Origin of the sequence: Duganella zoogloeoides, assembly GCF_034479515.1 — a bacterium.
Classification (GTDB): Bacteria; Pseudomonadota; Gammaproteobacteria; order Burkholderiales; family Burkholderiaceae_D; genus Rugamonas; species Rugamonas zoogloeoides.
In genome coordinates, this window is the sequence record NZ_CP140152.1 from 1,083,754 (window position 1) to 2,006,499 (window position 922,746).

Here is a 922,746-nt window from a genome sequence, read left to right on the forward strand (position 1 = left end):
CGGCGGCTGGTGCTGGTGCTGCTGCATCCGCTGCTGGTGCTGCTGCCGCATCCGCTGCTGGTGCCGAGGCTGCAGGGGCAGTCTCTTGTGCGTAAGCTGGAGCGCTGACCAGGGCGGCAGTTGCCGTCATGGAGAACATTACAGCGGCCAGTACAGCGGACAAACGGGTATTCTTAAACATGCTTCCTCCAAATTGATAAATAATCAGATCGCTGAACGTAATTGACAACGAAACTTACTTAAGTTGAGACGGTGTTGCTGCCTCGCTTTTACTCCAGCTTCCAGACATATTGCATCTGCATCCACGCTTCCGTCGGCTTGCCGTCCGTCAGACCCGGTTTGAATTTGCACTTGCTGATGCCTACAACCGCTGCTTTGTCCAGATCGCGGAAACCCGAGGTTTTCACGATTTTGGAGTCGGCGACGCGACCATCGGCAGCGATCAGGAACGACAACGTCACCGTACCCGTTTCTTCGTTACGCAGCGACGATTTCGGCCACTCTGGCAATGCGCAGGTGGAGAAGTCGGCTACTGCTGCCACGTTGGGGGGACCCGTACGTGCAGGTGGGGCTGGCGGCGCCGGTTGTGCTGGCGGCGCTTTCTGGATCTCCGTCGTCGCAGGCTTGACGTTGGTCGCGTTGGCGATCGTGTTCTGCGGCGGCGGCGGTTGCTGCACGTTCACCTCGACTGGCGGGATGAATGGTGGCGGTGGAGCCTTCATCTCTGGCGGCGGTGGTGGTGGTGGGAGTTCCTTCGGAGGAGGAGGTGCTACTTCCTCGATGATCTTGGTCTCCACCGGAGCAACAAGCTTGGCGACCAAGCGCGTGCCCAAGCCCGAAATGATCCCCCAAGCAACCAGGGCGTGCAACAAAACGACAATGGTAATGCCTGTAAAGTTCTTCCCGGTACTTTTTTCGTTGTGCGTGAAATTCATGCCTGCTTTCTCCAATACCAACTCTTTTTGTTGCTACTAAACCCCAAAATGGCGACATAAAACAACAGCCGCATCCGGGACGTCGGCGAATTATACATACGAATTCTTGATTTTACATAGAATTTTCATCCCTAAAACCGGTTAAATTTCGTCGGCTTTTCCTGTGTGTTAGCGCTCCCTTTGCACCAATATGGTACACGCGAGCGCCTCTTGCAGTGCACAATTGGGGCAAGTCCCTCAGTGACATTACTTAGTTCTCCCTTAAGGACATTTGCGGAATTTTATGCGTGTAACTTTACTACGCGCAGTTGATAATTCGGTCGCAGGTGTTTCTCAAGTGAAACTGCAAGTTACCAGGTACTACAAAATGGTGCAGAAAGATATTGACTTCTTTCTGCGGCCATGCATTCCCTAAAAAAGAAACCGGGCATCGAAGCTTTCGCTTCTGAACCCGGTCTTGTTCCATGCAAGAGCCGTGCCTGTTTTAGGGGCCCGTTCATGCCTAGCATAACAAGCACACTACAGGGATGTCCTGCAGTTGTCAGTCAAAAGCGTGAGCGTTTCTCGCGTTTAACTTCCATCGCGCTGATTACTTCGCCGTTGGGCCCCGTTGTCTCGAGGTGGACATCGAAGCCCCACAGCCGCGCTACGTGCTTGAGTACCTCGCCGGCCTGCTGGTTGAGCGGCCGGCGCTGGAATTGCGTATGGCGTAACGTCAATGCCCGGTCGTCCCGGGTGTTGACCGACCATACCTGGATATTCGGTTCTCTATTGCCGAGATTATATTGTTCTGCCAGCTGCTGGCGCACGTAACGATAGCCGAGGTCGTCGTGGATGGCGGAGATGGCCAGTTTCTCGTTGTGATCGTCATCGAGCACGGCAAAAAAGTGGAATTCCCGTATCAGCTTGGGCGACAGGTACTGGGCAATGAAGCTCTCGTCCTTGAAATTGCGCATGGCAAAGTCCAGCGTCTTGCGCCAGTCGCTGCCCGCTATGTCGGGGAACCAGGCGCGGTCCTCGGCAGTGGGGTGCTCGCAGATGCGGCGGATGTCGGTCATCATGGCAAAGCCCAGCGCGTACGGGTTGATGCCGTTGTAATAGGGGCTGTGCACCGGCGGCTGGTACACCACGTTGGTATGGCTCTTGAGAAATTCCATCATGAAGCCGTCGCCGATCACGCCCTCGTCGTACAACTGGTTGAGGATGGTGTAGTGCCAGAAGGTGGCCCAGCCCTCGTTCATCACCTGGGTTTGCCGCTGCGGATAGAAATACTGACTGATCTTGCGCACGATACGCACCATTTCGCGCTGCCAGGGTTCCAATAATGGTGCATATTTTTCGATAAAGTAGAGCAGGTTCTCTTCCGGCTCGGGCGGAAAGCGCTTGGCCGACTTGTTGACTTCCTCTTCCTCGCGCCGTGGCAGGGTACGCCATAGCTCGTTGATCTGCGACTGCACGTAGGCTTCGCGCTCTTTCTGGCGCGCCCGCTCCTGTGCCAGCGACAGCTTGGCCGGCCGCTTGTAGCGATCGACGCCGTAGTTCTGGATCGCGTGGCACGAATCGAGCAGCAGCTCGACCTCGTCGATGCCATAGCGCTGCTCGCACTCGGCGATGTAATTCTTGGCGAACACCATGTAATCGACGATGGCCTCGGCGTCGGTCCAGGTGCGGAACAGGTAGTTGCCTTTAAAGAAAGAGTTGTGGCCGTACGCCGCGTGGGCGATTACCAGCGCCTGCATGGTCAGGCTGTTTTCCTCCATTAAATAGGCAATGCAGGGATCGGAGTTGATGACGATCTCGTATGCCAGGCCCATCTGTCCGCGCTTGTAACCTTTCTCGGTGCTCAGGAAATGCTTGCCGAACGACCAGTGGTTGTACGAGACCGGCATGCCCACCGAGGTGTAGGCGTCCATCATCTGCTCGGCGGTGATGATCTCGAGCTGGTTGGGGTAAGTGTCGAGGCCGAAGTTTTCCGCCACCCGGCGGATTTCGGCGTGGATTTGTTCGATCAGCTCGAACGTCCATTCCGATTGCTCGGGCAGGGCGTTCGGATGGCGCGACGCTGGTTCGCGGTCGCGCGGGCCCGGCGTGGGCGTGGCGGGGTGCGTCATATCGTTCATGATTTTGCCTGCTTTTTAAACAGTTCGCGAAATACCGGGTAAATATCGGCCGGCGTGACGATTTTTTGCATGGCAAAGTGGGGATGGTGATCGGGTACCTGCGAATACTGTTCCCACAGGTTCTGTGGCGGCCCGTCGGTGATCTCCACGTAGGTGTAATACTGTACCTTGGGCATGATGGTGTTGGTGAGCAACTGCCGGCACAACACCGAGTCGTTGTCCCAGTTGTCGCCGTCCGATGCCTGCGCCACGTAGCTGTTCCAGCTGCCGGCGGCGTAGCGCTCGTCGATGACCTTGTCGAGCAGGTGCAGCGCCGACGACACCACCGTGCCGCCCGACTCGCGCGAATGGAAAAATTCTTCCTCGTCCACCTCGGACGCGGCCGTATGGTGGCGGATGAATACCACCTCGATCTTGTCGTACACGCGCTTCAAGAACAGGTACAGCAGGATGAAGAAGCGCTTGGCCGTGTCCTTGCGGGTTTCGTCCATCGAACCGGAAACGTCCATGATGCAGAACATCACCGCCTGCGTCATCGGCTTGGGGACCTTGATGCGGTTGCTGTAGCGCAGGTCGAACGGGTCGATGTACGGAATCGCCGCCAGCCGCGTGTGCAGATGGTGGATCAGCTTGCGCAGCTCGGCCACCAGGATCGAATCCTCCAGGTCGGGCACCGGCTTGTCGAGCAGCGCCTGCAGTTCCTCCTGCGCTTCGGCCAGGCGCTTGCGCGAGCTGCCGCCGACGGCAATGCGCCGGCCCAGTGCACCGCGCAACGAGCGCAGCACGTGGATATTGGAGGGCGTGCCGGAAATGTTGTAGCCGGCGCGCTGGTTCTTGAACTCGGTGGTGGCGGTCAGCTGGGTCTTGACCAGGTTCGGCAGTTCAAGATCCTCGAAGAAATAATTCATGAATTCTTCGCGCGACAGCTCGAAGATGAAATCGTCTTCGGTCATCTGGTCGCTATTGCCGGCCTTGCCACGGCCGGCGCCCCCGCCGCCCTTGGGCCGGGTAATCTGGTCGCCCTTCTGATATTCCTGGTTGCCGGGGCTGATGGTTTCCCACACCCCGCCATGGGCGTGGCCGAACGAGGGTTCGCCCACATCCTTGACGGGAATGGAAACTTTCTCGCCGCTTTCGATGTCGGTGATGGAGCGCCCCTTGATGGCGCGCCCCACCGCATCCTTGATCTGCGATTTGTAACGGCGCAGGAAACGCTCGCGGTTGACTGCGGATTTGTTTTTGCCCTGCAAACGTCGGTCGATGAGGTGACTCAAAAGATACCCCCTTGTGTGTGTGGGCTCCGCCGTGTTACGACGACTTACGTACCCGCAAGTACCATTCGCACAGCAGGCGAACCTGCTTGGCCGTATACCCTTTTTCCACCATGCGCGCGACGAAGTCCGCGTGCTTGTTGGCGTCCTCGGCGCTGGCCTTGGCATTGAACGAGATCACCGGCAGCAGTTCCTCCGTGTTCGAGAACATTTTCTTCTCGATCACGGTACGGAATTTCTCGTAGCTGGTCCATGCCGGGTTCTTGCCTCCATTATTAGCGCGCGCACGCAGCCCGAAGTTGACAATCTCGTTGCGGAAGTCTTTCGGGTTCGAGATGCCGGCCGGCTTTTCGATCTTTTCCAGCTCATTGTTCAGCGCTTCGCGGTCGAAACTCTCACCGGTATCGGGATCGCGGAATTCCTGGTCCTGGATCCAGAAGTCGGCAAACGTCACGTAGCGGTCGAAAATGTTCTGGCCGTACTCGGAATAGCTCTCCAGGTACGCAGTCTGTATCTCTTTGCCGATAAATTCGACATAGCGCTGCGCCAGGTGTTCCTTGATATATGACAGATATTTTTGCTCGGTCTCCGGCGGGAACTGCTCGCGTTCCACCTGTTGCTCCAGCACATACAGCAGGTGGACCGGGTTGGCCGCCACTTCGGTGTTGTCAAAGTTAAAGACCTTGGACAGGATCTTGAAGGCAAACCGCGTGGACAGCCCGTTCATGCCTTCGTCCACGCCTGCGTAATCGACGTACTCGTGCATGGACTTGGCCTTGGGATCGGTGTCCTTGAGGTTTTCGCCGTCGTACACCAGCATCTTGCTGTAGATACTGGAGTTTTCCGGGTCTTTCAGGCGTGACAGGATGGCGAACTGCGACATCATGCGCAAGGTGCCGGGCGCGCATGGCGCGGCAGCCAGCGACGAGTTGGCCAGCAGCTTGTCATAAATCTTGATTTCGTCGGTAATGCGCAGGCAGTACGGCACCTTGACGATGTAAATCCGGTCGAGGAAGGCCTCGTTGTTGCGGTTGTTGCGGAAGGTTTTCCATTCCGACTCGTTCGAGTGGGCCAGGATAATGCCGTCGAACGGAATCGCGCCAAAGCCCTCGGTACCCTTGTAGTTGCCTTCCTGCGTGGCCGTCAACAACGGGTGGAGCACCTTGATCGGCGCCTTGAACATCTCGACGAATTCCATCAAGCCCTGGTTGGCCAGGCACAGGCCGCCCGAGTAGCTGTAGGCATCGGGATCGTCCTGCGAGTAATCCTCGAGCTTGCGGATATCGACCTTGCCGACCAGCGACGAAATATCCTGGTTGTTTTCATCGCCCGGCTCGGTCTTGGAGATGGCGATCTGTTTCAGTACGGACGGGTAGCGCTTGACCACGCGGAACTGGTTGATGTCACCGTTGAACTCGTGCAGGCGCTTGACCGCCCACGGGCTCGGGATGTTGCGCAGGTAGCGGCGCGGAATGCCGTAGTCTTCTTCGAGCAGGGTGCCGTCTTCGTCCTCGTTGAACAGGCCCAGCGGCGATTCGTTGACCGGCGAACCTTTCAGGCAATAGAACGGCACGTGCTCCATCAGCGACTTGAGCTTTTCCGCGATCGACGATTTACCGCCGCCAACCGGACCCAGCAGATACAGGATCTGCTTGCGCTCCTCGAGGCCCTGGGCCGCGTGGCGGAAGTAGGAGACCACTTGTTCGATCACTTCCTCGGTGCCATAGAATTCACGGAAGGCCGGGTAAATCTTGATGACCTTGTTGGCGAAGATGCGCGAGAGCCGGGTGTCGTTGCGGGTATCGACCAGGGTCGGTTCACCGATGGCAGCGAGCATGCGTTCGGGCGCGCTGGCGTAGGTGAGTCGATCTTTCTTGCACAGGTCGAGATATTCCTTCATGGACATCTCTTCCTCTTTGGTCCGTTCATACCGTGCAGCGTAGTTGTCAAAAATGGTCATTTGAATGTCCTTTGATGATGTAAACCTACTAGTCACGGGTCAGACAGCAAGGCTGCCGTGGCCCTGGATCGGTGCGTACTTGCTGAGTATTTTTCTTGTTGATCAGCTTCTGTGAGCGTCCTCGGAGTAGCACGGATTGCCCGTGGCTCTGAGCTGACTTTATCGCCGGTGGACGGCTTTTATGTGTTGGCCGTAAGGCTTCTTACGTCTATGAAATTTATTATTGCTCTATTGGTGCAGGAAGTCAAAAGATATGTCGTAATATCGTTAATACTCTTTCGTAAAGCTTTGATTTAAAAGAATAAAATTCGATATAACTACACGTTTCGCATGGACTTTTCCGCAATTTTTACCGCCATTTATGCCACAGTATCACGCTTGCGCGCAGCGTGCGCTAAGATGCCCAGTCATACGCATCAATCTCGTCATCTGTAACAGGAACTCATCATGTTGAATACCCAATTGCGCGGCGTGCTCGAAGGCATGCCCAAGGCCGAACTGCACATCCATATCGAAGGCTCGCTCGAGCCCGAACTGATCTTCGCGCTGGCCGCGCGCAACAACGTCGCGCTGCCATACGCCTCGGTCGAAGACCTGCGCGCCGCGTACGCGTTTACCGACCTGCAATCGTTCCTCGACATCTATTACGCCGGCGCCAGCGTGCTGCTGCACGAGCAAGATTTTTACGACATGACCGCCGCCTACCTCCAGCGCGCCGAGGCGGACAATGTACGCCATACCGAAATCTTTTTCGATCCGCAAACCCACACCGCGCGCGGCGTGCCGGTCAAGGACGTCATCGACGGCATTCACCGCGCCTGCCAGGACAGCCCGGTCAGCGCCACGCTGATCTTGAGCTTCCTGCGCCACCTGTCGGAAGAAGAGGCGTTCGCCACGCTGGAAGAAGCGCTGCCGTACCGCGACAAGTACATCGGCATCGGGCTCGACTCGTCCGAGCGCGGCAATCCGCCGGAAAAATTCGCCCGCGTGTTTGCGCGCTGCAAGGAACTCGGTTTCCACCTGGTGGCCCATGCCGGCGAAGAAGGTCCGCCGACCTATATCGAAACCGCGCTCGACGTGCTCCAGGTCGAGCGCATCGACCATGGCGTGCGCTGCCTGGAAGACCCGGCGCTGGTCGCGCGCCTGGCGCGCGAGCAGATGGCGCTGACCGTGTGCCCGCTGTCGAACGTCAAGCTGTGCGTATTCCCGGCCATGGCCCAGCACAACCTGCTCGAACTGCTCGACGCTGGCGTCAAGGTCACCATCAACTCGGACGACCCGGCCTATTTCGGCGGCTACATGAACGACAATTTCATTGCCACCTTCGAAGCGTTGCCGCTGGGCCTGTCGCACGCGCAGCGCCTGGCGCGCAACGGCTTTGAAGCGGCGTTCCTGCCCGACGCGCAAAAACAGCAGTTGCTGGCCGAAGTCGACGCCTATTTCGCCTCTCTCCCTTTTTAAAACAACATGATCAAACTCGCCCTGAGCATGACCGCGCGCGACTGGCGCGCCGGCCAATTGCGCTTCCTGCTGATCGCCCTGACGGTGGCCGTCGCGGCCCTGTCCGCTACCGGCTTCTTTATCGATCGCCTGCGTAGCGGCCTGGACCGTGATGCCCACCAGTTGCTGGGCGCCGACGTGGTGGTCAGCACCGACTTGCCGGTACGCCCCGAGTGGCGGGCCGAAGCGCTCCGGCGCGGGCTGGTGGTGACCGACACCGTGGTTTTCCCCAGCATGGCCACGGCAGGCGAGGGCGAGCAGTCGCAATCGATGCTGGCCTCGCTCAAGGCGGTCGGCCCCGGCTACCCGCTGCGCGGCCGGCTCAAGCTCACCACCGATGCCGCCCAGGCCGAGCAAAGCGAAGGCGCGGGCGCCGACGGCATCCCCGCGCCGGGCACGGTCTGGCTCGATGCCGGCCTCCTGGGCAGCCTGGGCACCAGCGTGGGCGGCCAGGTCAAGCTCGGCGACAAGACATTCACGGTCGCGCAACTGATCGCGTCCGAACCCGATCGCGGCGCCAACTTCCTGGCGTTCGCGCCGCGCGTGATGCTGGCGCTGGCCGACCTCGAAGCGACCAACCTGATCCAGCCCGGCTCGCGCGTGACGTACCGCCTGCTGGTAGCGGCGCCGCCATCGTCGAAAAATACCGCAGCCGAAGCGGCTGCGTTCCAGCAATGGATGCAGGACACCATCAAACAGGCCAATCTCAAGGGCGTGCGGGTCGAGTCGCTGGAAAATGGCCGCCCCGAAATGCGCAACACGCTTGACCGCGCGGACCGTTTCCTGTCGCTGGTCGGCTTGCTGTCGGCCATGCTGGCGGCGGTGGCCGTGGCCATGGCCGCGCGCCGCTTCATGCAGCGCCACCTCGATGCCTGCGCCATGCTGCGCTGCCTGGGCCTGACGCAAAACCAGGTCACCGCGATGTATCTGTACGAATTCCTGCTGGTCGGCCTGGCCGGTAGCGCCATGGGTGTGGCGGTCGGCTTCGGCGCCCACTACGTGCTGCTGGAAGTGCTGGGCAAGCTGGTGGCCGCCAACTTGCCTGGTCCCACCATCTGGCCGGCTCTGCAAGGCCTGGCCACCGGCATCCTGCTGCTGGCCGCGTTTGCGCTGCCGCCGATTTTGCAACTGCGCAAGGTGCCGCACAACCGCGTGATCCGCCGCGAGCAGGACGCACCGCAGGTGGCGGCGTTGGCCACCTACGGCCTCGGTTTCGCCGGGTTTGCATCGCTGCTGTTGTGGCAGGCGGGCGACGCCATGCTGGCGCTGTACACGGCGCTCGGTTTTGTGGCCGCCTTCGGCGTGTTCGCGCTGGTGGCGTGGCTGGGCCTGAAAGCGCTCAAGCCGCTGCGCGGCGCCATCGACCATCAAAGCTGGCGCTTCGCCATCACCTCGCTGCAACGCCGCCCGGGCGCGACCATCGTGCAGGTGGTGTCGCTGGCGCTGGGCATGATGGCGCTGCTGGTGCTCACCGTGGTGCGCGAAGACCTGATGACGGCCTGGCGCAATGCTACGCCGCCCGATGCGCCCAACCGCTTCATCATCAACATCCAGCCCGAGCAAAAAGACCAGATCGCCGCGCGCCTGAAGTCTGCTGGCGTGGCCTATGCGCCGCAGTATCCGATGATCCGTGGCCGGCTGGCCGCCGTCAACGGCCAGCCGGTCACGGCCGAGACGTACACCGAGGACCGCGCGCGCGGCCTGGCCGACCGCGAATTCAACCTCTCCACCATGGCCACCATGCAGGCCGAGAACGAGATCGTGGCCGGCAAGTGGTTTACCGACGCTCCCGGCGTCGCCGAAGCGTCGGTGGAGGAGGGCATTGCCAAGACCCTGCGCTGGAAGGTGGGCGACAAGCTCAACTTCAATATCGCCGGTTCGCCGGTCGAGGTGACGATTACCAGCTTGCGCAAGCTCGAATGGGGCTCGATGCGGGTCAATTTCTTCGTCATCATCAACCCGGCGGCGCTCACCGAAGTGTCGCAAAGCTGGATCACGGCGTTCCACCTGCCGGGCCAGCAGGGACCGGTGATGAACGCCCTCACGCGCGACTTCCCGAACCTGACGATCGTCGATGTCGGCGGCTTGCTGCGCCAGGTGCAGGCCGTGCTCGACCAGGTGGTCACCGCGATCGAATTCCTGTTCATCTTCACGCTGGCCTCCGGCTTGCTGGTGCTGTACGCCGCGCTGATGGGTTCGCAGGACGAGCGTACCCGCGAATCGGGCCTGCTGCGCGCGCTGGGCGCCACCCGGCGCCAGTTGTCGCAGGCGCAACTGATCGAATTCACGCTGGTGGGGGCGCTGGCCGGGGTGCTGGCCGCCACCGGCGCCGCCGTGATGGGCTGGGCGCTGGCCACGTACCAGTTCAAGTTTGCCTGGGCCTTCTCGCCGTCGGTGTGGATGGTGGGCTTGCTCGCTGGCGCCGTGTGCGCGATTGCCGGCGGCTGGCTCGGTTTGCGCAGCGTGCTGCGCCAGCCGCCGCTGCAAACCTTGCGCGAAGGCTGACGCAGGCGCATTGACTGGGCAGGGGGCAGGCGCCTCCTGCCTTGCGCGCCGGCGCTGGGAAGTATTGTAGAATCGGCCCACCAACAGGATGCCCCGCCCCCGCTTCCTTTCTTTAGCCCTGAGAAGCGACTGTCCACCCCATGTTTGATTCCATCTGCGCGACCTACACCGGATCTGACGGCGAGCTCAATCGTGACCTGTTCAGCAGTTCTGTCGATTGCATTAAAATTCTCGACCTGCAAGGAAGATTGGGTCAGCTTAATCCGGGCGGCGTGGTGGCGCTTGAGTTGAGTGCACCGGAACAGATACTTGGCAAGACCTGGTGGGAATTCTGGCCAGAAGACGGCCGCATGCTGGCACAAAACGCTTTCGAAAGCGCCAAAAACGGCAAGGTCAGCAAGTTCAACGCCTTCTGTCCCACCGCCCAGGGTACGCCGCGCTGGTGGGACGTGGTGGCCAACCCGGTGTTCGGCGCCGACGGCCAGGTGCGCGAAGTGATGGTGGTGTCGCGCGACATGACCGAGCTGTTCATGGCGCGCCAGGCGCTGCACGACGCTGACCTGCGCAAGGACGCCTTCCTGGCCACCGTGGCGCACGAGTTGCGCAACCCCATCTCGGCTGCGCACAACGCCACCGAATTGCTGAAACTCAAGGCCTTCGACCACGTCCGCACCGCCGAACTGGCGCAAATGGTGCAGCGCCAACTGGGCCACATGAGCCGGGTGGCCGAGGACTTGCTCGATACGACGCGCATCCGCCGTGGCGAAATCCGCCTGAGCCTGGTCCGGCTCGACATGCGCGCCGTGGTGTACGACACCGTGGAGCAGTTGCAGTCGGCGGTGCAGGCCAAGCAGCATCGCCTGACGGTCGATATCGATGCCGCTGCTTGCCTGGTAATGGGCGACCACACGCGGCTGGTACAGGCGGTGGGCAATGTACTGGGCAACGCGGTGCGCTACACGCCCGAGGGTGGCGTCATCACGCTGGCGCTGCGCCGCGCCGGCGACATCATCACCGTGCGCATCACCGACAATGGCATGGGCATCCCGGCCGAGCGCCTGGCGACCATCTTCGACATCTACAGCCAGGTCCACAAGTCCACCGAGCGCAAGAGCGACGGCCTGGGACTGGGCCTGTCGCTGGTACGGGCGCTGGTGGAACTGCATGGCGGTACCGTGGCTGCCGCCAGCGCTGGCGTGGCGTCAGGGAGTTGTTTCACGATCACGCTGCCGGCCGCGCCGCGTTGATGTGACGCTGGCCGCCGCGTTGGCCAGTTCGCGCTCCTGGCGCAGGAACTCGGTATAGGCCAGCGGCGGCTGCGCGTAATAATGCGGCGGCAGGTCGAACAGCGCCCAGTAATAGGTTTCGCGGCCCCGGCATACTTGGGGCGTGGCGCAATAGCGGTGCCAGTTGTCGCCCATGTGGCGCGCATACATGCCGTCGCCATCCACATCCGAAAAGAACGGCAGCACGCGCCGCGCACCCAGGGCGTCGAGCAGCGATTGCGGCGCGTCGCTGTCGCACGCCATCTCGTATTGCGCCGCCATGCCTTGCTCGGTTTCGATCATCATCAGCCGGGTGCGGCCAAATTTATCCAGGAACACGATGCCGGTGGGATTGGCGAACAGGTAGTGCTCGATGAAGCCCAGGTCCTGCTTGAGCCGCTGCACCTGCAAGGCCAGCACCGGGTCGTCGAGGAAGTGGTAATTGTGCAGCAGCACCAGCTCGCGCAAGGTTTCCGACTGGTCGGCGAAATAGCGCCGTTGCAGCGTGGTGATTTCCAGTTCCAGGATGTCGAGCGCATGGTCGTCGCTTTTCTGGATGTAGCGGTCGATCAGGCCGCGGTTGAAGGCGCTCACCGCGATTTTCTCGTCGGCGGCACCGGTAAATAAAATCTTCTTGCACGGCAGGTCGCTCACCAGCTCGCAAAATTCCAGCCCATTCATTTGCGGCATCGAGTAATCGACCACCAGCACCGACGGCGTGGCAAAGCGCTGCGGCTGGCCGGCGATGCGGTAAATTGCATCGACGTCGAGCGCCACGTTGAACTGGTCGCCCGGCTGGTTCTGGGTATCGAAATTCATGTGCAGCGGCGTGAGCGGCGGCGTGCCGCGCCGGCCTTGCTCGCCGTGGCGCAACCAGTGCAGCGCCGTGGTGGTGTCGTGAAAAGTCTTGCTGGCGTGGATGGGGTCGAGCTGGAACGACAGGCTGCGCAGGAAGGAGTCGCTGTCATCGACCAGCACGGTCAGGGTGGGGTGGGTGTAGAGAGGGAGTGACATGATTATTTTGCCAGTGAGGCCTGCTGGGGGAATTCGAGGATGAAAATGGCGTAGGCGCTTTCGCGCGACACGCATTCGATGGTGGCGCTCCAGGCATCCATGATTTCCTGGCACAGCGCCAGGCCGATGCCGGCGCCGTTGTGCGGCGGGAATGAATAAAAGCGGTGGAAGATCAGCGGCATCTGCTGCGCCGGAATGCCGCAGCCGGTGTCGATGAACAGCAGGCGCGGCGGCGCATGGCCGCCATCGACCACGATCCGCACCCGGCCCTTGCCGGCGCGCTGGATGGCTTTCAGCGCATTCCTCAGCAGGTTCAGCAGGATCACCACCGACAGCTCGGACTGGCCGGCGAAACTGAAATTGCGGCGCACCTCCAGCGCCACCAGCTTTTGCTGGCCGGCGTTGACGAACGGGTAGCGCTTGAGCACCGCCGCCACCACTGCTTCCATCGATACCGTCTCGATCGGCCGCAGGCTGCGCCGTACCGCCGTGGCGCTGAGCAGGAACAGGTCGATCATGTGGTTCATATGGCGCACCTCGAACTGGATCCGCGCCAGCGCGTCGACGGTGCCCACGCGGTCGGCCGGCAGCGGCCCCGCACCTTCCGAGCACATGCGCAGCAGGCCGCGCACATTGGCGTCCACGCTGGTGAGCGGCGTGCGCAGTTCGTGCGCCACGGTGGCCAGTCCGGCGCCCAGTCCGGCCAGTTTTTCCTGCGCCAGTACCTCGCGGCTGATCTTGGCAGCAGCGAGCACGGCAATCGTGAACCAGTGGATCGGCAATTGCTGCAATACCAACCGGCTGCCGAGGACGTCGGTGTCTCCCACCATGGCCACCGCTGTCACCGCCACCGCCGTGCCGATCAGGTAAGCCTTGACGGCCACGCTGGTGTCGAAATGGAACAGCACGATCAGGCCGATCAGCAGCGACTCGCTCCACACGCCGGACGCATGATTCATCAGGAACATAAAGGTGAAGAAGAACGGAAAGATGTAGCTGAGCGTGACCAGCAGGTACAGGTCCATCATGCGGCGGCTGAACTGGCGCGCAAACAGGCCGATCGCGCACAGCACGATGCCAACCAGCCGCAGCGGCAGGCTCTCGTATTCCTGCGGGAAAAAATGCTGCCAGATCACGTAGTACAGCGGCATGGCGACCGTGCCGATGCAGGCCAGCAGCAATATGCGCACGGTGGCATGGTCTTCGCGGCCATGGTATTGGAGCAGCGACTGCAGCACGCTCGTCTTCCAACGCTTGAAGGATTCTTGCAGTGGTTGCTTCATGGCAAGGATTTACTTGTCTGTGAGACTTATCATCGCCCGGATTTGCAACGCACTCTGGCATATCAAATAGGTCGTTGATTTTGATCAACTGGTTTGGGATTTTTATGCATCAAGGTGCGAAATAGTTTCATAAAAAAACACAACCATTTCAAAATAGGAAAATATCATGACCAACGTTAATATTTGCCAAAATACCTTGTTTCACACTTCGCTGCTTGCTGCCGAACACCTGATGCCGGATTACGTGCGCCGGCGCATGGATGCGCACCACGTGACGCGGATTGAACAGTTGCTCGGCGGCGAGCACCCGCATGCCTGGCAACCGCTTCAGGCGGGCTCGGTATTTTTGGCCGGTAACGATTACCTGTGCCTGGCCGGCGAGCCGGCGCTGGTGCGGGCCCAGGTCAACGCCTTGCAAGGTAGTGAAGGCGAGCAGCTGATGTCGGCGGTGTACCTGCAAGAGGGCAGTGAGCAGCACCGGCTCGAACAGAAGTTCGCGCGCTTCATGGGCGCCGAGGATGCCATCCTGGCGCAGTCGGGCTGGGCTGCCAACGTCGGGCTAGTACAAACGCTGGCTGAGCCCGGCCTGCCGGTGTACCTCGACATGCAGGCCCACGCCTCGCTGTGGGAGGGCGTGCAGTCGGCGGGCGCCGTGCCGATCTCGTTCCGCCACAACGACCTCGAGCATTTGCAGCGGCAGGTGGCGCGCCACGGACACGGTGTGATCGCGGTCGATGCGCTCTACAGCACCAACGGCAGCGTGGCGCCGTTGCCGGCACTGGTCGATCTGGCCTGGGCGACCGGCTGCGTGCTGATCGTCGATGAGTCGCATTCGCTGGGCACCCACGGCCCGCGCGGCGCCGGGCTGGTGGCCGCGCTGGGCTTGCAGGACCGCGTGCATTTCCGCACGGCGTCGCTGGCCAAGGCGTTTGCCGGACGCGCCGGCGTTATCACGTGCTCCAGCAAATTCAAGGGCTACTTCCTGTCCGAGTCGCGACCGGCCATCTTCAGTTCCTGCCTGCTGCGGCACGAGCTGGCGTGGTTCGATGCCGCCATCGACTTTGTCGCGGCAGCCGACGAGCGGCGCGTGGCCTTGCACATCAAGGCCTGCGCGCTGCGCGAGGAACTCGGTGCGCTCGGCTACAACGTCAGCGACGGCACCGAGCAGATCATCGCCCTGGAAGCGGGTCCGGAGCCGAAAACGCTGGCGCTGCGCAAGCTGCTCGAGGCGCGCGGCGTGGTGGGCGCCATGTTCTGTGCACCGGCCACGCCGAAGAACCGCTCGCTGGTGCGCCTGACCCTTAACAGCGGCCTTGATCGCAGCCAGCTGCGGCGCATCGTCGAAGCCTGCGACGATATCCGCAGCCTGGCCGATGTCGAGGGCTGGACGTCCACGCGGCGCCTGCACAAGCTGGCGCTGGTGTGAAGGCGCACGAGGGGAAGCGCGGTACGCTATCATGGCGGCTATGACCGAAGAATCGAAAACCCTCTATGAAGTGATCGGCGGCGAGGCGCGCGTGCGCGCGATGGTTGACCGTTTTTATGACCTGATGGAACTCGAGCCCGAGTTCCAGCTGCTGCGCTCCGTGCACGGTCCGTCGCTTGAAAACGCCAACGCCCGCCTGTTCATGTTCCTGAGCGGCTGGATGGGCGGCCCCGACCTGTACCAGCAAGCGCATGGCCATCCGCGCCTGCGCATGCGCCACATGCCGTTCGCCATCGGCACCCAGGAGCGCGACCAGTGGCTGCGCTGCATGGCGTGGGCGATGGAAGACGTGGGCATCGATACCGAACTGCGCGTGCGGCTGATGAACTCCTTCTTCCAGACCGCCGACTGGATGCGCAACAAGCCCGATTAAGATTCCATGACCGATACCCACTTCTATGTGTTGCTGGCGCTGGTGCTCGCAGCGATCGTGCTGCTGGTCCTCGTGCTCTTGCGCCCGCGCGGCAGTGCCGGTCTCGATGGCGCAACGCTGGCATCCCTGTCCAACCTGGCCGAACGTATCGAACGCGTGGAGCGCGAGGTGCGGGTGCAACTGCAAACCACGGCGCAGTCGAGTCACGCGGCCACGGTGCAGCAGTTCGACGGCATGCGGCGCCAGCTCGAAACGCAAGGACTGGTCGCGCGCGACGAGCAGACCCGCAACCTCAAGCTGTTCGCCGACAGCATGAACCAGACCCTCGCCCGCCTGACCGAATCGAACGCCGCCCGCATGGGCGAGGTGCGCGCCACGCTGGAAGCGAAGATCAAGGACCTGCAAGCCGATAATGGCGCGCGCCTGGAAGAGATGCGCAAGACCGTGGACGAGAAGCTGCACGCCACGCTCGAATCGCGCCTGTCGGCGTCGTTCCAGCAGGTGTCCGAACGCCTCGAGCGCGTGCACCAGGGCCTGGGCGAAATGCAGCAGCTGGCGCTGGGCGTGGGCGACCTCAAACGCGTGCTCACCAACGTCAAGACGCGCGGCACCTGGGGCGAGGTGCAGCTGGAAATGCTGCTCGAACAGGTGCTCACCCCGGAGCAGTACGCCAAGAACGTCGAGACCATTGCCGGCAGCGGCGCGCGGGTGGAGTTTGCGCTCAAGCTGCCGGGCCAGGTGGAGGGCGGATCTCCGGTGTGGATGCCGATCGACGCCAAGTTCCCCAAGGAGCAGTACGAGCGCCTGCTGGAAGCGGCCGACCGCGCCGACGCCGATGGCGTGGCGCAGGCCGGGCGCGAACTGGAACGGGCGGTGCGCGGCGAGGCCAGGACCATTTCTGAAAAATACGTGTCGCCGCCGCACACGACCGACTTTGCGATCCTGTTCCTGCCCACCGAAGGGCTGTACGCGGAAGTGATGCGGCGCCCGGGCCTGGCTGACGAGCTGCAGCGGCTGCACCGCATCAGCATTGCCGGGCCATCGACCTTGAGTGCGCTGCTCAACAGCCTGCAAATGGGCTTCCGCACGCTGGCGCTGGAAAAGCGCTCGTCGGAAGTGTGGCAGGTGCTGGGCGCGGTGAAGACGGAATTCGCCAAGTTCGGCGACGTGCTGGCCGCCACCAAGCTGACGCTGGAGCGCGCCGCCAAGAATATCGAATCGGCCGAAACCCGCAGCCGCCAGATGGCGCGCAAGCTCAAGTCGGTGGAGGCGCTGCCGAGCGAGGCGGCGCAGCTGTTACTGGGGCCGGAGATCGACCAGGCCGACGGCGACAGTTGAAAGCCGGCTTTGCGCCCGGTGCGACAGTGCGCCGGTACGGCGGTTCACTGCGGCGACGGCCTGCCGATGCGGCATGACGCCATGCCGGCGAACGATCAGATCAGATCAGGCCATCGAACGGCAAAATATCGACCATATCGCCAGCAGCGACATTGCCCTGGCCGTGTGCCAGCACCACGATGCAGTTGGCGGCCGTCATCGAGCTGAGGATGCCCGAACCCTGGGCGCCGGTGAGCCGCACTTGCGGTGCACCGTCCGGTCCGGGGGCGACGATGCCGCGCTGGTACTCGGTGCGGCCCGGGCGCTTGCGCATTGCCGTTGCGGCCCGCGCGCGCAGCAGCAGCGGGCGCGCCGCCACTGCCGTGGCGCCCATCATGCGCAGCAATGCCGGCCGCGCGAACAGATAAAACGACACCATCACCGCCACCGGGTTGCCGGGCAGGCCGAACAGCCACGCGCTGGCGTCGCCATCGCTGACCTTGCCGAAGGCAAGCGGGCGGCCGGGGCGCATGGCCAGCTTCCAGAACGCCACGTCGCCCAGCAGCGCCATGATGTCGCGCGTGTAGTCGGCCGCGCCCTCGGAGACGCCGCCCGAGGTGATGATGGCGTCGGCATCGCGGCAGGCCGTGCGCAGCGCGGCCTCCAGCGCCACCGGGTCGTCGCGCACGATACCCAGATCGATCACCTCGCACCCGAGCCGCGCCAGCATGCCGAACAGCGTGTAGCGGTTGCTGTCATAGACGCAGCCGTCGTCGAGCGGCTGGCCCAGCGCGCGCAGTTCGTCGCCGGTGGAGAAGAACGCCACCCGCAGGCGGCGCCGCACCGTCACCTCGGCGATGCCGAGCGAGGCCACCAGCCCCAGGTCGGCAGGACGCAGCACTTTGCCGGCGGCCAGCGCCACGCCGCCCAGCGCCAGGTCTTCGCCGGCAAAGCGGCGGTTGGCGCCAGGCGCGATCACGCCGGCGGCGATGGTGACGCTGTCGCTGTCGCTGCCGATGGCGGCGGCAAGCTCCTGCGGCAGCACGCTGTCGCAGCCGGCCGGCATCGCCGCTCCGGTCATGATGCGCACGCACTGGCCTTGTTCAACCTTGCCGGCGAAGGCGCGGCCGGCGTAGGCGATGCCGGCAACCGTCAGCGTTACCGCGCCGGCATCCGGATGTGCCCCCGACTCCACATTCGGCAAATCGGCGCCGCGCAGCGCGTAGCCGTCCATGGCCGAGTTGTCGTAGGCGGGCACGTTGATCGGCGAGATGATGTCGGTTGCCAGCACGCGGTCGAGCGCGGCGCACAGCCCCACGGTTTCGGTCTCCGCCACCGGCGCCACGCGGGCGGCGATCAGGCGCAGCGCCTGGTCCACCGGCAGTGGATTGTTGTCGTCACCATTCCCGGCCGCAGCCCCGGCCCCAGTCCCGGCACCAGCCCCAGTCGCAGTCACAGCGCCTACCCCGGCTCCAGCTTCGGCTTCGGATCCGCTCCCGGCTCCGGTCCCGGTTCCAGTCGCGGACTTGGGCCCGGTTGCCATCGGTGCGGAGGTAGCCGCAGTGGCCTCGGGCGCATGGCGTTGCAGTTCTTCGAGCGTGTTGATATTGCGGAAGGCGGCGGCATCGTCGAACAGCACTTCGGCCACGCTCAGGGTGTGATACCAGCCTTCCATGCGCCGCGCGCCGGTGGCCAGCCAGGCTTCCAGTTGCGGCAGCAGGTTGGCCCTGATCAGGCTGAACACGGGATGGCGCTGGCGGTAGGGGGCTGCGTTGGCATTTTCCGGATCGGTTTCCATGGTCACTGCCAGCGCCACGTCGGCGTCGTTCGCCACGAGCGCGGCATGCAGGCGTGCGGCCAGGTCCGGCGGCAGGAAAGGCGAGTCGCATGGCGCGGTGAGCACGAGCGCGGTGTCGCCTTGCGCGGTGCAGTGGGCCGAACAATACAGCAGGGCGGTTTGCAGACCGGCCAGCGGGCCTTCGAAGCCGCCGATGTGATCGGCGACAACGGCGACATCGGGGCCGGCAAGCGCCTGGTACTGCGTCAGGTTGCGGTTGGCGTTGATGGCGATGGCGCCCACCTGTGGCCGGAGGCGCGCCAGCACGTGGCCGGCCATGGTGGTGTCGCCCAGCGGTTGCAGTCCCTTGTCCACGCGGCCCATGCGCGTGCCGCGGCCGCCGGCCAGTATCCATCCGGTGATGGCGTTCGCAGGTGCCATGTCAGCCTCCGATATAGGACATCTCGACCCTGGCGCCGCGCGCCAGGCCGTCGGTATCATTGGTGCGCAGCTCGGAATAGCGGTCGCCACGGGCGCGCCACAGGTGCGCGAGCGCGGTGCTGATCTCGGCGTCGTTGCGGCCCGCGCGCAACAGCGCGCGCAGGTCGTAGCCGCCGCTGGCGAACAGGCACGTATATACCTTGCCCTCGGTGGACAGGCGCGCGCGCGAGCAGTCGCTGCAAAACGCCTGGGTGACGCTGGAAATGAGGCCGATCTCGCCGCTGCCGTCCGCATACCGCCAGCGCGCGGCGGTCTCGCCGCTGTAGTTGGCGGCCACCGGCGCCAGGGGCAGTTCGGCGCCGATGCGGCGTACCACCTCCGACGATGGAATCACTTCATCCATTTTCCAGCCGTTGGAGGCGCCCACGTCCATGTATTCGATAAAGCGCAGGATGTACGGTGTGTCCTTGAAGTAGCGCGCCATCGGCAGGATTTCCTGGTCGTTCATGCCACCCTTGACCACCATATTGATCTTGATCGGCCCCAGGCCCACCTGGTGCGCCACGTCGATCCCTTTCAAGACGTCGTCCACCGTGAAATCGACATCGTTCATGCGTTGGAAGGTGGCGTTGTCGAGCGCATCGAGCGAGACGGTGACCCGTTGCAGCCCGGCGTCCCTGAGCGACTGCGCCTTGCGCGCCAGCAGAGAGGCATTGGTGGTGAGCGTGAGGTCGAGCGGCTTGCCGCTGACGGTTTTCAGTTCGGCCAGCATGCCAATCAGGCGTTCGAGATTCTTGCGCAGCAGCGGTTCGCCGCCGGTCAGGCGGATTTTTTCGACGCCGTGGGCAATGAAGATGCGGGCGATACGGGTAATTTCCTCGAACGACAGCAGCGCGGTATGCGGCAGGTACTGGTAATCGTTGTTGAACACCGCCTTGGGCATGCAGTACACGCAGCGGAAATTGCAGCGGTCGGTGACCGAGATGCGCAGGTCGTGCAGCGGCCGCGCCAGGCGGTCGGCAAGCAATCCGGTGGGCGCTTCGAGCGGGAAGGGGATGGCCGGCGCGCTGGCGCGCTGCGCGGTCATCATGATGACTTTCTCTGACATGACTCGTGGTCTGAACTCTAAACTTGCTGGGATTGAAAGGTAGTTCCGCGCTGTACTGACTGCGCCATGTGCTTACGATACCACGAGCGGGCGTTGCTCGTAGCCATACACCCGGCCAGGGCAACCGTGCCCGATGAGCTTTTGCCGGCTGCGACAGTGCATAAAAAAAGGGAAGCGCGAGGCTTCCCTTTGATCAGCTCACCGCAACGATCAGCGGCGCGTGTCGATCTGCACCATCGGCTCGTCGTTCTGCGGCGGCAGCGGCTTGCGCTCGCGTGGCACGCGGACCGGCGCTACCACCTTGGCGGCAGCTTCCTGCGCGGCGCGCAGTTTTTCCGGATCGGTGGCCGCCAGGGTCAGGCCGGCGGAGCCGAGCACGGCTTGCAGGTCGGCCGGGGTCGCTGCTGCCACAGGTGCAGGCGCTGCGGTTGGGGCAGGTGCTGCGACTGGTGCTGGTGCCGGAGTTGCCACTGGAGCAGGGGCCGGAGCCTCCACCGCAGCAGGAGCAGCAGTCGCTACTGGAGCAGAAGCCGCCACTGGTGCAGGGACTGGCGCCTCTGCAACTGGTGCTGGCGCTGCTTCGGCAACCGCCGGTGCTGCTACAGGGGCTGCTACCACAGCGGCTTCGGCTACAGGCGCTGCGGCCACCGCTGCTGGCGCAACGGGCGCAACTGGCGCTTCCACCTCGGCTGCTGCCACCGGCGCTGGCGCGGCTTCTGCCACGGCCGGCGCTGCTGGTGCAACCTGCTCAGCAGGCGCAGCAGGTGCCAGTGGTGCTTCAGTGGCAGTTGCCACCGGTGCTGCTGGCGCTTGCGCTGCGGTCGGTGCTGCTACCGATACCACTGGCGCTGCTGCGGCCACCGGAGCGGCCGGCTCTGCTACTGCTGGTGCTGTTTCACTGGCGACTTCCACTGTTGCCGGGGCTGGCGCCTTGGCAACAACTGGCGCGGCCGGGGCGACGTCCGCTGCCGGCGTGGCTGCTGCCACGACAGGCTCGGCAACTGGTGCCGGCGCTTGTTCGGCGGCAGGAGCAGCCTCAACTGCGGCGGCTGCGGCTGCTGCCGGTGCTGCAACGGCTGCGACTTGCGCACCATCGTGCTCGGCGTAGCCTTGCTCGCCATCGGCGCCCTCACTGCCTTCGCCTGCCTCGTTGTCCTGGCCTTCGCCATCACGATCACGGCGGTTACGGTTGCGGCCGCCACGACGACGGCGACGACGCGGCTCATCGCCTTCGCCTGCCAGGTCTTGCGCTTCGCCTTCCGGACCGGCATTCGGTGCGGTTTTCAGGATGCTGGTGGCTTCGGCTTCAGGACCCGTCGCAGGGGCCAACACGCCTGCTGCGAAGGTGCCCGAGGCGGCAACCGACGCTGCGGCAACCGGTGCTCCTGCGCCCAGTGCCAGCTCATCAACCTTGGCTTCCACCGGCGCCTTGTCGGCACGTGGTTCACGTGGTGGACGCGGTTCGCGTGGCGGACGCTCACCACGTTCCGGACGCTCGCCGCGCTCGGGACGTTCCGCGCGTTCAGGACGCTCGGCGCGTTCAGTGCGTTCGCGTGGCGGCTGGCCGTCTGCTGGTGCATTGTCGCGGCCTTCGCGTGGCTCACGGCCTTCACGCGGTTCGCGTGGTGGACGCGGTGGACGGGCCGGGCGGCCGGCGTCGGCGGCCTTGGTCTCGTCCGATACCGGACGGGCGGCGCCTGGTTCGCGCTCTTCGCGTTCCGGACGGCCATTCTTGCCGGTGCGGGTACGGCCGCGGGGGCCACGGGTGGCGTTGCGGTCGGCATTACGGTCCGGCGACGGCGCCTTGACCACGATGGTCGGCTGCTGCGGCAGGACCGGTTTCGCCGGTTCCGGGCTCAGGAAGCTGAACAGCTTGGCAAAGAAACCTTTCGGCGCTGGCGCCGGCACCGGGGCCGGGGCTGGCGTGATGACGGTTTCGGCCGGCTTGCGCTCGACCAGCGGTGCTGGCTGGTCAGGGGTGATGGTCTTGACCATGGCTTCCTGGCGTGGCTTGGCTTCTTCCTTCTGGCGCTTGCTGTAGGCCATGTCGGTTTCCGCTTGCTCGGCCAGGTTGTAGCTGGCCTGGCTGTCCTCCAGGCGCGGATCGTCATGCTTGATGCGCTCAAGCTTGTAGTGCGGCGTGTCGAGGTGCTTGTTCGGGATCAGAATCACGGAAATGCGGTGACGGTTCTCGATTTTCAGCACTTCGCCGCGTTTTTCGTTGAGCAGGAACGCTGCCACATCGACGGGCACTTGCACGTGGATGGTGGCCGAGTTTTCCTTCATCGCCTCTTCCTGGATGATGCGCAGGACTTGCAGGGCCGACGATTCGGTATCACGGATGTGGCCGGTGCCGGAGCAGCGCGGGCAGGTCACGTGCGAACCTTCCGACAGCGACGGACGCAGGCGCTGGCGCGACAGTTCCATCAGGCCGAAGCGCGAAATCTTGCCCATCTGGACACGGGCACGGTCGTGGTGCAGCGCATCCTTGAGGCGTTGTTCGACCTCGCGCTGGTTCTTGGCCACTTCCATGTCGATGAAGTCGATCACGATCAGGCCGCCCAGGTCGCGCAGGCGCAGCTGGCGGGCCACTTCTTCGGCCGCTTCGCAGTTGGTGTTGAAGGCGGTGGTTTCGATGTCGGAACCGCGGGTGGCGCGGGCCGAGTTGACGTCAACGGACACCAGGGCTTCGGTGTGGTCGATGACGATGGCGCCGCCCGATGGCAGCGGCACGGTGCGGCTGTAGGCGGTTTCGATCTGGTGTTCGATCTGGAAGCGCGAGAACAGCGGCACGTCGTCGCTGTAACGCTTTACACGGTGCACCATGTCGGGCATCACGTGGCTCATGAACTGGTGTGCCTGCTCGTAAATCTCGTCGGTATCGATCAGGATCTCGCCGATATCGGGCTGGAAGTAATCGCGGATGGCACGGATCACCAGCGACGACTCCTGGTAGATCAGGAAGGCGCCGGAAGCCGACTTGCCAGCGCCTTCGATCGCGCGCCACAGTTGCATCAGGTAGTTCAAGTCCCATTGCAGTTCATCGACGTTGCGGCCGATGCCGGCGGTGCGGGCGATGACCGACATGCCTGCTGGCAGGTCGAGCTTGTCCATGGTCTCGCGCAGTTCCTGGCGCTCTTCACCTTCGACGCGACGCGAAACACCACCACCGCGCGGGTTGTTCGGCATCAGGACCAGGTAGCGACCGGCCAGCGACACGAAAGAGGTCAGGGCGGCGCCTTTATTGCCGCGCTCTTCCTTTTCGACCTGGACCATGATTTCCTGGCCTTCGCGCAATGCTTCCTTGACGGACGCGTTGCGAACATCGACGCCTTCCTTGAAATAAGTTCGCGCTACTTCTTTGAATGGGAGGAAACCGTGGCGATCTTCGCCGTAGCTGACGAAGCAAGCTTCGAGCGATGGTTCGATGCGGGTGATCACGCCTTTGTAGATGTTGGACTTGCGCTGTTCGCGTCCGGCGGTTTCGATATCGATATCGATCAGTTTCTGACCATCGACAATCGCTACGCGCAGCTCTTCTTGCTGCGTAGCATTAAACAACATGCGTTTCATTTTTTTAACTCCGCGACCCGTAGGCCAGCTCTATGCCGTCGGCTCGTGGAAGCCGGCGACGAAGGTTTTGGGGTATACGCGAAGAGTCAGAACGATTGCGGGGGGTATTGCCCATTCTGTGCGGAGCAGCAGCGCGGGAGGTAACCGGCGCTGCGGACGCAACTGGGCGCTGAGAGGCTGAACGTCAGGCCGCGGGCTCGCATCACCTGTACACCTCCATGCGGCCCATAAGGACGGCAGAGAAATACAGGCGGTGAGCAGCAACGTTGAGAGCCAAATCCTCAAGCTTACATACTACAAGTAATCAATATCGCAGCGACGACAGTGTGCCGGGCTGAAATGTTACAGGGCTGGTGACAGCCATCCGTTGAGCTTGCAGCAAAGCATGGGGTCCGGCGGAAACGGCAAGCGTTATCAACTTCATCAATCGGCCAGCCGACTCTTGACCGGCTGGCCGCACTTTATCCTTACAATACTATCATTCTGATCCTGCCTCCCTGCCACTAACCGATTACAACAACGGTGCAACCTTGATATCGGCAAGGGTGGTGCGTATACGTATTTCCCCCTGAATTTGCAATTAGGCGAGGCCAGGTAGGACGCCCCTGTGTAAAATATGCTTTTCTTCTTACACCAGCCGCAGTGTATGCCGCAGCGAAATGATTATATATTCAAAATGAAGGACTTAGAGAGATTTCTGGGAAGACAGCTTAAATGAAGATGCAAAATGATGTTGTCCCCCCGTCACATTCCGCGACCACCGGCGCAGTACCCTCGTCGCAAGTCCCGCTGCAGGCGCAGTTCGTCACTATTTCCGAAGAAGACGCTGGACAAAGGATCGATAATTACCTGTTGCGAATTTGCAAAGGTGTACCGAAGAGTCACGTCTATCGCATCCTGCGTTCGGGCGAGGTGCGCGTCAACAAGGGGCGTATCGACCAGTTGTATCGCCTGGTCGAAGGCGATATGGTCCGCATTCCGCCAATCCGCATCGCGGAAAAAGCCGACGCCACCCACGTACCAGCCGCCGAATTCAAGGTGATTTTCGAAGACAGCCACCTCCTGGTGATCGACAAGCCGGCCGGCGTGGCCGTGCATGGCGGCTCCGGCGTGTCGTTCGGCGTGATCGAACAATTGCGCGCCTCGCGCCCCGACGCCAAGTTCCTGGAACTGGTACACCGGCTCGACCGCGACACCTCGGGTTTGCTGTTGCTGGCCAAAAAGCGGTCGGCACTGACCAATCTGCACGAGCAGATGCGCGATGGCGACACCGACAAGCGTTATCTCACCATGGTGGCGGGCGACTGGAAAAATGCGCGGCAGCACGTCAAACTGGCGCTGCACAAGTATTCCACCGCCGAGGGCGAGCGCCGCGTAGCGGTCAATCCAGACGGGATGCCGTCGCATACCGTGTTTTCGCTGCTGAAAAAGTTCGCAGGCTTCGCCTTGTTGGAGGCGGAACTGAAAACCGGCCGCACGCACCAGATCCGCGTGCACCTGTCGGCGTCCGGTTTCCCGATCCTCGGCGACGACAAGTACGGCGATTTCGCCCTCAACCGCGCGCTATTGAAAGCCGATGCGCAGCGCGGCGCGCTCAAGCGAATGTTCCTGCATGCGCATCAAATTACGTTCACCCATCCGGACTCCGGAAAAATCATGACGCTGAACGCACCTTTAGCCGCCGAATGTGAGCGATTCTTGGTAAGCTTGGGCAAACCAATTAACTAATCGCAAATATTTAGGGGCGCGCTGCGTGCAGCGGCTGAATTCATGGCAAGAAAGCAATTTGATTTGATCGTGTTCGATTGGGACGGCACGTTGATGGACTCGACGGCCACCATTGTCCGTTGCATCCAGGCAGCGGCGCGCGACCTCGGCCTGCCGGTGCCGCGCGACGACAAGGCTGCCCACGTGATCGGCCTCGGCCTGCACGAGGCGATGCAGGCCGTGTTGCCCGATATCGACCCCACCTGGTACCCGCGCATGGTGGAGCGCTACCGCTATCACTTCCTCTCGCGCGACCACGAACTGGTGCTGTTCCCCGGCGTACGCGACATGTTGCAGGAACTTTCGCAGGAAGGTTACTTTCTGGCAGTAGCCACCGGCAAAAGCCGGGTAGGTCTGAACCGCGCCATGAACGACGTCAAGGTGCTGTCGCTGTTCGACGCCACCCGGTGCGCCGACGAAACGTTTTCCAAGCCGCATCCGGCCATGTTGCAGGAACTGACCAGGGAGTTGGGCCAGGATATGCGGCGTACGGTGATGATCGGCGATACGTCGCACGATTTGCTCATGGCGAACAATGCTGGTGCGGCCGGGGTGGCAGTGCAATATGGCGCCCACCCGGTCGAACAGCTGACCGCCTGCAATCCGGTGTATTCGGCTGCGACGGTGGCCGAATTGCACCAATGGCTGAGCGAGAACGCGTGATGGACGAGATCCTGGTCTGCGCCACCGCTGACGTGGAAGATGGCGGCAAGGGCGTACGTTTCGCCGTGAACGCCGACGGCACGGCCGGCACCGGCTTCGTCGTGCGCTACGATGGCGCGCCATATGCCTACCTGAACCGCTGCGCCCATATGCCGATCGAACTCGATTGGGCGGAAGGCGAATTCTTCGAGTCCGGCGGCGCGTACCTGATGTGCGCCACGCACGGCGCCATCTATGCCCCCGACACCGGCGTATGCGCGGGCGGGCCCTGCCGGGGCGGCCGCCTGCGGCCGATCGCCGTCGTCGAGCGCGACCAGCAGATTTTCTGGCAACCGGACGACTACGTGCGGCCGCCAGCGGCCTGACTATCCAACTTAAGTAATCCATGAGCGACCACCACATTCCCAAGTCCGGCGACAGCGACGCCGGCGGCGTCAATCCGCCACCTGCCACCCCTGTGCCGCCCGCAGCGTCGGCTGCTGCCGGCAACTGGGAGCGCGCCGTGCTGGAAAAGCTGGTGTTTGCCACGCTCAAGGAGCAAAAATCGGCGCGCCGCTGGGGCATCTTCTTCAAATCCGTCACCTTGCTGGTGATCGTGGTGGCGCTGGCCACCTACATGGACGTCAACTGGACCGGCTCCGAGGAAACCCTGGGCCGCCATACCGCGCTGATCGAGATCGAGGGCGCCATCGAATCCGAGGGCAGCGGGGCTGCAGCTATCGTGATCCCGGCGCTGAACAAGGCGTTTTCCGACAGCGGCTCGGTGGCCGTGGTGTTGCACATCAATAGCCCGGGCGGCAGCCCGGTCCAGGCCGGCATGATCGTGGACGAGATGCGGCGCCTGCGCACCGGCTATCCGTCGAAGCCGCTGTACGTGGTGGTGGACGAGATTTGCGCCTCGGGCTGCTATTACATCGCCGCCGGCGCCGACCGCATATATGTCAACAAGGCCAGCATCGTCGGTTCGATCGGGGTGCTGATGGACGGTTTCGGCTTTTCTGGCGCCATGGAAAAAGTGGGCGTCGAACGGCGACTGCTGACGGCCGGTGAAAACAAGGGATTCATGGACCCGTTCAGCCCGCTGACCGACAAGCACCGCCAGTATGCCCAGGCCATGCTCGATGAAATCCACCAGCAATTCATCGACGTCGTGCGTGCCGGTCGTGGCAAACGTCTCAAGGAAACCCCTGAGATGTTCTCGGGATTATTCTGGACCGGCGCCCGCTCGATCGACTTGGGCCTGGCAGACGCCTACGGCACCGTGGACAGCGTGGCGCGCGACGTGGTGCGGGCCGAGGACATCATCGACTACACCACCCACGAGGGACTGCCGGAGCGGGTGCTGAAGAAATTCGGCGCTGCCATGGGCGCGGGCGCCATCAAATCGGCGGTGGAGAGTGTCAAACCGACCTTGCGTTGAGCGGCGAGATACCGGGTTTGCTGTCGCTCAAGGCAAACCGATTAACATTATCAATACCGACTTGCTTGCATCTGCTACCAGTTCGGCTATAGTGGTGGTGTAGTTCTTTCCAAGGGAGGTCGATATAAACTGTTTATCTCGTTGTCAGCAGAAAGTGAAGCAGAAGTTGAAGCTTAGCTTGATCCACCAAGAATGAACTACCTTACCGCATCTCGCATGCGGACTTGAGAGAATTGTGATTCCTCGTCAGCACCCGTACAGGGTGCTGGAAACAGCGGCGCAATGCCGCTGTTTCCTATTGTGCTCGCAGATTCCTGCGTCATGCCACCGCCGTCCAGCCAGTCCAGAAACAGTTGCTGCTGCCGCGCATACCACGCGGCTTGCGCGCTGCTGGTCAGCGCGCCGGTGGCTGGCGCCTGGCTTTCCGGCGCAGGCAGGCAACCGTAGCGGCAACGGCTGATCAGGAGCTGGGTGCGGTGGGTGGCGGCGTGGGAGCGGGCCAGCAAGGTGCGGATATAGGTGGTGGACATGGCGACTTCCTGCTGAGTATTTCCTAATGCGTTAGGCGAATTCCTAATGCGGTTTGAAGTCTAACCCCGCAAACATTGGTGAACTTGATGTATATCAATAATGCGCGCCCCCCTCACAAGCGTACAGCCATCCTGTAAAATTCGTGCCATGAGCAAATTATCCCTGGACCGCATCCTGCAATCGCAGGGTTTCGGCACCCGCAAGTACTGCCGCGCCCTCATCGAAGATGGCGAAGTAAGCATCGCCGGTGTCGTACACGACAAATACAAAGAAACGCTTGAAACCGACGGCCTGGTGCTGACCGTGTTCGAGGAAGAATGGGTCGTGCGCGAACACGTGTACATCGCCCTGTATAAGCCCGCCAACTTCGAGTGTTCGCGCAAGCCCAGCCACCATCCCGGCGTGCTGACCTTGTTGCCCGAGCAATTCACGTGGCGCGAAGTACAGCCGGTCGGACGGCTCGATCACGACACCACCGGCATGCTGCTGATGTCGGACGATGGGCCGTTTATCCATGCCCAATCGTCGCCGAAGCGCCATGTTCCAAAAATTTACCAGGCCACCACGCAAGACCCGGTCACCGATGATCTGGTGGCGCAATTGCTGGGCGGCGTGCAACTGCACGACGAGCCGGCGCCGCTGGCAGCGCAAACCTGCGTCAAGCGCGGCGAGCACCAGCTCGAAATCGTGCTCGAGCAGGGCAAATACCACCAGGTCAAACGCATGCTGGCCGCCGCCGGCAACCATTGCAGCGCCTTGCACCGTTCCGCCATTGGGACCCTGACCCTCGAAGAGCTGGGCCTCGAAGAGGGCGAATGGTGCTTCCTGACCCCCGAACACATGGCCAAGCTCGCACCCGCCAGCGCCTGACAAAACCTCCAGAGCGGTGTTGCAGCTCCTCGCCGTACGTTCGTACTGTCTTCGTCGCTGCGCCTTGCTCTGAAGGCTATGTCAGGCGCTCTTAATTTCCGCACGGAATCACTGATCTGGCACGGAAAACCTGCCGTATTCCACCGATGGTCCGATGTTGCCGCACTCGATAATGGCAACATCGAAATAAACCATGCGGCAGACACACCATGTCAGACAGCAGCGACGCAGAAAAGACCGAAGCAGCGTCACCGAAGCGCCTCGAGCAGGCGCGTGAGGAAGGCGACATTCCGCGTTCGCGCGAAGTGGCCACGTTTACCGTGTTGATGGCGGCCGGCGTCGGCCTGTGGACCTTTGGCGACAGCCTGATCCGCCAACTCAATTCCGCGCTGGTCTCTGGCCTGACCCTGGACCAGGAGCAAATCTTCAATTCCAACGTCCTGCTGCACCGCGTGGCGCTCGACGTCAGCCGCGTGCTGATCGCCTGCCTGCCGCTAGGCCTGGCGCTGATGTTCGTGGCGGTGATCTCGCCGATCCTGATCGGCGGCTGGCTGTTCAGCGCCAAGGCCTTCGTGCCCAAGTTCAGCAAGCTCAACCCCGTCAACGGCATCAGCAATATGTTCTCCAAGAACGCGCTGGTGGAACTGTTCAAGGCCATCGCCAAGGCGACCGTGGTGGGCGTGGTGGCGTGGATGGTAATGATGAAGCAGCAGGACGCCGTCATCGGCCTGGCAGTGGAGCCGCTGCGCCTGGGCACCACCCACATGCTCAATATGCTGGGCAGCAGCTTTTTGTACATCGTCGGCGCGCTGGGCCTGATCGCAGCCATCGACGCGCCGTACCAGCTGTGGCACTACGCCGACAAGCTCAAGATGACGCGCCAGGAAGTGATCCAGGAGTCGAAAGAATCGGATGGTAATCCGCAAATCAAGGGCAAGATCCGCCAGTTGCAGCGCGAGATGGCCAAGCGCCGCATGATGGCCGATGTGCCGACCGCCGACGTGGTGGTCACCAATCCTACCCACTACGCGGTGGCGCTGAAATACAACGATGGCATGCGCGGCGCACCGAAAGTGATCGCCAAGGGCACCGACGAAACCGCCGCCAAGATCCGCGAAATCGCCCGCGAAAACAAGGTCATCATGCTCGAAGCGCCGGCCCTGGCGCGGGCGCTGTACAAGCATGCCGAGATTGGCGACGAGATTCCTGCCACGCTGTACGCAGCGGTGGCCGAAGTGCTGGCCTACGTATTCCAGCTGCGCATGTACAGCAAGGGCGGCGCGCCACGGCCGACCGAACCGAAGGTACTCGACGTGCCGCCGGAACTCGATCCGCACAACCCGGCTTACGTGGACAAATTCGGCAACAAACCAAACATGAATAACGGAGCACCCGCATGAGCGCAATGAGCAACGTCAAAATGCCGCCATGGCTGCAAGGCCTGGCGACCAGCCAGAACAAGTCTTCGCTGGCGGCGCCGATCTTCCTGATCATGATGCTGTCGATGATGATCCTGCCGTTGCCGGCGTTCGTGCTCGACATCTTCTTCACTTTCAATATCGCGCTGGCGATCGTGGTGCTGCTGACCAGCCTGTACACGGTGAAGCCGCTCGACTTCATGGCGTTCCCGACCGTGCTGCTGGTCTCGACCATGCTGCGCCTGTCGCTGAACGTCGCGTCCACCCGCGTGGTGCTGACCGAAGGCCACACTGGCGCGGATGCTGCCGGTAAAGTGGTGGAAGCATTCGGCCATTTCCTGATTGGCGGTAATTACACGGTCGGTATCGTGGTGTTCATCATCCTGACCATTATCAACTTTATCGTGGTAACCAAGGGCGCAGGCCGTATCGCCGAGGTGGGCGCGCGTTTCGCGCTGGACGCCATGCCAGGTAAGCAGATGGCGATTGACGCCGACCTGAATGCCGGCCTGATCGGTGAGGCGGACGCCCGCAAGCGCCGCAACGAAGTCTCGCAGGAAGCGGAGTTCTATGGCGCGATGGACGGCGCCAGCAAATACGTACGCGGCGATGCCGTGGCCGGCATCCTGGTCACCGTGATCAACGTCATCGGCGGCTTGCTGGTCGGCGTGATCCAGCACGGCCTGCCGTTCGGCGAAGCGGCGCAGATCTACACGCTGTTGGCCATCGGTGACGGCCTGGTGGCGCAGATTCCATCGCTGATCATCTCGATCGCGGCCGGTATCGTGGTGTCGCGCGTGGCCAGTGAGCAGGACATCGGTACCCAGATGGTGTCGCAACTGTTTGCACGCGTGGAAGTGCTGTACGTCACCGGCGGCATCATCTTCGGCCTGGGCCTGATTCCCGGCATGCCGAACGTCATGTTCCTGACCATCGGCGGCGCCATCCTCGGCGCCGGCTACATGATGGCCCGCAAGGAAAAAGTCACCGGTGGCCCGGTGGGCAAGGCCAAGGCCGAGGCGGAAGCAGCGGCGGCTGCCGCCGCTGCCGCGCCGCCGGCGCCGGAGCAGGAAGAAGCGAGCTGGCAGGACGTGATGCCGGTCGATACCCTGGGCCTGGAAGTGGGCTACCGCCTGATTCCGCTGGTCGATAAAACCCAGGGCGGCGAACTGCTCAAGCGCATCAAGGGCATCCGCAAGAAGTTCGCGCAAGAGGTCGGCTTCCTGGCGCCGCCGGTGCACATCCGGGACAACCTGGAACTGAAACCGTCGGCCTACCGCATCACCCTCAAAGGCGTGGAAGTGGGCATGGGCGAAGCGTTCAACGGCCAGTTCCTGGCGATCAATCCCGGCATGGCCAGCGGCACGCTGCAGGGCCTGGTGACCACCGATCCGGCCTTTGGCCTCCCCGCCACCTGGATCGACGCCAGTTTGCGCGACCAGGCGCAGGGCATGGGTTACACGGTAGTCGATGCCGGCACCGTGGTGGCCACGCATTTGAACCACCTGATTTCCACCCATGCATCGGAACTGCTGGGCCGGGCCGAAGTGCAGGCGCTGCTCGACCACCTGGCCAAGGAAGCGCCGCGCCTGGTGGAAGACCTGGTGCCGAAAATGGTGTCGCTGTCCACGCTGCAAAAAGTGCTGCAAAACCTGCTGGTCGAAGGCGTGCACATCCGCGATATGCGCACCATTATCGAGACCCTGGCCGAGCACACCGTGCACACGCAAGACCCAAGCGACCTGACCGCGCTGGTGCGCATGGCGCTGGGCCGCGCCATCGTCCAGCAACTGTTCCCTGGCACCAACGAGTTGTCGGTGATGACCCTGGATAATCGCCTGGAACGCCTGTTGATGCAGGCGCTGGCCGCCAGCGGTCCGGACGGCGCCGGCATCGAACCCGGCTTGGCCGATACCATCGCCCAGCAGGCGGCGAATGCGGCGCAGCAGCAGGAGGCGATGGGACTGACGCCGGTATTGCTGGTGCCGGGCCCGCTGCGCGCCTTGCTGTCGCGCTTCCTGCGGCGCGCGCTGCCGCAGCTGAAAGTGCTGTCGCATGCCGAGATCCCGGAAAGCAAGACCATTCGCGTGACCGCGCTGGTGGGCCAGACGTAATCTCGCACCGTCCGGCGCGCGTTTGATCTGTATCAAACCGCGCCCTGTGCCAAGTCTAAAACTTGGCATATGAGCGACGACTATGATTCGCCATGGAAGGAAGTGGTCATGCACCACTTTCCGGAATTCATGGCTTTCTACTTTCCCCAGGCGCATGCGCAAATCGACTGGTCGCTGCCGCACGTATTTCTCGACCAGGAGCTGGCCGCATTGTCGGCTGATGCCGAGCTCGGCAAACGCTTGTTGGACAAGCTGGTCAGTGTGCGCAAGCTCGATGGCGACGAGCAGTGGGTACTGGTGCATCTGGAAGTGCAGGGTTGGCGCGATGCCGATTTTGCCGAGCGCATGTTCATTTATAACTACCGCGTGTATGACCGCTACCGCCGTCCGGTGGCCAGCATGGCGTTGCTGACCGACGAGAACCGCCACTGGCGTCCGACCGGCTTCGGCTGGCAGCAGCTTGGCTGCACGATGCAGCTTGATTTCCCGATCGCAAAAATGCAGGATTACGGATACGTGATCCCGGACCTGGCGAGCCAGGAAAACGCGTTCGCGCTGGTCAGCGCAGCGCATTTGCTGGCTCAGAGTACCCGTAACGATGCGCATCGACGCCGCATCGCAAAGTGGAAGCTCACCAAGATGTTGTATGAGCGTGACTGGGACCGGCAGCGTATCATCGATCTCTATCGGGTGATGGACTGGATCATGTACTTGCCGCCAGCGCTGGAGCAGCGCCTGCGATCAGGGATTGTTCAACTGGAAAGGAGGAGTGACATGACATACTTGTCTTCTATCGAACGTATAGGTATGGAAAACGGGATCAAGAAAGGCATGGAGCAAGGCCTGCAACAAGGTCTGGAACAAGGTCTGGAACAAGGTCTGGAGCAAGGGCAGCGGCGCGGTTCTGCTGACTTGCTGTCCCTGATGCTTAGAGCCCGGTTCGGCCCGTTAAGTTTGCCGGTGCAAATCATGCTGGAAGATGCACCTGCCGACCTGCTCAATCAGTGGGCAAAAAACTTTGTCCACGCCGATTCGCTCGACGCCGTTTTTCGTACCGAATGACCAAGCCTGACCACTCCACGCGGCCGCATTGAAATGCGGCCCATTTCCCCGCCTGTTCATCAGATCGTTTCCTGAGTGCATCGTCAATAATGGCACTGTCCGAGTGATAGAAGCGTCGCAGCCGCGCGATGCATCGCTCAAGCTACAGGAGTCATCGATGGCCTACATTACCTTGCAACCCCGCATCAGCCAGTTCCTGGGGAGCCGGCCATGAACGTGAAAAAATTCACCGCGCCCACGTCGCGCGAGGCATTGCGCAAGGTTCGCGAAGCGCTGGGGCCTGACGCCGTGATCCTGTCCAACCGCCAGGCAGACGGCATGGTGGAAATCCTGGCCCTGGCCAACGACGACGCCGCTTCGCTGGCGATGCCGGCGCCGCACTCGCCGATGGCCGAGCCGGCCCCGTCGCTCGACTTCGACGCCGCCATCGCGCAACGTAGCCAGCGCCTCGATGCGCGCCTCGAGCCCCATTTCGACGAAGCGCCTTACATGCCACCACGCCAGTCGCAGCCGCCTCAGCAGACCATGCAGCCGACGGCACGCCAGGCGCAGCCGCCTCAGCAGGCCATGCAACCGCTGCACCACCACGCCGCCCAACAGGCACAACAGGCCCAGCAACCGCCACGCCGCGTGGTCGCCTCGCCATCGTCGTACGCCACCAAGACCGCTGCTGCAGCAGCGCCGGCCAGCATGCCAGCCCAGCCGCGCGCACCGCAACTCGATGCCGACCAGGTCAGCGCCATGGTCGCCTCGGCCGTCGCCAGCGCCAAGCAGAGCGCCGCCGCTGAAATGCAAGACATGATGAGCGAAATCCGCGCCATGCGCGGCATGATGCAAACCCAGCTGGCGGAAATCGCCTGGGGCAGCACCCAGGCCCGCGAGCCGCAAAAAGCCGCCGTGCTGCGCGAGATGCTGGCCGCCGGTTTTTCGGCCAGCCTGGCGCGCTACCTGATCGACAAGCTGCCAGCCAACCGCGATGTCGCCGACAGCATGCGCTGGATTAAGACCGTGTTGACACGCAACCTGTCGGCCATGGCCAACGAAGATGCGCTGATCGACCAGGGTGGCGTGTTCGCACTGGTGGGGCCAACCGGTGTTGGCAAAACCACCAGCACCGCCAAGCTGGCCGCGCGCTGCGTGATGCGCCACGGCCCGGACAAGCTGGCCCTCATCACCACCGACGCCTACCGCATCGGCGCCCACGAGCAACTGCGTATCTACGGCAAGATCCTCGGCGTGATGGTGCACTCGGTCAAGGACGAAGCGGACCTGCGCATCGCCCTCAAGGAATTGCGCAACAAGCACACGGTGCTGATCGATACCGTGGGCGTGAGCCAGCGCGACCAGATGGTCACCGAGCAGGTCTCGATGCTGCAAGGCGCCGGCTCCGACGTCAAGCGCCTGTTGTGCCTGAATGCCACGGCTACCCAGGAAACCCTGTCGGAAGTGGTGCGCGCCTACCAGGGCAGCGGCCTGGCCGGCTGCATCATGACCAAGCTCGACGAAGCGGCAGCGATCGGCAACGTGCTCGACGTGGTGATCCGCCAAAAGCTCAACCTGTTCTACGTCTCGAACGGCCAGCGGGTGCCGGAAGACCTGCACCTGGCCGATCCGGCCTACCTGATCGATCGCGCGTTCAAATTGAAACGCGACGTCGTCAATACCCAATACCTGGACAATGAACTGCCGCTGTTGATGTCGGGCAGCCAGCACAACGCGCAGCGCGAGGTACACCTTGGCTAATTTCGATTTCGACCAGGCCGAAGGCCTGCGCCGCATGCTGGCGGGCCCCAAGCCCCGCATCGTCACCTTTTTGTCCGCCACCGCGCAGGACGACAAGGGCGCCATGCTGGTCAACCTGGGCGCTTCGCTGGCCCGGGCCGGCAACGACGTGCTGTTGATGGACGCGTGCGCCAGCGCCCGCGGCGTGGCCAGCCGGCTCGGCCTCGACGGCGGCGCCAGCCTGCTCAACGTGGCGCGCCAGGAATGCGCATTGAACCAGGTGCTGCACCAGGCGCCGCAGGGCTTTGCCGTGGCGTCGATGACGCGCGGCATGCCGCGCAGCGGCCCCGACGAAACCCGCCGCCTGGCCAAGGCTTTCGACGTGCTGGTCAAGCAGACCGGCATGGTAATTGTCGATGGCGAGTTCGACGGCGAGTCGTTCCCGGTGCCGGTCATGGCCAGTTCCGAGATCGTGGTGCAAGTGTCGGCCAGCGCTGCTTCGATCAAGGCTGCCTACAGTTTAATCAAGCAATTGAACCAGGAATTGGGCCGCCGGCCGTTCGGAATTCTTGTCACCGGTGCATCGGAAGCCGAAGCTAAGTTGGTTTACGATAATATGGCACAAGCTGCCAGCCGCTACCTGGCCGTCAACCTGGTCTCGATGGGCTCGGTGCCGGCCGATGAATACCTGCAGCGCGCCGCGCGTTTGGGTCGCGCGGTGGTGGATGCGTTTCCGCTGGCCGGTGCATCGGTGGCGTTTCGTCAACTGGCGGGGCGCTTTGCGCTGGCTGGCTCGCCTTCTTTCCAGATGGGGAGCGGCAATCATTTTAGCGCTTGAAAGTAAAACAATAGGCTATGTACACGGTCAAAGGGAAAGCGGACAAGAACACCTTGCTGACGGAGCACATGCCGTTGGTCAAGCGTCTTGCCCATCACATGAAGGCAAAGTTGCCGCCCAGCGTAGAGGTCGATGATCTGGTGCAAGCCGGCATGATCGGGCTGCTCGACGCCATCAACCGTTACGAAGAAACCCATGGTGCGCAGTTCGAAACCTATGCCGTGCTGCGTATCCGTGGCGCCATGCTCGACGAGCTGCGCACCAGCGACTGGCTGCCGCGCTCGATGCGCCAGAACATGCGCAAGATCGAAGCGGCCATGAGCACGCTGCAACAAAAGCTAGGCCATCCACCGACCGAGTCGGAGGTGGCCAAGTCGCTCAAGCTGTCGTTGTCCGATTACCAGGACATGCTGTCCGACGGCGGCGGCCACCAGCTGGTGTACTACGAGGACTTCCATGACGACGACGGCAACGACAGTTTCCTCGACCGTTACTGTTCCGATGAAGAGTCCGATCCGCTGCGCGCATTGCTCGACACCGACTTCCGCCAGGCCGTGATCAACGCCATCGATGCCTTGCCCGAGCGCGAGAAGATCCTGATGGGGCTGTACTACGAAGAGGAGCTCAACTTGAAGGAAATCGGCGCCGTGATGGGTGTGTCGGAATCGCGCGTATCGCAGCTGCATACGCAAGCCGTGGCGCGCCTGCGGGCCAATCTCAGGGAGAAGGCATGGACTGGGCCAGCATAGCCGGTGTCGTCATTGCGCTGATCGGCATCGCCATCGGCCAGACCATGGAGGGCGGCAAGCTGTCCTCGCTGGTGCAGCCGGCCGCGTTTGCCATCGTGGTGATCGGTACCTTCGGCGCCGTGCTGCTGCAATCGAAGCTGCGCACCTTCGTGCGCGGCATGAAGATGTTGCGCATGGTGTTCGCGCCGCCGCCGGACACGCGGGCCGCACTGGCGCGCGACATCAGCGCCTGGAACCTGGCCGCGCGCCGCGACGGCCTGCTGTCGCTCGAGCGCCACATGCTGGCCTCCAAGGATAAATTCAATACCAAGGGCCTGCGCCTGATTGTCGATGGCATCAACCCCGACAAGCTGCGCCAGTTGCTCGACACCGAAATCACCGCGTACGAGACCGAGGAACGGCTGGCCGTGCGGGTATGGGAATCGGCCGCCGGCTACGCGCCCACCATCGGCATCCTCGGCGCCGTGCTGGGCCTGATCCACGTGATGGAAAACCTCACCGACCCCACCAAGCTGGGCGCCGGCATCGCGGTGGCGTTCGTCTCCACGATTTATGGCGTGGGCCTGGCCAACCTGTTCTTCTATCCGATTGCCAACAAGCTCAAGGCCATCGTCAACCAGCATGTGCACCAGCAGGAAATCGCCGCCGCCGTGTTTTACGATATTGCCACCGGCGACCACTCGCGCGTGATCGAAGAGCGCATCGCCACCTTGATGCGCGAGCACTGAGATGTACCATCGGCGCGCCCGCAAAAAGTTCGACGACGAGGTGGAAAACCACGAGCGCTGGCTGATCTCGTACGCCGATTTCATTACCCTGCTGTTCGCGTTCTTCGTCGTGATGTACGCGATCTCGTCGGTCAATATCGGCAAGTACAAGGTGTTTTCCGATGCCCTGGGTGACGCCTTTGGCGGCGCCGGATCGTCGCCGCCGGTCAACACGCAAGTGCCCAACCTGCCGATCCCCAATCCCGCCCTGAAACGCCGCGCCGAAATGCTGAAACAGGAGCGCCAGGAAATGACCCGGCTGGCGCAGGACTTGCTGTCCACGCTGGCGCCGCTGGTCAAGGAGGGGAAAGTACGCGTGACGCAGAACAGCCGGGGCGTGAGCGTGGAAATCAATGCCAGCGTGTTGTTCGACCCGGCCGATGCGCGCCTGACGCCGGAATCGGTGGAAGCGTTGAGCGCGGTAGGCGTGCTGCTCAAGAACGATACCCATAACGTGCAGGTCGAGGGTCACACCGACGATCTGCCGATCAGTAATGCGCAATTCCCGTCGAACTGGGAACTGTCGTCGGTGCGCGCCAGCAGCGTGGTGCGTTTATTCGTGGAAAATGGCGTGGCGCCCACGCGGTTGACGGCAGTGGGCTTCGGCTCGAACGTGCCGGTCGCCTCGAACGACGACCCCATCGGCCGCGCCCGCAACCGCCGGGTGGCGGTAACGATTCTATCGGGCTTGCCTGATCCGGTGACGGAGTTGCCGACCAATGTCGCACCGGCGGCTGCGCCGACTGTAACCCCAGCCGCGACGCCAACTCCGCAATAAGCAAACACAAACGTCACCGAGAGATGGCCTGAACCGCCCGGAGTCCTGGGCGGCTTCAGGCCATCATTCAGCCTGCTAAAAAGCCTCTGCTGCGTGGTATTGGATTCGACATGCCGGTTGCGCTATACGTCTGGCCACCGGTCGAAGGCCGCAGGGCCGCCAGTGCGCCCTGGGTATTATTGATTTGCTTGTTGATCAGCATGCCGTTAACGCGATTGCATTCCTTGGCTTCGCGCGTGGTGTCGAGCAGCGCAGTCCAGGCTTGGGCAATGTCGCCGTTGCCGCTGGCGGCGATCCAGGCTTCCATGCCAGCCTCTTCGGCCGGGAAGCCGGCCTTGCCCAGGGCGCGGTGGCGTTGGGCCGACAGCAGGGTCATCTGCGCGATCAGCACGGTTTTCTTGTTGGTGACCACATCCAGGCCTTCGATCTCCGCCGAGACCAGCATCTGCTGTTCTTGCTTGAGCAAGTCCAGCAAGGTGGTCATGATGTGCGCTTCTTCGCGCAGATTGTCGAGCGGGGTGACCGTGGTCATGATCTATCCTAACGTTGTCTTGAGTGCAGCAGATCCTTGACCGTATCGAGCAAGCCATCCGCCACTTTTTCCGAGTTGACCTGGAACTGCCCATCGGCAATTGCCAGCTTGATGCGTTCGACTTTTTTGCTGTCGAACACGGCGCCGGCGCCATTGGTGGCGCTCGCTGCCATGGCCTGGCCCTGCGGCGACAACCGTACGCTGTCGGTCGCAGCCGGGGTGGACGACTGCACCGCCGTCTCTGCGCTGCGGGTGGTCGTGGCGGGCGGGCTGTTCGTTGCAGGCAAGCCTGGCGTGTTCTTTAATGTTGTATCGTTGATTTTCACAGCACTTCCTTCACTGGGTGGAGTGTGATACTCCGGGATCTGAGTCTATAACGGCGCGCGTTTGAGAAACTTTAGCGCCGTCGTGACCAAGACCCCCAGCTTTTGCCATCCTTTAAAACGCCACCTCCACCAGTCCGCCGGTTTTGGCGATACCGCTGATCTGTTGTCCCGAGGCGGTTTTGACCCGCACCACCTGGCCATCGGTCGCCGTGCTCATTGCGCGGGCTTCGGCCGACACGCTGAAACCGCTGCCGGAGGACACCAGCCGCACCAGCTGGCCCGGCTGCACCACCGGCTTGCTGCGCAAGGTATCAAGACGCAAGGGAGTGCCTGGCGGCAATGATGCATTGGTGCTGCGGCCGATCACCTGGCTGACATCGGTGGCCACGCCCGCCGGCAGGCTGGTCAGGTCGCCCTGCAGCACGACCAACTGGCGTTCCTCGATCTCCTGGCCCTGCACCAAGGGCGCGGCGCTGGCGACATAGTCGCCCATCACGGTCACGCTCGCTTGCACATACAGGGTCCAGGCGGCCGGCGCCGTGCAGCGCACGCCCACGGTGGTCTTGCCCCAGGCGCGTGCGCCCGGCGAGAAGAATGCCTGCGGGGCCGGGCAGGCGGCCAGGTTCAGGCGCGGGTCGATGGCGCCCACGGCCACCGTGACCTGGCCCGGCAGGCCGCCGCTTTGTATCTTGAGAAACTCTTCAACGGTGCGCTTGGTGCCGGCCGCATCTTGCCGGCCCTGGGCGTGGGCCTGGGGCAGCACCGGCAGCAGCAGCGCGGCGGAAATTAACAGTGTAACGAGACGTGGGGTCATGGCGCAGGCCTTCCATTCAATGCTGCCATGATAGAGAACCGCACCGTGCTTGAAGCGTGGAATAAGGTGGAAAAGCCGCTGCTGCTCGGTTGATGGTTCGCGGAAGCAACTCCGTATCATCGATCCTGTTAATACACCCGGAGGCCACCATGCTTTCCAAGCTCGACGACTACATGCGCTTTAACGAATCGGCCCTGAACTTGCGCGAAAAGCGCCAGACCGTGCTCGCTTCGAATATTGCCAATGCCGACACGCCCAATTACAAGGCGCGTGACATCGATTTTTCCAGCGCCATGAAGGCAGCCGTGGAAAAGGCCAGCCCGACCGCCGCCGCCAGCATGAAGACGACCGCCGCGCGCCACTTCCCGAACCCGCCGTCCGATGGCGGCCTGCTGGCCGACGGCACGCCGCTGCTGTACCGGGGCGTGGTCCAGGGCGCGGTCGATGGCAACACGGTCGACATGGACGTCGAGCGCAACCAGTTTGCCGACAACGCGGTGCGCTACGAGGCCAGCCTGACCATGATCAACGCGCAGATCAAGGGCATGATGAACGCCCTGCAGTCCGGTAACTGAGGAGCCTGATCATGTCCCTCTTCAGCATCTTTAATGTTTCCGGTTCGGCCATGAGCGCGCAAGCCCAGCGCCTCAACGTCACCGCATCCAACCTGGCCAATGCCGACAGCGGCACCAGTTCCACGGGCGAAGCCTACCGTGCGCGCCAGGTCGTGTTCGAAGCGACGCCGCCCACCAATGGCGGCGCCTCGACCGGCGTGCGCGTCAAGCAGGTGGTGGAAGACCAGTCGCCGATGAAAATGAAATACGACCCGCAAAATCCGCTGGCCGACGACAAGGGCTACGTCACCATGCCCAACGTCAATCCGGTTGACGAGATGGTCAACATGCTGTCGGCGTCGCGTTCCTACCAGAACAACGTGGAAGTGATGAACGCCGCCAAGTCGATGTTGAACAAAACCCTGACCATCGGTCAGAACTGATAGAAAGAATCATCATGGCAGTCAGCGGCATTATCGATACCCCCAAGACCGTGACCACCAACTCGGTGGCCACCAGCTCGAGCACCAGTACCACCTCCACCGACAGCGTGCAGGCCGACCAGGACAAGTTCATGCTGCTGCTGGTGACCCAGCTGAAGAACCAGGACCCGCTCAACCCGATGGACAACGCCGCCATGACCAGCCAGCTGGCGCAGCTGTCCACCGTCACCGGCATCAACAAGGTCAACGCCACGCTGGAGTCCTTGCGGGCCGACCAGGCCAGCGCCCAGTCGATGACAGCGACCAACCTGATCGGCAAAGGCGTGCTGGTGGCAGGCAAGGGCATCGAACTGAGCACCGCCACCGCCGCCGACGGCACCAAGTCCAGCAGCAGCGTGTTCGGCGTGGAGCTGGGCACGGCGGCCGACGTGGTCGATATCAACATCGTCGACAAGACCGGCAAGACGGTGCGCACGATGAGCATGAAAAGCGCGGATGCCGGCACCTATCCGATCACCTGGGACGGCACCAAGGACGACAAGACGGTGGCTGAAGCGGGCAGCTACACGTTCACGGTCAAGGCCACCACCGGCGGCAAGGCGCTCGACAACGCGACTCCGCTGCAACTGGCGGCCGTGGCCAGCGTGTCCACCGGCAGCGCCGGCGTCAAACTCAATACATCGCTCGGCCACTTCACCTTGGCTGAAATTAAAGAAGTACTTTAACTAGGGGAATACCATGTTCCAACAAGGACTGAGCGGCCTGAACGCTGCATCGAAATCGCTGTCGGTGATCGGTAACAACATCGCCAATGCCAGCACCGTCGGCTTCAAGAGTTCGGAAGCGCAGTTTGCCGACCTGTATGCCAATTCGCTCAACGGCGTGGCCGGTCAAAATCCGGGCATCGGCGTGATGACCTCCAAGATCGCCCAGCAGTTCACGCAGGGTAATATCGAAACCACCAACAACCCGCTCGATGTCTCGATCAACGGCGGTGGCTTCTTCCGCATGACCGTCAACGGCGCGGTGCAGTATTCGCGCAATGGCCAGTTCCACGAAGATAACCAGCACACGCTGGTCAACGCGCAGGGCGCGGTGCTGACCGGCTACCTGGCCAACACCGCCGGCGTGATCCAGCTCGGTGCGCCGGTGCCGCTGGTGCTCGATAAATCCGACCTGAAACCGGTGCAAACCACCGAGGCCAACTATCACCTGAACCTGAGCTCGGCCGAGAAAGTGCCTGCCAAGAACCCGTTCAATGCCAACGACCCGGAAACCTATAACAAGCAGACCGTGCTCGACGTGTACGACAGCCTCGGTACCCAGCACATCATGACCACGTACTACGTCAAGACCGATGCCAATGTCTGGGACGTGTACGCCGCTGCCGACAACAAGGAAGTCATTTCCGCCGGCGTGGCCGCCGCCATCAATTCCGATGCCGGCGTGGCTACCGCGCGCACCGCCTACAACGACGCCATCCGCGCCACGCCGCCCGATGCCGACACCATTGCTCAGGCCGCTGCCGCGTACGCCACCGTCGCTTATAACGTGATGCGCACCGCCGCTTCCACCGCACCGGCCCAGGCCAGTGCCGCACAACTGGCCGCGCTCGATACCGCCTATACCGCGCTCGATCCGACCTCGTCGGGCCGCATCACCGACCTGTCGCCGGACGAAATCAGCGCCAAGCTGGCCGACGCCATCACGGTGCCGGCAATCAAGGTCGGCACCTTGCAATTCGACCGCAGCGGCAACCTCGACCCGGGCGCCATGGCGCTGCGCACGCCGCCGCAAACGCTGCCGTTCCAGATCCAGTTGCCGATCTTCCCGGACACCGGTTCGCTGCAGCCGCTGACGGTCGCCACCACGTTCGAGAACACCACGCAGTACGGCAGCGCCACCAACGACCTGGGTTCGGTCCAGAACGGCTACTCGGCCGGCTCGTGGCAGCGTTTGTCGATCGACGAGAACGGCATCATCCTGGGCCAGTACAGCAACGGCAAGTCGCGCGCCATGGGCCAGATCGCCATGGCCAACTTCGCCAGCGTCGATGGCCTGACTCCGCTCGGTAACAATGCGTGGTCCGAAAGCGCCGCGTCCGGCCAGCCGATGATCGGCGTGCCAAATGCCGGTTCGATGGGGCAATTGCGTTCGAGTTCGGTGGAAACCTCGAACGTCGATCTGACCGAGGAGCTGGTCAACATGATCACCGCGCAGCGCGTCTATCAGGCCAATGCGCAGACCATCAAGACCGAAGACTCGCTGCTGCAAACGCTGGTCAACCTGCGTTGATGAGGTAAACCATGGACCGTCTGATCTATACCGCGATGACCGGTGCGCGGCACGTGATGGAGCAGCAAGCCACCGTGTCGAACAACCTGGCCAACGCCACCACCAACGGTTTTCGCGCCCAGCTCGATTCCTTCCGGGCGGTGCCGGTCATGTCGGACGGTCTGCCCACGCGCGCCTTCGTGGTCGATTCCACGGTGGGCTCCAACTTCACGGCCGGGCCGATGCAAACCACCGGCCGCGCGCTCGATATCGCCATCCGCGAGCAGGGCTGGCTGGCGGTGCAGTCGGCCGACGGTTCGGAAGCATACACCCGCAACGGCAGCCTGCGCGTGAACGAAAACGGCTTGCTGCAAACCACCAGCGGCCAGACCCTGATCGGCGACGGCGGCCCCATCGCGGTGCCGCCCGACACCACCATCACGATCGCCAGCGACGGCACGGTGAGCACGGTGTCCAACGAGTTCCAGCCGGGCCCGTCGAACGTGCTGGGCCGTTTAAAGCTGGTCAATCCACCGACCGCCGGCCTGCTGCGTGGCGACGACGGCCTGTTCCGCCAGGCCGACGGCACGCCCGCGCAGAACGACCCGGCTGTGCGCATTGTCGATGGCGTCATCGAGGGCAGCAACGTCAACCCGGTCGATTCCATGGTCAACATGATCAGCCTGGCAAGGCAGTTCGACATGCAAATGAGCTTGTTGAAGAACGCCGAGAATAACGCCGCAAAAGCCACCCAGATCCTCGCTTTGGGTTGACCCCGGCTCCCGCATAATGCTGTTGTGGGATGAGCGTTTGCCGCCGTGGCAAAGCGCCCATCCAAGCTACGGGAGAAGGATCATGATACGTTCACTTTGGATCGCCAAGACCGGCATGGAGGCGCAGCAGACGCAGCTCGACGTCACCTCGCACAATCTGGCCAACGTCAGCACCACCGGCTTCAAGAAATCGCGTGCGGTCTTCGAGGACCTGCTGTACCAGAACATCCGCCAGCCCGGCGGCCAGTCCTCGCAACAGACCAACCTGCCATCGGGCATGCAGCAAGGTACCGGTGTACGTCCCGTCGCGATCGAACGCATCCATACCCAGGGCAATCCGCAGGCGACCGGCAACGACAAGGACATCATGGTCAACGGCGCCGGCTTCTTCAACGTGCTGCTGCCAGACGGTACAACCGCCTACACCCGCGACGGCTCGTTCCAGCGCGACAACAACGGCCAGATGGTCACCTCCAGCGGCTTCGTGCTGCAACCGCCGATCACCATCCCGATCGAAGCACAAAACATCACCGTCGGCCGCGACGGCACGGTCTCGGCCCTGGTACCGGGCACGGTGGCGCCGCAGCAGCTGGGCGCGCTGCAACTGTCCACCTTCATCAACCCGACCGGGCTCGAATCGAAGGGGGAAAACCTGTACGTGGAAACCGGCGCCTCGGGCGCACCGCAAACCAATACGCCCGGCACCAACGGCCTCGGCGCCATCCTGCAAGGCTACGTGGAATCGTCGAACGTCAACGTGGTCGAGGAAATGGTCAACATGATCCAGAGCCAGCGCGCCTACGAGATCAATTCCAAGGCCATCACCACGTCGGACCAGATGCTGGCCCGCCTGTCGCAGCTGTAAGGAACATGCCATGAAACTCGCCTCCCTCGTCCTTGCTGTCGCCGCCATGTCGGTCGGCTGCGCCAACGTCACGCCCACGTCGATCGTCGATTCGCCACGCACCGCGCGCCCGCTGACGACCGAGCAAATGCAGGTCAAGCCGACCAGCGGCGCCATCTACCAGGGCGGCAATTTCCGGCCGATCTTCGAGGACCGCCGTGCGCGCCAGGTGGGCGACGTGCTGACCCTGGTCATCACCGAACGCACCACCGCCAACAAGGCCGGTACCAATTCCGCCAACAAGACCAGCGCGGTCAGCATCGGCTTGCCCAAGCCCCTGCAAGGCACGTTCGGCAACCCGCTGGCGATCAACAACGAAAACAGCTTTTCCGGCGCCGACAACCAGACCGCCAGCAACGCCTTCACCGGCACCATGGGCATCACCGTGGTGGAAGTTCTGCCGAATGGCAACCTGATCGTGGCCGGCGAAAAGCAGGTGGCGATGAACAAGGGCGTGGAATTCATCCGCTTCTCCGGCATGGTCAATCCCGACAATATTGTCACCGGCAATACCGTGTCGTCCACCGCCGTGGCCGATGCCCGCGTCGAGTACCGCACCAGCAGCCAGGTGGACAAGGCGGAAGTGGCATCGATGGTGTCGCGCTTCTTCCAGAGCATCTTGCCGTTCTGAGGCCGATATGAAACACACTCCAGCCTTTTCCAAAGCCTACAGCGCCGAGCGCGCTGTCGCCGCCTGCAAGCGCGCAGCGGTGGTGGTGGGCATCATCGCCGGCACCGTGGTGCTGTCGCTGCTGATGGCGCCACCGGCCCAGGCCGAGCGCCTGCGCGACCTGGCCAGCATCGCTGGCGTGCGCCACAACCAGCTGATCGGTTACGGCATCGTGGTGGGGCTCGACGGCAGCGGCGACCAGACCACGCAAACCCCGTTTACCGTGCAAAGCGTGGTGTCGATGCTGCAGCAACTGGGCGTGAACCTGCCGCAGGGCACCCAGCTGCAACTGAAAAACGTCGCTGCCGTGATGGTGACGTCGTCGCTGCCGCCGTTCTCGCAGCCGGGCCAGACGCTCGACATCACCGTCTCGTCGATGGGTAACGCCAAGAGCTTGCGCGGTGGCACCTTGTTGATGACGCCGTTGAAGGGCGCCGATGGCCAGGTCTATGCCATGGCGCAAGGCAACGTGCTGGTCGGCGGGGTCGGGGTGCAGGCCGGTGGTGGCGGTGGCGGCAATTCGCTGGTCATCAATCACCTGAGCGTGGGCAAGATTTCCGCCGGCGCCACGGTGGAACGCGCCGTCGCTTCGAGCCTGGGCGAAGGCAATATGATCCGCCTGGAATTGAACACCGCCGACTTCGCGACTGCAAGCCGCGTGGTCGATGCCATCAACGACAAATACGGCGCCGGCATAGCTTACGCGCTCGACGGCCGCGTGATTCGCGTGCAGGCGCCCAGCAGCAGCGACCAGCGCGTGACCTTCATCGGCACCTTGCAGGACATGAATGTCAATCCGGCCGAACAGCCGGCCAAGGTGATCATGAATGCGCGTACCGGCTCGGTGGTGATGAACCGCGCGGTGACCTTGGAGACGTGCGCCATTTCGCACGGCAATATGTCAGTATCGGTCTCGTCCGACCCGCAGGTAAGCCAGCCCAATCCGCTCTCGGGCGGCTCCACCGTGGTCACCCAGAATCAAAACGTGGCCATCAAAAAAGACGGTGGCAAGGTCATGATGGTCAAGGGCGGCGCTTCGCTGGCCGAGGTCGTCAAGGCCCTCAACGCCATCGGCGCCACACCGCAGGATTTGCTGTCGATCCTGCAAGCCATGAAGGCCGCAGGTTCGCTGCGCGCCGAACTGGAAATCATTTAAGCAGATTGCGGGACTATCGCCATGGCCAGCCAAAACACCTCCAACGTCGGCAACGACCTCTCCCGAAAATTCGCGCTCGATGTCAAGGACATGGGCAGCTTGCGCCAGGGTGCGCGGGCTGGCACGCCCGAAGCGCTCAAGGGCGCCGCCACCCAATTCGAAGCGATGTTCGTCAACATGATGTTGAAGACCATGCGCGAAGCGTCGCCGCAGGACAGTCTCACCAATAGCGACCAGACCAAGATGTTTACCGGCATGCAGGACCAGCAAACCGCCCAGAGCATCGCCAAGAAGGGCATCGGCCTGGCCGACATGTTGGTGCGCCAGCTGGGCCAGAACGACAAGCAGGCGCTGGCCGTGGGTGGCGCCGGCGACCCCACCGACGGCGCCAATGCCGGCAGCTTTGCCGGCATGGCCAGCCTGATGGACGCCAAGCTGCAAAAAGCCATCGCCGCTGCCGGTGGCAATGCCGCCGCCAAGGCCGAGGCCACTGCCGAGGCCAAGACTGCCGCCCCGGCGCGGCGCGGCTCGCAGGCGCCGCACGTGGTGAGCTTCCAGGAAAAACTGTCGTCGCACGCGGACGAGGCCAGCGCCGCCACCGGCATCCCGGCCAAGTTCATGCTGGGCCAGGCTGCGCTCGAGAGCGGCTGGGGCAAACGCGAAATCAAGGGCCGCGATGGCACCAACAGCAACAACCTGTTCGGCATCAAGGCCACGGCTGACTGGAAAGGCAAGGTGGTCGAAGCGACCACGACCGAATACGTCAACGGCAAGGCCCAGACCAAGGTCGAACGCTTCCGCGCCTACGACAGCTACGCGGACAGCTTCAAGGATTATGCGCGCCTGATCACCAGCAACCCGCGCTACGAAAAAGTACTGGCCAGCGCCGGCGACGCCAGCGCGTTTGCCCAGGGGCTGCAGAAGGCCGGTTACGCCACCGACCCCCAATATGCCAACAAACTCACTAGCATCATTAAACGCTCGCTGGCCGGTTAAATCGACCCATGGCGTCGTTGCAGCGCCTAGCCGTGCTTTACGCACTGTCTTCGGCGCTGCGCCTAGCCCTGGGCCGATTTAAGCCGGCCAGCTTGAGGCTGTCAAATCCGGGTCATTCAAGTTTTGGGCTGGGCTGCCGTAAACATTAGCAATATAAAGTGAAACCATCATGAGTCTACTGAGCATCGGCAGAAGTGGTTTGTTGGCGGCCCAGGTCGGATTGTCCACGACCGGCAACAACATTACCAACGCGAACGTTCCTGGCTATACGCGCCAGGGCGTGGTGCAGACCGACACGCCGTCGCAAAACACTGGCGCCGGCTTTGTCGGTACCGGCACCGAAGTGTCGACCGTGCGCCGTTACTACGACAATTTCCTGGCCAACCAGTTGCGCGGCGCCGAAACCAACCAGGCCTCGCTGGAAGGCTTTTACAAGCAGATTTCGCAGATCGACAACCTGTTGGCCGACCCTACCGCCGGCCTGTCGCCGGTGATGCAGGATTTCTTCAATGGCGTGCAGAACGCTACCGCCAGCCCGGCCTCGGCAGCGGCGCGGCAGTCGATGCTGTCGACGTCCGAGTCGCTGGCCGCCCGCTTCCAGGGCATGAGCGCGCGCCTCAACGAAATTTCCGAAGGCGTCAACAGCCAGATCGTCTCCAGCGTGGGCGAGATCAACTCGTTCGCGCGCCAGATTGCCGAACTCAACAACACCATCGCCGGGCTCAGTTCGGGCGGCGACCTGCCCAACGACCTGCTCGACCACCGCGACCAGCTGATCACCGATTTAAACAAGCTGGTCAAGACCAATGTGGTGCAGGGCGACAACAATATGCTGACGGTGCAAATGGGCACCGGCCAGCCGCTGGTGGTCGGCAATACCGCGTTCACCCTGGGCACAGCGCAGGCCGCCAACGATCCGTCCAAGATGTCGGTCGGCTACGTGGCCCCCAACGGCAAGTTCACGCCGCTGCCCGACAAGGTGGTCACCGGTGGCCAGCTGGGCGGCCTGATCGAGTTTCGCAATACTGCGCTTGACGGCGCCCAGAACCAGCTGGGCCAGGTGGCGGCGTCGCTGGCCACCAGTTTCAACGCCCAGCACCAGCTGGGGCAGGACCAGAACGGCGCCCTGGGCGGCACCTTTTTCAATCCGATCCAGGCTTACGTCAACCCCAACACCAACAACGCGCCGCAAAGCACGGCCGAAGTCAAGGGCACGGTGGTCGATGCCGGCAAGCTCACGGCCAGCGATTACAGCGTCGATTTCGACGGCACCAATTTCAACGTCAAGCGCCTGAGCGATGGCCAGGTCACGCAAATTAACCCGTTCCCGCAGACCGAACCGCAGGTGATCGACGGCGTGGCTTACAGCATCACCGGTTCGCCCGCGCAAAACGACAACTTCCTGGTGCGCCCGACCTACGCCGCCGCCAAGGACTTGACGGTGGCGGTCAACGATCCGACCAAGATCGCGCTGGCCGCGCCGGTCACCACCGGCGCGCCGATTGCCAACACCGGCACCGCCAAGATTTCGGCCGGCACCGTGGACCAGAATTACTTGGCGCCGGGCAATGCCCTGGCGGCGCCGGTCACGCTGACCTTCGACAAGACGGCCGGCACCCTGACCGGCTTCCCGGCCGGCCAGGATGTGACAGTCACCGCCAACGGCAACACCACCACGTATCCGGCCGGCACCGCGGTGCCGTTTACCGATGGTGCGGCCATCGGTTTCGGCGGCGTCAGCTTCAACATTACGGGCGCGCCGGGCAATGGCGACACCTTTACCGTCGGCCCCAATACCAGCGGCGTGGGCGACAGTCGCAACGGCGCCTTGCTGGCCGGCCTGCAATCGAAGAACGTGATGAACAACGGCACCGCCACGTTCCAGGGCGCGTACGCCCAGGTGGTCAACGTGGTGGGCAACAAGGCGCGCGAAGCGCAGATCGGCATGAACGCGGCCGACGCCGCCGTGGTGCAGGCGACCAAGGCGCACCAGAGCGTGTCGGGTGTAAACCTCGACGAAGAGGCGGCCAACCTGCTGCGTTACCAGCAGGCCTACCAGGCGGCAGGCAAGGTCATGCAGATCGCCAGCACCTTGTTCGATACCTTGCTCAGCCTCGGCCGATGAGTAACCACAGCAGATTTTTGACGAGGTAGTCCCATGGTCATGCGCATCAGTACCAAAACCATTTACGACGTCGGCGTCAACCAGATCGGCACGCTGCAGTCGTCGCTAGCCCGTACCCAGCAACAGCTCTCCACCGGCCGCAAGAACCTCACCGCTGCCGACGATCCGATCGCCAGCGCCCGCGCGCTCGAGGTCACGCAGTCGGCCGGCATCAACGAGCAGATGGTGACCAACCGCAGTAACGCCAAGGGCTTGCTGTCGCTGGAAACCGTGGCCCTGCAAAGCTCCACCAACCTGATGACGGAAATTAAAACGCTGGCAGTAAAAGCCGGCGCCGGCAGCCTGTCGCAAGCCGACCGCGAATCGATCGCGGTGGAACTGGAAGGCCGCCTGGCCGACCTGCTGGGCCAGGCCAACACGTCCGACGGTGTAGGCGGCTACGTGTTTTCCGGCTATAAATCGACAACACAACCGTTCACGCCCACCGCCAACGGCGTGGTCTACAACGGCGACCAGGGCCAGCGCGAGTTGCAGGTGGCATCCACCCGCAAGGTGGCGATCAGCGATTCCGGTTCCTCGGTGTTTGAGAACAATATGACCGGCAACGGCCGTTTCGCCACCGGCGCGTCGGCGGACAATTACGGTCGCGGCGGCACCGGCATCATCGGCCCCGGTTCGGTGGCCGATGCCACCAAGCTCACCGGCAACAAGTACCAGATCGATTTCCAGGTCACGCCTGCCGTGCCCGGTACGCCGGCGTCCACCACCTATACCATCACCGACCTGACCCTGAACCAGCCGGTGCCAGCAACGCCGGTGCCGGCGGTGCCGGTGCCGTACGTGAGCGGCCAGGCGATTGCGTTCGACGGCATGACCTTCGACATCAAGGGCGCACCGGCCGACGGCGACCAGTTCTCGGTGGAGCCTTCGACCAAGAAATCGGTGTTCAGCGCCATCGACGACATGATCAAGGCCTTGCGCGCGCCCGGTTCGGGCGCTGCCGGCCAGGCTAGCCTCAGCAATGCGCTGAACCAGGCGCAGAACAGCATCGACAACACTGCCGACAACATCCTGTCGGTGCAGGCGGCGGTCGGCTCGCGGTTGAAAGAGCTCGATTCGCTCGATAGCGCCGGCGACGACCTCAAGCTGCAATACGCGACCGTGCTATCGGAGTTGCAGGATGTCGATTACGTGGCGGCGATCTCGATGTTCACCCAGCAATCGACCAATCTCGACGCGGCGCAGAAATCGTTCAAATCCTTGTCGGGATTGTCGCTGTTCAATTACATCTAATAATCCAGATCGGTTACGGGCGCATCAAGTGCTGCGCCCGGCGAACGTCCCAGCACACGGTTGATGGTGCGGGTCAGGATCACGATATCGTTATCGAAAGCGTTGTGGCTCGGTTTGACCGCGCGCTGCAACGATACCGGCATGCGCATGCCGGTGACCTCGCAGGCCGGCACGCCATCGGCTTGCGCTGGCAGCGCTGCCACCCAGGCACGCCAGGCACGCACTTGCGGCCAGTCGGCGGCGCGCCACAGGTCGTCGTCCGGTTGCAGCGCGGCCGCATCGACCGTCCGTTGCAAGCCCGCCAGCGGCGTCTTGCGCACCTCTTCGAAACCACGCGCCACCAGGTATAACAAGGACTTGCCGTAAGGTCCCACGGTATCGTCGCGCTCGGCCGCATCGGACAGCAGGTGCAGCCAGAAGCGGTCGCGGGGCACCACGCCGGCCGTCACCGCCGCCACAAAACAGCGCCGGGCGAACGCCAGCGAACAGGCCGGCGCGTACAGCGTAACCGACGCCACCGGCAGCCTGGCCCGCCGGCACAGTTCGAGCAGGTGGCCATGCACGAAGGCGCCTGCAGAATGACCGGCCAGGTGGATTTCCAGTGCCGGGTGCTCTTGCCGCAACCGCACCAGTGCAGCAGCGAGCAAGGCCAGCGCGCCGCCGTCCTGCGCGGCCAGCGCGGCGTTGTCCTGCATTTCACGCCACGCCCACCGGACCTGGTGGGCCACGGTTTCCAGCAGGCCATCCTTGGCATCGCTGAAGGTGCGGCCGGCCTGGGCTGGCGCCGCCACGTCGCCGACGGCGTCGTACAGCAGGCCGCCCAGGGTTTCCAGCACGCCCGTGCGCCAGGTGTAAAACAGCGGGTAAATGCCGTTGGCGGCAAAGTACGGTCCCATGACACGGATGCGGCGCAGCGAAGCCGACTCCGGGTTGAGGCCGCCATGGGCGTAGATCACCACCTTCTTGCTGCTGCCACTGCCGTTGGCTCCGTTGCCACTGCGCAGCCAGGCCCCCAGGCGCTCGCCAACCGCCACCGCCACCAGGTCGGCCGCGCGGCCGATGTCGGGCCGGCTGCTGCGCAGCACGCCGTTATTGCCGCTCACCAGCGTGTGGGCATAGGCGGTATCGGTGGACCACGGCAGTGCGCCAGCGAGCGCCGGATTGGCCAGCACCGGCGGATCGGCAGCAGCGAGCGACACGCCGATCCGGCGCGACTTGGCGGCGGCCGTGGCGACGTTAGCGAGCGCCGCGCCGGGCAGGGCGCCGGGAGCGGAGACGGCCCGGGTAACGGATGAGGCCGCTACCTGCGGCACCCCCAGCGCCGCCACCCAGCAGTCGAGGCCGTTGTTGCGCCAGTCGTCGTAGGGCAATATTGCAAAGCCGCACGCGCCCCAGTCCTGGCCCCAGGAATTTTGCACCACGAAGCCGTGCTCGTTGTAGCCGACAATCGCGAACGCGTGGATGCCGGTGTCGGCCGCCATGCCGTCATAGCCGATCACCGGCAGATCCTCGTGGCCTTGCGCCAGCCCGCTGCCGGCCGCAACCGCGAGCCATCCCGCGTGCACGCTGGCCGACGCGTACAGCGCGCCGATCGCGTGCAAGGCGGCCTGCATGTCGGTGATGGCGTCGCGGTCCACCCGGTAGTACACACCGAGCGGGCGGGTGGCGGCGTCGGTGGCCCAGCGCGGGTCGGGGCGGTAGCCGACAGCGGCGCGCGGATCGGCGTGGACGCTGGCTTGCCACAGCGGCGCCAGGCAGCTGCCATGCTTGCTCCAGCCCTTGATGGCGCCCCGGCAGCTTGATCCCTCGTATTGCTCGCCCGGCCATTCGTCGTAGAAGCGCGCCAGGTCGTACAGCATGTGCGGGCTGACCGGGGCAGGGGGCGCACCGTCGCGCTGCCACAGCAGGAAGTTGACCACGGCGGCCAGGCCGTAGCCGGTACATGCGCCATGTTCTCCGTGCGCGCTTTGATCGAGCACCAGCCCCTGCCTGGCGTAGGCGGGCAGCAGGCGGCGCAGGCGCGCGTCTTCGGGCCAGCGCGGTGGTAGCGCGGCCAGCGGCGGCGCATAGGGGCGGTCGCGCGGGTCGAGGCGGTCGGCGCGGGCGTCGAGGCGCACGGTCTGGCCGTCGAACTGGAGATGGCGGGTGGGCATGCTCGTGGCTGCTAGTGGACGTGCAGCCAGTCTACGAAAGAAGCGGGCCCGGGACAACCGGGCTAGGCCTATCGAAGCGCAGGTGCGGGCGCGGTGGGCGGCGCCGGGTTGGCGGGGGCCGGTATTTGCGGCCCTGGCAGTACCGGCGCAGGCGGCACCGGCACCACCGGCGGCACCCGTTCGTGCCAGGTGCGCGGCATCAGGCGGGCATGTTCGATGCCGTTCAAGAACAAGTTTTGCATCGGCATCACCAGGTAGGGCAGGGTCATCGCCACCACCAGCAGGCCGACACCGAGCGTGATCGGGAAGCCGATGCCGAACAGGTTCAGGGCGGGCGCGGCGCGCGTCAGGATGCCCAGCGCAACGTTGGTGAGCAGCAGCGCCGTCACGATCGGCATCGACAATTGCACGCCGGTACTGAACACGGTGCCGCCCCAGTCGGCCATCTGTTTAAAACCGCCGCTATAGATCGGCGTGGCCGAGATCGGCAAGCTGGAAAAACTTTCCACCAGCACCGACAACAGCACCAGGTGGGCGTTCACCGACAGGAAGGCCAGGGTGGCCACCAGCGACAGGAACTGGCTGATCGCCGACGAGCGCCCGCGCGTGTTGGGATCGAAAAACGTGGCAAAGCCCAGGCCCATGGTCAGGCTGGAAATCTCGCCGGCCATCTCCACCGCCGCGAAGATCACGCGGATGGTAAAACCGATCGCCACGCCCACCAGCATTTCCTGCACCAGGATCAACAGGCCGGCCCACGACAGCGGTTCCACGGCCGGGGCAGCTGGCACGGTGGGAGCGATGATCATCGCCAGCAGCACGCCCAGCATGACCTTGACGCGTGCCGGTACTGCGCTATTGCCGAAGATGGGGGCGGCCGCGATCATGCCGAGGATGCGCGTGAGCGGCCACAGCAGCCCGGCGATCCACATATTGAGGTCGGTGCTGGAGAGGGTGATCATCGGTACTGCGCGAACTAGCCAACCAGGTTGGGAATGCCGCCGAACACTTCGCGCATGTAGTCGAGCATGATCGACAACATCCACGGCCCGGCCACCACCAGCGCCACGAACACGCCGACCAGCTTCGGAATGAAGGAGAGGGTCGATTCATTGATCTGGGTGGCGGCCTGAAAAATACTGACGATCAGGCCGATCACCAGCGCGACCAGCAGCATCGGCGCGGCAATCATCAGGGTCACTTCCATCGCATGGCGGCCCAGGGTCATCACGCTTTCCGGTGTCATCGCGTTCCCCTAGTAAAAGCTCTGGGCCAGCGAGCCGAGCAGCAGTTGCCAGCCATCGACCAGCACGAACAGCATCAGCTTGAACGGCAGCGAAATCACGGCCGGCGACATCATCATCATCCCCATCGCCATCAGCACCGACGCCACCACCATGTCGATGATCAGGAACGGGATGAAGATGGCAAAGCCGATCTGGAACGCGGTCTTCAGTTCGCTGGTCACAAACGCCGGCACCAGGATGCGCAGCGGCACGTCTTCCGGTCCCTGCATGGCCGGCGTGCGCGACAGCTTGGCGAACAGCGCCAGGTCGGCCTGACGGGTCTGCTTGAGCATGAAGGCTTTCAAGGGCGCGGCGCCCTTGTCGAGCGCCTCGCTCATGTTGATCTTGCTTTCCTGCAGCGGCAGGTAGGCTTCGTTGTAGATCTTGTCGAACGTCGGCCCCATGACGAACAGGGTCAGGAACAGCGCCAGCCCCACCATTACCTGGTTCGGCGGCGCCGATTGCGTGCCCAGTGCCTGGCGCAGCAGCGACAGCACGATGATGATGCGGGTAAAGCAGGTCATGAGCAGCAGCGCGGCCGGGATGAAGCTCAGCGCCGTCATCAACAGCATGGTCTGCAGCGGCAGCGTGTAGTTGGTGCCGCCGCCCGGCGCCGGGGTGGCGTTCAGGGCGGGAATGCCCACGCTCGATTGCGCGGCGGCCAGCAGCGGCAGCGCCAGCGCGCCGCCCACGAGCAGCCCGGTGATGATGTTGCGATTACGGCTGTGCTTTGAATACATCATTGCTTGCTGTTGTTGCGTTTATCGATGGTGTGCTTGATCCAGTCAGCGAAATTGGCTGGCGCCGCCATCGGCTGGCTGCCGGGGACGACTTCCGGCGCTTCCTGGCGCGCCATCGTGGCCAGCGCGTTCATGCGGCCGGGCGAGGCGCCCACCACGATCCATTGTTCACCCACTTCCACCACGATGATGCGTTCGCGCGCGCCCACGCTGAGCGCGCCCACCAGCTTGACCGTGTTGTTGCCGCCGCCAAAGCTGCGCGGACCGAAGCGCTTGAGCACCCAGGCGCCGCCCAGCAGCAGGGCGATGACAAAGGCCAGTGCAAAGGTGGTCTGCATCAGGCCGCCGCCGGTAGCGGCGTTGGAGTACGGCGCGGCTGGCACGCCCAGCGGCGCGCGGGCCGGATTGGGGGCGGTGGTGGTGTCGTTGGCGGTGGCTGTAGTGGCGGGCACGGTCGCCGCATCGGCAGCGGGATCGTTGCCCGGGGAGGTAGCAGTTGAGCTGGCCGGTGCTGCCGGGATAGCGGCTGGGGCCGTTGCGGGTGCATAGTCCGGCGCTGCTGTTGTAGCGGCCGGAGCCGCTGCTGGTGCAATGGCCGGTGCGGCGGATGCCGCCGCCGGTGCCGGTTTGGCCGCGGCGGGCGCCGCTTGCTGGGCCAGCGCCGGTGCGCCGGCCAGGGTGGCCATGGCGGCCAGTGCCGCCAGCGCGGCTGTCGAGATGAGGGATGCCAGTGGCGAGACGGAGGTCTGCTTCATTTATTGAGTTTTCGGATACGTTCGGAAGGCGTGATGATGTCGGTCAGGCGGATACCGAACTTGTCGTTCACCACCACCACCTCGCCCTGGGCGATCAGGCAGCCGTTGACCAGCACGTCCATCGGCTCACCGGCCATGCCGTCGAGTTCCACCACCGAACCCTGCGCCAGTTGCAGCAGGTTCTTGATGGCGATCTTGGTGCGGCCCAGTTCGACCGTCAGCTGGACCGGGATGTCGAGGATGAAGTCGATATCGTTATGGGTTTCGGTCTTGCTGGGCGTGCCAGAAAAATCCTTGAAGACGGCCGCGCTGGCTGCCTGTTGCGCCTGCTGTGCCGCCAGTGCCGCGGCTTCCGCCTCGGCCTGCTCGGCGATGGCCGCGCCCCATGGGTCATCCATTTGGTCGTCTTGATTGTCCGACATGTTGCTCTCCTGTGTAGCGGTTACCGGCGCGGCCAGGGGCCAGGGCGCCGGCATGGTGTGTTATTTGAAGTGATCGGTATTGGCCAGCAGTTTTTCCACCTTGAGCGCGTACTGGCCGTTCATCACGCCATAGCTGCAATCCATGACCGGCACGCCGTCCACGGTAGCGGAAATAAACTCCGGTATTTGCAGCGGGATGATGTCGCCCACGCGCATGTTCAGGATTTCGTCGAAGTTGACCTTGGCCGTGCCCAGCGAGGCCACCAGTTCCACTTCGGCGATCTGGATTTGCTGCGTCATCAGGCGGATCCAGCGCTTATCGACTTCCAGCGCCTCGCCCTGCAGGCTCGAGGTCAGCGAATCGCGGATCGGCTCGATCATCGAGTACGGCATGCAGAAGTGGATCTGGCCCGACACGGAACCGAGCTCCACCGTGAAGGTCGATGCCACCACCACCTCGTTCGGGGTGGCGATGTTGGCGAACTGGGTGTTCATCTCGGACCGGATGTATTCGAACTCGACCGGGTACACCGGTTCCCATGACTTGGTGTAAGCCTCGAACACGATGTCGAGGATGCGCAGGATGATGCGCTGCTCGGTCTGGGTAAAGTCGCGGCCTTCCACGCGCGTGTGGAAGCGGCCGTCGCCGCCGAACAGGTTGTCCACCAGCAGGAACACCAGGCCCGGATCGAACACCATCAGGGCCGTGCCGCGTAGCGGCTTGATATGTATCAGGTTGAGGTTGGTGGGGACCACCAGGTTGCGGATGAATTCGCTGTACTTGGACACCCGCACCGAGCCCACCGACACTTCGGCGCTGCGGCGCAGGAAGTTGAACAGGCCCACGCGCAACAGGCGCGCGAAGCGCTCGTTGATAATTTCCAGGGTCGGCATGCGGCCCCGGACGATGCGTTCCTGGGTGGCCAGGTTATACGTGCGGACGCCCGCGACATCTTCCTGCGCCTGGGCATCGTCCTGGTCGCCGTTGACGCCCTTCAGAAGGGCATCGACTTCTTCCTGGGAGAGAAAATTATCGGCCATGGTGTGACTGCCTGCTTCGCTGTGGTGACACTACTTACTGAATGATGAACGCGGTAAACAACACATCGACAACGTCCTGCTTGTCGCCGCGCTGCTCCAGCGGCTCGCTGGTTTGCTCGACGATTTCCTTGGCCAGCTGCATCTTGCCTTCGGGCGTGTTGATGTCGGCCGCGCGCTTGCTCGACAACAGCAAGAGCACCCGGCTGCGCACCTTGGCCATATTGACCTTGAGGTTTTCCTTTTCTTCGGCGCTGCCCACTTCCAGCGTGAACGCCAGTTGCAGGTATTGCTCGGCGCCGTCTTCACCCGGCTGCAGGTTGACCGTGAACGGATCGACCGGCAAATATTCCGGTGGACCGGCTTTCTTTTCCTTCTTCTTTTTCTTGGCCGGCGCTTCTTCCTCGTGCGCATCGCCACTGTTGTGCATGAAATACCACGCTGCGCCACCGCCGCCGGCGCCCAGCACCAGCAACACCGCCACGATGATGATGATCAGCTTCTTGCTGCCGCCGCCTGCCGGCGCATCCACTTTCTGATCAGCCTTCATTTTTGGGTTCGCTTTCAAAAAATTGCCCCTGGGTGTTAAATCGGTTCCGCCATTATGTCATTATCGGTTGTGCCTGCGCAGCAAGATCGAGCGAAAAGAGGGGCGAACGCCCACCTGCTCGGTGTTTCCATGGCGGAACATGCAACAAAACCTGTGATGACGGCCCGCTCGCCCCCCGGATCGCCGGATCGCTGGACCCGGGGTCAGGCGAAGGTATCGACCGCACCGCTCGGCAAGCGCCGGGTGGTGACGGTGCGCGCCACCTCGGCGCCATCGTCGCCGGCCGCGCCGCCCCGGCCACTGCCACCGCGATTGCCATCGCTGCTGCCGGCGCGCTGGCCGGCAGCCTGCTGCCCGGCGCCTGACGAGACGGTGGCATTGCCCAGTGTGATACCGGCTTCGCCCATCATCTCGCGCAGCCTGGGCAGGGCCGCTTCCAGCGCCTGGCGTACTTCCGGCGCGGCCGAGGTGAAGGCAGCGGTGGCTTGATCCTTGTTCACGCTCAGGACCACCTGCAACGGCCCCAGGTCGGGCGGATTGAGCTCCATGGTGGCGCTCTGTTCGCCGCCGGCGGCCATGAAGATCACTTTCTGGCCCAGTTGCTGGTCCCATGCGGGCGTGCCCACGCGGCTGTACAGCGTGGTGGCCGGCGTGGCCACCTTGGCCAGCTCCAGTGCATTGGCGCCAGGGGCCGCGCCGGCCGCTGCCAGCGTGGCCGGCGTGGCGGATGCGGCTTCCTTGGCGGCCAGTGCTGCGTCCGCTTCGGCATGGGCATCGACACGTGCGCCGACGGTGGCCAATTGCTGGCCGAAGCTGCCGGCCTCGACTTTTGGTGGGAGTTCGGTGCCTGGCGCGTGCTGGGTGGCGCTGGTGGCACTGATGGCGGACGTGTCGGCGGACGCATCGGTCTTCGCTTCGACTGCTGGCCTAAAGGTGCCTTGGGCGTGCTTGGCCGGCGCGGCGTCGCCGGCCAGTTCCGCGCGCGGCGGGATCGGGGTACTGGCGGCATCGGCGCTGCCGGCAGCGGGCGGGGTGTCGGTGTCGGCGCCGCCAGCGGTGAGCAGGGCTTCGGCGTCGGCGCTGCTGGCAGCGGGCAAGGTATCGGCGGCGCTGCCCAGTGCAGCCTGGAATTCGGTGTCGGGCAACTGTTCGGCGGTGTCGGTGCCGGCTTCGGCGGCGGTCAATACGGCCAGGGTGGCGGCATCGACGGCGCTTGCCGCCGCGCCACCAGCACCCGCCAGGGCAGCGTCGGCGTCGGCACTGGCCGCACTGGCATCGGTGCGCTGGTTGAAGGCTGCCACCAGGGTCAGCATGTCGGCCACCGGATCGGCCGCGTGCGCGGCCTCGGCATCGCTGGCGGCGCGCTCATTGACGTCATTCTTGGCGTCATTGTTGGCGGATTTCGGGGCCTCTTTCTGGCCGGCGCCGGCGGCCCGGCGGGCATGCTCGGCCGGCTTGGGCGGGGCGCTGTGGTCGATCGGCTGCTCTTGCCGGGCCGTCTTGGTGGTCGCCTGGCGCTCGGCAGCCCGAGTCTCGGCATTTTTCATGGTCTGGCGCTGCTCGAGCTGTTGCGACAAGGCTTGCTTGAAAGCATCGTTGCTGCTGCCAGCGCCCGGGTTGGTGTTGACCTTGGGCAGGTTGGCTGCCTTGCTGGCATTGACCGATGGAAGTGGGGCGTTTTGCATGGTGGACCGGGTGGTGTCGTGAGAAATCAGCGCTTGTAGAACGCCTGGCGTGCTGCATGTTCATCCATCTGCTTCTGGTCGCGCTTGTTTTCCAGCTTGAGCGCGGCAGCATCGGCGCGCTCGTTCAGGGTCGAGTACGAGACGCGCTTACGCTCGGCCGTCTGCCAGGCCAGCTTTTCCTGGTTGCTGCGCTGTTCGGCGCGCGTGATCGCGTCATGCTGACCCTTGACGGCCACGTCCAGCTTGTCCATGAAGGCCTGGAAGTTGCGGTAAGCCATGGGCGTGATGCCGGCCGCTTGCGCTTCCTGAAAACGGTTGACGTATTCTTCGCGGTAGCCGACCAGCATCTCGTGCTTTTGCCGCGCCTCGTCCACCGCTTTGAGCGAGGCGCCCAGGCGCTTGGCGGCATCGTCGGTTTCGCGGCGGGCCAGGTCGATCAGGGTTTCGAGTTGTGCTTTGGAAGCCATAATGACTCCGATTATAGGTCTCGGCCGGAGCCGTCAATCAGTTGAACAGCGTGGTAAGTTGCCCCAAGCTCTCGTCCATAGTCACCCTTTCGGTGATCTGCTGTTGCAGGAATTGCTCGATCTTGTCGTGCAGCACGATGGCCTGGTCCAGCACCGGGTCGGTACCCGAAGCATACGCCCCCACGCTGATCAGGTCACGGCTGCGTTCGTATCGTGAAAACAACTGTTTCAGCCGGCGCGCGCGCTGCTGGTGCTCGTGCGGCGTGATCGAATGCATGGCGCGGCTGATCGATTGCTCGATGTCGATGGCCGGGTAATGGCCAGCCTCGGCCAGGCGGCGGTTGAGCACGATGTGGCCGTCCAGGATGGCCCGGGCCGAGTCGGCGATCGGATCCTGCTGGTCGTCGCCCTCGGTCAGCACGGTGTAGAACGCCGTGATCGAGCCGCCGCCCAGTTCGCCGTTGCCGGCCCGTTCCACCAACACTGGCAGCTTGGCAAACACCGACGGCGGATAGCCCTTGGTCGCTGGCGGCTCGCCGATGGCCAGCGCGATTTCGCGCTGCGCCATGGCATAGCGGGTCAGTGAGTCCATGATCAACAGCACGTTCATGCCCTTGTCGCGGAAGTGCTCGGCAATCGCGGTGGAATACGCCGCACCCTGCAGGCGCATCAGCGGTGGCGTGTCGGCCGGGGCCGCCACCACGACCGAGCGGGCCAGGCCTTCCGCACCGAGGATCTGCTCGATGAACTCCTTGACTTCACGACCGCGTTCGCCGATCAGCCCGACGACGATGATGTCGGCCTCGGTGTAGCGCGCCATCATGCCCAGCAACACGGATTTACCGACGCCGGATCCCGCAAACAGGCCCATGCGCTGGCCGCGGCCGACGGTCAGCATGGCGTTGATCGAGCGCACGCCCACGTCGAGCGTATCGACAATCGGCGCGCGGCCCAGCGGGTTGGCGGGGCGGGTATTGATCGGTGCACTGTCGGACGCGTTGAGCGGGCCCAGGCCGTCGAGCGGGCGGCCGGCCGCATCCAGTACCCGGCCCAGCAGTTCGGGCCCGACCGGTAAATGACGGGCGCGGTCGCTGGGGCGGCGGCGCGGGTGGTTGACGGTGCCGGGGCGCGGAATCGCCGGCTCCACCGGGAATACCCGGGTGCCGGGCACCACGCCCTCGACATCGCTTTGCGGCATCAGGAATAATTTGTCGCCTTCGAAGCCGACCACTTCCGCCTCGATCTTGCCGCCCGACGGCAACGGCACGGTGCAGGCGGCGCCCACGGCCAGGCGCAGGCCCACCGCTTCCATCACCAGCCCGGCCACGCGGGTCACGCGGCCCGATACCTGCATCGGTTCCACGAAACCGACCAGCGCGTTGCAGTCGCCGAGATAGGCTTGCCAGCGGCTGGCGTGGGGATTTTTTGCCGGCGGCGCTGCCGGCGGGGCGGTCGGGGCAATGTCATCTTCCTGGTCGCCATCGAGCAATTGCTCAAGCCCCGGCTGCAGATGGGTTTGCAAGTCGGCCGGCAATTCGTCGGGAGGCAGGATCAGGCCTTCGGCCGGATGTTGCGCAGCGTCGGTGGTATCGGGCGTGGGAATGTCGGCGCTCATGTCAGTCCAGCCAGCCGATGTCCTTGCCCAGCGCGTGGGTCAGGCGTTCCCAGCGGGCGGCGGCGGTGGCGTCGATCTGGTTGCTGGCGGTATCGACCTTGCAGCCGCCACGGCCGATGCTGGCGTCGATCACCACGCGCCAGCCGCCCTTGGTCAGCTCCTCGCCGATGCCGGCCTTGACGACCTCGGCATCGTCCGGGTGCAGCACCAGCAGCGCAGGCTGTTGCAACACGGGCAGGTATTCAATGGCTTCGCGCACGATGGGGATGATCAGTTCGGGCTTGGCGGGCAGGGCGCTTTTGAGCATGCCCTTGGCCAGTTGCAGCGCCAGTTCCAGCACGTCGTTGGCGATCAATTGATCGGCCTCGCGCAGCGCAGTGGAAAAGCTGTCGGCCAGTGCGCGCACGTGTTCGAGCGCTTCGTCGGTGACTTTTTTGCCGGCGTCCAGCGCTTTCTTGTGGCCGTCGGCGTGGCCGGCTTCGTGGCCTTCCTCGTAGCCGGACGTGCGTGCTTCCTCGCGGATCGCCTCGAGTTCCTCGACGGTGGGATAGACGATCGGTGGCGGCACAGGCGGGCCGATGTCGGCCAGTTCCTGTTGCGCTTCGATTTGTTCGTACACGCGCTGTTCGGCGTCGTGGCGGGCTTGCTCGGCGGCGTGCGCACGCTGTTCGGCCTCGCGCTCGGCGACCACGCTCGGGCGTTCGTCGCCAAACGAGGTCATTTCCCAGCGCTGGAATGCAGTCTGCTTTTCTCTTGGTATGGTGGACATGAATTAATTATACGAATGAATCTTCGCCCTTGCCGCCGAGGACGATCTGTCCTTCGTCGGCCAGGCGGCGCACGATCTGCAGTATCTGCTTTTGCTGGCTTTCCACTTCCGACAGCCGGACCGGGCCTTTGGATTCGAGGTCTTCGCGCATCATTTCGCTGGCGCGCGCCGACATGTTCTTGAATATCTTCTCGCGCAATTCCTGCGAGGCGCCTTTCAGGGCGATGATCAGCATTTCCGACTGCACCTCGCGCAGCAGCAGCTGGATACCGCGGTCGTCGATATCGATCACGTTGTCGAACACGAACATCTCGTCCATGATTTTCTGCGCCATGTCGTTGTCGTAGTTCTTGATGTTGTCCATCACCGAACTTTCCTGCTCGCCGCTCATGAAGTTGAGGATCTCGGCCGCCGTGCGCACGCCGCCCAGCGACGATTTCTTGATGTTCTCGTTACCGGACAGCAGCTTGGTCAGCACGTCGTTCAGTTCGCGCAGCGCGGCCGGCTGCACGCCGTCCAGGGTGGCGATGCGCAGCACCGCGTCGTTGCGCAGGCGGTCGGTGAAGTGGCTGAGGATTTCGCAGGCCTGGTCGCGCTCTAGGTGGACCAGGATGGTGGCAATGATCTGCGGGTGTTCGTTGCGGATCAGCTCGGCTACCGATTGCGAATCCATCCATTTCAGCGATTCGATGCCGGACGCATCCTTGCCGCCCAAGATGCGCGACAGCAGCACCGATGCCTTGTCGTCGCCCAGCGCCTTGGTCAGCACCTGGCGGATGTACTCGTCGGAATCGAGACCCACGGTGGACGCAGCCGCCACCATGTCGCGGAAGTTTTCCAGCGTGCCCACCACTTCTTCGTGCGGCACGTTTTTCATGGTGGCCATGGCGGCGCCGAGTTTCAGCACTTCGCGCGGTCCGAGGAATTTCATCACTTCGGCCGCTTCGCTCTCGCCCATGGCCAGCATCAGGATGGCCGCTTTTTGCAGTCCGGTATTCTCAGTCATTTGCGCCTATCCATTCCTTGATGATGTTGGCAACGATACGGGGGTCTTCGACCGCCAGTTTTTTCGCCATGGCGAGGTTTTCGCGGTACGAGCGCACGGTGGTCTCTTCCATCTTGCGCAATTCTTCTTCGGCAATGAGCGCCTCGTCCGGGCCTTCCTCGATGACTTCCTCCGGCACTTCCGGCTCCGGCTCCGGCGTATTGATCTCGTCGATTTTCTTGAACACGGGCCGCATCATCGGGCGCACGATGCGCAGCACGATATACAGCAAGATCAGGGCCGTGATCAGGAACTTGGCCAGGTCCTTGGCCATCGGCAAATTGGCCGGATCGCGCCACCAGTCGAGCGGCGCCTCGAACGGCCGGTCAACGCCGTCGAACGGCGAGTTGGCCACGCTCACGGCATCGCCGCGCTCCTGGTTGTAACCCATCGCCTGCTTCACCAGGTCATTGATCTTGGCCATCTCTTCAGGAGTATAGGCCTTGATCGTGACTTTGCCGTCCTTATCGACCATGCGCTTGTAGTTCACCGCCACCGCCACCGTCAGGCGGCGCAGGCCGCCCATGCCGCGCGACTCGTAGCGCACAGTCTTGTCCACTTCGTAATTGGTGGTCGATTCCTTGTGGGTGGGCGAGGCGGCCGTGTTGGCGTTGGTGCCGGGCGGCGTGCCGGGGGCGGGCGGCACGGCGCCGGCGCCACCGGCGATCTGGTCGAGCGGCGCGGTAGCCGTGCCCGGCGGCTGGTTCGACAGCGCGCCGGGAATGCCGCCCGGGTTGGCAGGGGCGCCGCCGTTGGTTTCCGTGCTTTGCTGGCTGCGGATGGCCGAGGCGGCCGGCGGCGAGTTCGGCTTGTAGGTTTCGGCGGCCTGTTCGATCTGCGAGAAATCGACGTCGGCGGTCGCTTCGGCGCGCACATTGTTTTCGCCGACGATCGGGATGATGATCGATTCGACCTGCTTGATGATCTGCGTCTGCATGTCCTTGACATACTTGAGCTGCGTTTCATCCATGTTCTTGGCGTTCAGACCCGATTTCTTGTTCTGGTCCGAAATCAGGTTGCCGGCCTGGTCCACCACGGTAACGTTGGCCGGCATCAGTTCCGGCACGCTCGACGCCACCAGGTGGACGATGGCGGCCGTTTGCAGCGGGTCGAGCATGCGGTTCGGGTGCAAGGTCAGCAGCACCGAGGCAGTCGGCTTTTGCTGGTCGCGCACGAATACGGACGGTTTCGGCAGCGCCAGGTGGACGCGCGCGTTTTCCACGGCGGCCAGCGACTGGATCGAGCGCGCCAGCTCCCCTTCGAGCGCGCGCTGGTAGTTGACCTGTTCGAGGAATTGCGATACGCCCAGTTTTTGATTTTCCATCAGCTCGAAGCCGACGTTGCCGCCTTTCGGCAATCCCAGTGCGGCCAGTTTCAGCCGCGCATCATGGACTTGTTCGGTCGGTACCAGGATGGCCGTGCCGTTCTCGGAAAACTTGTGCTTGATGTTGAGTTTGTCGAGCTCGGCCGTGATGGCGCCGCCGTCGCGGTCGGTGTAGTTGGAAAACAGCACGCCGTAGTCGGGCGCCTTGTTCCACAGGTACAGGCCGATCAGCACCGCCACGATCGCGGCCGCCGCTGCGCCGCGCAGCACGTTGCGGCCCATCGGCGTTTGCAGGAACGGCAGGCGTTCGGCGCCGTCGTCGGCTGCGGGCGGCGCATTGGTAGGGTCGAGTGGTTCGGCTACGGCCATGATGGTTAAATTCCGGGTACGTGGGAGTGATGCCTATTATTGCTTGACCCTGGGCAATTCAATCGCGTGAACAGAGCGCTCTTTCCGGTCTTGCTCGGACGAGAGTGCTTGCCAGGCTCTTGGTAATCTGTCAGCTCTGAATAAAGGCGAACCTCTGCCACAGCGGCATGCCTATTGTAACGCCGCACCGGGACAAAACGTGAAATTTGTTTCGTGAAAGCAACACCGAGATAAACAGGAGTGGAAATGAGAACAGGTGGAATCGATAGCAGCCAGATCCAGTCGATGATCGCGCAGTTGAAGGCGCACGCCACGCGCCCGCAACTGACGCCGCCCGTGGTGCAGACCGAAACGGTGGCCGCACCGAAGGCCGAGTTTTCGGACGCGCTGAAAACCGCGCTCGACTCGGTCAACGCGGCCCAGGTCAAGTCGAGCGAGATGGGCAAGCGCTTCGCCATGGGCGACGACAGCGTGAGCCTGTCGGATTTGATGATCACGATGCAAAAGTCGAGCATCAACTTCCAGGCCGCAATCCAGGTGCGTAACAAGTTGGTGACCGCCTATCACGACATCATGAACATGCAGGTATAGCGGCTGTTTGAAAGCGCGCACGACGTCGTTGCAGCGTCTTGCAGTACCCATGCACTGTCTGCGCCGGGAGATTTACTTCCTTGTGCGCTGGTTGGACATGACGATATTGTCCATCTCCAGCCCCACGCCGTGGTTGACGGCAGCCACCCACGCAGCGGTGGTTGCCACCGCCGCAAAGCTCGAGTGGAACACCACGCTGAACACGCGGTGGATTTCTTCCGCGCTGGCCTTGCCGGCCGCGTTCTCATAGGGCAGCGATCCGCTCGCATCCGCCAGAAACTCAACCTTCAAGCCCACATGCGCCGCGTGGTAGATCGAGGCTGCATCGCAGTTGTGGGTCATGTAGCCGACGATGGTCAAGGTGTCGATCTGGTGCGCCCGCAGCCATTCGGCCAGGTCGGTGCCGGCAAATACGCTGGCCTGGGCTTTTTGCAGGTAGTGGTCTACCTTGCGCGCGGCCACATCCGGGTGCAGTTCCCAGCCCGGCGAACCGGTGGCAAATACCGGCGCGCCAGCCGGGGTGGCGTGTTGCACCACGATCACCGGCACGCCGTTGGCGCTGGCCGTGTCCATCGCCAGCATGATATTGGGCAGCGAAGTAGTCACTGGCGGGTATTCGATCGGTAGCGTGCCGGTAAAGTATTCGTTCTGAGCGTCAATGACGAGCAGGGCGCGGCGGGGAGTGGCAGTCATGGCGATTTCCTTGAAAGTGGGGGAGGAGCCATTGTCGGCGGAGCGGGCTACGCGGGCTAGTGGCCCGAAGGCATGTCTGCGATACAATCGGGCCATGACGACTGCCCCCACAAAAGTTGCCGTGATTGCCTTCAATGGCATCACCCCGTTTCACCTGTCGGTGCCATGCCTGGTGTTCGACGCGGCGCCTGCCGGGCGCTTCGACGTGTGCGTGTGCGCGGCCGACGGCACGCCGCTGGCCACCTCGGCCGGTTTTGCGATTGCGACCGCACACGGCCTGGAAGCGCTGGCGGATGCCGACCTGGTGATCATGCCCTCGTGGCACGACGACTGCCGCCCGGCGCCGCCCCGGCTGCTCGATGCCCTGCGCGGCGCCCATGCCCGTGGCGCCCGGGTGGTGGGGCTGTGCCTGGGTGCCTATCCGCTGGCCGAAGCGGGGCTGTTGAACGGCAAAACCGCCACCACACATTGGGCCTACGCCGATCAGCTGGCGCTGCGGTTTTCCAAGATAACAGTCGACAGTGACGTTTTGTACGTGGACCAGGGAACGGTGCTGACGTCGGCCGGCGTGGCGGCCGGGCTCGATTGCTGCCTGCACCTGCTGCGCCAGCAGTGCGGGGCCGAGCTGGCCAACGTGGTGGCGCGCCAGTTGGTCGTCGCGCCGCACCGCCAGGGCGGCCAGGCGCAGTTCATCGAGCGGCCGCTGCCGGTCTCGCGTAGCGACGGCCGCTTTGCCGACGTGCTGGCGTGGGTGGGGGAGCGGCTCGAACAGGCCCACAGCATCGATGCGCTGGCCGCACGCGCGGCCATGAGCCGGCGCCACTTTACGCGCCACTTCCGCCAGGCGACCGGCAGTTCCTTCAAGCAGTGGCTACTGGCGCAGCGGCTGGCACAGGCGCGCCGCCTGCTGGAAGGCAGCGACGCTGCCATCGAGGTGGTAGCGCAGCAGTCAGGGTTCGGCTCGGCGCTGTCGCTGCGCCAGCATTTCAAGGCGGCGTTGCAGTTGTCGCCGTCCGCTTACCGCAAGGGCTACAGAATTTAACTGGCGTTTGCGTTACGACATGCCAGCAATGCGGGCGTTACGCTCGCGTTCGAGCTTGGTGATATAGCGCTGCACGTAAGCAAGCATGCTGCGCTGGATGTCGGTGAATTCGCAGCCCAGGCGGCGGTTGGTCTTGTTGTTGAGCAGGGTCATGTCCAGCGAGTTGCGCACCTGCAGCGAGGTGGTGACCGCGCCGATCTCGGGCAGGTCGATGCGGCAACCGGGGAATACCTTGCCGATGGCGTCGCCCAGCAACATCTTGTTGTCGAGGATGGCGATGCCGCCGCAACTGATGTCGGCCAGCGGGAAGCTGGTGTTGCCGCCAAGTTCTTCCGGCAACGGAATCACCACCCGCACCGGGTTGGTCACCGGCGTGCTCATGCGGTAAAACTCGCGCCGTTGCAGGCGGATCAGGGTGAGCGGCACGCTGATGCGGAAGGCCGGTTCGCCTTCGTGGGTGATCGCTTCGATGCGCTCGGCGGCAAACATGATGCGCACCTTGTCGAGCGTAGTTTCAAACGACAGCCGCTCGGCGTTGGCGATGCGCTGGTTTTGCTCGGCGTCGATCGACGTGTCGAGCACCACGGTATCGCGCACGTCGTCCACGGCCAGGATCGAGGTCACGCACACGTCGGACTCGCCCTGGATCAACATGCGGATCAACTGGTTTTTCTGGCCGATGTTGCGCAGCAGGGACACGATCTCCTTGCGCGATTCGATCTCGAAATCGTGCCAGTTTTCCAACGCCGCGTCCTGAAATTGAGGGTACATCGAAGCCAGTCGGGTCAAGTGTCGCTGATGGGAGCGCTGGTGTCGGGAGCCGCCGGCAGCGGCTGGCCGGACTTTTGCGCAGATTCAATATAATAAAGCCACGCCAACAGTTCCGCAATCGTGCGGTAGAGCATGGGCGGAATTTGTTGATCAAGATCCACGTCCATGAGCAAAGAGACAAGTTCCTTCGACTCGTGGATGTGCACGCCGGCTTCCAGCGCCACGCCGATGATCTGCTCGGCCACCAGGCCACGGCCCTTGGCCACCACCTTGGGCGCGGGTGTGCCGTCCTGGTAGGCCAGGGCCACCGCCTGTTGCAGCGGCTTGCGCGCTTCAGTGGCCATCGGCGGCTCCCGGGGTATCCTGCTGGGCGATCGCCAGCGACGACAGCAGGCCCCCGGCCGCCGCCATCGCCGCTTCGAACTGGCCGGCGTAGGCGCGCAGGGTGGCGGCCGCATCATCGGTGTCGGTGTGCAGCTGCACGTGGACCTGGTCGCCGACCATGGTCACGGTGGCGGCCACTTTGCCCAGCATCGGCAGCCGGAAGCGCACGCCGCTGCGCCATACCTGCTCCTGGCCGTCGTCCGCCTGCTGCTGGCGGCTGCCGTCGCGCTGCTCGCGCTTGACCTCCCATTGCATCTGCTGGCCGGGCCACGCTTCGCCGTTCCACTGCACCCGGCCCTGTTCCTGGGTGTGCAACTGCTGGTTGACCATTTGCGCCGGGGTCAGGTCGGGGCCGCCCGGCCCCAGGCGTGCCAGCGATTCGCCCGATTGCTGCGCCAGTCGTTGCAATTGCTGCATGTGCTGCATTTGCGGCTCGCGCATCAGGTCCGCCAGCGGTCGTTCACCTTTGACCCACTCGGTCACGTGCGATTCGTAGAACAAGCCGCTCTTCGAGATGGTGTCGTTGAGCTTTTGGGCCAGCTTGTCGGTGTCGGGCGCGGCATTGCCGAACAGCGCAGACTTGCCGATCAGCGCCAGTTGCGCCATCTGGCCGCCGGCCGGCAAGATCGTCGCCAGCGCCCGCGCGGTGGGGCTCAGGGTCGATTGCGGCGTGGTGTGGTCGAGGCCCGGCAAGTCGGCGCTGGCGGTGAGGGGCGCCTTGCCCAGCAAGGCGGCGGCCAGGCTTTGCGGCCGTGCCGCTTCGGCACCGCGGCCGCCCTGGGCAGCAGCGGTGCCAGCGGTGGTAGCTGGCCCGGCGTCCGTGTCGGCGGGCGGGGTGGCGGCGGCATTGCCGGCAACGCCGGGCGGCACATTACCCGACAAACCCGCGCCGCGCCCCAGGCCCGCCTGCGGGGCGGCCTGGGAGGGCAAGTTGGCCGGCTGGGCGTCGCCGCCATCGGGATAGACCACGGTGGCGCCGGCAGTGCCGGTGCCGAACTGGAAAGTGGGACGGGGAGAGGCGCTGAGCACGGTCAGCGAAACTTCGGCGCCGACCTTGACGTCGGTCGGCAACATCATGCGGACGTTCTGCTCGGCGACCTTGACCAGCGCACTGCCGTCGCTGAACTTCGATTGCACGACCGCCGGCACGTTCTGGCCGACCAGGCCCTGCAGCGCCTTTTGCAGCGCCAGCTGGCCTTGGCGAGCGTCGCCGACGGCGGCGCCAGTGCCGGCGCCGTCGGAAGGCCCGACCGGCCGGATGCTGGCGTCAATGCGCGGCAACATGGCGCGCCCCGGCTTTAGACGTTGCCGTAGGCGTTAACCACGCGCCGCTCGGTACCGGTAGAGCTGATCAGCTTGGACAATTGCGCCATCCACGGCATGGTGAGGTCGCGGATCTGGCGGTCGGCATTGAGCATCTGGCGGATCAGCTCGATCTTGCGTTCACGGTCGGCGCCCGTCATCGACTGGCTCGGTTCGGCCCGCAGCGCCTGCACGTGCGCAGCCACGCGCTGTTCCAGCGCGACCAGCGTATCCCAATCGCTGGCGCTGGCGGCCTGTACCATTTGTTCGGTGAGGGCAGCCATGGCGGCGTAGGCGGATAAAGCTTCTTGATTCGTCATCATGGGTCAAACGCTCGCAAAGTTGGCAGGTTGGGGACGGCCGGTGACGGCAGGATTGTCGGCGATCGCGTTCCAGGCGTCGCGCAATTCGATCAGCAGGCGCTGGACTTCCTCGACGATGCCGGCATCGCTCTGGATGTTGGCGGTGAGCAGGCGCCCGCTCATGTATTCGTACAGGGAATCGAGACCCTCGGCGATCTCGCCGCCCGCCTTTTTGTCGAGCGCGGAACGCAGTCCGCTGTCGATGATCAGGATGGCCTTGGACAGCGACTTGCCTTTCTCGGCAATATTGCCACTGCGGATGGCGCCCAATGCGCTGTTGAGCGCGACCAGCGCGCCGTCGAACAGCATGACGATCAGCTTGTGGGGGCTGGCGGCGACGACGCCGGTTTCCATGCCAACCTTGGCATAGGCATGCACGCCAGTTTGTCGAGATCCAAACATACTCTGTCTCCTGTGAGTGGGACGTTACTTTACTGAAGCCAGTGAGGCCAACTGCTGCGTCAGAAACGATTGGGTGCTGTTCAAGTTCGCGATCATGGTGTCGAGCGCCGAATACTGCTTGCGGTAGCGCGCCTCCACCTCCACCAGCCGGGCAGCGAATTTATCGCGCTGCGTAGTGATGCCCTTGACCGCGTCGTTGAGCCCCTTGGTGCGGCTGGTGATGGCCCCGCCGGCACCGAGATAACCGGACGCCAATGTATTGAGTTGGTACGCGTAGCCCTGGGAAAACCCGAAGGTGCCGCGCGCACCGGTGGTATCGCCCTCCACGGTGAGCTTGAGGCCTTCGACCGGACCACCGGGCATGCCGGTGAGCGTCTGACCGTCGCCGCTGGCTGCGTACTCGCCGATGGTGCCCGCCACATCCTTGCCCTTGACTGACGTACCGGTGCCAAAGACCGCCGAGGTGTCGGTGCCGGTGGTCATGGTGATGCTGATGTTGGACTTCGAGCCGTAATTGGTCGATTCCAGTTTAAGTTTGCCATCGGTGCCCACGGTGGCTGCCACGGTCGAGCCTTTCGACGAGAAGGCAGATACGCCATTGATCGACGACTGCAGTGCGGCCGCCAGTTGCGATGGATTGTAACGACCTTCCGGGATAGTAATGGTAGCCGTGTTGGATGCCAAGGTCGGATCGGTGTCATTGAGAGTGACACTCCAGGTCGTATTCGCACCGATGACTGTCTCTTCCGGCAATACATTGGTACCCTGCAAAGTCCCCTTGGTGGCCAGTTGCGTGATATTGATCGCGTAGTCGCCAGCGCCGGTTTTGGCGGTGGAGCTGACAAACTTGATATCGGGGTCGGTACTGCGGCCCACGGCCGCAAACAGGCCGGCGATATCGTTGTAGTTGTTGTCGATGGCTTTTTGCAGCTTGCTGTTGTCGAGCACCAGGCTGCCGTCCTTCTGGAACGCAATGCCGATTTGCGACAGGCTGGTCAGGCTGGTGCCTTGCAGCCCCGTCAGGCTGGCCGTCATCTGGCGGCGGATAGTCGCTTGCAGGTTGCGCAAGGTCGAATCGCCGAGCAACGGACCGCCAGTCTTGGTTTCTTCGTTGTACCCGCCCAGCGACGTGAATTGATTGTTGAGATCGTTGTACGCCTTGACGAAGCCATTGACCGAGGTGGTCAGTGCCGCCGTGTCCTTGTTGACCGCCAGCGTGGAACTGCCGGTCTTGATCGCATTGATGGTCACCCCGGTGATCGCGCCCGAAATGGTGTTGGTCGAACTGGTCACGTCGATCCCGTTGACTGTGGCCTTGGTATCGGATGCGGCCATTTTCTGGTTCATGTTCTGCACGCCGCCCGGATCGTAGCTGAGCAAGTCGACCAGGGCCGGGTCGGGCGGTTCGCCGCCGGTGCCGGCCAGCGTGATCTTCATGGTGGAGCTTTGGCCGGTGCTGGTCGACGTGAGGATCAGGCGGTTGGGCTTGGCATCGGTGCCGCTGGAACCATCCGAGACGATGCTGGCGGTCACGCCGAAGCCGCCCTTGTTGATCGCATTGACGATCTCTTGCAGCGAATTGTTGGTGCTGTCGATGACGACGTTGCCGCTGGTGCGGTCGCTGTCGGCCGTAAAAATGGCATCCTGGTAAGCGCCACCCACGCCGGGCGTGAGGCCAGCGCCGGCCGGATTGCTGCCCGCCACGCTGATCGGACTGCCGTCGTTGGAAATGAGCGAAATCGACCCCACCACCGTGGTGCTCGAACCGATGTTGGCCTGGCCGCCGCTATTGCCGATTCCGCCCGTGACAGTGCCCGAGACCGCTTCGGCGATGGCCACGTTGCTGCCGTCGGCGTTGGTAAAGCGCAAGGTGCCATCGGCTGCCGTGCCGCTCACCGTAATGTTGGCGTCGGCCAACGCGCGCACCACCGAGGTGTTGCCGCTCAGTGCGGTGTCGATCGAGGCTGCCGTCACTGCGCCGGCTGCCCCTCCGGCCACGTTTTCGCCCTGGACCGCGATTTCCACGCCACCGACCGACAGCGAATAGGTGCCGCCACCGCTGGTGTCGACATTGCCGAAGGTAGACGCGCCGCCGGTGCCGAACAGGGTGGCGCTGGTGATGGTGGGCGCCGCCTTGGCCGAAACGCCAGTGGTGGAACTCTTGGCATTGATGGCGTCGGCCAGCAGGCGGGCGCTGCGCGTGGTGCCGTCAGTGGCGATCGCGGTGCCGTTGATCGATAGTGCACCCGGCGTCAGGCCGCCCGTGCTCAGGCTGGCGCCCAGCGCCGTGCCGTTGATGCCGAACGTGCCCTTGCTGACCGTGCCCAGCGAGAAGCTGATGGTGGTCTTGGCGCCGACACCGATCGCGGCCGTGGTGGACTTGAAACCGTTGGACGCCAGCGTTTGCGGCTGCGCCACCTGGGTCACATTGATCTTGTAGGAGCCGGCTTTGGCCGTGCCATTGGCGGTGGCATTGAAGATCGACGCGTCGCCGGGCAACGCGGACATGGTCTGGAAGCTGCCGAGCGACGTCAGGCCCGACAGCGCCGACTGGAACGTGCCCAGCGCGCCTGACAGGTTGCCGAACGCCGATACCTGGCCCAGGGCGCTGGCCGACTTTTTGTCGTACTGCGCCAGCGGCGCCGACTCGACCGTCATCAGCTTGCTGATGATGTCGTTGATCGGAAGCCCGGATCCAATGTTGGGGGTCGAGATAGCCACGTTGCACTCCTGTGTAAACCAATAATATAAGGCAATAACGGCAGAATCAAACCGGACTTGAGAGGGAAGAATACCAGTCAGTTCCCACTTAGCGGAAGAAAGTCGGGGTTGACGATGATGCCGTTGCGGCGCGGGGCGGGCGGCATGCGTGTAACAGCTTGCCATGCGGAGGAGAAAAACGGCGCGCGCAATGCGCGCCGTGGTGCTGCGGGTTCAGGCGGTTTGCTGGATCAGCACGCCCTTGGTGGACTTCGCTTCCATCGCCTTGGCGATTTCCAGCGCCTCGGGCGTGGGAATCTGGCGCAGTACTTCCTTGGTGCTCTGGTCGATAACCTTGACCACGGTGCGCTTGCTGTCGGTATCGATGGAAAACTCGAGCCCCTGGGATTTTGCCTGCGGCGATTTGTTCAACTCGGACACTGCCCGGTTGACCTGTTCGAGCGAAGGCGCGCCCTTGACGGCGTTGGCGGTGTCGACGGTGGTGGCCGGCGAGCGCGTGGCTCCCGGTGCGGGAGCGGCGTCGGCGCCCGCAATCTGGCGTTCCGCCGGGCGACCGGTGGCGACAGAACCTATTGAGTCGATAGTCATGATGCGTCCTTTACGAAAAATCCCCGACTGATGAAATCAGCCGGGGAGCGTGGTTAGCGCAAGTTTTTTCTGAGCTAACTCATCCCGGGGGATTAGCCACGCAGCAGCGACAGCACGCCGTTCGGCAGCGAGTTGGCCTGGGCCAGCATCGCGGTACCTGCCTGTTGCAGGATCTGGCCGCGCGTCAGGTTGGCCGTTTCTTGCGCAAAGTCGGTATCCTGGATACGGCTACGCGAAGCTGACAGGTTCTCGGTCGTCGTGTTCAGGTTGGCGATCGTCGAAGCGAAGCGGTTCTGGATCGCCCCGAGGTCGGCGCGGTTCTTGTTGATCTGGTTCAGCGCCGAGTCGATGGTTTTCAGTGCTGCATTCGAACCTTCCACGGTGCTGACGTCGATCTTGTCCACCGACGCCAGTTCGCTGCCGATATCGGCTGCACCCAGGCTCACAGCGCCGCCGTTGATAGAGAAGCCGCTGTCGGACGACAGCTCGATCGAACCACCGACCGTCACGGTAGCGGTCGCCGGCTGACCGGCACCTGCCGTGGTGGTCGGCGGGGTGGTGGTGGTGTCGATGATATCCGCGCCGCGCATCTCGGCATTGGCCATGGCCACATTGGTGGTACCGGTGCCGCTAACCATGGTGATATCGTCGCCGGCGATGTTATCGAGTTGCAGCTCTTTCTGGTTGGTGGTCTGGTTGACCTTGATGCTGGCGGTAACATTGGTCGTACCGCTCTGGGCATTGATTGCCTGCGCCAGCGACGCCAGGTCGCCGTTCTTGACCGACGACGAAATCGTCACAGGGTCCGCATTGGCGCTTTTCAGCGTAAAGCTGACCGCCTGCGACGTTGCGCTAGGCAGGCCGCCAGTATCGAGGCCGATGCCTTTGATGGTCGCCGTGGTTTTGGCCTGTGCCGACACACCACTGCTATTGCTCAGGGCATTGATCTTGGCGGCAATGGCCTTGGCGCTGTCGCCGGCGGCCGCTTCCACCTTGGTAGTGATGCCTGCGCCGGAGCTGATGGTCAGCGGTTCGGCGGTAGTCAGGCCGTTCGCTGCCGTGGCGACGGCGGCGTTCATGGTGGCGCCGCCGGCGGTGGTTTTGATGGTGTTGTTGCCCAGGTCGGCTGCCTTGGCGCTGGCCACACCGATGTTGATGGTCTGGTTCGAGTTCGCGCCAACCTGGAACTGGGTATTGGTCAGCGAGCCGTCGAGCACGTTCTGGCCGTTGAACTGGGTGGTATTGGCCACGCGGTCCAGTTCTTTCGACAGGGAAGCGACCTCGTTCTGGATCGATTTACGATCCGATTCCGAGTTGGTGCCGTTGGCGGACTGCACTGCCAGTTCGCGCACACGTTGCAGCAGATCGCCAGCGGTGCTCAAGCCACCCTCAGCAGTCTGAGCCAGCGAGATGCCGTCGTTGGCGTTACGGGCTGCCTGTTGGTTACCGCGAATTTGCGACGTGAAGCGCTCGGAAATTGCCAGGCCGGCGGCGTCGTCCTTGGCGCTGTTGATGCGCAGGCCGGAAGACAGACGTTGCAACGAGGTCGACAGATTAGCTTGCGAGCTGCTCAGGTTACGTTGCGAATTGAGCGATTGGATATTACTGTTGATGACTTGTGCCATGATGATTCTCCAGATTACTACGGTGTGGGCTAGCTGCTCATTTCACTTTGGTCTGTCTCCGCGTTCCGAGACAATCAAACCGCTGTTGTAATGATTTTCGGTTGCCCAGCGGGAAAATTTAGGCCTGGAAACGAACTTTAAATTTTATTGATGGCCTAAAGTTCAGGTTTCGCACCCGCTTAATCGACCGTTGAAAACGAATCTTTAGGGCAAAAAATAATTTATTTCTCTGCGATTTAAACAAAAAAAAGCCCGGCAGGCGCCGGGCTGGACAGGTTTTGTGGCAACCGCGCCAAGTTTTTGGCCTAGTCGGCCATCACCACCCGGTTCTTGCCGGTCTGCTTGGCGGTGTACATGGCCTTGTCGGCCCGTTTGACCAGCTCGGTTTGATCTTCGTTGGGACGGCGCAGCGCCACGCCGGCCGAGAACGTGATCAGGACTTTCTCGTTATCGTGCAGGAAGAAGTGCTTGGTCAGTTCGCGTTGCAAACGGGTCATGGTCGATGCGGCCGCCTCGATGGTGGTCTCGGGCATCAGGATCAGGAATTCCTCGCCGCCGAAGCGGGCGATCACGTCCATCGACCGCAGGGTTTCCTTGACGATTTTCACCAGGTGCTTCAAGGCGGCGTCGCCGGCAATGTGGCCGTAGGTGTCGTTGAGCTTTTTAAAATCGTCGAGGTCGAGCACGGATACGCACAGCGGCGTGCCACGGCGGTCGGCGCGCGCGGTCTCGCGCTCGAACACGTCGTCCAGGCCGCGCCGGTTGAGCGAGCCGGTCAGTTGATCTTCGCGTACCAGCTCGCTCAGGTGCTGGAGCTTGGCTTCGAGCGCGTGGATGCGGGTTTCTGCGTCCTGCACTTCCTGGCGCGCCAGCACCATCTTGTCGCGCGCCTTGAGGGCCTCGGCCTGCACCAGCCGGGTTTCCTTGAGCACCTCGTCGAGAATGCTGTTGAGCTCGGCAATATTGTCGGCCTTGCTGATCTTGTCGGAATACCCGCCGATCTTTTCGTGGAAGTCGCCGGTGGAGGCAGCCACCGCGCCCAGGCGGTCGATAAACGTCATCATCATGTTCTTGACGGTGAGCTTGACGTCCGACAGGCTGTGCTTGAGCTGGCCCTGCTTGTAGATCACTTCCTTCAGGCTGCGCGTGGCGTCCTCGAGGGCACGGACGTCGAGCGGGCCCGAGATCAGGTGCTGCACCGACTCGATCTGGCCTTGCAGCCAGCTGTCGTCGTCCAGCAGTTCGCTGACGTTTTCGAGCAGCAGCTTGAACAGGCGCAGCAGCAATTCCTGCTGCTCGCCGCTGTCGGCGCCGCGCACCTCGATCTGGAAGCACAGCTGTTTCAGGCGCAGGCCGATCTCGGTCAGCGCTTCCTCGCTGTGGGCGTCGCGTGCGGCCGCGCCCAGCGATTCGGCCTCGGTCGCCAGCGCGGGCGCGCCGGCCAGCAGCGAGGCGACCGCAAAGGTGAGGGTGCGGCTGAGCAGTTCGCGCAGGGCGCGGCTTTGCTCGTCCTCGGCGCCTGGCGCACCGGCGCCACCGAGGCCGGCCACTTCGATGCCTGGCTTCTTGCTGATAAAGTGTTTTTCCACCAGCTGCGACAACATGCGCGCATAGCCGTCCCAGTCGCGCGACTTGACCGCGCGGTTGAAGCGGCGGCCGAACTCGGCCAGGTCGCCGGTGCCGTCGGTGAGGCGGGTGGCAAACTGGTTCAGTACCGCTTCCGGGCCCGGATCGATGGCAACCACCGGCGCAGCGACAGGTTCGCTGATGCCGGCGATTTCGTTGTAAATTTCGCGGTAGGCCTCGGGCGTGGGAGAAATCCGGCGCAACGCCAGGCGCTTGAACGCCTCGCGTGCGATCTCGGCCGGATTTTGCTCGGTGGGTTTGCTGGACATGGAACCTCTATGGGTTTACTTGGTTGTAGCATGATAGGCCCATGCCGGACACACCATTGCGCGGAGCAGGCGCGGAAAAACGTCTTTCATTTCTGCATCAAGAATGTTCTATCCGACAACCATAATGGGACTAATCGTTGTCATTTTACCCCTGTCGGGCCCGTTCGTCGTCCTCCCTTAGTCGATCAGCTGGTTTTTGATCGCATAGTGTGTCAATTCGGCGCTGTTCTTGAGCTTCATTTTGACCAGCAGGCGGGCCCGGTATTCGCTGACGGTCTTGACCGACAACGACAATTCCTTGGCGATTACGCCCACCGTCTTGCCGGAGGCGATCATGGTCAGGGTCTGGTATTCGCGGTCGGACAGGGCGTCGTGCGGCGGCGCCTCGTGGTCTTCGCCCACGTGGTTGGCCAGTTCCTGCGCCAGCGCCGGGCTGATGTACTTCTGGCCGCCAGCCACCTGGCGGATCGCGTTGACCAGCTCGCGCGGCGCGCTCTGCTTGGTCAGATAACCGGATGCGCCCGCCTTGAGCGAGCGGATCGCATATTGATCTTCGCGGTGCATCGACAACATCAGCACGGCCAGGTCCGGTTTTTCCTTCTTGATCTGCTTGAGCACGTCGATACCGCTGCGGTCGGGCATGGAAATGTCGAGCAGCATGACCTGGCATTCTGACTTGCGGAACAGCTTGACGGCTTCCAGGCCGTTCTCGGCCTCGCCGGCCACGATGATGTCGCGCGTCTCGGCCAGGATTTGTTTCAAGCCTTCGCGCACGATGGCATGGTCGTCGGCAATGAAGACCTTGATGATGGCTTTTTCGCTCATGGTGGTTTTCTCTACTTTTCTGCAAGCGCTCTGTGGCGCATTAGGTTGCTTAGCCAGCCGGCTATCCGCCTATTGTAGCCCCCGGGGCCGGTTCCGGTCCCGGTTCCGGCCCCGTGCTTTCGTGGCGAATCTTGATTGCCACGACCGTGCCGCCCCCCGGCGCGTGGCTCAGCGTCAGGGTGCCGCCCAGCGCGCGGGTGCGCTCCACCATGCCGCGCAGGCCGAACGACGCCGGCTTGGCGCGGTCGGCCTGGCGGATGCCGCGGCCGTCGTCGGTGATCTTCAGGCTGACGTAATGGCGCAACCGCGCCAGCTTCACGCTCACCCGGCTCGCTTCGGCGTGTTTGGCGATATTGGTCAGCGCTTCCTGGGCGATGCGGAACAGCGCCGTGGACTGGTCTTCGTCGAGGCCCATGTCGCGCTGGTTGTAGCTGAACGTAGTGTCGATGCCAGCCTGCTTGTCGAACTCGCGCACCTGCCACTCGAGCGCGGCCACCAGGCCCAGGTCGAGCAGGGCGGGGCGCAGGTCGAGCGAAATGCGGTGTACGGCGTCGATGGTGCGGTCCACCAGCGAGTCGAGGTAGTCGGTGCGCTCGCGCAGCGCCGGGTCGATGCCGTCCAGGCGCGTTGCCAGCATGGCCAGCGCCATCTTGATGGCGGTCAGGTTGCCGCCCAGCTCGTCGTGGATTTCACGGGCGATGCGGGTGCGTTCCTGTTCCTTGACGCGGTCGGTGTGCGCGCTCAGCTCGGCCAGCCGCGCGCGCGACCGCCGCACTTCCTGCTGTTCCTGCTTGCTCTCGGTGATGTTGGTCATCATGCCGTCCCAGCGCACAGCGCCGCCGGGCAGCGCGTGCGGCGTGGCGCGCAGGTTGATCCATTTGACGTCCTTCCAGGCATCGACCCAGATCCGGCCTTCCCAGTTCCAGCTCCACAGCGCACTGGCCGAAGCCTGCATGGCATCCTGGTACGAGTCGCGGTCCTCGGGCAGGATCAGTTCGAGGAAGCGGCCGGGCGCGGCGTGCAGCGCGGCAGGCGTGAGGCCCAGCAGCGCCTGGCAGCCGTCGCTCAGGTACGGGAACGACACCGCGCCGTCGGCCTGGCGCTCGAACTGGTACACCAGGCCGGGCGTGTTGGAGACGATGGCGTCGAAACGTGCACGCACCTGCGCCAGTTCGGTGGCAAGGTCGGGCGGGGCAGGGAGGCTACTCATGGCGGTGGTCGGCGGACTCGGTGATCTGGTTGGTATGGCACGGTGGTTGGCATGGCAGTCAGGTGCGCCAGCGAGCCCGAAAGCGCTTGAGCAGGCGGCGAAAGCGTCCGGTCCAGCTGCGCGGGCCGCTGCTGGCGCGCTGGCGCCAGCGCCGCACACGGCCGGCCAGCGCCTGCACCTGACGCCAGGCGGCGGTGGCGCGCAGGCGCGCGATCCAGCGCTGCTTGAGGTCGAGGAACCAGCCCAGCAGGCGGGCAAACCAGACAATGGTGAGCAATACCGGCCGGGTGAGCAGGTACAGCCGCGCCACGGCCGCCGCCCCCACCACCTTGGCCAGCACGATCACTGTCAGGCCCAGCAGCGCATGGCCGTTGGCCAGCGCCCACAGGGCCAGCAGCTTGACCGGAAACAGCAGCGCGGCCGGCAATACCATCAGCACCAGCGCGGCGTACGGTCCCAGCCGGCAAATCCACTGTTCCAGGCGGGCGAGCGGCGGCCAGGCCGTGAGCCGGCGCATCAGCGCCGCGCCCAGGTCCCACAGCCAGTCTTCCAGCAGCAACAACAGCGCCGCCAGGTAGACCAGCGGCGCAAACAGCCAGCGGTGCAAGCGTCGGAAATGTTTCATCGGGCCTCGTGTGGTTCTTCTCGCAGCATGATACGTGAAACAAAACGTTTGCGGAAAAGCAGCGCTGTACAATAGGCGTCATGAACAAAGCCTTTGTAAAAGAATCCGACGGGGACGACGACGAGGAAGCCGCCGCGCTGGCGCTGGCCATCCCGGCCGGCTCCAAGAACTACATCCGCCCCGAGGGCTACCAGCGCATCAAGGACGAATTGCTGCAGCTGATCGACGTTGACCGGCCGGAAGTGGTGCGCATTGTCCACTGGGCCGCGTCCAACGGCGACCGTTCCGAGAACGGCGATTACATCTACGGGAAAAAACGCCTGCGCGAAATCGACCGCCGCATCCGTTTCCTCACCAAGCGCATGGACTCGGCGGCCATCGTCGATCCCAGCGTGCACCACGGCAGCGACCAGATCTTTTTTGGCGCCACTGTCACCTATTGCGACCAGCATGGGACCGAGCGCACCATCACCATCGTCGGCATCGACGAACTCGATCCTTTGAATGGCAAGATCAGCTGGGTGGCGCCGGTAGCACGGGCATTGACCAAGGCGCGCGAAGGCGACCTGGTCACCTTCCAGGCGCCGCACGGCGTCGATGAGCTGGAAATCCTGGCAGTCAGTTACCCGGCGCCGGCGCCGCAGTAGGCGCCGGGGCGGTTCAGCTGCGCTCGCGCAGGATGCGGTTGACGCCGGTCACGCGACGCACATTGCGCAGCAGGCCGGCCAGGTGCACGCGGTCCTTGACCTGGATGGTAAAGCGCAGCTGGTGCAGCACGTTGTCCTTGTCCTCGTCCATGCCGACATAGGTGATGTTGGCGTCGGATTCGCCGATCTCGGCCGCCACGCGCGCCAGGATGCCTTTTTCGTTGTTGATCAACAGCTTGATGCGGCAGTCGAAACGGCGGTTCATCTCGGTGCCCCACTTGACGGCGATCCAGCGGTCCGGCTCCTTGGCCTTCTGGCGCTTGGCGATGGTGCAGTCGGTGGTGTGCACCAGCAAGCCCTGGTCGCGGCGCAGCTGGCCGATGATGGCGTCGCCCGGAATCGGCAGGCAGCACGGCGCCAGTTGCACCGACACGCCTTCGCTGCCGCAAATCGTCACCGGGTCGAGTTCGGTTGCGCTGTTGTGGTCGATCGGCGCGCTGGCCGACTCGCCGCCGCGCAAACCGAAGATATGGCGCGCCACCAGCGCCGCCATGCGCTTGCCGATGCCGATGTCGGCATACAGTTCGTCGAGCGACTTGGCGCTCGATTCGTTGAGCAGGCGCTCGGTCAGGTGTTCTTCGAGCAGCGCCGACATGCCCAGGGACGTGAGCGCCTGCGCCAGCAATTGCTCGCCCAAGGTGATCGATTCGGGCAGGTTGATGGTGCGCAGGTGATGGCGGATCGCCGAACGGGCCTTGCCGGTACGGACGAACGACAGCCAGCTCGGGCTCGGACGTGAATTGCTGTCAGTGACGATCTCGACGATGTCGCCGTTGCGCAGCTCGGTGCGCAGCGAGACCGGTTCGTGGTTGATCATCGCCGACACCGTGTGGTCGCCGATGCCGGTGTGGATCGAGTAAGCAAAATCGATCGGCGTGGCGCCGCGCGGCAGCGCGATGATCTTCGACTTGGGCGTAAACACGTACACCGAATCGGGGAACAGGTCGACCTTGACGTGCTCGAGGAACTCGGCCGAGTCGCCGGTCTGCTGCTGGATGTCGAGCAGCGACTGCAGCCACGCATGGGTGCGCTGCTGCATGTCCGACAGGTTGGAATCGGCATTCTTGTACAACCAGTGCGCAGCCACGCCGGACTCGGCGGTGCGATGCATTTCCTGGGTGCGGATCTGGAACTCGACCGGCGTGCCGTACGGGCCGATCAGCGTGGTGTGCAGCGACTGGTAGCCGTTGAGCTTGCGGATCGCAATATAGTCCTTGAACTTGCCCGGCATCGGCTTGTACAGCGAGTGCAGGGTGCCCAGCGCGACGTAGCAGTTGGGGAAGGTATCGACCACCACGCGGAAACCGTACACGTCGAGCACCTGCGAGAACGACAGGTGCTTGTTGCGCATTTTTTTGTAGATGCCGAACAGGGTTTTTTCGCGGCCATACACTTCCGCCTCGATGCCAGCCATGCCCAAGGTGTTCTTCACCGATTCGAGGATCTTGGTGACCACCTCGCGGCGGTTGCCGCGCGCCGCCTTGACGGCCTTGGCCAGCGTGCGGTAGCGCAGCGGGTACAGGTGCGAGAACGACAGGTCCTGCAGTTCGCGGTAGATATTGTTCAGGCCCAGGCGGTGCGCGATGGGCACATACACTTCCATCGTTTCGCGCGAGATGCGGGCCTTCTTGTTGGGCGCCATGACTTCCATGGTGCGCATATTGTGCAGGCGGTCGGCCAGCTTGATCAGGATGACGCGCACATCGGACGCCATCGCCAGCAGCATCTTGCGGAAGTTTTCCGCCTGCGCTTCGATCTGGCTCTGGAATTCGATTTTATCGAGCTTGGACAAGCCATCGACCAGGTTGGCGACCGGCGCGCCGAAGCGTTCGATCAGCTCGTCCTTCTTGACGTCCTGGTCTTCCATCACATCGTGCAGCAGCGCGGCCATGATGGCCTGCGCGTCGAGCTTCCAGTCGGCGCAAATCTCGGCCACCGCGATCGGATGCGAGATGTACGGTTCGCCCGATTTCCGGACCTGGCCCAGGTGCATTTCGTCCGAGAAGCGATAGGCTTCCTTGACCTTTTTCAGGTCGGCGGCCGTCATGTAGTCGGACAGTTTTTCGGTCAGGTGCGTGACCGAGGCAACGCCGGCGGTCAGGGTAGGCGTGGCCAGGGGCGACGAGGAAATCACGGGGGGAGCTGGTGGTGGCAAGGATGCTGCGATGGTGGAGGCGGTGCTATCGCCTGCATGTGCACCCGAAAGGGTGCCCGACGTGGCACCAGCCGGCGTGGCAGCCGGCTGCTTGGCCCGGGAGGGCGTGGCGTTCAGTGTCGGGTCGGCAGGGATCAGGTTCATACGTGTGCGTTCCGTCGTGTTGAGGTTGCATTCTCCACCTTCGGGAACGCGGGTCCACCTTACATGGGGACCTTTTTCAACATTTCGATACCGACTTTGCCGGCGGCGATTTCACGCAGGGCGACAACGGTAGGCTTGTCCTTGGCTTCCACTTTCGGGGTGTGGCCTTGCAGCAGTTGGCGCGCGCGGTAGGTGGCGGCCAGGGTCAGCTGGAAACGGTTAGGGATGTTCTTGAGACAATCTTCAATAGTAATGCGTGCCATGATATAGCTCCTAAAATCTTTTATTCAGCGTGGATACCCAATTGGGCAAATAGCGAGGCGTTGCGTGCCGCTTGTTGCGCAAACCGGCAACGGGCCGCTCTGACAATCGCGGTAAGCTCGGACAACGCGATTGCGAATTCTTCGTTGATGATAGCATACTCGAACTCGGGAGCGTGGGCGATTTCACCCCCTGCGGCAAGCAGCCGGCGGGTGATCACATGCGGCTCGTCGGTGGCGCGTTTTTTCAGTCTGTCTTCGAGCGCGGCGATCGATGGCGGCAGGATGAAAATGCCGGTCGCCTGCGGGAATTGCTTGCGCACCTGGCGCGCACCTTGCCAGTCGATTTCCAGCAAAATATCGGTGCCTTTTTTCATCTCCTGCTCGACCATGATGCGCGACGTGCCGTAGTAATTGCCGTGCACTTCGGCCCATTCCAGGAACTCGCCGGCCTCGGCGCGCGCGACGAAATCTTCGGCGGTGGTGAAATAGTACTGCTCGCCGTGGGTTTCACCGGGACGCGGCTGGCGCGTGGTGGTGGAAATCGACAGCTTGATCGCCGGCTCCTGCGCCAGCAGGGCATTGACCAGCGTGGACTTGCCGGCGCCGGACGGCGCGGCCACCACAAATAAACTGCCGGCGAAAGCGTGGGTTAAGCTCATGTTTATCTCTCAAACGTAAAAGGCGCCGAAGAGGACGCCCAAAGGCGTATTTTACCAAGAGCCATGAGCGCGCTCCAATTTACAAAAGGCCGATCAGGTATTGGGCCGCTGCCGGCGCCCGTTCCTTGGCGCCGTTGATGAAATAGATGAACACGTCGCGCGTCTTTTTGCTGTCTTTCGCCGCCCCCACGTGCGGTAGCGTGACGGGAACGGCGCCTTGCTGCCATTGGCTTGCCACGTCGGCCCATTTTTTTAATGCAGGCTTGGTGTAGCCCGTGATGCGTGCGCTTTGGGCGTTGAGCAGCCGTGCGTAAACAAAGTCGCCGGTGAGGTCGGCGTACGATGGAAAATCGGGTGCATCGGCAAACACGGTGGCGACCTTGTACTTGCGCGCCAGCTTCAGGTAGTCGTCGCACATGAAACTGTCGTGGCGCGTGTCGAGCACATGGCGCAGCTTGCGCGTGCCGAGTTTTGCCGGCAGCAATTTGAAAAACGCTTCGAGGTCGTCGGGATCGAACTGCTTGGTGGGGGCGAGCTGCCACAGCAGCGGGCCGAGCTTGTCGCCCAGTTCGGCCAGGCCGCTGTGGACGAAGCGCTCGACCGATTCGCCGGCCTCGGCCAGCACACGGCGGTTGCTGGCATAGCGGCTGGCCTTGACGGAGAAGACGAAGTCGTCCGGCGTTTGCGCGTGCCACGACGCAAAATGTTCGGGCTTGGCGGTGCGGTAATAAGTGCCGTTGATTTCGATGGTGGTGACCCGGCGGCTCGCATATGCAAGCGCCTTTTTTTGCGGCACGTCCGGCGGATAAAACGTCTCGCGCCATGGCGCGTAATCCCATCCACCGATGCCCACCCGAATTGACGTCGCCATGCTCCGCTCCCGATTTGAGCTGCCGTAGTTGAGTTCAAATGATAGCGGGATTTTTAAAGCCGGGCTCTTTTCCTTTTGCAAACGAACCCAATATTAACGGGAAATTTTACTTACCGGGAAAATTATGAAAGACCTCATCGTCGTCGCCACCCTGACCGCCAGGCCGGGCCACGAAGCCACCCTCAAAGCGGCGCTGGAAAAAATCGTCCCGCCCAGCCGCGCCGAAGCCGGCTGCTCGCGCTACGAGCTGCACGCAGATATCGAGCACGCGGGACGGTTTGTGATGATCGAGACGTGGCGCGATCAGCAGGCCCTGACCGAGCATGAAGCGACGCCGCACTTCCAGGCGCTGTTGCAGGAAGTGGGCGGCAAGGTGGACGTGCAGGTATTGAAACTGGACAAGCTGCTGTAAGGCGTCTTACTCGAGGTTTTGCACCTGCTCGCGCATCTGCTCGATCAGCAGCTTCAATTCCATCGACGCGTCGGCCAGTTCCTTGACCGATGCCTTGGCGCCCAGGGTGTTGGCTTCGCGGTTCAGCTCCTGCATCATGAAGTCCAGGCGCTTGCCGACCTGGCCGCCTTTTTTCAGGATGTGGCGGGTTTCGCCCAGGTGCGCCGACAGCCGGCCCAGTTCTTCGGCGACGTCGATGCGGATGCCGTACAAGATCACTTCCTGGCGGATGCGCTCCAATGCATCCTGGCGCGACAGCGACGAATTCGAGCCCTGGCAGGCCAGCCCCAGCGCGTCCTGCATGCGCTCGACCGCTTTTTGCTGGAATGCCGCCACCACTTGCGGAATCAACGGGGTGATGCGCTTGACGATCGCTTCCATCGCCTCGATGCGCGAAATCAGCATCGCTTCGAGCGCCGCGCCTTCGCGCTGGCGGCTCAGCACGAACGCCTGCACGGTGCGCACGGTCAGCGCGGCGACGTCCGCCTGCAGCGACTCCTGGCCGATTTGCGCTTCTTCGATCACGCCGGGCCAGCGAAGCAGCTCGGCCACCGACATCGCCTGGGCGCCGGGGAAATGCGCGCCCACTTCGGCCTGCAAGCGTTGCAGCTCGGTGAGCAGGGGCATGTTCAGCGCCTGGGCGCCGGTGGTGGCGGCCTTGCGGCCAAAGCTCAGGCGCAGCTCCACCTTGCCACGTGTGATGGCAGCCATGATTGCCGAGCGCAGATCGGGTTCAAGCGCGCGTAAATCGTCATTAATTCGAAACTGAAGGTCGAGAAACCGGGAGTTAACACTCTTGATCTCGATGGTCAGTGTTCCTGCCGCACTCTCACTGGTGGCGACCGCGTAGCCCGTCATGCTGGAAATGCTCAATGGATATCCCCGATTAATCTTTTACAAAACAGTGATTTATCCACACATCCGGTTGTCAGGGTAATAAGTCTGGTGGCTGCGCTCCACACTGCCATTGCCGGATGGTCTGGAAATTGCTGGATATTGCATTGTAAAGAAAATTGCGGCTGGTGGGTTCAGTATTGTTTACCTGAAGTACGAGGCCCTGGCGCGGTTGTGCAAGTGCAGCTTGTGGTCTATGCTGCCGGACCATCAAACTGCCAGGATTACACCATGACTTCAGACTTTCGCCCGAGCGGCCGCGCCGTCGATGCACTGCGCACCCTGCGCCTGACCCGCGATTACACCAAGCACGCCGAAGGTTCGGTGCTGATCGAATGCGGCGACACCAAGGTCATCTGTACCGCAAGTATCGAAGACAAGGTGCCGGGTTTCCTGAAAGGCAAGGGCCAAGGCTGGATGACGGCCGAATACGGCATGCTGCCGCGTTCCACCCACACCCGCATGGACCGCGAAGCGGCGCGCGGCAAGCAGTCGGGCCGCACCCAGGAAATCCAGCGCCTGATCGGCCGTTCGCTGCGCGCCGCGTTCGACCTCAACGCCTTCGGCGAACGCACGCTGCACCTCGATTGCGACGTGATCCAGGCCGACGGCGGTACCCGCACCGCGTCGATCACCGGCGCCATGGTGGCGGCGTACGACGCGTTTTCCAAGCTGGTTGCGCGCGGCGCGGTGCCGGCCATCCCGCTGAAAAACTTTGTTGCCGCCATTTCGGTGGGCGTGTACCAGGGCACGCCGGTGCTGGACCTCGACTATATCGAGGATTCCAACTGCGACACCGACATGAACGTGGTCATGAACGACGCCGGCCATTTCATCGAAGTGCAGGGCACGGCCGAAGGCGCGGCGTTCGACCGCGCCGGCATGAACCGCCTGCTGGACCTGGCCCAGGGCGGCATCGCCGACCTGATCGTTCTGCAAAAGCAGGCGCTCGGCCTGGCCTGAGGTTCCAACCCGGCAAACGGTTTACAATGGCGGCTTCCCAGATTTTGAAGCCGCCATCGCCATGACCCAACGCCTGATCCTCGCCTCCAACAACGCCGGCAAACTCAAGGAATTCAACCAGTTGCTCGCCACCGTGGGGTACTCGGTCCACGCCCAGGGCGAGTACGACGTGCCGGAAGCGGACGAGCCGTTCCACACCTTCGTGGAAAACGCCCTGCAAAAAGCCCGCCACGCCGCCCGCATCACGGGCCTGCCGGCGCTGGCCGACGACTCGGGCGTGTGCATCAACGCCTTTGGCGGCGCACCCGGCGTGTATTCGGCGCGCTTTGCCGGCGAACCGAAGTCCGACGCCCGCAACAACGAAAAAATGGTGGCCGACCTGGCCCAGCACACCGACCGCTCGGCCTATTACTATTGCGTGCTGGTGTTCGTGCGCCATGCCGACGACCCGCAGCCGATCATTGCCGACGGCCGCTGGAATGGTGAAATGCTCGACGCCCCGCGCGGCAGCGGCGGATTCGGCTACGACCCGTATTTCTACATCCCGTCACTGGGCAAATGCGCCGCCGAGCTGACGTCCGACGAAAAGAACGCCCTGTCGCACCGCGGCCAGGCCCTGCGCGCGCTGGTTGAGAAGCTGAAATGATACCGATCAAGATCGTCGGCGCTACCAGTAAGGTCACCAGTACACCCAGTACAGCTACCGGTACAGTTGCCGGGGGCGCCGACCTCGGTGACGCTGCCGGCGTCGCCCTCAAGTACCTGAAAAGCGGTGCGCTCAACCTGACCGCGTTGCCGCCGCTGTCGCTGTACATCCACTTCCCGTGGTGCGTGCGCAAGTGCCCGTATTGCGATTTCAACTCGCACGAAGCAAAGGAGGGCGGCGCCTTCCCCGAGCAGGAATACCTGGACGCGCTGCGCCTGGACCTGGAAATGGCGCTGCCGCTGATCTGGGGCAGGAAGATCTATACCATCTTTATTGGCGGTGGCACACCGAGCCTGATGTCGGCCGCTGGTCTCGACCGGCTGCTGTCGGACGTGCGCACCCTGCTGCCGTTCGATGCCGATACCGAGATCACCATGGAAGCCAACCCGGGCACGTTCGAGGCGGAGAAATTCCGTTCGTACCGCGCCAGCGGCGTCAACCGCCTGTCGATCGGCATCCAGAGTTTCAATGACCGCCACCTGAAGGCGCTAGGCCGTATCCACGACGACGGCGAAGCCAGGCGCGCGGTGGAAATCGCGCTCGATAACTTCGACAACTTCAACCTCGACCTGATGTACGCGCTGCCGTCGCAGACGCTGGCCGAGGCGCGCCACGATATCGAGACCGCGCTGGCGTTCAAGCCGCCGCACCTGTCGCTCTACCATTTGACGATGGAGCCGAACACGCTGTTCGCCAAGTACCCGCCTGCGCTGCCCGACGACGACGCCAGCGCCGACATGCAGGACATGATCGCCGAACTGACGGCCGCCAACGGCTACCAGCACTACGAAGTGTCGGCATACGCGAAAGAGGGCAAGCGCGCGCGCCACAACCTCAATTACTGGGAGTTCGGCGACTACCTCGGTATCGGCGCCGGCGCGCACTCCAAGCTGTCGTTCCCACACCGGGTGCTGCGCCAGGCCAGGTACAAGCAGCCGCGCGCGTACATGGACCAGGCAAAACTCGGTGCGCCCGTACAGGAAGAGCACGAGATCGCGCGCGAGGACATGGGCTTCGAGTTCATGCTCAACACCCTGCGCCTGCGCGGCGGCTTCGACCCCAACCTGTTTGCCGAGCGCACCGGCATGAGCATGAATGCGATTGAGAAGACGCTGAACGCAGCCGAAGCCAAGGGCCTGATCTACCGCGACTACAAGGTGATACGGCCTACCGAGCTGGGGCAGCGGTTCCTCAATGATTTGCAGGAGATGTTTTTAGGGGCGTGAGCACGCGGGAGCGTTCTAGAATTCTTCCCAGTCCTTGTCGCCACCGACTGTCGCCGGCTTGCGCGGCACCGAGGTCAGCGCCGGTTTGGCGGCCAGCCGCGATGCCGGCTTCAGTGCTGGCGCTGGACGGCGCGCCGCCACCGGTTTCACCGCCGCCAGCTTGCGCGCAGCAGAAGCAGCCGACACCGGCGCTGCCACAGGCAAAGCCACAGCGCCCGCCTCCAGCCGGAACGACGACGCCACTTCCGCCAGCCGCTCGGCCTGCTCCTGCATGCTGGCCGCCGCTGCCGCCGCTTCTTCCACCAGCGCCGCGTTCTGCTGCGTCACCTGGTCCATCTGCGTGATCGCTGTATTGACCTGGTCGATGCCGATGCTTTGCTCGCTGCTGGCCGAGGTGATTTCACCCATGATGTCGGTCACGCGGCGCACGCTGGCCACCACGTCGTCCATGGTGGCACCGGCTTCTTTTACCAGCTTCGAGCCGATATCGACCTGGTCCACCGAATTGCCAATCAGCTCCTTGATCTCCTTGGCCGCACCGGCCGAGCGCTGCGCCAGGTTGCGCACTTCGGACGCCACGACCGCAAAACCACGTCCCTGTTCGCCGGCGCGCGCCGCTTCCACTGCGGCGTTCAGCGCCAGGATGTTGGTCTGGAAGGCGATGCCGTCGATGACGGAAATGATGTCGTAGATCTTGCGCGACGAATCGTTGATGGTGCCCATGGTGTCGACCACCTGGCCGACGATGGCGCCGCCTTTTTCCGCCACCTCCGACGCGGTCTTGGCCAGCTGGTTGGCCTGGCGCGCGTTGTCGGCATTCTGGCGCACGGTGGAGGTCAGTTCTTCCATCGACGACGCGGTTTCTTCGAGCGAGCTGGCTTGCTCCTCGGTGCGTTGCGACAGGTCCATATTGCCGGCGGCGATTTCATGCGAGGCGCTGGCGATCGTCCGGGTGCCGGTCTGCACTTGGCTGACCACGTTGACCAGCGAATCGTTCATGCCCTTCAGCGCCGTCATCAGCGCGCCGATTTCGGAGCGCTGGACGTGGGTGTCGAAGCGGGTGGTGAGGTCGCCGTCGGCCACCTTGGCGGCAATGTCGACGGCCGACTTCAAAGGCGCCGTGATCGAGCGTGAAATGATCCAGGCCGCCAGCGAGCCGATGGTCACCATCAGCACCGTGAGTACGAGCAGCAACTGGTTGGCGCGGTCGTTGGCGGCATCGATGGCGTGGGCGGTATCGTCGATGGCCTTGCGCTGGTGCGCCAGCAAGCCTTCGACTGCCACCGAGTAGGCCTTGGCCGCCGGCGTGAATTCGCCGTTGAAGATTTTTTCGGCGGCGGCGTCGTCACCGGCCTTGCGGGCATTGCCCACGGCGGTTTTCAGGTTCTGGTAATTGGTGCGCAGGGCCACGATCTTGTCGAACATGACGCGCTCCTCGTCGCTGGCGACCAGTTCCTTGACCTTGCCCATCAACTCGGCGCCGCGCTTGCTGCTGGCGGCAATCACGTCGGCAAAGACCGTAGGCAGTGAGGCATCTTTGCTGCGCGCAATCAGCTCGGTACGGGCGATGGCCGAGTACATCAGCACATACCAGTCGGACACCAGGCGCTCCTTGGCCAGCGGTTTTTCCATCATCTCGCGGGTGGCGGTGGCCTGGCTGCGGGCATTCATCAGCCCCACCGTGGTGGCGACCAGGGCCAGGAGTAACACGATGCCGAAGGCAGCGGCCAGGCGGGTGCCGATGCGCGTGTGCGAAAGAAAATTCATGGTGGGGTCTCCGTTTTTATGATGCCGGCTAGCACGCTTCAAGTATGCGCCCGGGACCGCAAGAGGTCATCAGAATCGACGGAGTTGTTGCTTTTTGGCATCAATATGAATGATCTAAAAAGACAACGTTGCTTTCAGGTCTGGCTTGTCGCACCAGTGTGCGAACGCTTCGGCCATCCGCTCGCTCTCGCCGATGGCGTGCAGCCAGTGGCGGCTGCGGGTGTCGTGGTGCTGGCCGTAGGCGGTGAAATCCTTGCGGTCGGGCAGTTTGCCGTTGGGCAGGCTGGCAACGAATGCGGCCGAAGGCGACACCAGGATCATATTGTCCATGGCGGCGTCGTTGGCGCGCCGCCACGGCATGGACTTGTCGAGCCAGCCCGGCACGATGTGGTCGCTGAAATGCGGGTACAGCACCAGGTCAGGGTCGCGCTGGTAGGGCAGGTGCAGGTGGTAGTCGATCAGGCCGCCGTCCCAGTGCGGGCCCGGTGGCGCACCGGCGATGTCGGTCACCGCCTCGAGCACCAGCGGGATCGAGCCCGACGCCTGCATGGCGTCGCGCAGGTTGTCGGTGCACAGGTCCACGAAATGGGCGGCAAAGGCGTCGAACGGCTGGCGCAGCCATTGGGCATCGTCTTGCGCGGGGTGAAATACCACGCGTTCCATCGACGCCGCCAGCCGGCTGCGGGCGACCGCGTTGCCAGCGGCCGCCAGCAGAAAACCGGCCATCTCGCGCCAGCGCACGCCATTGCTGCGCCCGAGCGCACCGGTGCCGCGCACGGTGAGAATGTTGACGTGGTGATGCGGGTGAGCGATCACTTCGGCGCCGCGCCCGTCGAGCAATTCGTCGAGCAGGTTGCGAATGTTCTCGCTGATATACGCAGCCGTCACCTTGGCCGGATAGCGCTGGTGCGCATACAGGTGCGCCAGGCGCCGGTGCGCGGCCACCGGATCGGCAAACGCCGAAGCGGCCATGCGCCAGGCCCCGATCGAGGCCCCGACCAGCGTGCGCGGCCGTGGCGCATCCTTGAGAAAACTGCCGAACAGCCACAGGTCGAGGCCATTGAGGATCAGCCCCTTGGGCCCGCCGGCGGCCGCCGGCACGATCGCCACATCACCGGCCCGTAAGCCGTCAGCAGCAATCCGCGCCCGCGCCCGCCGCCCCAACCGTATCGTTATTGCAGACATAAATACCCACCGCCAACTTCGGGGTCAGTGCCGACATTTGGACACGAACTGATCACTAGGTGGACCATCGCCAGACGAAAAAGTTCAAAAATGTCCGAATGTCGGCACTGACCCCGAAGTGTTGACCCCAAAGTGTTAGCGCATGCCGGAGATGATTTGCTTGAGCTTGCCGGTATCGGCGCAGAAGGCGCGGATGCCTTCGGACAGCTTTTCAGTGGCCATCTGGTCTTCGTTGAGCTGGAAGCGGAATTTCTTTTCATCCAGGCTGATCTTGACGACGCCGGCCGACGGCGCGTTTTCCGGGCTCAGTTTGCGCTCGATCTTGCCGTCGGTGTCGGCCAGCTTTTGCAGCAGGTCGGGGCTGATGGTGAGCAGATCGCAGCCGGCCAGTTCCAGGATCTGGCCGGTGTTGCGGAAGCTCGCGCCCATCACTTCGGTGCGGTAACCAAACTTGCGATAGTAGTTGTAGATGCGCTTGACCGATTGCACGCCCGGGTCTTCGGACGGGGTGTACTCGATGCCGGTCGATTTCTTGTACCAGTCGTAGATGCGGCCTACGAACGGCGAAATCAGTTGCGCACCCGCTTCGGCGCAGGCAATCGCCTGGCCCAGCGAGAACAACAAGGTCATATTGCAGTGGATGCCTTCTTTTTCCAGCACCTGGGCGGCGCGGATGCCTTCCCAGGTCGCGGCCATCTTGATCAGCACGCGCTCGCGTTCGATGCCGGCCGCTTCGTACAGCTTGATCAGTTCGCGGCCCTTGGCAATCGAACCTTCAGAGTCGAACGACAGGCCGGCGTCGATCTCGGTGGAAACGCGGCCCGGGATCACGCGCAGGATCTGCTTGCCGAACGCCACCAGCAGGTGGTCGATCGTGTCCGACGTCGAGCGGTCGAGGTTGTCGCGCACGGCTTTTTCCAGCAGCGGCTTGTACTCGTCCTTTTGCACGGCCTTCAGGATCAGCGAGGGATTGGTGGTAGCGTCGCGCGGCGTGTAGGCCTGGATCGACTGGAAATCACCGGTGTCGGCGACCACGGTGGTGAATTGCTTGAGTTGTTCGAGTTGGTTCATGGCGCTGCCCGAGTGAGTGATTGCCTTATTGTACTCAAGCGTGGCCTAAGCGGAAAGATAACACCGTACAACAGCCTGTTATTTGTGAACTAGCTCCGGATGGGGGCGGCGATCAATCGAGCGATCTCGGCCACCAGCGCCTCAAACGGCACCGGCTTGCGGAAGAAGGTGTCGTACGGCAGCACTTCGTCGCGCCGCAGCAGGCCGGCGCTGCACAGGATGAAAGGTACTTGGCGCAGGTCGGGATCGCTGCGCCACAGCAGGCACAGCTGGGCGCCATCCATCACCGGCATCATGTAGTCGGAAATGACGATATCGGGCCGCTCCAGCGCGGCCATCGCCAGCGCCTCCTCGCCATTGCCGGCCGTGCGCACGCGGTAGCCGCGGTACTCGAACAGCATGGCATAGGCCGACAGGACGTCGAATTCGTCGTCCACTACCAGGATCAGCTTGCCGTCCGGGTGTGCGTCGGGATGTGCGGGGAAGTCGCTCATGTCATCTCTTCATAGCGTCGGCGTGAGGTGGACCGGGCCAGAGACAGCTTCTTCGATGCTCATGCCCTGGTCGGAAATGAGCAGGATGTGGTTGGCAGCGTCGTAACCGTTTTCGCGCAGCTTGAGTACGCCGATCTGGCGGCGGTTGATGCCGTTCACATCCACGTAGCGCATCAGGATGATGTTCTCGAACAGCATCGACGCAGCAATTTCGCCATCGCCCGGGGCCTGGCCGAAATACGCCAGTTCCTGGGTAAAGAACGTGGTGACGTTGCGGCAGCGCAGCTCGTTGACCAGCGCCGCCAGGAACGAGCGCGAGCGCCCGGGGTGCATGACGATTTCGCGCAGGCCGTCGATGCCATCGACCAGCAGGCGCGATACCTGGCGCGCTTCCACGTTGCGCAGCACGCTGTGGGCCAGGCTGTCGACCAGGATTTCCAGCGGCGGATTCCAGATGACCTGCAGGGCGCCGCTGTCGTAATAGGTGCGGAAGTCGAGGCCCACGCTGCTCGCCTTTTCCAGCAGTGCCTCGGGCGACTCGTAAAAGCCGACGACCAGGCACGGCTCGCCGCGCTTGAGTCCATCGTAAATGAAATGCATGCCCATCAGGGTCTTGCCCACACCCGGGTTGCCCAGCAGCGCGGTGGTCGAACCCTTGGCGACGCCCCCGTGGGTGAGGCGGTCCCAGCCTTCGATGCCAAAGCCGAGCCGCTGGCGCGACACCACCGGGGTGGAGCCGGTCACCGTGCTCACCGCTTCGAGGCGCGGATAGATGGCAATGCCATCGGTGCCCACCTCGAACACGTGACGCCCCAGCAGGTGCTTGCTGCCGCGCAGCTTGAACACCTTGATTTCGCGGATCAGGTTGAGGCCATGCTCGAACTGGCTCAGTTCGATCAAGCCATCGACCAGGGTGTTTTCCGAGTCGGCCACATTGCCTTCGGTGGGCGAGAGCAAAAAGGTGGTGCAGCGCATGGTGGACACCAGCGAGTTCAGCGACAGCATGAATTCGGACAGCGCCACGTCGGACGGCTTGGCGTCGCGCACGGTGCGAAAGCCGTCGATGATCATGATGTCCGGTTGCTGCTCGGCTAGCGTGGTGGCGATCGACTTGAGCAACTGGCGCAAGCCGCCCTTGAGCAGGTCGGGGTAGGCGCCGATGAAGACGATGCGGTCGCCCACCAGTTGCTCGTCGAAGAACGAAAAGCTGCTCAGGTGATTGAGCATCTTGCCGTGGGTTTCGGCAATCAGCGTGAGGATCAGGACTTTCTTGCCCTGGTGCGCGTGGTGGTAGCCGATCTGGCACGCCAGCGTGGTCTTGCCGCTGCCAGCCAGTCCCTGCAGCAGGTACAGGCTGTGCGAGGGAAAGCCGCCACCCAAAATCTGGTCGAGCCCCGGCACGCCGGTTTGCAATAGCGGAATGCGGGCCGATAAGGCGTTATCGGAGGAAGAATTGGCGGCAGAAAAGGTAGTCATGTCCACTCTCACGGGCACTACATGCCACAGGTGAAATTCACCAAGTGCAATATTGCACTTGGAAAATTATTCACACTGTAGCATAAGGGAAGTATAGGAGTACTGTGGCGGCAGCCATGTGCGACAACACACCGACGCACAGGACCGGTGCAAATTTGTCAAATTATGACATCAACCGATGAAGGAGTCGAATTGCAAGTCGAACTCTTGCAAGGCTTTCTGGGCATTTTGCATTTTTTTGCGGAAATCGGGACCCCGTTGCAAGGCCAGTCCGACAGCGAGCACATCGATCACCACCAGGTAGGCCAGCCGGGCCGAGATGGGCGTATAGGGATCGATGTTGAAGATCAGGTCGATGGGAATCAGCACCGTGGCCAGGTCGGCCAGCGGCGTGCCCGATGGCGCCAGCGCGATGACGTCGGCGCCGCCGCGGCGCGCCAGCTTGACCGAGCGCACCAGCGACGGGCTGTTGCCGCGCTGCGAAATGGCCACCACGGCGTCGCCGGTGCGCAGCAGGGCAGCGGCAATGCTGTGGATATGCGGGTCGGCGTAGGCCACCGTGGGCACGCCCGAGCGGAAGAACTTGTGCTGGGCGTCGGCGGCAACGATGCCGGACGTGCCCTGGCCGTAGAACTCGATCTTGTTGGCTTTCGACAAGATGTCGAGCGCCTTCTGGATGGCGTCGGGGTCGAGATTGTTGCGCAGGTCGAGCAGGGTGTTGATCGAGCGGCTGCAAATCTTGTTGACCAGGTCGGCCGCCAGGTCGTCCTGGGTGGGCTGTTCGTTCAGGCCGGGCAGGGCCAGCGCCAGGCCCTGCGCCAGTTTCAGCTTGAACTCGTGCCAGCCGTCGTAACCGAGCGTGCGGCAAAACCGCACCACGGTCGGTTCCGACACTTGCGCGCTCTTGGCCAGCGCCGTGATGTTCTGGCTGACGGTCTGGCCGGGATGGTCGAGCACGGCCAGCGCGACTTTGCGCTCCGACTTGGAGAGCGAGTCGAGCTGGGTGCGGATCGAGTCGAGCAGCATGGCGTTATGGGTCCTAGTCTTCCGGCAGCGCTTCTTCGCGCCACTGCAAGCCTTCGCGGCTGATCAGGGCCGACGAGGCGGCCGGGCCCCAGGTACCGGCCGAGTACGGCACCGGATAGCTGTCGTCCGATTCCCAGTGGTCGAGGATCGGCTCGACCCATTCCCACGCCGCTTCCAGCTCGTCACCGCGCATGAACAGGGTCAACTGGCCGCGCAGCACGTCGAGCAGCAGGCGCTCGTACGCTTCCATGCGTGGCGACTTGAACTGTTCGCGGAAGTCCAATTCCAGCTCGGCCTGCTTCAAGCGCATGCCGTCGCCTGGGGTCTTGGCCATCAGGTTCATGCGCAGGCCTTCGTCCGGTTGCAGACGGATCACCAGCGAGTTGGGCTGGAAGCTGTTGGTGGGCTGGGCGAAGATCGAGTGCGGAATCTGCTTGAAGCGCACGACGATCTCGGCCAGGCTGTCGGCCATGCGCTTGCCGGTCCGCAGGTAGAACGGCACGCCGGCCCAGCGCCAGGTGTCGATCTCGGCCTTCATGGCCACGAAGGTTTCGGTGCGCGAGTGTTCCGGCGCGTCCGGTTCGTCGCGGTAGCTGGGCACGGCCTTGCCATCGACGTGACCGGCGCGGTACTGGCCGCGCACGATGTTTTGCGCCAGCGTGCTCGGGGTGAATTTTTTAAGCGAGCGCAGCACTTGCAACTTGGCGTCGCGCACGGCGTCCGGTGCGATCGAGGTGGGCGGTTCCATGGCCACGATGCACAGCAGTTGCAGCAAATGGTTTTGCAGCATGTCGCGCAGCGCGCCCGACGTGTCGTAGTAGCCCATGCGGTTGCCCACGCCCAGTTTCTCGGCGATGGTGATCTGGACGTCGGAAATCCACTCGCGGCGCCACAGCGGCTCGAACAGGATGTTGCCAAAGCGCAGGGCCAGCAGATTCTGTACCGTCTCCTTGCCCAGGTAGTGGTCGATCCGGTAAATCTGCGATTCCTCGAAGACCTTGCCCACTTCGGCATTGATCTGCTTGGCCGAGGCCAGGTCGCGGCCCAGCGGTTTTTCCAGCACCACGCGCGAATTGGCGGTGACCAGGCCGTTTTCCTTGAGGCTCTCGCAAATGCGGGCGAAGATGGCTGGCGGCGTGGCCAGGTAGTACACGCGGGTAATCGCGCTATCCTGGCGCAGCGCTTCGACCAGCGGCGCATAGGTGGTGGCGTCGGTGGCGTTGAGCGACACGTACACGATGCGGGCCGTGAAGCGCGCCCACGCGGCCGGCGCCACGGCCGGCGACTTGATCAGCGGCTTCGAGGTGGTTTCGACCGTGTGCAGGAACTCTTCCTGGCTGGCGTCCGCGCGGCCTACGCAAATGATGCGGGCAGTAGGAGGCAGGTCGTTGGCCACGTCGCGCGCGTACATCGCGGGCAGCAATTTGCGCATCGACAGGTCGCCGCTGCCGCCGAACAGAACCAGGTCAAAATCGGTAAGTGCCATAGTGAGATCTGAGGTAAAAGAGCTTGATGGTGGATGTGTAAATTTACTACGTCGAAATGCGAAAAGCAAGAAACTTTACTACATTACTGCCGGTATGCCGGTTCTGCCCGGCCGGCTACATCCACTTGCAGGGCCAGCAGTTTGCCACTGAACGGGTATTGTGCCAGTTCTTCGGCCGGTCGTGCGCCGGCGCTGGTGACATACAGCGTGCGCAGGTTCGGGCCGCCGAAGGCCACCATGGTCGGGCAGCGCACCGGCAAGGCGATTTCAGCCAACACCTCGCCTTGTGGTGAGAGCTTGACGATGCGCGCACCTTCGAACAGCGCGCTCCAGTAATTGCCTTCGCTATCGACCGCGCCGCCATCGGGCCGGCCACCGTAGTTGTTGGTCTTGTCGGCTGAGAACTGCCGGAATACCTGCTCGTTGCCGGCCGCACCGGTCGCCACGTCGTAGTCGAAACGGCGCAGCAGGTGGGCACTGGTGTCGGCGTGGTACATGGTTTTCTGGTCGGGGCTGAAGGCCAGGCCGTTGGAATTGGTCATGCCGCCGGCCCAGGCGCGGCGCAGTTGTCCATGCTCCAGCACGTACATCTCGGCAGCGGGTTTGTCGCGCGGCTCGTAGATGGTGCCGATCCAGTAGCGGCCGGCGCCATCGACCTTGCCGTCGTTGAAGCGGGTGATTGCCGTGTCGTACGGCGCGGGGGCAATCAGCGTGGTGCGTACAGCGTCGCTGGCGGTATCGAGGTGCAGCACGCCGTTGCGGGTGGCAACGATCAGGCCGCCCTGTTCGGCAATCGCCAGGCTGGCCGGTTCGCTCTCGAGCAGCCATGCGTGGTGGGCGCCGCTGGCAGGATCGAGCCGGTGCACGGTGCGCGCCGGGATATCGACCCAGTACAGCACCTGCTCGTCGGCGTGCCACAGCGGCGACTCGCCGGTTTGCATGACGGCGTCGCAGGCGACCTGGATGATCGGGGTGGTTTCCATGTGTGTATCCTTGCTTACAGGTGCTGTGCCGCCTTGGCCATGATGATCAGGCCATTGGTCGAGCTGTCGTGGCGTTCCGGCTTGATCTCGCCTTGCAGCTCGGCCTGGATATTCTTGGCCAGGACCTTGCCCAGCTCCACGCCCCACTGGTCGAAACTGTTGACATCCCAGATCACGCCCTGCACGAAGGTTTTATGTTCGTACAGCGCAATCAGCGCACCCAGGGTGAGCGGCGTGAGCTGATCCATCAGGATGGTGTTCGACGGCCGGTTGCCGGGGAAGGTTTTATGCGGCACCAGTTCTTCGATTGCGGTCGCGGAGAGGTTCTGCGCGGTCAGGTCGGCGCGCACTTCGTCGCCGGTCTTGCCGGTCATGAAGGCTTCGGACTGGGCGAAGCAGTTGGCCAGCAGGGCGTCGTGGTGGCCCGGCAGGTCGTGCGTGGCGCGCAGCGCGGCGATGAAGTCGATCGGCGTGATGTCGGTACCCTGGTGCAGCAACTGGAAGTAGGCGTGCTGGGCGTTGGTGCCGCATTCGCCCCATACGACCGGGCAGGTGGCGGTATCGACCGCCGCGCCGCCACGGGTGACGCGCTTGCCGTTGCTTTCCATGTCCAGCTGCTGCAGGTAGGCGGGGAAGCGGTTCAGGTCCTGGTGGTACGGCGCGATCGACAGCGAGCCGGCGTCGAGGAACTCGCGGTTCCAGAAACCGACCAGGGCCAGCAGCACCGGCATATTCTGTTCCAGCGGCGCTTCGCGGAAATGCTCGTCGATGGCGTGCGCGCCGGCGAGGAAGTCGCTGAAATAGCCGAAGCCGACGGCCAGCGCCACCGACAGGCCGATCGCCGACCACACGGAGTAGCGGCCGCCCACCCAGTCCCAGAACGGGAACATATTGGCCGGGTCGATGCCGAACGCCTGCACCGACTCGAGGTTGGTGGAGACGGCCACGAAGTGGCGCGCCAGGTCGGCCTCGGTGGCGCTTTGCAGGAACCAGGTGCGCGCGGTGTTCGCGTTGAGCATGGTTTCAGCAGTGGTGAAGGTTTTCGACGCAACGATGAACAGCGTGGTTTCCGGGTTGACCAGGGCCAGCGCGGCGTCCATGTCATGGCCATCGACGTTGGAGACGAAATGCATCTTCAGGCGTGGATGAGCGAACGAGCGCAGCGCCAGCACGGCCATTTTAGGACCCAGGTCGGAGCCGCCGATACCGATGTTGACGATGTCGGTGATCGGCTTGCCGCTGTAGCCGAGCCAGGCGCCGCTGCGCACCTTGTCGGTGAAGTCGCGCACCTGGTCCAGTACGGCGTGCACATCGGGCACCACGTCGCGGCCATCGACCACCAGGCTTTTGCCGCGCGGCAAACGCAGGGCCGTATGCAGTACGGCACGATGTTCGGTAAGATTGATCTTGTCACCACGCAGCATGGCATCGCGCTGCGTCTCCACGCCGCGTTCACGCGCCAGGTCCACCAGCAGGGCGATGGTGTCGGCGTCCAGGCGGTTCTTCGAGTAGTCGAGGAACAGGCCGGCGGCATCGACCGTCAACTGCGGGAAGCGCTGGTCATTGTCGGCAAACAGCTGGCGCATCTGCCACTGGCGGGCGTCAACGGCGTGGGCTGCGAGGGCTTGGTAGCTGGCGGTCGAGGTAAGGGCAGGTTGGCGCATAGTGTTGGGCGTCGGATGGAAGTAAGAATAAGATGGTTGAATAATACAGGAAAAAGCGGTAAATTCACTACGGTTCTGTTGAAATTATGGAATTTTATCGGGTGTGAAGGTCGGTTTTTCTGCGCAATAATCAGCTAGCCAAGTAAGACAATACAGCTCGCCACGCTAGACGGGATCACGGATTCCTCACGAAAAATCGCTGGCTGCGCCATTTTGTAGTAAAATTTCATAAGTTAATCGATAAGGAATCAACATGGCCTTGCATCCCGTACTGGAATCCGTCACCGCGCGCATCATCTCGCGTAGCAAACCTTCGCGTGGCGCTTATCTTGAGCATCTCGAAGCGGCGCGCGTGAAGGGCGTGCAGCGCGGCACCCTGGCATGTACCAACCTGGCGCACGGCTTTGCGGCGTTTCCCGCCAACGACAAGCTCTCGCTCAAGGAACTGAAAAAGCCGTCGGTGGCGATCGTTTCCGCCTATAACGACATGCTGTCCGCGCACCAGCCGTTCGAAGGCTTCCCGGCGCTGATCAAGGACGCCGTGCGCGAAGTGGGCGCGGTGGCGCAATTTGCCGGCGGCACGCCCGCCATGTGTGATGGCGTCACGCAAGGACAGCCCGGCATGGAATTGTCGCTGTTCTCGCGTGACGCGATCGCCATGTCCACCGCTATCGCGCTGTCGCACAATATGTTCGACGCGGCCGTGTATCTGGGCGTGTGCGACAAGATCGTGCCGGGCCTGTTGATCGGCGCGCTGCACTTCGGTCACCTGCCGGCCGTGTTCGTTCCGGCCGGCCCGATGACCACCGGCCTGTCCAATTCCGAGAAAGCCAAGATCCGCCAGCTGTATGCCCAGGGCAAGGTCGGCCGCGCCGAACTGCTCGAAGGCGAGTCGCAGTCGTACCACGGCGCCGGCACTTGCACCTTCTACGGCACCGCCAACAGCAACCAGATGCTGATGGAAGTGATGGGCCTGCACCTGCCGGGCGCCGCCTTCATTACCCCCAATACCCCGCTGCGCGCCGAGCTGACCAAGGCCGCCGCCCGCCGCGTCGCCGTGATCAGTGCGCAATCGGACGAATACCTGCCGGTCGGCCACGTGGTCGATGAAAAATCGATCGTCAACGCGATTGTCGCGCTGCTCACCACCGGTGGATCCACCAACCACACGCTGCACCTGGTGGCCATTGCCAAAGCGGCCGGCATCGTGATCGACTGGGACGATTTCGACGAGCTGTCGAAAGTGGTGCCGCTGCTCACCCGCATTTACCCGAACGGCAATGCCGACGTCAATCACTTCCACGCCGCTGGCGGCACCGGTTTCGTGATCCGTGAATTGCTCGACGGCGGCCTGCTGCACGACGATGTCACCACGATTTTGGGCAAAGGCTTGCGCGCCCACACCACCGAACCATTCCTCGGCGAAGGTGAGGTTGGACGCGAAGGCGTGGTGTGGAAAGCGGCGCCGGAACAATCGGGCGACGAAGCGGTGCTGCGCAAGATCACCGCGCCGTTCTCGCCGGATGGCGGCACCGTGCTGGTCAAGGGCAACCTGGGCCGCGCGGTGATGAAAGTGTCGGCTGTGAAGCCCGAGCACCAGACCGTGGAAGCGCCTGCATTGGTATTCAACTCGCAGGAAGATTTCATGGATGCCTACAAGGCCGGCCAGCTCGACCGCGATTTTGTCGCCGTGCTGCGCTTCCAGGGGCCGCGCGCCAACGGCATGCCGGAACTGCACGCGTTGACGCCGGCGCTGGCCAACCTGCAGGATGCCGGCCGCCACGTCGCGCTGGTGACCGACGGCCGCATGTCGGGTGCGTCGGGCAAGGTGCCGGCGGCAATCCACGTGTCGCCGGAAATCCTGGCCGGCGGACCGCTGGGCCGCGTGCGCGATGGCGACATCATCCGCGTGTGCGCCCGCACCGGCACGCTCGAAGCGAAAGTGGAAGCGAGCGTCTGGAATGCGCGTGAACAAGCCACGGCCGACCTGACCCCGAACGGCGTGGGCATGGGCCGCGAGCTGTTTGCCATGTTCCGCCACAGCGTTTCCGAGGCGGAAAAAGGCGCCACCACCTTCCCGCTGCCGTCGCCGATCCCGACCGTCGTCGGCCTGCATGACAAAGATCCGGTCGGTAACACCGTGCCGGGTTCCGATGAAGATTTCTCGATGAAGAAAGAAGCGTAAATCATGACCATGACTCTGCTCGACATTATGCGTACTTCCGCCGTAATCCCCGTGATCGCGATCGACGAACCCGAACACGCGGTACCGCTGGCCAAGGCGCTGGTCGCCGGCGGCATCCGGGTGCTGGAAGTGACCCTGCGTACCAAGCACGGCCTGGGCGCCATCCGCGCCATGTCCGAGGTGGAAGGCGCCATCGTTGGCGTGGGTACCCTGACCGCGCCGGAAGAATTCGCTGCTGCGCGCGATGCCGGCGCCGTCTTTGGCGTGTCGCCGGGCCTGACCGCCGCCCTGATCCAGGCAGCAAAATCGAGCGGCCTGCCGCTGCTGCCGGGCGTGATGACGCCGTCCGAAGTGATGGCTGCGCGCGAACACGGCTTCAAGCAACTGAAACTGTTCCCGGCCGTGCCGGCCGGTGGCGTGGGCATGCTGAACGCCATTTACGGCCCGCTGTCGGACGTGACGTTCTGCCCGACCGGCGGCATCTCGCAAGAGACGGCCGGCCAGTTCCTCAAGCTGAAAAACGTCGCCTGCGTGGGCGGCTCGTGGCTGACGCCGAAAGACGCGATTGCCGCCGGCGACTGGGAACGCATCACCGACCTGGCCAAGGCGGCCAGCGGCTTGCGCATCTAGGCTGGTTCGACTTGCTGACGAAAACGACGCTGCGGCGTCGTTTTTTTATTTTCAGGCGGTAATGGTTCTGAGCGCCGCCAGTTCTTCCTTCAGTACCTTGCGCAAGCTGGCCACGGTGAGTGGGGAGCTTTTTGGCGGCTGCATCGCCTTGCGCAACTCGGCATTGATCAGGGTTTGATAGCCGATGCCCTGCGCCTCGGCCTGCTCGCGGAAAAACGCCAGGACGTCGTCGTCGAGCATGATGGTGATGCGGCTTTTGCCACTGGCTGGCACCACTGCACCGCGTTTTCCTTCCGTAAAATCGTAATCATTGCGCATGATATGTCCTCGTCTCGCCTTTGCTGGCCTTGCGCGCGGAAATCAGCCGGATGTGCTCGCCGCGCATGGTATACACCACGATCAATAATCGCCCGTTGGCATCGGCCCCCAGCGTGACGAAGCGTTGCTCGCCAAACGCGTCGGGATCCTCGATCGTGACCGCCATGAAGTCGTGCAACGCTTCCTCCGACTGGGCAAAACTGACGCCATGCTTGGCGCGGTTGAGCTTGGCCTTGAACGGATCGAATTCGATGTCTGTAGTAGGATTATGCATATCCTATACATATACTGCAAGCGCGGCCGAAGTTTTCGATACGCCGCAAGCGCGGCGCATCGAATGTGCTAGACGGCAACAACCTGTTGCGCGGTGGCCTTGGCGGGGGCGCGGCTGGCGCTACGGTGCGGATACATGATCATCATGGCTGCCAGGCAGGGCAGGCCGAACACCAGGCAGGCCGGCAGCCAGCCCGCGCCGATCGCGTGGCCCGGTTGGCGCAGTGCGCGGCGGCGCCACAGCCAGGCGCCGGTCGCTGCCAGCAGGTTCGACAGCACTGCCGCGGTCCAGATCTGGCCCGAACGTTGCGGCATGAGCGGCGCGGCCAGGTGATCGGCGGACGCAGTGCCCGGTAAAATCCGCGCGGGCAAGGCGGTGACGGCCTCGAGCACCGGCGACATCCACCAGTCGATCTGGTCCAGCAAAGGCGGATAGTCGGGCTTGATCTCCCGGGTGGCGATGGTGTGCCGCTTGCCGTCGGCCGCGACAAACACCAGCGTCTGCCGGCCGGCGTTGGCAGCACCATGCGACCGGTCACGACCACCGGTAAACGACGCCAGTACGCCGTCGGACAAACGCGCTACATCGATCCTGGCCATGTCGCTGAGCGGACCGTCCAGCGGAACACTGTACAGCTCCTGGTACGGCGCTTGCGAACCTGCGGTGCGGTAGGCGATCAGCCGCTGGTTGCTCACAGCATAGGCCGTATCAACGGCTACCACCGGGCGCACCATAAAAATTTCGTTGGCGGGCAGCGTGGCCAGTGTCGCGAAGGTGAGCGTGCGGGTGTCGATATCGAGCATGGCGTGCGGCAGCATCATTTTTCCCGTCAACGCCGGTACGGCCGGGAAACCGGTGGTATCGCGGGGGCCGCCAGGGCCCACCGAAGCGGTGGCAACTCCAGTGCGAAGGTCGGTCAGGTCGAAGCGCATGGTGTCGTGATTGAAGCTGAACAGCTGGTTATCGTTGATCTTTCCGCGTGGCATATTTTTGTTGGACAGCTGTTGTGGCAAGGCGTAGCCTATCCAGCCCGGCATGATTTTTTGCGGTGTCACCCGCGCCAGTTCGCTGCGCCAGCGGTCGGCGCGCGCTTCGCCGCTGGCCGCACTCTGGAGGCCCCGGCGCAGCACGTCGCGGCTGTCCAGGAGGCGCAGGTCCGAGTCGCTGTCCGCTGGTGGCTGCAGCATCTGTTGCGGATGCATGCCGGCCGTCATGGCGCCCAGTTGCACGGCAAATTGCACGCCGCCCGGCGCCAGCAGATACAGGCCCAGCACCAGCGGCAGCGCGGCCAGCATGGTAGCGATGCCGGTTGCCGGCGCCTTGGCGCGGTTAGGCTGGAAGCTGGTGTAGACCACGGCCGCCATCAGCACCAGGCACGGCACGCACATGGCCAGCAGGGCAATGGCAGTCGATTCGTGCATCAGCATCACCCACGGCAGCGCCACGACCAGCACCGCGCAGCGGCTGGCGCCAAGCATGATGGCGGCGCCGGTCAGCCAGGCCATGATCACGATCATCACGACGTACGCCACCATCACGTAATGGCGCAGGTCCACGGTACGTTCGCTGAACCACTCGGTGCCCAGCACGGCCAGCAGCAGCGGCACGCCGACCGCCAGGGCTATCATGGTGGCCGAGGCCACGGTGATGGCGCCGAAGATGGCGCTGCGCGGCAGCGGCCGGTGCATCAGCCACAGCCAGCGGCCCGGTTGCCGGTAGCTGCCGATCTGGTGCAGCGCGAAGCCGAGGCCGCCCAGCGCATAGGCGCCCAGTATCACGGCCTGCACCAGCCACGCTTGCGCCAGCGGGTCGTTGACCCTGCCGAACAACACCAGCAGCATCAGGTGGGCCACGAAAAATATCAGGGCGGGGCGCCGGTAACGGCGGCATTCGCTGAAAAACAGGTCGCGCATTTGGATTTCCTCAGGCTGCTTGGATAATGGGGGTGGAGCAATCACTGCCGATATGGCCGCGCGCCAGCATGCCGTTTACCGCCCGGTCAAGGCCGATTGGCATGTGGTGTACGCTGCGCGCGCCCAGCAGCCGCAGCTGCGCTTCGAACTGGTCGCCCTGGTCGAAGACGATCAGGTGCGTGAGTCCGTCGATATGCTCGGTTTGCAGCACGCCGGCAGTGGCGCCGAGTTCGGGCGCGCGGAACGGAAATTCGGCCACCCACAGGCGCATGCGCTCGCAAAACTCGTCGGGCGCCGACGCGTGCAGCAAGCGGCCGCGTTCGAGGATGATCAACTGGTCGGCCACGCGCTCGATCTCGTCCATCTGGTGCGAGCAATAGACGACGGTGGTGCCGCCCGTGTAGCTGCTGTCCATCAGCGCGGTCAGGAACACCCGCCGCGCTACCACGTCCAGTCCCAGCGTGGGTTCGTCGAGAATCAGCAGTTCGGGCGCCTGGCCCAGCGCTAGCGCCAGGTTGACGCCGGCGCGTTCGCCGCGCGAGAGTTCGGCGATGCGCTGGTCGGGCAAGACATTGAAGTTGCGCAGCACCGCGTGATAGCGCTGCTCGTCCCACGCGCGGTACTGGCGGCGCTGCATGGCGGTCACCTCGTCCACCCGCATCCACGGCGGCAGGGTGTGCTCTTCGTTGACAAAACCGATGCGCGCGCGCAGGTCCGGCGTCAGCTGGGCGCTGTCGCAGCCAAGGATGCGGGCGCTGCCGCTGGTTGCCGCTTCAAAGCCGAGCAGCACGCGAAACAGCGACGATTTGCCGGCACCGTTGGCGCCCACCACCGCGTGAATGCCGCCGCGCGCCACTTTCAGGTCGAGGCCATCGAGTGCCCGCTTGCCCTTGAATTGCAGGGTCAAGGCTTCTGTTTCGATCAGATAGTCGCCGCTGGCGACGGGAGGGGGCAGGTTCATTCAGGTTCCTGGTTGGTGATGGTATGGTTCAGGCGGTTTTTTTTGGCGCGACCAGGGCCAGTTCGGCGGCCACGCGGTCGAGCAGCGCATCGGCCGGATAGTCGAGCGCGATCACGTCGCCGACAAAACGGACCACGGCGTCGTTCAGGCGGCGCTCGCGCTCGGGATCGGACAGGCGCTGGCGCGGCGTGGCCACGAACAGGCCCAGCCCGGCGCGGGCGTCGAGCCAGCCTTCGGTGGTCAGTTCGGTGTAGGCCTTGGCGACCGTGTTGGGGTTGATCGCCAGTTGGGTAGCCAGTCCGCGCACGCTGGGCAGCGCGGCGCCCACGGCCAGCTCACCGCTGGCGACCAGGCGCTTGACGCCATCGACAATCTGGCGGTTGATCGGACGCGGATCGCCGGTGGCGATTTGTAACATCAGGGGACTGCGGCGCGGCTGGTTCATCATGTTTTTCCACTGTACTAGTACAAGTAGTACAGTAACACCGTGTATGTGCCGGCGTCAACCACCATGACGTCAGCGAACCGGCGCCACCGCGTTCTGAATGTGCGCCCGCAGCCACTGGTGCGCAGGATCGCGGTGCGCGCGTTCGTGCCACAGCATCGCCATCTCGTAGCCAGGTACCTCGATCGGCGGGGCGACGGTTTTCAAGGCGCGGTTGCCGCATACCAGCCGCTCCGGCACCATCGCCACCAGGTCGGTGGCAGCCAGTGCCGCGATCATGAACAGGAAGTGCGGTACCGACAGCGCCACCCGGCGGGTCAGGCCCGCTTGCGCCAGCGCTTCGTCGGTGACGCCGTAGAAGCCGCCGCCGTTGTTCGAGACCAGCACATGTTCGAGCGTGCAGAATTGCCTGAGCGTGGGTTTGCGCTGCAGGCGCGGGTGGTCCACCCGGCCCGCCAGTACATAGCGCTCGGCAAACAGCGTGCGGCGGCGCAGGCCCGGCGGCGCACCGGCGCTGGTGTGGAAGGCCAGGTCGATCTCGCCCTGTTCGGCCTGGCGGGTGATCCGGTCAGGCGCCAGTTCCAGCACCGCCAGCCGGGTGCCAGGCGCCTGCTGGCGCAGGCTTGCCAGTGCGGGCAGCACGATGGTCGATTCGCCGTAGTCGGTGGCGGCCACGCGCCAGGTATTGGTGGCGCTGGCGGGATCGAAGGCGCTGGCCGGCGCCACCGCCTGTCCCAGCGCGTCGAGGGCGAGACGCAGCGGCTCGCGCAACTGCTCGCCGCGCGCAGTGGGCTTCATGCCGCGCGGGCCGGGCAGCAGCAGCGGATCGCCGAAGATGTCGCGCAGCCTGGCCAGGTGTACGCTCACCGACGGCTGCGACAGGTTCAGCCGCTGCGCCGCGCGCGTGACATTATGCTCGGCCAGCAGCACGTCCAGCGTAACGAGCAGGTTCAGGTCCAGCCGTCGAAGATTAAGCATTCTAATACCTGCTATGTTGGGAATTCATTTCCAATATACCTGAGCAAACTTTACGCTGTGTGCTTCTTATTCAAAGGAGTACCAGCATGAACATCCTGATCGTCCACGCCCACCCCGAACCGCAGTCGCTCAACGGCGCGCTCAAGGATTTTGCCGTGCGCCACCTGGAGGCGGCGGGCCACGCGGTGCAGGTGTCCGACCTGTACGCAATGCAGTGGAAGCCGTCGCTCGATGCGCACGACAGCCTCGATGGCGCAGCGGGCGAACGTTTCGACGCGTCTGTCGATTCGCGCCTGGCCTACGACAGTGGCCGGCAGAGCGCAGACATCGCGCTCGAGCAGGAAAAGCTGCGCTGGGCCGATACCGTGATCCTGCAATTTCCGCTGTGGTGGTTTTCGATGCCGGCCATTTTGAAAGGCTGGGTGGACCGCGTGTACGCCAACGGCTTTGCCTATGGCGTGGGCGAACACTCGGACCAGCGCTGGGGCAACCGCTATGGCGAGGGCAACCTGGCCGGCAAGCGCGCCATGCTGATGGTGACCACGGGCGGCTGGGAATCGCACTACAGCGCGCGCGGGATCAACGGGCCGATCGACGACCTGCTGTTCCCGATCCAGCACGGCATCCTGTTCTATCCGGGCTTCGAGGTACTGCCGCCGTTCGTGGTGTACCGCACCGGCAAGGTCGATGAGATCAAATTCGCGGAACTGTGCGCGCAACTGGCACAGCGCCTCGACACGCTGGCCAGCACTGCGCCGATTGCATTCCGGGCGCAGAACGCGGGCGACTACGCGATTCCGGCGCTGACCTTGCGCGACGAGCTGGCGCCGGGTTTGACGGGATTCGCGGCCCACCGCGCCACGTGATCAGCCGCCCGTCTTGCCGAGCGCTAGCCGCCCAACTTGCTAAGGCGCTAGCCGCCCATCTTGCTAAGGCGCTAGCCGCCCATCTTGTTATACAGTTTTCCGTCCCAACGCATGGTAATGCGGCTGCAATGGAATTCGAAGTCGTCGCCGTCCTTGACCTTGAAGGTTTCGAAATGGTTGACGGCGATGCGCACGGCGTCCTGCAAGGCGCCGCCTTCGGGGATCTGCTTGGGCAGCGGCAGGTCCTTGATGTGCAGCAGGTATTCCACGCGCTTGGGGTCGGTGTTCTGGTCCCACCAGATATCGATGGCGACCTGGTCGCCACGATGTTCGGCTTCCGCCAGGCAGCGGCCGTGTCGTCTGGTTTCGAACTTGAAGCGCATTGATTACCCTCCCGATGGCGGCGAGAGCTTGCGCAACTGCATGCGCAAGCCGACTGGTGACATGGTAAAGCCTGACAGCTCCTCCGGCTCGGCACCGTCCGCGGTCGCCACGGACGCGATATCGAAACTGCCCAGCAGCATGGCGGTGGCGATCTTGATCTCCAGCAGCGCCAGGTAGCGCCCGGGGCAGGTGCGCACGCCGGCGCCGAACGGCATCGACACCTGCTTGTTCATGGCGCCGCCGTCGAGCCAGCGGCCTGGGTCGAACTGCGCGGCGCGCGCCACGTGGTCGTCGCTCACGCTGTCGTGGCGCATCACCAGCCACACCAGGCTGCCCGCCGGCACCGCGACATCGCCCACCACGCTGTCGCGCAGCGCCTCGAGCGGAATGTACGGCGCCACCGGTTTGAGGCGCATGGCTTCCTGGGCGCAGGCGTCGATGTAGTCGAGCGCGTCCATCTGCTCGATGGTGAACGCTGCGGCAGCAGGCGCCACGCGTTGTACTTCGGCGCGGGCGGCTTCCAGCGCTGCCGGATTTTGCTGAAGCAGGTACAACATCCAGGCCAGCGTATGGCTGGTGGTGTCTTCGCCGGCCAGCAGCATGGTCGTGACGTTGCCGGCCACGGCGTCTTCGGCCAGGCCGGTGCCATCGTCTTCGGCCGCGCAGATCATCGCTTCGAGCAGGTTGGCGGGACGTGCGCGCCGGGCCGGATCGGCAGCCAGGCGGGCGCGGGCTTCGGCCACCAGGGCGTCGATGGCGGTGTTCAGGGCGGCGATGCTGGTGTCGAGTTCGCGGTCGGCCGCCAGCTTGACGTAGCGCCAGTAGGGGAACAGCGACAGCGACCGTCTCGACACGGCAGGCAGGATGCGGTCCATGTGGCGCTGTAACACATCCTCGCCGCCGTCGATGGTGTTGACCTCGGTGCCGAAGGCCAGCCCGGCGACGATATCGACGCTGTAGCGCTTGAGGTCGTCCGCCAGGTCGATGGTGGCGCCGCTGTCGGCAGCGCTGGCCCAGCGCCGTTGCAGCCGCAGCGCCACGGCCACCAGCGATGGGAAATAGGCCTTGACCGCGTGCGGCGCCAGCGCTGCCATCACCATGCGCCGCTGCTCGCGCCACGCCGCGCCTTCTTCGAGGAACACGCCGGGGCGGCCCTTCATTTCCTTGGCGATGTGCTCCGTGACGGCGGGGCGGCGGTAGCCGTCGGGGCGGTCGCGCAGCGCGGCCGACACCAGTTTATGATCGGACACCACCAGCGCCTCGGTAGGACCGAGCGACATGCGAAACAGCGGCCCGAATTCGCGGCACCAGGCTTCGACATCCTGGTGGAAGCGCAGCGGCCGCATTTGCAGCAGGTTGCCCACCAGCGGCCACGGGCGCGGACCGGGCAGGTCGGCAATGCGCCGTAGCGGCGTAGCAAGCGTGGCGGTGTCGGGCAAGTGATGTCTCCTGGTTGTGGGGGGGCTAGCCGGGCGTTTGTGCTTCCACCCGGTTGCGGCCGTTCTTCTTGGCGCGGTACAGCGCGCGGTCGGCGGCGCCGATCAGGGTGTCGATGTTGACTGCCGATGCCACGCTGCGGGTGGCCACGCCGATGCTGACCGTCACCACGCCACTGTTGCCGCCATGCGCATGGACAATCGCCAGCGCTTCGGCGCGGGCGCGGATCGTCTCGGCCATCTGCGTGGCCTGGGCGGTGTCGGTGTCGGGCAGGATCATGGCGAATTCCTCGCCGCCGTAGCGCGCCATCAGGTCGGCAGAGCGCTTGAGCATGCCGGACAGCGCGGCCGCCACCTGGATCAGGCACTGGTCGCCTTTCTGGTGGCCGTAGTGGTCGTTATAGGCCTTGAAGTGGTCGATGTCGATCATCAAGAGCGACAGCGGCGTGCCGTGGCGGCGGGCGCGCCGGTGTTCGCGTTCGATCGCCACGTCGAAGTGGCGGCGGTTGGCGATGCCGGTCAGGCCGTCGGCAAAGGTTTGCGAACGCAGCACCAGGGTTTGTTCGCGCAGCAGCTTTTCGCGGCCCACGGCGATGCTGACATCGGTGATCTGGATCAGGCAGTGGCGCCCGCCGTCGGCCACATCGACCGCCGTCACCGCCACCGCCTGTTGCAGGCGCTCGTCCAGGCGGGCCGCTGCGGCATTGGCGTACAACGGGAACGGCGCCTTGTTGAGCGACTGCGACAGCAGCGACGGAAAATGGTGGCGCAGTGCCTGGTCGATGGCCGCGTCCACCCGGCTGCCGCGCAGGGCCGGGAACAGCGCCAGGAAATCGGCGCCCAGCGCCTGCTGCTGCGGGATTTGCGCGTGGTCGCTCATCCAGTCGTTCCACAGCACCACGCGGCGGTCGTGATCGAGCACCACCGCGCCCAGGGTCACCGCGTTGAGCACGCTGTGCAGCAAATCGAGCGAGGGGTCCCGTACCGTTGTCAAGCCAGCCACCTCAGGCTTGCCCCATCGCGCGGGCGATGTAGCGGTTGATTTGTTCTTTGAGGTCGTGCAGCGCCGAGATGTCGAGCACGAAGGCGACATAGCCGAGGATCTGGTGCTTGTCGAGCGCGAAGTCGATGTGCAGCATCAGCACCACGCTGTCGGGTTCGCTGCCGGACACGCCGAGAATCTCGTCGCTGGTGCCAACGTGGTATTCCGGCAACGATCCGCGCAGTTCCTGTTCAAAGACATTGGCCAGGGTGCCGATGCAGGCATTGAGGATGATGTTGCCGATTTCGCACATGGCTTCCTGCTCCATGTCGGTCAGCTCCTGCAGGGGCACGGTTTCGCCGACCATCAGGCGCACCAGTTCCAGGCTTTTGTCTTCGGGGAACATGAGGATGGCATCGGTATCGAACGCGCCCTCGTAGTGCTGGCTGACGCCGCAAATGCGGTCCGGCGCCTCGGCCTCGGCCGCCAGCCGGCTGCCCAGCAGCCGCGCCGCGTCGGTACGGCTGATGAAGCTGATCGACGGCACGGACATACGCACCTCTTCGCTGACCAGTGCGCTCATCGACGCGGCAGCCTGGCCCACGCCGATATTGAAAATCTCGATCAGGGCGTCGTTTTCCAGCTCGGACAATTCCACCATGTCAGCCTCCCGCCAGCGCCAGTAACTGGGCGATGCGCGCCTCGGTGATCGGCTTTTCCATGAACCCCAGCCCCAGCGCCTCGGCCCGCTCGCGCGTGGCGGACTGCACGTTGGCGGTCAGCAGGGAGATTGGCAGGGCAGGCGCCAGCCGCCGCAATTGCTCGGCGGCGGCGATGCCGCCCATGCCGGGCATATTGACATCCATCAGCACCAGGTCGGGCAGGGCGGCGCGCGCCTTGTCCAGCGACTCTTCGCCGGTACCGGCTTCCACCACGTTCCAGCCGGGTTGCAGATGCAAAATATATTGGCGCGCCATCATCCGTGAGACGCGGCTGTCATCGACAATCAACACGGTTTTTGTTCGCTCGGGTGTAACGTCAGTCATGTCACCTCCTGGCTGTATGTATGGGGCATTCTCGCATAATAGGGTTTTGCTTGGCAGCTATCCGTTAAAATAGCGCCACTGATTCCTCCCGCTTTCCTTTAATTGCTAAAAATCAATTGTTAAAAATCATGACCCAAGACGAACTGAAACAAGCCGTAGCGCGCGCCGCCATCGAATACGTGGTGGACAACGAAATCATCGGCGTCGGCACCGGTTCCACCGCCAATTTCTTCATCGACGAACTGGCCAAGATCAAGGACCGCATCAAGGGCACCGTGGCGTCGTCCGAAGCGACTGCCGCCCGCCTGCGCGGCCACGGCATCGCCGTCTACGACCTCAACGACGTGCCGGCGATTGCCGTGTACATCGACGGCGCCGACGAGATCGACGCTTCGGGCGCCATGATCAAGGGCGGCGGCGCGGCGCTGACGCGTGAAAAGATCGTCGCATCGGTATCGAAGCAGTTCGTCTGCATCGCCGACGGCTCCAAGCTGGTGGACGTGATGGGCAAGTTCCCGCTGCCGGTGGAAGTGGTGCCGATGGCGCGCGAAGCAGTGGCGCGCGCCTTGAGCGCGCTGGGCGGCGTGCCGAAGCTGCGGTTGAAACCGGGCACGGATGAAGCGTTCGTGACCGACAATGGCGGCCAGTTGCTCGATGTATCGGGATTGTCGATTACGGATCCGGTGGCGCTGGAAGCGCAGATCAACCAGATCGTGGGCGTGATCGCGGTGGGGCTGTTTGCCGCACGCGGCGCCAATGTGTGCCTGCTGGGGATGGCCGAGGGCGTGAAAACCCTGAAGTTCTAAATACTACTACCGGTGCATCTGTCATCCCCGCGCAGGCGGGGATCCATAGAACGTGTGCTTCGTTGAAACGCAAAATGTTCTACGAATCTTCGGTTCCATGGATCCCCGCGTACGCGAGGATGACGAATCAGAACTAACGATTTACTCGGTCGGTGGCACGTAGCCCATCGCCGCATCGGCGCCGTCGCCGAAGAAATGCTTTTCCATCTGCTGCGCCAGGTATTTACGGGCGCGCAGGTCGGCCAGGTTCAGGCGGTTTTCGTTGACCAGCATGGTCTGGTGCTTCATCCACGCGGCCCACGCTTCTTTCGAAACCGACTCGTAGATCTTCTTGCCCATTTCGCCAGGAACTGGTGGGAAATCCATGCCCTCGGCTTCTTTGTTGAGTTTAATGCAATGTACGGTGCGGGCCATCTGTCTTGCTCCTAAAGCTGTAACGTAAAGACGTCATTATAAAGATTTAATCAATACCTGGGATTTGCGCTGCCAGTTATACATATGCTGGCGATCCTTCGGTAGCGCATCGACCGTGGCCGGCACGAAGCCGCGCTTCTGGAACCAGTGCGAGGTGCGGGTGGTGAGCACGAACAGCTTGGTCACGCCCAGCGCCCGTGCGCGGTTTTCCATGTGTTTCAAAATGCGTTCGCCGTCGCCCTGGGCCTGCACTTCCGGGTTCACCGTCAAACATGCCATTTCGGCCATCTTGTGTTCGGGGAACGGGTACAGCGCCGCGCAGCCGAAGATCACGCCATCGTGCTCGATCACCGAGAAATAATCGATTTCGCGCTCGATCAGCTCGCGGCCGCGCTTGACCAGGGTGCCGTCCGCTTCCAGCGGTTCGATCAGCTTGATGATGCCGCCCACGTCTTCGATCGTCGCCTTGCGCAGCGATTCGAGGTTTTCGTGCGAGATCATGGTGCCCACGCCATCGTGGGTAAACAGTTCGAGCAGGGCCGAGCCGTCCATGGCGAACGGCACGATGTGCGAGCGTTCCACGCCGTTGTCGCACGCCTTGATGCAGTGGCGCAGGTAGAACGCGGTGGCGTCGTCGAGGAAGCCGGCGCCCAGCACCGCTTCGGCCATGTGCGACGACAGTTCGCGGATTTCGGTGCCGCCGGCGTCGGTCATCATCGGCGTCTCGGTGATGAACACCAGTTTGTCGGCATGCAGGGCAATCGCCGCGCTGCACGCCACGTCTTCCATGGTCAGGTTGAACGCCTCGCCGGTGGGCGAGAAGCCCAGCGGCGAGAGCAGCACCAGGCCGTCGGACCCGAGAATCGAGTGGATGGTTTCGGCATCGACCTTGCGCGTGACGCCCGTCAGTTCCAGGTCCACGCCGTCGATCACGCCCAGCGGGCGGGCCGTGATGAAGTTGCCGGAAATGATACGGATGGCCGCATTCGACATCGGCGTATTGGGCAAACCCTGGCTGAACGCGGCCTCGATATCGAGGCGCAGCTCGCCGGCGGCTTCCTTGGCGCACTCCATGGCGGCCGTGTCGGTGATGCGCACGCCGTTGTGGAAGCGCCCTTCGACGTTGCGCAGCGCCAACTGCTCGGCCACCTGCGGGCGCGAGCCGTAGACCACGGTCACATTGATGTCGAGCGCGTGCAGCAGCGACAGATCGTGGGCCAGCACCTGCAAGGCGCCGGCGGAAACGAGTTCACCGGGAAAGGCCACCACGAAGGTCTTGCCGCGGAAGGCGTGGATGTAGGGCGCGACTGAACGCAGCCATTGGACGAATTGGGTAGGGTTTTCCATTACCGGCATTATAATTCGGTGCGCGAATTCCGCACCCTATACTTGTAAAAAACAATGTCAGAAGCCAGCAACAAGCCTAAAAGCCCCCCCAACACACTCCGTGGCCCGCAAGACCGCCGCCCGCAAGCCCCTGCCAGCCCGTTTGCCGAGGCGTTAAAAGGCGTGGTCACTGTCAGGACGGAGCCGGTGCCGGGCAAGGTCCCGAACCCGGGTGGGGCGCCGCGCGGCAAGGGCGCGCCGCAACAGCGCCCGGCTGCTGGCATCGAAAGTCCGGGTGCCCGCACGTCCCAGCGGCGTCCCGCGGCTGGCAATGACGGTCGTGGCCGCGGTGCGCCTGGCGGTAGTCCGTCCGCCAGGGCGGAGGGCGACGGCAAGAATGCGTCGCGCGCGCGCCTGACGCCGGAAGAGCAGGCGGCGCGCGAAGCCGCACGCGAGGCGCGTGAGGCCGAGCGCAATTTCCGTACGCCGCTGCCGCCGATCACCTTCCCCGAAGATTTGCCCGTCTCGGGCCGCCGCCACGAGATCGCCGCCGCCTTGCAGGCGAACCAGGTGATTATCGTTTCCGGCGAGACCGGTTCCGGCAAAACCACCCAGCTGCCGAAAATCTGCCTGGAACTGGGTCGTGGCCAAAAGGGGCTGATCGGCCATACCCAGCCGCGCCGGATCGCCGCGTCGTCCACCGCCAAGCGCATTGCCGCCGAACTCAATTCGCCGCTGGGCCAGCACGTGGGTTTCAAGGTGCGTTTTGCCGACACCCTGCAAAAGGGCGCGTCGGTCAAGCTGATGACCGACGGTATCCTGCTGGCCGAGACCCAGACCGATCCGTTATTAAAAGCCTACGACACCATCATCATCGACGAGGCGCACGAACGCAGCCTCAATATCGACTTCCTGCTCGGCTACCTCAAGCAGCTGCTGCCGCGCCGCCCCGATTTGAAGATCATCATCACGTCGGCCACCATCGACGCCGACCGCTTTTCGCGCCACTTCGGCACGCCGGAAAAACCGGCGCCGGTGATCGAGGTATCGGGCCGCCTGTACGCGGTGGAAGTGCGCTACCGGCCGATCGACAGCGATGTGCCGAATAAAGCTAACCCCGGCGGCAATGCCGCAGCGATCGCCAATGCCGAAGGCAAAGGACACCGCACGGCCGCCGCGCGCGAGAAGCGCGACCTGATGGATGCGGTGGTCGATGCAGTCGATGAACTGGCGCGCCTCGGTTCCGGCGACGTCCTGGTCTTTTTGCCCGGCGAACGCGAAATCCGCGACACCGCCGAAGCACTGCGCAAACATCATCCGCCGCACGTGGAAATCCTGCCGCTGTTCGCGCGCCTGTCGGCCGAGGAGCAGGAGCGCGTGTTCAAGGTGAGTAATGCCCGCCGCATCGTGCTGGCCACCAACGTGGCCGAGACGTCGCTGACCGTGCCCGGCATCCGCTACGTGGTCGATGCCGGCCTGGCCCGCGTCAAACGCTATAGCTACCGCAACAAGGTCGAGCAGTTGCAGATCGAACCGATCGCGCAGTCGGCCGCCAACCAGCGCGCCGGCCGTTGCGGCCGCGTGGCCGATGGCGTGTGTATCCGCCTGTACGACGAGCAGGATTATCTGTTGCGGCCCAAGTTCACCGAGCCGGAAATCCTGCGCTCGTCGCTGGCGTCCGTCATCCTGCGCATGAAGTCGCTGCACCTGACCGACGTGGAAAGCTTCCCGTTCATCGAGCCACCGCTGGCGCGCGCGATTGCCGACGGCTACCAGCTACTGCAAGAGCTGGGCGCCGTCGACGAATACAACCAGCTCACGGCGCTCGGCCAGAAGCTGGCCAAGCTGCCGCTCGACCCGCGCGTGGGCCGCATGATCCTGGCCGCCCTCGACAACGTGTGCCTGAGCGAAGTGCTGATCATTGCCTCAGCCCTGTCGGTGCAAGATCCGCGCGACCGCCCGATGGAACACCAGCAGGCGGCCGACGAGGCCCATAAAAAGTTCGCCGATGAAAAATCTGAGTTCCTCAGCTACCTGAAAATCTGGCGCTGGTTCGAAAACGCCATCGAGCACAAGAAAACCAACCGCCAGTTGATGGACAACTGCCGCACCAATTTTCTCTCGCAGCTGCGCCTGCGCGAGTGGCGCGACGTCCATTCGCAACTGGTCACGCTGGTCAAGGAGCAGGGCTGGCGCGTCAACGAGTTGCCAGCCACCTACGAGAACCTGCACCTGGCCCTGCTGACCGGTTTGCTCGGCAATATCGGCTTCAAGAGCGAAGACGAGCCGGGCGCCGGGTATCTCGGTGCGCGCGGCATCAAGTTCCACATCTGGCCGGGGTCGTCGCTGCTGAAAAAACCGGGCAAGTGGATCATGGCGGCCGAACTGGTCGATACCACGCGCCTGTATGCGCGCTGCGTGGCCCGCATCGAGCCGGAGTGGCTGGAAAAAGTGGGCGGCCACCTGTTGAAAAAATCGTGGGGCGAGCCGCGCTGGGAAAAACGCTCGGCGCAGGTCACCGCGTCTGAACGCGCCACGCTGTACGGGCTGGTTGTGTACAGCCAGCGCCGCATCAACTACGGCGCCTTCAACCCGGCCGAGGCGCGCGAAATCTTCATCCGCGACGCGCTGGTCGGTGGCGATTACGACACGCGTGCGCCGTTCTTCGCCCACAACCACAAGCTCATCAAGGACATCGAAAACCTCGAACACAAGTCGCGCCGCCTGGACGTGCTGGTCGACGATGAACTGATCGCGGCGTTCTACGACAAGCTCATTCCCGCCGACGTGGTCAACGGCGCCGGTTTTGAGAAGTGGCACAAGGACGCCACCGCCGCCGAGCCACGGCTGCTGTACCTCAATCGCGACGAACTGATGCGCCACGAAGCGGCCGGCGTCACCACCGAGCTGTTCCCGAAGATCATGTCGGTCACTGGCCTCGAACTGGGCCTGACGTACCACTTCGAACCGGGCAGCGTGCGTGACGGCGTGACCCTGGCCGTGCCGCTGTATGCACTGAACCAGTTGCCGCGCGAGCGCTGCGAGTGGCTGGTGCCGGGCATGCTCAAGGAAAAAGTGCACCTGCTGTTGAAATCCTTGCCGCAAAAGCTGCGCCGCCACTGCGTGCCGCTGCCCGACTACGCCGCCAAGTTCTGCGAGCGCGTCAACGAAGCGGGCGTGTTCGGCCGCGGCGACCTGGTGGACGCCATCATTGCCGACATCCGCAAGCAATTGACGATTGCCGTGCTGACCACCGACTTCAAGCCGGAGACCTTGCCCGCCCACCACTTCATGAACTTCAAGGTGATCGACGAGCATGGCCGCCAACTGGACATGGGCCGCAACCTGGCCACCTTGCAAGCCGAGTTCGGCATGCAGGCGCGCGAGAGTTTCCAGAAGATGGCGGAAACGTCGGGCACCACGGTAACATCCGCCGCCCTGTCGGCTGCCCAGCCGGGTGGCGGCGCCAAGCCAGCCGCCGGCGGCAAGGCAGGTGCTGCGGCGCCCGTCACTGCGACGGGCGGCAAGGGGGGCAGCGGTGCGGCGCCACACGGTGGCGTGGACGCCGCCGAGCCGTCCAACCTGACCAACCTCAGCAACTGGACCTTCGGCGAACTGCCCGAGCTGCTCGAAATCCCGCAAGGCAAACTGACGCTGATCGGCTTCCCCGCGCTGGTGGACAAGCGCACCCACTGCGACCTCGAAGTCTTCGACGACCCGACCGTGGCAGCGCGCACCCACCGCCAGGGCCTGCGCCGCCTGTTCGCGCTGCAGATGAAAGATCAAATCAAGTTCATCGAGAAAAGCATCCCGAACCTGCAGCAAATGGGCATGCAATACATGGCGATGGGCACGCAGGAAGAACTGCGCGACGAGATCATCAACAAGGCGCTCGACATCGCCTGCCTGCAAGACCCGTTGCCGACCGACGCTGCCAGTTTCACCAAACGCAAGGACGAGGGCAAGTCGCGCCTGGTGCTCTTGGTCAACGAAGTGGCGCGCCTGCTGTCGCAAGTGCTGACCGAGTTCCACGGCCTGCCCAAGCGCCTGCAAGGCTTGCCGCAGGCAGCGGCCACCGATATGCAGGGCCAGTTGCAGGGCCTGGTGCACAAGCGCTTCCTGTCCGACAACGACTACAGCCAGCTGTCACACTTCCCGCGCTACCTGAAGGCGATGAACGTGCGCATCGAAAAGCTGCGCGCCGACCCCGCCCGCGACGCCAAGCTGATGGCCGACTGGCAACTGGCCGCCACGCCATACCAGCGTCTGCACCGCGACAAGAGCGCCGGCAAGAACACCGACCCGAAACTGGTCGAGTTCCGCTGGATGCTGGAAGAACTGCGCGTCTCGCTATTCGCCCAGGAACTGCGCACCCCGATGCCGGTGTCGGTGAAGCGCCTGCAAAAAGTGTGGGAATCGATGCTACGCTAACCAAACCAAGTTCGGGGTCAGAACCAAACCAAGTTCGGGGTCAGTGCCGACATTCGGACATTTTTGAACTTATTTATTGAAGTAGACTTCAACTAAAAGGTTCCTGGATGTCCGAATGTCGGCACTGACCCCGAAGTAGGTGCCACGAAGAGGCTCCTAAGTATCGTGCGCTGGTGGTTTCCGCTTAGACTGGGGTATTGGGAGGTCCGATGAAGAAAGCCGCTGGGTTGTTCCGCAGTCTGATGCGCACGTCGATCAAGTCTGCGCGCCAGGGCGTTGCCGTCAACAAGTTGATGACGGCAATGCTGACGCCGACAGTAAAGCCTGCGCCACCCAGGCGCAAGGTCCGCGCCAAGCCGGCGGCCTCCTTGGCCAAGCCCGTGCGTTCAACGGCCAGGCCGGCGCCGGCGCCCTCCAGCATTACTACCGCGCCCGGTAAGTGGCTGACCTCCCATGTCGAGGGCGCCAACGGCCATCGCATGAGCTTCTGGCTCTACCTGCCGCACAACATTCCCGATGAGGCCTCTACCCCGGGCCTGCCGCTGATTGTGATGCTGCACGGCTGCCAGCAGACCGCGACCCAGTTCGCCCAGGGCACCCGGATGAACCAGTGGGCCGAGCGCAAGGGCTACGCCGTGCTTTACCCGCAACAGCTGGTCAGTAACCAGGCCCAGCGCTGCTGGAAATGGTACGACCGCGCCACGCAGGAAGGCGGTGGCGACGTGCCCACCATCGTGGCCATGATCGACAAGGTGGCGGGCGCTTACGCGATCGACCGCGCGCGCGTGTACGTGGCCGGCATTTCAGCCGGCGCCGGCATGGCCAATATCGTGGCCCTCAATCATCCGCACCTGTTTGCTGCCGTGGGCCTGCATTCGGGCCCCGCATTCGGCGCCGGCCACAGCACGATGGGCGCACTGGGGGTAATGCAGCATGGCGCCGGCCTGCGCGCTGACCTCGCGGTGCAGGAAGTGCTGGCCCGCCACGGCCGCTTCCCCGGCATGCCGACGATCCTGATCGCGGGCGAGGGCGACAGCGTGGTGCGGCCTATCAACCTGGCCCAGCTGGCGCGCCAGGGCTTGGTCCTCAACGGCCTGGCGCCCGACGCCCCGGCCAAAATCACCCACAAGGCGCAAGGCAGCAACGCCCGCCACAACGCCCACCGCATCGACGATTTTTATGACGGCCGCAAACTGCTGCTGCGGGTGGCCCGCATCGACGCACTCGACCACGCCTGGAGCGGCGGCGACCCGGCCCTGAAATTCAACGCCAAGTCCGGCCCGGACGCCACCCGCATGATGCTGGAGTTTTTCGCGCGGCACCGGCGCGTTTGAAATTTACTGTCCGGCCGGCGGCTGCCACAATTCGACCTTGTTGCCCTCGGGGTCGATCACCCAGCCGAACTTGCCGTAGTCGGAATCGTCGGCCTTGTCGAGCACCTGGCAGCCTTCGTCGCGCAGCACGGCAAGCAGCGCATCGAGATCGTCCACCCGGTAGTTGACCATGAACGACGCCTTGCCCGGCGCAAACGGCGCGCCGTCCGCCGCATTGATCGACCAGATGGTGCTGCCGCCGGTCGGTTGTCCCGCGTCGTCGGTCCAGGTGAAGGCAGCGCCGCCCCAGGTCTGGACGTCGATGCCGAGGTGGCGCTGGTACCAGGCGCGCAAGGCGACCGGGTCTTTTGCGTGGAAGAAGATACCGCCGATGCCAGTAACGCGTTTCATGCCATCCTCCTGTGTCGTGATTACCTGGTCCAGCCGCCGTTGGCGGGCGGGCATTTGGTCGGCGTCCATGTTTTGCTGGTGCCGAATACCGCGTTAAAGTCGGCGGTGCGGCTCCGGTAGCACGTTGTATGCGGACCTTTTGTGATTCTAGTGTAGCCCACGCCGTCCGGCGCGGTGTAGCGGTGTATGGTTTCCGCGGTGTCCTTGCCCACGTACGCGCTGGCAATGCCGCGCGCCAGGCGCTCTTCCAGCGTCTCGGGCCGGTCGTCCGGTACACCCTTGGCCTTGCCGAGGATTTCCTTGTCGATGTGGGGCAAGTCGCGCCTGGCCTGGATGATGATGGTGTGCGCGCTGCGCTCGGTGGGCGCCTGGCTGATGGCAAACGGGTCCGGTACGCTGTTCACCGGCAGCGCCGAGGTTGTCGCGTTGGTGGGGACTGCTGGCGCTGGCTCCGGTGCGTTGTCTGCTGGCGCGATGCTGGCGGGCGCAGCCGAGGTGCGCCGCTGCGGCGCGGCGGCCACCGTCGGATTGCGAGACGGTGCGGTGGCCGCAGTGGGGGCGGGACGCGGCGCGGCTTTCGGCGGCGCCCCATGGGGGAGCAGCATCAGGATCGCGGAGCGCACGCCAACTGGCGCATGCGTCACCTCGCGCCCCGGCGCCAGGAACAGCCACAACGTCAGGCACTGGATCAGGATTGCCGCGCTGGCGCCCCAGGCCCGGCTGGACATTGCCTAGAGGAGCAGGAACGCGGCAGCAGCTACTGCGGTCGGCGCCAGCGCGCCCAGCAGCAGCCCCGCCATGCCGATCGACTCGTCGTTGAAGCCGCGCCGCAGCAGCGCCACGCCGGCCGGGTTGGGCGCGTTGGCGATCACGGTCAGGCCGCCGCCGGTCACGGCCCCGGCCATCAACATGTATTGCGCCTGCGGCGAGATGCCGTCGATCAGCGAGCCGAGGTAGGTGAGGGCGGCGTTGTCGGTAATTGCCGTCAAGGCCGTGGCGCCGAAGAACAGGGCCAGCGGCGACAGGCTCTCGACGATCGGTTGCAACCACCATTGCTGCATGCCGCCCAGCACCACCAGCCCGGCCAGGAAAAAGCCGACCAGCAGCGCTTCCTTGATGATCAGCGGCGACTGGTAGCGCTGGTACGCGGACGTAAAACCGAGAAACAGCATGAACAGGCCCAGGAACAGCACCGGGTGGTGGCCGAACACGACCACGCCGGCCAGGAAAGCCAGGTGGATCAGCGTGACTGCCAGCGGCACCGGCGGCGCTTTGTCGATAGTGGCGGTGGCCGTGATGCTGTCGTCATTGGCCGCCTTGCCGCGCAGGTGCGGGCGCAGCAGCATGCTCACCACGGTGGCGTTGATGACCACCGCGAGCGCGGCCTTCCAGCCGAAGGTGCTGGCCATGAAGGCGCTGTCCCACTGCCAGGTCGCAGCCACCATCAGTACCGGCGGCGCCGCGTACGACGTCAGGGTGCCGCCGATGGACACGTTGACGAACAACACGCCCAGCGCGGCGTACTTGAGCGGCTCTGGCATGCCACGGCGGAACACCAGCGGTGCGAGCATCAGCGCAGCCAGCGTCATCGCGGCCGGTTCCGTGATCAGCGAGCCGGTCAGCGGTACCAGCGCCAGGCCGAACCACGCCAGCGCCACTTCGGTGCGCACCGGCAGCTTGTGCGAGAGTGCCAGCAACAGCTGCTGGACGGCCTCGAGCACCGGGCGCGAGGCCGCCACCACCATCACCGTGAACACGAACAGCGGCTCGGTGTAGTGGCGCGATTCGGCATACGCGATGGCGGTCTGGCCGCCGTTGGTCAGCGCCATGAACACGATCAATATAAAGGCCCAGAAGCCGAACACGACTTCCACTTCGCCCAGCAAGTGGAACAGGCCGGCGTGGCGCGGATGGCGGTGCGCCAGCACCTCGAATGATTTGGCGGCAAAGGTGTGGAGCAGGGCCAGCGCGAACAGGATCGCGCCGATGAGTTCGATATTTTGCAAAAGAGAACCTTAGTTGTTGGTGATTAGTGGCGCCAGCGCTTGCCGCGCGGCGGCGGGACTCAGTGCGGTGGCGTCGAGCGTGCGCAGCGCTTGCGCGACCTGGTCGTGGCGCGTGGCGTCTGCAAGTGTGGCCTGGTTGGCGGCCAGCGCAGCCAGCAGTTGGGTAGTGATCAGGTCGAGTCTGGGACGGATCTCGGCGGCCAGGTCGGGGGCGTCGGCGAAGCGGCCGGCGTGCTGGGCGCTCCAGCGTGCATACAGCTCGCGCTGCACGGTTTTGGAGGCTTCGATCTGGGCGTGAAACACCGCTTCCACCCGGTCCGCCGGCAAACCGAGCGCGCGGCCTTGTTCGACGGCGGCGGCAATCACCATTGCCTCGCGCGGCAGGTCTTCGATCGGCGCCTGCTTGTTCCACTTGGCGCGCGCGACCGGTTCAGCCAGCAGCAGGCGCTGGTCGATGGCCTGGCGCAACGGCTCCAGCGTCCACGGGAACGCCAGCCAGTGTTCGACATCCCGTTGCAGCGCGCCGCTGGCGAGACGTTCCTGCAACCACTGGTCCACCAGCGTTTTGAAAGCCGGGTCGCGCGGCAGCAGCATGGCCTTGTCGGCGCTGTCGAACGGCGCCTCCGGGTGCACTGCACACAGTTCACGGTGCAGGCGTTGTTGCAGCCGGGTTTCCATGGCGTCGGTCATCATCAGGTCGGCCTTGCCGGCGACGATCTGACCGAAGATGGTCACATTGTCCGGGTAGACCGTCAGTTGTGCACGCGGCGCGTGGCTGCGGGCAAAGCGTTCATTGGTGCCGCCCGGGTTGACGATCAGGCGCACGTCCGGCTGGTTGATCTGCGCCAGCGTCTGGAAGCGTTGCTGATTTTCGCAGCGCGTGATCGGGGTTTTGCCGTCGCGCTGGTACGGGATCGAAAACAGGCCATGCTGCTGGCGCTCCGGCGTGATAGAAATGCCGCCCACGGCGATGTCGAACTTGTCGGCATTCCAGTCGGCCAGCAAAGCAGGCCAGCTGGTAGGGACGATGGTGAGCTTGACACCAAGACGCCTGGCCAGGCCGGCCGCCAGGTCGATATCGAGCCCGAGGTATGCACTGCTCTGGCCCAGTCGATACGTGTAGGGCTTGTAGTCGGAAGGCGTGCCCACGCGCAGTTCGCCGCTGGCGGTGATGCCGGCCAGCTGCTGCGCAGGTCCTGCCGATACAGCGCCGGTCGTGGCAGCCAGGAACAGGCAGAGCAGGAATTTTGGGGCGTGCTTCAAGGCGTGTCCGGAGGTTGGTATTTGGTTCAATTTTCCAACCGGTATGGTACCGCACTCGGTGCGCTGCGGGTGCGTCGCCCTCAATGAAAATCGCGCGACCGCGTGTCGAGCGCGCCCAGCAGGTGGGACAGATCCACCAGGCGCTTGGCGACCAGGTGGCGCACATTGTTTTCCGTCTGCCACACGCCATACACGCCCAGCAGTTGCGCGCCCATCACTTCGCGGCGCTGCTGTTCCACCAGGCTTTTCCAGCAGATCACGTTGACCGTGCCGGCCTCGTCTTCCAGTGTGATGAACACCACGCCCTTGGCCGTGCCGGGACGCTGGCGCACGGTGACGATGCCGCAACCGCGCGCCAGCTGACCGTTGGTAAAACCCATCAATACGTCCGACGGCGTAAAACGCATCTTGTACAGCCGTTCGCGCAGGAAAGAGACCGGGTGCCGGCCCAAGGTCAGGCCCAAATGGCGGTAGTCGGCCACCACGCTTTCGGCAGCCGAGGGTGCCTCGAGTTCGATGGCATCTTCGGTCACGGTGGCCGGGCGCAGCAGGCCCTTGTCCGGTACGCTGGAGGCGGCTTGCCACATGGCCTGGCGGCGGTGGCCGGCCAGCGAGGCGAGGGCGTTGGCGCTGGCCAAATGGGTCATCTGGCGCGCATCAAGGCCGGCGCGTGCGGCCAGGTCGGACGTGTCGGCAAACGGCGCCACCGCGCGCGCTTCCTCGATGCGCCAAGCCGCCTCCTTTTCCATGCCATCGACGTTGTTGAGGCCCAGGCGCACGGCCGGCATGCCGTTGGCGGCCGGTTCCAGCGCCGCTTCCCAGGTGCTGACCACCACATCGACCGCGTACACTTCGACGCCATGGCGGCGCGCATCCTGCACCAGCGCCGAGCGCGAGTAAAAACCCATCGGCTGCGAGTTGAGCAGGGCGGCCAGGAAGGCTGCCGGTTCGTGGCACTTGAGCCAGCTCGAGACGTAGGCCAGCAGCGCAAAGGACGATGCGTGCGATTCGGGAAAACCGTACTCGGCAAAACCCTTGATCTGGTTAAAGATGGTTTCGGCAAACTCGGGCGGGTAACCACGCGCGTCCATCCCAGCCTTGAGCTTGTCCTTGAATGGTTGCAAGCCACCCTTGCGTTTCCACGCTGCCATGGCCCGCCGCAACTGGTCCGCTTCGCCAGCCGTAAAACCGCCAGCGACGATGGCGATCTGCATCACCTGTTCCTGAAAAATCGGAATGCCGAGGGTTCTCTCTAGCACGCCCTTGATTTCGTCGTTATGGTACGACACCGGCTCGATACCTTGGCGGCGCCGCAGATACGGGTGGATCATCTCGCCCTGGATCGGCCCCGGCCGCACGATCGCCACTTCGATCACCAGGTCGTAAAAAGTTTGCGGCCGCAGGCGCGGCAGCATCGACATCTGCGCGCGCGATTCGATCTGGAATACGCCGATGGTATCGGCCTGGCAGATCATCTCGTAGGTGGCCGGGTCTTCGGCCGGGATGTCGCCCATCTCGAAACGCTGGCCGCGTCGCTCGGACACGAGATCGAGCGTGCGGCGGATGCAGCTGAGCATGCCCAGCGCCAGCAAGTCCACTTTCATCAGGCCGACCGCATCGAGATCGTCCTTGTCCCATTGCACGATGCTGCGGTCTGCCATGGCGGCGTTTTCGATCGGCACCAGCCGGCACAGCTTGGTGTGCGAGATGACGAAGCCGCCCGGGTGCTGGCTCAGGTGGCGCGGGAAGTGCATCAGCAGGTCGGCCAGGTAGTTCCATTTTTCCACGACCGGCGAGCTGGTATCGAAGCCGCAGTCGAGCAGGCGCTGTTCGAGGTCGGCACGGCCGCCCCAGCTGTGCGAGGCCTTGGCTACCTTGTCCACCACCGTCAGATCGACGCCAAGCGCCTTGCCCACGTCGCGCAGCACGCTTTTCGGCCGGTAGGAAATGACCACGGCGGTGAGCGCGGCGCGCATGCGGCCGTACTTGTTGTACACGTATTGCAGCACTTCTTCGCGGCGCTGGTGTTCGAAGTCGATATCGATGTCGGGCGGCTCGTTGCGCTCTTTCGACAAAAAGCGTTCGAACAGCAGCGTGTTGCGCGACGGATCGACCTCGGTCACGCCAAGGCAATAACACACGGCCGAGTTGGCGGCCGAGCCGCGCCCCTGGCACAGGATCTGCTGCCCACGGGCAAAGCGCACGATGTCGTACACGGTCAAAAAATAGGCTTCGTATTGCAGGTCGGCGATGATGTCGAGCTCGCGCTCTAACGATGCCTGCACATTGGCGGGGATGCCGTGCGGGTAGCGCCAATGGGCGCCGATATAAGTCTCCTTGCGCAGGTAGCTGGTGGGCGTTTCGCCGTCGGGCACCAGCTCGTGCGGGTATTCGTAGCGCAGCTCGTCGAGCGAGAATGCGCACAGCCGCGCCAGCCGCACGGTTTCGTCGAGCGCCGCGCGCGGATACAGGTTGCCGAGGCGCACGCGCGAGCGCAGGTGTTGCTCGGCATTGGGTGCGAGTTTGTAGCCGCACTGCGCCACCGGGATGCCGTGGCGGATCGCGGTCATGGTGTCCTGCAAGGGCTTGTACGAGCGCAGGTGCATGCAGACGTCGCCGGTGGCCACTACCGGAATGGCGAATTCTTCGGAAATGCCCTCGATCATGCGCCGGTGCAGCGCGTCGCGCGCGCGGTGGTGCAAGGTGAGCGCGATGCGCACCCGACCCGGGGCGTTGTGCAGCAGCCATTGGGCGTGCCGCTCCACCTCCTCGTATGGAGCGCAGTAGCGCGGCGCCAGGATGAACTGGCAGTCGGGCAAGCCGCGCAAATGCACGAGGTCGCCAACGGGCTGGGCGATGTCGCGCGGGCGCACCAGGTACGTGCCCTTGTCGGCGCGCATGCGGCCCACGGTGATCAGCTCGCTCAGGTTGCCGTAGCCGTTCTTGTTGGTGGCGATGATGATCAGGTTGAACGGCGGGCTGCCGTCTTCGGGCGTGATCGCCATCTGGCTGCCGATCAGCAGGTGCAGGCCGCATTCCTTGGCCGCCACGTGGGCACGCACCACGCCGGCCAGGCTGCATTCGTCGGTGATGGCGATCGCGCTGTAGCCAAGCTGGTGGGCGCGCTGCACCAGCTGCTCGGGCGGCGAGGCGCCGCGCAGGAAACTGAAATTGCTGAACACTTGCAGCTCCGCGTAATCGGGCAAGCCGATCGCGGGAACGCCGCCGGCGGGCAACCCAGCAGGCAAACCAGCAGGCCAACCAGCAGGCGAACCAGCAGGCGAACGGCCGGGCAGGCCACCGGGAAAATCACCGGGTAGACCGCCAGCAGGCGGGCCATTGCCTGGTGCTGGCGGCTCAGGTGGCTCAGGCGGCACCGGTGGCACGGGAGGAGTGGGTGGCGTGCTCATGCTCAGGCGTACAGTCCATGCAAAAACCAGCGCGCATCGGTGGTGCGTTCGAGGTAGATCCAGTAGCAGCTGGCGTCGCTGCCCTGGGCCACGAAGTAGTCGCGGGCGGCGGTTTGATCGTTCCACCAGCCCGCTTCCAGCCGCTCGGGGCCGGAAAGGATTTTGAGGGCGCTGCCGTAAAACGGCCGGTTGTCGCGCATCAGCAGCGCAATCGGCTTGGGCAGCAGCCAGAAGGGCCGGCCGTCGAATACTTCGTCAAGCTGCGCCTTGGGTCGCCTGGTCGCCGCCGGCAGCCAGGTGTTGCAGATTTCGGGGCGGTAGTCGTCCACGCTGGCGGGGGTGAGCACGTTGTCGGCGCCCAGGCGCGCGGTCAGCAGTTCCAATAGCCGGTGGTAGTCCTGTGGCGTGCCGCCCGGCTCGGGAAACAGCGAGGCGTTCGGTGGCAGCATGGCTTCGATCTTGACGGCTTCGAGCCGCAGCGCGATCACCGGCGCATGCAGTTCCAGCTTGCCCAGGCGCTCCTTGAGCAGGCGGACCAGGTGCGACTCGTGCCATGCCGGTTCGGCCAGCATGATCTCGAGCGTGGTGGGCGCCACCGCCGAGCGCCCCCGTTCATGTTCGAGGTAGAGCGTGAACGCGCGCACGGCCTGCTGCATGGCGGTGAGCCAGCCCACCAGTTGCAGGATCAGGCTCGAGGCGCCGTGCAGCAAGGCGTCTGCATGTTCCACCCGTTCGAAGGTTTCGATGCGGGCGGAAAATTGCAACGGTGGCTTGATCCATTCGAACATTTCCGGCGCCTCGCCGTAAGCGCGGTCGAGCGTGGCCAACAAATGCTTGTCGGTGCGCCGCAGCAGCCCGGCGCGCGGCAACCGGCGCAGGGCGCCGAGGTCGCGCGCACCGATGTCGGTAAGCCAGCCGTGGAACGGTACGGCGGCCGGGATCAGCTCGCACGGCAGCTGGTTGAGCCGCTGTTGCAGGCGTTCCATCGACGCCACCCGGCGGCCCTTCGGCTGGTCCTTGCGCGGTGCGTTGCGCGCCAGCAGCCATGCGCCCTCGGCCGTGGGGGCGGCGCCCAGCTGCAGGGTAAAGCCGAGCGCGGCCACGCTACGCAGCACGCGCAGGCACAGCGCGTGCGGTCCCTTGAACAGGGTGAGGCTGGCGCTCACGTCCAGCAGCAGCGACCAGTCGGGTTGATACGTGATGTCGGGCGTGTATTGCATCAGCGCGGTGGCAATCGCTTCGAGCGCCTGGTCTTCCTTGTCGGCCGCGCGTTCGAGCACGGTGGTATCGGGCGCAATGGCTGCCACGCCGCCGCCGCGCATCCCCAGGCGCACGCCGGCCTGCGCGGCCTGGCGCGACATGGCCAGCACCAGCCCGTGCTCGACGACGACCATGGGCGCCGGCTCAGACCAGCACGGTCGTTGCGCTTCGAGCGGCAACAACGGCAGGTGGACGCTTAACATCAGTTTCATGATCGTGGGGGGCAGGTTGCAGGGGGATATGCAGCGGTACCGGCATATCACCGAGGGGAATGAAAAAAGGTTGCTCGCAATGGGGCCCCTTGCGCTTGATGATGTCCACCGAGACACCGCCAGCGGCCGGGCGCAAGGTCATGCGCAGCGGCGACGGCGAAGCGTCGGCTGCCGCCGCGATGGGCCGTAGCAGCCACAGCCAGGTATCGGTGCTTTGCGCGGCCAGGTTGAGCCGGCGCAGCGCTTCGGGCCGCACATTGGCCTGCCAGAGCAGCACCGCACCGCACGAGCCGTTCTTGAGGATTTGCTCGGCCGCCCACAGCGCATCGGCACTGCTGGCAGGTTTAAGCCACAGCAGGTTGCGGTCATTGACTTGCCAGGCCCGGCATGCCATGGCGTGCGGCAAATAAGGCGGCTGCACCAGCGCCACGCGCTGGCGCGCGGCCAGGCTGGCCAGCACGGGTTTTAATAATTGCATTTCGCCGATGCCGTGTTGCTGCACCAGCAGCTCGATCAGCGCCGAGCGTGGCCAGCCCTGATTGGGCAGTTCGCTATCGAGCCGGTCGTGCCCGGTGCTGCAGGTGGTGGAGCGCGAAATGGCCAACTCGCTGGCCCGCCACACATCGCGCATGGCCAGGCGGCCAGCCTGCGCGGCTGCGGTGGTGATGGGGAGTGGTGGCGTAAGCATGGTTGTTATTAGATTGATACTGTATGTATGTACAGTATAATCCCCGCTGCCGCTCAGATGCAAGATTGATTTATTTGTCGTGCGGATATACTTGATGTTGAACGATTAGCGCTTGAAAAAGCGCGGATCGTAGATCCAGCGCTTGATGGTTGTTGCTGTTATCGCGGCGGTGTCGGGATGTTGCGGATTGATCAGCACATTGTCTTCATCCGGCACGATGACCGATGGCACACGTAGCAGTGCACTGGCACCGGAGGCGATCCAGGCATCGCCTGCTGCGATGGAACTCAGGCCGGCGGGGACGGCGTCCCAGCCACCGGGCAATGGTGCGAGTACTTGGCAGGTGGCCCATACCTTATCGGGAATTTCGATGCGCACCAGGTAGCGGTTGAATGGCCCACGACCCTTAAGGTAATGCAACGTCTCCAGCGCTGCCAGCGCGATATTGACGGCGCAGTACACAACGGGTGTGCCCCCACTGTTCCAGCGCCCACCGGTCAGCCTGGCCCCCATGCCACTTAAATCGTTGGCGGCATAGGCGGGTGCTTCCATCGCAATACGCCACACCACTGCAGTCATGCGTAAGCTCCGCTTTGTATCATGGCCAACAAATTTGCCACCAGCTTTTGGCCCTCGAAGGTATCCAGATAACTGGCCGGGGTTTCCCCGCCAAGCGCTGGCAACGGTTCGGTAAGCCATTCGGAAACCCAGCGCGCCGCATCAAAACCGGTGGGGTCGCCCGACTCTTCGACCATGGTTTGCACCATGGCGATCAGATTTTCCACGCCCAGCACCCGTTCCGATTCGTCACTGGACAGCACGATGGCATCTTTTTCCTTGCGGCTGATGGTGGCACGCGACAGGCCCAGGCTGTTGAGCAAAATTTCCTTGCTCATCCCCATGCGCGCAGACAGGCTGGTAATCGTCGATGCCGGTATGCCTTGCCGTATCAAGGCAATCCGGCCTTGCGGACTAAGATTGAAAAGTGGGATGCCATCAACCGGAGCCGACTTGGCTGGACTGCGGCCAGCCTTGCGAATCTTGATGGCGGCGGGGCCGGAAATCGTGCCCGACTTTTTCACGAGATTGGACATGGTTGCCTCCTTTGAGTCGGCAGGTTAGCTCAAAGAAGACATTTTGCAAGTCATTTGTGCTGGCAGCTTGCACGCGCTTGACTTGTCCCGCCGCCACTTATGCGTCAGAGTACGCTTCATCGAAATTGCAGGAGTTTGCATGCGTTCTCAACGACAAGAATTTATCTCCAACGGCCACAAGTTGGCTGCCAAGCTCGACGCCCCCGACGCCGAGATCCGCGCCTACGCGCTGTTTGCCCATTGCTTTACGTGTGGCAAGGATGCGATCGGCGCGCACCGGATGGCGCACGCGCTCGCTGCGCATGGCATCGCCGTGCTGCGGTTCGATTTCACCGGCCTCGGTGGCAGCGAGGGCGATTTTGCCGACACCAATTTTTCCTCGAACGTGGCCGACCTGGTGGCTGCTGCCGATTTTTTGCGCACGCACCATGCGGCGCCGCAGTTGTTGATCGGCCATAGCCTGGGCGGCACGGCCATGCTGGCGGCGGCCGAGCAGATTGCTGAAGCGACGGCGGTGGTGACGATCGGTTCGCCCAGCGATCCGACCCATATGCCCAGCCTGTTCGGCAGCAAGTACCTGGAACTGATACGGCAGGAGGGGGAGGCCATGGTGCCGCTGGCCGGACGGCCGTTCCGCATCAAGCGCCAGTTTTTCGACGATGCCGAAGGGTATGTGTTGAAACCGAAGATTGCGGGCTTGAAGCGCGCTTTGCTGGTGATGCATGCCCCCGGCGACGATACCGTGCCGGTGGCCAATGCGATGGAAATCGTCACCGCCGCCAGGCACCCGAAAAGTTTCGTCTCACTCGATACCGCCGACCATTTGCTGACCCGGCGCGAGGATGCGGTGTACGTGGCGGACTTGATCGCGGCGTGGAGCCGCCGCTACCTGGCATAAGCTGAAAGCCGTCATTGCGGCCTGCGCCGCAATGACGGCTTTCAGCCAGCCATTGAGAACTACTCGTCGCCAAATTCCTCGGCCAAATCCTTCCAGCCCTTGCCAGCGGCAAAGGTGTTGAACTCGTCCGGGGCTTCCAGCACCAGCAGTTTGCCTTCCTGCAGCACCGGGTCGCCGGCGGTGAGGGCCGGGCCCTTGTAGCCCACCGTGCGCAGTTGCGCCACCACGGCGTCGATCAGGGACTTGTCCTTGTGCAGGCCGCTGACCGAACCGGCAAAGTCCACGTACACGTCGATCGCGCCATAACCTTCATCGAAGATACGGATCGCCTTGGCGTCGTGGGCACGGCCGGCGCCGTCGGTGGCCTTGAAGGGGCCGCTCAATTGGATATCAGTGTTATTGCTCATGGTGTCCTCAGGTTTGGGCGTTGAGCCATCTTACTTCAACGGCTGCAGAATTGCTTCCAGGCGGTCAGGCGTACCCTTGATCCGTTCCAGGCGCGGGTACTTCAAACCGTCGTGGTAATCGATCGCATAGGTGGTGTACAGGTTGCCCTTTTTCACCAGCAGCTGGATCGGCTCCTTGCTGTCCTTGGCGGCCGTGATCGCCGCGCGCAGCACCTCGGGCTTGTACGCGCGGCCATTGACCGCCAGCAAGGTCGAGTTGCCCGACAGGCCGGCCTTGAAGGCTATGCCTTCCCAGATGAACGATTCGAGCTTGCCTTCGGCGCCCACCGAGAAGCCGAGCGAGTACTGGAAGTTGGCCGACTTGCTCAGGTCTTCCTGGGCTTTCAGGAATGGCGTCTGCTTGTCGGTATAGACCAGTTTCCAGCCGGCGCGCGTGAGGCCGTCGAGCGGCGCGCCCGGACCGTGGCTTTCCACGCGGCTGCGCAGGAAGGTGGCCCAGTCGTGCGGTTGCACGGCGTTCAGGGCGGCCACCACGTCGTCGAACGTGTAGTGCTTGGCGACGTTGACACCGTCATCGACGCCGAAGAAGCCGCGCGCGAAATCGTTGAGCGAGCGCTTGCCGCCCGACAGTTCGCGGATCAGGGTGTCGGCGTCCAGCCAGATCAGCTGGCCTTCCTGGTAGTAGTCTTCGCCGCGCTGCCAGTTGTTCCACACTTGCGGACGGCGGGCATTGATGATCGGATCGTACGTGGTGTCCTGCACCGCGCGCCAGGTGCGGCCACGCACGTTGTCGAGGCGGGCGGCCGATGCGGCCAGCAGGTCGCGCGTGTTTTCCGGCTTGATCAGGCCCGAGCGGGCCGCAAGGACGGCGCCCCAGTACTGGGTTTGCCCCTCGTATACCCACAGCAGCGAGTTGTCGAGCGGGGTGTTGAAGTTGGGCACATCCTGGCCGGCCGGGCGGCGGAATTTACCGTTCCACGAGTGGGCAAATTCATGCGGCAGCAGTTCCCGGCGCGCTTCCCACTTGTTCCAGTCGGTGAAGTAGCCGGCCTTGACGCCGTTCTCGCTCGACTGGTGGTGCTCGCGGCCGATGCCGCCGAATTCGTCGCTGATGGCAAACAGGAAATCGTAGTGCTTGTAGTGTTTCGAGTTAAACAGTTTATACGATTGCTGGATCAGTGCGCGGTGCGGGGCGATCTGTTCCGGCGTTGCTTCGAGCTGTTCCGGGCTGTCGGCCACCACGTTCAAATGTACCGGGATTTTCGCGCCCGGGTCGAGGTCGATGCGGCGGAAATAGCGGCCCGCGAACAGCGGCGAATCGAGGAAGGTTTCGAAGTCGAGCGGCTTGAAGGCGATCTCGTCGCCGTTGCGCGCGGCCGTTTCCAGCGCGGTGCCGAACTGCCAGCCCGGTGGCACGGTCAGGTTGGGCTGGATCGTGATATTGCGGCTGCGGTAGCCGGCCGGGTAGATTGCCAGCGACTGCCACTGCACGCCGAGGATGTCGTTGGTAAACGTGGTGCGGCCCTGGCTCGCTTCCACCGGCGACAGGTACTGGAATTCGATGTCGATGGCATTGGCGTCGGCCGGCACGTCAACCGTGAAGGCCCAGACGTTGAGCGGGTCGCGGCGCCAGTCGAGCGGCTTGCCGTTCGCGCTCGCTTTGAGACCGGCAAACTGGTTCAGGGCGCCGCTGGGGCCGTGGTTGGCCACCACCCATTGCGGGTACAGCAAGGTCAGCTTGCCGGGCTTGGCCGGAATGGTCTGGCGCACGCGGAAGATCTGTTGTGCCGTATTGGAGGCGTCCACTTTGAGGACGATGGTGCCCGGGTAAGGCTGTTCGGAAATCGTCTCTGCCTGGGCGCCGGTGGTAACGGCTGTAGTGGCGAGCAGGACGGCAAATGCGGCACGGGTGAAAGGCATGAAGGACTCGGATCGTGATTGAACAAGAGAAAGAGTTTAGCACGCAGGGGCAGTCGGAAAAAACCGCAAAAAAAATCGCAAAAAAACCCCTTGAAAGGCTCGGACCACCACCCTATATCGGACTCAGTGGTTGCCCAGCAGGGGACCACCGGCCCCGAGGAACGCTTCCGAAGGGGATTACATTTATCGCTTAACTTGAAAAGGATATCTATCATGCGTACTTTTGACCTGACTCCACTGTACCGTTCCGCCATCGGCTTCGACCGCCTGGCCCAGATGCTCAACGATGCCCAGCGCGCCGATTCGTCGCCCAGCTATCCTCCTTACAATATCGAACTCGTGTCCGATGACCAGTACCGCATCGTGATGGCGCTGGCCGGCTTCAGCCGCGACGAGATCGACATCACCTTCGAGCGCGATTCGCTGCACGTCGTCGGCCGCAAGCAGAAGGACGCCACCGAGCGCACCTACCTGCACCGTGGCATCGCTGCGCGTGACTTCGAACAGCGCTTCCAGCTGGCCACCCACGTCAAGGTGACCGGCGCCAGCTTCGACAACGGCATGCTCACCATCGAACTGGTGCGCGAGGTGCCCGAAGCGCTCAAGCCACGCAAGATCGTCATTGACGGTCAAGGCGGCAGCGAGAACGTGACCGCCCTGGAGCAGCGCCAGGCCGCGTAATCGCCCTCTAGCGGTATGACCCTCACAACTGGCCGGACTTTCCGGCCAGTTGTTCGTCCATCGTCTGCTTTGACCAACACCATTGTAAGCATATGTTTCCGTGGAAATTTCATTAAGTAGGGTCTAAGTTTTTTGCCTCATATTGAATACATCTAAAATCCTAGTTCAATTCAGGAGTGCAACATGTCCCAGACTACCCCAACCGGATCGAAAACCTTCAAACGCACTGTTGCCGCGCTGGCCATCGTGGCGGCCATTGGCGCCGGCGGTGCGGTCGCGGTCAAGCAGAGCAACGCGGTGGCGGCCGGTACGCCGGTAGCCACGGTCACCGCGCCTCCCTCGGCCAACGCCGGCGCCCCGGCTGCCGTTGCGGCCCCGTCCATTTCGCTGCCTGACTTTTCCGTCGTGGCTGCCCAAAACGGCCCGGCCGTGGTCAATATCGACGTGCGCGGCACCACCAAGGCCTCCTATGACGGCCAGGGGCAGGGCCGCGCCGAAGCGTTCGGCGACGATCCATTCATGGAATTCTTCCGCCGCTTCCAGGGCCAGAACCCGCGCGGCGGTCAGCGCGATGTGCCCACCCACGGCATGGGCTCGGGCTTCATCATCAGCGCCGACGGCATCATCCTGACCAATGCTCACGTGGTGCGCGATGCGCGCGAAGTGACGGTCAAGCTGACCGACCGCCGCGAATTCCGCGCCAAGGTGCTCGGCTCCGATCCGAAAACCGATGTGGCCGTGCTGAAAATCGACGCCAAGAACCTGCCGGTGGTGCCACTGGCCAAGACCGACAACCTCAAAGTGGGCGAGTGGGTACTGGCGATCGGCTCGCCTTACGGTCTCGATAACACGGTCACGGCCGGCGTGGTCAGTGCCAAGGGCCGCTCACTGCCCGACGACGCCTACGTGCCGTTCATCCAGACGGACGTGGCCGTCAATCCCGGCAACTCGGGCGGTCCGCTGTTCAACACCCGGGGCGAAGTGGTGGGCATCAACTCGCAGATCTACAGCCAGACCGGCGGCTACCAGGGCCTGTCGTTTGCCATTCCAATCGAAGTGGCTACCACGATTGCCAACCAGATCGTTTCCACCGGCAAGGTCGAACATGCCAAGCTCGGCGTGACAGTGCAGGAAGTGGGCCAGGACATCGCCGATTCGTTCAAGCTGGCCACGCCCGAAGGCGCGCTGATCGCCAACGTCGAGCGTGGCGGTCCCGCCGACAAGGCCGGTCTCAAAGCTGGCGACGTGGTGCGCAGCATGAATGGCAAGAAAGTCGTCAGCTCGATCGACCTGCCGGCCATGGTCGGCCTGATCAAGCCGGGCAGCACGGTCAAGCTGGAAGTGTGGCGCCAAGGTAAGCTGATCGCGCTCGACGCCAAGCTCGGCAACCTGAGCGACAAGGTCGCTGCCGTCGCGGCCACCAGCGACCGCGCCGAGCAGGCCAGCTCGAAGCTGGGGTTGTCGCTGCGTCCGCTCGATCCGAACGAGCGCCGCGAGAGCGGCATCGCCAATGGCCTGTTGATCGAAGACGCCGGCGGCGCCGCGCAAAGCGCCGGTGTGCAACCGGGCGACGTGCTGCTGTCGGTCAACGGCTACGCGGTCAGCAATATCGACCAGGTGCGCCAGGTGGTGGGCCAGTCCGGCAAATCTGTGGCGTTGCTGATCCAGCGCGGCGGCGATACAATCTTCATTCCCGTCCGTCTCGGTTAATCGTTACGGCAGAACGCACCAACAACAAGAAAAGGAATACACCATGCGACTTCTGCTGGTAGAAGACGACACCATGATCGGCGAAGTCGTGCTCGACCTCCTGCGGGCCGAGCACTACGCGGTGGACTGGGTCAAGGACGGCGACATGGCCGACACCGCGCTGCAAACCCAGACCTACGACCTGGTGCTGCTCGACCTCGGCCTGCCGCGCAAGGATGGCCTTGAAGTGCTGCGCTCGATGCGCGCGCGCAAGGAACTCACGCCGGTCCTGGTCGCCACCGCGCGCGACGCCAAGGAGCAGCGCATCGCCGGTCTCGACGCCGGCGCCGACGACTACGTGCTCAAGCCTTACGACCTCGACGAACTGCTGGCGCGCATCCGCGCCTTGCTGCGCCGGTCGGCCGGGCGCGCCGAGCCGGTGTTCGAACACGGCGGTGTCAGCGTCAACCCGCAAACCCGCGAAGTGCTGGCCGATGGCAAACAGGTGAGCTTGTCGGCGCGCGAATGGGCCGTGCTCGAGGCCTTGATCGCCCGGCCCGGCATCGTGCTGTCGCGCCACCAGCTCGAAGAAAAACTGTACAGCTGGAAGGATGAAGTCAACAGCAACGCGGTGGAAGTGTATATCCACGGCCTGCGCAAGAAGCTTGGCGCCGAACTGATCCAGAACGTGCGCGGCCTCGGCTACATGGTGCCCAAGCTATGAGAATGAAGGTGAAGCTGCCGCCGATGCCACGGGTGCCGGTGGTCACGCACTCGCTGCGCGGCCGCCTGCTATGGTTCCTGCTGGCAGCGATCACCATGGCGGCGATTGCCCAGGCGGCGATTGCCTATCGCAGCGCGCTCAGCGACGCCGACCAGATTTTCGATTACCACATGCAGCAGATGGCGATGTCGCTGCGTTCGAGCGCCACGCTCACCAACAAGGCTGCCGACGCCTCGCCCGATCCCGGCAACGACGACCTCGTGGTGCAGGTGTGGACGCCGGACGGCGCGCAAGTGTTCCGCTCGCTCTCACGGGCGGCGCTGCCGCAGCGCGCCGTGCTCGGTTTTTCCAACGTCAAGGCCAACAACACCACGTACCGGATTTTCTCGGTGCAAACCAGTAACCAGACCGTGCAGGTCGCCATGGACATGGCGGTGCGCCAGCGCATGGCCGGCACCCTGGCCCTGCGCACGGTGGGGCCGATTGCCGTGATGGCGCCGATCCTGATGCTGGTGGTCTGGTGGGTGGTCAGCGGCTCGCTCGCCCCGGTGTCGCGCGTCAAACGCCAGGTGGCGGCGCGCCAGGCCGACGATTTGTCGCCGGTGTCAGAAAACGATTTGCCCGACGAAGTGCTGCCGCTGGTGCACGAACTGAACTTGCTGTTCGGCCGGGTGCGCACCGCGTTCGAGGCGCAGCAGCATTTTGTCGCCGATGCCGCGCACGAGCTGCGCTCACCACTGGCTGCACTCAAGTTGCAGGTGCTGAGCCTGGAGCGGGCGCAGGACGATGCGGCGCGCAGCGTAGCGATCGGCCGCGTCACGGCCGGCATCGAGCGCGCCACGCGGCTGGTCGAGCAGTTGCTGGTGCTGGCGCGCCAGGAAGGCTCGGTCGATGATGTGCGGCTCGATCGCGTCAACCTGTCCGACCTGGTCAAGCGCACCCTGGGCGACATGGCGGGCCTGGCGCAGGCGCGCCAGATCGACCTGGGCCTCGAGCACGCCGACGATGTAGCCGTCGATGGCCAGCCCGATGCGCTGATCATCCTGATGCGCAACCTGGTCGACAACGCCATCAAGTACACGCCGGCCGGCGGCACCGTCGATATCGAGCTGCGCCGCATTCCGGCGGACGCCAGGGTCAAGGGCGTGGCCGGGCCGGGCAGGGTGCTGCTCAGCGTGGAGGATTCCGGGCCAGGCATTCCGCCGGACGAGCGCGAGCGCGTGTTCAGCCGCTTCTACCGGGTGCCCGGCAGCCAGGCTGGCGGCAGCGGCCTGGGACTGGCGATCATCAAGTCGATTGCCGAGCGCCATGGCGCCGTGCTGACGCTCGACAGCTCCGAGCGGCTGGGCGGGCTCAAGATCAAAATCGATTTTCCCGAGACGGCGAGGCCCACGCCGGTCTAAAATGCCGTTTTGATATGCGGACGGCACCATGAAAAAAATCGGATTCTCGGGAACGCTGGACCCGATCACCAACGGCCACATGTGGGTGATCAACGAAGCCCGGTCGATGGCGGACGAGGTGGTGGTGTTCCTGTCCGAGAACACCGCCAAGAAACCCAAGTTCACGGCCGAGGAACGCAAGAGCATCATCGCGCTCAGCTGCGCCGAGCAGGGCTGGCACAATGTGCAGGTCGTGATCGTGCGCGGCGACTACACGGCCCGCGCGGCCCGCAAGCACGGCGCCGAATACCTGATCCGCGGCATCCGCACCACCGCCGATTTCGACTACGAAAACCTGATCCAGCAAACCAATGTCGACGTGCTGCAAGGCGCCAAGACGATTTTCGTGATGCCGCCGCGCGATTTGGGTTCGGTCAGCTCGAGTTTCGTCAAGGCGCTGGAAGGGCCGATCGGCTGGAACTGGATCATGAAAAAATTCGTGCCGGGACCGGCGTACCACGCCTGGGTGCTGGGCTGGCTGCGCAACGAGTGGGAACTGCTGTGGGACTACGCCCAGGCCGATGAATCTGCCATCAACCACGCCGACGCCTGGTTCGCGCGCCTGACCGGCCCCACCGCGTATGGCGGCACTGCGCGCCATTATCACAACCTTGACCACCTGGTGCACGGCCTGTCCGAAATCCGCGCCTGGGCTGCCAACACCAAGCCGTCCGCGCTCGATATCGAGATCGTCAAGCAGGCGTTCTGGTTCCACGACGCCGAGTACGAACACGGCCGCCAAGCCGGCGCCCCCAGCAACGAGGAGGCCAGCGCCCAGCTCTGGCTGGGCAGCCACCTGGGCCAGGAAATGGACCCGGCCGCCGCGCTGATCCGCGCCACCGACCACTTCCAGGAAGCGTCGATCGAGCATCCGCTCAAGGCGGTGCTGCTGAGCGTGGACCTGGCCATCCTGGGCCAGGACGACGAGGTCTACCAGAACTACGCGCGCGCCATCCGCCAGGAATATGCGCACCTGCCCGACGACGAATATCGCCGCCAGCGCGCCGGCGCGCTGGCGCACCTGTGCCGCAAGGCCGAAGCGAACAAGCTGTTCTGCGACCCGTATTTCGCCGACCAGTACAACGACCGCGCCATCGACAACATGGAACGCGAAATGGCGCGCCTGGCCGGCGAGTAAGCGGTCAGTCGCCGAAGTCGATGACGGCGCTGCCGAGCGGCAGTTGTTTCGCGCGCGGTTCCCAGCTGCCGTTCGGATTCTGGCGGCGGAAGCTATCCTGCACGAACGGCATGCCTTCGCCATCCAGGAAATCGGGATTGTCCGACACCTGGAAATGCAGGTGCGGCACGCGGGCGTCGCCGGAAATGCCGACCTGGCCGATCAATTGGCCGCGCCGCACCGTCTCGCCGGTCCTGACCTTGACGCTGCCGGGACGCATGTGGGCGTACTGCGCGTACTGGCCGTCGGGGAGCGCCAGCACGACGAAATTGCCGGCCAGGTTAGCCATCGTCATCGAGATGGCGGGTGTAAAACCGTCCCTGGTGCGCGGGATGTTGTCGGGCATGGCGTCGCTGGCGGCCACCACCCTGGCGTCGGCCACCGCCAGCACGTCCGCGCCGTAGGCGTAGTGGTTGCTTGCCTGGCGCGGGTCGCCACTGTACGACTCGCCCTTGCGGTAGCGCTTCCAGTCGATTGCGTAGCGGCGGGCATTTTGCATCTGGCCGCCGACCACCATCACGCCCTTGCGGTGGTGCGAATCAATGCTGGGACCATTGTCCGGCACCCAGTCGCTGCCCTTGAGCGGGCGGCCCAGCACGATCGCAGGTGTGGTATCGATGACCACCGCCGGGCCTTCGACCACCACCTGGCCCTGGCGGATGCGATGGTGGAGGGCGCGCGGTACCGCCGCCGGCGTGTCGAAGGCCAGGCACAGCATGGCCACCGCGCTGCGGCCTGGCCCCAGGCGCAAGGACTCGTCGCCATCGTCAATGCCATAGAAGCGCACGCGCTCCCTGAGTTGCGGCGCATCGAGGGTGGCCAGCACCGCCGATCGGTCATCAAGCACGTCGATGCCGCGCAGCGGCAGCACGTCGTCGGAAAAATTATGCAGGTGCAGCTCATAAAACAGGAACTGCCTGCCGCCACTGGCAAACACACGCGGCGCCACTGGCGTGCGGAGCTCAAGCTGCGGCGGCGGAAACACGGCCACGACCGCAGCAGCAGTCGCCTTCACCACACCAGCAGCCGCATCACAGCCGGCCGGCAGCGGATCAGCCGCCTGCGCCAAGGTACAACAGCCCATCAACGTTACAAAGCAAAAACGCGCGCCCGCCATACTCAGCCCCCAAGTAAAAAGCCAAGTTTACCTGCAGATTCGGGGTCGATTCGCGATTCGCGATTCGGGGTCAGTGCCGACATTCGGACATTACGGAACTTTTTCGTTGAAGCGTACTTCAACAAATAAGTTCAAAAATGTCCGAATGTCGGCACTGACCCCGAAGCGCGAAGCGAGAAATTAGAAGCGGTTCCAGTTGTTGTGGCGGTGTTCGGTGGCTTCTTTGAGCAGGTGGCTGGCGCGGTGCAGGTCTTTGGGGCTGTGCTCGTCGCCGACTTCGACCGTCATCGCCAGTTCCTGGAGCGCCGGCGGGTATTCGTGTTCGGCCGCTTCTTCGAGCAACGCGCGCGCTCTGGCGGCGTCTTGCGGCACGCCCTGGCCGTCGCGGTAAAAGTACGACAGCAGGAACATCGCGTGGGGGTTGCCGCCGGCGCTGGCCGTTTGCAGCCAGTGCGCCGCTTGCAGATCGTTGCGGGCGACGCCGTCGCCGTTCTTGTACAGCAGCGCCAGGGCCAGGGCCGCGCGCGCGTGGCCCTGTTGCGCCGCTTGCGTGTACCAGGTCGAGGCGGCCAGCGGTTGCGGCGGCACGTTGACCACGCCGGTGCGCAGCATCTCGCCCAGTTCGTATGCCGCTGCGATGTCGCCGCCGCGCGCGGCCTGTTCGAACAGGCGCAGCGCGTCCTTGCGCTGCTGGGGCCGTTGCTGGTACACCAGCGCCAGTTCGCGCTGCGCCACCGGCAGGTTTTGCTGCGACCACGACATCAGCTTGCGCTCGGCGCTGGCGTCCGCTTCCTGAATGGCCTTCATGCCCACCACCTCGATCTGGGCATCGGTGGGCTTGTCGCGCTGCATCTGGCAGCCCGACAGCCATACCGAACCCACGATCGCCAGCAGCATCGCACCCGGATAAGTTTTCATCGTTGCACCTCGCATGGTTAGCACGGTTGACGGGCCGGCACCGGCCGGCCCGGGACAACATCACTTGCTCAGATCGATCGCATACTTGGCAAATCCGCTGGCGTCGAGAGCGCCTTCAGCCGTGACCGCCGTGATGCCGGCGCTTTTCGCCAGGCCCAGGTGACCCGGCGCCGAGCGCAGGATGACCGGGCCGGCGGTGGCCACCTTGACGAAGCTCCAGCTGCGCGCGCTGCCGTTATCGACCAGGCTGACCTTGCCGGTAGCCTTGCCACGCGCCGCCAGGTAGTTGCTGACCACGGTCTGGTTGGCATCGGGCGACTTGATAATGGTCTTGCTGCCGTCGATGCCGGGCACGGCGCCGCCGCCACCGGCGCGGTAGTCGTTGGTGGCGACGATGAAGTCGTCGGTGTCGGCGACCGGCTTGCCCAGGTACACCAGGTTGACGATGCGGCTGCCCGCCGGCCTGGTGACGTCGATCTGGTACGTCAGCGCATTGTTCTCGGCGTAGAACACGTCGTAGTTGTAGATGGTGGCGTAGCTCGGCACCAGGTCCTGCTCGGTGGTCAGGGCAGGATTGATGGAGCCGAATTGCTTGGCCGAGGTTTCCAGCCACGCCTTCAGGTCCGCGCCCTTGATCTTGACCGCCTGCAGGTTGTTATTGCTGTACAGGTAAAGGTCACCGGGGTTGCGCACTTGCAGGCCTACCGGCGCGGCCGGCGTGGCGCCTGGCGCCACATCGGTGAAGTCCGACGGCCCGTTGCGGCCCGCCTTGAACGGCGCGCTGCACGAGAGCACCGGGATGTTCTTGTAGCTGGCGATGGTGGCGTCGGTGCTGGTGGCGATGAAGTTCTTCACGTAGTCTAGCTGCGCCTGGTTGACGAGCTGGATCGCCGTGACGTCGCCGGCCAGCGAGAAGTACGACGACATTTCGAAGTCGGTGGCCACGCCCAGCGGCTGCCGGGCGTAGGCGATGGTGGCGGCGTGCTCGGTGGCCACCAGCGGTGAGATAGCCGGATCGGCAGCCACGTTGGTCGTGCCATCAAGGTACTTGAAACCACGCGATTCCACGCTGGTTTTGGCCGGTTGCACCACCCACTTGCCACCCTGGTACACGAGGGTCAGCTTGATGATGCCGAGTCGGCGGCCCCAGCTTTGCGCCATCACGGTCGGCACGCCATTGACAAAGCCGTTGACGGCGTCGATCTTGGCGCTGGCCGGGAAGGCGGCAAACGAGGCATCCAGCGCAGCGGCGCCGGTCTCTTTACCCTTGGGGAAAATCAGGTGCGAGTGGCCGATCAAGAGGGCATCGATGCCGGTACCGGCCAGGTGGTAGCTGGGGTTTTCCATCTTCGGGCTGTACGCGCTCGGATCGAGGCCGCCGTGCGACAGCGCCACCACCAGGTCGGCGCCCTTGCTGCGCAGTTCCGGAATGTATTGTTTTGCCGCTTCCACGGCGCCGGTGACCGCCACCTTGCCGGCCAGGTTTTTCTGGTCCCATTCGAGGATTTGCGGCGGCACGAAACTCATGATGCCGATATTGATCTTGACATCGAGTTGGCTGCCATCGGGCGCCGTGGCGCGGAAGGTGCGCGGCAACAGGGCGGTCGGTTGCACGATCGGCTTGCCGCTGGCCACGCCGGTAACGTTGGTCAGCGCCAGCGCGAACGTCGGTGCGCCGCAGTTGCCGGCCGGCTTGGTCACGCCAGGAATGCCGAAGTCGGTATTGGTGATCTGGCTCAGCAGCGGCAGGCCATAGTTGAACTCGTGGTTGCCGAAGCCGCCGCCGTCAAACTTCATGGCGTTCATCGCCTTGTGGATGGCCATGGTCTCGGTGCAGGCGACCGGCTTGGTCACGGCCTGCAGGTCACCCAGCAGCGTGCCCTGGATGGTGTCGCCGTTGTCGAGCAGGATGTTGTTGGGGTTTTCGGCGCGGGCGGCAGCCACCAGGGTGGCGGTGCGCTCCAAGCCGAGGCTGGTGTCCTCGGACAGCGAGTAGTAGTTGTAGCTCATCACGTTGGCGTGGAGATCGGTAGTCTCCATCAACGCCAGCGCAACGGTCGTGCCTTCCTGCACGGGCGGTACCAGGTTTGCTTCGCCGCCACAACCGGCCAGACCGGCTGCCATCATTGCCGAAAGCAGCACCAGATTCGTTTTCATCGCATACCTCGAAGTAATTAAATTTCAAGGTAGCGAGTTTAACCAGATTACATGACGGCCCCGTGACAGTTGATCAATACGCCCACAGCGGCCCGGCGCGACCGCCCACCGACGCGCCCTCTATCACCACGAATACCCGCCGTCCGTAAAAGAACGGCAAGCCCCAGTCGAAATACGTGCTCGACGACGCCGAACTGCTCAGCGTGCCGCCCACTTGCGCCGCGCGCACGCTCGATGACAGTTGCACCAGGTTGACGATGTTGAAGTTGACCACGCCGGTGGCGCTGCCGTCCGACGCCGTATTGGTGGCCGACAGCGCCAGCGTGGCGGCAGGGCAGAAGAAGTCGCCGCCCGAGCAGGTGCGGATATCGGGATCGGTGAAGAAATAGCCGTTCGAGCCGCTGTCGATAAAACTGGCGTTGTAGGTCTTGCCGTTGTAGGTGGTGCTGAAGTTGCCGCTGCTGTTGGCCTTGTAAATCGTCTCGCTGGCAATCGTGTTATTGCTTTGCGTATTGACGCCAAACACCAGCGTGCCGCTGACCGATGTCAGTCCGTTCGGTCCCACCGCCGGCAAGCTCACCAGTACGCCATTGTTGTTGACGGCAAACGACGACACCGGGTTGGTGATCTGCGACGCCAGCGGCATGGCGCTGGACGTGCAGGTGCCGGCCGTGCAGGCGTAGTACACGCCGCTGATGGCCGACTGGGCGCAGGCATTGCCGCAGTCGTGCTTGAACAGCCCCACGCCAAGGATGCCCTTGGCGCCGATGGCGCTCATCGAGCCCAGGTTGTTGCCGGCGCTGCTGCAACTGGAAGGCGTGGCGGCGAAGTTGGCATTGGTATCGCCGATCACCTGTACCGAGATGCCGGCCGCCGTTTCGTCGGCCATCTTGACGTCGGCCTGGCGCACCGAACCCCAGGTGTAGCCACTGATGAACTTGCCGCATTCTCCGGCATCGGCTCCGCTGGCGGTCTGCACCGACGGCAGGGCGAGGCTGCTGTCGAGCGCGGAAGCGAGCACGCGCAGGCCGTAGGAGCCGGTGTCGAGCAGCACGTGGTCGATGGTCTGGCAGGTGGTGGTGCCGGGGCGGCAGATGGTCACGTTGACGTAAGGCACGTTGATCACGCCGCTGGCGCCGGCCGGGCCGTTGTCCACCGTGATCGGCACGCTGTTGCTAAGGACGGCGGTCACGCCCAGTTGCGCGCTGGCACTGGCCTCGCCGCCGCTGCCAGTGCAGGTGAGGCTGTAGGTGATGTTGCCGGCAGTTGCCGACGACACGGTGACCGAGCCGGACGTGGCGCGGTTGCCGATCCAGGCGCCAGTGGCGGTGCAACTGCTGGCATTGGCCGACGACCAGCTCAGCACCGACGTCTGGGCGGTGGTGATGGCGGCTGGCGCCAATGTCAGGCTGACCGTGGGCGCCGGTGGCGGCGAGCTGATGGTCACAGAGGTGCTGTTGGTGACACCGCTGCACGTGAGTGCATAACGCGCGGTGCCGGCCGCGCCGGCCGTGACGGTCTGCGAACCGCTGGTGGCCACGGTGCCGCTCCAGGCGTCGGACGCGGTGCAATTGGCGGCAGTGGCATTGCTCACGCTCCAGGTCAGCGTGACCACCTGGCCCACCGTGGTGGCCGTGGGCGTGGCGCTGATGCTGACAACCGGTGCAGCGGCCGTGACAGTCGGCGTGGTCGTGGTCGTGGTCGGCGTCGGCGTAGTGGTGGTGGCACTGCTATCGCCACCACCACCGCCACCGCAGGCGGTCAGCGCGGCGCATAGCAGGGCGCCAGCAGCAATCAGGGCTGGGCGGGCAGGCGTCAGTACCGCGCAAGCGCGTTGCAACAGGCTGGTCATGCGGAACTTCCTTACTCTATCGTGGTGGTGTCGAAGCCGGCCGGCACTGCCGACGGGATGAAGGCATGGCCAGCAAACGAGCGCATGTGGCCGTTTGAGACGATCACCACGTCGGACTGGTTGAGCGCCAGCTGCGAGTGGCCGGCCTGGGTGCGCCTGCCGGTGGCGTCGGTCAGCGCAGTGAACTTGCTGCCGAGCAGGGTACGCAGGTCGGGCAGGGTGGGGCCGGTCCAGCTGACGGCAAACACCCTGCCGGCCGCGTCCGTGTATTCACGCACGATGGTGCCGCTGTCGAGCGTGCTCTGGCTGACGGTATAAACCGCGTTGGCGGTATTGTTGCCGGCCGCAGCGAGGCTGCGCGCGGCGCGTACCGGCGTGCCGCCGAAATCGGACGGCGCACTACCGAGCGCCGCGTAGGCGAGCGCGCCTTGCAGCACGGTGACGAAAAACATGAGGACGATGGCGGGACGCATGGGATGTTCCGTTGCTTGGAGTAAATATGAGTATAGTGTATTGCGGCAGGAAGTTGGATGGCGTTAACGCCATGTAAGCAAACGTTACCTTGGCCGAGAAACTGAAAAGCCGCCATCCTTTGCAGGAATGGCGGCTTTCGGATGCACTACAACGCGTTTAGAACTTGCCCCTTGGAACTTGCCCCTTAGAACTTGACCCAGAGGCGGCTGAAGTACGACGTGCCGTTCAAACCGAACTGCACACTCTCATACTTGAAGCCATTGTCGGTCTGGTCCGCGTCCTGCGCGGTAGGGCGCGCGCCGAACAGGTTGTTGCCGCCGAACGTCAACTTCATGTTCTTGTTGATGTTGTAGGTAAACGCCAGGTCGGCCGAGGTTTTCGACTTGTAGCGCTGGTTCGGAACGCCCTCGGCGGTGCCGCTGAAGGTGCCCAGCGTTTGCGGGCCGAAGTGGATGATCTTCAGGTCCGTGTCCCAGGCACCGAGGCCATAGTTGAAGCCCAGCGTGAATTTCGAACGCGGCGCGCCCTGCTCGATGTACAGGCGCTCTTTTTCCGACAGCAGCACGTCCTCGAAGCCGCGCAGCGAAGCCGGGGCGTGGACGTCGGTCACTTCGGTCTTGCTGACGTTCATCGCCAGGAAGGTGTTCAGGCGGCCGCCCAGCACGGTGGCCTTGTGCGAGGCGGTCAGGTCGATCCCCTGGGTCTTGGTATCGGCCGAATTGACGAAGAACTGCGCCTCGCCCACGCCCAGCGCGGCCAGGCGCGCGGACAGGTCGGGGTAGTTGTCGGCGGTAAAGCGGCCCGACAGCACGATGCGGTCCTTGATCTTGATGTGGTACAGGTCGGCCGTGAGCGAGATCGCCTGGGTCGGGGTCCAGGTGGTGCCCAGCGTGAAGCTGGTCGACTTTTCTTCCTTCAATTTCGGAATGCCGGCCGCGTTGGCCACCACGCCGCCATTGGGCGCCAGCACCACTTCTTTCGGCACGCCGCCGATGAAGTCGGTGAAGGTGGTGGACAAATGGCTTTGCTGCAGCGACGGCGCGCGGAAACCGGTGCTGGCCGAGCCGCGCAGCAGCACGCTATCGGCAACACGGATGCTGCCGGCCAGCTTGCCGGTCACGGTGGAGCCGAAGTCGCTGAATTTCTCGTAACGCACGGCGGCCTGACCTTTGACGCGGTCGGTGAAGTCCGCTTCCAGGTCGAGGTAGGCGGCGTTGCTGTGGCGCTTGGCATTGGTGATATCGCCGGGCTGGAAGCCGGGGAAGCCCTGGCTGCCGGCGTTGCCGCCGTTGCCCACGCCGTCGGCATCGATGTACGAACCGGCTTCGCCAGCGAAGATCTTGAATTCCTCGCGGCGATACTCGGCGCCGAACGCCACGTTCATGCCCTTGCCCATGATGCCGTCGTAGTAGCGGCTCAGGTCGAGGTTGGTGGTCAGTTGCTGGAACGAGAAGCCGCCGGCGTTGAACTGGCTGGCGCTGACGCCACGGCCGCCGTTCTGCAGGTCGAGGTTGGCGATCGAGGCGTTGATCGTGTTGCTGATGTCGTACTTCATCTTGTTGTAGCCGTACGTCTGCGAGATGTCGGTATTCCATTCGCCCAGCTGGATGCGGTGGCCGAGGATGGCGGTACGGTCCTCGATCCTGGCATTGATGAACGGCACGAAGCCGTTCGGATACATGGCCGCCGAGTTGCGGCTTGGAATATCGTCCGAGCCGACGCCGCCGCGCGCGAATGCCGCACTCGAGCCGTCGCGTTTTTGCGCGCCGGCCGTGAAGTACAGGCGGCCGTTGCCGGTGGTAGGCAGTTCGCCGTTGGCGTAAATGGTCTGGCTCTCGGTCTTGGTGTCGCCGATGATGCGCGGATTGTCCGGTTCGGCGCGGTTGGAGCGGCCACGGTCGAGGTATTCGCCGGTCAGGGCCAGCACGCCGCCGTTGCCGATATCGAAACCGCAGTAGGCCGAGCCCATCCAGTTCTCGCCGTCGCCGGCCGAGTACTGGCTGTAGCCGGCAATTGCTTCGCACCCCTTGCTTTTCTTGAGGCTGATGTCCATCACGCCGGCGATCGCGTCCGAGCCGTACTGGGCGGCGGCGCCGTCACGCAGGATTTGCACGTCCTTGATGGCCAGCATCGGGATCGCATTGAGGTCGGTACCGGTGTTGCCGCGGTTGCGCGCACCGAACAGGTTGACCAGCGCGGTGGTGTGGCGGCGCTTGCCGTTGACCAGTACCAGGGTCTGGTCCGAACCGAGGCCGCGCAGGGCGGCGGAATCGACCAAGTCGGCGCCATCGGCGCCGCTCTGGCGCGTGGAGTTGAACGATGGCGAAATGTAGGTCAGGGTCTGGGCCAGGTCGAACTGGCCGCCTTGTTCCGCCAGCTTGTTCATCGGGATCAGATCGACCGGTACCACGGTGTCTGTGGACGACGACGTGGCGCGGCGCGAGCCGACCACGGTCACCGATTGCAGCGGCGTCGGAGCAACGTCGGCTTCGGCTGTGGCGAGGGTCTGGGCGTGCGCTGCAGGGGCCAAGGCGAGGGCGGTGATGGCCGAGGCGCCGTACAGGCTGAGCAGGACGGCTTGACGCAAATGGGTAACTGCAAACACGTGGCATCTCCGATGAGCAAAATTTGATTCTAGTCAAATTACTCATAACAACATGCGGATTTCTCACGGTTTGGCGGACCAAACATTATTAGTGTTGTTTTAAGGTTTCACCACTACGTAGTCATACGTATCGCCATGCTGGAAGTCTAAAATAAAGTGTTTTCAGCGCGCCCCGTACAACGGGCGCGCTGGTGATGCCAGTGGATTTAAAGTGCAATCGGGATCAGTCGATCGGCGAATTCAGGCTGCTGCGGCGGGTGGTGCCGTAGTAGCTGTCGATTTGCGACGCCCAGGTCTGGTTGGCCATATTGGGCCAGTTGTCCTTGTCGAAGCCGGGGGCGTTTTCGATGCGTTCCTTCTCGAGGTTGAGCGTGAAGCGCTTGTTGACGGTGTCGAGAGTCAGTGCTTCCCAGGGCACGGCAAACAGTTTTTCGCCGATGGTCAGCACGCCGCCGTGGGCCATGACCGCGTAGGCGATTTTGCCGGTGCGCATGTCGAGCATGATTTCCTTGATCTCGCCCAGGTGTTCGTTTTGCAGGTTGTGCACGTGGTCGCCGATCAGGGTGTCGGCACCCATCAATTCAGGACCCGGGCCTTTGCGGCCGTTGTCCACGTACATGCCGTATGGATCGCGTTCGGTATAGCTCATGGTTATCTCCTGTGCATTTGTGAGTTGTCATTCTGATCTTGTTTATGCAACCTGTCTGTACGGTTTGCCACAGTCGCGCAGCATGGCCAAAGCCGAATTTTCAGGGGGTAATGCTGCTGATTTGGCGGTTTTAGGATATAATTTCAATTTCCCGCACGTGCCGTTCGGCACCATCTGCAATGACCAAATTTGTCTTCGTCACCGGTGGCGTTGTGTCTTCCCTTGGTAAAGGGATTGCCGCCGCCTCCCTCGCCGCGATCCTCGAATCGCGCGGCCTCAAAGTCACCATGCTCAAGCTCGACCCGTACATCAACGTCGATCCTGGCACCATGAGCCCCATGCAACACGGTGAAGTGTTCGTCACCGACGACGGCGCTGAAACCGACCTCGATCTCGGCCACTACGAGCGCTTCATTTCCACCCGCATGCGCAAGGTGAACAACTTCACCACCGGCCAGATCTACGAATCGGTGATCCGCAAGGAACGCCGCGGCGAGTACCTCGGTAAAACCGTGCAGGTGATCCCGCACATCACCAACGAAATCCAGGACTACATCCGTCGCGGCGCCGAAGGCTACGACGTGGCCCTGTGCGAAATCGGCGGTACCGTGGGCGATATCGAATCGCTGCCGTTCCTCGAAGCCGCCCGCCAGCTGAGCCTGCGCGCCGGCCGCAAGAACACCGCCTTCGTGCACCTCACGCTGGTGCCGTACATTGCGTCGGCTGGCGAACTGAAAACCAAGCCTACCCAGCACTCGGTGCAAAAGCTGCGCGAGATCGGCATTTCGCCCAACGCGCTGCTGTGCCGCGCCGACCGGCCGATTCCGGACGACGAGCGCGCCAAGATTTCGCTGTTTTCCAACATCGAAGAGCAGGCCGTGATTTCCGTGTGGGACGTCGACACCATCTACAAGGTGCCGCAAATGCTGCACGACCAGGGCCTGGACGCGATCATCTGCGAAGCGCTCGACATCAACCCGGCGCCGGCCGACCTGTCGGTCTGGAGCAAACTGATCTACACGCTCGAGCATCCGAAGTCGGAAGTGTCGATCGGCATGGTCGGCAAGTACGTGGAACTGACCGAGTCGTACAAGTCGCTGACCGAAGCGCTGCGCCACGCCGGCATCCACAACGAGTCGAAGGTCAACATCGAGTACATCGACTCGGAAGAGATCGAAACCACCGGCTGCGCCGAGCTGGCCAAGTACGACGCCATCCTGGTGCCGGGCGGCTTCGGCAAGCGCGGCGTGGAAGGCAAGATCATGGCCGCCCAGTTCGCCCGTGAAAACAAGATCCCTTACCTGGGCATCTGCCTGGGCATGCAGGTGGCGCTGATCGAATATGCGCGCCACAAGGCAGGTTTGACCACCGCCAACTCCACCGAGTTCGACCTCGATACCGCGCAACCCGTGGTGGCCCTGATCGACGAGTGGCAAGGCCAGGACGGCAAGGTTGAAAAACGCGACGAGAATTCCGACCTGGGCGGCACCATGCGCCTGGGCGCGCAAACCTGCGAGATCAAGCCGGGTACGCTGGCTGCCGAGATCTACGGCGCGGTCGTGACCGAGCGTCACCGTCACCGCTACGAAGCCAACAACCATTACCTGCCGCGCGTGGAAGCTGCCGGCCTGGTGGTGGCGGCCCGTACGCCGACCGAGGACCTGTGCGAAATCATGGAACTGCCACGCACCGGCGACAACGCCCACCCGTGGTACATGGGCGTGCAGTACCACCCTGAATTCAAATCGACGCCACGTGACGGCCATCCGCTGTTTACTTCGTACATCAAGGCGGCACTGGCCCACAAGGCTGCTGGCGGCAATCGCTCCACTGATGGTCAACTGCAAGGAGAGGCGGCGTAACTGCGCTGTCAGCTTCAACCAAGGCAGTCTGCCCGGTGCGTGCGTGTAGCCATAAGCGCCCGCACTGGGTTATATTCCCGTTATTATTTCACTCGCACATGCGCGCAAGATGCAGCGAGCGGACTCTGTTTCGTCTAACTTTGGAGAATTAAATGAGTGCTATTGTTGATATTATCGGCCGTGAAATCATCGACTCGCGCGGCAATCCAACCGTCGAATGCGACGTGTTGCTGGAATCGGGCGTGATGGGCCGCGCGGCTGTGCCGTCGGGCGCATCGACCGGTTCGCGCGAAGCGATCGAGCTGCGCGACGGCGATCCGAAGCGTTACTTCGGCAAGGGCGTGCTGCAAGCCTGCGAAAACATCAACACCGAAATCTCGGAAGCGATCATGGGCCTCGACGCCAATGAGCAAGCGTTCCTGGACCGCACTCTGATCGACCTCGACGGTACCGAAAACAAGAGCCGCCTGGGCGCCAACGCCATGCTGGCCGTGTCGATGGCCGTGGCCAAGGCCGCTGCCGAAGAAGCGGGCCTGCCGCTGTACCGCTACTTCGGCGGTTCGGGCGCGATGCAGCTGCCCGTGCCGATGATGAACGTGATCAACGGCGGCGCGCACGCCGACAACAACCTGGACATCCAGGAATTCATGATCATTCCAGTGGGCGCACCATCGTTCAAGGAAGCCGTGCGTTACGGCGCGGAAGTGTTCCACACCCTGAAAAAGATCCTGCACAAGAAGGGTCTGAGCACCGCCGTGGGCGACGAAGGCGGTTTCGCGCCATCGCTGGCCAACCATGAGGAAGCCATCAAGCTGATCATCCAGGCCATCGAAGAAGCCGGCTACGAGCCAGGCACCCAGATCGCACTGGGCCTGGACTGCGCCGCGTCGGAATTCTACAAGAACGGCAAGTACGAACTGGAAGGCGAGGGCCTGTCGCTCACCGCCACCGAGTTCACCAACCTGCTGGCCACCTGGTGCGACAAGTACCCGATCATCTCGATCGAAGACGCGATGCACGAAGGCGACTGGGACGGCTGGGCGATTCTGACCAAGGAACTGGGCCAGAAGGTGCAACTGGTGGGCGACGACCTGTACGTCACCAACACCAAGATCCTGAAAGAAGGCATCCAGAAAGGCATCGCCAACTCGATCCTGATCAAGATCAACCAGATCGGCACCCTGACCGAAACTTTTGCTGCCATCGAAATGGCCAAGCGCGCCGGCTACACCGCCGTGATCTCGCACCGTTCGGGCGAGACCGAAGATTCGACCATTGCCGATATCGCTGTTGGCCTGAACGCCCTGCAGATCAAGACCGGCTCGATGTCGCGTTCGGACCGCATGGCCAAGTACAACCAGCTGTTGCGCATTGAAGAAGATCTGGGCGACATCGCTTCCTACCCAGGCCGCGACGCCTTCTACAACCTGAAGTAATTCTGTACCGAGCGGCCGGAACTTCCCGGCCGCTTTTTTATACTCCCTATTCCATGCGTCTGATTACACTAGGCCTGGCAGTCCTGCTGCTGTTGATACAGTACCCGCTCTGGCTGGGCAAGGGCGGCTGGCTGCGCGTGGCCGATTTCGAGGCCCAGGTCGATGCGGCCCACAAGAAAAATGCGGAGCTGCTGGCCCGCAATGCCAAGCTCGATTCCGAAGTGCGCGACCTCAAGGACGGCACCGGCGCCGTCGAAGAACGCGCCCGTTACGAGCTCAGCATGATCAAGGAAAACGAGATTTTCGTGCAAATCGTCGGCAAGGGCCATTCCGTGCCGAACGTGCCGCTGGCAGCGCCGCCGTCGGCCGATGCTCCTGCCCGCCCGACGTCCACTTCCGCCCATTGAACATGGTCTGGCGCGCCATCATGCTGTGGACGATGCTCGCACTGGGCGCGATGTCCGGCCCGGTGCTTGCCGCTGCTGTCCCACCTGGCGTTGCTACCGCTGCCGCAATTGCCGCTGCGGCCGTTACCTCCGCTGGCGCTGTTGACGCCTGCATTCCCCTGCGCATCGGCTACATCGACCAGCACCGCCCGCCGTACTGGATGGGCGAGGGCGAGCAGGTGCCTGAACCGCCCGGCGCTGCCGTGGATTTGATGCGCGACGCTGCCCAGGCCGCCGGCTTCGGCTGTGCGCCCACGCTGGTACGGTTGCCGCCGGCGCGCCTGCGCGTGGCGCTGGCCAATGGCGACATCGACATGTCGCCGCTCGGTGAAATGCCCACTTATCCGGCGGGCATCGCGCTGCCGCGCGACAAGAAGGGCAACATCGACCTCGAGCGTGCCATGCACAACACCCTGGTGGTGCTGGTACGCGCCAGGGACAAGCTGCCCGCGACCACCGATCCAATGCAGTACTTCAAAGGCAAGGTGCTGGGCGTGGCGCTCGGGCAAAGCTATACTGCACGTCTGCGCGAGGCCGGCCTGAGCATCGATGACGGCGGCCGCGATCTCGAGCGCAATATCGAAAAACTGCGGCTTGGCCGCGTCGATGGCGTGGTGGCGGCGGCCGTGGTGCCCAAGCACCTCAAGCTCATGCTGGACCGCTACAAGGGCGCCATCGTGCAACTGCCACAGCCGCTGATCAGCACGCGCGTATGGCTGGCGTTCAACGAGTCCTACTACCGCGCGCACCGCCCGCAGGTCGAAGCGCTGTGGACCTGGCTCGACGTCAATCGCAGCCGGCTTGGCTATACCCTGGAAAAATACCGCAAGCAGGATTAGAACGCCTGACCAGCCTCCATAACGGCATTACAGCTGCTCGCCGGACTGGCGTACTGTCTGCGTCGCTGCACCTTGCTCTGGAGGCTGTCTCGGCGCTTTGCAGGTGTAACGTACCTGCCCGCATAGCGACCAGCGGCTACAATACGGGTCCGCTTCAAGCACCGAGTTCGATTTGAAATCCCTGATTCCTGCACTGCTCCTGTCGGTTGCCGTCCATGCCGGTGCTGCCACCGCTGTCTCTGCCAACGCTGCTGCGAGTTCCACCATCGCGCCACCTGTCGTCAACAATATTTTGCGCGCCCAGGTGCTGCTCGACCGCGCCCATTTTTCGTCCGGCGAAATCGATGGCACGGTGGGCAGCAACTTGCGCCGCGCTGTCACCGGTTTCCAGAAACTGCGCCAGTTGCCGGTGACCGGCAAGCTCGATGACGCCACCTGGGCCGCGCTCAAGGCAGACCCGGCGCCCACGCTCGACGTGTACACGCTCACCGCCGAAGACATCGCCGGACCGTATGCGCCAGTGCCGGCCGCCATGGGCGACAAGGCCAAGCTGGCCCGGCTCGGCTACGCCAGCCTGCTCGAAGCGCTCGGCGAAAAATTCCACAGCAGTCCTGCGCTGCTACGCAAGCTCAATCCCGGCAAGACGTTCAAGCGCGCCGGCGAGCAACTGCTGGTGCCCAATGTCGTCAACGCACCACCGTTGCCCAAGGCTGCCACCGTCCTGGTCGATGCCACCGAGGGCACCTTGACCTTGCTGGACGCTGGCGGCATGCCGATCGCCCAGTTCCCGGCCAGTACCGGCAGCAAGCACGACCCGTTGCCGGAGGGACGCTGGACCGTGCTGGGCGTGGCCGTCAATCCCGACTACCGCTACAACCCCAAGCTGTTCTGGGACGCCAAGCCGGGCGACGTCAAGGCGCGCATCGCCCCCGGCCCGAACAACCCGGTGGGCGTGGCCTGGATCGACCTGAGCAAGGACCACTATGGCATCCACGGCACGCCCGAGCCGGCCAATATCGGCAAGACCCAGTCGCACGGATGCATCCGCCTGACCAACTGGGACGTGATGAAAGTGGTGAAGGCGATCACGCGCGGCGCGACGGTGTTGTTGCAGGCTTGACCGGGTTACACTGGCGTTTTCCATGACGAGGATGCCGTATGACCGATACCGCGCTGGACCTGATTTTTGATGACGCCGCGCTCGACAGCCGCCTGCAATGGCACTGCGAACCGGCCAACTGGCGCATTGACCCCGCCGCCCGCTGCCTGCGCATCGCGCCCGATGCCAATACCGACTTCTGGCAGCGTACGCACTACGGTTTCCAGGTCGATAACGGCCACTTCCTCCATCTGCCAGCGTACGGCGATTTCGTGCTCACCACCCGGGTCACGTCGAAGCCCGTGCATCAGTACGACCAGGCCGGCCTGATGGTGCGGTTGTCCGATGGCTGCTGGCTCAAGACGTCGGTGGAGTTCGAGCCGGACGGCGATAACCGTTTGGGCGCCGTGGTCACCAACGGCCATTACTCGGACTGGTCCACCCAGCCGCTGCCCCGGCACATCGACACCGTGTGGTTCCGCATCCGCGCCGAGGCCGAGGACTGCATCGTCGAGTCGTCGTTCGATGGCGAAACCTGGACCCAGATCCGCATCGCCCACCTGGCCGAACGCGGCGCTGCCGCCAGCGTGGCCTGCGGCCTGTACGCGTGCAGCCCGAAGGCGGCCGGCTACCAGGCCGAATTCGCGTTCCTGTCGTTTGTTCCCGGCCGTCTTCAACTTTACTGAAAGCCCTTATGCCATTTACTTCCTACCTCGGTACCAGCCCCGTGCTCGGTGAAGACATCTACGTCCACGAATCGGCACAGGTGATCGGCGACGTGCAGATCGGCCGCGACAGCTCGGTATGGTGCAACACCGTGCTGCGCGGCGACGTCAACCGCATCGTCATCGGCGAGTGCAGCAATGTGCAGGATTTTGCCATGGGCCATGTCTCGCACAAGAGCGCATCGAAACCCGATGGCTCGCCGCTGACCATCGGTAACTACGTCACCATCGGCCATTCGGTGATCCTGCACGGCTGCACCATCGGTAACGAATGCCTGATCGGCATGGGCTCGATCATCATGGACGACGTGGTGGTGCAAGACCAGGTGATGGTCGGCGCCGGCAGCCTGGTCTCGCCCGGCAAGGTGCTGGAAAGCGGCCACCTGTACATCGGCCGCCCGGCCGTAAAGGCGCGGGCGCTGAGCGCGGAGGAGATCGCCTACCTCAAGTATTCGGCCGAGCATTATGTGCGGGTGAAGAACAACTATCTGGCCGGATAGCAGACCGCGCCACACCACGCTGCAGGAGAGTTGTAGAAAAACAATAGTGATCAACAGGCACCAACTATTGCTTGTAAATGAGAATCATTATTGTTAGTATGACTTTTTGCCAGCAATCGTAAGCGTCCGAGAGCCAGCCGTTCACATACTCTCTCTGGATACTTTATGGCTGCTACTCCTGCCCGGCACTGCGCCGCTGCTGTTCAATTCCCGCGTCCGCGCCTGATGCGCGTGGCTGTGCAATCTGCTTTGTTGACCTTGCTGGGCGCGGCGCTGCTGCCGGCGCACGCGCAGGAGGCGCAAGTCGCTGCTGCGGCCGCTGCGGCAGGCGCACCGGCGCTGGGCGAAATCGTGGTCCAGGCCAAGCGCGACGATCCGGCCTCCACCCGCAAGGGCACCACCACCGTGATCGGCGCCGAGCAGATCGAGCGCAACAACGCGGTGGACATGGCCAATATCGCCCGCTATTCGCCACTGATCAGCGTGCCTGGCGCGGCCAGCGGCAGCGGCAACGTGTGGGACGGCGCCGGCAATACCGGCTTCAATATTCGTGGCGTGGAGGGCAACCGCGTGAGCATGGAGCTCGACGGCATCTCCTTGCCTGACGCCGCGCCCAAGCCGGACGGCAACACCATGAATGCCTTCGGCATCGGCCGCGACTACTTCGATCCCGAGACGTTTCACTACGTGAGCATCGGTTCGGGCGCCAGCCCGGCCGGCAGCGGCACGCCGGGCCTGGGCGGCTCGGTGTCGTTCGTGACCAAGTCGCCGGAGCAGTATCTTGATGGCACGCGCAAGGTGTACGGCGAATACAAGTTCGGCTACTCGGGTGAGCAGAACGCGCGCATGCATGCATTCACGGCCGCTACCGAGATCAGCCCCAGCCTCAAGGCGCTGGTCGTGGGCGTGCACCGCCAGGGCGATGAACTCGATAGCAAGAGCAGCGTGCCGGTCAATCCCGATGACTGGGAAAGCAATGCCATCCTTGCCAAGCTGAACTGGCAAGTGGCGCCTGGCCACAAGCTCGGCTTTACCATCGACAGCTACAAGGCCGACCATCACCGCGTCTACAACAACAAGACGGGCGCCCTGTATCCGCAAGGCGCGATCCAGGATTCGACCACCAAGCGCAACCGCTACAGTATCGAGCACAACTGGACCGACGCCGGCCTGGCGCTGTTCGACAGCCTGAAAACCCACGTGTACAAGCAGGATGCGTCGGTGGTGGACCAGACCAACGCCGCCTACGTGAGCGGCGGCCAGCCGTACCTGCGCTTTATCGAGACCGGCTACTACAACGACAGCCGTGGACTGGTAATCGAGGCCAGCAAGAAACTGGGCACGGCAGCGTCGCTGTTCTATGGCGCCAACTATGAAACCCAGGAGTCGCGCCGCCCATGGTATGAAGACCGCACCGTGGTGCGCACCGGTGCGCACCAGATCACCCGCAAGAACCGCATGGCCGACATGGATACCGACAAGGTCGCCGCTTATGTGCGTGGCGAGTTCGGCTTCCCGCTGGCCGGCCACCAGGCCACCTTGACGCCGGGCCTGCGCGGCGAGCATCGCAAGCTGACGCCGAAGAATTTGCAGAACTACGCGATCGCCATTCCCAATGCCGCCAGCGAAGTCAAGGAGGAAAGCGACTCGTACTTCACGCCGAGCCTGAACCTGTCGGTGGAACTGACGCCTACCCTGACCACCTACGCCCAGTATTCGCGCGGCACCCGCTTGCCCAATTCGGCCGAGCGCACCGGTACCTACGATTCGTTCAGTTACACCGGCGCTGGTGTCGGTTACGCAGTGCTGGGCAACGCCAACCTGCAAAAGGAAACCAGCAACGCCTTCGAGCTGGGCCTGAAAGGCACGGCCACGCCGGGCGTGGAGTTCAGCGCGTCGATGTTTTACACCCGTTATAACAACTTCATCGAGTACGCCACGCAGCCGGCCGATCCGGTCAATTTCCCGACCATCACCTTCGGATTGTTCCGTCCCGAGAACATCGGCAAGGCGCGCATCTGGGGCGGCGAATTCTCCAGCAACTTCCAGTTGGGCCAATGGCTGCAAGGCATGCAGGGCTATAGCGTCAACCTGGCTGCCGGCCTGTCGCGTGGCAATGCGGAGAACCAGTTGACGGGACAGAAGGGCGGCCTGGTATCGGTGCAGCCGTACAAGGCCAACGCGACCTTTGCCTGGGACGACCCGACCAAGCGCGGCGGCGCGGCGTTCACCATCAGTGGCGTGCGCAGCCAGCGCGCCGGCAACGACGTGATCGGTGGCGTGACTGCCGAACGGTTCCTGACGCCCGGCTACGGCGTGATGGACCTCACTGCTTACTGGAACATCAGCAAGCACGTCGAACTGAGCGCCGGCGCCTACAACCTCGGCGACAAGAAGTACTGGGACTTCGCCTCCTCGCGCGGCATGCCCACCGGCACCACGGTGGCCACGCGCGACGATATCGAACGCATGGCGCGTCCCGGACGCAATTACGCATTCACCCTGAAGGTCATCTACTAATCTTTTTAACGGAGCCACCCATGAAACACCATCATCGATATGCACTGGCGCTGGCCAGCGCCTTGCTGCTGACCTCGGTAACCGGCAGCGCCGCCAACCTCGTCGAACAGTGGGACAAGCTGCGCGCCGAACAGCCGCGCCTGCCCGCGCGCGACGCCGCCAGGCAGCTCGGCGTGTCAGAAGCGGACTTGCTCGCCACCGGCCTGGGCAAGACCGTCACCCGCTTGCAGGACGACGGCACGGCGCCGCGCGAAATCATGCGCCGCGCGCTCGACCTGGGCAAGGTCATGGCACTGACGCGCAATGAAAACGGCGTGATCGAACGCACCGGCGTTGCCACCCGCCTGAAACCGGACGAGGACGTGCAGACCCTGGACGAAGACAAGGAAAAAGAGCGCGAAGTACGCATGCGGAATATCGCCGGCGGCTACCTGGGCGGCGAGATCGACCTGCGCTTCTGGTTCGACAAATGGAAGTACGCGTTTGCCGTCGCCCAGCCGGGCAAGGATGGCGTGGTGGCGCGCAGCCTGCAGTTTTTTGACGCCAGCGGCAATGCCGTGCACAAGCTCTACGTGCGCAGCGACGCCGGCGCACCGGTGTTCGATAAACTGGTGGCCGACTTCCGCAACGCCAACCAGGGCCCGGACCTGAAAGTGGCAGCCGCACCGGTCAAGGCCAAGGAGAAGCCGGACAGCGAGATCGACGTCAAGGAATTCCAGCTGGCGTGGAACGAGATCAACGACGTCCACCAGTTCAACCGTTTGCTGACCGAATTTGGCGTTTCGCGCGAACAGGCGATGCGCCTGGCGCCACCGGGCGCGGCCGAGCGCATCACGCCGCAAGCGGTGCGCACGCTGCTCGAAGGCGTGGCCAGGAACCAGATCAAGTTCATGACCTTCCTCGGTAACGGCGCCACCATCCAGATCTACAGCGGCACCGTGAACAAGGTGGCGGAAGCGGGCGGTTACTTCAACGTGCTCGATCCCGAATTCAACCTGCACCTGCGCGACAGCGCGTTTGCCAGCGGCTGGGTGGTCAAGCGGGCAGGGGTGACGTCGGTGGAATTCTTCGATCAAAACAGCGAGCAGGTGGTGAGCTTCTTTGCCGTGCGCGAGCGCAACAAGCCAGCGCCGCAGCCATGGATCGACCTGGCCGCAGCACTGCCACGCGCCGACACCGCGCGCCAGGCCAGCCGTTAAGAGTTCAGCGCAGGCAGCAGAGCACCAGCAGCACGGCGCGGATGAATTGGGTGAGACTTTGACATCCGCGCCACCAGTGCTATTATTTTTGACATGAAGTTCATTACCGGAAAAATCGTGGCTGGCCAGGTAATCGTCGACGGTGCGCCGTTCGACGAAGGGACCGTCGTGTCGGTATTCACGCATGAAGCCGATGAACCGTTCGAGCTGAGCGACGGAGAAGAAGCTGCCTTGATGCTTTCGATCCAGGAAGCCGAGCGCGGTGAAGTGATTTCTGGCGCTGAACTGATTGCCAGTTTGCGTGGACCTTGATTGCCCTATACGCCATCAGCGTCACCCATCGTGCGGCTGCCGAGATACGGCAGCTAGCCGCTTGGTGGCAGCAGCACCGCCTTGCCCGCACCGGATGCCGTTCAGCTCGAACTGGAACGCGCATTCACACTCCTGTCCATGCTGCCAAAGGTTGGCGCTATCGCGAAGAACGCCAGACTGGCAAATGTCCGGCGCGTCCATCTTGCTAAAATCCACCATCATCTGTACTACCGAATCACAGGTAATCGCGTCGAGATCCTGGCGCGGTGGCACACCAGTCGCCACAGCAAACCAGGCTTCTGAAACAACGGTCAGCCCGCCAGCGCAGCGCGGCCGAGGGCGGGGTCGTCGGTGAAGAAGCCGTCGATGCCGGTGGCGATGTAGCGTTTCATTTCGGCGATCGAGCCGGCTTCGTTGCGGGCGGTGTCGGCGCCCTTGCGGAAGTCGGCGGCCAGGAAGCGGTTTTCCGGGCGGAAGGTCCACGGCTCGATACGCAGGCCGGCCTGGTGGGCGTCTTCCACCAGCGACGACGGTGCCGCCAAGCTGCCGTCTTGTTTCAACGGGATGATCGCGCGGGTCGGGGGCGCTACCACGTCGGCGTACCGGGCGATGTCGCGCAGGCCGGCCGGGGTGCACATCTGCTTGAAGGTCAGCTTGCCGCCGGCCGCTGCCACGTCCATCGGCCGCACATCCTCGCCGATCACCAGCTGCATCAGGCGCAGGTTGGCGCGCGTGGCCAGTTTGCTGCGCAGGTATTTCAGGTTGGCTACTTCGAACGACTGGATTTGCACCGGGTTGCGCCGCGTGTAATCGTGCGCGGCGATAATGGACAGGAAGCGGTCTTCCAGCGGCAAGCCGACGCTGGCGAAATAGGTCGAGTGCTTGAGTTCTGGCACGATGCCGATGATGCGCCCGTGCGCGGCTGCTTCGGCCGCGACGAAGTCGATGATTTCCTCGAACGTCACCACCTGGAACATGCCGTTGTACTCGGCGCTGCCGGGACGGAACTGCGGAATGCGCTCGACCGCGCGCAGGGTTTTGAGTTCCGCCAGCGTGAAGTCGTCAACGAACCAGCCGTCGTGCGCTTCGCCGTCGATGGTCTTGCGCGTCTTGCGGCTGGCGAATTGCTTGTGGCTGGCCACATCGGTGGTCTCGCTCAGGTAGGCTTCGTGGCGCGCGACCAGCACGCCATCCTTGGTGCTGCACAGGTCCGGCTCCACGTAATCGGCGCCATCGACGATGGCCCTGGCGTACGCGGCCAGCGTGTGTTCGGGACGCAGCGCGCTGGCGCCGCGATGGCCGAATACCAGTGGACGTTTGCCACCGGCGACGCCGCCAGCGCCCAGCGGCGCAATCCCCGGCATGCCGGACTGGTCAATACCAGCAGCCGGCGTTGCTGCCAGCACCGAAGCTGGCAGCAATAGCGAAGCGCCAGTGACCGTAGCAACTGCGGCGGCTGTCTGAATAAAACCGCGCCGTGACAAGCTGCCCGGCAACGGCGATGCAAAAGTTGATTGGGTCATCGGAGTCTGTCTCGATAAACCGCGCCGGGTCTAGCCTCCCGGCAGCGGCATGGTAAAAAATCAGAAGTCTGCCATCAACGTCAGGAAGCCCTGGCGTGGTGCGATCGGAAAGGTATTGTACGTGCCGCTGGCCGCACCCACTACAACGTTGAGGTCGCCCTTTTTGTCGGCCAGGTTGCTGATGTTGACACGGTAGCGCGCGTTCTTGATCCAGTTGCTGTTCAGGAAGGGCAGCTTGCCCGACACGCCCAGGCTCATCAGGAAATAGCTCTTCACCGCCAGGTCGTTGGTGTAGGTGGCGTAGCGCTTGCCCACGTAGTCGCCGATCAGCTGGAACTCGGCGTCGGCCACGTTGGCGGTGGCAACGAACTTGTTCATCCACTCCGGGCTGCCGGGAATGGTCTTGCCGGCGGTTGGCACGATGGCGCTGCCGTTGCTGTAGTTGTCCTGGTACTCGGCGCGGTTGTATGACAGCGCGTTGTAGAACGAGAAGCCACGGCCGAAGTGCAGCGTGCCCGACAGGTCGATGCCATCGGTCTTGACGCTGCCGACGTTGGCCAGCACCGGGTTGCCGCCGATGATGGACGAGATCACCGGCGTCGGGCTGATGGTCAGCAGGCGGTCCTTGAAGTTGACGTGGTAGAGGTTGACCTGGCCGTCGAAGGCCGAGATTGTGCCCCAGTTCAACTGGCGGCTGGTACGCAGGCCCGCTTCATACGTGACCGAGGTTTCCGGCTTGGCCGTGTCGCGGAACAGGTCGAACGCGGACTGGCTGGCCAAACTCCACGGCGATGCACCGCCGCCGCCGTAGGTGACGAACTGGCGCATGTTTTTCTGCACGTTGAAGAACGCCTGGTCGTGCGGCGTGATGTCCCAGCGCGCGCCCAGTTGCGGCAAGAACCATTTCTTGGTGTCGATCTTGCCGACCGGCAGGGCGGTGGAACCGTTGGCAATCGCGCCCACTTTGGGCTGTACCGGGAACTGGCCATCGGCAAACTGCAAGCTCGATTTGAAGCCGGCCTGCAGCGCGATATCGTCGCGCACTCGCCATTCGTCCTGCAGGTGCAACTGCACAACCTTGTTGTCGATCTCGCTGCCGTACTGGGTGATCAAGGGATTGCTCGGGCGGTCATATGGCGAGCTCGGGTTGTTGATGTCGAGTGCATACCAGCGGCGGTACGCTTCCGAGCGGTTGCGCTCGAACCAGATGCCCGCTTGCAGCTTGTGGTTGCCGATCTCGCTGCGCACGGTGGACAGCCAGCCGGCGCGGTTGATTTTATATTCGGTGGTACGGGTGGCGTAACCGGAGTTGCCGAACACCTGTTTCAGATTCTGGCCCGGGAAATACACCGAGAACAGGCCCGGCAAACCGGCCACGCCGATCGGACCGGCCACCACGCCCACGCCGTCGTCGTTGTGGTAGTACACCTGGTTCGACCAGGTGGTGTTGTCGCTGACGTTCATGTCGAACTTGGCGTAAGTCAGGTAGTCGGTGCGCTGCGCATCACTGTAGTAGTTGCGATAGTTGTTGCCTTCGGCCGTCGGCGTGGCGCCGGTGGGGGAAAGGTAATTGACCGCTTCCTGGAAATTCGGGTAGATGAACGGGCGCGTGTACGGTTGGTATTTCTCGGTTGCCGAGCGCACGGTGCTGTCTTCGTTCGGTTCGATCTTGTCCGAGTAGTTGAGGAACAGGGTCAGCTTGCCCAGGCCGCTCTGGTTCACGTACTTGGCATTGAACTGGTCGCCGCCCTGGCGCGCATCGAAGTCCCACGCCTTCTGTTCGTGGTGCAGGGCCGAGATGTAGGCGCTGCTGCCGTCGCCAAACGCGCCGGTATCGTAACGGACGAACGTGCGCGAGGTGGTGTGGCTGCCCACGGTTTGCTGCACGGCCAGGTTGCGGGTTTGCGTGGGATCGCTCGAGAAGGTCTCGATGGTGCCGCCGAGGTTGCTGGTGGACGCGGTGGCCAGGTCGCCGGCGCCCGACGACAGGATCACGCTGCCGACATTTTCGCTGATCACGGCGCGCTGTGGCGACAGGCCGTTGTAGTTGCCGTATTGCTGGTCACCGAGCGGCACGCCGTCCATGGTGTAGCCGAGTTGCTGGCCGGAGAAGCCGTGGATGAACAGCGACAGGTTTTGTTCGTTGTTGCCCCACGGGTCGGCGGTCTGGAAGCTCACGCCGGGCAGGGTCTGCAGGGCTTTCAGCGGGTTGATGCCTGGCAGGATTTTCTGCATGTCGCTCTTGCTCATCTCGACCGAGGAGCGGGTCTTGCGGGTGGAGATCTCCACGGTGGCGATCGGCGCGCCAGCGGCGCCGACGGTTGCTGCGTCAGCCGCTGCGGCAGCTTCCACTGCGGCAGGGGCCTCGGCCATCTCGGCAACGGCGGCGGCAACATTGGCAGCCATGGCCAGCATCGGGAGACTCAAAGCGATCAAGCATGCCGAGCGCATTACGGATAATTTCTTGTTCATGTTTACCTTGTAGCCAGATTAAGTGAATCGCAACGTGGCGCATGATAGGTTTCGCATGTGACCGCGTGATGACCGCTCAGTGACCGCTCAGTGACCGCTCAGTGACCGCCCAGTGACTGCTCAATGATGGCGGCATGACCGCAAAAATCCCGGGGCTGGTACACTGTGCCCGATGGAAATAACCAGGAATCACATCATGCGCATCCCTGTCATCCTTGTTTCTCTGGCGCTGTCGCTTGCCTTGGGTGGCTGCTACACCGTCAACCAGGGCAAGCTCGGCAACTTCGTTACGTCCACGATCCAGCCGGGCATGACGCTGGACGAAGCGCTGGTGCGCATGCGTGCCGAACAGTTCGACTGCCAGAGCAGCAGCGCCGGCACCTTGACGGTGTGCACCCGCACCCAGCACAGCCTCGTGCGCGGCGAGTGCCAGGAGCGGGTGGACCTGGTGCGCAGCGCCGCGTCGGTCCGCATGCTGGGCGGCATCGATATCCTTGCAATCAAATGTTCTAGATAGTTCACTCAATGGCACGACCGAAATACCTCCCCGATAACTTCACGCTGGCCATGATCGTCACGGTCGCCGCCGCCAGCCTCTTTCCCTGCACCGGCCAGGCCGCCGTGGTCTTTGACAATGTCACCCACGCCGCCGTGTGCCTGCTGTTCTTCCTGCACGGCGCCAAGCTCTCGCGCGAGGCGGTGATCGCCGGCATCACGCACTGGCGCCTGCACCTGCTGGTGCTGCTGTGCACGTTTGCCTTGTTCCCGCTGCTGGGCCTTGGTTTGCGCCCGCTGCTCGAACCGCTGGTCACACCCGACCTCTACCTGGGGATCTTGTTCCTGTGCATGTTGCCGTCCACCGTGCAATCGTCGATCGCGTTCACGGCGGCTGCGCGCGGCAATGTGCCCGCCGCCATTTGCAGCGCGTCGGCCTCGAATCTGTTGGGGATTTTCATTACGCCGCTGCTGGTCGGCCTGTTGACCAGTGCGCAAATGCAGGGCGGTTCGTCGCTCGAATCATTCGTCCAGATCGCCACCCAGCTGCTGCTGCCGTTCATTGCCGGCCAGGTGGCGCGGCGCTGGATCGGCGCCTGGGTCGAGCGCAACAAGGCGATGACCCGGCTGGTGGACCAGGGTTCGATCCTGCTGGTGGTGTACACGGCATTCAGCGAGGCGGTGGGGCAGGGCTTGTGGCACCAGGTGTCGGGCCGTTCGCTGGCCGGGTTGCTGCTGATCGACGTGATATTGCTGGCGCTGGTGATGTTCACCGCGGCCAGGGTGAGCCGCAAGCTCGGCTTCAGCCGCGAAGACCGGATCGCCATCGTGTTCTGTGGTTCGAAGAAGAGTCTGGCCAGCGGCGTGCCGATGGCCAAGGTGCTGTTCGCCGGGGGCACGCTGGGGGCGGTGGTGCTGCCCTTGATGCTGTTCCACCAGTTGCAGTTGATGGTGTGCGCGGTGCTGGCGCAACGTTATGCCAGCTCGGCCGAGAAAGAAAGGCAGGCCGAGCTGACTTGATGCTGAGTGCTAGTGCTGAGTACTTCGGCTTAGTGCTTGGCTTGGCCCGGTGGCAGCAGCGCTTCCACCGGCGCATCGGTGGCAAACAGCTGGGCCACGTCCACCTTGTCGTAGTCGTAGTGCTGGCCGCAGAAGTCGCAGTTGACGCCCACGTGGCCTTGCTCGGCCACCACGCTGTCGATTTCCTCCTGGCCCAGCATCTTGAGCATATTGCCCACTTTTTCACGGGTGCAATTGCAGTGGAATGATGGCGTGAGTGGCTCGAACACGCGGATCGTCTCTTCCCAGAACAGGCGCTGCATCAGCACGTCCACCGTGGTTTCCAGCATTTCCTGTTCCTTCAGCGTGCCGCCGAGCATCACCGCGCGGTTCCAGGTTTCCAGCGCTTCGTCGGCCGACAGCGGCGCGACGCCAGTCTTGCCGCCGTGGTCCGGCAGCTTTTGCAGCAGCAGGCCGCGCGAGGTGGTGTCATCGGTGGCCAGCCACAGCCTGGTGTCGAGCTGTTCCGAGCGCAACATGTAGTTTTCGATGATGGTCGCCACGTCTTCGCCGTCGAGCGGCACGATGCCCTGGTACGGCTGCTGGCCCGGCACCTTGTCGGCCGGATCGAGCGTGATGATGAAGCGGCCGTTGCCGGTGGCATTGAGCAGCGACGCCAGCGACGCGTCGTCGGCGATCACCGCGTCGGGCGCCAGCTTGGCGGTGGCGCGCAGGCGCAGGTCGGAGTCGCACTCGACCACCAACAGGCGCACCGGACCGTCACCGTGGATTTGCATGATGATCGAACCGTTGAATTTGAGGTTGGCGGACAGCAGCGCCGCCGCGCTCACCATCTGGCCCAGCAGCTTTTTGACCGGCGTCGGGTAGGCGTGGCGCGCCAGTACCTCGCGCCACGTGGCCGAGATGTCGATGAACTGGCCGCGCACGGCGGCGTTGTCGAAAATGAATTTCTGCAGGGTGTCCTGGGACAGGGTAGTGCTCATATTAGTATCCAATCTGTTTTGGCGGCGTGAAAGCGTGGCCACGATAACCCGCTATTTTACGCGTACACGGGGCAACGAACGGTCGTGCTATTATTTTGGTTCAAACAATGTCTGCGGCCAGCAATCATCCGATATTGCGCCGGGGCCGCTAATTTCAAGGCACACATCATGACCCTCACGCCATCGCGCGCCGAATTTCTGACCATACGCGGCCTGCGCTGCCACGTGCGCCACTGGGGCAACGAGGGCGCGCCAAAAATCTTCATGATGCATGGCTGGATGGACGTGGGCGCTTCGTTCCAGTTTGTCGTGGACGCGCTCAAGGGCGACTGGCACGTGATCGCTCCGGACTGGCGCGGCTTCGGCTTGTCCGAGCGCAGCGGCGCCGACACCTACTGGTTCCCCGACTACCTGGCCGACCTCGACGCCATCCTGCGCCATTATGCGCCCGGCCAGGCGGTCAACCTGCTCGGTCACAGCATGGGCGGCAACGTGGTGGGCCTGTACGCGGGCGCCCGTCCCGAGCGCATCCGCAAGCTGATCAACCTGGAAGGGGCGGGCTTGCGCGCGCCGCGCCCCGAGCAAACCCCGGGCCGCTACGCCCAATGGCTCGACGGTTTGCTGGAAAAACCGGCGCTGCGCAGCTATCCCACCCAGTCTGCCGTGGCAGCACGCCTGCAAAAGACCAATCCGCGCCTGTCGGACGAGCGCGCCGCCTTCCTGGCGCAGCACTGGTCGGCGCAAAACGACGTGGGCCAGTGGGAAATCCTCGGCGACCCGGTCCACAAGCAGGCTGGTCCCTTGCCTTACCACGTGGAAGACATCCTGGCGTGCTGGGACGCGATTACCGCGCCGGTGCTGTGGGTGGAGGCCGACCAGACCAATATGTGGGACTGGCTCGGCTCGCAGCCGAAAGGACGCGTGGAGCTCGACCGCCGCTTAAGTCATTTGCGCAAGCTGCGCCGCGAAACCATCGTCGGCGCCGGCCACATGTTGCACCATGACCAGCCGGTGGCGCTGGCGCGCCTGATCGAGGATTTCCTCAAGGATTGACCAGCACGCCAGCTTGCGTGGAAAAGCCGCAGGCAGCGTACAATGAAGGCTTCTCCGCCGCCCAAAACATCATGCTCAAAGTCGATCTGCACTGCCACTCCAACGTTTCCGACGGCGTCATGACGCCGCAGGCCGTGGCTGCGTACGCGCGCCAGGCCGGCGTGGACGTTTGGGCGCTGACCGACCACGACGAAGTGGGCGGCATTGCCGCCGCGCGCGTGGCGGCAGAAGAGCAGGGCATGCGGTTCATCACCGGCGTGGAAATCTCGATCACCTGGGCCAAGGAAACCGTGCACATCGTCGGCCTGAACATCGACGAGCACCATCCGGAACTCACCGCCGGCCTGGCGCGCACCCGCGCCGGACGCGACAACCGGGCCCGCGAAATCTCGCGCCAGCTCGAACTGGCCGGCATCGACGGCGCCTACGAAGGCGCCTTGAAATTCGTCGGCAACCCGGACCTGATGTCGCGCACCCATTTCGCCCGCTACCTGGTCGAGATTGGCGCCTGCGCCAACATTCCCGAAGTATTCCGCAAGTATTTGTCGGAAGGCCGGCCCGGCTATGTGCCGCATTCTTGGGGCACACTGGCCGACACCGTCGGCTGGATCCGCGCTGCCGGTGGCGTGGCCGTGATCGCCCACCCGGGCCGCTACCGCTTCAGCCAGCTGGCCCAGGGCCAGTTGTTCGACGAGTTCAAGCAGCTCGGTGGCGCCGCCATCGAGGTGGTGACGGGCAGCCATACGCCGGACCAGTATCCCGAGTATGCGCAGCTTGCCAATTATTATGGCTTCCTGGCCTCGCGCGGGTCGGATTTTCATGCGCCGGGCGAGTCGCGCGTCGATTTCGCCGCGCTGCCGCCGTTGCCGGGCAATGTCACCCCCGTCTGGCACGACTGGTTCTGACAGGGCGGCTTCGGCCGCGATTCAGCTCGCCTCTTGATTTTGCGATACCCCGGTCATACCTTATGATCTGGGCAATCTTGTCCGCACGGAGAAATACCTTATGAAACGCATCGTCCTCTTTATCGCCACCAACCTCGCCGTGATGCTGGTGCTGTCCATCGTCCTGTCGCTGCTGGGCATCGGCCGTCCCGGCGCCGGCAATACGCTGGAACTGGGCAGCCTGCTGGCGTTTTCGCTGGTGGTGGGCTTTACCGGCGCGATCTTTTCGCTGTTGATCAGCAAACCGATGGCCAAGTGGTCCACCGGCGCGCGCGTGATCGACAATCCGTCCAACTCCACCGAGCTGTGGCTGGTCAACACCGTGCGCCAGCTGTCCGAGCGCGCCGGCATCGGCATGCCGGAAGTGGCCGTGTACCAGGGCGAACCGAACGCATTTGCCACCGGCGCGTTTAAAAATTCGGCGCTCGTTGCCGTCTCCACCGGCCTGCTCGAGAGCATGAACCAGCAGGAAGTGGAAGCCGTGCTCGGTCACGAAGTAGCCCACATCGCCAATGGCGACATGGTCACCATGACCCTGATCCAGGGCGTGGTCAACACCTTCGTGGTGTTTCTGGCGCGCATCGTCGGCTTCTTTGTCGATAAGGTGCTGCTGAAAAACACCGACCGCCAGGGGGTGGGCATCGGCTACATGGCCACCGTGTTCGTCTGCGAACTGATTTTTGGCCTGGCCGCTTCGCTGATCGTGGCGTGGTTCTCGCGCCAGCGCGAGTTCCGCGCCGACGCCGGCTCGGCCAAGCTGCTGGGCAGCACCATGCCGATGCAGCACGCACTGGCGCGCCTGAACGGCGTGCCGCCCGGCGCGCTGCCGCAATCGATCGCAGCGGCCGGCATTACCAGTGGCCGTGGCTGGAGCGCGCTGTTCTCCACCCATCCGCCCTTCGAACAACGCATTGCCGCGCTGCAAAACCTGCGCGCCTGAGCAAGAAGGAATAAGCCGACGTCATGAGCCAATTTTTCCAGATTCATCCCGACAATCCGCAGATCCGCCTGATCAAGCAGGCCGCGCAAATCATCCACGGCGGCGGCATCGTTGCCGTGCCGACCGATTCCTGCTATGCGCTGGTATGCCACCTGGACGACAAGGGCGCGGTCGAGCGGCTGCGCCGCCTGCGCGGCATCGACGAGAAGCATCACCTGACCCTGCTGTGCCGCGATTTGAGCGAGCTGGGCGTGTACGCCCGCGTCGATAATCGCCAGTTTCGCCTGCTCAAGGCGGCAACGCCGGGACCATTCACTTTTATTCTTGAAGCGACAAAAGTGGTGCCGCGCCGCTTGAGCCATCCGTCGCGCAAGACCATCGGCCTGCGCGTGCCGGAGGACGCCATCATCAACGCCTTGCTGGCCGAGCTGGGCCAGCCGCTGTTGGGCACCACCCTGATCATGCCGGGCGAAACCGAGGCGCTCAATGATGCCGACGCCATTTGCGAACGCCTTGGCAAGCAACTGGAACTGGTGATCGATGGCGGCGCCTGCAGCATGGAGCCGACCACGGTGATCGATCTGACCGGCGCCGAAGCCGAGCTGGTGCGCCAGGGCCGGGGCGATGCTTCCGTGTTCGGCATCTGAACCCGCCGCCGAATGGCGCAGTCCGCCGCTCTGGTAGAATTGTGTCCATATGGACATAAATAGCTTCATGCAGACGGCGTCGGCGTACGCGCTGCCCGTCTTGTTTGCCATAACGCTGCACGAGGCGGCCCACGCCTATTCCGCCAACCACTTTGGCGATCCCACGGCTGCGGACGAGGGGCACCTGAGCCTTAATCCGCTCAATCACATCTCGTTGTTTGGCACCATCTTGCTGCCGCTGATCATGGTCATGATGTCGCTGCCGCCGCTCGGTTACGCCAAGCCGGTCCCGGTCGAGATCGACAAGCTGCGCGATCCCAAATTGCATTCGGCCTGTGTCGCCGCCGCCGGTCCTGCCGCCAACCTGCTCATGGGCGTGGGGTGGATGGTGGTGTGGGTGGTCTTGAGGCATGCGCTGGGCATGGATGGCCACGATTTCTTCGTGAAGATGGCGGAAGCGGGTGTGGCCATCAATTCCGTTATGATAGTGGTGAACCTGATTCCGATCCCGCCGCTCGACGGCGGTGGTATCTTGATGGGGATATTGCCGGACATCATATCCCGCAAGCTCGAGTGGTTCGACCGGCACCCGTTGGTGATCATCATTCCTCTGCTGGCGCTGGTGAACTACCCGCCGGTATTGCAGTTCCTGATCGAGTGCACGTACGCGGTGCAGCGGGTGTTTCACATGGCAGTGCAGCCGCTGCTGGCGCTATTGCTCCCATGAGCAATTGATTTGAAGTAACTACCTTAAACCACCATGACCGATACCATCTCTTCCTGGGTACAACGTTACGCACCGCTGGTTCCCGGCGGCGAAGTGCTGGACCTCGCTTGCGGCAAGGGCCGCCATTCGCGCCACATGGTCAGCCTGGGCCATGCCGTGCTGGCGCTGGACGGCAATCCCGAGGCGCTGGTCGAGGCCGCCGGTCCCGGCATCACCACCACGCCGATCGACCTGGAAGAAGCTGGCGCGGTCTGGCCGTTCGGCCCGGACCGATTTGCCGGCATCGTGGTCACCAACTACCTGCACCGTCCGCTGCTGGCGGACATGCTGGGCAGCCTGGCGCCGAACGGCGTGCTGATCTACGAAACCTTTGCCGACGGCAATGCCCAGTTCGGCAAGCCGTCGAATCCCGATTTCCTGCTGCAAGCGGGCGAATTGCTGGCGCTGGCAGCCGAACACGGCCTGCGCGTGGTCGCTTTCGAGGATGGCGTCACGCAGTTGCCCAAGCAGGCCATGGTGCAGCGCATCTGCGCCGTCAAGCCCGAGTTTCCGCGGTCTGCGGCGCTATTGCCGCCGCTCTGAGCGTCAAAACCACCCTGAAGATTGACTCGAATTTATGTTTGTAATCGCCGTGAAAAGCACCATAGTTCCGAGTCATCGTCTACAATCGTTGTTTTAATACTTTATGCAGTTATTTCCTATGATCAAGGGCAGCATAGTAGCAATCGTCACCCCGATGCACGCAGACGGTAGTCTGGACTTCGAGGGTTTGAACAAGCTGATCGACTGGCACATTGCCGAAGGTACGAACAGCATCGTCATCGCCGGCACCACCGGCGAATCGGCCACCGTCAGCGTGGAAGAACACTGCGCGCTGATCAAGGCGACGGTTGCGCATGCCAAGGGCCGCATCCCGATCATCGCCGGCGCGGGTGGCAACTCCACCGCCGAAGCGATCAAGCTCTCGCGCTTTGCCAAGGAAGCCGGCGCCGACGCCACCCTGCAAGTGGTCCCTTACTACAACCGTCCTACGCAAGAGGGTATGTACCAGCACTTCAAGGCGATTGCCGAAGCGGTGGACTTGCCGGTGATTCTGTACAACGTGCCGGGCCGTACCGTGGCCGACATGAGCAACGACACCATCCTGCGCCTGGCCAAGATCCCCAACATCGTGGGCGTCAAGGATGCCACCGGCAATATCGCGCGCGGTTTCGACCTGCTGCGCCTGGCGCCAGGCGACTTCGCGGTCTATTCCGGTGACGACCCCACCGCCATGGCGCTGATGCTTGCCGGCGGCGCCGGCAATATCTCGGTTACCGCCAACGTCATGCCAAAAGCCATGGCCGAAATGTGCGCCGCCGCCATTGCCGGCGACGTTGCCAAGGCCGTGCCACTGAACAACCTGATGTTCCCGCTGCACCAGAAGCTGTTCATCGAACCGAATCCGGTGCCGGTCAAGTGGGCCCTGGCCGAGATGGGCAAGATGCCAGCCGGTATCCGCCTGCCGCTGGTGCCGCTGGCCGACGATTGCCACGCCGCTGTCCGCGCGGCCCTGGTTGAGGCCGGCGTCCTGTAATTACCCTGGTTCAAAAAAAGCATCCCGTCCCGAATCGCTGGGATTAACTTTTGCTGCATATAAATACATGACTATTCGCAAGACAGCTTTTATTACTTCGCAGCGTGCCCTGGTGACGGGTGCCTTGATGGCCAGCCTCACCGGTTGCGGCATGATCAATTCGGTCATCGGCAACGACAAGGTCGATTACAAGGGCGCCAAGAAGGCCGTACCGCTCGACGTGCCGCCGGATCTGACGCAACTGCAAAAAGACAGCCGCTACGCCCAGCCCGATTCCACCAACGGCGTGGCCACCGCTTCTGGCTACAACGCCGCGCGCTCGGCCGCTGCGGTGGCCGATGGCACTGCCGTGGTGCCTGGTCAGCCGGCGGTTGGCACCGTGGTGCCCACCTCGATCAACGATATCAAGGTCGAACGCGATGGTAATCAGCGCTGGCTGGTGATCAAGCAGACGCCCGAGCAACTGTGGCCGCAACTGACCCAGTTCTGGGAAGATGCAGGCTTCAAGCTGTCGCAGGAAGTTCCGGCGGCCGGCATCATGGAAACCGACTGGACCGAAAACCGCGCCAAGATTCCGCAAGATTTTATTCGTAACACCATCGGCAAGGTCTTCGATTCGGTCTATTCGACCGGCGAGCGCGACAAATTCCGTACCCGCATCGAACGCCGCGCCGACGGCGCCAGCGAAATCTACATCAGCCACCGTGGCGTGCAGGAAGTGCTGCAAGGCGCGCAAAAGGAAACCGCGATCTGGACCTCACGTCCGAACGATCCGGGCCTGGAAGCGGAATTCCTGGCCAAGCTGATGACCCGCCTGGGCAATGCCGACGAGAAGAAGGATGCGCCTGGCGTCAAGAACGCCGTCGATTCGGCCGTGGTACAGCCACAGCACGCATCGCTGGTCGGCACCGGCGCCGACCGCTACGTGCAGGTTGATGAAGGCTTCGACCGTGCCTGGCGCCGCGTGGGCCTGGCGCTGGACCGTGCCGGCTTCACCGTGGAAGACCGCGACCGCACCACCGGCACCTATTTCGTGCGCTATATCGACGATACGGTCGAGAGCAAGGGTTTCTTCAGCAAGCTGTTCAGCTGGGGCTCGTCGTCGGAAGCGGACAAGGAAGCCCAGCGCTACCGCATCCAGGTCAAGGCCGGCGAAGCCAATACCAGCGCCGTTACCGTGCTCACCAATGCCGGCGCGCCGGTGGCGACCCCGGTCGGCGACAAGATCATGGGCGTGCTGTACGACCAGCTCAAATAATCGTTATCAAGCATGCAGCGCGATGTTGCGCTGCAAAAAGAAACCGGCCTGGCGCCGGTTTTTTTACGTCTTATATAATCGCGCCGCTATTAAAATGCAGGCGAAAAAAAACCGGCCCGCAGGCCGGTTTTTAGAATGCTGTCGAATTACTTCGAAGCAGCAGCCGAAGCGGCGGTCGAAGCAGCAGCAGCTGCGTCAGCAGCGGCCGAAGCAGCTTGCGAAGCGGCAGCAGCAGCGTCAGCAGCAGCTGGAGCGGCAGCAGCGTCAGCTGGAGCTGGGGTCACAACTGGAGCGGCTTCTGGAGCAGCTACTGGAGCTGGAGCAACAGGAGCTTCTTCTTTTTTCGAGCAAGCGGTCAGAGCAGCTACGGCCAGCAGGGAAGCGATCAGCAGGGATTTTTTCATTTGTTTTCCTTAGTTAATTCAAATTTAAACACAGTGTTGCGATGAATAATTACCGGTAATTATCGCTCATTAGGTCGTCTTCGAAGGCTTTTCGTACCTGAAATGGTGCCTGCCAGACAACGGAAACTTCCTAACCGAATATTATAGCGATTTTTAGTGCGTCGCAATAGGACAACATCCCTATCAGGGAACTATTTTGCGATATCGCAACATTTCGTTTTCGATCCACAAAACGCCCGGATCGTGACGTTACCAGCTTTCGCTCGAACATGCGCATTTTACCCGGAACCGGACCAAAATCGGGCCCGGTTCCTTATCAATTTGCTCGTTATACCAGGACAAATTGTAATAATTCGTAGCCAACACACATAGGCAGGTCTTGTTAGCCAGGTTGCATCACATCGACGACCGCCTGGTACACCCAGATCGGCTCTTCGGCAATGCGGTTGAGCACATATAAAAAGTGCTCGGCGCCGAATACCGCGTATTCGCGGGTGGGGTAGCCGCGTGCGTTCAAACCGTCGATTTGCTCGGTGCCGAGGCCGATCAGCGATTCGAATTCGTACCAGCGCGGATCGATGCGTTCCTGCTGGATCAGCGCCACCAGTTCGGCTTGAATGGTGCGGTCATGGGTGGCGATAGAGCACTTGTGGCCGCTAGCCAGCAACTCGCGCGCAAAGCCCCGGTACACGGCTGCCAGCTCCGCGCTGTTACGCTGCCAGGACTGCTCGTCGGGGTCCAGGTAGGCGCCCTTGACCAGCCGGATGCGGCCCGGCAGCTTCATCATCGCGGGCAGGTCGGCAGCCGTGCGGTGGCGCCGTGCCGGCACCGTGATGCCGACGTTGTGCAAGCCGTCTTGCTGGTGCAGGCGCGTGTACACGGCATAGATGTCGTCGGCGCGGTCCACGCCTTCCATCGAGATCATCACCTCGCGGTTGATCTCGGCGGCGGCCAGCGCAATGCGGCGCAGGTTGCGGTAGCCGAGTTCCACGTCCACCAGCGAGCCCACGTGCGAGAGGTCGAGCGAGATCGAGCAGTTGAGGTTGTTCTGGCCGATGCCGGCAACCAGGTCCATGAAGACCTCGGTTTCGGCCATGGCGAACGCCTCGTCGCGCACGCTCTCGCCCATGTACTCGGCCGAGGCCGCATGGCCGCGGGCGATGATGGACTCCACCCGCGCCAGCGCCTGGGCCACGGTCTGGCCCGCCACGTAGCGCTGCGACACCTTGTGCATCAATGGCTGCAACAGCGGGTCATTGCAGAATTTTTCCTTGGCGTGCTCGTCGAGGGCCAGCGCCCGCAGCGCGCTGGCGGCCTGGTCCACCAACGGCTGCCATTGGGCGGGGAACGCTGGTGGCGCCGACATCAACCGAGCTCCACCCAGCCGTCCTGGTACCACGTGTACAGCGCTTCGAGCACGTCGTCGGACGCGCCGGCGAACTGTTCACCGGTCAGGGCGCGCTGGTTGGCCAGCAGCTCCAGGGTGGTTTTGTCGGCGCGGCCCACGCCAAACGATTCGCCGTTGATGAAGACGTTTTTGCCGCGATACAGCATCTGCGTCTTGCGCGACAGGACCAGGCCTTTTTTCGCCACCGCGTCGCCGAACTTGCCGAACGTGAGCGGTTTCGCCGGACCGGTGAAGAACACATTGTGCTTCGGCTCCGACATGTACTCGCCGAGGAAAATGGTGATGTCGTCCTCGGTGAAGCGCACCTTGTTCATCTCTTCGATGATGGTCTCCAACATATCGCGTGGAATCTCGGCCGGCTTGTTGGTCGCTTGCAGTTCCGGATCGCCGTAGCGGCCCGGCAGGTCGATCGAGTCGGCCATGAATTGCAGGAAGCCTTCGCCCAGCTCCTGGTACGACGGCGAACGGAAGCCGATGGAATAGGTCTGGCAGTCGCCGATGGCCACGCCGTCATGGGCGTAGTGGGGCGGCAGGTACAGCATGTCGCCCGGTTCAAGCACGAATTCTTCGTCGGGCGTGAAATTCGCCAGTATCTTCAAAGGCAGGCCCTCGATCAGGCTCAGGTCTTTTTGCGGGCCGATGCGCCAGCGGCGCTGGCCTTGCGCCTGCAGCAGGAACACGTCGTACGAATCGAAGTGAGGACCGACGCCGCCGCCATCGGTGGCAAAGCTGACCATCAGGTCGTCCAGGCGTGCGTCGGGCAGGAAGCGGAACTGGCGCAGCAGGGCGTCGGCCTTGGCGTCGAACAGGTTCACGCCCTGGACCAGCATGGTCCATTCGCGCTCGGTGCGGGCGGGCAGGGTTTCGATCGGACCGTGCTGCATGTCCCACTGGCCGTCGACGGCCGTGATCAGGCGCGATTCGGCATGGTTGGTGGAGGCAAGCTTGGCCAGTGCGTCCAGCGTCAGCAGCGGCTTGAAGCCGGGGATGGCGTCACGGATCAGCAGGGGCTTTTTATGCCAGTAGTCGCGCAGGAACTGCGCCGGCGTGATATCGCCGAGGAGAGGTAATTTTTGCATACGCCATTATAACCAGCCCGGGGCCTGAACTTCACCCCGGGCCGGCCGATGGCTTACCTGGTATGCAGCCAGCGCGCGTGCGCCCAGCGCGCCAGCCAGTCCAGCGCAAAGCCCAGCAGGCCGATCAGCACGATCGCCGCCATCAGCTCGTTGTACGCGAGGCGGTCGCGCGCATCGAGGATGAAGTAGCCGAGGCCCGCCGACACGCCCAGCATTTCGGCCGGCACCAGCACGATCCAGATGATGCCGATCGCCAGCCGCACGCCGGTCAGGATGTCGGCCGTGATGCCCGGCAGGACCACGCGCAGCACGGTTTCCGTCGGCGTGGCCGACAGGCTGCGCGCCAGCAGCAGCCAGTTGGGATCGAGCCGCGCCACGCCGGTGGCAGTGTTGAGCAGGATCGGCCACACGGCCGCAAACGCCAGCAGGAAGTACACGGGCGCATCACCCACGCCCAGCGTCATCACCGCCAGCGGCATCCACGACAGCGGCGACACCATGCGCAGCAGCTGGAACAGTGGCATCAGCGCGGCCGCCACCCGGCGCGAACTGCCCACCAGCACGCCCAGCGGCACGCCGATGGCCACCGCTGCCGCCAGTCCGTAGGCGACGCGCCGCAAACTGAGGCCGATGTCGCGCCAGATGTAGTCGCCCTGCAGCAGCTGGAATAATGCGCGGAACGCTTCGAGCGGCGCGAACGACGCCGCGATTGGCGTCTCCTGTTCCAGCGACGTCACGCCCAGCTGCCACAGCGCCAGCGCCGCGCCGAAACCGGCCAGCGCCAGGGCCGCGCGCGCGGGACGGTTCAACGGTTTTGCCATCCTCAGACCGCCAGCGTTTCGGTGCGCAGCAGGTTGGCCGGCAGGCCGAACGCGCCCGGGCCGCCGACGGCGGTAATAGCCTTGCGCACGAAGCGGTCATCCACCAGGTCGCGCGCGACAAAGGCGGGATCGAGCTTGTCGAGGAAGCCGGTGTCGCCTTCGAGGCGCGTGGTTTTCAATGCGCGCACCATCTGCTCGGTGTACGACGCGAACGGGTACGGCTGGAAGTCGATGCGGCGCTGGTTCCAGTTCTTGTGGACGATGATGCCGCGTTTTTCGTAGTCGGCGTAATCGGTCACGGTGAGCACCTTGGACAGCACTTGCAGCGCGTGCGGCGTGTAGCGGTGCGAGTCGGTGTTCGACAGCAGGCGCGCGGTATCGAGCTGGTTGGTGCGGGTCCACAGCTGGGCCTTGACGATGGCATTGGTCACGCGCTGCGCCCACTCCGGACGGGTGTTGATGTCGCGCTCGGACAGGAACGTCACGCAGCACGCATGGTTCTTCCAGACGTCGCCCGAGAAACGCAGGATCTTGCCCACGCCGTTGGTCTCGGCCAGCGCGTTGAACGGCTCGGCCACGATGAAGCCGGCGATCGATTTGCTGGCCAGCGCGGACACCATCTCTGCCGGCGGCAACACCACCAAATTGACTTCTCGCGCGCCAATGGTGCCTTCACGGCCCTTGGTCACCACCGACAGCCCGGACTTGGCGAGGATTTGCTGCAGCAGGATGTTGTGGATCGAGTACCAGAACGGAATCGCCACCGTTTTGCCACCGAGATCAGTGACCTGGTTGATCTCCTTGGCCACCGTGAGGGCGGAGCCGTTCACGTGGTTCCACGCCACCACCTTGGCCGGGAACCTGGCGCCGTAGCGCACCGACATGGTGGCCGGCGACAGCAGGTGGATCACGTTGACCTGGCCCGACACGAACGCTTCGACGATCTGTGCCCAACTGCGGAACAGGCGCGGCGCCTCGGCCTGCAAGCCTTCCGCCTCGAACAGCTTGCGGCCATGGGCGACCAGCAGCGGCGTGGCGTCGGTAATCGGCAGGTAGCCGATCTTGACCGGCTGGTCGTCGCCCTTGGGCGCCTGGCGGGCCATGGCGTCGCCGGCAAACAGCAGCGGCGCGGCGCCGGCGGCGGTACTGAGCGCCGACATGCGCAGGAAGTCGCGGCGGGTCATGCCGCAGTCGCAATCGGACGAAGCGCAGAGGTGGAGCGGGTTGCTGGTATCGGTCATGGAAGACTTTCGAAAAGGGTTGAATGTATTATGCGGCGGCGCGCACGCCGTGCAGCGCCGCCAGGATCTCGAGCCGCAGCGCGCTGATCGCCTGCGTATCGGCCAGCCGCGGACGCGGCAGATCGACCTGCCATTCGTGCATGATGCGCCCCGGCTGGCCGCCCATCAGGACGATGCGGTCGGCCACCAGGATCGCTTCGTCGATATCGTGCGTGACCAGCAGCACGGCGCTGTGCCAGCGGTGCACCACGTCGACCAGCAGCGTCTGCATCTCGGCGCGGGTAATCGCGTCGAGCGCGGAAAACGGTTCGTCGGCAAACAGCAGCGCCGGCTGGCGCGCCAGTGCGCGGGCCAGCGCCACGCGCTGCGCCATGCCGCCCGACAGCGCGGCGGGATACCGGCGCTCGCTGCCGGCCAGGCCCACGGCTTCGATGGCGGCCTGCACGCGCTGGTCATGTTCGGCGCGCGCGATCTTTGGCTGTCGCGAAAAATCGAGGCCGAAGCCCACGTTGGCGGTGACGTTCAGCCACGGCAGCAGGCTCGCTTGCTGGAACACCAGCGCACTGCGCGGGCTCGGTGCGGTCAATGGTGCATCGAGGAAGGTCAGGGTGCCGCTGGACGGCGCCTGCAAGCCGGCCAGCACCCGCAGCAGCGTCGATTTGCCGCAGCCGCTGCCGCCCAGCAGGGCGACGATTTCGCGCGTGCGCACGCCAATGTCGATGTGCTCGAACGTGGGCGCGGCGCCGGCATAGGCAAAGCCCAGGCCCTGACCTTGCAAGGCCCAGCCATCGGCCACGTCCACCCTGGCGTTGAGGATGCTCATCGATTGCCGCCCGCGTGCTTGGCCAGCGCCGCCTGCAACTGCGTAATGCTCGGCGTGATCACGGGGATAAAGGCCGATTCGCGCAGGCGCCGGGCAAAGCCGTCCTGCTGCGCTTCCAGGTAGGCATGGCCGCCCTTGGCGTGCAGCTCCAGCGTGACGGCGTCGCGCACGATGCCGGCGATGCCGATGCGCAGCTTGAACATGGCTGGCGCCTCGGCCACGAAGCGGCCGCTGGCCACGCCGTCAAGCAGTTGCGCCGTGTGCTGCGCCAGCGCCTCGCGCGCGGCGCCGATGTCGTCGGCCAGCTGGCCGCGCCCGGTGGCGGCGCCTGCAGCCTTGGCTGCTGCGTCCAGGCTGGCCTGCGCCAGCCCGATCGACATCCCGCACTGCATGCCCAGAAAAGCAGGCCGCACGCGTGGCAGCCAGCTGGGTGCGTCGGCGCTGATGATGTTCGCAGGCGGCACCGCCACCTGTTCGATGCGCACGGCGGCAGTGTGGCTGCCGCGCAGGGCGATCAGTTGCAGGTTGTCGCTGCGGTGCACGCCGGCCGCGCTGCTCTCGAACATGACGATTGCCGGCGGCGCAGCGGTGACCGGGGCGACGGCCGCCGCGGCGACGAAGCGCTGCGGGCGCAGGTTGGTGATCCAGGCCAGCTTGCCGTCGAGGTTCCAGCCGTCGCCGTCGGGCACGGCGTTGATTTGCAGCGGCTCCATCCCGGACAGGAATTTCATCGCGTTCGACAGGCCGGTGGCGCCGGCCAGCGTGCCATCGAGCAGGTCGGGCAGCAGCCGCTCGCGCAGCGCCGCATTGGGGCTTTGCAGCAGGTATTCGATGAAGCTGCGCTGGCCCCAATATACAAAGGCCGCCGTCAGCGAATGGCGGGCGATGTCGGCGATGCCGAGGATGGCGTCGCGCACGTCGCCGCCGGCGCCGTTCATTGCCACCGGCACGCCGGCCCTGAAGCAGCCATGCGCGGCCAGCGCCGGCATCACTTCATCGGCCAGCGATTCGGATTGGTCGAGCGTGTCCGCGTAACGCGCCAGCCAGTCGTGGAGCGCTGCCATGCTTAAACCGCGCCGGGCAGATAGGGTTGCAGCTGCGGATTGACCGGCGTGCCGGCCAGGCTGTTGGCGAAGTTGCACAGCGTGGCCAGGCTCACGCCCAGCACCACTTCCAGCGCCTGCTGCTGGTTGTAGCCGGCGTCGATGAAGGCTTGCAGATCGGCGTCGTCCACGGCGCCACGGCGGGCGATGACTGCGGTGGCGAAGCGCTGCACGGCGTCGAGTTTGGCCACGCCGGTCGGGACATTGGTTTGCAGGGCGCGCACCACTTCCGGCGCCAGGTTGGCTTTCTTGAGGGCGATGGCCGAGTGGCCGGCGGTGCAGAAGTCGCAGCCGTGGATGTTGGCGGCCGTCAGTTGCACGACTTCGCGCTCGTCGAGCGTGAGGCTGGTGCGGGCGTTGATGCCCGAAACAGTCAGGTAGGTTTCCAGCGCCTGCGGCGCATTGGCCAGAACGCCGATCAGGTTGGGCAGGTAGCCATTGTTGGCGATGGCTTTTTCAACGAAGGGGCGGCTGTCGGCTGGCGCGCTGTCGAGGGTGTGCAGGATAAGACGGGACATGATGACCTTTCCGTGAGGATGAAGCCATATTATCAGCCGGTACGCGCGCGCGCACCATATCCAAACGGCTGGTTTTTATGCTCGAACGTCTCGACCGTGCCGGCGGTAAGCGCCCGGCTGCTCGCCCACCACGCGCTTGAAGGCGCGCGTGAACGCCGCATACGACTGGTAGCCCACGTGGCCGGCCGCCTGCTCGACCGAGTCGCCGGCGCCGAGGCGCTGGCTGGCCAGCCGCATGCGCAGGCGCAGCAGGAATTGCGCTGGCGGGATGCCGCCAGCCTCGGTGAAGTGCTTGCAAAAAGCCGCGCGCGACATGTTTGCTGCCTGCGCCATGCGCGCGATGCTCCAGTCGTCGCCGGGGCTGGCCAGCATGCGGTCGAGCAGGGCCATGAATTCGCCACGCTGGGCCAGGGCCAGGATGCCGGCCCCCAGCGTTTCCTGGCGTGCGGCGTGGCGGATCAGGTAAAAGAACAGCAGTTCCACCAGGCGCGCGATCAGCGGGGAAGGGCGTTCCGGATCGCCCGCTTCGGCCAGGATCAGGTCGAACAGCGCAGCCGTATGCGCCAGCGACGGCTCGTCGCTGCGGCACACCAGGACATCGGGGAACGAACCGATCACCAGCGGTCCGAGCGCGCCGCTGAAACTGAAAAAGCCGCACGCGAGGCCGGCATTGGCGGTGTCTGTCGGTGCGGCCGGCACCGACAGCGTTTGCATCGGCTGGCGCGCGAGCGGGGCGGCAGGATCTGGCGATGGACTGAGGAAGTGCGATACATCGCGCGTGAGAAACACGCCGTCGCGCGCGCGCAGGTGGATGGGCGCCTCGCCGGCAATGTGCAGGTAGCAGTCGCCCGCCAGCACCAGGTGGAAGCTGGCCAGTGCACGGCCGGCAGTGGACGCGCGCCACGGACCGCAATACCGGCCCACGTGCAGGGCGGCGGCATCGAGTTCGATGCTGTTCAACAGCCACTGGGCCAGCTTATCGGAGAAGGCAACGGAGGAGGCGGGGGTCATGCCCGCCATTGTAGGGCGTGCGGCGCGCCGGGGTTGGAATGATTCGTTATATGGTTATGCGGCGCGCGCATTGTCCACGTCCAACGGTTGTCGCCTCCCGATGGCGTAGCCCGGGCGGCTGGCGAGACAGGGTATAATTTGGGGGCTAATAACTGAAAGGAATTCCAAATGAAGATTGCCAAGAACACGGTCGTGACTGTGAATTACAAACTGTCCGATGCCCAGGACAATCTGATCGAAGACGGCCGCCAGCCGATGGTTTACCTGCACGGCGGTTACGAGAACACGCTGCCTAAAATCGAGGAAGAACTCGACGGCAAGGAAGTCGGCTACTCCTCCATCATCCAGATCGAACCGGAAGACGCGTTCGGCGAGTACGACGCCGCCCTGGTCAAGGTCGAGCCACGCAATCGCCTGCCGGAGCCACTGGAAGTCGGCATGCAATTCGAAGGCACGCCCGATAGCGACAGCGACGACGAAGCACTGATCTTCACCGTCACCGACATCGCCGACGACAAGGTCGTCCTGGACGGCAACCACCCGCTGGCCGGCATGGCCCTGCGCTTCTCGCTGGAAGTGGCGGAAGTGCGCGAAGCGACCGAAGAAGAAATCGCCCACGGCCACGTGCACGGCGCCCATGGCCATCACCACGGTCATGACGATGATGAAGGCGAAGAAGGCGATCACGTTGCGATCCACCCGATTCACTAACGGGCACTGGTTAAACCTACTGCGCGTCCCGCTATCGCCTCTGCGTTGCTCAGCGTACCTCGGTACGCTTGCGCTACTCGAGACGATATCGGGCCGCTCGCTACGGTTTTCCGAGCACCCGAATGATTAGGGTGTCGCTTCTGCGGCGCCCTTGATCATGAACAGCGTGGCGCTTGCGGGCGCCACGCGTACCTCGGTCCAGTCGGCGGCCAGGTTCAGATGTCCCACGTTGTCCTGCCAGTGGATCGACGGCTCCTTCTCTGCCGCCTGCACCACCTGGGTATCGACCAGCAGCACCTTCCCCTTGAACTTTGAAGCCAGCGTCTTGATCTGCTTGCGCGGCTCGGCAAAGCCATCGCGTTTCGACTCGAAGCGTGCCAGCAGCGAAAAGCCCGGTTCTGCTTCCAGTCCCACGTCGCCATCCGAAAACAGCACCAATCCTTCCATTTGCTGCCGCACGGCCAGGTTGAACAGCCGGTGCAGCCAGGCGCGGTTGGCTACCAGCCGGTCTTCGTATTCGCTGTTGCGTCCCGCTTCGGCGCGGTAGTGGTTGTTATTGGCGGGGAGGTTGATGGTGGCGAACAGCACCTTGCCCACCTGCCAGTGGGCGTTTTCCGCGTAGCTGCGGAACTTGGCGCTGCTCGACAGCCGCGTGACGGGCAGCCGCTTGGCGCCCAGCGTTTCGCTGTCGCGGTAGAACAGTTCGCGCAGGCGGTTGAGGCGGTCGATGGCGTTCGAGCGGCCGGCGGAATTGAGGCACCCGCTCCAGTCGCTGCCGGCCAGCGACACCACCATCGGCACGCTCGAGGCATTTAGCAGGGCGTGGCGCCCGGCATACAGCTTGTCGCTGCAAGGCTCTGAACCAGCTTTGACACCGGTGGCCACCACGAACGCCGGATTGCCTTGCGTGGCGCCGGCAATCGCCCGCTTGAGCACCGTTTCGTCGGCGCCGGTCTTGAACGAGTGGCCGATCACGCCGAACTGGAAGCCGCCTGCCCTGGATCCGGCCTTTGATTCGATCTTCGACTCGGCCTTGCTTTCGGCATGGACGGGCGCCAGCCACAAGGCGCAGGCAGCGAACGACAGCGCCAGTCCGGTGCGCGCAAGACGGACCCGGGCCACCATTCGCACCGCTGCGCGCGCGGCGTGCGTCATGCCTGCGCCGTCTCCGTCAGGCGCTTGAGCTGGTACAACTGATCGAGCGCTTCGCGCGGGGTCAGCGCATCGGGATCGAGATCGTCGAGCGCATCGAGCAGCTCGCGCAGCGCCGGCGATTCCGCACCAGCGGCAGGCGCTTCCACCGCATCGTCGTTGGCGTCGATGGTGGGGGCGGCAAACAGGTCCAGTTGCGGCGTGGCGTCGAGCGCCTGGGCTTCCAGGCGCGCCAGGTGCTTGCGCGCGGCCTTGATCACGGGCTGTGGCACGCCGGCCAGCTGCGCGACCTGCAAGCCATAGCTTTGCGAGGCCGGGCCGTCCTGCACCGCGTGCAGGAACACGATGCTGTCCTTGTGCTCCACGGCCGACAGGTGGACGTTGGCGGCGGTAGGGTGGTTGTCGGGCAGCTGCGTCAGCTCGAAATAGTGGGTGGCGAACAGCGTGAAGCTGCGGCTGGTGTCGATCAGGTGGCGGGCGATGGCCCACGCCAGCGCCAGGCCGTCGAAGGTGGACGTACCACGGCCGATTTCATCCATCAGCACCAGCGAATTGGCGGTGGCGCCGTTGAGGATCGCCGCCGCTTCGGTCATCTCGACCATGAAGGTGGACCGGCCGCCGGCCAGGTCGTCGGTGGCGCCGATGCGGGTGAAGATGCGGTCGATCGGGCCGATGGCCGCGCTGGCTGCCGGTACATAGCTGCCCACGTAGGCCAGCAGCACGATCAGCGCCACCTGGCGCATGAAGGTCGATTTACCACCCATGTTCGGACCCGTGATCAACAGCAGGCGGCGCTCATCCACGAAGCGGCAATCGTTGGCGATGAAGCGTTCGATCTGGTTTTCCACCACCGGGTGGCGGCCTTCGACGATGTTCACGCAGCTGGTGTCCACCAGCTGCGGCGCGCACCAGTTATGGCGCAAGGCGTGATCGGTGAGCGACACCAGTACGTCCAGCTGCGCCAGCGCCCTGGCAATTGTTTGCAGCTCGCCGATGAAAGGCGCCAGGTCGCCCAGCAGCACGTCGTACAGCATCTTCTCGCGCGCCAGCGCGCGGTCTTGCGCGGACAGCGCCTTGTCTTCGAAGGCCTTGAGTTCCGGCGTGATGTAGCGTTCGCAGTTTTTCAGGGTCTGGCGGCGGCGGTAATCGTCGGGCACCTTGGTGGCCTGGCCGTTGGTCACTTCGATATAGAAGCCGTGGACCTTGTTGTACTCCACGCGCAGGTTGGCGATGCCGGTGCGGGCGCGCTCGCGCGTCTCCAGGTCCACCAGGAACTGGCCGGCGTTTTCCGACAGCGCGCGCAGTTCATCGAGTTCGGCGTCGAAGCCGCGCGCGAATACGCCGCCGTCGCGCACCATGGCCGCCGGTTCCAGCGCCACGGCGCGGTGCAGCAGGTCGAGGCAGGCTTCGGGCGTGGCGGTGTCGCGGTGGATCGCGGCCAGCAGGCCGCCGTCGGTCAAGGCGCGCTGCATCGCATGGCGCAGCGCAGGTAATTGTTTGAGGCCGTCGCGCAGGCTGGCCAGGTCGCGCGGACGCGCGGACAGCAGCGCGATGCGCGTGGTGATGCGTTCGATGTCGGGCACCTGCGCCAGCGTGTGCGACAGCGCACCCGTCACATCGGACTGGCCCAGCGCGGCGATTGCGGCATGGCGCGAACGGGCGATGCCCTGGTCGCGGCGCGCGTGGTGCAGCCAGTGGCGCAGCAGGCGCGAGCCCATCGACGTGCGGCAGTGATCGAGCAGCGAGAACAGGGTAGGGGATTCCTGGCCGCGGATGGTCTCGGTCAGCTCCAGGTTGCGGCGAGTGGCGGCGTCCAGCCCGATGAATTCATTTTCGGTCTCGGTAGTGAGCGTGCGCACGTGCTGCAGACCGCGGCCTTGCGTCGATTGCGCGTAGCGCAACAGCGCGCCGGCGGCGCCGAAGGCCGCGCCAAGATTGTCGGCGCCGAAACCGGTGAGGGTGGCTACGCTCAATTGGTCGAGCAGCGACTTGTGGCCGCTCACCACGTCGAAATGCCAGTCCGGCACGCGATTGACGTGACACGTCAGCGCCTCCTCGAACAGGTCGGCGTTATCGCCGCGCAGCACCTCGGCCGGCGCGATGCGCTCGAGCTCTTGCAGCATGCGCGTGTTGACGGTAGCGACATCGCCCGAGAACTCCATCAGCCGCAGTGCGCCGCTGGCCAGCGACAGCCACGCCAGGCCGGCCGTGGCTACCTTGCGCTGGGTGATGATGCACATCGCCAGCAACGGCCGCTCGGCCTTTTCCGGCAGCAGGTCGGCGTCGGTCAAGGTGCCCGGCGTGACCACGCGCATCACCTTGCGCTCGACCGGTCCCTTGCTGGTGGCCGGATCGCCGATCTGCTCGCAGATCGCGCACGACTCGCCTATCTTGACCAGCTTGGCCAGGTAGCCTTCGAGCGAATGGAACGGCACGCCGCACATCTTGATCGGTTGTCCACCCGACGAGCCGCGCGCCGTCAGCGTAATGCCCAAGATGCGCGCCGCCTTTTCCGCATCCTCGTGGAACAGCTCGTAGAAATCGCCCATGCGATAGAACACCAGCATGTCGGGATGCTGTTCCTTGATGCCCATGTATTGGGCCATCATCGGCGTGATTTTCTCGGCAGGACTTTTCTTGGCGGCGGCAGCGTTGATTTCGGTGGGGACGGTGGTCATTGTTTCGTTTTCGGTGGTACGGTGGGGCGGATGTGCTGGTTTTGCGAAGGGGAGTGTCTCTCGCGTATGACTTGGCATTCTACCGCGTTCTGCGGGTGCTCCCAAGTTGCCGCACTTAAACGATGAGCGTCTGGCCGGATACCTCCCAAATGGCGGTTCCCGGCTGGCGCGTGCGGTACATCGTTTAAAAAGAAAAAGCCCGCAGCTATGCGGGCTTTTGGTTAGCGGTACTGGCGTGTTACTTCGCCAACTTATAGCGCTGCTCCCGATACAAGATCGACGGCAAAATCACGTGCGACATGGCCTGGTCCACCTTGGCCGGGTCCGGCGCCTTGGTTTGCGGCGTCATCACGCCGGTGCCGAAGTCGTAGGCGCCCAGCAAGGGTTCCTGGCCCGGGCGCAGGATGGTGGCGGAGGTGTCGTCGAGCCAGGCGAAGTAATTGTCGAACTGGATCAGGGCGCGGCCCGGGGTGTCGCTGTCGCGGGCCAGGTCGCGGCCGATCATCGGGTGTTCGCTCGAGACGCCGATCAGCGACAACAGCGTGGGCGCCAGGTCCACCTGGCTGGCGATGGTCTTGATGCGCTTCGGTTGCACATCGGCGCCCAGGATCAGGCCGGGGATGTGGAACTTCTTGATCGGCACCAGGCTGTCGCCGTACACGCGGTTGTCGTGGTCGGCCACGATCAGGAACACGGTGTCCTTCCAGTACGCCTCTTTTTTCGCCTGCGCGATGAAGCGGCCCAGCGCGTAGTCGGCGTACATCACCGCGTTGTTGACGGTCTGCTTTTCCGGATCATGCAGCTTGATACGGCCGTCGGGGAACTCGAAGGGCTCATGGTTCGACGAGGTAAAGATCAGGCTGAAGAACGGCTTGCCGTCGGCGTGCAGGGTCTTCAGGCGTTCGAGCGACTTGTCGAACAGGTCTTCGTCGGACGCACCCCAGCTGCCTTCGAACACCGGTTTCATTGACTTGCGATCGACCACGCTCTGGAAACCGTTACCGGTGAAGAAGCCGCGCATATTGTCGAAGTGCGCCTCGCCGCCGTAAACGAATTCGGTGTGGTAGCCCTGCTGACCCAGGCCCAGCGCCAGGGTGTAGAAGTTTTGCTGCGCCAGCGACAGCTTGACCACGCTGCGCGCCGGCGTTGGCGCATAACCGGCCACCACGGCCTCGATGCCGCGCACCGAGCGGGTGCCGGTGGCGTACAGCTGCTCGAACCACCAGCCCTCAGTCTTGAGCTTTTCCAGCTCCGGGGTCACCGGCAGGCCGCCCAGCGATTGCACGAACGTCGCGCCCAGGCTTTCCTCGAGCACGATCACCAGGTTCAGCGGGCGCTCGCGCTGGACAAACGCGGTCTGCTGGTGCAGCGTGGGCAGCTCGGGATTGGTGAACTGCAGGTCGCGCAGCCACGGCGCGCTTTTCACGGTGGTGAAGACTTTTTCACGCGGATACTCGCCGTAGATCTCCGACGAATTGGCTTCCTTGCTCATCGAATAGATGGCGTCGAGCACCGACCACGGCGAATTGATGATGATGGAATTGACCATCGAGTCGCCGGTCAGCGCAAACAGCGCCGGGTTGGCGGGGCGGTGGGCAGTGGTCGAGCGGATCTGCACGAACACCAGCACGACCAGCACCGGCCACACGGCCAGCATCTTCCAGGCGCGCCAGGTGGTGACGTTGATCGAGGCCGCCTGGAGCAGCTTGTAGATGCCGATGGTGAAAGCGATGGTGGCCAGTACGCCCAGCACCAGCGCGATGCGGAAGCCGTTCCACAGCGTGGCGATGACTTCGCTCGGGTACGACAGGTATTCGACGAAGAGCCGGTTCGGGCGCACATCGAACTGCATGATGAACTGCGGCGTGGACACTTCCATGAAGACGATGAAGATCAGGGCGAAGGTCACCCAGGTCACCGAGACCGCTTTCCAGATGCGCAGCGTTTTTTGATAGGCCAGCAACGGCGCCAGCAACAGCGGCAGCGCGATGAAATAACCGAGCAAAATCAGGTCGGCGCGCACGCCCTGCACCAGGATGCGGCCGACGATGCCGGTGGCCGCCACGCGGTCCCACTGCCAGGCGATCAGGCCAAGGCGCGAGAGCGTGAGCAGCGCGGCGCCGAGCAGCAGCAACTGCACCAGTGCGGCGTAGGGGCCGGCCCAGCGGGTCAGGCGCTCGAGCCGGGCGCCGCTGCGCTGCAGGAAAGTGTCTTCATGCCTTGGCATCATTCGGCTCCGAAGCCGGGGTGGGTGGCGATGTAGCTGCCGGCGCCGGCGCCAGCCGACAGCATCCAGCCGGTCATGAGCAGGAACACTAGCAGCATGCAGAACAGGGTGGAGACGCGGCGCGCATCGGGCGCATCCTGGAACACCGCCGGACGGCCGTAGTTGGCGCCCAGGTAGTAGGCGGCAAACACCGTCACCAGGTAGTGCACGGCGCCGAACATCTCACCCAGCTCACCCTTGCGCGGATGGTCGATCACCAGGTGCGAAATCGCCACCAGGACGATGTAGATCACCGATGGCCACAGCGGCGGCAGGTACAGGCCCAGACTCTCCACCCAGCGCTGCACGCCGGGACGCTTGAGCGCCACGATCGGCAGGATGATGTTGTGGGTCAGGCCGACGATGGCGATGATTTTCAGGAGCAGCACCTTGTGCAGGCTGCCGCTGCCCATGGCCAGGTTGTGGATGTTGGTCTCGGCCTGCTTGTTATTTTCCAGGAAGAACTCGGGCGAGGCGATGTTGAGGATGCGCTGGAACCAGCTGATTTCCTCCAGCGCAGCCAGTCCCACCAGCGCGCACAGGAAGACGGATGCCAGCAGTGGCAGGCTGATTTTCGGGTTGCGCTGCCATTGTTCCACCGCCAGGAAGCCCAGCAGGCCGGAGAGCAGCGCGAAGCACAGGAACTGCATCCACTCGACGATGCCGTCTTCCACCACCAGGCGCCACAGCGCCGGCGGGTCGTTGCGCCAGACGATCGCCAGGATCATCACGAACACGTTGATCAGGATGCCCACCGCGATCACCGGGTGACCGTACCACTTGTTATTTGCCATACCCACTCCTTGATTCAGTTATTTACTCAGTTATTTATTCAGTAATTTATATTGTTTATACCGTATTGCTTGAAGCGCCGCGTCATTCTGCCCTGACAGCCCGCGCTGCCACCAGGTCCGGGCCGGCCTGCGCCGGTTGCCGGTGCAAGGCGCGGCGCCCTGCCAGACGGCGGCGGGCGGCCACGATGGTCGAGCCCAGCGCCCAGGACCACAGCAGCGGATCGAGCAGCGCATCCCACAGGTTGCCGGTCGGCAGACGCAGCACCGAGAACAGCAGCAGTGCCATCAGCATCGCGGCCGACGGCGCGGCAGCGTGGCCGCGCCATGCATTGACCGCGAAGCCGACGGCGGCCGCGCAGGCCAGCAGCGGCGCGGCTACCGGGCTGAACCCGCCATAGTACAGTCCCAGCGCCAGGACGCCGAAGGTATCGAGGTACAGCAGCAGGCCGATCGCCGCCAGGCCCAGCGCCAGGCCGGGACGCATGGCGAAACGGGGCTGCCTGCCATGCCAGCGCGCGCGCAGCGCCATCACGGCAAAGCCGAGCAGCAGGCCGCTCGGGTACTGTAATGCCAGCGTGAGCCAGTAGGCAGGCGAGGCCGGGCCGGGCAGGGCCATCAGCGCCACGGTGGCGGCCACGATCAGCACCTTGGTGCGGCGGGCGGTGACAGGCAGCAGCGCCAGCAGTAGGGCGGCGGCGACCAGCGCCCAGGCCAGGCGACCATAGACGATCTGCAGCATGAGATCGGGCAGGTTCACTTGGTCTCCTCCTGCAGGTTGATTTTGAATTGATGGTGGGCGATGGCGCGCCGCTGGTAGGTGTAGCTGATGTGCAGTTCGTCGCCGACCTGGCTCATGGCGGGGTACGAGAATTCGTCGCCGGCGCCGCCGTCGACGATGTCGAGCAGCGGGCGCCAGGTGCGCGCATCGGTGGACAGCGACAGCGTCAGTGCGCTGCGGGCGCTGCCGTCGATGTCTTCGCGGTTGTGCAGCATCAGGAGGCTGCCATTGGACAGGCGCAGCACCGCCAGGGCCGTGCTGTCGTTGAACAGGGCGGTCGCTTCGACGTCGTTCCAGGTCTGGCCGCCATCGCGGCTCACGGCCTGCTGCACGCGGCGCGATTTGCCGTCGTCGCGCATCCAGGCCCGCACCTCGGTGGGCGACATCGATACCAGGCTCGGTTGCAGCGACTGGGTACGGGTGCCGATGCGGGTAACCCGCTGTGGTTCGCCCTGGGAGTTGAACGAGATCAGCATCGGATACTTGTAGCCGATCTCGAAATACGCCGGCAGCCACCAGCTGCCGTCGGCCAGTGCCAGCGGCGCCGAGCGCACCAGCGTGCTGGTGTTGAACAGCGGCGACATCGGCAGCACGCGCTTGACGGTAAACGTGGCGCCCTGGTCGTGCGACTGCATTTGCACCAGGCGCGCGGCGGCCCAGCCTCCGAGGCCGGTGGCCACCACGTACAAGTGCAGCGAACCATCGAGTGCGGTCCACGCCACCGGGTTGCCGATGCGGCGCACGCCGTAGCCGAGCGCCTTGCCCAGCGAGTCGCGGCTGGCCACTTCCCAGTAGCGGCTCCACTTGCCATCGGCCCAGCGCGAGGCATAGACCTTGACGTCGGGACCGCTCTCGCGGCTGCCGGCCCACCAGAACGCGACCAGGCCGCCTCCGGGCAGGGTGGCGAGCGAACTGGCGTGCGCGGACGGCACGCCTGCGGGCATCGGAAGAATACTGTGCGACAGCTCGGTGACGCCGGTGATCGGCGCCCCGGTGTGGACTGGCAAGGTGGGACGTTCGCGGTGCAACGCGCTGCGCGACCAGCGCCAGGTTTCAGCGCCCGTGGCCACCAGGGCGGCAGCGATGCACAACAATGCCAGCAGGCGGGTGTGGCGCGGCTGGCGCACCGGAAGTTCCTGCTGGGCAGCACTGTTCAATGGTAGGGGCAAAGCTCCCATTCCGTCTCCAAGAGAGCGGGACACGAAGGAAGCAGATGCCTTGATCCTCTTGCCCTAAATATACGATTTCCGCAGCACCTCGTGGATGGCGAAAACAACCATGCATCCGACCTTAATTGACGGATGAGTCAGGTATCGTACAGCAAAAGTTAGAGAAAATGTTAGGTGGGAGAATTTAAAATTGCAGCCGCAGGGGAGGGGGCGGTGGATGCGAACCCGCCGGGCGACGGGCTCGTGTAACTCTCAGGTAACTTTTACTCTTCCAGCAGGCTGCGCAGCATCCACGCGGTTTTTTCGTGCACATCGAGGCGCTGGGTGAGCAGGTCGGCAGTCGGCTGGTCGTCGGCCTCTCCCACCAGTGGCAGCAGCTTGCGCGCGGTACGGGCGGTGGCTTCCTGGGCATTTACCAGGTGACGCACCATGTCCATGGCTTTCGGCACGCCTTCCACTTCCTTGATGGTGGCCAGTTGCACGAACTGGGCGTAGGTGCCCGGCGCCGGGTAGCCCAGCGCGCGGATCCGTTCGGCGATCAGGTCGAGCGCGCCCCACTGCTCGGTGTACTGGGTCATGAACATCTGGTGCAGCGAGTTGAACATGGGACCCTTGACGTTCCAGTGGAAGTTATGGGTCATCAGGTACAGGGTGTAGCTGTCGGCCAGCAGGCCGGACAGGCCAGCGGCGATCTCGGAACGGCTTTTCTCGGACAGGCCGATATCGATCTTGACGGTGTTATCGCTCATGGGTAAATCTCCTTATCGGTTGGCGGACTAGTGACGACTATTGTAGCCGCCCGGCGCAAAACGTGTCGTCTGGGCGAATCACTGCGTGATGACGGCAACCGCGCCGCCCGACGGCGCCAATTTCAAGGTCAGGCTCTGGCCCGCAGTCACCTGGCGCGTGCTGCTGCGCAGGTGGCTGGCGTCCTTGCCGTCTTCGAGCACCTGCGCGGTGAAGCTTCCCCTGCCGAGGAACGCCAGCGGCACCTTGACGGTGCGCGCAGCTTCGTTGGTCATCGCGCCCAGGTACCAGGTGTTGCCCTTGCGCCGGGCCGAGACGATGTACTGGCCGATGTCGCCAGCCAGGATGCGGGTTTCGTCCCAGGTCGTCGGTACCTGCTGGATGAATTGCGCGCCATCGGCCCAGGTGCCGTCGGCGTTCTTGTATGCAGCCGGGGCGTCGGACACCATTTGCAGCGGGCTGTCATAGACCACGTACATGGCCACGGCCTGGCCGCGCGTGGTCAGCACCATCGGTTCGTGGTTGCGGGCGACAAAGCTGGCCGGCGCGGCGTTGCGGAAGCCGCCGGGCGTGTAGTCCATCGGCCCCAGGATCATGCGCGTAAACGGTAATGTGACGTTGTGGGTGGCAGTGATGCGGGCGCTCCACTTGTTGTTCTCCGCGCCCAGCACGCCCTCCTGGGTGATGTAGTTGGGCCAGGTGCGGTTGAGGCCATCGGGCGGGTAGGCGCCGTGCAGGTTGACCATCAGCTTGTACTCGGCGGCCTTGGCCAGCACCTTGTGGTACCAGTCCACCATTTCCTGGTCGTTGCGGTTCATGAAGTCCACCTTGACGCCCTTGACGCCCCAGGCGGCGTACTGTTTGAAGGCGGCATCCATCTGGCGGTCGAGCTGGTGCCACTGCACCCACAGCCACACGCCCACGTTGCGCGCGCGCGCATATTGCATCAGCGCCGGCATGTCCATTTCCGGCCTGGCGCGGGTGACGTCGGCCTGCGGATTGGGTTCGATGTCGCTGCCCACCGACCAGCCTTCGTCGATCAGGATATCGTCGAGTTTCATCTCCTTCGAAAAATCGACAAAGGCGCGGTAGGTCGCGGTATTGACGCCGGCATTGGGAATGTTGACGGCCCAGTCGTTCCACCAGTCCCACGAGGTCTTGCCCGGCCTGATCCAGCTGGTGTCGGCAATGCGCGATGGCGCCGCCAGCGAGGGGATCAGCGCGGAAGCGGCGAGGTCGCCGGGCGCGTCGCCCAGCATTACCACGCGCCACGGCGTTCTAAAACCGTCGCCCTTGAACTGCACGCTGGCCGACACCGACTTGCGCGAGCGGAAGTCGCGGTCGTTGTCGAAGCGCGGCGGCAGCGTCACGCCCACGCCCAGGCCGGCGTCGCCTCGGCCGGACAGGAAGAAGCCCGGGTAATCCTTGACGTCCGATTCGGCAATCGCAAACGTGGTGTTGCCAGCGCCGGTCTTGCACACCAGCGGCGCGATGACGTTGTGGAAGTTGCGGATTTTCGACGCCTTCACCTGGTCGTACTCGGCTTCGAAGCTGGTGTCGAAGCGGCCCATGTTGGCGCCCCAGCAATCGTAGTCGCGCGCGAAGTTGAACTGGGTGTCTTCCGCCTTGACGTTCAGCGCCTTTACGCCCGGCTGTTCCGGCACCACGTAGCGCAGCGCCACGCCGTTGTCGTAGGCGCGCACCAGTAACTGGAACTTTAATGCGGCGCTGGCGTCAAACGTCAGTGCCAGCTGGCGGTAGTGGTCGGGCGCGCTGCGCGCCTTGCCCAGCACGATTTCATAAGTGTCGTTCACCGTGGTTTGCTGCTGCCCGACCAGGCGCGCGCCGCGGCCGATGGTGCCGATATCGAGTTTCAGGCCTAATGGCGACGGTTCGATGATGCGCTTGCCGTCGCGCGCGAGCGACCAGGTCAGCTGGGCACTGTCGATGGTGACGGCATTGCGGCCGTCGGGCGAGGTGACGGTGACGGTTTCTGCTGCGGCGGAGACCGCCAACAGCGAGAAAAACATGAAACCGACGGGCGTGAGGGGGCGGACAGGGGCTGGCATGAAGTCTCCGGTGGATGCGCGCCTGCTTGGTCGGCGCGCTTGATGGGGAGTTTGGCATTCTGCATTGCCTGATGCGCAGTGATCAATTGCGAAATTGACCAAGCCGGCGCATGTTTTTTGGCGGGGTTGCCTCTGCGATATAGCCCGATCCTGCCGTCATTTTGCGTCGGAGTGCTCCTACTTACTCCCAAGCCGGCAGCCGATATTCGACCCGGCAGCGGCTGCGCATCATGGTAACCCGCTCGCGGCCGATAGGCGGACGCGACGAATCTCAGGAGACTTATCATGGCAAACTCGAATCAAGGAAACAAGGGTAGTCAGCAGTCGGGCAACCAGGGTGGTAGTCAAGGCGGCGGCCGCGGCTTCGCCTCGATGGATCCCGAACGTCAACGCGAGATCGCTGCCGAAGGCGGACGTGCCGCGCACGCCTCCGGCAACGCCCACGAGTTCGACTCGGAAGAGGCGCGCCAGGCCGGCAGCCAAAGCCACAAGAATACCAACCAGCAAAGCGCCTCGGCATCGTCGGGCAGCGGTTCGTCAGGTGGTGGCGGCGGTTCGTCCGGCGGCACCCGTGGCGGCACGCCTGAGCAACACGCCGCTGCCGGCCGCCAGAGCCACAAGAACGACGGCAACGAGCAAAGCGGTTCCGGTTCGGGCAGCCGCAGCAGCTCCGGTTCAGGTTCGGGTTCAGGTGCGGGCAGCACCCGTGGCGGCACGCCCGAGCAGCACGCCGAAGCCGGCCGCCAAAGCCACAAGAACCGCTGACGCGGCATTGCCGCGTATCGCCTGCAGCTCTGCCGCGTGCCACCTGCAGCCAAGCTGCAGCGCCAGCCTGCAGCGGTGTCCGGCCCCCGGGCCTGGCACCGCTGCGGGCGGTTCTGACCGATTCAGTTTCCTCTTATCTCGTTCGTATTTCGCATTCCACGATCATGCACAATTGTCCCGGATCCCGCGTCATGACCCCAGCGCCGGCCGGCAGGCAGGCAGCCGCCGACGCGCGCGAGAGCCTGTTTGGCACGATAGCCGATCTCGAACACGCGGTGGCAGCATGGCTCACCACGCCCGCAGCGTGGGATCAGCGCACCCATCCCTCCATCAGGCAGTTCCTGGTCGACATCCGCGAATATGCCGCCGCACTCGAGCGCGGCGGCAAGGTGTCGCCCAACATCATCGTTGCCGCCGCCGACCGCCTGGCGGGCAAGGTCCACCATCCTGCGGTCGATCGCTGCGTGGGCGCGGTGCGCGCCGCGCTCGACGACTACGTGCGGGCACTGCACGGCTGACCCTTGCAGCCGTGCAGCAGGCGCCTGGCCGGCGCCGGGCGTTAATGCCGGGCAGCGACGCCCGGGGTGGCCGAGCGCGACAGGAAGGCCGCGGTGGTCTCGGGCAGGTGGTCGAGCAGCCAGGCTGCCATCGCGTGTTCCTGCGCCAGGATCTGGCGACAGGCATCGAGCGTCAGTTCGTCGCCAGCCGCTTCGGCCGCCACGATCAGCGCCGTATAGCTGGCAATCTCCAGGTGCTCGAACACGTAGCCGGCCATGGCACCCTTGACCACTTCATCGCTGGCCAGCATGCCGCCCACACCCTGGCCAAACGCCACCAGTTTGCCGGCCAGGTCCTTGAGCATGGACGGGCTGGCGCCGTGGCGTTCCAGACAGGTTTCCAGCTGGGCGCGCTGCCAGCGGGTTTCGTCGATGTGCTGGCGGATGCGCTCGCGCAGCTGCGGGTAATGGTCGAGTCGTTCGGCCTGGGCTTCGAGCATGGCTTCTGCTTGCTGTTCCATGGCGTGGGCGTCGCGCAGCCAGTCGACCAGGTGATCGCGTGGGGTGGTGGTCATGGCGATCTCCTTCAGGCCAGCGGGGCTTGGGCCGCGCCGCCGGCGGGCGCCATGCCGAGGTCGGCCCCGGTGACCGGATCGACGCGCGGATCGGACCGGGTACGCGCAGCCAGGTTGTCAAGCTGTTCGGCATCGTCCTGGCCCACTTGCACGCTGGCGCTGCCATCGCCGCCATCGACCGCCACCTGGGCGTCGCGCGCATCGACGCGTTGCCATTCGGGGCCGTCGTTCCACGGGCCCAGCTTCTCGGCGCCGCCCTGCGACATATTGAAGTACACGCTGGTAAAGCGCGGGTCGCCCGGCATTTTTCCCGGTGGGAAGTTCGGTGCGATCGTGTACAGCGCTTTTTCAAACGATTTCTGGTGGGCGATCTCGCGCGTCATCAGGAAGCCCAGCGCTTCTTTCACGCCGGCATCGTCGGTGACGTTGATCAGCCGTTCGTAGACGATCTTGGCGCGCGCTTCGGCGGCGATATTGGAGCGCAGGTCGGCGGTCGGCTCGCCGATGGTGTCGATGTAGGCGGCGGTCCACGGCACGCCGGCCGAATTGGTCAGCGGGGCGCCAGCGCCGTATAGCACCTGCGTGATGTGGCTATCGTTGCCAGCGCCGGTGATGGTCCGATACAGGTCGCCCTCCTGGTCCACGCCTTCGGCCAGCCGGCCCTTGGCGCCCTTGTTGAGCATGACCACGATATTGCCGATCACTTCCAGGTGGCTCAGTTCTTCGGTGGCAATGTCGAACAACATGTCCTTGCGGCCCGGATCGTCCTCGGCCAGCGCCTGGGTGAAGTAGCGGCAGGCGGCTGCCAGCTCGCCCTGGGGGCCGCCAAACTGTTCCAGCATCAGGTTGGCCAGCCCGGGATTGGGTTGATCGACACGCACGGTGTATTGCAAACGCTTGGTGTGGGCAAACATGGGTACTCCTTGTCAAAAATGGCGGCGAAGTCGGCAGAGGATGCCGGGCGAAAACCCATGATGCGGGTGACCGTTGCCGCGACGTGTAGGAACAGGTTGGCGCGGCATGTAGGAGCTTTTGCGCCAGCGACAACTGATCGCCATTGCGGACCGTTTGTCCGCAATTGGCCCGCTATCAGGCGCCGCCGCCGTGTCGCGCGCAGCGGTCGCGCTGGGCATCAGCCCATATCACCCCGCCGATTTTTTTGGCCCCCGCGTCACCAACGAGATCATGCGCGCTGCGCGCATGCAGGAGGGGCTTGTGCGCCACATCGGCCTGAGCAACGTCACCGCAGCGCAGGTGGCGCGGGAAGGGTGGCGCTGCTTAGTTGGCGAGTTGGTGGTGAATCGGCGGTAGCTAGTCCGCTTTCACCATCTTGCGCACCTTGGCCACCTCGCGCTCGGTCACCGGCGCGCCGGTATTGCTCCACCCCTGGCGCACGAACGAGGCCAGCGCCGCCACTTCCTGGTCGTCGAGGCGCTTGCCGAAGCCCGGCATGACCAGGATCGATGGCGCCTTGTCGGTGGACGGCGTGCGGGCGCCCTGCATGATCACGTGGATCAGACCGGCCGGGCTCTCGGCGTTGGCGACGGTGGCGCCGTCGAGCACCGGGAACACGCGGCTGGCGCCCTTGCCGTTGACGAAGTGGCAGGCCGCGCAGTTGTCGAGGTACAGGCGCTCGCCCAGGGTCAGGTTGGTGGCGGCCGTCAGTTTTTTCGCGGTCGCTTCCACGCCCTGGGCCTTGACGGTGGCCGTGCGCGGCGTTGCTGGCGACAGGGTTTTCAGGTAGGCGGCGATCGATTGCAGATCGGCGTCGTCCAGGTGCGCCGTGCTGTGCGCGACCACGGCCGTCATTTCACCGGCCACGGCCGACGTGGCGTTGCGTCCCGTTTGCAGGTAGTCGACGATGGCGGCCTCGCTCCAGCGCGGCAGGCCGCGCAGCGACGGTACCGGCCAGCCATTCAAGTCACCGCCGGCGAGGAATTTCGCCTGCGAGCTGTCGCCGGCTTTTTCGTTCATGGCAAAGCCGCGCGGCGTGTGGCAGCTGCTGCAATGGCCCAGGCCTTCGACCAGGTAGGCGCCGTTGCGCACTTGTGCGCTCCAGCCCGGCTGCGCCTTGAACGGCTGGTCGGGCGCGAACATGTAGTTCCACACCGCCATGCCCCAGCGCAGATTGAACGGGAAGTCCATGCGGGTGGCCGGCGGCGCGTAAGCCGACGGTTTGACGCCGGCCTGGAAGTAGGCGTACAGGGCCTTGATGTCGGCGTCGGTCACCTTGGCATAGCTGGTGTACGGCATGGCCGGGTACAGGTGGGTGCCGTCCGGTTTCACACCCTTGCGCACGGCGTCGGCAAACTGCTGCTCGGTGTACGCGCCGATGCCGCGCTGCTTGTCGGGCGTGATGTTGGTCGAGTAGATGATGCCGTGGCCGCTGTCGATGGCCAGGCCGCCGGCAAACGCCGGCTTGCCGGGCGCGCTGTGGCAGGCGATGCAGTCGCCGGCGCGGGCCAGGTAGGCGCCGCGCTGGACCAGGGTGTCGGCCGGGGCGGCGAACGCCGTGGTCGCTGCCAGTGCGGCCGCCAGCGTCAGGAAGTGGGCGAATTGTTTGATCATCATCATGCTTGCACCAGCGGGCCAGGGCTTTTCAGATAGTGGTTCTTGATCGCCTCGGCCGCGAACAGCGTGATGGCGCCGATGGTGGCGGTCGGGTTGGCCTGGAAGTTCTGCGGGAAGGCATTGCCGCCCGGTACGAACACATTGTGCACATCCCACGATTGCAGGTAGCGGTTCAGCGCCGAGTCGCGCGGCGAATCGCCCATGATGGCGCCGCCCACGTTGTGGGTGGACACGTACTTGGTGATGTCCCAGTGCGAATCGAGGCCGAGGAAACTTTCCGACATGAAGTCCGGCTTCATTTCCTTGGCGATCTTGCCGACGATCTCGCGCAGGTAGCGCTGCAATTTGAGTTCGTTCTGGCGCCAGTCGAACGTCATGCGCAACAGCGGCTGGCCCCACGGGTCCTTGTAGGTCGGGTCGAGGTCGAGGAAGTGGCCGCGGTACGACTGGCAGGTGGTGGTGATGCCGATCTTCATCGAGCGGTCGTACCAGTCCACCATGCCTTCTTTCCAGCCCTGGCCCCAGCTGGGCGTGCCCGGCGGCAGCGCGGTGCCGATCGGCGCGCCGGTCGACTGCGAGCTGTGGATCTTGGCGCCGCCGAGGAAGCCGAGCCGGATGCCGTCGTCGAAGTTGCCGGGCGAAATGTCGTTGAACATCTCGCCGGTGGCGCCAGCAGTGGCAAACGAATTAAAGTGCTTGTCCTTGAAGAACAGGGTCGCCGCGCCGTTCGACAGGAAGGCGTAGTTGCGGCCGATGGTGCCGGTTTCGGTGATTGGATCGTACGGCTTGCCGATGCCGGAGAGCAGCATCAGGCGCACGTTGGCGAACTGGAAGCTCGACAGGATGACGATTTTTGCCGGCTGGAACACTTCGCGCTGCTGCTCGTCGATATAGGTCACGCCCCTGGCGGTCTGTTTATCGGCGTGCAGATCGACGCGGATCACCATCGCGTTGGCCTTGTAGTCGAAATTGGGCATGCGCTTGACCACGTCGAGGATGGCGGTTTGCGGCGATGCCTTCGAATAATTCAGGCACGGGTACTTGCTGCAATAGCCGCAGTAATTGCACGGCGCCAGTTGCGAGCCGTAAGGGTTGGTCCAGGCGGACGAGACATTGGCGGACGGATTGGGAAACGGGTGGTAGCCCATGCTTTTCGCGGTGGCCGCAAACAGCGAGCTGTTGTAGGTATCGTGCAGCGCCGGCAGCGGGTACGGGTTCGAGCGCGGCCCTTCGAACGGATCGCCACCGGGCTGGATCTGGCCGTTCAGGTTGCCGGTGTTGCCGGACAGGCCGCAAATCTTGTCGAACTTGTCGAAGTGCGGTTCGATCTCGTCCCAGGTGAACGGGAAGTCCTTCACGCGCATGTCGGGGTCGAGCGTGCCGCGCTTGTACGCCTTGTCGGCATAGGTCTTGAGCTTGAGGTCGGTGGGAGTAGGGCGGATCAGCACGCCCGTCCAGTGCAGGCCGGAGCCGCCGACGCCGGTGCCGGGCGCAAACGCGCCCCATTTGCGCGTGGGCAGGGCGGTTTCGCCGGTGTTGTAGCGCACGGTCAGGGCGGCGTCGCGCGGGGTGGCGAAGACCTTGTTGCGGATCGCGTAGGCGTACTGGTCGGCCGGCTTCGGGTAGGCGAAGTCTTCCGGGGGGCGGTCCGGGCCGCGTTCGAGCGCGCGTACCTTGAGGCCGGCCTGCGCCAGTTCGATGGCCATGATGGAGCCGGCCCAGCCAAGTCCGACGATGACGACATCGACGTCGTCGTTAGTAATTTTTTGCATGGTAGTTCCTTAAGCGCGCTTGCCGGAGAGGCTCACTGGCCCGAGCGGATATTTGACATTGTGGGTATCGACCCATTCGGTGAAGGCGGCGCGGGCGCCGGGGAAGCCGATCGCTACCCAGGCCTTCATGTCCTTGTTGCCGCCGTAGGCGGGGTCGGCCAGGTAGCCGTTCTTGGCGTCGCCGAGCATCTGGCCGAAAAACTGCGAAGCTTTCAATGACCGGTCGCCCAGGGCGGCAAAGTCGATGTCGTTTTTTTGCAGCCTGGTGAGCAGCGCATCCTTGTCGGCGGGCGACAGTTGCTGGAACTGCTTGCCGTGCGCGGCCACGCTGGCCTGTTGCGCCAGCTTGATGCCGATCCGGTACATCTCCTGCGGACTATGGGTTTGCTGGAACCCCATGGTGGCTGGCGCATCGGCCTGGTGCGGGCCCTGCATATAGACATCGTCGCCGAGGCCGTTTTTCAGTTGCTGGTCGATAAACACCGGCACATTGGTTTCCAGCGCGCCGGGACCACGGCCTTCGGCCGGGATCAGGCGGTCGCAGGCGGCCAGCAGGAATTGCCACTCGGGCGCGGTGAAAAACACCGGCTGATAGCGTTGCAGGTCGGTGCCTTCCAGGCCCTCGGCCTGTGCCTTGTAGAGGGGCGCGGTCACCAGGGGAACGGCTGCCGCAGTCGCCATCAGGATGGTGCGGCGTGACAGATTGACGTTATCTTTGGACATGATGGGGGGGCAACACCGCGTTGTACGATGTGTGATGAGTTTCCAAAGGGGTAAGGATACGCGCGGATGCTGCACTGCGATACTTACCGATTGGATAGGAAAGATTGCCCCCACCTCCATGCAACTACTTTTTTTATAAAAGCTTATGCCTAATCGTTCGTTCCTTTATACAAGTGCAAGCCTTATATTGTTTTCACATAAAAACAACCCGCTACGATGATTGGTCATATATGAATAAATTTTCAGTTCAGCCACAACTGCAACGCCGCCTGCTCAGCGTTGCCATCGGCACACTGTTCGCCACCGCCGGTACCGCCCATGCGCAGTCTGCTGACGCGCCGACTGCCGCGCCGGAAGCCACGGTAGTGGTCACCGGCACCCGCGTCTCGAACCGCTCCGTGCTCGATACCGCCTCGGCCGTCGATGTGATTTCCGCCAAGACCCTGAGCAACAACGGCGTGACCGAAGTGAGCGAGTCGCTGTCGAAAGTGCTGCCAGCGCTGAACTTTCCACGCCCGGGTCTGACCGACGGCACCGACACCGTGCGCCCTGTCACCCTGCGCGGCCTGGCGCCCGACCAGGTGCTGGTGCTGGTGAACTCCAAACGCCGCCATGCGTCCTCGCTGGTCAACGTGAACGGCACCATCGGCCGTGGTTCGGCCTCGACCGACATCAATACCCTGCCGTCCGGCATTATCAATACCGTGGAAGTGCTGCGTGACGGCGCTGCCGCCCAGTACGGTTCCGATGCGATTGCCGGCGTGATCAACTTCCGCCTGCGTGAAAACCGCAGCGGCGGCGCCCTGAGCGCCACCGGCGGCGTGCGCAAGACCGAATACAGCTTCAACCCGGTGGCGCAGCCGACCGGCCTGGGTCTCTCGGTGCCCACCGAACGCAAGCGCACCGACGGCCAGACCTACACCGTGGGCGGCTGGAAAGGTTTTGAATTGGGCGACAACGGCTTCCTGACCGTCGCAGCCGAACTGAAGCAGCAACAGCACAGCGAGCGCAGCGCTTACGACACGCGCCAGTTTTACCCGCGCGTGGGCAATGCCACCACCGGCGCCTTCGATCCGCGCGAACTGACCGCCAACCGCTACGACACCTGGTCGGGCGACCCCAACCTCAAGCAGGCGACCCTGTTTGCCAATGCGGGCCAAACTCTGGCCAGCGGCCAGAAAATTTACGGCTGGGCCAGCTATCAGCGCCGCGAGTCGGAATCGGCAGCGTTCTTCCGCCGTCCATTGCAGGATGAAAACGTGGCGGCAATCTACCCGGACGGTTTCCTGCCCGTGATCGAACCGACCGTGACCGACTTCAGCGCGGCGCTGGGCACCACCTGGAGCGGCCAGGGCTGGGACTACGACACCTCGCTAACCTACGGCAAGAACAAGATGGCGTTCGACGTCACCAACACGCTCAACCGCTCGCTCGGCGCAGCCAGCAAGACCGACTTCGATGCCGGCGGCTTCGCCTACGAACAACTGTCGGCCAACTTCTCGGCCGTGCGTCCGTTGGACGTGGCCTTCCTGTCCAAGCCGCTCAACGTGGCCGTGGGCGCCGAGGCGCGCTGGGAAAATTACGAATTGTGGGCCGGCGAGCCCGATTCCTACCGCTACGGCGGCGTCTTGCTGGCCAACGGCACGCCATCGGCAGCCGGCGCCCAGGGCTTCCCGGGCTACCGCCCGGAAAATGCGGTGGACAAGGGCCGCCATTCCACCGGCGCCTTCATCGACCTGGAAACTAACCTGACCGACAAATTGCTGACCTCGCTGGCAGCGCGCGCCGAGCATTACTCGGACTTCGGCAGCAACGTCACCGGCAAGCTGGCCGCCCGCTACGACTTCGTGCCGGAATTCGCCCTGCGCGGTTCGATCCAGAACGGCTTCCGTGCACCGTCGCCGCAGCAGCAGCTCTACACGTCCACGTCGACCAATTTCATCGGCAGCTTGCCATTCGATATCGTCACCCTGCGGCCGACCGACGCCGCTGCCGTGGCGCTGGGCGCCAAGCCGCTCGACGCCGAGAAATCGGTTAACTTTTCGCTGGGTGCTGTCATGCGCTTCGGTGCGCTGAGCATTACTGCGGATGCTTACCGTATCAATATCAACAACCGGATTGTGTTGTCTGAAAACATGATTGGAGATAATGTTCAGTTGTACCTGCAATCGCAGGGCTTTAGTGGCATTAGAGGCGCCCGCTTCTTCATCAACGGCGTCGATACCCGTACCGACGGCATCGACATCGTGGCCAACTACCCATGGCGTTCGGCCGCTTACGGCAAGTTCGACTTCACCCTGGCTGGCAACTACAACAAGACCGAAGTGAAACGCGTGCCGCAAACGGCCGAACTCGCTGCGTTGAACCCGGCGCCGGTACTGTTCGGCCGCGCCAACGTGATCAGCCTGGAAAAAGGCCAGCCGAAAAACAAGATCACGGCATCGGTCAACTGGGAGCAGGCAGCGTGGGGCGTGAGCGCCAGCGCCACCCGCTACGGCGAAATCATTTCGGCCGGTACCACGGCCGCGACGGACGTGACCGTTTCGGCCAAGACCATCGTCAACGCCGAGGGCCGCTACGCCATCACCAATCAAACCCAGCTGGCGCTGGGCGCCGACAACCTGTTCGATATCTACCCGGACTCGCTGCCGTCGTCGCTGACCTCGAATGCGGCGGCGCCGTTCTCCAACCGGGCGCCGTTCGGCCGCGGCGGACGCTTCGTGTACGCCCGTGTGAACTACACGTTCTGATTTTTTGAATGGCGAACCGGACCTGTCAAAGGTCCGGTTGATTGTCTCGAAAACGCAAAAAACGCGTCGATTTCAGTCGTGCCGCAGGCGGTGGGCGTAAAGTGGATGGCTCGAAAAGGAGATCATCATGACGACTTCCGCCCAGCCCGACGCGGCACAGCCCATCCCTGCGGCCATGCACACCATCACGCCCCACCTCGTTTGCGAGGGCGCGGCAGCAGCGATGGCCTATTACCAACAAGCATTCAATGCCGTGGAAACCATGCGCCTGCCCGGCCCCGACGGCAAGATCATGCATGCCAGCATGCGCATCGGCGACTCCACCATCATGCTGGTGGACGACTTTCCCGAGCATGGCAGCATGGGCCCCAAGGCGCTCAAGGGCAGTCCGGTCACGCTGCACCTGTACGTGGCCGATGTCGATGCGGTTTATGCCCAGGCCATCGCGGCGGGCGGCGAGGCCAAAATGCCGCCGCAGGACATGTTCTGGGGCGACCGCTATGGCATGCTGGTCGATCCGTTCGGCCATTGCTGGGCCATCGCCACCCACCAGCGCGATGTGAGCACCGAGGAAATCATGCGTGCCATGGCGCAGCAGGGACCCGGTGGCTGCGGCTGACCGGCCTGCTTCTGGCCCGAAGTCCGCCTGAATCCTGCCTGAACTGAGCCGCAATGCAACTGGAATCGCGCTAGAATCCGCCTGAAGCACGCCCATGAGCCCTTGCTCGTACCGGCGCAACAACGGTATACCGGCCTCGCGCCTGCCGATAGCCCTGGTTGGCCTACCAAAGCTTGCCGAGGCGTGCTGTCACTTGGGATAATGCCTTTAAGAAATTATCCAGGAGTGATGCATGGAATTCGTGGTACTGCGCCGCGCCAACCAGAGTACCGAGCGCGGCGACCAGCCGCCGGCGCTGGAACCGGGCGTCTTCATGCGCCCCAGCGACAGCGCGCTGCGCCTGGTACGCCGCGATGGCGTGTGGAGCCGTGACACCGGGCCATACCCGCCGCGCGAGATCGTGGCCGGTTTTACGCTGGTGCGGTCGCCGTCTCGCGCCGACGTGATCGAACAGGTGCGCTGGTGGCCGTTGTTCGACGCCGGCGCCGTTTATGAAATCCGCGACCAGATCCCGTCCGCAGACGGCAGGGCACATGGCCCCGCGCCCGACAGCGTGCCGGAACGCAATCCGGACTGGACCCGGTACGTGGTGTTCCTGCGGTCGGACTTCGAGGCCGAGTTCGGCATTGCCCCACCGGTCGAAGCGCTGGCGCGCATGCGCGCCCACGAGGAACGCAGCGCGCGCGCCGGCGTGCTGCTGGCCGGCAGCGCCCTGGGCACCACGCGCACGGCCACGCGGGTGCATTTTGCCAACGCCAATACGTCGCTGGTGGCGGGACCGTTTGGCGATGCGCGGGAACTGGTTGCGGGCTACTGGATCATCCAGGCCGCTACCCTGGACCTGGCGATTGCCTGGGCCGGCGGTTGCCCGTATCCGCAAGCGGGCGACGTCACCGTCGAAATCCGCGAGGTGTGCGAGCGCCGCGAGCAGCGTGAATTCACACCGGAGATGCGCGCCGCCGAAGAACGGCTGCGCGCCGAATTGCTGGAAGGATTGTTGCGCGAGGCGACGGAGCAGCGCAAGCGCGGCTTTTAACCCGTTTGAGGCGAGCAAGCAGCCCCTCAGCCGCTACCGGGAACGATGATTAGGCCAGGGTTTTTTCCAGGATACCCACCAGTGCTTCGATGCCGTCGGCATCATCCTGGTCGAAGCGGTTCGGCAGCGGGCTGTCGAGGTCGAACACGCCCATGATTTCGCCGTTGGGACGGCGGACCGGTACCACCAGTTCCGACCGCGAATTGACGTCGCAGGCGATATGGCCCGGGAACGCGTGCACGTCCGGTACGACTATCGATTTTCCTTCCACCACCGTGGTGCCGCACACGCCACGGCCCTTCTTGATGCGGATGCAGGCCGGCTTGCCCTGGAACGGTCCCAGCACCAGCTCGTCACCCTGCAGGAAATAGAAGCCGGCCCAGTTCAGGCCGGGCATGGCGTTGAATACCAGCGAGCTGAAGTTTGCGGAGTTGGCGATCAGGTCGGTCTCACCGTGTACCAGGCCGGTCAGTTGCGAACGCAGGTCGTCGAACATGGCGTGCTTGGCCGCTGGCGTGTCGGTGCCGTAGGCGGTGTCGTTGAGGGTAAAAGTCATAATGGTCGGCTCGGAAACTGGAGAAAACGCATATGTTAGCGCAAGCAAGCGTTTGCCGTCAGTTCCTCCTACAGCATACTAGGCAGTGTCCGATGGCGCCCCGCAATCGTGCGCGATACTCTGGATTCCATCCGCCGCACCGGCGTTTTTGAGGAACTCCCATGGCCACCAGCAAACGCAGCGCCAGCCTGTCCCGCACGGGCAAGCCCACCTTCCCCGCCACCGCTCCCGGTGGCGATTCCGCAGTCCCGCCATCCGCGCCGCCGGCTGGCGCGATTTCTCTCGCCACGTTGCTGATGGTCGGCGCCGACCGCGTGATCATCGACGCTGCGGAAGACGACGACCCGCACTTCATGGCCGAGTACATCGATCCTGCCTGAGTTGGCGGAAGGCGCTCCCGGCCACGGGGCTGGGTGCGGTGCCTGACAGACGGCGCCGGCGGGCGGCGACAGAATGGCAGCATCCTGTTCTGAAAGCCGCGTATGTGTGCAATGACGTCCGACATGGTGGTGGTGCGCAAGGAAGGACTGTATTGCGTGCCGGGCCAGTTCTATATCGACCCCTGGCGGCCGGTGGAGCGCGCCGTGATCACGCACGCCCATGGCGACCATGCGCGCGGCGGCCACCGCCACTACCTGGCTGCCACCCCGGGTGTCGGTGTGCTGAAGTCCCGCCTCGGCGATATCCACATCGACGGCCTGGGCTATGGCGAAACGGTGGTGCACAACGGCGTCACCATCTCGCTGCATCCGGCCGGCCACGTGCTCGGCTCGGCGCAGGTGCGCATGGCGTACCGCGGCGAAGTGTGGGTGGCGTCCGGCGACTACAAGGTGGAGGCCGATAGTACTTGCACCCCGTTCGAGCCGGTGCGCTGCGATACCTTCATCACCGAATCGACGTTCGGGCTGCCGATCTACCGTTGGCAGCCGCAACAGGAGGTGTACGACGACATCAACGACTGGTGGCGCGCCAACGCCGCGCAGGGACGCGCCAGCGTGATGCAGTGCTACAGCTTCGGCAAGGCGCAGCGCATCCTGAGCGGCCTGGAAGCGGACATCGGTCCCATCGTCTGCCATGGCGCCGTGCAAACCCTCAATACGGTTTATCGCGACAGCGGCGTGTGGCTGCCGCCCACGGTGATGGTGGGCGACGTCGACAAGGACGACCTCAAGCGCGCGCTGGTGATCGCGCCACCGGCGGCGGCCGGCTCACCGTGGGTCAAGCGCTTTGGCGATTTTTCCGACGCGTTTGCCAGCGGCTGGATGCAGTTGCGCGGCGCGCGCCGCCGCCGTGGCGTCGATCGCGGCTTCGTGCTGTCCGACCACGCCGACTGGCCGGGGCTGATGCAGGCGATTACTGCCACCGGCGCCGAACGGGTGATCGTCACCCACGGTTCGATCGCTGTATTGGTGCGCTGGTTGCAGCAGCAGGGCCTGCAGGCCAGCGGTTTTGATACCGAGTACGGCGACGATGAGGCCGACGATGCTGCTGCCGGTGCGGCCACTGATCCTGCAACCGATGCCGCAACCGATACCGATGCTGCAACCACCGAGGCTGCGTCTGCCGAAGCCGTATCCACCGACGCTGCACCAGTGGGAGCACGCCATGCGTGACTTCGCCCTGCTGTACGCCGAGCTCGACGAAACCACGTCCACCACGCGCAAGCTCAATGCGCTGCAACAGTATTTTCGTACTGCTGCACCGGCCGACGCGGCCTGGGCCGTGTACTTCCTGGCTGGCGGCAAGCCGCGCCAGGCCGTACCGACCAAGCTGCTGCGCCAGTTCGCCATCGAATACTCGGGCCTGGACGACTGGCTGTTCGACGAGTGCTACCACGCCGTCGGCGACCTGGCCGAAACCATCGCCCACATCCTGCCGCCACCGAACCAGCCCAGCGAAATCGGCCTGGCCGACTGGATCGAACTCGGCATCGCGCCATTGCGCGGCGCCGACCCCGGCACCGTGCGCAGCGCGCTGCTGCTGTACTGGGACCAGCTCGATACGCGCGAGCGCTTCCTGCTGACCAAGCTGATCGGCGGCGGCTTCCGGGTGGGGGTGTCGCGCCTGCTGGTCACGCGCGCGCTCAGCGCCATCGCCGGCCTCGACAGCAAGCTGATCGCCCAGCGCCTGATGGGCTGGACCGACGGCAGCGTCAAGCCCACTGCTGCCGGCTTCCAGCAGCTGATCGCCGAGCATACCGAGGAGGAACACGCGCAGCGCGGCGGCCAGCCGTACCCGTTCTTCCTGGCTCATCAACTCGACCGCGAACCGGAAGCGCTCGGCGAATTGTCGCGGTGGCAGGTGGAATGGAAATACGACGGCATGCGCGCCCAACTGGTCAGCCGCGAAGGCCAGAACTGGCTGTGGTCGCGCGGCGAAGACCTGATTACCGAGCGCTTCCCGGAGCTGGCCGTGCTGCGCCTGCCCGACGGCGTAGTGATCGACGGCGAAATCCTGGTCTGGCACGGCGGCGACGCCCCGGCGCCGTTTGCCGACCTGCAAAAGCGCATGGGCCGCAAGCAGGTCTCGGCGCGGCTGCTCGGCGAATTGCCCGCCGTGATGGTCGCGTACGACCTGCTCGAATACGAAGGCCGTGACCTGCGCACCTTGCCGCAAGCGCAGCGCCGCGCCATGCTCGAGCAGCTGGTGGCCACGCTGCAAGTACAGCAGGGCGCACCGCAACTGCGGCTGGCGCCTGTGATCCGCGCCGACAGCTGGGAGCAACTGGCCGCGATCCGCGCCGAATCGCGCCAGCGCGGGGTGGAAGGCATGATGCTCAAGGCTGCCGATGCACAATACGGCGTGGGCCGCACCAAGAACGTCGGTACGTGGTGGAAATGGAAGATCGACCCGTACAGCATCGACGCCGTGCTGATCTACGCCCAGGCCGGCCACGGCCGCCGCGCCTCGCTGTACACCGACTACACTTTTGCCGTCTGGGACGAAACGGGGGAAGGCGAGGGCGGCCGCAAGCTGGTGCCGTTCGCCAAGGCCTATTCGGGCCTGACCGATGCCGAGATCGCCAAGGTGGACCATGCAATCCGCCGCACCACCATCGAAAAATTCGGCCCAGTGCGCAGCGTGACACCGAGCATGGTGTTCGAGATCGGCTTCGAAGGCATCGCCAGCTCGCCGCGCCACAAGTCCGGCATCGCGGTGCGCTTCCCGCGCATCCTGCGCCAGCGCCAGGACAAGACCGTGGACCAGGCCGATACGCTCGACGCCCTGAAAAGCCTGCTGGTCGCGCCATGACGGCGCGCCCCCGCACCAGCTTGCGCGCCCAGCTGGCCAGGCCGCGTCCTGCGCCAGCCAGTGCAACGGTCGAAAGCCGCGCCAATAAGCTTGTTTCCATGCCTGCCAACAAGTCCGTCGTCACCGCAGCCAGCGAGATGAACGATCCGCTGACCGATTCCGCTTCTGCACCAGCCATCGATCCGGCCGGCAACCCGGTCGCGGGAGCGCAAGCCGGACCGGAAGCCAACCCGCCAATCAACCCGGCCGCCGAAACCGATGTCAGCTCGTCAGCCAAGGTTCCCGCCGGGTCGGTCGCCAACGCCTCGGTCAAGTCTTCCGCCAGGTCAGCCACCAACCTGTCGGCCCAAGTCCCTGCCAGGCGGGGCGCCAACCCGGTCGCCAAATCCACCGGCCCCTCATCGACGCAAGCCAAAGCCTGGTTCGCCGCGCGCGGCTGGAAGGTATTTCCATTCCAGCGCGATGTCTGGCAAGCCGCGATGGCCGGCCAGTCGGGCCTGCTGCACGCGAGCACCGGCGCCGGTAAAACTTACGCGGTGTGGTTTGCCGCCTTGCAGCGCGCAGCCCTGCACAAGCGCCCGCGCGTGGGCCTGAAAGTACTGTGGCTGACGCCTATGCGGGCGCTGGCGGCCGACACCCTGCGCGCCTTGCAGGAATCGGCCACCGACCTGCTGCCGGCGTGGCAGATCGAGGCGCGCACCGGCGACACCGGTTCGGCCCAGCGCGCGCGCCAGAACAAACGCCTGCCCGACACCCTGGTCACCACGCCCGAAAGCCTGACCCTGATGCTGAGCAAGGCCGATGCGGTTGCCCAGTTCGCCCAGCTGGACATGGTGATCATCGACGAATGGCACGAGCTGATGGGCAACAAGCGCGGCGTGCAGACCCAGCTGGCGCTGGCGCGCCTGCGCCACTGGAATCCGGGCCTGGTGGTGTGGGGCCTGTCGGCGACGCTGGGCAACCTGGTGCAAGCGCGCGAGGCGTTGATGCCCGACGGCGTGGCAGTGGAAGGCCATGTCGCCAAGGACATCGTGGTCGATACCCTGATCCCCGACCATCCGTCGCGCTTTCCGTGGGGCGGCCACCTGGGCCTGCAAATGCTGCCGCGCGTGGTCGAGGAAATCGAACGCCACGCCACCACGCTGGTGTTTACCAATACCCGTTCGCAGGCCGAGCTGTGGTACCAGAACATGCTCGATGCCCGTCCCGACTGGGCCGGGTTGATCGCGCTGCACCACGGTTCGCTCGACAAGCAGGTGCGCGACTGGGTGGAGCTGGGCCTTAAAAACGGGCAACTGAAAGCCGTGATTTGCACCTCGAGCCTGGACCTGGGCGTCGATTTCCTGCCGGTGCAACGGGTGCTGCAAATCGGCAGCGCCAAGGGCATCGCCCGCTTGCTGCAACGGGCCGGGCGCAGCGGCCACGCACCGGGCCGCGTTTCGCGCCTGACACTCGTGCCCACCCAAAGCATGGAACTGCTGGAAGCGGCCGGCGCCCGGCAAGCGGTGGCCGCGCGCGATATCGAGGCGCGGCCGGTGCCGTATAAACCGCTCGACGTGCTGGTGCAGCACATGGTGACCATTGCGCTGGGCGGCGGCTTCCGTTCGGCGGAATTGCTGGCCGAAGTGCGCACCGCGTGGTCGTACCGCGACCTCACCGAAGAAGAGTGGCAATGGGCGCTCGATTTTATCGCCCGTGGTGGCCAGACCCTGGCCGTGTATCCCGAATACCGGCGCGTGCTGCCCGATGACGAGGGCGTCTATCGCGTGCCGGACGCCGCCATCGGACGCCGTCACCGGATGGGCATCGGCACCATCGTCTCCGATTCCAGCCTGCAAGTGAAATACGTGAGCGGCGGGCGGCTGGGCAGCGTGGAGGAATCGTTCATCTCGCGACTGAAACAGGGCGACCATTTCCTGTTTGCCGGCCGCATCCTGGAATTCGTGCGCCTGCACGAAATGACCGCCTACGTGCGCCGCGCCACCGGCACCCGTGGCGCCGTGCCGCGCTGGCAGGGCGGCAGGATGCCGATGTCGTCCGAGCTGGCCCATGCCGCGCTCGAGCAGCTGCGCCTGGCCACCATTGACGGCGCCGAATCGCTGGGCCCGGAAATGCAGGCGATTGCGCCACTCTTGGCCACGCAGCAAAAATGGTCGGCGCTGCCCACGCCCGACACCACCGTGATCGAAACCATGCACAGCCGCGAAGGACGCCACCTGTTCATGTTTCCATTTGCAGGCCGCTCGGTCCACGTCGGCCTGGCGTCGCTGATTGCCTGGCGCGTGGCGCGGGTAACGCCGGTGACGTTTTCAATCGCTGTCAACGATTACGGCTTCGAGCTGCTGGCCGCGCAAGAACTCGATTGGACGGCGCTGCTGGACGTGGGGCATGGCGCCAAAGCCGGTCTGTTCGGCACCGACAATTTACTGGAAGACGTGCTGGCCAGCCTGAACGCCACCGAACTGTCGCAGCGGCGCTTTCGCGAAATTGCCCGCATTGCCGGCCTGATCTTCCAGGGCTTTCCCGGCCAACCCAAGAGTGCGCGCCAGTTGCAGGCCTCGTCGGCGCTGTTCTTTTCCGTGTTCCGCCAGCACGATGCCGGCAACCTGCTGCTGACGCAAGCCCAGCGCGAGGTGCTGGAGCAGGAACTGGAGCTGACCCGCCTGCGCGCCACGCTGGAAGAGTTGCAGGCGCGCCACATCAGCTTTCACCAGACCAAGCGCGCCACGCCGTTCGGCTTTGCGCTGATGGTCGAACGCTTCCGCGAAAAACTCAGCACCGAGAAACTGTCGGACCGGGTGGCGCGCATGGTGCGCGAGCTGGAAAAGGCGGCGGGACCATGAGCGCGCTGCCCGATCACCACGGCGCACTGGCGCTGGAACTGGCAGGCGAGCTGGTCTGGCTGCTGCCCGAGAAAGCCTTGTATTGGCCACGCGAGCGGATGCTGGTGATTGCCGACATCCACTTCGGCAAGGCAGCGTCGTTCCGCGCGCTGGGCGTGCCGGTGCCGGCCGGTACCACGTCCGCCAACCTGGCGGCGCTCGACCGCCTGGTGGCGCGCCATGGTGCGCGCCAGGTGCTATTCCTTGGCGATTTTTTGCACGCCAAGGCCGCGCACGCGGAATCGACCATGGCAGCCATGCAGCGCTGGCGCGCCCTCAATCCCGCGCTGGCGCTCACGCTGGTGCGTGGCAACCACGACCTGCACGCGGGCGATCCGCCGCTGTGGTTGTCGATCGCCATGGCGGATGAGCCGATGCACCTGGGGCCGTTTGCCTTCTGCCACCACCCGGACTTGCTGGCGACGGGCTACCTGATGGCCGGCCACGTGCATCCGGTCTATCGCTTGCGGTCGGGCTGGGAGTCGGTGCTGCTGCCATGCTTCATGGCCAATGGCCAGCGCATCGTGCTGCCGGCGTTCGGCGCGTTTACCGGCGGCCACGCGGTAGTGCCCGAAGCCGACGAGCGGCTATTTGTCACCAGCGGCGACGCCGTGGTGGAAGTACCGGCCTCGCCGCGCCGCGATGGGCGCTAGCGAGGTCAAAGATTCGTTACAGGCAAATCGTGGTTGAGCGGCCCATGTGGATTGCCGAGCGGCCGGTGAGGGCGGTCTTGGCGAACTGCACCAGTTGCTTCATTTTGCTCGAGCCCGCATCCCAGTATTCTGCCGACTGGATACGCACCCGGATCAGGGTCAGGTGCGGGTCTTCCACGCCCTTGGGGAACCAGCTGCGCGCCGCCGGGGTCCACAGTTCGCGCGCTTTGGCCTGGTCCTTGACCAGGAACGCCTGTCCGGAGATCGACAGGTAGAGCTGGCGCTCGGGGTCGGAAAAACTGATATTGATGTCGGGATGCGTGGGCAAGTCGAGCGTGAACGCGGCCTCGTCGCTGGTGAAGAACCAGAGGTTGCCTTCGTTGTCGATCTGCTGGGTGGTCAGTGGCCGGCTGGTGAGCATCTGGTCGGCGTCACAGGTGGTAAACATGCCAAACCGCACGTCCTTGATCTTGTCGGCGATGGTCTGGATCTGGTCTTGCGAGTACAGCGGCATGATGCGCCTCCACGGAAAATATAGGGTGTATGCCTCAGCGTAGGCCGTATCGGCGGGCATGTCCGTTAGCGTACACACCTAACTTTACATAGCAGTTACATCGGGTTGATTGACATCCTAAATGATAATTATTATCATTTCTGTTTGTGTGTATCTTGGCACGTTAAATTTCCTGAAGGATTACCCTTGAGTGCACCACCCGCCAGCCCTGCCAACAGCGTCACCAGCGCTACCAGTGCCACGAGTGCCGCCCAAGCCAGTCGCGCGGTCTGGCTCAAGCACCTGCACCAGTGGCACTGGATCAGTTCGGCACTGTGCCTGCTGGGCATGTTCCTGTTTTCCATCACCGGCATCACGCTCAACCACGCATCGCAAATCGAGGCCAAGCCCACCATCACCCGGCTCGAGGCCACGGCGCCGGCCGCGCTGGTAGCGCAATTGCGCACCTATGCCGAGGAGCACGATGGCGCCAAGGAACCGCTGCCGCAAGCCGCCGAGCAATGGCTGAAGGACACCTGGAAAGTGCAGGCGGGCGGGCGTGTGGCCGAATGGTCGGCCGACGAGATTTATCTTGCCATGCCGCGTGCCGGCGGCGACGCCTGGGTGCGCATCGAGCTCGAGGGTGGAGCCGCCGAGTTCGAGAAAACCGACCGTGGCTGGATTTCCTGGCTCAATGATGTCCACAAGGGCCGCAACACGGGCACGGCCTGGAACTGGTTCATCGACATCTTTGCCGTCATGTGCCTGGTGTTTTGCATGACCGGTTTGCTGATTTTGAAGTTCCACGCGGCCAAGCGGCCGTTCACCTGGCCGATGGTGGGCCTCGGTGTTTTGATTCCTGTTGTTATTGCTTTGCTGTTTATCCACTAACTGTATCTACAACCCCCCAGGACTTCCATGAAATTACGTTATTCCATCGCCCTGAGTCTGCCACTGGCCAGTGCTTCGGCCATGGGCGCCGAGCTGGCCCTGAAAATCGATGTGCCACAACTGAACGTCGCCGAATACCACCGCCCGTACATCGCCGCCTGGCTGGAAAACGCCGACCAGAAAGTGGTCACCAACCTGGCCGTCCTGTACGACACGGGCAAGAAGGATAACGCCGGCACCAAGTGGCTCAAGGACATGCGCCAATGGTGGCGCAAGACCGGCCGCGACCTGGCCATGCCGCTCGACGGCGTCAGCGGCGCGACCAAGGCGCCCGGCGAAATTTCGCTGACGTTCCCGGCCGCCAAGGCTGGCCTGGACAAGCTGCCAGCCGGCCAGTACACCTTGTTCGTGGAAGCCTCGCGCGAAGCGGGCGGCCGCGAAGTGGTCAAAGTGCCGCTGCAATGGCCGCCGAAGTCGGCGCAGAAGGCCACCGGCCAGGGCAAGGAAGAACTGGGCGCGGTCGTGGTCCAACTGAAACCATAAACGGATAACCGCGGAAAATCCCATGAACAAATTCAACAAGACCCTGATTGCGCTGGCCCTGGCCGGCGCAACGATGACCGCACACGCCCACAAGCCGTGGCTGCTGCCCACGTCCACCATCGTCGAGAGCCGCGACAACTGGGTCACCATCGACGCCGCCGTGTCCGAAGGCCTGTTCGATGTCGATCACGTGCCGCTCAAGCTCGACGGCATCACCATCACCGGCCCGGACGGCGGCAAGGTGGAAATGCAAAACGTTGCCAACGGCAAGCTGCGCAACAGTTTCGACCTCAAGCTGCCAAAACCTGGCACCTACAAGGTTGCCCTGGTCTCGCAAAACGTGTTCGCCAGCTACAAGGACAAGGCCGGCGAAATGAAACGTTTCCGGGGCAACGAAGAGACCTTCGCCAAGGACGTGCCGGCCGATGCCGCCGAGCTGAAAGTGTCGCGTACCCAGAGCCGCCTGGAAACCTTCGTCACCACCGGCGAACCCGACCTGGCTGTGTTCAAGCCAACCGGCGTGGGCCTGGAACTGGTGCCGGTCACCCACCCGAACGACCTGCGCGCGGGCGAAAAAGCCACCTGGCGCTTCCTGCTCGACGGCAAACCGGCCGCCAACCAGGGCGTGAGCCTGATCCCGGGCGGCGTGCGCTATCGCGGCACGCTGGGCGAAATCCGCAAGAACACCGATGCCAACGGCGAGCTGACGTTCGAACTGCCGGCCGCCGGAATGTACATGGTCAGCAGCAGCTGGCCGGCCGCCACGCCGTCCAAGCCGGGCCAGCCGCCGCAGATGCCTGCACGCCGCGCCAGCTACGCCGCCACCATCGAAATCCTGCCGGAATAAGGGTGATGCGCCGGGTTATTCTGCCTCATCATATTTCGGACGACCCGGCGCCCGCAGGCGGTGTGCTCCGCGATTTCGCGGGGCGCAGCATGGGCACCAGCTGGTCGGTGCGGCTGGTGGCTGCACCGACTGTCACGGTGTCCCATTTGCAACAGGGGCTGCAACAGCAGCTCGATTCCGTGGTGGCTGAAATGAGCCACTGGGAAAGCGATTCCAATCTCGGGCGTTTCAACCGCGCCCCGGCGGGCAGCTGGCATGACTTGCCGCCCGCCTTTTTCGATGTGCTGTCGTTCGCACTGGACGTGGCGCGCGCCAGTGGCGGCGCCTGCGACCCGTGCGCCGGCACGCTGGTCAACCTGTGGGGTTTCGGCCCGCACGGCAGGTTCGATCACCCCGATTTTATTGCCCCCACGCTTGACGCCATCGCCTCTGCGCGCGCGCAACTGGCCGCCGCGCGCAAGGACATGCAGTTGGTGCCGGCGCCGGCGCGGCGCGCCTTCCAGCCCGGCGGTATCGAACTGGACCTGTCGGCCGTGGCCAAGGGCTATGGCGTTGATCGCCTGGCCTATTACCTGAAAAGCCAGGGCATTGACCACTTCGTGGTGGAAGTGGGCGGCGAGTTGCGCGGCGCCGGCGTCAAGCCGGACGGCCAGCCATTGTGGGTGGCGCTGGAGCAAGTGGAGCAGGGGCAGCAGGGTAGCAACGACGAGCTGGTGCTGGCGCTGCACGGCCTGGCCGTGGCCACCTCGGGCGACTATCGCCGCTACTTCGAGCGTGACGGCAAGCGCTACGCCCATACCATCGACCCGCGCAGCGGCCTGCCGATCTCGAACGGCCTGGCCTCGGTGACGGTGGTCCATGCGCAATGCATGGCGGCCGATGCCTGGTCCACCGCCTTGACCGTGCTGGGCCGCGTGGACGGCCTGGCGCTGGCCGAACGGCAAGGGCTGGCAGCGCGCTTCGTCGAACGCACCATCGACCACGGCCATGTCACCTACCACGAATACCTGAGCACCCATTTACGCAGCATGCTGGACGAATGATCTGGACCAACGACCCCAACCGATTGATGCTGGTGGCCGCCTCGGCCGCCGCCTATGGCCTGGTATGCCTGATACCGTATTTGCGCGAGCGCGGCAGGCGCCTGGCCGCCGCCCGCGCCAAGGCCAAGGCGGCCGCCGCGCCGGGGTGGATCGTCGCCTACGCCAGCCAGACCGGCAACGCCGAAGCACTGGCGGGCCAGACCGTGGCCACGCTGCGCCTGGCCGGCATTCCGGCGCAACTGAGCGAATTGTCCGACCTGCAAGCCGAGGACCTGCTACGCGCCGAGCGCGTGCTGTTCCTGGTCAGCACCTATGGCGAGGGTGACGCCCCCGACGGCGCGGCCGCGTTTGCCGGGCGCCTGATGACGACCCGGCTGCCGCTGCCGCAACTGCATTACGCGGTACTGGCGCTGGGCGACAGCGCTTACCACCAGTTTTGCGGCTTCGGCCGCGCGCTTGACGGCTGGCTGCAAGCGCAGGGGGCGCAAAGCCTGTTTCCGCGCATCGAGGTCGATCGCAGCGCCGATGCCACCATCGGCCTGTGGCGCCAGCATTTGAGCCACCTGGCCGGTACCAGCGACGCACCGGACTGGAGCGCGCCGTCGTACCAGTCGTGGACCTTGTCCGAGCGCCGGCTGCTCAACCCGTGCAGCGCCGGCGCCCCCGTCTATCACCTCGAACTGAGCCAGCCGGGCGCGTTGAATGCGGCCGATTGGCAGTCGGGCGACCTGGTGCAGATATCGGCCCCGGCCGAGCCCGACCGTCCGCGCGAATATTCGATCGCCTCGATTCCGGCCGACGGCCGCGCGCACCTGCTGGTGCGGCTGCACAGCCATGCCGATGGCAGCCATGGCGTGGCCTCCGGCTGGCTGACGCAACAGGCGCAGGTGGGCGAGGCCGTGTCGCTGCGGCTGCGTGCGCACCGCCGCTTCCGCCTGGAGGGCAACGCCGGCCGCCGCCTGATCCTGATCGGCAACGGCAGCGGCATTGCCGGCTTGCGCGGCCACCTGCGCGCGCGTGCCCAGGCCGGGCAGAGCGGCAACTGGCTGCTGTTCGGCGAGCGCAACAGCGCCCACGATTTCCATTATCACGAAGAACTGGAGGCGCTGCGCCAGGCCGGCCTGCTTGAGTTCGACCTGGCGTGGTCGCGCGACGGCGGCGCCGAGCGTTACGTGCAAGACCTGTTGCCGGCCCGTGCCGACAAGTTGCGCGCGTGGGTGGCCGATGGCGCGGCAATCTACGTGTGCGGCAGCCTCGATGGCATGGCTGCCGGCGTCGATGCCGCGCTGGCCGAAGCTTTGGGCCGGGAAGCGCTCGATGCGCTGGCAGCGGCGGGCCGCTACCGGCGCGACGTGTACTAGGAACTGATAAAAAAAAGCCACCGGTGTGATTGCCGGTGGCTTGTTTTTTGTCGTGCGCCAGGATCAGTCCGCGCTGGCCTGTTCCAGTCCGCGCGCCAGGCTCGAGATGCTGGGGTTGTCGATAAACACGCAGCGCTTGCCGTTGCGCTTGCAGTAGTCCTTGACCCGCCAGTAGGCGCTGTGGCTGATGCAGCCGGTCTGGCAGATCACCAGGTCGGCGGCGGCCAGGCTGGCGTCGAGGCGGTTGGCGTTGTCTTCCAGGCCGCCGTCGTGGTGCGAGAACTGTGCGCCTTCGCGCTCGATCAGCTCGCGGTAGGTGGCGACGTTGCCGCTGCGTCCGCCCACGCACAGCACGGCGCGCTCGCTCAGGCGCAGCGGCATTTTCATGACGTGCTCGACCACTTGCCGGGTTTCCTCCTGGATCGGCATCGGCGCCGGTGCTTCCACCGCGCGCGCCAGTTCCAGCCGCAGGTCGGCGATCTGCTGGCGCATGGCGCGCTCGCGCTCGTCCATCTGCTGCAGGCGGTCGGCCAGGCGGGCCCGGGTTTCCAGTCCCGGGATCGATTCGCGCAATTGCTCGAGCTCGGTACGCAGCGAATCGACCAGGCTGTCCTTGCCCACCACTTGGGCGCGCAGTTGCATCAATTGCGACGCGTGTTTTTCGGCATCGGCGCTTTTTTCCGCCAGCAGGGCGGCGGCGCGCTGTTGCGACTTGGCCAGTTCCTGTGCCAGGCGGGTGTTTTCCAGCAAGGTGGCGTTGAACTTGGTGATGTCGGCGCGCACGCAGGCGCCGGCCTGGTGCTGCACCATGTGCAGGTCGCGGCACATCTGCTCTTCCACCTCGGGGCTGCAACGCGGGTGGGTGAGGCCGGCCCAGAAGGCGCCAGCCACATCGCCGGCAGCGACGGCGGCGCGCCACAGGTCGGCCACCTGCTCGGTGGTCTTGGCGGCGCGGAAGCGCAGCAGCACCGGGGCGTAGCGGCGTTCCAGTTCCTTTTGCAGCGCCTCGGACAGGCGGTTGCGGGTGGCGCATTCCGTCACCGCACCGACGTGCACTTCGTAGTCGTCGGCCAGCACCTTGCCGTTGGTGACCTTGTCCACCAGCTTGCGCAGCACGCCCAGCGGGAAACCGACCCCGACCAGCGGGCAGTGGCAGGCATGGCCCAGCTCCCACAGGCGCCGGCGGCGCGAGGCTTGGGCCTCGGCGTTGGCGCTGGCGACGTTGTGGATCACCGGTTTGACGGGACGCAGCACCTGCTGGGTCTGCTGCACCGGCTCCGCTTGAGGGCCAGGTCGTGCGGCGCCCGGCCGGGCCGCGAGCGGCCCGCCGGTCTGGGGGCCGGCCGCAGGACGGCCGGCCATTTGCGGCATGGCGGCGGCAATAATCGCCGCCAGGGGATCGTGTTTCTCGCACATGGTGATGAGCTCCGCGTCAGGCCGTGGCAGGCGTGCTGCGGGCACGTGCCATGATGCGGCTGAGGAAATTGGTCTTGTCCTGCTCCTGCAGGTTGCGTTCGACGACTGTTGCCCACTGCTCATGCAGTTGCTGGCAGGTGGCGCGCAGCACTGGCGCCAGGTCGGGCAGGCTGGCCAGCGCTTTCAGGTGGCGTTCGATGACCGAGGCCAGCTTGACGCAGCCGCCGTCGTGGTCGTTGCCGGCCGTGTAGTGCGACATCAGGTGCAGCACCGCCGAGAGCATCAGCTCGGGATGATGGCCGCCCTGCGACGGCGCGAGGAAAATCGGATTGCTACGGTCTAGGTCTATGGCCATCAAACGCTCCTGGGTCGGAAAAAGAGAGTTCAGCTGGCTATGCACATTGGCTGGCAAACTCGAAGGGGAGAGTGGGCGCACACGGTGGCGCGCCCGGTTTCACGCACAGTGATCTTATGCGGTCAGGATCAGCTTGTTGAGCTGGGTGACGCGCAGGCGGTACACGCGGCCCGCATGTTCGATTTCGAGTTCGCGACCACCATCCATCAGGCCGGCGCTGCTGATACGCTTGATTGGCGACACGGCCGAGACCACCGAAACGACGGCGGGAGCGGGACGGACATTCATTACGGGTTGGGTCATGGGCAGGGCGGTAGGCATCGTCATTTCTCCTTTAAATAAGAATGATTCGTATTTGCATTCATTATTGTAGAAGGCGGGATGGAATGCAAGCGCTATTTTGTGCAAACTCGGCCAAATGATAAAAAAACCAAGACAACATAAAAAAAGCCCGGCTTGGAGGCCGGGCGCAAGGCTGGGTTAGAGCGCGGTACGTACAACAAGTTCACATCGGTTCACATCGCCGCCAGCAATTGCGCCGGGGTGGCTGCTTCGTTTTTGCTCTTGGCTGCCGCCAGCTGCTTGGCGCGGGTGCGCGAGGGGGGCAGGCGGCGCAGGGTTTTCAGCGCTTCGGCATCCTTGATGCCGATGGTGCGCTGGTCCACGCTGATCAGGCCGATTTCGTTGAAGGCTGACAGTGTGCGGCTCACGGTTTCCAGCGTGAGGCCCAGGTAGCTGCCGATCTCGTGGCGCGTCATGCGCAGGTTGAACAGCTTGGCCGAATAACCCATATGGGCGAAGCGGTCGGCCAGCGTGACCAGGAAGCGCGCCACGCGCGCTTCGGCGGACAGGGCGCCCAGCATGCCGATCATGGCCTGTTCGCGCACCAGCTCGCGGCTCATGACGCCGTACATCATGTTTTCCAGTTCCAGGTGCACGCGGCCGAGCGCGGTCAGTTTTTTGAACGGCAACAGGATCAGGTCGCAATCGGACAGCGCTACCGCCTCCGACGAGTAATGGCGGGTGTGGATGCCATCGACGCCAAGCATGTCGCCCTTCATCGGAAAGCTCAGCACCTGCTCGTTGCCGAACTCGTCGATCAGCACGGTTTTCAGGAAGCCGGAATTGACGATGTACAAGGTGTCGAACGGCTGGCCGATGGTATGGATGCGCTGGCCGGTTTTGAACTGCACGTGCTGGAACAACAATTCCTCGGTCGTGACCGACACCGCCGACGGAATGTGCAGCAAATCGCATACTTCCTTGAGGTTGGACCAGAGGCGCCCCTGACGCTGGCGGCCGGCTTCCATCGACGACGATTGCAGGGTCGTCGTGACCGGGCGAATTTCAGACGCTTGCGTTGACAACATGGTGAGCTCCTGTGTGCACATTCGAAACAGTGGATGGAAGGCCGCCCGGTTGCGGCTGAAGCAGCGGTGAGCGGCTCGCACGGCACTCTTGTAGCCGTGCAGCATGAAACAGTGATTTCAGTATGCCAACAGGGGCCGGGGCTGGATATCAGCAATGGCTGAATATGAGCGTAGGAGCGTGCGCAGGTTTGTAGGAGAAATCCTACCGGGAGGGGGAGTGATCAGGTTTTGAACGGCGACAGCAGACGATGCGCAACGGCATATTGAACCATTTCGGACAGCGATGTCATCCCCATCTTTTGCATGATGCGGGTTTTATGGGTGCTGACGGTTTTGACGCTCAGGTGCAAGCCGTTGGCGATCTCGGTGATCGACTTGCCTGCCACCAGCAAGGAAAACACCTCGAATTCGCGGTCGGACAGCTGTTTATGCAACAGGCTTTCGTTGGGCATCATGATGTTGAGCGCCAGTTGCTCGGCCACCTCGGTGCTGATGTAGGGCCGGCCGGAAGCGACCTTGCGGATCGCACCGACGAGCTGGGTGCCGGCGCTTTCCTTGGTCAGATAGCCCTGGGCGCCGGCGCGGATGGCCCGCACCGCGTATTGCTCTTCCTCGTGCATGGTGAGAATCAGGATGGCCAGCTTGGGCGCCTCGGCCTTGATCTGGCGGATCAGGTCGACCCCGCTGCGCCCCGGCATCGACAAATCGAGCATCAGCAGGTCGAAGCCGCCCTGGCGCACGTGGCTGAGCACCTCGAAGCCGTCGATCGCTTCGCCGACGATGTCGATGTCGGGCGCGCCGTCGAGGATGCGCTTGAGTCCTTCGCGCATGATCGTGTGGTCGTCGGCAATAACTATTCGGATCATCGTGGGCCGCTCACGTGCGAAGTGTTGGAAAGTAAAAAATATTGCGTTTGAAGTAATCTTATGATGCTACTACAAAAAATTACACGGTGTCCTGATTTTTGTACTCGGGCTCGGCGATCAGGCGGTGCACCAGTACCGGAATGCGTGATTGTGACAACACCTTGTTGGTTACACTGCCCAACAGCAACTGGCCCCAGCCGCTGCGTCCGTGTGAACCGATGAAGATCAGGTCGCACCCATGCTTGACGCCGGCGGCGACGATTTCCGTCGCGGCGCTTTCGGCAAATGTGGTCAGCGCGGTACACGCGATGTTGCGTCGCGCACACGCTTGCACCACGTCGCGTACGTGCTCCTCGCCAGCGCGCAGCAGCGCTGCGCGGTATTCTTCCTCGCTCGGATAGCTGGGAGGGATGATTTCCACGTAGATCGGATACTGGTAGGCGGGGGCGACAAACAGGACCAGCACTTCGGCACCTAGTTGCTCGGCAAACGTGACGCCGGCGCAGGCGGTCTTGCTGGAGACGGAAGATCCGTCGGTGGTGATCAGGATTTTTCGGTACATGGCGAGCTCCCGGAAAGAGACAGCACGAGTTGCATTGTAGACGCGATTTACATTATTGCCAGTATGGAAAGAGTTGATGATACTCAAACATAACGATTTTACTTGCCTGCCGAATGTTGAAAGGTGTTGGCTGAAGCTTCTTTTTTTGCACTCAAGCATTAATTTTGTGTCACAAGCTGCCCGTTGGGCTGACATCCGGTGATAGTATCTCCAAATACAACGGAATGTGACGCCGTCCCGGTAATCGCCGTGGCGGGTTTGGCACATCCGGCACGGCCCTGCTACACTCGCGATAGTGTTTTATTGCCGTGCATCATCATCGTGGGGCAGCAATTTTACAAATTATGGAGAAGCACGGATTATGACCAACGCCGCTGACGATTTCGACGCCTTATTTGAAGAAGTGTCCGCCCAAAGCAAGAAAGCCGCGCCTGCTCCAGCGCCAGCCCCGGCTCCCGCAGCAGCCGAAGACGACCTGGAAAGCCTGTTCGACCAGGTGTCTTCCGGTGTCGCCGTAAGCGCGCCGGCGCCGGCCCCTGTGGCCGCCGCACCCGTCTCAGCCGCACCAGTTGCCGAAGGCGGCGAGGGCGATGAAACTGACAAGCCGATGTTCGAACGCCTGGGCGGCATCGTGCGCCTGTTGCACGACTCGCTGCGCGAACTGGGCTACGACAAGGCGCTGACCGAAGCGTCGTCGCAGATCAATGACGCCCAGGACCGCCTCGAATACGTCGCCACGCTGACCGAGCAGGCCGCCAACAAGGTGCTCAACACCCTCGACGAAGCCATGCCCGACCAGGACACGCTGTCGAAGCAGTCGAAAGACATGGAAAACCGCTGGGCCGACCTGTTCGCGGGCAAGCTGAGTCTGGACCAGTTCAAGCAACTGGCCGGCGATTCGCAAGCGTTTGCCGCCGCCGTCTCGGCCGCTACCGAAACCGAGAAAGCCCGCCTGCTGGAAATCATGATGGCACAGGACTTCCAGGACATCACCGGCCAGTTGATCAAGAAAGTGGTGATCATCACCAAGACCGTCGAGGCGGAACTGGCGCAACTGCTGCGCGACAACGCACCACCTGACGTGCGCGAAAAAATCGCCCAGAAGGAAGTGACCTTGATGACTGGTCCATCGACGCCGACCGTGGCGCTGAGCCAGGACAGCGTGGACGACCTGCTTGCCGATCTGGGGTTCTAATGGACGATATGCTCAAGGATTTCGTCGTCGAGGCGATGGATCTTGCGGTCAACGTGGAAGAGCACCTGCTGGCGCTCGAACGCGATCCTGACAACAAGGAAACCCTCAACGCGGTGTTCCGTTCCTTCCACACCATTAAAGGTGGCGCCGGTTTCATGGGCCTGCCGGCGATGGTGACGGCTTGCCACCTGACCGAAAACCTGTTCGACGCGCTGCGCACCGGCGCCGCGCCCGTCACGCCGCTGGCGATCGAAGCGGCGCTGCAAGCGTCCGGTTTCGTGGCCGACCAGCTGGCCGAACTGAACAACGGCGCCGAGCCGGGCAGCCTGCCGGCCCTGCCGCAGGACCTCGAAAGCCTGCTCAACGACGCCATCGCCGGCAAGGCCGACAGCACGCCTGTTGCCGTCCCGGTTGCAGCACCTGCTCCGGCACCGGCGGCTGTCGTGGCGCCGGTCGCTGCTGCGCCGGCCGCCGTGGCCCCTGTGGCCCCTGTGGCCACCGCGTCGCCGGACGGCCTCGACTGGGAAGCCATGTACGAAGCAGTGATGCCGGCCGGTAGTTATACCCGTCCGGCGGTCGCCGTTGCAGGCCCGGCTGTGGCTGCCGCACCGGTGGCTGCCGTTGCAGCGCCGGCTGTTGCAGCGCCGGTCGCCGCCACCGCTGAAGTGGTGCCGGTAGTTGCTGCGCGCCGCGAAGCGCCGGAGAAACGCGACGAACGTCCGCAGAGCGCCCCCGCCAAAGAAGAGTCGATTCGCATCGATGCTGTTAAACTGGATGCCTTGCTCGAAGTGGCGGGTGAATCGGTGCAGGCTGCCAACCAGGCGGCCGTGCTGCTCGAGCGCCTGATGCAGTTCAAATTCGAGGGCCAGGCACAGACCCTGATGGCTACGCTGGCGGAAACGCTGGAGCGGGCGTCACGCTACTCGACCGAGTTGCAGCGCGCCACGCTGGCGACCCGCATGCAGCCGGTGGGGCGCCTGTTCCAGAAATTCCCGCGCCTGGTGCGCGAGCTGGCCAAGGACCTGGGCAAGGAAGTGGAACTGACCATCGAAGGCGCGGAGACCGAAGTCGATCGCGTGGTCGTGGACAGCCTGTATGATCCGCTGGTGCACATGTTGCGCAATTCGCTCGATCACGGCGTGGAGTCGCCGGCCGATCGCTTAGCTGCCGGCAAGCCCGCCAAGTCGTATATTTCGCTCAAGGCGTGGCAGGAAGCCAACAGCGTGATGATCGTGCTGCAGGATGACGGCAAGGGCATGGACCCGGTGATGCTGCGCGCCAAGGCGCAGCAAAAAGGGTTGATCAGCGAATCGGCCAACCTGACCACCGAGGAGTGCTACCAGCTGGTGTTCCTGCCGGGCTTCTCGACCAAGGAAGTGGCGTCGAGCGTGTCGGGCCGTGGCGTGGGCATGGACGTGGTGAAAACCGCGGTCGAGAAAAACCGTGGCGCGATCAACATCGAGTCTGGCCTGGGCAAGGGCACCAAGTTCTCGATCCGCCTGCCGATCGAGTTGTCGATCGTGCCGACCATGCTGGTGTCCACCTCCGGTGCAGCGCTGGCGCTGCCGATGGCGGTGGTGCAACGCGTGGTGGAATTGCCGGAAGTGTTCATGGAAGTGGGCGGCGCCCCGGTCCTCAAGGACCAGGGCCGGCCACTGCCGGTGCGCTCGCTGGCCGACTCGCTGGGCTACGAAAGCTGCCGGGAGAAGGTCGGTATTGTTGTCGCTGCACCACAGCCATACATCCTGGCCGTGGAAGCGGTGGACGGCACGGCCGACCTGGTAATTAAACCGATGACCGCGATTACCGTCGAGGGCATTACCGGTACCGCGCGTTCGGCCGAAGGCGAACTGGTACTGGTGGTAGGCCTATCGTTCCTAATGGATGGTTGTCGAGGTAGTGTACGCATGGCGGCTTGAGTCGGTAGACCAAGCCAGCAACATCAAAAGCCTGCGTCCACGCAGGCTTTTTTTTTACAGAATTTTTTCAGGAGTCACAGGCAGTGCAGGAACAGGCGGAACCGCGCGGGCTCACGAGGCCAGCCTCCGGCGGCTGCTTTCCATTTGCACACTATGGCATAATCAAACAGCATCACTCACACAGGCTGTAGCAGCACACATCATGATGAAGACGCTTTACGACAAACTCTGGGACTCGCACGTGGTCAAGGCCGAGGAAGACGGCACCACGATCCTCTACATCGACCGCCACCTCGTGCACGAAGTGACCAGCCCGCAAGCCTTCGATGGCCTGCGCGAAGCCGGCCGCGCACCGTGGCGCGTGTCGGCCAACCTGGCCGTGGCCGACCACAACGTGCCGACCACCGCGCGCGTGGACGGCATCGCCGATCCGGTTTCGCGCCTGCAGGTGGAAACGCTGGACAAGAACGCCAAGGCCTTCGGCCTCACGTACTTCAACATGAACGACAAGCGCCAGGGCATCGTCCACGTGATCGGACCGGAGCAGGGCGCCACGCTGCCGGGCATGACGGTGGTCTGCGGCGACTCGCACACGTCCACCCACGGCGCGTTCGGCGCGCTGGCGCACGGCATCGGCACGTCCGAGGTCGAGCACGTGCTGGCCACGCAAACCCTGCTGCAAAAGAAATCGAAAGCCATGCTGGTGCAGGTGGACGGCGCGCTGCCGGCCGGCGTCACCGCCAAGGACATCGTGCTGGCCATCATCGGCAAGATCGGCACGGCCGGCGGCACCGGTTACTGTATCGAGTTCGGCGGCTCCACCATCCGCGCGCTGTCGATGGAAGGCCGCATGACGGTCTGTAACATGGCGATCGAAGCGGGCGCGCGCGCCGGTATCATCGGTGTCGATGACACCACTATCGATTACGTCAAGGGCCGGCCGTTCTCGCCGGCCGGTCCGCACTGGGACCTGGCCGTGGCCTACTGGCGCACCTTGCACTCGGACCCGGGCGCGAAATTTGACCTGGTGGTCACGTTGGATGCGGCCCAGATCAAGCCGCAGGTCACCTGGGGCACCTCGCCCGAGATGGTGGTGGCGATCGACGGCCGGGTGCCCGATCCCGACCAGGAAAAAGACAGCGTCAAGCGCGACGCCATGGAAAAGGCGCTGGTGTACATGAACCTCAAGCCCAACACGGCGATCGAGGACATCCGCATCGACAAGGTGTTCATCGGTTCGTGCACCAACTCGCGCATCGAGGACTTGCGTGCCGCCGCCAGCGTGGTGCGCGGCAAGCAGCGCGCGTCCAACGTCAAGCTGGCGATGGTGGTGCCGGGTTCCGGGCTGGTGAAAGAGCAAGCCGAGCGCGAAGGACTGGACCGCATCTTCAAGGATGCCGGTTTTGAGTGGCGCGAACCGGGCTGCTCGATGTGCCTGGCGATGAACGCCGACCGCCTGGAACCGGGCGAACGCTGCGCCTCCACGTCCAACCGCAACTTCGAAGGCCGCCAGGGCCAGGGCGGGCGCACCCACCTGGTGTCGCCGGCGATGGCCGCCGCTGCCGGTATTGCCGGCCACTTCGTTGACGTACGCGCACTGCGCTGACCCACCTGGAGCCCAACATGAAAAAATTATTCGCGCTGTCCGCCATTGCCATGGCCCTGGTCCTCACCGGCTGCAACACCGTCAACGGTTTCGGCAAGGACGTCAAAAAGGTTGGCGAATCGCTCGAAGGCGCTTCGACCAAAAAATAAGCCAATCAGCCGCATATTACCGAACGAGATCATGGAAAAATTTACCATTTATGAGGGCCTGGTCGCGCCGCTGGACCGCGCCAATGTCGATACCGACGCCATCATCCCCAAGCAGTTCTTGAAGTCGATCCACCGCACCGGCTTCGGCCCCAACCTGTTCGACGAATGGCGCTACCTTGACCACGGCGAACCGGGTATGGACAACAGCAACCGTCCGCTCAACCCGGACTTCGTGTTGAACGAGGCGCGATACCAGGGCGCGTCGATTTTGCTGACCCGCAAAAACTTCGGCTGCGGCTCGTCGCGCGAACACGCGCCGTGGGCGCTGGACCAGTACGGCTTCCGCGCCATCATCGCATCGTCGTTTGCCGACATTTTCTTCAACAACTGCTACAAGAGCGGCTTGCTGCCGATCGTTTTACCCGAAGCGCAGATCGATCATCTGTTCAATGAAGTCAAGGCCTTCCCCGGTTACCGCCTGGTGGTGGACCTTGAACAGCAACGCATTTCCACCAGCAACGGCAGCGTCTCCTATCCCTTCGAGATCGACGCCTTCCGCAAGTACTGCCTGATGAACGGGCTCGACGATATCGGCCTGACCCTGCGTCACGCCGACGTTATCCGCGGCTTCGAAGAGCGCCATCTGGCAACCCAACCCTGGTTGGCCAACGTCATTTAATCAAGATCAGATCATGAAAATCGCAATCCTCCCGGGCGACGGCATCGGCCCGGAAATCATCGCCCAGGCCGTCAAGGTCCTGAACGTGCTCGGCGAATCGTTCGAGCTCGAAACCGCCCCGGTCGGCGGCGCCGGCTATGCGGCGCACGGCCACCCGCTGCCCGACGGCACGCTGGCGCTGGCCAAAGCAGCCGACGCGGTGCTGTTCGGCGCGGTCGGCGACTACCAGTACGACACGCTCGAGCGCGCACTGCGCCCCGAACAAGCCATCCTGGGCCTGCGCAAGCAGCTGGGCCTGTTCGGCAACCTGCGTCCCGCCATCCTGTACCCGGAACTGGCCGGCGCCTCCACCCTGAAACCTGAAGTGGTGTCGGGCCTGGATATCCTGATCGTGCGCGAACTGACCGGCGACATTTATTTCGGCCAGCCGCGCGGCGTGCGCGAGTGCCCGGACGGTCCGTTCAAGGGCCAGCGCGAAGGTTACGACACCATGCGCTACGCCGAAGGCGAAATCCGCCGCATCGCCCACGTGGCGTTCCAGGCTGCGCAAAAGCGCGGCAAGCGCCTGACCAGCGTCGACAAGGCCAATGTGCTGGAAACCTTCCAGTTCTGGAAAGACATCGTCACCGACGTCCACAAGGAATACCCGGACGTCGCGCTCGACCACATGTACGTCGATAACGCCGCCATGCAGCTGGTGCGCGCGCCGAAGAAATTCGACGTCATCGTCACCGGCAATATGTTCGGCGACATCCTGAGCGACTGCGCAGCGATGCTGACCGGTTCGATCGGCATGCTGCCATCGGCCTCGCTCGACGCCAGCAACAAGGGCCTGTACGAACCGTCGCACGGCTCGGCGCCCGACATCGCCGGCAAGGGCATCGCCAATCCGCTGGCGACCATCCTGTCGGCCGCGATGATGCTGCGCTACACGTTCAACAAGAACGAACAGGCCGACCGCATCGAGACCGCCGTCAAGTCGGTGCTGGCGCAGGGCCTGCGCACCGCCGACATCTTCGAACCCGGTACGACCAAGGTCGGCACGGAAGAGATGGGCAACGCGGTCGTCAAAGCGTTGGCTTAAAAAAATTAATAGACAAGGAAGAGCAAATGAAACTCGTAGGTCTCGTAGGTTGGCGCGGTATGGTCGGTTCGGTCCTGATGCAACGCATGCAGGAAGAGGGCGATTTCGCCCATATCGAGCCGGTATTTTTCACGACGTCTAACCCGGGCGGCAACGCTCCGGCGATGGCAAAGAATGAAACCAAGCTCAAAAGCGCCACCGATATCGACGAACTGAAGAAGTGCGAGATCATCATCTCGTGCCAGGGCGGCGACTACACCAGCGACGTGTTCCCCAAGTTGCGCGCAGCCGGCTGGAACGGTTACTGGATCGATGCGGCATCGACCCTGCGCATGGAAAAAGATGCGGTGATCGTGCTCGATCCCGTCAATATGCACGTGATCAAGGACGCGCTGGGCAAGGGCGTGAAAAACTACATCGGCGGCAATTGCACCGTGTCGTGCATGCTGATCGGCCTGGGCGGCCTGTTCCAGCACGGCCTGGTGGACTGGATGACGTCGATGACGTACCAGGCTGCCTCCGGCGGCGGTGCCCAGCACATGCGCGAGCTGCTCACCCAGTTCGGCACCATCAACGGCGCGGTCAAACCGCTGCTCGACGATCCAGCGTCCGCCATCCTGGAAATCGACCGCCAGGTGCTCGCCACCCAGCACGGCCTGTCGGCCGACGAGATCAAGCAGTTCGGCGCGCCGCTGGCCGGCAACCTGATCCCGTGGATCGACAAGGACCTGGGCAACGGCCAGTCGAAGGAAGAGTGGAAAGCCGGCGCCGAGACCAACAAGATCCTGGGCCTGGGCGCGGACTTCGGTTCCACCCCGATCCCGGTCGATGGCCTGTGCGTGCGCATCGGCGCCATGCGTTGCCACTCGCAGGCGCTGACCATCAAGCTGAAACGCGACGTGCCGCTCGACGAGATCACCGACATCATCGCGTCCGCCAACCAGTGGGCCAAGGTCGTGCCGAACACGCGTGAAGCGTCGGTCAAGGATCTGTCGCCAGCGGCAGTGACCGGCAGCCTGACGATTCCCGTCGGCCGCCTGCGCAAGATGAGCATGGGGCCGGACTACCTGTCGGCGTTCACCGTCGGTGACCAGCTGCTGTGGGGCGCGGCCGAACCACTGCGCCGCATGCTGCGCATCGTGCTCGACGCATAATTTTTTTAAACCCCACTTCGGGGTCAGTGCCGACATTCGGACATTTTGTCCGAATGTCGGCACTGACCCCGAATTTTTTAGATGCCGAGGGTGCGGCGGGCTACGGCTAGTGGCTTGCGCAGCACGTGGTAGATCAGCGGTGCCCAGCCGCCGTAGAGCTTGGCGGTGCCCTTGAGGCCGATGCGCTGCACGGCTTCGCCCGGCGCCAGGTCGGCTTTCAGGCTGTAGGCCACTACGCCTTCGCTGCCCACGGTCGGTTCGTAGCTCGATTGCGTGAGCACACCCGCTACCGTGCCCAGCGGTGCCACGTTCAGGTACAGCTTGACGGCTGCGCCCGGTTCCAGGCTCAGCGCGTCGTCCACCGGCAGGCGGATGGCGATTTGCACCTTGGCCGGATCGGCGAGCAGGATGATGCGCTCGCCGGTCTGCACCGGTTTGCCGAGCCAGTCGTTCTGGTCCGAGAACACGGCAATCCCCGCTTCGGGAGCGCGTACCTGGATACGGTCCAGCATATCCTTCACATATTGTGCTTCGGCCGCCTTTTCTTCGAGCTTGGCGTTCAGTGCCGACAAATCTGCCTTGCTGGCGCCGTCGTTGAACGATTTTTGCGTGGCGCGCAGGTATTCGGCGGCGGCGACCGCCTCGGACTTGGCCGCTACTTCGTTGCGGTTGCGCGCGCCCGTGTCCTCCAGCGCGAACAGCGGCGCGCCGGCAGCCACCACCTGGTTTGGCGTGACAAAGAACCGCGCCACCACGCCATCTTGCGGTGCGGCGATCAGTTTGGCGTCCTTGCCGATGATCTCGGCGGGCGCCAGTACCGTCAGCCGCATCGGGATGCAGGCCACGATCAGCGCCGCCAGCAGCAGGCGCTTCGGTTTTGCCCTTACGCGCGACAAGGTGCCGCGCCAGCTCGACGGCCGTTCGCGCCAGGCCCACAGCGCCTGGCCGTACACGACCGCCAGCCGCTGCGCCAGCGCGGTTTGCGCCTCGTCGGCCGCAGTTTCCAGCACCAGCCACAAGCCGCCGACGGTGCCGCCGACCGGCGTGGGCAGCGCCACCATCAGCACGCTCTCGCCCATCCACTCGTCCCACCCGGCATGCAGCGCCGGGTCGAGCATATCGCGCGTCACGGCCAGCGCGTGGCCGCCGTCGAGCCGCGGCGCCAGCTGGCGCAGGGCCTGGTTCGTCCATTGGCGGTACGGCGAGTCGGCGGGCGCGTCGGCCAGTCCGGAAATCAGGCGCAGCTCCGGCCGGCCGGCCGCATCGAGCCGCCACAGCACCGCCTGGCGATAGGGCAGGATACGGAAGGTGTCGTTGACGGCGATGAACCCGACCGCGCCTTCACTGCTGGCGGTGCGCACGTCCTGCTCGATCTGGAGCAGGGCGCCGATACTTTGAAGATTGATCGAATCGGACAAGGTGTTTCCTGGTGATGCGTAAAGAAAATTACCGTTAGCGGCCGGCAGCAGGGAAGCTGGCCACGCCGCTCATGCCGGGCAGCAGGTTGGCCGTGTTGCCGGTTACTTCGCCCTCGATTTCGATCGACTGGCTGACAGCATCGACGCGGCCGTTGATGCGTTGCACCTTGGCGTTGTAGGCATTGCCGGTTTCATCGATCTTCAGCGAGAACGGCTGACCGACCTTGAGCCACGACAGCCACACCGACGGCACGTTCAGCTGCACCTTGAGCTTGCGGTCGTTGACGATCTCGATCAGCGGCTGGCCGATGTTGACGCTGGCGTACTGCTTGGCCAGCAAGCGGGTGACGCGGCCGGCGAACGGCGCGACGATGGTGCACTGGCGCAGCTGCGCCTGGTACAGCTGGATCTGGGCCTTGGCCTTTTGCGCCAGCGCGGCGCTTTGCTGGACGTCGATCTCGGCCACCGACTGCATCGCCTGCAGCTTGACCTTCGATTCGTAGGTCTGCTGCGCGCTGTAGAACTCGGCGTTGGCCATTTTCAGGTGCGCATCCTGCTCGTCGCAGTTAAATTTCAGCAAGACCTGGCCGGCGGCAAACGTGCTGCCCAGCTTGACGTTGACCAGGTCGAGACGGCCGGCCATCTGCGAAGCCAGCACGCTTTCCTGGTCCGCCGCGACCAGCACGCGGATGGTCTTGGCGGCGGGCGCAGCAGCGGGCGCAGCTGCCGGTGTGGCCGGCTTGGACGCTGCCGGAGCCGCCGGCACGGCTGGCGCCGCAGCCAGCGCGCCAGCACCCAGGGTAGACAAGAAAAGTGTTACCAAAGAGCGGTGCAACGACATCATCAGTTTTTCGCCTGCAGTGGAGGTTTTGCTTCGCTGCGCAGCAGGCTGGTGATCTTGGTGGCGGCCGATTCTGCCGCTGCCTTGCCAAACACCGGCCAAGCCGAGCTCACGCTGTCCGGGATCGCCGAACGGTAGCTGAAGGTGCCTAGTGTAACTCCATCGCGCTGGACCAGCCAGGTCAGTTCGACCGTGCGCAGGCCGCCGTTGGGCTGGCCCACGGTGGCGGTGGCCGACACCACCGGAATATTGGCGCCGGCCAGGCTGACCAGGGCGCCGTTGGCGTTCAATTCCTGGTGCAGCAGAGCGCCCAGGTCAATGCCGCTACCGGCTGGCGAAGCGATGGTGCCGATCGCTACCGGCGGTGGCGGCGCGGCCACATCCGCAGTGTGGAAGTTGGTCTTGCGCCAGTCGGCATCGGCTTGCGCCAGCTGCTTGGTAAACACCGCCACGCTTTCGCTTTGCGGCTGGGCCGGCAGCAGGTCGGCGCCGACCGAGTTGGCCACCCGCGCATAGGCGATTTGCAGGTTGGCCAGCGCCACGTAGCGCTGCATCTCGGACAGGGCGGCACGCACCTCGGTGCGCAGCAGTTCCATGCTGGACTCGGTGCTGGCCTTGGTGGCGGACAGCGTGTGCTGTTCGATGCGGGCATCGACCTGGGCGGTCTGGCTGCTGACTGCGTAGTCGGTGCGGGCTTCCTGGAAGCGCTGGGCCGCGATACGCACCTGCGTCATCACGGCCATGGTCAGCGCGATGCGGCGGGTGTCGTCCACTTTCTGTTGCGCTTCCTGGGCGCGCTTGGCGGCCGGGTAGGCGAACGCGCGCATCAGGTTCAGCGACACGCTGCTGCCGGCTTCGCCCCAGGTATTGTTGAGCAGGAACTTGTTGCTGTCCCGGTTGCTCGAGAGATTGATTTCGAGGCCCGGCAGGAAGGCCATCAGCGCCTTGCGGCCTTCGAGCACCGAGATTTTCTTGCGGTAGTCTTCTTCGCGCAGTTCGGGACGGTTGTTCAGCGCGGCCTGGTCGAGCGCATTGAGGTCGTCGAACGGTTGCAGCTTGGCAGTCGCTTCTTCTTCCTGGCCGGCCGACAGCACGATGTTGCTGCCCGGGCGCAGGTTGATCAGCGCGTTCAGTTCGGACTTGGCCAGGATCAGTTCCTGGCGGCGCGCCACGATCTGCTGGTGCATGTCGAGCAGGGCGCGCTGGTAGGCCAGCGCTTGCAGCGGCGGCAGCATGCGTTCGGTTTCCATGCGCTCGCTGCGCAGCATCGCTTCCTTGACGCGGTTGAGCAGGTCGTCCATGCGCGGCAGGGTCTGCTGCGCAACATAGGCGCGCCAGAAGGCCTGGCGCACGTCCTGCGAAATGTTCTGCACGACCTTGCGCTTGCGCTCTTCCGAGATCATTACCGACACGGCCTGCTGCTGGGCGCGCACGTAGCTGACGCCGAAGTCCAGCACGTTCCAGGCCAGTACCGCGTTCTGGGTGTTGCGGGTGCGTTCCTGGGCGCCCGAGAACAGGTTGCTTTCCACGCCGCTGCCGAGATCGACCGAGCGCGAGCCGGCGTCATTGCTGCGCGAGCTGTAGCCGGCCGCCAGCGTCAGGCGCGGCAGCATGTCGTACTTGGCCAGGTCGAGCTGGTCGGAGGCCATGCTTTGCTCCATCGAGCGCAGGCGGTAGTCGTAGTTGTACTTGAGCGCGCGGGCGAAGGCCTCGTGCAGGGTGATCTCGCCGGTGACCGGTTCCACGTCCTTGAACAGGGTTTCCACGTCGTCCTTGGCGCGGGTGTTGCGCTCGGCGGCGCCGATCGGTTCCGGCATGATGTTGCACGCGCTCAGGGCAGCAGCAAGCAGCAGTGCCATCGGCAGGCGGCGCAGGGTGGTGGAACGCACGGCTCCGGTGGCGCCGGGCGCGTTGGCAGCGGTGGTGGCGATGGTCATCGGTGAAACTCCTTGGTGGTTAATCTGGTTCATGTTGTTATGGTTGCGCATCGGTTTTACAGGCGGGTCAGGTGGCGCAGCGTGGCGTTGGCTTCCTGCAGGAAACGCTGTGCTTCGCGCGACAATTGGGTACTCAGGGCGCCGGCCTGGGTGGTGGCGGCTTCCGCATCGACATTGGCATCGACCAGGGCCACCGCGCCTCCTTCGCCGCCGTCGCTATCGTCACCGGCAGCGCTGGTGCTCGCAGCGGCGGCATCGCCAGCGTCATCGACAGCGGCGGCAGCGCGGTGCAGGCCCAGCGCTTGCAGCAGATGCTTGCCGTGCAGTGAAGCTTGCGGCGGCTTGACTTCATTGACTGCGCTATCGCCCTTGATCGAGAACGCCGCCTTGGCCGTGTTGCCCGCGCCATCGCTGGCGGTGACCACGATGTCGAGCGACACCGTTTCGCCGCGTGGGGGAACGCCGCTGAAGGTGCCGGTCACCGCATCGAAGCGTACCCAGGCCGGCAACGGCGAACCGTCCGCCAAGGTGGCGGTGAGGGTCGGCGCCGCGCCGTTGGCGCTGATAAAGGTGTCGCGCGGGATGGAGTACGTGAGACCTTGCTGCGCCTCGACTGCCACCGTCACCAGGCCGATGTCGCGGTTCAGTACCAGGGTAGCGCCCGTGGCCAGCTGCGCGGCGGCGGCCGGCGTTGCCGCGACCACCGGGACGGCGGTCGTGGCCGGGACCGGGGCAGGTGCCGGAGCAGCAACCGGAGCCGTCACCGTGGCAGGTGCCGCCACCGGGGCGGTGCCCGTGACCGGTGCGGTGGTGCTGGTGGTGGCCGCCGTGCTGTCGGTGAGGCTGGTGCTGGTGCTGGTCAATTGCGTTGTCGATACCTGGTTGACCGCAGCGGTAATGGGCGACGTGCCGGTCACGCCTGCCGCCGCGTCGCGGATCGGTGGCGTGTTGGGTGCTGCTACTTGCGGCGCCGTTGTGGCCGCTGGAACGACCGGCGTCACAACGGGCACGACCGGTGCAGTCACTGGCGGGGTAGGCGCCAGCACGGTGAGCGCCAGCGGTGCGGAGGTGGCGCCCACGTTGCCGGCGGCATCGATGGCGCGGGCGGTGATGCTGTGCGCGCCCAGCGACAGTTGCAAGGTCACGGTCCAGTTGCCGTTGGCATCGGCCACGACCCGGACCGCTTCCACGCCGTCGCTCGATACCACGACGGTGCTGTTTGGTTCGGCAACGCCGGACAGTTGCGGCGTGGTGACCAGCGTGGTGGTGCTGTTGCCGTCGTCCAGGCGCGGCGTGCCGGCAGCGGCTGGCGCGGTGGCATCGACGACCACGGTCAGGGCAGGCGAGGCGGCGCTGGTGTTGCCGGCCGCGTCAGCGACCCGGGCCGTGAGACGGTGCGTACCGTCGGCCAGCAGGCTGCTGGTAATGCTCCAGGCGCCGCTGGCATCCACGGTGGCGCGGCCCAGCACGGTCACGCCATCGGTGTCGTACAGGATGGCGGTGGCGCCGGGTTCGCCGCGGCCGGTAATGGTTGGACGGGCCACGTCGGTGATGCCGTCGCTGTCGGACGCACCGCTGTCGCTGGCCGGGGCCAGCACCGGCGTTGCCGGTACCGCCGGCGCAGCGGTGTCGATGGTGACGGTCAAGGCCGCACTGGCCGCGCTGACCAGGCCGGTGGTGCTGGTGGTCCTGGTGGTCAGCTGGTGGTTGCCATCGGTCAGCGCGCGGCTGGTGATGCTCCAGGTGCCGCCGGCGCCCACCACGGTGGTGCCAAGCACGCTGACACCATCGGTATCGTACAGCGTGACGGTGGAACCGGCCTGGGCGCGGCCGGTGATGGTCGGCGTGGTAACGCTGGTAATGCCGTCGCTGTTGGACGCGCCGTTGTCGCTGGCAGGCGCCAGGACCGGCACCGCCGGCGTGACGGGCACCGCCGTGTCGATGGTGATGGCGAGGACCGGACTGGCGGCACTGGTGTTGCCGGCCAGGTCGGTGGCTTTGGTGGTCAGGTTGTGGACGCCATCGCCCAGTACGCTGCTGGTGATGCTCCAGTTGCCGTTGGCGGCAGCCACCGCCGTGCCCAGCACGGTAACGCCGTCCGTATCGTACAGGGTGACGGTGCTGCCCGCCTCGGCGCGGCCGGTGATGGTCGGACCGGTGACGCTAGTCACGCCGTCGCTGTTCGAAGGGCCGCTGTCGCTGGCCGGGGCCAGGACCGGCGTTGCCGGCGCGGCCGGTGCGGCGGTATCGATGGTGACGCTCAGGGCCGGGCTGGCGGCACTGCGGTTGCCGGCAGCGTCGGTAGCTTTGACGCTCAAGCTGTGGACGCCGTCGGCCAGCACGCTGCTGGTGATGCTCCAGTTGCCGTTGGCCGCTGCGACAGCGGTGCCCAGCACGGTGATGCCGTCGGTGTCATACAGCGTCACGGTGCTGCCCGCTTCGGCACGGCCGGTGATGGTGGGGCGGGTGACACTGGTGATGCCGTCGGTGTTGGACGGGCCGTTGTCGCTGGCCGGAGCCAGTACCGGCGTGGCAGGCGCAGCTGGCGCGGCCGTATCGATGGTGACCGCCAGCGCCGCGCTGGCGTTGCTGACGATGCCCGAGATGCTGGTGGTGCGGGTGGTCAGCTGGTGGTTGCCATCCGTCAGTGCGCGGCTGGTGATGCTCCACGCGCCGCCAGCACCGACCACGGTGCTGCCAAGCACGGTAACACCGTCGGTGTCGTACAGCGTGACGGTGGTACCCGGCTGGGCACGGCCGGTAATGGTCGGCGTGGTGACGCTGGTGATGCCGTCGGTATTGGAGCCGCCGTTGTCGCTGGCGGGCGCCAGTACCGGTACTGCTGGCGTGACTGGCACCGTTGTGTCGATGGTGACGTTCAGGGCCGGGCTGGCGGCGCTGGTGTTGCCGGCCGTGTCGGTGGCCTTGACGGTCAAGCTGTGGACGCCATCGGCCAGCAGGCTGCTGGTGATGCTCCAGTTGCCGTCGGTGGCGGCCACCGCCGTACCCAGTACAGTGACGCCGTCGGTATCGTACAGGGTGACGGTGCTCCCCGCTTCGGCCCTGCCGGTGATGGTGGGGCGGGTGACGCTGGTGACGCCGTCGCTGTTCGAGGCGCCATTGTCGCTGGCGGGCGCCAGGACTGGCGTTGCCGGCGCGGTGGGCGCGGTGGTGTCGATGGTGACCGACAATGGGGCGCTGGCGTTGTTGGTGTTGCCGGCAACGTCAGTGGCTTTGACGGTGAGGCTGTGCACGCCATCGGCCAGCACGGTGCTGGTGATGCGCCAGTTGCCATTGAGATCGGCGGTAGTGGTGCCCAGCACGGTCACGCCATTGGTGTCGTACAGGGTGACGGTGCTGCCCGCTTCGGCGCGGCCGGTGATGGTCGGCCGGTTGACGCTGGTGATGCCGTCGCCATTGGAGACGCCGGTGTCGCTGGCAGTGGCCAATATCGGCACAGCCACGGTAGCTGGCGCCGCAGTGTCGATGGTGATGGACAGTGCTGCCGAGGCGCTGCTGGTATTGCCGGCAATATCGGTAGCCTTGACGGTCAGGCTGTGCGGGCCGGCGGCTAGCGTGCTGCTCGTGATGCTCCAGGCGCCGCCGGTGGCGACGGTGGTGCCCAGCACGGTCATGCCATCGGTGTCGTACAGGGTGACCAGACTGCCGGCTTCGGCGGTGCCGGTGATGACCGGGGTCGTGATACTGGTCACGCCGTCCGCGTTCGAGGCGCCGCTGTCGGAAGCGGGCGCCAATGCCGGCGCGGCAGGCGCTGCCGGGGCCGTGGTGTCGATGCTGATCAACAAGCCAGCCGATGCAGTGCTGGTGTTGCCGCCGACGTCGGTGGCCTTGACGCTCAGGCTGTGCCCCCCCTGGCCCAGCGCGCTGCTGGTGATGCTCCAGACACCGCCGGTGGCGACGGCGGTGCCCAGCACGGTCGTGCCGTCGGTGTCGTACAGGGTCACCAGGCTGCCTGCTTCGGCGGTGCCGCTGACCGTTGGCGTGGTGATACGGGTAACACCGTCCGAGTTCGACGCGCCGCTGTCGGAACCCGCCGACAATACCGGCGCGGCTGGCGCGATCGGCGCCGTGGTGTCGATGGTGATCGACAACGCGCTTGATGGGGTGCTGGTGTTGCCGGCGATATCGGTGGCCTTGACCGTCAGGCTGTGGGCGCCGACGGCCAGTGTGCTGCTGGTGATGCTCCATACGCCGCCGGTGGCCACCGTGGTACCGAGCACGGTCGTGCCATCGGTGTCGTACAGGGTGACCAGGCTGCCGGCTTCCGCGGTGCCGGTGATGACCGGGTTGGTGATGCTGGTGACGCCGTCCGAGTCCGAGGCGCCGGTGTCGGAAGCGAGCGACAATACCGGAGTAGCCGGCGCTGACGGAGCTGCGGTATCGATGGTGATCGTCAGTGCGCTTGAGGCGATGCTGGTATTGCCGGCAACGTCGGTCGCCTTTACCGTCAAGCTGTGCGCTCCCTCGCCCAGCGCGCTGCTGGTAATGCTCCACACGCCGCCGGTGGCCACGCTGGTGCCAAGCACGGTCGTGCCGTCGGTGTCGTACAAGGTCACCAGGCTGCCCGCTTCGGCAGTACCGGTGATGACCGGCGTGGTGACGCTGGTAACCCCGTCGGAGTTCGGGGCGCCGCTGTCCGACGCGAGCGCCAATACCGGTGCTGCCGGTGCTGCCGGTGCGGTCGTGTCGATGCTGATCGCCAGCGCCTGCGAGGCCGCGCTGGTGTTGCCGGCGGTATCAGTGGCCTTGACCGTCAGGCCGTGGGCGCCGGCAGCGAGCGTGCTGCTGGTGATGCTCCACACGCCGCCAGTGGCCACTGTCGTGCCCAGCACGGTCGTGCCATCGGTGTCATACAGGGTGACCAGGCTGCCCGCTTCGGCGGTGCCGGTGATGGTCGGCGTGGTGATGCGGGTAACGCCATCGGTGTTCGAGGCGCCGCTGTCGGACGCCGCGGCCAATGCGGGACGGGCCGGCGCTGCCGGCGCAGTCGTGTCGATCGTGATCTCCAGTGCGTTCGATGCGGCGCTGGTGTTGCCGGCAATATCGGTCGCCTTGATCGTCAGGCTGTGGTCGCCGCTTGCCAGCGCGCTGCTGGTGATGCTCCACACGCCGCCGGTGGCGACGGCGGTGCCCAGCACGGTCGTGCCGTCGGTATCGTACAGGGTGACCAGGCTACCCTCTTCGGCGGCGCCGGTGATGGTCGGCATGGTGATGCGGGTGACGCCATCGGTGCCCGAGGCGCCGCTGTCGGAAACTGCATCCAGGAAAGGCGCCCGTGGCGTTGATGGCGCGGTGGTGTCGACGGTGACCGTCAGCGCCAGCGAGGCTGCGCTGGTGTTGCCGGCAATATCGGTAGCCTTGACGCTCAGGCTGTGGTCGCCATCGGCCAGCGCACTGCTGGTGATGCTCCAGACGCCGCCGGTGGCCACTGCCGTACCGAGCACAGTGGTGCCGTCGGTGTCGTACAGGGTAACCAGGCTGCCCGCTTCGGCGGTGCCGCTGATGACCGGGGTGGTGACGCGGGTGACGCCGTCGGTGTTCGAGGCGCCGCTGTCGGACGCCGCCGCCAATACGGGCCGGGCCGGCGCTGCCGGTGCGGTCGTGTCGATCGAGATCGCCAACGCCTGCGACGCTGCGCTGGTGTTGCCGGCGATATCGGTCGCCTTGAGGGTCAAACTGTGGGCGCCGGCGGTCAGCGTGCTGCTGGTGATGCTCCACACGCCGCCGGTGGCCACTGCCGTGCCGAGCACGGTCGTGCCGTCGGTGTCGTACAACGTCACCAAGCTGCCCGCTTCGGCAGTGCCGGTGATGGTCGGCGTGGTGATGCTGGTGAGGCGATCGCTGTTCGAGGCGCCACTGTCGGAAGCCGTTGCCAGCACAGGGATCGGCGGCGCAGCCGGCACGGTCGTGTCGATGGTAATCGCCAGCGCCGGCGAGGCCGCGCTGGCGTTGCCGGCAGCATCAAGCGACTTGACGGTCAGGCTGTGGGCGCCGGCGGCCAGCGTGCTGCTGGTGATGCTCCAGACGCCGCCGGTGGCCACTGCCGTGCCCAGCACGGTGGTGCCGTCGGTGTCGTACAGGGTGACCAGGCTGCCCGTTTCGGCCGTGCCGGTGATGACCGGCGTGGTCACGCGGGTGACGCCGTCGGTGTTCGAGGCGCCGCTGTCGGACGCTGCCGCCAGGACCGGCGCGGCCGGCGTGGCCGGTGCGGTCGTGTCGATGGTGATCGCCAGCGCCTGCGAGGCCGCGCTGGTGTTGCCGGCCAGGTCGGTGGACCTGATGGTCAGGCTGTGGGCGCCGGCAGTCAGCGTGCTGCTGGTGATGCTCCAGACGCCGCCGGTGGCCACTGCCGTGCCGAGCACAGTGGTGCCGTCGGTGTCGTACAGGGTGACCAGGCTGCCCGCTTCGGCGGTGCCGGCGACGACCGGCGTGGTGACGCGGGTGACGCCGTCGGTGTTCGAGGCGCCGCTGTCGGACGCCGCCGCCAATACTGGCCGGGCCGGGGTTGCCGGTGCGGTCGTGTCGATCGAGATGACCAGTGCCTGCGACGCTGCGCTGGTGTTGCCGGCCAGGTCGGTCGATTTGATGGTCAGGCTGTGGGCGCCGGCTGCAAGGGTGCTGCTGGTGATGCTCCACACGCCGCCGGTGGCCACTGCGGTACCGAGCACGGTGGTGCCATCGGTGTCGTACAGCGTCACCAGGCTGCCCGCTTCGGCCGTGCCGGTGATGACCGGGGTGGTGATGCTGGTGACGCCGTCGGTGTTCGAGGCCCCGCTGTCGGACGCCGCCGCCAAGACCGGCCGGGCCGGCGCTGCCGGGGCGGTCGTGTCGATCGAGATCGCCAGCGCCTGCGACGCCGCGCTGGTGTTGCCGGCAAGGTCGGTCGCCTTGACGGTCAGGCTGTGGGCGCCGGCGGCCAGCGTGCTGCTGGTGATGCTCCAGACGCCGCCGGTGGCCACTGCCGTGCCGAGCACGGTGGTGCCGTCGGTGTCGTACAGGGTGACCAGGCTGCCCGTTTCGGCGGTGCCGGAGAGGACCGGCGTGGTGACGCGGGTGACGCCGTCGGTGTTCGAGGCGCCGCTGTCGGATCCAGCCGCCAATACCGGCCTTGCCGGTGCTGCCGGTGCGGTGGTGTCGATGACCACGGCCAGGACGCCGGAAGCAACACTGGTATTGCCCCCCACGTCGACCGCCTTGGCCGTCAGGCTGTGTGCACCTGCGGCCAGCGCCACGGTGGTGGTGATGCTCCAGGTGCCGCCAACTGCCGTGGTCGTGCCCAGCACGGTGGTGCCATCGGTGTCGTACAAGGTGACGATGCTGCCTGATGCCGCCGTACCGGTAATGGTTGGCTGGGTGACGCGGGTGATGCCGTCCGTGTTCGAGGCGCCGCTGTCCGATGCTGCCGTCAGCGCCAGGCTGCCTGGCGCCACCGCCACACTGGCAATGGTGATCTGCAGCGCGCCGGAGGCCGCGCTGGCGTTGCCGGCCGTATCGGTCGCCTTGATCGTCAGGCTGTGCACGCCATCAGACAGCGTGCTGCTGGTGATGCTCCACACGCCGCCGGTTGCAACAGCGGTACCGAGCACGGTAGTGCCGTCGCTGTCGTACAGGGTGACAAGGCTGCCGCTTTCAGCGGTGCCATTGATCACCGGCGTGTTCACGCTGGTGATGCCGTCGGTATTCGAGGAGCCGTTGTCGCTGGCCGGATCGAGCGTGGGCGCAGGTGGCGTGGCGGGCGCGGTGGCATCGATCGTGATCGACATGCCGGCGGATGCGGTGCTGACGTTGCCGGCCAGGTCGGTAGCCTTGGCGGTCAGGGTATGGGTACCATTGGCCAGGGCGCTGCTGGTGATGCTCCAGACGCCGCCGGTGGCCACTGCCGTGCCCAGCACGGTGGTGCCGTTGGTGTCGTACAACGTGATGGTACTGCCTGCTTCGGCAGTACCGGTCAGGGTGGGCGTGGTGACATTCGTGATGCGGTCGGTATTCGAACTGCCGCTGTCGGAGGCGCTGGCCAGCACCGGCGCGGACGGCGCGGTGCTGGCGGTGTCGAGGGTCAGCGTGAAGTTGCCGCCAGCCACCCCTGCATTGCCGGCCACGTCGGTGACGCGGGCGGTCAGGTTCTTGACGCCGTCGGCGCCCAGGCTGCCGCTGACAAGCTGCATGTCGACGTAGCCGTTGGCGACATCGGTGAGGGTCAGCGTAGTGCGCATCGGCGTGCCGAACGAGCTGCCGTTGAGCATCAGTTCGGCCTGGTCGCCCGCTGCCGCATTGGTGCCGGCCAGGCTGATGCGGATCAGCGGATTGGTGACATTGGTAATGCCGTCCGAGTTCGAGCTGCCGCTGTCGGAGAAGGGCGCCATGATGATCGGGCTCGTTGGCGTGCCCGGCGCGGTGGTGTCGAGCGTGATGGTGAAGCTGCCGCCGGCCGTACCCACGTTGCCGGCAATGTCGGTCACGCGGCTGGACAGGACCTTGACGCCGTCGGCGCCCAGGCTGCCGCTGGCGAGGGTCATGTCGATGAAGCCGTTGGCGATATTGGTGGCGCTCAGGGTGGCCAGCATCGGCGTGCCGAACGAGTTACCGCCCAGCAGCAGTTCCACCGAGTCGCCCGCCACCGCATTGGTGCCGGCCAGGCTGATGCGGATCAGCGGGGTGGTGACATTGGTGCGGCCGTCGGAGTTCGAGCTGCCGCTGTCGGACGCGGCCGCCATCAGGATCGGGTTGGTCGGGGCGCCGGGCGCGGTCGTGTCGAGCGTGATGGTAAAGCTGCCGCCGGCCGTACCCACGTTGCCGGCAATGTCGGTCACGCGGCTGGACAGGACCTTGACGCCGTCGGCACCGAGGCTGCCGCTGGCGAGGGTCATGTCGATGAAGCCGTTGGCGATATTGGTGGCGCTCAGGGTAGCCCGCATCGGCGTGCCGAAAGAGTTGCCGCCCAACAGCAGTTCAACCGAGTCGCCAGCTACGGCATTGGTACCTGCCAGGCTGATGCGGATCAGCGGGGTGGTCACATTGGTGCGGCCGTCGGAGTTCGAGCTGCCGCTGTCGGAGGAGGCCGCCATCAGGATCGGGTTGGTCGGCGCGCCGGGCGCGGTGGTGTCGAGCGTGAGGGTGAAGTTGCCGCCGGCCGCGCCCACGTTGCCGGCGATGTCGGTCACGCGGCTGGACAATACCTTGGTGCCATCGGCGCCGAGGCTGCCGCTGGCGAGGGTCATGTCGATGAAGCCGTTGCTGATGTTGGTGGCGCTCAGCGTGGCCAGCACCGGCGTGCCGAACGAGTTGCCACCGAGGAGCAGTTCCACCGTATCGCCGGCCACGGCATTGGTGCCGGCCAGGCTGATGCGGATCAGCGGGGTGGTCACACTGGTGCGGCCGTCGGAGTTCGAGCTGCCGCTGTCGGAGGAGGCCGCCATCAGGATCGGGTTGGTCGGCGCGCCGGGTGCGGTGGTGTCGAGCGTCATGGTAAAGTTGCCGCCGGCCGCGCCCACGTTGCCGGCGATGTCGGTCACGCGGCTGGACAATACCTTGACGCCGTCGGCGCCGAGGCTGCCGTTGGCGAGGGTCATGTCGATGAAGCCGTTGCTGATGTTGGTGGCGCTCAGCGTGGCCAGCACCGGCGTGCCGAAAGAGTTGCCGCCCAGCAGCAATTCCACCGAGTCGCCGGCCACCGCATTGGTGCCGGCCAGGGGAATGCGGATCAGCGGGTTGGTGACATTGGTGCGGCCGTCGGAGTTCGAGCTGCCGCTGTCGGAGGCGGCCGCCAACAGGATCGGGTTGGTCGGCGCGCCGGGTGGGGTGGTGTCGGCGGCGGCTGACGCCGTGATGTTGCTCATCTTCATCGATTCGAAGTTGATCTCCGTGCCAAAGCCCCCTTGCCTGGAAGGTGACCCGCTTGGTACCAGGCTGGCGATGACCGTCACCGAGGCGACATTGGCGACCGACCATTCCGCCCCGCTGTTGAGCAGCGTGCTGAGCTTGACAATCGACGTGCTCATGGTCAGATCGGTCCCGGACGTCATGCGGATGGTCGGGCCGATGATATTGCCGCTGATATCCCTGAGCACGACTTCAAGCTGGTCGAAATAACGTACGTGCAAACCACCCGGCTCGGTCACGCTCATCGAGAAGTCGTTGAAGGTGAACGTTTTGGCGACCGTCGTGCCTTCGGCCTTGAACACGGCGGTAATAACGGAGCCGTCGGTGTTGGCATTGGCATCGTCGCTATAGAGCTGGGTGCCCGCCTGCATCAGGGAAGCACTGACGAGCAGTTTGTCATTGAGCCTCTTGAAACCACCGCTGGCGGCACCCAGGGTGCCGCCGAAATCATAGGTGCCGTTGGCGGTGCCGTTGCCGGTGAGCAGCAATTGATCGAAGTCGGCTGCCGCGCGGTCGCTGATGGCCTTGTCCGCCTCTATCGCCCCCACGTGTTTTTCCAGGACCCAATTGCCGCCGAGCGCGGCGGCACCGGTGGCATCGGTGGAGGCGGCCACATCGGCGCCCGTCAGTTCGGCCAGCCGGTTGACGAAATGGTCGCCCGTCGCGGTGTTGGCGACGTTGCAACCGAATAACAGGATATCGCCCCCTTCGCGCAAGGCGCTGCCCCAGGTGGCCAGCGCCGCCTGGTAGCTGTCGAGATTGCTGTCGGCCAGCGTGGCCGAGCCGAGCAGGACACGGCCGCTGTTCCCCTCGGAAATGATCTGGATACTGTCGAGGCCGTGGCGGCCCTTGAGCGCATCGGCAATCTGCTGCACCCCATCGCTGTTCTTGTCGAGCATGACCACTTCGACGCCAGGCTTGAGGTCGGCCAGCAGCGACTGCGGATTTTGTACCGAGGCATCGATGAACACGATGGTCGTCGGCGCTGGGGCTTTCACCGTGGTGTCGGTGGCCACGCGGTCCGGCACCAGCGCGGGCGCCGGACCGCGGTCGGGCGTATGGGCGGCGGCCGGTGCGCGCGCAACATCGACGCGTGCTGCATCGATTGCCACGCCGGCGGCCTTGGGCGCCAGGCCGGCGCTGCCATCGTGCGGCTCGGCCAGTGCAGCGTGCGCGGCGCCGTCGAAGACGATGCGCGTTTCCAGCGCCAGCAGGCTGCTTCTCGGGCGCAAGCGCGCGCCGGCAGGGCGGTTGGTCGCAGGTGCCGCGGGGGCGGCGGTCAGAGGGAGGGCTTTGCTGCGGTCGTCGTATCGTGTCATCGCGGTTCCTGGATGTGGCGCCAGCAGCCGGGTATGCTGCAACAGTCACATATGGATGTTAAATAATTGGTCACTCAAATGAATCAAGGATATTATTAAAATAATAATTATCACCAAAACTCACCGGACGGTAAGGGTGCAGCTACTTTTTTTTGACCAATAATTGTAGCTGCCATCAGGAAATAATTGAAAGCGCCAACCGTTAATTTTTCGAAGGTTTTTCGCTGCTTGACGACACAAGTCAAGAAAGTTAAAAATGCTGTCTGCGCCAGGCGTCTAACTGCACGCAATAGGTGCCCATGTATTCAAATTTGGTGAAAGTCGATGAAAATCGATGGCAATCCATCACCATCCCTGTGTTGTAAATATGCTGCTGCAATAACAGCATATATGCCATTTCGGCATGTATTTGGAGTGCGTTTTTGAATATCCCCGATTCTCACATGCCATTAACTCGCGCACCTGCGGCGGTGCTGCTGCGTCCTGCCGTTACGTCCGACCAGGCGTTTCTCGATGCCCTGTATTTATCCACGCGCGACGACTTGCAGGCCCTGGCCGGCGATCCCGCGCTGCGCCCCACGATCGCTGCGCTGATCGCCATGCAGCAGCAGGCGCAGGCGACCGGCTACCGGGCTGCCTACCCGGGTGCCGAATACCTGGTGATCGAGCATGGCGGCGCGGCAGTAGGCAGGGTGGTCGTGCACGCTGATGATGGCAGCCTGCGGCTGGTCGATATCAGCGTGCTGCCGGCGGCGCGCGGGCACGGGTGTGCAACCGCTGTGCTGTCGCAGTTGCAGCAGCGCGCCGCCGACGCCGCGCACGCCATGCACCTGACGGTGCGCCGCGATAACGCCGGCGCGCGCCGCCTGTACCAGCGGCTGGGCTTTGCCATCGTTGCCGACGACGCGCTCGACCTGCACCTGCGGTGGCAGCCGTGACCGTCGCTGCGCAAGTCGACGTCGCGCAAGTCGTCGACACAGCGACCGACCCGGCGCTCGAATACCTGGCGCCGCTGCGCGAAGACCTCGCCCTGCAGCCGGCCCCGCCTGGCCTGGACGGCGCGCCGCACTGGCACGTCTACGATGCCGTGCGCAACCGGTTTTTTCGCATCGGCTGGCTGGAATTCGAATTATTGTCGCGCTGGCGCGGCGGCTTGACCGCCGGCGCCCTGTGCGACGCCGTGGCGCGCGAAACCGCGCTGGCCCCCGATGCCGAGGACGTGCTCGACGTCCAGCGCTTCCTGCAACTGAACGAACTGCTGCGCGCCGACCACGCCGGCTTGCGTGCCCACCTGCAGCGGCTGGCGGTCGGCCGCAAGCCGTCGCCGCTCACCTGGATGCTGCACCATTACCTGTTTTTCCGCGTGCCGCTTGTGCGTCCCAATACCTTCCTCGACCGCACCAGCCGCTGGATCTTGCCACTGTTCAGGACGGCATTTTTCGCGACCTGTGCGCTGCTGTCGCTGCTGGGGATCTGGCGCGTGCTCGACCAGTGGTCGGCTTTTTCCAGCACCTTCCTGTATTTCTTCTCGTGGCAGGGCGCCCTGTACTACGGCCTGGCGCTGGCCGTGGCCAAGGTGCTGCACGAACTGGCCCATGCCTACACCTGCAAGTATTACGGGGTGCGGGTGCCGGCCATGGGAGTGGCGCTGATGATGATGTGGCCGCTGCTGTACACCGATACGTCGGAAGCCTGGAAGCTCACGTCACGGCGGGCCCGGCTGGCCATCGGCGCCGCCGGGGTGGTGGCCGAGCTCATACTGGCCGGCATGGCGGCGTTGCTGTGGAGCCTGGCGCCGGACGGCGGCTTCAAGAGCGCCATGTACATCCTCGCTGCCGTCACCTGGGTCAGCACGCTGGCGATCAATCTCAATCCGTTCATGCGCTTCGACGGCTATTACCTGCTGATGGATCTGCTAGATGTGCCGAACTTGTCGGAACGCAGTTTTGCCATTGCCCGCTGGCGCCTGCGCAAGGCAGTGCTGGGCGTGCAGGCGCCGTTTCCCGAGCCGCAGCTGGCGGCGCGCGCGGGCTGGCTTACGCTGTATGCGTACGCTACCTGGCTCTATCGGCTGATCATGTTTACGGGCATCGCCGCCGCCGTGTATTTTTTCTTCTTTAAAGCGTTGGGAGTCATTTTGTTTGCGGTGGAAATAACCTGGTTCGTGTTGCGCCCCGTGTGGACCGAGCTGCGCGCCTGGTGGAGACTGCGCCAGCGTTGGTCGGGCAATGCCGGGCGCAGCGCGCTGGCATTGCTGGGGCTGTTGCTGGTGCTGGCCGTGCCCTGGCGCTCGGACGTGGTGGCAGACGGCTATTGGCAGGCCGGCAAGCATACCCAACTGTTCCCGCCGATGCCAGCGCGCGTGGAACAGGTCCTGGTCAGGGAAGGACAGCCGGTAACGACCGGCCAGCCGCTGTTCGTGCTGACTGCGCCTGCGGTCGACAGCCAGATGCAGCAGGTGCAAAGCCGCATCGACGGCCTGGTGCGGCAAATCAACGGCGCCATCGACAACCCGTCGCTATACGAGCGCTCGCGCGTGCTGGAGCAGGAATTGGCGGCGGCGCGGGCCGAGTATGCAGCCAGCAGCGCCGAATCGGGCCGCCTGACGGTGACCGCGCCGCACGACGGCGTGGTCCGCGATCTCGATACCAGCCTGTATCCGGGCGCCTGGGTGGGCCGGGGGCGCGTCCTGGGACGCGTAGTCGACGCCAGCACGGCGCTGGCGCAGGTCTTCGTGCATGAATCGGATATCGCCCGGGTGCAGCCCGGCGCGCATGCGCAGCTGTTCGAGCGGCGCCATGACGGCGCGGTCATGGCAGCGACCGTGGTCGGCATCGACAGCACCGCCAGCCGCGCCTTGCCTGAAGCCATGCTCTCTTCCGTGCATGGCGGACCGATTGCCGCGCGCGAAAGCCGGCAAGGCGAGTCGGTGGCCAACGAGGCCTTGTACCGGGTGACCTTGCAGCTCGAGCACGGCGGCGGGGCCAGCATGGCGCCGGTGGCGGCGCATATCGATGGCGAGCGCAGCAGCGTACTGTGGCGCGGCGCGCGCAAGGTGGCGGGCGTGCTGGTGCGCGAAAGTGGCCTGTAGCAGGCAGGCTGTCCTGGTATGGCACCGCCGGCAATCGTGCGCGGTGCCGGAATGAAAACAGCCGGTGAGATATCACCGGCTGTTTTCCGTTCAGCGCTGCCAGATGATTATGGCCGGCTCGGCCACTCGCCATACAGGCAGATAATGAATTGCAGCGGCAGGAAGGGCTGCATGTTATTGTGCGGCAAGCTGCCGCCGGTCACGCCCAGCGCCAATGGATGCATGGTGGTGTTGACGGGGGCCGCGGTCGTCACTTCCGTGTATTGGATCACCGGGGTGGGGTTGCGGCCGGCCGAGAAGTTTTGCGACCAGACGCCCGCGCCTGGGGCGGCTTGGTTGCCGACCGCGCTAAGCGCCTGCGGGTAGTGGGTGTGGTTGGGCATCTCGGCCGTGGCCAGCGTGACACTTGCCACGCCGCCCGTTTCCGCCATGTCGCGTGGCGTCAGGCCGGGGCCTGCTCCCTGGTGCATGGGCGCCATGCCATTGAGGTTAGGCAAGCCAAAATTGGTCTTGCCGTCGCCGCCATATTGCGCTCCAAGAATCGCGTACAGGGCCGAATTTTGCTGGATCGGTATCAGCTGGCCATTACAGAAGGCCCAGTCGGCGGGGGCGAACGTGCCGGCGAAGATCCGGATTTCTCCGGTAAATGGATCTGCCATTTTTTCTTCCTTTTAATTGCGCGATGGAAATAGTCCTTGCACGGCGATGCAGAAGTTCAAGGCCAGGAAAGGTTGCATGTTGTTGTGTGGCTGATTCCCGCCAGAGGCGGCGATGGCGTGGGGATCCATGGCGATGTTGGGGGTGACGTCGTAGCCAGCCGCAAAGCTGCCCCAGGTATTGCCGCTAACCAAGGTGGAATTGACGGGCGCGGTCGATGCCAGGATGACATGGTTGTGCGCAGGCATCTCGGGGATGGTCAGCGTATGCGTAGCTTCGCCGGCGGCTACACCTTGCTTGTAGGTGCTGCCGCAGTGGACAGGCACGCGGCCGCGCAGGTCGGGCAATGCGAAGGTCGTGGTGCCATCGCCGCCATATTGCGTTCCCAGCAAGGAGAACAAAGCGACATTGTTCTTGAGCGGTAAAAGCTGGCCTTCGCACGCCGCCCATCCCTTGGGCGTAAAACCGATGCTGAACAAGCGTATCTCACCTAAAAATGGTTCCATCTGTTTTTCTCCTTGAAACTAGCAGTAATTTTTCATGACGAGCTTGCAATTGCAGCTCTTATTGCTGGGTGGGGAAAATGCCTTCTACCGCGATGATGAAGGACAGCGCCATGTAGGGCATCATGTTCTCGTGGGGCTGCGAGCCACCGAAAGGCAAGATGCTCGTTGACGCCATTGGGGCCAGGGTTGCCGTGTTGTTGGTGTAGATATTGCTGTTGGTGGACGAGGCTGCCCAAACGGCACCGGTCGGCGTACCGGCCGAACCGACCGCTGACTGCGCCGCCGGAATGTGTGTGTGCGACGGCAGCTGGCTGTTAATCAAGGTGACCTCCTCGGTGCCGCCCGCCATGCCCTGTGTATAGCCATTGCCTTTGTGAATAGGCACGCGGCCGCGCAAGTCCGGCAGGCCGAAGGTGGTGGCACCGTTGCCACCATACGTGGTGCCCAACAAGGTAAACAGGGCCTGGTATTGGCTAACGGACAGCAATTGACCGTTGCACATTTCCCAGCCAAGAGGCGCATAGTTTCCCGCGAAGATGCGGATTTCGCCCAGATAACATTCCGACATACATTCCCCCCTTACTTTAGTGACGCGAAAAAAACGGAAAAGCCGTTAATTTTGTAAAATACTTTATCAGATCAAGAGAATATCTCCAGTAACTTTTTTGAGGGGCGAGGGGTTTACATTGCAGTTATTTATTTGTAGAAAAGAGCCGGGTATTCAGCGCGGCTGTCTGGTCGTGACAGCCATGGCGGATATTATCGAGCCGGGGCCGGTTCGATAGTTATTAAAAATGACATAATCAGACTTGCCGCCCCGGCTCGCTTGCAGTGACTATCTGCAGCCGCTTGTACAGCGCGCCAGGCGCAGCGTTTCGAGCGCCTGATAGTGCGCTGCCAGCGGTGCTGCCAGCTGCGCCAGCCTGCCGTCCTGCTGCGGTTGCGGATCGCCGCTGTAGGCGTCGTCGCGGTACTTGGAATGAAACTTCGAGCGCATCTGCATCGCGTCGAGCTGGTCCGGTGTGCAACTGATCGACAGCAAGGCAAGCAGGTCTGAAAACACCAGCGCCGGCAGCTGCTCATAATTGATCAGCGTGAGCTCTCCGGCCAGCGCATGACTGCGCGCTGCCGTGAAAAGGCTGTCGAGCACCAGTGCCGCAAATGCGTCGAGGTCTGCCGCCGCCACCGGCCGGTCGGGCAGGGGCAGCAGCGCAGGATGGATCTGGCCCGGTACCATTTGCGGTCCGCGCCGGCGCTGGTGCGAAGCGAGCACCGCGTGTGGCTGGCGGTACAGGAACAGGCAGGGGGTGCCGGGAAACGCCTGGCGCAGCAGGGGCAGGCTGTGGATATGCCAGCAATCGAATTTGATCACGTAGGTATCTTCCGCGCCGGTGCGGCGCTGGCCCATGGCCAGCATCGCCTGGCGCAGCAGCGTCACCGTGTCGCTACCGCCGTGGTCGTGGTGCATACGCAACAGCGAGTCGATGATCGGCGGCTCGGACATGACGATGGCCTGCGGTAGCGACGCCAGTAATTGCGTCAGCAGGGTGGAGCCGCAGCGCGAGACATGGAAAATGAAGGCATCCGGCGCCAGTGCATTGCCCAGCTGAAACTGGTCAAGCGCCTGCGGCGGCGTAACGCAGACGCGGCGCTGTTCGCGTGGCTGGCGCATCAGCGTGTTTTCCACAAACGAATCGGTAAAGGCGATGTTTTGCATGTCGCGCCACGCCAGCGTCGCGGCGCCATCCGCAGGGCCGGCCGTCGCGGTCACCGGAAACCAGTGGCGCATGTCCATGCCAGGCTGCCAGCCGACCTGCTCGCCGCGGGCCAGCTGGCGCTCATGGGCCGCAAAGCCGCTGGTGGCGCTCATGCCGTCACCCTGGCGCACAGCGCGGCCAGCCGATCGGCCTCGGCCACTGCAGCGGGCGCGCCGATGCGGCGCAGGCTGGCGATCAGTTCGTGGACATTGCCGTCATGGATGCCACGCACGCCGTAACGCGGTGCCGGCCTGGGCACGAAACCGGCCGCAGCGAACTGGTCCCGCAGCCAGTCGTTGGTGGTGCAGTCCAGTACCAGGTGCACGCGGGCCGCATGGCCATGGTTTGCCACCGCGTGGCGGCAGCTGGCGTCCATGTACCAGGCATGGCCGGCGTCAAAATGCACGGGTTGGCCTTCGATGTGGAACAGCACGCGGGGCGAGGTATGGATGGGGATGTGGATGCGCGTGACGCCATCGGCCAGCGCCGTGCCGGGATCGGTATGCTCGCGTATCACCGCGCCCGCTGCCAGCGCCATCAGCCTGGCAGCGCCCACCTCGCACTCGAAGCGGCCGATCACCTGCTGCAGGTACGGGCAGCGCGCCAGTTGCGGCGTATCGGCGTAGCTGGCGCCGTCGAGCGGCATGATCTGGCGCGCGTCGCCGCCCGGCGCGCGCAGCGGCAGGCAGCTCCAGCCGTTTTCATAGGCACAGGTATTGAAATGGCTGATCCAGTCGGCGGCCGCGAACCGGTCGCTGTCCTGCTGCATGCGGGCCACGTCGAACTGCAAGAGCAGCCGCAGCCAGGCGCTCGGTGCGCTCATGCCGCTACTGGCCAGGCTGAATGGAAAGACGAGGAAAGGCCAGGCATCGGCGCTCCAAAAAAGGTGGTTCACATACTGTGCAATTTGCTATGCTGCCAACGTTTATGTCGTCTTGCAACTAATTTGACGGGATTTTTCAATGACAACGATTTCTGAGGCCGTTTCGTCCAGCGAAAGCCAGGCCGAACTGGCGCGTATTGCCCGCGCCCTTGCCGATCCGGCCCGTTCGCTGATCTCGCTGATCGGTGAAACCGGGCAGCTGCGCGCCCTGGTCGAGCGACATACGCGGCTGTGCATGGACGGTTCTGTCCACATGAGCGTGGGTACCAGTTTCCTACCCAGTGGCAAGGCAATTTCGCCGATACAAGCGGCCCTGTGTGCGCGCGAACCGTTGCGCACCGCTGCCTTTATCCAGGGACTGGCGCAAGCGATCCGCCATGCCGCCGTGCCTGGTCGCCCGGTGTCGGTGCTGTATGCCGGCTGCGGCCCGTTCGCCTTGCTGGCCCTGCCGCTGATGGCCGTCTTCACGCCGCAGCAAGTGCGCTTCACGCTGCTGGAAGTGCACCAGGACGCGCTCGACGATGCGCGCGCGCTGATCGATGAGCTGGACTATGGCGCCCACGTTGCCGGGTTTGTCTGCGCCGACGCCGCCACCTGGCGCATTGCGCCCGAGATGCAGGTTGACGTCATCGTCAGCGAAACCATGAACACGGCGCTGGGCAAGGAACCGCAGGTGTCCATCATGCGTAATCTGTTGAGCCAGGCGCCGCAGGCCACGCTGGTGCCAAGCGCCATCGCCGTGCATCTGGGGACGGTGGGGCGCAGAGGCGGCGAGCCGTGCACCGACTGGGGCCGCATCTTCGAGATTGATGCCGCCGCGATCATGGACTGGCAAACGCTGCACGGGCCGTCGCTGCCGGCGGCCACCATCCGTCTGCCCGAGGTGCTCGGTGAGGGGCCAAGGCTGCTCACGCGTATCCGCGTGTACGACGGCATTGCCCTGCTCGATTATGAAAGCAGCTTGAACCTGCCGCTGCACCTGCCGGGAAAACCGCAGTTGCCGGGCGGCGCGACGCTGGCATTTTCGTATCAACTGGGCCCGGCGCCGGGGTTGGCGTGGGAAGTCGTGTAACGGCCTCCGGCCTCTCCTGGCAAGTGACGTTTTTACCGCCTGCGATGGCGCTGGAGGGGGCGGATCGGCGTGCGAGACTTGCCTCGGTGGGACCATGATGTTATGTTGATATATCTGGGAAAGTAACATTTTCCCTCTAACAACCAATTGTCGCCCGCCACTATGTCCGTAAACACTCGCTCCAGCATTGTCTCATTCGCGTTGAAAACCCTTGTCGGCGCCGTTGCCAGCGCAGTGTTGATATCGGCTAACGCTGCTGGACTGGGCAAACTCACCGTGCTGTCGGCACTGGGCCAGCCGCTGCGCGCCGAAATCGAACTGAGCGCCGTCACCCCCGAGGAGGCCAGCGGCCTGTCGGTGCGGCTGGCGCCAGCCGACGCCTTCCGCACCGCCAATATCGACTTCAACCCCGCGCTGTCCGCACTGCGCTTCGAGGTCGAACAGCGCAATGGCCGCCAGGTGGTGCGCGTGTCGTCCAGCCAGCCGCTCAACGAACCGTTTGTCGACCTGCTGCTGGAACTGAACTGGAATGGCGGGCGCATGGTGCGCGAATACACGTTCCTGCTCGATCCGCCCGAAATGCGCGGCGCGCAGTCGCCGCAGGTGGCAGCACCGGTGGACCTGGGGCCGGCGCGTACGCCGACCACCACCACGGCGCCGGCCACGGCGCCGGTCGCAGCCAGGGCGCCCGCCGCCGCTGATGCCAAACCAGCCGCCAGGCCGGCAGCCAAAGCCACCGTCGAGGAAATCACTGTCAAGCGCGGCGATACCCTGAGCGCCATCGCCAGCCAGGTCAAGCCGGTCGATGTCTCGCTCGACGTGATGCTGGTGGCGCTGTACCGCGCCAACCCGGAAGCGTTCATGGGCAACAATATGAACCGCCTGAAGTCCGGCCAGATCCTGGCCGTGCCTGACGCCGGCGCCATCCGCGCCGCCGACGGCGATGGCGAGTCCGGCGCCCGCAGCGTGGTGGTGGCGCATGCGCGCGACTTCAACGCCTACCGCGCCCGCCTGGCTGGCCAGGTCGCCAACAGCACGCCGTCCAAGGATGCCGGCACTGGCCAGAGCTCGTCGGGCAAGATTACCGCCAAGGTCGAGGAAAAGCCGAACGCCGTCAACGCCGCGCGCGACAAGCTCACCCTGTCCAAGGCCACGGCCGACAAGCCGGGCGAAGGCAAGACCGGCGCCGCCGTCGAAGACAGGATCGCCAAACAGAAGCAGGTCGAGGACGCTTCGTCGCGGGTGCAGGAACTGGAAAAGAACGTCAACGACCTCGAGAAGCTGATGGAGGTCAAGAGCAAGTCGGCCGCCACGGCCCCGGTCGCGCCGGCTGCGCCAGTCGCCGCTGAGCAGGCCGCGTCCGCGCCGGCGCCAACCCGGATGGCGCCGGTGATTCCGCCGCGCAAGCTCGAAGAACCGGGCCTGTTCGACAAGCTGATGGCCAATTCGCAAATGGTGGGCCTGCTGGTGGCCGGTTTGCTGGTGGCCGTGGTGGCGGCGCTGGCTGCCATTGCCGCGCGTCGCCGCCGCAAGTTCGTGGTGCCGCGCGACGAATCCGGCCCCGATGGCCTCGACGCCGCGCCGGCCTGGGATCCGGCGCCGACCGCGCCAGCCGCTGCTGTTGCAGGTGGTGTGGCCGCCGGTGTTGCGACAGATGCGGCGGCAGTGGAGCCGGTGGTCGGCGCCGACAACAGCGGCTTCGACACCCACTTCGCGCCGTCGGCCAGCCAGCTCGACAACAACGAAGTCGATCCGGTGGCCGAAGCCGATGTGTACATCGCCTATGGCCGCGATGCGCAAGCCGAGGAAATCCTCAAGGAAGCGCTGCGCAACCATCCCGAGCGCCATGCCGCGCGCCTGAAGCTGCTGGAAATCTACGCCAACCGCCACGATGCCCGCACCTTCGAGAGCCAGGCGTCGGAACTGTATTCGCTCACGCGCGGGCAGGGCGACGAATGGGCGCAAGCCGCGCGCATGGGCCGCGAACTCGAACCAGGCAACCCGCTGTACGCCAGCCTTGACGCCGACAGCGCCGACAGCTTTGGCACCGCGCCGGTGGCAGCCACTGCCGGCGTGGTGGCTGCTGCCACGGCCGCTGCGGCCTATGCCGCCTACGACCACGACGATAGCGATGGCGATGTGCCGGCCGAGGCGACCGCGTTCGGCGCCGCAGCGGGCGGTGCTGATGCTTACGATACCGCGCCGGCCGCCTACGACACCGGTTTCAATGACGACCTGGAAACTGCCTTGCCGCAGGCGGCGGATGCCGCTGTCTCGCCGGCTTCGGTGGCTGCACAAGCGAACGCTGCCGATTTCGGCCTGGGTGGCCTGGACTTTGCCGCGCCCGACCCGTATGCGCAGGATCCATTCGGCAAAGTGCCGGCCGAGACCGTGCCGTTCCTGCAGGACGACAATTTCAACCTGTCGCTCGACAAGCCTGCACCGGCGCCGGCCGAGGAGCCAGCATACGACCCGAGCATGGACTTCAGCCTCGACCTGCCAGCCGAACCGGCCCAGCCGGCCGCGTTGGACAAGGCATCTGTGGCAGCCGACGCCGATGCCACCCGCGTACCGCTCGACTTCGACGCTGCCGACTTCACCATTCCCGACGTGCCGGCCCTGGCCGTGCCGCCAGCAGAGCCGGCCCCGGCGCCAGCGCCAGCCGTGGCTGACAAGGACGCTGCGCCCGAGTTCGACCTCTCCGGCATCGATTTCGACTTGAACAGCCAGCCCGAGCCGGCGGAACCGGCTGCCAGCGCCGAGACAGGCCGTGCCGAGACTGGCCGTGCCGAGACTGGCCGTGCCGAGACTGGCCGTGCCGAGCCAATGTCGGCGCTGCACATGGAAATGGATACCAAGCTCGACCTCGCCGTCGCCTACCAGGAAATCGGCGACAAGGAGGGCGCGCGCGAACTGCTCGACGAAGTGCTGCGTGGCGGCAGCGACGAGCAGGTGGCCAAGGCCACCGCGATGAAGGAGCAGCTGGGCTAAGCGCGCCTGATGAGCCTCCAGCGCGGCGTTGCAGCTCCTCGCCGTACGTTCGTACTGTCTTCGTCGCTGCGCCTTGCGCTGGAGGTTTTATCAGGCGCTCCAGCCGCGGCGGTGCAAGCGATATAATGGCCGATTCGGAAATTCAGATTGGGCAGCAATTGAAACGGATCGCAATCGGCCTGCAGTACGACGGCACCGCCTGGCACGGCTACCAGAAACAGGAAAGCGGCCACACGGTGCAGGATCAGCTCGAACGGGCCCTGGAGAAATTCGCCAGGGTGCCGCTCGCTACCACCTGCGCCGGCCGCACCGATACCGGCGTCCATGCGCTCGAACAAGTCGTCCACTTCGATACCGACCTGTCGCGCGACCCCAATGCCTGGCTGCGCGGCGTCAACGCGTTTTTGCCGCCGTCGATCGCGGTGCGCTGGGCCAAAGAGCTGCCGGGCGACCCCGGCGTCAATGATTTCTTCCACGCCCGCTTCAGCGCGCGCGCCCGCACCTATCATTACGTGCTGTACAACAATCCCACCCGCTCGCCGCTGCTCGAAGGTCGCGCCGGCTTTTATTTCCGTCCGCTCGACGTGGAACTGATGCAGCAGGCCGTGCCGCCGCTCTTGGGCTGGCACGACTTCACGGCATTCCGCGCGGCCCAGTGCCAGGCCAAGTCTCCCGTCAAGCTGATGCACGACATCCGCATCCAGCGTCACGGTGAGCTGGTGGTGTTTACCATTACCGCCAACGCCTTCCTGCACCACATGGTGCGCAACCTGGTCGGTTCGCTCGTGTACATCGGTACGGGCCGCCAGCGCCCCGAATGGCTGGGCGAGTTGCTCGAATCAAAAGACCGCCATGCCGCCGCGCCCACCTTCATGCCCGACGGCCTGTACCTGGCCAAGATCGATTACGACCCCAAGTGGGAACTGCCGCTCGAAACCACCGCGCCGCTGCCCTGGTTCTAAAGGAAACGCTCATGCAACGCACCCGAATTAAAATTTGCGGGCTGACCCGCGTGGAAGACGTGCAGGCGGCAGTCGCCCTGGGCGCCGACGCCATCGGTTTCGTGTTCTATCCGAACAGCCCGCGCTACGTCACGCCCGAGCAGGCCGCCGCGCTGATCGCGGCCGTGCCGCCGTTCGTCACCTGCACCGGCCTGTTCGTCAACGCCACGCCGGAGCAGGTGGCGGCCGTGGTCAAGGTGGCGCCGGTATCGCTGGTGCAGCTGCATGGCGACGAGAGCATCGCCGAGTCGGCGGCGATCGCTGCAGCGTGCGGGCGACAGTTCCTGCGCGTGTTCCGGGTGAAACCTGACACCGCGCCCGCCGATTTGCTAGAATACGAGCAGCTATGCCGTGCCGCCAGTCCCTTGTTCACCAGCCTGTTGCTGGATACATATGTGGATGCTTATGGTGGCGCAGGAAAGGGTTTTGATTGGTCTCTCGTTCCAAAAGAGCTCGCGCCTCGGGTCGTTTTGAGTGGTGGCTTGAGCGTACACAACGCCACTGATGCGGTGGTGAGCGTACGCCCCTACGCGGTCGACATCAGCAGCGGTGTCGAAGCAGCGAAGGGGATCAAGGACGCCCGCAAGATCGCCGATTTTATTGCGGCGGTGCGGGCCGGAGATGACCAGCTCGACAGAGCAACCCTGAAAGAACACCCCCATGAAAGCCTTGCCTGAGATTGGCGCAGCAGCGCCCCTGTTCCACGCCACCGATTACGACTTCCCTAACGCCAGCGGCCACTTCGGCCCGTACGGCGGCTCGTTCGTGGCCGAAACCCTGACCTATGCACTGGCCGAGCTCAATGCCGCCTATGCGCGCTACAGCAAGGACCAGGAATTCCTGGAAGAATTCCGCTACGAGCTCAAGCATTTCGTCGGCCGTCCCTCGCCGATCTACCATGCCAAGCGCTGGTCCGAGATGGCCGGCGGCGCGCAAATCTATTTCAAGCGCGAAGACCTGAACCACACCGGCGCCCACAAGATCAACAACGTGATCGGCCAGGCGCTGCTGGCGCGCCGCATGGGCAAGAAGCGCATCATCGCCGAGACCGGCGCCGGCCAGCATGGCGTGGCCACGGCCACCATTTGCGCCCGCTTCGGTCTCGAATGCGTGGTGTACATGGGCAGCGAGGACGTCAAGCGCCAGGCGCAGAACGTCTATCGCATGAAGCTGCTGGGCGCGACCGTGGTGCCGGTGGAATCCGGTTCGAAAACCCTCAAGGATGCGCTCAACGAAGCAATGCGCGACTGGGTCACCAATATCGAAAACACGTTTTATATCATCGGCACCGTGGCCGGCCCGCACCCGTACCCGATGCTGGTGCGCGACTTCCAGTCGGTGATCGGCGAGGAATGCCTGGTGCAGATGCCGGAAATGACGGGCCGCCAGCCGGACGTGGTGACCGCCTGCATCGGCGGCGGTTCGAACGCCATGGGCATTTTCTACCCGTATATCGACCAGAAACAGGTGCGCCTGGTGGGAGTGGAAGCGGCAGGCGAGGGCCTCGACGGCAACAAGCACGCGGCCTCGCTGACCAAGGGCTATCCGGGCGTGTTGCATGGTAATCGCACCTATTTGCTGCAGGACGAGAGCGGCCAGATCATCGAGACCCACTCGGTCTCGGCCGGTCTCGACTACCCGGGCGTGGGGCCCGAGCACGCTTACCTGAAAGATATCGGCCGCGCAGAGTACGTCTCGATCACCGACGACGAGGCCTTGCAGGCGTTCCACGATTGCTGCCATATCGAAGGCATCATTCCGGCGCTGGAGTCGTCGCATGCGCTGGCGTACGCGGTGAAGCTGGCCGCTACACTGCCGAAGGACAAGATCATCCTGGCCAACCTGTCGGGCCGGGGTGACAAGGACATGCATACGGTGGCGGAGCGGATGGGGCTCAATTTCAGCTGATTTTTCTGGCTTAGATCGTTTCCCATTCATTCTCATAGAAAGCACACCATGTCCCGTATCGCCGCAACTTTTGCCGCCTTAAAAGAGCAAAACAAGACCGCACTGGTCACCTTTATTACTGCAGGCGACCCCGGCCCCGCGCTCACGGTACCGCTGATGCACGCGCTGGTGGCCGGCGGCGCCGACATCATCGAGCTGGGCGTACCGTTCTCCGACCCGATGGCCGAAGGCCCGGTGATCCAGCGCGCCTGCGAACGCGCGCTGGCGCATGGCGTCGGCATCCGTGACGTATTCGGCTACGTGGCCGAATTCCGTAAGACCAACCAGGCGACCCCGGTGGTGCTGATGGGCTACGCCAACCCGATCGAACGCATCGGCGCCGAAGCGTTCATCGCCAATTCGCAGGCCGCCGGCGCCGACGGCGCCATCGTGGTCGATTATCCGCCGGAAGAGTGCGAAGACTTCGCCGCCGCCATGCGCGCCGCCGAACTCGACCTGATCTTCCTGCTGGCGCCCACCTCGACCGAGGAACGCATCAAGCAGGTGGCCCGCGTTGGCGGCGGCTTCAGCTATTACGTCTCGCTCAAGGGCGTCACTGGCGCCGGCAATATCGACACCGTGGAAGTGGCGCAGCGCCTGGCCGCGATCCGCGAGCACGTCTCGCTGCCGATCGGCGTGGGCTTCGGCATCCGCGACGGCGCCACCGCCCGCGCCGTGGCCGACGTGGCCGACGCCGTGGTGATCGGCAGCCGCATCATCCAGGAAATCGAACAGCACGGCGCCGAAGGCGCCGTGGCAGCGGTGCAGACCTTCGTGGCTGGCATCAGGACTGCGCTGGACGCCTGATTTTTTCGATTCGTCGGGAACTCCGGCCTTGAACCGTAGTCAAACAATGACTATGTTAATAGGCGGGGTTATGCGATGCATTTTGAGTGGGATTCGATCAAAGCAACGGCGAATCTGCGCAAACACGGTGTAAGCATCGAAGAAGCCAGCACGGTGTTTACCGATATGAGTGCGAGGGAAGCATTTGATCACCTGCACTCCGATGACGAAGATCGATTCCACCTTCTAGGCATCAGTGAGAACGATCGGCTATTGGTGGTGTCTTATTGCTACCGAAGAAACTCTGTTGTACGCATCATTTCAGCGCGAGAGGCGCAGCCGCGCGAGAAGATTCGTTACATGGACAGGTGAAGAAAATGACCAAGCCAGTAGATTTTTCCGATGCTATCCCCAATCCATACTTCGAAACGCTCAGCAGAGAGGTGACTTTTCGGCTGGATTTTCGTTCGATCGAGTATTTCCATAAGCTCGGTGAACCTTACGGTCTGCGCGCCGAAGAAATGATATATCGATATCTTCGCCATCTGGCAGGATCAGGCTACAGCGCCGACTTGGGATTGCTCACGCTGGAAGAACGCAAACTGCTTGAAGAATCATTGGCGGAGGATACCGACACTGCTGCTGACGCATAGTAGCTTTCCTCTAAAGCAGCTTTAAAGCAATGACTCAAAGTAAAAATTAATGTATTGCAATGTTCGACAGGGTCGCCAGAAACGGCTACACTTCGGCCACGAGTAAGCTGCAAGGAGAAATTATGAGTTGGTTAGAGAAACTGCTGCCCCCGCGCATCCAGCGTTCAGACGTTGCCGCGCGCAAGACCATGCCCGAAGGGCTGTGGGTCAAATGCCCGTCGTGCGAAGCCGTGCTGTATCGCACCGACCTGGAGTCGAACCTGCACGTGTGCCCCAAGTGCGACCACCACATGCGCATCCGCGCCCGCGAGCGGCTCGACAGCCTGCTCGACGCCGGTGGCCGCTATGAAATCGGCATGGACACGCTGCCGGTCGATACCCTGAAGTTCAAGGACAGCAAGAAATACCCTGACCGCCTCAAGCAGGCCATGGAAGCTACCGGCGAAACCGACGCCATGATCGTCATGGGCGGCGCCATCCTTAGCATGCCGGTTGTCGTGGCGTGCTTCGAATTCGACTTCATGGGCGGCTCCATGGGTTCCGTGGTGGGCGAGCGCTTCGTGCGCGGCGCGCAAGCGGCGCTGGAGCAGAAAGTGCCGTTCATCTGCATTACCGCCACTGGCGGCGCCCGCATGCAGGAAGGCCTGTTGTCGCTGATGCAAATGGCCAAGACCACCTCGATGCTGACCAAGCTGTCCGAGAAAAAGCTGCCATTCATCAGCGTGCTGACCGACCCGACCATGGGCGGCGTGTCCGCCTCGTTCGCCTTCATGGGCGACGTGGTGATGGCCGAGCCGAAAGCGCTGATCGGCTTTGCCGGCCCGCGCGTGATCGAGAACACCGTGCGCGAGAAACTGCCGGAAGGCTTCCAGCGCTCCGAGTTCCTGGTCACCAAGGGCGCCATCGACATGATCGTCGACCGCCGCAAGATGCGCGAAGAAATCGCCCGCTTGCTGGCCCTCCTGCAAAATCAACCGGTAGAAGTAATAGCCTAAAGGAACCTCGCAGGCCGCGCAGTAGGTTTGCGAGGTTCCCACCACGCGGCGCGCAATCGGATATGATCCGGCCTGCGCGCCGTTCTTATTTCAGAGTCCCACATGTCCAATCTCCCCACCACCTTGCCCGCCTGGCTTGCGCTGCTCGAATCGCGCCATGCCGAAACCGTCATCAACATGGGCCTCGACCGCGTGCTTGCGGTCAAGCAGCGCCTGCAACTGGCATTTACCTGCCCGGTGATCATGGTGGCCGGCACCAATGGCAAGGGTTCCACCTGCGCCATGCTCGAATCGGTATTGCTGCGCGCCGGCTACAGGGTGGGCCTGTACATCAAGCCGCACTTCCTCGATTTTAACGAGCGCGCCCGCGTCAACGGCGAGCTGGCCACTGATGAGGCGCTGGTCGCAGCGTTCAATGCGGTCGAGGCTGCACGCGGCGACACCACGCTCACGTACTTCGAATTCACGACCCTCGCCATCATGCGCCTGCTGGCCGGCGCCGGCATGGACGTGGTGATCCTGGAAGTGGGCCTGGGCGGCCGCCTCGATGCGGTCAACATCGTCGATGCCGACGTGTCGATCGTCACCAGCGTCGATATCGACCATACCGACTACCTCGGTGACACGCGCGAAGCCATCGGCTTCGAAAAGGCTGGCATCTTCCGCGCCGGCAAGGTGGCGATCTGCTCCGACCCGGTGCCGCCGCAAACCCTGATCGACCATGCCGAGGCAATCGGCGCCGACCTGTGGCTGATGGGCCGCGACTTCAATTATTCGGGCGACAAGCAGCAGTGGAACTACGGCGGCCGCTCGCAGCGCCGCAATTCGCTGGCGTACCCGAGCCTGCGCGGCGCCAACCAGATCCTCAACGCCTGCGCCGCGCTGGCTGCGCTCGAAGCGCTGCGCATCGAATTGCCGGTGGGCGCGCAGGAAGTGCGCACCGGCCTGGTGACGGTGGAACTGCCGGGCCGCTTCCAGGTGCTGCCGGGCCGGCCGACCGTGATCCTCGACGTCGCCCATAATCCGCACGCGGCCTCGGCGCTGAACCAGAACCTCGGCAACATGGGCTTTCACCCGTATACATTTGCCGTATTCGGCTCCATGCAGGACAAGGATATCGACGGCGTGATCGCCGCCATGTCCGAGCATGTCGATCACTGGTGCCTGGCCACCTTGCCGTCGCCGCGCTCGGCCACGGCATCGGAACTGGCGGCCAAGGTGCAGCTGGTGCAGGAAGACAAGGCCGAACGGACCATCAATATCTTCGACGATCCGGCAGCAGCGTACGCAAATGCGGTCAGCCGGGCCGGGGAGAATGATAGAATTGTGGTCTTTGGATCTTTCCTCACTGTTGCCGGCGTCATGGCAGCGCGAAAATCCTCATTCCATTGAACACACAGGACTGAAATCACGCATGGGCTTGTTCTCGAAATTCGGCAAAAACAAGCAAGAATCCGCCCAGGACAGCGGCTATTACACCAGTGCCGATGACCAGGCCGCGCTCGAGCGTGCCCGTTCCAAGCGCGCTTCGTCCACCGATGGTCCGCGGCGCCGCTCGCGCGACCGCGAAGCGGACGATCCGGTCTTGCCTGAAAAGAAACGCGCGCGCCGCCGTCTGGTCGGCGCCATCGCCCTGGCGCTGGCCGTGGCGGTCGGTTTGCCGATGCTGCTCGACTCCGAGCCCAAGCCGCTGGCGTCCGACATCGATATCAAGATCCCCTCGAAAGAACGTTCGGCCGGCGCCCCGGCCGTCGGCGGCGAGCGCCGCGCCGCCACCATTCCTGATAGTGACACGCTCGACAGCCGTGAAGAAATTGTCGAGGACGCCAAACCTGCTGCCGCGGTAGCGGCCAAGCCGGCCGCCAAGCCCGAGACCGGCCTGTCGGCGCAAGCCCAGGCGCACTCCGACGAACTGGACCGCTCGGTGGCCGCCAGCGAAGCGCGCGCCAAGGCCGAGGCCGACGCCCGCAACAAGCAGGAAGCCGATCGCCGCGCCGAGCAGGAACGCAAGCGCGAAGCCGAGCGCAAGCTGGCCGATGCCAAGGCGGGAGCCAAGGCGGAAGCCGACGCCAGGACCAAGGCCCGCGAGGAAGCCAAAGCCAAGGCGGACGCCCGCGCCGAAGCCGACCGCAAGCTGGCCGAGTCGCGTGCTGCCGACATCAAAGCCGCTGAAGCCAAAGCCGCCGCCAAGCCCGCCGCCGAGAGCAAACAGGCGCAGGATGCGCGCGCCCTGGCCATCCTGGAAGGCAAAACTGCCAAGCCGCCTGGTGCGTCCAACGTTGCAGCCGAATCCGGCCAGAAATTCGTATTGCAAGTGGCCGCACTGAGCGACCAGGCCAAGGTCAGCGAACTGCGCGAGCGCCTCAAGCAGGCCGGCATCAATTCGTACACGCAAAAAGCGCCGTCGGGCGAGGTCACGCGCGTGCGCGTGGGGCCGTTCAGCAGCAAGGAAGAGGCGGAAAAAGTCCGCGCCAAGCTGCAAAGCATGGGCCTGGCTGGCCGCCTGGAAACCGTCTGACCTGTTTGCACCGTCTGTCGTGACCATCTTCGACTACCTGGTGATCTTCGTGCTGGCCGCGTCGGTCGTGATCAGCATGGTGCGCGGACTGGTCAAGGAAGTGCTGTCGCTGGTGGGCTGGATCGTGGCGTTCGTGGTGGCCAACGCCTATGCGGCGCAACTGGCAGTCATGCTGCCGGCAGTCGTGCCCGGGGAAATACTGCGGCTGATCCTGGCGTTCATCGCCCTGTTCATCGGCGCGCGGATACTGATGGGTTTGCTGTCCATGGTGCTGGGCGCCTTGCTCGACGCCGGTGGCCTGAGCCTGTTCGACCGCCTGCTCGGCGCCGTGTTCGGCCTGGGCCGTGGCCTTGTAATCGTGCTGGCCGCCGTCATCTTGGGTGGAATGACGGCATTGCCGCAAGAAGAACTCTGGAAGAATGCGCTGCTCAGCCCGTACTGCGAGCTGGGAGCGCGCGTGGTCAAGGACTACCTTCCCGCTGCAATGGCGCAGCATGTGAATTTTTGAAGTTTGAATTTGTGAATTGAATCAACGTTTTTAAATCTGCAAGTCCAGTCCAGGAGCATCAACATGTGTGGCATCGTCGGCGTCGTCTCCCATCAACCTGTCAACCAACTGCTGTATGACGCATTGCTGCTGTTGCAGCATCGCGGCCAGGACGCGGCAGGTATCGCTACCAATCACAGCAGCATGTTCGCCATGCACAAGGCCAACGGCCTGGTGCGCGACGTGTTCCGTACCCGTAATATGCGTACGCTGCAAGGCAACTCGGGCATCGGCCACTGCCGTTACCCGACCGCCGGTTCGTCGAGCGAGGAAGAAGCGCAGCCGTTCTACGTCAACGCACCGTTCGGTATCACGCTGGCCCACAACGGCAACCTGACCAACTGGGAACAGCTCAAGGAAGAGATGTTCAAGAACGACCGCCGCCACATCAACACCGATTCCGATTCGGAAGTGTTGCTCAACGTGTTGGCGCACGAAATCCAGAAGGCCACCGTCGATATCTCGATCGATGCCGAAACCATTTTCCAGGCGGTTACCGTGCTGATGCGCCGTGTGCGCGGCGGCTATGCTGCCGTGGCGCAAATCGCCGGCGTCGGTTTGCTGGCCTTCCGTGATCCGTACGGCATCCGTCCGCTGTGCCTGGGCATCAATGAAACCGAGCAGGGCAACGAATACCTGATCGCTTCCGAATCGGTGGCGCTCGAAGGCATGGGCTTCCGCTTCGTGCGCGACATCGCGCCCGGCGAAACCGTCTTCATCGACAATGACAAGCAGCTGCACACGCGCCAGTGCGCCGACAACCCGTCGCTCAACCCGTGCGTGTTCGAATTCGTGTACCTGGCCCGTCCCGACTCCGTCATCGATGGCGCCTCGGTGTACAGCACCCGCCTGAAAATGGGCGAGTACCTGGCCAAGAAAATCGTGCGCGAAGGCCTGGCCGACGATATCGACGTCGTCATGCCGATTCCCGATTCGTCGCGTCCGGCTGCCATCCAGCTGGCGCTGGCGCTGGGCAAGGAATACCGCGAAGGCTTCATTAAAAACCGCTACATCGGCCGTACCTTCATCATGCCGGGCCAGGCCGCGCGCAAGAAATCCGTGCGCCAGAAGCTCAATGCGATTCCTGACGAGTTCAAGGACAAGGTCGTGCTGCTGGTGGATGACTCCATCGTGCGCGGCACCACCAGCCGCGAGATCGTGCAGATGGCGCGCGACTCGGGCGCCAAGAAAGTGATCTTTGCGTCGGCCGCGCCACCGGTGATCTACCCGAACGTTTACGGCATCGACATGCCTACCCGCGACGAGCTGATCGCCCACGGTCGCACGGTGGAAGAAGTGTGCCGCGAGATCACCGCCGACGCCCTGGTGTACCAAGACATCGATGCGCTCAAGCAGGCCATTTCCGACGTCAACCCGGCGCTGACCAGTTTTGAGGCGTCGTGCTTCGACGGCGTGTACATCACCGGCGACGTCAGCCGCGAGTACCTGGACAAGCTGGAAAACGAGCGCAACAACCCGACCAAGGCCGCCAAGCCGGAAGATGCGGGCCGTTCGCAGCTGAACCTGAACCTGGCCGCCGCCGAGGGCTGATCGTCCATGACAGACAAGAAAAACTACGGCTTTACCACCACCATCCTGCACAACGACCGCCAGAAGGGCATCGAGCACGGATCGCTGCACAAGCCGATCCATACGTCGGTCGCGTTCGGCTATGCCGATGCGCGCCAGCTGGCTTCGGTATTCCAGGGCAAGGAGCCGGGCTTCCGCTACGGGCGCCAGGGCAACCCCACCATCGCCGCGCTCGAAGACAAGGTGAACAAGATGGAGCAGGGCGTCGGCACGATCTGCTTCGCCACCGGCATGGGCGCGATCGGCGCCGTGTTCCAGGCGCTGCTGCGCACGGGCGACCACGTGGTGTCGTCGTCGTTCCTGTTTGGTAACACCAACAGCCTGTGGCAAACCACCATGGCGCAGGGCGTGGGCGTGTCGTTTGTCGATGCCACCGATGTTGCCAATGTCGAGGCGGCGATCACCGACAACACCCGCGTGGTATTTGTCGAAACCATCGCCAACCCGCGCACGCAGGTGGCGGACCTCAAGCGCATTGGCGAAATGTGCCAGGCGCGCGGCATCCTGTACGTGGTCGACAACACCATGACCACGCCGTATTTGTTCCGGCCGAAATCGGTCGGTGCCGGCCTGGTGGTCAATGCGCTGACCAAGTCGATCGGCGGCCACGGCAATGCACTCGGCGGCAGCCTGACCGACACTGGCGCGTATGACTGGACCCGGTTCCCCAACATCTACGAGAACTACAAGAAGGCGGCGCCGCTGCAGTGGGGCCTGGCGCAAATCCGCGCCAAGGCGCTGCGCGACTTCGGTTCGTCCCTGGCGCCCGAGGCGGCGCACCACATTGCCGTCGGCGCCGAAACCCTGGCGCTGCGCATGGAACGCACCAGCAGCAACGCGCTGGCGCTGGCCACATTGCTGGAATCGGACGAGCGGGTGGCGGCGGTGTACTACCCGGGCCTGGCGTCGCATCCGCAGCATGGCATCAGTTCCGAGCTGTTCCACAAGCACGGCTCGCTGCTGAGCTTTGAATTGAAGGATGGCATCGATTGCTTCGATTTCCTCAATCGCCTCAAGCTGGCGATCCCGGCGTCGAACCTTGGTGACACGCGCACCCTGATCATCCCGGTGGCGCACACGATCTTCTTTGAAATGGGTGCCGAACGGCGTGCATCGATGGGGATTGCGGAGTCGCTGATACGGGTGTCGGTCGGCATCGAGGATGAGGGCGACCTGCTGGAAGACTTCAGCTGCGCGCTGGAAGGTTGTTAAAACAATGGACCGCCGCGGCGGTCCATATTTTTTAGTGCCAGGTGCGCATCAGCCCTACTGCCAGGCCTTCCAGTGCAAACTCGTCCGCCTCGGGATCGACCTTGATGATCTTGAACTCCGGGTTCTCCGGCAGCAGTTCCACCAGCGAACCGGTCTTGCGATAGCGCTTGACCGTTACCTCGTTGCCGATGCGCGCCACCACGATCTGGCCATTCTTGGCGCTGTCGATTTTTTTCACGGCCAGCAGGTCGCCATCCATGATGCCGGCGTCACGCATCGATTCGCCGCGCACCTTGAGCAGGTAGTCGGGCTTGGCCGAGAACATGGCGGGATCGACGCTGTAGTTCGCCTCGAGGTTTTCCTGCGCCAAAATCGGCGAGCCGGCAGCCACGCGGCCGATCAGCGGCAGCGACATCATCAGCGCGGCAGGCATCTTGGCGGTAGAAGGCTCGGCATGGACACCGAGCAGGCGGATGCCACGCGAGGTGCCGGCCGCGATTTCAATCGCGCCCTTGCGCGCCAGCGCCTGCAAGTGTTCCTCGGCGGCGTTGGCCGACTTGAAGCCCAGTTCGTTGGCAATCTCGGCGCGCGTGGGCGGGAAGCCGGTGTTTTCGATGGCGTCCTTGATCAGATTGAGAATTTGTTCCTGGCGTGCGGTGAGCTTGATCATGGGCGTGGTCAGTAAAAAAATGGGCTGTGTATATAGACAGTCTGTATTTTTGTACAGTATGACCGCCAATGCAAGGGAATTTCTTGCTTTGAGCGAAATAATGTGAAAAAAGTTGTTGCACAGGGGAGCCTGCCGCGCTCCCCTATGAGAAATCAGCGCGTTGCCCCTTGCGGCTGGATCACGAATCGCACGCCGATGTCACGTTTGGCGCCCGGTTTGAGGGTAAACCCGCTGGTCACCCAGCTGGCGTACTGTTCGCCCTGCAGTTGCCCGCTCGGCATGGCTTGCCAGCTATCGAGCGGGGTGCGGCCGTCCGGTTGCAGCCGCAGCCCCGGCGCCTCGCCGTTCGCGCGCGCCACTTCCACCGAGCCCAGCGTGCCCGGGCGCGGCTTGACGGTGCTGCTGCTGGCCCGCCGTTCCTCGGCAGAGGCGCCGAAGCCTTGTTGTTCGAACACCATCGGCATGCTGGCGGACACCACCTGCACCGGTTGCCGTCCCCGGTTGATCAGCGTAAAGCGCAGCACCAGCGTGCCGCGTTCGTTGAGCCAGCGCCGTTCCACTGCCAGCGGCACGCTAGCGCCCAAGTCGGCGCCCATGCTTGCGCTGATATCGGCAGCGGCCAGCGCCCGGCCTGCCGGCAGTTCGCGGATCGGCCGGCGCGCCGCGAACGAGGTGTAGGAGCGCTGCGCGCCATTGCCGGTGCGGACGGTCAGGGCCAAGTCACCGAGGTGGCGGTAGCCATTGCCCTGGCGCGCATCTTCGCGCGGGCCGGGCACGAAATCGAAGCTGGGGTCGAGCACGGGCGTGAGGCGCGCCAGGGTCTGGGTGTCGGTGCGCAGTGCGAACAGCAGGGCGGGGGTGCTGTAGGCGCGGGTCTTGATGGGCGCCGGTTCGTGTGGTGCGGCAGCCAGGCCGGGCGGAGAGAACAGCAGGGCGGACAGCGCCGCAAGTGCCATCAGATGCTTCATGATCATGTTCCCAGGACAAGAAAATCGCACTGTAGCACCGGCAACACCAGGCTGGCGTTCCGCTGAAAAAGCTGCTATAGTCGCGGGCTTACCTCTTCCCACACCTGTCTTGACGCCAGGGTGGGCTATATTCACAAGTCCTTAAGGGAGTTTTCATGCGTCACTACGAAATCGTATTTATCGTCCACCCGGACCAGAGCGAGCAAGTGCCCGCGATGATCGAACGTTACAAAACCACTGTAACGACCCGCGGTGGCTCCGTGCACCGTGTTGAAGATTGGGGCCGTCGTCAGATGGCTTACTCGATCCAGAAACTGGCCAAAGCACACTACATCTGCCTGAACATCGAATGCGACAACGAGACCCTGGTCGAGCTGGAAACCGCATTCAAATTCAATGATGCCGTGCTGCGTCACCTGACCGTCAAGCTGAAGAAAGCGGAAACCGCTCCTTCGCCAATGATGAAGTCGGTACAACGTGAAGATGCTGCCAAATCGCATCGCACCGAAGCCCCAGCAGCTGCTCCAGCTCCTGCCGCAGCCTAATTGTTTCAAGGAACCGAGCTGAACCAGCTCCAGTTCACTGCCCTCATTGCCGAACGTGACGCTTTGCGTTATACCCCGGCAGGCATGCCGATCATCAATGCTGTACTCCAGCATCGGTCGCAGCAAATGGAGGCGGGAATCGCCAGGTTGAGCGAGTTTGAAATTGCTGCGGTTGCCGCAGGCGAGATTTCAGGCAAGTTCAACGCGGCGCCGCTGGGCGGGGTGTACCAGTTCACCGGTTTCCTGAACAAGAAGACGCGCAATAGCAAAAGCCTGGTGTTTCACATCATTGATTTTAGTGCTGTCACGGACAGCTCAATTTAAATACAGGAGCCTCACATGGCATTCGGTAAAAAGTTCGACAAAAACAAGCTCAAGCTTAAAGAAAAGCGTAAGCAACAAAACCCACTGTTCAAGCGCAAGAAGTTCTGCCGCTTCACCGCCGCTGGCGTTGAGCAAGTGGACTACAAAGACGTAGACACCCTGAAAGACTTCGTCCAGGAAAATGGCAAGATCATGCCAGCACGTCTGACCGGCACCAAGGCGCACTACCAGCGTCAAGTGGACACCGCGATCAAGCGCGCCCGTTATCTGGCCCTGCTGCCATACACCGATCTGCACCACGCTTAATTGCGTAGTTTAGACAAGCATCTGGAGAAGAACTATGCAAATCATTCTGTTGGAAAAAGTCGTTAACCTGGGCAACCTGGGTGAAGTCGTTAAAGTCAAAGACGGTTACGCACGTAACTTCCTGATCCCGCAAAAAATGGCTCGCCGCGCTACCGCTGCTGCCGTTGCGGAATTCGAAGTCAAGCGCGCTGAACTGGAAAAAGCTGCTGCCGCCAAGCTGGCTGCTGCACAAGCTCAAGGCGAGAAACTGAACGGCATGACCGTGACCGTTTCGCAAAAAGCTGGTGTTGACGGCCGTCTGTTCGGCTCGGTCACCAACTTCGACATCGCTGAAGCGCTGACCAAAGTTGGTTTCGCTGTCGAGAAATCGGCTGTGCGCCTGCCAACCGGTCCTCTGAAGACCACCGGCGAGTTCCCAGTGAGCGTTGCTCTGCACACCGACGTGATCGCTGAAGTGACCGTTGCTGTTGTAGGCGAAGCTGCCTAATACTTGCATGGGTTTCGGCCTGTCAAGTAAGCAATACCATTAAAAAAAGCCGGGTTCGCCCGGCTTTTTTTCGCCCCGTTTTTTTTGTTGCACTGCCTAAGCAGGTATAATTCGCGCCATGAACGCCCCCTCCGATCCGCAAGTCGATTCGCTCCGCGTCCCGCCGCATTCCATCGAAGCAGAACAGTCCGTCATTGGCGGCCTGCTGCGCGATAACGCCGCGTTCGACCGTATCGCCGACATGATGAACCCGGACGATTTCTACCGTTACGATCATCGCATCATCTTCGAACAGATCGTCAAGATGATCAACGCGTCCAAGCCGGCCGACGTGATCACCGTATTCGAAACGCTGACGCAACTGGGCAAGGCCGACGACGTTGGCGGCCTGATGTACCTGAACGCGATGGCGCAAAACACGCCATCGGCAGCGAATATCCGCCGCTATGCCGAGATCGTGCGCGATCGCTCGATCCTGCGCCAGCTGATCACCGTGGCCGACGAAATTTCGGGCCAGGCGTTCAGCCCGCAAGGCAAGGAAGTCAAGCAGATGCTCGACGAGGCCGAATCGAAGATTTTCGCCATTGCCGAGCAGGGCGCGCGCGGCGCCGCCGGCTGGCTCGCAGTGCAGCCGCTGCTCACGCAGGTGGTCGAGCGCATCGACGAACTGTATTCGCGCGACAACCAGTCCGAGATTACCGGCGTGCCCACCGGCTTTATCGACCTCGACCGCATGACATCGGGCCTGCAGGGCGGCGACCTGGTCATCGTGGCCGGTCGTCCGTCGATGGGTAAAACCGCGTTTTCGGTCAACATCGGCGAGAACGTCGCGATCGAAGCCGGCTTGCCGGTGGCAATCTTCTCGATGGAGATGGGCGGCGCCCAGCTGGCCATGCGTATGCTCGGTTCAGTCGGCCAGCTCGACCAGCACCGCCTGCGTACCGGCCGCCTCAACGACGAAGACTGGCCGCGCCTGACGCATGCCATTCAAAAGATGAACGACGCCCAGTTGTTCATCGACGAAACCCCGGCGCTGAACCCGATCGAGATGCGCGCCCGCGCGCGCCGCCTGGCGCGCCAGTGCGGCAAGCTCGGCCTCATCATCGTCGACTACCTGCAGCTGATGCAGGGTTCCAAGCAGGGCGACAACCGTACCGCTGAAATTTCCGAGATCTCGCGCTCGCTCAAGGGGCTGGCCAAGGAACTCGGCTGCCCGGTGATCGCGCTGTCGCAGCTGAACCGCTCGCTGGAACAACGCCCCAACAAACGCCCCATCATGTCCGACTTGCGCGAATCGGGCGCTATCGAACAGGATGCGGACGTGATCATTTTCCTGTACCGCGACGAGGTGTACAACCCCGACTCGCCGGATAAAGGAACGGCCGAAATCATTATCGGTAAGCAGCGTAACGGCCCGATCGGCTCGGTACGGCTTACCTGGATCGGCCAATATACCAAGTTTGGCAATTACGTCGGTAACCTGGCGCTCTACCAGGGCGATTAAGCCCGGGAAGACCCAGAACGACGCTTCTTTACGCCGCGCCTGTACCCCGGGCCGGCAACCTGTAGTAATGACGAATCATTGATCGGAGAAAGACATGTTTGGACGCTTGATGCCCACCGAGGGCAAATTTTTTGACCTGTTTAACCAACACGCCGACCTGTGCGTCAAAGGTGCAAAAGAAATGCTGGGCCTGATGTCCAACTTCGACGACCTGGAAAATCGCGTCCACGCGATCGAAAGCATCGAAAAGCAGGCCGACAAGATCACCTATCAAACCGTGGACTTGCTGCACAAAACCTTCATCACCCCGATCGACCGCGACGACATCCACAAGCTGATCACCCGCCAGGACGACATCCTCGACCTGCTGGAAGACGCGGCCCAGACCGTCTCGCTGTACGACCTGCATTCGGTCACCCCGGAAGCCCAGCGTCTGGCCGAACTGGTGCTGGCCTGTACCGAGAAGGTCCAGGCGGCCGTGGCCCTGCTGCATAACATGGACAACTCGCGCGAAATCGTCGCCATCTGCGAAGAAATCGACCGCCTGGAATCGGACGCCGACCACGTGATGCGCGCTGCCATGTCCAAGCTGTTCCGCGACGAACCCGATGTGCGCAACCTGATCAAGATGAAAGCCATCTACGAGATCCTGGAAACCGTGACCGACCGTTGCGAAGATGTGGCCAACATCATCGAAGGCATCATCGTCGAAAACGCGTAAGCTCAACAGAAAAAGAATAACAGATGAATTCCATCCAAATCAGCATCTGGGTGCTGGGCGTTTTGATTGCCCTGGCACTGGTGTTTGACTTCATGAACGGCTTCCATGACGCCGCCAACGCGATCGCCACGGTGGTCTCCACCGGCGTGCTGAAACCGCAAACGGCCGTGGCCATGGCTGCCTTCTTCAACTTCATTGCCATCTTCGTGTTCCACCAGCTGACGGTGGCGGCCACGGTCGGCAAGGGCACCATCGACCCCAACGTGGTGGACCAGTACGTGATCTTCGGCGCGCTGGTCGGCGCCATTGTCTGGAACGTGGTCACCTGGTACTACGGCATTCCGTCGTCGTCGTCGCACGCGCTGATCGGCGGGCTGGTGGGTGCGGCAGTGGCCAAGAGCGGTACCGGCGCGCTGGTGTCCGCCGGACTGATCAAGATCGTCGCCTTCATTGTGCTCGCACCCGTGATGGGCTTTATCTTCGGCTCGATCATGATGCTGATCGTGTCGTGGATTTTCGTGCGGTCCACGCCGCGCCGGGTCGATAAATGGTTCCGCCGCCTGCAACTGGTGTCCGCTGCATCGTACAGCCTGGGCCACGGCGGCAATGACGCGCAAAAGACCATCGGCATCATCTGGATGCTGCTGATTGCCGCCGGCTACTCGCAGGCCGGCGACGCCGAGCCGCCGCTGTGGGTGATCATCTCCTGCTACACGGCGATCTCGTTCGGCACGCTGTTCGGCGGCTGGCGCATCGTCAAGACCATGGGCCAGAAGATCACCAAGCTCAAGCCGGTGGGCGGCTTCTGCGCCGAATCGGGCGGTGCTGTCACCCTGTTCGTGGCCACGGCACTGGGCGTGCCGGTCTCCACCACCCACACCATCACCGGCGCCATCGTCGGCGTGGGCGCCTCGCAGAAGATGTCTGCCGTGCGCTGGGGCGTGGCCGGCAACATCGTCTGGGCCTGGATCTTCACGATTCCGGCATCGGCGTTCGTGGCGGCGATTGCCTGGTGGGCTGGACGTCACATTCTGTAAATCTATAAAGGGAGCTGCGGCTCCCTTTTTTCATCATGCCAAAAATTGAATTCAAGCAGTTGCTGGAGCTGGCGTTGGTTTCCCAAGCGGTCACCGGCGACTGCACCTGCAACCAGGTGCCGCTGGCAGCCTGGCAAGCGCTGCCGATGACCCTCGAGCTGGACCGATTCGATGAGGTGGGCACGCTGGTGGACGATCCGTACGACGAACCGGCGTTTGCCGAATGCCACCCGCACGGCACCCGCTACGACAGCCCGGACGCCCCGATCGCGCCGCGCTACTATCCCTGCAACATCAGCCAGGTAGCCCGCTGCCGCGACTGCGGCCGGCACTACCTGCGCTACAACGAGGCGGGCGGGTACTTTACCGAGTTGCGGATCAGGGCGTTACAGCCGGAGTTGTTGGTGGATGCCCTGCCGTAGCCTTCCGGTCTTCTATGGGGCTGGCTCATCCAGCCAATTCTCGATCTGTATCCCAGGATAGGCAACGAAATCACGGACGTTATTGGTCACTAAAATAATTTGCAGCGACAACGCATGGGCCGCGATCAGCTTGTCGAGCTGATCGCGTTTGCGCTCCTGCGTGGCGTGACGTATTGGGCCATAGGCAGCGGCGGCGCGGACATCGAAAGGCGCCACAGGAATGGACTTGATCAGGTTGTTCAAATGTCGGCGCTGACGTACGCGGTCGCTGCTGACCAAGACACCGAATTCCAGCTCGGCGTAAGTGATGGCCGAAATCATCACATCGCCGACACGACATTGCGCAAAGCGGCGTGCAACTGTCGGCGGCTGATTTTTCATCAGGTAAATGCAGATATTGGTGTCCAGCATGGACTGGAGCATCAGAGTTTCTCGCGATCTTCCTGCTGCTGCGAACCACGTCCTTCGGCAAGAAAGTCGGGGGAGAAGCGGGCAAACTTGCGTAATACGCCGTCCAGCGATTTTTTTGGCGCTGGCCGGATACGCAGTTCCTCGCCAATCTTTTCGATTTCCAGATCGAGTTCGGTGTTTTTATAGGCGAGCTCTGCTGGTATTTTGATAGCTTGAGAATTGCCCGTTTTGAATGCTTTGCTACTGTGCATTTGCGGCTCCCTGTTGATCCGATCCATCACGCCTTCAATCATGATTGGACACGGCCTGCGCCGATAAGTTCAATCGCTCATACCACAAACAACTTGTCGTACGCCGCCAGCAAACTCTGGTGCAGCGCGCTGCCTTCGAAGTTGGGGCCCAGGGCGTCGAGGCCGAAGAAGCGTTCGGAGCCGTCGAGCAGCGCTTCGGCCAGTTCCAGCGTGGGGGCGCCGTACAGCAGTGCGAGCGCGTGGCGGTAGTTGTCCGGTTCATCGAGCTTGACGATGGTTTCGATGCAGCGGTACACCAGCAGGCGCGGCGCGGGCAGGTCGCGGTAGTGGCGGATCCAGTCGCAGCCTTCCAGCACCGCTTCTTCGTCGCCGACCACCAGCGCCAGCAGGGTTTTCAGTTCGCCGAGGCGCAGCTGCTTCCAGGGCGTGCCGGCTGGCACCGCCAGGCCCAGGATTTCCCACACCGGCCGCTCGTCGTTGAGATGAGATGTTTGCAGCGCGGCCAGCAATGACGTGCATTCCTGCACCGAGAGCTCGTGCAGGCGCGCCAGCAGCGGACGCAGCGTATTGCCGGCGCTGTTGTTCTCCCACTCGAGGTCGTCGAGCGGATAGATTTCGGAAAATCCCGGCACCAGGATGCGGCAGCTGTAGATGCCTTGCTCGTCGAAATCGGCCACGTAAATATCCTTGCCTTCGGCGTGCAGGGCATCGACCAGCCACTGGTAGTCGCCGGTGGTGGTGGTGCTGAAGTTCCAGTCGACGAACGGGTAGTCGGAGGTATCGCTGAAGAAGTCCCAGCTGATCACGCCGCTCGAGTCGACGAAGTGGATCTCGAGGTTGGTCACCGCGTTAATTTCAGTCATGTCGAAACCCGGTTCGGGCAAGCCGGCCAGCGACTCCAGCGGGCGCCCTTGCAGCAGTTCGGTCAGTGCGCGCTCGAGCGCGATCTCCAGGCGCGGATGGGCGCCATAGGAGGACAGCACGCCCTGGTCGGCGGAATTGACCAGGGTGACGTTCATGACCGGGTACTTGCCGCCCAGCGAAGCATCCTTGACCAGCACGCCAAAGCCGGCTGCGCGCAGCGCTTCGATGCTGGCGCGCAGGCGCGGGAAGCGGGCAATCACGTCGTCCGGCACGTCCGGCAGGCACAGGCCTTCGGCGATGATGCGGTACTGGATGGCGTGCTCGAAAATTTCGGCCAGGGCCTGGGCGCGCGCTTCGTTGAGAGTGTTACCTGACGCCATGCCGTTGCTCACGTACAGATTGCCGATGATGTTGACCGGGATATACGTGGTGGCGCCATCGCGCAGGCGCGTGTAGGGCAGGGCGCAGATGCCGCGCGCGCTGTTGCCGGAATTGATGTCGATGAGCGCGCTGGCGGGAATGTCGCCTTGCGGGTTATAGAGCGCATGCAGCTCCGGGTTGAGCACGTCTGCCGGCCAGCTGCCATCGGTGGCCGGTGCGAACCATTTTTCGCGCGGATGGTGCACCACCGGTGCGCTGGCGCGGTCGGCGCCCAGGTGATAGTGGGTCCAGAAATAATGCGTGCTCAGGCGTTCGGCGAATTCGCCCCAGGCGCTGGCGCGTGCAGCCAGTTCGGTGGCGCCCTTGCCGTTGGCGTACAGCAGCGGGCAGTCGCGGTCCTGCAGGCGCAGCGACCACACGCCGTTAACGGACTGATGCGCAGCCAGTTCGTCGAGCAGGAAGCCGCGCGCAGCCAGCCTGGTCTGCACGTTGGCGATGGTCGTCTCGAGGGCAAGGTCTTTACCCGGGATAAAGGTTTCGGTATTCATCGAAGGCTCTCGGTAAAGGGGAAGTGGGGCAGGGCTTGGTGCCAGCATACCCCAATGCGTGCATGCCTTGTCGCCCGGGTCGGGTTACAATATGCTGCAACGCGCCATCACCAAAGCGGCCCTGTCCCGGGTACCACCGCTCGATTACGCAGGGCTTAAATGTGGGATAGCTCCTACGTAAGAATACTCTTTTGGCTGCTTACCGAAGTGCGCCCCGGCGGGCACAATACGGGCTGGATTCAAACAGCAAAGCAGAACATGAAAATCATCGATCAGCGTTACATGGACAGCGACAATCGCTACTCCACCCAGCCATGCCTTCTCAGTATTCTCGAAGTTGACGACGCACCTGCCAACCCGGTCGCCATGGCTTCGCTCGACCAGCGTTTGCTGGCACTGCTGCCGGGCGTGCGCAACCAGGCCGCCATGGTCGGCCTGCGTGCCGAAGGCGTGCCGCAAATCGTGCGCGTGGTGCAGCAGGTCGCAATGGAATTGCGCCGCCTGGCACTCAATGAAGTGTCGGTCGGTTTTGTCGGCGTGGTGCCGCGCACTCGAGGCCGTTACCGCCTGGTGCTGCCTTACGGCGCCACCGCCAAGAACGCTGCCGCGCCGGCGCTGCGCATCGCCACCCAGATGGTGTCGGCCCTGCGCGCAGGCAAATCGTTCAACTTGCAGGCTGCCGTGGCGCGCCTGCGTGCACTGGCCGACCGCCGCTCGCTGCCGCGTGGCGCGGCGCTCGCTGCTGCCGCCTGATCCGACCCCGCATCGCTGCGCCGGGTATATTCCGTGATCCCGGGGCCGCGGCGGCCCGGCACCGGCCCGGTCGTATTTAGCAGTGGTGCCGGCTCAGTCCAGCACCACCTGCAGCCCCTCGTAAGCCAACTTTACCGTCAATCCCCCCAGCCGCCCCGCGTGGCGCGCCATCACCTCTGCAAATACCGCTTCCAGTTCGTCATCGCTGCGAGTCGGCTCGTGGTGGGTGCAGTACAGCGCCTTCGCGCCGCAGCGCAAGGCTAACTCCACCGCCTCATCGAAGGTGCCGTGGCCCCAGCCCTGCTTGGCCGGGTACTCTTCCCTCGTGTAGGAACAATCGACGATCAAGGCATCGAGGCCAGCGACCAGGCGGTCGATGGCCTCGGTGCGCGCGCGTACTCGCTGTTCGGCTGCCGCGTGCTCGGGGTGGTCTGCGGGATGGGGGTTGTAAAAAGGTTCGTGGTCGCCGGTGAAGAACACCGACTTGCCGTGGCAGTCGATGCGGTAGCCGAGGTTGATCACCGGGTGGTTCATGACCACGTTCGAGATGGCGGCGTCGCCCACCGTGATGGGGACGCCCGCGACCAGCGACTGGTACTCGATGGTGGCGCTCATTTGGGTTTCGCTGACCGGGAAGTAGCTGTTTTGCAGCTGCACGTTCATCACGTGCTCGATGCCATGGCCGGTGTCGGGGTCGGTCACGCCGTGCAGGCGCACGCGGCTGCCGCGCACGAACAGCGGCGTAAAAAAAGGCAGGCCGTGGATGTGGTCCCAGTGGCTGTGGGTGATGAAGATGTTGGCGTGGATGTCGCCGGTCTTGTGTTGCAGCAGCGATTGCGCCAGCGGAAACAGGCCGGTGCCGGCGTCCAGGATCAGCAGGGTGTCGTTGTCGGTGCGAACTTCGATGCAGGTGGTGTTGCCGCCGTAGCGTATGGTGCGCGGGCCGGGTGAGGGAATCGAACCACGCACTCCCCAGAATGTGAATTTCATGCGTGCCCCTGGTGTTGTGCCATTTTTAAAGTCGTTTTTCCGGGCGATGATAGCTTTATTTCCGCCAGGCAGGGTAAAAACACAACAAGCTGTGTTCAAATTATGTAAGCGGGAAATCTGTCATGTACACAAACTTGCACTGAGGATACACTTTCGCCATGCAAGAGTTAACCCCCTCCCAAATCTCCCAGCGCCTCGACCTGTTGACCGAACTGAGCGTTGCGCTCGGCAAGTCACACGATACCGACATCCTGCTCGAGCACATCCTGCAGGTCGCCAAGCGCATGACCAATGCCGATGGCGGCACCCTGTATCGTCCCAGCGCCGACCGCCGCGCGCTCGATTTTCACATCCTGATCAATGACACCCTGGCCATCCACCAGGGCGGCCCTGGCGGCGAACCGATCCGCGCACCGGCGATCCCGCTGTTCGACGCCAATGGCGCGCCCAACCTGTCGGCCGTGGCCGCGTATGCGGCGCACTCGGGCGAGTCGGTCAACGTGGCCGATGTGTACCAGCCGCAGGCCGAGGGTTTCAATTTCTCGGGCATGCTCGATTTCGACCGCCAGCGCCAGTACCATTCGAAGTCGATCCTGACCGTGCCGATGCGCGATCACGAGGGGGAGCTGACCGGTGTGCTGCAACTGGTCAATGCGCGCGCGCCGCAATCCGAGGCGGATCCAGGCTCCACCATCATCGCCTTCAACCAGACCGACCAGCGCTTCATCGAGGCGCTGGCGGCCCAGGCGGCGGCGGCGCTGACCCACCAGCGCCTGATCGCCCAGCTCGAAGAACTGCTCGAATCTCTGGTCAACCTGATCAACATCGGCATCGACGAAAAATCGCCGTACACGGGCCGCCACTGCCAGTTCGTGCCCGAGCTGACCATGCGCCTGGCCGAGGCGGTGCACGCCACCGAGACCGGGCCGCTGGCCGACTTCCGCATGACCGACGCCGACCGCAAGGAGTTGTGGATGGCCGGCCTGCTGCACGACTGCGGCAAGATCACCACGCCGGTCCACGTGGTGGACAAGGCCACCAAGCTGGAAACCATCTTCGACCGCATCGCGCTGGTCGATACGCGCTACGAGGTGCTCGAGCGCGATGCCAAGATCGCCGCGCTGGAACAGAAGCTGGCGCTGGCGACCGATGGCGCCGCCACCCCGGCGGCGCTGGCCGACATCGACGCGGCGCTGGCGGCGCAGCAGCAAGCGCTGCGTGCTGAACGCGCGTTCCTGCGCACGGCCAACGTGGGCGGCGAGGGCATGGCCGCGGCCGACCAGCAGCGCGTGCGCGACATCGGCGCGCGCGCGTGGACCGACATGGACGGCGCAGCGCGCCAGTTCCTCGACGCCGACGAGGTGCTCAACCTGTCGATCCAGTACGGCACGCTGACCGCCGACGAGCGCAAGATCATCAACAACCATATCTCGGTCACGGTGCGCATGCTCGAATCGCTGCCGTGGCCGCGCCACCTGCGCAACGTGCCCGAGTACGCGGGCGGCCACCACGAACGGATGGACGGCAAGGGTTACCCGCGTGGCTTGCGCGGCGAGCAGATGTCGGTGCAGGCACGGCTGATGGCGATCGCCGACATCTTCGAGGCGTTGACTGCCTGCGACCGGCCCTACAAGAAGGGCAAGATGCTGTCGGAGTCGCTCGACATCCTCGGCAAGTTCGCGCTCAACGGCCACATCGATCCGCAACTGTTCGACATCTTCATCCGCAGCAAGGTGTACAGCGAGTTCGCGCAGCAGCACATGGACCCGCGCCAGATCGACGTCATCGACGAGTCGCGCATTCCCGGCTACGTGCCCTGATGCGCTGGTCCCGGCATGGCGCGCGGCTGCTGCTGGGCGCGTTGTTGACGCTGGTGGCCGCGTGCGCCAGCATCGGCATCCTCGGTGGCGACACCATCGGCCGGCTCGACGCCATGCTGGGCGACATGCGCATGCGCGTCGAGACGCCGCAGCTCGATCCGCGCATCGTGATCGTCGATATCGATGAAAAAAGCCTGAACCAGATCGGCCGTTTTCCCTGGGGCCGCGACGTGCAGGCGCGCCTGGTTACCCAGCTGACCGGCCACTACGGCGTGGCCGCCGTAGGCTTCGATATCTCGTTCCCCGAAGCCGACACCAGTTCCGGCTACGGCGTGCTGGCCAGCCTGGCCAGTGGCGAACTGGCCGGCGTGCCGGGCCTGCGCAGCCAGCTCGAACGTCTAAAGCCGCAAATGGATTACGACGCGCTGTTTGCCGCGGCGATGCGCGGCCAGCCGGTGGTGCTCGGCTACAGTGTGTCGGACCGGCAAAAGAAGGGCGTGTTGCCCAAGCCGGCGTTTACGCTGGCCGACCTGAACGGCCGCACCGTGACCGCGTTTGCCGCACCCGGCTACGAGTCCAACCTGGCCCAGTTGCAGCAGGCGGCGCAGGGCGCCGGCATTTTCACGGCACTGACCGACAGCGACGGCGTGCTGCGTTCATCGACCCTGCTGCAGCGCATCGGCGACGGCTATTATCCGTCGCTGTCGCTGGCCACCGCCAGCGTGTACCTGAAAGCGCGCGCGATTGCGCCGGTGTTCAGCCAGACCCTGGACCAGATGTCGGAGGCCGAGCGCGAGCATGGTGGCCTCGACCGCATCGCCATGTTTACACCGCGCGGGCAACTGGCGATACCGGTCGGCGAAGCCTTGACCACCACCATCGAATTTCGCGGCAAGGGCGGCCCCGACGGCGGCGCCTTCCGTTACGTGTCGGCGGCCGATGTGCTGATGGGCGCAGTGCCGGCGGACGTGCTGCGCGGCGCCATCGTGCTGGTGGGCACCACTGCTGCCGGCCTCAACGATATCCGGGCCACCCCCGTCAACGCCGAGTTTCCCGGTGTGGAAGTGCACGCCAACCTGATCAAATCCATCCTCGACGGCCATTTCAAGTCGCGCCCCGATTACGCCCTGGCCATCGAATTCGGCCAGGTGGTGCTGGTGGGCTTGCTGCTGGGCGGCGCGCTGGCGCTGGCCACGCCGGCAATGGCGGTGCTGCTGGCCGTCGGCGCGCTGGCCGGCGCCCTGGGCGTCAACTGGTGGTTGTATCACGGTGCCGACGCGGTCCTCGACAGCGCCGTGCTGCTGCTCCTGATCGCGGCGCTGTTCGTCGCCAACCTGGCCTGGGGCTATTTCTTCGAGGTGCGCAAGGGCCGGGCGCTGGTGTCGCGCTTTGGCCAGTACGTGGCGCCGGAACTGGTGGCGCAGATGGCCGACAATCCCGACCGCTACAGCATGGATGGCGAAAGCCGCGAACTGACGGTGCTGTTTGCCGACGTGCGCGGCTTCACCGCCATTTCGGAACAGATGACGCCGCAGGAGCTGCGCGAATACATCAACCTATACCTGACCGCCATGTCCGAAGATATCCGCGACAGCCATGGCGGCACGCTCGACAAATATATCGGCGACGCCGTGATGGCGTTCTGGGGCGCACCGGTGGCGTTTGCCGATCATGCGGTGCGCGCGGTATCGAGCGCCCTGCTGATGCAGCAGAGCGCGGCGCGCCTGAACCAGCAATTCCAGGCGCGCGGCTGGCCGCCGCTGCAAATCGGCATCGGCCTCAATAGCGGCTTGATGCACGTGGGCGACATGGGCTCGCGCATCCGCCGCGCCTATACCGTGATGGGCGACGCCGTCAACCTGGGCGCGCGGCTGGAAGGCATCACCAAGGTATATGGCGTGGGCATTGCGGTGAGCGAATTTACGCGGGCGCAGGCGCCGCAGTTCGCGTACCGGGAACTGGACCGCGTACGGGTCAAGGGCAAGACCGAACCGGTGGCCATTTTCGAGCCGCGCGGCCTGCTGGCCGACGCCGATGCCGCCGAACTGGCGCTGCTGGCCGACTGGTCGCGCGTGCTGGAACTGTTGCGCGCGCGCGACTGGGATGGCGCCGAGGCCATCCTGCTGGCATTGCCAGACGATGGGCTGCGCCGGCTGTACGGCGCGCGACTGCACCAGTATCGCGCCACGCCGCCTGGCGCGGATTGGGACGGCGTGACCACATTCGAGACGAAATAACCACCATCGGCATGGAAATTGCTGACTGGAAACCACATTCCGTCTAAAATTTGCTTTCAATCAATTGATGTCCAGCCGCGCCTGGCTGGCCATGCACTCACAAGAACTCTCACACATGAACGATCGCCTGGTGCGCCTGCTTGCAGGTTCCGCGCTGTTGCTGTGCGCGTCATATTCAATGGCCGACACCCCCATCGACACGCCCCGTTTCAATATCGCCCGTTACGAGGTCAGCGGCGATACCTTGCTCGGTGAGCAACTGGTGCAAGCGCTGGTGGCGCCGTTTGCCGGCCAGCAGCGCGATTTTGGCGATATCCAGCGGGCGGTCGAAGCGCTGGAAAACGCCTACCGCGCGCGCGGCTATACGCTGGTGCTGGTCAGCCTGCCGGAACAGGAGCTCGACCACGGTGCGGTGCGCCTGAACGTGCTGCAAACGCAGGTGGGCAAGGTAACCGTTTCCGGCAACCAGTACGTGGACGACGCCAATGTGCGGCGCGCACTGCCCGCCCTGGTCGAAGGCCAGACGCCGAACATGCCGGCGCTGGGCCTGAGCCTGAAGCTGGCCAACGAAAACCCGGCCCGCAAGCTGGAAGTGCGGCTGGCCGGCGGCGAGGCCGAGGACAAGGTCGATGCCGGTATCACGGTGGTCGATGAACGTCCCTGGAAGGCCACGCTCAACCTCGACAATACCGGCAGCGACGCGTCCGGCAAGACCCATGCCGGCGTGGTGCTGCAACATGCCAACCTGTGGGGCCGCGATCACGTGGCCAGCGTGCAGTACACCACCTCGCTCGAACATGGCAGCCAGATCGGCGTCTATGGCGTGGGTTACCACGTGCCGTTGTACGCGCTGGGCGACTCGCTGGACTTTTTTGCCAGTTACTCGAACGTTGATTCGGGCACGGTGTCGGCCGGCATCGTCGATCTGGCCGTCAGTGGCCGCGGCACCACCGCCGGCGCACGCTACAACCAGAACTTCGGCAAGCGCGACAACTATGAACCCAAACTGGTCTATGGACTGGACTTCAAGGCTTACCGCAACAGCCTGCAATTCTTCGGCACCGAGCTGGGTACGGATGTGACGGTGCGTCCCGTCAGCATCGCCTACATCGGCGCCTGGCGTTTGCCGGACGGCGAGGCCAGCGTGGGCGTGACCCTCGCGCGCAATATTGCCGGCGGCAAGAACGGCAGCCAGCGCGACTTTACCCTGGCGCGCGTGGGCGCCAAAGCCGGCTACAGCGCCTTGCGTCTGAGCGGCAGTTATAGCCAGGTGCTGGGCAGCGACTGGCAATGGCGCGCGCTGTTCAACGGCCAGTACACGCCCGATGCGCTGGTGCCGGGCGAGCAGTTCGGCGTGGGCGGCGGCGCCTCGGTGCGCGGCTTTCTCGAACGCGAAGTGGCCAACGACAGCGGCGCCAACCTGAACCTGGAACTGTATGCGCCCAACTGGTGCGGCAATGGCGGCTACCAGTGCCGCGCGCTGGCCTTCTACGACACCGGCTGGGTGCGCCGCAATCACGTCCTGCCTGGCGAAATCGACAGCATGGCGATCGGCTCGGCCGGGCTGGGCCTGCGCATGCTGCTCAGCCGCTACGCCAATGTGCAGCTCGATTATGCCCATGTCGTCAACCCGGGCCAGACCGGGCGCCGCGACGCCAATCGCCTGCATTTCCGGGTTGCGCTCTCGTACTAGGGCACTCAAGGTACCAAGGATAAAACATCATGACCAAACAAAAACCATTGCGCACCGTGCCCGCCGGCCACCCCTTCGAGCCGCCGCTGCGCCGTACCGCGCTGGCGCTGCTGATCGCCGCCTGTTTCAATGCCGCCCATGCCAATCCGGTCGCGCCGCAAGTGGTGCATGGCCAGGCCACGTTCAACCAGCAGGGCAACCTGTTTACCATCACCAATACGCCCAATACCATCATCAACTGGCAAAGTTTTTCCGTGAATGCCGGTGAGATCACGCGCTTTGTCCAGCGAAACGCCGGCAGCAGCGTATTGAACCGCATCACCGGCCAAGACCCCAGCAAGATCCTCGGATCCCTGCAGTCGAACGGTAAAGTATTCCTGATCAATCCGAACGGCGTGCTGTTCGGCCGCGATGCGCGCGTCGATGTGGCGGGGCTGGTGGCCTCCAGCCTGGCGTTGTCGAACCAGGACTTCCTGGCCGGCAAGATGAGCTTCAAGGCTGGCGACACGGCCGGCGCCGTCATCAACCAGGGCGCCATCAACGTCGGCAGCGGCGGGCAAATCCTGCTGATCGCGCCGAACGTGGAAAACAGCGGCATCCTCACGGCGCCGAACGGCGACGTGCTGCTGGCCGCCGGCCACAGCGTGCAACTGGCCGACGCCGCCAACCCGGACTTGCGCGTGGTGCTGTCCGCGCCCGCCGACCAGGCCATCAACATCGGCCAGGTGGTGGCGCAGGGCGGGCGTATCGGCATGGCCGGCGCGCTGCTGAGCCAGCGTGGCGTACTCAACGCCAACAGCGCAGTGGTAGGCGAGAACGGCAAGATCGTGTTGAAAGCCAGCGGCAAGACGCTGCTGGAAAATGGCAGCGTCACCAGCGCCACCAGTGCGGTGGGCGAGGGGGGCGAGATTACCGTGCTGGGCGACCAGGTCGGCATGCAGGGCAATGCCAGCGTGGACGCCAGCGGCGCTCTCGGTGGCGGCACGGTGCTGCTGGGCGGCGACTATCAAGGCAAGAACCCGGCGATTGCCAACGCGCGCCAGGTGGCGGTCGGCAAGGATGCCACCATCGCCGCCGACGCGTTGGAGAACGGCGACGGCGGCAAGGTCATCATGTGGGGCAACGAGACTGCGCGCGTGTTCGGCAGCATTTCGGCGCGCGGCGGCGCGGTGTCGGGCAATGGCGGCCTGGTGGAAACGTCGGGCCGTTACCTGGCGGTCGATGGCATCCGCGTCGATACCAGCGCGCGAAGCGGCAAGCGCGGCAACTGGCTGCTCGATCCCTACGATATCGAAGTCGTGGCCGGCTACAACGGCCAATTGCAGAGCGTTGACCAGTTTGCCGACGAGCCGCTCAACGCCTCCATCGGCGCCGGCACGATTTCGAATGCCGGCAGCAACGTCATCCTGCAGGCGACGCACCGCATCACCTTCAACAGCGCCATCAACATGGTCAATAGCGGCGCGGGCCTCACTGCCCAGGCAGGCGAGGCGATCAACGTCAATGCAGCGATCACCACCATTGGTGGCGCGGTCAACCTGTCGGCCAACGATGCGGCCGGCGGCATGGCGTATGGCGCCAGCGGCAGCGTCAACCTGAACGCGGCCATCATCACCGATTATGGCGACGTTACGTTGTCCGGCGCCAGCATCCTCGGTGCCGGCACGGTCAACGTCGGCAACGGCAGCCTGAGCTTGAAAAGCAACCGGGCTGGCGGCAGCATCGCACTGAGCGGCACCGGCAATCAATTGGTGGGCAGTGGTGCGGAAGGGCAGACCGTGCGCTTGCAGGCCGACAATATCAGCTTTACCGGCGGCCTCAATTTCGGCGGCGCCGGTGGCCTGGCCACGCTGACCATCAAGCAGCTGAGCGAAGGCCGCCAGATCGACCTGGGCAGCAAGCCGGGGACTGCGCTGGGCCTGACCAACGATGAACTGAACCGCGTTGCCGTCAACAACGTCAATATCGGCGATGCCAGCTCCGGCAACATCGCCATCAGCGCGCCGGTCAACCTGGTCAATCAGCAGGATGTGGACGGCATCAGGTACCTGAACCTGGAAACCGGCGGCGCCCTGGTCGCCACGGACAAGCTGGCCATGCACCAGGCCGACAGCGAACTCAGCGTGACCGCCGCCAGCCTAACGGTCGGCAACGGCGGCGGTCTGTCGGCGGGCGCCGCCGTCAGCCTGACGGCTGATAACATGAGCCTGGGTGGCTCGTCCCAATCGATTCGCGCCGGAACCGGGACCGGGACCGGGACCGTCAACCTGAGCCGCCGCACCGATAACGGCAGCATCGAAATCGGCAGCGCCGGCGCGGACAGTATCGACAGCCTGGGCCTGACCGAAAGCGAACTGAAAACCGTCGGCGCATCGACCATCGCGATCGGCAATGACAACTACACCGGCGCGCTGAATCTGCAAGGCGCGCTCGACCTGAGCAACTCGAATAACCTCAACCTGCTGCAATTGCGCACCGGTGGCAATATCAACCTGAACGGCGCCGTGGCCGTCGCGAAGGATCTGACCGTTGCGGCCGGTTCCTTCGGCTCGGACAGTGTGATCAGCGCCAATGGCATCGTCAGCGTCGGCGGCGCTTTCCTGCTCGATGGCGGCAACTGGGTACAGAACAACGCCAGCTTGCCCGCGTTTTCCGCGTACAGCTTCAATGTCAACAACGGCAGCTTCTTGCGCGTCAAGGGCGGCAATGGCGATGCGGCAAGGCCGTACCAGATCGCCGATGTGTACGGCTTGCAAGGGATCGGCACGCAAAGCCACAGCAAGCATTACAGCCTGGTAGCCAATATCGACGCCAGCGGCACGGCCAACTGGAACCGGGGCAATGGGCGCACCGGTTTCGCACCGATGTTCACTGGCGACGACCTGGCTTATGCAGGCATCTTCGATGGCGGCAATCACAGCATCAGCGGCTTGACCATCAACGGCGGCGTCAACTCACCGTATTTCGGCAGCGGCCTGTTTGCAAGGCTGCAGGGGGGCACCATCCGCAACCTGGCGATGGTGGGCGGCAGCGTTGTCGGCGGTAATAATGTGGGTGCGGTGGCGGGCAACAATGGTGGCGGCACGATCAGCAACGTCACCAGCAGCATGTCCATCAGCGGCAACACCAATGTCGGCGGCCTGGTGGGCTTCAATAGCGGCACGATCAGCAATGCCACCGCCACTGGCGCCGTGACGGGGCTCGATGCTACGTATAACTCGGGCTATTCGACCGTGGGCGGCCTGGTAGGGAGCAATAGCAGCAGCGGTACCATCACGGTGGCGCGCGCCACGGGCGCGGTCACCGCGCCTGGTGAACAGGTGGGCGGCCTGGTCGGCAATAACAACGGCGCCATCTCGCAAGCGTACGCTACCGGCAGCGTCGATGGCGGGGCCAGTGTCGGCGGCCTGGTCGGACGCAATGGCGGCACCATCGGCGACGCCTATGCGACCGGCGCCATTGGCATGGTCAGGGTCTACGACATTTACCCAAGCAACCTTGGCGGCGTGATTGGCTGGAGCGTGGCGGGCAGCAGCGCCAGCCGCCTGTATTTTTCCGGCACTGTATCGAGTAATAACGTCACCTCCGGGACCGTGGGCGCCGTGGTCGGGCGCGCCGATCCTGGCGCGGGCGTGGGGCCGGCTTTCTTCAACTACGACATTGCCGGCACTTATTTTGACCAGGGCGGCTCCACCGGGCGCACTACGGCCGACATGAGCAAGCAAAGCAGTTTCGGCGGTTTCAATTTCGGCGACAATGCCGTCTGGCGCATCTACGAGGGCCATACCACGCCGCTGTTGAAAGCTTTCCTGACGCCGTTGCAGGTAACCGCCGGCGGTGCCTCCAGCCGCGTCTACGACGGCCAGGTGGCCAGCGTCGGACCGCTCAGCTATGTCGGGCTGCTCAACGGCGACCTGGGCGCCAGCGGCACGGCCACGTATGGCGACGCGCGCAATGTCGGCACTTATGCACTGGGCGGACTGTGGTCCACCCAGTACGACATCAGCTATGCCGGCGCTGCCAGCGTGTCCATCACGCCGCGAGCGTTGAGCGTAATCCTGGGCGGCAGCAAGGTGTACGATGGTGAGCTCGGCTTTGCCAATGTATCGTTAAGCCTGGACAACGTTGTCAGCGGAGACTACGTGAGCGTGGCTGGCACCGCCGCACAATTTCTCGACAAGAACGCTGGCACCGGCAAGCCGGTCACGGTCAGCGGCCTGACTATTTTGACCGGTAATGAACTGGGCAATTACAGCCTGGCAGATACCGCCACCGGCACGGCCGATATCACCCGCGCCACGCTCGCCCTGGGCAATGTCAGCGCGGCCAATAAAATCTACGATGGCAACACCACCGCCAGCATCAGCGGCAACCTGACTGGCGTGATCGGCAGCGACCAGGTCCGGCTAACGGGCCTCTTGGGCAGTTTCAACAACAAGAACGTAGGCGCCGCCAAGGATGTCAGTTACAGCGTGACCGAGAGCAATCTCACTGGCAACGATGCTGGAAACTATGTGTTGGCCACCGGAGGCAGCACCAGTGCCACCATCACGGCGCGCACGCTCAATCTGGGCTTCGCTGGCGTTAATAAGACCTATGATGGCAACGCGGCGGCGACCTTGACGATTACTGACGATCGTGTCGCGAACGACGTGCTGACAGCAACGGCCAGCGGCGCCTTTGCCGACAAGAACGCCGCTGCCAACAAAGCGGTCACGGTGGAAAATGCCAGCTTGTCCGGCACGGATGCTGGCAACTACGTGCTGGCCTCGACCACCGGCGCGACCAGCGCCACCATCATGCAGCGCGCATTGGCGCTGGGCTTTACTGCTGCCGGCAAAACCTATGACGGCAACACTGCCGCCACGGTTTCGGTGACCGACAACCGCGTGACTGGTGACGTACTGACGGCAACGGCTACCGGTTCATTTGCCGACAAGGACGCAGGCGTCAACAAGGTAGTAACGGTAGCGAACGCCACCCTGTCAGGTACCGATGCCGCCAACTACTTGCTGACCTCGACCACCGGCGCGACCAGCGCCACCATTACGCAGCGCGCGCTGGCGCTGGGCTTTATGGCCGCCGGCAAGACCTATGATGGCAACACTGCCGCCACGCTCGTCGTGACCGACAACCGTGTGGCTGGCGACGTGCTGACGGCAACGGCGACTGGCGCATTTGCTGACAAGAATGCTGGCGCCAATAAAGTGGTGACAGTGCAGAACGCCAGCCTGTCCGGTACCGATGCAGCCAACTACGTGCTGGACTCGACCACCGGTGCTGCCAGCGCCACCATTGCGCAACGAGCGCTGGCGCTGGGCTTTACGGCAGCGGGTAAAACCTACGACGGCAATACCGCCGCCTCGCTCTCGGTGACGGACAACCGCGTTGCTGGCGACGTGCTGACAGCAACGGCCATTGGCGCCTTCGCCGACAAGAATGCTGGCGCCAATAAAGTGGTGACAGTGCAGAACGCCAGCCTGTCCGGTACCGATGCAGCCAACTACGTGCTGGACTCGACCACCGGTGTTGCCAGCGCCACCATTGCGCAACGAGCGCTGGCGCTGGGCTTTACGGCAGCGGGTAAAACCTACGACGGCAATACCGCCGCCTCGCTCTCGGTGACGGACAACCGCGTCGCTGGCGACGTGCTGACAGCAACGGCGACTGGCGCTTTTGCTGACAAGAATGCTGGCGCCAATAAAGTGGTGACAGTGCAGAACGCCAGCCTGTCCGGTACCGATGCAGCCAACTACGTGCTGGACTCGACCACCGGTGTTGCCAGCGCCACCATTGCGCAACGAGCGCTGGCGCTGGGCTTCACGGCAGCGGGTAAAACCTACGACGGGAATACCGCCGCTACTGTGTCGGTGACCGACAACCGCGTCGCTGGCGACGTGCTGACGGCATCTGCGACGGGCGCGTTTGCCGACAAGAATGCTGGCGCCAATAAAGTGGTGACAGTGCAGAACGCCAGCCTGTCCGGTACCGATGCAGCCAACTACGTGCTGGACTCGACCACCGGTGTTGCCAGCGCCACCATTGCGCAACGAGCGCTGGCGCTGGGCTTCACGGCAGCGGGTAAAACCTACGACGGGAATACCGCCGCTACTGTGTCGGTGACCGACAACCGCGTCGCTGGCGACGTGCTGACGGCATCGGCGACGGGCGCGTTTGCCGACAAGAACGCGGGCGTAGGCAAGGTCGTGATGGTGCAGAACGCCAGCCTGTCCGGCACGGATGCCGCCAACTACGTGCTGGGCTCGGCCTCTGGCGTCACCAGCGCCACCATTGCGCAGCGCGCGCTGGCGTTGGGCTTTACGGCTGCCGGTAAAACCTACGACGGCAACACCGCTGCCGTGGTCGCCGTGACCGATAACCGTGTTGCTGGTGACGTGCTGATAGCAACAGCCAATGGTTCATTCGCGGACAAGAACGCAGGCATCAACAAGACCGTAATGGTGCAGAACGCCACCCTGTCCGGGACCGATGCCGCTAATTACGTCTTGGACTCGACGACTGGTGCCACCAGCGCCACTATTGCGCAACGTGCACTGGCGCTGGGCTTTACGGCAGCTGGCAAGACCTACGACGGTAACATTGCCGCCACGGTCGCTGTGACCGATAACCGTGTTGCCGGTGACGTGCTGACCGCCACGGCTAGTGGCGCGTTTGCCGACAAGAACGCAGGCGTCAACAAGACCGTAGCGGTGCAGAACGCCACCCTGTCCGGCGCAGATGCCGCCAACTATGTGCTGACCTCGACCACCGGTGCTGCCAGCGCCACTATCACGCAGCGCGCACTGGCACTTGCCTTTACGGCAGCGGGTAAAACCTACGACGGCAATACCGCCGCCACGGTCTCCGTGACTGACAACCGCGTCGCTGGCGACGTGCTGACGGCATCGGCCAGCGGCGCATTTGCTGACAAGAATGCTGGCGCCAACAAATTGGTGACGGTGCAGAACGCCAGCCTGTCCGGCGCAGATGCCGGTAACTACGTGCTGGACGCGACCACCGGCGCCACCAGCGCCACTATTGCGCAACGTGCACTGGCGCTGGGCTTCACGGCAGCTGGCAAGACCTACGACGGTAACATTGCCGCCACGGTCGCTGTGACCGATAACCGCGTTGCCGGTGACGTGCTGATCGCCACGGCTAGTGGCACGTTTGCCGACAAGAACGCGGGCGTCAACAAGACCGTAGCGGTGCAGAACGCCACCCTGTCCGGCGCAGATGCCGCCAACTACGTGCTGGACTCGACCACCGGTACTGCCAGCGCCACCATTGCGCAACGAGCGCTGGTGCTGGGCTTTACGGCAGCGGGCAAAACCTACGACGGCAATACCGCCGCCACGGTCTCCGTGACTGACAACCGCGTCGCTGGCGACGTGCTGACGGCATCGGCCAGCGGCGCATTTGCTGACAAGAATGCTGGCGGCAATAAAGTGGTGAGAGTGCAGAACGCCAGCCTGTCCGGCACCGATGCCGCCAACTACGTATTGGACTCGACCACCGGCGCGACCAGCGCCACCATTGCGCAACGCGCGCTGGCGCTTGGATTCACGGCCGCCGGCAAAACCTATGACGGCAACACTGCTGCCACAGTTGCAGTGACCGACAACCGCGTGACTGGTGACGTACTGACAGCAACGGCCACTGGCGCCTTCGCCGACAAGAACGCCGGTGCCAAGAAAGTCGTAACGGTGCAGAACGCCAGCCTGTCCGGCACCGATGCCGCCAACTACGTGCTGGACGCGACCACCGGCGCCACCAGCGCCACCATCGCGCAACGCGCCCTGACCCTGGGCTATACCGGTAACGACAAGGTGTATGACGGCGGCAGCACGGCCACGGTCGCGATTGCGGACAACCGACTCGCGGGCGATGTGTTGAACGTCTCGGCCAGCGCCGCGTTTGCCGACAAGAATGCCGGCAGCGGCAAGACGGTTACGGTAAGCAATGCCAGCCTGTCCGGCACCGATGCCGGTAACTATACGCTGGCCGCATCCGGTGGCGCGACCACGGCCAGCATTGCCCGCGCGGCACTGACCCTGAGCAGCATCAGCGCCAGCGACAAGGTGTACGACGGCACCCAGGCGGCCAATGTCAGCGGCACGGTGGCCGGCGTGATCGGCCAGGATGCGGTTAGCCTGGCCGGCGGTAGCGGCGTCTTTGCCGACCGCAATTTCGGTACCGGCAAAGCCGTGGCGGTGAGCGGCTTCCAGCTGGCCGGCAGCGATGCCGGCAATTACACCTTGACGACCAACAGCGGCGTGGCGCAGGCCAGCATCGCGCAACGCGCCTTGTCAACCTGGATCGGCGCGAGCGGCGGCTTGTGGAGCGACGCCGCCAACTGGGAAGGAGGCGTGGCGCCAAGCGGCAGCAATGTGCTGGCAGCCGATTTTGCGGCCAGCACCGGCACCGTGGTGTACACGGCTGCCGCCGGCGACACGGTACTCGACAGCTTTACCTCGCGCGGCGGCCTGAACCTGGCCGGCGGCAGCCTGCTGGTCAATGGCGCCTTCAGCGCCGCCAACTACGCGCAAAGCGGTGGTTTGCTCGGAGGTTCCGGCAATGTCACGGTCAGCAACAGCTTCAGCCAGAGCGCCGGCGCCATCAACGTGGGCGGCAACCTGGCCATCAGCCAGGCCAGCGGCGACCTGCGGTTTGCTGCGCTGGCGGCCAATGCCATCAGCTTGACCGCCAGCACGGGCGCCATCAGCCAGAGCGGTGCGGTGGTGGCCAATCGCCTGACAACGCAATCGCAAAGCGGTACCGTGTTGAACGACGCGGGCAATCGCCTTAAAAGCTTTAGCGCCAGCAATAGCGGCGCCGGCGGCATAGCCTTGACCACGACCAGCGCGCCCGATGTGCTGGTGCTGGGCAGCCTTGCCACTGGCGCCGGCGATGTGCGCATCGAAAGCACGGGCGGCATGGAAAGCCATGCCATTACCAGCGGCAGCGGCAACGTGACCCTGATCGCGCACAGCCCGGTCAACGTGCAGGGCGCCATCAGCGCCAACGATGTCACCATTGACGCCAGCACGGCCGTGAGCTTCGGCGACGGTGCGCGCGTCGATGCGGCGCGCACCGTCGCGGTCACGGCCGGCACCGGCGTCACGTTTGCCGGCGCGGCCGCCCTCGATGTGCTGGCGACGGGCGGCATCAATGTCCTGGCCAGAAACGGCGACCTGACCGCCGCCGATACCGTGCGCATCAACAGCCGCGGCGCGCCGGTTACCTTGCTGGCGCCAAATGGCAGGTTGATCGTGCCAGCTTCCGTGATGGTGGCCGCGCCGGTGACCACGCCGGTGGTGCCGCCATCGGCGGTCACCGTCCCTGGCAATGCCGTGGCCTCGCTGACCAACACGTATAACCCGCTCAACCAGATCAGTACGCCCAACAGTGTGAGCAGCCCGCTGCTGGCAAACCTGGCCCTGGACGACTCGACGAAGAAAGCAACAGATGAATCCAAAAACGGTATCAAGAAGTCGTTCTGCAACTAGGTCGATGCTGGCAGGCGCCATGCTGTGGCTGGTGCTCATGAGCATCAGCCTGCACGCGCTGGCGCAGGTGGCCGGCACGGTGACGCAGTTGAGCGGCCCGATGATGGCAAAAAAGGCCGACGGCAAGGTCAAGATACTGTCGCTGAAATCCGACGTGGAATCGGGCGACACGTTGATGACCGAGAAGAACACCTACGCCCTGGTGAAATTCATCGACAACAGCGAAATCACCCTGAAGCCAGGCACCACCTTCGTGGTGGAACAGTTTGCCTATCGGGACGACCAGCCCGACGCCGACCGCGCCAGTTTCAACCTGGTCAAGGGCGGCTTGCGTTCGCTGTCGGGCTTGCTGGGCAAGCGCAACAAGGAAAAGTTCAGTCTGAAAACCCCGGTTGCCACCATCGGCATCCGCGGCACTTATTTCACTGCAGAATACATCGGCGGCGGCGGCACCATACCGTCGGCCCCGACGTTGCCCAAAACGGCAGTGCCTACCCTTCCGCCAGGACTCTACACGTCCGTGATCACCGGACAGATCGAGGTGAGCAATCCAAGCGGCACGCTTAATTTTGCCGCCGGCCAGTTCGGCTACACGCCAAGCGCCAGCCAGCCGCCGATCCTGATACCGCAGAATCCGGGCTTGCAGTTTACGCCGCCGCCCAGTTTCACCACGATAGGGCCCGTTGCCAGCGGCCAGTCCGCCACGCCGGACAAGTCTGGCGGCGTCGATTGCGAGGTGCGCTAGATTTCGCTTGACCTTCCCATCGTTGGATAGTTGATCCTGTATGCATTCTCCATGCATACAGGATTTTTACCATGCAAAACCCGGCTCAACACACCTTGTCGTTCGGCGTCGACGGCATGACTTGCGCCTCGTGCGCCGGCCGGGTCGAGAAGGCGCTGGCCGGCGTGCCCGGCGTGGTTGACGCCAGCATCAACCTGGCCACCGACACGGCGCGCGTCACCAGTAGCACGCCGATTGCGCTGGCGCCGCTGCAGGCGGCGGTGGAGCAGGCCGGCTATGCGCTGGTTACCAGCGAGATCGACCTGGGCATCGAAGGCATGACCTGCGCCTCGTGCGTGGGGCGGGTGGAAAAGGTGCTGCTCAAGGTGCCCGGCGTGCATGCCGCCAGCGTCAACCTGGCCACCGAGAGCGCGCGCGTCAAGGTCAGCGGCGTGGAAGCCGCCGCCCTGGTCGCAGTCCTCGACAAGGCCGGCTACCCGGCCAGCGTCGCCAACAATGACAGCACGGTCACCACAGCAGCCGCCGCAACCCCGGCGCGCGATGGCTGGAAAGTGGTGCTGGCAGCCACCTTGTCGCTGCCCCTGATGCTGCCGATGCTGCTCGAGTGGGCCGGCCTGCACTGGACGCTGCCGGGCATGCTGCAATGGGCACTGGCAACGCCGGTGCAATTCCTGCTCGGCTGGCGCTTTTACCGGGCCGGCTGGAAAGCGGTGCGGGCCGGCGCCGGCAATATGGACTTGCTGGTCGCCCTCGGCACCAGCGCCGCCTATGGTTTGAGCGTGTACCTGCTGCTGGCCGGCCACAGCGGCATGGCGCACCTGTATTTCGAAGCCTCGGCCGTCGTGATCACCCTGGTCTTGCTGGGCAAGTGGCTCGAATCGCGTGCCAAGCGCCAGACCGCTGCGGCCATCCGGGCGCTGCAAGTGCTGCGCCCCGAGTCGGCCCGGGTGCGCCGCGACGGCCAGGAGCACGATGTTCCGGTGGCGCAGGTGCGGCTTGGCGACCTGGTCGTGGTGCGTCCCGGCGCCCGCATACCGGTTGATGGCGTCGTGCTCGAAGGCGCCAGCGATGTCGATGAAGCGCTGATCACCGGCGAGAGTCTGCCCGTGAGCAAACACGCGGGCGAGCAGGTGACGGGCGGCGCCCTGAACGGCGCCGGCGTGCTGCTGGTGCGCACCAGTGCCGTGGGGCTGGAGTCTACCTTGTCGCGCATTATCAGGCTGGTGGAAGACGCGCAGGCGGCCAAGGCGCCGATCCAGCACCTGGTGGACAAGGTGAGCGCCATCTTCGTGCCGGTCGTGCTGGTGCTGGCCCTGGCGACGCTGCTGGGCTGGTGGATTGCCAGCGGCGACCTGGAAACGGCGATTATCAACGCCGTGGCCGTGCTGGTGATCGCCTGCCCATGCGCCCTGGGCCTGGCCACGCCGGCGGCGATCATGGCCGGCACCGGCGTGGCGGCACGCTACGGCATCCTGATCAAGGACGCCGAGGCGCTGGAGGTGGCGCACGCGGTCACCACGGTGGTGTTCGATAAAACCGGGACCTTGACGCTCGGCATGCCCGTGCTGGCGGCCCTCCACGCGCATGACATCGGCGAAGAACGCCTGCTGCAACTGGCGGCAGCCATCCAGGCCGGCAGCGAGCATAGTCTTGCCAGGGCCGTACTTACCGCAGCCGCTGCGCGCCAGCTGGCGCTCTTGACGGCCAGCGGCGTAGCGGCCTTGCCGGGCCGGGGGCTGGCGGCCCAGGTCGATGGGCTGGCCTTGAAGCTGGGCAGCACGCGCCTGATGCAGGAGGAGGGCGTGGACCTGGCGCCGCTGCAAGAACAGGCGCAGGCGCTGGAAGCGGCCGGCAACACGATTTCCTGGCTGTCGTGCGGACCGCAGTTGCTGGGCCTGTTCGCCTTCAGCGACCCGGTCAAGCCTGGCGCGCGCGCGGCGATTGCCCGGCTGCAGGCGCTGGGCATTGCCACCGTCATGCTGACTGGCGACAACCAGGGCAGCGCGCAGACCGTCGGCAAGCTGCTCGGCATCGATACGGCGGTGGCCAATTTGCTGCCGGCCGATAAAGTGGCTAGAATCGTGCAGCTGAAGGCGGCTGGCGCCAGGGTCGCGATGGTGGGCGACGGCATCAACGACGCGCCGGCGCTGGCGGCGGCCGATGTCGGCATCGCCATGTCCACCGGTACCGACGTTGCCATGCAGGCGGCCGGCATTACCCTGATGCGCGGCGACCCGTCGCTGGTGGCGGACGCCATCGATATTTCGCGCCGCACCTACAGCAAGATCCGCCAGAACCTGTTCTGGGCCTTCATCTACAACCTGGTGGGCATTCCGCTGGCGATGCTGGGGTTGCTCAATCCCGTGGTGGCCGGCGCTGCCATGGCACTGAGCTCCGTCAGTGTGATCAGCAATGCGCTGCTGCTGCGCCGCTGGAAACCCGCCACCACACCCCGGAGTGCCACATGAATATCGGACAAGCCGCTGCCGCCTCGGGCATCACCGCCAAGATGATCCGCTACTACGAGAGTATCGCGCTGGTGCCGCCAGGACGGCGGTCCGACGCCGGCTACCGGGTGTACAGCGACGATGATTTGCACGTGCTGCGCTTCGTCAAGCGCGCCCGGACGCTCGGCTTTTCGCTGGAACAGATCCGCGAACTGCTGTCGCTATGGCACAACAAGGCGCGCGCCAGTGCGGACGTCAAGGCCATCGCGCTGGGCCATGTGGCTGAACTGAACCAGCGCATCGCCGAACTGACCGAGATGCGCGACACCTTGCAAACGCTGGCCGGCTGCTGCCAGGGCAACGACCGTCCCGATTGCCCGATTCTGCAGAGCCTTGCCAATCCGGCGTGATTCGTGCCCGGCCTGGTCGCCAGGCTGGCGCGGCGGTTTTGCGCGCGGTGCTAGCATCGGGACATGACGACACCCTATCAACTCTATTACTGGCCCGGCCTGCAAGGGCGCGGCGAATTCGTGCGGCTGGCCCTGGAAGAGGCGGGCGTTCCCTACGAGGATGTGGCACGGAAGAAGAAGGGCATGCCGGAGCTGCAAGCAAGCCTCGATTTCGCGCACAGCGAGCACCCGGCGTTCGCACCGCCGGTGCTGCGCGCGGGCGAAATGCTGATCGGGCAGACTGCCAACATCCTGCTGTTTCTCGGCGCCCGCCACGGCCTGGCGCCGCGCGCGGAAGCAGGGCGGCTGTGGACCAACCAGCTGCAACTGACGATTGCCGACATCGTCAACGAGGTGCACGATACCCATCACCCGCTCTCGACCAATCTGTACTACGAAGACCAGAAGAAGGCGGCCAAGGTGCGCGCCAAGGATTTCATCGCCGAGCGCATCCCGAAATTTCTCGGCTACTTCGAGCAGGTGCTGGCCAACAACCCGGGGCGCGGCGCGTTTGCCGTGGGTTCCAGGTTGTCGTACGTGGACTTGTCGCTGTTCCAGCTGATGGCCGGCTTGCGTTACGCGTTTCCCAATGCGATGGCGCGCCAGGAGCACGCGTGGCCGCGGCTGGCCGCCTTGCACGACGCGGTGGCCGCGCGGCCCGATATCGCCGCGTATTTACGCTCGAAGCGGCGGATACCGTTCAACGAAGACGGCATCTTCCGTCACTATCCGGAACTCGACAAGTAACGTCAGCTGGCGCTCGCGACGGGGAACCCGGCATCGGCAATTGCCGCCTTGAGCGGCGCCAGCCCGGTGGCGCTGTCGATGCGCACCGTCTTGCTGGCCAGATCGACTTCCACCTTCGCCGCTGCATCGACCGCCTGCACCGCGCGCGTGACGGCGCTGACGCAATGGCCGCAGGTCATGTCTTCCACTTGTAGCTGATACATGGTGTTTCTCCTTACAGGTTGGGGTCATCATACTGTAAGGCTTCCAGCGGTGGTAAGGTCAAGCGGATGCTGCCTTCACCCCAGTGGCGGATCGTCCAGCCGTGCCAGGTCGAGGCTGACCAGGGCCCAGATGCCGTCGGCGTAGCTGGGCTCGCGCGACAGGTATTCCACCTCCGAGGCCTTGATTTCGAACGCCTTGCCCTGTTCGACCAGCTGCCCCACGTGGCCATAGATGGCCTTGGTGGCGTTGCTCATGGCGCGATCCACTGTTTCGCCGCTGGTGGTGCAACCGGGAATGTCCGGTACTGTCACGCCGTACTTGCTGCCGCCATGCTTTTGGATCAGAATCGGAATATCCATCGTGTCACCTCGGCCGGGTCCAAAAATCAGGAGAATCAATGACTTGGAGGTCTCAGTGTCGTACAGTCACGGCCACGTTTCAAGCACTTTCGTGAGAGTTTACGACCGCACTTTTTATATTAGTAACAAATGTTGAAATGCATAAATCTCCGCTCTATCGTGGTTTAACCTTCTAAACATCAGATCCCCCATCCCCTTAGCTGGCCAGGCAATTCGCTTACACCATCCAACAAGCGGGGAAAATCATGAAAAAACTCGTGCTCGCCGCATTTGCTTTGGCAGTTGCCGCCTTTGGCAGCGCCAACGCCGCCGTCATCACGTTCCAGGGCGCCCAGCCCCGCGCCGCCGCACAAACCACCGCCGAAGGCTATCGCGACACCGTGCAAGCCACTGTTGCCGGTTTGCCACTGAGCTCGAGCTTTACCACGCAAAAACCTATGCCCTGATGTTCGGTTGCGTGGTGGCGCGCCGCCGCCAGAAACAAGGCTGATAACGGGGTTTCCATCACCGCCGCACCCCCCGGCGGTGCCAGCACTACCCTCGGTTACATCTCCTGCTCTCGCCTTTCGCCCCAGCTGTTATTCCCTCTAACAATTACTGCAATTTCCGCTCCGTGCACCTTATTGGTGAATTCGCTTCATGGTGGTGCAAATGAGGCTTTTAATTTAATTTTGATAATTTATATTTTTATCAAATTAAATTCGCAATATATTGATAAAAATTATTATAAATATGCCTCAGTCGCAAAAAAGCAACATTAAATTATATTTGTAACTAAATGCAACTGTTTCAGCTGCATAATAAATATTCTTGCTTTTACGGAATTATTATTGGTAGGTAAATCTTTGCTAGTAATGGTCGTGATTGCCGGAGTTTGGTTCACATTATAAAAACTGGTTGCATAAAGCACAAAAAGGGAAGAGCAATGTTATTGAAAGAGAAAACCAGTGTCATCTTGGTGCGGCTGGCGATCGGTACTTTTGCCGGTACCGCGATGCTTGCACAATTGGCCCATGCACAGGACGCCAACCTGGCAGCCCAGCCGGTGGCCGAAGCCAAGACCACCGAAGACAGCAATCCTGCAGTTCAGAAAGTGTATGTGACCGGCTCCAACGTGCGCCGCATTTCGGTGGAAACGGCGTCGCCTGTGCAAATCATCACCCGCGACGAACTCACCCGTGGCGGCGCCACGTCGCTCAACGAAGTCCTGCGTACCATTTCCGCCAACGTCGGCGGTATCGATGAAAACCGCACCAACGGCTTCAGCGCCGGCGCAGCCGGCCTCAACCTGCGCGGTTTCGGCAGCCAGGCAACCCTGATGCTGATCAATGGCCGCCGCCTGGCGCCGTATGCGCAGCCGGAGTTCCAGACCACCTTTGTCGACCTGAACTCGATTCCCGTCGGCGCCGTCGAGCGCGTCGAAATCCTCAAGGATGGCGCCTCGGCCATTTACGGTTCGGAAGCGATGGCCGGCGTGGTCAACATCATCCTGCGCGACAGCTTCGAAGGCCTGGAACTGGGCGGCTCGCTGGGCGAGTCCAGCCGCAGCGACGGCAAGCAAAAACGCGCCACCGTCAGCTACGGCAAGGGCAGCCTGGTCGAAGACCACTTCAATGCCTACGTCACCCTGGACGTGCGCCAGCGCGACCCGATGTATATGTACAACCGCGACGGTTACCTGGGCACCCAGGACCTGCGCGCCTACGGTTACAAGGACCAGCGTTCGCTGTACACCTATCCGGGCAACATCTACTGGACCGACAAGGCGACCAATGTGCTCACCTCGCGCACGCTCGACAAGAACTGCCCGGCCGACCGCCTGGTGCCCGCATCGAGCGTACTGGGCGCCACGTCGGTGGGCCAGGCGTGCGTGTTCGATGATTACAAGGACAGCTCGATCAATTCCGCCGGCAAGACCGACCGCTTCGGTATCACCAGCCGCCTGACCTGGCAGCCGACCGCCAACACCACCCTGTTCAGCGAGCTGATGTTCAACCGCAACAAGGCCACGGTGACCGGCCTGCTGCACTGGGTGGCCGGCCAGAACGGCCAGATCGTCCCGGCGCTGCCGATCACCCACCCGCAGTATCCGCAAGAACTGATCGGACCGGACGGTAAAACCCTGGCCGGCGGCAATGGTACCGTGCGCGTGCGCGCTTCGCTGCGCGACTTCCCGGGCCAGGGCCAGAACAACACGACCGATTTCGGCCGCTACCTGGTGGGCGCCAAGGGCGACTTCAAGAACTGGGACTGGGAAACCGCCTTGCTGCGCACCGACAGCAAGGTTTCCTCGCGCAATACCAGCGCCATCCTGGCCACCCCGTTCATCGATGCGTACACCAACGGCACCTTCATCTTCGGTGGCGGCGCCGCCAACCAGGCGCTCTACAACTCGATCACGGCCAGCCCGAAGAACGGCTTCAAGTCCGGCCTGACCCAGATCGACGGCAAATTGTCCGGCGAGCTGTTCAACCTGCCGGCCGGTGCAGTCGGCCTGGCGGTGGGCGCCGAGTTCCGTCGCGAAACGCTGTCCACCAATCCCGATCCGCTGGCAGTCGAGGGCGAGCTGTATCACCAGGCGCAATTGCCGCCCGGCTTCTCGAACAGCCGCCGTATTTCGTCGGTCTATGCCGAGTCGACCGTTCCCGTGTTGCCGTCGGTCGAAGCCCAGTTGGCGTTGCGCTATGACCACTACTCGGACTACGGCAACTCGACCACGCCGAAAGTGGGCGTGAAGTGGAATGCCACGTCGTCGTTCGTGGTGCGCGGCACGTATGCCGAAGGCTTCCGTGCACCGACCCTGGTGGAAAACTCGACCGATGTGCGCAATGCGTTCCTGACGTTCCGCGATCCGGCCCGCTGCAACGCCAGCTTCACCCTCGGTTGCAGCGGCTCGAGCGCGTACCAGAGCGGCGCCAACCCGGCACTGCAGCCGGAAACGGCGAAAAGCTACACGCTGGGCGTGGCATGGGAACCGAGCCCGTCGTTCATGGCGACGCTGGACTTCTTCCAGATCAAACGCGTCGATGAAATCGGCACGTACGACCTGTCGAAGGTGCTGGCCGATCCTGACCGCTACGCCAACGATCCGGCCGCCGTCATCACCCGCGCGGCGCTGACCGCCGCCGACCGTGCCGCCGGCGCCACCGCTGGCGAGATCACCAACATCCGCATGTTGCTGACCAACGTGGCGGTGTCCAAGATCCGCGGCGCCGACCTGAAGCTGACGGGCCGCCTGAACATGGGCGAGTACGGCGTGCTGACGCCAACGCTGAACGTGAGCTACACGCAGTCGTACAAGAACGCGCCGTCGCCAACGTCGGACCTGATCGAGTACGCCGGCACCCGTGGCACGCCGTCGGTGCAGGCCAACCTGGGCCTGGCGTGGAAGAAGGCGGCATATGCGCTGTCGGCCGACACCGTATTCGTCGGCAAGATGGCGTCGGTGGCGGACCGTACCACCGAGTGCGTGATGGCGACCGAAGGCTACCCGCAACTGTGCACGGGCATTGCTTCGTTCACCGTGGTCAACCTGGGCGGCAGCTACAGCGGTTTCAAGAACACCAAGCTGAGCTTTGCGATCCAGAATGCCTTCGACCGCAAGCCGCCGTTCCACCCGAACGACGGCGCCAACTACTACGCGCCGCTGCATAGCGCGATGGGACGTTACTTCCAGTTGACCGCCGATTACAGCTTCAAGTAATCGCGGCAGGATCAAAGGCGCCGTGGCCGCGAGGTGACGGCGCCTTTGACCTCATGAGTGTTTTTGTTCCCGAATCGAGGAGACAGTTTTGAACCGACGCATCCTTCCCGTCGTGCTGGGCGCCTTGCTGCTCGGCGGTGGCGCTTACAGCCCCGTGGCGCAGGCCGACGCATCCATCCCCATCGCCGATTTCTTCAAAAAGGCCGAATTCAGCGGCCGCCCCGTGCTGTCGCCCGATGGCCTGAGCATGGCCGTGCTCACGCCGCGCAACGGCCGTTTCGTGCTGGCAGTGATCAATCTCGAGACGCGCGCCTCGACCGTGGTGGCCTCCGATCCGGAATGGAACGTGGCCAACCCGATCTGGGTCAACAATCGCCGGCTGGTGTTCAGCATCAACAAGGGCGGTGACGAAGTGCAGGAAAAGCAAACCGGTGGCGGCCTGTTTGCCGTCAACAGCGACGGCAGCGGTTTTCGCAAGCTGGTCATCAGCATCAAGGAGGCGATGAGCTCGAATCTGCCATACAAGCCGGTCTCGGTGCTGACGCGCGTGGGCGGCGACAGTAACGACCTGATCGTGGTGAACAACGAACGTGGCCGCGATGCCGACCTGGGCGCCAGCGACGTGTTTCGCCTGGACACCACCAACGGCCGCATGGCGCTGCTCACCTTTAACAATCCGGGTGCGGTCAGCGGCTGGGTGCTCGACCATAACAAGGTCATCCGCGTGGCATCGTCGATGACGGTGGAGGACAGCAGCAAGCGCATCATCCAGACCGTGTACCTGCGCGATGACGAGAAAGCGCCGTGGAAAGCCATCTACAAGGCCTACCTCGATGAAGGCAAGGAAATGAATCCGCTGGGCTTCGACTTCGACAACAAGACCTTGTTCGTGGCCGGGCGCTTCAATGGCCGCGACAAGGCCGGCGTGCACATCTGGAACTCGGCCAACAACACCGCCGGCGAACTGATTGCCGAGCACGCCGAGGCCGATATCCCGGATGGCCTGATCTTCGATGAAATCCGCAAGAAAGTGGTGGGCGTATCGGTGGATGGCATGAAGCCGGAAATGTATTATTTCGACGAGGACTACGCCCGCCTGCAGGCCACGCTCGACGCCAGCCTGCCGGGCGAGCGCGTGCAGTTCCAGTGGAATGGCAACCACGCGGTGGTGGCCACCTCCAGCACCAATAATGTCGGCAAGCTGTACCACTTCGATACCGTCAGGAAAACGCTCGAACCGCTCTACAGCGTCAAGCCTGAGCTGGACGGCAAGAAACTGTCGGAGCAGGCCGTGATCCGCTACCAGGCCCGCGACGGCCTGACCATTCCTGCTTACCTGACCCTGCCCGAAGGCCGTCCCGCCAAGGCGCTGCCGCTGGTGGCGTACATCCACGGCGGCCCGCACGCGCGCGACGGTTTCGGCTACGATCCGATCACGCAAATGCTGGCCTCGCGCGGGTTTGCCGTGCTGCAGCCGCAGTTCCGCATGTCCACCGGCTTCGGCTGGAAGCATCACGTCGCCGGCTGGAAGCAATGGGGCCTGACCATGCAGGACGATATCACCGACGGCATCGAGACCCTGGTCAAGCAGGGCGTGGTCGATCGCAACCGCGTGTGCATCATCGGCGCCAGCTACGGCGGCTATGCCACCATGTATGGCCTGGTGAAAAACCCTGACCTGTACAAGTGCGGCATCAACTGGGTAGGCGTTACCGACGTCAAGATGCTGTTCACGGTGAACTGGTCCGACATGTCGGGACCGGTGATGGACAACATCGGCGCGAAAATGCACGGCGATCCGAAAACCGACGAGGCCTACTTCACCAAGGTATCGGCCATCGGCAATGCCAGTAAAATCAAGGCCCCGGTCCTGATGGCGTACGGCAGCGAAGACCGCCGCGTACCGCTGATCCACGGTGAAAAAATGCGCGACGTGTTGCTCAAGCAGGGCAACACCGTGGAATGGATGGTGATGACGGGCGAGGGCCACGGCTGGGCCAAGGAAAGCAACAACATCAAGTGGGGCGAAACCGTGTACCGCTTCATCAACCGCTACATTGGTGACGGCGCCGCTGCCACCACCACGAAAGCGGCGGGACAGCCTTGAGCGCCGGGTAATATCGGCAGGCATAAAAAAAGCCCCGCCGGCAGCGCTGCCGGCGGGGCTTTTTGCTGTGTAACTTAAAACTTACAGCACTTCGCTGGCATGATCGGCCAGGCGCGAGCGTTCGCCGCGCGCCAGGGTGACGTGGCCGCTGTGGGTCCAGCCCTTGAAGCGGTCGACCACGTAGGTCAGGCCGCTCGAGCCTTCGGTCAGGTACGGCGTGTCGATCTGGGCGATGTTGCCGAGGCACAGGATCTTGGTGCCGGGACCGGCGCGCGTGACCAGGGTTTTCATCTGCTTGGGCGTCAGGTTCTGCGCTTCGTCGATGATGAGGAACTTGTTGACGAAGGTGCGGCCGCGCATGAAGTTGAGCGACTTGATCTTGATGCGCGAACGGATCAGGTCTTGCGTTGCCGCACGGCCCCACTCGCCGCCGTCGGTATCGGACTTGTTGAGCACTTCGAGGTTGTCGTCGAAAGCGCCCATCCATGGCGACATCTTTTCTTCCTCGGTACCCGGCAGGAAACCGATGTCTTCACCGACCGGCACCGTCACGCGGGTGACGATGATTTCGTTGTAGAGCTTGGTTTCCAGCACTTGCGCCAGGCCGGCGGCCAGGGCCAGCAGGGTCTTGCCGGTACCGGCCTGACCCAGCAGGGTGACGAAGTCGCATTCCGGGTTCATCAGCAAGTTCAAGGCGAAGTTCTGCTCGCGGTTGCGCGCGGTCACGCCCCACACATTGTTCTTGTTGTGGCTGAAGTCGCGCAAGGTTTGCAGCACGGCGGTCTTGCCATTGAGTTGCTTGACCTGGCCGTAGAACGGCGCTTCGCCGTTTTTAGGCTCCAGGAACACGAACTGGTTGACCAGCAGCGACGGGATGAACGGACCGGTCACGCGGTAGAACGTGGCGCTCTGGCCGCTCTTGTTCTCCTGCCACGATTCGAGATCCTTGCCGTGCTTGTTCCAGAAATCGTCCGGCAGCTGGACGATGCCCGAATACAGCAGGTCGGTATCTTCCATCACGTGATCGTTGAAATAATCCTCGGCCGGCAAGCCCAGCGCACGCGCCTTGATGCGCATGTTGATGTCTTTCGACACCAGCACGATGGCGCGGCCCGGCTGATCGGCTTCGAGCGAGCGCACCACGGCCAGGATCTGGTTGTCGGCCTTGCCCACCGGCAGACCCAGCGGCAGGTCGGCGGTTTGCATGCGGGTCTGGAAGTACAGGCGGCCCTTGGCGTCCTTGTTGCCCAGCTTGGACAATTCGATGCCGTTTTCGATGGCGTCGTCGTCGGTGTTGGAGACCAGCGCGTCGAGCGTGCGCGAGACCTGGCGCGCATTGCGCGCCACTTCGGTCATGCCCTTCTTGTGGTTGTCCAGTTCTTCCAGCGTCATCATCGGCAGGTAGACGTCGTGCTCCTCGAAGCGGAACAGCGACGACGGATCGTGCATCAGCACGTTGGTGTCGAGCACGAACAGCTTGGTGGTACCGGCCTGGTCCGCATTGCGGCTGGTGGACGACTTGATGCCCGACTCGTTGGCCTTGTGCTTGGTGGGATGCGGTGCTTCGGCGGTAATCGGCGTGACCTTGGAGCGCGAAGGCGCAGCCTTGGTCTTGGCCACCGGCTTGGCCACCGCGGGCGCTGCTGCCGGCGTTGGCACCGGCGCCAGTTTGGCGACCGAAGCGGGCGCGGGCACTGCCTCGGCGGCAGCTTTCAGTACGGCCGGCGCCGCCTTCAGCACGGCAGCAACAGCCTTGGACTTGGTGGTCTTGGCCGGTGCCTTGGCCACCGGTGCAGCAACGGGCGCGACCGGCGCGACTTTTGGTGTTGGCACAGCTTTGACGACAGGCGCCGCTTTCTTCGGCGCGCGCGCGGCAGCGGGGACGGCGACATCTTCCACGACCGCAGCCGCTGCGGCCGCGATGGCGGAAACAGGGCGCTGAGCAGTGGCTTGGGGATAATCTTTTGCCGGCAGTATAGTCGCAGGCTTACTAGGTAATTTTGGCAGTGGCATCAGGATCTCAATCGAAAAATATCTGGAGGAATCCGCCCATAGGCGCAGCGCGCTTGCCCGTGCGTAATCGGGAAGCGTTGGGACCGGATGGGGTGGATGCTGGGTAAAGCAGGTAACAAGACTGCCGATGGGCATATATCTCGCCCGGTGGTAGGACTGCATGGTGGCCGGTGGGCCACCAGTGAGGGGTGGTTGATTGACAGTGTGAACTCAAGATTGGTGAATACGCATGGTACTGCAACGGTTAGGCAATTCCGGACCGCTGCGCACTGGCCTGGGCAACTACAGCATCAAGCCTGGCGCGCGACGAATTCCAGCACTTCATCAACGTGACCTGCAACCTTCACGCCTCTCCATTCTTTCACCAATTGGCCGTTAGCGTCAATCACAAACGTACTGCGCTCGATGCCGCGCACGGTCTTGCCATACATTTGCTTCATCTTCATGACACCGAACTGTTCGCACAGCGCTTCATCGGGATCGGAGATCAGCTCGAAAGGCAGGCCCAGCTTGGTTTTGAAGCTTTCGTGCGAGCGCAGCGAATCGCGGCTGACACCGTAGATTTCGGTGCCCGCCGCCTGGAATTGCTCGTGCAGATCGCGGAAGGCGATGTTCTCGGTGGTGCAGCCAGGCGTGTTGTCCTTGGGATAGAAAAACAGCACCGTGTGGCGCGCCGGACGGCCTGCCAGCTGGAAGGTCTGCGCGCCCGTCATGGCGGCGGAAAAATCGGTCACGGGGGATGGGCTATCAGCCAAAGACGTTCTCCTGGGGTAAGCGTGGCGCCAAGGCGGCGCGCTGGAATGTTGCTGTAATGTGGGGCCGGGCGGTGCAATTGCAAGGGCAAGATCAACCGTTGCCTTGCTCGGCGGTGTCGATGATCAATGCCAGCGCCACCTTGCGGCCTTCGCCCATCAGGATATTGTAGGTGCGGCAGGCGGCCTGGCTGTCCATGCACTCGACGCCGATGCGGCGCAAGGTGAGCGCGGCCGTCAGGCGCGGGTGGATGAAACGCTGGCGCGCGCCGGTGCCGAGAATGACCACGTCGGGATCGTCGGCGCCGATTACATCGAAATGCTCTACGGTAAGAGATTCGAAGGTGGGCGCATCCCAGGCGCGCGGCGCCATCTCGGGCAACACCACCAGGCTGTAGTTATAACGCTCAGCGTTGATTTCCACGCCAGTCTGGTCGTAGCCGGTGACGGTTTGGTACTTTTGGGTATCGCTTTGATGAAGCTTCATGGTGATGTCTGCAAGAATGCTGCGGAAGACTGCCATTCTACCGTCTTTCACCTCTTTGACACCCCTCAAAGGTTGATTAAATGGGATGCTTTCGGCACAATCGTTATTTTCGCATTGCAGCAAGGCGGTAGCGCCGATTTGGCAGTCCGCAGCGTTTTTGCCTCACCTGAACAGGATTTTATTTTGCGACCGATTCAAAAATCGAACAAACTGGCGGAAGTCTGCTACGAGATCCGCGGCCCGGTGCCGGAAAAAGCGCGCCAGATGGAGGAGGAAGGTCACAAGATCGTCAAACTCAATATCGGCAACCTGGCCGTGTTCGGCTTCGACCCGCCCGATGAAATCGTGCAGGACATGAAGATCAACCTGTCCAACGCGGCCGGTTACACCGATTCCAAGGGCATGTTTGCGCCGCGCAAGGCCATCATGCACTACACCCAGGGCAAGAATATCGCCGGCGTCACCATTGACGATATTTACCTCGGCAACGGTGCATCCGAGCTGATCGTGATGTCGATGAACGCGCTGCTCAACAACGGCGACGAAGTACTGGTGCCGGCGCCCGACTACCCGCTGTGGACCGCAGCCGTCAGCCTGTCCGGCGGCAAGCCGGTGCACTACGTGTGCGACGAGCAGCAGGAGTGGTATCCGGACATCGAAGACATGCGCCGCAAGATCACGTCCAACACGCGCGCCATCGTTGTCATCAACCCCAACAACCCTACCGGCGCGCTGTACCCGGTGTCGCTGCTGCTGGAGATTATCGAGCTGGCGCGCCAGCACCAGCTGATCATCTATGCCGACGAAATCTACGACAAGGTGTTATATGACGGCGCCGAACACGTCTCGATCGCCTCGCTGGCGGACGACGTGCTGTTCGTCACCTTTAACGGCCTGTCGAAGAACTACCGCGCCTGCGGCTACCGCGCGGGCTGGATGGTGGTGTCGGGCGAAAAATCCCATGCCAAGGACTACATCGAGGGCCTCAATATGCTGGCCTCGATGCGCTTGTGCGCGAACGCACCGGGGCAGTTTGCGATCCAGACTGCGCTCGGCGGCTACCAGTCGATCCAGGACCTGGTAGGACCGGGCGGGCGCCTGTTGAAGCAACGCGACCTGGCCCACAAGCTGCTGACCGATATTCCGGGCGTCACTTGTGTCAAGCCGAAAGCCGCGCTGTACATGTTCCCGCGACTCGATCCGAAAATCTATCCGATTGCGGACGACCAGCAATTCGCTTACGAGCTGCTGGCTGAAACAAAAGTGCTGATCGTCCAGGGCTCGGGCTTCAACTGGATCGCGCCGGACCATTTCCGCGTCGTGTTCCTGCCCAACTCGGACGATATGACGGAAGCGTTTGGCCGCATGGCCAAGTTCATGGAAGGCTACAGAAAACGCCACGGCGCCACCGTATAAGATCGCCTCAAAAAGCCCAGGGCGGCGTTGCGGCTCCTTGCCGTGCCAGCGCACTGTCTTCGTCGCCGCGCCTTGCCCTGGACATTTTGAGACGATCTTCACCAATTAGATAGAAACGAATTATATGAAACCGATCAAAGTAGGCTTATTAGGCGTCGGCAATGTCGGCTCCGGTACGTTCAATGTGCTTGAACGCAATCAGGAAGAAATCCGCCGCCGCGCCGGCCGTGGTATCGAAGTGGTGGCCGTTTCGGCCCGCAACCTCGAGCGCGCCAAGGAGCGCACCGGCGGCAAAGTCAAGGTCGTGGCCGACCCGTTCGATATCGTCAACGATCCCGAGATCGATATCGTCGTCGAGCTGATCGGCGGTTACGACGAAGCCAAGGCCCTGGTGCTGCAAGCGATCGCCAATGGCAAGCACGTGGTCACCGCCAACAAGGCGCTGCTGGCCGTGCATGGCAATGAAATTTTCGCAGCGGCGCAAGCGAAGGGCGTGATGGTTGCGTTTGAAGCGGCCGTGGCCGGCGGCATCCCGATCATCAAGGCACTGCGCGAAGGCCTGACCGCCAACCGCATCGAGTGGCTGGCCGGCATCATCAACGGCACCACCAATTTCATCCTGTCCGAGATGCGCGACAAGGGCCTCGATTTCGCCACCGTGCTCAAGCAGGCGCAGGAACTCGGCTATGCCGAAGCCGACCCGACCTTCGACATCGAAGGCGTCGATGCCGCCCACAAGGCCACGATCATGTCGGCGATTGCCTTCGGCATCCCGGTGCAGTTCGACAAGGCCCACGTGGAAGGCATCTCGAAGCTGAACGCCGTCGATATCCGCTACGCCGAGCAACTCGGCTACCGCATCAAGCTCCTGGGCATCGCCAAGCGCGCGACCGTCAATGGTAAAGAGGGCGTGGAACTGCGCGTCCATCCGACCCTGATTCCGAACAAGCGTTTGATCGCCAACGTGGAAGGCGCGATGAACGCCGTACTGGTGCAGGGCGACGCCGTCGGCGCCACGCTGTACTCGGGCAAGGGCGCCGGCTCCGAACCGACCGCCTCGGCCGTGATCGCCGACCTGGTCGATATCACCCGCCTGGCCACGGCCGATCCCGAACACCGCGTGCCGCACCTGGCCTTCCAGCCCAACGCCATGACCAACATCGAAATCCTGCCGATGTCGGAAGTGACCACCAGCTACTATTTACGCATGAACGTGGAAGACCAGCCGGGCGTATTGGCCGACCTGACCCGCATCCTGGCCGACGGCACCATCTCGATCGACGCCATGATGCAGAAGGAACCGGCCGAAGGCGAAACCCGCACCGACATCATTTTCCTCACGCACCAGACCCAGGAAAAGAACGTGACTGCGGCAATTGCCAAGATGGAAGCGCTGACCACGGTGCATGGCACGGTGACCAAGATTCGCCTGGAAAACCTGAGCTGACGCTGATTCGCAGCGTTGCTGTTTGACCGCCAAGGGGCGGCCTCCACGCGGGGGCCGCCCTTGTTCGTTTGGGAACCGTATGAAACCACAACACCAGCAGGACCAGAAAACCAACGTCCTGTTCGTCTGCAGCAAAAACCAGTGGCGCAGCCCGACAGCGGAAACCCTGTGGCGCCGCCATCCGGACTGGAACGTGCGCTCGGGCGGCACCAGCCCCAACGCCCGGCACCACGTCTCCGAAGACGATATCCGCTGGGCCGACGTAATCCTGGTCATGGAAGAAAAACACAAGTCGCGGCTCCGGGCGGAGTACACGCGGTTGCTTGAATTCAAGCCGGTGCATGTGCTCGATATTCCGGACGAGTACAAGTACATGGATGCGGAACTGGTTGAGCAACTCGAGCAGGTTGTGCCCTCGATCCTGGCGATTTTTCAGGGCGCGAAGATTTCCACATAGCCGATCTGCGATAGTGGGCTGGGCGTGATAATTCGTGAGATTTCCAATGGGAAAACTTGCTATGCTGGTTGCGAGATCCGCTTCGCGCCAAACTACCCTCACTCACGCAGTAAGTGCCTGGGAATTGCTGCCATTTTCTCGCAGTAATCTATCACTGGTTAGTCCATCCCTATTGATTGGCTGGAAACGATCATGCAGCACAATTTCAATTTAATAAATATTTCACGGGAGTAATTAATTGCGTGTGTTTTCTTTGTGTGCTGCCCTACTGGTCAGCGCCACCGTCCAGGCGGCTCCTGCTGTTGCGCCAATGTCTGCAGTCATCAATGTGAGCTCGGAAAATTTGCGCAAAACGGCTGAATTCAAGTTATGGAAAAGCGCTCTGGACAAGACGCAGCCAGTTGGCCAGGTTGGTTTGGGAATATTTTGCTCCGATGGCCAGGACATAATCTATACCAAAGGCCTCGACGAATATAACGTGATCCGCGTAGGGAAAAATTTCCTGGATCGTAGCGCAGCGCTGGGCTATCCAAAGTTTGAAGGTGAAGAATCGGCTTTTGCAGAAAAGCTGGGCTTGGAAGCGGACTTCAAGGTGGGCTTTACCTTATTGGCGCTGCATTACGACATTTGCGGCAGCCCGAATGCCAAAGAGTTCTCGGGCACCGCCAGCGTAAAGCTGCGCCTGGAGTTATATTCAAACAAACTCAAACGCATCGTTTATACGAATAACTTGGAAGGTAAGTTTTCGTCCAAAGAAAAAATCAAATCTCAAGATTTTGACGATGCGCTGTTCAACTCCGCACTCGATGTCGCGTTCTCGGATAAGGCATATGTAGATCAATATCGGGACATCGTCCGAACCGTGGAGGCAACGGAAAAAATTGATGTCGTCAATGGAAAACGCTTAAGCGAAAGCATCGACAAGAATTCCAAAGCTTTACTGGGTTCGGTTGTCACCGTCGAGGGGCCGCTCGGCTCCGGTTCTGGCTTTTACGTAGGGTACGACGGCTATATAGTCACCAACCAGCATGTCGTTGGCGAAGCTAAATCAGTACGGATCAAATTTCCTGGTGGGTTCTCTATCAGTGGCGAAGTCATGCGCACCGACCCCATGCGCGACGTCGCCCTCATCAAAACTGCTTCCGCTACGGCAGTGCAATTATCGATCCGTAAAACACCAGTCAAGGTCGGCGAAGTGGTATTTGCAATTGGTTCGCCGTTTGGCGAGCAATTGAGCGGCACGGTAACCCGGGGCATCGTCAGCGCCGAACGCGTCATCAACGAAAAGAACTACATTCAGAGTGACGCCGCCATTAATCAGGGCAATAGCGGCGGCCCCCTGCTCGACGCAAATGGTGAAGTGATCGCGATGGCTCAATCAGCGATCTCTGGGGCATCTGGCATCGGTATGTTTATCCCGGTAAAGGAAGCGCTTGACAGTTTGGGAATGGTATTAAAATAAAAAAAAGCCAGATAGCGCTACGCACGCTATCCGGCAAAGGGTCAGTTACTAGGGTGATACAAAGGGTACTACAACAGGGTCATAAACGACTTACAGGGTACTGCATTGCCATTACGGGGTAATGACGGGCGGGGATATCGCTATCCCCGGATTCGGTGAGCGTGGCGCTTACTTGGTGGCCACGGTCAGTTCGCTCTTGACTTCCTTCACGCCTGGCACGGCCGAGGCGACCTGGATGGCCTTGGTGCCGGCTTCGGTGCTTTGCACCGCGCCGCTCAGGACGACCACACCGTCGGTGGTGGTCACGCCAACTTCTTTCTGATCGGCCAGCGAAGATTTGATCTTGCTGGTGATGGCTTCATCAGTGGCTGCAGTGCCGGACTTGGCGGCGCCAGCCAGTGCACCTTCCTGTTGGCCTGCGGCGAAAGCGGTACCGGTCGCAGCAGCGGCGGTCAGGGTAGCGGCTACCATCAGGCGGGCGAGCAGTTTGTTGGTCATCATGATGATCTTCCTTTATCGAGTTTGGGGATAAGACGTCTGTAACGTTACCTAACACTTAGCAAACGCCGTGCCAGCTCTATAAAGTCATTTGAAATCAATAGCTTGCCGAAGAAATTCAGTATGGAAGCGGTTGAGGAGCGGCATTTGCAGCCTGAAGGCGGGGATTTTGTCGGGAAATGGCGACAACTATCGGCCGCCATTTATCAAGTGCTTGATTTGTAAGGACTTAATCTTGTCGTTCGGGAGCGACAAGGCTGGCGCCGGACCGGAAAGTGGCGGCGTCGAGGTCGTATTTCTGCAGCAGCCGGTAAAACTCCGTGCGGTTGCGTTCGGCCAGGCGGGCGGCGTCGGCGACATTGCCGTCGGTTAGTTTCAGTAATTGAACCAGGTAGTTGCGCTCGAAGCGCTGCTTGGCTTCCGTGTAGCTGAGCACTTCCAGCGACGGCACCCGCAGCGCCCGCTGCACCAGCGACAAGGGGATCAGCGGCGCCGTGGCCAGCGCGCAAACGTGCTCGACCACGTTATAGAGCTGGCGCACATTGCCGGGCCAGGAGGCCGTGGTCAGTGCTTCGAGCGCGTCCGGGGCGAAGCCGTGCACGGTCTTGCCATATTTGGCTGCCAGGCTGTGCAGGAATTGGGTGGCCATCGGCGTGACGTCCTCGCGCCGCTGCGCCAGCGGCGGCAGGGTGAGCGTGATCACATTCAGGCGGTAATACAGGTCTTCGCGGAACTGGCCCTCGGCCATGGCTGCATCGAGGTCGCGGTGGGTGGCGGACAGGATGCGTACGTCCACCGGGCGGCCGACGTCCGAACCGAGCTGGCGCACCACGCGCTCCTGCAATACCCGCAGCAGTTTCACTTGCAGCAATAGCGGCATGTCGCCGATCTCGTCCAAAAACAGGGTGCCGCCGTCGGCCGCCTGCACTAGGCCTTCGCGGCTGCCGATGGCGCCCGTGTACGCGCCTTTCACGTGGCCGAACAGTTCGGACTCGAGCAGCGCCTCGGGAATCGCGCCGCAATTGACCGCGATAAACGGCGCCTTGGCGCGGCGGCTGGCGCGGTGGATGGCATTGGCCAGCAATTCCTTGCCGGTGCCGCTCTCTCCCCGGATCAGGATGCTGGCGTCGGAGGCCGCCACCAGCCGCGCTTCGGCCAGCAGTTCGTCCATGCACTGGCTGCGGCTGATCAGGCCGGCGCGCCAGGCGTTGTCGCTGTCGGCAACGTTGGCAGCCGGCGCGGACAGGCTCAGTGCCTGGGCGATGCGTTCCAATAACAGCTTGGCGTCGAACGGCTTGGTCAGGTAGGCGTAGGCGCCCAGGGTGGTCGCTTCCACTGCGTCCGGAATGGTGCCGTGGGCGGTGAGCAGGATCACCGGCAGCGCCGGGTGGCTGCTGCGGATTTCCTGGAACAGCGACATGCCGTCGCGGTCGGGCAGGCGGATATCACTGATGACCAGGCGCGGCAGTTCGATCGACAGCCGCGCCAGCGCCGCCTCGGCGCTGCCCACGCCGGTCACCCGGTAGCCGTTGGCGGTCAGCCGCATCGACAGCAGGCGCAGCAGGTCGGCATCGTCATCGACCACCAGCAGGTGGGCGCCGTGGCCCGGAGCGTTTTTCACTTCACCATTCATTTGACCACTCCCGGCGCAGTGCTGGCGGACGGGCGCAGCGGCAGCGTGCGTTCGATATTCTTGAGACCCTCGACCATGTCATTGAGCTGGTCGATGCGGCGCTGGCTGTCCTTTTGCTGCGCGGTCAGCTGGGCAGTGAGCTTGTCCACGTGCTCGGCCAGGCGCCGCGCTTCGCTGCAATAGCTGGCCAGCATCAGTGCCAGCGGCTTGTACGGCGCAGCGTTGGCCTCGGTGGAATTGGCGACGTTGTCGAGCAGGCCCTGGGCGCGGTTCAAGTCGCCGCTGCCGCGCGTGAGCATCAGCACCATGCCGGTTTGCAGCGCCACGCGCGGTGTGCGTTTTTGCTGCATCAGTCCGCTCAGTTCCTTCAACAGCTCGCCCTGGCTCATCCGTCGCAGCGCCTGGTGATAATTGAGCAGCGGACCAATGTCGTCGAGCGGCTGCGGCGCCTCCAGCGCGGGCGCGGGTGTGACCGACAGCGCCGGTACCCGGGGCCGGGTGGTGGTGCAGGCGGCCAGGCCCGCGCACAGCAACAGGCACAACAAGGGCTGCCAGCACACGGCGCGGTGGTGTACGGATACATCGGACATGGTCGAGGCTGGCATTTTTTGAGCGAGTCTTCCGGAAGTCATCAGGTTGGATAAGGTAGTTCAATACGGAACAGCGCGCCGCGCCGCGTGGGCAGCAACTGCAGCTTGCCGCCGTGGGCGGCGATATATTCGTGGACGATGGACAGGCCGATACCGTTGCCGTGTCGTGCGCCCGGCGGCTGGCGCTCGCCCTGGTAAAACGGCTCGAAGATGCGGGCGGCGTCGTCCGGCGCCACGCCCGGCCCCTGGTCATTACAGTCGAGCAGCAGCTTGCCGTCGCGCTCGCCAAGACGGAAATACACCAGGCCGCCACGCGGACTGAAGCGTACCGCATTGGACAGCAGGTTGCTGACGGCAACCGCCATTTTATCAGCGTCCACCGCGATGGGCCGCGCCAGCCCCTGGCAGTTCACCGTCAGGCCCGCCGCCTGCCATTGCAGGCGCTGGCTGTCGATCACGCACGCCACCAGCACCGCCATGTCGGTTGGTGCGCGGTGCAGGTGGTCGGCGTCAAAACTGGCTTCGTTGTAGCGCAGCAGCGCTTCGATCTGGTTTTGCAGCGCTGCCGTGTTCTGGTTGAGGATGCCGGCGATCTCGCGCTGGTTGGCGGTGAGCTCGCCTGCCACGCCGTCTTCCAGCAGGGCCACGCCTTCGCGCAGCGCTGCCAGCGGCGTTTTCAGTTCGTGCGAGATATGGCGCATGAAGCGCGCCTTGTCTTCTTCCAGCTGGGCCAGGTGCTGGCGCAGCCAGTCCAGTTGCTGGCCCACGCGTTGCAGGTCGGCGGGGCCGCGCACGGTGATTGGTTTGTCGAGCCGGTTTTCGCCCAGCAAGTCGATACTGGCCTCGATCTGCGCCAACGGGCGCGACAGCCACAGGCCGAAGCCGCCGGCCAGCAGGGCGGCCAGCACGATGGACGCGACCACTTGCGCACCGAGCACCGCGCGCCGCTGGTCGAGCTCGTCGAGCAGGGCGGCATTGCGGCGGTCCACTTCCTGTTTTACTTCTGCAGCAAGATAATCATCGACTTCCGGCAGCGGCGCCAGCGCCCGCTCCAGGTCCTGCTGGCGGGCAGTGCTGCGCGGCCGCGCCGGGGCTTGCAGCAAGTCCCACGCTTGTTCGCCCGCTTCGCGCCAGCGCTGGAATTGCTGGGTGGATGCGCGCGGTAAGCCTTGCTGCAAGGAATCGAGCGACGCGCGTGCTTCGCGCCAGGCATCGGCATAGCGCTCGCGGAAGGCGGGGTCGTCAAGCACGAGGAACTGGCGCGCGCTGCGCGTCATGGCAACGCTGCGCTCGGCAAGTTGCTGGGTGTGGCGGGTGAGCGCCAGCGCGTGGTGTCCGCTGTCGCGGCTGTGGGCGGTCAGGCGGTCGAGCGTCCACAGCGCATGCAGGGACGCTGCGCTGAGCAACACAGCGATCAACAGGAAAACGCCCAACAGCAGCTGGCGAAACGACAGTTTCGAGAGCATGGTGGTCGGTTATGGAACGGTCAACCCCGCATCATAGGGCGAAACCGGTCCATGTGCCTGTTTGATTGACAATATTGCCTGGCGTGATTCAGGGCGCGGGCGCCACGTCCATGCCGTCGTAGGTTTCGATCTGCTGTTCGTCGGCAAATTTGTAGAATTCCTGGTTGCGCACGTCCAGCGACTCGACCGTATGCTTTTCCACTTTTTCCACGTGCAGCCACCACAGCGCCGGGGTGTCGGATTCGGGCTTGGAGTCGAAAATGCCCACCACCTGGTAGCCCTTCGCTTGCAGCAGCGGCGCTGCGCGTTCGAGCTTGGCCTGGTCCTGGTCGGAGAAAAAATAGCCCCACAGCAGCGGCTTGGTGATGTCCCACGGCGCGTTTTGCTTCATGTCGGCGAAAAGGTCGACCATATCCTGTTTGGTGATCATGTACAGCTCCTAAGGTTAAGCCGGCATTTTAACCGCAGTGCCGGGGGCGAAGCGTACTGCTACCAGCAAGCCGCCGCCGGGCGTGTCGCCCAGGGTGATGGTGGCGCCGTGCACGGTGGCGATATCCTGCACGATGGCCAGTCCCAAACCGGCGCCGCCGGGATTGCGCTCGAGCGTGGCGGCCGCGCGGTAAAACGGCGCGAACACGCGTTCGCGCTCGGCCGCCGCGATGCCGGGGCCGCTGTCGGACACCTCCAGCACCACGCCGCTGTCATCCTCGTGCACCGTCAGCGCCAGGCTGCCGCCCAGCGGCGTATAGCGCAGGGCATTGTCGGCCAGGTTGGCGATCATCTCGTGCAGCAGCAGGGCCTGGCCATCGACCATGCCCGGACCATTGGCATCGAGCGACATGTCGATCTGCTTTGCAACGGCCGCCATGGCCAGCTCCAGGCCCACCTGGCGCGCGATGTCGCGCAGCGATACCGGCGCGGCCAGCGTTGCCGCGCCTTCGGCGTCGCCACCGTGTTCGATGCGCGCCAGCGTGAGCAGGCGGTTGGCCAGGTTGACCGTGGAGTCAGTGGTGGCGGCCATGCTTTGCACGATCTGGCGCAGCGCCGCGCGGGTCTGTTCGGGGTCGCTGCCGGCGCGGTCGCACTCGCGCAAGGCCAGTTCGGCCTGGGTCTTGAGCACCGTGAGCGGGGTGCGCAGCTGGTGCGAAGCGTCGGCGATGAAGCGGCGCTGGCTCGCGATCAAGTGCTGCAGCCGCGCGCGCGAATGGTTCATCGCCGCCACCAGCGGACGCACTTCCTTGTGCACCAGCGCCGGATCGACGTCGGTGCTGTCGTTGATCGATCCCGCTTCCACCGCGCTTTTCAGGCGCATCAGCGGTTGCAGCACCAGCCGCACGGCAAACCACACCAGCAGCGCCAGTGCCAGCAGCAGCAAGGCTTGCCAGGTGAGGGTGTCGAACAGGATCTGATTCGACAGCAGGCGCCGCGCTTCCAGCGTTTCGCCCACCTGGATCAGGGCGATGCCACGCATCGAATCGTCGTACACCGGTTGCAGCAGCGCGGCGATGCGCACCGGCTGGCCGTTGTAGTTGGCGTGGTAGAAGCGCACCAGCGCCGGGTAGGTCTCCGAGCGCGGCACGTTGGCCGGCACCGGCGGCAGGTCGCCGTAGCCGGACACGGTTTCGCCACGGATGCCCGACACCTTGTAATAGATGCGGCCCATGGTGTCGGTCTCGAAGCTGTCGAGCGCCACGTACGGCACGTCCGCCACCACCTTGCCGCCGACGATGGACACCCGCTCGGCCAGCGCCCGGGTGGAAGCCAGCAGCGAGCGGTCGTAGGCCACGTCGGCGGCGTCGAGCGCATTGCGATACACGAAAACGGTATTGAGCGCCACCAGCGCCAGCAAGGGCCCCAGCAGCCAGCGCAGCAGCTGGCCGCGCAGGCTGCCGGGCGTTTTCGACGGGGCGGGGGCGCTCGCTGGCATGAGGGATCAGGCTGCCGGCTTGGGTTGCAGCAGGTAGCCGATGCCGCGCAGCGTGGTAATGACGGCGGCGTCGGGCACGGCGATGTCGAGCTTCTTGCGCACCCGGTGGATATACAGTTCGATGGCGTCGAGATTGGCGTCGTCCGCCAGCGCGAACACTTCGTCGAACAGCTTTTCTTTCGAGACGGCGCGGCCGGTACGGGTGATCAGGGTCTCGAGCACCGCGTGCTCGCGCGGCGTGAGCGCCAGCGGCGCGCCGCCGTAGCTGAACAGGCGGGTGACGGTGTCGAACGCCAGCGCGCCGCACGAATACACCAGCGCCTCGCTGCCGATCCGGCGGCGCAGCAGCGCTTTCACGCGCGCTTCCAGTTCGGCCAGTTCGAACGGCTTGGGCAGGTAGTCATCGGCGCCCAGGTTCAGGCCCTGCACCTTGTCGTCCAGGCCGCCGCGCGCGGTGAGGATCATCACCGGCGTCTGGCCGCGCGGCGCCGGCCGCGCGCGCAGGCGCCGCAGCACATCCAGGCCGTCCATGCGCGGCAGGGTCAGGTCGAGGATGACCAGCGCGTAGTCCTGGGTATGGAGCAGGGCGTCGGCGTCGGCGCCGTTGTCCGCGCATTCCACGGTGAGGTTGGCGTCGCGCAGGGCCTTGGCCAGCCAGTGCGACAGTTCGGTATGGTCTTCCACTAACAGTATGCGCATGATGTGTTGTGACTGATGTCAGGACTGGTGTTGTGGCCGACATCATCGTCGGGCGCGTGGCAAAAAGATAGGGTTGTTGCTATTTGTGAACGCGCTACGGCGATGAAAGCTATTTGAAAGGAAGCAAATCTTATAGTGGATACCAGATGTTTATAACGGACATCACTAATAATTATATCCACGGAGACCAACCATGCACCACGCCCCATCGCGCGCCGCGATACGCCTTGCCATTTCCGCCCTGATCGCCGCTGCTGCCACCGGTTCCGCCCATGCCCAGTCGAACGTGCAATTCTACGGCCTGCTCGACGTCGGCGTCGAAAGCCTGAACCATGCGGACGCCAACGGCGGGCGCGTCGCCAAGACCATCTCCGGCGGCATGAACACGTCGCGCTGGGGCTTTCGCGGCAGCGAAGACCTCGGCAACGGCCTGAAGGCCGTGTTCAACCTCGAAGGCGGCATCCTGATGGATAGCGGCGGCCAGGACGGCGCGCTGTTCCGCCGCCAGGCTTACGTGGGCCTGGACGGCGCCTTCGGCCGCGTGATCATCGGCCGCTCGTTTACCAGCGTGTACGACACCGTGATCGCCTACGATCCGATGGGCTTTGCGCCGTTCTACTCGTGGGCCACCTCGGGGCCGGCCACGGGACCGAGCAAATACGGGTTCACCACCGGCTACGATAACCTGATCAAGTATGCGGGCACTTTCGGCAACTTCCGCTTCGGCGCCAATTACGCCTTCGGCGAGCAGGCCGGCAACACCGAGGACAGCGCCAAGACCGGCGTCACCGCCGCCTACAAGCTGGCCATCGGTTCCGGCACCGCCAACCTGATGGCCACCTGGGAGCGCAACAATGGCAACACCGTGGTCGCCACCGGCAACCGCGATGAAAACACGGTCTGGCACGTGGGCGCCAACTACGAAACCGGTCCGCTCAAGTTCTGGGCTGTGCGCCGCGACTACAACCTGCGCGCCGGCCGCGCCCTGACCGCCGACGTGGAAGCGACCACCACCTGGGGCGGCGTGGCGTACAAGCCGAACGAGGTGACCACCATTACCGGCGCCGTGTACCATGTCGACGTCAAGAACGTGGCCGCCGGCCGCGACGCCGACCCCACCATGTACGTGGCGCGGTACCGTTATGCGCTGTCCAAGCGCACCGACCTGCATGTATCGGCCGCCTACGCCAAGGCGAAGAACGGCCAGCTGACCGGACTTTCGCGCGACGACGCCGGCTATGCCAGCACCCAGCGCGGCGTCACCGTCGGCATGCAGCACCGCTTCTAGTACCTGGTGACCGCACCCGGAAAGCACTACCCATGAAAACGTCCAAGTCCATCCATGCCATGCTGGCGCTGTGTGCCACGCTTTGTACAGCGCTGCTGTTCGGTAGCGCGGCCCACGCCGCCAACCTGGAATGCATCGTGCCGTCCAAGCCGGGTGGCGCCATGGACCTGACCTGCAAGCTGGCCAAAAAAGGCTTGAAGGGACTCGACGAAGCCGGCGACACCACCCCGACGCTGTCCGACATGACCATCCGGTATCTGCCGGGCGGCATCGGCGCGGTGGCTTGGAACTCGCTGGTGGCGCAGCCGCGCGCCAAGCCCAATACGCTGGTGGCTTTTTCGGGCGGCTCGCTGCTCTACCTGGCCGAAGGCAAATTCGGCAAGGCCAAGGTGAGCGACGTGCGCTGGGTGGCGGCGCTGGGTACCGACTACGGCATGATCGCGGTGCGCGCCGATTCGCCGTACAAGAACCTGGGCGACCTGCTGGCAGCGATCAAGCGCAATCCCAGGAGTGTGCTGATCGGGCTGTCCGGCACCGCCGGCAGCCAGGACTGGTTCAAGATGGCGCTGCTGGTCAGGAGCGCAGGCATCGATCCCAAGGTGCTGCGGTTCGTGGCGCTGGAAGGCGGCGGCGAAGCGTTTACCGCCATGCATGCCAACCACGTGCAGGTGGTATCGGGCGACGCCAGCGAGGCGGTGCTGTACGCTGCCGGCGGCAACACCCGGGTGCTGGCAGTGCTCTCGCCGCAGCGCTTGCCCGGCGTGCTGGCGTCCTCGCCCACCGCGCGCGAGCAGGGCGTGGACGTGGTGTGGCCGCTGATACGCGGTGTGTGGATGGGCCCCCAGGTGCCCGACGCCGAGTACCGCAAGTGGGTGGCCGCGTTCGACCGCATGCTGGCCAGCCCGCAGTTTGCGCAATTGCGATCCGATGCAGGACTGTACCCGTTCGCGCTGACCGGGGATGCATTGAAAGATTACGTCAGCAAGGCCGTGGACGAATACGGCAAACGCGCCACCGAGTTCGGCCTGGTGCGCTAAAAATTATATAAATAACGGAGACTAAAACCATGAAACTCAAAACCACCATCGCTGCCTGCGCCACCCTGATGCTGATTGCCACCGGCGCGCTGGCGCAGGTGCCGGCCGGCTATCCTGCCGACTACCAGAAGATCATCGACGGCGCCAAAAAAGAGAAAAAGCTGGTGGTGTACGGCGCCACCGACAGCAAGGCCACCCAGCCGCTGGTCAAGGACTTCAGCGCGCTGTATCCGGGCATCTCGGTCGAATACAACGACATGAATTCCACCGAAGTGTATAACCGCTTCATTTCCGAAGTGGCCGCCGGCGGCACCACTGCGGACGCCGTCTGGTCGTCGGCGATGGACCTGCAAATGCGCCTGGCGTCGGAAGGTTATGCGCTCAAGTACAAGTCGGTGGAAAGCGCCAAGCTGCCGGCATGGTCGATCTGGGAAGACCAGGCTTACGGCACCACGTTCGAGCCCGCTGCCATCGTCTATAACAAGCGCCTGCTCGATCCGAAGGAAGTGCCGCAAACGCACGCCGACTTCGTCAAGCTTATCCAGCAGCCGAAGTTCAAGGACAAGGTCACCACCTACGATATCGAAAAATCGGGCGTGGGCTTCATGCTGATGGCGCAGGATGCGCGCGTCAATCCGAAGTTCACCGAACTGCTGGGCGCTTTCGGCGCGGCCAAGGTGCGGGTGCAGTCGTCCACTGGCACCATGATGGAGCGGATTTCGTCCGGTGAAAACCTGATCGGCTACAACGTGGTGGGTTCGTACGCGCTGGTGCGCGCCAAGACCGATCCGTCGATCGGCGTGGTGATGCCGAAGGATTACACGCTGGTGCTCTCGCGCGTGCTGTTCATCAACAAGGGCGCCAAGAATCCCAACGCCGCCAAGCTGTGGCTCGACTACATGCTGTCGCACCGCGCCCAGAACATCATCGCCAACGAATCGAAACTGTTCGCCATTCGCGAGGATGTAACGGGCGAAGCCACGTCCGCCGAATTGATCAAGCAGGTCGGCAAGGACAACGTCAAGCCGGTGCCCGTGCATCCGAGCCTGATGGAATACCTGGCCCCGGCCAAGCGCATGGCCTTCCTCAAGCAGTGGAAGGACACGGCCGGCAAGAAGTAAGCGCCTGGCTGCAGCTCCTTAGTCCCTTAGTCCCTTAGTCGCTTAGTCCCTTAGTCACTTAGTCACTTAAGCAAGCGTCCGAACCCACGTCCACCATGGCGCGGGCGCGGGCCCCTTTTCGCCTCGTTTGTCCACAAACGGAAATCCTATGCAAACTCTCACTCTCCCCGGCAGCGGCCGGCGCGGCCCGGGCATCAACTGGCTGCGCGGCCTGGTGGTGGTGCTGGCTGCCACCGCCATCTTCCTGCCACTGTTCCTGATCTTTTATCAGAGCTTTCTGACCGCGCCGTTCTTCATGCCGGCCAAGCAGTTCGGGCTCGACGCCTACCGCTTCATTTTCGACGATCCCGATTTTTCGTCCGCCGCCAAAAATGCACTGTACCTGGCGCTGGGCCTGACGGCGATTGCCGTGCCGCTGGGCGGCATGCTGGCCTTCCTCATGATCCGCACCGACCTGCCAGGCAAGGGCTTTATCGCGCCGGCGCTGCTGGTGCCGATTTTCGTGTCGCCGATGGTGATGGGCTTCGGCTACGTGGTGGCGATGGGGCCGGTGGGCTTCTATTCGGTGTGGGCCAAGGATTTATTGGGCTTCATCCCGTGGAATATCTATTCGTTTACCAGCATCGTCATCATCGCCGGCCTGACCCACGTGCCGCACGTGTACCTGTACGCCTCGTCCGCGCTCAAGAGCCTGGGCTCGGACGTCGAGGAAGCGGCCCGCGTGGCCGGCGCCTCGCCGTTGCAGGTGATGTTCGGCGTGTCGCTGCCGATGATTACCCCGGCGCTGGCCTATGCCGGCGTGCTGGTGATGTTCCTCGGCTTCGAAGTATTCGGCCTGGTGCTGGTGCTGGGTGACCCGGAAGGCCACATGGTGCTGGCCACCTACCTGTACAAGCTGACCAACAAGCTGGGCATCCCGTCGTACCACTTGATGGCGGCAGTGGCCGTGTGCCTGGTGATGGTGACGTTCCCGCTGGTGATGGTGCAGCGCTACCTGCTCAAGTCGGCCAACAAGTTCGTCTCGATCAAGGGCAAGGGCGCGCGCTCGAAGGTCATGCCGCTGGGCCAGTGGAAATGGCTGGCGTTTGCGCTGATCTTCGGCTGGCTGATGTTTACCATCATCATGCCGCTGTCGGGCATCGTGCTGCGCTCGTTCGTCGAGTACTGGGGCGAGGGCGTGCGCCTGGTCGACGTATTGACCTTGCAGCACTTCCGCGAAATCCTCGACCAGCCGTCGCTGGTGCGCGGCATCGTCAACACCATCCTGATCGGCGTGGTGGGCGGCGCGCTGGCCGTGATCTGCTACTGCGCCATTGCGCTGGCCATGCACCGCAAGCCGGACATGATCAGCCGCTTCCTCGACTACAGCGTGCTGGTGCCGCGCGCCGTGCCTGGCCTGCTGGCCGGCCTGTCGTTCCTGTGGGTGTTCCTGTTCGTGCCGAACTGGCTCGATGGCATCCTGCAGGGCATGGACAACGGCGTGGCCGTGTGGCTCAGCGAGAACGCGATTCCCGTGCTGCGCTCCCTGCGCTCGACCATTTTCGCCTTGTGGCTGGCGTATTCGGTGGTGTGGCTGGCCTACGGCATGCGCCTGATTTCCACCGCGCTGCTGCAAGTGGGCCCGGAGCTGGAAGAGGCGGCGCGCGCGGTGGGTGCCAGCCGTGGCCAGGTCTCGCGCGACGTCACCCTGCCGCTGATCAAGTACGGCCTGCTGGGCGCGTGGCTGATGGTGTTCCTGATCTTCGAGCGCGAATATTCGACCGGCGTGTACCTGCTGTCGCCGGGCACGGAAGTGATCGGCGCGATGCTGGTGTCGTTGTGGGCGTCCGGCTCCACCGACCTGGTGGCGGCGCTATCGTTCATCAATATTTCGCTGGTGGCCATCGGCCTCGGTGTGGCGCTGCGCTTCGGCGTCAAGTTACATAACTGAGCTGCATAACTAACAGTCATCAACATACAATGAAACGAGACCTGACCATGAATGAACTCACTGTCAACGACCTGCACCTCGACTACGGCACCGGCGCCACCGCCAATCCGATCCTGAAGGGCGTATCGATGCACCTGCAAAAAGGCGAAGTGGTGGCGCTGCTCGGCCCTTCGGGCAGCGGCAAGACCACCTTGCTGCGCGCGGTGGCGGGGCTGGAAAGCCCCAAGCAGGGCACCATCGCCATCGGCGACCGCGCGGTGTACGACGGCGCCAGGAACTTCGAGCTGGCGGCCGAGCACCGCAACCTGGGGCTGGTGTTCCAGTCGTATGCGCTGTGGCCGCACAAGACCGTGTTCGACAACGTCGCCTACGGCCTCAAGCTGCGCAAGATGGGCGCGGCCGAGATCAAGGACAAGGTGGCCGATGTGCTGAAGAACCTGGGCCTGGGCCACCTGGCCGAACGCTATCCGCACCAACTGTCGGGCGGCCAGCAGCAGCGCGTGGCAATCGCCCGCGCGCTGGTGTACAACCCGCCGGTGATCCTGCTCGACGAGCCGCTGTCCAACCTCGACGCCAAGCTGCGCGAAGAGGCGCGCGCCTTCCTGCGCGAACTGATCGTGCGCCTGGGCCTCTCGGCGCTGATGGTCACCCACGACCAGGCCGAAGCGATGGCGATCTCGGACCGCATCCTGCTGCTCAATAACGGCAAGATCGAGCAGCAAGGCACGCCGCAAAGCATGTACGAAACGCCGGAAACGCTGTTTACGGCCGAGTTCATGGGCAGTAACAACAAGCTGCCGGCCAAGGTAGTGGGGCGCGACGGCAGCCGCGTGCAGCTCGATGTGAACGGCGCCCGCTTGACGGGCACCGCGCGCGGCGCCGGCCAGGCTGGCGCGGAGCCCACCACCATCATCCGCGTGGAAGAGGTGAAGATCAGCGCCACGGCGGTGGACAACGCCATCGACATGCCGCTGCTGACCTGCATGTACCTGGGCGACCGCTTCGAGTGCCTGTTCAAGTCACCCGACAGCAGCGCGGCGGGGCTGCGCGCCTACTCGAAATACAAGCTCGAGCCGGGGCGTTACTGGTTGCAAATGCCGGCCGACAAGCTGTGGGTATTCTGATGTCGAATTGATACAGGGTTTCTTATTCCTGGCTTAACAGGCGGTGCCGCAATTGCGCGGGCCGCCTTTTTTTCGTCATTTTCTCCTTGATTTGTGACATTCGGTGAGAATCTACGCTTGAGGTTGCACAAAAAAGAACAAGAAAACCCCGATTAAGTTGCCTGATGGATATTTATGGCACTATGGGCGGAGGGCAGTCGTTTATAATTTCACCCGTACCTCGGCGGGCATTTTTGCAGGCATGTGAGCGCGAGTTCGTACCCTCCCCAATCTCAACGCTCTGGATTTATAGTCAACATGCGCAACGACGGCGTCACCTTTTCCATTGCCCGCCACGCTTACTGGGCGCCGGGACTGACCACGCTGACCGCGTGGACGCAATGGGCACAGGCGCCGGTGGCCGCGCCGATCATCCTCGGCGAAGAGCCGGGAGTAAAAGCGATGCCGCCCATGTTGCGCCGCCGCGCCGGCTTCTTCGGCAAGATGGCGTTGGAAGTGGCGTACGAATGCCTGGATGGCCGCACCGATGTTCCCGTCGTGTTTTGCTCGCGCCATGGCGAGGTGGCCCGCGCGGTGGAATTGCTGTCCGACCTGGCGCGCGGCGAGCCGCTGTCGCCCACCGCGTTCAGCATGTCGGTCCATAACGCCCATGTCGGCCTGCTGACGATCGCCCGCAAGGACCGCGCCAACCATATCGCGCTGGCGGCCGGCGGCGCCACCATCGAACACGCGGTGATCGAAGCGTGCGGCCTGCTGGCCGACGGCGCCGCCTCGGTGTTGCTGGTCGCGTGCGACGCGCCGCTGCCCGAATTGTTCCTGCCGTTTCGCGACGGTGTCGAGCAGGCGCACGCGTGGGCGTGGTTGCTGACCGCGCCGGTGGTGGAGCCTGCGGCAGGCGATCCTGCGGCCGGCGCTTCGGTCACGCTGCGCTGGTCCGCCAGTGCCGATGCAGCGAGCGTCGATTTGCCGGGCGGGCTGGCGGTGGCGCGCTTTCTGCTGGGCGGCGCGGCGGCCATGGAGCGCTGCGACGGTCGCCTGCGCTGGCACTGGGCGCGCGGTAATGGCGGCGCCGGTGTCAACGCCGCCGGAGCCTGAGGCAATGCTGGCCGGCTTGTCGCGCTGCTGGCGGGTACTGGCGACCGGATTGAGTTTCGCGGTGTTCGGCATCGGCGGGGTGCTGATGCGGGTGCTGGTGTTCCCGCTGTTGAATGTGCTGGTGCGCCAGCCGGAGCGGCGGGTGCGCGCGGCGCGCGAAATCATCCGGCGCGCTTTCCGCGCCTACGTGGACATGATGCGCGCGCTCGGTGTGCTGCGCTACGAGATCACCGGGCTGGAAAAGCTGGAGCGGGGCGGTTTGCTGATCCTGGCCAACCATCCAACCCTGATCGACACGGTGTTCCTGATGGCGTTCGTGAAAAACGCCGACTGTATCGTCAAGGGCGCGTTGTGGAACAACCCCTTCACGGGCGGGCCGGTGCGGGCGGCCGCTTACATCAGCAATGCCGGCGGCGCCGAACTGGTGGACGACTGTATCGCCTCGCTCAGGCGCGGCAACAACCTGATCGTGTTCCCGGAGGGGACGCGCACCGGCGCCGATGGCGTAATCGCCTTGAAGCGCGGCGCCGCCAATATCGCCGTGCGCGGCGCGCGCGACATCACGCCGGTGCTGATCCGCTGCGATCCGCCCACGCTGGGCAAGGGCGAAAAATGGTGGCGGGTGCCGCCGCGCCGCGTGCTGCTGCGCATCGACGTGCAGGACGATGTGGCGATTGCCGGCATTATCGGCCAGGGCGAGAGCGAAGTGCTGGCAGCGCGCCAGGTGACAGAATTTTTACAAAATTATTTTACGGGGAAGTACCGAAGCCATGCTTGAACTGGAAGTGAAACAACTGATCATCGATGTCCTGCAACTGGAAGACATCACTCCCGACGACATCGACAGCGCTGCGCCGCTGTTCGTCGAAGGCCTCGGCCTCGATTCGATCGACGCGCTGGAACTGGGCGTGGCGCTGCAGAAGCAGTACGGCATTTCCCTGTCCGCCGATTCGGAGGACACCCGCCGCCACTTCGCCTCGGTGCAGGCGCTGGCGGCGATGATCGCGACCCACCGCAAGAAATAAGGGAGCACGACATGATTGATTTGAACGCGATGAGCAAAGAGCAGCTGCAGCAGTGGGTCATCGATCTGCTGGCCGAGATGTTCGAGTTGGACAAGGCGCAGCTTACCGCCGATTCCAATCTGTATTCCGATCTCGATATCGACAGCATCGACGCGGTGGACCTGGCCGTCAAGCTCAAGCAGCTGACCGGCAAGCGCCTGCAACCCGAAGTCTTCAAGACCATCCGCACCATCGGCGACGTCGTCGATGCGCTGGCCGGGATGACGGAGCCCGCGTAACCCGATGTTGATGACTGCACTGACAGTGGCGTTGACGCTGCTGTATCCGCTGGCGATCTGGCTCGGACATGGCAAGGTGGAGCCGCGCTGGCTGGCCATGCTGCTGCTGGCCGCCGCCGTCACGCGCCTGCCGTCGCTGCGGCTGTCGGGCGCTGCGCGCTGGTCGGTGGCCGGCGCGCTGGCGCTGGTGGCCTGCGCCATCTGGAGCAACCTGCTGCTGCCGCTCAAACTCTATCCGGTGCTGGTGAGCGCCGCCATGCTGGGCGGCTTCGCCTACAGCCTCACTACGCCGATGTCGGCGGTCGAGCGCATGGCGCGCCTGCGCGGCGAAGATTTCCCGCCGCCGGCGCAAGCGTATATGCGCACCGTCACCAAGGTATGGTGCGGCTTTTTCATCATTAACGGCGCCATCGCGCTCGGTACGGCGCTGTGGGCCAGCGAGGCTGTGTGGTCGCTGTACACGGGCGTGGTGTCGTACGCGCTGATGGCCGTCCTGTTCGGCGCCGAATACCTGGTGCGCCTGAGGTTCAAGCGCTTGCATCATGTCTGACCTGTTTTCTACGCCGCTCGACAACCTGGCCGCAGCCCTGGCAGCGCGGCCCGCTGCCGCCCCGGTGGGCTGGCGCGCCGGCGCGCTGGTGACCACTGCCGATTTCCTGGCCCGTGCCGGTGCCTGGCATGCATTGCTGCGCGCGCAAGCGGGCGCCAATTTTGCCTTGTACCTCGACGACAGCATCGACTTCGGCGCGGCGCTGCTGGGCGCCTGGCATGCCGGTAAAACCATCTGGCTCGGCGCCGATACGCTTGACGCCACGTGCGCGGCGTTGCGGGGTTCCGTCGATGGCTTCCTGGGCCAATACCCGGCGGCGCTGGCGCCGTTGCAGCCGGGCCAGTCTAACCCCGCACACGAGGGCGCGCTGCCAGCCGGCGCGCTCGATGCGGATGCGCCGGCGCTGGTGGTGTTCACCTCTGGCAGCACCGGCGAACCGCAGGCCATCCCCAAAAAACTGTCGCAGATTGCCAGCGAAGTGGCCACGCTCGACGTGCTGTTCGGCGCCACCGCCGGCGACGCGGCGGTCGTGGCCACAGTGTCGCACCAGCATATCTACGGCCTGCTGTTCAAGGTGCTGTGGCCGTTGACCACGGGGCGCATGGTGCATGCGCTGAGCCTGGGTTTCCACGAAGAGCTGGCGCCGGCGCTGGCGTTTGGCGCCTGCGTGCTGGTGGCCAGCCCGGCGCACCTGAAGCGTCTGCCCGAACACCTGGACTGGTCGGGCGCTGCGCGCAACCTGCGCGCCGTGTTCTCGTCCGGCGGTCCGCTGGCGCCGGACACCGCGCTGGCCACTGGCGCCTTGCTGGGCAAGGTGCCGGTGGAAGTGTATGGCAGCTCGGAGACCGGCGGCGTGGCCTGGCGCCAGCGCGCCCATCTCGATGACGACGCCTGGCGCGCATTCCCTACCGTGGCCTGGAAATTGGGCGAGGACGGCGCGCTGGAAGTACGCTCGCCGCACCTGCCCGACGACAGCTGGCTGGTGCTGGCCGACCGCGCTGCGCCGGCCGGTGATGCCGCTGATGCCGGTTTCGTGCTGCGCGGGCGCAGCGACCGTATCGTCAAGATCGAGGAAAAGCGGGTGTCGCTCACCGCCATGGAGGCGGCCTTGCTGGCGTCGGGCCTGGCGGCGGAGGCGCGCGTGATCGTGTGCGAGCCGGCAGCTGCAACGCCGGCATTGCATGCCGCGTCGGCGATGCCAGCGATGCCAGCGATGCCAGCGATGCCGGCGACGCCTGTGACACCGGCGGCGTCTGCGCCAGGCGCGGCGCTCGCTGGCGCGCAAGCGGCCGTGGCGCCGGCTGGCGACCGCCAGCGGATCGCGGCATTTGTCGTGCCTACCGCTGCCGGCGCCGAACTGCTGGCCCGTGAAGGCAAGGTGGCATTGAACAACCGCCTGCGCGCAGCGCTGGCGGCCACCGTGGCGGCGGTGGCCTTGCCGCGCCGCTGGCGGTACCTCGACCGCATGCCGGTCAACGCCCAGGGCAAGACCACGCTGGCAGCGCTGGAGGCGTTGCTCGATGCCGCCCCGGCGCCGGTAACTGCCCCTCGGCCTGTCCATCAACCGATTTTCCCGCACGTGCGCGAACTCGAACGCGACGAGCAACGCGTGCTGCTGGAAGTCACGGCCCCGGCCAACCTGCTGTACTTCGACGGCCACTTCGACGTCGCGTCCATCTTGCCGGGCGTGGTGCAGGTGGAGTGGGCGCTGCATTACGGCCGCCAGTACTTCACGCTGCCGCCGAACTTCACCGGTGTGAATCTGCTCAAGTTCCAGCAGGTGATGCGGCCGGACATGACGGTGCAGCTCGAACTGGTGCACGACACGGCCAAGGGCAGCCTGAATTTCCGCTACGTGTCCGCCGGTAGCCAGCATTCGAGCGGGCGCATCATGCTGGCGGGGGAGCATGGCAATGCCTGACGTGTTCAATCCCTGCATCGTGGTCCCCGTGTATAACCACGAACATGCGATCGCCACCGTCGTCGATGGCCTGCTGGCGCATTGTGTGCCGGTGATCCTGGTCGATGACGGCAGTAACAGCGGCTGCGCGGCGGTACTCGATCAACTGGCGCTGGCGCATGCACAGCGCGTGACGCTGGTGCGCCTGGCCGTCAACCAGGGCAAGGGCGCCGCCGTGCTGGCCGGCTTTGCGCGCGCGGCGCAACTGGGCTACACGCATGTGCTGCAAATCGACGCCGACGGCCAGCACCGCACCGGCGACGTGCCCATGTTCCTGGCGCAGGCGAAGGTGCACCCGCAGGCCATCATCGTCGGCCACCCGGTATATGACGAATCGGTGCCGAAGGCGCGCCTGTACGGGCGCTACGCCACCCACATCTGGGTGTGGATCAACACGCTGTCGTTCGACATCATCGACTCCATGTGCGGCTTTCGCGTCTACCCGGTGGCCGCAGTCAGTGCGCTGGTGGCGCGCCAGCACATCGGTGCGCGCATGAACTTCGACACCGACATCCTGGTGCGCCTGTTCTGGGACGGCGCGCGGGTGGTCAACGTGCCCACCCGGGTCAGCTACCCGGCCGATGGCGTCTCGCATTTCCGCGTGTGGCGCGACAACGTGCAGATCTCGTGGATGCACACCAGGCTGTTCTTCGGCATGGTGCCGCGCATTCCACGCCTGCTGGCGCGCAAGTGGAAATCGGCATGAGCGCGCGCGGCCTGCACTGGGCGTCGATCAACGAAATCAGTTTCGTCGCCGGCATGCGCTTTCTGTTCTGGATATGCCGGGTGTTCGGCCGCTGGCCGTTTCGCATCGTCTTGTACCCGGTGCTGGCGTGGTACGTACTCACCAAGCCGCTGCCACGGCGCGCCTCGCGCGACTACCTCGACCGCATGCAGGCGCACACGGGCCGCAAGCTGCCGGGCGTGATGCGCCACTTTGCTGCGTTTGGCGAGAGCATCCTCGACAAGATGCTGTTGTGGGGCGGCCTGTACCCGGTGGACGACGTGGAATTGCACGGCGGCGAACTGATTACCGACGCCGTGGCGGCGGGGCAGGGCGGGTTGATGATTTGCGCCCACCTGGGCAACCTGGAACTGTGCCGCGTGCTGTCGCGCCAGCGCCATGACATCAAGCTCACGGTGCTGGTGCACACCAAGCACGCGCAGGCGTTCAACGACATGCTGGCCAGCCTCAATCCCGACAGCAGTCTCAATCTGATGCAGGTGACCGAGATGTCGCCGGCCACCGCCATGCTGCTGTCCGAGCGCGTGGCGCGCGGCGAATTCGTGGTGATCGCCGGCGACCGCGTGCCGGTCTCGCACAATCCCCGCGTGGCGGTGGCCGATTTCCTCGGCGCGCCGGCGCCATTCCCGGTTGGACCGCACATCCTGGCCGGCATCCTGCAATGCCCGGTGTACCTGATTTTTTCCATGCGCCGCGGTGGCCGCGCGCACGTCTATTTCGAAACGTTCCGCGAACGCGTGCGCATTCCGCGCAAGGACCGCGACGCCGCGCTGGCCGAACTGGCCGGCGACTACGCGCGCCGGCTCGAACACCATGCGATGCAGGCGCCGCTGGAATGGTTTAACTTCTATGATTTTTGGCATTTACCCGAACTGGAATCTTCCGATGCACCTCGCTGACACAGCCCGACTTCAACCATCGCCGCGCACGGTGCACTTCAGCCGCGAGCGGCTCACGCTCGACGACATCGTCGATATCGCCCATGGCCGTGCGACCGCCGTACTCTCCGACGATCCGGCCTTTCGCAGCGCCATCGCGCGCGGCGCCGAGTTCCTCGAGCGCCTGCTGCGCGAAGACGGCACCATCTACGGCGTGACGACCGGCTACGGCGACTCGTGCACCGTGACCGTACCGCCCGCGCTGGTGGCCGAACTGCCACACCACCTGTACACCTACCACGGCGTGGGCCTGGGCGAGTACTTCACGCCGGCGCAAACGCGGGCCATCCTGGCTTCGCGCCTGGCGTCGCTTTCCAAGGGCTACTCGGGCGTGAGCGTGGAGCTGCTGCTGCAAATCACCCGCCTGCTCGACGCCGGCCTGCTGCCGCTGATCCCGTCCGAAGGATCGGTAGGCGCCAGCGGCGACTTGACGCCCTTGTCTTACCTGGCGGCGGTGCTGTGCGGCGAGCGCGAAGTGTGGCGCGACGGCGTGCAGGTGCCGGCAGCGCAGGCGTTGGCGGAAGCGGGCATTACGCCGCTGCGCCTGCGCCCGAAAGAGGGCCTGGCGATCATGAACGGCACGGCCGTGATGACCGCGCTGGCCTGCCTGGCCTACGACCGCGCCGAGTACCTGGTGCGCCTGTCCACCCGCATCACCGCCATGGCGTCGTTCGCGATGGACGGCAACGCCCACCACTTCGACGAAGTGCTGTTCGCGGCCAAGCCGCACGCCGGCATGCAACAGGTGGCGGCGTGGCTGCGCAGCGACCTGACGACCACCGAGTGGGAACGCAACGGCAAGCGCCTGCAGGACCGCTACTCGATCCGCTGCGCGCCGCACGTGATCGGCGTGCTGGCCGATACGCTGCCGCTGTTCCGCACCATGATCGAAAATGAACTCAACAGCGCCAACGACAATCCGCTGATCGACGCCGACAATGAACGCGTGCTGCATGGCGGCCATTTCTACGGTGGCCATATCGCCTTTGCCATGGACGGCATGAAGAACGCGGTGGCCAACCTGGCCGACCTGCTGGACCGGCAAATGGCGCTGCTGGTGGACAGCCGCTACAACCACGGCCTGCCGGCCAACCTGTCCGGCGCCACTGGCGACCGCGCGCCGATCAACCACGGCCTCAAAGCGCTGCAAATCAGCGCTTCGGCCTGGACCGCCGAAGCATTGAAGCTGACCATGCCGGCGTCGGTGTTCTCGCGCTCGACCGAGTGCCACAACCAGGACAAGGTCAGCATGGGCACCATCGCTGCGCGCGATTGCCTGCGCGTGCTGGAACTGACCGAGCAGGTGGTGGCTGCCTTGCTGATCACGGTGCGCCAGGGCGTCTGGCTGCGCTGCCAGGCGACGCCCGACGTGCTGCCGCAGTCGCAACTGGCTGCGATGCAGGAAGCGCTGGGCCTGGACGTGGCGCCGGTGGTGGAAGACCGCCGCCTGGAGCCGGACCTGCGCCTCCTGATCGGCCGTATCCGCGACCAGGCCTGGAGCCTGTATGCGTAAGGCCAAAGAGAGCCGCTGGTTTGCGGAAGTGGAGATGCAGGTGCAGTTCTTCGACCTCGATCCGATGGAAATCGTCTGGCACGGTCGCTACGTAAAATACCTGGAAGTGGTGCGCTGCGCGCTGCTCGACAAGATCGACTACAACTACCCGCAGATGAAGGAGTCCGGCTATGCCTGGCCCGTGATCGAGATGCAGCTGCGCTACGTGGGCTCCGCCGTATTCGGCCAGAAGCTCAAGCTGCGCGCCGATATCGTCGAGTGGGAAAACCGCCTCAAGATCGATTACCTGATCACCGACGCGGACACCGGCAAGCGCCTGAACCGTGCCAGCACCACCATGGTGGCGGTCGATATCGCGACCAAAGAGATGTGCTTCGTGTCGCCGCCGGTGCTGTTTGAAAAACTCGGATTGGAACCTGTATGAACGCAAGCAAAATGATACGCGCCGCGCTGGCTGTGACTGCCCTGGTCATGACATCCGTTCCGGCACAAGCAGCGGTACAAGTATCGAAAATCCAGGCCATGCTGGCCAAGCCGGCCATCATGTGCGGCCGCTTCGACCAGACCAAGACCCTGGCCGGCATGAAGAAGCCGCTGGCCTCCAATGGGCGCTTTTGCGTGGTGGCCGGCAAGGGCGTGTTGTGGCGTACCCTCAAACCCTTCCCGAGCACGATGCGCCTGACGCGCGACGAAATCGTCAACTACCAGGGCGACCGCGTGGCCATGCGGCTCGACGCCAAGACCGAACCCACCGTGCGCATGATCAACAACGTGCTGTTCTCGCTGCTCTCGGGCGACCTGGCGCAGCTCGAATCGCTGTTCGAGGTCGATGGCACGGTGGATGCCACCAGCTGGAACGTGTCGCTCAAGGCCAGGCAGGCGGCGCTGGACAAGGCCATCGGCACCATCAAGCTCGAAGGCGGCGCGTACGTGAAAAACATCGTGATGAGCGAGAACAGCGGCGACCGCACCAATATCGTTTTCTCCGACATCAAAACCGGTGAATCGGCGCTGACCGCCGAGGAAGCGGCGCTGTTTTGACGCGTACCCGACAACTCGCGGCGCTGTGGGCGCTGGCCGTGTGCCTGCTGCTCGGGCATAACGCCTACCTGTGGCTGGTGCAGCGCATCGTGCCAGATACCGACATCATGGCGCTGCTGCCGGTGCAGGAACGCGACCCGGTGTTGCAGGCCTCGTTCGCGCACATGGTCGATGCGGCCCAGCAGCGCGTGATCGTGCTGGTCGGCGCCGAAGAGTGGACCGATGCCAAACGCGCAGCCGATGCATACCAGGCGGTGCTTGGCACCCGCAGCGATTTATTCGCGGCCGCTGCCATCGACGAGCAAACCCAGAACGACTGGCTGTCGGTCTTCCAGCAGCATCGATTGACCCTGCTCACTGCCGAGCAGGAGGCGCAGCTGCGCACGCAGCCCGTGCAGTACTGGCTCGACGCCGCGCTGGCCAAGCTGTACAGCCCCTTCGGCGGACCCAAGCTCGGGTCGTGGCAGGAAGATCCGTTCGGCTTGTTCGGCGGCTGGGTGCAGGAGCGCGCCCAGGAAACCCCGGTGCGTCCGCGCGACGGCCATTTGTTCGTGGCCGATGCGCACAAACAGTATGTGCTGCTGCCGTTGACGTTGAAGGTGCCGGCACTGTCGATGACGGCGCAGGAAACCGTGCTGCCGCTGCTGCAACAGGCCGCAGATGCTGCCCGCAAAGCCGCGCCGAAAGTCGAATTGATCCAGGCCGGCGTGATCCTGCACGCGGCCAATGCCAGCGCCCAGGCCAGCGGCGAGGTGTCCACCATCGGCATCGGCTCGCTGCTGGGCATCATCGCGCTGATGTGGTTTGCGTTCCACTCGTTCAAGCCGATTTCGCTGATCCTGCTGTCGATCGGCGTGGGGTTCCTCGGCGCGCTGTCGGTATGCTGGCTGCTGTTCGGCCAGATCCATCTGATGACGCTGGTGTTTGGCGCCAGCCTGATCGGCGTGGCGCAGGACTACGGCATCTACTTCCTGTGCAACCGCCTGGCCGCCGGCGAACAGCTCGATTCGCCCGCGCTGCTGCGGCGCCTGATGCCCGGCCTGTGCTTCACGCTGCTGGCGGCGGTGATCGGCTACATGGGACTGGCGCTGACGCCGTTCCCGGGCCTGCGCCAGATGGCGGTGTTCTCGGCGCTGGGCCTGGTGTTCGCGTGGTTGACGGTGGTGTGCTGGTTCCCGGCGCTGATTGGCAGCCGCACGTTGAGAAGCGGGGCGCTGGTACGCGGCTACGGCGCCGCGTTGCGCGCCTGGCCGCTGCTGCGCTTCAATCGCGCCACGCTGGTGGCGGTGCTGGTGTTCGCGGTGGCCACCGCTTACGGCGTGAACCGGCTGGGCGCCAACGACGATATCCGCCTGCTGCAAAATCCGCCGAAGCACCTGATCGCCGACCAGATCAAGTTGAGCAAGCTGCTCGACGCGCCCACGCCGGTGCAGTACTTCTTGGTGCGCGCACCGTCGGCCGAGCAGGTGCTGCAACGCGAAGAACAACTGAAGGCGCGGCTCGACCCGCTGATCGCCGGCAAGCAGATCTCCGGCTACCAGGCCATGTCGAACTGGGTGCCGTCGGCCGCCACGCAAGCGGCGCGCCGCGCGCTGGTCGAACAAAAGCTGCTCGGCGACGATGGCCCCTTGCAGGGACTGGCGCGCGAGACCGGCGAGGACGCCGCGTGGATCGCCGCCACCCGCGCCGGCCTGCTGGCGTCCGCCGCGCCGCTGGCGATGGACGACTTCCTCAAAACGCCGGCCAGCGAGCCATGGCGCCACCTGTGGCTGGGCCAGATCGACGGCGGCTACGCCAGCATCGTGGCGCTGCGCGGCCTTGGCATGGCCGCCGTGCCGCAGGTGATGCGTGCGGCCGATGGCGTGCAGGGCGTGCAGTGGGTGGATAAGGTGGCCGAGATTTCGTCGGTGCTGGGCCGCTATCGCGTGAACATGAGCTGGGTGGTGCTGGGCGCGTACGCGGTGGTGTTCGTGCTGCTGTTCCCGCGCTATCGCGGCCGTACCTGGCGCGTACTGGCGCCCACGGCAATCGCCAGCATCGCCGCGCTGGCGATCCTCGGTTTTGCCTCGCAAAACCTGCAACTGTTCCATGTGCTGGCACTGATGCTGCTGCTGGGCGTGGGCGTCGATTACGGCATCTTCATGCAGGAACACCCGGACCGGCGCGACCACACGCCGTGGCTGGCAGTGGGCATGTCGGCCGCCAATACCATCTTGTCGTTTGGCCTGCTGGGCCTGAGCCATACCCCGGCCTTGCAGGCGTTCGGCCTGACCATGCTGCTGGGGACGGCGCTGGTCTGGCTGATCGTTCCCTGTTTCGGTACCACCACCACCTCCGAGAGCAAACATGTCTGATGCATTGATAAGCTGCGCGATGAACGGCGTGCAGCCTGAATCCGTAGAAATCCTGATCGTCGGCGCCGGCCCGGCCGGTTCCGTCGCCGCCGCGCTGTTGCGCCAGCAGGGCCGCCAGGTGCTGGTGATCGAGCGCGAAGAGTTCCCGCGCTTTTCGATCGGCGAAAGCCTGCTCCCGCAAAGCATGGAGTACCTCGAGCAGGCCGGCATGCTGCAAGCGGTGGTGGAGGCGGGCTTCCAGTTCAAGAACGGCGCCGCCTTCATGCGCGACGGCTGCTACACCGACTTCGATTTCCGCGACAAGCATTCCAAAGGGTGGGGCACCACGTACCAGGTGCAGCGCGCCCACTTCGACCATATCCTGGCGAAAGAGGCCGAGCGCTTTGGCGCCGAGGTGCGCTACCGCCACGAGGTGCTCGACATCGTGCTGGGGCAGGATGGCGCACCGGCGCTGGTCACCGTCAAAAAGCCGGACGGCGCTCAGTACCAAGTGCACGCTGGCTTCATCCTCGACGCCAGCGGTTTCGGGCGCATCCTGCCACGCCTGCTCAAGCTCGAAATGCCATCGAATTTTCCGGTGCGCGGCGCCATCTTCACCCACGTGGAAGACGGCATCCGGGGCGCCCACTTCGACCGCAACAAGATCCGCGTGACGGTTCACCCCAGGCATTGCAACGTGTGGTTCTGGACTATCCCGTTTGCCGGCGGGCGATGCTCGCAGGGCGTGGTGGCCGAAACCAGCTTCCTCGAACAGTACCAGGGCACGCCCACCGCGCGGCTGCAGGCGATCATCGCGGAAGAACCGTCGCTGCATGCGCTGCTGGCCCACGCCGTGTGGGATACGCCGGCGCGCCAGATCACCGGCTATTCGGCCAACGTCGATAAGCTGTGGGGCGAGGGTTACGCCCTGCTCGGCAATGCCGGCGAGTTCCTCGATCCGGTCTTCTCGTCGGGCGTCACCATCGCCTTCAAGTCGGCCAGCCTGGCGGCAGCCGCCTTGCAGCGCCAGTTCGCCGGTGAAACCGTGGACTGGCAGGCCGATTACGGCGCGCCGCTGCGCAAGGGTGTCGATACCTTCCGCGCCTTTGTCGAATCGTGGTACGCGGGCGGCTTCCAGACCATCATCTTCCACCAGGAGCAGCGCCCGGAAATCAAGCGCATGATCGCGTCGATCCTGGCCGGTTACGCGTGGGACCTGACCAACCCCTACGTGAAAGAGACGCCGCGCCGGCTGGCGGCGCTGGAGGCGGTATGCGCGGGTTGATGCACAAAGCCGCAGCGTTGCTGGCGGCACTGGTATTGGCTGGCTGCGCCACCACCGCGCCGCCGCCGCAGGCCCGCCTGGGATTGAAGCTGCCGCCCGCCGCGCTGGGCGCGTCGATCAGCGTGCAGCAGCACTTGAAAGTCGAACGGGCCGGCCGTACCGACGACATGGACGTGGCACTGCAAGTGGAGCCGGACGCGATCGACGTGGTCGGCCTGGCCATGGGCCAGCGCGTGCTCACCCTGCATTACGACGGCAAGGAACTGACGTCGTGGCGCCATATCATGCTGCCGTCGCAGGTCAAGGCCGAGGATGTGCTGGAAGACATGCAACTGACGTTGTGGCCGGCCGAGGCGGTGGCGGCCGCGCTGCCGGCCGGCTGGCGTATTGCCGAGCAGGGCGTCACCCGCACGCTGTATCTCGATGACGAAGCTATCATGAAAATAGTCTACAGCGGTCAGCCACGCTGGAGTGGCACGGTGGTCTTGGAAAACCTGCGATATCACTATAAGCTCACCATTCAGTTTGCCGCCGATTGATTGAAACACATGTCGAATTACTACCTTAACGCCTGCGGCATCGTTTGCGCACTGGGCGCCGGCCACGCGCAGGTGGGGGCGCGCCTGTTCGCGGGCGAACCGGGCGTGGCGCCCACCCGCGCCTGGACGCTCGACCGCGAGCTGCCGCTGGGCCGGGTGCTGACCGAACTGCCGTCGATGGGCCACCTGCCGCCGGCCCTGCAAAGCCGAAACAATGCGCTGGTGCTGGCCGCGCTGGCGCAAATCCGTCCGGCAGTCGATGCGGCCATCGCGCGCCACGGCGCCGACCGCGTGGGCGTGGTGATCGGCACCAGCACCTCGGGCATCGGCGAGACCGAGCACGCGATCCGCACCTATGCCATCGAGGGCGCGCTGCCCGCCGACTTCCAGTACGACCGCCAGGAAATGGGTTCGCCGGCCGTCATGCTGGCGCACGAACTGGGCGTGGCCGGACCGGCGTATGCGCATTCGAGCGCCTGTTCGTCCAGCGCCAAGGCCATGGCCAGCGCCGCGCGCCTGATCAAGATGGGCTTGTGCGACGCCGTGGTGACCGGCGGCGCCGACTCGCTGTGCACGTTTACGGTGGCCGGTTTCGCGTCGCTCGAATCGGTGAGCGCGGCGCCGTGCAACCCGATGAGCGCCAACCGCCACGGCATCAATATCGGCGAGGGGGCGGCGCTGTTCCTGATGACTGCCGAGGCAGACGACGACACTTCGGTTGCCCTGATGGGCTGGGGCGAATCGTCCGACGGCCATCATATGTCCGCACCCGATCCGACCGGCGCCGGCGCCGCGCTGGCGATGACGCAGGCCTTGCAGCGTGCCGGCATTGCCGCCAGCGAGATCGATTACATCAATATGCATGGCACGGCCACGCCGCAGAACGACGCCATGGAGTCGCGCGTGATCGCTGCGCTGTTCGGCACCGAGGTGCCGGTCAGTTCGACCAAACCGTTCACCGGCCACACGCTGGGCGCGGCGGCCGCCATCGAAGCGGCGCTATGCTGGCTGGTGATGCAGGACGATAACCAGCAAGGCCGTTTGCCGCCGCACCTGTGGGACGGCGTGCCCGATCCCGAGCTGCCGCGCCTGAACCTGGTGGCGCCCGGCGCGGCGCTGGGCCGGCCGCTGCGGCGGGTGCTGAGCAGCTCCTTCGCCTTTGGCGGCTCCAACGCGGCGCTGCTGCTGGGGCGCGTGTCATGATGCTGCCACCGCTGCCACCGCTGCCACCGGTTCGCGACCTGCTGCCGCACTCGGGCGCCATGGTGCTGCTCGACCGCGTGGTGAGCGCGGACGACGACAACCTGTGCGCCGAGGTGCGCATCCACGCCGGCAGCATGCTGGCCACCGGCGACGGCGTGGGCGCCTGGGCGGGCATCGAATACATGGCGCAGGCGATTGCCGCGCACGCGGGCTGGAAAGCGCTGCGGCGCGACGAGGCGGTGAAGGTCGGCTTCCTGCTTGGTTCGCGCAAATACCAGGCCGCCGTGCCGTATTTTGTACCGGGCAGCGTGCTGCGCGTGCATGTGCACCGCGTGCTGCAAGGCGAAAACGGGCTGGGCGCGTTTGACTGCAGGATCGATGCAGCCGATGCCGGTCGAGGTGCGCCGGCCCTGGCCACCGCCACGGTGACGGTGTTCCAGCCCGATAATGTCAATCAATTTCTCGAAGATGGAAAAGCAGGATGAATCAGAATAAGTCCATGAGCGTGCTGGTCACGGGTTCGTCGCGCGGCATTGGCAAGGCGATCGCGCTGCGCCTGGCGCGCGACGGTTACGACGTGGTGCTCCATTGCCGCAGCCAGCGGGCCGAAGCCGACGCCGTGGCCGCCGACATCGCGGCCATGGGCCGCGCCGCCCGCGTGCTGCAGTTCGATATCGGCAACCGCGCCGCCACCGCCGCTGCGCTCGAAGCCGATATCGCGGAACACGGCTGCTACTACGGCGTGGTGTGCAACGCCGGCGTGGCCCGTGACAATGCGTTCCCCGCCATGTCGGGCGAGGACTGGGACATCGTCCTGCAAACCAATCTCGATGGCTTCTACAACGTGCTCAATCCCTTGGTCATGCCGCTGGTCCAGCGCCGCAAACCGGGGCGCATCGTCACCCTCGCGTCGGTGTCGGGACTTGTCGGTAACCGCGGACAGGTCAATTACAGCGCCGCCAAGGCCGGCATCATCGGCGCCACCAAGGCGCTGGCGCTGGAGCTGGCCAAGCGCGCCATCACCGTCAACTGCGTGGCGCCTGGGCTGATCGAGACCGACATGATCGGCGATGTGCCGCTGGACGAAGCGCTCAAGATGATTCCCGCGCGCCGCGTGGGCAAGCCGGAAGAGGTGGCTGCCGCCGTCAGTTTCCTGATCGGCGAGGAAGCGGGCTACATCACCCGCCAGGTCATCTCCGTCAACGGCGGCCTGGCATGAGCCGCCGCGTCGCTGTCACCGGCATGGCCGGCATCAGCCCGATCGGCAACGACTGGGCCACTATCCGCGCGCGCCTGGGCGAGTACCGCAACGCCGTGGTGCGCATGGCCGACTGGGAGGACTACGAAGGCTTGAACACCCGCCTGGGCGCGCCCGCTGCGCCGTTCGAGCTCACGCCGCGCTACAACCGCAAGGCCATCCGCAGCATGGGCCGCGTCGCCTTGATGGCCACGCGCGCCAGCGAACTGGCGCTGCAAGACGCCGGCCTGCTCGAACACCCGCTGCTGCAAAGCGGCGACATGGGGGTGTCGTTCGGCTCGTCCGCCGGTACGCCAAGCGCCATCGGCGACTTTGGCCGCATGATGGAGGAGCGCACCACCAAGGGCATCAACGCCACCACGTACATCAAGATGATGTCGCACACGGCGCCGGTCAATATCGGCGTCTTCTTCGGCATCACGGGCCGGGTAATCACCACGTCGAGCGCGTGCACCTCGGGCAGCCAGGGCATCGGCTACGCCTACGAGGCGATCCGCGCCGGCAAGCAGCTGGCGATGGTGGCCGGCGGCGCCGAGGAACTGTGCGCGACCGAAGCGGCGGTATTCGACACGCTGTTTGCCACCAGCACCCGCAACGATGCCGGCCACACCACGCCACGCCCGTTCGACGCGGGCCGCGACGGCCTGGTGATCGGCGAGGGCGCCGGCTGCCTGATTGTCGAAGACCTGGAACACGCGCAGCAGCGCGGCGCCGCCATCTATGCCGAACTGGTGGGCTTCGGCACCAACAGCGACGGCTGCCACGTCACGCAGCCGAATGCGGTCACCATGCAAACGGCCATGCGCCTGGCGCTGCGCGACGCCGGCCTGCAACCGCACGACATCGGCTACATCAACGCCCACGGCACCGGCACCCAGCAGGGCGATATCGCCGAATCGCAGGCCACGCTGGCGGTGTTCGGCGCGAACACGCCGATCAGTTCACTGAAAAGCTACATGGGCCACACGCTGGGCGCGTGCGGCGCGCTGGAAGCGTGGATCAGCATCGAGATGATGCGCGAGGGCTGGTTCGCGCCCACCATCAACCTCGACCAGCTGGACCCCGAGTGCGCGCAACTGGACTACATCGCCGGCGTGGGCCGTGCGCTGCAATGCGAGTATGTGATGTCGAATAACTTCGCCTTTGGCGGTATCAACACCTCCCTGATTTTCAAACGCTACGACAAATAGAAAGGGTTAATCATGAAAAAAATGTTTGCCATCGCCGCACTGCTGGTCGCGTCGTCCGCCACGTCGGTTAACGCATTTGCCGCCGACACCATGGTCAAGCTGCCGATCGCCGATGCGCTGGCCGCCAACAACGCCCAGCAGCGCCTGGGCGACACGGTGAAGTTTTATTTCGGCAGCCAGAAGACGCCGAAAGTCGCCACCGTGATCGCTACCGACAAGACCAGCCAGCGTACCAACGGCTTTAACAAATCGACCGACACGGCATGCCAGTGGGTATTCCTGTCGGCGATGCTGGCGCTGCAAAAGCGCGCCAACGAACTGGGCGCCGATGCGGTGGTGAACATCGTCTCCAACTTCAAGGACCAGGAATTTTCCAGCGTGACCGAATATGAATGCGCCGACGGCGCCATCATGGCCGGCGTGGCGCTCAAGGCCGACTTCGTCAAGCTGGCCAAGTAAGGCGTCGATGACCACCGCCAGCTTGCTCATGGTCGATGCCGACGCCGTGCCCGACGCCGACCTGCCGCGCTGGCGCGAGTGGCTGGCGCCGGGCGAGCAGGCGCGTTGCCAGCGCTTTGCGCGCGCGCAGCGCCTGCGCCAGTTCGTCATCGGCCGGGTGCTGGCGCGCATGGCGTTGGGACAGGTGCTGAACGTGCCGGCGCAGGCGGTCGTCTTGGACGAGCAGGTGTCTGGCCCGCCGCTGCTCGCTGCCCCTGCGCCGGCCGTCAATGGATTCGAGGGCGGGTTTTCGATTTCGCACAGCGGCCGCTGGGTCGCTTGCGCGGTCAGCGCCCATACCCGGCTGGGGCTCGATATCGAACTGCTCGACACCAGCCGCGATCTCGACGCGCTGGCTGCGCAGGCGTTCGATGCGCAGGAGATCGCCCGGTGGCAGGCGCTGCCCGCCGCGCAACGCGTCGATGGCTTTTATCGCTCCTGGAGTGAAAAGGAAGCGCGCTTCAAGCTGGGCGCCGAGGGCCACTGCGTGGCGATCGCGCACGACGAGTTGTCGGTGGTGGTGTGCAGCGCGCGCCGGCTCGATGAAGCGCCCGGGATCGAGCTGGTGGTGCTGACGTGAAGCCTTATTGCCAGAGCCAGTTCCAGAAGCCCGGCAGTTGCGGCCGCGATGCGGCGTCGGCCACGGTGCTGGCCAATGCGGCGCGTTCGAGTTCTTCGCGGTTGTCGTAAAACGGCCTGGCCGCCAGCGGCACATCGAGTTCGCGCGCCACGTCCACCAGGATTTCGAGGTATTCCTCGAGGTGGCGCGCGGTATAGGTATTGACGTCGTGGAAGGTCACGACCACCGGTGTGGCGCCATCGACTTCCGGCATGCGGCCGGCGGCCCAGCGCACGCGCGTCTCGGCCAGGTGCTTGAGCATATTGGCGCGCTTGTGCCAGCTCCAGTTGATGCCGTAGATCTTGCCGTCGTTGGCATTGAGGTCGGTGAGCAGCATCTGCAGGCCGTAGGCGTGATACGTGAGCAGGGTGTCGGCGTTGTAGGCCCAGAACGGCGGGCGCACCAGGGACGGCGGCACGCCGGTAATGGCCAGCAGGTCTGCCACGCCGTCCTGCATCGATTCGTCGAGCGCCTGGCCGCTCATGAAGCGGTGGTTGGAATGGAAGGTGGTGGCGCTGTGCAGGGCCACCAGGTGGCCGTCGTCGTGTTCGCGCCGGATCAGGGCGCGGCCCACGTCGGTGCCGCCGCCGTGCCATGCGCGGGTCTGGGTGAAGAAGACCGCCTTGATGCCTGGTTGCTGGCCGTTCTGCGCCAGCGTCTCGAGGATGCGCACGGTGGAGTTGCCGCTGGACGCGGCGGCCGGGCCATCGTCAAAGGAGAGCAGGAAGCGAATTGGTGCCGGTGTTGTCGTTATCGTTGTCGCTGGTGCCACAGCGTTTTGCGCAGCCGCACCCAGTCCCAGGCACGACAGTGACAGCAGGAGTGGCAAGGCAAGCAGTGTACGGATGCGGAGTACTGGCACGGACGAGGGGGAGCGACCAAAGAAGGACCGCCATTGTACGTGATCGACGCGCAAGCCGTACGCGGCTGGCAGCGTAGCGAATTTCAATATCAAAACAGCCAAACAGGGAAAGTATGAGCGCCAATTTACAAACGATGCAGCCGCCAGGCGACCCGCACGTGCCGGAAACGGCATTCGGCAAATGGTTTCTGCGCACCGAGACCTGGACCGTTCACGTGCTCGAACGCGCCTTGCAGGATCTCGAACGACTGATGCCTGCCACGGCTGCAACCGGCCGCCGCAGTTTCGAGGTGGTGGCGGACGTGGGCTGCGGGTACGGGCGCTCGCTGCCCAAGCTGCACCAGCGCTTTGCGCCAACGCGCCTGATCGGCATGGATATCGAGCCGGAGATGCTCGAAGCGTCGAGCAAGGAAGTGGCGGCCGCCGGCATCAACGCCGAATTCATTTGCTGCTCGAGTTCCAATATCGCGCTGCCCGACAATTCGGTGGATCTGCTGTTTTGCCACCAGACCTTCCACCACCTGATCGACCAGAAAAAGGCCATCGAGGAATTTTTCCGCGTGCTCAAGCCGGGCGGAGTGCTGCTGTTTGCCGAGTCCACCCGCCGCTACATCCACTCGTGGATCATCCGCCTGCTGTTCGCCCACCCGATGGACGTGCAAAAAACCGCACCCGAATACCTGGCGCTGGTGCGCGCGGCCGGTTTCTCGGTGCCAGACAGCGCGGTGTCATATCCGTTCCTGTGGTGGAGCAGGGAAGACCTGGGGCTACTGGAAACTGCCTTGCGCATCAAGCCCAAGGCGGTGCGCGAGGAAACCCTGATCAACCTGGTGGCGGTCAAGCCGTAATCACTTTGCCCATAAAAAATGGCCGGGTCCCCCACAGGACCCGGCCATTTTTTTAGGCACTCTATATATTAAAGGCCAGCGATCTGCGTGTCGGCAGCCGAGGCGGCCGGTGCCGCTGGCGTTTCCGCTTTCGGCGCTGGCTTCGATTGCGCCATCACCGGGGTGATGGTTGGCACCTTTTTACCGCTCGATACCTGTTTCAGGCGTTGATACTCGGCCAGCACCTTGGCGCCGTAACCGTCATCGTGGGCGAATGCGGCTGCACCGACATAGCTTTTCAGGCCGGCTTCCACCGAACCGCCACGGGTGACGTAATCCTTGAGGATCAGCGAGCCGACGCGGATGTTGGCGACCGGGTTGAGCGCCGCTTGCAGGCCGCCCATTTCCTGGAACCGTTCATGGTGCACCTTGGACATTACCTGCATCAGGCCTTGCGCGCCCATCGGGCTTTCCGCGAACGGGTTCAGGCCCGATTCGATGGCCATCACGGCCAGGATCAGCAGCGGGTCGAGCTTGATCTCACGGGCCGTCAGGTAGGCGGTGGACACCAGCATATTGGTGGCGTCGCCCGCCACGCGATAACGCTTGGACAGCCAGTCGGTCACCCAGCGTTGCTGCTTCTGGGTGCCCAGCAGGGCTTTCTCTTCGGCCGACAACTGGGACGAAGCGCCGGCCGCAGTCGTTGCGGCGGGCGCTGGAGCGTCCATCAGGGCCGACAGCGGTGGCGCCACCAGGCTGATCGGCTCGGCTTCAGGAACCGGGTTCAGGCTGTCGCTCAGCGATTTAGCCAGGTCGGGACGGAAAAACAATACTGCCATAACAACCAGAGCGGTCACACCAAGAATGGTCAAAGTGTGCTGGGCGGTGGTCAACACGCCCTTGGCCGAAATGCGGGTGTTGGACAACCACGCCGCTGGCTGGCGAGCCAGGATGGTGCTGGCAAATGCGGAAGCACCGGTGAAGCGATTAATCATAGAGTTCCCCTCTGAAATGCCGTAAAAGCGGGTCCCTGCCAGCGTATGACATAAAGAAATACGCAGCCCGTTGGGGTGCTCATGCCGTGCATCAGAAATATCACCGTCCATCGCACTGTGGGTGCGGGCATGGACGCCGTAATTGCTTGCTTGAGCTGATCCCTCGCAGTGGGAGTGGATCAGTTGCAATACAACCTCTTTCGGGGGTAAGGCAGACGCCTTTTGAAAACACTCCTTAAAATGTCATGTGGAGCCCCGACTCCGTGAATGAATGAGCAACAACTTCGTTGGGACACTTTGCGGTCGCTACGAGCCCGGAGGCGGTGTTCTCTTCAAGTAGGGCAGATTGTAGGGGCGGTATTATATCAAGTCAATACTAACGCAATTGAAAGCTATAACTTTTAAATCTAGCTTTTTGCCATGTGTGCGCTAGAAAACCAATAAAATCAACCACTTGAACTGTATTTTTAAACAGTGCACCCGATTGTAAGAAAATATTAAAAAACGATGAAATATACCGATCTGCGCGATTTTCTTTCTCAGTTGCAACGAATGGACGAAATTAAGTCCATTTTGACGCCTGTTTCCCCGCATTTAGAGATGACCGAGGTCTCGGACCGCGTTTTGCGTGCCGGCGGGCCGGCCTTGCTCTTCAAAAATCCCACCGGCCACAGCATGCCGGTCTTGACAAATCTGTTTGGTACGCCGCGCCGGGTGGCGCTGGGCATGGGCGCCGACGATGTCGGCGAATTGCGCAAGATCGGCCACGTGCTGGCGCGCCTGAAGGAGCCGGAACCGCCGAAAGGTTTCAAGGATCTGATGGGCATGGGCTCGCTGGTCAAGGCAGTGTGGGACATGGCGCCGAAAGAGTTGCGCGGCGCGCCGTGCCACGACATCGTGTGGGAAGGGGCCGACGTTGACCTGGCCAAGTTGCCGATCCAGCATTGCTGGCCTGGCGACATCGCGCCGCTGATCACCTGGGGCCTGGTGATCACCAAGGGACCGAACAAAAAGCGCCAGAACCTCGGCATTTATCGCCAGCAAGTTCTGGGACCGAACAAGGTCATCATGCGCTGGCTGGCGCACCGCGGCGGCGCCCTCGATTTCCGCGAGCACGCCTTGCAGAACAAGGGCAAACCGTATCCCGTGTGCGTGGCGCTCGGCGCCGATCCCGCTACTATATTAGGGGCGGTCACGCCGGTGCCCGACAGCCTGTCGGAATACCAGTTCGCGGGCTTGCTGCGCGGCAGCCGCACCGAACTGGTCAAGGCGATCGGCAGCGAGTTGCGGGTGCCCGCCTCGGCTGAAATCGTGCTCGAAGGGCATATCTACCCGGACGAAAACCATCCGTCCGGATACGAGCATGCGCTCGAAGGTCCGTACGGCGACCATACCGGCTATTACAACGAGCAGGACAGCTTCCCGGTGTTTACCATCGACCGCATCACCATGCGCCGCGATCCGATCTACCACTCCACCTACACCGGCAAACCGCCCGACGAGCCGGCCGTGCTGGGCCTGGCCCTGAACGAGGTGTTCATTCCGCTGCTGCAAAAGCAGTTCAGCGAAATCACCGATTTCTACCTGCCGCCCGAGGGGTGCAGCTACCGCATGGCGGTGGTGCAGATCAAGAAACAGTACGCAGGCCACGCCAAGCGCGTGATGTTCGGGGTGTGGAGCTTCCTGCGCCAGTTCATGTACACCAAGTTCATCGTGGTGGTGGACGAGGATGTGAACGTGCGCGACTGGAAAGAGGTGATCTGGGCGATTACCACCCGCGTCGATCCCACCCGCGACACCACCCTGGTGGACCACACGCCGATCGACTACCTCGATTTCGCCTCGCCGGTGAGCGGCCTGGGCAGCAAGATGGGCATCGACGCCACCAACAAGTGGCCGGGCGAAACCAATCGCGAATGGGGTACCACCATCACCATGACGCCGGAGGTCAAAGCGCACGTGGATGGTATTTGGCAGGAGCTGGGGCTGTAGGTTATAATGATTGCTGGCGGGCCCCTGCGCATTGTGGCATGGCTAACCTGGTCAGGTCGGGAACGAAGCAGCCACGGCCGTTAACCATAAGTGCCGCAGATCAGGCTCGCCTCCTTATTCAGCAAAAAAGCTGCCCTTGGGCAGCTTTTTTTGTATGGGCTTAAGCTGCTTTCGAACAGCTTTATTTGCATGTGCTTAAGTTGCCGCAGGGCAGCTTTTTTGACGTCTGTGGCCGACTACTCGTCGCGCAACTCCGCCTCCAGCGGCCGTTCGGACGCCACCATCAACGGATTTGCCTTCATCAAGGCCGCTTCCGGCTTCAGGATGATCATGTGCTTCGCATTGGTCTTGTACTCGGTGGCGCCCACCTTTAGCGTCGCGGGCTTGGCAAACTTGAATACCACCACTTCCACGCTCGGTGCGAACCAGCGCATGGCGCCGGCCATGGCATTGATCGCATTGTTCATCTGGCCCACGCTGCCCATGATGGTGGCGTAGTTCCATTGCAGGCCGGCGGGCAGCACCACCAGGCCTTCGTAGCCGATCGCCGACTTTTCGCCGGCGGGCAGGGTAGTGACGATGCGCGTGGTGCCGTCCATCCAGCGCGGATTGGGCGCGCCGAAGTCGAGCCGGTACTCGGGCGTGAGCGGCGGCAGGGTCTGGCGCTCGGCGCCGTTGACCACGATGAGCACCACGTCCTGCGGCTTGATCTCCTTGTTGACCGGCTTCACACTAATATAGAGCTTGATCTTGTCGCGCTCGGCGGCCGGCACCGAATAGAAGCGGTCGATGCGCAAGCCTTCGACCATGGATTTGTAGTTGGCCCACTCGCGCTCGGCGGCATGCGAGGGCAGGGCGATGGTGGACAAGGCCATCAGGGACAGCAGGGCAAGTTTCTTCATGGGTGATTGTGTTGGGCGAAAGGACAATTGTAAGCGAGAATCGGACGGCGACGGGGGCGGCGGCTGGCCGACCGGGCGCCATATCTAATCTGGCCCAAGCTGGCCCCAAGTTGCTACAATTGCCGCTTCGCGCTTAGTAATCGCTATCTACGGTAAAATCTTAGTATGTCCTATCAAGTCCTCGCCCGTAAATACCGTCCCAAGAACTTCGAAACGCTCGTCGGCCAGGAGCACGTCGTGCGCGCGCTCACGCACGCGCTGCACAGCGGTCGCCTGCACCACGCCTACCTGTTCACCGGTACCCGCGGCGTCGGCAAGACCACGCTCTCGCGCATCCTGGCCAAGTCGCTCAACTGCATCGGCCCGGACGGTAACGGCGGCATCACCGCCACCCCGTGCGGCGTGTGCGAGGCGTGCACGGCAATCGACGCCGGCCGCTTTGTCGACTATATCGAGATGGATGCGGCATCGAATCGCGGCGTGGACGAGATGGCGCAGTTGCTGGAACAGGCGGTGTATGCGCCGAGCAATGCCCGCTTCAAGGTCTATATGATCGACGAGGTGCACATGCTCACCAACCACGCGTTCAATGCCATGCTCAAGACGCTGGAAGAGCCGCCAGAACACGTCAAGTTCATCCTGGCCACCACCGACCCGCAAAAAATCCCGGTGACGGTGCTGTCGCGTTGCCTGCAGTTCAACCTCAAGCAGATGCCGCCCGGCCACATCATCAGCCACCTGGAAAACATCCTGGGCCAGGAACAGATCACGTTCGAGCAGCCGGCCCTGCGCCTGCTGGCGGCCGGCGCGCACGGTTCGATGCGCGATGCGCTGTCGCTGACCGACCAGGCCATCGCCTACGCGGCCGGCGAAGTGACGCTCGAGGCGGTGCAGGGCATGCTTGGCGCACTCGACCAGTCCTACCTGATCCGCCTGCTCGACGCACTGGCCAGGCAGGACGGCGCCGACCTGCTGGCCGTGGCCGATGAAATGGCCACGCGCAGCCTGTCGTATAACGGCGCGCTGCAAGATCTCGGTACCTTGTTGCACCGCATCGCGCTGGCGCAAACGGTGCCTGCCGCCTTGCCCGACGACTTGCCCGAATACGCCGACATCGTGCGCCTGGCCGGCCAGTTCGAGGCGGAAGAAGTGCAACTGTATTACCAGATCGCCGTGCACGGCCGCAATGAACTGGGCCTGGCGCCCGACGAATACGCTGGCTTCTCGATGACCTTGCTGCGCATGCTGGCCTTTCGGCCCGGCGTAGGCGGCGCCGAGGGACAACCTGCCGCTGCGCCGGCGATGTCGCGCCCGGCCGGCGTGGCGGCTGCGCGCGCTGCTGCCGGCGCTGGTTCTGCCGGCACGCCGCCGGCGCGGGCTGCTGCCAATATCCAGGCCAGCCACGCCAGCGTGACGCCGCAGGCGGTGATTGCCGGCGCGGCTGCCATGGCGCGTAACGAGGCGCCGCCGTCGGTGCCGGTCCCGGTTCCGGCCCCGGTTCCGGTCCCGGCTCCTGTTCCAGCCCCGGCGATGCCGGTACGGGCGCCGGCGCCAGCCATGGCCCCGGCGCCTGGCCATGCGCCAGCCGCCAGTGCCGCGCCGGCACCGTCCGGTCCGGTCAGTCCGGCGCGGGCGGCGATCAACGCCGCGCTGGAAGCAGCGCGTGCCGCGTCGCGTCCCGGTGGCAGTCGTGCGCAGCCGCCTGCGCCAGCACCGTCCGCAGCCGCGCCAGCACAGGCTCCGGCCCCGGCCGCCACCCCGGCTGTCGCGCCAGCGCCGCATATGCGTGCCATGGCGCCGGCAGCGGTCCCGCCGCAGGCGCCGGCCGCCAGCCATGGCAGTCCGGTCACTGCGGCGCGCCCGGCGCCGTGGGAAGACATGCCGCCGAACGATGCTGGTGGCGGCGCCGCCGTACTGGAAGCGCCGGCACGCCAGGCAGCAGTGGCGCCTGCTGCGCCAGTTGCCCCCGTGGTGTCGCCATCGCCGCAATACCACGAGGAACAGTCGAGCGACGACGACATGCCGTCGTGGGTCACCGAGTTTTCCGATGACAGCGCCATCGCGGCGCCGATGCCTGCCGCGCTGTCGTCGCCGATGGCGCCGCCATCGACTGCTTACGCCTCATCGCTGCCACCGTCGGCGCCATCGCCTTCGTCCACTTACGGCGACGAGCAGCAAATCGTCATGCCGGCCCGCGCGGCGGCGGGACCGCTCAAGGCGCCGTACGCCTACGTGGTCACCCCTGTGCCTGCGCTCGACTGGGACGGCAACTGGCCGGCGGTGGCTGCCGCCTTGCCGCTGCGCGGCGTAGCGCAGCAACTGGCCATGCAGGCCGAACTGATCAATTGCAGCAGCGATGGCAACGCCGTGGTGTTCAACCTGCGCGTGCCGATCGAAACCTGGCGCACGTCGGGCAATGTCGAAAAACTGACCACGGCGCTGTCGGAGCGGTTCGGGCGCGCGGTGCGTGTCGATACCGAGCTGGGCCCGGTCTGGTACACGGCCAGCGCCGAGGCGCAAGCGTTCCGCGCTGCCTGCCAGCGGGCCGCCGAAGAAATTATCGCCAACGACCCGCTGGTCAACCGCATGCTGACCGAGTTCGATGCCTGGGTAGTGCCCGGGTCCATCGTGCCGCCGCAGCCGCAAGCGGCACCGGCTGCCTGATTCCCCTTACTATTTCAACACGGAGAGACCTATCATGATGAAGAACCAAATCGCAGGCTTGATGAAGCAAGCCCAGGCCATGCAGGACAATATGAAAAAGGCGCAGGACGAGCTGGCCAATATCGAAGTCGAAGGCCAGTCGGGCGCCGGCCTGGTCAAGATCGTGATGACCTGCAAGAACGACGTCAAGCGCGTGTCGATCGACCCGTCGCTGCTGGCCGACGACAAGGACATGCTGGAAGACCTGGTCGCCGCCGCCTTCAACGACGCCGTGCGCAAGGCGGAAGCCACCTCGGCCGAGAAAATGAGCGGCATGACCGCCGGCATGAACATCCCCGGCTTGCCAGCCGGCTTCAAGATGCCTTTCTAAGCCAGCACCTGCATGTCCAGATCGCTGGAATTCCTGACCGAGGCGCTGCGCCGTTTACCCGGCGTCGGCCCGAAGTCGGCGCAGCGGATGGCGTTCCACCTGCTGCAGCACGACCGCGAAGGCGCGGACATGCTCTCGCGCGCATTGCACCAGGCCGTCAACGCCGTGCATCACTGCGCGCTGTGTAACACCTTTACCGAAGATGACGTCTGCGACCTGTGCATGGACGACGCGCGCGATCGCCGCCTGCTGTGCGTGGTGGAAACGCCGGCCGACCAGCTGATGATCGAGCAGACGCTCACCTATAAAGGCCTGTACTTCGTGCTGATGGGGCGGCTCTCGCCGCTCGACGGCATCGGCCCCAAGGACATCCACCTGGAAAAGCTGATCGCCCGCGCGGCGGACGGCCTGGTCACCGAAGTGGTGCTGGCCACCAATTTCACCAACGAAGGCGAAGCGACCGCCCACTACATCAGCGAAATGCTCAAGGCGCGCGGGCTGCAGGTAAGCCGGCTGGCGCGCGGCGTGCCGATGGGCGGCGAACTCGAATACGTGGACGCCGGCACCATCGCCCGCGCCATGCTGGACCGAAGGACGACATGAGTGACAAGCAAACGGCCGCCACGGCATTACCGCTGGCAGGCATCAAGGTACTGGAACTGGGCACGCTGATCGCGGGCCCTTTTTGTGGGCGCATGCTGGCCGAGTTCGGCGCCGAGGTGATCAAGATCGAGGCGCCCGGCGACGGCGACCCGATCCGCAAGTGGCGCGTGCTCAAGGACGGCACGTCGCTGTGGTGGTCGGTGCAGGCGCGTAACAAGAAATCGCTGACGCTGAACATGAAGGACGCGCGCGGCCGCGCCATCGCGCGCCAGCTGGCGCTCGAGGCCGACATCATCGTCGAGAACTACCGCCCTGGCGTGCTGGAAAAATGGGAGCTCGGCTACGAGCAACTGAAGTCGCTTAACCCCGCCACCATCATGGTGCGGCTGTCGGGCTTTGGCCAGACCGGTCCCATGAAGGATTTGCCGGGCTTTGGCGCCATCGGCGAATCGATGGGCGGGCTGCGTTACGTGAGCGGCCATGCCGACCGTCCGCCGGTGCGGGTGGGCGTGTCGATCGGCGATTCGGTGGCGGCCCTGCACGGCGTGATCGGCGCCATGATAGCGCTGCGCCACCGCGATGTGACCGGCGGCAAGCTCAAAGGCGAAGGCCAGATGGTCGATGTGGCGCTGTACGAATCGGTGTTCAACCTGATGGAATCCCTGGTGCCCGAGTTCGACCACGCGGGCGTGGTACGCGAACGCACCGGCGGCGCTTTGCCCGGCATCGTGCCATCGAATACCTACACCACCCGCGACGGCGAGAATATCGTCATTGCCGGTAACGGCGATGCGATTTTCAAGCGCCTGATGCTGGCCATGGGCCGCATCGACCTGGCTGGCGACGCCCAGCTGGCGCGCAACGACGGCCGCGTGCAGCGCACCGAAGAAATCGACGCCGCCATCCAGGCCTGGTGCGACACCCACGATATCGACAGTGCGCTGGCCGTGCTGCAGGCGGCGGACGTACCGGCCGGAAAAATCTACTCGGTGCGCGACATGATGACCGACCCGCAATTTCTCGCGCGCGAGATGTTCGAGCAGCACCAGTTTGCCGACGGCACGCCAATCAAGCTGCCGGCCATTTCACCGAAGCTGTCGGCCACCCCGGGCCGCACCCAGTGGATCGGACCAAGCCTGGGCCAGCACAACGACGAAGTACTGCGCACGCTCGGCTATGACGATGAAGAGATCGCCGCCATGCGGAAGGACGGCGTGCTGTAACCGCCGGTCCCGGCATACAGCATGGCCACCTCGATGCGGGCGCTGGCATGGTCATCGCGGAAGTGGCAGCTGGCCGCACCGTGCGCCAGGCGCGCATCGAACAGCACTGCGCGGTTTTGCCGGTAGGGGATGTGGCGCGTGCGGCCCTCCTGGTCGCGGATCACCAGGCCGCCCTCGGCCTGGTCGAGATTGGCCGTATCGGGCGTGAGCCATAGCTGCACCTTCAATCCCTCGACCGCCCCGTGCAGCGACTCGCCTGGCAGGCGCGGCGGGTGCTTGCCCGCCCGCACTCCCAGCAATTGCCGGTCATCGGCAAACACGCCATGCGCCACCTGCACCAGCAGCGGACAATTGAAGCCATGGTCGTAGGTGGCGGCCAGCCGGCCATGGCCTTGTTCGCCGAACCAGATCGTCGATTGCACGCAGAAGCGCCACAGCTCGTCCAATGCATGTGGTGACAAAAAATCGTCGATGACAACGATGCCATGGGCTGGTGGGGGCCGCCGCGCGGCAGCCAGCGCATGGCTGGAAAAAGCTTGCGCCACGCACGGGGTGGGGCGCAGGTGGATAATGCGGTCGTAGGCTTCGTCGATGGCGTCCTGTTCATCTGTGCTGAGCAGGTCGTGGCGTTCCAGGCGCGATTCGAGCCGGGCCGCCAGGCGCCGGTAGCGGGCGATAATGGGCGGGAAGGCGTCGCCCAGCACGCCCAGCTGGTGCAGATAGGCCAGTTGCGCCGCATCGTGATGCAGGCGGTGGCTGCTGACGGCAACATCGGCAAGCGGCAGCAGGCGATCGGCCAGCATGCCCGGGTACCAGCGGCTGCCGCGGCGCAGCGCCGTGTGCATGGCGTGGTAGCCGGCCGCCAGCTGATGCTGGCGTGCGCGCGTCGCCTGGCGCGACAGCGAGGCCAGCGCAGCCAGTGCTCCCGGCGCATCGTCCGCATGGCGCGCGTGCCAGAATACAAAAGCTTCCTCGAAGCGGTGGCGTTCGATCAGCGCGGTGGCGAAGTTGGCGGCAGGGTTGGCGGACATGGTGGGGAGAAGATGGGGAGAAGATGGCGAGAAGATGGCGACAAGACGGCGAGAAGATGGCAACAAGACGGCGACAAGACGGGCTGGCGTGGCGATCAGCTCATCTTATGCGGTGGCGCAGGCCGCCCTCTGCGCTGCCTCAATGCGCGGCGCGGAACCAATCGCGCCGCTGATAGTCACCGGGCAGCGGAGTCGCGGGACAGCAGGACAGCGGTCCCTTCGCTGCTCACGGTGTGGCGCTGTCCGGCGCGGCGCCGCCGCCCAGCATCCGGACGATGGTTTCCGGCGGCGACGGCCGGCCCAGGTGGTAGCCTTGGGCCAGGTCGCAGCCGTATTCTTCCAGCAGCATCAGTTGCTCAACGGTTTCCACGCCCTCGGCCACCACGGCCAGCTTGAGGCCGTGCGCCATGGCGATGATGGCGCGCGTGATGGCGGCGTTTTCGGAGTCTTGCGGCAGGCCGCTGATGAAACTCTTGTCGATCTTCAGGGCGCGCACATTGAAGCGTTTCAGATAGTTCATCGACGAGTAGCCGGTGCCGAAGTCATCGATCGACAGGTACACGCCGATGCCGCGCAACTGCTCCAGCGTGACCATGGTGGCGCGGGCGTCATCCATCAGCGTGCCTTCGGTCAGTTCCAGTTCCAGCAGGTGGGCCGGTAATCCCGTGTCGTGCAGGGCCGAAAGCACGATCTGGGTCAGGTTCTCGTCCTTGAACTGCTTGGCCGACAGGTTGACCGCCACCCGCAGTGTGCGCTGCCCCGGCGCCTGCCACGCCATGGCCTGGCGGCAGGCGGTGCGCAGCACCCACTCGCCGATCGGCACGATCAGGCCGGTTTCCTCGGCCAGCGGGATGAACTCGGTGGGCGAGATGATGCCGCGCTCGGGATGGCGCCAGCGCACCAGCGCTTCCACGCCCACGATGCTGGTGCTGGCCACGGCGATCTGCGGCTGGTACAGCAGGTACAGCTCGTCGTTCTGCAAGGCCTTGCGCAGGCCCACTTCGAGCTGCACGTGGCTCATGATCTGCATCGTCAGCGACGAGCTGTAGAGCTTGGCGTTGTTCTTGCCGCAGCTCTTGGCGTGGTACATCGCGGTGTCGGCGAACTTGAGCAGCGAGCTGCAATCCTCGCCGTCTTCCGGGTACAGCGAAATGCCGATGCTGGCAGTGACAAAAATCTCGTGGTCGTCGATCTGGAACGGCCGCCGCATGGCTTCCTTCACGCGGTGCGCCACGTTGAGGGCGTTTTCCACGCGCTCGAGGTCCGGGATCAGGATCGTGAATTCGTCGCCGCCCAGGCGCGCCAGGTTGTTGATGCCGACCTCGGTGCGCGAGACCAGGTCGCTGGGCCGCGTGGTTTCGCGCAGCCGCTCCGAGACCGCCATCAGCAAGTGGTCGCCGACGTCGTGGCCCAGCGTGTCGTTGATGCGTTTGAAGGCGTCGAGGTCCATGAACAGTACCGCGAACTTCTTGTTGCCCTTGCGCGAACGGACCAGTTCGGCCTCCAGCGTTTCCAGGAAGGCCTGGCGGTTGGGGATGCCGGTGAGGCTGTCGCAATAGGCCAGGCGGCGGATCTGCTCCTCGGTGCGCTTGCGCTCGCTGATATCGCGCACCAGGCCCAGCACTTCGCTGGGGCCGGTGGCTACCAGCCGCGCTTCGAAGTGGCGTACCGGCGGCGGTACCGCGTGTTCGCCATGGCGCGCGCGCAGCGGTGCGCCGCCGCCGGTGACGGGCAGCTCGTAGTCGAGCGAGCTGATGCGCTGGGTGTCGAGCACGGCGCGCACCTTGTCCAGCATGCGGCGGGCAATGTCGGGCGGCAGCACGTCGTTCAGATGGCGGCCCACGCACAGGTCGCTGGAGAAGACGTCGCTGGCCTCATGGCCCTGTTCGTAGTCGAGGTAGTAGCCGTCCTTGTTCATGCGGAAAAAGGTATCGGGGATGGCGGCCAGGACGGCGCGGTGCTGGGCGTCAGCAATGCGCAGGCGGGTGATCGCATCGGACGCGCGCAGCACGTACAGCACGCGGTGGCCGAGGATGGGCCAGTTGATCGGCTTGGAGACGAAATCGGTGGCGCCCGCTTCATAGGCCTTGGTGACCGATTCGAGCTCGTCGCCGCCGGTCACCATGATGATGGGCGCGACCGGGTGGATTTCCAGGCGGCGGATTTCGCGGCAGACCGTAAAGCCGTCCATGCCGGGCATTTCCACGTCGAGCAGCACCAGGTCGGGCGCCAGTTCCTGGTAGCGCGCCAGCGCTTGCACGCCGTCCACTGCTTCCACCGCGTCCAGGTCCACCTGGGCCAGCATTTCCAGCATCAGCAGGCGCATCACGGGATCGTCGTCGGCCACCAGGACCAGGCCGCGCGTACGGGGTGGGGGAGTCGCCATATCAGGTTTCCTTTTCCAGCAAAGCGCCCAATGCCTGCCGCACGGCCTGGAAAGATCGTTCCATGTCCGCCAGCAGCTCGGCGGCGCCGGCGGTGGTGTTGTTGCGGCCCAGTTGTTCCAGGTCCTTGCAGCGTTGCGACAGGGCCAGCGCGCCGACATTGGCGCTGCTGCTTTTAAGCGTGTGCGCGGTCTTGCGCAACTGGTCGGTGTTGCCGGCGGCAATCGCGGTGTGCAGCGCTTGCAGGTGCGGCGGGGTGTCGGCCAGGTAGGCGTGCAGCACGCGTTCGAGCAGGGCCTCGCCGTTGCTGGCGCTCAGTGCGCGAATATTGGCCAGCGCCTGGGTGCTGATCGCGTTGTCGCCGGCAGGGCTGGCCGGCACGGGCACCGTCAAAGAAACCGCGTGCGGGGCCTGGGCCGGCATTGGCACTGGCGCAGGCGCGGGGAGCGGCAGCGAGGCCGGCTGGAGTGTTGGGGCGTCGGCCTCCTGCGCCGCCAGCAGGCCTGGCGCCAGGCGCGGCAGGGTGATCCAGCGGGCGATGGTCTGGCCCAGCGCCTGCTGGGTGAACGGCTTGCTCAGGTAGTCGTCCATGCCGGCCGCCAGGCACGCCTCGCGGTCGCCCTGCAGGGCGTTGGCGGTAATCGCAATAATGGGCAAGGTGCGGGCGTGGCCGTGCTGCTGTTCGCGGCGGCGAATTTCGGTGGTGGCGGCAAAGCCGTCCATGACCGGCATCTGGCAATCCATCAGCACCAGGTCGAAGTCGTCCGACTGCAAGCTGTGCAATGCCTCCTCGCCGTTGCAGGCGCGGCTCACTTCCAGGCCCAGGCTCTCGAGCATGGCGCTGGCCACCTCGACGTTGACCGGATTGTCTTCGGCCAGCAAGACCTTGCGGCCCCGGCGCGCGCGCGGCGGCGGGCCGGAAGTGCTCAATGCCGTCACCGGCGGCGCGGCCGGCGCCACGGCGGCAGGCAGCGGCGGCAGCATGGCGTGCAAGTTCGCGGGCGAATAGGTGGGCGAATCGGCGGGCGAATAGATGGACGAATTGGCGGGCGAATTTACGAGCAAATTGACGGACGCATGCGCGGGGCCGTGCGCCGGTGCATGGACAGGCGCAGGCGCCGGCCTGGGTGCAGGCATATCGGCAGGCATACGGGCTGGAAGATGCGCCGGTGCGCCGGACGGGAGACTGCGGATTGCCAATGGCGCGGCGCCAGCGCGGGTCAGCAGGCAGTAGTGCAGATCGCATTCGCGCGGTGGCTTGATCAGCTGGAAGGCGACCCCGGCAGCACGTTGCTGAACGCGGTCGGCGGCATCGCGCTCCGTGCTCAGCAACATGATTCGCAGACCGGCCAGGTCCGGTTCGGCGTGGATTGCCGCCGCCAGCGCCAGGCCGCTGGTACGCGGCAGCGCCATGTCGAGCAGCACGAGGTTGTAGGGCTGGCCATCGGCTGCCGCCTGGCGCAGGCGGGGCAGGGAGTCGGTGGCGGTGCTGGCGGCGGTAGGGACGCGCCAGGTCGCCAGCAGGCGTTCCAGCTCGCCTCTGCTGGTGGGGTTGTCATCGACGATCAAGGTACGGATTCCGTGGGAGGTATGGATGGGATCGTCGGTATCGACGCGCGGCTTGTCGAAATGTACGGCGAACCAGAAGATCGAACCTTGCGTCAACGCATGATCGACGCCTATCGTGCCACCCATCAGCTCCACCAGCTGCTTCGAGATCGCCAGGCCCAGGCCGGTACCGCCGTGCTTGCGCGTGGTCGAGCCATCGGCCTGCGAGAACGAATCGAAGATGCGTCCGCGCGCCTCGTTGGAGACGCCGATGCCGGTGTCGTGCACCTCAAAGCGCAAGGTCACGCGCTGGGCGTCCTCGGCCGCTACCGCCACCTTGACCATGATCTCGCCGCTGTCGGTAAATTTGACAGCATTGCCCAGCAAATTGAACAGTACCTGGCGCAGCCGGTTGGGGTCGCCGCTGATGGCAACCGGGATGTCGCACGCCACGTTCAGTTCCAGCCGCAGGCCCTTGGCCTGGGCCTGGGGCGAGAACACGTGCTCGATATCGTCGAGCAGGTCGCGGAAATTGAACTGGATGTATTCGACCGTCAGCTTGCCGGCCTCGATCTTGGAAAAGTCGAGGATGTCGTTGATGATCACCAGCAGGTGCTCGCCGGAGCGCTTGACCATGCTGGTGTAGTGGCGCTGCTGCTCGGACAGGCGCGTGGCCAGCAGCAGCTCCGTCATGCCCAGCACGCCGTTCATCGGCGTGCGGATTTCATGGCTCATGGTGGCCAGGAAGGCGCTCTTCGCCTGGCTGGCGGCCTCGGCCGCGTTCTTGGCCTTTTCCAGCTGCTCGGTGCGCACGCCCACCTGGCGTTCGAGCTGGTCGCGGTACTGGGCCAGGGCGCCGTCGCGCGCCTCCACCTGGGCCAGCATGTCGTTAAAGCTGTCGATCAGCGCGCCGAGGTCGTCGCCACGCTGGTGCACGATGCGCAGTGTGGGCTGGCCGCGGCTGACCTGCTGCGCGGCCGCGATCAGGCGCGCCACCGGCTCGGTCACGCTGCCACGCGAACGGGCCGCGACCAGCAGCGCTGTCATAAAAGCGAGCACGGCCGCAACGCAGGCGGCGCCCAGGCTTTTCAGGATCTCGAACCACATCGGCAAGGCGCTGCGTTCGAGCATGATCACACCGGCCGGCTCGCCGCGGATGACGAAGGGCCACATCACGCTGTTGACCGGTTGCCAGAGCGGGCTGGTGCCGAGGCTGTCGTCCGGCGTGACGGTAGCGGTTGCCGGCAAGGTGGCAGCCGATGGCGCGCCGGGGCGCGCAGGCTCATCCGATGTCGCTGCAGCAGCAGCCTGCACGGCAACGGCGAGGTGAGCGGACAGTACGTCCGCCGGCAGCACGTCCGGCGCCGCCTGGCCCGGCCGCAAACGTGGCGAGCTGTAGCGCGCCAGCAGCGCACCGTCGCGGTCGTACACGGCTGCTTGCAAGATATCGTGATCATGGCCCAGCGCCTGCAATTGCTGCGCGACCTGCTTGGCGTTGACGCGCCTGACTGCGCCATCGCCGCTGGAACTGATCACCGCCGCCAGCGTGGCCAGTCGGTCGCGCTCGACTTCCTGGCCGTGCAGCACCGAGGTGGCGGCAAACGTGAAGAACACCAGCAGCAGTGCGCTGCCGGTCGAGAACATGGAAAGGATGGTCAGGCGCTGGCTCAGGCCGGAACGTTCATGGTTGGACATCGCGGTGGAACCCTCCAACGGTGGACGCCGAAATCGTCGGCACGGGCGGGCTCATCACTAGTGCCAGTAGGAAAAATATAGGCTTGAGGTCAGAACGATATTGATCTATATCTAAACAGGGCACGTTTGCGCTATCTCAAACAACACAGGCAAAGGCAACGCAAGCTGATGACGATGGAACGACACAAAATCCTGTTCATGGCCGAGGCCGTAACCCTGGCGCACGTGGGCCGCCCGCTGGCGCTGGCGCAAGCGCTGGATCCTGCCCGCTACGCGGTGGACGTGGCGTGCGCGTCCGGCTACGACATGTTTTTCAAGGGCAGCAATATCGATCCCTTGCGTCTGCACAGCATTTCCAGCGAGCGCTTTCTGGCCGCGCTGGCGGCGGGCAAGCCGGTGTACGATGCAGCCACTTTGCAACAGTACGTGGCCGATGATTTGCGCGTGCTCGGGGCGGTGCAGCCGCAGGTGGTGGTGGGCGATTTCAGGTTGTCGCTGTCGGTGAGCGCACGGCTGGCCGGCATCCCATACATCAGCCTGATCAACGCCTACTGGAGTCCCTACGCGCGCCAGCATTACCAAGTGCCGGCGCTGCCGCTGGCGCGCGTGCTGCCCATTGCGCTGGCCGATCGCCTGTTCCGGCTGGTACAGCCGCTGGCGTTCGCCTTGCACAGCCAGCCGCTCAACCGGGTGCGGCGCGCGCACGGGCTGCCGTCGCTGGGGACGGATTTGCGGCGCGTGTACACCGACGCCGACCACGTGCTGTATGCCGATATTCCGCAGATGTTTCCCTCGAATGATTTGCCATCCTCTCACGCTTACATGGGGGCGGTCACCTGGTCGCCACCCACGCCGCTGCCGGCGTGGTGGGACGAGCTTGATGCCGGGCCACCGGTCGTGTACGTGACACTGGGCAGTTCGGGCGCGGGCCAGGTGTTGCCGCTTGTGTTGCAGGCGCTGGCGTCGTTGCCGGTGACGGTGATTGCCGCCACGGCCGGCGGCGCCAGCCCGCAGGCGGTGCCGGCCAATGCGCGGGTGGCGCCGTACCTGCCGGGCGCGGCAGCGGCGCGGCGCGCGCAACTGGTGGTGTGCAACGGCGGCAGTCCCACGTGCCAGCAGGCGCTGGTGGCAGGCGTACCGGTGCTGGGCATAGCCGGCAATCTCGACCAGTACCTGAACATGGCGGGCGTGCTGTCCTGCGGCGCCGGGCGCTTGCTGCGTTCCGACCGCTTGACCGAAGCGGCCGTGCGCGCCGCAGCGCTGGCGCTGCTGAGCCAGTCCGAGCCGCGTGCGGCAGCGCTGCGGCTGGCGGGACACTTTGCCGGTTACGACGCGGGCAGGCAACTGGCGTCGTTGCTGGACCGGTTGCGAGTCCCATAAAAAAGGGCGGACCAGGCTGGCGCCCGATCCGCCCAACGCAGCCGCTGGCACGGCTTGAAAACTATATTAGGCTGGGCACAGGCCGGCGCCATCGGCGGTGTTTATGCCCTTGGCGCCGGCTTTGCGGCGCGTTAGCGCCAGTCCGGCAAAGCCCAGGCCCATGATGGCCAGCGTGGCCGGTTCGGGCACGGCCAGCGCGGCAAAGGTTTGCGACGAATCGACCTTCAGGAACGGCACCGTGGTGGGCGTGCTGCCGTCCCACATCATGGTGGGGGTGAAGAACGATGGCACGTTGGTGGTGCCGGTGGTCTTGTCCTGGAAGATCGAGCCGGTGACGATGTCGAGGTAGTTCGCATCGACGTAGTCGATCACGAAGCGGGCATCGAACGACCCGGTGCCGACCGCGCCGGTGGCCGTGAAGCTGGCGTCGTTGAACACCAGGTGGCCCGACAGGATGATGATGCCGTCGCCGTCCGGGTCGCCGGGCGCCGTGCCGCAGCCGGCCGAGGTGGAGCCGGTGCCATAGCAGGCCACGGAGCCTACGCCATTGCCGGGCACGGACTTGCTGCTGCCGGCGCCGGGCGTGATCTGGTCGAAATAAATGGCCAGGTTTTGCACGCCGGCACGCAGCGGATCGACGTCCATGGCGGCCGATTGCGATGGCGGCAGGGTGAAGTGCGCGGTGGTAGGCGTCTGCAAATCGACCAGCTCCTGGAAGCGCACGACCTTGCTGATTTCGAACGTCTGGTTGAGGCCGGGCGGGGTGACGATGGCCGGGATATTACTGTTGGACATGGTGCCAACCACCATTTGCGAGCGCAGCTCGGTCAGGTACGGTGCGGCGCCGCCGGGGCCGACCGTGATGCCGGGAATGAAGCCGGTGGCCAGGCCGGTATCGGTGACGTTGGTCCACAGGTCGGCATAGACGCTGTAGTTGCCGGTGCCGGTCGGATCGAACCCGACCACCGGGCCGGCGCTGGCGGTGAGCGGGGCGGCCAGTGCGGCCGCGATCGTTGCGGCGGCCAGCGCGGTTTTGCATGTTTTCATGGTTGCTCCCAGAGGTAGGTGGCACCCGGAAATCGGGACCATGCCAGCTCTTGAGCAAAAGCCTTGCCAGTGCTTGTGATCGCCGTGGAATCAAGCACTTGCGCGTGCGCGGCGCGTTTTAATACGATGCAGTGTAAAAAATTCCGTCACGCTTCAACCGGCGCGGCAGGTGCAGCCTTGAGGCGCCGCGCCGGGATGCCACCCCACACCTCGCCCGCAGCGATCCGCGTGTCCTTGGTCACCACCGCGCCGGCCGAGACAATGGCATGGTCGCCGATATGCACACCGGCCATGATGACTGCCGTGGCGCCGATGGTGACGGTGTTGCCGATGACGACGGCCTTGAGTTCGAGCCGCTCGCCTTCGATCACGTGGGCGAAGATCACGGCGTCGTGGCCGATGATGGTGTTGCTGCCGATGCGCGTGAGCGGCGGGTCGAGCAGCGCGCCGGCGCTGTAGGTATTGGTGCCCAGCCGCGCGCCCAGCGCCAGGTACACCAGCCGCATCAGCGGCACCGGCACCACGTGCGACCGCACCAGCGAGTTGAACAGCAGCAGGTAGAACAGCATGTTGACGTTGGCGATGAGCTCGTGTTGCGAACCCGGCGCCACGTCGCCTTCGCGCAGCGGCAGCAACCGCAAGAACAGGCGGTATAACGCAAAGGCATACAGGTACAGCAGCAGCACGCCGGCCAGCACGACCAGCACGCCGCGAAAGTCGCCCAGCGGCAGCAGCGCCAACGCCGCTGCGCTGGCGACCGCCAGCGCCAGGCTCGCGCACAGCAGGCACAGGAACACAACGACATGATGGGAAGGAATCGCTCGCATGGTGGTCCGCTCGATGACAACTTGAAGATGGTGGCGCGCTAGTTATTGCTCGATACTTGCCGCGTGACGAACAGGTGTCGCTGGTTACGGCGCGATGATCAGCTCGGCCAGCGGCCGGCGCAGCGAGCGCGCCTGTGCCGGCGTCCCGGCGCCGATGCGCCCCATGAAGACGGCGCGCTCCCACACGGGCTTGCCCACCAGTTGCTCGGCCTCGCGCGACAGGGTGGCGGCGCGCTGCTGCATGCCGCGCGTGCCGGAGAACACCCGGCCGTCGCGCACGTACCGCGAGAAAATCAGCGGCGTCAGTTCCGGTTGCAGCTGCAGGCCCAGCGACGTGGCCGTGAGCCAGAAGCGCTGCATGGCGCGCCCGGCAGCAAGGTAGTCGGCAACCCGGTGCGGACGATGGGGCGCCGCCAGCACGAAGTGGGCGGCGCAGGCCAGGCCGGGGATCAAATCCATCTGCAAACGCGGCGCCACCGTACCCGCCAGCCAGGTGTTAAAAAACTCGACACGGCGCCAGTCGTGCATTACCCAGCGCATCATTTTTGCCGTGAAGGGATCGACGCCGAGCGCGCGGTCGGGCATGCGGTCGGCGCTGTGGCGTGCATTCCATTCGATCACGGCCTGGTGCACCTGGTGCGCCTCGGGCATGGTCAGCCGCAGCTTGGCATTGCGGAACATCAAGCCGGCCGCAGCCGTGCGCTGCTTTCCTTCCAGCCAGGTGACCTCGTAGCCGGCCGGCAGCGTGGCGGTCAGTGCCGTCTTTTCGCTGGTCGTGAGCGCGCGCCGGCTCAGCGGCAGCCGCTGCACGCTGCGCGCCAGGATGTGCGCTGCCAGCGGATCGGGCGCCAGTGCCGCATCGTCGCTGAATTCGACGGTGAGGGTGGGGCGGTGGGCCGGCGCATCCACGTGGGGAAAGATGCGGGTGGCCAGACCGAATGTGCTGGCGGCAATCGCCATGGTCTCGAGCAGGGCGCCGATCGAGATCTGGCTCGGGTGGCCGTCGAGGTCATACACGCAATGGTCGCGCGTGTCGTGGCCGTGCACGACCAGCCGGCGCGCATCGAGTATTTCGAAACGCCACGGCTGGGTATTATCGCCGCTGGGCGCCCAGCGCGCCAGGTCAAGGATTTTTTCCAGCGTCGGATCAAGCTGGCGCGGCGGCTTCATGAGGTTGCCTCAACCATCCGCCGGCGCGCCAGCATCATCGCAATGCGCTGCAACGGATGGCGGTTGCCGCCGGGGCGGTAGGTGCGCGTAAGTTTGTTGCGGTAGGCGTCGAACTGGTAGCCGTACGGCGCGGCCAGCACCTCGCCCCGGTTGAGGAGGATTTTCAATGCCTCGGTGGCGGCCGCGCCGGCGCACAGCTCGCATCCCATGATGGTCGATGGACCGCGCTTTTCTGCCAGGTTGATGGTGGACGGATCGACCAGGTAGTCGCCATGCAGGCCGGCCGGCGCCAGGCCGATCAGGAAGCGCAGCGCCTTTTCGCGCTCGGACAGGTCACCCCAGCAAAAATATTCCTCGAACGTCATCTGGCCCGGCAGGAAGCTGAGCACGGCCGTGCCCATGCCGAGCGGGGCGGCGGTAATGGCGGGAATGTGGCGCGCCGCGCAGGCGGCAAAGGTGGCCTGGCGCGCCTCGAAGGCAAAGAAATCGAGGCCATCGACATACAGGTCCACCCCCAGCAAAAACTTGAGCAGGTTGTCGCCGGTGACGCCGTCGGTAAAGCTGACAATGTTGAGCTCGGGATTGATATCGCGCGCCATGCGCACCAGCACCTCGGCCTTGGGCTGGCCCAGCGTGGAGACGGTAGCGCCCACCTGGCGATTGAAATTGGCGACATCGAAGGTATCGAAATCGGCGACGTGAAAATTGCCGATGCCCAGGCGCGCCAGCGTGAGCAAATGCACGCCGCCAACACCGCCGAGCCCGGCAATTGCCACGCGCTTGTCGCGCAACACCGATTGCTCGGCATGGGTGACCCAGCCGATGTTACGGGCAAAGGCGTTGTCGTAGGAAAATGAGGATGTCATGTGTCTCCCGGAAGTGGCCATCTGTGCGGCTGAGCTTATTTGACGACCAGTGCGTCAAAAAGTTCCCGGGGAAACGAAAAAATAATGGGCCGTCATCCCCGCGTACGCGGGGATCCATAGACAGTGGGTGATAACAGCTTCGTTCAACGCTACCCCAATGTTGCCGTTCCATGGATTCCCGCCTACGCGGGAATGACGGAGCCGGGGGCGTGCAGGCGTCAACAACAACCGCCGCGCTTGCCGGCGCCGCCGTAGCGGGCTTCCTGCCGCTCCTTGAAAAACTCCTCGTACGTCATCACCGGTTCGCCCGGATGGGTCACCTCCCGGTGGCTGACATACGTGTCGTAATCAGGCAAGCCCATCATCAGGCGCATGCTCTGCCCGAGGTAACGGCCGGCCTTGGCAATGTCGCCTAACATCACTGCACCTTGGCGAAGACCAACGGGCTTTCGTTGACCGTCGGCTGGCTGCTGGCGCGCGCCTTGAGCACGGTGCGGATGCCGAACACCAGCACGCTCAGCACGACGATCACGAAGAAGCCGGCCAGGCCCGCGTCGAGGTAGTCGTTGAAGACCACCTGCTGCATCTGCGCCATCGACTTGGCCGGGGCCAGGATCTTGCCTTCATCAATCGCTGCCTGGTACTTCGAGGCATGCGCCAGGAAACCGATTTTCGGATCGGCATGGAACATTTTCTGCCAGCCTGCGGTCAGCGTGCAGAGCAGCAGCCAGATGGTCGGCACGATGGTTACCCATGCGTATTTGCCGCGCTTCATCTTGAACAGCACGCAGGTACCCAGCATCAGCGCGATGGCTGCCAGCATCTGGTTGGCGATACCGAACAGCGGCCACAAGGTGTTGATGCCACCGAGCGGATCGACCACGCCCTGGTACAGGAAGTAGCCCCACGCCGCCACGCACAGGCCGGTGGCGACCAGGTTGGCAAACGTGTTTTCGGTCTGCTTCATGGCCGGTACGAACGCGCCCATCAGATCTTGCAGCATGAAGCGGCCGGCGCGGGTGCCGGCATCGACGGCGGTGAGGATGAACAGTGCCTCGAACAGGATCGCGAAGTGGTACCAGAACGCCATCATGGCCTGGCCGCCGATCACGCTCGACAGGATGTGGGCCATGCCCACCGCCAGGGTCGGCGCGCCACCGGCGCGCGAGATGATGCTGTGCTCGCCAACGTCCTTGGCGGTTTGCACCAGCATTTCCGGCGTCACGTAGAAGCCCCATTGCGAAATGGCGGCAGCGGCGGACTCTGGCGTGGTGCCGATCAGCGCCGCCGGGCTGTTCATGGCGAAGTAAATGCCGGGCTCGATGGTCGAGGCGGCGACCAGCGCCATGATGGCCACGAACGATTCCATCAGCATGGCGCCGTAGCCGATGTAGCGGGCATGGGTTTCGTTTTCGATCATCTTGGGCGTGGTGCCCGAGGCGATCAGCGCGTGGAAGCCGGACACGGCGCCGCAAGCGATGGTGATGAACAGGAACGGGAATAAAGTACCCGACCAGACCGGGCCGGTGCCGTCGATGAACTTGGTCATGGCCGGCATTTTCAGGTAAGGGGCCACCACGATGATGCCCACGGCCAGGCCGACAATGGTGCCGATCTTGAGGAAGGTGGACAGGTAGTCACGTGGCGCGAGCAGCAGCCACACCGGCAGGACCGACGCCACGAAGCCGTAGCCGATCAGCATCCAGGTCAGCTCGGTGCCGGTGAAATCGAACATCGGCGCCAGGGCAGGGTGTTCCTGCACGTACTGGCCGCCGAAGATGGCCGCCATCAGCAGGACAAAACCGATGATCGACACTTCGCCGATGCGGCCCACGCGGATAAAGCGCGAGTACACGCCCATGAACAGCGCGATCGGGATGGTGGCAATCACCGTGAAGCTGCCCCACGGCGAATGCGTCAGGGCTTTTACCACGATCAGGGCCAGCACGGCCAGGATGATCACCATGATCATGAAGGTGCCGAGCAAGGCGATCATGCCGGGAATCTGGCCCAGTTCGGATTTGATCAGGTCGCCCAGCGAGCGGCCGTCGCGGCGCATGGAAATGAACAGGATAATAAAATCCTGCACCGCGCCGGCAAACACCACGCCGGCCAGGATCCACAGCATGCCGGGCAGGTAGCCCATCTGCGCGGCCAGGACTGGCCCGACCAGCGGACCGGCGCCGGCAATGGCGGCAAAGTGGTGACCGAACAGCACGTTCTTGTTGGTGGGGACGTAGTCGAGGCCGTCATTGAGGCGTTGCGCCGGCGTCAGTCGCCTGGCGTCGAGCCCGAGCACGTTCTTGGCAATGTACAGGCTGTAATAACGATAAGCGATCAGATAGACGCACACGGCGGCAATCACGATCCAGATGGCGCTGATCGACTCGCCGCGCTTCAAGGCAATAAAGCCCAGTGCGGAAGCGCCGAGCAAGGCGACGACGGCCCAGCCCAGCTTGGCGCCGAGTGTCTGGGGTGCGGTTGGAACAGGTGTCATGCTTCCTCCAAGGATGGGGGCTGCTCTTGCCAATTCGGCATCGCGGCAGCTTATGGCGAGTATTCACGAATTACATAATTGAAGCAAGCGCAGGATTACGCAGCTGTGTTGCGTATTTCTACGTAGGGGTGCGGGCGCGGGGAGGCGTAAAATCTCGTCTATACAAAATTCGATGGGAATACCCTCATGAAGTTGCGGCAAAAAGTCATCTTCCTGGCCATTACGCCGCTGATTTTCGCCCTGTGCGCCATCGCACTGGCGGTGCAGCACCAGTCCGCCTTGCTGGCCCAGCAACAGCGCGACACCATCCAGCAAGCCTACCTGAGCAGCAAGGAGGCCGAACTCAAGCACTACGTGGCGCTGGCCACCCATTCCATCTCGCACCTGTACAACTCGGGCCGCAACGACGAGGCCACCCGCAACGAAGCCAAGCGCATCCTCGAATCGCTCAGCTACGGCGACGATGGCTATTTCTTCCTCTACGATATGCAGGGCAATACCCTGATGCACCCGCGCCAGCCCGACCTGGTGGGCAAAAACCTGTTCGAGATGCGCGATGCGCTGGGCCGCCCGACGATCCAGAACCTGCTGCAACGCGCGCGCAAAGGTGGCGGGCTGGAGCGCTACATGTGGGTCAAGCCCTCGACCCAGCAAGCCGTGGCCAAGCTCGGCTACGTGATCGCCATGCCGAACTGGGGCTGGATGATGGGCACCGGCATTTATCTCGACGACGTCGATCGGGCGCTGGCGCAGATCGACACCCAGCAGTCCGGCAACATCCACAACACCATGCTGTGGATTGCCCTGATCGCGATTGCCGCCGCGCTGGTGGTGGCCGGCGCCGGGCTGGCCCTGAACGTCAGCGAACACCGCGTGGCCGACGCCAAGCTCAAGGTGCTGGCGCAGCGCGTGGTGGAGTCGCAGGAAGAAGAACGGGCCCGGCTGTCGCGCGACCTGCACGATGGCATCAGCCAGTGGCTCGTTTCCATCAAGCTGCAGATCGAGGCCGGCATGATCCGGCTGGCGTCGCCGAAACCCGAGCAGCGCCAGGCCGCCACCGCCGTGTTCGAGCACGCGGCCGACCAATTGAGCAACGTGATGGGCGAGGTGCGCCGCATTTCCCACAACCTGCGCCCGGCCATCCTGGATGACCTGGGCCTGGCCGCCGCACTGCACCACCTGGGCCAGGAGTACACGCTCAGCTCGGGAACCCCGGTACACTTCGATACCACGGGCGCGGTCGATGCCCTGTCGGACGTGGCCAATACCGTGCTGTTCCGGGTGGCGCAGGAAGCGCTCACCAACATCGAACGCCACGCCGGCGCCAGGCACATCGGCATCCGCCTGACCGGTACCGCCGCCGGGGTAAGCTTGCGCATCAGCGACGACGGCAACGGTTTTGATGCGGAAAGCATCGCGCTGCACCCCAAGCACGGCATCGGCCTGCGCAATATGATGGAACGGATGGACGCCATCGGCGGCCGTTTCGAGATCGTGTCGTCCACCGAAGGCACCGTCCTCACGGCTTACGCCGCCTATAACAGCTAAATGACTATGACAACACCTATCAAAATCCTGCTGGTCGATGACCACCCCCTGGTACGCGACGGCCTGCGCGCCCGCCTGGAGGCAATGCCGCAATTCGAGGTAGTGGCCGAAGCCGGCGGCGCCGCCGAAGCACTGGAGCAGGCGGGCCGCCACGCCATCGACCTGGTCCTCATGGACATCAATATGCGCGGCGCCAACGGCATCGAAGCGACCGCCCAGTTCAAGCAGGCATTCCCCCGCATCGCCGTGCTGATCCTGTCCATGCACGACAAGCTCGAATACGTGTCGCAGGCGATCCAGGCCGGTGCGCGCGGCTATGTACTGAAAGATGCGCCGGGCAAGGACATCGTGGTGGCGATCGAAACCGTGATGTCGGGCGGAATTTATTACAGCGCCGCGCTGGCGCGCCAGCTGGCCCAGCCGCAGAACCAGGACAACCAGCTGACGTCGCGCGAGCACGAAGTGCTGCGCCATATCGCCAACGGCGAATCGAACAAGCAGATCGCCCGCGCGCTCGACTTGTCGGTGCGCACCGTGGAAACCCACCGCCTCAACATCAAGCGCAAGCTGGGCATCGAAGGGCAGGCGGAATTGATACGCTTTGCCGTGCAGCACGCACAATAGTGTCGGGCTATTTGTAAGCATGCAACACTTTAGAGTCACTTTCCTAATAGTATTAAGCTCTTTCTAATATTTCGTGTTTCTGGGGCAATATCTGCTATATTCGGACTGCTTGGAAAAGAGCAATTGTGTAAAAATATAAAATGTTTTCTATCCTGTAAGTTGGCTCACTACTCGTCATATGGCACATCGCACAGGGTCCGAACAACGCGCGCCGAACCTTCAAAGAGAACTTGATGTCTGCGCCTGAAAATAAATCGTTCCCACTCGCGGAACTCCAGGCAGTGTCCGACGCCCGCTACGCCTGGGTGGCGCTGGTGCTCACCCCTGCCGGGCACGACGGTGCCGAAGTTACCGACCCGTTCCAGGACGCACTGATCCTGCTCAAAACCCCGGCCGTGTTCGACCTGCTGGCGCCGCTCGACGTGGTGGTGCCGGTGGCCGCGCCAGCCCGGCTGGAACTGTCGCAACTGTCCACCTTGCCGCCCAATCGCGTGATCCTGCGCGTGCCGGCTGCTGCCTGCGTCGATCCGGCGGTACAGAAAAAACTGGCCACCCTGGCCGACGCCGGCTACCGCACCATGACCGACGGCGTGGCGCCGGGCTCGGCCGCCACCCTGTGCAGCGCCCGTTCGCTGATGGTCGATGCTTCCGTGGACTTGCCGCCGGTGGTAGCCCTGATCGGCCAGCCTGGCCCGCACCTGGCCACCAATATGCCCAGCGAAGCGCGTATCGTGGTCTGCGCCCAAGCGGGTTTCAGCTGGTTCATGGGAGACTTTGCCAGCAACCCGGACCACGACAACGCTGGCGACGGCACCTCGCGCAAGCGCCTGCTGGCGCTGCTGGGCTTGCTGGCGCGCGATGCCGATACGCGCGAGCTCGAAGTGCTGCTCAAACAGGATCCGTCGCTGTCGTACCACCTGTTAAAACTGGTCAACTCGGCCGCGTTCGCGCTCAGTTCGCCAGTGCACAGCTTCAGCCAGGCCATCAACGTGCTGGGCCGGCGCCAGTTGCAGCGCTGGCTGCAACTGCTGCTGTACGCGCGCCAGCAGGACGATGGCCTGCCCAACCCGCTGCTGCCGCTGGCCGCCGTGCGCGCCGCGCAAATGGAAGCGCTGGTGCGCGCCCAGGGCGGCGACCGCGACCGGCAGGACATGGCGTTCGTCGCCGGCGTGTTCTCGCTGCTGGACCGCTTGCTCGGCATGGAGATGACCGAAATCGTCGCCGCCCTCAGCCTGGACCTGGACGTGGTGATGGCCTTGCTCGACCGCGCCGGCCCGCTGGGCGAACTGCTCAAGCTGGTGGAAGGCCACGACCGCGCCGCGCTGGCCCAGGCCGGCATCGACGCCGAAACATACTGGCAGACCCAGCTAGAAGCCCACCAGTGGGCGCTGCAGGTCAGCCGGAGCCTGTAACGACCATGCGCAGCCACCCCGTCACGGATTTCATCGCCAACAGCGCCGCCCTCTGCGACGCCGTGCTGCGGCTGCGTGGCCACGCGCTGGTGGAGGAACTGGGACGCATCGTGCGCAGCGTGACCGGCAGTCCGCTCGGCGAATATTTGCCGGCCGAAGCTGCGTCGCTGCTGGCCAAGCTGCCGGCGCCCGAAATCCACGCCGCCAACGACGCGCCGGTGCCCACGCTCACCCAGGACATCTGGTTCGACAGCAAGTACTTCGGCCGCTTCACCGTCTCGGGCCGCCTCGACTACAGCGACCTCGACCGCCAGCACCTGGCCAGCCTGGCCACGCTGGCCGGCAGCGTGCTGCAAGTGCACTCGCTGGCCCAGCGCAGTACCCACGCGTACAGCCAGGTGGAAGCGAAGTTGCAGCACCAGGCCCAGATCCTCGACCATATCCACGAATCGGTGGTGACGATGGACATGAGCGGCTTCATCCTTAGCTGGAACAAGGGCGCCGAACGGCTGTTCGGCTACACCGCCGTGGAAGCGTTGGGCCGCAACATCCTGTTCCTGTACGAAGACGAAGACATGGGCTTCGACGACCCGTTCGTGGAGCAGGGCGGGCGCCTAATGGAAGTGCGCCGCAAAAAGAAATCGGGCGAGGTGTTCTGGGCCAGCCTGTCGCTGTCGCCGCTGTGCGACGGCAACAGCCGCTCGGTCGGCCTGATCGCGTACCTGACCGACATCACCGAACGCAAGATGGCGGAAGAACGCATCCACCACCTGGCCTATTACGACGCGCTGACCAACCTGCCCAACCGCACCTTGCTGACCAAGCTGGTGGACCAGGCGCTGATGGTGGCCCAGCGCGGCCGCCTGCACGGCTGCGTGCTGTTCATCGACCTCAACCGTTTTAAGTTGATCAACGACACGCTGGGCCGCAAGATCGGCGACGCGCTGCTGTGCGAAGTGGCGCGCCGCTTCCGCACCGTGCTGCGCGACCAGGACCTGGTGGCCCGCCTCGGCGGCGACGAATTTGCCGTGGGCCTGTTCGACATCGGCCAGCATTTCGAAGCGAGCATGGTGGCGCAAAAGCTGCTGGCCACGCTCAACACCCCGATCATCATCGACGGCCACGACCTGCGCGTGGGCGGCAGCGTCGGCATCAGCGTGTATCCGCAAGACGGCGACGATGCAGAAACCCTGTTGCGCCTGGCCGACATCGCCATGTACCGCGCCAAGCAGGAGGGCGGCAGCGACGGCGACCACGTGGCTTTCTACAGCCAGGACATGAACCAGGGCATGCAGGAACGCATGCGCATCGAAACCGGCCTGCGCGCCGCGCTCGGCAACGGCGAACTGCTGCTGCACTACCAGCCCAAGTTCTGCATCGAGAACGGCAGGATCATCGGCGCCGAAGCGCTGGTGCGCTGGCGCCACCCGGTGCGCGGCCTGGTGCCGCCGTCCGAATTCATCCCGCTGGCCGAATCGACCGGCCTGGTGGTGCAAGTGGGGGAGTGGGTGCTGGAAGCGGCTTGCGCCCAGGCCAAGCAATGGAAAGACGCCGGCCTGCCGCCGATCCGGCTGGCAGTCAACGTCTCCGCGCGCGAATTCACGTCATCGTTGCCGGGCCGGGTGCAGGACACGCTGGACCGCTACGGCCTGGAGCCTACCTGGCTGGAACTGGAAATCACCGAAAGCACGCTGATGCACAACATCGACCGCGTGATCGGCATCATGGACCGCATCACCGCCATCGGCGTGACGCTCTCGCTCGACGACTTCGGCACCGGCTACTCGAGCCTGTCGTACCTGAAACGCTTCCCGATCGACACCCTGAAAATCGACCGGTCGTTCACCATCGGCCTGCCGAGCGACGCCAACGACTGCGCCATCGCCAACACCATCATCAGCATCGCCCAGCAGCTCAAGCACAAGGTGATCGCCGAAGGCGTGGAAACCGTGGAGCAGCTGGCCTTCCTGAAAAACAGCGGCTGCGACGAAGTGCAGGGATATTTGTTTGCCAAGCCGCTGGAGGCGGACGCCTTCGAGCAGGCGCTGCGCGAGAACTGGGCGCCGGGCCACGCCACGCGCGCTGCCTGAACCGGCGTCGCGCTGACGGCGCTGCGCCACCGGGTCGGCAGCGCTGGCGACAGATAACCTTCTTGCGCGCCTTTCGTTACAGGTCCACTTTCATGCTCAGCTTGATCAGGCGCGGCGCACCGGCCGCCAGCCGGGTGCCGGCGCCGGCCCAGTACTGCTTGTCGCCCAGGTTTTCCACGTTGACCTGCCACGTGGTCTGCCGGCCCATCACCTGGTTGACGTAACGTGCGCCAGCGCTGAACAGCGTCACGCCGCCCAGGAATGCCTGGTTCAAATCGTTGACCGGGCGCGCACTGTAGTAATACGCGCCGCCATTGAGCGACAGGCCGGGCACGGTATCGAACGCGTACGACAGGAAGGCGCTGGCCGTGCGCTTGGACGCATTTTCCGGCGCCTTGCCGTTGTATTCGGCGGTCGTGTGTTCGAACTGCGGGTTGAGCAACTGGCCCGACGTCTGCCACGACAACTGGCGCGTGAGCTTGCCTTGGGTGGAAATTTCCAGGCCCTGGTAATGCTGCTCGCCGTCAGCCACAAAATAGTTGGCGGCGTTGGTGTAATAGCCGGGGCGGCTGATGTCGAACAGTGCGGCCGACACCAGCGTGCCGTTGGCGGTCAGCCAGCGCGCGCCGAGTTCCTTCTGCTTGCTCACCCCGGGCGCCATCTTGACGCTCTGGTTGACGGTGCCGGTAGGGCCGGTTTCGCCTTCCTCCAGGCCGCGCGCGGCGGACGCGTAGAACGACAGCTGCAGCGACAGTTTATAGATCAGCGACACCATCGGCGTGGTCTTGCTCACGTCGTAGTGGGTAGAACCCTGGTCGCTCCGGTACGACGAGTGACGCACGCCCAGCACGCTTTGCCATTGCGGCGAGAACTCGATGCGGTCGAGCGCATAAATACCCTTGTCGCTTGTTTTCAGCGCAGCCGTGGTCGGCGTGGCGGGCCTGGCGCCGAACACCACGCTCGAGAGCGGAATCGTCACCGGGTTGTACAGGTTTTGCGACGCGATCGTGTAGTTGCTCTGGTAGATCGGGTCCTGGGTTTTTTCAGTGCGGGCAACGCCCACCGTCAGCTCGTGCTTGAGCGGACCGGTCCGGAGATTACCCACCACCTCGGCGCGCAGCAGGTCGGACCCGGTGACGCTGTGCTGCATATTGCCGGTAATGCGGCCGGCGCCGGTGGCCAGTGCGGCAGCGTTATTCAGGCGGAAGATCGGCAGCGTGCGGTCGCGCGCCGTTTGCGAGTGGCCGGCCTCCACGGTCACGGCCCAGCCGTCGGCCAGCGCATAGTCGGCGCGCAGCTGGGCATTGTTGGTCGTGGCCTCGAAGCGGGCCCAGTCCGGACCGATCAGCGCCTTCGGATCGACCGCGCGCGGCAGCGTGATCACGCCATTGACAGCGGCAGGCAGCGCCACGCCGGCCTGCTCCGTCACGCGGCGCTGGTCATGTTCGAGATCGGCCTTGAGCAGCAGGCGGTTGTTCACGCGCCAGTCCAGCGCGGCCGAGACAAACTTGCGATTGCCATTGCCCACGTCGCGCAGGTACGAGCCCAGCGTGCCACCGGCAGCATTGATGCGCACGCCAAACTGCTGCTGATCGCCAAAGCGGCGGCCCACATCGGCATTGGCCACCGCCGTACCGTTCTGGTCTACCGTCAGGCCCACGCTGGTCACCGGCGTACCGCCCGCGCGCTTGGTGACAAAGTTGACCACGCCGGCCGGCGACGTAAAGCCGTAGTACAGGGCGGACGCGCCCTTGAGCACTTCCACGCGCTCCTTGTTTTCCATAGCCACTTGCGAGAAGTTCATGATCGGCATGGATCCGTTCAGGCGGTAATTGGTACGGTTTTCCACCGCGATGCCGCGAATGACCAGCTGGTCCCAGGTGTCACCGCCGTTTTGCTGGCGCGTGACGCCAGCGGTATTGCGCACCGCATCGTACAAGCCGCCCATTGCCTGCAGATCGATCAGCTCGCGCGTGACCACGTTGACGGTGGAAGGCACGTCCATGATGTTCGAGCCGCGAAAGCTGCCGGCCTCGGTGGTGGTCGGCAGCAAGCCGTCTGCGCGGGCGCCGGTGATCTGCACCGCCTGCAACACCTGCACGTCGTCCGGTTGCGCTTGCGCCATTGCGAGGCCGGGCAGGCAGGCCAGGGGCAGGGCGTGGGTGAGCAGGAAGTAGCGAGGGCGGCTGGTAGGTGTCATGGTTGTCTTGAGGAGAGCTAGGTCAGGTGCGCATGGTATAGAAAATGAGAACCATTCGCAATTGTGGCCGTTACGTAGGGTATGGGGTGGTTTCGTCGCCAAAGCGGGACGAAATCTGTATAATGCCCCGCACTAGGAAGCGTGGCCGAGTGGTTGAAGGCAGCAGTCTTGAAAACTGCCGACGGTTTGCGCCGTTCGTGAGTTCGAATCTCACCGCTTCCGCCAGGAAATAAAATAAACCGCCGTCAGGCGGTTTTTTTATTGCTGGGCGGAAGCGAGCAAGGCCCCTGCGGGCCTTGCGTGTGAGATTTGAAGGGCATGGCCCTACCGGGCCATCCCGCTTCGAATCGCCCATCTGCCGAGCGCTTTGCGCCCGGCGTCGCGCGCCGCAGGCGCGCGTATTTCATCCGATCAGCTAGATCAATCGATGGTGTCCCCAGAAGTGGTGCATGAGAAGTGATTCTCGAGGGGCTGGGTCCGCGATCAGTTAATCACGGCGGAGAGCAGTGCAGGCTGATTGTCGCTCAAGGACTGCAATCCTTCAAGCTGCATGTAATGGCGCTGTAAAAACCACTCAACGTTTTGCTCGAGCATCATGGCGCCGACCAGGCGGATGATGGCGCCATCGTGGGGAATGCCGATGACGTTGGTCCTTCGTTTGACCTCGGCATTGAGCCGCTCAAGCGGATCGGTACTGTGGATCTGCCTCCGATGGGCCTTTGGGAACGTCATAAATGTCAGCACTTCATGTTCAGCATCGTCCATCATGGCAGCGAGCTCGGGTAACTTTGGCCGTAGCTGATCGGCGACGCTGCGTCATTGCACGCTGGCTACCTGCGCAGTGTCCTGCACGAAGATGGTATTGATCATGGCGAGCACGCCTCGTCGATGACCTTATCGGCATGGGCCAGCGCGTTGCGGATGAAATGAACCCGGCAGCGCTGCCAGCACCTTGCCCTTGCCCCCACGACAGCGCGTTGGCGTCAAGGCGACACCGTCATGGGGAATGCAGATATCAAGGCCGGCACTGCGATTGCCACATTTGTCAAAGGCTGATACCCGAACCAGGCGCACGGCAATCATGCCGCGCTATACGTCGGTCCTGCAAGCGGTGGAATGTATATCGCCGACCAATGGAGAGCCGATAACAAAACCAAAATTTCAATACGTTTGATCCGCTCGCAGGGTAAAGGCAAGGATGGGAGGTATATCGATGCATGTAGATGGTGTCCCCAGAAGTGGTGTATGAGAAGTAATTCTCGAGGGGCTGGGTTCCCGATCAGTTAATCACAGCGGATAGCCGTGCAGGCTGATTGTCGCTCAAGGACTGCAATCCTTCAAGCTGCATGTAACGGCGCTGTAATGACCACTCGTCGTTTTGCTCGAGCATCATGGCGCCTACTAGGCGGATGATGGCGCCATCGTTGGGAAAAATGCCGATGACGTTGGTCCTTCGTTTGACCTCGGCATTGAGCCGCTCAAGCGGATTGGTACTGTGGATCTGCGTCCGATGCGCTTTTGGGAACGTCATAAATGTCAGCACTTCATGTTCAGCATCGTCCATCATGGCAGCGAGCCTGGGGAACTTTGGCCGTAGCTGATCGGCGACGCTGCGCCATTGCACGCTGGCCGCCTCCGCAGTGTCCTGCACGAAGATGGTATTGATCATGGCGAGCACGGCTTGCCGCTGACCTTTACCGGCATGGGCCAGCGCGTTACGGATGAAATGGACCCGGCAGCGCTGCCAGCTCGTTTTGAGCACTTTGCTCGCTGCCGCTTTGAGGCCTTCATGCGCATCGGAGATCACCAGTTTCACCCCACGCAGACCACGGCGGGTCAGACCGCGCAGGAAGTCGGTCCAGAACGGCTCCGCTTCCGAAGGGCCGGTCGCTACTCCGAGAATTTCGCGCACGCCATCGGTATTGACTGCTACAGCGATTATCACGGCCACCGAGACCACACGGCCGGCCTGGCGTGATTTCACATAGGTGGCGTCGATCCAGAGATAAGGCCAATCGCCTTCGATCGGTCGATTCAAGAAGGTCTGCACGCGCTCATCGATCTCCTCGCATAGCCGTGATACCTGACTTTTCGAGACCCCGGTCATGCCCATGGCTTTGACCAGGTCATCGACCGAGCGGGTCGAGATTCCCTGAATATAGGCTTCCTGGATCACTGCCGTGAGAGCCTTCTCGGCCGTCCTGCGCGGCTCGAGAAATCCGGGGAAATAGCTGCCTGTACGGAGCTTTGGAATCTTTAAGTCGACTTTGCCGGCCCGGGTTTCGTAGCCGCGGTCCCGATAACCGTTGCGGCTGTTGATACGTTCGTCGCTGCGCTCGCCGTAAGCTGCCTGGCAAAGCGCCTCGACGTCCATTTCCATGAGTCGCTGCAGAGCGTGCTGCAGCGTCTGGCGGATGAAATCTGCATCTGCCCCCTTTTCGGCAAGCTCAGATAATGCGATAGTGGTGTCGGTCATTGTGGTTCCTCAAAGTGGTTTTGTTAAGGTCTTCGTAAACCCAACATTACCTCAAGAATCACAATGACCACCTTCTCGCGGCCTTCCTAAACGCCATCTCTGGCGAAGTCTTCATACACCACGTCGTGGGGCACCATCTGCATGTAATAACGCCGATGCTTTCTCGGTCATTGAATGAGGTAACGCCATGACCACTCCCGACTTCAAAAAACAGCGACCAGGATATCTCGTCCATCTATTGGGGGTGCCGCTGTTTCTGTATGCGACCACGTGCGCTGCGGCAGAGCCACAATGCCCTGAATCGATTACACCTGCACGTGTTGAACTGACCGGTCCACCTGCCGGCTGGACGGCGTCCATCGGCAGCAGGTTTTATCTGCACAGCGCTGCACCAACCAGTGGACCACCCGAAGAGCGGGGCGAATTGGCCGGCTTCCGGCAGTCGGGACCGCCCAAACGCAGGACTTACACCTACGACCTGGCTGGCATTTTTCCCGCTGGTAAATGGCTGGCCTGCCGTTATGGCACGTCCGACGAAATCACGCTGGCCAGGCGGCTCGATGACGACGTGCGGTCGTGCTCGTTCACGTACCAGAAAGGGGGGCACGTCGGCCAGAACCAGGTCACCATTGCCTGCAATCGGTAGTGGCGAGAGGGACGCGAGCACGCGCCCGCATCGGCGCTTGGCGACCTCTAGACCTGGGCGCTCGAGGCAGTCAGGTTGCCCCTTATCCGCCCGCATGGTCTTCGTCACCGTGCGCGGCGATGAACATGGCGACGGCCGACCGGCAGTAGGCGTCGATTTCGTGGTCGTCCCCGGCGGTCGCCTCATCGAAGCGCGCCCTGAGTATCAAGTCCGATCCCTTTAAAAGCGCGGCAAACAGGCGTGCGGACTGGTGCGGGTCGGGCACCTTCAGGGCCGCCTTGGCGTGCAACTGGCGCAATAACGCTTCGATCTGGGCGATCACATAGGCGGGGCCCGCCTCGTAATGGAGCTTGCTCAGCGACTTTTGATTCGTCTGGTCAGCCATGAGCATGGCTTCGACACTGCGCACGTCCGGGCTCAACAGCGTACGCAGCAGGGATCTCCCCACCAGCATGAGCTGGTCTGCCGCCGAACCATCAATGCCTTCGATAAGCGCCAGTGGCGCAAACTGGTGGCAGTGGGCCGCGATGGCGGCGCTAAACAGCGCCTCCTTGTTCTCGAAGTGACGATAGATGCTGAGCTTGGATATCTTTGCCCGCTGGGCGACCTTGTCCATGGTCGTCGCTTGAAAACCCAGTTCCACGAATAGCTCGGACGCAGCGTTGGCAATGGTTTGGCCCAGCGCCTCGTTGGCAGGGCGGCCGCGCCGGGTGTGATTTTTTTCAGTCATAAAAAATTCCAGTACTTGACAGTATCCAATTCTATAATTAGGATACCACGTAGTATCTAAAAGCTGCAAGCCTGGACGCCAGGCGTACTCTTCATCCACAACACGGAGTCCCCACCATGAATGACGTCATCATTATCGGCGGCAGCTTTGCCGGCCTCGCCGCGGCCCTGCAGCTTGGCCGTGCCCGCCGCAAGGTCACGGTCCTCGACACTTGCCGGCCGCGCAACCGCTTCGCCGGCCACTCGCATGGCCTGCTCGGCCACGATCACAAACCGCCGCTCGACATCCTGGCCGAGGCGCGCCAGCAACTGGCGCGCTATCCAACGATCAAGCTGGTCAATGCGCGGGCCGAAAGCATTTCCGGCATCATCGACGATTTTCGGGTCGTCACCGACGATCACGAAAGCCTGACGGCCCGTCGCTTGATCCTCAGCTATGGCGTCGCCGACCAGATGCCCGATGTTCCGGGCTTTGCGGAAAATTGGGGAAAGTCCATCGTGCCTTGCCCGTATTGCGACGGCTTTGAAGTCGCCGACCAGCACTGGGGGCTCATCTGGTCCGGCCCGCAGTCGCACAACTATGTCAGGCTGTACCGCGATTGGACCACGACGTTGACGGTTTTTGCCGACGGTCACGACCTCGCAGCCGATGTCCGCGACGATCTGGCGCGCCGCAACATCTCTGTCGTCGACGGCCGCATCACCGAAATCGTGGGGCACGGCAGCCATCATGCCACGGTCAGGCTCGATACCGCGGCCAGTGTGGCGGTCAATATGGTGTTCGCGCATCCGCGCAACAAGCCGTCTGCCAGCCTGCACGAAGCACTGGGCCTGGCCATGGTCGAGACAGCGCTCGGCAGTGCGGTCAAGGTCGACGAGCGCCGCGAAACCAGCGTCCCCGGCATTTACGCTGCCGGCGACCTTGCAAACCCCCTGATGGCCTCGGTCACCACGGCAATCTCGCAAGGCGCAACGGCCGGTATCTCGGCCCAGCAGTCGATGCTGGTCTGAGCGCATCGATTCCTGCTTCGGCGGCGCAACTGCCCGCGCTTGCTGTTGAAGCAGCATCGAGCATGCATCTGGCAATATCGCAATAGATCGGATCACGATGGCCGACGCCAAGTCGCTGGACGAGCAAGTGCCGTTTCAGCGCCAACCTGGCATCGCAACCGCGCCGCTGGTGCTTATCGACCTCTGCACGCCTGATGGCGCCGACGAAGCGGACTCCCGCGATGCTTGACGGCGACTGCCGGCATTTCGTGAAGACAAGGAACTTCCATGACAGAGAAAAATGCAGATCAAGTGGCCAACTGGAATGGCGAAGGCGGCGGGCGCTGGGTGGCCAACCAGGCCCGGCTCGACGCCATGGCGGCGGTGTTCGGCCAGGCCGCGCTCGAAGCCGTCGCGCCCGCGACAGGCGAGCGCGTGCTGGACGTTGGCTGCGGCGCCGGTGCGTCGAGTCTGGCCCTTGCCGCCCGCGTGGGTGCGCAGGGGCACGTGCTCGGCGTGGACATATCCGCAGCACTGATCGGCCGGGCGCGCGCGCTGGCACCAGTCGATGCGCCGGTCCGGTTCCAGGTCGCCGACGCCAGCAGCGTCGAACTGCCGGAGGGCGCGTTCGACATCGTGTTCTCGCGCTTCGGGGTGATGTTCTTCGACGATCCGGCCAGGGCGTTCGCTCACCTGCGGCAGGCGCTGCGGCCGGGCGGGCGGATTGCATTCGTCTGCTGGCGCGGCGCGACCGAGAACGAGTGGGTGCGCCTGCCGATGGCCGCGCTGCAGGGCATCGTTGCGCCAATCGCGGCACCCGACCCCGAAGCACCGGGCCCATTTTCATTCGCCGACCGGGACCGGGTGACGGGAATCCTGGCAGCCGCCGGTTTCACCGATATCGCTCTCGCGCTCTTCGATGCCGCTGTTCCGTTCGGCGAAGGCGGGACGCGCGACGCTGCGCTCGACGATGCAGTAAAGATGACGCTCGAGGTGGGCCCACTGGCGCGCGTGCTTGTCGACCAGCCCGACGACATTCGCGCCCGCGCCTCGGCCGCCGTTCGTGCCGCTTTCGCGGGCTGCCCCGGCGAGCGGTCGGTGGTGCTTGCCGGCGCGGCGTGGATCGTCACGGCGCGCAATCCGCCACTGGGTTGATCAGGGGAGGGGGCGGTGCAGTGATGCGCTTTGCGCAGATATCCCTGTTGGCCTGACCAGCCTTGGGCGCGTGCGCGTCGTTGCTCACATCTAAACGGTCGGATTGCCAAGTGTAGCGAGGTCACCTGTGCTTGTCTCGATGCGTCACCAAGGCGTCGAGATTGCCGGTGGCGGAATACAAAGTACGCGGTGTCCTTGCCTTGCCCATTGCCAACAGATAAGCACTTCGATTTTTCTGGAAACTGCCGCTCAGTCCGAGATCTCCATACGGAAAGCTGATGCACAAAAAGTTGGTGCCACGATCAGTTACGACCGACCACTCGGCTACAAAGGGATCCAGTTCAGTGGGAGTAGGCGCGAAGCCTGACAGCGGCTGGGCCTTATCAAGGGGAAAGAGCTGATTGCCGTACAGGATAGCTTTAATCTGGCCACGCTCGGCATATCCTATCGCCTTGCTCCCTGATTTGATGTAATAGATGGCGTTGAAGCCATCCATGTAATCGGGTTCGGAGTAAATTTTTTCGTCAGGCAGGAGCGTCCACCTTGTCGCCGCGGAGATTGACTTTGCCGACAAGCAGCTTATAACCGCCGCCCGCGATGGCGGCTTGGCTTGCACCTCGAGGAAGACACCTGAAAGAAAAATCAAAAGGCAAACCGACTTCATTTGTATTCCCTACCTCGCGTCACCATCAGAAACTCTGGATTCAACTTCCAGAAAATAGTGCCACCGTAAGCTGCAGTCGAATCGTACTGGTGATCAAATCGGCCGATTTCTTCTGTTGTGGACGATATTTGTCCCGTATTCCTATTTCGAGTCTTGGTCGTTTTCGATAGGATGATTAATTTTTTCGATTCCTTGATCGTATAAATATTATGAGCCAAATCCGTGAACTTAATGCCACGTCTCACTTTGAAGTGACGCGTATAATTGGTTTTGATATCCGCGCCATCCCAAAAATAGGCGCCGTGGGATTTATCTTCCCCGCCATTTATAGCGTTGACTGCTGCAGCAACTGCGGTCCTTAAGCCTGCCTGCTGCGCAATCTCTTGCTCAGAAGCTTTCATCAGTTTTTGAAATCGAACGTTCCCATCGATAGCGGCGTAAGCAAATGTTTTCTCTTTAGCTGCGAAGCTGGCCACACTCGTATATCCTCTCGCATCTTTCTGCCGGACAAGCACGCTTGCCAATGCGAACATCTCGTCTGCATCGTCCTTGGTTGAGGCTTCTCCATACGTTATCGCTGCAAGCAATCTCACCTCGGCATCCAGCGGTTGCGTGCACTCCTTGGCCGGTTCAGACATTTTCGTTACTTTCGTCAGCAATTGGCCATGTCACCAAAGTCAATCGCTGACTGTCACCTTGAACGACAATTGTATTTCTATCCTGAAGTTCGACGGCGCTGACATGAATCTTGTCATTTATATAGAGGTCATAACGAAATCCGCCAACAGCGGTGTTGTTCTCATCATGAATGTAAAATACTTGCTCCAAGATGTCTTCGTCTTCGGCGCTAGATGCTTTCGCGTCCCGAGTCGCCAATGGCGATAAAGAGCTTTCGATCACCTGAAAGCGCAGGCTTTGACTTGGCCTGAGCTTTGGAGGAGGCGAGCACTTACACATGCAAAGGTCGTTTTCAAGGGCGACTTTTTTACCATTCCATGTTTCCGGGATACGGGGGCCGACACACGTGATTTTCCCGCTGAATTTGCACGCAGGACATATTACCAAGTCCCCCTCCAGAGCGATGCATCTGCCATTGATGCTGCCGTTACTGTTAGCCGACGTAACCTTACCGCCGACCGTCGTGGAATCACCCAATGTAATGTGGTAGCGCCGCATGCTTGTTCCTTACTGAAACATACCAGGAGGAAACGAGCCTAACTAAAATAAGCAAAGTTTTCATTGATCAAATGCAATATTTTGAGAATTTATGTGATGTTCAGGTGCGTGATAAAAAACTAAAACCACTTGGAGGGTGAAACGCATTGCCGTTTTATGCCGACATCGTTTTTGGTCATCTGTCTCCCTGCGTCAGTCAGCAGCGTCCTGCTCCTCAGTCAGGTGGAAATACCGCTGCACGCTATCAGGCGAACTCAGCGCCGCCAACTCTGCCGCCAGGTTATCGCGGGCATTCGCATGCCGCGGATCGATGGCAAGCGCCGCCTGGCAGTGCCTGATCGCCAGCGCGCTGTCGCCCAGCTCCGACGCCGCCACCGCCGCATTGGCCAGCAGATCCGCATCGTGCGCCTCGATCTGCAGCGCCGCGTCGTACGCCGCCAGCGCTCCGGCCGCATCGCCCGCCACCAGCCGCAAGTTGCCCAACTCCCTGAACGCCCGCCACTCGGCCGGCTTGATCACCAGCGCCCGCTCGAAGTCGGCGGCGGCGCCCTCCACGTCACCGAGCTCGGCCCGCAACATGCCGCGGTTCACATGCGCTTCGTAATACGGTGGCGACAACGCGATCGCGCGCGCGTAAGCGTCCAGCGCTTCGTCCTCGCGCCCGTGCGACCGCGACAGCAGGTTGCCGAGGTCGTTGTAGTACTCGGCATAAAACGGATCGCAGGCGATCGCCGTGCGCAGCCGGCGTTCGGCGCGTTCGAGGTCGTTGACCAGCTCGTACACCTGGCTGGTGTTGTAGATCAGGATCGAGCGGTGCAGCTGGAACTGGTCTTCACCATAGGCGCTGACGATCTCGGCGATGCCGTGCTCGCACAGGGCCAGCGCTTCGTCGAACTTGCCCTGGCGCGCCTTGATGTAGGCATAGGCGTTTTCGGCGAACACCTTGATGTAGGTGTGGCGCGGATGGTCGGCGAATTGTTCGGCGATCAGGCGCAGGTTGCGCACGGCGCAGTCTTCCGCTGCCGGCAGGTCCACCGGCACCTGGTAGCGGCCGTACGTCATCGATTGCGCGTACAGCGCGGTGGGCACGAAGCGGCTGGCGGGGAAGGTGGTGAGAAAATCGTCGAGCAAGGCCAGCGCGGCGGCCGTGTAACCCATCGCGTACAGCACGAAGGCGGCGTTGATGAACAGGCCGTTGATGGCGTCGTCGCCGCTGCCCTGGCGGCGCAGTACGTCCGATGAAAACAGTTCGGCAAAAAAATCGAACCAGGTGTCGTACAAGCCTATGCCCATCAGCACGTCGCACGGTTCCACCAGCGCTTGCAGCCGGCGCAGCGGGTCGCGGATCGCCAGCGCATGGACCAGCACCAGCGGCCCCTGGCCGGCTGTGTGGCGCTGCCACGCGGCCACGTGCGCGGCATGGTGCAGCTCATCAAGCTCGGCGGCGGGCAGGGTGGCGGCGTTGCGTTGGGCGATCAGGTCGCCCTGGCAGCTCGACGCCACCCAGTCGCGTGCCAGGTCGCGGCGGCGCGCCATATCCAGCGTGCCAAGGTACAGATCGATGACGGTGGTGACCGGCAGCGTGGCAGCCTTGCCGAGGTCGTGGCCCAGGCACGTTGCCAGCACCCGGCAGGTGGCCGGATTGCCGCCGGACTGGCGATATACCGTTTCGCGCTGGAATGGCGTGAGGTGGACGAGGTCGGTAGCTGCTTCGAACTCTGCCAGCGTCAACGGCGCGATCCGGATGGTGACGGGATCGGTGATGTGCTTGGCAGCGCGGCCGGTATCCCCGCCGTTGTTGCAATCGACAAAGCTGCCGGTACCGCCACCGGCACTGTGGTCAGTAGAGCGGCGGGTATCGCAGCCAGCATGTTGGCCGGTAGAGCGGCCGGTATCGTGGTCGGCATTGCAGCCGGTATGGCTGCCATTGAGCCCGTTCGCGTCACCGCGTTCCAGCAGGACGCACTGTAAGCAGCACGTTCTCCCCGGCAGTCGGGCTGACCGTTCCTGCAACCGCCGCAATACCGCCAGCAGGCTGCGCGAAGTCGGCGGCAGTCGCTCCGCATTGTCGATCACCACCACCACCGCTTGCCGGCGGACAGCCAGCACGGCAAGCATGAATTCGGCCAGTCCTACCAGCAATTTGTTCTGGTATTCGTGGTGATAAAACCGCGTGCGTTCGTCGCGCACCGAGGTGCTGGTCAGGTCGCGCGGCAGCGCGTAAGCGGACGAATCGCGCCGTGGCCACAGGCGCTTGAGGCTTTGCTCGTGCGCAGCCACCAGCGCCGGGTGGTGGCGCTCGGCCTCATCCAGCAACTGCAGGGCCAGCGGTTCGAAGCCCGCCAGGCAGCCGTGCGCGTGGCCGTCACCGTCGAGCTCCCATATTTCGCGGTCGGCTTCGACTGCCTTGCGGGCCGTGGCACGCAGGCCCAGCCCATGCGCACCAGCGACCACGGCAATGCCATGGTCGCGCAGTGCGGCGGCGATGGCCGGCACATAGGCAAGGCGGGCAGTCATCGCGCGCAGCCGGTTATACCGTGCCCAGGTAAGGCGTGGTGGTGCGTATCTTGATCTTGCTGACGGTAACCTTCTTGATGATCGACGTGCCGCGCGGCGCGCCCGATTCATAGACGAGTTTTTGCTCTTCGGTTGATTCCTCGCGTTCGTCGGTCTCGGTCTCCGTGATGATTTCAGGATACTTGGCGTTGAGGGGATTGCTGCTGGTGGCCAGTTCGCTCATGATGATTCTCCTTGTTGGTTGAACAACGGCAGTGAAATCGCAGGCGGGGGTCAGACCGTGCTGCGCGAAAAATAGGTGCGCTGGCGGCTGCGAAAGCCGGCGCGGTAATACGCTTGCGCCCAGCTGCAATCTTCCACCAGCGGATTGCTGGCGAAGAAAGTGCCGGACGCCATGGCCGCGCGCACCGCGTCGCGGAATGCGTAGTGCGTGTACGAGCGCATGAATTCGCCCAGGTAGATGTCGGCCACTTCGTGGTCGCCGGCGATGACCAGCATGTTCTCGTCGTTCTGCTTGCTCGATGCGAGGCTGAAATTGGCCGAGCCGCTGATCACCAGCGGCCGCTTGCCGAGCGGGTCGATCAGCATGAACTTGGTGTGGATGAATTGCACGTGCTGGGCCATGGCGTTGCTGCGTTCCAGCAGAAACTGGTCGAGCGCGTTGGTGCGCAGGTAGGCGCCCATCGCCACGCGGCCGCTCTCGGTGGCGCGGATCTGTTTGACGATGCGGCCGATCTTTTCCACCTGCTGCTTGTTGCCCTTGACGCCGTCCATCAGCACGTAGCGCACGCCGCGATGCTCGGGCGACAGCGCTTGCCCCAGCCGGCCGTCGATGGAAAACGCCAGCGTGAGCAGTACCGCATCGGCAGCGGGTATTGCGTCGATGTAGCGGTCGAGCGCGTCGCGCTCCTTGCGCGGGCTGAAGATCGGCGTGCAGCCGTCGGGCCATTGCGCCGGCAGCGGGAACGCGGCGGTGATCGCTTCGCGCAGCGCCACGCTGGCCGGATCGGCTGCAAGCATTTGCCAGTAGGCGAGGAACTGCTGTGCCACCGTGGCGTCCCATACTTCGTGGCCGGTATTGAGCTGGCCGAAGAAGCCGTTCTGCGACCAGTTGAGCGAACCGCCCCACACCGCGACCGGTGCGCCCTGTTTCGACAGCACGATGAACTTGTTGTGGGCGATATAGCTGGGATTTTTCTCGCGCGCGATGCCGATGTCGGCCAGGTGTGCCATGTCGAGTTCGCCGATATTTTCCTCGCGTGGATACGAGGGGCTGTCGTCGTCGCCGTTTTCCTTGGCGTCGAACACGATGCGCACCTCCACGCCGCGTTCGCGCGCTGTGCGCAAGGCGTCGAGCACGGGCGGGTGGCGCGCCTCGTAAATGGCCGCGTGCAGCGCGTCGCCGGCTTGCGCCTCGGCGATAAACGCCAGCAACGATTCGAACAGGCCACGGCTGAGCCACTCGAAAGCCTGGTTGTTGGGCACATCTTCTGGCGCGCGGTTGGCGAAGCGCCTGGCATACTCCTGGGCGGCAATTGCGCCGCGATTGAAGTGAATCGCGTGGCCCGACGCCGTGCGCGTAATCGTGCGCACCGGCACCACCACTTCGGCCAGCGCCGCGAGCGCAGCCGGCGTGCCGCCGAGCGCGACGATCCGATACGTGTAATCGACGCCGGGGCGCACCGTGTAGTCGGCCCACTGGAAGGTTTGCAGCGGATGGTTGCGGGTGGAAACGCGCGTGCCCTTGTCAAGGCCGGGATCGGTGGTGGCGTAACGCTTTTGCGCTTCGAGCCAGTCGGCGCGGCCGGTTTCGTGATCGGTACGGTGGATGGCGAAGCCTTGCAACAGCCCCGCCTGTTGCTCGGGCCAGTCGAAGCCGAACACGATCACATGACTGCCGGCAATCGCCTGTACATGCAGGCCGCCTTCGGTGCGTTGCGCGCGCATGGCCGTCTCCTTGCGGATCAGAAGGTCACAGAGTAGCCGGGGTTCGATGCCTGGGCCTTGGTGTAACTCACGCCGTCCACGCGCAGTCCATCGGCGTTGAGCAGTGTGATGATGCCGCCCTTGTTGGGCAGCACGACCGGCGGAATGAGCGTGACACGCAGCGCCTCGCCGGCGGCAATCGCGCCCTGCAGGGGCATGGCGTTCTTGTCGCGGTCAAGCAGTTTCCAGCCGGCCAGATCCACTGTTTGCGCAGTGGCGTTGAGCAGGGTGACGGTTTCGATTTCCGGCGACTTGACCGGATTCACCAGCGCGGCAACGATGCGCACCGCACCGTCCGGCGCCTCGGGCGTGGGCGTGGTGCCGGGCTCGAACGGGTTCGGTGGATTGGGGTTGTCCGACGGCGGACCGCTGACGCCCCCTTCGATGCGGTGGCCGGTCTGGTCGTCGCTGTGCCAGGTCTGCGACTGAAACTTCAGGAAGATGCCCACCCACTGGTTTTGATCGGAAAAATGCAGCAGCAGCGCGCCGTCCTGGTACACGCCGTCGTCCTGTTTGAAGTTGGCGGCGTTGGCCTGGTTCATGTGGATGTCGTGCACGCCGTTGCCGGGCAAAAAGCCGAAGATTTTATCTTTCTTGCCGGCCTCGGGACCCCAGCGTTCGCCGAACGCATACACCACCGCATTCTCGTCGGACAGCGCGCGCTGGATGTGCTGGTCGATCTTCTCGTTGAGGTCGTTGTCGGGGCCGTTGATGCTCAGCGGCAGCGGCACCATCTTGCGCGGATCAAACAGGTTGCTGCGGATGAAGTCGAGCGCGGGACCACCGGGCGTTGATGCCAGCTGCGACCAGCCCACCGGCAAGGCCTCCAGTTGCGCCAGCACCGGGTGCTGAAAATGCGCGTCCACCAGGTACTCCACCTCGGACGGCGCCAGCTGCGATTTGACGTTGATGGCGATGCGGTAATCGGTGGTGTCGTCGACCACATGGACTTGATAGTGGGCGTTCTGGTTCGATCCAAGCTGGCGATTGATCGGGCGTCCCTTGAGGACACCGTACTGATGCAGAGGCATGGCGGGCTCCCGTTGAGGTGTAACGATAGCGGACAATATAGATCGAAATTGAAAGAGTGCAAGGCCGATTTTTAGCGGGCTCTGCGCTATTAAACGAGCTGGACAATCAATCACCACAAGGCGCCGTTCGAATTGGACGGCATGAAAAAAGCCCGCAAGCTGTGCAGCGTTGCGGGCTTTTGTCGAACCGGTATCAGCCTTAAATTTCAGGCTCCGCCACCGGCTCCACCACGCTGGCCACCAGCACCACGCACAGCAACGCCGTGCCCACCATGTACAGGAACACGCTGCTCCAGCCGAAGTGGTCGAGCAGGATGCCGACCATCAGCGGCGCCACCGCGCCACCGATCTGGCCGAGGAAGTTGACGATGCCGAACGCGGTCGGGTACGTCGATTTGCTGACCAGGCCCATCGCATACGCCGAGTAGCCGGCAAAGCCGATGCCCACCATCAAACCCGAGATCAGCAGCGTGGCGCCGAGGAACGTGGCGCTGTCGGGGGCATTGATCAGCAGGCACAGCATCAGGGTGGTGCCGATGGCGCCGAGCAGCATCATCGGTTTGCGGCGGCCGTCGAGCAGGCGGTCGGAGATCAGGCCGCCGATCATGTTGCCGGTCACCGCGCCGATGAACGGCGCCGAGGCCAGGAAGCCCATCTTGACCGATTCGAAACCGCGCACCGTCACCAGGTATGTCGGAATCCACGACATGAAGATGTTGGTGATGCCGATCATGCAGCCGTAGCCAAGCGCCACGCCGATGATGTTCCACGAAGTGAAGACCTGGCGAATCGTTTGCAGGCGCTCCACGCGGCGGGTGCGGTTGATGGCGTCGAGCAGCGGCATGCTGCGCAGGTAGCGCAGCGCCGGTTTTTTGCCGGCGTTGGCAGCATCTGCCGGTGCACCTTCGCCACGGATATAGCGCTGTTCGGCCGGCGAGCAGAAACGGCTCTCGCTGGGCGAGTTGGTCACCAGCAGCATCCACAGGATGGCGAACAAGAAGCCCGGGATGGCGAACACGTAGAAAATCTCGCGCCAGCCCCAGATGGCAATCACGATCAGGCACACCGACGGCACCATCAACGGCCCCAGCTTGGACGCGGCAATCCACAAGCCCGTTGCCAGGCCCTTTTCCTGCGGCGGGAACCAGCGGTTAATCACATTGGTGCAACCGATCCCGAGCGGGCCTTCGGCAAAGCCGAGTCCGACGCGGTAGAGCTGCAGCAGCAGCACGGACGTGGTGGTCGCCATTAGCGCCGTGAACAGCGACGTAAACACCATGCACAGTGCCAGGAAAATGCCGCTGGCTTTTTCACCGAGGCGGCGGTACAGCATACCTACCGGAATTTGCACGATGGCGTAGGCAAACGAAAACAGGCTGACGATCAGGCCCGCTTCGGTATTGGTGATGTGGAATTCCTTCTTCATGTAGGGCAGGGCGATACCGAAGTTGGCGCGGTCGGCGCAGGCAATGGCCCAGATACAGAAAATCAGGCCCATCACTACCCAGCGGTAGTTGGTCTTCTTTTCTTCCTGCGGTGCTGCTGCTTCAGATGTTACCGGCATGCTCGCGGTGGATTGCTGTCGCATAGATGTCTCCAGTGATGTTTTTATTTGGTTTTAAAGGCGCTACAAATCCTCCCACCCGGCCCCGGTCGCGTCCAATCTTTTATCGACATGACGTGATCCGCAAATTGAATCACTGCCGACCGTGTATCAACTGATAGCGTTTTGGGATTGGACGTGCAAAACAAAACATCCCATGATGCGCTCACATCTCGATGCTTGCCATCGCCTAACAGGGAGACCCAATTGAAACCACACGTCCTGCAACTGAACCCGATTCTCGTACCAGCCATTAACGACAAGCTGAACGAACTGTACACCGTGCACCGCCTGTTCGAGCAGCAGGACAAGACCGCGTACCTGGCCCAGCACGGCGCCAATATCCGGGGCGTGATCACCGGCGGCCACACCGGCATCACCAACGCCATGATCGAGAGCCTGCCGGCGCTGCAAGTGATTGCCGTCAACGGCGTGGGCACCGACGCGGTGGACCTCGAATTTGCCCGGTCGCGCAAGCTGCCGGTGACCGCCACTTTCGGCGCCCTGACCGAAGACGTGGCCGACCTGGCCATCGGCCTGATCCTGGCCTCGTGCCGCGAGATTTGCTCGGGCAACGATTTCGTCAAGACCGGCAACTGGCAAAAGAATCCGCACCCGGGCGCGATCCCGCTGTCGCGCCGCTTCAGCGGCAAGCGCGTGGGCATCGTCGGCATGGGCAAGGTGGGCCGGGCGATTGCCCAGCGCGCTGCCGCCTTCGATTGCCCGATCGCCTACACCGACCTGCGCCATATCGCGGAATTGCCGTACAACTTCGTGCCCGACCTGCTGCAGCTGGCGCGTGACAGCGACATCCTGGTGCTGGCCGCCGCTGCCGACAAGGCGCAAGGCATCATCAACGCCGCCGTGCTGGACGCCTTGGGCAAGGACGGCTACCTGATCAATATCGCCCGCGGCAAGCTGGTGGTCGAAGCCGACCTGGTCGACGCCCTGACGCGCGGCGCCATCGCCGGCGCCGGCCTGGACGTGTTTGTCGATGAACCGAACGTGCCGGAAGCGCTGTTCCCGATGGACCGCGTGGTGTTGCAGGCCCACCGCGCCAGCGCCACCGTCGAATCGCGCACGGCCATGGGCGAGATGGTGCTGGCCAGCCTGGCCGCCGGCCTGGCCGGGCAGCGCCCCGAAGGCAGCCTCACCACTTAACCCTGAAGACAGAGGCGAGTCGAGCACGTCCTGCAGGCAATTATCGCTATCATGGCTGACCTTTTAGCCATACAGGACACACCATGCTAGACCTGGGACAGGTGCGCTGCTTTGTTGCCGCAGCGACCGAACTGAATTTCCGGCGCGCTGCAGCGCTGCTGAACATGACGCAACCGCCGCTGTCGCGGCAGATACAGCTGCTCGAGCACAGCCTCGGCGTGGAACTGTTCGACCGCGTGGGCCGCACCGTCAAGCTCACCACGGAAGGCCGCATTTTCCTGATCGACGCCGCCCGCTTGCTGAACCTGGCGGAGCAGGCGGAAAGCACGGTGCGGCGCGCCAGCAAGGGCAAGACCGGCCGCGTGCGCATCGGCTTTACGGGGGCGGCCGGCTACGAGCTGATACCGGGCTTGCTGGCAGTGGCCCGGCAGGAGTTGCCCGATATCGACGTGGTGCTGCTGGAACTGATTTCGGTGGCGCAGATCGAGGCGTTTTATGCCAACACCATCGATCTCGGCTTCATGCGCCCGGTGTCGTCGCGCCAGCAGCTGGACATGATGCTGGTGGAAGAAGAGGCGCTGGTGGTGGCTTTGCCCAAGGGACATCCGCTGTGTGCCTCGGCCACCATCGCCTTGAAGCAATTGAAAGACCAACCGTTCATCATGCACTCGCCCGTGCATGGCAAGTATTTTTACGACCGGCTGATGGGCATTTTTTCCAGCAACGATGTACACGTGCACATCACGCAGTACCTCGACCAGAGTCCCACCATCCTGTCGATGGTGCGGGCCGGCCTGGGATTGTCGATCTTGCCGGCCTCGGCGCAGCGCTTCCATTACGACAATGTCGAATTCCGGCACTTGAGCGACGTGGTGGCGCCCGCCGAGATGAGCATGGCCTGGCGACCGGACCAGGAAAATCCCGCCGTCACCGCGTTCCGGCTCCTGGCAATCGACTACTTTGCCAAACAACAGCGCGAGGGGGGCGACCATAACTACTAGAGGAGACACATGAAACAACGGAATTTCGCAACACCCCTGGTCACCGCCATGGCGCTGGCCTTAGCCGCCGCCGCACCGGTCCACGCGCAATCGAACGTCACCATTTACGGCATCGCCGATGTCGGCATCGTCGGCGAACGCGGCGGCGCCGACGGCAACGTCACCAAGCTCACCAGCGGTCCGGCAGCATCGTCACGGATCGGCTTCAAGGGCACCGAAGACCTGGGCGGCGGCCTGTCCGCCTTCTTCATCCTGGAGGCCGGCTACAGCATCGATACCGGCATGCAGGCCTCGAGCACCATGCTGTTCAACCGCCAGGCGCTGATCGGTCTGAAGAGCACTGCCGGCACCCTGATGCTGGGCCGCCAGACCACGCCATACCACAACACGCTGGTGGCGGTGGCCGACCCGTTCGCCACCGGCTACGCGGGCACCATCAAGAACACCTTCCCCGACTGGGGCACCAACGTCCGTACCAACAACACGGTGATGTATGCGTCGCCCGATGTGCGCGGCTGGAATGGCGACGTCGCCTACAGTTTCGGCGAGCAGGCCGGCAGCGAAGCGGCAGGCCGCCAGGTGGGCACCTCGTTCGGCTACAGCAACGGCCCGCTGGTGGTGCGCTTTGCCTACAACCACAAGAATAACGACGTGGTGGGTACGCCCACCACGCCGGCCGTGATCCGTGGTTCGGCCAGCAACAAGCTGCTGGCGGCCAACTACAACTTCGGCGTCATCAAGCTGTTTGCTGCGGTCGGCATCGACAAGGGTTTCAATGCCGCGCCGCTGGGCAATACCGGCAACCCTTACGGCGGCGTGCCGCCGACCGCGTCCACCGATGGCCGCGAAGCGCTGCTCGGCTTTACCATGCCGCTTTCGACTGGCACGCTGATGGCGTCTGTCATGCGCAAGGACGATCGTACCGCGTTCAACCAGGATGCCAATACCTGGGGCGTGGGCTATGTGTACCCGGTGTCGAAGCGCACCAGCTTGTACGGCGTCTATGGCAGCATTTCCAACCGCAACGGCGCCGGCTACACGGTGGCCAATAACAGCGAAGCCGGCAGTGGCGACCGTGCTTACAACCTGGGGCTGCGCCACAATTTTTAACAAGCGGCTCCGCCTGGGGGCGAGGCGCGCAGGCCCGATCAATCCAGCTTGAGCGCCTTGGCCACGTCGTCCCAAGCCACCATCTTGAAGTTTTGCGGGCCGTCCGGCAGGCGCTTGTAGCCGTCCTGGATTACCAGCATGCCGTTGCCGTACGGGCCGCCGAAGTTGGCCGAGCTCACTTCCAGGCCGTCGGTCTCGGACGTGCCGTCGATGCCGGCGGCCAGGTTGTAGCCGACCCGGAAGCTGCCGCGCACTTTATATGGCGCCTTGGCATCCATCACCAGGTAGCTGTTGTCGCCCTGGCTCGACACCACCAGGTAGTCGGCCTTGGCGCCATGGTAGATCCCCATGCCTTCCACGTCGGCCACCAGTTGCGGGCCGACCGGCATGATCATCTCCAGCCTGGCCGGCGCATCGCCCTTGGCCGCCACGGTCCACACTCCGCGCCGCTCTTCGCCGAGGAACAGGCGGTGGTTGCGGTCGTCGGCCACGCAGCCTTCGGGCTGGCTCTCGACCTTGAAGCGGCGCAGCAGCTTGCCGCTCACCTTGTCGCCATCGGCTACGATGCGGTATTGCAGGAAGGTGCCGTCCTTGTCGTTGATGAACGCTTCCACGCCACCGTCCGCCGGGCGGTACAAACACATGCCGTAAATATCTTTCAGCCCGGTATTGAAAGCGCCGGCGGTAGCCACCGTGCCTTGCGCATCGATGGTGAACACCATCACGCTGTTGTCATCGCGCTGGGTAGCCACTGCCACGTCAAGCTGGCGATTGCCGATCTTGACGTCCTGGCGCACATCGACGTTGTTCAAACGGCCCACTTCCAGCAGTTGCAGCTGCTTGCCTTGCAGGTTGTACACCAGCAAACCCTGCTTCTTGTTGGTGCCGAGGATACGCGCGCCCTGTGGGTCGGCCGGATTGCGCCAGATGGCCGGGTCGTCGGCAGCATCGCCGGTGCGCGCGACCGGCTCGGTCTGGGCGCGCGGCATGATGATTGCCTTGTTATTCGCCTTTGGCGCGGTAGCGGTCCAGGCCGGCGTGCGCACTTGCCAGCCGGCCGCTTCTTCGCCGCCGATGGCCAGTTGCAGTGCGCCGTCGGCGGTGGTGCTCACCGCCAGTTGCTCGGCGCCCTTGATATTGGTGTCCATGGCGGACACGGTGTTCCATTTTCCGGCCTCCTGGCGCAGCAGGTGCAATTGCCTGCCCTTGGCGTCGAGCACGGCGACGCCTCCAGGCAGGATGGCCAGCGCGCCTGCGCCTTTGTCCAGCGTGCCGTACGGTTTCTTGAGCAGTACCGCTGCGCGGCTTGGCGCGCCTTCGGCGTCGGCGTTATAGGACCACAGGCCGGTGCCATCCTCGCTCACCAGCAACTGGTGGCTGGCGTCGTCGGCACGGCAGTGCTTGCTGTGCGGGGGCAGGGCCAGCTTGCGTACCGGCAGACGTTTGTCGCCCTGCATTACCCATTGCTCGGCCTGGCCATCCTTGGCAACCAGGAACAGGTGGTCGAGTTGCTGGGCATCGCGATACAGGCAGGCCGCTTCGATACCGAAGGCGGGTGCGGGGAACGGCGCCTGGGCGGTGAGGGTGCCGGCGTTGGTATCGACCAGGATGGGCACTGCCTGTTCGGCATTGGCATCGACAATCACGGCCAGGGTGTTGGCGCCGAGCGGACGGGTGTCGAGGTGCTTGGCGCGGACTAGCAAGTGGGCGCGCTCGGTGCCGTCGGCGGCCAGCAGGCGCAGCGCGGTCTTGTCGAGGGCGAGCCAGTTGCCGTTGGGCAGCGGGGCAAGTTCGTGGGCGTGAGTGGTGGGGCCGGGCGTGGTGGCGGCTTGTGCGGTCGTGATGGTGGCCAGGGCGATGGCGACTGCTGACAGGGACAGTTTCATTTTTTTGTTGGCGCGTGGGCGCTTGCTCAGTATGGATCCCCGCTTTCGCGGGGATGACGGATTGCAGGACAGTGGCTGGCGGTTGCGGCTTTTCCCTGCCCGGTTAAATTGGATCCCTGCTCCTGCGGCGGTCTGCCGGTGCGGGGGACGGTTCTTCTGTTGGCGGCCAGCGGTGCTGGCATTGCGTGCTGGCCGCTTCCCTTCCTAGAACAGGCTTACTTTCAGACTCAGCTTGTAGGTGCGGCCATATTGTTCGTACTGGGCGTTATAGGCCTTGCTGCCCAGGTACGTGTAGTACTTTTCGTTATTCAGGTTGGCCGCTTCCATGTTCAGCTGCACTTGCCTGGTCAGCTGGTACGACAGCGAGAAATCGACCTGTTTCTGGCTGTCCACGATGCGGTCGCCGCTGCCGTCGAGGATGTCGTCGCCCATTTCCAGCAGGTAGGGCGACTTGTAGTTGACGGCGATGCGGGTGGACAGCGGTCCCTGTTCGTAGCCGAGCATCAGGTTCATCACGCGGTTCGACTGGCCCGGCAGGTGGATGCTGCGCGAACGCATTGCACCGCCATCCTGGTCGTAGCGCGCCACGTTGGCCCTGGACCGGGTCAGGCTGCCGTTGGCGCCGAACACCAGGTTGTTGAATGGCGCCGGCAACATGCGCAGCGGCTGGTTGTACGACAGTTCGAGCCCTTTCACGCTGGCCTTGTCGCCGTTGGCGTACGTGATGGCCGAGGTGTAGCCGGCCCAGGCGCCGCTGCCGGCCAGGTTGGTGGTGTAGGTAAAATTCTTGATGTCCTTGTGGAACACGTAAGCCGATATCGCGCCGTCGTCGCCGAGCACGCGTTCGATGCCGAGGTCGAGGTTGGTCGATTTGAGCGGCGCCAGGTCGGGGTTGCCGATGGTCGCTTCGGTGTCGCTGGACTGGCTGATGCCGGGTTTCAGTTGGTCGAAGTTGGCGCGCACCACCGAGTGGGTCCAGGCGCCGCGCAGGCTGGTTTTGCCGTCGAGGTCGTAGCGGGCTTGCAAGGTCGGCAGCCAGTTGGTGTACGAGCGCTGACGCTCGACCGGGGTGAAAGTTTCTTCTTCCTCGTTGACGCTGGTGCCTGCCGCCTTGAAGCGCGTGTGCTCGGCGCGCACGCCGGCCAGCAGGTGCCAACTGTCGATGTCGTAGCTGTGTTGCAGGTAGGCGGCGTCGATGTCTTCGTGCAGGTTGTAGTCATCGACGGTGGAGTCCACCAGTACGCGGGCATTGGCGCGATTGAGGGCTGCCACCAGCTGGCGGATCGCGCCGGGATTGATGGCGTTGCCGATCCGGCCCAGTTTAAAATCGAGCTGGTCACCGGTGACGTAGCTGGTCAGCGCAGTGCTGGCGCCGCCGATCTGCGAGCTGCTGTATGACCAGGCCTCGGTATTGTTGTCCTTTTCGCGGCGGCTCAGCTTGGCGCCAAACTTGAACTTGCCGGTGCCTTCGCCGAGATCGTATTTACGGCCGAGGTCGAAGCGGATATGGTGTTCCTTGTCGGTGGCGTCGCTTTGCTTGAGGGCGATCGAGTTCAGCTTGTACTTGCTGGCGTCGTACAGCGACTCCGGGCCGCTCAAGCGCGGGATGTCGGTGCCGGTGAAGCCCACGCCGGCAAAGTTGCTGGCGCCACGGAAGCGGGCGTCGTTGATCGATTCGGGCGCATCGTCGCTGGCGCGGCTGGAACCGGCCGACGCTTCCAGTTTCCAGCGGTCCCATTTGAGTTCGGTGCCGGCCACGACCGAGCTGATGGTTTGCGTGTACTTGCGCTGGCGCAGGCGGCGTTCGCCACGTGCAGTGGCGGTGGCGCCTTCGGCCAAGCTGCCGCCGGCAATGTTGCTGATGGTGAGCCGGTCGCGCACTTCGTCGTCGCTGAAGTCGCTGATAAAGCTGCGCACGTAGTATTTGCTGTGTTCGTCCAGGTGGTAGTCGAGGTTGATGGCGGCGGCGCGGCGTTCGCGCGTGGGCAGGTAGTCGCGCAGTTCCAGTCCCGTCAGTTTGCCATTGTCCCAGGCGCCACCGGTTTCCACGTTGTCGGAGCCGAACTCGCGTTTTTCGTAACTGATGCCGCCGGCCACGCCCAGTTTGCCGCCCATAAAACGGTCGGCAAACAGCAAGCTGGCGTTGGGGCTGGTCTTGCCGATGTTCTGGTCGCGGCTGGCGCCGATCGAGCCGGACAGCAGCTTGCCGGGCAGGTCGAACGCGGACAGGGTTTTCACCTCGACCGTGCCGCCCAGCGAATTGGCGTCCTGGTCCGGCGTCAAGGTCTTGCTCACTTCCAGCGAGCGGATCAGGCCGGCCGGCAGCACGTCGAGCGCCACGGCGCGGCGGCCCGCTTCGGGCGACGGCACCAGCGCGCCGTTGATGGTCACCGCGTTCAGGTCGGGGCCCAGGCCGCGCACGCTCACGTAGCGGCCTTCGCCCTGGTCGCGCTGGACCGACACGCCCGGCAGGCGCGCCAGCGCTTCGGCGGCGTTCTTGTCCGGCAGGCCGCCGATGTCGTCGCTGCTGATCACGCTCACGATATTGTCCGCCTTCTCCTGCGCAGCAATGGCGTTGCGCAGGCTCGAGCGCTGACCGGCGATGACCACGCTGTTGGCGGCAGTCACCAGGGCAGCATTGGCGCCGTTGGCGCCGTCGAGCGGCATGGCGGTCTGGGCAGCAGCTGTGCCTGCCAGCATGGCCAGCACGCCGAGCGTCAGCGCATTGAGGCGTGGATGGGTGGAGAGGTGAGGAGCGTTGGTTTTCATGGCGTACCGTGGGTTGGATGAGGGAACGCTGCGGATTCTAGGGATGCTATATGTCAAATGCATGACATGCCCCGGCGGCAAGTGCTGTAAACCGCCGCCTTGCAGGCGGTGGCGTGGCGAAATGAGCTCGATTGACCCGCCGCCGATTGTGGTCGATTGTGGTCAGCTATTGCGGCTTACCGCTGCTGCTCACCAATGCCGCTCGTCATTGCCGCCTGCCACAGACTGCTTGGCGGTGCTCACCGGCGCTGGTGTCCGTTTGCGATAGCTGGACTTCGCCCTGCGAACGTCGATGAGCCGTAATGACCTGTCCAAGCTGCGGTGTTGTGTATTTGCCCATGTCGGGCCTTGTCACACGGCGGTCATATGCAGGCGCTAAGCTGCCGCCGCAGTAACCACGTTCCGGTAAAACCTTATGCTGCAATTGCACCGCTCCACCTTGATCGTTTCCTGCCTGGCGCTGGTCGCCTGCGTGTTCCTGTATTCCACCCTCGGTGTGGCGAAGCCGTTCCACATGTGGAAGTGGACCGACATCGTCAGCGAAGGCGGCACGGCGGTGATGGCTGGCAGCTGGGTGCTGTTTACCTTGAGCAGCCGGCCCGGCGGCCTGGTCACGCGGCTGCTGGCCGGTGGCCTGGCGATGATCATGGTCGGATCATTTGCCGACTGCATGGATGAATTTTTTGCCGTCAGCAAGGCGGCCAGGTGGGACCACTGGCTCGAGATGCTGGTGCCGCTGGGCATGCTGGTGCTCACCTGCGGCATGTATTACTGGCGCCACGAACAGTTTCGCCTCAATGAGCACTTGCAAAAACGCGAGCGGCTGTTCCGCGACCACCGCGCGTTCGACCGCATCACGCAACTGGCCAATGCCGACTACCTGCGCCGCCAGATCCGCCACGAGCAGGCGCAGCGCCCGGGCCGGCCGTGCGCGCTGGTGCTGCTCGATATCGACAGCTTCCACTTGATCAACCGCGAGTTCGGCCAGCGCGAGGGCGACCGCGTGTTGCAGGCCGTGGGCCACATGCTGCTGCTCAACCTGCGCAACGACGACCTGCTGTGCCGCTACGCAGGCGACCGCTTCGCACTGCTGCTGCCGGACACCGGCGTGGCCGAGGCCGAAGCGATGGCGCGCCACCTGGCAGCAATGGTGGGGCAGATGCGTCACTACGCGAAGGATGGCCGCGTATCCATCAGCGTGCGCCACGCCAGCGCCAGTGCGGACACCGATGCCGACGTGTTGCTGGCGGAACTGGGGCGGATACTGGCGGCTTCAGCCCAGCCGGTACAGTCAGCGCACGCTACCCCGCCGGCAGTGGCCGCGCAGCCGGCGGCCGCTGCGCAATCGGCGCCGCTACTGCCACGGTCTGCATCATCGGCTTGCGTGGCTGGCGCTTCGGCGTGATCGCGTACCGGCAAACCGGCGATAGTTTCATCGTGGCGCGCCACCAGCCGGCGCTCGTGCTCGACTACGCGCGCAGCCAGGAGATCGACGGCGAGCAACTGCTGCGCGGCACCGGCCTGGTCGACGATGAGCCGCCGGCTGCGCACGTATTGCTCACGCCGCAGCAGTACCTGCAATTGCTGGCCAACGTGATGCGCGCGCTGGCCAGCAGCGACACCAGTTTCATGCTGGGCCAGCAAATGCTGCCCGGCCACTACGGCGCACTCAGCCATGCGCTGCTGCAGGCGCAAAACCTTCGCCAGGCGCTCGACATCCTGTGCGCCGGCCACGCGCGCCTGTGCCCGCTACTGACGCCGCGCTGGCGCGAGGACGGTACGCAGGGCGGCACTCATGGCGGCATGGCCGTGCTGTACTGGACCGACAGTTTCGGCGCGCCGAGCCAGTTGCCGGCGCTGGTGGAAATGCACATGACGGCCGTGACGGCGATGTGCCGCTGGCTCGGTGGTGAACGCCTGCCGTGGCGCTATTGCCTCAACCGCAGCGCACCGTCCCACGTCGAGCAGCACGAGATGCACCTGGGCAACGACCTGCGCTTCAACTGCCAGTTCGACGCCATGCTGATCGATCCGGCGTGGCTTGATCGTCCCTGGCCACGTGGCAATGCGCTGGCGTCGGCAGCAGCGTTGCAGGGCGTTGCGGGCGAGTCACCGGAACTGGTGCCCAGCCTGCTGACGGCACTGTACGATTACCTGCTCGACAATATCCGGCTGGGGCCGACGCTGGAGGGCAGCGCTGCGGCGTTTGGCGTCAGTCCCGCCACGTTCAAGCGCCACCTGGCGCGCCACGGCAGCCACTTCCAGGCCGAGCTGGACCAGGTGAGGGCGCACGTGGCGATCCACCTGTTCCAGGTGCGCGGGTATGACAACGAGGCGGTGGCGCAATACCTGGGCTTCCACGACGCCACCAACTTCCGTCGCTCGTTCAAGCGCTGGACGGGGTTGGTGCCGAGCTTGCTCAGGGATGCGTTGTTGCGGGGATGACCTCGGCCTCCTGGTACAGCAGCGATTCCCGCGACAGGTCGGGTTCGAGCAACTCGAGCGGCAATGGCGCGGGCTGGGAATCCATCGGCAGATTAAATGGTTTCGGCGGTTGCACCGGTCTTGGCGCCGCGACCAGCTTCGGCGCCGGCTCGCCGTCGAGCTCGAACGTGAGCAGCGTATCGTCGGGCCATTTGTCGTCGCCGAGCGGGGCGTTGAATGCCAGTTGCTTGCCGCTGGCCGGCATGACCTGCTTGCGCGAGCCTGCCGTGTACGTGATGCTGTTGTACTGTGCCGGGGCGTCGAACATCCGGTCCTGCTCGCACGGACCTTTTTCAAACCAGCTCTTGGCGTCGAGCAGTATACGTTCGCGCAACATGTCTTTTTTCAGGATGCGGACCTGGACTTCGCAGGCCAGCCGCAAGTCGCCCAGCCGCAGCACGTTGGGGAGCAGGTCCGGCGTGCGCACGGAAACAATCGGGTGCTGGTAGAGGCCGGACGGAAAGCGCCGGCTCATCACCACGTACGCACCGTCGGACTTGGCGCGGTCATTGGGCGGCAGCACGAAGCTCAGGTCGGGCGCCAACGGCAGCGGCACCGACCAGCCCTTGACGGCGATGGCGGCGGTGGTGTCCTCAAGCTTGCCATCCTTCTCCTTGGGCGGCAGCATGCCCTTGGGCATCTGGTAGCGCATGAGGGCGCCCGGCGCCAGTTGCGAGCTGCGGCGCTCGAACATGTCCACGCCGGCACTCAGCCCGGTATAGCTCCATGCCATCGGGGTGGTGCCAGGCTGGAGCGGCCCGACGACGGTGACGGCGTCGCCGAGCGGTGAAGGGGCCTGCGCACTGGCGCCCGGAGGTACCAGGATCAGTGCAGCCAAGGCCGAGGCCAAGGCCAAGGCCGGGGTGATAGTCGTTAATTTACGCATTGCTGTTATAAAATTTTAGCGGTCCAGAACGAAGTTGTTTATAAAACGGCCTGCGCGGCAAACCACGGCTGCAGGCGGGCGATGGCGTCCACGATCTGCGGCGTGGACACGGCAAAACTCATGCGGAAAAAATGGCGGCCGTCCACCGGGTCGAAATCGATGCCGGGGGCGGTGGCCACGCCGGTGTCGTTCAACAGGCGCTGGCAAAAATCCAGGCTGTCGTCGGTCAGGTGGGCGATGCTGGCATAAATATAGAACGCACCGTCGGGCGGAGCGATGGCGCGCAGGCCCAGGTCGGGCAATGCCGCCAGCAGCAGGCGGCGGTTTTCCGCGTATACGTGCAGGTGGCTGTCGAGTTCGGCCAGGTCGTCGAAGGCGGCCAGCGCCGCGTGCTGGCTCAGCGATGGCGCGGTAAGAAACAGGTTGCCGCAATACGCCTGGGCGCGGGCGATATGGTCCTCGGGCACCAGCAGCCAGCCCAGGCGCCAGCCAGCCATGCTGAAGTACTTGGAAAAACTGCTCACCACCAGCGCCTCGGGCGCGTAGGCCAGGATGGTTTGCGCCGGTTCCACGTAGCTCAGGCCGTGGTAGATCTCGTCCGAGATGATGCGGATGCCACGCTCGCGGCACACTTCGGCAATCGCCGCCAGTTCTTCGGCCGCAATGATGGTGCCGGTGGGGTTGGCCGGGCTGGCGATGATGACGGCGTGTGGCGCCGGTTCGATGGCGGCCAGGGCCGCAGCGGTAAGCTGGTAGCGCACCTCGGGGCCGCACGCTATTTCCACCGGTTCCAGGTGCAAGGCTTTGAGGGCGTTTCTGTAGGCAACGTAGCCGGGCCGCGCCAGCGCGACCCGGTCGCCTGGAGAAAACAGCGAATTCAAGGCCAGCACCAGTGCCGGCGAGGCGCCGCAGGTGAGGATGAAGCGCTCGGGATCGACCGTCACGCCGTAACGTTCGTGGTAATGCCGCGCCAGCCGCTGCTTGAGCGGCGCGCTTTCCCAGTAGCCCATGGCGTCGTCGTCCAGCACCGCGTGGGCGCGGGCGATGGCGGCCGGCGGTGCGCCGGTGGACGGCTGGCCGAACTCCATGTGGATGATGGAGCGGCCCTGTGCCTTGAGGGCATGGGCCAGGCGGCTGATGGCGATGGCGTGGAACGGTTCGAGTTGGGCTTGCATGCTATTGCATTTTACGTAACGAGTCGGCGATTTTCGTATTGTAAGCCCTGCGCGAATTACTTGGCGGCCGCTGCGGTGCCGGTCAGCAAAGCGAGTTCGCTGCGTGCCAGCAAGGTGGACTCGAATCCGCGCAAGCCGTGGTCGGCCACGTAATTGAGCGCGCCGATGGCTTCGGCGGCTTTTCCCTGCGCCCGCAGGTTCGAGCCAATGGCAAACCAGGCTTCGTTGAGCGCCATCTCGCGCTTGACCGGGCCGAATTCGCGCGCAACACCGAGCAAGGCCTGCTGGCTGATCTTGCCGGCCAGGTAATCGAGCACCGGGCGCGGCCACGCGCCGTCCGGTACCGCATCCACGTAGGCCTGCAAGTCCGGGGGCAGCGGCTGGTGCGCATGCTGGAACACCAGCGCCACCTGGATCGCTTCGCTTGGCAGCAGCTTGCCTTGCTTGAGCTTGGCCTTGGCGTAGCGGCCGGAGTCGCCAGCGGCAGCGGCGGTATTGCCGAGCGACATGCGTGCCCAGGCTTGCTTGAGCAGTGCGGCGTCGTCTTCCTTGACGTCGGTCTTGGCAAAGGTTTCCAGCGCGCGCGCATAGTCGAGCTGGCTGAAGTACACCTGGCCCAGGCACAGGTCGCGTTCTTTATCGAAACCTTTTTGCTGCGCCACGTCGGCGATCATCTGCGGCAGATACCGTAGCGTGCCGCTGCCACCGTCACCTGCCGTCACCAGGTGGCGCACGGCCGCGCACTTGAGGCCCAGGACCTCTGCGGTCATCGGCGACCGGCTGCGCTCCTTGATGGCTTCGCCCAGGCTCGCCAGTATCGTTTTGTTGCGCATGGCAATCGCATCCTGCACCGTCAGCTGCTCGGCGCCGACGTTGATGGCAAACGCCTCGTGGAAGTGCACATTGCCTTCGCCAAACGACTGCAGTGCCGGATTTTTGACTGCCGCGCCCAGCTGCGGCACCTCGGCCGCCGGCACTTGCGCGCGCTTGGTGGCGTAATCAATGGTGTAATCGAGTTCGTTGCCGCGCCAGGAAAATTCCTGGCGGGCGTCGAAGAACGGGTTGTCGATGTCCACCGCACCTTCGCTGAACATCATTTTTACCCGTTGCGGCCATTGCACCTGCATGCGGTAACGGGTCTGAAACCGGCCCATGGGCATTTGCAGCGGCAGCGTGCGGGTCAGCGAACCGGGGATGCGCAGCAAACCATTGAGCACCTTGGAATCGAAGCGCATGACGTAAAGGCTGTTCTGCTGCAGGATCGGCTTGGGCAGGCGCAGGCCGGACAGCACCGAGAATGTCGTGCCGTCCGCGCTGTCTTCGAGCGTCGGCCCTTCGACCAGCTCGGCGCCTGGATACAGCTTGTCGAAGTCAGCCAGTACATTCTTGGCCAGGTCCGTTTGCGAACTGCCGTTCAACGCTGCCCGCACCGGCGCCGCCAGGTTGCCGCGGTAGCTGATGCGCACCTTGAGCCGGGCGTCGCCGTCGAGCTCGTCGAGGACGAACGACTCCAGCCGCTCGATCACCGGCTGGTCCACGACTTCTTCCGGCAAGGCGATCAGATCGGTGGTGTCGGGCGCCACCACCAGCCCGGCGGCGCCCGGTACGGCCGTCGTCAGCAGCGGGATCAGCGCCTTCTCGCCCACCCGGGTAGGATCAACGAAATAGGTTTTGCCATCGAGGTGCACGCGCACGATGGCGTGATCGAACACGGTGGGTGCAGCAATGCTCTTGCGCGGATAGGTGGGCAACTGGGCGTTGACCAGCACCGGCTCGGCCTTGATGCCCATCTGCGCCAGCAGGGCGATCAGCAGCACGCTCTTGTCCTTGCAATCGCCGAAGCGGCGCCGCAGCACCTCGCCCGGCACTTGCGGGCGGTGCGAATTTTCGCCCAGCGCCACGCTGAAGTAGCGGATCTCGTCCTGCACCCAGCGCAGCGCGGCGCTGGCCCGTTCGGTATCGTTGGCGCCGCCGGCGAAGCGCTGCGCCAGTGTGACCAGTTCGGATGGCGCCTCCGGCTTTTTGGCCGCCGGCCGCGCGGTCGATGCCGGTAGCGGCGGTGCAAACAGCGCGTTGGCCCATTGCGCCACCTGTTGCCAGCTGCCGTATTCGCTGAACTGCAACATGCGTGTGCGTACTACGTCGTTGGGCACGCCTTCGTCGAGCGAAAACGGCGCCAGCGCCTGGCCTTCGAAGCGCAGGCGCTCGATATTGCCGATGCGTTCGAGTACCGGCGCCAGGCCGGGCGGGTAGGCGTCGCTCACTTCGCGCCAGTGCAGCGGCGTGGCGGCCGGATGCGATACCAGCAGCTTGCGCGTCTCCTGCGGAATATGGCGGTCCCACTGGTAGTCGTCGGTCCAGGTGCTGCCGAACACCGGGTTGGCGCCCTCGGTCGAATAGACGATTTGCAGCGTGTCGCCCACCCGCACATCGTCGAGCAGCAATTGCGCCGAGGTGACACCCATGTAGAAGCCGGTGGCAACGCTGGTTTCCTGTTCCAGCAGGCGGATGTTGACCGTGGCCGTGCGGTCGAGCACGGTGTCGCCGCGCAGGATCGCCACCCGGTGCAGCGACAGCTTCTCGTAGGCGGGACGATAGGGCAGCGAATATTGGCCGATTTCGCCCAGCTTGCTCTTGTCATTGACCTGCACTGCGCGGTTGACCAGCACCACCGGCTTGGGCCCGGCCCAGGCCTGGGTTTCCATCAGGCGCAGCACGACCGGGCCGGTCTGCACCGCAGGCGGCACTGCCGACAGCGGCGCGATCCATTTCGGCAGCGGGGCGTTGCGGATGAAGGTGCTGTCCTGCCTGGGGACAGCCGCCTTGGGGGCCGCCAGCACCGGCTGGGTGGTAACGTTGGCGGCAACGAGAACGATGGCGGCGGGGAGTAGCGCAGGAGAGAGTCGCATTGTCAGATGGCTGAGAAGCCAATAAATTGATTCAAGTAAACTATTATAATGGCAGCTGTTGCAACTTTGTATATAAGACCGAGCGATGGGCAAAAGGTGGAAGCGGTGGGGCATGGGCATGGCTGGCGCGGCGGGACTGTACGCGGCGGTGGGCGGCTGGGTGCTGCCGCACGTGCTCAAAACGCAGTTGCCGGCCTTTGCCGCAAGCCACCTCGATCGCAAGGCCAGCGTGGGCGAGTTACGCTTCAACCCGTTTACCTTGCGGCTCGAGGCGACCGACCTGGTACTGGCCGAGGCCGATGGCGCGCCGCTGTTTGCAGTGCAGTCGCTGGCCGTGGAATTACAATGGCGCTCGCTGCTGCGCCGGGCCTGGACCCTGGCTGAAGTCCGACTTGGTGCGCCATCAGTGCAACTGGTGATCGACAAAAACGGCTCGCTCAATCTGGCGCGCCTGATCGACACCCTCAACCGCGACCGGACCGACGAGCCGTCAACGCCCCCGCCGCGCCTGGTGATCGAGCATTTCGTGCTGGCGCAGGGCAAGTTGGCGCTGCACGACCGTCATGCCGGCTACGACGAAACCTTCGCGCCGATCACGTTCGAACTGCGCAACCTGAGCACCCTGCCGAACCAGCACGGCGACTACACGCTGAGCGCCGATGCCGGCCGTGGCGGAAAACTGCACTGGCAGGGCCGGGCCAGCCTCGATCCCCTGGTGCCGCTGACCGGCAGCGGCGCGCTGGTGCTGCGCAATGTCGCCTTGCCGGGACTGGCGCCTTATCTGCAGACCCTGGCCGGCGTGACGCTGACGCAAGGGCGGCTGTCGGCGACCTTGCCTTACCACTACGCCTACACCGACGGCAAATTCGACGCCCGTCTGCCGGGCGCCAGCGTAACGCTCGACGGCGTGGCGCTGGGCCTGGCCGCGCGTCCGGCGCTGCGGGCCAGTGCCGACCGCGTCAAGCTGGGCCTGGCGCTTCACGTGCGCAGCGCCGCCAGCGGCATGCAGCTCGACGTCGACCGGGCGGCGCTGGCAGTGGCGCAACTGGCGCTGGCCAACGGTGCGGCCACGCCGGTGACCGTGGCGCGGCTCGGCGTCGAAGATGGCGCGCTCGACCTGGCGGCGCGGCGCGCCAGCGTGGGGCGGCTCTACGCCGAAGGCGGCCAGTTCGATTTGTCGCGCGACGCGGCCGGCCAATGGCGCTTGCTCGAAGGCTGGGCGATGGCAGGTCGTGATGGCGGTACCCCTGTCAATGGCGGCAAGGTTGGCAACAATGTCGTTGGCGCCAACGGGGGCAGTGCAGGTAGCGTAGCCAGCATAGCCAGCGGAGGTAATGGAAGCAGCGGAGATAGAAGGGCCGGCGCGGGCAACAACGGCAGCGAAGGTCGTGGCGTCAATGGCCGCGAGGTTGAGCTTGCGCGGCAGACGTCGGCCGGCAAGCCTTGGACTGCCGTGGTCAAGTCGGTGCAGGTGCGGCAGTTCGGCGCGCTGGTGGACGATGCCGCCAGCGGCGTCAAGGTCCACCTGCAAGACTTTTACCTGAATCTTGCGGGTGTCGGCACCGACCGCGCGCGTGCGCTCGCGTTCGACGGCGGCGTCGGCCTGCGCGAGGGCGGCCAGCTGACTGCCAAAGGATCATTCGTGCCGGCCGGCGCCGTGGTCGATACCGAGCTTGCCTTGAACGGGCTGGCGCTGGCGCCATTGCAGCCGCTGCTCGACCAGTACGTCAGGCTCAAGCTGGTCGATGGCAGCGTGTCGGCCGCCGGTCGCTTGCGTACCAACACCGTTACCAGCACCGGCGACAAGGCCGTGCCGGCGCTGCGCTACGACGGGTGGTTCGAGGTGGCGCAGCTGGCGCTCAACGAGCACGATGGCGACCACTTCGCGCACTGGAAATCGGTGCGCGCCGACCAGGTGGCATTCACGCTGGGACCGGACCGGCTGGAAGTGGCCGAGCTGCGCGTGGTCGAACCGAACGCCATCCTGATCATCGACAGCGACCGCAGCCTCAATGCCCAGCGCTTGCTGGTGCAGCGGCCGGCCGCTGCTGTTGCACCAGCGGCCGTGCCCGCGCCAGGGGAGATGCCTGCCGCAGCGCGTACCGAAGCTGGCGTCGAGGCATTTCCGGTGCGCGTACGGCGCGTGCGTGTCGAGAATGCCAAGCTCGATTTCACCGACCTGAGCCTGCGGCCGCAGTTTGCCGCCAGGGTGGTGGAGTTGAATGGCGTTGTCTCCGGCCTGTCCACCCGGCCCGGCGCGCGGGCCCAGATCGAGCTCGATGGCCGGGTTGACGACTACGGCCTGGCGCGCATCCGTGGCCACCTGAATCCGTTTGCGCTGACCGACAACACCGACGTGCAAGTGATGTTCAAGAACCTGGACCTGGTGTCGGCGTCGCCGTACAGCATGAAGTTTGCCGGCTACAAGATCGCCCAGGGCAAGGTATCGCTGGACCTCGATTACCAGGTGCGCCACGGCGCACTGCAAGGCAGCAACCGCATGGTGCTCGACCAGTTGACCCTGGGTGAGCGCATCGCCAGTCCCGACGCGTTGAAACTGCCGCTGGAAATGGCGCTGGCGCTGCTCAAGGACGGCGATGGCCGCATCGATCTCGGGGTGCCGGTGACCGGCGACCTCAACGATCCGCAGTTCAGCTACGGCGCGGTGGTGTGGAAAGCTGTTGGCAACATCATGACGCGCGCGGTGACGGCGCCGTTCCGCGCGCTGGGCCGCCTGTTTGGCATCGATGGCGAGCGCCTGCAGGCGGTGGAGTTCGATGCCGGCAGCGACCGCCTGTTGCCGCCCGAGCGGGAAAAATTGCAGCAGGTGGCGCAGTTGCTGGCGAAAAAGCCGGAACTGGCGCTGACCGTGCCGGCCAGTTACAGCGAGGCGGCCGATGGCCTGGCCTTGCGCACCCAGGCGCTGCGGCGCGCGGTGTTGGCCCGCGCCGGCGTGCACGTCGAGACCGACGAGCAGCCGGGCCCGCTCGACCTGGGCGGCCGCAAACTGCGCACCGCCTTGCGCGACCTGTACGCCGAACGCCTGGGCACAGCGGCGCTAGCGCAGCAGAAGTTGTTGGCGGAAAAGGCAAGCGGCGTTGCAGTGGCGGTTGACGGCACGGTCGTGAGTGCGGCCACGGCCGCAGGTGCTGGCGCTGTTGCTGGTTCTGGTGCGGCTGGCCGGACTGCTGGTAGTGATATCGGCGCCGCTGGCACAGCAGCCAAGCTGCCGCTGCTGCAACGCCTCGGCAAGCTGGTACAGGGCGAGCCGCAGGTGGCCGATCCGTCCGCCTTCTACGCGGCCCTGCAGGCGCAACTGGTCGAGCGCCAGGAATTGCCGGCGGACGCCTTGCCGCAACTGGCCGCGCGGCGCGCTGCTGCCATAGTCGCGCAGCTCAAGCTGGCTGGCGCTGGCACGGTAGCGGTCAAGGCGGGCGCGCCGCACAGCCTCAAGGTGGCGACGGGCCGGCCGGTCGCGCTGGCGCTGGAATTGTCGGCCAAATGATGACCAGGAATAATCCAAGACGACCAGCGACGCCCGGCGCCTGGCCGCTGCACCGCCTGACGCCACCGGCAGCCCGAAACAGATGACGACACAAAAATCAACCACCGCCGGTAGCCCGGTCCTGGCCAGCCTGGCGCTGCTGGCCAGCCAGATCTCGCTCAACGCCGGTGCGGCCGTGGCCAAGCACCTGTTTCCGCTGGTTGGCGTCGAAGGCGTGACCGCGTACCGGATCGGCTTTGCGGCCTTGCTGATGATGGCGATCTTCCGTCCGTGGCGGGTGCCGCTCACGTGGCGCCAGGCCGGCAATGTCGCCGTATATGGCAGCGTGATCGGCCTGATGAACCTGCTGATCTACCGCGCGTTCAGCCATATTCCGATGGGCATCGCAGTGGCCATCGAGGTGTCCGGCCCGCTGGCGGTGGCGGTGTGGACCTCGCGCCGCCCGCGCGACCTGGCAGCGGTGGGGCTGGCGGTGCTGGGGCTGTATTTCCTGTTGCCCCTACACGGCAAGGTCGATCAGCTCGACCCGGTCGGCGTTGCCTATGCGGCGGGGGCGGCCGTGTGCTGGGCGCTGTACATCGTGTTCGGCAAGCGGGTGTCGGTGATGCACGGCGGCCAGTCGGTGGCGTGGGGTATGACGGCCGGCGCGCTGTTCATCGTGCCGCTGGGCGCCTGGACCTCGGGCGCAGTGCTGCTCACGCCGTCGTTCATGGCGGTCGGCCTGGCGATCGCGGTGATGTCGAGCGCCTTGCCGTACACGCTGGAGATGCTGTCGATGCGCAGCCTGTCGTCGCGCACTTTCAGCATGTTCAGCAGCGCGGCGCCGGCGCTCAGCGCGCTGGCCGGCATGGTGCTGCTGGGCGAGCACCTGACGCCCACCCAGTGGCTGGCGATCGCCAGCATTGTTGCGGCCTCTGCACTGACCACCTTGCGCTAGGCCCAATTGTTCGGCTAGTATGGATTCCGGTGCAACATTGCATCGACGTCGCTCGGACGGTTCCGGGCGCTTACGTGAGACATCCATGACTGACACCCAAACTCCGCGCAAATTTTCGCGCATCGATCGCCTGCCTCCCTATGTTTTCAATGTCACCGCCGAGCTCAAGCTGGCGGCGCGCCGCCGTGGCGAAGACATCATCGACATGTCGATGGGCAATCCGGATGGCGCCACGCCGTCGCACATCGTCGATAAGCTGGTCGATACCGTGCGCCGGCCAGACACCCATGGCTACTCGGCTTCAAAGGGCATCCCGCGCCTGCGCCGGGCGATCACCAAGTGGTACCAGACCCGCTACGCCGTCGAGTTCGATCCCGATTCGGAAGCCATCGTCACCATCGGTTCCAAGGAGGGGCTGGCGCACCTGATGCTGGCCACGCTCGACGCCGGTGATACCGTGCTGGTGCCCAATCCCAGCTACCCGATCCACATCTGGGGTGCAGTGATTGCCGGCGCGAATATCCGCTCGGTGCGCATGACTCCTGGCGTCGATTTCTTCGAGGAGCTCGAGCGCGCGGTGCGCGAGAGCTACCCCAAGCCGAAGATGATGATACTCGGCTTCCCGTCCAACCCCACCGCGCAATGCGTGGAACTGGAGTTCTTCGAGCGGGTGGTGGCGCTGGCGCGCCAGCACGATATTTTGGTGGTGCACGACCTGGCCTACGCCGACATCACTTTCGATGGCTGGCAGGCGCCGTCGATCATGCAGGTGCCGGGCGCGCGCGACGTGGCGGTGGAATTTTTCACCATGAGCAAAAGCTACAATATGGCCGGCTGGCGCATCGGCTTCATGGTCGGTAACAAGGAGCTGGTGGCGGCGCTGGCGCGCATCAAGAGCTACCACGACTACGGCAGCTTCACGCCGGTGCAGGTGGCTGCGATTGCCGCGCTCGAAGGCAAGCAGGACTGCGTGGAAGAGATCCGCGCCATGTACCAGAGCCGGCGCGACGTACTGCACAAGGGCTTGTGCGAAGCGGGCTGGCCGGTGGATAAGCCGAAAGCGTCGATGTACATCTGGGCCCGCATACCGGAGGCGTACCGCCACCTCGGTTCGCTGGAGTTTTCCAAGCTGCTGCTGGCCGAGGCCAAGGTGTGCGTCTCGCCCGGCATCGGCTTCGGCGAGTACGGCGACGATTACGTGCGCTTTGCGCTGATCGAAAACGAGGCGCGCATCCGCCAGGGACTGCGTGGTATCAAAGCCATGTTGCGCAAAACCGCCACGTAAAATCGCGCAAAGTTTAATCGGTATCAAATAGATTGTTTGATCAGACGGCTATGGTGAGGTTTCGTTTGCTTCTGGAGCCCACCATGTCCACCGTGCCCGTCGGCGACAGTACCCGCCACCTGATTGCCGCCGTCAAAAAGCTCGAACACTCGCTGCACACGTCCGGACTGCCGCGCTGGATGGCGCGCTTGCCGGCCTGGTGGCTGGGCTGGCATTACTGCCGCATGCTCGATCATAAAATCGCCCGCATGCGCCGCATCGCGCACAAGTTCGAGCAATGGCTGCCGGCCATCCGTGCGGCCGACCAGGACCCGCGCGCGCAGCTGGAGTTCATCGACATGGACCACGCCATGCGCGACGATATCGACGCTACCCGGCAAACCATGTGGGAACTGCGCGCCTATTGCATCGACATCGCCACCATGTTCGACCAGCTCGGCTATCAGTCGGCACGGCTGAACCGCCGCCAGCGGCTGTTCCTGTCGGTGATCGAGCATACCTGCGTGCAGGCCGCCACCATGCAAGACATGCTGGTGGCGCACGACGCTCGCGTGCTGACGCTGCTACAGCAACGCCAGCAGCCGCATCTGCCGGTCTGCGCCTGAAATTCAACCTGCGTCGCCAGCCCGCATAGCCCGGTGCGGGCGCGACTCCAAGCGGCAATGGCGACGTATTGCCTGCAGCGATGTTCCGGGTTCAGCCTTTCCAGCCTGCCGGATTATTCAAACCCTTCCAGCACGATCTTGCCCTTGGCGCGGTTGCTCTCGATCAGCGCGTGGGCGCGCTTGAGGTTGGCCGCATTGATGGCGCCGTAGCGTTCGCCCAGCGTGGTCTTGATCACGCCCGTGTCCACCAGTTGCGCCACGTCGTCCAGCAATTGATGCTGCTGCGCCATGTCGTCGGTCTCGAACATCGACCGGGTGAACATGAATTCCCAGTGCAGCGACACGCTCTTGCGCTTGAGCACGCGCACGTCGATGGCGGCCGGGTCGTCGATCAGTGCCACCTTGCCCTGCGGCGCCACCAGTTCGGCAATGGCCGGCCAATGGTGGTCGGTCTGGTTCAGCGCGGCCACGTAGGTCACCGGGGGCAGGCCCAGGCGGGCGATTTCCTCGTTCAACGGTTTGCTGTGGTCGATCACGTGGTGGGCGCCCAGTTCCTTTACCCAGTCTGCCGTGTCCTCGCGCGAAGCGGTGCCAATCACGGTCAGGCCCGTCAACTGGCGCGCCAGCTGCACCAGGATCGAGCCGACGCCGCCGGCCGCGCCGATCACCAGCAGCGATTTGCCGGTGACGCCCTTGTCGCGACTGACCTGCAGGCGCTCGAACAGCAGTTCCCACGCGGTGATGGCAGTCAGCGGCAGCGCGGCCGCCTGCGCGAAGTCGAGCGTGCGCGGCTTGTGGCCGACGATGCGCTCGTCCACCAGGTGCAGCTCGCTGTTGGTGCCGGGGCGGGTGAGGTCGCCGGCGTACCAGACTTCGTCGCCGGGCTTGAACATGGTGACGTCGGGACCGACCGCCTGCACCACGCCGGCCGCATCCCAGCCGATCACCTTGGCCGCGCCCTCGGCAGGCGGCGCGTTGGCGCGGATCTTGACATCCACCGGGTTGACCGAAATGGCCTTGACCGCCACCAGCAGGTCGCGCCCCTGCGCTTGCGGGGCGGGCAGGTCGATATCGATCAGCGCTTCGTCGTGGGTGATGGGCAGGGACTGTCGGTAGGCGATGGCTTTCATGGGAACTCCGTTGAGGTTAAGTGCATGTATGATCATTTATTTCGCTTGAGCGAAAAAGAGCCGTTTGGCTGAAACACTTTCAAAGGAATGAAGATAGTGGTGCGATTCGATGATGTGACGGTGTTTGTCCGCACGGCAGACCGGGGCAGCCTGTCGGCAGCGGCGCGCGAGCTGGAGATTTCGCCGGCGCTGGCCAGCGCGGCAGTCAAGCGCCTGGAAAACGAACTGGGCATACGCCTGTTTGCCCGCACCACGCGCTCGCTGCGCCTGACTGACGAAGGTGAACGCTACCTGCGCCACGCGCGTGACGCCTTGCGCGCACTGCAAGACGGGCACGACGCGCTGGCCGAAGGCAAGGAAACCCTGGGCGGCGTGCTGAAGATGTCGATGCCGTCCGACCTGGGCCGCAATATGCTGGTGGGCTGGCTCGACCAGTTCCAGCACCTGTATCCGAAGGTGAGCTACCAGCTCAGCGTGGGTGACCGCTTGTCGGACCTGTACCGCCAGCCGGTGGACATTGCGATCCGCTACGGGCGGCAAGACGACTCAAGCCTGATCGCCTTGCCGCTGGCGCCCGACAACCGCCGCGTCCTAGTGGCCTCGCCCGAGTATGTGCGCCGCCACGGCCCGCTGGCCGATCTGCGCGACTTGTCGCGCCACAACTGCCTGCGCTTCATGCTCGACGATGTCATCCACGATCGCTGGAATTTTTATCTGGCCCATGGCGCGGCAGAGCAGGGGACGCCGGTGGCGGTGCAGGTCCACGGCGATCGCAGTGCGGACGATGCCGACCTGGTGCGGCGCTGGGCCGTGGCAGGACTGGGCGTGGCCTACAAATCGCGGCTCGACGTGAGCGGCGACTTGCGCGCGGGACGGCTGGTGGTGCTGATGCCGGACGTTGCCGGCGAGCCGACCCCGCTGCACATGGTGTGCATGCACCGGTCGCAGGTATCGGCGACCGTGCTGACCTTGCGCGATTTTTTGCGCGAGCAGTGCGGCAAGGCTTAGAAGACGATTAAGCCCGGCATCTGCTGTACTGTGCTGCGAGGAAAAACAGTTAACATAGATGCAGACTTGTCGATCTGCACCACGGCTATGAACTAGGACTGCGGTTTGCGCTGTGGCGTTTGACGGTGGCCCAGCTGCCAGATCCAGGTGAGGAGCGCCTGCGAGCTGGCGGCATCTGCCGGGCTATCGGGCGACTGGATCGGGCAACTGGTACCGACAATTGCTGAGGCAACCATTAATGCGCCTTCGACATGATGAGCAACCAGCGGCGGCACAGCAGAATTTCGAGGTGGCCTGCCTGCACGCCGGTATCGCACTCGATGACCGGGTTGACGGCGTAGAAGCGCTTGCGGAAGTCACGACAGACCAGCAATTCGCGCTTGCCCATGCGTACCAGGAACGAGGTAGGCATGTATTCGAGACCGAAACGGGAGCTGAGGCTACTGTTGATCATGACATTTCCTTTAGGGCGATGTGTTTAACGAGGAGTTCAGAATAGCATAAGTACTGTATGGATAAACAGGTACTGTTTAAATAAACAGTAAATTTGTTGTTTTGTGATTTTTACGCCAGCTTCTACGGCGACCTATGCGGAGGCACCAAATTTTTAGCAAAATATTACGTTTCATGGGGGCAAGATTGACTCCCGGCGGCCAGTTCGGCCTGCACATGACCCTGGGCGTGCTGATCATGATCGTCGCGGTCGCCGTCTTCGGCAACATCGCCGACGAGGTCACCGACCAGGACGCTATTACCGTGTTGGACGTGCACATCGCTAATTGGTTCAACACCCACCACGTTGAGCCCTACACCAGCTTCCTGCTGTTTATCTCCTTCGTTCACAAGGTGGGCGGCATGATCCTGCTGGTGGCCGCTTTCGGCTATTACCTGTGGCGCCGCCGGCAGCGCTACTGGCTGCTGGCGCTGGGCGTTACCGTCCTGCCGGGCATGATCCTCAATGTGGTGCTCAAGCAGGTGTTCCAGCGCAGCCGGCCGCTGTTCGAGGAGCCGCTGGTCACGCTGTCCACCTACAGCTTCCCCAGCGGCCACACGGCGGCGGCGACGCTGTTCTACGGCGTGCTGGCGTGTTACATCATGATCGCCTGCAAGGGCTGGAGTGTGCGCTTGGCAACAGCGGCGTTCTGCGTGGTGATGATATTCTTGGTGGCATTCAGTCGCGTGTACCTCGGCGCGCACTATTTGAGCGATGTGCTGGCAGCGATGGCGAGCAGCGCGGCCTGGCTGGCGGTATGTATCACGGCCATTTCCACGCTGCGCCGCCGCAGCGAAGCGCGCTCGCTTGCTGCCAACGGAACTATGTAAGGAACTGCGTGCTCAATTCGATCGTCGTCATCATCAACGCCAGTGCCGGCCTCGGTTACTGCGGCGGCTGGTCCGCCGCGCTGGCGGAAAAATTCCGCCGCCACGGTGTCGAACCGGAAATATTATTGGCCAAGAGCGGCGAGGAAATGATCAACCGCGCCCGCCAGGCGGTTGCCGACAAGGTCACAGTGGTCGTGGCGGGCGGGGGCGATGGCACCATCAACTGCGTGGCCTCGCAACTGGTGGGCAGCGACACCCACCTGGGCGTGCTGGCGCTCGGTACCCTCAACCACTTTGCCAAGGACCTCAACATCCCGCTCGATCTCGACGAGGCGGTGGCCCACGCTGTCACCGGCAAGCCATTGCGGGTGGACGTGGGCGAGGTAAACGGGCGCATCTTCCTCAACAATTCCAGCCTCGGCATTTACCCGGACCTGGTGCGCGACCGCGAGCAGCAGCAGAAAAAACTCGGGCGCAGCAAGTGGCATGCGTTCGGCCGCGCGCTGTTCGTGGTGCTGCGGCGCTTTCCGTTCATGCGCGTGCGGCTCACCATCAATGGCGAGGAACACCTGCGGCGTACGCCCTTCGTTTTCATCGGCAACAATGAGTACTTGCAGGGTCTCACCATCGGCGAGCGCGAGCGGCTCGACAGCGGCAAGCTGGTGATGTACGTGGCGCAAAAGCCCACCCGGCTGGCGCTGTTTCGCTACGCCATCCACGCGCTGTTCAACCGCCTGTCAGAGGCGCGAGATTTCGACGTGCTGACCGCTGCCGAACTGGAAATCGATACCCGCCACCGTCACCTGCGCGTGGCCACCGATGGCGAAGTGACGGAAATGAAGCCGCCGCTCAAGTACCGCTCGCGCGCCGGCGCGCTGAGCGTGATCGCGCCCGGCCGCACCATCACCAGGGGGAGCTAGCCATGCGCACCATCGTTCATTTGTCGGACCTGCATTTCGGCCGCGTCGACCAGCAGTTGCTCGAACCGCTGCGCGCGCTGGTGGCATCGCTGGCGCCCGATGTGCTGGTGGTGTCCGGCGACCTGACCCAGCGCGCCAAGACCGAAGAGTTCATTGCCGCGCGCGCTTTCCTGGACACCTTGCCAGGCCCGCAAATCGTCGTCCCCGGCAACCACGACATCCCGCTCTACAACGTCGCCAGCCGTTTCCTGACGCCGCTGCGCAGGTACCTGCGCTACGTCACGCTCGATCTCACGCCCGAGTATGTCGATGACGAGATCGCCGTGCTGGGCCTGAACACGGCGCGCTCGCTCACCATCAAGGACGGCCGCGTGAATCCTGAGCAGGTGGCGCTGATCCGCCAGCGCATGAGCGCCGTGCCGAAAGACGTTACCCGCATCGTGGTCACGCACCACCCGTTCGACTTGCCGCAAACCTTCGACAAGGACGACCTGGTCAACCGCGCGCCGATGGCGATGCGGGCGTTTGCCGAGTGCGGTGTCGATCTGCTGCTGGCCGGCCATTTCCACGCCAGCAGCGCGGGCCTGAGCACCGACCGCTACAAGCTGCCCGGCTATGCGGCGCTGGTGGTGCAGGCCGGCACGGCCACGTCCACCCGGGGCCGGGGCGAGTCCAACTCGTTCAACGTGATTCGCGTACATAGCGACAAGATCGAAGTGGTGCGCTACAGCTGGGTCGATGGCACGGCCACGTTCGAGCCGGCGCAGACCGAGATCTTCGAGCGCATCGGCGAGGCCTGGCATACCACGGCGGTGGCCTGAGACTTCAAACAATGGCCACGCCATTGAGTCCCGGCGTTGCGGCAAACAGCGCCGCAATAAAATCGATGAACACGGTCGCGCGCCGGGGCACCATGGTTTGCGTCGGATACACGGCATTGAGCGGCGCGGGCGGGCCGGCATGGTCGCTGAGCACGGCGCGCAACTGGCCGCTGCGCAACTGCTCGGCCACCATCCAGGACGGCAGGTAGCCGATCCCGACATCTTCCAGCACGGCGCGCCGGATGCCTTCCAGGCTGTTCAGGCGCAGCCGTCCCGCCACCGCCACCTCGCCGTTCTTGAACGGCCAGCCGCCACTGCTGGCCATCAAGGTGTACACCAGGCACTGATGTTGCAGCAGGTCGGCCGGCACCACCGGTGTGCCGTACCGCGCCAGGTAGGCGGCGCTGGCCACGCAAATGCGCTGCGACGTGCCAACCCGGCGCGCGCGCAGCGCGCTGTCCTTGAGCACACCACCACGCAGCGCAACGTCGATGCCTTCCGCCACCAGGTCGACATAACCGTCGTTGAGCCGCAGGTCGATTTCAACGTCGGGGTACTGCGCCAGAAAGGCCGGCAAGGCGCCGATGATTTTCTCCGTTCCGAGGTTCGGCGTGCAGGTCACGCGCAGCAGCCCGTGCGGGCGCTGCAGGCCACGGGCATCGGCCTCGGCTTCGGCAATCACGTCGAGCGCCTGGCGCGCCTGCGTGTAATAACGCTGGCCTTCCGGGGTGGCCACCATGTGGCGCGTGGAGCGGTGCAGCAGGCGGGTGGACAGCGTCTTCTCCAGCGAGGCGATATGGCGGCTGACGTTCGGTTGTCCGATACCGAGCTCGCGCGCCACGGCTGAAAAGCTGCCGGTTTCCACCGCGCGGACAAAGCAGTGCATCCACAGTAATTTATCCATTCCAGCACTCTCCATTTCGCCATTCATGCAGCAGGAGCATAGCTGATATGAGCGCAGCCTGTCTTCCGGGCGCGTGCTTTGCGCTGCACACTTGCCTTGCGGTTCCCCTACAACTTCCAAGGAAAACAACATGAAACTTGCAGAAAAAGTCGCAGTGATCACCGGTGGCACCACCGGCATCGGCTTGGCCATGGCCAAACGCTTCGCCAGCGAAGGCGCCCATGTGTACATCACCGGCCGCCGCCAGCCCGAGCTCGACGCGGCGGTGCAGGCGATCGGCGCCGGCGCGCAGGGCATGCGCGTCGATTCCGCCGACCAGGCGCAGTTGCAGTCGCTGTTCGACCGCGTGCGCGCGCAGCACGGCAAGCTCGACGTACTGGTTGCCAATGCCGGCGGCGGCTCGCTGCTGCCGCTGGGCCAGATCACCGCAGCACACTTCGACGACACGTTCGGCCGCAACGTCAAGGGCACGCTGTTCACCGTGCAGACCGCGCTGCCTTTACTGGGACAGGGTTCGTCGGTAATCCTGACCGGTTCGACCGCAGCGAGCGGCGGCACCGAGGCCTTCAGCGTGTATGCAGCATCAAAGGCGGCCGTGCGCGCGTTCGCCCGCAACTGGATTCTCGACCTGAAAGGCCGTGGCATCCGCGTGAACACCCTCAGTCCCGGCCCGACCAGGACCGCTGGCCTGGTGGAACTGGTGGGCACCGACGCCGCGCAGCAGCAGGGCTTCCTCGACCACCTGGCAGGCCTGATACCGTCGGGCCGCGTGGGCGAGCCGGACGAGATCGCCAAAGCCGCGGTGTTCCTGGCCTCGGACGACGCCAGTTTCGTCAACGGCATCGAACTGTTTGTCGATGGCGGCCAGCGGCAGATCTAGCGTTTAACTGGCCGGACTGGGTCGAATAGCTAACTGCGATGGCGGCCAGACGCAGCTGGTGCGGGTGCCCCTGGCGGGACTTTTACAGCCAGTAATTGGTCCACTGCGCCGCCCACTCCTGCACGCGGTCCAGCCATGGCCGGTCGCGCCACTGTTCCAGCGTGATCTGCACCGAGTCGCGGATGTCTTCCTGGAAGGCGCGTTCCATCTCGTTGCCGAATGCCTCGCCGAGCACCACCACGTTCAACTCGCTGTTGTGCAGGAAGCTGCGGGTATCCATGTTGGTGGAGCCGACGGTGGACCATTTGCCGTCGATCACCGCGGTCTTGGCGTGCAGCACGGACAGCTTGAGCTGGTAGATCTTCACGCCCGCTGCGAGCAGTTCATCGTAAAAACTGCGTCCCGCGTGGAACACCAGCCCGCTGTCGGACACCCCCGGCAGCACCAGCTTGACGTCCACACCGCGTTTGGCCGCCGCCTTGAGTGCTTCGACGGTTTGCTTGTCCGGCACGAAGTAGGCGGACGTGATGTGGATGGTCTTTTTCGCTTCCTGCATCGCCAGGTTGTAGGCCTTGAAGATTTCGAACTGGCCGCCCGGGTCGCTGCCGAGCACCCGCACCACCTTGTCGCCGGCGATGATCGGGTTGGGGAAGAAGTCGGCGTCGGTCAGGTCGGCGCGGTCTTGTGCGGTCCATTGGCGCACGAACAGGTACTGGAACGCTTGCACCGCAGGTCCCTCGATCTTGATGTGGGTATCGCGCCAGCCCACGTCGTTTTCACCCTTGGACGATTTGTTACGCGAGCGGAACAGCGAGCTCTTGGAATAGGTGCCGCTGATGTTGATGCCGCCCGTGAACGCAATGCGGCCGTCGACGATCAGCACCTTGCGGTGGTCACGGCTGTTGAGCTTCCAGCTTTCGCCGGACAGCTTGGACGGATTGACGGGATTAAATTCCAGCAGGCTGATGCCGGCGTCGCGCATGCGCTGGAAGAATTCCTTCGGCACGCCGATCGTGCCAACGCTGTCGTAGATGATGTTGACCGCCACGCCGGCCTTGCGCCGCTCGATCAGGGCATCGGCAAACTTCATGCCCATGCCGTCCTGGTCGAAGATATAGGTTTCCAGGTTGATGCTGTTCTTCGCGCCCTCGATGGCCTTGAGCATTTCGCTCATGGTCTGCGGGCCGTCGAACAGCAGCGTGGTCTTGTTGCCGGCGATGAGCGGCACACCGGTGGCCGCTTCCTCGAGCGCGGCCTGCTGTTGCAGGTCCAGCGTGTTTTTCGTGTAGCGCTTGCTGAGCAGCGCCTTGGCGCGCGCGGCGCTCAGTTCGCCATTTTTGCCATGCACGCTGGCCGGTTCGGCGGTGTCGAGCCGGGCGCCCAGTTCATTGACATTGGGCAGCGAAGCGCAAGCGCCCAGCAAACCCCAGCACATCAGGCAGGCGGGAAGCCAGAGTCGCAAGCTGGTCGCTTTCATTTTGGTGTTTTCTCCAGTAACTGCGGTTCATCGAACGTTAATGCGGGGACTGCCCTGGCACCGATGAGGAAAGTCACCGGTCCCTGGAAAAAACGTTTGACCAGCGCCTTGGTCAGGCGCCAGCCATGGGTAAAGCGCACCTGGCGCGAGCGCAGCGCTACCCACAGCGCCAGGCCGAAACTGACCATCAGGTTGACCACGCCAATGGCCAGGAAACCTGCCACCGACGTCACTACTAGTTGCCAGCTGACATGGTAGTCCAGTCCGACCATGGCTGTCGCGAAGTTGGCCGAGGAGAAAGTAACGTGGCGGATATCGAGCGGCAGACCCAGCAGGAAGCCCAGCAGCGGCATCACGCCGAGCATGATGCCGAAGCAGAAGTTCCCCATCAGGCCACCCAGGTTGGTTTCCATGTAGGCGCCGAAGCGTTGCAGACGCGCGGGGCCCAGCAGCCAGCGCAGGCCGCGCAGTTGGGCAATGCGCTGCGCCCAGCGCGTGTACAGCGCCTTGTTGTCGTAGTAGCCCGAGATCAGGCCGGCCAGGAACAGGCACACGCCGGCTACCGCCGCGTACAGCAGGTTGGGGCCGTGGATCGGGTCGATGTCGGCCAGCAGGTGCATGGCCTTGCCTTGCGTGACCAGGTGGTGGCCGGTCAGGTACGGCCAGGCCATGGCGATCAGCCAGGCGGTGGGGATGGCGGTCGCCAGGTTGCCCAGCACGGCCATGATCTGGGTGCGCAAGACCTTGTTGCACAGCTCGGCCATGCTGTCGAGATCGATGTTCTTGCCATCCTTGCTTTGCAGCTCGGCCGCGATGCGCGAGGCGGTCATGGCCGGCTGCTTGGTGGCGACCGTGAAGTGCAGCAGGTGAATGAAGACGAAGCCCAGCGAGTAGTTCATGCTGAACAAAAAGGTTTCAACCAGCGGTGCGGCGCGCAGGTACGAGAACAGGATTTTGAACAGCGCCATGAAGCCGATGATCAGGCCGGCGCCAGCGGCTTGCAGGAACATTCCGAACAGCGCGGTGCGCGATTCGGCCACGTAGTGCTCGCCGGTGTGGCTGGCGTTTTCGGTCACGTTGCGCGCCAGCAGGTTGATGTTGTCGCGCAGCAGGTCGCTCACCATGTACTTGTTGTTGTGCGCCGTGACCAGTTCCAGCGCCAGGTCCACTGCCGCTGCCTTGCGGCGGTCGGGCACTACCTGCTGCGCCACCGGTTGCACGAACTGGGTGTCCGCCGGCGTGGCCATGCCAGCATGGGGCAGGATGGTATTGGCATCGGGCGCCAGCTCGCCGCTGGTATCGACCAGGTACAGCAGCTTGCGCAGGCGGTTGATGCTTTGCGTGAGCGTCACCAGCAAATAGGTCAGGGCAATGCTGGTGCCCTGGCTCAGCGCCTTCTTGCGGATCTTGACCACCACGGTTTCGCACTGGTCGAGCATGACCAGCAGGTGGCGCGCATCTTCCATCGCCACGTCGTCGCCGGCCAGCTTGCGCTTGTACGCGGCCAGGTAGGCGTTCACCTCGATATTCTGGCCTGTGAACGGCGACTCGTAGGTCTCCATCTCGGTATGGAAATTGGTGAGCTTGGGTTCGAGGCCGATCGCGCACACGCGGTAGGACAGGGTCTGGATCGCGTCGAGCAGGCCCGGCAGCATCAGGTTGGAACCCTGGCGCGGCGCGTGGCCGGCGCCGGCGTTGATGACGTCGATCAGGTCGAGCCAGTCGGCGGGGGGCACTGCGCTCATCCAGATGTAGTCGGTGCGCTTGTAGAGCACCTGGTCGATGGCGTCGCTCAGGTATTCGTTGCCCAGCGCGGGCGGCAGGATGCGCGAGGCGATGCGCTGCTTGAATTCGGTGAAAAAGCCGTCGTTGGAGAGCACGCCGATTTCGGTGTACAGGCTGGCATGGCGGCGCGCAGCGAGCAGGTTGCGGGCGTAGCCGCGCAGGGCCAGCGCATGGGCAGGATCGCCCTTCAGTAATTGGGTGAGGGTGCGGACGTTGGCCGTGGCGCGCGCGCCAGCTTCGGAGCCATGGGGACGCTTGGGGCGCAGGGTGGCGAACAACTCGACCATGAGGCCGATATCGTTGCTGTTGGCGTCCAGGCGTTGAAGAATCTCGAGCATGCATCGGGCGGCAAAAGCCGCAGTAAACTAAAAACGAAGTATACCCGCTCGGCTCCGACCCGGTATGTACGCTCTCGAACAGTCATTTCCGGCATGTAATCAAGTTAGTGGTTTCAACACAACATGATGCGGCGCGCGGCCTGGCGCAACTCGTGGCGAAAGTCGGGGTGGGCGATGGCAATCAGGGCCTCGGCGCGCTGGTGGGCGGTCTTGCCGCGCAGCTGGGCCACGCCGTATTCGGTGACCACGTAGTTGACGTCGTTCTTGCCGGTGGTGACATGTGTGCCAGGCGTGAGCGTGGGCACGATGCGCGACACGGTGCCTTCTTTGGCGGTCGAGGGCAGCACGATAAACGCCTTGCCGCCGCGCGAGCGGTTGGCGGCGCGCACGAAATCGACCTGGCCGCCGGTGCCGGAATAGGGCAGGTGGGCCAGGCTCTCGGAACCGCACTGGCCCAGCAGGTCCACTTGCAGGCTGGCGTTGATCGCAACCATGTTGGCGTTTTGCCCGGCCAGGTACGGGTCGTTGGTGAAATTAACAGGATGCATTTCCAGCATGGGATTGTCATGCATGAAGTCGTACAGCCGGCGCGAGCCGAGTGCAAACGTCGCCACCATCTTGCCCGGCATGAAGGTCTTGCGGCTGTTGTTGACCGCGCCGCATTCCACCAGCTTGAGGATGCCGTCGCCGATCATCTCGGTATGCACGCCCAGGTCGTGCTTGCTGGTCAGCTGCATCACCACCGCGTCCGGAATGCCGCCGTAGCCGATCTGCAAAGTGGAGCCGTCGTCGATCAGGTCGGCCACCAGCTTGCCGATCGCTTCCTGCACCGGGCCGATGGCGGGCAGGCCTACTTCGATTACCGGCTCGTCGCTCTCCACCAGCGCGGTGATCTGCGATATGTGGACGATGCAGTTGCCGTGCGCGGTGGGCACGTTGGGATTGACCTCGAGCACAATCACGCGCGCCTTGAGGATGGCCGCCATGGTGTAGTCGGCGCCGAGGCTCAGCGCAAAATTGCCGTATTCGTCCATCGGCGACGCCAGCGAAAACACCACGTCGGCCGGCACCAGGTCGCGCTCGATCAGGCTGGGCAACTCGGAAAAATAGGCGGGGACAAAATCGGCCCAGCCCGCTTGTCCCGCTGCGCGCGAGGCGCCGCCGAAGAACAGCGCCACGTGGCGCACGTGCTGCACGGTGTCGCAATCGAAGTAGCCGTATTTGCGCATGGCCAGGATTTGCGCCACCTTGATGTCGTGAAAACGCCTGCGGTGGTCGGACAGCGCGTGCAGCAGCGACGGCGGTTCGCCGGCCCCGGTGGGCACGATGATGGTGTCGCCATCTGTCAGGCAGTCGAGTGCCTGTTCGGGCGTGCAACGTTTGCTGCCGTAGTGCGAGTGCAAGTGCGCATGCATGGGAGCGGCCTTTCACATGATGAAATGCCACTATAAACCAACTGGCGTTAGAAGTGACTGCTTACGTGGCGGTCCGCACAGAACTATGGCCGGGCGCGGCCTATTATGAAATCACTAATCCACTCTTTCATCGCTCATCATGAAACCGACTATCCTTGCGCTGTCCCTGATCGCGCCCCTGACCGCAGCGGCGCAAACGCCGCCGGTCGAGGTGTATGGTCTGCTCGATGCCGGTGTAGTGGTCGAGCGCGGTTGCCAGGGCGACTGCGCCCGTACCCGCCTCGACAGCGGTGTCGCTTCCGGTTCGCGCCTCGGCATCCGTGGCCGCGAAAGTCTCGGTGGCAGCACGGCTGCCGTGTACACGCTGGAAGCGGGCATCAAGAACGATACCGGCGCCAATGAACATCAAAACAAGCTGTTCGGCCGCCAGGTGTTTGTCGGTCTCGAGGGGCCGCTCGGTGCGGTGACCATGGGCCGCCAGTACAACCTGTTATACGAGGCGCTGACCGACGTGGCCGATCCGTTCCATGGCGGGATGGCCGGCAACGCCGGCAACCTGGTTGGTTACACGACCAAGCGCTATGACAATTCGATCAAGTACAAGTCGCCGCGCAGCCGCAGCGGCCTGATCGGCTCGGTGATTTACAGCTTCGGCGAGTCGCAGTTCAACAGCAAGGTCAACCGCGCGTATGGCGCCACCATCGGGTATGCCAAGGGGCCGGTCAATATCAGCATCACGCACCAGCGCAAAAACAATCTGCTCGAAGCCAATGCCACCACCCCGGCCGTCGACCAGTCGGCGCGCAACTCGCTGGTTGCCGCCAATGTCGATTTCGGCGGCGTGGTGGGCTACGCCGCCTACGGCCACAGCCGTGGTGCCGGCAGCAACCAGTGGGACCAATCGAATCCCTATGGCGCCATGGTACAAACCCTGCCCACCGACCGCAGCCGCGACGCCCTGTTTGGCGTGGCCGTGCCCAGGGGCGCCACCACTTTCCTTGCTTCGTACATCCGCAAGGACGACCAGGGGCTGGCCAACCGCGATGCCGACCAGATCGCCATCGGCGCCAGCTACGCCATGTCCAAGCGCACCGACTTTTATACTGCGCTGGCCAAGATCAAGAATCGCAACGGCGGCAATTACGCAGTTGGCACCGCCACCACGCGTGGTCGCGGCGACCACGCCATCAACATCGGCCTGCGCCACTCATTCTAGGGTTTGGCAGGGCAGGTTGCACTGACCCAGCGGCCGGTCGAGTTGATCTTGACGTCGTGCTGGGCGCCGGTGGCGGTGGTGCTCACATCCATCACCATGGTGTAATTCCGGTCATCCACGAATTTCACGGTTCCCCGTCCGTTCGAGACCGGGTCCTTGCACGTGAACGACACATCGTAGCCGCCTGCGATCGGCGTGCTGGTGGACGTGCATTGTCCTTTCTGATTTAACGGCAATCCCTTTCTGGCCGCCATCTCTGGCGTAACGCAAGCGCGCACGGCGATCGCGCCGTCGGTGCCCACGGTCGGCGACGAGACGCCGTTCTTGGCCAGGAAGGCGTCCATCTGCGCCTTTTGCGCCGGCGGCAGATTGCCCAACTGCTGCATGGCCATGTCCAGCGCAGCGTTGGTCTGGATGTCGGCGGTGGAGACCTTGCTGCTGGTTTCCCACGTGCCCGGCTTGATGGCAGGTGCGGTTTGGGCGTTTGCCGACAGCGCGGCCAAAGCCGTGAGCATGATCGCGATGTGTTTCATGGTGGTCCTTTCAAAATAAAAAAAGCGGCGTACCACCAAGAAGGTGGGACGCCGCCTATTCTAAGCGGGTGACGTACTAGACGCCGCGACCGCTGATCAGGCGCAGCAGCACCATGATGATGGCAACGACCAGCAGCACGTGGATGAAGCCGCCGATGGTGTACGAGGTGACCAGGCCCAGCAGCCACAGGATAAGCAGAACTACAGCGATGGTATAGAGCATGATTCTCTCCTTGGTTATGTTGTGACGTCCGCAGTGGGCATCGAAGCGATGTCGAACTGTTCGTTCGTATCTTGGAATCTATTATCTTTCTATACAGCCCAGGCTTCTGTACGCTGTCCCACGTAAATGATGCACTGCTGTCTTAAAAGCACATTAACCAACAATTAATTTGCAGAACGCAGCTTGCCATCGATGACTTTCACCTCGTCGCCCTCGCGCCAGGCCGGTTGCGTGCTGTGATTGAACGTACGCTTGGTGCCGTTGTCCATGCGCACTGTCACCTGCCAGCTGTGGGTGGTCTTCATGTGACCTTCGATCTGGTTGCCGGCGACGGCGCCACCGACCGCGCCTGCCACGGTGGCCAGTTGACGGCCATGGCCGCCGCCCACCTGGTTACCGAGGATGCCGCCGAGGATGGCGCCGCCGGCCGCGCCCACGCCGCTGCCTTGCGGACGGTGCTCGATGGTGCGGACCGAGGTCACCACGCCACAGTTCTTGCATACGGCTGGAGCAGCCGCTTGCGGCTCGGGAGCCCGCTCAACTGTCCGGTCCGATTCGCGCAGCGGCGCATTGGCCGCAGCCAGTTGCAGCGGCGCTTGCTGGGACTGCTGTGCAGCTAACTGTTGGTTGCCAGCGGGCGCCTGTTCACCCGGTACCAGCTGGCCGGCCACCGCCGGCGGCAGGTCGGCATTGGCGTTGGATTTTGGCAGCCAGCCCATCAGGGCAGCGATGCCGACCGCGCAGAACAGGATGACGGCGACGGCGGCGATCAGCAGCATCGGGTGCAGGCCGGACTTGGGTGTGTGGACGGGAGTATTCATGACGGTTCCTTGGTTTCTTGTTGGTTACTTATCAGTTACTGATAGAAGACTTTAATGTGTTGTATTGCAGTTAATTTGCATTAATGTGCAGCACCGCACATTGTCCCGCCGGGGCGGCTTTGCTTCCGTGCGTCAGCGTACATACTCCCCAAATCATTGCCGTTACGCTAAGCCCTATGCATACCCACCACCACCACCTTGCCGAAGATGACAGGAGCCCAACGCGTGCGTTGGTTAATCGTTTACTGTCCAGTTTGCCCGAAGAAGAACAGGGCCAGCTGGCGAGGCTGGGAGAAATAGTGAAGGTGGACGTGGGCGACGTGCTGTACGAGCCAGGTCAGACCGTGCGCCACGTGTACTTCCCGCTCGATTGCCTGCTGTCGTTGCTGGCAGTGGCGGAAGGGCGCATGACGCTCGAAGTCGGCTCCGTGGGGCGCGAGGGCATGATCGGGGCGCCGGTGGTGCTCGGCCACGAGCTGGCGCAAGTGCGTGCCGTGGTGCAACGCGCCGGAAGGGCGGTACGCATCGACGCTGGCGAGTTTCGCCTGGTGTACGCGCGCATGGAGCCGTTGCAGCGCCTGCTGCACCGCTACACCGACACCTTGCTGGCGCAGGCGATCCAGATCGCCGTGTGCAGCCGCTTCCACGTGCTCGAAGCACGACTGGCACGCTCGCTGCTGATTACGCGCGACCGTTTGCAGTCCGATAAATTTCATCTCACCCACGAGTTCCTGGCGCATGCGCTCGGTGTACGCCGGGTGGGAGTGACCAAGGCGGCCAGCGCCTTGCAAAACCAGAAGCTGATTTCCTATAGCCGGGGCAATATCGAGATTCTCGATGCGGCGGGGCTGGAGGCGGTGTCGTGCCGCTGCTACGAGCTGGTCAAGGACGAGGGTTTGATCGGGATTTCCAACGTATTTGTCTGAGGTATACACATAAAAAAATCCGTCATCCCGCTGGCGCGGGCATGACGGATTTTTCCATCGCTGGCGGTCGATTAACGCGTGGGTTTTTGCACCTGGTTGCCGATCACACCGCCGACTGCCGCGCCACCAACCGCGCCGACTGCGCTGCCGCCAGTCAGCACCGAACCGGCCACTGCGCCGACACCGGCGCCAACTGCCGTGTTGCGGTCCTGGTTGGACATGCCGGCGCACGCCGTCAGGCTCAGGGTTGCCACTACCACAGCCGCTGCCGAAGCTACTCGTTTGATCGTATTCATTGTATTCTCCTCAGGTCGCTCATGAAGGCGCGGTCTCATCCGCACCGATGGCTGAAGAATACTTCTTGCCGAACCGAATCTCAGTTAGGCACCGCACCCTGAAACACCTTGTTACCCTTTACCGGCCTGCTCATTTGCCAGCGGCGGGACCGCGTGCCAGCAGTGCCGGACATTGCGACGCTGGCGACGCCCCTGACCCCGTGGTGACCAGCGGCACGATGGCCGCCACCGGCGCCACCAGCGCCAGCGCCACGGCGCCGCCGGCGCGCAGCGCCATGCTGCCCTTGTCGATGCTCACATCGGTGTCCTTGAACGTGCCGCGCACGTAAATCGGCGAACGCAGCGACAGGATGCGCATGCTCCTGGCGTCGGGTTTGAGCGTGAGGTCGAGCTTTTCGTTGGCCAGGTTAACGGTGCCGCTGGCGTTGATGACTGCTTCCGCCGTATCCACCACGAACAGGCGCGAGCGCATCAGGCCGTTTTGGACGCCAAAGTCGGCCACCAGGCAGTTGAGCTTGACCTGCTCGTCGCCGAACAGGCGGGTGACCACCACGCTGCCCAGGTTCAGGCCCATTTCCTCGAGCATCAGCTTGCTGACACTGCCGCCGCTGACGGCGCCCTTGAAGTCGCCATTGGACGTACCGAGCAAATCGGCGACGGAATTGCCGCTGGCTGTCAGCGCCACATCGGCATTGACTTCGCCGACGGTGGCGCGCATGCCATCGATGTTGGGAAACAGTTGCTTGAGTTGCAGGCGCCGCAGGTCGGCCTTGAGCTCGGCGCGGATGGCGCGCGGATCGACCTTGCCGCTGCCGTCGAGCACGATGTTCGAGGCGAATCGACCGCCGGCGATATCGAAGTTGAGTGGCTTCATCGACAGCACGCCATCTTTCATGTGCACCTGGGTCTCAACATTTTGCACGGGCAGACCCTGGCCGCGCGTGACGCGCCGGGCTTCGAGCCTGACGTCGGCGTCGAGCGCGGTCCAGCGGTCCTTGCGGAACGCCTCCACCGGCAGCACCCTGTTGCGCGGCTGGACAGTCTCGGCCCCGCGCGCTGCGCGGCTGGCGGCGGAATCGGCGCCCACCAGCGGCCCCAGGTCGGCAAATTGCAGCAGCTGCGAGGTGACCGTGCCGGTGAGCAGCGGGCGCGGCGTGGCGGAGCGGTAATCGAGCCGGCCCGCGATGTCGCTGCTGCCCACCCGGCCGGTAAAGTCCTGGTAGCGCCAGTGGCTGCCGGTCCGGTTGATGCTGCCGGTGAGCCGCCCTTCGGTGGAAAACGGTGGCGTCTCAGGCAGCAGCACACCGGTGATGCCGTACAGGCGCGCCATGCTGGGACCGGATATCTTGAGCTTCAGGTCGAGCGCGGTAAGCGCGGCGGGGCGGGTCAGTGTGCCTTCGGCGGCGATGCGGGTGCCGCCCACGTCGAGGCTTGCCGCCAGTGGGTACGGCGTGGCGTGCTCTTGCAGGCCCAGCACCGCGCCCGACTTGCCGCTGCCGTTGATGGCTTGCTCGTTCCACTTGCCCTTGAGGGTCCACGCCACGCCGTAGGTTTTGTCAGTGGCTATGCTGTCAACCGTGGCCACCGCATCGACATGGGTGGATGCGTCGCGGTAGTTGACGACGCCGCGCGTGAGCACCACGCGCTGTACCGCCAATTGCCATGCCGGCTGCTTGTCATCCTGCTGAAAAGTCCAGTTGTTGCGGCCCGCTTCATCGCGCAGCAACCACAGTTGCGGCTGCTCGAAGCGCAGTACCGGCACCACGATGCGCTGGCGCAGCAGCGGCAGCAGTTCCACCGCGAACGCAAACTGGCCCACGCTGGCGAACTCGCCGCCAGCCTGCATCGCTGCCGGCTGGCCGATATGCACATCGCGCGCCACCAGGTGTGGCAGTGGCAAATAATCGCGCCAGGTGCGGTTGGCGCCGGACCCCTGCTGGCGCCAGGCCAGCGCCAGTGGTCCCCGGATGGCAAACGGCCGATCGATCGCCTCGCCGATGCGCTGGCTGATCCACGGCCGCGCGCTGTTCCAGTCATAAGTTGCCAGCGCGATCGCGGCGGCAGCAGTGGCGAGCACGCCCACGCCCGCGACAACAAGAACGATACGAACGGAGCGGCGACGGAGCAGAGCAGGAGACATGGGCAGTTTGCGACGGGAAGGTTGCCACATTCTACACAGGACCGTCACGGCGACCCGTCCCGGTGCGCCAGCGCACGTACGGCGTGCACCGGCGCCATCGACGCCTCTCTATGTGCGGCACCGAACTGAGTGCGGCGGGGCATGGGCCTATAACGTTACTTGTCAGTTCAATATTTTCACAAGGAGAACAATAAATGAACACCGTTCAGCATAAATTCAAAGTGATCTGCGGCGCCCTGGCGCTGCTGGGCCTGGCAGCTTGCGCCAGCGAAAAGACCCCGGCCACCGCCGACGTCGCCGTCTCGCGCGCTGCTGTCGCCAACGCCACCTCGGCCGGTGCTGCCGACCTGGCGCCGGAAGAGATGAAATCGGCCCGTGAAAAAATGATGCGCGCCAACCAGGCGCTGGCCGCCAAGGACTACAAGCTGGCCCAGGACCTGGCCGCGCAAGCGCAGGCCGACGCCCAGCTGGCGCAAAGCAAGGCCAACTCGGCCAAGGCCACTGCTGCTGCCGACGAGCTGCAACAAAGCATTCGTGTGCTGCGCGAAGAAGCCAATCGCGCCAATACCCAACAACAATAATCAATAAATCCGGAGCCCCACATGAAACTGATGACCAAACTGCGTATCCTGCCTGCCGCCGTTGCCGTGGCAATTGTCCTGTCTGCTTGCAGCAGCGCACCGATCACCACCAGCGAGCTCGATGGCGCGCGCGGCGACTTCGTTGCCGCCCAGAGCAACCCGGCCGTTGCCGCCAACGCCCCGGTAGAGTTCAAGGCCGCTGCCGACGCGCTCGATCGCGCCAACGCTGCCGCCGCCCAGAAGGAAAGCCTGGCCGACATCGACAAGCTGGCCTATCTCGCCAAGCAAAAAATCGCCGTGGCACAAGAGGTGACCAAGCAGCGCCAGGCCGAAGCCAACGTGGCGCAAGCGGGCCGCCAGCGTGACGAAGTGCGCCTGGAAGCGCGTACCGCCGAAGCCGACAAGGCCCGCACGGCTGCCGAGCGCGCCAAGGCCGAGGCCGATGCTGCTCGCCAGCAGGCGGACGCAGCCGCAGCATCGGCGCGCGACGAGCAGGCCAAGGCTGCAGCGCTGCAGCAGCAGCTGAACGATCTGCAAGCCAAGCAAACCGATCGCGGCCTGGTAATTACCCTCAACGACGTGCTGTTCAACGTGGACAAGGCCGAATTGAGCGCCGAAGGCATGCGCACCGCGCAAAAACTGGCCGACGTGCTGGCGCAGGAACCGAAAAGCATGGTGCTGATCGAAGGCTTTACCGATTCGACCGGCAGTTCGTCGCACAACCTCGACCTGTCGCAGCGCCGCGCCGACGCCGTGCGCCAGGCGCTGGTCGGCATGGGTGTGCCAGGCAACAAGATCTCCACCAAGGGTTATGGCGCCGCCTACCCCGTGGCCGGCAATAACGACGCTGCCAGCCGCCAACTCAACCGTCGCGTGGAAATCGTGCTGTCGCAAAACGGCGCACCGATCACCAACCGTCGTTAATCCCGTATTTTTTCTTGAAAAGGACTATTCATCATGGCTGAATCCAATCCCACCCATCCGGCAGGCATCGATCGTGAAGCCATCCGCGAAGCAGCACGCAATATGCTCGACGGCCCGGTGACGGCCGGCTACAAGGGCGACCGCGAGGCAGTGATCAAGATGCTCAACGACGCGCTGGCTACCGAGCTGGTCTGCGTTCTGCGCTACAAGCGCCACTACTACACGGTCAGTGGCTTGCAAAACGGCCCCATCAAGGCCGAGTTCCTCGAGCACGCTACCCAGGAACAGGAACACGCCGATTCGCTGGCCGAACGCATCGTTCAGCTCAACGGTCAGCCTGATTTCAATCCTGCAACGTTGCTCGCACGCAGCCATGCCGAGTATGATGCATCGGACGACGTGCAAGCGATGATCAAGGCTAACCTGATCGCCGAGCGCGTCGCCATCGAGTCTTATCGTCAAATGATCGAGCAAATCGGCGATACCGACCCGACCACGCGCCACCTTTTGATCAGCATCATGGCCGTGGAAGAAGAGCACGCGGACGATATGCGCGATCTGCTTGAATAAGCGATTAGGCCAGTTGGTGAATTTGTTGTACAGTTTTCACTTCTCACAACCATAACAGGAGCATCATTATGTTGGAACAAAATATCAGCACCGTGAATAACGACGTGAAAACTCTGGTCAAGGATGCTCAGGCATTGTTCACCGCCGCCACCGCGCTCACCGGCGAAAAAGCCGACGAGCTGCGCGGCCGTGGCATGCGTGCCCTCGACTCCGCACTGGCCAAAGCCCACGAAGCGCAAATCAGCGCCGTGGCTGCCAGCAAGGAAGCCGCCAAGCAGGCCGATGCTTACGTCAAGGACAATCCATGGCGCTCGGTCGCAGCAGCAGCCAGCATCGGTTTGCTGGTCGGTGTGATCATCGGCCGTAAGTAACCGATGGCGCAAGCTGACGAAGTGAACCGTCCGCCCGGCCTGATTGCGTCGCTGGGCAACATCGCCCGCAACAGCATGGGCCTGCTGCTGACGCGGCTGGAACTCGCTGCCCTCGAGCTGTCGCAGGTGCGTAATCACTTGCTGCAACTGGTGGTCGCGTTTGCCGTCGCGCTGGTGGCCGGCTGTTTTGCGTTGGCGTGCATTACGGTCATGGTGGGTTACCTGGCGTGGAACGCGCTGGGCTGGCTCATCCTGCCGATCCTGGCGGGCTTCTTCCTGCTGCTGGCGATAGGCTTGATCATGTACGCGCGTGGCCTGATCAACGCCGGCAAGCTGTCGATGCCGGCCACCATGGCCGAGCTCAAATCCGACCGCGACATGTTGATGTAAGGAGAGCAGATGAGCAAACAGGCACATGATCCGGTTGCGGCCGACATCCAGCGCTTGATCCGCGAGGGCGAGCTGTATCGCATCAAGGTCGTCCACGCCAAGGCATTGGTGGCGCAAGCCATGCGTCCCGATGCGCTGATGCATGGCGCGGTTGATCACGCGGTCAGCCTGGCCCAGGCCCGCCTGGGCGGCTTGATGCAGCCGGGCGGCTTGAGCAACTTTAACTACAAGGCGCTGATGCCGTACGCCATCACGGTCGGCTCGTTCCTGGCGCGCAAGCGCCTGATCAAGCCGGTCCTCGGTGTGGCGGCGCTGGCCGGCGTCGGCGTGGCGTGGCTGCTCAAGCGCAAGCGCTCCACTGGCTGATTCTTCAGCCGAGCGGCTGCCAGATCGACAAAAATCGGGCCCGTGAGCGATATTCGCTGACGGGCCCGAATGTTTTTAACGGAGCAAAAATCAGGGTTGGCGCGGTGGTTCGTTCTCGGCGAGCACCGCCGTCACGCGTGCCATGTCGTGGCGATAGGTATCCTGCGCCTGCTTCAGGCAGCTGGCCCGCTCGGCGGCGGGCCCCTTTGCACAGGCCTGCTTGGCTTCGGCCAGGGCTGCGCCGATTTCCTTGCGCAGGGTGCGCTCTTTTTGCGCAGGCGTGACGTCTTCGTGGTGCCAGCGGGCCGGATCACCCTTGGCGATTTCCTGCTGTTGCAGCTGGATGTTTTGCGGAGGCGTATAGTCTTGTGCCTGCGCGGCAAACGCCGCGCAGGACAGGGCGAGCACGGCGCCGCATTTCAGGGTCTGGAAAGGCGTCATGACCGGCTCCCCTTAACTTAAAGGCGCCCGGTCAGCAGCATGATCAGCAGGATCACGACCAGCAGGCCGGTGATGCCGCTCGGTGCGTAGCCCCAGTTGCGGCTGTGCGGCCAGGTAGGCAATGCGCCCACCAGTAACAAGACCAGGATGATCAGAATGATGGTGCCCATGGTATTCCCCTTAAGTTTGAGTTATTGATCGGGATGATCGCGATAATCGGAAAAAATTAATAGCGGTACAGGCGACCGTCGATCAGGCGCACGCGGTTGCCCACGCGCAGGTCATAAACGCTGTCCTGGTTCACCAGGCGGTAGTCGCCGTTGTCCATGCGCACGCTGATCTGGTATTCATCGCGCGGTGCGTTGCGGTTGTTTTCGACGTTGTTGCCCACCACGCCACCAGCGACTGCGCCGGCCACGGTGGCTGCGGCACGGCCGCTGCCCGAGCCCACCTGGTTGCCCAGCAATGCGCCCACCAGCCCGCCTGCAACGGCGCCAGCGCCGCTGCCTTTGCCCTCGACGGTTCTGACCTGGATCGATTCGATGGTGCCATAGCTGGCTGCTTCGTTCTGGTAGCCGGTCTGGTGGCCGTAGCCTGGATTCTGGTTGCTGGTGGCGCAGCCGCTCAGTACGGCGGTGGCGGCAAGTACGACAGCGGCAAGGGTGCGGTTCGAATTCATGTTGTCCTCCTGAAAGTAATGAATCCAGAATAATCATGCTGCGCATACCGGTCTGTGCGCTTTCGCACCAAGTAATTACGTGGAATAAATGTGGTGACTTTGCCAAATTTCAGTGTGTGTACGATACCGTACAGAGTCCTTGCCGCGATGGGCGTAAAACGTTTCCATCGGCAGCAGCGACGACCAAACAACCGTACGGCGTCGCTCGGCTGACAAACTGATTCGATCAAAACACCAAGGAGAACCACCATGAAAATCGCCCACAAAATCGCTACCGCACTGTTCACCGTCTCGCTGCTGGCAACTGCTGGTTGCGCTTCGACCGCCACCAAGTCGGGCACCGGCGAATACGTCGATGACACCATCGTCACCGGTAAAGTGAAAGCTGCGATCGTCAACGAGCCTACCCTGAAAGCCACCGAAATCAACGTGGAAACCTTCAAGGGCGTGGTGCAGTTGAGCGGCTTCGTGGCCCAGCCTGCCGACGTTGCCAAAGCTGGCGAAGTGGCGCGTAGCGTCAAAGGCGTTTCGTCCGTCAAGAACGATATCCGCGTGAAGTAATTCCGCTCGATGTCGCTGGTTTGCCGTTGCCGGTTTCCGGCAACGGCGAACGCGATCGGCGCGACATGCTTCGGTATGTCGCGCCGTAATTTCATTGTGAGTCATCATGAGCCAGCAGCCCGCAGATCTTCCTCCCGCCACCCTCACGGCGAGCCCGGCATCGAGTAGCGCAGCCGACCCCGGTGTGCTTCAGCGTTTCCCCATCCATGTCAACGCCCGCGGTCTCGCGCTGGGCATCATTGCCACCGTCGCCTTCGTCTGGGCCCTGCAGTGGTCGCGCAATTTCCTGGTTCCCCTGCTGCTGGGCATTCTGATCAGCTACACCCTGAGTCCGCTGATGGGCTGGATGACGCGCCGGCGCGTGCCGCGCGCCATTGCCGCTACCCTGATCACGGCGGCCATCGTGGGCGGGTCGGTGATGGCGGTCGATAAACTGCACGGCGAGTTCGAGGCCATCGTCGAAGAGCTGCCCAGCACCGGCCACAAGCTGTCGAAGCTGGTCAGCGAACGCCTGCACGGTGGATCGAGCGCCTTGCAGCGCATCCAGGCCGTGGCCACCGAGTTGCAGCAGGCCACCGCAGGCGCCCAGGAGCGGCGCGCGGCGCGCAAGGCCATCCCGGCGACGTCGCCCGAGTTCCCCTTGATGAACTGGGTGTGGGCAGGCTCGATGGGGCTGATGGGCTTTCTGAGCCAGGCCACCATGGTGATCTTCCTGGTGTTTTTCCTGCTGCTGTCAGGCGACACCTTCAAGCGCAAGCTGGTCAAGCTTACCGGGCCGTCATTATCGAAGAAAAAAATCACGGTTCACATCCTGGAAGACATCAATACGTCGATCCAGAAATACATGCTGATGCTGCTGGTCACCAATGGCATGCTGGCAGTCATGATGTGGATCGCGCTGCGCTGGATCGGCCTGGAAAATGCCGGCGCCTGGGCCATCGTGGCCGGCTTGCTGCACCTGATGCCGTATTTCGGGCCGCTGCTGATCATGCTGGCAACGGGCCTGGTGGCGCTGCTGCAATTCGAGTCGATCCAGATGAGCGTGCTGGTGATGGGCACCTCGCTGGCCATCGCCACCCTGGTGGGCACCATCATCACCACCTGGATGACGGGCCGCTTCGCGCGCATGAATGCTGCTGCCGTGTTCGTCAGTTTGCTGTTCTGGGGCTGGTTGTGGGGCGTCTGGGGCTTGTTGCTGGGCGTACCCGTGATCGTGATCGTCAAGGTCGTGGCCGAGCGGGTGGAAGGAATGGAGGTGGTGGCCGAACTGCTGGGAGAGTAGGGCGGTTGCTGCGACGACGGGGCGCTGGCGTTGCCGGCGCCCCTTTTGTCATGGCGCCGAAGTTTTGTCTTTCAGGCTGCCCAGTTGCAAGGCATACTGCCGCGCAAATTCCGCGCCCAGGAAAAAGATCTGCGCCGAGTAATACACCCAGAGCAGCAGCGCAATCACCGAGCCGGCCGCGCCATAGCTGCTGGCCACGCCGCTATTGCCGATATACGCGCCGATGGCAAACTTGCCTAGCGTGAACAGGGCAGCGGTACCGAGCGCGCCAATGCTCACATCCTGCCACGACAGCTTTACGCGCGGCAGCATCTTGAAGATCACGCCAAACAAGGCGGCAATCACCAGGAAGCTGATCGCGTAGTTGATGCCGGTGAGCGCTTCGCCGGCATCGACCCAGATCCGGTCCCAGTATTTCTGGATGATCGTCAACACGGCGCTGACCACCAGCGACACCATCAGCAGGAATGCCAGCACCAGCACCATGCCGAACGACAGTAGCCGGGTACGGATCACGTCCCATGCCGTGCTGGTCGTCACCGGCGGCACCTGCCAGATCACGTCCAGGCTGGACTTGAGTTCGGCAAACACGGTGGTGGCGCCAAAGATCAGCAGGAAAAACGCAATGATGGTGGCCAGTTGACCTTCTTCCTTGTTTTTTGCCCCGGCCAAGACCAGCTGGATCGCTTCCGCGCCTTGCTGGCCGACCAGGCCGTTGAGCTGGGCGAACAGCTCGCCCTGCGCCGCCTGCGGACCATAGAACCAGCCGGCAATGGCCAATACCAGCACCAGGATAGGCGCCATGGAAAACAGGGTGTAGAACGCCAGCGCCGCGCCCATGCTGCCGGCGCGGTGCGAAAACCATTCGGAAACGGTACATTTCAGCACCGAAAATATATCTCTTTTTCTCATGAGTAAAAAAAAAGCCCCGCAACCGAAGTTGCGGGGCTCTTCCGAGTGAATTAGTTCACGCGACGTTCGATGGTGATTTGTTCCACCTCGACGCGACGGTTAGGCTCCAGGCACTTGATCAGGTCAGCTTTACGCTTGTTGTCGCAGGTGACAACAGGGTTCGCTTCGCCACGGCCTTCGGCGCTCAGGCGGTTGGCTGCAACGCCTTTGCCGACCAGGTATTCCTTGACCGAGTTGGCACGGCGCTCGGACAGTTTCTGGTTGTAGCTCTCGGCGCCCAGGCGGTCGGTGTAACCGGCGATGGTCACATCGTTGATGCCAGGGTTGTTGTTCAGCAGGGTCGCGATCTCGTCCAGTTTAGGCTGGTTCGGGTTCAGCTTGGCGCTGTCGAAACCGAACATTTCGGTGGCCGACATCGTCACTTTTTCCATGCGCACCGGTGGTGGTGGCGGTGGTGGCATTGGTGCTGGTGGTGGCGGTGGTGGTTCGGCCACGACTGGTGCCGGTGGTGGCGGTGGTGCCGGACGTGGTGGCGCGGCGAAGGCGAAGTTCACACCCACGGTCAGGTACAGGTTGTTGCTCTTGTCGGTGCGTGGGAACACGTCGTCACGCAGGAAGCCGTGCACGTTGCGGATGTCGGCCTGGAACGTGGTACGTTCGTTCATGTCAGCCTGGAAACCCAGACCGGCGCTGATGTAAGGCGAGTTCTTGGAGATCTCGTTTTGACCGGCCAGGGCCAGTTTGTCGCGCTGGACACCGGCGCCGACCAGGATGAATGGACGGAACGACTTACGCGAGAACAGGTACAGGCCGTCAACGCCCAGGGTTTGCTGCTGGTAGCGGTCGCCATTGTCTTTCGAACGGGCGTAGGTGCCACCCATTTGCACGTCCCAGTTTTCGTTGACTGCCTTACCGAACTTCAGGCCACCACCCGGGCCGCGACGGTCTACGCCGAAGTCGTCGTCCGGTTTGATGCCGTTGACGCTAGGCTGGACATACCACGACGGGTTGATGACCGGCTCTTGAGCCATGGCGGAGAACGACGCACACAGTGCTGCTGCGGCGAGGGCGATTTTCTTAGTTTTATTCAAGGTAAGCTCCCGATTAATGAAGGATGTTTCGATGTTTCGTTGTCAGCTGTGTTTTGTTCACCGCTGCTAGGAACGAACTTTATGCAAAATAGTCAGTTCATTCAGTACGCTACCGCACAAAAGATTGTGCTGTATCAAATTCAACACAGATTGTGGATTTGATCGGGCAATTCATGCAACTTCCCGAAATGGGGGGTGTCCTATATTCATTGTTCGGGTTTCGCCGCTAATGTTCGTTGCCGCACAGACTGGTGCGCGGCAAAAAGGCATTCTGGCGTCAGATGCAGAGACTGTGGCGCTTGATAAACGATGTGCTTCAACCACACAGCCTCCGCTGCCAAATATCCCGGCAAAACCAATCTCGGCAATTTGTTATTAAGGAGTGTACACATGCACGCACAACCCCAAACCCTGGTTCAGAACGAAATGAAAGCGTCGCTCGACATGCAATCGACCACCAGCAAGCTGTTGGAGCGTCCCGTGCCACTGGACCGCAAACCCGGCTTGTCGATGGCCTCGATCGAGCGTGTGCGTTCCACTTCCGCCACCCTGCGCCGTATTGAAAACATGCAAAAGCTCATCGCCGAGCTGTCCATGCACGAAATGCTGGCCGATGAAATCGCCTGGTTCCTCAAGTTTTCGCCATCGGGCGCTCGCAAGTACATCCGCGACCTGCGCGAAGCCGGCGTGATCGAACTGGCGCGTTACGTCGAAGGCACCGCTACCTACCTGGGCAAGGCTGTGTACCAGCTCACGCCGGATCCGGAACGTGTCGCCGCCTTCCTGGCCGCCATCGTCCAGCCTAAACGCGAAGGTGCGCCACCGCGCAAGGAACGTCCAGGCCTGCGCGAGCAAGCCATGGCCGGCAGCGGTCGCCACTTCCACATCCTGGCCGATGACACCCATTACGCGATCCGCGTTAACCGTGGCCCGGTGATGCGCGACCCGCTGGTTGCCGCGCTGTTCGGCTCGGCGCCATCGCAGCAAAAAGCTGCCGAGTAATTTCGGCGGTGCATCCAAAAAAGCCGGGTTCGTCCCGGCTTTTTGCATTTCGGAATGTTTGCGTTGCAGATGTATTGAAAGAGGGGCAAGTGTCCTCACTTAAGCATCACTGAACTTTTACGGATGCGCTGTACATGGAAGCCTTGATCTGGATAGTCCTCACGCTGCTGGCCATAGCGCTCCCGCTGTATTACCCGCGCTGGCGCCTGCGCCGATTGCTGGCGCGGCCGTTATCGGCCGAAGCGCAGGCTATCTTGCAGCGTAATATCCCTGTCTATCTCCGCATGCCAGCCGAGTTGCAGCAGCAGTTGCAAAAGCTGGTCGTGCAGTTCCTGCATCAAAAGAAATTTGTCGGCTGCGAAGGGCTGGAGATGACCGACGAAATCGCCGTCACCATCGCCGGCCAGGCGTGCATGTTGCTGCTCAACCGACACACCAAGGTCTATCCGGCCTTGCACACGGTGCTCGTGTATCCGTCCGAATTCGTTGCGCAACGGGCGGAAATCGGCCCTGGCGGCGTGGTCACGCCGGGGCGCCAGAGCATGCTGGGCGAATCGTGGGACGATGGCCGCGTGGTGCTGTCGTGGGACGATGTGCAGCGCGGCGCCGGCGACTGGACGGACGGCCACAACGTGGTGCTGCACGAATTTGCCCACCAGCTTGACAGCGAATCGGGCCGCGCCAACGGCGCCCCGTACCTCGGTAACCGGGCCAGCTACCGCGAATGGTCGGAAATCTTGCAACGCAACTACGACAGCCTGCGCATGCGCGCCATGTATCGCCAGGAGACGGTGATGGACCCTTACGGCGCCACCAATCCGGCCGAATTCTTCGCGGTCGCCACCGAAACTTTCTACGAAAAGCCGTACCAGATGGCCGAGCACCATGCCGAGCTGTTTGCCGAGTTCCTCAAATACTACCGCGTCGATCCGCGCCAGTGGATGCCGCCACCACCGCCGCCGCCCCCGGTCCAGCTGGAGCCGGGCGAGATCAGCTACAGCTTCAACCTTCATTAGGCTTTGCCGGGGTGCGCCTGCGCACCGACTCCCGGTGGGTGCGGGTGCATATTGCTGCCATCGCCGCTTGCGGCCCGACCACAGGGAGAACAGCATGAGCCACATCATCGCAGGACATTTCCAGATCCAGGACGAGATCGCTGCGGCCCGCGCCGCCTTGCAGCAGGCAGGCTTTGCCGACGAGGATATCAGCGCCTTTTACGTCAATCCGCAGGGCCAGCACGATGTCCACGAGCTCGGCGGCGACCAGGATAAATCGCCGGGCGCCAAGGAAAGCGACGAGGGCGTGGTGCAGGGCGGCGGCGCCGGTGCCGTCGCCGGCGCGGTGGCCGGCAGCGCGGCGATTCCGATCGCCGGTCCGCTGGGCCCGGTAGTTGGTGCATTGGTGGGCGCCCACGTCGGTTCGCTGTTCTCGCTGTCGAAAATGAAGGATGCGGGCGAACCCGAAGAAGGGCGCGACGGCCACGAAAACATGATCCCGCCGCGCAAATCCGGCATGATGATAGCCGTGGCAGTGGCCGACCAGGCCCGCGAACAGCAGGCGCTCGACGTGCTGCGCAGCCTCGGCGCCAGCAATCTCGAGCGTGCTGAAGGAACCATCGCCGCCGGCGACTGGCGCGACTTCGATCCGACCTCGCGCCCCGTGCCGGCTTGAACCGTCCTGTTGCGTATCCGGTACTGGCGCGCTGACAATCGCGGATTTCCCGATAATCATTGCTACAATGAATTGACAAATCCGGGGAGGCGCGGCGATGACACAGGCATGGGTAGTGCTGACCCGCCCGGACGGGCGCGACTTGCAGGCGCCGTCCGAGGCGCAAATGGCCGATGCCCTGGCCGAAGTCTATAGCGGCAAGGCCGCCAGTCCGGACGGCGAGCCCGGCAGCGCCGTGTTGCGCTTCGGTTATGACGACGGTTTGATGTACGAAGTGGAAGTGTCGAGCGGCGGCGCCGTGCGGTTTGCCGAGTGGTCGGACCGCGATTGCGAGCTGGCGCTGGCCGACCCGCGCGTGATGACCGCGCTGCCGCAAGACGATGCCTTGCAACTGTGGCGCTTGCTGGCGCAGCGGCAGGTGGCGCGCATCCGCAGCCAGCCGTGGCAATAATTACATCGATTCTACCCGCGCCTTGAGTTTTTCATAAGGCGCCACCAGCTTTTCCGGCGCACCGGTGGCCACTGCCGCCGCCAGCGACAGCAGCTCCCCTGTCAGTGCGATCAAATCCTTGATCTGGTCGATCTTGCGGATCTTTTCCTGCGCCTGCGCCGTCACGTCCAGCAACTGGTTCTGCAAGTCGCCGAGCCCGGCAGCGGCCAGGCGGGCCGCTTCCAGGTACAGGCCCAGCGCATGCTGGCGCAAAGTCACTTCGTTGGCGAACAGCGCCTGCGCGGCAGCCCGGCTGATGGCGGGTTCGCTGGTGCCCGGCGTCTTCTGACGGATGGCCCGCATCAGGCGCGCGTGGAGCGCATCGGCGCTGGCGGACAGGCTGTCGGCCAGTGCTTCGAGACCGAGCTGGGTGTTGCTGCTGGGTTCAAGGCTCATGATGGCTCTCCAAAATCAAGGCTGTGGCAGACTCTCGACCAGCGCCCGGTGGCGCCGCTCGATCAGGTCCAGGTTCTTGCGCGCCAGCGTGTGGCGCAGGCCGATCAGGCGGTATTCGGCGGTCTTTTCCTGCAGGTGCGACTTGGCCAATGCGATCAGGAGGCGGTCGCGGTTGGCGTCGAGATAGGGGATTTCCATCTCCAGCATGCCCAGCACGATGCGCTGCTCGTTGTCGTTGGAGCGGTCGTACAGTCGCAGCAGCTTGCGCATGGCATCGAGCAGCTGCTGCACCGGTTCGCTGGCGTCGCGCACCAGGTCGTTGACGGCGCGCTCCTGCATCGGCGCCGTGATCGCGCGTGACAGCAACCGGGTCAGGCCGGTAAAGGCGTTGACGTGGCGGTCTTCCAGGCCGGTGTCTGGCCAGGCCTTGATGCCGGTGCCGACCACCTTGAGCGGGTCGCGCAAGTCGTACCGGCGGTCGCCGGCCAGCGCGCCGAGCGCCTGCATATACGCTTGGACCACGTCGTCGATGCGGCGGAAATCGTCGCTGGCCTGTTTGCGGCTGGCGTCGAGCGCACGTTCGCGCAGGTCGGCGGCGGGCGCCAGGTACGGCTGCTGGCGCTCGTAGGCGCTACGGTAGCGTTCGGTCAGTTCGTGGTAGGCGTTGAGCTTGGGTGCGTCGGCGGCAAAGGCGCGCACGTCGGCCATGCGCGGGGTGCTGCTGGCACAGCCGCCCAGCATGGCAAAGACCGCCAGCAGGCACCCAATCAGCAGCGCGTGGACGGACAAATGTAGCCAGGTCAAGCGTAGCGAAATCATGGGGCCTCCTCAAGGAAATGAGGATCATTGTTGCCCTGCGCTTGATGCGTGGTGTTGCGACTGCGCAGACCTGGCTAGGTGAGTGCGGTCAGCCAGCCCAGGCCCGCGCGGGTGTCGCCGGCCGGGTTGTACTCGCAGCCGATCCAGCCGTCGTAGCCCAGCTGGTCGAGCAGGGCGTACAGGTGGCGGTAATTGATTTCACCGGTGCCCGGCTCGTGGCGGCCCGGCGTGTCGGCCACTTGCAGGTGGGCGATGCGCGGCAGGTTGGCGCGGATGGTGTTGCTCAATTCGCCTTCCATGCGCTGCATATGATAGATGTCGTATTGCAGGAACAGGTTGGGGCAGCCGGCTTCGTCGATGATCGCCAGCGCCTGCGCGCTGCGATTGAGCAGGTAGCCGGGCATGTCGAAATGGTTGATCGGCTCGATCAGCAGCTTGATGCCGTGCGGCGCCAGCAGCCCGGCGGCGTAGCGCAGATTGGCAATATAGGTGGCGCGCGCCTGCTCGGGCGCCAGGCCGGGCGGGATTTTTCCGGCCATGCAGTGTACCTGTTGCACCCCCAGCACCAGCGCGTAATCGCGCGCGGCGGCCACGCTGGCCTGGAATTCGTCGCTGCGGTCCGGGTGGCAGGCCATGCCGCGCTCGCCCGCGTCCCAGTCGCCCGGGTGCAGGTTGAACAGCACCAGTTGCAAGCCATGCTCGCGCAATTGCGCGGCGATCTGCTCGGCGGGCCATGCATAGGGGAACAGGAATTCGACAGCCTCGAAGCCGGCGGCGCGGGCGGCGCCAAAGCGGTCGAGGAAGGGGACGTCGGTAAACAACATCGACAGGTTGGCGGCAAATTTAGGCATGGGTAAATTATAAGGCAATAAAAAACCGCCCGAAGGCGGTTCGATATTGTTAGCCATCATTCCGTCATCCTCGCGTGCGCGGGAATGACGGAGCTGGAGGCTTCGGGCTGCGATTAACGCCCGCGGCCACCCGAGCGGTGCTGCGACGGGTTGGCGCCATTGCGCGGGGCGCTGCCGTTGCCGCCGCCACCGGTGCGGGCTTGACCGCCGCCACCGCCGCCGCTGCGGGCGCCGCCGCCATTACCGCCACCACCGTTGCCGCCGCGACCACCGCCGCCAGCCGACGCGCCGGCGCCAGCGCCGGGCGCGCGCGGTTTTCCGCCACCGCCGTTGCCGCCATTGCCACCGGCGCCTGCCGGCTTGCCACGGCCACCGCCGTTGCCGCCGCGTCCACCGCCGCCGCCGTTGCGATGGCCAGGGCCGCCGCTACGCAGCTGGATCGGTTGTGCGCGCGCGTTCAGGTCCGGCTCGAAGCCAGGAATCACTTCACGCGGCAGGGTTTGCTTGATCAGCTTTTCGATATCCTTGAGCATGTCATGCTCATCGACACACACCAGCGACACCGCTTCGCCGGTGGCGCCGGCGCGGCCGGTACGGCCGATCCGGTGTACATAGTCTTCCGGCACGTTCGGCAGGTCGTAGTTGACTACGTGCGGCAACTGGTCGATGTCGATACCGCGCGCGGCGATGTCGGTGGCGACCAGCACTTGCAGCGTGCCATCCTTGAATTCGCTCAGCGCGCGGGTACGGGCCGACTGGCTCTTGTTGCCGTGGATGGCCATGGCAGTGATGCCGTCGCCACCGAGTTTTTCCACCAGGTTGTTGGCGCCGTGCTTGGTGCGGGTGAAGACCAGCACCTGGGTCCACTTATGGGCCTTGATCAGGTGGGCCAGCATCGGGTGTTTCTTGTCGCGGTCAACCGGGTGGATCTTTTGCGCGATCACTTCCACGGTCGAATTGCGGCGCGCCACTTCGATGGTGGCCGGGTTGTTCAGCAAGCCGTCGGCCAGCGCCTTGATCTCGTCCGAGAAGGTGGCCGAGAACAGCAGGTTCTGGCGTTTCGGCGGCAGCACGGCCAGCACTTTCCTGATGTCGCGGATGAAGCCCATGTCCAGCATGCGGTCGGCTTCGTCCAGGATCAGGACTTCGACCTTGCTCAGGTCCACGGTGCCTTGCTGCATGTGGTCCAGCAGGCGGCCCGGGGTGGCGACCAGGATGTCGACGCCGTGTTTAAGTTGCTTGATCTGCGGATTGATGCCGACGCCGCCGAAGATCACGGCCGAGTTCAGCTTGGTGTACTTGCCGTAGATGCGCACGCTTTCCTCGACCTGGGCCGCCAGTTCGCGGGTCGGGGTCAGGATCAGGGCGCGGATGGCGCGCGGCGAGCTATTGGTGGTGAATGCCTTGCCGACAGCGCTGGACGACAGCAGTTGCAGCAGCGGCAGGGTGAAGCCGGCGGTCTTGCCGGTGCCGGTCTGGGCGCCTGCCAGCAGGTCGCCGCCGTTCAGGACGGCAGGAATGGCCTGGGTCTGGATCGGTGTCGGGGTGGTGTAGCCGGTGTCGGCAACAGCGCGGACGATAGCGTCGGACAAACCGAGTGAGGAAAATGGCATGGGTAGCTTTGTATGAGATCGGCCTGTCGCCCTCTTGGGGCGCCAGTCGCAGGCAATCGGGATTATCTAGGTACGGCGCAAGACTGGATGGCAAGCCGCAGCTAGCACTATAACAGCTAAGCTGGAAGGGAATTTCGCTTGGGAAACAAAAAGGAGGCGGATCGCCCCCTTTTTTTGTAACAAACCTTACGTCAATGAAACCAGCGCAAGGCTTTTGTTATGTGTTTCTTATCTATCAGGCAAACGGGGTCAGCAGACCCACCATCTGGCCGAAGATTTTCGGGCTGGCGGCAATGATGTCACCCTTGTACAGGTAGTCCGATTCGCCATTGAATTCGCCGACGATGCCGCCCGCTTCGGTCACCATCAGGGCGCCCGCTGCGATATCCCACGGCTTCAGGCCTTTTTCGTAGAAACCGTCGAGGCGGCCCGACGCCACGTAGGCCAGGTCCAGCGCGGCGCTGCCCGGACGGCGTACGCCGTGGCTGCGTTCGGCCATGATGCCGTACATTTTCAGGTATTCGTCGAGGGCCTTGGCGTTGCCGGCCTGGTAGCCGGTGGACAGCAGGGCGTTGGCAATACGATCGAGCTTGGTAACGCGGATACGTTTTTCGTTCAGGTAGGCGCCGGCGCCCTTGGTGGCGGTAAACAGGTCGTTGCGCACGGGGTCGTAGATCACGCCCTGGGTGATCACGCCGCGCTGGGCCAGTGCGATCGAGATGCAGTATTGCGGGAAGCCGTGCATGAAGTTGGTGGTGCCATCGAGCGGGTCGATGATCCAGCAGTATTCAGCCTCGTCGTGGTTGTTCTTCGATGCGCCCGACTCTTCAGCCAGGAACGCGTGGTCGGGATAAGCCTTGGACAGCACGCCAATGATCTCTTGTTCGGCCGCCTGATCGACGTCGGTGACGAAATCCTTGTGATTTTTCTCGGTCACGATCACGCGGTCGAGGTCGAACGAGGCGCGATTGATGACGGTGGCGGCGCGGCGAGCAGCTTTGATCGCCGTGTTGAGCATTGGGTGCATGATGACTTTTCCGTTAAAAGAACGCTAACGCCCACCGGGGCAATGCCATCGGCGACGCGTTAGAGGACAAGAGTGAATTAAAGAGCGGGGCGGCGGCAACAAGGTAAAATCCGGGGCAGAACTCCCTGCGGAACAACCGTATTGAAACTGCGCAATAGCGATATTTTAAATGAACCTGCCCCAAACCCCTACTAACTTTTTCAAACAGCTGCGTTTCATCCTGGTCGAGACCAGTCGCGCGGGCAATATCGGGGCGGTGGCGCGGGCCATGAAAACCATGGGTTACAGCGACCTGGTGCTGGTCAATCCGCGCTTTGCCGATGCCGTGCAAGACCCGGAGGCGGTGGCATTCGCCAGCGGCGCCCAGGATATCCTGACCGGCGCCCGCGTGGTGGGCAGCATGGCCGAGGCGCTCGACGGCATCAACTTCGCTGCGGCCGTCAGCGCCCGCCTGCGCGAATATTCGCCGCCGGTGCTCACGCCACGGCAGTTTTCCACGCAACTGGTGGCGCAGCCTGAATTGCACGCTGCTGTCATTTTCGGCAACGAACGCTTCGGCCTGCCCAACGAGGTGGTCGAGCAGTGCAATGTGCTGATCAACATTCCCGCCAATCCCGAATACTCGTCGCTCAACCTGTCGCAGGCGGCGCAGGTGGTGGCGTACGAGTGCCGGATGGCCGTGCTCGACCAGGCGCCGCAGGTGGTCAGCGCGCGCCAGCCGCAGGGGGACGCCAACGAGATCGGCTTCCACGGCGAAGCTGCCAGCCTGGCGCAGATCGAGGGCATGTACCAGCACCTGGAAAGCGCGCTGGTCGAGATCGGTTTTCTCGATGCCGGCAATCCGCGCAAGCTGATGCCGCGCCTGAAGCGCCTGTTCGCAAGGGCGCAGCTGGAGAAGGAAGAAGTCAATATCCTGCGCGGAATTGCGCGGCAGATGACCGCGGAGCGCAAGTGACGCTGGCCTTCTGCCGGGGGACGGCCTGCCGCTGCGAGGTGAGGGGTTGTCGCGTTCGTCGTGCGCTGCCGGCGCCAGGCCTGGTGCATACATCAACCTTGTCTTCATGATCAAACGTCTGCTGATCCTCTTATTAGTGATCGAAGTGCTGGGCGTGCTGGCCGTGGCGGCCGGCCTGCGCACCTGGCTGCCTGACGACTGGCCGGCAACTGTCGCGGTACTGGTCGCGCTGGCCGGCGGTGTACTGGTATTGCTGCTGGTGCGCATGCTGATCGCCGCCAACAATTTCCGCATCAGCTGGCGCGCGCGCAGCGTGCCCGGCGCCATCCATGCGCTCAACCCGCTCACAGCAGCGCGGCTGTTCCTGCACGAGTTCGCATCCACCATGCTGACGTCGTCCTGGTATATGTTGCGCCCGGTCGGCCTGCAGTGGCAGCCGCAGGCGCGCGGGTTGCCGGTATTGCTGATCCATGGCTATGGCTGCAACAGCGGCTACTGGCGGCCGATGAGCGACCAGTTGCGGGCCGCCGGCATCAATCATTACGGTATCGACCTCGAGCCGCCCGGCGCCGCTATCGACGATTTCGTGCCGCAAGTGCAGGCGGCGGTAGCGCATTTGTGCACGGCGACTGGCAGCGCGCAAGTAATCATCCTGGCCCACAGCATGGGCGGGCTGGTGGCGCGCGCGTACTTGCGCCGTCACGGCGCGGACCGGATTGCCCGCGTGATCACGCTCGGTACTCCGCACCACGGCACCGTGCTGGCCGACCTCGGCCCCGGCAGCAACGCGGTGCAAATGCGTTGCGGCAGCGATTGGCTGGGCGCGCTGGCCGCCTTCGAGACGGCCGGTGACGCTAATTTGCAACGGACCTTGTTCTGTTCCATTTATTCTGTCCACGACAATATCGTCGCCCCGCAGGACTCGAGCGAGCTGCCCGGCGCGCGCAACCTGGTGTTCGGCGCCATAGGGCACGTGGCGCTGGGCCGGCATCCGGAGATCGTGCGCTGCGCGCTGGCAGAAATCGTTTCCACGCAACAGTGTGACTTTGTGTGACTTTGTGTTGTTCTTGGTTGCTGTATGGTTACTCCTGTGAAGTGCAGCAAACAAGGCGGACCGGCCGTGACAGACTTTGGCACATTGATACTCGAGCAAATGCCGGACGCGGTGATCTTGACACGCCTGGACGGCGAAGTGGTCTATTGGAACAACGGCGCCGAAGCCGTGTTCGGCTATGGCAGCACGGAGGCAATAGGCCACCGGCTGGCCGACCTGATCGAGCCGGCCGGTGCGCAAGACGCCGCCAGTTCCGACAGCGTGCTGCGCCAGACCCTGGCGACCGGATCGGCCAATTACGAGTCGCTGCGGCACGCCCGCGATGGCGTGCTGGTGTACATCGACAGTTCAGGCAAGCTGGTGCGCGACGCCGACGGCGCGCCCGAATATATTTTGTGGAGTAAAAAAGACGTTACCGCGCTGCGGGTGTTGCGCGACGCCAAGCTGGTCGAGGCGCGGTTCCACGGCATCCTCGATTCGATGCCCGACGCCATCGTGGTGGCCAATATGACTGGCCGCATCGTGCTGGCCAACGGCCAGGCCGAAAGGCTGTTCGGCTATGCCCAGGGCGCGCTGCGCGGGCTGGAGCTGGAAGCGCTGATGCCGGCGCACATGCGCAGTGCCCATCGCAGCCACCGTGGCGGCTATATGGCGCAACCGTCGGTGCGGCCGATGGGCGCGGGCCTGGCGCTGCATGGCTTGCGCAGCGATGGCGTGGAGTTTCCGGTGGAGATCAGCCTGAGCCCGATCACGACCGAGGAGGGCACCCTGGTCATCAGCGCGATCCGCGATATCAGCGATCGTAAACTGGCTGAATTGGCGTTGCAAGAAAAGAATATTGAACTGGCAAAAGCCAACGCCGCCAAGGACCGCTTCCTCGGCGGCATGTCGCACGAGTTGCGCACGCCATTGAACGCAATCATCGGATTTACGGGTACTATGCTGATGAAGTTGCCTGGACCCATCAATACGGAACAGACCAAGCAGCTCCGGATGGTGCAGGACAGCGCCCGTGATCTGCTAACGTTGATTAACGATTTGCTCGACCTGACCCGGATCGATACCGGCAAGGTGCAACTCGACGTCGTGGCCGTGGATAGTCGTGCGCTCGTCGATGAAGTGCTGGCGCTGCTGGCGCCGCAGGCGCACGCGAAAAAGCCGGTGGGACTGGTTTTCGACGTCATAGCGCCACCGGACTTGCCGACCGTGCGGACCGACCGCCGCGCGCTGCAGCATATTTTGATGAACCTGGTCGGCAATGCGATCAGGTTTGCCGACCAGGGCCCGCTGCTGGTGCGGCTGGCGCCGGCCACCGTTGGTACACGCCGCTGCCTGACCTTTAGCATCGGCGATACGGCTGCCGGAGCGGCGCCGTTGCAAGCCGTGTCGCAACTGGACACGAGTGCAATGCAGCAGTTTGAAGGCGCGGGCTTGAGCCTGCACCTGAGCCAGAAACTGGCAGCGCTGTTGCATGGAGAGATATTGTTCGACAGCGCGTATGGCGTGGGGAGCGTGTTGACCCTGGCCCTGCCGCTGGAGACTTGAATAAGGAGTCTTTGTGTCTGCAAGAATACTGATCATCGAAGACAACGCCACCAACATGGAGTTGATGGTGTACCTGCTGCGCGCTTTCGGCTACACGCCGCTGTCGGCGTCCGATGGCGAGGCCGGCGTGGAAGCGGCCCGGCGCGAGCAGCCCGACCTGATCATCTGCGACGTCCACCTGCCCAAGCTCGACGGCTATGGCGTGGTGGCGGCGCTCAAGGCCGACCCGGCCACGCGTGACATTCCGGCCCTGGCCGTGACCGCGCTGGCCATGGTGGGCGACCGCGAGCGCCTGCTCGAAGCCGGCTTCGACAGCTATATCGGCAAGCCGATCGAGCCGGACACTTTCGTCAAGCAAATCGAGTCTTTTTTGACCGGGGAGATGTCGACCCCGCCTAAAACCGACATCGCCACGATCCTGATCGTGGACGACCATGTGCTCAACCGCGAGTTCCTGATGACGCTGCTCGGTTACGGCGGCTACCGCCTGATCGAAGCGGCCAATGGCGCCGAGGGCCTGAAAATGGCGCTGGCCGACAAACCCGACCTGGTCATCTCCGACATCCTCATGCCCAATATGGACGGCTACGAGTTTGTCACGCGCATGCATGAACATCCGGACACGGCCGACGTGCCGGTGATTTTCTACACCGCCACGTACCGCGAACGCGAAGCGCTGGCCGTGGCCGAGTCGTGCGGCGTGCGCTGGGTGCTGCCCAAGCCGTCCGATCCGGACGTGATCCTGCGCACGGTGCAGGAAGCGCTGGGCCAGGAGCCCACCCCGGTCGTGGAGTCGGACGACGACCGCACCGCCGTGGTGCCCGACCTGCCGCAGGAAAAACGCCTGCTCGACATCGACCACCAGGTCGCCGAATACCTCGACGAACTCGAATCGAGCAGCCAGCTGATCACGCGCCTGGCGTCGGCGCCGGCGGCGGTCGATGTCGCCACCGAAGACCTGGCGCGCATGACCCAGCGCCTGTCGCGCTCGCTCTCGAGCTTGCAGGCGGTGAGCCTGCGCCTGACCGCGCTGATCGAACTGGGCATCGAACTGGGCGCCGAGCGCGACCCGCGCGCGCTGCTCGAAATCGGCTGCCGCGTGGCGCAAAACATCTGCGTTTCCAAGTACGCCTGCATCGGCGTGCTCGACGAAGAAGGCGTGGCGCTGGCCTACTACTCCAGCTGCGGCGCCGGCGTGCCGATCCATGAAATCGCCCAGAACCCGCGTGCGGGCGTGCTTGGCGGGCTGCTCGAACAACGGATTCCGTGCCGCATCAACGACCTCGATGGCGCGCCGTTCAATGTCGGCCTGCCCGCCAGCCATCCGCCGGTACACACGTTCCTCGGCGTGCCGATCGCTTCGCGCGAGCGCATCCACGGCTGGTTGTACCTGGCCGATAAACTCGGCGCCGACGGTTTTTCGGAAGTCGATGAACGGGTGGCGGCCACGGTGGCCGCGCAACTGGCCGGCGCCTACGAAAACCTGCAACTCTACGACGAGATCAAGCGCAACCACGCCCAGCTGACGCTGGACATGAACGCCCGCATCCGCCTCGACGAAGACTTGCGCCGCTTCCGCCTGGCCATGGACGCTACTGCCGACGCCATTTTCCTGGTCGATCGCGCCGGCATGTGTTTTGTCGATGTCAATGCCACCGCCTGCCGCATGCTCGGTTTCGAGCGCGAGGATTTCCTGCAAGTAGGCCCCAACAAGCAGGTGGAAGGGGACCTGGTCAAGCTCGAAGTCCTGTACGAAAAACTGCTTTCCGGCGATCAGAGCGGCGCCATGACGGAATTGCTGCTGCAATGCCGCGACGGCTCGCCGCTGGCGGTGGAAGTGCAGCGCCGCACGCTGCGCTCGGGCTCGAGCTGGATCCTGGTGGCGGTCGCGCGCGATATCACCGAGCGCAAGGAAGCCGAGCAGCGCCTGCTCAAGCTGGCCCACTTCGATACGCTCACCGGCTTGCCCAACCGCAGCCAGTTCAACGATTCGCTCATGCATTCGATGCGGCAAGCAGCCGAACACCACTGGTCGCTGGCGGTGCTGTTCCTCGACGTTGACCGGTTCAAGAACGTCAACGATACGCTCGGCCACACCATCGGCGACGAGCTGCTGCGGCAGTTCTCGAGCCGGCTGGTCGATTGCCTGCGCGTGCGCGACACCATCGGGCGCTTCGGCGGCGACGAGTTTGCCGCCATCCTGATGCTGCCCGAGGGCGCGCAAAACGCGGTGGTGGTAGTCGACAAGATCCGCGAAGTGCTGCGCCGGCCGTTCGACCTCAAGGGCCACGAAGTGACGGTGACGGCCAGTATCGGTATCTCGGTATTTCCCGACGACGCTGCCGATCCCGACACCCTGATCCAGTACGCCGACACTGCCATGTACCGCGCCAAGGAAGCGGGGCGCGACGCGTTCCGCTTCTTCACGGCCGAGATGAACGCGCAGTCGATGGCGCGCCTGGAACTGGAAAACGCGCTGCGGCGCGCCATCGAGAACGATGAATTCGTGCTGCACTTCCAGCCCAAGGTGAATATTTCGAGTGGCCGCATCAGCGGTGCCGAGGTGCTGATCCGCTGGCAGCGCCCGGGGCACGGCATGGTATCGCCCGCGCTGTTCATCCCGATCCTGGAAGAGACCGGGCTGATCGTGCGGGTGGGCAGCTGGGTCATCAACGAGGCGTGCCGCAAGATCGCCCAATGGCGCCGCACCAGCGCCGGCGCCGTGCACCTGTCGGTCAATGTGTCGGGCATCCAGTTCTTCGTCGGCGGCCTGGAGGAGGAGGTGCTGCGCGCCATCAAGGAGCACGATATCTCGCCCGAGCTGCTCGAACTCGAACTGACCGAGAGCTCGCTGATGTCGAACGCCGAAGAGACCATCACGGTGCTGCAGAATTTGAAAGCGCTGGGCATCAAGATTTCGATCGACGACTTCGGCACCGGCTATTCGTCGCTGGCGTATTTGAAACGCTTCCCGATCGACAAGCTCAAGATCGACATCGCCTTCGTGCGCGAAGTGACCAGCAACCCGGACGATGCCGCCATCGTGCTGGCGATTATCAACATGGCGCACAGCCTCAAGCTCGACGTGATTGCCGAGGGCGTGGAGAAGGATGCGCAACTGGCGTATTTGCGCCGCCACGGCTGCGACGAGATGCAGGGTTATTACTTCAGCCGGCCGCTGCCCGAAAACGAATTCGAAGCCATGCTGCGCGACGGCCGCACGCTGCAGGCGCCCGAAGACGAGCAGGCCACCGAGCAGCCGACGCTGTTGATCGTCGATGACGACGCCTTCATGCTCGACGTGCTGACCGATTTCCTGTCGCAGGACGGCTACCGCATCCTCACCGCGCAAACCGCCGCCGAAGGTTTCGATATCCTGGCCCGGCACCGCGTCCAGGTAATTCTTTGCGACCAGTGCATGCCGTTGATGAGCGGCACCGAGTTCATGGAGCGGGTAAAAAACCTGTGCCCGGACACGTTCCGCATCATGCTGTCGGCCTACGCCGACCTCACGCCGATCATGGCGGCGATCAACCATGGCGCCATCGACCGCTTTTATACCAAGCCGTGGAAGGGGGCGGCGCTGCGCGAGAATATCCGCGAGGGCTTCCGCCTGCACGCGCAGGCGCATGGCAAGCTGCCGTTCATTAACACCGAGCAGGCCTGAGCAGGGAGGCGCACGGCTGGCATCGGTGGTATGCTGGCGACAGATTTCACCGAGACCACCCCGCCATGCAACAAAAAGCCCCCCGCCGAACCCGCGAGCGCATCCTCGAACTGTCGCTGCGCCTGTTTAACGAGTTCGGCGAACCCAATATCACCACCACGGTGATCGCCGAAGAGATGAACATCTCGCCGGGCAATCTGTACTACCATTTCCGTAACAAGGACGACATCGTCAATTCGATCTTCGTGCAGTTCGAGGCCGAGATCGAGCGCATCCTGACGGTGCCCAACGGCCGCCGCTCGAACATCGACGACGTCTGGATGTATTTGCACCTGATGTTCGAACTGATCTGGCGCTACCGCTTCTTTTACCGCGACCTCAACGACCTGCTGTCGCGCAACCGCAAGCTCGAGCTGCACTTCAAGCAAATCCTCGACCACAAGATCAAGGTGGCCAAGCAGCTGTGCGAAGACTTGCGCAGCGAAGGTTCGCTGGAAGCGTCCGACGTCGCCATCGACGCCATGGCCACCAATATGGTGGTGGTGGCCACGTACTGGCTGTCGTACGAATACGTGCGCAATCCGCGCAAGTACAGCGAGCAGCAATCGATGGCCGACGCGCTGGCGCGCGGCTGCTACCAGGTGTTGTCGCAGATCGGCCCCTACCTGCGCAACGAGACCAGCTTGCTGTTCCAGAAGCTGTCCGAGGAATATCTGAAAAAGCTGAATTAGTATTTTTACGTCACGGAGATAGCATGGTCTGGACCGCCTTCCCGTATCCCGATGCCGGATACCGCCACACACCGGAAAGCCTGCAACAGGCCTGGCCGGTGCTGCACAGCGGCGACTGCGAACCGTTTCCCACCCATCCGGCGCTGGTGCAGGCCTGGATCGCTTTTCACGCCGGCGAGTTCGAGCGCGCCACGCGGCTGGGCCTGGACGTCGGTGTCAACGGTTACGCTGTCGCCCACAAGGCCATCTGCATCTACACCCAGTACCTGGAAACCAATCCGCGCAAGAAAATCGCCACCTTCGAATGCGTGGCCGAGCGCTGCGAGCGCCAGCAGCGCGAGCAGCCCGGCAACCCGTCCGGCTGGTACTGGCACGGCTATGCACTCGGCTATTACTCCACCGGTATTTCGGTGGTCAAGGCGCTGGCCCAGGGCCTGGGCGCCAAGGTGCGCCACAGCCTGGAAACCACGCTGCGGCTGGCGCCCGAGCGTCCCGACGTCCACGTGGCGCTGGGCGTGTATCACACCGAGATCGTCGACAAGGCCGGCGCCATGATCGGCGGCCTGACCTATGGGGCAAAAAAGGAGGAGGGTTACCGCCACTTCGAGACGGCCTTGCGGCTCAATCCCGGGTCGGCGATTGCCCGCGTCGAATATGCGCGCGCCTTGCGCCTGCTGGAAGGCAAGCGCAAACTGGCGCAAGCACGGACCATGCTGGAACAGGCGGCGGCGGTGCACGCGCACGACGCCGTGGAGCGGCTCGATATCGAAGCTGCCCGAACAGAACTCAACATAAAACTCAACGAGGAAAAGCAGCAGTGACCAAGACCATTTGTGTATATTGCGGCGCCAACGCCGGCATCAGCGACAACTATGCGGCAGCGGCGCGCGCGCTGGGCGCGGCCATGGTGGAGCAAAACCTGGCGCTGGTGTACGGCGGCGGCAAGGTGGGCCTGATGGGCATCATCGCCGACGAGGTGCTGCGCCTGGGCGGCGAAGTCACCGGCGTGATTCCCACCGCGCTGGTCGAGCGCGAAGTTGGCCACGCGGGCCTGACGCGCCAGTTCATCGTCAAGGACATGCATGAACGCAAGGCCATGATGGCCAGCCTGTCCGACGGCTTTATCGCCATGCCTGGCGGCATGGGCACGCTGGAAGAACTGTTCGAAATGCTGACGTGGTCGCAGCTGGGCATCCACGCCAAGCCGATCGGTCTGCTCAACGTCGATGGCTTTTATAACGGCCTGATCGACTTCATCGGCCACGCGCGCGAACAGGGCTTCATCCGCCCGCAGCACGCGGCGTTGATGATGTCGGCCAATGAGCCGGACGCACTGCTCAAACTCCTCAAGCAGTAACCACCGCGAAGGCGCAGCCATGCAGCTCCCTGTCGTGCAGCCTACAGTTGTACAGCCTCGCATCCTGATCCTGGCCGTCGGCAGCGCCGGCGATGTCTATCCCTTCATCGTCATCGGCCAGGCGCTGCGTGCGCGTGGCTACGAAGTGACCTTGACTGCCTCGGCCAATTTCGAGGAACGGGTGCAGCGCGCCGGCTTGCAGTTCATCTCGGGTCTGGCCCAGGAGGAGCTCGAAAACGGCATCCGCGATCCCGACCTGTGGCACCCGGTCAAGGGTTTTGCCACCATCTGGAAGTACATGGCGCGCCACTTGCCAGCGGCTTACAACCAGCAGCTGGCGCTGGTGCGCGAAAAGCCGACCCTGATCGTCGCCAGCACGCTGGGCCTGACCGGCCGCCTGTTGCAGGAAGCGCACGGCGTGCCGCTGGTCACCGTCCACCTGGCGCCGTCGTGCCTGTTCTCTGCCGACGATACGGCCGTGCGGCGCGGCTTGTCCTGGCCGCGCGGCTGGCCGCGCTGGGCGGTGCGCATCACGCTTGGTTTGATCGACCGCCTGATGGTCGATGCCGTGGTGCGGCCAGCACTGAACGGCATGCGCGCCCATATCGGCCTGGCGCCGGTGCGGCGCGTGATGAGCCACTGGCTGCACTCGCCGCAGCACGTGGTCTGCGCGTGGCCCGCCTGGTTTGCCGCGCCGCAGGCGGACTGGCCGCCCAATGCGGTGTGCGCCGGCTTTCCGCGCATGCCCGCATCGACCCCTGAACTTGATCCGGCGTTGCAGCGATTTATTGACGATGGCGACGCGCCGATCGTCATTACCCCCGGCTCGGCGATGGCCCATGGCGGCGATTTTATCGTCCGCGCGCTTGCTGCCGCTACGGCGTTAAAGGTGAGGGCGGTGGTGGTGACGCCCTACCGCGAGCAGGTGCCATTGGAATTGCCTGCATCTGTGCATTACGCCGCCTACGCGCCGTTCGATGTGCTCAGCCGCCAGGTGGCGGCCTTCGTGCACCATGGCGGCATTGGCACCAGCGCCACCGTGCTGGCGGCGGGCAAGCCGCAGCTGATCGTGCCGTTCGCGTTCGACCAGCCCGACAATGCCGCGCGCCTGACGCGCCTCGGCGTGGCGGCCACCGTGCTGCCGGACTCGCCGCCAGCCATGTGGCAGCAGGCGCTGTCCCGTTTGCTCGACGACCCGGCAGTGGCCAAGGCCTGCGCCACGTTTGCCACCGTGATGGCCGCGGAACGGCCGGCGGCGGACCGGATCGCTGAGATTATCGAGAGCGATCCCGGGCCGGGCCAGGTGACCTGACGTTTCATCGCGCATCAGGCGTGGCCGGCCTGGCTGGCGGATAACAATCGTCTCGGTGACCGATGTGCTGGTGTTGCGGCGATGCTGTTGCTTGCGTGGAGACATCTCCCTATGATCGACATGGGTGAGAGATGACGTCAACCACGGAGACCAGCCATGCATAACGACAACAACAGCGACAACAACAGCGACATCGACAGCGGCGCTGACCGCCAGGCCGGCACCAGCCGCCGCACCATCCTCAAAGCCGTCGGCGCCACCGCCACCGGCTTGCTGCTCGGCAGCAGCGCCTGCGCGGCCGCGCCGCGCAAGCGGTATGCCGTGGTGGGCGTCGGCTCGCGCGCCCGCATGTTTACGCGCGCGATCACCGATGACTTCCGTGACGATAACGACATCGTTGCCGTGTGCGATAACAATGCCGGCCGCGCGGCGCTGGCCGTGCGCACGATCGCCGCCACCGGCGCCAGCCATCCCCGCGCTTACAGCGCTGCGCAGTTCGACACCATGATCCGCGAGACCAGGCCCGACTACGTGATCGTGACGACTGTCGATGCCACCCACGACGATTACATCGTGCGTGCGCTCGACCTGGGCTGCGACGTCATCACCGAGAAGCCGATGACCACGACGGCCGCCAAGGCCCAGCGCATCCTCGACGCCGTCAAGCGCAGCGGCCGCCATGTGCGCGTGACGTTCAATTACCGCTACGCGCCGCCGCGCACGCAGGTCAAGGACATCCTGATGAGCGGCGAGATCGGCGATGTGCTGTCGGTGGATTTCACGTGGCTGCTCAATACCGTGCACGGCGCCGACTATTTCCGCCGCTGGCACAGCAACAAGGCCCGTTCCGGCGGGCTGATGATCCACAAGGCGACCCACCATTTCGACCTGGTCAACTGGTGGCTGGGCGCCCAGCCCGAGCGGGTGCACGCGTTCGGCTCGCGCCAGTTTTACACGCCGCAGACGGCCCGCCGCCTGGGCCTGCAAGGCGCGCACGAACGGTGCCTGACGTGCAGCGAAAAAGCCCGATGCGCGTTCTATTTCGACCTGGCGGCCGATGCCGGCCTCAAGGCGCTGTACCTGGAAAATGAACAATACGATGGCTACTTCCGCGACCAGTGTGTGTGGCGGCCGGAGATCGACATCGAGGATACGATGAATGTGATGGTCCGCTACGACAACAACGTCCAGCTCAACTACGCGCTGTCTGCCTACGACGCCTGGGAGGGGTACCACATCGCCTTCAACGGCACCAAGGGCCGGCTCGAGCACCGCATTGTCGAAAAAGTGGGCGTGGCCGGCGCCAACGAGGTGCAGAGCATGAGCGAAGGTGTCCATACCCGCATCATTCCGCTGCGCGGCGCCGCGCGCGACATCGAGCCCTGGGTGGGCAAGGGCGGTCACGGCGGCGGCGACCTGGTGATGTTGACCGAAATCTTCGGCAAGGCGCCGGCCGACAAGTACCTGCGCATGGCCGATGAACGTGCCGGCGCCTGGTCGTGCCTGGTCGGAGTGGCTGCCAACCGGTGCTTCGAGACGGGGCAGACGGTCAAAATCGCCGACCTGATCAAGGGGCTGACGCCACCGGATCGGCCGGCCATGCCTTCGCGCACCGGACCGCTGAAGGTGAAAATGACCTGACCGTCAGGTCAGGCCCATAGCTTGCCACTGCCGGTATCGAGATGGGTGAGGTACAGCCGCAAGTCGAACTCGTACTGGTGGTAGTTCGGTTCCATGTACGTGCACAGTTTATAAAACGGCTTGTCGTGCTGCTTTTCCTTCACGTGCGCCAGTTCGTGCACGGCAATCATGCGCAGGAATTCCAGCGGCGCTTCCTTGAACATGGTGGCCACGCGGATCTCGTGCTTGGCCTTGAGCTTGCCGCCTTGCACGCGCGAGATCGATGTGTGCAGGCCCAGCGCGTGGTTGATCACGTGGATCTTGCTGTCGTATTCGACCTTGTTGATCGGGTCGGCGTTGCGCAGGTGTTCCTCGCGCAAGTCCTGCACGTAGTTGTACAGCGCCTTGTCGGTGCGCACGTCGTGGGCCTTGCTGTAGCGCTTGAGCAGCACCTCGCCCAGCTTGTTCTGGGCCAGCAGTTGCGACACTTGTTGCTGGGTTTGCTCGGAATAGGCGCTCAGGTACTTCAGGGCAGGCATGGCAGGAAGGCGAAAAATCAATCGAGGGCGCAATGTATCACACCTGTCCTTTTGCCCGGGTGCATCCAACGATGATCGCTATATAATCATGTATATTACGGTTTTCACTTGGGAGCGGCAATGCGGAAGACAACGATGATGGTGGCGCTGGCGCTGATGCCGGTATTGGCAGCGACGGGCGGCACGGCGGCGGCGGCGGACATCACGGTCTCGGCGGCGGCCAGCCTGACCAATGCCTTCAAGGAAATCGGTACGGCCTACGAGAAAGACCACCCGGGCGACAAGGTGCTGTTCAACTTTGCCGCATCCGACCCGCTGGTGCAGCAGATCGCCAAGGGCGCGCCGGTGGACGTGTTTGCCTCCGCCGACCAGGATGCCATGGACAAGGCCGAAGGCCTGAAGCTGCTCGCTGCCGGCACCCGCAAAAATTTCGTCGCCAACACCCTGGTGCTGATCACGCCGGCCAACAGCAAGCATGCGATCAAGGGACTCAATGACCTGCAGCAGCCGGCCATTACCCGCATCACCCTGGGCAATCCGGCCAGCGTGCCGGTGGGCCGCTATACGCGCAACGCGCTCGAGCAAGCCAAGCTCTGGAGCACGGTCGAGCCGAAGGCCATTTACGGTACCTCGGTGCGCCAGAGCCTGGACTACGTGGCGCGTGGCGAAGTCGATGCCGGCTTTGTTTACGCCACCGACGCTGCCGTGCAAAAGGACAAGGTCACGGTCGTTGCCACCATCCCGACCACGACGCCGGTCACCTATCCGATCGCGCTGATTGAAAAAGGCCCGCAAGTGGAGGCCGGCCGCCGCTTCATCGCCTACGTGATGGCGCCGGGCGCTCAGGCGGTGCTGGCCAAATACGGTTTCAGCCGTCCATAAACAGGGCGTGGACAGTTTTTTCAACGAGCCCGCGTGGATCGCGCTGCGGCTCTCGCTCAAGGTGGCCTGCTGGGCCACCTTGTTGGCGCTGGTGGCCGGCACCGGGTTCGGCTACCTGCTGGCACGCAAGCGGTTTATCGGCCGCGAGCTGCTCGACGCCATGTTGACCTTGCCGATGGTGATGCCGCCGACGGTGCTTGGCTACTACCTGCTGGTGCTCATCGGCCGCGAGGGCGTGGTCGGCGCCTGGCTGCAGCACCATTTCGGCATCAACCTGATCTTCACCTGGCAGGCGGCGGTGATTGCGGCGGCCGTGGTGGCGTTTCCGCTGGTACTCAAGGGCGCCCGCGCCGCGTTTGAAACAGTCGATATGCAGCTTGAACAGGCGGCCATGGTGCTGGGCGTGTCGTCGTTCGGCGTGTTCCTGCGCGTGACCTTGCCGCTGGCCTGGCGCGGTGTGCTGGGCGGCACCTTGCTGGCGTTTGCCCGTTCGATGGGCGAGTTCGGCGCCACGTTGATGGTGGCCGGCAGCATCCCCGGTAAAACCCAGACCTTGTCGATTGCCGTCTACGAGGCCGTGCAGGCGGGCCAGGACGATACCGCCAATTTGCTGGTGATCATCACGTCGGTGGTGTGCGTCACCGTGCTGGTGGCGGCCAACAAGCTCACCCCCAACCGCAATCCGCAACGATGACCATGGTAATCAACGTCGATATCCGCAAGACCCTGCGCTCGGGCGACCGCGTGTTCGAGCTCGATGCCCGCTTCGAGTCGGCCAGTACGCGCGTGGTGATCTACGGCCCGTCGGGCGCCGGCAAGAGCCAGCTCCTGAAAGCGGTGGCGGGCTTGATGACGCCGGACCAGGGCCGCATCGCGCTGGCCGGGCGCTGCCTGTTCGACGCTGCCGCCGGCATCGATGTGACGCCGCAACACCGCCGCGTGGCCTACCTGTTCCAGGACTATGCACTGTTCCCGCATCTCAATGTGCGGCAGAATATCGCTTTTGGTCTGCAACCCGGCTGGCGCAATCCGCTGGCGCGCGTCGATGTGGAGGCGGTGCGCTATTGGCTGGCAGCGTTCGAGCTCGAGCACGTGGCGCAGCAGTTGCCGCACCAGCTGTCGGGCGGCCAGCGTCAGCGCGTGGCCCTGGCGCGCGCGCTGGCGCCGCAGCCGGGCGCATTGTTACTCGACGAGCCGTTCGCCGCGCTCGACCCGGGCCTGCGCGAACGCATGCGCGCCGAGCTCGATGCATTGCAACGCCGCCTGGCGATACCGATGATACTGATCACCCACGATCCCGAGGACGTGCGCGCGTTCGGCGACCACGTGCTGCGCATGAACCAGGGACGGCTCGAGGAGCACGCACCATGAATGACGATCACAAGACGCTGGCATTGCAGGGCAATGTCTGGATGACCATCGGCGGCCAGAAGCTGGGCGGTCAGGACCGGGTGGAATTGCTGTCAGCCATCGCTGCCCACGGTTCGATCACGGCGGCGGCCAAGGCGGTGGGCATGAGCTACAAAGGCGCCTGGGATGCCATCGAGGCGATGAACAACCTGGCCGGCGAGCCGCTGCTTGAACGCGTGGCCGGCGGCAAGGGGGGCGGCGGCACCCGGCTCACCAGCCGCGGCACCCAGCTGGTCGAGAATTTTCGCAAGATCGAGGCGGCGCACCGCCAGTTCGTGGCGCACCTGAGCGAACAGTCGCACGCGCTGGCCGATGATTTGTTAATGATACGGAGAATGAAAATGAAGACCAGCGCGCGCAACCAGTTCAGCGGCACGGTGGTGGCCTTGAAAGAGGGTGCCGTCAACGACGAGGTGATACTCGAGGTAGTGGGCGGTCAGAACATCGTGGCCACCATCACCCGCGACAGCCGCGAGAGCCTGGGACTGGTGGTCGGCGCGGAAGCGTTTGCGCTGGTCAAGGCTTCATCGGTGATCGTGGTGACGGACCTGGGCGGCGCGCGCTTGTCGGCCCGTAACCAGCTGGCGGGCACCATCAGCCGCGTGGTGCCCGGCGCGGTCAATACCGAGGTGAGTATCGACCTGCCGGGCGGCGGCGTAATCGCCGCCATCGTCACGCGCGACAGCGGCGAGGCACTGGGCCTGGTCGAGGGCGGCGCGGCGGTGGCAGTGTTCAAGGCGTCGAGCGTGATTGTAGGGACGTCGTAGGGACGCCGTAGGAACGCCATCGGCACGCTCCGCTGCTCAGGCACGCCATGATGCATACCATCACTACGCCGGTCTGACCGCCGAGATACGTCGCCATCAGGCGACACCCGTGCCGGACCGGCGTCCGCCTAGCCCTTGCTACTCTGGCGGTTGCCGCTGCCGGAAGCTTGCTCCGAGCCCCGGCTGCTTCGTTCGGCAGCTGCCGCCCGCGCGGCCGATTGCCGGCTTTCGCCGCCCTTGCGGCCGATGGCGGCCATGTGCTCGCGGTTGCGGCTGACCGCCTCGCCGCCTTTCTGGCCGGCGCGCCGTGCTTCTTCGGAATCGAATTCATGCGCCGTGCCTTTTTGGTGCGCGGCCTGTCCGCCCTTGCTGGCGATGCTGCGTTGGGTGGCCTGGTCCATGGCGGCGAAGCCGCGCTTGGCCGGGGTTTTGGGTTGGGTCTGGTCTTCCCCATCCTTGCTTGCTGCATTGCGTTGATTGCTGCTTGCCATTGCTGCCTCCTGGGTTGTGGTCGGGTTGCGAACAGCCAAAGCCGCTGCTCTGCATGTTAGAGGTGCAAGGTTGATGAAAGTTCCACGTCATTTGCGATGCGATCGACGTGGTGTTTGACGGTGCGCCAACGGCGCGCGGGCCGCAGTTTTACTGCAATGGCCGCGCCGTGCGACAATACCGGCCTCGTTATTCTCTTGTTGTTATTGAAATTGACTGCGGCGGCCATGACCAACCCTGAATACATCCTCACTCTTTCTTGCCTCGACCAGCGCGGCATCGTGCACCGCGTGTCCGGTTTCCTGGCCGATCACGGTTGCAACATCATCGACTCCGCCCAGTTTGGCGACAGCGAATCGCGGCTGTTTTTCATGCGCGTGCATTTTGCGCTGGAAGACGGCGGCGTCAACGACGAGCTGCTGCGCGCCGACTTTGCGCTGCTCGCAGCCGGCATGCAGCTGGACTGGGAACTGCGCGACGCACACTACAAGCCGCGCGTGCTGCTGATGGTGTCGAAAATCGGCCATTGCCTGAACGACTTGCTGTTCCGTTACAAGAGCGGTTTGCTGCCGGTCGAGATTCCGGCCATCGTTTCGAACCACATGGATTTCTACCAGCTGGCAGCGAGCTACAATATTCCGTTCCACCACCTGCCACTGGCCGCTGGTGCGCCGGAATCGGCCAAGCTGGCGCAGGAAGCGCGCGTGCAGGACCTGATGCAGCACCACCAGATCGACCTCGTGGTCCTGGCGCGCTACATGCAGATCCTGTCGCCGGGCATGTGCGCCGCGCTCAAGGGCAAGGCCATCAATATCCACCATTCGTTCCTGCCCAGCTTCAAGGGCGCCAAGCCGTATGCCCAGGCGCACCATCGCGGCGTCAAGCTGATCGGCGCCACCGCGCACTTCGTCACCGGCGACCTCGATGAAGGCCCGATCATCGAGCAGGACGTCGAACGCGTCGATCATTCGATGGATGCCGAGACGCTGTCGGCCATCGGCCGCGACGTCGAATGCGTGGTGCTGGCGCGCGCTGTGAAATGGTTTGTCGAACACCGCATCTTGCAGAACGGCGACAAGACTGTCGTCTTCAAATAATTTACAGAGAAATACCAATGGCACTCAAAGCAACAATCTACAAAGCCGAGTTATCGATTGCGGACATGGACCGCAATTACTACGGCACCCACGCGCTCACCCTGGCCAAGCATCCGTCCGAAACCGACGAGCGCGTGATGGTACGGCTGCTGGCCTTTGCCATCCACGCCAGCGATTCGCTCACGTTCACCAAGGGGCTGTTCGACGTCGACGAGCCGGACCTGTGGCAGAAGGACCTGACCGGCGCCATCGAGCTGTGGATCAATGTCGGCCAGCCCGACGAAAAAATCATGCTCAAGGCCAGCGGACGCTCGAACCAGGTGGTGGTGTACAGCTACGCGGCCACCAGCAATATCTGGTGGAAGGGCATCGCCAACAAGGTCGAACGCTGCAAGAACCTGACCGTGATCGACCTGCCGTCGGAAGCGACCGAGCAACTGGCGCTGATGGCCCAGCGCACCATGCAACTGCAATGCACGATCCAGGACGGCCAGATCTGGCTGACCGACGGCGTCACCACCATCGAATTCCCGCGCGAAACGCTCAAGGAAGCGCGCTAACCATCTGCTCTCACGCGGTTTGATCCATCGCAAACCGCGTGCATTTCACCGGCGATCTGGGCCGGTCATGCCAGTGCTACATTTGGCCATGACCAGCCAGGCCGACACCGTCTATAAACAACTGTTCTCGCATCCCGAGATCTTGCGCGAGCTGCTGACCGGCTTTCTGGAAGCGGACTGGGCAGCGTCGCTGGGCGTGGGCGCGTTCGAGCGGGTCAATGCCAGCTATGCCAGCGAGCGTGGCAAGGCGCGCCACGACGACATGGTGTGGCGCGTCAATGTCGGCGGCGAATGGGTGTACGTGTACATCCTGCTCGAGTTCCAGGCGCGCTCCGAACATTGGATGGCGCTGCGCATGCAGGTGTATATCGGCCTGCTGTACCAGGACCTGTTGCGCCAGCGGCGCCTGAGCCGGGGGCGCAAGTTGCCGCCGGTATTGCCGGTGGTGCTCTACAGCGGCCGCCAGCCTTGGCGCGCCGCGACTGAACTGGCCGAGCTGTCGCTGCCGCCACCGCACGGACTGGAGGCGTATCAGCCGAAGCAAAAATACCTGCTGGTCGAACAGCGCTGGAACCAATCGGTGGATGTACACTCTAATGTGCTGGCAATCGTGTTTAAGCTGCTGCGCGCGCAGAGCGATGCCGAGTTGCGTGCGGCGCTGAAACTGTTTGCCGAGCGGGTGAGGGCGCCGGATTTGCAGCCGGCCCGTGAAAGTTTGTTGCGCTGGCTGCAAACGACCTTGCGGCTTGAGTTCAGTGAGCTCAATGTAAATATGGAGGAAAAAATGGGTATCTTGTTCGATCAACGGTTCAAGCGCTATGAAGATTTGCTGGAGTACGAGGCGATCGAAAAGGGGCGCAAGAAGGGGATTTTGGAGGGACGGCAAGAGGGACGGCAAGAGGGGCTGCAACAAGGCTTGCAACAAGGGTTACAACAAGGCTTACGTGAGGTTTTGCAAGACATTCTCCAACCCGGTGATCAGGGCAATCAGAGCCAGCTGCAATCCCACATAGCCGAAAAAATCAACGCCGCCAACCCCGACCAGCTGCGCGAGTGGATCAAGTCCCTCGCGCGCGGCGCCAACCCGCGCCAGCTGTTTGGCGCGGACTGACCATGGCTTGTTTTACCGAGGTGCCGCACCCAGGCGTTTCACGTTGCCCGACCCCACGATGCTTTTGCTGAGCTTGGGATCGCCGTAGTAAGCAACGTCGCCCGAACCCGCCAGGCTTACCGACAGCGTGTTGGTTGCCCACACCGTGGCTTCGCCCGAGCCGCCGATGCTGACGCTGGCCGTGCGGGCGGCCAGGTTGCCGGCCTGGACGTCGCCCGAGCCGCCGATCGACACTTGAACGCGCTCGGCCTTGCCGCTCGTTTCCACGCTGCCGCTGCCGCCCAGCGATACGGTCACTGCTTCCGCCGCCAGTTGGCGCGCGATCAGCGAGCCCGAGCCGCCGATGTCGAACCGCAAGGTCTCGCCGCGCAAATTGTCAGCACGCACCGCCCCGGAGCCGGCCACCGACACCCGGTCCAGCGCGCGTGCCTGCACGATGATCTTCATGGTTCTGGTTGACAGTGACAGGCCCTTGCGCACCGGGCGGATGCGCAGCGTGCCTTTCTCCACCACCGTTTCCAGCAGTGCTTGCAGGTTGTCGTCGGTCTCCACGGTGACGCTTTCGGTATTGCCGAGTCGGACTTCGACATCACCGCTGACGCTGCTTGCCAGCGCGCTGAAATGGCCGAGTTCGCGGCTCTGGGTGGTGATCTTGCCGCTGCCCTGGACCCGCTCGCTGCTCCAGCCGTCCATCAGGCCTGCATGGGCAACGCCGGCCGGAGCGGCCAGCGCCAGCAATCCGGCGGCGATCAACATTGTGCGAAAGGCGGGCAGGGTGCGGCGCAAGACAGGGTAGGACATGGTGTTCTCCGGTAGGGATGGTATGGAAGCGATAGTAACGATGCGCCACGAAACACGACAGCGCCTTGCGACAGACCGCATTCCCGGCGCCCTGAAATGCAGCTTGCCGCGACCGGAGGCAGGCACCTGGACGGCGCCATGAGGTATCATGCGGCTTTTACGCCCGACCACGCCGCACCACTACCATGCTCATCATCACTATCAAACAAGGCAAGGAAAAATCCTTGCTGGCCGGCGACCCCTGGATTTATCCCACCGCGATCGACAAGGTCGATGGCAAGCCGCAGGAAAAAATGAAACCCGGCTCCACCGCCATCGTCCAGAGTTCGTCGCGCCAGTTCATCGGCCGCGCGGCCTATAACTCCAAGTCGCAAATCCGCGCCCGCATGTGGAGCTACAAGGAAGACGAGCCGGTCGATCACGCCATGATGAAGCGCCGCGTCAAGGCCGCCATCGCCAAGCGCGCCGACAGCGTGCGCGCCGCCCATCCACAGGCGCTGGTGCCGGTCGTGCTGGGCGAAGAAGACGGCCTGTCCGGCCTGATCGTGCACAGCTGGGGCGGCGTGCAGGGTTACCTGATCTGCCAGTTCCAGTCGGGCGGCGTCGATGCCTGGAAAGTGCCGATCGTCCAGGCCCTGCTGGCCGAAACCGGCTGTCCCAATGTTTATGAGCGTTGCGACGAGCTGATCCGCAAAGGCGAAGGCTTGCCGCTGATCCAGCGCGAACTGGCCGGCGAAGCGCCGCCGGACCACGTGCTGGTGGTCGATGGCAAGGAACGCTACAGCATGGACTTGCGGACCGGCTTCCGCTACCCGAAGCTGCGCAGCTAACCAGCTAACCAGCTAACCAGCCGACCGGCCGACCAGCGGCTAACCGGCCATCTGCCGCCGATCACTGGTCGAGCGGCACCGCCCGGTAGCGATTGATTTCGTTGGCCGTGACAGGCGCTGCATTATTGCCCCAGGCGCTGCGCAGGTACGACACCAGTTGCGCCACCTCGATATCGGTCAGCACATGGCCGAACGGCGGCATGCCGTACGGACGCGGATTGCCTGCCGTCGCCGGCGCGAAGCCGCCGTTGAGCACGATGCGGATGGCGTTGACCGCCGGCGCCTGGCCGAGCGCGCGATTGCCCGCCAGTGGCGGATAATGCGGCGCCTGTCCGCCGCCATTTTCTCCATGACATTCCACGCAGTGTTGCCGATACAGCCTGGCGCCGGCGGCCAGGAAGGCGTCCGCTTGCGGATTCGCGTCACGCCGGTAGGGCGCGGCCGGCGCGGCGGCGGGCAGGCTGCGCAGGTAATGCGCGATGGCGTTCACGTCGGCGTCGTTCAGATGCTGCAGGCTGGCGCGCACCACCTCGGCCATCGGGCCGGAGGCGGTTGCCTGCGGCGCCACGCCGGTTTTCAGGAAGGCCGCCAGGTCGTCCTGCGACCAGGCCGGCTTGCCTGAACCCGCCCCGAAGGTCAGTTCCGGCGCATACCAGCCAGGCCCATCGAGCATGCCCCCCGACAAGCTTGCACCTTCCGCCCCGAGGCCGTTGCGCGGGCTGTGGCAGGCGCTGCAATGCCCCAGTCCCTGCACCAGGTAGGCGCCCCGGTTCCAGTCCAGCGATTGCGCCGTATCGACGCGGTACACGCCGGGCCGGAAGTACAGCGTGCGCCATGCCGCCAAGGCCCATTGCTGGTTGTACGGAAAACGCAAGCTGTGCGGCGCGCTTCGCTGGCGCACCGCAGGCACCGAGCGCATCCAGGCGTACAGCGCATCGGCATCGTCGCGCGTGAGGTGGGTGTAGCTGGTGTAGGGAAAGGCGGGATACAGCAGGCGGCCATCCTTGCCTTTGCCATGATGCAGTGCGCGCCAAAAATCGTCGGCGCTCCAGTTGCCGATGCCGGTGGCGACGTCGGGCGTGATATTGGGCGTGACGATGTCGCCGAAGGCGGTGCGAATGACGCGCCCGCCGGCGTACTGCGCGCCGCCGCGCACCGTGTGGCAGGCCATGCAGTCGCCGGCCCGGGCCAGGTAGGCGCCGCGGGCGATGCGTTGCGCCGGCGCCAGGTCTGCGGTGGCAGCGGGTGGCGGCCCGGAATCGTCAGCTGGCGTCCACAGCCAGGCTGCAAGGATCAGTGCTACCACTGTGATCAGCAGGCCAACCACGGCATACAGGGTCTTTTTCATGGCGCTACCTTTTCAGCCAGGCGGCAACAAGGCAGGGCACGGGCCTACATGCCGGCAGCAACGCCATCAATGCCATCAACGCAGGCAAGGCTGTCCTCATGGCGCCGCCTTCCCGGCCATTGCGCCACAGGGCAGGGGCAGCGGCGCAGGCAAGGACCCGGCAGCGGCAGGCCGCGCAGCCGGATCGGGTGCCTGAAGGCTGAGCCAGCTCGATAACGCCGCCACATCGTCGCCCGCCAGGCGGCCGGCGATGTCGGCCATGCAGTCGGGTGCGGCGGCGCGGCGGGTGCCGCTGCGCCAGGCGCCGAACTGGGCGTTGATGTAATCGCTGGGCAGGCCCAGCAGTCCCGGAATCGCTGGCGCCACGCCACCCAGCGCCGCGCCATGGCAGCTCACGCAGGCGGGAATCTTGCGCGCCGCATCGCCATGCAGCACCAGTTGCCGGCCGCGTGCCAGCGCAGCGGCGCCAGCGTTGGCGCCGCTGCCCGGGGTGGCCGGTGGATAGGCCGGGTGCAGGGCGGCGAAAAAGTCGGCGATCTCGCGCAGGTAGTCGTCGGACAGCTGCGCGACCATATAGGTCATCATCGGATAATTGCGGCGGCCGTCGCGAAAGTTCAGCAGCTGGTTGTACAGGTAACCGGCCGGCTTGCCGGCGATGCGCGGAAAATATGCGTCGCGGCGCTCCTCGACGGCGTGGCAGGCGATGCACGCGGCCACGCGCTGTTGCAAGGTATCAGGTGGCGCTGCCGCTGCGGTCGTGGTCAGGCACAGACTGGCGCTGCCAGCAATCAAGCGCATCAAGCGCATCGGCGCACGGGTATCGGTCACCGGTCTCCTCCTGGTGGAAAGCCTTCGAACGAGGCTGTCGGGTCAGGATATACCGATGTTGCTAAAAGATATAGTGGACAGAATGCCTAAGCGGCGGGAATTGCCGGCTTCGGCGGGCGTGGCAGCTTGACGCCCTTCATGGGCTTGAGCTGGCCGCCGGTAGCGAGCCACTGGCGATACACGCGCAACGCCACCTGGGCGTCGTCGGCCGCGTACAACAATTGGCTGCTGGAGAGGCGCGGCAGGGACCAGTTGGTCGTGGAGATTTTTTTCGATTTTTGCAGCTTCAGGCCGAAGAACTTGGCCACGGCGGTCTTGGCGCCCAGGTCGTTGCGCTGACCCGGAGTGCGCAGCGCCACCGACAGGTCCACCACGCCGCCGGCGCGGATGGCCAACTTGGCGTGCAGCCGCTTGACGTCGTCGGACAGGCCAAAACCCACCTTGAGCGGCGCGGCCGGTTCCAGGATCGCCTGCAGGATCGCCAGCGTAGCGTCGTCGATGTGGCTGCCCACCTGGAACAGGTAGGCCTTGGTATCGGTGGCAAACTGGATCAGGTGCGGCCCGGTGGACACTTCGCCCTTGGTAAACGTGGGTTTCGATTCGGTATCGAAGCCGATCGCGTCGCAGGCGAGCAGGGCGTCGCGTGCTGCCAGCGCCTGCTCCGGTGTTTTTACCAGCAGTACGTCATCAAGCAACAAGCCTGTGTACGGCGGCAATTGTTCCTCCGCCGCAGGGGCGGCGGAGGGCACACGCGGTGCGCGGGGCGAAACGTCCAAGAAATGAACCTTACTTTCGCTTACTTGCGCGAGAATTTCGCGGTCAGCTGGTTGAGCTTGTCAACGCGGACACGGGCGGCTTCTTCGGCAGCGGCGGCTTCGCGCTCGGCCTTCTTGCGGTCGGCTTCTTTCTTGAAGCGTTCCTGCAAGACCTGGGTAGCATGGGCGCGGTGGGTGTCGGTGACTTCGGCGCCGGGAGTGCCGTCGAGGTCGTGACGTACCTTGGCTTTTTCCATGACCTTCAGGTAGCGCAGCGAGCCGGTGTGGATGCCGAGCGCAGTCCGCATGATTTTGCGGTTCAGGTCGGGCATGACCGCCAGGATCTGCTTGTCGATGCCGATGGACAGCGGCAAAAAGTCGCGGAAAGCGGGGAATTGGGTTTGCAGTTGCTTGAGCAAGCTGCGCGGAGTCATGGCAACAGCGGCGACAGCGACGGCTTCGGCGGCCGGAGTAGCAGCGTCCGCTTCGGTGGCCGCAGTTGGAGTGGTAAGGCTAGTGTTCATCGACTTCAAAGGTTAAGCAACAAGCGCCATCGTATCATGCGGCCCTGCGGAATGCAGTGCCTTTTCGACCAGCGTGACACTTTGACTAGCAGGTTGAGGGGGAAGGATCGCGGCGGCGAGGTGCGTTCGACGCCAAAAATGTGTATAATGTCCGACTCACCAGCGTGCAATGACACAGTTGGCAAAGCTACACAGAGTTGGAAGCAAGTTAGAAACACGCTAAAAACAAGCCCGTAGTTCCAAGCGGGCTTTTTTTATTCCGCAGGATTATCGTCAGCTAAATTACAACATTCCATCGATGCGCCCCGCCCAGTGCGGCTGGTGCGCGCTATGGCTTTTGTAATCCGCCGGCGGCTTCGCATTGAGAGATTTTTAATGACAAAAACGCCGAAAACTTTAACGTTGTCCGTCAAGACCGCCCGTCCCAGCTCCGCCCCGCTGGTCGTGCCGAAGACGACTCTATCTTATGTCATCGATAATGCGCAAGAGGCAGCGAGCAAAGTAACGGTAGTCAAGAAGAAAACGCGTCTGAGTTCCGCAACGATCGAGCCGGTGGCCACCATGGCTGCCGCCGCCGAGTCCGACGCCCCGGCGCGCACCGTCAAGCTGGCGCGCAAGCCTGGCGACGCCGGCGATGCGGCCGCAACGGCTGAAATGGCCGTGCCGGTCGTGCGCACCGCGCCAAAATCGAAGCTGGTCAAGGCGGTCAAGGAACCGGCGCCGGTCGTCATTTCCACCGGCGGCACGACCGTGAGCCAGGTGACCGACGCCGCCACCCTGGCCTCGATCGATACCTCGGGCTATTTGCTGCCGAGCGTGAAGGTGCCGGGCCGCCGTGGCCGCAAGCCATCCGAATTCACCCCGGAAAACGACGAAGTCGCGGCGCTGAACGCGGTCGAGCGCGCCGAGTTGAAGGCAGTGTCGAAGGCGCGCGAGCGCAAGGCCAAGGGCGGCGCCGAGCTGCTGGGCCTGGACAGCAAGAGCACCGCCGAAGAGCTGGAGCGCCGCCGCGCCCAGATCAAGAACCTGATCAACATGGGCAAGGAACGCGGCTTCCTGACCTACGCCGAGATCAACGATCAACTGCCGGAAAACATCATCGATCCGGAAGCGATCGAAGGCATCATCGCCACGTTCAACGACATGGGCATCGCGATCTACGAGCGCGCGCCGGACGCTGAATCGTTGTTGTTAAGCGACAGTGTTGCCACCGTCACGTCCGACGACGAGGTGGAAGCGGCTGCCGCCACCGCCTTGTCCACGGTCGATTCCGACTTCGGCCGCACCACCGACCCGGTCCGCATGTACATGCGCGAAATGGGCGCCGTGGCGCTGCTCACGCGCGAAGGCGAGATCGAAATCGCCAAGCGCATCGAAGGCGGCCTGAAAGACATGATCCAGGCCATTTCCGCCTGCCCGACCACCATCGCCGAAATCCTGGCTCTCGCGGCCAAGATCGACGCCGACGAAATGAAGGTCGATGACGTGGTGGACGGCTTTGTCGATGCCAACGAATCGGCGCCGGCGCCGGTCGTGGCCGCACCTGCCGCCTCGGACGATGACGAGGAAGAAGAGCTGGAAGTGGAAGAAGAGGAAGAAACCGATGGCGCAGCCGGTGGCGGCGCGGCTGGTTTCTCCACCGAACAGCTGGCGCAGCTGAAAAAGTCGGCGCTGGAAAAGTTCGCCCATATCGAAAGCCAGTTCGAAAAAATGCGCAAGGCCGCCGGTGGCTATGGCTCCAAGGCCTACGTGGCGGCGCAGGAAACCATCTCGGCCGAATTGCTGGGCATCCGCTTCACCGCCAAGGTCGTTGAAAAGCTGTGCGACACCCTGCGTGGCCAGATGGAAGAAGTGCGCTCGATCGAACGCGCCGTGCTCGACCTTTGCGTGAACCGCTGCGGCATGCCGCGCGCCCACTTCATCAAGGTCTTCCCGGGCAACGAGACGGACCTGGACTGGGTCGATGGCGAAGTCGATGCCGGCTACCCATACAGCACCGTGCTCGGTCGTAACGTGCCTGCCGTGAAAGAGCTGCAAAAGAAAATGATCGACCTGCAAGCCCGCGTGGCCTTGCCGCTGGCCGACCTGCGCAAGATCAACAAGCAGATGGCTGCCGGCGAAAAACGTGCACGCCAGGCCAAGCGCGAAATGACCGTCGCCAACTTGCGCCTGGTGATTTCGATCGCCAAGAAATACATCAACCGTGGCTTGCAGTTCCTCGACCTGATCCAGGAAGGCAATATCGGCCTGTTGAAGGCGGTGGACAAGTTCGAATACCGTCGCGGCTACAAGTTCTCGACCTACGCTACGTGGTGGATTCGCCAGGCGATCACGCGTTCGATCGCCGACATGGCCCGTACCATCCGCGTGCCGGTGCACATGATCGAGACCATCAACAAGATGAACCGCATCTCGCGCCAGATCATGCAGGAAACCGGCAGCGAGCCGGACCTGGCCACCCTGGCGCTGAAGATGGAAATGCCGGAAAACAAGGTGCGCGAAATCATGAAGATCGCCAAAGAGCCGATCTCCATGGAAACGCCGATGGGCGAGGATGGCGATTCGCAACTGGGCGACTTCATCGAAGACAACACCACGCTGGCGCCGCTGGACGCAGCGCTGCATGCGTCGATGCGCAATGTCATCAAGGAAGTGCTCGATTCGCTGACCCCGCGCGAAGCGAAGGTGCTGCGCATGCGTTATGGCGTGGAAATGTCGAACGACCACACGCTGGAAGAGGTGGGCAAGCAGTTCGACGTGACCCGCGAACGTATCCGCCAGATCGAAGCGAAGGCCATGAGCAAGCTGCGCCAGCCATCGCGTTCGGACAAGCTGAAAACTTTCCTGACGCAGAATTAATCGGGGAGGCTGCGGCCTCCTTCACTGAAATGCCGTCCAGCTTTGCAGCGGGCGGCATTTTTTTTTGATTGGCGTAAAAATCGATGAATCTTGATTTCAAGCTACAATTGCATGAATGAAAATATCGAACTTTCTCTCCACGTGTCGCTGGGCTGTGCTGGCTGCGGCGGCCCTCTTGACGACCGGCGCCCAGGCTGTTGACACCTGTGGCGGTTTCAAGCGCCTCGACGTCACCACCCCCGACGGCTTATGCGCAGCCGTCCTGGCCGATGGCTTCAAATTTCCGCGCGGGATACAGCCGCTGAGCAATGGCGAACTGGTCGTGGTCGATATGCGCAGCTGGGAGCCGAAGCAGGGCCGCGTGTGGTTGCTCAAGCCGGGCGCGGCGGGGCACTATGAGCAAGTGCTGCTGCTCAAGGGTCTGGATCGCCCCAATGGTATCGTCCTTGGCCCCGATGGCTTGTTATACCTGGGGCTGGTCGGACGCATCGTGCGCTTCGATCCGAAAAACCCGGAGGCCACGCTGATCGATGTCATCGGCGGCAAATCGGGCGTGGCGCCGCTGCCGGGCAGAGGCCGCCACCTGCTCACCAATATGCGCTTCGATGCACGCGGCGATTTATATGTGAATGTCGGCTCCGCCACGGACCATTGCGAGGGCGAGAACGGCGCGGCACCAACAGCCGGCCAGCCCTGTGCCGAAGCCGAGGGGCCGCAGGCCCTGGGCGTGATCCGCAAGTACAAGCTGCTGTGGCCGATGGCCATGGTCAAGGATTGGGAAAACTATGCGTCCGGCCTGCGCAACTCGATGGCGCTGGCCGTGCACCCCGTCAGCGGCGACCTGTGGCAGGCCGATAACGGCCGCGACGCGATCCAGGCTGCCATGCCGAATCTCGCCAACGACAACGACTTGCCGCACGACGAGCTGAACCTGATCGCACGCGGCGCCAATTACGGCTGGCCTTACTGCTACGACGCCAACGTCGCCAGTCCCGAATATCCGGACAAGGATTGCAGTGCCTACCGCGCGCCGGCAAGGCTGCTGCCGGCCCACGCGGCGCCGCTGGGCATGACGTTTTACACGGGCGACCGTTTGCCGGCACTGTACCGCAACAGCCTGATCATCGGCTATCACGGCTACCGCGCCCACGGCCACCGGCTGGTGGCGCTGCTGCCGAACAGCAAGGGCGCGCCGCTGGGCAAGTCGGTCGAGCTGATCGGTGGCTGGCACAGCAAGCCGGGGCAGGGCATGGGCGCGCCGGTCGATGTCAAGCAGGGGCCGGACGGCAATATCTACCTGGTGGAAGACCGCACCGGGCGCGTGGTGCGCTTGCAGGTTGATGCACCATGAGCGCCCGCCCGCGCATCCGCGTGACAGTCGAAGATCCGGAGACAACGGATGCGGCGCTGCTGCTCGATGAGCTGTCGGATCAACTGAGCCTGATTACCGGCAGCAGTGGCAAGGCGTCGTTCGATGTCAACGATGTGCGTGGTGACCGCGCCCTGTTCGTTGTCGCCCGCGACGGCGACGGCAAGCCCGTCGGCTGCGGCGCGCTGCGCCCGCTGGAGCACGACGTGGCCGAACTCAAGCGCATGTACTCGCGCCGCACGGTGCCCGGTATCGGCACGGCGGTGCTGGCGCACCTGGAAGCGCAAGCGCAGCAACTGGGCTATGCCGCGCTGCGCCTGGAAACCCGTGCGGTCAATACCCGGGCGGTGACGTTTTACGAACGGCTCGGTTACGCCCGCATTGCCAATTTCGGTAAATATGTCGGCCGGCCCGAGGCCGTGTGTTTCGAAAAAAGGCTGGCGCCGGGTTAAGGCAGCGCCCAAGGTTTACCTTGAAATATATGGTTCGTATATAATTCGTATATTAAAATTTACGAGGATACGCCATGGGCATCGTCAACATCGACGAAGAACTGCACGACCAGCTGCGCAAGGCCAGTGCGGTCGGTTGCCGCTCCATCAACGCCCAGGCCACGTTCTGGATCAAGATGGGCATGCTGGCCGAAATGAATCCCACGCTCACGTTCAACGAGATACTGGCGCGCGAATTCCGCTCGGCCGGCGTGGAAGCGCAGGTGTTCCGGGAAACTGCCACATGATCAAGCGCCCCGAGGAGATCGCCCTGATGGCGGAGTCGGGCCGGCTGCTGGCCAGCGTGTTCGGCCACCTCGATCAATTCGAGCTGACCGGCATGTCCACCATGGCCGTCAACGACCTGGTCGAAACCTTCATTGTCGAGCAATTGCACGCGCGGCCGGCCAGCAAGGGCCAGTACGACTATGCGTACGCGCTCAATGCGTCGCGCAACAGCGTGGTGTGCCACGGCGTGCCGTCCGCTACCGAGTTGCTGCAGGACGGCGACATCGTCAACTTCGACATCACGCTGGAAAAGAACGGTTTCATCGCCGACTCCAGCAAGACCTACCTGGTCGGCACCGTTGCCAGCGCCGCGAAAAAGCTGGTGCAGGTGACGTACGAGGCGCTGTGGCACGGCATCCACGCGGTGCGCCCGGGCGCGCGGCTCGGCGACATCGGCCACGCCATCGAACGCCATGCCCGGCGCCACAACTACACGGTGGTGCGCGAGTATTGCGGCCACGGCATCGGCCGCGAGATGCACGAGGAGCCGCAGGTGCTGCACTACGGCAAACCGCATACGGGACTGGTCCTGCACGAAGGCATGGTTTTTACCATCGAGCCGATGATCAACCAGGGCCGGCGCGATGTCCACACCGAGGACGATGGCTGGACCGTCGTTACCAGCGACGGCAAACTGTCGGCGCAGTTCGAACACACGGTGGCGGTCACGCGCACCGGCGTCCGGGTGCTTACCCTGCGCGCCGACGAACCCTACGCCTTAGCGCGCGCCAGACCGGCAGCGTAACGGGCAACCCCGGCCCCGCTGCGGGTGTGCGCAAGCAGCGCCTCATTCCGTGCCGGGACCGATACTCAGCGGGCGCCGTACTGGCGCGGCAAGGTCAGGCGCAGGCTGGTGCCGCCGCCCTCGCGGTTGCCCACCTCCAGCGTGGCGCCGATATTGGCGGCCCGCTCGCGCATGCCCACCAGGCCCCAGTGGCCATTTTCGGCGCGCGTCAGCGCGTCCGGCGGTATGCCCTTGCCGTTGTCGCTCACCAGCAGGGTCAAGCCGCCCGGCGTGTATACCAGGTCCAGCTCGATCTCGCTGGCCTCGGCGTGGCGGAATGCGTTCCAGATCGCTTCGCGGCCGATGGCGAATACCTCGTCCTTGACCAGCGGCGCCAGCTGGCGCGGCGTGCCGCGTACGTGCATGCGGAAGCCGGGTGGCAGGCCGGCCGCCAGCCGCTCGCCGTAGCGTTGCAGTGCGGCGTCCAGCGATTCGTCGGCGCGGGCGGACGAGCGTAAACCCATCACCTCGTCGCGGCCTTCGATCATCGCCTTTTCGATATAGCCGATGCCGCGTTCCATCGCCGCGCGTGCCGGCAGCGACGGTGGAATCTGCGCCATCGCCGTGTGCATCATCAGTACCGTGCCTTGCGCCTCCTGCAGGAAAGTGTCGTGCAGGGCGCGGGCGATGCGTTCGCGCTCGTGCAGCCGTTCGAGCTGACGGGCCTCGATCAGGCGCGCCATCTGCGCCAGGCGCCAGCGCCACGCCAGCGCCACCGCCGCCAGCAGCGCCAGCGCGCACAGCGCCTTGAACCACAAGGTTTGCACGAAGGTGGGCGGGATGGTGATGTCGAGCGTGGCGCCGGCCGTGTTCCACACGCCATCGCGGTTGGCGGCGATCACCTGGAAGCGATAGGCGCCAGGTTGCAGGTTCGTATAAAAGGCTTCGCGCCGGTCGCCCGCATCCTGCCAGCCGTCATCGACGCCCTGGAGCCGGTAGCGAAAGCGCGTGCGCTGCGGCGCCGCCAAGCCTTGCGCGGTGTAGGTGATGTGCAGGTTGTTGGTGCCGGTAGGCAGCGCCAGCGGCGAAACTGGCGTTCGCGCCTGGCCGTCGCTGCTCACCGCGCGGATATCGACCGCCGGCGGCATGGTTTCGCGGCGGATGGCGGAGGGCGTGAGCAGCATGGCGCCACCGGTGCCGGACACCCACAGCACGCCGTCGCTCGCCGCCACGATGGCGGGGAAGGGGCCGGTGGGCTGGACATTGCCGCTCACGCCATCCTCGCTGCCCAGCAGTTCGGCCGGCACCGGGGCAGCGCCGCGGTCGCGCACGAAGGCCTGCACCTGCTCGGCCGCGATACGCACCACGCCGTCGTGCGTGCGCAGCCACAGGTCGCCGGCGGCGGTGGACAGCAGGCCGCTCACGCCGCGCAACTCGCGCCCGTCCGCCAGGCGCAGTGTCTCCAGGCGCGCGCCGCTGCTGTGCCCCGCGCCGGTCATGCGCTGGCCTGGCACGGTCTCGACAAAGCGGGCCACGCCCCGTTCGCCGGCCACCCACACCTGGCCATGGCGTTCGACGATGGTCTGCACATTGCCGATGCCCTGGCCGTCGCCGGCATCGACCAGGCGCACGGTATCGTTTTCGATCAGCGCCACGCGCCCGCCCTGGTAGCCGACCCACAGGCGGTTCTTGCTGTCGGAGAGCAGTGCCATGATGCGCGCCTGCGGCAAGCCGGGGTAGGGCGCATCCCAGCGGCCGCTGCCTGGTACATGGCGCTGCAAGGGCTGGTTCAAACATGCCGCCCACAGCGCGCCGCTGGCGTCTTCGGCCAAGGCATCGACCCGCACGTCGTTCTGGCCGGCCAACGCCGGCGCGGTTATCAACGTGCGCTGCGGATCACCGGCGCGCCAGATGCCGCCCCAGCCGCCGAGCCACAGGCGGCCGTCGCGCCCGCGCGCCGAACTCCAGAAAGCCGGTCCCGCCGGCCCGTGGCGCACCCCGTCGCGGCCGGTCAGCCAGGAGTGGTTGTCATCGCTGAGCCACACCAGGCCGTCGGCGCCCGGGGCCAGTGCCGGCGTGACCACCGGCGCCAGGTTGTCGGCGGCCGGCGGCAGCGGCGCTACCCGGTTGGGACGGAACTGGTCGAGGCCCGCGACGGTGCCGATCCAGATGGTGCCGTCGCGGTCTTCATAAAAGGTTTGCGGGTGCATGCCGGACAGGCCCCGATCGTGCGCCAGTTGCTGGCGCGGATCTCCCGCCTTGCTGCCCGGCGCCACGCGTGCGACATGGGTTTCGCTCAGCAGCCACATGGTGCCGGCGCGGTCGAACCACATGCCGCTGCCGGGCAGTTCCGGCTTCGGCGGCGGCGCCGTGGCGGCAGCTGCGGAAGTCGAGAGCCGGTAGTTGGCATCGCGGCCGTTCGATACCCACACCGTGCCATCGGGCGCGGCGGCCAGCGAGGACAGCGCGATATTGGCGGGGCTGGCCACCTGGAAGCGGGCCTGGCCCGCGCGGCGGTAGTACACCTTGCGCGAGGTCGACACCCACTGGGTGCCGGCGCGGTCAAACAGCACCTGCCAGATCGTCGCCCCGGGTGCGAAATCCGCCTCGGGCCCCACCCGCACCCAGCGATCCTGGCGGCTGTCGAGCCACGCCAGGCCGGCGGCCGTGGTCACCCACGTCACGCCGTCGGGCGCTACCGTAAAACTGTGGGTGGCGCCCGGCGGAAACCCCTGGTCGGCGCCGTAGTGGCGCACCCGGTTGCCGAGGAAAGCGCTGGCGCCGCCGAAGCGGTAGCCCACCCACAAGGTGCCGTCGGGCGCGGTATGCAGCGGCAGCACGATCGATGAACGCAGCGCGTGGCCGTTGACGGCGTCGTGGCGTTCGAAGCGCACGCCGTCGAAGCGATACAGTCCGGTCGGCGTGGAAATCCACAGCCAGCCGTCAGGGGTCTGGGTAATTGCCTGGATCTGCGCAGGTGCGCCTTGGGCCGCCGTCCACGCGCGGTGGGCATACAGGTCCAGCAGGCCGGGAGCCGGGGAAGAGTGGGCTGGCGGCGAAGCCGCCAGCGTCAGCAAGCAGATAAGGGAAGCGATCCAACTTGTGATGAATTTCATAGTGCAAGGATACCGGGTTTTACGTAAACTTGCCAAAATACACCCCCTCCCCGAGGAGAGGGGGTGTACCGGTTAACCCGTGTTGCGCAACCCTGCCGCCACGCCGTTGATCGACAGGTGGATGCCGCGATGGACACGCTCATCGGTCTTCGCTTCCGTGGTCAAGGCGCGGTGGCGCTTGATCAGTTCCACTTGCAAGTGGTTGAGTGGATCGATGTAGGCGATACGGTTCTGGATCGAGCGCGCCAGCAGCGGGTTGTTGACCAGCCGTTCTTCGGCGCCGGTGATGCGCTGCAGGATGGCCAGCGTGTTCGCATGCTCTTCGGTGATGCGCTTGAAGATGCGCTCGCGCAGTTCCTTGTCAGCGACCAGTTCGGCGTAGCGCGAAGCGATCGCCAGGTCGGTCTTGGCCAGCACCATGTCCATATTGGACAGCAGCGTGGCAAAGAACGGCCACTCGCGCGACATCACCTGCAGCTGCGCCAGGCGCTGATCCTGCTCGGCGCCGCCATCGGCCACCCACGCGCCGATGGCGCTGCCGAAGCCGTACCAGCCCGGCAGCAGCAGGCGGCACTGGCCCCACGAGAAGCCCCACGGGATGGCCCGCAGGTCCTCGATGCGCTTGGTCGATTTACGCGACGCGGGACGCGAACCGAGGTTCAGTTCCGCGATCTCGGCGATCGGCGTGGCGGAAAAGAAGTAGTCGGTGAAGCCCGGGGTTTCATAGACCAGGTTGCGGTAGGCCTTGTAGGCGCGGTCGGAAATCTCCGCCATCACCGACTCGAACTGCTGCAACTGCGCCACGTGGGCCGCGTCTTCCGGCTGCGGCAACAGGCTCGCTTCCAGCGTGGCGGCAACGAGCAGCTCCAGGTTGCGGCGGCCGATGTCCTTGTTCGAGAATTTCGACGCGATGATCTCGCCCTGTTCGGTCAGGCGGATCTGGCCGTTGACGGTGCCGTGCGGCTGCGCCAGGATGGCCTCGTACGATGGACCGCCGCCGCGGCCGACGGTGCCGCCGCGGCCGTGGAACAGGCGCAGCTTGACGCCGGCGTTGGCGAACACGGTGACCAGGTGGGTCTCGGCCTTGTACAGCTCCCAGGTGGACGTGAGGAAGCCGCCGTCCTTGTTGGAGTCCGAGTAGCCGAGCATCACTTCCTGGATCTGGCCCTGCTTGGCGATCAGCGCCTTGACCAGCGGGATTGCCATCACGGCTTCCATGATGCCTGCCGCGCGTTGCAGGTCGGGGATGGTTTCGAACAGCGGAATGACCATCAGGTCCAGTTCCTGTTCGGCCACCCGCAGCAGGCCCATTTCCTTTTGCAGCAGCAGCACTTCGAGCAGGTCGGAGACGGTCTCGGTGTGCGAGATGATGTAGTTGCGGATCGCGCGCACGCCGTAGCGCTGACGGATTTCGCGCGCGGCGCGCAGCACGCCCAGCTCGGACTGGGTTTCGTCCGAGTAGGCGATGTACGGCGACGACAGCAGGCGCGCCTGGCCCAGCTCGGACAGGATCAGCGCGACCTTGGCGTCTTCGTCCAGTGCCGAATAATCGGCTTCGGCGCCGGCCTTGGCGAACAGTTCGGCCAGCACGCGTTCGTGCACGTCCGACGACTGGCGCATGTCGAGCGAAGCGAGGTGGAAGCCGAAGATGTCGGCCGCGCGCTTGAGCGTGGACAGGCGCGGACGCACCAGCACCGCGCCGTGGTGCGCCTCGAGCGACTCGACCAGCACTTGCAGGTCGGCCGAAAACTCGGCGGCATTGGCGTACGGCTCGGCGTGGCCCACTTCCTTGCGCAGGATATTGGTGGCGCCCAGCGCGCGCGCGGTGCTGGCCAGGCGCGCATAGACGCCGATCAGGGCGCGGCGGTACGGTTCGTCGGCGCGGTGGTCCGACGTGTCGGGCGACTGGTCGGCCAGTGCCTGCAGCGCCGGCGAGCAGCCGATCATCAACGTGGAGATCGACAGCTCGGCGCCCAGCGTGTGCGCTTCCTCGAGATAGAAATCGAGGATGGTGGTGGCCTGGCGCGTGAGCGCGTGCTGCATGGTGCCGCCGTTGACGTTGGGGTTGCCATCGCGGTCGCCACCGATCCAGCTGCCCATCTGCACGTACGGCGCGTCGATGGTGGTGGTGTCGGCTTCACCGTAGTGGCTGGCGATGTCGCCTTCGATGTCGTCGTAGAGGCCGGGCAGTTCGCGCAGGAAGGTGATGCGGTAGTAGGACAGGGCGTTTTCGATTTCGTCGGCCACCGTCAGCTTGGTGTAGCGCAGCATGCGGGTTTGCCACAGCGTGGCCACGCGCGCGCGCAGCAGGTGCAGGTTGGCCGCGTCTTCCTTCGGCGTCAACGGCTGGTCGCGCTGGGCCAGCAGGCGCGCGATATCGTGCTCGGCGTCGAGAATCGATTTACGCTGCACCTCGGTCGGGTGGGCGGTAAGCACCGGTGCGATCAGGGCGTCCTGGAAAAACGTTTCGACGGTGTCGCGTTCGACGCCGGCGCTTTTCAGCTTGGCCAGCGCATAGCTGACGCTGCCCTTCTGGGCGTCGGAGCCGGCCAGCTGGTGGGCGCGGCGGCGGCGGATGTGGTGCTGGTCCTCGGCGATATTGGCCAGGTGCGAGAAGTACGAGAACGCGCGCACGACGGTAATGGTCTGCTCGCGCGTGAGGATTTTCAGCATGCCGTCCAGTTCATTGGCGGCGGCCGTGTCGTCTTCGCGGCGGAAGCGCACAGCGGTCTGGCGGATGGTTTCGACCACGGCGAATACTTCTTCGCCTTCCTGGTCGCGCAGCACGTCGCCGAGCAGGCGGCCGAGCAGGCGGATATCTTCTTTCAACGGCGCGTCTTTATCGGCGCCGGCTTGTTCGGGAATATTTTCAGCTTGGAAATCGTCAGTTGCACTAAATTGGTTTGCCATGAGTTATGCCGCAAAGAAATAAAATGTCGGTGCAAAGGCGGGTGGCCCGGGTCTGCAAGAGGGTGAGCATGGTAAAATTTGTGATCTTAGCCATACACGCTTGACTGGTCTGCGCCGGTTGGGCAGCAGCGACAGTGAAAGAACAGTTTTGAAAACATCCGAAGTAGTCCAGAGTACTCCATCCAGATTGGTGATCGCTTCGCGCGAAAGCCGGCTCGCCATGTGGCAGGCCGAGCATGTGCGCGAACGCTTGGCATTATTATATCCGCAGTGCGATGTCAAAATTGTCGGAATGACGACACGCGGCGATCAAATTCTGGATCGCACCTTGTCCAAGGTCGGCGGCAAGGGTTTGTTCGTGAAAGAACTCGAAGTCGCCATGGCCGAAGGCCGCGCCGACCTGGCCGTCCACTGCCTCAAGGACATGCCGATGGAGCTGCCCGAGGGCTTCGTGATGGGCGCGGTGCTCGAGCGCGAAGACGCGCGCGACGCCTTTGTCTCCAACGACTACGCCACCCTGGCCGACCTGCCCGACGGCGCCATCGTCGGCACCAGCAGCCTGCGCCGCCAGTCGCTGATCGCCGCCAGCTTCCCGCGGCTGATCGTCAAGCCGCTGCGCGGCAACCTCGATACGCGCCTGGGCAAGCTCGATCGCGGCGAGTACGCCGCCATCATCCTGGCCGCTGCCGGCCTCAAGCGCCTCGGCCTGGCCGCCCGCATCCGCTCGGTGCTCGATCCCGAAACCAGCTTGCCGGCCCCGGGCCAGGGCACGCTGGCAATTGAAATTCCCGAACGCAGCGACGGCGTGGACCTGGTGGCGCTGCTGGCGCCCCTGCACCACGAAGACAGCGCGCTGGTGTCGATCGCCGAGCGCACCGTCTCGCGCGTGTTCGGCGGCAGCTGCCAGGTGCCGCTGGCGTCGTACGCCACCATAGACGGCGACCAGATGCACCTGCGCGCCATGGTGGCCACGCCCGACGGCGCACGCATGATCAGCGCCGAAGCGCGCGGCCCGGCGGTTGACGCCGCCGTGCTGGGCGCGCAAGTGGCGCAGATGCTGGGCGAGCAGGGCGCGGTCGAGATCCTGGCCGCGTGCCTGAGCGAAGCGGCGCAAGCCGACGATGCGGCCCGCTCGGCCGAGCTGAAGGCCGATGCCCAGGCTGACGTCGAAGCTGGCGTGGCGCAAAACCAGCCTGAAGTTCAGCCGGCGGAGCAGCCGCAGGCCGCGAGTCTGCCCGGAGTTCAGCCCGGGACCGGGACCTGAGTGGCGCCCCCGGCGCCCATGTCAAGCGAGAGTTTGTGATGGCCGGCGCCGTCATCATCACCCGTCCGCTGGCGCAGGCGCGCCCGCTGGCCGCGCGCGTGGCGGCGCTGGGCCACGCGGTGGAAGTGCTGCCGCTGCTCGAGATCACGCCGCTGCCCGAACCCGCCGAATTGCTGGCTGCCCTGGCGCGCCTCACGGCTCATCAGCCTCAATCGCAACCTCACTCGCAGCCGCATTCCCAGCTTCACCCCCAGCCTTATTACCAGTTGGTCGCGTTTGTCTCGCCCAACGCCATCGATGCCGCTTTCGCCCACTTGACCACCGTGCCGCCCGGCGTGACCTGGGCGGTGGTGGGCGAGGGCAGCCGGCTGGCGCTGGCCGGCCATGGCGTGGCTGCTCCCGGTGCGCACGTGGTCAGCCCGCATGACACCGCCCACAGCGACTCCGAACACCTGCTGCAAACCCTCGATCTGGCTGCCTTGAACGGCAAGCGCGCCCTGATCATCCGTGGCGATGGCGGCCGCGATCTGCTGGCCGACGGGCTGCGCGCGGCCGGCGCCCAGGTGGACGTGGTGCCCGCCTACCGGCGCGCGCCACCAGCGCTCTCCGCCGAACTCGAAGCCACGCTGCGCCGCCTGCTGGTGCGGGACAACGACTGGATCATCACCAGCTCGGAGGCGCTGCGCGGCCTGTGCGGCATCCTGGCCGAACTCGACGCGCGCACGCCGGCCGGTGAAACGCCATGTGTTGTATCAATGCAACAACAGCATTTGATCGTACCGCATGCCCGGATCGCGGAGACTGCGCATAATCTCGGTTTTTCCCGGACCTCCCTCACCGGATCAGGCGACGAACGGTTGCTGGCCGCGCTACAATCACGCCTATGAACGAACTGCCTACATTACCCGACCCCGCCGTCTCCGGCGCTTCCGCTCCCGGCGGCGCCGATCCTTCGGCCGCGCCGTCCAAGCCGGTCCTGTCGTCCTCCGAGCCCACCTTGCTCGCCACGCTGCAGCAGCCCAAGGTGCTGCTCGTCGGCGTGGTGGTGCTGGCGCTGCTGCTGGCCGGCCAAACCTGGTCGTCGCACAGGCAAGTGAGCAAGCTGCGCCAGGAAATGGCGCTGCGCCTGCAAAAGGGCGACACCATCAACGGCGAGACCAACAACCTGGCGCGCCAGGTACAGGAGTCCAGCCGCGAGCTGCAAGCCAAGGTCACCGTGCTGGAAAGCCGGCAGCAGGAATCGCAAAGCCAGCAACTGGCGCTCGAACAGCTGTACCAGGACCTGTCGAAGAACCGCGACGAATGGGCGCTTACCGAGATCGAGCAAGTGCTGTCCACCGCCAGCCAGCAGCTGCAACTGGCCGGCAACGTGCCGGGCGCGCTGATCGCGCTGCAAAACGCCGACCGCAGCCTGTCGCGCTCGGACAAGCCGCAGTTCATCACCATCCGCCGGGCGATCGCCAAGGACACCGAAAAGCTCAAGGCCCTGCCCAATGTCGATTCGGTGGGCGTGGCCCTGCGCCTCGATAACGTGATCGCCCAGATCGACACGCTGCCCATGCTGTCCGACGAAAAGCCCACGCTGCCGGCCGCGCCCGAACGCAAGCCGCGCAAGCCGGTGCTCGACAAGAACGGCAAGCCGGTGCCGGTGGCCGCCAACGCCGAACCGGAATCGACGCCGTGGCTGCAATCGCTGCAAGGCGCCTGGACCGGCTGGAGCACCGAGATGTGGACCGACGTGCGCCAGCTGATCCGCGTGCGCAGTGTCGATCATCCCGATGCGCTGATGGTCTCGCCCACCCAGGCCTACTTCATGCGTGAAAACCTCAAGCTGCGCCTGCTCAACGCCCGCATGGCGCTGTTGTCGCGCAACGAGACCGCTTTCCGCGCCGACCTGGCTGCCGCCCAGGAAGCGCTGGTCAAGTACTACGACACCCGCACCCGCGCCACCCAAAGCGTGCAGGCGCTGCTGCGCCAGGTTCAAAGCAGCAACCTGGCCATCGAGATGCCCACCCTGTCCGACAGCCTGAACGCGGTACGCAACTACAAGGCGAAGCCATAGCATGCGGATATTTCTCTGGTTAGTCGCGCTGATGGCTGCGGCCATCGGTATCGCCGTGACAGCCCGCTTCAACCCGGGCAACGTGGTGCTGTTCTACCCGCCGCACCGCATCGACCTGTCGCTCAACCTGTTCTGCGTGCTGCTGGCGCTGCTCTTCGTGCTGCTGTACGTGGTGATCCGCGCAGTGCGCGCCACCGTCAAGATGCCGCGCAAGGTGGCCGCCTACCGCCAGCAAAAGCGCGAACGCGATGGCAACAAGGGCCTGCGCGAAGCGTTGAAGGCACTGTTCGAAGGCCGCTTCGGCCACGCTGAAAAAGCCGCGCTGCGCGCGTCCGAACTGCCGGAAAACGCCGGCGTGGCCGCGCTGATCGGCGCCCGCGCGGCCCACCGCATGCGCCAGGCTGCGCGCCGCGACCAGTGGCTCGCCCGCCTGCAGGACGACAACGCCATGAAGACGGCGCGCCTGATGACGGTGACCGAATTGCTGGTGGACGATCACCAGCCCGAGGCCGCGCTGGCCGCCGTGCGCGAACTGAACGCCAGCGGCACCCGCCACATCCACGCGCTGCAATGGTCGCTCAAGGCTCACCAGCAGGCCAAGAACTGGCCCGAGGTGCTGCGCCTGGTGCGCTCGCTCGACAAGCACCGCGCGCTGCATCCGGCGCTGTCGTCGCGCCTGCGCGAGCTGGCCTACGAAGACCTGCTCACCGATAAAACCCACGACGCCGAGTCGCTGCTGCGCGTATGGTCCACCGTGCCGAACGCCGACCGCATCAAGCCGTACATCGCCTGCCGCGCCGCCACCGCCCTCAACGCCCGTGGCCTGCACGACGAAGCGCGCCTGGTGGCCGAGGAGTCGCTCAACGCCGACTGGGACGACCGCGTGGTGCGCACCTACCGCGAAGCGGCGGCGCCCGCTGGCTCGGCCGCGCTGCTCACCCAGATCAACCACTGCGAACGCTGGATGCAAACCCGCCCGACCGACGCCGAACTGGCGCTCACCCTCGGCTCGCTGTGTCTCAAGCAAAAACTGTGGGGCAAGGCCCAGCGCCACCTGGAGCAGGCTTTGTCCGACGCCGCCGACCCGCGCATGGTGCGCGAGTCGCACCTGAAGCTGGCGCAGCTGCACGAAGCGCTGCAGCAGACGGAGGAGGCGGCCAGCCACTACCGGCAGTGCGCGCTGGCGACCGTGCTGTAAAAAAATTGGACCGCAGCGCGGTCCAATTTGCCTAGAACTTGTAGTTGGCTGTCACCACCGCGCTGCGCGGATCGCCATACACGCCCGTCCCGTACGACCCCATCCCCGGCATATAGGTCTTATCGAGCACGTTGTTGACGTTTAAGGCCACGCTTACGCGCCGGTTGATGTCATAGCGCGCCATCAGTCCCAGCACCGCGTAAGACGGCTGCGTTGCGCGCCAGCGGCGGGCGTCCGAGGTTTGATAATAGGTCTCGCTCTGCCAGGTCAGCGAACCGCCCACGGTCAGCTGGTCCAGCGCGCCCGCCAACTGGTAGGCCGTGCTCAGTTTGAACAGGTGCTTGGGCTGGTTGGTGTTCACCGCGCTCAGGATCACGTCGGGCTGCGACGGAATGCGCGACGTGCGGAAGGTGTAGCCGCCCGCCACATTCCATCCCGGCGCCGCCTGGCCCGACAATTCCAGTTCCACGCCCTTGCTGGTCACGCCCTCGATCGGGCGGTAGATCTCGCCGCCGGTGGCCGCGTTGATGCCCACGTACTGCGCCGAGTTGTTTTGCTCGGTACGAAACACGGCGATACCGGCGTTCAGGCGCTGGTCGAAGAACTCGCCCTTGATGCCCGCTTCGACATTCTTGCCGGTCAGCGGATCGAGCGAACGGTCGCTGGCATCCTTGTAATAGGTTTGCGGCCGGAAGATGTCGGTATAGCTGGCGTACACCGACCAGTGGCGATTGACGTCATATACCACGCCCGCGTACGGCACCACTTTTTCGCCGATGTCGAGGTTGTCTGCTACCGCGCGCACGCCGGCGTTATTGACCTGGAAGTCATACAGCTTGTACCAGCTCATGCGCGCGCCGAGGATCACCGACAAGGCGTCGGTGGGGCGCAAGCGGGTGGCCAGCGACAGGCCCTTTTCGGTGATCGTGGTTTCGCGGTCGGCACGCCGGGCATAGGATACCGGCTGCGCCAGGGTGCCGTTCCACGCAAAATAGTCGGGTACCGGGATCAGCGCCGGGCTGGTATACAGCTGGGCGTCCTTCACCGCGCGCGAGTAGCCGGCGCCGAGCATCAGCTCGTGCTGGCGGCCGAACAGGGTAAACGGGCCGGTCAAAGCCAGGTTGGCGCTGTCCGTGTGCGCCTGGCTGGGCAGCACCCCGGCCAGCAGCCGCACGCCGGCGCCGGTGGCGCGGTCCACGGCGCCGTTGTAGGCCGAGCCGTATTCCACTTCCTTCGACTGCTTGAGGTGGCTGGCCGACAGATCGAGCTTCCAGCCGCCGTCGAAACTGTGCCTGAGCGAGGCAAAGGTGTTGGCGCTGTTGTTGTCCCAGTACGACCAGCGCGCGGCCGGGTTGAGCGAGCGGCGGAAATCGGTTTGCGCGCCGTCGCTGTAGAACAGCGGAATATGGCCGAAGGTGGCGCCATCGGCGCGTGAACGCATATAGTCGATGCCGGCCGTGAGCACGGTACGCGGGCCGAGGTCGGCCTCGACGATGGCGTAGGCGTTGCGGGTGTCGCGCTGGTAGTAATCGATATACGAGTCGGCATTTTGCGCGGCCAGCACCACGCGTGCGCGCACCGTACCGGCAGCGTTGAGCGGACCCGAAACGTCGGCCACGCCGCGATAGCGGCTCCACGAGCCGGCGCTGGCATTGAGGGAGCCGGCAAATTCGCTGGTGGGCCGCTTGCGCACCAGGTTGATGGTGGCGGACGGATTGCCGGCGCCTGTCAAGAGCCCGGCCGCGCCGCGCACCACTTCCACGTGATCGTAGATGGCGCTGTCGCCAATGGCGGTGGTGTACTGGTTGGAGCTGTCGAGGGTGTTCGGCACGCCGTCGAACTGGAAGTTCTCGATGGTATAGCCGCGCGCATAAAAAGTGGCGCGTTCGCTGTCGTTACGGCCGACGGTCACGCCCACGGTTTTTTCCAGGATATCGGGCACGGTGACGAGGGCCTGGTCGTCCATTTGCTGGCGCGTGATCACGCTGACCGACTGCGGCGTTTCGCGCGCGGACAGGCCCAGGCGGGTGGCGGTGCTCATCGAGCGCATGCCGTAGGCGCCGCTGCCTTCGGTGACGTTGTCGGCTTCGCCCCGGGCCGAGACGCTGATGGGGGCCAGCGTTTGCGCGATGGGCGCAGCGGAGGCTGGCGTAGCGATGCGGCGCACATTGTAGCTGCGCTCGCCCTGATTGACTGCTTCCAGGCCGCTGCCGGCCAGCAGCGCGGCGAAACCGGAGGCCGGCGTATGCGCGCCCTGCAGTCCGGGCGAGGTATGGCCTGCAGCGAGCGCCGGATCGAACGACAGCGCGGCGCCGGCGGCGGCCGCGAACTGGTTGAGGACGGACGCCAGCGGTCCGGCGGGAATCTGGTAGTTGCGGGTGGACTCGGCGGGCGCGGAGATAGCAAACGGCATGGCGAGCGCCAATGCCAGTGGGGTCATGCGGAGATTGAACATACGGGCCTTGTAAAGTTGGACGATCAGGGAGTTCCTGTCCTGTAGGCCGGATGAAATGCAAAAAGTGGAAAATTATTTTGAAAATAGTTGAGCACCTGCGTTTAGCGCGGTCCCAGTGTGACCCAATAACGCGTAAGACTGCGCTGGCGCAGCGGGAAGGTGCGGGTGAGCAGGGCCAGCGCGCGGTCGGTGTCCGTCAGCGGAAACACGCCGGAAATGCGCAAGCCCGCAACGCCCGGATCGCAGCCCAGGCGCCCGTGGCGATATCGCGACAGCTCGGCGAGCACCTCGGCCAGGCTGCGGTCGTTGACCAGCAAATGGCCCGAGCGCCACTGGCCGGCATTGTCCGGCGCGGCCTGCGCTGCCTCGGCCCTGCTGCGGGTAAAGCGCACCTGCTGGCCAGCGCGTAGCAGCGCCGGCTGATGAACCGCGTTGGTTGCTGCTGGATTGCCTGCCGCAGAACCGCTTGGCGCAGGAACGCCGATCAAAGGATCGCCTGCCGCAGGATCGCTTACACCAGCACCGGTTGCCGCAGCACCTGCTCCGGCAACCGCGCCAGCGCATATCGCCACTGCATGCTCGAGTACCGCCACCTCGGTATAGCCACCGGACTGGCCCTCAAGTGGAGCATCGTACTGGCGCACCGTAAAGCGCGTGCCGAGCGCGGTCACGCTGCCTTGCGCCGTCTGCACGATGAACGGGCGCGGATCGGCTGCCTGTTGCGGCTGGCGCTGGCGCGCCGTCTCGATCAGCACGGCGCCGGCCCACAGCCGCACCACCCGTTCGGTACCGGTAAAACGTACATCGACGGCGGTGGCGGTGTCGAGCACCAGCAGCGAGCCATCGGCCAGCACGACCTCGCGTTGCTGGCCGATGCCGGTGCGGTAGTCGGCCAGCAACGGCCGCGCAAAACCCTGTTCGCCCGCGCCGCGCCAGGCCACGTAACCGAGCGTGCCGGTGGACGCCAGCAGCGCCACGCCGCGCAGCGCCTGGCGCCGGCTGCGCGCATGTTCGGTCATGCGCAGTGCGGGCGCGGCGATATTGGCGGGCACTTGCAGCAGCGCCGCGCGCATGGACTCGATCCGTTGCCAGGCGCGCCCGTGGTCCGGGTGGGCGGCCTGCCACTGGCGCCACGCCGCGCGTTCGGCATCGGTGATGGCGCCCGAGCACAGGCGTGCGTACCACGCCACCGCTTCCTTGCGGACCACGGCCTCGTCGCGCGGCGCCTGCGCATCGGTTGCGGGCAAACGGGCGTTCATGGCGCCAGCAGGTAGCAGTGTTCGATGGCCTTGCACATGTGGTTGCCGACCGTGCGCCTGGTCACGCCCAGTTCCACCGCGATCTGCTCGTAGGTGAGGCCATCGAGTTGCGATAGCAGGAACGCCTGCCGCACCTGCGGTTTCAGTCCGTCGAGCATGGTGTCGATGGCCACCAGCGCTTCGAGCATGATGGCGCGTGTTTCCGGCGACGGCTGGTGGACGTCGGGCAGGGCGGCCAGCGCATCGAGGTAAGCGCGTTCGACATCCTTGCGGCGGAAAAAGTCGGCCATCAGGCCGCGCGCGATGGTGCCCAGGTAGGCGCGCGGCGCGCGCAGTGCCGGCGCCTGGGCCGGGCTGCTGCGGGTGAGCACGCGCACAAAGGTATCGTGCGCCAGATCGGCGGCATCGCCGGCATTGCCCATCTTGCGGCGCAGCCAGCCGTGCAGCCAACCGTGGTGGTCGCTGTACAGGGTGGCGGCGCTATTGTCGTGGAGGGTAATGGGCGGCACGATGGTTCTATATCAAATGGTAATCATTCTCATCTGAGTGATCATAACATCCCTCCCGCGTGTGCGCCACCACCAACAATCGGACGCACGCGCGGGTGCTGCGCCGCACAAGCAAGCTGTACTTCGCTATAATTACGCGGTTAATCCATTGTCCAATTGTCAGCACCCCTCCAACAAGGAAAACCCATGAGCTTGAATAAAGTGCCTTCGGGCCGCGATGTGCCTAACGACTTCAACGTGATCATCGAAATTCCGATGAACGCCGATCCGATCAAGTACGAAGTCGATAAAGATTCCGGCGCGATTTTCGTGGACCGTTTCATGGGCACCGCCATGCATTACCCATGCAACTATGGCTACGTGCCGAACACCCTGTCGGATGACGGCGACCCGGTGGACGTACTGGTGATCACCCCGTTCCCGCTGATCCCTGGCGTGGTCGTGCGTTGCCGTCCTATCGGCGTGCTGAAAATGACCGACGAATCCGGTGAAGACGCCAAAGTCCTGGCCGTGCCGGTCGATAAAGTACTGTCGATCTACAGCCACTGGCAAAAGCCGGAAGACCTGAACGAACTGCGCCTGCGCCAGATCCAGCACTTCTTCGAGCATTACAAGGATCTGGAAAAAGGCAAATGGGTCAAGATCGACGGCTGGTACGGCGTGGAAGATGCCAAACAAGAAATCCTGAACGGCGTTGCGTCGTACAACAAGGAAAACGCTGCCGGCTAACCCGCCAGCGCGTTCCATCAAAAAGCCCGGCTGCATTGCGCAGCCGGGCTTTTTTGCTTTCGACGCCGCCGTTCAGGCGCGGCTGGCCAGATGCAGCATCGGATGATGTACATAGTGCCCCACACCGTTGCGCACGAGCGGGTCCCGCGCCGTCAGCGCGTCGATGTCCTGGTCGTCGGCGATGCGGTACAGCGACACACCGTAGGCGCCGGCCGGGTCCAGTACCGGGCCGTGCGCCACGATCAGCCCCTGCGCCATCAGGTCGTTCAGGAAGGCGCCGTGTGCGGCCATCCATTGCTGCTCGTCGGCCGACATGGTGGCCAGGAAGTCCGCGCGGGGCGGGATGAATTGGCACAGGTAGTTTTTCATGATGCCGCCTCGGTCACGCTCTTGTGGATGGCGCTTTCAAACATCTTCGGCAAGTACTGCTGCAGGAACAGGATCATGCCGGTCATTTTACCCACCGGGTTGCTGAAGCGCGGCCGCGCCGTGCCGATCAGGCCGACGATGGTGTTCACCACCGCGTCCGGCGCCTGCGCTTCGGCAATGCCTTTGCGGGTGGCGGCGTCGGCCTTGCGGCGGTACGTATCGTAGTCGTGAATGGTGTTTTTCTTGGCGGCCACGGCGTTATGGCCCAGTTGGGTCTTGAACCACATCGGTTCGACCATGCTGACCTGGATGTTGAACTGGTCGAGTTCGAAACGCAGCGCCTTGAAATAGCCCTGCACCGCGTGCTTGGATGCCGTGTAAAACGCCAGGTTGGGCGAGCCAAGCAGACCGACTATGGAACTGACGGTAACGATTTGCCCCTGCTTGCGGGCGCGGAAGTGGGGCAGCAGGGCGTTGGTCACCGCCACCGTGCCCCAGAAATTGGTCTCGAACTGCTCGCGGCCCAGCGCCAGCGGGGTTTCCTCGGCGAGACCGGTCACCATGTAGCCGGCGTTGTTGACCAGCACATCGAGGTGGTCCACTTTGGAAAACAGCAGCGCCGGCAAGTTCGCCACCGACTGCGCGTCGTCGAGGTCCAGCGGCAGCAGGGTAAACGGCACGGCGGCGGCATATTTTTCCGGTTGGCGGCTGGTGCCGATGACCTGGTAGCCGCGCTGGTGGAGGGTGGTGGCGAGCATCAGCCCGAAGCCCGACGAGGCGCCGGTGATCAGCACAGTCTTTTTCATGATGTTTCCCTTGGTGTCAGTTTGCGATGAACGAACTTTGCCTGCGAAACGCGGCGGTGACACTCGCGCAACGCGCCAACATGACTGCCAAACGCGCCAACTTCGCCGCACGCTGCGTGCCGATGCGATTGGCGCGTTCGGCGATTGCCGTGGCGCGATCGGCCCGCTAGACTGATTGCATGGAAACTCATATCGCTACCTTGCATCATCATGCCCGCAGTCGCGCACTCGACTATGCGGTCTGGCCGGGCTGGCGCGTGCTGATGGAAGACGCCGGTTTGCGCACGGCGCCCGTGTTGCGCCGCGCGGGGCTGCCTGGTGACCTGTTCGCGCGGCCCCAGGTCAGGCTAGATCCGCAGCAGTTCTTTCAACTGTGGCAAGCGCTTGAGGCCGAGGCGCTGTCGCTCGATTCCGATCTGCCGGCGCCGCTGCGCATCGCCCGGGTGATGACCGCCGACTGGTTCGATCCGGAATTGTTTGCCGCGCTCTGCAGCCCCGATCTCGGCAGCGCACTCGCACGCATTGCAACGTATGTACGGCTGATTGCGCCGATGCAGTTTCACGTCGAGCGCGGCAGCCGGCAAAGCCGGCTCACCATCGACTTTCTCGGCGGCGTGATGGCGGCGCCGACGGTGTTCCTGGCGTTCAAGCTGATCTTCTTCGTGGGACTGGCGCGGCTGGCGACGCGGTCCCCGGTCCGACCGCTGCAGGTGGGGTTGCCGGGGCCGCCAACCGGCGCCGATGCCTCGCTCTACGAGGAATTTTTTGGCGCAACGATCCAGCCCGCACCGCTGGCAACGCTGGTATTTTCCAATGAAGACATGGATCGGCCGTTTTTAACGGAGAACCACAAGATGTGGCAGGTGTTCGAGCCCGGACTGCGCCAGCGCTTGGCCGACCTTGATTGCACTGCCGGCATGGCCGAGCGGGTGCGCAGCCTGCTGCTCGAGTTGTTGCCCGCCGGGGCGGTGTCGATGGGGGAAGTCAGTCGCAAGCTGGCGGTCAGCACTCGTACCTTGCAGCGCAAGCTGCACGAGGAGGGCACGACGTTCCAGCGTACGCTCGACGCCGTGCGCGATGCGCTGGCCCATCACTACCTGGGTAGCACCGCCATGTCGGCGGCGGAAATCTCGTTTCTGCTGGGATTTGAAGACGCCAATTCCTTCGCCCGGGCGTTCCAGGGCTGGACCGGCCATACGCCGCAAACGGTACGCAATCGATTGCGGGAAGCGGCGGCGACGTCTGCTGCGTCCATGCGCAGCAAGTGAAGGGCGGGGCGCGTGCGATATGGCCGCGCCCGGCCGTGCCGAGTCAGTTGCGGGCGTAAGCCTCGGCGTTGGATTCCGCACCGGCTTCGATACCGGCCAGTTCGGCTTCCGCCTCGCGGCGCAGGCGCGACATGTACTGCGGCGTGATGCCCAGGTACGAAGCGATGGCCCGCTGCGAGATGCGTGCTTCCAGGCCGGGATATTCCTCGCGGAATGCGGCCAGGCGCTCCTGGGCCGAGGTCTCACCGGTGGCGTAGGCGCGCTGGGCCAGGTTGTGCATGCCGTGCATGGCCGCCTGCAGGTGGTAATGCTGCATCACCTCGCTTTGGGCGCGCAGGGCGCTGGCCTGGGTCCAGTCGAGCGTAAAGCCGTGGATCGTGGTTTCCGCCACCAGGAACTGCACGGCCGGCTGGCCATTCTCACCGGCGATCAGGTCGGTGAGGGTAGTGGCCGACTCCCCTTCGCGATAAAAGCGCAGGGTGACCTCCACGCCGTCGCGGTTGAAGAACCCGCTGCGCGCCACGCCGCTGGCCAGCCAGTGTACCTGGGTGGCGACGGCGCCGGCACGCTGCAGGAACTCGCCCTTGCGCACGGTAAATGGCTGGGCGATCTGCGCCAGCTGGTCGGTGACATTGGTATAAGCCTCTTCGGTAACACCAAGACGTTTCATCGTCGCGGCCTTGAAGCGGTTCCGTTGTTTTATAAAATCTGCATTCATTGTTTTACGTCACGTGTTGTGACAAAACCGTCAACGGGCATAGAGTATAGGCGCGTTTGAAAATGCTGTGAAGCAAACTGGTTTCATCCATGGTCAGATAGTTGCTACCGCTAACATTCTACCCTTTTAACGAAATCCTCACATAATTACGTAAGGGTTACCCTTATTTGAACGGCGCGTGCTCGGCCAACTCGTCGATATATTCCTCGATGGCGGCAGTTTCCTGCGCCAGGAAATCGCCGATGGCGGCGGCAAAACGCGGGTCCGCCACCCAGTGCGCCGACCACGTGGGCGTGGGCGATAGGCCGCGCGACATCTTGTGCACGCCCTGGGCGCCGCCCTCGAAACGGGCGATGCCGTGCGCAATGCAATACTCGATCGCTTGCACGTAACAGGTTTCAAAATGCAGGCCCGAGACAAATTCCGTCGTGCCCCAGTAGCGGCCGTACATGATGCCGCCGCCCACCAGGTTGAGCGCCACGGCCACCGGCTGGTCGCCGCGCTGCGCCAGCACGATCATCAGGTTGTCGGCCATGTGTTCGCGCAATTGCTCGAAAAAGGCCAGGCTCAGGTAGGGTCTGTTGCCATGGGCCTGGTACGTGGACACGTAGCAGCGGTAAAAGAACGCCATCACCTCCTGCGTGATGGCGGCGCCGGCCAGGTGCTGGAAGGTGATGCCGGCGTCAAACACGCGGCGGCGGTCCTGGCGGATCTTCTTGCGCTTGTCCATCTTGAAGCTGGCCAGGAACGCGTCGAAATCGGCGTAGCCGGGATTTTCCCAGTGGAACTGCACTCCTTCGCGCAGCATGAAGCCGGCCGCTTGCAGCGCTTGCCGGTCCTGCTCGTCGGGGAACAGGATGTGCAGCGACGAGGTTTCCAACTGTTGCGCCACTTGCAGCACGGCGCGCGCGAGCAGGGCGCGGTCGTCAGGCGTGCGCGCCAGCAGGCGCCTGCCGGTCACCGGCGAGAACGGCACCGCCGAGAGCAGCTTCGGATAGTATTCGATGCCGTTGCGGTGGAAGGCGTCGGCCCAGGCGTGATCGAATACATATTCGCCGCGGCTGTGATGCTTGAGGTAGAGCGGCATGGCGCCGTGCAGCACGCCGTCGCGGTACATGACCAGGTAGCGCGGGGTCCAGCCCGTTTGTGGGCAGGCGCAGCGGGTGGTGTGCAGCGTGTGCAAAAAGCGGTATGCCAGCGTGGGATTGTCGCCGGCCAGCGCTTGCCACTGCTGCTCGTCCACGCCCTCCAGCGACTCGATGATCGAAAACTCTGCTTCTGACACACTGCCTCCTGCCCATGATGGTAGGCCAAGTCTAGCGTATCCACGCCCTTTGCGTTGGCGGTGCGCATGCGATAATTGGATTCCATGCCTGTGCACCACCGTCGGAAAGATCCTTTATGAGCTCGAATTTCCTCAATCTGTACACCCACGATTTCGCCCGCGTGGCCATTGCCGCGCCGGTGTGCCGCATCGCCGACCCCGCCTACAACGCCGAGCAGACCATTTTGCTGGCCAGCCAGGCGGCGGAGCAGGGCGCGGCCCTGGTGGCGTTCCCGGAACTGGGCCTGGCCGCCTATACCTGCGATGACCTGTTCCACCAGCGCGCCCTGCTCGACGCCTGCCTCGATGCGCTGGCGGAGATCGTCAACGCCTCGTTGCAGTGGAAGATGGCGGTCGTGGTGGGCGTTCCGCTGCGGGTGGAGCACCAGCTGTACAACTGCGCGGTGGTGGTGGCCAACGGCCAGATCCAGGGCGTGGTGCCCAAGTCGTACCTGCCCAACTACGGCGAGTTCTACGAAGCGCGCCAGTTCAGCAGCGGCGACTACGCGGTGGCGGTCGAGATGGACTTGCTCGGTGAACGCGTGCAGTTCGGCGCCGGGTTGCTGTTCGAGGTGGCCGACGTGCCGCTGCTCAAATTCCACGTCGAGATCTGCGAAGACGTGTGGGTGCCGGTGCCGCCGTCGTCGTTCGCGGCGCTGGCCGGCGCCACGGTACTGGTCAACCTGTCGGCCTCCAACGCGGTGATCGGCAAGGCCGGTTACCGCAACCAGCTGGTCGGCAACCAGTCGGCGCGCTGCATTGCCGCCTACCTGTACACGTCGGCCGGCGGCGGCGAGTCCACCACCGACATGGCGTGGGACGGCCAGGGCGTGATCTTCGAGAACGGCGAACTGCTGGCCGAATCGAAACGGTTTACCGACGAACCGGTGCTCACCTTTGCCGACATCGACCTTGAGCGCCTGTCGCGCGAGCGGATGCGCATGAATACATTCGCCCAATCGGTGCAGCGCCACGCGGCCGAAGTCAACAAGTTCCGCACCGTGTTCTTCGAGCTGGAGCTGTCGCGTGAAGAGCCGCTGGCGCTGCGCCGCTGCGTCGAGCGCTTCCCGTACGTGCCGGCCGATGCGCGCCGCCGCGACGAGCGCTGCAACGAGGTCTACAACATCCAGGTGCAGGCGCTGGCGCAGCGCCTCAGTTCCAGTGGCATCAAGAAGGTGGTGATCGGCGTCTCGGGCGGGCTCGATTCCACCCACGCGCTGCTGGTGTGTGCGCGCGTGATGGACAAGCTGGGCTTGCCGCGCACCAACATCCTGGCCTATACCATGCCCGGCTTTGCCACCAGCGAGCGTACGCTCAAGCAGGCGCACGCGTTGATGCAGCTGGTCGGCTGTTCGGCCCAGGAAATCGATATCCGCCCCAGCTGCATCCAGATGCTCAAGGACCTGGGGCACCCGTACTCCGAGGGCCAGGCGCAGTACGACATCACGTTCGAGAACGTGCAGGCCGGCGAGCGTACCAACCACCTGTTCCGGCTGGCCAACCACCACGGCGGCATCGTGGTCGGTACCGGCGACCTGAGCGAGCTGGCGCTGGGCTGGTGCACGTACGGCGTGGGCGACCATATGTCGCACTACAACGTCAACGCCAGCGTGCCGAAGACGCTGATCTCGCACCTGGTGCGCTGGGTGGCCGAATCGGGCGTGATCGGCCGCAATGATGCGCAAGTGCTGCTCGACATCCTCGGCACCGAAATCAGTCCCGAGCTGGTGCCCGGCACCGCCGGTGGCCAGCCCGAGCAGCGCACCGAGAGCACCATCGGCCCATACGAGCTGCAAGATTTTAATTTGTACTACGTGCTGCGCTTCGGCTTTGCGCCGTCCAAGGTGGCGTTCCTGGCGCTCAACGCCTGGCGCGACAGGACGCTCGGCCGCTGGCCCGATGGCGACCACGTGGCGCGCAACCAGTACGACCTGGCAGCGATCAAGCACAACCTCGGGATTTTCCTCGACCGTTTCTTCCGTACCAGCCAGTTCAAGCGTAGCTGCGTGCCGAACGGACCGAAGGTGGGCAGCGGCGGCTCGCTGTCGCCGCGCGGCGACTGGCGGGCGCCAAGCGATGGCCAAAGCGTTGTCTGGATGGAAGAATTACGCGCCATTCCGGTGCACGACTGACAAAAGTCCGGACTCGGCGTCAAGGCGGCTGGTAAGTGCGCTGTTGTCGATTACAATAGATCCATTGCTATTGCTGGCCAAGAATTTTTGATTCAAATAATAGGAGAAGTCATGAAACAGATTACCGCAGTGATCAAGCCGTTCAAGCTGGACGAAGTGCGCGAAGCGCTGGCCGAAGTGAACGTGACCGGCCTGACGGTGACCGAGGTCAAGGGCTTCGGCCGCCAGAAAGGCCACACCGAACTGTATCGCGGCGCGGAATACGTGGTCGATTTCCTGCCGAAGGTGAAGGTTGAAGTGGTCGTGGACGACGGCGTGGCCGAGCAGGTGGTGGACGCCATCATCAAGGCTGCCCGCACCGGCAAGATCGGCGACGGCAAAATCTTCGTGCAAAACGTCGAGCAGGTGATCCGCATCCGTACCGGCGAAACCGGCCCGGACGCAGTGTAAATCAGTTCAATACGTCACTCCCGCCCGGGAGTGACGCAGCCGCCGCCGTCGTTTTAACGGCGGTTGGCCCTGCGGCGCCATCCGATCAGCGCCAATCCTCCCATCAGCATCGCCCACGTCTGCGGTTCCGGCACTGCCAGCACCCGCACATTGTCGATTGCCGCCGCGCTGAAGCCGCTGGTCCGGTTGGCGGTCGAGAACGCGTAGAACCGTACTTCGTCCATCCCGCGTACGTCGCTCAGTCCCAGCACCGAAGCGCCGCTGAAATTGCCCGACCCCGTCAACAATCCGTCCAGGTAAGTGGTCCAGTAGCCGTGCCGGTTCAGGTAGCCCGAGCCGACGCCGAACTCGATGCTGGTGAAGTCGCGGCCATCGGCGACGCGGATGCCGATATAGGCATTGCTGCCCGCCGTCGCCAGGTAGTTGCCGGAGAACGCAGGGCTGAGTTCATTCGGCGCGTCGTAGCAATCGATGCCGGCGTAGCCGCAGCCGTTGTTGCTGGCCGAGCCGCTGGCAAAGAACAGCAGGCCGTCTTCGGTCCAGGTGTTCGACAAGGCCGCATTGCCTTCGAACGTGGCGGCGTGGTTGTAGCCGGCGAGAATGGCGCTGTTGCCGGTGGTGGCGGTGACCGCCGCTGCGGCGCTGCCGGCGGCGCCGGCCAGCAGCACCGAGAGGGCCAGGGTACGTAGATTCATGGGTTTTCCTGATGGGTTATGGTGTTGGAATCAGATCGACGGCATCCCAGGCATAGCCGGGGCTCAGGTACTTGACGCCGCTCGAGCCGCTGATGGCCGTGAGCGTCAAGATGTTCTGGCCCACCAGCAGCTCGCTGGCCGGGATGTTAAAGGTCAGCATGGTGTTATTGCCGCGATAGGTGCCAACCGTGAGGGTGCGGGTTTTCGGCTGGTTCGGCGCGGCCGGATTGGCCGAGCTCCAGCCGTTGACTGCGATCTTGGGGCGGCCGCCGGCGTAACCGACCGTGATGCCGGCGCGCAGCGTGTAGGCGCGGATTTCGCTCTGCTTGAGATTGAAGCGGATCACCAGGTTGCCGTTCACTTCCTTCCACTGGTAGGCCGGGAAACCGGTGGCCGGGGTGGAGGTGCCGATCACGTAATCGGGCACGGTCCAGGCGGCCATGCGCACATCCTGCGGGTGCATGGTGGTGAGCTTGTCGCCGTTGATGAACTCGTTGGGCGTGCCGTCCCAGTCGCCGATGCGCCACTTGGGCGTGACGCTGCTCGGGTCGCCCGCGACGGTGATGGTATTGAGCGTGGTGACGGCGCCGGCGTTGACCGTCACGCTGCGGGTATCCACCGCCAGCTCGTTCTTGTACACCGTCATGGTGTAGGTGCCGGGCAGCATGCCGGCGCTGCTGTAGTAACCGTTGGATGGGTTGGCGTCGGCATAGTACTGCGCCGTGGCGTTGGCGAAGCCGACCGTGTAGGCATAGCGCGTGTCGCGGTTGGCGATGCCCACGCCCGCCACGCCGCCACGGCCGCTGTCCGGCACGTAGCCGAGCAGGCCCATGCCGGCGAACCATGATGTATCGATGGCGCCCGGTGCGCTGCCGTCGGTGAAAGTCATGGTGTAGGTGTTGAGGATGCCGGGGCGGAACGCCTCGGTCTGCGCCTCGCCGTAGTTGATGATGTAGGTGATTTCCTGGTTGCTGGACGTGCCCTGGTTGAGCAGGCTGCGGTAGAACGGCCCGCCCGAGCCGCCTTCGTGGTTGTCGCGCACGATCCACAGGCCGGCGGTGGCGCTGGTGGCGCCGATGTAGCGCCAGTCCTTGAGCCGCATGTTCGAATAGTGCTTGGAGCGGGTTTCGCCGTTGGGCATGCCGAACACGTCGCCCGATTCGATGGCGCCGTTGGTGCCGCGCAGGTCGGACGGCACCGGGCCGTTGGGCAGCGCGGCGATCGGTACCCGCACGATGAAGCGCGCCAGGCCCAGCGTGCTCGGTTCGGTCGTGAAGTACGTGCCCATGTAGATGTTCGGATCGCCCCGGCGCGCCATGTAGTAGTGGGTGAGGTCGCCTGCTTGCACGGTGATCTTGATGGTGTCGGCGCCGACCGTGGTGGCGGTCACGGCCACCGCCGAGACATTGTTGTACAGGTAGTCGAAGCCCGAGTTCAGCTGGGTGCCGCGCGCCTGGTCCTGGTACTGTACGCCGTTGTAGATCATCGAGGCGATATCGCCGGCCGACTGGGTGCTCACGCCATTGTCGGTGCGGCGGATCTTGAACACCAGTCCGGCGCCGGTATCGACGGTGTAGAAGTTGGCGTCCTGGGTGAGGCCGAAGGTTGCGGCGTTGGCCAGCGTGGCATTGCTGGCGTCGGCGCCCGCGACCGTGGTGGTGGCGAGCGTGCGGGCCGCTGGCATGTTGCTGTCGCTGGTACTGCTGCCACTGCCACCGCAACCGGCGAACAGGGACAGCGCTGCCGCGCCGGTGAGGACGCGCAGGGTGTTGGTTTCCATGATTGTGTCTCCCTAAATATATTATTTATATTGAATAGGGCGCGCCGGCACGCTGACACACATAGTCTTGCGTTGCCCGGCGGCGGTCAACGCCGCCGATGCAACAATTGCAAATAAATCACTTTGCTGATTGTCAGCGACTATTTGTCGGACGGCAGATGTAACTCGAACTTCCACGTCACCAGCCGCATCACCGTGATCGAGGCGGCGCTGGCCCACAGGGCGACGTCGTCGGAGACGTCGGTGTATTGCAGGCCGATGTACATCCAGCAGCCGAAGAAGGCGCAGATGGCGTAGGGTTTGCCGTCGCGGAAGACCATCGGCACTTCGTTGCAGACGATGTCGCGCAGCACGCCGCCAAAGATGCCGGTGATCACGCCCATCATCGAGGCGATGAACAGCGGCATGCCCGCCGCCTGCGCCTGCGACACGCCCGCCACCGCGAACAGGCCCAGGCCGATGGCGTCGGCGATCACGATCAGGCGTTCGGACAGGATTTGCTTGAGGGTGCGCATCAGCGGCGCGGCGATCAGTGCCAGCACGAAAATCAGGATCGCGTATTCCTGGTGCATGACCCAGAACAGCGGCCGGCGGTCGAGCAGGATGTCGCGCAACGTCCCGCCGCCGAACGCGGTGATGAAGGCCACCGTGAATACGCCCACCAGGTCCATGCGCTTGCGGCGTGCCTCCACGAACCCGGAAAACGCGCCCACCAGGATCGCCACGATCTCGATGACGGTGACCAGGGAAACGTGAACCGGAACGTGGGACATGTAGGGCATCGGGTGCGAACGGTAGCGGAAGTCGAAGATTGCTCAGGTTAACATGACCGCCGCCAACCGTGTAACTTAGTTGCTCGGCTGACACGCTGCGAAGCTTGCTGCGCCTGCTTAGGCGATTTGGCCGCCCCGACTGCACCTAATTCATTAATGAATTATGATGCTGTTCAGATCAACTTTAAAGTTTGAGCGATGACCGCATTATTTACCCCGTTTTCCCTCAAGGACGTCACGCTGCGCAACCGTATCGCGGTGCCGCCGATGTGCCAGTACAGCGCCGACGATGGCCTCACCAACGATTGGCACCAGGTGCATTACCCGGCCCTGGCGCGTGGCGGCGCCGGCCTGGTGATCGTGGAAGCGACCGCCGTGTCGCCGGAAGGGCGCATCACCCCCGGTTGCCTGGGCCTGTGGAACGACGAGCAGGCCGCCGGCCTGGCCCGCATTGCCGCCGGCATCAAGGCCGCCGGCGCCGTGCCCGGCATCCAGATCGCCCATGCCGGCCGCAAAGCCAGCGCCAACAAGCCGTGGGAAGGCGACGATCACATCGCTGCCGACGATCCGCGCAGCTGGCAAACCATCGCACCGTCGGCCGTGGCGTTCGGCGCCAACCTGCCGCAGGTGCCCAAGGCCATGACGCTCGACGACATCGAGCGGGTGAAGGCAGATTTCGTCGCGTCCGCCCAGCGTGCGCGTGACGCCGGCTTCCAGTGGCTCGAACTGCATTTCGCCCATGGCTACCTGGCGCAAAGCTTTTTCAATGTTGATGCCAACGTGCGTGACGATGCCTACGGCGGCGACTACGCCGGCCGTAGCCGCTTCATGCTGGAAACTCTGGCGGCCGTGCGCGCGGTATGGCCCGAGCACCTGCCGTTGACAGCCCGTTTCGGCGTGATCGAATATGACGGCCGCGACGAGCAGACGCTGGCGGAGTCGATCGATGTCACGCGCGCGATGCATCAGGGCGGGCTCGATCTGCTCAACGTGAGCGTGGGCTTCTCCACCCCGAACGGCAATGTTCCGTGGGGAACGCCCTTCCTGGCGCCGATCGCCGAACGGGTGCGCCGCGAGGCGGCCTTGCCGGTGGCGTCGTCGTGGGGGATCGATGCGGCGGAGGTGGCCAACCGCGTGGTGGCCGACCAGCAGATGGACCTGGTGATGATCGGCCGCGCTTTCCTGGCCAATCCGCACTACGCCGCGCAGATGGCGGCGGAGTTGAAAGTGGAGCGTCCTACGTGGCTGCTGCCAGCGCCGTATGCGCACTGGCTGGAAAAGTATCGCCCTGGTTGATTAGCGCTCGGGCCGCAGCGCGGCCCTCAGCAGCACCATCAGCGCGCCTTCTCCACCTTCCGAGGAGCGCGCCTGGCAGAATGCCACCACTTCTTCTTTTTGCACCAGCCAGCTGTGCACCATCGATTTGAGCACTGGTTCCTGGCCGCGCGAACCAAAACCGCGGCCGTGAATTACGCACACGCAGCGATGGTTGCGCATGGTCGAACGGCGTAAAAAGTCGCCGATGGCGTCGCGCGCCTGGTCGCGCCGCATGCCGTGCAGATCGAGCTCGTCCTGCACCGGCCAGTGGCCCTTGCGCAATTTTTTCACCACGTCGGAACCGACGCCGGGCGCGGCGTAATTGAGCGCCGGGTCTTCTTCCAGGTAATGATCGACTTCAAACAGGTCGGACAGCGATTCGCGCAGCACTGCAGCGTCGTCCTCGGCTTGCGTCAGCTTGCGCTTGACGGGCAGGGCGGCACCGGCCGTTTTCGGCAACTGCGGCACATGGCGGTCCGATTCGGGCAGGCGCTTGACGCCGCCGAGCGCCGACTGGAAGATATTCGCCTCAACCACCTGGGTCTTTTCCCGCTTGACGCGCTCCGCCTCGGCGGCGGCGCGCGCCTCGGTCTGTTCCCTGAGCTGCTTGCTCAGCGATTTCAGTTCCGAGAAGTCTTTCATCGCGGCTTACTCCTGCGCTTCGAGGTAGCGCTGGGCGTCCAGTGCGGCCATGCAACCGGTGCCGGCGCTGGTGATCGCCTGGCGGTAGATATGGTCCTGCACGTCGCCAGCGGCAAACACGCCCGGGGCGGTGGTGGCAGTGGCCATGCCTTCGGTGCCCGAACGCGTTTTGATGTAGCCGTTGTGCATTTCCAGCTGGCCTTCGAAGATGCCGGTGTTCGGCTTGTGGCCGATCGCCACGAACAGGCCGTGCACGGTGATTTCCGAGACGGCGCCGTCGTCGGTCGATTGCAATTTCAGGCCGGTCACGCCGCCTTCGTTGCCGAGCACTTCCTGCAGCGTGTGGTTGTACTTGATCTCGATCTTGCCTTCGGCAACCTTGGCGTGCAGGCGGTCGATCAGGATCGCTTCGGCGCGGAACTTGTCGCGGCGGTGAATCAGCGTGACCTTGTTGGCGATGTTCGACAGGTACAGCGCTTCCTCGACTGCGGTGTTGCCGCCGCCGATCACGGCCACTTCCTGGTTGCGGTAGAAGAAGCCGTCGCAGGTGGCGCAAGCGGAGACGCCACGGCCCATGAATTCCTGCTCGGTCGGCAGGCCCAGGTACTGGGCCGACGCGCCGGTGGCAATGATCAGGGTGTCGCACGTGTATTCATGGCTGTCGCCCAGCAGGCGGATCGGCTTTTCCGACAGGAAGGTCGTGTGGATGTGATCGAACACGATCTCGGTCTTGAAACGCTCGGCGTGTTGCAGCAGGCGCTGCATCAGGTCCGGGCCTTGCACGCCCATCGGGTCGCCGGGCCAGTTTTCGACATCGGTGGTGGTCATCAACTGGCCGCCTTGTTCCACGCCGGTGACCAGCATCGGGTTCAGGTTGGCGCGGGCGGCATAAACGGCGGCGCTGTAGCCGGCAGGGCCCGAACCGAGGATCAGAACGCGGGCGTGTTTGGTAGTGGTCATGGCGGGCTTCTTTGTAGATTGGAGTACATCGGAGTTGGGGGCATCTGCGGTGGAGGCAAGGGCAATGCCTCTTGCATTCACGCAGGCAATACAAGATTATAGTGCAAGCAGAAGATCAGGATGAATCGTGGGGCGGATGTGGCCTGTATGCCTTAGAATAGCTGTCTCTGAATCTTTCCTGTGCGATAACGTTGCAACACCTTAATACCTATGAGCAGTAAAAAAGTTCAGGAACGATCTTCCAAGTCTGGCGCAGGCGCCGGAACGACCTCGTCCGCAGCGTCCGCCAACGGCTACAAACGCACCCCCACCGAGCGCCAGCCGCTGCCCAATCGCCTGGTCAAGCTGCTGTCCGAAGCGCGCTGGCTGGCGCTGGCCGTGCTCGGCCTTTATTTCGTGCTGATCCTGGCCAGCTACAACAAGCTCGACCCCGGCTGGTCGCACGAAACGCTGGTGCCCAAGGTGACCAACCTCGGCGGCCGCGCCGGCGCCTGGCTGTCCGACTTACTGCTGTACATCTTCGGCATCTCGGCCTGGTGGTGGGCGTTTTGCGTGCTGCGCTACGTGTGGCAAGGTTACCGTAGCCTCACGCAAAAATTTGTCATGACCAAGCCTGCCGAGCCCGAGCATGCGCAAGAGCCGCTGATACGCGGTATCGGCTTCGTGCTGCTGTTCGTCGGCAGCGTGGGGCTCGAATACCTGCGCCTCGGTTCGCTCACGCGCCACGCAGAGTTGCCGCGCGTCTCGGGCGGCGTTTTGGGCGAGCTGATCGGCCATTCGGCGCACGTGGCGTTCGGCTTTACCGGCGCCACCTTGCTGCTGCTGTTGTTGTTCGGCCTCGGTTTTTCGCTGTTCTTCCAGGTCTCGTGGCTGGCGCTGGCCGAGCGCATCGGCTTCACGATCGAATCGGGCATCGTCTGGTTCATCCAGCGCTACCAGTACCGCGAAGACCGCCGCCAGGGTGAAGTCGCTGCCGTCAAGCGCGAGGAAACCGTGGTGATCGAGCGCGCCAAGCACGTGGAAAAACATCCGGTCGCCGCGCCGATCGTCAAGATCGAGCCGCAAGTGGTCACCGTGGTCAAATCCGAGCGCGTGGAAAAGGAGCGCCAGGCCAGCCTGTTCCAGGACCTGAACGGCAATCCGCAGCTGCCTACCTTGTCGCTGCTGGACGAGGCGCCCGAGGTGCAGGAAACCGTGGCGGTCGAAACGCTGGAATTCACCAGCCGCCTGATCGAGAAAAAGCTGTCGGACTTCGGCGTCGAAGCCAAGGTCGTGGCCGCCTATCCGGGCCCGGTCGTCACCCGCTACGAAATCGAACCGGCCACCGGCGTCAAGGGCAGCCAGATCGTGGGCCTGGCGCGCGACCTGGCGCGTTCGCTGTCGCTGACCTCGATCCGCGTGGTGGAAACCATTCCCGGTAAAAACTTCATGGCGCTGGAACTGCCCAACGCCAAGCGCCAGATCGTGCGCCTGTCGGAGATTGTCGGTTCCAAGGTCTATAACGACAACCCGTCGCCGCTCACCGTCGCGCTGGGCAAGGACATCGCCGGCAAGGCTGTGGTGGCCGACCTGGCCAAGATGCCGCACTTGCTCGTTGCCGGTACCACCGGCTCCGGTAAATCGGTCGGTATCAATGCGACGATTTTGTCGCTGCTGTACAAGTCCGACCCGGCCGACGTGCGCATGATCCTGATCGATCCGAAGATGCTGGAAATGTCGGTGTACGAAGGCATTCCGCACTTGCTGGCCCCGGTCGTGACCGACATGCGCCAGGCCGGCCACGCCCTCAACTGGGCGGTGAACGAGATGGAACGCCGGTACAAGCTGATGTCCAAGCTCGGCGTGCGTAACCTGGCCGGCTACAACGCCAAGATTGCCGAGGCGACCAAGCGCGAGGAACACATCCCGAACCCGTTCAGCCTCACGCCCGATTCGCCGGAACCGCTGGAAAAACTGCCGACCATCGTCATCATCATCGACGAGCTGGCCGACCTGATGATGGTCGTCGGCAAGAAGGTAGAAGAGTTGATCGCCCGTATCGCGCAAAAAGCGCGCGCCGCCGGCTTGCACTTGATTTTGGCTACCCAGCGCCCATCTGTGGATGTGATTACCGGCCTGATCAAGGCGAACATTCCGACCCGGATCGCGTTCCAGGTTTCGTCCAAGATCGACTCGCGCACCATTCTCGACCAGATGGGCGCGGAGACCCTGCTGGGCATGGGCGACATGTTGTACATGCCGCCTGGTACCGGCCTGCCGGTGCGCGTGCACGGCGCCTTCGTGTCGGATGAAGAGGTGCACCGCGTGGTGGCGCACCTGAAGACCACGGGCGAGCCGAACTACATCGAGGGCATCCTCGAGGGCGGCACGCTGGAAGGCGAGGGCGGCGCCGAAGGCGGTGCGGCTGGCGAGGCCGGTGGCGAGGCCGATCCGATGTACGACCAGGCGGTGCAAGTGGTGCTGAAAAATCGCCGGGCGTCGATTTCGCTGGTGCAGCGTCACCTGCGCATCGGCTACAACCGCGCGGCGCGCCTGCTGGAACAAATGGAAAATAGCGGCGTGGTTTCGGCCATGCAATCGAACGGCAACCGCGACATCCTGGTGCCCGCTGCCAGCGCAGAATAAGGAAAGCAATATGATGCAATTGAAGAAATCGGCTGCCCTGTTGGCCGTGGCCGGCGCACTGTTCGCCGGCTCGGTCCACGCCAGCGCGCTGGAACAGTTCAAATCGTTCGTGGCGTCCACCAAGGCCGCCAAGGGCGAGTTCACCCAGCGCCAAGTCAAGGGCGAGGGCAGCGCCAAGGCCAAGCCGACGCCACCGTCGAGCGGCACGTTTTTGTTCGCCCGCCCCGGCAAGTTCATCTGGACTTATACCAAGCCGTACGAGCAGGTGCTGCAGGCTGATGGCGAGCAGCTCTACATCTTCGACAAGGACCTGAACCAGGTCACCACCAAGAAACTCGGCGACGCGCTGGGTTCGTCGCCGGCCTCCATCCTGTTCGGCAGCAACGACCTGGAAAAGAGTTTTACCTTGTCGGAAGCGGGCACGCGCGATGGTCTCGAGTGGCTCAAAGCCGTACCGAAAGCCAAGGATTCGAGCTTCGAACAAATCACCATCGGTCTGCGCAACGGCTTGCCGGAGGCGATGGAACTGAAAGACTCGTTCGGCCAGACGTCGGTGCTGGCGCTGTCGAAAATCGAAAAGAATCCGGCCTTGACGGCCACCAGCTTCAAGTTCGTGATGCCCAAGGGCGCGGACGTGTTCAACAACTAGGTAGCAGGGCGCTGCCAGTCGTTCAGCGTCGCACATCTCAACACCATGGCAGACCTCTTCACCAACGAACCCCGCCAACCGCTGGCCGAAGCGCTGCGCCCCAAGACCCTCGATGAGGTGATCGGCCAGCGCCACCTGCTGGGGCCTGGCAAGCCGCTGCGGCTGGCTTTCGAATCGGGCCAGCCCCACTCGATGATCCTGTGGGGCCCGCCTGGCGTGGGCAAGACCACGCTGGCGCGCCTGACCGCCAACGCTTTCGATTGCGAATTCATCGCCTTGTCGGCCGTGTTCTCGGGCGTCAAGGATATCCGCGCCGCCATGGAGCAGGCCCAGCAGAACCTGGTGCTCGGCAAGCACACGATCTTGTTCGTCGATGAGATCCACCGCTTCAACAAGTCGCAGCAGGATGCGCTGCTGCCGTACGCGGAATCGGGGCTGGTGACGCTGATCGGCGCCACCACCGAAAATCCATCGTTCGAAGTCAACTCGGCACTGCTGTCGCGTGCGCAAGTGTATGTGCTCAAGTCGTTCGATGAGGCAGAGCTGCGCGAGATGGTGGACAAGGCCCGCGCGCGGGTACTGTCGCACCTGGAGTTTGATGATGCCGCACTCGATACCCTGATCGGTTATGCCGACGGCGACGGCCGCCGCCTGCTCAACCTGCTGGAACAGACCAGCACCGCCGCCAATGCCGCCAAGACCAACAAGATCACGCCGGCCTTTATCGAGAACGCGTTGACGCTCAACGCGCGCCGGTTCGACAAGGGCGGCGACAATTTTTACGACCAGATCTCGGCGCTGCACAAATCGGTGCGCGGCTCCAACCCGGACGCGGCGCTGTACTGGCTCACCCGCATGCTCGATGGCGGCGCGGACGCGCGCTACCTGTCGCGCCGCATCGTGCGCATGGCCTGGGAAGACATCGGCCTGGCCGACCCGCGCGCCATGCAAATCGCCAACGATGCCGCCACCACGTTCGAACGGCTGGGGTCACCCGAAGGCGAACTGGCGCTGGGCCAGGCCGTGATCTACCTGGCGATCGCCGCCAAGAGCAACGCCGGCTACAACGCCTACAACCAGGCCCGGGCGTTCGTCAAAACCGACAAGAGCCGCGAAGTACCGGTCCACCTGCGCAACGCCCCGACCAAGCTGATGAAAGAACTCGGGTACGGCCACGAATACCGCTACGCCCACGACGAGCCGAACGCCTACGCCGCCGGCGAAACCTACTTCCCCGACGATATGCGCGAGCCGGGCTGGTACCAGCCGGTGCCGCGCGGGTTGGAGAGCAAAATTGCGGACAAGCTGGCATTCTTGCGCCAGCTCGATGCCGACGCCGGCAAAACCTGATCCCTGTCTAGAGGAACCCCATGCAACAGCTCGTGGTCGATGGCATCGACATTTACATCGATGGTCCCGAAGAGGACGAGCATGCCGAGACCATCGTGATGATCCACGGCTGGCCCGATACGTATCGGCTGTGGGAGCCGCAAGTGGCCGCGCTCAGGCATCGCTACCGCTGTGTGCGCTTTACCTTGCCCGGCTTCGACAACAGCAAGCAGCGCCGGTCGTACACGCTGGACGCGACCATGCGCATCCTGCTGCACATCGTCAACAGCGTCAACCGCAAGCAGCCGGTGATCCTGATGACGCACGACTGGGGTTGCGTGTTCGGCTACGAGTTTTACATGCGTCACCGGGCTGCGGTGTCGCGCATCGTCGGCGTCGATATCGGCGATGCCAATTCCGAGACGACGCTGCGCTCGCGCTCGCTGGGGCAGCGCATGATGCTCAACGGTTACCAGAATGTGCTGGCGCTCGGCTGGGCCATCGGCGGCGGGATCGGCAACCTGGTTACCCGCACCATGGCAGGCATCATGAAAGTGCCGTCGCCGCGCGAGCATATTTATTCGGGCATGAATTATCCGTATTACATCCTCACGGCCGGCAACATCGGTTCGTACCGGGCGCTGGTGCCGTTCAAGCCGCGCGTGCCGATGCTGTTCATCTATGGCATCCGCAAGCCGTTCATGTTTCATTCGGGGCCGTGGACCGAGATGCTGGCGGCAAGAAAAGGGTGCAAGGTGGTGGCGTTCAATACCGGGCACTGGCCCATGGTGAGCGAGCCGGAGCGGTTCAACCAGGTCGTGCTGGACTGGCTCGATGGCGTGGCCGAGGCGGCGCCGAAGGAAGAAGGGGACGGGGAAGTCGTCGTGGCAGAGGAGCAGGCTGCCGCCGGTGATGATGCGGCAGCCTGATAATACAACTGATCAGCGCAGGCGGATCGGCTTGATGTAGGGAGCGAACGGCGGTGCCGGCAGTTGCACGTCGGCATAGGCCTTGCGGAAGCAGTCGGCTTTCTTGTTGTCCACGTCGGTGGTGCTGCTGACGACTTTGCCGGCGCTGTCCAGGGTCAGGATGATGGTGACCGGATACTTGGACAGGTCGTGGCAGTTGCCGCGATCATCGAGCTTGTGGGTATTGTTGTAGTTCAGCGAAACTTCTTCGTACTTGGTCGCCTTGTCGTTGGGGAACTGGGCATTGAACTTGGCCATGACGCCGGCAAACGCAGGGTTGGCCGGTGGCGGCGCTTCGTTTTCCGGCGGACCGCTCATGGTCGAGCAACCGGCCGCCAGTGCCATCAATGCGCCCATGGCGCCCATTTTCAGGAATTGTGTTTTCAAGTTATTCTCCGATAGGCTTGTTGTTGACTCATCGTACACATTTCAATGCCGTCATGGCGCACGATTAGTTGCGTAGTTGAAATCCTGCAAGCAAGTCCCCGGCAAGTCCCCATTCAAGCGCCGAGTCCGGCTGCATCGGCACCGTCTTTTTGCAGTCCATCCGCCATTTACGGCGCTTCATCGCATCCGCCGCGCAAGCCATACGCCCTTTAGCTACAGTACATCCATCGCAGGACAACTTGTAGACCACCCACTCAAAGGAGCGCATCATGAACATCACCAAACACATGGAAAGTATCTTCGTCGCCGCCGCTGTGATCGCCGGCGCCACCAGCTTCGCCAGCGCCGCCGATGCCGACGCCACCCGCCTGGCGCTGAGCGCCCCGGTGACGCAAACGGTGATTCACCACGCCAAGATGCAGGTAGTGGTCGTGGCAGCCAAGCGCTTGAGCGCCGCTGAAAAAGCCGCACTGTAACCGCCACCCCGATCGGGACAGCCGGCGGGCTGTGTAAAACTCGCTGGGAACGGACTTCCTCTTGGTACAATTGACGTTTTCGATACAACGGCACTGCGCTCCCATGATTGATATCCAACTCCTCCGTAAAGACATCGCCAACGTCGCCGCGCGACTGGCCACCCGCAAGTACCAGCTCGATGTGGACGCGTTCAACGCGCTCGAGTCGGAACGCAAAGCGATCCAGACGCGTACCGAGGAATTGCAAGGCAAGCGCAATTCGCAGTCCAAGCTGATCGGCATGTTGAAGGGCAAGGGCGAAGACACCACCGCGCTGATGGCCGAAGTGTCCGGCCTCGGTGACGAACTCAAGGCCAACGAAATCGCGCTGTCGGCGGTACAGGCCAAGATCAGCGACTTCATGCAGGCAATCCCGAACCTGCCGCACGAGTCCGTACCACAGGGCACCGACGAGTCGGGCAACGTCGAAGTGCGCAAGGTCGGCACGCCGCGCACGTTTGAATTCGCAGTGAAAGACCACGTCGATGTGGGCGCGCCGCTGGGTCTCGATTTCGATGTCGCCACCAAGCTCACCGGTTCGCGCTTCTCGGTCATGAAGGGCGGCATTGCGCGCCTGCACCGCGCGCTGGCGCAGTTCATGCTCAACACCCATACCGACGAGCACGGCTACACGGAGTGCTACACGCCATACATGGTCAACGCCGATTCGCTGCGCGGCACCGGACAGTTGCCCAAGTTCGAAGCCGATCTGTTCTCGGTGAAAAAAGGCGGCGTGGAAGGCGAGGGCGAGAACTTCTACCTGATCCCCACCTCGGAAGTGACGCTGACCAACCTGGCCCGCGACGAAATCCTGGCGGCCGACGCGCTGCCGATGAAGATGACCGCCCACACGCCATGCTTCCGCTCGGAAGCGGGCAGCTATGGCCGCGACACGCGCGGCATGATCCGCCAGCACCAGTTCGACAAGGTCGAGATGGTGCAGGTGGTTCATCCCGACACGTCGTACACGGCGCTCGACGAAATGGTCGGCCATGCCGAAACCATCCTGCAACGGCTGGGCCTGCCGTACCGCGTGATGTCGCTGTGCACCGGCGACATGGGCTTTGGCGCCACCAAGACCTTCGACCTGGAAGTGTGGCTGCCGGCGCAGAACACCTATCGCGAAATTTCGTCGCTGTCGAACTGCGAAGCGTTCCAGGCGCGCCGCATGCAGGCGCGTTTCCGCAACCCGCAAGGCAAGCCGGAAATGGTGCACACCCTCAACGGTTCCGGCCTGGCCGTGGGCCGCACGCTGGTGGCCGTGCTCGAGAACTACCAGCAAGCCGATGGCGGTGTCGAAATTCCAGCAGTGCTGCGTCCGTACATGGGCGGCCTGACCCATCTGCAAGCTGCCTGATCGCGGGCTGGAAAAAAGGCCTTCCATTTTCCGGAAGGCCTGCTATAATCTTGCCTTCTCGCACCAACACGTTAGTGTCTGATGCAAGAAAAGGAGAGGTGGCAGAGTGGTCGAATGTACTTGACTCGAAATCAAGCGTAGGGGCGACCCTACCGTGGGTTCGAATCCCACCCTCTCCGCCAAAGATGTGAGAGAACCCGCTTCGGCGGGTTTTTTCTTTTCTGCGGCAAAAAATCAAGATAAATAGTTTGTTGAAAGTTTGCACCGGCAGGCATGGTTGGCCCTTCCGTTTTTGACGGCGGCCTGCTATGATCCTGCCTCCGCTGGCAACAGCGGAAAGGAGAGGTGGCAGAGTGGTCGAATGTACTTGACTCGAAATCAAGCGATGGGGCAACCTATCCGTGGGTTCGAATCCCACCCTCTCCGCCAAGGATGTGAGAAAACCCGCTTCGGCGGGTTTTTTTTCGCCATGCTAGACTGGCGTGTTACACATTCCGTCCGTCCGCCCCATGTCCGCGCTTGTCCCTCCCTTTGTCGATATCGATCTGCGCAGCTACGGCGAGCGCTGGGGGACCGATCGCCACGAGTTTGCGCAGCTGGTGTTGCCGGTTACCGGCGTGGTGGAGGTGGAGGTGCTGGGCCGCCAGGCCCGTCTCGATCCGCTGCATGGCGCAGTGGTGGTGGCCGGCGCCTGGCATGCCCAGCGCAGCGACGTGGACAACCGGTCCATCATCCTCGATTTCGACCAGGCCGAACTGGAACAGCCGAGCCGCCAGCTGCTGCTGGAGCGGCCGTTCGCTGCCATCGGCCCGGCTGCGCGCAAGCTGATCGAATTCATGCACCTGATGGCCGAGCAGCAAGCTGTGCAGCCCGGCATGTTGCGCGGCTGGACGCCGTTGTTGCTCGATACGCTGGCGCTCGGCGTGCCGCAAGCGCGCTCGCGCCTGTCGGCATTGCTGGCGCAGGTGGAGGCCGATCCCGGTGCCGCGTGGAGCACCGAGTCGATGGCCGCGTTTGCGCGCCTGAGCACCAGCCGCCTGCATGCGCTGTTTCGCGAAGAACTCGATACCAGTCCGCACTTGTGGCTGCTGCACCGGCGTCTGGACCTGGCCTGCGCGCAGCTGGCGGAGGGCAGCCGGCCGCTCGCCGAGGTGGCGCTGGCCTGCGGCTTTTCCGAGCAGAGCGCGCTCACCCGCGCCATGCGCACGCATCTCGACACCACCCCCGCCGCCTATCGCCGCAGCAAGCAGGAGCTGGCGTCAACAAAGCAGTAGCCTACGCCAAGAATTCCATCGCGCCAGCAGGGAGAATCACTTCTTTCGGAAGGATCTCCATGCTATTGAACAATCATCGACTGGGCATCGCCGCCGGCGTGCTCGCCTGCGCACTGTGGGGGCTGGTGTTCCTGGCGCCCGAAGTCACGCCCGGCTTCACGCCGCTGCAATTGTCGGCCGGCCGCTACCTGGCTTACGGGCTGGTGGCGGCGTTGCTGATCGGGCCTGGCTGGCGTCGCCTGCGCGGGCGCCTGACCTGGCGCGAATGGCGCGGCCTGGTGTGGCTCGCGCTCACCGGCAACCTGGTTTATTACGTGTTGCTGGCCAAGGCCGTGCAGGCGGGCGGGGTGGCGATGACGTCGCTGGTGATCGGGCTGTTGCCGGTGATCGTGACGCTGGTGGGCGCGCGCGACCGCCACGCGGTGCCGCTCAAACGCCTGCTGCCATCGCTGGCGTTGAGCATGGCGGGGTTGCTGTGCATTAGCTGGCAAGCGCTGGCCGCGCCAGGTCATCAATCGACGTTGGGGCTGCTGTGCGCGCTGGGCGCCTTGCTGTCGTGGACGACCTACGTGGTCGCCAACAGCCGCTGGCTGGGACGCTTGCAGCAGGTGTCGGCGCATGAATGGAGCTTGCTGACGGGGCTGGTGACGGGCGCACTGGCGCTGGCGCTGGCAGTACCGGCCTTCGTGCTGGCCGCGCCAAACGCCGACCATGACACCTCGGGCTGGCTGGTGTTCACCGGCATTGTCACCGGGGTGGCGGTATTGTGCTCGGTGATCGGTAACGGCCTGTGGAATGTCGCCAGCCGCACGCTGCCGCTCACCATGACCGGCCAGTTGATCGTGTTCGAGACGGTATTTGCCGTGTTGTACGGATTTATGTGGGAGCAGCGCTGGCCCACGGTCGCCGAGGGCGCAGCGCTGTTGTTGCTGCTCGGTGGCGTGGCGCTGTGCGCGCAAGCGCACCGGCCGCAGCGTACGGCACCGCCCGGTATGCCTGGCAAGCGGCAGCCTGCCTGACCCGCTGCGGCAGGCGCCGACCCCGGAACGTGTACCGGCAGGGCGCGAGGCATTCCTTGAGAGAATACCTCGGCTGTCTTCTCGCTGCCTGGACAGGTTCTTACAGCGAAGGACGGCGGCCTTCCATGGCGGCAGGCGGGATCATCGGCGGAGGAATCTCTTCGATCTCGTCCTTGCGCGCCTGGATCTGTTCGCCTAGCGCGACCAGGTCGATGCCGGCTTTTTTAGCCTGCGGGAACATTTCCTCTTCTTCTTCCTTGACGTGATGGTCGATGTATTCGCCCAGCACTTTCACCTTCGCGTCGTACAGGTCGTCGTGCGGATCCATGGCGTGAATTTGCGCGATCAGATCCTTGGCGGACGCGTGTTCAACGGTTGCTTCGTCAACCAGGTCGTCGCCTTCCTTGACGTCGGCGCGCACGGCCGGATAGAAAATTTCTTCTTCGGCAATCGCATGCTTGGTCAATTCCAGGCAGATTTTCTCCGCCAGCTTCTGTTTGGTCGCAAACGCGCGGTCACCCAGTTCTTCGTATTGCTTGAACATCGCTTTGACTTCGTCATGATCCTGCTTGAGCAGGGCGACGGCATCGCGTGGTTTGGCTATGGAACTCATGGCTACTCCTTGTGGGTTGGGTTGCTGAACTGCCAGCATGGCAGAGGACCGACGGCCACTCCGTGCGGTGGGACGGTAGGCGCTGTAGGTAGTGTCCTACTCGCTTGCGGGTGGAGGCAGTGTAAAAAACATAAAACAATTACTGCTATTTTTGGAATGTTTTTTCTCATCCGCTGCGCTGCCAGCGAAACAATCCCATGCTCCAGTTTGAATATCCGCGGCCCCAGCTGGTACGCGATGGCTGGACGTCGCTTAACGGCGAGTGGAACCTGGCGTTCGACGCTGCGCGCCAACATCGCGGTCCCCAGGATGCCATCGACTGGCCCCATCGCATCCTGGTGCCGTTGCATCGGAGGCGGCAGCGAGCGGCATCGGCGACCACGGTTTCCATCCCTGCGTATGGTACCGCCGCAAACTCGACGGTATCACGGCCGGCGGACGTACCTTGCTGCGTTTCGGCGCGGGGGAGTACTACCACTCCGACCACGCGTTCCTGGCCGGTCGGACCGCAGCCGAAAAAGTACGCGCCGCCAGCACTGGCGCCAGCGACGCGGTGCAGGTCGCGCAATCCTGGGAGTAGGGTGACTTATCGCGCCGGCTTCGCGGCCGGCGCGTGCTGGACTGCCGTTGGCGCAATCGCTGCCGATATCACCGCCGCCACGATCACGGCCACCACGGCCAGCGCTGCTGCCGCATACCCCACCGCATGCACGCCCCAGCTCGAAATTGCCAGCCCACCGAGCGCCGCACCCAGCGCGATACCGCCATTGGCCGCCGACACATTGATGGTGCCTGCCAGCGCCTGGGCGCCGGTCGCGGCCTTCATCACGCGGATCTGGCAGATCGGATACAGCGCCGTGTTGGCAATGCCCCACACACCGAGCGCCAGCGCAAACCACGCACGATTGCTGCCGAAGCCGGCCAGCGCCGTGGTGGCCGCCATACCGAGCGCCAGGACCATGCAAAACAGCGCCGTGGTGGCGAGCGGCTTGCTGTCAACCCACAGGCCGCCGAGCCAGTTGCCGAACAAACCGACCGCGCCAAAGCCCATCAGCCACCAGCCCACCAGCGACGGCGCGATGCCGGCCGATTTTTCCAGCAGTTCGGCCAGGTACGTATAGCCGGTAAACATGGCGGTAAACACCAGCACCGACAGCGCCACGTTGGCCAGGAAATATGGGCGCTTGAGCACGGCCGCCTGGGTGCGCAGCGGCACCGCTTCGGTGGCCTGCACGGTGGGCATGCTGATGGTCATCAATACTGCAATCACGGCCGACAGCGCGGCCAGCAACGCGAACGCACCGCGCCAGCCGATGGCGTCCGCTGCCAGGGTGCCAAGCGGAATGCCGAACAGCATCGCCGCCGAAATCCCCAGGTAGACGGTCGAGACGGCGCGGCCGCTGTTGCCCGGGCCGGCAATTTGCGCAGCGGTATCACTGGCCGTGCCCCAGAACACGGGCAGCGCCAGTGCGGGCAACAGGCGGGCAATCGCCAGCACCCAGATATTCGGCGCCACGGCGGCCAGCGCATTGGCGGCGGCAAACAGCGCCAGGATGGCAATGAACAGCTTCTTGCGGTCGAAGTGGGCCAGCGCGGCGGTCAGGAACGGTCCCGCCACCATCACCACCACGGCAAACAGCGTCACCAGCTGGCCGGCCGAGGTAACGGATATCGCCAGGTCGCGCGCCAGTGCCGGCAGCAGGCCGACGATCAGGAATTCGGTGGTGACGATGATGAAGGCGGCAATCGCCAGGATGGCAATCGAGGCTTTGGAAGAAGAGGTAGCCATGGTTTTTCTTGTGAGTTGTCAGGTTAAACAGGGATAAATGATATAAAAGAAAAATATTCCACTGTTGGACAAGAATTCCACTTAATTTAAGAAAATAATTCCAGTGCATCCGACCGAACGCTTGAAAGGCATTGCCACCTTCGTTGCCGTTGCCGAAGCCGGCAGTTTTACCGCTGCCGCCCAGCGCCTCAATCTGACCAACTCGGCGGTGGGCAAGGCGATTGCCCGCCTGGAAGAGCGGCTGGGTAGCCGATTGTTCGAGCGCAGCACGCGCCGCTTGCGCCTGACCGACGCCGGCCACGCCTACCGGCAGGTGTGCGTGCAGGTGCTGGAAGACCTGGAAGCGGCCGAGCGCGTACTGGCGTCCGACGATGCGGTGCCGTCCGGGCGCCTGCGGGTAGACTTGCCGGCGACCTTCGGCCGCCTGCGGGCGTGGCCGGCGCTGCTGCAGTTTGCAGGCACGCACCCGCAAGTGATGCCACACGTCTCCTTCACGGACCGTTTCGTGGACCTGGTGGAGGACGGCGTGGATGTTGCGGTGCGCATCGGCGGCGCCGACAACGAGGTATGGCCGGCGGCGCTCGACCATCGCACGCTGGGATACGAAGAATTGATTTTTTGCGCAGCGCCAGCCTACCTGGATATCCACGGCGCACCGGCATCGGGCGCGGACTTGCTCGATCATGCAGCGGTGCTGTACGGTCGCGCCGACGGCAGCACGGCGCCATGGCTGCTCCGCGCAGAATCGGCGTCGGTGGTACGCCAGCCGATGACCGGGCGCGCCGTGCTCGGTAATGCCGAAGCCCTGGTCGGTGCGGTGGAGGCCGGCCTCGGCGTGGCACAACTGGCGACCTGGCTGGTGGCGCGCCAGATTGCCGAGGGACGGCTGGTGGCGCTCCTGCCGCAGTTGACCACGCAGGGCTTGCCGCTGCACATCGTCTGGCAGCGCAGCCGTTCGCATGCGCCCAAGGTGCAAGCGCTGATCGCGCACCTGGCGGCAACCTTGCATATCGGCGCCTGAGCCCGGTAGGGGGCCGCTCGCGGTGCATTGCGGCGCCGGTGGGCAATATGCCCCAGCCGTTGGTGATGACTTTATTGTAAGCAGCAGCTACCATGGTCCGACAGAGCACTACTGACAGGGAGAGACCATGAAAGTTGCGGTATATAGCGCGCGGCGCTACGACAAGGCACTGCTGGGACAGGCCAACAAGGAGGCCGATGAACAGGGCGGCCACACGCTGCGGTTCCTGGAGGACCGCCTGACCGCCCACACGGCGGCCCTGGCCGAGGGCTGCGGCGCCGTCTGCGTGTTCGTCAACGACACCGTCGACGCCGAGGTGCTGGCGCTGCTGGCCGCGCAAGGCACGCGGCTGGTGGCCACGCGTTCCACCGGCTACAACCAGATCGACACCGAAGCGGCGGCGCGGCTGGGCATTGCGGTGGTGCGGGTGACCGACTACTCGCCGCATTCGGTGGCCGAGTTCGCGGTGGGCCTGCTGTTGGCAGTGAACCGAAAGATCGCCCGCGCCAGCGCGCGCACGCGCGACGGCAATTTCGACCTCGACGGCCTGATGGGATTTGATTTGCACGGCAAGACCGTGGGCGTGATCGGCACCGGCAAGATCGGCACCATTTTCGCCCGCATCATGGCCGGCTTCGGCTGCACGGTGGTGGGCCATGATCGTTACCCGTCACCGGCGTTCGAGGCGCTGGGCGGGCGCTACGTGGGAGTCGATGAATTGCTCGCCTGCAGCGACGTAGTATCGCTGCACTGTCCGCTCACCGACGACACGCGCCACATCGTCAACGCCGACTCGCTGGCGCGGGCCAAGCGCGGCAGCGTGCTGGTCAATACCAGCAGGGGTGGCCTGATCGACACCGACGCCGCCATCCAGGCCCTTAAAACGGGCCAACTGGGCGGGCTGGCAATCGACGTCTATGAACAGGAAGCGAACCTGTTCTTCCAGGATTTATCGTCAACCATCATTTGCGACGACGTGATTCAGCGCCTGGTGTCGTTCCCCAATGTCATCGTTACCGGCCACCAGGCTTTCTTCACGGTGGAAGCGATCGGCCAGATCATGCGCACCACCATCGAGAGCATCACCGCTTTCGAGCGCGGCGAAGAACTGGTCAACCGCGTGCCGGCAAATTAGCCCGGCTTACTTGCCTTCGCCGCAGCACTTTTTGTACTTCTTGCCGCTGCCGCAAGGGCAGGGATCGTTACGTCCCACCTTGGCGGTCTTGGCGGGGGCCGCCGGGTGGAAGTGGGCGTGGATAAGGATCACCGAGGGTGTTACTGCCGCCTCCCAATCCTCGCCGGCGCGCGCGAACGGCGCCAGCCAGGTGGGCTCGGCGGCGCGCAGGGCATGCCAGCTGGCGGCGTCGAGTTGCATGCCGGCTTCAAAGCCGGCGGTCCAGGCTTCGGCCGTCCAGGCGCCGCCGCATTCGTAGATCGGCTCGAAACTGGCCGGATCTTTTTGCATCCAGGTGCGCATGTACTGTTCATGGCGCAACACCAGCACGGTAGCGGCCTCGACCGCTTTGGCGTCGGCCGGCGCGGCATCGCCCCAGACCACCGGCAACCACGCTGCGCGGGCGATGTCGCCAGGGCCGATCACCAGCGCCGTCAGCAAACCTTCGAGTCCGGCCACGTCCAGCGCTTGCGGCGAGATGGCGGCCAGCAGGTCGTCGAGTTGGTCGTATTCGTCATCGTTGAGCGGAGTGTTGAGCATGGCGGCAATCTGGTAGTGAACTAATCGAGCCGACATTGTACCCGTTGCAACACAACAGCTGGTATTGCAAGCAATTGGTAGGGCTTGGGTGCGGTGGCGCACTAAATAATCGGACCGCATGGCCGAGAATGGCGGTATTCAATGAGGAGAGCACCATGCCCGCCATGTCAAACACCCCAGCCGAGCTGCGCGCTCACATCACGCCCGACCCGGACGTGCCGCCGCCACCACCGGAAAAAGACCCACCGCCCGATAACACGCCGCTGCCCGAGGAGCCTCCGATCGAAGAGCCTACCCCCAAGCAGCCGCCAATGAAGGTTTAAGGTTGGGACGGCGCCGCGTTACCGTCCTTCGGTAACGGCGGAATGCTCTTGATCGCTTCGTCAGTCTCCTGCTTGCCTGGCGAAGGTTCGCCGCTGCCGATATCGGCCTCCTCGGTCAGGTGGCCTGCGTCGCGCGCGGGATCGTGGTCGCTGGTGCCCGGTTTGGATGCTTGATTCATATGGTCTCCCGTTGATGTGTCGTCACAGCCTAGCATGTTCATCCGCGGTCCGGCGCACGCGCTGGCAATGGTGCAAACATGATAGAAAGTGTGACAGTTGTTGCTCTTGAGTTACATATTTTCATATTTCTTCGGTGCGTCACACTGCTGTCATCGAAGTGTTTCTATAATTTAGTCAGATCATCGTTTTTCACAACGGAGAGCATCATGGGCAATTCCCTGCACAATAAAATCTACCTCGGCCGTCGTAGCGTTGCCTTGGGCACCAAGCGCGTACAGGCACTGCTGTGCGTAGCGGCGTTTGCCAGCATCGGCGCGGTCTGGTTGCTGATCCGCGCGTTGTAGTGCCTTGCCCGCGGACGATGCAGGGCTGCGCGCCTTGCCGTCGTGCCGTGGTGCGCGTACCATGAGGGCCGCAGCAGTCTCTTATGGAAAAAATGGCAATGAAGAACGACAAATTAACGCAAGACGAATACAACGCGCTCGATGAAATCAAGGCTGGCGTCAAGACCGAGCGCTACAGCGCCTGCGTGGGCCGCAATACCAAGCGCTTGGCTGGCCTGAAATTGTTCAGCGTTGCCCGCAACGGCCGTATCTCCCTGACCGACAAGGGCGAGCAGACCTTGTTCCTGCGCCGCTGCATCCTGGCGCTGCGCGCCATTGCCGACGATGGCGCGAGCCCGATCGGCGCCGACGTGGCCCTGTTCCTCGGCAAGAAATCCCATATCGTGCCGCGCGCCGAAGGCGGCTTCGAGATTTCCGACAAGGGCCGCGAATCGCTGGCCGACATCGAACAACAGGGTCTGTAACGACCAGGTATCACCAAAAACGCTCCGCTGGAGCGTTTTTTTTTGTTGTATCCTAGCATTGCCACCACACCACTGCGCCGCCCGTGAAAAGAATCGATACCCTGCAAAAATTCAGGAAGCTGTTCGGCGTGCTGGTGGTCGCCGTCGCGGTGGTGGTAATGATCATCGTCATCGGCCTGGCCCATGTGCTCAACCAGAGCCGGCTGCGCTACTACGCCGCGGCCGATGAAACCGCGCGCAACCTGGCCATCACGCTCGAGGGATTTTTACAGGCGCATTTCCTCGAGGTGGACCTGGCGCTGCGGCGCGCCAACGCCGAGTTCGGCGCCATGCACGCAGCCGGCACCTACACCGACCAGGCGTTCAGCACCTATCTGAGCAGCCTGAAGGAGCGCGTGCCGCAGGCGCAGGCGGTGCGCGGGTCCGACGCCAGCGGCCGGGTGATTTTTGGCGACGAGGTCGATCCCGCCCATCCGCAAGACATCAGCATCCGTGAATTCTTCCAGCGCGCGAGGCTTGAGCGCAAGCTGAGCTTTGGCTTGCCGGTGCAATCGCGCATTACCGGCAAGTGGGTGTTGCCGGTGGCGATGCCGCTCACTTTGCCCGATGGCAGCTTCGGCGGCACGGCGTATGTGACCATCAACAGCACGACGCTGGACCAATCGTTTGCCGCGCTCAAGATCGGCGCGCACGGTTCGATCGTGCTGCTCGATGCGCGCAAGCGCGTGCTGCACCGGTATCCGCAAGTAGAGGGCATGGAGATCGGCAGCATCATCAAGGTCAACCCGCTCACCCAGGACATTCTCGACGGCAAGAGCCGGCGCGGTACGTTTACCGTGATCAGCCCGCGTGATCAGCTCGAACGCACCTTGAGCATGGAGCAGGTGGGCAACTATCCGGTGTACGTGGTCGTTGGGCTTGCCAGCAAGGATTTCCTGGCGCCGTGGTATCACAAGGAAATTCGCAACGTCGGCATCTTCATAACGCTGATGTTGCTGCTGGCCGCTGTGCTGCTGCAGAGCTTGCGTGTCGGCTTGCGCAAGCAGTGGCAATCGGTGCAGCAACTGGTGGAGGCCGAAGACGCGCTGCAACAGTCGCTGGCGCGGTTGACCGCTTCCGAATCGCGCTGGCGCTCGCTGACCGAAGGCTTGCCGCAAATGGTGTGGACCGCGCGTGCCGACCTGCGCCTCGATTTTCTCAGTCATCACTGGCAAGAATTCAGCGGCATTGCGGCACAGGAAATGATGGGCGACGGTAACTGGTCGCGCGTGATCCATCCCGACGACATGGCCCCGCTCGCTGCCGAATGGCTGCGCGCCAGGCAAGGCGGACGCGAGTTTCGTTGCGATGCCCGCCTGCGCCGCCACGACGGCGTGTGGCGCGTGTTCGACCACCATGCGCTGGCCCAGCAAGATGCCCATGGCAATGTGCTGGGCTGGGTGGGCAGCAGCACCGACCGCACCGAATCGCGCGCCGCCCACGAGGCGCTGTTGCTGGCGAAGGAGGAGGCGCTCAAGGCCGGCCGCGCCAAGACCGAGTTCGTGGCCAATATGAGCCACGAAATCCGCTCACCGATGAACGCCGTGCTGGGCATGCTGCAATTGCTGCAGCAAACCGGCATGAACGAGCGCCAGCAGGATTACGTGGCCAAGGCCGGCTCCGCTGCCCGCGCCTTGTTGGGGCTGCTCAACGACATCCTCGATTTTTCCAAGGTGGAGGCCGGCAAGCTGGCGCTCGACCCGCACCCGTTCCGTTTCGATAAATTGTGGCGCGACCTGGCGGTGATTCTGTCGGCCAACGTCGGCGCCAAGCAGGTGGAAGTGTTGTTCCGCATCGACCCGGCGCTGCCGGCGGCAGCCGTGGGCGACGACCTGCGCCTGCAACAGATTCTGCTCAACCTGGCCGGCAACGCCATCAAATTCACCGAACGCGGCGAAGTGGTGGTGTCGGCGCGGCTGGCAGCACGCAGCGGCACGCGGCTGGCCGTGTGCTTTGCCATCAGCGATACCGGCATAGGCATCTCGGACGAACAGCGCCAGCGCATTTTCGACGGCTTCTCACAAGCCGAGGCATCGACCGCGCGCCGTTACGGCGGCACCGGCCTGGGCCTGGCGATCAGCCAGCGCCTGGTGGCGCTGATGGGCGGCCAGTTGGGCGTGCAAAGCACGGTGGGCAAGGGCAGCGTGTTCGACTTCATGCTCGAGTTCGAAATCGCGGACGGCGCGGCGCTGGCGCCGGTACCGTTCCATGCGCTGGCCCACCTGTCGTGCCTGGTAGTGGACGACAATCCCACCGCGCGCGCGGTGCTCGGCGAAATGGCGACCTCGTTCGGCTGGCGGGTGGACCTGGCGGCCGGCGGCGAGCAGGCGCTGGCGATGATCGCCGCCAGGATCGAAGCCGGCAGCGCCTACGACGTGGTGTTCATCGACTGGCGCATGCCAGAGCTCGACGGTTGGGAAACCAGTTGCCGCATCCGCCAGCTGGGCGCCAGCGGCAAGTTGCCGCTGATCGTGATGGTCACTGCCTATGACCGCGAAATGCTGGCCCAGCGCCAGCAGGACCTGTCGCCGGTGCTTGACGGCTTTGTCGTCAAGCCGGTGACGGCGTCGATGCTGTTCGACGCCGTGGCCGATGCCCGCCTCGAGCACCGCGTGCACCGCCCGGCCGTGCCGATGCCGGCCGGTTCCCGCCTGGCGGGACTGCGGCTGCTGCTGGTGGACGACAATCCGGCCAACCAGCAGGTGGCCAGCGAGTTGCTGAGCAATGACGGCGCCCGCGTGCAGGTGGCCAGTTCCGGTCTGCTGGCGCTTCAGGCGCTCTCCGGCCAGGCGCCGTTGCCGGACCTGATCCTGATGGACATCCAGATGCCGGAAATGGATGGCTACCAAACCACGCAAGCGATCCTGCGCCAGCTGGGTCCGGCAGCGCCGCCGATCGTGGCCATGACCGCCAACGCCATGGCCGCCGACCGCACCGCCGCCCTCAACGCCGGCATGGCCGACCACGTGGGCAAACCGTTCGATCTGGCGCAGTTGATCGATGTGATCCTGCTGCACGTGGGGCGCGCACCGGTGTTGCCGATGGAGGCGGCGCCGGCATTGACGTTGGAAATCGGCGCTGCGCCCGTGGTGCATGACCGCAGCTTGCCTGCCCCCGGCATCAACAGCGAAGCCGCGCTCAAGCGCATGGGCGGCCTGAAGTCGATTTACCTGATGGCCTTGCGCGGTTTCGTCGAGGAAGCCGCGCGGCTGCTCGCGCAAATCGACAGCGCCCGCCCGACCCATGACGTGCAGGCCGCACTGCTGCCGCTGCATACCCTGAAGGGACTGGCCGGCACCATCGGCGCCGAACGCCTGCAAGCGCTGGCGCGCACCGCGGAAAGCGCGTTGAAGAACGCGCCGCACGCGTGGGAGGAGCTGGGGCCGGTGATGGAGGAAACCGCAGGATTGGGCGACGAGATTGCCACGCTGGTAGCGACACTTGCTGCGCCACCCGCCGGTTGATTGTTGCAACAAGTTAGCCCACGGTAAACATCATACTACCGCCCAACGCCATCTTTTCCCGCAACAGCGTGCTGGTGCCGATATCTTCGAGCGTCGGCCAGGCGACCAGGCTGGTGAGCTGGACGGCGGCGTAAGCTCCGTCGTCGGCGTGCCAGACCACGCTCAGGACCAGGCTTTCAATGCCTTCTGGGGTGACGCCCCGGACGTTCGCACCGGACGAGGTCGCAACATCATATGCATAGCGCTGGTGGTGCACGGGGAGGGCAGCGTATTGCTGCCTGGCCCATGCCGGGTCCGGCCGCTGGAGCGGCCCGGGGTCTGGATCGTCCGGAAATAACTCGGCAAAGGTTCTGCCCGCAGGCTCGGTGGCGCCGTCTGCCACCAGCGCGACAGTCACGCGCTGGTCCGGTGACAGTTCGCGTACCGCGACGAAGGTCAGCATGGTGGTTGGAGCGGCCGTGGCGCCACCCACGTCGAGGCAGGCGCGCGGCGCCATCGTGCGGCGGCTCGCGAGCCGCACATCGATCATGGTCATGCCGGCCGTGCTGACTGTCGCCATCACGACATCATCGACCTCGATACGCAAAGCCGGCATGATCCGTTCCCTATTTGGCGGCTGGCTGGAAGCCATCGGTGCCGATGTCGAGTTCCGTCACGTCGCCGTATTTTTTGGCGACGTCGCGGATGTCGTCAGCCTTGCCGATCAACACCGTTTGCAGGTTGTTGCGCGGGAAGTGCTGGTTCACCAGTGCCTTGGCGCGCTCGGGCGTGAGGCTGTCGACGTCGCGCGTAAAGTTGTCGATCTGTTCGCGGCCGACGTTGGACGCGTACATATCGCCGAGCAGCCCGGCCAGCTGTTCGCCGGTTTCATAGCGCGGCGGGAACTGGCCTTTCACGTACGCCTTGGCCGAATCGAGCGTGGCCTTGTCGATGCCCTTGTCCCACAGGCGCTGGTAGGTCTTGTGCGCCAGGGCCAGCGCATCGCCGGTCTTGGCCGACGCCGTGAAACTCGAGATGGCAAAGGTGCCGGTTTGCGACAGCACGCTGAACTGGCTGTTGGCGCCGTAGGTCAGGCCGGAGTTTACGCGCAGCTCGTCGTTGAGCCACGACGTGAAGCGGCCGCCCAGGATGGTGTTGAGCACTTGCAGCGGCACGTAGTCGGCGTCGTTGCGGGCGATGCCGGCGCCGCCGATCAGGAACGTGGTCTCGATGGCGTCGGGCTTGTTCACCAGCCACACGCGCGACCTGTCGGCTTGTACTTTACCGTTGTCCTGCTGCTGCGGCGCCGGGCCGGCAGCTTTCCAGGCGCCGAACAGCGATTCGATCTGGCGGCGCATCTCGTCCTTCTGGAAGTCGCCCACCACCACGATGGCGGCGTTGTCCGGACGGTAGAACTGGCCGTAGTAGCGTCGCACGTCAGCTTGCTTGAGCGCGCTGACGCTGCCCACCGTGCCGCTGGCGGGAATACCGTACGGCGCGCTGCCGAACAGCATGGCGCGGTAATACGTGTTCACCACGTTGCGCGGCGCTTCCTTGGCTTGCTTGAGACCGATCACCTTGCGGTCGCGCAGCTTGGCCAGTTCGGCCTCGTCGAACGACGGCTGCTGGACGATCTCGGCAAACAGCGGCAGCAGGGCGGCGGCGTCCTTGCGGGCGAAGTTGGCTTGCACCGTGCTGGCCTCGGCGCCGGCGCCGCCGGCCAGGCGTGCACCGCGGAAGTCGAACGCCTCGTCGATGGCCTTCTTGTTGCGGGACGTGGTGCCCAGCAGCAGGGCGTCGCCGGTGAGGTTGGACAGGCCCGGCTGCGCGGCGTCGTTGACGGCGCCGGCCTTGACCACGGCGCGCACCGAGATCAGCGGCACTTCGTGGCGTTCCATCAAGTACACGGTCAGGCCGTTGGGCAGCTTGACGGTTTCGAACGCGGGCAGGCGGAATTCAGCGGCGGTGGCGGTGGCCGGCAGTGTGGCGGCGGCCAGCACGGTGCCTGCTGCCAAAACAGCTATCTTGGTGTATGTCATGTAATCAGTCCTCCTTCGCAGCAAGCACACCGATGGTGCGCTGCGACTTTTTCTGGTATTTGGCGGCCACGGCCTGGATGTCGGCGGGCGTCAGCTTGGCGTACGCGGCGGGGGCGTCGAACATTTTCTTGTAGTCGCCGAAGAACATCTCGTAGTTGCCAAGCTGCTGGGCCTTGCCGTTGATGGTTTCCTGCTCGCGGTACAGGTTGACCAGTTTCTGGTTGCGCACCTTGTCAAGTTCCTCGGCGGTGACGCCGTCCTTGACCACTTTATCGAGCTCGGCCAGCACCGCTTTTTCCAGCGTGGCCGGATCGACCTTGGCGGCCGCCACGGCAAACACGTACAGCAGGCCGGGATCGAAACCCTCGGCGGCACTGGCCGACACTTGCGTGGCCAGTTGCTGCTCGACCAGCGCCTTGTACAGACGCGAGGTCTTGCCGTCGGCCAGTATGCTTTGCAGCACTTCCAGCGCGTAGTAGTCGGGGCTGTTGGCCGCCGGGATTTTGAAGGCGACCGCGAGGTTGGGCGACGTCGCCGATTCCTTGGTCACGAAAATGCGGCGCTCGCCGGTTTGTGGCGGCTCCACCGTGCGCACGGCCGGCGGCGGCGCGCCTTTCGGAATCTTGCCGAAGTAGCGCGTGGCCAGCTTCTTCACTTCCTCGGCCTTGACGTCGCCGACGATCACCGCCACCGCGTTATTCGGTGCGTAGTACGTTTTGAAGTAGTGTTCGAGGTCTTGCTGGGTCCATGCCTTGATGTCGGACTCGTGGCCGATCACGGGCCAGGAATACGGGTGGGCCGAGAAGGCCACGCCATTGACGGCCTGGTGCAGGGCGCGGATATTCGAGTTTTCCAGGCCGGTGCTGCGTTCGGACAGCACCACGCCGCGTTCACTGGCGACCATTTTTGGATCGATGTTCAGGTGGGCGATGCGGTCGCTCTCGAGCGTGAAGATGGTCTCGAGCGAGCTGGCCGGGAACCAGTCCTGGTACACGGTCAGGTCGTTGCTGGTGTAGGCGTTGTTGGAGCCGCCCTTGGCTTCCATGGTGCGGTCGAACATTTTCGGGCCGAAGTTTTTCGAGCCGTTGAACATCATGTGTTCAAAGAAGTGCGACAGGCCCGTGGTGCCGGGCGCCTCGTTGCGCGAACCGACTTTCCAGAACGTGTACATATTGGCGTTGGGGATGGTGTGCGATTCCAGCACGATGAACTTCATGCCGTTGGCCAGCGTGAAGGTCTGCACCTCGTCGGCCAGGTTCGCTTCCTTGGCCTGCGCGGTGGCGGCCATGCCGAGCAGAATGCTGGCGGCCAGGACTTTCCATTTCATATGCGCTCCTTGTATTGAAGCATAAAGCATACGATATCCGGCAATATTGTCGTTAATTATTTGCGGATGGCAAGCTTAGCAGATAGCATGACAGGAACTAAAAACCAGGGAGCAGCAGATGGAAAAACCGATGGCCTGGGTCGCTCACGAGTTGAGCATGACCGTGCTGATGACGCCCGACATGGCCAATTTCTCCGGCAACGTCCACGGCGGCACCATTTTGAAATACCTCGACAGCGTGGCCTACGCCTGCGCCAGCCGCTACTGCGGCAGCTACACGGTAACCTTGTCGGTGGACCAGGTGATGTTCTTGCAACCGATCCACGTGGGCGAGCTGGTGACGTTCCTGGCGTCGATCAATTACACCGGTAACACGTCGATGGAAGTGGGCATCCGCGTGGTGACCGAAAACATCCAGAAGCGCCTGGTCCGCCACGCCAACAGCTGTTACTTCACCATGGTGGCCGTGGACGAACACCGCAAGCCGCTGCCGGTACCCAAGCTGGTGCTGGAAACCGACGAACAGAAACAGCGCTGGGAACAGGCACTGCGCCGCAAGCACGCACGCCAGTCAGTCCACGGCGAACGCAAAAAATAACCCCCACTTCGGGGTCAGTGCCGACATTTGGACACGAACTGGGCCTTATGGCTGTTGGGCTCGTGTCTAAATGTCGGCACTGACCCTGAACTGACGCTGACCCTGAACTGACGCTGATCCTCTGTCCCCCCCCGATTTAAGGAAAGTCATGTTGCGACGTATGGTGGTTGTGGTGGCGGTGCTGGCAGCCTTGGCGGGCGCGGCGAGGGCGGTTGAGCCGGTGCAGCCGGCTTTGCGGGCGGAGTTGTTAGCGATGAAGGAGCAGGACCAGGCCGTGCGGCAGGCCACCACGCTGGAACAAATGCGGAAATGGGAGGCGGTCGATGCCGCCAACCTGGTGCGCATCAAGGCCATCGTTGCGCAATACGGCTGGCCGACCGTGTCGATGGTCGGTCAGGATGGCGCCAGCGCGGCCTGGATACTGGTCCAGCATGCCGGCCGCGATGCGCCGTTCCAGCAACAGGTGCTGGCCATGATGGAGCCGCTGGTGGCGCAAGGCGAAGTACGCGGCGTGGAGTATGCCTACCTGTATGACCGCACCCACTACCCGCAGCGCTACGGTACCCAGGGTACCTGCGTCAACGCCCGGGCGTGGCAGCCATTCGAGATCGAAGATCTGGCCAATGTCAATGCGCGCCGCCGCGCACTGGGGCTAATGTCCATGGCCGAGTACGCAAAGCATTTCGAGTGCGATGGGCCGCTCATGTCCTTTGGCCATGCCACCAAGCGCACGGTGCCGGTACCACCGGACGACAAGCCCGCGACACCGTAGTAAACTGGTCGCCCCATCGTTCTTCAGGAGTGCGATATGGAAGCTCAGCAATTACATCGTGGCAGGCTGATCGACCACCTGCAACTGGTGGTGCGCGACCTGCCTGCGTCCCGGCAATTTTACGAGGCTGTATTGAAGGTGCTAGGGGTGCCGATTGGCGGCGAGGGCGACAGTTATTTCTGGGCCGACGAGCTGTTCGTCTCCACCGCCGAGAGCGACGCGGCGCTCGGGGTGCTCACCGGGCGCCACCACCTGGCGTTCCAGGCTGCCGACCGCGCCACCGTCGAGGCGTTTTACCGGGCCGCGCTCGCTCATGGCGGCACCGACAACGGCGCCCCGGGCGAACGGCCGTATCACCCCGGCTATTATGCGGCGTTCGTGCTCGACCCCGACGGCAACAACATCGAGGCCGTGTTCCACGGCGCCGCCAGGCGCAGCGCACCATCGGTCGAGATCACTTTTTGAGGCGTGGCGCCAAGTGTGCCAGCACCAGCCGGCATGACTGATCAAGCGGTATGGCGGACGTGTCGAGCGCAAGCGCCGGTTGCAGCGGCGCCTCGTACGGCGCCGAGACGCCGGTAAATTCCGCGATCAGTCCGGCGCGCGCCTTTTGATATAAACCCTTGGGGTCGCGTTGCTCGCACACCGCGCCTGGCGTGCTGATCCAGGTTTCGATGAACAATTCGGCGCCGATGATGTCGCGCGCCAGCGCGCGGTCGGCCCGTTGCGGCGAGATGAAGGCGCAGAGCACGATCAGGCCGGCGTCGTTCATCAGTCGCGCCACTTCCGCCGCGCGGCGGATGTTTTCCTGGCGGTCGGCCGGGGAGAAGCCGAGGTCGCGGTTCAGGCGGCAGCGCAGCACATCGCCGTCGAGCACGGTGACGTGATGGCCGGCAGCGGCCAGTTGCGCTTCGAGCGCAAACGCCACCGTCGATTTGCCGGCGCCACTGAGGCCCGTGAGCCAGACCGTGAAGCCGCGCTGGCGGGCTGGCCCTGTTGTTGTCGCCCGGTGGTCGTTCATCGCTGGGCCGCTGGCAGGATAGTGCGCATGGATCGAAGCCAGGACTCGGCCATAAATATTGTCAGCCGTAATTATAGCGGCCCAAATACGGTGGCTGAAAATAAATGCCGCCGAGTGTGCAGAAGCACACCGGCGGCAGCGAGCGCGCCCTCCAGCCCTTACTTCTTGGGCCCCCGCGTCAGGAACACCAGGGCCGCGGCGACCAGCGACGCCGCCGCCAGCCCATACAGGCCGCCCTGGATCGAACCGGTCTTCTGCTCGAGGTAGCCGAAGGTGGTCGGCGCCACGAAGCCGCCCAGGTTGCCCAGCGAGTTGATCAGCGCGATCACGGCCGCAGCGATGCGGGCGTCCAGGTATGCTTGCGGAATCGGCCAGAACAGCGCGGATGCCGCCTTGAAGCCGATGCCGGCAAAGCAGATCGCCACGAACGCGAACACCGGGCCACCCACGGTGGACATGAACATGCCGGTCGCCGCGATCACCAGGGCTATCGCCACCCACATCTGCTGGTGCTTGAAGCGGGCGGCCAGCGAGGCAAACATATACATGGCCGCGATCGAGATAATCCACGGAATCGAGTTGAACAGGCCGATCTGGAAGTCGGTGTAATGGCCCATCTTCTTGATGATGCTCGGCAGCCAGAAGGTGGCGCCATAAATCGTCAGCTGGATGGCAAAATAGATAAAGCAGAACAGCGCGATGCGGCTGTCGCGCAGCAGCGAGAACATGCTGACGTGACCCGGTTTCGATTTCTCCCGCTCCTTCTGTTCGGCCGCGATCACGGTGACCAGCTCGTGACGCTCGGCGTCGGTGAGCCACTTGGCGTCGCTCGGCTTGGAGTCCAGGCAGAACCACACCACAAAGCACAGCAATATCGACGCCACGCCTTCGATGATGAACATCCATTGCCAGCCGTGCAGGCCGCCGCCTTCGATTTGCAGCAGCGCGCCCGACAATGGACCGGACACCACCGACGCCAACGCCGAACCGCTGAGGAAAATCGCCATCGCCTTGCCGCGCTCGGCATTTGGCAGCCACTGGGTGAAGTAATAGACCACGCCCGGGAAGAAGCCAGCCTCGGCCACGCCAAGCAGGAAGCGCATCACGTAAAACGACGTCTCCCCTTGAACGAACGCCATGCCGGTGGCGACGATGCCCCAGGTGGCCATGATGCGGGTGAGCCACGCCTTGGCGCCGAAGCGCTGTTGCAGGATATTCGACGGCACCTCGAACAGCGCGTAGGCGAGGAAGAAAACCCCGGCGCCGAAGCCGAACGCGGCCGCGCCGATGCCCAGGTCCGCCTCCAGGTGGGTACGGACAAAGCCGATGTTGACGCGGTCGATGTAGTTGGCGATGAACATCACCACGAACAAGGGCAGGATGCGCCACTTGATCTTGCTGACCGCGCTGGCCAGCACGCTCGATGGCGCGCCGGCGGCGGTGGGTAAAACTGTACTCATGTTGCAGTCTCCTCAAACTTGCATGAATCGGATGATCAGCGCACCAGGCAGGGCTTTTTGTTATCGAATTTCCAGCCTGGAATCAGGTACTGCATGGCGACGCCGTCGTCGCGGGCGCCCAGGCCCATGTTCAGGTACAGCTGGTGGCCCGCTTCCAGCGCATCGAGGTCGAGTTCCACGCCCAGGCCCGGGGTGGTGGGCACTTGCACCTTGCCGCCTTCGATCTGGAACGGGTTGCGGGTCAGGTGCTGGCCGTCCTGCCAGATCCAGTGGGTGTCGATGGCGGTGATCTTGCCCGGTGCTGCGGCGGCCACGTGGGTGAACATCGCCAGCGAGATATCGAAGTGGTTGTTCGAATGCGAACCCCAGGTCAGGCCCCATTCATGGCACATCTGCGCCACCCGTACCGAGCCCTGCATGGTCCAGAAGTGCGGGTCGGCCAGCGGAATGTCCACCGATTGCAGCGAGATCGCGTGCTGCATCTCGCGCCAGTCGGTGGCAACCATATTGGTGGCGGTGAGCAGGCCGGTGGCGCGGCGGAATTCGGCCATCACTTCGCGGCCGGAGAAACCGTTCTCGGCGCCGCACGGATCTTCGGCGTAGGCCAACACGTCGTGCTGGTCGCGGCACAGGCGGATCGCGTCCTTGAGCAGCCAGCCGCCGTTGGGGTCGAGCGTGATGCGCGCCTGCGGGAAGCGTTCGTGCAGCGCGGTGACGGCCGCGATCTCGTCCTCGCCGCGCAGCACGCCGCCCTTGAGCTTGAAGTCCTGGAAGCCGTAGCGGTCGTACGCCGCTTCGGCCAGGCGCACCACCGCTTCCGGTGTCAGGGCTTTTTGATGGCGCAGGCGCAGCCAGGCGTCTTGGTTGTCGGGATCGGCCGCGTAGGGCAGGTCGGTGTCGTTGCGGTCGCCAATGTAGAACAGGTAGCCGAGCATTTCCACCTCGGTGCGCTGCTGGCCGTCGCCGAGCAGGGCGGCCACCGGCACGCCCAGGTGCTGACCCAGCAGGTCGAGCAGCGCGGCTTCGAGCGCCGTGATGGCGTGGATGGCGATGCGCAGGTCGAACGTTTGCAGGCCGCGACCACCGGCATCGCGGCCGGAAAACGCCATGCGGGCAGCGTTGAGGATGGCCTTGTAGTTGCCGATGCCGTGGCCGATGACGAGTTCCCGGGCGTCTTCCAGGGTCTGGCGGATCGCTTCGCCGCCTGGGACCTCACCGACGCCGGTGTGGCCGGCGCTGTCGGTGAGGATGACGATGTTGCGGGTGAAGTAGGGGCCGTGAGCGCCGCTGAGGTTGAGCAGCATGCTGTCGCGTCCGGCAACCGGGACCACGCGCATGGCAGTGATGGTAGGCGTGTCGTTGTGGGTCTGGCTGGTCATCATGAATCCTTGGTTGTTCTTGAAATGATTGCGCTGTCATTCAATGGTAGCGATGTCATTTGCAAATATCAATCTAAATTTGCGAGATTTACGCATTTTTATGATTGAAGCAAATGATAGAAAATGATGTGTTGCTATATAATCGGGCCCATGACCATCAAAAACGACCAATCCGAGTTGCGCGTCCTGCGCACCGCCAACGCCGACATTCCGGTCAGCGGCGCCACGCTGGCCGATGTGGCCAAGGTGGCCGGCGTGTCGCCGATCACGGTATCGCGCGCGCTTAACCAGCCGCAGCTGGTGCGGCCGAACACGCTGGCGCGGGTGCAGCAGGCGGTGCAGCAGACCGGCTACGTGAAAAACATGATGGCCGGTGCACTGGCATCCAACCGCAGCAAGCTGGTGTCGCTGGTGATCCCCAGCATCGCCACGCCGATCTTTGCCGAAATGGTGGAAGCGGTGACCGATACCCTCACGCAAGCCGGTTACCAGTTGCTGCTGGGCTTGTCACGCTACGAGCCGTGGCGCGAGGAAGTGCTGGTCGAAACCATCCTCAGCCGTCGCCCGGACGGCATCATCGTCACCGGCACGCTGCATACCGACAACACGCGGCGGCGGCTGGAGCTGTCCGGCGTGCCGGTGGTGGAGGCGTGGGACATGGCGTCGTCGCCGATCGACATGGTGGTGGGCTTTTCACACGAAGAAGTGGGACAGGCCACGGCGCGCCATTTATTGAAACGCGGCTACCGCCGCATTGCGATTTTGGCCGTCAACGACCCGCGCGGCGCGCGCCGCAACCAGGGGCTGCAGGCGGAACTGGCGCGCCACGGCGTGGCGGTGGCGGCGGTGCAACTGATGCCGCTGCCCACCACCTTGCAACTGGGTCGCGAGGGACTGGCGCAACTGCTGGCGCAAGCGCCCGAGCTCGACGCCGTCGTGTGCAGCTCCGATACGCTGGCGCACGGCGTGCTGACCGAGGCCGTCAGCAGGGGACTGGACGTGCCGGGGCAGGTGGCCGTGATCGGTTTTGGCGATCTGAATTTCGCAGCCCACACGTATCCGCCGCTCTCGACCATCCACGTCGATGGCCGCAACATCGGCACCGTGGCGGCGCAACTGCTGCTGGACCGGCTCGATGGCGGCAACCAGGTGCGCCCGCGCGTGATCGATACCGGCTTCGAGTTGATACACCGGGCCAGTACCTGACCGAGCCGTCACTGCGCATCGCGGACCGCCGCGTAGGCGGGAATCCAGGTTTGCCCCCGTTGTCTCGCCCGTCCTCGACAGCAGCACTACGCCGCTGGATTGCCACCTGCGCCATATTGACGGATCGAGGCCCTGCGCAGTTTCCAGACTATCCAGCTGGCCCAAAAGCGGTTAAGCCACGGTGGCGAGATTCGCCCCGCCAACCGGCGCTGCATCGCCAGCGCAGGCGACGGCTGCGCGCCCGGCACCGCAAACCAGATCCGGTTATTGCCCGCCACCCCGCGCAAGGTGCAGATCCTGCCGCCGAACGCATGCCGCAGGCGCCGCAGCATGATGCCGTACGACGGGTCGTAACTGAAAACATTGGCCACCAGCACGCCGCCGGGGCGCAGCGCGCGGCGGCAGTCGGCGTAAAAGGCGGCACTGCCCAGCGGCGCCGGCAGGCCGTGTTCGTCGAAACCGTCCACCAGCAGCACGTCGGCGCTGCCGCGCAGCTGGCGCATGTAGCTGGCAGCGTCGGCATGGACGATGCGCAGCCGGTCGTCATCGGGCGGGATGGCGAACTGCTCGCGCAGGGCGATCACGTCGGCCCGCAATTCCAGCACGGTGATGCGCGCGCGCGGCAGGTAGCGGTAGCAGAACTTGACCAGCGAACCGCCGCCCAGGCCCACCATCACGATGTGCGCCGGCTGCGGCTGGAACAGGGTAAAACACATCATGGCGCGGCAGTAGGCGAGTACCAGGTCGTCGGGATGCGATAGCTTCATCTCGCTTTGCACCATGCCTGGGCGAAATTCCAGCAGGCGGCGATTGCCACGGGTGTGGACCTGGGGATGGGGATCGGGTGGCGTCAAGTGTCTGAAAAATCCGGGATGTCGATTTATAGTAGCATGCGGCCGTCACTTTCATTTACAGAAGGAAAATTTCTAGGTAAATTGGCGGGGCACCGCCACGGGCGGACCATACGCAAAACCGGAGAACCACGATGTTTTTAGATCACCCCACGCTGACCGCCACCAACAGTATTACTGAACCCGACCGTATCGAGCGCCTGACCCGCGTGTACGGTTACGTGGTGGCGCTGGCCGACCTGTCGGGCCACCAGAGCTTCATTGAAAAAGTCAGCCAGCTGCACGATCACAAGGGCACGCTGATCGTGTTCTGGCACGACAGCCCCAACGAGGACGAAAAAGAACTGTTCTCCAGGGCCTGGGCCAGCAAGATGGGCGACGGCACCACCAACGTCGAACACGAGGTCTGAGTCGCCCCCGGTCATGGATATCAAGACGCTGGTCCTGGCGCTGGCGCTGGGCAACCTCAGCCTGTGCGTGGCGCTGTTCTTTTTCGAGCAGCCAGCCGGCGCCGCTAATGCGGCGCGCGGCAATGCCACGTGGGCGCGCGCCCGGCAACTGCAGGCACTGGCCTGGGGCCTGGTGTACCTGCGCGGCACGCTCCCCGATTTCCTGACCATACCCTTTGCCAATACCCTGCTGCTGGCCGGCTTTGCGCTGGACGCGGCGGCGCTGTGGGATCAGGCCGGCCGGCGCATCTGGCGCCGCTACCTGCTGCCCGTGCTGCTGATCGCGGTGGCGGCCTTTGTCGGCGCCTGGCTGTTGCAACGCACGCCGCCCGAGCGGCAGGCGATTTCTTCGCTGGCCATCGGCTTCTTTGTCGCTGCCGGCGCCGGCGCGCTGGGCCGGGGCTGGTCGGCGGGCACGCTGCTGCGCCGCTACCTGGTGGCCAGCACGGTGGTGCTGGCGCTGGCAGTCGTCGCGCGCGGCCTGCTGGTGCTGCTCCTGCCCAATGGCTGGTCCTGGGTGAGCCCGGAGCTGGTGCAGGGCATGGGCCTGGTCGCCCTTTACCTGGTCATGCTGGGCAACGGCTTCGGCTACCTGCTGCTGGTGCGCCAGCGCCTGCAAAACGAGCTGGAACGGCTGGAAGTGATCGATCCTTTGACGTCCGCCCTGAACCGGCGCGGCTTCCACCAGGCGCTGGCGCCGTGGCTGGCGCTGGCGCGCCGGCCCGGTCAGCCTACCGCGCTGGTGATCATCGATCTCGACGATTTCAAGCGCGTCAATGACCATTATGGACACCTGGCCGGCGACCAGGTGCTGGTCGCCATGGCCCACGCCTGCAAGCGGCAGCTGCGTGACAGCGACACCCTGGGCCACCTGGGCGGCGGCGAATTCGCCATCCTGCTGCCGCGCACCGCGCTCGATGATGCGCTGCTGGTGGCCGAACGCGTACGCGGCGCACTGGCCGTGCAACCGGTCAAGGCCGAAAAAGCCATCATCAACCTCACCGCCAGCCTGGGCGCCACCACAATGCGCGCCGACGACACCACCGTGGGCCTGTTCCAGCGCGCCGACCTGGCGCGGCAACTGGCCAGGGCGGCCGGCGGCAACCGGGTGGCCGCGCAGGCTGCCGCCGATCGCGCCGCCACGCTCGACGCCTGAGTGCCGGAGCACCTGGCCAATTTATCCCGCATGGCGGACTCGATTGTCATCATGCCGTCACAAGTACGGCATATCGTGATAGCATTTTTAAAATCATCTAAATCGTTTAGTTAAATTTTTTTCCGCCGGCGCGCGCCGGGCGGGCATGGGTTCATATTATGTATGCAGCAGTAGACCTGGGTTCCAACAGCTTCCGCCTCCACATCGGCAAACACGATGGCGATGCGATCCGCGTGCTCAAGAGCGTGCGCGAACCGATCCGCCTGGCTGCCGGCCTCGACGACAAGGGCAACCTCACCCCGGCCGCCATGCAGACCGCGCTGGCGTGCCTGCGCAATTTCCGCGAGGTGCTGGCCAGCTACAAGCTCGACGCGGTGCGCGTCGTCGCCACGTCGGCCATGCGGGTGGCGCGCAATTCGGCCGTTTTCCTGCCCGAGGCCGAGCAGGCCATCGGCTATCCGATCGAGATCATCTCCGGCGAAGAGGAGGGGCGCCTGATCTACATGGGCGTGGCCAGCGCCGTGGCGGTGCCCGGCGAGCGGCGCCTGGTGATCGACATCGGCGGCGGCTCCACCGAGTTGATACTGGGGCGCGGCCAGGAAATCGAGCGGGTCGAATCGTTCAGCGTGGGCACCGTCAAGCAAAGCCTGTCGTTCTTCGTGGGCGGCCGGGTGGACGGGCCGTCGTTCGAGGCGGCCATCCTGTCGGCGCGCAGCCATTTCGAGGATGCCGCGCCGCCGTACCGGCCGCAGTTCTGGAAGCAGTGCTACGGCTCGTCCGGCACCGCGCGCACGATTGCCGACATCATCGTCAAGAACGGCATCGGCAAGGAGGTCAATGCCGAGACGCTGTCCGCGCTCAAGCAGCGCTTCATCGAATTCGGCCACGTGAGCAAGATCGATATGCCCGGCCTGCGGCCCGACCGCGCCAGCACCATCATCGGCGGCCTGGCGATCTTGATCGGCCTGGTGCGCGAGCTCGGCATCCCGGTGGTGCAGCCGATCGAGGCGGGCCTGCGCATGGGCGTGATGTGGGATTTGCACCTGCGCTCGACCAAGCGCGATCGCCGCGAGCAGTCGGTGCAGGCGTGCGTGGAAAAATTCCACGTCGATCAGCGCCGCGCCAACCGGGTAGCCGACGACGCGCTGGCGCTGTACGCGCAAACCAAGCCGTCGTGCGAGGTCTATACGCGCCACCTGTACTGGAGCGCGCTGCTGCACGAGGTAGGACTGGTGGTGTCGCACACCGGCTACCACAAGCACGCATGCTACATGATCGAAAATGCCGATCTGCCGGGATTTACCACGCGTGAGCAAAAGCTCATGAGCCGGCTGGTGGTGGCGCACAAGGGCAACTTGCGCAAGGTGTCGGAGATGATCGAGGAAGTCGATATCGCCAAGGCGGTGGTGGCGTTCCGGCTGGCGGTGCTGTTCATGCACTCGCGCATCGACATCGACTTCAGCCTGGTCAAGCTGCGCATGAAGAGCCGCGTCGAGCTCGACATCCCGCGCGAGTGGGTGGCCGACCACCCCACGCTGTCGTACTGGCTCGAAAAAGAACAGGAACACTGGGACGACGTGGGCGTGGATTTCACCATCAGGACTACCGGATGATTGCCCAAAACGCCAGCACATTTGCGATTGCACAAGCAAAATTCCTTTAAATGATATATATTGTTTATATCGTTGGATAATTTTGGAGCCTGTATGAATAAAACTATTGATGAACAAGTGATCGATAAAACGCCTTCAAGCAAAGCCGCTGTGAATGCTGTGCCAGCCAAGTCCGCCGAAGCGAAAGTCGAGTCCGCACCGGTTGCCAAGCCAGCCGCCGCGAAGCCTGCGGTTGCCAAACCGGTCGCCGCCAAGGCGGCAGTTGCCAAGCCGGCAGTTGCCAAGACTGATGTCGCCAAGGCCGCTGCGGCCCAGCCTGCTGCCGCCAAGCCAGCCGCTGTCAAAGCAGCTGCCGCCAAGCCTGCCGCCGCCAAAGCCGCTGCTGCCAAGCCTGCTGCAACCAGGGCCGCCGCTGCCAAGCCAGCCGCCGCAGCCGCCACTAAAGCTGCCGCCAAGCCAGTGACCAAAGCTGCCGCCAAGCCAGTAGCCGCTACACCAGCAGCCGCCAAGGCCGCGCCGAAGGCTGCCGTCAAGCCAGCCAGCAAGCCCGAAGCCAAGGCCGCCGGCAAGCCAGCCACGAAAGCCACCGCCAAGGCCGCGCCGAAGGCCGCTGCCAAGCCTGCGGTGAAAGCATCGAAGCCAGCAACCATGCAAGCAACTAAGCAAGCAACTAAGCAAGCAACTAAGCAAGCAACCAAGCCAGCTGCCAAGACCGCCGCCGTGGAGGCCGGCGCCGACAAAGCCCGCAAGGACAAACTGGTGCGCGACAGCTTCACCATGCCCGAGCAGGAGTACGCAGTGCTCGGCCAGGTCAAGAAGACCTGCCTGAAAGCCGGCATCGAGATCAAGAAAAGCGAACTGCTGCGTATCGGCGTGGCACTGATCAGCCAGATCGATCTGGCCACCCTGAAAAAAGTGCTGGCCAGCCTGCCGCAACTGAAAACCGGCCGTCCAAAGAAGTCCTGATGGAGGAAACACTGATCTGAATACAACAGATCGGTGCATGTCACGGAAATGACATTTTTCTGTCATTTCCTTGAAGTATTCGATGGTTACGCTTGCTTCGTCACCCACACAAAGGATGAAGCATGCAAACCTCGATCTTACAAGCTGCGAACCTCCCGGCGGACGTCCGTCCCGCTTCCGGCAAGCTGGTGCTGAGCATGGCAAGCACGCCGGAAGAGCTGCACGAAGTGCAGCGCCTGCGCTACAAAGTCTTCATCGAAACCATGGGTCTGTCCTCGCTCGAAAGCCCCGATGGCCTCGACAGCGACGAATTCGACGCCTATTGCGACCACCTGATCGTGCGCGATGTCGATACCCTCAAAGTCGTCGGTACTTACCGCCTGCTGAGCGCTACCCGCGCCCGCAAGCTGGGCCGCCTGTATTCCGAAGGCGAGTTCGATCTTGGCCGCCTCAATCACCTGCGCGGCCGCATGGTGGAAGCGGGCCGCGCCTGCATCCATCCCGCCTACCGTGGCGGCAGCGTGATCATGTTGCTGTGGTCCGGCCTGGCCGAGTACATGCGCCGCGAAAATTGCGATTACCTGATCGGCTGCGCCAGCATCAGCCTGGCCGATGGCGGCCACAATGCCGTCGCCGTCTATCAGCAACTGATCGGCAAGCACCTCGCTCCCCTCGAATACCGCGTAACTCCGCACCTGCCATTCCCGTTCGGCAAGCTGGAAGCGGCGCAAAAGCCGCAAGTACCTGCGCTGCTCAAGGGCTATATGCGCTCGGGCGCGTGGATTTGCGGCGAACCGGCCTGGGATCCGGATTTCGAAAGCGCCGACCTGTTCCTGATGATGCCGCTGGCGAACCTCGATGCGCGCTATGCGCGCCACTATGGCGTGGGCGGCGAGCCGCTGGCAGCTTGACCGCACCCCGCCTTCGGCGATACGCCGCCCCAGCCTTGTCGGGATGGACTGCGGCAGCGACCGCCCCTGGGCGTCCCTGCGCGGTACAATCGAGCCTTGTACGACTACGCGGGGCGGCAATGAAACTCGACCAGGAAACAGAACGCAGCGGCACCCAGCAGCGCCCGGTGCTGCGCCATCGCGGCATCGCGCCGGAAGGCGCGATCGCCACCACCGACCAGGTGGCGGAAGAGCTGCCGGTGGCGCTGGTGTTTAATGGCATCTCGCACGCGGTGATGATGGTCACGCCGCGCGACCTGCAGGCGTTTGCCATGGGCTTTGCGCTGACCGAAGGCCTGGTGGGCAAGGCGTCCGACGTGTTCGATATCGAAGTGCAGGAACACGCGCGCAGCGTGGAGGTGGCGCTGACCATCGCGCAGGAAGACTTCATGCTGCTCAAGCAGCAGCGCCGGTCGATGGCGGGGCGCAGCGGTTGCGGCGTGTGCGGTGTCGAGAGCCTGGAGCTGATCGATGTCACGCCGCCGCGCATTGACGCCGCGCCGCTGCACGACGACGTGTCGCTGGCGCCGGCCATCGCCCGCGCCGCAGCCGGATTGGGCGCGCACCAGCACCTGATGCGCGCCACCGGCGGCGTCCATGCCGCCGCCTGGTGCGACGCCAGTGGCGCCGTGCTGCGCGTGTGCGAAGACGTGGGCCGCCACAACGCCATGGACAAGCTGATCGGCTACCTGGCGCTCGAGCGCGTGGACATGACCCAAGGCTTTGTATTCATGTCGAGTCGCGCCAGCTATGAGCTGGTGCGCAAGGCCGCACGCCTGAACATCCCGCTGCTGGCCACCATTTCGGCCCCGAGCACCCTGGCGATCGACGTCGCGCTGGCAGCCGGCATCAAGCTGGTGAGCTTTTGCCGCAAGGACGATTGCGTCGAGTACACTTGACTTTATACCAAGCCGAGATCGCGCCCCCTGGTGCCGAAGATGGTTTCCACCTGGCCGCTATTCAAGCCGTACATGCGCGCCAGCAGGCCGCCGAACATGGCGCGGTATTCGTTGAGCACCGGGTAGTCACGGTTCTGGAACAGGGTTTTCTGTTCCAGCGCGATCTGCTCGCCGCGCACCGCGTTGCCGCGCACGCCGCCACCGAGCACCCAGTACACCGAGCCGTGACCGTGATCGGTGCCGCGGTTGCCGTTCTCGCGGAAGGTGCGGCCGAATTCACTGACCACCACCACGACCGTGTCTTTCCACTCCGGCCCCATTTCCTGGGCGAAGCCGGCCAGGCCGCGGCCCAGTTCCTCGAAGCGGTTGGACAGGTAGCCCGCGCCGTTGCCCTGGCCGACGTGGGTGTCCCAGCCGCCCACGTCAACAAACCCGACGTTGTATTTCTCCTTCATAAGCCTGGCGATGCGGCGCGCTTCCAGTTCAAAACCCTTGGCGGTGATGGCGTTGCGGTTGGCGGCGTCCATTTCGCCTATCATCTGCTTCATCACGTCCTCGCGCACCACGAAACCCTCGCGCACCTGCGACGCCAGCGGACTGCCGTCGTACATGGCGGCGATCATGCGGGCCTGGCGGGCATCGACCTGAGGCTTGCCGAGCGAGCGCAGCGCCATGTTGGGCAGCTGCGCCGTGCCCTGCATGATCAGCGGCAGCTGGTCGGTGAATGAAATGGCGCTGGCGCGGTCGGCATTGAGCGTGGTGGCCAGCCGGTTCAAGAAGCCGGAGCGATAATCGCGCGTGCCTTGCAGCGGTTGCCCCAGTTCGATGCTGTCCTGGGTTTCGAAGTGGCTGCGCGAGAGGTCCTCGGTGCCGGCAAACGGCACGAACGCCGCCTCGCCGCTGGTAAACAGCGGGTAGATGGTGTCGCGCAGCGCCGGGTGCAGGCCCCAGTCGGCATTGATGGCCAGCGCCGACTTCAAATCGTCGGACGGCTTGGGGATGGCGATATTGGGCCGCACCTGGTAGTAATAGTCGCTCGAGATCGGCACCAGCAGGCTGGTGGCGTCGTAGCCGCCGCGCATGAACACGAACAGCAGGCGGGTCTTGCTGGCCGGTGCGGCCCACAGGTTGCCGGCGGCGGTGGCTGCAAGGGGCAGTGCGGCCAGCGATTTGAGCAGGGTGCGGCGTTCCATGGTGGTCTCCTTGTTCTAACGGTGCATTAGTTCCGGTGACGACAGCAGCAGGGTGTTCCATTCCTGCGGCGAGGTTGCCTGTTCCAGTGCCCGGCGCGTGTTCGGCGCCAGGGTTTGCTGCAAGGACTGGTAGTAAAAGGCGCTGGCCAGTTGCGGGAACGCGGCGCGTTCCTGCGGCTGCGGCCCTTCGGCCTTGAACAGTCCCGCGTTGCCCGAGCCAATGGCCTTGGCGATCTCGAAGCGGGTGGTCATCTGGCCCGGGCTGGCCCAGCCGGGCTGGGTGAGCGCATAGCCGTCCGGCGTTTGTCGGCCGTACAGCGGCTGCGCCATGCGGTTCAGCCACCCCAGCATGGGCGCGGTGTTGAGCACCACCTTGTCGTCGTAGGTCAGGCGCACGGCCGCGACCACGTAGTGCACCGGGTCCTTGAATTTCTTGCCGAGCGACTCGGCAAACTCGGTCGATGTGAGCATGGTGCGCATGACCGCCGCAATGTCGCCGTCGGACGACTGGAACACTGCGGCCATGCGGGCCACCAGCGCCGGCGGCGGTTCGTCGGCGACGAAATATACGGCCAGCTTGCGGCTGATGAAGCGCGCCGTGGCCGGACTGCGGCACAGGCGGTCGAGCGCCTCGTCCACCTCGGCCAGGCCGCGTCCCTTGATCGGCTGGCCCAGGAACTGCTTGTTGCCGTAGTCGTGGCGGTTGGGATTGAACTCGAACAGACCGGTGCGCACGTACTGCGACTGCAATTCCTTTTTCACCTTCGGTGCCGTATCGCCCAGGTTGATCCCGATGCCGGTGAGGATGCGCGCCAGTTCCTGAACGTCGCGCTGGCTGTAGCCGCCGTCCACGCCCAGCGTGTGCAGCTCCATCAGCTCGCGTGCATAGTTTTCGTTGATGCGGTTGGCGGCATTCTGTTCGTTGTCCAGGTAGCGGATCATGGCGGGATGACGCACGGTGGCGCCCAGCAGGTCGCGGAACTTGCCCAGCGCATGCGGCCGGATCGCGGTTTCTTCGTAGTCGCCCACCAGCGCGCGCAGGTTGCTCTTGCCCGAGTGGACGTTAAAATGGTTCATCCAGAACCACGCCATCTGCTCCTGCAACTGGTTGGGCGAATACAGGTCGCGCAGCAGCGAGCGCGTGGCCGCCTCGCGCGCCAGGTTGTTCATCGCCTGCTGGTAAGCCTTTTGCGCGGTTTTCTTTTGTTCGTCGTCGGCGATCTTGTCGGCGTCCTTGCGTTGTTGTTCCAGGTCCGCCACCAGCTGCGGCAGCGGCTTGCTGGCGATGGTTAAACCGTCGATCTGGGTCTGGGCGGCGGCCGGCAAGAATGCCGGGGACGGCCGCAGCTGCTGCTCCAGCCAGGCATCATAGCCCAGCGCCTGCGCCTGCTGCCAGGTGCCCTGGTTGACGCCCCAGCTGACGCGGTTGACGGCGGCGGGCAATTGCGCGGACGTGATGATGGCGGCGCCAGCAGTGCCGGGAGCGCGGTCGCCGGTGGCGGCACAGCCGGCCAGCAGCGTGATTGCGCCGGCAAATAGCGTGACGATCAAGGTGCGCATCGTGTTGGTTTTGGTTTGCATGGCGTGTCCCGGAACGCTAATGACGCAAGAGTATGCCAAATTGAGGGCCCTGCTATATTTCTTTTGTGTAGGGTGCAACAAATTGTTACCGGGAGACGGGACGTGTAGGCACAGCCGGGAGGTAAAACTGGAGGGGGGAGAGTAATGCAGCTGTCAGCGGGGTTTGGGCTGAAGCATGATCGCATTGGGGGCGCCGGTACCGCATGCCGGCGCCTGGCATAGCAAGATCAGCGAGGCTGTTCAATGCATTGAGGCGGTCGACAGATCTTTTAGTTCTCGGATGCTGATATCTGACTTTTCGTGCATCCGCAGCAAAATCGTGGCCCCCACGGCCAACTTACGGTGGCGAATTTTGCTGATGATCGGCGGTTGAACTTCCAAAACGCGGCACAGCTCTGCATCGTTTTTAAGGTTCATCTTTTCGATCAAAGTATCGAGTAACTTGTTCGGAACAAAACTGGAAGGTTCCAGCGCCCGAGCACGATTCATCGCTTCGATCAATTCCATCTTTTTTTGCCTTACGTTCATTTTTCGCTCCTCCTTAGCTTAAACGTGAAGAAATGACGTCTTCCCAGCAAGGCTAGCGCTCACACTATTGCTTTGAATGTGGAGCGCTACTCAACATTCTTGATAACCGTGCAAGTTAGTTCAAATCATACTCCTTTGCGGCCCTGGCTGCAGCGTTTAACAATTGAATTATCTTGTTTATTGCTCAAATGGCTTGACGATTGTTGTTTCTTGTATGCCGCATTTCGATAGTTGTAGGATTTTGTCTGTCATTTCGGCGGCGATGTGCGAATGTGTGACCATGATGGCGCAGGCGCCGGTCGATTTGATCTCGCGGTGGAGCAGTTCCAGGATGCCGTGGGCGGTGTCGGGGTCGAGATTGCCGGTGGGTTCGTCGGCCAGCACCAGGGCCGGGCGGTGCACCAGCGCCCTGGCAATGGCCACGCGCTGCATCTCGCCGCCGGACAGTTGATGGGGGAAGTCGTCGCCACGCCCGCCCAGGCCCACGGCGTCGAGCATCTCGGCCGCGCGCGCCACGGGCAGGCCGTTGAGCAGCAGCGGCAGGGCGACGTTTTGCAGCAGGGTCAGGTGCGGCAGCACATGGAAGGCCTGGAAGATGAACCCCATGCGCGAACGGCGCAGGCGGGTGGCGGCGTCGTCGTCCAGGCCCGCCATCGGCACGCCATCGATGATGATGGACGAGGTGCTGGCCGGATCGGGCGCATCGAGGCCGGCGATCAGGTTGAGCAGGGTGGACTTGCCCACGCCCGAGTCGCCCATGATGGCTACGAATTCGCCGGCCCGGAAGGTCCACGACAGGTTGGCCAGCACCGGGCGGCCCTGGTACGACTTGGACAGGTTGCGAAGTTCTAACAGGGGCGTGGGCATAAAAACCTAGCGGGTGAGGGCGCGCCGTAGCGCATAGCTGATGGCGTCTACCAGGGCCACCAGTACCAGCATGGCGATGATGACGGTGGCCGCCTGCTGCATCTGGAACAGCGACAGGTGGTATTTGAGCATTTGGCCGAGGCCGCCGGCGCCCACCACGCCCAGGATGGCGGCGGCGCGGATATTGTTTTCCCAGCGGTACAGCGTGTACGAGAGCATCTGCGGCAGGGTTTGCGGCAGGGTGGCGTAGAGAAATGCGGCAGCGGCGCTGGTACCGTTGGTGCGCAGCGTGGCTTCCGGTCCCGGCGGGGCGTTTTCCAGTGCGTCGGCAAACAGCCGGCCCAGCACCCCGGCCGTGTGGGCAGCCAGCGCCAGCGTGCCGCCAAACGGCCCCAGGCCGGCGGCAATCAGCAGGATCGAAGCCCACACCAGTTCGGGAATCGAGCGCAGTACGTTGAGCAGGGCGCGCACGCCCGCGCGCGGCGCCTGGCCCAGGCGGCCCGACGCCGGCAGCGCCAGCGCCAGCCCGGCCACCACCGCCAGCAGCGTGCCCAGTGCCGACATCGACATGGTTTCCAGCGTGGCCCACGCGGTCTTGACCAGGAACGGCGTGGCGGTTTCCGGCGGAGCGAAGCCGGCCAGCAGTTCGGCGGCGCTGTTGACGGCGTCGAGCGTGAAAAAGTCGCGCCACTTGAGCGGCAGCGACGCGAAACTGGCTGCCACCAGCGCGGCAAGCAGCGCCATCACGGCGATGATGGTCCAGTCGCGCGCCGGCGGCCTGGGCATGTGTTGGGTGTCATGCATATGCTTCATCCGAGCCGCCGCCGCAAGATTTTGGAAAACAAATCGGCCAGCGCGACCAGCAGCACGAACACCAGCAGCATCGACGACACCTCGGCGCCGGCCAGCATCTTCATCGATTCGTCCATCCGCTGGCCGAGGCCACCGGCGCCCACGAAGCCCATCACCACCGAGCCGCGAATCGCACACTCCCAGCGGTACACCGTGTACGACATCAGTTCGGACGCCGATTCCGGCAGCGCGCCGTACAGCAGCGCAGCCAGCCTGCCGCTGCCGTTGGCCAGCAGGGTGTCGGTGCTGTGGGTGTCCGATGATTCGAGGATCTCGGCATACACCTTGCCCAGCATGCCGCAGTAAGTGAGCGCGATGGCCAGCACCCCGGCGGTGGGGCCGAAACCGATGATGCGCACGAACAGCAGCGCCCACACCAGTTCCGGCACGCTGCGCAGCAGGATCAGGATCCAGCGTACGCCCTGGCGCAGCAACCGCGCGGGCAGGCGCGTGCGGCCGTTGCCCAGCGCCGAGATCGACAGCCGGTCGGTGATGATCAGCGTGGCCGGAATGGCCACCACCAGCGCCAGCGCCAGGCCGGCGGTGGCAATGGCCACCGTTTGCCAAGTTTCGCGCAGCAGCAGTTGCAGGAATTCCGGGTCGTGTGCGGGTACCAGGAAGTCTGACAGGAAGCGGCCGGTGGCGGACAGGCTTTGCCAATCCCATAAAATCCACGGCTTGAACTCGCTCATCACCAGCATCGGCCACACGAGGGCCACCGCGAGCAGGCAGGCGATGATGCGGCCGCGCCAGGCCGGATCGCGGTGCAGGTGCGCCGGCAACTGCGCGGCCAACTGCGTGGATGAGCGGGCGGACATCGGGCGGTGCATTGCGGTCACAGGCAGGCGCCGGCGCCGGGTTTGACCGGCAGGGTCTCCGGTTCCGGTGCTGCTGGCGGTGCCGGCCTGGCGGGTTCGCCCTGGTACAACTGGGCGATCATCTGTGGCGTGACCTGCTCGCGCGGCAGGTCAAAGACGATGCGGCCGGCGCGCAGGGCGACGATGCGCGGAAAATGCGCCAGCGCCAGGTCCACCTGGTGCAGGCTGCACACCAAAGTGGCGTTGCGCGCGGCGGCCTCTTCGCGCAGGGTACTCAAGGTCAGTTCGGAGAGCACCGGGTCGAGCGCGGACAGCGGCTCGTCCACCAGCAGCGCTTGCGCCGGGGAGAGCAGCAGCCGCGCCAGGCCGCAGCGCTGGCGTTCGCCGCCCGACAGGCGGTCCACGCGCGAATACAGTTTATCGCCGAGGTTGAAGCGCGCCAGCGCCTGCCACGCGGCTTGCGGATCGGCCGGCTTGAACAGCGAAGCCAGTGCGCGCCAGATGCTCCATTGCGGCAGGTGCGCGGCCAGCACCGCCGTCACCACCCGCTGGCGCGGCGGCAGCGGCGGCGTTTGCGGCGCCAGGAACAGGCGCGCACGCAACCGGTGGCGCGCAGCGTTGCCGAGCGCCCACGGATCCTGATCGAACATGGTGAAAGTGCCCTCAAGGGGCTGCTGCGCGCACGCCAGGGTGGCCAGCAAGGTGGTCTTGCCGGCGCCGGATGGGCCGATCAGCGCCAGTTGCTCCCCTTGTTCGATGGTGAGCGAGAGACCCCGCAGCGCGGGCAGGGGGACGCCTGAAGGCGCACCTGACGATGCGCCGCGATGGCGCACCGTCAGGTCGTGCAAATGGTAGGTCGGCATGCAGGGCTGAGATAAAAGCTGGGATTACTTCTTCAGCAGGCCGGCGTTTTGCGCGGCAGCTTCGATGGCGATGTAATTTTCAGCCTTGGTCGGAATGAACTTCGATGCGCGTTGCAGGTCCATGATCACCTTGTCTTGCGGGTTCTTCGGATCGAGCGCCAGGAAGGCATCGGTCAGCTTTTTCTTGAGGTCCGCGTTCATGTCGGTGCGCACGGTCCAGTTGTAGTCGTAGTAGCCGGGGGTGGTGTAGAACACGCGCACCACGCTTGGGTCGACCTTCTTCTCGGCCACCAGCTTTTCCCAGACCGAGATGTTCAGTGCGCCGGCATCGACCTTGCCGCCGGCCACTGCCGCCACGGTGGAGTCGTGCTGGCCGGAGAAGGCGATGCGTTTCAGGTCGGTGTCCGGATTGATCTTGGCGGCCAGCAGGAACGAGCGCGGCATCAGGTGGCCCGAGGTGGACGATTCCGAACCGAAGGTGAAGGTGTGGCCTTTCAGGTCTTCCAGCTTGTTGATGTCTTTCTGGGTGGTGATGAACACCGAGCGGAATTTTTCATCTTCGGCGCGCTGCACCAGCGGCGTGACCTGGTTCTTGCTGCGCTCTTTGGCCTGCACGAAAGTGAAGCCGCCGAACCACACCATGTCCACTTTCTTGTTGATCAGCGCTTCCACCGAGGCGGCGTAATCGGTCACCGGGGTGAACTCGACCTTCATGCCGATTTTCTTTTCCAGGTAGTCGCCCAGCGGCTTGAACTTGCGCTGCAGCTCGGTCGGTGCTTCATCGGGAATCGCGGTGACGCGGAACACGCCGTTGGCCGATTGCGCCTGGGCGAATGCTGCGGTCACCAGTAAGCCGGCGGCCAGCACCGATTTCAAGGTGCGCAGGGAGGAAAATTTCATCATGGAAGGCCCTAAGGGTGAGTTGGGTGAAACGCCGCACAGTGTTTTTATGCGCGCCGCGAAAGAATGCGTATTCGGCTATGATAACAAAAAGTCGGCTCTTGCCTTGCAGCCTAGTGCAGACCGGCATTACCCCTAAAGGCAGAGCAATTTATGCAGACAACCCGCCCGGAGCATCCCGCGCGCGCCCACGGCAGCGCTGCGGTCATCGCGGAAATTTCCGCCGGCCTGTTGGCCCCCACCGCCCATACGTCCCCCAAGTTCCTGTACGACAGTCTCGGTTCGCGGCTGTTCGAAGCGATTTGTGAATTGCCCGAGTACTATCCCACCCGCACCGAAGCGGCGATCTTCGCGGCCCACGGCGCCGCCATGGCGCAGGACATCGGCACCGGCGTCTCGCTGATCGACCTGGGCGCGGGCAATTGCGCCAAGGCGGCCAGCCTGTTCCCGCTGCTGCAACCGGCGCAGTACGTGCCGGTCGATATCTCGCGCGACTTTCTCACCGAGTCGGTCACGCGCCTGCAACAGCGCTTTCCGCACATCGAGATGACCCCGCTGGGGCTCGACTTTTCCGGCGGCTTCGCGCTGCCCGACAGCGTGCGCTCCAGGCGCCGGCTGTTTTTCTACCCCGGCTCATCGATCGGCAATTTTTCACCGGAACAGGCGATCGCGTTTTTGCACGGCCTGCGCGCCAATGCCGGCGACGACGGCGGCCTGCTGATCGGCGTGGACCTGGTCAAAGACAGCGCGGTGCTCGACGCGGCATATGACGACGCCATCGGCGTCACCGCCGCGTTCAACCTGAACATGCTGCGCCACGTGAACCACCTGCTCGGCGCCGACTTCAATGTGCGCGACTGGCAGCACCACGCGTTTTTCAACCCGCACGAGAAGCGCATCGAAATGCACCTGGAGGCGCGCAGCGCCGTCACGGTGCGCTGGCAGAACCATGAGCGCCACTTCGCCAGCGGCGAACGCATCCACACCGAAGACAGTTACAAATACACGCGGCAGTCGTTCGTCAGCCTGCTCGAACAAGCGGGCTTTGCCACCAACCGCGTATGGACCGACGAGAACAACTGGTTTGCCGTGATCTACGCCCGCGTCATCCCCGACTGAGGAAATCCCTGATGGATATGCGCCAGCCGCAAGTAATTTACACGCAACCGGGTGACACGCAACCGAGCGATACGTCACTGGGCGACTTGCCCCTGGACGCACGCTACAGCGCGGTCCGGGCCCACACGCTGGCGCTGGCCGCGCCGCTCAGCGACGAGGACTGCGGCGCCCAGTCGATGCCCGACGCCAGCCCGGTCAAGTGGCACATGGCGCACACCACGTGGTTTTTCGAGACCTTCATCCTCGAGCGCATGGAGCCGGATTTTGCGCCATTCCATCCGGCGTTCCGGGTGCTGTTCAATTCGTATTACAACGGCGTGGGCGACAAGCATCCGCGCGCCCAGCGCGGCCTGCTCACCCGGCCCGCCATGGCGCAGGTGCGCGCCTACCGTCACGATGTCGATGCGCGCGTGGCGCGACTGCTGGCATCCGCACTCGATGCACAGCAGCGCGCGCAACTGGAACTGCTGGTCACGCTGGGACTGCAACACGAGCAGCAGCACCAAGAACTGATACTCACCGATGTCAAGCACCTTCTGGCGCAAAGCGCCTTGCTGCCTGCTTACCTCGATGCGCCGCGCCCCGCTGCGCCGCCGGCCGCGCCGTTGGCCTGGGTAGATATTGACGGCGGCCTGGCCGACATCGGCCATGCTGGGGACGGCTTTTGTTTCGATAACGAATTGCCGCGCCACAAGCAATACGTGGCGCCGTTCCAGTTGGCCTCGCGCCTGGTCACCAACGGCGAGTACCTGGCTTTTGTTGCCGCCGGCGGCTATTTCAATGCCGCGCTGTGGCTGGCCGAAGGCTGGGACTGGGTGCGCTCGCAGGGCTTGAAGTCGCCGTTCTACTGGCGCTGCGACGAGCAGGGCGCCTGGACCGAATTTACGCTGCACGGCGAGCAGCCGCTCGATCTCGAGCGTCCCGCGACCCACCTGTCGCTGTTTGAAGCCGATGCTTATGCGCACTGGGCCGGTGCGCGCCTGCCGACCGAAGCGGAGTGGGAAGTTGCAGCCGCGTCGGCGCAAAATTCGGAACTGCAACAGATGTTCGGCCACTGCTGGCAATGGACCAGCAGCAGCTATGCGCCATACCCCGGCTTCCAGGTCGCGCCCGGTGCGCTGGGCGAATACAACGGCAAGTTTATGTTGAACCAGTACGTGCTGCGCGGCTCGTCGTGCGCCACGCCGGACGGCCACGCGCGCGCTAGCTATCGCAACTTTTTCCCGGCCGGTGCACGCTGGCAGTTCACCGGCTTGCGGCTGGCGCGCCAGGCTTGACCACTGTATCACTCAAATTCACGAGTATTCTCACCAAGAGCGGGGCAACGCTCGATCTTTCGTGCCCGTTCGCTTGCTATTAGCAATCAGGTAAATGATAATTTAAACATCTTTTCAATCGCACTAATCATTTACTTTACTTCCTACCATGCCCATCCACATACGACGATTAACCCCGGCGGACTCTGCTGCCTTCCAGGCGCTGCGTCTTGCCGGCCTGCGCGAAACCCCCAACGCCTTCACCTCCAGCTACGAAGAGGAATGCAACACACCGTTGTCGGTCACGGAAGCCTATTTCGCGTCCGAAGCCGGCCGCAACCGCTTCGGCGCCTTTGACGGCGAGCGACTGGTCGGTATGGTGGGAGTGGGGCGCGAAGCGCAGATCAAGCTGCGCCACAAGGCTTTCATACGCGGTATGCAGGTCGATATGGCGTATCGCGGCACCGGCGTGGGACGCCAGCTGATGAACCAGGCGATGGAGTGTATTGCCACCATGGAAGGCGTGACCAAGGTCACGCTGGCGGTCACGGTGGGCAATGCGGCCGCGATCCACCTGTACGAGTCATTGGGCTTCAAGGTGTATGGCCGCGAGCACTGTGCGCTGATCGTCGATGGCGTGCCGTACGACGACATCCTGATGGACAAGAAGTTGACCAATGAAAATGACGAGAGCGATTTGCTCTCGTCAGTGGCATCGTCCGGCTTCGACCAGACGATCTGATCGCTGCCTGATCAGGCAGCGATGGCGGCCTTGGCCTGCGCTGCGTCGATGGCGTTCAACTGGCGGTTCACCGCGCTGAGCACCGCCTTGAACGACGCCGTCAGAATATTGCTGTCAGTGGCTGCGCCGAACAGCGTTGGACCGTTGGCCAGGCGCAGTTCCACATAGCACGCCGCCTTGGCGTTGGCGCCCGAGCCGATCGAATGCTCGTGGTAGTCCATCAGCTTGATGTCGAGGCCCAGTGCATCGACAAACGCGTCGATCGGACCGTTGCCGCCGCCTTTCAGGGCCAGCGCCGCATCGCGGTGGGTGAGGGCAATGTCGATCTGCACCGGCTCGTCGCTGGTGGTGTCTTCCACCATCTTGTGGGCGTTGTACGCGTACGGCTGGTTCTGCTCGAAGTATTCGCGGCTGAAGATCTCGTAGATGCCTTCGGCAGTGATTTCCAGGCCGGTCTGGTCGGCCACGGCTTGCACCGCGCGCGAGAACTCGATTTGCAGGCGGCGTGGCAACACCAGGCCATAGTCCTGCTCCAGCAGGTAGGCCATGCCGCCCTTGCCCGACTGGCTGTTGACGCGGATCACGGCATCGTAGCTGCGACCGAGGTCGGCCGGGTCGATCGGCAAGTACGGGATTTCCCACAGCGCGCCATCTTTTTGCTGCGCAAAACCTTTTTTGATCGCATCCTGGTGCGAACCGGAGAAGGCGGTGAACACCAGGTCGCCCACGTAAGGGTGGCGCGGGTGCACCGGCAACTGGTTGCACTCTTCCACGCACTTGCGCACTTCGTCGATGTCGGAGAAATCGAGGCCCGGGTGCACGCCTTGCGTGTACAGGTTGAGCGCCAGCGTGACCAGGTCGACGTTGCCGGTACGCTCGCCGTTACCGAACAGGCAGCCCTCGACGCGGTCGGCGCCAGCCATCACGGCCAGTTCGGCCGAAGCCACGGCAGTGCCACGGTCGTTGTGCGGGTGCACGCTGATGATCAGCGCGTCGCGGCGGGCCAGCTTGCGCGACATCCATTCGATCTGGTCGGCGTAGATGTTGGGGGTGCTGCACTCGACCGTCGAAGGCAGGTTGATGATCATTTTCTTTTGCGGCGTCGGCTCCCAGATGGCGGTGACGGCGTCGCAGATATGCTTGGAGAAATCGAGTTCGGTCGTGGAGAACGATTCCGGCGTGTACTCGAAACCCCAGTCGGTTTGTGGATGCTGCTTGATCAGTTCCTTGACCAGCTTGGTACCGGTGGTGGCGATATTGGTGATTTCTTCACGCGACATGCCGAACACCACTTTGCGGAACACCGGTGCTACCGAGTTGTACAGGTGGATGATGGCGCGCTTGGCGCCTGCAGCCGATTCCACGGTGCGGCGGATCAGTTCATCGCGCGACTGGGTCAGCACGATGATGGTGACGTCGTCGGGAATGCGGTTCTCTTCCACCAGGCGGCGCACGAAGTCGAAGTCGGTTTGCGACGCGGACGGGAAGCCCACTTCGATTTCCTTGAGACCCACCTTGATCAGGAGGTCGAAGAAGCGCAGCTTTTTCTCGATGCTCATCGGCTCGATCAGCGCCTGGTTGCCGTCACGCAGGTCGGTGCTCATCCAGATCGGCGGCTTGCTGATCACATTGTTAGGCCATTGACGATCCGACAACTGGATGGCGGGGAAGGCGCGATATTTCGCTGCTGGGTTCTGCAACATCATGGGGTGCTCCTGGGTCTCGAATTTTGAAAAGTGCTGTGCCAGCGGATGGCTGGCGCGGTGTGGCGGGCGGCTGCCGGGCGGCCACGGAACGCTAGGCCAGGCAACCGATCGGTAGCTTTAGCAATAGCTTAGCGAAAAAATCGCCAGTGCGGGATGGAGCATGGGTAGCCGTGGTCAACATCGGTGCAAACTTTCCTGGATTTGGGGAGACTGTGTGGCTTATGGCCGACACGGGTACAGCTGAACGCTAAATTAAGCGTGTGCAGGTAGGCGCGCTGCTAGCGATAGGGCGCTAGCCAACGGCAACAGGAAAGCGGATAGGTGCAGATGCGAAGTCATGCCCTAAATGTACGAGATTGCAAGCCCCGCTGTCAAGGATTTGTTACGCAGAATCGAACGAGAAGCAGGGTGGATACTGGTGGAAGCCGTCGAAATCGGCCTTGCCGATCGGCACCCCGGCCTGGCGCGCGATCGCGTACACCATCGAGTAATGGAAAAAGAAGTTGGGCACCGCATACAGCAAAAAGTACTCTTCGCTGTCGAGCGCCAGGCCTGCAAACCCGGCGGTGGTGGCAACGGGCCGCGCCGCCACGAGAAAATCCTCATCGGGAATCGCCGCCAGGTAAGCCACCGCGGCATCGAGCTGCGCGTGCACGCTGGCAAAACTGTCGTGGTCGGCGCCGAACGACACGATTTCCCGGCCCGCGAGCGGGCAGGTGCTGCGCAAGGTAAAACCGATGGCCGTGCGCGCCTGTTGCAGCAGCGGAAACATGGTCGGATGCAGCCGCGCGGTGCCAACGTCGGCATCGAACCGTTCGGCCACCAGCAGCAATTGCTTGAGCCGCGCCAGGTAATGCAGAAACAACTTCGTCGGCACCATGCCCGCTCCGTGTTTAGTTGACCGTCACGCGCGGCGCGCCGTCGGCCATGCGGCCGATGACAGCGGCTTCACCGAAGCCTTCGCGCGCAAACAGCGCCAGTACGTCGTCGACGCTGGCCGCGTCGCACGACACCAGCAGGCCGCCCGAGGTTTGCGGGTCGGTCAGCAGCGCGTGGCGCGCGGCCGAAATCCCCGGCGCCAGGTCGACGTCCTTGCCGTACGCCTCCCAGTTGCGGCCCGACGCGCCGGTGAAATAACCGTCGGCGGCCAGCTGCTCCACGCCCGGCAGCAGCGGAATGGCGTCCATGTCCAACTGCGCTTCGAGCTTGGCGCCGCGCGCCAGTTCCAGCAGGTGGCCCAGCAAACCGAAGCCGGTGACGTCGGTCATCGCGTGCACGCCGGCCATATCGGACAGCGCCTTGCCCGGCTTGTTGAGCTTGGTGGTATTGGCGATCATGGCGGCGTAGCCGTTCGCATCGAGCTGGTCTTTCTTGAGCGCGGCCGACAGCACGCCCACGCCCAGCGGCTTGCCCAGGATGAGCACATCGCCGGCGCGGGCGTCGGCATTGCGCTTGATTTTCGACGGGTGGATCAGGCCCATCACCACCAGGCCGTAGATCGGCTCGACCGAATCGATGGTGTGGCCGCCGGCGATCGGGATGCCCGCTTCGGCGCAGATCGATTCGCCGCCCTTGATGATCTGGCCGATGGTCTCCACCGGCAGCTTGTTGATCGGCATGCCGACCAGGGCCAGCGCCATGATCGGCGTGCCGCCCATCGCATACACGTCGGAGATGGCGTTGGTGGCGGCGATGCGGCCGAAGTCGTACGGATCGTCGACGATCGGCATGAAGAAATCGGTGGTGGCGATCAGCGCCTGCTCGTCGTTGAGCAGGTAGACGGCCGCGTCGTCGGCGGTTTCGATCCCGACCAGCAGTTCCTTCGGCACCGGGAAACCGCTGGAATTCTTGAGGATCTCGGACAGCACGCCGGGCGCGATCTTGCAGCCGCAGCCGCCGCCGTGCGAAAAGGAGGTCAGTTTGATAGCGTCGTTGCTCATGGTTTGTTTCCTTCTTGAGGGTTCAGCAGATTATCCACCAATGCGAGCAATGCTGCCCGCTCGGCCGCTGGCGCGAACAAGGGCGCGCGCGCGGCGCACTGTTCGCGCAGCAGCTGGTGGAAACGGGGTTCTTCGATGGTGCGGTCGATCAGGCGCGCCAGCGCGGCGGCGTCGCCGGGCGGGAAGTAGCCGGCATAGTCGTCCCCCAGCATGCCGCGGTTGCCGTTGATGTCGCTCGCCAGCACCGGTACGCCGGCCGTCACCGCTTCGATGATGACGTTGGCGCCGCCTTCCATGTGCGAGGTAAGCGCCATCGCGTGGCAGCGTTTCAGGCGCTGGCGGGTGGCGGCATGGGCCATGGCGCCCAGCCAGCGGTAGCGCGGCTGCTGCGCAGCGGTTGCCTGCGCGGCCGCGGCCAGCTCCGGTTCCAGTACCCCGCCGATATGGACCAGGCGTGCGGCCGGCGCCCGCACCAGTTGCGCCGCGCGCATGAAGGTGAGCGGATCTTTTTCATGGCGCAGGTGGCCTACCATGGCGATGTCGAACCGGCGGCGCGCCGTGGCGGGCACCGGCGCGAGCGCGGTGGCGGACTGGTAGATCACGTGGGCGCCGGCGCGCAGCGCCTCGGGCAGCAGCATGCGGCCGGCCGGCTGCAGCAGCACCAGCGCGGTGGCCTGCACCAGCGCGCGCTGGGCGTCGGCGTCGACCGCGATGTCGCGATAGAGGTCGGTGCCGGTCAGCAGCAGCACGGAAGGGCGGTCGGGCCAGGCGCGCGTCCACGCGTCGAGCGATGGCGCCGAGCGGCGCGCGTGCAGCGCGATCAGCAGGTCGGGGGGCGGCGCGTCACGGCCTGGCGTCGCGCCGGTGGCCGTGGTGGTCACCAGTCCGGCGGCCTGTGCCTCGGCAGCAGCAGTAGTGGCGCTGGCGCCGGCACCGGCATGTGCCTCGGCAGCAGCAGTGGCTTCGGCGCCGGCATTGGCGTGGGCAGCAGCCGCGCCAGCGGCGCGTGCCGCCGGCCACTGCTGCGCCAGCGTCACCCGGTAATGTGCGCGCAAAAACCTGGCCCAGCGGCTGGCGCTCTGCCAGTTGCCGTTGTTGGCGCCCGCCGCAGCGGGGCCGACGATCCAGATATGCTGTCGTGGCTTCAAAGATTTTCCCGTTACAATCGCCGCATGAATACCAGCCCCTGTTCGTTCCGGACCGCCACGCCGCAGCAGCTCGCGCAGTCACTCCGACTGGCACGCGATTATACGCTGCGGCTGTTCGACTGCCTTGCCGCCGCCGGCATGGATGCGCCCGCGCGCGTGCCTTACCTGCGCACGATTAATCCGCCACTGTGGGAAATCGGCCACACGGCCTGGTTTGCCGAATGGTTCATCCTGCGCGAGGCCACGTCCAGCCATCCGGCCGACGGCAACGGCAGCTGCCTGCTCACGCGCGGCGATGACTGGTTCGACTCGGCGCTGGTGCCGCACCGCAGCCGCTGGACGCTCGACCTGCCGCCTCCCGCGCAGCTGAAAACCTATTGTCGCGAAGTGCTCGACCGGGTGCTCGACAAGCTCGCGCGCGAACCCGATACCGACGCCGCGCTGTACCCATACCGGCTGGCGCTGGCGCACGAGGACATGCATGGCGAAGCATTGCTCTACACCTTGCAGACGCTGGGGCTGGCCGCGCCGCCAGGCGTCGTGCCGGCCGCACCGGAACAACGTGGTTATGCGCCGTCGGAGATCGGCTTTGCCGGCGCCACGTTCGAGCTGGGCGCCAACGGCCCCGGCTTTGTCTTCGACAACGAGCGCCAGGCGCACCGGTTCGACATCGCGCCGTTCGCCATCGACAGCACGCTGGTGACCAACGACCAATTTGCCGCTTTTGTCGACGATGGCGGCTACGACCATCGCCAGTTCTGGAACCGGGAAGGCGCCGACTGGCTGCTGCGCCAGGAGCGCAGCGCGCCGCGCTACTGGCACCGCGACGGCGCGCAGTGGCGCACCGTGCGCTTCGGACAGGCGGCAGACCTCGACGGCGCCGAGCCGGTACGCCACATCACCCTGCACGAAGCACTGGCTTATTGTGCGTGGGCAGGACGGCGTTTGCCGAGCGAAGCGCAATGGGAGTTTGCTGCATTGTCGGGCCACCCGGCGTTTCGCTGGGGCCAGTTGTGGGAATGGACGGCTACGCCGTTCGAGCCGTACCCGGGCTTCGCGGCGGACCGGTACCGCGAGTATTCGCAGCCGTGGTTTTCCAGCCACCAGGTGCTGCGCGGTGCGTCGTTTGCCACGCCTGCGCGCTTTATCTCGCCGCGCTACCGCAATTTTTATACGCCGGAGCGCGACGACATGTTCGCGGGACTGCGCACCTGCGCCTTGCCGCGCTGAGCGGCGCCAAGGGCAGGTGGTATGGTGAAGATCAGATCAGCGATTCGCCCAGTTCCACCAGGTCGTCCGCGTATTCCGATTCGATCAGCTCTTTACGGGCCACGCCGCTGCGATACGCTGCGGTGGCGATTTTCGGCGTGACGCCGCGCAGCAGGCGCGGGTCCAGCAGACCTGGCACCACGTAGTCCTTGCCGAAGCGGGCATCGCTGCGGGCCATGTCGGCCAGGGCCACCACGCAGGCGCGCTTCATTTCCTGGTTGATGGTCGAGGCGCCGCAATCGAGCGCCGCGCGGAACAGGTAAGGGAAGCACAGCGCGTTGTTGATCTGGTTCGGGTAGTCCGAGCGGCCGGTGGCGATGATGGCGTCGGGCGCCACTTCGCGCACCAGTTCCGGGCGCAGTTCCGGCTCCGGGTTGGCCAGCGTGAAGACGATCGGGTGCGGGTTCATGGCGACGATGTCGGCCTGCGACAGCACGCCCGGACCGGATACGCCGAGGAACACGTCGGCGCCTTCCATCACTTGCGACAGCGTGGTGAATGGTGTATCGCGCGCCCATGCGGCCTTCTCGCCGTCGAGCGGACGCACGGTGGACAGCACGCCCTTGCTGTCGCAAACAAAAATATTGTGTTTTTGCGCGCCCAGGTCCACCAGCAGTTCCAGGCAGGCCATGGCCGCGGCGCCGGCGCCCGAGCACACGATCTTGACGGTGGCGATATCGCGGCCGGTCATTTCGATGGCGTTGAGCATGCCGGCGCCCACGACGATGGCGGTGCCGTGCTGGTCGTCATGGAAGACGGGAATCGACAGGCGCTCGCGCAGCTTGCGTTCGATGTAGAAGCACTCGGGCGCCTTGATGTCTTCGAGGTTGATGCCGCCGAAAGTAGGGTGCAGCGAGGCGATGATGTCCACCAGCTTGTCGGGATCGGCTTCGTCGATCTCGATGTCGAAGGCGTCGATGCCGGCGAACTTCTTGAACAGGACCACTTTGCCTTCCATGACCGGCTTGCCGGCCAGCGCGCCGATGTTACCGAGACCCAGCACGGCGGAACCGTTGGTGATCACGCCCACCAGGTTGCGCTTGGCGGTGTATTCATAGGCCTTGGCCGGCTCGCGGGCGATTTCCATGCACGGCGCAGCCACGCCCGGCGAGTAGGCCAGCGCCAGGTCTTCCTGGGTGGCGACGCTCTTGGTCACTTCGATGGCGATCTTGCCGGCGCGGCCGGCACGGTGATATGCGAGGGCCTTCTGTTCAATGGTGCTCATGGTTTCCTTATCGTGTATGTATAAATTATTATGTTTAAAGCGAAAAACGCCTGCACGGGCGTGAACCGGTGCAGGCGCAATGTGACGCTGTTCGTTACATCAAGGGTACAGGCCGCGAACTTCGCGGGCCTGCAGCACCCGAGTGCAGGCAAGAATGAAGGTCGCGGTGCGCAGCGTTACCTTCTTCTCCTGCGACACGGCCCATACCGACTTGAAGGCGTCTTGCATGATGTGCGTCAGGCGGGCGTTGATTTCGTCCTCGCTCCAGAAGAAGCTCGAGAAGTCCTGTACCCATTCGAAGTATGACACAGTTACGCCGCCGGCGTTAGCCAGCACATCGGGCACGATCAGCACGTCCTTGTCGGTCAGGATGTCGTCCGCTTCCGGCGTGGTCGGGCCGTTGGCGCCTTCCAGGATGATCTTGGTGCGGATGCGCGGTGCGTTTTCCGCCGTGATCTGCTGTTCCAGTGCAGCCGGAATCAGGATGTCGGACTCGATACCCCAGAACGCGTCGCGGTCCAGGAAGGCTTCGGCGCCGGGGAAGCCGGTCACGCTGCCCGCTTCGGCCACGTGCTTGTGCAATTGGGCGATATCGAGGCCGCCTTCGTTGACGACGGTGCCGGTATGGTCCTGCACCGCGATGACCTTGGCGCCGGCGTCCGCAAACATGGTGGCGGCCACGCCGCCCACGTTACCGAAGCCCTGGATGGCGACCCGGGCGCCTTCGATGGCCACGCCGCGCTGTGCTGCCGCTTCGCGGCCCACCACGAATACGCCACGGCCGGTCGCTTCGCGCCGGCCCAGCGAGCCACCGAGCGAGATCGGCTTGCCGGTCACCACGCCGGTGGACAGGTTACCTTCGATCATGGCGTACGAGTCCATCATCCAGGCCATTACCTGTTCGTTGGTGTTGACGTCGGGCGCCGGGATGTCCTTGTTTGGTCCGATGATCAGGCTGATTTCGCTGGTGTAGCGGCGCGTGAGGCGCTGCAGTTCGCCGCGCGACAGGGTTTTCGGATCGACGCGGATACCGCCCTTGGCGCCGCCGTAGGGCACGTTGACCGCTGCATTTTTCACCGTCATCCACGCCGACAATGCCATCACTTCCGACAGCGTCACATCCTGGTGGAAGCGCACGCCGCCCTTGCCCGGACCACGCGACATATTGTGCTGCACACGGTAACCCTCGTAGTGCGAGATGGTGCCGTCGTCACGTTCGATCGGCACATCGACCGTCAGGATGCGCTTGGGGCGCTTGAGGGTTTCCACCCAGCGCGACAGCGAGCCGAGATGCGGCGTCACGCGGTCGATCTGCTGCAGGTAGACGCCCCATGGACCCAGGTCGTCGGGATTGAGGTAGGAAGGCAATACGTGCTGCTGGTGCGCGGTGGTCATGCGTGTGCTCCTGTGGATTCGTCAAGAATTCGTTATATTGGAACCGGGCTTGTGGCGTTGTTCCAGTGTGTCGAATCATAGGACTGCGCCGCAGGAGCGGCCAATGCCGTCTGCGCATCCGGTTATGCAAAAGACGCATAGTTACATTATTTTTACTATTTTTGAGGTTATCGCTCCGAGGCCGGCACGCGCCGGCGCGGCGCCTTGTCGTTCTGGCGCTGTTCGAGGAAATCCCACAGGCGCCCCACGATGGCCTTGCCGCGCCGCTGGGCCGACGGGCGTTCGCGGTACAGGCGGATATCCATCTCGATCTCCCAATCGGCGCTGTTGTTGTCGGCCCGCGCCAGCTGCTTTTGTTTGAGTTCACGGGTGACCGCCGACTCGGGTAAAAATGCGATGCCCCGGCCCTCCAACGCCATCATTTTCAGGCCTTCGGCCATGTCGGTTTCGTAGTGGGGTTCCAGGTGCAGCGGCGGCTTGGCGTCGCCGAGGATCAGTTCCACCATGCGGCCCAGGTAGGCGTTGTTGGTGTACGAGAGGAACGGCAGCGGCGCCTTGCGGGTGCCGGGCAGCACGAATTCCGGCACGCGGTTCTTGTCGCAGCGGGCGTAGGCGCGCAGCGATTCGCGGCCCAGCACCAGCATGTCGTAGCGCGACGGGTCGAGCTGCACCGGCTGGCGCGGATGGTGATAGCACAGCAGCAGGTCGCAGCCGCCTTCCACCAGTTGCAGCACGGCGTCGTGGACGTTGACCGCCATCAGGCGGCTGTTGATTGGCGCAAAATCGGCTTCCAGCGCGGTGAGCCACTTGGGCACGAACGTGAGCGACAGCGTGTGCGGCACGGCCAGGTCGATGCTGTTCTGCGCGGCCGCGCGCTTGGAGCGCAGCATGTCGCGCGCGCCGTTGATTTGCGCCAGCATCTCCAGCGCCTGTTCGTAGAACACGATGCCGGCCGGGGTCAGGCGGGTGGGATACGACGTGCGGTCCACGAGATCCGTGCCGAGCCAGTTTTCCAGCGACTGGATGCGGCGCGAGAATGCCGGTTGCGTCACATGGCGCAGCGCCGCCGAGCGGCTGAAGTTATTGGTCTCCACCAGCGAGATGAAGTCTTCGAGCCATTTGGTTTCCATGCAAAGTCCTTAGTGCGGTTGCGGCGTATCGTTAAGCGGCGCGGCCGTGATGGCGCGCATGGGCGTGAGCAGCCAGGCCAGCGCCGCAAACACCACCAGTATGATGCCACCGCCGACGAACAATTGCGACAGCGAGATCAGCGTCAGCAGCCATCCGGTACCCGCCGCCGACAGCGGCGCCAGTCCCATGAAGATGAACATGAAGATGCTCATGGCGCGGCCCATCATGGCCGGCGCTACCCGGCGCTGGATCCAGGTGAACACGCCGATCTGCATATAGCCAGACACGGCGCCGATGGCCAGCATCGGCAGCACCGCCTGCCACAGCGTGCCGGCGGCGCCGAGCGGCATCACCAGCAGCCCGACCAGCGCATCGGCCGCCAGGATGGTGCTGCCGAACGTGAGCAGCGTTATCCGGTCGCCGGCCTTGGCAGCGATGCCCATGCCCAGCAAGGTGCCGGCGCCGTTGGCGCCCATCAGCAGCCCGAGCGTGGACGCACCGTGCAGTGCGCCAGCCAGCACCGGCACCGCCACCTGCATGGCGCCGCCGATGAACAGCGCCACCACGCCCCAGTAGATGAAGCACAGGCGCATCGGCTGATCGTCCCACACCATGCGCAGCCCCGCGCCCACGGCGCGCAGCACCGGCTCCGGCGCAGCGGTGGAAGCTGCCGGCGCGGCGATCAGCGCCACCCGCGACAGCGTCCATGCGGACAGCAAAAAGCTGGCGGCATCGAGGCCGAATGCCAGCGCCAGCCCCGCCGGCTCGGCGCCAGCGCCGCCACTGCCCAGCGCCAGTACCCCGGCCGCCAGTAGCGGCCCGGCCAGCATCGACAACTGGCGCAGTCCCATCAGCATGCCGTTGGCCGCCTGCAGATGCTCCGCCGGCACTGCCTGCGGCAAGATCGACGTTCCGGCCGGAATGCCGAATGCCTGCGCCAGGCCCAGGCCGAACGCCAGCGCATAGAGCAGCGCCAGCGGCACGTGCCGGTCCAGCAGCAGTGCCGATGCCAGCAGTGCCAGCAAGGCCGCGTTGGCGTACTTGCTGAGCATGAGCACGCGCTTGGGTGAGTGGCGGTCCACCAGCGCGCCGCCAAGCAGGATGAATACCGCGCGCGGTATGCTCATCAGGGCGATAGACAGACCGAGCGCCAGCGGGTCGCCGGTGAGCGACAGCACCAGCCATGGCAGGGCGATCATGGTCAGCTGGTCACCCAGCATGGAGATTGCGCCGCCGCGCAGCAGCCAGCGGAAATTGAGGTTGCCCATCAGGGCGCTACGCGGTTTGCCGGTACTCATCGGTGTCAGGAATTGGACGCGTTCATGCCGGCGATCAGGCCCAGCGCGGTGCTCATTTCGCTCAACTGCGCCGGCGGGCAGCTGCGCAGCAAGTCACGGCTGATCTGCTCGGCGACCACCACCGCGTTGTCCAGCAGTTCGCGCCCGGTGGGGGTGATGGCGGCATACGCCACGCGGGCGTCGCGCGGGTCTTGCTGGCGTTCGACCAGGCCGATTTTTTCCAGCGGCAGCAGGGTACGGGTGACGCCGGAGGCGGTCAGGCCCTGGCGCTCGGCCAGGTCCACCCGGCGCAGGCGGCCGCCCGGTGCGCGGCTCAGGTAGTGCAGCAGCATGAAGTCGCCAAAGCTGATGCCGTGGTAGCCGCCCAACACCTGGTCGAGCCGGCGTACCAGCGTGGCTTGCGCGCGGGCCAGGCGCAGGGTGAATTCCAGGCCGGGCGCCACTGGCGGATTGTCGTGTTCCATCACATGCTCCTTGATGTGGTTGTCCATTCCTTGAATATTACTTGATTAATGCTTGAGTAAGCAAGTAATTATTTGTTTATCCCTCAGCCCGAGATGGCTATGATAACGTTTTCATAAACATATAAAATCCGGGGACACCACCATGCACATGGGTACTACCGAAATTTTCCTGATCGCAATGCTGTTGATTTTTGCCGTGCCCTACCTGATCTGGCGCGTGGGCGGCACCGACTACTACGCGCCGCTGGTAATCGTGCAGATCATCACCGGCGTGATCCTCGGGCCCGGCATCCTCGGCCGCGCCTATCCCGAGTACTACACCTTCGTGTTCAATCCGCAGGTGGTGCAATCGCTTAACGGCATCGCCTGGTGGGCGGTGATGATATTCGTGATGCTGGCCGGGATCGAACTCGATCTGAAAAAGGCCTGGGAGCACCGCCGCGAGAGCACGGTTACCGCCAGCCTGGCGCTGGGCACGCCGCTGCTGTTCGGTTGCATCGCCGCGGCCGGCATGCTGGGCTTTGCCGGCTGGATCGGTCCGAAGGCGCAGTCGTGGCAGTTCGTGCTGGGCGTGGGCATGGCGTGCGCCGTGACGGCGCTGCCGATCCTGATTTTGCTGATGGAAAAGCTCGAGATCCTGCGCGAGAACATCGGCCAGCGCATCCTGCGCTACGCCAGCCTCGACGACATTGCCATCTGGGCGGTGCTGGCCGTGATCATGCTCGACTGGGACCGCGTGACACGCCAGCTGGGTTTCATCGGGGTGTTCATCGTCGCCACCCGGCTGTTCCGCATGTTGATGGCCAGGCTCGAGGAGCGCGACCGCTGGTTTGTCGCGCTGATCTGGCTGGTGGCGGTATCGTTCGCGGCCGACTGGGCCGGCTTGCACTACATGGTGGGCGCATTCCTGGCCGGCGCCGTGATGGATGCACACTGGTTCGCCCAGCAGCGGCTGGACTTCATGCGCCAGACCGTCCTGATCACGATCATGCCCGTGTACTTCCTCAGCGCGGGCCTGCGCACCAACTGGGCGGTGGGCGGATCGGCCGTGTTCATCGCGGCGGCAGTGCTGCTGGCGGCGTCGTTGTCGGGCAAGCTGATCGGCACCCACATCGCCGGCCGTATCCTGAAATGGGGGCCGGGCGAAGCGTCCATCATCGGCTGGCTGTTGCAGACCAAGGCGCTGATCATGATCATCTTTTCCAACATCCTGCTCGACAAGGGCCTGATTACCAACGAGACCTTTACCGCGCTGCTGCTGATGGCCATTGCCAGCACCATGCTGACGGTGCCGATGGTGTATCCGAAATTGCGGCGCGCGGCGCAGTTGATCGTTAAAACCAGCTGATATAATTATGGGATGAACGAACCTATCCAAACCCCACAACAGCCTGCGCTGCCAGATCGCCTGTCGATCGACCCGCGCAGCCCGCACCACGTTGCCGCCGTGTTCGAACACGAAGTTGGCATCACCTTCAACGGCAAAGAACGCATGGATGTCGACGAGTACTGCATCAGCGAAGGCTGGATCAAAGTCCCGGCCGGCAAGGCAGTCGATCGCCGCGGCAACCCGATGCTGATCAAGCTCAAAGGCGTGGTCACCGCGTTTTACAAGTAAGCGGATACTGCTTATTCAAAAAGCCACCTCGGGCAACCGCAGGTGGCTTTTTTCATTCCAGGGGGCCCGTTGCTAGTTAGCCAGCGGCTGCTTCGGCGGCACGTCGCGCAGCTTGTCGAGCATTTGCAGCGTATTCGGCTGCAAATTCATGATGCCGTGATAGGCGCAATACTCGCAAAACGCTTCTTCAGGGCTCATGGCGATAATCGTCGCATCCGAGTGGCCACGGCGGCGCAGGGCGCGCAGGCAGGCTGCATCCATATTCCTGGGGTTCATGCACTTACTCCATTTCGAGATATTAGTTAATCGTCTAATGTCCAGAATTATAAATGAAATAGTGCCACATAGAAACTTTATTGAACTTTTTTATATGTGATTTGAATGTAGTAAAACTCTGGGCATATTTGATCATGCGGCAGGAGTGTGCGTTAGCGCACATCAGCTACGGCCGTGCCGGGGCGCGCTGGTCGAGCATGCGCACCAGTACCAGCGATCCGAGCGACGTCGCCACCATCAAATAGCCGATCACATCGAAGTGTTGCAGGCGCCCATCGGCGCCCTGGCTGACGACATGTCCGGCCACCACGGACGCCACACCGCCGGCCAGTTGCTGCAGCGACGCGCTGATGGCGTTGAAGGCGCCACGCTGGGTGGGCGGCGGGATCGAGGCTGCCAGCGCCTGGAACGGGATCATGCGCGAGAAAATCCCCACGAACATGATGGCGTTGAGCACGATCAGCACCGGCAGCGAAATCCGCGGCAGGTGGGTATAAATCACCACGGTAACGATCGAGACGATGGTACCGAACAAAAACACCGGGAACTTGCCGCGCCTGTCGGCGATACGGCCGATCATCGGCCCGGCAAAGATGGTGCAAATGCCGGTGACCAGGTACACGGTGGGCAAATGCTGCATGTCGATGCCGAGGTTGTTGACGATGTAGGCGCTGCTGAACGGCATCAGCATGAAGCCGCCCATGGTCAGCAAGGCGGTGGTGGCAAAAGCCAGCAGGTGGTGCGGCACTTTGACCGTGTGATACAGGTGCATCCAGGGGCTGTGTTCCTGCGGCTTGTCCAGGTGGGCATTGACCGGCTCCATCTGCCACGCCACCACCAGGCCACCGACCAGGCCGAAAGCGGCCAGCGCCAGGAACGGCACATGCCAGTCCCAGTGGTTGGACAGATAAATGCTGATCGGGATGCCGAGCACCTGGCTGGCGGCAAACGCGGTCTGGATCAGCCCCATCACGCGGCCCCGCATGGAAGGTGCGAACAGGTCGGTGGCAATTGCCAGCACCACGGACCCGATCACGCCGCCAAACAAGCCGGTCACCACGCGCGCGATCACCAGCGCCTCGAAACTCTGCGCCAGCCCGCACCACACGGTGCCGAGGATAAAGCCCGAGTAAAAGAACAGCAGCAGTTTTTTGCGGTCGTAACGGTCGGCAAATCCAGCCGTGAGCAAGCCGGAAATGCCGGCGCTGAATGCGTAGGCCGACACCACCAGGCCGAATTCGGCGGGACCGATGGCAAGCGCCGGCATGATCACCGCGCCCAGTGGCGACATGATCATGAAGTCGAGGATCACGGCAAACTGCAGGAAGGCGAGCAGGGCGACGACGATTTTCTGGTAGCGCGAGAACGCTGGGGTTGCTGGCGATTTTATTGTTGTTGGCATGGCTGGCTTGGTTAAATGCTTGGGTAAATACTTGATTAAGTGCTAGTTGGTGGCGTCGACCTTATTGCTCGAGCTGGCCGAATGGGGAGTAAGGTACAGCTTGCCGCCCTGGTAGTCGAACACGATGTCGAGCTGGCGCAGGATGCCGTTGCTGATGTTGCCGGCAATCGCGGTGCCAGTCGTGCCATTGAGCAGACCGCCGGCGTGGGTCGCCAGTTCCAGCGTGGGATCGGCGATGCGCACATCGCCGATTTCAAACAGTTTGCCTTGCGTGGCCAGCACCCGGCTCTTGCCGCCGATGCCTTGCGCGGTTTGCACCACGTCGCCGGCGCCGTATTTGGCCACCAGGCCGTGGCGTTCCACGAACGACTGGTTCAGCGTGAGCGAATAGTCGCTGCCGGTGTCGATGGTAAACATCCCGGGCAAGCCATCGAGCTTGGCCGCCACTTGCGGCGTGCGGTCGTGGAAGGTGAGCGGGATGGCCGTGGCCGCGCCGCGATAAACGAAATCCCTGGGATCGTAAAACGTGATCTGGCGCGCCGCATAGTCGATGCGGGTGGGCGTGAGCGACAGCCATTCGTAGCCGATGGTGCCGTCGATGGGCAGGTTGTCGAGCGTGGGGCTGGTAAAGAATGCCTGCTGGTTCAGGGTCAGGCCGGCCAGGCCGATCTGGTTGATGGTGGTGAGCATGCCGCGCTCGCTTTGCGGTCCCATGCCGGACAATACGGCTACGCCCTGCACGGGCAACTGCAAGCGCCGGTGCAGCCTGTTGCTGATGACGTTGCGCGCGCCAGTGTCGAGGATGAAGCGGAATGGTCCCTGGCCGTTCAAAGTCATCGCGACGCAGATGTGCGCCTGGCACGGCTCGAACGGTATCGTTACCGACCGCCGGCCGGCGCCGAAGCCGTCGATGGCAGCCGGCGCCGGCAGCGTGAAGTCGAGTTGCGCGGCAGGGCGGTTCAGCACCATGCTGGTCACGCGCAGCACGTCTTCATCGCGCTGGTCACGACCGTCGCGCGTGCGTTCCTCGAACGGCATGATGACCTTGTCCACCCGGCGGAAATCGCGGTAATCGACGGTGAGCAGTTTGCCATCGACGACTTCCTGGCGCCGCTCCACGCGGCCGGTGGCGGTGTTGATCCAGAAGTCGAACGCTGCGCCGCGCTGCGGCGTCACCTGTACCACGGTGTAATCGACGCCGCCGTGCCGGCGCGGCCCGCGCAGTTCCAGCTTGCTTGCCTTGCCATTGCCGCGCGCGAACCACCAGCCGTACGATTGCCGGCGCAGGTACTGTTCGGGATTGGGCGCAGCGGCGTCGAGCTTTTCCACGCGGCCCATGCGCTGCTGCCAGAAATCGCGCCCGTCCGAGCGCGACATCTGCCGCGCCACTGCCGACGACGGAATCCGCTGCGCGTAACGGCCGCTGACGAAATCAAGGTCGCTGCTGCCGGCTTCCTCGTGATCGTCATTACCCGTATTGCCGCCATTGCCACCATAGCTGCGCACGAACTGCGTCTGCAGCGTGGTGACGGTGCGCCAGGCCTCGCCACCCACGGCCACGCGTGCTTGCGCCATCAATGCCTGTGCAGTGGGCGCCGCCGTGGCGGAGGGCAGGGCGGCAACTGCCAGCCACAGTGCGCCGGCAAGCCGGAAAAGAGTACGGGCAGTCAACGATAAAACTTTCGGTAGAGGACGGGATGAGACATGCATGGTAGCCCAAAAGCACCTCCACGCGTAAGCAACCGCGCGCCTAAATAAAAACGGCCACCGGATCGCTCCGGTGGCCATGTTTTAATACCTAGTCAGCTGGCAAATCGCGATTAACGATCGCCGTAGCTGCGACGGGCGCCGTCGGTGCTGCGCGGGTTGCTACCCTTGTAGCCGCCGCCCGAGCCTTCCTTGCGTGGTGCGTTAGGATTGCTGAAGCTGCGTTGGCCCGGCTTGGCGCCGCCACGGTTGTCGCCTGGTTTCCAGCCGCCTGGACGCGAGGTCGAGCGTGGCGCCATGCCCGATTTCTTTGGCTCGTAGCCCTCGACCACGTTCACCGGGATCAGCTGCTTGGTGAAGCGTTCGATGCGCTTGACGTTCATGCCTTCGGCATGGTTGACCAGCGAGATCGCCCGGCCGTTGCGACCGGCGCGGCCGGTACGGCCGATGCGGTGGACGTAGTCTTCCGGGAACTTCGGCAGATCGTAGTTGAACACGTGGGTGATCGTCGGCACGTCGATACCGCGGGCGGCAACGTCGGTAGCGATCAGGATCTTCACCTGGCCGCGACGCAGGCTGTCGAGCGTGCGGTTACGGGCGCCCTGGTGCATGTCGCCATGCAGTGCGGCAGCCGAGAAGCCGGCGATGTTCAGGCGGTCGGCGATGGTGTCGGCGTCACGCTTGGTGGCGGTGAAAACAACTGCCTGGTCGAGCGACTCGTCGCGCAGCAGGTGGTCCAGCAGGCGGTTCTTGTGCGACAGGTCGTCGACGAAGTGCACCGTCTGGGTGATGTTTTCGTGCTTGTTGGCAGCGCTGATGATCTGGATGACCTGCGGATCCTTGGTGATGCGGCGAGCCATATTGCCCACGACGCCGTCCAGGGTGGCCGAGAACAACATGGTCTGGCGCGTCGATGGGGTCGCTTCAACGATTTTTTCGATGTCGTCGATGAAACCCATGTCCAGCATGCGGTCGGCTTCGTCCAGCACCAGGATTTCCAGTTGCGAGAAGTCGATCTTGCCCGATTCCATGTGGTCGATCAGGCGGCCAGGGGTGGCCACCAGGATTTCAGGATTCTTGGCCAGCAGTTGCATCTGCTTAGGGTAAGGCATGCCGCCCAGGATCGAGACGGCCTTGATACGGCGCAGGTTGACGCTGTACTTGTCGGTGTTGGTGGTCACTTGCAGGGCCAGTTCGCGGGTAGGCGTGAGCACCAGCATTTTTGGCTGGGCGGCCTTGAAGCGCGGACGCTCGCCACGGGCGCGGGCTGCCTGCATTTCCTGGTTAGGCGTTTTGCCGGCAGCTGCCGGCTCGGATGCGAATAAACGGTGCAGCGACGGCAGCATGAATGCTGCGGTCTTGCCGGAACCGGTTTGCGAGGATACCAACAAGTCCTTGCCTGCGATGGCCGCAGGAATAGCCTGCTGCTGAACCGGGGTCGGCGCGGTGTAGCCGGAATCGGTCAGGGCTTTAATGATGGACGTGTTGAGACCAAGTGCTTCAAATGTCATGCTGTTCTTTCGTAAAAATCTGCGTTCACGCTTGAGCGGAACGCGAAATAGCAACGCCTACCAAAACGAAATGACTCAATCAAAATCGAAAGAAATTTCGGCACAAAAGCTTTGCGCCGGGACGGTGTCAGGTGCGACACCAGAGGCGGGAGGGCTTTAGCGACATCAGGATGATGCGCAAGGGCTGCGTAGCTGCTAATAAATCCTGGCTGAACAATCGGCGCCGCTGCTTGATTTGCGACGCGCTCATTGCAGCGCACAAACAGGACTATACAGCAGTTAGGGCGGTCTGTACAGGTGCACAGTATAAACGAGGCCGGGGGCGCTTCGAAAAGCGCCCCCGGCCGGTGCTGCGAACGATTTTTAGAGCAAGATTACAGGTAATCTTCCGCGTTCAGACCCATCACGTGCGAGAAGCCGCCGTCAACGTAGGTGATCTCGCCGGTGATGCCCGAGGCCAGGTCCGACAGCATGAAGGCGGCGGTATTGCCCACTTCGTCGATGGTGACGTTGCGGCGCAGCGGCGCGTGCGACGAGGCAAAGCCGAGCAGCTTGCCGAAGTCCTTGATGCCCGAAGCGGCCAGGGTCTTGATCGGGCCGGCCGAAATGCCGTTGGCGCGGATACCCTTTTTGCCCAGGTTCTCGGCCAGGTAGCGTACCGACGCTTCCAGCGAGGCCTTGGCCAGGCCCATGGTGTTGTAGTACGGGATGGCGCGGATGGCGCCCAGGTACGACAGGGTCAGCAGCGACGAACCTTCTTTGAGCAGCGGCAGGGCAGCCTTGGCCATCGCCGGGAAGCTGTAGGCCGAGATGTCGTGGGCCACGCGGAAGTTCTCGCGGGTCAGGCCGTCGAGGAATTCGCCGGCGATCGCTTCGCGCGGGGCGAAGCCGATGGCGTGGACCAGGCCGTCCAGGTGCGACCAGTTCTTGCCCAGGTCGGCGAACAGCGCGTCGATTTGCTCGTCGCTGCCGACGTCGCAGTCGAACACCAGCTTGCTGTCGAATTCGGCGGCGAATTCGGTGATGCGGTCTTTAAAACGTTCACCAACGTAGGTGAATGCCAGTTCGGCGCCTTCGCGGTGGCAAGCCTTGGCGATACCGTAAGCGATGGAACGGTTCGACAGCAAACCAGTGATGAGGATTTTTTTGCCTTGCAGGAACGCCATAATGACTCCAATTGCGACTGCGCCCCCGTGCTGGCTCAGAGCCTGCAGGGCGACGGCAGTGGGGGGTTGTTTTGTACTGTGTGGTTGGCTATTGCCGGACACGCAAGTCCGAGATTGTAGGGCGTGTCTGCCGCGACTGCAAGAATTCTTCACAGGCCGCGCACCGGCGCGCGGCCTGCTGCCTCAATGTAGCTACTCGGTTGTCGTTAATTAATTGCTTTTTTTGCGGTTCCTGGTTTTGATCGAGTCGCGCGAGACGCGCGCCTTGACCAGCGACACCGGGCCGGACTTGCTGCCGGCATTGGCGCCGGCGCGCTTGTAGCCCGACTTGCTGACAGTGCGCTCGGGCTCGAAGGCCACGGTGGCGTTGTCGGCCACTTCGGGCGCGATGTCGGTGTAAGTGCCGGTGGCGATTTTCGGCACCAGGATGGTGGAGCCGGCTTTCAGCAGCGAACGCTGCGGCAGGTTGTTGGCCTGGCGGATCACGTCCGGCGTGGTGTGGAAGCGCGACGCAAGCGAGCTGATGTTCTCTTTGGCGCTGGTAATCTTGTGCACGGTCCAGGTGGACAATTCCTTGCCCCACTGCGCCAGGTTCAGGTGGAACTTGTCGGCGTTTTCCTTGGGCAGCAGGATCTTGGTCTGTTCGTCGCCGGTGATCACCGGGCGCTTGAATTGCGGGTTCAGGGCCTTGAATTCGTCGATCGACAATTCCGCCAGTTGCGCAGCAATGGTCATGTCGATATCGCTGGTCTTGTCCACCGCCGTAAAGTAGGGCGTGTTGTCGATGATCGGCAGGCTCACCCGGTACTGGCTCGGATTGCCGATGATGTTCTTCATCGCTTGCAGCTTGGGCACGTATTCGCGCGTCTCGGTCGGCATCAGCGGCGACAGGCTCTCGAAATCGGTGGGCTTGCCGGCGGCGCGGTTGCGGGCCACGGCGCGCTGCACCGAGCCTTCGCCCCAGTTGTAGGCGGCCAGCGCCAGTTGCCAGTCGCCGAACATGTCGTTCAGGCGCTGCAGGTAGGTGAGGGCGGCATCGGTCGATTCCATCACGCCACGGCGCTCGTCCTTGAACGCATCCTGCTTGAGGTTGAAGTCGCGGCCGGTGCCCGGCACGAACTGCCACATGCCGGCAGCGTTGGCGCGCGACAGCGCTTGCGGGTTGAAGCCCGATTCGATGAACGGCAGCAGCGCCAGCTCGGTCGGCATGCCGCGCTTTTCCAGTTCGCTCACCACGTAGAACAGGTACAGCGAGGCGCGCGCGCTGGTGCTGGCGATGTGGTCGGGGCGGGTGCTGAGCCAGGTGGTGTGGCGGGTGACCAGTTCGCTGTTCAGGTCAGGGATGGCGTAACCGCTGCGGATGCGGCCCCAGAGATCTTTTTCGTGGTACTCATCATCGGCGCGGGCAGGCTTGCTGGCCTTGAGCGAGACGGCGATGTCGGAGATGGAGGTTTTCGGCAGGGAGGGCAGGGTGCTGAGCGATGCAGCGGCGGCAGTAATGGGTGTCAGGACGTGGGCGTCGTCGAGGTCGTGTTCGAGGGCATGGCTGGCAAACGGCGCCAGCAGGGCCAGGAACGCGGCCAGGGCCGCTGCGGAGTGACAGTTGTTACGGTTGCGTGCTTGCATAGTTTTCCATTGCTGTTGTTGAACCAACATCGAGTGGACCATGAAATAAACGTGGAGTGTACGAAGCTCGTCGATGCGCGTCAAGGATTATGTCAATCACGTGACTTCATTATAAGGAATAGTTGCCGGTAGATAAGGATGTGATCGAAGCAAAATGCATGAAGTATCGGTCGTCTCCAAGAGTGCGTACAATCTCGTCTTTGCATAGTTTGAAACAAGGAATCGCCCCATGAGTACCTCCGCCCCCGCCCTCGATCACGACGCTGTCGTTGCCGACACCGTTCACTGGCTGGAAAAGGCCGTAATTGGCTTGAACCTGTGTCCGTTCGCCAAGGCAGTCCACATCAAGAAACAGGTGCGCTACGTGGTGAGCGAGGCGACCACGCCGGAAGCGCTGCTGGAAAAGCTGATGGAAGAGCTCGAACACCTGGCAGAAGCAGACCCGGCAAAGCTCGACACCACGCTGATCATCCACCCGCATGTGCTGAAAGACTTCGAGGATTACAACGAGTTCCTCGACGTGGCCGATGCCGCGCTGGAAGACATGGACCTCGACGGCATCCTGCAGGTGGCCAGCTTCCACCCGGACTACCAGTTCGCCGACACCGACAAGAACGACATCGAGAACTACACCAACCGCACCCCGTATCCCACCTTGCACCTGCTGCGCGAAGAGAGCATCGACCGCGCGGTGGAAGCGTTCCCGGAAGCGTCCGAGATTTTCGAGAAGAACATGGACACCATCCGCGCGCTGGGCCACGATGGCTGGGACAAGCTGATGGACAAGGCATGAGCGCAGGCAGCAATGACGACCTGCCCGAACGCCCGGACACGCCGTGCGTGGCCGTGTGCTCGACCACGTTCGACGACGTGTGCCGCGGGTGCGGGCGCACCGTGGTCGAAGTGGCGCACTGGGTATCGATGACGGCCGAGCAGAAAGAGCTGGTCTGGCAACGCATCCTGGCGCAGGGCTACCCGCGCCGGAACAAATAAACCGGTATCGCCAGTATCGCCAGTATCAATAGGTACCGATGTAATCCTTCTTGCCCACCTCGACACCGTTATGGCGCAGGATGTCGTACGCGGTGGTGGCGTGGAAGTAGAAGTGCGGCAGCGCGTAGTGGAACAGGTACGTCTGGCCGGTGAAGTGCTTGGTCTTCTCGCCGCTGCCGGTCGTGATCGCACGCGTTTCGCTGCCTTCGATGGCGTCCTGCGGCACGCTGTCGATGTAGGCCAGGGTCTTTTCGATGCGCTGCTTGAGTTCCGCGAACGTTACTTCCTTGTCGTCGTACGATGGCACGTCCAGGCCGCCCAGGCGGGCGGCTGCGCCCTTGGCGAAATCGCAGGCGATCTGCACCTGGCGGGTGAACGGCAGCATGTCCGGGAACAGGCGGTATTGGAGCAGGGCGTTCGGGTCGATCTTCTTGTCGGCGATGTGCGCTTCGGCCTTGCCCAGGATGTTGTGCAGGCTGTTGAGGATCTGCTTGAATGCTGGAATCGAGGCGGAGTAGATCGAAAAAGTGGTCATTGGAGCTTTCCATATGTTGACAGGGAGCCGCGATATTAGCCTGTCGTCACGATTTTTGCTTGCATGGCCGTTTTTTGACGCCGGTTTGCGTGCATAATTCTGAAAGGTAATATTTTGCAACGCTCACCGTGACATTTCCGACGATGCCCAACCCTTTCCTCTTGCGCCATTCGATACCGCTACCTAGTCTGTCCGTGCATGGGTAAGGCCATCGAACGCTTGCGTGTCCGGCTCGGGGCTTTGCGTGGTTTGCCGCGTTCGTCGATCTATGGCGCGCTGCTGGCGGTCGTGTTCGGTGGCCTGGTGGTGCCGGCCGCCATCGGCAGCTACGTGCTGATCGGCGTGCACGAGAAGGAATCGGCGCGCATCGCCCTCAACGAGTCGCTGCAACGCAATGCCGACATCCTGGCGCTGGGCATGCAGGAGTCGCTGTGGAATATGAATGCCGAATCGGCCCATTCGCTGGTCGAATCGGTCATGCGCGACAAATCGGTGGTGCGGGTGGAAGTGGTGGGCCAGGCCGACACCCAGTTCATGCATGTCGATTCCCCGCGTAAGCCCACCAGCAATATCTACCGCGCCGAGCGCGAAATCACCGTGCGCGGCGAGCGCATCGGCCGCATCATGGTCGAGATGGACGACGCCCGCAGCCAGCAGGACTTGCGTGAAAAACAGTGGTCGTACGTGCTGGTGCTGGCCGCCCAATTGATGGTCTCGCTGGTGCTGATCGTGCTGTTCCTCAATGCCCGCCTGATCCGGCCGCTGCGCAAGCTCACCGGCTTTTCCGACCGCCTGGCGCGCGGCGACTTCGATACCCAGCTCACCGTGCGCGGCCGCGACGAGCTGGGCCGCCTGTCGCTGCAACTGGAACAGATGCGGGTGGCGATCAAGCACCTGTTCGAGGATATCGGCCAGCGCGAGGAGCGCTTCCGCACCATCGTCACCCAGGTGCCGGGCGCGGTGTTCCGCTACCGGCCCGACGGCCCGATCGAATTCGTCTCCGACGCCATCGAGGAAATTTCCGGCTATCCGGCCAGGCAGTTCATGCGCGGCACCACCGACAGCTGGACCAACCTGATCGCGCCCGACGACCGCAAGCGCCACCGCCGTACGGTGGCCGACGCGCTTGCCAGCGGCAAGCCCTACCAGATCGAGTACCGCATCATCGATGCCAGCGGCACCGAGCGCTGGCTGGCGGAAAACGGCCAGCCGCAAGCGGGCGACGACCACAACCCGCTGTGGGTGGACGGCATCATGGCCGACATCAGCGAGCGCAAACACAATGAGATGCGCATCGAGGCGCTGCTGGCCGAGCAAAGCGCCATCCTCGACAACGTGATGTTCGGCGTGATGTTCGTGCGTAACCGCCACATCGTTTCGGTCAACCGCCGCTGCGAGGAACTGTTCGGCTATGCGCCCGGCGATATGCTCGGTTCCTCGACCGCGATTCTGTTCCCGACGGCGTTCGATTTCGAGTCGGCCGGCGCGCGCCAGTATCCGTCTTTGTCCGAGGGCAACTACTTCAACGAAGAGCGCCATTACCTGCGCCAGGACGGCAGCTCGTTCTGGTGCATGGTGAGCGGCTATGCGCTCGACCACCGGCGTGCCAACGAGGGCAGCATCTGGGTGTACGCCGACATCACCGAGCGCAAGGAGGCCGAAGAAAAGCTGCGCCTGTCGGCCACCGTGATCGAACACATCGCCGACGGCGTGGTGGTGCTCGATGCACAAGGTACCATCGTTACCGTCAACCCGGCCTTCACCCAGATCACCGGCTACACGGCGGCCGAGGCGATCGGCCGCGACTACATGCTCACGCGCTCGGGCCGCCACGAACAAAGCTTCTACGACGAGTTGTGGCGCGAGCAGGTGGACACCGGCTTCTGGCAGGGGGAGTTGTGGAACCGCCGCAAGAACGGCGACGTTTACCTCGAATGGCTGACGGTCAGCGCGGTACGCGACAGCCGCGGCCGGGCCACGCACCACGTGGGCGTGTTCAGCGACATCACCCGCGCCAAGGAGTCGCAGGACAAGCTCGACCACCTGGCGCACCACGATCCGCTCACCGCGCTGCCCAACCGCCTGCTGTTCAACGACCGCCTGCAGCATGCCTTGCAGCGCGCCACCCGCGACGGCGAACAGCTGGCGCTGCTGTTCATCGACCTCGATCGTTTTAAAAACGTCAACGACACGCTGGGCCACCACATTGGCGACGAGCTGCTCAAGCAGGTTGCGCGCGCGCTGCTCGAGCGCCTGCGCGATGGCGATACGCTGGCGCGCCTGGGCGGCGACGAGTTCATCGTCCTGCTGGAAAACGTGGGCAGCCATTACGGCCCGGCGCACGTGGCCGAAAAGCTGGTGCAGATGTTCGACCAGCCGTTCCAGGTGGCGGGCCACGAATTGTTCGTCACGTGCAGCGTGGGCATCAGCCTGTTCCCCGACGACGCCAGCGACCTCAATATGCTGATCCGCAATGCCGACGTGGCCATGTACCAGGCCAAGGCGCGCGGACGCAACGGCTACAGCTTCTATATGCCGTCGATGACGGGCGAGGGCGTGGAGCGCCTGCGCCTGGAAACCTACCTGCGCCGCTCGATCGAAAAGAACGAGATCTTCCTGACCTACCAGCCGCAGGTGGAAATCGACACCGGCCGCCTGATCGGCGTGGAAGCGCTGGTGCGCTGGAACCACCCGGAGCTGGGACTGGTGCCGCCGGTGCGTTTCATCCCGCTGGCGGAGGACACGGGCTTCATCAACCAGCTCGGCGAATGGGTGCTGCACGAAGCATGCCGGCAGATGAACCGCTGGCAGGAAGCTGGCCTGCATGTTCCCAAGATGGCGGTCAACCTGTCGGCGCGCCAGTTCGAGCGCGGCGGCATCGTCAACCTGGTGGCCGACATCCTGGCCGATACCGGGCTGGCGCCGCAGCGCCTGCAACTGGAAGTGACGGAATCGGTGATCATGAACACCGGCGACGCCATGGTGTTCATCAACGACCTGCACGCGATCGGCGTGGCGCTGGCGATCGACGATTTCGGCACCGGCTATTCGTCGCTGGCATACCTGAAGCAGTTGCCGGTGCAAACGCTCAAGATCGACCGCTCGTTCATCAAGGATATCTCCACCGACGCCAACGACGAGGCGATCGCGATTGCCATCATCCAGCTTGGCAAGAGCATGAACCTGTCGGTGATCGCCGAAGGCGTGGAGACCAAGGAGCAGGCGACCTTCCTGCTGCGCCACGGCTGCCGCCTGGCGCAGGGCTATCTCTACGGCAAGCCGCTGAGTCCGGCAGATTTGCTGGCGCGCTGGCATGTCTAACCTTTCCCGACGACGTTTCCTGTTCGGCGCGGTGTCCGCCGGCGCCGCCGCAGGAGCACTGGTGGTGGGCTGGGGTGTGCTGCCCGCGCGCCAGCGCCTGCATGCGTCAAATCCGCTGCCGCTGACCGACGGCGCCGTGGCGCTCAACGGCTGGGTGGCGGTCGCGCCCGATGGCAGCGTCACCATCGCCATGCCGCGCTGCGAGATGGGGCAAGGTGTACACACCGCCCTGCCGATGCTGGTGGCCGAAGAGATGGACGTGCCGCTGGCCTCGGTGCGGCTGGTGCAGGCGCCGCTGGACGCCATTTTCGGCAACATTGCCATGCTGCAGGACGGCCTGCCGTTCCACCCCGATGACGATGGCGCGCTCCAGGCCGGCACGCGCTGGATCGTGGGCAAGGTGGCGCGCGAGCTGGGCATCGTGATTACCGGCGGCTCGTCGAGCGTCAAGGATGCATGGCTGCCGATGCGCGAAGCCGGCGCCGCCGCGCGCGCCATGCTGGTGACGGCTGCCGCCAGCCAGTGGCGCGCGCAGGTGGCCGATTGCCGCACCGGGAACGGATACGTGCTGCACGCGGACGGGCGCAAGCTGGCCTACGGCGCGCTGGCCGCTGCCGCCGCCACATCGCAGCCAGGCGCGGTGCGCCTCAAGTCACCGCAGGATTTCACGCTGATCGGCCGCGCGCAGCCGCGCCGCGACACGCCGTCGAAAGTCGATGGCAGCGCAGTATTCGGCATCGACGTGCGCCTGCCCGGCATGGCGTACGCAGCGGTGCGGATGGCGCCCGTGATCGGCGGCGTGGTGGCCTCGGTCGATTCGTCGGCCGCGTTGCAGATGCCGGGTGTACTGCGGGTGGTCGATTTTTCCGGCGCCATCGCGCACCTGGCTGGCGCCGGCGCCGGGGTGGCCGTGGTGGCGCGCAGCTGGTGGCAGGCCAAACAGGCCGCGCTGGCGCTGGTGATCACCTGGCGCGACGGCGCTCATGCCGGGCTGTCGAGCGAGGCGGTGTTTGCCGGCTTTGCCGCCAGCCTGGACCGGGAAGCGGGCTACGCCTACCACCAGGCCGGCGATATGGATATCGTCGAGGGCAAGGGTAGCAACGTGGCCAGGACCATCGGCGCCGAGTACCGCGCGCCGTACCTCGCGCATGTGGCCATGGAGCCCATCAACTGCACCGCGCAGGTGAATGATGGCAAGGTGCACCTGTGGGCGCCCACGCAGGCGCCCGGTTTCGCGGTGAAGGCGGCGGCGCAGGCGGCCGGCGTCTCGCCTGAGGCGGTGACGCTGGAGGTGACCTTGCTGGGCGGCGGCTTCGGCCGCCGGCTGGACGTGGACATGGTGGCGCAGGCGGTGGCGATTGCCCGCATGATGGATGGCGTGCCGGTGCAAACCATCTGGTCGCGCGAGGACGATACCGGCCACGACGTCTATCGCCCGGCAGCGCTGGCGCGCTTTTCCGCCACGCTCGACGGCGTGGGCCACGTGCTCGGGTTCGACTGCAAATCGGCCAGCGGGTCGGTGTCGCACCAGTTCTTCAAGCGCAACCTCGGGCTGCCGGCGGCGGGGCCGGACAAGACCACGGCCGAAGGCGCGTTCGACATGCCTTATGAACTGCCCAACCAGCGCATCCGCCACGTGATCGTGGACAGCGCCGTGCCGCTCGGTTACTGGCGCTCGGTGGGCCATTCGCACAACGCGTTTTTCAAGGAGAGCTTCATCGACGAACTGGCGCACGCCGCCGGCCGCGACGAGGTGGCGTTCCGCCGCGCGCTGCTGGCGCGTCATCCGCGCCACCTGGCGGTGCTCGATGCGGCCGTAGCGCGCGCCGGCATCGCGCCCGAAGGCCGCGCGCACGGCGTGGCGCTGCACCAGTCGTTCGGCACCATCGTGGCGCAGGTGGCGCAGGTATCGGTGGAGGGCTCGGAGATCCGGGTGCACCGCGTGGTGTGCGCGATCGATTGCGGCCTGGCGGTCAATCCCAACATCATCGCCCAGCAGGCGGAATCGGGCGTGGTGTTCGGCCTGTCGGCGGCGCTGTTCGGCGCGGTGACCATCAAGGACGGCAAGGTGGAACAGTCGAACTTCCACGACTACCCGGTGGTGCGGCTGAACCAGGCGCCGGTGGTGGACACGATCATCATGGCCAGTGCCGCGCACCCGGAAGGAATGGGCGAGCCGGCCGTGCCGCCGGTGGCGCCAGCCGTGGCCAACGCCGTGTTCAAGTTGACGGGCAAGCGCTTGCGCAGCTTGCCGTTGACGCTGTCAATTTAGCCGAGGGCGTTGCGCAGCAGCGCGCGCAGATTGCATTCGCGCTGCCAGCGCGCGCGCTCCTCGCTGTTGAGGACCATTTCCGTCATCTCAGCGTCGGAGATGTCGGTTTGCGCCTGCACCAGCCGGTGCGCCAGCGCCGGATCGGGCAGCATGGTGCCGAAGAAGGCCACCAGCTCGTGGTGCTGGATCAGCAGGGTGGGGAAGTTTTCCACGTCGAGGTCGCCAACGACGTCGGCATGGTCTTCGATGTCGATCCACAGGAACAGTTTATCGGGGTGGCGCGCGGCCACGCTCTCGAAACTGGCCTGATAACTGTCGCAGGTGCCGCACCAGGCGGCGCATAGGCAGGCAATGATCCAGCGGTCGCCGGCCAGCGCGGCGGCCACTTGCTCACGGTTATCGGAATTGAGGGCAATACTGTACATGGTGTTGGCGGCGTTCTCGGCGGTCCAAACCGTTATTTTACATCCCGACGCAGGGTCGCGCCGGCCGCCGTGCCGGGTTAAAATGCGGGATGCCTACAATTTCCGCTCATCCCGTCATTATTGCCGTCGAAACCTCGTCCGAGGCCGCCTCGGTTGCCCTGTTGCGTGGCGACACCGTGACCAGCCGTGCGTCCTCGGGCGTGCGCACCCATTCCCAGTCGGTCTTGCCGATGATCCAGGAGCTGCTGGCCGAAGCCGGCATCACCCTCAAGGACTGCAACGCGGTTGCCTTCGGTTCCGGCCCCGGCTCGTTTACCGGCGTGCGCACCGCCTGCGGCGTGGCCCAGGGCCTGGCCTTTGGCGCCAACCTGCCGGTCGTGCCGGTCGTCACGCTCGACGCCATGGCCCTGGCCTGCCACCAGCGCCAGGGCGCCACCGACGTGCTGGCCGTACTTGATGCCCGCATGGGCGAGGTGTACTGGGCGCAATATCGTTTCGATGGCGGTGCCGTGCTGGCCGAGCCGCAGGTGGTGCAGCCGGCCGTGCTGTCGGCGCCGGGCGCGGTGCAGGCCCAGGGGGCGCCCGTCTTGTGCGGCAATGGCTTGTCGGCGTATGCCGACGTGTTTGCCGCTATGGCCGATGGCTCCCTTGCGGAGGTTGCCGAAATCATGCCGCATGCCGAGCAGATCGCCCAACTGGCCAGCCTGGCGCTGGCCGCCGGCCGCACGGTGACGGCGGCCGAAGCGCAACCGCTGTACCTGCGTAACAAGGTTGCCTATACCCAGGCCGAGCGGCGCGACATCAATGCTGCCAAAGCGGCGGGTGGCGCATGAAGCAGGCGTGGGACCTGGCGCGGCTGGTGTATGAACCGATGCAGCGCACCGACCTGGAAGAGGTGCTGGCGCTCGAGCAAAGCGTCTATCCGCACCCGTGGAGCATGGCCAATTTTGCCGATTCGCTCGCCAGCGGCTACCACGCCTGGGTGTTGCGCGACCACGGCGGCGTGCTGCTCGGCTATTTCCTGTTGATGCCGATGGTCGATGAAGCGCACCTGCTCAACGTGGCAGTGGCGGCCGACCGGCAGGGGCAGGGCCTCGGCCACCTGCTGCTGAACCAGTCGGTGGCCTGCGCGCGTGGACTCGGCATGGAATCGGTGCTGCTGGAGGTGCGGCCGTCCAATATGCGCGCGCTGGCGATTTATGAGCGCTACGGATTCAAACAGATCGGTCGCCGCAAGGGTTACTACCCGGCAGCGAACCAGTTACGCGAGGATGCCATCGTGATGCGGTTCGAGTTATGAGCGTCTCTCCCCGCAATGCAGTGTTTCTGCAAGAAATGGGCGTTGGCGCGCTGTGGACGTTGCGCCATGCCGGGACGGCGTTGGCGCCGGGCGATGGTGCCGACGCGGCTGCTGCCGGTGTAGCGGATCAGCATCAGGGCATGGACGTGCCTGTGGCTGCAATGCCCGGTGCGCCCACCGCGCCAGCCCGACCGCCGTTACCTGCTGCGACGGCCGCCGCGCCAGCACCAGCCGTGGCAGATGCCGCCGCTGCCGCACCTTCGCCTGCGCACGAGGCAAGCCCGGCACATGGGCACACGCCGGCACAAGTGCCGGCGTCTGCGCACGCATCGGGGCCAGCCCCGGTTTCGGCCCCGCTGCCAGCACGGCATCCGGCCACGTCGCCCGTGGTCGCTTCTGACGACGAATCGACCGCCTGGTTCGACGATGTGCCGGCCGCCACGCCGCCACCGCCGCGCCCGCGTCCAACGCAACCGGCGCAACCGGTCACCGACGAGGCCATCGCCGCCATGGACTGGCCTGCCTTGCAATCGGCCGTCTCGAACTGCACCCGCTGCCCGCTCGCCGCCACGCGCCGCCACGCCGTCAATGGCCGTGGTCCCGAACAGGCGGCGTGGCTGGCGATCGCCACCGGGCCCTCGGCACTCGATGAAACCGAGATCCGTCCGCTGGCGGGCGACGCCGGCCAGCTGCTGGACAATATGTTCAAGGCCATCGCGCTCAAGCCCGAGGCCGATGTGTATATCACCCACCTGGTCAAATGCCGGCCGGCCACGGACGACGGCGCCCAGCGCAACCCGACCGCCGACGAGCTGACCGCCTGCCGGCCATACCTCGACCGCGAACTGGCGCTGACCGGCGCCACCATGGCGATGACCTTCGGCCAGTTCGCCGCCAAGGGCCTGATGATGGGCCCGGCCGCACGCGGCAAGGTGATGCGCTATGGCGACCTGCCGGTGGTGGCCACCTACCACCCGGACGACCTGCTGGCACGCCCCGAAGACAAGGCCAAAGCCTGGGGCGACCTGTGCCTGGCCAGGACCGCGCGTGACTGAGGACCGCGCCAGCGCAACCGCCAGCCCAGCCATAACGGCTGGAGGTCGCGCCAGCGCTTCCACCAGTTCGGATTCTTATCAGGCTGGATTCGCCCAACGCTGGAGCAACCTGCATCATCCCCGGGTGCGGGCGCTGGCATGGTTGCTCGATGCCCCCGACCTGCTGGACCCCGCCGCACCGCACTGGCAGGGCCGGATCGCCACGCTGGGCCCGGTAACGGCAGGTGATGCCGACTGGCTGGCCGCGCTCGATCTCGATCCGGCGCCGCTCGACGCCGCGCTCGGTGAGCGTCACTATTCCCGCCTGGGCCTGTACGCGGAAAAGCTGCTGGCCTTCTATTTCGCCAGCCGGCAAACCCTGGTGGCGCACGGCCTGCAAGTGCGCGCCAGCCGCAACGATACCGTGGGCGAGTTCGACTTCCTGCTGCGCGACGGCGCCGCGCTGGTGCACCTGGAATTCGCCACCAAGTTTTATCTGTTGGACGCGGCCACCGCCGGCGCCGACTTCAACGGCCTGATCGGCCCCAACCTGGCCGATACCCTGGGCGCCAAGATGCGCAAGATTTTTGACAAGCAATTGGCGCTGGCCCAGCACCCGGCCGCCCAGCCGCTGCTGCCGCAAGCGGTGGACCGGGCGCAGGCGCTGGTCAAGGGCTGGCTGTTCTATCCGCACGATCAATCACCGGGCGTGACGCCTGGCATTTCACGCGAGCACTGCCAGGGCTTCTGGATGCCGTTGGCGCAAGTGGTTGACTTGCCGGGCGAGCAGTTTTGCATCATGCCGCGCCTGCAATGGTTGGCGCCGTTGAAGGTGCCGACTGGCGCTGGCATGGACCGCGAGGCATTGCAGGCAGAACTGGACTGCCAGATGGCGCAGGTATCCGCCCCGGTCATGGTGGCGGTGCTGCGGCAGGAAGGGGAGTGGCTGCTGGAGCAGCGGCGCGGCTTCATCGTGCCCGACGACTGGCGCGACCGCGCCGCGCAAAACCGCCGCGACGGCAAACTGCCTTAGTGCTTCGCTTCTCCAATTAAGGAGACCGAATCAAACTCGCGCTGATTCGCCTTGTGACGGCGAAGAATCATCAACATCGTCCCCGCCAGGAACATCCCGAAGATCATGATGATCACATTCAGGTTCATATGGCCGCGCAGCATCAGCGAGTAGGCTGCCAGCATGGTCAGGATCGACAGGTTTTCATTGAAATTCTGTACCGCGATCGAGTGACCTGCGCTCATCAGGACGTGGCCGCGGTGTTGCAACAGCGCGTTCATCGGCACCAGGAAGAAGCCGCCCAGCAAGCCGACCAGCACCAGCAGCGGATACGCCAGCGCCACCGATTTCACCAGCGTCATGCCCATCACGATCACGCCCATGGCAATCCCGACCGGGATCACCGTCAGCGAGCGGCGCAGCGTGATGCTGCGCGCCGACAGGATCGCACCGACCGCCACGCCGATCGCCACCACGCCCACCAGGCTGGTGGCTTGCTCATAGGACAGCTTGAGCGTGCGGTTGGCCCATTCGAGGACGATGAATTGCAGGGTCTGCGCGGCGCCCCAGAACAGGGTGGTCACGGCCAGCGAAATCTGGCCCAGCTTGTCTTTCCACAGCAGGCCGCAGCAGGTCGCGAATTCGCTGATCAGCTTGATCGGATTGCGTTGCTGGTGGCCATACACGCAGCCGGTGTCCGGGATGCGGGTGTTGAAGATGGCGGCCAGCGCATAAATCACCACCACCACGCACAGCGCGGCTTCGGTCGGGGTTTCGATGCCGGTGTCGATGAATGGCAGGTCGAAGCCGAGCAGCACCGACGACAGCCGGTCGCCAACCAGCGCGCCGCCGAGCACGGTGCCGAAGATGATGGACATCACCGTCAGGCCCTCGACCCAGCCATTGGCAGCAACGAGCTTTTCAGCCGGCAACAGTTCAGTCAGGATGCCGTACTTGGCGGGCGAATACACGGCCGCGCCGAAGCCGACGACGGCATAGGCCACCAGCGGATGAACGTGGGCAAACATCAGCATGCAACCGCCAACCTTGATCAGGTTGGAGACGAACATGACTTTGCCTTTTGGCATCGAATCGGCAAACGCGCCGACAAATGCTGCCAACAGGACGTAAAACAGGGTGAAGGAAAGCTTCAGCAGCGGCGTGATCCAGCCGGGCGAATTCATGTTGATCAACAGGTCAATCGCGACGAAGAGCAATGCGTTGTCAGCCAGCGAAGAAAAGAACTGCGCCGACATGATGGTATAAAAACCACGATTCATTCTGGACTGCCTGAAAGCTTATATTGGCTTGCTTTATACCACGCTTTGTTCGTAACCCCAAGAATTGAGCGGTGCGCCGGCGGGCGCAATTGGTACGCAGTTGGTAGAATACCGCCTTCACAGATAGCGCAGAGAACCCCCATGCCCAGGCCGATACTTGCCACCATCCACATCGCATCCATGCAGCATAATCTGGCGGTTGTCCGGGCCTGCGCGCCCGGCGCCAAGGCCTGGGGCGTGCTCAAAGCCAATGGCTATGGCCACGGACTGGAACGCGCCATGCGTGGCTTCGCCGATGCCGACGGCTTGGCGCTGGTCGAACTCGACAACGCCATCCGCCTGCGTGAGCTGGGCTGGAAGAAGCCGATCCTGTTATTGGAGGGTTTCTTCGGTTTCGAGGACTTGCATACCATGGCCGGTTACAGCCTGCAGTCGGCCGTCCATTGCAACGAGCAACTGGCCTGGCTGGAAGCGGCCGACGCCGACCTTGGCGAGCGCGGCATCAAGTTCGACCTGCACCTCAAAATGAATACCGGCATGAACCGGCTCGGCTTCAAGCCCGAGGCATTTGCTGCAGCCCATGCGCGCCTGGTCGCCCTCGCTTGCGTGGGTAATATCACCCTGATGACCCACTTTGCCAATGCCGACGACGCCGAGCATCCGCTGCTGCCGATCGCCGAGCAGATCCGCCGCTTCGAGGCCGGCGCGGCCGGCTTGCCCGGCATGCGCAGCCTGTCCAATTCGGCCGGCGTGCTGCGCCAGGGCGAACTGGAAGACCTGTTGCGCAACGACTGGGTGCGCCCCGGCATCATGCTGTACGGTGGCACCCCGGGCGGCAAGTCGGCAGCCGACTACGGCCTGCGGCCCGCCATGACGTTAACCAGCGAAATCATCGGCGTGCAGGACATCGCCGCTGGCGACGCGGTCGGCTACGGCAGCCGCTTCACGGCCGATGGCGCTATGCGGGTGGGCGTGGTCGCTTGCGGCTATGCCGACGGCTACCCGCGCCACGCGCCGCTCGACACGCCGGTGCTCGTCGATGGCGTACGCACGCGCCTGGTTGGGCGGGTGTCGATGGACATGCTGACGGTGGACCTCACGCACATTCCCGCTGCCACGGTTGGCAGCAAGGTGGTGCTGTGGGGCGACGGCTTGCCGATCGACGAGGTGGCCACTGCTGCCGGCACCATCGGCTATGAGCTGATGTGTGCGCTGGCGCCGCGCGTGGCCGTGGTAGAGGGATAACCGTGGCCAAGGCAAAAACCAATTTTGTGTGCACCGAGTGCGGCAACATCGCCACCAAGTGGACCGGCCAGTGCTCGGCTTGCCAGCAGTGGAATACCATGGTGGAGAGCGTGGTCGAGCAGGGCGGCAACAACCGCTATTCGCAGCCACAACACCTGGCGCTGGCGCAAACGGCGCCGGTGCTGTCGCTGGCCGATATCGACGCCATCGACGTGCCGCGTTTCGGCACCGGCATCGAGGAATTCGACCGCGTGCTCGGCGGCGGCCTGGTCAGCGGCGGCGTGGTGCTGATCGGCGGCGACCCCGGCATCGGCAAATCGACCTTGCTGTTGCAGGCGCTGGCCAATGTGTCGCACATGAAGCGGGTGTTATATGTAAGCGGCGAAGAATCGGGTGCGCAAATCGCGCTGCGCGCCAAGCGCCTGATGATCGACGCCCGCGATCTGAAATTGCAGGCCGAGATACAGCTGGAAAAAATCCTCGGCACGCTGGCCGACCTCAAGCCCGAAGTGGCCGTGATCGACTCGATCCAGACCGTGTATTCGGATGCGCTCAGTTCGGCGCCGGGTTCGGTGGCGCAAGTGCGCGAATGCGCGGCGCAGCTCACCCGTGCAGCAAAGCAGACCGGCGTGACCATCATCCTGGTCGGCCACGTCACCAAGGAAGGTGCGCTGGCCGGTCCGCGCGTGCTCGAGCACATCGTCGATACGGTTTTGTATTTCGAGGGCGACAACCATTCGAGCTTCCGCCTGGTGCGGGCCATTAAGAACCGCTTTGGCGCCGTCAACGAGCTCGGTGTATTTGCCATGACGGAAAAGGGCCTGAAGGGCGTCTCCAATCCGTCGGCCTTGTTCTTGTCGCAACATGATAACCAGGTGCCCGGTTCGTGCGTGATGGTCACGCAGGAAGGCACGCGCCCGCTGCTGGTGGAAATCCAGGCGCTGGTCGATGCCAGCCACTTGCCCAACGCGCGCCGGCTGTCGGTGGGCCTGGAGCAAAACCGTCTGGCCATGCTGCTGGCGGTGCTGCACCGCCATGCCGGCATTGCCGCGTTCGACCAGGACGTGTTCATCAACGCCGTGGGCGGAGTAAAAATCACCGAGCCGGCGGCCGACCTTGCCGTGCTGCTGGCGATCAATTCATCGATGCGCAACAAGCCGCTGCCGCGCGGCTTCGTGGTGTTTGGCGAAGTGGGGCTGGCCGGTGAAATCCGCCCCGCGCCGCGTGGCCAGGAGCGCTTGCGCGAAGCGGCCAAGCTCGGTTTTTCGATCGCCATGATCCCGAGCGCCAACGCGCCCAAGCAACCGATCGAAGGAATGACGATCATTGCGGTAGATCGTATCGACGATGCTTTCAATAAGCTGCGCGAAATCCAATAAAGCTGTATTGTTACGTGTTTCTAAGAGCAATAGTGCTCTTTACGTAATAAAGGACAGGGAAATTGTTAGTCGATCAACGATCCGCCGCACGCAAGATCGTGCGCGCCAAGGCAGTGGTGGTAATGGATGGCCTGCCGCCGCAGCAAGGGCGGACCATCGATATCAGCGGCATCGGTGTATCGCTCACCTTCGACCATAAGCTGGCGGTCGGCCACATGGGACAGGTCACCTTCGAACTGTTCATGGACGGCAAGGGCCAGCTGGTCAGCACCCGCTGCAAGGTCAACTACTGCATCTTCAGCGGCGACCAGTTCAAGATCGGTTTCACCTTCGTCAACCCGGACCTCGGGACCATGGCGACCGTCAACAAGTTCCTGCGCTGAGAATGTAAATCTTGCTACGGCGGAGGCGGTTTGATTGAGACGATCTGACCTTTGCTGATCTGGTAAGGCTTGGCGAACCACGCCATATCGTCATCATCTATTTGTATGGTGAGCGTTCCCATTGCATACTCCCTGGAAGTGCCAAATCGACTTCAGTGTATAGCATTTGTACGGCGTTGCTGCCGTCGTTTCGTGCAGGATATCGTGCAGCGTATCCTGCCGATACCGCCAAGGTTTTTATTGAAGATTGACTGCACCCACGCAGCAGCCTAAGCTCGGCACACGATCAATCTTCCGGGGCTTGCATGGCTGACGACTCTCATCCTCAATCGCATCATTTGCTGGCCGCCATCTGGGCGGCGCTGGAACTGCCGGCGCCGGCAAGCGGCGCCGTCACGTTTACCGGCCACGGCAACTTGTCATCGTACTACGCGGTCACCGATCTCGCTGCCGCCTCGATCGGGGCGGCGGCGCTGGCGGTGCGCGAGCTGGCCACGCTGCAGGGCGGGGCGCAGGCGCCGGTGTGCGTGGACCGTCGTCTTGCTTCGCTATGGTTCGGCTGGTCGCTGGCGCCGGTCGGCTGGGAGCGACCGGCCTTGTGGGATGCGGTGGCCGGCGACTATGCGTGCCAGGACGGCTGGATACGGCTGCACACCAATGCGCCGCACCACCGCGACGCTGCGCTCGATGTGCTCGGTTGCGGGCCGGACCGGCAGGCCGTGGAACGGGCGGTCGCCAGGTGGCCAGGGGCGGCGCTGGAGGCGGCAGTCGTCGCCAACGGCGGTTGCGCCGCGCAGATGCGCTCGGCCGACGACTGGCGCGTCCATCCGCAAGGACTGGCAGTTGCCGCCGAGCCGCTGATCGCGTTTGACAGCCAGCCCTGCAACGCGCAGGCTGGCTTGACCGGCACGGCGGCGCGGCCGTTGGCGGGCCTCAAGGTGCTGGATTTGACGCGGGTGCTGGCCGGCCCCATCGCCACGCGCTTCCTGGCCGGTTACGGCGCCGACGTGCTGCGCATCGATGCGCCGGACTGGAACGAACCGGGCGTGATTCCTGAAGTCACGCCCGGCAAGCGCTGCGCCCGGCTGGACTTGCATCATGCGCCCGATCGCGCCGAGTTCGAGCTGTTGCTGGCCGGGGCGGACGTGCTGGTCCATGGTTACCGCCCCGAAGCACTGGCACGGCTGGGCTACGGCGAGGCACATCGCCGGCAAGTCAATCCCGGCCTGGTCGATGTCAGCCTCGACGCCTATGGCTGGAGCGGCCCGTGGGCCGGCCGGCGCGGTTTCGATAGCCTGCTGCAGATGAGTTGCGGCATCGCCGAGCACGGCATGCAGGCCAGCGGCGCCGGCAAACCGGTACCGCTGCCGGTGCAGGCGCTCGATCACGCGACCGGTTACCTGATGGCCGCCGCCGTGGTGCGCGGCCTGATCGTCAAGGCGACGCAGCAGCGGTCAACCCGGGCGCGGCTGTCGCTGGCGCGCACGGCGGCGTTGTTGATGACCGCGCCCGGCGATATCAGCGCCCAGCCGCTGGCGCCGGTTGCAGCCGACGATTACGCACCGGAACTCGAGCATACCGACTGGGGCCCGGCCCGGCGGTTGCGCCCGCCGGCGGTGATCGACGGCATGGCGATGGCGTGGCAGCGTGGCGCCAGCGACCTCGGGTCGGCGCCGGCACGGTGGCGCGCGCCATAAAAAAAAGCCGGCGCTCCAGGCGCCGGCTGCAGTTAGTGCATCAGGACATCAGAAACGGTATTTGAGCGCAGCCGTCACGCGGCGTGGCGCACCATACGTGATCTGGTTGTACGCGGCAAACATGGCCAGGTGTTTCTTGTCGGTCAAGTTGTCCACGTTCAGCTGCGCCGACCAGTTCTTGTTGATCTCGTAGCGCGCCATCAGGTTGACCATCGCGAACGAGTCTTGCAGGATCTGGTTGTTGGTGGTGTTGCCGGCAGGCGCGGCCGGGTCGGTGGTGTAGGTTTTGCCTTCCCAGTTGATGCCGCCGCCCACGGTGACGCCGGCCAGCGGGCCGGACAGGTCGTAGGTGGTGAACACGCGGAACAGGTCGCGCGGATAGATGCTGTTGAACGGCAGGCCGTCGGCATCCTTGGCGCTGTAGTGGGTGTAGCTGGCGCTGGCGTTCCAGCCGCGCGCCACTTCGCCCGTTACTTCCAGGTCGAAGCCCTCGCTGGTGGCGCCGTCGGCAGCGCGATAGTACGCTTCCGGCAGCGTGCTGCCCGGACGCACCACATTGCCGGCCGCCTGGGCCAGCTTGTCCTGCGAAATCTTGAACAATGCGAACGACGCGTTCACGCGGCCGTCGAGGAATTCGCCCTTGATGCCGATTTCCTTGTTTTTGCCTTCGATCGGATCGAGGTAGTTGCCGGCAAGGTCCTTGTAGTTCTGCGGCTGGAAGATTTCGGTGTAGCTGCCGTACGCCGAGAAGGTGCTGTTGATGTCGTACACCAGGCCGGCATATGGCGTGACTTCGTTGTCATGCTTGATGTTGTAGGCAGTGGTGTACAGGCCGGTGCCCGATTTCTCGTACTTGGTGACGCGTGCGCCGACGATCAGCTTGAGCGGATCGGCCAGCGAGAAGCGGCCCACGCCGTAGAGGCCGTCCTGGGTGGTTTCACTGCGCTCGTAGAACGTCTCGGGACCCCAGGTCGGTGTAGGGTAGGCGGCCGGATTCCAGTTGTTGAAGTTGCCGACCGACGAGTCGGCAGTGCCGAAGTCGGCAGCGCGGCTGTTGGAGTTGAACTTTTGCTTCGAGTGGGTGTAACCGAAGGCGGCGTCATGCTTGCGGCCGCCCAGGTTGAACGAGCCGTTCAGTTGAATGCCGGCGTCCTGCTGCTTGGTCTCGGTGACGTAGGCGCCGGAGAAGGCGAACATGCCCAGGCCGGTCACGCGGTCCGGCGTGCCCGACAGGTACAGCAAGGCGGAGTCCGATTTACGCACGCTGTCGGTGTAGGATGCGCGCAGTTTCCAGCCGTTGTCGAACGTGTGTTCGAGGTTGGCAAAGGCGTTGTTATACGAGGTTTCCCACTTGGTCCAGTTGGCGGTGGACGTTTTGGATACATCCCAGTTGGTTTGCGTGCCATCGCTGTACCAGAATGGCAGGCCGCCCCACATCGGGCCGTTCGGATCGGTGGTCTGGCGGCTGAAGCCGACCGATACCAGCGTGGAAGGCGTGAGGTCGGCTTCGACGGTAGCATAAATGGTGTTGTCGTCGGTCTTGAGCGAGTTGACGTAGCTGTCGGCCTTGTGGATTTCGCCCACCACGCGGGCGCGCACATTGCCCGACTTGGTGAGCGGGGTGGAAACGTCGACCAGGCCACGGCGGTCGCTCCAGCTGCCGACCGACACGTCGGCCGACCCGGTGAGCACCTTGCTGGTGGCGCGCTTGCGCACCAGGTTGATCGAGGCGGACGGGTTGCCGGCGCCGGTCATCAGGCCGGTGGAGCCGCGCACGACTTCCACGCGGTCATAAGTTGCCAGGCTGGACAGGGTCTCGCCGCCGCTCCATTGTTGTTGCCAGGTGGTGGGCACGCCATCGATTTGCAGGTTGTCGATGTCGAAACCGCGCGAGGTGAAACCACCGCGGTGGGTTTCGTACTGGTTGACCGAGACGCCGGCCACGTTGTTGATGACATCGGTGACGTTTTGCAGGAACTGGTCCTGGATGCGCTGTTGGGTGATCACGGTCACCGATTGCGGCGTATCGCGCAGCGACATGTCCAGCGGCGTTGCCGAGCGGGTACGACCGACATTGTAAGTGCCGGTGGTGTCATCGGTTTTTTGAGCCGACACTTCAACTTGTTGCAATACAGCATCCTGTCCGGCGGTCTGTGCCTGGACCAGTAACGGCATGGCAAGCGCGACAGCGACCGCGAGACGATTGAGGGTAAGACCCGTGCGGGCGTGTGCTTGCTGATTCATGTTTGCTGTAGTCCTGTTGGTAGAATAAAAATGAAAACTTTTAGGCGAAAACAATAATGATAACGATTCGCATTCTAAAGTCAACGGCAAGCCGTTAATTGTGCAATGAAAGTCAATGATGCAGAAGGAAGAGGTTCGTTTTCCACGGCACCGACGGATAGAAGCGAAATTGGCCGCCTGTTCATTGCTTTGAAATAGAGTTTCTGTAGCATACTATTGGTATATATAACTGCCGAAAACAGCCGAGACCCCGCTATGGCCATCAATCCGCTCACCAGCTCTGCCACCAACACTGCCAGCACCACCTCATCGATCAGCGCCGACGTGTACAAGCGCGTCGAGCAGACTATGATGTCGCAGAACAATGGCGCGACCAGGCTCAACGCCGCGCTGGCCAGCAGCCAGACCAAGCTCTCCGGCCTGGGCCAGTTGCAAAGTGCGCTGGGCAGTTTCCAGTCGATCGCTGCGGCATTGACCGGCAGCGGCCTGTCCACTTCGGCCGCCAGTTCCGATAAAACCGTCCTCACCGCCACGTCGACCGGCGGCGCCAAGGCCGGTACGTATGCGATCAACATCCAGCAGCTGGCGCAGGGCCAGTTCCTCACCAGCGGCGAATTCAGCTCCGCCACCGCCAAGGTCGGCACCGGCGCGCCCACCACCGTCAAGATCGACTTCGGCACGGCCGGCGACAAGGGCTTTACGACCAACGGCACCGCCACCAGCAAGACCATTTCCATCGACAGCACCAACAACACCGTTGAAGGCATCGCTGCCGCCTTCAAGGCCGCGGGCGTGGACGTCACGGTGGCCAAGGGCGACGATGGCAAGGTGTCGCTGTCGATCGCCGGCCAGAACGGCGAGGCCAACAGCATGCGCATCAGCGTCAGTGGCGACGGCGCGCTGAAAAACCTGCTCGGCTACGATCCCGACGAAAAAGGTAAGCAGGGCTTCAAGCAGACCACGGCCGCCCGGGACGCCATCCTCACGGTCGATGGCAAGGAGATCAAGAGCGCCAGCAACACGCTGGACAAGAACAAGGGCATAGACGGCGCCGCGCTTACGCTCACTGGCAAGGGCAAGGCCGACATCACCATCAGCCAGGATGCCAGCAAGATCGGCGACAACCTCAAGACCTTCGTGGCCGCCTACAACGACCTCAACAGCAAGCTGAAAACCCTGGCGGGCGGCGCCCTCAAGGGCGACACCGCGCTGGGCCAGGTCACCATGCAGATGGACCTGCTGCTCAAAACGGGGGGCGGCAACGTGTCCTCGTCGGCGCTGGCGGCGGCCGGCATCAGCCAGGACAAGGACGGCAACCTGGTGATCGACGACAAGAAAATGCAGGCAGCCATCACTGCCGACTCGTCGCAGGTCGCCAAGCTGTTTACCAACGACGGCAAGGGCCTGGCCGACCTGATGGGCGCGAAAGCGACCTCGTTTACCGACAAGAACAGCGTGATCAGCCGCGAAACCACCCAGGTCAACCGCGAGCTCGACGCCACCAACACCAAGCGTGCCGCGCTGACCAAGGCACTCACCGCCCAGGCCACCGCGCTGGCGGCGCTGTACTCGGCGCAGTCGCAGACCGGCACCGGCGGCGGCATGTTCGGCACCGGCAGCACCGGGTCCACCGGCACCTTGTTCGATTTGCTCGGCTAATCCAAACGAACCGCTTGCACGTAACGGCCCGATGCCGGATCATCACGGCTTGTGTATGAATCCCACTCGGAGGTGTTATGGCAGGAAAGTTCGTTGGCGTGCTGGCGGTGGCCGCAGTGGCCGGATCGATGGTGACTGGTCTGGCTCAGGCGCAAGAGGAAAAAGTCCTCAACATCTATAACTGGTCCGACTACATCGCGGAAGACACGGTCAAGAATTTCGAGAAAGAGACCGGCATCAAGGTGCGCTATGATGTGTTCGACAACAACGAAATCCTGAACTCCAAGCTCGTGGCCGGCAAGTCGGGCTACGACATCGTGGTGCCCACCGCCCAGTGGGCGCGCCTGCAAATCGAAGGCAAGCTGCTGCGCAAGCTCGACAAATCGAAGCTGCCCAACCTGAAAAACCTCGATCCGGCGATCCAGGCCAAGCTGGCCAGCATCGACCCGAACAACGAATACCTGGTGGACTGGCTGTGGGGTTACACCACGGTCGGCATCAACGTCAATAAGGTGAAAGCCGCGCTCGGCGGCATGCCGATGCCGGCCAATGCCTGGGACCTGGTGTTCGATCCCAAGTATGCATCCAAGGTGAAATCGTGCGGCGTGTCGTTCCTCGATTCGCCGTCCGAAGTATTGCCGGCCGCGCTGATGTATCTCGGCAAACCGGCGTACTCGAAAAACGCTGCCGACTATGCGGAAGCTGGCAAGCTGCTGCAAACCATCCGTCCCAACGTCACCCTGTTCAGTTCGTCCGGCTATATCAACGACATGGCCAATGGCGCCGTGTGCGTGGCGCTGGGCTGGTCGGGCGACATCAATATCGCCCGCCAACGCGCGCTCGACGCCAAGAACGGCAATGTGATCGAGGTGCTGGTACCGAAAACCCCGGCCGCGCTGGTATTCGACACCATGGCCATTCCCGCCGACGCCCCGCACCCGAACAACGCCCACCTGTGGATCAACTACATCATGCGCCCGGAAGTGCATGCCAGCCTGACCAACAAGGTGTTCTACGCCAACCCGAACACGGCCAGCATGAAGTTCGTGCGCAAGGATATCGCCGGCAACAAGACCGTGTTCCTGTCCGATGCGGACAAGCAGCGCATGGCCGCGCCGGAGTCGGTGCCGGCCGATATCCGCCGCGTGATTACCCGCACTTACACCAAGTTCAAGACGGGCCGCTAAGCCCGTTCCCCGAACGCGGGCCTGGTTATTTGACCAGGTCCGCGCTCATCACCGCCTTCAGATACACGCTGCCCGGGTCACCCGGCTCGCGCTGGGCAAACCACCAGGCGCTGGCCTTGCGGATATCCCAGTCCAGGTCTTCGCCCGTCAGCAGCAGCGCTGCCACCATGCCCAGGGTCGGCTGATGGCCTACCACCAGCACCGAATCCTTGTTACCGGGCCAGTTGACCGCTTTCAGGATGTCGGCCGGGTCGGCGCCCGGCGCCAGGTCGTTGTGCAGCTTGAACTTGCGGCCCAGCGCTTCCACCGTTTGCAGGGTGCGTACGGCCGGGCTGGCCAGGATGCGGCAACTGTCGGGCAGTTGCGAATCGAGCCACTGGCCCATGCGGCGCGCCTGCTTGACACCCTTGCCGGTCAGCGCGCGTTCCAGGTCGGACATGCCGGGCGCCGCGTCTTCGGCCTCCGCGTGCCGCCACAAAATGAGATCCATATGTTTCTCCTCGATACAAGTTGGTGAAATCAGATCCCTGTGAAGCACCTCCCGGCGCTCCAGATGATTACTCGATCATTGCGCCGGGCATGCCCAGCGTCTCCATCAAATGCTGCTGGGCGGAGAAGCCGCCCTGCTTGCCGCGTGCCTTGCGGCGCTGGTAGTGGCCGTCCGGTTCCAGTTCCCAGGCGTTGCGGTTGTCCTTGAGGTAGGGGTTCAACCCTTCCGACATCACGCGCCGCTTGAGTGCCTTGTCCAGGATCGGGAAGGCGACCTCGATGCGGCGGAACAGGTTGCGGCTCATCCAGTCCGCGCTCGAGAGCATGACGTCGTGCGCCAGGTCGTTGCGGAAATAATAGATGCGGCTATGTTCGAGGAAGCGGCCGATGATCGAGCGCACCTTGATATTTTCCGACAGCCCCGGCACGCCCGGCTTCAGGGTGCAGGCGCCGCGCACGATCAGGTCGATCTTGACACCGTCCTTGGACGCCGCGTACAGCGCGCGGATCACCGATTCGTCCACCAGCGCGTTCATCTTAACAATAATCCGGCCCGGACGTCCGCTGCGCGCGATGCGCGCCTCGTTGCGGATCGCCTTGATGATTTCGTTCTGCAAGGCGAACGGCGCCAGCCACAAGTGGGTGAGCCGGTGCGGCTTGGTCAGGCTGGTGAGGTGAATAAATACCTCGTTGACCTCCTGGCTGATGCCCGGGTGGCAGGTCAGCAAACCGAAGTCGGTGTAGAACTTGGTGGTGGTCGGGTGGTAGTTGCCGGTACCCAGGTGGGCGTAATACTTCAGCTTGCCTTCCTCGCGGCGGATCACCAGCGCCACCTTGGCGTGGGTTTTCAGGCCCACCACGCCGTACACGACCTGGGCGCCGGCTTGCTCGAGCTTGTCGGCCCAGTTGATATTGGCTTCTTCGTCGAAGCGCGCCTTCAGTTCCACGATCACGGTCACTTCCTTGCCCGCGCGGGCGGCCGTGATCAGCGCTTCCATCAGGTCGGAATTCATGCCGGTGCGGTATATCGTCTGCTTGATCGCCACCACGGCGGAATCGTGGGCCGCGCTGCGAATGAAGTCGATGACAGTCTGGAACGACTGGAACGGGTGGTGCAGCAGGATGTCGTGCGCACGCAGGGCGGCAAAGATGTCGGCGCTGCCCGGCTTTTGCGCGCTGCCGGGGAAGAACGGCGCGAAGCGCAGCGACGGATCTTCCACGTGGTCCATGATCTCGGTGAGCCGCACCAGGTTGACCGGGCCGTTCACCGCGTACAGCCGGCTTTGCTGCAGGCCGAACTGGTCGAGCAGGAACTGCGACAGCTCGGGCGGGCAGTTGATCGCCACTTCGAGGCGCACCGAGGTGCCGAACTGGCGGCCCTGCAACTCGCCCTTGAGCGCCTGGCGCAGGTTTTTGACCTCGTCTTCATCGACCCACAAGTCGCTGTCGCGGGTGACGCGGAACTGCGAATAGGCAATTACTTCGCGCCCGGCAAACAGGTCCGAGATATGCGCGTGGATCACGGACGACAGCAGGCAGAACGACACGCCGCCACGGTTGGAGAGCCCGTCGGGCAGGCGGATCACGCGCGGCAGCACGCGCGGCGCTTTTAATATGGCAATCGCCGTGCCGCGGCCGAAAGCGTCCTTGCCTGACAGCGAGACGATGAAGTTCAGGCTTTTATTGACCACCTGCGGGAACGGGTGGGCCGGATCGAGCCCGATCGGCGTGAGCAGCGGCCGCACTTCGGTGTCGAAATAGTCCTTGACCCAGGCGCGCTCGGCCTCGGTGCGTTCGTTGTGGCGCACCAGGTGCACGCCGCTGGCGGCCAGCTCGGGAAGTACTTCCTGGTTGAGAATATTGTATTGGTGGGTGACCAGCGCGTGGCATTCGTTGCTGATGCGGGAGAGGGTGGCAAGCAGGGCGGGGTGGGTGGCCAGCACGCCATCGGTGCCGGCGGCGGCCAGCAGGCTGGCGACGCGTACTTCAAAGAATTCATCGAGGTTGCTGCTGGCAATACATAAATAACGCAACCGCTCGAGTAACGGGATGCTCTTGTCTTCGGCTTGCGCCAGCACCCGGCGATTGAACATCAGTTGCGACAGCTCGCGGTCGAGGAACGCGGAATTCTTGCCGACTTCGGCATGCACATCAGGCTTCATGTCTCTTGGGTCACTTTGCAGATAAGGTAATTCTAGCCTGTAATTCAACAGAAGAATGATGCAACAGTGTAAAGACCAATTATGACAAGTTTGTGACACACGCTGTCATAAACCGCCAAAACTGCCCGTCTTTTATGACATGGACGTGTCACAATCACGTTATTCGCGCATGACATGCACTTGTTTTCATAGGGAAGAGGGCTGTCACTCGGCAAAAAACTTCTTTTTGGACATTTTTTCTCGATGTCATAAACCTGTCATATTGGCCGGTTAGACTTCGCAGCATCCTAACCTGTCATAACAAAGGACTTTGAAATGCGAATGAAACAACTGATCTCTTCCCTGGTAGTCGGTGCCTGCGCCATGATGGCTCTCTCGTCCGCTGCCACCGCTGCCGATATGACCGGCGCCGGCGCGACCTTCCCATACCCAATCTACGCAAAATGGGCTGAGACCTACAAAGCCTCTACCGGCAATGGCCTGAACTACCAGTCCGTCGGTTCGGGCGCTGGCATCAAGCAAATCAAAGCCAAGACCGTCGATTTCGGCGCCTCGGATGCCCCGATGAAAGCGGAAGACCTCGACGCCGAAGGCCTGATGCAGTTCCCGGCCATCATGGGCGGCGTGGTGACCGTAGTCAACGTTCCAGGCATGGCCCCAGGTCAACTGAAACTGACCGGTCCGATCGTGGCCGACATCTACCTGGGCAAGATCACCAAGTGGAACGACCCGGCAATCGCCGCACAAAACGCCGGCGTCAAGTTGCCAGCAGAAGACATCACCGTGGTGCACCGCGCCGACGGTTCGGGCACCTCGTTCCTGTTCACCGACTACCTGTCGAAAACCAGCCCTGATTTCAAATCGAAAATCGGCGCCGGCACCGCGGTGAAATGGATCGTGGGCGTGGGCGGCAAGGGTAACGAAGGCGTTGCCGCCAACGTGCAGCGTATCAAGGGTTCGATCGGCTACGTCGAGTGGGCGTACGCCAAGAAAAACAAGATGCAGCACACCCAGCTGAAAAACAAGGACGGCAACTTCCTGCAACCTGACGACGAGTTCTTCAAGGCAGCAGCCGCCAACGCCGAGTGGACCAAGACCCCGGGCTTCGGCGTCGTGCTGACCGACCAGGCTGGTAAAAACTCGTGGCCGATCACCGGCGTGTCGTTCATCCTGATGCACAAAGTGCAACCGGACGCCAACAAGGGCAAGGAAGTCGTGAAATTCTTCGATTGGGCCTTCAAAAACGGCGGCAAGTCGGCTGTTGAACTGGACTACGTACCGCTGCCTGACTCGGTGGTGAAACTGGTGCAGGATTCCTGGAAAGCCAACCTGAAAGACGCTTCGGGCAAGGCCATCTACTAATCCTGATTCCCTTCACCGCCTGCAACACAAGGCGGTGAGGGGGTTAGCCTGCGGTGCCCATGTGGACATCGCAGGCTAGCTTACCTTCCCGAGATAACAATATGAGCGCTGACATCACTACCACGCCAATTCCAAAACCGGAGCCGGCCTCGCAATTCAGTACCGCGCAGGCCACCGCTGCTGAACAAGCCGCCATGCAGTCGATGATGCGGACCATGCGCAAGCAGCGCATCCAGGACTTCTTCTTCCACAAAACCACCATGCTGTTCGCGCTGTCGGTGCTGCTGGTGCTGCTGGGTATCATCATTTCGCTCATGGTCGGCGCCTGGCCGGCTTTCAAGGAGTTCGGTCCCGGCTTCATCACCCGCGTCGAGTGGGATCCGGTCAACGACCAGTACGGCGCCATGATCGCCATCGTCGGTACCCTGGCCACCTCCGGCATCGCCCTGCTGATCGCGTTCCCGATCAGCTTTGGTATCGCGCTGTTCCTCACCGAAATCTGCCCCGCCTCGCTGCGCCGTCCGCTCGGCACCGCCGTCGAACTGCTGGCCGGCGTGCCGTCGATCATCTACGGCATGTGGGGCCTGTTCGTGTTCGCCCCGCTGTTCGGCGACTACGTGCAACCGTTCCTGAAAAGCACGCTGGGCGTGCTGCCGATCATCGGACCATTCTTCAGCGGCCCCACCATGGGCATCGGCATCCTGACCGCCGCCCTGATCCTGGCCGTGATGATCATCCCGTTCATCTCGTCGGTGATGCGCGACGTCTTCGAGATCGTGCCGGCTGTATTGAAAGAATCGGCGTACGGCCTGGGCTGCACCCGCTGGGAAGTGGTGCGCAAGATCGTGCTGCCTTACACCAAGACCGGCGTGGTCGGCGGTGTGATGCTGGGCCTGGGCCGCGCCCTGGGCGAGACCATGGCCGTGACCTTCGTGATCGGTAACGCCAACAAGCTGTCGTTCTCGCTGTTCGCTGCCGGTAACTCGATCGCCTCGACGCTGGCCAACGAATTCGCCGAATCGGACACCGTGCTGCACACGTCGTCGCTGTTCGCCTTGGCGCTGATCCTGTTTGTCATCACCTTTATCGTCCTGTCCGCCGCCAAACTGATGTTGGTTGGCATGTCCCGCAAGGAAGGCCTCAAATGAACCAAGCCGCCATCAACCCGCAGGAACCGATTGTTCCGATGAACAAGGTGTACCGCAAGCGCCTGTTCCGCCACCGCGTGGGCATCGCCATGTCGGTGCTGGCGATGTCGCTGGGCCTGGCCGTGCTGGCCTGGATCCTGGTCACCCTGGTCATCAACGGCTTTAGCGCCCTGTCGGTGAACATGTTCACCGAAAGCACCCCGGCGCCGGGCAGCGAAGGCGGCGGTTTGGCCAACGCCATCTTCGGCAGCTTCATGATCGTCGGCCTGTCCACGCTGGTGAGCACGCCGATCGGCATCCTGGCGGGCATGTACCTGGCCGAGTACGGCAACGAGAACAAGCTGGCTGCCGTCACCCGCTTCGTTACCGACATCATGCTCTCCGCCCCGTCGATCGTGATCGGCATGTTCGTGTGGGCTGCCTACGTGGCCACCACCAACCATTACTCCGGTTACGCCGGTTCGATCGCGCTGGCCCTGATTGCCGTGCCGGTCGTGGTGCGCACCACCGACAACATGCTGCGCCTGGTACCGAGCAGCCTGCTGGAAGCGGCGTTCGCCCTCGGCGCGCCGCGCTGGAAAGTGGCGATGACGGTGCGCTTGCGCGCCGTGAAAGCCGGCGTGATCACCGGCGTGCTGCTGGCCGTGGCCCGCATCTCGGGCGAAACCGCACCGCTGCTGTTCACCGCCCTGAACAACCAGTTCTTCAGCAAGGACATGAACGGCCCGATGGCCAACCTGCCGGTCGTGATTTACGGCTTTGCCATGAGCCCATACGACAACTGGCGCGAACTGGCCTGGGGCGGCGCGCTGCTGGTCACCTTCAGTGTTCTGGCGCTCAACATCGTCTCGCGCACCATGTTCAGCCAAAAAATTCCAAACTAATTAGCGACCACTTACATAAAGCGATCGACACATAATGAATACGCAACTGAGCCCAGAAACGACCACCGCGCCAGCAGGCGCCGGCAAGCGCACCACCATCGCCATCTCGAACCTGAATTTTTTCTACGGTAAGACCCAGAGCCTGACCAACGTCAACCTGAACATCCACGAGCGCCAGGTCACCGCCTTCATCGGCCCGTCGGGCTGCGGCAAATCGACCTTGCTGCGCACGCTCAACCGCATGTACGACCTGTACCCTGGTCAGCGCGCCGAAGGTTCGATCATGTACCGCGGCCGTAACATTCTCGACGCCGGCCAGGACTTGAACATGTTGCGCGCCAAAATCGGCATGGTGTTCCAGAAGCCGACCCCGTTCCCGATGTCGATCTACGACAACATCGCCTTTGGCGTGCGCCTGTACGAAGACCTGTCGAAAGGCGAGATGGACGAGCGCGTGGAATGGGCGCTGAAAAAAGCCGCGCTGTGGGGCGAAGTAAAAGACAAGCTGACCAAGAGCGGCCTGTCGCTGTCGGGCGGCCAGCAACAGCGCCTGTGCATCGCGCGCGGCGTGGCGGTGAAACCGGACGTGCTGCTGCTCGACGAGCCAACCTCGGCGCTGGATCCGATCTCGACCTCGAAAGTGGAAGAACTGATCAGCGAACTCAAGCAAGACTACACGATCGCCATCGTTACCCACAATATGCAGCAGGCCGCGCGTTGCTCGGACTACACCGCCTACATGTATTTGGGCGAGCTGGTGGAGTTCGGCGAGACCGACCAGATCTTCATGAATCCTGCGCGCAAGGAAACCCAGGATTACATCACCGGCCGCTTCGGCTGATCGAACTTATAATACGTCAATACGGAGAATCAGCATGATCGGTGAGCACTCATCCAAACAATACGATAACGAACTCGAAGCCATCCGCTCCAAGGTGCTCTTGATGGGCGGCATCGTCGAGACCCAGTTCCTCGACGCCATGACCTGCTTCCGCATCGGCAACCCGGAACGCGCCGACCGCGTGATGCGCGAGGACGACACCGTCAACCAGCTCGAAGTGTCGCTCGACGACGCCTGCAGCCACCTGATCGTGCGCCGCCAGCCGGCCGCCAACGACCTGCGCACCATCATGGCCACCATCAAGGTGATCACCGACCTGGAACGCATCGGCGACGAAGCAACCAAGATCGCCCGCACCGCCAAGGCCCTGCATTCGCGCGGCACGGCCACCGTCAACCATTACGAAATGGTGCGCAATATCGCCAACAACACCAGCGACATGCTGCACGACGCGCTTGACGCGTTTGCGCGCAACGACGGTGTGCAAGCGCTGAAACTGATCGCCCAGGATGCCGTGATCGACCACGAATTCCGTTCGATCATGCGCAACCTGATCACCTTCATGATGGAAGATCCGCGCACGATTTCGGCCGCTCTGGACACGCTGTGGGTGGCCAAGGCCATCGAGCGCATCGGTGACCATGCCAAGAACATCGCCGAGTACGTGATTTACGTAGTGGAAGGCAAGGACATCCGCCACACCAAGTCGGTGCCTGCCATCGAAGACAACATTGAACCTGCATAAACAAGCATATGGCATCTGATAAAACCACCGTACTGATCGTGGAAGATGAACCGGCGATTGTCGAGTTGGTGACTTTTTCGCTGCGTGAGGCAGGCTGGAACTGCTGCGCGGTGCAAAGCGTGGGCGAGGCCTGGGAGTTCATCCAGACCCGCACCCCGCAGCTGATCTTGCTGGACTGGATGTTGCCGGATCAAACCGGCTTGCGCCTGCTGGCGCGCATCCGTTCCGACCGCAATTTCCAGGAAATCCCGGTCATCATGCTTACCGCAAAAAGCATGGAAGAGGACAAGCTGGCGGGCCTGAACACCGGCGCCGACGATTACGTCACCAAGCCGTTCTCGCCGCGCGAGCTGCTGGCCCGGGCGCGCGCGCTGCTGCGCCGCAAGAGCCCGGAGCATGCGCAATCGACCATGCGCGCCGCCAACATCGCGCTCGACCCGGTCAGCTGCACGGTGTCGATGGACGACCAGAAGATCGACATCGGCCACGCCGAATACAAGCTGCTGAAGTTCCTGCTGGCGCACCCGGAGCGCGTGTTCTCGCGCAGCCAGCTGCTCGACAAGGTGTGGGGCGACCACGTGGTGATTGAGGAACGCACGGTGGACGTCCACGTGCTGCGCCTGCGCAAAGCCTTGAAAGAAGCCGAGCACCTGATCAAGACCGTGCGCAGCGTCGGTTACATGTTGTCGGAGAAAACCTAGTCCCATGAATCCAAAACTGCTGTTCTGGGTACCCGCCGCCTTGCGCACCGCGCTCGTTGCGGCGGGCTGCGCCTTGCTGGGCTGGATGTTCGGCTGGATGACCGGTGTTGTCGTGGCCTTGCTGGCGACGATGGTGATGGTGTTCGTGCAGCTGTCGTATTTGTACCAGCTCAGCAACTGGATGGACGACCCGCAAAGCGCCAAGCTGCCCGACGGCTGGGGCGCCTGGACCAATATCTTCTCGCGCCTGTACCGCATGCGGCGCGACGACGAAAAAAACCAGACCGAGCTCACCGAGTGGCTGGCGCGTTTCCGCCAGGCCATGCACTTGCTGCCCGACGGCGTGGTGATCATGGACGACGTGCTGTTTTTAGAGTGGTGCAACCCTGCTGCCGAGAAGCACCTGGGCCTCACGCACGAGCGCGACAAGGGCATGCGCGTGACCAACCTGGTGCGCAACCCGGACTTCATGGATTACATCATCCTCGGCCGCTACGAGCAGCCGCTGACGATCAGCTTCCGCGAGCGCAAACTCATCGTGCACATCATTCCGTTCGAGAACCGCCGCCAGATCCTGGTCACGCACGACGCCACCGAGACCGAGCGCATCGAGGAAATGCGGCGCGACTTCATCGCCAATGCCTCGCACGAGCTGCGCACGCCGCTGACGGTGATCGTCGGTTTCCTGGAAATTGCCGCCTCGGAAGGGCTGGACGTGGCCACCCGCAACGCCCACCTGAAACTGATGACGGAGCAGGGTCACCGCATGCAGCACCTGATCGAGGACATGCTGACCTTGTCGCGGCTGGAATCGGTCGATTACCCGATGCGGCCCGAAACCGTCGATGTGCGGCGCCTGATGGAGCAGGTGGCCAGCGACGCCCGCGCCTTATCGGCCGGCAAGCATGAGATCACCTTGCAGATCGACGGCCCCGACGTGGTGGGCAGCTACGAGGAATTGCATAGCGCCTTCGGCAACCTGGCCTCCAACGCGGTCCGCTACACGCCGGCCGGCGGCAAGATCGCCCTGGTGTGGCGCGAGTTCGAGGGGGGCATCAAATTCAAGGTGGAAGACACCGGCATCGGCATCAGCCCCGAGCATATTTCGCGCCTGACCGAGCGTTTCTACCGGGTGGACAAGAGCCGTTCGCGCGAAACCCAGGGCACCGGCCTGGGCCTGGCGATCGTCAAGCACGTGCTGCTGCGCCATGGCGGCACCTTGCAAATCAAGTCGGAAGCAGGCAAGGGCAGCACCTTTATCGTTTGCCTGCCCAGGAGCGCGATCGTGCCGAAGCAGGCCGAACTGCTGCTCAGTCCAGCCGCTGCCTAGTCAAACCACTGCGTCAGCGTGGCGCGGGCCTTGGCCGTGTGTTCGTCCTTGATGTACACGGCCACCGCGCCCAGCGCTGCCACCAGTATCCCGAGGTCGTCGCTGTAGCCGACCACCGGCAGCAAATCCGGTATGCCGTCCAGCGGCGAGATGAAATAGCCGAGCGCGCCATAGATGGTGGCCTTGGCCCAGCGCGGCGTGTCCGGGTCGGTGGCCGAGTAATACATTTTCAGTGCCGGTTCCAGCACGCCACGGCCCGCCGTCTTGGCGTAGCCCCTGACCTTGCCCCAGAAGCCGTCGTCGGAATACTGCGCCGTGTAGTCGGCAGCGTTGTCGGTCTTTGCCATCGTGTATCCCAGTTCAAATGATGATGCGGTCTATGGTAGCGGTAATTGCGCTTGGGCGTCGCCCTAACTCTTGCGCGGCATGGCCCGCAAGCAAGTATTAAGCGCATCCTCGAACGAAGCGGACACGTGGTCGGCCTGCGGGAAGTCGCAGTCCTTGAGGTCGCGGTTGCCGAACGGGCTGGGCAGCAGCACCGCCAACTGCTTGGCGTGCGGCAGGCGCACCCGCAGCTCGGCCATCAGCTGGCGCATTTGCGGCGTATCGTTGACCGGATCGACCGTCACCAGGCACACGATGGATACCAGCTCGGCAGTGGCTTCGGGCGGCAGCGGCTCGTCGATGTCTTCGCTGCTCATGCTGCGGGCGTCGAGTTTCTGGTCGCGCATGATGCGCACCAGGATCTCGGTGGCCAGCTCGTCGTACGACGTCGCCAGGCCCACGCTCAGGATCAGGCTGCCGGGCGGGATGTCGAACGAGCCTTGCCATTCGCCGGTGGCCGAGATGCGCCGCTCGCGCAGCTGGCGCCCGATGCCCATGCCGGCCAGCGCCGAGCTGCCTTTGCCGGCCTTGGGCGCCTTGGGGCGGCGCCACCACGACTTGCGGTCGCTCAGCGTCTCGATCACGGTAATGATGGCGCTGGTGACCTTGGCCTGTTCATCGGCCGTGATGGTCTTGCCGCGCAGGTCGAAGTTGGCCAGGTGCAGTGCCGGCACCAGCACGCTGTCGCAGTACTGGGCCAGCGTCTTCTTGCGCATGTAGCGCCGCGCCGCCGCAATGATCTCGTGGGCGTCGCCCGACAAGGCGCGCTGGTAAAAATTCTGCGGCAAGGTCAGGGCCGGCAATTCTCCGAACATGATTTCCAGCACTTTCAAAGCCCGGATGTACCGGCCGGCCACTACCAGGCAGAGGGTGAGCGGCGTGGACAGCACCAGGCCGACCGGGCCCCAGATCCAGCTCCAGAATATCGCCGCCACCACCACCGACAGAGGCGACAGCCCGGTCGTGTGGCCGTACAGCTTGGGTTCGACGGTTTGCGCGACCACGATGTCCACGACCAAAAAGATGCCGAATGTCATCAGCGCCAGCGACCAGCCCGGGTCGATCGCGGCGGCCAGCAGCGTGGCGCACAGCGCGGCGATCCAGAAGCCGACGTAGGGAACGTAGCGCAGCACGGCGGTCATCGCCGCCCACAGCAGCGCCTGCGACAGGCCGATGATCGACAGCCCGATCCAGATCACCAGCCCGGTGCACGCATTGACTGCGAATTGCGAGATGAAAAAGCGCGACAGCCGCTCGCCGGCATCGTTGACCGCGACCGTGGTGGCGCGCAAGTCTTCGCCGCCTGCCAGCCGGATGAAGCGGTCGCGCAGCGATTCATGTTCGAGCAGCACGAAGATCAGCACGATGAAGACGATGCCGGCCGTCTCCAGCGGCGGCCACACCGAAGCGACCACCTTGGAGAGAATTTGCAAGGGCTTCAAGTCCGGTTCGTGGATTTCCACCAGCACCGGCGTGGTGCCATCGCTGGCCAGGCGCGGCTTTGGCGCCTTGCCGAACTCATCGCTTGAATTCTGGGTCAGGTGCTCGATCAGTTGCCCGGCCGGGCCGCCGATGCTGCCAATGGTGCCGCGCGTGATCTCGTTGAGCACTTCGAGCTTGGTGGCGATGGTGTCCTGGTACTGCGGCAGACTGGCGCCCAGGCGCGTGACCTGGGTGACGATCACCGCGCCGGCCATCAGCACCACGGCCGCTACCACGGCCACGCCGGTGAGCACCGAGGCGGTCGGCCCCAGTCCCACGCGGCGCAATGCCCGCACGAATGGCGCGATCAAAAAGCTCAGGATGAAGGCGAGGGTGATCGGGATCAGCACGTCGCGGCCGAAATACAACAGGGCCAGGACGGTGGCGGTGCCGACCAGGCCGACAACGGCGTTGGGTAATGCGCGAGCTGGTAATGAATCTGACACCGTGTTCCCTGAAAATCGTGAGCGTGACGCAGGACGACGCACCTGCCTTGTCGAGCCTAGATTATGGGGTGCACGGTGTCAATCGAATTTACCGGACGCAACAGAGTCAGCCGGCCTTTTTCTGAGTAATGCCTGCCGCAAGCATCGCCGCGTCGCGGGCGGCGTTGATCTCGTCCACCATGTCGCTCAGGCCGCGTGCAGTCACCTTCGGTAACAGCGACTGGTCCACCTTGGACGACGATGTGATGTCAGTGGCACTGGTCTGGCCCGGCAGCGGCAGGAAATTATCGTAAATCACCGTGCCGGGTACGGCGCGCATCAGCTCGGCCAGGCGGCGGTCGGCCAGGCTCTGGCCGGCAAAGTCTTCGGTCAGTTTCAGACCCGGCACGTTCTGCTGGGTGTAGGCGCTGCCGCTGTCGTACACCATGGCGACGACCTGGCCATTCTTGACGATCTGGGCGAACACCCGGTCAGGGTTGGCAGCGGCCGCCGCCTGGTTCGCTTGCTGGCGTGCTTCCATCTGCTGGTCGTGCTGGGCCAGTTCGGCCTGCAAGTGCTCGGGTAGCTTGAATGCCACCATTTTCTTCTGCTCGACCAACTGGCCGATAGAAGTGACTGGGCCCTGGATCTTGAACGAAGCCGAACCTTCGATGCGCGACATGACAACTCCTTGGTGAATGAGAGGAAGACCAACGGCAGGTTAGCACGAAAGTAATTCTTTTGGTAAACATTGACTTTCAACTACGATAGTCGCTCGCGCCATTCACCGCGATTGCCTAGAACTTGTAGACCAGGCCGGTCGTCACCATCGGCGTGGTCTTGCGCTTGGTCAGCGGGCTGTCGGCGGCATCTCCGACCATGCGGGTCAAGCCGGCGGCGCTGGTGACCGACCAGCGCGCGTCGATCGCGTGGTTCCAGTTGACGCCGACGTTGATGTTTTCGAAGCCGCGTTCGGCGCGGTAGCTACCGTAGCCCGAGCGCGCGCTCTGGGTGGCGGTGACGCCGTAGTAGGTTTGCGCATGCTTGTTGTCGCCATAGACGGCGGAGGCGTTGAACGACAACTGGTCGCTGGCGCTGGTATAGAACGGGGTGGACGCGCCGATGGTGTAAGTGCTGCCGTTGTCGCGCCTGGACAGGGCCTGGGCGGTGCTGAGCGACAGGCCGATGGTGCCGACCTGGTAGGTAGCCGTCAGCAGGGCCAGCGCGCCGCCATGGACTTTACCCATGCCGCGCAAGTCATCGGAACCGGCGCCGAAGTTGCGCTTGTGCTCGTCGCGCTTGCCGCCATAGCCGAGCGCGGCCGAGAGACCGAAGCCGCCGGCAGCGGTCTGGTAACCGAGGCCGCGCCGGGTGCTGGCAAAGAAGCCGTTGCCGAAGCTGTGGTCGAGGATGGGAGCGCCCACCAGGTGGTTGTCGTCGGCGCCGGCGTATTCGGGCACATAGCCGATGCCGATGCCAACCAGCGTACCTTCCGGAGCGGCCTGGGCAGCGGCATGGCCGGCGGCGCCGACAGCGCACAGGGAGACGAACAGGGGGGCTAACTTGAGGCTGTAACGCATGATGATTTCCTGGAAAGAGTGGTTCGGAGTCTGCTGGCATCTGGACGTGCCGGCTGGGACGGGTGGCAGTGTGTCACAAACCGCGCCAGACGCCGACACCGCAGGTGCATCGGCATTTCAAGTATCATTTGGCGAATTCACTGGTATCGCCTGCCGATGCCGCGTCTCCTGGAGCTGCCATGCCTGATACCCCAGCACTACATTCCTCACCCCAGCCCGCGCTCACGCTGTATTACCACCCGCTGGCGTCGTTCTGCCACAAGGTGCTGATCGCGCTGTACGAAAACGGCACCGGGTTCGACAAGCGCGTCATCAACGTGGGCGAGGATGCCGACCGCGCCGAGCTCACGGCCATGTGGCCGATCTGCAAGTTCCCGGTGATCCGCGACCACGAGCGCATGCGCGACATCCCGGAAACCTCGATCATCATCGAGTACCTGGACCACCATTTTCCCGGCCCGCAGCCGATGATCCCGGCCGACTGGGACGCCGCGCTCGACGTGCGGCTGTGGGACCGGTTCTTCGACAATTACGTGCAGGTGCCGGTGCAGACCATCGTCACCGGCCACCTGACCGGCATGCAGTGCGACCGCACCAAGGAGCGCACCAAGCTCAAGACCGCCTACAAGATGATCGAGAAGCGCATGGCCAGCCGCTCGTGGATGAGCGGCGAGCACTTCAGCCTGGCAGACTGCGCGGCGGCGCCGGCGCTGTTCTACGCCGCCACGCTGTTGCCGTTCCCCGAGGAGTACACCAACCTGCAGTCGTACTTCGAGCGGCTGGTGGTGCGCCCGTCAGTGCGCCGCGTGCTGGAAGAAGCAAAACCGTACTTCCCGCTGTACCCGTTCGTGGCCGGGATTCCCGAGCGCTTCCTGTAGGGGTTGGTGCAGTGCCGCACGGTGCGCACGGTGAGAACTTGGAATGATGGGTTACTTCACTGTTCTCACTGAAAGGCAAGCATGCAACCTGAAAATCCCAACGCATCGCGCCGGGCCATGGTCGGCGGCCTCGCCACCGGCCTGCTGGGCGCGGCCATCGTTCCTGCCTCGGCAGCTTCGGCTGCGGACCAGGTCAGCAACGGCACGCCGGCATCCGCGCCAAATGTGCCACTGCTCGATCCGCGCACTGCCTATAAGCAGCCGCCGTTCGAGACGCAACAGCAACCATGGCCTGGCCTCTCCGGCAAGATGAACCCGCGCCCCGATCACGGTGAGACTACCTACAAGGGTAGTGGCCGTCTCAAGGGGCGCAAGGCGCTGATCACCGGTGGCGACTCCGGCATCGGCCGCGCTGCCGCCATTGCCTACGCGCGCGAGGGCGCCGACGTGGCGATCAATTACTTGCCGGCCGAGGAAGCCGATGCGCGCGAGGTGGCCGACCTGATCCGCGCCGCCGGCCGCAAGGCCGTGCTGATCCCGGGCGACCTCAAAGACGAAGCGTTTTGCCGCCGCCTGGTGGCGGACGCCGCGCGCGACCTTGGGGGGCTCGACATCGTGGTCAACAATGCCGCGCGCCAGTTTTCGCGCAAGTCCATTCTCGACCTCACCACCGCCGAGTTCGACGAGACCTATAAAACCAATGTGTATGCGACGTTCTGGGTGACCAAGGCCGCGGTGCCGCTGCTTAAACCCGGCGCGACCATCATCAACACCACCTCGGTGCAGGCGTACGACCCCAGCGAAAACCTGCTCGACTACGCGTCCACCAAGGCGGCGATCATGAATTTCAGCAAAGGATTGGCCAAGCAGCTCGCGCCCCAGGGCATCCGCGTCAATGCGGTAGCGCCCGGGCCATTCTGGACCCCGCTGCAGGTGACGGGCGGCCAGCCGCCGGAAAAGCTGCCCGAGTTCGGCGCTGACTCGCCGCTGAAACGCCCCGGCCAACCGGCCGAACTGGCTGCCGTATATGTATTGCTGGCCTCTAACGAGTCGAGCTACGCCACCGGCCAGGTGTATGCGGCAGTGGGCGGAGCGGGGGGGCCATAAATCCCGGCTAGTTCTTGTTGCCGCTATCTTCCGCGCTTTGCATGGACGCAGGTTCCTGCATGGCGCGGTTTTGCGTGGCGACCTGGGCGAAGCGGCTGGCCTGGTCGATCAGGTCGCGGCTTGCGGTCTGGTTGATGCGCCATTGCTGGTCGGTTTCGGCTGCGGCCTTTTGCGACACCACCTCGGCCAGCGCGGTGGCCGTGCGCGTGGTTTGCGGCACGTGCTGGCGCATCACGTCGGTGATCGAGGTCTGGAAGTCGCTGGCGATTTGCGCCACGTGCCGCTGGTACGAGTGCAAGGTCTGAGCGACGGCCTCTGCCGTGGGTCCTGCCACTTCACTGCGCTCGGCGGCCGGGGTGAGTACGGCTTGTTGCCAGGCATTGCTGGACTGTTGCAACCAGTCGCGGCCAAATTGCAGGTTGGCTTCTGCCAGTTGCCGGGTGGAGTGAACCACGGCCAGCGCCACGTCGTTGACGTACGCGATTCTTGCTGCGATATGCTCTTTGGCTACGGGCGAGATGGTGTCCACAAACGAATTCATGTCATGCTCCTCAAACTGGAAAGGGGCCAATACAGGAAGTGCCGAGAGCGCTTTGGCCGGACGCCCAGCTTCCTATAGTCGCAGGTTAAAGCGCTTTGTGCTACACCTGCGGGACGAGAAAATTTTAATTTTATTTCACCAATACATTTCTTCGCACCCTAAGCAATGCTTAAGAACTGCAAGCCAACCCAGCCGTGACAGGCTGCTGCCCCTGTGTGCGCCGACTATAATATCTGCTTCTATCAGGAGAAATTATGTCGGTACCTTCAGTTCTTTATTTGCATGGCGGTCCGGGCCTGGGCCCCGTGTTCGAACTTGCCCGTTATCCCGATGCCACCCACGTTCACTGGTGGCGCCAGCCGCTGGCCAAGCCGTGCGCGGCGCGGCCATTCCTGGATTTGCAGGCGTCCGCACTGGACGAGCTGCGCCGGCTGGCGGCTGAACGCGGCGCCCCGGTCACGCTGGCGGCCAGCTCTTTCGGCGCCCACCTGGCCGTGCACCTGGCGCGCCATGCGCCGGAGCTGATTGCCCGCATCGTACTGCTGGCCCCCACCTTCGATCCCGAACAGGCCGCGTTGCGCCTGGCCCGGCGCGCGTTCCGCGTGCACACCGACCATCCGTGCGCGGGCCAGCTGGCCATGGCGCTGGCGGCCTACGAGGATGATCCAGGCCGGCCGCGGTTCTGGGACGTGTTTGGCGCACTGTCGCTGCTGCCCGATGTGACCTCGCTGTACTTCGGTCCCAACGGTGGTGAAGCGGCAGCGCGCTCGTTCGCGGAACTGATCGAGCAACCGGGCGCCTTCGACGGCCCGACGTCGGTGGCAACCTCGGACGATTTTTCGGCGATTGATCGCCGCCCGGTGGTCAGCGCCTTTGGCGGCCCGGTCACGGTGCTGTTCGGCGCGCATGATCCGATGATTGATGCGCAGCAGGACGAGGCGGTATGGAGTGTGATCTTCCCGCAGGCAGAGTTTTTCAAAGTGGAGACCGGGCATTTCCCGCTGCTGGAACTTACCCTGGAAGAATGCGGGATCGGCGCGCCGTAGCACACTGCAGCCAGATCCGTTGCCGGGGGGCGGCCGCCTGAAAGCGTCGTTTTGCATCGGCGGACCTCCGCGCAGGCGCGCGATCCGATGCGGCGCACATTTCAATCAATTGCACACAACCCGTCCCCGCCTTCGCGGCTGTCCGCCATACGGTACGACGGCCAAGGAGCGCTCAGCTTGGCGGCGTTCGCTATTTCGCCGGCTTTTTCGGCTCCGCCGGCCCGATATTTTCATCGATATCGCTTGACGCCGACTGCACCCGCTTGTAGTCCACCGCGCCGCTGTTCTCCGGCAGTGGCGCACCGGTGTACACCAGCGCCAGTTCGGCCAATGCCGCCGTGTTGTCGGCGCCAAAGCCCGACAGGGCGGTAAAACGCAGCTGGCGCGCGGTGACATTGCGGCCGAAGGCGATGCGCTGCTGGTCGTAGGTCGAGACCAGCGAACCGCGCTGCAGCTCCTGCCAGTGCGCGCCGTCGTCGCTGGTCTCCACCAGGTATTCGCGCGCATCGCCCTCGTGGTCGCGGTGGTTCTGGCGCGGCATCAGCACCAGCCCGGAGAATGGCATCGGCTTGGCGAAGGTGATGGTCAGCGCTTGCGGCATGCGCTGCGCCTTCGGGTCGCCAGCGCTCCAGAACGTGTTCGGATCGCCGTCGATGGCGTAAGCGGGATTGTTGCCTCCCGCCGCCTGCGCACCGAGCTTTTTCATCACCAGCGTATCGAACAGCGCCAGCCGCACCTCGAAGGCGCTGACGGCCACTTGCGGCTCGAACTGGCTCGACGCCATATAGTCGAGCACCGACTTGCGCAGCTGGCGCGCGACGATGCGCTGGTCCAGGTTCGAAACCAGGTCGGCGCTGGCCATCATCAGGCGGCCGTTGCCGACTTTCGCTTCCACCAGCAAACCCAGTTTGTAGTTGCGGTTCCAGTCATCGACCGGCTGGACGATCGGTTGCAACGCGGGCGGCAATTTATCGAGATTGATGGTGCGCGCGCCCTTGATCAGTTCCGTCCATTGCCAGTCGTTGAACCGGTCGGTGGGGAAGTGCGCCAGCGCCGGGTGACGGTTGTCGATCGCTACGCCCAGCGTGCGGCTCCAGGCCGGGTTCATCAGGCGGTTCCAGAACACCGGCACGCTGTCGAGCGGCGGACCGCTCCAGTCCAGGTCCGCTGCCAGCGGCAGGTACAGCACCTTGCCGCCCTGCGCCAGGCGCGCTTCGGCCGCGTTCCAGCTGCGCGTGACCAGCACATCGGCTGGCTCGGCCGTGTCGGTGGCTGCTGCTGCCGGATACACCCAGATGCGCCAGTCGTTTTGCCCTGAAGGGAGTGGTGCGCCGCCGGTCTCGCCTGGCATTGCGCCGGCGATGGTCACCTCCAACCGGTAAGTCTGCGGCGCCGCCAGGTCGCGCAGCGGCAGTTCGATCGTGCCCAAAGCGATGTTCTTGCCGATGGCGATGGTCTGGCGCGCAAAGGCGCCGCTGGCCGCTACCCGGCCGGCGTCGTCCAGCAGTTGCCAGCGCGGCTGCGCATCGACCAACGGGGCGGCGCCGAAGTGCGCCACTTCCACCGGCACGGTCAAGCTGTCGGTCGTGGTGTATACCCGTTTGGCCAGGCGCGCCAGCGGCACGGTCTCGCCGTTAAAGCGGCGGAACTCGGGCGCCGTCACATAGCCTTTCGGCTCCCAGAAGGTATCGAGCACGCCGACCAGCGCCGTGCCCTGGCCCAGGTAGTCGTGCAGGTCCAGCAGTTGATAACCGCCCAGGCCCGGCGTGCGCAGGTTCGCTTCGATTTCTTCCTTGTAGGCCTGCACCTGGAATTTGCCCGAGGCCCAGGCAAAATCCTTGTTGCGCGCGGCCATGCCGTGGCGCGCCAGCGAGTCGCGGAAGATCTCGTAGTTCCCCGGCCGCAGGTAGCCGGTAAATTTATCGATGATGTCGTAGTCGGGGTAGGCCACCCATTGCCCGGTTTCGTGCGACACCACCGGCACGTTGACACCCTCGAGCGAGGCGCCGTAGTCACGGCCGAACCAGCCGCGCTCGCCGCGCAGCGGCTTGGGGCCGATGCGCTGCATGGCCAGGTAGTCGGTGCCCTCGGCCAGTCCCGGCACCTGCTTCTCGGTGTGGCCGGTGCCGTTGGTGTACAGCCGGCGCGGATCGGCCTGGCGATAGTGGGCGATCCACTTGTCGAATGCTTCCTTCCACTTGCCTTTCGGTTCGTTGCTGGGACTGAGCAGCAGGAACGATGGGTGGTTGCCGTAGGCGCGTATCATGCGCTCGGTTTCTTCGTACAGCATCGCCTCCATGGCCGTGCCGGGCGAGACGTCGTTCCACATGCCCGGTTCCGGTTGCAGGTACACCCCCAGTTCGTCCGCGGCCTGGAACGCTGCCTCGGGCGGGCAGAACGAGTGGAAGCGGATGTGATTGATGCCCCAGTCCTTGTTGATCTGGATAATCTTGCGCCAGTAGGCGAGGTCGGTGGGCGGATAGCCGGTGAGCGGGAAGTCGCCGCCGTGGTGGGTGCCGCGCAGGAAGATGGTGCGGCCGTTGAGCACGAAGTCCTTGCCGACGGCGGTGATCTGGGCAAAGCCGAAGCGTACGTTCTTCGTGTGGGCGGCATGCGGGCCTTGCAGTTGCAGGCGCAGGTCGTGCAGCACCGGGTGGAATTCGTCCCAGGTCTGCGCGTTGGCTGCAAACTTGACGGTGATCTCGGCGCTGCCGCCGCTCTCGCTCCAGCGCACCGGGTGGCGCACGCCATTGGCAGTGATGGTACCGCTGCCGGCGCGACCACCGGCGTTGCCGATCCTGATTTTCACCAGGGCGGTGCGGTTTTGCACGTTCGGGTACACCTGGGCGTCGTCGATCCATACGGGGGACGTCGCGCGCAGTTCCAGTTTGCCGATGATGCCGTTCCAGCTCATGCCCAGCGAATCGGAGACCGAGTGGGCATCGGGCCGGTACGCCATCAGCATACGGTTGTCCACCCGGATCGAGATGCGGTGGCGGCCCGGCGCCAGCAGGCCCAGGTCGTAATCATGCGCCGCCACCAGGCTGAGATTACTGCCCACCTGGCGGTCATCGACCCACACGGTGGATCCCCAGCGCGGCCGCTCCAGGTGCAGCACCACGCGCTGCCCGCGCCAGCCCTTCGGCACATCGCCCCGGCCGCCTGCTGCGGCCGGAATATCACCCCGGCCGCCGGCTGCGGCCGGAATATCACCCCGGCCGCCGGCTGCGGCCGGAATATCACCCCGGCCGCCGGCTGCGGCCGGAATATCGATCTCGCGCTGGTACCACGCGGCGCCCAGGTAGTGCTTCGGCGGCTGCGACAGGAACGGTACCTTGACCTGGCCGGGCGTGGTGTGGGTCTTGTAGTCCTCGCGCAGCTGCCACTGCTTGTCGTACAGCGACAGCACCCACGGCGTGCCGGTGCCGATATCGTCGCCATACCCTTGCGCCTGCAGGATGCCGGGCAGGGTGATCCGGTCTTGCAACTCCCGCTTGAACCATTGCTGCTGCACGCCGGTATCCTGGCGGTCGAGCGCGAAACGCCACTGGCCGGCCAGGTCGAGCACCACGCTGGCATCGGGCTGTGGCGCGGCGCCGGCGACCGGCGCGGTCAGGGAACTGAAGAGGAAGAGGGCGATGGCGAGAATGCGCTGCATGGCAGACCTTGGCGACGGCAATGGCTGGGAAGCGCAGATTATCGGCCATAGTCCGGCGCTTGCGGGCGCGCGGACGCTCAAATCGCTGCGCGTTTGGCGGTGATGGGGCTGCTTGCGATAGAATGTGCTGCGCCCATTTTTCATGCGACCATTCATGCCCTTACGCCGTCTTGCCCTTTTATCCATCACGCTCGCCGTCGCCGCCCTCGGCGGTTGTAAAACCACACCGGTGATCGACACTCCCGTACCCGTGACGCCCATCGCTGCGCCTGAGCCGAAGAAAATCAAGATCGGCCTGGCCCTGGGCGGCGGCGCCGCGCGCGGCTTTGCCCACATCGGCGTGATCAAGGCGCTCGAAGCGCAGGGCATCTATCCGGACGTGGTGGTCGGCACCAGCGCCGGCAGCGTGGTCGGCGCCCTGTACGCGGCCGGCAATACCGGCTTCCAGCTGCAAAGGCTGGCGTTCGACATGGACGAAGCGGCGATTTCCGACTGGGCCATGCCGCTGTTCGGCAAGAGCACCGGCGTGCTCAAAGGCGAGGCGCTGCAGGCGTATGTGAACAAGGCCGTCAACAACCAGCCGATGGAAAAGCTGAAAATTCCGTTCGGCGCAGTGGCCGCCGACCTGAAAAACGGCCAGCCGATCCTGTTCCAGCGCGGGAACACGGGCATGGCGGTGCGGGCCTCGTCGTCGGTGCCCGGCGTGTTCCAGCCGGTGACCATCAATGGCAAGACGTATGTCGATGGCGGCCTGGTGGCGCCGGTGCCCGTAAAATTCGCGCGCGACATGGGCGCCGACTTTGTCATCGCCGTCAACATCTCCACCCAGGCCGACGTGCAGGCCACCGTCAGCTCGGTCGATGTGATCATGCAGACGTTTAGCATCATGGGCCAGCGCATCAACCAGTACGAATTGAAGGACGCCGACATCGTCATCACCCCGAGCCTGGGCAAGATGGCCAGTAACGATTTTAATAGCCGCAACCAGGCCATCCTGGCGGGCGAGCAGGCTGCCGCCCAGGTGATGGCCCAGATCAAACAGAAGCTGGAAGCGAAGCGCCGGCCCTAAATATCGATTCAACCAGAAGGAGTGTCATGCAAACCAAACCATACCTGTCGCTTGCCGACGTCAAGAAAATCGCTGCCGCCGCCGAAGCGGAAGCACTGGCCAACAACTGGGCGGTGGCGATTGCCATCGTCGATGACGGCGGCCACTTGCTGTGGTTGCAGCGCAATGATGGCGCCAACGCGCTGTCGTCGCACATCGCCCCGTCGAAAGCGCGCGTGGCCGCGCTGGGCCGCCGCGAATCGAAGATTTACGAAGACATCATCAACGGCGGCCGCACCGCGTTCCTGACCGCGCCGTCGCCGCAGGCCGATGGCATGCTTGAAGGCGGCGTGCCGATCATCGTCGATGGTCACGTGGTGGGCGCAGTGGGCGTGTCGGGCGTGAAATCGACCGAGGACGCGCAGATTGCCAAGGCTGGGATCGCCGCAGTCGTGTAACGTTGCTGTCGAATCAAGGGCCGCCAATTCGGGCGGCCTGCCTTGTCAAACGGTGGGGAACTGGTTATAATTCAAAGGTTTAGCCAATCACACCCTACCGTAGCGACTACCACTCACTCCATCATCAATTGACCTTCTACCCGCACATCACCACGCGGGCACAACGACGGTCGTCTGACGTGGCGCAGCTACGGTAACTTTATCAGGAGTTGCCCTTGCCGCCATTTTTTTCTGGCTCCACCGTTCCAGCCATACTGGCCCTCGCTGATGGAACCATCTTCAAAGGTTTTTCGATCGGCGCTGCCGGTCATACGACCGGGGAAGTCGTTTTCAATACGTCCATGACCGGTTACCAGGAGATCCTCACCGATCCTTCCTACAGCCGCCAGATCGTCACCCTCACTTACCCGCACATCGGCAACTACGGCATCAACCCCGAAGACGTCGAGTCGTCCAAAGTCCACGCCGCCGGCCTGATCATCCGTGACCTGCCGCTGCTGGCCTCGAACTTCCGCTCCACCCAGTCGCTGGCCGAGTACCTGAAGGCCGAGAACATCGTCGCCATCGCCGGTATCGACACCCGCAAACTGACCCGCATCCTGCGCGAGAAGGGCGCCCAATCCGGCGCCATCCTGGTCGGCACGCAAGGCAATGAGCCATCGACGTCGCAAGCGCTGGACCTGGCCCGTTCCTTCCCCGGCCTGTCGGGCATGGACCTGGCCAAGGTGGTCTCGGTCACCGCGCAATACGAAACCGTTGAAACCGAATGGACCCTGGGCACGGGCTACGGCAAGCTGGCCGCCGCCGACCAGAAATTCCACGTGGTCGCCTACGACTTCGGCGTCAAGCGCAATATCCTGCGCATGCTCACCGCGCGCGGCTGCAAGGTCACCGTGGTGCCGGCGCAAACGTCCGCTGCCGATGTGCTGGCGCTGAACCCGGACGGCGTATTCCTGTCGAACGGCCCTGGCGATCCGCAGCCATGCGACTACGCGATCGCTGCCGCCCGTGAATTCATGGTGAAAAAGATTCCGCTGTTCGGCATCTGCCTCGGCCACCAGATCATGGGCCTCGCTTCCGGCGCCACCACCCTGAAAATGAAATTCGGCCACCACGGCGCCAACCACCCGGTGCAGGACCTCGACAGCAAGCAAGTGCTGATCACGTCCCAGAACCACGGCTTCGCAGTCGATCCCGACACCCTGCCGGCCAACTGCCGCGTAACCCACGTGTCGCTGTTCGACGGCTCGCTGCAGGGCTTTGAACGCACCGACACCCCGGCGTTCTGCTTCCAGGGCCACCCTGAAGCATCGCCCGGCCCGACTGACGTCGCTTACCTGTTTGACCGCTTCATCGGCCTGATGGAAGCTACGGAGAAAAAATAAGATGCCTAAACGTTCTGACATTAAAAGTATTCTGATTATTGGCGCTGGTCCGATCATTATCGGCCAGGCCTGCGAGTTCGATTATTCCGGCGCCCAGGCCTGCAAGGCCCTGCGCGAAGAGGGCTATAAAGTCATCCTGGTCAACAGCAATCCTGCGACCATCATGACCGACCCGGAAATGGCCGATGTCACCTACATCGAGCCGATCACCTGGCAAGTCGTCGAAAAAATCATCGCCAAGGAAAAGCCGGACGCGATCCTGCCGACCATGGGCGGCCAGACTGCACTGAACTGCGCACTGGACCTGCATCGCCACGGTATCCTCGACAAGTACAAGGTCGAGCTGATCGGCGCCACGCCCGAAGCCATCGACAAGGCCGAAGACCGCTCCAAGTTCAAGGATGCGATGACCAAGATCGGCCTGGGCTCGGCCCGTTCCGGCGTGGCGCACTCGCTCGACGAAGCGTGGGCGGTGCAGCGCGAAGTCGGCTTCCCGACCATCATCCGTCCGTCGTTCACCATGGGTGGCAGCGGCGGCGGTATCGCCTACAACGAAGAAGAATTCGAAGCGATCTGCAAACGCGGCCTGGAAGCGTCGCCAACCAACGAGCTGCTGATCGAAGAGTCGCTGCTGGGCTGGAAAGAGTACGAGATGGAAGTGGTGCGCGACAAGGCGGACAACTGCATCATCATCTGCTCGATCGAAAACCTCGACCCGATGGGCGTGCACACCGGCGACTCGATCACCGTGGCGCCAGCGCAAACGCTGACCGACAAGGAATACCAGATCATGCGCAATGCCAGTCTGGCGGTGCTGCGTGAGATCGGTGTCGATACCGGCGGCTCCAACGTGCAGTTCTCGATCAACCCGGCCGACGGCCGCATGATCGTCATCGAAATGAACCCGCGCGTGTCGCGTTCGTCGGCCCTGGCCTCGAAAGCGACTGGCTTCCCGATCGCGAAAGTCGCGGCCAAGCTGGCCGTGGGCTTTACGCTGGACGAGCTGCGCAACGAGATCACCGGCGGCGCCACGCCAGCATCGTTCGAGCCATCGATCGACTACGTGGTCACCAAGATCCCGCGCTTCACGTTCGAGAAATTCCCGACCGCTGACCACCACCTGACCACGCAAATGAAATCGGTTGGCGAAGTGATGGCGATCGGCCGCACCTTCCAGGAATCGTTCCAGAAAGCCTTGCGCGGCCTGGAAGTGGGCGTCGATGGTCTGAACGAAAAAACCAAGGACCGCGAAAAGATCGAAGAGGAACTGGGCGAGCCAGGTCCCGAGCGTATCTGGTACGTGGGCGATGCATTCGCCCAGGGCTTCACGCTGGAAGAAGTGCACGCGCTGACCAAGATCGATCCATGGTTCCTGATCCAGATCAAAGAGATCGTGGACATCGAGCTGTGGCTCGACACGCAAAAGCTGGACCTGCTCGACAAGCCCACGCTGTACAAGCTGAAACAGAAGGGCTTCTCGGACCGCCGCCTGGCCTTCCTGCTGCAAACCGATGCCAAGGCCGTGCGCACCCGTCGCCACGAACTGGCGATCCGTCCCGTGTACAAGCGCGTGGACACCTGCGCCGCGGAATTTGCGACCAACACCGCGTACATGTACTCGACGTACGACGAAGAGTGCGAGTCCGCCCCGACCGACAAGAAAAAGATCATGGTGCTGGGCGGTGGCCCGAACCGTATCGGCCAGGGTATCGAGTTCGACTACTGCTGCGTGCACGCGGCGCTGGCGATGCGCGAAGACGGCTACGAGACCATCATGGTCAACTGCAACCCTGAAACCGTCTCCACCGACTACGACACGTCCGACCGCCTGTACTTCGAGTCGCTGACGCTGGAAGACGTGCTGGAAATCGTCGAGCTGGAAAAGCCGGTGGGCGTGATCGTCCAGTACGGCGGCCAGACCCCGTTGAAACTGGCGCTGGACCTGGAAGCGAATGGCGTGCCGATCGTCGGCACCTCGCCGGACATGATCGACGCCGCCGAAGACCGCGAGCGTTTCCAGCAACTGCTGCACAAGCTGAACCTGCGCCAGCCGCCTAACCGTACCGCCCGTACCGAAGCCGACGCCCTGGCGCTGGCGCAGGAAATCGGCTACCCGCTGGTGGTGCGTCCTTCGTACGTGCTGGGCGGCCGCGCCATGGAAATCGTCCACGAGCAGCGTGACCTCGAGCGCTACATGCGCGAAGCGGTCAAGGTCTCGCACGATTCGCCGGTGCTGCTCGACCGCTTCCTGAACGACGCCATCGAGTGCGACGTCGATTGCATCAGCGACGGCGAAACCACCTTCATCGGCGGCGTGATGGAACACATCGAACAGGCTGGCGTGCACTCGGGCGATTCGGCCTGCTCGCTGCCACCGTACTCGCTGGCGCAGGAAACCATCGACGAACTGAAACGCCAGACCGCGCTGATGGCCAAGGGCCTCAACGTGGTCGGCCTGATGAACGTGCAGTTCGCGATCCAGAAGCAGGACGTGGACGGCGTACAGCAAGACGTGGTGTACGTGCTGGAAGTGAACCCGCGCGCTTCGCGCACGGTACCGTTCGTGTCGAAAGCGACCGGTCTGCAGCTGGCCAAGATCGCCGCCCGTTGCATGGTCGGCCAGACCCTGGCAGCACAAGGCATCACCGAAGAAGTGGTGCCGCCGTACTACAGCGTCAAGGAAGCCGTGTTCCCGTTCGTGAAGTTCCCTGGCGTCGATACCATCCTCGGACCAGAGATGAAATCGACCGGTGAAGTGATGGGCGTGGGCCGTACCTTCGGCGAAGCGTTCGTCAAGTCGCAGCTGGGCGCCGGCGTCAAGCTGCCGAAGTCGGGCAAGGTGTTCCTGTCGGTGAAATCGTCGGACAAGCCGCGCGCCGTCAAGGTGGCGCGCGACCTGGTCGATGCCGGCTTCTCGCTGGTGGCCACCAAGGGCACCGCTGCCGTGATCTCCACGGCCGGCATCCCGGTCACCGCCGTCAACAAGGTGGCTGAAGGCCGTCCGCACATCGTCGACATGATCAAGAACCACGAGATCGTGCTGGTGATTAATACGGTGGAAGAAAAACGCAGCGCCATCAACGACTCGCGCGCGATCCGCACGTCGTCGCTGGCCGCGCGCGTGACCACGTACACGACCATCGCCGGCGCCGAAGCGGCAGTGGAAGGCATCCGTCATCTCGACGAATTGCAAGTGTACGATTTACAAGGGCTGCATAAGGCTTTACACTAAACCTTAGCGGTACCCAATTAACCACAGAGCTCACGCTGCAGTTGGCGTGGCCTCTGTGGTTTTCCATTGTAAAAACAGAGTAAACAGATATGACTTCAGTTCCACTTACCATATTCGGCGCAAATCTCCTGCGGGAAGAGCTGCACCAGTTGAAGACCAAAGAACGCCGTATCGTGATCGACGCGATTGCCGAAGCGCGCTCGCACGGCGACCTGTCCGAAAACGCCGAGTACGATGCCGCCAAGGAGCGCCAGGCGTTTGTGGAAGGCCGTATTGCCGAACTCGAAGGCAAGCTGAGCGCCGCGCAGATCATCGACCCCACCACGCTCGAAGCCGATGGCCGCGTGGTGTTTGCCGCGACCGTTGATCTGGAGGACCTCGAGTCCGGCGCCAAGGTCACGTACCAGATCGTCGGCCTCGACGAAGCCGATCTCAAACTGAGCAAAGTATCGGTGACCTCGCCGATCGCCCGCGCGCTGATCGGCAAGTCCGCCGGCGACGTGGTGGAAGTGCAGGCGCCGTCCGGCCCGCGCGAATACGAAATTCTGGAAGTGCGTTACGTCTGATGCTATTAGCCCGTACCCGTTTGCTGGTTGCCACGCTGTGGGCCGGCAGCCTGTGGGGCGTCGGCTATATCGCCGCGCCCACGCTGTTTGCCACCGTGCCTGACCGCGTGCTGGCCGGCACCATCGCCGGCAGCCTGTTCAACACCCAGGCCTGGGTGTCGATCGCGTGCGGCGTGTTGATGCTGCTGCTGTTGTGGGCGACCAGGCCCGGTACCGAAGGCATCTTTGCCGGTCCGGCCGTGAACATGGCAGCCAAGGGCCGCCGCACGGTGATGATCATCGTGGTGGTAATGCTGGCGTGTACGCTGGTGTCGCACTTCGGCCTGCAGCCGATGATGGCCGCGTTGCGCGCGAGTGCTGGTCCGGGAGGGGTGATGGAATCGGCTGCCAAGAACGAATTCGGCATCCTGCACGGCATCTCCAGCAGCATCTTCCTGGTACAAAGCCTGCTGGCTGCGTGGCTGGTGGTAAAACAATAACTGCACCGTCGCTGCCGCCTGCGCGGGAGCGACGATACGTTGGCGCAGCTTACTTCGAACCGAGCGCGCTTTTCTTGCTGGACTTCTGCTGTGGCTTGGCGCGTTTGATGTTGCCGCCCTGGGTCACTCGCTCATTCCCTTTAAGCAATACCTTGGTCACCGATGGACGCTTGGTGCCGCTCGGGCTAGGCTTGACGATGGTCACTTCGCGCAGGCCCTTGCCGGACGTGGAGCGTTCCTTGGTGGTTTCCACCTTTGGACGGTACAGCACGAACAGCTTGCCGATGTGTTGCACCGGTGCTGCTTCGAGTTCCTGGCAGATGGTGTCGTACATGGCAACGCGCGCTTCACGGTCGTCGCCGAACACGCGCACCTTGATCAGGCCGTGCGAATCGAGGCCCAGGGAAATTTCCTTGAGGACGTTGGCGGTCAGTCCCGCTTCGCCGATCAGGACGATGGGCTTGAGCGCGTGAGCTTCGGCGCGCAGGGCACTGCGCTCAACGGGGGTAAGTTTAATCATAATTAATTTCTGGTAGTTCTCTTAAAGGCAGTATTCTACGCGAATGGCAAAGAACAAATTAAACAAAAACTGGATTCACGACCACATTAATGATCCGTACGTGAAATTGGCCCAGAAGGAGGGCTATCGCGCCCGTGCGGCTTTCAAGCTGAAAGAGATCGACGAGGAAGAAAAACTGATCAAACCGGGGCAAGTCATCGTGGACCTCGGCTGCACCCCCGGCAGCTGGGCGCAGTACACGCGCCGCAAGCTGGCCGGCAAGGATGGCGGCGGGGTCAACGGCACGCTGATCGGGCTCGATATCCTGCCGATGGCGCCGGTGGCCGATTTCCATTTCATCCAGGGCGACTTCCGCGAACCGGAAGTGTTGCAAAAAATGGAGGACGTGCTGCAAGGCCAGAAAGTGGACCTGGTGTTGTCCGACATGGCGCCCAACCTGTCCGGCATCGCCGACAGCGACGCCGCCCGCATGGAGCACCTGATCGACCTGGCCATCGAATTTTCGCAGGCCCACATGAAACCCTCGGGCGCCTTGCTGGTCAAATGTTTTAAAGACATGGGTTTTAACGATATCGTGCTGAAATTCCGTAAGGAATTTAAAACCGTGACGCAAAAAAAGCCCAAGGCCAGCCGCGACAAGTCGTCCGAAATTTTCCTGCTGGGCCGCGGCCTGAAAAACCCGACCGACAGCATGGCGTCCGCAGTACCCTACGAACTCGACGATTTCGCGCCGGTTCGCCCCGAAGTTGACTGATTTACCCTTGATATTCGTGCAGCAGGCCGCATATCGGCCAAGGTGAAGCATTTTTATCTTGATCGACCAGTAATTTTGATCAAATAATGTGAGCTTGGCCGGGTTTGCGCCCGGTAGAGGAGTGGGCTTCTGGCACCGCCTGCTTATTGCGAGTAAAATCGGGTTTCTAGCTATAGGTTAAGAGATGCGCCCTGCATCCAAGGAGTTTTCGTGAATAACATGTTTTCCAAGTCAGCCATTTGGGTAGTTGTCGTACTGCTCCTGCTCATGCTGTACAAGCAGTTCGATAGCCATGGCGTTGCTGCTGGCGCCCGACCTATTCCATACTCCGAACTGCTCGATGCGGTGAAAGCCAAGAACATCAAGGAAGTTGTCATTGAGGGCAACACCATCACTGCCGTCAAGAGCGACGACACCAAGGTGCGCACCACTGCCACCATACTCGATCGCGGTCTGATCGGCGACCTGCGCGACAACGGCGTCAAGTTCGACATCCGTCCGCCGGAAGAGCCAGGCTTCCTGCAGCAAATCTTCGTCTCGTGGTTCCCGATGCTGTTGTTGATCGGTGTGTGGATTTTCTTCATGCGCCAGATGCAGGGCGGCGGCAAGGGCGGCGCATTCTCCTTCGGCAAGTCGAAGGCGCGCATGCTGGACGACTCCAATAATTCGGTCACCTTTGCCGACGTTGCCGGTTGCGACGAAGCCAAGGAAGAAGTCAGCGAAATCGTCGATTTCCTGCGCGACCCGAGCAAATTCCAGAAACTCGGTGGCCGCATTCCCCGCGGCGTGCTGATGGTCGGTCCTCCAGGTACCGGTAAAACCTTGCTGGCCCGTGCGATTGCCGGCGAAGCCAAGGTGCCGTTCTTCTCGATCTCCGGTTCCGACTTCGTCGAAATGTTTGTCGGCGTCGGTGCATCGCGTGTCCGTGACATGTTCGAGAACGCCAAGAAGCATTCGCCGTGCATCATCTTCATCGACGAGATCGACGCGGTCGGCCGTCACCGTGGCGCCGGCATGGGCGGCGGTAACGACGAACGCGAACAGACGCTGAACCAGTTGCTGGTCGAGATGGACGGTTTTGAAGCGCAATCCGGCGTGATTGTGATTGCCGCGACCAACCGTGCCGACGTGCTCGACAAAGCGCTGCTGCGCCCAGGCCGTTTCGACCGCCAGGTATCGGTTGGCCTGCCGGACATCCGTGGTCGTGAGCAGATCCTCAACGTGCACATGCGTAAAGTGCCGATCGGCACCGACGTCAAGGCCGACATCCTGGCCCGCGGTACGCCTGGCTTCTCGGGCGCCGACCTGGCCAACCTGGTCAACGAGGCTGCGCTGTTTGCCGCCCGCCGCGCCAAGCGCCTGGTCGATATGGCCGACTTCGAAGATGCCAAGGACAAGATCTTCATGGGTCCCGAGCGCAAGTCGATGGTCATCCGCGAGGAAGAGCGTCGCAATACGGCTTACCACGAGTCCGGTCACGCCGTGGTTGCCAAGCTGCTGCCTAAGGCGGATCCGGTCCACAAGGTAACCATCATGCCGCGCGGCTGGGCCCTGGGCCTGACCTGGCAGCTGCCTGAACACGACCGCATCTCCGGTTACAAGGACAAGATGCTGGAAGAAATTTCCATCCTGTTTGGCGGCCGTATCGCGGAAGAGATTTTCGTCGGCCAGATGTCCACCGGCGCCTCCAACGACTTCCAGCGCGCCACCAAACTGGCCCGTTCGATGGTCACCAAGTTCGGCATGTCCGATTCCCTTGGCGTGATGGTTTACGAGGATGAGCAAAATGATGGCTTCATGGGTGGCAGCAACAAGACCATCTCGGAAGCGACCCAGCAAAAGGTCGATGCGGAAATCCGCAACATCCTCGACCAGCAATATGCACTGGCCCGCCAGCTGCTGGAAGACAACCGCGAAAAAGTCGAAGTCATGACCAAGGCGCTGCTCGACTGGGAAACCATCGATGCGGACCAGATCAACGACATCATGGCCGGCCTCGAGCCGCGCCCGCCTAAACCAGGCGTGACCATCCGCAAGCAGCCACCTGGCGACGGCGGTTCGGGCGTTTCGCCTACCGTGACCGCACCAGCGTAAGCCTGCGGCAGGTATTCAACACCCAAGGGTGAGGAGCAATCCTCGCCCTTTTTCTTTATAGAATCAGATGCGATCCACATTCCAGTTCGGCCGTTTCAACTATCCTTTGCAGGGCGCAGGCCGGCGCCCGCGCGTGATGGGCATTCTCAACGTCACACCCGACTCCTTTTCTGACGGCGGCAACTACCAGGCGCTCGAGTTCGCGCTTGGCCATGCCGAAGCGATGATCGAGGAGGGCGTCGATATCATCGACATCGGTGGCGAGTCCACCCGGCCCGGCTCGCCGCCGGTGTCTCTGGAGGACGAGTTGCAGCGCGTGATGCCGGTGGTCTATGCGCTGCGCGACCTCGGCCCCGCCATTTCGGTCGATACCTACAAGCCGCAGGTGATGCGCGAAGCCATCATTGCCGGCGTGGACATGATCAACGATATAAACGGTTTCCGCGTCCCCGGCGCCATCGATGCGGTACGCGACAGCGACTGCGCGCTGTGTATCATGCACATGCAATCCGATCCGCAGCACATGCAGCTCGCGCCCAGCTACGCCGACGTGGTGGACGAGGTCATCGCTTTCCTGCGTGAACGCATCGACGCGCTGCTGGAGGCCGGGATTGATCCGCGTCGATTGTGCATCGATCCGGGTTTTGGCTTCGGCAAGACGGTGGAGCATAATTACGCATTGCTCAAGGCGACAGGCCGCCTCATCGAAGAGACAGGCATGCCGCTGCTGGCGGGGCTGTCGCGCAAATCGATGATCGGCGCGGTGACCGGTAAGCCGGTGGAGCGGCGCGCAGCTGGCAGCGTGGGCGGCGCCTTGGCTGCGGTGGCGCAAGGCGCCATCATCGTCCGCGTGCACGACGTGGCCGACACGGTGGACGCGCTCAAGGTATGGCAGGCAGCCCAATAAAAAACATACAGACAAAGAAAAGAGCACAAACATGGCACGACAATATTTTGGCACCGATGGCATCCGCGGCCTGGTGGGCGTCTCGCCCATTACGCCTGACTTCGTTATGCGCCTCGGCTATGCCGCCGGCAAGGTTTTGGCCGGCAAGGGCACCGGGACGGGCAGCAAGCGTCCAACGGTGTTGATCGGCAAGGACACGCGCATTTCCGGCTACATGCTCGAAGCCGCGCTCGAAGCCGGCCTGGCCGCCGCCGGCGTGGACGTGATGCTGGCCGGCCCGATGCCCACGCCAGCGATTGCCTACCTGACGCGCGCCCTGCGCCTGTCGGCCGGCGTGGTGATTTCGGCGTCGCACAACCCGTTCCAGGACAACGGCATCAAGTTCTTTTCCGACCAGGGCACCAAGCTGCCCGACGCGGTCGAACTCGAGATCGAAGCCGCGCTCGAGCATCCGATGGAATGCGTGGCGCCGGAAAAACTCGGCCGCGCCAAGCGCCTCGACGATGCCCAGGGCCGTTACATCGAGTTTTGCAAGAGCACGTTCCCCAACGAGCTCGACCTGCGCGGCCTGAAAGTGGTGGTCGATTGCGCCCATGGCGCCGCCTACAACATCGCCCCGCACGTATTCCATGAACTGGGCGCGGAAGTGATCGCCATCGGCAACAAGCCGGACGGCTTCAACATCAACAAGGCCCACGGCGCCACTGCGCCCGAAGCGATGGCCGCCGCCGTGCGCGCCCACGGCGCCGACCTCGGCATCGCCCTCGACGGCGACGCCGACCGCCTGATCATGTGCGACGCCAACGGCCGCCTCTACAACGGCGACGAGCTGTTGTACCTGATGGTGATCGACCGCCTGGCCACCGGCCCCGTGGCCGGCGCCGTCGGCACCCTGATGACCAATATGGCGGTGGAAGTGGCGATCAAGCAGAAGGGCGTGGGTTTTGCGCGCGCCAAGGTCGGCGACCGCTACGTACTCGAAGTGATGCAGGAGAAGGGCTGGCTGCTGGGCGGCGAGGGCTCGGGCCACCTGCTGTGCATCGACAAGCACACCACCGGCGACGGCATCATCTCGGCGCTGCAAGTGCTGTCGGCCCTCAAGCGCGCGGGCCGCTCGCTGGAAGAGGCCACCGCCGACCTGGTGTTGTTCCCGCAAACCCTGATCAACGTGCGCGTCACGCCCGGCTTCGACTGGACCGAGAACGCTGCCATGGTGGCGGAAAAAGAGCAGGTCGAGCGCGAGCTGGGCGACACCGGCCGCGTCCTGATCCGCGCCTCCGGCACCGAACCGCTGATCCGCGTGATGGTGGAAGCGCGTAGCGCCGACGACGCCAAGTCGATGGCGCAGCGCATTGCCGACAAGATCGACGTCAAACTGGCGGCATAAGTTAGTTTCTGCAAGATACTTCGGGCCGTCCATTGACGGCAACGCCCCGGAGTATTAGAATGCTGTCTTCGGAGTGTAGCGCAGCCCGGTAGCGCACCTGGTTTGGGACCAGGGGGTCCAAGGTTCGAATCCTTGTACTCCGACCAAAAACACTAAACGGGTTGTCCTAGACAACCCGTTTTTCATTTCTGCGGCGAATTCTCGCTGTACAAAAACTGCCCATAGCTCAGTTGGATAGAGCATTAGCCTTCTAAGCTAAGGGTCGCAGGTTCGATTCCTGCTGGGCAGGCCAAAATCCCAATTGATCGTATTTTCCGGTGTGGCATCAGGGCGTGACGGGCCTGGGCTTCTGGTGCTGCGCCAGCCTGGTTGCTGCAGCAGGATCGGCTTCGGCCGCAGGCACATTGAAGGTCGCCCAGCACTTGGTCGGCGCAGCGCACAGCAGTTGGATGGTTGCGTCCTTGTGCACCCACCGCGCAGAGCGGCCATCGTCGGAAACAGGAGCGCCGAAGCGGGTCGAGATCGACTGGAAAATCGTCTCCCGCTCCGTGCCTTCCGCCAGCACTTTAATGCGCGTCACGGTCAGATCTTTTTTCAACGCGATCTCGAACCATCCGCGCGCCGCCCAGAGCGGACGCGAGTCCGGGTCCGGCAGGTGGGCGCTGCCCCAGCGCCCGCCGATGTCGTCCATGCGCGGACTGCTTCGCCAGCAAATTTGTTCGGCTTTTTCGTTGTTGAGCGGACAGATGCCAGGCGAATGCTTGAGCTTTCCATTAAAGGGAATGCCGAGCACCTGCGTGGGAGCCGCCATGACAGCGAGCGGCAGGGCTGTCATCACGAGCGCTAAAAAAGTTTTCATGGCGGTATTCTGAGAGTAGTTACCTTCGCGTCGCTTGGTCTTGCCGACTACCATGTATTCTACTGAAGCTCAGGTATGCCTAAACTCGGCTCAACGGTGCAAACCGGCTTCTGATCTTCAAATTGAAGGTGCCGATGCCATCCGTTAAGGTACGGGTGTCAGCACAGCCAGGTATTTAGCCAAATCACTGCGGCGTCAACATCTGCCGCGCATAGCGCAATCCCACGCCATAACCGCCGCCATTTTTCTCCACCACCGCGCGCGCCGCGTCGTAGGTGTCGTGGCGGGTCCAGTCGCGTTGCAGTTCCAGCAGCACTTGCAGCCAGCTGGTCGGTTGTGCGCCTTTGGCGATCATCCGTTGCAGTGCGAGATTGTGGCCCATTTCGGTGAGGCCGCCGCAGGCGTCGCCGGCGACGTAGCACTCATAGCCCGCTTCGATGGCGCTGAGCACGGCAAAGCTGATGCACGCTTCGGTCAGCATGCCGGAGAAGATCAGCTTTTTGCGGCCGGTGGCGACGATGGCAGCCTGCACCGCCGGGTCTTCCCAGGCGTTCATGTTGCGGCGCTCCAGCACCGGGTGGTCGGGGATCAGCGCGTGCAGGTCGGGCAGTAGCGGGCCGCTGTAGATCTTGCTGGCCGAGGTGCTGGCGACGATCGGCAGCGAGAATGCCAGCGCTGCCTCCAGCAGGGCCACGGAATTGTTGAGCAGGGTCTGGCGGTCCATCGATTGCACGGCAAATTGCAGACCGGCTTGCTGGTCAAGCAGGACCAGCGTGCAATTGTCGGGGGTAAGTAAATCTTGCATGGTGTGCTTTCGAACGAGGGAGGATGCTGTCGATTGTAGGCAAGTCGCCAGCGCTGCATAACCCGCGAAGTGGGCGGGTACGGTTCCCTCCTAGGTAGCAGACGCCACGGGCAACCTCCGCGCGCACCGTAGCCGTTTCAGATTGGCAGAAGGCGTGCCGCGCTGTATGCTGCGGCGGCTGACAACCATCACGAAAGAACCTCATGAAACTGCTGTCCTCCGCCATCCTCGGTTTGACCCTCACGCTGGCTTTGGCCGCCTGCAACAAAAAAGAAACCCCGCCTGCCGCCGAAGCCCCGGCTGCGGCCACAACGCCGGCGCCAACCCCGGCTGAGGCGCCAGCCGCTGCACCGGTGGCCAGCACCGAACTGCAAAAGATCGACACCGTCGTCGGCACCGGCAAGGAAGCCGTGGCTGGCGCCACCGCCGTCGTCAACTACACCGGCTGGCTGTATGTGCCAAGCGCCCCGGCCCAGCATGGCGAGCAGTTCGATTCGTCGGTTGGTCGTTCGCCGTTCAGCTTCCAGCTCGGTGGCGGCCAGGTCATCAAGGGGTGGGACGAAGGCGTGCAGGGCATGAAAGTGGGCGGCAAGCGTACCCTGATCGTGCCGGCCAGCTATGGTTACGGCGAGCGCGGCGTGGGTCCGATTCCACCGAACTCCAACCTGATCTTCGACGTCGAACTGCTCGACGTTAAGTAATGTCACACCAGCCTCCCAGTGCGGGAGGCTGTCTTCACCGCATCAGAAACGGTATTTGGCCGTCAGCGCCACCGCGCGGCCAGGGCCGTACATGCCCGAGTACCACCAGTCCGACACCGACGCCGTGTATTTCTTGTCGAACAGGTTGCTCACATTGACCGTCGCCGACAGCTTGTCGCTGAAGTCATAGCGGCCCATCAGGCTGGCCACTGCGTACGATTTCTGTTCCCAGTACAGGTCGCGCTCGATTTGCCACGCCGAAATATCCGAATACACCTTGCTCTGCCAGTTGAAGCCGCCGCCCACGGTCAGGCGCTTGAGTTCGCCCGGCATTTGGTACGTGGTCCACAGCTTGACCAGGTTGCGCGGGAAGGTGGTCTGGATGGTCTTGTCTTCGTTGCTCCTGGTGCGGCTGTAGGACCAGGAGGCTGAAACATTCCAGTTCGGCGTCAACGCGCCGGTCGCTTCCAGGTCCAGCCCCCCGGTGCGGGCGCCCTTGATGGTGCGGTAGGCGGGCATGGTGGTGCCGGGCACGTTGAAGCCGGGGTCCGACTCGGACAGGTTCTCCTGTTGAATCCGGTACACGGCCACGCTGGTATTCAACTGGCCCTGCAACCAGCCGCTTTTTACACCAGCTTCATAGGTCTTGCCCTGGCGCGGCGCCAGCAAGTTGCCGTAACGGTCTTGCGCCGCCTGCGGCTGGTAGATGGTGGAATAGCTGGCGTAAGCGTTGTGGATGTCGTTGATTTCATAGACCAGGCCGCCGTATGGCGTTACCACGTGTTTTTCCGAGGCGGGCGCGGCGCTGTAGTAGGGGATGGTCGGCGCGTCGGTGACGTAGTTCTCGTCGTAGCGCATGACCTTGGCGCCAGCGATCAGGGTCAGCTTGTCGGCCAGGTTGAAGCGGCCGGCGGCATAGGCGCTGGACTGGCGCCGGGTGCTGTCGTAGGTAACGTAGGTGTCGCCAAACACCGGCGCCTGGTTGCGGTCCCAGGTGTAGAGGTTGACCGGTGTGCCTTGCAGGTTCCAGTCGAAGCTGCCGTCGGTCTTGCTCTGGAATTCGTTGTAGTCGAGGCCGAACACCACTTCGTGCTTGCGGCCCCACAGCGTGACTGGGCCGCGTACCTTGACGTCAAAGCTTTTCGATTTCAGGTGGTAATTGCGGCGGTTGGCGGCCAGCAGCAGGCCGTCGCCGCTGGCCTGGTCGGCAAAGCCGCCGCTCACATCCAGGTACACCGAGCGTTCATCCTGCGACGACGTCAAATGGCTGGCCGAGACTTTCAGGCTCCAGTTGTTGCCCAGCGCCTGCTCGAGCGTGGCGAAGACGTCGGTGGAATCGGTGTCGAAGCGGTTGCCGGGCGCTGCCGGCGAGAACGAGCGGGGCAGGTCGGTCATCACGCCGTTGCTGTAAAACAGCGGGAAGCCCAGGTACGACAACGAGCCTTTCGAGCGGTTGCGCTGGTGGGTCACGCCTGCGCTTACCGTGGTGCCGGGCCGCAGGTCCGCTTCCACCACGCCGTACAGCACCTGCTTGTTGTGCCGGTAATGGTCGATATCGCTCTCGTTGTCCTGCGCCACCGTCACCAGGCGGCCGCGCACGCTGCCATCGTTATTCAGTGGCCCGGATACATCGAAGGCGCCGCGCAGTTGCTGGTTCGACCCTGCCCGACCTGCCACTGACGACTGGGATTGCCTGGTCGGTTTCTTGCGCACCATGTTGAGCGCCCCCGACGCATCGCCGGCGCCGGTCATCAGGCCCGAGGCGCCGCGCAGGATTTCGATGCGGTCGTACAGCGCCATGTCGGCCAGGCTTTGCGAGGGCAGGGCATTGAGGCCCAGGTTTTCCGAGTGGGTATTGACGCCGTCGAGCTGGTAGTTGGTGATCGAGTAACCGCGCGCAGTAAAGCCGGTGCGCTCGCTGCCCAGCGAGAACAGGGTGACGCCGGGCGCCTGCGCCATCACCTGGCCGATGGAGGTCAAGCCCTGGTCGGCCATGCGCGCGCTGGTGATCACGCTGATCGATTGCGGCGTCTCGCGCAGCGACAGGCCCAGCGGCGTGGCGGTACCGAGCGCTGCGGTGGAGACGTAGGCGCCGGTGCCCTCGCTGGCATCGCCTTGGGCCGTGACCGAGACGGCCGGCAGGCTGCCCATGGTTGGCGCTTCGGCCGCGCGCAGCACCCAGGCGCCGTTGCCGCTGAGGGCCGCAGTCAGGCCGGTGCCGCGCAACACGCCGTTCAGTGCGTCGGGTACGGTGTGGCGGCCATCGAGGCCGCTGCTGGTCTTGCCGCGCGTTTGCTCGGGCGTAAAGCTCAGCAGCACGCCGGCCTGGCTGGCGACCTGGCGCAGCGCGGCGCCCAGCTCGCCGGGAGGCACGCGGAAGTCATGGCTGGCCGGGGCCGCAGCAGAGGACGGCGCGGCTTGCGCCTGCACGTTGCCGGTGCCGGCCAGCAATGCCGAGGACATAAAAACCAGTTGGATGGCAACAGCCATCGGGGTACGGATGAGGGACATGGTGACCTTGTAGTGGTGTGTCGGTTGACTTTGCCTATACGGGTCACGCCGGAATCGAAAACGGGTACTGTTTTTTTAAATATTTTTTACTTTGCTTGTAACTGCACCCAGTACGGTGTGCGGTATTGAACCCGCACCGGCAGTGCATCGGGCAGAGAGCGCAGCACGGCGTCGGTGTCGGCCAGCGGGTACACGCCCGAAATGCGCAGGTCGCCCACGGCGTCGTCGCAGGCAATGAAGCCGCTGCGGTAGCGGCTCAGTTCGTGGATAAAGTCGCGCAAGCGCATGGAATCGGCCAGCAGCAGGCCCTGGCGCCAGGCCCAGGCTTCGGGGCCGACGGCGCGCACCGGCAGCACCTGATTGTTCGTCATGCCCGCGCCCTGGCCGGCCGCGACAATCACGGCGGCGCCACCGTCGCGTGGCGTCAGGCGCACGCGGCCCTGTTCGACCGCGACCATGGTCCGGTCGTCGTCCTTGCGTACCAGGTAGCGGGTGCCGAGCGCCAGCGCGCGGCCGTGCGTGGTCTCCACCAGGAACGGGCGGTACGGCGTGCGGTGCTCCTGCGCGGTGGCCACATGGATTTCGCCCCGGACCAGTTGCAGCAGGCGCCCGCTGGCCGTGTAGCGGAGATTGACTGCCGTGTGGACGTTCAGGTGCAGCGCAGTGCCGTCTTCCAGCGTGATTTGGCGGCGCGTGGTGCCGGTCGAGACATCGGCCAGCAAGGTGTGCGCGGTATCGCTGCGGCTGGCGAACCAGCCGGTGGCGCCGAACGCCGCCAGCCATACCAGCGCCCGCAAGCCCTGGCGGCGCGCGGTGGGCTGGCGCGCCAGGGCCTGGCGGCTGGCGCGGGCGTCGAGTTCCTGAAAGTTGCCGCTCACCTGTTCGATATGGCGCCAGGCGCGGTCGTGGTCGGGATGGGCGTCGCGCCAGGCGCGCCACGCTTGCCGCTGCGCCACCGTGGCATCGCCATCCATTAGCGTAGTGAGCCATTGCGCTGCCTGCATGGCGATGTCGAGCGCGATCGGCTGGCCATCGGCATAGACGGTGGTCTCGGCCATGTCAGGACGCGGCAAAATCGGGCACGGCAAAGAAGCAGAGCAGGTTGGCCCTGGTCAGGTATTTCTTGACCGAGTGCGTGCTCACGTTCAATTCGGCGGCGATATCGGCGTAGCGCATGCCGTCCAGGTGCGCCATCAGGAACGCTTGCCTGGCCGGTTCCGGCAACTTGGCAAGCGCGCGGTCGATCAGGTGCAGCGATTCGACCACGATGGCGATGGTTTCGGGCGAGGGTGCACACGCTTGCGGCGCGTGCAGCAGGGCGTCCAGATAGGCGTGCTCCAGCGCTTCGCGGCGGCAGTGGTTGGCTATCAGGCGCCTGGCGATGGTGGCCAGGAACGGGCGCGGCTCGGCAATGGCGCCAGCCTCGCGCGCCACCAGGATCTTGATGAAAGTATCGTGCGCCAGGTCGCCAGCCAGCCCCGCATCATGCAGCCGCCGCTTGAGCCAGCCGAGCAACCAGGAATGATGGTCGGTGTACAAGGCCTGGAAATCGGGCTGGGGGCTGGAGGAGGGGGATACGGCAAGCATCTGGCAATTCAATGTAAATGAGAATTGTTATCATTGTAGCCGGATGCGGGCTGGCAGACAATCGCTAGCTGGTGTTGTCTGCGCCATGCTGGTGCCGCACCAGGTAGTCAATAAACGCCCCCGCCCCCAACGGCTTCGAAAAATGGTAACCCTGTGCCACATCGCAGCCCCATTCACGGATCAGCGCCAGCGACTGCGCGGTTTCCACGCCTTCGGCCACGACCTGGTAATCGAGTTCGCGCGCCAGGGCGATCAGCGAGCGGACGATGCGCTGGTCGCGCGGGTTGGTGTGGACGTGGCGGATCAGCGATTGGTCCACCTTGACCACCGTGGCCGGCACTTTCTGCAAATACGCGAAATTGCTGTAGCCGGTGCCGAAGTCGTCGAGCGCCAGGCCCATGCCCAGCGCGCGCATGCGGTGCAGCGTGGCCAGGATGTCCGCGCCTTCCATCCAGACGCCCTCGGTACATTCGATTTCCACGTAGCGCGGATCGACGCGATGCTGCCGGCAGGCGGCGGCCAGCCGGTCCACCAGGTCCGGTTCCTCGAAATTCCAGGCCGACAGGTTCAGCGCCACCTTCACCAGGTGACCGGCCGCATGCCACGCGCCCAGCTGGGCGATGGCGGTGTTGATGACCCAGTCGCTGAGCGGACCGATCAGGGCGGTGGTTTCGATCAGCGGGATGAATTCGGCCGGCGAAATGGCGCCCAGCTCGCGGTGGTGCCAGCGCAGCAGCGCTTCGGCGCCGTGGCAGGCGCCGCAGGGCAGGTCGTGCTTCGGTTGATAGACCAGTTCGAACTCGCCGTCGGCAATTGCCCTCCGCACATCGTGCAGCAGGCGGAACGCACGCCGCTGTTGCGCGTCTTCGGTGTCGCTGTACAGGCTCCAGCGCTGCTGCGCGCTCAGGGCCTGGTTGACGGCGGCGGCCGCCTGGCGCGGGGCATCGGCGGTCGAATCGGCGCCCAGCGCAAAGCGCACGATGCCGCCAAAGCCGGGCAGGACCAGCGGGATGTTGAGGCTGGTGAGCGGAGTTTGCAGCGCCGCGTCCAGCCCGTGCAGGTAGTCGATGAAGGCGTCGCTGTCGGCGTCGCGCGCGAGCAGGGCGAAGCGGGTGTCGCCCAGGTGATAGACCTGGGCGCGATCCGCGAACAGTTGTTGCAGACGGGCGCCCACTTCGCGCACCAGCTGGTCGTGCACGGCCGCGCCCATCACGCGGATGATTTCGAAGGCGCGGGCGGCGTCGGGCATGGCAAGGTCCACCAGTACCCGTTGTGCGCCCGGGGCCAGCGCGGCGGCTGCACCCAGGTCGTCAGCCAGCTGGTATTTATTCGGCATGCCGCTCACCGCATCCACGTGCCCCACCGCGCGGCCCAGCGTGATGTGCGCCATCACCAGGCCGGCCAGCGTGGCCAGGCGCTGCTGGTCGCTGGCAGGGAGAACGCGCGTGCGCTGGTCGATCAGGCACAGTGCACCGATGGCATAGCCGTCTTGCGTCACCAGCGGCGCGCCGGCATAAAAGCGCACGCCTTGCGGCCCGGTCACCAGCGGGTTGTCGGCAAAGCGGGGATCGCGCAGCGTGTCTTCGATCACCAGCACGCTGGCCTGGGCGATCGTGTATTGGCAGAAGGTCTTGTCGCGGTCGGTGTTCGGCGGGCAGTAGCCGACTGCCGACTTGATCCACTGACGGTCGCTGTCGAGCAGCGAAATATAGGCGCCCGAGACGTCGAACAGGGTTTTTGCCAGCGTAGTCACGCTGTCGAAGTAGTCGCTGGTGTTGGTGTTGAGGACGCCCAGTTGCTGCAGCGCCCGCACCCGCTCCGGTTCCGAGTTTTGCCGCAACAGCACCGGCAGCGTCATGCCGTTGCGGCCAGCAGCAACTGCGGCTCCGGTGTGCGTGCGGACCGGCCTGCCGGCGCCGCCACCGCGCTGCGCTCGGTCTTGAACACGCCAACCGCGTGGTTGAGCAGGGCGGCCTGGTCCTGCAGGGTATCGACCGTGCCGGTCGCTTCTTCGACCAGCGCCGCGTTCTGCTGCGTCACCTGGTCCATCTGGGCGATGGCGCGGTTGACCTCCTCGATACCAACGCGCTGCTCCTCGCTGGCGCTGGCAATCGATTCGACCATGTCGGAGACGCGCTTGACGCTGCTGACGATGTCCTGCATGGTGCTGCCCGCGTGTTCGGCCAGGTCGGTGCCGGTGTGGATGCGTTCCACCGATTCGTCGATCAGCGCCTTGACTTCGCGCGCGGCGGTGGAGCTGCGCTGGGCCAGGTTGCGCACCTCGGTGGCGACCACGGCAAAGCCGCGGCCCTGTTCGCCGGCCCGCGCGGCTTCCACCGCTGCGTTCAGGGCCAGGATATTGGTCTGGAAAGCGATGCCGTCGATCACGCTGATGATCTCTTCGATCTTGCGCGAGGACGCATCGATGGCGTTCATGGTCTGCACCACCTGGCCGACGATCTCGCCGCCCTGGCTGGCGACGCCGGACGCTTCGCGCGCCAGCTTGCTGGCGTTGCGGGCGCTGTCGGCGTTCTGTTTGACGGTGGCGGTCAGCTCTTCCATGGCCGACGCGGTTTCTTCCAGCGAGCTGGCCTGGTCCTCGGTGCGGCTGGACAAGTCCTGGTTGCCTGCCGAAATCTGGGTGCTGATGCTGGAAACGGCCTGCGCCGCGTCATGCACTTCGGTGACGGTGGCGTGCAGGTTGCCGCTCATCTTGACCAGCACCGCCATGATGCTGTCGCGGTCGCCATCGCGCAGGCTGACCTGGTGATACAGCTCGCCGCGATCGACGGCGTTGGCCAGCGCCTTCACTTCGGCCGGCTCGGCGCCGAGTGCACGCAGCAAGTGCTGCGACACGCGCCACGCCACCACGGCGCCGATTGCCATCGCGATCGCCACCGCCAGCAAGGCCAGCGACTGGAAGTTGTGGGCGCCGTGGCGGGCCAGTTCGGACTCGGCCTCGGTCATTTTTTCTTCCTGGTCGATAAAGCCGTTGATGCTGGCCAGCCAGTCGATGAAGGCCGGCCTGGCCTGGCCCAGCATCAGGCTGCGCGCGCCGTCGATATCGCCGGCGCGGCGCGCTTCGATGATCTGCTTGACCAGCGGCGTGGCGCGCGCTTCGTTCTGCTTGATCTTGTCGAGCCAGGCGCGTTCCTCCGGCATCACCTTGGCCTTGGCCTGGCCGAACTGGGCGTCCATCGGGCGCGCCGATTGCTGGTAGTCGGCGTCGAGCTTGTCGATCAGGGCCACCACGGCGGCCACATCTGCGTCTGCCACCAGGGTGACGTCGCGCAGCGCAATCGCGCGGTCATGCACGCTGCCACGGAAATTGATCGCGTAGCGCTGCTTGACGTTGTTGACCTCGCTGATGTGCTGCAGGCTGTTGTCGATGGCGTTGACCTTGACCACGCTCAGGGCGGTCAACGCCAGCATCATCGCCAGGATGATGCCAAAGCCGATCCGCAGGCGGGCCGCGACGCCGAGGCCGGTATGATTGTTTTCCATGGAATTCCTTAAGTGGCAACGACGGTAGTGAAGCTGATGCCGCTATCATATTTCCTAAAACCAATTCTGTTAAGTTTATAGATTAAATAAACTCAATAGAGTTTTCCTATTGGAAATAGTAGTGTTGCAACTTTACTGCGTCAGGCAAGGAAAATCCCTCCCTCGAATGGGAGGGTTCCCATGGTCTGTCTGCTTGCTTAGCGGGGACCGGGCAGCACCTGCACCTCGATGCCCGAAAACATCGACGGAGCGCGGTACACGCGCTGGGTCGCCTTGCGGAAATCTTCGGGCCTGGCCTTGGGGATATCGACAAAGGTTTGCGGGTTCAGGTCCACCAGCGGGAACCACGAGCTCTGGATCTGCACCATGATGCGGTGGCCGCGGCGGAACGTGTGGTTGATGTCGGTCATGCTGAAATTGACCGGTTCGACCTTGCCGGGTGTGAACGGCTCCGGCTTCTCGAAACCGTTGCGGAACTTGCCGCGCAAGGGATCGCCGCGCACCAGTTGCTGGTAGCCGGCCATGGGAATGGCCGGTTTCTCGACATCGGTCCGCGGGCCGTCGGGCTTGGCGGCCGCCGGGTAGTCGTCGGGATAGACGTCGATCAGTTTTACAATCCAGTCGGCATCGGTGCCGCTGGTGGAGACGAACAGGCGCGGTTTTACCGGACCGCTCAAGGTCACATCTTCGTCCAGCGGCTCGCTGCGGTACGTCAGCACGTCGGTGCGGCTCGCGGCAAAGCGCTGGTCGCCCACCATGTATTCCTTGGGCACGCCGATGGCCGGATAGCCGGTGTACGGCACCGGCTTGCGCGGATCGGCAACGTATTCGTCGAAGCCGTCGCCGCCGGCCGCCGGCTGTTGCCAGGCCAGGGTGCCGTTGGCGCCCAGGTACAAGGTGCGCGCCTGCGCCTGCTTCGGTGGCCAGGCCGCGTACTCGCGCCAGACATTGCTGCCGGTCTCGAAGGCATGCACTTCCGCCTTGTTGGGATTGGCCACGCCTTTCAGGTGCTGCTCGAAGAACGGAAACTCGATGTTTTTACGGAAGTACTCGCCGGTCTTGGCGCCGAACTGCACGCTGCCCAGGCTCTGGCCGTCGTAGCGGCGCCAGGCGCCGTGCGACCATGGCCCCATCACCAGGCCGCTGTAGATCGCCGGATTATTGCGCTTGATGGCGTGGTAGGTGGTGAGCGGGCCTTGTAAATCTTCGGCGTCGTACCAGCCGCCCACGGTCAGCACTGCGGCCTTGATGTTTTTCAGGTGCGGCGCGATGTTGCGGGTTTTCCAGAAGTCGTTATAGGTCCAGTTGGCAATCGTCGGCATCAGCAAGGCGCGCTGGGAGGCCGTCATGGTGTCGGTGATGTTGGACAGCGTCAGGTGCGACAGGAAGAAATCGTAGCCGTCCGGGGTGCCGTAGTCGAAGTTGCTCCAGCTCCTCGGCAGCGGGGTCGGGTTCTGGGCTTCGACAAAGGCGGCGTAGAAGTCGAAATTGGCCGCCAGCATGAAGGCGCCGCCATGGTAGGAGTCGTCGTTCATGTACAGGTCGGTCACCGGCGCCTGCGGCGAGGCCGCCTTGATGGCCGGGTGCGAATCGATGATGCTGGCCGACGTGTAAAAGCCCGGATAGGAAATCCCCAGGATGCCGACCTTGCCGTTATTGTTGGGAACATTTTTCAGCAGCCACTCGACCGTGTCGTGCATGTCCTCGCTTTCATTGCCTTCGCCCCTGGCGCGGCGTGCGTTTACATGCGGTGTCATTTCCTGCCATTTGCCTTCCGACATGTAGCGGCCGCGCACGTCCTGCTGCACGAAGATATAGCCGCTGCGCTGGAACTCGGGCGACGGGCCCAGGCGCGCGGGATAGAAATCGACGCCGTAGTGCAATTCGTCATCGGCGTGCACGCCAGCGCTGTACGGCGTGCGTTCCATCAGGAACGGATAACGGCGGCTGGCGTCCTTGGGGACGTACACGGCGGTGAACAGGCGGGTGCCGTCGCGCATCGGGATGCGGTATTCATACTTGGTGTACTGCTCGCGCACGCTGGCGACGGTGGAGGCGGCCGGTTCGTCGGCGGACTGGGCCGGGGTAACGATGCTGCCCAGCAGCGCGATGGCGAGGGCGAGGGTATGCAGGCGATGGTTCATGGTCTTCCTGTGGTCGGTTCAGCAAACTTGCCTAGTGTAATGTCAGTGGATAACTTTCGCTGCGTTAAATTTACGCAAGGCAAAATTCCTATTTAAAAACAACTACTTGAAGTTGGGCGTCATGGCTTGTTAACAGGCTTATCCACAGAATCTGTTAACAACAAGGGTTGTATGTAAAAGTGTCCAGGAAGCCAACTAGTTTGCAAAAGCAATCACTGTGTTAGGTAACTAACAGTTGATTCCGATACAACTAGCTTATTATCTTGTCACCGGTGCTGCGTACCGGAACGCCAACTAACAATCTTTCAACGGAATGACTATGAAACTCAAAAATATCCTGATCGCATCGATGATCATGGGCGCCAGCGTAATGACTTCGTCGGCCTTCGCAGCAAACGTGGGGGACACGGAAGCGGCTGTTCTGGTCAGCAACAAGGCTGGCGGTTTCCAGACCGTGGTCGGTAACACCTTCGACGCCGATCAGGTGTCCAACGTTTTCAGCGACAAGTTCACGTTCACCCTGAACGGCAACTACAACGCTTCCGGCACCTTGAGCTCGACCTTCCTGAGCACCAACCCGATCCAGGATCTGGTCATCAACGGCTTCAGCCTGGTGAAATATGATCCGGTGACCCAGGCCGTTATCTCCACCTACGCCGGCACCAACGTGCTGGGTTCGGGCGTGGGCACCGAAGACTACTGGAAATTCAACGCCAACGGCCTGACCGCCGGCAGCTACTACCTGTCCGTGAACGGCCTGGTACAAGGCGCGGGCGGCGGTTCGTACTCGTCGAACGTCAACCTGGCCATGGCACCCGTGCCAGAAGCCGAAACCTATGCCATGATGATCGCCGGCCTGGGTCTGCTGGGCGTGGTGGCACGTCGTCGCAAGGCTGCCAAGCAAGCGTAAGTTTAGCTGGTTGTGATTCCCTGCGGGGCGGGCGCGCAAGTGTCCGCCCCGCAGTCGTTTACGGCCTGTGCCAGAATACGCGGTGGCGCCATCCGGCGCCGACTTTCCAGGAGCAATATGGACGACCGCTATTTCTACCAGCCCGCACAAGGCCACGGCCTGCCGCACGACCCGTTCAACGCCATCGTCGGCCCGCGTCCGATCGGATGGATCTCTTCGCAATCGGCTGCCGGTGTGCTCAACCTGGCGCCATACAGCTTTTTCAACGCCTTTAATTACACCCCGCCGCTGATCGGCTTTGCCAGCATTGGCCGCAAGGACACCCTGCGCAACATCGAGGAAACCGGCGAGTTCGTCTGGAACCTGGCCACGCGTCCGCTGGCCGGGGCCATGAACGCCAGCTGCGCAGCGGCGCCGCCCGACGTGGACGAGTTCGCGCTGGCCGGCCTGGCCACGGCGCCGTCGCGCATCGTGGGTGTGCCGCGCGTGGCAGCGAGCCCGGTGTCGTTCGAATGCAGGTGCAGCCAGATCATCCGCCTGCAAGGCGCATCGGGCGACGCCACCAATACGTGGCTGGTGATGGGGGAGGTGGTGGGGGTGCACATCGCGCAGGCATTGCTGCGCGATGGGATTTACGATACGGCGGGCTCGCAGACCATCCTGCGCGCCGGCGGCCCGGCTGATTACTTCGAGATCACGGCCGCCAGCCTGTTCCAGATGCGGCGGCCGGACTACCCATGAATCAATAGGTATAGAACATTTGCTGGATGGCCTTGGTGTCGGTGGTTTTGGTCAGCGCCAGCATCAGCAGGATGCGCGCCTTTTGCGCGCTCAGCGTGTCGGCCGCAACGAAATCGAGTTCGTCGTCGTTGGCTTCGCCGTTGCGCGCCAGGATGCCCTGGCCGACGCGGCTGGCGCGCACGATCACCACGCCCTGCTTGCGCGCGGCCACCAGCGCCGGTTTTACCGTGGCGGCCAGGCTGCCGTCACCCACGCCGGCATGGATGATGCCCTTGGCGCCCGCGGCCACCAGCGCATTGAGCGCCACCGGGCCGACGTTGGCGTAGCCATAGACGATATCGACTTGCGGCAGAGTGGTCAGCTTGCTCACGTCAAACTCGGCGTCAACCGTGTGCTTGCGGGTGGATGCGCGGTAAAAATACGGTTTGCTGCCCTGGATGTAGCCGAGCAGGCCCAGTTCCGGCGTCTTGAAACTGTCCGGCGTGGACGTGTTGGTCTTGCTGACATCGCGCGCGCTGTGGATCTGGTCGTTCAACGCCACCAGAACGCCTTTGCCAACCGCGTCCTTGCTGGCAGCCAGCAGCACCGCGTTGTACAGGTTGATCGGACCGTCGGCCGACAGCGCCGTGCCGGGACGCATTGCGCCCACCAGCACCACCGGCTTTTTGCTCTTGACGGTCAGGTCGAGAAAATACGCGGTTTCTTCCAGCGTATCGGTGCCGTGGGTGATGACGATGCCATCGACGTCCGCTTGCGCCAGCAGCGTGTTGACGCGCTTGGCCAGCGCCAGCCAATGCTCATTGGTCATGTTCTCGCTGGCGATCTGGAATACCTGCTCGCCTTTTACCTGCGCCACGTTCGACAGCTCCGGCACGGCCTTGATCAGGGTATCGACACCGACCGTGGCCGCGGTGTAGCCGACCGTGGTGGTGGAGCTGGCGCCGCTGCCGGCAATCGTGCCGCCGGTGGCCAGGATGGTCACATTGGCCAGCTTTTCTGCTGCCCCCGCATAACTGCCCAACAACATGGTGCAGGCCAGCAGGGTTTGTACGGTGCGTACCAGGCGGTCGGGAAGGTTGTGTGACATGCGGTCGTTCTCCAGTTGCAGTGCTAAAAGCTGGTCAGTTTAACAAAGTCGGTGGTTGTCAACAATGCCGAGGGGTGATGCGTTAAGTGGGGTGTATCTGGCATCATGGACAAGATGAGCAACCATATGAATTTTTCACACACCTTGCGCCGGCATGGCGCCGGATTGCTGGCGGTGGCCGCCATGCTGGCGCTGGCCGGCTGCGGCGAAACCCGCGCACAGAAAAAACAGCGCGAAGCGAGCGCGGTGATTGCCATGGGCGAAAAATACGTTCGCGAGAAAATCCGCGAACCGGCGTCGGCGCAGTTTCGCAACCAGTTCATCGGCAAGGGCGGCGCGCCTTGCGGCGAAGTCAATGCCAAGGATGCGTTCGGCGCCTACCTGGGCTACCAGCGCTATATCTCGGTGGCGCGCGAACTGACCATGCTGGCGCAGGATATGCCGCACGACGAGTTCGAGGAATCCTGGCGCGAGATGTGCAAATAGTATTATTGATTGCTGAAGGGGCGGCTGTAGCGCGTGGCGCGCCGTACGTCGGGATGGCGGCCGATGGGGTGCGCCAGCGCTTCGCGGGCGCGGTCGTAGCCGTATTGCCACTGGTCGCGCGCGTGCTGCACGAAGATGTCGTACGTGGGCGGCATCGCCAGTTCGATGCGGTTGCGGCTCCAGTGCAGTTTTTGCTGTAATTGCTGGCGCGCCAGCGCCTTCGAGATATCGGACGAATCGATGCGCAGGTCGGCCAGGTAGGTGTTGGCGTAGCGCAGCCGCGCATTGCCGTTCAGGCCCAGCACCGAGCGCCAGGCCGGGATCGAAAACACCTGGTCGAACGCTTCCTTGAACTCCATCACCACCTCCGCGCCCAGCTGGCGGGCGATTTCGACCGGGAACAGGTCGAGCACCCCGCCGATGTATTCCGCGCCCTGGTACTGGCGGCAGCGGAAGTAGATCATGTCCGCGATCGAGATGCGCGCGGCCTCGGTGATCGGCACGCCGCTGTCGATCAGCAGCTCCGGCGCCACGGCGTGTTCGCCCCAGCGCGGGTCTGCCAGCGGCGACGCCATGCCGCGCAGCGCAGCGGCTGCGCGCTCGCCGCAAAACACGGTCTCCGCAAACAGCTTGCGCTGGCCGCGCGGGCGTCCCACCTCATGCGCATCGAACAGCAGCTTGCCGCCGATGATGGCCACATCGACCTCCGGCGTGCCGGCGGGCGCAGGGAAGGGCAGCTGCGACGGAATGTCGAACAGGAAGTCGCCGAACAGGTCGGGTATCACCGGCGCGCGCGCCGACGACAGCGTGCGCCGCGCCGCCCGCGCCAGCGTGGCCAGCAGCGCCGCGTGGCGCGTGGATTTGAGCCCGCACCAGAAGTCGTACATGGCGCGCGACGCCAGCCAGTCGCGCTGCGCCTGCGGCTGCGGCAGATTGTGGATGATGGCGGCGGCAATCGCGCCGCCGCAGCTGGCCACGATCACGTCGGGCGCCTTGCCCGCCTCGCGCAGTGCGGCATACATGCCGATGTAGATGCCGAAGCGGAAACCGCCGCCGCCCATGATCATGCAGCGCTGGTACGGTCGATCGTTGCGGGTGGGGGAGGTCGGTACTGTGGTCATGGGTGAAACCATACCACAGCACGGCTACCGGAACTGGTGTTCCACCATCACGCGCACGGCGGCGCTGGTGGGCGTGATGGTGGAACGCGCGCGCAGGCCGGTGGCCTGGAACTGCTGCCAGTCGCGGGACTGCTGGTGCAGCAGATTGGATCCCGCCACGCGCAGCTGGGTTTGGGCGTCGAGCTTCCACAGTGCATACAGGTCCAGCTGGCGGCCTGGCGACGTGCCCAGCCGCAGCTGCGTTGATTGCTGCGCGGTGACGCCGCCCTTGTAGGTGAAGTCGCCGCCGACGGTCCAGGCGCCGCCGGGCAGCTTGTAGTCCGCGCCGAGGTTGGCGGTGACCGGCACCTGTTCTTCGAGTGTGTTGTGGGGGCCGGCCACGCTGTCCACGCGCGACCAGTTGCGCGCCAGGTTGGCGCGCAGGTCCACCGCCGGCGCCGCCGTCCAGCCCAGCAGACGATGCAGCGGCAGTTTCGCTTCCAGTTCGATGCCATGCACGCTGGCGTTGCCGTTGTTGAACGGCGTCTGCACCCACACGCTGCCCTCCTGGAACAGGCGGGTTTGCGTGACGTCGCGGATGCGGCGCCAGTACACGCTTACGCTGGCCAGGGCGCCGTCGCCCAGGTAGCGCTCGTAGGCGGCGTCGAGGCCCCAGGCCAGTTCGGGGCGCAACAGCGGGTTGCCTTGTTCGTCGGGATTGGTCGGGTTGTTGTTATTGTCCATGGTGTAGCGGCGCGGCACCAGCTTGGCCAGCGTCGGCGCCTTGTACGTGCGCGCCAGCGCCAGGCGCAGCACGTCCCGGTTGGGCAGTGCGTAGCGTGCCTGCAGCGACGGACTCCACACGGCCGATGTGACATCGAGCGCATCGGGCGAATTGGCCGCCAGCGCGCGACTGGCCGTTTGCAGGCGCTCGTGGCGCAGTCCCGCATACACCGAAAACTGTTTCGATATTTCCCATTCGTCCTGCGCGAACAGCGCCAGGCGTTTGACCACGGCGCTGTAGTCGGCGTTGCTGGCCTCCGTCCGGGTGCCGGCGCCGTCAAAAATGGTTTCGCTGCGGTCTTCGTCGCGGCGCGCCCGGCTGGCGTCCCAGCCGATCGCCAGCGCGTGGCGCGCACCCACCGGGTGGCGCCAGGTACCGGTGAACGTCACGGCCGTTTCGGTGGGACCGGCATCGACGTGGCGGTGCACGGCCGGCGCGCCGTTCGCGTCCATGCCATAAAAATCGTAGCCAGTGCTACGGCGGTTGCTGTTGGCGCCCAATTTGGTTTCGAGCTTGTCGCCGTTGGCGAGATTGTGGTTCCACTGCAGGTCGCTGCGCAGCATGGTGATGCGGGCGTGGTAGTCCGACACAAAATGCGGAAATTCGCTGGCATCGCCCACCAGCGTTTGCTCGTCGGCGCGGTTGCGCACATCGAAATGGCGCAGGTTGGCGAAGCCTTGCCAGGCTAGGGTGTCGCCGCCGCCCAGGGTCCAGCTCACGCGCGGCGTCAAGGTCAAATTGTCGTTGCGGCTGGACTTCGGTTGCGGCGTATGGCGCCGCAGCGTGACCACGCCGTCATCACTGGTCAGTGTTTCGTCGTCGGCAATGGCTTCCTCGGTGCGCTGGCGCGACAGCGTGGCGGCTATGCTGTACGAGAGCTTATCCGCCTGGTCCGACAACTGCGCGGTAAGGGTGGGCGACGTGGTGCCGCCACGGCGGGTGGCGCTGGCGGCCAGCGACCGCTGGCCGCGCCTGGCCGCCTTTTTCAGGATGATGTTGATGCTGCCGGCCACCGCCTGGTTGCTCGACGCTGCCGTGGCGCTGCGCAGGATTTCCACCCGCTCGATCATCTCGGGCGCCACCGAGTCGAGCGAGAAACCGGTCGCCACCGGCTCGCCGTTGAGCAGGATCTGGGTGTAACCCTTGCCCAGGCCGCGCATGCTGATCTCGCCGCCCTGGCCGGGCACGCCCGAGATGCTGATGCCGGGCAGGCGCTTGAGGGCGTCGGCCAGGGTCTGGTCGCCCTGGCGTACCAGCTCGGCGTGGGTGACGACGATGGCGGTGGTGGTTTCGCGCTGGCGCACGTCGGCGCGGGCGGCGGTGATGTCGATCTGCTGCGGTGCTTCGGCAACGATGGGCGTGGCTGGCGTGGATGGCGCGGCCAGCAGCATGCTGGCGGCCAGTATCGGAAGTGACATGGTGGTTCCTGTGGGGGTTTTTGAAACGGATCGTCAAAACGCGGACGATAAGAGGCCTGTCCGCCACCGGTCGGGTGGCGGATGCAGGCATGGTTATCGGTGGTTAATAGCCCAGTTGCTGGCGCCGCACGGCAAGTGCGCGCCTGGTCGCATGCTGGTCGAGACCGGCAAGCACGGTGGCGGGATCGATGGCCCGGCCGTTCTGGCGCAGCTGGAAGTGCAGGTGCGGGCCGGTGGTAAAGCCGGTCACGCCGACGGTGCCGATGACCTGGCCCGCCGCCACCTTTGCGCCCGGTTGCACCGCCGTGGTGTCCAGGTGGGCGTAGAGCGCCTGGGTGAGATTGCCATCACCGCTGGCGATGAGGACGGTGGTGCCGTAGCGGCCGTTGTTTTCGTCCAGCTTGCCGGCAGCGAGCACGGTACCGGCAGCAGCTGCGCGCACCGGCGTGCCCACCGGCGCCGGCAGGTCGAGACCCTGGCTGGGCCGTGGCGAAACGCTGCGCATCACGCCGAAAAAGCCGGAGACACGCATCTTGTCGAGCGGGTTGTGCCAGGCGATGGGGGCTGACGTTGACGCCGAAGCGGCCGGCGCGGTGGGCGCCACGACAGGTCCTGCTGGCACCGGCGAAGTGTCCGCTGCTAATGCCGGCACAGTGCCTACCGCCAGTGCGGGGCGCAGCAATGCGCCACCAGTCAGCACACCGATCAGCATTACCGCCACGGTCCAGGCGCCGGCAGCTGGCAACGCAGGCGCCCTGGCGTGGCGCAGCTGTTCGATGCGCTCGCCCACCGTGTGCGCGTCGGCGCCGCCAAAGGCGAGGGCGGCTGCAGGCGGCGCAAGCAGTTGCGCGCGCCACTGGGCCAGCAGGGCGCCAGCGTACTGTTTGCGCTGCTGCGGCGGGCGACCGGCCAGCACGCGGCGGTCGCATGCCAGTTCCACCGCCCAGGCCAGGCGCGCGCCGAACCAGCGCGGCGCGGGATTGAACCACAACAGCGTTTGCACCAGGGCCGACCCGCCCAGCAGCCAGGGATCGCGCGCACGGCGGTGTTGCAGTTCGTGGGCGATGACCATCTGTTGTTCGATCACGGGAAAATCACGCAGGTGGCGTGGCAGCAGCAGCACCGGCCGCCATGCGCCCACCAGCATCGGCGAGACCGCCGCATCGGTTTCCATCACCGTCACGCGGTGGCGGGCGATGTCATACAGCTGGCGCGCGTCGAAGCCGCCGTGCGCGCCCAGCGCCTGCCGCGACAGGCGCCGTGCGCCGCCCAGCAGGCCGCGCCACAACCGCCAGGCGCGCAACATGCGCCGCACGGCACAGGCCAGGCCGGCACAGTAGATGGCGGCCCAGAGCAACGGTACCCAGGCAAGCAGCGCCGCTACAGTAACGGTGAAGGGCGCGGGATTGACTGTAGTAATCGCAGTCGCAGGCGTGGCAGCGGTAATATCAGCGCTCGCGCCGACCCTGGTCCTGGTTTCGGCAACGGCACTTGCTGTCGCAGTGAAAATAGTTGGCGGTGCAGTGACCGCAGCAGGCGTGGTTCCGGTACGCACGATTGACGAAGGCAGCGCCGGGGCGAGCGGCGCGGGCACGGCGACAATCAACGTTGGCATCGCCGCCCGGTCCAGCGCCGGCAGAAACGGCAGCAGCGTAACTGCGGCCACCACGGCTTGCGCAGCCAGCCACACCAGGCGCTGGCCGTGCAGTGCCGGCCAGGTGCGTGTTGCCAGTGTGAGCGCCGCATGCACCAGCAGTCCGGCCAGCACGCAGCCGAAGCAGGCCAGCAGCCATTGCCACAGCAGCAGCGTGGGCGTTGCCATCGTCAGCGCGCTCATGGCTGTTCCGCCGCGTCGTCCGGCCAGTCGTTGAGCATTTGTTCGAGCCGGGACAGTTCCTGCTGGTCCACCAGCTTGCTGCCGGTGAACATCGCCACCGGCAGCGGTGCATCCAGTTCCATCACGCGGCGGCCGAAGTCGTGGGCGAACGCGGCCAGCGTGCCCACCTTGTCAAGCCGGGGGCTGTACACATTGACGCCGTGCATGACGTGAACCGCGATCATGTCCTTGTCGAGCATGCGGTCGAGCGTCTTGCGGGTCGATGAGAACGACCACGCCAGTTCGTCGGCGGCAGCGTCGTGGATTTCACGGGCGCTCAGCGGTTGCTGCTTCCACAGCGCCTTGAGCAAGGTCAGTTCGCTGACCGACGGGATAGGATTGGACATGACTTTTCCTGTTTTGCGACGAATGGGGTTATTGTGCGACAATTGTCGCGCAATCGTCAAGCGATAGTGTCGCAGTTTGTAACATTGCTTTGAATAAATTTTTTATGTGCTACCATTAAGTTTTTGTTAAGTATCACGGCAGCCGGCGCGCTATACAATGGTTCGCTTTACCAGCATCGGAAGCCCTATGTATTACGGAGAGCGCTTCAACAGCATCACCCACACGGTGGGCGCAGCCCTGGCAGCGGCAGGTGGCATTGTTCTGATCGTATTGGCCGCGCGCAGCGGCGATCCCTGGAAAGTGGTGAGCTTCAGCATTTTTGCCGCCACCCTGTTCGGGCTGTACCTGGTCTCCACGCTGTATCACAGCCTGCGCGGCCGCGCCAAGGACGTGCTGCGGCAGATGGATTACTGCGCCATCTACCTGCTCATTGCCGGCACCTATACGCCGTTCACGCTGGTGAGCCTGCGCGGACCGTGGGGCTGGTCGTTGTTCGGCGTGGTGTGGGGGCTGGCGCTGGTGGGCATTGTCCAGGAGCTGTGGTTCGCCAAGGGCAAGCGCATCCTGTCGCTGGTGATTTACGTGGCCATGGGCTGGGTGGGCGTGATTGGCGCCAGCCCGCTGATTGCGGCGCTGGGCATGGACGGCTTCCTCTGGATCGCCGGAGGCGGCGTGGTGTACACGGTGGGCATCGCTTTTTTTGTGACCGATCACAAGTGGCGCTACGGCCACGGCGTGTGGCACCTGTTCGTACTGGGCGGGAGCGCCTGCCACTTTGCCGCCGTGCTGTTGTACGTGGCGTGAACGATCAATCAAGTAGAGTTGAACCAAGTGGACATTAATTCGGACGATCTGAAAACCTTCATCACCGTGATCGACAGCGGCACCCTCAGCGCTGCCTCGGTGCACCTGGGCCAGACCACGTCGGGCGTGAGCCGGGCGTTGTCGCGGCTCGAGGACAAGCTGGCTACCTCGCTGCTCACGCGCACCACGCGCCGCATGGAATTGACCGAAGAAGGCCAGTTGTTCCTCGAGCGCGCACGCGCCATCCTGGGCGCCATGGAAGAAGCCGAGGAAACCATCCGCATCCGCCGCCAGCAGCCGGCCGGCCGCCTGTGCGTGGATGCGGCCTCGCCGTTCATGCTCCATTGCGTGGTGCCGCACGTGGCGGAATTCCGCGCGCTGTACCCGGAGATCCGGCTCGAGTTGAGCAGCAACGACCAGATCACCGACCTGATCGAACACCGCACCGACATTGCGATCCGCATCGGCACGCTGCCCGACTCCACCTTGCACGCGCGGGCGCTGTCCGCCAGTCCGCTGTACGTGCTGGCCAGTCCCGACTACCTGGCGCGGCACGGCGCGCCGCGCACGCCGGAAGACCTGGCCAATCATTCGCTGCTGGGCTTTGCCCAGTACGAGCAGGGCAACAGCTGGCCGCTGCAGCACGCCAACGGCAACAGCCTGGCCGTCACGCCGTCGCTGTCCGCCTCCAGCGGCGAGACCTTGCGCCAGCTGGCGCTGGCCGGGCAGGGCATCGTGTGCCTGGCCGACTTCATGACCCGCGCCGACATCGCTGACGGCCACCTGGTCAAGGTGCTCGAAGACAGCTATACCGGCTACCGCCAGCAAATCCACGCGGTCTATTACCGCAACACGCAACTGGCGCGGCGCATCGGCTGCTTCCTCGATTTTCTCCAGCAGAAGTTGTAACTATCATCGAGTGTGAGGCCGCGTACAGAATACGCGGCAGTCCCACGCTATAGTGGCTGCGCGTGCCTGGAGCGCATTCTTGCAGATGTCGCTCGGCAGCAGGTAAGCCGGTAGCCTCAAGTACCGGCACCAGATTTGGAATGGGGCTCGCCAGACCGGCTGCGCGGCCCGCTACGGTCTTGCGATGCCCCCGAGACTACACTGCATTTGCCTCACTACTTTTGCCGCGCTACATTTGCTTCACTACCTTTTCGGGAGACGGACATGTCGCAGACTTTGCACCCTTCGAAGCATTTGGTACGAGCATGGTTGGAGCGTCGGGCGCGTGAGTTCAAGCCGCCGCCGACGCCCGAGGAAATTCGCCGTCAACTGGGCTGGGGATTGATGTTGTTCGAGCCTGCGCTCGTTCCTGCCAAGGTCAATCCACGCACCCGCCGCTGAGCACGGCCGCCTTTATCCAAAAACCCACCCGCCAACGGCGGTGTGGGTTTTTTTTCGTCTGAACGCCGTTCACCGGTGCATTTCCGTCATTCGCCGATTAGTGGTTTGCCGGCCGGCGATTCCCCGTTATTGTGATGGTCATGTCACAAGGGGGAACCGAACATGAATGTGGAAACCGTTTATAAATGGCGCCAGCAACTGGTGTGGGGCATCGGCCTGATCGTGGTGGGGGTGGTCGTGCTGTTGCAGCGCGCCGACCTGATCGACCTCGACCTGCGCGTGTCCGAGCTGTGGCGCTACTGGCCCTGGCTGCTGGTGATCAGCGGCCTGACGCAAGTTATTCCGCCCACCACGCCCGCCTATCTGCTCAGCGGCCTGTGGAGCTTCTTCTTCGCCGGCTGGTGGTACGTATCGTTCAACCGCATCTGGGGCTGGGGTTTCGGTGACACCTGGCCGGCGCTGATCGTCGCCTGCGGCGTCGGCCTGCTGCTGCGCCCCCTGCTGGAAAATATCTTCGACGCCCACAAGGAGCAAAAATGAGCCGCATCGCCAAAACCAATCCCAAGGCGCAAATGGTGCTGGGCCTGCTCGTGGTCGTCATCGGCCTGCTGTTCCTGGTCGATAACCTGGGCTGGATCGACCTCGATTTCCGCCGCCTGCTGGTGCCCACCGCGCTGCTGCTGGCCGGGGTGCTCAAGCTTACCCACACGCGTACCAATTCCGGCAACGTGGTGGGCGTGGTGCTGGTCTGCGTGGGCAGCATCGGCGTATTGCGCGGCATCGGCTTCCTCGATTTCGACTGGCGCGATATCTGGCCCGTGGTACTGATCATTGTCGGTATCGGCATCGTGTATAAAGCCAGCAACGCCGCCAATGGCACCGGCAGCAGCGGCGACTGGGCCGGTGGCGACGATCCCAAGGCCGCGTTCCTGGCGCCCGGCGACGACTACGTCAAGTCAGAGCGCGGCGCCGACGGCGACGACGTCATCAACTTCGTCTCGGTAGTGGGCACGTCCAACCGGCGCGTGAATACGCAGAATTTTCGCGGCGGCGAAGTGACCGCCATCCTCGGCAGCGCCGATCTCGACCTGCGCCAGGCCTCGATCCAGGGCGATGCTGTGCTCAATATCTTCTCGCTGGCCGGCGGCATCACCATCAAGGTGCCGGTGGACTGGGTGGTGGTGATGGAGGGTACCGCGATCATCGGCGGCTTCGAAGAAAAAACCGCGCCGCCTGCCGGTACCGGCAAGCGCCTGGTCGTGCGCGGCTACGCCATCCTTGGCGGCCTGGAAGTGCGCAACTAGCAGGCCCGGACCACCATGCTCGAAGCGTTCTCGAACCGTCGCGGCGCCGCCATCTACATGGTGGTGTGGCTGTTCTTCGGCCTGGCGCTTGGTGGCGTGATCGCGCTGACCAGCGATACGCCGCTGGCCAACGCCATGCTGTTCGCGATCCCGCTGAACATGGTCTATGCGCTGGTGGCCGGCTACTCCGCCTACTACCTGTGCCGCGCCTATCCGCTCGGTGCGCGCCCGGCCGGCACCGTCGCTGCGGTGCTGACGGTGGCGGCGGTGGTGTCGGGCGTGCTGTGGCTGCTGGTCGGGCACTTGTGGAATGCGGTGACCGCGCTGCCGGACCTGGCGTGGGCCGGCATCGTGCTCACGCCGCAGCTCTCGGCGTTGATCGTGGGCCTGGGCATACTGCTCTACGGCTGCGCGGCGGCGGTGCACTACCTGGTGATCGAATTCGTGCGGGCCAGGAGCGCCGAGCGGCGCGAGCTCGAATCGCAGCTGCTGGCGCAGGAGGCCGAACTGCGCATGCTGCGCACCCAGATCGATCCGCACTTCCTGTTCAACAGCCTCAATTCGATCAGCGCGCTCACGTCCTGCGACGCCGGCGCCGCGCGCCGCATGACGCTGGAGCTGGCCAGCTTCTTCCGCCAGAGCCTGGGCATGGAGGCGCACAAGATGGTCACGCTGGGCGAGGAACTGGTGCTGATCCGGCACTTCCTGGCAATTGAACAGGTGCGCTTCGGCGACCGGTTGCGGGTGGCGTGCGCGGTGGACGACGCGGCGCAGGCCTGCCTGGTGCCGCCCATGCTGATCCAGCCGCTGGTGGAAAACGCCGTCAAGCACGGCATCTGCAACCTGCCCGAGGGCGGCGTGATCCGCATCGCGGCGCAGCGCGCCGGTTCGTTGCTGCATATCCGGGTGGACAATCCGGTGGACGAGGATCTGCACGCAGGCACGGGCGGCAGCGGCATCGGCCTGGCCAATGTGCGCCAGCGCCTGGCGCGCGCCTACAAGCACGAGGCCAGCATCCGGTGGGGGCGCCAGGACAACAACTTCAACGTGGACATCGCCATGCCGGCGCACACCACAGCCGACAGGGAATAGCAGATGCGGGTATTGATCGTCGACGATGAAATGCTGGCGCGCGCCGTGGTGCGCGAGTACCTCGGTGCGCATGCCGATATCGAAATCGTCGGCGAATGCGCCAACGGCTTCGAGGCGGTAAAAGCCATCACCGAGCTGGCGCCCGACCTGGTACTGCTCGACATCCAGATGCCCAAGCTCGACGGCTTCGAGGTGGCCGAGCTGGCCGGCAACCAGACCCGCTACATCTTCGCCACCGCGTTCGACCAGTACGCGATCAAGGCATTCGAATTCCACGCGCTCGACTACCTGCTCAAACCCTTCAGCCAGCAGCGGCTGGACCAGGCGCTGGCGCACGCGCGCGCCAACATCTCCCAAGGCGCCGGCGACGCCGCCATCGAACGCCTGGTGCGCGACGCCGCCAGCCGCAAGCAGCCGCTGGACCGGGTGCTGATCCGCGACGGCGCCAGGGTCCACGTGGTGGCCTGCGACCGGATCGACTATATCGAGGCGCAGGACGATTACGTGCGCATCCGCGCCGACGGCAAGGACTATCTGAAAAGCCAGCGCCTGGCGGAGCTGGAAGCGCAGCTCGACAGCGCGCGCTTCCTGCGCATCCACCGCTCGTGCATTGTCAACATCGGCCGCATCGATCGCATCGAGCAGGCCACGCGGGACAGCCACGTCGCCATACTCAAGGACGGCAGCCGGCTGCCGGTCAGCCGCAGCGGCTATCAAAAGGTGCGCGCGGCGCTGCTGTAGGTAGCGCCTGGCGGGACGCTGCGAACGGCGCCGGACCGGGCACTTGAGAAAAGTACAATTGCGCCTGGATTTATTGTGGCTAACGCACCAGGCACACCATGACAGCACTCTCCGCACCGATATCCTTTGCCGCCTACACGGCGTATGCGGACCGGCGTCCGCGCCCGGCGGCGGGAGCGGCCATGGTGGTGGCGCTGCACCTGGCACTGCTGTGGCTTGCCACGCGGCCGGTGCCTGCGCCAGTGTCAATCGATCGCCGGGTGTGGATACAGCTGCTGCCGTTGACCGCAGCGCCGGTCGCTGCCACGCTGAAGGTGCAGCCAGCGCAACGCCTGCCGCCTGAACCCGTGCCACGTCCGGCAGTGCAGCAGCGTCCGCAGGCGGCCAGTCCGATGTCATCGGCTGCACCAGGTGCGCCGGAGGCATCGGATGCCCGGCCGCCGAAGCCAGTATCCGCGCGGCCCGCAACGGCCACTACGCCCCAAATGCCGGCAACGTCGGCAACAGCAGCGGCAGCTTCAACAGCAGCGGCAGCCTCAGCAGCCGCAACAACTTCAACAGCCGCAACAACTTCGACAGTCGCAGCACCCGCTGCTACCCCGGCAGAGCGAACGCCCTACGTCGATCCGCTGGCCGCACAGCCTGCGCCCGCAGAGCTACCCGCCGATGTGCGCGAGCAGGCGCTCAAGGCCGTCGGCGCCATCGACCGCGAGCTGCGCGCCGGCGAACGCAAGCTGATCACCGCGCCGCTCGATACGCCGCAGGCACGCCTGGAACGGGGCTTTGCCGAGGCCAGCGCGGCGGTCAAACCGAAATGGTTCGAGTCGGCAAAGATAGAGCTGTTCAGCGCGCCCAACGACCCCAAGCGCATTTACCGCATCATCACCGCGCTAGGCGAGTATTGTCTGTTTTATCCAGACAAGGCCAGTATGAGCGCCAACAGCGCGGCGGGCTCTGGCCACGCCAGCTTCGGCCAACCCCTGATGGGAGGCTGCCCCCGGCGTTTCTAGCGCTGCGCATCGACGCTGTGGCAGCGCCAGGCGCGTCGTCGTGCCGCGCAGTCATTGATTCAGGGCCTGCGCCAGCAGCACTCTCGGTAACGCGCGGGAATTCGTCAGGCCGATACCGCCGGTACCGCCGCCGTATCGATACTCCACCACGCCGGCATCAGCGCCTGGATCTCGGGGCGGCCGAAGCGGTCGTCGATCAGGAACACGGTGCCCTGGTCGGACTGGGTGCGGATCACGCGGCCTGCTGCCTGCACCACTTTCTGCATGCCGGGGTAGGTGTAGGTGTAGTCGTAGCCGGCGCCGAAGATGGCGTCCATGCGCAGGCGGATCTGCTCGTTGACGGGATTGATCTGCGGCAGGCCGAGCGTGGCGACAAACGCGCCGATCAGGCGCGCGCCGGGCAAATCGACGCCTTCGCCGAACGAGCCGCCCAGTACCGCGAAACCGATGCCCCGGCTCTCGAGCGTGAAGCGCGCCAGGAAGTGGGCGCGTTCCGCCTCGTCCATGCGGCGGGACTGGCGCCAGGTGGGGACGTCGGGGTAGCGCTCGGCAAACGCATTGGCCGCCTTTTCCATGTAATCGAAGCTGCTGAAGAACGCCAGGTAGTTGCCGGGCTGGCGCAGGTACTGTTCGCCCATCAGTGCGGCAATCGGCTTCAACGATTGCTGGCGGTGCTGGTAGCGGGTGGAGATGTGCGACGCCACCTGCACCGACAACTGCTCGGCCACGAACGGCGACTCCACGTCCACCCACGCGGTGGATTCGGGCATGCCCAGCATGTCGCCGAAATAATTCCAGGGGCTGAGCGTGGCCGAAAACAGTGCCGTGGTGTGGGTGCTGTCGAAGCGCGGTTTCAAAAACGGCGCCGGCACGATGTTGCGGATGCACAGCAGCGAATCGGCATGGCTGGCGCGCGCCCCCTCGGTTTTTTCGATGTCGAACAGCGCATGGTCGCCAAACGATTCGCCGAGGCGCCCGAACAGCAGCGCGCCAAAATAAAACTCCTGCAGTTCGGGATCGTGGTGGGTGGGATGCTCGGCCATGTAGTCGGAGATGGCGGCGGCCGTGGTTTGCAGCGCGATCATGAATTTTTCGGGCAGCGTGGCGTACGATTGATAGTCGACGTCCTGCTCTTTTTCGAGCTGGTTCCACAGCTTGTGCACGCGGTCGAGCGGCTTTTTCAGTTCGGGCGGCGCGGTCTTGCGCAGCAGGCGCAGGCTGGCGTGTTCGAGTTCGGCCGAATACATCTTGCGCGCGCGCGACACCATGTTGTGCGCCTCGTCCACCAGCACGCTGACCTTCCAGTCGTTCAGTACCGTCAGGCTGTGCAGCATGGCGCTCAGGTCGAAATAATAGTTGTAGTCGCCGATGACCACGTCGCACCAGCGCGCCAGCTCGGTGCCCAGGTAGTACGGGCACACGTCGTGGGCCAGCGCCACGGCGCGCAAGGTCTCGCGGTCGAGCGATAAAAATGCCGCGCCGTCGGCCGGCGGGTTGGTGATATCGAGCGCCGATTGGCGCGCAGCGGGCAGGCGATCATAAAACCCCTTGGCCAGCGGGCACGATTCGCCGTGGCAGGCCTTGTCCGGGTTGACGCAGGCGGTGGACTTCGATGCCAGTTCCAGCGTGCGCAGCGGCAGCAGCGGCGCGCCGTGGCGGATCACGTCCACCGCGTCGAGCGCCATCTGCCGGCCCGAGGTTTTGGCCGCCAGGAAAAACACCTTGTCGACGCCATGCGCACAAGCGCCCTTTAACATCGGGAACAGGCTGCCCACGGTCTTGCCGATGCCGGTGGGCGCCTGCGCCAGCAGGCATACGCGGCGGTTGCTGGCCTTGTACATGGCTTCGGCCAGCTGGCGCTGGCCGGGTCGGAAGTCCGCGTGCGGAAAGCGCATCGCTTTCAGTTGCTCGTCGCGGGCGGCGCGGTGCGCCAGTTCCTGCCGCGCCCAATCGAGGAACAGGCCGCACTGCTGCTGGAAGTATTCCTGCAGGTCCAGCGCGCTGTACTCTTCCTGCAGGCGGGTTTCCTTCTGGCTGGCGATGTCGAAATACACCAGCGCCAGCTTGATGGTGTCGAGCCCGCGATTGCTGCAAAACAGGTAGCCGTAGATTTTTACCTGCGCCCAGTGCAGCTGGCGCTGGTTGTCGGCCATGCGCGCCAGGTCGCCGCGATAGGTCTTGACCTCTTCGAGGCGGTTGGTGCGCGAGTCGTAGCCGTCGGCGCGGCCGCGCACGTGCAGCGGCCCGAAGTCGCCCGACAGCGAAATCTCGGTCTCGTAACCGTCGGCGCGGCGCGCGGCCACCACCGCGTGGCCGGCAATGCCTTCCTGCGCCGTGGGCGACGGCGTGAAGCGCAGGTCGAGGTCGCCCGCCTTGGCGGTGAACTCGCACAGCGCGCGCACGGCGATGGTGTAGGTGCCGGCGGTTTCCATGTCAGGCGGCCCACTGCAAATAGCACACGGCCACCGGCATCTCGTGCGTGGCGCAGTAGTCGATCCAGCGCAGCTGGTTGTCCTGCAGGCGGTCGCCCGGACCTTTGACTTCGATCATCGTGTAGCGCCGCTCGGCGGGCCAGAACTGGATCAGGTCGGGGAAGCCGGTGCGGTTGGCCTTGATGTCTTGCAGGATGCGCTCGAAGGCGCGGCGCAGGTGCACGGGCGGAATGCACTCGAGCGCCAGGTCCAGCAAATCGTCGCTGAGCGCCTGCCAGTGCAGGAACGGTGACTGGATGCCGCGCTTGGCGCCGTGGTTGGCGCGGATGGTGGCGCGGTAATCGCCGCTGTCGAGCTGGGCGAAGCAGGCGGCAAATTGCGCGGCGCGGCGCCGCTGAAAATCGGCGCTGTGCAGGTCGGCCGGCGCCCGGTGGTACGGGTGGAAAAAAGCGCCCGGCACCGGGCAGAACACGGCTTCCCAGCACAGCAGGCCGAACAGCGAATTGATCAGCGAATTTTCCACGTAGTACACCGGCGCATCGTCGCGCGCTAGGTGGTCGCGCACGACGAATTCCACGTAGTGGTGCTCGGTGGGCAATGGCAGGCTCAGGTCGATGCGCAGCGGTTTTGCGGGCGGCACAGGCGGCGGCTTGGCGTGACCGAGCTTGCGCGCCAGCCGTGGCGCCATGCGCAGCAGTTGCTGGCGTTCGGCTTCGGTTTCGGGCGCTGCCATGGCTTGCTGCAGCAGGTCGAAGGCGGCGCGCGGCTGCTCGTCCTTTTCCAGCACGCGGATGGCGCGGGCGCGTGCGCCCGGGTACGGGCACGCGACATACACGGCGTGCGCGGCCGGCCAATCGCGCAGCTTTTCCAGGTGCTGGCCGATGGCAAACGTAAACTTGTGGCGGCGGCTGAGCAGCCATTCGTTGTCCTCGGCGCAGGCGGGCAGGTCGGCCATGATGGCGGCCGGGTCTTCGCCGAGCTCGAAGCGTTCGCGGCAGCGATGCAGGGCCAGGAAATCGTCGATGTCGCGCCGCGTGCGAAAACCGCGCGCCGCTGCCGGAAACTCCACCTTTTCGTACTGGAAGATGCCGAGGTCCGACAGCACGAATTCGGTCCAGTCCTGGTGGAAGTTGCCAAAGAAAATCAGGCGCAGGCGGTCGCACAGGTCCTGCACCAGGTTGCGGTAAGCGTGGTCGCCGGAATCGCTCCACCACTGCGAATACGGCTGCGGCGTGCAGAACTGTTCGCGCAGCGCGGCCAGCTGGTCGGCCTTGCGCAGGTGGCGCACATTGGCCCCCAGCTGGAATATTTTGCTGATTTCGGGTTTTTGCAGCAGTTCGAACAACTGGTCGAGGTCGAGGTGGGGATCGTGTTCGATCAGGCCCAGTGCGGCCAGGGGTTGGGCGGCGGCGTGGGTGTCGCCGATTTCGGCATAGCTTAATTTACTGGCGCGAAAGATAGTGCCCTTGCGCATGACCATCCGCACCAGCAGCGCGCGCGAGGGCTGGGGCAGGGTGGGAAAGTGGTGCAGGAAATCACGCTCGTCGGCCGTGAGCAGGTCGTCGTAACGGTCGGCGATCCACGTCAGTACCCGGTGAAAATTTTCCAGATAGTAGAACGGGTTATCGAGCGGATTGGAGAAAACTGGGGTCATTGCGGGCACGGCAGGGAGAGGCGATGGCTGTATTTATGTACAGTGTATCGCTTTCCGCTGCCGATGCCCAGTGAAATATCGGTTAGCCGTTGCTGGTGTTGGCGGCAGCGCCGGCTGCCTTGGCCGCTTCGGCCGCCTTTTGCTCGACCAGCGCATTGGCCTTGGCGATTTGCTCTTCGACCGACTGCACCGCCTGCTTGGTGGCCTTGGTCACCTGCTCGTAGCCGGTGAAGGCGTTGTCGATCGCGGCCTTGACGATCTGCACTGCGTTTTCCGATCCCGGACGCACGTTTTTCGTGACGTCATAGATCAGCGCGGACAGGTTGGTCTTGGCTTCGGCCATGTGGGCGTCGGCGGCGCGGGTGAATTCTTCGCGGATGTCGGCAATAATGGCGCCCAGTTGCTGGTTGTAGGCGGTGGCGCCGGCCACGCCCGGCTGTACCTTGGCGGCGGCCAGGCTCATCGCTGCCTTGGGATCGGCGGCCTGGCTGATTTCCTTGCCGGTGGCCAGGCCGTCGGCCATATTCGATTTGGCGGTGGCCATATTGAGGGCGACGACTTGCTCCACGCCTTGCACCGCGCGGGCGGTCAGGGTATTGAAGGTTTCCAGTTGAAATTCAAACAGGGCTTTGGTGGCGTTGGCAAACTGCTCGGGATTGGTGAACATACGGTCTCCTCATGTGAATGATGGGCTGATGCTCCGGGGTGGTCCCCATGTTGTTATTGGCTTTTTAGTAGATAACCAGTTTTTCGCAACGGCTGTCCCTGAACGGGCCGCGGAACTTTTTCCAGCCCGGCCCCAGTTGCGTGGGCGAGCAGGTCAGCACCTTGGCATCGACGATGCTTTGCCATTGCCAGTACTGCGCCGGCCCGGCCTGCAGTTGCCCACAGGTCATAGCCAGCGACAATAATGTTATGACTCCGAGAAAGTGTTTAGTCATGGCGCAAGAGTACAGCAAATCGCCGCGCCCTCAAAGTGGTGCGGTTTTTGGCAGGCGCAGGGTGAACCGCGTGCCGACCCCCACCTTGCTGGCCACGTCGATATGGCCGCCCAGCACGCCAGTGACGATGTTGTGCGTGACGTACAGGCCCAACCCCGAACCGCCAGCGCCCATGCGGGTGGTGAAGAACGGATCATAGATGCGCGGCAGGTTGCCGCCGGGGATGCCGATGCCATCGTCGATGACGTCGATGGCGATCTCGCCACCGCTGTCGCCACCGCCGCTGCTGTCGTAGGCTGCCACCCGCAAGGTGCCGGCCTTGCCAAGCTTGCCGCTGCCGAAGCCGTGCACCACGGCGTTGTCGATCAGTTGTCGCAGCGCCTGCAGCAGCGGGGTGGCGTAGCTGTCGAGTTCGAGCGACTGGTCGATCGCCTGTTCGAGCGTAACGCCCTGCCGGCGCAGGTCGGCTTCCATCGTGTGCAGCAGGTGGCCGACCTGTTCGCCCAGCAGAAAACGGCTGCGCTGCGAGTTGGCGCCATCGACCGCGATGTGACGAAAGCTGGCCACCAGTGCCGCCGCCCGGTTCAGGTTGCGCAGCACCACCTGGTCGGCGCTGGCGGCCTGGTCGAGATAGGTTTCCAGCACCGAGCGGCGCAGGCCGCCTTCGAGCTCGCGCCGCAGTTCGGCCGTGCGTTCGCTCATGGTGCTGGCCATGACCAGGCTGTTGCCGATCGGCGTGTTCAGTTCGTGCGCCACGCCCGCCACCAGCGCGCCCAGCGCGGCCAGCTTGTCGCGGCGCACCAGTTCCTCCTGGGTCAGGCTGAGGTTTTCCAGCGCGGCCGTCAGTTCTTCGTTGACCTGCTCCGCTTGCTCTTTCGATTGCAGCAGTTCCAGCGTGCGCGCCGCCACCAGCTCTTCCAGGTGCTCGCGGTGGCGCAGCAATTCTTCCTCGCGCCGGGTGCGGGTGATGGCAATTCCGGCCAGGTGCGAGGCGGTGCCGATGAGGGCCAGTTCGTCGTCGGCCGGTGCGCGCGCGGTGCGGTAGTACATGGCAAACGAGCCGATCACGGTGGTGCTGTCCTGCATGATGGGAATCGACCAGCAGGCGCGCAGGTCGAAGCGCGCGGCGACCTCGCGATAGGGAGTCCATAGCGGGTCATGGTCGATGTCGGCCACGATCACGGTGGCGCGGCGGTACATGGCTGTGCCGCACGAGCCTGCCGAGGGGCCGATGGGCAGGCCGACCAGCGCATCGAGATACGCCCGCGGCATGCGTGGGCCGGTTGCGGTGGCCACCGTGCGTCCGTCCGGACCCAGCAGCATCACCGTGCAAATGACGTCCGGCGATTGCGACTCGATCAGCAGCATCAGCCGTTCCAGGATCTCGGCCTGCGGCGCCGAGCGGGCGATCATTTCCAGCAGCTTGTTCTTGCCGTCGCGCAGCGCCGCGCTCCGGTTGCGGGCCGTGACATCGACCACCCGCACATGCATCAGCCGGTGCGCGCCGGAATTGAGCGGCACCATGCGCAGTTCGCAGTCGATCAGGCGGCCGGTGCTGTGCTGCATGGTCAGCGCCACCATCTGCGTGGCGCCGCCCATCATCGCTGCCACCTGTTCGGCAAACACTGCCTTCGAGGTGCGGCCATCGGGCTGTAACGGCGGGCACAGCGAGGGCAGGTCGGTTTGCACCAGTTCCGCTTCGGTCAGGCCGAAATGCTGGCGCGCGCGGCGGTTGACGTCGAGCAGCAGGTTGGTGCCGCGCTGCATCAGCAAGATGGTGTCGGGCGAGCCGGCCAGCATGGTGTGATAGTTGACTTCCAGCGTGGCCATGGTGGGCAGCGCGCGCGTTGCCGGCGCCGGCAATATCGCGTGCAGGCGTACCAGGATTTTTTCGGCCAGGTCGTCCGCCTCGATCGAGAGCGGCAGGTAGTCGGTGGCGCCGATGTGGAGCGCGCGCGCATGTTCCTCGGGGTGGGGCGCGGTGGAGAGCAGGTAGAGCGGCACCTGGAGGCCGCACAACTGGCGCACCATTTGACAGAGCTCCAGGCTGGCGCTGCCGGCCAGCGCCACATCGACGACGGCCAGCGCCACGTCGCCGCTGCGCGCCACGTCCAGCGCCTCGTTGCCGCGGCTGACGGCGCGCACATGGTAGCCGTGGCGCGCCAGCGTCTGCTCCAGGCCGGCGTGGTCGTACGCCGAACTGGTGGCCACCAGTATCGTGTGCGGCGTAGCGGAGGAGGGCGTCGGCGTCAGCGTCATGGCATGGCTAGTGTATTACAAGATCGGCGGCGAAGATCGAATTCATGCCGCCTCGATGGCGGCAGCTTTCTGGGCTTGCTCGATCAGCGGGAAATTGTTCTCGATCCAGTCCACCAGCACTTCCAGTCGCGTGGCGGCCTCGCGGCCCAGCGCGGTCAGGCTGTATTCCACGTGCGGTGGCACGACTTGCTGCGCCACGCGCAGTACCAGGCCGTCATAGGCGAGAGCGTCGAGCGTTTGCGCCAGCATTTTTTCGCTCACACCGCCGATTGCGCGCCGCAACTCGCTGAAACGGTGGGTGCGTTCCAGTAGCACGATCAGCACCAGCACGCCCCAGCGGCTGGTAATGTGGCCGAGCACGGCGCGCGACGGGCATTCGGCCGCCAGCACGCGCGGCTGCAACTGGTTGTCGCGCAAAGCCGCCCGCAGCGATTTTTGTTCGTTCATCATCTATCCAAAGTCGGAGGTGTACTTACCAAATTGTACGTACTTACAAAAAGTAAGTACAGCGATTACCATGGACGCTGTCAGTCGCCTTGAAGGTTCGCTTAAGACAAACCTAACCGTGCCAGCTTAGGCTGGTGCCTATCGTTATTAAAAAAGGAAACAACATGATCGTCATTACCGGTGCTACCGGCCAACTGGGCCGCCTCGTCATTTCGCACCTGCTGAAAACCACGCCGTCCGGGCAAATCGTTGCCGCCGTGCGCGATCCGGCCAAGGCTGCCGATTTGCAGGCGCTGGGCGTGCACGTGCGCCAGGCCGATTACAACGATCCTGCCTCGCTCGACACTGCCTTTGCCGGCGCCACCAAGGTCCTGCTGATTTCGTCCAACGATATCGGCAACCGCACCGCCCAGCACCAGAACGTGATCGATGCGGCCGTGCGCGCCAGCGCTGCACTGCTGGCTTATACCAGCGTGCTGCACGCTGACACCAGCCTGCTCGGACTGGCAAGCGAACACCGCGAAACCGAAGACGCGATCCGCGCCTCGGGCCTGACCTACACCTTGCTGCGCAACGGCTGGTACCTGGAAAACTACACGGCCGGCCTGAAGGGCGCCCTCGAACATGGCGCGCTGAGCGGCGCCGCCTCGGACGGCAAGATTGCCGCCGCCGCGCGCGACGACTATGCGCAAGCCGCTGCCGTGGTATTGGCCAGCGGCCAGCCGGTAGCGCAGGTGTATGAACTGGCGGGCGATACGTCCTTCACGCTGAGCGATCTGGCCGCAGAGACGGGCAAACAGGCGGACCGCGAGCTGCCGTACCACAACCTGGGCCAGCACGAGTACCGCGAACTGCTGGTGACCGTGGGGCTGCCGCCGGCAGTCGCCGACCTGCTGGCCAACTCCGACTTTGCCGCTTCCAAGGGCGCGCTGTTCGACGACAGCGGCACGCTGGGCAAGCTGATCGGCCGTCCGACCCAGCCGCTGGCCGATGCCGTGAAAGCCGCTTTGGCCTGAGCATGAAAAAAGCCGCAGGCCTGGAAAGAGGGCTGCGGCTTTTTTGCGGAATTTTGTGGTGCCCACGGAGGGACTCGAACCCCCACACCTTGCGGCACATGGACCTGAACCATGCGCGTCTACCAATTCCGCCACGTGGGCACTGTTGCTGCTTTACTTCTCTCTATCGCGTGTTCTGCAACAGAGGACCGAATCTTAAAGTAGCCTCGCCGCTGCGTCAAGGGCATGGCGATTCTTTTGTGAAATTATTTCATTTTCAAAATTTCGATGGCCAACTCATAATGGACTTTTGAGCTTCCTTGCCCATTGTTATGAACTTTTTCAGGCGCGCGCTGATTGCATCCACGTTGATGCTGGCCGCGTGCGAGGCCAGCGCGGACGAGGTGATCACGCTCACCAGCGGCGCATGGTTGCCCTGCCTGTCCGAGCGCGCGCCACACCACGGCGTGGTGTCGCGCATCGTCACCGAGGCGTTCGCGCTGGAGGGCGTGCGGGTCAATTATATTTTCCGGCCGTGGAGCAGGGCCTATGCCGAAGCGCTGGGTGGCGGCGCGCATGGCACGGTGGTGTGGGGCGTGGCTGGGAGCGATACCGCGCGCAAGCGCGTTGGGAGGGCGCTTCGACCTGTTTCCGGCCGATCTGTACGTGGGCCTCGGCATCATGCGCCGTATCCTGACGCCGGAGCAGGCGACCCGGCTGACCTGGGATCCGCAGCCGTATAACGTCACCGCCTACCACCTGCTGCTGAACCGCAAGAATCCGGCCAATCCGCGTTACCTGGCGCTGTTCAATCGCGGCCTGAAAAAGCTGCGAGACAGTGGCAAGTACGCGCAGTACATGAGCCAATGAAAAAAGCCGCAGGCCTTTGAAAGGACTGCGGCTTTTTCGCGGAATTCTGTGGTGCCCACGGAGGGACTCGAACCCCCACACCTTGCGGCACATGGACCTGAACCATGCGCGTCTACCAATTCCGCCACGTGGGCACTGTTGCTGCTTTACTGCTTGTTCTGCTGCGTGTTCTGCATCAGAGGCCAGAACTATACGGGACACTGCGCAAGTCGTCAAGCATTCGCCAGAAATATTACTTCTTGGCCTACAAACTAATATCGAATCGCTGCGTGCGCGAGGTGCTAGGTGCTGGTGTATTCGCTTGCTGGCTACGGCAAGTCGCCGGTCCGGGCGCAGCCGCTCACCATGGAGCAGAGCGTGGCCGAACTTGGTGCCGTACTGGCCGCGCGCAAGGTTGATGGTCCCCTGATCCTGGTCGGGCATTCGTATGGCGGTTTCCTGATCCGCGCATTTGCCGCCAACCATCCGCAGCGGGTGGCGGGCATGGTGTTCGTCGATCCGGCCGATGAGGGTTTCGAGGCGATCATTGGCCGCATCGATCCGGTGCGTACGCAGCAGGACCGGCGCCTGCTGGCTGGCGCAATTCCCGCCAAGTGGCAGGGTGAATTGCAGGCCATTCAGAAGTTGCTCGACGCCGGTCGTTTGCCGCCGATGCCGGCGCTGCCCGATGTGCCGGCCGTGCTGATCACCTCGGTGAAAGCGGACCCCGCGTCCGAGTTCTTCCAGGAGACACCCGCCATCGTCAAGCTCAAGCGTGAACGCCACGCTGCCTTCATCAGCCAGTTTTCCAGTGGCGCCCACGTGTTCACCCCTAATAGTGGTCATGGCATCCAGCGCCAGGAGCCGGAGCTCGTCGTCGCTGCCATCGACCAGGTCATCACGCTGGCCACTCAAGGCGCGGCGCGCACGGCCAAGGCCAGCGAGCAGCTCTCACAAGCAACTCCAACCCTGAAACAGCCATGAAAAAGCCATCCAACGTATCGATCGACAGCACCGCAGCGGAGGCGCGCGGCCTGGAGGACCTGGCGCCGCGCGAGCGCGAAGTGGCCGAATGTGTGTACCGGCTGGGCGAGGCGGCCGCCGCGCAGATCCAGCAGCAACTGGGATCGGACCTGAGCAACTCGGCCGTACGCGCGATGCTGGTGCGGCTCGAGGCGAAAGGCGTGCTCCAGCATCGCGCCGATGGTCAGCGCTACCTTTACAGCGCGGTGGCGCCGCAGGCGCAGGTGCGCGAGTCCGCGCTGAAAAAGCTGGTGGGCACGTTTTTCAACAATTCCACTGCCAGCGCTGCGACCGCCTTGCTCGGCATGTCCGGCAAAATGAGCAGCAAGGAACTCGATGACCTCGAGGCGATGATCGCCAAGGCGCGCAAGAAAGGGCGCTGATGGCGGGCACTGACCTCGCCCAACTGCTGCTCAAGCAATGTGTGACGGTCGTGTTGTTGTTGCTGGTGCTGCGCCTGCTGAGCGGTGCTTCGGCGGCGCGCCGCGTGTTCGCTGCCCGCTGCGGCGTGGTGGCGTTGCTGCTGATGCCGTTGGCTTGGCTGGCGCTGCCGTCGGCGGCGCCGGCGTTCCGGTTCGACATGTCGCTGGCAGTATCGGCCCCGGTGCAACCGCCACTCGAGATTCCTGCCATCGTCACCACCGCTGTGGTGCCTGATCTCGACCATGTCGTGTCGCTGCCTGCGCGCGGCGCGCAGTGGGGGCGCTGGCTGCTGGCAGCTTACGTGTTCGGTGTGGCGTGGCACCTGCTGCGGCTGGCGGCAGGCGTGTGGCGCCTTTACCGGGCAGCGGCGCAGGCGCGTGCGCTGGTCGCATAGCCGTGGGTCGATGCGCTGGCGCGGCTGCGTACCGAGTTGGGCCTGCGGCGCCAGGTGCCTGCTGGTCGACGATATGGCAGTATCCCCGTACAGCTGGGGTTGGCGCACCCCTGTCATCGTGCTTGATCATTGCAGCGTGGACAGTGCCGATCCCGACGCCGTGCTGGCCCACGAACTGGCCCATATCCGCGCCTACGACTGGCCGATGCTGCTGCTCGCACGCGTGCTGTTTGCCCTGTACTGGTGGCACCCGCTGATGTATCCGCTGCGGCGCATGCTTGAACATGATACCGAATGCGCCGCCGACGATGCGGTGCTGGCGGCCGGCGTCAGGCCGTCGCATTACGCGCATACCTTGCTGACGGTATCGCGCCAGGTTGTCGGCGGCACTGGCGGCACGGTAGCCAACCGCATCGCCAGCCGTGGCGCCATGCTGGTAGCGCGCATCGCGGCGCTGCTCGAGGCGCGCCGTCCGCGCGGCCGCGTCAGTGCCCGCCAGTGGTAGGGTGGGGCGCTGGCCACGCTGGCGCTGGTCGGCCTGATTGGCAATCTGCAATGGCGCGGCGAGCAGGTGCTGTGGCCCGACGCCTTGCTGCCGGCGGCGGGCATCATGACACCATCGCGCTGCTCGCTGCGCTCGACAATCCGAATTTCCGCCAGTTGGCCGTGGCCATGCGCGCGGCGGTCATTCGTTCCGCCAGCGCGCCGCCATTCCGGCCTTGCTGCTGGCCTTGCGCGATTCGCGGCCGGTGGTGAGACAGCTGGCGTTATGGGGACTGGGTGAAATGCGGTTTCCGGAAACCGCGCCGGCCGTCGCGGCATTGCTGGCTGACGCCGATGCGGCCGGTGCACTGGGCGACATGGGTGAAACCCGCTGGCTTGCGGTCATGATCGCCATGCTGGGCGACGATGCGCCGCTGGTGCGCGCCAGGGTAGCGCATGCATTAGGTGACCTGCAGGCGCCGGCAGCGATTGCCATGTTGCGCCAGCATGCCGGCGATGCAGATCCCGAAGTCGCCAGCGAAGTGGCCTGGGCGCTCAACGAGCTGGCGCAATGAAAAAAGCCGCAGACTTCATGAAAGTCTGCGGCTTCTTTGCGGAATTCTGTGGTGCCCACGGAGGGACTCGAACCCCCACACCTTGCGGCACATGGACCTGAACCATGCGCGTCTACCAATTCCGCCACGTGGGCACTGATGCTGCATATGCTAAAAAGGGTAGGTTTCGTACCAGATGAACTTGCGTTCCATACTGCACATCAACCCGGTCTAGCATTCCTGCTTTGCTTTCGTTTTTCAACGTTGTCGCTGCAAGAGACCAAGATTATAGAGCAATCTTGCGCGATGTCAAACGTCATTTTCAGAAAATGTTTGAAAAATTGCCCAGAGTGCGTACGAATTAGGCTATCGCCGCGTTTCCAAGTACACTACGGCTGTCGTCTGGCATATATATGCACAATATCAGTATCCCCGACGATTTTTGCCAGGCCGGATTTACCCAATACTGTCAATAACAACACCATAGAAATAACTTTTGAGCCAAATTACACACACCATTCCAAGCCGTGAGGAAATTCTCGGCATCTTCCGCAGCGCCCAACGGTCGCTTGACCTGCTCGCGGTAGCGAAGTCGCTCGACGTAGCGACCGACGCCCAGGCCGTGCTGTCGCGCCGCCTGAACGCCATGCAGCGCGACGGCCAGATCGTCGTCGATGACGCCGGCAATTTCACCCTCGCTGAAGACACCGGTTTTATCGCCGGCAAGGTCAGCAGCCACCGCGACGGTTTCGGCTTCGTGATCCCGGATGAGCCGGGCGAAGACCTGTTCCTGCCAGAGAAAGAAATGCAGAAAGTGCTGCATGGCGACCGCGTGATGGCCAAGGTGGTCGGTGTCGATCGCCGCGGCCGCAAGGAAGGCACGATTGTCGAAGTCGTCAGCCGCGCCAACACCCACATCATCGGCCGCCTGCTCAATGAAAACGGTACCTGGGTGGTGGCGCCCGAAGACCAGCGCATCGGCCAGGACGTCCTGGTCGAGGGTTCGGTCGGTAAGGCCAAGGCCGGGCAGGTCGTCAGCGTGGAGCTGACCGAGCAACCGATGCGCTTCAAGCAGCCGGTGGGCAAGATCGTTGAAATCCTCGGCTCGCTCGACGACCCGGGCATGGAGATCGAAATCGCCGTGCGCAAGTTCAACGTGCCGCACGTGTTTTCGCCAGCCGCGCTCAAGCAGGCCAACAAGCTGCCCGACCACGTGCGCGAAGCCGACCTGGGCGAGCGCGTCGATCTGCGCGACGTGCCGCTGGTCACCATCGACGGCGAAGACGCGCGCGACTTCGACGATGCGGTCTATTGCGAACCGGTCAAGATCGGCCGCGCCAACGGCTATCGCCTGATCGTCGCGATTGCCGACGTGAGCCACTACGTCAAGCCGAACGATGCGCTCGATACCGACGCACTGGAGCGCAGCACGTCGGTGTACTTCCCGCGCCGCGTGATCCCGATGCTGCCGGAAAAACTGTCGAACGGCCTGTGCTCGCTGAACCCGGCCGTCGATCGCCTCACGCTGGTCTGCGACGCCGTGATCACCGCCAAGGGCGAGATCAAGGCGTACCAGTTCTACCCGGCCGTAATCCACTCGGCCGCGCGCCTGACCTATACCGAAGTAGCCGACATCCTCGGCGACAAGCAGGGACCGGCAGCCAAGCGCCGCCCGGGCCTGGTGCCGCACCTGGACAACCTGTACGACGTGTTCCAGGCCTTGCTGAAGGCGCGCAGCGAACGCGGCGCGATCGACTTCGAAACCACCGAAACCTATATCGTCAGCAATCCATCGACCGGCAAGATCGAAAAGATCATTCCGCGCACCCGCAACGATGCGCACCGCCTGATCGAGGAATGCATGTTGACCGCCAACGTCTGCGCGGCTGACCTACTGATTCGCAACAAGCACCCGGGCACGTACCGCATCCACGCCAGCCCCACCGCTGAAAAGCTCAAGCAGGTGCGCACGTTCCTCAAGCAGGTGAACCTGACCCTGGAAGGCGGCGACAAGCCGGCCGCCGGCGACTACGCGTCGCTGATGCGCCAGATCAAGGAGCGCCCGGACGCGTCGCTGCTGCAAACCATGCTGCTGCGCTCGATGCAGCAAGCCGTGTACAGCCCCGACAATATCGGCCATTTCGGCCTGGCTTACGAGGCGTATGCCCACTTCACCAGCCCGATCCGCCGCTACCCCGACCTGCTGACGCACCGCGCCATCAAGGCGATCCTGGTGGGCAAAAAATACGAGCCGAAGATTCCCGAGTCGAGCGTATTGAACACCAACGTCTCCAACGCCACGCGCAAGCAGCAGGCCAAGGACAAGGCCGAGGGCAAAGAGAAAAAAGCTGCCGACCTCACCATCTGGGACGCGCTGGGCGTGCACTGCTCGGCCAACGAACGGCGCGCCGACGAAGCGTCGCGCGATGTCGAAGCCTGGCTCAAGTGCTACTTCATGCAGGACAAGCTGGGCGAGGAATTCACCGGCATCATCACCGGCGTGGCCACGTTCGGCATCTTTGTCCAGCTCGACCAGCTGTTCGTCGAAGGCATGGTCCACGTCACCGACCTCGGCTCCGACTACTTCCAGTACGACGACGCCCGCCACGAACTCAAGGGCGAACGCACCGGCAAGCGCTTCCAGCTGACCGACCGCGTGACCGTGCAAGTGGTGCGCGTGGACCTGGAAATGCGCAAGATCGACCTGCGCCTGTCCGGTCCCGATGCACCGCCACCGAAGCCGGAAGGCAGCGGCAACGGCGGCAAGGATCGCAACAAGACCAACATCAAGCCGGGCCCGACCACGTCGCAGCGCCACGAGGTGAAAGCCACGGCAGCGGATAACAACGGCGGTAACAAGCCCAAGTCCCGTTCCCGTGGCGGCCGCAGCAAGAACAATGCCGCGGCGTCTGCCCCGGCAGCACCCCAGGCAGCAAAACCTGCCGCAAAAAGTAAGAAGAAGCGATAAGTAAATGAAGAACAAAATGATTTTTGGGTTCCACGCGGTGACCTCGCGCTTGCGTCACGAGGCGTCGTCGGTGGAAGAGATTTTCATCGACGCCACGCGCGACGACCGCCGCATGAAAGACCTGGTGGCCAACGCCAAGGCTGCCGGCGTGCGCATCATGCCGGTCGATTCGGCCCGCCTCGACAAGATCGTCGGCACTCGCCGCCACCAGGGCGTGATCGCCTTTGCGTCGCAGCTGGCGCTGGCGCGCAACCTCGATGAACTGCTCGACGCCATCGATGGTCCGCCGCTGCTGCTGGTCCTCGACGGCATTACCGATCCGCACAACCTCGGCGCCTGCCTGCGGGTGGCCGACGGTGTGGGCGCGCACGCGGTGATCGTACCGAAAGACCGCGCCGTGGGCCTGAATGCCACTGCCGCCAAGGTGGCCAGCGGCGCCGCCGAGACCGTGCCATACATCACGGTGACCAATCTGGCGCGCACGCTGCGCGAGCTGAAAGAGCGCGACATCTGGCTGATCGGCACGTCCGATGACGGCGAGAAGGGCCTGTACGAAGCCGATTTCACCGGCCCGACTGCGCTGGTCATGGGGTCGGAAGGCGAGGGCATGCGCCGCCTGACGCGCGAAACCTGCGACGTGCTGGTGAGCATTCCAATGTTCGGCTCGGTCGAGAGCCTGAACGTGTCGGTGGCGTCGGGCGTGTGCCTGTACGAGGCGCGCCGCCAGCGCATCGCCAAGGAAGCTTAAGTTCCAGCAGCACCCTGGGGCCTCCTGCCGGGAGGTCCTTGCAAGTCCCTCCGGCAGTTCCCTACGAGCTAAGCCAACTTACGCTAAGATACGCGTTTCCGTTGTCACTCGAACACCCATGTTCCACCATCTGCGCCAAGACATCAACAGCATCATCGAACGCGACCCCGCTGCCCGCAATGCCTGGGAAGTGCTCACCTGTTATCCCGGATTGCAGGCGATCGTCATGCACCGCTGGGCGTCGTGGTGCTGGTGGCACGGCGCCAAGTGGCTGGGGCGCTTCATCTCGTATGGTGCGCGCATCGTCACCGGCATCGAAATCCATCCCGGCGCCACGATCGGGCGCCGCGTATTCATCGACCACGGCTTTGGCGTGGTGATCGGCGAGACTGCCGAGATCGGCGACGACTGCACCATCTACCAGGGCGTCACCCTTGGCGGCACGTCGCTGCACGCGGGCGCCAAGCGACATCCCACTTTGGGGCGCGGCGTGATCATCGGCGCCGGCGCCCAGGTGCTTGGCGGTTTTACCGTCGGCGACTATGCCAAGGTGGGCTCGAACGCGGTACTCCTGAAACCGGTGCCTGCGGGCGCCACTGCCGTCGGCAATCCGGCCCATGTCGTCCAGAAGGATTTACTCGGCGCTGCCGCCACTCCCCTCGCTTCCAGCCCGTTCTCGGCCTACGGCGTCACGCCAAACGGCGACGATCCGCTGTCGAAAGCGCTGCGCGGCCTGATCGAAAACGCCGTCAAGCAGGAGGCGCGCATCGAGCGCCTGGTCGCCACCATGCGCGCAGCCGGCCTCGAGTGCCAGGGCGTGCCTGAATGTGATAAATTAAATTCCGATCAATTGAACAAGCTCGTCGAATAACGCGAATAACCAGAAGAAGGAACGCTGCACATGGAAACAACGCCCGAAGGCCTCGAGATACTGGACCCGTTCGAGCTGCGCGTGCTGGCCGTGCTGGCCGAGAAGGAAGCGCTCACGCCCGATAACTATCCGCTGTCACTGAACGCGCTGGTCAATGGTTGCAATCAATTGTCGAGCCGCGACCCGGTGATGTCGATTTCGGAAGACACGGTGGCCGAGGTGTTGCAGCGGCTGATGCAGGCCAAGTACGTCAACGGCATCACCCAGGCCGGTGCACGCGTGACCAAGTACGAGCACCGCCTGCGCATCAAGTTCACGCTGGAGCAGGACAAGCTGGCCGTGCTGACCATGCTGATGCTGCGCGGCCTGCAAACGGCCGGAGAAATCCGCACCCGCAGCGGTCGCCTGCACGACTTCAAGTCGGTGGCCGAGGTGGAACATGCGCTGCAATTTTTGATCGACAAATATCCGCCGCTAGTGTCGAAACTGCCGCTGGCGCCCGGCACCAAGGAGCCGCGCTACGGCCACCTGCTGGCCGGCGAAGAAGCGCTGGCACGCGAGGAAACCGCCGCCAGCCTGGGCGGCTCGGTCGGCGGTGCGGGGCAGGGGACAAAAATCGGCGCGCTTGAGCAGGAAGTGCAGCAGCTGCGCCGCCAGGTCGATGACTTGACGGCGCAGTTCGCCGCCTTCCGCCAGCAGTTTGAATAATCAGAAACGCTGCAAGCGCCTGATCCAGGCTTCGGAGCAGGGCGCAGCGACGAAGACAGTACGAGCGTACGGCGAGGAGTTGCAACGCCGCGCTGGAGGCTGGATCAGGCGCTTAACCTTCCTCGCGGCGGCGGCGCATGCGGATCGCCACCGCAATCATCGCCACACCTGCTACCACGCCCACCCACAGCCCCACGTTAGCCAGCGTGGACCATGAATACAGGAAGGCGTCGGTCGGCGTGGGCAGGCCGTGTTCTTCCGACAGCGCCAGCCGGCTGCGGTCGAACCACATCCACGATCCCGGCACCACGCCCAGCAACAGGCGGTTGGTGACGTTGCTGATGAACCAGCCGACGCTGAGATCGAAGCCCAGCACTTTCTGCATCCACACCAACAGCAGCCCAGCGCCTACCGGCAGGCCCACGGCCCACACGAACACTTTCGAGCGCACCATGCTCGAGATCATCAGGAGCCAGCCCACGGTGGGCAGCGCCCACAGCATGTAGACGGGCAGCAGGCCGAGCACGCGCAGCGGCGCCAGGTACAGCTCGGGCGTGGCCAGCAGGTCGCCGAACAGCACCGTGCCGTGCAGTGACAGCTTGGCGGCCACCGCCAGCAGCAACACCAGCGACAGCGCAACGGCGATACCGATCACGATCAGCGGCGCGACCACCAGCGCCGTGACAACCTTGGACAGCACCGTGGTCTGGTCCGATACCGGCAACGATTTCCAGAACAGGATGCTGCGGTCGCGGCGCTCGTCGTTGAGCGCACCGAGGCAATAGAAGAACACCAGGAAGCCGAGCACCAGGTACACCGGCACGGCAGAAACGATATAGCCTTGGGCCAGCGTGCTCACCAGGGTAGCGCGCGCCTGGCCCTGGATGCTGACCGTGAAGCTCTGCGCGGTGATGGCGTCGCCGGACAACTGGATGTCCTTGCCGATGAATACCGCCAGCAGCGCCAGCGCAGCAATCAAGCCGGCGATCACCAGCGGCGTCCACACCAGCATGCCCTTGTGCTCCCACAATTCGCGCTTGATCAGCCATTTCATGGTCTTCATTGTGGTTGTCCTTTCATGGTGGCGACAAACAGGTCGGCCACGCTGGGCGTGCGCACTTCGCCGAAGGTGGCCAGTTGGGTACGGTCGGCGCGGTCGAACAGCATCACCGATTTGCCGAACACGGTGCGCTGCGAGATCGGACCCAGCGCGCTGGCGACGGCCACGAATTGCGGCTCGACCATCACCTCGGCATAGCGTTCGCCCACTTCATCCATGCTGGCGGCCAGCACGATGCGGCCGTTCTCGATGAACATCAGGTCCGACAGGATGTGCTCGACTTCCTCGATCTGGTGGGTGGTGATGACGATGGTCTTCTGTTCGTCGAAATAATCTTCCAGCAGGTTCTGGTAGAACTGTTTTCGATACAGGATGTCCAGGCCCAGCGTGGGTTCGTCGAGCACCAGCAATTTGGCGTCGATCGCCATCACCAGCGCCAGGTGTAGCTGCACCACCATGCCCTTGGACATGGCGGCCACCTTCATGTTCGGCGTCAGCTTGGTGGTGGCGATGTATTGTTCGGCGCGGGCGCGGTCGAAGCGCGGGTGCACGCCGGCCACGAAGTCGATCGCGTCTTTGACTTTCAGCCACTTGGGCAGGATGGCGACGTCGGCAATGAAGCACACGTCGTTCATCAGCAGTTCGCGCTCGGTGCGTGGGTCGCGGCCCAGCACCGACAAGCCGCCCTCGAACGGTGTCAGCCCCAGGATGGCCTTGAGCGTGGTGGTCTTGCCCGAGCCATTCGGTCCGACCAGGCCGACGATGCGGCCGGCGCCGATGGTAAAGCTGACGTTGTCGAGTGCGGTGTGTTTGCCGTAGCGCTTGGTGATGCCGGTGGCGGTGATCACGGCATCCGGATTCAGTTCGGCGTTCATGGCTTTGCTCCCGACGGTGCCGGTGCGGCAGCGCCCAGCAGGGCGGCAGTGTCGAGGCCGAGGCGGCGGATGCGTTCGAGCATGGCCGGCCATTCTTCGCGCATGAAGCGCTCGCGTTCACTCGCCAGCAGTTTGTCGTGTGCGCCTTCGGTTACATACATGCCTAGCCCCCTGCGTTTTTCCACCAGCGCCTCGTCCACCAGTTCCTGGTAGGCCCGCGACACCGTGATTGGGTTGAGTTGATAATCGGCCGCCACCTGGCGCACCGACGGCAGGGCATCGCCCGCCTTGAGCAAGCCGTCGAGCAACATGCCGACCACCTTGTCCTTCAACTGCCGATAAATCGGCGCGTTGTCATTCCAGTCTGTCGCTGACATACATGGAGTCCTCTTGATGTGGTGTTGTAGTGAACTATAACACTAAAAATCAAAAAGGCAATAATTTTGCAGAGGATGGATGGTCTTGGCCGGATGGCGCCGGGCCGGCGCGCTCACACCGTCTCGCTGCGGTCGCGGCCGGCGGCCTTGGCGCGGTAGAGGGCGGCGTCAGCGCGCGCCATCAGCGCTTCCAGGCTCTCGTTTGGCGACTGCTGGCTGGCGATGCCGATGCTGACCGTGTAGTCCGGCACGTTGCCGCCGCGCGCTGCAAACAGCAAGCCATGGATGCGTTGCGCCATCGCTTTCGCCTGCTCGGCCGTGGTGCCCGATAGCAGCACGATGAATTCCTCGCCGCCGAAGCGCGCCACGTGGTCGATCTCGCGCAGGGCGGAGACGGTGGTGCGTGCCGCATGCACCAGCACCTGGTCGCCGACTGCGTGGCCATGCTGGTCGTTGATGGCCTTGAAGTAGTCGAGGTCGATGCTGAGCAGGGTGATCGGCTGGCCATGGCGTTTCATCAGCGCTACCTCGCGGCGGTAGGCGTCGGCGAAACCGCGCCGGTTCAGCACCCCGGTCAGCGGGTCCGAGTTGGAGCGATGCTCCATCACAACCTGCAGACGCCGCGTGGCGATGGTCATGAAGCCGACCGCCATCATCAGCGTCATGAAGTTGGCGGTCAACAGGAAAATGCCCTGTACCGCGCCGTTGCTGGCGTTGCTGGTGCCGACCGCGCCGCTAAGCGCCGCCAGCAACCGCACCAGCAGCACCAGCGACTGCACCAGCAACAGCGCGCCGAAAAACCAGCTGGAGAAGTGGCGTTCGCCATGGCGCACCAGCAGCACCAGTTGCGCCACGTAGAACGACAGCGTCAACGATGAAAACACCGCCACCCGCAACGCGTAGTCCTGGGTGATGACATACCAGCCGATCAGACAGGCCATGCCGGCCACCCACGCCAGCGCCAGCCACCACCAGCTTGGCTTGCGACCGTAGAAGATCTGGGTGCCGATCAGCATCAGCCCGGCGGCGGCCAGCATGGTGCTATTGGCCACGAACAGTAACACCGCTTCCGGCATCAGTGGCCCTGCGCAGAATAACAAGCCGCTCGCCGTCAGCGATAACATGCCCAGCGACTGATGGCCCAACCCTCGCACGTCGGCAGGGAAGCTGCGGTAGGCGGAAAACAACACGATGGTCATCGCCGCCGCCATCAGGGTCGACGTCAGAACGATGGTCGTAGGATCGAGCAATATCACAGTGGAAAGTGGGGGATTTCGTGATCTGCAAGGATACCAGCAACTCCTTGCATGCCGTAAGGCTAATCGGCTTTGGGCAATGTCCATCGCCCTGAACAGTCTGATTGATGAGCCTGGCTAATAAGCGCATGCACTTTTTGCCTCGATGCGCTCGATAGCGCAGCAGCTACATTGGGTTTTCTGCAGGTTGACTCTATTCGATCAAGGAACTCACGCATGGTGATACGACTCTGGCGTATTCTGCCGCTGGCGGTGGTCTGGTGCCCGCCGGGCGTCAGGCACTGGCATGGGGCTGCGCCCACCGCCGCGCTCACCCATATCGCCGTCACCGGCAGCCAGGCAAAGTTAACCGTGAAATCTTAACGGTGAACTTCCACACTGCGGCGTTGCAGGTCCAACGCGTTCGGTAGCGCTGCGCCCGAGGCCGTATTGTCGAAGATGCACCAGGCATCGCGTCCGCTGATCCAGGCTGCCACCTGGTCCAGGTATTCGTCGGAGTAGGACGAGTAATACATGCGCGGACTGCCGTGCAGGCGTGCGTACACGATGTCGGAGGTGAGCGCGAACGGAGCCGGTGCGCCTGCCGGCGGATCGGCGATTACGCGGGTAACGTCATGGGCGCGCAGCAACGCCGTGGCGTCGTCGCCGAACCAGCTGCCGTGGCGCGCTTCGCAGGCGAGGGTACAGGCAAAGTGCTGGCGCAGGTGGGCGAAGAAGGCGTCGGCCACGCTGGTATCGAACCGCAGGCTGGGCGGCAGTTGCACCAGGATGCAGCCAAGCTTGTCGCCGAGCGATTTGGCTTGCCCGGCAAACGCGGCCAGCAGCGCCTCGATACCGACCAGCCGCTGGTCATGGCTGATACTGCGCGGCAGCTTCACGGCAAAGCGAAAAGCGTCGGGCACGCTGGCGGCCCAGCGCGCGTAGGTGGAGGCCTGGTGCGGCTTGTAGAAAGACGAATTGATTTCCACCGCGTTCAGCACGCGCGCATAGCGTTCGAGATGGCTGCCGGCGCCGGGAAAGGAGGGGGCCACTTCACGGCCGATATTCCAGCCGGCGCAGCCGATGCGGATAATGTTGTTCATCGTGCATTGTAGGGCGCTGCGCGCAAACGCGTCGCCCGACTCTGTTTATGACGCCATGCCACGCCACGATTCACTACGTATAATCAACTACGTAATATTACTGAGCATGGTTTTATTTGAATTTGCATAAAGATTATTCACATTGCCGGAAATAAAAACTCGCTTAATTTCCAATGGATAATTTGAATATCTGAATGAAAAATTTTAAGTGCTGGCAATAAAATATTAATGCAAATTCAGGTGAAAAACTTTTGTGCACTGCAAAAGTCCATGCTATATTTCTTTTCAAGCTCAACGCCAGACAAGTCCTCCATCAATGCCAGGTGATCCTTCGGCATGACAGAGCAGGACATTGCGCGCGGAATAACCACAGCGCAATATAAAAACTTTGTATTCATCCTTGTTTCTGTTTTATCCCATCTCACCCGGGAGGACGTCCTGCGCGTCGATTTATTGCGCCGGCCGCCACTCACATTTTTAATATGGACGCCCATCATGAAGAATCTTAAATATGATATTCCGGCCGCCCTCGTGGTCTTTCTCGTGGCCTTGCCGCTCTGCCTGGGCATTGCGCTCGCTTCCGGCGCGCCGCTGATGTCGGGGATTATTTCCGGCATTATCGGCGGCATCGTGGTGGGCGCGCTCAGCGGCTCGCAAACCAGTGTCAGCGGCCCGGCGGCCGGACTGGCGGCAGTGGTGCTGGCGTCGGTGACCAAGCTCGGCGGCTTCGAGATCCTGCTGGTGGCGATCCTGATCGCCGGCGCGCTGCAAGTGGTGATGGGCTTGTGCCGCGCCGGCTTTATCGCCAATTACGTGCCGTCGAGCGTGATCAAGGGGCTGCTGGCGGCGATCGGCATCTTGCTGATCCTGACCCAGATTCCGCATGCGTTCGGTTACGATCCGAAGAACGCCGACAATTTCTCCTTCTTCCAGGGCAATGGCGAGAACCTGTTCTCGATGCTGGGCCGGGCGGTCGAGTTCATCACGCCGGGCGCGCTGCTCATTTCGGCGCTGTCGATCCTCATGCTGGTGTACTGGGGCAAAACGCCGCTCGGACGATTCAAGATGCTGCCGGCGCCGCTGTTCGTGGTGGCGTTTGCCATCGGACTGAACGCCTTTTTCGCTGCCTATGTGCCGTCGCTGGCGATTTCCGCGACCCACCTGGTCGATTTGCCGCCGCTTGACGCCAGCAACCCCGGCGCCTTGCTGCTGCTGCCCGACCTGCGCCACCTGGCCAACCTCGACGTCTGGCTGGTGGGCATCACGATTGCCATCGTGGCGTCGCTGGAAACCCTGCTCAACGTGGAAGCCGTGGACAAGGTCGATCCGCTGAAACGAGAAACGCCGGCCAACCGCGAATTGCTGGCCCAGGGCGTGGGCAATATGCTGGCCGGCCTGCTCGGCGGTTTGCCGGTGACGTCCGTCATCGTGCGCAGCACCGTCAATGTCCAGTCGGGCAACCGGACCAAGGCCTCGGCCGTGCTGCACGGCGTGTTCCTGCTAGGCGGCGTACTGTTGCTCAGTCCCGTGCTGAACATGATTCCGTTGGCGGCCCTGGCCGCGATCCTGATCACCACCGGCTACAAGCTGGCCAACGTGGCCGTGTTCCGCGAGATGTACGGCAAGGGCGGCACGCAGTTCATGCCGTTCGTGATCACCGTGGTGGCGATTGTCGCGACCGATCTCCTGACCGGCGTGGTGATCGGCCTGGTTGCCGGCCTGTTCTATCTGCTGCGCAGCAACTTCCGCAACCCGTACTCGCTGCAGCAGTACAAGCTGCATATCGGCGACGTGATCAAGATGGAATTGCCGAACCAGGTATCGTTCCTGAACAAGGCCACCATCAAGGAAGCGCTGTGGAACATCCCTGCCGGTTCGCAGGTGGTGATCAACGCGTCCGGCACCGACTATATCGACCACGACGCGATGGAAGTGATCGAAGACTACCGCACTGTGGCGGCCGAGCGCGACGTGCAGCTGAGCGTGGTGGGCCTGCGCGAGGTGTATCGCCAGGATGCGCCCGACCAGTTCGTACCGGTGCTCGACCACGCCACCCAGAAAAAGCTGGCGCCCGAAGCCGTGCTACAAGTGCTCAAGGAGGGCAACCAGCGCTTCCGCGAAGGACGGCGCTTCGAGAATGATTATGTGCACCAGGCCAGCGCCACGGCTGGCGGCCAACACCCGATGGCGGTGGTGGTCAACTGCATCGACTCGCGCACGTCGCCGGAAATCATTTTCGATGCCGGCCTCGGTGACCTGCTCACTATCCGCATCGCCGGCAACGTGATCAGCCGCGAAATCATCGGCAGCCTGGAAATCGCCGCCAAGCTTGGCGCCAAGCTGATCGTGGTGAAAGGCCACTCGTCGTGCGGCGCAATTGGCCTGGCCATGCAGCAGGAAGGTTCGCACAGCATCGGCGCCATCACCGGAAAGATCCAGTGGGCGATCCACCAATGCGGCGAACACAGCCACCTGGGCGACAAGGAACTGCGCGACCGCGTGGCGCGCCACAACGTCGAAAATTCCTTGGCAGAAATTATCGACGGCAGCGAGTTCCTACGGTCCGCCATCCGGCGCGGCGAGATCGGCCTGGTGGGCGCCTTCCACGACATTGCCTCGCGCAACGTGGCGTTCGGCGAGCTGGTGGCGCCCGATACCTTCGATCCGCAGCGTCCGCTTCACATCGCGGCCTAGTTCCCGCGACACCGCGCGGCAGGTGGGTCATAATGGCGCTATCTCATCGATGGAACCACCATGACCAAGCTGAAACGCTATTTTTCGCCGTCCCTGTCGTTGCTGGTACTGGCCGGCCTGCTGTCGGCCTGCGCCGCCTTGATTGGCCCGCGCGACGTCGAAGTCAGACAGGAAAAGCTGCAACAGAACCTGGACCGGAAGTTTCCCATGCACCATCGCGTGCTGGGCATTTTCGACGTCGAGCTCAGTCGTCCGCAACTGGCCATCCTGGCCGAGAACAACCGGGTGGCGCTGACGTTCGATCTGAACGTCACGCCGCTGCTGGCGCGGCAGTCGTGGCGCGTATCGATGGCGGTGTCAGGCCGTCTTAACGTCGATCCTGTGCGCAATACCGTGTACATCGCCGACACCCACGTGGACCGGTTCGCGCTCGATAACATGGACGCCGGCAAGCAAACCCAATTGGCCAGCGTGGCCAACCTGCTCAGCGACACCCTGGTAAAAAACGTGGCCGTGCACACCTTCAAGCCGGAAGACTTGCGCTATGCCGGCGTGCAGTTCGAACTGACCGCCATCGATACCCGTCCCGGCGCGCTGGTGGCGCGGCTGCGGCCGGCGGAATCGGCAACCGGTGGCCGCTAACATGCCCGGCTTGCCGCTGCAGCACGACATCGCCGCCGACATTGCGCAGATCCAGTCGATCGAGCCTTCCCCACCATTTTCGAAACGGTGGCGGCGCTGACCGGGCTGCGCTTCGTCTGCGTGGCGCGGGTGACGGCCGATTCGTGGACCACCCGCGCGGTGCTCGACAGCGTGGCCGACGACGGCCGCTGCCGCGACCATCACACGCCGCGCATCTACGGCTTCCAGGGTTATTTTTCGATACCGCTGTTCCGCCCCGACGGCGCCTGTTTCGGCACCCTGTGCGGGCTCGACCCGGTACCCAACGAGTTATCCACGCACAAGGTGACCAGTACCCTCAAGCTGTTCGCCCAGCTGATCTCGGTGCAGCTGGAAAACAACCGCAAGCTGGCCGAGGCGGAACACGCGCTGTCGAACGCCGCGAAAAGGGCCTGGGCCGCGGTTTGTTCATTGTCGCCGAGATTGCCAAGTCGCATGGCGGCGAGATCGCCGTGGTGTCCGATGACGCTGCCACAACCTTCAGTTTCACCATGCGCGGCCTCGCTCTTAATTAACCAGGGTTGTGATGGCGCGGCGAAGCTTCTACAATCGCTCCCTTGACGATACTGTAGAGGCAGCAAATGGAAATTTTTGGCATCGGCATCCACATCCTGGTGGCAATCTTCTTTGCCGTGCACGCGGTGCGCAACGGCCAGCCGATTTACTGGCTGCTGATCCTGTTCATGTTTCCGCTGATCGGCAGCGTGGTGTACTTCATCGCCATCTACCTGCCCAGCTCGCACATCAACCAGGGCGCGCGCAAGGTCGCCAACGTGGCCGTCAAGACCCTGGACCCGGGCCGCGAACTGCGCGAGGCGCGCGAAGCGTACGACTACACGCCCACCGCGCAAAACCAGATGCGCCTGGCCAGCGCGCTGCTCGAAGGCGGCAATGCCGCCGAAGCCGCGACGACGTATGAAGCGTGCCTGCAGGGCCCGTTCTCGGGCGACCTGGAAATCCGCTTTGGCGCCGCGCGCGCCACGTTCGCTGCCGGCCGCGCCGACGATGCGGTAAAACACCTGCAAACCATCCGCGCCGCCAACGACGGCTTCCGGGCCGAGCAGGTGTCGCTGTTGCTGGCGCAGGCCTGGGCGGCAGCAGGGCGCCAGGATGAGGCGCGCGCCGAGTTCGAACATGCGTTGAGCCGCTATAGCGGTTTTACCACCCAGGCCGAATATGCGATCTGGGCGGCCGGCGCGGGCGATGCCGACAAGGCGCGCGCGCTGGAAGTGGAACTGCGCCGCACCATCGAGCGCTGGACGCCGCAAACGCGGGATCTGAACCAGCCGCTGATCAAGCGGCTCAATGCTGCAATGGCGGCGTTGCGTTAAAACTCAGGAAATAACTGCGCCACGTACATCGTGGCGCGTGATCACGCCGGCACTATCGATGGCAATCCAGCCACCGCGTGGCGGCGTCGCCTCCGGCTCCCAGTCCGGCAGCACGTAGCGGCGCGTAGCGCCTGCCAGGTGCAGGGCAGGGCGGTGGGTGTGGCCGTGGATCATGATGTTCGTATTGGTTTGCGCAAACAGGTCGGCAATCGCCTGCGGCGTCACATCCATGATTTCCATGGTCTTGGCGCCCTGGTCCTTGCGGCTGTTTTCGCGCATGCCGGCGATGATCGCTTTGCGCTGCGCCAGCGGCATCGCCACGAACTGCTGCTGCCATGCCGGCTGCCGCACCATGGCGCGAAATTCCATGTATTTGATGTCTTCCGTGCACTGGGCATCGCCGTGTACCAGCACCAGGCGCTGGCCGCCGATCTCGGTTACGAACACTTCCGGCAGCAAGGTCACGCCTGCGGCTGCGGCAAAGTCCGCACCGACCAGAAAATCACGGTTGCCGGCAATCCAGTAGATGGCCGTGCCCGCATCGCTGACGCGGCGCAGCGCGGTGATGATTTCGCGGTTGAAGGGATCAATGAGGTCGTCGTCACCGGCCCAGTATTCGAACAGGTCGCCGAGCAGGTACAACTGGGGCGCATGCCGCGCATGGCGTTCCAGGAAGTCGTGGAACGCTGCCGTGATGGCGGGCTGCGCGGCCTGCAAGTGCAGGTCTGAAATGAACAGCGCGCTTGCGTCGGACGCGCGCGCGCCGGTCAGGGTATTGCTCATCAAGAATCAGGCAGCCAGTTCGATGCTTTCGATGATCACGTCTTCTGCTGGCACGTCGGCAAACATGCCGCTGCGGGTGGTTTTGACCTTGCGGATTTCGTCCACGACTTCGGTGCCTTCGACAACTTTACCGAACACGGCGTAGCCCCAGCCGTCCTGGCCCGGGTAGTCGAGGAACGAGTTGTTCTTGATGTTGATGAAGAACTGGGCCGATGCCGAGTGCGGCGCCGAGGTGCGCGCCATGGCCAGCGTGTATGGCTCGTTTTTCAGGCCGTTCTTGGCTTCGTTTTCCACGGTGGCATCAGCTGGCTTTTGCTTCATGCCTGGCTCGAAACCGCCGCCCTGGATCATGAAACCGTCGATCACGCGGTGGAAGATGGTGTTGGTGTAGTGGCCGGCGTTCATGTAGGCCAGGAAGTTTTCCACCGATTTAGGCGCCAGTTGTTCGTTCAGCTCGGCAACCATTTTGCCCTTGTTGGTGGTGATGATGACTTTGGTCATGATGTTCCTTAATTAATTTATCAATAAGTGTCGAAGCAGCGGCAGGGCGCTATTCTACATTTTTGGGCACGATCGGGGTTTTCAAAATGGTGGCCGACTTGACGAAGATGGGGGTGACCGGGATATTCTGGAACATGCCCTTGTCGTCCACCAGCACGCCCTTGATCTTGTCCACGGTCTCGCGGCCGTCGATCACCTTGCCGAAGACCGTGTAGCCGACGCCGTCGCTGCCGGGGAAATTGAGGCCCTGGTTATCGGCGACGTTGATGAAAAACTGCGAGTTCGCCGAGTTGGGATCGTCCATGCGCGCCATGGCGATGGTGTAGGCATCGTTGGTCAGGCCGTTTGGCGATTCGCTCGGAACATTCTTGCGCGTTGGTTTGCTCTTGAGTTTTTCATCGTAGCCGCCGCCCTGGATCATGAAACCGTCGATCACGCGGTGGAAGATGGTGCCCTTGTAATAGCCCGACTTGACGTAGGCGAGGAAGTTGTCGACCGACTTCGGCGCTTTCTCGCGGTCCAGTTCCAGCACGATGTTGCCCATGGTGGTCTTGAGTTCCACCTGCGGGTGGGCGGCCGGCTCGGCCGGGGCCGCTGTTGCAGCGGTAGCGGTCATGGCGACAGCGCCGGACAGGGCCAGGCCGGCGAGCAGGGCGCCGACGCGGCCGAACAATGAAGGCTGGGTTTGATGCATGTGGACTTCCTTTAGTGGACTATGCGGTTTTTATCAATGCTATACTTCTCCAAAACCATGCCATTCTACCTGCTGGCAGGTGGAAACAATAACACTACCGAGGCCCGGCAGTCTTCCAAGGCAAAGCGAATCCAGGTGCGCCCTTACGGTGCCGCGCCCGGCTTTTGTATTGTCGAAGCACGTGGCATCACGACAATAATACGCAAGAGTCCGATGAGCAATTTAAAGATTTACAACACGCTGGCGCGTGACAAGCAGACATTCGTTCCCATCGAGGCTGGCAAAGTCCGCATGTATGTGTGCGGCATGACCATTTATGACTACTGCCACATCGGCCACGCGCGCATGATGATGGCGTTCGACGTGATGTACCGCTGGCTGCTGGCCACCGGCTACGACGTCACGTATGCCCGCAACATCACCGACATCGACGACAAAATCATCCGCCGCGCGGTGGAAAACGGCGAAACCATCTCGCAGCTGACCACGCGTTTCACGCAATACATGGACGAAGACACGGGCGCGCTCGGCATTCTGCCGCCCACGCTGGTGCCGCGCGCCACCGAATACGTGCCGCACATGCTGGCGCTAATCGAAACGCTCGAGCAAAAAGACCTGGCTTACCAGGGCACGGACGGCGACGTCAACTACGCGGTGCGCAACTTCCCTGATTACGGCCGGCTGTCCGGCAAGTCGCTCGACGACCTGCGCGCCGGCGAGCGCGTCGATGTCAACACCGGCAAGCGCGATCCGCTCGACTTCGTGCTGTGGAAAGCGTCGAAAGAGTCCGAGCCGGAAGAAGTGAAATGGGATTCCAAGTGGGGCAAGGGGCGTCCGGGCTGGCACATCGAGTGCTCGGCCATGTGCTCGGCGCTGCTGGGCGAACATTTCGACATCCACGGCGGCGGCGCGGACTTGCAGTTCCCGCACCACGAAAACGAGATCGCCCAGTCCGAAGGCGCGTTCGGCCGCACCATGGTCAATTACTGGGTGCACAACGGTTTCGTGCGCGTCGATAACGAAAAGATGTCCAAATCGCTGGGCAACTTCTTCACCATCCGCGACGTGCTGAAAAAATTTGATGCCGAAGTGATCCGCTTCTTCATCATGCGCGCCCACTACCGCAGCCCGCTCAATTACTCGGATGCTCACCTCGACGACGCCCGCGTGGCCCTGACGCGCCTGTACACCGCGCTCGACGGTGTGGACGGCGATGGCGCCGACCTCGACTGGACCGAAGCCCACGCCGTGCGCTTTGCGCAAGCGATGGACGACGATTTCAATACGCCGGTGGCGATTGCCGTGCTGTTCGACCTCGCCAGCGAGATCAACCGGAGCAAGTCGCCGGCGCTGGTGCGTCAATTGAAAGGCCTGGCCGACGTGATTGGCTTGCTGGGCCGCAGCGCCCAACAATTCCTGCAGGCGGCTGTCGGTGAAACCGATACCACCGGCGACGCCGCCATTGCCGCGCAAATCGCGCAGCGGGCAGCGGCCAAGAAGGCGCGCAACTTCGCCGAATCGGACCAGATCCGCGCCGACCTGCTGGCCGCCGGCATCATCCTCGAGGACAAACCCGACGGCACGACCAACTGGCGCCGCGCATAATGGTCACCGCCAAGGATAACGGGGCCTCCGCGCCCGATGCCGCCGGTCCGCTATCGGCCGTGCCGCCGTACTGGGAACAGGCCAAGATCGAGCTGATGAAGCGCGATCGCATCATGAAAAAGCTGATCCCGCAGTTCGGCGATCTGCACCTGGTGGGGCACGACGACCCGTTTACCACGCTGGCGCGCTCCATCGTGGGCCAGCAGGTCACGCCCAAGGTGGCCGACGCCGCCTGGCGCAAGCTGCTGCTCGCGTGTCCCAAGTGCACGCCCGCGCAAGTAATCAAGGCCGGCGCCGAGCAGCTGTCCGCCTGCGGCTTGTCCAAGCGCAAGACCGAGTACATCCTCGACCTGGCCGACCACTTCAAGAACAAACGCGTCCACAGCGCCCTGTGGGGCCAGATGGAAGACGAAGCCGTAATTGCCGAGCTGGTGCAAATTCGTGGTATCGGGCGCTGGACAGCGGAGATGTTTTTGATATTTAATTTGCTACGTCCCAATGTTTTGCCGCTCGATGACCCGGGTTTGATCCAGGGCATCAGCCAGAACTATTTCTCAGGTGAACCTGTTTCGCGCAGCGATGCGCGTGAAGTCTCGGCCAACTGGGAACCCTGGCGCACCGTGGCAACGTGGTACTTATGGCGTAGTCTGGACCCGGTTACTGTAGAATAACCACTCTAATTGCTGCGTGAGGCCTGGGTTGAGTCCGGTCCTTGCCCGCCTGAAGCAGGCTCATCGATCACCGATGGGCGCAGCCAAGAATAATCCCGGAGGTACAATGACCAAAACGACTTTCCTCAATTTTGAGCAACCGATTGCCGAGCTCGATGGCAAAATCGAAGAGCTGCGCTTCGTCCAGGACGACTCGGCCGTCGACATCTCGGAGGAGATCGACCGTCTGGCCAAGAAGAGCCAGCAGCTGACCAAAGACATCTACGCCAAGCTCACGCCCTGGCAGGTCGCGCAAATCGCGCGCCACCCGCAGCGTCCATACACGATGGACTATGTGAACGAAATCTTTACCGACTTCCACGAACTGCACGGCGACCGCACTTACGCGGACGACCAGTCCATCGTCGGCGGTCTGGCCCGCTTCAACGGCCAGGCTTGCATGGTGATCGGCCACCAGAAGGGCCGCGACACGAAAGAGCGCGCCATGCGCAACTTCGGCATGCCGAAGCCGGAAGGCTACCGCAAGGCCATGCGCCTGATGAAGCTGGCTGAAAAATTCGGCATCCCGATCTTCACGTTTGTCGATACCCCGGGCGCATTCCCAGGGATCGATGCCGAAGAGCGCGGCCAGTCCGAAGCCATCGGCCACAACCTGTACGTGATGGCGGAACTCAAAGTGCCGCTGATTGCCACCATCATCGGCGAAGGCGGCTCCGGCGGCGCGCTGGCGATTGCCGTGGGCGACTCGGTGCTGATGCTGCAATACTCGACCTACTCGGTGATCTCGCCTGAAGGTTGCGCCTCGATCCTGTGGAAAACGTCCGAGCGCGCGGCTGACGCCGCCGAAGCGCTGGGCCTGACCGCGCACCGCCTGAAAGCCATCGGCCTGATCGATAAAATCATCAACGAACCGCTGGGCGGCGCCCACCGCGACCCGAAAGCCATGGCCACCATGCTCAAGCGCGCACTGGCCGACTCGCTGCGCCAGTTCCACGGCATGAAAACCAAGGACCTGATCGAAGCCCGCCACCAGAAGCTGCTGGGCTACGGCAAGTTCAAGGAAACCACGCCGCAGGAATAAGAACCGACCGCATGCGCCGTCAGCCCGTGCAGCAGCGCGACCGTCAGCATCAGTGTTGGCTCTCAAGCGGCAATGCGGCCGCCTGCATACGCGCTGGCCGATGAGCCGTCATCCCGCACCGGCGGACGGCCGCGCACGCGGGGACCCATAGAACCCAACCGGGGGCACGCAAACGCGTCGCCCCCGGTTCGCATTTGGAATCACACAATGAAGCAGCAAATCCCTACGCTCGCCAGCATCTTCGCCCAGGCGGTCAGCGCCTCCCGCGCACAAGCCGGCAACACCGAAAAAATCGCCATCGCCCTTAGCGGTGGCCTCGACTCCTCGGCCCTGCTGCACCTGGCCCACGCCCACGCCACCGAACACGGCCTGGAACTGCACGCCTTCCACATTCACCATGGCCTGAGCCCCAACGCCGACGCCTGGCTGGCCCACTGCGAACAAGCCTGCGCCGCCCTTGGCGTGCCGTTCCAGGCGCGCCAGGTAGAGCTGCAGCGCAAGGACAAGACCGGCACCGAGGAAGCCGCCCGCAAGGCCCGCTACGCGGCCCTGGGCGCGCTGTGCCGCGAGCACGGCATTGAGTTGCTGCTCACCGCCCACCACCAGGACGACCAGGCCGAGACCGTGCTGCTGCAACTGCTGCGTGGCTCGGGGCCTGCCGGGCTGTCGGGTATGGATGCGGCCAATACTGCCGCCAGCCTGCTGGCCAACGACCAGCTGGTGATGGCGCGGCCGCTGCTCACCGCATCGCGCAAGCAGCTCGACCAGTACGTGACCGCGCACGGCATCACCCATATTTACGACGAATCGAACGACGACCCGCGCTTCGCCCGCAATGCGCTGCGCCGCACCATCATGCCGGCCCTGGCCGATGCCTTCTCCGGCTTCCAGGAGCGCCTGGCGCGCAGCGCATCGCACGCCCAGTCCGCCCAGCGCCTGCTCACCGAACTGGCGCAGCAAGACCTGGCCCTGTGTCTCGATGGCGACTGCCTCGACATGCGCCAGTTGCGCCTGCTCAGCCTGGACCGCATCCACAACCTGCTGCGCCACTGGTTCGGTACCCGTGGCCTGCGCATGCCGAGCGCAGCCTGGCTGGCGGAAACCGTGACCCAGCTGCTCGAAGCGCGCGACGACGCCCAAGTGCTGGTCACCCATCCCGACTGCCACGTGCGCCGCTACCGCGACCGCCTGCACCTGACGCCCAAGCTGGCCGACCTCGAAGGCACGCGCGAAGACCAGTTCGACCAGACCCCCGGCACGCCGTTCCGTTGGAATGGCGAGGCGCAGATGGCGTTTCCCGCGTATGGCGGCGTGTTGCATTTCGATGTGGTGGAAGCGGTCGAGGGCGCAGACAACACCGCCGCTTCGACCGCTGCAGTCGATGCCATCGTTTCGGCGCCGTCCAGCATCGATACCGGTAACCGTTTGTCGGCCGGCGTCGATACCGCCAACGCGCTGCCGACTGGCGGCGATGCTGCTAACACGTGGTCCGGCCTCGATACTGTCAACGCGCTGCCTACCGGCGTTGATGCGGACTGGCTGCGCAGCCAGCCACTCTTGATCGAGTTCCGCCGTGGCGGCGAACGTCTGAAACGCGCCGATAACCGGCCGACCCGCCCCCTCAAATATCACTTCCAGGAACTCAACATCCCGGCCTGGGAGCGCGGCCGTTTGCCGGTGGTACACGCCGGCAAGGAGCTGATTTTCGCCGCCGGCATCGGCATGGATTGCAAGCATTTGGACACTGGAGCAGGGCGTATCCGGCTGCGTTGGCAGGCTGTGTAGGAATTCGGCACATTTGCCGAATTTTGTATGTGCATATGCCTATACGGTATGAGAATATGAGCTTTGTGACTTGTTATTTTGCACTGCCGCATGTAGAGTTTAGGGTTCCATTTACCTTTAATGAGCGGAAAACTCTCTGTTATGGCTTTAATCGTGCACAAATATGGCGGTACGTCGATGGGTTCGACGGACCGTATCAAGAACGTCGCGCGGCGTGTCGCCAAGTGGCATGACGCCGGTCACCGCATCGTCGTGGTACCTTCGGCAATGTCGGGCGAGACCAACCGCCTGATCGGCCTGGCCAAAGAAATTCAATCCCAGCCCGATCCACGCGAACTGGACATGATCGCCTCCACCGGCGAGCAAGTCTCGGTCGGCCTGCTGGCCATGGCGCTGCTGGCGATCGGTAAGCAGGCCGTTTCCTACGCCGGCTGGCAAGTCGCGATTAAAACCGATTCCGCCTACACCAAGGCCCGCATCCAGTCGATCGACGACGCCAAGGTCAACCGCGACCTCGACGACGGCAAGATCGTCATCATCACCGGCTTCCAGGGCGTTGACGACCTCGGCAACATCGCCACGCTCGGCCGTGGTGGTTCCGATACCTCGGCCGTGGCCATTGCCGCTGCCATGAAGGCCGACGAATGCCTGATCTTCACCGACGTTGACGGCGTGTACACGACCGATCCGCGCGTGGTCTCCGAAGCGCGCCGCCTGAAAGCGATCACGTTCGAAGAAATGCTGGAACTGGCGTCGCTGGGCTCGAAAGTGCTGCAAACCCGCTCGGTGGAATTCGCCGGCAACTACCGCGTCCCGACCCGCGTGCTGTCGTCGCTGACCGACCCGATGCTCGACATCGAAGAAGAAGCCAACTCTGGCACCCTGATTTCGTTTGAGGAAGACAAACACATGGAACAAGCAGTCATCTCCGGTATCGCGTTCAACCGCGACGAGGCCAAAATCACCGTGCTGGGCGTGCCCGACCGTCCGGGCGTGGCGTACCACATCCTCGGACCAGTGGCCGATGCCAATATCGAAGTGGACATGATCATACAGAACCAGTCGGTCGAAGGTAAAACCGACTTCACGTTCACCGTTTCGCGCAACGACTACCAGCGCGCCATCGACGTCCTGAACGGCACCCGCGAAGAGCTGGGCGCCGCCAGTGTCACCGGCGACGCCAAGGTCTCGAAAATCTCCGTGGTGGGCGTAGGCATGCGCTCGCACGTGGGTGTGGCCTCGCAGATGTTCCGTACGCTGTCGGAAGAGGGCATCAACATCATGATGATCTCGACGTCGGAAATCAAGATCTCGGTCCTGATCGACGAGAAGTACATGGAACTGGCCGTCCGCGCGCTGCACAAAGCATTCGAACTGGAAAAAGCATAACATTTCAAAAAAAATCGTCTGGTAGCCTTGACCGAAACGGTCCTGATCTATACTATGACGGTCGTCTGCTGCAGCGTAGTTTGGTGAAGCAGACATAGTTGAGTGATCGACTAGGAGACGTGGCCGAGTGGCCGAAGGCACATCCCTGCTAAGGATGCATACGGCTTATACCTGTATCGTGGGTTCGAATCCCACCGTCTCCGCCAGAACCTTAAAAACCCGCTTCGGCGGGTTTTTTCATTTCCGCCTTTCTCATAGGGGAAACGGCCTTTTTTGAGTCCTGTAGCGTCCGCTAGTATGCACTCCAAGCCAGCGCGCACTGGGGGGTAGGCTGGGGGGTAGGATTTTGCAGGCTCAGCCGACTACCCGCCGTTTTCCGTTTGTTCCAGATCAAATTCCATCGCCTGCGCGGTCGCTACGCTGGTCCGGTTCCGATCACGCGGGAGGACTGTCATGCCCGGCATCCACAAACTGACCAGCCTGGGACTCGCCAAACTGCGCAGCCCGGGCTACTACGGCGACGGCGGCGGCCTCGTGTTACAGGTGTCCGCCTCTGGTACCAGAAGTTGGATTTTCCGCTACCAGCTCGAGGGCAGGCGGCACGAGATGGGCCTGGGTCCCTGCAGCGTGGTGGAGCTGGCCGAAGCCCGCGAACTGGCCAGGCGGTGCCGCCAGCTGCTGCACCAGGGCCTCGATCCGCTTGCCGACCGCCGCGACGCCCGCACGGCGCGCGCTGCAAAGAAAGCCCGCAGCATCACGCTCGACCAGTGCGCCGCCGCCTACATCGAGGCCCACCGTGGCGGCTGGCGCAATCCCAAGCATGCGGCGCAGTGGGCGGCCACGCTAGCCACCTACGCGGCGCCGGTGATCGGCGCGCTGCCGGTGGCCGACGTCGATACCGACCTGATCGTTAAAGTCCTCATGCCGATCTGGAACACCAAGACCGAGACCGCCACCCGCCTGCGCGGCCGCATCGAGAGCATCCTCGACTGGGCGACCGTGAGCAAATTCCGGCAGGGCGAGAACCCGGCCCGCTGGCGCGGCCACCTCGACCACCTGCTGGCCAACCCCGGCAAGGTCGCGCCCGTCAAAAACCACGCGGCGCTGCCGTGGCGCGACATCGGCGCCTTCATGGCCGAACTGCGCGGCAACGCCGGCATGGGCGCGCTGGCGCTGCAGTTCACGATCCTGACGGCCGCGCGGTCGGGCGAGGTACGTGGGGCCACCTGGGACGAGATCGACCTGCCAGGGCGCTTGTGGACCATCCCTGCGGGCCGCATGAAGGCGAACAAGGAGCACCGGGTGCCGCTGTCGGATGCATCGATGGCGCTGCTGGCAGCGCTGCCGCACCGTACCGGGGTGTTGTTCCCCGGCGTGAAGCAGCAGCCGCTGTCGGACATGAGCCTGACGGCGGTGCTGCGGCGCATGGACCGGGGTGACATCACTGTCCACGGCTTCCGGTCGTCGTTCCGCGACTGGTGCGCGGAGGCGGAAGGCAACAATTTTACGCGCGAGGTGTGCGAGCATGCGCTGGCCCATAGTTTGCCGGACCGGGTGGAGGCGGCCTACCGGCGCGGGGATCTGCTCGACAAGCGCGTTGTGCTGATGCAGGCGTGGGCGGACTATTGTTCCCGAGCGCGCTGAGCGGGCGGAGGCATGGCCTGCAAGGTGTCTTACTTGGGGTGTGGGAGGCGTGAGAACCGGTGGTACACGAAGCCCTCACGCGTGGCGGAAAGAGTCACCTTGGTGCGCTCATTGCTGGCGGCTGGCGCGGATGCGCTCTGCCACCCATCGCTCGACTTCGTGGCGCACCCACCCACGGGCGCGGCCACTGATGGCGACAGGAGGAGGAAAGCGGCCATCCCGGATGAGCAGGTAGATGCTGCTGCGCGACAGGCCGCAGATCGCCTTGACCTCCGGCAGGCGCACCAGGCACAGACTGGCCGGGCGCGCCACCGACCGGCGGTCTTCACTGGGCGCTGTCATGGCAAGCTCCGTAAGCCTCGTCCCCGTCAACTGGCGGTACCGGCGGTGCAATGCCCCGGTACAAGTTGTCGCGGAACGCCAGCGCCTTGCGGTAGCCCTCGTTGAAGCGCGCCACGGTGCGCATGGGAACCGTTTCGCGCAGCGACCGGCACCGGGTCTTCTCTGCGGCGTAGGTCGTGTGTACGGGGCCCATGTCGCGCTCTATTGCCACCACCAGCGCGTACGGTTCCCCGTCCGACTGGAAGCTCAGCGTGCCGCCGGCGCCTGTGGCAATCGCGTCATCGAGCGCCGCCCTTAACTCCAGCAGTGCAACGCGGTCGCCCACGATGGCGCCGACTTCGTCCCAGCGCGATGGTCCCATGAAATGCAGCATACGTTCGCTCATCATAGCCTCCTGGCCTGGCGCGGAACTGCCGCGCGATCAGTATGTCGAAATGACGAAACCAGTATGCAAGGGCTTCCAGACGCGGCAAAGCGAAAGACGACGGAAATATCGAATGGATCAAATGCGGCAGGAAGGTCCTTTCGGAGACGGCGCCCGTCATTGTTTCAGCCGCTAAATTCACACACCTTACTGGAGTTGACTTTTCTCAACGCGCGTCGTGACGGTCCGGTCAGCATGGTGGAATTGAGCAATGGTGGAGGGCAACACGATGGCACATCCATGTTAAAGCCGGCGACGCGGGGCGCACCGCTCCAGTTGCCGCTCGATCTCATCGACGAAGATCCGCACCAGCCGCGCGCGGCGGACAGCCCGGGCTTTTCCGCCGCCAGCCTCGGTGAACTGGCGAAATCGGTCAGGCTGCGCGGCGTCAAGACGCCGATTTCGGTACGCGAGCATCCGGGCAGGCCGGGACGTTACATCGTCAACCACGGCGCCCGCCGTTTCCGCGCCGCGCGCCTGGCCGGCCTGCGCACCGTTCCCGCCTTTATCGACAACGACTACAACGAAACCGACCAGGTTATCGAGAACCTCCAGCGCAACGACCTGACGGCGCGCGAGATCGCCGACTACATCGGGCGCGAACTGGCGCGGGGGCTGCGCCGCAAAGAGATTGCGCAGCGCATCAGCAAGTCGGCTGCCTACGTCACCCAGCATGCCACGCTGCTCGACCTGCCGACGCCGGTGGCGCGGGCATTCAGTTCGGCGCGGGTGCGCGACGTCTCGCTGGTCAATGAACTGGTGCAGGCTTACAGGGACCGGCCCGACTTGGTGACGGCGTGGCTCGATGACGATCAGCAGGAAGTTACCCGCGGATCGGTGCGCATGCTGCGCGAGTTTCTGGCGCAGTCGATCGAACTTCAAACGCTGGCCAGAGATCCGCCGGAACTGGCAGCCGGCGACAGCGTTCCTGACGCGTCCTCGCTGGCGCGGCAGGCAAGGGCGCCGGCCTTCAAGGGCGTGCTGCTGCTCACGCATGCCGGGCTATCGTGCGAGTTGCTGATGCGCCGCCCGTCGAGCCGCCAGCTGGCATGGGTGCGCTACGACGACGGGCGCACCGCAGAGGTGAGGCTGTCGGATTTGCAAGGCGATGCCTGGCGCGGTCTCTGATGCAAGAAACGATTTATCTCATTTCAGCTTCGCCGCGCGCTGTCGCCGTTGGCGCCGGCACTACGGGTGCTACGCTTGCCAGTCACCGACCTTGCCGCCAATGCGGTCCAGTCCATGATCGTGCTCGTCATTCATCAGGCGCCGACCTGGGGGAGGGCCGCCCATCTGTCGCATCCACAAGATCGTGCTTCCGAGGCGCACGCATCTTCTATCAATAATAATAGTAAGAATATTATTCCTATTAATACTCTTATTCCTATTATTACTACTGCTTGATACGCCTCAAGGTCCGTCCCAGTAATAAGAATAATATTCTTTTTAGGGGAGGGCGCATCATGAACACCGATACCGATATTCCAGGCCGCATCATGTCCGCCGCCGACACGCTGTTCGCGCAGGGTGGCGGCATCGAGTTTCCTACCGTTGATGCCGTACGCAAGGCGGCGCGCGTGAGCATGAACGACGCCAGCCAGGTCATGAAGGCCTGGCGCCGCGCGCAGCTTGCCGGCGCCAAGCCGGTCCCGGTCGATGTGCCACCAGCCTTGCAAGATATCCACCGTACCGGCCTGGAGGCACTGTGGCGCGCGGCGCAGGACCATGCCAGTCAGAGCATGGCGAACCTGCAGGTGGCGTGGGACGCCGAGCGCGCCGAGAACGAACAACTGAACCGCGAAATGGTCGAAGCCTTCGAGGAGCAGGCGGCTGAACTGGAAAAAGCCAACGATGAGCGAGCAGCGTGCAGGCAGCGCATCGCCGAACTGGAGGCCGCGACCCACGCCCACCTGGAATCGATCTCGCGCATGGAGTCAAACTTGAGCGCGGCGCAGGCAGAGGTTCGCACCCACGCAGCGCGCGCGGTGGAGATCGAGCGGCGCGCCGACGAGCTGCGCACCGAGCTTGACCGCGCCCATGCCGCCAATGCCGCCCAGGCAGAAAAGGAAGCAGCCAGCCAGACGGAGCTTGCTGCAGTTCGCGTCGAGATGCTGCGCTTGATGCAGATGGTCTCCGGTGCAATCGGCGGCAGAATTCCTGCGACAAAAGACTATAGTGATCGGAAACGACAGTGACCGCGACGACGCCCCATGCCGGGAGATTTAGATGAGCCAGAGGGTCTTGGTAATGAACGGCCAGCGCCTGCTGCAAAGCGAGAGCGACGGCAAATGGGTGACCAACAAGGTCGATAAGGCAGGGCAGCTCAAGCCGGGCATTTACCGCTTCGACGCCGCCCAGCCAGCGGACAGGGCCAAGTCCCATCTTGGCGTCATCGTCCATGCGGACCGGCACTCGGTCTTCCAGCAGTCGGGGCAGTCCCTCGTCAGGCACGACGCCGATGCCTTCGCGCAGGCGCCGGCGCACGGCGCAGCGGCGCGGATCGCATACGCCCAGGGCAAGGCAAGCTGCGAACAGGAAGGCCAGCAAGTGCGGCGCGGTATCAGGCGGTAGCGGTCACCGCAGGCCGATGTTCCACATTTCGCCGGGACGACATTCGCGCAAAGGACAGCACATCGCATCATGTACAACCAGATATTCTTCACCAACGTGCTGCGCACGCTCGATGAACAGGGCATGACCAAGAGCGAACTGGCCGACAAGGCCGGCATCTCCGTGTCGTTCCTGTCCGACCTGACCAATGGGAAAGCCAATCCCTCGCTCAAGGTGCTCGATGCCATCGCCCGCGCGCTCAATACCGCGCTGCCGGCGCTGCTGGAAATCACCGACCTTGATGAGACCACCATGGCTGCGCTGATGGATGGACAAACCACGCAGAGCCTGCCCGATGGATATGTACGCCTGAGTGCCGTGCTCACCCCTTTCCAGGCGTTTGCGGTCAAGCGCTGGGACGAGGAGAACCGCAGGAAGCTCAGGCGGTAAATTGCAGACTTGATCCGCACGAAGACGGGCAGGAGCGCACACATTTCAAACCAGATAGTGGACTTCGGCGCTGATTGAGCGTGGTCAGCCACTTTTTCAGGCGATATCTTGCCAAATGGCCAGGAGGCAGATGCGATGCGAATTGTCCTACTGCTTGTCCTGTTCATGTTTTGCGACGTTGCCTGCGCGATGGACGAGACTTTCAGCAACATTTTCCTGGATCGTAAAAGTAATGCTCGCGTCTCGCTGGCACAGGGTGGTGAACGACGGCTGACGACCCATGGCCGCGCGATGCGCGTTGCTCTCTCTGGCGACAGGCGCACGGCTGCCTGGCTGGTGCGGGAGACCTGGGAGCTCGACGGCCAACGCTTTGTCAGCGCCGACACGCTGATGGCCTACAGGGGGGACAGATACCGGCGTATCAAGTGCTCGCCGTTCATACGAAGCTATTGGTTCTGGAACGGAGGAAAGCAGCTCGCGATCGATTGTGGTGGCCTGCACTTCGCAGGAACCCTGTCGCTGTATGACTTCGCAACAGGTAAGCTCGTCGACTCGTTCTCCGAGCCGGACATCCCGGAAGCTGGGCGACCCGCCTGGTCCAGGCCGACAGATGAATACTAGTCGCGAGAGGTGTTGCCGGGCGCGCCTCCAGCAGCGGGGCTATCCCGTCAACATTTGCTTTTCTACAAGGGGACGATACCTGGAGCGCCTATGGTTGATCTTTAAACAACGAACGGAGTATCAACCATGTCGAGCGCTACCTTTTCTTTGTCATCCGCAGCACGCGGTCTACGCAGTTTCTGGTGCATCGCCATCGCCGCAAGCCTTGCCTGTTCAGGTGCGCTGGCAGCCGATGCGGGCAAGACCGCCAGTCCTGGCGAACTTGCCGAAATCGCTGGTCCCGACCGCAATGACGACGGTATCCGGGATGACCTGGAAGCCTTTGTGACCAAAAAATTTGGCGACGACGCGCGCGTGCTGCGCAGTGTGCAGAACGCATTGATCGCCTGGCGGTACGCCCTTGGTGCAACCGATAAACATTCCTCATCGGCGGCGCACTCGATGAGTATACGTTCTTCAGAATGCTTGGGCGCGCTTGTACGAGAAGGTAAAGGAATTAACATCCGTGCGATCGAGGAATTGGCAGAGATGATGGCCAACACGCCCGAACGCGTCGCCGCGATTGAGGCCCATGCGCAACGCATACGCGATGTAAATTTTGTCGTCAACAACGCGCCAGAATGGGGGGAATGGTGCGAAGGGGCGGTTGACGAGCAGGTCCGCGCTGCACGGGCGGCCATGGTCGCGGCGCCCAAGTAAGGCTGGTGGCCGGGCGGCCATTCGGCCGCCACCGCCTCACTTATCCGCTACCTGGCGCAGGTCGGCCACACCGAGTGGCTCCATGCAGGCAGCGTCAAACCGCGGCGTTGCCTGCACGTTCAGCTTCATGGCATCCACACGGAGCAAATGCTCACGCATCGCGTCCTGCCGGAAACCGGTATTCCCGATCCTCTCCGCAAGTTCCATGAAAGCGTATGCATTGAGCGATGGTTCGATCTCGGCCAGTCCTTTGATACAAGCGATCGCATGCAGGTACATCGGATGCACACGAGCCGACTGCTGCTGCGTCGTGGTAATCATTGCGTGCTGTGCACTGATCACGAAGTTCTGCATTGTCCTGGCGGCACGCTTGTCACCGCCAAAGTGCTGTTGCACGAAATCGTCGAGGTCGTCGCGTACGCCGTTGCCGTCAAGGTCAGGCTCGAGCAGGGCCGCTTTCGAATCTCGCTGGTGCACGAGCCCGTCATCCGCCGGAAAGGTCGCGGCAACAGCCCGCTCAACGGACACAAGTGCAGTAACAGCGATGACAATGATCGACAAGCGCTGGCGAAATCGGGAGGTGATTGAAACGGTCATGTTTGGCCTCGACGAAAAGATGAATAAACGTCGACAATATCGCGCAACTTGACTGCTTCAGTTGTTTCGACACAATGATCTTTGCTGGCAGCAGCTTGCCCACGCGACGATCTTGGTGAACAAGGAACCGTCGATCAGCGTCAAGGTGCCAGCCAGGGTTCTGTCGCATTAGCGAAGGTCGACGAGCCAATCAGGTAAACTGCGGCGCCCGAGCCCAGGACGAATCGACATGCTCAACTTCAAAGGGATGCGCTTTCCTATCGACGTGATCTTGATTTGCATTCGCTGGTACGTGGCGTACCCGCTGAGCTAACGAAACCTGGAAGAAATGATGGAAGAGCGCGGCGTGTCGGTCGACCATTCGTCGATCAATCGATGGGCGATTCGTTTCCTGCCCTTGGTCGAGAAGATGCCCGGAAAAACAAGCGCCCAGTCGGCCGCAGCTGGCGCATTGATGAGACCTACATCAAGGTCAAAGGCGTTTGGAAATACCTATACCGCGCCGTCGATAAGGAAGGAAAGACCGTCGACTTCCTGCTCACGGCCAAGCGCGACATGGTCGCAGCAAAGCGCTTCTTCAACAAGGCTATGGGAGCGAACGGCGATCCGGCCAAGGTCGCGATGGACAAGAGCGGCGCCAACAAGGCGGCGATCGATGCGATCAACGCCGGCCGCGACGTGCCGATCCTGGTGCACCAGGTCAAATACCTCAACAACATCATCGAACAGGACCATCGCGCCATCAAGCGGGTAACCAGGCCGATGCTCAACTTCAAATAGTTTCGCGCCGCCCACTGCGTGCTCGCAGGCGTCGAACTCATGCGCATGATCCGCAAGGGCCAGTTCGCAATCAACGGAGCCGATGCGATGTCGTTCGCCGACCAATTTTATGCGCTGGCGGGCAAGGTCCGTCCTGTTTGAGTGGCCATGTGCCATGCCGGGAAAACTCCGCCGTTTGATCAACAATGCGACAGAACCACAAAAACGTTCCTTGAAACAATCTGATAGATTTTTCAATTAATTTTCCGATAAGATCTACTGGTCGTTTCCCTCCATGAACTTTTCTAGGAATTCTATGCAGCTCGAAATAGCTGTAGCTGACCTCGGCGCGCCTGTCGGCGTTTTGCCTGCGATATCGTGGTCAGCATTCCAACCTCCGACAGTTCGCTAGACGAATCGGCTACCCTCGAAGTCCAGCCTGTAGAAGATCAGCAATTCCTTAGTGCTCTGCAGCAGTTATTTTTAGAAGGAAACATAAAGCTGAAGGACCAGGAAAGCACATCAGGAACACTGACTATACTCAAAACGCAGGAAAAAGAAGACGAAGTGTTCCTGCTATCGGGTAGCAGCTCAGGAGGCCCCGACGTTACCGGTGACTCTGGGTATGTAGTAGTAATTCCAGGCACAAGCCCGTATCCTGACTACGGGGACTATGATTCGCCCTATATTCCACCAGATGAATGGGATGCCAATTATCATGATAATGGAGCAGCCAGGGGGGAGGAGGAGACAGCAGTGGGGGAGCAGAAGTTGATTGGAGTTTCATTGAAGAACTGGAAGGAAATAGGCTCGATGGATACATACCTAAAGATGGTAACGTCATTTTGGGAAATTCGGGAGTAACCATTGCATCGGGATTGGATTTAGGTCAGAATAGCCTTGCCGGCCTTAAAGAGCTGAATCTATCCAAAGATCTAACGGATAAACTTTCGCCTTATTTGGAGCTAAAGGGCACCGAAGCACAAGCGAAGTTAGATGCGATTCCATTAAATATTACTGCAACCGAGGCATTAGAAATAAATAGTGCTGTTCATGGAAAGGCTTTGAACGATTTGGTTGTTAAATATGATTCAGCAGTTGGTGCCGGGGAATTTTATAAATTGCCAACTGAAGCACAAACTGTTATCGCGAGTGTTGGATTTCAATACGGAAATTTAGCCACAAGTGCGCCTAAATTCTGGGCGGAAGCGACATCAAAGGATTGGTCGGGGGCAATTTCTGAATTGCGAGATTTCGGGGATGTTTACAATACTCGGAGATCAAAAGAAGCCGATTTATTGCAGAGATATCTGAACAACTAATTTAAAAAAAATCGTTCGGATGTTTTTTGAGAACCAATAAGGAGGGTAGTTTGAAAAATATCAAATATCTAGCATTGGTTTTGATTTTATATTCTGGTGCGAGTAATGCTAGTAATATCACGCATGACAATGTAATGCCAATGGTAACTAAGAGCGCAAAAGAGTTTGGAGAGCGGCGCGCCAATCTTTTTCAACCTGATAGTAAAATTTCAGACGCAATCGGTGAGGGATTTGTCATTCCGGAAGACCTGCGTGAGATGCCGGGAGAAAAAATTTTTATTGCGGGATGTCGACGTCATAGTTGCATAGAGAAGGCAGCCGCAGTTGTAGATAAGAAAAACGCGAAAGTAATTGCGTTCGCGATAAGGAATTTTGAGTGTAGTTATGTTCTAGCGACTGGGGAAAGAAATATTCCAACAGGAAAATCTAAGTCTCCGGTCACCTGCGATCGTGAGCCATTACTTAGTGTCTATGTCCTTAGGACGAAAAAATTAGCGACGCGTCCTGAGTCGGAGGTTGAAGCGGTAAATAATCTTAGCGAGTGGGGTAAGAAGGTAGGCGCGGAACGGAAAACATTGTATATCGTTGAGAACAATGAGTAGGTTGCGCTTCTGCGTCAAAACGGAGAGGAGGGAGTTGGCTTCGTTACCGATTGGAGCGAACTTTAATTTCAAAGGAAAAACGCTTAGCAATGTTGTTTACGAAACAAGGCCACCTTTTCCTTGGGCAGTTATGATGAGGTCAGCCGAGCGAATGTCCGAGCGGCTAGCGAAGCGTGAGAAGATGTTGCTTGAAAATATGAATAGCCCGGCTCCTGAACTTGTAAACATTGATATTCGAGTAGCTTCAAAAGGCCTTTCAGGCAACGTTTACAGTAATAATCTGAGTCAAGATTTTACCGAAAATTTAAAAGACTATTCATGTGAGACACTTATAAATCTTCTGGCGGGAGCCGTCGTTTCTGACAGCGAGGTCAACAAGCATGATTTGAAGTATGCTATTGGGCGTCAGTCATCTTCGTTCCGCGGTGGTCCTATGTATTCATTTATGGAAAACGGGAATGCTGATATTTGTTTTTACTCTGCCACCCACATAGAGGAACAACTTTTTGATCTCGTGATAAAAGCAAATAATTTTCGGGACCGATCAAAATTAGCGGTGGCGGCGTCCGTCTTCGGACACTTTGTGTGTATTCATCCTTTCCCAGACGGGAACGGCCGAGCTGCGCGATTGTTGCTACAACGAGTACTTAAAGGGTTTGGAATTTGGGATTCGCGGAATTTGCCGCTCGGGCACTTGGCACACTTGGATAGGAAAAATTACATTTATGCCATGCGAGGTCTATCAATCAATGGAAACTATGAGCGGTACTTGGAATATGTCACCCTTTGGATATTGGCTGCGTCAGATTTAGTGTTTTTAAAGTGCGGAATGGATGCTGGATGATAAATAGACTGGATGGTAGCACTGTTGAGCACCTCGAAAAACGGTTCTGTCGCGTTAGCCGAGCCGTAGCCCGGATCGGGTAGACTGTAGCACCGGGACACTGAAACGATTCGCCATGTGGCCATGCTCAACTTCAAAGGGATGCGTTTCCCCAATCGACGTCATCCTGGTCTGCATTCGCTGGTACGTGGCTTACCCGCTGAGCTACCGGCACTTGGAAGAGATCATGGAGGAACGCGGCGTGTCGGTCGACCATTCGTCGATCAACCGGTGGGCGATTCGCTTCTTGCCGCTGATTGAGAAATTGTCCCGCAAGCACAAGCGCCCGGTCAGCGGCAGCTGGCGCATGGATGAAACCTACATCAAGGTCAAAGGCATCTGGAAATATCTTTACCGTGCCGTCGACAAGCAAGGAAAGACCATCGATTTTCTTCTGACCGCCAAGCGTGACATGGCCGCCGCGAAACGCTTCTTCGACAAGGCCATGCGCGAGAACGGTGTTCCTGACAAGGTCGCCATGGACAAGAGCGGCGCTAACAAGGCGGCCATCGATGCGGTCAACGCCGGCCGGGACGTGCCGATCGTGGTGCGCCAAGTCAAATACCTCAACAACATCGTCGAGCAGGACCACCGCGCCATCAAGCGGGTGACCACGCCAATGCTCAACTTCAAATCGTTTCGCTGCGCCGGCTGCGTGCTCGCCGGCGTCGAACTCATGCACATGATCCGCAAGGGCCAGTTCACGATCGGTGGCGCCGATGCGATGTCGTTCGCCGACCAATTTTATGCGCTGGCAGCACAGGTTCGTCCAGCTTGAGTCGCCCCAGTTCCTTTCCTGGAAAATTCCGTTTTCGGATCAACAACGCGACACAACCTTCCAAAGTCTGGTGGCTCAGGTATCGCCGGCCGCAAGGTGGTGAAACACGCGTCAGTTTTGGCGCCTACCCGGGCGTATCGCTTGCTGTGGCACGCCAGAAAGGAGAAGAAGCTCGCGAGCAGCTGGCAGCCGGCACAGACCCAGGCGTAGGTCAATCAAGCGCTTTGCCAGTTGCGGAATATCTCGCTCCTGTAGTGAATCACCTGCCCCATAGCGTCCGCTTCACCATCAATCGAGATGCCTCAGCTTGGCTGGCGCGACGGGTGCCGTGGCCCCCAGATGTTCGAAGACCTGATGAAGTCAATGAACGCTTTCAGCGGCGTGGGCATGAAGCTGCGGCCGGAGTAAAACAAAAAAGGGCCTGGGAACTCCGGCCACCAGGGCTCGAGTATCGGTTCCAGTGCGCCACTAGCCAAATGAGGTTGCAGCCAATCCTCGAACAGGTAAACCACCCCGGCCCCGTTCAGCGCGGCGTCAACGAGCAGGTCGGCCGCACCGCCCAAGCCGATAATCAGTGGGCCCTTGGGATCCATGTGGAGGGTTTCGCCATCGCGCTCGAATTCCCAGGCTGGCATGGCGCCGCTGGGAAATCGGCCCCTGAGGCAGTTGTGGCCGATCAGTTCGCGTGGGTGCCCGGGCCGGCCGTGGCGATCGAGGTAGGCTGGTGAGGCGGCCACTGCAATACGTTGCACGCGTGGCCCGATCGGTACTGCGATCATGTCCTGCTCGAGCCGTTCGCCGTAGCGCACGCCGGCATCGCAACCGGCAGCGAGCACATCGACAAAGCTTTCCTCGATGATGACTTCCAGCGTAATGTCCGGATACATGGCCAGGAATGCTGGGATGATACCGGGCAGTACCAGCCGCGCCACGCTCGTGGGCACGTTGAGTTTCAGCGTGCCGGCCGGTTTGCCGCGGAAGTGATTGACGGCCGTCACGGCCGACTGGACTTCGGCCAGCGCCGGAAGGAGCCGGGCCAGCATGTCGGTGCCAGCCTCGGTAAGTGTCACGCTGCGCGTCGTGCGATGCAGCAGGCGCACGCCCAGTTGTGCTTCGAGCCGGCGCACCGCCTCGCTCAGGCCGGACGCACTGACCCCGCCGGAGCGGGCAGCGTCGCGAAACCCGCCCGATTTTGCTACCGCCACGAAAGCCCGCAAGTCATTCAGATCAGTTTCCATTGTGCGAAATATCGCACGACCCGTGCTGATTGTCCATATTTTCATTTCTCCGAGATGCGCTTACTCTGGCGTTCCACATCGTCTAAGGAGAAGCACAATGTCAGCAATCGATCAGGTCGGAACGTTTCAACTTGGCAGCCGTAGTGTTAAACGGCTTGGATACGGAGCGATGCAACTTGCCGGTCCTAATGTTTTCGGCCCGCCCAGGGACCACTCGGGCGCACTGGCGGTGCTGCGCGAGGCGGTGGCGCAAGGGATCAATCACATCGATACCAGCGACTTCTACGGCCCGTACCTCACCAATAAGCTCATCCATGAAGCCTTGGCGCCGTATCCGCACGACCTGGTGATCGTTACCAAGATCGGCGCGGCGCGCGGCGCCGACGGCGCGTGGCTGCCGGCATCCTCGCCAGCACAGTTGCAGCAGGCGGTGCATGACAATCTGCGCAACCTGGGGCTCGATGTGCTGGAAGTGGTCAACCTGCGCATCATGTTCAGCACTGCGGGGCCGGCGGAGGGTTCAATTGAAGAGCAGTTGACGGCGATTGCCGAGTTGCAGAGCCAAGGGCTGGTGCGCCATATTGGCCTGAGCAATGTGACAGCAAAGCAGGTTGCCGAAGGGCGCGCGATCACCGAGATTGTGGGCGTGCAAAACCATTACAACCTGGCGCACCGCACCGATGACGCGCTGATCGACGAGCTCGCTGCGGCAAACATCGCCTACGTGCCGTTCTTCCCGCTGGGCGGCTTCAGTCCGCTACAGTCGACGATCTTGTCCAGCGTTGCGCAAGAACTGGGCGCTACCGCGCTGCAGGTCGCGCTGGCCTGGCTCCTGCAGCGCTCGCCAAATATCCTGCTCATTCCAGGGACTTCGTCAGTTGCGCACCTGCGCGAGAACTTGAAGGCCGCCGGCCTCTCATTACCGGCCGAAGCGGTCGCCAGGCTAAATCGGATCGGGGCGCAGGCAAACGCGGCAGACTGAGCTCCGGTCGGATTGCCGTTGCGATTCACTCCGCTAAGCAGAAATACTCTGGAGAGTTCAGTGCCCCTCAGTAGTAGTGCCCTGAACGCTTGAGCGCACGGCAGCCGCGACGACGCCGAGAATTCTGCGCAGTAACGTGCAGTAGGTTGTGAGAGCGATGCTGCTACACTGTCCATGTCGAAGCGCGGCCACATCAAGCGTCCTCGACCTTTTTTCGGGTATGGGTGAGGGTAGGGGCGCCGTAGAATTTCGTGAAAATGCGCGTTCATGCGGGTTGTGACGGATTTTAGTGATCCCACCGTCCCGCCAGAACCTTAAAAACCCGCTTCGGCGGGTTTTTTTATTTCCGCCTTTCTCATAGGGGAAACGGCCTATTTTGATTCCTGTAGCGTCCGCTAGTATGCACTCCTAGCCAGCGCGCGCGGGGGGGGGGAGGGGGGGGCAGGATTTTTCAGGCTCAGCCGCCGACCTGCCGTTTCCAGTTTGTTCCAGATCAAATTCCACTGCCTTCGCGGTCGCTTGTCAGCAAACTCGTGGCGATTCACATCGCCATCATCGGCATATGGGTTGCCCCTGGCGCGCTGTACCGATCAGGCAGACGGGCCGATCGGCAGCATGATTTCATCATCCAGCCAGTATGGCAGCTAGCACCATCCCAAGTCCGAGCATCGACGCCAGCCATACCAAAGAGCGCACATAGGGGATGCCGGCTGCATACAGCGGCACGTACGCGACGCGGCAGAGAAGGTATAACCAGCAGCCCCACAGCGTCAGCTCGCCTTCGCGGCCCGCGACGTGGGCGATCAGGACAGCACCGATAAACAGCGGCAGGGTCTCGAACAGATTCGCCTGTGCCCGCTGCAAACGGGCCGTGATCGGTCGTGGAGGCGGCGGCTCGGCATCGCGTGCACTTGCATTGTATTGAAGACCAGTTTCAGCCGTGCGCAATTGCGCCACCAGCATAATCTGGACAATGGCGAGCACCAGGGCCCAGGCCAGCAGTGTCAGTTCGGTTGTCATCTTCGGGTCTCCGATGGTAAGTTCAGTGAGGAAGAGGGTAACCCAATCCGGTCACTTGCCCCCTCGGCGTTCAATGCGCACAGTGCAGTGCTGCACACAACACCAACCGCCGCATCCTCTGATGTGGGCTGCGGCATGACTGCCGAAATCCAATACCTCCAGCCTGGCCGCGAAGCCTTCCACTCTCTGGTAAATCGATAGCCTTGGGCAGGCGTATTGCCGGGCTGCGATTGCTCTGAAAAATGGCACCTTGATCCATGATTGACTCCGCAGTATATACATCACTCATATCCAATCTTAGCAGGCTCCAGGGACATGCCAATGGTATAGCCGATCTTTCCCCGGTGGGTGCGGGTGGCTGCATTGATAGAGAAATAAATTAAATAAATAGTTTAGATAATTTATATGCCCTGGAGCTGTGTCGCTGGGTTCGCCGTAGAGCACACCGGATGAGCTTGACTTCCATGCCGTAGGCGAAACGATCACCATCATGAGTGGGATAAGAGGGTAAGGATCTTTGAAATGCACTAATATTTCAGTGAATTCGGGCACTACCGCTCCGGTGATCCTTCCCCACTTTTTCCCTGAAACCTATGACCATTCTTCATCGCGCACTCGGCAAGCGCACCATCGGGCTGCTGGCGGCCGTAATCGCGCTCGGTACCACTTTCTCGGCCGGCGCCGCCGACCAGCAGCGTATTCCCAAGCTCGACCACATTCTGTATGGCGCATCGTATTACAACGAGTACGTGCCCGCCGCGATCCGCCAGCAGCGGTTGAAGAAGGACGTGGCGTTGATGAAGGCGGCCGGCCTGAACGTGGTACGGATGGGCGAGTCGAGCTGGGGGCGGTGGGAGCCTAGCGATGGCAAGTTCGACTTCGCCTGGATGGACGAGGTGGTGGCGGAAATGGGCAAGGCCGGCATCCAGGTCATCATGGGCACGCCCACTTACTCGATCCCGGTGTGGATGTATGCCAAGCACCCGGGCATGCTGGCGCGCCCGCTGGGCGGTGGCGACACCGGTTACGGCATGCGCCAGAACATGAACATCGACGATCCCGATTATCGCCGGTACGCTGAACGCATCATCGTCGCGCTGGTGCACCACTACAAGGACAATCCGCACGTGATCGGCTGGCAGCTCGATAACGAGACCAGCGCCTACGGTTCATCGAACGCCTCCGTGCACCGCGAGTTCGTCACCTGGTTGCAGGCGAAGTTCAAGACCACGGCGGCCCTCAACGAAGCATGGCTGCTCAACTACTGTGGCCAGCAGGTGGACAGCTGGGAGAATTTTCCTACCCGCGATTTTGCCAACAGCACCGGTTACAAGCTCGACTGGGCACGTTTCCAGCAGTGGCGCGCCACGCGCTTCATCGGCTGGCAGGCCGACCTGGTGCGCCGCGCTGCCCGGGCCGACCAGTTCGTCTATCAGAACAACGCCAGCCTGAGCCGTGCGGAGGTCAATGCCTACGACATGACCCGTCCGCTCGACGTGGCCGGCAACGACGTGTATTTCAACTGGCAGGACGAGTACGACGGCCGCCACCAGACCTTGCAGGGCAACCTGGCGCGCGGCGCCAAGGGCCGCAATTTCTTCGTGGCCGAGACCACCGGCCAGGCCCAGGGCTGGGATGCGGTCAAGCAGATCCCGCCCTACGACGGCCAGATGTACCAGGACGTGTTTGCCAACATCGGCAACGGTGCCAACCTGCACATGTACTGGCACTGGTCGTCGCTCAACGCGGGCCAGGAGATTTACTGGAAGGGCGTGCTAGGCCACGACCATGAACCGAACCGCATCTATACTGAAGTATCGCGCACCGGCAACGACCTGAAAAAGGTCGGCGCCGCGCTGGTGGATCTGAAAAAAGACAACCGCGTGGCCGTGCTGTACTCCACCGACTCGAACAATGCGCTGACCTTCATGCCGTTCGATAAATGGACCAAGCCGCTGCCGCCGAGCTTTCACGCCGACGGCTACCGCCGCATCTTCGAGCGTCTGAACGCCGCCCTGTACCAGGCCAGGGTGGAGACCGACATCGTGTTTGCCGATGCGCCAGATTTTTCGAAGTACAAGCTGCTCATCGTGCCCGCCCTGTACATTGCCGACGACGCGTTGCTGCAAAAAATTTCGGACTTCGTGCAGCAGGGCGGCCACGTGATCATGACCTTCAAGAGCGGCGAGGCCAACGAGAATTTCATGGTGCGCTGGAATACCGCACCGGGACCGCTGCGCCAGGCCGCCGGTTTCAAATACCAGGAAACCTCCACCCTGCTCAAACCGCTGAAGCTGAAGGGTGACCCGTTCAAGGTGGGAGACGGCAACACCGTGGAAACCATTGCCGAGTTGCTGCAACTGGAAACCGCGCAGGCGCTGGCGTACTACGACCACCCGTTCTTCGGCCGCTACCCGGCCGTCACGCGCAACCTGTACGGCAAAGGTTCGCTGCTGTACCAGGGCACCGAGCTCGGCGAGGCGCAGCAACTGGCCGTCCTCAAGGACGAACTCAAACGCATCGGCCTGTACGGACCCGACCAGGAGTTGCCGCCAGCGGTGCAGGTCAAGCACGCAACGTCCAAGGCCGGGAAGAAGCTGCACTTTTACTTCAATTACTCCGCCGCTCCGATCAATGCGAGCTACCGCTATGGCAAGGGCACGGAGATGCTGGCGGGTGCACCGGTCCAGCCGCAGCAGGACCTGGCCTTGGCGCCTTGGGGCGTGGTCATCGTTGCCGAGGACTGACAGCATTGCGGCGCCACGCATCCGCCGTGGCAGCGCCGGGCCGCACGTTTAATGTGCGACCAATCATCAACATGACTAATTCAATTGCCGTTGTTTTATAAGCACTAACAAGTAGTCAATGAGAGTAAAAGTTTGTACACTGAAACGGTAATATATTAGTGTTTATGTACATGGCACCGATGTGTTTCGATGTGTCCTCCCTTGGCCGGCCACCGCCCGGTGGCCGGTATTTTTTCGCCAGGGACGGCCAGGCAGCAACAGCCAACCCGCGCCATCAGAGCGCTGGAGCACAACACCAGGAGACGAGATGAAAACAAACCATTCAGCACCGTTGCCACGTACCGCCCTCAACCTCGCGGTCGCCTCGGCATTGATCTTGATGGCACCACAGCACGCCGCCGCCCAGCAATCCCCCGCGCAACCGGTGCAAACCGATGCCGACGCCGTCGTATCACGGGTGCTGGTGGTGGGCACCCGCAAATCCGAACAGACGTCAAACGACGAGAAAAAGCATGCGCGCACGGCCAAGGACACCATCGTCGCCGACGACGTCGGTTCGTTCCCGGACCGTAACGTGGCCGAGGCGATCTCGCGCATTGCCGGTGTCTCGCTCGACCGCAACGACTTCGGGGAAGGCGATACCGTCAGCGTGCGCGGCAACACGGCCGACCTGACCCGCGTTGAAATCGACGGCATCGGCGTGGTATCGGGCGGCGGCACCGACTTGAACGGCGGCGGCGAAGGACGCGGCGTGGCGCTGGCCGACATGCCGGCCGAACTGATTGCCAGCGTGGACGTGGTAAAAGGCGCCACCGCCGACATGACCGAAGGCTCGCTTGGCGGCAGCATCCTCATCAAGACCCGCACCGGCCTCGATTTCGCCAAGCAGACCATCGTTGCCCGCGTGGCCGCGGAGCAGAATACGCTGGCCAAAAAATGGACGCCCAGCCTGAACTTCATCTTTGCCGACAAATACCTGGGCGGCCGTCTCGGCATCGTTGCCAACATCACCAAGACCGACGCCCGCAACGAGGCGCACGGCGTATCGCAAAACAGCGGCGCCACCGGCAGCTACCAGCGCGTGATCGACTTCGATAACTCTCCGGAAAAAACCTTCAGCTACACCCCGAGCGCGCTGTCGCAAAGCGACGCTGCATCGACCACGCCGCTGGCCAGCTGGGCGCGCAATGCCGCCTCGGGCGGTGGCCGCCTGAACTCCCTGTCGCCGCTGGAAATTCTGACCCGCTCGGCGGCGGCGCAAACCAAGGACCAGTGCTACGCCAGCATGCCGCTGCTGGTGGACGCCGACGTGCGGGGCTTGTCCTCGGCCGATGGCAGCCGCGCGCGCAACCAGCGCATCAACGAACTGCGCACCTGCCTGGGCCAGTGGAACGATTACTCGCCGTACCTGCTGCGTAACACCATCCGGCGCCAGCGCGACGAACGCCTGAACACCGACCTGCGCATGGACTTCAAGGTGAACAACAACCTCACCGTGTACGGCAAATTCAACCGCAATGAGCGCACGCTGGAAGAAGATATCCTCAATCTGAGCCTGGGCGACATCGGCTACAACGCCACCGGCAGCTTTACCGACAGCGCGGTGGTGAACGGGCGCACGGTGCGCACCCCGGTGGCCAACTCCGGCTACTATTTCTTCAATACGCCCACCAATGCCGGCAGCAGTTCCACCTACCGGGGCCTGACCAACGGCCAGATGGTCAACATCATCCCGTCGTCGGTGAAGGTGGACGCCAACCACCACCTGGTGGGCTACACGCTGGCCAACGGCACCGCCAGCACCGACCAGATTCTCACCCAGCTGAAAAATATCACCAAGACCGCCATCGTGGGCGGCACCTGGCGCAGCGATGGTTTGCGCGCGGAATTCCTGGGCGGGCGTACCAAGTCGGACTTTTATCGTTACGGCTGGCGCTCGAGCATCAGCACCAGCTACGGCCCGGTCGATGTGGCGGTGAGCCCGGTGGGCCTGTGGACGCATACTCCGGTCAACCCGAATTTCAACCAGGGCGACCCGGCCAACTACGGCCAGCTCAGTTCTGCGGGGGCCGGCATGCCGCTGCGCACCCCGGGTACGCTCGGCACCGCGCTCACGCTCGACAATCCGCGCTTCAATGCCATGAAGGAGGACATCTTCAAGACGGACCTGACCTACGCCATGGGCAAGCATGTGTCGTTCCTGCAGAACCTGAAATTCGGCGTTAATTATCGCAAGCAGAACAGCCTTTCGACCCAGGGCGGCGGCTCGGTGGTCAGCACCAACCCGCTGGTCAACGTGCCCGATGTATCGCTGCGCAGCTTCTTCTACGGCTGCCAGGATACGCCGGCATCGCTGGGCACCGCCAACGCCTGCAAATATGGCGTCAATCCCGCCGCCACTGCAATCGCCAATCCGCGCGACGGCAAGGACGTGAGCATCGTCATGACGCCCACCGACTACAACAACCTGATCGCGCAAGTGCTCACGCGCCAGACCAATCCGTTCTTCGCCGGCGCCAAGGACCGTCCGAACACGCTGGTCAACAGCTGGACCGAGCTCGATCTGCGCAAGCTGTGGCAGCTGACCGGCGTGACCAATATGAATCCGCTCGACTGCCTGCGCGAGTGCACGGGCACCGACGGCAAGGTGTATGCGCAACCGATCAACGAGGTGACGGAGAAGGTGACGGCCGGCTACCTGTCCACCGACTTCGCATTCGACCGCTTTCCATTCACCGAGCGCACCTTGCCGTTCGGGCTGGAGCTGGAAGGGAACTTCGGCTGGCGCTACGTCAAGACCAACGTCAAGGGCACCAGCTCCACCACGTTCCAGGCGGTGACGCCCAACCCGGCCGGCGGCACGGTCACGTCGGCCTTCCGCCGCAACAGCGCGCTCGAACGCGACACCACCGACTTCATGCCGATCCTGAACCTGTCGCTGTGGCCGATCAAGGATGAACTGGTGCTGCGCTACAACCGCTCCAAGCAGATCGCCCGGGCGCCGGCCAGCCGCCTCACCGGCTCGTCGGTGGTGTGTACCAACGACTACACCGACATCGACAGCGGCGAGGACGATGACGGCGGCACCATGAACTGCTCGGGCGTGATGGGCAACCCGGGCCTGCGTCCGCAGACCAACCTCAATCAGAACCTGTCACTGGAATGGTATCCGAACCGCGACACCGTACTCGGGGCCTCCACCTTCGTGTCCAAGGGTATCGTCGGTGCGGCGCAGCGCGTCAACGTGGTCAGCAAACCGTTTGCGGGCAGCGGCGAGACCGATCCGCTGGGCGGCTCGCTGGAAGACGTGCAGTTCTCGTACTCGACCTGGGAAAATGGCCCGGCGCTCAAGAAGCGCGGCGTGGAGCTGACCGCCAAGACCGCATTCACGTTCCTGCCGTCGGTGCTGCGCTACACCGGCATCAGCGCCAACTACACGCGGCTGCGGGCCACCAGCCTGGAAGGCCAGATCGTCGACCTGATGACGGGCGTAGCGCTGGAACCGGTGGGCCAGCAAAAGTATTCGTGGAATTCGTCGCTGTGGTATGACGATGGCGCGCTGCAAATGCGGGTGGCGTTGCAAGTGGTGACCGCCACCTTCAGCCGCATCGCCAGCGACGACAGTTTCTCGAACTTCCCGGCCACGTCGATCGCCTCGCCGGGCGGCTTGCCGTATCAGCCGGGCGCCCCGGTGTTCCGCGACGGCCGCCGCTTCATCGATGCCAAGATCGGCTACAAGTTCAAGAACGGCGTGGAGATCTTCGCCGAGGCGCGCAACCTGGGCAAATCGACCGTGACCACCTCGCAAGGATCGTTTGCACCGTTTGCCGACGGCGTGCCGTCGCTGAACGGCTACACCTATGGCGGGGCGCGTTACCTGGTGGGGCTGGTGGCGCGTTACTGAGGCGCCGGACTGGTCGCTGGCACGGCGAACAGCTCACCCTATGGACCGCGATCCAGCTGGTGCGCTGGGGACTGCGCCGCGCCTCGACCATCGAGCGCATCCGCCTGGGCGCGGCCAAGGCGGGGCGGCTCACCGCCATTGGCCACGAAAGCTGGTCCGGCAACCTGGGCGACCGTCCCGAAGCCGCCACCGCGCCCACCCGGCTGCTGTACGCGGGCGCCAACCGCATGACCAGGCTGATGGTGGCGCACCTCGACCTGCCGGAGGCCAGCGCCATGCGCGCGCCGGGCGAAATTCCCGGCATGATGACGCTGGAAATCGCCATGGACGAAATGGCGGAAAAGCTGGGCATGGACCCGGTGGCGCTGCGCGTGCTCAACGACACCCAGGCCGATCCTGAGTCGCCTGGCAAACCGTTTTCGCAACCCCACCGCAGCACGCAGCCAGATCATCGGCGCCATGACCATGGGCGCTGGCGCGAACGCCACCGGCATCCGCGTGCGCGATTACCCGATCACGCTCGACAGGCTGCTGGATCGCCTGCCGTGACGGGGTCAGGGGGCAGCGCTGCAATCCACCGCAGCGCGCCCAGCGACGGCATGAACAGGTACTCGCCGCCGCGCAGCCGGTTGAACGTGGTCACGCCGTCGATGCGGCGTCGCACCGGTTGCTGCGGGATGGTGAACGTGCCCGGCGCCTCGTGCAGGCCCACCACCGGGTCGCGTTCGGTGCCGAGGTCGATGAAGTTGCCGCGGTTGACCCATTCCTGCTGCAGGAACTCGATGGTGTCGTAAGCGCGCGCGCTGATGAAGATGAAATAAATGCCGCGCTCACCGTTGTCATCCTGCGCGGTCAGCTCGGGCCGCCACTTGGGGCCATACGTGGACGAGCGCCGGATGATGCGGTGGATGTTGACGTCGGTGAGGATCGACAGCTGGCTGTCGCGCGGATTCAGGCGCCGCATGTGCGATGCGTGCGGGCAGACCAGGCCGCGCGGGTCGTGCGAGAAATCGAAGCCGTTGTTGCGCTGCGGGTCGGCGCCCAGCGCCGCATCGTCGCGTTCGGGCGCCAGCGGCAACGGCGCGCCGCTGCGCCAGCGTCCCACCAGCTTGGCGGCCAGCAGCTCCTGCTCGGCCTCGCTCTGCGCCTGGCTGCGCACGAAATCGTTAAAGGCGCCCGCCTGGCTTTCGTACTTGCGCAGCACCACGAACGAGCCGTTGCGCCCCAGTTCCGGCGGCTCGGGCATGGCGACGGGCTTGCCCGTCTCGCTGTTCTCGCCGAGGATGAATTCACCGGCCGCAATCGCCCGTTCCTGGCCCGGCAACGGTTGCACGCCGCTGCCCGCGACGAATGGCTGCGAGATCGAATCGCGGAAGCCGAACGGGTTTTTCGCGTCTGCGTCGGCGCCAAAAGCGTGCTGGCCGATCAGCGTGACGCCGTTTGAGCGGTCCAGTTCTGCCATGGCCTTGTCCAGCGCTACCGCCAGCGCGGCATCGTCGCGCGCGTAAATGGTCAATGCAATGTGGCAGGCGCCCGGGGCGAACGCGTCGTCCCAGTGTTCGGGTGCGTTGCTGCCGGTGTCGCGTAGCTGCTCGGCGCGTTGCGCCATCCCTTGCTGGAACGGCAGCGGAAAGCTGTCGAGCGACGCCTGCGGCACGCCCAGCGCCTGCAGGCCGGCGAAGCTGATCGCAAGGCCCATCCAGGCATCGCGGTCGTCGGTCCAGCCAGCCGCCGACGGCACGTGGTCGGCCATGCGGCGCAGCAGGTCACGCCCGCCGGCGGCGTCATCGATGTGCAGCATCGCGTGCACGCCCACGTACGGCTCGGGACGTGAGCGCAGGATCAGGGCCTGGATGTCGTCGAGGGCCAGCGTGGTGTTGTCGCCAACGAGACGGGTTTTCAGGTCGGTGAGTATGCTCATCAGTAGTCGACTCCCTCTGGCTGGCCGATGGCTGCGCCCAGCTTTTCGAGCGCAGCACGCGTGGCTTCGTCCTGCGGCGGATTGGCGCCCATCTCGTCGAGGAAAACGGCCAGTGCGCGGTCCATGCGCTGGAAGCGGCGCGTATCGACGACGGTGACCTGCGGATTGGCGACGAACCAGCCGGCGGCATCGATCTGGTGGCCGGCGATGAAGTCTTTTACGCTCGGACTGTCGATGCCGGGCCAGCCTTCGATATTGGTGAACAACAGGTCCATCAGCTCGGGAATCTTGGTGGCGAAGTCGTTGATATAACTGTCCCAGTCGCCGTCGTAGGTGGTGGCAAACAGGATGCGGGTGTCGTTGTCGAAGAAGACGAAGCGCATGTCGTGCAGGGTGGACACGCGCTGGGCGCCATCCATATTGCCGTTGGTGAGATCGAAAATGCGGCGCAGTCGCTCGGCGCCGCCCGGCTTGAGCGGCGCAATCGCAGTGAGCTCCGACACATTGCCCGACTGCTTGCCGGCGCGGCCGGCCGAATTGGCCGTGCCCTTCAAGTCGGGATTGTGCTTGCGCACCATGGCCTCCAAAGCGATTTTCGCCAGGTGCGGCGCGTCGTGGGCGACCGCGTCGATGCGGCGGCGGATCGCTTCGAGCCTGGTTTCGTCGAGCAGGCGCGGGTCGCCCGTGTGTTCATACGGATTGGTCATGGGAAGATCCTTTAGTCGGGGATGTCGGAAGCTTGCAATGGTTCGATGCGCGGGCGCGCGTTCATGGCGTGGCGGTACGCTGTGGAGCGCTCGTACGCGTTGCGGCGCACGCGCATGATGGCGCCCAGCGGCTGGTGCGCGGCCACGCCGTTCCACGGATTGAACGACAGGCTGTCGTCGCCGTACACCTGGCGCGCCGGATGCGCGGTGGACTGCGGCGCGAAGCGCAAGGTGGCCACCGGCACGTGCGGCGACAGTTCCTCGGGCCAGGCGATGGCGGCGTCTTCGACCGGCATGCGTTCGAGGTCCGTGCACAGCTGCACTGCCAGCGTGTATTCCGCACCCTGGCTGGCGAAGTGCTCGCTGATCGCCTCGCGCATGCCGGCGTAGCCGATGTCGTCGATGTTCTTGCCATGCAGCGCGCGCACGTTGTCGGATGCCGGTGACAGCGACAGCTTGGCGAGATGGTCGCCGTAGCGCAGCGCGGCCTGGGTGTGGTAAGTCTCGCCCAGCGGATGATGGTTGTCGCGCGCCAGTCCGTCAAGCGTGGCGCCGGCCGTGCCGCCCAGGCTCTCGACCACCTGCTTGGCGCCGTGCGCGGTGCCGGCCACCAGGCGCTGGAACGTGTCCGGCGCATGGGCGTTGGCTTCCAGCAGGCCGAGCATGCGCTGGTATTTCGGTAGCGTGCCGAAGGCCAGGGCAGGGAAGTTCACCATCAGGAAATCCTGGTTATGGCCCTCGATGTCGGGTGCCAGGCGCGCGCCGTCGACGCCGATGATCTTGAAGGCAAAGCCGCGCGCGGCCGGGATTTCGTCGGAGTGGATATCGCTGGGCGCCGACGACAGGCGCGCCACGATGGCGTACGTGCGCGGCGCCGCGAACACGCCCTGGCGCAGCGCGGGCGGCAGGTTGTCGTGGACGACCAGTTCGCCCTTGAGCAAGCCGTTGGACTTGGCGTGAGCATCGCGGATCGCATGGCGATGACGCTCGAAGGCGCAGCGCGACGAGGCGGCCATCTGCTCGACGATACTGGCGATCAGTTGCTGCTCGTCGGCGGTGATGACTTCGACGTCGGGGGTGAATCGTATTGGTGTCACGGGAACCTCGGCATTGAAAACAAAATAAAAGAACGACAGTGCTTTTTATTTTATTAAAATACCATTGTTTTGCCGAGGTGGGCGGTTCGATTGGGTGTGCTCGCGCTGTTTAACCATCCACGTCGAGCACGATCTTGCCGCGCGTGCGCCCACCTTCCGACAGCGCTAACGCTTGCCCGACGGCCGCCAGCGGCAAGACCGTGGCTACGTGCGGGCGCAGTTTGCCCACCTCCACCAGCGCCCGGATCGACGCCAGTTGCGCGGCGTCGGACCGGCACTGCACGCGCGCCACGCCCACGCCGCGCTGGCGGTCGGCCTCGGCGGGAAACGCCACCGACGTCACCAGGAAGCCGCCTGGCCTGAGCGTGGCAAAGGCGCGCTGGAAGGTCTCGCCGCCGACCGTATCGAACACCACGTCCATGTCGCGCGCCACGTCCTCGAACGGCTGCGCCGTGTAGTCGATGAAATCGTCCGCGCCAAGACCGCGCACGAACTGTTCGTTCGGCGCAGAAGCCATCGCCGTCACGTGGGCGCCGGCCGACCTGGCCAGTTGCACTGCCAGCGAGCCGACGCCGCCGGCGCCGCTGGTGATCAGGATGCGCTGGCCGGCGGTCAGCCCGGCCAGATCGAACATGGCCTGCCACGCCGTCAGCGCCCCGAGCGGCACGGCCGCTGCCGCGATGAAGTCGAGGTTGGCGGGTTTGTGCGCCAGCTGGTCGGCGTTGGTCACCACGTAGTCGGCAAAGGCGCCGCTCCTGACGATGCCATAGACGGCGTCGCCCGCGTGGAACCGGTCGACGCCCGCGCCCACTGCCGCCACTGTGCCGCTCAATTCACCGCCCAGGTGGATCGGCAGCGTCAGGCCCATGCGCTGGCCGGCGCCGCTGCGGATCTTCCAGTCCACCGGGTTCACACCTGCGGCATGGACCTTGACCAGGATCTCGCCTGCTTGCGGTGCGCGATGGTCGATGTCGATGATGTTGACCACGCTGTTGTCGCCGTATTCGTTGATTACGACTGCTTTCATGGATCTGCTCCTGTCGGGTTGATGGGTGCTCATACAATGCTTGCCATCATAGGTGAACGGCTTTACGATGTGCCGCCAACCGGCATCGCTGACAGGCCAATCCATGCAAACACCGTATCCACCGCCGTACGCGCTCGAACGCGGCTTCAAGCCACGCGGTGGCGGCGCGCCGATGCACGCGCACGACGAAGCGCAGCTGACCTTTGCCGCCGCCGGCATGGTGCAGGTGCACACCGAGGCGGGCAGCTGGCTGGTGCCCGCCCAGTTGGGCGTGTGGATACCGGCCCGCGTGATGCACCGGGTGGAGGTACTTACCGACGCCGAGCTGTGGATGGTGCACTGGGATTCGGCGACCGCGCACGCATGGGCGCCGCCGGCGCCGCTCGAGCGCACGTTTGCGCTGCGCGTCACGCCGCTGATGCGCGCCTTGCTCGATGCGGCTTTTGGCGCCGATACGAAGGGCGGGGCGACCGCGCAGAAGACCGAGCTGGTGGTCAGGTTGATGTTGCACGAGCTGACCGCCACCGCGCACGCGCCCACCTTTTTGCCGATGCCCACCAGCGCAACCGGCCAGCGCATTGCCGCAGTCGCCGCAGGTGATTACCGCAACGCGCTGGGCGTGGCCGAAGTGGCGACGCGCGCCGCCACCTCGGTGCGCACCCTGAGCCGGCTGTTCATGGCGGAAACCGGGATGACCTTCAAATTGTGGCGCCAGCGCGCGCGGATCGTGCAGGCGATGGACCGCCTGGGGCGCGGCAAGACCATCGGCCAGGTCGCGTCGGAGCTAGGCTTTTCCAGTACCGCCGCCTTCTCGTGCGCGTTTCGCCAGGTGACCGACATGACGCCCACCGCCTTTGTGGGCGCCCCTGGTTGATGGCAGCAGCCTGCCGCCAGGTCAGGCTTTGACGGCGAGCAATTCGCCTTTCCCGACCGGGGCCGTGGAAAAGGAGATCGTGGAGAACGCCGGCGCCTTGTTCGACCCAGGCGGGGCCTCGAACCGATCAATGAAAGCAGCCCCGAGGACAAGCCATACGGCGAGATTGATCGGCTGAAGATGAAGTGGGTTGGCTTGAAAAAAGCTGGGGCCGTGAGCCGTGAGGCGCGCTTGGGCTGGATCGAAATCGAGCACAAGGAGGTGCCGCTGATGCGTCAGTGCGAGCTGGCAAGCGTGCCGCGCGCGACGAACTCAGGCCTTCCAGGCTTTGCCGACGAAAGGCTGATCTTTCGACAAGACGATATGGCCATTTGCATCAAAGTCGATTGCCGCCAGACCCGGTTTTTCACGGAAAGGCATCTGCTTATCGTTACAGAAATAGGTTTGCCACCAGCGACCGTTCTTGTCGCGAAAAACATTGCCGCCACCGCCACCCGGTGGCCCTTCGTGCCGCCCGCGGTACGGCCCCAAGAGGTTGTCAGAAGTCGCGAACATGAAGGAGTAACGACCTCCGATGAATTCACAGCAGCCTAGATAGTAGCGACCGCCCGCTTTGAACAAAGTCGCGCCCTCGAAACCGAGCACGCCCTTCGCGGCCGACGCGGGCCGGTCGGGATCGGGTGCGTGCGCTGGCATGTCATACTCAACTGGCTGCCAGTCGCCAGCGAAACCGCTGAAATCATGTTTGACTTCGCGGATCTGTACTGCGCCGCCATAGGTAAAGTAGACCCGACCATCATCGTCCTGAAAAAGCGTTGCATCAATGCCGCCCTTGTTGATCGGCCCGTCCTGTATGACATGAACATACGGACCCTCCGGCTTGCCGCTGGTGCTTTTCAGGACACCCATGCCAACGCCGCTGACGCAATGACAGATGTAGTAGTTGTCACTGATGAAATGAATTTCCGACGCCCAGATGGTGCGGAACGGCACGCCATCGCGCATGGTCCAGTTTTTTTCCCAAGTACCGTCGCGCTCGATGCTCCAAACGAGGCCAAGGTAGCGCCAAGTCTTCAGATCGCTTGACGCATACAGTTCGATGCCGTCATTGAATGCTGACCAGTTGTCGCCCGTCGTGCCCGTCATATAGTAGTTGCCGTCACCACCGAGGCAAATCATGGTATCGCGCAGATGTACGTCCCAGATCGGCCGCAGCGCGGGCATCAACCCATTGGTGACAGCCGAACCGCTGTCGTCGTCGGTCCAGGGCGCTGTGGGGTAATGACGTGCCACAGGTCCCTTGTATTTCATGCCCGACACCCAGCCCCCCGTGCTGTCTCATCCGTAACTGGTGCGCCGGGGCCGCTGAGGCCCGAATAAGGCCAGTAGTCCGTAGAGGGCGGCGGCACGATACGCCGGCTGTTATCGACGTCGTCGCGTTTTGGCTCTCCAGGTTTAGGATAGCTACGGTAGACAAATTTTCCTCGCGCCCAAACCGGTATTGCCAGCGTGGCAGCGATTGCAGCACAGCCAGACAGCCAGGTGCGGCGATTTAACATGTATGACATCGTGTTCTCTTTTAGCATCTCGGCATCGCTAGAGGAGCAGCCTCGCGTTTCGGCATTCCATCACCTATTCGACGGGCTCCACTTCCTTTGACGTCTGACAGACGATTTTCCTAGTCCATACGTAGGACATATTTTATAAACGCAGAAAAATGGTCACATCAGTGACTTCGAAGCGACGCTATCGGCGGAGCAGCGTGCTTGCGGCTTGTACCGACACATGGCATGCGCATTCGTCACGCATGTCATGTTCAATCTGCAACGCGTCCAGCGGCAAGACATCTTTGTCTTTCAGGAGGCCGAACGCAGCTTCGATGGCTCGATCCTGCTCATGTGCGGTTAGTCTACTCTAATGGATCGACCATGCCGCGCCCTCACACCCCGCCCAGCACCGGCAACGGCGTCACCGTCACCTGCACATCGAGGTCCTGGCGGCCGCCGCCGAGCACGATGCCGCGCATCGGGGTGACGTCGCTGAAGTCGCGGCCCCAGCCCAGGGTGATGTGCTCATGCTGGACCAGGCAGCGGTTGGTCGGGTCGAAATCAACCCAGCCAAGGGACGGGCAATACACCGAGACCCACGCGTGCGAGGCGTCGGCGCCCACCAGGCGCGGCTTGCCTTCGGGCGGATGGGTCAGGATGTAGCCGCTGATGTAGCGCGCCGGCAGGCCGATGCTGCGCAGGCAGCCGATCATCAGCTGGGCAAAATCCTGGCACACGCCGCGCCGCCCGCTCAGCACCTGTTCCAGCGGTGTCGAAATCTCGGTCGCCTTGCTGTCGAACTCGAAGTCGTCGAAGATGCGCCGGGTCAGGTCGAGCGCGGCGTCGAGCTGGGGCCGGCCCGGCGTGAAGCTCACGCGCGCGTACGCTTCCAGTGCCGGGAACCATTGCACGTGCGGCGAGGCGTACAGGTAGCGGCACGCCTCCAGCGTGGTAGCGCTTTTTTCCTTGCCCATCATGTCGCGCACGCTCTCCCATGGCAGCGAGGCCGCGATCTTCGCCAGGGTGGGGCGCGCGCGCAGCAGCACCGTCGATTCGGCATGCACCAGCAGGCTGTCGTGCGGCACCGTGAGCGCCACGTGGCGCACGGTGTTGCCGAAGTAGTCGAGGCCGTCGCGGCCCTCGCTGACCACCGGGTCGAGCCAGATCAGGTGCGATTCGGTATGCTGCCAGGCGAACGGGCGCGGCGTCATGTGCAGGTACTGCTGCGACAACGAGACCGTGCTTTGATACTGGTAGCGCGTCTCGTGGACCACGCGGTAGCGGGCGCAGGCGACGGCGCCGACCGGCCACTCATGCGTCGTCCCCGTCATGATGTGCGCTTCCTTTGCCGGTCATTGTCGGTGTAGCTGAAAAACTGCACGCTGATATGCTCGGACAGCGCCGCGCTGGCGAGCTGGATCCGGCTCAGCAACGCGGTCAGCATGGCGTTGCCGTGGGTAAGATCGGTGCCGGGCGTGAGGGCGCTCAATTCGGTGCGCAAGGGCGCCAGCAGGTCGGCGCCGCAGGGGCCGTGGGTGTGGGCGATGCGGCGCAGCGTGCCGAGGATGCCGTCGATCTGGAACAGCACCGAGCGCGGGTTGCTCTCGTCGCACAGCAGCAGGTCCAGCACCGGCAGCCACTCGGGCTGGGCGCGGTAGCGGGCGCGGTAGGTGATGATGCTGTCGGACAGTTCGAGCAGCCATTCGAGGTTGCCGTCCTGGTCCATCGCCAGTGCGCGCTGCAGCACTTCGCACTGGAATTGCAGCCGTTCGAGGCGGCGGCCGATCGACATGAAACGCCAGCCCAGGTCGCGCGTCATGCCGTCCAGCGCAAAGCCGGCCAGCATCATCAAGGAGGCGGCGGCGTCGTCGAGGATGGTCATCGCGGCCGACTGCGACGGCCGTTCGCCGGGGTGCACCGCCGGCTGCACCATGCGGTTCAATGCGCGCCAGTTATCGACCGAAAAACGTTCGTGCAGCTGGCCGGCCACGCGGTGCAGCTGGCGCTGCTGGCGCGCCAGCCCGGGCACGTCGGGCGACACCACCGCCAGCAGCAGCGCCGCTTCGATTTCGGCATCGCTGAAGATGGTGGTGGTCGCCGCAATGGTTTGCGTCTGGGTCATCCCGCCCAGCGTTTGCGACTGGGTTTGTACTGGCGCCGGCTTCTTCGCCGCGTCGAGCAGCTGGAAGTGGATGCACAACGCCTCCACGGTCGCCCACTCGGCGCCACGCTGGTCGAAGCGGACGTTGAACAGGAAGTGCAGCGCCACCCGCAGCAGGCGGCCGATATTGTCGCAACGCTCGGCATGGCGGCCATACCAGAGCAGGTTTTCCGCCACCCGGCTCGACAAATTGGTGTCTTCGCGCACCAGGTTGTCGCTGGTGATGCTGCGGTGCTGCGGCCTTTGCACTTCCACCCGGGTACGCGCCTGCACCCAGGTGTCCTTGCTGGCGCCGCCCATGTGCATGGTCAGCACGCGCGCATCGTGACCGGTGGCCACCCGCGTCAAGCCGCCCGGCATCACCACGTAGCCGTTCGGCGTGGCGCAGGCGAACACGCGCAGACCGACGGCGCGTGCCTGCAAGCCGGATGTGAGGCCGCCTTTCCACACCGGCGCCTGCGACAAACGCACCACTTCCTGGGCGATGAAATTGTTTGGGTCGGCGCGTAGTCCGGCAATAAAGGCTGCGCGCGCGGTGCCATCGAGGTCGCGGCCGAACACCGCCGACTGCGGACGCTGTGCAAAACTGGGCTTGATCACCAGCCGGTCGAGCTTTTCGATCACTGCTTCCAGTGCGGCCGGCTCGCCGCACCACCAGGTGGCCACCGACGGCATTTTCAACGGTTCGCCCAGCAGGCGGCGCGACAGCGCCGGCAGGAAGCCGAGCAGCGCGCCCGATTCCAGCAGGCTGGAACCGAGGCTGTTGGCCACCACCACGTTGCCGCGCCGCGCAGCTTGCGTGAGGCCCGCCACGCCCAGCATCGAGCTGTCGAGTTCCAGCGGGTCGCACGCTTCGTCGTCCACCCGGCGCAGGATCACATGCACGCGCTGCAGACCGGCCAGGGTTTTCAGATAGACCACACCGTCGCGCACGGTAAGGTCGCCGCCTTCCACCAGCGCCAGGCCCAGGTAGCGCGCCAGGTAGGCCTGTTCGTAATAGCTGGCGGTGCGCGGACCGGCAGTGAGCAGCACGATCAGCGGCACGTCGCCGTCGCGCAGCGGCGCCGGCTTGTCGCCGCTGGCCGCGCACAGCCGGCCCCAGTGCACCAGGCTGTCGTACATGGTGCGGAAAAATTGCGACAGCGGCTGCACTTTCAGTTCGCGCAGCAGGTCGGGGAAGGTGGGCGAGATGATCGCGCGGTTTTCCAGCGCATAGCCGGCGCCCGATGGCGCCTGGGTGCGGTCCGCAACCACCCACCAGCGGCCATCGGGCGCGCGCGCCAGGTCCACTGCATAGAAGTGCAGCGCGACGTCGTCGTGGTGGCCGATATCGTGGCATGGGCGCAAAAAGCCCGCGTGGCCGTGGATCAGCGCGGGCGGCAGCAGTCCTTCGCGCAGCATCTGCTGCTTGCCGTAGACGTCACCGAGTATCTGGTTGAGCAGGGTGGCGCGCTGGATCACGGCCGCTTCGATGACAGCCCAGTCGTCGGGCGGGAGGATCAGCGGCAGGGCGTTCAAATCCCATGGCCGCTGGCGGCCGTCGCGGTCGGCCGGCACATTGTAGGTAACGCCGTTTTCGCGCACCTGGCGCTGCACCATCTCGTTGCGCTGGCGCATCATGCCCGGCGCTTCAAGTCCCAGGTTGTCGAGCATGGCGCGCCAGTGCGCGCGCGGCACCCTGGCCGCGTCCAGCATTTCGTCGAAGCTGTCGGGCGCGGCCAGGTAATGGGCTAGAAGGGGAGATGGCATGGGCGCGCGGACTACCAAGAAAGCGGATTAAGCGGTTGCTGGACCGAAACAATAGGTCAATACGGCTGCCAGCGCAAGTCCAGGGTCATCGGGAAGCTCGGATTGTGTGCTTCTTTCATCACAGTCATCGGGCCCGGCGTGTGACCGTGCGGCCAGAAGCGCGCAAACCGGCGCGCCTCGGCGGCGTTGGCGTTGACCGGCGAGCCGACCTCGCTGCGCCCGCCCGGGTGCACCACGTGGTAGGTGCAGCCGCCGATGGCGCGGCCGCTCCAGGTATCGACCAGGTCGAACGTCAGTGGCGCCTGCACGCGGATGCTCGGGTGCAGCGCCGACCACGGGCTCCACGCGCGGAAGCGCACGCCGGCCACGTATTCGCCCGGCACGCCGGTCGGATGCAGCGGCAGCATGCGGCCGTTGCAGGCGACGATGTGACGGCCGTCGGTCAGGCCGCGCACCAGCAGCTGCATGCGTTCCACCGACGAATCGACGTAACGCGCGGTGCCGCCGCCGGTCACTTCCTCGCCCAGCACATTCCACGGCTCGATGGCCTGGCGCAGTTCCATTTCCACGCCCTCATAGACCACGGTGCCGAAGCGGGGGAAGCGGAACTCGATGAACGGCTCGAACCAGTGCTCCTCGAATTCGTAGCCGGACGCGCGCAGGTCGCGCGCCACGTCGCGGATATCTTGTGCCACGAAATGCGGCAGCATCCAGCGGTCGTGCAGCGCCGTGCCCCAGTGCACCAGCTTGGCCTGGAACGGCTGACGCCAGAAGCGCGCCACCAGCGCGCGCAGCAGCAACATTTGCAGCAAGCTCATACGTTCGTGCGGCGGCATTTCAAAGGCGCGGAATTCCACCAGGCCGAGCCGCCCGGTGGGGCCGTCCGGCGAATACAGCTTGTCGATCGAGAATTCCGAGCGGTGCGTATTGCCGGTCAAATCGACCAGCATGTTGCGCAGCAGGCGATCGACCATCCACGGCTTGTCGCCGTCGTGCATGGTCGGCAGCACCTGGTCCATCTGCTGGAAGGCGATGGCCAGCTCGTACAGGTTGTCGTCGCGCGCTTCATCGACGCGCGGCGCCTGGCTGGTCGGTCCGATGAAGGTGCCCGAGAACAGGTACGACAACGCCGGGTGCACCTGCCAGTACGTGATCAGGCTTTTCAGCAGATCGGGCCGGCGCAGCATCGGGCTGTCTTCGGCCGTGGCGCCGCCCAGCGTGGCATGGTTGCCGCCGCCGGTGCCGGTATGGCGGCCGTCGAGCATGAATTTTTCGGTGCCCAGGCGCGTCAGGCGCGCTTCCTGGTACAGCGTGGACATGTTATAAACCAGCTCATTCCAGCTGGCCGCAGGATGGATGTTCACCTCGATCACGCCGGGATCGGGTGTGACGCTGAGCAGCTTGATGCGCGGGTCGCGCGGCGGCGCATAGCCTTCGAGGCGCAGCTTGAGCTTCAGCCTGGACGCGGTGTTTTCCACGGCCGACACCAGCGCCAGGTAGTCCTCGATGCGTTTGAGCGGCGGCATGAAGACGTGCAGGCGGCCGCCGCGCACTTCCACGCACAGCGCGGTGTGGATCACGTCGCGGGCGGCGGGGTCTTGCGGCGTGCGCGCCTTGGCCTGTTCGGCCGACTTGCCGGCGGCCAGGCCCAGTACCGGGCGCTTTTCTTTTTTGGCGACCGGCAGCGCGCCGCGCGGGGAAAACGGATCGACATCGAACTCGAGGTCGGCCTCGCGTTCCTCCGGCAGCACCCACGGCAGCGTGGACAGCGGCAGGCGCAGGCCCATCGGCGAATCGCCCTCGAGCAGGTACAGGTGCTCGCGGCGCAGCGGCCAGGCCGACGTGCGCCAGTTGGTGCCCAGCATGACCGCCGGATCGTAGTCTGCCGCTTTTAACGGCAGCACGTAGCCGGCCACCTGGCCCAGGCCGCGCTCGAGCAGGCGCGCCAGGCGGCGCCGCTCTTCGGACGACGTCAGGTCGGCCTGCAATGGATCGATGTTGCGCGGCAGCGCCTGTTCGCGCTGGGCTTGCAGCAGCACGTCCTCGTAGGCGGCGATCGGGCTGTTGGCGGGCAGGCGCAGGGTTTTCGTCAGTTCGGCGATGAAGCTGGCCGCTTCGTCGCTGCCGTAGCCATCGTTGACGTGATCGTCGGAGAACAGCGACGCGTCGAACCACATCGGCTGGCCATCGACACGCCAGAAGATATTGAGGGCCCAGCGCGGCAGCGGCTCCCCCGGGTACCATTTGCCTTGGCCGTAATGGAGCATGCCGCCGGGGGCAAAGTGGTTTTTCAGGCGGTGCACCAGGTTGCCGGCCAGCTCGCGCTTCTTGTCGCCGTGCGCCAGCGTGTTCCACTCGGCGCCGTCCATGTCGTCGATCGAGACGAAAGTCGGCTCGCCGCCTTGCGTCAGGCGCACGTCCTGGCGCTTGAGGTCGGCATCAACCTGCTGACCGAGCTGGTCGATCTTGTGCCAGTCCGCTTCCGAATACGGTTTGGTCACGCGCGGGTCTTCGTGGATGCGGGTGACCGTCATCTCGTGGAAGAACGTCACCTCGGCCTGGTCGGTATAGCCGCTCACCGGCGCGGCCGACGACGGCATCGCCGTGCAGGCCAGCGGAATATGGCCTTCGCTGGCCAGCATGCCGGAGGTGGGGTCGAGGCCGATCCAGCCGGCGCCGGGGATGTACACCTCGGTCCACGCGTGCAGGTCGGTAAAATCTTCGGCCGCGCCGCTGGGACCGTCCAGCGCTTCCTGGTCGGCGCGCAGTTGGATCAGGTAGCCGGACACGAAACGTGCCGCCAGGCCCAGTTCGCGCAGGATCTGCACCAGCAGCCAGCCGGTGTCGCGGCACGAGCCCGACCGCTTTTCCAGCGTGTCTTCCGGCGTCTGCACGCCGGGTTCCATGCGCAGCAAGTACGCGATATCGAGTTGCAGGCGCTGGTTAATCGCCACCAGGAAGTCGTTGGTCAGAATCGGTTCGGCCAGCAGCGCGGCGCGGGCCGACGCCACCCATTCTTTGAGCAGCGGGCCGGCCGCCTCGGTGCGCACGGTGTTCAGATATGGGCTCAGTTCCGCAGTCAGTTGCTCCGGGTAGGCGAACGGGAATTTCTCGGCATATTTTTCAACGAAGAAATCGAACGGGTTGATGACCGTCATGTCGGCCACCAGGTCCACCGTAAAGTCGAGCACATCGGTTTTTTCCTGGAACACGAAACGGCCGATGTAATTGCCGTACGGGTCTTGCTGCCAGTTGATGAAGTGGTCCTCGGGTTGCACCGTCAGCGAGTACGACAGGATCGGTGTGCGCGCATGGGGAGCCGGGCGCAAGCGTACTTCGTGCGGCGACAGGTTGACCAGGCGGTCATAACGGTAACTGGTCTTGTGGTGCAGCGCGATACGGATAGCCATGCGGAATGCCTTTTCGATGTGGGCGCGACCTTGCGTCGTCGCGATGTGCTTGGATAAGCATGATTCATACCTGACTACCAGCGTAACACGCCGCGCATGTCAGGCACGTTTCTTGATAATAGTGTCGATGCTAATATGTCTGCACCGCACACACATCCCGCACGCACCATTATGGTGCGTAGCACTCTGTTACTGAAAGCGATACTCCCCATGTGGCTGCGTACTGCCTGCAAACTCGAATTCACTCTCGATGGTCCCACCCCGTTCATTTTGATGTTGCGCGCGCGTAGCGGCGCCCAGCAATGGGTGGCGCGCGAGTCCTATACGCTCACGCCGAGCGTGCCGGTGGTGGAGTTTACCGATATGTATGGCAACCTGTGCCAGCGCGTGGTGGCGCCGGCCGGGGAATTTGCAATCGAGACATCGGCCGACGTGATGACCGCCGACGAGATCGACGTGGCGCCCGGGGCGCCGTTCGACGCGGTGCAGCACCTGCCCGACGGCGTGCTGACCTTTTTGCTATCGAGCCGCTATTGCGAATCCGAGCAGTTCACCACCATGGCGAACGAAATCGTCGCCGATGTGGCGCCCGGTTACGACCAGGTCGCCGCGATCAGCGACTGGATCCGGCGCGAGGTGCGCTTTGATCCAGCCACCGTGTATGGCCAGATGACCGCCACCGAGGTCAACCTGCGGCGCGAAGGCGTGTGCCGCGACCTCGCGCACCTGGGCATTGCCCTGTGCCGCAGCCTGTGCATTCCGGCGCGCATGGTGGTGGGATATCTGCATGACCTGGTGCCGATGGACCAGCATGCCTGGTTCGAGGCCTGGGTGGGCGGCCGCTGGTACACCTTCGACCCCACCCAGGACACCGCGCGCGGCGGCCGTGTCACGCTCGCTTACGGACACGACGCCGCCGACGTGGCGATCTTCAACCAGTTCGGACCGGCGTCGCCGCCGGTGCTGATGCAGGTGGCGGTGGACTTGCTGGAGCCGCCGGCTTAGGCGCGGGCTTCGGCAGGTTGCGGATGCCGGTCTGCTTGTATGATGCGACCACCTTGTGCACGAAGGTCAGCTTCTCCAGCACCGGCGTACTGAGCTTGAACGGATACGAGTCCGGCATGCCGATGCTGCGATTCAGACTGTTGAGCACGTAAGTCAGCGCGAACCAGTCGGAGATGGTGTCGTCGAAGGTTTCCACCCGCGTGGTGGGCAGGGTGACGCCATCGAGCGACGGCTCGTCGGCCTTGGCGGGCTTGAGCGACAGGCCGCACGAGTGCGCCGTTTCCAGCGTGTCGATCATGTGCAGGTAGTGGGCCCAAGTTTCGGCCCAGTCTTCCCACGGGTGGGAACTGGCATAGCTGCTGACGAAACGCTCTTCCCAGTCGGCCACCGGGCCATGCTCGTAGTGGCGCTTGAGCGCTTCGCTGTAATCGGCGCGTTCGTCACCGAACAGCGTGCGGAAGCTGTCGATCCACGGCGTATCGACCACCAGCCGGTCGAAATAATAATGGCCGCTCTCGTGGCGGAAATGCCCGAGCAGCGTGCGGTAGCGCTCGTGCATCTGCTCGCGCGTGCGTTCGCGCTCGGCCGGATCGGCTTCGGCAATGTTCAAGGTGATCAGGCCGTCGTCGTGGCCCGTCATCACGCATTCGTCGGGGGTGGCGCCATCTTCCAGGAACTGGAATGCCAGCCCGGTGTCCGGCGCATCTTCTTTCGAGTCCGGCGTCAGGTTGAGCGCGGCCAGCGAAAACAGCAGGCGGCGCTTGGCGGTTTCCAGGCGCGACCAGAGAATGTGGTTCTTTTCCGACGACAGCGTGGGGATGACCACGGTCAGCTGGCAAGACTCGCACAGTTCGTGCGGATCGTCTGCCGGGATCATCCAATTGCACACGTTATGCTCCACGTAGTTGCCGCACTGCTTGTACAGCTTGCCAGCATCCCTTTTATTCAGGCTGCTCCAGAGGCCGTTATCGGCCGCTTCATAGGCGTTGATGGTGCGCAGTGCGGGCTCGAAGCCGAGCATGCTGTCGCAATTCGAGCAGTGGGTATTTTCGAAAAACACTTGCTGGGAACATTTGTCGCAATGAAACGTTTTCATGGGGCACCGGGTTGAGAGAGGTTGTGAGGGTTTTGTTATCGTAGTTTCACAATCTACCAGCAAACTTGGCAGTGCAATGGTCGTGTAAGACTATGCCTCGCAATCGTGCGCGGGGTTCGCCGTCAGTCTGTTTTTAATGTGCCCGTCTGCTCCGCATCCCTGAACGCCGCCGCGTCGCCGGCCATCATTTCTTCGAGTTCCAGGCGGCCCTTGCGGGTGATCGACACCATTTCGTCCTGGTCTTGCTGGTGCGGGTACACTTCCAGCAGGGTTTTCAGGTTGTGGTTGCGGAAGATGCGGGTGGCCTGTTCCGCGCGTTCGGTGCTGAAGCCCAGTTGTTGCAGCACCTTGCCGCCCAATTGCAGCGATGCCTCGAAAGTTTCGCGCTCGATCAGCGTCACGCCACGGTCGAGCAGCGCGTAGTAGTGCGACACGTTGCGGGCGCGCGCCAGGATGGTCAGGGCCGGGTAGCGTTCGCGCACGGCATCGACCAGTTCCAGGCTCTCGTCCACGGTATCGATGGCGATCACCAGCGCGCTGGCCTTGCCGATGCCGGCCGCTTCCAGCAGGTCGATGCGGGTGGCGTCGCCATAGAAGACTTCGTAGCCGAATTTGCGCAGCAGTTCGATCTGGTCGGGGTCGTGATCGAGCACGGTCACGCCGATGCGGTTGGCCGACAGCAGGCGGCCGATGATCTGGCCGAAGCGGCCGAAGCCTGCAATGATCACCGGGTTTTCCACCGCGATCTGGTCCGCTTCGCGTTTCTTCTTTGCCGTGCGCAAGCGCGGCGCCACCAGCCTGTCGTGCAACAGGAGCAGCAGCGGGGTGGCCACCATCGACAGCGTGACCACGAGCACCAGCAGGGCGGACGTGGCGGGCGGCAGCACCTTGGCGTCCACCGCGGTGCCGAACACGACGAAGGCGAATTCGCCACCCTGCGACATCAGCATCGCAAAGAACAGGCGCTGGCCGCGCGGAATGTCGAACCAGAACGACAGCCCGTACAACATGCCGCCCTTGATCAGCAGCAGTGCGCAGGTGAGGCCCAGCACCAGCCATGGCTGCGCCAGCAGCAGGCCGAAGTCGGCCGACATGCCCACCGCCATGAAGAACAGCCCCAGCAGCAAGCCCTTGAACGGCTCCAGGTCGCTGATCAGCTGGTGACGGTACTCGGAGTCGGCCAGCAGCACGCCGGCCGTGAACGTGCCCAGCGCCAGCGACAGGCCCACCCATTCCATCAGCAGGCAAATACCGATGATGAGCAGCAGCGCAAAGCCGGTAAACAGTTCGCGCAGGCCGGTGCGGGCCAGGTAGCGCATCACGGGATTGACCAGGAAGCGCCCGCACGCGATCAGGGTGAGCAGCACCGCCAGCAGCTTGACGGCCTTCATCCAGCCCTGCTCGTCGTGCTCGGCGACCACGCCGGCCATGGCCAGCAGCGGCACCAGCGCGATCATCGGGATGGCAGCAATGTCCTGCAGCAGCAGGATGGAAAAGCTGGCCGACCCGGCCGGGCTCGGCAATAGCTTGCGCTCGCCCAGCGTGGCCAGCACGATGGCGGTGGACGAGAGCGAGAGCGCCAGGCCGGCCACCAGCGCGATATGCCAGTCGATGCCGCAGGCAATCGCCACGCCGGCCAGCGCGGCGCTGACGGTGAGCACCTGCAAACCGCCCCAGCCGAAGATGGGGCGGCGCAGCGACCACAGTTTTCTGGGTTCGAGTTCGAGGCCGATCAGGAACAGCATCAGCACCACGCCGAATTCGGAGATGCTGAGCACGTCCTCGACGTTGCCGATCAGGGACAGGCCCCAGGGACCGATGATGGCGCCGGCAGCAAGATAGCCGAGCACGGCGCCCATGCCGGCACGCTTGGCCAGCGGCACCAGCACCACGGCCGCCACCAGGTAAAACACCATGTGCAGCAGGAAGCCGTGGCTCATGAGAAGGAGGAGAGGTTGTTCATCGGATCAGTATCGCATCCGGCGACGACCGCCGTCCATCCTCCAGTGGGGTTACACGGTTACAGCGTTACACGCCGACCATCGACACCGCCTTGGTGTTCAGGTAAGCCTCGAGCGCTTCAGGGCCGCCTTCCGAACCGTAGCCCGAATCCTTGACGCCGCCAAACGGCATCTCGGCGCTGGGCGTGGCCGGCTGGTTAATCCACAACATGCCCACTTCCACGTTGTGCATCAGCTGGTGGGCATTCTTGATCGAGCGGGTGAATGCATAACCGGCCAGGCCGAACGGCAGGCGGTTCGATTCGGCGATCGCCTCGTCGAGCGTGTCGAAGCCACGGATGGCTGCGACCGGGCCGAACGGCTCGTCGTTGAACACGCTGGCATTCAATGGCACGTCGGCCAGGATGGTGGGCGCGAAGAAATTGCCTTCGGTGCCCACGCGCTGGCCGCCGGTGGCCACATTGGCGCCCTTGGCGCGGGCGTCGTCCACCAGTTGCGTCATGGCGGTCACGCGGCGCGGGTTGGCCAGCGGACCCAGCGTGGTGCCGGCGTCGAGGCCGTTGCCGAGCTTCAGGCCTTCGGCATGCGCAACCATGGCGCGGGTAAACTCGGCCTTGATGCTGTTATGCACCAGGAAGCGGGTAGGCGATACGCACACCTGGCCCGCATTGCGGAACTTGGCGCCGCCGGCCGCTTCCACGGCCAGCGCCACGTCGGCGTCCTCGGCAATGATGACCGGCGCATGGCCGCCCAGTTCCATCGTTACGCGCTTCATGTGGGCGCCGGCCAGCGCGGCCAGCTGCTTGCCCACCGGGGTGGAGCCGGTGAAGGTGACCTTGCGGATCACCGGGTGCGGGATCAGGTAGCCGGAAATCTCGGCCGGGTCGCCGAATACCAGCCCCACGGTACCGGGCGGCACGCCGGCATCGACAAAGCATTGCAGCAGCGCGGCCGGCGACGCCGGGGTTTCCTCGGGCGCCTTGCACAGGAACGAGCAGCCGGTGGCCAGCGAGGCGGCCAGCTTGCGCACGATCTGGTTGATCGGGAAGTTCCACGGCGTGAACGCCGCAACCGGGCCGACCGGCTCTTTCAAAACCAGTTGCTGGGCGGCCGGGTTGCGCGCCGGGACGATGCGGCCATACACGCGCATGCCTTCGGCGGCAAACCAGTCGATGATGTCGGCGCCGGCGGTGGCTTCGGCCTTGGCCTGGGCCAGCGGCTTGCCTTGTTCCTGCGTGAGCAGGCGGCCGATCTCGTCGGCGCGTTCGCGCAGCAGGCTCGCTGCCTTGCGCATGATGGCGGCGCGCTCGAAGGCCGGTACCTTGCGCCAGGCGTCGAAACCGCGCTGGGCGGCTTCCAGTGCGCGGTCGAGGTCGGCGATGCTGGCATGCGCCACGGTGCCGATGGCCTGGCCGGTGGCTGGATTGATGACGGGAAGGGTCTTGCCGCCGGTGGCGTCTTGCCACTCGTTGGCGATCAAAAGGCGGGTATCGGGGTAGCTGGTGGTGGTCATTGTCTGGGATCTCCGGTCAGAATGAGTTGATACGGGCGCATTGCCACACACGGTGGTGGCGACGCGAGCGACCTCTACTTTGCCAGAAAATCAGAAACCGGGTACGACCTGCCCCTCGTCGGGCGAAGACGGACTGGGCCGGTGGAACTCCGGACCGGCCAGCACCCGCAGCGCCGTAAAGCGATCGACGCCGTGGGTGAGCATGAACTCCAGCGCCGGTCCTACGCCTTCCTTGGAAGCCACGTCGAGGCCGGTATCGACGACTTCTACGGGGCCGTCATGACGGCGTTCGATGGTGGGAAAGTAGTCGTTGTAGGTCATGGCGGTACTCTTTGCCAAAATTTCAGCATAACCCTTAGCGGCAGCTCGCTCCGTTGACTCGCGCACGTATGGCGCAAGGCGGCCGAACCTGGGAGCGGCAATGGTACACTTGCCTAAAAACACTGATAATTGAAAGACTAGCGCTTGGACCAGGATCCTACCCCGCAAAGCCGCGTCGCGCTCGAAGCGCAACTGGCGCTCCACCAGGCCCAGCGCCTGGCCCTGTTCGAAGCGATCGACGACGGCTTTTGCATCATCCGCTTCATCGACGGCCCGCATGGCCCGATGAGCGACTACATCCATATAGAAGCCAATTCCGGTTATGAGCGCCACACTGGCATTGCCGACATCGTCGGCAAGCGCCTGCGCGATATCGACCCCGGCAATGCCCAGATCTGGCTCGACCTCTACGGCAAAGTGCTGGAGACGGGGGAGCCGGCCCGCTTCGAGCAGGAGTTCCAGGCCGTTGGCCGCTTTATCGAAGTATCGGCCCGGCGCGTGGGGCCGAAAGAAATGCGGCAAGTGTCGGTGCTGTTTCGCGACATCACGGCGCGCAAGAAAACCGAGACCGCGCTGGCGGAAAACGTCCAGCGTGTACAGCTGGCGCTGGCAGCCGGCGCCATCATCGGCACCTGGTTCTGGGATTTGCCGTCCGATAAATTCAGCGTGGACGAGGGCTTTGCCAATGCCTTCGGCTTCGATCCGGCCAAAGGCCGCTCCGGCCTCAGTCTGGCGGAAGTGGTGGAAACCGTGCACCCCGACGACCGCGACGGCCTGGCCGCCGCCATCAATGGCGCCATTGCGCGCGGCGGCGCCTATGCCCACCAGTACCGCACCCGCCGCCTGGACGGCAATTACTACTGGCTGGAAGCAAATGGCCGGGTGGAGCTGGCGCCGGACGGCACCGGCAGCAAATTCCCCGGCGTGCTGATCGATATCGAGGGCCGCCGCGCCGTCGAAGCCGAACGCGATCGCGCCATCGCCGCACTGCGCACGCTGACCGACACGCTGGAACAGCGCGTGGAGCAGCGCACGGCGGCGCTGGTGGAAGCCGAGGCCGCCTTGCGCCAGGCGCAGAAGATGGACGCGGTCGGCCAGTTGACGGGCGGCCTGGCGCATGACTTCAACAATATCCTGGCCGGCATCAGCGGCAGCCTGGAATTGTTGAAAATCCGCCTGGCGCAAGGCCGCATTGCCGATGTCGAGCGTCACCTGGCCGGCGCCCAGGCAGCAGTGAAGCGTGCCGCCGCGCTAACCCAGCGCCTGCTGGCATTTTCGCGCCGGCAAACGCTGGACCCCAAGCCGTCGTGCCTGGCCCGCGTGGTGGCCGGCATGCGCGACCTGATCTCCGGCAGCGTGGGCCCCGGCATAGCGCTCGAGACCGGCATTGCGGACGATCTTTGGTGTACCTTCGTGGACGTGGGCCAGCTGGAAAATGCGCTGTTGAACCTGTGCATCAACGCGCGCGACGCCATGCCCGGCGGCGGCACCATCGCCATCCGCGCCGACAACTTGCAACTGGATGAGGCCGCAGCCGCCAAGCGCGGCCTGGCCGCTGGCGATTACGTGGCCCTGAGCGTCGGCGACAACGGCGTGGGCATGACTGCCGACGTCATCGCCCGCGCCTTCGAGCCATTTTTTACCACCAAGCCGATGGGGCAGGGCACCGGCCTGGGCTTGTCGATGGTGTATGGCTTCGCCGGCCAGTCCGGCGGCGCGGTGCGCATCTATTCGGCGCCGGGCGAAGGCACCGAGGTGTGCCTGTACCTGCCACGCCACGCGGGCCATGCCCAATCGCACGAGACCGCCGTCGAATCGCTTTCATTGCCGGCCGCCTCTGGGCGCAGGAAAATCCTGCTGGTCGATGACGAACCACTGGTGCGCGGCGTGGCGGTCGAAGTCTTGGCTGACCTCGGCTACGAAGTGCTGGAGGCCGACGATGGCCCCTCGGCCCTGCGGGTGTTTGCCAAGCACCCCGATATCGATGCGCTGGTCACCGATGTCGGTATGCCCAACGGCATGAACGGCCGCCAATTGGCCGACGCCATCCGCGTCCAGCGCCCCGGCCTGGCGATCCTGTTCATCACCGGCTACGCCGAGTACACGGTGCTCAACCATGGCGACCTCGACCACGGCATGCAGATACTGACCAAGCCGTTCACCGCCGACAGCCTGGCGCAGCGGGTCGGTGAATTGCTCCATCAGGGCAAGCGCTGAAACCCCTCGGCCTTGATCACCCACTGGCCGTCGCGCGGGAATCCCGGCGCATTCCCTGCCGGTGCGCCATCCCAGCCGCCGGCCATCAGGGCGACGGCCGCCAGCAGCGCGCCGTTGCCGGGCAGGTAGACGGGCAGGTTGGTGTTGGTGTTGTGGCCGGCGCCCGTGTAGCGGTTGTTGGGGCCATCCTTCTTGAGCAGCACGTCCACCGCCGCTTGCGTTTCGCCCAGGCGCGCCGCCGTCATGGCGATCATCGGGTAGTCCCAGCCCCAGATCTTGGTTTTCCAGTCCCAGGTGGACAGCACCGCGTGCAGGGTGCGGCGCATGGTGTCGCGGTCCACGCCGTCGCCGGGCAACTGGCCCAGCGCCATCAGGAACGACGGGTGGTCGTGGCGGCTGTCCACGTTGTCCCAGGTGTCCGGGTTTGATTCCAGCGCCACGTATTTGCCGTCCTTGACCGGTAGTGGCGACAGGTGCGTGCGTTTTTGCTCCCAGCCGGCGTCGCGCGCCAGGCCCAGGCGTTCGCGCCACTGCTGGGCGATTTCCAGGCCACGGGCCCAGTAGCTCAGTTCGTAGGCGGGATTCATGCTGGTGCGCTGGTCGTAGATTTCCTGGGCGATCCATAACGGTGGGCCCAGCAGATAGCGCTGGCCGGATGCTTCCCAGTGCAGCATGGACGCCATGCCCTCGGCGGTATCGAACACCAGTTCGCGGTAGCGCGCCAGCGTGGCCGGGGTGGGATCGGCGCGGTACAGCAGTTCGGCCAGGTGGATCGCGTGGGGCTGGTTCCAGACAATCAGAGGATTGCCGCCGGGACTTTCGCGCCCGCCGGGGCCGGTCATCTTCATCCAGCGTGCGCCGCTCAAGCCGCGTTCCTGCGCCACGGCGCGTGCGGCCGGCAGGGTGCGCTGGTACCACGACAGCGTGCGGGCAGTAAACTCCGGGCGGCCCCACAGCGCGAAGTGGGCCGTGTGCCACCACACCATTTCGGTGTGGTGCTTGCCGTACCAGGTGGACGTGGTCAGTCCGCTTTCCGAGGCCGGCAAGGTATCGCCCATCTGCACGGCGGTCAGGTATTGCGACAGCACCACGCGGCGCTCCAGTTCCGGCGCACGCGGGTCGAGGCTGCCGGCAAAGTCGATGGCCGCGCCTTGCTGCCAGAAGCGCTGCCAGTGGCGGGTGCTGGCATCGAGCACGTTGGCCGCATCGGGCGCCTGCGCCACGCCGTTCTCGGCGAAGGCGATGGTGAGGTCCAGCGACTGGCCGTCGGCCGGGGCGATCTGCAGGACGTGCGGCGCAGGGTGGGTAATGATGAGCCTGGCGCTGCTGGCCACGGTCATCGCATAGCGGGCGTTGTCGCGCCGGTGTTCGACCACCAGCTTGCGGTCGGTCTGTTCCAGCACCGTGCTGCGGTGCGCATCGGGTTGCGTAAAATCGAGTGGCGGATTGTGGTGGGTTTTGGCGCGCGCGTAACCGAGGGGCAGGGCGATGCGCACCGCCAGCCGGCCTCGTTGCAGCAGCGGCGACTTGATCGCCAGGGCCAGCGCATCGCTGTCCGGCGCGACGGCGCTGCGCACGCTGACGGGCTGGCCCAGCAGCGTCACCTTGCTCTGCAAGCGGCCTTGCCACAGGTCGAGGCGCTGGTCGATGCCGGTGATGTCGGCGCTGGTGATGGCGCGCGCGTCCTTGCCGGTCAGTACCAGGCCGATGCGCGGCAGCGGCTGCGTGTGCGGATTTTCACGCAGCCACTGGCCGGCAGGCGACTTGGCGTTGGTCGGATAGCCCACCGTGCGGCCATGGGCCGTGTAATCGACATTTGCGTCGGCCAGCGTGTAGCCGGCCGGATTGGCGTCCTCGTGCCACGACCAGCGCGCCTGTGTCTCCAGCGCAATGCCTGGCGCCTGGTACAGGTCGGGCAGCGTTTGCAGCCCGGTCACATCGGCCGTAAACGCAAAGCGCCCGTTACCCACGGTAAGCGGCGCCTGCGGATCGATCGCGCGCAACTGCGGATCATGGCGCGCCACGACTGCCTGGCGGTCGATCGGGGTCGCGGGCGTGGCGGCGGCAGCGAGGCCGGGGGCGAGGGCTAGCAGGTACAGGCAGGCGAAATGCAGTATTTTCATGTATGGATTCCAGCAACCACAAAGATAGGATAGTGTAACCACAGTGGCGGAGCTTGCCGCCAAATTTCAAACTATCTGCCAGGAACGCCCATGCCCCACACCACCGAAGACGCGGTCCTGATCCTGGTCGACATCCAGCAGCGCCTGCTGCCCAGCATTGCCGATGGCGACGCCATGGTGCGCGAGGCTTTGCGGTTGGCGCAGATCGCGCGGTTGCTGGACGTGCCTGTCATCGGCACCGAGCAAAATCCCGCTGCGCTCGGCCCGAACCTGCCCGAACTCAAGGCGCTGTGCCACACCACGCTGACCAAGCACCACTTCGACGCCTGCCGCGACGGGCTGGTGGCGGCATTACCGCCGGGGCGGCGCCATGCCATCGTGGCTGGCAGCGAGGCCCATGTGTGCGTGCTGCAAACGGCGCTCGGCTTGCAGGCGGCGGGGCTGGATGTGACGGTGGTGATCGACGCCATCGGCTCGCGCAGCGAGCGCAACCGGCAAGCCGCCGTGGCCCGGTTGGCCGGCGCCGGCATTACCTGCGCCAGCGTGGAAATGGTGGCGTTCGAATGGCTGGAGACGTGCAATCATCCGCGTTTCCGCGAAGTGCTGGCGCTGATCAGGTAATGACCGGCTCGCCTGTCACGCCTGCCGCACGGGAATGCACGACTAAGTTGATACTAAGTCGGCGACTTTACAATCAGCGTGCTTCAGGTATATTACGCACAATGTTGCATCTAGAAAACTGTCAGCAGGGTGACTGTTTTGTCACCTGTTTGTTATTATTCATGGCTGATATTCACAGCTGACTGTCCCTACAATCTGTACTGAAAGGAAACGAATATGGCTATTAGTCTGCAAAAAGGCGGCAACGTTAATCTGAGCAAGGAAGCTCCCGGCCTGACCAAGGTCGTGATCGGCCTGGGCTGGGATCCGCGCTCGTCCGATGGCTCCGCATTCGACCTCGACGGTAGCGCCTTCCTGCTCAAGACCGACGGCAAAGTGCGTGGCGACTCCGACTTCATCTTCTACAACAACCTGAAATCCACCGACGGTTCGGTCGTGCACACCGGCGACAACCAGACCGGCCAGGGCGATGGCGACGACGAATCCCTCAACATCGACCTGTCCGCGATTCCGGCCGATATCGACCGCGTCTCGTTCTGCGTCACCATCCACGAAGCCGAATCGCGCCGCCAGAATTTCGGCATGGTCGGCAAAGCCTACATCCGCTGCCTGAACGCCGCCAATAGCAGCGAACTGGCCCGCTACGACCTGTCCGAAGACGGTTCCACCGAAACCGCGATGATCTTCGGCGAACTGTATCGCCACGGCGGCGACTGGAAATTCCGCGCCATCGGCCAGGGTTTCAAGGGCGGCCTCGGTCCCCTCGCACGTTCGTTCGGCGTCAACGCTTAAATACCATCCGGCAGGAGCGCCATGGAACAGATTTCCAAAGGGGGACGCGTTACCTTGGCGCCCGCCATCGCCGACCGGGTGTTTCATGCCGAATTTTCGGCGCAGGGCCTGGCGCTCGATGTGGCCACGATTGACCTCTCAACCTTTGCGCTCGATGCCAGCGGCAAGCTGGTCGGCGAGCCGTACATGACTTTCTTTAATCAGCCCGCCACGCCATGTGGCGGGGTGCTGATCGGTAACGGATTGGCCGGCGCCCAGCGATTTACTTTTAACCTTACCCGCCTGCCTGCCAAAGTCGAGCGGGTGGTGATCACCGCCAGCATCGACGGCCCCGGCGTGATGTCGCAATTGCAGTCCGGCTACTTGCGGCTGCTGGCCGGCGACAATGAATTCGTCCGCTTTGCCTTTACCGGCGCCGACTTTGCGTCCGAACGGGCGCTGATGGTCGGCGAGATTTATCGCCGCAACGGCGAGTGGCGCTTCATGGCGTCGGGACAGGGTTTCGATGGCGGCCTCGACGTGCTGGTGCGCCATTTCGGCGGCGCGGTCGATGAGACGCCCGCACCTGCACCCGCACCTGCACCTGCGCCGGCCAAGACCGGCGTGGACCTGGAAAAACGCTTGCAACAGCAGGCGCCGCAGCTGGTCAGCCTGGTCAAGTCGGCCAGCGTCTCGCTGCAAAAAGTAGGGCTGCAAAGCCACCGCGCCCGCGTGTGCCTGGTGCTCGATATTTCCGGCTCGATGGGCATGTTGTACAAGCGCGGCCTGGTGCAGCAGTTTGCCGAGCGCATCCTGGCGCTGGGCTGCAAGTTCGACGACGACGGCGAGATCGACGTGTTCCTGTTCGGTCGCAACGTCCACCACGTCGATCCCATGGGCATCGGTAACTTTGCCGGCTTCGTGCAAGACACCATCAACCGCCATCCGCTCGAAGGCGACACCCGTTACGGCGCCGCGCTCGAAGCCGTGCGGCGCTTCTATTTCCCGGACGGCGCCGGCGGCGAACGCAGCAAGCCGCAGCGTGCAGAGTTACCCGTGTACGTGATGTTCGTCACCGATGGCGGCACGTCCGACCAGGGCCTGGCCGAGCGCCAGGTGCGCTGGTCCAGCCACGAGGCCATCTTCTGGCAATTCATGGGCATCGGCAAGGGACGCAAATCGAAGAGCCGCAAGCTCTCGAGTTTTGCCGACTCCGATTTCCCGTTCCTGGAAAGCCTCGACGAATTGCCGGGCCGCCTGGTGGACAACGCCAACTATTTTTCGGTCGCGTCACCCGACGAATATACCGACGCCGAACTGTACGATTTACTGATGGCCGAGTACCCGGACTGGCTCAAGGCCGCCCGGGGCGCCGGCCTGATCGCTTAACCCTCTAAAAACAACTACCATGCCTACCTTTACCGTCACCGGGGACGTCGATCCCTTCCTCCACGTGGCGCTGCGCCGTGGCGAAAAAATCTATTGCGAATCGGACGCAATGGTCATGATGGAAACCAATCTCGACCTCAAGGGCCGCATGACTGGCGGCATCATGGGCTCGATCATGCGGCGCATGGCCAATGGCGAATCATTCTTCCAGCAGCATATCGAAGCCGTGCGCGGCGACGGCGACTGCCTGCTCTCGCCCACGCTGCCCGGCGCCATGCAGGTGGTCGATATCGGCCCCGCCAGTTACACCCTCAACGACGGCGCCTTTGTGGCCGCATCCGACGGCGTGGAACTGAAAACCCGCACCCAGAGCCTGGGCAACGCGCTGTTCGCGCAGTCAGGCGGCTTTTTCGTGATGGAGGCGACCGGGCGCGGCCAAGTGGTGGTGTCGGGCTTCGGCTCGATGTTTCAGCTCGACGTGGTGCCGGGCAAGGATGTCATCATCGACAACTCGCACGTGGTGTGCTGGGACAGCACGCTGCGCTACGAAATCAGCGTCACCACCGGCAGCACCGGTGGCGGCATCGGCGGCATGATCGGCAATATGATCAACAGCCAGACCAGCGGCGAAGGCATCGTGCTGCGCTTTAGCGGCACCGGCAAAATCCACATCTGCTCGCGTAACCGCACCGGCTTCCTCGAGTGGATGAAGAAGGAAGTCAGCGGCCGCTGAGTCTCATCGCAGAACGCATCGCAGTACGCGCGCGCAGGGCACTAGCCCTTGCGCGCAAGCATTTGGTAACATTGCTCCTTTATACGAATTTTAATTCGCATTCCGAACTTATTTGGGTGCGAATTTACCGTGAGCCAGGCAATGAAACTAACCGCACTTCTTATTTCCGCCGCCGTGGCTGCTGCCCTGGCCTGCGCATCCGCGGCACGCGCCGCCGAATCGAACCTCGCGCTGTACGGCGCCGTCGATGCCGCGCTGGCCTACACCTCCAACCAGCAGGGCCACGCCAACCGCTACATGCGCAGCGGTAACAAGGACGGCAGCCGTTTCGGCCTGCGCGGCAGCGAAGACCTGGGCGACGGCAGGGCGCTGGTCTTTACACTGGAGGCAGGCTTTAACCTCGACGACGGCAGCTCGGCCCAGGCCGGCAGCCTGTTCAATCGCCAGGCCTATGTCGGCATCGCTGACCAGCGCCTTGGCACCGTGATTGCCGGACGCCAGTACGCGCCGTACTTCACCTTCATGAGCCCGCTCGGTCCGTTGGGCGCAGTCACCGGCGCGGCTGGCGCGGCCGCCGGCGATATCGACGGCCTGAGCATCATCATCCGCAACAGCAATGCCATCGGCTACACGTCGCCCGACTGGTCGGGCGTGCGCCTGGGCCTGATGGCGGCCAGCGGCGAACAGGCCGGACATCAAGGCAGCGGCGGCGCGTTCAGTGCCGTCCTCAAGTACGACGGCCCCGCCTGGCGCGTCGGTCTCGGCTACCAGTTGCTCAAGAACGGTCCGCAGCGCACGGCGTGGGATCCGGCGGCGTCGAGCAACTTCGCCAGGTCGCCTGTCAATGCCGGCTACCTGTCGGCTGGCGGCGTGCGCTACCTGGCCGCCGGCGCCCGTCGCCAGCTGGGCGCCGTCAGTGTGGGCGGCACCTTGACCAACGTCCAGTACCGGCCCGACGGCGGCTCGCGCTTCCGCGAGGCGGCCATCTTCAACACGGCCGGCCTGGTTGCGACGTGGCAGACGGCCAGCCCGTGGCTGCTGGCCGTGGCCGCCAACTACACTCGTACCCATGCGGCCAATGGCATCGCCAACGCCGCCAGCTATCGCCAGCTGGCGCTGCAGCAGGCTTACTGGCTGTCGCCGCGCACCGCCGTCTATGTGCTGGAGTCGTTGCAGCGGGCGCGCGGCGCCACCCTGGCGGCTGACGGCGTGACTGTCGTCGATGCGGTGGCGGTGGTGGGCGATTCGCAGGCCGGCACGCCGTCGTCGAATGGTCGCCAAAACGTCATCATGATCGGACTTCGACACGCGTTTTGATCAATTGCCGTGTGTAACAATCATCAGCTTGACGCATTTGCCTGATTACTCGCGGTTACACTCCCATTTGCGACCTGACCCTCACGGTGATCCGGCCGGTTCAAAACAACTCAAATGAAGGAGACGTACTTGATGAATTCCTCGAAGCTGCGCCGCTGCCTGACGCGCGCACTCGCGATCAGCGTAGGCTTGTTCCCGGTAGTCTTCAACGCGGTGGCGCAAGACGCCCCGGCCGCGCAGGAAAAGGGCCCGGCCCCGGCCGACGCCATGCTGCACGCGCTCACGGTCGAGTATCCGACGCCGTACCGGGCCATGAGCGCGGAAGAAGTCAAGACGGTCCTCGACCGCGTGTACACCTACCTCGAACGCACCACGCCCGCTGAGCTGATCCACAAGTCCGACGGCACGCCGATCGCCAATCTGACCACGGCCGATCCCGACGCCGTGTTCAAACCGGGCGACTTCCGCCTGACCAGCTACGAGTGGGGCGTAACGTACCTGGGCATGCTGGCAGCCGGCGCCGCCACCGGCGATGCGCGCTACACCGACTACACCATCAAGCGCCACCAGCTGCTGGCCGACCTGACCAAGCTGTACAACCCGGTGGTGCAGGCCGACCTGAAAAATTCGCACGCGCCGCACAAGAGCTTTTTGAATCCGCACGCACTGGATGACGCGGGCGCGCTGTGCCACAGCTTCCTCAAGGCCAAGCTGGGCGGCTCCAAGGTCGATTACACCCAGATGATCGGCATCTGCGGCAACTTCGTCACCAAGAAAGAGTACCGCCTGCCCGATGGCACCTTCGCCCGTGGCGGCCCGGATGGCAATGGCGGCTTCAAGGCCCGTCCGCTGAAAAACACCGTGTGGCTCGACGACATGTTCATGGGCGTGCCGACGATTGCCTACCTGGGCGCCGTCAACGGCGACAGCAAGCAGTTCGACGACGCGGCCAAGCAGGTGCTGCAATTCTCCAAGCGCATGTTCAACCCGCAGCTGGGCATCTACATGCACGGCTATGTGGAAGGCCAGGCCGACCATCCGGAAATGCACTGGGCCCGCGCCAACGGCTGGGCCGTGATGTCGATGGTGGAAGTGCTGGAAGTGCTGCCGAAAAATCACAAGCAGCGCGACGCCATCCTCAAGCAGCTGCGCGCCCACATCAAGGGCCTGTCCACCTACCAGACCCGCGACGGCTTCTGGCACCAGCTGATCGACCGCCCGGACACCTACCAGGAAACCTCTGCCACGGCGATCTACACCTACGCCATCGCCCGCGCCGTCAATCGCGGCTACGTCGAAGCGCAGGCCTACGGCCCGATGGCCAACCTGGCCTGGAACGCCACCGCGTCCAAGGTGCTGGCCAACGGCCAGATCGAAGGCATCTGCGTGGGTACCGGCATGGCGTTCGATCCGGCGTTCTACTCGTATCGCCCGACCAGCGTGAAAGCGGCCCACGGCTACGGCCCGGCGCTGCTGGCTGGCGCCGAGATCATCGAGATGAACAAGAAGTTCAAGTTCGGCCTCAATGACAGCGGCTTGATGTTCCAGGGTCCGCGTTAAACAACACTGACAGGTCTATGCGCGCGGCCCGCGCCGGCTTTATATGCTGGCGCGGGCCGCAGCTTTTCGGGATAAGGATAACAACGATGAAAACAGTATTTACATTGCGCCGCAGCGTGGCGCTGGTCGCCGCTACCCTGGCGCTGGGCGCCTCGGTGCATGGCCCGGTATCTGCCTTGACGCCGTTCACCCCCAACCTTGCACCGCGCTGGGTGGAAGCGCTGGATCGTGGCGTGGTGGCCGTGCCTGCGGTCGAACAAGGCAACCTGGTCAGCTGGCGCCTGCTGGCCAGCGACGCCCCGAACACCACCTTCGACGTCTATCGCGACGGCCAGAAGGTCAACGACAAACCGCTGGCCGGCGCCACCAACCTGGTGGACCAGGCCGGCACCAGGGCGTCGCGCTACACGGTGCGCACGCTGGCCGGCGGCAAGGAAGTCGCCGCCAGCGCGCCGGTCGGTGTGTGGGCCGACGGCTTCCTTGGCATCGCCATCGACCAGCCGGCGGGCGGCGTTACCCCTACCGGCCAGGCCTACACGTACAGTGCGCAGGAAGCCAGCGTGGCCGACCTCGATGGCGATGGCCGCTACGAAATCATCCTGAAATGGGACCCCACCAACGCCAAGGACAATGCGTTCGACGGCTATACGGGACCGGTGATACTGGATGCCTACACGCTCGAGGGCAAGCGCCTGTGGCGCATCGACCTCGGTAAAAACATCCGCGCCGGCGCCCACTACACCCAGTTCCAGGTGTACGACTATGATGGCGATGGCCGCGCCGAACTGGCCGTGCGCACCAGCGATGGCACCATCGACGCCACCGGCAAGGTGCTGGGCGATCCGAACGCCGACTGGCGCGAGCAGGGCGGCGAAGTACCATCGCGCGACCGCACCGGCGGCGTGGTCAAGGCCGACGGCACCATGGTCGCGCCGCTGCAGGGCCGCATCCTGAAAGGCCCGGAATTCCTCACCATCTTCGATGGCCCGACCGGCCGTGCACTGGCCAGCGCGCCGTACTGGCCAGGCCGTGATCCGCGCACCGATGCGCCGACCGCCGAGCAAATGAAGGAGACCTGGGGTGACGGCTATGCCAACCGGTCCGACCGCTTCCTGGCCGGTACCGCCTACCTCGACGGCCAGCGCCCAAGCATCGTGATGGCGCGCGGCTACTACGCGCGCACCACGGTCGCGGCGTGGGACTGGCGCGACGGCAAACTCACCCAGCGCTGGACCTTCGACAGCGCCACTCCTGGAAATGAAGCCTTCGGCGGCCAGGGCAATCACCAGTTCAGCGTGGCCGATGTCGATGGCGACGGCAAGGACGAGATCATCTACGGCGCCATGGCGCTCGACGACAACGGCAAGGGCCTGTGGAGTTCGCGCCTGGGCCATGGCGATGCGATGGCCGTGAGCGACCTCGATCCCACCCGTCCGGGCCTGGAAAAGTTCGGCGCCCACGAGGACGTGCGCGGCAATGGCGGCATCGGCTCGGCCATGCTCGACGCCAAAACCGGCCAGATCCTGTGGAGTACTCCGGCCGAGAAGGACACCGGCCGCGGCGTGGCTGCCGACATCGACCCGCGCTTCCCCGGCACGGAGGCCTGGGCCACCAACAGCACCACGCTGTACACGGCGCAGGGCAAGCCGATCGACGGCGTCAAGCGTCCCGGCGAAGCGAGCTTCGTGGTCTGGTGGGACGGCGACGACCTGCGCGAACTGTTCGACAAGAACCGCATCAACAAGTGGGACTGGAAGGCAGGCAAATCGCACACGCTGCTGCAGGCGGACGGCGTGGTCGCGTCGAACGGCACCAAGAACGTGCCGGTGGTGTCGGCCGACCTGCTGGGCGACTGGCGCGAGGAAGTGATCTGGCACACGCCGGACGAGAAGTTCCTGCGCGTGTACACCACGCCGCACCCGACCGAACGCCGCCTGGTGACGCTGATGCACGACCCGCAGTACCGCGTGGCCGTGGCATGGCAAAACACCGCCTACAACCAGCCGCCTTACCCGAGCTTCTTCATCGGCGAAGGCATGGCAACGCCGCCGGTGCCGAACGTGATGGTGCGCAAGGCAAAGTAACGCTGATTTGCCGGACTACCTGCGCCGGCCCCGCTGGCGCAGGTAGTCGAGCAGGTCGTCGGCGATGGGGATGATGGACAGCGCCATCAAGGTCACCGCCAGCGGCACCGTGGCCGAGTAGCCGAGGTGCTTGAAACCGAGCGCGCCGGTCACGCCGCCGACAAAAAAGCACAGCGCCAGCATGGCCAGCAAACGCAGGCGGGCGCGGTCTGGAGCCTTCGCGTCCGGGCACAGCAGCTTGCCCAGTTCGATGCCGATATCGGTGATCACGCCGGTGATGTGGGTGGTGCGGATTTCGGCGTTGGACAGCTTGGTGATCACGGCATTTTGCAGGCCCATGATAAAGCTGAGCAGCATCACCGTGGCCGACACATAAAAACCGTTAAAGCCGCTGATCTGGCTGCCCAACAAGCCAAAGCACAGCAGCAGGCCAGCTTCCACCAGCAACGGCAGCGCATATTCGCTGTGCAGGTTGCGCTGGCGCGAATGGCGCACCATCAGGGTCGATAAGGTGGCGCCCAGCAGGAACGACACCAGCGCACTGAAACCCACCAGCACCAGGCTGTACATGCCCAGCGCCAGTTGGTCGGCCATGGCCGAGACGATGCCGGTCATGTGCGACGTGTAGTGCTGCACCGCCAGGAAGCCCCCCGCGTTGACCGCACCGGCGATAAAGGCCAGCATGCAGCCCAGTTGCCGGTTGGCCGGCTGGGTGCGGGTGCGGCCGGTTAGCCGCCGCGAGTAGTTGAGTGAGTAGTTGATGGGCACGGGCACAGCCTCCAAAGGACCATGACCGAGTATAGATCAACTGGTCACCGCATGGTGGCCTCAGGCGCCGAACAGTTGCACATCGAATGCCCGCTCCACGAACCACGCCAACGCCAGCAACGCGATCAGCGCCGAGCCGCCGGTAAGCAGCCAGCGGTAGAACCGCGTATGGCGCAGCACATACGCCAGCGGCAGGAACACCGCCACGATGCACAACTGGCCCAGTTCCACGCCCACGTTAAAGCCCAGCAGGCTGGTGATCAGCGCGCCCTGCGGCAAGCCCAGGTCACCGAGCACGCTGGCAAAGCCGAAGCCGTGCAGCAGGCCGAACGCGAACGCCGCCACCGGCCGCCGGGTGCGGAACAGCGGATAGATATTGTTTACCGCCGCCAGCACCACCGACGCTGCAATCGCCGACTCCACCAGCCGCGAGGGCAGGGAGATCAGCGACAGGCTGGCCAGCGTGAGCGTGAGCGAATGCGCCAGCGTGAACGCGGTGACCACTTTCAGCACGTCGATAAAGGCGCCGCGCAGGTTGTTCGCCGGTGGCGCGAGCAGCACGGCCGGCAACAGCAGCGACAGCAGGAACAGGATGTGGTCGTAGCCGATCCAGATATGCCACACGCCTTCCTTGATGTACGTGGCGAACTGGCGCCAGCGGTCGGGCGCGGCCACCGCCAGCGTCTGGCGCGCGTGCTGCGGATCGAAAATGGCGGTCGAAGTCGCGCCATCGTGGGTCAGGCGCAGCAGGCCCTTGTGTTGCGGATCGACGTCTGCAAACAGCCGGTAGTCGAGGTCCAGCGACTTGACGGCGGCCGGGCAGGTGGCGGTGAAGCGCAGCACGCTGTAGGCACCGTCGGTGTGGTTGTCGATCAGCTGTTGGTTCGCCTTGAGCGTGCACGGCCCCTGGCTCGTCGTTAGCGCCAGGCGTTCGAGCGCATAGGCGGCAATCGCCGCGTGGCGCGCGCGAATCTCGTCCCAGGTCAGCTTGCCGTCGCCGTCCTGGTCCAGGCCGATGGCGAAATCGAGGTCGCGCAGCGCAATGTCCCACTGCCCGCTCACCTGCGCGCCGCGCACGTCGAGCGCCAGGTAGCTGTCGCTGGGCTTGTGGGCGAGCGCCGGCAGCGCCACGCCGCACAGGGAGAGCAAGCAGCACAGCCGCACCAGCCACTGGGGCATCATGCGGACTCCCCGAGCTGGCGTACCAGCTTCGCGGCAGCTGCATCTTCGGTCTTGTGCTTGGCAATCCAGTCGATCACCGGTTGCGCAGCCTCGCGGTCGCGCGCTTGCAGGGCCGCTTCAAGATAGATGCGCATGTCGGCAGGCTCTTTCTGGACCGCCCAGTTCTTGCGCGCCAAGGTCAGGGCCCTGGCGGTGTCGCGCCGCAGCAGCTCGAAGCGGGCCTGTTCGCGCTGGTGCACGGTGTCGCCGCGCAGCATGGCGGCGTCGAAACGCGCGGCCAGTTCCGCAACGTCGGCGGCCAAGGGCGCGGTCTTGCCTTGCTGCTGCAGCGCCAGCGCGCGGCGCAGCAGCAGGGCGTCAATGCGGGTCTGGTCGGCCAGCAGCGCTTCCACGCGCGATGGGCGCTTTTGATCGAGCAGGAAGTCGCAATAGGCGCCGAGCAGATAGCTGTCGTGCGGGTCGAGCGCCAGTGCGCGCTGGAAACGGGTTTCGGCCAGCGTCACGGCATCGCGCCGCTGCGCCATTTCGGCCAACAGGGTCAGCACCCATACCTGCAACTCTGGCGTGGTCGTGCCACTGCGCTCGAGCGTCAACGCCAGCAGCTGCTCGCTTTGCAGCGCGCGGCCGGTGATGCCGCCCACCTGGGCCACGCAGGTGACGGTAATGAGTTCATTGGCCAGCGACGACAGCCGTGCGCAACTGCTGGTGGCGTTGGCATAGTCGCCCTGCACGGTTTGCACCGTGGCCAGCGTGAGCCACGCCTGGGCGTTTTGCGGTTCGACCGCCAGCACGCCTTGCAGGTCGGCCAGCGCGGCGGGAAATTGGTGGGTGCTTTGCAGCAGCGTGGCGCGCAGCAGGCGCACTGGCGGTGGCGGCGCGGCCTGCTTCCACCACGGCGCCAGCGCGGCCTGGGCGTAGCCGAGGTAGCGCGGGTCGGTCTCGCTGCGGCCCAGCGCGATGTAGCGGCGCGCCAGCGTGGTGGCCAGCGCCACGTCATTGGGCTGGGCGTTCAATTGCGCGCGCAGGCGGCGCAGCTCCTGCTGCACCGGATCGCCCCGGCGCGGCAGGGTTTCGATCACTTGTGTGCCGCTGGCGGGCAGGTAGGGCGCAGCATGTGCGCCCAGGGCAGGGCTCAGCAGCGCAAACAGGGCAAGCAGTGTCTGAATTCGGGTCATCGATGCATCCGTTAATGGCAACCGGCGCCGGTCCTTGATCGGGACCGGCGCCGGGTTCACGCCTGACTGCTTATTTTACGGCCACAGGTTCCGTATCCTCGGGCGCGGTGGCTACCATGCTGTCGGTGGCGACCGGCTCGGTGGTGGTCTCGGCGCCGTCGCCGATCAGCGCCAGAACGGCAGCATAAAATGCGTCCACCATGCTGACCGGCGGCGTGGTGCCGCCGCCACCGTTGCCGCCGCCGTTGTTGCTGATCGCATGGTCATCGCTGCTGCCGCAGCCGGCCAGTGCCAGCAGCGCTATAGCGCCTATTACTGCCATCAGTTTTTTCATGGTGCGCTCCTGGCAGCGGTCGTGGTGGCCGCAGTCTGTGGCGAACCGGCGATCGGGGTTTTCAGGTACGGGAAGCTGGCGTTGAAGAAGCTGTCGTCCAGGTATGCGCCGTCCGTAAAGCGCAGGGCGCCGGCCGGTGCATCGGCTGGCGCGCAACCGAGGTTGAGCGTGCACAGTTTGCCCATCACCACGCGCAGCGCGATATCGACCACGTCGTCGCCGGGACGGCGGCCGTTCGGGAAACCGGCATTGTCGCCACCGATCACGCCGAGGCGGTTTTGCGCCCCCATCGCCACGACAGGCGTCGAAGTGTTCAGGCGCAGCATCTCGGAGGCGGTGACCGTCGCCGGCTGGTTCAGGCCCTTGACGCCGGTGAGGAACGCGGCCACCAGGTCGTTACGCGGGAAATTGGTCGGCGCCTTGGCGCCGGCGTTGCCGTACAGGATTTCGATCAGCGCAGGCAGGGTAGGGTTGGTGACGTAGTCGGCGAACCTGGTGTCGCCAGACGGCTTGCTGGCGTTGAAGGTGTCCTTGTCTTTCAAACCGATGACCACCTCGTTGACCAGCGGCGCGCCGAGGCGCGATACCTGGGTCCAGGCGCCGCCTTCCTTCGATGGCGTGGAGCTGTTCGGCGTCGGGTTCAGCACGCGCGCCTGGCGCACGCTGGCCGTGGTCCAGCCGCCGATCACGGGGTCGGTGCTGTTGGCAGCGGTCAGGCAGCTGCTGGCTACTTCCATTTCGATCGAGGTCACGTTCTTTTGCGCCAGGTCGTCCTTGGCGGCGCGTTCGGCGTTGGCAGCAAATTCCACGGCCGGGGCCTTGATATTGACCAGGTCGAAGGTCTCGCCCAGGTTGACCACGAACGGATCCTTGCGCTGGCCGACAAACACGCGCGCGGGCGTGGCGCAGCCGGGGATATTGACGCTATAGACATGGGCGGCGGCATACGCGGCGTAGTCGGGGATCGACTTGTTGCCGATATTGTCGAGCGGCTTGTCGAAGGTAGTGGCGCCGGCGGCGTTGGACACTGCGGCCCTGGTGCCGGTGCGGCGGTCGCCGCGCACCACGTTGATGGTGTAGGTTTCGCGCACATTGGCGCCGGGGGCGTTGGCGCCGGCGATGGCGCCGCCGTTGACCACCAGCGGGATCGACATCGACTTGCCGCCGATGGTCAGCTTGGTGTCCTTGTTGGTATTGGTGAAGCGGAACTGGAAGGTGAGGTCTTCCTTGGCGTCGCCGTTGTTATCGATATGGATTTCGTACAGCGCGTTGGGGTCCATCGCGAAGTAGTTCGGGCCGCCGTAGGCGTCCTGCAATGGCACGTAGTCGGCGATCAGGGTGACGAAGCCGGCGCGGCCCGTCTCGTAGCTGCGGAACATGTAAAAGTCGGTGCCATCGACTTTTGGACTTTGGGTGACGAACGGTGCTTCGCGGTGGCTCGATGCCAGCGCTGCCGGCGCCAGCGCGCCAGCCAGGGTGCCCAGTACTGCCATGCCGAGCGCATGTTTCATAAACGTTTGCATTGTATATCCCCTTTTGATTGTAACTTCCGTACCTGCACGACTGCGGTTGCTGCCCACTCCTATACGGCGCACGATAGACGCCGGATTCAGATTTGATAATTATTTTTTTACATTGTTAAAAACGGTGATTCAGCGTGAGCCGCGCGGTGCGCTGCTCGACCGGGTGAAAATGGATGTCGTTTACGCCTTCGGCCGGCTCGCCCGGCAGTCGCGAGGCGTAGTAGTAATCGATGTCGCTCGCTTTGCGGTTGAGCAGATTGAAACCGTCGAGCGTGACGCGGGTGCGCGGCGTGAGCTGGTAGCCGATGCGGCCATACACCAGCGTGGTGGACTTCGAGCGCACGCTGTTGTCTTCGATCAGCGGACGCTGGCCGAAGTAGCGCACTTCCAGCGCGCCCTGCCAGCGGTCCAGGTCCTTGACGGTGACGCCGAACGAGGCCACCTTGCTCAGCGACTCGGGCACGTAGTTGCCAGCCGGGTCGTCCTGGCGGTAGCGGGCGCGCGAGGCGGACAAATCGAGGTCAAACAGCAGCCATGGCGCAGCGATGTAATGGCTGGTCCATTCCACGCCCCGGCGGCGGCTCGGGCGGCTCGCTTCGGTCTGGCCGCTGTCGCCGGCAAATACCAGTTCCGAGTCGATATCGAGGGTCCACAGCGAGAGCGAGGTTTGCAGGCCGGGCAGCCATTCGCTGCGCACGCCCAGCTCCGCGCCGCGCGTGGCTACCAGCGGCGTGGCGGGATCGACGGCCTGCACCACGCCGCGCGCGTCGTTGCTGTGGAAACCGCCGCCGTAGTTGATGAAGTACTCGGTGCTGGCCCACGGACCCAGGATGATCGACAGCTTGGGCGACGTGCGGTGCGCGGTCACCTTGTCGCTGTTGACGTCGAAGCGGTAGGCATCGTGGCGCACGCCGAGCACCGTGCGCAGGGTCGGCTGCCAGTAGGCGGTGTTTTCGAAGTAGAAGCCGGCGCTGCCTTCCTTGACGCGGTCTTCGCGCACGGTGGCGAGGCGTCCGCGCGCCCTGGTGGCGTACAGGCCCAAAGGCGAGATATGGTCGTAGCGCGTTTGCACGCCGACCTTGTTGCGCACATCGACGCCGCCCCAGCTGGCGAGCCACGCGGTGCTGGCGTTGGCGCCCGTCATGGTGCGCCGCTCGCTTTGCTGGAACTGGTCGCCGTTGACCGGGTCGTTCAAAAAATAGGTGAAATTGCTGAACAGGTCCAGGCGCGAGCGCACGATGTACGCGGCCGCCTCGGTCACGCGGTCGTCGGTCTTGATGTGCGCGGCCCAGGACAGGCTGGCGCGGTCGGTCTTGCCGCCGTCGCTGGGGTCGATCACGCCGTAACGGCCGATCAGGCCCTGCTGCACGGCGCGCTGCGGCACCTGGTCGGTGGCGTTCCAGCGATTCCGATAAGCCATGGCGGTGACATTGTAACCTTGCCGGGCGTCGCCGCTGCTGTAGCGCAGCAGGGCGCTGGCCTTGCGCACGTTTTCCGGCGTGTCCCACGGACCGTCGTTGCGGCCGGCATCGACGCCGTACAGCAGCCTGCCATTGGCGACGGCGAAGGAGTCGGCCAGCAAAGCGCGCTGGTAGCCGTAGCTGCCGAGGGTGACGGTGGCGATGCCCTGCGGCAGGGTATCGACCAGGCTCAGGCGGGCGGCGCCGGCCGAAGAGAAGTCGCCTTCGTCGGCAAAATAGGGGCCCTTGCGGTAGTCGATGCGCTGCACCAGTTCGGGAATGATGAAGTTGAGGTCGGAGTAGCCCTGGCCGTGGGCGTTGCTGCGCAGGTTGACCGGCATGGCATCGACATAGGTGGCAAAGTCGGTGCCGTGATCGAGGTTGAAGCCGCGCAGGAAGTACTGGTTGGCCTTGCCGTCGCCGCTGTGCTGGGTGACGATCATGCCGGGCACGAATTCGAGCAGTTCGCCGGTGCGCAGGGCGGGGCGGTTGGCGATCAGGCTGGCCGTGACCGTGCCTTCGCTGGCCGCGTCCGACGTACCGACGGCGTTGTCGTAGTTACCGAGTACGGTCACGCGCGGTGGCGCGGCATCGTCTTCCCCGATGGCGGCAGTCGCCGCATTGCTTGCGACCGCGCCGGGCGCCATCACCATGGCCATCATCCCACCCATTACCAAGTCGAATCGCATCCTGTCCCCTGAAGTCGCTGTTTTATTTGCGTTATGCAAACGATTCTACGTAGTGGGCATGAAAGCGGATTCATCTTTCGTACAGTGCGCGGGCGCAGTGTGGTATTTTCATGTCGCTTCAACAATTCAATCCACTTCGTCCCCAACACACAGACAAGCTCATCGTGCCAGACACCATTACCCCCGACCCCCAGCAACTGAGATTGTGGCTCGAAGGCGCCGCCCGCCGCGATGCCGCCGCGTTCCGCGCGTTATATGACGCCACGTCGCCGAAACTGTTCGGCTTCGCGCTGCGTATATTGAACAAGCGGGAACTGGCCGAGGATGTCTTACAGGAGAGCTTTGTGGCGATCTGGAATAACGCAGGCAACTACCAAAGCCACCTCGCCGCGCCGATGACGTGGATGACGACCATCGTGCGCAACAAGGCGTTCGACCTGCTGCGCCGTACCGATCACGACACCGAAATCGACGGCGATCCGTTCGCCGCCGAGGTCATGGCGGCCTTGCACGACCCCGGCGCCACGCCGATCGAAGCGCTGCAACTGAGCCGCGACGCCAAGGCACTGGCCTACTGCATGTCCGCGCTGGAAGGCTTGCACCGGCAGGTGGTGGGCCTGGCCTTTTTCCACGACCTGTCGCACAGCGAGGTGGCCGCGCAGATGGCGCTGCCGATCGGCACCGTCAAGACCTGGATCCGCCGCAGCCTCGAAAAGCTCAAAGCCTGTCTGGCCAAAGGAGAGCGGGCATGAACCTGCGCGACAACCTGCCGCTGCGCGAAAAGCTGGCCGCCGAATATGCGCTCGGCACATTGAAGGGCGGCGCCCGCCGGCGCTTCGAAGGCTATCTGCACAACGACGCCGCACTGCGCCGCACCACCGCCGAATGGCAGGACCGCCTGGCGCCGCTGGCGGAATTTGCGGGCGCGCAGGCCCCGCGCAAGCAGGTGTGGACCGGCATCGAACGCCGCCTCGGCCTGCACCCGGCTGCAACGGGCTGGCAGTTCTGGCGCAGCGATGCTTTCGCCTGGCGTCCGCTGGCGCTGGCCTCCACGGCGGTGGCGCTGGTGCTGGCAGCGATGCTGGCCACCCATACCCTGAGGGCGCCGCAGGTCGATTACATGGCCACGCTGATCGACGACAAGGCGCAACCAGTGCTGGTGCTGGCGGCCGACCATCGCCAGCAGCAGTTGACGGTGCGCGTGGTGCATGCCGCGCCGGTGCCGGACGACAAATCGCTGCAACTGTGGGCGGTGCCCAAGTCCGGCAATCCGCGCTCGCTGGGGCTGGTCGATGCGGCCGGCCAGGCCACGCTGACGCTGGCGTTGGGCGCGCCCGGGCGCGCCATCGGCGACGACGTGGCGCTGCTGGCCGTGTCGCTGGAGCCGAAGGGCGGCTCGCGCGATCCGAACGGGCCGACCGGCCCGATACTCTACAAGGGTAACTGGGTGCGTACGCTGTAGGGGAGACTGCCTCCGGTTGACTGCGTCAGCCAAATCGGGGATGATCGTGAAATCGTTTTCATGGTGACGCCGGGCGTGGCTGTCGAACAGCCGGTGTCGGCCGGCCTTGCGCTGGCCGCAGCGCGGTACCGACTGCGCCAGGAAAATCAATTACAACAACGAGACATGACATGCCAACTTCCCTGAAATACCTGGCGGCCGCCATGGCCTGCCTGGGCGCGGCCAGCGCATCCGCTGCCGAGATCAAGCTCAATCAACTGGGCTTTCTGCCCGGCGCGGCCAAGGTGGCGGTGGTGCCCGTGGACGCGGCGACGACGGGCGCCACGGCCTTTGCCGTGATCCGGGCCGATGGCGGCGCTGTGGTCCGGCACGGCACGCTGGGTGCGGCCAGGGCGGCGCCCGACTCGGGCGACACGGTGCGGCTGGCCGATTTTTCGACGCTCACCACGCCGGGACGCTACCGCTTGCGCGTGGCAGGTCTGCCCGATTCGCTGCCGTTCGAGGTCGCCCCCGGCGCCTACCAGGCCCTGAATGCCGGCGCCATCCGCGCCTATTACTACAACCGCGCCGGCATCGCGCTCGACAAGCAGCATGCCGGCGCCTACGCGCGCGCGGCCGGCCACCCGGATACCAGTGTGATGGTGCATGCCTCGGCCGCATCCCCGGCGCGGCCGGCCGGCACCATCATCTCCAGCCCGAAAGGCTGGTACGACGCCGGCGACTACAACAAGTACATCGTCAACTCGGGCATCGCCACCTACACCTTGCTGGCCGCGTGGGAAGACTTCCCGGCGTTCTTCCAAACGCAGGCCCTGAATATCCCCGAGAGCGGCAACGGCATTCCCGACCTCCTCAACGAAACGCTGTGGAACCTGGAATGGATGCTGACCATGCAGGACCCCAATGACGGCGGTGTCTATCACAAGCTTACCGATAAAAACTTCGACGGTTACGTGATGCCCGCCGACGCCCGCCAACAGCGCTACGTCGTGCAAAAGACCACCGCCGCCGCACTCGACTTTGCCGCCGTGATGGCCACCGCCAGCCGCGTACTCGCACCCTACGACAAGCAACTGCCCGGCATGGCTGCACGCATGCGCACCGCTGCCGAGCAGGCCTGGCGCTGGGCCCGGGCCAACCCCAAGGCTTACTATCAGCAGCCGGCCGACATCAAGACCGGCGAGTACGGCGACAAGGACGTGCGCGACGAATTTGCGTGGGCCGCCGCCGAACTGTTCATCACCACCGGCGATCCTGCCTATTACCAGGCCATGCAGGCGCCCGCGCTGCAGGCCACGGTGCCGACGTGGGGCGAGGTCAGCGGCCTGGCGTGGCTGTCGCTGGCGCGCCATCGCCAGCACTTGAATCCGGTGGCCGACCAGGCGCTGATCGCCAGCCGCATCGACGCGTTATCGAGCCAGCTGGCGGCAGTGACGCAGCGCTCGGCCTATGGCTTTGCCATGCAGACCGCCGACTATGTTTGGGGCAGCAATGCCGTGGTGCTGAACCAGGCCATGGTGCTGGTGCACGGCTACCGCTTGACCGGCAAGCGCGCCTACCTCGACGCGGCGCAGGCCAATTTCGATGTCATCATGGGCCGCAACGCCGTCGATCTGTCGTTCGTGACCGGCTTCGGCGCCCGCTCGGCGCAGCACCCGCACCACCGGCCGTCGGCGGCGGACGGCATCGCCGCACCGGTGCCGGGCTTCGTGGTCGGCGGCCCGCAGCCGGGCCGCGAAGACCAGAAGGACTGCAAGGCGCAGTACGCATCAGCGCTGCCGGCCCGGGCCTACCTCGACGACGCCTGCTCGTACGCCAGCAACGAGATCGCCATCAACTGGAACGCGCCGCTGGTGTACGTGTCGGCGGCATTGCAGGTGTTGACGCCGGCGCCGGGCAAGTAGCCACCGCCACCGGGACAAGCTGGAATTTGCTGCTGGGGTACTATCGAGTCCGCAAGCGCGCCGCCGGTGGCGCGCCACGACGGGAGACACGATGAAGGGGACCAATACACCACGCAGCGCGCTGCTGTTGGCAGGCGTAATAATTCTGGCGGCCGGCGCGCCTGCCACGGCACAACGGCAACCTGCCGCAAGCGCAAGCGCAAGCGCAAGCGCAGTCCCGGCCCAGGCCCAAGTCCTAGCCGCAGCCCCAGCCGCACCTGTCCCCGCAACCGCAACCGCGCCGCAGGACGTGCCCACGCCGCAACAACTGTTCGGTCCCCTGTACCAGGCGGTGCAGACCGCTCATATCTATCCAGACGCCAAGACCTTTGCCGATGCCGTGCCCAGGTCCGATCCGCAAGCGATCCTGGCCAAGTACCGGCAAGAGCAGCCGCAGGACAAGGCCGCGCTGCAAGCATTCGTCGAACGCCATTTCGAGCTGCCCGCGCCGGCCACCATCACGCTGCGCCAGCACATCGCCTCGCTGTGGCCGGTACTGACGCGCCCGCCGCTCGATCCGCCCAAGTGGTCGTCGGCCTTGGCGCTACCGGCCAATTACGTGGTGCCGGGCGGGCGCTTCCGCGAGATTTATTACTGGGATTCGTACTTCACCATGCTGGGCTTGCAAGCCGACCATCGCAGCGACCTGGTCGATTCGATGATCACCGGTTTTCAGAGCCTCATTGAACGCTACGGCCATATCCCCAACGGTACCCGCAGCTACTACCTGAGCCGCTCGCAGCCGCCGTTCTTCGCAGCCATGGCGCAATTGAAACCGCTGGGCGACGCCAAGGCCGACGCCAGGGCGGAAGCCCGCCTGCTCGCTGCGCTCAAGCGCGAACATGCTTACTGGATGCGCGGCACGGCGTGCCTGCCCAAGACGGGGCAGGGCGCGTGTGAACACGTGGTACGCCTCGCCGACGGCACCATCCTCAACCGCTACTGGGATGCGAAAGACACGCCGCGCGACGAAGCAACGCAACCCGACCTCGACACTGCGAAGGATACCGACCGTTCCAAACCGGAGCTGTACCGCGACTTGCGCGCGGCAGCCGAAAGCGGCTGGGACTTTTCGTCGCGGTGGCAGGACGATCCGCAGCGCCTGTCCACCGTGCACACCACCGCGATCGCGCCGGTGGATCTCAACAGCCTGCTGTACCAGCTGGAGGGCGAAGTAGCGCGCCGTTGCGAGGCCGCGCGCGACACCAGCTGCGCCACCCGGTTCAACCAGGCCAAATCCAGGCGCGCAGCGGCGATCAACCGCATCTTCTGGGTTGCCGCCGAGCAGCGCTACGCCGATTACGACCTGCGCCAGCAGCGGCCGACCAGGGTGCTGAGCGCCGCGACCTATTATCCGCTGTGGGTCGGCATTGCCACGCCGGCACAGGCGGCGGCCGTGGCCGACACCACGCAAAAACAGCTGCTCGCTGAAGGCGGCCTGCGCACCACCTTGCTGCGCACAGGCCAGCAGTGGGATGCTCCCAACGGCTGGGCGCCGCTGCAATGGATCGCCATCGACGGCCTTGCACGCTACGGCCACGCCCCGCTGGCGCGCGAGATCGCCAAACGCTGGGTCGCCACCGTGCACCGCACCTGGGTGGAAACCGGCAAGCTGCTGGAAAAATACGACGTCGAGGAACGCAGAAGCGGCGGCGGAGGAGAATATCCGACCCAGGACGGCTTCGGCTGGACCAACGGCGTGACCAGCGCGCTGCTCGAGCGTTATCCGGACCTGGCGCAGTAGCAGCGCCGATGGTGTCGAATCTGGTGCATCGCGCGCGGATCCGCACCGCGCGCGCGCATCGCCGCACCCTGCTGGTGAAAGGTGTTGTTTGATGCATTCTTGCGTCGATTGATTGCTCTTTCAACGTTGCAATCTCGTACAAGGTCACGCACAATGCCCCGGCTTGTGGCCGTGTTTGTATCCGCAACACTGCCATGTACCCAGACCCCCGCGATGCAAGGACAAAAATTGATGGAAGCTTTTATCAGCAGTTTGAATGGCGTAATCTGGAGTCCTGCGCTGATTTATTTGTGCCTCGGCGCCGGACTGTTTTATTCGATCCAGACCCGATTCGTCCAGGTGCGCCTGTTTACCGAAATGCTGCGCCTGCTGTTCAAAAAACGTGACACCGCTTCCGGCATCTCGTCGTTCCAGGCGCTGGCCGTGTCGCTGTCCGGCCGGGTTGGCGTGGGCAATATCGCCGGCGTGGCCGCCGCCATTGGTTTTGGCGGTCCCGGTGCGGTTTTCTGGATGTGGATGGTGGCCTTCCTGGGCGCCAGCACGGCGTATGCCGAATCGACACTGGGCCAGCTCTACAAGGTCGAAGAGAACGGCCAGTACCGCGGTGGTTCCGCCTATTTCTTCACGCGCTGCCTCGGTTGGCCGTGGCTTGGCGCGCTGTTCGCCATCTCGGCCGTGATTTCCTGCGGCATCTTCCTGCCCGGCGTGCAAGCCAACGCCGTGGGTAACGCGGTGACGCAGATCTTTGGCGACGGCGCCATGGTCGATACCTTCATGGGCAGTGTTGGCACCCACAAGCTGGCCGGCCTGGCGGTGATCCTGCTGGTGCTGGGGGTGATCATTTTCGGCGGCATCCAGCGTATCGCCCAGTTTGCGGAGTACGTGGTGCCGTTCATGGCGTTCGGCTACATCGTGCTGGCGCTGATCGTCGTCGGCATGAATGTGGACAAGCTGCCGGGCATGTTCTCGCTGATCTTCTCGGATGCGTTTTCGGCCCAGGCCGGCATGGGTGCGGCGATTGGCTGGGGCGTCAAGCGTGGCGTGTATTCGAACGAAGCGGGACAGGGCACCGGCACCCACGCGGCCGCCGCGGCCGAAACCGAGCACCCGTCGCAGCAGGGCCTGGTGCAGGCGTTCTCGATCTATGTCGATACCTTGCTGGTGTGCACCGCCACCGCGCTGATGATCCTCATCACTGGCCAATACAATGTGCAGGGCACGCTGCCCGATGGCCAGTTCCTGGTGCAGAACCTGCCGGCCAATACCGAGATCGGTTCGGCTGCGTTCACCCAGATGGCGCTGCAAAGTACGTTCGGCAGCTTCGGCCCCATCTTCGTGGCGCTGGCGTTGTTCTTCTTTGCTTTTACTACCATTGTCGCCTATTACTATATTGCCGAGACCAACGTCGCGTACCTGAACCAGTACTTCAAGCGCAGCGTGCCGCTGGTCGTGGTCAAGCTGCTGATCATGGCGATGGTCGTGTTTGGCACTATCAACAGCGCCGGCTATATCTGGAACCTCGGCGACATCGGCGTGGGCCTGATGGCGTGGATTAACATCATCGGCATCCTGATTATCTTCTTCATCTCGCGCCCGACCATCGTCTGCCTGCGCGATTACGAGCAGCAGCTCAAGGCCGGTGGCAAGATCACTTTCGATCCGGTCAAGCTGGGCATCAAGAACGCCACGTTCTGGGAGCGCCGCGCGGCGGCACGCAAATAGGCAAACAGGCCCGGGCCCGGTAGAGCATTAACAAAACCCTATCGTTGTCCGGGCTATATTAGAATGGCGGTTGACCATTCATCTTGCCCTGAAAGAAACAACCAATGCACGAATTTCTGACCCTGCTGAGCGCCTGGTTCCTGCACCTCGACGTGCACCTGTCCGAACTGGTGGCGGCATACGGCCACTGGATTTACCTGCTGCTGTTCGCCGTGATTTTCATCGAAACCGGCGTGGTCATCATGCCGTTCCTGCCCGGCGATTCGCTGCTGTTCATCGCTGGCGCGCTGGCCGCCAAGGGGCTGTTCGATCCGTGGATACTGTTTTTCCTGCTGCTCACCGCCGCCATCACCGGCGACGCGCTCAACTTTGCCATCGGCACCTATGTGCGGCGCAAGGCGGTCGATACGTCGCGCATTCCGTTGCTGAAAGCCGAACACATCGTCCTCACGCAAAAATTCTTCGAGCGCCATGGCGGCAAGACCATCATCCTGGCCCGCTTCGTGCCGATCGTGCGCACGCTGGCGCCGTTCGTGGCCGCGCTCGGCTCGATGCCGGCACGCGTGTTCTTCATGTACAACGTGGTCGGCGGCCTGATCTGGGTGGGCAGCCTGCTGCTGGCCGGCTACATGTTCGGTAACATTCCATGGGTCAGCAACAACCTGACCGCCGTGGTGCTGGGCATCGTGTTCCTGTCCATCCTGCCGGGCATCATCGCCTGGCTGCGTTCGCTGGGCACCCGGTCCAGCAAAGCGTAGTGTTAGACATCCTGGCGATCACCAGCCCCATCTACCTGGTGGTGCTGGCTGGTTACCTGGCCACCCGGTCCGGCGTGTTCAACCGCGCCGACATGGCCGTGTTCGGCAAGTTCGTGCTGAACCTGGCGCTGCCCGCGCTGATTTTCAACGCGCTGGCGCAGCGCCACATCTCCGACGTGCTGCATCCGACGTACTTGCTGGCCTACCTGGGCGGTTCGCTGCTGTCGATGAGTACCGCCTACCTGATCGGCCGCCGCCTGTGCGGCTGGAACGGTACCCGCAGCACGTTTCTCGCCATGGGCGTGTCGTGCTCGAACAGCAGCTTTATCGGCTATCCGATCTTGCTGCTGATGGTCGCGCCCGTAGCCGGCGTGGCGTTGGCACTCAATGTCCTGATCGAAAACCTGCTGATGTTGCCGCTGCTGCTGGCGCTGGCCGAGAGCGCGCGCGGCAATGGCGGCACGTGGTCGCAGGTGCTGCGGCAATCATTGCTGCGCCTTGCCCGCAATCCGCTGGTGCTGGCGGTGTCGGCCGGCCTGGCGATCAGCCTGGCGCAGGTGGACCTGCCGCAACCGCTGCTGCGCACCGTGAACCTGTTCGCCCAGGCCAGTGGCGGCCTGTCGCTGTTTGCCATCGGCGGCATGCTGGTGGGCTTGCCGTTGCGCTCGGGCTGGCAAAAAGTGGTGCCGGTGGTGCTGGGCAAGCTGGTGGGCCATCCGCTGGCGGTGCTGCTGGTACTGACCGTGGTCACCGTCCTGGGCGTGGCGCCGATGGAACCGCAACTGCGGGCAGCGGCGCTGCTGATGGCGGCGATGCCGATGCTCAGTATTTATCCGATCCTGGGGCAGGCGTATGGCGAGGCGGACCGCAGCGCGACGACCTTGTTGCTGTGCATGGTGGCGTCGTTCTTTACGTTGAGTGCCTGGATGTGGGTGCTGAAGTGAAAAAAGCCCCGTGAGCGCTGGCGCTGACGGGGCTGCGTACCAAGGGGCGTTCGCCCCCTTATTTACAGCTTAGATCGTATCGAGCGCAGCGTTGAAGGTCGCGCTAGGACGCATTGCGGCAGCGGTCTTGGCTGGATCAGGCTGGTAGTAGCCACCGATATCGACTGCCTGGCCTTGTACCTTGGCCAATTCTTCCACGACCGTGGTTTCGTTTTCCGACAGGGTCTTGGCCAGCGGCGCGAAGTGCGCTTGCAGTTCGGCGTCGTCGGTCTGCGCGGCCAGGGCCTGGGCCCAGTACAGCGACAGGTAGAAGTGGCTGCCACGGTTGTCCAGCTCGCCGGTGCGGGTCGAAGGCGACTTGCTGTTGTCCAGCAGTTTGCCGGTCGCTGCATCGAGCGTTTTCGCCAGGATCTTGGCCTTGTTGTTGTCCTGCTTGATGCCCAGCTCTTCCAGCGACACGGCCAGTGCCAGGAACTCGCCCAGCGAATCCCAGCGCAGGTGGTTTTCTTCCACCAGCTGTTTCACGTGTTTCGGCGCCGAACCGCCGGCGCCGGTTTCGTACATGCCGCCACCAGCCATCAGCGGGACGATCGACAGCATCTTGGCCGAGGTGCCCAGCTCCAGGATCGGGAACAGGTCGGTCAGGTAGTCGCGCAGGATGTTGCCGGTCACCGAGATGGTGTCCAGGCCGCGCGAGACACGCTCCAGCGTGTAGCGCATGGCGCGCACTTGCGACATGATTTCGATATGCAGGCCGCTGGTGTCGTGGTCTTTCAGGTACGTTTGTACCTTCTTGATCACTTCGTTTTCGTGCGGACGATACGGGTCGAGCCAGAAGATGGCAGGCATGCCCGAGTTGCGCGCGCGGGTCACGGCCAGCTTGACCCAGTCGCGGATCGGCGCGTCCTTGACCTGGCACATGCGCCAGATATCGCCTTCTTCCACGGTTTGGGTCAGCAGCACTTCGCCTGTTGCCAGGTCGGTGATGTTGGCGATGCCGCCTTCGGTCACTTCAAAGGTCTTGTCGTGCGAGCCGTATTCTTCGGCTTGCTGCGCCATCAGGCCCACGTTCGGCACGGTACCCATGGTGGTCGGGTCGAAGTTGCCGTGCCATTTGCAGAAGTTGATCATCTCCTGGTAGATACGGGCAAAAGTCGATTCCGGCATTACCGCCTTGACGTCGGCAGTGCGGCCATCGGCGCCCCACATCTTGCCGCCGATGCGGATCATCGCCGGCATCGACGCATCGACGATCACGTCGTTCGGCGAATGGAAGTTGGTGATGCCCTTGGCCGAATCGACCATGGCCAGCTTCGGACGGTGTTCCAGGCAGGCGTGCAGGTCTTTGAGGATTTCGTCCTTCTGCGACGCTGGCAGCTTTTCGATTTTTTCCAGCAGGTTGGACATGCCGTTGTTGACGTTTACGCCCAGTTCTTCGAAGACCTTGGCGTGCTTTTCGAACGCTTCCTTGTAGAAGATGCGCACGCAGTGGCCGAACACGATCGGGTGCGACACCTTCATCATGGTGGCCTTGACGTGCAGCGAGAACATCACGCCGGTTTTGTAGGCGTCGTCGATTTCCTTCTCGTAGAAATCGAGCAGCGCTTTTTTGCTCATGAACATGCTGTCGATGATTTCACCGGCTTGCAGCGAAACCTTCGGTTTGAGCACGATGGTTTTGCCCGACGCGGTGATCAGTTCCATCTTGACGTCGCGCGCTTCGCCGATGGTCATCGATTTTTCGCCGTGGTAGAAGTCGCCGGCATGCATGTGCGACACGTGGGTGCGCGAAGCCTGGCTCCATTCGCCCATCGAGTGCGGGTGCTTGCGGGCGTATTCCTTGACCGCTTTTGGCGCGCGGCGATCGGAGTTACCTTCGCGCAGGACCGGGTTCACGGCCGAGCCGATGCACTTGCCGTAGCGTGCCTTCAGCGCTTTTTCTTCGTCGGTTTTGGCATCTTCCGGGTAGTCGGGCAGGGCGTAGCCCTTGCCTTGCAGTTCGCGGATGGCCGCTTGCAGCTGCGAGACGGACGCGCTGATGTTCGGCAGCTTGATGATGTTGGTGTCGGGATTCTGGGTCAGTGCGCCCAGTTCGGCCAGCGTGTTCGGCAGGCGCTGCGCTTCGGTCAGGAACTCGGGGAATTCGGCGATCACGCGGGCGGCGACGGAAATGTCGCTGGCGACAACGTCGACGCCGGCCGGGGCGGTGAACTTCTGGATGATCGGGAGCAGGGAATAAGTCGCCAGCAGCGGCGCTTCGTCGGTCAGGGTGTAAATGATTTTAGATTTTTCTGTTGCCATGTTGATTCCCTCGGTTTTACCAAATTGGATCGGTGCCAGACGGCAGGAGTGTTAGCGGTCAACTAACCCAAACGAATATTTTAGACGTTCCACGTGTAGTTTGTGCAAATTCCGTGTTCCGCAGAGGGCTAATCACGGTAATTTAATCATTGAGTAAGTAAAAACCCGGATCGGCGAGCGCAACAGCCTGACTCAACTTGCCGATTGGATAATTTTATACTGGACATCATTCAACGCTTCGGTCAATATTGCTTGTTATCAATAAAATACCGCTTACGCCATGCCCAACCATGCCCTGCGTCTGAAATCCCTGTCCAAGTCGTTCGGCCGCCCGGCTGTCGATCATCTCGACCTGGCGGTGCGCCGCGGCGAGTTTTATGCGCTGCTCGGCCCCAACGGCGCCGGCAAGACCACGACCTTGCGCATGGCTACCGGCCTGCTGGCGCCCGACAGCGGCAGCGTGGAAGTGCTGGGTGTCGATATGTTGCACGACCCGGCCGCCGCCAAGCGCCACCTGGCCTACCTGCCCGACGAACCGATGGTTTACGCCAAGCTCAAGCCCACCGAGTACCTGGAATTCGTTGCCGGCCTGTGGGGCATCGGTGCGGCGGAGGCCGAGCCGCGCGCGCGCCACCTGCTCGACTGGCTTGACCTGACCAAACACGCGCACGAACTGACCGAGGGTTTTTCGCGCGGCATGAAGCAAAAGCTGGCGCTGGCCGGCGCCCTGATCCACTCGCCGCAATTGCTGATCCTCGACGAGCCGCTCACCGGCCTCGATGCTGCCGCCGCCCGCCAGGTCAAGGATCTGCTGCAACAGCACGTGGTCGATGGCGGCACCGTGGTGCTTACCACCCACATCCTGGAGGTGGCCGAGCGCCTGGCCGAACGCATCGGCGTGATCCGCGCCGGTCGCCTGATTGCCGAGGGCACGCTGGACGAACTGCGCGCACTCGCTGGCCTGGGCGCCGCTGGCACGCTGGAGGACGTGTTCCTGCAACTGACCGGGGAGCCGGCATGACGAAACTGAACGGCGCCCCGGGCGGGACCTGGTGGCTGCTGCGCCACGAGGTGCGCATGTATTTCAGCGCCACGCGCAAGCTGCGCGCCAATGGCAAGATCAGCGCCAGCTGGCTCGGCACGTCGCTCACTGTGGTGTTGCAACTGCTCCTGCACTGGGGCGCATACCTGCTCATTCCTCTCATCCATCGCCATGGCCCGACGCCGGCGCTGGCGGCCATCCTGGCCACGGCCGCCTTGCTGGTGGGCGTGACGCTGATGCTGGCGACAGCCTTGCGCGGCAGCGTGGCCGCGCTGTTCGAGCGGGGCGACCTGGACTTGCTGCTGTCGTCGCCGCTGCCGGCCAAGAGTATTTTCTTTGCGCGCTTGCTGGGCATCGTGGTCAGCGTGGCCGGCGTCTTCCTGTTCTTCCTGGCGCCGCTGGCCAACATGGGTTTGCTGACCGGCCATCCGCAATGGCTGGCGCTGTACGTGGTGGTGATTGCGCTGGCGCTGCTGGTATCGTCTTGCGCGATGCTGCTCACATTGATCCTGGTGCGCCTGATCGGTGCGCGCCGCACCAAGGTGCTGGTGCAGGTGCTGTCGGCCGTGGCGGGGGCGCTGGTATTCCTGCTGTCGCAGGCGGCCAATAGCCGCAACGAGCTGGGCGCGCGCTTGCAGGAGATGCTCCACGGCGACTGGTCGGGCGTGTTGTGGCTCGGTCACGCCGTGCTGGGCCAGCCGGCGCCGCTGGCCGGCCTGCTGGCGGCCGGTGTGGTGCTGTTCTTCTTCACCACGCGCACGACCCGGGGCTTTTTTGTCAGCGGCGTGCAGCAGGCGGCCGGGTCGGGCCGGGCGGCGGCAGCGCCGTCCGGCGGCCCGCGTTTCAATTTCGGTCGCGGCCTGGTATGGGCGACGATGGTCAAGGAATGGCGCCTGATCGCGCGCGATACGCGCCTGCTCACCCAAGTGCTGCTGCGCCTGTTGTACATGCTGCCGCTGGGGTTCATTATTTTTAAAAATTCCGCCACCATCAACCATGCCGCCGGCGCCTCGCTGGTGTTCGTGTGCGCGTCGCTGGCCGGTTCGCTGGCCTGGATCATCATGGCCGCCGAAGATGCGCCGGACCTGCTGGCCAGCGCCCCGCGCAGCGCCAGCCTGATGCGCCGCGCCAAGCTGGCGGCGGCGACCGTACCGCCGCTGGCCCTGGTACTGCTGCCAGTACTGTGGCTGGCGCTGCACCAGCCGGTGATGGGCGTGGTGACGCTGATCGCCTTGCTGCTGTCGTCGCTGGCCAGCGGCATCATCGTCATGTGGAGCGGTCGTCCCGGCGCCCGCGCCGACTTCCAGCGCAGCGGTGGCGGCGTGGGCGGCACGCTGCAAGGCGTCAGCTGCCTCGCCTGGGGCGCCGTGGTGTGGTTGCTGCTCGCAGGGTTTGAGCACGGCGTGTGGTTGAAATGGTGTGCGCTGGCGCTCGGTATCGCGCTGGCGGCATTGCTGATCGCTTGGGGGATCCACGCTGCCAGGGTGGGGCGGTGGCGGCAGCAATCGCCGGTGGGTCAGGTCAAGGTGGCTTGAGGCGGTGTCTGGCCAGGTTGTCGGTGCAACCGTCGTCACGATGAAGGCGTTTCCGTCCGGCTGATCAGGCTGCCGATGCGAAGCCGCCAAACAGCGCCAGCACCCCGCGTGGCGCCTGCTCATCGAAAAACATCGCCATATTCTGCGCCGACTCGCGCGCGCACGGTTCGCTGCGCGCGAACATCGCTGTCTCGTAGCTGGCCAGGGCGGCTTCCAGGTCTTGGGGACTGGCAGCAATTGCCTGGCCCAGTTCGGCGCCGTCGAGCAGGGCCAGGTTGGCGCCTTCGCCGGCGAACGGTGACATCAGATGGGCGGCGTCGCCAAGCAGGGTGACACCGGGCACGCGGTGCCAGCGGTGCCCAGTCGGCAGCGCGTGGATGGGGCGCAGCAGCGGTGCGCTGTCGCCGCCGGTGATGAGAGCGGTGAGTGCCGGCGCCCAGCCGTCGAACTCGCGCGCGAGCAGGGCTGCCGCCTGCGCGGGGGCGGAAAAATCGATGGCTTCAAACCATGGCTCGGAGCGATTGAGGGCCACATAGCTTTGCAGGCTGCCGTCGCCGTGGCGGTGCGTGAAGATGCCCTGGCCGGGCGCGGTGGCGATCATGGTGCCGTTGCCTGCCAGCTCGGCGCTGGCCGGATGCCGGCGCTGTGCATCTGTCATGGTAATTTCGACGAACGAGGTGCCGCTGTACGCTGGTACGGCCGTCGTCACCAGTGGACGCACGCGCGACCAGGCGCCGTCGGCGCCGACAAGCGCGGTGGTGGTGACCGTGGCGCCGCTGGTGAAGGCGACTGCGTGGCGGCCAGCGCCGAGTGCGCGCGCATTGGCGAGCTTGTGGCCCCAGTGGATGCTCTCCGGCGGCAGCGAATCGAGCAGGAGGCGCCGCAGCGCGCCCCGGTCCACTTCGGGCCGGCCGCTGTGCACGATATCCGGGCGGTCCAGCAGGATCTCGCCGGCGGTGCTCACCACCCGCTTGGCGTCGGCGCCGGGGATGACGATTTCCAGGAATTGCTCGTACAGTCCGCCAGCCTTGAGCGCCAGTTGGCCGTTGTATTCGTGAATGTCGAGCAGACCGCCCTGCGCGCGGGCGTCCGGTCCCGCCTCCGCTTCGTAAATGGTGGCGGCGATGCCGTGCACGTGCAGCACGCGCGCCAGCATCAGTCCCCCCAGGCCGGCGCCGATGATGGTGATCTGTGGTTGCATAGGTTTTTCATTGGAATGACGTTCCATAATATTGGAATGTTATTCCAGATGTGTCAAGATGCGGGATGAACAAAAAAACCGTCACCAGGGCGCGGCGCGACGATACGCTGTCGCGCGAACGCATCATCGAGGCCGCCATCGACCTGCTCGATCGGGAGGGAGAGCGCGGGCTGACCTTCCAGGCGCTGTCGGCGCAACTGGCCACCGGTCCTGGCGCGATTTACGGCCACATCGCCAACAAGGCCGACCTGCTCACCGCTGCGTGCGACGCCATCGTGGCGCGCGCCGTGATGGCGCCGTTGGACGGTGCCACGCCACAGGCAGCGATCCGCGCCGTGGCCCTGGCGCTGTTCGACGCCATGGACGTCCACCCGTGGGCCGGCGCCGCGCTGATCCAGGCCGGCGGGAAAATGCCGGTGGTACGGATCCTCGAATGCATCGGCCGCCAGATCAGCGCGCTGGACGTACCCGAGCCGGCGCGCTGGGCCAGCGCCTGCGCGCTGGTCAATTACATCCTGGGCGTAAGCGGGCAAAACGCCGCCAACGCGCAACTGGCGCGCTCGCAGGGAGCGGATCGCGGTAAATTTTTGGCCGCCGTGGCAAACGACTGGACCCAGCTCGACCCGGCGCTGTACCCGTTTACGCGCAGCGTGGCGGGGCAGTTGCGGGAGCATGATGATCGCGAGGATTTTCTTGCTGGTGTGGATTTGCTGTTGGCAGGTTTAGTGGATCAGGAAGTGAAGTGAAGTGAAGTGAAGTGAAGTGAAGTGAAGTGAAGTGACAGCGCAGAAGCGGGGTGCAAAGCCGGGCAGCGGGCTGCGCGTCGTTCGCGAGCAGCTGCTGCGCCCGGCGGCGCATGGCATCACACCCGCTGAACCGCCACCTGCAACGTCGCCCTCAACCCCGGCAAATTGTCAGCCAGCGCCAGCCTGCCGCCGTGCAGGCGCGCCACTGCCGATACCACCGACAGCCCCAGTCCCACGCCAGGCGTGCCACGGCTGGCGTCGCCCCGGTAAAAACGTTCGATCACTTTCGGCCGTTCGTCCTCGGCCACGCCGGGGCCGTTGTCGGCCACGACCAGCTCCAGCGTCTCGTCGGCCAGGCGGCGGGCGGTGATCGCGATCACGCCGTTTTCCGGTGCGTATTTCAGGGCGTTTTCCACCAGGTTGCCCAGCGCCTGCGCCAGCAATACCGGGTCGCCCACGGTACTGAGGTTGCCGTTGGGGGTGAAGCTGAGCGCGATATCCTTCAGTTCCGCCACCGGTAAATAAAACTCGGCCACTTCGGCGCCCAGGCGCGCCAGGTCCACGTCGACGAAACCGCCACGGCGGCTGCCGCTGTCGATTTCGGCCAGGCGCAGCAGGGCGTTGAAGATGCTCATCACGCGATCGACATCGTTGATCGCCGCGTCGATTTCGGCATACGTCTCCTCGTCGGACGGGCGGCCCACCGACAGTTCTTCCAGCCGCGCGCGCAGTTCTGACAGCGGCGTGCGCAGGTCGTGGGCGATGGCGTTGGAGACGTCCTGCACGCCGGTCACCAGGTGCTCGATCTGGTCGAGCATGCGGTTGACGGTCTGCGTGAGCAGTTGCAGCTCGTCGCCGTCGCCCGGCTCTTCCAGGCGGCGCGAGAGCTGGCCTTCGATGATGGCCGACGTGGTCTGGCTGATGTTCTGCACGCGCGAGAGCAGGGCGCGCCGTATCATCATGCCGCCCAGCGCAGCGACCAGCAGCACCGCGATGGCGCAGCCCAGCAAGCCGTAAATGAACAGGTGCTCCAGCACGTCGAAGCGATTGAGATTGCTCGCGACCAGCAGCCGGTGGCCGTCTTTCAGCGTCACCTGCACCATTTCGATCCGGCGCGGCATGCCATCGACCTCGATGGTGGCCGAGCTGCTGCCATCGACGCGCGGCAAATTGGCCGGCCATTGCGGCAGGTTGCCGGCCAGCTTGACGCCGTTCGGTGCAGTAAACAGGATGATCTTGCGCACGCCGTCGTTGGTGCCCATCACCTGGCTGTCGATGGCGGCCGCCAGCGCGAAGGCGCCGTTGCGGGCGAACAGGTTGCACATGCGGCGCGAATCGGCTTGCAGCAGCTCGGTGCGCACCTGCTCGATATTGGTGTTCCATGCCCACCACAGCGGCCCGGCAAACATCGCCAGCACCAGCAGGCTGATGGCGGCGTAGCCGATGGCGATGGTGCGGGCGGAAAAGCCGGGCAGTTTCAGCATGGGCGCGTGGTTATTCGTGGTCGGTCAGCATGTAGCCGGCGTTGCGCACGGTGCGCAGCAGCGGGGTGGGGAAGCCGGCGTCGATCTTTTGCCGCAGCTTGCTGATGTGGACATCGATCACATTGGTCTGCGGGTCGAAGTGGTAGTCCCACACGTTTTCCAGCAACATGGTGCGGGTGACCACCTGGTTGGCATGGCGCAGCAGGTACTCGAGCAGCTTGAATTCGCGCGGCTGCAAGGCCACCGGCTTACCGGCGCGCACCACCTTGTGCGCCAGCAGGTCCATGGTGAGATCGCCCAATGCCAGCGTGGTCTCCACCGACACGCTTTGTGACCGCCGCATCAAGGCATCGAGGCGGGCCAGCAGTTCGCCGAACGCGAACGGCTTGATCAGGTAGTCGTCGCCGCCGCTTTTCAGGCCGCGGATGCGGTCATCGACGCCGTCGAGCGCCGACAAGATCAGGATCGGCACGCGGTTGCCGTGCATGCGCAGCGCTTCGATGATCGACAGGCCGTCGATCCCGCCGGGCAGCATGCGGTCCATGATGATGGCGTCGTACGGCTCGCTCACCGCGTGGTACATGCCGTCCTTACCGTTGTCGGCATGGTCCACCGTGTGCCCGGCCTCGGTCAGCCCCTTCTTGACGAAGCGGCCCACGCGTTCATTGTCTTCGACCAGTAATAGTTTCACCGCTGTCCTCCACCCGCCATCACGATGCGGGAATCTGTGCGCCGCTGTCGGCCGCCGCCGGCGCATCGCCGGTGTGCTCGATCCAGCCGCCGCCCAGGGCGCGGTACAAACCCACCAATGAACTGAGCCGGTTCTGGCGCGCCGTGATCAGGTTGATCTGGGCGTTGTACAGGTCGGTCTTGGCGGTGAGGACGCTCAGGTAGTCGTTGATGCCGTTGTTGTACAGTAGTTCGGCCAGCGTGACGCGGCGCTGCTGGGCATCGACATTGCGCTGGCGGGCGGCTAGCTCGGTATCGTAGGTGCCGCGCGCGGCCAGGCCGTCGGCCACTTCGCGGAACGCCGTCTGCACGCTCTTGCGGTACTCGGCCACGCCGATATCGCGGTTGATGCGTGCCGTATCGAGATTGGCCTGGCGCGCACCGCCGTCGAAGATCGGCAGCAGCAGTTCGGGCGCGAACGACCACGCGCCGGAGCCGGCCTTGAACAGTCCACCCAGCGAATTGCTGGCCGTGCCGGCAGCAGCGGTCAGGCTGATACGCGGGAAGAAGGCTGCGCGGGCGGCGCCGATGTTGGCGTATTCGGCGCGCAGCAGCGCCTCGGCCTGCTGTACGTCGGGACGGCGCAGCAGCAGGTCGGATGGCAGTCCGGCCGGAATATCGGCCAGCATGGTTTGCTGCGCCAGCGGCACGGCGGCCGGCAGGTTCTCGGGCAGCGGTTGGCCGAGCAGCAGCACCAGGGCGTTTTCGGCCTGGGCGCGCAGGCGCACTTGCGCGGCGTGATTGGCCTCGGCCTGCTGCAAGGTCACTTGCGCCAGCGATTCGTCGAGTTCCGACGTGGTGCCGGTGTCGTATTGCAGCTTGACGATGCGGTACGATTCGCGCGCGGCCCCCAATGTTTCGTCGGTCACCTTGAGCTGCTCGTCGTACGCCAGCATGGTCAGGTACTGCTCGGCCACTTGCGACACCAGCAGGATGTGCGCGGCCTGGCGCCCGTAGGCGCTGGCCAGGTACTGCTCGCGCGCGGAGTCGCTCAGGCTTTGCAGGCGGCCGAACACGTCGATCTCCCACGCCGTATTGAGCATCACCGAATTGCTTTGCGTGGTGTTGCGGGTATTGGCGGCATTGGCCGTGCTGGACGAACGCGCACCGGAAGCTTCGGCGTTCAAGGTCGGCAGGGCGGCCGCGCGCTGCAATTGCAACGCGGCCTGCGCCTGGCTTACGCGCAGCAGCGCCACGCGCAGGTCCTGGTTGTTATCGAGTGCGATGCGCACCAGAGTGTGCAGGCGTTCATCGACCAGGAAGTCCTGCCAGCCCGTGTCTGCGGCAGCGGTGGCGTTCGACGTGGTCGGCGCCGATGCGGCATAGGCCGGACCGGCCGGGTAGGCCGGCGTGGTGGTCGTGGCGCTGGTGGCCGGTTGCTGGTAGGCCGGCTGCAGGGCGCAGCCCGATACCAGCGCCGCACCCACGGCAAGGATCAATGTTTTAATAGTCGTATTCATCTCAGTGCGCCTCCGGTGTGGCGGCAATGGCAATCGGTGATCCATCTTCGGACGGCTTGCGCTGCTTGATCTTGCCCGCGATGAGGACAAAGAACAGCGGAATCAGGAACGTCGCCACGAAAGTGGCGGTGAGCATGCCGCCGATCACGCCGATACCGAGCGCGTTCTGGCTGGCCGCACCGGCGCCGCTGGCAATGGCCAACGGCAGCACGCCCAGCACGAACGCCATCGACGTCATGATGATCGGGCGCAGGCGCAGCTTGGCCGATTCCATCGCCGCGTCGAGGATGGAGTAACCCTGGATTTGCAGCTCGCGCGCAAACTCCACGATCAGGATCGCGTTCTTGGCCGAGAGACCAATCGTCGTCAGCAAGCCCACCTGGAAGAACACGTCGTTCTCCAGCCCGAACATGGTGGCCGCACCAAGCGCGCCAAGCACGCCCACCGGCACCACCATGATGACGGATACCGGGATCGACCAGCTCTCATACAGCGCGGCCAGGCTCAGGAACACCACCAGGATCGACAGCGCGTACAGCAGCGGCGCCTGCGCGCCGGCCTGCGATTCCTGCAGCGAGATGCCGCTCCATTCGTAACCGAAACCTTCGGGCAGTTGGGCGACCAGGCGCTCCATGATCTTCATCGCTTCGCCGGTACTGTGGCCCGGCGCCGGCTGACCGAGGATCTCGGCCGACTCGATGCCGTTGTAGCGCGCCATGGCTGGCGCACCCCACGACCACTGGGCCGTGGCAAACGCGGAGAACGGCACCATGTCGCCCGCCTTGTTGCGCACGTAGAGCAGCTTGATGTCGTCCGGGTTCATGCGGAACTGGGCATCGGCCTGCACGTACACGCGCTTGATGCGGTTGTCGGTGTCGAAGAAGTTGTTGACGTAACGCGACCCCCAGGCGGTGGAGAAGGTCTGATCGACGTCGGTCAGGCTCACGCCCAGTGCCGCCGCCTTTTCGCGGTCGATATTGATTTTATAGGTCGCGTTGTCGGCCTGGCCCGTGTAGCGCACGCGGCCCAGGGCCGGTTCCTTCCTGGTCAGTTCCAGCAACTGGTCGCGGGCCTTGGCCAGTGCTTCGTGGCCGGCATTGCCGCGATCCTGCAATTGCAGCGAGAAGCCGGAGGCCGATCCGAGGCCGCGAATCGCGGGCGGCTCCACGGCCGTGATCTGCGCGCCCTGGAAGTTCGCATAGCGCGCGGAGATGCGTTCACTCAGCGCGGTCACACTGAGCTTGTCGTCTTCGCGTTCGTCCCACGGTTTGAGGCGCACGAACAGGCGGCCCTGGTTCTGGCCGCGCTGCGGCTGGCTGGCGCCGTTGGTCATGAAGGTCGATTCGACCATCGCCTTTTCGTCGGTCAGCAGGTAGTTGCTGATCTCGTCGAGCACCTTGCCGGTGGTCTCCAGCGTGCTGCCTGCGGGCGTCTGCACCTGCACGAACATATAGCCCTGGTCTTCCTTGGGCAGGAAGCCGCCGGGCAGGCGCAGGAACAGGAACAGCACCACGCCGATCATCACCGCGTAGAGCGTCATCCACAGGCCACGGCGGCGGATGATGCTGCCCACGCTGCCCAGGTAGCGGTCGCGGCTCTTGTCGAAGCTGCGGTTGAACCAGCCGAAGAAGCCTTTCTTTTCGTGGTGGTCCGGGTCCGGGCGCTTGAGCAGCATGGCGCACAAGGCGGGCGTGAGGGTCAGCGCCACGAAGACGGACAGCAGCATCGACGCCACCACCGTCAGCGAGAACTCGCGGTAGATCGCCCCGACCGTGCCGCTGGAGAATGCCACCGGCACGAACACGGCCGACAGCACCAGCGCCACGCCGATCAGAGCGCTGGTGATCTGGCCCATGGCTTTTTCGGTGGCCTCGTACGGCCCCAGGCCATCCTCGTGCATTACCCGCTCGACGTTTTCCACCACCACGATGGCGTCATCGACCAGCAGGCCGATCGCCAGCACCAGGCCGAACATCGACAGCGTATTGACGGTAAAACCGAGTGCCGACATGATGCCGAAGGTCCCGAGCAGTACTACCGGCACCGTGATCGACGGGATCAGGGTGGCGCGGATATTTTGCAGGAACAGGTACATCACCAGAAACACCAGCACGATGCCCTCGATCAGGGTTTTCACCACTTCGTGGATCGACACCTTGATGAACGGCGTGATGTCGTTCGGGTACACCACGCGCAGGCCGTGCGGGAAATAGGCTTTCAGGTCTTCCAGGCGCGCGCGCACGGCGTCGGCCGTGGTCAGCGCGTTGGCGCCGGGCGCCAGCGATATGCCCAGGCCCGACGCCGATTTGCCGCTGATGCGCACATCGACGTTGTAGTTCTCGGGGCCGAGCGCCACGCGCGCCACGTCGCCGATGCGCACGGCGGCGCCGTCGGGCTGCACCTTGAGGAGGATGCGCTTGAACTGTTCGGGCGTGCGCATCAGGCTGGCCTCGCTGATGGTCGCGCTCAGGGTCTGGCCCGGCACGGCGGGCGAGCCGCCCAGCTGGCCGCCGGAGATCTGCACGTTTTGCGCCTGGATTGCGGCATTGACGTCGAGCGGCGTGAGCGAGTAGCTGCGCAGCTTGACCGGGTCGAGCCAGATGCGCATCGCGTACTGGGTGCCGAACAGGTTCATGCTGCCCACGCCGGGAATGCGCGACAGCGGATCCTGGATGTTCGAGGCCACGTAGTTGGCGATGTCGAACTTGGTCATGCTGTTGTCGTCGGAGACGAACGCCGCCACCATCAGGAAGTCCGACGTGGATTTGCTGACGCGCAGGCCCGATTGCTGGACATCGTTGGGCAGGCGCGGCACGGCCGATTGCAGCTTGTTCTGCACCTGCACCTGGGCGATGTCCGGGTCGGTGCCGGCAGCAAACGTCATGGTGGTGGTGGACTGGCCGGTGTCGTCGCTGGTGGACGTCATGTAGAGCAGGTTGTCGATCGCGGTCATCTGCTGCTCGATCACCTGCACCACGGTGTTCTGCATGGTCTCGGCGGAGGCGCCGGGGTAGGTGGCCTGGATCTGCACGGTGGGCGGCGAGACCGGCGGATATTGCTCGACGGGCAGTTTGAACAGCGAGATGCCGCCGACGAGCATGATCAGGAGCGCAATGACGATCGCGAAGATCGGGCGCTGGATGAAAAATTTAGGCATGGTCGGACCGCCCCTTAGTGCGCGGCGGCAGGGGCGGCGGCACCGGTGGCGCCGGCTCCCGCAGCGGCGGGCGGCGTGGTCGCAGCACCGCCAGCAGCGGCGCCATTGGCCGCAGTGGCCGCAGCAGCCGGCGCCGCAGCGCGCACCTTGACCACGGCGCCCGGTTTGAGCTTCTGGATGCCGCTGGTGACAATCCGTTCGTTATCCTGCAAACCCTTTTCCACCAGCCAGTGGCCATCGACCAGCGCGCCGGTTTCGATGGTGCGTTGCACCAGCTTGTTGTCGGCGCCAACCAGCATCACGGTCGCTTCGCCTTGCGCGTTGCGGGTGACGGCCGGTGCCGGCACGCGCATCACGTCCGGGCGCACGCCCTGGCTCACCGAGGCGCGCACGTACATGCCGGGCAACAGCAGGTGGTCCGGGTTGGGGAACTTGGCGCGCAAGGTGACCGAGCCGGTGGCCGGATCGACGGTCACGCCGGAGAATTCCAGCGAGCCGGTGCGTTTATACGTGGTGCCGTCTTCGAGCTTGAGGGTGACGGTGGCGTGGTTGGCGCCGTCGAGCTTGAGCGCGCCGGCGGCGATATCGCGGCGCAGCGCCAGTCCTTCCACGCTCGACTGCTGCAAATCGACATACATCGGGTCGATCTGCTGGATCGTGGTGAGCAGGGTGGCCGAGCCGCCTTGGACATAAGCGCCTTGCGTGACCTGCGACACGCTGCTGCGGCCACTGATCGGCGCCGTGACGCTGGTGTAGCCGAGGTTGATCTTGGCGGTGGTGACGGCCGCCTTGGCCGACGCCACGTCGGCGGCGGCCTGCAATTGCGCCGCCTCGGCGTTGTCGAAAGCCTGCTTGCTGACCGCGTTGCCGCCGACGAGCACCTTGTAGCGGTCCAGTTGCGCGCTGCTCGACGTCAGGTTCGCCTGCGCCCGTTGCAAGGTCGCCTCGGCGCTAGCCAGTGCCGCGCGGTACGGTGCGGCGTCGATCATGTACAGCGGCTGCCCCTGTTTGACATCGGCGCCTTCCACGAAGCGGCGCTCCTGCACGATACCATCGACGCGCGCGCGTACCTCGGCCAGCAGGAACGGCGCCGTGCGGCCGGGCAGCTCCACCGTGAGCGGCACGCTGTCATGTTTGACGGCCAGCACCGTTACTTCGGGAACAGGCGGCGGCGCGGGTTTCTTGTCTTCACCGCAGGCGGCGAGGGTGAGCGTGACGGTGGTAACGGCAGCAGCGAGCGCGGAGCGGCGCGCAAGGGTGGTCAGGGGCATTGGTCGGTCCAGTTGGCAATATGGTCGTGGCGGTCGAAGTATTTCTGGTCGCACAGTACTATGCCGGGTGGGGGCTTAAATGGGCGTGTGCGATTGATTAAATTTAGTTAATGTAACTGCGACAGTCGCAAAAAGACATCACCTGATGGAAACAGGCGCGGATTTGATCGAATATGGGGGAGGGATAAAACTGGAGCGGGAGAAGAGTCTCGAACTCTCGACCTCAACCTTGGCAAGGTTGCGCTCTACCAACTGAGCTACTCCCGCATTGGAGTGAATTGAAAACTAACTATTTACTGCGCCAATCCAGCCTTCCGAAAAAAACTGGAGCGGGAGAAGAGTCTCGAACTCTCGACCTCAACCTTGGCAAGGTTGCGCTCTACCAACTGAGCTACTCCCGCATGGGGCGCTATTGTAGCAACGTTTTTTAAAAGTTGCCAGAGCAAATTGGCATATCGTTTTGGTTATGTATAACCATGCAAAAGTCATTGGTCCGGCATCGCGGCCTCACTTAGCATAGCGGTAGCTTGCATTACTGCGCCTCACTCACATCTAGAAAGAGACACCATGTCCGCTATCAAACTCGCCATCGTCGGCGTCGGCAAGATCGTGCACGACCAGCACTTGCCCGCGATTGCCGCCAATCCCGATTACCAGTTGATCGCCTCGGCCAGCCGTAACCATACCGTCGAGGGCATTCCCGGCTTTAAATCGATCGAAGAGATGCTGGCGCAGATGCCGGAAATCGAGGCTGTCTCGCTGTGCATGCCGCCGCAGTACCGCTACAGCGCCGCCCACGCCGCGCTCACTGCCGGCAAGCACGTGTTCCTGGAAAAGCCGCCTGGCGCCACCCTGTCGGAAGTGGCCGACCTCGAAGCGCTGGCCGTCTCGAAGGGCTTGACGCTGTTTACCAGCTGGCACTCGCGCTACGCACCGGGTGTGCAGCCTGCCAAGGCCTTCCTGGCCGAGCATGCGCCAAGCAGCATGCACGTGATCTGGAAAGAAGACGTGCGCCACTGGCACCCGAACCAGGAATGGATCTGGCAAGCGGGCGGCCTCGGCGTGTTCGATCCGGGCATCAACGCGCTGTCGATCGTCACCGAGATCCTGCCCGAGCGCGTGTTCCTGTCCGGCGCCAGCCTCGAGTTCCCGGACAACCGCGAAGCGCCGATCGCGGCCGACCTGCATTTCCAGAGCGCGGGCGAACTGCGCGTGCACGCTGAATTCGACTGGCGCCAGACCGGCAAGCAAAGCTGGGACATCCTGGTGGAAACCGCCAAGGGTCAAGTGAAACTGTCCGACGGCGGCTCGCGCCTGTGGATCAACGATGTCGAGCAGCCACTGGAGAAGGAAGCCGAGTACCCGTCGCTGTACCGCGTGTTTGCCGACCTGGTCAAGGCTGGCAAGTCGGACGTCGATGTGGCGCCGCTGCGCCACGTGGCCGATGCGTTCATGCTGGGCAAGCGCAAGGTCGTGGAAGCTTTCCACGATTAATCAACGTCGCAGCAGAAAATAACAACGGCCCGCGCTTTAACCACGCGGGCCGTTTTTCATCTCACATCACGGCAGCTTGCCCGCGCCGGCATTGGCGGGTACCGACGTCAACGTGGCCGCTGCCGTTTGCAGCGTGTAGGCGTAGGGCGGCGTCCACACGTTGTTGCCGGTCGGCGGCGCGTAGCCGCACTGGCCGTCGATGGCGCTGGTGCCCGACTTGTCGCTGGTGAAGATGTGGCCCGACGAGCGGAAGCCGATGAAGTCCTTGCCCTTGATCGCCTTGCCGCACACCTCCGTCACTTTCAGGCCGGTGAAGCTGTAGTAATGGTTCTCCAGCAGCATGTTGGAGCGATAGCGCGCGTCGGTACCGCCTTCGAACTTGACGTCGCTGTCCTTGGTGCTGGTGCTGCCGGCGATCAGGTTGTTAAACATGTGCACCTGGCCGTAGCGGTTGAGCGGCAGGCGCGTGTTGGCGCCGTCGTACCAGTTGCCCGAGAAGGTCACGTGCATGCGGCCCTCGTCGCTCCAGGCGCGCCCCGCATCGCCATTGCCGACCAGCGTGGTCTTGGCGTGCTTGTTGAAGACGTTGCTGGCGATGGTGACGTAGTCGCTGCCGCGCACCACGTCGAGCGCGCCGTCGTGGCGGGTCTTGTTGGTGGAGCCGGCCAGCGAATCGGGCGTGTCGCCGTCGCTGATCGACAGGTGCGAGATGTAGATATTCTGCGCGCGCGAGAGCGTGATGCCGTCCGCGTAGGCATTGGCCGAGTCTTCCGGGTTCACATCCCACGGCGTGTCGAAGGCGATATTGCGCACGATGACGTTGCGCGTCCAGGTAGGGTAGTCGTCGCCATCCTTGCCGTCGGCAATCCATTTTTTGAAGTCGGCCTGCTCGTCGCCAGTGGCGGTCAGCGCCAGTTCGCCGCCGATCAGAATCGACGTGCCGGTCATGCGCGCCGGGAGTCCTTGCGCGTCGTTGATGCCGACCAGCGTGGTGTTCGACGGCAGGCTGATCGAGCCGCCGAACTTCTGGTCGCGGTAGCTCGTGTACTCGCGGAACACGGTGTTGTTCTGGCTCCAGCGCAGGTCGATGTGGCCGACGACGCGGATGATCTTCGGCTCGTTGCCGGCCTGGTTGATGGCGGCCACCAGCTGCTGGCCGTTGTACACGGTGTACACGCGGTCGGCGCGCGCGGCGCCGCCGCCGGTCACCAGCACCGCGCCCTTGCGCGACCACGCGTGCCAGCCGTTCGATGGCGCCGGCTGGCGCTCGAAGGTGAGCACGCCGCCGGTCGGATCGGCCTGGGCGAAGCGCCATACCGGCAGCGCCGGCGCGGCCATGTAGTTGGCGGGCGAGTGTTTGCCGTCGGTGAGGACCGGCGCCGAATAATTGCGCACGCCGTACTGGGCGGTTTGCAGCGGCGTGCTGGCGCCGGTCAGGGTGGCGGCGTCGATGGCGGCGGATGCGTTGGCGGCAGCAAGCCAGCCTGCGGCAGCGGCAAGTAGCGTTAAAGCGAGTTTCATTGGTGTCTCCACTATTTTTATATAAATGATATGGACCGTTTTCGCGAGCATTGCGACAGCAGGGAAAACGGGAACGTTCAGCGCCGCGCATGGCGGAAACTGAAGCAGGCACCTTGCGTACCTGCAGCCTTAGCGACGAGGGCTTGGGGGAAGCCGAGGTCGGTCAGGTGGCGACGACCGGTGAATAGTAGTCCTGGGAAATGAAATACGCAACCGACAATGTTGGATTTGCGTCATGCGATTTCTGTATACATTTTCGTGGAAAAATGATTGGTCCCGCGACGCGCCCGTCCGTAGCATATCGCTAGTTTTACCCATACCAACATTCAGAGAGACGACATGAAAAACATCCTTCGCGCTGCGCTTGCCAGCCTGTTACTGGCTGGCGTACACCACGCCACCGCCGCCGAGCCGGGCACCTTCGCCAAGGGCGCCGACATCAGCTGGATCACCGAGATGGAAGACGCGCGCCGCAACATGCTCAACCGCGACGGCAAGCGCCAAAGCCTGCTCACCACGCTCAAGGAGCAGGGCATGGATTCGGTGCGCCTGCGCGTGTGGGTCAACCCGGTGGACGGCTACAACAACCTGCGCGACACGCTCGTAAAAGCCAAACGCGTCAAGGCGGCCGGCATGCGCCTGATGATCGACTTCCACTATAGCGACGACTGGGCCGATCCGGCCAAGCAGTTCAAGCCGGTCGCCTGGCAGAACTACAGCGTCGATCAGCTGGCCACCGCCGTGGCCGACCACACCCGCACCACGCTCACCGCGCTGCGCGACGCCGGCATCACGCCCGAGTGGGTGCAGGTCGGTAACGAGACCACCAACGGCATGCTGTGGCCCGAGGGCGAGGCCAGCAAGAACATGAAGAACTACGCGCGCTTTGTCACCGCCGGCTACGACGCAGTCAAGCAGGTATTCCCGCAGGCGCTGGTGATCGTCCATGTCGATAACTGCCACGACGGCGCGCAGTTCCGCTGGAACTTCGACGGCCTGGTCGAGAACGGCGGCAAGTTCGACATCATCGGCGCATCTTCGTACCCGACCACGGCCAAGAACATGACCTGGCAAGCCGCCACCGCCGCCTGCCTGACCACCATGAACGACGTCACCGCCCGGTACAAAAAACCGGTGATGCTGGCCGAAGTGGGCGCGCCGTGGGATCACCCGCAAGGCAAGACCATCATTGCCGACCTGCTGGCCAAGGTCCGCGCGGTCAACAACGGCATGGGCGTGGGTGCGTTCTACTGGGAGCCGCAGGCGTACGACTGGAAGGGCTACCCGATGGGCGCGTTCGATTACAAGGGCAAGCCGATGCCGATGCTTGATGCGTTCATGGAAAAGTAAGCCAGGTTGAGCCCGGCGGGCTGCGTATCCGCAGGGCTGGCCGCGCTAGCAGCCAGTCAGCTGGCTGCGCCGCGCCAGGTCCATGGTGCGGTAACTGGCCTGCTCGTGGGCGGTGCCGGTGGTGATGAATTCCACCAGTCCTGTTCCGGCCAGCGCCATGCGGTAGAGCTTTCCCGTGTTGGGCGGGATCAGCAGCGCCACGTGTTTCACCACGTAGCCGGTGCACCCATCCGTGTCACGCACAACGATGATGCGCGCGCCGCTGCCGGGGGGCGTGGGGGTGGCCGGCGGGCGCAGGTCCACCAGTGGCAATGCCTGGCCGCGCCAGGCGATGGTTGGCAGCAGGTGTTCTGCGGCGTCCACGTGGGTGGCTGCCAGCGCCAGGATTTCCTCGATCGGCTCGATGGGCGTGGCGTGGTGCTGGTCGGTCTGGAAGACGATGTAGGCGTTGCTGTTGAGGCGCTGCACTGCGGCCGTCGTTGCCACCGCGCCGGATGCAGGCGCGGTGGCGCGGCTGATGGAGGCTTCCGGTACGCGCGCCAGCAGTGCTGCGATGTCGATCACGCCGATGGCGCCGCCATCTGCGCCGATCACGGTGGTGACGACCGCGCCGGTATCCGTGCCCATTGCTGTGGTGGCGACCACGCTGCCGGCTGGACCGTCCGGGGCGGCGAGCATGCACAACTCGAGAGCCGCGTGTACCATCAAGCCCAGCGCCAGGTCGCCAAGTTCGACAATGGCCAGCAAGGCTGGCTGCGTATCGCCCGGCAGCCCCAGCAACCTGGCGGTATCGATCACGGCGACATTGCGGTCGCGCCAGTTGCAATAGCTGCTGCCGCCGGCCGGGCCGATGGCCCGCAGCGTCGGCAACCGGATCACCTGCGCCAGTTGTGCGGCGGGCACGGCGATGCGGGTGTCGCCGACGGCCAGCAATGCGTACAGGGCAGCCGCCTTCGCTGCGGCGACAGCGCCAGCGCCGGTGCCTGCGGGACCATCCCCACCAGCGCTCACCGCCGCTGACGCTTCATCGCCCGTAACGCCCCTGGCGCCAGTATCGCTGTCATCAGCGCCATCCGGACCATCAACTGCATCGCCCCCATGCCAGGCGCAAGCCAGCGCCAGCAGCCGTCCCACATCGAGCACGCTGATCACCCGGTCGAGTTCTGCGGATTTGACGACCGTATCGAATACCTCCTCGGGCGCGTCGTCGTGCAGCAGCCGCGTGGGCGCCGGCACGTTGGCCAGGCCCACCAGGGCATCGACGCGCAAACCGATGGTGCGCCGGCGATCGCCGAGGACCAGGATGCGCGCAGTCTTGTCATTTGCCTCTGTCGCACTGCCCACGTCCACCCACTGCGCCAGGTCCACCACCGGCACCAGCGTCCCCGCGTGCTCGGCCACGCCGCACAGCGCGCCCTGGCGGCGCGGCAGCGGGTGCAGGGCGCAGGCCAGCGGCAGCGCCTGCAGCACCGCCGCCACCGGCACGCCCACCGCCACCGCGCCGACCGTGGCCACTGCCAGTTGAACCGTCGGGGAGGCCTGCTCGCGCACGGCTGTCATGTCAGTGCTTGGGCGTGATGGTTTCGAGCTCGGTCAGCAGCGCCGAGGCGTCATGCGTGGCGTTCGCTTGCGCCGCGGTGGAGGCGTGGATCTGGCCAATCGATTCGCTGGTCCTGCCCACCGACCTGACGATGCGTTCGAACGCCGCTTCCACCTCGCCGGACAGGCGCGTGCCTTCATCGACGCGGTTGACCGTATCGTTGATCAGCTTGGCGATTTCGCGCGTGGCGACGGCCGATTTTTCGGCCAGCTTGCGCACCTCGTTGGCCACCACCGAAAAGCCGTAACCGTGTTCGCCGGCGCGCGCCGCCTCGATGGCGGCGTTGAAGGCCAGCAGGTGGGTCTGGCTGGCGATGTCGCTGATGGTGTCGATGATGTCGCGCACGTCGCCCGACGATTTCTGGATCGCCACGATGGCATCTGTCGAACGCGCCAGCAGCTTGCTGCCGTCGGCGGCCTCGGCCTGGGTCTGGCCCGCCAGGCCGGCGGTTTGCTGCGAGCCGTCGGCAATCACGCCGATCGAGCGCGTCAGGTCGGCCAGCACGCTGGAAATCGCCTGCACCTTTTCGCTGACCAGCATTTCGCGCTGCACCTGGTCGGTCACGTCCATCGCGAACTTGACCACCTTGTAGGCCTTGCCGTTGATGTCGAGGATGGGGTTGTAGGTGGCAAGTATCCAGATGTCGGCATCGTGCTTGCCGCGCCGCTTGAACAGGCCCGACTGGAATTCTCCCTGGCCCAGCGCGGCCCAGAAATTGCGGTACTGGGCGCTCTTGACCAGGTCCTCCTCGCAGAACATGCTGTGGTGCGCGCCCACCACTTCGTCCTCGGTATAGCCCATGGTGCGCAGGAAGTTGTGGTTCACCGACAGCACGTGGCCGCGCATGTCGAATTCGATCACGGCCTGCGAGCGGCCGAGGGCTTCGAGCTTGCCGCGCGACTCGGTGCTGAGCTTTTTCTGCTCGGTGATGTCGGTGGCGAATTTCACCACCTTCACCGGCTTGCCCTCGGCATCGAAAATCGGGTTGTACGAGGCCAGGATCCACACGTCCTTGCCGCTTTTGGTCACGCGCCGGTATTCGCCGGCATTGAACTCGCCACGCCCCAGCCGCTCCCAGAACGCCAGGTACTCGGGCGAGTGCACGAAGGCGCTGTCGCAGAAAATACGGTGGTGCTGGCCCTCGACTTCCTCGAGCGCATAGCCCATCACATTGAGGAAGTTGTCGTTGGCGGTGAGTACCCTGCCGTGCAGGTCGAATTCGATGATCGCTTGCACCCGGTTGACAGCGTCGCGCTTGCCTTTAAACTCGGCAGCAGCAATCTTCTGCGCGGTGATGTCGGTGGCGAACTTGATCACCTTGACCGGCTTGCCGTCCGGGCCCAGCACCGGGTTGTACGAGGCGGCGATCCAGATATCCCTGCCGCCCTTGGCGCGGCGCTTGAACTCGCCGGAGTGGAATTCGCCATCGCCCAGGTGCTGCCAGAATTGCTGGTACTCGGACGAGGCGGCGTAACCGGGTTCGCAGAAGATGCGGTGGTGCTGGCCGACGATTTCCTCGAGCGTGTAACCGACGGCGGCGAGAAAGTTTTGATTGGCGTGCACGATGGTGCCGTCGAGCTGGAATTCGATCACTGCCTGCACCCGGTTGATGGCGTCCAGCACCGACATGGCGGTGGCCAGCCGGGTTTCGTGGTCAAGGCAGGTCAGCTCTTGAGTGGAATTCTTCATCGTCAGTCTTTCATCAGTAAAGCGGGCGGTGCCAGTGTAGCGCCGGGCATTCACCTGCAAGAGCAAAGCTGACACGGCGACAACAGAAATTTGCCACGCCCGTTGTGTTATTGCATCAAAGTATTAACTTCCGAGCGCGAAGTCGTTATCCCATCGCCGTATCGAGCACCATCATGATGATGAAACCGATCACCAGCGAGAACGATGCCGTGCCGTAGTTGCCGCGGCGCTGGGCCTCGGGCACCACGTCGTGGCAGATCACGTACAACATGGCGCCCGCCGCGCCCGCCAGGCCCCACGGCAGCAGCGCGGCCGACGCTTCGATCATCAGGGCGCCGATCACTGCGCCGATCGGCTCCACCACGCCGGACAAGGTGCCCAGCGCGGCCGAGAACAGGCGGCCGTAGCCGGCCACGCGCAGCGCCATGGCCACCACCATGCCTTCGGGAATGTCCTGGATGGCGATGCCAGTGGTCAGTGCATTGGCCTTGCTCAGGTCCACGCCGGCGTAGCCCACGCCGATCGCCATGCCCTCGGGAATATTATGGATGGCGACCGCGCCGACGAACAGCCAGGCGCGCACCAGGGTGTTGGCGTTGTCGGACCTGGTGTTGTCGAGCACGTTGTCGGAACGGACCAGGCGTTCGAGCAGCATCACGATCAGCATGCCGATCAGGATGCCGCCGCCCACCATCAGGCTCGCTGCCATCGGCGTGTTGCCGGCGCCCTTGCTGGCGGCAATGGCGGGCAGCACCAGCGAGAATGATGTGGCGGCCAGCATGATGCCGCCGCCCAGGCCCAGCGCGGCATCGTAGGTGCGCGCCGAAAAACTTTGCGACAGCAGCACCGGCAAGGTGCCCACCGCCGTGGCGGCAGCCGCCCACAGGCCCCCGATCAGCGCATGATAGACCGGTGGCGGCATGGCGGCGAGGACACCGGGGCTGCGCACGAGCACCAGCGTGCATAGTCCGACGATCAGGGCGGCCGTCAGCAGGCGGCCCGGCGTAAAGGAACTGGATCTGAACATGAATTTTAAGATTGTCGAAAGTACACAAAGTGTACAGGGTCTGTGGCTGCGCGGCGCATCGGGATGCGCAATGGTGTGCGTGGCTTCGGCCGCAAACGTGCGGATGCTAGAATCACAAGGATAACATTTACCTGGCGCGCGATGACAGTTGAAACTTCCCTTGTAGTGCAGGCCCTGCCGTTCGCCATCCTCGTGCTCGATGCTTCGCCCGAGTTTGTCATCCTGCACGGTTCCGACGAATACCTGGCCGCCACCATGACGTCCCGCGCCGACGTCATCGGCCGGCCGCTGTTCGAGGCCTTCCCGGCCTCGTCCAGCGATGCCGACGGCCCCGATCGGCTGTGCGCCTCGCTGCACGAAGTGCTGCGCACGCGGCGCCTGCACACCATGGACTTGCAGCGCTACGATGTGCCCGACCGCAAGGGCGACGGTTTCATCGTGAAATACTGGCTGCCCACCAATCTCCCCGTGCTCGATGCGGACGGCCAGGTGGTTGCCATCATTCACCGCGTGTACGACATGACGGCGCTGGTCGGAGGCGACAACGCCTTGCCGCCCGGCGATCCGTCCGAGCATGTCAAGCGGTCGTTCGACGACCTCAAGCGCGTGATCGAAGTGGTCAAGGAGGGCGAGCGGCGCCGCACCGCCGCCGAGGCCCGCGCCACCGAGGCCGGCGAGCGGCTCGACCTGGCGGTGCAGGCCGGCGAACTGGGTACCTTCTACTGCCCGATGCCGATGGATAAAATCTACTGGAACGACACCTGCAAGGAACATTTTTTCCTGCCGCTCGACGCCGAAGTCGATTTCGACCTGTTTTATGCGCGCATCCACCCCGACGACCGGGCCCACACGCAAGCAGCGGTCGAGGCAAGCGTGCGCGACAAGCAAATGTACGATGTCGAGTACCGCGTGGTGGCGCCGGACGGGCGCGAACGCTGGCTGCGCGCCAAGGGCCGCACCTATTTCGACGCCCACGGTGCGCCCACCCGGTTCGACGGTATCACGCTCGACATCAGCCGCCAGAAGCAGGTGGAGGCCGAACTGTCGCGCAGCAACCGCCAGAAGGACGATTTCCTCGCCATGCTGGCGCACGAGCTGCGCAACCCGCTGGCGCCGATCAGCGCCGCCGCCGACCTGCTGGCCATCGCGCCGCCCGACCCGGCCCGCATCGCCCGCATGAGCGAGGTGCTGTCGCGCCAGGCGCGCCACATGTCCGGCATGCTCGATGACCTGCTCGATGTCTCGCGCGTTACGCGTGGCATGGTGGAACTCGACCGCGTGGTGGTCGATTGCAAGCACGTGGTGGCTGCCGCGCTGGAGCAGGTGACGCCGCTGATCGAACAGCGCGGCCACCGGGTGCATACCCACATCACCCACGAGGGCACGCTGGTGCTTGGCGACGAGAAGCGCCTGGTGCAGGTGCTGGCCAACCTGCTGGGCAACGCCGCGCGCTACACGCCGGTCAGCGGCCGCATCGAGGTTGCGCTGACCGTGGCCGGCAACAACGTGGTGGTCTCGGTGGCGGACAACGGCGTTGGCCTCGACCGGGAGCTGGTGCCGCGCATTTTCGAGCTGTTCGTGCAGGCCGCGCGCACGCCGGACCGCGCCCAGGGCGGCCTGGGACTGGGGCTGGCGCTGGTGCGCAGCATGGTCGAACTGCATGGCGGCCGGGTCGCTGCCGCCAGCCCGGGCGAAGGCCAGGGCGCCACGTTTACCGCGTGGCTGCCGCGCCACCAGGCCGCGCCCCAGGATGCGGCCCCGGTCGGCGGCCATCGCTTCGACGCGGCGCAGCCGCTGAAAATCGTGGTGGTGGACGACAACGTCGATGCCGCCTGGACCCTGGCCACCTGCCTGCGCGCCATCGGCCACGACGTGGTCGAGATCAACAGCCCGAAGGCGGCGCTGGCGCTGGCGCCCGAGCACGCGCCGGACGTGTTCCTGCTCGACATCGGCATGCCCGAAATGGACGGCCGCGAACTGGCGCGCCGCCTGCGTGCACAGCCGCACACGGCCAGCGCGCGCCTGATCGCCGTTACCGGCTACGCCAACCCGGAGGAAGCCGATACGCCGTTCGACCGTTACCTGGTCAAGCCGGTCGATTTTCCGGCACTGGCCCGCATGCTCGAACAGCCCGCCTGACGACGCCGCAGTCGCGGCGTTGCAGCGCCTTGCCGCAGCTGCGTCCGGTATTCGTCGCTGTGGCTTGTGCCTTGTGCCTTGTGCCTTGCGCTGAAGTCCGCGGCCGGCGCGTTGTCAGGCGGCCGGCCGGGAGATAGGGCGGCTCAGCGCCTTGTCCAGGTCGTGCACCAGCCAGCCGTTGCGGCCTTGCGCCTTGACCCGGTACAGCGCTTCATCGGCGGCCTGCATCACCTCGGCCGGCTGCGCATGGGCGATGTCGGCCAGCGCGATGCCGATGCTGGTCGTCATCGGCAAGGCCAGCGCGCCGATCTGGAATGGCGGCGCCATGGCGTCGATGATGCGCTGGCCCAGCACGCCGGCCTCGCCGGCCTCGTTGTATGACTCGACCAGCTCGAACACCACCACGAATTCGTCGCCGGCCAGCCGCGCCACGGTATCACTGGCGCGCACGCTGTCCGTCAGGCGCCGTGCGAATTCCACCAGCACCGCGTCGCCCACGGCGTGGCCATGGGTGTCGTTGACCGGCTTGAACTTGTCCAGGTCCAGCATCGCCAGGCCCACGCGCCGGCCATTGCGCTGGCCGCGCGCCAGGGCGGTCGGGAAGAAGGCGTCGAACAGGCGGCGGTTGTGCACGCCGGTCAGGGCGTCGGTGGTGGCGATCTGCTGCAAATCCTTTTCGAACTGGTCGCGGCGCTGGCTGATGGCGTGGAAGGCCCGGCTCAGCAATCCGAACTCGTCCTGGCGCTCCGTCTCCAGCACCGCCAGGCTGGCGGTGCCGCTGTCGATGGCCACCACGTGGTCGCGCAGGCGGTTCAGTGGCCTGATCAAGCGGGTGGTAATGATCCAGCCAAGCAGCGCGGCAAACGCGGTGATCAGCGTGATCGCCGCCAGCACCCGCAGCCGCACATTGGTCAGCGGCGCAAAAGCGCGCTGCAGCGGCCGCGAGACCGCCACCGTCCAGCCCACGCCGCGCAGGCGCTGGTGGACCAGCAGCGCCGGTTCGCCGCCATCGAGCACGTCGTCGCTCCAGCCGTCGGGCGAGGCCAGCGCGGCAGCGATCACGGCGCCGGTATCGTCGGGCTGGCGGCGCAGGATGAAGTCGCGGTCAGGATGATGGATGATGGTGCCGTCGGCGGCCACGATGAACAGGTAGCCGCCGGTCTTGGCGTCGAGCTCGCGCATCTGGCCCGAGAACGACGGCCGCACCAGGTCCACAGCCCCCACCAGGATGGCGACGATGCTGCCGTCTTCGGCCAGCATCGGCTCGGTGATGACCACCACCGGTTTGCCGCTCAGCTGGCTGCGAAACGGCGCCGAGATCAGGCCCGCGCCGCTGGCCATGGTGTCGCGAAAGTAGTCGCGCCCGGCGTAATTGCCCTTGCCGATGGTGCGCCGGTCGAGCAGGTTGGCGATCAGCTTGCCCTTGGTATCGAAGGCGGTGACGTTATAAAAATCATCGCGCAGCGAGCGATGCGCCTCGAGCAGCGCCTGGATCTGGTCGGGCCCGACGCGGTGGCCGGGCCGTTCCTCGGCCAGCAGCCTGAGCGCCTGGCGCTTGCTGTGCAGGTCGTTTTCGATGAAGGCGGCGGTGCTGGTCAGCATGGCCATTTCCTGCGCCGCCAGCAGCTGGCGCATCGACACATCGAAGATCACCAGCGATACCCGGCCCACGCCGATGGCGGCAACGAAGACCATGACGGCGACGGTGGCGGTGATCTTGAACTTGAAACTGTGAAAAAACGGGAGCAGGGGCCGCACGGATGATTCCTGGCGCCAGAGGCGCACAACAATTCCGGCGGGGATGGGGCCAGGTGGGCGGCCGCGACGGGTGTTGGGTGGCGGACGCGGCGCTAGTATACCTTGATTACCGCACGAAACTCGGCCGCTTGTTGTCGAATTTCCAGCCCGGGAAGAAGAACTGCATCGCGGCCGCATCGTCGCGGCTGCCCAGGCCCATGTTCAGGTAGCGCTGGTGGGCCGCCTCGATGGCGTCCAGGTCCGGCTGCACGCCCAGGCCCGGCGTGGCCGGCACGGCGATCTTGCCGCCGGCGATCTGGAACGGGTTGTGGGTCAGGTGCTGGCCGTCCTGCCAGATCCAGTGAGTGTCGATGGCGGTGATGTTGCCCGGCGCGGCGGCGGCCACGTGGGTGAACATCGCCAGCGAAATGTCGAAGTGGTTGTTCGAGTGCGAACCCCAGGTCAGGCCCCATTCGTGGCACATCTGCGCCACCCGCACCGAGCCCTGCATGGTCCAGAAATGCGGGTCGGCCAGCGGGATGTCGATCGCCTGCAATTGCACCGCGTGGCCCAGCTCGCGCCAGTCGGTGGCGATCATGTTGGTGGCGGTGGGCAGGCCGGTGGCGCGGCGGAACTCGGCCATCACCTCGCGGCCCGAGTAGCCGTTTTCGGCGCCGCACGGGTCTTCGGCGTAGGCCAGCACGTCGTGCTGGTCGCGGCACAGGCGGATCGCATCCTTGAGCGACCAGGCGCCGTTGGGGTCGAGCGTGACGCGCGCGTCCGGGAAGCGCTCGGCCAGCGCGGTGACGGCGACGATTTCGTCCTCGCCGCGCAGCACGCCGCCCTTGAGCTTGAAGTCGCGGAAGCCATAGCGCTGGTAGGCCGCCTCGGCCAGGCGCACGACTGCTTCCGGCGTCATGGACTGCTCGTGGCGCAAGCGCAGCCAGTCATCGGCGGCATCTGGCGCGCTATCGTAGGCCAGGTCGGTGGCCTGGCGGTCGCCGATGTAGAACAAATAGCCCAGCACATCGACCTCGGTGCGCTGCTGGCCGTCGCCGAGCAGGGCTGCCACCGGCACGCCCAGGTGCTGGCCCAGCAGGTCGAGCAGCGCCGATTCCAGCGCGGTGACGGCGTGGATCGCCACGCGCAGGTCGAATGTTTGCAGGCCGCGTCCGCCGGCATCGCGGTCGGCAAACGCCTGGCGCGCCTGGTTCAGGATCGCCTTGTAGTTGCCGATCGACTGGCCCAGCAGCAGCGGGCGCGCGTCTTCCAGCGTCTTGCGGATCGCTTCGCCGCCCGGCACTTCGCCCACGCCGGTGTGGCCGGCGCTGTCGGTCACCAGCACGATGTTGCGGGTGAACCAGGGGCCGTGGGCGCCGCTCAGATTGAGCAGCATGCTGTCGCGGCCCGCAACGGGGACGACGCGGATGGCCGTGACGACAGGCGTTGCAGCAGGAGGAGTGGAAGATGCGGAGGATGCGGAGGCGGTCATGTTCGGATTCACTGTGGTAAAAATTCTCGGGTGGAGCGGAAGGGCACGGCCGGCAGGCCGGCGCCGTTGATCAGGTTCGGTTGCGCCGCTTCGTCCCAGCCGAAGCGCACTGCCACGGGTGCCGGCACGTGCGGACTGGTGACGACGACCTTGCCGTCGCGGACGGTGGCCTCGCCGGCGAAGTAGCGGCCGTCGGCGCCGGCGATGTCGAACCAGGTCAACGGCTTGCCGTCGCGCGCGGCCAGGCCGTCGGCATGGTCGAAGCTCAATAGAGCCTGCTTGCCGTCGATGGTCAGCGCGCGGAATGCCGGGCCGAAGGCGGCAATGTCGTGCCGGCCGTAGGTCTGGTTGAGCGCCACGTTGGCCAGGCGCAGGCCCACGGTCTGCTTGTCGCGCGGGTGGATGTCGTACAGGTCGTCCACCAGGTCGGTGGTGACGATCATGCCGGTGTGGGGAATGCGGGCGGCATCGGCTTGCGCTTCCCACAGGCGTGGCGCCGCCTGCGGGTCGAGCACGGCCTGGCGCCGCACGATGTGATAGAAGTGTGGCGCCACCTGGGCGTAATAGAACGGCAGGTCGGGCTGGCCCCAATACCGGCGCCAGCCTTCGATCAGCGCCTGCATCTGGCCGGTGTAGCGCGACAGGTCGGTGTGGTCGATGTTCGATTCGCCCTGGTACCAGATGGCGCCGCGCAGCGCATGCGGCGCCAGGCCGGCGATCATGCCGTTGAACAGCGCCGACGAGTTGCCGGTACCGGATGCGGACGGCGTCCACGGTTCGATGCGGGTGCCGCCCCAGGTGGCGTCGATCAGGCCGACCGGCGTGCGCAGTTGCTGGTGCAGGCGCCGCCCGAAGAAGTATGCAGCAGCGGAAAAATTGATGCGGCCGATGCTGGAAGGAGCGCAGCGCTCCCACACGCCATTCACGTCATCGAGCGGCTGGCCCGCTTTCTTGCGCAGCACCTTGAACAGCCGGATGTCCGGGTAGTTGGCAGCGGCGATTTCCTGTTCGTGGTTCGGTACCGGCTTCTGGCCCGATTTTTCGCCCAGCGGCTTTTCCATGTTCGACTGGCCCGATGCCAGCCATACCTCGCCCACCAGCACGTCATCGACGGCAATCGCATTGGCGGCGCCGCGTACATGCAGCACGGCGGGCGCGCTGGCCGCCTGGCGCAGGTCGAGCGCCACGCGCCAGCGGCCATCGGCGCCGGCACGGGTGCTGGCGCTTTGCTTGCCGAATTCGACCGTGACCGCTTCCTGCGGATCGGCCCAGCCCCACACCGGCACGCTGGCTGCGCGCTGCAGTACCGCGTGGTCCGACAGCACGGCCGGCAGCCGCACCACGGCGCCGGCACACGCGCATAGCAGCAGGGCGGCAGCGGCAGCAAGCAGAGGGCGAAGTGGAAGCGAAGTCGAAGTCATGGCGCCGGGATGGTCAGGAGACGAGGCAGTAAAACATTGATATATTAGTGTGTCAACTTTGGGCACTGCATTGGTCAGGTTGTTGAGCAAAGTGTCAGTTGCCGGGTTTACGTACTTCTAAAATGCTAATATTTTAGCGTGAACTTTTTGAGAGCGCTTATGACCACCGTGCCGCGTCTGCTGTTATCCCTGCTGGTTTCCCAATGCTTCCTGACGGCAGCACATGCCGAGCGTCAGTCCTTCAATTTCAACCCGGCCTGGCGTCTGGCCGTGGCCGATCCGGCCAGCGCGTCCGAATCCGGCTTCGACGACCGCGCCTGGAAAACAGTGACGTTACCGCGCGCGTGGAACGAGGACGACGCGTTCGGCAAGGACATCGTCGATCATTCGACCGGCATCGCCTGGTACCGCAAGCGCTTTACCTTGCCGGCCGGTGCGCGCGGACGCAAGGTGTTCCTCGAATTCGAGGGCGCGCGCCAGGCGGCCGAGGTGTACGTGAACGGCAAGCAGCTGGCGCTGCACGAAAACGGCATCACCGCGTTCGGCGTGGACATTTCGGCCGCGCTGGTCGATGGCGAAAACACGGTGGCGGTGCGCACCGATAACCGTTGGGACTACCGCGAGCGCGCCACCAACCAGCGCTACCAGTGGGCCGATAAGAATTTCAATGCCAATTACGGCGGCTTGCCGAAGAACGTGCGCTTGCACATCACCGACAAGCTCTATCAGACCCTGCCCCTGTTCGCCAGCCTGGGCACCACCGGCGTGTACGTGTACGCGCAGGACTTCGATATCGGCGGCCGCCGCGCCACCATCCACGCCGAATCGCAGGTGAAAAACGAGTACGCCGAACCGCGCACCTTTACCTATGAGGTGGTGCTGCGCGACCGCGACGGCAAGCAGGTGGCCAGCTTCACGGCGCCCGCGCTGACGGTGGCGCCGGGCGACACCGCCACCGTCAAGGCCAGCGCCAAGGTGGAAAACCTGCATTTCTGGAGCTGGGGCTACGGCTACCTGTACGACGTCACCACCACGCTCAAGGTCGATGGCAAGGCGATCGACAGCGTGGTCACCCGCACCGGTTTCCGCAAGACCGCCTTCGGCGAAGGCATGGTGCGCCTGAACGACCGCGTGCTGCAAATGAAGGGCTATGCGCAGCGCACGTCGAACGAATGGCCGGCAGTGGGCATATCGGTGCCGGCCTGGCTCAGCGACTACAGCAACGGCCTGGCGCTCAAGAGCAATGCCAACCTGATCCGCTGGATGCACATCACGCCGTGGCGCCAGGATACCGAGTCGCTCGACCGCATCGGCCTGATGCAGGCAATGCCGCCCGGCGATTCGGAGGCGGACGTGACCGGCCGGCGCTGGGAGCAACGGATGGAAGTCATGCGCGACGCCATCATCTACAACCGCAACAGCCCCAGCATCATTTTTTACGAAAGCGGCAATCGCGGCGTGAGCGCGGCCCACATGCAGGAAATGAAGGCGCTGCGCGACCAGTACGATCCGCACGGCGGCCGTGCTTCCGGCAGCCGCGAAATGCTCAGCAGCGCCATGCAGAACGTGGCCGAATACGGCGGCGAAATGCTGTACATAAACAAGAGCGCGCGTAACCCGATGTGGGCGATGGAATACTCGCGCGACGAGGGCGCCCGCAAGTTCTGGGACGCGCTTTCGCCACCGTTCCACGCGGACGGCGACGGCCCGCAATACAAGGGGCAAAGCGCGGCCACCTACAACCGCAACCAGGACACCCACGCGATCGAGAACGTCAAGCGCTGGTACGACTACTGGCGCGAGCGGCCCGGTACCGGCACGCGCGTGTCGTCGGGCGGCGTCAACATCATTTTCTCGGATTCCAATACCCACCACCGCGGCGCGGAAAAGTACCGCCGCAGCGGCGAAGTCGATGCCATGCGCATTCCCAAGGACGGATACTATGCGCACCAGGTGATCTGGGATGGCTGGGTGGACGTGGAGCGCCCGCGCGCCCACATCGTCGGCCACTGGAACTACCAGCCCGGCACGCGCAAGCCGGTGACCGTGATTTCCAGCGCCGAGCGGGTGGAGTTGCGCCTGAACGGCAAGCCGGTCGGCGCTGCTGCGCGCCAGAGTGAGCGCTTCCTGTTCACGTTCGACGATATCGCCTGGCAGCCGGGCGAGCTGAAAGCCATCGGCTATGACGCCGCCGGCAAGCAGGTATGCGAAAGCGTGCTGGCCACCGCGGGCAAACCGGTGGCGCTCAAGCTCACGCCCATGACCGGCCCCTCCGGCCTGCAGGCCGATGGCGCCGACCTGGCGCTGGTGCAGGTGGAAGTGGTCGACGCCGAGGGCCGCCGCAACCCGGTGGCGATGGATACCGTCACCTTCGAACTGGACGGCCCGGCCGAGTGGCGCGGCGGCATCGCCCAGGGACCGAACAACCATGTGCTCGACAAGTTGCTGCCGGTGGAGGGCGGCATCAACCGTGTGCTGGTGCGCAGCGCCACCGAGGCCGGCAAGATCGTGCTGCGCGCCCGCGCCCAGGGACTGCAAAGTGCGCAAGTGGTGCTGCAATCGAAACCGGCGCCGGTGGTGGCGGGCTTGTCGCAGCGCCTGCCGGGTGCGGATTTGCCGCTGTACCTGGAGCGCGGACCCACGCCCGCCACGCCATCGTTCAAGGTGAGCCGGATCGCCGTGCCGGTGCAGGTGGCCAGCGCCGCCAGCAACGCCGCAGACGCCGGCAACTCCATCGACGACGACGAAACCACGCGCTGGGCCAGCGCCCCGGGCGCGTCGGCGATCACGTACCGCATGGCGCAGCCCACCACGCTCACCGAGGTCACCATGAAACTGTCGGGCTGGCGCGAACGCAGCTACCCGGTGCGCATTGCTGTCGATGGCGAGGAAGTCTTCAACGGCATGGCGCCGCGCAGCCTCGGCTATGTCACGCTGCCGGTCAAACCAAAGCAGGGCAGCCTGGTGACGGTGGAACTGGTGGGCGCGGCCGAGGAGGGCAATGCCGTCAAGATGACCGAGGTGGCCAACCAGGCCATCGTCGATACCGGCGCCAACTCCACGCCGAAGGGCGTGTTGTCGATCGTGGAGATCGAGTTTTATCGGGCAGCATTGGCCCAATAAATTTGCGAGTAAGCCCGCAATATTGATATGTTAATATATGAGATCATTACAACACCCCGGTCTCAGCATGGCTTTGCAATCGTTGCCAGGAAATTTCAACCTTGACCGTTCGCGCAACGCGACGGTCCAGGTGTTCGAGCATTTGCGCGAATTGATCGTTACCATCGCGCTTGAACCCGGCACCGTGCTCGCGCGCCAGCAATTGGCCGAGTATTTCAAGCTGTCCACCACGCCCATCCGCGATGCGCTGCTGCGCCTGGAAGAGGAGCGGCTGGTGGACATTTATCCGCAGCACCTTACCCGCGTCAGCGCCATCGACCTGGCGTCCGCGCGCCAGGCCCACGTGCTGCGGCTGTCGGTGGAGCTGGAAATGGCGCACCAGTTGTCGAAGCAGCGGCCGCCGAATCTGGACGGCTCCCTGAGCGACCTGATCACGCGCCAACAACAGGCGCTCGAACGCAAGGACCTGGAAAGCTTCGCCCGCATCGACCTGGAATTCCACCGCACCATGTATGCGGCGGCCGATATTGCCGACCTGTGGGACCTGGTGCGCCGCCTCAGCGGCAACCTCGACCGCCTGCGCCGCCTGCACCTGCCACTCAACAGCAAGGCCCAGCGCATCCTCGACGACCACAGCGCGATTGCCAACGCGATTGCCGCCGGCGCCTCGGACCAGGCGCGCGAAGCGGTGCGCCACCACCTGTCGGGTACCTTGTCCGAAATCGACGCGCTGCGCGACAAATACCCCGACTTCGTGCTGCCGCCGCCGGGGTAACTGCCGGTCAGTTCACGCCGCCAGCCCTGGCATACCGGATATTCGGCTTCGGTGGCGGCGCCATGCCGTCGCCCAGGTAGTAATCCGGCAGGCCCGACTGCATGTAGCCCTTGACGGTCATGTGGTTGCGGTAGGCCGGATTGTGCGCCATGGTGTACAGCCGCGTGGTCGTCGGCAGGTTGGTGGTGAAGATGATCAGCTCGGTTTGGGCCGCATTGATGGTGACCACTTCCGTGCGCCAGTCGCCGAGGATATCGCCGAAGAACATCGGGTTATGGTCCCAGATACGGGCGCCGAACTGCGACATGGTCAGCAGGCGCGGCAGTGCGTTCGATTTTCGCGGCGCTAAAGGATTCCACTTCTCGATCTTGTAGTCGTTCAAGCCTTCGCTGAGCAGGTCGCCGTCCCACCAGATGCTGTGGGTAGGATAGGGCGAGAGCGTGGTATCGGGCTCGGTGAGGGCGCCGGTGGCCGCGTTTTTCAGGCCCGAGAACGACCACGCCTCGAAGCCGGGAAAGCGCGGATCGACATCGCCGACCAGGCCGCGTCCCACGTCGATGATATTGCCGGGCGTGGTGCTGTGCGACCAGATGATCTGGCCGGTGGTGCCGTTGTAATAGTACTCGAGCAGGCCGCTCGGGTTGTTCTGTTGGATGCCGTAGCCCTGGATGCCGGGGGCGCCCGGGTCGAGTTTGCCAAGGAAGAAGCGGTCGCCGTGCACCACGCCGGGCAGGATGTAGCGCAGCGTGCCGTCGCTGTTGATCATGAAATTGCCGGTCGCCATTTCATCCTTGCCGTCGCCATCGACGTCGATGATGCGCATCTGGTGCGACGCTTCCTTGGCGCTGTCGGGCGCCAGCGGCAGTACCCAGTTTTCAGCGATGGTGGCGCCGCCGGTCCAGGACCACGAGGCGAACACGTCGTTGAAACTCTTGTTCTTGTTGCGGTTACGGCCCCAGAAATAAATGCTCGGGTGGACGCCATCGGGATAGCCGATGCCAAGCTGGGTGCCGTAGGGTCCGGCCTGGGTGTAAAAATTGGCCGGGAATGGCCGCGTGGCCAGCGGCGTGCCGGTCAGACCGTCGAGCACGGCGATGAATTGCTGCTGGCTGTCGGCATGGGTGAAGGTGGTGCCGTCGCCGAACTTGACGCCGTCGGCGATTTTCAGGATCACCTCGGCCTTGCGGTCGCCGTTGAGGTCGAATACTGTGGCGCCATCGTACATGCCCATGCTTAGCGTCGTGGGACCGGGGCTGATGTTGTAGGTCTTGCGGCTGCCGGGACCCAGGTCGATCTGCCACAGGCGCGTGCCGTCGCTCTTGTACGCCTCCAGGTACTGGTTGCCGAGGCCGATATCGTCGTTGGTGGGATCGAACGGCGCGATCCGGTCGAGCACGTAGTCGTATTCGCCATCGCCGTCGAGGTCGCCCACCCATACGTACTTGGTGCGATAGCCGTCGCCCGGCAGCGCGGCCAGCGGCACCCGTATCACCGGCTCCACCGCGTGGTTGGCGGACAGCACGAACTGGCCCGCGCCGGTGCGCGACTCCATGCCCTTGAGCACGTGGCGCACCGAGTAGGTGTTGCTCACGGTGAGGTCGGCGCTGGTGTCGGTGAAATTGGTGCCGCCGCTCAGCGGCGCCGCATTGAGCTTGACGGGCGGCGCGCCATTGGCTGAACGGTACACATTGAAGCCGAGGCCGTCGGTGTCGAGCCCGAGCGACCGCCAGCTCAGGAACACCGACGTGGCGGACGCCCGCACCGCCACCAGGCCGCGACCCAGGTGTTCCATGATGCGCGGCGGTGGGCTGGTGGTGGCGGTAATGCCGGCGGCCGCTTCGGACGACTGCACGCCGCCGGCCAACTGGCGGCTGGCGGCGGGCGCTTCGTTGGAGCTGTCGGCGGCACCGCCGCAGGCGACCAGCAGGGAACTGGCAAACATGATACCGATCCTGGTTTTCATCTTCGTCTCCTTGCGCTATCAATTTAAAACTGATGCGCTAATATATTAATGTGGGAGAGGTGAGTGTAGGTCGGGATGCAGCAAAGACAAGGTGATGAAAAAAATAATCAGATTTTTGCGCAACTGCCACAAAGTTGCAACGATAAGTGATGTCACCCGGCCACTGCAATCGCTCTTAAGCCGCCCCGATCCAGCAGTTTGATCCGCCGGTTCTGCACATCGAGCAACCCCGCCGCGCGGAACTGGGTCAGCTGGCGGCTCACGCTTTCCAGCGCCAGCCCCAGGTGCGAGGCGATGTCGTCGCGCGACATGCGCAGTTCCACCGTGTCGGCCGGTTCGCCAGCGCCGCCATCGGCCAGGTCCAGCAGGAACGCTGCCAGGCGCTGCGGCGCCTTGGCCGTGCCCAGCATCAGCATGCTGGTTTGCTGACGGTCGAGTTCGGCGCCGACCAGCTGGTGGAAGCGGCGTGTGAGCGCCGCGTATTGTTTCATCAGGCGCGTCAGGCCCGTGTACGAGATGGCGCACGCGGTGCTGTCGCACAGGGCCAGTACGTCGCAGCGGTGGGTGTTGGCGGCCAGCGATTCCAGGCCCAGCAACCGCCCCGGCTGGTAGAAGCCGATCACTTGGGGGCGGCCGTCCGGCATGGCGCGCTCGGCTTTCAGTTGGCCATGCTGGACCGAGTACAAGGTGTCGAACGGCGCGCCGCGCGCGACCAGGCGCTGATGGCGATTGAGTTCGTGGCGGCGCAGTACCACCTGGTGCTCGAACGCTTCCAGCGCGGTGGCGTCGAGGCCGGCGGCCAGGCAATGGCTGCGGGTGTCGCAGTCGCGGCAGCACGGCGGCAGGGCGCCTCGTTGCGAAGGCCTTGCTGGACGTGCGGGAAGGGTGGAAGTGGATTGCATGGGAGATGTTCAAGTCACGATGTGCCAAGATTAGCAACTCTTACCTGAAAAATATTTGATCCACGTCAAGTTTCTCCCGGTACGCGTTGATCAAAAAATTTGATGTGGATCAATTTTATTATTGATGAAAATCATTATCCTTTGCTCTTGTGATTTATTGCTGAGGAAATGTCCATGAGATCTGCGATGCCTGTCGAGACGCCCGGCACCATCGACGCCCTGACCCGGCGCATCGCCGCACTCGAGTCGGAGCTGCGCGTGGCCACTGCCGCGTTCGAAACGGCCGAAGGCATGCTGGTGACCGACGCTCATGGCATCATCCTGCGCGTGAACCAGGGATTCAGCCGTATTACCGGGTACACCGCCATAGAGGCGGTCGGCCAGCGGCCCGCCATGCTCAGCTCGGGCAAGCATGATGCCGACTTCTACCGCAAGATGTGGGACGCAATCCACCGCGACGACCGCTGGGAAGGCGAGATCTGGAACCGCCGCAAGGACGGCGAGAAATATCCGCAATACCTGAGCATAGCCGCCGTGCGCGACCAGGGCGGCCGGCTGACCAATTACGTGGCCGTGCTCACCGACATCACCCAGCGCAAGGCCGCCAGCGAAGAGATCGAGATGCTGGCGTTCTATGATCCGCTCACGCGCCTGCCCAACCGCCGCCTGCTGCTCGAACGGCTGCGGCAGGTGCTCAACACCAGCCGCCTGCACGACCGCTACGGCGCGCTGATGTTCATCGACCTCGACAATTTCAAGACCCTCAACGATACGCTGGGCCACAACGTCGGCGACATGCTGTTGCAGCAAGTGGCCGGCCGCCTGCAGGCCGCGCTGCGCCACGGCGACACGGTAGCGCGCCTGGGCGGCGACGAGTTCGTGGTGCTGCTCGAAGGCTTGAGCAGCGACCAGGACGAGGCCGCCGCCCACACCGAAATGCTGGGCGTGGCCATCCGCAACGCGCTCAACCAGCCTTACCTGCTGGGCAGTCACACCTGCCACAGCACGCCGTCGATCGGCGTAACCCTGTTCCACAACGGCCATCCGCCGCACCCGGACGAGCTCTTGATGCAGGCCGATATCGCCATGTACCAGGCCAAGCAGGGCGGACGCAACGGCATGCGCTTCTTCGACCAGGGCATGCAGGACCATATCACCGCCCGCGCCGACATGGAGCGGGCGCTGCGCATCGCCATCGACCTGCACCAGTTCGAACTGTACTACCAGATCCAGGTGGACCAGCACGGCCGCGCGCGCGGCGCCGAAGCGCTGGTGCGCTGGCGCGCGGACGGCAAGATGATGTCGCCGGCGCAGTTCGTGCCGCTGGCCGAGGAGACCGGCCTGATCCTGCAACTCGGCAGCTGGGTGCTGGAGGAAGCATGTGCCTGCCTGCGCGCCTGGCAGGAAGATCCCGGCCTGCGCGCGCTGACCTTGGCGGTCAACGTCAGCGCGGCGCAATTCCACCAGCCCGGCTTTTGCGAACAGGTGCGCGGCGCCGTGGCCAGGCACGCGATCGATCCGCGCCTGCTCAAGCTGGAATTGACCGAGGGTATCGTGCTGAAAAATGTGGAAGTGACGGCGCAGAGCATGGCCGCGCTGCGCGCCATGGGCGTGCGCCTGTCGCTCGACGATTTCGGTACCGGCTACTCGTCGCTGCAATACCTGAAGCGCCTGCCGCTGAGCCAGCTGAAAATCGACCAGTCGTTTGTCCGCGACCTGGTCAACGACCGCAGCGACCAGGCCATCGTCACCACCATCATTGCCATGGCGCGCAGCCTGGGACTGGACGTGATCGCCGAAGGGGTGGAGACGTCGGCGCAGCGCGTGCTGTTGCAAAAGCTCGGCTGCTTCCACTACCAGGGCTACCTGTTCGGCCGGCCGGTCGCGGTGGCCGAGTTCGAACAGTTGGTGCTGGACCAGGTGAGCGCCAAACCGCGCGCCTGACAGGTACATGGCCATGATTCCAGCCTGAATCCGACCTTGCTGCTGGCTGTGCTCCTACAGGCGAACCCGGCCAACGGTGCAACAATAGACCTTTGTGCTACCAAGGAGTCATCATGTCCAAATGTACTTTCGCAGCGGCGTTCGGAGTTGCCGCCCTGTGCCTGGCTGCACTGTCGCACGCCCAGACCACTTCGCCGGTCCAGCCCACCGGTACCACGGGCGCGACCGCCTTCCACCCTGCCGGACAGGGCAAGGCCGAGGCTGACGCCAGCACCACATCCGGCACCGACAAGGCCGGCAATGCGGGCATGCAGCCGTCGACCAAACCCGGCTTCGACAACAAGCCGCCCAAGGGCGTCAAGGAAAATTGCCACCGTCCGCAGGGCGGGGTGGATGCCAGCGGCGGCGAGAACCTGACCGCCACCGGCAAACAAAACACGTCTTGCACGGGTAACAAGTCCGACAAATCGGGCAAGCCTGCAAAAGGTTAATCTTTATCTGCAGCCGGGGCGGCGCCTGCCTCGGCTTCCAGGTTGCCCTTGATGCGCATGAGCAGCGACAGCAACTGTGCGCACTCTTCCGTGCTCATGCCTTGCACTGCCAGGTTCGAGACCTGCGCACCCATGCCTTCCAGGCTGTCGATCACATTGCGCCCGAGCGGCGACAGCCGCAGGCGTGTGCTGCGGCGGTCGGTTTCATCCACTTGGGCGTCGAGCAATTGCTGATCGCGCAAGCCCTTGATCAGGCGCGCCACCTGCGCCTTGTCGCGCCCGGAGTGGGCCACCAGTTCGCTCTGGCTGGCGCCCGGGTGGCGGGCGAAAAATCCCAGCACCTTGTACTCCATGTGGGTCAGTTCGTGCGCGGGGTCGCGCGTGCTGTCGCGCAGTCCGCGCAATTGCATCGAGCGGTACAGGTGCATGACGTTGTGGACGGCATCAAGTACGGCGTCCGCCGGCTTGCCCTGTGATTGGTTGACAAGATCAACTGTTTTCGGTAAATTGGGGGACATTGTCAACTAAGGTGAAAATCATGAGTGAGAATAATCGCATACAACGCGTGCGTCACGAAACCCGGATGCGCGACGTGACGGTGGTGAAGGTCGAGCAATTGGCGCCGGATTTCGTTAGCGTAACATTCGAGGGCGAGAGCCTGGCCGATTTCGTCTCGTCTTCCTATGACGATCACGTCAAGTTCGTCCAGCAGATCGGCGATGAGCGCGTAATGCGCGACTACACGCCGCGCCACTACGATCGCGCCGCACGCCGGTTGACCATCGAATTCGCACTGCATGAACAGGGCGCCGCTTCCGACTGGGCACGCGGCGTGGCCGTGGGTCAGCCAGCGGTGATCGCCGGGCCGCGCGGCTCAATGATCATTCCCATGGATTACGAATGGCAATTGCTGGCCGGCGACGACACCGCGTTGCCGGCGATCCGCCGCCGGCTGGAAGAATTGCCGGCGGGCGTCAAAGTGCAGGTGCTGGTGACCGGGCCGGCGGCCGAGCAGCTGGACTTTGCCAGCGCTGCCACGGTCGAACTGCGCATCGTGCCCGACGCCGCCGCGCTGGTGCAGGCGTTGCGCGACCTGGCCTTGCCGGACGGTGATGGCTTCGTCTGGTTTGCCGGGGAGGCGGCGGTGGCCAAGCAGGTGCGCGATATTGTTTTTGTGGAGAAAGCCTTTCCACGACAGGCGGCACGCATTTCTGCCTACTGGAAACAAGGCGCCCTGGGGCACCACGAGAACCTCGAATAAAGCAGGCGGACACGTCCAAAATACTCGCAATAACAAGGTGAAAAATAAAGTCGTTGCATTATTGCTGAAACGTTAGATTGCACGCATTTGTGCGCGGTTGGTGGTGCGACAATCGAGGCCTTCTTCAAGGAGAATCACGATGTCCAGCAGCCATACCTATCGCCCCGACCTGGTGTCGTCGGAAATCGTCCAGACCGGCATCGAGCTGGCGGACCAGCAAGGACCGGCCAGCGCCGCCGCCTATCTCAGCGGACGTGGCGTACTGCCGACGGTCATCAACCGGGTGGTGTCCGAGCCCGCGCAGCGCCGCAACATGGGGCGCCTGCGTGGCAAGGACGAGCACGCGCTGGCCGAAGAAGCCTCGCGCTTTAAATTCATGCTGTGATGTTGTTGCTTTGCCACGGTGGCCGGCCTGCCAACCACGCAGCCGGCGCCGTGGCTTTTCCCCGCCTGACAAGGGTGGCGGCTGCTATTGCACGCTGTTTACCATGACTCCCATGTTGCGATGCAATACGGATAGATCTTTACAAAATCCGGCATTACGCTAAAGTTCAGTCATCAATGATAACGCTAACTTTTGATCCACCCGCGTCATCGAACATTTTCCCTTATTTATGAGCCGAGTCCTGCATATGCCAGTCCATGTTTTGAGAATAAAAATGTTAGCGCTAACTTGGAGTCATGCATGAGCCAGGTACGCTGGGTGGTGATGGGCGTGAGCGGTTGCGGCAAGAGCACCGTTGGCCAGGCCTTGGCTGCGCGCCTGGACGTGGCGTTTGTCGAGGGTGACCAGTTTCACCCGCCCGCCAACGTGGCCAAGATGTCAGCCGGCCTGCCGCTCGACGACGATGACCGCGCCGGTTGGCTGCTGGCCTTGCAGGAGGAATTGCGCCGGGCAGCCGGGCAGGGCGTGGGGCTGGTGGTGTCGTGCTCGTCTCTGAAGCGGCGCTACCGCGACCTGCTGCGCGTCGGCGATCCGGCACTGCGTTTCGCCCACCTCGACGGTCCGCGCGAATTGATTGCCGCCCGGATGCAGGCACGGCACGACCATTACATGCCGCCATCGTTACTCGACAGCCAGTTCCGCGACCTGCAACCGCTGCAAGCCGACGAGGCAGGCGTGACGCTGTCGATCACGCTGGCGCCGGACGAGCTGGTGGCGCGCATCCTCGCCACCGACTGATTTTTCAAGAGAGCCTGAATAGAAACAACCACAGCAGCGGACCGTCAGCAGTACCGCGCGGACAACACACATAAAACAAACGAAGATCGGAGACAACATGCAACACCCAACCCCAACCCGTCTTACCATCATGCGCCTGGCCGTGGCCAGTGCTTGCGCCTGTTTCGCATTATCGGCGCAGGCACAGCAGGCGGTCGCCGAGGCGCAGCAGGCGCCAGCCGATACACCGCCGGCCACTGCCGCGCCAACCGTGGCACCCGCTACAGTGGAACCGGCCGCCGCTTCACCCCAACCAGCCCCGGCAGCCATCGAGACAGCGCTGGGACCGGCAGCCGAGGTAGCGAAGGAAAACGTGGTGACCGTTTCCGGCTCGCGCATTGCCGCACGCGGTTTCACCCAACCGACGCCCACCACGTCGCTTGGCGCCGAAGACCTGGCCAAGACCGCCAAGCCCAACCTGTTCAACGCGATTGCCGAACTGCCGGCCCTGCAGGGCAGCACCGGCCGCACCACCAGCACCAATAGCACCAGCAGCGGCGTGCAGGGTCTGAGTTCGCTGAGCCTGCGCGGCCTCGGTGCGATCCGCACCCTGACCCTGCTCGACGGCCAGCGCGTGGTGGGCGCCAACGTCACCGGCGTGACCGACGTGAGCCAGTTCCCGCAGCTGCTGATCAAGCGGGTGGACGTCGTCACCGGCGGCGCCTCGGCTTCCTACGGTTCGGACGCCATTGGCGGCGTGGTCAATTTCATCACCGACAAGAAATTCGAGGGTTTCAAGGCGAATATCGAAGGCGGCATGACCAGGTATCACGACGACAAGAACGGCTCGCTGCAAGCAGCCTGGGGCAAGGCGTTCATGGACAACCGCCTGCACGTGACGGCCAGCGCGGAATACGGCCGCGAGAAGGGCATCGAGTCGCCCGGTTTCGGCGAAGTGGGGCCGAATGGCCGCACCTGGTACAAGAACCCGGCGTTCCAGGTCCGTCCCTTGAACCAGACCAACGACGGCAAACCACAGTACACGGCCATCGAGCACGCCCAGCAATACCAGTATTCGAAATTCGGCCTGATCACCAGCGGCCCGCTGCAGGGCACGGCGTTTGGCGTCAACGGCCAGCCGTACCAGTTCAACTACGGCTCCAATGGCGTGCCGACCGGTACCGGTTCGGTGACCAACTGCGTCAACCCTTTCTGCGTCGGTGGTGACCTGAGCGGCAGCGTGGGCGCCGGCACCAACCTGGCCATGGACCTCACGCGCCAGGTGGGTTATACCCGGGTGGGTTTCGACATCAGCCCCGACCACGAAATTTACTTCACCGCCAACTACGGCAAGGTCAAATCGCATTTCTCGCCGAATCCGGGCGCGGCCAAGAACGCCAACCTGAACATCCGCTGCGACAATCCCTACCTGCCGGCGTCCATCGTTGCCGCGTGCGCCGCCAACAACATCGCCAGCTTCCAGTACGGCACGGCCAACGCCGTGTTCCCGGAAAATATAAATGTCCATCCCACCCGCGAAATGAAGCGGGTGGTCGTCGGCGCCAACGGCAAGTTCCAGCTGGGCGGCAAGGAATGGTCGTACGACACCTACGCCGAACACGGCGTCAACCGCACCGACATCATCGTCCATGACATGACGCTCAATGCACGCTACAACGCAGCGATCGACGCCGTGCGCGCGCCCGACGGCACCATCGTCTGCCGTAACGCGGTAGCCGCTGCCGCCGGCTGCCGGCCGTTCAACATCATCGGCGACGTGCCGGTGGACCAGGCGGCCTGGCGCTATATCGCACCGGCCAACGGCCCGCAGCAGCACACGCGCCAGACCCAGGACGTGGCCAGCATCAACTTCAACGGCGAAGCGTTTTCGTCGTGGGCCGGTCCGATTGCAATCGCCACCGGCGCCGAGTACCGCCGCGAGCATTACAAGGTCACCGGCGACCCGTACGGCAACGGCATCTTCGCCGACAGCCCCAATACCGCCGACTACCCGGCCGACCCGCTGCTCAATATGGCGGTGGGCAACAACTGGTACGCCGGCAACTACCACAATGCCCAGGGCACGTATAACGTCAAGGAAGCGTACGTGGAATTGAATGTGCCAGTATTAAAATCCGCCACCTGGGGCGAGGCCAACCTCAACCTGGCCGACCGCCACACCAGGTACAGCACTTCGGGCCACGTGGAAAGCTGGAAGCTGGGCGCCAACTGGAAGACCGGCCTTGACGGCTGGCGCCTGCGCGCGGTCACGTCCAAGGACGTGCGGGCGCCTAACTTGAGCGAGCTGTACGCGGCGCAGGTCGTGGTCAACAACATCGTGCAATACCAGGGCAATACCGTGGCGATCCAGCAGCGCAGCGTGGGCAACACCCGCCTGCGTCCCGAGATCGCGCGCAATACCATCGTCGGCATCGTGCTGTCGCAACCGTCGTGGGCGCCGGGTTTCTCGGCGTCGATCGACTACTTCGACATCAAGGTCGATGGCGTGATCTCGGCGCTGACGGCGCAGCAGGAAGTGGATTTGTGCGTGGCTGGCAACCAGGAAATCTGCGGCGCCGTGTCGCTGGGGAACCCGGTGGCCACCAACAACTTCGTGACGGTGCAGGCATTTAATCTGGCTTCGCTGCGCAGCAAGGGCTACGACCTGGAAGGCTCGTACCGGATGAACCTGAAGGACTGGGGCTTGCCGGGCCGCCTGACCCTGCGCGCGCTGGTCACCCGCAACATCAGTTTTCTGACCGATCCGGGCGTGGTGGGCACGATTCCATCGGAAGGCGCCGGCAACAACCTCGGCACCACGCCGCGCTGGAAGGGCCTGGCGTCGCAGTCGTGGGATACCGACCAGTACAGCCTGACCCTGGCCCAGCGCTGGATCAGCAAGGGCGTGTACAGCAACGAGTACATCGAGTGCCAGACCGATTGCCCGGTCTCCACCATCATCCATCCGACCATTGCCAACAACAAGATGAAGGGCGCGTTTTACGTGGACCTGGGCGGCAGCTACAAGTTCAGTGACAAGCTGACCGGCTTCTTCAAGATCGACAATATCGGCGATGTCAATCCGGCGCCGGCGCCGCAGACCAACCTGAGTTTCGGCATCAATCCGCAGCTGTACGATGTACTGGGCCGCGTGTACCGCGCCGGGGTGCGCTATAACTTCTAAGGAGGGGAAATGCGCCGATGCGGACCGGTCGGCGGACTGGCCGGACCAAGCGTTGGCTGGCTGGTGTCGGGGGGCAAGGCGAGAGGAGCGGCTTCGCCAGCGATGAGCAAATGAGCGAGGGTTAATGCGTCAGCTTGAGGATCAACGCGGCGATTAGCGCCATTTGCAATACGCCCACCGAGACCACCCAGCGTATCAATTCGCTTTTTACCTCGGCAGCGCTTCTGTCGATTTTCAGGTTAAGGGTGGCACCAAGGTTATCGATCGATGCCTTGATGCCGACCAGTTCCTGCGCAACGTCGTGCTTGCTCGCGTAACGCTCGGCAGCATGGGCCTTTTCCTTGCCGATAACTTCGGCAAGAACTTCAGCCTGGGCTTTGGCCTGCGCGTTGGTAAAACCGGCGCTCTCCAGGCGTTCCATCATTTTCAGGGTGTCGAACGGTATCGATGTCATGAGATCCTCCAATCAGCAAGGCTGACCTGATTGCACCGCCCATGCTTTGATCAATATCATATCACCGGTTCAAACCCGTGTCTCCGCCTGCCCGGCGCCACTATCTTACCGCGACAACTGGCGCCGCACCTCGCCCACATTACGGCCCACTTCGCGCACCACCTGGATCAGCCTGGACGGGGTAACGCGGAATTCCTGGGCCCAGTAAGCGACCGCCTGGGCGATGTTCGGGTTGATGTAAGCCTGGTGGCGGAAGTCTCCGGTATTGTTTTGATGTTGGGTGTTCATGATTGTGTGTCCGATAATTCTTGGGCGCCCATCATGGCACTTCGGCTTTCGGCACTCGGTGCTCTCGCTCACATAAGAACCTATCTCAGTAGGGAATGAGGCGCTGCTTGCGCGCCTCGGCAGCCGGGCCGGCGTTGCTCTTCATCGCATGGCCTGCCATGCTTCTTCATCGCGCCTTGCCCCCGCCACCGAGGCATCGCAATCCGCTGCCTCCTCCCTACTGAGACAGGTTCTAATGAATATACCGGATGTTTTCTTGACGCATGACCAAGCTATCACGATAATAGCAATCATTCTCAATTACAATCAGGTCTTGCCGTGAAATCCTTGTCCTCCGCGCCCAGCCCCTGCGCGCTTGTTGTGCTCGTGTCCGCCGTATTGACTGCCTGGGTTGCGCCCGCCGCCCGGGCCCAGGAAGTTACCGACGCCAATACCGTGATCGTCTCCGCCTCGCGCTCCAACATCGCCGCCAACCAGGCGCCGCAAACGGTGGTGATCATCAAGCAGGAAGACATCGAGAAGCAGCTGGCCATTTCCGGCAATTCGTCCGATGTGCTGTCGAGCATCTTGCCGTCATACACGCCCAGCCGGGGCAAGATGAATGGTTCGGGCGAAACGCTGCGCGGCCGCACGCCGTTGATCCTGGTCGATGGCGTGCCGCAATCGAACCCGATGCGTCCCACCGGCCGCGAAGCGCACACCATCGATTTTTCGATGGTCGAGCGGATCGAAATCGTCCAGGGCGCCAACGCCATCAACGGCCTGGGCGCCACCGGCGGCACCATCAACATCATCACCAAGCGGCCGGAAAAGGGCGCCTTCAACCAGTCGGTCGATGTGCAGACCACGCTGCCCACCACCGATTTCGGCAGCGATACGGCCAACTACAAAACCTCGTACAACGCCAGCGGGCGTAACGACAAGTTCGAATACCTGTTCGGCCTCAGTTACGAAGACCAGGGCCTGTACCTCGACGGCAAGGGCCGCTCGATCGGCGCCGACACCACCCAGGGCGACCTGATGGACTCGCGCAGCTACGACGCGTTGGTCAAACTCGGCTACTGGTTCGACGACAATCAGCGCCTGCAACTGTCCGTCAATCGCTACAAGATCAAGTCCAAGGCCAACTACCAGGTGGTGGCCGGCGACCGCGCGCTGGGCATCCCGAGCACCTCGGTCAAGCTCACGCCCGCAGGCACGCCGCCATGGAACGACGTGTGGACCTCGAGCCTGAGCTACCGCCACGCCAACCTGGCCGGCATGGAACTGACCGCGATGATCTTCAACCAGGAATTCGAAGGCCTGTTCGGCGCCGATATCTCGGCCACCTTCCAGGATCCGCTGATCGCGCCCACCGGCACCTTGTACGACCAGTCGCGCTCCGTCGCCTCGAAGTACGGCAGCAAGGTGGGCCTGGGCCGCGACGATCTGTTGAACGGCCGCCTGAAGCTTACCGTGGGTTTCGATACCCTGTTCGACAAGGGCAAGCAGGACCTGTACCTGACCGGACGCACCTACGTGCCGAACTCCGAGTACCGCAATTATTCGCTGTTCGCCCAGGGCGAGTACAAGCTTACGGACAGCCTGACCGCGCACGCCGGCGCCCGCAAGGAAAAGGCCGACCTCACGGTGGACACCTATCGCACGCTGGCCCAGTACCGCCGCGTGCTGGTCGAAGGCGGCAAGCTCGATTTCAGCGAAGAGCTGTATAACGCCGGCCTGGTATGGAATCCGGCCGCGGGCCTGACGCTGTTTACCAGCTACTCGGAAGGCTTCGGCATGCCCGATATCGGCCGCGTGCTGCGTTCGATTAACACGGCGGGGCAGAGCGTCGCGAACATGCGCGACCTGGCGCCGATTCTGACCAAGAGCGTGGAACTCGGCGGCCGCTATCACAAGGGCGCCTGGGACCTCGACGCCGCCTACTTCCGCGCCGATTCCGACTTCGGCACGCGCGTGATCGCGGTCAACGGCGCCTTCATGATGGCGCGCGAAAAGACCCGCACCGAAGGCCTGGACCTGGGCGCCGCGTACCGCATCAACACCGCGCACCGCGCCAAGGTATCGTATGCCTACACCAAGGGCCGCTACGACACCAACGGCGATGGCTCGCTCGACGGCAAGCTCGATGGCCTGAACGTGGCGCCCAATCGCGTGATCGCCACCTGGAACGCCGACTGGAACGACCGCTGGTCCACCTTCGTGCAGGCGCAGCACGCGTTCAGCCAGTCGTTCGACGAGGCGGCCAAGGAGTTCAGCGGCTATTCGCTGGTCGATGCCACCACCAGCTACAAGCTGGGCAAAGGCAACGGTGAATTGCGTCTGTCGGTCGCCAACCTGTTCGACAAGGACTACATCACCTATTACTCGCAAAGCGCGCTGGTCGAACCGAAGCGTTACTTCGCCGGCCGTGGCCGCACGGTGAGCCTCGGCTACGCGCTGCGGTTCTAAGGTGACGCCCACTGACGCCAGCGCCGGCTCTTCCGGCGCGCCGCCGTCCGTGCCGGGAGAACTGCGTCAGCAGGACTATCGGCACAAACCGCACGAACCGCACAGCGCGCGTGATCACGGTCGCGCGCCCGATGCCCTGTACCGGCTGCCGGCGTGGCTGGCCCTGGTGCTGCGCCTGGTCGGCGCCATCGGCGGCGGCTACGCGGTCACCGCCCTGGCCGTGGCGGCATGCAGCGCCGCGCTGGCGTCTGCCGGCATGGTGCGCTCCGAGGCGGTGGCGTTGTGCGCCATGCTGGGCTTCGTGTTTTACCTGGTGCTGGCGCTGTGGGCCTTCAGCGTGCGCAGCGTGATGCGTCTGTGGCTGGTGCTGGGCGGTCTGGCGGCGCTGCTGGCCGCGTTATGGTGGGCGGTAACCTGACATGGGCGATACGTTCACCAAGTCGATGGCGCTGCTGCACACGTGGGCGGGCGTGATCATCGGCAGCCTGCTGTTCGCGATATTCTGGTTCGGCACCCTGAGCGTGTTCGGCAGCGAGATCGACCGCTGGATGCTGCCGCAAACCCGCATCGCCGGGGCGATCGCGCCGCTGTCGCTGGACCGGCTGGCGGCAACCGCCGCGCCACAGGTGCCGGCGGGCGCCAGGCAATGGCGCATCGACCTGCCCACCAGCCGCAACCCGGTGGCGGAACTGACCTGCCGCGACGCCAAGGGCGCCGAGCATGGCCGCTTCATCGACCCGAACACCAACACCTTGCTGGCGCCGCAGCAGTCCGATGCGGCCACCGGCTTCCTGGTGCCGTTTCACTATACCCTGCACATCAAGTGGCTGGAGCTGGGCAAGTGGCTGGTGGGCCTGTCAGCGATGAGCATGCTGGTGCTGCTGGTCTCCGGCGTGGTGGTCCACAAGAAGATCTTCAAACAGTTTTTTACGTTTCGTCCGCACAAGCGCTTGCAGCGCAGCGCACTGGACCTGCATAACCTGACCGGCGTGGTGGCGCTGCCATTCCACTTCATGATCGCGCTCTCGGGCCTGATCATCTTCATTACCCTCTACTTCCCGCAACTGCACGCGGGCGCTTACGGCGAGGGCGCCAAGGCCAAGGCGGCGTTCATGGCCGAAGCCTATGGCAAGTACACGCGCAAGCCGGCCCAAGCGCCCGGCCAGCTGGGCTCCATCGACGCCATGCGCGCGACAGCTGCAGCCACCTGGGGCGGCGGCGAGCCGTATTTCGTGCGGGTGTTCCACCCCGGCGACGCCAACAGCTATGTCGAATTGCGCCGCTCGTACGCCAGCGACGTCACCATGAACCTGGACCAGATTTTCTTCGATGCGCAAACGGGCCGCGTGCTGGCGCGCTTCGAGGCGGGACCGGTGATGACCGCGCAGCGCTTCATCTCGGGTCTGCACTTCATCCGCTTCGACCACGCGCTGCTGCGGTGGCTGTATTTTGCAGGCGGGCTGGCCGGCTGCGCGATGATCTGCACCGGCTTCCTGTTCTGGATCGAAGGCCGGCGTGCGCAGCATGCGAAACGGGGACTGGCCGGTGTGCGCGTGGTGGAGGGACTGGCCATCGGCAGCGTCACCGGCATCGTGCTGGCCACGCTGGTGTTCATGGTCGCCAACCGGCTGCTGCCGACAATCGATAGTCATGCCGGGGGCAGCGCGCTACACGAAGTGCAGGCGTTCTATGGCGCGTGGCTCGCGGCATTTGCGCACGCGTGGTGGCGCGGCAGAGCCGCGTGGCGCGAACAGGCTATCGTCATCGGGGTGCTGGCGGTGCTGGCGGTGGCGCTCAATTGGGCCACTACCGGCGATCATTTGCTGACCGCCCTGTTACAGGGCCAGCGTGGCGGCGCCGGGGGCGTGGGCGTCGCTGGGGTCGATTCTGTGTTGCTGTGCGTGGCGCTGGCAGCCGCTTACATCGCCAGGCGTTTGCGCACTTCGTAAAGATTGCGGCCCACTTCGCGCACGACAGCGATCAGGCGCGCCGGCGGAATGTGGAACTCCTCGGCCCAGTAGCGCACTTCCTGCACGCGGTTGGGATTGATAAAGCCCTGGCGGCTAGCTACAGTCGAATTAGTGTTTGAATATGCTTGCATGATCGTCCAGCTCCATTCTGCGTAAGGGTGTCTCAGCGCCGTTCTACTGTGCCACTGCGGGCATTCGGTGTCGAGACATTCCCTTAACGCGCGAAGCCTGCCGGCGGTTGACACCAGCAGGAAGACGAAACAAGTGTTGCTTATTTGCCCGGGTCTTTCATGTTGGGGAACTGGTCGAACTCGATGTTGTAGACCTCGTTGCCAACCTTTTCCACCTTGCGCACATACACCGTCTGGACGATGTCGCGGGTGGCCGGGTCGATTGTGATCGGGCCGCGCGGGCTATTGAGCTTGATCGTCTTGAGCACTTCCATCGCCTTGTCGCCGTCGATCTTGCCGTTCAACTTGCGGGCCACTTCGTAAATCGCGGCCATGCCGTCGTAAGCCGCCACCGCCATGAAATTGGGGCGGCCGCCGCCGGGATTGGTGGCCGCAAAACTTTTCAGGAATGCGGCGTTTTCCGGCGACTTGTGGGCAGCTGAATAGTGGAAGGTGGTGATCACGCCCAGCGTGGCGTCGCCCATGGCCGGCAGCACGTGGTCGTCGGTCAGGTCGCCGGTGGCGATGACCTTGATGCCGGCAGCGGCCAGGCCGCGCTCGCGGTAGCCCTTCATGAAGGCGATGCTTTGCTCGCCGGCCGGCACGAAGATGAACACCGCGTCGGGCTTGGCGTCCTTGATGCGCTGGATGTACGGCGCGAATTCCGGGTTGCGCAGCGGGACGCGGATCGCTTCGGTCACCGTGCCGCCGCCTTTTACCAGTTCGGTCTTGAAGGCGGCCTCCGCATCGATGCCAGGGCCGTAGTCGGCCACCAGGGTCACGACTTTCTTGATGTTGTTCTTGGCCGCCCACGTGGCCATCGGCGCCGAGATCTGCGGCAGCGTCATCGAAAAGCGGGCGATGTAATTGGACTTGGTGGTGATCGACGACGTGGCCGCGTTCATGATGATCATCGGCTTCCTGGCCTGCTGGGCAATCGGCGCCACGGCCAGTGCTTCCGGTGTCAGGCCGAAGCCGGCCAGGAAGTCCACCTTGTCGCGCACCACCAGTTCCTGCGCCAGGCGCTTGGCGATTTCCGGCGCCGGACCGGTGGTGTCCTTGACGATGATCTCGATTTTTTTACCGGCCACGGTCGATCCGTGCTGCGCCATGTAGGCCTTGATACCGCCTTCGATCTGCTTGCCGTAATCGGCAAAGGGGCCGGAGAACGCGGCAATCACGCCGACCTTGATGGTGTCCTGCGCGTAGGCGTTCGGGCCGATGGACAGCGTGAGCGCGGCCAGCGCAATGGTGGTCAGTGAAGTCTTTACAAAATTTTTCCTGTTCATGCCGGTCTCCTGTTTTTGTCTATGAAATGCGCGGTGTAGCCCCGCGTGGCGCTGCTCGCAATGTTGCATTGTGGCCTAACGATGATATCAGGCAGCTTGACATCGCCTCGCGACGATCATAGTATCCAATTTATGTGCGATTAACAACCAGATGTTCGTTAATCGCACATGCTTATAAAGAGACAATAAAACAAACAGGAGACAGCAATGAAAAACAGTATCCGTGGCGCCGTGGCGCTGATGGCATGCGTAGGTGCGTCCGCAGCGATGGCCCAGTCCAGCGTCACCGTGTATGGCCTGCTCGACACCGGCGTGGTCCACACCACCAACGCCAACGCTGCCGGCGATTCGGTCACCAAGATGCCATCGCTGACCGGTTCCTTCCCGTCGCGTATCGGCTTCCGCGGCGCCGAGGATCTGGGCGACGGCCTGCAACTGGTGTTCACGCTCGAAGCGGGTCTGACCATGGACAGCGGATCGATGGGGCAGGGCAACCGCCTGTTCGGCCGCCAGGCATCGGTGGGATTGAAGGGCGCCTTTGGCACCGTCACCCTGGGCCGCCAGATCAACATGACGTATATCGCCGGCATGAAGTCGGACGTGATGGGTCCCAACCTGTTCGCCATCGGCAGCATCGATCCGTACCTGCCGAACGCCCGCAGCGACAACGCCATCGGCTACCTCGGCAATTTCAACAACTTCGTGATCGGCGCCACCTACAGCACCGGGCGCGACGTGTCGGCCGCCGGCGGCCCGGCAGCAACGGGCTGCCCCGGCGAAGTGGCGGGCAACTCCAAAGCCTGCCGCCAGATCACCGGCCTGTTCGGCTATGAAACGCCGGCCTGGGGCCTGAATGCGTCCTATGACATCATGTACGGCAACGTGGGCGCCGCCGGTGGTTTGACCAGCAGCGATAACAGCGACAAGCGCGTGACCGCCAACGGCTACGTCAAGGTAGGCGAGGGCAAGATCGGCGCCGGCATCGTCGACCGCACCACGCGCGCCGCGACCGGCCTGTCGGAATCGGATTTGTACTTCCTGGGCGTGAGCTATCCGGTCACGCCACTGACGACGCTCGACACGCAAGTGGCCCGCCGCGATCTGAAGAACAGCAACGCCGACGCCACCATGGTGGTCGCGCGCCTGACCTATTACTTCTCCAAGCGCACTGCCAGCTACGTCGGCATCGGCCGCATGAAAAACAGTGGCCTGTCGGCAATCGCGCTCGATGCCGGCGGCACCGTCGGCGCCGGCAAAACGCAGAATGGTGTTATGGCAGGCTTGCGCCACTCCTTCTAATCGGCCATATCAGCGACGCCATGGTGTCGTTGCAGCGCCTTGCCGTGCTAGCGCACTGCCTGCGGCGCTGCGCCTAACCCTGGCGCCGCTGAAATGGCCTCGCTCGGCGATATCAGCGACGCCATGGTGTCGTTGCAGCGCCTTGCCGTGCTAGCGCACTGTCTGCGGCGCTGCGCCTGACCCTGGCGCCGCTGAAATGGCCTCATTTAAGGTAGCAAGATGGAGAGTTCCTGCGCTCCTTTGAGCAGCACCGGCAAGAACTCCTTTTCGAGTTCCTTGACGCTGACACGGGCCGCTTGCGCGCCCACGTTGAGGGCGGCGAGCACCGTGCCCGAGGCGCCGCGCACCGGCACTGCGATCGACCGCAATCCCAGTTCCAGTTCCTCGTCGTTGACGGCGTAACCCTGTTCGCGCACGCCGGCCAGGATTTCGCGCAGGCCCTTTTGGCTGACGACGGTGTTCCTGGTCATCGCGCGCAGCTTGGTGTTGGCCAGGTAGCGGTCGAGTTCTGCGGGCGGCAGGTGGGCCAGCATCACGCGGCCCAGCGACGTGCAGTAGGCGGGCAAACGGCTGCCGGTATTCAAGGCGACCGACATCACGCGCGACGTGGCGGCGCGGGCAACGTACAGCACCTCGCCGTCGTCCAGCACTGCCAGCGAGCTCGATTCGTTGAGCGTGCGGCTGATGCTGTTCAGGTAGGGCTGGGCCGATACCGTCAGAGGCGTCGATGACAGGTAGGAATAGCCGAGCGTGAGGACCTTGGGCCGCAGCGAGAAGTTGTTCAGCTCCGCGTCCACGTAGCCCAGTTCGCGCAGCGTATGCAGGCAGCGGCGCACGGCGGCGCGCGGGATGCCGGTCTTCTGGCTGATGTTGGCAATGGTTTGCGGCTTGCGCGAATCGCTGAACGCCTGCACCACGGCCAGGCCGCGCGCGAGCGACGTCATGAAGCTGGGATCGGTCATGGCGTCGATCTGTTCGGCGATGGTGGGCTCGCGGTCCTCGTCGGCGGTTGCAGGGACAGGCGCAGCGGTTTCGGTTGGTTTGGCTTTTGACATGGCGTGATTTTAATCCAGGCGATCGATTCGATAGACGGTTTTTCTTGACCACCGCCGAAGCAAGTCATACACTGGGTGTGCGGTAATCAATCATTAGTTCGATTATCGCACAAACCGAAACAAGAAGAATCATGAAAGCACACGATGATCGACAAAACTTTTGAATCACTGGAGCGCGCGGTGGCCGATATTCACGACGGCGCCACCGTCATGATCGGCGGCTTCGGCAACGCCGGCATGCCGTCGGCGCTGATCGACGCGCTGATCGCACAGGGCGCGCGCGAACTTACCATCGTCAACAACAACGCCGGCAATGGCGAGACCGGCCTGGCCGCGCTGCTCAAGGCCAAGCGCGTGCGCAAGATCATTTGCTCGTTCCCGCGCCAGGCCGACTCGCAGCATTTCGATGCGCTGTACCGCGCCGGCGAAATCGAGCTCGAACTGACGCCGCAAGGCAACCTGGCCGAGCGCATCCGCGCGGCCGGCGCCGGCATCGGCGGCTTCTTCACCCCCACCGGCTACGGCACGCTGCTGGCCGAAGGCAAGGAGACGCGCCTGATCGACGGCCGCCATTACGTGCTCGAAGCACCGATCCACGCCGACTTCGCGCTGATCAAGGCGCTGCGCGGCGACCGCTGGGGCAACCTGGTGTACCGCAAGACCGCGCGCAACTTCGGCCCGATCATGGCCATGGCGGCCAAGGTGGCCATCGCCCAGGTGCGCGACGTGGTGGCGCTGGGCGAACTCGATCCCGAAACGATCGTCACGCCGGGCATTTTCGTCCAGCGCGTAGTCAAGGAGGCAGCATGAGCGATACCAGCAAACCCGCAAAGCGGTTTACCCGCGACCAGATCGCCGCACGCGTGGCGCAGGACATTCCCGAAGGCGCGTACGTCAACCTCGGCATCGGCCTGCCGACCAAGGTGGCCAACTACCTGCCGGCGGAACGTGAAGTCTTCCTGCACAGCGAAAACGGCCTGCTCGGCATGGGGCCCGCACCGGCGCCGGAAGACGAAGACGAAGACCTGATCAACGCCGGCAAGCAGCCGGTCACGCTGCTCACCGGTGGCGCCTACTTCCACCACGCCGATTCGTTTGCGATGATGCGCGGCGGCCACCTCGACGTGTGCGTGCTGGGCGCCTTCCAGGTTTCCGAGCATGGCGACCTGGCCAACTGGCACACCGGCGCGCCCGATGCGATTCCTGCCGTGGGCGGCGCCATGGACCTGGCCATCGGCGCCAAGCAGGTGTTCGTGATGATGGACCACGTCACCAAGCTTGGTGAGAGCAAGATCGTCGAGGCGTGCAGTTACCCGCTTACCGGCGTGGCGTGCGTGAACCGCATCTACACCGACATGGCCGTGCTCAACGTGACCCCGAATGGCCTGACGGTGCTGGAAATGGCGCCAGGCCTCACGTTTGAAGAACTGCAGGCGGCCACCGGCGCCACGCTGGTGCAATGAAAGGATTAATGATGACCGATGCTTACATCTGCGACGCGGTGCGCACCCCGATCGGCCGCTACGGCGGCGCCCTGAAAGACGTGCGCGCCGACGACCTGGGCGCGGTACCCTTGCGCGCGCTGGTCGAACGCAATCCCGGCGTGCAGTGGGACCAGGTGGACGACGTGTTTTACGGCTGCGCCAACCAGGCCGGCGAAGACAACCGCAACGTGGCGCGCATGTCGTCGCTGCTGGCCGGCCTGCCGGTGGCGGTGCCCGGCACCACCATCAACCGCCTGTGCGGCTCCGGCATGGACGCCGTGGGCACGGCGGCCCGCGCCATCCAGGCCGGCGACGCCAGCCTGATCATCGCCGGTGGCGTCGAGTCGATGACGCGCGCGCCGTTCGTGATGGGCAAGGCCGACAGCGCCTTCTCGCGCAATGCGTCGCTGCAGGACACCACCATGGGCTGGCGCTTCATCAACAAGGCATTAAAAGATGCCTATGGCGTGGAGACCATGCCTGAAACGGCGGAAAACGTCGCCACCGATTACCAGGTGAGCCGCCTCGATCAGGACGCGTTTGCGCTGGCCAGCCAGAACAAGGCCGCCACCGCGATTGCCGAAGGCGTGTTCCAGCGCGAGATCGTGCCGGTCACCATCCCGCAAAAAAAGGGGGACGCGATCGTCTTCGCCCAGGATGAACATCCACGCGCCACCACCGTCGAAGCGCTGGCGAAATTGAAGGGCGTGGTGCGGCCCGACGGCAGCGTTACCGCCGGCAATGCCTCGGGCATCAACGACGGCGCCTGCGCGCTGCTGATCGCCAGCGCCGAGGCAGCGCAGCAGCATGGCTTGAAGCCGTTGGCGCGCATTGTCGGTATGGCCACCGCTGGCGTGGCGCCGCGCGTGATGGGCGTGGGGCCCGTGCCGGCGGTGCGCAAGCTGCTGCGCCAGACCGGCCTGTCGCTCGAGCAGATGGACTGGATCGAGTTGAACGAGGCGTTCGCGTCGCAAGGCCTGGCCGTGCTGCGCGAACTGGGGCTCAGTGATACCGACCCGCGCGTCAATCCCAACGGCGGCGCGATTGCACTCGGCCATCCGCTGGGCATGAGCGGCGCGCGCCTGGTGACTACCGCCACCTGGCAGTTGCACCACAACGGCGGGCGTTATGCGCTGTGCACCATGTGTATCGGCGTGGGGCAGGGCATCGCGATCATCATCGAGAAAGTCTGAAACGGTGTGATTTAATGTAATTCCGAGAATGGCAGGAGACAAAATGAAACAACGACACCAACACGGCGCCGCAGAGCGCCTGGACATGAAATGGGGGCAGCCATGTTAGCCAACTTCGCGGGCGTGCTGTTCGATGGCATCGCCTATGGCAGCTTGCTGTTCCTGATCAGCGTGGGCCTGTCGGTCACGATGGGCATGATGAACTTTATTAACCTGGCCCACGGCGCCTTTGCCATGCTGGGCGGGTATGTGAGCGTGACCGTGTTGTCCGCCCTGGGCGTGCCGTTCCTGGCGTCGCTGCCGCTGGCGTTCATCGCGTCCGCCCTCGTGGGGCTGGTGCTCGAGCGCCTGCTGTACCGGCGCCTGTACAAGGCCAGCCACCTGGACCAGGTGCTGTTCTCGATCGGCCTGACCTTCATGTCGGTGGCTGCTGCCACCTACTTCTTCGGCCCTACCCAGCAGCCGGTCACGCTGCCCGAGTGGCTGCGCGGCCAGGTGCATATCCTGGGCCTGGACGTGGGCGCCTACCGGGTCTTCCTGATCGGCGTGGTGGTACTGGTGACGATTGCTCTTGGCCTGCTGATCGAGCGCACCCGCTTCGGTGCGCAGATCCGCGCCTCGGTGGACAACCAGACCGCGTCGGCCGGCCTCGGTATCAATGTGAGCCTGGTGTTCAGCCTGACCTTTGCGCTCGGTTCCGGCCTGGCCGGCCTTGGCGGCGGGCTGGGTATCGACGTGCTGGGACTCGATCCGAGCTTCCCGATCAAGTACATGGTGTACTTCCTGCTGGTGGTGGCCGTAGGCGGCGCCGGCACCATCAAGGGTCCGCTGGTAGCGGCGCTCATCCTCGGCGTGTTCGACGTGGCCGGCAAATACTATGTGCCCGAAATCGGCGCCTTCGTGATCTACGCGCTGATGGTGGTGCTGCTGATCCTGTTCCCTGCTGGCCTGATCCGGAGGAAAGCATGAACGCCATGACCGACACCTTGAAACCCGCAACCGTTGCGAAGACCACCATGACCACCATTCCAACCGCGCATCTGAACCTGCCCAACGACCGCTGGAAGCCGCTGGAAATCGTGTTCTGGCTGCTGCCCATCGCCGCCTACTTCGCCTTTCCCGGCTACCTGGTCCTGATCAGCCAGATCATGATCATCGGCCTGTTCGCCCTGTCGCTGGACCTGATCCTCGGCTACGCCGGCATCGTCTCGCTGGGTCATGCCGCGTTCTTTGGCCTCGGCGCCTACACAGCCGGCCTGCTGGCCGTGCATGGCTGGGGCGAGCCGCTCAGCGGCCTGCTGGCGGGGGCCGTGGTGGCCGGCATCTTCGGCTTCATCGTCTCGTTCCTGGTCGTGCGCGGCCAGGACCTCACGCGCCTGATGGTCACGCTCGGCATCTGCCTGATGCTGCACGAAGCGGCCAACAAGGCGTCGTGGCTGACCGGCGGCGTCGATGGCCTGTCGGGCATGATGGTCGGTAACCTGTTCGGCAGGTTCGAATTCGACTTGAACGGCACGGTGGCCTTCTGGTACAGCTTTGCGGTGCTGTTCATCCTGTTCGTGGTGCTGCGCCGGCTGGTCAAATCGCCGTTCGGTTTGAGCCTGATCGGCATCCGCGAAGGTGTGCGCCGCATGCCGTCGCTCGGCGTGAATGTCAATCGCCGCCTGATCGCCATCTACACCGTGTCGGCCGTGATTGCCGGCGTGGCCGGCGGATTGCTGGCGCAGACCACGCAGTTTGTCGGTCTCGATTCGCTGGGCTTCCCCCGTTCGGCCGAGCTGTTGATCATGCTGGTATTGGGCGGCACCGGGCGCCTGTACGGCGCGCTGATCGGCGCGGCCGTGTTCATGGTGGCGCAGGATTACATCTCCGGTCTCAATCCCGCTTACTGGCAGTTCTATATCGGCTTGCTGCTGGTGCTGATCGTGCTGTTTGCGCGCGGCGGTATCCTCGGTGGCCTGGAAAAACTGGCGGCTGGCTTCAAATCGAAAAAGGAGGCAGCATGAGCACCGTCGGCACCGACATCACCTTGCGCACCGAAGGGCTGTCCAAGCGCTGGGGTGCATTCCTGGCCAACAGCGATGTGAGCCTCACCTTCAAGCCCGGCGCGCGCCATGCGCTGATCGGTCCCAATGGCGCCGGCAAGACCACCTTCATCAACCTGCTGACCGGCAGCTTCATGCCCAGCAGCGGCAAGGTGTTTTTGGGTGGCGAAGACATCACCGAGCTGCCGCAACATGAACGCGTTCATCGCGGCATGACGCGCACATTCCAGCTCAACACCCTGTTTGCCGGCATGACGGTACTGGAATCGGTGGCGCTGGCGATCTCCGAGCGGCGCGGCCTGCAGTCGGTCTGGTACAAGACCGTGGCCAACCACCCGGACGTGATCGACGAGGCGATGGCGCTGCTGGCTACCCTCAAGCTCAGCGACCAGGCCAACAGCATCACGCGCAGCATGGCCTATGGCAAGCAGCGGCTGGTGGAGATCGCGCTGGCGCTGGCCACCAAGCCGCGCATCCTGCTGCTCGATGAACCGGCGGCCGGCATTCCGTCGGCCGAGAGCCGCGAGCTGTTCGAAGTGCTGGCCAATTTGCCGCGCGACGTGACGGTGCTGTTCATCGAACACGATATGGGACTGGTGTTCCGCTTTGCCGACCGGATTACCGTCATGGTGGGCGGCAAGGTGCTGACCGAAGGCACGCCCGAAGAGATCGCGGCCGATCCGCGTGTCAAAGAAGTGTACCTGGGGGAGGCGGAACATGCGTGAATTACTGAAGCTCGATAAAGTCACGGCCGGCTATGGCGAGTCGATCGTCCTGGAAGACGTGTCGTTCTCGATGAACGAAGGCGACAGCCTGGCGCTGCTGGGCCGCAATGGCGTCGGCAAAACCAGCCTGCTGGTGACCCTGATGGGATTGACGCGCCTGCACGGCGGCGGCATTCACTGGGACGGCGCCGACATCGGCCGCATGACCACCCACAAGCGCGCCCGCGCAGGTCTGGGCTGGGTGCCGCAGGAGCGCCATATGTTCCCGTCGCTCACCGTGGAAGAGCATCTGACCGTGGTGGCCCGTCCGGGGCCGTGGAACCTGCAAAAGATCTACGGGATATTCCCGCGCCTGCACGAGCGCCGCGCCAACATGGGCAACCAGCTTTCGGGCGGCGAGCAGCAGATGGTGGCGATCGCCCGCGCCCTGATGACCAACCCGCGCATCCTGCTGCTCGACGAGCCGATGGAAGGCCTGGCGCCGATCATCGTGCAGGACCTGGTGGGGGTGATCCGCAAGCTGGTGGAAGAGGAGGGCATGTCGGTGATCGTGGTGGAACAGCATGCGCGCCTGGCGCTGTCGCTGACCAAGCGCGCCATCGTGCTCGATCGCGGCCGCATCGTGCACGACTCGGACAGCGCCAGTCTGCTGGCCGATGGCGACAAGCTGGACAAGCTGGTCGCGGTGGCTTGACACCTCCTATTTGACGCTGCCGGTGGCAGCAGTGAGCGGCGCGCGGCTCTGCTCATTGTTTTCCTGGACCAGCTTGGTGAGCAGCGCCATGAACTGCAATTGTTCCGGCCCCGTCAACGGCGCCAGCAAACGGCGCCGCAGCCGCTGCGCGCCCGGGATCATGTCGGCCAGTTGCTGCTCGCCTGCGCCGGTGATGGTCAGTGCACGCTGGCGGCGGTTGGTCGGAATCACCTTGCGCTCCAGCAGTCCTTTTTCCTCGAGCCGCGCACACACGGTGGCGCCGGTGGAGGTATCGATGCCGGTGAGCGCGGCCAGCGACACCTGGTCGGTGCCCGGATGGCCTGCCAGGTTGCGCAGTACCGCGTACTGGATCGGCGTCAGCTCGCTGCCCATTTCATCGTAAAAGATCGACACCGATATCTGCTGCGCGCGCCGCAGCAGGTGGCCCGGATGTTCGTACAGGTTGATCAGGGTGCTTTCGGTTTCTGGCATGGCGGTTCCCGGCGCCGCTGGTGCGGCGCAATATGAAAAGAGTTGGGCGCGGAGGTTTACTTCTCCGCTTTCAAGACTATACTCTACGACATTCAGTGTACTGAATATTGAAAACAAAGGAGACAATATGTACCCGAAAAATACCTGGTATGTAGCCTGCACACCGGACGAAATCGACGGCAAGCCGCTGGGCCGCCAGGTCTGCGGCGAGAAGATCGTGTTCTATCGTGGCGCGGACGGCAAGGTGGCGGCGGTGGAGGATTTCTGTCCGCATCGCGGTGCGCCGCTGTCGCTCGGCTTTGTCCGCGACGGCAACCTGGTCTGCGGCTATCACGGCCTGGAAATGGGCTGCGACGGCAAGGTGATCAGCATGCCGGGCCAGCGTGTGCGCGGCTTCCCGTGCATAGTCAGCTACGCGGTGGAAGAGCGCCACGGCTTCATCTGGGTGTGGCCCGGCGACCGCGCACTGGCCGACCCCGGGCAGATTCCTTACCTGGAATGGGCCGAGAGCCCGGAATGGGCTTACGGCGGCGGCCTGTATCACATCAACTGTGAATACCGCCTGATGATCGACAACCTGATGGACCTCACCCACGAGACCTATGTCCACGCGTCGAGCATCGGCCAGAAGGAGATCGATGAAGCGCCGGTGACCACCCGCGTCAATGGCGAGGAAGTGATCACCAGCCGCTACATGGAGAACATCATGGCGCCGCCGTTCTGGCGCGCGGCCCTGCGGGGCAATGGCCTGGCCGACGACGTGCCGGTGGACCGCTGGCAGGTGTGCCGCTTCACGCCACCGAGCCACGTGATGATCGAAGTCGGCGTGGCGCACGCCGGCAACGGCGGCTACGACGCCGCGCCGCAGTTCAAGGCGTCGAGCATCGTGGTGGACTTCATCACGCCGGAAACTGAAACCTCGCACTGGTATTTCTGGGGTATGGCCCGCAACTTCAAGCCCGAAGACAAGGAACTGACCGCCACCATCCGCGAAGGACAGGGCAAGATCTTCAACGAAGACCGCGAGATGCTGGAACTGCAGCAGGCCAACCTGCTGCGCCACCCGGAACGAAAACTGCTGGCGCTGAACATCGACGCCGGCGGCATGCAGTCGCGCCGGGTGCTGGAACAGTGGATGAAGAAGGAAGTCCCTGCGGAGCAGCCGGCATGACCGCCGGTCTGCTGAGCGTCCGGGTGAACCGCCGGACCCGCGAGGCGGACGACATATGCAGCTATGAACTGGTGAGCGAAGACGGCAGCGAACTGCCGCCGTTTGCCGCCGGTGCGCATATCGACGTCCACGTGGCGCCGGGGCTGGTGCGCCAGTACTCGCTGTGCAATCCGCCGCACGAGCGCCACCGCTACGTGATCGGCGTGCTGCGCGACCCGGCTTCGCGCGGCGGCTCGCGCGCCATGCACGACGGCATCGCGGCCGGCGCCCGGTTGCAGATCAGCGCACCGCGCAACCTGTTCGCCCTGGCCGACGCGCCGCGCAGCCTGCTGCTGGCCGGCGGCATCGGCGTCACGCCCATCCTGGCGATGGCCGAGGCCTTGTCGGCGCAGGGTGCGCAGTTCGAATTGCACTACTGCGCACGCGCGCCCGAGCGCATGGCGTTCCGCGACCGCATCGCCGCTGCGCCCTACGCCGCTGTCTCGCACCTGTATTTCGATACCGGCGAAAGCGCCCGCAAGCTGGATCTGCCAGCGCTGCTGGCCAGTCTCGATCGCAGCACCCACATTTACTTTTGCGGGCCGGCCGGTTTCATCGACCACGTCAAGGCCGTGGCCGCGCAGCAGCAATGGCCGGCCGACCAGCTGCACCTCGAATATTTCGGCGCTGTCGTGGTGGAATCGACCGGCGACCAGCCGTTCGAGGTGGAGCTCAAGTTCAGCGGCGCGGTGTACGCCATCCCGGTCGGCGTGACCGTGATGAAGGTGCTGCAGGATGCGGGCGTGTTCGTGCCGGCGTCGTGCGAGCAGGGCGTGTGCGGTACGTGCCTGACGCGTGTTCTTGAAGGTGTGCCCGATCACCGCGACCAGTACCTGACCGAAGAAGAGCAGGCCGCCAACGACCAGTTCACCCCGTGTTGTTCCCGTTCCAAAACTCCCAGGCTGCTGCTGGACTTATAAAAATACCCAAGGAGACATGATGACCAACCATATCAACCAGCCACGCCGCCGCCTCGTGTTGGGCGCTGCCGCTTTATCGACCGGCCTGCTGCCGCTGTCCGCATTCGCCGCCGACCCGTTCAAGGTGGGCCTGATCCTGCCGATGTCCGGGCCGTTCGCCTCCACCGGCAAGCAGATCGAGGCGGCCGTCAAACTGTACCTCGCCCAGAACGGCGCCACGGTAGCGGGCCGGCCGGTGGAAATCATCCTCAAGGACGACGGCGGCGTGTCGCCCGACGTCACCAAGCGCCTGGCGCAGGAACTGGTCTCGCGCGACAAGGTGCAGGTGCTGGCCGGCTTTGGCCTGACGCCGCTGGCGTTTGCAGCGGCGCCGGTCGCCACGCAAGCCAAGGTGCCGATGATTGTGATGGCCGCCGCCACCTCGGTGATTCCGCAACGCTCGCCGTACATCGTGCGCACCGGTTTTACATTGGCCCAGGTGACTGCGCCCATGGCCCAGTGGGCGGCGAAAAACAAGATCCGCACGGTGGTGACGCTGGTCAGCGATTACGGCCCCGGACTGGACGCTGAAAAAGTGTTCGTCAAGGGCTTTACGGAAGGCGGCGGCAAGGTCGTGGAAACGGTGCGCGCACCGCTGCGCAACCCGGACTACGCGCCGTTCCTGGCCAAGGTACGCGACCTGAAACCGGACGCGCTGTTCGTCTTCGTGCCATCGGGCGAAGGCGCGGCGGTGCTCAAGCAGTTCACCGAGCGGGGGCTGGCCGCAGCGGGCGTGCGCCTGATCTGCACCGGCGACGTGCTCGATGACGACCTGATGGCCAGCATCGGCCCTGCGGCAGCGGGCGTGGTGAGCAGCCACCACTACTCGGCCGCGCATCCATCGGCCGAAAACAAGGCGTACGTGGACGCGTTCCAGAAAGCGAACAAGGGTATGCGCCCGAACTTCCACTCGGTAGGCGCATACGACGGCATGCACCTGCTGTACCAGGCGCTAAAAAAGACCGGCGGGGACAGCAACGGCGACAAGCTGCTGGCGGCAATGAAAGGGATGGCCTGGACCAGTGTGCGCGGTCCGGTGAGCATCGATGCGGCAACCCGCGATATCGTGCAGACCGTGTATATCCGCAAGGCGGAGCTGGTGGGGGGCGGGTACTACAACGTGGAGTTCGACCAGGTGGAGAAGGTGCGCGATCCCGGTGTTTAACGGTAGCCGCCAACCTTAAAGATCGCCATCCTCGCGAATGCGGGGATCCATGGAGCGCTTGTGCCGCGGTATATTCACGCTCGGTATGGATCCCCGCCTGCGCGGGGATGACAGATTTCACGGCTGCTTAAAGCGTCACAATGAAGCTGCGCACCGCACTGCTGAACATCTCCGGCTGTTCGATGTAGCTCAGGTGCGAAGCGTCTTTCAACACCTCCAGCTGGGCACCTTCAATGCCCTCGGCCAGCACCTGCGCCATGGCCACCGGCGTGCCCTGGTCCAGCTCTCCCGCAATCACCAGCGTCGGGGCCTTGATCTGGCCCAGGCGCGCCGTGGTATCCACGGTCCCCACCGCGTGGCAGCAGCCTGCATAGCCGACGTTGTCGGTGGCCACCACCCGCCGGCGGAATCGCGCCACGGTACCCGGATGCGCAGCGCGGAAGGCGTCGTGGAAGTAGCGGCCCATCACCGCATCGGCGATCGGTTCGATGCCATCAAGCTGCACGGTGGCGATGCGCTGGCGCCAGACCTCCTGCACCGGCGCCGGGTAGCCGGACGTGGTGTTGGCCAGTACCAGCGCCCGCACCAGCGCGGGATGGCGCAGCGCCAGCTCCTGGCCGACCATGCCGCCCATCGACAAGCCGATCCACACCACCGGGCCGGTATCGAGCTCGCGCAGCAGCGCGGCCGCGTCGTCGGCCAGGTCGGCCATCGCGTAGGCGCCGGGCGGTGACTCCGAACTGCCGTGGCCGCGATGGTCGTAGGCGATCACGCGGTGATCAAGTGCCAGCTGGTTGGCCAGCTGGTCCCACATGGTCAAATCGCAACCGAGCGCGTGGCTCAGTACCACCGTGTGACGCGGCGCCTTGCCATTGCGTGGTTCGCGCACCGTATAGTGCAAGGCTGGCCTGCCGCTGCTGCGGCCCGCGCGGCCCACGCCCGGATGGCTTGCTGCCAGCGGCGCCGAGGGTTCCAGTTCGTAGCCGATCTGCGGACCGACTTCGCGCAGGATCGCCATGGCGTGGGTGAATGCGGTGTTCGCGGCCGGCACGCCGGCGTAGATGGCGGACTGGATCAGCACTTCCTTCAATTCGTCGGGCGTGAGGCGGTTGCTGTCTTCGCCCAGCAGCGCGGCGCGCACGTGCAGGTCGAATTCTTCCCAGCGGCCCAGCGCGATGGTGATCGAGAGGACGATGGCGCGGCGCGTTTTCTGCTCGAGGCCGGGGCGGCCCCAGATCTCGTTCCAGGCAAACCGCGTGATCAGGTTCTGGAAGTCGGCATTGAACTGGTTGGCGTTGCCGAGCGAACGCTCCACCCACGCGTCGCCGAGGATGGCGCGGCGGTTGCCCAGCCCGCGCTCGAAGTCGTGGTCGATCGGGTCGAAACTCATAAGATACTCACTTGGAAAAATGGTGGATGTCGTCGCGCAGGCGGCGCAACTGCTCCTGCGCCAGCTTGTGCGCCGGCGCGGTGGCGGCGACGGGGTCGAACAGGGTGCGCAGGTGCGCCAGGTCGATGGCGGCTTGCAGTTGCGGGTCGGCGGCAATCGCCGCTTCCAGCACGTCGGCCAGGTGGCGCCCGCTGGTCAGCGATTCGCCCGTCATTTTTTCCAGCAGCGCGTGGGCGGCAGACTTGCCGATGGTGGCGGCCAGGTAGCTCGACGCGGCCTCTGCGAACACCAGCCCTTGCAGACTGTCGATATTGCGGCGCATGCGCGCGGTGTCGATGTGCAGGCCGGCGAACGCTTCGTCCAGCGCCTGCAAGGCGCCGTGTGCGCTCAGGAACAGCCCGGGCCACTCGGCCAGTTCGGCCTGCCAGTTGCCCAAGCCCCGTTCGTGCTGCTGTCCCATGGCGGCCAGCAGCGCGGCGGCGTGTTGCGGAGTGCGGGTGGCGGCGGCCAGTGCGATCATCGCCGAGACAGGATTGCGCTTGTGCGGCATGGCCGACGAACCGCCCCGGCCATTGCCCGAAGGCTCGGCCAGTTCGGCGATCTCTCCTTGCGCCATCAGGCTCAGGTCCGTTGCCAGCTTGCCCAGGCTGCCCGTCAGTACCGCCACTTCCAGGCCCAGGCGCACCCATTCGTCGCGCTGCGTGTGCCAGGCCGCGTCGGCCAGGCGCAGGTCGAGCGCTTGCGCCATGCGGGCGCCCACGGCGGCGCCTTGCTCGCCCATCACCGCCAGCGTGCCCACTGCGCCGCCCAGTTGCAACTGCAAGGCGCGCTGCGCGCATTCACGCAAACGCGTGCGCGCGCGCACCAGCGGCGCCAGCCAGCCGGCGAGCTTGAAGCCGAAGCTGGTCACCTGCGCCGGCTGCATCAGGGTACGCGCCAGCACCGGCGTGGCCAGGTGTTCTCCAGCCAGCAGCAACAGGCGGCCGGTGAGGTCGTGCAGGCCGTCGTCGAGCAGTTGCAGGGCGTCGCGCGTAGCCAGCACCATGGCCGTGTCGATCACGTCCTGGCTGGTACTGCCCCAGTGGACCTTGCTGGCCGCTTCCTGGTCGTACAGGGCCACGGTCTTGGTCAGCTCCTTGATCAGCGGGATGGCCAGGCTGCCGGCGCGGCGGCCGGCGGTGATCAGGGCGGGAAGGTCGTACAGTTGGGCGTTGCACACGCCGGCAATCGCCCGTGCAGCCGATTGTGGCAGCAGGCCTTCGTCGGCCTGCGCCTGCGCCAGCGCCTGCTCGAAACGGAACATGCCCTGCACGATGGCCGCGTCGTCGAACACGGCGATCATGTCGGTGGTGGTCAAAAAGCTGTCGAAGATCGATACACTCACTGCGGCTCCAGGCTAAACGTAGTCGAAGAAGGCGGTTTCCATGTCGCCTTGCATGCGGATGTCCCAGCGATACTGGCCGTCCGCGGTTTTAGTCGCCAGCAGGGTGGGGCGGCGCGCGGCCGGCACCTGTTCCAGTATCGCCGATTTTGCCAGCTTGGCGTCGTCGGCCAGGAACACGGCGGTGAACTGGTGTTTGACCAGGCCGCGCGCGAACACGGTAACGTAGGCCACCGGCTGACCGGGCGCCAGCGCGATATCGGCCAGGGTAAAGGTGAAGCCGCCCTGGTCGTCGCTGGGGATGCGGCGGAAGGCGGGAACATCGAGCGCTGCTTCCACCCCGGCAGCGCCGGGCTGCCAGGCCTCGATCTGGGCATCGTTGATCGGCACGCCGTCGCCATCGTAGATGGTGCCGGCAATCGTGATGCCGCCGGCAGCCGCGCTGGCGACGGTTCCGAGGTCCACCGCCCATTGCCACGCTTCGTGCGAGAACGGGCCGATGGTTTGGGAGGTTGTGATGGGTGTGGTCATGTGGTGCTCCTCAGATGCCCATGGGGGTGGCGTTGCGCCCCCTCAGGACGATATCGAATTCGTAGCCCAGCATCTGGTCGCTCACCGTCTCTTCTAGACTGAAACGCGAGATCAGGCGCTGGCGCGCGGCCAGGTCGGGAATGCTCTGGAAGATCGGGTCGTAGTCGAACAGCGGGTCGCTGGGGAAGTACATCTGCGTGACCAGGCGCTGCGCATACACATTGCCGAACAACGAAAAATGGATGTGGGCGGGACGCCAGGCCTTGTGGTGGTTGCCCCACGGGTAAGGGCCCGGCTTGATGGTCACAAAACGGTAGCGGCCTTCGTCGTCGGTCATCATCTTGCCCCAACCGTTGAAGTTGGGGTCGAGCGGCGCGTCGTGCTGGTCCTTCTTGTGGCGGTAGCGGCCAGCCGCATTGCATTGCCAGACTTCGAGCAGCGAATTGCGCACCGGCTTGCCGTCTTCATCGACCACGCGGCCGGTGACCACGATTTTTTCACCCAGCGGCGCACCGTCGCCTTGCGCGGTCAGGTCGGTGTCGAACGGCAGCAGGATGCGCGGGGAGGGCGCGATGTTCTCGCCTACCGGCACTGGCGCGTTGATGCGCAGCGCAGGCTGCAAGGGGCCGCGCTTGAGCGTGGATTTATACGGTGGATAAACGAGTTCGGGATAGACGCCGGCGGCGATGGTGTCGAATTTCACAACTGTCTCCTTGGTGTTGGTGCCAACGATGTTAGGCAAAGCACCGCCCTGCCACAAGTCGCCTGGTGCATGCTATATTCGTCATGCGCACGGTTTGTGCGAATAGCGCCCAAATCCGCATTTATCTGCTTATGACAACCGACATCGACGACAACCGCAGCCCGCGCGACCTCGTGGGCGGCCTGGAAAAAGGGCTGCAAGTGATCCAGGCGTTCGACCAGGAACGCAGCCGGCTCAGTATCGCGGACGTGGCCGCGCACACGGGCCTCACGCGCGCGGCGGCGCGGCGCTACCTGATCACGCTCACGCACCTGGGCTATATGCGGCACGAGAACAAGCTGTTTTCGCTGACGCCGATGGTGCTGCGGCTCGGCCAGTCGTACCTGCATTCGGCGCGCTTGCCGCGCCTGGCGCAGCCGCTGTTGTACCGGCTGGCATATTCGCTGGGCGAGGCGTCGTCGGTGGGCATACTCGATCACGACCAGCTGGTGTGCGTGGCGGCGGTGAGCGCCGGCCAGCTGGTCTCGAGCACGCTGCAGCCGGGCACCCGGGTGCCGGCATGGTGTACCGCCAATGGCCGCATGCTGCTGGCCAGCCTGCCGCCTGCGCAGCTGGACGCCTACCTCGAGCGGGTGCAGCCCGAGCAGATCACCGAACACACCATCGCGAGCAAGGAACGCCTGGCGCTGGAGATTTCCCGCGCCCGCGCCCAGGGTTACGCGCTGGTGGACCAGGAGCTGGAACTGGGCTTGCGCACGCTGTCGGTCCCGCTGCGCAATTTCCGCAACGAGGTGGTGGCGGCCATGAACATCAGCGTCCACGCGGGCCGCATGCCGCCGGGCGAGATGGTGGAGCGCTGCCTGCCGGCGCTGATCAAGATCCAGGTGGAGTTGAACGCGCTACTGTGACGGCACGCGCAGCCGGAACGCCTTCGGCGTCACGCCCACGCGCTTCTTGAACAGTCGGCTGAAATACGCCGGGTCCTGGAACCCCAGCTCGTACGCGATGCTGGCGATGCTGGCCGGGACGTAGGTAAGCTTGCGGCAGGCTTCGAGCATCAGCCGGTCCTGGGCGATGTCGAACGCCGATTTGCCAGCCAGTTTGACGCACAGGCGATTGAGGCGCGTGGGCGTGGCGCGCAGCGCGCCGGCGTAGTCGGCCACCTGCCATTGGTCCTTGTAGTGGTGCTCCACCTCGGCGCGAAAGCGCGAAAACAGTTCGAAGTCCAGGCGGCCCGACTGGTCGGCGATGCGGTGCTCGGCGTGCACGCGCACCAGCAGCAGCAGCACGCAGCGCGCCAGCCAGTCGAGCATCAGGGTGTGGCCGTGCTGCGGCCAGGTCGCCTCGGCCAGCAACTGCTGCAGCAGCACCTCCAGGCGCGCGCGCATCTCGGGCAAGGCTGACAGGTCGATCGCCAGCGGCGCCATGAACAGCGACGCATACAAATCGGCCTGGTTTTCAGCCGCCGAAAACACCACGTTCTGGTCCACCGTCAGCACATAGCCGTGCGCCTCGGGCGCAAAGTCGAAGCCGTGGGCCACGGCCGGGTTGATGGTGATGACGGTCGGTCCCCGGCACTCCCATACCTCGTCCTCCACGCCGGCGCACACTTCGCCGCCGAACAAAAAAAGTACCTGAAACATGCCCGGATGCGTATGGCGGTCGATATGCCAGTCGTACACGCGGCTGCGGGTTTCGATCAGCTCGATATGCACGGATTCGGCGTTTTCCGCCCGTGTTTGCTCGCCGTACAGGGCGAAGCGCGGAATTGCGGCGGTGGTGTTTTCAAGTAGCGGCGTAGTCTTGGGCATGGCGGGTGCGGTAGGAGGTGTGTCGAAATAGTACAAGTTTTATGCGCTTTCCTCCATGTTTTTTCTGCCGGTGCGGCGCTACGATGCACCCATAACACTTCAAACAACAACCCGGAGACACTCCATGCAAACCCAGGTAGCCATCATCGGCGCCGGCCCCGCCGGCCTTCTTTTATCCCATCTGCTGCACTTGCAGGGCATCGAATCGGTCGTCATCGAATCGCGCTCGCGCGACGATATCGAGGCGACCATCCGCGCCGGCGTGCTGGAACAGGGCACGATGGACATTCTCAACGAGTCCGGTGTCGGTGAGCGCATGCGCACCATCGGCGCGCTGCATCACGGCGTGGAGCTGTCGTTCGACGGCAAGCGTCACCGCATCGACCTGACCGAATTGACGGGCAAGGCGATTACCGTCTATCCGCAGCACGAGGTGATCAAGGATCTGGTGGCGGCGCGCCTGGCGGCCCAGGGCCAGATTCTGTTCGAGGTGTCCGGTGTGGCGCTGCATGGCGTGGAGACCGACAAGCCGTCGGTGACGTTCATTCATCGCGGCGAGGAAGCCCGTATCGACGCCGATTTTATTATCGGCGCCGACGGCTATCATGGCGTATCGCGTGCGTCCATGCCGAGGCAGGAGCAGCGCCGCGACTTCCAGCGCATCTATCCGTTCGGCTGGTTCGGCATCCTGGTGGAGTCAGCCCCGTCGTCCGACGAATTGATCTACGCGCAGCACGATCGCGGTTTTGCGTTGGTCAGCACACGGTCGCCAACCGTACAACGCCTATACTTCCAGTGCGACCCGAAAGACCATGTCGATAACTGGTCCGACGATCGCATCTGGTCCGAACTGCACGCCCGGCTGGAAAACAACGATGGCTGGAAGGTCAACGAAGGCCGCATCTTCCAGAAGGGGATCATCGCCATGCGCAGTTTCGTGTCCACGCCGATGCAGGCGGGGCGCCTGTTCCTGGCCGGCGATTCGGCGCACATCGTGCCGCCCACCGGCGCCAAGGGCATGAACCTGGCAGTGGGCGACGTCAAGCTGCTGGCGCGCGGCTTCGAGCAGTTCTACAAGCAGGGCAGGGATGCGCTGCTGGACGGTTACACCGACGACGCCCTCAAGCGCATCTGGCGCGCCGAGTACTTCTCGTGGACCATGACGCGGCTGCTGCACACGTTTGCCGACGCCACGCCCTTCGAGCGCGAGATGCAGAGGGCGGAACTGGCCAATATCGTGTCGTCGCGGGCGATGGCCACGGCGCTGGCGGAGAACTATGTCGGTGACTTCCAGTAGCGGGTCTCAGCCCGGGTGATCCGGGTAGGACTGGTCTTACGCTGTGTTATGTTCCTAACCTACATTAGGCGTGTAGGTGGTCCTATAAGGTAGCGAACATAGCGGGGATATAGTGTTGTTCATCAGCCGGCACTTGTAAGCGCTTGAAAATAAGCGGCGCCGGCAGCAGACAACAACACTATTTGAAGAGGCCCGCCATGTTCCACGCTACTCAAACTTCCGTCTCCGCCAACACCATCGGCAACGCAGGTCGCACCATCGCGGCGGAAGCTTCTGCTACCGTGAGCCTCACCGGCGCCCAACAGAACGAACTGCTGCGTGCCCTGTCGCGCGAAGAGCTGATCGCCATGTTCGCCGACCTGGAACTGGTGCCGCTGCAGGCCGGCAAACACCTGTTCGACATCGGCGACAAAATGGACTACGCCTTCTTCCCGACCAACGCCATCATCTCGCTGCAATACGTGACCGAAGAAGGCGGCGCCACCGAGATCGCCGTGGTCGGCCGCGAAGGTGTGGTGGGTGTGTCGATGTACGAGACCGAACGCGCCAACTGCTCGGCCGTGGTGCAAACCTCGGGCTACGGCTACCGCGTGCGCGCCTCGGTGCTGCGCAATGCCTTCTTCAGCGGCGGCGCCCTGGCCCAGCAACTGATGCGCCACACCAGCGCCCTGTTCGCCCAACTGGCGCAAACCGTCGCCGGCGTGCGTCACGGCAGCATCGAACAGCGCCTGTGCCGCTGGCTGCTCGAACGCCTGGACCGCTCGCTGTCGAACGAACTCAAAGTCACCCAGGAAATGATCGCCAACATGCTGGGCGTACGCCGCGAAAGCATCACCTGCTCCGCAGGCAAGCTGCAGGAAGAAGGCCTGATCGTTTATCGCCGCGGCACCGTCACCGTGATCGACCGCGCCGGCATGGAGCGCCGCGCCGGTGGTTGCTACACCCCTGCATAATCCTCGTTTGCACTGAACCGCCCGGTCCCGGTGCGGCTCAGTGCAGATAGCGCGGCGCCTGCTGGATCTGATCCAGCTTGCGCTGCACCACCTGGTACCAGGCGTTGGCCCAACGCGAAGCCCTCACTGATTCTTCCACCGTAGCAGCGGACATGGTCCGCTGCACGGCCACCATCTGCCGATGCAGAGCGTAGGCCGCTGGGGGATGCTTTTTAACGGTGTTGTGCGAGGTATCCATGGGTTCATTCTGCCCCTGCTCCGATTTCCCGGCTGTACGCTGCCTCACCTTGACTGATCTGAACGAGAATACGTAAACCGCATAACGATGGATGTTTTCATTCGTTTTCCAATTTTGCGTCCATCTCTATACTTGATCCCGTATCATTTCGCGGAGGTCAGGATGGTTGGGCATTATGCAAGGTCGGAATATCTCGATAGTCTTCAGCGCGCCGAAGTGGCATGCGAACGCGCCCGCCCCCTGTGGCGTGCCGAGTGGCCCACCTGGCTGCTGATCGTGGCGATCTACGGCGGCTGGCTGCTCACGCTGGCTAACTGGCGCGTATTGGGTACTGTCCCGGCAACGCTGCTCGTGATCTGGTGGAGCGCCTGGTACATGTCGCTCCAGCACGAGCTGATACACGGCCATCCTACACCGTGGCCATCGGTGAATCGCCTGTTCGGCCATGCACCGCTGGCGATCTGGTATCCGTACCGCCTGTACCGCGACAGCCACCTGGCGCACCACGTCGATTCGCACCTGACCATGCCGGCGCTCGATACCGAGAGCCAGTACATCTGCCCGCGTGAATGGGCCGGCATGAGCCGGCCGGTGCGGCTGGTGTACTGGTTCAACAAGACGTTCTGGGGCCGGGTGCTGGTGGGGCCGGCGCTGGCCATCGGCGGCACCCTGTTCGAGGCGGTGCGCCAGCCTTGGCGCGGCGACTGGCGCTACGTGCCGATGTGGCTTGCGCATATCGCCATGGTGGCGGCGCTGCTATGGTGGATGTCGTCCGCGTTCGGCGTGCCGGCGTGGTGGTACCTGCTGGCGATATCGTACCCGGCGCAATCGCTGGCCATGGTACGCTCATACCACGAGCACCGCCCTGCGCAAGACCACAAGCAGCGCATCGTGCTCAACGAAGCAGGGTGGTTTTTCCGCCTGCTGTTCCTCAATAATAATCTGCACCTGGTGCACCACGACCTGCCGTCGTTGCCATGGTATTTGCTGCCGCGCGTGTACCGCGCCAGGCGCGATACCTACAACGCGCGCAGCGGTGGCTTTCACGTGGACGGCTACGGCGAATTGATGCGCCGTTACGGTTTCACCGCCATCGACGCGCCGGTGCATCCCCTCATGAATGATCATGCACTGGAAAACCGCGCTGCCCATGTATAACGTCTCGCCCCGTTTGCAGCAGGGTTACGAAACCCTGCTCGCGGTGCTGATCGATGAAGCCGGGGTGCGCGCCACGCCGGACCATCCTGCCTCGCTGATCGATTTCTGGCGCCGGCCCGACCTGCTGGTGAGCCAGACCTGCGGCTACCCGTATGTCACCCAGCTGCGCGGCCAGGTGCAGTTGCTGGCCACGCCCGCCTACGACTTTCCCGGTTGTGACGACTGCGATTATTCGAGCGTGATCGTCACGCGCGCCGGCAGCGGCGTCGCCAGCCTGGAACAGGCGGGCGGACGCGTGGCAGCGATCAACGACGCCCACTCCAACAGCGGCATGAACGCGCTGCGGCATGCGGTGGCGCCATTCGCTGGCGGCGGCGAGTTCTTTGGCGCGATAAAGTGGTCGGGCAGCCATGCGGCCAGCCTGGCGCTGGTGGCAAGTGGCGATGCGGACATCGCCGCCATCGATTGCGTTACCTATGGCTATATCGCGCAGGAGTACCCGGAGCGGCTGCGCGCGATCTCGGTGCTCGACTACTCGGCGTCTGCGCCGGGGTTGCCGTTCATCGCGGGCGGACAGGTGCCTTTGGTGCTGGTGGAGCGCTTGCGGGCGGCGTTGTTGTGGCCGAGCGCGCGGCTGCGATCGGCCATGGATGTGTTGCGCATCAAGGGTTTCGATTATCTCGACGATGCGGCGTACGACCGCATCACCCGGATGGCTGGCGCCGCGCTTACCGCGTAGCCTTGCCGTTCCACAGCGGCACCGCCGTCGCATCGAGCTTGCGCGGCAGCAGGCCTTCGTTGTGGAAGGCGTCGGCGATGCGCTGCTGTTCGGCCAGCGCGTCCTTGACCACCAGCCGCACTTCGTAGCTGCGGCGGCCGTTGGCCAGCTCCACGGTTTTCGCATCCAGGCCCCACGCTGGCGCCAGCAATTCTGCCGCTTCCTTCGGTGACTGCTTGACCCATTTTCCGGTCTTGCGCAGCGCTTCGAATACCACTGCCAGCACATCGGGGCGCGCCTGCGCATACGCGGTGGAAGCCAGGTAGTAGCGCTGGTAGTCGGCGACACTGCGGCCATCGGCCAGGATGCGCACGGTGGACTGGCGCTGCACGCCGGCCAGGTAAGGGTCCCACGTGACCCATGCAGCCACGCTGCCGCGCTCGAAAGCGGCGCGGCCGTCGGCCGGCGACAGGTAGGCCGGTTCGATATCCTTGAAGCGCAGGCCCGCTTTTTCCAGCGCCGCGATCAGCAGGTAATGGCTGCCGGCCGCCTTGGTCACCGCGATCTTTTTCCCTTTCAGTTCCGCCACGCTGGCAATCGGCGAATCGGCGCGCACCACGATGGCCTGCGCCGAGGGGGACGGCGACTCCTGGGCGAAATACGTCAGCTGCGCGCCGGCCGCCTGGGCGAACACGGGCACCGTATCGGCCACGTCGGCGCTCAGATCGACACCGCCGACATTGAGCGCTTCGAGCAGCGGCAGGCCGCTGGAAAATTCGCGCCAGCTCACCTTCACACCGAGCGGCGCCAGGTCCTGCTCCAGCTGCCCGCGCACCTTGAGGATGGTAAGGAGGGTGGACGATTTCTGATAACCGATGCGTAGCAGGGACGCGGGCTTTTGCGCGAACGAAGCCAATGGCAGCAAGGCGATGGCGGTGAGCAGGGTACGACGGCGCAGCAAGGTCATGACGACTCCAGGTAGGGTGGTGGTCGCATTCTAGGGCGCTGCTCGGGGTGGCGGGAACGAATGGTTTCGCGTTTGATTATAGCGTTTGCAACTATGGATGCCGATACCAGCTCCGATATGCGCCATCAAATAACATTATTCTCAAAGAACATATTTAATTATGCTAAATAATTAGTTCTAGCATAATTATCGGCAGCATAAGATCGTTTCAACTTGATCATTCGTGGAGCTCTTATGCCTGTCAGTCGTCGCCATTTCCTGGTTCAACTTGCCGCCAGCAGCGGGTATGCCGCTGCTGCCGCTGCCATGACCACGCTCGGTCTCGGCGCTGCCACGGTCGCTGCGGCGGCAGATCCGGCGCCGGTGCTGCCGCAGCTGGCGCCCGGCTCCGGCAAGGGCAAGCGGGTGCTGGTGCTGGGGGCGGGGATTGCCGGGCTGGTGTCGGCGTACGAGCTGCGCAAGGCCGGATACGATGTTCAGCTGATCGAAGCGCGCGACCGCGTGGGTGGCCGTAACTGGACCATCCGCGACGGCACCCGCATCGATTACATCGATGGCAGTACGCAGGTGGCGCAGTTCGAGCCTGGACACTATTTCAACGCCGGGCCGGCGCGCCTGCCCAGCCATCACCAGACCATTCTCGGCTACTGCCGCGAGTTCGGCGTGCAGCTCGAAGCGGAGGTCAACACCAGCCGCAGCGCCTACTTCCTGCCCGATCCCGCCCGCGGCGATAAACCGATCCAGCTGCGGCGCGCCATTAACGACGCGCGCGGCCACATCGCCGAGCTGCTGGCCACGTCGGTGGGCAAGGGCGCGCTTGACGACGAACTCAGTGCCGGCGACCGTGCCAAACTGGTCGAGTTTCTCAAGGTGTATGGCGACCTGACGTCGCAGGGGCAGTTCAAGGGTACCGAGCGCTCCGGCTACAAGGTCTTCCCGGGCACCGCCGACCAGGTGGGCGAGCGCCAGGAGCCACTGTCGCTCGACGCGCTGCTCGACCCCGACCTGTGGACGTCGCTGATTTTCGATGAGCTGCTGATTTTCCAGCCCACCATGCTGCAACCGGTGGGCGGCATGGACCGCATTCCCGCCGCGTTTCACGAACGCCTGAAAGACGTGGTGCGCCTGGGGACCGAAGTCAAATCCATCCACAACCAGGCCGACAAGGTGGCGGTGGTGGTGCGCGACCGCGCCAGCGGCAAACAACAGATCCTCGATGCCGACTTCGTTATCGTCACCTTCCCGCTGCCGGTGCTGGCAAAAGTGGAAAACAACTTCGCCCCCAACGTCAAGGCCGCCATCGCCAGCGTGCATTACGACACGGCCAGCAAGATCGCCTGGCAGGCCCCGCGCTTCTGGGAGCTTGATACGCAAATCTACGGCGGCATCTCGATTGTCAAGCACGAGACAGGCCTGATCTGGTACCCGAGCGGCGGCTACCACCAGCCGACCGGCGTGCTGGTGGGCTGCTACAACATCGGTCAGGTGGCGCGCGCCTTCACCGCCAAGCCCCTTAGCGCGCAATTCGCCTCGTCGCGCGATGTCATCGACCGCGTGCATCCCGGGCGCGGCGCCGCGCTGCACCACCCGGTCAGCGTGGCCTGGCACAAGGTGCCCTACAGCCTGGGCTCCTGGGTGCACTGGGCCACGCCGGCCGAAAAGGAATACACGCTGCTCAACCAGCCCGACGGCCGCGTGCACTTCGCAGGCGAGTACCTGAGCCAGATCGGTGCCTGGCAGGAGGGCGCGGTGCTGTCGGGCCACCACGCCGTCGCCGCCATCGCTGCCCGCAACGCATAACCATCCACCCTTGAAGAAAGCCATACCATGAAAACCTCCATTCTCCTCGCCAGCCTGCTGATCTCCGCTGCCACCATTGCGAATGCCCAGCAAATCAAGCGCACGCCGATTCCGAATTCGAACTTCCCGATTTCGGTGGCGGTCACCGTGCCTGCCGGCGCCGACACCATTTATCTGAGCGGCGTGCTGCCGGACGTGGCCGATCCCGCCGCGCCCAAGGGTACGCCGGCCGCCTATGGCAACACCGAGACCCAGACGCTGTCGGTCCTGCGCAAGCTGCAGGCGGCGCTGGCCAACGAGGGTTTGAGCTTTGCCGACGTGGTGTCGCTGCGGGTGTTCCTGGTGGGCGATCCCAAGCTCGATAACAAGCTTGATTTCACCGGCTTGAACAACGCCTTCGGCCAGTCGTTCGGCACCGCCGCCCAACCCGCAAAACCTGCTCGCACCGCGCTGCAAGTGGTGGCGCTGCCGCTGCCCGGCGCGCTGGTGGAAATCGACCTGGTCGCCGCCCGCGTCAAGAACTAACCCCTACAGCTACCGGAGCCCTGCATGAAGCCATCCCGCACCAAATCAGCCATCGCCATCTCCTTGCTGTTTGCCGCCGCCCCCGTGTTGGCGGAAGACGCCGCATCCCCCATCGTGGTCCAGGATGTGGTGGTCACCGGCACCCGCGACATCACCCGCTCGGCCGCCGAGAGCCTCAGTCCCATCGATGTGATCAGCGCCAAGGATTTGCAGCGCACCGGCCAGACCGACCTGCGCGACGCACTGGTCAAGCTGCTGCCGTCGATTAACCGCCTGGCGCAAGCCGGCGACGCCGCCAATCTCACCAGCGCGCTCACGCTGCGCGGCTTGAGCCCCAACCACGTGCTGTTGCTGGTGAACGGCAAGCGCCGCCACACCACCGCCAACATCAGCGCCGACCCGGGCGCGCAGCAGGGCGCCACGCCGGTCGATATCGACCTGATTCCCGTGAGCGCGGTCGATCACATCGAGGTACTGCGCGATGGCGCCGCTGCCCAATACGGCTCGGACGCCATCGCCGGCGTGATCAACGTCATCCTCAAATCGTCGAGCCAGGGCGGCACGCTCACCGCCACCAGCGGCCAGTACTACAAGCGCGACGGCTTTACCCTGGGCGGCGCGGCCGACGTGGGCCTGCCGCTGGGTGCGGACGGCTTCGTGCACCTGAGCGCCGAGTACCGCCGCCACGAACACAGCGTGCGCAGCGGCCCCGATGAGCGCACCGGCGGCTACGACAACCGCACCCTGGGCGACCCGCGCATCCGCCGCGAATCGTTCAGCGCCAACGCCGGCATCCCGCTCGGGCCCGACGTGGAACTGTATGCATTCGGCACAGCCGCCCACCGCGCCGGCGCCACCGTGCAGAACTTCCGCCTGGCCTCGCGTCTGCCGCAGGTGTTCCCGAACGGTTTCAGCCCCGTCGAGACCAGTAACGAAACCGATGCCGCGCTCACCGCGGGCATCAAGAGCACCGACCTTGGCGGCTGGCGCTGGGACCTGAGCGCCAGTTATGGCAGCGACAACGTCAAGATCGGCATGAACGATTCGGCCAACACCGACCTGTACGCCGCCACCGGCGCCACGCCGACCAGCTTCCATCTGTCGAAATTCCACAATATCCAGCAGAGCGCCAATGGCGATATCGCCCGCTCGTTCGAGACCGGCGTGCTGCCGGCCGCACTGAGCGTGGCGCTGGGCGCCGAGTACCGGCGCGAGAGCTACGAGATCGGCGCCGGCGATCCGGCCTCGTATTTCGGCAGCGGCGCGCAGGCGTTGCCGGGCCTGTCGCCGGTCAGCGCAGGCAAGCACTCGCGCAATATCAGCGCGGCGTACCTCGATCTGTCCACCAGGTTGACCAGGCAGTGGGAAGCGGAAGTGGCGGCCCGCTACGAGCGCTTTTCCGACGCCGGCAGTACCCGCAACGCCAAGCTGTCCACGCGCTACGAGTTCGATCCGCGCTACGCCATCCGCGCCACCGGCAGCACCGGCTTCCGCGCGCCGTCGCTGGCGCAGTCGTATTACACCAGCCTGGCCGTCTCGCCCACCACTGCCGGCGGCCAGCTGGCAGTGAATTCGGATGCCGCCCGCACCCTGGGTGCTGCGCCGCTCAAGCCGGAAAAATCGCGCAGCTACAACCTGGGCCTGGTGGCGCAGCCGATCGATAAACTCAACCTGACGCTGGACGCGTACCACATCGAGATCCGCGACCGTATCGTGCAGGGTGGCACCTATAGCGGCGCGGCCGCGATCAATGCACTGACCGCCGCCGGCATCGCATTACCCACCGGGCTGTCATCGGTGAGCGCCAGCTATTTTGCCAACGGGGTGGAAACGCGTACGCGCGGCGTGGACCTGGTGGCGGGTTATCCCGCCGATTTCAGCAGCGCCGGCCGCATCGACTGGGACGTCAGCGCCAACATCAACGACAGCAAGGTGACCCGCGTGGCCAACGACCGCAATGGCCGCCCGCTGCTCAACGCCCAGCAGGTTGGCTATCTGACCACGTCCACGCCGAAGAACAAGCTGATCGTCGGCGGCACCTGGAGCCTGGACCAGTGGAGCGTGACCCTGCACGCCACCCGCTACGGCAAGACCGAGACCGAGGCCACTTTCTATTCGGGTCCGAACATCTATTCGACGTCGGTGTTCAACCACATCGAGAACAAGCCGAAGACCATCACCGATCTCGAAGTGCGCTACGCGGCCACAAGGAATCTGCAACTTGCCGTGGGCGCCAACAACCTGTTCGACGTGTATCCGACCGAGACGCCTGCCGCCAGCCGCTACCTGGGCGTGTACCGCTTCGATACGTCGGCATCGCAGATCGCCTTTAACGGCGGCTACTACTACGTGCGCGCCAACTACAAATTCTGAATTTGAAACGATACTGCTAAGATGGCGCCTGATACCGCATGCCTTACACCGAAACCCTTATGAAAATTGATGACATCAGCGCCTTCGTGGCCGTGGTGCGCAACCAGAGCATCAGCGCCGCTGCCGACGCGCTGGGGCTCACCCAGTCGGCCATCACGCGCCGCGTGCAAAACCTGGAGCAGGCGCTGGGCGTGGAACTGCTTGACCGCAGCGTCAAACCGCCCAAGCCCAGCGCCATGGGCAAGCAGGTGTACGAGCAGTGCGCCAAGGTGCTGCTGGAGGTCGAGCGGCTGCGCGACCTGGTGCAGGAAGACCATGCGCCCACCGGCGTATTCCGCATCGGCGTGATCCAGACCATCGGCGACGTGGTGCTGCTCGACACCCTGCAAAAGCTCAATCAGGCCTTCGACGGCCTGCACACGGAAGTGGCGTCCGGCTGGGGCGCGCAACTGGTGCAGCGCGTGGACAAGGGCGAGATCGACGCGGCGGTGGCACTGTTCCCGGCCACGAAGGTGCTGCCCGACGGCCTGCGCGGCCGCACGCTGGGCCGCATCGAACTGGTGGTGGTGGCGAAAAAGGATGCGCTGTCGCGCCGCGCCTACAAGCTGCGCGATATTTTTGGCCAGGGCTGGGTGCTCAACCCGGACGGCTGCGGTTTCCGCGCCGGGTTGGCGCGGGCGCTGGCCGAGCAGGGGCTGTCGTTCAAGATCAACCTCGAGACGTTCGGCACCGACCTGCAGCTGGGGCTGGTGGCCAATGGCGTGGGGCTGGGCCTGATGCCGCGGCCGATCCTCGAGCGCAGCCGCCACCGCGCACAGCTCGACATCGTCAACGTCACCGACTTCAAGCCGGTCCTCGATATCTGGCTGGTGCAGCCGCTGCAACCGGGGCCGGTGCAGCATGCGATCGATCTGTTCGCGGAATCGGTGGAGCAGGCGTTTGCGGCAGCGCCGTTGAAAATCGTGGCGCGCTGACCACGTATAACGATATACAAAATAGCGGCTTAGTAAATGGGCCCCGCTTACCTAGAATGGTGGCGGGGTCTTTTTTTTGCGCTCGTCACTTGTTTGCGCAGTTTGCGCAGTTTGCGTGACGCGCATGGTCTGGCCTCAAGATTATTCCAGAAAATCATATATCAATAGTCGAAACAATTAGTTCTATCATAATCATTTGCTTTCTATACTAGGTTTCATCGGCTGCACAGCCCTCGATAACCAGCACAGGAAAGCACAATGTCGGTACTCACTCCCGCCCTCAACGCCTCGCCGCCCGGCGCCCGCCGCTGGGCAATCGGCAAGACCATCACGCCCCTGGTCAAGCGCGCCATCGGCCCGCTGGCGCTGCTGGTGATCTGGGAAATCGCTTCGCGCACCGGCGTGCTGCCGGAGCGCATCCTGGCCGCACCGTCGCAAATCTTTGTCACCCTCGGCGAGTTGATCGCGTCCGGCGAGATGGGCAGCAACGTGCTGGTATCGCTGCAGCGCGTGTGCACCGGCCTGGCCGTCTCGCTCACGCTGGGTACCGCGCTGGCGCTGATCGCCGGCCTTACGCGCCAGGGCGAAATGGCGGTCGATTCCACCATGCAGATGGCGCGCACCTTGCCGTTCCTGGGCCTGGTGCCGCTGTTCATCCTGTGGTTCGGCATCGGCGAGTTCACCAAGATCGCGCTGATCGCGTTTGCCACCACGTTCCCGATGTACCTGACCTTGTATAGCGGCATACGCGGCATCGATTCCAAGCTGGTGGAGGCGGCGCGCCTGTTCGGCCTGTCCTACCCGCAGATGATCGTGCACGTGATCCTGCCCGGCGCGCTGCCGTCGTTCCTGGTGAGCCTGCGCTACTCGCTGGGCGTGAGCTGGCTGTCGCTGGTGGCGGTGGAGCAGATCAACGCCACGGCGGGCCTGGGCTACCTGATCAACAACGCCCGCGACTTCATGCGCACCGACGTCATCGTCGTCTGCCTGCTGGTCTACAGCTTGCTGGGCCTGGCCACCGACTTGCTGGTGCGCGCCATCGAACACTACGCGCTGGCCTGGCGTCCGACTTTTATCAAGGATTGATTCATGCAGACCATCCAACTCGATCTGCCCGGCGCTCATTTGCGTCACGATGTGCGCAATGAAGCGGGCGGCCGGCCGCAGGTGCAAGCCGTGCCAAACCCGGTCACCACGGATACCCAGGTGCGCGCACGCCAGCTGACCAAGCGCTTCGGCGACAACACCATCCTCGACCAGCTCGATCTCGATATCCGCCCCGGCGAATTCGTCGCGCTGCTGGGCCGCAGCGGCTCGGGCAAGACCACGCTGCTGCGGGCGCTGGCCGGCCTTGATCGCATCACGTCCGGCACGCTCGACGTGCCGCAAGCCCGCGCCGCCGTGTTCCAGGAGCCGCGCCTGATGCCATGGAAGCGCGCCTGGCGCAACGTCACCCTCGGCCTGAACATCGACCAGCCGCGTGAACGCGCCAACCAGGCGCTGGGCGAAGTAGGGCTGGCCCACCGCGAAAACGCCTGGCCCGCCACGCTGTCCGGCGGCGAAGCGCAGCGCGTGGCGCTGGCCAGGGCGCTGGTGCGCGAACCGAAGCTGCTGCTGCTCGACGAACCGTTTGCCGCGCTCGACGCGCTGACCCGTATTCGCATGCACCAGCTGATCCTGGCGCTGTGGCGCGAACACCGGCCGTCGGTGCTCTTGGTGACCCACGACGTCGATGAAGCGGTGCTGCTGGCCGATCGCGTGCTGGTGCTGGAAAAGGGCCGCATCGTTTCCGACATCGCGATTACCCAGCCGCGCCCGCGCAGCGCCGAGCGGCCCGAGTTCCAGCGCGTGCGCGCCCAGTTGCTGCAATTGCTGGGCGTGGAGATCGAAGCGGCGCCCGAACCGGTAGCCCCGGTATCGACGCCGGTACACACCCCGTTCAACTTCAGCAACTTTTCAATCTAACCGAGCGATCCGACCATGCCTACCTCCGTCCTCCGCTTACCGACCGCAGCCCACACGCCGCAACTGGACAGCCCGGAATTCGCCGCGCTGCTGGACACCTTGACGGCGGAATTCGCCGCCACCGCTGCCGACCATGACCGCGATGCCAGCTTCCCGCACGCGAATTTCGAACGCCTGCACCAATTGGGCCTGCTGGGTTTGACCGTACCGCGCGCCCTGGGCGGCCTAGGCGCCGACCTGGCGCAAACCACGCGGGTGGTGGCGGCCGTGGCGCGCGGTGAACCGTCCACCGCGCTGGTGCTCACCATGCAGTACTTGCAGCATGCGTCCGACCGCAAGGCCAAATGGCCGCAGCACCTGCTCGATCGCGTGGTGCGCGAAACCTTGCGCGACGGCGCCCTGATCAACGCGCTGCGGGTGGAGCCGGAGCTGGGTACCCCGGCGCGCGGCGGCCTGCCCAACACCATTGCCCGCCGCACACCGGAAGGCTGGCGCATCAGCGGCCGCAAGATTTACTCGACCGGCATTCCGCGCCTGACCTGGCTCGGCGTATGGGCCCGTAGCGACGATGCCGAGCCGCTAGTCGGCAGCTGGCTGGTGCGGCGCGACACGCCGGGCATCACCGTCATCGAGAACTGGGACCACCTGGGCATGCGCGCCACCGGCAGCCACGAAGTAGTGTTCGACAACGTGCTGGTACCACTCGACCATGCGGTGGAAGTGGCGCCGGCCGGCGCCGCGCCGGACCTGGAACCGGCGCTGCTGCTGTGGATGTCGGTGCTGCTGTCGGCCATCTACGATGCCGTGGCCCGTTCGGCGCGCGACTGGCTGGCAACCTGGCTGGAAGAGCGGGTGCCGGCCAACCTGGGCGCGCCGCTGTCGTCGCTGCCGCGCTTCCAGGAGGCGCTGGGCCAGATCGACGCGCAGCTGTTCTCCAACCGCGTGCTGATCGACGCCGCCGCCAACGGCTCGATCGCGTCCAAAGACGCGTTCCAGGTCAAGTACCTGGTAACCAACCAGGCCATTCAGGTGGTGGAAAAGGCCATCGAATTGAGCGGCAATCCCGGCCTGTCGCGCACCAATGCGCTGCAACGCCATTACCGCGACGTGCTGTGCAGCCGCATCCACACGCCGCAGAACGACACCATCCTGGTTAATGCCGGCCGCGCGGCGTTTGCTGCGCGCGCGGTCAAAAAAATATCTCCCGCCGGCGGCGCCGGCTTATCTTCAATCACTGCAAAGGAAGCATCATGAGCATCGAATTCATCGGCTTTAGCGCTACCCAGGAAGTCTCCGAAACCGTGCTGCCGCAAGGCCCGGTCGTCAACAAGGCGTTCCTCGGCGCGGTGGCCCGCGCCCACGAATACGCAGGTTTCGACCGCGTGCTGGTGGCGCACAGCAGCGCCTCGGTGGACGGGTTCCAGGTGGCGTCGTACATCGCTTCGCAAACCGAGAAGCTGGGCATCCTGCTGGCCCACCGTCCGGGCTTTGTCGCCCCCACGCTGGCGGCGCGCCAGTTCGCCACGCTCGACCACTTCAGCGATGGCCGCCTGGCGGTCCACGTGATCAGCGGCGGCGACGACACCGAGCAGCAGCGCGACGGCGATTTTCTCGACCACGGCCAGCGCTACGCCCGCACCGACGAATACCTCGACATCGTCAAGCAGACCTGGTCGTCGAGCGGCGCCTTCGATCACGAAGGCCAGATCTACCGCCACAAGGGCCAGAACGCCGGCGTGCGCCCGGTGAACGGCCACAGCGTGCCGGTGTACTTCGGCGGCTCGTCCGACGTTGCCATCGAGGTGGCCGGCAAGCACGCCGACGTGTATGCGCTGTGGGGCGAATCGCTGGCGCAGGTGGGCGAGACCATTGCCCGCGTGCGTGCTGCCGCCGCCAAGTACGGCCGCGCCGACAAGATCCGTTTCAGCCTGTCGCTGCGGCCGGTGCTGGCCGAGACCGAAGAAAAGGCATGGGCCAAGGCCGACGCCATCCTCGTCGCCGCCACCGAGCGCGTGGGCCGCAACGACCACTTCAGCCGCCGTCCGCAGCAACCGCAAAACGTCGGCTCGCAGCGCCTGCTCGACACGGCGGCGCAGGGCAAGGTGGTCGATGAGCGGCTGTGGACCGGCATCGCTGCACTGACCAAGGCGGCCGGCAATTCGACTGGCCTGGTAGGCACGCCGGAACAGGTGCGCGACGCGCTGCTCAAGTACTGGGAACTGGGCGTGACCACCTTCCTGATCCGTGGCTTCGACCCGATCACCGACGCACTGCAATACGGCCGCGAACTGATTCCGCTGGTGCGCGCCGCCGTTGCCGAGCGCGAAGCGCAGGACCAGTCCCGGCGCCTGGCCGCTTAAGTCATACAGTCATACAGTCATAAGGTCAAACAAGGAGAAGCACATGAGCGATGTCATCGTAGCCAGCCAGTTCGATCCCAAGGTCAATGCCTTGCTGGCGCAGCGCGCCGGCTTGGCCGTGGTCGATGTGCCACCGGGCCCATTGACCGCGCTGCCGCCGGGCGCCGACGTGGTGTTCGCGCTGCCGGCGCCCAAGGGCCAGTCCCTGCTGCACACGCCCGCGCCCAGCGGCTGGCAGGACGTGCGCTGGGTGCAGCTGGCGTCGGTGGGCATCGACTATTACCCGGACTGGCTGTTCGACGGCCCGGTGGTGACCTCGGCGCGCGGCACCGCGTCCGTCGCCATTGCCGAATACGTGCTGGCGGCGATCTTCACCGCCGCCAAGCGCGTGCCGGAGATCTGGCTGGAGCAAGCCAGCGACTGGCGCCGCTTGTCGCTGCGGCTGGTGCAGGGCACCACCCTGGGCCTGTATGGCTTCGGCTCCATCGGCCAGGCGCTGGCGCAGCGCGCGCTGGCGCTGGGTATCAAGGTGGTGGCGCTGCGCCGCTCCAGCGCGCCGTTCGAAGTGGAGGGCGTGGAGCGGGTGGCCACACTGGAGGAACTGATCGCGCGCGCCGACCACCTGGTACTGGCCGCGCCATCGACACCAGAAACGCGCCACGCCATCAACCGCGCCACACTCAAACATGCCAAACCCGGTCTGCACCTGATCAATATCGCGCGCGGCAACCTGGTCGATCACCAGGCGCTGCTCGATGCACTGAACGAAGGCGCGCTGGCGCTGGCCACGCTGGACGTGACCGACCCCGAGCCGCTGCCAGCCGGCCATGCGTTCTACGGCCACCCGCGCGTGCGCCTCTCACCCCATATCTCGCCCAGCACCGAGCAGATCGTGCCGGCGCTGATCGACAAGTTTTTGCTGAACCTGGACCGCTTCCGCAGCGGCGCTCCCCTGACCGACGTGGTGGATACCGCGCGCGGCTACTGAACAACAAGAGGATCATCATGAGCAGCCCTTCACCCCTGCATTCCGCGCCGCTGTCGCGCCCCCATTTGCGTACCGTCGGCAAAGCGGTGCCGCGCCCGGCCATCCACAACGCCCCGCGCGACGCCAACGGCAACATCATCTTCGCCGAACCGCCACCGCCACCGACGCTGGAAGCGCAACGCCAGCACCGCAAGGAGCGGCTGGCCGTGTCGTTCCGGCTGTTCGCGCGCTATGGCTTCGACATGGGCGGCGCGGGCCACATCACCGCGCGCGATCCCGAGTTCCCGGACCACTTCTGGGTCAATCCGGCCGGCGTGTACTTCGGCCACGTGCGGTATCGGACCTGATCCTGGTCAGCCACGACGGCAAGGTGGTGGAGGGCGACGGCCTGCTCAACCGCGCGGCGTTTGCCATCCACTCCGAGCTGCACAAGGCGCGCCCGGACGTGATCGCGGCCGCCCATTCGCACGGCTTGTACGGCAAGGCCTTTGCCGCCCAGGGCCGCCTGCTCGACCCGCTCACGCAGGACTCGTGCGCCTTTTACGAAGACCATGCGATCTTTTCGGACTTCAGCGGCGTGGTGCTCGATACCAGCGAGGGTGAGCGCATCGCCAAGACGCTGGGACCGCGCAAGGCCGTGATCCTGCAAAACCACGGCCTGCTGACCGTGGGTTCCTCGGTGGAGTCGGCCGTGTGGCGCTACATCTCGTTCGAGAACGCGGCGCAGGCGCAATTGCTGTCCGAGGCAGCCGGTCCCACCAAGCCGATTCCGCACGAGGTGGCGCGCCACACGGCCGGCCAGATCGGGTCCGACGCTGGCGGCTGGTTCAGCTTCCAGCCGCTGTGGGACGTGATCACGCGCGAAGAGCCGGACCTGTTCGATTAATTGTTTTCAAAAAGGGGAATCACATGTCCAGCGCCACTCTCTCTCTGCGCGACCGCTACCCGGCGCAAGCCACACCTGTCGCCCAGGTCGATGCAGTCGTCGTCGCACCTGCTGCCAACGACAGTTTTGTGACGTCGTATCCGGTCCTTGGCGACGGCGGCGCGCGGGCCTGGTGGCGCCGGCCCGGCGCGATCGTCTCCATCGTGCTCCACGGCGTGGCAGCGGTGGCGATCTGGAACGTCAGCAGCACGGTCATCAAGGCGCCGCCGCCACCGCTGGTGGTGCAGTTGATCCACCTGCCGCCGCCCAAGGAAATCACGCTGCCCAAGCCGGAGCCGCTGCAGCAAAAGACCCTGGCGCCGCCGCTACCGGTGGTGCAGCCGGTGCCGGTACCAAAAATAGCACCGGTGCCGCTGGAGACATTCACGCCGCCGGCGCCGGTGCCGGTTGCTGCCGTTACCACGCCGGCGCCGGTCGCGCCGGCACCCGTGGCGCCACCGGCACCACCGGCACCACCGGTCCCCGCAGCGCCAAGGCAAGTCAGCACCGAAGGCATTCCGACCGACTACGTGAGCCAGGTCTATGCCCGCATCAACAGCAGCACCGATTATCCGCGCGAAGCGAAGATGCGGCGCCAGCAGGGCAAGGTCGCCTATCGCCTGACACTGAGTCCGCAAGGCGCGTTGCTGTCGTTCGATATCGACTCGTCCGGCATACCGGCGCTGGACGAAGCGGCGCGCGAGGCGATCCGCCGGGCGGCGCCGTTCCCCAGGTTGCCCGACCTCGGTGGCGCCAGCTACCTGCTGGCCGGGAATATCGTCTTCAAGATTAACTGAGCAAGCATCACCACTTAATTCAACTCGTACAGGCGGTAGCTATGGATTCGAAGGCATCGAAGGGCGGCGCTCGTCGTCAATTTCTACAACGTTCCGCCAGACTGGGCGCGGCGGGCGGCATCGCCGCGCTGTTCGGCGGCTGGAGCACCGGCGTACGCGCCAACGCGGTTCAGGCCCGCAATGCTTTTCTGCGCGTGGGCACCTACAAGGGCGGCGACTCGTATTACTTCAAGGAGGCGGGCGTGGACCAGATCCCGTACCGTACCCAGTTGGCCGAATTCGCGGCCGGTAACCTGATCGTGGAAGCGCTGGCCGCCGATTCGCTCGACCTGGGCGGCATGAGCGAGATCCCGCCTATCTTTGCCGCCGCCAGCGGCGCCAAGATGAAGGTGGTGGCGGTGCTGCGCGGGGATGTCAACAACCAGGTGGTGCTGGTGCCGAAGGGTTCCAAAATTGCCGATCCGGCCCAGTTCAAGGGCAAACGCATCGGCTATGCGCGCTCCACCACGTCGCACTATTTTCTGATCAAACTGCTCAAGGAAAACGGCTTGACCTTCAAGGACATCGAGCCGGTGGCGCTGGCGCCGCAGGATGCATTTGCGGCCTTCAAAAGCGGCCAGCTAGATGCCTGGGTGATCTTCGGCCTGGTGGTGGAACTGGCCAAGAGCCAGGGCGCGCGCGTACTGCGCACTGCCGACGGCTATTTGTCCGGTAACTACGTGATCAGCGCCGCCACCAAGGCCATTGTCGACCCGGTGCGGCACGCGGCCATCGGCGACTACCTGCAACGCATCTCGAAGGTGTACGACTGGATCAACCGCAATCCGCAGCCCTGGTCCGCCAAGAGCGGCCAGATTGCCGGTGTGCCGGCGCAGTACTTCCTCAACCAGGTGAGCCAGCGCAGCCAGCCCTACAAGCTCACTGCCATCGACGACGCGGCCATCGCCTCGCAGCAGCAGGTGGCCGACGTGTTTGCCGATGCGGGCCTGCTGGCGCGCCGCATCGACGTGCGCCCGTTGTGGGACCGCAGCTTTTCAACCTATCTGTAACCAATATATCCAAGCAAGAGGGAATTACGGCATGCAGCAGACCACTTATAACAATAAATCGCCCCGCCTGACGGCATTGCAACTGGCACTGGCGGCAGCAGGCTTGCTTGGCGCTGGCGTGGCCATCGCACAAAGCACTGCAGCACAAACCAGCGTGGGCCAGGTGCAGGACGTGGTGGTGACCACCGGCGTGCGTGGCGAGGCCCGCACCGTGGCCGACAGCCCGGCGCCGATCGACGTGATCAGCGGCGAGCAATTGATCCATACCGGCCGCGCCGAACTGGGCGAGGCGCTGGCGCGCCTGCTGCCGTCGTTTAACTTCGGCACCAACCAGGCTGGCGTCAACTCGGTGGTACGGCCGGTGAGCAATCGCGGCCTGGGACCGGCATATACGCTGGTGCTGGTCAACGGCAAGCGCCGCCACAACTCGGCGCTGCTGACCAACGGCGGCGGCGACACCAGCGGCGTCAACGCCATCGATCTCGATACCATTCCACTGTCGATTATCGACCATATCGAAGTGCTCAAGGACAGCGCTGCCGCCCAGTATGGCTCGGATGCGGTGGCCGGCGTGGTCAACGTGATCCTCAAGACCGGCAATCATGGCGGCCAGCTGGGAGTGAGCTACGGTGAGCTAAAAGAAGTGGACGGCAATCCGGGCAACGCCAAGATCGAAGGCAATGCCGGTTTCCGCCTGGGCGAGGATGGGTTTGTGAACATCGGCGTGGCGGCGCGCAAGCGCGGCCAGTCGTGGAAAAACTTCCCATCGACGAACCTGGTGGCGTATTCGCCAGCCTCGAACCCCAAGAACGCTACCTGGAACCGCGACGGTGCCCACAACGGCGATCCCGGCATCGAAGCCTACGACGTCGGCTTCAACCTGGAAAAGCCGCTCGACAAGGACACCACGCTGTACGCGTTCGGCACGGCCGGCACCCGCAACACGGTGGCCGGCAATAACTTCCGCCGCCCGAACGGCCTGGCGACCTTGGCCCAGGTATACCCGGACGGCTACTTCGCCATCAATAACATGAGCGCCTTCGACTTCCAGTTGAATGCCGGCGCACGTGGCCGCACGGCCGGCTGGAACTGGGACCTCAGCACCGGCTACGGCAAGAACCGCGCCCGCCAGTACAGCAACCTTACTCTGAACCCGTCGCTGGGGCCGACGTCTCCGACCAGCTTCGACAACCTGGCCACGTACCAGTTCGAGCAGTGGACCACCAACGAAGACTTTACGCGCGCCTTCGACGTGGGCCTGAAAAAGCCGCTGCAATGGTCGTGGGGCCTGGAGCAGCGTTTCGAGCGCTTCTCCACCTATGCCGGCGATCGCCTCGGTTACATCAACGGCGGCTACATCTTCCAGCCCGGCGACCAGGAAGGCAATCCGAACGTGGGCCGGCCGGCAGCGGTGGGCGCGCAGGCTGGCGTGGCCCTGTCACCCGATGACGCTACGCGCGTAAAACGCACGGTGCTGGCGATCTACAACGACATCGGCTTCTACCCGGTGGAGCAGTGGTTCGTGGGCGCGGCCGTGCGGGCGGAGCACTACAACGACAGCGCCGGCAATACCGCCAGCGGCAAGCTCAATACACGCTACGATTTTTCGCCGGTGGTGGCGATACGCGGCACCGCCGGTTCCGGCTTCCGTGCGCCGTCGCTCACGCAGATCGGCTACTCGCAAACCGACAACCGCACCAACATCAACCCGGTAACGGGCGAGGTGGCGCCAAGCCTGTCCAAGCTGCTGCGCAACGACTCCGACCTGGCCCGCCGCTTCGGCGCGCGCGACCTCGATCCGGAAAAGTCGGTGAACTTCGGCTTGGGGCTGGTGCTCAAACCGGCCGACAATATCAACATCACGCTCGACGGCTACCAGGTGAAGGTAAAAGACCGCATCGTGCGCACCGGTTACATGTTCGGCCCCGCCTTCGCACCAACGCTGCGCGCGGCAGGACTGACCGGCACTGAGTGGGTGCAGTACTTTGCCAACGCCATCGACACCCGCACCCGTGGCGCCGACCTGGTGACCGATCTGACCAGCGACTACGGCAGCTATGGCCTGGTGCGCTGGGGCGCGGCAGTGAACTGGAACCGCACCAAGGTCCAGCGCATCAACGCCACGCCTTCGGAGATCAGCGCGCTGGGCGCCAATACCGGCGGCAGCTCGGTGTGGTTCGGCTACTCGGCCGGCGGCGGCATCGGCGACCTGAGCGCCACGCCGCGCACCAAGATCATCCTGTCGGCGCGCTGGTTCGCGGGCGACTGGGAAGTCAATGCGCAAACCACGCGCTTCGATTCCTACACCTGGCAAACTACCGCCAACCGTGCCCAGGATTACCATTTTGGCGCCAAGTGGCTCACCGATTTCGACGTCAGCTATGCTGTCAGCAAGAGCATCAAGCTGGTGCTGGGCGCAGCCAACGTGTTCGACACCAAGCCTGACCGCAACGGCCCCGGCGACGCCAACTCGGGCAGCAGCGGCTTTACCTACGGCCCGTCGCCATTCGCGCCGAGCGGCGCCTACTACTATGGCAAGGTCGCATATGACTTTTGATCCCGACCGCGTGCGCCGCCTGCTGACCATGCTGCCGGCGGCGGCATTGCTGGGCGCCTGCGGCAAGCAGGGTGGCGCAACTGGCGCCACCGCTGCTGCCGGCGCTGCGCCCGATCTATCAAAGGTGACGCTGGTGCTGGGCGACCAGGTCAAGCTGCTGCGCACCAAGGCCGAAGCAGCCGGGGTGCTCGACAACCTGCCGTACCAGATCAAGTGGGCCAGCTTCCAGGGCGCCGCGCCGTTGTTCGAGGCGGTGGTGTCGGGCGACGTCGATACCGCGATGGCGGCCGACACGCCGGCGCTGGCTGCTGCTGCCGGCGGCGCGCGCGTCAAAGTGGTGGCGGCCAGCGTGTCGTCGCCGACCGGCGTGGCGATCCTGGTGCCGCCCGGTTCACCGATCAAGACGGTGGCGGACCTCAAGGGCCGCAACGTGATCGTCTCGTCCGCGCGCGGCAGCGTGTCGCACTACCTGCTGTTTGGCGCGCTGCGCGAGGCAGGGTTGAAGCCGGACGACGTGGTGACCGGCTTCATGCTGCCCAGCGATGCCGCCGTGGCCTTTTCGAGCGGGAAGATCGAGGCTTGGGCCACGTTCGGCACGTACCAGGCCAATGCCGAAATCCAGGGTGCGCGCATCCTGCGCGACGGCGTGGGCATCAACTCCGGCATCGGCGTGATTGCCGCGTCGGACGCCGCGCTGGCCGACCCGGGCAAGCGCGCGGCGCTGGCGGACGTGCTGCGGCGTCTGGCGCTGTCGAACACCTGGGCCAACGCGCATCCGAAGGAGTATGCCGCAGTCTTCCAGCAGCTGACCGGACTGCCGCCGGACGTGGTGAAGCTGGTGGTAGGCCGCGACCGCCCGCAACTGCGCGCCGTCGACCAGGAGATCGTGCGCCAGTTGCAGGACGTGGCCGATACGTTTTATGCAGCGAAGCTGTTCCCGAAACGGGTGGATGCAAGTGCGCTGGTCGATGCCAGCGTGTTCCGCCCGGTCTGAAACCATACAAAGAATTGATACAAGGAGTCATCATGAGCACACATCAAGCACCGCGCCAACTCAAACTCGGCTTCATCCTCCACGGCGTAGGCCCCGGCTGGGGCGATTGGCGCCATCCCGATGCCGATCCCACGGCCAGCACCAATATCGACTTCTACCTGCGCCAGGCCAAGCTGGCGGAGCAGGGCAAGTTCGACTTTCTGTTCGTGGCCGACAGCGTGCACATCACCGAAAAATCGAGCCCGCATTACCTGAACCGCTTCGAGCCGCTCACCATCCTCTCGGCGGTCGCCACCCACACGAAAAACATCGGCCTGGTGGGCACGCTCACTGTCAGCTACAGCGAGCCGTACACGGTGGCGCGCCAGTTCGCCTCGCTCGACCACATCAGCCGTGGCCGCGCGGGATGGAACGTGGTCACCTCGTGGTTGTCGGGCAGCGCCGAGAATTACGGCAAACCGGCGCACCCGCCGCATGAAGTGCGCTACCGCATCGCCGCCGAACACCTGACCACCGTGCAGGGACTGTGGGATTCGTGGGAGGACGACGCGCTGGTGCACAACAAGGAAACCGGCCAGTTCATCGATCCGGCCAAGCTGCATACTCTCAACCACCAGGGCGAGTTCTTCTCGGTGCGCGGACCGCTCAATATCGCCCGCTCGCCGCAGGGGCAGCCGGTGATTTTCCAGGCCGGCGCATCGGAAGACGGCCGCAATTTTTCGGCGCGGTATGCCGACGCCTTTTTCACCGAAGGCTCCACCATCGAATCGTCGCAGGCGTACTACGCCGACATCAAGAAGCGCGCCGCCGCCTTCGGCCGCGCGCCGCACCAGGCCAGCGTGCTGCCGGCGCTGCGCGCCATCGTGGGCGCGACTGAAGAAGAAGCGCAGGCGCTGCACCGCCAGGCCGAAGGGCTGATCCGCATCGAAGACGCGCTGGTGGCGCTGGCCCGGTCCTTCAACGAGCATGACCTGACCCAGTATCCGCTCGATGGCCCGTTCCCGGACATCGCCCAATATGGCGCCGACAGCAACCGCAGCTCGTCGGAGCGCATCATCCGTACCGCCCGCGAGGAAAATCTCACGCTGCGCCAGGCTGCGCTGCGTTACGCCAGCCCGCGCAAGGAATTCGTCGGTACCGGCGTGCAGGTGGCCGATGCGATCCAGCGCTGGTTCCTGAACGACGCCGCCGACGGTTTCATCCTGTTCGAGGCGCTGCCGTACCAGCTCGATGCTTTCATCACCCACGTGGTGCCGGTTCTGCAGGAGCGCGGCCTGTTCCGGCGCGAGTACGAGGCCACCACCTTGCGTGGTAATCTGGGCCTGGACGTGCCGGAAAACCGCAACACCGCCGCGCGCCGCCAGGCCGCGTAATCAGGGAGTAACCATGGCAGACACCATCGCCACCGGACAACCGGCGTCGCCCCGGCTGCGCCGCTTCATCGAGGCCCTGGGCCGCGTGCTGGAAGAGGGCGCCGACGAACCTCGCGTGGTGCGCGAGGGCGCGGCGTTGCTGCGTGACCTGGTGGCCCACGACGACTGGCTGCCCGACGACCTGGCCCAGCCCGACGCCCAATACTACCGCCAGTACCTGCTGTACCGCGATCCGCAGGCGCGCTTTTCCGTGGTCAGTTTCGTGTGGGGCCCGGGCCAGTCCACGCCCATCCATGACCATACCGTGTGGGGCCTGATCGGGCTGCTGCGCGGCGCCGAGATCTCGCAGGACTTCGAGCGCACGGCCGACGGCGCGCTGGTCAAACTGGGAGCGCCGCAGCGGCTCGAGACCGGCGCTGTCACCGCCGTCTCGCCATCGCTGGGCGACATCCACCAGGTCTTCAATGCCTACGCCGACCGCGTGTCGATCGGCATCCATGTCTATGGCGCCGACATCGGCGCGGTGGACCGCAGCGTCTTCTCGCCTGAGGGCGCTGTGAAACCTTTTCGTTCCGGCTACGCCAACCAACCATGACCAAAAATCTTACCGCGACCTATCAAGACGTGCGCGCCGACCTGCTGGCCGGCCGCGAAATCGCGCTGCTCGACGTGCGCGAGGAAGACCCGCACGCCCAGGCCCACCCGCTGTTCGCCGCCAATTTGCCGTTCGGCCGCATCGAGCTCGATGCCTACACCAAGCTGCCGCGCCGCGACGTGTGCATTGTCACGCTCGATGGCGGTGAAGGCCTGGCCGAACCGGCCGCCGCGCGCCTGCGCCAGCTGGGCTACCTCGATGTGGCCGTGCTGGCGGGCGGCGTCGATGGCTGGCGCGATGCCGGCGGCGAGTTGTTCCGCGATGTGAATGTGCCCAGCAAATCGTTCGGCGAACTGGTGGAGGAACAGCGCCACACGCCATCGCTGTCGGCGCCGGAAGTGCAGGCGCTGATCGACGGCGGCGACAACATCGTCATCCTCGACGCCCGCCGCTACGACGAATACCAGACCATGAGCATCCCGGGCAGTTATAGCGTGCCGGGCGCCGAGCTGGCGCTACGCGCGCGCGAACTGGCGCCCGACCCGGCCACCCGCATCATCGTCAACTGCGCCGGTCGCACGCGCAGCATCATCGGTACCCAGTCGCTGATCAACGCCGGCGTGCCCAATCCCGTCTCGGCGCTGCGCAACGGCACCATCGGCTGGACCCTGGCAGGACAGAAGCTGGCGCACGGCCAGTCGCGCACCTATCCGCCAGCCACGCAAGCCAATCAGCGGCAGGCGGCGCTGGATGCTCGCGCGCTGGCCGACCGCGCCGGCGTGCTGCGCGTGGCGCATGAGGGATTGGCGCAGCTGATCGCGGAAGCCGGCCGCACCACGTACCTGCTGGACGTGCGCAGCCCGGCGGAATTTGCCGATGGCCGCCTGCCGGGCTTCCGCTCCGCGCCCGGCGGCCAGCTGGTGCAGGAAACCGAGCAGTTCGCACCGGTGCGCGGCGCGCGCTTCGTGCTGGCGGACACCGACGGCGTGCGCGCCAACCTCACCGCGCACTGGCTGCGCCAGATGAACCATGAGGTGTATGTGCTCGACGGCGCTCAGGCGCAGCATTTCAACGTGACCACGCCGTGGAGCGCCGACTTGCCGCCTCATGCGCCGGTGGAGGAAATCGATCCGGCCACGCTGGCCCGCTGGCTCGATGACGATGCCGACGGCACCGTGGTGCTGGACTTTACCTCGGGCGTCAATCACGTCAAGCGCCACATTCCCGGCGCCTGGTTCGCGCTGCGTTCGGACTTGCAGGCGGCGCTGGCGCGGCTGCCGACCGGCGCGAAGCGCTACGTACTGACCTGCGGCAGCAGCCTGCTGGCGCGCTACGCGGCGGCCGACGTGCAGGCGCTCACCGACTTGCCGGTCGTGGTGCTGGCGGGCGGCACCACTGCGTGGGCCGACGCAGGGCTGCCGGTGGAGTCGGGCGAGCAGCGCCTGGCATCGCCGCTGATCGACCGCTATCGCCGGCCGTACGAAGGTACGGACAACCGCGCGGAAGCCATGCAGGCGTACCTGGACTGGGAGTTCGGCCTGGTGGCGCAGCTGGGACGCGACGGTACCCATGGCTTCCACGTGGTTTAAGCAATAACTTTATAGTTAATCCGTTAGTATAATTGCCCATTGGAAATGGTGCAGGTATAGTGGCAGGAGGCCGCGTCAAGATGGTCGCCAGCCCCTCACCTCCATGGAAAAGTCTATGAGTATCACTAAACGCTTGATCTTGACCTTGTCAGTGGCCTTGCTGGCCCTGATTTTCGTTGGCGTCACTGGGCTGTCCCAGCTCTCCAATGCCCACCACCGCCTGGACATGGTGCAAACCCGCCTGATCCCGAGCATTGAAGGACTGAACTCCGCCAAGAGCTATGCCGCCGCCACGCGCCTGGCCGGCTACCGCCTGTCGGTGTTCTCCAACCTGGAGGACAAGACGGCGCTCGACAAGGCCTACAACGACGCTCACGCCAAGTTCGACGAGGTGCTGGCCAGCTACGAGAAAAATCGCATTTTCGACGACACCGACCGCAAGATGCTGGAAGAGGACAAGCAGCACATGGCCGCCTACCGCCAGGCGCTGGTGCCGTTCATCGCGGGCGCCCACGCCGGCGACATGGACGCGGTGCGCGCCACGCTGATGCCGGGCACCCCGCTGGCGCTCACCGCCGCCGCGCTGACCAAGGGGTTTGACGACCACATCGCCTACAACAACAAGCTGATTGCCGACATCCGCGAAGAGAGCGTGAAGGCCTACGACTTCGCCTTTACCCTGCTGGTGAGCGTGGTGGCGCTGGCGCTGCTGGTGACCGGTGCGCTGGCCTGGCAACTGTATAAACTGATCAAGGGCAGCCTGGAATCGATCCGCAGCACGCTGGTGCACGTGAGCGAGACGCTGGACCTCACGCGCAAGATCCCGGTTGCGCGCATGGACGAAATCGGCCAGACGGCGGTGGCCTTCAACCAGCTGCTGGCGCAGATCGGCCGCGTGATCGACACCGTGCGCGCGTCCACCGGTGCGGTAGGTTCGGCCTCGAGCCAGATTGCCGCCGGCACCGGCGACCTGGCGCAGCGTACCGCCAGCCAGGCTGCGGCACTGGAAGAGACGTCCGCCAGCATGCATCAACTGACGTCCACCGTCGGCCAGAACGCCGACAACGCGCGCCAGGCCAACCAGCTGGCCCGCTCGGCCTCGCAGGTTGCCTCCGAGGGCGGCGCAGTGGTGGAGCAGGTGGTGGTGACCATGGGTTCGATCAACGAATCGTCGCGCAAGATCGTGGACATCATCTCGGTCATCGACGGCATCGCCTTCCAGACCAACATCCTGGCCCTGAACGCCGCCGTGGAAGCAGCGCGCGCCGGTGAGCAGGGCCGTGGCTTTGCCGTGGTGGCGAGCGAAGTGCGCAACCTGGCGCAACGCTCGGCCGCCGCCGCCAAGGAAATCAAGACGCTGATCGACGACTCGGTGGAAAAAGTAGGTTCGGGCACCAGGCTGGTGGAACAAGCCGGCACCACGATGCACGAAGTGGTATCGAGCATTCGCCAGGTAACCGACATCGTCGCCGAGATCAGCGCCGCCACCCAGGAGCAGAACGACGGCATCGCCCAGATCCACCGCGCGATCACGGAGATGGACGGCACCACCCAGCAAAACTCCGCACTGGTCGAAGAAACCGCCGCCGCCGCCGAGACCTTGCGCGAGCAGGCCGACATGCTGGAGCAGACGGTGGCCGCATTTACCATCGCGGCGGGGCAGGGCACCAAGCCGGCAGCGAAACCAGCACCAGCCAAGGCTGCGCCACGCGTGGCGTCCAGGGCGCAGCCGAAGTTGAAGGCGCCGGCGGCGACTGCCGATGAGTGGGAAGCGTTTTAACTCGCATGGCGGTTTGTTTGACATTGCCGGCAGAAGAACACTCTGAAAAACTCAAGGCCATCGCACGCGGGTCTGCATGGTTCATGCACGCGCTTCGTGCCGCCAGGTCTCTGGGGCTGCCTTCCTGGTGCATTGGTGCGGGTGCCGTGCGTAACCTGGTGTGGGACCACCTACATGGCTACGCAACGCCATCAGACCTCGCCGATATCGACCTTGCGTACTTCGACGAGCAGGAGTTACCGGAAGAAGAGACGCGGCACCAGGAAATAATCGCTCATGCCTGTCCGAATTTGCCCTGGGAGGTGACGAATCAAGCCCACGTCCACCTGTGGTTTGAAAAGTATTTCGGATATCCTGCCACGCCGCTGCACAGTCTCGCGGAGGCGGTGGCGACGTGGCCGGAGTTTGCTACGTCGGTGGGCATCGGTCTCGACGAAAATGACGCACTGCATATCATCGCGCCTTGGGGCCTCGGTGATTTATTCGAGATGCGAGTCCGGCGCAATCCGGCGCGGGTGAGCGAGGAGACGTTTTTAAACCGCACCAGGAGCAAGCGCTATATGGAACGCTGGCCGAAGGTGCGTGTGCTTTAAGGCAGTGGTCTTTTTGCGGACTACGGCACCACCTGGTCCAGACTCCCCTGGTCAAAGATCAACGTCTTCACCGGCCCGTCCACCTGCACATTGACGGTATTTTTCTGTGCTGGAATCAGGTCCGTCAGCACCGCGTTATGGATGCGCGAGCCGGCGCCGAGGCGGGTGCGGGCGATTTCCTGGAAGATCACCACGCTGTCGGCATCGGCCTTCATGCCGATCCAGGTCAGAGGCAGGCGTTCGCCCTTGCGGCCCGATACGGTGAACTGCTTTTCGGTGTACTTGCGCAGCAGCGCTTCGCTGCCCGGCTGGCCCAGGTCCACCACGCGGCCGGCCTGTTTGGTCAGCAGCGTGGCGACATCGTGCGCGGTGTAGGTGTGGACGATTTCAGTGCTGCCGGTGCGTGCGTTGTAGCTGATGTCGGCAATGCCCATGTGGTAGTTATGGGCGCTTGCCGCCACGCTGGAGAACACCAGCGCGGCGGCGGCGCCGCAGCGTAGCAAGCGCAGAACCATCAATTACCTGCTTCGGCCTTGGACTTGTCGTCCTTGGCCTTCAACGGGGTATTGTAGTCGCGCATCAGGTTGACCTTGTCACGCTCGGTCTTGAACAGCTCCAGGCGCGACTGGGTCGGCTTGCGCGGCCAGGCGTTGTTGCTGGTGTCGATGTCGGCGGTTTCCCAGTACGGGTCCTGGGTCAGGCCCACCATCGGCTCGTCGGTGACGATCAACTTGGTGATCTTCTTCGGCGAGTAGCGCCATACTTCGGCCGGAACGCGTTCCACGTATTTCTTGCCGCTCTTGAGTTCAATCTCGAGGATCAGCGGCATGACCAGGCCACCCACGTTGGAGAAGTCCACCAGGTACAGGTGCTTGCCCTGGTCCAGCAGCTGCTTTTCCCACGGTTCGAGCTTGTCCACCGCTTCGGCGTACGTGTTGCGGTCCTTGTTGGTGACCGTGAATTCGTCATGCTCGTTGTAGAAGTCCTTCAGCTCCGGGTGCGCGTCGGTGCGCTTCGGCAGGGACTTGTTCAACTGCTGCGAAATCGAGATCGGTTGCGCTTCCTTCTGCGCGCGGCGCCATGCCTTTTCCTTTTCCGGGTCCTTGGTGTTGACGCCGTACTCGCTGATGCCATCGATGCTGATGTCCACCGCATCGGTCGTGTAGAACCAGCCGCGCCAGAACCAGTCGAGGTCCGTGCCCGACGCATCTTCCATGGTGCGGAAGAAGTCGGCCGGGGTAGGGCGCTTGAACTTCCAGCGCTGCGCGTATTCCTTGAACGCGTAGTCGAACAGTTCGCGGCCCAGGATGGTTTCGCGCAGGATGTTGAGCGCGGTGGCCGGCTTGGCGTAGGCGTTGTTTCCGAACTGCAGCAGCGACTCCGAGTTGGTCATGATCGGCACCTGGTTCTGGCTGCGCATGTAGTCGACGATGTTGCGCGCTTCGCCGCGACGCGACGGGTAGTTGTCTTCCCACGCCTGCTCGGCCAGGTACTGCACGAAGGTGTTGAGGCCTTCGTCCATCCAGGTCCACTGGCGCTCGTCGGAATTGATGATCATCGGGTAGTAGTTGTGGCCTACCTCGTGGATGATCACGCCGATCAGGCCATACTTGGTCTGCTGCGAGTACGAAATTTCGCCGGTCTTCTTGTCCTTGGTCGGACGCGGGCCGTTGAACGAGATCATGGGATATTCCATGCCGCCCACCGGGCCGTTGACCGAGATCGCGGTCGGATACGGGTAGTCGAAGCTGTACTTGTTGTACTGCTCGATGGTGTGCACGATCGACTGGGTGCTGTACTTCTCCCACAGCGGATTGCCTTCCTTTGGATAGTAGGACATGGCCAGCACGTTGGTGCCGCCCTTTTTGTAGCCCTGCGCATCCCAGATGAACTTGCGGCTCGACGCCCAGGCGAAGTCGCGCACGTTGGCGGCCTTGAAGTGCCAGGTCTTCGACGCGGTGCTGACCGATTTTTCGGCCTGCTCGGCTTCGGCCTGGGTGACGATCACCACCGGCTTGTCCGAGGTTTTCGCCTTGGCCAGGCGGTCGCGCTGCGCCGCGCTCAGGACATCGCCAGGGTTTTGCAGTTCGCCGGTGGAGGCCACCACGTGGTCGGCCGGCACCGTCAGTTTCACATCGTAGTCGCCGAATTCCAGCGTGAACTCGCCGGAGCCGAGGAACTGCTTGTGCTGCCAGCCCGTCACGTCGTAGTAGGCCGCCATGCGCGGGAACCACTGGGCGATTTCGAACAGGTCGTTCTTGTCCGCTTCAAAATGCTCGTAGCCGGAACGGCCGCCCAGCACCAGCTGCTCGTTGATGTTGTACGACCAGTCGATATTGAAGCTGTAGGTCTGGCCCGGCTTCAACGGCGTTGGCAGGTCGATGCGCATCATGGTGCGGTTGATGACGTGCTTGAGCGGCTGGCCGCCGGCTGTCACCGCGCCGATCTTGAAGCCGCCATCGAAGTCGCGACCGGCCAGCACGCCGCGCAAGCCTTCGAACTTGAAGCCGTCTTCGGCACCGCGTGGCTTGGTCCACGCTTCGCGCGAGGGCTGCGTGAGCATCATGCGCGCGTCGGAATCCTTTTTGTAGATGTTCTGGTCCAGCTGCACCCACAGGTAGGTGAGGGTGTCGGGCGAATTATTGTGGTAGCGGATCTGCTCCGAGCCGGTCAAAGAGCGCTTCGATTCGTCCAGCGTGGCGCGGATGGTGTAGTCGGCGCGCTGCTGCCAGTAAGCCGCACCGGGGGCGCCGGAAGCCGTGCGATAGGTGTTGGCGGTAGGGAGAACTTCGTCCAGTTGACGGAATTTGTCGTCGAAAGGCTCCGCCGCAAACGCGGATACGGTCAAGCATAAGGCCATGAAGCCGAAGGTTGTGCGCATAGTTTGTGTTCCTGCTCTTTACCCGAATAAAAGGAAGTAGTGTATAGCAACCTTCTGAATTATTTCCCGCAGATACAATAATATACAAACCAACATATGGTTTATACGATTAGTGTATTTGCATAGTCACAGCTGTCACCAAGGCGGTGCAAAACCGGACCTGCCTGCACTGTTTTGAGCCGGCCTGGCGCAGGTCTGCCACACTTTGACAAACTTTTCGGCGCCTTCCTGCATATCGTAATGAGAGTTATTCAGAAAACTCACTCAGGAACCGATATGACGATCACCACGCTCTTCCACCGCCGCCGCTCCATCCTAGCCCTTGCCGCCGCCATGGCCCTGGCCCCGGCTTACGCCCAAAGCACGGTGCAGCTCAAGCACGCCGGCGGCACGACGGCGGTGCCGGCCAACCCGAAGAAGGTGATCGTGCTCGATATCACCACCCTCGACAACCTGGCTGCGCTCGACGTCAACGTGGCCGGTGCGCCCACTGCCAGCGCGTCGAACAAGCCGCTGGCCGGGCGCCTGGCGCGGTTCAATGCGGTGCCGAAAATGGGCACGCTGTTCGAGCCGGACTTCGAAAAAATCCACGCCGCCAAGCCGGACCTGATCATCGTCGGCGGCCGCTCGCAGGCCAAGTACGCCGACCTGGCCAAGATCGCGCCGACCATCGACCTGACCGTCGATCGCGCCAACCTGGTGGACAGCGCCCGCGCCAACGTCAGCCTGCTGGCCAACCTGTTCGGCAAACAGGCCAGGGCCCAGGAACTGCAAACCAGGCTCGATGCCTCGATCGCCACGCTGAAAACCCGGGCGGCCACCGCCGGCACAGGCCTGATCGTGCTCACCACGGGCGGCAAGATGAGCGCCTACGGTCCCGGCTCGCGCTTCGGCGTGCTGCACGACAGCTTCGGCATCAAGCCGGCCGTGGCCAAGCTCGATACGGCCAACCACGGCCAGGCCATCTCGTTCGAATTCATCCAGAAGACCAATCCCGACTGGCTGTTCGTGATCGACCGCGACGCCGCCATCGGCCGCGAAGGCGCGTCGGCGCAGAAATTCCTCGACAATGAACTGGTGCGCCAGTCCACCGCGTGGAAGAAAAAACAGGTGGTGTACCTGAACGCGTTGAACTGGTACACGCTGGGCAGCGCCAGCATCGGCGCGCTGCAGGAGAACATCGACCAGTTGTCGGCTGCGCTGGCAGCCGCCCAGGTTGCTCAGGCGGGACGCTAAGACCGTGGGCCTGGCAATGCCGCTGCGAGGCGGTGCGGCGTCATGACGCGCACGGTTGCGAGGGGTGCAGAAGGAGGGCAGGGCGCGGCCGGCATGCGGCGCGTGCCGTCGCTCCTGTGGCTGGCGTTGCCGCTGCTGGCCACTGCCGCGCTGGTGATGCTCAGCGTGGGCATCGGCGCCGGCGACTTCAGTTTTGCCGCGCTGCTGGGCGGCGACGCCAATGCCTGGCAGCTGCTGGTGGTCAGCCGCCTGCCGCGCACGGTGGCGCTGCTGCTGGCGGGGGTGTCGCTGGCGGTGGCGGGGCTGATCATGCAGATGCTGGTGCGTAACCGCTTCGTCGAGCCATCGACCGCCGGCACCATCGAATCGGCCACGCTGGGCATCCTGGCCGTGATGCTGCTGGCGCCCGATACACCGGTGTTCGGCAGGATGCTGGTGGCTGCCGCCTTCGCGCTGGCCGGCACTTTCTTGTTCCTGGCGCTGCTGCGCCGCATTCCCCTGCGCTCGCCGTACCTGGTGCCGCTGGTGGGCCTGATCCTGGGCGGCGTGGTGCAGGCGGCCACCACGTTCTTCGCCTTCCGCCACGACATGCTGCAAAACCTGCATGCATGGACCGTGGGCGATTTTTCCGGTGTGCTGCGTGGGCGCTACGAGCTGTTGTGGATCGGCGGCGCGCTGGCGCTGGCCGCGTGGATCGCCGCCGACCGCTTCACCGTGGCCGGCATGGGCCGGCAGTTCACCACCAACCTGGGGCTGAACTACAAGCGCCTGACCTTCTGGGGCCTGGCGATCGTCTCGGCGATTGCCGCCGTGGTGGTGGTCACGGCCGGCAGCATTCCGTTCCTGGGGCTGATCGTGCCCAATGTCGTCAGCCTGCTGTTTGGCGACAATATGCGCCGCGCGGTGCCCTGGGTGGCGGTGCTGGGCGGGTTGTTCGTGCTGGCGTGCGACATCGTCGGCCGGCTGGTGGTGTTCCCGTACGAGATCCCGATCGGCACCGTGGTCGGCGTCGTCGGCAGCACCCTGTTCCTGTATTTGTTGTTGCGAGGCCGCTCCCGTGAAGCTTGATGTCACTCCCCAGGTTCGCCTGCTGCTCCTGGCCAGCGCCGCGCTGGCGCTGGCCGCCACCTTCCTGCTGATCGGCGCCAGCGGCAACTGGTCGTTCGTGCTGCCGTTCCGGGGCGCCAAGCTGGCGGCGATGGTGCTGGTGGCGTACGCGATCGCGGTGTCGTCGGTGCTGTTCCAGTCGATCACGCACAACCGCATCCTCACCCCGGCCATCATGGGCTTCGATACGCTGTACCTGCTGATCCAGGCGGTGATCATTTTTACCCTGGGCGGCAATCTGCCGGGCGTCGCTCCGCTGGCCGATCTCGGCGGCGCCAATGTGCGCTTCGCGGTGGAGGTGGTGCTGATGACGGGCTTCGCCTGCCTGCTGTTCCGGGCACTGTTTACCGGCGCAGCCCACAGCCTGCACCTGATGCTGCTGGCCGGGATCGTGTTCGGCCTGCTGTTTCGCAGTCTCTCCAGTTTTGTGATGCGCCTGATCGACCCCAACGAATTCATGGTGCTGCAAGACCGCATGTTCGCGTCGTTCAACAGCATCCAGACCAGCTTGCTATGGGTGGCGACGGTAGCCGTGGCGCTGGCGTCATTGCTGGCCTGGCGGCTGCGCCAGCGCTACGACGTGCTGGCGCTGGGGCGCGATATCGCGGTCAACCTCGGCATCGATTACCGCCGCACGGTAATGCTCACGCTGGCCCTGATCGCGGTGATGGTGTCGGTATCGACCGCGCTGGTAGGGCCGGTGACGTTCTTCGGCCTGTTGGTCAGCAACCTGGCGTACGTGACCGCCGGCTCCGACAAGCACAAGCACCTGCTGCCGATGGCGGTGCTGTGGGGCGTGGTGTGCCTGGTGGGCGGTCAGTTGCTGCTCGAGCGCGTGCTCGAACTGAATGCCACCGTCAGCGTGGTCATCGAATTTTCCGGCGGCCTGTTGTTCCTGTTCCTGATCACCCGTAGAAAGCAGCCATGATCGAGATTTCCCAACTGAGCAAGCGTTACGACGACACCGTGGTGGTGGACGATGTGACGTTGACACTGCCCGCCGGTGGCGTGACCGCCATCATCGGCCCGAACGGCGCCGGCAAATCCACGCTGTTGTCGATGATCAGCCGCCTGCTGCCGATGAGCGCGGGACGGGTGCTGGTCGATGGCATCGACGTGGTGCAGGGCGACAGTTCTGCACTGGCGCGCCGGCTGGCGATCCTGCGCCAGGATAACCACCTGCCGATGCGGCTGACGGTGCGCGACCTGGTGGCGTTCGGGCGCTTTCCCCACACGCGCGGCCGGCCCACGGTGGCAGACGCGGCCCACGTCGAACGGGCACTCGGCTACCTGGGCCTCGAGGAGCTGGCCGGGCGCTTCCTCGACCAGCTCTCGGGCGGCCAGCGCCAGCGCGCCTTCGTGGCCATGGTGCTGTGCCAGGATACCGACTACGTGCTGCTCGACGAACCGCTGAATAATCTCGACATGCGCCACGCAGTGGAGATGATGCGGCTGTTACAGCGCGCCGCGCGCGAATTGGGCAAGACCGTGATCCTGGTACTCCACGATATCAACTTCGCGGCGTGCTACGCCGACCGCATCGTCGCCATGAAGGACGGGCAGCTGGCGTATTTCGGCACGCCGCAGGAGCTGATCGTGCCCGATGTGCTGCGCGACCTGTACCAGCTTGAAATCCGCGTGCACGAGGTGGATGGGCAGCGCATCTGCGTGTATTACAATTAACTATCGCGGCCGTCCAGACACCGCGTCCTGGAACTCGAAGCGGGCGTCGTCGGGCGCCGCGATGGCGCGCGGTTCCACATCGAGCAGCATTACCGGCGAGCCGGCGCCGGGGACCGCCCGCGGCCATTTCGGCAGACCGGCGCCATTAGGGTTGCCGGTCTTGATGAAGTTGGCGAAGTAGCCTTGCATCTGCTTCGACAGCGCGCGGTCCTCGGGTGTCCACGCATAGGTCTTGTTGCCATCGAGGTTGCCAAGCGCGTATTCGATTTCGGCCGAATGGGCCGCCCCCGTGTCGCCGGGCCGCGCGCGCGCGTAGTAGTAGCGGTACACCGGCTTGCCGCTGTTGCGTGCATGGCTGTCGAGCCATCGCCAGGTGCCGTACGAAATGAAGCGGTCGCTGGCCAGGTTGGTGGCGGCCGTGGCCACCTCGTCGGCCGAGGCGCCTGCGCCCAGGTAGGCGAGGCGCGCCGTATCGGCTTGGTCGCCGTAGAGTTTTTGCAGCGCGGCGTCGAAGTTGTCCACGGTGGATTCGTCCTGGCCCAGCACCTGTTTAAAAGACCCCTCGTGCGAGTTCCAGCCCGCCAGCAAGGGCACCCGGGCTTGCTGGCCGGCTGCGTACATCAGTTCTGGCGAACGCGGTAGCACATAGCCATCTTCGATCACGAAGAAGCCTGTGCGGGTAGCGGGTATGGCGTCGAGCAGTTGCTGGGCCGGCAGGGCGCGCAGCGCAGCCAGGTCGGCCGCGCCGATTTTGGCGGCGAAGGCGGCGCCGGCCCGTTCGGCATCGGCCAGCGTTTGCGGCGCATGCAGGCCAAGCAGCGAACCGCTCTCGCCGATGGCGCCGGCGATCAGGCCCTTTGCCAGCGGCGAGATCATTTGTGCGCTGACCGAGAACGAACCGGCCGATTCGCCGGCGATGGTCACCCGCGCCGGGTCGCCGCCGAACGCGGCGATATTCCTGTTTACCCATTGCAGTGCAGCTGCCTGATCCATCAGGCCGTAGTTACCGGAGGCCTGGTGCGGCGATTCGGCCGACAGTTCCGGATGCGCCAGGAAGCCGAACACGTTGAGGCGATAATTGACGGTCACGGTGACGATGCCTTTGGCCGCCATGGCCGCGCCGTCATAGCGCGGTTCCGAACTGTCGCCAGCCGCGAAACCGCCGCCGTAAAAGTACACCAGCACCGGCAGCTTGGCGCCCTTGACCTTGGCGGGTTTTGCCGGCGTCCATACGTTCAGATACAGGCAGTCCTCGCTGCCGGTGTCGGACCGGAACACCATGTCGGCAAATAGCGGCAGCTGCATCGGACGCGGTCCGAACTGCGTGGCCGGGCGCACGCCGCGCCATGCCTGCGCCGGTTGCGGCGCCTTCCAGCGCAAGTCGCCCACCGGCGGCGCCGCGTACGGGATGCCCTTGTACGAGGCCACGCCGGTGGCCAGCACCGCGCCTTCGACGACTCCGGTGGCGGTCATCGCGCGCGGCGCTTGGGCAGGCGTCGCCTGCGAGGCGGCGGGCAGGGAAGCAAACGCCAGGGCGCTGGCGGCGAACAACAGGCGAGAGGCATGGGTCATGTCATGTTCATTGATGAGGAAAACGACAACTATACTCTGGCTCTCATTCCAGCGTCGCTCAAGGGTACGCTGGCGAACATACAGGGCACTGGCGCGTTGCTACGATCAACCCATCAACAATCACAACGAGGTCCATCATGGCAAGCGCAAAACAAGTCCTGGTCGTAGACGACAATGTCGAAATGGTGGAAATCCTGTCGGCCATGCTGCAGCACCACGGTTACGAAACCGCGTCGGCCCACAACGGCTACGAGGCATGCGACTGGGTGCGCGAAGGGATGCCGCGCGCCATCATCATGGACCTGGGCATGCCGTGGATGGACGGCTTTGGCGCGGTGCGCGCCATCCGCCGCATGCCGGGCGCCGAAGCGCTGCCGATCATTGCGCTCAGCGGATCAAACGACAACGACTCGGCCAAGAAGGCAGTGGCGGCCGGGTTTACCCAGCACTTCTCCAAGCCGCTCAACTTCGAGCACCTGAACCACTACCTCAACACCCTGAACTGATCAGGCAGCAGGTGCGGCCTGGCGCTTGCCGGCCGCGCCTGCGAACACCAGCAGCAGTCCCGCTGCCGCCAGCAGGGCGCCAGCCACCGGAATCGCTGCGTAACCGAAACCTTGTGAGATCACCGCGCTGCCCACGGCCGCGCCAAGCGCGTTGCCCAGGTTGAACGCCCCCACGTTGACCGACGACGCCAGTCCCGGCGCCTCGGCAGCCGCGTGCATTACGCGAATCTGCACCGGCGGTACCAGTGCAAACGCCGCCGCTCCCCACAGCGTCAACCCGATCAATGCTCCCCAGTGGCTGCCGAGCAGCAGCGGCAACGCCAGCATGATCGCGGCCAGCGACGCCAGGAAAATTATGGTGGCGCCGTCGAGCGACCAGTCGGCCAGTTTGCCGCCGATGCCATTACCGATGGTGAAGCCAACCCCGATCAACACCAGCGCCAGCGTGATGAACAGCTGCGACGCGCCGGTGATCGTGGTCAGCACCGGGGCCACGTAGGTATAGAGCGTAAACATCGCCGCCGAACCCATGACGGTGGTGGCCATGGCAATGAGTACCACCGGGCGCGCCAGCACCCGCAGTTCCTTGCCGATGTCCGGCATCGCGCCTTTTTCGCCGCGCGGCAGGGCCAGCACCAGCGCGGCCATCGCCAGCAGACCCAGGCCGGCGGTGCCGGCAAACGCCATGCGCCAGCCGATCTGCTGGCCGATCCAGGTGGCGGCCGGCACGCCCCCGATATTGGCGATGGTCAGACCCATGAACATGGTGGCCACCGCGCTGGCCCGTTTTTCCGGCGCCACCAGGTTGGCCGCAACCACCGAGCCGATGCCGAAGAAGGCGCCGTGATTGAGGCTGGTGACCAGGCGCGAGGCGAGCAGGGGCCAGTAGCCGGGCGCCATGGCCGACAGCAGGTTACCGAGGATGAAAATCGAGACCAGCGTGAGCAGCGCATGCTTGGCGCGCAGGCGCGCGAGCAGCAGTGTCATGATCGGTGCGCCAATCATCACGCCCAGCGCATAGGCGCTGATCAACAGGCCGGCGCTGGGGATGGAGACGTGGACGCCTTCGGCGATCACCGGCAGCAGTCCCATCGGAGCGAATTCCGTGGTGCCGATACCGAAGGCGCCGACGGCCAGGGCCAGCAGCGGCCAGGTTGGAGTTGTAGTGGCGGAAGGGGAGGTCATGATCGACTATTGGTTGCCTTAAAGGCCAACTATAGTCGATCACCAATATTAATGCAGAGCCTGCCTTGTTTTACTTCAGGGTCTCTACCAGAACGCGGCCTTCGGAACCCGCTGGCGGGCGCACCCGCAGGATGTTGGCCAGCGTCGGCGCAATGTCCACCACTTCCGCGTACTGGCCATAGTAGCCAGGCTTGATCCAGCGCTTACCCATGATCATCAATGGCACGTTGGTGTCGTAGGCGTACGGCGAACCGTGGGTGGTGCCGGTGGCGCCGCTGGCGAAGTACCAGTATGGACGCGTGATCACCATCAGGTCGCCCGAGGCTGCACGGTTCCAGGCGCGACGCATCAGGGTGGCGATGCGGGTGCCGGTGACGGCGCCGCTCTCGAACTGCGTGCGGGTGAAGGTGTCGCTCACGCCCGGCTGGTTCAGCAGGAATTGGGCGGCAGCGTCTTCCACGTCGGCGTGGCGCAGGCCGGCCTTGTCGGCGGCTGCGTAGTCGAGGTGGATGTTGGGCAGCGACCAGGCGGCCAGCAGCTTGGCGCCGCCGAATTTTTCGGACAGGTGCTGGCCCAGGTCCTTCATCAACTGGTCGCCGTTGATGCGCTTCGATTCGCTGCGCTGCTGGTTCGAGAATTCCGCCGTGTTGGCAAAGCCATGGTCGGCGGTGAGCACGACCAGCACGTTGTCCATGCCGATACGCTTGTCGAGGTAGTTGAAGAATTCGCCGAGCATGCGGTCCACGCGCTGCAAGTGGTCGTGCGACAGCTTGCTTTCCGGGCCGTAGGCGTGGTTGACGTAATCGTGCGCCGACAGGCTCACACCCAGCAGGTCCGGCACACCACTGTCGTTGCGGCCCAGGTTTTCGCCTTCCACCGCCGCGCGCGCGAAGTCCAGTGTCAGCTGGTCCAGGTACGGGCCGGTTTTCAGGCTGTTGTAGTAGCCGGCGTCGATCTGGCCGCTCTCGCTGTAATAAGTGTATGGCAGGCGGTTATGGCCGCCCGGTTTGGCGGGGGTGAGGTCGTCGTGGGCGTCGCCGGCGTAGGCGGCGTCGGGCAGCAGCGCGCTCCAGGTCTTGCCGTAGTAGCGGTCCTGCGGCTTGCCGGCCTGGTACTGCGTGACCCAGGCGGGGTGCGCCGGCATATAGAAGGTGCTGCTGGCGAAGTTGCCGGTTTGTTCCATATACATATAGGCAGTGCCGGTTTTACCGGCCAGCAGGATCGCGCCCCGGTCCTTGCCCGATACGGTGATTACCTTGCTGCGATTGCCGGAGGCGTAGCGCAGCTGGTCGCCCAGCGTATCGACGCGCAGCCTGGTCGGCGCCGTACCGTCGCTCGGGTCGGTATGTTCGCCGATGTAGGTGTAGTTGGTGTCCTCGGTGCAGTACACCGATTTCCTGGTGGTCGGGTCGATCCAGTTATTGCCGATGATGCCGTGCACGTAAGGGTAGGCGCCGGTGAGCACTGCCGAGTGGCCGATGGCGGTCACTGTCACGCCGTGCGCCTGGTGGGCGTTGCTGAAGGCGGCCCCTTCGGCCAGCATGCGCCCCAGGCCGCCCTTGCCATTCTTGCCGAACTGGTCGCGATAGCGCTGCACCTGCTCGTTCGGCAGGCCGTCCACCACCAGCACCACGACCAGCTTCGGTTGCGGCGCGGCGGCTGAATTGGCAGGGGCGTTGGCGGGAGCGGCGAAAGCGCAAGCGTGCAGCGCAAAGCTGGACGCGGCGATCACGAGGGCGGGCAAGGACAGTGATTTCGTCATGTGGGCGGTTTTCTAGTGAAAGGAATAACAATGATGGGCGACGGCGCATAGCGTACCATGGGCCGGGCGACAGATTAAGTGATTCATGTGACTGCCTCGTGACATGAGAGCTAGGCATACAGTCAACGTTTCCGTTGGGAAAAACACACTAATCTGCCCGGTAAGCCGCTAAATTACGTGCCTCTTGGAAAAAAAATTGCTAGAATGATGTCGTGAGGAATCTCTCTTCGGGAGCGGAAAAATGATTACGGTAAACAGTATTGGTGGCGGCACCTTGTCGGCGGCGGTGGTCGCGGAAAAGTCGCAGGGTACCCAGCACATCGCACCGGCGCAGGCGCGCGCGGATGACGACGCCGGCGCCTCGATCGCCGCCTATCTGTCGCTGCCGGGGTTTAATGCCGCCAGTGCCGTTGATACCGGCAACGATACGTCCACTGACACCCAGGCCGATGGCGGCCAGGCCGCCGCGCTGCAAGCCGTGTCGGAATCCGATGACGACGGCCTCAAGCAGGCGCTCAAGGATTTCGACGCCGCTCTCAAGAACCTCTCCCAGCGTCCGGAAACCCAGGCTTACCGCGCCAGGTTCGGCAGCGAACCGCTGGTGGAAGACAGCCTGCCGCCACCGGCGCCGCTGCCGGGCATCGACGAGAACGGCCTGCTGCTGATGCCGGGCCGCGACAGCCTGTCAGCCGACGCCGACCACGACGGCAAGGTGAGCGAAGAGGAATTGCGCCGCTACCAGGAGCCGCTGACCTACCGCATCGCCGCCGGCGCCGGCCGCCTCGACGCGCTGGCCGATGGCCCGTCGGCATTCTCGCTGGTGGAGGCCAACCGCGCCTATGGCGTGGTATCCGCCGCCGCTGCCGCCGCCTGACCAGGTCAGTTTCTCTGCGCGAGACGGGTTTTGCCTGCCGGGCGAAGCCCGTTTTTTTTCGTCGGCCCGCGTGACAATTGAACACCGCCGCCGCAAAAAATGCGACTATGTTAGCTGATGTTTACCTTTTTTCGAGACAGCAGGCTGCGGAGCGTAAACACTCCGGCTCCCTGCACCACGGGAGCCGGTCTATGGATAAACGGACGTTGCGCGCTTATGTACATCAGGTACGCCAGGTAAGTCATGTTGGCGCGCTGGCGGTGGTCGCCGGGTTGGCCGGTCTGGGCGGTTGTGCTGTCGGCCCAGACTTCAAGACCCCGGACGTGCCGGTCGCGGACGGCGCCAGTTACACCCCCGAACCACTACCCGCGCAGACGGCGTCCAGCCCCGGCACCGGCGGCGCCGCCCAGCGCTTCGTCACCGGCATGGACATCCCGGCACAGTGGTGGTCGGTATTCCAGTCGCCCGCGCTCGACCAGCTGCTGCGCGGCGCACTGGCGCAAAACCCCAATATGGCGGCGGCCGAAGCGGCGCTGCGCCAGGTGCGCGAAAACTACAATGCCCAGGCGGGGCAACTGGTGTACCCGGCCGTCAACGGCGCGCTGGGCGCGTCGCGTCAGAAAACCCAGGTCGCCACGCCTGGCGGTACCCAGGCTGCCGTGCTCGATCTGTACAACGCCTCGGTCAACGTGTCGTACACGCCCGACGTGTTCGGCGCCACCCGGCGCACGCTGGAAGGCGCGCAGGCGGCGGTGGACTACCAGCGCAACCAGGTGGAAGCGACCTACCTGGCGCTGTCGGCCAACGTGGTCACGGCCGCCATCCAGGAAGCTTCGCTGCGCGCGCAGTTGCAGGCCACGCGCGACGTGTTGGCGGCGCTCACCCGCCAGCAGAACGTGATCGAGAAGCAGTTCGAGTTCGGCGCCATCGCGCGCGCCCAGGTGCTCAGCCAGCGCAACCTGGTGGCGCAAACGGCAGCCACCGTGCCGCCGCTGGAAAAGGCGCTGGCGCAAACGCGCCATCTGCTCTCCACGCTGGCGGGCAAGCTGCCGGGGGAGGCCGGCATGCCCGAATTTACGCTCGCTTCGCTCACGCTGCCCGAGGCATTGCCGGTATCGCTGCCGTCGGCGCTGGTGCGCCAGCGGCCCGACATCCGCGCCAGCGAGGAACTGCTGCGCCAGGCCAGCGCCGACATCGGCGTGGCCACCGCCGCCCTGTATCCGCAATTTACCCTGAGCGGCAGTTACGGTTCGGCGTCGCCCACCTTCAGCAAGCTGTTCGAGGGCGACAACGCCATCTGGAGCCTCACTGCCGGCCTGACCGCACCGATCTTCAACGGCGGCGCACTGCGCGCCCGCAAGCGCGCATCCGAGGCAGCCTATGATGTGGCGGCGGCCCAGTACCGCGCCACCTTGCTTACCGCGTTCCAGAACGTGGCCGACAGCCTGCGCGCGCTCGAATCGGACGCCGCCGCGCTTACCGCGCAAGCCGAGTCCGAGGCGCTGGCGGCCGAAACCCTGGCGCTGTCCGAGGAACAGTACAAGCTTGGCGCGATCAGCTACCTGTCGCTGCTCGACGCCCAGCGCGTGTTCCAGCAGGCGCATATCGGCCTGGTACAGGCGCAGGCCGCGCGCTACGCCGATACCGCCGCGCTGTTCCAGGCGCTGGGCGGCGGCTGGTGGAACCGCGCCGACGGCGTGCCGGCCGCTGTACCCGTCTCCACCATGCCGTCCATCAGCCAGAATCCCTAATACATCTCTATCTACACCTCTATCGCAGGAGAGAGTTTCATGACCAAGCGTATGCTCATCATGGTTGGATGCGTGATCTTGCTGGTCGCCGCGCTGGCGTTCGGCAAATATCTGCAGATACAAAAACTGATCGCCAGCTCGCCCAAGCCGGGAGCGCAAACGGTCACCGCGATCAAGGTCGCGGCGTCCGAATGGCAGCCGCAGATCAGCGCCGTGGGTACGCTGGCGCCGGTGCGCGGCGTCGATGTCACCACCGAAATCGCCGGCCTGGTCCGCAAGGTCAATTTCAAGTCGGGCGACGAGGTCAAAGCCGGCCAGGTGCTGTTCGAACTCAATGCCGAATCGGACCAGGCGCAATTGCGTTCACTGCAGGCCGCGGCCGACCTGGCCGCCACCACGCTCAAGCGCGACAAGCTGCAACTGGGGGCGCAGGCGATCAGCCAGGCGCAAGTCGATAACAGCGAGGCGGAACTGAAAAGCCGGCAGGCGCTCGCTGCACAGCAGCAGGCGCTGGTCAACAAGAAAACCATCCGCGCGCCGTTCGCCGGCAAGCTGGGCATCACCGCCGTCAACCCGGGCCAGTACCTGAACCCCGGCGACACGCTGGTCACGCTGCAAACCATCGATACCGTGTATGTCGATTTCTACGTGCCGCAAAAGCAGGTGGCCGAACTGTCGGTGGGCCAGAAGCTCAAGCTCACCAGCGACGGTTATCCGGGCGTGTCGTTCGCTGCGAAAGTAACCGCCATCAGCCCCAAGGTCGATGCGGCCACGCGCAACGTGCAGGTTCAGGCCACGGTGCCCAACCAGAAACGCCAGCTGCTGCCCGGCATGTTCGCCAACGTGAGCCTGGAGCAGGGCGCGCTGAAAAAATACCTGACCTTGCCGCAGACGGCAATTACCTATAATCCTTACGGCTCCACCGTGTTCGTGCTGGCGCAGGGCACCGGCAAGGATGCACCGAAAGACGACAAGGGCAATGCGCAACTGATCGCGCAGCAGGTGTTCGTCACCACCGGCCCCACGCGCGGCGACCAGGTGGCCGTGCTCACCGGCGTCAAGGAAGGCCAGACCGTGGTCACTAGCGGCCAGCTCAAACTGAAGAACGGCACGCCGGCGGTGATCAACAACCGCGTGCAGCCGGCCAACAGTCCGAACCCCACGCCGCAGGAACAGTGAGGACGCCCGCGCCATGAACTTTACCGACATCTTCATCAAACGGCCGGTGCTGGCCACCGTGGTCAGCCTGCTGATCGTGGTGCTGGGACTGCGCTCGTTGTTCAGCCTTCCGGTCAACCAGTATCCGAAGACGCAAAACGCGGTGGTCACCATCTCCACCACGTACTACGGGGCCGACGCTGCCACCGTTGCCGGCTTCATCACCCAGCCGCTGGAAGCGGCCATCGCCCAGGCGCAGGGGATCGACTACCTGTCGTCGTCGTCCAACAGCGGCGTATCCACGATTACCGCCACGCTGCAGCTGAACTACGACTCGAACCGGGCGCTGACCGAGATCACCACGCAGGTAAACTCGGTACGCAACCAGTTGCCGGCGCAGGCGCAGCAGCCGGTGATGAGCGTGCAGATGGGGCAAACCACCGACGCCATGTACATGGGCTTTTACAGCGACACGCTGCCCACCAATAATGTCACCGACTACCTGGCGCGCGTGGTCAAACCCAAGCTCGATTCGATCGACGGCGTGCAGACCGCCGAATTACTGGGCGCGCGCCAGTTCGCGCTGCGCGCCTGGCTCGACGCCGACAAGATGGCCGCCCACGGCGTCACCGCCGCCGAGGTCAGCGCCGCGCTGGCGGCGAATAACTACCTGGCCGGCCTCGGCGCCTCCAAGGGGCAGATGGTGACGGTGCCACTTACCGCCGGCACCGACCTGCACACGGTGGAGGAATTCAAGGCGCTGGCCGTGCGCCAGAGCGGCGGCGCCATCGTGCGTTTGGAAGACATCGCCAACGTTACGCTGGGGTCCGAGAACTACGACTTCAACGTGGCGTTCAGCGGCGTGCGATCGGTATTCGTCGGCATCAAGGTAGCGCCTGACGCCAACATCCTCGACGTGGCCGAGCGCGTGCGCAAGGTGTTCCCTTCAATCCGCGAGCAGCTGCCGGCGGGGCTCACCGGCGAAATCGTGTACGACTCCACGGAGTTCATCAACACGTCCATCGTCGAGGTGGTGCACACGCTGGTGGAAGCGCTGATCATCGTCACGGTGGTGATCTACCTGTTCCTGGGCAGTTTGCGCGCAGTGATCGTGCCGGTGATCGCCATGCCGCTCTCGCTGATCGGCACCTTCTTCGTGATGCTGATGTTCGGCTATTCGATCAACCTGCTCACGCTGCTGGCCATCGTGCTGGCCATCGGCCTGGTGGTCGATGACGCCATCATCGTGGTGGAAAATGTCGATCGTCACATGAAGGAAGGCATGAAACCGTACGACGCCGCCATCCAGGCCGCGCGCGAACTCGGTAGTCCCATCCTGGCCATGACGGTGGTGCTGATCGCCGTGTACGTGCCGATCGGCTTCCAGGGCGGGTTGACCGGCGCGCTGTTTACGGAATTCGCGTTCACGCTGGCCGGTGCGGTGGCGGTGTCCGGCATCGTCGCGCTCACGCTCTCGCCCATGATGTGCGCGCGGTTCTTCAACGAGCACCAGGACGAGGGCAGGTTCGTCAAGTTCATCGACCGCACCTTCGCAAAAGTCCACGACGGCTACCTACGCGTGCTGCACCAGCTGCTCGAAACCTGGGCGGTGCTGATCGTGCTGGGCGTAATCCTCACCGGGCTGCTGGGCGTAATGTTTGCCATGTCGCAGTCGGAACTGGCGCCCGAGGAAGACCAGGGCATCGTGCTGGCGCAGGTGGTGGGCGCGCCTACCGCCACGTCGGACCAGATGCAGGCGTATGCGAAAGAGATTTTCGAGATATCGAAATCGCTGCCCGAGTATGACCAGATGTTCCAGATCACGGGCGTACCGACCACCAATGCGGGCATCGGCGGGGTGCTGTTCAAGCCGTGGGACAAGCGTTCGCGCTCGGCGCATGAGATCCAGCAGGAGCTGCAACAGCGCTGGGGCAACGTGGCCGGTGGCCGCGTGGCGGCGTTCCAGTTCCCGGCGCTGCCGGGCAGCTCAGGTCTGCCGGTGCAGTTCGTGATCACCACCACCGAGCCGTTCGAGAACCTCAACACGGTGGCGCAGGCGGTGCTCGACAAGGCCACCAAGGAAGGTAAATTCTATTTTGCCGACGTCGATCTGAAAATCGACTCGCCGCAGGCCAAGGTCGATGTGGACCGCGACAAGCTGGCCACTCTGGGCTTAACGCAACAGGACTTCGGCAACGCCATGGCGGCCGCGCTGGGCGGCGGCTACGTCAACTACTTCTCGATCGCGGGGCGCTCGTACAAGGTGATCCCGCAGGTGCGCCAGGTGGATCGCTTGAATCCATCCGATGTGCTCAACTTCCACATCAAGACGCCGTCCGGTGCGATGATACCGGCCAGTACCGTCGCCAGCATCTCGTACAGCGTGCAGCCGGAATCGGTCACCCGCTTCCAGCAGCTCAATTCCGCCACCATCTCGGGCGTGTCAGGCGCGTCGCAGGGCGAGATCCTCGAATACCTGCGCAATGCCGTGGCCGAGGTGGCGCCGTCGGGCTACACCATCGACTACGCCGGCTCGTCGCGCCAGTTCATGAACGAGTCGGGCGGATTCGGTCTGACCATGGGCTTCGCGGTGGTGATCGTGTTCCTGGCGCTGGCCGCACAGTTCGAGAGCTTCCGCGATCCGATCGTGATATTGTTCTCGGTGCCGATGGCGCTGTTCGGCGCGATGATGTTCATCTTCCTCGGCTTCGCCTCGATCAACATCTATACGCAGGTGGGGCTGGTGACCCTGATGGGACTGATCTCCAAGCACGGCATCCTGATCGTGGAGGTGGCCAACCACCTGCGCGAGGCCGGCAAGACCAAGCGCGAGGCCATCGAGGAAGCCGCCGCCACACGCTTACGGCCCATCCTGATGACCACGGCGGCCATGGTGTTCGGCGTGGTGCCGCTGGTGATTGCATCGGGCGCCGGCGCGGCCGGCCGCCATGCAATGGGACTGGTGATCTTTACCGGGCTGTCGATCGGCACCTTGTTTACGCTGTTCGTGGTGCCGGCGATGTATATGTTCCTGGCCGGGGAGCACAAGGCGGCGCCGCAAAAGAGCGGCCCCGAGCCGGCTGGAACAGTTCAACACGCGCCGGGATAACACGGCGTTGTAACAATAAATAGAAGAGACCAGCAGTGCCGATACCAGATTCGAGAAACAACAGGGACAGCCCGTTCGCTTGGCTGTCCGACCGTCGCAAGCGCAGCAAGGAAGAGGTCATCCTGATCATCATGTGCGCGCTGAGCATCCCCAGCATCCTGCCGTTCGGCCTGTACCGGCTGTGGCAGGGGGCCTGGTTGTCGGCAGCGGTGGACCTGGCGCTGGTGCTGGCCATGCTGTCGGTGATCGTGCACGTGTGGCACACGGGCCGCTACAAGCTGGCCAGCCTGGGCGTGACGCTGTTTTACTCGGCCGGCATGCTGGCCACGATCTACCTGCGCGGGTTGGCGCTGGTCTACTGGGTGTATCCCACCATGATCGCGGCGTTTTTCATGTTGCGGCCAAAGGTGGCGCTGGGCATCAACAGCGTATCGCTGCTGGTGCTGGTGGCCTTTCTGCTGCCTCAGATGGAGATGCTCAACCTGCTCACGGTGGTGGTGACGATTTCGCTGGTCAACCTGTTCGCCTACATCTTCTCGCACCGCACCGGCCTGCAGAACCGCGAACTGCATATCGAGGCCGAGCGCGACTTCCTCACCGGCGTGGGCAACCGCCGCGCGTTCGACAGCAAGCTGGCCTGCTACGCAGCCGAGCGCCGTCCGCAACCGGAGGCTTGCCTGCTGCTGCTCGACCTCGACCACTTCAAGCAGGTCAACGACCAGCACGGCCATCCGGCCGGCGACGAAGTGCTGCGCCGCCTGTGCGACGTGCTGCGCCACCACACCCGCGTGACCGACGAGATATTCCGCTACGGCGGCGAAGAATTCGCCATCATCGCCAACGGCGCCGGCCTGCGCGCAGCCGGCAAGCTGGCGGAGACCCTGCGCAGCGCAGTCGCCGCCGCACCGCTGCTCGACGGCCAGCCGATCACCGCGTCGATCGGCGTGGCCCCGATGCCGCGCGGCGGCGTTGCATCGGAGTGGCTGGAGCAGGCGGACCGGATGCTGTATGCGGCCAAGGAGGGTGGGCGCAATGCGGTGCGGGTGGCGGGGGTAGTGGAGGAGCGCAGGTGAGGCGACTGGGCAGGCTGGCGCTGTTGGCCCGATCTTTCCTGGCAGGGCCGCTCATGGCAGGGTCTCTCCTGGCCGTACCGGTAATGGCCAGGGCGCAGTCACCTGTTGATTCACCGGTCGCGACCGAGCCGCCGATGCCGCAACTGGAGGCGCCGCCGCAGCCGGCGGGCCTGACCGATGCGATCATTCAGCAGGCCGTGCGCGACACCATCGCGGAAGATCCGCAGCCGCTGCAGGCGCCGGGGCAGGGCGCGGCAGCGTTGAGCGGAGGCGTGACGCAGGTGCGCCTGAACGCGGCATTCGATCAGGCCAAGGTACCCGATTGCCTACATGGCGACGCCCTGAAACACCAGCCAGCACAGATCGGACCGATTGCCGTGGTGGGTATTTATTCGCTGCCGTGGGTGGTGGCAGCCGTCGTAAGGGGCAAGTGCAATTGAACCGCCGCACCAGCCATAGCAGATACGTCCGGTCCATCCTGTGCGCGCTGGTGCTTGGCGCTATCGGCTGGTTTTGTGCTGAGTTAAAAATTGAATTTCAAACACTTTGAGAAAGCAAACCAACTGAGACAATTGCAACGACGCCTGCAATAGCCATTGCCGCAGAAACGCATTGAACCACGCGCGCGCGTACGTTGGGGTCGGTTTCCAACTTTCTGATCAAGCTACTCATCTCATATCCTCCACGCAATGCTCGGCATTGGCTTTCAAACCGACCATGAGTACCGCAAACATGATCACGCAAAAGTGAGCAGCATACGCCCAGTTAGCAATTTTTACAGAGGTCGCGTTCGTTTCTATGGCTTTGAGGGCATCCAGATCGTAGCATGTGGCCGCAGCCATACCCATTACAGCCCAAAAAAGTTCCCCTTTACCAATTGACTTGATGACGATGTGCTTCGTCAGGGCTGCGACTTTCGTGGGCAGGCTGAAGAGCCACAGGACAAGTAGGGGGCCAAGTACGGGAACCACGATGTTGATCCCGAACCAGTCCCACTGAAAATAGTCGTAGTCCAAGATACGGTCCGGATTTCAGGTTGAACCAAGCATCAAGCGATGGTAGCAGCGATCCTCGTCACCTGACGCCTCGATACCTGTCAGCATGAAGTGCAGGCGGGTGTCCGACCATCGGCACAGTCTGGGACTGCCGATCGCAAGCCACCCTCAGCCCTCATCATCGTCCGGATCCAGGTCCGGCGCCCCTTTCGGATTCATCACAGGCGCCGGCATTGCATCCACCTGCTTCACCACCGCCGCCAGCAACGCCTGCGGCCGGTACTGCAACGCGCGCGGTGTCAGTCCCAGGCGCACCACCACCAGCTGGCGCGACGGCACGACGGCGATCGACTGGCCGTCGTGGCCGTGCATCCAGTAGGTGTCTGCCGGCAGGCCGAACGGGCCGTCCGCGTTTTGTCCTGACGACGGTCCCTGGCGCCACACCTGGCCCTGGCCGTACTGGCCGCCGGACGCCGGCGCCACCGCCTGCATCGATGCCACGAACCCCGCCGGCAAAATCCGCTTGCCTTGCCATACGCCGTCCTGCAGCAGGAATTGGCCGAAGCGCGCCCAGTCCTGGGTGCTCGCGTACATATAGCTCGAACCGACCAGGGTGCCGCGTGCGTCGGCTTCGATCAGGGCGCTGCTCATGCCCAGCGGCGCGAACAGCTGGTCATGCGGCAGGGCCAGCACGCCGATGGCGGTCGCCCCGGTCATCGGCTTGACCGGCATATTCGGTCCGGCCGCTGCGCGCTGCCAGATGCGTGACAACAGCACCGTGCTGCCGCTCGAATAATTCCAGTGCGTGCCCGGTGCGTGCGCCAGCGGTTGCGCGGCGGCGTAGGCCGCCATGTCCGGCTCCAGGTACAGCATGCGCGTGACATCCGAGACGTCGCCATACGCTTCGTTGAATTGCAGGCCGGACGTCATCGACATCAATTGCGCCAGCGTGACCTGCGCGCGCGGATCGGCGGGTTCGGGCCAGAAGCCCTTGCGTTCCGGCGCCAGGTTGCCCTTGCCGATCTCGATGCCCACCAGCGCCGCCGTCACGGTCTTGGTCATCGACCAGCCCAATAATGGAGTGGAGACGCCGAAGCCGGCGCCGTAGCGCTGCGCCACCAGCCGGCCGCGATGGATTACCACCAGGCCGCGCATGCCGGGGCCGGCCAGCGCGTCGTCGTTGACCGCTGCCTGCACGGCCGGCACGGTGTCGGTCATCGAGCCGGTAGGCCAGGGCACGTTGGGGGAGGCGCTCCAGATACGCATCGGCGTGTATTGGTACTGGTTGGCCTGGGCCAGGTCGCCGTCCGGCACGGCGGCGCAGCCGGTGCCGGGGCGGTACACGGCGAGGCCTTTGCCGACGATGCCGAGGAAGTCGGCATGGACAGTTTTGTTCTGCTGGTCCACCCGCACCCGCAAATACTTGAGCAGCGGATGGCCGGGCGCCTGCACGTCGTCGGCCAGCACGGCCTGCGGATCGCGGTGGGCGATGAACACGTTGGAGCAGACGATCTTGGCGCCGTAACTGGCGCCTACGCGCAGCAGTTCGGGCGGACGCCCGATCAGGGATAACGCACCACCGGCGGCCACCACCAGCACGACGCCGGTGGCAATGATCAGGCGGGACACCAGCTTATTCGGCATAGAACGACATGCGGGCAACTTTCGGGTCAACTTTCACAAACAAATCGACTCGATTATGCCTACATCGTCCTGCGAACACAACGGCCACACGCGCGCAGCAGCGCGACTGCCGCCATACCGGCCACGGCGCCCAGCAGGTGCGCCTGCCAGGCCACCATCACGTCCAGCGGCAGGTCCGAGGCGCCCAGCGGGAAGCCGTGCGCCTCGGCGGCGATCTTGATGGCCAATGCCACCGCCAGCAGGACAAGCACAGCGCGGACCATCGCAACATGGCTACCGCGCGCTTGCTGCCACAGGCCGGCGCCGGCCATCACGGCCAATAGCACGGCCAGGCCGGAAGCGCCGCGATAGTGCGCGCAATCGGGCGCGGTGAGCAGCAGGCCGATGGAGATAAAGGGGGCACCCAGCGCCAGCGCGCACAATATCCGGCGCGCACCGAACGACTGCGTGGCAATCAGGGCCGCCACCAGCGCGGTGGCGAGGTCGATCACCGCGTGCTGCGCCGAGTAGTGGACCAGGTGCCCGGTCCACAGGCGCCAAACCTGGCCGGCCAGGATGGCGTGGCGGTCGAACTCCAGCCATGCCGCCATATCTGCCACGTCAGGCGCGGCGGCGAACCACAACCGCCATGCCGGCCAGCAGCGCGATCAGCGCGAGGCTGACCCAGCCCAGCGCGCCGGCACTCTTGTAGCCGGCCTTGTTCTCGACCTGGTAGCCCGCGTCGTTCTTGACGCGTTCGCGGAAACCGTCGAGCTGCGCCTGCAACTGCGGGATCAGCTGGTCCACTGCCTTGTCGTAGCCGTCCACGCGCGCGGCGCGGGCCTTGTCGCCGAAGCCGGCCAGCGGGGCGCTGCCCTTGACCTGGCTGGTGCCCGGTGCGCGGAATAACAGCTTGCGGCTTTGCACGTCGAAGACGGCCGCATCGACCATGGTTTGCACGTCGTACTGTTCGCCATTGATCACGTACGCGCCGATGATGGTCCAGTACAGTACCGACAGCGCGTTGGCGTCGTTGAACTGCACCTGGTCATAGGAGAGCAGGGCCACCACTTCCACATCGAACATGCGGGCCACTTGTTCCAGGTTGGCGAAGCCGCCCTTGGCGCGCATGTACTGCGACGGGATGACCTCGATCTTGCCGATGTACTCGTGCTGCGAGAACGACGCCTTGACGCGCTCCAGCAGGCGCAGGCGCTGCGCTTCGGAGAGGTTGTCGGTGCCGGTTTTACCGGGAGCGAAGGCGATGCCCACCCTTACCGGCGGGCGCAGTTTGACGACGGTCGGCGCCATCGCCGGCGGCTGCTTGGCATCCGGGTACAGGTAATCGACCAGGCTGGCCGATTGGGTGGCGCCCCGCGGGTTATGCCAGGAGGCGCAGCCGGCGAGGGCGATGGAGGCGATGAGGACGATGATCGATTGTATGAGGCGCATGAAGTCTCCTTGATGATCGCGCCATTATAAGGGCGCGTATCGAGCGGAGAAAAACCTGCGCCCCGGTCGCCGCAGACGGTACGCGAAGTACCATCGGACGGCACCAACCGGTTAAAAACTCGTCGACAACCCGGCGTACAGCGAACGCCGCGTGCCGTACTGCGGCGCCCCCACGCCCACGCCGGAACCGTCGCGCAGCAGGTAGGATTTGTCGAACAGGTTGATCACCGCGAGGCGGCCCTCGATGTCGCCAGCGCCGGTCTGCTTCCAGTGGTGGGTGAGCGCCAGGTTGACCGTGGTGTACGACGGCAGGTGGCCCGAGTTGGGCGCTGCGCCGTCCGGCGTGGTGCGCAGGCCGCTGCCGTACAGGAAGTCGCTGCTGATCTGCGAATCGCCCCAGTGGTAATGGGCGCCGCCCGATACCGTGTAGGTCTGGTCGTGATCGACGTGGATGTAGTGGTTGCTGATGTAATCGAGTTCGTCCGCGCCGAACAGCGACTGGCCCGAGACGATGTTCTGCGCCTTGGCCTGCTGCGTGGTCAGGTTGAGGAAGCCGCCCCAGTGGGCCTGGCTGTAGATCGCCGACAGTTCCACGCCCTTGGCAAAACCGCGCTCATAGTTGAATGGCGAGAGGATCAGCGCCTGGCCGAACTGGCCTTCGTCGAGCATGTTGTGGATCTTCTTGTAGTAGGCGTCGGCGGTCACGGTCAGCTCGGCGTTCACCTTGTGGCTCACGCCCACGTCGAAGTAATTGGTGCGCTCGGCGCGCACATTGTCCGACACACCTACTTCCGGCGCGTTGGTGGTGCCGGCGTACTTGTTGATGCTTTCCTGCGCGGCCAGCTCCTGCGGCGGCGGCGTGAAGTAGCGCGAGTAGCCGGCGTGCAGCGCCGTGTCCTTGCCCACCTGCCAGGCGAGATTGACGCGCGGGCTCCATTGCTGTTCGTTGATGAAGGCCTGCACCTTGTCGTAGCGGATGCCGTAGTTCAGCGTGAGCGGCGCGGCGATATGCCATTCGTCCTGCAGGTACACGCTCGAGAGCTTGCCGGTCTGGCGGCTGTTGTCGATGATGGTGCGTGGATCGGTGGATGCCTGGGTGCCGTCGCTGTTGGTGTCGAACACCGCCACCGAATTGTCGCTGCGGGTGTTCTGGCGTGCATACGACAGGCCGGCGCGCAGCGTGTGCTCGGGATTGAGCTTGTAGCTGGCATCGAACTGCGCACCGCTGGCCGAGTTGGAGCGCAGCGTGTTGGAACCGACGCCGTTGTAAATCAGGTCGCCCAGCGCGTCCGGCGTGTAGTGCAGTTCCGAGTACTGGTGGAAGGCCGACACCTGGTAATTGAGGTCGCCCAGGCTTTTTTGCAGCGACAGCACCACGAAGCGGTTCACTTCGCGCTGCTTCTGGTCCAGCTGCGACGACGGCGCGTTGGTGGTGCCGGCGCCAGCGTCGCTCTGGCCGGTGAGCGAAAACGCCGGCGCCTGGTCCGGGTTGTTCGGGATCTGGAAACGGCCGTTATAGGTGCCGAACATCAGGCCCAGGCGGGTCTGGTCGTCGAGGAAGTACGACAGTGCGCCGAACGACTTGGCCTGTTTGGTCTGGTTGTGCAGGGCGTCGCGCGTGGGCAGCGGGTTTTCGATGCCCATGTCGCTTTTCAGGTAGCTGCCTGACAGGTAGTAGTTGAAGGCGCCCTGGGTGCCGAAGAATTCGGCGCTCGGTTCGTAGTGGTTGTTGGTGCCGGCCAGCATGCCGATGCGCCCACCCGGCTTGGTCGTGCCTTCCTTGGTCTGGATATCGACGATGCCGGCCGTGCGCAGGCCGAATTGCGCCGGCAGCGCGCCGGTAATGAAGTCGGTCTGCTGCACGAAGCGCGTGTCGATCGACTGGCCGAAGCCGCTGATGCTTTCCGGCAGCTGCACGCCATTGACGCGGTACTGCACGTTGGCGTGGTCGTCGCGCACGTGGATCGAGCCGGATGCCTTGGAATCCTGGCTCACGCCGGGCAGGCGCAGCAGCACTTCGTTGAATGGCGTGTTGTCGCCCTGGCCCAGCTGGTCGATCATGTGGCGGTCGATCGTGTAGATGGTGGTGCCCACGTTGGGCGACAGGTCGATGCGTGCGCTTTTCAGGTGCGCTGCGGTCACTTCCACTTGTTGCATCGGCTTGTCGGCGCCTGCATCTGCCGCGTCTTCGGCGTGGGAATGGGTGGTGTAGAAAGCGGCGGCCAGCAGCAGTGGCAGGGCGCGCAGTTGAGGGGCGTGTTGCATGTTCTATCCTTGGATGTTGGGCGTGACGGCGCACGGACGTGCAAAAGCGTCACGCAAGGCGTCAATTAAGCGTCAAATTAGCGTCGGTTCAGCGGCGGGCGCTGAAACTGGAAACGATCAGAGGGAGAAAACAGCAACGCCGGGCGGCGCGTGCGAAGGCGGGGTGAGATAGCTGGTACGGAGGTGCGGTGCATGATGCGCTGGCGCGGGCGGCACAAACGCCACCAGGGCTGCCACCGGCGCCACCGTGGCCGGCGGCGGCAGGTCGCCCAGCGGCATGTCGGCCACCTGGCAGGCGGCGCAATCGGTGTGGTTTTCGGCGTACGCGTGCGCGTGGGCGTTGGAACCCAGCAGCTGCAGCGCCAGGAACAGCAGCACGAACAGCATCACCAGGCGCTGGTAGCGCGAGTTGCGGTGCGGCGTGTTGGAGCTGGCGGCGAGGGCTTGCATGGGCGCGATTCTACAGGGATGTACCCATAACGACAACGCTTGCTATCGTATCAATGTTGGCTGGCTTCGCGGGCGGCAGCGGCAGTGTTCGAGTAGTCGCCCACCAGGCCGCGCCTGGTGGCCAGCACCACGGCATGCGTGCGCGCGGTGGCGCCCAGCTTGTCGAACAGGCCTTTGACATGGGTTTTGACGGTGCCCACGCCGATGCCCAGTTCGCGCGCGATCGACTTGTTGCACTGGCCTTGTGCCAGCAGTTGCAGCACGTCGGTCTCGCGGCTGGTGAGACCAATGCGGGTGAAGCTGTCGGCCACGCAGCGGCTCAGGTCCGCGCTCAGGTAGCGCATGCCGCGTCCCAGCGTGCGCACGGCGGTGAGCAGCTGGTCGGCCGGGCTGTTTTGCAGCAGGTAGCCGTGCACGCCGGCCATCATCGCCGTGCGTACTTCCCATTCGCGGTCGAGCTGGGTGACGATCAGTACCCGAGCCTGGGTGTCGCCGTGGTGGCCGCTGCCCGCGTGGCGCATATGCTCCATGCCGGCCTTGTGGTCGAGGATGACGACGTCGGCGCCATGCAGGCCGGCGCCATCTTGCGCCACGCGCACGTCCACATCGACGTTGGCGCCCAGCAGCGCGGCCAGGCCGGCGCTGACGATGGCGTCCGCGTGGGCTACCAGCACCGTGATTTTTTCTCCGTGTTGCGTGGCGCCGTTGTATCCGTTCTGGCCCGAGCTACCTGTCATGCCCGCCTGGGGCCAGCTTTTGCTATCGAGTCGCATGTCGTTTCTCCTGGTTGCCGTGCTGACGAAGGTTCGCCAGCGTGACGACAGCGTACCCGCCATTGTGCAAATTGCCACGACCCGATCCGGGGGGATCGCCCTCCCTAGATAGGGTGATACGAAAGAGGGAGGGGTGCCGATCACCCGAAAGAGGTAGTAGTAAAGGGTCAATACCAGTGATGGCAAGGCCGGGCCGCGCCCCTACACTGTGCCTCTTGAACTGAAGCGGCGTCCATGTACAAAGACAGGTGTGGCGCTGGCCTTCGGATAGTACAGTTTTGACTTTTAAGGAGTGGCCCGCCATGAGAATGTATGTCATATCGATCGCCACCGGCCTGCTGGTCGGTGTCATCTACGCGCTGTTGAATGTACGTTCGCCGGCGCCGCCAGTGATCGCCTTGCTCGGCCTGGCCGGCATCCTGATCGGCGAACAGATTCCGCCGCTGGTACGCACCTGGCTCAAGCCCGAAGCGACCAAGGTCTCGTGGGTGGAAGACCACGTCAAGCCGCACTGCTTCGGCGAACTGCCGGCCGCCCAAAAATCCGACGACACCAAAAGGAGCGCATGATGTCCCAACCCATTACCAACGCTGTGCCTGACCTGATCCTGCATCGCGGCCTGTTTACCACGCTCGACCGCAGCAACCCGCACGCCGAAGCGGTGGCCATCAAGGACGGCCGCTTTACCCACGTGGGGCGCGCCAACGAAATCATGGCGCTGGCCGGTCCCGACACCCAGGTAATCGACCTGCATGGCAAGCGCGTGCTGCCAGGCCTGATCGACAACCACTGCCACATCATCCGCGGCGGCTTGAACTTCAATCTCGAACTGCGCTGGGACGGCGTGCGCAGCCTGGCCGACGCCATGGGCATGCTCAAGGCGCAAGTGGACATCACTCCCGCGCCGCAATGGGTGCGCGTGGTGGGCGGTTTCACCGAACACCAGTTCATCGAAAAGCGCCTGCCCACCATCGAGGAACTTAATGCCGTGGCGCCAGACACCCCGGTATTCATCCTGCACCTGTACGACCGCGCGCTGCTCAACGGCGCCGCGCTGCGCGCCGTGGGTTATACCAGGGACACCCCGGAACCACCGGGCGGCCAGATCCTGCGCGACGGTTCGGGCAACCCGACCGGCCTGCTGCTGGCCAAGCCGAATGCGGCGATCCTGTATTCCACGCTGGCCAAGGGCCCCAAGCTGCCGCTCGAATACCAGGTCAACTCCACCCGCCACTTCATGCGCGAACTCAATCGCCTCGGCATCACCGGCGTGCTCGATGCCGGCGGCGGTTTCCAGAACTACCCGGACGACTACCAGGTGATCCAGCAGCTGTCGGATGCCAAGCAGCTGACCATCCGCCTCGCCTACAACCTGTTCACGCAAAAGCCGCAAAAGGAAAAGGAAGACTTCCTCAACTGGACCCAGAGCGTGACGTACCAGCAGGGCGACGATTACTTCCGCCATAACGGCGCCGGCGAAATGCTGACCTTCTCGGCGGCCGACTTCGAGGACTTCCGCGAACCGCGTCCCGACATGCCGGACAATATGGAAGACGATCTGGAAGGCGTGGTGCGCATCCTGGCGCAGAACCGCTGGCCATGGCGCATGCACGCCACGTACGACGAAACCATCAGCCGTGCGCTGGATGTGTTCGAGCGCGTGAACCAGGACATTCCCTTGACGGGTCTGAACTGGTTCTTCGACCACGCCGAGACCATCTCCGACCGTTCGATCGACCGTATCGCCGCGCTGGGCGGCGGCGTGGCCGTGCAGCACCGCATGGCCTACCAGGGCGAGTATTTTGTCGAGCGTTACGGCCACGGCGCAGCGGAAGCCACGCCGCCGGTCAAGAAAATCCTCGAAGCCGGCGTCAAGACCTCGGCCGGTACCGACGCCACCCGCGTCGCGTCGTATAACCCATGGGTGTCGCTGTCGTGGCTCATCACCGGCAAAACCGTGAGCGGCATGCAGCTGTACCCGCGCGCCAACTGCCTGGACCGCGAAACCGCGCTGCGCATGTGGACCGAGAACACCACCTGGTTCTCGAATGAAGAAGGCAAGAAGGGCCGCATCGAAGCGGGCCAGCTGGCCGACCTGATCGTGCCGGACAAGGATTTTTATGCGTGCGCCGAGAGCGAGATCACCGACATGACGTCCGAGCTGACCGTGGTCGGCGGCAAGATCGTCTATGCGGCCGGCCGCTTTGCCGCCCTCGACACGCCACCGCCACCGGCCATGCCCGACTGGTCGCCGGTGCGCCGTTTCGGCGGCTACGCCGGCTGGGGCGAGCAGATCGGCAATAACCGCGCGGCGTTGCAAGAGCTGGAAAAACGCAAGCAGCAGCAAGCGCAATTGCGCGCCCAGGCGGCGTCGTGCGGCTGCGCCAACGAGTGCAATGTCCACGGCCACCAGCATGCGTCGGCATGGGCCAGCAAGCTGCCTACCACCGACCTCAAGAGTTTCTGGGGCGCGCTGGGCTGCGCCTGCTGGGCGGTGTGATGGTGCCGGCTTTCCTGCGCGCCCCGTGGGTGCGCTGGGTCTGCCTGTTGCTGCTGTGCTCGGCGTATCTGCAGGGCGGCTTCAACAAGCTCACCGACTTCAACTCGGCCATCGCCGAAATGCAGCACTTCGGCGTGGCGCCGGCGGCGCCGATGGCGGCGCTGGTGATCATTGGCGAGCTCGGTGCTTCGCTGATGATACTGGCCGGGTTTTACCGCTGGCTGGGCGCAGGCTACCTGGCGGTGTTTACCGTCATGGCCACGCTGATGGCCAACCGGTTCTGGGAGATGTCGGGCCCGGAACGTTTTTCAGCCGCCAACGGCTTCTTCGAGCATCTCGGCCTGGCAGGCGCGTTCCTGCTGGTGGCGTGGCTCGATCTACAAGATGTAAACAAGGAATAGTATGGAACGAGGAAATATCAAGCAAGGCATCTCGCTGGCGTTCTTGGGCGGGTATGTCGATACGCTGGGCTTTATTGCGCTGTTCGGCCTGTTCACGGCCCACGTCACGGGCAACTTTGTGCTGATCGGCCGTGCGCTGGTGGAGCCGGCGCACGAGCTGATTCCGAAACTGCTGGTGTTCCCGGTGTTCATCCTGTTCGTGGCCATTTCGCGCATGCTGATCCTGCACTGGGAGCGCAGCAACAGCCCGGCGCTGCGCAACAGCTATCTGCTGCAACTGTTCCTGCTGCTGGCCACCATCGTCTGCGCGTACATCGCCTCGCCGATGGCCAATGCCCATCAACCGTTGAGCCTGCTCACCGGCATGATCTGCGCCGGCGCCATGGCCACGCAAAACGCCTACGGCAAGCTGCTGCTTGGTAAATCAGCGGCCACCACGGTGATGACCGGTAACGTCACCCAGCTGGTGATCGAGCTGACCGACTCGCTGCGCGGCGATCCGCAGGCCATTGGCCGCTGCAAGGTGCTGGTGTGGCCGGTGGTGGCGTTTGCCGCCGGCTGTATCCTGGGCGCTTATGCCTACATCGGGTTCGGCTTTGCCGGCTTGCTGGTGCCGTGCGTGGTGCTGGCGTGCATGGCGGTGGCCACCAAGGATTGAGTCTCTTGTGACGTGCTTCAGGCCGCGCCGCTTTCGAGCCGCGCGGCTTTTTTTTCGCGGCGGGCGTAGTATCTTCAGTCTCGCCAACCTTCCCGAGGAGAGTGATGATGGCTAAAAATACCATTTGCCTGTGGTACGACCGCGACGCCCTGCAGGCTGCCAACTTCTATGCCAGCGTATTTCCCGGCAGCGCAGTCGGTGCGGTGCACCTGGCCCCCGCCGACTACCCCAGCGGCAAGGCCGGCGACGTGCTCACGGTGGAATTTACCGTGTGCGGCGTGGCTTGCATCGGCCTCAACGGTGGCGATACCTTCCACCACAGCGAAGCGTTTTCCTTCCAGATCGCCACCGACGACCAGGACGAAACCGACCGCTACTGGAACGCCATCATCGACAACGGCGGCATGGCCAGCGCCTGCGGCTGGTGCAAGGACCGCTGGGGCCTGTCCTGGCAAATCACGCCGCGCGTGCTCACCGAGGCGATGGCGCAGGGGGGAGAAGTTGCGCAGCGCGCCTTCCAGGCCATGATGACGATGCAGAAAATCGACGTGGCCACGATAACGGCGGCCGTGGCCGGCGCCTAGTTTTCGACGCGTTTGTATATGGACTGATACATATCGGCGCTGTTTTAGATATTGCCCGAAAGGTATAATCTTTTGTCACACCGCCGGTGTTACCGATACTGGCGTGCCTCCGATCATACCTAGAAGGAATCTCGTGTACCGTACGCTGATCAGCGCCGCCTGCTGCGCCTTGCTTGCCTTGTCTTCCCCCTCGTTGCACGCCGAAACGGCTGCGCCGGTCTCCGGCATCGACCTGAAAACCCTCGACCCTGCCGTCAGTCCCAAGGTCGATTTCTATGGCTACGTCAACGGCGTGTGGGCCCGCAATACCGAGATCCCGGCCGATAAATCGACCTGGGGCACCTACATCGAGCTGCGCGAAATCGCCCAGCGCCAGTTGCGCGCGCTGATGGACGATGCCGTCAAGCATCCCGGCAAGGCCGGCAGCGACACCCATAAAATCGCCGACCTGTACACCAGCTACCTGAACGAAAAGGCGCGCAACGCGGCCGGCTTCAAGCCGCTCAAGGCCGAGCTGGCCAGCGTGGCTGCCATCAAGGACAAGCAGGACTTGCCGGCATTGTTCGCAGCGCTGCAACGCAGCGGCATCCAGACGCCGTTCTCGGCCGGCGTGGCGCCCGATGCGCAAAATCCCGAGCGCTACACCATCAATATCAGCCAGTCCGGCCTGGGCCTGCCCGACCGCGACTACTACCTGAAGGACGACGACGCCAAGCTCAAGGGCGTGCGCGACAAGTACCTCAAGCATATCGAAACCATGCTGACCATGAGCGGCGACAAGCAGGCCGCCGCCCATGCCGCCCAGGTGCTCGACATCGAGACCCGCCTGGCCGCCGTGCAATGGACCCGCGTGCAGATGCGCGATCCGGTCAAATCGTACAACCGCGTGGACTTCGACCAGTTCGCCGCGCTGGCGCCGGGCTTCGACTGGAACGCGTACTTTGCTGCCGCCGGCTACGCAGGCAAGGAGACTTCGGCCGTGGTGCGCCAACCGAGCTTCCTGAAAGGCTATTCCGAGACCCTGGCTGCCGTGCCGCTCGACGCCTGGAAGAGCTACCTGAACTGGCGCATCATCGAAAGCTACGCGTCGTACCTGGACAGCGCGGCAGTCAAGGAGCGCTTCGCTTTCGAGGGCACGACCCTGCGCGGCGTGCCGCAAAGCGAACCGCTGTGGCAACTGGCGCTCAAATTCACCGACGGCGCGCTCGGTGATGCGGTGGGCAAGAAATACGTGGCGATGTACCTGCCGCCGGAAACCCGTCCGCGCGTGATGGCCATGTTCGACAATTTCGTCGCATCGTTCAAGGACGGTATCGAACACCTGGACTGGATGAGCGCCGAGACCAAGAAGGAAGCGCAGCTCAAGCTGGCCGCCCTGAAACCGAAGATCGCCTATCCGGACCAATGGCGTGACTACAGCGCCATGAAAACCCAGCCGAAGGACCTGGTCGCCAACGTGCGCGCCGCGCGTGCCTGGAGCCGCCAGTACAACCTCGACAAACTCGGTAAGCCGGTGGATCGCGACGAATGGTCGATGACGCCGCAAACCGTCAACGCCAGCTACAGCCCGGCGCTCAATTCGATCACGATTCCGGCCGCCATCCTGCAACCGCCGTTCTTCAATGTGAAGGCGGAAGATGCCGTGAACTACGGCCTGCTGGGCATCACTTTCGGCCACGAGATCAGCCACGCCTTCGACGACTCCGGCAGCCAGTACGACGCCCGCGGCCGCCTGCGCAACTGGTGGACAGTGGAAGACCGCACCGCCTTCAAGGCCCGCGCCGCCGGCCTGGTCAAGCAGTATGGCGCCTACAGCCCGGTGCCGGGCTACCACATCAACGGCGAACTGACGCTGGGTGAAAACATCGGCGACAACTCCGGACTGTCGCTCACCTACAAGGCGTACCAGCGTTCGCTGGGCGGCAAGCCGTCGCCGGTACTCGACGGCCTGACCGGCGAGCAGCGCCTGTACATCGGCTTCGCCCAGAAATGGCGCGCCAAGCTGCGTCCCGAAGCGGCGATCGCCCAGATCAAGAGCGACCCGCACTCGCCGGGCGAATTCCGCGCCAAGGGCACGGTCATGAACCAGCCGGGCTTCTACGAAGCGTTCGACATCAAGCCCGGCGATCCGATGTACCTGCCGCCGGACCAACGCGTGATCATGTGGTGATGACGGAATAGGGCAGGGCCATCTTCGACCGACGCCTGTCGGTCAAAGGTGGCGTACCTGCGCCGGTGGCGTGTCCCAGTTGTCGTTCTTGCCGTCCAGGTAGGTGATCGGCGCGTTGGCAAGTTCTTTGGCTGTGACATCATCGAGGCATGACAGGTTGACCGCGTAGAACTCGCCCCAGCGCGGCGAGCGGCCGATGCCGAAGGCGTGCACGCCGCAGTGCTTGCAGAACAGGTGTTGATCGGTTTTGGTCAGAAACTGGTAGTTGCTCAGCTCTGCCGCGCCCGAGAGCAGTCGAAACGCCGCCGGCTGCACGATCGCCGGCCAGAACCGCATTTTCGAACAGATCGAGCAGTTGCACTTGATGGTGCCTGCGCCAAGGTCGATATCCGCCTCGAACCGCACCGCGCCGCAATGGCAGCTGCCATGGTAAGTTTTCAATCGTCCTCCACTGCCGCGTTGCCGCGTGGCTTCCACGTACTCCATACGATCAACGCCAGCAACGCCATCTGGACCGGCAGGCGCAGCCACAGCGCCCATAGCGGCACGTTGAACAACTCGGGCTGTTGCAGCATATAGATGTGGGCGGGCGTCACCGCCAGGGTCAGCAGGAAAAGGCCGATGCCTGCGGCCCTGCGCAGCGACGGCACCAGGATGCCCGCCGCGCCGAGCAATTCGAACACGCCGCTCACCAGCACTGCCGCCACCGGCCATGGAATATATGGCGGCACGATGGTCGCTTCCAGGTCGGTGGCAGCAAAGTGCGCGATGCCGCCGATGAAAAACCAGAGGAAGACGATCGCCAGGCCGATTATTTGCGGTCGAGACATCTGCTGCGCGTGTTTCATCAATTAATTCCCTGTAAGCTTGACTGCGGCCATGGTGGCGCCAGCCTCCCACGGTATCGGAAAATATTGCCGGCGCGTACCGTTCGCTCACCGCCTTCGTGAATCCCGCAGGCAGGCATTGGTCAGGTCCCGGCCCCGCCAGCGAGTGGCAGCGTTCTGAGCCTGTTCTCGATCGCGGCACGCACCGCATCCGGCACGTCCATCTTCAACATCGCACTTGGCCAAAGGTCCCTGGCCAGCATGACCGTGTGCGCCACCGCCGCTTTCGCAATCCGCTCGGATATGCCCGCCTGCCTGGCGACCGTGGCATAAGTGTCGAGCGTCTCTTGCCGTTGCAATTTGTCGATGGCGACACTGGTGGCGAAGCCCTGGAAGCCCGGCAATGCCGCCACACAGACGATGTCGTAAGCCGGGGACAGCGCGGGGCGCACGCCATCGCGGTAGAGCACGCTGAAGTTTTTCAGGTGGGCGTCCGAGTTGCCGAGCAGCGTGTTGACGGCTTGCCGGATGAAAAACTGACGCACATCGTCGATGCCGTTCGCACCGAGTCGGTCCAGTACCTGCAGGAATTTGACAAACTGTTTTGCGCCGGAATATTTTTGGCCGGGCATCAGCGTCAGCAACTGGCACGCGTCTTCCATGTGTATTGCGCCGCCAGCGCTGCGGTCGAACCGGTCCACCGCCAGGAAGCGCGTTTCGGCACCCAGTGCGGTAACCAGCTCCGGGTAATCCGCCATGGTGCTCATGGAGGCGGGGCGGCACTGTGCGACGTTCACCCCGGCCAAGCCAGCCAACTGCATGCACGCATATTCATTCATGACTTGCGAGTCGTTGCCGGCTGCCGGCAGTTTGGCGATCAGGTCCGACAACTCGCCTTTAACGGGCATGCAGTAGCGTTTTCCGTCCCGCGCACGCGATAGCGCCAGCTTGTCCTGCACGCCCGATAACGATGCTGCGCCCTCGGCAGCCTGCTCGGGCACCGCGATCTCGAGATTGTCTGCGCCGCCGGTGACGCCATTTGCGCGCGCCACAGCCGTCAGCTTGTCGAGGTCGGCTGGCACGACGGTCACGGCGCCCGGCAGGTCTTCACCAGCGGCGGCCAGGATGCCGAAATCATCGATGTCACGGTTGCTCTTGCGCGTGGCGGCCAGGCGGCGACGCAGCGATCCCTCAGGCAGCAGTCCGGCGAAGAAAGGCGGTAGTTCGCCACGCTCGCGGTACGCGGCCGGGTCGAAATAATTCTTCATGATGGCCTGCGTAATCTGCTCGGCACCGGGGATCGTCAGGGACAGCGACAGCGTGGCGCGCCGGTTCTCTGCCAGGTATTGCTCGGTAGCGATGAAGCGCGTTACCCTTCCTGCTTCGCACAACCAGCCCACGTGCTGGCCGTGCAGCCGCACTTCCAGGTAACGTGGACTCAACGGATGACTCATGGAGTGCTCGCGAGGAACCGGTCCACCGATGAGGGCACATCGTCCGGGCCGATGGCTTTACCGGACAACAGACGTTCCACCTCGGGTAGCAGATGCTTGGGGATCACGACAACGCTTGCCTCCATGGCATTCGCCAGCGCTTCGATGGTGCCTAACCGCGCATCGACCTTTCCACCTAAAACGTTGCTGACCTGGGGCACGCTCATGCCGGTCAAAGTCGCAAGATATTGCAAGGTTTTTCCTTGGGCGTTGCGGCGCTGTTGAAGTTGTTGAAAAATGGTCATCTTATGCTTTCGTATAAATGCATAGATGATTTTACGTTAAAACATAAGTCGAAGCGCGCATGTGGAGGTGTCTTCAGCGTGACCGCACCACCTCATCGACTTCGGCCATCAACACCCGCACCAGCTCTGCCGCCGGCATTTCCCGGACCAGCGGCGCGCCTTGCCCGGCCCAGTGCGCGGCGAATTCGTGGTTGCCGGCCTTGCTGGCTGCGCCATGCAACTGCTTGCCCGCGTCGTACGCGACCGGGTAGTCGGCTGCCGGTGGTGCGCCGGCGGCTTCGCCGTGTACGATCAGCTGGTTCATCATGCCCCGGGCCAGGCGGCCCGAGATGGCAGCGGTAAGCCGGGTGGAACCGGCGCGGTCGCTTTGCAGCATGGCGCGGTAGCCGGCGTTGGCGGCCGACTCCGGGCAGAGCAGGAAGGCGGTGCCCAGCTGGGCGCCCGCAGCGCCCAGGTCCAGCGCGGCCTGGATGCCGGCGCCGTCCATGATGCCGCCGGCGGCGATCACGGGCAACTGCGTGTGTTTTGCCAGCAGGCGCACCAGCACCGAGGTGCTCAGCCTTTCATCGGGCGCTTCGGTATCGAACACGCCCCGGTGGCCGCCCGCTTCCACGCCTTGGGCGACGATGGCGTCGATGCCGGTTTGCCCGATGCGCCGCGCTTCGTCGAGGCTGGTGGCCGTGGCCATGGTGCGGATGCCCGCAGCGCGCAGCGCCGCCAGCCACTCGGCGCGCGGCAGGCCGAAGTGGAAACTCACCACCGCCGGCCGCAGTTCGAGCAGCAACTGGAACGCTTCTTCGTCCTCGATGAAGGTCTTGTAAATCTCGTCCAGCACGGCGGGCGGTTCGATGCCGGCCTGGGCGAACAGCGGCGCCAGGTACGCGATCCATGCCGCTTCGCGCTGCGCGTCGCGCCTGGCCGGTGGGTGGCAGAAAACATTGACGTTGATCGGGCCGGCGGTGAGCGCTTGCGTTTCTTCGATCAGCTTGCGCGACTGCGCCACGGTGGCCGCGCCGATGGCCAGCGAGCCGAGGGCGCCGGCGTCGGTCACCGCTGCCGCCATCGCCGGGGTGGAGAAGGCCGCCATGGGCGCGGCGACCAGGGGATGGCGTAAGCCGAGCTGGGTGAAAAACGGGTGGACTGCTGCCATGGTGCCGCCTTCTGACGAGTGGGGGGGAGATGTTTCCCCTAGATCGTAATGATCCCACGTTTGAGCGCGATCGTCACCGCGTGCGTGCGGTCGTTGGCGGCCAGCTTGGACAGCACGTTTTTCATGTGCGCCTTGACCGTCTCTTCGGAGATCGACAGGTGCTCGGCGATGCGGCGGTTGGAGTTGCCGCTGGCGGCGTGGTTCAGCACTTCCATCTCGCGCGGGCTCAGCGGCCCCTGGCCCATGTGCTGCGCCAGTTCCATGGCGATTTCGGGCGGAATCCGGCGCTGGCCGATGTGCACACCGCGCACGGTGTCGAGCAGTTCGCGGCGCAGGGTGCTTTTCAGCAGGAAACCGGCCGCGCCGGCCTGCACCGCGCGCAGGATCTGGGCATCGCCCTTGTAGGTGGTGAGCATGATCACGCGCGCGTCGCTGTGTTCACCCCGGATGCGCTGCAACGCGGTCACGCCATCGAGCTCCGGCATGGCGATATCCATGATGGTGACATCGGGACGCAGCTCCTGGTAGCGGTCGATGGCTTCGCGGCCGTTGCTTGCTTCGCCTGCCAGGCGCATGTCGTCCTGGCTGGAAATGGCTTCGCCCAGACCGGCCCGCAACAGCGGGTGGTCATCGACAACGAGGACGGATATGGGGCGTGGAGCTTCCATGCTGTAACGAGTGTTGTATTCCAAATTTACTTTTCTGAGTCTGTATTGTGCGTTGCAGCTGCAAAGTATGCATTCTCTGAAAGAATGGCACAATAGCCAGACCTGCAAATGACCTTTGCACTATCTGCAAACCTTGGAGACCATCTTGATCGATACCTTGCATTGCCTGCTGGCCGTGGTGGAGCACCGCAGCCTCTCGCGCGCAGCCACGCAACTGGAAATGTCGGTGTCGTCGGTATCGCGCAAGCTCGACGCGCTCGAGGCGCAACTGGGCGCGCGCCTGCTAGTACGCGGCGCGCGCCAGGTGGCGCTGACCGACGCTGGCGAACGCTTCCTCCCGCGCGCGCGCAATATGCTGGCCGAACTGGCCGAAGGCATGGCGGCGGTGCAGGACCTGGACCGCGAGCCGCGCGGCGTGTTGACGGTCACCGCCCCCGCCGGCTTTTCGCGCCTGCATGCGGCGCCGGCCATCGCCAGCTTCCTGGCCCGGTATCCGTCGCTGGAAGTGGAGCTGCTGGTGGGGGACAGCGTGGTGGACCTGGCCGAACAGCGCGTCGATGTGGCGATCCGCGCCGGCGTGGCCCCCAGTGGCGAACTGGTGGCCACCCGGCTGGCGCCCCAGCACCGCGTGGTGAGCGCCAGCCCGGCCTACCTGGAATGCCATGGCTGGCCGGCCTCGCCGGCGTCGCTGGTACAGCACCAGTGCCTGACCATGGTGGGCAAGTCGCCGCGTGCCTGGTGGCGCTTCGAAGGCGTCAATCAGAACCAGCCCTTGCCGGTCAAAGCAGCCTTCCGCTGCGACGATACCGACACGCTGCTGCATGCGGCGCTGGCCGGTGCCGGCATCGTCCACCTGGCCAACTGGATGGTAAGTGACGCCATTGTCGCTGGTACCCTGGTGCCGGTGTTCCCGATGGCGCCACTGGCGCGCACTCCGGCTGCGCGCCACGACCCGGCCGAATCGGCGATCCACGCGGTACACATGCCGGGACGCTCCAGTCACGCCAAGGCGCAGCTGTTGATCGGTCACTTGAAGGAGTTCTTCGGCGATCCGCCGTATTGGGATGTAGCGATGGAGAAGGCAGGGGCGGCCAAGCGGCGCGCCCCGTAAATTCAGTCAGAGCCAGCCTTCGCAGCAAGGTGCTGCGGCGAAGGTGATGCCAAGCGCTCTAATTCCAGTCATCGCCGCCGGCGGCGCCGCCCCCGGCATCGTCCCAGCCGCCACTGACGCCGAAGTCGGTGCCGCCCATGTCGTCGTTCTGGACGATGCTGCTGCGGGTGGGGTCTTCGTAAATAATGTCGCTGCGGCCGCCGTCGGTGGCAGCGCTGTCGGTGGCGCCGTGGTTACCGCTCATGTTGCGGGCAATCGCCTCGGCCGCCATGAAGCCCGCGCCGACTGCCGCACCGGTGGCCAGGCCGCCCATGATGCGCGAGCCCATGCCCGGACCCTGCTGCGGGTAGCCTTGTTGGGGATAGCCCTGCTGCGGATAACCCTGCTGCGGGTAGCCGCCACCGGGTGGATAGCCCGGAGGAGGCGGGGTGCCGGGATTGTATCCGGGGTTGAAGCCGCCGTTACCACCCATGCCGCCACCTTGCTGCTGCTGGCGATTGCGCATGAAGCGCGTTGCCACGAAGATGAACGCCACCAGCACCCCACCCATCAGCAGCACGCTGCCCCAGGGGATGCCGGCAGAGGCTTGCGGCGCCTCGGCACGGTTGGCGTAGCCGCCGCTGTCACGGCCGGCGCGGTTGGCCGGCGCTTGCTGGTTGTAGTTGGGGGCAGCATTGCCCGCCGCGCCGCTCTCGCCCTGGGCGATCAGCGTTTTCAGGTTGGCGACCGAGGTGGCATTCACCTTGGGCAGGCCGGGCGCCAGCCGCTCGGCCGTAGCGAGCGACCGCTGGGCGGCGGCAAACTTGCCCTGCTTGGCCAGCAGTTCGGCTTCGACAAAGTGCGCCTGCGAGCTGTTCGGATGCTCCTTGAGCACTTGGTCCATCATGGCCTGGGCTTCGGCAAACTTGCCTGCCTCGGCCGCGACGTAGACCTCGTGCACGGTGGGCGATGCGGCAAACACGGGCGCCGACAGTGCCAGCGCCCCAGCCAGCATCAGGCGGGTGGCGACAGATTTTGCATTCATGGTGTTTCTCCTGTGGGAACGATCCCTAAGTATTTCCAGTCTAGGCCATTTTCAAGGGGTGGGTGGTGCGGTGGACCACAGAGCGCGGCCCGCCCACCGAAGCGAGAACAGTCTCGGCAATGGTCTCGGCCGTGGCGGCGGACAAGGTCCAGCCCAGGTGGCCGTGGCCGGTGTTGTAGAACACGCACGGCGCCTTGCCGCGCCCCACGCGCGGCACCAGGTTCGGCATCATCGGCCGCAGTCCGGCCCACGGCGTGATGTTGCGGGTGGAAACGCCAGGGAAGCAGCGCTGCACCCAGTCCACCAGCGGGGCGATGCGGTCGGCGCGGATGTCGCGGTTAAAACCGTTGAACTCCGCCGTACCGGCCACGCGAAAGCGGTCGCAGCCCAGGCGGCTGGCCACCAGTTTGGCGGCGTCGTCTTCCAGGCTTACCAGCGGTGCGCAGGCGCGGCTCTCATCATCGTCCAGGTGCACCGTGATCGAATACCCCTTGACTGGATAGACGTTGACGCGGTCGCCCACCATGGCGGCCAGCGCGCGGCTGGCGGTGCCGGCACAGACCACCACGCCGTCGTACACGGCGATCTCCGGCGCGCCGTCCTGCAGCAGCGTGACGCAGGCGCCACGGTCATCGGCCGACAGGCCCACCACTTGCTGCGCGTAGCGTGTGTGCACGCCCAGGCGCTGGGCGGCAAGCGCCAGGCCGGCGGTGAATTTATGGATGTCGCCGGAGCTGTCGCTCTCGGTGTAGTGGCCGGCATAGTAGTCGCCCGCCAGCGCGGGTTCGATGGCGCGCATTTCCTCAGGCGTAACGGTGCGCCGTTGCACGCCTCCCTGCGCCAGCAGCAGCGAGACATCTTCGCCATGTTCGAAGTCGGCGCGGTCGCGGTAGATGTGCAGGATGCCGCGCCGCTCCAGGTCAAAGGCGATGTTTTCGTCTTCGGCCCACTGGAACAGGTGCTGGCGCGCCGCCACCGCCAGTCTGGCAATCGCTATCGTGTTCTCGCGGTAGTCGGGCATCGCCGATAGAAACTCTGCCAGCCAAGACAGCTTGTGCCAACTGGGCCTGGGGTTGAGCAGCAGCGGGGCGTCGCTGCGCAGCATCCAGCGCAACCCTTTACCCACGGTGCTGCGGTGGTTCCATACCTCGGCGTTCGATGCCGAGAGCTGGCCGCCGTTGGCATACGACGTTTCCATCGCCGGATAGCGGTGGCGCTCGATCAGCGTCACGCGCAGGCCACGCCTGGCCAGCGCGTAGGCGGTCGTCACGCCGGTAATGCCGGCGCCGATGACGGCGATGGTCTTCATGGCGCCTCCGGTTTGCCTCAGGTGCGCTGGGCCGCTGCGATGTAGCGGTCGATCACGGTCGGCAGCACCGTGAGCGGCACGCCGCAGCTTTGCACCAGCGCGTCGTTAAAGCCCGGCAGGTCGAATTTGGCGCCCAGCGCGGCGCGCGCGCGTTCGCGCTGCCGCACGATCTCGTTGTGGCCTACCTTGTAGCCGCACGCCTGGCCCGGCGACACGCTGTAGCGGTCGATCTCGCTGGTCATGGCCTGCTCGCCACGGCCGGTGTTTTCGACCAGGAAGCGGATCGCCTGTTCGCGGTTCCATTTCATCGCATGAATACCGGTATCGACCACCAGGCGGCAGGCGCGGAACTGCTGCGCCTGCAGGTAGCCGATCTGGCTGAACGGGTCTTTCGCGTACAGGCCCAGTTCATCGACCAGCTGTTCGGCATACAGCGCCCAGCCTTCGATAAAGGCATTGAAACCGATCAGCGACGAGATCAGCGGCAGGCGATCGTGGTGCTCGGCCAGGTAGGCGCCCTGGAAGGCGTGGCCCGGCAAGCCCTCGTGCGCGGTGAGCGTGGTCAGTTCCTGCTTGGGCCACAGCGTGGTCGATTTCAGGTTGACGTAGTAGATCGCCGGGCGGGTGCCGTCGAGCGAAGCGAAGTTCATGTAGCCGAGTGGGGCGCCCGCTTCGATATCGGTAGGTACGCGCTTGATTTCGAGCGGCACCTTGAGGTTCATGCGCGAGATCTTCGGCATCAGGTCGCGGATCGCTTCTACCCGCTCGTTGCAGAAGGCGATCAGTTCCTCGCGGCCCTTGTCGTTGTCGGCATAGAAGCGCTTGGGGTCCTTGGTCAGCGCCAGCAGGCGCGCGCCCACCGTGCCCTGGGTGATGCCCTGCGCTTTCAGGATGGTGTCGATACGCGCCTGCAGCGCCAGGTTCTGTTCCATGCCGATCGCGTGGATTTCCTTGGCCGACAGGCGGGTGGAGGTGCCCAGGCGCAGCGCCCATTCGTAATATGCTTCGCCGTCCGGCAGGCGGTGCACGCCAGCGACATCGGTGGCCTTGGCGGTGGCGGCGGCAAACGCCTTGATCTGGCGGTCGAGCGCCGGATACACCTGGCGTTCTACCAGTTTGGTCGCGCGTGCGGCCCAGTCACCGTCGATGCCCAGCTTCTGGGTACGATCGACCAGCGACTGCACCAGCTTTTGCTGGCCCACCGGGGTGGCGCGGAATTCCTTCAACTGGGCCAGCGCGGTGCGGGCGATGAAGTCGGGCGGCATGATGCCACGGCCGGCCTGGTTGGTAATCCGCGTGTTTTCCTGCTCGAGCATGCGCGCCAGGCCGCTCAGGCGGTCGAGGTAGGCGTTGGCATCGGCCGCGTTGGCGATCTGGTGCTGAGAGTGCAGGAACTCCGGCACCCGGATGATGGCGCCGTCCTGCTGCGTGACCGGGAACGGCGAGGCATAGCCATTGAAACCGCTCGACGCGCCGCCGTAGGAAAAGCGCAGGCCCTCGATGCCCTCGTTGGCGGCGTAGCGCACGGTGTCGTAGCGCAGCTGCGCGTCTGGCCCCAGCTTGACGCGGTCCACCGCATCGAGCCGCTTGAGCATCGACTTGACCTGGCTGGCCCAGGCGGCGTCGCCCGCGCGGCTGATGTTTTCCAGTTTCGACTTGAGGTCGGCGCGTGCGCCCTTGTCCAGTCCCAGCGACGTGGCACTGGTGGGTGACAGGCGCAGGATTTCATCGGCAAAGGTGTCGAGCAGCTTGGCGAACGCGGTGTCGCCCGGCGCAGCAGGTGCGACATTCCCCGCTTGTCCCTGTGCCAGTGCGAAGCCCGGCAAGACCGAGACAGCGGTGGCGGAGAGGACGGATAACAACAGGTCGCGGCGGGAGAAATTCTGGGGCTGGTGGCTCATGACATCCTTTTTTCTTTGTTAGAAGTATTTTTCGTAACTTGAGGGTAATGCAACAGTTGCGAAAAAACAGCGCGACGATGACCATAGCGCGCCGTGCTGATCGATGTCAATGGGAATTGCGTGCGGGTTAAGCTGGGATTAATGTCAGAGCGAGGGTGTATCTACTCGTCATCCCTGACAGCGCGAATCTCGAAATCAGCCTGCGATTCGGCATACGTCATTTTCCGAATCTTGTAAGTGAACTTGCCGGCACCTAGTATTTTCTCTCCGTAAAAACAGTATTCGGCGCTATGGATTTTTTCGTCCGGCGTCGCCGCTTCCAGCCCGGCGTAGCGATAGGCGCGTGCGTGGGGCAAATACCCGCTGAACGCCCCGGCGGCCAGATCGCCATAGTCGATGCCATTTACCCGCACGCCAAGCAATGTGACGCCGGTGTCGTTGTGGAGTCGGATGTTCGATGGGGGCTTGAATGCTTCCATCATGCACAATATATAAACCACCGACAGGGTCAGGCCCAGTCCTGCGGCCAGGATGGAAAAGCGCAACCAGGGTCTGTCAGGGATGCTGTCCATCGTTATGGTCCTGTTCCGGGAAGTTTGTACTATGCCATAGTGTACGGTGTGGTTGTTCCAAGAACAAGCACCTCACTGCGGCGGCGGCACCGGCTCCTCTTCCCCAAACCGCAATCCCCACTGCGCAATCAACTCCTGTAGCACATCGGTCTCCTGGCGCGGCAGGGCCAGCGCCACGTGCAGGTCCGGACGCAGCAAGTAGGCGGCGTCTTCGAGCAGGCCGGCTTGCTCGGCTGCGGTGCTCCAAGGCCAGGCGCGCAGCGGCAGGTGCAGGGCGGTGGCCAGCGCCGCCAGTTGCGGCTCGACCACGCCGTACACGTGCAATTGCCAGTCCAGGGTTTGCAGCGGCGCGAAATTGTCGTGACCATCGGCGCCGTCCGGGCCCGGCACCCACGGCAACCGGTCGCCCCCGATGATCTCGCCCGCGCGCCCGCCCGACAGCGCGCTGTCGTGGTAATGGATGCGCACTTGCGAGATGGTGCGGAACAGCGCCCGCCGCGCGGCGTCGAAACCGGCCAGCGCCGGCAGCACGTGCGGCACCAGCCAGTTGCGCAGCAGTCGGCCGCCCGCGCCTTGCGCCACGATCAGCTGGAACGCGCGGTCGGTGGTGGCCACCAGCTTGCGGGCAAAGGCTATCCGTTCGGGTTCGTAGGTGTCGAGCAGCGCTGCATCGGCGTCGCCGCGCAGCACTTGCGCCAGTTTCCAGGCCAGGTTGACGGCATCGCCGATGCCGGTATTCATGCCCTGGCCGCCGGCCGGGCTGTGCACATGGGCGGCGTCGCCGGCCAGGAAAACCTGGTCCACGCGGAAGCTGGCGGCCACGCGGTGGTGCACGCGGTAGGTGGAAAACCAGTTTACCTGGTCGATGGCGATGCCCAGCAGCGCTTCGAGCCGGGGCCGAAGGTCGTCGAAGATCACGTTGTCGCTGCCACTTTCAGGCACGATGCCGATCAGCCGCTGCATGCCGGCCGTGCGCACCGGCAGCATCAGCGCGAAGCTGTTGGCGTCCAGGTGGACCATGATGTCGCGGTTGGCGCTGGCAGTGTGGACGTCGGCCACGTAATACAGGTGGTCGTAGGTGCCGCCGTCGAAGGCAAGGCCCAGCGCGTGGCGCGTGCTGCTGTGCACCCCGTCGCAGCCGCACAGGTAGGCCGCGCTGGTGTTGACGCGTTGCCCGCCTTGCAGCAGCACGGCGCGCACGCCCCATTCGTCCTGCTCCAGGTGTTCCAGCGCCGTGTTCCATTCCACTTCCACGCCGGCCGCGCGCAGTTGCTCCACCAGCAGCCGCTCGTGCTCGTCCTGAGGGAACGACAGCACGAACGGGTAGGGGCTCAGGTCCGCGCCGATATCGCCCAGCGGCAGTTCGGCAGCTTCTTCGCCATCCTCGCGCAGGTGCACCGCGTGGATCGGTATGCCCAGGTCCACCACCTGCTGCGCAAAGCCGAGCTGGCGGTAGAACTCCAGCGTGCGTGCATGGACCACCATCGCGCGCGAAGCCTGCCCCGGGCCGCTGGCTTGGTCGATGATGCGCACGGCCACGCCGCGCCGCGCCAGGCCAAGGGCGAGCACCAGCCCGGTGGGACCGGCGCCCGCGATGAGTACTTGAGGTTTGAGTGGTTGTGGTTGCATCGGCACAGTGTAGCGCCGCAAGCTGCGCCGGTGCGCGCGATTGGGTGACGATTCGGCTATGATGGCGATGCATATTGCATAATCAATTTTCACCTGGGCGAATTTCAGATGACCTGTTTTACTACCCGCCGCAGCTTGCTGCTGGCGCTGGCCGCCTCGCCCATGGTTGGCATGGCGGAAATCCTGGACAAGCCGCCGGCAGCCACCGTGCTGTCGCCGGCCGCGCAACTGGCGCGCCTGGAAGCCGACACCAGGGGGCGCCTCGGCGTGGCGGCCGTCAACACCGCCGACGGCCGCATCCTGTCGCATCGCGGCGACGAGCGCTTCCCGCTGTGCAGCAGCTTCAAGGCCATGCTGGCCGCAGCGATCTTGCAGCACGAGCCGTCGCTGCTCGACAAGCGCATCAGGTACACGGCGGCCGACCTGGTGAGCCATTCACCGGTCACCGAGCAAAACCTGGCCGACGGCATGACGGTGGGCGAATTGTCCGCGGCCACCATCCAGTACAGCGACAACGCCGCCGCCAACCTCCTGATGAAGCAGATCAAGGGCCCGGCCGGCGTGACGGCCTATGCGCGCTCCATCGGCGACAAGGCGTTCCGGCTCGACCGCTGGGAGACCGAATTGAACACCGCGATTCCGGGCGACCCGCGCGACACCACCACGCCGCTGGCGATGATGAAGTCCCTGCAAAGCGTCACGCTGGGCCCCGCACTCACGGTGGACAAGCGCAAGCTGATGACCGAATGGCTGATTGGCAATACCACCGGCGACACGCGCATCCGCGCCGGCGTGCCGTACGACTGGCAGGTGGGAGACAAGACCGGCACCGGGTCGTATGGCAGCACCATCGATATCGGCGTGGTGTGGCCTCCGGGTAAGGCGCCGGTGGTGATGGCGCTTTACTACACGCAGCCGGGCAAGGACGACAAGGCCAACCCGGAGATCCTGGCATCCGCTGCGCGCGTGGTGGTGGAGGCGTTCAAGCTGGCATGAGCGACGTGGCGCCGTCCACGTACACCAGCGTGCCCACCAGGCCGTCGGGCAGATCGAGGGTGACCGTCGCTCCCGACGACTGGCTGTGCGCCGGCCACTCGTCCAGCCCCACGCCCAGCCATTTCAGGTGCGCTTCGCGCGCGGTCCATGCCCGCGCAAATACGGCCGCGCGTTCGTCGCGGGGTGTGGCAGCGATGCGCGCCGTGGCCTCCGGTCCCAGGTAGTCGCGCGCCACCGCCTCCCAGCCCGCCACTTCCTCCGACAGCATCAGATCCACCCCCACTGGGCCATTGAAACACACGGCCGCCAGCGACATGCCGCCATCGTGCGCGAACGAGCAGTGCAGGCGCTGGCCGTCGGGCATGACCACCACTGGCGCGGCGCCGGGAGAGGCTTCGATTTCGATCTCGCGCGGCGGCACGTCGAACAGCGCACCGAGCGCCTCGGCCAGGGCCTGGCGCAGCTGCAGGCGCGCTTCTTCGCGCTGCTCGCCGGTGGCAAGGCCGATCACGAATACGCCGTCGTCGATGGTGGGGGCGGCGCCGGGCCAGGTGTGGACACTGAGTTTTTGCATGCTATTCATGTTCTTATGCCTTTGCTGGCGCGGCGGGGCAGCCGGCCCAGTTGCCGTTGGCGGGAATATGCTCGCCCTTCATCACCAGCGTGAGGGCGCCCAGGCGCGCATTGCGCCCGACTACTGCGCTGTATAGTACCGCGCTGCGCGGTCCCAGGTATACCCGTTCGCCGATATCGACCCGGTCGATCTTCATCACCCGGTCTTCGAACAAATGGGTTTGCGGGCAGGTAAGGGCATTGAGCTCGCTGTGGTCGCCGATGCGCACGCAGTCGAATTCGGTGATGTCGGTGGTGTCCATATAAACGCCCTTGCCGATTTTTGCGCCCATCAGGTTGAAGGCGAGCGGCAGCCACGGCGTGCCGCGCAGGTAGCGCATGAAGTTGGGCACGGCGATGCCTTCGTACAGGTTGGTCACACCCTCAGACAGCCATACGAACGGCGTCCACATCGGCTCCGACTGTTTGCGGTAGCGGCCGATCAGCAGCCACTTGAGCAGCACCACGAACACGTAATTGCCCACGCCGTACACCAGGCCGGCCAGGGTCAGGTCCCAGATCACTTCGGCCCAGCGGCCGGCGCCGGCCGCCGGCATCACTTCCAGCACCACCGTGTAGCCGACCGCAATCACCAGCGCATGCGGCGCAACGATGCGGAAGGCCTCGATCAAGCCGCGCCCCAGGCGCCGCAGCGGCGACGGGTGGAATGTGAGCGACTCGGGATAACCGCTGGTCTGCTCGCGTGCTGGCAGGTTCAATGGCGGTGAACCGAGCCAGGTATCGCCGGTGTTCATGCGGGCGTTGCCCGGTGCGCGCGAGTGCACGCCGATCAGCACCTGCTCGGGCAGCACGGTGCCATCCGGGATGTAGGCGCCGTTGCCGACAAAACTGCGGTTCGAGATCACGGTGGGCTGCATGGTCATCCAGCCGCCGTCGATTTCCTCGTCGCCCAGCATGACGGCGTCGGCGATGAAGGTTTCGTCGCCGAGGGTCAGCATGTCGGGCACCACGCCCAGCGCGGTGGAAATTTCCGCATCCTTGCCCACCTTGGCGCCCAGCAGCCGGTACCAGTACGGCGCAAACACGGTGGCGTAGATGCCATGCAGGACGTTCAGGCTCGATTCCTGGATCTGGCTCACCAGCCACTTGGCGCAGTAGGTATTGCTGTGCACTGCGAAGCGGCCCGGTTGCAGGCGCGGCAGCACGGTCCAGCGGATGCCGGCCGACAGCAGCGCGGTGAGCACGATCAGCACCGCGCTGGCAGGGAAGGCCAATACAAAATAGCGCAGCAGGCGGATGCCCATGCCTTCGCCCTGCAACCACGGCATCCAGCCCGCCTCGTCGAACCAGTCGATCAGCACGAAACTCGGGAACACCGGCATGAAGAACAAGGTGACGATCAGCAGGATGCCGAACACGAAGAACACGCCCTCCGCCACGCTGCGCACGGCCGACACCGCGGGGCGCGGCGGCAGGCGCGCGGGGTCGAACGCGCCCACGTCGCCAGCCGGCGAACCGGCCCAGATGCGGCCGGCCGGCACGTGCGCACCATCGCCCAGCGCCGACTGGCCTTCCAGGTGGCCTTGCGCTTCGATGCGGGTATTGCCTTCCATGACCGCGAACGAGCTGACGCAGGCGTCGCGTTCGAGCGTGATGCGGCCCAGTTTGAGCACGCCGCGCTCTACCCGCGCGTTCTCGAAATTGACGGCATTGCCGATGCTGGCAAAGTCGCCAATGCTGAGGAGGTCCGGCGCCCGCAAGGTCATCGAGCCGATGATGACATCCTTGCCGATCTTCGCGCCCAAGGCCCGCAGCCACCAGTTATTCAGCGACGAACCGGCCAGCAGGTACACGGGCGCGGCTTCCACCAGTCGGTCGGCCAGCCACCAGCGGTAGTAGGCCAGGCTCCAGAGCGGATATTCGCCCGCCTGCAGGCGCCCGGCGATCAGCCATTTGCCGGCGATCGCAATGGCAAACTCCAGCACCGTGGCGATCAGGAACACGCCGACCGAGGCGGCGATTGCGCGCGGCACCGAGTCGCCGGGGTCGCCGGTAAAGAAGTGGTATGTAAAGAAGGGCGCCAGCCACTGCGCCATGCGCAGGGCAACCAGCACCGGCATGGCGGCGGCCTGCGCCAGCCCGCAGGTCCAGCGCTTGACGGTCGATGGCGGCGTCCATTCGACTTCGGCGCTGGCTGCGCCGGCATTGTTGGCGCCGTCGGCCAGGGCCTGGGCGATCTTGCCCACCTGGCGCTGCTGGTAGATGTCGCGCACGGTCATGTGGGCAAAGCGCGGATCGGCGCGCAGGGTCGAGGCCAGCCGCGCGGCAAAGAACGAGTGGCCGCCCAGGTCGGAGAAAAAGTCGGCCTGGCGCAGGATGGCCTGACCGGGGAACAGCGTGGCCAGCGCCGAGAACAGCGCCGCTTCGGCCGGCGTTTCGGGCAGATCCGATTCCGCTGTGCTGCCGGCTGGCGGCGCGGATAACGGCATGGCTTTTAATGCCTTGCGGTCGATCTTGCCGGAGGTGAGGCGCGGCATGGCCGCCTGCATCTCGTAACGGCCCGGCACCATGTACGGCGGCAGGGTGGCTGCCAGCGCGGTGCGCAACGCCTTGGGTTCGACCGTGACGCCGGTTTCCGGCACCAGGTAGGCCACCAGCTGGTCGATGCCGTCGTCCTTGCGCAACAGGACCGCCACGGTACCCACGCCCGGCTGCTGCGCCAGCAGCGCCTCGATCTCGCCCAGCTCCACGCGAAAACCACGGATTTTCACCTGGTCGTCGGCGCGGCCCAGGCAAGTGACTTCACCGTCTGGGCCGATGCGCGCCAGGTCGCCGGTGCGGTACAGGCGTCTGTCATGGTCGCTGCTGGCCCAGGGATTGGCCAGGAATTTTTCCGCCGTCAGATCGGGACGGCCAAGGTAGCCGGCGGCCAGGCCCGGTCCGGTGATGCACAATTCTCCGACTTCGCCGATCGGCAACAGGCGCAAGTTGCCGGCATCGGCGTTGGCGTCCACCACCAGCAGGCCATAGTTCGGCAGCGGCGTGCCGATCGTGACCGGGTGGCCGGGGCGCAGGCGCGCCAGGCTGGCCGATACGGTTGCTTCGGTCGGGCCATAGGTGTTGAACATCTGCCGGTCCGGCTGCGACCAGCGTTCGACCAGCGCTTCCGGGCACGCCTCGCCGCCCAGGTTGATCAGGCGCAGCGATGGCACTTCCTGGTTGAACAACGCCAGCAGGGTGGGGACCGCGTGCAGCACCGTCACCCGGTTTTCATCGAGCATGCGCGGCAGGGTTTCGGGGTCGCCGCTGATCTCCTTGGGGCCGATCCACAGCGTGGCGCCGGCCAGGTACGAAATCCAGATCTCCTCGAACGACATGTCGAAGGCGACCGAGAAGCCCTGGTACACCTTGTCGGCTGCCGTTACTTGCAGCACCGCGTTCTCGCTGCGCAGGAAATGGCAGATGCTGCGCTGGGTGATCAGGATGCCTTTCGGCTTGCCGGTGGAGCCGGACGTGTAGATTACGTAGGCTGGCACGTCGGGCGAAACCGGGCCGCGCGTGGCCAGCACTTCGCCATCCGTGGGCGCGGCCAGCAGGGTTTCGATGGTCCAGGCCGGGCGTTTGATGTGTTCGAGGCGCGGCGCCAGCGCGGCGCTGGTCACCACGCCGGCGCCGTCGGCGTCATCGAGGCATACCTGCAGGCGTTCGACCGGCGTGTCTTCGTCCACCGGCAGCCAGGCCGCGCCGGCCTTGGCGATGCCGGCTTGCGCCACCAGCAGATTGATCCCGCGCGGCAGCCACAAGCCGACGATCTGGCCCGGGCGCACGCCGGCGGCCAGCAGGCGCGCCGCCACCAGGGCGGCTTGCGCATCGAGTTCGCGGTAGGTGAGGGTGGCATCACCGAAAACCAGGGCCGGGTGATCGGGGGCGCGGACGGCGCTTGCTTCGAGCAAGTCGGCCAGGATTTCCTCGCGCAGCAGCGCGGCGTCGGGTTGGCCGAACAGGATGTCGGGATGCGTCTGCGTAAGGCCCTGCGGTGCTGGCTCGGTCATGCTGGAACAGTGTGGAAAAGAGGTGCCCATTGTACGTTACGCGCACCCGCTTTTTTGCTTACCTCTCCTAGCGGTAAGGAGAATTATGCAACTTCTGCTGGCAGCCCTTACAATGGAATCCAGAGCTATCTTTTAAGGAGTCGTATGTCACCGAACCGTCCTTTCATCGCCCCCGTGCAATTCGACGATCCTGAAGCCGCTTTTGACCAGGTGCTGGCCATTTACGACGCCAACATCGCCCACCTGCGCGACGCCATGAAGCGCTTCGTGGCCGGCGAAGACGTGGGGGAGCATGTGCGCGCCTGCTACCCGTTCGTGCGGGTCCATACCGACACCGTGGCCCGCGCCGACTCGCGCCTGGCCTTCGGTTTCGTCGCCGGGCCCGGCACCTACGAGACCACCGTCACCCGCCCCGACCTGTTCAAGCGCTACTACATCCAGCAGTTCAAGCTTCTGCTGAAAAACCACGGCCACCGCCAGCAGGTGCGCATCGAGGTGGGCACCAGCGCCCAGCCGATCCCGATCCACTTTTCGTTCGCCGAGCACGAACATATAGAAGGCAGCCTGACCACCGACCGCCGCATGCTGATGCGCGACGTGTTCGACCTGCCCAACCTGGCGGCCATGGATGACGGCATCGCCAACGGCACCCATGAACCGGCGATGGGCGAGGCCCAGCCGCTGGCGCTGTTTACCGCGCCGCGCGTGGACTATTCGCTGCAACGCCTGCGCCACTACACCGGCACGTCGTGCGAGCACTTCCAGAAGTTCGTCCTGTTTACCAATTACCAGTTCTACATCGACGAATTCATCAAGCTCGGTCACGGCTTGATGGCGCAACCGGTCGATGCCGGCGAGGGTGACAACGAGTACATCGCCTTTGTCGAACCGGGCAACCTGGTCACGCGCCGCGTGGGCCAGCCGGCGGCGCCGGGCGACGCCTACGGCACCCAGCCGCCACGGCTGCCGCAAATGCCGGGCTACCACCTGATCCGCGCCGACGGTTCCGGCATCTCGATGGTCAATATCGGCGTCGGTCCCGCCAATGCCAAGACCATCACCGACCATATCGCCGTGCTGCGCCCGCACTGCTGGCTGATGCTGGGCCACTGCGCGGGCCTGCGCAACACCCAGGAATTGGGCGACTACGTGCTGGCCCACGGCTACGTGCGCGAAGACCATGTGCTCGACGAAGACCTGCCGCTGTGGGTGCCGATCCCGCCGCTGGCCGAGGTGCAGGTGGCGATCGAGGCCGCCGTGGCCGAGGTCACGCAACTGACGGGCCACGACCTGAAGCGCGTGATGCGTACCGGGACCGTGGCCAGCACCGATAACCGCAACTGGGAGCTGCTGCCGCAACGCACGCCGGAACGCCGCTTCAGCCAGAGCCGCGCGATCGCGCTGGACATGGAAAGCGCGACGATTGCCGCCAACGGTTTCCGCTTCCGGGTCCCGTACGGCACGTTGTTGTGCGTGAGCGACAAGCCGATGCACGGCGAAATCAAGCTGCCGGGCATGGCCAACCAGTTCTACCGTGACCGCGTGGACCAGCACCTGCGCATCGGCATGAAGGCGCTCGAGATGCTGCGCAATCTCGGCGTAGATAAGCTTCATAGTCGCAAGTTACGCAGTTTTACGGAAGTTGCGTTCCAGTAAAGATTGTAATACCGTGCCATCGAACCCGCCTTGTGCGGGTTTTTTTACGCTCAGGATCATGTTGATACCGGTTTCGGTATCGAAAACACCAAAAAATTGATTGGTTTGTTTTCCCGCTCACAAATAAGATCATTTCAACAGCCGATACAGGCTGGGGTAGAGCCACATAACAACGAGCACTGGAGACACATGAACACCACGATCAACGGGACGGCATCGTCCCGCGCGCAGCATTCCCTCGTCCTCAAGTCGGGCGTCGCAGTTTTGGCAGCTGCCGGCCTGCTGTCTGCTTTCCCTGTACTGGCGCAAGAAGCGCCGGCTGCGGCAACGGAGACGCCCGTCGCCGATCCCAACGTTTCGGTCATTACCGTGACCGGCATGCGCCGCGCGGCCGAATCGGCGCAAAAACTCAAACAGGACGCCGACAACGTCATCGATTCCATCGTCGCTGACGACATTGGCAAGTTCCCGGACACGAACGTGGCGCAAACCCTGGCCCGTGTGACCGGCATCCAGGTGCGCCGCGATGCGGGCGAAGCCAATACCGTGCTCATTCGCGGTTTGCCCGGCATTGCCACGCTGCTCAACGGCCGTGAAATGTTTACGACCACCGGCCGCTATATCCAGCTGGCCGACATTCCTTCGACCATGCTCCAGCGCGTGGATGTCTATAAATCGCAAAGCGCGGACCTGATGGAAGGCGGCGTGGCCGGCGTGATCGACGTGCGCACCAACCGTCCGTTCGATTTCAAGGAATTTACCGCCAGCGCCCAGGTGGGCGGCAAGAACAAGGACAAGGCCAACGCCACCGATCCCGAGCTGTCGGGCATGATCTCGAACCGCTGGAAAACCGGCGCCGGCGAAGTGGGCGCCTTGTTTGGTGTGTCGTCGGTGAAGGACAGCTATGCCGAGGAACGCGTGTTCCAGACGTTCCCGATCGATAAGAGCTTTGCCGCCCCCAACCTGACTGGCCCGGACCTGGTCGGCCTGCAGAACATCCACGGCGAGCGCAAGCGCCAGGCCGCCAACTACGCGTTCCAGTGGAAGCCGAACGCGGACCTGGAAGTGTATGCCGAAGGCCTGTATTCGACCTTCAAGCGGACCAACGAGACCGACTTCTTTGTCGGCCTGCCGTGGGCCACCAGCCCGGACCAGATCAAGGTCACCAAGATCCCCGGCACCAACCAGACCGAGACCATCAACTCGACCAACTCGTTTACCATCCTGTCCACCCAGGCGCTGCGGTCGAAAACCACGTCGTCGCAGCACGCCGTGGGCGCCAAGTGGCGCGCCACGCCGGGCTTGCGCCTGAGCTCCGAGCTGGCCGTCACCGACAGTAAATACGATTGGGCCAACCCGATCCTCGATACCAGCACCACTGCCGACAGCGCGTACATCAAGACCAATGCTGGCAAGAGCCCCTATGCGCAATACACGGGTTCCGGCCTGAGCGACCCGACCAAGATCGTGTTGTCGCAGTTCTTCGACCGTTACGGGTACGATACCGGCAAGTCCACCGACTGGCGCGCGGACGGCACCTGGACGCCGGAAAGCGATGGCTTCTTCAAGGATGTGAGCTTCGGCGTGCGCGCCAACGAGCGCAAGGCCAGTTCGATCAAGGCCAACGAAAGCAGCGTACAGTCGCGCCCCGGCATCACCATGGCCAGCGTGCCTGGCCTTTCGTGCACCACGCCCGGCATGTCGGAAAACTATGGCACCGCCAGCTGGGCTACGCCGTGCGCGGGTTATCTGCTCAATAACACGGCCTCGGTCCGCGAACTGACCACTGGTTCGTCGGCGGCCAAGCCGATCGATCCGGCATCGTTCTTCCGCAACACCGAGAAGAACTATGCGGCGTATGCCAAGACCCGCGTGGGCTTCGACCTGGGCAAGTATCCGGTGGAAGGCGTGATCGGCGTACGCGTATCGAAGACCGATTCGACCATCGACGCCAACAACGCCACCACCGATATCAACAACAACACTGTCTACACCCCGACCACCAGCAAGTCGTCGGGTACCGAGGTGCTGCCGAGCGCGAACTTCAAGCTCGAGATCCGCAAGGACCTGCTGGCGCGCTTCGCCTACAACAAGACGCTGACCCGTCCCGACTTCGCGCAGCTGAATCCGGCCACAGCCTACATCAAGCCTAACGGCACCACCAACGTGGCCAGCGCCACCGGCGGCAATCCGGGCCTGAAACCGTTCACTGCGCAGAACTTCGACGCGACCATGGAATGGTACTTCGCCTCCACCGGCTCGGTCAGCGGCACCGTGTTCCGCCACAACTTCGACGGCTACATCGTCAACCGCGTGGTGTCGGAAAACTTCGAGGGCGTGCCCTACAACGTGACCCGCCCAACCAACTCGGACAAGGGCCACCTGCAAGGCGTGGAGCTGGCGTACCAGCAGTTCTACGATGGCTTGCCCGGATGGCTGAGCGGTTTTGGCCTGCAGGCCAACGTCACCTACACCGAAGGCGGCGTCACCTCGGGCAATACGCCGCTGCTGCTGGACAAACCGTTCCAGGGCCTGTCGCGCCTGTCGTACAACATCGTTGGCCTGTACGAGAAGGATGCCTGGTCGGCGCGCCTGGCGTACAACTGGCGCTCGAAGTTTGTCGACCTGTATGCCGATACGCCCGACCGGGCCAACCTGGCCGGCAAGGACCTGATCGTGGCGCCAAGTTCGTCGCTGGACGGCTCGCTCAGCTACAAGCTGACCAAGCAGGTTACGCTCAACCTGACCGGCACCAACCTGCTCAACTTCAAATACCGCGATTACTGGGATAACGAAAACGACTTCCCGCGCGATACCCGCCGCTACGACCGCACGGTGGGGCTGTCGATGAACTTGAAGTATTAAGCAATTCCGTAGTATCCCAAGCCATCCCGCCGCGTGCGGGATGGCTGCATTGATAAGAGGTAGCTAGCAGATGTCGAATAAAAAATTATCGCTGTTGGAAAAAGTGGGCTTTGGCGCCGGCGACATGGCGCTCAACGTGGTGATCTCGTCGATGATGTTGATCATCACGTTCTTCTACACCGACATCTACGGCCTCAAGACCTCCGACCTGGCGCTGCTGTTCTTCGTCGTCAAGGTGGTAGGCGCCATCGGCGACCTGGTGGTCGGCCAGCTCACCGACCGCTACACCAGCCTGCGCATGGGCCGTTATCGCCCGTGGCTGCTGGCGCTGGCCGTTCCCTACGGGATCAGCGTGTTCTTCGTGTTTACCACGCCGGACTGGGAGTACAGCGCCAAGCTGGTATGGGCATACTCCACCTACATCATCATGACGCTGATGACGTCGGGCGTGGGCGTGGCCTACATCTCGCTGCCCAGCAGCCTGACCGACGACCCGCAGGACCGCCTGTCGGCCAACGGCTACCGCCTGTTCTTCGCCAAGATCGGCGCCTTCATGGTGACGGTGGTGGTGCCGGTGCTGTCCGAGCGCTGGGGCGGCGGCAATCCTGCCGTGGGCTACCAGGCCGCGATGGCGGTGATGGCGATCGTCGGCATCGCATTGTTCCTGTTCTGCGTATTCACCACCACCGAGCGCGTGCGCCACGTGGTGCAGCGCCAGTCGCTGTCGGACCAGTTGAAACTGCTGCTCAAGAATGACCAGTGGCTGATCCTGTGTGGCGTGTGCGTGGTGGGTACCATCGGCTACGTGGTGCGCGCATCCGCCGCCATCTACTACGCCAAGTACTACCTGGGCGGGAACACGGCCACCGTCTCGACGTTCCTGTCGATTGGCGTGGTGGCGGCGATCCTGTCGATGATTGCGTCCACCTGGATCACCAAGTTCTATTGCAAGGTCAAGCTGTTCCGCTGGTCGCAAATCGCCGTGGGCGTAATCAGCGCGCTGATCTATTTCGTGGTCAAACCAGGCGATGTGATGCTGGCGTTTGTGCTGTACTTCCTGCTGTCGTTCGTGGTGGACCTGCACGCGCCGGTGTTCTGGTCGGCCATTGCCGAGACCATCGACTACGGCCAGGTGAAAACCGGCAAGCGCGTCTCGGGCTTTGCCTACGGCGGCATTTCCGTGTGCCAGAAGGCCGGCATGGGCATCGCCGGCGTGCTGGTGGGCTGGCTGCTGACGTACTTCCAGTACGCGCCCAACCACGAGCAGACCGCGTTCGCGCTGCACGGCATCGTGCTGATGGTCACCCTGATTCCCGGCTTCTTCCACACCGTGATGGGACTGATGATGTTCCGCTACCGCGTGACCGACGAGTACTATGCGCAGGTGAAGAAGCAGATGGCTGTGCAAGCCCCGGCTTGATTGAATAACTTAGTGAATAACTTAGAGTGGAAACCGAAGCAATGCAAAACCCCGAAATCCTGCAACCGCTGATCGAACAGCGCGCCGATCCGTTCATCATCCGCCACACCGACGGCTACTATTACTTCACCGCCTCGGTGCCGCAGTACGACCGCATCGAACTGCGCCGGGCCCTAACCATCGCCGGCCTGGTGGACGCTGAAAAAGTCGACGTCTGGCACAAACCGGACACCGGCGCCTACAGCGAACTGATTTGGGCGCCCGAGATCCACTTCAACGACGGCGCCTGGTATGTGTACTTTGCCGCCGCGCCGAGCCGCGAGATCAAGCACAAGCTGTTCCAGCACCGCATGTACGCGATCCGTAACACCAACGCCAATCCGTTGGAAGGCGAGTGGGAGTTCATGGGCCAGATCGACACCGGCATCGACACCTTCTGCCTGGACGCCACCACCTTCACCCACAAGGGGCAGCTGTACTACCTGTGGGCGCAAAAGGACGTGGCCATCGAGGGCAATTCCAACCTGTACATCGCGCCGATGAAAACGCCGTGGCAGCTGGGCGGCCCGCCGGTCATGCTGAGCAAGCCGGAATTCGACTGGGAGATCCGTGGCTTCTGGGTCAACGAAGGTCCGTCGGTCCTGAAAAAGAACGGCAAGATCTTCATCAGCTACTCGGCCAGCGCCACCGACGAAAACTACGCGATGGGCATCCTGTGGGCCGACGAAAACGCCGACGTGCTCGATCCGGCCTCGTGGACCAAGAGCCCGCAGCCGGTGCTGCAGACGTGCTTCGAGCACGGCGTGTACGGACCTGGCCACAACAGTTTTACTATCGGCGACGATGGCGAAACTGTCATGCTGGTTTATCATGCAAGAACTTACACCGAGATCATCGGCGACCCGCTGTGGAACCCGGACCGTCACACCTATGTGAAACCACTGAAGTGGGACGAGCAGGGCATGCCGGTGTTCGGCAAGCCATCGGTCGCGTGATGACCGTGAGCTGATGAGCCGTCATTCCGCGTCGGCGGACCGCCGCGCACGCGGGAATCCATAGAACA

Annotated in this window: 807 protein-coding genes, 11 tRNA genes, 1 other RNA gene and 10 pseudogenes (1 of these 829 only partly in view); 449 read left to right on the top strand and 380 right to left on the bottom strand. The window is 64.0% G+C overall.

Annotated elements, in window-relative coordinates; all coding sequences use genetic code 11:
- The 5 genes from SR858_RS04760 to SR858_RS04780 form a co-directional block, all read right to left on the bottom strand.
- A protein-coding gene (locus tag SR858_RS04760; protein WP_152882032.1) for a MotA/TolQ/ExbB proton channel family protein crosses the window boundary here: on the bottom strand, nt 1–181 show its 5' portion. It extends 758 nt beyond the left edge of the window; only the first 181 of its 939 coding nucleotides appear in the window; it begins with the start codon at nt 179–181; the stop codon falls past the left edge of the window.
- Between the two features lie 88 nt (nt 182–269).
- A complete protein-coding gene (locus tag SR858_RS04765; protein ID WP_026637467.1) occupies nt 270–935 on the bottom strand; it encodes an energy transducer TonB in 666 nt (221 codons plus the stop codon).
- Nucleotides 936–1,480: 545 nt separating this feature from the next.
- Nucleotides 1,481–3,055: a SpoVR family protein gene (locus tag SR858_RS04770; protein WP_019922879.1), complete on the bottom strand. Its 1,575-nt coding sequence runs from the start codon at nt 3,053–3,055 to the stop codon at nt 1,481–1,483.
- Nucleotides 3,052–4,329, bottom strand: coding sequence for a YeaH/YhbH family protein (locus SR858_RS04775; RefSeq protein WP_026637466.1), 1,278 nt, complete (start codon nt 4,327–4,329; stop codon nt 3,052–3,054). Before SR858_RS04775 ends, SR858_RS04770 begins: the two co-directional genes overlap by 4 nt.
- Before the next feature lie 34 nt (nt 4,330–4,363).
- A complete protein-coding gene (locus tag SR858_RS04780) occupies nt 4,364–6,286 on the bottom strand; it encodes a PrkA family serine protein kinase (RefSeq protein WP_019922877.1) in 1,923 nt (640 codons plus the stop codon).
- A gap of 447 nt (nt 6,287–6,733) precedes the next feature.
- Between SR858_RS04780 and SR858_RS04785 the strand changes: the two genes are divergently transcribed.
- From SR858_RS04785 to SR858_RS04795, 3 genes are all read left to right on the top strand, one after another.
- Nucleotides 6,734–7,747, top strand: a complete 1,014-nt coding sequence (locus SR858_RS04785) for an adenosine deaminase (protein ID WP_019922876.1) — start codon at nt 6,734–6,736, stop codon at nt 7,745–7,747.
- Between the two features lie 6 nt (nt 7,748–7,753).
- Entirely contained in the window at nt 7,754–10,291 is a 2,538-nt protein-coding gene (locus SR858_RS04790; protein ID WP_019922875.1) for an ABC transporter permease, read from the top strand.
- Between the two features lie 140 nt (nt 10,292–10,431).
- On the top strand, nt 10,432–11,538 hold the full coding sequence (locus SR858_RS04795; protein ID WP_084670030.1) for a sensor histidine kinase: 1,107 nt from the start codon (nt 10,432–10,434) through the stop codon (nt 11,536–11,538).
- Here SR858_RS04795 and SR858_RS04800 read toward each other — a convergent pair.
- Together SR858_RS04800 and SR858_RS04805 are read right to left on the bottom strand one after the other, a co-directional pair.
- The gene (locus SR858_RS04800) at nt 11,494–12,570 is read right to left on the bottom strand and encodes a response regulator (protein ID WP_019922873.1); all 1,077 of its coding nucleotides are present in this window, start codon (nt 12,568–12,570) and stop codon (nt 11,494–11,496) included. The genes SR858_RS04795 and SR858_RS04800 overlap by 45 nt on opposite strands.
- A 2-nt stretch (nt 12,571–12,572) precedes the next feature.
- Entirely contained in the window at nt 12,573–13,853 is a 1,281-nt protein-coding gene (locus tag SR858_RS04805) for a sensor histidine kinase (protein WP_019922872.1), read from the bottom strand.
- A gap of 166 nt (nt 13,854–14,019) precedes the next feature.
- Here SR858_RS04805 and cqsA point away from each other — a divergent pair, with 166 nt between their 5' ends.
- Genes cqsA through SR858_RS04820 form a run of 3 tightly spaced genes read left to right on the top strand, consistent with a single transcriptional unit; the run spans nt 14,020 to nt 17,050 of the window.
- Complete coding sequence (gene cqsA / locus SR858_RS04810) at nt 14,020–15,279, top strand: alpha-hydroxyketone-type quorum-sensing autoinducer synthase (protein WP_019922871.1); 1,260 nt, start codon at nt 14,020–14,022, stop codon at nt 15,277–15,279.
- A gap of 31 nt (nt 15,280–15,310) precedes the next feature.
- On the top strand, nt 15,311–15,712 hold the full coding sequence (locus SR858_RS04815) for a group II truncated hemoglobin (protein ID WP_154819970.1): 402 nt from the start codon (nt 15,311–15,313) through the stop codon (nt 15,710–15,712).
- A gap of 6 nt (nt 15,713–15,718) precedes the next feature.
- Entirely contained in the window at nt 15,719–17,050 is a 1,332-nt protein-coding gene (locus SR858_RS04820; protein ID WP_019922869.1) for a DNA recombination protein RmuC, read from the top strand.
- Nucleotides 17,051–17,150: 100 nt separating this feature from the next.
- On the opposite strand, the gene moeA is transcribed toward SR858_RS04820, so the two are convergent.
- From moeA to SR858_RS04835, 3 genes are all read right to left on the bottom strand, one after another.
- Nucleotides 17,151–19,247 (bottom strand): molybdopterin molybdotransferase MoeA, encoded by a 2,097-nt coding sequence (moeA, locus tag SR858_RS04825; protein WP_019922868.1) that lies wholly within the window; start codon nt 19,245–19,247, stop codon nt 17,151–17,153.
- 1 nt (nt 19,248) lies between these two features.
- The gene (moaA, locus tag SR858_RS04830; protein ID WP_019922867.1) at nt 19,249–20,355 is read right to left on the bottom strand and encodes a GTP 3',8-cyclase MoaA; all 1,107 of its coding nucleotides are present in this window, start codon (nt 20,353–20,355) and stop codon (nt 19,249–19,251) included.
- A gap of 210 nt (nt 20,356–20,565) precedes the next feature.
- Nucleotides 20,566–23,928: an Rne/Rng family ribonuclease gene (locus SR858_RS04835; protein ID WP_026637465.1), complete on the bottom strand. Its 3,363-nt coding sequence runs from the start codon at nt 23,926–23,928 to the stop codon at nt 20,566–20,568.
- Nucleotides 23,929–24,642: 714 nt separating this feature from the next.
- On the opposite strand from SR858_RS04835, the gene SR858_RS04840 reads away from it, so the two are divergent.
- Genes SR858_RS04840 through SR858_RS04855 form a run of 4 tightly spaced genes read left to right on the top strand, consistent with a single transcriptional unit; the run spans nt 24,643 to nt 27,778 of the window.
- On the top strand, nt 24,643–25,656 hold the full coding sequence (locus tag SR858_RS04840; RefSeq protein ID WP_019922865.1) for an RluA family pseudouridine synthase: 1,014 nt from the start codon (nt 24,643–24,645) through the stop codon (nt 25,654–25,656).
- Nucleotides 25,657–25,698: 42 nt separating this feature from the next.
- Entirely contained in the window at nt 25,699–26,358 is a 660-nt protein-coding gene (locus SR858_RS04845; RefSeq protein WP_026637464.1) for an HAD-IIIA family hydrolase, read from the top strand.
- The gene (locus tag SR858_RS04850) at nt 26,337–26,723 is read left to right on the top strand and encodes a Rieske (2Fe-2S) protein (RefSeq protein WP_322534478.1); all 387 of its coding nucleotides are present in this window, start codon (nt 26,337–26,339) and stop codon (nt 26,721–26,723) included. Before SR858_RS04845 ends, SR858_RS04850 begins: the two co-directional genes overlap by 22 nt.
- A 20-nt stretch (nt 26,724–26,743) precedes the next feature.
- Nucleotides 26,744–27,778 carry a S49 family peptidase gene (locus tag SR858_RS04855; protein WP_019922862.1) on the top strand — a complete coding sequence of 345 codons (1,035 nt, stop codon included), beginning with the start codon at nt 26,744–26,746 and terminating at the stop codon, nt 27,776–27,778.
- A 197-nt stretch (nt 27,779–27,975) separates the two neighbouring features.
- Here the strand turns inward: SR858_RS04855 and SR858_RS04860 are convergent, their stop codons facing one another.
- A complete protein-coding gene (locus SR858_RS04860; RefSeq protein ID WP_019922861.1) occupies nt 27,976–28,308 on the bottom strand; it encodes a hypothetical protein in 333 nt (110 codons plus the stop codon).
- A 148-nt stretch (nt 28,309–28,456) separates the two neighbouring features.
- On the opposite strand from SR858_RS04860, the gene SR858_RS04865 reads away from it, so the two are divergent.
- The 9 genes from SR858_RS04865 to motD all read left to right on the top strand — a co-directional run bounded on the left by SR858_RS04865 (nt 28,457) and on the right by motD (nt 38,627).
- Entirely contained in the window at nt 28,457–29,179 is a 723-nt protein-coding gene (locus SR858_RS04865; protein ID WP_019922860.1) for a pseudouridine synthase, read from the top strand.
- A 209-nt stretch (nt 29,180–29,388) separates the two neighbouring features.
- A complete protein-coding gene (gene flhB / locus SR858_RS04870) occupies nt 29,389–30,579 on the top strand; it encodes a flagellar biosynthesis protein FlhB (protein WP_019922859.1) in 1,191 nt (396 codons plus the stop codon).
- A 5-nt stretch (nt 30,580–30,584) separates the two neighbouring features.
- Nucleotides 30,585–32,711 carry a flagellar biosynthesis protein FlhA gene (gene flhA, locus SR858_RS04875; protein WP_019922858.1) on the top strand — a complete coding sequence of 709 codons (2,127 nt, stop codon included), beginning with the start codon at nt 30,585–30,587 and terminating at the stop codon, nt 32,709–32,711.
- A 69-nt stretch (nt 32,712–32,780) separates the two neighbouring features.
- On the top strand, nt 32,781–33,773 hold the full coding sequence (locus SR858_RS04880) for an RpnC/YadD family protein (RefSeq protein WP_019922857.1): 993 nt from the start codon (nt 32,781–32,783) through the stop codon (nt 33,771–33,773).
- Nucleotides 33,774–33,983: 210 nt separating this feature from the next.
- The gene (gene flhF / locus SR858_RS04885) at nt 33,984–35,516 is read left to right on the top strand and encodes a flagellar biosynthesis protein FlhF (RefSeq protein WP_019922856.1); all 1,533 of its coding nucleotides are present in this window, start codon (nt 33,984–33,986) and stop codon (nt 35,514–35,516) included.
- Nucleotides 35,509–36,333 carry a MinD/ParA family ATP-binding protein gene (locus tag SR858_RS04890; protein WP_019922855.1) on the top strand — a complete coding sequence of 275 codons (825 nt, stop codon included), beginning with the start codon at nt 35,509–35,511 and terminating at the stop codon, nt 36,331–36,333. The genes flhF and SR858_RS04890 overlap by 8 nt, the downstream gene beginning before the upstream one ends.
- Before the next feature lie 17 nt (nt 36,334–36,350).
- On the top strand, nt 36,351–37,082 hold the full coding sequence (locus SR858_RS04895) for an RNA polymerase sigma factor FliA (protein WP_019922854.1): 732 nt from the start codon (nt 36,351–36,353) through the stop codon (nt 37,080–37,082).
- Complete coding sequence (locus SR858_RS04900) at nt 37,064–37,810, top strand: flagellar motor protein (RefSeq protein ID WP_019922853.1); 747 nt, start codon at nt 37,064–37,066, stop codon at nt 37,808–37,810. Before SR858_RS04895 ends, SR858_RS04900 begins: the two co-directional genes overlap by 19 nt.
- A 1-nt stretch (nt 37,811) precedes the next feature.
- A complete protein-coding gene (gene motD / locus SR858_RS04905; protein ID WP_019922852.1) occupies nt 37,812–38,627 on the top strand; it encodes a flagellar motor protein MotD in 816 nt (271 codons plus the stop codon).
- Nucleotides 38,628–38,694: 67 nt separating this feature from the next.
- Here motD and SR858_RS04910 read toward each other — a convergent pair whose 3' ends face one another.
- The 3 genes from SR858_RS04910 to flgA all read right to left on the bottom strand — a co-directional run bounded on the left by SR858_RS04910 (nt 38,695) and on the right by flgA (nt 40,299).
- On the bottom strand, nt 38,695–39,159 hold the full coding sequence (locus SR858_RS04910) for a flagella synthesis protein FlgN (protein WP_019922851.1): 465 nt from the start codon (nt 39,157–39,159) through the stop codon (nt 38,695–38,697).
- An 8-nt stretch (nt 39,160–39,167) separates the two neighbouring features.
- Nucleotides 39,168–39,485 (bottom strand): flagellar biosynthesis anti-sigma factor FlgM, encoded by a 318-nt coding sequence (flgM, locus tag SR858_RS04915; RefSeq protein ID WP_026637463.1) that lies wholly within the window; start codon nt 39,483–39,485, stop codon nt 39,168–39,170.
- Nucleotides 39,486–39,597: 112 nt separating this feature from the next.
- Complete coding sequence (gene flgA, locus SR858_RS04920) at nt 39,598–40,299, bottom strand: flagellar basal body P-ring formation chaperone FlgA (RefSeq protein ID WP_019922849.1); 702 nt, start codon at nt 40,297–40,299, stop codon at nt 39,598–39,600.
- Between the two features lie 149 nt (nt 40,300–40,448).
- Between flgA and flgB the strand changes: the two genes are divergently transcribed.
- The 11 genes from flgB to flgL all read left to right on the top strand — a co-directional run bounded on the left by flgB (nt 40,449) and on the right by flgL (nt 51,487).
- Nucleotides 40,449–40,874 (top strand): flagellar basal body rod protein FlgB, encoded by a 426-nt coding sequence (gene flgB / locus SR858_RS04925; protein WP_019922848.1) that lies wholly within the window; start codon nt 40,449–40,451, stop codon nt 40,872–40,874.
- An 11-nt stretch (nt 40,875–40,885) separates the two neighbouring features.
- The gene (gene flgC, locus SR858_RS04930; protein WP_019922847.1) at nt 40,886–41,296 is read left to right on the top strand and encodes a flagellar basal body rod protein FlgC; all 411 of its coding nucleotides are present in this window, start codon (nt 40,886–40,888) and stop codon (nt 41,294–41,296) included.
- Nucleotides 41,297–41,310: 14 nt separating this feature from the next.
- A complete protein-coding gene (locus tag SR858_RS04935; RefSeq protein WP_019922846.1) occupies nt 41,311–42,021 on the top strand; it encodes a flagellar hook assembly protein FlgD in 711 nt (236 codons plus the stop codon).
- 13 nt (nt 42,022–42,034) lie between these two features.
- Nucleotides 42,035–43,591, top strand: a complete 1,557-nt coding sequence (locus SR858_RS04940) for a flagellar hook protein FlgE (RefSeq protein ID WP_019922845.1) — start codon at nt 42,035–42,037, stop codon at nt 43,589–43,591.
- 11 nt (nt 43,592–43,602) lie between these two features.
- Nucleotides 43,603–44,343, top strand: a complete 741-nt coding sequence (gene flgF, locus SR858_RS04945; RefSeq protein WP_019922844.1) for a flagellar basal-body rod protein FlgF — start codon at nt 43,603–43,605, stop codon at nt 44,341–44,343.
- Between the two features lie 82 nt (nt 44,344–44,425).
- The gene (gene flgG / locus SR858_RS04950; protein WP_019922843.1) at nt 44,426–45,208 is read left to right on the top strand and encodes a flagellar basal-body rod protein FlgG; all 783 of its coding nucleotides are present in this window, start codon (nt 44,426–44,428) and stop codon (nt 45,206–45,208) included.
- A 10-nt stretch (nt 45,209–45,218) separates the two neighbouring features.
- Complete coding sequence (locus SR858_RS04955; RefSeq protein ID WP_026637462.1) at nt 45,219–45,878, top strand: flagellar basal body L-ring protein FlgH; 660 nt, start codon at nt 45,219–45,221, stop codon at nt 45,876–45,878.
- A 7-nt stretch (nt 45,879–45,885) separates the two neighbouring features.
- Nucleotides 45,886–47,073 carry a flagellar basal body P-ring protein FlgI gene (locus tag SR858_RS04960; RefSeq protein WP_019922841.1) on the top strand — a complete coding sequence of 396 codons (1,188 nt, stop codon included), beginning with the start codon at nt 45,886–45,888 and terminating at the stop codon, nt 47,071–47,073.
- A gap of 21 nt (nt 47,074–47,094) precedes the next feature.
- Nucleotides 47,095–48,069 (top strand): flagellar assembly peptidoglycan hydrolase FlgJ, encoded by a 975-nt coding sequence (gene flgJ / locus SR858_RS04965; protein WP_019922840.1) that lies wholly within the window; start codon nt 47,095–47,097, stop codon nt 48,067–48,069.
- Between the two features lie 169 nt (nt 48,070–48,238).
- Nucleotides 48,239–50,194, top strand: coding sequence for a flagellar hook-associated protein FlgK (gene flgK, locus SR858_RS04970; protein ID WP_040377922.1), 1,956 nt, complete (start codon nt 48,239–48,241; stop codon nt 50,192–50,194).
- Nucleotides 50,195–50,233: 39 nt separating this feature from the next.
- Nucleotides 50,234–51,487 (top strand): flagellar hook-associated protein FlgL, encoded by a 1,254-nt coding sequence (gene flgL / locus SR858_RS04975; protein WP_026637459.1) that lies wholly within the window; start codon nt 50,234–50,236, stop codon nt 51,485–51,487.
- Here flgL and SR858_RS04980 read toward each other — a convergent pair.
- The 14 genes from SR858_RS04980 to fliF form a co-directional block, all read right to left on the bottom strand.
- Complete coding sequence (locus SR858_RS04980) at nt 51,484–53,640, bottom strand: C1 family peptidase (RefSeq protein ID WP_019922837.1); 2,157 nt, start codon at nt 53,638–53,640, stop codon at nt 51,484–51,486. The two genes, flgL and SR858_RS04980, sit on opposite strands and share 4 nt — an antisense overlap.
- A gap of 68 nt (nt 53,641–53,708) precedes the next feature.
- Nucleotides 53,709–54,602, bottom strand: coding sequence for a flagellar biosynthetic protein FliR (gene fliR / locus SR858_RS04985; protein WP_019922836.1), 894 nt, complete (start codon nt 54,600–54,602; stop codon nt 53,709–53,711).
- Between the two features lie 14 nt (nt 54,603–54,616).
- The gene (fliQ, locus tag SR858_RS04990) at nt 54,617–54,886 is read right to left on the bottom strand and encodes a flagellar biosynthesis protein FliQ (protein WP_026637458.1); all 270 of its coding nucleotides are present in this window, start codon (nt 54,884–54,886) and stop codon (nt 54,617–54,619) included.
- Nucleotides 54,887–54,895: 9 nt separating this feature from the next.
- Nucleotides 54,896–55,666, bottom strand: coding sequence for a flagellar type III secretion system pore protein FliP (fliP, locus tag SR858_RS04995; protein WP_019922834.1), 771 nt, complete (start codon nt 55,664–55,666; stop codon nt 54,896–54,898).
- On the bottom strand, nt 55,666–56,421 hold the full coding sequence (gene fliO / locus SR858_RS05000; protein WP_019922833.1) for a flagellar biosynthetic protein FliO: 756 nt from the start codon (nt 56,419–56,421) through the stop codon (nt 55,666–55,668). The genes fliP and fliO overlap by 1 nt, the downstream gene beginning before the upstream one ends.
- A complete protein-coding gene (gene fliN / locus SR858_RS05005; protein ID WP_019922832.1) occupies nt 56,418–56,843 on the bottom strand; it encodes a flagellar motor switch protein FliN in 426 nt (141 codons plus the stop codon). The genes fliO and fliN overlap by 4 nt, the downstream gene beginning before the upstream one ends.
- A gap of 60 nt (nt 56,844–56,903) precedes the next feature.
- The gene (gene fliM, locus SR858_RS05010) at nt 56,904–57,884 is read right to left on the bottom strand and encodes a flagellar motor switch protein FliM (RefSeq protein WP_019922831.1); all 981 of its coding nucleotides are present in this window, start codon (nt 57,882–57,884) and stop codon (nt 56,904–56,906) included.
- A gap of 34 nt (nt 57,885–57,918) precedes the next feature.
- A complete protein-coding gene (fliL, locus tag SR858_RS05015) occupies nt 57,919–58,431 on the bottom strand; it encodes a flagellar basal body-associated protein FliL (protein ID WP_019922830.1) in 513 nt (170 codons plus the stop codon).
- Between the two features lie 203 nt (nt 58,432–58,634).
- Entirely contained in the window at nt 58,635–60,116 is a 1,482-nt protein-coding gene (locus tag SR858_RS05020) for a flagellar hook-length control protein FliK (RefSeq protein ID WP_019922829.1), read from the bottom strand.
- A gap of 26 nt (nt 60,117–60,142) precedes the next feature.
- Nucleotides 60,143–60,583 carry a flagellar export protein FliJ gene (gene fliJ / locus SR858_RS05025; protein WP_019922828.1) on the bottom strand — a complete coding sequence of 147 codons (441 nt, stop codon included), beginning with the start codon at nt 60,581–60,583 and terminating at the stop codon, nt 60,143–60,145.
- A gap of 37 nt (nt 60,584–60,620) precedes the next feature.
- Nucleotides 60,621–62,198 (bottom strand): flagellar protein export ATPase FliI, encoded by a 1,578-nt coding sequence (gene fliI / locus SR858_RS05030; RefSeq protein ID WP_019922827.1) that lies wholly within the window; start codon nt 62,196–62,198, stop codon nt 60,621–60,623.
- Between the two features lies 1 nt (nt 62,199).
- A complete protein-coding gene (locus tag SR858_RS05035) occupies nt 62,200–62,967 on the bottom strand; it encodes a flagellar assembly protein FliH (protein ID WP_026637455.1) in 768 nt (255 codons plus the stop codon).
- 7 nt (nt 62,968–62,974) lie between these two features.
- Complete coding sequence (gene fliG / locus SR858_RS05040) at nt 62,975–63,973, bottom strand: flagellar motor switch protein FliG (RefSeq protein ID WP_019922825.1); 999 nt, start codon at nt 63,971–63,973, stop codon at nt 62,975–62,977.
- On the bottom strand, nt 63,966–65,705 hold the full coding sequence (gene fliF / locus SR858_RS05045) for a flagellar basal-body MS-ring/collar protein FliF (protein ID WP_019922824.1): 1,740 nt from the start codon (nt 65,703–65,705) through the stop codon (nt 63,966–63,968). The genes fliG and fliF overlap by 8 nt, the downstream gene beginning before the upstream one ends.
- A 246-nt stretch (nt 65,706–65,951) precedes the next feature.
- Here fliF and fliE point away from each other — a divergent pair, with 246 nt between their 5' ends.
- Nucleotides 65,952–66,296, top strand: coding sequence for a flagellar hook-basal body complex protein FliE (fliE, locus tag SR858_RS05050; protein WP_026637454.1), 345 nt, complete (start codon nt 65,952–65,954; stop codon nt 66,294–66,296).
- Nucleotides 66,297–66,368: 72 nt separating this feature from the next.
- Here fliE and SR858_RS05055 read toward each other — a convergent pair whose 3' ends face one another.
- Nucleotides 66,369–66,989, bottom strand: a complete 621-nt coding sequence (locus SR858_RS05055) for a cysteine hydrolase family protein (RefSeq protein WP_019922822.1) — start codon at nt 66,987–66,989, stop codon at nt 66,369–66,371.
- A gap of 94 nt (nt 66,990–67,083) precedes the next feature.
- On the opposite strand from SR858_RS05055, the gene SR858_RS05060 reads away from it, so the two are divergent.
- Nucleotides 67,084–68,031 carry a GlxA family transcriptional regulator gene (locus tag SR858_RS05060; protein ID WP_019922821.1) on the top strand — a complete coding sequence of 316 codons (948 nt, stop codon included), beginning with the start codon at nt 67,084–67,086 and terminating at the stop codon, nt 68,029–68,031.
- Between the two features lie 12 nt (nt 68,032–68,043).
- Here SR858_RS05060 and SR858_RS05065 read toward each other — a convergent pair whose 3' ends face one another.
- The 12 genes from SR858_RS05065 to SR858_RS05120 all read right to left on the bottom strand — a co-directional run bounded on the left by SR858_RS05065 (nt 68,044) and on the right by SR858_RS05120 (nt 80,741).
- Entirely contained in the window at nt 68,044–68,775 is a 732-nt protein-coding gene (locus SR858_RS05065; protein ID WP_019922820.1) for a flagellar brake protein, read from the bottom strand.
- A gap of 41 nt (nt 68,776–68,816) precedes the next feature.
- Nucleotides 68,817–69,146 carry an EscU/YscU/HrcU family type III secretion system export apparatus switch protein gene (locus tag SR858_RS05070; RefSeq protein WP_019922819.1) on the bottom strand — a complete coding sequence of 110 codons (330 nt, stop codon included), beginning with the start codon at nt 69,144–69,146 and terminating at the stop codon, nt 68,817–68,819.
- Nucleotides 69,136–70,470, bottom strand: a complete 1,335-nt coding sequence (gene fliK, locus SR858_RS05075; RefSeq protein ID WP_019922818.1) for a flagellar hook-length control protein FliK — start codon at nt 70,468–70,470, stop codon at nt 69,136–69,138. Before fliK ends, SR858_RS05070 begins: the two co-directional genes overlap by 11 nt.
- Before the next feature lie 14 nt (nt 70,471–70,484).
- Nucleotides 70,485–70,811 carry a flagellar protein FliT gene (locus SR858_RS05080; RefSeq protein WP_019922817.1) on the bottom strand — a complete coding sequence of 109 codons (327 nt, stop codon included), beginning with the start codon at nt 70,809–70,811 and terminating at the stop codon, nt 70,485–70,487.
- A 3-nt stretch (nt 70,812–70,814) separates the two neighbouring features.
- A complete protein-coding gene (gene fliS / locus SR858_RS05085; protein WP_026637452.1) occupies nt 70,815–71,252 on the bottom strand; it encodes a flagellar export chaperone FliS in 438 nt (145 codons plus the stop codon).
- A gap of 24 nt (nt 71,253–71,276) precedes the next feature.
- Nucleotides 71,277–73,973 (bottom strand): flagellar filament capping protein FliD, encoded by a 2,697-nt coding sequence (gene fliD / locus SR858_RS05090; RefSeq protein ID WP_019922815.1) that lies wholly within the window; start codon nt 73,971–73,973, stop codon nt 71,277–71,279.
- Between the two features lie 213 nt (nt 73,974–74,186).
- Complete coding sequence (locus tag SR858_RS05095; RefSeq protein ID WP_019922814.1) at nt 74,187–74,561, bottom strand: flagellar protein FlaG; 375 nt, start codon at nt 74,559–74,561, stop codon at nt 74,187–74,189.
- Between the two features lie 92 nt (nt 74,562–74,653).
- On the bottom strand, nt 74,654–76,186 hold the full coding sequence (locus SR858_RS05100) for a flagellin N-terminal helical domain-containing protein (protein WP_019922813.1): 1,533 nt from the start codon (nt 76,184–76,186) through the stop codon (nt 74,654–74,656).
- 305 nt (nt 76,187–76,491) lie between these two features.
- Nucleotides 76,492–78,081 carry a GGDEF domain-containing protein gene (locus SR858_RS05105; RefSeq protein ID WP_019922812.1) on the bottom strand — a complete coding sequence of 530 codons (1,590 nt, stop codon included), beginning with the start codon at nt 78,079–78,081 and terminating at the stop codon, nt 76,492–76,494.
- A gap of 177 nt (nt 78,082–78,258) precedes the next feature.
- Entirely contained in the window at nt 78,259–78,906 is a 648-nt protein-coding gene (locus SR858_RS05110) for a response regulator (protein ID WP_019922811.1), read from the bottom strand.
- 61 nt (nt 78,907–78,967) lie between these two features.
- Nucleotides 78,968–80,116: a sensor histidine kinase gene (locus SR858_RS05115; RefSeq protein ID WP_019922810.1), complete on the bottom strand. Its 1,149-nt coding sequence runs from the start codon at nt 80,114–80,116 to the stop codon at nt 78,968–78,970.
- A gap of 58 nt (nt 80,117–80,174) precedes the next feature.
- The gene (locus SR858_RS05120) at nt 80,175–80,741 is read right to left on the bottom strand and encodes a hypothetical protein (RefSeq protein WP_026637451.1); all 567 of its coding nucleotides are present in this window, start codon (nt 80,739–80,741) and stop codon (nt 80,175–80,177) included.
- A gap of 80 nt (nt 80,742–80,821) precedes the next feature.
- On the opposite strand from SR858_RS05120, the gene greB reads away from it, so the two are divergent.
- Nucleotides 80,822–81,388, top strand: a complete 567-nt coding sequence (greB, locus tag SR858_RS05125; protein WP_019922808.1) for a transcription elongation factor GreB — start codon at nt 80,822–80,824, stop codon at nt 81,386–81,388.
- Between the two features lie 13 nt (nt 81,389–81,401).
- Here greB and SR858_RS05130 read toward each other — a convergent pair whose 3' ends face one another.
- From SR858_RS05130 to SR858_RS05145, 4 genes are all read right to left on the bottom strand, one after another.
- Entirely contained in the window at nt 81,402–83,747 is a 2,346-nt protein-coding gene (locus SR858_RS05130; RefSeq protein ID WP_019922807.1) for a RelA/SpoT family protein, read from the bottom strand.
- 59 nt (nt 83,748–83,806) lie between these two features.
- Nucleotides 83,807–84,010 carry a DNA-directed RNA polymerase subunit omega gene (rpoZ, locus tag SR858_RS05135; RefSeq protein WP_019922806.1) on the bottom strand — a complete coding sequence of 68 codons (204 nt, stop codon included), beginning with the start codon at nt 84,008–84,010 and terminating at the stop codon, nt 83,807–83,809.
- A gap of 20 nt (nt 84,011–84,030) precedes the next feature.
- Nucleotides 84,031–84,669 carry a guanylate kinase gene (gene gmk / locus SR858_RS05140; protein ID WP_019922805.1) on the bottom strand — a complete coding sequence of 213 codons (639 nt, stop codon included), beginning with the start codon at nt 84,667–84,669 and terminating at the stop codon, nt 84,031–84,033.
- A 79-nt stretch (nt 84,670–84,748) separates the two neighbouring features.
- The gene (locus tag SR858_RS05145) at nt 84,749–85,540 is read right to left on the bottom strand and encodes a DUF72 domain-containing protein (RefSeq protein WP_084670026.1); all 792 of its coding nucleotides are present in this window, start codon (nt 85,538–85,540) and stop codon (nt 84,749–84,751) included.
- A gap of 124 nt (nt 85,541–85,664) precedes the next feature.
- On the opposite strand from SR858_RS05145, the gene SR858_RS05150 reads away from it, so the two are divergent.
- A complete protein-coding gene (locus SR858_RS05150; RefSeq protein ID WP_019922803.1) occupies nt 85,665–85,952 on the top strand; it encodes a putative quinol monooxygenase in 288 nt (95 codons plus the stop codon).
- 6 nt (nt 85,953–85,958) lie between these two features.
- On the opposite strand, the gene SR858_RS05155 is transcribed toward SR858_RS05150, so the two are convergent.
- Entirely contained in the window at nt 85,959–86,849 is an 891-nt protein-coding gene (locus SR858_RS05155; protein ID WP_026637450.1) for a YicC/YloC family endoribonuclease, read from the bottom strand.
- 91 nt (nt 86,850–86,940) lie between these two features.
- Between SR858_RS05155 and SR858_RS05160 the strand changes: the two are divergent.
- From SR858_RS05160 to hemW, 4 genes and pseudogenes are all read left to right on the top strand, one after another.
- A pseudogene (locus tag SR858_RS05160) lies at nt 86,941–87,045 on the top strand (serine/threonine protein kinase); the annotation flags it as partial.
- Between the two features lie 71 nt (nt 87,046–87,116).
- Nucleotides 87,117–87,848 (top strand): ribonuclease PH, encoded by a 732-nt coding sequence (gene rph, locus SR858_RS05165; RefSeq protein WP_019922801.1) that lies wholly within the window; start codon nt 87,117–87,119, stop codon nt 87,846–87,848.
- A 61-nt stretch (nt 87,849–87,909) separates the two neighbouring features.
- Nucleotides 87,910–88,494: an RdgB/HAM1 family non-canonical purine NTP pyrophosphatase gene (rdgB, locus tag SR858_RS05170; RefSeq protein WP_019922800.1), complete on the top strand. Its 585-nt coding sequence runs from the start codon at nt 87,910–87,912 to the stop codon at nt 88,492–88,494.
- Complete coding sequence (gene hemW / locus SR858_RS05175; protein ID WP_019922799.1) at nt 88,491–89,780, top strand: radical SAM family heme chaperone HemW; 1,290 nt, start codon at nt 88,491–88,493, stop codon at nt 89,778–89,780. Before rdgB ends, hemW begins: the two co-directional genes overlap by 4 nt.
- Before the next feature lie 15 nt (nt 89,781–89,795).
- On the opposite strand, the gene SR858_RS05180 is transcribed toward hemW, so the two are convergent.
- The 9 genes from SR858_RS05180 to pgi form a co-directional block, all read right to left on the bottom strand.
- Nucleotides 89,796–91,547, bottom strand: coding sequence for a methyl-accepting chemotaxis protein (locus SR858_RS05180; RefSeq protein WP_019922798.1), 1,752 nt, complete (start codon nt 91,545–91,547; stop codon nt 89,796–89,798).
- A gap of 114 nt (nt 91,548–91,661) precedes the next feature.
- Nucleotides 91,662–92,732 carry a hypothetical protein gene (locus tag SR858_RS05185; RefSeq protein WP_026637449.1) on the bottom strand — a complete coding sequence of 357 codons (1,071 nt, stop codon included), beginning with the start codon at nt 92,730–92,732 and terminating at the stop codon, nt 91,662–91,664.
- Between the two features lie 135 nt (nt 92,733–92,867).
- A complete protein-coding gene (tal, locus tag SR858_RS05190) occupies nt 92,868–93,803 on the bottom strand; it encodes a transaldolase (RefSeq protein ID WP_019922796.1) in 936 nt (311 codons plus the stop codon).
- An 89-nt stretch (nt 93,804–93,892) separates the two neighbouring features.
- Complete coding sequence (locus SR858_RS05195) at nt 93,893–94,297, bottom strand: response regulator (protein ID WP_019922795.1); 405 nt, start codon at nt 94,295–94,297, stop codon at nt 93,893–93,895.
- 9 nt (nt 94,298–94,306) lie between these two features.
- A complete protein-coding gene (locus SR858_RS05200; RefSeq protein WP_019922794.1) occupies nt 94,307–95,773 on the bottom strand; it encodes an ATPase domain-containing protein in 1,467 nt (488 codons plus the stop codon).
- 171 nt (nt 95,774–95,944) lie between these two features.
- Nucleotides 95,945–96,799, bottom strand: a complete 855-nt coding sequence (locus SR858_RS05205; protein WP_019922793.1) for an SIS domain-containing protein — start codon at nt 96,797–96,799, stop codon at nt 95,945–95,947.
- Nucleotides 96,800–96,812: 13 nt separating this feature from the next.
- A complete protein-coding gene (zwf, locus tag SR858_RS05210; protein WP_019922792.1) occupies nt 96,813–98,285 on the bottom strand; it encodes a glucose-6-phosphate dehydrogenase in 1,473 nt (490 codons plus the stop codon).
- 83 nt (nt 98,286–98,368) lie between these two features.
- Nucleotides 98,369–99,268, bottom strand: coding sequence for an SMP-30/gluconolactonase/LRE family protein (locus tag SR858_RS05215; protein ID WP_019922791.1), 900 nt, complete (start codon nt 99,266–99,268; stop codon nt 98,369–98,371).
- Between the two features lie 14 nt (nt 99,269–99,282).
- Nucleotides 99,283–100,932 (bottom strand): glucose-6-phosphate isomerase, encoded by a 1,650-nt coding sequence (gene pgi, locus SR858_RS05220; protein ID WP_019922790.1) that lies wholly within the window; start codon nt 100,930–100,932, stop codon nt 99,283–99,285.
- Nucleotides 100,933–101,185: 253 nt separating this feature from the next.
- Between pgi and edd the strand changes: the two genes are divergently transcribed.
- Together edd and eda are read left to right on the top strand one after the other, a co-directional pair.
- Complete coding sequence (gene edd, locus SR858_RS05225) at nt 101,186–103,117, top strand: phosphogluconate dehydratase (protein WP_019922789.1); 1,932 nt, start codon at nt 101,186–101,188, stop codon at nt 103,115–103,117.
- A 3-nt stretch (nt 103,118–103,120) separates the two neighbouring features.
- A complete protein-coding gene (gene eda, locus SR858_RS05230) occupies nt 103,121–103,747 on the top strand; it encodes a bifunctional 4-hydroxy-2-oxoglutarate aldolase/2-dehydro-3-deoxy-phosphogluconate aldolase (RefSeq protein WP_019922788.1) in 627 nt (208 codons plus the stop codon).
- 51 nt (nt 103,748–103,798) lie between these two features.
- On the opposite strand, the gene SR858_RS05235 is transcribed toward eda, so the two are convergent.
- From SR858_RS05235 to SR858_RS05260, 6 genes are all read right to left on the bottom strand, one after another.
- Nucleotides 103,799–104,065, bottom strand: a complete 267-nt coding sequence (locus SR858_RS05235; protein ID WP_019922787.1) for a BrnA antitoxin family protein — start codon at nt 104,063–104,065, stop codon at nt 103,799–103,801.
- Nucleotides 104,055–104,339, bottom strand: a complete 285-nt coding sequence (locus SR858_RS05240; RefSeq protein ID WP_019922786.1) for a BrnT family toxin — start codon at nt 104,337–104,339, stop codon at nt 104,055–104,057. Before SR858_RS05240 ends, SR858_RS05235 begins: the two co-directional genes overlap by 11 nt.
- A 68-nt stretch (nt 104,340–104,407) precedes the next feature.
- Nucleotides 104,408–106,252, bottom strand: a complete 1,845-nt coding sequence (locus SR858_RS05245; RefSeq protein ID WP_019922785.1) for a hypothetical protein — start codon at nt 106,250–106,252, stop codon at nt 104,408–104,410.
- A gap of 10 nt (nt 106,253–106,262) precedes the next feature.
- Nucleotides 106,263–107,213: an ABC transporter ATP-binding protein gene (locus tag SR858_RS05250; RefSeq protein WP_019922784.1), complete on the bottom strand. Its 951-nt coding sequence runs from the start codon at nt 107,211–107,213 to the stop codon at nt 106,263–106,265.
- Between the two features lie 28 nt (nt 107,214–107,241).
- Complete coding sequence (locus SR858_RS05255) at nt 107,242–107,661, bottom strand: GntR family transcriptional regulator (protein ID WP_322534495.1); 420 nt, start codon at nt 107,659–107,661, stop codon at nt 107,242–107,244.
- A gap of 69 nt (nt 107,662–107,730) precedes the next feature.
- A complete protein-coding gene (locus tag SR858_RS05260) occupies nt 107,731–108,636 on the bottom strand; it encodes a LysR family transcriptional regulator (protein WP_019922782.1) in 906 nt (301 codons plus the stop codon).
- Between the two features lie 86 nt (nt 108,637–108,722).
- On the opposite strand from SR858_RS05260, the gene SR858_RS05265 reads away from it, so the two are divergent.
- Nucleotides 108,723–109,502 carry an NAD(P)H-dependent oxidoreductase gene (locus SR858_RS05265; protein ID WP_019922781.1) on the top strand — a complete coding sequence of 260 codons (780 nt, stop codon included), beginning with the start codon at nt 108,723–108,725 and terminating at the stop codon, nt 109,500–109,502.
- Nucleotides 109,503–109,573: 71 nt separating this feature from the next.
- Here the strand turns inward: SR858_RS05265 and SR858_RS05270 are convergent, their stop codons facing one another.
- Genes SR858_RS05270 through SR858_RS05290 form a run of 5 tightly spaced genes read right to left on the bottom strand, consistent with a single transcriptional unit; the run spans nt 109,574 to nt 113,350 of the window.
- Nucleotides 109,574–109,885 carry a hypothetical protein gene (locus SR858_RS05270; protein WP_019922780.1) on the bottom strand — a complete coding sequence of 104 codons (312 nt, stop codon included), beginning with the start codon at nt 109,883–109,885 and terminating at the stop codon, nt 109,574–109,576.
- 3 nt (nt 109,886–109,888) lie between these two features.
- The gene (locus SR858_RS05275; protein WP_019922779.1) at nt 109,889–111,325 is read right to left on the bottom strand and encodes a cytochrome P450; all 1,437 of its coding nucleotides are present in this window, start codon (nt 111,323–111,325) and stop codon (nt 109,889–109,891) included.
- 25 nt (nt 111,326–111,350) lie between these two features.
- The gene (locus tag SR858_RS05280; protein ID WP_026637447.1) at nt 111,351–112,316 is read right to left on the bottom strand and encodes a sensor domain-containing diguanylate cyclase; all 966 of its coding nucleotides are present in this window, start codon (nt 112,314–112,316) and stop codon (nt 111,351–111,353) included.
- Nucleotides 112,317–112,326: 10 nt separating this feature from the next.
- The gene (locus SR858_RS05285) at nt 112,327–112,965 is read right to left on the bottom strand and encodes a chemotaxis protein CheC (protein ID WP_019922777.1); all 639 of its coding nucleotides are present in this window, start codon (nt 112,963–112,965) and stop codon (nt 112,327–112,329) included.
- Nucleotide 112,966: 1 nt separating this feature from the next.
- Nucleotides 112,967–113,350 carry a response regulator gene (locus SR858_RS05290; protein WP_040377921.1) on the bottom strand — a complete coding sequence of 128 codons (384 nt, stop codon included), beginning with the start codon at nt 113,348–113,350 and terminating at the stop codon, nt 112,967–112,969.
- Nucleotides 113,351–113,478: 128 nt separating this feature from the next.
- Between SR858_RS05290 and rpiA the strand changes: the two genes are divergently transcribed.
- Nucleotides 113,479–114,156, top strand: a complete 678-nt coding sequence (gene rpiA, locus SR858_RS05295; protein ID WP_019922775.1) for a ribose-5-phosphate isomerase RpiA — start codon at nt 113,479–113,481, stop codon at nt 114,154–114,156.
- A 141-nt stretch (nt 114,157–114,297) separates the two neighbouring features.
- On the opposite strand, the gene SR858_RS05300 is transcribed toward rpiA, so the two are convergent.
- Nucleotides 114,298–114,570, bottom strand: a complete 273-nt coding sequence (locus tag SR858_RS05300; protein WP_019922774.1) for an oxidative damage protection protein — start codon at nt 114,568–114,570, stop codon at nt 114,298–114,300.
- A 36-nt stretch (nt 114,571–114,606) separates the two neighbouring features.
- Nucleotides 114,607–115,917 (bottom strand): amino-acid N-acetyltransferase, encoded by a 1,311-nt coding sequence (gene argA, locus SR858_RS05305; protein WP_019922773.1) that lies wholly within the window; start codon nt 115,915–115,917, stop codon nt 114,607–114,609.
- Between the two features lie 54 nt (nt 115,918–115,971).
- Between argA and hrpA the strand changes: the two genes are divergently transcribed.
- Nucleotides 115,972–120,327 (top strand): ATP-dependent RNA helicase HrpA, encoded by a 4,356-nt coding sequence (gene hrpA / locus SR858_RS05310; RefSeq protein WP_322534496.1) that lies wholly within the window; start codon nt 115,972–115,974, stop codon nt 120,325–120,327.
- Between the two features lie 209 nt (nt 120,328–120,536).
- Nucleotides 120,537–121,661, top strand: coding sequence for an extracellular catalytic domain type 1 short-chain-length polyhydroxyalkanoate depolymerase (locus SR858_RS05315; protein ID WP_154819967.1), 1,125 nt, complete (start codon nt 120,537–120,539; stop codon nt 121,659–121,661).
- 3 nt (nt 121,662–121,664) lie between these two features.
- Here the strand turns inward: SR858_RS05315 and SR858_RS05320 are convergent, their stop codons facing one another.
- The 10 genes and pseudogenes from SR858_RS05320 to parS all read right to left on the bottom strand — a co-directional run bounded on the left by SR858_RS05320 (nt 121,665) and on the right by parS (nt 131,984).
- Nucleotides 121,665–122,051: a VOC family protein gene (locus SR858_RS05320; RefSeq protein WP_019922769.1), complete on the bottom strand. Its 387-nt coding sequence runs from the start codon at nt 122,049–122,051 to the stop codon at nt 121,665–121,667.
- Nucleotides 122,052–122,071: 20 nt separating this feature from the next.
- On the bottom strand, nt 122,072–122,779 hold the full coding sequence (locus SR858_RS05325) for a hypothetical protein (protein WP_026637445.1): 708 nt from the start codon (nt 122,777–122,779) through the stop codon (nt 122,072–122,074).
- Between the two features lie 3 nt (nt 122,780–122,782).
- Nucleotides 122,783–124,057, bottom strand: coding sequence for a putative Na+/H+ antiporter (locus SR858_RS05330; RefSeq protein ID WP_019922768.1), 1,275 nt, complete (start codon nt 124,055–124,057; stop codon nt 122,783–122,785).
- Nucleotides 124,058–124,066: 9 nt separating this feature from the next.
- Nucleotides 124,067–124,525: a gamma subclass chorismate mutase AroQ gene (aroQ, locus tag SR858_RS27725; RefSeq protein WP_407654706.1), complete on the bottom strand. Its 459-nt coding sequence runs from the start codon at nt 124,523–124,525 to the stop codon at nt 124,067–124,069.
- A 24-nt stretch (nt 124,526–124,549) separates the two neighbouring features.
- Nucleotides 124,550–125,320 (bottom strand): annotated as a pseudogene (locus SR858_RS27730) (transporter substrate-binding domain-containing protein); the annotation flags it as partial.
- 80 nt (nt 125,321–125,400) lie between these two features.
- Nucleotides 125,401–128,556 carry an error-prone DNA polymerase gene (locus SR858_RS05340; protein ID WP_019922766.1) on the bottom strand — a complete coding sequence of 1,052 codons (3,156 nt, stop codon included), beginning with the start codon at nt 128,554–128,556 and terminating at the stop codon, nt 125,401–125,403.
- A gap of 176 nt (nt 128,557–128,732) precedes the next feature.
- Nucleotides 128,733–130,202, bottom strand: coding sequence for a Y-family DNA polymerase (locus SR858_RS05345; RefSeq protein ID WP_154819966.1), 1,470 nt, complete (start codon nt 130,200–130,202; stop codon nt 128,733–128,735).
- On the bottom strand, nt 130,135–130,890 hold the full coding sequence (imuA, locus tag SR858_RS05350; protein WP_019922764.1) for a translesion DNA synthesis-associated protein ImuA: 756 nt from the start codon (nt 130,888–130,890) through the stop codon (nt 130,135–130,137). Before imuA ends, SR858_RS05345 begins: the two co-directional genes overlap by 68 nt.
- Nucleotides 130,891–130,995: 105 nt before the next feature.
- Nucleotides 130,996–131,469: an RES family NAD+ phosphorylase gene (locus SR858_RS05355; protein ID WP_026637444.1), complete on the bottom strand. Its 474-nt coding sequence runs from the start codon at nt 131,467–131,469 to the stop codon at nt 130,996–130,998.
- Nucleotides 131,466–131,984 carry a type II RES/Xre toxin-antitoxin system antitoxin gene (gene parS / locus SR858_RS05360; RefSeq protein WP_322534497.1) on the bottom strand — a complete coding sequence of 173 codons (519 nt, stop codon included), beginning with the start codon at nt 131,982–131,984 and terminating at the stop codon, nt 131,466–131,468. Before parS ends, SR858_RS05355 begins: the two co-directional genes overlap by 4 nt.
- A 139-nt stretch (nt 131,985–132,123) precedes the next feature.
- On the opposite strand from parS, the gene SR858_RS05365 reads away from it, so the two are divergent.
- Nucleotides 132,124–132,882 carry an alpha/beta hydrolase family protein gene (locus tag SR858_RS05365; protein ID WP_019922760.1) on the top strand — a complete coding sequence of 253 codons (759 nt, stop codon included), beginning with the start codon at nt 132,124–132,126 and terminating at the stop codon, nt 132,880–132,882.
- 59 nt (nt 132,883–132,941) lie between these two features.
- Here SR858_RS05365 and SR858_RS05370 read toward each other — a convergent pair whose 3' ends face one another.
- Entirely contained in the window at nt 132,942–133,289 is a 348-nt protein-coding gene (locus tag SR858_RS05370; RefSeq protein ID WP_019922759.1) for a hypothetical protein, read from the bottom strand.
- A gap of 30 nt (nt 133,290–133,319) precedes the next feature.
- Nucleotides 133,320–135,209, bottom strand: coding sequence for a M61 family metallopeptidase (locus tag SR858_RS05375; RefSeq protein ID WP_019922758.1), 1,890 nt, complete (start codon nt 135,207–135,209; stop codon nt 133,320–133,322).
- 213 nt (nt 135,210–135,422) lie between these two features.
- Between SR858_RS05375 and SR858_RS05380 the strand changes: the two genes are divergently transcribed.
- The 5 genes from SR858_RS05380 to coaD all read left to right on the top strand — a co-directional run bounded on the left by SR858_RS05380 (nt 135,423) and on the right by coaD (nt 140,883).
- Entirely contained in the window at nt 135,423–135,890 is a 468-nt protein-coding gene (locus SR858_RS05380; protein WP_019922757.1) for an Hsp20 family protein, read from the top strand.
- A gap of 183 nt (nt 135,891–136,073) precedes the next feature.
- Nucleotides 136,074–137,600: a DegQ family serine endoprotease gene (locus SR858_RS05385; protein WP_019922756.1), complete on the top strand. Its 1,527-nt coding sequence runs from the start codon at nt 136,074–136,076 to the stop codon at nt 137,598–137,600.
- Nucleotides 137,601–137,643: 43 nt separating this feature from the next.
- Nucleotides 137,644–138,303 carry a response regulator gene (locus SR858_RS05390; RefSeq protein ID WP_019922755.1) on the top strand — a complete coding sequence of 220 codons (660 nt, stop codon included), beginning with the start codon at nt 137,644–137,646 and terminating at the stop codon, nt 138,301–138,303.
- A gap of 2 nt (nt 138,304–138,305) precedes the next feature.
- Nucleotides 138,306–139,706, top strand: coding sequence for an ATP-binding protein (locus tag SR858_RS05395; RefSeq protein WP_019922754.1), 1,401 nt, complete (start codon nt 138,306–138,308; stop codon nt 139,704–139,706).
- 28 nt (nt 139,707–139,734) lie between these two features.
- Nucleotides 139,735–140,883, top strand: coding sequence for a pantetheine-phosphate adenylyltransferase (gene coaD / locus SR858_RS05400; protein ID WP_019922753.1), 1,149 nt, complete (start codon nt 139,735–139,737; stop codon nt 140,881–140,883).
- A 4-nt stretch (nt 140,884–140,887) separates the two neighbouring features.
- Here the strand turns inward: coaD and SR858_RS05405 are convergent, their stop codons facing one another.
- The 7 genes from SR858_RS05405 to SR858_RS05435 all read right to left on the bottom strand — a co-directional run bounded on the left by SR858_RS05405 (nt 140,888) and on the right by SR858_RS05435 (nt 150,694).
- Nucleotides 140,888–142,006 carry a M23 family metallopeptidase gene (locus SR858_RS05405; RefSeq protein WP_084670022.1) on the bottom strand — a complete coding sequence of 373 codons (1,119 nt, stop codon included), beginning with the start codon at nt 142,004–142,006 and terminating at the stop codon, nt 140,888–140,890.
- Nucleotides 142,007–142,219: 213 nt separating this feature from the next.
- Nucleotides 142,220–142,957, bottom strand: coding sequence for a tetratricopeptide repeat protein (locus SR858_RS05410; protein WP_322534498.1), 738 nt, complete (start codon nt 142,955–142,957; stop codon nt 142,220–142,222).
- 60 nt (nt 142,958–143,017) lie between these two features.
- Nucleotides 143,018–145,114 carry a bifunctional 2',3'-cyclic-nucleotide 2'-phosphodiesterase/3'-nucleotidase gene (locus SR858_RS05415; protein WP_019922750.1) on the bottom strand — a complete coding sequence of 699 codons (2,097 nt, stop codon included), beginning with the start codon at nt 145,112–145,114 and terminating at the stop codon, nt 143,018–143,020.
- A 73-nt stretch (nt 145,115–145,187) separates the two neighbouring features.
- Nucleotides 145,188–146,966: a DUF3443 domain-containing protein gene (locus SR858_RS05420; protein ID WP_019922749.1), complete on the bottom strand. Its 1,779-nt coding sequence runs from the start codon at nt 146,964–146,966 to the stop codon at nt 145,188–145,190.
- A gap of 11 nt (nt 146,967–146,977) precedes the next feature.
- A complete protein-coding gene (locus SR858_RS05425) occupies nt 146,978–147,439 on the bottom strand; it encodes a DUF2844 domain-containing protein (protein ID WP_019922748.1) in 462 nt (153 codons plus the stop codon).
- Between the two features lie 185 nt (nt 147,440–147,624).
- Nucleotides 147,625–150,045, bottom strand: a complete 2,421-nt coding sequence (locus SR858_RS05430) for a TonB-dependent receptor plug domain-containing protein (RefSeq protein ID WP_040377919.1) — start codon at nt 150,043–150,045, stop codon at nt 147,625–147,627.
- Between the two features lie 223 nt (nt 150,046–150,268).
- Nucleotides 150,269–150,694: a PRC-barrel domain-containing protein gene (locus tag SR858_RS05435; protein WP_019922746.1), complete on the bottom strand. Its 426-nt coding sequence runs from the start codon at nt 150,692–150,694 to the stop codon at nt 150,269–150,271.
- A gap of 179 nt (nt 150,695–150,873) precedes the next feature.
- Between SR858_RS05435 and SR858_RS05440 the strand changes: the two genes are divergently transcribed.
- The 11 genes from SR858_RS05440 (at nt 150,874) to SR858_RS27735 (ending at nt 161,935) form a co-directional block, all read left to right on the top strand.
- Nucleotides 150,874–152,556 (top strand): CTP synthase, encoded by a 1,683-nt coding sequence (locus tag SR858_RS05440; protein WP_019922745.1) that lies wholly within the window; start codon nt 150,874–150,876, stop codon nt 152,554–152,556.
- A 152-nt stretch (nt 152,557–152,708) separates the two neighbouring features.
- Nucleotides 152,709–153,992: a phosphopyruvate hydratase gene (gene eno / locus SR858_RS05445; RefSeq protein WP_019922744.1), complete on the top strand. Its 1,284-nt coding sequence runs from the start codon at nt 152,709–152,711 to the stop codon at nt 153,990–153,992.
- Nucleotides 153,993–154,045: 53 nt separating this feature from the next.
- A complete protein-coding gene (gene ftsB / locus SR858_RS05450) occupies nt 154,046–154,399 on the top strand; it encodes a cell division protein FtsB (RefSeq protein ID WP_019922743.1) in 354 nt (117 codons plus the stop codon).
- Between the two features lie 20 nt (nt 154,400–154,419).
- On the top strand, nt 154,420–155,277 hold the full coding sequence (locus SR858_RS05455) for a transporter substrate-binding domain-containing protein (protein ID WP_322534499.1): 858 nt from the start codon (nt 154,420–154,422) through the stop codon (nt 155,275–155,277).
- 172 nt (nt 155,278–155,449) lie between these two features.
- Nucleotides 155,450–156,397 (top strand): L,D-transpeptidase family protein, encoded by a 948-nt coding sequence (locus SR858_RS05460; RefSeq protein WP_019922741.1) that lies wholly within the window; start codon nt 155,450–155,452, stop codon nt 156,395–156,397.
- 38 nt (nt 156,398–156,435) lie between these two features.
- Nucleotides 156,436–157,062, top strand: a complete 627-nt coding sequence (locus SR858_RS05465; RefSeq protein WP_019922740.1) for a DUF1349 domain-containing protein — start codon at nt 156,436–156,438, stop codon at nt 157,060–157,062.
- Between the two features lie 8 nt (nt 157,063–157,070).
- Entirely contained in the window at nt 157,071–157,601 is a 531-nt protein-coding gene (locus tag SR858_RS05470; RefSeq protein ID WP_019922739.1) for a gamma carbonic anhydrase family protein, read from the top strand.
- Nucleotides 157,602–157,766: 165 nt separating this feature from the next.
- The gene (locus SR858_RS05475; protein ID WP_154819964.1) at nt 157,767–160,121 is read left to right on the top strand and encodes a TonB-dependent receptor domain-containing protein; all 2,355 of its coding nucleotides are present in this window, start codon (nt 157,767–157,769) and stop codon (nt 160,119–160,121) included.
- Between the two features lie 20 nt (nt 160,122–160,141).
- A complete protein-coding gene (locus SR858_RS05480; RefSeq protein ID WP_019922737.1) occupies nt 160,142–161,320 on the top strand; it encodes a hemin-degrading factor in 1,179 nt (392 codons plus the stop codon).
- 93 nt (nt 161,321–161,413) lie between these two features.
- Nucleotides 161,414–161,632 carry a hypothetical protein gene (locus tag SR858_RS05485; protein ID WP_019922736.1) on the top strand — a complete coding sequence of 73 codons (219 nt, stop codon included), beginning with the start codon at nt 161,414–161,416 and terminating at the stop codon, nt 161,630–161,632.
- A gap of 81 nt (nt 161,633–161,713) precedes the next feature.
- Entirely contained in the window at nt 161,714–161,935 is a 222-nt protein-coding gene (locus tag SR858_RS27735) for a type II toxin-antitoxin system RelE/ParE family toxin (RefSeq protein ID WP_407654687.1), read from the top strand.
- A gap of 8 nt (nt 161,936–161,943) precedes the next feature.
- On the opposite strand, the gene SR858_RS05490 is transcribed toward SR858_RS27735, so the two are convergent.
- Both SR858_RS05490 and SR858_RS05495 read right to left on the bottom strand, forming a co-directional pair.
- The gene (locus SR858_RS05490) at nt 161,944–163,155 is read right to left on the bottom strand and encodes a glycerophosphodiester phosphodiesterase (RefSeq protein WP_084670020.1); all 1,212 of its coding nucleotides are present in this window, start codon (nt 163,153–163,155) and stop codon (nt 161,944–161,946) included.
- Nucleotides 163,156–163,215: 60 nt separating this feature from the next.
- Entirely contained in the window at nt 163,216–165,561 is a 2,346-nt protein-coding gene (locus SR858_RS05495; RefSeq protein ID WP_322534500.1) for a TonB-dependent receptor, read from the bottom strand.
- A gap of 262 nt (nt 165,562–165,823) precedes the next feature.
- Here SR858_RS05495 and SR858_RS05500 point away from each other — a divergent pair, with 262 nt between their 5' ends.
- Together SR858_RS05500 and SR858_RS05505 are read left to right on the top strand one after the other, a co-directional pair.
- Complete coding sequence (locus tag SR858_RS05500; protein WP_019922732.1) at nt 165,824–166,144, top strand: hypothetical protein; 321 nt, start codon at nt 165,824–165,826, stop codon at nt 166,142–166,144.
- Nucleotides 166,145–166,152: 8 nt separating this feature from the next.
- Nucleotides 166,153–167,142 (top strand): bile acid:sodium symporter family protein, encoded by a 990-nt coding sequence (locus tag SR858_RS05505; RefSeq protein WP_019922731.1) that lies wholly within the window; start codon nt 166,153–166,155, stop codon nt 167,140–167,142.
- 29 nt (nt 167,143–167,171) lie between these two features.
- Here SR858_RS05505 and hslO read toward each other — a convergent pair whose 3' ends face one another.
- Entirely contained in the window at nt 167,172–168,125 is a 954-nt protein-coding gene (gene hslO, locus SR858_RS05510; protein ID WP_019922730.1) for an Hsp33 family molecular chaperone HslO, read from the bottom strand.
- A 168-nt stretch (nt 168,126–168,293) separates the two neighbouring features.
- On the opposite strand from hslO, the gene SR858_RS05515 reads away from it, so the two are divergent.
- From SR858_RS05515 to bamC, 8 genes are all read left to right on the top strand, one after another.
- Complete coding sequence (locus SR858_RS05515) at nt 168,294–169,178, top strand: alpha/beta fold hydrolase (protein WP_019922729.1); 885 nt, start codon at nt 168,294–168,296, stop codon at nt 169,176–169,178.
- 71 nt (nt 169,179–169,249) lie between these two features.
- Nucleotides 169,250–170,083: a 3',5'-nucleoside bisphosphate phosphatase gene (locus SR858_RS05520; RefSeq protein WP_026637440.1), complete on the top strand. Its 834-nt coding sequence runs from the start codon at nt 169,250–169,252 to the stop codon at nt 170,081–170,083.
- A gap of 100 nt (nt 170,084–170,183) precedes the next feature.
- Nucleotides 170,184–171,062 carry a protease HtpX gene (htpX, locus tag SR858_RS05525; protein ID WP_019922727.1) on the top strand — a complete coding sequence of 293 codons (879 nt, stop codon included), beginning with the start codon at nt 170,184–170,186 and terminating at the stop codon, nt 171,060–171,062.
- Nucleotides 171,063–171,085: 23 nt separating this feature from the next.
- Nucleotides 171,086–171,709: an L-threonylcarbamoyladenylate synthase gene (locus SR858_RS05530; RefSeq protein WP_019922726.1), complete on the top strand. Its 624-nt coding sequence runs from the start codon at nt 171,086–171,088 to the stop codon at nt 171,707–171,709.
- Between the two features lie 49 nt (nt 171,710–171,758).
- Nucleotides 171,759–172,436, top strand: coding sequence for a site-2 protease family protein (locus tag SR858_RS05535; RefSeq protein WP_019922725.1), 678 nt, complete (start codon nt 171,759–171,761; stop codon nt 172,434–172,436).
- Nucleotides 172,437–172,469: 33 nt separating this feature from the next.
- Nucleotides 172,470–173,018 carry a class I SAM-dependent methyltransferase gene (locus SR858_RS05540; protein ID WP_019922724.1) on the top strand — a complete coding sequence of 183 codons (549 nt, stop codon included), beginning with the start codon at nt 172,470–172,472 and terminating at the stop codon, nt 173,016–173,018.
- A 118-nt stretch (nt 173,019–173,136) separates the two neighbouring features.
- The gene (gene dapA, locus SR858_RS05545; RefSeq protein WP_019922723.1) at nt 173,137–174,012 is read left to right on the top strand and encodes a 4-hydroxy-tetrahydrodipicolinate synthase; all 876 of its coding nucleotides are present in this window, start codon (nt 173,137–173,139) and stop codon (nt 174,010–174,012) included.
- A gap of 127 nt (nt 174,013–174,139) precedes the next feature.
- Nucleotides 174,140–175,270 carry an outer membrane protein assembly factor BamC gene (gene bamC, locus SR858_RS05550; RefSeq protein WP_019922722.1) on the top strand — a complete coding sequence of 377 codons (1,131 nt, stop codon included), beginning with the start codon at nt 174,140–174,142 and terminating at the stop codon, nt 175,268–175,270.
- Nucleotides 175,271–175,416: 146 nt separating this feature from the next.
- Here bamC and SR858_RS05555 read toward each other — a convergent pair whose 3' ends face one another.
- The 9 genes from SR858_RS05555 to SR858_RS05595 all read right to left on the bottom strand — a co-directional run bounded on the left by SR858_RS05555 (nt 175,417) and on the right by SR858_RS05595 (nt 183,678).
- Nucleotides 175,417–175,674 (bottom strand): hypothetical protein, encoded by a 258-nt coding sequence (locus SR858_RS05555; RefSeq protein ID WP_084670018.1) that lies wholly within the window; start codon nt 175,672–175,674, stop codon nt 175,417–175,419.
- Between the two features lie 382 nt (nt 175,675–176,056).
- Nucleotides 176,057–177,040 (bottom strand): proline dehydrogenase family protein, encoded by a 984-nt coding sequence (locus SR858_RS05560; protein WP_019922720.1) that lies wholly within the window; start codon nt 177,038–177,040, stop codon nt 176,057–176,059.
- Entirely contained in the window at nt 177,040–178,161 is a 1,122-nt protein-coding gene (locus SR858_RS05565; RefSeq protein ID WP_019922719.1) for a cupin domain-containing protein, read from the bottom strand. Before SR858_RS05565 ends, SR858_RS05560 begins: the two co-directional genes overlap by 1 nt.
- A gap of 53 nt (nt 178,162–178,214) precedes the next feature.
- Nucleotides 178,215–178,982 carry an ABC transporter permease gene (locus SR858_RS05570; protein WP_051120341.1) on the bottom strand — a complete coding sequence of 256 codons (768 nt, stop codon included), beginning with the start codon at nt 178,980–178,982 and terminating at the stop codon, nt 178,215–178,217.
- 2 nt (nt 178,983–178,984) lie between these two features.
- Entirely contained in the window at nt 178,985–180,223 is a 1,239-nt protein-coding gene (locus SR858_RS05575; RefSeq protein ID WP_019922717.1) for an ABC transporter substrate-binding protein, read from the bottom strand.
- Between the two features lie 28 nt (nt 180,224–180,251).
- Nucleotides 180,252–181,046, bottom strand: a complete 795-nt coding sequence (locus SR858_RS05580; RefSeq protein ID WP_019922716.1) for an ABC transporter ATP-binding protein — start codon at nt 181,044–181,046, stop codon at nt 180,252–180,254.
- The gene (locus SR858_RS05585) at nt 181,043–182,110 is read right to left on the bottom strand and encodes an acyl-CoA dehydrogenase family protein (protein WP_019922715.1); all 1,068 of its coding nucleotides are present in this window, start codon (nt 182,108–182,110) and stop codon (nt 181,043–181,045) included. The genes SR858_RS05580 and SR858_RS05585 overlap by 4 nt, the downstream gene beginning before the upstream one ends.
- A 2-nt stretch (nt 182,111–182,112) precedes the next feature.
- The gene (locus SR858_RS05590) at nt 182,113–182,667 is read right to left on the bottom strand and encodes a carboxymuconolactone decarboxylase family protein (RefSeq protein WP_019922714.1); all 555 of its coding nucleotides are present in this window, start codon (nt 182,665–182,667) and stop codon (nt 182,113–182,115) included.
- A 75-nt stretch (nt 182,668–182,742) separates the two neighbouring features.
- Nucleotides 182,743–183,678, bottom strand: coding sequence for an AraC family transcriptional regulator (locus SR858_RS05595; RefSeq protein WP_026637438.1), 936 nt, complete (start codon nt 183,676–183,678; stop codon nt 182,743–182,745).
- Nucleotides 183,679–183,846: 168 nt separating this feature from the next.
- On the opposite strand from SR858_RS05595, the gene SR858_RS05600 reads away from it, so the two are divergent.
- Complete coding sequence (locus SR858_RS05600; protein WP_019922712.1) at nt 183,847–184,389, top strand: FKBP-type peptidyl-prolyl cis-trans isomerase; 543 nt, start codon at nt 183,847–183,849, stop codon at nt 184,387–184,389.
- A 126-nt stretch (nt 184,390–184,515) separates the two neighbouring features.
- Here the strand turns inward: SR858_RS05600 and SR858_RS05605 are convergent, their stop codons facing one another.
- From SR858_RS05605 to SR858_RS05640, 8 genes are all read right to left on the bottom strand, one after another.
- Complete coding sequence (locus SR858_RS05605; protein ID WP_019922711.1) at nt 184,516–185,544, bottom strand: hypothetical protein; 1,029 nt, start codon at nt 185,542–185,544, stop codon at nt 184,516–184,518.
- Nucleotides 185,541–188,219, bottom strand: a complete 2,679-nt coding sequence (gene mutS, locus SR858_RS05610; RefSeq protein WP_019922710.1) for a DNA mismatch repair protein MutS — start codon at nt 188,217–188,219, stop codon at nt 185,541–185,543. Before mutS ends, SR858_RS05605 begins: the two co-directional genes overlap by 4 nt.
- A 238-nt stretch (nt 188,220–188,457) precedes the next feature.
- Nucleotides 188,458–190,449, bottom strand: a complete 1,992-nt coding sequence (locus SR858_RS05615; protein ID WP_322534501.1) for an LTA synthase family protein — start codon at nt 190,447–190,449, stop codon at nt 188,458–188,460.
- A complete protein-coding gene (locus SR858_RS05620; RefSeq protein WP_019922708.1) occupies nt 190,446–191,279 on the bottom strand; it encodes a hypothetical protein in 834 nt (277 codons plus the stop codon). Before SR858_RS05620 ends, SR858_RS05615 begins: the two co-directional genes overlap by 4 nt.
- Before the next feature lie 82 nt (nt 191,280–191,361).
- Nucleotides 191,362–192,036, bottom strand: a complete 675-nt coding sequence (locus SR858_RS05625; protein WP_019922707.1) for a hypothetical protein — start codon at nt 192,034–192,036, stop codon at nt 191,362–191,364.
- The gene (locus tag SR858_RS05630) at nt 192,033–193,235 is read right to left on the bottom strand and encodes a sialidase family protein (protein WP_154819963.1); all 1,203 of its coding nucleotides are present in this window, start codon (nt 193,233–193,235) and stop codon (nt 192,033–192,035) included. Before SR858_RS05630 ends, SR858_RS05625 begins: the two co-directional genes overlap by 4 nt.
- Nucleotides 193,236–193,489: 254 nt before the next feature.
- Complete coding sequence (locus SR858_RS05635; RefSeq protein WP_019922705.1) at nt 193,490–193,975, bottom strand: Dps family protein; 486 nt, start codon at nt 193,973–193,975, stop codon at nt 193,490–193,492.
- A gap of 78 nt (nt 193,976–194,053) precedes the next feature.
- Nucleotides 194,054–196,042: a glycoside hydrolase family 97 protein gene (locus SR858_RS05640; protein WP_026637437.1), complete on the bottom strand. Its 1,989-nt coding sequence runs from the start codon at nt 196,040–196,042 to the stop codon at nt 194,054–194,056.
- Nucleotides 196,043–196,327: 285 nt separating this feature from the next.
- Here SR858_RS05640 and SR858_RS05645 point away from each other — a divergent pair.
- Both SR858_RS05645 and SR858_RS05650 read left to right on the top strand, forming a co-directional pair.
- Nucleotides 196,328–196,669, top strand: a pseudogene (locus SR858_RS05645) (KGG domain-containing protein); the annotation flags it as partial.
- A gap of 329 nt (nt 196,670–196,998) precedes the next feature.
- The gene (locus SR858_RS05650) at nt 196,999–197,325 is read left to right on the top strand and encodes a hypothetical protein (protein ID WP_019922702.1); all 327 of its coding nucleotides are present in this window, start codon (nt 196,999–197,001) and stop codon (nt 197,323–197,325) included.
- Nucleotides 197,326–197,366: 41 nt separating this feature from the next.
- On the opposite strand, the gene SR858_RS05655 is transcribed toward SR858_RS05650, so the two are convergent.
- Together SR858_RS05655 and SR858_RS05660 are read right to left on the bottom strand one after the other, a co-directional pair.
- Nucleotides 197,367–197,879, bottom strand: a complete 513-nt coding sequence (locus SR858_RS05655; protein ID WP_019922701.1) for a ferritin-like domain-containing protein — start codon at nt 197,877–197,879, stop codon at nt 197,367–197,369.
- 11 nt (nt 197,880–197,890) lie between these two features.
- Nucleotides 197,891–198,793, bottom strand: a complete 903-nt coding sequence (locus SR858_RS05660; RefSeq protein ID WP_019922700.1) for a manganese catalase family protein — start codon at nt 198,791–198,793, stop codon at nt 197,891–197,893.
- A 118-nt stretch (nt 198,794–198,911) separates the two neighbouring features.
- On the opposite strand from SR858_RS05660, the gene SR858_RS05665 reads away from it, so the two are divergent.
- Entirely contained in the window at nt 198,912–199,190 is a 279-nt protein-coding gene (locus tag SR858_RS05665) for a hypothetical protein (protein WP_019922699.1), read from the top strand.
- Here SR858_RS05665 and SR858_RS05670 read toward each other — a convergent pair whose 3' ends face one another.
- From SR858_RS05670 to SR858_RS05680, 3 genes are read right to left on the bottom strand one after another with little or no spacing between them, the layout of a single operon-like run.
- A complete protein-coding gene (locus tag SR858_RS05670) occupies nt 199,191–200,453 on the bottom strand; it encodes a cytochrome c (protein WP_019922698.1) in 1,263 nt (420 codons plus the stop codon).
- Nucleotides 200,450–202,222 carry a GMC family oxidoreductase gene (locus SR858_RS05675; RefSeq protein WP_019922697.1) on the bottom strand — a complete coding sequence of 591 codons (1,773 nt, stop codon included), beginning with the start codon at nt 202,220–202,222 and terminating at the stop codon, nt 200,450–200,452. Before SR858_RS05675 ends, SR858_RS05670 begins: the two co-directional genes overlap by 4 nt.
- 9 nt (nt 202,223–202,231) lie before the next feature.
- Entirely contained in the window at nt 202,232–202,945 is a 714-nt protein-coding gene (locus tag SR858_RS05680; RefSeq protein WP_019922696.1) for a gluconate 2-dehydrogenase subunit 3 family protein, read from the bottom strand.
- Nucleotides 202,946–203,175: 230 nt separating this feature from the next.
- Between SR858_RS05680 and SR858_RS05685 the strand changes: the two genes are divergently transcribed.
- The 3 genes from SR858_RS05685 (at nt 203,176) to SR858_RS05695 (ending at nt 207,350) form a co-directional block, all read left to right on the top strand.
- Nucleotides 203,176–205,695, top strand: a complete 2,520-nt coding sequence (locus tag SR858_RS05685) for a TonB-dependent receptor plug domain-containing protein (protein WP_019922695.1) — start codon at nt 203,176–203,178, stop codon at nt 205,693–205,695.
- Between the two features lie 127 nt (nt 205,696–205,822).
- Nucleotides 205,823–206,314, top strand: coding sequence for a VOC family protein (locus SR858_RS05690; protein WP_019922694.1), 492 nt, complete (start codon nt 205,823–205,825; stop codon nt 206,312–206,314).
- A gap of 232 nt (nt 206,315–206,546) precedes the next feature.
- Entirely contained in the window at nt 206,547–207,350 is an 804-nt protein-coding gene (locus tag SR858_RS05695) for a YciI family protein (protein ID WP_019922693.1), read from the top strand.
- Between the two features lie 49 nt (nt 207,351–207,399).
- Here SR858_RS05695 and SR858_RS05700 read toward each other — a convergent pair whose 3' ends face one another.
- Nucleotides 207,400–207,906, bottom strand: a complete 507-nt coding sequence (locus SR858_RS05700) for a GAF domain-containing protein (protein ID WP_019922692.1) — start codon at nt 207,904–207,906, stop codon at nt 207,400–207,402.
- A 161-nt stretch (nt 207,907–208,067) separates the two neighbouring features.
- Between SR858_RS05700 and SR858_RS05705 the strand changes: the two genes are divergently transcribed.
- From SR858_RS05705 to pdeM, 5 genes are all read left to right on the top strand, one after another.
- Entirely contained in the window at nt 208,068–208,286 is a 219-nt protein-coding gene (locus SR858_RS05705; protein ID WP_019922691.1) for a hypothetical protein, read from the top strand.
- Between the two features lie 111 nt (nt 208,287–208,397).
- Entirely contained in the window at nt 208,398–209,519 is a 1,122-nt protein-coding gene (locus SR858_RS05710) for a ligase-associated DNA damage response exonuclease (protein ID WP_019922690.1), read from the top strand.
- Nucleotides 209,512–211,158 (top strand): ATP-dependent DNA ligase, encoded by a 1,647-nt coding sequence (locus SR858_RS05715; RefSeq protein WP_019922689.1) that lies wholly within the window; start codon nt 209,512–209,514, stop codon nt 211,156–211,158. The genes SR858_RS05710 and SR858_RS05715 overlap by 8 nt, the downstream gene beginning before the upstream one ends.
- On the top strand, nt 211,155–214,001 hold the full coding sequence (locus SR858_RS05720; RefSeq protein WP_019922688.1) for a ligase-associated DNA damage response DEXH box helicase: 2,847 nt from the start codon (nt 211,155–211,157) through the stop codon (nt 213,999–214,001). Before SR858_RS05715 ends, SR858_RS05720 begins: the two co-directional genes overlap by 4 nt.
- The gene (pdeM, locus tag SR858_RS05725; RefSeq protein WP_019922687.1) at nt 213,998–214,693 is read left to right on the top strand and encodes a ligase-associated DNA damage response endonuclease PdeM; all 696 of its coding nucleotides are present in this window, start codon (nt 213,998–214,000) and stop codon (nt 214,691–214,693) included. Before SR858_RS05720 ends, pdeM begins: the two co-directional genes overlap by 4 nt.
- Nucleotides 214,694–214,709: 16 nt before the next feature.
- Here pdeM and SR858_RS05730 read toward each other — a convergent pair whose 3' ends face one another.
- On the bottom strand, nt 214,710–215,207 hold the full coding sequence (locus tag SR858_RS05730; RefSeq protein WP_019922686.1) for a pyridoxamine 5'-phosphate oxidase family protein: 498 nt from the start codon (nt 215,205–215,207) through the stop codon (nt 214,710–214,712).
- A 186-nt stretch (nt 215,208–215,393) separates the two neighbouring features.
- Here SR858_RS05730 and SR858_RS05735 point away from each other — a divergent pair, with 186 nt between their 5' ends.
- The 5 genes from SR858_RS05735 to SR858_RS05755 are packed head-to-tail and all read left to right on the top strand — an operon-like array spanning nt 215,394 to nt 219,871.
- Complete coding sequence (locus SR858_RS05735) at nt 215,394–216,077, top strand: PepSY-associated TM helix domain-containing protein (protein WP_019922685.1); 684 nt, start codon at nt 215,394–215,396, stop codon at nt 216,075–216,077.
- A gap of 27 nt (nt 216,078–216,104) precedes the next feature.
- The gene (locus SR858_RS05740) at nt 216,105–216,620 is read left to right on the top strand and encodes a DUF2271 domain-containing protein (RefSeq protein ID WP_019922684.1); all 516 of its coding nucleotides are present in this window, start codon (nt 216,105–216,107) and stop codon (nt 216,618–216,620) included.
- Between the two features lie 22 nt (nt 216,621–216,642).
- Nucleotides 216,643–217,467 carry a DUF4198 domain-containing protein gene (locus SR858_RS05745; RefSeq protein ID WP_019922683.1) on the top strand — a complete coding sequence of 275 codons (825 nt, stop codon included), beginning with the start codon at nt 216,643–216,645 and terminating at the stop codon, nt 217,465–217,467.
- 5 nt (nt 217,468–217,472) lie between these two features.
- Nucleotides 217,473–218,510, top strand: a complete 1,038-nt coding sequence (locus tag SR858_RS05750; protein WP_026637436.1) for an FAD:protein FMN transferase — start codon at nt 217,473–217,475, stop codon at nt 218,508–218,510.
- Nucleotides 218,507–219,871, top strand: a complete 1,365-nt coding sequence (locus SR858_RS05755; protein WP_019922681.1) for a sulfite reductase subunit alpha — start codon at nt 218,507–218,509, stop codon at nt 219,869–219,871. The genes SR858_RS05750 and SR858_RS05755 overlap by 4 nt, the downstream gene beginning before the upstream one ends.
- A 63-nt stretch (nt 219,872–219,934) precedes the next feature.
- Here SR858_RS05755 and SR858_RS05760 read toward each other — a convergent pair whose 3' ends face one another.
- From SR858_RS05760 to SR858_RS05785, 6 genes are all read right to left on the bottom strand, one after another.
- Nucleotides 219,935–221,287, bottom strand: a complete 1,353-nt coding sequence (locus tag SR858_RS05760) for a DUF2325 domain-containing protein (protein ID WP_019922680.1) — start codon at nt 221,285–221,287, stop codon at nt 219,935–219,937.
- Nucleotides 221,288–221,303: 16 nt separating this feature from the next.
- Nucleotides 221,304–221,642, bottom strand: coding sequence for a hypothetical protein (locus SR858_RS05765; protein ID WP_019922679.1), 339 nt, complete (start codon nt 221,640–221,642; stop codon nt 221,304–221,306).
- 114 nt (nt 221,643–221,756) lie between these two features.
- Nucleotides 221,757–221,930, bottom strand: a complete 174-nt coding sequence (gene hemP, locus SR858_RS05770) for a hemin uptake protein HemP (protein ID WP_373922135.1) — start codon at nt 221,928–221,930, stop codon at nt 221,757–221,759.
- 227 nt (nt 221,931–222,157) lie between these two features.
- Entirely contained in the window at nt 222,158–222,952 is a 795-nt protein-coding gene (locus SR858_RS05775; RefSeq protein WP_019922677.1) for a Crp/Fnr family transcriptional regulator, read from the bottom strand.
- 281 nt (nt 222,953–223,233) lie between these two features.
- Nucleotides 223,234–223,878 carry a response regulator gene (locus SR858_RS05780; protein ID WP_026637433.1) on the bottom strand — a complete coding sequence of 215 codons (645 nt, stop codon included), beginning with the start codon at nt 223,876–223,878 and terminating at the stop codon, nt 223,234–223,236.
- 79 nt (nt 223,879–223,957) lie between these two features.
- Nucleotides 223,958–224,440, bottom strand: coding sequence for a universal stress protein (locus SR858_RS05785; protein ID WP_019922675.1), 483 nt, complete (start codon nt 224,438–224,440; stop codon nt 223,958–223,960).
- Between the two features lie 361 nt (nt 224,441–224,801).
- Between SR858_RS05785 and SR858_RS05790 the strand changes: the two genes are divergently transcribed.
- The 7 genes from SR858_RS05790 to asd all read left to right on the top strand — a co-directional run bounded on the left by SR858_RS05790 (nt 224,802) and on the right by asd (nt 232,226).
- The gene (locus SR858_RS05790) at nt 224,802–225,635 is read left to right on the top strand and encodes a protein phosphatase CheZ (protein ID WP_019922674.1); all 834 of its coding nucleotides are present in this window, start codon (nt 224,802–224,804) and stop codon (nt 225,633–225,635) included.
- Entirely contained in the window at nt 225,635–227,554 is a 1,920-nt protein-coding gene (locus SR858_RS05795) for a chemotaxis protein CheA (RefSeq protein WP_019922673.1), read from the top strand. Before SR858_RS05790 ends, SR858_RS05795 begins: the two co-directional genes overlap by 1 nt.
- Before the next feature lie 202 nt (nt 227,555–227,756).
- On the top strand, nt 227,757–229,160 hold the full coding sequence (leuC, locus tag SR858_RS05800) for a 3-isopropylmalate dehydratase large subunit (protein ID WP_019922672.1): 1,404 nt from the start codon (nt 227,757–227,759) through the stop codon (nt 229,158–229,160).
- A 17-nt stretch (nt 229,161–229,177) separates the two neighbouring features.
- Nucleotides 229,178–229,309, top strand: coding sequence for an entericidin A/B family lipoprotein (locus SR858_RS05805; RefSeq protein WP_019922671.1), 132 nt, complete (start codon nt 229,178–229,180; stop codon nt 229,307–229,309).
- 31 nt (nt 229,310–229,340) lie between these two features.
- Nucleotides 229,341–229,988 (top strand): 3-isopropylmalate dehydratase small subunit, encoded by a 648-nt coding sequence (leuD, locus tag SR858_RS05810; RefSeq protein ID WP_019922670.1) that lies wholly within the window; start codon nt 229,341–229,343, stop codon nt 229,986–229,988.
- 13 nt (nt 229,989–230,001) lie between these two features.
- A complete protein-coding gene (leuB, locus tag SR858_RS05815) occupies nt 230,002–231,072 on the top strand; it encodes a 3-isopropylmalate dehydrogenase (RefSeq protein ID WP_019922669.1) in 1,071 nt (356 codons plus the stop codon).
- Between the two features lie 26 nt (nt 231,073–231,098).
- On the top strand, nt 231,099–232,226 hold the full coding sequence (asd, locus tag SR858_RS05820) for an aspartate-semialdehyde dehydrogenase (protein WP_040377917.1): 1,128 nt from the start codon (nt 231,099–231,101) through the stop codon (nt 232,224–232,226).
- Between the two features lie 77 nt (nt 232,227–232,303).
- Here the strand turns inward: asd and SR858_RS05825 are convergent, their stop codons facing one another.
- The 4 genes from SR858_RS05825 to SR858_RS05840 are packed head-to-tail and all read right to left on the bottom strand — an operon-like array spanning nt 232,304 to nt 247,641.
- Entirely contained in the window at nt 232,304–233,644 is a 1,341-nt protein-coding gene (locus tag SR858_RS05825) for an HlyD family efflux transporter periplasmic adaptor subunit (protein WP_019922667.1), read from the bottom strand.
- Nucleotides 233,645–233,678: 34 nt separating this feature from the next.
- The gene (locus SR858_RS05830; RefSeq protein WP_322534502.1) at nt 233,679–234,452 is read right to left on the bottom strand and encodes an efflux RND transporter periplasmic adaptor subunit; all 774 of its coding nucleotides are present in this window, start codon (nt 234,450–234,452) and stop codon (nt 233,679–233,681) included.
- 35 nt (nt 234,453–234,487) lie between these two features.
- Entirely contained in the window at nt 234,488–236,422 is a 1,935-nt protein-coding gene (locus SR858_RS05835) for a TolC family protein (RefSeq protein WP_019922665.1), read from the bottom strand.
- A 56-nt stretch (nt 236,423–236,478) separates the two neighbouring features.
- Nucleotides 236,479–247,641, bottom strand: a complete 11,163-nt coding sequence (locus tag SR858_RS05840) for an Ig-like domain repeat protein (protein WP_019922664.1) — start codon at nt 247,639–247,641, stop codon at nt 236,479–236,481.
- A gap of 443 nt (nt 247,642–248,084) precedes the next feature.
- On the opposite strand from SR858_RS05840, the gene SR858_RS05845 reads away from it, so the two are divergent.
- Both SR858_RS05845 and SR858_RS05850 read left to right on the top strand, forming a co-directional pair.
- Nucleotides 248,085–248,579, top strand: coding sequence for a GNAT family N-acetyltransferase (locus tag SR858_RS05845; RefSeq protein ID WP_040377916.1), 495 nt, complete (start codon nt 248,085–248,087; stop codon nt 248,577–248,579).
- Nucleotides 248,567–250,732, top strand: a complete 2,166-nt coding sequence (locus SR858_RS05850) for an HlyD family efflux transporter periplasmic adaptor subunit (protein WP_019922661.1) — start codon at nt 248,567–248,569, stop codon at nt 250,730–250,732. The genes SR858_RS05845 and SR858_RS05850 overlap by 13 nt, the downstream gene beginning before the upstream one ends.
- A gap of 107 nt (nt 250,733–250,839) precedes the next feature.
- On the opposite strand, the gene SR858_RS05855 is transcribed toward SR858_RS05850, so the two are convergent.
- From SR858_RS05855 to SR858_RS05875, 5 genes are all read right to left on the bottom strand, one after another.
- The gene (locus SR858_RS05855; RefSeq protein WP_019922660.1) at nt 250,840–251,391 is read right to left on the bottom strand and encodes a phage tail protein; all 552 of its coding nucleotides are present in this window, start codon (nt 251,389–251,391) and stop codon (nt 250,840–250,842) included.
- A gap of 12 nt (nt 251,392–251,403) precedes the next feature.
- Nucleotides 251,404–251,895 carry a phage tail protein gene (locus tag SR858_RS05860; RefSeq protein WP_040377915.1) on the bottom strand — a complete coding sequence of 164 codons (492 nt, stop codon included), beginning with the start codon at nt 251,893–251,895 and terminating at the stop codon, nt 251,404–251,406.
- A 58-nt stretch (nt 251,896–251,953) separates the two neighbouring features.
- Nucleotides 251,954–252,463, bottom strand: a complete 510-nt coding sequence (locus tag SR858_RS05865; RefSeq protein ID WP_026637431.1) for a phage tail protein — start codon at nt 252,461–252,463, stop codon at nt 251,954–251,956.
- A gap of 267 nt (nt 252,464–252,730) precedes the next feature.
- Nucleotides 252,731–253,765 (bottom strand): hypothetical protein, encoded by a 1,035-nt coding sequence (locus SR858_RS05870; RefSeq protein ID WP_154819962.1) that lies wholly within the window; start codon nt 253,763–253,765, stop codon nt 252,731–252,733.
- Nucleotides 253,762–254,475 carry an aspartyl/asparaginyl beta-hydroxylase domain-containing protein gene (locus SR858_RS05875; RefSeq protein WP_040377941.1) on the bottom strand — a complete coding sequence of 238 codons (714 nt, stop codon included), beginning with the start codon at nt 254,473–254,475 and terminating at the stop codon, nt 253,762–253,764. Before SR858_RS05875 ends, SR858_RS05870 begins: the two co-directional genes overlap by 4 nt.
- A gap of 139 nt (nt 254,476–254,614) precedes the next feature.
- Between SR858_RS05875 and SR858_RS05880 the strand changes: the two genes are divergently transcribed.
- The 14 genes from SR858_RS05880 to SR858_RS05945 all read left to right on the top strand — a co-directional run bounded on the left by SR858_RS05880 (nt 254,615) and on the right by SR858_RS05945 (nt 269,847).
- Nucleotides 254,615–255,607: an SAM-dependent methyltransferase gene (locus tag SR858_RS05880; protein WP_019922655.1), complete on the top strand. Its 993-nt coding sequence runs from the start codon at nt 254,615–254,617 to the stop codon at nt 255,605–255,607.
- Nucleotides 255,608–255,808: 201 nt separating this feature from the next.
- Nucleotides 255,809–258,598, top strand: a complete 2,790-nt coding sequence (locus SR858_RS05885; protein ID WP_322534503.1) for a FimV/HubP family polar landmark protein — start codon at nt 255,809–255,811, stop codon at nt 258,596–258,598.
- Nucleotides 258,599–258,756: 158 nt separating this feature from the next.
- Nucleotides 258,757–259,560, top strand: coding sequence for a tRNA pseudouridine(38-40) synthase TruA (truA, locus tag SR858_RS05890; RefSeq protein ID WP_026637430.1), 804 nt, complete (start codon nt 258,757–258,759; stop codon nt 259,558–259,560).
- An 11-nt stretch (nt 259,561–259,571) separates the two neighbouring features.
- A complete protein-coding gene (locus SR858_RS05895) occupies nt 259,572–260,276 on the top strand; it encodes a phosphoribosylanthranilate isomerase (protein ID WP_019922652.1) in 705 nt (234 codons plus the stop codon).
- Nucleotides 260,260–261,507: a tryptophan synthase subunit beta gene (gene trpB, locus SR858_RS05900; RefSeq protein ID WP_019922651.1), complete on the top strand. Its 1,248-nt coding sequence runs from the start codon at nt 260,260–260,262 to the stop codon at nt 261,505–261,507. Before SR858_RS05895 ends, trpB begins: the two co-directional genes overlap by 17 nt.
- A gap of 48 nt (nt 261,508–261,555) precedes the next feature.
- Nucleotides 261,556–262,353, top strand: a complete 798-nt coding sequence (gene trpA / locus SR858_RS05905) for a tryptophan synthase subunit alpha (protein WP_019922650.1) — start codon at nt 261,556–261,558, stop codon at nt 262,351–262,353.
- Between the two features lie 75 nt (nt 262,354–262,428).
- Nucleotides 262,429–262,704, top strand: coding sequence for a BrnT family toxin (locus SR858_RS05910; protein WP_084670014.1), 276 nt, complete (start codon nt 262,429–262,431; stop codon nt 262,702–262,704).
- Between the two features lie 5 nt (nt 262,705–262,709).
- Entirely contained in the window at nt 262,710–262,985 is a 276-nt protein-coding gene (locus tag SR858_RS05915; RefSeq protein WP_154819960.1) for an antitoxin, read from the top strand.
- A gap of 122 nt (nt 262,986–263,107) precedes the next feature.
- Nucleotides 263,108–263,980: an acetyl-CoA carboxylase, carboxyltransferase subunit beta gene (gene accD / locus SR858_RS05920; RefSeq protein ID WP_019922648.1), complete on the top strand. Its 873-nt coding sequence runs from the start codon at nt 263,108–263,110 to the stop codon at nt 263,978–263,980.
- Between the two features lie 102 nt (nt 263,981–264,082).
- A complete protein-coding gene (gene folC, locus SR858_RS05925) occupies nt 264,083–265,372 on the top strand; it encodes a bifunctional tetrahydrofolate synthase/dihydrofolate synthase (protein WP_019922647.1) in 1,290 nt (429 codons plus the stop codon).
- Between the two features lie 22 nt (nt 265,373–265,394).
- Nucleotides 265,395–266,498: an SPOR domain-containing protein gene (locus SR858_RS05930; RefSeq protein ID WP_019922646.1), complete on the top strand. Its 1,104-nt coding sequence runs from the start codon at nt 265,395–265,397 to the stop codon at nt 266,496–266,498.
- 19 nt (nt 266,499–266,517) lie between these two features.
- Nucleotides 266,518–267,006, top strand: a complete 489-nt coding sequence (locus SR858_RS05935) for a CvpA family protein (protein ID WP_019922645.1) — start codon at nt 266,518–266,520, stop codon at nt 267,004–267,006.
- Nucleotides 267,007–267,069: 63 nt separating this feature from the next.
- On the top strand, nt 267,070–268,596 hold the full coding sequence (purF, locus tag SR858_RS05940) for an amidophosphoribosyltransferase (protein WP_019922644.1): 1,527 nt from the start codon (nt 267,070–267,072) through the stop codon (nt 268,594–268,596).
- A gap of 6 nt (nt 268,597–268,602) precedes the next feature.
- Nucleotides 268,603–269,847 carry a cystathionine gamma-synthase family protein gene (locus tag SR858_RS05945; RefSeq protein ID WP_019922643.1) on the top strand — a complete coding sequence of 415 codons (1,245 nt, stop codon included), beginning with the start codon at nt 268,603–268,605 and terminating at the stop codon, nt 269,845–269,847.
- A 31-nt stretch (nt 269,848–269,878) separates the two neighbouring features.
- Here SR858_RS05945 and lexA read toward each other — a convergent pair whose 3' ends face one another.
- Nucleotides 269,879–270,517, bottom strand: coding sequence for a transcriptional repressor LexA (gene lexA, locus SR858_RS05950; protein WP_026637429.1), 639 nt, complete (start codon nt 270,515–270,517; stop codon nt 269,879–269,881).
- A 152-nt stretch (nt 270,518–270,669) separates the two neighbouring features.
- Nucleotides 270,670–271,485 carry a DUF5695 domain-containing protein gene (locus SR858_RS05955; RefSeq protein WP_154819959.1) on the bottom strand — a complete coding sequence of 272 codons (816 nt, stop codon included), beginning with the start codon at nt 271,483–271,485 and terminating at the stop codon, nt 270,670–270,672.
- A 155-nt stretch (nt 271,486–271,640) separates the two neighbouring features.
- On the opposite strand from SR858_RS05955, the gene rpsF reads away from it, so the two are divergent.
- The 8 genes from rpsF (at nt 271,641) to SR858_RS05995 (ending at nt 276,831) form a co-directional block, all read left to right on the top strand.
- Complete coding sequence (rpsF, locus tag SR858_RS05960; protein WP_019922641.1) at nt 271,641–272,030, top strand: 30S ribosomal protein S6; 390 nt, start codon at nt 271,641–271,643, stop codon at nt 272,028–272,030.
- 18 nt (nt 272,031–272,048) lie between these two features.
- The gene (priB, locus tag SR858_RS05965) at nt 272,049–272,354 is read left to right on the top strand and encodes a primosomal replication protein N (RefSeq protein ID WP_026637428.1); all 306 of its coding nucleotides are present in this window, start codon (nt 272,049–272,051) and stop codon (nt 272,352–272,354) included.
- A 15-nt stretch (nt 272,355–272,369) separates the two neighbouring features.
- On the top strand, nt 272,370–272,660 hold the full coding sequence (gene rpsR, locus SR858_RS05970; RefSeq protein WP_019922639.1) for a 30S ribosomal protein S18: 291 nt from the start codon (nt 272,370–272,372) through the stop codon (nt 272,658–272,660).
- 34 nt (nt 272,661–272,694) lie between these two features.
- Nucleotides 272,695–273,147 carry a 50S ribosomal protein L9 gene (gene rplI / locus SR858_RS05975; protein WP_019922638.1) on the top strand — a complete coding sequence of 151 codons (453 nt, stop codon included), beginning with the start codon at nt 272,695–272,697 and terminating at the stop codon, nt 273,145–273,147.
- 118 nt (nt 273,148–273,265) lie between these two features.
- Nucleotides 273,266–274,651: a replicative DNA helicase gene (locus tag SR858_RS05980; RefSeq protein WP_019922637.1), complete on the top strand. Its 1,386-nt coding sequence runs from the start codon at nt 273,266–273,268 to the stop codon at nt 274,649–274,651.
- Between the two features lie 94 nt (nt 274,652–274,745).
- Complete coding sequence (locus SR858_RS05985; protein ID WP_019922636.1) at nt 274,746–275,372, top strand: DUF47 domain-containing protein; 627 nt, start codon at nt 274,746–274,748, stop codon at nt 275,370–275,372.
- A 23-nt stretch (nt 275,373–275,395) separates the two neighbouring features.
- On the top strand, nt 275,396–276,409 hold the full coding sequence (locus SR858_RS05990; protein WP_019922635.1) for an inorganic phosphate transporter: 1,014 nt from the start codon (nt 275,396–275,398) through the stop codon (nt 276,407–276,409).
- 35 nt (nt 276,410–276,444) lie between these two features.
- Nucleotides 276,445–276,831: a hypothetical protein gene (locus tag SR858_RS05995; protein WP_019922634.1), complete on the top strand. Its 387-nt coding sequence runs from the start codon at nt 276,445–276,447 to the stop codon at nt 276,829–276,831.
- A gap of 12 nt (nt 276,832–276,843) precedes the next feature.
- On the opposite strand, the gene SR858_RS06000 is transcribed toward SR858_RS05995, so the two are convergent.
- The 3 genes from SR858_RS06000 to ycaO form a co-directional block, all read right to left on the bottom strand.
- Entirely contained in the window at nt 276,844–277,254 is a 411-nt protein-coding gene (locus SR858_RS06000) for a type II toxin-antitoxin system VapC family toxin (protein WP_019922633.1), read from the bottom strand.
- Nucleotides 277,254–277,493: an antitoxin gene (locus tag SR858_RS06005; RefSeq protein ID WP_026637427.1), complete on the bottom strand. Its 240-nt coding sequence runs from the start codon at nt 277,491–277,493 to the stop codon at nt 277,254–277,256. The genes SR858_RS06000 and SR858_RS06005 overlap by 1 nt, the downstream gene beginning before the upstream one ends.
- Nucleotides 277,494–277,570: 77 nt before the next feature.
- Nucleotides 277,571–279,286, bottom strand: a complete 1,716-nt coding sequence (gene ycaO / locus SR858_RS06010; protein ID WP_019922631.1) for a 30S ribosomal protein S12 methylthiotransferase accessory factor YcaO — start codon at nt 279,284–279,286, stop codon at nt 277,571–277,573.
- A 258-nt stretch (nt 279,287–279,544) separates the two neighbouring features.
- On the opposite strand from ycaO, the gene SR858_RS06015 reads away from it, so the two are divergent.
- A complete protein-coding gene (locus SR858_RS06015; RefSeq protein WP_019922630.1) occupies nt 279,545–280,039 on the top strand; it encodes a hypothetical protein in 495 nt (164 codons plus the stop codon).
- Between the two features lie 93 nt (nt 280,040–280,132).
- Here the strand turns inward: SR858_RS06015 and SR858_RS06020 are convergent, their stop codons facing one another.
- The gene (locus SR858_RS06020; protein WP_019922629.1) at nt 280,133–281,029 is read right to left on the bottom strand and encodes an MBL fold metallo-hydrolase; all 897 of its coding nucleotides are present in this window, start codon (nt 281,027–281,029) and stop codon (nt 280,133–280,135) included.
- Nucleotides 281,030–281,187: 158 nt separating this feature from the next.
- On the opposite strand from SR858_RS06020, the gene SR858_RS06025 reads away from it, so the two are divergent.
- The 8 genes from SR858_RS06025 to SR858_RS06060 all read left to right on the top strand — a co-directional run bounded on the left by SR858_RS06025 (nt 281,188) and on the right by SR858_RS06060 (nt 300,676).
- Nucleotides 281,188–282,849 (top strand): HD domain-containing phosphohydrolase, encoded by a 1,662-nt coding sequence (locus SR858_RS06025; RefSeq protein ID WP_019922628.1) that lies wholly within the window; start codon nt 281,188–281,190, stop codon nt 282,847–282,849.
- Nucleotides 282,849–285,086, top strand: a complete 2,238-nt coding sequence (locus tag SR858_RS06030) for a CHASE2 domain-containing protein (RefSeq protein WP_019922627.1) — start codon at nt 282,849–282,851, stop codon at nt 285,084–285,086. The genes SR858_RS06025 and SR858_RS06030 overlap by 1 nt, the downstream gene beginning before the upstream one ends.
- A 115-nt stretch (nt 285,087–285,201) precedes the next feature.
- Nucleotides 285,202–286,779 carry a ShlB/FhaC/HecB family hemolysin secretion/activation protein gene (locus SR858_RS06035; RefSeq protein ID WP_026637426.1) on the top strand — a complete coding sequence of 526 codons (1,578 nt, stop codon included), beginning with the start codon at nt 285,202–285,204 and terminating at the stop codon, nt 286,777–286,779.
- A gap of 29 nt (nt 286,780–286,808) precedes the next feature.
- A complete protein-coding gene (locus SR858_RS06040) occupies nt 286,809–296,288 on the top strand; it encodes a YDG domain-containing protein (protein WP_322534504.1) in 9,480 nt (3,159 codons plus the stop codon).
- Between the two features lie 4 nt (nt 296,289–296,292).
- Nucleotides 296,293–297,033: a FecR family protein gene (locus SR858_RS06045; protein WP_019922623.1), complete on the top strand. Its 741-nt coding sequence runs from the start codon at nt 296,293–296,295 to the stop codon at nt 297,031–297,033.
- A gap of 71 nt (nt 297,034–297,104) precedes the next feature.
- Nucleotides 297,105–299,501, top strand: a complete 2,397-nt coding sequence (locus SR858_RS06050) for a heavy metal translocating P-type ATPase (protein ID WP_040377914.1) — start codon at nt 297,105–297,107, stop codon at nt 299,499–299,501.
- Nucleotides 299,498–299,890 (top strand): Cu(I)-responsive transcriptional regulator, encoded by a 393-nt coding sequence (cueR, locus tag SR858_RS06055; RefSeq protein ID WP_019922621.1) that lies wholly within the window; start codon nt 299,498–299,500, stop codon nt 299,888–299,890. Before SR858_RS06050 ends, cueR begins: the two co-directional genes overlap by 4 nt.
- A 63-nt stretch (nt 299,891–299,953) precedes the next feature.
- Complete coding sequence (locus tag SR858_RS06060; protein WP_019922620.1) at nt 299,954–300,676, top strand: glutathione S-transferase; 723 nt, start codon at nt 299,954–299,956, stop codon at nt 300,674–300,676.
- A gap of 2 nt (nt 300,677–300,678) precedes the next feature.
- On the opposite strand, the gene SR858_RS06065 is transcribed toward SR858_RS06060, so the two are convergent.
- Together SR858_RS06065 and SR858_RS06070 are read right to left on the bottom strand one after the other, a co-directional pair.
- Nucleotides 300,679–300,879, bottom strand: a complete 201-nt coding sequence (locus SR858_RS06065) for a heavy-metal-associated domain-containing protein (RefSeq protein ID WP_019922619.1) — start codon at nt 300,877–300,879, stop codon at nt 300,679–300,681.
- A gap of 75 nt (nt 300,880–300,954) precedes the next feature.
- Nucleotides 300,955–301,239 (bottom strand): type II toxin-antitoxin system HicB family antitoxin, encoded by a 285-nt coding sequence (locus SR858_RS06070; RefSeq protein WP_019922618.1) that lies wholly within the window; start codon nt 301,237–301,239, stop codon nt 300,955–300,957.
- Between the two features lie 245 nt (nt 301,240–301,484).
- Here SR858_RS06070 and SR858_RS06075 point away from each other — a divergent pair, with 245 nt between their 5' ends.
- From SR858_RS06075 to SR858_RS06085, 3 genes are all read left to right on the top strand, one after another.
- Nucleotides 301,485–301,685 carry a hypothetical protein gene (locus SR858_RS06075; RefSeq protein ID WP_019922617.1) on the top strand — a complete coding sequence of 67 codons (201 nt, stop codon included), beginning with the start codon at nt 301,485–301,487 and terminating at the stop codon, nt 301,683–301,685.
- A gap of 479 nt (nt 301,686–302,164) precedes the next feature.
- Complete coding sequence (locus SR858_RS06080; protein ID WP_026637425.1) at nt 302,165–304,942, top strand: TonB-dependent receptor; 2,778 nt, start codon at nt 302,165–302,167, stop codon at nt 304,940–304,942.
- Nucleotides 304,943–305,030: 88 nt separating this feature from the next.
- Nucleotides 305,031–307,049 carry a S9 family peptidase gene (locus SR858_RS06085; RefSeq protein WP_026637424.1) on the top strand — a complete coding sequence of 673 codons (2,019 nt, stop codon included), beginning with the start codon at nt 305,031–305,033 and terminating at the stop codon, nt 307,047–307,049.
- A gap of 81 nt (nt 307,050–307,130) precedes the next feature.
- On the opposite strand, the gene SR858_RS06090 is transcribed toward SR858_RS06085, so the two are convergent.
- From SR858_RS06090 to SR858_RS06100, 3 genes are all read right to left on the bottom strand, one after another.
- On the bottom strand, nt 307,131–309,062 hold the full coding sequence (locus SR858_RS06090; protein ID WP_026637423.1) for a PhoH family protein: 1,932 nt from the start codon (nt 309,060–309,062) through the stop codon (nt 307,131–307,133).
- A 290-nt stretch (nt 309,063–309,352) separates the two neighbouring features.
- Nucleotides 309,353–309,817, bottom strand: a complete 465-nt coding sequence (locus SR858_RS06095; protein WP_026637422.1) for a peroxiredoxin — start codon at nt 309,815–309,817, stop codon at nt 309,353–309,355.
- Between the two features lie 91 nt (nt 309,818–309,908).
- Nucleotides 309,909–310,301, bottom strand: coding sequence for an Mth938-like domain-containing protein (locus SR858_RS06100; RefSeq protein WP_026637421.1), 393 nt, complete (start codon nt 310,299–310,301; stop codon nt 309,909–309,911).
- Nucleotides 310,302–310,484: 183 nt separating this feature from the next.
- Here SR858_RS06100 and SR858_RS06105 point away from each other — a divergent pair, with 183 nt between their 5' ends.
- The 4 genes from SR858_RS06105 to SR858_RS06120 all read left to right on the top strand — a co-directional run bounded on the left by SR858_RS06105 (nt 310,485) and on the right by SR858_RS06120 (nt 315,083).
- On the top strand, nt 310,485–311,717 hold the full coding sequence (locus SR858_RS06105; protein ID WP_026637420.1) for a pyridoxal phosphate-dependent aminotransferase: 1,233 nt from the start codon (nt 310,485–310,487) through the stop codon (nt 311,715–311,717).
- A gap of 124 nt (nt 311,718–311,841) precedes the next feature.
- Nucleotides 311,842–313,164, top strand: coding sequence for a homoserine dehydrogenase (locus tag SR858_RS06110; RefSeq protein ID WP_019922610.1), 1,323 nt, complete (start codon nt 311,842–311,844; stop codon nt 313,162–313,164).
- 79 nt (nt 313,165–313,243) lie between these two features.
- Nucleotides 313,244–313,621, top strand: coding sequence for a low molecular weight protein tyrosine phosphatase family protein (locus tag SR858_RS06115; RefSeq protein WP_019922609.1), 378 nt, complete (start codon nt 313,244–313,246; stop codon nt 313,619–313,621).
- A gap of 244 nt (nt 313,622–313,865) precedes the next feature.
- Complete coding sequence (locus SR858_RS06120) at nt 313,866–315,083, top strand: S1C family serine protease (protein WP_322534608.1); 1,218 nt, start codon at nt 313,866–313,868, stop codon at nt 315,081–315,083.
- 168 nt (nt 315,084–315,251) lie between these two features.
- Here the strand turns inward: SR858_RS06120 and SR858_RS06125 are convergent, their stop codons facing one another.
- The 7 genes from SR858_RS06125 to SR858_RS06155 form a co-directional block, all read right to left on the bottom strand.
- Nucleotides 315,252–315,584: a BON domain-containing protein gene (locus SR858_RS06125; RefSeq protein WP_019922607.1), complete on the bottom strand. Its 333-nt coding sequence runs from the start codon at nt 315,582–315,584 to the stop codon at nt 315,252–315,254.
- A 226-nt stretch (nt 315,585–315,810) separates the two neighbouring features.
- Nucleotides 315,811–317,214: a sigma 54-interacting transcriptional regulator gene (locus SR858_RS06130; RefSeq protein WP_019922606.1), complete on the bottom strand. Its 1,404-nt coding sequence runs from the start codon at nt 317,212–317,214 to the stop codon at nt 315,811–315,813.
- A complete protein-coding gene (locus tag SR858_RS06135) occupies nt 317,211–317,804 on the bottom strand; it encodes a hypothetical protein (protein WP_154819956.1) in 594 nt (197 codons plus the stop codon). The genes SR858_RS06130 and SR858_RS06135 overlap by 4 nt, the downstream gene beginning before the upstream one ends.
- Before the next feature lie 41 nt (nt 317,805–317,845).
- Nucleotides 317,846–319,270 (bottom strand): sensor histidine kinase, encoded by a 1,425-nt coding sequence (locus SR858_RS06140; protein ID WP_019922604.1) that lies wholly within the window; start codon nt 319,268–319,270, stop codon nt 317,846–317,848.
- Nucleotides 319,271–319,358: 88 nt separating this feature from the next.
- Nucleotides 319,359–319,700, bottom strand: coding sequence for a ribonuclease E inhibitor RraB (locus SR858_RS06145; RefSeq protein ID WP_019922603.1), 342 nt, complete (start codon nt 319,698–319,700; stop codon nt 319,359–319,361).
- Nucleotides 319,701–319,715: 15 nt separating this feature from the next.
- Nucleotides 319,716–321,197, bottom strand: coding sequence for a sensor histidine kinase (locus SR858_RS06150; protein ID WP_019922602.1), 1,482 nt, complete (start codon nt 321,195–321,197; stop codon nt 319,716–319,718).
- Nucleotides 321,198–321,203: 6 nt separating this feature from the next.
- Nucleotides 321,204–321,896 carry a response regulator gene (locus SR858_RS06155; protein WP_019922601.1) on the bottom strand — a complete coding sequence of 231 codons (693 nt, stop codon included), beginning with the start codon at nt 321,894–321,896 and terminating at the stop codon, nt 321,204–321,206.
- A 193-nt stretch (nt 321,897–322,089) separates the two neighbouring features.
- Here SR858_RS06155 and SR858_RS06160 point away from each other — a divergent pair, with 193 nt between their 5' ends.
- The 25 genes from SR858_RS06160 (at nt 322,090) to SR858_RS06280 (ending at nt 346,427) form a co-directional block, all read left to right on the top strand.
- Nucleotides 322,090–323,184, top strand: a complete 1,095-nt coding sequence (locus tag SR858_RS06160; RefSeq protein ID WP_019922600.1) for a porin — start codon at nt 322,090–322,092, stop codon at nt 323,182–323,184.
- A gap of 32 nt (nt 323,185–323,216) precedes the next feature.
- Entirely contained in the window at nt 323,217–324,221 is a 1,005-nt protein-coding gene (locus SR858_RS06165; RefSeq protein WP_019922599.1) for a Bug family tripartite tricarboxylate transporter substrate binding protein, read from the top strand.
- 29 nt (nt 324,222–324,250) lie between these two features.
- The gene (locus tag SR858_RS06170) at nt 324,251–325,342 is read left to right on the top strand and encodes an ABC transporter substrate-binding protein (protein WP_019922598.1); all 1,092 of its coding nucleotides are present in this window, start codon (nt 324,251–324,253) and stop codon (nt 325,340–325,342) included.
- 148 nt (nt 325,343–325,490) lie between these two features.
- Complete coding sequence (locus SR858_RS06175) at nt 325,491–327,272, top strand: ABC transporter permease (protein WP_019922597.1); 1,782 nt, start codon at nt 325,491–325,493, stop codon at nt 327,270–327,272.
- A 47-nt stretch (nt 327,273–327,319) separates the two neighbouring features.
- On the top strand, nt 327,320–328,396 hold the full coding sequence (locus tag SR858_RS06180) for an ABC transporter ATP-binding protein (RefSeq protein WP_019922596.1): 1,077 nt from the start codon (nt 327,320–327,322) through the stop codon (nt 328,394–328,396).
- A gap of 297 nt (nt 328,397–328,693) precedes the next feature.
- On the top strand, nt 328,694–329,491 hold the full coding sequence (locus SR858_RS06185) for a beta-ketoacyl synthase chain length factor (RefSeq protein ID WP_019922595.1): 798 nt from the start codon (nt 328,694–328,696) through the stop codon (nt 329,489–329,491).
- A gap of 4 nt (nt 329,492–329,495) precedes the next feature.
- Nucleotides 329,496–330,269: a lysophospholipid acyltransferase family protein gene (locus SR858_RS06190; protein WP_019922594.1), complete on the top strand. Its 774-nt coding sequence runs from the start codon at nt 329,496–329,498 to the stop codon at nt 330,267–330,269.
- The gene (locus tag SR858_RS06195) at nt 330,262–330,516 is read left to right on the top strand and encodes a phosphopantetheine-binding protein (protein ID WP_019922593.1); all 255 of its coding nucleotides are present in this window, start codon (nt 330,262–330,264) and stop codon (nt 330,514–330,516) included. The genes SR858_RS06190 and SR858_RS06195 overlap by 8 nt, the downstream gene beginning before the upstream one ends.
- Before the next feature lie 11 nt (nt 330,517–330,527).
- On the top strand, nt 330,528–330,794 hold the full coding sequence (locus SR858_RS06200) for an acyl carrier protein (protein WP_152881516.1): 267 nt from the start codon (nt 330,528–330,530) through the stop codon (nt 330,792–330,794).
- A gap of 4 nt (nt 330,795–330,798) precedes the next feature.
- Entirely contained in the window at nt 330,799–331,344 is a 546-nt protein-coding gene (locus tag SR858_RS06205; RefSeq protein WP_019922591.1) for a COG4648 family protein, read from the top strand.
- Complete coding sequence (locus SR858_RS06210; RefSeq protein WP_019922590.1) at nt 331,337–333,265, top strand: AMP-binding protein; 1,929 nt, start codon at nt 331,337–331,339, stop codon at nt 333,263–333,265. Before SR858_RS06205 ends, SR858_RS06210 begins: the two co-directional genes overlap by 8 nt.
- The gene (locus SR858_RS06215) at nt 333,252–334,010 is read left to right on the top strand and encodes a glycosyltransferase family 2 protein (RefSeq protein ID WP_019922589.1); all 759 of its coding nucleotides are present in this window, start codon (nt 333,252–333,254) and stop codon (nt 334,008–334,010) included. Before SR858_RS06210 ends, SR858_RS06215 begins: the two co-directional genes overlap by 14 nt.
- Nucleotides 334,007–334,948, top strand: coding sequence for an LpxL/LpxP family acyltransferase (locus tag SR858_RS06220; protein WP_019922588.1), 942 nt, complete (start codon nt 334,007–334,009; stop codon nt 334,946–334,948). Before SR858_RS06215 ends, SR858_RS06220 begins: the two co-directional genes overlap by 4 nt.
- Nucleotides 334,935–336,500 (top strand): HAL/PAL/TAL family ammonia-lyase, encoded by a 1,566-nt coding sequence (locus SR858_RS06225; RefSeq protein WP_019922587.1) that lies wholly within the window; start codon nt 334,935–334,937, stop codon nt 336,498–336,500. Before SR858_RS06220 ends, SR858_RS06225 begins: the two co-directional genes overlap by 14 nt.
- Nucleotides 336,493–336,924: an acyl-CoA thioesterase gene (locus tag SR858_RS06230; RefSeq protein ID WP_019922586.1), complete on the top strand. Its 432-nt coding sequence runs from the start codon at nt 336,493–336,495 to the stop codon at nt 336,922–336,924. The genes SR858_RS06225 and SR858_RS06230 overlap by 8 nt, the downstream gene beginning before the upstream one ends.
- Nucleotides 336,921–337,541 (top strand): outer membrane lipoprotein carrier protein LolA, encoded by a 621-nt coding sequence (locus SR858_RS06235; protein WP_019922585.1) that lies wholly within the window; start codon nt 336,921–336,923, stop codon nt 337,539–337,541. The genes SR858_RS06230 and SR858_RS06235 overlap by 4 nt, the downstream gene beginning before the upstream one ends.
- Nucleotides 337,538–339,895 carry an MMPL family transporter gene (locus SR858_RS06240; RefSeq protein WP_019922584.1) on the top strand — a complete coding sequence of 786 codons (2,358 nt, stop codon included), beginning with the start codon at nt 337,538–337,540 and terminating at the stop codon, nt 339,893–339,895. The genes SR858_RS06235 and SR858_RS06240 overlap by 4 nt, the downstream gene beginning before the upstream one ends.
- A gap of 19 nt (nt 339,896–339,914) precedes the next feature.
- Complete coding sequence (locus SR858_RS06245) at nt 339,915–341,159, top strand: NAD(P)/FAD-dependent oxidoreductase (protein WP_019922583.1); 1,245 nt, start codon at nt 339,915–339,917, stop codon at nt 341,157–341,159.
- A complete protein-coding gene (locus tag SR858_RS06250) occupies nt 341,159–341,698 on the top strand; it encodes a DUF3261 domain-containing protein (RefSeq protein ID WP_322534506.1) in 540 nt (179 codons plus the stop codon). The genes SR858_RS06245 and SR858_RS06250 overlap by 1 nt, the downstream gene beginning before the upstream one ends.
- Before the next feature lie 9 nt (nt 341,699–341,707).
- A complete protein-coding gene (locus SR858_RS06255; RefSeq protein WP_019922581.1) occupies nt 341,708–342,901 on the top strand; it encodes a beta-ketoacyl-ACP synthase in 1,194 nt (397 codons plus the stop codon).
- Complete coding sequence (locus SR858_RS06260; protein ID WP_019922580.1) at nt 342,898–343,386, top strand: ApeP family dehydratase; 489 nt, start codon at nt 342,898–342,900, stop codon at nt 343,384–343,386. The genes SR858_RS06255 and SR858_RS06260 overlap by 4 nt, the downstream gene beginning before the upstream one ends.
- Nucleotides 343,383–344,120 (top strand): 3-ketoacyl-ACP reductase FabG2, encoded by a 738-nt coding sequence (locus tag SR858_RS06265; RefSeq protein ID WP_019922579.1) that lies wholly within the window; start codon nt 343,383–343,385, stop codon nt 344,118–344,120. The genes SR858_RS06260 and SR858_RS06265 overlap by 4 nt, the downstream gene beginning before the upstream one ends.
- Nucleotides 344,117–345,349, top strand: coding sequence for a beta-ketoacyl-ACP synthase (locus tag SR858_RS06270; protein ID WP_019922578.1), 1,233 nt, complete (start codon nt 344,117–344,119; stop codon nt 345,347–345,349). The genes SR858_RS06265 and SR858_RS06270 overlap by 4 nt, the downstream gene beginning before the upstream one ends.
- A 12-nt stretch (nt 345,350–345,361) precedes the next feature.
- Entirely contained in the window at nt 345,362–345,808 is a 447-nt protein-coding gene (locus SR858_RS06275) for a hypothetical protein (protein WP_019922577.1), read from the top strand.
- A 7-nt stretch (nt 345,809–345,815) separates the two neighbouring features.
- Nucleotides 345,816–346,427 (top strand): 4'-phosphopantetheinyl transferase family protein, encoded by a 612-nt coding sequence (locus tag SR858_RS06280; RefSeq protein ID WP_019922576.1) that lies wholly within the window; start codon nt 345,816–345,818, stop codon nt 346,425–346,427.
- Nucleotides 346,428–346,431: 4 nt separating this feature from the next.
- Here the strand turns inward: SR858_RS06280 and SR858_RS06285 are convergent, their stop codons facing one another.
- Nucleotides 346,432–347,238: a polysaccharide deacetylase family protein gene (locus tag SR858_RS06285; RefSeq protein ID WP_322534507.1), complete on the bottom strand. Its 807-nt coding sequence runs from the start codon at nt 347,236–347,238 to the stop codon at nt 346,432–346,434.
- A gap of 203 nt (nt 347,239–347,441) precedes the next feature.
- Here SR858_RS06285 and SR858_RS06290 point away from each other — a divergent pair, with 203 nt between their 5' ends.
- Nucleotides 347,442–348,176 (top strand): class I SAM-dependent methyltransferase, encoded by a 735-nt coding sequence (locus SR858_RS06290; RefSeq protein ID WP_019922574.1) that lies wholly within the window; start codon nt 347,442–347,444, stop codon nt 348,174–348,176.
- A gap of 68 nt (nt 348,177–348,244) precedes the next feature.
- On the opposite strand, the gene SR858_RS06295 is transcribed toward SR858_RS06290, so the two are convergent.
- Nucleotides 348,245–349,150: a lytic transglycosylase domain-containing protein gene (locus SR858_RS06295; protein ID WP_019922573.1), complete on the bottom strand. Its 906-nt coding sequence runs from the start codon at nt 349,148–349,150 to the stop codon at nt 348,245–348,247.
- Nucleotides 349,151–349,657: 507 nt separating this feature from the next.
- On the opposite strand from SR858_RS06295, the gene ubiD reads away from it, so the two are divergent.
- Both ubiD and ffs read left to right on the top strand, forming a co-directional pair.
- Nucleotides 349,658–351,142 (top strand): 4-hydroxy-3-polyprenylbenzoate decarboxylase, encoded by a 1,485-nt coding sequence (gene ubiD / locus SR858_RS06300; protein WP_026637414.1) that lies wholly within the window; start codon nt 349,658–349,660, stop codon nt 351,140–351,142.
- Between the two features lie 15 nt (nt 351,143–351,157).
- Nucleotides 351,158–351,256: signal recognition particle sRNA small type (gene ffs, locus SR858_RS06305), an RNA gene on the top strand.
- A 122-nt stretch (nt 351,257–351,378) separates the two neighbouring features.
- Here ffs and SR858_RS06310 read toward each other — a convergent pair.
- Entirely contained in the window at nt 351,379–352,044 is a 666-nt protein-coding gene (locus SR858_RS06310; protein ID WP_019922571.1) for a hypothetical protein, read from the bottom strand.
- Between the two features lie 165 nt (nt 352,045–352,209).
- Here SR858_RS06310 and dnaX point away from each other — a divergent pair, with 165 nt between their 5' ends.
- Genes dnaX through SR858_RS06330 form a run of 4 tightly spaced genes read left to right on the top strand, consistent with a single transcriptional unit; the run spans nt 352,210 to nt 356,904 of the window.
- A complete protein-coding gene (gene dnaX / locus SR858_RS06315) occupies nt 352,210–354,708 on the top strand; it encodes a DNA polymerase III subunit gamma/tau (protein WP_019922570.1) in 2,499 nt (832 codons plus the stop codon).
- Nucleotides 354,709–354,742: 34 nt separating this feature from the next.
- Nucleotides 354,743–355,078, top strand: coding sequence for a YbaB/EbfC family nucleoid-associated protein (locus SR858_RS06320; RefSeq protein WP_019922569.1), 336 nt, complete (start codon nt 354,743–354,745; stop codon nt 355,076–355,078).
- A 12-nt stretch (nt 355,079–355,090) separates the two neighbouring features.
- The gene (recR, locus tag SR858_RS06325; RefSeq protein WP_019922568.1) at nt 355,091–355,681 is read left to right on the top strand and encodes a recombination mediator RecR; all 591 of its coding nucleotides are present in this window, start codon (nt 355,091–355,093) and stop codon (nt 355,679–355,681) included.
- On the top strand, nt 355,678–356,904 hold the full coding sequence (locus SR858_RS06330; RefSeq protein WP_019922567.1) for a CaiB/BaiF CoA transferase family protein: 1,227 nt from the start codon (nt 355,678–355,680) through the stop codon (nt 356,902–356,904). The genes recR and SR858_RS06330 overlap by 4 nt, the downstream gene beginning before the upstream one ends.
- On the opposite strand, the gene SR858_RS06335 is transcribed toward SR858_RS06330, so the two are convergent.
- From SR858_RS06335 to SR858_RS06345, 3 genes are all read right to left on the bottom strand, one after another.
- Nucleotides 356,856–357,935 (bottom strand): hypothetical protein, encoded by a 1,080-nt coding sequence (locus tag SR858_RS06335; RefSeq protein WP_019922566.1) that lies wholly within the window; start codon nt 357,933–357,935, stop codon nt 356,856–356,858. The genes SR858_RS06330 and SR858_RS06335 overlap by 49 nt on opposite strands.
- Before the next feature lie 226 nt (nt 357,936–358,161).
- Nucleotides 358,162–360,321, bottom strand: a complete 2,160-nt coding sequence (locus SR858_RS06340; RefSeq protein ID WP_019922565.1) for a putative bifunctional diguanylate cyclase/phosphodiesterase — start codon at nt 360,319–360,321, stop codon at nt 358,162–358,164.
- Between the two features lies 1 nt (nt 360,322).
- On the bottom strand, nt 360,323–363,562 hold the full coding sequence (locus SR858_RS06345; RefSeq protein ID WP_019922564.1) for a response regulator: 3,240 nt from the start codon (nt 363,560–363,562) through the stop codon (nt 360,323–360,325).
- A gap of 174 nt (nt 363,563–363,736) precedes the next feature.
- Between SR858_RS06345 and SR858_RS06350 the strand changes: the two genes are divergently transcribed.
- Entirely contained in the window at nt 363,737–364,942 is a 1,206-nt protein-coding gene (locus SR858_RS06350) for a glycosyltransferase (protein WP_154819955.1), read from the top strand.
- A gap of 66 nt (nt 364,943–365,008) precedes the next feature.
- Here SR858_RS06350 and SR858_RS06355 read toward each other — a convergent pair whose 3' ends face one another.
- The 6 genes from SR858_RS06355 to SR858_RS06380 form a co-directional block, all read right to left on the bottom strand.
- Entirely contained in the window at nt 365,009–365,989 is a 981-nt protein-coding gene (locus SR858_RS06355) for a PEP-CTERM sorting domain-containing protein (RefSeq protein WP_019922562.1), read from the bottom strand.
- A 146-nt stretch (nt 365,990–366,135) separates the two neighbouring features.
- Nucleotides 366,136–366,816 carry an acyltransferase gene (locus SR858_RS06360; protein WP_026637413.1) on the bottom strand — a complete coding sequence of 227 codons (681 nt, stop codon included), beginning with the start codon at nt 366,814–366,816 and terminating at the stop codon, nt 366,136–366,138.
- Nucleotides 366,817–366,900: 84 nt separating this feature from the next.
- Nucleotides 366,901–367,986 carry a nitroreductase family protein gene (locus SR858_RS06365; protein ID WP_019922560.1) on the bottom strand — a complete coding sequence of 362 codons (1,086 nt, stop codon included), beginning with the start codon at nt 367,984–367,986 and terminating at the stop codon, nt 366,901–366,903.
- Entirely contained in the window at nt 367,983–368,852 is an 870-nt protein-coding gene (locus tag SR858_RS06370; RefSeq protein ID WP_019922559.1) for a ThiF family adenylyltransferase, read from the bottom strand. Before SR858_RS06370 ends, SR858_RS06365 begins: the two co-directional genes overlap by 4 nt.
- 218 nt (nt 368,853–369,070) lie before the next feature.
- The gene (locus SR858_RS06375; RefSeq protein WP_019922558.1) at nt 369,071–369,271 is read right to left on the bottom strand and encodes a YbdD/YjiX family protein; all 201 of its coding nucleotides are present in this window, start codon (nt 369,269–369,271) and stop codon (nt 369,071–369,073) included.
- On the bottom strand, nt 369,271–371,349 hold the full coding sequence (locus tag SR858_RS06380) for a carbon starvation CstA family protein (protein ID WP_019922557.1): 2,079 nt from the start codon (nt 371,347–371,349) through the stop codon (nt 369,271–369,273). The genes SR858_RS06375 and SR858_RS06380 overlap by 1 nt, the downstream gene beginning before the upstream one ends.
- 186 nt (nt 371,350–371,535) lie before the next feature.
- Between SR858_RS06380 and SR858_RS06385 the strand changes: the two genes are divergently transcribed.
- The 4 genes from SR858_RS06385 (at nt 371,536) to SR858_RS06400 (ending at nt 377,023) form a co-directional block, all read left to right on the top strand.
- Nucleotides 371,536–372,897 carry a cache domain-containing protein gene (locus tag SR858_RS06385; protein ID WP_019922556.1) on the top strand — a complete coding sequence of 454 codons (1,362 nt, stop codon included), beginning with the start codon at nt 371,536–371,538 and terminating at the stop codon, nt 372,895–372,897.
- Nucleotides 372,898–372,903: 6 nt separating this feature from the next.
- Nucleotides 372,904–373,521, top strand: coding sequence for a response regulator (locus SR858_RS06390; protein WP_152881485.1), 618 nt, complete (start codon nt 372,904–372,906; stop codon nt 373,519–373,521).
- 233 nt (nt 373,522–373,754) lie between these two features.
- Nucleotides 373,755–374,933, top strand: a complete 1,179-nt coding sequence (locus SR858_RS06395) for an EAL and HDOD domain-containing protein (protein WP_019922554.1) — start codon at nt 373,755–373,757, stop codon at nt 374,931–374,933.
- Between the two features lie 5 nt (nt 374,934–374,938).
- On the top strand, nt 374,939–377,023 hold the full coding sequence (locus tag SR858_RS06400) for a putative bifunctional diguanylate cyclase/phosphodiesterase (protein WP_019922553.1): 2,085 nt from the start codon (nt 374,939–374,941) through the stop codon (nt 377,021–377,023).
- A gap of 76 nt (nt 377,024–377,099) precedes the next feature.
- Here SR858_RS06400 and SR858_RS06405 read toward each other — a convergent pair whose 3' ends face one another.
- A complete protein-coding gene (locus SR858_RS06405; RefSeq protein ID WP_019922552.1) occupies nt 377,100–379,223 on the bottom strand; it encodes a TonB-dependent siderophore receptor in 2,124 nt (707 codons plus the stop codon).
- Between the two features lie 135 nt (nt 379,224–379,358).
- Here SR858_RS06405 and SR858_RS06410 point away from each other — a divergent pair.
- A tRNA-Ser gene (locus tag SR858_RS06410) sits at nt 379,359–379,448 on the top strand.
- Between the two features lie 258 nt (nt 379,449–379,706).
- On the opposite strand, the pseudogene SR858_RS06415 reads toward SR858_RS06410, so the two are convergent.
- Nucleotides 379,707–380,170 (bottom strand): annotated as a pseudogene (locus SR858_RS06415) (transposase); the annotation flags it as partial.
- Nucleotides 380,171–380,222: 52 nt separating this feature from the next.
- Between SR858_RS06415 and SR858_RS06420 the strand changes: the two are divergent.
- A pseudogene (locus tag SR858_RS06420) lies at nt 380,223–380,510 on the top strand (BPSL0067 family protein).
- Here SR858_RS06420 and SR858_RS06425 read toward each other — a convergent pair.
- Nucleotides 380,503–381,699: an IS256 family transposase gene (locus tag SR858_RS06425; protein WP_154820175.1), complete on the bottom strand. Its 1,197-nt coding sequence runs from the start codon at nt 381,697–381,699 to the stop codon at nt 380,503–380,505. The pseudogene SR858_RS06420 and the gene SR858_RS06425 overlap by 8 nt on opposite strands.
- 187 nt (nt 381,700–381,886) lie before the next feature.
- On the opposite strand from SR858_RS06425, the gene SR858_RS06430 reads away from it, so the two are divergent.
- A complete protein-coding gene (locus SR858_RS06430) occupies nt 381,887–382,345 on the top strand; it encodes an STY0301 family protein (protein WP_154819856.1) in 459 nt (152 codons plus the stop codon).
- 82 nt (nt 382,346–382,427) lie between these two features.
- Here SR858_RS06430 and SR858_RS06435 read toward each other — a convergent pair whose 3' ends face one another.
- Nucleotides 382,428–383,075: a TetR/AcrR family transcriptional regulator gene (locus SR858_RS06435; protein WP_019921921.1), complete on the bottom strand. Its 648-nt coding sequence runs from the start codon at nt 383,073–383,075 to the stop codon at nt 382,428–382,430.
- Nucleotides 383,076–383,191: 116 nt separating this feature from the next.
- Between SR858_RS06435 and SR858_RS06440 the strand changes: the two genes are divergently transcribed.
- The 3 genes from SR858_RS06440 (at nt 383,192) to SR858_RS06450 (ending at nt 385,219) form a co-directional block, all read left to right on the top strand.
- Nucleotides 383,192–384,085: an NAD(P)/FAD-dependent oxidoreductase gene (locus SR858_RS06440; RefSeq protein ID WP_019921922.1), complete on the top strand. Its 894-nt coding sequence runs from the start codon at nt 383,192–383,194 to the stop codon at nt 384,083–384,085.
- A gap of 97 nt (nt 384,086–384,182) precedes the next feature.
- Nucleotides 384,183–384,314: a hypothetical protein gene (locus tag SR858_RS06445; protein WP_019921923.1), complete on the top strand. Its 132-nt coding sequence runs from the start codon at nt 384,183–384,185 to the stop codon at nt 384,312–384,314.
- 38 nt (nt 384,315–384,352) lie between these two features.
- Complete coding sequence (locus tag SR858_RS06450; RefSeq protein ID WP_019921924.1) at nt 384,353–385,219, top strand: class I SAM-dependent methyltransferase; 867 nt, start codon at nt 384,353–384,355, stop codon at nt 385,217–385,219.
- A 121-nt stretch (nt 385,220–385,340) separates the two neighbouring features.
- Here the strand turns inward: SR858_RS06450 and SR858_RS06455 are convergent, their stop codons facing one another.
- The 8 genes from SR858_RS06455 to SR858_RS06490 all read right to left on the bottom strand — a co-directional run bounded on the left by SR858_RS06455 (nt 385,341) and on the right by SR858_RS06490 (nt 394,157).
- Nucleotides 385,341–385,883: a hypothetical protein gene (locus tag SR858_RS06455; protein ID WP_019921925.1), complete on the bottom strand. Its 543-nt coding sequence runs from the start codon at nt 385,881–385,883 to the stop codon at nt 385,341–385,343.
- On the bottom strand, nt 385,880–386,521 hold the full coding sequence (locus SR858_RS06460) for a hypothetical protein (protein WP_019921926.1): 642 nt from the start codon (nt 386,519–386,521) through the stop codon (nt 385,880–385,882). Before SR858_RS06460 ends, SR858_RS06455 begins: the two co-directional genes overlap by 4 nt.
- A complete protein-coding gene (locus SR858_RS06465) occupies nt 386,514–387,059 on the bottom strand; it encodes a PAAR domain-containing protein (protein WP_084669961.1) in 546 nt (181 codons plus the stop codon). The genes SR858_RS06460 and SR858_RS06465 overlap by 8 nt, the downstream gene beginning before the upstream one ends.
- Before the next feature lie 192 nt (nt 387,060–387,251).
- The gene (locus SR858_RS06470; RefSeq protein WP_051120316.1) at nt 387,252–389,576 is read right to left on the bottom strand and encodes a tetratricopeptide repeat protein; all 2,325 of its coding nucleotides are present in this window, start codon (nt 389,574–389,576) and stop codon (nt 387,252–387,254) included.
- Nucleotides 389,577–389,589: 13 nt separating this feature from the next.
- A complete protein-coding gene (locus SR858_RS06475) occupies nt 389,590–389,799 on the bottom strand; it encodes a hypothetical protein (RefSeq protein ID WP_019921927.1) in 210 nt (69 codons plus the stop codon).
- Nucleotides 389,800–389,849: 50 nt separating this feature from the next.
- Nucleotides 389,850–391,523: a phospholipase D-like domain-containing protein gene (locus SR858_RS06480; RefSeq protein WP_019921928.1), complete on the bottom strand. Its 1,674-nt coding sequence runs from the start codon at nt 391,521–391,523 to the stop codon at nt 389,850–389,852.
- A gap of 17 nt (nt 391,524–391,540) precedes the next feature.
- Nucleotides 391,541–392,593: a DUF2278 family protein gene (locus tag SR858_RS06485; protein WP_026637302.1), complete on the bottom strand. Its 1,053-nt coding sequence runs from the start codon at nt 392,591–392,593 to the stop codon at nt 391,541–391,543.
- A gap of 199 nt (nt 392,594–392,792) precedes the next feature.
- Complete coding sequence (locus SR858_RS06490) at nt 392,793–394,157, bottom strand: MFS transporter (protein WP_019921931.1); 1,365 nt, start codon at nt 394,155–394,157, stop codon at nt 392,793–392,795.
- A 246-nt stretch (nt 394,158–394,403) separates the two neighbouring features.
- Here SR858_RS06490 and SR858_RS06495 point away from each other — a divergent pair, with 246 nt between their 5' ends.
- The 3 genes from SR858_RS06495 to SR858_RS06505 all read left to right on the top strand — a co-directional run bounded on the left by SR858_RS06495 (nt 394,404) and on the right by SR858_RS06505 (nt 397,468).
- Entirely contained in the window at nt 394,404–395,357 is a 954-nt protein-coding gene (locus SR858_RS06495) for a 2-hydroxyacid dehydrogenase (RefSeq protein WP_019921932.1), read from the top strand.
- An 83-nt stretch (nt 395,358–395,440) separates the two neighbouring features.
- A complete protein-coding gene (locus SR858_RS06500; RefSeq protein ID WP_019921933.1) occupies nt 395,441–396,358 on the top strand; it encodes a LysR family transcriptional regulator in 918 nt (305 codons plus the stop codon).
- Between the two features lie 9 nt (nt 396,359–396,367).
- A complete protein-coding gene (locus tag SR858_RS06505; RefSeq protein WP_322534508.1) occupies nt 396,368–397,468 on the top strand; it encodes a porin in 1,101 nt (366 codons plus the stop codon).
- A 38-nt stretch (nt 397,469–397,506) separates the two neighbouring features.
- Here SR858_RS06505 and SR858_RS06510 read toward each other — a convergent pair whose 3' ends face one another.
- Together SR858_RS06510 and SR858_RS06515 are read right to left on the bottom strand one after the other, a co-directional pair.
- Nucleotides 397,507–399,354, bottom strand: coding sequence for a phytase (locus tag SR858_RS06510; RefSeq protein ID WP_019921935.1), 1,848 nt, complete (start codon nt 399,352–399,354; stop codon nt 397,507–397,509).
- 204 nt (nt 399,355–399,558) lie between these two features.
- Nucleotides 399,559–402,123 carry a TonB-dependent receptor gene (locus tag SR858_RS06515; protein WP_019921936.1) on the bottom strand — a complete coding sequence of 855 codons (2,565 nt, stop codon included), beginning with the start codon at nt 402,121–402,123 and terminating at the stop codon, nt 399,559–399,561.
- Between the two features lie 415 nt (nt 402,124–402,538).
- Between SR858_RS06515 and SR858_RS06520 the strand changes: the two genes are divergently transcribed.
- Both SR858_RS06520 and SR858_RS06525 read left to right on the top strand, forming a co-directional pair.
- Nucleotides 402,539–403,528 carry a GGDEF domain-containing protein gene (locus tag SR858_RS06520; protein ID WP_019921937.1) on the top strand — a complete coding sequence of 330 codons (990 nt, stop codon included), beginning with the start codon at nt 402,539–402,541 and terminating at the stop codon, nt 403,526–403,528.
- Nucleotides 403,504–404,568 (top strand): AraC family transcriptional regulator, encoded by a 1,065-nt coding sequence (locus SR858_RS06525; protein ID WP_019921938.1) that lies wholly within the window; start codon nt 403,504–403,506, stop codon nt 404,566–404,568. Before SR858_RS06520 ends, SR858_RS06525 begins: the two co-directional genes overlap by 25 nt.
- Here the strand turns inward: SR858_RS06525 and SR858_RS06530 are convergent.
- From SR858_RS06530 to SR858_RS06540, 3 genes are all read right to left on the bottom strand, one after another.
- Complete coding sequence (locus SR858_RS06530; RefSeq protein ID WP_157094832.1) at nt 404,543–405,445, bottom strand: hypothetical protein; 903 nt, start codon at nt 405,443–405,445, stop codon at nt 404,543–404,545. The genes SR858_RS06525 and SR858_RS06530 overlap by 26 nt on opposite strands.
- Nucleotides 405,446–405,531: 86 nt before the next feature.
- Nucleotides 405,532–406,668, bottom strand: coding sequence for a pyridoxal phosphate-dependent aminotransferase (locus SR858_RS06535; RefSeq protein WP_019921940.1), 1,137 nt, complete (start codon nt 406,666–406,668; stop codon nt 405,532–405,534).
- Between the two features lie 56 nt (nt 406,669–406,724).
- Nucleotides 406,725–409,577 carry a DUF3857 domain-containing transglutaminase family protein gene (locus SR858_RS06540; protein WP_322534509.1) on the bottom strand — a complete coding sequence of 951 codons (2,853 nt, stop codon included), beginning with the start codon at nt 409,575–409,577 and terminating at the stop codon, nt 406,725–406,727.
- A gap of 85 nt (nt 409,578–409,662) precedes the next feature.
- On the opposite strand from SR858_RS06540, the gene SR858_RS06545 reads away from it, so the two are divergent.
- From SR858_RS06545 to SR858_RS06560, 4 genes are all read left to right on the top strand, one after another.
- On the top strand, nt 409,663–413,082 hold the full coding sequence (locus SR858_RS06545) for a DUF748 domain-containing protein (protein WP_154819859.1): 3,420 nt from the start codon (nt 409,663–409,665) through the stop codon (nt 413,080–413,082).
- Between the two features lie 82 nt (nt 413,083–413,164).
- A complete protein-coding gene (locus SR858_RS06550; protein WP_019921943.1) occupies nt 413,165–414,019 on the top strand; it encodes an EamA family transporter in 855 nt (284 codons plus the stop codon).
- Nucleotides 414,020–414,104: 85 nt separating this feature from the next.
- Complete coding sequence (gene alaC / locus SR858_RS06555; RefSeq protein ID WP_019921944.1) at nt 414,105–415,304, top strand: alanine transaminase; 1,200 nt, start codon at nt 414,105–414,107, stop codon at nt 415,302–415,304.
- An 83-nt stretch (nt 415,305–415,387) separates the two neighbouring features.
- Nucleotides 415,388–415,909: a hypothetical protein gene (locus SR858_RS06560; RefSeq protein WP_019921945.1), complete on the top strand. Its 522-nt coding sequence runs from the start codon at nt 415,388–415,390 to the stop codon at nt 415,907–415,909.
- 113 nt (nt 415,910–416,022) lie between these two features.
- Here the strand turns inward: SR858_RS06560 and SR858_RS06565 are convergent, their stop codons facing one another.
- Nucleotides 416,023–417,039, bottom strand: coding sequence for a zinc-binding alcohol dehydrogenase family protein (locus SR858_RS06565; protein ID WP_019921946.1), 1,017 nt, complete (start codon nt 417,037–417,039; stop codon nt 416,023–416,025).
- Between the two features lie 96 nt (nt 417,040–417,135).
- Between SR858_RS06565 and SR858_RS06570 the strand changes: the two genes are divergently transcribed.
- Nucleotides 417,136–418,047 (top strand): LysR family transcriptional regulator, encoded by a 912-nt coding sequence (locus tag SR858_RS06570; protein WP_026637304.1) that lies wholly within the window; start codon nt 417,136–417,138, stop codon nt 418,045–418,047.
- A 92-nt stretch (nt 418,048–418,139) separates the two neighbouring features.
- Here SR858_RS06570 and SR858_RS06575 read toward each other — a convergent pair whose 3' ends face one another.
- Together SR858_RS06575 and SR858_RS06580 are read right to left on the bottom strand one after the other, a co-directional pair.
- Nucleotides 418,140–418,283 carry a hypothetical protein gene (locus tag SR858_RS06575; protein WP_157094833.1) on the bottom strand — a complete coding sequence of 48 codons (144 nt, stop codon included), beginning with the start codon at nt 418,281–418,283 and terminating at the stop codon, nt 418,140–418,142.
- On the bottom strand, nt 418,283–418,501 hold the full coding sequence (locus SR858_RS06580; RefSeq protein WP_019921948.1) for a hypothetical protein: 219 nt from the start codon (nt 418,499–418,501) through the stop codon (nt 418,283–418,285). The genes SR858_RS06575 and SR858_RS06580 overlap by 1 nt, the downstream gene beginning before the upstream one ends.
- Before the next feature lie 185 nt (nt 418,502–418,686).
- Between SR858_RS06580 and SR858_RS06585 the strand changes: the two genes are divergently transcribed.
- Genes SR858_RS06585 through SR858_RS06595 form a run of 3 tightly spaced genes read left to right on the top strand, consistent with a single transcriptional unit; the run spans nt 418,687 to nt 421,111 of the window.
- Nucleotides 418,687–419,370, top strand: coding sequence for a phosphatase PAP2 family protein (locus SR858_RS06585; RefSeq protein WP_019921949.1), 684 nt, complete (start codon nt 418,687–418,689; stop codon nt 419,368–419,370).
- 8 nt (nt 419,371–419,378) lie between these two features.
- The gene (locus tag SR858_RS06590) at nt 419,379–420,290 is read left to right on the top strand and encodes a diacylglycerol/lipid kinase family protein (protein WP_019921950.1); all 912 of its coding nucleotides are present in this window, start codon (nt 419,379–419,381) and stop codon (nt 420,288–420,290) included.
- A gap of 2 nt (nt 420,291–420,292) precedes the next feature.
- Entirely contained in the window at nt 420,293–421,111 is an 819-nt protein-coding gene (locus tag SR858_RS06595; protein ID WP_019921951.1) for a metallophosphoesterase family protein, read from the top strand.
- A 4-nt stretch (nt 421,112–421,115) separates the two neighbouring features.
- On the opposite strand, the gene SR858_RS06600 is transcribed toward SR858_RS06595, so the two are convergent.
- Nucleotides 421,116–422,015, bottom strand: coding sequence for a LysR family transcriptional regulator (locus tag SR858_RS06600; protein WP_019921952.1), 900 nt, complete (start codon nt 422,013–422,015; stop codon nt 421,116–421,118).
- Nucleotides 422,016–422,145: 130 nt separating this feature from the next.
- Between SR858_RS06600 and SR858_RS06605 the strand changes: the two genes are divergently transcribed.
- Complete coding sequence (locus tag SR858_RS06605; protein ID WP_019921953.1) at nt 422,146–422,895, top strand: SDR family NAD(P)-dependent oxidoreductase; 750 nt, start codon at nt 422,146–422,148, stop codon at nt 422,893–422,895.
- An 82-nt stretch (nt 422,896–422,977) separates the two neighbouring features.
- On the opposite strand, the gene cls is transcribed toward SR858_RS06605, so the two are convergent.
- The 3 genes from cls to SR858_RS06620 all read right to left on the bottom strand — a co-directional run bounded on the left by cls (nt 422,978) and on the right by SR858_RS06620 (nt 427,910).
- The gene (gene cls, locus SR858_RS06610; RefSeq protein ID WP_019921954.1) at nt 422,978–424,372 is read right to left on the bottom strand and encodes a cardiolipin synthase; all 1,395 of its coding nucleotides are present in this window, start codon (nt 424,370–424,372) and stop codon (nt 422,978–422,980) included.
- Nucleotides 424,369–426,495, bottom strand: a complete 2,127-nt coding sequence (locus tag SR858_RS06615; protein ID WP_019921955.1) for a site-specific recombinase — start codon at nt 426,493–426,495, stop codon at nt 424,369–424,371. The genes cls and SR858_RS06615 overlap by 4 nt, the downstream gene beginning before the upstream one ends.
- A 113-nt stretch (nt 426,496–426,608) precedes the next feature.
- Nucleotides 426,609–427,910: an acetyl-CoA hydrolase/transferase family protein gene (locus SR858_RS06620; RefSeq protein ID WP_019921956.1), complete on the bottom strand. Its 1,302-nt coding sequence runs from the start codon at nt 427,908–427,910 to the stop codon at nt 426,609–426,611.
- A gap of 139 nt (nt 427,911–428,049) precedes the next feature.
- Between SR858_RS06620 and SR858_RS06625 the strand changes: the two genes are divergently transcribed.
- On the top strand, nt 428,050–429,126 hold the full coding sequence (locus SR858_RS06625; RefSeq protein ID WP_019921957.1) for a porin: 1,077 nt from the start codon (nt 428,050–428,052) through the stop codon (nt 429,124–429,126).
- On the opposite strand, the gene SR858_RS06630 is transcribed toward SR858_RS06625, so the two are convergent.
- The 3 genes from SR858_RS06630 to SR858_RS06640 all read right to left on the bottom strand — a co-directional run bounded on the left by SR858_RS06630 (nt 429,123) and on the right by SR858_RS06640 (nt 430,703).
- Nucleotides 429,123–429,659 carry a DUF3617 domain-containing protein gene (locus SR858_RS06630; protein ID WP_019921958.1) on the bottom strand — a complete coding sequence of 179 codons (537 nt, stop codon included), beginning with the start codon at nt 429,657–429,659 and terminating at the stop codon, nt 429,123–429,125. The genes SR858_RS06625 and SR858_RS06630 overlap by 4 nt on opposite strands.
- Nucleotides 429,660–429,735: 76 nt before the next feature.
- Nucleotides 429,736–429,882 (bottom strand): lmo0937 family membrane protein, encoded by a 147-nt coding sequence (locus tag SR858_RS06635; RefSeq protein ID WP_019921959.1) that lies wholly within the window; start codon nt 429,880–429,882, stop codon nt 429,736–429,738.
- Between the two features lie 164 nt (nt 429,883–430,046).
- The gene (locus tag SR858_RS06640; RefSeq protein ID WP_019921960.1) at nt 430,047–430,703 is read right to left on the bottom strand and encodes a glycine zipper 2TM domain-containing protein; all 657 of its coding nucleotides are present in this window, start codon (nt 430,701–430,703) and stop codon (nt 430,047–430,049) included.
- Nucleotides 430,704–430,879: 176 nt separating this feature from the next.
- Here SR858_RS06640 and SR858_RS06645 point away from each other — a divergent pair, with 176 nt between their 5' ends.
- Nucleotides 430,880–431,629 carry a Crp/Fnr family transcriptional regulator gene (locus SR858_RS06645; protein WP_026637306.1) on the top strand — a complete coding sequence of 250 codons (750 nt, stop codon included), beginning with the start codon at nt 430,880–430,882 and terminating at the stop codon, nt 431,627–431,629.
- Between the two features lie 71 nt (nt 431,630–431,700).
- Here the strand turns inward: SR858_RS06645 and SR858_RS06650 are convergent, their stop codons facing one another.
- On the bottom strand, nt 431,701–431,925 hold the full coding sequence (locus SR858_RS06650) for a glycine zipper 2TM domain-containing protein (RefSeq protein ID WP_019921962.1): 225 nt from the start codon (nt 431,923–431,925) through the stop codon (nt 431,701–431,703).
- 130 nt (nt 431,926–432,055) lie between these two features.
- Nucleotides 432,056–434,095, bottom strand: coding sequence for an AsmA family protein (locus SR858_RS06655; protein WP_407654688.1), 2,040 nt, complete (start codon nt 434,093–434,095; stop codon nt 432,056–432,058).
- A gap of 164 nt (nt 434,096–434,259) precedes the next feature.
- Between SR858_RS06655 and SR858_RS06660 the strand changes: the two genes are divergently transcribed.
- The 6 genes from SR858_RS06660 to SR858_RS06685 all read left to right on the top strand — a co-directional run bounded on the left by SR858_RS06660 (nt 434,260) and on the right by SR858_RS06685 (nt 437,267).
- The gene (locus SR858_RS06660; RefSeq protein ID WP_019921964.1) at nt 434,260–434,646 is read left to right on the top strand and encodes a DUF4398 domain-containing protein; all 387 of its coding nucleotides are present in this window, start codon (nt 434,260–434,262) and stop codon (nt 434,644–434,646) included.
- 21 nt (nt 434,647–434,667) lie between these two features.
- Entirely contained in the window at nt 434,668–435,570 is a 903-nt protein-coding gene (locus SR858_RS06665; RefSeq protein ID WP_019921965.1) for an OmpA family protein, read from the top strand.
- A gap of 33 nt (nt 435,571–435,603) precedes the next feature.
- A complete protein-coding gene (locus tag SR858_RS06670) occupies nt 435,604–436,140 on the top strand; it encodes a ferritin-like domain-containing protein (protein WP_019921966.1) in 537 nt (178 codons plus the stop codon).
- 68 nt (nt 436,141–436,208) lie between these two features.
- Nucleotides 436,209–436,511, top strand: a complete 303-nt coding sequence (locus tag SR858_RS06675; protein ID WP_019921967.1) for a DUF883 family protein — start codon at nt 436,209–436,211, stop codon at nt 436,509–436,511.
- A gap of 3 nt (nt 436,512–436,514) precedes the next feature.
- On the top strand, nt 436,515–436,901 hold the full coding sequence (locus SR858_RS06680) for a phage holin family protein (RefSeq protein WP_019921968.1): 387 nt from the start codon (nt 436,515–436,517) through the stop codon (nt 436,899–436,901).
- Nucleotides 436,902–436,910: 9 nt separating this feature from the next.
- Complete coding sequence (locus SR858_RS06685) at nt 436,911–437,267, top strand: hypothetical protein (protein WP_019921969.1); 357 nt, start codon at nt 436,911–436,913, stop codon at nt 437,265–437,267.
- Nucleotides 437,268–437,357: 90 nt separating this feature from the next.
- On the opposite strand, the gene SR858_RS06690 is transcribed toward SR858_RS06685, so the two are convergent.
- From SR858_RS06690 to SR858_RS06700, 3 genes are read right to left on the bottom strand one after another with little or no spacing between them, the layout of a single operon-like run.
- Nucleotides 437,358–437,708 carry a hypothetical protein gene (locus tag SR858_RS06690; RefSeq protein ID WP_019921970.1) on the bottom strand — a complete coding sequence of 117 codons (351 nt, stop codon included), beginning with the start codon at nt 437,706–437,708 and terminating at the stop codon, nt 437,358–437,360.
- A gap of 17 nt (nt 437,709–437,725) precedes the next feature.
- Nucleotides 437,726–437,878: a DUF3309 family protein gene (locus tag SR858_RS06695; RefSeq protein ID WP_019921971.1), complete on the bottom strand. Its 153-nt coding sequence runs from the start codon at nt 437,876–437,878 to the stop codon at nt 437,726–437,728.
- 56 nt (nt 437,879–437,934) lie between these two features.
- A complete protein-coding gene (locus SR858_RS06700; protein ID WP_019921972.1) occupies nt 437,935–438,387 on the bottom strand; it encodes a glycine zipper 2TM domain-containing protein in 453 nt (150 codons plus the stop codon).
- 249 nt (nt 438,388–438,636) lie between these two features.
- Between SR858_RS06700 and SR858_RS06705 the strand changes: the two genes are divergently transcribed.
- Nucleotides 438,637–438,948, top strand: a complete 312-nt coding sequence (locus tag SR858_RS06705) for a BON domain-containing protein (protein WP_019921973.1) — start codon at nt 438,637–438,639, stop codon at nt 438,946–438,948.
- A 106-nt stretch (nt 438,949–439,054) separates the two neighbouring features.
- Complete coding sequence (locus SR858_RS06710) at nt 439,055–440,230, top strand: AI-2E family transporter (RefSeq protein WP_084669969.1); 1,176 nt, start codon at nt 439,055–439,057, stop codon at nt 440,228–440,230.
- Nucleotides 440,231–440,278: 48 nt separating this feature from the next.
- Here the strand turns inward: SR858_RS06710 and SR858_RS06715 are convergent, their stop codons facing one another.
- Nucleotides 440,279–441,142: a YihY/virulence factor BrkB family protein gene (locus tag SR858_RS06715; RefSeq protein ID WP_040377803.1), complete on the bottom strand. Its 864-nt coding sequence runs from the start codon at nt 441,140–441,142 to the stop codon at nt 440,279–440,281.
- Nucleotides 441,143–441,192: 50 nt separating this feature from the next.
- Complete coding sequence (locus SR858_RS06720; protein ID WP_026637309.1) at nt 441,193–442,233, bottom strand: OmpA family protein; 1,041 nt, start codon at nt 442,231–442,233, stop codon at nt 441,193–441,195.
- 390 nt (nt 442,234–442,623) lie between these two features.
- Between SR858_RS06720 and SR858_RS06725 the strand changes: the two genes are divergently transcribed.
- The 4 genes from SR858_RS06725 to SR858_RS06740 all read left to right on the top strand — a co-directional run bounded on the left by SR858_RS06725 (nt 442,624) and on the right by SR858_RS06740 (nt 445,357).
- The gene (locus tag SR858_RS06725; RefSeq protein WP_026637310.1) at nt 442,624–443,235 is read left to right on the top strand and encodes a winged helix-turn-helix domain-containing protein; all 612 of its coding nucleotides are present in this window, start codon (nt 442,624–442,626) and stop codon (nt 443,233–443,235) included.
- A gap of 134 nt (nt 443,236–443,369) precedes the next feature.
- A complete protein-coding gene (locus tag SR858_RS06730; protein WP_019921978.1) occupies nt 443,370–444,251 on the top strand; it encodes a M90 family metallopeptidase in 882 nt (293 codons plus the stop codon).
- Between the two features lie 94 nt (nt 444,252–444,345).
- Nucleotides 444,346–444,906 (top strand): hypothetical protein, encoded by a 561-nt coding sequence (locus SR858_RS06735; protein WP_019921979.1) that lies wholly within the window; start codon nt 444,346–444,348, stop codon nt 444,904–444,906.
- Nucleotides 444,907–445,003: 97 nt separating this feature from the next.
- Complete coding sequence (locus tag SR858_RS06740; protein ID WP_019921980.1) at nt 445,004–445,357, top strand: hypothetical protein; 354 nt, start codon at nt 445,004–445,006, stop codon at nt 445,355–445,357.
- Here the strand turns inward: SR858_RS06740 and SR858_RS06745 are convergent, their stop codons facing one another.
- The 5 genes from SR858_RS06745 to SR858_RS06765 all read right to left on the bottom strand — a co-directional run bounded on the left by SR858_RS06745 (nt 445,358) and on the right by SR858_RS06765 (nt 450,093).
- Nucleotides 445,358–445,792, bottom strand: a complete 435-nt coding sequence (locus tag SR858_RS06745; protein WP_019921981.1) for a hypothetical protein — start codon at nt 445,790–445,792, stop codon at nt 445,358–445,360.
- Nucleotides 445,793–445,807: 15 nt separating this feature from the next.
- Complete coding sequence (locus SR858_RS06750) at nt 445,808–446,611, bottom strand: hypothetical protein (protein ID WP_019921982.1); 804 nt, start codon at nt 446,609–446,611, stop codon at nt 445,808–445,810.
- A gap of 74 nt (nt 446,612–446,685) precedes the next feature.
- Nucleotides 446,686–447,462, bottom strand: coding sequence for a hydroxypyruvate isomerase (gene hyi / locus SR858_RS06755; protein ID WP_026637312.1), 777 nt, complete (start codon nt 447,460–447,462; stop codon nt 446,686–446,688).
- Nucleotides 447,463–447,575: 113 nt separating this feature from the next.
- On the bottom strand, nt 447,576–449,075 hold the full coding sequence (locus tag SR858_RS06760; RefSeq protein WP_026637313.1) for a DEAD/DEAH box helicase: 1,500 nt from the start codon (nt 449,073–449,075) through the stop codon (nt 447,576–447,578).
- Nucleotides 449,076–449,310: 235 nt separating this feature from the next.
- Complete coding sequence (locus SR858_RS06765) at nt 449,311–450,093, bottom strand: inositol monophosphatase family protein (RefSeq protein ID WP_019921985.1); 783 nt, start codon at nt 450,091–450,093, stop codon at nt 449,311–449,313.
- 178 nt (nt 450,094–450,271) lie between these two features.
- Between SR858_RS06765 and SR858_RS06770 the strand changes: the two genes are divergently transcribed.
- The 9 genes from SR858_RS06770 (at nt 450,272) to SR858_RS06810 (ending at nt 462,364) form a co-directional block, all read left to right on the top strand.
- On the top strand, nt 450,272–451,057 hold the full coding sequence (locus SR858_RS06770; RefSeq protein ID WP_019921986.1) for an RNA methyltransferase: 786 nt from the start codon (nt 450,272–450,274) through the stop codon (nt 451,055–451,057).
- A gap of 106 nt (nt 451,058–451,163) precedes the next feature.
- Entirely contained in the window at nt 451,164–452,111 is a 948-nt protein-coding gene (locus SR858_RS06775) for an esterase/lipase family protein (protein WP_019921987.1), read from the top strand.
- Between the two features lie 66 nt (nt 452,112–452,177).
- Entirely contained in the window at nt 452,178–453,656 is a 1,479-nt protein-coding gene (locus SR858_RS06780) for a PAS domain-containing sensor histidine kinase (protein WP_026637314.1), read from the top strand.
- A gap of 13 nt (nt 453,657–453,669) precedes the next feature.
- Nucleotides 453,670–457,323, top strand: a complete 3,654-nt coding sequence (locus SR858_RS06785) for an EAL domain-containing protein (RefSeq protein WP_019921989.1) — start codon at nt 453,670–453,672, stop codon at nt 457,321–457,323.
- A gap of 65 nt (nt 457,324–457,388) precedes the next feature.
- Nucleotides 457,389–458,054: a TetR/AcrR family transcriptional regulator gene (locus SR858_RS06790; RefSeq protein WP_019921990.1), complete on the top strand. Its 666-nt coding sequence runs from the start codon at nt 457,389–457,391 to the stop codon at nt 458,052–458,054.
- A gap of 23 nt (nt 458,055–458,077) precedes the next feature.
- Nucleotides 458,078–458,875: a tetratricopeptide repeat protein gene (locus SR858_RS06795; protein WP_019921991.1), complete on the top strand. Its 798-nt coding sequence runs from the start codon at nt 458,078–458,080 to the stop codon at nt 458,873–458,875.
- Entirely contained in the window at nt 458,872–459,411 is a 540-nt protein-coding gene (locus SR858_RS06800; RefSeq protein WP_019921992.1) for an LOG family protein, read from the top strand. Before SR858_RS06795 ends, SR858_RS06800 begins: the two co-directional genes overlap by 4 nt.
- Nucleotides 459,412–459,430: 19 nt before the next feature.
- Nucleotides 459,431–460,723, top strand: a complete 1,293-nt coding sequence (locus SR858_RS06805) for a glycosyltransferase (protein ID WP_019921993.1) — start codon at nt 459,431–459,433, stop codon at nt 460,721–460,723.
- 156 nt (nt 460,724–460,879) lie between these two features.
- On the top strand, nt 460,880–462,364 hold the full coding sequence (locus SR858_RS06810) for a Gfo/Idh/MocA family protein (protein WP_019921994.1): 1,485 nt from the start codon (nt 460,880–460,882) through the stop codon (nt 462,362–462,364).
- A gap of 8 nt (nt 462,365–462,372) precedes the next feature.
- On the opposite strand, the gene SR858_RS06815 is transcribed toward SR858_RS06810, so the two are convergent.
- Nucleotides 462,373–462,882, bottom strand: coding sequence for a YgjP-like metallopeptidase domain-containing protein (locus SR858_RS06815; RefSeq protein ID WP_019921995.1), 510 nt, complete (start codon nt 462,880–462,882; stop codon nt 462,373–462,375).
- A gap of 120 nt (nt 462,883–463,002) precedes the next feature.
- On the opposite strand from SR858_RS06815, the gene modA reads away from it, so the two are divergent.
- From modA to SR858_RS06835, 4 genes are read left to right on the top strand one after another with little or no spacing between them, the layout of a single operon-like run.
- Nucleotides 463,003–463,764 carry a molybdate ABC transporter substrate-binding protein gene (modA, locus tag SR858_RS06820; RefSeq protein WP_407654689.1) on the top strand — a complete coding sequence of 254 codons (762 nt, stop codon included), beginning with the start codon at nt 463,003–463,005 and terminating at the stop codon, nt 463,762–463,764.
- A gap of 7 nt (nt 463,765–463,771) precedes the next feature.
- On the top strand, nt 463,772–464,458 hold the full coding sequence (gene modB, locus SR858_RS06825; protein WP_019921997.1) for a molybdate ABC transporter permease subunit: 687 nt from the start codon (nt 463,772–463,774) through the stop codon (nt 464,456–464,458).
- A 2-nt stretch (nt 464,459–464,460) separates the two neighbouring features.
- Nucleotides 464,461–465,135 (top strand): ABC transporter ATP-binding protein, encoded by a 675-nt coding sequence (locus tag SR858_RS06830; RefSeq protein ID WP_026637315.1) that lies wholly within the window; start codon nt 464,461–464,463, stop codon nt 465,133–465,135.
- Nucleotides 465,132–465,941 carry a TOBE domain-containing protein gene (locus SR858_RS06835; protein ID WP_019921999.1) on the top strand — a complete coding sequence of 270 codons (810 nt, stop codon included), beginning with the start codon at nt 465,132–465,134 and terminating at the stop codon, nt 465,939–465,941. The genes SR858_RS06830 and SR858_RS06835 overlap by 4 nt, the downstream gene beginning before the upstream one ends.
- Nucleotides 465,942–466,069: 128 nt before the next feature.
- On the opposite strand, the gene SR858_RS06840 is transcribed toward SR858_RS06835, so the two are convergent.
- Together SR858_RS06840 and SR858_RS06845 are read right to left on the bottom strand one after the other, a co-directional pair.
- Entirely contained in the window at nt 466,070–466,432 is a 363-nt protein-coding gene (locus SR858_RS06840) for a KGG domain-containing protein (RefSeq protein WP_019922000.1), read from the bottom strand.
- A gap of 56 nt (nt 466,433–466,488) precedes the next feature.
- Entirely contained in the window at nt 466,489–466,659 is a 171-nt protein-coding gene (locus tag SR858_RS06845; RefSeq protein WP_157094834.1) for a hypothetical protein, read from the bottom strand.
- On the opposite strand from SR858_RS06845, the gene purU reads away from it, so the two are divergent.
- The 3 genes from purU (at nt 466,658) to SR858_RS06860 (ending at nt 469,198) form a co-directional block, all read left to right on the top strand.
- The gene (gene purU, locus SR858_RS06850; protein WP_019922001.1) at nt 466,658–467,527 is read left to right on the top strand and encodes a formyltetrahydrofolate deformylase; all 870 of its coding nucleotides are present in this window, start codon (nt 466,658–466,660) and stop codon (nt 467,525–467,527) included. The two genes, SR858_RS06845 and purU, sit on opposite strands and share 2 nt — an antisense overlap.
- Nucleotides 467,528–467,544: 17 nt before the next feature.
- Complete coding sequence (locus tag SR858_RS06855; RefSeq protein ID WP_019922002.1) at nt 467,545–468,087, top strand: YaeQ family protein; 543 nt, start codon at nt 467,545–467,547, stop codon at nt 468,085–468,087.
- Between the two features lie 88 nt (nt 468,088–468,175).
- Nucleotides 468,176–469,198, top strand: a complete 1,023-nt coding sequence (locus tag SR858_RS06860; RefSeq protein WP_019922003.1) for an Rpn family recombination-promoting nuclease/putative transposase — start codon at nt 468,176–468,178, stop codon at nt 469,196–469,198.
- Between the two features lie 12 nt (nt 469,199–469,210).
- Here the strand turns inward: SR858_RS06860 and SR858_RS06865 are convergent, their stop codons facing one another.
- On the bottom strand, nt 469,211–469,999 hold the full coding sequence (locus tag SR858_RS06865) for a head GIN domain-containing protein (RefSeq protein WP_040377804.1): 789 nt from the start codon (nt 469,997–469,999) through the stop codon (nt 469,211–469,213).
- 185 nt (nt 470,000–470,184) lie between these two features.
- On the opposite strand from SR858_RS06865, the gene SR858_RS06870 reads away from it, so the two are divergent.
- Nucleotides 470,185–470,829 carry a hypothetical protein gene (locus SR858_RS06870; protein WP_019922005.1) on the top strand — a complete coding sequence of 215 codons (645 nt, stop codon included), beginning with the start codon at nt 470,185–470,187 and terminating at the stop codon, nt 470,827–470,829.
- A gap of 61 nt (nt 470,830–470,890) precedes the next feature.
- On the opposite strand, the gene SR858_RS06875 is transcribed toward SR858_RS06870, so the two are convergent.
- The 4 genes from SR858_RS06875 to SR858_RS06890 form a co-directional block, all read right to left on the bottom strand.
- Entirely contained in the window at nt 470,891–472,177 is a 1,287-nt protein-coding gene (locus SR858_RS06875; protein ID WP_019922006.1) for a c-type cytochrome, read from the bottom strand.
- A gap of 96 nt (nt 472,178–472,273) precedes the next feature.
- Entirely contained in the window at nt 472,274–472,975 is a 702-nt protein-coding gene (locus SR858_RS06880) for a c-type cytochrome (RefSeq protein ID WP_040377832.1), read from the bottom strand.
- A 116-nt stretch (nt 472,976–473,091) separates the two neighbouring features.
- The gene (locus SR858_RS06885; protein WP_322534510.1) at nt 473,092–473,721 is read right to left on the bottom strand and encodes a 3'-5' exonuclease; all 630 of its coding nucleotides are present in this window, start codon (nt 473,719–473,721) and stop codon (nt 473,092–473,094) included.
- An 80-nt stretch (nt 473,722–473,801) separates the two neighbouring features.
- Nucleotides 473,802–474,284, bottom strand: a complete 483-nt coding sequence (locus SR858_RS06890) for a ProQ/FINO family protein (RefSeq protein ID WP_019922009.1) — start codon at nt 474,282–474,284, stop codon at nt 473,802–473,804.
- A gap of 375 nt (nt 474,285–474,659) precedes the next feature.
- Here SR858_RS06890 and rpoD point away from each other — a divergent pair, with 375 nt between their 5' ends.
- The 5 genes from rpoD to map all read left to right on the top strand — a co-directional run bounded on the left by rpoD (nt 474,660) and on the right by map (nt 480,036).
- Entirely contained in the window at nt 474,660–477,143 is a 2,484-nt protein-coding gene (gene rpoD / locus SR858_RS06895) for an RNA polymerase sigma factor RpoD (protein WP_026637317.1), read from the top strand.
- 175 nt (nt 477,144–477,318) lie between these two features.
- Nucleotides 477,319–478,494, top strand: coding sequence for a PQQ-dependent sugar dehydrogenase (locus SR858_RS06900; RefSeq protein ID WP_322534511.1), 1,176 nt, complete (start codon nt 477,319–477,321; stop codon nt 478,492–478,494).
- On the top strand, nt 478,491–478,964 hold the full coding sequence (locus SR858_RS06905) for a GNAT family N-acetyltransferase (protein WP_019922012.1): 474 nt from the start codon (nt 478,491–478,493) through the stop codon (nt 478,962–478,964). The genes SR858_RS06900 and SR858_RS06905 overlap by 4 nt, the downstream gene beginning before the upstream one ends.
- A gap of 74 nt (nt 478,965–479,038) precedes the next feature.
- Nucleotides 479,039–479,251 carry a ParD-like family protein gene (locus SR858_RS06910; protein WP_019922013.1) on the top strand — a complete coding sequence of 71 codons (213 nt, stop codon included), beginning with the start codon at nt 479,039–479,041 and terminating at the stop codon, nt 479,249–479,251.
- Nucleotides 479,248–480,036 carry a type I methionyl aminopeptidase gene (gene map / locus SR858_RS06915; protein WP_019922014.1) on the top strand — a complete coding sequence of 263 codons (789 nt, stop codon included), beginning with the start codon at nt 479,248–479,250 and terminating at the stop codon, nt 480,034–480,036. The genes SR858_RS06910 and map overlap by 4 nt, the downstream gene beginning before the upstream one ends.
- 65 nt (nt 480,037–480,101) lie before the next feature.
- Here map and SR858_RS06920 read toward each other — a convergent pair whose 3' ends face one another.
- Together SR858_RS06920 and ppc are read right to left on the bottom strand one after the other, a co-directional pair.
- Nucleotides 480,102–483,131, bottom strand: coding sequence for a sensor histidine kinase (locus tag SR858_RS06920; protein WP_051120318.1), 3,030 nt, complete (start codon nt 483,129–483,131; stop codon nt 480,102–480,104).
- A 72-nt stretch (nt 483,132–483,203) separates the two neighbouring features.
- The gene (gene ppc / locus SR858_RS06925; protein ID WP_019922016.1) at nt 483,204–486,041 is read right to left on the bottom strand and encodes a phosphoenolpyruvate carboxylase; all 2,838 of its coding nucleotides are present in this window, start codon (nt 486,039–486,041) and stop codon (nt 483,204–483,206) included.
- A 187-nt stretch (nt 486,042–486,228) separates the two neighbouring features.
- On the opposite strand from ppc, the gene hemC reads away from it, so the two are divergent.
- The 4 genes from hemC to SR858_RS06945 are packed head-to-tail and all read left to right on the top strand — an operon-like array spanning nt 486,229 to nt 490,565.
- Complete coding sequence (gene hemC / locus SR858_RS06930) at nt 486,229–487,305, top strand: hydroxymethylbilane synthase (RefSeq protein ID WP_019922017.1); 1,077 nt, start codon at nt 486,229–486,231, stop codon at nt 487,303–487,305.
- 38 nt (nt 487,306–487,343) lie between these two features.
- Nucleotides 487,344–488,192 carry a uroporphyrinogen-III synthase gene (locus SR858_RS06935; protein ID WP_019922018.1) on the top strand — a complete coding sequence of 283 codons (849 nt, stop codon included), beginning with the start codon at nt 487,344–487,346 and terminating at the stop codon, nt 488,190–488,192.
- Nucleotides 488,189–489,367 carry a uroporphyrinogen-III C-methyltransferase gene (locus SR858_RS06940; protein ID WP_019922019.1) on the top strand — a complete coding sequence of 393 codons (1,179 nt, stop codon included), beginning with the start codon at nt 488,189–488,191 and terminating at the stop codon, nt 489,365–489,367. Before SR858_RS06935 ends, SR858_RS06940 begins: the two co-directional genes overlap by 4 nt.
- A 1-nt stretch (nt 489,368) precedes the next feature.
- Entirely contained in the window at nt 489,369–490,565 is a 1,197-nt protein-coding gene (locus tag SR858_RS06945) for a heme biosynthesis protein HemY (protein WP_084669971.1), read from the top strand.
- A gap of 31 nt (nt 490,566–490,596) precedes the next feature.
- Here the strand turns inward: SR858_RS06945 and SR858_RS06950 are convergent, their stop codons facing one another.
- From SR858_RS06950 to SR858_RS06960, 3 genes are all read right to left on the bottom strand, one after another.
- A complete protein-coding gene (locus SR858_RS06950) occupies nt 490,597–493,020 on the bottom strand; it encodes a TonB-dependent siderophore receptor (protein WP_019922021.1) in 2,424 nt (807 codons plus the stop codon).
- A 101-nt stretch (nt 493,021–493,121) separates the two neighbouring features.
- Nucleotides 493,122–494,279, bottom strand: a complete 1,158-nt coding sequence (locus SR858_RS06955) for a FecR domain-containing protein (RefSeq protein WP_019922022.1) — start codon at nt 494,277–494,279, stop codon at nt 493,122–493,124.
- Nucleotides 494,276–494,788, bottom strand: a complete 513-nt coding sequence (locus SR858_RS06960) for a sigma-70 family RNA polymerase sigma factor (protein WP_019922023.1) — start codon at nt 494,786–494,788, stop codon at nt 494,276–494,278. The genes SR858_RS06955 and SR858_RS06960 overlap by 4 nt, the downstream gene beginning before the upstream one ends.
- Nucleotides 494,789–494,974: 186 nt before the next feature.
- Between SR858_RS06960 and ppa the strand changes: the two genes are divergently transcribed.
- The gene (ppa, locus tag SR858_RS06965; RefSeq protein WP_019922024.1) at nt 494,975–495,517 is read left to right on the top strand and encodes an inorganic diphosphatase; all 543 of its coding nucleotides are present in this window, start codon (nt 494,975–494,977) and stop codon (nt 495,515–495,517) included.
- A gap of 72 nt (nt 495,518–495,589) precedes the next feature.
- On the opposite strand, the gene SR858_RS06970 is transcribed toward ppa, so the two are convergent.
- The gene (locus tag SR858_RS06970; protein WP_019922025.1) at nt 495,590–495,886 is read right to left on the bottom strand and encodes a YciI family protein; all 297 of its coding nucleotides are present in this window, start codon (nt 495,884–495,886) and stop codon (nt 495,590–495,592) included.
- The gene (locus tag SR858_RS06975) at nt 495,883–496,692 is read right to left on the bottom strand and encodes an SDR family NAD(P)-dependent oxidoreductase (protein WP_019922026.1); all 810 of its coding nucleotides are present in this window, start codon (nt 496,690–496,692) and stop codon (nt 495,883–495,885) included. The genes SR858_RS06970 and SR858_RS06975 overlap by 4 nt, the downstream gene beginning before the upstream one ends.
- 179 nt (nt 496,693–496,871) lie before the next feature.
- Here SR858_RS06975 and SR858_RS06980 point away from each other — a divergent pair, with 179 nt between their 5' ends.
- Nucleotides 496,872–497,960: an AraC family transcriptional regulator gene (locus SR858_RS06980; protein ID WP_051120319.1), complete on the top strand. Its 1,089-nt coding sequence runs from the start codon at nt 496,872–496,874 to the stop codon at nt 497,958–497,960.
- Nucleotides 497,961–498,003: 43 nt separating this feature from the next.
- Here the strand turns inward: SR858_RS06980 and SR858_RS06985 are convergent, their stop codons facing one another.
- Together SR858_RS06985 and SR858_RS06990 are read right to left on the bottom strand one after the other, a co-directional pair.
- Nucleotides 498,004–498,630, bottom strand: a complete 627-nt coding sequence (locus SR858_RS06985; protein ID WP_019922028.1) for a Crp/Fnr family transcriptional regulator — start codon at nt 498,628–498,630, stop codon at nt 498,004–498,006.
- A 211-nt stretch (nt 498,631–498,841) separates the two neighbouring features.
- Nucleotides 498,842–499,963 carry a GNAT family N-acetyltransferase gene (locus SR858_RS06990; protein WP_019922029.1) on the bottom strand — a complete coding sequence of 374 codons (1,122 nt, stop codon included), beginning with the start codon at nt 499,961–499,963 and terminating at the stop codon, nt 498,842–498,844.
- Nucleotides 499,964–500,079: 116 nt separating this feature from the next.
- Here SR858_RS06990 and SR858_RS06995 point away from each other — a divergent pair, with 116 nt between their 5' ends.
- Nucleotides 500,080–502,134, top strand: a complete 2,055-nt coding sequence (locus tag SR858_RS06995; protein WP_019922030.1) for an NAD(+) synthase — start codon at nt 500,080–500,082, stop codon at nt 502,132–502,134.
- Between the two features lie 111 nt (nt 502,135–502,245).
- Nucleotides 502,246–502,584, top strand: coding sequence for a P-II family nitrogen regulator (locus tag SR858_RS07000; protein ID WP_019922031.1), 339 nt, complete (start codon nt 502,246–502,248; stop codon nt 502,582–502,584).
- Nucleotides 502,585–502,637: 53 nt separating this feature from the next.
- Here the strand turns inward: SR858_RS07000 and SR858_RS07005 are convergent, their stop codons facing one another.
- The 3 genes from SR858_RS07005 to SR858_RS07015 form a co-directional block, all read right to left on the bottom strand.
- On the bottom strand, nt 502,638–503,279 hold the full coding sequence (locus SR858_RS07005) for a PEP-CTERM sorting domain-containing protein (protein ID WP_019922032.1): 642 nt from the start codon (nt 503,277–503,279) through the stop codon (nt 502,638–502,640).
- 16 nt (nt 503,280–503,295) lie between these two features.
- A complete protein-coding gene (locus SR858_RS07010; RefSeq protein WP_019922033.1) occupies nt 503,296–505,059 on the bottom strand; it encodes a rhamnogalacturonan lyase B N-terminal domain-containing protein in 1,764 nt (587 codons plus the stop codon).
- Nucleotides 505,060–505,199: 140 nt separating this feature from the next.
- Nucleotides 505,200–505,832, bottom strand: a complete 633-nt coding sequence (locus SR858_RS07015) for a trimeric intracellular cation channel family protein (protein WP_026637322.1) — start codon at nt 505,830–505,832, stop codon at nt 505,200–505,202.
- A 198-nt stretch (nt 505,833–506,030) separates the two neighbouring features.
- On the opposite strand from SR858_RS07015, the gene SR858_RS07020 reads away from it, so the two are divergent.
- The gene (locus tag SR858_RS07020; protein ID WP_019922035.1) at nt 506,031–507,128 is read left to right on the top strand and encodes an NADH:flavin oxidoreductase/NADH oxidase; all 1,098 of its coding nucleotides are present in this window, start codon (nt 506,031–506,033) and stop codon (nt 507,126–507,128) included.
- Here SR858_RS07020 and SR858_RS07025 read toward each other — a convergent pair whose 3' ends face one another.
- Both SR858_RS07025 and trxB read right to left on the bottom strand, forming a co-directional pair.
- Nucleotides 507,129–507,791, bottom strand: a complete 663-nt coding sequence (locus tag SR858_RS07025; RefSeq protein WP_019922036.1) for a Smr/MutS family protein — start codon at nt 507,789–507,791, stop codon at nt 507,129–507,131. It abuts the gene before it with no gap.
- Nucleotides 507,792–507,797: 6 nt separating this feature from the next.
- Nucleotides 507,798–508,751, bottom strand: a complete 954-nt coding sequence (gene trxB / locus SR858_RS07030; RefSeq protein ID WP_019922037.1) for a thioredoxin-disulfide reductase — start codon at nt 508,749–508,751, stop codon at nt 507,798–507,800.
- 210 nt (nt 508,752–508,961) lie between these two features.
- Here trxB and SR858_RS07035 point away from each other — a divergent pair, with 210 nt between their 5' ends.
- Genes SR858_RS07035 through SR858_RS07050 form a run of 4 tightly spaced genes read left to right on the top strand, consistent with a single transcriptional unit; the run spans nt 508,962 to nt 514,283 of the window.
- Nucleotides 508,962–511,376, top strand: a complete 2,415-nt coding sequence (locus tag SR858_RS07035) for a DNA translocase FtsK (RefSeq protein WP_019922038.1) — start codon at nt 508,962–508,964, stop codon at nt 511,374–511,376.
- 10 nt (nt 511,377–511,386) lie between these two features.
- Nucleotides 511,387–512,025 carry an outer membrane lipoprotein chaperone LolA gene (lolA, locus tag SR858_RS07040; RefSeq protein ID WP_019922039.1) on the top strand — a complete coding sequence of 213 codons (639 nt, stop codon included), beginning with the start codon at nt 511,387–511,389 and terminating at the stop codon, nt 512,023–512,025.
- A gap of 45 nt (nt 512,026–512,070) precedes the next feature.
- Nucleotides 512,071–513,375 (top strand): replication-associated recombination protein A, encoded by a 1,305-nt coding sequence (locus tag SR858_RS07045; RefSeq protein ID WP_019922040.1) that lies wholly within the window; start codon nt 512,071–512,073, stop codon nt 513,373–513,375.
- A gap of 20 nt (nt 513,376–513,395) precedes the next feature.
- Nucleotides 513,396–514,283, top strand: a complete 888-nt coding sequence (locus tag SR858_RS07050) for an alpha/beta fold hydrolase (protein ID WP_019922041.1) — start codon at nt 513,396–513,398, stop codon at nt 514,281–514,283.
- 12 nt (nt 514,284–514,295) lie between these two features.
- Here SR858_RS07050 and SR858_RS07055 read toward each other — a convergent pair whose 3' ends face one another.
- Complete coding sequence (locus SR858_RS07055; protein ID WP_154819864.1) at nt 514,296–514,709, bottom strand: hypothetical protein; 414 nt, start codon at nt 514,707–514,709, stop codon at nt 514,296–514,298.
- A 269-nt stretch (nt 514,710–514,978) separates the two neighbouring features.
- Between SR858_RS07055 and SR858_RS07060 the strand changes: the two genes are divergently transcribed.
- The 6 genes from SR858_RS07060 (at nt 514,979) to SR858_RS07085 (ending at nt 518,874) form a co-directional block, all read left to right on the top strand.
- Nucleotides 514,979–515,185 (top strand): hypothetical protein, encoded by a 207-nt coding sequence (locus SR858_RS07060; RefSeq protein ID WP_019922044.1) that lies wholly within the window; start codon nt 514,979–514,981, stop codon nt 515,183–515,185.
- Nucleotides 515,186–515,288: 103 nt separating this feature from the next.
- Nucleotides 515,289–516,581 (top strand): serine--tRNA ligase, encoded by a 1,293-nt coding sequence (gene serS / locus SR858_RS07065; protein WP_019922045.1) that lies wholly within the window; start codon nt 515,289–515,291, stop codon nt 516,579–516,581.
- 92 nt (nt 516,582–516,673) lie between these two features.
- Nucleotides 516,674–516,763, top strand: a tRNA-Ser gene (locus SR858_RS07070).
- Nucleotides 516,764–516,920: 157 nt separating this feature from the next.
- Nucleotides 516,921–517,010: transfer RNA gene (locus SR858_RS07075), tRNA-Ser, on the top strand.
- Nucleotides 517,011–517,090: 80 nt separating this feature from the next.
- On the top strand, nt 517,091–517,855 hold the full coding sequence (locus SR858_RS07080; protein ID WP_019922046.1) for an AraC family transcriptional regulator: 765 nt from the start codon (nt 517,091–517,093) through the stop codon (nt 517,853–517,855).
- A 59-nt stretch (nt 517,856–517,914) separates the two neighbouring features.
- Nucleotides 517,915–518,874 carry a DMT family transporter gene (locus SR858_RS07085; RefSeq protein WP_040377806.1) on the top strand — a complete coding sequence of 320 codons (960 nt, stop codon included), beginning with the start codon at nt 517,915–517,917 and terminating at the stop codon, nt 518,872–518,874.
- A 100-nt stretch (nt 518,875–518,974) separates the two neighbouring features.
- Here the strand turns inward: SR858_RS07085 and SR858_RS07090 are convergent, their stop codons facing one another.
- Both SR858_RS07090 and SR858_RS07095 read right to left on the bottom strand, forming a co-directional pair.
- Nucleotides 518,975–519,487, bottom strand: coding sequence for a hemerythrin domain-containing protein (locus SR858_RS07090; RefSeq protein ID WP_019922048.1), 513 nt, complete (start codon nt 519,485–519,487; stop codon nt 518,975–518,977).
- Between the two features lie 586 nt (nt 519,488–520,073).
- Nucleotides 520,074–521,276, bottom strand: a complete 1,203-nt coding sequence (locus tag SR858_RS07095; RefSeq protein ID WP_019922050.1) for an MFS transporter — start codon at nt 521,274–521,276, stop codon at nt 520,074–520,076.
- Nucleotides 521,277–521,379: 103 nt separating this feature from the next.
- Between SR858_RS07095 and SR858_RS07100 the strand changes: the two genes are divergently transcribed.
- Entirely contained in the window at nt 521,380–522,297 is a 918-nt protein-coding gene (locus tag SR858_RS07100) for a LysR family transcriptional regulator (RefSeq protein ID WP_019922051.1), read from the top strand.
- Nucleotides 522,298–522,424: 127 nt separating this feature from the next.
- Nucleotides 522,425–523,432 carry a 2-hydroxyacid dehydrogenase gene (locus SR858_RS07105; protein ID WP_019922052.1) on the top strand — a complete coding sequence of 336 codons (1,008 nt, stop codon included), beginning with the start codon at nt 522,425–522,427 and terminating at the stop codon, nt 523,430–523,432.
- A 6-nt stretch (nt 523,433–523,438) separates the two neighbouring features.
- Here the strand turns inward: SR858_RS07105 and SR858_RS07110 are convergent, their stop codons facing one another.
- Entirely contained in the window at nt 523,439–524,011 is a 573-nt protein-coding gene (locus SR858_RS07110; RefSeq protein ID WP_019922053.1) for a UPF0149 family protein, read from the bottom strand.
- Nucleotides 524,012–524,166: 155 nt separating this feature from the next.
- On the opposite strand from SR858_RS07110, the gene SR858_RS07115 reads away from it, so the two are divergent.
- Complete coding sequence (locus tag SR858_RS07115) at nt 524,167–524,334, top strand: hypothetical protein (protein WP_157094835.1); 168 nt, start codon at nt 524,167–524,169, stop codon at nt 524,332–524,334.
- Here the strand turns inward: SR858_RS07115 and SR858_RS07120 are convergent.
- The gene (locus tag SR858_RS07120) at nt 524,331–524,513 is read right to left on the bottom strand and encodes a hypothetical protein (RefSeq protein WP_019922054.1); all 183 of its coding nucleotides are present in this window, start codon (nt 524,511–524,513) and stop codon (nt 524,331–524,333) included. The two genes, SR858_RS07115 and SR858_RS07120, sit on opposite strands and share 4 nt — an antisense overlap.
- A 207-nt stretch (nt 524,514–524,720) precedes the next feature.
- On the opposite strand from SR858_RS07120, the gene SR858_RS07125 reads away from it, so the two are divergent.
- From SR858_RS07125 to SR858_RS07135, 3 genes are all read left to right on the top strand, one after another.
- Nucleotides 524,721–524,858 carry a hypothetical protein gene (locus SR858_RS07125; RefSeq protein ID WP_019922055.1) on the top strand — a complete coding sequence of 46 codons (138 nt, stop codon included), beginning with the start codon at nt 524,721–524,723 and terminating at the stop codon, nt 524,856–524,858.
- Between the two features lie 98 nt (nt 524,859–524,956).
- Nucleotides 524,957–525,322: a hypothetical protein gene (locus SR858_RS07130; protein ID WP_019922056.1), complete on the top strand. Its 366-nt coding sequence runs from the start codon at nt 524,957–524,959 to the stop codon at nt 525,320–525,322.
- Nucleotides 525,323–525,405: 83 nt separating this feature from the next.
- Nucleotides 525,406–528,825 (top strand): response regulator, encoded by a 3,420-nt coding sequence (locus tag SR858_RS07135; protein ID WP_019922057.1) that lies wholly within the window; start codon nt 525,406–525,408, stop codon nt 528,823–528,825.
- A gap of 13 nt (nt 528,826–528,838) precedes the next feature.
- Here the strand turns inward: SR858_RS07135 and SR858_RS07140 are convergent, their stop codons facing one another.
- The 3 genes from SR858_RS07140 to SR858_RS07150 are packed head-to-tail and all read right to left on the bottom strand — an operon-like array spanning nt 528,839 to nt 532,170.
- The gene (locus tag SR858_RS07140; protein WP_019922058.1) at nt 528,839–529,420 is read right to left on the bottom strand and encodes a hypothetical protein; all 582 of its coding nucleotides are present in this window, start codon (nt 529,418–529,420) and stop codon (nt 528,839–528,841) included.
- 10 nt (nt 529,421–529,430) lie between these two features.
- On the bottom strand, nt 529,431–530,843 hold the full coding sequence (locus SR858_RS07145; RefSeq protein ID WP_040377807.1) for a M16 family metallopeptidase: 1,413 nt from the start codon (nt 530,841–530,843) through the stop codon (nt 529,431–529,433).
- Nucleotides 530,844–530,847: 4 nt separating this feature from the next.
- Nucleotides 530,848–532,170, bottom strand: a complete 1,323-nt coding sequence (locus SR858_RS07150) for a M16 family metallopeptidase (protein ID WP_019922060.1) — start codon at nt 532,168–532,170, stop codon at nt 530,848–530,850.
- Nucleotides 532,171–532,288: 118 nt separating this feature from the next.
- Between SR858_RS07150 and SR858_RS07155 the strand changes: the two genes are divergently transcribed.
- From SR858_RS07155 to SR858_RS07165, 3 genes are all read left to right on the top strand, one after another.
- Nucleotides 532,289–532,768 (top strand): acyl-CoA thioesterase, encoded by a 480-nt coding sequence (locus SR858_RS07155; RefSeq protein ID WP_019922061.1) that lies wholly within the window; start codon nt 532,289–532,291, stop codon nt 532,766–532,768.
- A 148-nt stretch (nt 532,769–532,916) separates the two neighbouring features.
- Nucleotides 532,917–533,540, top strand: a complete 624-nt coding sequence (locus tag SR858_RS07160; protein WP_154819865.1) for a DUF6624 domain-containing protein — start codon at nt 532,917–532,919, stop codon at nt 533,538–533,540.
- Nucleotides 533,541–533,576: 36 nt separating this feature from the next.
- Nucleotides 533,577–534,005, top strand: coding sequence for a VOC family protein (locus tag SR858_RS07165; RefSeq protein WP_019922063.1), 429 nt, complete (start codon nt 533,577–533,579; stop codon nt 534,003–534,005).
- Here the strand turns inward: SR858_RS07165 and cysC are convergent.
- The 3 genes from cysC to gudD (SR858_RS07180) all read right to left on the bottom strand — a co-directional run bounded on the left by cysC (nt 533,995) and on the right by gudD (SR858_RS07180) (nt 537,400).
- Nucleotides 533,995–534,561 (bottom strand): adenylyl-sulfate kinase, encoded by a 567-nt coding sequence (gene cysC / locus SR858_RS07170; protein ID WP_084669975.1) that lies wholly within the window; start codon nt 534,559–534,561, stop codon nt 533,995–533,997. The two genes, SR858_RS07165 and cysC, sit on opposite strands and share 11 nt — an antisense overlap.
- 158 nt (nt 534,562–534,719) lie before the next feature.
- Complete coding sequence (locus tag SR858_RS07175) at nt 534,720–536,021, bottom strand: MFS transporter (protein WP_019922065.1); 1,302 nt, start codon at nt 536,019–536,021, stop codon at nt 534,720–534,722.
- 35 nt (nt 536,022–536,056) lie between these two features.
- On the bottom strand, nt 536,057–537,400 hold the full coding sequence (gene gudD, locus SR858_RS07180; protein WP_019922066.1) for a glucarate dehydratase: 1,344 nt from the start codon (nt 537,398–537,400) through the stop codon (nt 536,057–536,059).
- Between the two features lie 150 nt (nt 537,401–537,550).
- On the opposite strand from gudD (SR858_RS07180), the gene SR858_RS07185 reads away from it, so the two are divergent.
- A complete protein-coding gene (locus tag SR858_RS07185) occupies nt 537,551–538,606 on the top strand; it encodes a LacI family DNA-binding transcriptional regulator (RefSeq protein ID WP_019922067.1) in 1,056 nt (351 codons plus the stop codon).
- A gap of 86 nt (nt 538,607–538,692) precedes the next feature.
- Here SR858_RS07185 and SR858_RS07190 read toward each other — a convergent pair whose 3' ends face one another.
- Nucleotides 538,693–539,373, bottom strand: a complete 681-nt coding sequence (locus SR858_RS07190) for a spermine/spermidine synthase domain-containing protein (protein ID WP_322534512.1) — start codon at nt 539,371–539,373, stop codon at nt 538,693–538,695.
- A gap of 218 nt (nt 539,374–539,591) precedes the next feature.
- Here SR858_RS07190 and SR858_RS07195 point away from each other — a divergent pair, with 218 nt between their 5' ends.
- From SR858_RS07195 to fdhD, 6 genes are all read left to right on the top strand, one after another.
- Nucleotides 539,592–539,867 (top strand): hypothetical protein, encoded by a 276-nt coding sequence (locus tag SR858_RS07195; protein ID WP_019922069.1) that lies wholly within the window; start codon nt 539,592–539,594, stop codon nt 539,865–539,867.
- A gap of 13 nt (nt 539,868–539,880) precedes the next feature.
- Nucleotides 539,881–541,062: a GGDEF domain-containing protein gene (locus SR858_RS07200; RefSeq protein ID WP_019922070.1), complete on the top strand. Its 1,182-nt coding sequence runs from the start codon at nt 539,881–539,883 to the stop codon at nt 541,060–541,062.
- A gap of 158 nt (nt 541,063–541,220) precedes the next feature.
- Entirely contained in the window at nt 541,221–542,675 is a 1,455-nt protein-coding gene (locus tag SR858_RS07205) for a Ppx/GppA phosphatase family protein (protein ID WP_019922071.1), read from the top strand.
- 93 nt (nt 542,676–542,768) lie between these two features.
- Nucleotides 542,769–543,641 carry a hypothetical protein gene (locus SR858_RS07210; protein ID WP_026637327.1) on the top strand — a complete coding sequence of 291 codons (873 nt, stop codon included), beginning with the start codon at nt 542,769–542,771 and terminating at the stop codon, nt 543,639–543,641.
- A gap of 122 nt (nt 543,642–543,763) precedes the next feature.
- Complete coding sequence (locus tag SR858_RS07215; protein ID WP_019922072.1) at nt 543,764–544,552, top strand: GNAT family N-acetyltransferase; 789 nt, start codon at nt 543,764–543,766, stop codon at nt 544,550–544,552.
- Nucleotides 544,553–544,671: 119 nt separating this feature from the next.
- Nucleotides 544,672–545,490: a formate dehydrogenase accessory sulfurtransferase FdhD gene (gene fdhD / locus SR858_RS07220; protein WP_019922073.1), complete on the top strand. Its 819-nt coding sequence runs from the start codon at nt 544,672–544,674 to the stop codon at nt 545,488–545,490.
- Between the two features lie 2 nt (nt 545,491–545,492).
- Here the strand turns inward: fdhD and SR858_RS07225 are convergent, their stop codons facing one another.
- The 8 genes from SR858_RS07225 to SR858_RS07260 form a co-directional block, all read right to left on the bottom strand.
- The gene (locus SR858_RS07225; RefSeq protein ID WP_019922074.1) at nt 545,493–546,683 is read right to left on the bottom strand and encodes a DUF1501 domain-containing protein; all 1,191 of its coding nucleotides are present in this window, start codon (nt 546,681–546,683) and stop codon (nt 545,493–545,495) included.
- A gap of 15 nt (nt 546,684–546,698) precedes the next feature.
- Nucleotides 546,699–548,264 (bottom strand): DUF1800 domain-containing protein, encoded by a 1,566-nt coding sequence (locus SR858_RS07230; RefSeq protein ID WP_019922075.1) that lies wholly within the window; start codon nt 548,262–548,264, stop codon nt 546,699–546,701.
- Nucleotides 548,265–548,504: 240 nt separating this feature from the next.
- Nucleotides 548,505–548,792, bottom strand: a complete 288-nt coding sequence (locus tag SR858_RS07235) for a hypothetical protein (RefSeq protein WP_019922076.1) — start codon at nt 548,790–548,792, stop codon at nt 548,505–548,507.
- A gap of 177 nt (nt 548,793–548,969) precedes the next feature.
- Nucleotides 548,970–549,659: an ABC transporter ATP-binding protein gene (locus tag SR858_RS07240; RefSeq protein ID WP_019922077.1), complete on the bottom strand. Its 690-nt coding sequence runs from the start codon at nt 549,657–549,659 to the stop codon at nt 548,970–548,972.
- Between the two features lie 6 nt (nt 549,660–549,665).
- Nucleotides 549,666–550,472, bottom strand: coding sequence for a phosphonate ABC transporter, permease protein PhnE (phnE, locus tag SR858_RS07245; protein WP_019922078.1), 807 nt, complete (start codon nt 550,470–550,472; stop codon nt 549,666–549,668).
- Complete coding sequence (locus tag SR858_RS07250) at nt 550,469–551,329, bottom strand: PhnE/PtxC family ABC transporter permease (RefSeq protein ID WP_019922079.1); 861 nt, start codon at nt 551,327–551,329, stop codon at nt 550,469–550,471. Before SR858_RS07250 ends, phnE begins: the two co-directional genes overlap by 4 nt.
- Nucleotides 551,330–551,346: 17 nt before the next feature.
- Nucleotides 551,347–552,192, bottom strand: coding sequence for a phosphonate ABC transporter ATP-binding protein (locus SR858_RS07255; RefSeq protein WP_019922080.1), 846 nt, complete (start codon nt 552,190–552,192; stop codon nt 551,347–551,349).
- Nucleotides 552,193–552,216: 24 nt separating this feature from the next.
- Nucleotides 552,217–553,092 (bottom strand): putative selenate ABC transporter substrate-binding protein, encoded by an 876-nt coding sequence (locus tag SR858_RS07260; RefSeq protein WP_040377840.1) that lies wholly within the window; start codon nt 553,090–553,092, stop codon nt 552,217–552,219.
- Nucleotides 553,093–553,245: 153 nt separating this feature from the next.
- Between SR858_RS07260 and egtD the strand changes: the two genes are divergently transcribed.
- The 3 genes from egtD to SR858_RS07275 all read left to right on the top strand — a co-directional run bounded on the left by egtD (nt 553,246) and on the right by SR858_RS07275 (nt 556,209).
- A complete protein-coding gene (egtD, locus tag SR858_RS07265) occupies nt 553,246–554,211 on the top strand; it encodes an L-histidine N(alpha)-methyltransferase (RefSeq protein WP_019922082.1) in 966 nt (321 codons plus the stop codon).
- Nucleotides 554,212–554,228: 17 nt separating this feature from the next.
- Complete coding sequence (egtB, locus tag SR858_RS07270) at nt 554,229–555,488, top strand: ergothioneine biosynthesis protein EgtB (protein ID WP_154819898.1); 1,260 nt, start codon at nt 554,229–554,231, stop codon at nt 555,486–555,488.
- A gap of 148 nt (nt 555,489–555,636) precedes the next feature.
- The gene (locus tag SR858_RS07275) at nt 555,637–556,209 is read left to right on the top strand and encodes a GNAT family N-acetyltransferase (protein WP_084669976.1); all 573 of its coding nucleotides are present in this window, start codon (nt 555,637–555,639) and stop codon (nt 556,207–556,209) included.
- Nucleotides 556,210–556,220: 11 nt separating this feature from the next.
- Here SR858_RS07275 and leuA read toward each other — a convergent pair whose 3' ends face one another.
- The 4 genes from leuA to senB all read right to left on the bottom strand — a co-directional run bounded on the left by leuA (nt 556,221) and on the right by senB (nt 561,003).
- On the bottom strand, nt 556,221–557,915 hold the full coding sequence (leuA, locus tag SR858_RS07280; protein WP_019922085.1) for a 2-isopropylmalate synthase: 1,695 nt from the start codon (nt 557,913–557,915) through the stop codon (nt 556,221–556,223).
- Between the two features lie 382 nt (nt 557,916–558,297).
- Complete coding sequence (locus SR858_RS07285) at nt 558,298–558,795, bottom strand: DUF1993 family protein (RefSeq protein WP_019922086.1); 498 nt, start codon at nt 558,793–558,795, stop codon at nt 558,298–558,300.
- Nucleotides 558,796–558,808: 13 nt separating this feature from the next.
- Nucleotides 558,809–559,855, bottom strand: coding sequence for a selenide, water dikinase SelD (selD, locus tag SR858_RS07290; RefSeq protein ID WP_019922087.1), 1,047 nt, complete (start codon nt 559,853–559,855; stop codon nt 558,809–558,811).
- On the bottom strand, nt 559,852–561,003 hold the full coding sequence (gene senB / locus SR858_RS07295) for a selenoneine biosynthesis selenosugar synthase SenB (RefSeq protein WP_019922088.1): 1,152 nt from the start codon (nt 561,001–561,003) through the stop codon (nt 559,852–559,854). The genes selD and senB overlap by 4 nt, the downstream gene beginning before the upstream one ends.
- 24 nt (nt 561,004–561,027) lie before the next feature.
- Between senB and senA the strand changes: the two genes are divergently transcribed.
- Nucleotides 561,028–562,233 carry a selenoneine synthase SenA gene (senA, locus tag SR858_RS07300; RefSeq protein WP_019922089.1) on the top strand — a complete coding sequence of 402 codons (1,206 nt, stop codon included), beginning with the start codon at nt 561,028–561,030 and terminating at the stop codon, nt 562,231–562,233.
- 31 nt (nt 562,234–562,264) lie between these two features.
- On the opposite strand, the gene SR858_RS07305 is transcribed toward senA, so the two are convergent.
- From SR858_RS07305 to SR858_RS07325, 5 genes are all read right to left on the bottom strand, one after another.
- On the bottom strand, nt 562,265–563,497 hold the full coding sequence (locus tag SR858_RS07305; protein WP_019922090.1) for a malic enzyme: 1,233 nt from the start codon (nt 563,495–563,497) through the stop codon (nt 562,265–562,267).
- 99 nt (nt 563,498–563,596) lie between these two features.
- Nucleotides 563,597–564,892: a Glu/Leu/Phe/Val family dehydrogenase gene (locus SR858_RS07310; RefSeq protein WP_019922091.1), complete on the bottom strand. Its 1,296-nt coding sequence runs from the start codon at nt 564,890–564,892 to the stop codon at nt 563,597–563,599.
- 167 nt (nt 564,893–565,059) lie between these two features.
- Entirely contained in the window at nt 565,060–566,022 is a 963-nt protein-coding gene (locus SR858_RS07315) for a LysR substrate-binding domain-containing protein (RefSeq protein ID WP_019922092.1), read from the bottom strand.
- Nucleotides 566,023–566,031: 9 nt separating this feature from the next.
- On the bottom strand, nt 566,032–567,321 hold the full coding sequence (locus SR858_RS07320) for an MFS transporter (protein WP_019922093.1): 1,290 nt from the start codon (nt 567,319–567,321) through the stop codon (nt 566,032–566,034).
- A gap of 5 nt (nt 567,322–567,326) precedes the next feature.
- A complete protein-coding gene (locus tag SR858_RS07325) occupies nt 567,327–567,785 on the bottom strand; it encodes a MarR family winged helix-turn-helix transcriptional regulator (RefSeq protein WP_322534514.1) in 459 nt (152 codons plus the stop codon).
- Nucleotides 567,786–567,927: 142 nt separating this feature from the next.
- On the opposite strand from SR858_RS07325, the gene SR858_RS07330 reads away from it, so the two are divergent.
- Both SR858_RS07330 and SR858_RS07335 read left to right on the top strand, forming a co-directional pair.
- Nucleotides 567,928–569,133, top strand: a complete 1,206-nt coding sequence (locus SR858_RS07330; protein WP_026637331.1) for a cation:proton antiporter — start codon at nt 567,928–567,930, stop codon at nt 569,131–569,133.
- A gap of 12 nt (nt 569,134–569,145) precedes the next feature.
- A complete protein-coding gene (locus SR858_RS07335) occupies nt 569,146–569,403 on the top strand; it encodes a DUF3297 family protein (protein WP_019922096.1) in 258 nt (85 codons plus the stop codon).
- Nucleotides 569,404–569,475: 72 nt separating this feature from the next.
- Here SR858_RS07335 and SR858_RS07340 read toward each other — a convergent pair whose 3' ends face one another.
- The 6 genes from SR858_RS07340 to SR858_RS07365 all read right to left on the bottom strand — a co-directional run bounded on the left by SR858_RS07340 (nt 569,476) and on the right by SR858_RS07365 (nt 577,091).
- Nucleotides 569,476–569,679, bottom strand: coding sequence for a hypothetical protein (locus tag SR858_RS07340; protein WP_322534515.1), 204 nt, complete (start codon nt 569,677–569,679; stop codon nt 569,476–569,478).
- A gap of 166 nt (nt 569,680–569,845) precedes the next feature.
- The gene (locus SR858_RS07345) at nt 569,846–571,081 is read right to left on the bottom strand and encodes an MFS transporter (protein WP_019922098.1); all 1,236 of its coding nucleotides are present in this window, start codon (nt 571,079–571,081) and stop codon (nt 569,846–569,848) included.
- 42 nt (nt 571,082–571,123) lie between these two features.
- A complete protein-coding gene (locus SR858_RS07350) occupies nt 571,124–572,752 on the bottom strand; it encodes a retroviral-like aspartic protease family protein (protein WP_322534516.1) in 1,629 nt (542 codons plus the stop codon).
- Nucleotides 572,753–572,901: 149 nt separating this feature from the next.
- Nucleotides 572,902–574,299, bottom strand: coding sequence for a DEAD/DEAH box helicase (locus SR858_RS07355; RefSeq protein WP_019922100.1), 1,398 nt, complete (start codon nt 574,297–574,299; stop codon nt 572,902–572,904).
- Nucleotides 574,300–574,673: 374 nt separating this feature from the next.
- The gene (gene fabI / locus SR858_RS07360) at nt 574,674–575,465 is read right to left on the bottom strand and encodes an enoyl-ACP reductase FabI (RefSeq protein ID WP_019922101.1); all 792 of its coding nucleotides are present in this window, start codon (nt 575,463–575,465) and stop codon (nt 574,674–574,676) included.
- Nucleotides 575,466–575,675: 210 nt separating this feature from the next.
- Nucleotides 575,676–577,091, bottom strand: a complete 1,416-nt coding sequence (locus tag SR858_RS07365; protein WP_019922102.1) for a transglycosylase SLT domain-containing protein — start codon at nt 577,089–577,091, stop codon at nt 575,676–575,678.
- A 229-nt stretch (nt 577,092–577,320) separates the two neighbouring features.
- Between SR858_RS07365 and SR858_RS07370 the strand changes: the two genes are divergently transcribed.
- Both SR858_RS07370 and SR858_RS07375 read left to right on the top strand, forming a co-directional pair.
- Entirely contained in the window at nt 577,321–577,884 is a 564-nt protein-coding gene (locus SR858_RS07370; protein ID WP_019922103.1) for a DUF1415 domain-containing protein, read from the top strand.
- The gene (locus SR858_RS07375; RefSeq protein WP_019922104.1) at nt 577,881–578,084 is read left to right on the top strand and encodes a DUF1289 domain-containing protein; all 204 of its coding nucleotides are present in this window, start codon (nt 577,881–577,883) and stop codon (nt 578,082–578,084) included. The genes SR858_RS07370 and SR858_RS07375 overlap by 4 nt, the downstream gene beginning before the upstream one ends.
- A gap of 25 nt (nt 578,085–578,109) precedes the next feature.
- Here the strand turns inward: SR858_RS07375 and SR858_RS07380 are convergent, their stop codons facing one another.
- On the bottom strand, nt 578,110–578,619 hold the full coding sequence (locus SR858_RS07380) for a DUF1993 domain-containing protein (RefSeq protein WP_019922105.1): 510 nt from the start codon (nt 578,617–578,619) through the stop codon (nt 578,110–578,112).
- Nucleotides 578,620–578,817: 198 nt separating this feature from the next.
- Between SR858_RS07380 and SR858_RS07385 the strand changes: the two genes are divergently transcribed.
- Nucleotides 578,818–581,940, top strand: coding sequence for a bifunctional diguanylate cyclase/phosphodiesterase (locus tag SR858_RS07385; protein WP_026637332.1), 3,123 nt, complete (start codon nt 578,818–578,820; stop codon nt 581,938–581,940).
- On the top strand, nt 581,933–584,212 hold the full coding sequence (locus SR858_RS07390; protein WP_051120321.1) for a xanthine dehydrogenase family protein molybdopterin-binding subunit: 2,280 nt from the start codon (nt 581,933–581,935) through the stop codon (nt 584,210–584,212). The genes SR858_RS07385 and SR858_RS07390 overlap by 8 nt, the downstream gene beginning before the upstream one ends.
- Here SR858_RS07390 and SR858_RS07395 read toward each other — a convergent pair.
- On the bottom strand, nt 584,209–584,637 hold the full coding sequence (locus SR858_RS07395; RefSeq protein ID WP_019922108.1) for a thioredoxin family protein: 429 nt from the start codon (nt 584,635–584,637) through the stop codon (nt 584,209–584,211). The two genes, SR858_RS07390 and SR858_RS07395, sit on opposite strands and share 4 nt — an antisense overlap.
- Nucleotides 584,638–584,726: 89 nt before the next feature.
- Here SR858_RS07395 and tsaB point away from each other — a divergent pair, with 89 nt between their 5' ends.
- The 4 genes from tsaB to SR858_RS07415 all read left to right on the top strand — a co-directional run bounded on the left by tsaB (nt 584,727) and on the right by SR858_RS07415 (nt 588,004).
- On the top strand, nt 584,727–585,470 hold the full coding sequence (tsaB, locus tag SR858_RS07400) for a tRNA (adenosine(37)-N6)-threonylcarbamoyltransferase complex dimerization subunit type 1 TsaB (RefSeq protein ID WP_019922109.1): 744 nt from the start codon (nt 584,727–584,729) through the stop codon (nt 585,468–585,470).
- The gene (rimI, locus tag SR858_RS07405) at nt 585,467–585,937 is read left to right on the top strand and encodes a ribosomal protein S18-alanine N-acetyltransferase (protein WP_019922110.1); all 471 of its coding nucleotides are present in this window, start codon (nt 585,467–585,469) and stop codon (nt 585,935–585,937) included. The genes tsaB and rimI overlap by 4 nt, the downstream gene beginning before the upstream one ends.
- The gene (locus SR858_RS07410; RefSeq protein ID WP_026637334.1) at nt 585,934–586,992 is read left to right on the top strand and encodes a uracil-DNA glycosylase; all 1,059 of its coding nucleotides are present in this window, start codon (nt 585,934–585,936) and stop codon (nt 586,990–586,992) included. The genes rimI and SR858_RS07410 overlap by 4 nt, the downstream gene beginning before the upstream one ends.
- A gap of 124 nt (nt 586,993–587,116) precedes the next feature.
- Nucleotides 587,117–588,004: a DUF1853 family protein gene (locus SR858_RS07415; protein WP_019922112.1), complete on the top strand. Its 888-nt coding sequence runs from the start codon at nt 587,117–587,119 to the stop codon at nt 588,002–588,004.
- Here the strand turns inward: SR858_RS07415 and lplT are convergent.
- Nucleotides 588,001–589,263: a lysophospholipid transporter LplT gene (gene lplT / locus SR858_RS07420; RefSeq protein ID WP_019922113.1), complete on the bottom strand. Its 1,263-nt coding sequence runs from the start codon at nt 589,261–589,263 to the stop codon at nt 588,001–588,003. The two genes, SR858_RS07415 and lplT, sit on opposite strands and share 4 nt — an antisense overlap.
- A 141-nt stretch (nt 589,264–589,404) precedes the next feature.
- On the opposite strand from lplT, the gene alr reads away from it, so the two are divergent.
- From alr to SR858_RS07440, 4 genes are all read left to right on the top strand, one after another.
- Nucleotides 589,405–590,508: an alanine racemase gene (gene alr / locus SR858_RS07425; protein ID WP_019922114.1), complete on the top strand. Its 1,104-nt coding sequence runs from the start codon at nt 589,405–589,407 to the stop codon at nt 590,506–590,508.
- A 2-nt stretch (nt 590,509–590,510) separates the two neighbouring features.
- Nucleotides 590,511–591,887 (top strand): DNA repair protein RadA, encoded by a 1,377-nt coding sequence (radA, locus tag SR858_RS07430; protein ID WP_019922115.1) that lies wholly within the window; start codon nt 590,511–590,513, stop codon nt 591,885–591,887.
- A 62-nt stretch (nt 591,888–591,949) separates the two neighbouring features.
- Nucleotides 591,950–592,270, top strand: coding sequence for a PilZ domain-containing protein (locus SR858_RS07435; RefSeq protein WP_040377810.1), 321 nt, complete (start codon nt 591,950–591,952; stop codon nt 592,268–592,270).
- Nucleotides 592,271–592,575: 305 nt separating this feature from the next.
- Entirely contained in the window at nt 592,576–593,967 is a 1,392-nt protein-coding gene (locus tag SR858_RS07440; RefSeq protein WP_026637337.1) for a CoA transferase, read from the top strand.
- A gap of 48 nt (nt 593,968–594,015) precedes the next feature.
- Here SR858_RS07440 and SR858_RS07445 read toward each other — a convergent pair whose 3' ends face one another.
- Nucleotides 594,016–596,097, bottom strand: coding sequence for a TonB-dependent siderophore receptor (locus SR858_RS07445; protein ID WP_322534517.1), 2,082 nt, complete (start codon nt 596,095–596,097; stop codon nt 594,016–594,018).
- A gap of 369 nt (nt 596,098–596,466) precedes the next feature.
- Between SR858_RS07445 and fliD (SR858_RS07450) the strand changes: the two genes are divergently transcribed.
- The gene (gene fliD, locus SR858_RS07450) at nt 596,467–597,870 is read left to right on the top strand and encodes a flagellar filament capping protein FliD (RefSeq protein WP_019922119.1); all 1,404 of its coding nucleotides are present in this window, start codon (nt 596,467–596,469) and stop codon (nt 597,868–597,870) included.
- A gap of 77 nt (nt 597,871–597,947) precedes the next feature.
- A complete protein-coding gene (locus tag SR858_RS07455) occupies nt 597,948–599,057 on the top strand; it encodes a polyamine ABC transporter substrate-binding protein (RefSeq protein ID WP_019922120.1) in 1,110 nt (369 codons plus the stop codon).
- A gap of 25 nt (nt 599,058–599,082) precedes the next feature.
- On the opposite strand, the gene sixA is transcribed toward SR858_RS07455, so the two are convergent.
- The gene (sixA, locus tag SR858_RS07460; RefSeq protein WP_019922121.1) at nt 599,083–599,547 is read right to left on the bottom strand and encodes a phosphohistidine phosphatase SixA; all 465 of its coding nucleotides are present in this window, start codon (nt 599,545–599,547) and stop codon (nt 599,083–599,085) included.
- A gap of 67 nt (nt 599,548–599,614) precedes the next feature.
- Complete coding sequence (ppk1, locus tag SR858_RS07465; protein ID WP_019922122.1) at nt 599,615–601,708, bottom strand: polyphosphate kinase 1; 2,094 nt, start codon at nt 601,706–601,708, stop codon at nt 599,615–599,617.
- 315 nt (nt 601,709–602,023) lie between these two features.
- On the opposite strand from ppk1, the gene pstS reads away from it, so the two are divergent.
- From pstS to phoR, 7 genes are all read left to right on the top strand, one after another.
- On the top strand, nt 602,024–603,070 hold the full coding sequence (pstS, locus tag SR858_RS07470; RefSeq protein WP_026637338.1) for a phosphate ABC transporter substrate-binding protein PstS: 1,047 nt from the start codon (nt 602,024–602,026) through the stop codon (nt 603,068–603,070).
- 101 nt (nt 603,071–603,171) lie between these two features.
- A complete protein-coding gene (gene pstC, locus SR858_RS07475) occupies nt 603,172–604,218 on the top strand; it encodes a phosphate ABC transporter permease subunit PstC (RefSeq protein WP_019922124.1) in 1,047 nt (348 codons plus the stop codon).
- On the top strand, nt 604,215–605,102 hold the full coding sequence (pstA, locus tag SR858_RS07480; protein WP_019922125.1) for a phosphate ABC transporter permease PstA: 888 nt from the start codon (nt 604,215–604,217) through the stop codon (nt 605,100–605,102). Before pstC ends, pstA begins: the two co-directional genes overlap by 4 nt.
- Nucleotides 605,103–605,136: 34 nt before the next feature.
- The gene (pstB, locus tag SR858_RS07485; protein WP_019922126.1) at nt 605,137–605,943 is read left to right on the top strand and encodes a phosphate ABC transporter ATP-binding protein PstB; all 807 of its coding nucleotides are present in this window, start codon (nt 605,137–605,139) and stop codon (nt 605,941–605,943) included.
- 34 nt (nt 605,944–605,977) lie between these two features.
- Nucleotides 605,978–606,688 carry a phosphate signaling complex protein PhoU gene (gene phoU / locus SR858_RS07490; protein ID WP_019922127.1) on the top strand — a complete coding sequence of 237 codons (711 nt, stop codon included), beginning with the start codon at nt 605,978–605,980 and terminating at the stop codon, nt 606,686–606,688.
- Nucleotides 606,689–606,696: 8 nt separating this feature from the next.
- Nucleotides 606,697–607,389 (top strand): phosphate regulon transcriptional regulator PhoB, encoded by a 693-nt coding sequence (gene phoB / locus SR858_RS07495; RefSeq protein ID WP_019922128.1) that lies wholly within the window; start codon nt 606,697–606,699, stop codon nt 607,387–607,389.
- Between the two features lie 4 nt (nt 607,390–607,393).
- Complete coding sequence (gene phoR / locus SR858_RS07500) at nt 607,394–608,719, top strand: phosphate regulon sensor histidine kinase PhoR (RefSeq protein ID WP_019922129.1); 1,326 nt, start codon at nt 607,394–607,396, stop codon at nt 608,717–608,719.
- Here the strand turns inward: phoR and SR858_RS07505 are convergent.
- From SR858_RS07505 to SR858_RS07520, 4 genes are all read right to left on the bottom strand, one after another.
- Entirely contained in the window at nt 608,716–609,066 is a 351-nt protein-coding gene (locus tag SR858_RS07505; protein WP_019922130.1) for a YkvA family protein, read from the bottom strand. The two genes, phoR and SR858_RS07505, sit on opposite strands and share 4 nt — an antisense overlap.
- A 63-nt stretch (nt 609,067–609,129) precedes the next feature.
- Nucleotides 609,130–611,031, bottom strand: coding sequence for an AI-2E family transporter (locus SR858_RS07510; protein ID WP_154819868.1), 1,902 nt, complete (start codon nt 611,029–611,031; stop codon nt 609,130–609,132).
- 106 nt (nt 611,032–611,137) lie between these two features.
- On the bottom strand, nt 611,138–611,692 hold the full coding sequence (locus SR858_RS07515) for a hypothetical protein (RefSeq protein ID WP_019922132.1): 555 nt from the start codon (nt 611,690–611,692) through the stop codon (nt 611,138–611,140).
- Nucleotides 611,693–611,807: 115 nt separating this feature from the next.
- Nucleotides 611,808–612,590 carry a MipA/OmpV family protein gene (locus SR858_RS07520; RefSeq protein WP_019922133.1) on the bottom strand — a complete coding sequence of 261 codons (783 nt, stop codon included), beginning with the start codon at nt 612,588–612,590 and terminating at the stop codon, nt 611,808–611,810.
- A 179-nt stretch (nt 612,591–612,769) separates the two neighbouring features.
- Between SR858_RS07520 and SR858_RS07525 the strand changes: the two genes are divergently transcribed.
- Nucleotides 612,770–613,468, top strand: a complete 699-nt coding sequence (locus SR858_RS07525) for a glutathione S-transferase family protein (RefSeq protein WP_019922134.1) — start codon at nt 612,770–612,772, stop codon at nt 613,466–613,468.
- Nucleotides 613,469–613,549: 81 nt separating this feature from the next.
- Entirely contained in the window at nt 613,550–614,575 is a 1,026-nt protein-coding gene (locus SR858_RS07530; RefSeq protein ID WP_019922135.1) for an SDR family oxidoreductase, read from the top strand.
- A 7-nt stretch (nt 614,576–614,582) separates the two neighbouring features.
- Here the strand turns inward: SR858_RS07530 and SR858_RS07535 are convergent, their stop codons facing one another.
- Nucleotides 614,583–615,116, bottom strand: coding sequence for a phasin family protein (locus tag SR858_RS07535; protein WP_019922136.1), 534 nt, complete (start codon nt 615,114–615,116; stop codon nt 614,583–614,585).
- A gap of 254 nt (nt 615,117–615,370) precedes the next feature.
- On the opposite strand from SR858_RS07535, the gene SR858_RS07540 reads away from it, so the two are divergent.
- Complete coding sequence (locus SR858_RS07540; protein WP_084669978.1) at nt 615,371–616,162, top strand: alpha/beta fold hydrolase; 792 nt, start codon at nt 615,371–615,373, stop codon at nt 616,160–616,162.
- Nucleotides 616,163–616,352: 190 nt separating this feature from the next.
- On the opposite strand, the gene SR858_RS07545 is transcribed toward SR858_RS07540, so the two are convergent.
- Nucleotides 616,353–619,820, bottom strand: coding sequence for a discoidin domain-containing protein (locus SR858_RS07545; protein ID WP_019922138.1), 3,468 nt, complete (start codon nt 619,818–619,820; stop codon nt 616,353–616,355).
- Nucleotides 619,821–619,974: 154 nt separating this feature from the next.
- Between SR858_RS07545 and SR858_RS07550 the strand changes: the two genes are divergently transcribed.
- From SR858_RS07550 to SR858_RS07575, 6 genes are all read left to right on the top strand, one after another.
- Nucleotides 619,975–620,889 (top strand): patatin-like phospholipase family protein, encoded by a 915-nt coding sequence (locus SR858_RS07550; RefSeq protein WP_026637341.1) that lies wholly within the window; start codon nt 619,975–619,977, stop codon nt 620,887–620,889.
- A gap of 26 nt (nt 620,890–620,915) precedes the next feature.
- The gene (locus tag SR858_RS07555; RefSeq protein ID WP_019922141.1) at nt 620,916–621,326 is read left to right on the top strand and encodes a heme-binding protein; all 411 of its coding nucleotides are present in this window, start codon (nt 620,916–620,918) and stop codon (nt 621,324–621,326) included.
- 215 nt (nt 621,327–621,541) lie between these two features.
- A complete protein-coding gene (gene carA / locus SR858_RS07560; protein WP_019922142.1) occupies nt 621,542–622,711 on the top strand; it encodes a glutamine-hydrolyzing carbamoyl-phosphate synthase small subunit in 1,170 nt (389 codons plus the stop codon).
- Nucleotide 622,712: 1 nt separating this feature from the next.
- Complete coding sequence (gene carB / locus SR858_RS07565) at nt 622,713–625,943, top strand: carbamoyl-phosphate synthase large subunit (RefSeq protein ID WP_019922143.1); 3,231 nt, start codon at nt 622,713–622,715, stop codon at nt 625,941–625,943.
- Nucleotides 625,944–626,032: 89 nt separating this feature from the next.
- Nucleotides 626,033–626,509 (top strand): transcription elongation factor GreA, encoded by a 477-nt coding sequence (gene greA / locus SR858_RS07570; protein WP_026637342.1) that lies wholly within the window; start codon nt 626,033–626,035, stop codon nt 626,507–626,509.
- Nucleotides 626,509–626,988 carry a DUF4149 domain-containing protein gene (locus SR858_RS07575; protein ID WP_026637343.1) on the top strand — a complete coding sequence of 160 codons (480 nt, stop codon included), beginning with the start codon at nt 626,509–626,511 and terminating at the stop codon, nt 626,986–626,988. The genes greA and SR858_RS07575 overlap by 1 nt, the downstream gene beginning before the upstream one ends.
- Before the next feature lie 49 nt (nt 626,989–627,037).
- Here the strand turns inward: SR858_RS07575 and SR858_RS07580 are convergent, their stop codons facing one another.
- Nucleotides 627,038–627,508, bottom strand: coding sequence for a YhbY family RNA-binding protein (locus SR858_RS07580; RefSeq protein ID WP_019922146.1), 471 nt, complete (start codon nt 627,506–627,508; stop codon nt 627,038–627,040).
- A 43-nt stretch (nt 627,509–627,551) separates the two neighbouring features.
- On the opposite strand from SR858_RS07580, the gene SR858_RS07585 reads away from it, so the two are divergent.
- The 6 genes from SR858_RS07585 (at nt 627,552) to SR858_RS07610 (ending at nt 632,942) form a co-directional block, all read left to right on the top strand.
- A complete protein-coding gene (locus SR858_RS07585; RefSeq protein ID WP_019922147.1) occupies nt 627,552–628,262 on the top strand; it encodes an RlmE family RNA methyltransferase in 711 nt (236 codons plus the stop codon).
- A 210-nt stretch (nt 628,263–628,472) separates the two neighbouring features.
- Nucleotides 628,473–630,356, top strand: coding sequence for an ATP-dependent zinc metalloprotease FtsH (gene ftsH, locus SR858_RS07590; protein ID WP_026637344.1), 1,884 nt, complete (start codon nt 628,473–628,475; stop codon nt 630,354–630,356).
- A gap of 67 nt (nt 630,357–630,423) precedes the next feature.
- Nucleotides 630,424–631,263, top strand: a complete 840-nt coding sequence (folP, locus tag SR858_RS07595) for a dihydropteroate synthase (RefSeq protein ID WP_019922149.1) — start codon at nt 630,424–630,426, stop codon at nt 631,261–631,263.
- A gap of 31 nt (nt 631,264–631,294) precedes the next feature.
- Nucleotides 631,295–632,650 (top strand): phosphoglucosamine mutase, encoded by a 1,356-nt coding sequence (glmM, locus tag SR858_RS07600; RefSeq protein WP_019922150.1) that lies wholly within the window; start codon nt 631,295–631,297, stop codon nt 632,648–632,650.
- Nucleotides 632,651–632,719: 69 nt separating this feature from the next.
- A tRNA-Pro gene (locus SR858_RS07605) sits at nt 632,720–632,796 on the top strand.
- A gap of 69 nt (nt 632,797–632,865) precedes the next feature.
- A tRNA-Arg gene (locus SR858_RS07610) sits at nt 632,866–632,942 on the top strand.
- A gap of 33 nt (nt 632,943–632,975) precedes the next feature.
- Here the strand turns inward: SR858_RS07610 and SR858_RS07615 are convergent.
- Both SR858_RS07615 and SR858_RS07620 read right to left on the bottom strand, forming a co-directional pair.
- Nucleotides 632,976–633,563 (bottom strand): hypothetical protein, encoded by a 588-nt coding sequence (locus tag SR858_RS07615; RefSeq protein ID WP_154819870.1) that lies wholly within the window; start codon nt 633,561–633,563, stop codon nt 632,976–632,978.
- A 130-nt stretch (nt 633,564–633,693) separates the two neighbouring features.
- Complete coding sequence (locus SR858_RS07620) at nt 633,694–634,314, bottom strand: hydrolase (RefSeq protein WP_019922152.1); 621 nt, start codon at nt 634,312–634,314, stop codon at nt 633,694–633,696.
- A 203-nt stretch (nt 634,315–634,517) separates the two neighbouring features.
- Between SR858_RS07620 and SR858_RS07625 the strand changes: the two genes are divergently transcribed.
- Complete coding sequence (locus SR858_RS07625) at nt 634,518–635,015, top strand: FKBP-type peptidyl-prolyl cis-trans isomerase (protein WP_019922153.1); 498 nt, start codon at nt 634,518–634,520, stop codon at nt 635,013–635,015.
- Nucleotides 635,016–635,057: 42 nt separating this feature from the next.
- Here the strand turns inward: SR858_RS07625 and SR858_RS07630 are convergent, their stop codons facing one another.
- The 6 genes from SR858_RS07630 to SR858_RS07655 all read right to left on the bottom strand — a co-directional run bounded on the left by SR858_RS07630 (nt 635,058) and on the right by SR858_RS07655 (nt 644,761).
- Entirely contained in the window at nt 635,058–637,526 is a 2,469-nt protein-coding gene (locus SR858_RS07630) for a TonB-dependent siderophore receptor (RefSeq protein ID WP_019922154.1), read from the bottom strand.
- A gap of 86 nt (nt 637,527–637,612) precedes the next feature.
- Nucleotides 637,613–638,584, bottom strand: coding sequence for a FecR domain-containing protein (locus SR858_RS07635; protein ID WP_019922155.1), 972 nt, complete (start codon nt 638,582–638,584; stop codon nt 637,613–637,615).
- 1 nt (nt 638,585) lies between these two features.
- Complete coding sequence (locus SR858_RS07640) at nt 638,586–639,113, bottom strand: sigma-70 family RNA polymerase sigma factor (RefSeq protein ID WP_019922156.1); 528 nt, start codon at nt 639,111–639,113, stop codon at nt 638,586–638,588.
- 64 nt (nt 639,114–639,177) lie between these two features.
- A complete protein-coding gene (locus tag SR858_RS07645) occupies nt 639,178–640,971 on the bottom strand; it encodes a sensor domain-containing phosphodiesterase (protein WP_019922157.1) in 1,794 nt (597 codons plus the stop codon).
- Nucleotides 640,968–642,617 carry a methyl-accepting chemotaxis protein gene (locus SR858_RS07650; protein ID WP_019922158.1) on the bottom strand — a complete coding sequence of 550 codons (1,650 nt, stop codon included), beginning with the start codon at nt 642,615–642,617 and terminating at the stop codon, nt 640,968–640,970. The genes SR858_RS07645 and SR858_RS07650 overlap by 4 nt, the downstream gene beginning before the upstream one ends.
- A 197-nt stretch (nt 642,618–642,814) precedes the next feature.
- The gene (locus SR858_RS07655) at nt 642,815–644,761 is read right to left on the bottom strand and encodes a CocE/NonD family hydrolase (RefSeq protein ID WP_019922159.1); all 1,947 of its coding nucleotides are present in this window, start codon (nt 644,759–644,761) and stop codon (nt 642,815–642,817) included.
- A gap of 319 nt (nt 644,762–645,080) precedes the next feature.
- On the opposite strand from SR858_RS07655, the gene SR858_RS07660 reads away from it, so the two are divergent.
- Together SR858_RS07660 and SR858_RS07665 are read left to right on the top strand one after the other, a co-directional pair.
- Entirely contained in the window at nt 645,081–645,671 is a 591-nt protein-coding gene (locus tag SR858_RS07660; protein WP_019922160.1) for an FxDxF family PEP-CTERM protein, read from the top strand.
- Nucleotides 645,672–645,788: 117 nt separating this feature from the next.
- Complete coding sequence (locus tag SR858_RS07665; RefSeq protein WP_019922161.1) at nt 645,789–646,412, top strand: flavin reductase family protein; 624 nt, start codon at nt 645,789–645,791, stop codon at nt 646,410–646,412.
- 1 nt (nt 646,413) lies between these two features.
- Here SR858_RS07665 and SR858_RS07670 read toward each other — a convergent pair whose 3' ends face one another.
- The gene (locus SR858_RS07670) at nt 646,414–647,439 is read right to left on the bottom strand and encodes a type II asparaginase (RefSeq protein ID WP_154819900.1); all 1,026 of its coding nucleotides are present in this window, start codon (nt 647,437–647,439) and stop codon (nt 646,414–646,416) included.
- A 186-nt stretch (nt 647,440–647,625) separates the two neighbouring features.
- On the opposite strand from SR858_RS07670, the gene SR858_RS07675 reads away from it, so the two are divergent.
- Nucleotides 647,626–647,985 carry a hypothetical protein gene (locus tag SR858_RS07675; protein ID WP_040377851.1) on the top strand — a complete coding sequence of 120 codons (360 nt, stop codon included), beginning with the start codon at nt 647,626–647,628 and terminating at the stop codon, nt 647,983–647,985.
- Between the two features lie 2 nt (nt 647,986–647,987).
- Here SR858_RS07675 and SR858_RS07680 read toward each other — a convergent pair whose 3' ends face one another.
- The 4 genes from SR858_RS07680 to SR858_RS07695 all read right to left on the bottom strand — a co-directional run bounded on the left by SR858_RS07680 (nt 647,988) and on the right by SR858_RS07695 (nt 653,510).
- Entirely contained in the window at nt 647,988–649,106 is a 1,119-nt protein-coding gene (locus SR858_RS07680; protein ID WP_322534518.1) for a patatin-like phospholipase family protein, read from the bottom strand.
- Nucleotides 649,107–649,130: 24 nt separating this feature from the next.
- Nucleotides 649,131–651,287 (bottom strand): TonB-dependent receptor plug domain-containing protein, encoded by a 2,157-nt coding sequence (locus tag SR858_RS07685; RefSeq protein ID WP_019922165.1) that lies wholly within the window; start codon nt 651,285–651,287, stop codon nt 649,131–649,133.
- Nucleotides 651,288–651,390: 103 nt separating this feature from the next.
- Nucleotides 651,391–653,124, bottom strand: a complete 1,734-nt coding sequence (locus tag SR858_RS07690) for a M23/M56 family metallopeptidase (RefSeq protein ID WP_019922166.1) — start codon at nt 653,122–653,124, stop codon at nt 651,391–651,393.
- Nucleotides 653,121–653,510 (bottom strand): BlaI/MecI/CopY family transcriptional regulator, encoded by a 390-nt coding sequence (locus SR858_RS07695; RefSeq protein WP_019922167.1) that lies wholly within the window; start codon nt 653,508–653,510, stop codon nt 653,121–653,123. Before SR858_RS07695 ends, SR858_RS07690 begins: the two co-directional genes overlap by 4 nt.
- Before the next feature lie 187 nt (nt 653,511–653,697).
- Here SR858_RS07695 and trhA point away from each other — a divergent pair, with 187 nt between their 5' ends.
- From trhA to SR858_RS07735, 8 genes are all read left to right on the top strand, one after another.
- Entirely contained in the window at nt 653,698–654,315 is a 618-nt protein-coding gene (gene trhA, locus SR858_RS07700; RefSeq protein WP_019922168.1) for a PAQR family membrane homeostasis protein TrhA, read from the top strand.
- A gap of 27 nt (nt 654,316–654,342) precedes the next feature.
- Entirely contained in the window at nt 654,343–655,224 is an 882-nt protein-coding gene (locus SR858_RS07705) for a LysR family transcriptional regulator (protein ID WP_026637346.1), read from the top strand.
- A gap of 264 nt (nt 655,225–655,488) precedes the next feature.
- Nucleotides 655,489–655,665, top strand: coding sequence for a hypothetical protein (locus tag SR858_RS07710; protein WP_322534519.1), 177 nt, complete (start codon nt 655,489–655,491; stop codon nt 655,663–655,665).
- A gap of 162 nt (nt 655,666–655,827) precedes the next feature.
- Complete coding sequence (locus tag SR858_RS07715; protein ID WP_019922170.1) at nt 655,828–656,205, top strand: LiaF transmembrane domain-containing protein; 378 nt, start codon at nt 655,828–655,830, stop codon at nt 656,203–656,205.
- Nucleotides 656,202–656,969 carry a LiaI-LiaF-like domain-containing protein gene (locus SR858_RS07720; RefSeq protein WP_019922171.1) on the top strand — a complete coding sequence of 256 codons (768 nt, stop codon included), beginning with the start codon at nt 656,202–656,204 and terminating at the stop codon, nt 656,967–656,969. The genes SR858_RS07715 and SR858_RS07720 overlap by 4 nt, the downstream gene beginning before the upstream one ends.
- Nucleotides 656,970–656,984: 15 nt before the next feature.
- Nucleotides 656,985–658,061 carry a sensor histidine kinase gene (locus tag SR858_RS07725; RefSeq protein WP_019922172.1) on the top strand — a complete coding sequence of 359 codons (1,077 nt, stop codon included), beginning with the start codon at nt 656,985–656,987 and terminating at the stop codon, nt 658,059–658,061.
- A 3-nt stretch (nt 658,062–658,064) separates the two neighbouring features.
- Entirely contained in the window at nt 658,065–658,802 is a 738-nt protein-coding gene (locus SR858_RS07730) for a LytR/AlgR family response regulator transcription factor (RefSeq protein WP_026637347.1), read from the top strand.
- Nucleotides 658,803–658,900: 98 nt separating this feature from the next.
- Nucleotides 658,901–659,812: a hypothetical protein gene (locus SR858_RS07735; protein WP_154819871.1), complete on the top strand. Its 912-nt coding sequence runs from the start codon at nt 658,901–658,903 to the stop codon at nt 659,810–659,812.
- Nucleotides 659,813–659,916: 104 nt separating this feature from the next.
- On the opposite strand, the gene SR858_RS07740 is transcribed toward SR858_RS07735, so the two are convergent.
- From SR858_RS07740 to SR858_RS07765, 6 genes are all read right to left on the bottom strand, one after another.
- The gene (locus SR858_RS07740; protein WP_019922176.1) at nt 659,917–662,244 is read right to left on the bottom strand and encodes an ATP-dependent DNA helicase; all 2,328 of its coding nucleotides are present in this window, start codon (nt 662,242–662,244) and stop codon (nt 659,917–659,919) included.
- Nucleotide 662,245: 1 nt separating this feature from the next.
- Nucleotides 662,246–663,898: a VRR-NUC domain-containing protein gene (locus tag SR858_RS07745; protein ID WP_019922177.1), complete on the bottom strand. Its 1,653-nt coding sequence runs from the start codon at nt 663,896–663,898 to the stop codon at nt 662,246–662,248.
- A gap of 82 nt (nt 663,899–663,980) precedes the next feature.
- The gene (locus SR858_RS07750) at nt 663,981–664,565 is read right to left on the bottom strand and encodes a phasin family protein (protein ID WP_019922178.1); all 585 of its coding nucleotides are present in this window, start codon (nt 664,563–664,565) and stop codon (nt 663,981–663,983) included.
- Nucleotides 664,566–664,629: 64 nt separating this feature from the next.
- Nucleotides 664,630–664,794, bottom strand: a complete 165-nt coding sequence (locus tag SR858_RS07755) for a hypothetical protein (RefSeq protein ID WP_019922179.1) — start codon at nt 664,792–664,794, stop codon at nt 664,630–664,632.
- A 75-nt stretch (nt 664,795–664,869) separates the two neighbouring features.
- Nucleotides 664,870–667,098, bottom strand: a complete 2,229-nt coding sequence (locus SR858_RS07760; protein WP_019922180.1) for an ATP-binding protein — start codon at nt 667,096–667,098, stop codon at nt 664,870–664,872.
- Nucleotides 667,099–667,140: 42 nt separating this feature from the next.
- Nucleotides 667,141–667,545: a winged helix-turn-helix transcriptional regulator gene (locus tag SR858_RS07765; RefSeq protein ID WP_019922181.1), complete on the bottom strand. Its 405-nt coding sequence runs from the start codon at nt 667,543–667,545 to the stop codon at nt 667,141–667,143.
- A gap of 164 nt (nt 667,546–667,709) precedes the next feature.
- Between SR858_RS07765 and SR858_RS07770 the strand changes: the two genes are divergently transcribed.
- A complete protein-coding gene (locus tag SR858_RS07770) occupies nt 667,710–668,561 on the top strand; it encodes an SDR family oxidoreductase (protein ID WP_019922182.1) in 852 nt (283 codons plus the stop codon).
- A gap of 56 nt (nt 668,562–668,617) precedes the next feature.
- Here the strand turns inward: SR858_RS07770 and SR858_RS07775 are convergent.
- Together SR858_RS07775 and SR858_RS07780 are read right to left on the bottom strand one after the other, a co-directional pair.
- A tRNA-Leu gene (locus SR858_RS07775) sits at nt 668,618–668,702 on the bottom strand.
- Nucleotides 668,703–668,817: 115 nt separating this feature from the next.
- The gene (locus SR858_RS07780) at nt 668,818–669,060 is read right to left on the bottom strand and encodes a hypothetical protein (RefSeq protein ID WP_019922183.1); all 243 of its coding nucleotides are present in this window, start codon (nt 669,058–669,060) and stop codon (nt 668,818–668,820) included.
- A 29-nt stretch (nt 669,061–669,089) separates the two neighbouring features.
- Here SR858_RS07780 and SR858_RS07785 point away from each other — a divergent pair, with 29 nt between their 5' ends.
- Nucleotides 669,090–669,410, top strand: a complete 321-nt coding sequence (locus tag SR858_RS07785; RefSeq protein WP_154819872.1) for a type 2 periplasmic-binding domain-containing protein — start codon at nt 669,090–669,092, stop codon at nt 669,408–669,410.
- Nucleotides 669,411–669,459: 49 nt separating this feature from the next.
- On the opposite strand, the gene SR858_RS07790 is transcribed toward SR858_RS07785, so the two are convergent.
- Nucleotides 669,460–669,544: transfer RNA gene (locus SR858_RS07790), tRNA-Leu, on the bottom strand.
- A gap of 157 nt (nt 669,545–669,701) precedes the next feature.
- Between SR858_RS07790 and SR858_RS07795 the strand changes: the two genes are divergently transcribed.
- The 6 genes from SR858_RS07795 (at nt 669,702) to SR858_RS07820 (ending at nt 672,287) form a co-directional block, all read left to right on the top strand.
- Nucleotides 669,702–670,373 carry an alpha/beta fold hydrolase gene (locus SR858_RS07795; RefSeq protein ID WP_322534520.1) on the top strand — a complete coding sequence of 224 codons (672 nt, stop codon included), beginning with the start codon at nt 669,702–669,704 and terminating at the stop codon, nt 670,371–670,373.
- Nucleotides 670,370–670,795, top strand: a complete 426-nt coding sequence (locus SR858_RS07800) for a BlaI/MecI/CopY family transcriptional regulator (RefSeq protein WP_019922186.1) — start codon at nt 670,370–670,372, stop codon at nt 670,793–670,795. Before SR858_RS07795 ends, SR858_RS07800 begins: the two co-directional genes overlap by 4 nt.
- Nucleotides 670,795–671,229 (top strand): hypothetical protein, encoded by a 435-nt coding sequence (locus SR858_RS07805; protein ID WP_019922187.1) that lies wholly within the window; start codon nt 670,795–670,797, stop codon nt 671,227–671,229. The genes SR858_RS07800 and SR858_RS07805 overlap by 1 nt, the downstream gene beginning before the upstream one ends.
- A 73-nt stretch (nt 671,230–671,302) precedes the next feature.
- Nucleotides 671,303–671,734, top strand: coding sequence for a M56 family metallopeptidase (locus SR858_RS07810; RefSeq protein ID WP_322534521.1), 432 nt, complete (start codon nt 671,303–671,305; stop codon nt 671,732–671,734).
- A 71-nt stretch (nt 671,735–671,805) separates the two neighbouring features.
- Nucleotides 671,806–671,985 (top strand): hypothetical protein, encoded by a 180-nt coding sequence (locus tag SR858_RS07815; RefSeq protein ID WP_322534522.1) that lies wholly within the window; start codon nt 671,806–671,808, stop codon nt 671,983–671,985.
- 29 nt (nt 671,986–672,014) lie between these two features.
- Nucleotides 672,015–672,287, top strand: a complete 273-nt coding sequence (locus SR858_RS07820) for a HEAT repeat domain-containing protein (RefSeq protein WP_154819874.1) — start codon at nt 672,015–672,017, stop codon at nt 672,285–672,287.
- A gap of 49 nt (nt 672,288–672,336) precedes the next feature.
- Here SR858_RS07820 and SR858_RS07825 read toward each other — a convergent pair.
- Nucleotides 672,337–672,421: transfer RNA gene (locus SR858_RS07825), tRNA-Leu, on the bottom strand.
- A 341-nt stretch (nt 672,422–672,762) separates the two neighbouring features.
- Between SR858_RS07825 and rnr the strand changes: the two genes are divergently transcribed.
- The 4 genes from rnr to SR858_RS07845 all read left to right on the top strand — a co-directional run bounded on the left by rnr (nt 672,763) and on the right by SR858_RS07845 (nt 677,561).
- Nucleotides 672,763–675,234 carry a ribonuclease R gene (gene rnr / locus SR858_RS07830; RefSeq protein WP_019922190.1) on the top strand — a complete coding sequence of 824 codons (2,472 nt, stop codon included), beginning with the start codon at nt 672,763–672,765 and terminating at the stop codon, nt 675,232–675,234.
- Nucleotides 675,235–675,238: 4 nt separating this feature from the next.
- The gene (gene rlmB / locus SR858_RS07835) at nt 675,239–675,982 is read left to right on the top strand and encodes a 23S rRNA (guanosine(2251)-2'-O)-methyltransferase RlmB (RefSeq protein ID WP_019922191.1); all 744 of its coding nucleotides are present in this window, start codon (nt 675,239–675,241) and stop codon (nt 675,980–675,982) included.
- A 118-nt stretch (nt 675,983–676,100) separates the two neighbouring features.
- Nucleotides 676,101–676,853 carry a serine O-acetyltransferase gene (cysE, locus tag SR858_RS07840; RefSeq protein WP_019922192.1) on the top strand — a complete coding sequence of 251 codons (753 nt, stop codon included), beginning with the start codon at nt 676,101–676,103 and terminating at the stop codon, nt 676,851–676,853.
- Nucleotides 676,854–676,883: 30 nt separating this feature from the next.
- Nucleotides 676,884–677,561, top strand: coding sequence for a YceH family protein (locus SR858_RS07845; RefSeq protein ID WP_019922193.1), 678 nt, complete (start codon nt 676,884–676,886; stop codon nt 677,559–677,561).
- A 112-nt stretch (nt 677,562–677,673) separates the two neighbouring features.
- Here SR858_RS07845 and SR858_RS07850 read toward each other — a convergent pair whose 3' ends face one another.
- The 5 genes from SR858_RS07850 to SR858_RS07870 all read right to left on the bottom strand — a co-directional run bounded on the left by SR858_RS07850 (nt 677,674) and on the right by SR858_RS07870 (nt 682,211).
- Nucleotides 677,674–678,624 (bottom strand): hypothetical protein, encoded by a 951-nt coding sequence (locus SR858_RS07850; RefSeq protein ID WP_019922194.1) that lies wholly within the window; start codon nt 678,622–678,624, stop codon nt 677,674–677,676.
- Nucleotides 678,621–679,496, bottom strand: a complete 876-nt coding sequence (locus tag SR858_RS07855) for an ABC transporter ATP-binding protein (protein ID WP_019922195.1) — start codon at nt 679,494–679,496, stop codon at nt 678,621–678,623. Before SR858_RS07855 ends, SR858_RS07850 begins: the two co-directional genes overlap by 4 nt.
- Complete coding sequence (locus tag SR858_RS07860; RefSeq protein WP_040377813.1) at nt 679,493–679,873, bottom strand: GntR family transcriptional regulator; 381 nt, start codon at nt 679,871–679,873, stop codon at nt 679,493–679,495. The genes SR858_RS07855 and SR858_RS07860 overlap by 4 nt, the downstream gene beginning before the upstream one ends.
- 113 nt (nt 679,874–679,986) lie before the next feature.
- Nucleotides 679,987–681,129 (bottom strand): GGDEF domain-containing protein, encoded by a 1,143-nt coding sequence (locus SR858_RS07865; RefSeq protein WP_051120322.1) that lies wholly within the window; start codon nt 681,127–681,129, stop codon nt 679,987–679,989.
- Nucleotides 681,130–681,488: 359 nt separating this feature from the next.
- Complete coding sequence (locus SR858_RS07870; protein ID WP_019922198.1) at nt 681,489–682,211, bottom strand: DUF72 domain-containing protein; 723 nt, start codon at nt 682,209–682,211, stop codon at nt 681,489–681,491.
- A 495-nt stretch (nt 682,212–682,706) separates the two neighbouring features.
- On the opposite strand from SR858_RS07870, the gene SR858_RS07875 reads away from it, so the two are divergent.
- The 4 genes from SR858_RS07875 (at nt 682,707) to SR858_RS07890 (ending at nt 686,917) form a co-directional block, all read left to right on the top strand.
- Nucleotides 682,707–684,905 carry a bifunctional SulP family inorganic anion transporter/carbonic anhydrase gene (locus SR858_RS07875; protein ID WP_051120323.1) on the top strand — a complete coding sequence of 733 codons (2,199 nt, stop codon included), beginning with the start codon at nt 682,707–682,709 and terminating at the stop codon, nt 684,903–684,905.
- A 60-nt stretch (nt 684,906–684,965) separates the two neighbouring features.
- A complete protein-coding gene (locus SR858_RS07880; protein WP_019922201.1) occupies nt 684,966–685,547 on the top strand; it encodes a DUF1439 domain-containing protein in 582 nt (193 codons plus the stop codon).
- Between the two features lie 87 nt (nt 685,548–685,634).
- Nucleotides 685,635–686,147 carry a GAF domain-containing protein gene (locus tag SR858_RS07885; RefSeq protein WP_019922203.1) on the top strand — a complete coding sequence of 171 codons (513 nt, stop codon included), beginning with the start codon at nt 685,635–685,637 and terminating at the stop codon, nt 686,145–686,147.
- Nucleotides 686,148–686,167: 20 nt separating this feature from the next.
- Nucleotides 686,168–686,917 carry a tetratricopeptide repeat protein gene (locus tag SR858_RS07890; RefSeq protein WP_019922204.1) on the top strand — a complete coding sequence of 250 codons (750 nt, stop codon included), beginning with the start codon at nt 686,168–686,170 and terminating at the stop codon, nt 686,915–686,917.
- A gap of 3 nt (nt 686,918–686,920) precedes the next feature.
- On the opposite strand, the gene SR858_RS07895 is transcribed toward SR858_RS07890, so the two are convergent.
- From SR858_RS07895 to SR858_RS07905, 3 genes are read right to left on the bottom strand one after another with little or no spacing between them, the layout of a single operon-like run.
- Nucleotides 686,921–687,700, bottom strand: coding sequence for a UDP-2,3-diacylglucosamine diphosphatase (locus SR858_RS07895; RefSeq protein WP_019922205.1), 780 nt, complete (start codon nt 687,698–687,700; stop codon nt 686,921–686,923).
- Nucleotides 687,701–687,706: 6 nt separating this feature from the next.
- Complete coding sequence (locus SR858_RS07900; RefSeq protein ID WP_019922206.1) at nt 687,707–688,201, bottom strand: peptidylprolyl isomerase; 495 nt, start codon at nt 688,199–688,201, stop codon at nt 687,707–687,709.
- 49 nt (nt 688,202–688,250) lie between these two features.
- Complete coding sequence (locus SR858_RS07905; RefSeq protein ID WP_019922207.1) at nt 688,251–688,895, bottom strand: peptidylprolyl isomerase; 645 nt, start codon at nt 688,893–688,895, stop codon at nt 688,251–688,253.
- 213 nt (nt 688,896–689,108) lie between these two features.
- Here SR858_RS07905 and cysS point away from each other — a divergent pair, with 213 nt between their 5' ends.
- From cysS to SR858_RS07940, 7 genes are all read left to right on the top strand, one after another.
- Nucleotides 689,109–690,500, top strand: coding sequence for a cysteine--tRNA ligase (gene cysS / locus SR858_RS07910; protein WP_019922208.1), 1,392 nt, complete (start codon nt 689,109–689,111; stop codon nt 690,498–690,500).
- Entirely contained in the window at nt 690,500–691,171 is a 672-nt protein-coding gene (locus SR858_RS07915) for a DNA-3-methyladenine glycosylase family protein (protein ID WP_019922209.1), read from the top strand. The genes cysS and SR858_RS07915 overlap by 1 nt, the downstream gene beginning before the upstream one ends.
- Nucleotides 691,172–691,277: 106 nt before the next feature.
- Nucleotides 691,278–692,252, top strand: coding sequence for an acetyl-CoA carboxylase carboxyltransferase subunit alpha (locus SR858_RS07920; protein ID WP_019922210.1), 975 nt, complete (start codon nt 691,278–691,280; stop codon nt 692,250–692,252).
- A gap of 207 nt (nt 692,253–692,459) precedes the next feature.
- On the top strand, nt 692,460–694,037 hold the full coding sequence (gene tilS, locus SR858_RS07925; RefSeq protein ID WP_019922211.1) for a tRNA lysidine(34) synthetase TilS: 1,578 nt from the start codon (nt 692,460–692,462) through the stop codon (nt 694,035–694,037).
- A gap of 141 nt (nt 694,038–694,178) precedes the next feature.
- Complete coding sequence (locus SR858_RS07930) at nt 694,179–695,426, top strand: aspartate kinase (RefSeq protein WP_019922212.1); 1,248 nt, start codon at nt 694,179–694,181, stop codon at nt 695,424–695,426.
- 113 nt (nt 695,427–695,539) lie between these two features.
- Nucleotides 695,540–695,632: transfer RNA gene (locus SR858_RS07935), tRNA-Ser, on the top strand.
- A gap of 247 nt (nt 695,633–695,879) precedes the next feature.
- Nucleotides 695,880–697,070: a tyrosine-type recombinase/integrase gene (locus SR858_RS07940; protein ID WP_019922213.1), complete on the top strand. Its 1,191-nt coding sequence runs from the start codon at nt 695,880–695,882 to the stop codon at nt 697,068–697,070.
- 108 nt (nt 697,071–697,178) lie between these two features.
- Here the strand turns inward: SR858_RS07940 and SR858_RS07945 are convergent, their stop codons facing one another.
- Entirely contained in the window at nt 697,179–697,412 is a 234-nt protein-coding gene (locus tag SR858_RS07945; RefSeq protein WP_019922214.1) for a helix-turn-helix transcriptional regulator, read from the bottom strand.
- Nucleotides 697,396–697,800 carry a hypothetical protein gene (locus SR858_RS07950; protein WP_322534523.1) on the bottom strand — a complete coding sequence of 135 codons (405 nt, stop codon included), beginning with the start codon at nt 697,798–697,800 and terminating at the stop codon, nt 697,396–697,398. The genes SR858_RS07945 and SR858_RS07950 overlap by 17 nt, the downstream gene beginning before the upstream one ends.
- Before the next feature lie 276 nt (nt 697,801–698,076).
- On the opposite strand from SR858_RS07950, the gene SR858_RS07955 reads away from it, so the two are divergent.
- The 6 genes from SR858_RS07955 (at nt 698,077) to SR858_RS07980 (ending at nt 702,156) form a co-directional block, all read left to right on the top strand.
- On the top strand, nt 698,077–698,964 hold the full coding sequence (locus SR858_RS07955) for a ParB/RepB/Spo0J family partition protein (RefSeq protein WP_019922216.1): 888 nt from the start codon (nt 698,077–698,079) through the stop codon (nt 698,962–698,964).
- A gap of 335 nt (nt 698,965–699,299) precedes the next feature.
- Nucleotides 699,300–700,031, top strand: a complete 732-nt coding sequence (locus SR858_RS07960; RefSeq protein ID WP_019922217.1) for a DNA-binding protein — start codon at nt 699,300–699,302, stop codon at nt 700,029–700,031.
- Between the two features lie 31 nt (nt 700,032–700,062).
- Nucleotides 700,063–700,407 carry a KfrB domain-containing protein gene (locus tag SR858_RS07965; protein WP_019922218.1) on the top strand — a complete coding sequence of 115 codons (345 nt, stop codon included), beginning with the start codon at nt 700,063–700,065 and terminating at the stop codon, nt 700,405–700,407.
- 69 nt (nt 700,408–700,476) lie between these two features.
- The gene (locus SR858_RS07970) at nt 700,477–700,836 is read left to right on the top strand and encodes a transcriptional regulator (protein ID WP_019922219.1); all 360 of its coding nucleotides are present in this window, start codon (nt 700,477–700,479) and stop codon (nt 700,834–700,836) included.
- Nucleotides 700,837–700,944: 108 nt separating this feature from the next.
- A complete protein-coding gene (locus SR858_RS07975; RefSeq protein ID WP_154819876.1) occupies nt 700,945–701,457 on the top strand; it encodes a hypothetical protein in 513 nt (170 codons plus the stop codon).
- A gap of 126 nt (nt 701,458–701,583) precedes the next feature.
- Nucleotides 701,584–702,156, top strand: a complete 573-nt coding sequence (locus tag SR858_RS07980) for a hypothetical protein (RefSeq protein WP_154819877.1) — start codon at nt 701,584–701,586, stop codon at nt 702,154–702,156.
- A gap of 36 nt (nt 702,157–702,192) precedes the next feature.
- Here SR858_RS07980 and SR858_RS07985 read toward each other — a convergent pair whose 3' ends face one another.
- A complete protein-coding gene (locus tag SR858_RS07985; RefSeq protein WP_019922223.1) occupies nt 702,193–702,753 on the bottom strand; it encodes a hypothetical protein in 561 nt (186 codons plus the stop codon).
- A gap of 229 nt (nt 702,754–702,982) precedes the next feature.
- Here SR858_RS07985 and SR858_RS07990 point away from each other — a divergent pair.
- From SR858_RS07990 to SR858_RS08020, 7 genes and pseudogenes are all read left to right on the top strand, one after another.
- Nucleotides 702,983–703,674, top strand: a pseudogene (locus SR858_RS07990) (IS6 family transposase).
- Nucleotides 703,675–703,890: 216 nt separating this feature from the next.
- A complete protein-coding gene (locus SR858_RS07995; RefSeq protein WP_154819878.1) occupies nt 703,891–704,376 on the top strand; it encodes a hypothetical protein in 486 nt (161 codons plus the stop codon).
- Entirely contained in the window at nt 704,334–704,834 is a 501-nt protein-coding gene (locus tag SR858_RS08000; RefSeq protein WP_322534612.1) for a pesticin C-terminus-like muramidase, read from the top strand. The genes SR858_RS07995 and SR858_RS08000 overlap by 43 nt, the downstream gene beginning before the upstream one ends.
- A 50-nt stretch (nt 704,835–704,884) precedes the next feature.
- Complete coding sequence (locus tag SR858_RS08005; protein WP_154819879.1) at nt 704,885–705,436, top strand: hypothetical protein; 552 nt, start codon at nt 704,885–704,887, stop codon at nt 705,434–705,436.
- A gap of 34 nt (nt 705,437–705,470) precedes the next feature.
- Complete coding sequence (locus SR858_RS08010) at nt 705,471–706,280, top strand: Fic family protein (RefSeq protein WP_322534524.1); 810 nt, start codon at nt 705,471–705,473, stop codon at nt 706,278–706,280.
- 123 nt (nt 706,281–706,403) lie between these two features.
- Nucleotides 706,404–707,097 (top strand): annotated as a pseudogene (locus tag SR858_RS08015) (IS6 family transposase).
- Nucleotides 707,094–707,291 (top strand): annotated as a pseudogene (locus tag SR858_RS08020) (Arm DNA-binding domain-containing protein); the annotation flags it as partial. The pseudogenes SR858_RS08015 and SR858_RS08020, both read left to right, overlap by 4 nt.
- A 108-nt stretch (nt 707,292–707,399) precedes the next feature.
- Here the strand turns inward: SR858_RS08020 and SR858_RS08025 are convergent.
- Nucleotides 707,400–708,335 (bottom strand): LysR family transcriptional regulator, encoded by a 936-nt coding sequence (locus SR858_RS08025; RefSeq protein ID WP_019922227.1) that lies wholly within the window; start codon nt 708,333–708,335, stop codon nt 707,400–707,402.
- A gap of 97 nt (nt 708,336–708,432) precedes the next feature.
- Here SR858_RS08025 and SR858_RS08030 point away from each other — a divergent pair, with 97 nt between their 5' ends.
- Nucleotides 708,433–709,317 (top strand): aldo/keto reductase family oxidoreductase, encoded by an 885-nt coding sequence (locus tag SR858_RS08030; protein WP_026637355.1) that lies wholly within the window; start codon nt 708,433–708,435, stop codon nt 709,315–709,317.
- 624 nt (nt 709,318–709,941) lie between these two features.
- On the opposite strand, the gene SR858_RS08035 is transcribed toward SR858_RS08030, so the two are convergent.
- Nucleotides 709,942–710,337: an MAPEG family protein gene (locus SR858_RS08035; RefSeq protein ID WP_019922229.1), complete on the bottom strand. Its 396-nt coding sequence runs from the start codon at nt 710,335–710,337 to the stop codon at nt 709,942–709,944.
- A 593-nt stretch (nt 710,338–710,930) separates the two neighbouring features.
- On the opposite strand from SR858_RS08035, the gene SR858_RS08040 reads away from it, so the two are divergent.
- The 3 genes and pseudogenes from SR858_RS08040 to SR858_RS08050 all read left to right on the top strand — a co-directional run.
- Entirely contained in the window at nt 710,931–713,084 is a 2,154-nt protein-coding gene (locus SR858_RS08040; protein WP_019922230.1) for a beta-galactosidase, read from the top strand.
- Nucleotides 713,085–713,391: 307 nt separating this feature from the next.
- Nucleotides 713,392–716,988 carry a TonB-dependent receptor gene (locus SR858_RS08045; protein WP_019922231.1) on the top strand — a complete coding sequence of 1,199 codons (3,597 nt, stop codon included), beginning with the start codon at nt 713,392–713,394 and terminating at the stop codon, nt 716,986–716,988.
- Nucleotides 716,989–717,065: 77 nt separating this feature from the next.
- Nucleotides 717,066–717,413: pseudogene (locus tag SR858_RS08050) on the top strand (molybdopterin cofactor-binding domain-containing protein); the annotation flags it as partial.
- Nucleotides 717,414–717,502: 89 nt separating this feature from the next.
- On the opposite strand, the gene SR858_RS08055 reads toward SR858_RS08050, so the two are convergent.
- The 4 genes from SR858_RS08055 to SR858_RS08070 form a co-directional block, all read right to left on the bottom strand.
- Nucleotides 717,503–718,909 carry a Dyp-type peroxidase gene (locus SR858_RS08055; RefSeq protein ID WP_019922233.1) on the bottom strand — a complete coding sequence of 469 codons (1,407 nt, stop codon included), beginning with the start codon at nt 718,907–718,909 and terminating at the stop codon, nt 717,503–717,505.
- Nucleotides 718,909–719,616 (bottom strand): hypothetical protein, encoded by a 708-nt coding sequence (locus SR858_RS08060; protein ID WP_019922234.1) that lies wholly within the window; start codon nt 719,614–719,616, stop codon nt 718,909–718,911. The genes SR858_RS08055 and SR858_RS08060 overlap by 1 nt, the downstream gene beginning before the upstream one ends.
- Nucleotides 719,617–719,627: 11 nt before the next feature.
- Nucleotides 719,628–720,713 (bottom strand): catalase family protein, encoded by a 1,086-nt coding sequence (locus tag SR858_RS08065; protein WP_019922235.1) that lies wholly within the window; start codon nt 720,711–720,713, stop codon nt 719,628–719,630.
- 109 nt (nt 720,714–720,822) lie between these two features.
- A complete protein-coding gene (locus SR858_RS08070; protein ID WP_019922236.1) occupies nt 720,823–721,740 on the bottom strand; it encodes an NADP-dependent oxidoreductase in 918 nt (305 codons plus the stop codon).
- A gap of 103 nt (nt 721,741–721,843) precedes the next feature.
- On the opposite strand from SR858_RS08070, the gene SR858_RS08075 reads away from it, so the two are divergent.
- The gene (locus SR858_RS08075) at nt 721,844–722,614 is read left to right on the top strand and encodes an AraC family transcriptional regulator (protein WP_026637356.1); all 771 of its coding nucleotides are present in this window, start codon (nt 721,844–721,846) and stop codon (nt 722,612–722,614) included.
- Between the two features lie 312 nt (nt 722,615–722,926).
- Here the strand turns inward: SR858_RS08075 and SR858_RS08080 are convergent, their stop codons facing one another.
- The 4 genes from SR858_RS08080 to SR858_RS08095 form a co-directional block, all read right to left on the bottom strand.
- On the bottom strand, nt 722,927–723,925 hold the full coding sequence (locus SR858_RS08080; protein ID WP_019922239.1) for a family 43 glycosylhydrolase: 999 nt from the start codon (nt 723,923–723,925) through the stop codon (nt 722,927–722,929).
- A gap of 628 nt (nt 723,926–724,553) precedes the next feature.
- Nucleotides 724,554–725,492 carry a transglutaminase family protein gene (locus tag SR858_RS08085; RefSeq protein ID WP_019922242.1) on the bottom strand — a complete coding sequence of 313 codons (939 nt, stop codon included), beginning with the start codon at nt 725,490–725,492 and terminating at the stop codon, nt 724,554–724,556.
- Nucleotides 725,489–728,071: a circularly permuted type 2 ATP-grasp protein gene (locus SR858_RS08090; protein WP_026637358.1), complete on the bottom strand. Its 2,583-nt coding sequence runs from the start codon at nt 728,069–728,071 to the stop codon at nt 725,489–725,491. Before SR858_RS08090 ends, SR858_RS08085 begins: the two co-directional genes overlap by 4 nt.
- A gap of 56 nt (nt 728,072–728,127) precedes the next feature.
- Complete coding sequence (locus SR858_RS08095) at nt 728,128–731,481, bottom strand: transglutaminase family protein (protein ID WP_019922244.1); 3,354 nt, start codon at nt 731,479–731,481, stop codon at nt 728,128–728,130.
- Nucleotides 731,482–731,691: 210 nt separating this feature from the next.
- Between SR858_RS08095 and SR858_RS08100 the strand changes: the two genes are divergently transcribed.
- Nucleotides 731,692–732,486 (top strand): transglutaminase-like domain-containing protein, encoded by a 795-nt coding sequence (locus SR858_RS08100; RefSeq protein ID WP_019922245.1) that lies wholly within the window; start codon nt 731,692–731,694, stop codon nt 732,484–732,486.
- On the opposite strand, the gene SR858_RS08105 is transcribed toward SR858_RS08100, so the two are convergent.
- The 4 genes from SR858_RS08105 to SR858_RS08120 form a co-directional block, all read right to left on the bottom strand.
- The gene (locus SR858_RS08105) at nt 732,413–733,582 is read right to left on the bottom strand and encodes a zinc-binding metallopeptidase family protein (RefSeq protein WP_040377815.1); all 1,170 of its coding nucleotides are present in this window, start codon (nt 733,580–733,582) and stop codon (nt 732,413–732,415) included. The genes SR858_RS08100 and SR858_RS08105 overlap by 74 nt on opposite strands.
- A gap of 122 nt (nt 733,583–733,704) precedes the next feature.
- Nucleotides 733,705–735,522, bottom strand: a complete 1,818-nt coding sequence (gene kefC / locus SR858_RS08110; RefSeq protein ID WP_019922247.1) for a glutathione-regulated potassium-efflux system protein KefC — start codon at nt 735,520–735,522, stop codon at nt 733,705–733,707.
- An 88-nt stretch (nt 735,523–735,610) separates the two neighbouring features.
- Nucleotides 735,611–737,056 carry an NAD-dependent succinate-semialdehyde dehydrogenase gene (locus tag SR858_RS08115; protein WP_019922248.1) on the bottom strand — a complete coding sequence of 482 codons (1,446 nt, stop codon included), beginning with the start codon at nt 737,054–737,056 and terminating at the stop codon, nt 735,611–735,613.
- Between the two features lie 90 nt (nt 737,057–737,146).
- On the bottom strand, nt 737,147–737,377 hold the full coding sequence (locus SR858_RS08120) for a hypothetical protein (protein ID WP_019922249.1): 231 nt from the start codon (nt 737,375–737,377) through the stop codon (nt 737,147–737,149).
- A 144-nt stretch (nt 737,378–737,521) separates the two neighbouring features.
- Here SR858_RS08120 and SR858_RS08125 point away from each other — a divergent pair, with 144 nt between their 5' ends.
- Nucleotides 737,522–739,594: a hybrid sensor histidine kinase/response regulator gene (locus SR858_RS08125; protein ID WP_019922250.1), complete on the top strand. Its 2,073-nt coding sequence runs from the start codon at nt 737,522–737,524 to the stop codon at nt 739,592–739,594.
- Here the strand turns inward: SR858_RS08125 and SR858_RS08130 are convergent.
- Nucleotides 739,579–741,717, bottom strand: coding sequence for a glycoside hydrolase family 65 protein (locus SR858_RS08130; RefSeq protein ID WP_019922251.1), 2,139 nt, complete (start codon nt 741,715–741,717; stop codon nt 739,579–739,581). The two genes, SR858_RS08125 and SR858_RS08130, sit on opposite strands and share 16 nt — an antisense overlap.
- A gap of 90 nt (nt 741,718–741,807) precedes the next feature.
- Between SR858_RS08130 and SR858_RS08135 the strand changes: the two genes are divergently transcribed.
- From SR858_RS08135 to SR858_RS08165, 7 genes are all read left to right on the top strand, one after another.
- Complete coding sequence (locus SR858_RS08135) at nt 741,808–742,338, top strand: isochorismatase family protein (protein WP_019922252.1); 531 nt, start codon at nt 741,808–741,810, stop codon at nt 742,336–742,338.
- Between the two features lie 216 nt (nt 742,339–742,554).
- Nucleotides 742,555–743,130 (top strand): TerD family protein, encoded by a 576-nt coding sequence (locus tag SR858_RS08140; RefSeq protein ID WP_019922253.1) that lies wholly within the window; start codon nt 742,555–742,557, stop codon nt 743,128–743,130.
- A gap of 21 nt (nt 743,131–743,151) precedes the next feature.
- Complete coding sequence (locus tag SR858_RS08145; protein ID WP_019922254.1) at nt 743,152–744,498, top strand: VWA domain-containing protein; 1,347 nt, start codon at nt 743,152–743,154, stop codon at nt 744,496–744,498.
- A 19-nt stretch (nt 744,499–744,517) separates the two neighbouring features.
- Complete coding sequence (locus SR858_RS08150) at nt 744,518–745,231, top strand: TIGR00266 family protein (RefSeq protein WP_019922255.1); 714 nt, start codon at nt 744,518–744,520, stop codon at nt 745,229–745,231.
- A gap of 141 nt (nt 745,232–745,372) precedes the next feature.
- Complete coding sequence (locus SR858_RS08155; protein ID WP_026637360.1) at nt 745,373–746,548, top strand: porin; 1,176 nt, start codon at nt 745,373–745,375, stop codon at nt 746,546–746,548.
- Between the two features lie 132 nt (nt 746,549–746,680).
- Nucleotides 746,681–748,108 carry a glycoside hydrolase family 88/105 protein gene (locus tag SR858_RS08160; protein ID WP_040377816.1) on the top strand — a complete coding sequence of 476 codons (1,428 nt, stop codon included), beginning with the start codon at nt 746,681–746,683 and terminating at the stop codon, nt 748,106–748,108.
- Between the two features lie 86 nt (nt 748,109–748,194).
- Nucleotides 748,195–750,192, top strand: coding sequence for a rhamnogalacturonan lyase (locus SR858_RS08165; RefSeq protein ID WP_026637361.1), 1,998 nt, complete (start codon nt 748,195–748,197; stop codon nt 750,190–750,192).
- 15 nt (nt 750,193–750,207) lie between these two features.
- Here the strand turns inward: SR858_RS08165 and SR858_RS08170 are convergent, their stop codons facing one another.
- The 6 genes from SR858_RS08170 to SR858_RS08195 form a co-directional block, all read right to left on the bottom strand.
- Nucleotides 750,208–750,960 (bottom strand): YoaK family protein, encoded by a 753-nt coding sequence (locus tag SR858_RS08170; protein ID WP_019922259.1) that lies wholly within the window; start codon nt 750,958–750,960, stop codon nt 750,208–750,210.
- Nucleotides 750,961–751,020: 60 nt separating this feature from the next.
- Entirely contained in the window at nt 751,021–752,142 is a 1,122-nt protein-coding gene (locus SR858_RS08175; RefSeq protein WP_019922260.1) for a HupE/UreJ family protein, read from the bottom strand.
- Entirely contained in the window at nt 752,139–753,317 is a 1,179-nt protein-coding gene (locus SR858_RS08180; protein WP_019922261.1) for a tetratricopeptide repeat protein, read from the bottom strand. Before SR858_RS08180 ends, SR858_RS08175 begins: the two co-directional genes overlap by 4 nt.
- A gap of 70 nt (nt 753,318–753,387) precedes the next feature.
- Nucleotides 753,388–753,651, bottom strand: a complete 264-nt coding sequence (locus tag SR858_RS08185; RefSeq protein ID WP_019922262.1) for a hypothetical protein — start codon at nt 753,649–753,651, stop codon at nt 753,388–753,390.
- The gene (locus SR858_RS08190) at nt 753,648–755,162 is read right to left on the bottom strand and encodes a DUF4331 domain-containing protein (RefSeq protein ID WP_019922263.1); all 1,515 of its coding nucleotides are present in this window, start codon (nt 755,160–755,162) and stop codon (nt 753,648–753,650) included. The genes SR858_RS08185 and SR858_RS08190 overlap by 4 nt, the downstream gene beginning before the upstream one ends.
- Nucleotides 755,163–755,289: 127 nt before the next feature.
- On the bottom strand, nt 755,290–757,323 hold the full coding sequence (locus SR858_RS08195) for a TonB-dependent receptor (protein WP_322534525.1): 2,034 nt from the start codon (nt 757,321–757,323) through the stop codon (nt 755,290–755,292).
- Nucleotides 757,324–757,487: 164 nt separating this feature from the next.
- Between SR858_RS08195 and SR858_RS08200 the strand changes: the two genes are divergently transcribed.
- The 7 genes from SR858_RS08200 to SR858_RS08230 all read left to right on the top strand — a co-directional run bounded on the left by SR858_RS08200 (nt 757,488) and on the right by SR858_RS08230 (nt 765,896).
- Nucleotides 757,488–758,075: a sigma-70 family RNA polymerase sigma factor gene (locus tag SR858_RS08200; protein ID WP_026637363.1), complete on the top strand. Its 588-nt coding sequence runs from the start codon at nt 757,488–757,490 to the stop codon at nt 758,073–758,075.
- Nucleotides 758,072–758,785 carry an anti-sigma factor gene (locus tag SR858_RS08205; RefSeq protein WP_019922266.1) on the top strand — a complete coding sequence of 238 codons (714 nt, stop codon included), beginning with the start codon at nt 758,072–758,074 and terminating at the stop codon, nt 758,783–758,785. The genes SR858_RS08200 and SR858_RS08205 overlap by 4 nt, the downstream gene beginning before the upstream one ends.
- 170 nt (nt 758,786–758,955) lie before the next feature.
- Nucleotides 758,956–760,689: a glycoside hydrolase family 9 protein gene (locus tag SR858_RS08210; protein ID WP_019922267.1), complete on the top strand. Its 1,734-nt coding sequence runs from the start codon at nt 758,956–758,958 to the stop codon at nt 760,687–760,689.
- A 91-nt stretch (nt 760,690–760,780) separates the two neighbouring features.
- On the top strand, nt 760,781–762,472 hold the full coding sequence (gene treA / locus SR858_RS08215; protein WP_084669988.1) for an alpha,alpha-trehalase TreA: 1,692 nt from the start codon (nt 760,781–760,783) through the stop codon (nt 762,470–762,472).
- A 231-nt stretch (nt 762,473–762,703) separates the two neighbouring features.
- Nucleotides 762,704–764,194 (top strand): alanine/glycine:cation symporter family protein, encoded by a 1,491-nt coding sequence (locus tag SR858_RS08220; protein WP_019922269.1) that lies wholly within the window; start codon nt 762,704–762,706, stop codon nt 764,192–764,194.
- A gap of 104 nt (nt 764,195–764,298) precedes the next feature.
- A complete protein-coding gene (locus SR858_RS08225) occupies nt 764,299–764,952 on the top strand; it encodes a VTT domain-containing protein (protein ID WP_019922270.1) in 654 nt (217 codons plus the stop codon).
- On the top strand, nt 764,952–765,896 hold the full coding sequence (locus tag SR858_RS08230) for an AEC family transporter (protein ID WP_019922271.1): 945 nt from the start codon (nt 764,952–764,954) through the stop codon (nt 765,894–765,896). Before SR858_RS08225 ends, SR858_RS08230 begins: the two co-directional genes overlap by 1 nt.
- 69 nt (nt 765,897–765,965) lie before the next feature.
- On the opposite strand, the gene SR858_RS08235 is transcribed toward SR858_RS08230, so the two are convergent.
- Complete coding sequence (locus SR858_RS08235) at nt 765,966–768,197, bottom strand: NADP-dependent isocitrate dehydrogenase (protein ID WP_019922272.1); 2,232 nt, start codon at nt 768,195–768,197, stop codon at nt 765,966–765,968.
- A 280-nt stretch (nt 768,198–768,477) separates the two neighbouring features.
- Here SR858_RS08235 and SR858_RS08240 point away from each other — a divergent pair, with 280 nt between their 5' ends.
- Together SR858_RS08240 and SR858_RS08245 are read left to right on the top strand one after the other, a co-directional pair.
- Complete coding sequence (locus SR858_RS08240; protein ID WP_019922273.1) at nt 768,478–769,218, top strand: ABC transporter ATP-binding protein; 741 nt, start codon at nt 768,478–768,480, stop codon at nt 769,216–769,218.
- Entirely contained in the window at nt 769,215–770,774 is a 1,560-nt protein-coding gene (locus SR858_RS08245) for a hypothetical protein (protein WP_019922274.1), read from the top strand. Before SR858_RS08240 ends, SR858_RS08245 begins: the two co-directional genes overlap by 4 nt.
- 64 nt (nt 770,775–770,838) lie before the next feature.
- On the opposite strand, the gene SR858_RS08250 is transcribed toward SR858_RS08245, so the two are convergent.
- Nucleotides 770,839–771,975, bottom strand: coding sequence for an FAD-dependent oxidoreductase (locus SR858_RS08250; protein ID WP_019922275.1), 1,137 nt, complete (start codon nt 771,973–771,975; stop codon nt 770,839–770,841).
- A 65-nt stretch (nt 771,976–772,040) separates the two neighbouring features.
- Here SR858_RS08250 and SR858_RS08255 point away from each other — a divergent pair, with 65 nt between their 5' ends.
- The gene (locus SR858_RS08255) at nt 772,041–772,721 is read left to right on the top strand and encodes a TetR/AcrR family transcriptional regulator (protein ID WP_019922276.1); all 681 of its coding nucleotides are present in this window, start codon (nt 772,041–772,043) and stop codon (nt 772,719–772,721) included.
- Between the two features lie 116 nt (nt 772,722–772,837).
- On the opposite strand, the gene SR858_RS08260 is transcribed toward SR858_RS08255, so the two are convergent.
- The 7 genes from SR858_RS08260 to SR858_RS08290 all read right to left on the bottom strand — a co-directional run bounded on the left by SR858_RS08260 (nt 772,838) and on the right by SR858_RS08290 (nt 781,223).
- The gene (locus SR858_RS08260) at nt 772,838–774,205 is read right to left on the bottom strand and encodes a sensor histidine kinase (protein WP_019922277.1); all 1,368 of its coding nucleotides are present in this window, start codon (nt 774,203–774,205) and stop codon (nt 772,838–772,840) included.
- 10 nt (nt 774,206–774,215) lie between these two features.
- Nucleotides 774,216–774,896 (bottom strand): response regulator transcription factor, encoded by a 681-nt coding sequence (locus tag SR858_RS08265; RefSeq protein ID WP_019922278.1) that lies wholly within the window; start codon nt 774,894–774,896, stop codon nt 774,216–774,218.
- 19 nt (nt 774,897–774,915) lie between these two features.
- The gene (locus SR858_RS08270; protein ID WP_051120326.1) at nt 774,916–776,394 is read right to left on the bottom strand and encodes an efflux transporter outer membrane subunit; all 1,479 of its coding nucleotides are present in this window, start codon (nt 776,392–776,394) and stop codon (nt 774,916–774,918) included.
- Nucleotide 776,395: 1 nt separating this feature from the next.
- Entirely contained in the window at nt 776,396–779,551 is a 3,156-nt protein-coding gene (locus SR858_RS08275; RefSeq protein WP_019922280.1) for an efflux RND transporter permease subunit, read from the bottom strand.
- Nucleotides 779,552–779,565: 14 nt separating this feature from the next.
- Nucleotides 779,566–780,822, bottom strand: coding sequence for an efflux RND transporter periplasmic adaptor subunit (locus SR858_RS08280; RefSeq protein WP_019922281.1), 1,257 nt, complete (start codon nt 780,820–780,822; stop codon nt 779,566–779,568).
- A gap of 191 nt (nt 780,823–781,013) precedes the next feature.
- Nucleotides 781,014–781,089: transfer RNA gene (locus SR858_RS08285), tRNA-Gly, on the bottom strand.
- Between the two features lie 58 nt (nt 781,090–781,147).
- Nucleotides 781,148–781,223: transfer RNA gene (locus SR858_RS08290), tRNA-Gly, on the bottom strand.
- 166 nt (nt 781,224–781,389) lie between these two features.
- Here SR858_RS08290 and SR858_RS08295 point away from each other — a divergent pair.
- Nucleotides 781,390–782,316 (top strand): Gfo/Idh/MocA family protein, encoded by a 927-nt coding sequence (locus tag SR858_RS08295; RefSeq protein WP_019922282.1) that lies wholly within the window; start codon nt 781,390–781,392, stop codon nt 782,314–782,316.
- A gap of 66 nt (nt 782,317–782,382) precedes the next feature.
- Here the strand turns inward: SR858_RS08295 and SR858_RS08300 are convergent, their stop codons facing one another.
- Nucleotides 782,383–783,837: a pectate lyase family protein gene (locus tag SR858_RS08300; protein WP_019922283.1), complete on the bottom strand. Its 1,455-nt coding sequence runs from the start codon at nt 783,835–783,837 to the stop codon at nt 782,383–782,385.
- Between the two features lie 339 nt (nt 783,838–784,176).
- Here SR858_RS08300 and SR858_RS08305 point away from each other — a divergent pair, with 339 nt between their 5' ends.
- A complete protein-coding gene (locus SR858_RS08305) occupies nt 784,177–785,187 on the top strand; it encodes a glycoside hydrolase family 53 protein (protein WP_019922284.1) in 1,011 nt (336 codons plus the stop codon).
- A 45-nt stretch (nt 785,188–785,232) separates the two neighbouring features.
- Here the strand turns inward: SR858_RS08305 and SR858_RS08310 are convergent, their stop codons facing one another.
- The 3 genes from SR858_RS08310 to SR858_RS08320 form a co-directional block, all read right to left on the bottom strand.
- The gene (locus SR858_RS08310; RefSeq protein ID WP_040377817.1) at nt 785,233–786,747 is read right to left on the bottom strand and encodes a chemotaxis protein CheW; all 1,515 of its coding nucleotides are present in this window, start codon (nt 786,745–786,747) and stop codon (nt 785,233–785,235) included.
- Between the two features lies 1 nt (nt 786,748).
- Entirely contained in the window at nt 786,749–788,476 is a 1,728-nt protein-coding gene (locus SR858_RS08315; protein ID WP_019922286.1) for a methyl-accepting chemotaxis protein, read from the bottom strand.
- Nucleotides 788,477–788,621: 145 nt separating this feature from the next.
- Nucleotides 788,622–789,503, bottom strand: a complete 882-nt coding sequence (locus tag SR858_RS08320) for a ZIP family metal transporter (protein WP_019922287.1) — start codon at nt 789,501–789,503, stop codon at nt 788,622–788,624.
- Between the two features lie 141 nt (nt 789,504–789,644).
- Between SR858_RS08320 and SR858_RS08325 the strand changes: the two genes are divergently transcribed.
- The gene (locus tag SR858_RS08325; RefSeq protein WP_322534526.1) at nt 789,645–791,642 is read left to right on the top strand and encodes a hybrid sensor histidine kinase/response regulator; all 1,998 of its coding nucleotides are present in this window, start codon (nt 789,645–789,647) and stop codon (nt 791,640–791,642) included.
- A 114-nt stretch (nt 791,643–791,756) separates the two neighbouring features.
- Here SR858_RS08325 and SR858_RS08330 read toward each other — a convergent pair whose 3' ends face one another.
- From SR858_RS08330 to SR858_RS08340, 3 genes are all read right to left on the bottom strand, one after another.
- Complete coding sequence (locus SR858_RS08330) at nt 791,757–793,400, bottom strand: sensor domain-containing diguanylate cyclase (RefSeq protein WP_019922289.1); 1,644 nt, start codon at nt 793,398–793,400, stop codon at nt 791,757–791,759.
- A gap of 106 nt (nt 793,401–793,506) precedes the next feature.
- Nucleotides 793,507–794,871 (bottom strand): glucarate dehydratase, encoded by a 1,365-nt coding sequence (gene gudD, locus SR858_RS08335; protein ID WP_026637366.1) that lies wholly within the window; start codon nt 794,869–794,871, stop codon nt 793,507–793,509.
- A gap of 8 nt (nt 794,872–794,879) precedes the next feature.
- On the bottom strand, nt 794,880–796,292 hold the full coding sequence (locus SR858_RS08340; RefSeq protein ID WP_040377818.1) for a sialate O-acetylesterase: 1,413 nt from the start codon (nt 796,290–796,292) through the stop codon (nt 794,880–794,882).
- 159 nt (nt 796,293–796,451) lie between these two features.
- On the opposite strand from SR858_RS08340, the gene SR858_RS08345 reads away from it, so the two are divergent.
- Both SR858_RS08345 and SR858_RS08350 read left to right on the top strand, forming a co-directional pair.
- Nucleotides 796,452–799,415 (top strand): glycoside hydrolase family 2 protein, encoded by a 2,964-nt coding sequence (locus SR858_RS08345; RefSeq protein ID WP_019922292.1) that lies wholly within the window; start codon nt 796,452–796,454, stop codon nt 799,413–799,415.
- Between the two features lie 67 nt (nt 799,416–799,482).
- Nucleotides 799,483–800,190 carry a GntR family transcriptional regulator gene (locus SR858_RS08350; protein ID WP_019922293.1) on the top strand — a complete coding sequence of 236 codons (708 nt, stop codon included), beginning with the start codon at nt 799,483–799,485 and terminating at the stop codon, nt 800,188–800,190.
- A 7-nt stretch (nt 800,191–800,197) separates the two neighbouring features.
- Here SR858_RS08350 and SR858_RS08355 read toward each other — a convergent pair whose 3' ends face one another.
- Together SR858_RS08355 and SR858_RS08360 are read right to left on the bottom strand one after the other, a co-directional pair.
- Entirely contained in the window at nt 800,198–802,153 is a 1,956-nt protein-coding gene (locus tag SR858_RS08355; RefSeq protein ID WP_019922294.1) for a rhamnogalacturonan lyase family protein, read from the bottom strand.
- Nucleotides 802,154–802,305: 152 nt separating this feature from the next.
- On the bottom strand, nt 802,306–803,055 hold the full coding sequence (locus SR858_RS08360) for a Crp/Fnr family transcriptional regulator (RefSeq protein WP_019922295.1): 750 nt from the start codon (nt 803,053–803,055) through the stop codon (nt 802,306–802,308).
- Nucleotides 803,056–803,229: 174 nt separating this feature from the next.
- On the opposite strand from SR858_RS08360, the gene SR858_RS08365 reads away from it, so the two are divergent.
- Together SR858_RS08365 and SR858_RS08370 are read left to right on the top strand one after the other, a co-directional pair.
- Nucleotides 803,230–804,999, top strand: coding sequence for a putative bifunctional diguanylate cyclase/phosphodiesterase (locus SR858_RS08365; protein WP_322534527.1), 1,770 nt, complete (start codon nt 803,230–803,232; stop codon nt 804,997–804,999).
- A 113-nt stretch (nt 805,000–805,112) separates the two neighbouring features.
- The gene (locus SR858_RS08370) at nt 805,113–805,490 is read left to right on the top strand and encodes a hypothetical protein (RefSeq protein ID WP_019922297.1); all 378 of its coding nucleotides are present in this window, start codon (nt 805,113–805,115) and stop codon (nt 805,488–805,490) included.
- On the opposite strand, the gene SR858_RS08375 is transcribed toward SR858_RS08370, so the two are convergent.
- Nucleotides 805,487–805,918 carry a MarR family winged helix-turn-helix transcriptional regulator gene (locus SR858_RS08375; protein WP_019922298.1) on the bottom strand — a complete coding sequence of 144 codons (432 nt, stop codon included), beginning with the start codon at nt 805,916–805,918 and terminating at the stop codon, nt 805,487–805,489. The two genes, SR858_RS08370 and SR858_RS08375, sit on opposite strands and share 4 nt — an antisense overlap.
- 110 nt (nt 805,919–806,028) lie before the next feature.
- On the opposite strand from SR858_RS08375, the gene SR858_RS08380 reads away from it, so the two are divergent.
- From SR858_RS08380 to SR858_RS08395, 4 genes are all read left to right on the top strand, one after another.
- On the top strand, nt 806,029–806,751 hold the full coding sequence (locus SR858_RS08380; protein WP_040377820.1) for a siderophore-interacting protein: 723 nt from the start codon (nt 806,029–806,031) through the stop codon (nt 806,749–806,751).
- Between the two features lie 139 nt (nt 806,752–806,890).
- Nucleotides 806,891–807,136, top strand: coding sequence for a hypothetical protein (locus SR858_RS08385; protein WP_019922300.1), 246 nt, complete (start codon nt 806,891–806,893; stop codon nt 807,134–807,136).
- Nucleotides 807,137–807,436: 300 nt separating this feature from the next.
- The gene (locus tag SR858_RS08390; protein WP_019922301.1) at nt 807,437–807,934 is read left to right on the top strand and encodes a gluconokinase; all 498 of its coding nucleotides are present in this window, start codon (nt 807,437–807,439) and stop codon (nt 807,932–807,934) included.
- Nucleotides 807,935–808,031: 97 nt separating this feature from the next.
- Nucleotides 808,032–811,097 (top strand): TonB-dependent receptor plug domain-containing protein, encoded by a 3,066-nt coding sequence (locus tag SR858_RS08395; RefSeq protein ID WP_322534528.1) that lies wholly within the window; start codon nt 808,032–808,034, stop codon nt 811,095–811,097.
- Between the two features lie 121 nt (nt 811,098–811,218).
- On the opposite strand, the gene SR858_RS08400 is transcribed toward SR858_RS08395, so the two are convergent.
- Both SR858_RS08400 and SR858_RS08405 read right to left on the bottom strand, forming a co-directional pair.
- Nucleotides 811,219–811,551 carry a coiled-coil domain-containing protein gene (locus tag SR858_RS08400; RefSeq protein WP_019922303.1) on the bottom strand — a complete coding sequence of 111 codons (333 nt, stop codon included), beginning with the start codon at nt 811,549–811,551 and terminating at the stop codon, nt 811,219–811,221.
- Nucleotides 811,552–811,656: 105 nt separating this feature from the next.
- Nucleotides 811,657–811,839, bottom strand: coding sequence for a DUF3606 domain-containing protein (locus SR858_RS08405; RefSeq protein ID WP_019922304.1), 183 nt, complete (start codon nt 811,837–811,839; stop codon nt 811,657–811,659).
- Nucleotides 811,840–812,205: 366 nt separating this feature from the next.
- On the opposite strand from SR858_RS08405, the gene SR858_RS08410 reads away from it, so the two are divergent.
- Genes SR858_RS08410 through SR858_RS08420 form a run of 3 tightly spaced genes read left to right on the top strand, consistent with a single transcriptional unit; the run spans nt 812,206 to nt 816,239 of the window.
- Nucleotides 812,206–814,290 (top strand): TonB-dependent receptor, encoded by a 2,085-nt coding sequence (locus SR858_RS08410; RefSeq protein ID WP_026637370.1) that lies wholly within the window; start codon nt 812,206–812,208, stop codon nt 814,288–814,290.
- 1 nt (nt 814,291) lies between these two features.
- Nucleotides 814,292–814,708, top strand: coding sequence for a hypothetical protein (locus SR858_RS08415; RefSeq protein ID WP_019922306.1), 417 nt, complete (start codon nt 814,292–814,294; stop codon nt 814,706–814,708).
- 1 nt (nt 814,709) lies between these two features.
- Nucleotides 814,710–816,239 carry a PepSY-associated TM helix domain-containing protein gene (locus SR858_RS08420; protein ID WP_019922307.1) on the top strand — a complete coding sequence of 510 codons (1,530 nt, stop codon included), beginning with the start codon at nt 814,710–814,712 and terminating at the stop codon, nt 816,237–816,239.
- Here SR858_RS08420 and SR858_RS08425 read toward each other — a convergent pair.
- Together SR858_RS08425 and SR858_RS08430 are read right to left on the bottom strand one after the other, a co-directional pair.
- A complete protein-coding gene (locus SR858_RS08425; RefSeq protein WP_019922308.1) occupies nt 816,209–816,391 on the bottom strand; it encodes a DUF3606 domain-containing protein in 183 nt (60 codons plus the stop codon). The genes SR858_RS08420 and SR858_RS08425 overlap by 31 nt on opposite strands.
- A gap of 140 nt (nt 816,392–816,531) precedes the next feature.
- Nucleotides 816,532–817,719 (bottom strand): ABC transporter substrate-binding protein, encoded by a 1,188-nt coding sequence (locus SR858_RS08430; RefSeq protein WP_019922309.1) that lies wholly within the window; start codon nt 817,717–817,719, stop codon nt 816,532–816,534.
- Nucleotides 817,720–817,926: 207 nt separating this feature from the next.
- Here SR858_RS08430 and SR858_RS08435 point away from each other — a divergent pair, with 207 nt between their 5' ends.
- Nucleotides 817,927–819,018: a porin gene (locus tag SR858_RS08435; RefSeq protein ID WP_019922310.1), complete on the top strand. Its 1,092-nt coding sequence runs from the start codon at nt 817,927–817,929 to the stop codon at nt 819,016–819,018.
- A gap of 206 nt (nt 819,019–819,224) precedes the next feature.
- Here the strand turns inward: SR858_RS08435 and SR858_RS08440 are convergent, their stop codons facing one another.
- Nucleotides 819,225–820,073 carry an IclR family transcriptional regulator domain-containing protein gene (locus tag SR858_RS08440; RefSeq protein WP_019922311.1) on the bottom strand — a complete coding sequence of 283 codons (849 nt, stop codon included), beginning with the start codon at nt 820,071–820,073 and terminating at the stop codon, nt 819,225–819,227.
- Nucleotides 820,074–820,217: 144 nt separating this feature from the next.
- On the opposite strand from SR858_RS08440, the gene SR858_RS08445 reads away from it, so the two are divergent.
- From SR858_RS08445 to SR858_RS08475, 7 genes are all read left to right on the top strand, one after another.
- A complete protein-coding gene (locus tag SR858_RS08445; RefSeq protein WP_019922312.1) occupies nt 820,218–820,883 on the top strand; it encodes a 3-oxoacid CoA-transferase subunit A in 666 nt (221 codons plus the stop codon).
- Complete coding sequence (locus SR858_RS08450; RefSeq protein WP_019922313.1) at nt 820,880–821,536, top strand: CoA transferase subunit B; 657 nt, start codon at nt 820,880–820,882, stop codon at nt 821,534–821,536. The genes SR858_RS08445 and SR858_RS08450 overlap by 4 nt, the downstream gene beginning before the upstream one ends.
- Before the next feature lie 11 nt (nt 821,537–821,547).
- On the top strand, nt 821,548–822,750 hold the full coding sequence (pcaF, locus tag SR858_RS08455; RefSeq protein ID WP_026637372.1) for a 3-oxoadipyl-CoA thiolase: 1,203 nt from the start codon (nt 821,548–821,550) through the stop codon (nt 822,748–822,750).
- A 102-nt stretch (nt 822,751–822,852) separates the two neighbouring features.
- Nucleotides 822,853–823,719, top strand: coding sequence for a branched-chain amino acid ABC transporter permease (locus SR858_RS08460; protein WP_019922315.1), 867 nt, complete (start codon nt 822,853–822,855; stop codon nt 823,717–823,719).
- Nucleotides 823,720–823,766: 47 nt separating this feature from the next.
- Nucleotides 823,767–824,756, top strand: coding sequence for a branched-chain amino acid ABC transporter permease (locus SR858_RS08465; RefSeq protein ID WP_051120339.1), 990 nt, complete (start codon nt 823,767–823,769; stop codon nt 824,754–824,756).
- Nucleotides 824,753–825,520 (top strand): ABC transporter ATP-binding protein, encoded by a 768-nt coding sequence (locus SR858_RS08470; RefSeq protein WP_019922317.1) that lies wholly within the window; start codon nt 824,753–824,755, stop codon nt 825,518–825,520. Before SR858_RS08465 ends, SR858_RS08470 begins: the two co-directional genes overlap by 4 nt.
- Entirely contained in the window at nt 825,513–826,214 is a 702-nt protein-coding gene (locus SR858_RS08475; RefSeq protein ID WP_019922318.1) for an ABC transporter ATP-binding protein, read from the top strand. Before SR858_RS08470 ends, SR858_RS08475 begins: the two co-directional genes overlap by 8 nt.
- Nucleotides 826,215–826,220: 6 nt before the next feature.
- Here the strand turns inward: SR858_RS08475 and SR858_RS08480 are convergent, their stop codons facing one another.
- Nucleotides 826,221–826,706 (bottom strand): MarR family winged helix-turn-helix transcriptional regulator, encoded by a 486-nt coding sequence (locus SR858_RS08480; protein ID WP_019922319.1) that lies wholly within the window; start codon nt 826,704–826,706, stop codon nt 826,221–826,223.
- Nucleotides 826,707–826,833: 127 nt separating this feature from the next.
- Here SR858_RS08480 and SR858_RS08485 point away from each other — a divergent pair, with 127 nt between their 5' ends.
- The 3 genes from SR858_RS08485 to SR858_RS08495 are packed head-to-tail and all read left to right on the top strand — an operon-like array spanning nt 826,834 to nt 830,040.
- Nucleotides 826,834–827,877, top strand: a complete 1,044-nt coding sequence (locus SR858_RS08485) for an aromatic ring-hydroxylating dioxygenase subunit alpha (protein ID WP_019922320.1) — start codon at nt 826,834–826,836, stop codon at nt 827,875–827,877.
- Nucleotides 827,874–828,836 carry a PDR/VanB family oxidoreductase gene (locus SR858_RS08490; RefSeq protein ID WP_019922321.1) on the top strand — a complete coding sequence of 321 codons (963 nt, stop codon included), beginning with the start codon at nt 827,874–827,876 and terminating at the stop codon, nt 828,834–828,836. Before SR858_RS08485 ends, SR858_RS08490 begins: the two co-directional genes overlap by 4 nt.
- Nucleotides 828,837–828,852: 16 nt before the next feature.
- Nucleotides 828,853–830,040: an ABC transporter substrate-binding protein gene (locus SR858_RS08495; RefSeq protein ID WP_040377821.1), complete on the top strand. Its 1,188-nt coding sequence runs from the start codon at nt 828,853–828,855 to the stop codon at nt 830,038–830,040.
- Between the two features lie 127 nt (nt 830,041–830,167).
- Here the strand turns inward: SR858_RS08495 and pcaCD are convergent, their stop codons facing one another.
- From pcaCD to pcaH, 4 genes are read right to left on the bottom strand one after another with little or no spacing between them, the layout of a single operon-like run.
- Complete coding sequence (gene pcaCD, locus SR858_RS08500; protein ID WP_019922323.1) at nt 830,168–831,430, bottom strand: bifunctional 4-carboxymuconolactone decarboxylase/3-oxoadipate enol-lactonase PcaCD; 1,263 nt, start codon at nt 831,428–831,430, stop codon at nt 830,168–830,170.
- Nucleotides 831,431–831,437: 7 nt separating this feature from the next.
- Nucleotides 831,438–832,814: a 3-carboxy-cis,cis-muconate cycloisomerase gene (gene pcaB / locus SR858_RS08505; RefSeq protein ID WP_019922324.1), complete on the bottom strand. Its 1,377-nt coding sequence runs from the start codon at nt 832,812–832,814 to the stop codon at nt 831,438–831,440.
- A gap of 12 nt (nt 832,815–832,826) precedes the next feature.
- Nucleotides 832,827–833,342, bottom strand: coding sequence for a peptidase associated/transthyretin-like domain-containing protein (locus SR858_RS08510; RefSeq protein WP_019922325.1), 516 nt, complete (start codon nt 833,340–833,342; stop codon nt 832,827–832,829).
- Nucleotides 833,343–833,352: 10 nt separating this feature from the next.
- A complete protein-coding gene (gene pcaH, locus SR858_RS08515; protein WP_019922326.1) occupies nt 833,353–834,045 on the bottom strand; it encodes a protocatechuate 3,4-dioxygenase subunit beta in 693 nt (230 codons plus the stop codon).
- A gap of 131 nt (nt 834,046–834,176) precedes the next feature.
- On the opposite strand from pcaH, the gene SR858_RS08520 reads away from it, so the two are divergent.
- The gene (locus SR858_RS08520; RefSeq protein ID WP_019922327.1) at nt 834,177–834,953 is read left to right on the top strand and encodes an IclR family transcriptional regulator domain-containing protein; all 777 of its coding nucleotides are present in this window, start codon (nt 834,177–834,179) and stop codon (nt 834,951–834,953) included.
- Here SR858_RS08520 and SR858_RS08525 read toward each other — a convergent pair.
- The gene (locus SR858_RS08525) at nt 834,945–835,856 is read right to left on the bottom strand and encodes a helix-turn-helix domain-containing protein (protein WP_026637373.1); all 912 of its coding nucleotides are present in this window, start codon (nt 835,854–835,856) and stop codon (nt 834,945–834,947) included. The genes SR858_RS08520 and SR858_RS08525 overlap by 9 nt on opposite strands.
- Before the next feature lie 124 nt (nt 835,857–835,980).
- Here SR858_RS08525 and SR858_RS08530 point away from each other — a divergent pair, with 124 nt between their 5' ends.
- Both SR858_RS08530 and SR858_RS08535 read left to right on the top strand, forming a co-directional pair.
- On the top strand, nt 835,981–837,153 hold the full coding sequence (locus SR858_RS08530) for a 4-hydroxybenzoate 3-monooxygenase (RefSeq protein WP_019922329.1): 1,173 nt from the start codon (nt 835,981–835,983) through the stop codon (nt 837,151–837,153).
- 197 nt (nt 837,154–837,350) lie between these two features.
- The gene (locus SR858_RS08535; RefSeq protein ID WP_019922330.1) at nt 837,351–838,106 is read left to right on the top strand and encodes a Crp/Fnr family transcriptional regulator; all 756 of its coding nucleotides are present in this window, start codon (nt 837,351–837,353) and stop codon (nt 838,104–838,106) included.
- A gap of 37 nt (nt 838,107–838,143) precedes the next feature.
- On the opposite strand, the gene SR858_RS08540 is transcribed toward SR858_RS08535, so the two are convergent.
- Entirely contained in the window at nt 838,144–838,344 is a 201-nt protein-coding gene (locus SR858_RS08540) for a hypothetical protein (protein ID WP_019922331.1), read from the bottom strand.
- 162 nt (nt 838,345–838,506) lie between these two features.
- Here SR858_RS08540 and SR858_RS08545 point away from each other — a divergent pair, with 162 nt between their 5' ends.
- Both SR858_RS08545 and SR858_RS08550 read left to right on the top strand, forming a co-directional pair.
- Nucleotides 838,507–839,502, top strand: a complete 996-nt coding sequence (locus SR858_RS08545; RefSeq protein WP_051120327.1) for a fatty acid desaturase — start codon at nt 838,507–838,509, stop codon at nt 839,500–839,502.
- Nucleotides 839,471–840,241, top strand: coding sequence for a phosphate/phosphite/phosphonate ABC transporter substrate-binding protein (locus SR858_RS08550; protein ID WP_026637374.1), 771 nt, complete (start codon nt 839,471–839,473; stop codon nt 840,239–840,241). Before SR858_RS08545 ends, SR858_RS08550 begins: the two co-directional genes overlap by 32 nt.
- Here SR858_RS08550 and SR858_RS08555 read toward each other — a convergent pair.
- Entirely contained in the window at nt 840,231–841,187 is a 957-nt protein-coding gene (locus SR858_RS08555; protein ID WP_019922334.1) for an aliphatic sulfonate ABC transporter substrate-binding protein, read from the bottom strand. The two genes, SR858_RS08550 and SR858_RS08555, sit on opposite strands and share 11 nt — an antisense overlap.
- A 234-nt stretch (nt 841,188–841,421) precedes the next feature.
- On the opposite strand from SR858_RS08555, the gene SR858_RS08560 reads away from it, so the two are divergent.
- From SR858_RS08560 to SR858_RS08650, 19 genes and pseudogenes are all read left to right on the top strand, one after another.
- Entirely contained in the window at nt 841,422–842,987 is a 1,566-nt protein-coding gene (locus tag SR858_RS08560) for a flavin monoamine oxidase family protein (protein ID WP_026637375.1), read from the top strand.
- A gap of 27 nt (nt 842,988–843,014) precedes the next feature.
- Complete coding sequence (locus SR858_RS08565) at nt 843,015–843,512, top strand: RidA family protein (RefSeq protein WP_019922336.1); 498 nt, start codon at nt 843,015–843,017, stop codon at nt 843,510–843,512.
- Nucleotides 843,513–843,536: 24 nt separating this feature from the next.
- Nucleotides 843,537–845,885 carry a TonB-dependent receptor plug domain-containing protein gene (locus SR858_RS08570; RefSeq protein ID WP_019922337.1) on the top strand — a complete coding sequence of 783 codons (2,349 nt, stop codon included), beginning with the start codon at nt 843,537–843,539 and terminating at the stop codon, nt 845,883–845,885.
- A 59-nt stretch (nt 845,886–845,944) separates the two neighbouring features.
- On the top strand, nt 845,945–846,859 hold the full coding sequence (locus SR858_RS08575) for a LysR family transcriptional regulator (protein ID WP_026637376.1): 915 nt from the start codon (nt 845,945–845,947) through the stop codon (nt 846,857–846,859).
- A gap of 258 nt (nt 846,860–847,117) precedes the next feature.
- Nucleotides 847,118–847,945: an ABC transporter permease gene (locus SR858_RS08580; protein WP_019922339.1), complete on the top strand. Its 828-nt coding sequence runs from the start codon at nt 847,118–847,120 to the stop codon at nt 847,943–847,945.
- Between the two features lie 3 nt (nt 847,946–847,948).
- Complete coding sequence (locus tag SR858_RS08585; RefSeq protein ID WP_019922340.1) at nt 847,949–848,824, top strand: ABC transporter ATP-binding protein; 876 nt, start codon at nt 847,949–847,951, stop codon at nt 848,822–848,824.
- A gap of 15 nt (nt 848,825–848,839) precedes the next feature.
- The gene (locus tag SR858_RS08590) at nt 848,840–850,078 is read left to right on the top strand and encodes an acyl-CoA dehydrogenase family protein (RefSeq protein WP_019922341.1); all 1,239 of its coding nucleotides are present in this window, start codon (nt 848,840–848,842) and stop codon (nt 850,076–850,078) included.
- Nucleotides 850,075–851,184: an LLM class flavin-dependent oxidoreductase gene (locus tag SR858_RS08595; RefSeq protein WP_019922342.1), complete on the top strand. Its 1,110-nt coding sequence runs from the start codon at nt 850,075–850,077 to the stop codon at nt 851,182–851,184. The genes SR858_RS08590 and SR858_RS08595 overlap by 4 nt, the downstream gene beginning before the upstream one ends.
- 43 nt (nt 851,185–851,227) lie before the next feature.
- Nucleotides 851,228–852,172 (top strand): D-isomer specific 2-hydroxyacid dehydrogenase family protein, encoded by a 945-nt coding sequence (locus SR858_RS08600; protein WP_019922343.1) that lies wholly within the window; start codon nt 851,228–851,230, stop codon nt 852,170–852,172.
- Nucleotides 852,173–852,237: 65 nt separating this feature from the next.
- A pseudogene (locus SR858_RS08605) lies at nt 852,238–853,058 on the top strand (class II aldolase/adducin family protein).
- Between the two features lie 23 nt (nt 853,059–853,081).
- Entirely contained in the window at nt 853,082–853,894 is an 813-nt protein-coding gene (locus SR858_RS08610) for a TonB family protein (RefSeq protein WP_019922346.1), read from the top strand.
- Between the two features lie 41 nt (nt 853,895–853,935).
- Nucleotides 853,936–854,943 (top strand): ABC transporter substrate-binding protein, encoded by a 1,008-nt coding sequence (locus SR858_RS08615; protein WP_019922347.1) that lies wholly within the window; start codon nt 853,936–853,938, stop codon nt 854,941–854,943.
- A 31-nt stretch (nt 854,944–854,974) separates the two neighbouring features.
- Nucleotides 854,975–857,500 carry a TonB-dependent receptor plug domain-containing protein gene (locus SR858_RS08620; RefSeq protein WP_019922348.1) on the top strand — a complete coding sequence of 842 codons (2,526 nt, stop codon included), beginning with the start codon at nt 854,975–854,977 and terminating at the stop codon, nt 857,498–857,500.
- Complete coding sequence (locus SR858_RS08625; RefSeq protein ID WP_019922349.1) at nt 857,490–858,494, top strand: ABC transporter substrate-binding protein; 1,005 nt, start codon at nt 857,490–857,492, stop codon at nt 858,492–858,494. The genes SR858_RS08620 and SR858_RS08625 overlap by 11 nt, the downstream gene beginning before the upstream one ends.
- A 32-nt stretch (nt 858,495–858,526) precedes the next feature.
- Nucleotides 858,527–859,867, top strand: coding sequence for an LLM class flavin-dependent oxidoreductase (locus tag SR858_RS08630; RefSeq protein ID WP_019922350.1), 1,341 nt, complete (start codon nt 858,527–858,529; stop codon nt 859,865–859,867).
- Between the two features lie 13 nt (nt 859,868–859,880).
- Nucleotides 859,881–860,462 (top strand): cysteine dioxygenase family protein, encoded by a 582-nt coding sequence (locus SR858_RS08635; protein ID WP_019922351.1) that lies wholly within the window; start codon nt 859,881–859,883, stop codon nt 860,460–860,462.
- Nucleotides 860,459–862,051 carry a rhodanese-related sulfurtransferase gene (locus SR858_RS08640; protein WP_019922352.1) on the top strand — a complete coding sequence of 531 codons (1,593 nt, stop codon included), beginning with the start codon at nt 860,459–860,461 and terminating at the stop codon, nt 862,049–862,051. Before SR858_RS08635 ends, SR858_RS08640 begins: the two co-directional genes overlap by 4 nt.
- Nucleotides 862,052–862,166: 115 nt before the next feature.
- Nucleotides 862,167–863,831: a methyl-accepting chemotaxis protein gene (locus SR858_RS08645; RefSeq protein ID WP_019922353.1), complete on the top strand. Its 1,665-nt coding sequence runs from the start codon at nt 862,167–862,169 to the stop codon at nt 863,829–863,831.
- 5 nt (nt 863,832–863,836) lie between these two features.
- On the top strand, nt 863,837–864,424 hold the full coding sequence (locus SR858_RS08650) for a nucleotidyltransferase family protein (RefSeq protein ID WP_019922354.1): 588 nt from the start codon (nt 863,837–863,839) through the stop codon (nt 864,422–864,424).
- A gap of 20 nt (nt 864,425–864,444) precedes the next feature.
- On the opposite strand, the gene SR858_RS08655 is transcribed toward SR858_RS08650, so the two are convergent.
- Together SR858_RS08655 and SR858_RS08660 are read right to left on the bottom strand one after the other, a co-directional pair.
- On the bottom strand, nt 864,445–864,939 hold the full coding sequence (locus SR858_RS08655; RefSeq protein WP_019922355.1) for a DUF6702 family protein: 495 nt from the start codon (nt 864,937–864,939) through the stop codon (nt 864,445–864,447).
- Nucleotides 864,939–867,305, bottom strand: a complete 2,367-nt coding sequence (locus SR858_RS08660; protein ID WP_019922356.1) for a M1 family metallopeptidase — start codon at nt 867,303–867,305, stop codon at nt 864,939–864,941. The genes SR858_RS08655 and SR858_RS08660 overlap by 1 nt, the downstream gene beginning before the upstream one ends.
- A 276-nt stretch (nt 867,306–867,581) precedes the next feature.
- Between SR858_RS08660 and SR858_RS08665 the strand changes: the two genes are divergently transcribed.
- From SR858_RS08665 to SR858_RS08680, 4 genes are all read left to right on the top strand, one after another.
- Nucleotides 867,582–868,541, top strand: coding sequence for a siderophore ABC transporter substrate-binding protein (locus tag SR858_RS08665; RefSeq protein WP_019922357.1), 960 nt, complete (start codon nt 867,582–867,584; stop codon nt 868,539–868,541).
- A gap of 93 nt (nt 868,542–868,634) precedes the next feature.
- Nucleotides 868,635–869,609 carry an ABC transporter permease gene (locus SR858_RS08670; RefSeq protein ID WP_019922358.1) on the top strand — a complete coding sequence of 325 codons (975 nt, stop codon included), beginning with the start codon at nt 868,635–868,637 and terminating at the stop codon, nt 869,607–869,609.
- Nucleotides 869,599–870,576, top strand: coding sequence for an iron chelate uptake ABC transporter family permease subunit (locus tag SR858_RS08675; RefSeq protein WP_019922359.1), 978 nt, complete (start codon nt 869,599–869,601; stop codon nt 870,574–870,576). The genes SR858_RS08670 and SR858_RS08675 overlap by 11 nt, the downstream gene beginning before the upstream one ends.
- The gene (locus SR858_RS08680) at nt 870,573–871,331 is read left to right on the top strand and encodes an iron ABC transporter ATP-binding protein (protein WP_019922360.1); all 759 of its coding nucleotides are present in this window, start codon (nt 870,573–870,575) and stop codon (nt 871,329–871,331) included. The genes SR858_RS08675 and SR858_RS08680 overlap by 4 nt, the downstream gene beginning before the upstream one ends.
- Here the strand turns inward: SR858_RS08680 and SR858_RS08685 are convergent, their stop codons facing one another.
- Nucleotides 871,332–872,903, bottom strand: a complete 1,572-nt coding sequence (locus SR858_RS08685; RefSeq protein WP_019922361.1) for a carboxylesterase/lipase family protein — start codon at nt 872,901–872,903, stop codon at nt 871,332–871,334.
- Nucleotides 872,904–873,040: 137 nt separating this feature from the next.
- Between SR858_RS08685 and SR858_RS08690 the strand changes: the two genes are divergently transcribed.
- Complete coding sequence (locus SR858_RS08690) at nt 873,041–873,409, top strand: response regulator (RefSeq protein ID WP_019922362.1); 369 nt, start codon at nt 873,041–873,043, stop codon at nt 873,407–873,409.
- Here the strand turns inward: SR858_RS08690 and SR858_RS08695 are convergent, their stop codons facing one another.
- Together SR858_RS08695 and SR858_RS08700 are read right to left on the bottom strand one after the other, a co-directional pair.
- On the bottom strand, nt 873,410–874,594 hold the full coding sequence (locus tag SR858_RS08695) for an MFS transporter (protein WP_019922363.1): 1,185 nt from the start codon (nt 874,592–874,594) through the stop codon (nt 873,410–873,412). It lies immediately after the preceding gene.
- Nucleotides 874,595–874,664: 70 nt separating this feature from the next.
- Nucleotides 874,665–876,356, bottom strand: a complete 1,692-nt coding sequence (locus tag SR858_RS08700) for an alkaline phosphatase family protein (protein WP_019922364.1) — start codon at nt 876,354–876,356, stop codon at nt 874,665–874,667.
- A gap of 241 nt (nt 876,357–876,597) precedes the next feature.
- Here SR858_RS08700 and SR858_RS08705 point away from each other — a divergent pair, with 241 nt between their 5' ends.
- The 6 genes from SR858_RS08705 (at nt 876,598) to SR858_RS08730 (ending at nt 884,761) form a co-directional block, all read left to right on the top strand.
- A complete protein-coding gene (locus SR858_RS08705) occupies nt 876,598–877,230 on the top strand; it encodes a hypothetical protein (protein ID WP_019922365.1) in 633 nt (210 codons plus the stop codon).
- A 191-nt stretch (nt 877,231–877,421) separates the two neighbouring features.
- Nucleotides 877,422–878,981: an efflux transporter outer membrane subunit gene (locus SR858_RS08710; RefSeq protein ID WP_154819883.1), complete on the top strand. Its 1,560-nt coding sequence runs from the start codon at nt 877,422–877,424 to the stop codon at nt 878,979–878,981.
- A gap of 39 nt (nt 878,982–879,020) precedes the next feature.
- Nucleotides 879,021–880,160 carry an efflux RND transporter periplasmic adaptor subunit gene (locus tag SR858_RS08715; RefSeq protein ID WP_019922367.1) on the top strand — a complete coding sequence of 380 codons (1,140 nt, stop codon included), beginning with the start codon at nt 879,021–879,023 and terminating at the stop codon, nt 880,158–880,160.
- Nucleotides 880,161–880,173: 13 nt separating this feature from the next.
- Nucleotides 880,174–883,248 carry an efflux RND transporter permease subunit gene (locus SR858_RS08720; RefSeq protein ID WP_019922368.1) on the top strand — a complete coding sequence of 1,025 codons (3,075 nt, stop codon included), beginning with the start codon at nt 880,174–880,176 and terminating at the stop codon, nt 883,246–883,248.
- A gap of 35 nt (nt 883,249–883,283) precedes the next feature.
- Nucleotides 883,284–884,321 (top strand): GGDEF domain-containing protein, encoded by a 1,038-nt coding sequence (locus tag SR858_RS08725; RefSeq protein ID WP_019922369.1) that lies wholly within the window; start codon nt 883,284–883,286, stop codon nt 884,319–884,321.
- Between the two features lie 53 nt (nt 884,322–884,374).
- Entirely contained in the window at nt 884,375–884,761 is a 387-nt protein-coding gene (locus tag SR858_RS08730) for a hypothetical protein (protein ID WP_040377822.1), read from the top strand.
- 228 nt (nt 884,762–884,989) lie between these two features.
- Here the strand turns inward: SR858_RS08730 and SR858_RS08735 are convergent, their stop codons facing one another.
- From SR858_RS08735 to SR858_RS08765, 7 genes are all read right to left on the bottom strand, one after another.
- On the bottom strand, nt 884,990–885,337 hold the full coding sequence (locus SR858_RS08735) for a hypothetical protein (RefSeq protein ID WP_019922371.1): 348 nt from the start codon (nt 885,335–885,337) through the stop codon (nt 884,990–884,992).
- Between the two features lie 147 nt (nt 885,338–885,484).
- Nucleotides 885,485–886,945 carry a serine hydrolase domain-containing protein gene (locus tag SR858_RS08740; RefSeq protein ID WP_322534530.1) on the bottom strand — a complete coding sequence of 487 codons (1,461 nt, stop codon included), beginning with the start codon at nt 886,943–886,945 and terminating at the stop codon, nt 885,485–885,487.
- Between the two features lie 74 nt (nt 886,946–887,019).
- Entirely contained in the window at nt 887,020–887,550 is a 531-nt protein-coding gene (gene rrtA / locus SR858_RS08745; protein ID WP_040377879.1) for a rhombosortase, read from the bottom strand.
- A gap of 10 nt (nt 887,551–887,560) precedes the next feature.
- Entirely contained in the window at nt 887,561–888,391 is an 831-nt protein-coding gene (gene rhlP, locus SR858_RS08750; RefSeq protein WP_019922374.1) for a rhombotarget lipoprotein, read from the bottom strand.
- Nucleotides 888,392–888,502: 111 nt separating this feature from the next.
- Nucleotides 888,503–890,656: a TonB-dependent receptor gene (locus SR858_RS08755; RefSeq protein ID WP_019922375.1), complete on the bottom strand. Its 2,154-nt coding sequence runs from the start codon at nt 890,654–890,656 to the stop codon at nt 888,503–888,505.
- Between the two features lie 117 nt (nt 890,657–890,773).
- Nucleotides 890,774–891,106, bottom strand: coding sequence for a hypothetical protein (locus SR858_RS08760; protein ID WP_019922376.1), 333 nt, complete (start codon nt 891,104–891,106; stop codon nt 890,774–890,776).
- Between the two features lie 50 nt (nt 891,107–891,156).
- Nucleotides 891,157–891,879 (bottom strand): LuxR C-terminal-related transcriptional regulator, encoded by a 723-nt coding sequence (locus SR858_RS08765; RefSeq protein ID WP_051120328.1) that lies wholly within the window; start codon nt 891,877–891,879, stop codon nt 891,157–891,159.
- 302 nt (nt 891,880–892,181) lie between these two features.
- Here SR858_RS08765 and SR858_RS08770 point away from each other — a divergent pair, with 302 nt between their 5' ends.
- The 6 genes from SR858_RS08770 (at nt 892,182) to SR858_RS08795 (ending at nt 898,192) form a co-directional block, all read left to right on the top strand.
- Nucleotides 892,182–892,448, top strand: a complete 267-nt coding sequence (locus SR858_RS08770; RefSeq protein ID WP_026637382.1) for a XapX domain-containing protein — start codon at nt 892,182–892,184, stop codon at nt 892,446–892,448.
- Nucleotides 892,445–894,379 carry an amidohydrolase gene (locus SR858_RS08775; RefSeq protein WP_407654692.1) on the top strand — a complete coding sequence of 645 codons (1,935 nt, stop codon included), beginning with the start codon at nt 892,445–892,447 and terminating at the stop codon, nt 894,377–894,379. Before SR858_RS08770 ends, SR858_RS08775 begins: the two co-directional genes overlap by 4 nt.
- Nucleotides 894,379–894,780, top strand: coding sequence for a DoxX family protein (locus SR858_RS08780; protein WP_019922381.1), 402 nt, complete (start codon nt 894,379–894,381; stop codon nt 894,778–894,780). The genes SR858_RS08775 and SR858_RS08780 overlap by 1 nt, the downstream gene beginning before the upstream one ends.
- Before the next feature lies 1 nt (nt 894,781).
- A complete protein-coding gene (locus tag SR858_RS08785) occupies nt 894,782–895,438 on the top strand; it encodes a YoaK family protein (protein WP_019922382.1) in 657 nt (218 codons plus the stop codon).
- A 104-nt stretch (nt 895,439–895,542) separates the two neighbouring features.
- Nucleotides 895,543–896,022 (top strand): VOC family protein, encoded by a 480-nt coding sequence (locus tag SR858_RS08790; protein ID WP_019922383.1) that lies wholly within the window; start codon nt 895,543–895,545, stop codon nt 896,020–896,022.
- Between the two features lie 133 nt (nt 896,023–896,155).
- Nucleotides 896,156–898,192, top strand: a complete 2,037-nt coding sequence (locus SR858_RS08795; protein ID WP_019922384.1) for a M13 family metallopeptidase — start codon at nt 896,156–896,158, stop codon at nt 898,190–898,192.
- Nucleotides 898,193–898,234: 42 nt separating this feature from the next.
- Here SR858_RS08795 and SR858_RS08800 read toward each other — a convergent pair whose 3' ends face one another.
- From SR858_RS08800 to SR858_RS08825, 6 genes are all read right to left on the bottom strand, one after another.
- Nucleotides 898,235–898,633, bottom strand: coding sequence for a GFA family protein (locus SR858_RS08800; RefSeq protein ID WP_019922385.1), 399 nt, complete (start codon nt 898,631–898,633; stop codon nt 898,235–898,237).
- On the bottom strand, nt 898,630–899,040 hold the full coding sequence (locus tag SR858_RS08805) for a DoxX family protein (protein ID WP_019922386.1): 411 nt from the start codon (nt 899,038–899,040) through the stop codon (nt 898,630–898,632). Before SR858_RS08805 ends, SR858_RS08800 begins: the two co-directional genes overlap by 4 nt.
- A 122-nt stretch (nt 899,041–899,162) precedes the next feature.
- A complete protein-coding gene (locus SR858_RS08810) occupies nt 899,163–900,473 on the bottom strand; it encodes a type II toxin-antitoxin system HipA family toxin (protein ID WP_026637385.1) in 1,311 nt (436 codons plus the stop codon).
- Nucleotides 900,470–900,757, bottom strand: a complete 288-nt coding sequence (locus SR858_RS08815) for a helix-turn-helix domain-containing protein (RefSeq protein WP_040377823.1) — start codon at nt 900,755–900,757, stop codon at nt 900,470–900,472. The genes SR858_RS08810 and SR858_RS08815 overlap by 4 nt, the downstream gene beginning before the upstream one ends.
- A gap of 73 nt (nt 900,758–900,830) precedes the next feature.
- A complete protein-coding gene (locus tag SR858_RS08820) occupies nt 900,831–901,907 on the bottom strand; it encodes an NAD(P)H-dependent flavin oxidoreductase (RefSeq protein WP_019922389.1) in 1,077 nt (358 codons plus the stop codon).
- A gap of 38 nt (nt 901,908–901,945) precedes the next feature.
- Nucleotides 901,946–902,575 (bottom strand): response regulator, encoded by a 630-nt coding sequence (locus SR858_RS08825; protein ID WP_019922390.1) that lies wholly within the window; start codon nt 902,573–902,575, stop codon nt 901,946–901,948.
- Between the two features lie 145 nt (nt 902,576–902,720).
- On the opposite strand from SR858_RS08825, the gene SR858_RS08830 reads away from it, so the two are divergent.
- Complete coding sequence (locus SR858_RS08830) at nt 902,721–903,686, top strand: LysR family transcriptional regulator (protein ID WP_040377883.1); 966 nt, start codon at nt 902,721–902,723, stop codon at nt 903,684–903,686.
- 58 nt (nt 903,687–903,744) lie between these two features.
- On the opposite strand, the gene SR858_RS08835 is transcribed toward SR858_RS08830, so the two are convergent.
- The 5 genes from SR858_RS08835 to SR858_RS08855 form a co-directional block, all read right to left on the bottom strand.
- Nucleotides 903,745–904,710 (bottom strand): tetratricopeptide repeat protein, encoded by a 966-nt coding sequence (locus SR858_RS08835; protein ID WP_019922392.1) that lies wholly within the window; start codon nt 904,708–904,710, stop codon nt 903,745–903,747.
- 40 nt (nt 904,711–904,750) lie between these two features.
- Nucleotides 904,751–906,019 (bottom strand): D-amino acid dehydrogenase, encoded by a 1,269-nt coding sequence (locus tag SR858_RS08840; RefSeq protein WP_019922393.1) that lies wholly within the window; start codon nt 906,017–906,019, stop codon nt 904,751–904,753.
- A 17-nt stretch (nt 906,020–906,036) separates the two neighbouring features.
- Nucleotides 906,037–907,920: a DUF885 domain-containing protein gene (locus SR858_RS08845; RefSeq protein WP_019922394.1), complete on the bottom strand. Its 1,884-nt coding sequence runs from the start codon at nt 907,918–907,920 to the stop codon at nt 906,037–906,039.
- A gap of 161 nt (nt 907,921–908,081) precedes the next feature.
- The gene (locus SR858_RS08850; RefSeq protein ID WP_019922395.1) at nt 908,082–908,492 is read right to left on the bottom strand and encodes a hypothetical protein; all 411 of its coding nucleotides are present in this window, start codon (nt 908,490–908,492) and stop codon (nt 908,082–908,084) included.
- 72 nt (nt 908,493–908,564) lie between these two features.
- Nucleotides 908,565–910,121, bottom strand: a complete 1,557-nt coding sequence (locus SR858_RS08855; protein ID WP_040377884.1) for an FAD-dependent monooxygenase — start codon at nt 910,119–910,121, stop codon at nt 908,565–908,567.
- A gap of 108 nt (nt 910,122–910,229) precedes the next feature.
- Here SR858_RS08855 and bla point away from each other — a divergent pair, with 108 nt between their 5' ends.
- The gene (gene bla / locus SR858_RS08860) at nt 910,230–911,117 is read left to right on the top strand and encodes a class A beta-lactamase (RefSeq protein ID WP_019922397.1); all 888 of its coding nucleotides are present in this window, start codon (nt 910,230–910,232) and stop codon (nt 911,115–911,117) included.
- On the opposite strand, the gene SR858_RS08865 is transcribed toward bla, so the two are convergent.
- Nucleotides 911,104–911,691: a 4'-phosphopantetheinyl transferase family protein gene (locus SR858_RS08865; RefSeq protein WP_026637386.1), complete on the bottom strand. Its 588-nt coding sequence runs from the start codon at nt 911,689–911,691 to the stop codon at nt 911,104–911,106. The two genes, bla and SR858_RS08865, sit on opposite strands and share 14 nt — an antisense overlap.
- A 13-nt stretch (nt 911,692–911,704) precedes the next feature.
- Nucleotides 911,705–915,742, bottom strand: a complete 4,038-nt coding sequence (locus SR858_RS08870; protein WP_019922399.1) for a Pls/PosA family non-ribosomal peptide synthetase — start codon at nt 915,740–915,742, stop codon at nt 911,705–911,707.
- A 144-nt stretch (nt 915,743–915,886) separates the two neighbouring features.
- Between SR858_RS08870 and SR858_RS08875 the strand changes: the two genes are divergently transcribed.
- From SR858_RS08875 to SR858_RS08890, 4 genes are all read left to right on the top strand, one after another.
- Nucleotides 915,887–917,398, top strand: coding sequence for an AMP nucleosidase (locus tag SR858_RS08875; protein WP_019922400.1), 1,512 nt, complete (start codon nt 915,887–915,889; stop codon nt 917,396–917,398).
- 189 nt (nt 917,399–917,587) lie between these two features.
- A complete protein-coding gene (locus SR858_RS08880; RefSeq protein WP_019922401.1) occupies nt 917,588–920,263 on the top strand; it encodes a TonB-dependent receptor in 2,676 nt (891 codons plus the stop codon).
- A gap of 70 nt (nt 920,264–920,333) precedes the next feature.
- On the top strand, nt 920,334–921,683 hold the full coding sequence (locus SR858_RS08885) for an MFS transporter (protein ID WP_019922402.1): 1,350 nt from the start codon (nt 920,334–920,336) through the stop codon (nt 921,681–921,683).
- Nucleotides 921,684–921,724: 41 nt separating this feature from the next.
- The gene (locus SR858_RS08890; protein ID WP_019922403.1) at nt 921,725–922,678 is read left to right on the top strand and encodes a glycoside hydrolase family 43 protein; all 954 of its coding nucleotides are present in this window, start codon (nt 921,725–921,727) and stop codon (nt 922,676–922,678) included.
- Nucleotides 922,679–922,746 lie beyond the last annotated feature (68 nt).

Bases quoted from the DNA above. Each gene is read 5' to 3' on its own strand.
- SR858_RS04765 (WP_026637467.1), bottom strand. From the start codon at position 935: ATGAATTTCACGCACAACGAAAAAAGTACCGGGAAGAACTTTACAGGC.
- SR858_RS04770 (WP_019922879.1), bottom strand. From the start codon at position 3,055: ATGAACGATATGACGCACCCCGCCACGCCCACGCCGGGCCCGCGCGAC.
- SR858_RS04780 (WP_019922877.1), bottom strand. From the start codon at position 6,286: ATGACCATTTTTGACAACTACGCTGCACGGTATGAACGGACCAAAGAG.
- SR858_RS04785 (WP_019922876.1), top strand. From the start codon at position 6,734: ATGTTGAATACCCAATTGCGCGGCGTGCTCGAAGGCATGCCCAAGGCC.
- SR858_RS04790 (WP_019922875.1), top strand. From the start codon at position 7,754: ATGATCAAACTCGCCCTGAGCATGACCGCGCGCGACTGGCGCGCCGGC.
- SR858_RS04795 (WP_084670030.1), top strand. From the start codon at position 10,432: ATGTTTGATTCCATCTGCGCGACCTACACCGGATCTGACGGCGAGCTC.
- SR858_RS04800 (WP_019922873.1), bottom strand. From the start codon at position 12,570: ATGTCACTCCCTCTCTACACCCACCCCACCCTGACCGTGCTGGTCGAT.
- SR858_RS04805 (WP_019922872.1), bottom strand. From the start codon at position 13,853: ATGAAGCAACCACTGCAAGAATCCTTCAAGCGTTGGAAGACGAGCGTG.
- cqsA (WP_019922871.1), top strand. From the start codon at position 14,020: ATGACCAACGTTAATATTTGCCAAAATACCTTGTTTCACACTTCGCTG.
- SR858_RS04815 (WP_154819970.1), top strand. From the start codon at position 15,311: ATGGCGGCTATGACCGAAGAATCGAAAACCCTCTATGAAGTGATCGGC.
- SR858_RS04820 (WP_019922869.1), top strand. From the start codon at position 15,719: ATGACCGATACCCACTTCTATGTGTTGCTGGCGCTGGTGCTCGCAGCG.
- moeA (WP_019922868.1), bottom strand. From the start codon at position 19,247: ATGGCACCTGCGAACGCCATCACCGGATGGATACTGGCCGGCGGCCGC.
- moaA (WP_019922867.1), bottom strand. From the start codon at position 20,355: ATGTCAGAGAAAGTCATCATGATGACCGCGCAGCGCGCCAGCGCGCCG.
- SR858_RS04835 (WP_026637465.1), bottom strand. From the start codon at position 23,928: ATGAAACGCATGTTGTTTAATGCTACGCAGCAAGAAGAGCTGCGCGTA.
- SR858_RS04840 (WP_019922865.1), top strand. From the start codon at position 24,643: ATGAAGATGCAAAATGATGTTGTCCCCCCGTCACATTCCGCGACCACC.
- SR858_RS04845 (WP_026637464.1), top strand. From the start codon at position 25,699: ATGGCAAGAAAGCAATTTGATTTGATCGTGTTCGATTGGGACGGCACG.
- SR858_RS04850 (WP_322534478.1), top strand. From the start codon at position 26,337: ATGGCTGAGCGAGAACGCGTGATGGACGAGATCCTGGTCTGCGCCACC.
- SR858_RS04855 (WP_019922862.1), top strand. From the start codon at position 26,744: ATGAGCGACCACCACATTCCCAAGTCCGGCGACAGCGACGCCGGCGGC.
- SR858_RS04860 (WP_019922861.1), bottom strand. From the start codon at position 28,308: ATGTCCACCACCTATATCCGCACCTTGCTGGCCCGCTCCCACGCCGCC.
- SR858_RS04865 (WP_019922860.1), top strand. From the start codon at position 28,457: ATGAGCAAATTATCCCTGGACCGCATCCTGCAATCGCAGGGTTTCGGC.
- flhB (WP_019922859.1), top strand. From the start codon at position 29,389: ATGTCAGACAGCAGCGACGCAGAAAAGACCGAAGCAGCGTCACCGAAG.
- flhA (WP_019922858.1), top strand. From the start codon at position 30,585: ATGAGCAACGTCAAAATGCCGCCATGGCTGCAAGGCCTGGCGACCAGC.
- SR858_RS04880 (WP_019922857.1), top strand. From the start codon at position 32,781: ATGAGCGACGACTATGATTCGCCATGGAAGGAAGTGGTCATGCACCAC.
- flhF (WP_019922856.1), top strand. From the start codon at position 33,984: ATGAACGTGAAAAAATTCACCGCGCCCACGTCGCGCGAGGCATTGCGC.
- SR858_RS04895 (WP_019922854.1), top strand. From the start codon at position 36,351: ATGTACACGGTCAAAGGGAAAGCGGACAAGAACACCTTGCTGACGGAG.
- SR858_RS04900 (WP_019922853.1), top strand. From the start codon at position 37,064: ATGGACTGGGCCAGCATAGCCGGTGTCGTCATTGCGCTGATCGGCATC.
- motD (WP_019922852.1), top strand. From the start codon at position 37,812: ATGTACCATCGGCGCGCCCGCAAAAAGTTCGACGACGAGGTGGAAAAC.
- SR858_RS04910 (WP_019922851.1), bottom strand. From the start codon at position 39,159: ATGACCACGGTCACCCCGCTCGACAATCTGCGCGAAGAAGCGCACATC.
- flgA (WP_019922849.1), bottom strand. From the start codon at position 40,299: ATGACCCCACGTCTCGTTACACTGTTAATTTCCGCCGCGCTGCTGCTG.
- flgB (WP_019922848.1), top strand. From the start codon at position 40,449: ATGCTTTCCAAGCTCGACGACTACATGCGCTTTAACGAATCGGCCCTG.
- flgC (WP_019922847.1), top strand. From the start codon at position 40,886: ATGTCCCTCTTCAGCATCTTTAATGTTTCCGGTTCGGCCATGAGCGCG.
- SR858_RS04935 (WP_019922846.1), top strand. From the start codon at position 41,311: ATGGCAGTCAGCGGCATTATCGATACCCCCAAGACCGTGACCACCAAC.
- SR858_RS04940 (WP_019922845.1), top strand. From the start codon at position 42,035: ATGTTCCAACAAGGACTGAGCGGCCTGAACGCTGCATCGAAATCGCTG.
- flgF (WP_019922844.1), top strand. From the start codon at position 43,603: ATGGACCGTCTGATCTATACCGCGATGACCGGTGCGCGGCACGTGATG.
- flgG (WP_019922843.1), top strand. From the start codon at position 44,426: ATGATACGTTCACTTTGGATCGCCAAGACCGGCATGGAGGCGCAGCAG.
- SR858_RS04955 (WP_026637462.1), top strand. From the start codon at position 45,219: ATGAAACTCGCCTCCCTCGTCCTTGCTGTCGCCGCCATGTCGGTCGGC.
- SR858_RS04960 (WP_019922841.1), top strand. From the start codon at position 45,886: ATGAAACACACTCCAGCCTTTTCCAAAGCCTACAGCGCCGAGCGCGCT.
- flgJ (WP_019922840.1), top strand. From the start codon at position 47,095: ATGGCCAGCCAAAACACCTCCAACGTCGGCAACGACCTCTCCCGAAAA.
- flgK (WP_040377922.1), top strand. From the start codon at position 48,239: ATGAGTCTACTGAGCATCGGCAGAAGTGGTTTGTTGGCGGCCCAGGTC.
- flgL (WP_026637459.1), top strand. From the start codon at position 50,234: ATGCGCATCAGTACCAAAACCATTTACGACGTCGGCGTCAACCAGATC.
- SR858_RS04980 (WP_019922837.1), bottom strand. From the start codon at position 53,640: ATGCCCACCCGCCATCTCCAGTTCGACGGCCAGACCGTGCGCCTCGAC.
- fliR (WP_019922836.1), bottom strand. From the start codon at position 54,602: ATGATCACCCTCTCCAGCACCGACCTCAATATGTGGATCGCCGGGCTG.
- fliQ (WP_026637458.1), bottom strand. From the start codon at position 54,886: ATGACACCGGAAAGCGTGATGACCCTGGGCCGCCATGCGATGGAAGTG.
- fliP (WP_019922834.1), bottom strand. From the start codon at position 55,666: ATGTATTCAAAGCACAGCCGTAATCGCAACATCATCACCGGGCTGCTC.
- fliO (WP_019922833.1), bottom strand. From the start codon at position 56,421: ATGAAGCAGACCTCCGTCTCGCCACTGGCATCCCTCATCTCGACAGCC.
- fliN (WP_019922832.1), bottom strand. From the start codon at position 56,843: ATGTCGGACAATCAAGACGACCAAATGGATGACCCATGGGGCGCGGCC.
- fliM (WP_019922831.1), bottom strand. From the start codon at position 57,884: ATGGCCGATAATTTTCTCTCCCAGGAAGAAGTCGATGCCCTTCTGAAG.
- fliL (WP_019922830.1), bottom strand. From the start codon at position 58,431: ATGAAGGCTGATCAGAAAGTGGATGCGCCGGCAGGCGGCGGCAGCAAG.
- SR858_RS05020 (WP_019922829.1), bottom strand. From the start codon at position 60,116: ATGCAAAACGCCCCACTTCCATCGGTCAATGCCAGCAAGGCAGCCAAC.
- fliJ (WP_019922828.1), bottom strand. From the start codon at position 60,583: ATGGCTTCCAAAGCACAACTCGAAACCCTGATCGACCTGGCCCGCCGC.
- fliI (WP_019922827.1), bottom strand. From the start codon at position 62,198: ATGAGCGCCGACATTCCCACGCCCGATACCACCGACGCTGCGCAACAT.
- SR858_RS05035 (WP_026637455.1), bottom strand. From the start codon at position 62,967: ATGTCCACCATACCAAGAGAAAAGCAGACTGCATTCCAGCGCTGGGAA.
- fliG (WP_019922825.1), bottom strand. From the start codon at position 63,973: ATGACTGAGAATACCGGACTGCAAAAAGCGGCCATCCTGATGCTGGCC.
- fliF (WP_019922824.1), bottom strand. From the start codon at position 65,705: ATGGCCGTAGCCGAACCACTCGACCCTACCAATGCGCCGCCCGCAGCC.
- fliE (WP_026637454.1), top strand. From the start codon at position 65,952: ATGAGAACAGGTGGAATCGATAGCAGCCAGATCCAGTCGATGATCGCG.
- SR858_RS05055 (WP_019922822.1), bottom strand. From the start codon at position 66,989: ATGACTGCCACTCCCCGCCGCGCCCTGCTCGTCATTGACGCTCAGAAC.
- SR858_RS05060 (WP_019922821.1), top strand. From the start codon at position 67,084: ATGACGACTGCCCCCACAAAAGTTGCCGTGATTGCCTTCAATGGCATC.
- SR858_RS05070 (WP_019922819.1), bottom strand. From the start codon at position 69,146: ATGGCCACTGAAGCGCGCAAGCCGCTGCAACAGGCGGTGGCCCTGGCC.
- fliK (WP_019922818.1), bottom strand. From the start codon at position 70,470: ATGTTGCCGCGCATTGACGCCAGCATCCGGCCGGTCGGGCCTTCCGAC.
- SR858_RS05080 (WP_019922817.1), bottom strand. From the start codon at position 70,811: ATGATGACGAATCAAGAAGCTTTATCCGCCTACGCCGCCATGGCTGCC.
- fliS (WP_026637452.1), bottom strand. From the start codon at position 71,252: ATGTTTGGATCTCGACAAACTGGCGTGCATGCCTATGCCAAGGTTGGC.
- SR858_RS05095 (WP_019922814.1), bottom strand. From the start codon at position 74,561: ATGACTATCGACTCAATAGGTTCTGTCGCCACCGGTCGCCCGGCGGAA.
- SR858_RS05100 (WP_019922813.1), bottom strand. From the start codon at position 76,186: ATGGCACAAGTCATCAACAGTAATATCCAATCGCTCAATTCGCAACGT.
- SR858_RS05105 (WP_019922812.1), bottom strand. From the start codon at position 78,081: ATGTCCAGCAAACCCACCGAGCAAAATCCGGCCGAGATCGCACGCGAG.
- SR858_RS05110 (WP_019922811.1), bottom strand. From the start codon at position 78,906: ATGAGCGAAAAAGCCATCATCAAGGTCTTCATTGCCGACGACCATGCC.
- SR858_RS05115 (WP_019922810.1), bottom strand. From the start codon at position 80,116: ATGAGTAGCCTCCCTGCCCCGCCCGACCTTGCCACCGAACTGGCGCAG.
- SR858_RS05120 (WP_026637451.1), bottom strand. From the start codon at position 80,741: ATGAAACATTTCCGACGCTTGCACCGCTGGCTGTTTGCGCCGCTGGTC.
- greB (WP_019922808.1), top strand. From the start codon at position 80,822: ATGAACAAAGCCTTTGTAAAAGAATCCGACGGGGACGACGACGAGGAA.
- SR858_RS05130 (WP_019922807.1), bottom strand. From the start codon at position 83,747: ATGAACCTGATCCCTGCCGACCCGACACTGAACGCCACGCCCTCCCGG.
- rpoZ (WP_019922806.1), bottom strand. From the start codon at position 84,010: ATGGCACGCATTACTATTGAAGATTGTCTCAAGAACATCCCTAACCGT.
- gmk (WP_019922805.1), bottom strand. From the start codon at position 84,669: ATGAGCTTAACCCACGCTTTCGCCGGCAGTTTATTTGTGGTGGCCGCG.
- SR858_RS05145 (WP_084670026.1), bottom strand. From the start codon at position 85,540: ATGGCGACGTCAATTCGGGTGGGCATCGGTGGATGGGATTACGCGCCA.
- SR858_RS05150 (WP_019922803.1), top strand. From the start codon at position 85,665: ATGAAAGACCTCATCGTCGTCGCCACCCTGACCGCCAGGCCGGGCCAC.
- SR858_RS05155 (WP_026637450.1), bottom strand. From the start codon at position 86,849: ATGACGGGCTACGCGGTCGCCACCAGTGAGAGTGCGGCAGGAACACTG.
- rph (WP_019922801.1), top strand. From the start codon at position 87,117: ATGACTTCAGACTTTCGCCCGAGCGGCCGCGCCGTCGATGCACTGCGC.
- rdgB (WP_019922800.1), top strand. From the start codon at position 87,910: ATGACCCAACGCCTGATCCTCGCCTCCAACAACGCCGGCAAACTCAAG.
- hemW (WP_019922799.1), top strand. From the start codon at position 88,491: ATGATACCGATCAAGATCGTCGGCGCTACCAGTAAGGTCACCAGTACA.
- SR858_RS05180 (WP_019922798.1), bottom strand. From the start codon at position 91,547: ATGAATTTTCTTTCGCACACGCGCATCGGCACCCGCCTGGCCGCTGCC.
- SR858_RS05185 (WP_026637449.1), bottom strand. From the start codon at position 92,732: ATGTCTGCAATAACGATACGGTTGGGGCGGCGGGCGCGGGCGCGGATT.
- tal (WP_019922796.1), bottom strand. From the start codon at position 93,803: ATGAACCAACTCGAACAACTCAAGCAATTCACCACCGTGGTCGCCGAC.
- SR858_RS05195 (WP_019922795.1), bottom strand. From the start codon at position 94,297: ATGAGCGACTTCCCCGCACATCCCGACGCACACCCGGACGGCAAGCTG.
- SR858_RS05200 (WP_019922794.1), bottom strand. From the start codon at position 95,773: ATGACTACCTTTTCTGCCGCCAATTCTTCCTCCGATAACGCCTTATCG.
- SR858_RS05205 (WP_019922793.1), bottom strand. From the start codon at position 96,799: ATGCTGCTCGACTCGATCCGCACCCAGCTCGACTCGCTCTCCAAGTCG.
- zwf (WP_019922792.1), bottom strand. From the start codon at position 98,285: ATGGCACTTACCGATTTTGACCTGGTTCTGTTCGGCGGCAGCGGCGAC.
- SR858_RS05215 (WP_019922791.1), bottom strand. From the start codon at position 99,268: ATGGAAACCACCCCGATCATCCAGGTCGCCTGCGACGCCGTCATGCAA.
- pgi (WP_019922790.1), bottom strand. From the start codon at position 100,932: ATGCGCCAACCTGCCCTTACCTCGACCGCCAGCTACCAAGCCCTCGCA.
- edd (WP_019922789.1), top strand. From the start codon at position 101,186: ATGGCCTTGCATCCCGTACTGGAATCCGTCACCGCGCGCATCATCTCG.
- eda (WP_019922788.1), top strand. From the start codon at position 103,121: ATGACCATGACTCTGCTCGACATTATGCGTACTTCCGCCGTAATCCCC.
- SR858_RS05235 (WP_019922787.1), bottom strand. From the start codon at position 104,065: ATGCGCAATGATTACGATTTTACGGAAGGAAAACGCGGTGCAGTGGTG.
- SR858_RS05240 (WP_019922786.1), bottom strand. From the start codon at position 104,339: ATGCATAATCCTACTACAGACATCGAATTCGATCCGTTCAAGGCCAAG.
- SR858_RS05245 (WP_019922785.1), bottom strand. From the start codon at position 106,252: ATGCGCGACCTGTTTTTCAGCGAATGCCGCCGTTACCGGCGCCCCGCC.
- SR858_RS05250 (WP_019922784.1), bottom strand. From the start codon at position 107,213: ATGAACCTGCCCCCTCCCGTCGCCAGCGGCGACTATCTGATCGAAACA.
- SR858_RS05255 (WP_322534495.1), bottom strand. From the start codon at position 107,661: ATGATGAACCAGCCGCGCCGCAGTCCCCTGATGTTACAAATCGCCACC.
- SR858_RS05260 (WP_019922782.1), bottom strand. From the start codon at position 108,636: ATGCTTAATCTTCGACGGCTGGACCTGAACCTGCTCGTTACGCTGGAC.
- SR858_RS05265 (WP_019922781.1), top strand. From the start codon at position 108,723: ATGAACATCCTGATCGTCCACGCCCACCCCGAACCGCAGTCGCTCAAC.
- SR858_RS05270 (WP_019922780.1), bottom strand. From the start codon at position 109,885: ATGCGCTTCAAGTTCGAAACCAGACGACACGGCCGCTGCCTGGCGGAA.
- SR858_RS05285 (WP_019922777.1), bottom strand. From the start codon at position 112,965: ATGGTGGAATTGTCCGAGCTGGAAAACGACGCCCTGATCGAGATTTTC.
- SR858_RS05290 (WP_040377921.1), bottom strand. From the start codon at position 113,350: ATGACTGACGTTACACCCGAGCGAACAAAAACCGTGTTGATTGTCGAT.
- rpiA (WP_019922775.1), top strand. From the start codon at position 113,479: ATGACCCAAGACGAACTGAAACAAGCCGTAGCGCGCGCCGCCATCGAA.
- SR858_RS05300 (WP_019922774.1), bottom strand. From the start codon at position 114,570: ATGGCCCGCACCGTACATTGCATTAAACTCAACAAAGAAGCCGAGGGC.
- argA (WP_019922773.1), bottom strand. From the start codon at position 115,917: ATGGAAAACCCTACCCAATTCGTCCAATGGCTGCGTTCAGTCGCGCCC.
- hrpA (WP_322534496.1), top strand. From the start codon at position 115,972: ATGTCAGAAGCCAGCAACAAGCCTAAAAGCCCCCCCAACACACTCCGT.
- SR858_RS05315 (WP_154819967.1), top strand. From the start codon at position 120,537: ATGAAGAAAGCCGCTGGGTTGTTCCGCAGTCTGATGCGCACGTCGATC.
- SR858_RS05320 (WP_019922769.1), bottom strand. From the start codon at position 122,051: ATGAAACGCGTTACTGGCATCGGCGGTATCTTCTTCCACGCAAAAGAC.
- SR858_RS05325 (WP_026637445.1), bottom strand. From the start codon at position 122,779: ATGTCCAGCCGGGCCTGGGGCGCCAGCGCGGCAATCCTGATCCAGTGC.
- SR858_RS05345 (WP_154819966.1), bottom strand. From the start codon at position 130,202: ATGAAACTGATGTTAAGCGTCCACCTGCCGTTGTTGCCGCTCGAAGCG.
- imuA (WP_019922764.1), bottom strand. From the start codon at position 130,890: ATGCTTACGCCACCACTCCCCATCACCACCGCAGCCGCGCAGGCTGGC.
- SR858_RS05355 (WP_026637444.1), bottom strand. From the start codon at position 131,469: ATGACTGCAGTGGTGTGGCGTATTGCGATGGAAGCACCCGCCTATGCC.
- parS (WP_322534497.1), bottom strand. From the start codon at position 131,984: ATGTCCAATCTCGTGAAAAAGTCGGGCACGATTTCCGGCCCCGCCGCC.
- SR858_RS05365 (WP_019922760.1), top strand. From the start codon at position 132,124: ATGCGTTCTCAACGACAAGAATTTATCTCCAACGGCCACAAGTTGGCT.
- SR858_RS05370 (WP_019922759.1), bottom strand. From the start codon at position 133,289: ATGAGCAATAACACTGATATCCAATTGAGCGGCCCCTTCAAGGCCACC.
- SR858_RS05375 (WP_019922758.1), bottom strand. From the start codon at position 135,209: ATGCCTTTCACCCGTGCCGCATTTGCCGTCCTGCTCGCCACTACAGCC.
- SR858_RS05380 (WP_019922757.1), top strand. From the start codon at position 135,423: ATGCGTACTTTTGACCTGACTCCACTGTACCGTTCCGCCATCGGCTTC.
- SR858_RS05385 (WP_019922756.1), top strand. From the start codon at position 136,074: ATGTCCCAGACTACCCCAACCGGATCGAAAACCTTCAAACGCACTGTT.
- SR858_RS05390 (WP_019922755.1), top strand. From the start codon at position 137,644: ATGCGACTTCTGCTGGTAGAAGACGACACCATGATCGGCGAAGTCGTG.
- SR858_RS05395 (WP_019922754.1), top strand. From the start codon at position 138,306: ATGAAGGTGAAGCTGCCGCCGATGCCACGGGTGCCGGTGGTCACGCAC.
- coaD (WP_019922753.1), top strand. From the start codon at position 139,735: ATGAAAAAAATCGGATTCTCGGGAACGCTGGACCCGATCACCAACGGC.
- SR858_RS05405 (WP_084670022.1), bottom strand. From the start codon at position 142,006: ATGGGCTGTTGTACCTTGGCGCAGGCGGCTGATCCGCTGCCGGCCGGC.
- SR858_RS05410 (WP_322534498.1), bottom strand. From the start codon at position 142,957: ATGAAAACTTATCCGGGTGCGATGCTGCTGGCGATCGTGGGTTCGGTA.
- SR858_RS05415 (WP_019922750.1), bottom strand. From the start codon at position 145,114: ATGAAAACGAATCTGGTGCTGCTTTCGGCAATGATGGCAGCCGGTCTG.
- SR858_RS05420 (WP_019922749.1), bottom strand. From the start codon at position 146,966: ATGACCAGCCTGTTGCAACGCGCTTGCGCGGTACTGACGCCTGCCCGC.
- SR858_RS05425 (WP_019922748.1), bottom strand. From the start codon at position 147,439: ATGCGTCCCGCCATCGTCCTCATGTTTTTCGTCACCGTGCTGCAAGGC.
- SR858_RS05435 (WP_019922746.1), bottom strand. From the start codon at position 150,694: ATGAGCTATACCGAACGCGATCCATACGGCATGTACGTGGACAACGGC.
- SR858_RS05440 (WP_019922745.1), top strand. From the start codon at position 150,874: ATGACCAAATTTGTCTTCGTCACCGGTGGCGTTGTGTCTTCCCTTGGT.
- eno (WP_019922744.1), top strand. From the start codon at position 152,709: ATGAGTGCTATTGTTGATATTATCGGCCGTGAAATCATCGACTCGCGC.
- ftsB (WP_019922743.1), top strand. From the start codon at position 154,046: ATGCGTCTGATTACACTAGGCCTGGCAGTCCTGCTGCTGTTGATACAG.
- SR858_RS05455 (WP_322534499.1), top strand. From the start codon at position 154,420: ATGCTGTGGACGATGCTCGCACTGGGCGCGATGTCCGGCCCGGTGCTT.
- SR858_RS05465 (WP_019922740.1), top strand. From the start codon at position 156,436: ATGACCGATACCGCGCTGGACCTGATTTTTGATGACGCCGCGCTCGAC.
- SR858_RS05470 (WP_019922739.1), top strand. From the start codon at position 157,071: ATGCCATTTACTTCCTACCTCGGTACCAGCCCCGTGCTCGGTGAAGAC.
- SR858_RS05475 (WP_154819964.1), top strand. From the start codon at position 157,767: ATGGCTGCTACTCCTGCCCGGCACTGCGCCGCTGCTGTTCAATTCCCG.
- SR858_RS05480 (WP_019922737.1), top strand. From the start codon at position 160,142: ATGAAACACCATCATCGATATGCACTGGCGCTGGCCAGCGCCTTGCTG.
- SR858_RS05485 (WP_019922736.1), top strand. From the start codon at position 161,414: ATGAAGTTCATTACCGGAAAAATCGTGGCTGGCCAGGTAATCGTCGAC.
- SR858_RS05490 (WP_084670020.1), bottom strand. From the start codon at position 163,155: ATGACCCAATCAACTTTTGCATCGCCGTTGCCGGGCAGCTTGTCACGG.
- SR858_RS05495 (WP_322534500.1), bottom strand. From the start codon at position 165,561: ATGGCTGCCAATGTTGCCGCCGCCGTTGCCGAGATGGCCGAGGCCCCT.
- SR858_RS05500 (WP_019922732.1), top strand. From the start codon at position 165,824: ATGCGCATCCCTGTCATCCTTGTTTCTCTGGCGCTGTCGCTTGCCTTG.
- SR858_RS05505 (WP_019922731.1), top strand. From the start codon at position 166,153: ATGGCACGACCGAAATACCTCCCCGATAACTTCACGCTGGCCATGATC.
- hslO (WP_019922730.1), bottom strand. From the start codon at position 168,125: ATGAGCACTACCCTGTCCCAGGACACCCTGCAGAAATTCATTTTCGAC.
- SR858_RS05515 (WP_019922729.1), top strand. From the start codon at position 168,294: ATGACCCTCACGCCATCGCGCGCCGAATTTCTGACCATACGCGGCCTG.
- SR858_RS05520 (WP_026637440.1), top strand. From the start codon at position 169,250: ATGCTCAAAGTCGATCTGCACTGCCACTCCAACGTTTCCGACGGCGTC.
- htpX (WP_019922727.1), top strand. From the start codon at position 170,184: ATGAAACGCATCGTCCTCTTTATCGCCACCAACCTCGCCGTGATGCTG.
- SR858_RS05530 (WP_019922726.1), top strand. From the start codon at position 171,086: ATGAGCCAATTTTTCCAGATTCATCCCGACAATCCGCAGATCCGCCTG.
- SR858_RS05535 (WP_019922725.1), top strand. From the start codon at position 171,759: ATGGACATAAATAGCTTCATGCAGACGGCGTCGGCGTACGCGCTGCCC.
- SR858_RS05540 (WP_019922724.1), top strand. From the start codon at position 172,470: ATGACCGATACCATCTCTTCCTGGGTACAACGTTACGCACCGCTGGTT.
- dapA (WP_019922723.1), top strand. From the start codon at position 173,137: ATGATCAAGGGCAGCATAGTAGCAATCGTCACCCCGATGCACGCAGAC.
- bamC (WP_019922722.1), top strand. From the start codon at position 174,140: ATGGCCAGCCTCACCGGTTGCGGCATGATCAATTCGGTCATCGGCAAC.
- SR858_RS05555 (WP_084670018.1), bottom strand. From the start codon at position 175,674: ATGAAAAAATCCCTGCTGATCGCTTCCCTGCTGGCCGTAGCTGCTCTG.
- SR858_RS05560 (WP_019922720.1), bottom strand. From the start codon at position 177,040: ATGTCGGCGCCACCAGCGTTCCCCGCCCAATGGCAGCCGTTGGTGGAC.
- SR858_RS05565 (WP_019922719.1), bottom strand. From the start codon at position 178,161: ATGCAAAAATTACCTCTCCTCGGCGATATCACGCCGGCGCAGTTCCTG.
- SR858_RS05570 (WP_051120341.1), bottom strand. From the start codon at position 178,982: ATGGCAAAACCGTTGAACCGTCCCGCGCGCGCGGCCCTGGCGCTGGCC.
- SR858_RS05575 (WP_019922717.1), bottom strand. From the start codon at position 180,223: ATGACCGATACCAGCAACCCGCTCCACCTCTGCGCTTCGTCCGATTGC.
- SR858_RS05580 (WP_019922716.1), bottom strand. From the start codon at position 181,046: ATGAGCATCCTCAACGCCAGGGTGGACGTGGCCGATGGCTGGGCCTTG.
- SR858_RS05585 (WP_019922715.1), bottom strand. From the start codon at position 182,110: ATGGCAGCGCTCCACGACTGGCTGGCGCGTTACGCGGACACGCTCGAC.
- SR858_RS05590 (WP_019922714.1), bottom strand. From the start codon at position 182,667: ATGTCCCGTCTTATCCTGCACACCCTCGACAGCGCGCCAGCCGACAGC.
- SR858_RS05595 (WP_026637438.1), bottom strand. From the start codon at position 183,678: ATGACCCCCGCCTCCTCCGTTGCCTTCTCCGATAAGCTGGCCCAGTGG.
- SR858_RS05600 (WP_019922712.1), top strand. From the start codon at position 183,847: ATGAAGATTGCCAAGAACACGGTCGTGACTGTGAATTACAAACTGTCC.
- SR858_RS05605 (WP_019922711.1), bottom strand. From the start codon at position 185,544: ATGACGCACGCCGCGCGCGCAGCGGTGCGAATGGTGGCCCGGGTCCGT.
- mutS (WP_019922710.1), bottom strand. From the start codon at position 188,219: ATGACCACCGTCCCCACCGAAATCAACGCTGCCGCCGCCAAGAAAAGT.
- SR858_RS05615 (WP_322534501.1), bottom strand. From the start codon at position 190,449: ATGATGCCAAGGCATGAAGACACTTTCCTGCAGCGCAGCGGCGCCCGG.
- SR858_RS05620 (WP_019922708.1), bottom strand. From the start codon at position 191,279: ATGGCAAATAACAAGTGGTACGGTCACCCGGTGATCGCGGTGGGCATC.
- SR858_RS05630 (WP_154819963.1), bottom strand. From the start codon at position 193,235: ATGGGAGCTTTGCCCCTACCATTGAACAGTGCTGCCCAGCAGGAACTT.
- SR858_RS05635 (WP_019922705.1), bottom strand. From the start codon at position 193,975: ATGAGCGATAACACCGTCAAGATCGATATCGGCCTGTCCGAGAAAAGC.
- SR858_RS05640 (WP_026637437.1), bottom strand. From the start codon at position 196,042: ATGCCAGCCCCTGTCCGCCCCCTCACGCCCGTCGGTTTCATGTTTTTC.
- SR858_RS05650 (WP_019922702.1), top strand. From the start codon at position 196,999: ATGACCCCAGCGCCGGCCGGCAGGCAGGCAGCCGCCGACGCGCGCGAG.
- SR858_RS05655 (WP_019922701.1), bottom strand. From the start codon at position 197,879: ATGACCACCACCCCACGCGATCACCTGGTCGACTGGCTGCGCGACGCC.
- SR858_RS05660 (WP_019922700.1), bottom strand. From the start codon at position 198,793: ATGTTTGCCCACACCAAGCGTTTGCAATACACCGTGCGTGTCGATCAA.
- SR858_RS05670 (WP_019922698.1), bottom strand. From the start codon at position 200,453: ATGATGATGATCAAACAATTCGCCCACTTCCTGACGCTGGCGGCCGCA.
- SR858_RS05675 (WP_019922697.1), bottom strand. From the start codon at position 202,222: ATGCAAAAAATTACTAACGACGACGTCGATGTCGTCATCGTCGGACTT.
- SR858_RS05680 (WP_019922696.1), bottom strand. From the start codon at position 202,945: ATGTCCAAAGATAACGTCAATCTGTCACGCCGCACCATCCTGATGGCG.
- SR858_RS05685 (WP_019922695.1), top strand. From the start codon at position 203,176: ATGAATAAATTTTCAGTTCAGCCACAACTGCAACGCCGCCTGCTCAGC.
- SR858_RS05690 (WP_019922694.1), top strand. From the start codon at position 205,823: ATGACGACTTCCGCCCAGCCCGACGCGGCACAGCCCATCCCTGCGGCC.
- SR858_RS05695 (WP_019922693.1), top strand. From the start codon at position 206,547: ATGGAATTCGTGGTACTGCGCCGCGCCAACCAGAGTACCGAGCGCGGC.
- SR858_RS05700 (WP_019922692.1), bottom strand. From the start codon at position 207,906: ATGACTTTTACCCTCAACGACACCGCCTACGGCACCGACACGCCAGCG.
- SR858_RS05705 (WP_019922691.1), top strand. From the start codon at position 208,068: ATGGCCACCAGCAAACGCAGCGCCAGCCTGTCCCGCACGGGCAAGCCC.
- SR858_RS05710 (WP_019922690.1), top strand. From the start codon at position 208,398: ATGACGTCCGACATGGTGGTGGTGCGCAAGGAAGGACTGTATTGCGTG.
- SR858_RS05715 (WP_019922689.1), top strand. From the start codon at position 209,512: ATGCGTGACTTCGCCCTGCTGTACGCCGAGCTCGACGAAACCACGTCC.
- SR858_RS05720 (WP_019922688.1), top strand. From the start codon at position 211,155: ATGACGGCGCGCCCCCGCACCAGCTTGCGCGCCCAGCTGGCCAGGCCG.
- pdeM (WP_019922687.1), top strand. From the start codon at position 213,998: ATGAGCGCGCTGCCCGATCACCACGGCGCACTGGCGCTGGAACTGGCA.
- SR858_RS05730 (WP_019922686.1), bottom strand. From the start codon at position 215,207: ATGCCGCTGTACTCGCAAGACCAGATCCAGACCATCGCCGACAAGATC.
- SR858_RS05740 (WP_019922684.1), top strand. From the start codon at position 216,105: ATGAAATTACGTTATTCCATCGCCCTGAGTCTGCCACTGGCCAGTGCT.
- SR858_RS05745 (WP_019922683.1), top strand. From the start codon at position 216,643: ATGAACAAATTCAACAAGACCCTGATTGCGCTGGCCCTGGCCGGCGCA.
- SR858_RS05750 (WP_026637436.1), top strand. From the start codon at position 217,473: ATGCGCCGGGTTATTCTGCCTCATCATATTTCGGACGACCCGGCGCCC.
- SR858_RS05755 (WP_019922681.1), top strand. From the start codon at position 218,507: ATGATCTGGACCAACGACCCCAACCGATTGATGCTGGTGGCCGCCTCG.
- SR858_RS05760 (WP_019922680.1), bottom strand. From the start codon at position 221,287: ATGTGCGAGAAACACGATCCCCTGGCGGCGATTATTGCCGCCGCCATG.
- SR858_RS05765 (WP_019922679.1), bottom strand. From the start codon at position 221,642: ATGGCCATAGACCTAGACCGTAGCAATCCGATTTTCCTCGCGCCGTCG.
- hemP (WP_373922135.1), bottom strand. From the start codon at position 221,930: ATGAATGTCCGTCCCGCTCCCGCCGTCGTTTCGGTGGTCTCGGCCGTG.
- SR858_RS05775 (WP_019922677.1), bottom strand. From the start codon at position 222,952: ATGGAAGCCGGCCGCCAGCGTCAGGGGCGCCTCTGGTCCAACCTCAAG.
- SR858_RS05780 (WP_026637433.1), bottom strand. From the start codon at position 223,878: ATGATCCGAATAGTTATTGCCGACGACCACACGATCATGCGCGAAGGA.
- SR858_RS05785 (WP_019922675.1), bottom strand. From the start codon at position 224,440: ATGTACCGAAAAATCCTGATCACCACCGACGGATCTTCCGTCTCCAGC.
- SR858_RS05790 (WP_019922674.1), top strand. From the start codon at position 224,802: ATGACCAACGCCGCTGACGATTTCGACGCCTTATTTGAAGAAGTGTCC.
- SR858_RS05795 (WP_019922673.1), top strand. From the start codon at position 225,635: ATGGACGATATGCTCAAGGATTTCGTCGTCGAGGCGATGGATCTTGCG.
- leuC (WP_019922672.1), top strand. From the start codon at position 227,757: ATGATGAAGACGCTTTACGACAAACTCTGGGACTCGCACGTGGTCAAG.
- SR858_RS05805 (WP_019922671.1), top strand. From the start codon at position 229,178: ATGAAAAAATTATTCGCGCTGTCCGCCATTGCCATGGCCCTGGTCCTC.
- leuD (WP_019922670.1), top strand. From the start codon at position 229,341: ATGGAAAAATTTACCATTTATGAGGGCCTGGTCGCGCCGCTGGACCGC.
- leuB (WP_019922669.1), top strand. From the start codon at position 230,002: ATGAAAATCGCAATCCTCCCGGGCGACGGCATCGGCCCGGAAATCATC.
- asd (WP_040377917.1), top strand. From the start codon at position 231,099: ATGAAACTCGTAGGTCTCGTAGGTTGGCGCGGTATGGTCGGTTCGGTC.
- SR858_RS05835 (WP_019922665.1), bottom strand. From the start codon at position 236,422: ATGACCATCGCCACCACCGCTGCCAACGCGCCCGGCGCCACCGGAGCC.
- SR858_RS05840 (WP_019922664.1), bottom strand. From the start codon at position 247,641: ATGACACGATACGACGACCGCAGCAAAGCCCTCCCTCTGACCGCCGCC.
- SR858_RS05845 (WP_040377916.1), top strand. From the start codon at position 248,085: ATGCCATTAACTCGCGCACCTGCGGCGGTGCTGCTGCGTCCTGCCGTT.
- SR858_RS05855 (WP_019922660.1), bottom strand. From the start codon at position 251,391: ATGGCAGATCCATTTACCGGAGAAATCCGGATCTTCGCCGGCACGTTC.
- SR858_RS05860 (WP_040377915.1), bottom strand. From the start codon at position 251,895: ATGGAACCATTTTTAGGTGAGATACGCTTGTTCAGCATCGGTTTTACG.
- SR858_RS05865 (WP_026637431.1), bottom strand. From the start codon at position 252,463: ATGTCGGAATGTTATCTGGGCGAAATCCGCATCTTCGCGGGAAACTAT.
- SR858_RS05870 (WP_154819962.1), bottom strand. From the start codon at position 253,765: ATGAGCGCCACCAGCGGCTTTGCGGCCCATGAGCGCCAGCTGGCCCGC.
- SR858_RS05875 (WP_040377941.1), bottom strand. From the start codon at position 254,475: ATGAGCGCACCGAGCGCCTGGCTGCGGCTGCTCTTGCAGTTCGACGTG.
- SR858_RS05880 (WP_019922655.1), top strand. From the start codon at position 254,615: ATGACAACGATTTCTGAGGCCGTTTCGTCCAGCGAAAGCCAGGCCGAA.
- SR858_RS05895 (WP_019922652.1), top strand. From the start codon at position 259,572: ATGCAACGCACCCGAATTAAAATTTGCGGGCTGACCCGCGTGGAAGAC.
- trpB (WP_019922651.1), top strand. From the start codon at position 260,260: ATGAAAGCCTTGCCTGAGATTGGCGCAGCAGCGCCCCTGTTCCACGCC.
- trpA (WP_019922650.1), top strand. From the start codon at position 261,556: ATGTCCCGTATCGCCGCAACTTTTGCCGCCTTAAAAGAGCAAAACAAG.
- SR858_RS05910 (WP_084670014.1), top strand. From the start codon at position 262,429: ATGCATTTTGAGTGGGATTCGATCAAAGCAACGGCGAATCTGCGCAAA.
- SR858_RS05915 (WP_154819960.1), top strand. From the start codon at position 262,710: ATGACCAAGCCAGTAGATTTTTCCGATGCTATCCCCAATCCATACTTC.
- accD (WP_019922648.1), top strand. From the start codon at position 263,108: ATGAGTTGGTTAGAGAAACTGCTGCCCCCGCGCATCCAGCGTTCAGAC.
- folC (WP_019922647.1), top strand. From the start codon at position 264,083: ATGTCCAATCTCCCCACCACCTTGCCCGCCTGGCTTGCGCTGCTCGAA.
- SR858_RS05930 (WP_019922646.1), top strand. From the start codon at position 265,395: ATGGGCTTGTTCTCGAAATTCGGCAAAAACAAGCAAGAATCCGCCCAG.
- purF (WP_019922644.1), top strand. From the start codon at position 267,070: ATGTGTGGCATCGTCGGCGTCGTCTCCCATCAACCTGTCAACCAACTG.
- SR858_RS05945 (WP_019922643.1), top strand. From the start codon at position 268,603: ATGACAGACAAGAAAAACTACGGCTTTACCACCACCATCCTGCACAAC.
- lexA (WP_026637429.1), bottom strand. From the start codon at position 270,517: ATGATCAAGCTCACCGCACGCCAGGAACAAATTCTCAATCTGATCAAG.
- SR858_RS05955 (WP_154819959.1), bottom strand. From the start codon at position 271,485: ATGAAGCATCTGATGGCACTTGCGGCGCTGTCCGCCCTGCTGTTCTCT.
- rpsF (WP_019922641.1), top strand. From the start codon at position 271,641: ATGCGTCACTACGAAATCGTATTTATCGTCCACCCGGACCAGAGCGAG.
- rpsR (WP_019922639.1), top strand. From the start codon at position 272,370: ATGGCATTCGGTAAAAAGTTCGACAAAAACAAGCTCAAGCTTAAAGAA.
- rplI (WP_019922638.1), top strand. From the start codon at position 272,695: ATGCAAATCATTCTGTTGGAAAAAGTCGTTAACCTGGGCAACCTGGGT.
- SR858_RS05980 (WP_019922637.1), top strand. From the start codon at position 273,266: ATGAACGCCCCCTCCGATCCGCAAGTCGATTCGCTCCGCGTCCCGCCG.
- SR858_RS05985 (WP_019922636.1), top strand. From the start codon at position 274,746: ATGTTTGGACGCTTGATGCCCACCGAGGGCAAATTTTTTGACCTGTTT.
- SR858_RS05990 (WP_019922635.1), top strand. From the start codon at position 275,396: ATGAATTCCATCCAAATCAGCATCTGGGTGCTGGGCGTTTTGATTGCC.
- SR858_RS05995 (WP_019922634.1), top strand. From the start codon at position 276,445: ATGCCAAAAATTGAATTCAAGCAGTTGCTGGAGCTGGCGTTGGTTTCC.
- SR858_RS06000 (WP_019922633.1), bottom strand. From the start codon at position 277,254: ATGCTCCAGTCCATGCTGGACACCAATATCTGCATTTACCTGATGAAA.
- SR858_RS06005 (WP_026637427.1), bottom strand. From the start codon at position 277,493: ATGCACAGTAGCAAAGCATTCAAAACGGGCAATTCTCAAGCTATCAAA.
- ycaO (WP_019922631.1), bottom strand. From the start codon at position 279,286: ATGAATACCGAAACCTTTATCCCGGGTAAAGACCTTGCCCTCGAGACG.
- SR858_RS06015 (WP_019922630.1), top strand. From the start codon at position 279,545: ATGAAAATCATCGATCAGCGTTACATGGACAGCGACAATCGCTACTCC.
- SR858_RS06020 (WP_019922629.1), bottom strand. From the start codon at position 281,029: ATGAAATTCACATTCTGGGGAGTGCGTGGTTCGATTCCCTCACCCGGC.
- SR858_RS06025 (WP_019922628.1), top strand. From the start codon at position 281,188: ATGCAAGAGTTAACCCCCTCCCAAATCTCCCAGCGCCTCGACCTGTTG.
- SR858_RS06030 (WP_019922627.1), top strand. From the start codon at position 282,849: ATGCGCTGGTCCCGGCATGGCGCGCGGCTGCTGCTGGGCGCGTTGTTG.
- SR858_RS06035 (WP_026637426.1), top strand. From the start codon at position 285,202: ATGAACGATCGCCTGGTGCGCCTGCTTGCAGGTTCCGCGCTGTTGCTG.
- SR858_RS06040 (WP_322534504.1), top strand. From the start codon at position 286,809: ATGACCAAACAAAAACCATTGCGCACCGTGCCCGCCGGCCACCCCTTC.
- SR858_RS06045 (WP_019922623.1), top strand. From the start codon at position 296,293: ATGCTGGCAGGCGCCATGCTGTGGCTGGTGCTCATGAGCATCAGCCTG.
- SR858_RS06050 (WP_040377914.1), top strand. From the start codon at position 297,105: ATGCAAAACCCGGCTCAACACACCTTGTCGTTCGGCGTCGACGGCATG.
- cueR (WP_019922621.1), top strand. From the start codon at position 299,498: ATGAATATCGGACAAGCCGCTGCCGCCTCGGGCATCACCGCCAAGATG.
- SR858_RS06060 (WP_019922620.1), top strand. From the start codon at position 299,954: ATGACGACACCCTATCAACTCTATTACTGGCCCGGCCTGCAAGGGCGC.
- SR858_RS06065 (WP_019922619.1), bottom strand. From the start codon at position 300,879: ATGTATCAGCTACAAGTGGAAGACATGACCTGCGGCCATTGCGTCAGC.
- SR858_RS06070 (WP_019922618.1), bottom strand. From the start codon at position 301,239: ATGGATATTCCGATTCTGATCCAAAAGCATGGCGGCAGCAAGTACGGC.
- SR858_RS06075 (WP_019922617.1), top strand. From the start codon at position 301,485: ATGAAAAAACTCGTGCTCGCCGCATTTGCTTTGGCAGTTGCCGCCTTT.
- SR858_RS06080 (WP_026637425.1), top strand. From the start codon at position 302,165: ATGTTATTGAAAGAGAAAACCAGTGTCATCTTGGTGCGGCTGGCGATC.
- SR858_RS06090 (WP_026637423.1), bottom strand. From the start codon at position 309,062: ATGCCACTGCCAAAATTACCTAGTAAGCCTGCGACTATACTGCCGGCA.
- SR858_RS06100 (WP_026637421.1), bottom strand. From the start codon at position 310,301: ATGAAGCTTCATCAAAGCGATACCCAAAAGTACCAAACCGTCACCGGC.
- SR858_RS06110 (WP_019922610.1), top strand. From the start codon at position 311,842: ATGAAACCGATCAAAGTAGGCTTATTAGGCGTCGGCAATGTCGGCTCC.
- SR858_RS06115 (WP_019922609.1), top strand. From the start codon at position 313,244: ATGAAACCACAACACCAGCAGGACCAGAAAACCAACGTCCTGTTCGTC.
- SR858_RS06125 (WP_019922607.1), bottom strand. From the start codon at position 315,584: ATGATGACCAACAAACTGCTCGCCCGCCTGATGGTAGCCGCTACCCTG.
- SR858_RS06130 (WP_019922606.1), bottom strand. From the start codon at position 317,214: ATGAATGGTGAAGTGAAAAACGCTCCGGGCCACGGCGCCCACCTGCTG.
- SR858_RS06135 (WP_154819956.1), bottom strand. From the start codon at position 317,804: ATGTCCGATGTATCCGTACACCACCGCGCCGTGTGCTGGCAGCCCTTG.
- SR858_RS06140 (WP_019922604.1), bottom strand. From the start codon at position 319,270: ATGCTCTCGAAACTGTCGTTTCGCCAGCTGCTGTTGGGCGTTTTCCTG.
- SR858_RS06145 (WP_019922603.1), bottom strand. From the start codon at position 319,700: ATGATCACCAAACAGGATATGGTCGACCTTTTCGCCGACATGAAGCAA.
- SR858_RS06150 (WP_019922602.1), bottom strand. From the start codon at position 321,197: ATGCCAGCGAGCGCCCCCGCCCCGTCGAAAACGCCCGGCAGCCTGCGC.
- SR858_RS06155 (WP_019922601.1), bottom strand. From the start codon at position 321,896: ATGCGCATACTGTTAGTGGAAGACCATACCGAACTGTCGCACTGGCTG.
- SR858_RS06160 (WP_019922600.1), top strand. From the start codon at position 322,090: ATGCACCACGCCCCATCGCGCGCCGCGATACGCCTTGCCATTTCCGCC.
- SR858_RS06165 (WP_019922599.1), top strand. From the start codon at position 323,217: ATGAAAACGTCCAAGTCCATCCATGCCATGCTGGCGCTGTGTGCCACG.
- SR858_RS06170 (WP_019922598.1), top strand. From the start codon at position 324,251: ATGAAACTCAAAACCACCATCGCTGCCTGCGCCACCCTGATGCTGATT.
- SR858_RS06175 (WP_019922597.1), top strand. From the start codon at position 325,491: ATGCAAACTCTCACTCTCCCCGGCAGCGGCCGGCGCGGCCCGGGCATC.
- SR858_RS06180 (WP_019922596.1), top strand. From the start codon at position 327,320: ATGAATGAACTCACTGTCAACGACCTGCACCTCGACTACGGCACCGGC.
- SR858_RS06185 (WP_019922595.1), top strand. From the start codon at position 328,694: ATGCGCAACGACGGCGTCACCTTTTCCATTGCCCGCCACGCTTACTGG.
- SR858_RS06190 (WP_019922594.1), top strand. From the start codon at position 329,496: ATGCTGGCCGGCTTGTCGCGCTGCTGGCGGGTACTGGCGACCGGATTG.
- SR858_RS06195 (WP_019922593.1), top strand. From the start codon at position 330,262: ATGCTTGAACTGGAAGTGAAACAACTGATCATCGATGTCCTGCAACTG.
- SR858_RS06200 (WP_152881516.1), top strand. From the start codon at position 330,528: ATGATTGATTTGAACGCGATGAGCAAAGAGCAGCTGCAGCAGTGGGTC.
- SR858_RS06205 (WP_019922591.1), top strand. From the start codon at position 330,799: ATGTTGATGACTGCACTGACAGTGGCGTTGACGCTGCTGTATCCGCTG.
- SR858_RS06210 (WP_019922590.1), top strand. From the start codon at position 331,337: ATGTCTGACCTGTTTTCTACGCCGCTCGACAACCTGGCCGCAGCCCTG.
- SR858_RS06215 (WP_019922589.1), top strand. From the start codon at position 333,252: ATGGCAATGCCTGACGTGTTCAATCCCTGCATCGTGGTCCCCGTGTAT.
- SR858_RS06220 (WP_019922588.1), top strand. From the start codon at position 334,007: ATGAGCGCGCGCGGCCTGCACTGGGCGTCGATCAACGAAATCAGTTTC.
- SR858_RS06225 (WP_019922587.1), top strand. From the start codon at position 334,935: ATGCACCTCGCTGACACAGCCCGACTTCAACCATCGCCGCGCACGGTG.
- SR858_RS06230 (WP_019922586.1), top strand. From the start codon at position 336,493: ATGCGTAAGGCCAAAGAGAGCCGCTGGTTTGCGGAAGTGGAGATGCAG.
- SR858_RS06235 (WP_019922585.1), top strand. From the start codon at position 336,921: ATGAACGCAAGCAAAATGATACGCGCCGCGCTGGCTGTGACTGCCCTG.
- SR858_RS06245 (WP_019922583.1), top strand. From the start codon at position 339,915: ATGAACGGCGTGCAGCCTGAATCCGTAGAAATCCTGATCGTCGGCGCC.
- SR858_RS06250 (WP_322534506.1), top strand. From the start codon at position 341,159: ATGCACAAAGCCGCAGCGTTGCTGGCGGCACTGGTATTGGCTGGCTGC.
- SR858_RS06255 (WP_019922581.1), top strand. From the start codon at position 341,708: ATGTCGAATTACTACCTTAACGCCTGCGGCATCGTTTGCGCACTGGGC.
- SR858_RS06260 (WP_019922580.1), top strand. From the start codon at position 342,898: ATGATGCTGCCACCGCTGCCACCGCTGCCACCGGTTCGCGACCTGCTG.
- SR858_RS06265 (WP_019922579.1), top strand. From the start codon at position 343,383: ATGAATCAGAATAAGTCCATGAGCGTGCTGGTCACGGGTTCGTCGCGC.
- SR858_RS06270 (WP_019922578.1), top strand. From the start codon at position 344,117: ATGAGCCGCCGCGTCGCTGTCACCGGCATGGCCGGCATCAGCCCGATC.
- SR858_RS06275 (WP_019922577.1), top strand. From the start codon at position 345,362: ATGAAAAAAATGTTTGCCATCGCCGCACTGCTGGTCGCGTCGTCCGCC.
- SR858_RS06280 (WP_019922576.1), top strand. From the start codon at position 345,816: ATGACCACCGCCAGCTTGCTCATGGTCGATGCCGACGCCGTGCCCGAC.
- SR858_RS06290 (WP_019922574.1), top strand. From the start codon at position 347,442: ATGAGCGCCAATTTACAAACGATGCAGCCGCCAGGCGACCCGCACGTG.
- SR858_RS06295 (WP_019922573.1), bottom strand. From the start codon at position 349,150: ATGATTAATCGCTTCACCGGTGCTTCCGCATTTGCCAGCACCATCCTG.
- ubiD (WP_026637414.1), top strand. From the start codon at position 349,658: ATGAAATATACCGATCTGCGCGATTTTCTTTCTCAGTTGCAACGAATG.
- SR858_RS06310 (WP_019922571.1), bottom strand. From the start codon at position 352,044: ATGAAGAAACTTGCCCTGCTGTCCCTGATGGCCTTGTCCACCATCGCC.
- dnaX (WP_019922570.1), top strand. From the start codon at position 352,210: ATGTCCTATCAAGTCCTCGCCCGTAAATACCGTCCCAAGAACTTCGAA.
- SR858_RS06320 (WP_019922569.1), top strand. From the start codon at position 354,743: ATGATGAAGAACCAAATCGCAGGCTTGATGAAGCAAGCCCAGGCCATG.
- recR (WP_019922568.1), top strand. From the start codon at position 355,091: ATGTCCAGATCGCTGGAATTCCTGACCGAGGCGCTGCGCCGTTTACCC.
- SR858_RS06330 (WP_019922567.1), top strand. From the start codon at position 355,678: ATGAGTGACAAGCAAACGGCCGCCACGGCATTACCGCTGGCAGGCATC.
- SR858_RS06335 (WP_019922566.1), bottom strand. From the start codon at position 357,935: ATGTCCGCCAACCCTGCCGCCAACTTCGCCACCGCGCTGATCGAACGC.
- SR858_RS06340 (WP_019922565.1), bottom strand. From the start codon at position 360,321: ATGGCGACTCCCCCACCCCGTACGCGCGGCCTGGTCCTGGTGGCCGAC.
- SR858_RS06345 (WP_019922564.1), bottom strand. From the start codon at position 363,562: ATGTCCAACCATGAACGTTCCGGCCTGAGCCAGCGCCTGACCATCCTT.
- SR858_RS06350 (WP_154819955.1), top strand. From the start codon at position 363,737: ATGGAACGACACAAAATCCTGTTCATGGCCGAGGCCGTAACCCTGGCG.
- SR858_RS06355 (WP_019922562.1), bottom strand. From the start codon at position 365,989: ATGAAAACATGCAAAACCGCGCTGGCCGCCGCAACGATCGCGGCCGCA.
- SR858_RS06360 (WP_026637413.1), bottom strand. From the start codon at position 366,816: ATGCGAGCGATTCCTTCCCATCATGTCGTTGTGTTCCTGTGCCTGCTG.
- SR858_RS06365 (WP_019922560.1), bottom strand. From the start codon at position 367,986: ATGAAGCCGCCGCGCCAGCTTGATCCGACGCTGGAAAAAATCCTTGAC.
- SR858_RS06370 (WP_019922559.1), bottom strand. From the start codon at position 368,852: ATGACATCCTCATTTTCCTACGACAACGCCTTTGCCCGTAACATCGGC.
- SR858_RS06375 (WP_019922558.1), bottom strand. From the start codon at position 369,271: ATGTTAGGCGACATTGCCAAGGCCGGCCGTTACCTCGGGCAGAGCATG.
- SR858_RS06380 (WP_019922557.1), bottom strand. From the start codon at position 371,349: ATGACACCTGTTCCAACCGCACCCCAGACACTCGGCGCCAAGCTGGGC.
- SR858_RS06385 (WP_019922556.1), top strand. From the start codon at position 371,536: ATGAAGTTGCGGCAAAAAGTCATCTTCCTGGCCATTACGCCGCTGATT.
- SR858_RS06390 (WP_152881485.1), top strand. From the start codon at position 372,904: ATGACAACACCTATCAAAATCCTGCTGGTCGATGACCACCCCCTGGTA.
- SR858_RS06395 (WP_019922554.1), top strand. From the start codon at position 373,755: ATGTCTGCGCCTGAAAATAAATCGTTCCCACTCGCGGAACTCCAGGCA.
- SR858_RS06400 (WP_019922553.1), top strand. From the start codon at position 374,939: ATGCGCAGCCACCCCGTCACGGATTTCATCGCCAACAGCGCCGCCCTC.
- SR858_RS06405 (WP_019922552.1), bottom strand. From the start codon at position 379,223: ATGACACCTACCAGCCGCCCTCGCTACTTCCTGCTCACCCACGCCCTG.
- SR858_RS06425 (WP_154820175.1), bottom strand. From the start codon at position 381,699: ATGACCGACACCACTATCGCATTATCTGAGCTTGCCGAAAAGGGGGCA.
- SR858_RS06430 (WP_154819856.1), top strand. From the start codon at position 381,887: ATGACCACTCCCGACTTCAAAAAACAGCGACCAGGATATCTCGTCCAT.
- SR858_RS06435 (WP_019921921.1), bottom strand. From the start codon at position 383,075: ATGACTGAAAAAAATCACACCCGGCGCGGCCGCCCTGCCAACGAGGCG.
- SR858_RS06440 (WP_019921922.1), top strand. From the start codon at position 383,192: ATGAATGACGTCATCATTATCGGCGGCAGCTTTGCCGGCCTCGCCGCG.
- SR858_RS06445 (WP_019921923.1), top strand. From the start codon at position 384,183: ATGGCCGACGCCAAGTCGCTGGACGAGCAAGTGCCGTTTCAGCGCCAA.
- SR858_RS06450 (WP_019921924.1), top strand. From the start codon at position 384,353: ATGACAGAGAAAAATGCAGATCAAGTGGCCAACTGGAATGGCGAAGGC.
- SR858_RS06455 (WP_019921925.1), bottom strand. From the start codon at position 385,883: ATGAAGTCGGTTTGCCTTTTGATTTTTCTTTCAGGTGTCTTCCTCGAG.
- SR858_RS06460 (WP_019921926.1), bottom strand. From the start codon at position 386,521: ATGTCTGAACCGGCCAAGGAGTGCACGCAACCGCTGGATGCCGAGGTG.
- SR858_RS06465 (WP_084669961.1), bottom strand. From the start codon at position 387,059: ATGCGGCGCTACCACATTACATTGGGTGATTCCACGACGGTCGGCGGT.
- SR858_RS06470 (WP_051120316.1), bottom strand. From the start codon at position 389,576: ATGACTGCCCGCCTTGCCTATGTGCCGGCCATCGCCGCCGCACTGCGC.
- SR858_RS06475 (WP_019921927.1), bottom strand. From the start codon at position 389,799: ATGAGCGAACTGGCCACCAGCAGCAATCCCCTCAACGCCAAGTATCCT.
- SR858_RS06480 (WP_019921928.1), bottom strand. From the start codon at position 391,523: ATGCGCGCGCAACGCACCGAAGGCGGCCTGCATGTACAGGCGATTGCC.
- SR858_RS06485 (WP_026637302.1), bottom strand. From the start codon at position 392,593: ATGCCTCTGCATCAGTACGGTGTCCTCAAGGGACGCCCGATCAATCGC.
- SR858_RS06490 (WP_019921931.1), bottom strand. From the start codon at position 394,157: ATGCCGGTAACATCTGAAGCAGCAGCACCGCAGGAAGAAAAGAAGACC.
- SR858_RS06500 (WP_019921933.1), top strand. From the start codon at position 395,441: ATGCTAGACCTGGGACAGGTGCGCTGCTTTGTTGCCGCAGCGACCGAA.
- SR858_RS06505 (WP_322534508.1), top strand. From the start codon at position 396,368: ATGAAACAACGGAATTTCGCAACACCCCTGGTCACCGCCATGGCGCTG.
- SR858_RS06510 (WP_019921935.1), bottom strand. From the start codon at position 399,354: ATGAAACTGTCCCTGTCAGCAGTCGCCATCGCCCTGGCCACCATCACG.
- SR858_RS06515 (WP_019921936.1), bottom strand. From the start codon at position 402,123: ATGAAAACCAACGCTCCTCACCTCTCCACCCATCCACGCCTCAATGCG.
- SR858_RS06520 (WP_019921937.1), top strand. From the start codon at position 402,539: ATGCTGCAATTGCACCGCTCCACCTTGATCGTTTCCTGCCTGGCGCTG.
- SR858_RS06535 (WP_019921940.1), bottom strand. From the start codon at position 406,668: ATGCAAGCCCAACTCGAACCGTTCCACGCCATCGCCATCAGCCGCCTG.
- SR858_RS06540 (WP_322534509.1), bottom strand. From the start codon at position 409,577: ATGCGACTCTCTCCTGCGCTACTCCCCGCCGCCATCGTTCTCGTTGCC.
- SR858_RS06545 (WP_154819859.1), top strand. From the start codon at position 409,663: ATGGGCAAAAGGTGGAAGCGGTGGGGCATGGGCATGGCTGGCGCGGCG.
- SR858_RS06550 (WP_019921943.1), top strand. From the start codon at position 413,165: ATGACGACACAAAAATCAACCACCGCCGGTAGCCCGGTCCTGGCCAGC.
- alaC (WP_019921944.1), top strand. From the start codon at position 414,105: ATGACTGACACCCAAACTCCGCGCAAATTTTCGCGCATCGATCGCCTG.
- SR858_RS06560 (WP_019921945.1), top strand. From the start codon at position 415,388: ATGTCCACCGTGCCCGTCGGCGACAGTACCCGCCACCTGATTGCCGCC.
- SR858_RS06565 (WP_019921946.1), bottom strand. From the start codon at position 417,039: ATGAAAGCCATCGCCTACCGACAGTCCCTGCCCATCACCCACGACGAA.
- SR858_RS06575 (WP_157094833.1), bottom strand. From the start codon at position 418,283: ATGGTTGCCTCAGCAATTGTCGGTACCAGTTGCCCGATCCAGTCGCCC.
- SR858_RS06580 (WP_019921948.1), bottom strand. From the start codon at position 418,501: ATGATCAACAGTAGCCTCAGCTCCCGTTTCGGTCTCGAATACATGCCT.
- SR858_RS06595 (WP_019921951.1), top strand. From the start codon at position 420,293: ATGCGCACCATCGTTCATTTGTCGGACCTGCATTTCGGCCGCGTCGAC.
- SR858_RS06600 (WP_019921952.1), bottom strand. From the start codon at position 422,015: ATGGATAAATTACTGTGGATGCACTGCTTTGTCCGCGCGGTGGAAACC.
- SR858_RS06605 (WP_019921953.1), top strand. From the start codon at position 422,146: ATGAAACTTGCAGAAAAAGTCGCAGTGATCACCGGTGGCACCACCGGC.
- cls (WP_019921954.1), bottom strand. From the start codon at position 424,372: ATGAAAGCGACCAGCTTGCGACTCTGGCTTCCCGCCTGCCTGATGTGC.
- SR858_RS06615 (WP_019921955.1), bottom strand. From the start codon at position 426,495: ATGCTCGAGATTCTTCAACGCCTGGACGCCAACAGCAACGATATCGGC.
- SR858_RS06620 (WP_019921956.1), bottom strand. From the start codon at position 427,910: ATGCATGCGCACTTGCACTCGCACTACGGCAGCAAACGTTGCACGCCC.
- SR858_RS06625 (WP_019921957.1), top strand. From the start codon at position 428,050: ATGAAACCGACTATCCTTGCGCTGTCCCTGATCGCGCCCCTGACCGCA.
- SR858_RS06630 (WP_019921958.1), bottom strand. From the start codon at position 429,659: ATGAAACACATCGCGATCATGCTCACGGCTTTGGCCGCGCTGTCGGCA.
- SR858_RS06635 (WP_019921959.1), bottom strand. From the start codon at position 429,882: ATGCTCTATACCATCGCTGTAGTTCTGCTTATCCTGTGGCTGCTGGGC.
- SR858_RS06640 (WP_019921960.1), bottom strand. From the start codon at position 430,703: ATGAATACTCCCGTCCACACACCCAAGTCCGGCCTGCACCCGATGCTG.
- SR858_RS06645 (WP_026637306.1), top strand. From the start codon at position 430,880: ATGCATACCCACCACCACCACCTTGCCGAAGATGACAGGAGCCCAACG.
- SR858_RS06650 (WP_019921962.1), bottom strand. From the start codon at position 431,925: ATGAATACGATCAAACGAGTAGCTTCGGCAGCGGCTGTGGTAGTGGCA.
- SR858_RS06655 (WP_407654688.1), bottom strand. From the start codon at position 434,095: ATGTGGCAACCTTCCCGTCGCAAACTGCCCATGTCTCCTGCTCTGCTC.
- SR858_RS06660 (WP_019921964.1), top strand. From the start codon at position 434,260: ATGAACACCGTTCAGCATAAATTCAAAGTGATCTGCGGCGCCCTGGCG.
- SR858_RS06665 (WP_019921965.1), top strand. From the start codon at position 434,668: ATGAAACTGATGACCAAACTGCGTATCCTGCCTGCCGCCGTTGCCGTG.
- SR858_RS06670 (WP_019921966.1), top strand. From the start codon at position 435,604: ATGGCTGAATCCAATCCCACCCATCCGGCAGGCATCGATCGTGAAGCC.
- SR858_RS06675 (WP_019921967.1), top strand. From the start codon at position 436,209: ATGTTGGAACAAAATATCAGCACCGTGAATAACGACGTGAAAACTCTG.
- SR858_RS06680 (WP_019921968.1), top strand. From the start codon at position 436,515: ATGGCGCAAGCTGACGAAGTGAACCGTCCGCCCGGCCTGATTGCGTCG.
- SR858_RS06685 (WP_019921969.1), top strand. From the start codon at position 436,911: ATGAGCAAACAGGCACATGATCCGGTTGCGGCCGACATCCAGCGCTTG.
- SR858_RS06690 (WP_019921970.1), bottom strand. From the start codon at position 437,708: ATGACGCCTTTCCAGACCCTGAAATGCGGCGCCGTGCTCGCCCTGTCC.
- SR858_RS06695 (WP_019921971.1), bottom strand. From the start codon at position 437,878: ATGGGCACCATCATTCTGATCATCCTGGTCTTGTTACTGGTGGGCGCA.
- SR858_RS06700 (WP_019921972.1), bottom strand. From the start codon at position 438,387: ATGAATTCGAACCGCACCCTTGCCGCTGTCGTACTTGCCGCCACCGCC.
- SR858_RS06705 (WP_019921973.1), top strand. From the start codon at position 438,637: ATGAAAATCGCCCACAAAATCGCTACCGCACTGTTCACCGTCTCGCTG.
- SR858_RS06710 (WP_084669969.1), top strand. From the start codon at position 439,055: ATGAGCCAGCAGCCCGCAGATCTTCCTCCCGCCACCCTCACGGCGAGC.
- SR858_RS06715 (WP_040377803.1), bottom strand. From the start codon at position 441,142: ATGAGAAAAAGAGATATATTTTCGGTGCTGAAATGTACCGTTTCCGAA.
- SR858_RS06725 (WP_026637310.1), top strand. From the start codon at position 442,624: ATGCACGCACAACCCCAAACCCTGGTTCAGAACGAAATGAAAGCGTCG.
- SR858_RS06730 (WP_019921978.1), top strand. From the start codon at position 443,370: ATGGAAGCCTTGATCTGGATAGTCCTCACGCTGCTGGCCATAGCGCTC.
- SR858_RS06735 (WP_019921979.1), top strand. From the start codon at position 444,346: ATGAGCCACATCATCGCAGGACATTTCCAGATCCAGGACGAGATCGCT.
- SR858_RS06740 (WP_019921980.1), top strand. From the start codon at position 445,004: ATGACACAGGCATGGGTAGTGCTGACCCGCCCGGACGGGCGCGACTTG.
- SR858_RS06745 (WP_019921981.1), bottom strand. From the start codon at position 445,792: ATGAGCCTTGAACCCAGCAGCAACACCCAGCTCGGTCTCGAAGCACTG.
- SR858_RS06750 (WP_019921982.1), bottom strand. From the start codon at position 446,611: ATGATTTCGCTACGCTTGACCTGGCTACATTTGTCCGTCCACGCGCTG.
- hyi (WP_026637312.1), bottom strand. From the start codon at position 447,462: ATGCCTAAATTTGCCGCCAACCTGTCGATGTTGTTTACCGACGTCCCC.
- SR858_RS06760 (WP_026637313.1), bottom strand. From the start codon at position 449,075: ATGCCATTTTCCTCACTCGGTTTGTCCGACGCTATCGTCCGCGCTGTT.
- SR858_RS06765 (WP_019921985.1), bottom strand. From the start codon at position 450,093: ATGCTCAACACGGCGATCAAAGCTGCTCGCCGCGCCGCCACCGTCATC.
- SR858_RS06770 (WP_019921986.1), top strand. From the start codon at position 450,272: ATGAACCTGCCCCAAACCCCTACTAACTTTTTCAAACAGCTGCGTTTC.
- SR858_RS06775 (WP_019921987.1), top strand. From the start codon at position 451,164: ATGATCAAACGTCTGCTGATCCTCTTATTAGTGATCGAAGTGCTGGGC.
- SR858_RS06790 (WP_019921990.1), top strand. From the start codon at position 457,389: ATGCAACAAAAAGCCCCCCGCCGAACCCGCGAGCGCATCCTCGAACTG.
- SR858_RS06795 (WP_019921991.1), top strand. From the start codon at position 458,078: ATGGTCTGGACCGCCTTCCCGTATCCCGATGCCGGATACCGCCACACA.
- SR858_RS06805 (WP_019921993.1), top strand. From the start codon at position 459,431: ATGCAGCTCCCTGTCGTGCAGCCTACAGTTGTACAGCCTCGCATCCTG.
- SR858_RS06810 (WP_019921994.1), top strand. From the start codon at position 460,880: ATGCATAACGACAACAACAGCGACAACAACAGCGACATCGACAGCGGC.
- SR858_RS06815 (WP_019921995.1), bottom strand. From the start codon at position 462,882: ATGCCTGCCCTGAAGTACCTGAGCGCCTATTCCGAGCAAACCCAGCAA.
- modA (WP_407654689.1), top strand. From the start codon at position 463,003: ATGCGGAAGACAACGATGATGGTGGCGCTGGCGCTGATGCCGGTATTG.
- SR858_RS06830 (WP_026637315.1), top strand. From the start codon at position 464,461: ATGGTAATCAACGTCGATATCCGCAAGACCCTGCGCTCGGGCGACCGC.
- SR858_RS06835 (WP_019921999.1), top strand. From the start codon at position 465,132: ATGAATGACGATCACAAGACGCTGGCATTGCAGGGCAATGTCTGGATG.
- SR858_RS06840 (WP_019922000.1), bottom strand. From the start codon at position 466,432: ATGGCAAGCAGCAATCAACGCAATGCAGCAAGCAAGGATGGGGAAGAC.
- purU (WP_019922001.1), top strand. From the start codon at position 466,658: ATGACCAACCCTGAATACATCCTCACTCTTTCTTGCCTCGACCAGCGC.
- SR858_RS06845 (WP_157094834.1), bottom strand. From the start codon at position 466,659: ATGGCCGCCGCAGTCAATTTCAATAACAACAAGAGAATAACGAGGCCG.
- SR858_RS06855 (WP_019922002.1), top strand. From the start codon at position 467,545: ATGGCACTCAAAGCAACAATCTACAAAGCCGAGTTATCGATTGCGGAC.
- SR858_RS06860 (WP_019922003.1), top strand. From the start codon at position 468,176: ATGACCAGCCAGGCCGACACCGTCTATAAACAACTGTTCTCGCATCCC.
- SR858_RS06865 (WP_040377804.1), bottom strand. From the start codon at position 469,999: ATGTCCTACCCTGTCTTGCGCCGCACCCTGCCCGCCTTTCGCACAATG.
- SR858_RS06870 (WP_019922005.1), top strand. From the start codon at position 470,185: ATGCTCATCATCACTATCAAACAAGGCAAGGAAAAATCCTTGCTGGCC.
- SR858_RS06875 (WP_019922006.1), bottom strand. From the start codon at position 472,177: ATGAAAAAGACCCTGTATGCCGTGGTTGGCCTGCTGATCACAGTGGTA.
- SR858_RS06880 (WP_040377832.1), bottom strand. From the start codon at position 472,975: ATGCGCTTGATTGCTGGCAGCGCCAGTCTGTGCCTGACCACGACCGCA.
- SR858_RS06890 (WP_019922009.1), bottom strand. From the start codon at position 474,284: ATGAACACTAGCCTTACCACTCCAACTGCGGCCACCGAAGCGGACGCT.
- rpoD (WP_026637317.1), top strand. From the start codon at position 474,660: ATGACAAAAACGCCGAAAACTTTAACGTTGTCCGTCAAGACCGCCCGT.
- SR858_RS06905 (WP_019922012.1), top strand. From the start codon at position 478,491: ATGAGCGCCCGCCCGCGCATCCGCGTGACAGTCGAAGATCCGGAGACA.
- SR858_RS06910 (WP_019922013.1), top strand. From the start codon at position 479,039: ATGGGCATCGTCAACATCGACGAAGAACTGCACGACCAGCTGCGCAAG.
- map (WP_019922014.1), top strand. From the start codon at position 479,248: ATGATCAAGCGCCCCGAGGAGATCGCCCTGATGGCGGAGTCGGGCCGG.
- SR858_RS06920 (WP_051120318.1), bottom strand. From the start codon at position 483,131: ATGAAATTCATCACAAGTTGGATCGCTTCCCTTATCTGCTTGCTGACG.
- ppc (WP_019922016.1), bottom strand. From the start codon at position 486,041: ATGGCAAACCAATTTAGTGCAACTGACGATTTCCAAGCTGAAAATATT.
- SR858_RS06935 (WP_019922018.1), top strand. From the start codon at position 487,344: ATGGCCGGCGCCGTCATCATCACCCGTCCGCTGGCGCAGGCGCGCCCG.
- SR858_RS06940 (WP_019922019.1), top strand. From the start codon at position 488,189: ATGAACGAACTGCCTACATTACCCGACCCCGCCGTCTCCGGCGCTTCC.
- SR858_RS06945 (WP_084669971.1), top strand. From the start codon at position 489,369: ATGCGGATATTTCTCTGGTTAGTCGCGCTGATGGCTGCGGCCATCGGT.
- SR858_RS06950 (WP_019922021.1), bottom strand. From the start codon at position 493,020: ATGTTCAATCTCCGCATGACCCCACTGGCATTGGCGCTCGCCATGCCG.
- SR858_RS06955 (WP_019922022.1), bottom strand. From the start codon at position 494,279: ATGAACGCCCGTTTGCCCGCAACCGATGCGCAGGCGCCGCGCGACGAG.
- ppa (WP_019922024.1), top strand. From the start codon at position 494,975: ATGAGCTTGAATAAAGTGCCTTCGGGCCGCGATGTGCCTAACGACTTC.
- SR858_RS06970 (WP_019922025.1), bottom strand. From the start codon at position 495,886: ATGAAAAACTACCTGTGCCAATTCATCCCGCCCCGCGCGGACTTCCTG.
- SR858_RS06975 (WP_019922026.1), bottom strand. From the start codon at position 496,692: ATGAAAAAGACTGTGCTGATCACCGGCGCCTCGTCGGGCTTCGGGCTG.
- SR858_RS06980 (WP_051120319.1), top strand. From the start codon at position 496,872: ATGGAAACTCATATCGCTACCTTGCATCATCATGCCCGCAGTCGCGCA.
- SR858_RS06985 (WP_019922028.1), bottom strand. From the start codon at position 498,630: ATGAAACGTCTTGGTGTTACCGAAGAGGCTTATACCAATGTCACCGAC.
- SR858_RS06995 (WP_019922030.1), top strand. From the start codon at position 500,080: ATGAGCTCGAATTTCCTCAATCTGTACACCCACGATTTCGCCCGCGTG.
- SR858_RS07000 (WP_019922031.1), top strand. From the start codon at position 502,246: ATGAAACAGATTACCGCAGTGATCAAGCCGTTCAAGCTGGACGAAGTG.
- SR858_RS07005 (WP_019922032.1), bottom strand. From the start codon at position 503,279: ATGAATCTACGTACCCTGGCCCTCTCGGTGCTGCTGGCCGGCGCCGCC.
- SR858_RS07010 (WP_019922033.1), bottom strand. From the start codon at position 505,059: ATGGAAACCAACACCCTGCGCGTCCTCACCGGCGCGGCAGCGCTGTCC.
- SR858_RS07015 (WP_026637322.1), bottom strand. From the start codon at position 505,832: ATGTCCCACGTTCCGGTTCACGTTTCCCTGGTCACCGTCATCGAGATC.
- SR858_RS07020 (WP_019922035.1), top strand. From the start codon at position 506,031: ATGACCGCATTATTTACCCCGTTTTCCCTCAAGGACGTCACGCTGCGC.
- SR858_RS07025 (WP_019922036.1), bottom strand. From the start codon at position 507,791: ATGAAAGACTTCTCGGAACTGAAATCGCTGAGCAAGCAGCTCAGGGAA.
- trxB (WP_019922037.1), bottom strand. From the start codon at position 508,751: ATGACCACTACCAAACACGCCCGCGTTCTGATCCTCGGTTCGGGCCCT.
- SR858_RS07035 (WP_019922038.1), top strand. From the start codon at position 508,962: ATGAGCAGTAAAAAAGTTCAGGAACGATCTTCCAAGTCTGGCGCAGGC.
- lolA (WP_019922039.1), top strand. From the start codon at position 511,387: ATGATGCAATTGAAGAAATCGGCTGCCCTGTTGGCCGTGGCCGGCGCA.
- SR858_RS07045 (WP_019922040.1), top strand. From the start codon at position 512,071: ATGGCAGACCTCTTCACCAACGAACCCCGCCAACCGCTGGCCGAAGCG.
- SR858_RS07050 (WP_019922041.1), top strand. From the start codon at position 513,396: ATGCAACAGCTCGTGGTCGATGGCATCGACATTTACATCGATGGTCCC.
- SR858_RS07060 (WP_019922044.1), top strand. From the start codon at position 514,979: ATGAACATCACCAAACACATGGAAAGTATCTTCGTCGCCGCCGCTGTG.
- serS (WP_019922045.1), top strand. From the start codon at position 515,289: ATGATTGATATCCAACTCCTCCGTAAAGACATCGCCAACGTCGCCGCG.
- SR858_RS07080 (WP_019922046.1), top strand. From the start codon at position 517,091: ATGTCCGCGCTTGTCCCTCCCTTTGTCGATATCGATCTGCGCAGCTAC.
- SR858_RS07085 (WP_040377806.1), top strand. From the start codon at position 517,915: ATGCTATTGAACAATCATCGACTGGGCATCGCCGCCGGCGTGCTCGCC.
- SR858_RS07090 (WP_019922048.1), bottom strand. From the start codon at position 519,487: ATGAGTTCCATAGCCAAACCACGCGATGCCGTCGCCCTGCTCAAGCAG.
- SR858_RS07095 (WP_019922050.1), bottom strand. From the start codon at position 521,276: ATGGCTACCTCTTCTTCCAAAGCCTCGATTGCCATCCTGGCGATTGCC.
- SR858_RS07105 (WP_019922052.1), top strand. From the start codon at position 522,425: ATGAAAGTTGCGGTATATAGCGCGCGGCGCTACGACAAGGCACTGCTG.
- SR858_RS07110 (WP_019922053.1), bottom strand. From the start codon at position 524,011: ATGCTCAACACTCCGCTCAACGATGACGAATACGACCAACTCGACGAC.
- SR858_RS07115 (WP_157094835.1), top strand. From the start codon at position 524,167: ATGCCCGCCATGTCAAACACCCCAGCCGAGCTGCGCGCTCACATCACG.
- SR858_RS07120 (WP_019922054.1), bottom strand. From the start codon at position 524,513: ATGAATCAAGCATCCAAACCGGGCACCAGCGACCACGATCCCGCGCGC.
- SR858_RS07125 (WP_019922055.1), top strand. From the start codon at position 524,721: ATGGGCAATTCCCTGCACAATAAAATCTACCTCGGCCGTCGTAGCGTT.
- SR858_RS07130 (WP_019922056.1), top strand. From the start codon at position 524,957: ATGAAGAACGACAAATTAACGCAAGACGAATACAACGCGCTCGATGAA.
- SR858_RS07140 (WP_019922058.1), bottom strand. From the start codon at position 529,420: ATGCCGGCTTTGCGTATCGAGGTCGATGATGTCGTGATGGCGACAGTC.
- SR858_RS07145 (WP_040377807.1), bottom strand. From the start codon at position 530,843: ATGACATACACCAAGATAGCTGTTTTGGCAGCAGGCACCGTGCTGGCC.
- SR858_RS07150 (WP_019922060.1), bottom strand. From the start codon at position 532,170: ATGAAATGGAAAGTCCTGGCCGCCAGCATTCTGCTCGGCATGGCCGCC.
- SR858_RS07155 (WP_019922061.1), top strand. From the start codon at position 532,289: ATGGAAAAACCGATGGCCTGGGTCGCTCACGAGTTGAGCATGACCGTG.
- SR858_RS07160 (WP_154819865.1), top strand. From the start codon at position 532,917: ATGTTGCGACGTATGGTGGTTGTGGTGGCGGTGCTGGCAGCCTTGGCG.
- SR858_RS07165 (WP_019922063.1), top strand. From the start codon at position 533,577: ATGGAAGCTCAGCAATTACATCGTGGCAGGCTGATCGACCACCTGCAA.
- cysC (WP_084669975.1), bottom strand. From the start codon at position 534,561: ATGAACGACCACCGGGCGACAACAACAGGGCCAGCCCGCCAGCGCGGC.
- SR858_RS07175 (WP_019922065.1), bottom strand. From the start codon at position 536,021: ATGAGTACAGTTTTACCCACCGCCGCCGGCGCGCCATCGAGCGTGCTG.
- gudD (WP_019922066.1), bottom strand. From the start codon at position 537,400: ATGACCAGCCAGACCCACAACGACACGCCTACCATCACTGCCATGCGC.
- SR858_RS07185 (WP_019922067.1), top strand. From the start codon at position 537,551: ATGACCATCAAAAACGACCAATCCGAGTTGCGCGTCCTGCGCACCGCC.
- SR858_RS07190 (WP_322534512.1), bottom strand. From the start codon at position 539,373: ATGAAGCTATCGCATCCCGACGACCTGGTACTCGCCTACTGCCGCGCC.
- SR858_RS07195 (WP_019922069.1), top strand. From the start codon at position 539,592: ATGTTTTTAGATCACCCCACGCTGACCGCCACCAACAGTATTACTGAA.
- SR858_RS07200 (WP_019922070.1), top strand. From the start codon at position 539,881: ATGGATATCAAGACGCTGGTCCTGGCGCTGGCGCTGGGCAACCTCAGC.
- SR858_RS07205 (WP_019922071.1), top strand. From the start codon at position 541,221: ATGTATGCAGCAGTAGACCTGGGTTCCAACAGCTTCCGCCTCCACATC.
- SR858_RS07210 (WP_026637327.1), top strand. From the start codon at position 542,769: ATGAATAAAACTATTGATGAACAAGTGATCGATAAAACGCCTTCAAGC.
- SR858_RS07215 (WP_019922072.1), top strand. From the start codon at position 543,764: ATGCAAACCTCGATCTTACAAGCTGCGAACCTCCCGGCGGACGTCCGT.
- fdhD (WP_019922073.1), top strand. From the start codon at position 544,672: ATGAAACTCGACCAGGAAACAGAACGCAGCGGCACCCAGCAGCGCCCG.
- SR858_RS07225 (WP_019922074.1), bottom strand. From the start codon at position 546,683: ATGGAACGCCGCACCCTGCTCAAATCGCTGGCCGCACTGCCCCTTGCA.
- SR858_RS07230 (WP_019922075.1), bottom strand. From the start codon at position 548,264: ATGCAAACCAAAACCAACACGATGCGCACCTTGATCGTCACGCTATTT.
- SR858_RS07235 (WP_019922076.1), bottom strand. From the start codon at position 548,792: ATGAACGTAAGGCAAAAAAAGATGGAATTGATCGAAGCGATGAATCGT.
- SR858_RS07240 (WP_019922077.1), bottom strand. From the start codon at position 549,659: ATGCCCACGCCCCTGTTAGAACTTCGCAACCTGTCCAAGTCGTACCAG.
- phnE (WP_019922078.1), bottom strand. From the start codon at position 550,472: ATGAAGCATATGCATGACACCCAACACATGCCCAGGCCGCCGGCGCGC.
- SR858_RS07250 (WP_019922079.1), bottom strand. From the start codon at position 551,329: ATGTCCGCCCGCTCATCCACGCAGTTGGCCGCGCAGTTGCCGGCGCAC.
- SR858_RS07255 (WP_019922080.1), bottom strand. From the start codon at position 552,192: ATGCCGACCTACCATTTGCACGACCTGACGGTGCGCCATCGCGGCGCA.
- SR858_RS07260 (WP_040377840.1), bottom strand. From the start codon at position 553,092: ATGAAATTTTCCTCCCTGCGCACCTTGAAATCGGTGCTGGCCGCCGGC.
- egtD (WP_019922082.1), top strand. From the start codon at position 553,246: ATGCAGACAACCCGCCCGGAGCATCCCGCGCGCGCCCACGGCAGCGCT.
- egtB (WP_154819898.1), top strand. From the start codon at position 554,229: ATGCGCCAGCCGCAAGTAATTTACACGCAACCGGGTGACACGCAACCG.
- SR858_RS07275 (WP_084669976.1), top strand. From the start codon at position 555,637: ATGCCCATCCACATACGACGATTAACCCCGGCGGACTCTGCTGCCTTC.
- leuA (WP_019922085.1), bottom strand. From the start codon at position 557,915: ATGATGTTGCAGAACCCAGCAGCGAAATATCGCGCCTTCCCCGCCATC.
- SR858_RS07285 (WP_019922086.1), bottom strand. From the start codon at position 558,795: ATGGTGCCGACGAAGTTGTTTCTGCATTACCTGGCGCGGCTCAAGCAA.
- selD (WP_019922087.1), bottom strand. From the start codon at position 559,855: ATGAGCAACGACGCTATCAAACTGACCTCCTTTTCGCACGGCGGCGGC.
- senA (WP_019922089.1), top strand. From the start codon at position 561,028: ATGAATACCAGCCCCTGTTCGTTCCGGACCGCCACGCCGCAGCAGCTC.
- SR858_RS07305 (WP_019922090.1), bottom strand. From the start codon at position 563,497: ATGAGCACCATTGAACAGAAGGCCCTCGCATATCACCGTGCCGGCCGC.
- SR858_RS07310 (WP_019922091.1), bottom strand. From the start codon at position 564,892: ATGACCACCGCGCACCAGCAGCACGTATTGCCTTCCTACCTCAATCCC.
- SR858_RS07315 (WP_019922092.1), bottom strand. From the start codon at position 566,022: ATGGAAACCAAATGGCTCGAAGACTTCATCTCGCTGGTGGAGACCAAT.
- SR858_RS07320 (WP_019922093.1), bottom strand. From the start codon at position 567,321: ATGAGTACCGGCAAACCGCGTAGCGCCCTGATGGGCAACCTCAATTTC.
- SR858_RS07325 (WP_322534514.1), bottom strand. From the start codon at position 567,785: ATGGAACACGACAATCCGCCAGTGGCGCCCGGCCTGGAATTCACCCTG.
- SR858_RS07330 (WP_026637331.1), top strand. From the start codon at position 567,928: ATGCACATGGGTACTACCGAAATTTTCCTGATCGCAATGCTGTTGATT.
- SR858_RS07335 (WP_019922096.1), top strand. From the start codon at position 569,146: ATGAACGAACCTATCCAAACCCCACAACAGCCTGCGCTGCCAGATCGC.
- SR858_RS07340 (WP_322534515.1), bottom strand. From the start codon at position 569,679: ATGAACCCCAGGAATATGGATGCAGCCTGCCTGCGCGCCCTGCGCCGC.
- SR858_RS07345 (WP_019922098.1), bottom strand. From the start codon at position 571,081: ATGCCAACAACAATAAAATCGCCAGCAACCCCAGCGTTCTCGCGCTAC.
- SR858_RS07355 (WP_019922100.1), bottom strand. From the start codon at position 574,299: ATGACATTTGAAGCACTTGGTCTCAACACGTCCATCATTAAAGCCCTG.
- fabI (WP_019922101.1), bottom strand. From the start codon at position 575,465: ATGGCGTTCCTGCAAGGCAAAAAAATCCTCATCACTGGTTTGCTGTCG.
- SR858_RS07365 (WP_019922102.1), bottom strand. From the start codon at position 577,091: ATGCAAGCACGCAACCGTAACAACTGTCACTCCGCAGCGGCCCTGGCC.
- SR858_RS07370 (WP_019922103.1), top strand. From the start codon at position 577,321: ATGAGTACCTCCGCCCCCGCCCTCGATCACGACGCTGTCGTTGCCGAC.
- SR858_RS07375 (WP_019922104.1), top strand. From the start codon at position 577,881: ATGAGCGCAGGCAGCAATGACGACCTGCCCGAACGCCCGGACACGCCG.
- SR858_RS07380 (WP_019922105.1), bottom strand. From the start codon at position 578,619: ATGACCACTTTTTCGATCTACTCCGCCTCGATTCCAGCATTCAAGCAG.
- SR858_RS07385 (WP_026637332.1), top strand. From the start codon at position 578,818: ATGGGTAAGGCCATCGAACGCTTGCGTGTCCGGCTCGGGGCTTTGCGT.
- SR858_RS07390 (WP_051120321.1), top strand. From the start codon at position 581,933: ATGTCTAACCTTTCCCGACGACGTTTCCTGTTCGGCGCGGTGTCCGCC.
- SR858_RS07395 (WP_019922108.1), bottom strand. From the start codon at position 584,637: ATGTACAGTATTGCCCTCAATTCCGATAACCGTGAGCAAGTGGCCGCC.
- tsaB (WP_019922109.1), top strand. From the start codon at position 584,727: ATGCCTACAATTTCCGCTCATCCCGTCATTATTGCCGTCGAAACCTCG.
- rimI (WP_019922110.1), top strand. From the start codon at position 585,467: ATGAAGCAGGCGTGGGACCTGGCGCGGCTGGTGTATGAACCGATGCAG.
- SR858_RS07410 (WP_026637334.1), top strand. From the start codon at position 585,934: ATGAGCGTCTCTCCCCGCAATGCAGTGTTTCTGCAAGAAATGGGCGTT.
- lplT (WP_019922113.1), bottom strand. From the start codon at position 589,263: ATGAATCGTGGTTTTTATACCATCATGTCGGCGCAGTTCTTTTCTTCG.
- alr (WP_019922114.1), top strand. From the start codon at position 589,405: ATGCCCAGGCCGATACTTGCCACCATCCACATCGCATCCATGCAGCAT.
- SR858_RS07440 (WP_026637337.1), top strand. From the start codon at position 592,576: ATGGCTGACGACTCTCATCCTCAATCGCATCATTTGCTGGCCGCCATC.
- fliD (WP_019922119.1), top strand. From the start codon at position 596,467: ATGGCCATCAATCCGCTCACCAGCTCTGCCACCAACACTGCCAGCACC.
- SR858_RS07455 (WP_019922120.1), top strand. From the start codon at position 597,948: ATGGCAGGAAAGTTCGTTGGCGTGCTGGCGGTGGCCGCAGTGGCCGGA.
- sixA (WP_019922121.1), bottom strand. From the start codon at position 599,547: ATGGATCTCATTTTGTGGCGGCACGCGGAGGCCGAAGACGCGGCGCCC.
- ppk1 (WP_019922122.1), bottom strand. From the start codon at position 601,708: ATGAAGCCTGATGTGCATGCCGAAGTCGGCAAGAATTCCGCGTTCCTC.
- pstS (WP_026637338.1), top strand. From the start codon at position 602,024: ATGCGAATGAAACAACTGATCTCTTCCCTGGTAGTCGGTGCCTGCGCC.
- pstC (WP_019922124.1), top strand. From the start codon at position 603,172: ATGAGCGCTGACATCACTACCACGCCAATTCCAAAACCGGAGCCGGCC.
- pstA (WP_019922125.1), top strand. From the start codon at position 604,215: ATGAACCAAGCCGCCATCAACCCGCAGGAACCGATTGTTCCGATGAAC.
- pstB (WP_019922126.1), top strand. From the start codon at position 605,137: ATGAATACGCAACTGAGCCCAGAAACGACCACCGCGCCAGCAGGCGCC.
- phoU (WP_019922127.1), top strand. From the start codon at position 605,978: ATGATCGGTGAGCACTCATCCAAACAATACGATAACGAACTCGAAGCC.
- phoB (WP_019922128.1), top strand. From the start codon at position 606,697: ATGGCATCTGATAAAACCACCGTACTGATCGTGGAAGATGAACCGGCG.
- phoR (WP_019922129.1), top strand. From the start codon at position 607,394: ATGAATCCAAAACTGCTGTTCTGGGTACCCGCCGCCTTGCGCACCGCG.
- SR858_RS07505 (WP_019922130.1), bottom strand. From the start codon at position 609,066: ATGGCAAAGACCGACAACGCTGCCGACTACACGGCGCAGTATTCCGAC.
- SR858_RS07515 (WP_019922132.1), bottom strand. From the start codon at position 611,692: ATGTCGCGCATCGAAGGTTCGGCTTCGTTCAAGATCCAGGGCCCAGTC.
- SR858_RS07520 (WP_019922133.1), bottom strand. From the start codon at position 612,590: ATGCGTTACAGCCTCAAGTTAGCCCCCCTGTTCGTCTCCCTGTGCGCT.
- SR858_RS07525 (WP_019922134.1), top strand. From the start codon at position 612,770: ATGCCTGATACCCCAGCACTACATTCCTCACCCCAGCCCGCGCTCACG.
- SR858_RS07530 (WP_019922135.1), top strand. From the start codon at position 613,550: ATGCAACCTGAAAATCCCAACGCATCGCGCCGGGCCATGGTCGGCGGC.
- SR858_RS07535 (WP_019922136.1), bottom strand. From the start codon at position 615,116: ATGAATTCGTTTGTGGACACCATCTCGCCCGTAGCCAAAGAGCATATC.
- SR858_RS07540 (WP_084669978.1), top strand. From the start codon at position 615,371: ATGTCGGTACCTTCAGTTCTTTATTTGCATGGCGGTCCGGGCCTGGGC.
- SR858_RS07545 (WP_019922138.1), bottom strand. From the start codon at position 619,820: ATGCAGCGCATTCTCGCCATCGCCCTCTTCCTCTTCAGTTCCCTGACC.
- SR858_RS07550 (WP_026637341.1), top strand. From the start codon at position 619,975: ATGCCCTTACGCCGTCTTGCCCTTTTATCCATCACGCTCGCCGTCGCC.
- SR858_RS07555 (WP_019922141.1), top strand. From the start codon at position 620,916: ATGCAAACCAAACCATACCTGTCGCTTGCCGACGTCAAGAAAATCGCT.
- carB (WP_019922143.1), top strand. From the start codon at position 622,713: ATGCCTAAACGTTCTGACATTAAAAGTATTCTGATTATTGGCGCTGGT.
- greA (WP_026637342.1), top strand. From the start codon at position 626,033: ATGACTTCAGTTCCACTTACCATATTCGGCGCAAATCTCCTGCGGGAA.
- SR858_RS07575 (WP_026637343.1), top strand. From the start codon at position 626,509: ATGCTATTAGCCCGTACCCGTTTGCTGGTTGCCACGCTGTGGGCCGGC.
- SR858_RS07580 (WP_019922146.1), bottom strand. From the start codon at position 627,508: ATGATTAAACTTACCCCCGTTGAGCGCAGTGCCCTGCGCGCCGAAGCT.
- SR858_RS07585 (WP_019922147.1), top strand. From the start codon at position 627,552: ATGGCAAAGAACAAATTAAACAAAAACTGGATTCACGACCACATTAAT.
- folP (WP_019922149.1), top strand. From the start codon at position 630,424: ATGCGATCCACATTCCAGTTCGGCCGTTTCAACTATCCTTTGCAGGGC.
- glmM (WP_019922150.1), top strand. From the start codon at position 631,295: ATGGCACGACAATATTTTGGCACCGATGGCATCCGCGGCCTGGTGGGC.
- SR858_RS07615 (WP_154819870.1), bottom strand. From the start codon at position 633,563: ATGGTAGTCGGCAAGACCAAGCGACGCGAAGGTAACTACTCTCAGAAT.
- SR858_RS07620 (WP_019922152.1), bottom strand. From the start codon at position 634,314: ATGCAAGATTTACTTACCCCCGACAATTGCACGCTGGTCCTGCTTGAC.
- SR858_RS07625 (WP_019922153.1), top strand. From the start codon at position 634,518: ATGAAACTGCTGTCCTCCGCCATCCTCGGTTTGACCCTCACGCTGGCT.
- SR858_RS07630 (WP_019922154.1), bottom strand. From the start codon at position 637,526: ATGTCCCTCATCCGTACCCCGATGGCTGTTGCCATCCAACTGGTTTTT.
- SR858_RS07635 (WP_019922155.1), bottom strand. From the start codon at position 638,584: ATGGCCGAGACCACCGTCTATGCCGATGGCCAGCCGATCGCGCTCGAC.
- SR858_RS07640 (WP_019922156.1), bottom strand. From the start codon at position 639,113: ATGCTTGCCGTATCCCCCTCCTCCAGCCCCCAGCCCGATTTCCAGGCC.
- SR858_RS07645 (WP_019922157.1), bottom strand. From the start codon at position 640,971: ATGACGCTGCCGGTGCTGTTGCGGCAAAACTCGGAACCGGAGCGGGTG.
- SR858_RS07650 (WP_019922158.1), bottom strand. From the start codon at position 642,617: ATGGAAAACAATCATACCGGCCTCGGCGTCGCGGCCCGCCTGCGGATC.
- SR858_RS07655 (WP_019922159.1), bottom strand. From the start codon at position 644,761: ATGAACCATCGCCTGCATACCCTCGCCCTCGCCATCGCGCTGCTGGGC.
- SR858_RS07660 (WP_019922160.1), top strand. From the start codon at position 645,081: ATGAAACTCAAAAATATCCTGATCGCATCGATGATCATGGGCGCCAGC.
- SR858_RS07665 (WP_019922161.1), top strand. From the start codon at position 645,789: ATGGACGACCGCTATTTCTACCAGCCCGCACAAGGCCACGGCCTGCCG.
- SR858_RS07670 (WP_154819900.1), bottom strand. From the start codon at position 647,439: ATGTTGTTGGGCAGTTATGCGGGGGCAGCAGAAAAGCTGGCCAATGTG.
- SR858_RS07675 (WP_040377851.1), top strand. From the start codon at position 647,626: ATGAATTTTTCACACACCTTGCGCCGGCATGGCGCCGGATTGCTGGCG.
- SR858_RS07680 (WP_322534518.1), bottom strand. From the start codon at position 649,106: ATGACCACAGTACCGACCTCCCCCACCCGCAACGATCGACCGTACCAG.
- SR858_RS07685 (WP_019922165.1), bottom strand. From the start codon at position 651,287: ATGTCACTTCCGATACTGGCCGCCAGCATGCTGCTGGCCGCGCCATCC.
- SR858_RS07690 (WP_019922166.1), bottom strand. From the start codon at position 653,124: ATGAGCGCGCTGACGATGGCAACGCCCACGCTGCTGCTGTGGCAATGG.
- SR858_RS07695 (WP_019922167.1), bottom strand. From the start codon at position 653,510: ATGTCCAATCCTATCCCGTCGGTCAGCGAACTGACCTTGCTCAAGGCG.
- trhA (WP_019922168.1), top strand. From the start codon at position 653,698: ATGTATTACGGAGAGCGCTTCAACAGCATCACCCACACGGTGGGCGCA.
- SR858_RS07710 (WP_322534519.1), top strand. From the start codon at position 655,489: ATGTCGCAGACTTTGCACCCTTCGAAGCATTTGGTACGAGCATGGTTG.
- SR858_RS07715 (WP_019922170.1), top strand. From the start codon at position 655,828: ATGAATGTGGAAACCGTTTATAAATGGCGCCAGCAACTGGTGTGGGGC.
- SR858_RS07720 (WP_019922171.1), top strand. From the start codon at position 656,202: ATGAGCCGCATCGCCAAAACCAATCCCAAGGCGCAAATGGTGCTGGGC.
- SR858_RS07725 (WP_019922172.1), top strand. From the start codon at position 656,985: ATGCTCGAAGCGTTCTCGAACCGTCGCGGCGCCGCCATCTACATGGTG.
- SR858_RS07730 (WP_026637347.1), top strand. From the start codon at position 658,065: ATGCGGGTATTGATCGTCGACGATGAAATGCTGGCGCGCGCCGTGGTG.
- SR858_RS07735 (WP_154819871.1), top strand. From the start codon at position 658,901: ATGACAGCACTCTCCGCACCGATATCCTTTGCCGCCTACACGGCGTAT.
- SR858_RS07740 (WP_019922176.1), bottom strand. From the start codon at position 662,244: ATGGAAACCGCCGGCACCTACACCATCGCCGTGCGCGCGCTGTGCGAG.
- SR858_RS07745 (WP_019922177.1), bottom strand. From the start codon at position 663,898: ATGACCCCAGTTTTCTCCAATCCGCTCGATAACCCGTTCTACTATCTG.
- SR858_RS07750 (WP_019922178.1), bottom strand. From the start codon at position 664,565: ATGTTCACCAATCCCGAGCAGTTTGCCAACGCCACCAAAGCCCTGTTT.
- SR858_RS07755 (WP_019922179.1), bottom strand. From the start codon at position 664,794: ATGACCTGTGGGCAACTGCAGGCCGGGCCGGCGCAGTACTGGCAATGG.
- SR858_RS07760 (WP_019922180.1), bottom strand. From the start codon at position 667,098: ATGACGCTGACGCCGACGCCCTCCTCCGCTACGCCGCACACGATACTG.
- SR858_RS07765 (WP_019922181.1), bottom strand. From the start codon at position 667,545: ATGAACGAACAAAAATCGCTGCGGGCGGCTTTGCGCGACAACCAGTTG.
- SR858_RS07770 (WP_019922182.1), top strand. From the start codon at position 667,710: ATGATCGTCATTACCGGTGCTACCGGCCAACTGGGCCGCCTCGTCATT.
- SR858_RS07785 (WP_154819872.1), top strand. From the start codon at position 669,090: ATGCCGAAGCGCTGGGTGGCGGCGCGCATGGCACGGTGGTGTGGGGCG.
- SR858_RS07800 (WP_019922186.1), top strand. From the start codon at position 670,370: ATGAAAAAGCCATCCAACGTATCGATCGACAGCACCGCAGCGGAGGCG.
- SR858_RS07805 (WP_019922187.1), top strand. From the start codon at position 670,795: ATGGCGGGCACTGACCTCGCCCAACTGCTGCTCAAGCAATGTGTGACG.
- SR858_RS07810 (WP_322534521.1), top strand. From the start codon at position 671,303: ATGGCAGTATCCCCGTACAGCTGGGGTTGGCGCACCCCTGTCATCGTG.
- SR858_RS07820 (WP_154819874.1), top strand. From the start codon at position 672,015: ATGCGGTTTCCGGAAACCGCGCCGGCCGTCGCGGCATTGCTGGCTGAC.
- rlmB (WP_019922191.1), top strand. From the start codon at position 675,239: ATGAAGAACAAAATGATTTTTGGGTTCCACGCGGTGACCTCGCGCTTG.
- cysE (WP_019922192.1), top strand. From the start codon at position 676,101: ATGTTCCACCATCTGCGCCAAGACATCAACAGCATCATCGAACGCGAC.
- SR858_RS07845 (WP_019922193.1), top strand. From the start codon at position 676,884: ATGGAAACAACGCCCGAAGGCCTCGAGATACTGGACCCGTTCGAGCTG.
- SR858_RS07850 (WP_019922194.1), bottom strand. From the start codon at position 678,624: ATGAAGACCATGAAATGGCTGATCAAGCGCGAATTGTGGGAGCACAAG.
- SR858_RS07855 (WP_019922195.1), bottom strand. From the start codon at position 679,496: ATGAACGCCGAACTGAATCCGGATGCCGTGATCACCGCCACCGGCATC.
- SR858_RS07860 (WP_040377813.1), bottom strand. From the start codon at position 679,873: ATGTCAGCGACAGACTGGAATGACAACGCGCCGATTTATCGGCAGTTG.
- SR858_RS07870 (WP_019922198.1), bottom strand. From the start codon at position 682,211: ATGAACAACATTATCCGCATCGGCTGCGCCGGCTGGAATATCGGCCGT.
- SR858_RS07875 (WP_051120323.1), top strand. From the start codon at position 682,707: ATGAAGAATCTTAAATATGATATTCCGGCCGCCCTCGTGGTCTTTCTC.
- SR858_RS07880 (WP_019922201.1), top strand. From the start codon at position 684,966: ATGACCAAGCTGAAACGCTATTTTTCGCCGTCCCTGTCGTTGCTGGTA.
- SR858_RS07890 (WP_019922204.1), top strand. From the start codon at position 686,168: ATGGAAATTTTTGGCATCGGCATCCACATCCTGGTGGCAATCTTCTTT.
- SR858_RS07895 (WP_019922205.1), bottom strand. From the start codon at position 687,700: ATGAGCAATACCCTGACCGGCGCGCGCGCGTCCGACGCAAGCGCGCTG.
- SR858_RS07900 (WP_019922206.1), bottom strand. From the start codon at position 688,201: ATGACCAAAGTCATCATCACCACCAACAAGGGCAAAATGGTTGCCGAG.
- SR858_RS07905 (WP_019922207.1), bottom strand. From the start codon at position 688,895: ATGCATCAAACCCAGCCTTCATTGTTCGGCCGCGTCGGCGCCCTGCTC.
- cysS (WP_019922208.1), top strand. From the start codon at position 689,109: ATGAGCAATTTAAAGATTTACAACACGCTGGCGCGTGACAAGCAGACA.
- SR858_RS07915 (WP_019922209.1), top strand. From the start codon at position 690,500: ATGGTCACCGCCAAGGATAACGGGGCCTCCGCGCCCGATGCCGCCGGT.
- SR858_RS07920 (WP_019922210.1), top strand. From the start codon at position 691,278: ATGACCAAAACGACTTTCCTCAATTTTGAGCAACCGATTGCCGAGCTC.
- tilS (WP_019922211.1), top strand. From the start codon at position 692,460: ATGAAGCAGCAAATCCCTACGCTCGCCAGCATCTTCGCCCAGGCGGTC.
- SR858_RS07930 (WP_019922212.1), top strand. From the start codon at position 694,179: ATGGCTTTAATCGTGCACAAATATGGCGGTACGTCGATGGGTTCGACG.
- SR858_RS07940 (WP_019922213.1), top strand. From the start codon at position 695,880: ATGCCCGGCATCCACAAACTGACCAGCCTGGGACTCGCCAAACTGCGC.
- SR858_RS07945 (WP_019922214.1), bottom strand. From the start codon at position 697,412: ATGACAGCGCCCAGTGAAGACCGCCGGTCGGTGGCGCGCCCGGCCAGT.
- SR858_RS07950 (WP_322534523.1), bottom strand. From the start codon at position 697,800: ATGATGAGCGAACGTATGCTGCATTTCATGGGACCATCGCGCTGGGAC.
- SR858_RS07955 (WP_019922216.1), top strand. From the start codon at position 698,077: ATGTTAAAGCCGGCGACGCGGGGCGCACCGCTCCAGTTGCCGCTCGAT.
- SR858_RS07960 (WP_019922217.1), top strand. From the start codon at position 699,300: ATGAACACCGATACCGATATTCCAGGCCGCATCATGTCCGCCGCCGAC.
- SR858_RS07965 (WP_019922218.1), top strand. From the start codon at position 700,063: ATGAGCCAGAGGGTCTTGGTAATGAACGGCCAGCGCCTGCTGCAAAGC.
- SR858_RS07970 (WP_019922219.1), top strand. From the start codon at position 700,477: ATGTACAACCAGATATTCTTCACCAACGTGCTGCGCACGCTCGATGAA.
- SR858_RS07980 (WP_154819877.1), top strand. From the start codon at position 701,584: ATGTCGAGCGCTACCTTTTCTTTGTCATCCGCAGCACGCGGTCTACGC.
- SR858_RS07985 (WP_019922223.1), bottom strand. From the start codon at position 702,753: ATGACCGTTTCAATCACCTCCCGATTTCGCCAGCGCTTGTCGATCATT.
- SR858_RS08025 (WP_019922227.1), bottom strand. From the start codon at position 708,335: ATGGAAACTGATCTGAATGACTTGCGGGCTTTCGTGGCGGTAGCAAAA.
- SR858_RS08030 (WP_026637355.1), top strand. From the start codon at position 708,433: ATGTCAGCAATCGATCAGGTCGGAACGTTTCAACTTGGCAGCCGTAGT.
- SR858_RS08035 (WP_019922229.1), bottom strand. From the start codon at position 710,337: ATGACAACCGAACTGACACTGCTGGCCTGGGCCCTGGTGCTCGCCATT.
- SR858_RS08040 (WP_019922230.1), top strand. From the start codon at position 710,931: ATGACCATTCTTCATCGCGCACTCGGCAAGCGCACCATCGGGCTGCTG.
- SR858_RS08045 (WP_019922231.1), top strand. From the start codon at position 713,392: ATGAAAACAAACCATTCAGCACCGTTGCCACGTACCGCCCTCAACCTC.
- SR858_RS08055 (WP_019922233.1), bottom strand. From the start codon at position 718,909: ATGAGCATACTCACCGACCTGAAAACCCGTCTCGTTGGCGACAACACC.
- SR858_RS08060 (WP_019922234.1), bottom strand. From the start codon at position 719,616: ATGACCAATCCGTATGAACACACGGGCGACCCGCGCCTGCTCGACGAA.
- SR858_RS08070 (WP_019922236.1), bottom strand. From the start codon at position 721,740: ATGAAAGCAGTCGTAATCAACGAATACGGCGACAACAGCGTGGTCAAC.
- SR858_RS08075 (WP_026637356.1), top strand. From the start codon at position 721,844: ATGCAAACACCGTATCCACCGCCGTACGCGCTCGAACGCGGCTTCAAG.
- SR858_RS08080 (WP_019922239.1), bottom strand. From the start codon at position 723,925: ATGAAATACAAGGGACCTGTGGCACGTCATTACCCCACAGCGCCCTGG.
- SR858_RS08085 (WP_019922242.1), bottom strand. From the start codon at position 725,492: ATGACGGGGACGACGCATGAGTGGCCGGTCGGCGCCGTCGCCTGCGCC.
- SR858_RS08090 (WP_026637358.1), bottom strand. From the start codon at position 728,071: ATGCCATCTCCCCTTCTAGCCCATTACCTGGCCGCGCCCGACAGCTTC.
- SR858_RS08095 (WP_019922244.1), bottom strand. From the start codon at position 731,481: ATGGCTATCCGTATCGCGCTGCACCACAAGACCAGTTACCGTTATGAC.
- SR858_RS08100 (WP_019922245.1), top strand. From the start codon at position 731,692: ATGTGGCTGCGTACTGCCTGCAAACTCGAATTCACTCTCGATGGTCCC.
- SR858_RS08105 (WP_040377815.1), bottom strand. From the start codon at position 733,582: ATGAAAACGTTTCATTGCGACAAATGTTCCCAGCAAGTGTTTTTCGAA.
- kefC (WP_019922247.1), bottom strand. From the start codon at position 735,522: ATGAGCCACGGCTTCCTGCTGCACATGGTGTTTTACCTGGTGGCGGCC.
- SR858_RS08115 (WP_019922248.1), bottom strand. From the start codon at position 737,056: ATGACCACCACCAGCTACCCCGATACCCGCCTTTTGATCGCCAACGAG.
- SR858_RS08120 (WP_019922249.1), bottom strand. From the start codon at position 737,377: ATGACCTACAACGACTACTTTCCCACCATCGAACGCCGTCATGACGGC.
- SR858_RS08130 (WP_019922251.1), bottom strand. From the start codon at position 741,717: ATGAAAATACTGCATTTCGCCTGCCTGTACCTGCTAGCCCTCGCCCCC.
- SR858_RS08135 (WP_019922252.1), top strand. From the start codon at position 741,808: ATGCCCCACACCACCGAAGACGCGGTCCTGATCCTGGTCGACATCCAG.
- SR858_RS08140 (WP_019922253.1), top strand. From the start codon at position 742,555: ATGGCTATTAGTCTGCAAAAAGGCGGCAACGTTAATCTGAGCAAGGAA.
- SR858_RS08145 (WP_019922254.1), top strand. From the start codon at position 743,152: ATGGAACAGATTTCCAAAGGGGGACGCGTTACCTTGGCGCCCGCCATC.
- SR858_RS08150 (WP_019922255.1), top strand. From the start codon at position 744,518: ATGCCTACCTTTACCGTCACCGGGGACGTCGATCCCTTCCTCCACGTG.
- SR858_RS08155 (WP_026637360.1), top strand. From the start codon at position 745,373: ATGAAACTAACCGCACTTCTTATTTCCGCCGCCGTGGCTGCTGCCCTG.
- SR858_RS08160 (WP_040377816.1), top strand. From the start codon at position 746,681: ATGAATTCCTCGAAGCTGCGCCGCTGCCTGACGCGCGCACTCGCGATC.
- SR858_RS08165 (WP_026637361.1), top strand. From the start codon at position 748,195: ATGAAAACAGTATTTACATTGCGCCGCAGCGTGGCGCTGGTCGCCGCT.
- SR858_RS08175 (WP_019922260.1), bottom strand. From the start codon at position 752,142: ATGATGCCCCAGTGGCTGGTGCGGCTGTGCTGCTTGCTCTCCCTGTGC.
- SR858_RS08180 (WP_019922261.1), bottom strand. From the start codon at position 753,317: ATGACCCGAATTCAGACACTGCTTGCCCTGTTTGCGCTGCTGAGCCCT.
- SR858_RS08185 (WP_019922262.1), bottom strand. From the start codon at position 753,651: ATGAAAAAACTGATGGCAGTAATAGGCGCTATAGCGCTGCTGGCACTG.
- SR858_RS08190 (WP_019922263.1), bottom strand. From the start codon at position 755,162: ATGAAACATGCGCTCGGCATGGCAGTACTGGGCACCCTGGCTGGCGCG.
- SR858_RS08195 (WP_322534525.1), bottom strand. From the start codon at position 757,323: ATGCGATTCGACTTGGTAATGGGTGGGATGATGGCCATGGTGATGGCG.
- SR858_RS08205 (WP_019922266.1), top strand. From the start codon at position 758,072: ATGAACCTGCGCGACAACCTGCCGCTGCGCGAAAAGCTGGCCGCCGAA.
- SR858_RS08210 (WP_019922267.1), top strand. From the start codon at position 758,956: ATGCCAACTTCCCTGAAATACCTGGCGGCCGCCATGGCCTGCCTGGGC.
- treA (WP_084669988.1), top strand. From the start codon at position 760,781: ATGAAGGGGACCAATACACCACGCAGCGCGCTGCTGTTGGCAGGCGTA.
- SR858_RS08220 (WP_019922269.1), top strand. From the start codon at position 762,704: ATGGAAGCTTTTATCAGCAGTTTGAATGGCGTAATCTGGAGTCCTGCG.
- SR858_RS08225 (WP_019922270.1), top strand. From the start codon at position 764,299: ATGCACGAATTTCTGACCCTGCTGAGCGCCTGGTTCCTGCACCTCGAC.
- SR858_RS08235 (WP_019922272.1), bottom strand. From the start codon at position 768,197: ATGGCAACAGAAAAATCTAAAATCATTTACACCCTGACCGACGAAGCG.
- SR858_RS08240 (WP_019922273.1), top strand. From the start codon at position 768,478: ATGCCCAACCATGCCCTGCGTCTGAAATCCCTGTCCAAGTCGTTCGGC.
- SR858_RS08245 (WP_019922274.1), top strand. From the start codon at position 769,215: ATGACGAAACTGAACGGCGCCCCGGGCGGGACCTGGTGGCTGCTGCGC.
- SR858_RS08250 (WP_019922275.1), bottom strand. From the start codon at position 771,975: ATGCAACCACAGATCACCATCATCGGCGCCGGCCTGGGGGGACTGATG.
- SR858_RS08255 (WP_019922276.1), top strand. From the start codon at position 772,041: ATGAACAAAAAAACCGTCACCAGGGCGCGGCGCGACGATACGCTGTCG.
- SR858_RS08260 (WP_019922277.1), bottom strand. From the start codon at position 774,205: ATGCTGAAACTGCCCGGCTTTTCCGCCCGCACCATCGCCATCGGCTAC.
- SR858_RS08270 (WP_051120326.1), bottom strand. From the start codon at position 776,394: ATGAATACGACTATTAAAACATTGATCCTTGCCGTGGGTGCGGCGCTG.
- SR858_RS08275 (WP_019922280.1), bottom strand. From the start codon at position 779,551: ATGCCTAAATTTTTCATCCAGCGCCCGATCTTCGCGATCGTCATTGCG.
- SR858_RS08280 (WP_019922281.1), bottom strand. From the start codon at position 780,822: ATGCCCCTGACCACCCTTGCGCGCCGCTCCGCGCTCGCTGCTGCCGTT.
- SR858_RS08295 (WP_019922282.1), top strand. From the start codon at position 781,390: ATGTCCGCTATCAAACTCGCCATCGTCGGCGTCGGCAAGATCGTGCAC.
- SR858_RS08300 (WP_019922283.1), bottom strand. From the start codon at position 783,837: ATGAAACTCGCTTTAACGCTACTTGCCGCTGCCGCAGGCTGGCTTGCT.
- SR858_RS08305 (WP_019922284.1), top strand. From the start codon at position 784,177: ATGAAAAACATCCTTCGCGCTGCGCTTGCCAGCCTGTTACTGGCTGGC.
- SR858_RS08310 (WP_040377817.1), bottom strand. From the start codon at position 786,747: ATGACAGCCGTGCGCGAGCAGGCCTCCCCGACGGTTCAACTGGCAGTG.
- SR858_RS08315 (WP_019922286.1), bottom strand. From the start codon at position 788,476: ATGAAGAATTCCACTCAAGAGCTGACCTGCCTTGACCACGAAACCCGG.
- SR858_RS08320 (WP_019922287.1), bottom strand. From the start codon at position 789,503: ATGTTCAGATCCAGTTCCTTTACGCCGGGCCGCCTGCTGACGGCCGCC.
- SR858_RS08325 (WP_322534526.1), top strand. From the start codon at position 789,645: ATGACAGTTGAAACTTCCCTTGTAGTGCAGGCCCTGCCGTTCGCCATC.
- gudD (WP_026637366.1), bottom strand. From the start codon at position 794,871: ATGACCGCCTCCGCATCCTCCGCATCTTCCACTCCTCCTGCTGCAACG.
- SR858_RS08340 (WP_040377818.1), bottom strand. From the start codon at position 796,292: ATGACTTCGACTTCGCTTCCACTTCGCCCTCTGCTTGCTGCCGCTGCC.
- SR858_RS08345 (WP_019922292.1), top strand. From the start codon at position 796,452: ATGACCACCGTGCCGCGTCTGCTGTTATCCCTGCTGGTTTCCCAATGC.
- SR858_RS08350 (WP_019922293.1), top strand. From the start codon at position 799,483: ATGGCTTTGCAATCGTTGCCAGGAAATTTCAACCTTGACCGTTCGCGC.
- SR858_RS08355 (WP_019922294.1), bottom strand. From the start codon at position 802,153: ATGAAAACCAGGATCGGTATCATGTTTGCCAGTTCCCTGCTGGTCGCC.
- SR858_RS08360 (WP_019922295.1), bottom strand. From the start codon at position 803,055: ATGCAATCCACTTCCACCCTTCCCGCACGTCCAGCAAGGCCTTCGCAA.
- SR858_RS08365 (WP_322534527.1), top strand. From the start codon at position 803,230: ATGAGATCTGCGATGCCTGTCGAGACGCCCGGCACCATCGACGCCCTG.
- SR858_RS08370 (WP_019922297.1), top strand. From the start codon at position 805,113: ATGTCCAAATGTACTTTCGCAGCGGCGTTCGGAGTTGCCGCCCTGTGC.
- SR858_RS08375 (WP_019922298.1), bottom strand. From the start codon at position 805,918: ATGCACCTGTACCGCTCGATGCAATTGCGCGGACTGCGCGACAGCACG.
- SR858_RS08380 (WP_040377820.1), top strand. From the start codon at position 806,029: ATGAGTGAGAATAATCGCATACAACGCGTGCGTCACGAAACCCGGATG.
- SR858_RS08385 (WP_019922300.1), top strand. From the start codon at position 806,891: ATGTCCAGCAGCCATACCTATCGCCCCGACCTGGTGTCGTCGGAAATC.
- SR858_RS08390 (WP_019922301.1), top strand. From the start codon at position 807,437: ATGAGCCAGGTACGCTGGGTGGTGATGGGCGTGAGCGGTTGCGGCAAG.
- SR858_RS08395 (WP_322534528.1), top strand. From the start codon at position 808,032: ATGCAACACCCAACCCCAACCCGTCTTACCATCATGCGCCTGGCCGTG.
- SR858_RS08400 (WP_019922303.1), bottom strand. From the start codon at position 811,551: ATGACATCGATACCGTTCGACACCCTGAAAATGATGGAACGCCTGGAG.
- SR858_RS08405 (WP_019922304.1), bottom strand. From the start codon at position 811,839: ATGAACACCCAACATCAAAACAATACCGGAGACTTCCGCCACCAGGCT.
- SR858_RS08420 (WP_019922307.1), top strand. From the start codon at position 814,710: ATGGGCGATACGTTCACCAAGTCGATGGCGCTGCTGCACACGTGGGCG.
- SR858_RS08425 (WP_019922308.1), bottom strand. From the start codon at position 816,391: ATGCAAGCATATTCAAACACTAATTCGACTGTAGCTAGCCGCCAGGGC.
- SR858_RS08430 (WP_019922309.1), bottom strand. From the start codon at position 817,719: ATGAACAGGAAAAATTTTGTAAAGACTTCACTGACCACCATTGCGCTG.
- SR858_RS08435 (WP_019922310.1), top strand. From the start codon at position 817,927: ATGAAAAACAGTATCCGTGGCGCCGTGGCGCTGATGGCATGCGTAGGT.
- SR858_RS08440 (WP_019922311.1), bottom strand. From the start codon at position 820,073: ATGTCAAAAGCCAAACCAACCGAAACCGCTGCGCCTGTCCCTGCAACC.
- SR858_RS08445 (WP_019922312.1), top strand. From the start codon at position 820,218: ATGATCGACAAAACTTTTGAATCACTGGAGCGCGCGGTGGCCGATATT.
- SR858_RS08450 (WP_019922313.1), top strand. From the start codon at position 820,880: ATGAGCGATACCAGCAAACCCGCAAAGCGGTTTACCCGCGACCAGATC.
- pcaF (WP_026637372.1), top strand. From the start codon at position 821,548: ATGACCGATGCTTACATCTGCGACGCGGTGCGCACCCCGATCGGCCGC.
- SR858_RS08460 (WP_019922315.1), top strand. From the start codon at position 822,853: ATGTTAGCCAACTTCGCGGGCGTGCTGTTCGATGGCATCGCCTATGGC.
- SR858_RS08465 (WP_051120339.1), top strand. From the start codon at position 823,767: ATGACCACCATTCCAACCGCGCATCTGAACCTGCCCAACGACCGCTGG.
- SR858_RS08470 (WP_019922317.1), top strand. From the start codon at position 824,753: ATGAGCACCGTCGGCACCGACATCACCTTGCGCACCGAAGGGCTGTCC.
- SR858_RS08475 (WP_019922318.1), top strand. From the start codon at position 825,513: ATGCGTGAATTACTGAAGCTCGATAAAGTCACGGCCGGCTATGGCGAG.
- SR858_RS08480 (WP_019922319.1), bottom strand. From the start codon at position 826,706: ATGCCAGAAACCGAAAGCACCCTGATCAACCTGTACGAACATCCGGGC.
- SR858_RS08485 (WP_019922320.1), top strand. From the start codon at position 826,834: ATGTACCCGAAAAATACCTGGTATGTAGCCTGCACACCGGACGAAATC.
- SR858_RS08490 (WP_019922321.1), top strand. From the start codon at position 827,874: ATGACCGCCGGTCTGCTGAGCGTCCGGGTGAACCGCCGGACCCGCGAG.
- SR858_RS08495 (WP_040377821.1), top strand. From the start codon at position 828,853: ATGATGACCAACCATATCAACCAGCCACGCCGCCGCCTCGTGTTGGGC.
- pcaCD (WP_019922323.1), bottom strand. From the start codon at position 831,430: ATGAGTTTCGACCCGATCGACCACGACTTCGAGCGCGGGCTGGGCAAC.
- SR858_RS08510 (WP_019922325.1), bottom strand. From the start codon at position 833,342: ATGACCACACCCATCACAACCTCCCAAACCATCGGCCCGTTCTCGCAC.
- SR858_RS08520 (WP_019922327.1), top strand. From the start codon at position 834,177: ATGACAACCGACATCGACGACAACCGCAGCCCGCGCGACCTCGTGGGC.
- SR858_RS08525 (WP_026637373.1), bottom strand. From the start codon at position 835,856: ATGCCCAAGACTACGCCGCTACTTGAAAACACCACCGCCGCAATTCCG.
- SR858_RS08530 (WP_019922329.1), top strand. From the start codon at position 835,981: ATGCAAACCCAGGTAGCCATCATCGGCGCCGGCCCCGCCGGCCTTCTT.
- SR858_RS08535 (WP_019922330.1), top strand. From the start codon at position 837,351: ATGTTCCACGCTACTCAAACTTCCGTCTCCGCCAACACCATCGGCAAC.
- SR858_RS08540 (WP_019922331.1), bottom strand. From the start codon at position 838,344: ATGGATACCTCGCACAACACCGTTAAAAAGCATCCCCCAGCGGCCTAC.
- SR858_RS08545 (WP_051120327.1), top strand. From the start codon at position 838,507: ATGGTTGGGCATTATGCAAGGTCGGAATATCTCGATAGTCTTCAGCGC.
- SR858_RS08550 (WP_026637374.1), top strand. From the start codon at position 839,471: ATGCACTGGAAAACCGCGCTGCCCATGTATAACGTCTCGCCCCGTTTG.
- SR858_RS08555 (WP_019922334.1), bottom strand. From the start codon at position 841,187: ATGACCTTGCTGCGCCGTCGTACCCTGCTCACCGCCATCGCCTTGCTG.
- SR858_RS08560 (WP_026637375.1), top strand. From the start codon at position 841,422: ATGCCTGTCAGTCGTCGCCATTTCCTGGTTCAACTTGCCGCCAGCAGC.
- SR858_RS08565 (WP_019922336.1), top strand. From the start codon at position 843,015: ATGAAAACCTCCATTCTCCTCGCCAGCCTGCTGATCTCCGCTGCCACC.
- SR858_RS08570 (WP_019922337.1), top strand. From the start codon at position 843,537: ATGAAGCCATCCCGCACCAAATCAGCCATCGCCATCTCCTTGCTGTTT.
- SR858_RS08575 (WP_026637376.1), top strand. From the start codon at position 845,945: ATGAAAATTGATGACATCAGCGCCTTCGTGGCCGTGGTGCGCAACCAG.
- SR858_RS08580 (WP_019922339.1), top strand. From the start codon at position 847,118: ATGTCGGTACTCACTCCCGCCCTCAACGCCTCGCCGCCCGGCGCCCGC.
- SR858_RS08585 (WP_019922340.1), top strand. From the start codon at position 847,949: ATGCAGACCATCCAACTCGATCTGCCCGGCGCTCATTTGCGTCACGAT.
- SR858_RS08590 (WP_019922341.1), top strand. From the start codon at position 848,840: ATGCCTACCTCCGTCCTCCGCTTACCGACCGCAGCCCACACGCCGCAA.
- SR858_RS08595 (WP_019922342.1), top strand. From the start codon at position 850,075: ATGAGCATCGAATTCATCGGCTTTAGCGCTACCCAGGAAGTCTCCGAA.
- SR858_RS08600 (WP_019922343.1), top strand. From the start codon at position 851,228: ATGAGCGATGTCATCGTAGCCAGCCAGTTCGATCCCAAGGTCAATGCC.
- SR858_RS08610 (WP_019922346.1), top strand. From the start codon at position 853,082: ATGTCCAGCGCCACTCTCTCTCTGCGCGACCGCTACCCGGCGCAAGCC.
- SR858_RS08615 (WP_019922347.1), top strand. From the start codon at position 853,936: ATGGATTCGAAGGCATCGAAGGGCGGCGCTCGTCGTCAATTTCTACAA.
- SR858_RS08620 (WP_019922348.1), top strand. From the start codon at position 854,975: ATGCAGCAGACCACTTATAACAATAAATCGCCCCGCCTGACGGCATTG.
- SR858_RS08625 (WP_019922349.1), top strand. From the start codon at position 857,490: ATGACTTTTGATCCCGACCGCGTGCGCCGCCTGCTGACCATGCTGCCG.
- SR858_RS08630 (WP_019922350.1), top strand. From the start codon at position 858,527: ATGAGCACACATCAAGCACCGCGCCAACTCAAACTCGGCTTCATCCTC.
- SR858_RS08635 (WP_019922351.1), top strand. From the start codon at position 859,881: ATGGCAGACACCATCGCCACCGGACAACCGGCGTCGCCCCGGCTGCGC.
- SR858_RS08640 (WP_019922352.1), top strand. From the start codon at position 860,459: ATGACCAAAAATCTTACCGCGACCTATCAAGACGTGCGCGCCGACCTG.
- SR858_RS08645 (WP_019922353.1), top strand. From the start codon at position 862,167: ATGAGTATCACTAAACGCTTGATCTTGACCTTGTCAGTGGCCTTGCTG.
- SR858_RS08650 (WP_019922354.1), top strand. From the start codon at position 863,837: ATGGCGGTTTGTTTGACATTGCCGGCAGAAGAACACTCTGAAAAACTC.
- SR858_RS08655 (WP_019922355.1), bottom strand. From the start codon at position 864,939: ATGGTTCTGCGCTTGCTACGCTGCGGCGCCGCCGCCGCGCTGGTGTTC.
- SR858_RS08660 (WP_019922356.1), bottom strand. From the start codon at position 867,305: ATGCGCACAACCTTCGGCTTCATGGCCTTATGCTTGACCGTATCCGCG.
- SR858_RS08665 (WP_019922357.1), top strand. From the start codon at position 867,582: ATGACGATCACCACGCTCTTCCACCGCCGCCGCTCCATCCTAGCCCTT.
- SR858_RS08670 (WP_019922358.1), top strand. From the start codon at position 868,635: ATGCGGCGCGTGCCGTCGCTCCTGTGGCTGGCGTTGCCGCTGCTGGCC.
- SR858_RS08680 (WP_019922360.1), top strand. From the start codon at position 870,573: ATGATCGAGATTTCCCAACTGAGCAAGCGTTACGACGACACCGTGGTG.
- SR858_RS08685 (WP_019922361.1), bottom strand. From the start codon at position 872,903: ATGACCCATGCCTCTCGCCTGTTGTTCGCCGCCAGCGCCCTGGCGTTT.
- SR858_RS08690 (WP_019922362.1), top strand. From the start codon at position 873,041: ATGGCAAGCGCAAAACAAGTCCTGGTCGTAGACGACAATGTCGAAATG.
- SR858_RS08695 (WP_019922363.1), bottom strand. From the start codon at position 874,594: ATGACCTCCCCTTCCGCCACTACAACTCCAACCTGGCCGCTGCTGGCC.
- SR858_RS08700 (WP_019922364.1), bottom strand. From the start codon at position 876,356: ATGACGAAATCACTGTCCTTGCCCGCCCTCGTGATCGCCGCGTCCAGC.
- SR858_RS08705 (WP_019922365.1), top strand. From the start codon at position 876,598: ATGATTACGGTAAACAGTATTGGTGGCGGCACCTTGTCGGCGGCGGTG.
- SR858_RS08710 (WP_154819883.1), top strand. From the start codon at position 877,422: ATGGATAAACGGACGTTGCGCGCTTATGTACATCAGGTACGCCAGGTA.
- SR858_RS08715 (WP_019922367.1), top strand. From the start codon at position 879,021: ATGACCAAGCGTATGCTCATCATGGTTGGATGCGTGATCTTGCTGGTC.
- SR858_RS08720 (WP_019922368.1), top strand. From the start codon at position 880,174: ATGAACTTTACCGACATCTTCATCAAACGGCCGGTGCTGGCCACCGTG.
- SR858_RS08730 (WP_040377822.1), top strand. From the start codon at position 884,375: ATGGCAGGGTCTCTCCTGGCCGTACCGGTAATGGCCAGGGCGCAGTCA.
- rrtA (WP_040377879.1), bottom strand. From the start codon at position 887,550: ATGGCGGCATGGCTGGAGTTCGACCGCCACGCCATCCTGGCCGGCCAG.
- rhlP (WP_019922374.1), bottom strand. From the start codon at position 888,391: ATGCGCCTCATACAATCGATCATCGTCCTCATCGCCTCCATCGCCCTC.
- SR858_RS08755 (WP_019922375.1), bottom strand. From the start codon at position 890,656: ATGCAACACGCCCCTCAACTGCGCGCCCTGCCACTGCTGCTGGCCGCC.
- SR858_RS08760 (WP_019922376.1), bottom strand. From the start codon at position 891,106: ATGCAAGCCCTCGCCGCCAGCTCCAACACGCCGCACCGCAACTCGCGC.
- SR858_RS08765 (WP_051120328.1), bottom strand. From the start codon at position 891,879: ATGCGACTCGATAGCAAAAGCTGGCCCCAGGCGGGCATGACAGGTAGC.
- SR858_RS08770 (WP_026637382.1), top strand. From the start codon at position 892,182: ATGAGAATGTATGTCATATCGATCGCCACCGGCCTGCTGGTCGGTGTC.
- SR858_RS08775 (WP_407654692.1), top strand. From the start codon at position 892,445: ATGATGTCCCAACCCATTACCAACGCTGTGCCTGACCTGATCCTGCAT.
- SR858_RS08780 (WP_019922381.1), top strand. From the start codon at position 894,379: ATGGTGCCGGCTTTCCTGCGCGCCCCGTGGGTGCGCTGGGTCTGCCTG.
- SR858_RS08785 (WP_019922382.1), top strand. From the start codon at position 894,782: ATGGAACGAGGAAATATCAAGCAAGGCATCTCGCTGGCGTTCTTGGGC.
- SR858_RS08790 (WP_019922383.1), top strand. From the start codon at position 895,543: ATGATGGCTAAAAATACCATTTGCCTGTGGTACGACCGCGACGCCCTG.
- SR858_RS08805 (WP_019922386.1), bottom strand. From the start codon at position 899,040: ATGAAACACGCGCAGCAGATGTCTCGACCGCAAATAATCGGCCTGGCG.
- SR858_RS08810 (WP_026637385.1), bottom strand. From the start codon at position 900,473: ATGAGTCATCCGTTGAGTCCACGTTACCTGGAAGTGCGGCTGCACGGC.
- SR858_RS08815 (WP_040377823.1), bottom strand. From the start codon at position 900,757: ATGACCATTTTTCAACAACTTCAACAGCGCCGCAACGCCCAAGGAAAA.
- SR858_RS08820 (WP_019922389.1), bottom strand. From the start codon at position 901,907: ATGGCAGCAGTCCACCCGTTTTTCACCCAGCTCGGCTTACGCCATCCC.
- SR858_RS08825 (WP_019922390.1), bottom strand. From the start codon at position 902,575: ATGGAAGCTCCACGCCCCATATCCGTCCTCGTTGTCGATGACCACCCG.
- SR858_RS08835 (WP_019922392.1), bottom strand. From the start codon at position 904,710: ATGAATGCAAAATCTGTCGCCACCCGCCTGATGCTGGCTGGGGCGCTG.
- SR858_RS08840 (WP_019922393.1), bottom strand. From the start codon at position 906,019: ATGAAGACCATCGCCGTCATCGGCGCCGGCATTACCGGCGTGACGACC.
- SR858_RS08845 (WP_019922394.1), bottom strand. From the start codon at position 907,920: ATGAGCCACCAGCCCCAGAATTTCTCCCGCCGCGACCTGTTGTTATCC.
- SR858_RS08850 (WP_019922395.1), bottom strand. From the start codon at position 908,492: ATGGACAGCATCCCTGACAGACCCTGGTTGCGCTTTTCCATCCTGGCC.
- SR858_RS08855 (WP_040377884.1), bottom strand. From the start codon at position 910,121: ATGCAACCACAACCACTCAAACCTCAAGTACTCATCGCGGGCGCCGGT.
- bla (WP_019922397.1), top strand. From the start codon at position 910,230: ATGACCTGTTTTACTACCCGCCGCAGCTTGCTGCTGGCGCTGGCCGCC.
- SR858_RS08865 (WP_026637386.1), bottom strand. From the start codon at position 911,691: ATGCAAAAACTCAGTGTCCACACCTGGCCCGGCGCCGCCCCCACCATC.
- SR858_RS08870 (WP_019922399.1), bottom strand. From the start codon at position 915,742: ATGACCGAGCCAGCACCGCAGGGCCTTACGCAGACGCATCCCGACATC.
- SR858_RS08875 (WP_019922400.1), top strand. From the start codon at position 915,887: ATGTCACCGAACCGTCCTTTCATCGCCCCCGTGCAATTCGACGATCCT.
- SR858_RS08880 (WP_019922401.1), top strand. From the start codon at position 917,588: ATGAACACCACGATCAACGGGACGGCATCGTCCCGCGCGCAGCATTCC.
- SR858_RS08885 (WP_019922402.1), top strand. From the start codon at position 920,334: ATGTCGAATAAAAAATTATCGCTGTTGGAAAAAGTGGGCTTTGGCGCC.
- SR858_RS08890 (WP_019922403.1), top strand. From the start codon at position 921,725: ATGCAAAACCCCGAAATCCTGCAACCGCTGATCGAACAGCGCGCCGAT.